Source organism: Paenibacillus sp. 1A_MP2, assembly GCF_052244825.1.
GTDB lineage: Bacteria > Bacillota > Bacilli > Paenibacillales > Paenibacillaceae > Paenibacillus > Paenibacillus vandeheii.
The window spans coordinates 4,438,347-5,361,092 of sequence record NZ_JBQQCS010000001.1; the positions used below are offsets into that span (position 1 = coordinate 4,438,347).

A 922,746-nucleotide genomic window follows, 5' to 3' on the forward strand; every position below is an offset into this window, starting at 1 on the left:
CTGCACTTGCCGGGAGCGCTGTAATCTGCACACTGAAAACAACGGTCACGGTAACACCAGGTGCGATGGAACCAAGCGTTATTCCGGTAGATGGGTTAGCACCTGGTCGAAGAACACCATCAATAAACACGCTGTTTGCTGTAAGAACAGTACTTGTCGGCACTGCATCCGTGAAGACCACATTGCTGACCGTCGCAATTCCGTTATTGGTTACTGCAATGCTGTACGTTACGACATCCCCAACAGATACAGCCGTAGATGTCGTCGATTTCACCACATCAACATCTGGAGCCGACACTGAAATGGTAAGTACATTAGACAAAACTGAACCCGATATGCTGCGTCCATCAGGCAGCGTAAAGGAAAGAGCGACCGAAGCCTGATTCACCAGTTGTTGCGGGGTGGGCAATGTATCAATAACTACGGAAAAGGTAATCGTTGTTGTAGCCCCGGCAGCGACTGTGCCTGCCGGAATGCCTGCTGCGGGATTGGCGGCAGGTAATGGCTGACCATTCACAATGACACTGTTCGGAACAAGAACGGTTCCCGCAGGGATATTGTCCGTCAGGTTAATCTGGGCACCATAGTTCCCTGATTGCTCACGGTAACCGTATAACTAACGGTGTCCCCCACGGTAGCGTTTTGTGTACTGGCCGTTTTTTGTGCTGTGAGTATAGGCTGGAAGACGGGTGTAACCACAGTATTGGAGAACGTTGTGCTGGAGAAAGCCCCCGAGGTAAAACTGACTGTGGATTGATTGCTTAATTGGCCGCTTGCTGGGATTGCGTTGACATTGATACTAAAAGTGACGGTAGCGGATGCTCCCGGAGCTAACGTACCGAGCGATATCCCCCTGCCGGATTGGAGCCGGGCTGCACCACCCCATTCACCGTGACACTGCCTGCAACAAAGGAGGCTCCAGGAGGGATCGGATCTGAGAACTGAATATTGTTGACCGCCTCTATTCCGCTGTTCGTTACCAGAATGGAGTAAGTGACTGTATCACCTACGGCAGCCGCAGTCGAAACTGTACTTTTAACTACGGCTACGTTTGGTGATGAGACTGGAAATATCAGCGTATTTGAAGTAGCTGTTCCTGTTAACGTGCGCCCGTCAGGAGGTGTAAATGTAAAAGAAGATGTAGCAAAATTGCTAAGTTGCTGCGGAGATGGAAGGGAATCCACTATAATCGCGAACGTGACGACAGCTGTCGCTCCTGCAGCTACATTTCCTACTGGTATGCCCGCTCCAGGTGTCGCTCCCGGCTGTGGTATTCCTGAAACCACAACGCTGTTGGATACAAATGTAGTCGCAGCAGGGATGGTATCCGTCACTGTGACATTTGCCGCCAGGTTGCCTGTATTGCTGACAGACACTGTGTATACAACCGTATCACCTACGGTCGCATTCACTGTATTCGCTGTTTTGACGAGTGAAATTTGCGGTTGAATGACCGGAGTCTGTGTTGTATTGGAAGATGATGACCCCGAAAATGAACCGGATGTGAAGCTGACCGTCGACTGATTGTTAATCTGTGAAGGAATCGGCATAGTAATCGTCACCTCAAAAGTTACGGTTACTTCGGCTCCTGGAGCCAAAGTACCGATTGGAATGCCGGCGGTCGGATTGGAGAGCGGAAAGAACTCCCGTTCACAATGACACTTCCGGGTACAAAGGGAGTATTCGAAGAAAGAGGGTTGATGTAAACCACATTATTCACTGCTACTGTTCCATTGTTGCGAATAACAGATCTGTATCGAATGACATCCCCGACTACGCCATAATCCACATTGTCACTGTTTACAATCGTTACATTGGGCAGGGATACTGGAATGGTAATCGTGTTCGATGATGAGAACCCGGAGACCGTTCTCCCACTTGGAAGAGTATAAGCGAATGATGCAACTGCCTGGTTAGTCAACTGCCTTGGATCCGGCAAACTTGTGACTGTTGCAACAAATGTGACTGTTGCGCTTGATCCTGCAGCAATCAATCCCAAATTAATTCCTGTTGCCGGGCTAACGCCCGGTGTAGGTATCCCATTTATAATGACGCTGTTCGTACTGAATACAGCTCCCGCAGGAATCGGATCGGTTATGGTAACCGTTGCGGCAATATTGCCTGAATTGTTGACTTGGATGGAGTAATTAAAGGAATCCCCTACCGTCAAATTTGATGTGCTAGCTGTTTTCACCACTTGGATTACCGGTTGGAATATGGGTGTATTCACCGTGACGGACGAAGAAACGCCATTAAAACTGCCTGACGTAAATGCTGCACTTGCCCGGTTGCTGACTGAACCTGTGGACGGGACGGATGTTACTCTTGTTTGATAGGTCACTGTTACGCTGCTCGAGCTATTCAATGTACCGACAGCAATGCCCGAAATTGGACTTGCGTTTCTTGCAGCAGTTCCATTAATCGTGACACTGCCTGACACAAATTCCGAACCAGTTGGTAAATCCGAGATAACCAGATTTTGTACTGCACTGCTCCCTGCATTTGTTGCATTGACCGTGTAGGTAAGCACATCTCCTACAGTGGCGTCTGGCGTATTTACTGTTTTGTTAATGGATATATTGGGGTTCGATGCAGGTATGCGAACAACATTGGATACACTGCTTCCCGAGAGATTACGTCCACTCGGAAGCTGGTACGTATAACTAGCACTCCCCTGATTCTCGAGCGTTGGCGGTGATGGGAGTGTAGTGAGTGAAGTTCGGAACACAACCGTTGCTGTTCCTCCTGGCTGGAGGCTGCCCAGCGTTATTCCGGTTAATGGGCTGGTCCCGGGACGCGCATTACCATTCACCGTTACTGAATCCGGGACAAACGTCAGACCTGTCGGAATCGTATCAGTCACATTCACTTGGGTAGCTATGTTCCCGCTGTTCGTTACCACTAGTGTGTATGCCAGCTGATCTCCCAGTGTCGCATTCGATTGACTCGCGGACTTGGTAATGCCGATTACCGCCTGATATACAGGGGTTGTGAGGGTATTGGAGCTCGATATCCCCGTGAACGAACCAGAGCTATACGACGCTGCGGCTCGGTTGACTAACGAACCTGAAGCAGGCAGGGATTGCACATTAACCTGAAACGTCACCGACGCAGAACTCCCGGCTGCCAGCGATTCCAGCGAAACTCCACTGCTCGGATTGGCCGATGGTACCACAGTTCCTCTGACGGTCACACTGCCGGGTACGAATGTAGTACCTGTTGGGAGAGAATCCGTAAGTATCACATTGTTAATCACTTGGATGCCACTGTTGGTCGTAACGATTGTATACGTAAACGTCTCTCCAACTGCAACATCAGTGACAGATGCCGATTTTACAGTTGTTACATTAGGCAAGGTAACGGGAATGGTCAGAGTGTTCGACGCTACTGTTCCGTTAATAGTCCGACCGTCAGGCGAGTTGAAGGAATAGGAGGCCGTGGCTTGATCCACAAGGGTCGGAGGCGTGGGCAGACTTGTTACGAGTACCTGGAAGGTTACGGTATTGGTACTCCCTGCCGCGAGACTCCCCAAATTGACACCAGTCGCAGGGTTGGCGCCTGCAATCACATTCCCATTCAGTCGGAAGCTGCCTGCCACATACGAGCTTCCACTAGGGATGTTATCCGTTAATGTAACGTTGGCAGCAACATTTCCCCCGTTGTTTACCTGAAGCGTATACGTAACCTGATCACCCACTGTGGCGTTGGTTGTACTCGCCGACTTCAAAATGGACAGATTGGGTGAATAAACAGTAAGTGTAGAGTTATTGGATGGAATAACTCCCGTAATCACTGCCCCTCCTGCCACACTTTGAAAGGTAAACGCGGCATTCGCTGAATTCACCAGCTGCAATATGTTTGCATCCTGGCCAATGAGCCCACGATAGGTTACAACAATACTGTTGGATAGGTTTAATGAACCAAGCGGAATGCCGGTGGTCACATCGAGTGTTGGCCGAGATACACCAGCGACCGTTACACTTCCGGGAATAAAGGTAAGCCCTGCAGGCATCGAATCGGATAACACAACGCTAGCCGCACTGGCTGTACCTGCATTGCTGACGGTAACGGTATAGAGAATGCTATCCCCCGCTACCGCACCCGAGGCAACGGATGCCTTCGCCACTGTAATTTTGGGCGCATTGATATCAACCTGAATCGCATTGGCGTTGACAATATAGGCGTCCCCGGAAGTCGTTAACGTTAATACCGCAGAAGACTGATTGTTGATCAGTCTGGCTGACACATCCACGTTGGTAATATCCCAGCCTTGACGTCCGCCGATAATATTGGTGCCTGGGGCGCCATTCGTCTGGTTTCGTGTACCAAAAGTCCCTGTTGTATTAAGTGCTCCGGTATCTCCGTTGATTTGAGAAGCAAAAAAGTTCGCAGCCAGATTGTTTGGTCCGGACAAGGCAACTGAAGTTGCCGAGGTCGGCCCGAATAGCGCCTGATCACCGGTCCGGTTTGCGTCCCCTCCTGCGCACTGAACAATGCCCTCCCACCTAATGCACCCGAAAGCGGAGTGGCAAATCCAGTCAGTGTGGTAACAACTGGCGCCGAGGTGGATTGGACGAGTACCCCGCCTGCACGCAAGGACATGTTGCGAAAAGGCAGGCTGGGGTTCTGGTAAATGACGCCGAGCGTCCAGCCCGCATGATTGGCTGTAGCATCATTAGTAATGACAATTGTTCCTACAACTGCTCCGGTGGTATATGTACCGGCTCCCCCATTTTGTACAAGCGAAGTAACATTGGCTGAACGCACATAGCCGGAAGCGCCGTTCCCCAGATCGAATTGATTGGAGGTAAGTGGATCAGGGGTAACACTGAAAGTTCCTGCGGGTGTAATAAACGTAACCGGATTGTTGATTGCAGCACTCAGATTGACTGTTCCATTGATGTAACTTCCACCCCAGATCAACTCTGCATACAAGACGGTGCTGCCAACAGGAAGAACGAGTATAGCCGCTGAACTGTTGCTCTGATAAAGGCTCGTGGTTCCCAGAGGATAGGTACCGTACTGGACGGTGGCGTTGGTTGTCGTAAAAGCTCCTATACTGTCCTGTGTTCCAGGAGCCCCCGCTACTTCCGATCGACTTAGTCCAAGCGTATTACCTGTAAATGTAATTGCTCCCGTAGCATTAACGGTTGAACGAACGACAAGAGGAATGAATTTCACCTCCCCTTCATCAAAATTGCAATCATATGAATTGGAGCTTTTATACACAGTCTATGAGCCTAATGCGGACTTTTGTTTGTCCCATAAAAAGAACTTTATGCACTTTGCACTTATGTAAGCTTTTTTTTCATATAACAAAATTAAATAATTTGCGTTTCATGCAATGTGTTTTATAATTAAAAGATACGAGAGCGGCGTCTGTCGTATCATTATGATGCAGTCAGCGGTGATATATTGAAGAGTTTCCATACGAATAACAGCCATATCCCAACAGAGTACGAATTCAAGCATTCCAAATGGATCAAAAAAATGCTTCGTGCTTATTGGATCGTCGTTCTAACGCATGTTGTCATTCAAATCGGCTGCTTTCTGTTTCTGGATTATGATCGAACTCCGGAAGATTTCATAATCCATGTTTTAGTTTGGCCTACATCAGCCAGCGCTTTAGCCATTCTGGTCGCCAGTTGGGTGGAACGCCGGTTCAGTTCGTTTTCCTTCTACTCCATGTCCATGGCGAGCACGGTGATTGCCTGGGCCATCATTCATGTCAATTACGATATTCGCATTATACTGGCCATATGTCTTTTGCCAATCTTTGCTTCGGTTCTGTTCTTCAACAAAAAAGGGTATGGGCGGTATGCCTCATGCAGATGATTGGCTATGTCATCGTACTCTGCGACCCGTCCTATCGGCTGTACTTATCTTCGTTTGATATGGTTTCCATTCCGGCTTTCCTCATTGTAGGTACATATGTTGCGCAACTCATTGTTATTAGCGGGGTCGAGGTACTGGATGATCTTCAGGCCAGTATGCTTGCCAAGCAGGATCTGATTGTACGAAACGCAATTATGAGCAAGCAGTCCAAGACAGACGGGTTAACCAATCTGTATAATCAAAGCTCCTTTAAGGACTACTATGAAAAAGCGTTTGAGTATGCCAAGAATGGCATGAGTCTTTATTTGGCATTGATTGATATTGACAATTTCAAATCCATTAATGATACATATGGTCATCGGGTTGGAGACGTCATTTTGGAGAGAGTATCTCTGGTCATTCAGGAGAACGTCACATCAAGCGATATTGCTGCGCGTTATGGCGGCGAGGAATTCGCACTGCTGATGTTCGAACAGTCTTTTGAGCAGGCATATGCATTAGTGGAGCAGATCCGTAAGAAAATCGCCCGTCTTGTTCATCCGGAGCTGGAAGGAGCTTATATTACGGTAAGTGTCGGACTCCAAAGCTACAGCCCCCATCTGTCCAAGGACAAATTGTTTGAAGAAGTGGACGCGTGCCTGTATACCGCCAAACGGACAGGGAAAAATAAAACGGTAACATCCCTCGAATCGTCTATAATCGTTGAAGAAAAAAATTAAAAAAGTTGTGCTGCTCACCGAACGCCGGTGTAACAGCACAACTTTTCTTTATTAGGGTCTTTATAAAGCCTTTAGGTTTACTCTACCCATTCCCAGCGATGTGTATTTTGCTCCAGCTTCGGGTGGAGCTTAGCCGGCTCTCCATCAATAATCAGACGTACTTCCTTAATCCAATCTTTGAACGAGTCAAAGGATGCGAACTGATTTGCCATCTCAACCGTGAGATACAGGAAATGAGGAGCGGGGTATTCTTCTGCCATATGGCGCAGAGCTGCTTCGATCGGCGTATACTTCTTACGCTTGCCTTCCCAGCCCTCGACCCGTACGCGGGAGGATGCATGCTCCCTTCTCCAGTCATGAAGGCGGTCCTCCCTTTTGTAAAAGGGCTGCACCCCCTCCTTGCTCATTCGCTTCATCGTATTCTCATGTAGAGGATAAAGCACAAGCTGCACAAAAGCACGTGTGTCCGCAATAGCAGCTGCCCGTTCAAGCTGTTCATCCGTTACGTGCTCAAATGAATCATAAAAAATCAGGGTGCCTTTCCGGGCAGCTGGGGGCGGTTCATAGCCATAGGGTACATTGGTATATTTTCCAGACATCTCATCGCTCCTTGCCTGTCTACTGATCAGTTACCTTATACTCTATAGTATATTATCCTTTAGCTGTGTTCTTCAATTCTGGATAGAATGTCATTCTATTTTTGCCCGCACGCTTGGATTCATACAGCGCCTCATCTGCCATGCGAATAATTTCACTCGGATTGCGACTGTTAGCAGGATATTCGGCACCTCCAATGCTGCATCCAATATGAATCCGCCCATATTCGATAATAAACGGCTTATTCAGGTTCTGTATGATATCTTCAGCAGCACCGTATTTTCCTTTTGACTGACGATAAACATCTCGATGTCCTTTTCCTCATGCTTCAACGGTTCCAGGACACTTTTCTCTACTTCCTTCGCCCAGGCCCAGCTTAAATGCGCGGCAAGCACACCAGCAATCTCTCCGTTCTTGTATTTCAATGGAAAGCTGATATCTACAAATTGCAACGGTTCACCGGTTGGGTTGGGAAGCAGCTTCGCCAGAAGGACTGCATCATGGACATCTCCAATAAACTTACCCTTGATTCCCTCCTGATACACGGGCCGTTCCGATAAATTTTCACCGCGCAATATGCCGTCTGTGGATGCCAGCACATTTCCTTTCAGATTCATGAATCCAACCCATGAGAATGTGGGAAAGCTATCTTGAAGCTGATTGAGCAGCAGCTTTCGGAAATCATGTCTTTTTTTATTATACATGTCCATACAATGTTGGATGGATATTCGCACCGTGTTTCTTCCATTCAAAGAATAGTCACGATTCTGTATATACATACTTGGGTTATGAATATAGAGAGCAAGCATGCTCGTATGAGCCAAGCGAGCACTGTTTGTCACAACGAAGAGCATTCGAAATTCAGTCATTGGGGGTGTAATGTTGAGCCTGCTTCATGTTGCTGTAATTCTGCCATTTGCCGCTGGTGTTGTACTTGCCATGCTGCATCGTTTCTTCCGTAAAATACATATGGGATGGCTGGTTTTACTTGTCCCGGCCCTATTATTTGTTTATTTTGCGAGTCTCTTACCCGCCGTGTCCCAGCGAAATATGGTATCCGGATATATCCCCTGGATTCCGTCACTGGACATTGGATTCAATCTATATCTGGATGGTCTAAGTCTGCTGCTGACACTGTTAATCACCGGAATAGGAACTATGGTGGTCCTGTATTCTATCTTCTACATGGACACTAAAGAAGCCTTGAACCGCTTCTATCTGTACCTGCTGATGTTTATGGGAGCCATGCTTGGCGTGGTGCTGTCAGATAATATGATTGTGTTGTACGGATTCTGGGAGTTGACCAGTATTACGTCCTTTCTCCTGATCGCCTTTCATTACAAACGCGAAGCGTCCACCTCAGGTGCACAAAAATCGTTCCTTATTACCGTATTTGGCGGATTCGCCATGCTCGCCGGTTTCATGCTGATGTATCTCATGACTGGCACGTTCAGCATCCGGGCAACCATTACAGAGTGGGGGCAGATACAGGATAGTTCACTATTCTTGCCAGCTCTTGTGCTGATTCTGGTCGGGGCGTTTACGAAATCCGCACAGTTCCCGTTCCACATCTGGCTGCCAGACGCCATGGAAGCTCCAACTCCCGTCAGCGCCTATCTGCATTCGGCTACGATGGTTAAGGCGGGACTGTATGTTGTCGCCCGGTTTACACCGATTTTCGGTGGACAGGGGTTGTGGTTCTGGCTTGTCACCGGCGTTGGACTGCTCACCCTGTGTTATGGATCTTTCCTCGCCGTGAAAAAAAATGATCTCAAAGCGATTCTGGCCTATTCTACAATTTCACAGCTTGGTCTAATCATGTCCCTGCTCGGCGTTGGCTCAACGGCCATCTATTTCGGATATGGCGAATCCTCCGCGATGTACACGGTTGCCATTACGGCAGCTTTGCTTCATCTGTTCAACCACGCTACCTTCAAGGCGGCACTGTTCATGGTCGTTGGGATTGTGGATCATGAAACAGGTACCCGGGATATAAGGAAACTCGGCGGCCTTGCTTCGTTTATGCCAGTGACCTTTACGGTAGCGCTCATCGGAGCACTCGCCATGGCCGGAATTCCGCCGTTCAACGGATTTCTGAGCAAGGAGCTGTTCTTTCAGGCCATGGTGGAAGTGACACACCTCCGCATCTTTGGACTCGGTTCATGGAGCGTACTCTTGCCTGTGTTCGCCTGGCTTGCAAGTGTGTTCACTTTGATCTATGCGCTTATTATTGTATTCAAAACGTTCCTTGGACGAACTCGCAGCGAGATTCCTGCTGAGAAGCAGCATGAAGCTCCTGTCGGCATGCTGATTCCTCCGGTTATTCTCGGGATACTTGTGATCATATTCGGTCTATTCCCGAATCTGCTGGCTGAATCATTGATTGAACCCGCGATGGCTGCTGTACTTCCATCACTGCTGAACGGAAAAGAACACTTTGATGTTCATTTCTCCCTATGGCATGGCATTACTCCTGAATTGATTATGACTATCGGTGTAATTGCCCTAGGCATAACCATGTACAAACTGCTGCCGCGCTGGAGAACGATTTATGAGCACTATCCGCAAGGCTTAACGATAAACAATATGTACCATGTCGTGCTCGATAATCTTCAGCATTATGCACGCAAATGGACGGAAGCCTATATGAATGGCTCGGTTCGTAATTATCTGGTATACATTTTCTCGTTCACCGTTGCATTGCTGGTTTATGCCTTTTTCCGCTCAGGGAAAATATCACCTGGAACTTCAAGGGTAATGCCCCCTTCTCTTTCTATGAGGCAGTACTGCTGCTGGCATTAATTGCCGCTGCGGTTTCGATTCCGTTTGCCAAGAACAGACTATCGGCAGTCATTATGACAGGCGCGGTTGGTTACCTCGTCACTTTGCTGTTCGTGCTGTTCCGAGCACCGGATCTCGCATTGACCCAGATGATTGTAGAGACGGTATCCGTTGCACTATTTCTGCTTTGTTTCTACCATCTGCCTGAGCTGCAACGGGGCAAATCAAGCCGACGTTATCTTAGTGTCAATATGATCGTAGCGATTGCTGTTGGGGTCGTCATGACCTTTGTGGCCTTGGCAGCGAGCGGAACTGCGTCACTGGAAAGCATTTCAGACTTTTTCATTCAGGAGAGCTACCATCTGGCTGGCGGCAAAAATGTCGTTAATGTGCTGCTGGTGGACTTCCGAGGATTCGATACCTTACTGGAGATTATGGTGCTTGGGGTAGCTTCATTGTCCATCTACTCCATGATTAATCTCAATCTCGAAGCGAGGGACCTCGGTGCAAGACTGAAATTCCGCAAGAAAGAACAAACTGAAGAAACCGATAATGAGACGGGTGACGAAGCAGACAATACGAAAAAGTATGGCAACCGTGAACGCAGCTCGTCAACATGGGATACCGTCCCCCTTCAAAGCAACGATATATTACTGCAAACGACGACCAAGGTTGTTGTCTTTATCATTCTGACCTTCGCGCTCCATCTGTTCTTCGCCGGACATCATAACCCGGGTGGAGGCTTCATTGGCGGCCTGGTGACGGCTGCTGCACTGGTATTACTAGCGCTGGCATTTAGTACGGATACCGTACGCAAAGCTTTACCTATCGATTTTCGCACCTTGACGGCCATTGGCTTGGGCATTGCGTTATTGACCGGAGCAGGCTCGTTTTTGTTCGGCGCACCCTTCCTGAGTCAGACCTTTGGTTATTTCGATCTTCCAATACTGGGAGAAACGGAACTTGCAACCGCGATGCTGTTTGACCTCGGCGTGTATCTTGCCGTCCTGGGAGTCACCATGAATATCATTCTACAGATCGGGGAGGATCGCTGATATGGAAATATTGATGTGTGTGGCCGTTGGCATTCTGTTCGCAGTCGCCGTCTTTTTAATCTTATCGCGGAGCCTGCTCCGTATCGTGCTCGGCATGTCCATACTAACCCATGGGGTGCACCTGCTGCTGATTACGATGTCACGTCTCAAAACAGGTGCACCACCTTTGCTCGGGGAGCAGGCTGAACGATACGTCGATCCACTCCCCCAGGCTCTGATTTTAACATCCATCGTCATTAATTTCGGACTAACCGCCTTTTTCTTTGTACTCTCCTATCGCTCCTATTTGAAGCTAAAGACAGACGATATGGAAGAAGTAAGGGGGCGTCCTTATGAATAATCTCGTTGTTCTGCCCATTCTGCTGCCACTGATTACCGGGGTTATTGCCCTTCTGTTCTTCCGACGGACAAATATCCAGCGGGTTGTAAGTGTCATTGGCTTACTGATGACGGCAGCCGCTTCAACCGTGCTCATTACCCAAGTGGCACAGTCCGGGATACAAACACTGAATATGGGAGGCTGGGAACCACCCTACGGTATCGTACTTGTTGCCGATATGGTATCGGCCTTGCTCGTCGTTGCCGCTTCGATCATTGGGTTCGCATGTCTGCTCTATGCCTTCCGCAGCGTGAATAAGGAACGGGAAGAACATCATTTTTACCCGTTCTTTCATTTCCTGATAGCAGGCGTGAACGGTTCATTCCTAACGGGAGACCTGTTTAACCTGTTTGTATGCTTTGAACTAATGCTCATCTCTTCATATGCACTGATTGTATTGGGAGGTACGGAGAGACAATTACGGGAAACAATCAAGTATGTATTGATTAACATTGTCTCTTCTGCGTTATTTGTAGCCTCTATTGGCTTTCTCTACTCGGTTACCGGCACACTAAACATGGCCGACTTGTCCAATCGGATCGCCGAGGTCGGACAGAGTGGAGTCATCACGCTGATTGCCGTCCTCTTCCTGATCGTATTCAGTATTAAAGCTGGCTTGTTCCTGTTCTTCTGGTTATCCGGCTCTTATGCAGCCCCTCCGGCAGTTGTCACCGCCCTATTCGCCGGATTGCTGACCAAAGTTGGCTTGTACGCTATTGTGCGAACATTCACACTCATTTTCTATCATGATCCGGATTTCTTCCATGCACTTATCGGCTGGATGGCGGGAGCGACCATGGTACTCGGGGTAATCGGGGCTATGTCCTATCGTGACGTCAATAAGATTCTGATCTACAATGTTATCGCAGGTGTGGGATTTGTGGCCTTCGGCATGGCGGCAGCGAGTCGTCCGTCACTGGAAGGTCTGCTCTTCTACATGCTGCATGACATGCTGATCAAAACACTGCTCTTCCTGCTCGGGGGTGCTCTGATCGCGGTCGCAGGAACCTCCAAGCTCGACAATATGGGCGGTCTGATCCATCGCTATCCACTGCTTGGCTGGATGTTCTTCATCAGTGCACTTGCCTTGGCAGGTATTCCGCCTTTCAGTGGATTTCCTGGGAAATTGCTACTGTTCGAAGGCGGATTTCAGGCTGGCTTGTACGGTCTGACAGGCATTGCCGTCCTTTCCAGTCTGCTGATGTTATATTCGGTACTACGCATCTTCATACAGGCGTTCTGGGGTGAACCGCCAGCAGGCGCAGTGAGAAGACCTTATGCCGTGAACGGCCTGCTCATCCCTGCCGGAATTCTGTTTGTGTTCATCATCGCGATGGGTGTGGGGGCTGAGGGCATGTTCCAGCTGACCTCCCGCGCAGGCGACATTCTGCTGCATCCCAATATTTATATTGATGCAGTATTGAAGGAGTAGATGCGTATGGCCTTTCAGATTGTGTTGAATCTGATCATTGCTTTTGTATGGATGTTTCTGAATAATGCGTGGAATGGCGTTGGCTTTCTCACGGGTTATCTGCTGGGTCTGCTGTTGATTGGGAGCATGCGGCGGTTCTTTCCGCAGCGCTTCTACATCGTTCGTGTCTGGGCAATCATCAAGCTGATTGCCTTGCTGTTCAAGGAGCTGGTACGGGCCAGCATTGAAGTTATTCGCCAGATTGTGAAGCCGAAGCTTGATATTCGGCCAGGTATATTTACCTATCAGACTCAGCTGTCCTCCGATTGGGAAGTTACACTCCTGTGCTTGCTCATTTCACTAACGCCAGGTACCCTTCCACTTGAAATTTCGGGCAATCAACGTAAATTATATATTCACGCGCTGGATATCAAAGATCAACAGAAAATGAGTGATGATATCAAAAATACGTTCGAAAAAGCCATTATGGAGGTGACACGTTAATGTTATCCTCACTATTGTTCATATCCTTGCTTATTCTGTCCCTGGCAATCCTGGGTTGTCTGTACCGGGTGCTGCGCGGACCTTCCATGGCCGACCGGATTACGGCACTGGATACCATCGGTATTAATGTCATTGCCATCGTTGCGGTACTATCCATGATGCTTCATACCCAAGCTTATCTGGATATTATTCTGTTAATTGGCATTCTCGCTTTTCTAAGCACAGTTGCATTTGCACGATACATTGAACGGGGGCGGTGTTCAAAAATGAAGGAGATCGTTGATGGAACCGCCGGAATTGTCATTGGGCTTATTGTCCTGCTGGGCGCCCTACTAAGCGCATTTAGCGCGTTCGGACTAATTCGACTGCCAGATGTATATCTACGGGCGCATGCCGCCACCAAAAACACTACACTCGGCGTACTTTGTGTACTGAGCGGAACGTTTCTTTTCTTCTGGTATTTCGACAACTATATTAGTGCCCGGGTGTTGCTTGGCATTGTGTTTGTCTTTATCACAGCACCGGTAGCCGGACATCTGAACGGACGGGCTGCCTATCGAACGGATGTCCCTCTATGGGAACAGAGTGTGCAGGATGAACTTGAACCGCTCTTGAAGGGGAAAAAGGTCAACCATGAAGCCAAGGACATGATGGAATAGTCTCTTGGTCCATAATCCAATACCCCGGGACATGCCACACATGATGTGGCCGTCCCGGGGTATTTGGATTGTATGAGACTCAGCTTAGTCCAATCCATATTCGTGGAGCAGAAGTAAACTATAGTTTACCGAATCAGAATCCATCAAGTCCCTGTCTTCTCAGATCAGCAGCAACGATTCGTGCAAGCTGGGCAGCACCATCCCGATTCGGATGCAGCGTGTCTCCTGTCATGTACAAGGCCAGTGTTGCAGCCGGTCCAATGGAAGTGAAATAGGCCGAACTGAGTTTGTTCAGATCTACAAGTGCCACACCCTCTTCCTGAGCCAGTGCACGTGTAGATGCATTGTACCAGCGATTCTCCGCAGTATGCACATTGGCTGAATTGAAATCAGTTGCCCGACCCTGAGGCGTTGATAAAATAACGGTGGCTCCTTTATTTTTGGCCTGACGAACCATATCACGCATGATCTCCTTGAACTCCGCTTCCGTTGTATTATTCTTGGCATTCGTATCATTAATCCCTAATTGCAAAATAAAGTAATCTCCTGGCTTAATATACTTCAGAATCGCTTCCATCTGTCCATCATCGCGGAAGCCTCTTGCAAATTGACCGCTTGAGGCCATATTCCGAACCTGAAATGTACTCGTATTCACGTAGGAAGGGAATAGCTGTCCCCAGCCACCCTGCACACTGCTGTTAAGCGGATAGTAATTGCAGACCGTCGAATCGCCTCCAATATAGATCGTACGGTTCGTCACCGTCTGATTCGATATTTTCCGGATTTCAAGTGCGCTGAGTGTAAATGCCGCGCCTTCCTTACCTTCTGTTACCAACAGATTTAACTGTCCATCCGTCACCGGAATTTGAAATTGATCGGTCGCCCGTTACCCGTCATATTGATGATCTGATATACACCTTCTGCCGCCACACTCGATCTGGCTGTGTTTCCCAGGAGCACTTTGACCTCGTAGAGACCATTGGACAAATCCACATTAAACGTATTCGTACTCTTCGTGCCAAAGGTAACAAACTGTACGGCATCGCTTGCAGCGCCCGTTCCGGAGGCAGTTACATTTCGCATATTGCCAGGTGTATTGAATCCATAGCCTTTCGCTGAAGTGTAGGCATCCGTTGCCAATACACCTGTGTAACCGCTCTCAACTGCACCGGAACCAAAATCAAATTTGTACTCATTCGCTGCAGCTTCAGCGACCTGTCCGCCATTAGCTGCCAGAGCACCCCCAATCAGACTAGCAAACAGGGTAAGACAGAGCAAATACCGCACGGATTTTGACCATTTCATGACTAAACACTCCTCTCAGGTTTCTATTTGTATAGTTTCCTTATAGAACGTAATCAAGCCAATCATAGGCTTTCGCTCCGCTAATTTCATGTCCACCTGTAAAAAAGTCTGCATCCAGCCATTTCTGTGCGCCCGCCTGCTCATAGATTTTGGTCAATCGGGCATAAGCTTCTTTTGCTGTTGGCAGCGGAAATACCTGATCTTCACTTCCGGCTTCAATAAACAGCGGCCTGGGTGCAATCATACCGATGATATCCGGCAGCTCTGCTTCCCTCAAAATTCCTGGGATATAATTATCGAGGCAATGATTTCTGTCCAGTATGCTGCCCTGAAATGTATTGGCGTAACCGCTCACAACAGCTGCACGACACCGTTCATCCAACGCAGCAGTGAATGCCGTCACGAGTCCACCCCCCGAGATGCCCATACTGCCGATACGCGCTGAGACAGCTTCAGGACGGGTGGTTATGTAATCGAGCACACGCATCGTCTCATAGATGCGATGTCCGGCCAGGGTCTGCCCTGTCATGAGCAGATGGGCCGCAATTTTGGTACATGAGCTTGCCCCTGGGGGTGCATCCCGATCCTCCTCCAGCCTTCGGTCACCAAATCCAAGCAATTCAGGCGCAGCAACCACATATCCACGCTGTACAAGAGCGACGGCGAAGTCTTTATGCAGGCCGGGTTCTCCTCTACGCGGTGAACCGTCGGGTTCCATGCCGCAGATTTCCCGGCTGCCATACCCGTGTCCATGACAAGCTATAATAGCTGGACACGGCTCTTTGGTAGCGCTTACTACATCCGGTATTAACATATAGATGGGCATGCGCAACCCCGCATAGGTTGTAATCTCAACCCGCTCCCGGATATAGCCGTCACATGCCGTGCGTTCCAGGAGTACGGGATTCAGCTCCGCAGCCACGGTTGGGAAACCGCCCAGCCGCTCTTTAATCCGTGTGCGCAACTGACTGCGCCATGGGTCAAGGGCTTGACCCGCCTGATAAGCGGACCGTCCGCGCGGGCTTGTTTGTTTTTGCAAATAGGATTCAATATCCGACATACCGTTCATCCCTCCTGTCCATTCAAATAATATATAAATTATTTAGCTCCACTTCTTCAGGTTATTTCTGTCCTCTCCATTCTCGTGTAAATGTTTTGTTCAATTTAAATAGATGTATTATAAATTTATGTTGGACTTGTTCAGTCTATTATAAATCACCGTACAGCCCGTGAATTGAACATTATTGCCTGTTTTGGACTTGAATTCACATATTTTGATGAAAAAAAGATATCCTCGCATACCTGAACTTCAGGCTCCGAGAACATCCTTCTTGATCTGGCCTTTTATTCCCTGAACCCAGGTAGCCACCAGTTCCATCTGCCCATCAGTTTCATGAGCGCAGGTACCAGTACCAAACGGATAAGGGTAACATCAATGAATACCGCCGCTGTAATTCCGATCCCCAGCTGTTTTACACCCGCCACGTCAGCAAAGGCAAACGGCACGGTCACTGCCAGCAGAATCGCCGCCGCCGATGTAATCAGACGTCCGGTTGAAGCGAGTCCTTGCTGTACAGCCAGATCACTATCGCCTGTTCGTCTGTATACCTCCTGGATGCGGGACAGCATGAATACGCCATAGTCCATTGAGATACCAAATACGAGCCCGGCAATGAACACGGGAATCATGATCGCAATGGCGGACGGCTCCATACCCAAATGTCCCTGATTGAAGACCAGTACGAGGACGCCGAATGAAGCAGCCAGGCTGAGCAGGTTCATCAGAATGGCTTTGATGGGAATGAGTAATGACCGGAATGCTGCGAGCAATACGAGATAATTCGTTACTATAACAAACACCAGCACTTTAGGCAGTTGGCCTGAAACTTCTTGCATGATTTCATACTGCTTGACTGCCTCTCCGCCATAACGCAGCGGTATTGAGGAAATGGGGTTAGCGGCGTCCTTGTCCCTCATCTGATCGAGCCAGGAAGCAGCCTCATCTGAGCCGGGTGCTCCGTGTATGGTAGCTACCATACGAATGGAATGGTCAGACACATATAAACGCAGCCATGAAGGCTGCTGAGATCGGGTTTCGTTCAGCGCTTCAGGCAGAGATGACGATAGAATGTTCATTGTTAATTCGGTTTGGGAGGAGAACTTGTCCGGCAGCATGATTCCCCATGCGGATTCAATACTCATCACATTCGAATCCTGCTGAAGCTCTTGCATTTTATTCAACGCAACCCGCCAGTGGGAAGCACTCAACGTCTCTGCCGTTCCACCAATCACAATCTCTACAGCAGAGACGTTCTTTTGTCCAAAAATGCGCTGTAACTGCTCCGTCGTCTGACGAGACTCCATCCTGGCAGGCAGGGATGAAGCATCTGGAATAGCCAGCTCCAGCCGGGTAACCGGTAAAACAAAAAGAAGCAGTGCACCCGTTCCAAGCAGCGCCATGCGAACTGGGCGTTTCATAATCATGCCTGACCAGACTGCCCAGATTGAACCTGACTGCAACGTTTGTTGGTGCTTAACCTGCTTTGAAGAAATGGAATACTCGAACCTTTGTCTAAAGATGTGCACTGAATTAAGGGATAGAATCGCTGGCAGTAGTGTTATATTCAGCAGGACCGATATAACGAGCACAATAATGGCTCCCAGGGATACACTCAGGAACATCGGCAGTCTAATCCATAGCAGACCGAGCAGTCCCAACAGCACACATGCCGCAGAAAAGAATACCGCTCTTCCCGCTGTACGCAGTGTTCTCTGCAGGACTTCCTCTTTTCCTGCACCTGTTTCTTCACTTTTCTGACCTTGCTGAAGTTCCTCCCTATATCTGCTGAGAATAATCAGGGCAAAGTCGATGCTGAGGGCCATTCCCACCATTGGAATCACGTTGATCACAAAGTTGGAGAGCGCCAGGTGGTAACCCAGGAGGGAAGTAACCCCCATTGCCGTTATGACACCGGATACCCCCATAATGACAGCAAGCAGAGCCGCATAAAGCCCTCTGAACGCAAAACACAAAATGACGAGAGCAAGCGGCAGACCCACAACCTCTGCCCGTTCCAAATCGCGGAAACTGAGATTGTTTACATCCTGCTGTACAACGGATTCCCCTGTTATTCGGATCATTCCCAAATCGTCTGTTGTAAGCATGGATTGCAGCTGTTCCAGGGTTGGACCCATCTTGTGAGAGGGTACATCAAACCCTAGCAAGGCGTAGGCTACATCCCCCGCAGCATCTGGCTTCCAGGTGCTTCAAGCGGAGAGATTATGGACGTTACACCTGAAAGTGTGCGAACCTGTTGCAGTCGATCTTGAATCCAGCCTCGGAATTCGGCAAGGGTAGTGCCTGTCTTTTTTTCAAAAAGAAGAATAACCGGATCAGCAGGAACATGGAACTCTTTCTCAAGAACAAGCTCTACAGCATGAGCATCTCCCTGGTTGAAGTTCAATCCATGATCCTGAACATTACCGGGCAATCTCCACGCCCAGACGGCTGACATCCCGATGACAAACACCCAGCAGAGAATGATGAATCGCGGATATCGGCTAATGAGGACAGCAAGGCTGCGATAACCCATACCCAAGCTCCTCTGATATCAGATTGGTAATTCAGTTTCTTTTCAGATCACGCTTTGATTCACGGGCTCTCTTACTTCAACGGATGCAGGAACATAAGTAAAAGGAAGCAATTCCGCTGTGAGTCCCGGTCCAAAAGCAAGCGCAATTCCGCTGGAAGCCTCTTCCCTTTTGCTATAATCCTCTCGGATAGCTTGTAAAACAAATAGAATCGTCACGGAGGATAGATTTCCATAATCCCGTAAAATGCTTCGGCTGTATTCGACCTGTTTATCCGAGAGCTGGTAAAGCTTCTGCACCGCATCTACAATGCCTCTGCCTCCGGGGTGAATCGCCCAGATCTCAGGTAGATCACTGCCGTTCAGCAATTGTTCCACTTCTGGACCAAGATGCAAGCCGAGCAGCTTTGGAATCTGTGGCGAGAGATACAGATCGAAGCCGGTATTGCCCACTTCCCAGATCATCTCTTCCGAACAGTCTGGCAGCAAAACGGATTGTCCTTCCCCCAGTCGGAACAGTTCCTTGCGCCCTGTTCCGGACAGGCCGACAACACAGGCCGAAGCCCCATCCCCAAAGAAGGACGCTGCGAACAGGTCATCCCGCTTGGCAGAGGGCTGAAAATGAAGGGTGCACAGCTCCACACATACGATAAGAACCGTTGCGTCTTTTTCACTCGTCACAATCGAATTCGCCAACTGTATAGCTTTCAGACCGGCGGCACATCCCTGGAATACAAGCGGAATCCGGTTTACACGCGGCGATAGTTCAAGCTGCTGAATCAGCCGAACATCGAGCCCGGGCAGAAACTGTCCGGTACAACTGACGGTAATGAGATGTGTAATCTCCGAAGTTGAAACGACGGCATCCTCAAGTGCCTGTCGTGCTGCCTTGATACCAAGCGGAACGGCAGCCGCCTTATATTTAGTCATACGTTCGGCTGTGGTCGGAACGTTCTCCGCCTGGGTAAAGGGCAGATAACGACAAGACTCTACAGGCTCCAGCAGGTTCGGTTCACATGTATAACGCGTCTCGACACCGCACTGATTGAATATTCGCTTAGCCCATCGTCTGGAATCCGGCTCATGTTCCAGCGCTTGTGCGAGCCGGGCAGACACATCCTTTTGCTCAATGCGGTGACTAGGCAATGCCGTTCCTATTCCCATGATACTTGCGACTACTGTTCCATCAAGTTGGTTCATCGGCTCCAACCCCCTTATATATAAAATAGGTTCATGTCACATGTGCAGGATATAGTACAAGTCTATTCAGGGCTTGCCCCCTTTATGTTCATGAAACGAGCAAAGACGGACAACATATGCGAATTAAACATAAGTTGTCCGCCTTATTAGACGAAGATTATTATATAGACCTATCCATCTACAGGCTGTTCAGCCTGAACCGATGCTACTCCGGGCGGACCACCGTAAATCTCTCGCCAAGTTTGGCATAGTCATTTCCTGCCAGTCTGCTGATTGGTTTCAGCTGGTCCATTAATATATATTTGGTGGCAGGATCATACACGTTCTCACTGAAATGATACTGTACAATGCGAACCAGAAGCAGATCACTCACGGGTTTCCCCTCATCGTTCGATATCGGAATATGCTGATAGAGTATGCACTCCATTCGAACAAGCGCTTCCTGTATCCCCGGTACGGACACCACGCTACTTGGCACAGTCGTCAGATTGGTCCGTTCCAGCTCACTTTCGTGGGGCTCCAGCATGGCTGCTGTCTCATTCATATCCAGAGCGATGGCTTCATCGCAAATATGTACAACCAGTTCTTGCATGGCAAGCACGTTGCGCGCCGTATCTTTCATAACGCCTTCCTTGCGAGCAATGGATATGGATAATAGCGGCGGATCAGAGCTGACTACATTAAAGAAACTGAAGGGCGCTGCATTAATGACGCTGCCATCTTGAGAAAGTGTTGTCACAAATGCGATTGGGCGTGGCACCACCGAGCCGCTCATCAATTTATAATTTTCTCTTCCGGTTAATTCGCGTGGATCTAGTGTAAACATTCAGAATGTCCCCTTCCTTGTCATGAAGCGATACTCATCTCTCAAGAGCTTCTCTTCATTAATATTATATATCGTAAAATGTTGAAATCACAAAAAAACTCCCTGGTGCTCATCGCACCAAGGAGTATAAACATTCGACTTCGTATTTGATATCTGTTATTTTACGATACTGTTTTGGATGTCTTCCATAATTTGAAGGTTTGCTTGAACTCCGCTATACAACCAGCTGCTTGACCGGGTAAATTCGAACAAGTTACCATTTTTCACCGCAGGGATGCTCTGCCAAACCGGATCTTTGAGTGCTTCTGCGCCAGTACCTTCATCACTGTTCACAAAGAAGAGGTAGTCAACATCCATTTCCGCCAATTTTTCAAGCGAGATGGAAGACCAGTTACCCGTCGCATTGGCAGAGATTTCTTTCACCACTTCAGGCTCTGCAAGCCCAAGGTCCTTGTACATTACTTCTCCACTCGATACGTTGTCACTTACGATGAAGAACTTGCCACTCACCAGCCAAATGGCTGCAGCAGATTTCGTTCCACCTGTGACTGTGTCCAGTTTTTCTTTGATTTCTTTGGCTTTGACTTCGTAATCATCAAGGGCTTTTTGTGCTTCATCACCTTTATTCAAAATCTCACCGATTTTCAGCAACGCTTTACGCCAGTCGTTATTGATCTCATCACCAAGTACATACGTAGGTGCAATTTTGCTGTATTGCGCGTATTTTTCGCCTTCAACCACACTTTCCGAACCGATAATAATCAGATCCGGGTTGAAACTTACGACCGCTTCAAAAGGAAGATCGAAGGCGATGGTAGGAATACCGTTCAGATCCTTTTGCAAATACTCCTGAATTCCGTTGGCTACAGACCATTGAGCGACAGGCTTAACACCAAGGGTAACTAGGTTGTCTTCCAGATAGGAAGCGATAATACGCTCGGGATTCGCCGGAATTTTCACTTCGTGGCCCATGGCATCTGTCAGAGTACGTTCTGCCGGAGCTTCTGTCTGTGTCCCTGTCTCCGCTGCAGTATTGTTCTCTCCTGCTGCTGTACCGTTCTCTGCTGGCTTCGATCCGCATGCTGCCAGCCAAATAGACATGACCATTACCGTGATCAGAAGCATGATCATTTTTTTATTTTGTTTAAACACGTGACTATCCCCTTTCGAAATGAACACCTCAATGGATTGAGTTGTTATGACAGACTTAGACGTTTATACATTATTCATGCATATTATACTTGTATGTACTATTGTCCAATTCCATTGACAATGATAATTGTTATCAACGTAGTTGTCAATGCAGTTTTTGTCCGATAAGGCCGAATGCGCATTCATTTGAACGATTCACATTTGGGCGAATGCCGCCATATGCTAATTCCAGAATACGACGACAGGAAGGATGTTCGTACATGGATTACCTATATAACACATATTCAGGTTATGGAGAAGATCGCTCCTATCAGCTCCCTCCTTTGTTTCCAGGTAGCTCTCCAGGCGGTCAGCCCGTGCCAGGTATTCCGGGAGGACCGGGTTCTTACCCCCTTACACTCCAGGCGGAGGCACAGGCGGTCAACCTCCCTACTTTCCTGGGGGCGTACCTGGCACGGCGCCGGGTGTTCCTGCTCAGCTGTCACAGGGCAATCTGCCCACCTTGCTTAGCGCCTATCCTCGCCCAGTAGGTCAACCCCCTTCAGAGATGGTCTTCCTATATAACCTGATCAAAAGCAGTCCCGGCCTTCTACCACTATTCATCCAGCAACAACCACAGAATCTGACCCAGGCCGTGCAGTTTGCCCAATCCGGAGTAGCAACGCCTCGTGATCCCGAGCAACGTGTACTGCAAAATTTCTGTTACAACCGTTGGTCTCTTGTATTTACGTACAATGACGTTTACTTAATGTGGCCTTCCACCAATCTGTTCGGTTTTGTCATCGGTTACTTCTATCCGTTTCTGACTCCAGGTATCCTGCTCAATACGCAAATTTTGTTTGCACTTTGCTAAACCCGTTCAGACATAGAAGAAGCGCCCCAGCTGAAGGACAGAACCTTCCACTTGGAGCGCTTTTTTGCCAAGCAACAACACAATACTTTTTACACCAGTCGCTGTTTATCCTGACGTCTACCACTCTTGCCTACCATTACAACGTAAATTAGCAACGCGCCAAGATCCGCACAAGCGATAACAATGCCCATCGGCACAGCTGTACCTTCTCCTCCAAGACCTACGAGCGGAGCGACAATGCCGCCGAAGAGAAACGTCATTACCCCAATAAGAGCAGAAGCACTGCCTGCCGATTTCTCCTGATTAGCCATCGCCAGGGCGAAGGAAGCCGTATTAACCAACCCCACACTGGATACCACGAGGAATAAAGGAATCAGGACTGCAATCAGATTGCCTCCAGCCAGAATGGCAATGAGCAAAGATGTTCCTCCCAGTGCAGCAGTGAGCAGCCCTGCGATCAACAGACGGGTTTCGGATACTTTACCTGCAAGTCTTCCGGCGATCTGACTTGCCAATATGATGCCCAGACCGTTAATGGCGAAGCAGACACTGAACATCTGCGGGGAGATGCCATATATTTTCTGAAGTACGAATGGCGAACCGGATATGTAGGCAAACATGCCAGCAGCTACGAACCCTTGGGTTAAAGCATATCCCATGAACTGGCGATCCCCCGCAATTTTGTGGAATGTAACCAGGGACTGCTTCAGCCCTCCGCTGGATCTGCGTTCTGGAGGAAGGGTCTCTCCAAGACCAACCACCACAGCAATTAAAGTCAAAATACCGATAATACTCAGCAAAATAAATACGCCGCGCCACGATGTATACGCGAGCAATTGTCCACCGATAATCGGTGCAGCTATCGGTGCGACGCCATTAATCAGCATTAAGAGCGAGAAGAAACGTGTCAGCTCCGGTCCGGAATACACGTCCCTTACCACCGCTCGCGAGATGACAATTCCGCTGCTCCCGCTGCACCCTGAATGAAACGAAGCACAACAAAAGAACCCATGGTCGGGCTGACCAGGCAGAGTATGGAAGCGATAGTATAGAGAATAAGACCCGCAATAAGCGGCATACGACGACCACGCACATCACTTAGAGGCCCAGCCAACAGCTGTCCTGCCGCAAGCCCGACCATACATGCCGTAAGACTGAGCTGGGCATAAGAAGTGGAGGACTGGAATTCATCGGCCAGTGTAGGCAGTGCTGGCAAATACATGTCCAGGGACAGCGGGCCAAAGGCCGACAGTGTCCCCAGAATCAGTGCCATACGTACCCGGGATGTAGAATGGGTGCTTATTGAGGCTGGTGTACTTTTCATATGAATAACATATTCCTTTCCCTGCGGTAGTTCTCTTTTCCTTAGTGTTCTCCGTCTCCCAGCAGCTTGAGCAGGTTGGAAGGCAGTGTGAACTGTTGATTGTTAATGATAATACGACGCAGCTCTTCTTCATCCCGATCATTCTCGGCATCCTTGATTTCCTGAATCTCCCGGTGCAGCCTCTCCATTTGCTGGTCCAGTGCGTTCGCAGAGTCCGCTGCACTTTTCAGTTCTTTGGTCAAACGCTCGGGAACATCCTTATTGTATATATAAAAGATTTTATGCTCCAGACTGGCCCAGAAATCCATCGCAATCGTACGAATCTGGATTTCCACACACGCCCGTTCTTCTCCATTAGACATGTAAACAGGCACCTCCACCAGAAGATGAAGGCTTTGGTAGCCGTTTGGCTTCGGATTTTGGATATAATCTTTTACCTCCAGCACACGCAGATCACTTTGGTTGCACAACATATCCTTAATGCGATAAATGTCTGAAATAAAGGAGCAGGTAATGCGTACGCCAGCGATATCCTTAATATTATTCTTGATACTTTCAAAGGTTAACTCATGATTTTTGCGGAACATCTTGTTCATAATGCTCTCAGGTGACTTCAATCTGGATTTCGTATGTTCTATCGGGCTGTAATCATGCAGGGACTGAAATTCTTCCTTCAATACCTCAATTTTGGTCTCCATTTGATCCAAAGCAAATTTATAGATCATCATAAATCTCGTAATTTCGTATTTGAATTTCTTGAATTGATCAATCGGATGTGGAGCGTTCATCATGGTTTTCTTCCTTTCTTCGTGCACACTAAAGTTAGTTTTATGAATAAGAGGACATCGGTCAATCCACATGTCTCCTGAACCATTATAAATCATATGGAGCCAATAAACGAATTTCTCACAACGAATTGTCGTTGCTGACTGCAAGGTATGGGAACCTCGTTTAGGCGCATCCTAAAGAAGGATCATTATCCATTGGCATCCCATTTCCGATGAAAGAGGTTGATCTCCCTGCTCTATCATGTGACATATTCGTCCGATGCGCTCCGGGTAAAAGGATATTTAGGCCTGCCGGACGGTTGCCCCCTCCCCGCCTTCTCAGCATATGAAAAAGCATATACCAGCTCTGCCCTTTCAGGCTTCGCCTTATCGCAACAATCCATGCAAGTACAACAGCTCACAAGCCGCTATCCTCCTGCAAAACAACACACCTTGGACGGCAATGGTGCACGTTGGCCGGTTCTGATCTATTGCCGCGGCGGGCTGGGCAACTATGGTGGGGTAAATACTGCTTGGCTGGAGCAATTTGTCCATAAAGGTTATATCGTCTTTGCTCCATCCTATCGTGGCAACGAGGGTGGCGAAGGGCATGACGAGTATGGCGGTCGAGATGCCGAAGACGTGCATGCCGCTTACCGGCTCGTTCAGGAGTGGCCCTTTGCCGATACGAAGCGAATTTCAATGATGGGATTTTCTCGTGGAGCCATTAATGCCGTACATACAGCAACGACCTACAATGAAGGGCCTGGGCAGATACATAAACTGGTGCTTTGGAGCGGTGTCGCCGATGTGGAACGCACCTATCATGAACGAACCGACTTGAGACGTACATTGAAAAGAGTGCTTGGCGGTTCGCCACGTTCCGTTCCGGAAGCTTACCTCGCCCGTTCTCCCTTGTCGAAGGCACACAAACTTCACTGTCCTGTGCTGATCATGCATGGCACGTCGGATACACAGGTGAATTACAGTCATGGAACCCGGATGTATCATTGGCTGAAACGCAGAGGCGTGAGCGTTACGTTTCACGCTTATGGGGGACAGGATCATCGTTTTCAGGAGAAGGTGCATGAGGCGGCGGTGAATAATATGTTTGACTGGCTTGCCGCACCTTAGCTTTAAGCTAGAGACGATTTAAACATGTTTGCTGATATGGGAAGTTTGCATTGCATCATGAACTTCATTTTGAAGGATCATGCGTTGTGGATGTATACTGGAGGGGTTACGTTTTTTGGAAAGGACGGATAATCATGAATCAAAATACCCTCCAAAAGTACGCGATGCTGCTGCTGTGCCTGTCTGCCGGAATGGTCGATGTGATCGGATACCTGGGACTGGGGCATGTGCTTACAGCCAATATGACGGGCAATATTGTGCTGCTGGGGATTGCGATTGCCCGTGCTCAGGAATTTGTTGTGCTGCGTGCACTGCTTGCCCTCATTGGTTTTATTGCCGGAAATGCCATAGCGGCACATATGATCGGACGTGTGCAGACGAAAAATGGCTGGTCTTCCCAGGTTACAACGGTGTTCACTGTAGAAAGTATACTGCTTCTGCTCTTTGCCATCGCGATGATCAGTCCTTATTCGGAACAATTGTCCTATTTGCTCATTGCCATCCTGGCCGCGGCTATGGGGATGCAAACGACTGCTGCGCGCCGCATTGGGATTGCCGGTATCTCAACGACCGTGCTCACCAATAATCTGGCCGCCGTGGTTGAAGATGCAGTAAGCATTCTTCAGCGGCTGAGACATGCCAATATTCGCTCACTGGTCAAAGCACTGTCAGCAGATGCGTACCTTCGCGCAGGCGCCGTGGTGATCTATTTGGGCGGTGTTATTCTAGCTGCGATTCTATTCCACCACGTACCTATGATGGCAGTCTGGATCCCTGTTCTCATCGTTGGTGGTGTCACCCTATATGCCCGTTTATACTCCAGGAGAACTGCCAAATCAGCGACGGATGACATGCAAAGCTAGCTCTTATACGATTATTCTACTATTTTATTACATTAATGATGCTTCCTGTCTGATAAGTTCAACCAGATGCTGTGCGGCAGGAGATAACACTTCCCCAGCTCGTGTACATACGGCTACCGTGTTTTTCAACTGCACACCTCGAACGAATACACGTGCCAGCTTGCCTTCTTGGACATCTTCCTTTACGACCAGAGAAGAAATAAAGTTGGCTCCATACCCTGCTTTCACCGCACTGATCGTTTCGTTCAATCCATTAAACTGAAGCGCAATACGGGGAGCAGCCAGGTTATTTGTGGTGCAAAGAGAAACCAGACGCTCCCGTGTAGCGCTGCCCTCTTCGCGCATGATGAAGGGCTCCGCTACCATCTCCCGAAGCTCAATTTCTTTCCCCGCATAAGAATGATCAGGATGGACAACAAACCACATCTCATCTTCAAACAATTCGTCCCAATGGATACCTGAATGTGTAATGCCACTTCCACCATACACCGCAATCTCGGCCTCATAACGCAGCAGTTGGTCAAAAGCCTTCCGGGTATTGGTTGTACTCACCACCAGCTCCACATCCTCGTGCATCTGCTTAAAACGGGCAATCCAGCCCGGCAGCAGAAAGTTGGATGGTAAATAGGTTGCGGTAAGACGAATCAGCCCTTTTTTGCCCGCCCGAAAATCCTCTACAAAGTTCTCGACATCCTGTTCCAGCATGAACAGACGTTCCGCATAACCTGTTAATTGTGTTCCTGCATCGGTAAGGACCAGTTTTCTCCCCTCCGAAGCGAATAATTGAATGCCCAGTTCTCGCTCAAATTTCTTCACCTGGGAGGATACCGCTGGCTGGCTAATGTTGAGTTCTTCTGCCGCACGCGTAACTCCGCCAAATCTCACGATGGCATGAAACAATCGTAATCCGTGCAAATTCAAGCCTTACACCTCCTTCACATCAGATATATAATCTAAGGTTATATTAACATACATAATATATATTTTATTTATATATCTGTTCACTTTATAGTTGAAGTATGAAATCCAATACATGCAATCGGAAAGGAACAGATGACGATGAACAATCTGAATGTATCTGCTCAACAGCAAACCTGGAGTCAAGTCGACGACTATTTGAACGCCTTATTAATTCCCTCAGATTCCCTTCTGGAGCAGGCTCTAAGTACAAATACAGAAGCCGGCTTGCCCGCCCATGATGTAACGCCCAATCAAGGGAAACTCCTTCAGCTCCTGCTTCAAATACAAGGCGCAACACGTGTGCTCGAAATCGGGACACTTGGCGGATACAGTACGATCTGGATGGCAAGGGCCCTTCCCGAACACGGACGCATCGTTACACTGGAGGCTGAGCCACACCATGCAGATATGGCACGAACCAATCTTACGCGTGCAGGACTTATGCACAAGGTTGATCTTCGAGTAGGTCCAGCTCTGACTACTCTTCCCGACGTTCAGGAAGAATACAGGGAGCCCTTTGATTTTATCTTCATTGATGCTGACAAACCAAGTAATCCTGATTATCTGAGATGGGCACTGCGTTTGGCTCGCCCGGGAAGTCTGATCATTGGTGACAACATCGTCAGGGACGGTGAAGTTATCAATGCAGACAGTACGGACCGCAGAGTTATGGGCGTACAATCTTTCCTGAAATTAATTGCGGATAACCCGTGTCTTGAAGCGACAGCACTTCAGACTGTAGGCAGTAAAGGTTATGATGGATTCGTGATTGCCCGTGTGCTGGAATCTCCTATGACAAAATAAACAATGGTCAATTCTTCCGCAAATCCCCTATTCCTGTTAAACTGAAATTACTGCACAGGCAGACTGGGGGAAACCACTTGAGACTTTTACAACAGATTCAAGCTGAAATTCGGGGCTGGTCCCGCAATATTCAATTGTTTTTTCTGGCAAGTATCTTGTATCAGATCGGAAATGGCATGTTCTCTGTCTTGTACAATCTGTACATTCAGGGTCTCGGCTACAATGATACAATGAACGGCCAGATTGTAAGTATACAATCACTTGCGACAGCGATTATGTTTGTTCCCATCGGACTATGCGGCGATTTTTTCAGCCGCAAGCGGCTCCTGATTACCGGCGCTTTGTTCAGCGGAATCTTCCTGATTGGCCGTTCCTTCGATTATTCTGCCAGCGGACTGATCTGGTTTGCTGTATTTTCGGGACTTTTCGCTGGCGTATTTCAGGTACTGGCCATTCCTTTCCTCGCTGAGAATGTGAAGAAGAGTCAACGACTAAAGATGTTCAGCTATTATTCCTCCCTCGTGCTTGCTTCTCAGGTCCTTGGCAGCTTGGGTGGCGGCGTGTTTGCAGACCTGCTTCATACGGCAGGACTTGCCAAAGTCACGGGTCTGCAAACGGTTTTGTTTGTGGGTGGGGCAGCCACGCTGGTTGCGTTTATCCCGATGTTATTTGTATCCGAGGATAAGAAGGCACCGCAAGCGGATACTCCGGTGCAACCTGTCACTGAATCTGCACCATCTGCAAGTGATGGTAAACAGAGTGTCGTTCATTCTTCGGAACAAGACAGCAAGAACGATATCCTTAGCCAAAAGAAAGATTCCCGTTTGATTGGACAATTTGTCATCACCCAATTATTGATCGGATTTGGTTCCGGACTGGTTGTGCCTTATCTCAATCTGTATTTTACCAACCGTTTTTCGGTGTCTTTAAGTGCCATGAGTCTGCTAATTTCATTGGGTCAGATCATGACCATTGTATCGATGCTGATTGGACCCACACTTGCGGCCAAGGTGGGAAGTGTTCGGGCTGTCGTCATCTTCCAGGTCATGTCGCTGCCCTTCCTGCTGTTAACCGGCTTCACGAATCTGCTGCTCATCGCTTCGGTGAGTTTCTTGTTCAGACAAGCACTGATGAATGCGGCCAATCCGATTCAATCCGCCATTCTGGTGGACAGAGTATCGGATAAACGCCGTGGAATCGCCAATTCTCTGATGCAGACTGCCTTTATGATTGGATGGGCAACCATGGGCCCAGTACAATCTTACCTCGTGACCACTTATGGCACATATTGGGGTTATGCAATCACGTTCAGCATTACAGGCAGTTTATACGTGATTTCATCGCTAATGTACTATATGATGTTCAAAGAACCGAAGCCTTCTGCCCGTGTAATTGCGGCGAACAGATAAATGACAACAATTCAGCAGGATAGCGGGATCGACCTGCTCTCCTGTTCTGCTTCGTAATGAGCCAATCACCGTTCAAGGATCAATCATTGTATCTTATCATCAGGAGTGATCTTACATGTACTTCAATCTACCCATGCAGCCGAAAGACGACGCAGATGGAACTGATCCACAAACTCGGTTCCCACGTTGGCTTTCGGTTTTTTCTGAGTTTGGGTGTCTCTGTCCTTGGCGGGTTCATATTTACAGCGATCCATACCCCTATCCCTTGGCTTCTTGGACCAATGATTTTTATGCTGATTGGTTCACAGATTGCCAAGCTGCCGCTCTTGTGGCCCACTTCCATTCGGGACTATGGCATTCTAATCGTCGGTTACTCCATCGGATTAACACTGACGGCAGAAGCGCTTCAAGGCATTTTGCACCAGCTTCCCATGATGCTGCTCATGACCTTACTCTTAATCGGATTATGTACCTTAACCGCCTATGTTGCTTCTAAACTGACAGACTTTGACTTTCCTTCCCTGCTGGTTGGCAGCATTCCCGGCGGACTGTCCCAGATGGTCTCCCTAGCGGAAGAGATGAAATCCATCAATCTGACGCTCGTTACTTTTTTGCAGGTAACCCGGCTCATCATGATTGTATTCTGTGTTCCGTTCCTACTGTTCAGTCCATGGATCGGGGAACGGCAGGTGGGGGAACGAATCAGCCTATTATCGAGACAGCAACATGGGCAGCGCTCTTTCCCGAAATCTTGCTCTATGCCCCGCTCTGTATCGCTGGTGCATGGATTGCACGCAAGCTTCGGTTTCCTACCGCATTTATGCTTGGACCCATGATCGTGATGTGTGTTATTCAATTAAGCACAACGATGCACACACCCAATCTGCCGTCATCCCTACTTAACATTTCGCAATTAATGATTGGCAGCCATGTAGGTCTGATGCTTCGTCCTCAGCAGCTGCAACGCAAGATGCAGACCGTAACACTCGCAATTACGAGCAGTGTTCTCCTCATTGCAGGTTCGCTTGGCTTGAGCTATATATTAATGAAGATATTCTCCCTCTCGGCCGCTACATCATTGCTGAGCATGGCACCTGGGGAATGGATCAGATGAGCATCATGGCTCATGAAGTCAATGCTAACCTCTCGGTTGTGTCTGGATATCAGTTGTTTCGCATCTTATTTATATTCTTTATCGTTTCTTCGCTCCTAAAGATGATTCTCATGCGTATGTTGAGGAAAAAAGAAGCGAGTACCCGCTCTTCGGTCGCGTAAAACGAAAGTGTACATATAAAAGAGAGTATCCGCCTGATTTCCAGCCTGCGGATACTCTCTTTATATGTCTGCTCAAGTTATGAATAAACCCGACTATACATCCAGCTTACAATGCCCACGGTTACAGCGGCCGCTACAATAATAAATGCATAATAGCCAAGTTTGCTTTTTGCCCCTGATGTCTGCTTGTCATAGAAGTCTGAGTTTCGCCTGTAGAATCCCATCCACAGTTCTCCAATCATATTCACAACGATCATTATAAACCGTTTGGCAAGTTCCATTCATCCGATACCCCTTTCTTATCTCAAACCCCTTCCATATTAAGTATAATTATCCTTTTCACTCAAAACAACTCTGTCACGCTGAACTTGGTGCAGTTTCCTGTTCGAGCCAGCTCAATCGTTCAAAAGCCTCCTGATCTGTGCTGCCACACATTTCTTCCGAAGCCTGTAATCCGCTGCATACAGCGGGGCGCTCTTTCTGACCAAAGATCCCACAGCGATTGTCCTCCGTCAGCTGTACACAACGCACACCTGCCGGCTTGCCGTCAGCCATCCCGGGTATCGGCGATGAGATTGAAATCGCGATACAGCATGCGGCACAGCCTGTCCTGCATTCCATAATTATTGTCCTCCCCCATATCTGGCATTGAACCTGATCCACGATTCACCCACGTCCACGTCCGGGCCAAACCCTGTGCAATTCTCCGATTCATGGTACCATTCGAGAAATACCCGCCATGACTCAACGGATTCCAGCTCCCGATTATACCGCCAGAGTTGATTTCCATGTCTTCTTTGACCGCCGCCTCATATGCCGGATCAATGGGGCGCAGCGGGTAACCCAGAATATCATCCCGATCATAAAAGTTAATCCACTCGCCTTCCAACCCAGGGAAGTACTGCTCTGCCAGCGGCGAAGGCACCTGAATTGGACGGCTAAAATCATGGTATCGTAAGCTCCATAACGGCAACGTTGTTCCAAAGGAATAAAAGTTCGTTAAGGTATCTCCCCGTTCCAATGCGGAAGTCACATCCACGATGGAAGGTGTGCGACTAGACGGATATTGCAGATCATAGAAGAAATTGCTTGCAATCACTGCCCCAGACTATGAGCAATAATACAGAGGGGAGCATCTGGCCCATTCCGCTGTGCAAGTGCATGCATCGCCCGATTCAGCGTACGATGTACCGCATCATAGTTATGACCTTGATTTTCCACGGGTTGATACGCGACAGCATCAGCCAGATAATGGATAACAAATCGACGCAGCACTTGATAGTTCAATCTCTGAGAGCTGACAAGCTGCTGAAACAGCGCCTCTTCCCGTTCCTCAAATACATCCGCCCAAAATACCGGCTCAATATCGAGAACCTGCTTGGCTGCTCCCGGCAACACCATAACCTGATCCAATTCCTTATGCAAACGCGAAATCAGTGTATCCGCATAATCTTCCTTTTGCATACCCAGACCATGAATGACCATTACCGCAACACGAGTCATGGCTCTCCTCCTCCGTCCATTGACTAGCCACTCTCTTTGAACCATATGAACTTCTTCACCTGAACATGCTTTCCGATCGCTGTGAACATGAGATTTTGCACATACATTCTAGTTACAGTTTACCACGATACAAATAAAAAAAAGAACTGCATAAAGAGTCATACCACACAAGTGGTATGCGTTCAGCTTTTATTCTGAATCTCAAGATGAAAAAGAAGCTGCGATATTCGCAGCTCCCCCATTGTTCGTAAATTAGCCTTTCAAATGAACCTTAAGCACGCCGTTCTGATTGGATGTAACATCACCTGTAGTGACCTCCACCCGCTCAACCATATCCTGACCGTCCGGAATAATGATTGGCGTAATAAGCGGATATCCCGCAGCTTCAATCACTTTACGATCGAATTCAAGCAGCGTTTGTCCGGCTCTTACCTTCTCTCCAGCTTCAACATGCATGTTAAACCCTTCGCCTTTGAGAGATACAGTGTTGATCCCGACATGAATCAGAATCTGCAAGCCACTCGCGTGTTCAAGAATGACCGCATGTTTGCTTTTGATCACATGGGCAACCTGGGCATCAAACGGAGCAACCACCTGATTGCCGGAAGGCTCAATCGCGACGCCTTCACCCATTTGTTTCTCTGCAAACGCCGGATCAGGTACTTGTTCAAGCGGAACGGCTGTACCTGTTAAGGGTGCCATGATTTCCAGCGTATTCACTGGCTCATCCGCCACCTGAGCAGCACTGCGTGTACGTTGCTCTGTATCTGTATTTGTTGTAGTTGTGCTAGACGCTGAATTAGCTGTAGATGTTTGACTGCCTGCTACAGTAGCTTGATCTGCATTGCGGTCTTCTTTTCTCAATTTCGCTCTTCCGAAAAGAACCGTCAGTACAAACGGAACAACCAGTACAATCGCCATGCCGATGAAGAATACTCCCCATTTGTTCGGGAAAATCGACAGGAATCCAGGTACGCCACCTACACCAATAGAGGTGGCCTGAACATTGTTTATCGTGAGCAGTACGCCGCCAATCGCAGAACCGACCATACCGAAGATAAACGGATAACGATAACGGATATTCACCCGAAGATCGCCGGCTCGGTTACCCCGAGGAAAGCTGACACGGATGAAGTCGCCGCAAGTCCTCTCATCTTCTTCTCACGAAGCACGAGCATCATGGCAAGTGCAGCTGAACCTTGCGCGATATTGGACAGCGCCAGCATCGGCCACAGGAACGTTCCGCCCTGGCTACCAATCAGTTGTACGTCTACCGCCAGGAACGTATGGTGCATGCCTGTAATAACGAGCAATGCGTACAGTCCACCGTAGATCAGACCGCCCAGAGCCGCGTATGAATCGTAAATATAGATCAAGCCGGATGTAATTCCATTCGCAATCGCAAATGTAACCGGACCAATGATTGTAAATGCCAGGAACCCGGTAATCAATAAGGTGACAGGAGCAACGACCAACAGTTTGATCGAATCATGCACCCTTTTGTTCAGGAAAATCTCCAGCTTGGCAAGCAGATAGGCTGATACCAATACCGGCAGAACCTGCCCTTGATAACCGATCTTCTCAATATGCCAGCCGAACAGATTCCACGTAGGCACGGTGCCTTCGTTCACTGCATTGGCGTAACCATAAGCACTCAGCAGATCCGGATGAACCAGAATCAGACCAAGCACAATCCCGAGCAATGGACTGCCGCCGAACCTTGTTACAGCGGACCAACCAATTAATGCTGGCAGGAAGGTGAAGGCTGTGCTCGCGATGGTATTGATAATTGATGCAAGATCCTTCCATGCTGGATATACATCCACCAGTGATTTTCCATCAAAGAAAATGCCCGGCCCTGTCAAAATATTATTAATACCGAGCAAGAGACCGGCCGTGATGATGGCTGGCAGGATCGGAATGAAGATGTCCGATAACGTTTTGATCGCACGCTGGATTGGGTTTTGCTTTTTACCCGCAACAGCCTTCACGTCATCCTTGGAAGCGCGTTCGCCTCCGGTAATCTGAATCATTTCATCATACACTTTATCTACAAGCCCAGGTCCGATGACCACCTGGAATTGTCCTTGAGAGGAGAACTGGCCTTTGACGAGATCGTTCTGCTCCAGACTTTCCGTATCTACTTTACTTTCGTCGTACAGGGCGAACCGGAGGCGTGTGACACAATGTGTTGCAGCTTCAATATTTTCTTTGCCGCCGACCGCTCGTACGATCTCCTCAACCTGTTTTTTATCCATTGCCATATTGTCACTTCCCATTTATATGATGTGAATTAGTCCTGTTGCGGTACAAGCCACATATAGGATGAATACGGGCTAAGAGAGATTTCTTGCTCCAGTGCAGGCGATGCTTCTGTATTGCCAATCAGCAACTCTGCTGATTTACCCGCAATGTGATCATTCCAGACAGCATCCGAGAAAGCAAAAGATACGTCCCGCTTGCTGAAGTTGGATACTACAATGAGCGTCTCGCTTCCATTGGTCCGCGCATATGCAAATACATCCGGATGTGCTTCGTCCAAACGTTCATACAGACCATCAGTCAGCACACAAACCTGTTTACGCAGAGCAATCAGCTTGCGATAGTGATAATAGATCGAATTCGGGTCAGCCATTTGCTGGGCCACATGAATCGACGGATATCGTTCATCCACTTTGATCCACGGTGTACCTGTAGTAAATCCGGCATTTTCGCTTCCATCCCACTGCATTGGTGTCCGGGAATTGTCACGGGAACGCTCTCTCACAATCTGGAATGCTTCCTCAGCAGATTTGCCTCGTTCTTCCTGAAGCAGTCGATACATATTTGTCGATTCAATATCACGGAACTCGCTAACGTCGTTCCAGACCGGATTCGGCATCCCGATCTCTTCGCCCTGGTATACGTATGGTGTTCCCTGCATGCCATGAATGGTTGTAGCAAGCATTTTGGCACTCTCAGCACGATAATCGCCATCATCAGCGAAACGAGACAACGCACGGGGTTGATCATGGTTGTTCAGGAACAACGCGTTCCATCCACCACCGGCCTGCATGCCTGTCTGCCACTCACTGAACAGCTGCTTCATCGCTTCGAAATCGTAAGGCATAAGCTCCCACTTCTGTCCGTTCGGATAATCCACTTTCAGATGGTGGAAGTTGAACGTCATCGAGAATTCCCGGGAAGCAGGGTTCGAATATTTAATACAGTGCTCCAGTGTTGTAGAGGACATCTCCCCAACTGTTACCATATTGTGTGGTCCAAACACGTCTTCATACATCTCCGTAATGTACTCATGCACACGTGGGCCATCGGTATAGAACTTGCGTCCGTCGCCTGGGGAAACGCTACCATCATCATCAGGGAAACGCTGGTCCTTGGAGATCAGGTTGATAACGTCCATGCGGAAACCATCTACACCCTTCTCCGCCCAGAACTTGATCATGTCCCGTACTGCCTTGCGTACCTGCTCGTTCTCCCAATTCAGGTCAGCCTGTGTTTTGTCAAACAACGTCAGGAAATATTGTCCTGTCTGCTCATCATACTGCCACGCAGGTCCGCCAAACTTGGATTGCCAGTTATTCGGTACACCACCGTCCGGCGCAGGGTCCTTCCAAATATAATAATCACGATAAGGGTTATCCTTGGATGAGCGTGATTGCTGGAACCACTCATGATCCGTAGAGGAGTGATTCACCACGATATCAATCATCAGCTTCATGTCACGTGCCTTCAGACCTTTAAGCAGTTCGTCAAAATCCTCCATCGTACCAAAATCAGGATTAATCCGATAATAGTCCGCTACATCATACCCGTTATCATGCTGCGGAGATACATATACCGGCTGCAGCCACACGATATCAATACCGAGATGCTGCAAATAATCCAGCTTTTCGGTTAATCCCCGTATGTCTCCGGTACCCGATCCGGTTGTATCGTTGAAGCTCTTGGGATATACCTGATACACCGTGGAGGTTTTCCACCACGATGATGAAGTTGTGTTCGTTGAACTCATGTTAACGCCTCCAATAAATTGTATTGCTTATATGGTTCTCTTGGCCTAACTTCATTTATATATTACATAACTAAACATGTATATACAAGTTGAAACTTAAATATGCTATGTTTTGCCTCTTTACACATTCCCCATTAATGATTCCTCTGTAACAATTATTTTGCCGCATACGTTCGTGAACTCCATGATATCTGTATCCAAAACAAAAAGACGTCTGTCTCCCCACCATTTCATGGGGGTAAACAGACGATTCAGATTTAAAAATTAGTTGAGTTAACATCTCAAGCAAAGCCCGTTCACTTCCTGTTTTTTACAGCATTTCTGTCGAAATGATTCCTTTACCCTGTTCTCTTTTGTTCAAATTCACCGAGGACAAGGACGCTTGATCTTCTCTTTCCAGCTCTTCGGCACTGATCTCTCCAGAGAGCACAGCCCGCATACGTGTTTGGTCCAACAACCCTTCCCATTTTGCCACTACAAATGCCGCAACACAGTTGCCCATCAAATTCGTGAATACTCGCATGGTATCCATGAAGCGGTCTGCACCGAGCAGTAAGGCAACTGCAGCTACCGGGAAGGCATTCAGGGCCGCCGCAGTAGCAGATAAAGCAAGAAACGCTGAGCCAGGCACACCTGCCATGCCCTTGGAGCTAAGCATTAATACCAGTAAAATCGTAATCTCCTGTCCCAGTGTTAGATCAATACCAACCGCCTGAGCCAGAAACACGGTTGCCAGCGATAGGTAGATCGAGGCTCCGTCCAGATTGAACGAATAGCCTGTTGGAACTACGAGCCCGACGACCGCACGATCACAGCCTGCTTTGGTCAGCTTGTCCATCATTCGGGGCATAACGACTTCCGAGGAACCTGTGCCAATCGCCAGCATGACTTCGGAGCGGGTATATTTTACAAATTGCAGAAAGTTCAGTCCTGTAATCCACCAGGCAGCCAGGGCAAGCATCACCAGGAATAACAACGCCGCTCCATAACATGCAATAATCAGCAACCCGAAGGATGACAGTGTGGAAGCACCATAGGCTCCTACCGTATAAGCCATAGCTCCGAAAGCACCGATTGGCGCCAGCTTCATGATGTATCCGATTATGCGGAACAGAATACCCAGTACATTTTCAATCAACGTCAGCACATTCTCTTTTGCCTTACTCTCCGTCGCCGCCAAAGCTACCCCAAATAAACAGGCAACGAGCAGCACTTGCAGCAATGCGTTCTGTGCAAAAGCATCGACAACACTTGTCGGGATAATATTCATAATAAAGTCCACCACATGCGGCAGCTCGGAACCATTGGTTTTGGCTTCGATGCCGCTGGTATCCAGAGTCGAAGGGTCCACGTTCATGCTCGCGCCAGGACGAAGCAGATTGGCAGTGCCAAGTCCAAGGACAAGCGCAACCGTCGTTGCAATCTCAAACCACAGAATCGCTTTGAGTCCAATGCGGCCAACCGACTTCAGATCACCGATTTTGGCAATGCCTGTCACGATCACCATAAAGATCAATGGTGCAATGATCATTTTGATCAACTTGATAAAACCTGTTCCGAGCGGCTGCAGCAGACTGCCCAGATCAGGCCACAGAATGCCTACACCAATTCCGATGATAACCGCTACAATAATTTGAAAAAATAATGATTTCACAAATGACATGAACGCTCCCCCTGTTTTCGGTCAATTCGGATTTCCGGTTGATTCCCGTGTAATTTTTTATAACATTCGGGGAAGGTTTTCAACAATGCCAATTGCATTTTTTTGTGATCCGTACCAACTATTCAGGTCAAAATTGAACTTGAAACCGAAAAAGACGAATATCACGTCAGTTATCTTGACGTGATATTCGTCTTTAGCTGTTACTTCTTTTAGTATTGAACAGTGCTTAAGAGATCATTAGAGAGTAAGGGACTGTCCTGGTGCCAGCACGCGACCTTCCAGACCTCTCTCAGCCAGTTGCTGAACAAAACGTTCCGCATCCTGACGGATGACCGGAAATGTATCATAATGCACCGGAATCGTCAGCTTCGCATTGAACCACTCGGCGGCTTGAAGTGCATCCTCCGGCCCCATGGTGAAATGTCCGCCAATAGGCAGGAACGCTACGTCGATATCATGACGATCACCAATCATTTTCATATCACCGAACAAGCTAGTATCCCGGCATGCAAAATGGTTTTTCCACCTATGTTAATAATATATCCTGCAGGCAATCCTGCGTACATGATCCGTTGTTCCTCTTCCAGCACGATGCCGGATGTATGGAAAGCCTGAATCATTTTGGCTTGGGCAAAACCAAGATCCACCGTTCCACCCATGTTCATGCCTATGGTGTCCAGACCTTTCCATGACATATATGTAGCCAGCTCGACAATGGCAACCACCTTGGCATGATTGGACTTGGCAATCGGTTCAGCATCCAGAATGTGATCCATATGGGCATGTGTCAGCAAAACAGCATCGGTCTTGATATCTTCCGGTTTGGTGACAGCAAGTTCATTGCCACGCAGGAAAGGATCAATAATCAACGACTTCTCTTCTGTTCCCAGTTGTACACTGGAGTGTCCGTGGAAGGTAATATTCAGCAACTTGTTGTCCTCCTGACATATGTGTTCTTTTCGATTGATTTCAACATTTATTATAAATCAAACCTCTTCGCCAAAGCAAAATTGTACTCTTATCGCTGCATTTGATAAACTCTTGCTTCATACGGCTGAAGGAGAATTGCACCTTCATCAGTGGAATAACGTTTGCTTGCATTGCTGATGAGTAGTTTGGCACGCTCAGCTTGCCAGCCTTCCGGCCAGTGCATCTCAGGCTCATGCTCACGGAAATTCAGGATGACCAATATCTGCTCATCATCCAGTGTTCGGGTATAGGCATAGATATCAGGGTCATCTGGCAGCAACAGCTCATATGCCCCGTAGATGAGCACTTTATATTGTTTGCGAAGTGCAATCAGCCTGCGGTAATAATGTAAAATGGACTGTGGATCACGTTCGGCATCGGCCACATTAATCTCGGTATAATTCTCATTCACCTGAATCCATGGCTGGCCATCGGTGAATCCGGCATGCTCCGTATCATCCCACTGCATCGGCGTACGAGCATTATCCCGACTCTTGCGCCAGATCGCCTGCATGACTTCATGCTTGGCTTTACCTTGACCAATATAATGATTGTAATAATTCTTCGTCTCGATATCCCGGTATTGCTCAATATCCGAGAAGACGACATTGGTCATGCCGATCTCTTCTCCTTGATAAATGTACGGCGTACCTTCCAATGTAAGCATCCATGTAGCCAGCATCTGGGCAGATCGCACCCTGTACCTTCCATCATCACCGAAGCGGGATACCGGGCGCGGCTGATCATGATTGCCCATATAATTGGCATTCCAGCCTCTGTCATGCAGCACGGTTTGCCAGCGGCTCATAATTTCTTTCAGCTCGGGCAGCTTCCACTCCCGATAGTTCCATTTGCCGATTCCGGACGATTGGGCGTCCACAAACATATGCTCAAACTGGAACACCATATTGAGTTCATTCCGATCTGTCCCAACATAGGCCAGCGCCTGTTCCGGTCCAAGCCCCGAAGTCTCTCCAACGGTCATTGGACCGTATGGCTTCAGGATCATGTCGTTGAGTTTGTTAAGAATCGAATGCACCTGTTCGAGATTGGAAAACAGCTGGTACGCTGGAACGACTGGCAGATTATCCGGATTATGCGCGCTTGGTAACCCCTCTGCCTTGGCGATATGCGCCACCGCATCGAACCGGAAACCATCCACACCTTTTTGCAACCACCAGTGCACCATCTCATACATCTCTTCTGCCATCTTTGCATTGTTCCAGTTCAGGTCGGGCTGGTGTTCAGAATAAAGATGCAAATAATATTCATTCGTTTCAGGATCATGCTTCCACACTGAACCCCCAAAATAGGACTCCCAGTTGTTTGGAACCTGGCCATTTTTGCCTGAGCGCCAAATATAATAATCCCGTTTCGGATTCACTTTCGATGAACGTGACTCGGCAAACCATGCGTGTTCATCCGACGTGTGATTCAGCACCAGATCCATCATGATCTTGAGACCACGCTTGTGAGCCTCGGCCAGCAAACGATCAAAATCCTCCATCGTGCCATATTTGCGTAATATAGAGTAATAATCCCGGATATCATATCCGTTATCATGACCAGGTGAATCGTAGATTGGACAGATCCAAATCACATCCACGCCAAGCCCAGTCAAATAATCAAGCTTGTCATATATCCCCTGCAAGTCACCCAAACCGTCCCCATCCGAATCTTTAAAGCTGTTGGGATAGATCTGGTACACCACACTCTCTTTCCACCAAACGATATTGCCCACCTCGCCTTCATTACTCCATTCTTCATTACTATATAACCCGTTAGTATGTTTTATCCGAAATGCCCCTTTTATAAACACTTTGAAAGACTCAAGAAGGTGCAGGAACACAAAAAGACCCGATCATTGACCGCTAGTTGCAGTTCAATCTCGAGCCCTTCCCTGTGAGTATAGGAATAAGGCAAACCCTATGTATCCAATCCAGGCCCCCACTGTATTCAACATAATGTCATCGACATCAAACGAACCCAGGCGGGTAATCCATTGTGTAACCTCAACAGCGAACAAAAGTAAGACGACAACCCCTGTAAATGGCCAAAACTTTCGGCACCTGCGGAATAACCAGGGTATCCATATGCCAAGCGGGATGAACAAGACAATGTTGCCAAACAGGTTCTTCACCCAGGCTTCCGTGTGGTATCTGTCTCTTTCAAAAAGTAGAGGCTTGATCGTCTCTAATGGTACTAAATTATATTGATAATTCACGCTAGGCGTTCTCCCGTTGACAAAGAGCAAGTTCCTCATAATCAACATGTACAGCACTGCCATGCAGGCAACGATAGCGAGCATCCGTCTGGAGTGGAGCCACGAGCCTTCGTTCATTATCTGAATTCCTCCGTCCTTTTTTCCGCGGAGCGGTAAGGTCTATTTTACCGGGATATAGATCTTCATGTCCAGTTGCTCAGGGGTAGACTTCCATACACTTCCCTACATCCGGCACCTCAAAATCCGGTCCTTCCCTTCCTATCACCTTCTTCAAATTTCACCGAAACCAGTTGATCATAGTCATTTCCTGACTATTGTTCAGTAAGCCAAAGTAGAAAAGACTATGATCACCCTGATCACCGTAAAACATAGTTACCTAAACAGAACCTAAATGACAGCAGCCTAAATTTAGCTGGTTTTCATCCATTTGTTTAGCTTCTATTCAACTTGGTCTACTAGAATTGTATATGAGGGAGCAATTCAAATATGTTCCTCGTCACTTAGCAAATGAAAAAAATAATTTATTGTAGGAGTGTTTATAATGTCAATCAATAGGGACAAGCTGCAAGAATCATTGAATCCTGCCCTTCGGGTTCGTCCCCGCGTAGGATGGGGTGTTCTCACCTATTTCCTCTACAGCGCAGTCTTCTACGCGATCTTCTTGCTCAACGGCATCGACTACACACGAGTGGGTGAAAGTGAACGGACCCTGCTTCTCTGGTATATAGCACCACTGTCCGGCGGTGCCGTGCTGACCATCACAATGGTCACGATCTACGGATGGTGGCGCCCTAGCCTGGTTGAAAGACGGCGTCTTTCTCGATGGACAATGACTCTTCCCATCATTATGATGGTCATCGCGATCGTGAACATGCTGACCGGCGATTTCACCCGTGTCTCGCCCCTCATGTGGCTGTATCTCATCTTTGGCAGTATCATGGTCGGCTTCAATGAAGAGATGATCAACCGAGGTCAGTTGATCGTTGCTCTGCGCAGCCGATTTCGGCGAAACCGGGGTCTGGCTGCTCTCAACAGCGATGTTCGCAGTCTTCCATCTGCCAAACATGTTCTGGGGCATCGGAGCGGGAGCCCTGTTCCAGGTAGTGGTCGCTTTCGGCCTCGGTTCGATCTTCTATCTCGCCCGGCGGTCTACCGGTTCTCTCGTGGCCTCCATATTCCTGCACGGGTTCTGGGACTTGAGCGTTTTCTCAGCGAATGGCGCATCGGCGTTACCCATCGCTGGTTTACTAGCTCCCTTGTTGGTGATCGCTGCAGTGATCACGGTTCCGATCATCCTCCGTCGTGAAAAGCGGCGCGATACGGCCCAAAGCGTGTCACGACCAGTCGGCTAATTCATACAAAAGTCCCCTTGTACAACAAGGAGCGCTCTCTGATGAATGTATATGAATCCAACAGAGATCAAACCTAGTGTACAAGGGGGTTTCTTTGTTAAACAATAATTCTTTAACCTTTCCAGTGTCCAGATACCGGATGAATGCCCCAGATATCCGTCGCATATTCACTGATGGTGCGATCACTGGAGAAAATGCCGGATTGAGCCGTATTCAGCACCGCCTTGCGTGTCCAGCCCGATACATCGCGGTATGCTGAATCAATGGCTGCATGGGCATCGGCATAGGCAGCAAAGTCACGTAATACAAAGTACTCGTCGCCATGCGCCAGCAAGGAATCATAGATATCCCAGAATTCACCGTCACGTTCACAGAACGCACCTGGATGTACCAACTGCTCCACCACCTCGCGAATCCGTTCATCCTGCTGTACAATCTCACCCGGTCGATAGCTGCCGGAACGATAATACTCAAGGACTTCATCTGCCCGCAGACCAAAGATAAACATATTGTCTTCCCCGACCTGCTCTGCCATCTCGACATTCGCACCATCCATCGTACCGATGGTTAATGCACCGTTCATCATAAACTTCATGTTACCGGTACCGGAAGCTTCCTTACCTGCAGTCGAGATTTGTTCACTGACGTCCGCTGCCGGAATGATTTTCTCCGCAAGAGAGACTGAATAGTTTTCCAGAAAAAACACTTGCAAACGATCGTTCACGGCCGCATCCCGATTTACAGTATCTGCCACCGTGTTAATCAGCTTGATAATTTTCTTGGCAAAATAATAACTTGGCGCTGCTTTTGCTCCAAAGATGAATGTACGTGGCACGATATCAAATGAAGCATCGCTCTTGAGCCGGTTGTACAAATGCATGACGTGCAGAATGTTCAGCAACTGCCGTTTGTAACCATGAAGCCTTTTCACCTGTACATCAAAAATGGAATCCGGATTGACAGCTGTTCCTGTATGATCCAGGATATACGCAGCTAGCCGCTCCTTATTGTGGCGTTTGATGGATTGGAATTGCTGCTGGAATGAAGCATCATCCGCAGCTCCTACCAACTCATTCAGCCTTCCCGGCTCTGTAATCCACTTCCCGCCAATCGTATTGGTGATCAGATTCGACAGGTTCGGGTTGGCATGCATCAACCAGCGGCGATGAGTGATGCCATTGGTTTTGTTGTTGAATCGCTCCGGGTAGAGTGCATAGAACGGCGCCATCTCCCGTTCCTTCAATATCTCGGTATGCAGAGCCGCCACACCGTTGACGCTATGACTGCCCACAATCGCTAGATGAGCCATCCGCACCTGATCGTTCGCAACAATCGCCATGTGCTGAATACGATCCGGGTCTCCTGGATAACGTTCGAGCAGCATGCCGCAGAATCGTTTATTGATCTCTTCAATGATCATGTAAATACGTGGCAGCAGCTTACTGATCATGGCTACAGGCCATTTTTCAAGCGCCTCACTTAATGTTGTATGGTTTGTATATGATACCGTGCGGGTTGTGATATCCCAAGCTTCATCCCATCCATAGCCTTTGACATCAATTAAAATCCGCATTAGCTCCGGAATGACCAGTGTTGGGTGGGTGTCATTGATATGGAACGCCACTTTATCCGGCAACCGATCATAGGAAAGCTCTAATTTGTTAAACGTACGCAAGGCACTCTGTACACCTGCTGAACACATAAAGTACTGCTGTTTCAATCGGAGCAGCTTACCTTCGTATTGGGAATCATCGGGGTACAAAAACTCTGAAATGGATTCAACCGAACGACTGTAATCGAGATATCCGTAATAGTTCGAAGGGGTATCCTGCGATGTTTCCCGCTTCGGCTCCGCACTCCACAGCCGTAATGTGTTTACATGGGGCTGACCATAACCAATGACGGGTACATCATAGGGCACAGCTACAACGGATTCCGCATCCTTGGTAACAAATTGGTAATGTCCATCCTGTTCATGGGCTTCCACCCGGCCCCAGAATTGTACCTCTACCTTTTTGTCCGGACGGCGGACTTCCCATTCATTTCCCTTATCAAGCCAATTATCAGGTAATTCCACCTGATTGCCGTTGATGATTTTTTGCTCAAACAAGCCATATTTATATCGAATTCCACACCCATGTCCTGCATAACCGAGCGATGCCAATGAATCCAGGAAACAGGCCGCGAGTCGTCCCAGACCTCCGTTACCCAGACCTGCATCCGCCTCCTGCTCCTCCACATCTTCCAAAGAGAAGCCCAGTTCAGCCAGACTGTCACGAACCAGTTCCAGTTCATTCACATTTAGCAGGTTGTTGCCGAGCAGACGTCCAATCAGGAATTCCAGCGAGAAGTAATAAACCTGTTTATCCTGGCGCTGCTTAAACCCCTGATTCGACGCCGCCCAATCCTGACCCACATATTCACGAATCATGCTTCCAAGTACGTGATAAACATCCTCCTGCGTCGCTTCTGCTAACGGTTTGCCCAATTTGCTGACCAGATTCCGCCTAAAAATACTCTTGAACGTTTCCTTGTTGTCAAACAAAAGAAGGTTCCTCCCGGTGAAATCCTGTAGGATCGTGGCGGTTCACACTTGTTTCTTACACATGAGTGCTACACCTTTCAAAGCTGCACTTTCGGCTAGAGCCGTTTCCGGTTACGAATCGTTCTTCCGATCGCTGTTGTCTCTCAAATTTCTTGATGAACATTATAAAAGGTTGAAATTTGGAGACAAAGGCGAACGCTGACGCTTCTTCAGAATCGATCTCGTCACCTCCACTGCGTTAGCACGTATAACCGTAGCTTTAGCTGTGGCACCCATGCTTCGAAGCAGCATGAACCTTAAATCCATCCTACAGGATTTTTATTTTATATATATTTATAGATGATATCGGTTAAGTGTTGGTATTAGATAATAGTACTCTTTGCCAAAATATACGGGTTGGACGGGTCGCCGATCAGCGTCTGGCCACCGCTTAGCTTCACATCTTTGTCGAGAATAACGTTCTCCAGAACGGCGCCTTCTCCAATGTAGCATTTTTGCATAATAATAGAACCTTTAATTTTGGCACCCTTCGCCACATGCACCCCACGGAACAGAATGCTGTCTTCCACTTCCCCGCCTACAATACAGCCGTTTGCAAGTAGGGAATGCTTCACCTCAGCGGTGTCCAAATATTTGGCCGGAGCCTCATACTTAATCTTGGTCTGAACAGGCTGTTCCTTGAACAGTTGTTCATATAGTCCGCTATTTAACAATTCCAGACTGTTGCGGTAATAGCTGTCGATTGAATTAATCACGGCATGATAGCCATCATAGGCATATGCAGCAATGTTCAAGCCATCCGGGTTTTTCTGGATTACATCACGGAAGAAATGGCTTTCTCCATGAGCGATGCAGCGCTGCACCTGGCGCAGGAACAGTTCTTTTTCCATAATGAAAATTTCTGTATATATATTCGGGTGATCGGCGCTTTGGTGAATGTCCACCACATTGCCATTCCCGTCATCTTCAACTTTGACACAGGCGTCATGCTCAGGCAGAAGTTGATCCACTTTTTTGCAAACCAATGTCACATCCGCGCCCTTGCTTATATGGTACCTGTACACATCCTGCAGATCTGCTTTGGTCACGTGCCGACTGCCTGCATGAACGACATATTGCCCGGAACCCCGACGAAAGAAATCGAGATTATTGTGAAAATGCTGCAAATCCCCTTGTGACGTATCGGTTGGATCGTTCCAGTCCGGGGCAGAATAAACATGCCTCCATGCTTGCGATCCAGATCCCACGGCTTACCGTCTCCCAGATGATCCATGAGTGAACGATACTTCCGACGGACAAATACGCCGATACTCTCAATGCCAGCATTCATCATATTGGACAATACAAAATCAATCAGACGGTAGCGCCCGGCATATGGCACCGCGGCTCCGCAGCGAAAGTACGTCAATTCCTTCAATTCCTCAAGCTCATGGTCAAGGTTAATAACTCCGATCAATGGTTTCATCGCATGCACCGTCCTTTGGGGTTAGATTAGGCTTTGCTTGTCATTCCCTCGTGAAGCTGACGTTCCAGTTCTTCCTGATCAACCAGTAATATATCACTTTCATCCTCAGGGGCAGGCGACAGATGCACTCCATCCGGAATCACCAGTCCTTCGGCAATAATAGCTTTGTGGATACGTACATGTTGTCCGATCTTCACTTTTGGCATGATCACTGAATCTGTGACTGAGCTATTCTCACCCACCTCAATTCCGTAGAACAGCACCGAGTGATTAACCTCACCATGTACAACACTGCCTTCACTGATGATGCAGTTCCGCACCTTCGCAGAAGGTGAAATATATTGCGCAGGCTGATTGGGGTTACGGGTAAAGATACGCCAGTCGGGTCGTTCAGATTAAACGGTGTCTCCTCATCCAGCAGGTCCATATTGGATTCCCACAGACTGCGGATCGTACCTACGTCCTTCCAATACCCCTCAAACGGATAGGCGTATAGTGATTTTTCATTTTCAAGCAACAAGGGAATGATATCTTTGCCAAAATCATAGGAGGTGGATGCCTGTTGTTCGTCCTGGATCAGGAAGCGCTTCAGCACATCCCACTTGAAGAGATAGATACCCATGGAAGCAAGCGTACTCTTGGGTTCAGGAGGTTTTTCTTCAAATTCGTAGATGCGATAATCATCGTGGGTGTTGAGCAACCCGAAACCGGCTGGCTTCTTCCAACGGAACGTCAACGACCGATATGGTGCAATCTGCATCCTTTTCCTTATGGTATTGAAGCATTTTCTCGTAATCCATTTTATAGATATGATCCCCTGACAAGATGAGCACATGCTCAGGATCGAATTGTTCGATAAAATTCAGGTTCCGGTAGATTGCATCCGCCGTACCTCGGTACCAGTTACTGCCGTCTTCACGTTCATGAGGAGGAAGAACATATACCCCGCCATTTTTGCGGTCTAGATCCCAATCGCTGCCAATGCCAATATAGGAGTGCAGCACGAGAGGTTCATATTGGGTTAACACACCAACCGTGTCGATGCCTGAATTGGAGCAGTTACTAAGTGGAAAATCAATGATACGATAAGTTCCGCCAAAATAAACAGCGGGCTTGGCCAGTGATTTGGTCAATCCCTTTAACCTTTTGCCTTGCCCTCCAGCGAGCAGCATCGCTACAACTTCTTTTTTTGCCATCATTACAGCCTCCTCCATGTGCATTCGTTCTGATTCATTTCAGAGCCCATAATCCGATATGTTGTTGTGTGGACACTTTTGTCATGATTAGGAGCATGCTGTACAGACTATGTTTCATCGAAATTGCAGCCGAACGTCATTCTTGTAGTGTCTGAAAGTAGATGATACATGCAGAATTGCCTGGACTTGTTGTGTAGAGGTGATAGGTGGATGTACAAATTAAGGTGTACCCCGTGAAAAATGCAATACACGACTCCTATATAACATTAAACACGAAACGGGTTGAGGAATCTTGCTGGAAAACTTCGACAAAAGTAAAAGTGGATATCACTCCCTCCCTATATGCCGCTGTTATTAAATATTGTATTCGATAATAGGTCTTCAAAATCCTTTTGTTTTGCTCTTAACATTAACTGGAAAAATAAGTAATTAAATTTTAAAACTATATGATAAAAAAGCCGAGATCCCTCCCGGCCTATTTCTCCTTTATCCACTGGATAATCTCATCCCCATCCCTGTTTTCAGCGGGACTTTCCATTCCATTATACGAATTGCTATGATACTCTATATAATTTTACGGAACAGCTCCATCACTTCTTCCTTGGAGGGTTCATACGGATTACTTGGTGCACAGGCATCTTTCATGGCGTTATCCGCCAGCCATTCAACATCAGGGTCTTTCACACCCAATTCAGACAGTTTCTCGGGAATGCCAACCTCCTTGGAAAGTTGACGAATGGCCTCAATCACATAATCGGAGCATTCCTCATCACTTCTGCCCTTCACGTCCATACCGATCGCTTTGGCAATATGCCGGAATTTACCGGGTACATGCTTGGCATTCATCTCTTCTACATAAGGAAGCAACATCGCGTTACATACCCCATGTGGCAGATCATAGACTCCCCCAAGCTGGTGAGCCATCGCATGAACGTAGCCCAAGCCCGCATTGTTAAAAGCAATCCCGCCAAGGAAACACGCATAAGTCATATGCTCTCTTGCCTCCAGATCACTGCCATCCTTAACGGCTCTGGGTAAATATTCAAAGATCAGCTCAACGGCTGCTGCCGCTGTGGCGCTCGTTACAGTAAAACCACCAGGCGTCACCATGGCCTCTACCGCATGGGTCAACGCATTCATGCCCGTGGCGGCAGTAAGACTGGCCGGTTTGCTCAGCATCAGTTCCGGGTCATTCACCGACAGGTCGACGAGACTGTTTCGATCCACCATCACCATTTTCACCTTGCGTTCCTCATCTGTAATCACGTAATTCATAGTCACCTCACTCGACGTGCCCGCTGTTGTGTTAATCTCAACTAGCGGCACGGACTTGTGTTTCGATTGATGTAATCCTTCATATTCACGGATATGTCCACCGTTGGTTGCTACAATGCCGATACCTTTGGCAGCATCCTGCGGTGAACCTCCGCCTATCGATATAATGGCGTCACAGCCATGATCCTGAAATACTTGAAGTCCGTCATGTACATTCTGACAGGTCGGATTGGGCTGAACCTCATCATATATCACATAGTCTAACCCTGATTTTCTTAGTATAGACAGCACTTGTTCAGCAACGCCGCAAGAGATCAATCGACGATCACTTACGACAAGCGCCTTGTGAATCCCCATATTCTGTATCAACTTGCCTGCTTCCTGTAAACACCCTCTGCCCATCAAGTTCACGGGCGGAACATAATAAGCGTGTGTTGCCATCTGAACCAGCCTCCTGTTACCCCTGATTTACTGTCTTTATTGTAACTGAATCCGTTTTCAGATATAGTGAAATAAATCACAACCAAGTTGATAAATGTTTCATCTGGACGAAATCATCCAATGATTGTGTCTGCTCTTCAACAACTGGCTCATCAGTGCTTGAAAAGAAAAACAAGTTGATCTTGGATTCACAAATCAAATTGAAAAACAGGGGCTATCCCAGGTCATGTTTCATGACTTCTGGGACAGCCCCTGCAAATCTTCAACATGCAAAAAAACGTTTAACGAACCCGGCAAACTTTATTCGTTCAATCTTCATCATTCACAATCCAGAAGCTCCTGAATCGGCATGTAATAGACGGGATAGGGTCTGCCTTGTTCAAAACCAAGCTTACCAGCTATTGCGATGGAATCATGACGAAAATCCTCTGTCGTCCAATGTGGAACACAATTCCGTTCCAAAACGAATTGCACATAAGCGCTTGCCATGGCCGTAGCCAGACCCTTGCCCCGGTGTATCGGATCGTAGGTATTGATACCTGTTTCGTGGTGAATGCCACTGACAAACACCGAGATACACGTACCTACAACCTGCCCCTTATAAACCGTACATGTGCCTGCTCCGTATCGGAAGAAGTCCTCCACTGAATGCCAGAATTTCAAAATTTCATGCTCAATGATACCACTTTTGTCCTCTACCATTACAGCTTGGTCGATAACTTGAAGCTCATATCCAGGAGGAACGAACAAGGAGCTGGAACTGCGTTCCCGCCATTGTTCATACTTCGCAAGATTGAATTGAAAAGGAACCCGCACCCCTTCTCGCAAACGCCCATTAAACATGTGATGCAGGACTGGAGCCCAGTCTGAGCCTGGGTCGGGGTACACTTCGAGATTCAGCATGTCTTCGCCAGCGCTTAACGCCTCAGGGAAAAGCTCCTGAACGAGTACCTCTCTGACAAGACTGTTGAACTGTTCATTATCCGATCTTCCGATCAGATAGAACATTTCGTTTTTTGCCCAGATCAGTGCACTTTTTGGAGCATGAAGCCGGTCTGCATAGACGCGTCCGCATTGAAGCCCAGCAAGCACTCCACCCATGACCACATGCCCGTTCGTACCCGAGATGAAGGGTGTCAATTGATTCCTTTGGGACGGTTGATTCAGTAAAACCAACATGGTATAACCTCGCATTCTTTGTATAGGGTAGGTAAATGAATACATTCAAATCTGCCCTGCCTCAGAATGCGATAACGTCTGGTCTATTCCTCGTTCCCTTTCACCTCTTCGAGCTTTATTTTTATTGAACTAGAGTATATTTACCCTTGCCACTCCTATGACAGAACAACCTTTCGATCGCTGTTATCCCCAGATTTTTTTGATTCCCTCTTTAAAAGGGAAAATCCGGGGATAAAGGCGAGCGCTCCGCTTCTTCAGGTTATTTCTGTTCTCTGCGTTATCGTGTAAATGTTTAGTTCAATATATATAGCTTACAACGCCTTATCGTCTACTCCATCCAACCAGGCTTCAATATCGCCGATGACGGAGGATACGCAGCCGTCTTCAAACGGAGAATTCAGACCAGCCAGTTCGACCAATCCTGTGAAGGACAGACTTCCTCCGGCTTTACACAAAGTCAGGTAGTCAGCCCATGCGGACTTCATATCCTGGTTGCTGCGTTTCCAGAACTGGAATGCACAGATTTGTGCCAGTGTGTAGTCAATGTAATAGAAAGGCGACGAGAAGATGTGACCCTGCTTATGCCAGAATCCGCCTTGTTCCAGATAGACGTTATCCTTGTAATTGATATGCGGCAGATAAGTCTTCTCAATGTTGCGCCATGCCTGCTTGCGCTCCGCTGGTGTTGCATCCGGATTGGCATAGACAAAATGCTGGAATTCATCGACGGCTACACCGTAAGGAATGAAGAGCAGTCCGGAAGACAGGTGATCAAACTTGTATTTGTCCGTATCTTCCTTGAAGAACAATTCCATCCAAGGCCAAGTGAAGAATTCCATGCTCATGGAATGAATCTCTGCGGATTCATACGTCGGCCAATTGTATTCAGGCACTTCAAAGTGACGGCTCTCATATACCTGGAACGCGTGACCCGCTTCATGCGTCAATACGTCGATATCGCCCGATGTACCGTTAAAGTTGGAGAAAATAAACGGTACTTTGTAATCGTTCAGGAAGGTACAATACCCCCGCCCTGCTTGCCTTTTTTGCTCACCAAATCCATCAATTCATTCTCGGTCATCATTTGGAAAAACGTATCCGTTTCCGGTGATAATTCAGCGTACATTTTCTTACCATTGTCAATGATCCAGTCCGCATCCCCTTTAGGAGTAGGGTTACCCGTCTTAAAGCTGAATCCTTGATCGTAATAATAAAGGTTATCCACATCAATCCGGCTGCGCTGACGCTCTCTGAGCTTCGTAGCTACAGGCACGATATAATCACGGACTTGCGCTCTGAAATTGGACACCATCTCCGCGTTGTAATCCGTACGGTTCATACGGTCATAGCCGAGTTCCACATACGATGGATATCCCAGCTTCTTCGCGATTTGCGTACGTACTTTCACCAATTCGTCGTAAATGCGATCGAATTCAGCTTCATGTTCAGCCATAAACGTATATCTTGCTTCCGATGCGCGTTCCCGCATAGAACGATCCGTGGACAACTCAAAAGGGTGCAGCTGCGGTAATGTGCGTTCTTCTCCTTCAAACGGAATTTTGGCCGAAGCAATCAGTTGGTTGTATTCCGTAGAAAGTTTGTTCTCTTTCTGAAGGTCTTCGATAATTTCCGGGCTGAAAGTCTTCAGGGACAGATCTGCCAGCTGGAATAACTGCGAACCCCATTTTTGTTCCAGTTCAGCACGGAATTTGGAGTTCACCAATGCCCGATAATAATCGGTAATGTATTCTTGAATGATCGGAGAGCTTTCATCCAAAAATTCGTTTTCTGCTTTATAGAACGTATCATTGGTATCAATGGAATGACGGATATAGACCAATTGTGCCTGAGTCTCAAAATCACTCCGCAGCGAGTTAATTTTGTCCATATATCCACTCTGCTCTTCAACCGTATTCGCAGCTTCAAAACCACTCAGAAGCTCACGGAATGACGTTTTGATTTGTTCCAGATCGGGACGTGTATACGTATACTCACTAAATTTCATTTATGTACACCCTTTCCTATTAGGCATATTTCGGGATTCCCCGAGTTGAACTAAACCCTATTATACAAAAGAGCAGCCTAAAAATCCCATCTTTACGAAAAATATTTGTCCATCGGTCAAATGGAACAACATCACTCGTTACATATATTACGCTTGAATGTCAGGTATGACATGCATGTAAAAGATGCTGCATCAGCAGGGAATGGATCTCCCTCCGAGCAGCATCTCATTGAATCAGGAATAATGCGTGATAAATGGAGCAGTTACTGAACGTTTACATACCAATTGGAGTAATTGATCTGGCCGCTTCCTTTCGTAATTTCGGTTCCATATTCAACACTGCTGACATATTTGCTGTTGGTAAAGTAACTTTTGGAGATCAGATAATCGGTGAAATTTTTGACGTTGATGCTAAAGTTGTTGGGGATTGAGACTTTTTGAGGAACGAGTATACCCACCATTGATGCACCCCATTGTCGGTAATTTCGCCACGATATAGATCATAGGTCTGTCCACCAATGGATACATCCGAAAATACTTTGGAACCAATGGGTCCTACACCGGAAGTCCATTCGTTCCAGATCATAATTTCTTCGGTCGGTGTACTTGACCAGGTCGCATTCCCGATGTCATGCAGCCAGATATCATACGCATTATTATATTCTCCATTGGTGTTGGACGCCTTAGAATAACCTACTCCGGTATTGATACTTTTGTTTGCAGACAAACGTGTTGGCAGCCCACTGCCTGGTGTATAGCCCTCTGTCCAGTGCCAGCCGCTGACAAGAGAAGGATAGGCTTTGACTCCACCAGACGTTGTTGGCCAGTTCCAAACGTAACCCAGGTCTGTATTACTGTTCACATACACGGACTGGGACCACCCACTGACACTCGAACTTCCCCAGCTATTGTTGAATATATAATACTTGTTGTTGCTGAAATTAAGTTTGGCATACGCTGTGGAATCCGATGCTGCACTGGCTGTAATGGGAACGGCTGCAATCAGTAATGACATAACCAACAGCATCCATGCTTTCTTGCCTGATCTTTTTTTCAACTTCAAACCCATAATGTTAGCCTCCCGTAAGTTTTATTGTAAACGCTTACAACATTAAGTGTAAAACATTTCCATGTACAAGCATACCACTTAAATCCGACATTATTTCATGCTATTTTTAGACTTTTTGGGATTATATACAAATAAGCCCACCTCGCAATACGTTACGAAGTCAGCTTATAGGCTTGTCTTTTTATGTTTCTTTTAATAACCTTAGTGTTGATCGTTGTCCATAATCTTATAGAACCAGCCCATTCCGAGCATTCCCACAACCATAATAATCCCCATAATAATGATATATGTCATGAATGTAACCCCCCTGCTCCGTTTTTCTTCAAACTACTACCAGTTTACACGGTGAAACCCCTTTTGAGTTGACTGAACATTGACAAAAATACGAAATCTTCATTTTCACTCCATATATTGTGTCCTTTTTCATTGTAATTTCAATCGTCATATCACTAATTCAACAGATTTGCATTGATATTTGATTTTCCCGCCTTGCCCTTGCAGGGTACAAAGTTTCATCCGTCATACTTACGGTGTATACTATACTTCTATGAAATGGAATTGGATTATACGCAGAAAGGTTTGAACTGAATGTCGACTCGCATACCCTATTATCGTCAGCTATTATTCGCTTTTTTACTTACTCTTATGCTGTCTATCCTATCCGCCTGTGCTGATGGTGAAGCTCATGTCACGGTCAATATGGACGGTTCATCGGATCTGGATCTGAATCTCAGCGTAACCGACTCTGCTCTGGGAATGATGGGACAAGACAATCTCATGACATTGCTCGCAGATTCGTTGAAAAAGAATAATTTCCAGGCTGAAGTCTCGGACCAGGGAGATCGCACAGAACTCAAAGCGACGACCCATTATGAGAAAAGTAATACCGTCTCTACCTTCAGCACGTCGGATCTGCCTGATGGAATCCAGGTGGAGCAATCCACTACACCTGGTTTTTTCACTTCCAAATTGCATATAGCTGCGGAAGTAGACCTGCTGCAGACCGTTCCCGACGGTGAGGTCAAAGACCAAATTAACAAGGTGCCTGGATTTCTCAAAAACTTGCTGCTGAAAGATGTGAATTTTGATTTCAAGCTGACTCTTCCAATCAAGGCACAGGAATCCAATGCAGATCTGGTCGAAGATCATGGAAAAACTCTAATTTGGCACGTCTCCCCACTGGATACGAATAAGCTGGATTTAACCGTACAGGTCCCAAATATTCGGAATATCATTATTACGGGGGGCATTGCCTTGGTGCTATTCATTGCATTACTTATTTGGTTTATAGTCCGTCGCAGACGAACCAGAAAGGCGCGGAAAATATAACCACAGCTCAAGAAGCTTGGATGATATGACTACTATTTCACTTCCGACTTGCCAAACGGTGTTATGGATAGTAGAATACATCCGTACTGTGTGAACGGTTAAATTAACTATGGAATTGCTAAAGAGGTGACAGATTTCATGAATATCCGGGAATGCCCACTGCCTGGTATCGGAGTTAAGTACCAGTTTGATACAAAAAGCGGTAATAAGTTGGTCATTGTTGTCCACGAAGACGGACGCCGTGAATTGTTCTCGGTGGACCCAAGTGACAACGAAGAACTCACCCTAATTGCAGAACTGGAAGATGACGAGTGCGTAACCCTTTCGGGGTTAATCGGAGGATGGTCCTGACATCTGTGCCAGGCGATTAGATTAACAACACCGATGAAAGACGCAAATAACCTGCCCCTGAAATTTCAGGGCAGGTTATTTTTTTCGATAAGTTGCACTTGGAGCTCATCAGCGCTCGTGCTTTGCTCGAATGAACGGAACCCATGTGTTTAATACACGACTAACTTCCGCAGAGCTGAACGGTTTACTGATAAAATCCTGCATGCCGCATCTCAGACAGGCTTCACGGTCGTTCGCCCCTGCAAAAGCGGTGATGGCAGCAATGACCGGGATTTCAGGATGGGTTTGCCTAATTCTGCTGGTCGCTTCAATCCCATCCATAACGGGCATCTGGATGTCCATAAACAGAAGGTCGTATGATTCCCTTTCCAATGCTTCCACCGCTTCTGCACCGTTCTCCACGATATCACATACACCGCCGAGCTTCCGAAGCATTTCCTCCAGCAAATGACTGTTTAATGACTGATCCTCAACTATAAGTATTTTAATGCCCGCTGCCAGACTTGTTCGATCCAGCTTCAGGTCGTGATCAGCCACCTTTTCAATCCGATCCGTGGACTCATCTTGCCATCGTTCAAGTAACAAAGTGAAATGGAACTCTGCTCCCTCACCTGTCTCACTCTGTACACCAATGGCACCGCCCATCAGTTCCACCAGCTTCTTACTGATGGCCAGCCCGAGGCCCGTGCCTCCATATTTGCGATTGATAGCCGGATCAAGCTGAGAGAAGGACTGGAACAGTTGATGCTGCTTGTTGAACGGAATGCCAATCCCGGTATCTTTGACTGAAACTGACAAGAGAAGGTGATTCTCATCGTAAAATTCCGCTGGCTTAACGTTCGCGTGAACCTGAATGCTTCCCTTCTCCGTGAATTTGACGGCATTGCCTACCAGATTAATTAAAATCTGACGAATCCGTGTTTCATCGCCTCTTACGCGTTCGGGAATCTGTTCGGACATTTCACAGTATAGTTCAATATTTTTTTCGGAAGCTCTAAGCGCGAATAGTTCCATGACCCCGCCAAGAAGGGCTTTGATATCAACTGGCTGGCGTTCGAGATCCATTTTACCTGCTTCAATCTTGCTGAAATCCAAAATTTCATTCAGAATATGCAGCAGTGATTCACCACTGTCGATGATAATATTGGCAAATCCGTTCTGCTCCTCATCCAGCTCTGTTTCTTTTAACAGATGAGCCATGCCCATAATCCCATTCAATGGTGTACGAAGCTCATGACTCATAATCGCCAGGAACTCTGACTTGGCCCGGTCCGCATGCTCTGCCACTTCCTTGGCACGAATGATGTCCTTCACCGATGTCATATCGCGAAAAACGAGTACAGCCCCACGATTGTCTCCCTGATCCATAATCGGTTTCAGTTGGAACTCCGCCAGAAAGCTGGAGCCATCCTGCTTCCAAAAGACTGACTCTGATCGCGGCAGGCTTCGGCCTTCGCGTACCGCTTGGAGAATCGGATTACCATTGGACGGATAAGGAATACCCTCACTTTGCATTTGTAACATAATCTCTTCAAGTGGTTTTCCATTCATTTCAGACGGACAAAAATCCATCATCTCCGTTGCAATCGGATTGGCAAATATCAGGTTTCCGTTCTGATCCAGGCCAATAACTCCCTCAGACATGGCATTGAGAATCAACGCCCGTTCGTTACTGAGATTTTCAATCTCCTCTACATACCTTTTGGACTCCGTAATATCACTGGTTATCCCATAGACGCCAACAACACGATTTTCGAGCAAAATCGGTACATTAATTACACTCGTTTCAATGCGCTGCCCGTCTTTGTGAATCAGCCCTACTTCATAGCGCTGTGCGGTTCCTTTTACAGTCTCTTCAAAGTGATACCTCGTCTTATCCAGGTCAACCGGATCAATGAGATGATCAAAGGGTCTGCTAAGCAGCTCCTCCCTGGTATGGCCTGTCAATTGCTCCTGTCCTGCGTTGGCCTTAATCAAGTTTCCGTCCAAATCTAATGAAGCAACGCCTAGAGGGTTGCAGTCAAACAATGACTGGTATTCCTGAAGACTTAATTGCTGCTGCTTGCTCGCTGTAATATCACGGGTAACAGCGATTATTTCCTGCAGATTTCCCTGCTTGTCATATAGATACTGAGAGATGGTATCCGCCCATACAACCGAACCATCCTTATGCAGGAGCCGATAGCTAATTCGATCAGGGGCAAGACCCTGGATTTGAGCAGCCACGTAAGCCTCGACCAGAGCCACATCGTTGGGGTGAATGCAGAACAGGCCAGATTGACCAATAACTTCTTCCGGATCATATCCCAACATGCTTGTGCTGGCTGGAGATACGTACTTGAACGTTCGTTCCGGATCGGCATGGTGTATGGCAATCAGGTCAAGCGAGGATTCGGCCAATAATCTTGAGATTCGGCTGCTCTCCTCCAACTGCTCACGCTGTATAATCAGTCGATTCTCCGCGTCCTTCTGCTTTGAAATATCCGCTGCCTGCACAAGCAAATAAAGCGGCTCACCGCTCGCTTCGTCCCTGACGATACAGGCTCTTACCGTCACCCACAGAAGAGAATCATCCTTGCGCTTAAGCCGTAGCTCGGTTTCATACATCAGACTTAATCCGTTGGTCATATCCCAGAAGTGGGATCTAAATTCCCCCATTTCCACGTCTTCCTCATAAATCATATGTACGAGAGGGGCGTTAATCAATTCATCTTCACTGAATCCCAGCATCTCGCAAAACGCCGGATTAAGCTGGAGCCAACGTCCGTTCACATGCGAGGCAACAGCAATGCCGATCGGTGCATGTGTGTATAACTGTTCGAACAGAGAGCGATTCTCTGCAATTAGATTCGACACCGCATATCCTCCTTTATTAGGAATCTGAATATATTCCGTATGAACAGATCGACCTGAACATAACTTCATCTATAAGAGATGTACCCCAAATGTAATGATTTATAAACGAGTTGAACAAAAAATCCAGGCCATAATCGACATTCTTATCGTGTGTTCATGCTGTCTGCACCTGCAGACATACAAAACCGCACAACTGGCGTCATATACTACAGAATAACGCGTGCATCCCCGTTTGTACAAGGCTGAACATCCCAATGATACTGGAGGTTATGAATATGATTATTGTTGCGAATCAACCGATTGAGCTGGTGCGTTCGGATTGGTCTGCTTTTGCATGGCACTGGTTACAGCAACTACAGAACAGTCCCACAGTATACACCTATCAATCCATGGATCATCTTCACTTTGAATGGACGCTGCGGGAGTCTCTGGTTGATGCAGCCGAAGCACTGGATCGTAGTGGTGTCAGCTTCGCCTCATTCGAGAAATCCAGGTGTAACCCGGCCTATTGGAATCGAAATGCTCAAGGAGGCTTTGAGCTAAGGGGTGAGGTGACGCCTGCGCAGGGAATCCGGGACATTTGGAAGAATGGTCATTTGTATGCCTTTGAATGCGCAACAGCGACTGTAATTGTTCTGTATGGCGGTGTATTGAACAGCATTCGGGAAGATGATTTCAATTCCCTGTTTCGCAACCTGCTGCTCTATGACTGGCACTATGACAGCGATCTGCGATTAACGGAAAAGAACGGAAGTAACTCTGCGCTTCCTGGAGATGTATTGTACTTCAAAAATCCGGACGTTTCCCCTGAAACACCAGAGTGGCAGGGAGAGAATACCATTATGCTGCGTGAAAATTCATATTATGGACATGGAATCGGGATTGCAAGCGGGGAAGAAATCATTCGTTCATTGAACCAAAATCGTATTCCTGGAAGTACAGTATCAGCCTATTTAATGGATACGGTCATTTATCCAGACTTTTTATATCTGTCCCGATATGCCAAGAATGGTAACAACGGAAATTCACAGACAGCCTCGTCTACCCCGGTCCTGCCGGGACAGTTGTATGTGCGCATTGGCGGCAGCCGTTACTTGCGAACCTAACATAGCTTGAAGTGTATTGGTCATTAGAAGTTCGTTCAGCAGGGTTTAACGACATTCCATGCTGAAAACCCCGTGAAGCAGCAGTTCCACTGTTGCTTCACGGGGTTTTTGGAGCATTTGGGACAGCCAATTCATTAACGACTGGATAGCCCCACCGTTCCATTGTTATTTAGCTAATTTCATTCATCGTTATTATCCAATGGGGTCCAATTGCACAACGACCTGTTTGCCGCTTACCTGAACCCCCGTTGTTTTACTGCCATACTCAGCCAGAGATTTGCACAGCTGTTCTGCCCATTCCTTGCCTGCTGTTCCTTCCTTGGCTCCATGCACTTGGATGACGAACTTCACCGAGTCACCCTTCGTCAGGATGCGCTCTGCCTGAGATTGCTTGGTTTCCCGGTCGTGGTCTTCCATCTGCAGGGTCAGCCGAATCTCCTTCACTTTGCGTTTGTCGGGTGATTTCGCAGCTTTCTTCTTCTCTTGCTGCTTTTCCTGTCTCGCTGCTCCAGCACCAATCAGTTTGCATGGCGGCGGGCTTATCATTAGAGACGTACAGATCAGATCCACTTTGTACTGCTTCGCAAGTGCGAGCGCATCACGGGTAGACATGATGCCCAGATCCTCACCGTTCAGGCCGGTCAGTTGGACCTCAGTCGCTTTAATCTTTTCATTTTTGATCATGGTACATCCTCCTCTACAACAAAAGCCTGTCCTGACCTATGACAGATCAAGAGCAGGCTTGGATGTTGTGAACTGAATATTCATCGTATATCTGGACGTAATGGTTATACGTCGGTTTTGTGCGTCTTGTTCGTCTTACAACGAGTTGAAAGCTTCGGTCAGAACCGGTACAATTTGCGACTTGCGGGATACTACGCCTTTGAGCACCGCTCTGCTATCCGACAATGTTACATTGTATGCTTTCTCTACAGCTTGAGTGGAAGCACCATATGCCAATGCAACAGAATCGTTGTTCAGGATGTCTGTTACGACAAATACGAACAGGTCTAGACCTTTGCTGGAAATAATCGCTTCAATCGCTGCTTCAAGCTCAGGTTGCTTCACAAGCACATCATTCACGTCAACCGCGTTCACTTGTGCAATTTCCACTTTAGCTTGACCCATTACGAATTCTTTGGCATCCAGGGAAATCAGTTCAGCAATCGTTTTCTGGCTCAGATCCGCGCCCGCTTTCAGCATATCCAGACCATAGCTGTCTGCATCCACACCAGCAATGGCAGCCAGTTCACTTGCAGCTGCTACATCCTGCTCTGTGCATGTTGGGGATTTGAACAACAGGGAATCCGAAATAATCGCGGACAGCATCAGACCAGCAATCGGTGCGCTGATTTCCACGCCGTTTTCTTTGTACAATTTATTCAAAATGGTTGCTGTACAACCTACAGGTTCTGCACGGAAATACAAAGGCTGGCTTGTCTCAAAGTTAGCGATCCGATGGTGGTCGATAACTTCAACAACCGTCACTTCCTCAATATCGCTGACACTTTGTTGACGTTCGTTGTGGTCAACCAGGATGACCTTGTTTACTTCATTGGCTGCTGTTTTAATCAGACGTGGCGCTGCCACTTTGAATTGGTCCAATGCAAATTGAGTTTCGCCGTTAACTTCGCCGAGTCGAACAGCCTCAACGTCTTGACCCAATTTTGTTTTCAAGTCTGCATAGGCAATGGCCGAGCAGATCGTATCCGTATCGGGATTTTTGTGACCGAAGATTAATGCTTTTTCCATATTAATAGCCCTCCGTCAATTCTGATTTAGATGAATAAAATGTAATGTTTCAATCATACCCTTACTGATTATAGCGTTAATAAGGCTTAATTCCAATCCCTTTACAGCGAATTAATTACAAAATCATGTCAAGGTCTTGCCTTTATACTCACAGTGAGCACAAATTCTGTTCCGCCCTTTCGATAGCTTCAGTTAGGCTTATGTACGGATTATCATTTCGAAAACGAATGCACAACTCTGCCGTCCCCCAGCTTCGATCCATTGCCGGTATGTAAACCAATCCACATTCTCCAGAAAGTAAAAAGTCAGAGCTTCAACAGGATTTGATTTATACTTTTGTTTAAAATGCTTTATTTGAAATTCGCCGCGTGGATTAAATCTCGGGACCCTGACGGGTCTCTCCTCTTTCACAAAAAAGACCTGCACACTTCCGTCTTCACTGATCTCCAGCAAGTTCAATCTAGCACCATAAGCACATCCACCATCAATGCCAATCTTGTCCCCGCTGGGGTCAAACCAGACACCTGGCTCAGTATGCAAATTTTTGACTGGCGTATGACCGAATACCACCGTCTCCTTGAGCGAGGTTGGTCTTGAATAGAATGGCTCCCGAATCCAAATGAAGTCACGCTCTGACTGGGTCCGCCAATCCTCCACCTCCGGATTAATTCCGGCATGTACAAAGATATAACCAGGAATTTCGTATACAAGGGGAAGCTGTTCCAAAAAACGAAGATGATGCTCATAGTGTGTACGCAGCCTATGCTTGGCTTCAGTATAAGCATCCCAGTCCAACTGCTCATGATCCAAAGAAACCTCGACATAGCTAGCCAGCGTCTGTAAACCGCCATTACGAATCCAGTGTTTGTCATACTCCTCGACATCATGGTTCAGCGCCTTGACCATCATCGCATCATGATTTCCTTTGATCGTAATAATGTCGTACTTCTCATGCATCTGCATGATCTGTTCCACGACCTCTTTGCTCTTCGGCCCGCGGTCCACATAATCACCCAACAAAATCAGCTCGTCCTGCTCTGGATCGTATTCTGCAAGCTCAAGCAGCGTATTGAATTCGTCGTAACAGCCATGAATATCACTAATGACACATCTGCGAATATGAATCTCTCCTCTCCCTGATCACGCAAGAGTATAACCGGAACCTTGTAAGACAAGGCTCCAGCTAGTTCAGAATACTAATTCCCGTTCAGTACCAATTAATCCTGCTTTAAACCAAAGGCTTCCGCTATCAGACTGAATGAACGCAATCGATCCTTGAAGGAATGAATCGCTGACGCAATAATAACCTCATCCGCTTCATAGCGTTCAGCCATTGCCGTAATTTTGTCCTTCACCTGATCCGGTGTACCCACGATGGAAAAAGAACGACGTTGACGGATCTGTTCCATCTCCATGGCCGTAAATGGATAGTTATTCACCGTTTCCAGGGATGGGAATGAGTTCTGCTCCAGACCCCGCCCAAGCCGCAAGAAGAATAACTCATTGCTGCGAGCCAGTTCAGCGGCCGTTTCCTCAGTCTCCGCGCAGAATGCCGACACCGCAATCATGGAATGGGGTTGGTCATTCAGGATGGAAGGCTTGAAATGTCTGCGATAATGCTTCATTGCTTCCTCCCCACCCGGCGTTCCGAAAAATTGGGCAAACGCATAAGCGGTCCCTTGTGCCGCAGCAATTCGCGCACCTTCGGAACTGGAGCCGAGCAGCCACACTTCGGGAACAGTGGGTACGGATGGTCCAGCTACTAGGGAAGCAAATCGATGATCCTCCGGCAGCTGTTCATGAAAATACCCACCCAGATCGGCAATTTGCTGCGGGAAGAATTGTACATTCGATGACTTTCCTTCATTCAGGGCTCTGCTTGCAATAGGCATTCCCCCTGGTGCTCTGCCAATTCCAAGGTCGATTCGGCCGGGGTGCAGCGCTTCCAGCAAACGAAAATTCTCGGCGACTTTATATGCACTGTAATGAGGCAGCATCACGCCCCCTGAACCTACCCGAATTCGATCTGTATGTGCTGCAACGTGCGCAATCATAACTTCCGGACTGGAAAATGACAGTGCCCCGCTGCCGTGATGCTCCGACATCCAGAAGCGGGAGAAGCCCAGCTCATCTGCATGCTTGGCAAGAGTTACGGTTTCCTGAAGGGTATCCTGTACCGTCCGTCCTTCATTAATATGTCCATGTTCTAGTACACTAAGTTTCATCTATATTCATTCCTTTCGTTATCTGCGTTAATGGCTGCAGCTTCCATTGTAACATTATTAATTACAGTTTCAAAGAACATCTCCTTTTCATTACACGTTTAGGATGTACAATGAATAAACAAATAACGCCACCAGCTCCTGAGCCAGTGACGTTATGGTGTTTCATACATAAAAAATTTAATTACGGTGCACGTTTGGGCAGCAGCTTCACATACTCGTCAGATAGCTTCATCAAGCTGAGCACGTGTTCATAATCCGAACGGTACGGCTCCAAATCCGTGACGGGTTCATACGTTTTTAACGAGTAGGCTGTTCCATCATCAAAGCCCGCACCCGGAATAAACATAATGTCATTATTCACAAATGAACCTGTCGGCAAGTAATACCGGATACCGAACGCATTGTGGTCCATGTTAAGTAGATCGTGACCAAAGGCTGTAAATTTCTCTTCCTTCAAGGAAACTCCCATCAGGTTCAACACCGTTGGCATGATATCCAACTGACCGCCAGGCTGTTCAATGACTTGCCCTTTTGCCTGTTTTGGCGTATGGATCAAGAGCGGGATGTTGAAACGACTTACTTTACCGTCATATGGCACGCCCAGATTGGTCTGGATCTGCTGTGTAATCTCATCGTTTGCTGGCAAACCGAAATGGTCCCCGTATATCACAAGTGTTGTGTTATCCCATAATCCGTTCGCCTTGAGGTCATTGATCAACTGACCTACCGCATAGTCCGTATAATTGATCGCTTGCAAGTAATCGTGCAGCAACGTATTGGTGATTGTGGCCGGGATGGTAATTCTAGCTCGGTCCGCAGGAACCGTAAACGGCGAGTGGCTGGATGCTGTAATGAACTGCGCATAGAATGGCTGATTAGCAGCCTGATGTGCATTCATTTTTTCCATACCTACACGATATAGCTCCTCATCCGATGGTCCAAAATCATTAAACTTATCATTCTCGAAGCTGGGCTTGTCGAAGTACCGATTGAATCCAAGTGCCGGATACATTTTGTTTCGGTTCCAGAAGGTGACGTCATTGACGTGGAACGTCTCCGACTCATATCCTTCTTTACCAAGCAGTTTTGGCAGACTTGGCAGATCACGGTCACTATACCCTGCTGACATGGGTACAACCCCGGTTGGATAGATGGAAGTGTTCGACATAAACTCGGCATCCGATGTATTTCCCTGTCCGATCTGCTGGAAAAAATGAGAGAAATAATAGCTTTCTTTAGCCAGATCATTCAGAACCGGGGTTAATACCTGACCGTCCAGGGAAGCATTGATCGGGAAATTTTGAAATGACTCCAGTTGGAGGACAATCAGATTACTTCCCTTGGCCTGACCAAAATATTTGGCTTTAATCGCCGTGCCCTGACTGGACTTCTCCTGGTACGGATACTTGCTAACCAGTTGATTAATCTTGTCGATCGTCTCATTAATGTTGCCATTCGCAATGGCTTCATTCTCTTTGCTCGTCAGTATCGCTGATGACACCTGATAATTCAGGAAACCGAGGTTTTCGGCACGAACCAGCTCATTATCAATCGTTTCCCCTTTAACAATGAAACTGCCTGACAGCGTGATGCAGAACGCAGCGGTCAGGGCTACTCCCAACTTGCCCCAATACCGTCTCCGGCTTCTGCCGAAATGGAGTCCACTGTCGCGATAGCTGCTATTACGGCCTGAGGTACGACGACTGCGGAGGATAAACCATACCGGTACAGCCAGTACGATGTCCACAAAAAATAGGAAGTGCTCAGGTCGTACCAAAGGTCCGATACTTCCTCTCACCTGAGCAACCTGGCCGATCTCGCTCAGTGCCGTATATGTGGGAACCGAACTGAAATGTACGTTATAGAGTGTCGCCGCGAATAATACCAGCGAGAACAACACATTGAAGCCTCCGTACACTGCACGCTTCCAGCCTTTTGGCACGATCAGATCGAGGATACATACCACGGTCAGGGCCCCCAATGCGTCAGTAACGAAACCGATGCCAGAAAGTCCATGGAAAAAGAAATACCGCAAAAGCGACAACTTCAGCAGCATAAGAATAAATAACACGATAAATAAGGTCCGTGATGAGGTCCGCTCATTTTTGGAATTAAACATGGTCGCTTTCAACCCTTATCTGAAATTTTTACGTTCATTTTACAAAACGCATATTTCAGTATAACAGTTTTATGGTTTGTATTCCATGAGGGGATATAGAAAGCTTAAGCTATCGTCGATATATCTACGTCCTGCCTGTTTTCGTTGTGATTCTGCTTCTCGGCAAGGAGTGCCGCCTGTGCAGCAGCGATACGGGCAAGCGGCACCTGTTCTGGCAGACAGCTCACATAATCCAGACCAATATGGTGGCAAAAAGCAATGGAAGCCGGATCGGCTGCATTCTCACCACAAATGCCTGCTTTCAGATGCGGTTTCCGAATTCGGCCCTGAACGAGAGCCATCTCTACTAGTTGCCCCACCCCGTCGATGTCCAATACCTGAAATGGATTGCTGGGCATTGAACGTTGCTGCTCGGCAAAATGAAGGAATGACTTCTCCGTATTGTGACGGCTGTAACCGAACGTCATCTGTGTCAGGTCATCGGTGCCAAACGAGAAGAAGTCCGCATGTCGGGCAATATGTGCTGCGGTCAGTGCCGCTCGTGGAACTTCTATTCGCGCGCCTACTCTGTAGAGACAGTGACGCTTCTCCTCTCCAAGCACCTGATCCGCTACATGATCCACCAGCTCTCTCATATCCTGAAGTTCATTGGCATGCCCCACCAAAGGAATCATAATTTCGGGCCGCACCCACAGCCCTTGGCGGATACCCTTCACCGCTGCACGAAAGATTGCTTCAAGCTGCATATCGTAGATTTCCGGGAACACGGTTCCCAGTCGACAGTCCTGCTGTCCTAGCAACGGATATTGTTCATGCAATTCCAGCACCCTGCGGATGACACGATCAAGCTCCTGCACTTCGGTGTTATTTTCCTCTAATTTGCTGAGAGCCAAATGCTCACGTCGTTCGTTTAACCTTTCAATATCAGGCAGCAGCTCATGCAGCGGTGGATCGAGCAATCGAATGGTTACCGGATAACCATCCATCACTTCGAAGAGTTGTTCAAAATCAGCCTGCTGCATCGGCAGCAGACGTTCCAGTCCGCGTTTGCGCTCAGCTTCACTGTCTGCCAGAATCATTTTCTGTACAAAAGGAAATCTCGAAGCAGACAATAACAATTGTTCTGTTCGACACAAGCCAATGCCCTCAGCCCCTAACGCGCGGGCCTTCATGGCGTCCTTGGGATGATCCACATTCGATAGTATTGTAAGTGCCTTCATTTCATCAGCCCATTCGAGCAGAAGCTGCAGCTCTGGTAATAAAGTTGAAGATGTTTTCAGCATTTCCGTCACATGCCATGGCTGGATACGTAATATTGCATCCTCCTTAGTAATAATCCCTCCATCCACGAGATCTACAGTACTCCTCAGCGCAGCCTTCGAGGTTAGCCTCGCTTCACTGATTCCCACCAGATACAGCGCCCCTGAATCCACAGCGAACTGGATCTCCTGTACCTCATTCGTGCGGGACTCCAGATAACCGCAAGCATCCTGCAGAAGTGCATACAGTTCGGGCTCTTCTCTCCGCAACTCATCCAGTCCTTCATTAAAACCTTCGGATGCAGCAGATGAAACGTAATCCCCTGTCATGCCTCGTTCCCCGGTACCCGGATGACGGGAATATACCGTGCCGATCCCGCTGTGGTCACCACGCTCGCCATTGACCATCATCTGTATAAGAACAGCTGCTCCTTGAGTTTCATCCGAGAAATGAGAGGATTTCCGAAGAAGCTCTTGTTGGGAATTGGGCCGTAAAACACGATGTGCATCAGAGATTACCCGCATCGCTTCTTTTAACTGTAACTGTACATCCTGAGGGAAAGGATGATACCCTCTCTCTTCTATTAAACGTTTATATTCCGCGATGGCGAATTCCAGCTTCGCTTCATCGAGTATCGAGATGTCTTCCAATTTTTCTTCAAAAAGGGCATACGGAATGTCGTGTACCAGCTGACCATAATCCTGCAAAAAAATCCGATAACAATTCAGGGCATACGGACGATCATTGGTTTGCCTTGCGAGCCCCTCCACCGTCATATCATTCAGTCCTACATGAAGCAAAGCATGAGAAGCTGTATTACGGGAACACGTTTCACTTGACCGGACGGCAAGCAGCAGCGGTGCTAAGGAATCGCCGAAGAATTTGCCGGATTGCTGCTCAAGATGCTGAATTGCGCTGCCAATCTCTTGGGCTCCTTCAGCTGAAAGAGGTGCACGACGGGTACAGAACGCGCGACAGCCTTCCTCTGTTACAATGAACCCGGCCGGAATGGGCCAACCTGCCTGGAGCATCGCTGCAAGTCCAGCCCCTTTACTGCCCATCAGCCCTTTCATCTCTGCCGTACCTTCTTCCAATAGAACTACCCGTTTCGTCATTACAGCGCTCCCATCTGCCAATACTTGGCTGTGCTTAAAAGGAAATTCGGTCGCTCGAATTATCCTTTATCTAATGGTATGTCGCAATACGGCAGTCAAGGACATTTGCTTCCTCTTTTTGTGCCTGAATTGAAGTTGTATGGCGGGTGCTCATATATGGTAATATAAAGCTTGACTCAATCTAAAAAGCTTCACCCAAAGATATACCTGCTTCACCCATGATTCAACTACGTTTATAAGGAGTGTAAATCAATGTTTACTCAAGTCGGGCAAATTATGTTGTATGTAAACGATCAGGACAAGGCTCTTCAATTTTGGACGGAAAAAGCAGGTTTCCATGTTGTTAATGAAGTCAATGGAAATGGCATGCGCTGGATCGAGATTGCTCCTGTGAAGGATGCTCAGACTACCATTATCCTCCACGACAAGGAATTCGTTGCCAAAATGTCCCCTGAATTAAACCTTGGCACACCATCTCTTATGCTTTTCACAGATAACCTGGATCAACTTTACACTCACTTATCCAATAAACAAGTTACGGTTGGCGAGATTGTAACGATGCCTGGCGGAAGAGTATTCAACTTTGCAGATGATGAAAACAATTACTTTGCGGTTATGGAGAAAAACTAAATCTCCTGGCTCAAAGAGAGTATCACACCAAAAAGCCCGTTCAGTAGTGAACAGGCTTTTTTTCTATATATTTTACTCCATTGCAAACCTACCTGCATCCAGTTTTATGCTAATTTATAAAAATCATCTAATTTATTGCATATTCACTTTTATTGGTTATGCAGCACCACATATTACCCGTTTCTAACGTTAAAGATTTGAGTTAAATTACATACTATAGCGTTTTAAAGGAGGCTTCGATATGTGCGGAAGATTCACGATTACAGATCCAATCGAAGAAATTATGGACAGGTACTATGCTTCTATTGCTGAAGGATTTGAGTACAAACCTAATTACAACGCTGCGCCTATGCAATTCATCCCGACAATTATCGGTAGCAAAGACGGTAATCGATTGGGGTCGCTCCGATGGGGTCTAGTTCCTAATTGGGCCAAGGATGAAAAAATAGGCAATAAGATGATTAACGCCCGTGCAGAAACACTCACAGAGAAACCAGCCTTTAAACGCCTGATCAGTTCCAAGCGTTGTATTATCCCATGCTCGGGATTTTATGAATGGAAAAAGGATGGATCCGTAAAGCAACCCATGCGGATTTTAATGAAAGATGACTCCATCTTCTCGCTTGCTGGCCTATATGATACTTGGATTGATCCAGAAGGTAAAAAGCTTTCAACTTGCACTATCATTACTACTGAACCTAACCGTCTTATGGCGGACATCCACGATCGTATGCCAGTCATTCTCCGGCCGCAAGATGAAGCGGATTGGCTAAACAAGGAATCGGACAAGGAAAGCGTTCTGAGGCTTCTCAGCCCGTATGAAGCCGATGAAATGATAGCATACAAGGTGGATTCTGCAGTAGGTAATGTGCGAAATAATAACGAGGAATTGATCAAAGAGGTCAGTTAAGAATAATTTAGTCCTCCCGTGTTATCTAATTCAGCCCAAATACCGCAGTATATCGTCGATTTTCTTCCCATGGGAGATGACACCATAATTCATCCAGGTCATAAAATCCACCTCATATACGTGACCGCTTTTCACTGCAGGCAGCCGCTTCCACTCATCACTTTCCAAGAGCTTCCGTTCCTCTCGGGGATAGGCAGAATCCATATTATCAAATGTGATAAAGAGATGATCTGCCTCAAGCTGACTCAGCTGCTCCAGCTCAATGCTGATTCTTCTACTTTGATGTGCCCATTGTTGTACACAGAAATGCGGAGTTAATCCTAGATCTTGATACAATACAGGACCTACGTAACCGAACTGGTTCCCATAGAGTGTAATTTCCGATGCAGAAATACGCAAAAAAGCGACGGTTTTTCCACGCATATGTCGTGTCAAAAGTTTCTTGGCTTCCTGCGCCTTTTCCTCATAATCACCTATTACATCCTGCACCCGGCTTACCTTTCCCAGCACATCCGCAGTGGATTTCAAAATGGAACGCCAGTCCTCACCCCAATGTTCCAGGTAAAACGTCGGTGCTACCTGCTCGAAGCGCTCCAGATTCCATCTTTCAAAGCCCTTGTTCAGCATAATAAATTCGGGGGTATTCGCCACATTAAACTGGGCATCTTGCTGGCTCACGTCGAATTCCGGTACATCATCCAATCCTAAATAGTGTTGTCTGCCCCAGGAACGATGGGAATATTGCAACATCGGCCTTACTCCAAGGGCCAGTACAAAGTCTTCCAGATAAGGTGCAAATACACGCGCGTCTTGACGATGATGACGCCGATACAATCCTGGTGAAATGCCAGCATACTGCTTAAAGCGACGGCCGAAATAATACTCGTTATTAAATCCCACATTCTGAGCAATATCATGCATACGATCATCCGTCAGTTGCAGTAGCTGTTTGGAGCGTTCCAACCGAACAGCATTCACATAGTCAAGCGGAAGTTTACCCGTAATTTCTTTGAATTGTCGAGTATAACTGGCCCTGGTGAGCCGGATATCAGCCGCTAAATCGTCAACCGTTATGGCCTGATTATAGTGTTCGCGAATATAACGAATGGAACGTTGAAGTCGTACGCGATCATTCGGTTCCTCGTTCTCGGGATCACTTTGCCGAAGCAAGGTCCTGAACCATTCCTGAAAGCGTAGTTGTACCTCCCACTGTTCCAGCCAATCACAAGTTGTCTGTTGGCGTAATAATTGTGCTAGGGGTTCCAAACAGGAACTCCATGGACTGTAATTCAGCTCGGTAAGAGATAACGATCCTTGGATATCTATCCCTTTAACAAATCCATGCTGCTCAGTAGTGTCTCCAATTTTCATACGGTTCGAAGTATCCTCTTTCACCTCAGCCACCGTCAGATCCAGTTTATAAAATTGCAATTCATTTTCAGTCCCAGTAGAATCTTCGATGACAATGGATTTTCCAACGGGAACAAATATAATCATTCCTTTTTCCATACGGATTTCCCTGTCCGAGCAGGCCATTGAACCATTTCCACACGTCACAACGAATAAGGAATGTGAGTCAGACATCGGGTATGCGAGCCGTTTCAGTATATTGGGCTTATTGCGATCTACGTATTCTATATGTCGAAGCATGCATAACCAGGGCTTGGGAATCAGCTGTACAATCGTGGGACACATATTCATCTTCCTTAATTGAGAATTGTTATCATTTGAATTAGTGTAAACGAAAAAGAAAGCTCTTCAACCCTGAGGGAAGAACTTTCTTATGGAGAAGGCTTATGGCGTCATTTTTTGCAAGAGATCATCAATCTTCATTGTGTTTGCCGTAATCGCACCTGATTGCCAATATGACCTTTCCATCATGTACACCTGGTTGTTTTTAACTGCCGGAAGAGATTGCCACAGCTTGCTATCTAGCACCTTCAAAGCTTCCTTGTTCTCGGGGGATGACCATTCTCCATTGGACGGAAATACAATAATATGATCCGCATCAAGCTCTGGAAAAGCCTCTTCAGAAAGGATTTCCTGATATTCTTCCATGTTGCCGACCAGTGGATGAGGCGTTAGACCAAGCTCTGAATAAATAAATCCGGTAAATCGATTTTTCACGCCGAACAATGCCAATGTATTATTGCTAATATTCAGTCGGACAACCGCTACGGTCTCATCCCCGACTGCTTCCTGAAGCTTCGCCTTAGCGTCTGCAATCTTGGCCTCAAATGCCGCAACAACTTCTTTACCCTTGTCCGGTTTACCAACAACATCGGCAATGGTCGTCAAGATTTGATTGGAATCCTGCAAAATGTCTTCTGGCAAACGGTACGTCGGCGCCACCTTTGAATACATTTCATATTTCTCCATGTCCACTCCACCATCCACAATGATGAGATCCGGATCATACTGCAACAAAGCCTCAATGCTACCTGTAGTATCAAATTGCGGCACATCCAGATCCAGATATTCCTGCACACCCCACATCGGATTATACCACTGTACTACAGGTGTGATATCAAGAGCCTTGAGATAATCCTCCACATAGATACCAGCAATCCGCTGCGGATGCACCGGAATCGTCACATCACCGAATTCATCCTGAACGACACGCGTCTCTGCTTCTTTTTCTGTTGTTTCAGATGTACTTCCATCCGATACTGCGGTCCCAGATGCAGGAGCCTGTTCTGCCTTTGACTCGGAGTTTGCCCCACATCCTGTTATAACTACAACCATGAGTAGCAGGGTGATCGTCCACCCTTTGAACCCTCTACTGGATCTTACCATGATACTCTTCACCCCTATGTAATCTGTTGTTGTATCGGTGAGAACACATTTTTATAAATAATGATTATCATTCTCACTCGATGCTTAGATGAATTGTACCTTATGCTGTGTAAGACCCACAATACACATTTGAAGCTATTTTTTTATACAAACGTAAAGAATACACTGACCCTTCCCCCGCTTAACGCAGGGGCAATGTACCTTGTTGATAACAATCCTACTCATCTGGCCTCTCTCCTCCAACCGGTGCTGTTAAATACATCTCAGGAATCACAAAACGCTTCATTACATGTTCCTCATCCGCCGTAAAATGATCCAATGCAAGATCCTGATATTCGTTCAGGACATGTTCAAAAATACGAGCAATCACAACACAATCGGCCAAGGCATTGTGCCTGTGAATGCCGTCTGTGTTCAGGTCGTAATACCGGATCAGGAAATCGGTAGAGATGACCTCGGAGATTTCAGGATGTATATAAGTGAACATCGCTTTTGTATCCAAAACCGGATTGGAAAACATCAGCAGCCCATTTATATCACAATGCCGTTTCAACATGGGCAGATCATACTCATACCCCGCCTGCGTTACTAATACCTTATCCCCGATGAATTCCAGAAAAGACGAATAAGCTTCTGCAAACGAAGGCGCCTGAATCATATCTTCATTTGAAATCCCCGTTAACTTCGCCACCGCTTCTGGAATCGGTTTAGAGGCACGTACAAGTGAAGTGAATGATGAATCTAATGATTCCCCTTTTTCATCTAGTCCAGCCGCGTAATTCTCGTCATTTGCTGTGTTGGTGTTATCCAGATTCGACATACAAAATACTCGGGTAGTTGATCTACGAATGACTCTATGAAAGGAACACTCGGCGCATAGAAGAAGGAACCTCCTGGTTTTAGCGCTCTTAATAGCTCCATATATTTCTGAGCATATGCTTCTGGTTCGCCGTCTGCCTTGAGATGATGATGTGTAAAATGGTTGGAGAATGCCAAATGGGATATTATTGTCCCCCACTGTTCCTCTTCAAAAGAAGATTCCATCCAGCCCATACGTCGCAAAAACGGCCGATCCTCCGATTCCTCCACCTGTCTGTCCATCCCATAGGCTTCTATCTTTTTACCACGTAAAAATTGGACCAAATTGGCCTGCGGACCGCAACCAAGATCAAGCACAGGCGTATGCAGGTCCTCTACATCCAAGCCGAGCCAGGATACCTGCAGATCCGCCGAGTACTCCTCACAAGGCACCCAGAACAGATGTGGATCCATCGCATATTTTTTAAACAATTCCTCGCCGTTGGTCTGTATTAGAAATGTTTTTAACTGTTGATAATGCTTCTGAAAAAACTGCTGCATTACTTCTTCTCCAGCCTCCTCGTCCTGCAAAAGACACCAGATCCGCATAAATTGATCTTTATATAATTCTGCCAGTTGCAACTTGTCTTTGCTCGTAAACTGCATAAACTGGTTCACCTGGATAAATTGGCGGATTCCTTGCTCAGCTAGTTTATTTGTATAATGATTCAATAATCCATCTGCAATAATACATTCTAATGCTTTTGCCACTTGAGCGCGATATTCCAATAGCCAGTACAACGTTCGCGGAGATGGCCCTAATGCAGACTTGCCCCGATTATAAAATAAACTCTTATTGTCATTAAAACGGATTTGTTGCTCCAAAACGGACCCTATCAACTTGAGGTTCATTATGATTGCCTCCTATCGTCGTTAGAACGTGTTACCTAGAGAAACTAAACCTGTTCTTCCCACAATCGTGTTACCTGAACCAACCTACTTTCACGATCAAACTCCAGCTTGTAGATGTCCGGCATCGTTGTATTTACCCAGAAGTCATAACCATAGGACGGATCATAATAATTGAAAATCAACGTCATGATATCCCCATGGGTGCCAATCACTATTTTTTGCCCTGGATGCCTATTCAGAATTCGTTGTATTACAGTGATTGCCCGTGACACGGCGACTTCACCGGATTCTCCACCTGCATAAGCAAACGCAGGATCATCGTAGAGTCTTTGTTTGGCTTTCCGAAAATGTTCATGCTTCACTTCAGGACCTGACAGCTCACGCTCACGTAAATCCTCTTCGGTAACCACAATGCCGCCTGACACTTCGGCCAATCCTTGAATCGTATCCACGGCCCGTCTATACGGGCTGGAATAAAACAACTGGATCTGCTCCCGATGGAGCAAACCCGCGACGGTGGCCGCGTCCCCTTTGCCTTGTTCCGTCAGACCACGCTCGCGTTCCTGCCCTTCCATATATTCAGACTCCGCGTGTCTTACAAAATATAAAGCCGTGTTGGCTTCATTCGTCATCTGTCCGCCATTCCTTTCTTCTTTTCAATGACGATCAGGCAGGTGCTGTCTGGCAAAGGTGCAGGTTGACCGTTTTCCTCCATAAAGATAATTCGTTCTCCAAGCGCCTCCGTATATCCTTCCTGAAGAAAGTGCCGGAACGTAATGATCTCTGCTTGATCACCCAGCGCTTTGCGAATGCAATCCTTATATGCCGACGGGGTAAATATGCCGAATTGCTCCTGAATCTCATGAACATATGCTTCTTCACCCCAAGTATACGTGTACAAAAATTCCATCGCATCGTTGATATCCAATACCGCCTCATTCCCGGAGATCCGCTCGAATTCAATGCTGCGTCCCTGGAAATCCTGTGCGTACCGCTCCAGCCACCGCATCCCATCCGCTTCAAGGAAACGAACCCGGCGCTTCTGTGCTTCGGGTTCGGTCATAATGCCATCCCGGATCAGAATTCGGCCCCCTGGGGACAACACGTCAAACGAACTTCTCAGTGCAGCCGCGACGGTATCGCTGTTAAACCTCCGGCCATCACGTTCAATATACGAATACAGTTCATGCAGAATGGATGAAAAAATAACCGTATCCACCGTGCCTGGCTGCACGTATTGATCCAGTTGAAGAGCATCCCCCTTCAATACTTGCCAGCGATGTGCCTCACGCTGTTTTTTACGCTCCAGTGCCTCAATGACATTCGCTGAAATATCAATGCCAATTGGCTCCATCTCAGGTCGTTCCTGCTCAATCAGATCGAGCAAGATTCCACCGCCGGGACCGATATCGAGCACACGTTTGCCAACCATATAATCCAGCAGCACTTTCTTGTAATCTCCTGAGCTGTTCATATCCGCCAAATACGTCTCTTCATTATGGAACCGATCATACGCATCCCGTCGCAATCCGAACAGGTCAAATAACAGCAGCACAGCCTTCTCATATAATGGAGACTTTTCTGCCTCAATACAGAACGCTATGAGCTTCTCCGCCGCCGGGGAAAATTCAAATGTTACAAATACCGTATCCCGCAAATTCGGATGCCGTTTAATTCGATGTGTCAAGTGAGGGTAAGTGATCGTCTCACCTGCTTCAATCTGCGCCCACGAATACTGCTCCAAATACTTTTCGATCATTCGTTTCTTGTAAATATTCAGTTTCTTGACACCCTTGTAGTCGTAATACATCGTGTTCATTAATGGTTCAAAGCTGATATGCCTTACAACATCCAATGGTTGCTCCCGCGAAGTCGAATTTCTGTCTGATTCTTTCGTTGTTCTGCCAGTGCTGTTCGTCATCGAATCATCTACAGATAGCACCACAGCTTCACTGCTCAGCGTCAAAAGGAAGATCTTAACCATCTCCTGCAACGAAAAATCGTGCATCGCTGACTCCACATACCATAAGGTCCGATGAGCCAGAGGAGCGAGAAGTTTCTCTATCTCAATCTGGGCTTGAAGTTTGGCATATGCTTCATCCATCGCTTCTCCTTGACGTATAGACGAGCTCCGCAAGCGTGACAGCCGCTCCTTCACATTCCAGTCAGTATGATCCGCAGCTGTCATGATCCAGCCCACGATACGCTGCACTTCAGACTGAACCTGATTCCACAGCGCCAGGTCAACGCCTGCAATAACGCATTCATTCAGCGCCATCAGGATGGCCTGCAATTCATCAGAGGTAAGCCACCCTTGCGTTATGAACGAATGCAGCGGAGCATTTTCAGCAAACGGGATTTCTCCTCTTATGTACTGACCAATAAGCCCGTGTGTGGCAATAAGGGTACGAATGATCTTATCCCGTGGTGTGGGTGAACTATGTGCTGATTGTGCAATTTGTGTACTATCACTTGGAAGATCATTTAAAAAATCACTCGGGAATTCCGATCGTGATGCATCTTTCTCCTCACAATTACCTTGCTTGCCTTGCAAAGCTCCAACACTTCCATACATGTCGTACAACTGGGCTGAACCCACATTGTGCACGAACAGGTTAACCCCCTGTTTCTGCCAACTTCTGCGCTGTTTCAGTGATCCCGCCTTTGCCGTTTCCGACCAGACCAGCACATCCTCCAAAATTTCTCGAATCCAAAAAGAAACCTCAAGCTGATCCAGCACCTGAAGTGTGCGTTCTACATAATCCAGTACCGGGTTCGTACCTTCCAGCTCTGCTATGGAATGAATACGTTCCAGGTTAATATTTGGCTGTTCCGCCGCTGCCAGCAGCTGCAGCCACTGGGGTTGCTTCGCCTCCGGTAGCTGGCTTGACTTGTAAGATTGTATGGACTTTAATGAGTGCAGCATGGATCTCTTCACCTCGTTATCCTTGTTTATTAAACTAAATATGTCATTTCAGCAGACGAATACGATCCTGCACAAGCTTGATTAACTGATCCGCTTCCACTGCAGGTAACCTCTCGTCCAGACGTGCAGCCGCGACAGGCAGAATCCAAGCATCCAACTCCTGGCGGGATATCCCGGAAATCTGGATATAATGTTGAATATAATGATCCAGCATTACATTGCGAGCCAATTCAAATTTCCTATGAACAGCCGGGTCCATATCCTCCGGCAACGTGCCGCTCATTAATATTACCCAGCTGCGTGCCACATCACCCGCCGGATCACCCGACATGCCTGTCATCCAGTCTATAACCCAATATTGATCTCTCATTTCATTCAACATAACATTGTCGGGATGAAAGTCGCCATGACAAATTTGCTGTCGCTCTGGAAGAGACGACAGATAAGCAATTACCTGCGTCTTATCCTCTTCCGATAATAGAGAGGTATTTCGAATGGCTCCAGTAAGAATCTGCTTTTGTGTGGGGAGTGCTCCTGCATCATCCTGCTCGACGTGTAGGCTATGATGACAGATTGCCATTTGACGAGATAGTTCTTCGATCAACACGGGCTCCTGAAACATGAGGGATAACATCGTGTTGCCTTCAATCCGTTCAAATATAATCCCTTTGCGCGATCCATCATCCATAAACAACCTTGCCTGTGGCACAGGTAAGCCCTTTTGGAATACTGCCTCGGTAATTCGAAACTCATTCTGGACAGCTTCGGCTGGAAAATCGGCATGGTATAACTTCATAATCTGATTTGATGCGTACTCATAGATCTCAGCCGTTCTTCCTTGCCCAATCCGTCTCACTTTTCATTCCCCCTAAAATGGTACACTTCCTGCATCCATTTCAAATTTTTGTGTACCCATGTGCTTCTGGACAGTAACCAGAAAATGTGCACACAAAAAATGGCCCGGAAGAACAGCCCATTCGCTTATTCCTCAACAAGCCATCCTTTCTTTACAAACCATTTTCCAAATCATTTTGATCTCATTTCAAACTATTCTATTCAAACTCATTGCCTCTTACCTTCGCAAACACCATCATATCCACCAGCTCACCTGTACTGTCACGCCGCATCTTGCGTAATATACCTTCAAGGGTATAGCCTGCACGCTCAGCCACTTTGGCACTTCGGACATTCCGTGCATCACAGCGGATTTCTAGTCGGTTGGCCTCCAGATAATTTATTGCGAACTGCTCGATGCCTCTGACTGCTTCCGTCATCAAACCCTCACCGGTACGCGAAGTTCTGATCCAATAACCGATCTCGAAACAGCGTGCATTCCAGTCTATTCGATGCAATCCGCTGCTGCCCACGAATTCATCCGTAAATTTGTCACGTAAATGAAGCATCATGTCGGTCCGCTCCAGAAATTGCAGCCTGGCTTTGCGGGCATTCGCTTCCGATTCCTCCAGTGAAGGTATGTTCTCGGCAAAAGGCAGCCACAAACGCAATTGTTCCGCACTTTCACGAATTGCCTCATTCACTGCGGCTCCATCTCCCCACCTCGGGGCACGGATGGTCAGACGCGGTGTATCAAAACTTTCAGGAAAAGACAGCATTAACGGATTAAATGAATCCGAATTGGTCATGAACCCTACTCCTCTACCTGGAATATCGAATCAATGATCAGCGGCAAGTTATCCCTCACGGATACAGCACCAAATACGGAACGGGCATGTACGCCCTGTTCTCCGAATACATCCAGCATCAGATCCGAGCAACCGTTTAGCACCTTATGGTGCTCCTGAAACGAGGCGGTCGCATTGATGAATCCTTGCACTTTGACCACCCGCTTCACCCGATCCAGCGAACCGAGCACTTCCTGAACGACAGCCAATACCTCAATGGCAGCATTTCGGGCAAAATCATATCCTTGCTCCGTTGTAAAATCCTCCCCGAGTTTACCGCGTTCTTGCGTATCCGGCCCTTTACCGGCAACATACAAGATTCCGTTTACAATTACGGCATTGGCATACTTCGCTGATGGCGCGCTTGCCTGAGGTAGTACAATGCCCAATTCTTCCAATCTGGTCTGTATCATCGGCGTCTCCTTTATGTATAAAAATGTCCTTGCAATCTATCCATTTATTTCTAATTTAGATAAATCTCAATATACGCCGCTTCCTCTTGAACTGCAATATAAAAAGGGAAACATAATAAAGGACCTGATCCAATGTCTCCTAGCCAAGATTTCTCAGTTTTTTTTATATGCTTGGCTTCTGATTCCCAGTTATCTAATACCAACTTCTTGTATTTACCTATAGGCTTAGCGTGTCCTTTTATGTTATTATATAGGACTCCATTCTCAAAATGGAAATGGCCCAAATACATAAAAAGGACACCTTATGAGTACAAAAACACGGCATATTATTCTGATTTTATTCACCATCATACTAATTGTTGCATCCATCTTTTTTCATAAGTATCGTGAACTCAAACATCGCATCGAGTCCTCTGCTGACTCAGCATACCGCAGTGTTATACTGGAAAGTATTCATTATAAAAAAGAGCTTGACCGATATATCAAAAGCAACAAGACAACAGATAAAACAAAACTGACTCTTTATACGAACAATATTAAAAACGCTTTCGATCACTATGGGCTCATTACGATTATGGTCGATGGAACGACACAAAGGTTATATACGGAGAGAAGTGATTTTTACTATCAGTACTGGCACTTGTTTCCCCGGACTATGCGGAACTTACATTAGAAGAACTTCAAAAGGTAAGTGACAAAACAAACATCATTATTAAGGAACTCCAACGATTGAAATAAACATGATACGACTTGTTCCAGATCTACATCTATACTTATTTCTATCTCGTAGTTCACCCTATTTCACTGCTCCCATCGAACCTGCTTCTCTGTACTCCTGCCGATATGTTCTGGGTGATACCTGAACCGTCCGCTTGAACATCTTTCCGAAATGTGAAAAATTGCTGAATCCCGCTTGCAGAGCGATCTCCGTTATGGAATCCTCGCTTTCACGCAGCAAACGCTGCGCTTCCTTCACCCTAAGCAGATTAAGATAATCACTGAACGTGAAACCAGTGGTCTGTTTGAACAGACGGCTGAGATAATGCGGGCTGATTCGGAACATTGCTGCAACCTCAGGCAGCGCTAAAGATTGATGATAGTTTTCGTTAAGATGGCGGACCACTGCCTGAGCCTTGGGATGCAGAACCGGCTCACTGTCGGCCGAATGCACGGTGCCCAGATGTTTGTTCCGATAAGCGAACAGCAGCAATTCAATGGATCGGTGACGCAGCAGCAGGCTGCTTCCAGCTCTCGTATGAACCATCTCATCAATCATTTCGCTGACCATTCGATCTGCTGCCTCACATATCTGTGAAGGAAGTCTGAGAATGGGAGTATCCCAGCCGAATGGCTCCTTTAGCCCCTCAGCTAACTCTGGAGAGATAGCCAATTCTGTGAACAGCTCTGGCTTGATATACAGAACAATTCGATCATGGTCTGGCCTTCCACTCTCCATCGTTTTATGAACGGTATTCCGGTTGATAAATACGAAGTCACCAGCCTTGACCTGGTAGGTACGGTCCTTGATGAAGTAAATGCGCTCACCGGATAACAGATAGTACAGCTCATAATGGTCATGCAGGTGGTCATCCGTCATGGAGAAATATCCAATGCGACGATCATATTCGATATTCAAATAACCGGTGGGATCATTGTATTCCGCTCGAAATGTCTGTGCCATGCAGCTGCCCCCTTTGCTTGAATTATAGCAAAATAAGCGGCATTTGAAAGCGATTACGCACAAAAAGCGGCGAAAGAAGTGCTCCCTTGTTATAGTCTAGAGCTATATTCAAGGAGGCGATAAAGACATGAGTCACAAAAAACGCTACGTATTGGTCGGAACAGGCGGCCGTGCTGAATTTTTCTATGGAGCATTAGCCCAAAATTTCAGGGAAACATCCGAGCTTGCTGCTTTTTGCGATATTAACCAGACCCGCATGAATTACGCCAATCAGCTGCTGAGGGAAAAATATAAATACAATGAGGTGCCTACTTATCCTGCGAATCAGTTCGACCAGATGATTGAGAACGAGAAGCCGGACTTCGTAATTGTTACCAGCATCGATCGCACCCATCACAAATATATCATTCGCGCGATGGAGCTTGGCTGTGATGTCGTAACCGAGAAGCCGATGACCATCGATGAGTACAAATGTCAGGATATTCTTGATGCCGCCAAGCGGACCGGACAAAATATACGCGTCACCTTTAACTACCGTTACGCACCACACCACACCAAAATACGGGAACTAATTCAGAATGACACGATTGGGAAAGTGACTTCGGTCCATTTCGAATGGCTGCTGAATACACGCCATGGTGCCGATTACTTCCGCCGCTGGCACCGGGACAAGCGTAATAGTGGCGGACTGCTTGTACACAAATCCACCCATCACTTCGACTTGGTCAATTTCTGGATCGGTTCGCAGCCTGAGACCGTTTTCGCTTTCGGGGATCTCATGTACTATGGTAGAGAGAACGCCGAGGAGCGAGGCGTGACCCAGTTTTACACTCGCGCAACAGGCAACCCACTTGCACAAGAGGACCCTTTTGCCCTGCACCTGGATTCGGATGCACATCTCAAAGCCATGTATCTGGATGCCGAGCCGGAAGATGGCTACCAGCGGGATCAAAGCGTATTCGGAGATGGCATCAACATCGAGGATACGATGGGCGTGCTCGTTCAGTATCAGAACAGAGCTATTTTGACCTATTCGCTTGTTGCATACCAGCCGTGGGAAGGCTATCGCATCGCCATTAACGGTACCAAAGGCCGGATTGAGATGAACATTGTGGAACAATCCTACGTTAATTCGCTGGGTGACAAAAATCTCGAAGGTGCATTGATTGGGAAAACACTGCGAGTACTTCCCATGTTCGATGCCCCGTACGAGGTTCAAGTGGAGGAAAAAGAAGGCGGTCATGGCGGAGGCGATCCGGTTCTTCTGAATGATCTGTTCGGAGAACCTGCGGAAGATCCATACCACCGTGCTGCCAATCAATTGGATGGAGCAAGATCTATCCTCACCGGAATTGCAGCCAATCGCGCCATCGCAACTGGCTTGCCTGTTCGCATCAACAATCTGGTTCGTTTCTAGGAACACAAGGCCACTCCAACCACATTCCCATCCAAGGCTGCGTATATTACGCAGTCTTTTTCACATTTCACGTCGCCATGAAGTCTATTTACGTAAGGAGGACCCTATGTTTTTCTCATTAAAAAGTCTGTGACAGAAGCCAACCGCAATCTGCTTCAGGAAGAAGCGGGACCTGTTGAAGAGATCGTATATAATTACACCAGCTTTGTATCTGAAGCTACGAAAACGGAGCCTTTCGACGTAAGCTATAATCCTCCGGGATTTGCTGAGTTCTCCAAGCTGGCCCAGACAACCAATCAGGAAATCGGCTTTGGCCGAAAAAGTGTGGAGCAAGCTGTAACTGACTTCTATAATGGCACCGTGCGAATCTTTGAATCCAATCAATAAATAACCGCTAGAAGGAGGTCGACATGACAGAAGCCGTGCTGAACAAGCTGCGCCAGATCTCGATCCACAATGGTGTGAAGCCAGATAAACCGGAAGATCAAAAGTTAATACAGGAATGGCAGGCGTTGGGTGTTCGATTCGCGGCATCCGGCGGACGACTAGAAGCGACTTATTATTCCGCCCTGGAGAAGTTACTCACTTGTATTGTGCCCCTGAATGGAAGTGAGCCCCTTCTTCAGGAAGGTGGCATCTATCTGGGCTGCTGGCTGGAGAGTACCGGCACCATTAACGCGGAGCTGCTGTCACGTCTAATTCCTTCTGTATCGGAAGCGACCTATCTCACTTTTGCCCAACACCAGAGAGAAGATGGATTGCTGCCATATAAGCTCACGGAGAACGGTCCTTCCTTTCGCCAGATTCAGCTCGTTACACCATTGGCACGAAGTGTATGGAACCACTACCAGCTTCATGGAAAGGACCGCTCGTTCCTGAAGACCATGTACAAGGCCATGGTACGTTATGACGAATGGATTGCAACGTATCGCAATACCCGAGGGACCGGCTGTGTGGAGGCATTTAGCACCTTTGATACCGGGCATGATCTGTCCCCCGCTTCTGGCATGTTCCGGATACGCCTTATAAGAATGATGCCGCGTCTTACCATCCGGATTCTCCGGTTCTGCCTTTTTGGCACCAGACTTAACCGCCAATATTTATTGCCAGCGCATGTACTTATCCCGTATGGCCGTGGAGCTCGGGGAGTCTGGTGCAGAGTGGAAAGCAAAAGCTGAAGCCAGTCTGGAAAGTCTCTTCCGTTACTGTTATGACGAAGAAGACATGTTCTTCTACGACCGGGATCGCAATGACGAATTCGTCAGAGTACAGTCTGATGTGCTGCTGCGTGTGATGGCCTGCGAGGTGGGCGACCGGGAAATGTTTGATCACATGCTGCGCAGGTATTTGCTGAATACAAGCAAGTTTTTTGCCAAGTACCCGTTTACGTCCATGTCGATGGATGATCCAAGGTTTGATCCCTTCTCTTCTTATAATAGCTGGGGCGGAGCGTCCAACTTCCTGAGCCTGATTCGTGCACCGCATGCATTTGAATATCATCATCGGTATGTGGAATTGTCATGGGTGATGCAACCTATCCTGTCGTCCCTTTCCAAAGCAAAGCGTTTTGCGCAGGCATTAAGCCCTTGGACCGGGGAGGAAGGTTTTACCGAAACCTACTCCCCCTCCATGCTTTGCCTGCTTGATTATGTGGAACGGTTATGCGGCATCATGCCGGTTGGATCGGACCAACTGTGGTTTACCGGTCTTCTCCCCATCGACATGGATCATGGCGAAGAAGTCGCTGGCCACACGGCGTATAGCCGCACGGTGAATGGGCTGCATTTTGAATTGGTGAACACGCCAGAACGGGTAAAGGTATATCAGGATGGTAACGTTCTCATAGAGGGGCCAGCGGGAATCCGGTTGATTACGGACCGCAGTGGACATTTGGAAGGTATCATCGGAATGAGCGTGCGCACCATTGAGGGTGAACTGGTTTATGGAGGTACGTCCATTCCAGTTCGAATCAAAGGAAATGAAATGCAGCGATATACAGACGGAAGCTTGAAATCAGAACGAGATATCGGCATCATTTATCCTTCCTATCGATAGGGAGTTAAAAAAGTGTCTTCTCTACAGGAACATTAAAAAGACCATTCCCAATGAATAGGCACAACACCAAAAGCGCAAGTGACAGGGGACCTCCCCTGTACTTGCGCTTTGGTGATTTGCTATCGAGATGAGTCTCTCCACAACGGATGAATAACCGATGCTGGTTCCGTAGACTCCCTTTAATTTTAATATCAAACGAACCTTTCGTTTACGCTTTCCGCTCCCACGCAGGGTGACGATAGAATTCAATCGTATCAATATAGTTCACCGTGTACTTCTGTTCGACTTCCGACAGCTCCAGCAGCTTTCGGTCGATTTGTTTCAAACCCATGACCACGTCATGCCGAAGAAGATCCATTGCGATTTTGCCCACAAATCCGCCTTCCATCTCCTTGTGTTTATTCCGAAATTCTTCATTATAGATCAGTTCCGGCGTAAACGATGCTTCAACAAAGGCGTTGACGAGCGTAAGCTCATCCCCCTCCATCTGTATCGCGATATAATAGTTGCCACGTTCATCCCGAATGAGGTCTTTATACATTTCCACGATCATCTGAAACACTCCCTATATCTTAAGTTGTACTATTGTTATGAGTAAAGAACATGGGCGCCATTTTGCTCACCTCTTGCCCTCGTCCATTCATATAGTAGGTATAAATGGCGAACGGAGGATTGCTTATGAATTGGCACCAACTTCATACAGGAAAAACACTACAGCAGCGCCTGGCCGAGTTACAGGGACATCTGGCAGAATTGAATGCTCCATTGTCCGGTCTGGAACCTGGAATAATCAGCAAAGTTTTTCCGCGCAGTTTTATCAAAGTCAATCGGCAGTTATTTGTTCCACTTAGTTTGTTTTCCATTCGTGTATTTGATATTCCACGAGCACGACGTGGCGTACGGGTAGGCATTCGCACGGTATTCCCATCGAGAAATGCATTTAAAAATATCCGACTTGTTGGTGTTGGATTGGATTACATTGAGCTACAGGGAAAAGGTAAATTCTCCTCACGTATTCTCTTTCCTTTAACTCAGATTGAATCGATCTATCGTCCAACGAATAAAAAGAAGAAATACGGAGTCCAGAAATAGCTAAATCATGTCTCTGCCTGCAACAGCTCGATTAGAGAAATAATCCATACCGGGGTTAACCTCGTGTCATAATATGCATGTTTCTCTTTCTTAGTATAACTCATACATGCATGGGTCTGCTTGGATATTGTGCCATAGCAAAAAGCGGTGAGCACAGAACCCTTCTGTGTCTCACCGCGCAGATGCCTACTTATTAAAGGGATCAAGATGTATCACATCAGATACCTGTCCACACATCCTTGGCATAACGTCCTTCCTGCTGCAAACGTTCTAACCAAGCATCGGCTTGCTCCGTGGAGTTGCCGCTGACATCAGCGTACGCTTTCTTGAGGGTTGCTTCAACATCAGGTGCCATCTTGCTGCCATCGCCGCAAACATACAGATGTCCCCCTGTTCGAGCAGAGGAATCAGCTTGTGGGCATCATCTCGCATCAGATGCTGCACGTAACACTTCTCTTCCCCGTCCACACGGGAAAACGCGGTATGAAGCTGAACAAGACCCTCTTGCTCGGCTGTTTCGAGTTCATTTTTATACAGATAATCATGTTCCGGGTTGCGACATCCAAAATACAGATGGGCTTCGCCAACCTGCTGACCTTGTTCCTTCATTACACGTCTTGCCTGCAGGAAACCACGGAATGGAGCCACACCTGTTCCCGGACCGACCATAATAATCGGAGCCTCTGCCTTCTCTGGCAGTTCGAACCCGGACTCAGGCGTCCGTATGAACATAACGACCTCTTCACCCGGCTTCAGGTTCGCCAGATAGTTGGATGCTATGCCTTTATATTCGCCCTGACCACTCCAAGCCGGTGCACGCACTACACTGACGGTGATGCTGGCCTGCTCAGGCTGCACTCGCGGTGAACTGGAGATTGAGTAATATCGTGCTTTCAAAGAAGGTAGCAGCTCCAAAAACCGCTCGAAAGGCAGCTCACATGCCTCGTATTTGACCAGATAATCCAGCATGGATATGCGTTTCTTACGCACTTCTTCCATGTATACAGATTCATCAAGAAGTTCTTCGAGCTCCTTCTTATGCGGTGGGCACACCGTATACGCAGCCAGTTCCCTCAGTTGGGCCCGAGTTGCCGCTTCCTGAAGCTCCACACTGTGACTGAGCAGATCAACCAAATTAACCGGTTGGTGTAATGGCAAATGAGCAGCGCTGCGACCGGAGGCATCCAAAACGAGATGTTCCGTACCCGTGAATCCATATCGTTTCAGTACACGTTCTACGAGCTCAGGCGGGTTTTGTGGCAAAATGCCCAAGTGATCGCCTTCCTTATATGTTGCGCCTTCAGGCAGTTTAATCTCCAGATGTCGTGTGCTTCGTTCGCTGCCTGCATCGTGAAGTTCCCGATTCTCAAGCACTTCGGCAACATGTGCATCATACGTATCTGCGAGCGGTGTTACCGCCAGTCCGCTGACAAACTGTACAGACAAGGAGCTGCGTTCGCTACCAGAACTTGTATTTAACTTGAGACCCAGAGTTCGTGCCAGATCCGGCCATAATTGCTCGGTCCAGTCTCCAACCTGTTTCTCAAAGTCCCCGCTGGCATCACTTTCTCCGATCGGTGATAACCGTTCTGCCCCTTTGGAAGATAGCTGTTCATCAATCAAACGTGGAATGCGCTGGTACGTACTGGCCCAGTTGTGGTCCCCACATCCAAGAACAGAGAACCGCACGCCTTTGAATTCCCCTGCATCCGCATGTTCAATCCATTCGACGAAATCCTTGGCATTGCTTGGCGGTTGACCATTGTAGGAAGCACTCACAATGATGACTGCGCCTTCCTTGGGCAGTTTGCCTACTCGATCATCCAGGGTAGCCACCTCACTGCGGAAGCCCTGATATCTGGCGGTATCTGCGATTTCACGCGCAATGCCTTCCGCCGTCCCGAGATTGGATCCATACAGGACTAGCATCGGGGTGTGATGGGCATTGGCTGTATCCGGTTCTTGTCTTTTGGCAACCGGAGTCGGCTCCTCCATGGCAACACCCGGAACAGCCATAACCGGCTGATTTCCGCGTGCACGAACACGGATCGTGAAGTTATCAGGTTTGAGCGTCAACGTTTCTTTCACTTTCAACTTATAGTCCGCATGATCGATGAGTTCAAAATGCTTCAGAACCATGCCCAGCACAAGTGTGGCTTCCTGAAGGGCGAACTGCTGACCAATGCAGGCACGCTGACCATTCCCAAACGGTTTGTAGGCATCATGTGGCACCTTGCTCGGATCTTCGAACCGTTCCGGACGGAATGCTTCCACATCGTCACCCCACGCATCGCGGTCCCGGTGAAGCTTGGGAATGAGCACACTGACACTGTCCCCTTTTTGCAAAGGATATTTCCCGTCCAGAACAAGGTCTTTCTTGGCATATAAGGAGAATGCAGGAGCTGTAGGCCACAACCGCAAAGCTTCGTTCAAAACCATGCGAACATACTTCAGATTGCGAACCTGATTGTATGTCGGAACCGGATCTTTCAGAATCTGGTCTGCTTCAGCCTGAGCCTTGGCGAGTGTATCCGGATTTTTCATTAAATAATAGATGGCAAAGGACAACAAGCCACTCGTCGTCTCGTGTCCAGCAATCAGGAAGGTGATAATCTGGTATCGAATATTTTCATCGTCCAGCGTTTCCCCGGTTTCCGGGTCCTTGCCACTGAGCATATGGGACAACAGATCGTCTGCCCCTTCCTGAGGCTGCTGCTTGCGCTCCGCAATAATATGATCCACCAGAGAGAACATCGAACGGATATCCTGCTCAAACTGTTTCTTTTTGGTGATCATCAGCTTGTCTTGCAGACGCAAACGCTGCAACGAACTCATCGATTCGTCCAGTGCTCGAACCATGCTCGTAATGAACGGATGTGGTTCTTCCCGGTAAAAGCTGTTAAACCGATAATTGAATCCACACAGTCCAATCGTATCCAAGGTGAGACGAGTCATATCATCCGGTACGTTAACCGTCTCATCCGGGTTCAATCTGGACCACTTCTGCACGAGCTGTACAGCGAGATCAATCATTTTGTTATGATATCCCTGCATCGCACGTTGGCTAAAGCTTGGCAGCAGCACATTATGAGCTTTTTTCCAATTCGGTTCTTGAGTCCAACTCGTAAACAGGCCATCTCCGGCAAATGCACGAACCTTCTCCAGCGGTGCCCATACACGTTTATCGAATTTGGACTCGTCACTTACCTCGGCTACCAGGTTGTGACCTGAGATATACAGTTCGCTTCGTGTCGGATACTCCATTCGAAAAATGGGTCCGTACTCTTCAGCGAGTTTCACCAGGGATTGTACAGGCTCATCGGTATTTATCTGCGGTAAGTTTCCTAAAGGCCCAAACGTTTTGGGTTGGGGAACTGAAATTTGCGCCATGATACTCACTCCTCTTCCAAGTAATACGTTCTACAAAAAAATAATACCTTCGTTCAACTACGACTTCAGAAGAATAGACATGACTTCATTTTCTGCACATTTTCATATTTCATCCAGATAACTTAAAAATCATAGACGGAACCAACTGACTAAAACGGTATATTGGTCATTTTAGAATAAAAAAAATGGGTTCCTTCGTTATCTTTCTTTTACCCTAACATTTCCAGTCTCAATCTTCAACAGTCTCAAAGTCGTAGGACCAATGGGTTACCATCCGGGCTGTAGGCATACTAGACATAGAAAAAACTGCCCGCCGCAGACAAAAAGCTGCGTTCGAACAGTCCTTCGTAATGCAAATTTTCCGAAATGTAGTTACCCCATAAGAAGACCATATACAATGCCAGGTCCATGTACCCCAATGGTCAGATCATTTTCAATGTCGGAAGAACGACTTGGACCTGAAATAAAATGAATGCCTGCCGGAAGATTCTCTCTTCCCGCTTCATCGAAGCCATTAAGCGTCTCACCAAGTCTGGTGTAGAGCCGTTCGATAGGAATAATAATCATGAGTACAGTGGGCAATAAACTAACGGAACGCCCCTTCTCCGGCGAAGAAAGCACTGTGACAGAACCCGTATATGCTGTAGCATAATCCGCCATCACTACACCGATGTCTGCCTCAGCTGCCCTCGCCTTCCAGTTTTCGTCTGCCTGGCTGTTCCACACTGAAATCTGCACATCCGGGAGCTGCTTTTCCAATCCAAGTTCCGTTAGCGCCTGTTCATTCTGACGTATGATATATTTCGCACTCAATTCATGAGATTTAGTAGCGATGAAGTCCGCGGCTTCGCCAATATCTCTTACCCGCGCAATATGAGCACCTACACTCACAAAATTATCGGTGAATGCCTGTATGCGCTTATCTATATCCCACTCCAGGTCCGTCCAGAACCCGGGTGCACCGCGAAAAGGTTGGGTCGGAGCATGTCTCTGGCGTGGTCTTCTCAATTTGGATGCAATATCATTCATAAAGTGCTCCTGCTTCGCACGAGACTTCTTTTCCATTTGCTCCAGCCATTCCTGATGTTCAGTGTTCATGTTGACCACCACCTCCCTCGCGTTCACGAAGAATCTGCTCCATTCGGCTTCGCACGGAGGAATCCATCTCTTGCTGCTCCTGATTCAGCTCCTGATCCAGCTTGTTCCATTGCTGCCGGAAGGAACGCTTCGCCAGGCTTGGCGCAACCCGATAGCTGTTCCAGCCCTTAAGAGGCCCAAGTTTGAGTGAAATTCCGTTATTGCGTACAACGGCTTTCTGGCCAATCTGTCCGAGACGAATAGCCGCGCCGAAGCGTTTTGAATTGCTTACAACCGCTGCAAACCCTTTCATGCCAGCACTTTCAAGCTTGTTGCCATGGCCCTCTTCTACCTTGCGTCTGCGTAAATATACGAGCATATCATGCAGCGGGATTTTGACCGGACAGGCTTCGTAACAGGCTCCGCACAGACTGGAAGCACCCGCGATGTCGTTCCATTCGTCGATATTGCCATTCAGTGCAGGTGTAAGTACTGCTCCGATCGGTCCACTGTACGTTCCACCGTAAGCATGCCCGCCGATATGACGATACACCGGACAAGCGTTCAGGCAGGCCCCGCAGCGAATACAGTTCAACAGCTCCTGGAATTCCGGATCACCCAACTGAAGTGAGCGTCCATTATCGACGATAATAATGTGCATTTCGTCCGGCCCGTCCCCGTCTTCTGTTCGGCGAGGGCCGGTTATGCCTGACATATACATTGTCAATTTTTGACCTGTCGCAGAGCGTGGCAGCAGGGTTGCCATTACCTCGAGATCCGTCCAGGATGGAATGATGCGTTCCATGCCCATTAAGGTAATCTGTGTTTTTGGCACGGTGGATACCATGCGGGCATTGCCTTCATTTTCAAATAGGACCATGGAACCCGTCTCCGCAATCGCAAAATTGCAGCCGGTCATGCCAATATCGGCTTCAAGAAACTTCTCGCGCAGCTTTTTGCGTACAAATCCGGCAAGTACGGTGGTGTCCGGTTCCAGAATTTCACCCGCTTCCTTGGACAACAGCTCCGCAATCTGGTAACGGTTCTTGTGAATAGCCGGAATGACGATATGAGATGGGGCTTCACCTGCCAATTGAATGATGTATTCACCCAGATCGGTCTCTATCGCTTCAATGCCTGCGGACTCCAATACATGGTTGAGATGCACTTCCTCAGACACCATGGACTTGGATTTGACCACGGTGGAAGCCTGCTTGTGAGCCGCAATATCCAGTGCAATCGCCGCTGCCTCCACCGAAGTATCGGCAAAATGAATATGAACCCCATTGGCACGTGCATTATTGACGAATTCATTCAGGTAATAATCCAGATGTGCGATCGTATGCAGACGAATCTGACGTCCACGTTCACGCCATTCTTCCCAGTTGCCCTGTTCTTCGGATGCGGACTTCTTGCCATTACGCAATCGCTCTGTCGTAAATTTGACGGCTTTGCGCAGGAAATCATCATTCAACGCCAGTTCTGCACGTTCTTTGACGGTAACATCCATTACACCGGGCTGACTCATCCTGTTTGCACCCCCTCATACAGCAGTTCGGCCAAATGCATTACACGCACCGGTTCATTCCGATACCGCAGATTGCCCGCAATATTCATTAGACAGGCCATATCCAGGCCCACCAACACTTCGGCTTCCGTTTCTTTGATATGATCCACTTTCTCCGTGACCATGGCACCGGAAATATCCGCCATTTTGATAGCAAATGTTCCGCCAAAGCCGCAGCAGTCCTCTCCGAAAGGAAGGGGAACAAATTCCAAACCTTTTACTGCTGAAAGTAATGCCATAGGCTCATCCTTTACGCCTAACAAACGGCTGCCATGACAGGAGGGGTGATATGTAACCTTATGCGGAAAACGGGCACCCAAATCCGTGATCCCAAGCACCTGAACAAGAAACTGAGTAAATTCGTAGGCTTTGGCTTCCAAGCGTTTAGCCTTCTCCAGCCATACAGGTTCATTGGCAAACAGTTCGGGATAATGATGAATCATATACGTACAGGAGCCCGAGGGACAGACGACAAAATCACTGTCATCAAAGGCTTCCAGAATCGTTTTGGCGGCTACCCGTGTCTCATCCCAATACCCGCTGTTGTAGGAAGGCTGACCGCAGCAGGTCTGCACGGACGGGAAATCCAACCGAACGCCATGCGCGGCGAGCAATCTCACCATCGCCTCCCCCACACGGGGATATATGGCATCACTGAGGCAGGTAATGAATAAGGAGACCTTCATGATTACACGCTCCTATAACTGATGAATTGTGGTTATAACGCATATAAGTATCGAATATCGTATTGTTTTAGACCCTTGTGATCTTGATATCATAGCCGTTCAAACGTTCTATCAAATCATCGTCAAGCGACTGATCCGTAATCACTTCATGGACCGCATCTAACCCGGTTACCCGGGCAAATGCACGAACCCCAAACTTGCTCGTATCGGCAAGCAAAATAACCTGGTCGGATATGCCGACCATTTTCTGCTTCAACCGGGCTTGAAGCTCATTGGATTCACTGATCCCGCCGCCCTCCAGGTGCACACCTTTACAAGACAGGAACAATTTATCGACATGGTATGTTTCCAGGGAACGTTCGGCAAGCGGTCCAACAAAAGACAGAGAGCGTTGGGCTAGCTGCCCTCCAGTCGAGATGACTTCAATCTTGTCCCTGCTGCTCAATTCGGTGGCTACTTGTATGGAGTTGGTCAATACGGTTAGTGGCATATCCGGCATATGGGCCGCCATGTATCCTGCTGTCGTGCTGGCATCCAGTAAAATTCGATCACCCGGGCGAATTATGGAGAGGGCCGATTGAGCGATTCTTTTCTTTTCCTCTGCATGAGTTGTTTCCCTTACCCGGTAAGGGATCTCCGGCTGCTCTTCCTTTACGCTGACAGCGCCGCCATGGGAACGACGCAGTCGTCCTGCTTGCTCCAGACGGTCCAGATCACGCCGAATGGTCTCTTCTGTTACCCGGCAGTGCTCACTAAGCTCGGATACACGTATACTCCCTTTCACATTAACCATCTCGACAATCCGGTCATAGCGTTCTGCTGCCAGCATGTTACACCTCGCTCCCGGCTTGTGATTCCGATAATGCGGTCAACCTTAGAAATTTGCCGTATGCTTCTTCCCAGATCGTTCTGTCCTTTGGCTCATAATCAGTAACCGGGAATGAATCGCGGATGACCCTGCGGGCTTCCCATATATCCTTGAAGGCTCCACTTGCTATCCACTGTACAGCCATGTTTCCGATCGCACTGCCTTCTGCCGGACCCGCCCATACCGGTTTGCCAATGGAATTGGCAGTCCATTGACACAACAAGCGATTCTGGATGCCACCACCAACCATATGCAATCCATTAAAAGATTGTCTGGACAGTTGTTCTGTCCACTCCAGCACTCTTCGATACTTCAGCGCAAGGCTCTCCAGAATGGAACGGGCAATGGCTCCTGATCTTGCGGCTCAGCCTGACCTGTATCACGGCAATACTGTTGTATACGAGAGGTCATATCCCCTGCTGCCATAAACCGCTCATCGTCGGGATCAAACAGGCTTGCAAACGGAGGTGCAAGTTCAGCCCTGCTCAGTAACTCCGCATAGCTGATTCCCTGTCCCTGCCGTTCCCATTCGCGCATGCATTCCTGCAAAATCCACAGGCCCATGATGTTTTTGAGCAATCGGAACGTACCGCCTGCCCCGCCCTCATTCGTAAAGTTGAGCGCCAGACTCTCGGAACTAATGGCAGGATGGTCAATCTCCGTGCCCATAAGCGACCAGGTTCCACAGCTCAGGTAAGCAAATGAACGCTCGGTTGCCGGAACAGCGACGACCGCTGAACCTGTATCATGTTCGGCAACCGCGATAACCGGGATGGCAGACAGGCCAAGATCACTGCAAATTCTGCTGCGAAGCTGTCCACACGAGTACCTGGCATGACTGCTTCTCCAAACAACGTCTCCGAAATGCCGATATGTGCGAGCAGTTCAGCGTCCCAATGGCCTATGGTTGGATTATAGAGCTGCGTTGTGGTGGCGTTGGTAAACTCATTCACCGCTTCACCGGTCAGAAAGTAACGAAGCAGATCGGGGATCATGAGGAAACGCTCCGCTTCGTTAAGCAGGGGGAGCCACTTCGCTTAAGTGTTGCCAACTGGTACAGTGTGTTAAAGCTAAGAAACTGGATGCCCGTGCGTTCGAAAATCCGCTTAGAGGTCAATTCCTTACGCAGCTGATCCATCATGCCGTTAAACTGTGCATCACGGTAATGATACGGATTGCCTAACAATTCACCATGACTTCCAACCAATCCAAAATCAACCGCCCAGGAATCAATACCTAGACTTTCAGGCAGTTCCCCCTTTTGTTTGACCAGGTTCAGCCCTTCCAGAATTTCATGGTGAAGCCTCAATATATCCCAGTGCAGCCGCTCCCCCGCTTTTACCGGCTCATTCTTGAACCGATGGATCTCCATCGTTTCCATTCCCCGATCATTCAGATGACCCAGCAGTGCTCTCCCGCTTCCAGCACCCAAATCATACGCCAGCACACTCACCACTCTTCACCAGCCTTTCATCCCATACTAAATTCGCCCTTGAACATTTCTTGATTTCATTCATGACTGCTCTGTACTTTATTCTTTATTTTATTGTTTGTTTATTTTTGTTTAGTACTGTTTAGTTTTATTTAATGAGTATATCACCAATGTAAGCGTTTGAATACCCTGTGATTCGTTTCTTTTACCCATGCCAAAAACGACTCTCTCCACTCGGGAGGAGCCGCTTTCCTGTTATTTTACGTATAAAAGCTGTTATTGCTCGCACCGGACTGAGGCTGTACATCTCTTTCAAAATGCTTGAACCTTGTCCCCTGATACGTCAGCATGCCTCGGTCATTTTCCACAAACATCCCGTAATTTCTGCCACCAACATTTAACTCCACACGGTCCCCATTATCCAATTCAAACGTGGCATAATACCAGGTTGATGCACTGCTGTCCCCGCTCCCACCTGTGACTTCTGTGCGCTTTGCCACAATCGTTGAATGCAGGGTTAACAGTGCTGAAGCATTGTTCGATGACCATGTGCTCACCCCTGAGATAATGGCATAGACAATAACACCCGCAATAATGAGAAATATGCCGCCAATAAAAATCGAACCAAACGTACTCATCGTAGTGAACTCATTGATTCCTGAAAAAAACCTCCCTGATTGCCCTCAAATCCCGGAACATCATTCATGTCATCAAAAATACCGAAGCCGTCCATGCTTAACCAGCCCAGCGATGAAGATATGCTCAATGACGTCATTCATCATCGTTCCCTTCTCCCTGCAAATTAAGATGCACCGCCCCCTGCCAAGGAGACGGTGCACGCAGACAACCCTACAAGCCTTGTCCGTATACTATATGAACCTGATTACGAATACAGACGTTCAAGTTCATCAACAAGACTGCCAACATAGGCGACAGCAGCACGAATCGGCTCAGGTCCGGACATGTCCACACCCGCAAGCTTCATCAGCTCTTGCGGATCAAGACTTCCTCCCGCTTTCAATGCGTCAAGCCAGCGATCTACGGCAGGCTGTCCCTCTTCCCGAATTAGCTGTGCAGCGGCGGTAGATGCCGTCAGACCTGCTGCATAGGTATATGGATATAATCCCATATAATAATGAGGCTGTCTCATCCAGGTCAGCTTGGCCCCTTCGTCGATCACCAGATCAGGCCCCCAGAACTCGGAGAGGATATTTCCTTTCAGCTGACTTAACGTCTTCGCCGTAATCGGTTCATCCTTGGTTGCGAGTGCATACACCTGACGCTGCAATTCACCTTCAAGCAGATGTGTAACAAAGTTATGGTAATACGTATTGAGCAATTGCAAAATGACCCAACGACGCATTCTCGGGTTATCAGAACGTTTCAACAAATGATCTGCCAGCAGCATTTCATTCATCGTGGAAGGCGCCTCTATAAAATAGAGGGATGGTCTTGTATTCGTAAGCCGTTGATAATGCCCGGCAAGCATGAAATGTCCGGCATGTCCCACTTCATGGGCAAGTGTGAACGCACCGCGCATATTATTTGCCCAGGAGATCAAGATATAGGAATGAGAACCATAGATGGACGAGCAGAAAGCTCCTGTCGATTTGCCTGCATTATCAGCATAATCTACCCAGCGCTCACTGAATGCACGTTCCACAATATCGCCATATTCCGGTCCCATCACGGCAAGAGCCTCACGTATGAGCGTGCAGGCTTCCTCGTATGTAATGGCAGGACTGAATTCAGGGTCCAGTGGTGCCTTCAGATCGCAGAACATCAGTTTGTCCAGTCCCAACTCACGTTTCTTGAGCGCGGCCAGTCTGCGCATGTGAGGGGCGAGTTCCTGCTGGATGATATCCAGTACATTGTTGTACATCTCTTTGCTTACCTGCTGCGGACTGAGCAGCATATCCGTAACATCATCGTATCCACGCAGCCTGGACAAGACGACCTGCTTCTTCACTTCGGTGGCGTAACCTTCAGCAAACGTATTTTTGTAATCATTCAGCTTGGAGCTGAACGCGGCATAGGCAGAGCGGCGCAGCTTCGTATCCGATGACATTTCATAATTGTTCTCATAGAATGACCAGGACAGCGGGCGGTTATTGTCATCGCCATCAAGTGCATCGTCAAACGTCATGTCTGCCAGTTTACCGCGCAGATAGATCCGGTACGGCGAATCCAGCACCTCTCCAAGGGAGGCGAGTACTTTCTCCGTTTCGGGCGAAAGACGATGGGCTTTTTCCTGAATCAGACGATCCAGACTTCGGGCATACGGCTGCAAACCCGGAAGTTCTTCAATATAACGTTTGACGGTTCCATCGGGAAGATCCACGATCTCGGAATTCACAAAAGACAAGGACGACGACAAATTCGATAAAATGTCTCCCGCCTTGGCTGAATTCTCAATATTCGCGGGATTGGTACTATCCTCCGACTGTTTCAGCCGGGCATACGAAGCCGTTTTGCTAATGCGTTCCTGCAAAGCTTCTCGGGCATCGAGACAAGCGAGTAACTTCTCAGCGCCTTCGCCCAGATGTCCTTTGAATGTTTCGATATGGGCAGCGGCCTCAGGCAGTGATCTAAGCTCCTGCTCCCACTCATCGTCAGTCCCAAACAAGTCTCGCAAGTCCCAAGTAGTCTCTTGGCTTACTTCATCGCGTGTACGTATTTTTTCCATCGTTAAATGTCCTCCTCCTCGCATTTCCAATATCTCTCATCGTATCATATTCGAAGCATTTATACCTTACATCTCCTAAAATGAGCCTTTAGATTCAAGGGATTATAGATTGGACTAAAGAATATTCACACTTACCACTCCGATGACAGAACAACCTTCCGATCGCTGTTATCCCCAGATTTTTTGATTCAATTTTACAAAGGTGAAAATCTGGTGATAAAGGCTAGGCGCATGCTTCCGATGTAGCTTTCTTTCAGAATGCTTTTAGCTCCGCTTCTTCAGGCTATTTCTGCCCTCTACGTTTCAAGAAAACTTTTGTAAAACTGTTAGTTAATTAAGGGGAAAGAAAAACCGCTGGGTGATGGAAAAATTCCCTACACCCAGCGGTTCGTTTTAACTTAAATTGATTCTGATTTCCAGATCACATTCTCACCATAGTTTTTACCCCAATCGTACATGGCATGCAGCACGGGCATCAGGCTCTGTCCGTGATCCGTCAACGTATATTCGACACGAGGAGGTACTTCTGCATAGACCTTGCGCTCAATTAGCTTGTCTTCCTCCAGTTCACGCAGCTGGTTGGTCAGCATCTTTTGGGTAATATGAGGAATCAATCTTTTTAATTCACTGAAACGCTTGGTGCCTTCAAGACCCAGATGCCATAAAATAATCAGTTTCCATTTGCCGCCAATAACAGCAAGGGTCAATTCTTTCTCACAGTTAATCTCTTTCAAGTTGATTCGTTCCTTGACTTCGGACGCCATAGCTCCAAGCCCCCTTTTCTTTCACTTCATCTTATATCGCTAAAATGCAATACGCATATTACAATAACACTCCGCAACAAGAAGAGCATGCTGCCTCCTTGTATCATATAACGGGTTCATTGGTTTAATACAGCTTGTATACATTCTACTACAGCACAACCCTGTTGTTAAGCTGCCCTAAATCAGTCCATAGACAACGATAGCAGAAAAGACCGGAACTCCCGCTACTCAAGGGAATTCCGGTCTTCCATCTATTCTTAATTCATCAATCTATGACGTATGGACTATTCCAGGTTGGCGTGACGCCCAAACATGTCTGCTCCAGTCATATTCTTCATTTGCATCATGGTGAGCACCAGGGCGTCCATGCTCAGCAGCAGCCCCTGTTCAAACAAGGAGCCCATCGGCTGAATGGTTACTGCCGCTCCCGTGGTCGCCGTATCCTCTTTGGCGGATGCCGGAAGACGAATCACGGTATTAGACAGTTGTCCGATTGTGGACTCCGGCTTGATCGTAATCAACCCAACAGGAGCACCTGCTTTACTGGCCTTCTGAGCCATCGCTGCCAGACTGCCTGTCTCCCCTGAGCCTGAGCATAACAAGAGGAAGTCTTTCGAGCTGATCCCCGGTGTAACGGTCTCTCCAACGACATATACCCGAAGCCCCATCTGCATCAGCCTCATGGCAAAAGCCTTTCCCATCAGACCGGATCGACCTGCGCCTGCCACAAAAATCTGTTCGGCAGCCAAAATATGTTCCGCCATGGCCTGCATCTCCGAGTCGTCGATCTGGCTTAACGTCCGTTCCAACTCCTTCAAGATGTCTGCTGCGTATTGTCGGCTGCTCATCTGTTCTTACCCTTGTTGAACCAGACGCTGCATCTCAGCTGCTACTTTGGCTTTGTCTGCTTGTCCAGTGATTCCGCCGCCTACAATGACCAGATCCGGTTGTGCTTTAATTACTTCTGGCAAAGTTTCCAGTTTGATGCCACCAGCTACAGCCGTTTTGGCGTTTTTCACGGCTTTTTTGATCGTTTGCAGATCTTCGAACGGGCTTTGTCCAACCGCTTGCAGATCATAACCTGTGTGTACGCAAATGTAATCTACGCCAAGGGCATCCACTTCACGTGCACGTGTTTCGATATCAGACACGTTGATCATGTCAACCAGAACGAGTTTGTTTTGTTTTTTCGCTTCTTCTACAGCACCTTTGATCGTCATGTCATTGCTCACTCCAAGGACTGTGACCAGATCCGCACCAGCTTCAGCAGCTTTCATGATTTCATAGCCACCTGCGTCCATGATTTTCAGATCGGCGAGTACTTGCAAATTAGGGAAGGCTTCTTTCATCGCTTTAACGGCGTGTAGTCCTTCATTAATAACGATTGGGGTACCAATCTCAACGATATCGATAAATTGTTCAACTTCTTTAACAAGTGCTATACCTTCAGGGATGTTTACCAAGTCCAATGCCAATTGCAATTTCATGAGTCATTTCTCCTTTGTTGTTCGAGTGTGAGTAGTATTTCTGTAAAGATTATTTAAAACTTTAGCCTGCACCAATCCACCTGTTTAGATGCAAGCACTATTTTTCCTGGCTGCTCATTCATTGTAGATCCTGACTATCCATTGGGGAAGTACGCACTTTGAAGTCAGGTAGTTACCTCCACGATACTATTGAGTTAATTACATTGTTATCTGAACTGATATCATGAAAAAATGTTGTATTCCACAAGGATCAAGTACGGGCATCATCGGAAGTCGCCATGCTCACCTCATCAAAAAAGACCCCGCCACAAAGGCAGGGTCTTCCCAAAATTTCAGGTCAACTAGTTCAAATCTATTGATCTAAAAGCTTATTCAAACCTTTCGGTTATCATTCAAATCCTGGGTTTACAGATAAACAGGTTTCACACATACCGGCTTGGATACACCTGTGCTGTGACCTGTGTATTTCAGACGTCCGCTCTCCTGATCCACTGTAAAAGAAACGATATTGTTGGTATCGCGGTTAGCTGCAATCAGCAGTTTGCCATTCGGAGTCAGGGCAAAGTGACGCGGTGTTTACCCTCAGCTGATACATGCTCAACCAGTTTCAAATGTCCTGTTTCAGCGTCGACTGCAAATACAACAATGCTGTCGTGTCCACGGTTCGAACCGTATACGAAACGTCCGTCGTTGGATACGGCGATTTCAGCTGTTGTGTTTTCACTGCCGTCATAGCCGTCAGGCAATGTGGACACGGTGGAAACCTCTGTCAACGTGCCTGCTGCTGCATCATAACGGAACGATGTAATGGAGGAATCCACTTCGTTAATGACATAGGCGAATTGACCGTTCGGATGGAATGCCAGGTGACGCGGCCCTGCACCCGGATGTGTTTTGGTTTCACTGTGCAGTACAAGTTCGTTCTTGTCTGCATCAATGGAGTAGATTGCGATTTTGTCCGCACCCAGATCCTGTACCATCATGTATTTGCCATCCGGGCTAAAGAATGCGGAATGCACATGTGGCTTGTCCTGACGCTCAGGATGCGCACCTTTGCCTTCATGTTTCTTCTCATCCAGAAGTTCTCCAACTTCACCGTTATCCGTCAGAGCTTGCAGACCGACCAGACCACCGTGGTAGCTGGAAAGGATCAAGTAACAACCGGATGGGTCGCGTTGGATATGACATGGCGGAGCCGAGATCGAATCATGACGATTCAGCAAAGACAATTTTCCTGTAGAAGGATCAATGCTCAGAGCAACAGCTTCAGACATTTTATTGCCTTCAGCAGACGCCGTTTCACCGATCGCATACAGTTTATTACCTTCAGCATCCACGTTTACAAACGTTGGGTTCTTCACGCCCGAGATGCCGTCAAGCTTGGAAAGGCTACCTGTGTCTTCATTCAATTCATATGCGTAAATGCCCTCATTTTCCGCTTCGGCATAAGAGCCGGCCAATACGAGCAAGCGTTTTGATTCACTCATTACAGTTTCCTCCTCTATGTGTATGTAATCTGGTTGCACCTCTTCTATAATAAATCTGCCATATCAAAATAGCAATCCACCGCCCCTGCGCAGCCATCAAAGAAGCGGGATCCACATCGCCCACTACGTAAGACAATACCAAAATCCACTCCCGACGAAGGACAACTTCTGCTATGATAAAATAGGTTTTTCATCCAGAAAGGACTGAATTCGGTTGTTTAATTCATTTCTGCTCACGTTATATCATGTATTTCTGCCGATATCCCTTCCGGTGATTGGAGGCATTTTGTTAAAACGTTTCAAAAATTGGGATACCCGGCCGCTGTCGACCTTTTCCCTTTATATTTTGAGCCCTGCACTGATCTTTGATACACTGCTGCATGCCGAGATTACATGGACAGACGTAACCGGTACGTTCTGGTTTTCTATTATTAATTTAATCGCCCTATGGGCACTGGCTGAACTGTTGAGCCGGATATTCCATCTTGGCGCAAGCGAAAAAGCGGGCCTCACCCTTGTATCCACGTTTACAAACTGCGTGAATTATGGGCTCCCGCTTGTATTACTTGCTTTTGGACAGCTTGGATTGGATAAGGCTTCGGTATATGTCATCGGACAGATGATCATTGTTAACACGGTAGGAATCTTTTTTGCAGCCAGATCCGAATTTACCATCAAAAACGCGATCCTGTCCGTCTTCCGTATGCCTTCCATTTATGCTGCTGCGATAGCCATCATCCTGCGCGCAACCAATCTGAGCTTGCCCCAGGCACTGGATGGAGGCATCTCCATGCTCGCAGCCGGATACTCCCCTGTCGTACTGGCCATTCTGGGTGCGCAGATGTTAAGACCGCGCGGTTCTGTGGAACCTTGGAAACCCAACGTCCGCAAAGCATTCTGGACTGGACTCGTGGTACGACTTGCCGCAGCGCCAGTACTCTCGTATCTGATTCTGACCGCACTTCAGATTGAAGGAACGTTATTCAGTGTGCTGTTCATCTTGGCGTCAATGCCGACCGCAGTGAACGCAGTAATTTTGGCCGAGCAATTCAATGCCTCTCCGCAGTTTGTGTCCCGCTGTATTCTGTGGACAACCGCGGCGTCAATGGTTATTCTGCCGATCATGATTGTGATGTCTTCCTAATCAGCACGGAAGCTGGTGTTGGAGACATCGCTGCCTGCTTGCGTTTCTCCAATCGGCGCTCAAAGCGGCGTTTGAGTGCTCTGACATAGAAGAACTTGACGACAAAGTAAGAAATCACGCCGAGGATAACTCCAAAGACGGACATACCTGCCAGAATATCCAAACCACCCAGCAAAAGTTCACTTAGTGCGGACCAGTTACCGCGAAACAGCTCCATAAAGGCACTCTCATGAACAGGTCCCTGCCCCATGCTATGTGCCGGCAAGATCCATGAACCAATTTGCTTGGCAAGCGGCATCAATATGATGGGCAGGAATGTCAGCTTGCCGACCACATTGCCCACGATAGCTGCTGGCAGCGAACCACCGGACAAACGTACAATCGGATAGAACACGAGATAAACCAGTGAGGCAGTCGAGATAACGATCAGTTCCAGACCAAAACCCAAAGCAAATCCGGTAGATACTTTATGTGCCCCGCCGGGAGCACGTAACAATTTGAGAAAATTAAGCTTCAAAGCACGTGTTAAACGTGCAAAACGTGAGTTTTTGCTTTTCTGTAGGTTCATACCGAACTTCCCCTTATCTTACACAAATGACGGCTTAAGCCGCCTATTCTTCAGTATATCACACCGCGTTAACGCCTGCTGTTATAATCACTGGCTGTGTCTCGATAGCAACATTGCCAGCTACAGCTCTGGAGATCATGCAGGACTCTTCTGCTTTATGTGCCAGGCGCTCTGCCTTCGTCACATCAGCATCAGATGCATCCGCTTTGAGCACAATTCGAGGTCTGTGTATGATCCGCTCGTACGTAAATACATTATTGGTCACATCCACCGTTGCTTCGGACTCCAGTGTCAGCTCATCCGGTGTAATATCCGATCGCTCCAGCATCGCTGCAAGTGTAATTAAATAACAGGTAGACGCTGCACCAAGCAGCATTTCATCCGGATTGGTGCCGGTACCCGGACCACCCATCTCCTGTGGAATCGAAATAACTGTTTTTAATCCGCCTGCATCAATATGCCCTTCACTGTTACGTCCACCATTCCAAACGGCTTTCAGGTGAAAAGGATGTTTCATTATATTCATTCCTTTCGAATTAGACACGGACACATGTTATGGATTGTTCATTTAATGTGCTAACCTGTTCTTCATCTAAACCCAGATCTGTTATTACTTTGGCCACACTGCTGAGTTCCGCCACTCTTGTAAAAGCCTGCACGCCAAATTTGCTTGAATCCGCCAGCAAAATAACTTCATCCGCAATGCTGAGCATCTTCTGCTTCACCAGTGCCTGCAATTCATTCGACTCACTGATGCCTTTGGTCAGATGTACACCTTTGCAGGATAAAAAAACTTTGTCCACATGATAGGCATCCAGCGAACGTTCAGCCAGCGGTCCTACAAACGACAAGGACTTCGAAGCTAGCTGCCCGCCGGTGGCGATCACACGAATCTGTTCCTTGTTACTGAGCTCAGCCGCAACCTTAATGGAGTTGGTCAACACAGTGAGCGGGATGTTCGGCAGTCCTGCCGCCATATACCACGCCGTTGTACTGGCATCCAGCGCTATCCGGTCGCCAGGCTCTACCATTTTTACCGCTTCGTCCGCAATTCTGCGTTTCTCTTCTGCATGAGTTACAGCCCGCTCCGGATAAGGGATTTCCGACTGTCCTTCTTCTTTATATTTTACGCTGACAGCCCCACCATGGGAACGCCTGAGCCTTCCAGCCTGTTCAAGCTTGTCCAGATCACGTCGAATCGTCTCTTCCGTCACTCCGCAGCGCTCACTAAGCTCGGTCACACGCATGCTTCCCTGCGCATCTACCCATTCCACAATTTTCTCATAACGTTCAGCCACGAGCATCTTCATTCACTCCAAACCGTTGATTATCCAAGATGAATCCTGTTCATCTCATCATACCACAGTGCTCCCGGAAGTAGAATTTCATCGAGACGCAGTGGGTGCAAAAGAGGGAGCTTCCGCTCCCTCCAATTTCAATGAAATCATGTGTCTTATTTATCATCAGCCATAGGGAACCAGCCCGGTGTGTGAATGATTGCATTCCACAGTCCGTCAGGGATAACCAGACGTTCCTGATCCGATTTGGTAAGAATCGTCTCGATATCTTCTTCACGACCGCTTTCGATTTTCTCAACCCAATCCGGCTCGATGATAAGCTCACGACCAAGCGCAAGCAATGGCACACCACTTTGAAGAGCTTCAGCTGCCTCGTCTGCAGTATGGATAGAACCTACACCAATGACAGGCATTTTACCCGCCACACGGTCAAGGATAAATTCAATTCTGGAGCGTGTATCTGCTTCACCTCGTCTTGGTTTGGACCAGAACTCGTTAACGGATACATGCAGATAATCCAGATTTTTATTTTTTAGCGAATCCACCAATGCATACGTCTCTTCCATGGTCAATCCCGGTGTTTCCGGCTCTTCCGGGGAGAAACGATATCCAATGATAAACGGCAGTTTCGTATGTGCAGCTACAACCTTCTGTACTTCATCCACTACAGCGAGTGGGAATGTGAGACGTTTCTCGATGCTTCCACCCCAGCGATCTTCACGTCGGTTGGAATGCGGAGAGAAGAACTGCTGGATCAGATAACCGTTCGCACCATGAATCTCAACACCATCAAATCCAGCTTCAATGGCACGACGGGTTGCTTCCCCAAAGTCCTTGATGATGGACGTAATTTCGTCATCAGTCAACTCTCTTGGTACAGGAGATCCCGGACGCTCACTGGCAACAGCGCTTGGAGCAGCGACTTGACCGGCTGGAACCGCTTGTTCTGGCGTGAGTCGACCTGCATGGAAAATTTGCAGTACGGCTTTGGAACCTTGCTGCTTCATGGTAGCGGCCAGACGTTTCAAACCAGGAATAAAGCTGTCGTCATAACTACCGAACTGAGCCGGAAAACCGATTCCATTCGGATTTACATGAGTTACCGCTGTAAGGGACATGCCCGCACCGCCGGTACGACGTGCATAATAAGCAAGTTCAGCGTCTGAAACAGTACCATCCGGGTTCGAGGACATATGAGTCATGGGAGCGAGCACAATCCGGTTTTTCAATGTAATGCCGCTTGGCAGTGAAACTTGTTCAAACATCGGGCTATACTTTGGATTCATTCGTGGTTCCCTCCTGATTAAACATCTCTTTTAATAGATATATGAATATACGTTTCCACTTACTGTAATTATTATAGTTACGTTTTGCTCACATTGCAACTTTTCATTTTCTTCAGTACATTTTAGTTCGTTGCTCAACCCAAAAAGACGGAGTGTCCTGTGACTCTCCGCCTCTCCGCCTCTTTCACTCCCTTTATCCGCTTAGAAACTGCGTACGTAGGCCAGCTTCTGATCCATCTCTTCTACACATTCATAACAGTCATGCTCATCATTGGCTACCATCGGAGTGACCGGATACAGATTCATCTCAGTACTATTGTAGGATTTCAACAACGGCAGCAGCTGCGTCACTCGTGTATTTGCCGGATCCAGCCAGGTATTAATCTCTTCTTCAGACAGAATCGCCGGCATTTTGCTGCCAAACTCACGTGTAACCATGTTCGCGCCCGCCATCAGCATCGTGCAGGTACGCAGTGGCTGTTTGCGTGTATCTCTCCATACCTCGTATAATCCCGCAATGCCAAACAATCCACGATCCGGCATAACCACACGCACTGCATAGCTTTTCTTGCCTTCCTGACGCCAGTAGTACAAACCATTACATGGGATAACACAACGCTTCGTCTCTACCAGCTTATAGTAGGCTGGATTCTCATGCACCGTCATAAGATTGGCGTTAACTGCATCGCGACCCCAGAACGGAATGAATCCCCACCGGAACTCGTCTAATACCCGTTCTCCGTCCTGATGCAAAATTATCGGTGTGTGCTGGGTTGGGCTGATGTTGTACCGGTTTTTGTAATAATACATCACCCGTTCAATCTTGAAATGATCTCTGACCTCATCCAAATCGGCTGCCAATGAAAAACGGTTACACATGTTCAACGCTTCCTTTCCCTGTGTGAAGTTGAATGTATTGTTTGTTATTGCAGGGAAATTATGCATGCACATATGGACAGCAATCGACTTTTTCAGACGAAAATAAGGTCTAATTCAGCAGAATCCATTGTTTTTATCACGAAAACAAAGACTTAAGACTCATTTCAACAGTTCTATTCCTTGTTACTATAATAGAGAAAAAATACAATTATTGGAGGTTTTAAGTATGAAAAGGAAGTTTCTCATGAGCATCATGTTGTTTTCAGCCATCGCGATGTTCGGCAGTACAATCTATGCGGCAACGTTTCTAACTTACGGCTACCCGAGCTCAACAATTCCGATTCGCACTTACAATTACGCCTCTACGTGGCAAGCTCCCATGGACGCTTCCCTCAGCAATTGGAACAATGCCGGTGCCAAAGTACAGTTTACCAAAACGAGCAGCTCCCCCAATACCATTACTGCCGGAAATTTCAATAACACGGCATATGGCGTCAACTACGCTTCTGTATCAGGCAGTCAGGTCGTAAGCTTCCGCATTGAATTGAATGCAACCACCATTACGGCTGACGCAACCAACTTGTCCAATTTTATTCAAAGTGTATTCGTTCATGAGCTCGGACATTCAGTCTGGCTTGGAGACAACCCAACCACCACCAGCCCTTCCATTATGCTGTACTCCCGCAACCGGAACACCTTGACTAAGCCTCAAACCTTCGATATCAACAATGTCAGATCCAAGTACTAATCCACTATTCTCAAACCCTTAAATCCAAGGAGGATTTCTACCCATGAAAAAAATTCGAGTATTGACGATGCTGGCCTCTTCCATTTTCATTTTGTCTGCTATAGGTTGCTCCTCAGTTACAACTAATACGGCTGCCACCAACGATGGACCCATTACCATGATTGCTTCCGAGGACTTCCCCAATTATTCAAGCATCGGTGATCTATCTGAGAGAGCCAATACCATCGTCAGAGGCAGTGTTATCCAGACACGGGTTGAAGCATTGAATGACATGGTACAAGCCCCGGTTGTAAATGAAAGTGCTCTGGATGAAGAATTGAATCCGGGTGGTGAGGACATCGTTCCTTTTGATAAAATCTATACGATTTATACGATTAAGGTTGCTGAATCCTTCAAGGGAATTCATACAGCCGGGGACACCATTGAAGTGAAGCAGCTTGGCGGACAGCTGGGCAATACCGAGATTATTAACGATGACAATATCAAATTCATCCCCACCAAAGATTATGTGCTCTTCCTGGAGACGTATGAGCACACTCCCGCCAGCCTGCTGAATTCCGTTCAAAGCCTGTATGTGATCAAACCCGCAGCTAAATTAACTCAACCCGGCGAGCAGCAATCGAAGTCCGAAGTTGTTGTGAGCGCCAACCCTGAGAATGATCTCACGCTAAGCATCGAGAAGCTGCAAGAAATCCAGAACGAAGATCAGAACAAATAACCTCATTGGACCTGCACCCATTCCCCTCCTACTGTTCAGTCATATATAGTAAAAACGTGCCGCTCAGTAAGACTGGGCAGCACGTTTTTGGAGTTTAATAATAGACTACTATGCCTGTTGGGTACGTGATGAATTACAATTTGATAAAGTCAGCCATAGAACGAACCTGGATGGCCCCAGCCTGGGAGACAGCGCCATCAGATCCTTGTAATTCCCCTCTGGATGTGAACTTAACCTTCACCGGAATGCCAGGAATCAGATCGAAGAAATTGTCCGAGAACACCCCTTCTGCCTCTGTAGAAATCCAAACTTGTTTCGCCAGCACATCACTTTGCAGGACCAAATGTACGCCATCGTTCTCAGTCACTTCGATTACCTTAATTTGCACTGGTTGCAGTGAAAGATCCTTCGATGGTACAAAATAATGCTCCTGTACGATGTCGGCTGCCCCATCCTGCTTCAGATCAATGCGCAGCAACGTTGTTGCAGCATCACGACCTTCCAGCCATTCAGCCTGACTCAATGACAGCACCTGTTGACCAGAGTTGGATGCCAGAGCAATTTCATGCTCTTCATCACGGTATACCGTGCCATCAAAGCCGATTAGGCGCAGCTGTAGTTTCCCTTTTACAGGTTCAAGCTGATCCGAGATCAGATAAATATCCGTCACATCTTGCTTCGTGCCATCTACCGATACCAAGACATCGCTGAAGCTGCGTTTGGCGTAATATTGCAATGCTTTCCAGCGGCCAAAGTAGTCCATCCCCGCCCATGATGCTACCGGCCAGCAATCGTTCATCTGCCAATAGAGCGTTCCCATACAGAACGGTTTGCGGCGACGGTGAGCCTCAATGGCTGTTTTCATCGCTTCAGCCTGAAGCACCTGGCTCATATAGAGGAAGGAAGGGAAATCCTTAGGTTCATGCATGTACATGTCCATGTATTGTTTGATCAGACGATTACCCGCCCCGTTCTTTTGATGCGCCAGCATCACTTCAGACTCCAGCGCCAGGTCCTCCTCCTCTGCATACTTGCGAACCGAATCATATTCAGGGAAGGACTGGAAGCCATATTCACTCATGAAGCGTCCCACATGAACGTTGTAGTTCTCAAATGGCTCCACATTATGCCATACACCCCAATAGTGGATATCCCCTTCTGATGTGGATGGGTGAGCATGCTGTTTCTCGTCTCCCGACAGGGATACGAGTGGCGAAGAAGGCCAGTAATCCACACCAGGAGCGTAGGCTTCCACAACTTCAGGCAAAAGATCATGGAAAATGGCTTCGTAATCTGCCCAAATGCGTTCCTTCTGCTCTTCGTTGTAATCTTTCTTCCAACCCCAGCCGCCATCCTCAATGTAATGAGCCCATGCGGAATCAATCTCGTTATTGCCACACCACAGCACGATGCTTGGATGATTGCGCAGACGTTTTACATTATCAATCGCCTCATGCTTCACACTGTTCAGGAAAGCCTCGTCTCCAGGATACATGCTGCAAGCAAACATAAAATCCTGCCATACGAGCAAACCATATTCGTCACACAACTCGTAGAACACGTCTTCTTCATAGAAGCCACCACCCCATACACGGAGCATATTCATATTCGACTCGGCAGCTGACACAATCTCATGCAGATAACGCTCACGTGTCACTTCTGTAATGAAGCTATCATTTGGAATGTGATTTGCACCTTTGGCAAAGACAGCAACTCCGTTTAATTCAAAATAAAAGGAGGCTCCTGCTTCATCTTGATCACGAACCAGACGTATGGAACGAATGCCCGTTTTCACCGTGGACTCAGCCACAACTTGCTCTCCCTGAATCACTTCCGTTAGGAAGGAATACATATGCGGGTCACCCAGTCCGCGGCTCCACCACAGCTTCGGTTCATCTATGGAGATTGGAACCTCCACAGTCTGGACGCCTGGTTTCAACGTTACAGCCTGCTCCCAGCTCTGTCCGTCCGTTCCTACTCGAATAACCGTTTCTATTACTTGCGCAGACTCTACTTCCACGACCGCAGTCAGAGAAGCGGAAGCAGCGGTTACTTCTTTTTGCTGGATAAAAACATCATTAATCCGTACGTCGGTCCATCCTTCGAGACGCGCTTCGCGCCAGATTCCGCTGGTTACAAAACGTGGACCCCAGTCCCAGCCATAATGATACGGGGCTTTCCGTGCAAAAATACTCACTCTTTTGTCGCCTAGTCCCCCCACATCAGATTGATCATTCGATGCAGGCAGAGCATATCCGAGCTTCTCCAGCTTCGGCAGGTCTTCATTTATTGGGGAACGAAAACGTATTTGGAGGATGTTGCCACTTGCCTTTACAACCGATTTCACGTCAGCTGTCCACACCCGGAACATATTATCCGCCGACAACACATGCTGTTCATTCACGTACACATCGGCATACGTATCCAGACCATCAAAGACCAGCTCCAGATACTGCTGTGACAGCAGTGCTTCATTAACGTCAAATTCGGTACGATATTCCCAGTCTTTCTTGTCGACCCATTGAATTTCCTTTTCGTTAGTTCCATAGAAAGGGTCTGGTATCTTACCCAATTTCAGCAAATCCGTATGCACACAGCCGGGCACGTGAGCCGGCATCCACTCCTGATCCTCACAAGCTTTGAACGTCCAATTCTGAAATGTCTGCGATTGTATTTTGCTCATGACAGCCTCCGTTATCGTTGAAGTTGTTTGAAAAACAATTTGTTATGTTTTGTTATTATAAAAACAAATAACTTACAAAACAAAATTAACATGATATGCTCAATTCAGTCAATCTGTTTTGTGATTTATTTCTAAAAACCTTTTTATCCAAACAAAAAAAGACATGAAGCCTTATCTCTCCATGTCTTTTCACCCCTTAATTATATAGAATGGTGCTTGTTATTTTTGGCTTTCCAGAACCGCGTTTGTTCACTTCATTGCAAAATAGCATTGTACTCATCACGAATGATTAATTCCGAATAAATCAGCTTTCTTTCAAAAGGCCCGTCCGGATGCTCCATGCGCCACAATAACTGGTCCACCGCCCGTCTGCCCATGTTCTCCTTGTCAATATGAACCGTAGCAAGAATAGGCTCTTCTGAACGTGTATTGTCGAACCCAGTTACTGCACAGCGCTCCGGCACCTCGATGCCCCTGCCTTGGAGTGCACCAATCACAACAGCAGCCATGTGATCGTTCGCACATACCATCACTTCGGGGATGTCTTCCATCTGCATGGCGGCGATGGATTCCCGAATGTGATCCAGATCGGGTCCCAGCAAATCGGTTTGCTGCGTAACTTGCAATTGCATCTCTTCCAAAACCGAACGATAGCCGAGCCATCGCTCTCTGAAACTGGCTGCATCAGGCAATTCACCAGCAAACTGCAGCCGCCTGTAGCCCTTTCCAACAAGCATCAGCACCAGTTCCTTCATGCATTTCATGTTATCTGTAAATACCGTATCTCCATGAATCGCCGCGTCTTCATGATCAACCATCACAAGCGGAATGTGCAGTCGGTAGATTTCGAGCAATACGGATGTGGAAATGGAACCGACGGTAATAATTCCGCTGATGGCTTCGGGATTAAGCACCGAAAACATGCGATCCGAGGAAGGTTCCGTCAAGGTCAGGATATCCATGCCCTTCTCATTCAGCCGTGCAGATATTCCGTCAAAGATCGGACCCCAGTACAGGGAGGAACGATTCTGTGAACGGATATTGGGGAACAAGATCAGAATAGTGCCCTGTCTATCCAGCCTCATCTCCTGTTCAACAGAGGGTTCTAACAAATAACGCTTCGGTTCAGCTTTGAAATATCCAAGCTGTCCTGCCGTCCTGACAATCATCTCCCGGGTATGTTCACTCACACCAGGTTTGCCGGTCAACGCACGGGAGACTGCGAATTTGGATACCCCCGCAGCATCAGCAATTTGCTGCATGGTTACTCTTTTGCCCATCCTACTCACCCGTTTTTCCTTCATTTTTCATTAAGTATAGCATAAAAATTCTAATTCAACAAAACAAGTTATGAAAAACTTCATTTTGTTAGGTTATTTTGCTTGGGTTTTTGGAGCTCTCCCGATGGTAATAAAAAAGTTCCTCCACCACCTTCACGATGAAGATGATGGAAGAACTCTTCCTTTATTTCAAAACTATATGCCCGGTGCTCCCTGATCTCCCAGTTCGGTCTGTAATGCCGTCCGCTTTCTGCGCCAGAATAACGGATAAGGGACTCTGATCTCCGTAATCAGAACACCAATGAGCATCAATGCAGCACCCGCATACCCTTGCATCGTAAGAGACTCCCCTTGGAAGGTAAACGCAAATGCTGCGGCAAACAACGGTTCGAGCGAAAAGATCAGGCTCGTTCTCGTTGGTGAAGCATGCCGCTGGGCAAATGTCTGCAAAATGTAACCAATGCCGCTGCACAATACCCCCAGACCCAGAATGGCCGCCCAGGATTGCGGCGTGTCAGGCAGACGTGGTGTCTCCAGCAGGAATGTAGCAGCCAACCCCCACAGAGCTGCAACGCCCAGTTGAACCGTTCCCAGGGTTAGCGGATCATGCTTCGGCGTATACTTGCCAGCAATCATAATATAGATTGCATACATTAATGCTGCGAGAACACAAAGGATATCTCCCATATGCAGACTGAGCTGATGCTGAAGCGTCAACAATCCGAGCCCGGCTACCGCCACGAGAATACTTATCGTTAACCGCAAATCCGGCAATCTTCGATGCAAAATTGTCGTCAGAATAGGCACGAAGATCACTGCCAAACTGATCAGAAATCCTGCCTGCGAAGCCGTTGTGCGCTGGACTCCATATGTGATAAATACAAAGGCCGCGAATAACGCTGTTCCCATGATAACCCCTGCCACAAGTGTCTTGCGATCTATTCTGAACAGTCGCCGATGGAAAAGGACCGCTGCCGCGATAAAGGCAATGCCAAACCGGAAAGCGACCAGATTCAACTCCTGCATGGACTCCAGTCCCGATTTCATAAACAGGTAGGATGATCCCCATATTACCGTTGCGAGCAGCATTTGCAAATCCGCTCTTCTTGATGCCTGACCTTGTAGTGCACGTACTCCGTTCATCTTGCTTCTACCTTCATTTCTATGTATTGTAATCGATCCGAGGCTCTCTCGAACTAACTCGCCTTGGCAAGTATAAACGATCTCTTTGCATTATAAAAATGAATATTTATAATAGTATATATGAAATAAACTCATGTATGAAATGAGGAAAGGAACGGAATCTTTCATGTCATTGGTCAAATACGAAATTTTGAATGCCGTAGTCGAATACGGCAGCCTTACGAAAGCAGCGGAAGCACTGAATATTACCCAATCCGCGGTCAGTCATGCGATCGCCAGCCTGGAGACCGATTGTGGTTTTTCGCTGCTAAATCGTGACCGCTCCGGTGTACGAGTGACTGCCGAAGGGGAACGCATTCTGGGCTATACGCGTGAAATTCTGCGCTGGACGGAATTGATGAACCAGGAAATTTCATTAATTCGCGGCGCCGAGATTGGAACCGTGCGTATTGGCACATTCGCCAGTGTATCCACACAGTGGCTGCCTGGTATCCTGAAGCAATTTCGCCTGCATCATCCTGGAATCGAAATTAAGCTATGGGAGGGAGACTATGCAGAAATTGAAGGCTGGCTAGCCGGAGGCGCCATCGATCTCGGCTTTCTTTCTCTTGGGGATTCCTCGCCTTTTGAAACCATTCCATTACAAAAAGACAGGATGATGTGCATCCTGCCTCTGGAGCATCCACTCGCTTTGCAGAGATCTGTTTCATTTGATGTATTGCTCGAACAGCCCTTTATTTTGCCCAAATGGGGCGGTGATAACGAAATCGAACGATTGATCCGGCAGCATGCAGCCAAATTGAATGTCGTCTATGAAGTTGCCGAGGATCAGGCCATTATGGCAATGGTTCGAAACGGCCTTGGAATCAGCCTCTTGCCTGAAATGGTTCTGCAACACCATACCAATGAGCTGGCGCTCGTTCCACTCACTGGAGATCCCTATCGTACGATTGGCATAGCCTGCCCGTCTCTCGTCAATCTGTCACCCGCTTCGCGTCGTTTCATTGAAGCGGTACAGGAATGGCTAACTCCATCGCTCTAATCGGTCCTCCGTTACTCAGTTTACTCCCACACCCGGTCCAGCTGATCTGCATAAAAACGGATGGCTCTGCTGTAGTCGGTTATTCCCTTATCCCTTGATGTGTCAGCCAGTTGTATCAGCAGCCGTTTCATTGCCTCTGCATGCTCACCAAGATTGTAGAGCACCATGGCAAGAAAAACTTCAAATTCCCGGTTCTCCGGGAATTCACTTAATCCCTTTTCAAACCAAACCTTCGCCTGCCCATACTGCCCCAGAGTCCGATAGGTGCTGCCCAGTCCAAGTATGGCACCTGCCCTGTCCTCACTCTGAAGCGCTAGACTTAAGGCCTTCTCATAATGCGGTACTGCATCCCGCTCCAATCCAAGTGAATCATGAGCCCAAGCCAGCTGGTACCATATCTGCGCATTCTCCGGTTCCTGTAATGCCAGTTCCTGTAATAGCTCAATCGCCTCCTGCATTTTCCCCTCTTGTCTCAAGAGAATAGCCTGCTCCAAATCATTCATATACGGTACTTCCCATCCTTCCAAAATCCCATTTTCCATAGTATGGAAATCATTCATTTATTATAGCAAAAAAACACCCCGCAAAATAGGCTGGAGCAACCAGAGGTTGTCCAAACCGACTTCGCAGCATGCTTCTTCGTAAGGTGCCAACTCCATTGGCATCTTCATATTCAAGTAATGTACAAAAGTGATGATTCGCTCAGGACCAGGTTGTGTTTACCACCATTACGATAAATACAACCATGAGATAATTGACGGAGATCAGAAAGTTAACCTTTGCCCATTTCTCATCATCCTGAGTTTTCAATCCGCTAAGTGTATGTACAAACCAGATCAGACCACCAATAGCGGAGACAAGCAGAAACACGAGACCAACGTAGTTGTAGTAATACAACAGAAATACAGCAGGAAGCAACAGAAACACGTAAGGAATCATTTGGAACTTGGTACGCTTCACACCTTTGACTACCGGCAACAACGGGAAACCTGCTGCACGATATTCCTCCACTCTGCGAATACCGAGTGACCAGAAGTGAGGCGGCTGCCACAGAAATAATAGCGCGAACAGCAACCAGGCACCTACATCAATCTGATTGGTTACCGCGCAATAACCGATTACTGGCGGCATCGCCCCCGCAATTCCACCCAGTGAAGTACTCCAGGTCGAGCTGCGTTTGAGCCACATCGTGTAAATCACGATATAAGCAAACCATCCGACCAGTGCCATCCAACCGGACAACGGATTGACCAGGAAGTATAGAAGCACAAAACCGACCACACCGAGAACAATTCCATACCCCAATACAAAGTTGGGTTTAAGATGGTTGATGTAATCAATCCGTTTTTTGGTTCGCTCCATCTTCTGGTCCAATTCACGATCCCAGTAATTATTAATGACACAAGCCGAAGCGATGACCAAGGTTGATCCAATCAATACCATGAGCAGCGATATCCACGAGATATCCCATTTTGAAGCGACCCAGAACCCTACGGCTACCGCAAACACATTCAGCCGCAAAAGTCCGGGTTTCGTTAATGCGATCATGTCTTTAAGCATGAGAAGCCTCCTGAACTATGTAAAAACACCATTCCTATAATGATACCTGTACATACCATGAATTACAATCTCCTTCATGAATTTGTCATAACCAAAAAGCATTCCTCCCGGTATGGAACCGGAGGAATGCTTAACCATTAAAAGTTGAATTTGAATTTATGGAATGTACTGCTGCACAATTTTGATCACTTTTCCGTCTTGTACAGTGAGGTGATACGGGAATATGGACAGATCGAGCAGTTTCGTATTGTCATACAAGGATTCGAACTTGCTGAGCGCCACTGGCTCATTCCATTGAATGTTGGTTCCCTGCACCGTACCGTCACGATCATACAACTGCATCAACACTTCAGCGTTAGCACTAACTTCCACCTTTTCCTGCTCTTTGCTGTCGTTGACAATATAATATCCATCAGGAGCACCATCTATACCGGAGTCTGGATTCCGTTGTTCAAAAACTTTATCAGCCTCTGTCCCCTGGTACCAGCCAATCTTGTCTACAATTAAGAATAACTTACCATCTTCATGCTGTATATCATCCACATACGCTGTAAACATCTCGGAGTTTGCAGCCTGAGCTTCTTTGGCAGATGCCTGAACATGGTCCATGCTCTCCTCAGCGTTCGCTGGTGTAAGTAAATATGTAGCAAGCACAATCATGCCAAGTAAAGCAACAGCCGCACCCAGCATTCGTAATTTCCATTGTTTCGCCGCGTTCTTCATAGGCAGCATCTCTCCTTATTATGAACGTTACTATTCCTTAACCTGAAGGCTTCCCCTTCAAACGCTCATATGAAATAATTAATCCTGTTTTCTACTTTTCCTATCATACTTGGTGTGGACGCTGCAAAAGTATCAGCCAGATGAAAAATAGTTACAATAGGTGTCATCAGTCCTTGTGGGGAGCATCTTAACAAAAGTAGGATAACATCATCATAAAAGAAACCCTGAATGCCTTGGCATCCAGAGTCTCTATTGGCTTAGCTTTTAGTTATAGCTTAATCTTAATGATTCGGGGTTGAGCCTTGCGCCAGACGTACAAGCATGTGAGCCAGCATGTGACGCTCTTCCTCTTTCCCGACATTCCACAGTTCTTGCAGCAACTTTTCTTCACGGTTACGCGGTTCTTCCCGGGCTGCTAAATAATCGGCAACCTTCTCAGCAATTTTGGCCATCTGTTCTTCGCCCAGCCCAATCGATTCGCCCATTGCAATTCGTTTGCCCAGATATTCTTTGAAAGAATCAAAGTTCTGTAAAATCTGTTGTCTTTCTTCAGGTGCAATCTTCTCAATCGCATTGTCAACCTTGTCAGTTGAAACTTGGCCATTTTTGTGGATCACATGTTCATTCATTTGAAAAACCTCCTTGAAAATATTCGTTTTGGGGACTAAGCAAAGTGCTTAATCATACCAGTGTTATCTATAATATAAACTTCTCGCTGGAGATTAATCAGACCATTTCTATCCTTCATCAGAAATACTTCGTAATCGCCATACTGCCAGTACTCCCCACATATATAAAATGGCACTGAGATAAAATAATACATCGATTGTCAGCCAATCGATCAGAATACCGCCTACAATAACGGCAAATCCTGACGCGGCAGATGTCCAGAAATGATAGTTACCTACAGCTGGGCCCCGTTGTCCAGCCACCGTATAATCCGCGAGCAACACCCGCTCACTCATTCGCTGCATCGCATTACATATCCCCATCAACATTTGCAGTAACAGCACCCAGATGTATGAAATGACCCACGGAAAGGCAATCATGGCTGCTGCCATCCCCACCGAACTTACCATGAGCCACTGCTTGGCATGTCGATCCATTCGGGGAGCGAGCCATTGCGAAGCAGCAGCCGAGGTGATTGTAAATACAGCAAAAGCAAGTCCGTATTTGGAGAAGCTGTTACCCAGATTTTTGAGAAACAAAAGATAATACGGATAAATCATGCCCGATGCGAGCGTAACGATGCTTTGAGATCGAACAAGCCACTTGATATTCATGGATGATTTCCTCCATACTGCTCCATAAAATAATTCATAAAGAGATGATTGGGGTCAAACTTTTGTTTGGCTGCAAAAAACTCGTTCTTCCGTGGGTAAGCCTGTTCGAATTGCTCTGAAGACGCGTAACCTGCATAGGACAGATAATATGTTCCGTTATATCGAAGGACGGCATCCATCAACTGCTGCATATGGCCCTTGAACTTTCCTTGTTCTACCTCGGACAATGAAGCGTGAAACAAACAGACAATACCGAACATATCCTGCGTAGCATATGAAAGCACAGCTTCTTCATCATGTTTCACATATCTAACAGTAATATTAAGCAAATCCAACTGCTCCCGGGAAACGATCTCTCCCATCTCCTGCACAAATGCCGGGAACGTATCCACCGGAATAAAATATTCCTGCAGCAGATCATTTTCGCCCGGCTGATGATATTCCATAAAGGCAGACGCAGAAGCCATCGCATTGTTGCGGCTCAATCTTTTGCCCTCCTGCGATTCGAAGTAACGCTTTTGCAGCGGCCAAAACCAGGCCCGGCCCCACTCGAATTCACGGTTTAGGTTGAACAGGAGTTTGCTAGGAAGCACGCCCCTTTCACGTTCATCCAGATGATTATAATCATCCAATGAAGCCGTTGGATCAAGGGCATAATTCAGTGCGTACATTTCACGAAAGTAGCCTTCACCAGGCTGAACTGAAATTCGGGCCAAATGCATTTGCATCATCGGATCTCCAAGCACGCTCTTTTGAAAATAAGATGGGTAGTCTTCAACCTGCACCTGTTCCGTCGTGAGACGATAGACTTCATCATCCGTTAACGTCAATGTAACGTCCAGAATCAGTCCAAACAATCCGTAACCCCCAAGTACAAGCGGGAAAAGCTCGGCATTCTCGGTGCGACTCACTTGCCGAATCTGACCATCTGCCGTCAATAGACGAAAGGAATCGACACTTTGAATCAAGGAACCCTGATGGAGCTCTCGACCATGTGCATTTACACTAATAGATCCGCCTACGGTGAAAATATTTTGGGACTGCATATTTTTGACTGCCAATCCATAGGGGTTTATGGCTCGCTGTACGTCAGCCCAGGTTGCACCAGCCTGTACACGTACCTTTCTGGCATCGACATTAACTTCCAGCACTTTGTTATACGAGGTCATGTCTATGACAATGCCGTCCTTATAATAGGTGTGCCCTCCCTGACTGTGACGCTGCCCGGCAATAGATATCGTCAGATTTCGCTTTCGTGCATCCTGAAGCAGTTCAACGAGCTGCTGCTCTTCACGCCCTTCCACTATACGTTCAACCTTAACCGGATGCAGGCGGCTGTAGTCGGTAATCAAATACGGATTCTGATCATCACTATCGGTTCTCCAATATGTCCACACACATAAAATCAGAAGTAACAGGAGCACGCTCGTCTTTTTGAACAAATGGACTCCTCCTCTCCTAAAACATAACGTTTCAATTTAATTCCATTGGTTAATCGTTTACATATACATTACAAGGATTGGATATGTTAAGGAACACCTTAAACATACCTGAATAAGGAGGAATTTTCCATGAGTGAACATAAAAAAGAGCGAAAAAACAAGGATCTCGAACCTGGTGTGAATACCATTCTTCATCCGGACCCTAACAATCCTGGACCGACAGACATGATCGAGGAAGCTGTAGGAGATATTGTCGACAACATCACCCACCCTCACAAAGCCAAAACAAACGAGACCCGCAATACACTCAGCAAGTAAATCTGAATCATTCTTTGGCAAGCCGTCTGCGACAACGCAAAAAGTCCCTCCAGCCTAAGTCATAACGGTGGGGGACTTTTGCATTGTTGGTGTTTGTATTAATGAGAAATCGGTCCGTTCACAATTTGCGTTTTGATCTGATTCACTTCGTTTTCCTTATTCATCTGCTGTAATGCCTTGTGAATCCAGATCGCTGCAATTGAACCTTCGCCCATGGCAACCGTAGCTTGTTCCGCGTGCAGGCCGAGATCCCCTGCAATCCATACATTAGGTGCGGCCAGCATGCTGCGCGGGTTGGCTTCCACATGTTTATTATCGGCGATAACGGCTCCAAGCTGCTCTGCCAGTTCATAATGTACACGATTGCCTCCAAACGCAATAAATCCACGCTCCGACTCAAAAATCTGTCCATCTTCCGTCAGTACACCTGTAATATGGCCATCCTCCATCTGCTGCACTTCTTGGACCGCCGCCTCAAGATAACGAACGCCTGCCTCTTTCATGCTGCGATGAAGCTCAGCGGAGATGGGTGACTGCTCATGGTTGATGTATAGCAGCTCAGTGGTACGTTGAATTAAAACCATAGCCATGTTTGCACCCGCTTCACCTGCACCCAGCAATATCGTGCGCTGATCCTGAATCTCGTATCCATCGCAATCCGGGCACACATATACGGTTCGTCCCAACGTAGGCGTTAATCCCGGGATATCTGGTATCCTGTCCGTTAGTCCGGTTGCCAACAGGACTGTTTTTGCCATATATTCAGAGCCGGAAGAGCCGAACAGCTGAATCTGTTCTCCCCGGCGTCCTGCTTTAATGATACGGTCTTTCTCAAAAGCTACTCCAGTCCCTTCTGCCTGCATTCTGCCTTTGGTGCGCAGCTCTTCACCAGATACTCCATCAGGAAAACCAAGAATATTATGATAGGTTCGGCATAACGTTGATCTGCCTTCTCCTGCGTCCACCACCAACACCCGATGGGAAGAGTATCGCCCCATCTGAATAGCCGCCTGAAGTCCTGCGAGTCCTCCACCTACGATAATGCAATCATACTCTCGCATGCTCCATCTCCCTCCTATGCTTCTATCTCTTATATGTTATTGGACAGTTCACTATCCTTCTATCCATTTACACCATTCAACCAGAATCAAACGTTATCTGTTACAACTTAGCTTTTACCAAAATAAAATAACCCAAACCATCCGTCTGAATAACGGTGCGTTTGGGTCGGTTTAAGAAAGAATGATAATTCCGGAATTCAGAAAATGTATGATTCAAATCGTGAAGCGTTCGAAATGGCATTCCATACATCTGCCGTCTCTCCGCCCATATACCAATAGGCTAAGCCAGCAATGTTACGTTCTTCACTCATCATTACTTTCGCGGATAATGAACGACTGTCCTCTGCCCATATATATCTTGGCGTACCGTTACTGTTATATCCAATGACATATTGGACCAGAGATGCATCCCACCGTCTCACAGAACCTGAAGCTCGTGCACGTGTTCCCTGTTCTGCCAGGGTGATATCCCATGAACTGGCTGCCGGATTAACGGAAGACCAATCTCGTGTATATAAGGGCAGGGCCAGAATTGTTTTGGCGCGAACGACCTCAGCGAGCATCGTATCCAGAGCCTTTTCGAGCCAAGGAAGAGATGACACTGATCCCGCTTGTGGGTCGCCGTTCCAATGTTCCTCATATCCCATCAGTACCATGTAATCCGATACGGCACCCAATTGGGCATAATCAAATGCATCGGTCCAGTCTGTCCCCAGATCGGGGATACATCCACGGATACGACGGCTCCCAGGGCATGCAATGACGTTGTCAGAGAGGTGATAAATGCGGTCATTCCTTCGCGATCAGCAGGCAGTACGTTCTCAAAATCCACGTTAATACCATCTAGTTTGTATGTTTTTACATATGACGTGACTTGTGAGATCACAGCCGCCCGATTGGCAGAACTGGATAACATCTGATGGGTAAGGTCCGGGTTTGAACGATTGCCAAGCAATGGCCACACCTGTCTGTCTGTAGCTGATGCCCAGGATAATAGCGATGTGTCCGTGAGATCCGTGATTTTCATGCTGCTGTTCAGGAAGAACCAACGAGGAACGAGTGTGTTTGCTTCTGACTGTTCAATCTGTTTCTTGAACTCAGCAGTAGAGGCGTTATATTGCCATCCCAGCTGGATACCGAGCTGGTCTTCGCTTTTCAGCTGGTCTGACCAGGTTTTCTTTTGCAAAATGGCATCCAGCATCACTGCTGCCTCTTCTCTAGTCACCTGGTCATGCGGCCGAAACTTGCCGTCACTGCCGCGCATTAAGCCAAGCTGATATACGGTCTGCACATAAGGACGCGCCCAATCGGATATCTCCCCTGCGTCGTTATACGTGGATGACAGGAGATTCGTTGATTTGGAGGATTGTTTCAACATCCTCACTAATAGTGCAGCCGCTTCTTCCCGAGTGATGGAGGCGTTAGGCTGGAACACTCCCTGACTCTTGCCCTCAAGAATGGAAAGATTCGTCATGGCTGCGACATTGCCGTAATACCATGCGTTGATACTGACATCGTTATATGGATTAATATTGTTCTTAACGGGCTTCAACCCTAGCAGTCTGACGGCAAATGTTGCAAATTCAGCACGAGTAACCGCCTTTTTGGGTTCAAACGTATTCTCTGAGGTTCCAGCAGCAATTCCTGCCTTGACCAGATGTGCAATGGCATCCTTCGCATAGCTGGAGGTTGTATCCTGGAACACCTGCTGAGCTGCTGCTGCTTGAGCTGTGGGGTTACCGATGGAGATTGAGCCTATTGCAAGTACACCGCACAATACAGCATTCCATAGCTTTTGGCGGGTACGTTTGTTTATTCTATTATTCACATCAAAAAGCCTCGCTTCATTGGATTACGATCTACACAATCGTATCAAATTGAAGCGAGGCCGTATGTGGTTAAATACTGGGAAATTCGCTGAAGTGATGTACCTCAATATTAGATGAATCGAGGTCATATTCGTGTTCGGGCGAAAGTCTTACTTGTGTACTTTTACACGTTGTTCAATCGGTTGGAATTCTTTCTCACCTGGTGTTGAAGTAGGTTTGCCGAATGGCATTTGAGCGATCAGTCTCCAGTTCTCGGGAATGTTCCATTCCGATTTGACCTTCTCGTCAATCAACGGGTTATAATGCTGTAGGGATGCGCCTAGACCTTCTTGCTCCAATGCAGTCCAGATCACCAGTTGCAACATACCGTTAGATTGGTTCGCCCAGATCGGGAAGTTATCCGCATAAGCTGCAAAGTTTTGTTGAAGCTGTGCGATCACATTGTTGTCTTCGAAGAAAAGTACAGTACCGTATCCGCTGCGGAATCCGGCCATTTTCTCAGCTGTAGATTGGAATGCTTCTTCGTTGCCAACTACTTCACGCAAAATTTCTTCCGTGTGATTCCACAGTTTGTCGTGTTGTTCACCAAGCAATACTACAGCGCGAGATGTTTGTGAGTTGAATGAAGTCGGAGTGTATTTCACCGCTTCTTCCACAATTTCCTGGATCTTAGCATCCGAGATTGTGGATTCTTTGCTGATTCCATAATAAGATCTTCTGTTTTTCAATGCTTCAAAGAAAGATGTAGACATAAAACATTCGCCTCCCAAAATGGTATTTCCTAATTTGCCAACACAGTAACTATAATATAGTAACATACATTAGTCAACAAACTATTTTATTTTCACTACATGTACTTTTATTCTTTAGAATGAATCTGATCACTGCGACTCGCGATAATCCGCTCGATATTTTTCTTCCGTTGAGGAATTGCTCTTCGTTTGATCCTTATTCTTTTCTTCCTGCTTCTCCATATTCAGATCTTCCATCGGAATGGGGTCCACCGTCTGCTCTTCTTCATGCCGATCAAGCAAACTTTCCTTCTCTGTCGGATACTGCTCCGGATTATCATGGGAACGATCCTGATGTGTATCCTTGTTATTTTGATCCGGGGTGCACTCTTTCATTCGTGATTCCTCCTCTATTTTCATTTACCCTTCTCTTACCTTTTCTGTCTGCCTTCTAAACACGGAGTACATATGAGATGAACGTAAAAGGTTATTCCATGTGTGCATCACGAGGCAAAATAGCAAAAAGCCAACCGGAACAGACTAGTTGACTTGGATCTACTTGTATTCAACTGTAATTCATTCAACAAGGGGCGGTGTGGTGAAATCCCCCAAGCTCAATTTGGCTTCAAAAATAACACTCTCATTCTCTTCTGCCAATCTTCCTCGGACCCACACAGCTCCATCCGTAACCGCTGAACGCTCAACGATCATTTGCTCCTGCATGCGAATCTCACGGTGATATGATATTTGCAGACGGATTATACCTGCGGCCAGCTCCTCCTGTGTTAGCGCATCACAACACACGTCTGCATATCTGGCATTATTCATGTGTCCATTACTGTCTGTGCTGCTATATTGTACAGTTAGACGATTTTGTTCCTGCAAGCTCAGTTCAGAGGGAACCGTCACTTTAGCAGGGGGTTCGCCCAATGATAAATCGGGATGCGATTTCACTTCTAAAGGCAGAGCTGATGGTCTAACGACCCTGCGTCTCTTTAGATCGACCAATGCCCAAGCCGTGCGAGCCTCAGCCAGATGTGTTCCGTCTCGATCTGTAAGGATATAATCCCTTAACCAGGTCACACCTTTATTTTCTTTATGCCACGTCTGCAATGAGACTTCTTCTTCCAATTGAGCTGGACGTAATATCGTGACATCTGTCGTTAACAGCATCCATCCGAATCCCTGATCCAGCATCTGCGATACGGTAACGCCCATGCCTGCTAAATCGCGGTCTGCTGCCAACTGCATATGCTCCAGTAAGGCAGATGGACGACATTGAGATTGGTAATCGGCATCAGCTGATCCAATTCGGTAATGAAGCTTGAATGGTTGTTCAGATTGCATTGAATAAACCTCCTCAGGCTGTGGAGTATGTAATATCTGGACCATAACCTACATTAATCAAGCGATCGATGTAAACGACTGCGGTACAGATCAGGTGCACACCCTACACTTTGTTTGAACATTCGGCTGAAATGGGATAACCGTTTGAACCCGGCCAACCGGCTGGCTTCTGTTACACTGATTTCCGGCTGAAACTGGAATAACAGCTTGGCCTGATTGATGCGGCGGTCATACACATATTTAAAGATGGTACTGCCCGTCATCTCTTTAAACAGCCCTGCCAGATAAGGCTTGGACAGATGGAGCTCACTTGCCAGATCATCCAGACCGATGTCCTCCATGTAATGGGTGTCCACATAACGAATGATATGCTGTACATGCCGCTCCTTCTCGGAAGAGGGACTGTGGTCCTCGACCCTGCCTCGGCAGATGCCAGCTATAACATACAGCAGATCACATAATCGAACGTTCATGCGCTCCTCTTTGAAATCCCCCGGATTCACCATAAGCTCATGAAGATTCAGCAGCAAGGTTTCGAATTCGGAGCGGGTATTCCCTGTCAAATTGATGCGGCAGTTTCTCAGTTCTTCGAACGGCCTCAGTACATCGCTGACCCGATCCGGGTGCAGACTGCTGCGGAGAGCCGAAGGGTCGAAATGCAGCGTCGTTCGCACATACGGCCTGCCCGGCATTGGATGTGGTCGATGAAGGGTCATGCCATGCATGAGGACCAGATCACCCGGTTCAAGGTTGTACACTCGATCTCCAATAAGGTAGGTGCATTCTCCATCATGAAAATAATACACCTCGTAATGCGGATGCGAATGAAATCCGTCCGACACTCCAGGGTCATACGCTCTGGTGGAGCGATAGTTATATTCCATTGGACCACTAATTTGCATGATACTTGGCACGTTCAAGCACCTCCTGTTCTGGAGAGGTTTCTTCCCATTTTACCCGTTTCACATCATGTCGGATAGTACTCGGCGGAGTTTTGAAATATAGAGGGCCATGCACATATCCGTTTGTATGCACGGTACGTGTCATGGCCCCTTGAGATTGTGAAAGATAAATTAAAGTAGCTGTTCAATACTCGCCTGGATCTCGTCGATCGAGTCAACAGGTTCAAAACGTTTAACCACATTTCCTTCGGCATCAATCAGAAACTTCGTGAAGTTCCACTTGATTGCATCCCCATGCAGCCATTCCGGTGCTTTGTCTGCCACCATCAGCTTCAGCAGTTTCGCTTGTATATCTGACTCATCAAAGCCTGCAAAAGGTCCCGACTTCTTCAAAAAGTCATATAAGGGATGCGCTGCTTCGCCGTTGACATCCATTTTGGAGAACATGGGAAATTTCACGCCATAGTTAATCTGACAGAAGGACTCTGCCTCTTCGCTACTTCCCGGCTCTTGCTCCGCAAACTGGTTACATGGGAAACCAATGATCTGAAGCCCTTGCTCTTTATAACGATCGTACAGTTTCTGCATGTCGTCGAACTGATGTGTGTACTTGCACTTGCTCGCTGTGTTCACGATCAGTACAGGTTTTCCTTCGTATTGATAGAGCGGGAAACGTTCACCACTCGTTTTGGTTACGCTAAAGTCATAGATGGTTGGCATAAGATTAGTGCACCTCGCGATGTTATGTAGTTATATAGACTCATATGAATTTCTATTATATACGAAATAGAAGATTCTGTATCGGAAAAAAAGTCTATAACTACTGCAACGCTACGAACACATCAATCTCATTACGGGCTGATTTTGATGATCAATTTCCTCTTTCTTTTAATCAGCTTATCATGATGGATCTTGGTGAAAAGTTTTCTCTCTACATTTCAGTTGCATTATTGAATCTATGTATTCCAAATTCATCGAAATCCGATGCAAGTATCGCCTCTCTCAGCGGGTACAGATTTGGAGTAAATCTGAGTTCAATTCCCTTCTTAAATAATCTCTCTATTAAACCATCCATGCGGTCTATATGTAGAGGCTTGGTAACCTGATAAGAAATGTAGTATCCCGCCGTTGGATCAAAAAGCTCGAAATGGGTGTCATCGAAATGATACCTGTACATGATCTGATTCATAATCCTTGGATACCATGAACTTTCAATCGTAACTATGATATTGGCGTTAGAATGTTTGAAAAACTTCTCGTTATTCTCATCACTTATCGTGTTTGTCTTTTTACAGATGATTCTGGGGCAATCTCTTGGAAAGTAATATGAATATTCATGCTCTTCATCAATGGCCCACACCACTGCAGGGAATTCAGGTCTATTTTGTTTCTCCCTCGGAACAAAGACTTGGATATCTGAAACCTCGCTAAAATGATAAAGCATACAAGCACCTCTCATCATTTAGTTACGATTAAATCTCCGACTAATGCTTTCTAATTCCGAGAAGCGTTCCACTTCCCGTCACACAAAACAACAGAGGTTTCGATTTGTCTTTCGGGGACGTTCCAGTATTGTGTTAATAACTGCTTCTTTTCCTCCGATGAAACAAGGTTAAAACCATTCTTCAAATAGAATTTGATAGCCCATTCTGCTGAATCCCACGTTCCTATTAGTATCGGTTTATCGGTTGAGGCCACTAGATGAGCCAATAGTTTTGTGCCTATTCCGCTCCCCCGTTGGTGAGTTCTTACATACGCATGCCGAATTAAAGCAACATCGCCTTTATCCTGAATTCCCATAACGCCCCATAATCTATGATCATCTTCAAAACCCCAAAATACGACGTCATCACGGATTTCCTGTTTCAATTCTTCCAATGACATATAGGGTTCATGATAGCGATCCTCAGGAATCACTCCATGGTATGCCTTTGCTGCATCATTAATGATCTCAACCATTGCATCCGTATCCATGCTATTGCACAATCTGATCATGGCATAAGCCTCCTAAAGGTTCATAGTATATCGATTGAACTATCGTAAAGGATATATCAATTCAATCGGTTCATTACTCAATTCCTCTTTAAAAATATAATTATGATCTGCTCCCACAACACATAAAATTTTCTTACCCGGATTTGAATGATATGTGTTCTTCACACGTTGAATCATAATCTGATTTCGTACGATCCATCTAAAGTTATTGGCTTTTGGATTAATCTGATCCAGCCATTCATATTTTTGTTTGGTCATAGTATCAAACGCAACCGAGTTAAAGGGAATCGATCCAACGTCATGTGTATTCATTTGTTTAGCAAACCATTCATCATCGATCTTCTCCAACGCTTTACGCTGCTCTTCTGAGAAGCCGTTAAAGGGATCAAAATCATTCCAGACATCTAACTCAAACCAGTCTATTGGCACAAACTCTATATTCCGTTCCTCGCACAATGGAAAGACAAGCTCCCAATACTCACTGGCCGGCTCTCCCCAGTATCCCTTATCCTGTTTATCCACGTTATACTTCTTCCAACTTAGGGGATGCACTTCACCACAGATAATATCCGGGTTGAATTCTGTAATTAGCTCCTCATACAAGGTAAGTGAGCTACTATATTTCTCTCTAATTCTGGATTATGAATCGTCCCCAATATTCCAACGACCGTCATATTGTTTCTCCTTTGTATGCGTTATATAAATGATTTTGAGATTCTTATGTATGACTACATGTTAACAATAACAATGATCAACCTTTTTTTCCAATGTTTTCCGAACACCTCTGAGGAAACATACGTAAGCAAAAAAAAAGCCACCTTTGCAGGCAGCCCTTTACTTGTTATAACCCTTACTTACGAACGGAGAGAATGAACTTCTCCAGCGATTCTGTATTGGTAATGCTGTGATTACATCCTTGGTTATCCATGCATACGTATTGACCAATCGCAGAATAATTATCCGGTAAAGCGTTCTTGGTTTTAACCGTGAAGAAAGCAAGCTCTTGATGCCGATTACAGAATAGGCAATACCCCTTCTTGTGTGTCGGCGTTATTCTTCCCTCAATACCGATAAACTGTCCTTCAAACGGATATACAATGAATAATTTGTTTGTAGCAATATCTACCCAGCTCAGATACGTTACATAACGAAAATCAATGGATTGTAGATCAGGCATTTTCATCTTTTTGTTCTTCGGAAATAACTTCTGAATTTGCTTCAACGTAATCGGTGGATACAACTCCAGGTAAGGTTCTAACGTTTTCAAATACCTTTGGTAATCATCTGTTGTCCCCAGTGACGATATTTGCTCCAGCAGTTGCTGCTGATTCTCTGTCAGTTCCGTAAATGCTGCAATGATGTTTGTTGCAGCGCTGTATCTCACAGTCTCCAGGACCCTGCGGTCCGCGGCGGATTGAAACGTTTTGCGAACAAATTCAGCTTGTCTTTTAATCAGATTATATTGGTGGTTTCTAATAAATGATGTACTCATAGCTTTCAGCTCCTTATTATTCATAAAAATTCAATAAGGGCAAAGCCTGTTATTAGAAACGATAAAGTTAAGTTTGGGCGAAAGAATCCAGACTATCGCACCCCACGCAAAGTATCGCCCCCGATCAGGCTTTGCATGAGTTATTTCTAGCTAACGAGCAATTCAGCATTGCCATCTGAGTAACCCCCAATCAAATATCATGCGAAAAGTATATCAGAGAATTTCGGACGGATCAATTGAAATGAGACCTCATGGATATTCTTTTATTTCGTTGCATTTAATTGTAATATCTGATCATTCACAAATCCTTGTAAGAAAAAAAGCTCATCGTCATTTGCTTTTCGTTCATTGGCTGCCTCAAATCGCTCAATCGCTTCCTCTAAGGATGTTGATTTCACAGCATTATTGGCTAAGATGAGCTCTTTATAATATTTATCCATCTCCTCCAAGTCACAGATCGATTCATGACCAAGAAGAAAATGTGTAGCATCATATTTCTGAATATCTTCTATCATAGGCAATAAATGAGACTGTTTAAAATGATATAAATCTTTTGTCGTTGTGCAATACACACTATCCCCTAGAAATATCACCTTTTCATCCGGAATGTACACAACTGTTGAATCATCCGTATGCGTACTTTGAATGGTCTCAAGCACACAAACTTTATTGCCCAAGTCCAGATGGAGAGACTTTTCAAAAATGATATCCGGGGGACACAACTGAAATGTCTCTCTCTCCTGTATTTCATTTTGTATCGTCTCCATACAATGTGAAGTCATCTTCTTGGAATCCACATACTCCTGAAGAGAGCGGTCATCATAAGAATAGTTCCGCCACTCATTCATCTTTTGGCTAGTTAGACTATTCATAATAATCGTAGCTCCGTATTCATTCATGCCTAAAAAATGATCCCAATGGGCATGCGTGATGACCACATATTTAACGGGTGGAACGTTTAACTTCTCTATTTCATGTAAGAAATCCCTGGCATGTTGAACCGAATTCCCACCATCAACAACAAGGCTGTATTTATCACCGCACACTAACCCTAATGTCGGTCTTTCTTTATCATTTTGGTTAGATAGATAGTAGATCGTTTCACTTAATTGATTTAGCATGTTATTTCTCCTCTATAGTAAATTCTTAATTCATAAGAGAGAAAATCTGCATGCTTATTTGAATCAACATTTAGATTTTCTCATTTTATTGGTTTACCAATGGAATCACCTCCTTTGTTTCTTATGCTGGTCTCCGAATTATCTTGTTTTTACTTTCGTTATTTATGTACACTTTCGAGCACCCATATGTTAGTTTAACGAATCCGCAAGGGAATTCCTATTACAAAAAGGAGAACACAGGCATATTCATGCCCATATTCTCCATACAAGCCCTCCTCGTATTAGTCAGGAGGCTGAAGTATGCAAACCCTCTATCAGAATGAACAACGTAAGTGCCTGTCCATAACCCATCGGACTAAGCGGAATATCCTTATAAAACTGGGCATCCTGCCCCACAGGTGTTCCATAGGATACTTGTTGTACAACTCCTTTATCATCAATTTGTTTCAACACCGCTTCAAGCGCTCTCAAGCCAGTCTGGCGATAGGATTCATCCAGGTATCCATACCGGATTCCCTTGAGAATACCGTATCCAATCGCTGCCGTTGCGGAGGTTTCTTTGTACGAGTCCGGATCATCCAGTACGGTGTGCCACATGCCATCCTCATCCTGAAGCTTGCTCAGCGCTCTGACTTGAGCGGTCGCCGTATCCAGCAGATAGGACTTTAGCCCATCTTCGATTGGAATAATATTCAGAAAATCCATGACCCCCGCTGTATACCATGCATTGCCTCTTCCCCAATGAACAGCACCATAGTTATGATTTTCGTTGAAGTCCCAGCCATGATAGAACAACCCGGTTCTCTTATTATATAGATATTTGATATGCACAAGGAACTGTCGCTTGGCTTCTTCTACCAAGTCGGGTTTCTTGAAGTATACCCCTGCCTTGGCCAAAAATAGTACCGTCATAAAAAGGGTATCAATCAGTATTTGTCCATCATTGGCATCTCCCGTTATCATATGCTGAAACGCACCATCTCCGGTTCGCAGCAGTCCATTCATGATCCAACTGCTCCACTCTTCACAGACATGTTCGTACTCCTGGTTTCCGGTCAGCTCGCATAGTGAAATCAAAGTAAGTAGCGGAGCACATGTATTCACATTTTTTTCCGGTAACCCTTCCATCAGCCTTGCATTGTACCATAATTCAAGAAATTCCAGCACTTCGGCATCCTTCGTTGCGTCATAGAGCTGAAGCAGACCATAAAGGCCGACACCTTGCGGCCATTCCCATAGGTGAATGTCGATCAGTCCGATTGGAAATTGTTCATTGATGCTTGTGTTTTTCATAGACTCCATCGCACGGGATACCTTGCTTATTCTCTCCTGCAGCATCATTGGATTCGGCATGTTGGTTTTCACTCCCTTGGTTTCTTGCATACGATTCAGCGCTCCATGTCCAGTAACTGCAGCTGTCCCCTTACTCCATAACCGTCGTGTACTATTTCCTCTCCTTGAATATGAAAGGGCTTGTTCATACCCCAAAGAATTGGACCATAGACCGGATCTGTCAGGGTAAGAGTTAACGCTTGACTGTCGAATTGCGGGCTTGCAGAACGGATTTGGTTTATAAAAGCGTCAAATGAGCCGAATTGCTGTTCACTTCCTGCCCTTATAATCCAGGCGTTGCGCAATCCGGGGGAAATAAGCTCACGCTCTCTCGTCACCCCGGTGGTCTCCATTGATGCTCCATTGGCAGCATATATGGCTGCATACCCTTTATCCAGTCGGACAAAATACCAGTTCTCATGCCTTACCCATTCTGTGAAGGAATAAGAGGGAAAATAAGCATGTGTCCAGTCAGCCGTCTGATTCGCGGGAATATCAAACATCATCAAAGCAATCCCCTCATGCTGAACAACGTCCGGCAATATCCCGTTTCCAGCCCAATAGCAAGGCCGTCCATCCCCGTGCTTGTATATTTCTGCTGGATGATTCACCCAAATCTGCGCCTCAGGCGACAGAGACAGATGATTGACATGCTCCTGATAACCTGCCTTGCTAGGACGAAAGTGAATAATTGAAGATAGGGCGTATTCCTGTGTCCGACAATGATAGAGCTTGGCGTAACCTCCCTTGCCCTGCTGATTGGCAAACACCAATTGCTGATTTCCTCCAAGGTTCAGATGCTCCTGATACGCTGCAGGAGGAATGTAATCCGATAAACTCAAGGCAACATTGCTGATTGAATAATTGTTTACATGACCGACGCCATAACCAATCCAGCACATTGAAGTCGTTCCTGCAGCATAACTGCCCAACAGTTCCTTCTCATAGCTGCGGCCGAATGTTGTAGACATGACCCCTTGATGCATCTGAACAGTAATATAATAGAATAACAGGTCCATTGCCTTCTTCGCTTGCTGTCTGAGCTGTTCATTATGTGCAAATTCATAGATATGCAGCAGACCTACCGCATCAATAGGAATGTATGCACTTGAATTCCATTCGGCCAATCCTTCATCCAAAAAGCGCTCAAACCATAGTGCAAGCCTCTGCTCTGCTTTTTGACGATGAACCTCACCGGATTCACCACTGTTGCCAAACGTTTCATTCCCGAACAGTTGTCCGGCTAACAGCTCATTGGTATGGAACAACAAGGCGTGATTTTCGCTGAAGAACCACATCACATCATCGCCAGGCTCATCAATCCAATACCGATAGCCCAGAATGCTTGCTTTTACCCGATCCCAGAACGATTCACTGAACAAACCGCTATCTCGTTCATCCCTCCAAAGGCGAAATAGCCCCACCAAATAAAAGTCACTGCAATCCTTCCGTTGCTCAATCCCTTCCACGCCATCAAGCAATAACTTCTCCGCTTCTTGCAGATTGCCTTCTGTCTTCAGCATAGCGATGGCCTTATGAATGTTGGGACTGCCCTTCTCGGCAATACATCGCAGAGCCAGGGATTTGCGGGCTTCAATATCCGCCGCTTGCTGAGCAGCCTCATCATAGCTGGTATCGTAGGATTGACAGCCGAACTTCTTCGTCAGTACCACGTTTGAAACCGAAATAGCCAGTGTGAAATATACGTAATGATGGCCGATTTCATTGGTATGTGCCAGGACCAGATCCGTTTCTCTCTCAGCTATGTGTATCGTTTTGTTTTCTGTCCCGTCAAAGAAATTGCCATATTGAATATCAGCCTCTCTAACGATGTCCGGCAATGGAAGCGGCAGCTTGAGCTTAATCTGCTCACCTCTAAAGATATCTGAAGGAAAATAAGCCTGTTCCAGGGCTCGCTCTGCGGATTGGACAGGCCCCACCAAGTGAGCAACAAGTGGCAGTGAAATATCCAATTCTTCGTTTCCCAGGTATTCTACTGCAAAAGCATACATGGTATCACGCTCAGCCAGGTCCTCCCAGCAGGCATAGATCTCATTGATTCCAGCTACTAGCTCAGCATTAATAATGATTTCCTGCTCCTTATTACGAATGAGCGGCGCAAAGTCCGTCACCAATTCCCCATTTATCCACAATGTTAGACTGCCATAGGTTTTTATCCGGAAAGAGGCCGTATGGGTAGTCGAAGAGACTAGACGTGTCGCCGCGTAACTGCGCAGATGTGTCGGTACGAACCAAAATCCTGATTTCTCCACCCGCGGATTATCCCAAGGAGAATACAACTCCCATGGCATCCCGTTCTCTTCTCCATTGAGAGGGTCTCCCGGGCTTGGAAACTCACTCCAGTGATCAAAAAATCGGGGCACAGGCTGCGTTCTCCTATTTTCTACAAATTCCTGTCTACAAGGGTTTTCATGAATGGAGAAACCATCGATAAGCCAATCATTAATATCTCCCTCCATCGTTGTTGGAACAAATGCAACAGGCTTCGTGTATATGCCGCTAATTATCCAATGATTAATGACCTGGTTGTGGCCTAATTTCATAGGCTTGTAATTCAAGGTGTGCATCTTGCCACTGATGGTATCTGACATCCAAACTCATCCTTTCATCCCTGAAGTAATCATACCGCTGACAAAATATCGCTGGAAAACCATAAAAACAATCAGCACCGGAAGCATCGTAATGACGGACATGGCCAGTAGGCTGCCCCAATCTACGTTGTATTCACCAATAAAATTAGAGAGTGCAAGCTGGATCGTATATTTGGATGGATCACTAATAGCGATTAACGGCCATACAAAATCATCCCATCTCCACATGAAGGAGAAGATCGCGAGTACTGCCAGAATCGGCTTCGCTATGGGAAGAATGATGCTCCAGTAAATTTTCCATTCTCCCGCTCCATCCATCCGGGCAGCTTCCAGCAGCTCATCCGGTACCGTCAGCAAATACTGCCGCATAAGGAACACACCTGTCGGGGTTGCTGCAGGCGGGATAATAATCGCGAGCAAGCTATTATATAACCCAAGTGCGCTCAGTACTTTGAATATGGGGATCATAATGACCTCAATTGGAATCATAAGCGTTGAGATAAAAGCAATTAATATGATCGAGCTTCCGCGGAAGCGGTACTTCGCCAATGCAAAGCCTGCCATGGAATTGATCAGTAACAGCAGCAGCGTGGAGCTCAGAGTTACAATCGTACTATTCATAAAATACAAGCCGAAATTACCTTTTCTAAATGCCTCCTTGAAATGCTCGAAGGTGACTGGCTGCGGCCACAACTTGGGAGGAAAGCTGTACAGATCGCTATTCGTTTTCAGGGCAGAAATCACGACCCACAGAACAGGCAGGAGCCACAACAATGCGGCCACACTTAACATACTGTAGATGACGATTTTGACCAGAGGCTTCATCACCATCAGACAGCCCCTCCTTTCGATAAACGGAATTGCAGCGCCGAGAATCCTCCAATAAGGATAAACAGCATCACCGACATGGCACTGGCCAGGCCAAGCTCCTGCCTATTAAAGCCAATCTCATAAATATATTGAACAATATATGTGGTTTCCTTGCCCGGCCCACCGCCTGTAAGCGCAAACATAAGTGGGAAGGCTTTGAACGCGTCAATCAGAGACAGCATAACAACAAGTAAGCTTGTAGGTTTCAAAAGCGGGAGCGTAATATAGCGAAACACCTTTATTCCCGTTGCACCGTCCAAGCGTGCAGCCTCATAGTAGTCTGTAGGTATGGCCTGCAAGCCGGCAATAAAAATGACCATGAAAAAGCCCGCACGTGACCATACCGTCGCGATGATCACAGCCGTATTGGCCCAAAAGGAAGAGGTCAGAAAGCCGACTTGCTCCACACCAGTCATCGTTAACAGATGATTCAAAATGCCAAATGAATCTCCAAAAATCCACTTCCAGGTCAATCCTACGATAATGTAAGAAATCATGGTCGGCCAGTAAAATATCGCCCTGAAGAAGCCACGCATTCGAATCTCGCGTGCAAGCAGCAAAGCAATGCCTAATGCTGCTGCATATATTAACGGAACAACAATTGCTGCATAAATCCCCGTTCGTCCGATGGTTGACCAAAATTCCTGATCCCCTATAATTTTGATATAATTGTCCAGCCCGTTGAACTTCATCGGGTTCAATCCATCATAGACATGGAAAGAATAGTACAGGCCCAATAAAGAGGGAAATACGATAAAAGTTCCAAAGATCAGGAGGTTGGGAAGTATAAACAGATAAGGAGCAATAACGAGCTTCCTGTTCTGCCTTGCCAGCGTTTTACTATTTAATCGTTGTCCTTCACTCATCTCCTTGCCCCTTCCTAATGCGTTAATCGAAAGGGAGGCCTAACAGGAAATCGGTAAGCCCCCGTGTGTGAATTAGCAATATGGCTTTACGTTTTATTGACTTTCAATCGCTTCATTAATCTGCTTGGCCGTCCGATCCAATGCTTCCTGCGGAGTAGCCTTATCTGACAGAACGTCCATAATATTATTTTTCAAATCCGTTGAAATTTTGGATATAAGCGTTTGCTTAGACCAGTCATTGGCTGCAAGTGGCGAACTGTTCTTCAGTTCATCCGAGAAAACTTCAAACATCTCCTTGCCAAATGCATAATTCAGTACGGAGCTATCCTTCCGTGGACTCATAAATAACGACTCCTGATTATATTTTGAATTCACTTCTTTGGACGTTAAATATTCAATGAACTCTGCCGCCTCCTGCTCATAACCGCTGCCTTTGAATGCCATAAGAAACTTTCCGCCTGGCACAGAAGAACGTTGTGTTCCTTTTGGCATATAGGTGACCCCCCATTCGAAATCGGTGATATCCTTGTAATTGCTGATCATCCAGTTACCGGCCCAGTGGGTAGCTACCGTTCCGGAACGGAACAGGTTGTTCGGGTTCTCCCCTCCGAGCCATACCGATTCAGGCATAATCCCTTCTTGATGAAGCTGCTTGAACATCTCCATCGTTCGGATGCCGGCTTCACTATTAATTGCTGCCGCAGTGCCATCCTCCGTTAAGATGCTTCCCCCGTTCTGATACAAAAGCGTGGACCATCTATGCGGAGTGACATCCCATACCATGCCATATCGTGCTCCGCCTTTGTCCATAACCTCTTTCAGCGCAGCGATATATTCCTCCCACGTCCATACCTGATCAGGAGAAGTAGGTACGTTGACGCCCGCTTTATCAAATAAGGTTTTGTTATAAATAAGCCCATTCGCTGTGACATCCATAGGCGCAGCTACCAGCTTGTCATTCATAACATAGTAAGGTTTGAGAGAGTCGATGAATTGATCCTCGAATTGATCAGCATTGTCCACGTAGGGTGTAAGATCAACAGCCTGATTAGCAAAAGACCCCGTATCCGTGACCCGACTCAGAGCAGGCGGCTTTCCGCCAGATAACATCGTTTTTAATTTGGTTTGGATATCCTTGAAGCCCACCTCAATCAGATTGATCTTAACCTTGCTATTGGTCTGCTCGTAATCTTTAATAATTTCCTTCATCACTTCTCCTTCCTTCCCGTCAGAAAACCACAAGAAATCAAGAGTCGTCGATTTCGAATCACTGTTGTTACCTGTATTTGAGCAAGCAGTCAGGATGATGAGCAACATGATCAACACTAAACTGGTGCCAAGCTTAAACGTTGTTCTTCTTGTCATATCAACATCTCCTTAAAAGGGATTAATGATTTTTGGCTTCATTAAGCAATTCATTTTTACGGAATAACTGTGGCGATACACCCACATATTGCTTAAAGGCCCTGCTAAAATATACAGGTGTATTAAAGCCCAATGTCTCTGATATGGACAAAATCGGTGTATCCGTAGACAGCAACAATTTTTTGGCCTCTGCCACCCTTTTCCGTATCACATAATTGCTTATTGTATATCCCGTTGTCTCTTTGAAAGAATGACAAATGTAGTATTTATTCAAATGAAGTGTTTTGGACAAGTCATCCAAAGAAACATTCTCCGTATAATTCTGGTTTAAATAATGAAGAACCCGGCTTACGCTTGTCTGCTTCTGGGAAGAACATAAACTAGGATTGACGGATCGCTCACTGCTCATTTTCCGGTAAATCCGCAGTAGTAATTGGGTAAGACTCAATTTAACCATCGTTTTATACCCTGTATTTCCGGCATCCATCTCCTCCTTGATCCCCTTAAATATACCTATGATGTATTCACGCTCCTCCAGGGACCAATGCACCAACAATCCATTGGCATGACGGAATATGGACATCAAATTATCCAATTGACTCATACCAAGCATGTCCAAAAGCATTAATTCCGTAAAATTGACGAAACTTCGCTTATACACTATTTCTCTTGAAGGATTAATCCGGTGGGGTACGCCCCCTCTGAATATAAACATATCACCGGGCAGCGGCTTATATATTCGATCACCGATTAAAAAAGTTGCATCTCCCTGAATAAAATAATGAATCTCATACCCGTTATGCGTATGGACAGGCCATTCATCCTGAAAATTATCTGCTTCTGATCGCACATAAACTTCATTTTCCTGCAAAGCAATATTCGTCGGGGTGTGTATGGTTAACATCAATAAAGATCTCCCTTCTCAGAATATAAAAAGCAATATAGTTTAATAATTTACAATGATAGCGCTTTACAATGAATTGTATCACAGTTATTTCGATATAATCCGAACAATATTGCTGTATTGTTGATCAGGATTGTTGAAAATGATTAGTGCGGATTTCATGCTGACTGGACGTTGGAAATAAAAAAACGCTGCAAAGCCCAATGGCTATACAGCGGTCAACTTGCAAACGGTTGGTTAAGATATATTTACTTTTTTAAAGTAACACCCAATATTATTCTTTCATTTCCTTGGTGACGGGAGCAAGCAGAGGCCAAATCGATAACTCCTAAGACCGAAATTTCAACAAACCTATTTATTAGGCGCTTGTTATAAGTTCGGCTTTTTTCTATAGCCTGTTAGCTGTTCAAAGGCAAATGCAATACGAATCAATATCGATTCACTAAAGGCTTTACCAGCAAACGTAATTCCAAATGGCCTTCCATTTTCCTTATATCCCGCAGGTACAGCGATTGATGGATATCCCGCTCTTGCACTAAGATCAGCGCCAACGTAAGAAGGGAAAACAATAGCGTCCAGTCCAAATGTATGTACAGCATAATCTATGCCATTATTTTGCGAATGATATAAATCCGTTATTAACTCCAAGATGTAATTCGAATTATTTAATGGATTATTCAACTGTTCTCTATCTTCGAGAAGGTTTTGCCCGTACTTTAAAAACCTTTCCGCATTTTGTTTGTTCCACTCGATTAATTGACTAAGGGAATGGACAGGTAGATGCGGTGGAAGATTTTGCAGATAATGATCAATGCTATGCTTAAATTCATTATTCAACTTGTTCCACTCCCACTTTCGGTCAAACGATGGGATGTCTATATCTTCAATAATGTTAGCCCCAGCTTCTTTAATCTGGGTTACAGCGTTTTCAAATAGAACTTCATCATATTCTTCGTTATCACGATATCGTGTAATGGGAGCTTTTCTGAAGATTCCTATGGTTGCATTTCTTAACCCTTTGAGGTCTAAACACGTTGTGTAGTCTATTGTTGATTGCGGAATTTTCCAAGTAGCCGGGTCTTCCTCGTCTTTTCCTGAAAGTATTCCTAGTAGGATTGCTGCATCTGTTACAGTCCTTGCCATTGGACCAGCAGTATCTTGCGAGTGTGAGAACGGTATTATTCCAGTACGACTTATTAGACCTACAGTTGGCTTTATACCAACAATAGAGTTCTGAACGGATGGACTTAATATGGAACCAGATGTTTCCGTTCCTATGGAAACCATCGTAAAATTAGCAGCTACCGCAGCAGCGGAACCCGTGCTTGAACCCCCTGGGAAAAAATCGCCATAAGGGTTTAAAACTTGTCCCCCTCTAGCGCTGTATCCAGCCCACATATCCGTAGACATGCCATTTGCCCATTCTGTCATATTTGTTTTTCCAAGTATGACTGCTCCAGCTTCTCTTAGCTTAGTGACTAAAAATGAATCCTTTGAACTAATATGAGCTTCCAAGGCCAGTGCTCCTGCGGTTGTATGCATTCCATCCTTGGTTTCTATGTTATCTTTCAACAAAACCGGAATACCATGTAAAATCCCTCTCGGCCCTACGGATTTCCTTTCAGCATCCAACGCCTCCGCAATAAAAATCGCATCCGGGTTGACTTCCAACACGGAATTGATCTTCGGCCCATTTTGGTCATATTGTGCAATACGATTCAAGTAATACATAACCAGATCTCTTGAGCAAAGCTCTCCCTTTTCCATGGCAGCTTGTAGTCCAAATATCGTATTTCCCTCAGTATTGACATGATCCAGTTCAAATGAATTTTCCATATTCTCACCTTTTCTTTGTGCCTTAAACTTATTACCTATGACAGTTTTTCTCGTTTTTTAGTGAGTGTCATGATACCATCTTCGAAGTTGATTAATGTGAGCTTGATGATAACGACTATGGTCAGCGATATGCCATATGCCCCAGCGTATGGTCGCTTGCTTCTCATTCTCATGTCCAAAAGTGACAATCCCCGATAGATCATCATCCGTTAATTGTACACACGCGTCCTTCAACATGGTTATGACACCTTCATATGTCGATATAAGTGTACTCAATGATATCCCTTGAACCATCGGAAGTCTGCCATTTTCATCAATCATGGGGCCATGTTGCTCTCTTAAGATCTGAGGAAGTGGTCTTCCCTTTATTCGATAAACCCAATTCAGATCGACGTACGTAATATGTTTTATTAATTGAGCGGTACTATTGAAGTTGTTATTAGGTCCTTTATAATCTATTTCTTCTTGCGACATACCATCCGTGACAAGTTGGAGTCGTTGGATGTTTTCTTTAACCGCTGCATATAACATCCCAACAACAGGGGACATACTAACTTCGCCTTTTAAATCATAAAGCACCCTAACTCCTCCTAGAAATATTCGTCATCGTTGATCTCTTAGAATTTCCTTGATTTCTCTTAATTCTTGCAATATTTCTTTGGTGTACTGGTTACTCTTCGAATTATCCATTCCGATTTTCACAACAAAAATACCAAGAAACAAAGACACTACCAACATTAAGATAGTCTCCAATAGTTACCATCCATCCTTTCCTACAGCAACAGGAACCGTGACTATTCATTTACAGGTAGATACATTGTTTGTATCTCTTGAACGCCCGGAACAAATCCAAGATTAAAATAGACTGATTCAGCATCGTTGCCTTCCATGACATATAACTGTAGAACTGGATACTTGTCTTTAAGTTCAGTCAGGGCTCTTTGCAGCATGCGTGTAGCAAGTCCTTTTCCTCTGTAAGCGGGGTTGACTCCTATGCTGTAAACTGCTGCTTGATTGTCCTGTAAACATAGGCGACAGTTGGCTACAAGCTGCCCAGTAACCTTATCATATACCAGGGTAGAGGCTTGAGTTAGGTTCTCACTAGTAAAATGGACTTCTTCGTTCGGAATAAAGTCTTCAAGAGATGTCTTCTTTCTGCGTAAGGCTTCAAAACCGCCTACAAAGCTTTCAAAGTCACACAGAGCGATTTCATCTTCATTACTGTATTGCTTAGTCCCCGTTTCATTTTCGATAATTTCGGGGCTCTTAATCATAAGATCAGGATCCCAATGCACATTGAAATGATCTGTAGGACGCTGCATCCAGCGGCATCTGAACTCATCTGGCCAGAATCCAGCCCTCGTAAATAAATGTACTTGATCGGGGAGAATTTCATATACCTTGATACGTTGAGTTGGATCAGACCATTTTATAAGTATTTTTTTAAGAAGCTTCAGTACCTGAAATGAATCATTGAATGGGGAAATAAAGAATAGATGATATAACGTATTGGGTGCCATTCTTACCCCACCGATTTTTGAATCTCCTTTATAAATCCAAAAAGAGTTATTCCGCGAAACATTGAAGCCTTCTCCTTTAAAAAATCCAGTATAGGCCATATTATAATAGACAGAACAATACACTCCCCATTCTTCGGGATCAGCCTTTTGAATAGAATATTCATTAGATAAATCATAAGAATAAAGTTCCTCAGACCAATTATTTAATTCCACGCGTCATTCCTCCTCATCGATGCTAATTACCTTCAAAAATTTTAAGGTGTGTTATCTAAATATCTCTAGTCCCCCTTAAATAACTTGTCCTTTACTATTTATTTGATCAATTCCATCTTCAAACTTATTTTTCAGCAGTTCATGAAATTTATTTTCTTTCTTCTTTAAATGCTCTTCAAAGAAAGCAGTAATATACTTATTAATAGTGGAATGCTTGTCTTCTATCCCATTTTCATTGTAATGTATTGGGATGTCGCTAAAAGTCATATGATGAGCACCGTTTAGTTTTATAAATGAACTATTCAGATCTCTTGAGTTAAATAGAGACTCATACCCACTCAGTAACAAAGGTAACAGCTCGGGTGAAATTTCATTTTCCAGTTCTTCAAACGAGCATTTTTCTTGTCGAGCTACCAATAACGGAACAGATATTCCTTCTTCTTTACTCGCCGTTATTAAATGGAAACTAGGGTCTAATAGAATACTAGCCTTAATTCTCTTGTCTCTTTTGAGCAATTCATAAGCAGCAGCCCCACCCAAAGAATGACCAATGATGCCCATTTCATTCACATCGACTATAGCCCTAAGATCCTTAACTGAATCCAAGACTTCATCTACATTTCTCAAAACCCAACGAATATCTTCAGTTCTAAGCTTCAACAGTCGTTTCCAAGAATGGATATCTAAACTGTCTATTTCGGATATCTCATTGGATTGCTGGACAAAGCGGCCGTCAGGAAAAATGGAGAATATAGATTCATGAGTCGCTCCTACAGTAATAACAGCAAATCCGGACTCCACTAAATGTTTTACACAAAAGGAATACATATCTCTAACTACACCAAAAGCCGGAGCTATAACAATAATTGGACAGTTTTTAGCAGTAATATCCACACTCACATCATTATGTATTTTTGTATCCAGCTTACAAATATAATCTCTATCAACACCCATACTACAGAGCATATCAACAGCTAGAGAAGTATTAGGTTCAAATAACGAACTATACTTCGACTCATTTTTCACTGAATCGGAAGGATAGTATATGCTAATGAGCACTTCTCTAGTTTCCTTACTTATGGGATCAATACGTGATTCATCCTTTAAAACAAAAACCTTTCTGCCAACCGTCATCGCATTCACCCTTTTTTATTTTTGTTACTACCAACACGGTTTGGTGGAAATATGTGCTTGTCTGAACATGCTCTGTTACTTCCAAAAATTTCAAAATACAGACAAGCTACTCTTTAATTAATTTTTTTCTCATATACAAAGCTATTTCTTCGTTTTCGCTCGGATTATTTGAATATAGTGATACATCAATTCCTTCTATTTGATAACCACATTGCATGTAAAAATGAATGGCTGGAACATTCGTATTCTGGGTTTCTAACGTAATAGCTCTGAAGCCTTGTTCTTGAGCAATCTCATTCACTTTATTGATCAGCAGCCTCCCATATCCTTTTCTTATGTATGTTTCATTAACCTGCAAATGCCATATCATCAGCGTATTATTCCAATGTTGTGGTTCTGAAATGGCGAGCGCTATGATTTTCCCCTCTATAAATATTCCATAAGAAAATCCCATTTTTATGATTTCTTCATACCATTCCAAATCTTCTGTACTGTTCAATTCTTCTTTTTCGTAGATGTCATCCAAATTTATTAACGTTAAATGCATACTAAAGGAGCCTTGCGTCTCTTCTTTGGTAAGCTCATATTTTTGAGTGGATTTATATCCAAAGCTTCCAAGTTGAAGCCAATCTTCATTGGATAGAGTCTCTATTTTTTTGATCTCCATTACATCACCCCAGAAATATATATTTCAGCGACCAGCACACAACTTGTTTTATACATATCTGTTATATCTCTTTTTTCGACTTTAATTTTCCATTTTCCTGCATTTCTACTTTATATCCCATCTATCTACTATAATTCATCGCCAGGAGCACCTTGAAATCCCGTCGGGTCGGACCCGACAGGATTTCATTTGAATACATATTCTATCTTAAATCAAAAATTCCAGATTAGTTTAACCACTCTGATTATTCAGTTAATCTCTAAATAGTCGATATATACATCCCATGTTCCGTCATCGGCGGTTACAACGAGTTGAATCTCCTGGTTTCCGGTCCCATGGCTGATATTGTTAAGGGTGTAAACCGCGGGACTGCTTCCTCCGAAGTAAAAGGTTCCCTTCGTTTGGCCGCCAATCTTCAAATCAACTCTGGCCATATTGGAATTATTCGAAGCACCACGGAGTGTGAAATTATGAGTGCCGCTGGCAAAATACTGTGTGTATTTGACCAAATCATTATTGGCATAAAGAACAACTCCGTTAAAAGGCGAGCTAATATTACCAGTATACTGGCCGCCTTTGGTCATATTCTCGGCTTCCACTTTCGTCCCGGTACTTGGAGGATTGGTTGTACCATCGTCAGGCGCAACAGCCCGACCAGTGCTCGAAGAGATCATACCGGAGCAAAGGCCACGGCTCTTCAGGTTTTGTGCTATCTGCGGAATCGCTTGCAATGTCGTTTGATACTGGTCATGCATCAGAATGACGTCACCGTTTTGCATTCTATTCACGGCAGCTACGATCTGGGCAGTGGAGGCGCCATTCCAGTCCTGAGAATCCACGTTCCACAACACTTCGGTTAGGCCATTTTGGCTGAGGACAGATTTTAGAGTAGCATTGGTCGCACCGTAAGGCGGACGGAACAACTTCGGTGAACTTCCGGTTATCGACTGGATGGTCTGCTGTGTCCGGGTGATTTCCGACGACATCTGGGAGCTGCTCAATGTCGTCATATCAGGATGCGTATAGGAGTGGTTGCCGATCCACATACCCGCTGCCACCTGTGCGCTGACCAGAGATTGATTATTTTGGGCGCTTTGCCCTACATTAAACATCGTAGCCCGCAGACCTGCCTGCTTTAACGCATTGAGCACGTTTGTTGTGTTGCCGCTGGGGCCATCATCAAACGTCAGGCCTACATAACCGTTTGGACAGTTGGCATCGGCGGCGCTGACGGTAGGCATCACCGGTATGGAGAACAACGTGCTAAAGAGTGCAACAGACATTGCTGCCTTTACCAGTTTGGCTTTGAACATTATAAATTCCTCCTTTAAACTTAATAACAATATCGTTGTTCGCTTCACTCCCAACCGTTTAACCTCTCTACTACACTCTAGGAAGTTGACCTCCTCTCTTTCATACGATTACCAACTCTGAAAAAAGCGCTTTCATAATTTGATATTGTATGCCTCGTTTCGTGTATGTAAGCAGTTTCTTCCAGATGGATACAGTATAAACGATATGTATATTTAAAGTAAATTCAATTTAAACCAAATTATTCTATTTTTTCATCTTGTCGCTATTATTCCCCTTGGCCCCTATGAACTTGTGGAAAAGGCTCCTTGGACTGCAAACTTCTTCTCCAGCTTCTCTTTGGTAAACCAAGGGGCATGTGCTTCTATAAGAACCCTCGCTTCATTTCAAGTCAAGCCATATCTTAAATAAAAGGCTTATGTTGCTACCACATGCTGCATTTCTTCACTGCCTGTTAGAAAGCCTGCTCGCTCCACATAATATAAATCATAGATCTGCTCGGCATAATTTATCGATTCATATATCTCCGGGTATATATCATTTGCTAATTTGACATACGGTAATTTTCCCACTGCTTTGTTGGATCGGATGTTTTGTTTGCGAATTTTCAGAAATACCGTTTCAATTTCATGTTGCAGAAACAATTCCGCAAAGAAGGCTTCCTTTGCTCGTTGGTTGTAGCCTTTTCCAAAATAAGGAGCTCCAATCCATGTGGCAAGAAAACCCGTCTTATTATCGATTTGATATAGATCAATGGTGCCGATGGGATGGCCCAGCTCATTAAGGATCGTTCTTGAAATACATATGTTTTGCTCTTCTTCAACAACCACCTGCTTGGTTACGAATAAATATTCTTCATAAGATCGGCACTTATGACGAACATAAGGAAAAACTGCGGGGTCCAGCATTAAATCATACAGTGAGTGGCATTCGTGCAAGTCTCGTTTTTTTAACATTTAAACGACCACCTAGTCCTTTTAGTTCGCTGAGTCAAACAAACTAAGTATATAAAAGGACTTGTGGAATTTAATGAATTCTATATTGCTTTTATGTAAAATTCATCATAGAAATGTTTTCCACATCATTTTGGCTGGACGTCACGTGACGCTCCAATGAAGAGTGCTGTTAATTTTCATTTTTGAATCTGTTTTCCAGTTCCTTAACAAATACCTCGATGGGATACTTATAATCAATTGGTTTGTAGATTATTCTATTATTCCATTGATGTCTCATGGCCTCGTCTCTCAAATCATCGTTTTCATGCTGAATCGTATTCAAAATCAGCATCATTTCATTCATCGTGCCTATAACACTCCTGTTATCCGTTTTTGTAATTACCTCTTCACTACATTCTTTTATATATGAATTGGCTAACGCTTCAGGAATTTGTTCAACAGCAAAATAATCTTGCAAATGATTTAAAAAGACCTCTTTTAGTTTATTGGCTTGATTCGTTCGAATTCCGGTTACCGTTAAACTCAATCTAGAAAAATCATTCATAAACACATAATGTTTTTTGCCATATAGCTTAAAAAAATTGACATGCCAACTAAAGAAAGCATCTGCAGGATGCTCGATTATTTCAGGTTTCACATTCAAATCCTTTAATGTGTCTTTCGTTGCTTTAAAAATTATCATGAATCTTGTTCCTTTCATTTTAACTTTTCTCATCATTATTGATAACAACATTTCATGCGTCGGGATAAAATTTTTGGCCAGAGGAAACATTAATTATACCACTTATCCCAGGGAGTGATGTGATGCTGTACCTTATCAGCTTAGTGCTTATGTTTACTGGCTTAGCCTGTATCAATATTATTTTTTCATATCAGAGCAAGCATATCGACCCTCAATTCTGGTCTACGTTTAAATTCCATCTTTGGATGCTGCCTTTATTCTTCGCAGCTAATCTGAGTGTCGGATATGGCATCAAGTTTGGTATGAAAGCCGCCAGCCAACTGGGCTATGTCCTGATTATTGCCAAATGCATGGAAGTGCTCATCTCCATATGGATGGGATACTGGTTTATGAAGGAGATCCCTTCATGGAAAACGTGGGTTGGTCTTGCGGTCATCATTATTGGTGTTGTTCTGGTTAAGCAGAAATAGAAGTCAGTTACAAGTGCTTTCATCTGCTAAATGCAAATGAAAGGGAGGCGTTCACGGGTCAAAGACATAACACGATGCCACACTTGAAGACTTGATGCATCATATTATTGCTGCCTTTAAGTTAAATATGGAACATCGGTTATCAAGTGTTGGATATCGTTGGTTGAAACCTTTTTCCAGTGTAGGAATCCCCAATCCTTGTCGCAAGAAAACCTATCATCATGCCGAGATGTTTTCCATACGGTTTTACTCAGGCGGGGCTCAGAAGGAGTTGATTTATTACGATTAGTTATACGAGGTCTTTAAGATTGTCTTCACTCGGTCAACGGTCGATTCGAAGAACTCTTGCTTAATATCTTTTCGAAATACTTCCTTATATCTATTTCTTCCAATCTGATCAAAACGTTCTTGTACCCGAATTACATGTTCGTTGTCAGACTTGATATTCTTCTCTATCTCTTCATACTGTTCCAACGTATCATATTCCCACATCGCAAAAATCTCACTGGTTTCATCATCAATAATCGTATGCCATCTTCCAATCAATCTCGCACCGTACTTCAGTTGTGTAGGTAATAGAATATCATTAAATAAAGCATTAAACTCTTCTACGAATGAAGAAGCTACAACATATGTCTTCCTCCGATATATCATCACTGCACCTCTCTCGATAAATTAAAAAACGAACCTATATACAATTTCATCATCATATACATCTCCGGTCTCAGCAAATCCCATTTTTTCATAAAGCTTTCTTGCAACTTCATTATCTGAACATACCGTTAAATTCAAACACTTGCTATGGACATAATTCTCTCTGATATATCTAATTACCGAATCTATCGTTGCTTTTCCATATTCCTTACCTTGATAACTTGCATCGATCATAAAACCATTCAACCAATAGGACCAAGTTGTTGTTTCATCTAATGTGATCATGACAAAACCCACTAAGCTATCCTCCGTATTATATATACAAAATGGCAGATACTTGTATTCATCCCCATCTGGACGAATGTGCACTTTCGCTAGAGACACGGCTACTGATGGAACATAATGATTTTGATTAGCTTGAACTTGTAAGTTTAATGCATCTTTCCAGTTCTCTCTTGTCGTAGGTATTAATCTGATCACAATAAAATCACTCATTCCGTTTTTTTGTTGGATTAACTCCAGTCACCGAAATGCTTCTCAAGGAATCTTACTTCATTTTCATAATGAGCCAAATGACCCTCTTCGATCATTTTGATAAAAGCAGTCTCCCCAGACGCAGCCCGATCAGATAATGTAGTACACATGAAATGAATTCGAGAAACCACCCATTCCTTCAGATCTGTCGGCCCATCCATACCATAAGCATCAAAAAATAACGCTATACGTCTTTTCCGCTCAGATGCATGATCCTGTTTGTGATATGGAACGACTTCCCTTTCATCTTTACCCGGTGAAAAGCCTGCTAGCGGAACAGAGGTATAAAGGCTGTAAACGATATCCCATATACGCGGACCAGGCCCTGCCATGTCAAAATCAATGATTCCTACAGGAAGTCGATCTTTAAACACAACGTTATACAAAGCAAAATCGTTATGGCAGACTACTTCTTCCTCTGAAGATATCCTTGGACAGGAATTGGATGACTCGGTACTTGTGATAAATCCCACTGTAGCATCATGATAGCTTTTTAATAGCTTGGCTACTTCTTCTAAGGTTTCATCAGACCACATATAACTTTCAATCTCAGGATAATCATTTCCCAGCACTACACCATCCAGGTAAGAAAGAATCTCTCTACCCTGCTCATCTGCTCCCAAATATCTAGGGGAATGCGCATAGCCCACCTTTTCAAGATGCAAAAGCAATTCATATACATACGGATTCGGTATTGCGTCACGCCGAACGGTGCTCCCAACTTTTACAACCTTGTTCACATTGCCTCCGTTCAGAATCTCCTCGTGTTCCCGCAAAATGAACTCCTCCTATGGTCTGTTTTGGGTATATCTATTGGTTTTATCCTTTCTGGAACTCCCCGGGAAACCAGCAACCAATAGTACAAATCCGACGAAGAATAAGAAATATACGAGTATACCCGTAAAACCATTATCACTCGCTGGTATTAACTCACGCGCTTTCCCACCTGAAGCATAGCCAGCTTCTACTATCGCTATGGATATTCTATCCGAAATTCTATCTAGGGTTGAAATAAAAACGCTGCTAACCATAAGAACCGCGCCCAGGATTTTATTTGTATTGTTCATGAGCTGCCTCCTATTTCCGTTTATAATTATGATCCATTTTTATTGCCAAGCCTCGTCAACTGGTTTATCTTTCAGACCACGCGGTTCGGATGTATCCCAACTTCATTCCAACATGCTCCATATTTCGATGGCTTTGTGATAAAAAGGAACATTGCCCCACCACTAGGTTACATTCCTTATTCATGGCTTCCGTTATTCTTCTATTCAAAAGCTGCTGATGTACACCCTGATTTCTAAACTCAGGTAATGTTGCTGCAAAGGTTAAGGACGCCTTTTGATTTTTAATAAACAGAACACTTACCGCTGCGGGGATCTCATTGACATATGCGATGTAAAACTTCCATCCTGGACGATGATAAAGAACCTTATTATTCTGCGCGACATAAGGGATACCGTCATCCGACATACCGGTCCCCCGGCAATGGATGGTCGCATATAGCTCGAATTGATTCTCTTCAAGTTCTTGAATTCGGATATGATCTGATTGATTCCTTTTGTCTTCAGGTTTGATGATCAGGGATGAATGAAATCCCGATGCATACAGACCTAAGTCGGTTAAGCGTTTCAAAAAGTTCTGATCCACCATAGATGGAATGACCTCGAACTGAACCTTTCGATCTCGCTGTCTATAAAAATCAATGATAGCATCCATGTGTTCCACATCATTATTTGTTAAGCCCTTCACCGTATTAAAAGTGGGCCAAGGCATGGTCTTACTGTAGAAACAGATGGCATTTCCAAATTGTTGAATCTCAATTCCTTCCGGATTGTTGTCCCGACCTTGTATAGCAAGCATGCGATCTGTCATATAATCGATTTCCGAGTTTTCAATTTCTTTAATTAAATCTAAGGATGGAATCAGTGGATTCATATCTTTACCTCCAAATAAAATTATGGGAACTCTATTTTAATTTCCATCAAAAAACTTCTTTGCATTGCCTATACTTTACAATGGTTAGATGCTCCCACTCCTTATATAGCTGCTCTTTAGAGAGTATCTTCCATGGATTAAACATCGTTTGCCCATCTTTATTGAAATATAGTTGTTCTCCCAGATGGTACGCTGCATGTTGAATAATCCCATTCTTATCTGTCCATATGACAACGTCCCCTTGAACCAGATCCTCTGTTATTAGCTCCTCGTAATGATACTGTTCTAATTTCTCAAGAAACGTTTTTTGATGTACCCATTCATAGATAAACCATTCCTGTTTTCCGTTGGAGATTGCAAACAAAACTGCTGCGAGGCAATTTGCACCTTGGGAACTAGCAAACGAATTGGCATATGGTTTTAGAAAATCAGGTAGCCACTCAGGTGGCTTCACACATTCCCCTTTATCCCACCATTCGTAAACCATTGTCGTAAGTATCTGTTCTTTACATGATATGTCCAGATTTTCCCACATAAAGCGTTGGAGGATCACGTGTCCATCAATTAAATAGCTTGCAGGTATTTCCGCCAGATCATGTACAAATGCAACGGGGAAAACAAGTCCCCTTTTACTTTGCACTTGTGCATTTAACAGAGATCGTTTCTTATCTTCAGGGATAGTTTCTATCCATTCTTTTTCAGCAATGATTACATAATCAACGTTCTTTATATTCCAGTACTCATATCCATTTACATAATTCACTTGCCTATATGTGCTGTGGTTATAGAACTCATCTTTTGGCATGAATAGTACATCAGTAAAGTCAAATTCATAATCAAGATGCTCTTTCGATAGGAAAAATAAATCTTTTTCCGGTACATAGCAATCGACCCAAGACCGTAAAACTTTTTTGTCCGGCTTAATATTCAAATATGTATTCCTCCGTGTTGGATTTGAAATTTATTCTTTCATTTTATCTCTCACTATTCCGTAGTAAATCAGATCCTCATAACGGTCGTCTTTCTTGACATGATCCATCAGTACCCCTTCTTTCTTCATGCCAATTTTCTGTATTACTTGTCCGGATGCCGGGTTCGAAGCAAAATGTCGCGCATATACCATATACCTTATGGTATTTTTTCACATCAAAAGCGAAGTCCAAGATCGCCTTGGCTGCTTCTGTTGCATATCCATTTCCCCAAAAGGGTTGACCGACCCAATAGGATAACTCACCATTATCGTAACGTTGGTGATTAGATAATGCGATTGCCCCATATAAAGCGCCTGTTTCCCTATCACAAATAGCAAATTCGTATAACTTATCCGCATCAAAGTTTTCTTGATGATGTTCTATCCATGACATAGCACAATCTAATGTATATGGGTAGGGTAATGTGAGTGTGCTCTTATATATGTTGTAGTCATTACATAGTCTGGTAACGGTTTCAGCATCTGCTTCCGTAAATAATCTTAATAGTAACCTCTCTGTAGTCATCGTTATATTGATATCATCGTATATCATGCTATCCCACCTTATTTGATTAAAATGGACCATACTATAAATCAATCTATCATTCCTATCGTCTCTATTACGTTATATTTTCCAAAATCATTTATAATAGTCAGTGGTAAATAGTCATACAACCACAACCACGATGATGTTATCCAAGATACCTTCACCCCTAGGTTATTCAGAAAACTCAACTAAAATGGGATGAGTGCTTTCATCCAATGCTTTGTGAATTCTCTCCTTAAAATTCCCCCATGTTATCATTTCATTGGCTTGTTCCAATGTAAAGAAACCAACCTCATCACTTTCACTACTTGTAGTTAGAGTTCCTCCAATCGGTTTTCCAGTGAATATATTGTTACATACTCCCCGGGTAGTGTTCTGATATAGACCACAAAACTTAATAAGTTCAATATCGATACCAGTCTCTTCCTTCACCTCTCGAACGGCTGCTCGTGTGATGGTCTCGCCTTCTTCTACACAGCCTTGAGGCATTTCCCAGCCTCTCCGCCCTTCATAAGTAAGATTTCATTGTTCTCATTAAGGACAATTACACTTGCAGATACGATAAATTTCATTCAAAATCCCCCTTCTTTAGTTTTAGTTCATAGCCGTAATCCACATTTAATTCCCCTCTGGAGTCATCCAATTTTGTGATTTATAACTTCTTTTGAAGTAATACTTCTTCCGTTCTGGCATAGTTTGATTTTTCGTATGTCTTTATAGCCATCTCATTTCTTTGACCTGTCAGAATCTTCACACTGGTCACACCTCGTGCTCTGAGTTCTTCCTCTATAAAAGCAATCAACAAAGTAGCCAGCCCTCTTCTCCGGGCAACTTCGGTAATATACATTTCTGTGATTTCTCCCTGGAAACCACGATAACAAAAAGATTTAAAATATTGAGCACAAGCAAATCCAACTGCCTGATCGTTAATAACAGCTAGAGCAATCAGCTCATCAGATAAAGCAAAGCTATCTTTTACTTCTTCTACGGATGTACCCACTCCATTAAAAGCATCATTGAGCTTTAGAAGGTCCTCTGCATCATTTGCGTTCGCCCAGCGAATATCCATTTTCTCTTCCGTCATCACATAACCTCCAATAATATCTGTCAACGGCAATTAGTGATCCGGATAGGTTTCTTTCAAAAACCTGATGGATTGGTTGATCAACGCTTGTAATACATCTATATGGATATCTGCAACTTTATTGATGTATACACATGCTTTTCCTGTCGTATGTTTTCCAAAGTCCTTTAATAAATCCTCTCGCTTTGTATCACCTGTCGCAAAATACAAACTGATTTTTGCTTTTCGGGGAGAAAAACCCACCAATGGTGCATCTCCTTCGTGACCAGATTCATATTTATAATGATAAGCGCCGAATCCAATAATACTCGGTCCCCACATCTTTGCTTTATAACCTGTTGTTTCAGTAAAAATATCTAATAGTTGATACGCATCTTCACGTTTTTTGGTATTCTCAACACTTTCAATAAATTCAATGACACTGTTGTCCGTTTCTTTTGTTTTAAGTTTGTACATTGATAAAATCGCTCCTTCATATATCAGGTTAACAATTCTCCACTTGCCTTACATCTAAAATAATATCCAATTTCTCATTCATTACAATCGCTACCGCTGAAACGATATGCTTTGGTGGATTCATAGATATAGATAGTCCTCTCTTGGGCTTATTCGTTTAATTTATCCTTACCATAATAAAATCCCTTGAGTTGTTCATTAAAAAATGATTTTAAATCATCCTGCACAATGGAATACTTCACTTGTTTATTTTTTATATCTGTTCTTGTAATATATATTTGCTCAAGATCATATTGGATTGTAATATCTCTTCTTGAATGAAGTCGAAATGCTATTCCAGCACTGATGTTTGAAGGCGTTTGATGAAGTTCGATAATTGAGGATTCAGGCACAGAATTGATCCAGCCAACAATTTGGTTAATTTGTTCATCTGTCAATTTAATATCCACAAATGTAATGTTAGGCGTTTTGTGCGAGTAGACTGCTTTTGTCATTTGGGTACTTTTAATGTGATCGATAGAAATCTCTTTATTCAGCTGTTCATTTTCTTGATTGAGATATTGATAAAAGAAATAAGCTACAAGAAGAAGTACTACTGTGATAATGAGCGTTTTCAGTATTTTAATGATATTATTCCCCGTCTCATATAACTTTTTATGAACTCCTCATAACGCCTCTCACCCTTAGATGCTCTTAGCTCTCTTATCTTAAGGAGCTGGTCGTATTCAGTTAGTTCTTCTAGTCTTAGAAAAGTACTTGTCAAACCAGGGGGCGAACGCCACAGTGTGTAAGGTTTTCATCAATTCACTTTATGTATCACATATCACTTGGTTCCTTCATTGAAGTAAGTGATCTCATTACCGCTAATTAAGTTCCTTATACCACCTTTATAAAATGGCATTAATTGATCTGCTTCCTCTATATCCTTCCAAGCAATCTCGGAGATTTCATCAGGTCTTACAATTTGTTCAGTACCTCCAGTAATTTCAGCCCTGAAGACTATAAAAATTGCATGTTCATTTAAATGTTCAAATTTACATTCATTTATAGCTACGATGCCATAGACCTTAACATCAAAACCTGTCTCTTCTTTGGCTTCTCGGATAGCAGCTTGCTCTAATGATTCATCTGGTTCTACTGCTCCTCCTGGTAAAGACCAGCTTGAACGTCCTACATTTTTGACCATTAAGACTTTCGATTTTGATTCATCTGTAATTAGAGTGTATGTTACGTTGACTCGTTTCATTGTCCTCTCTCCTTTCTTAATATGAGTGCATATCTATACCTTCGAGATTTCCAATTCATATTTAACTTGCGTTTTACTGTGCCCTTCTATGGTTTCGATCATTTCTTCTATTTCTTCAAATCCACTTTTCTCATAAAATGCCCTTCCTATATGATTCTCTTTCCCTACCCAGGCAAACATTTTATTTATTGGCTTTAAAACTTGAGTGAATCTCTGAATAAACTCTTTACCTATTCCCATTTTGTGATATTCAGGTCGTATATAAATTCTTAGTAATTCATATTCTTCTTCTTTCACTTGTCTTGTTTGAGCATATCCAACGACTTTGCCATTAAATTCTGCTATTAAAAAACTCCGTTTGGCACTTTGAAGATCTCTCTCGACAGATCGACTTAAATTCTCATCTGAATATGCTCTACTTAGAAAATTTTGTATGTAGCCTTCGGAGTATATGCCTTTATAAGTATAATTCCATGTTTCTTGAGCTATGGATTGAATGTGTGGGATATCCTCATTTGAAACAAATCTAATTGTAATCATCTGGTTATCCTTCTTTCATTATTAATTAACGAACTTTATAGTCTTTCTTAAGAAATGCATAAATGGTATTATCAACAAATCGATTCTTCCAATAATAATTTTCCTTTAATATCCCTTCTTCTCTAAAGCCGATTTTCTCAAGTACCTTTCTTGATCCCACATTCTCTGGTTCTACAAATGCTTCAATTCGGTTTAAGCCAAGCGTATTAAATCCATATTCAATGACCTTTTCAACCACCTCGGTCATAAAACCTTGATGCCAATATTCTGGTGTTAGTTCATATCCACTGACAGCTTTATAATGATTTTTCATCCATCCATGAAAGCCACATGTTCCAATTACTTTGTTTTCAGACTGCAAAGTGATTCCCCAACGAATGGCTTGACCTGCTTCAAATCTTTCATTCCATCTTTGAATTAATTCTTCTGCTTGTTTAATGGTTGTAAAACTCTCAAGATCATAAAACTTCGTAACTTCATCCAATGAAAAACATTCAAATATATCACTGGAATCATTCTGTGTAGTTCTCTTAATACAAGTCTTTTTGTTTCTAATTCGGGAAACTGCGACATTTTAGTTCTCCTTAATGGTTTAAGTATTCTCACTCAGTTCTAATCCATATTATTACATATATGAAGTAAATCAAGCAAAAAAAAGCAGATGGTCTCTCATCTGCCCTGAAATATGGAGAAAGACATGCAGCCGATTTAAATTTCCCTCCATGCTCTTGATCTTAATTCCCCTCGACTGCCAATCTCCAGTCATTACATCGTATGGTAGTCCCAATAGGGTATTCAAAATCACACTCGCCAATATACGAAAAGCCCAGCTTGCGACAAATGGCATTCGAAGCTGGATTTTTAGTTTTAGGAAAAGCGTGAATAAAATTATGTTTCTTCTTTTCAGAACGAATAGAAGCTATGGCCTTTGCTGTTGCTTCAGTCGCTATTCCTCTACCTTGATATTCAGATAAAACACTCCAACCTATCTCGAAAATAGATTCTTCTTTCCACGTCTGATCCCAATACCCTACACTACCCACGACTTCAAAATGCGGAAGCAAAAGGATCTTAAACATTTTCCCTGTTCCACTTTGGGCGATTTCATAATAGCGCTTATGGCGAGCTAGGATTTTCTCCTCAGTCTCTGGCCCTCCGAAGTGTAGTGTCATCTCATGAGAATTTAATTGGCGAAGCAAATCTAAATCTTCTTCGTCCCACAGTTCAATTCTTACCTCTGGCGCATTCCTTTGTTCCATCTCACTCACCTCACTTTTTTATTTGAAACCAAATTTAGAGGAAGAGATTTACTATTCTCAGTTCAATTATACCAGAACATATATTCTTATACAGTAAAAATTTATCATTATCTTTTAGTTCTGCTCGCAATAAACCATTCAAATTCAATGTGGAAAAATGAAGTTCGAAGGTATAGTCTGCTCTCGTGAGACTAGCATGAAATGCCTCTTCCAGACCCATCTTGCTGAATGGTATTCCCAGGAGCCGCAGCTTGATTATACGTTATACGATGTCACCACTTCTTCAAATTAGCTTATTAAAAATCTATTGTTGTTTAATATCTCTTCAATCACTTCATCTATCTGGTCAACAGAATATTCTTGGGTATTTAATATATGTCTTTCGTCTTTTAGGGCTTCTTTAAATTCATTCAAAAGGATTACGCTTCGTTCTCCCATTTGTATCGTTGGATCTCTTAACTGATCTCTTCTAATAATTGTTTCATCATCGACCATAAATACTACATAAATAATCCTTACATTTATACTCTCCAGCTCACTAGCTAAACAGTTAGCCTCCGTTGGAAACGTCACATAATCTATAACAACATCGTAATTAAATTCAATTAGGTTCTTCACTAAACTTATAATATTTATCCACGTTAGCTTATGAGTTTCTTGACAGATCCACGGCTTTCCCCTCCCGTTTACAGGTAGATGACTAATATCATCACCAGATATATATGAACTGCGATCCAGATGTTCAACAAGTTTCTTTGATGTAGTAGATTTCCCGACACCGGCAGGGCCAGAAATGACGTAAACGGATCTTGTCATGTTGTAGCCTCCTTTGAATTTACTGCAATATAATAGCCTTTTGCGCTTTCGTCTAATGTTCGTCGTTGAGAGCTAATTCAACTTCTCTCTTTCATCTTCATGAAAACCATGAAGAGAAGCAGCTTTGTATACATTGTAATCTGAATAATCCCCTCCTCAATCACTTAAGAAAATTTGTTTGAAGTGTCCATTCTAATCTTCTAACCCATTCGTTCTTTACATCCATATTCGCATTTTTTATTCGATTCATAATATTTAGAATCCGAGAAATCGAGAACGCTTTCAATAATTCTTCATTAATTTGTACATTTGAATATGAGCTATACTCACTTATAAAAATCCATGAAAGATCCTTCGCAAACATTGGATAATGCAGATGTACAAACCATATTACCCATGCGATATCCTGAAGAGGATGCCCCCATCCGGCCCATTCCCAATCAATAATATACAATGTGTCATCTAAGCTAATTGCATTATGAGGTCCATAATCACCATGTATTAATGTTTCCTCTTCTTCAATATCAATGTTAAGTAAAACTTTAACTTTTTCTTTTATGACACTTGGTATGAAATCAATAGAATCTATATCAACATTTATGAGGTTTAATATCGGTATATTGGAGTTGAACTCTCTAAGCTGTATTGAATGAACATCTTGTGCTAGATGCTTTCCAAGTAGCTTAAAAATTTCTTGAGCTTTGACATCATCATTATCATCCAGATATTTTTGGCTATTCACTCCCTGTAAATAGTCCAAAATAATGTACAAAAATCCGTTATCTTCAAAATAATCGTGTATTCTAGGCGAGATTCTTGCCTCGTTCAAGAGAGTTAGACAATTAATTTCTACTCTAGCATCAATACTGTTATTAGTTGAGATCTTTGCAATAACAGGCGGGTTTGTACCTTCAAGTAAAAATGTACTGTTGGTATATCCTCCTGAAAGTTCAATCAATTTAATATTTTCAAATTTACGAAATAAGATTTCGTGAGACATCTGATTCGCACCATCTTTCTTTACACTTATGGTCTTTCAAATAACGTTCCCATATTCGCTACGCGAGCCGACCTTAGATAGCTACTATCTTAGGTCGGCTCGCATGTCAACAGAGTCACTTCCCTGATTGTTGATTGAACGACAAGGCCTATAAACCCTATCGTAAGAATTTAATTTTAGATGATGTCACCTGCTGACTTTAAAATCACTATTTCGTTCTCCATTCATTAGCTTTCAATCTATAGATTATTCCAATAGGAGCTGTTTGTTTCATAGACCATATGCTTGTTCATTCTGTTCACCTCATCTGGTATAAATTTTGTTTGCTGTTCATTTGTTAATTAATGGCTTTTTGTAATCAATCCTTGTAGACAACACTACTGTAAGAACACATTAAATATTAATGCTTTAGGTGTAGGGACCATCATTAAATTAGTTTATTTAGTTCTTCTTTAATTTCATAATTTAAACCATTCTTCATTAATAAATCTCTTATTACATGTTGATCTACAATTTCTTTATGTCTTTGTAAGTGACCTAAGATCAAATTCGATTTCGCTTCTCTTCCCATTAAATAATACGCCACATACCAGATCTCAGGATTGGATACCTTTATTCCATCCCATTCTCTATTTCGAATATGAGATGTAGGTAAACAAACTACTTCTCCTTCAGCATAAAAAGCAAATCCTCCAATGATATCTATTCTTAATGAAGGAATATGTATCCTGTATTCACTTGCAAAAGGGTAGTCACCACTATCCTGTTCTATCCAATCATATCCATCTATAACTTTAAGTAGCATATCTTTTGGACAATCAACTATGAGATCCCAATCATTCACTGTATTTGATAAATTAAAATAATATAACAATCCACTTCCACCAAGTGAATAAGTTAATTCATTCTCTTCAAACCTTCTAATAATCGGTAAGATTTCTTTATGATCTAACATAGTTGACCTCCTAATATGTGTAGCTTATAACGATTCTGTATTCATGAACCCTCCGCCGACTAAAGGGGTGGTTTCCTAGCCTCAATGCGGTTAGTGGTATAGAAGTATCTGCCTGAATATAGTGTTATCTGATGAAGCACGCTCCGAAGTGATACTAAAAGAAGCTATATATTCCGTCTTCAAAATAGTCAAATTCTTCATCCGTTATTCGTAACTTGCCGTATCCGTTATAAAATATTTCTTTATCTCTTTCATTATCAAAAGTATTACATTTGGGTCTAATAGCCAATGCTACATCATATCTTGGATCCCCGTACGCCGCTCCTGACCAGTCAATAACTCCAACTATGTTGCATTCTTTAATTAATACATTATCAATTGTAAAATCGCCATGAATTAAAGTGTTATCTATTGGTTTGGGTCTTACTGCTTTCAACCGTTTAAGTAATTCTTCTGATCCGTCTATAGCAAAGTGATTAAGATTATATTCTGCTTTATTAAGCATTGTATCTAACCAAGGATGATCATTTTCCAATAATTCAGTAGGGCAGGAACATTCATGTATTTTCTTCAAACAAAGTCCAAAGTTAAAAATAGCTGTTTCTTTATCTTTGAGATTTGGCTCTTTAGATAGAAATTCCCTTAAACTTATTCCATCAATATAATCCATTAAAAGCCATCTCGATTGATCCTCAACATGATACGAATATGCTCTCGGAACTGGTAGTCCCGTATGGTAAAGATATTGAAGCACCTTGTATTCTTCTAATAACCATTCATTATAGAGATCGTTTTCTGTCTTTTTGATTATGTACTTTTTTTCGAGCGTATCCAGAATAGCTACAATAGAAGTATGACCTTGTTTGGGAAAAGTAATTTTCTGGACTTTTCCTATCTTTTCTACTATCTCAATTGGGAGGTCCTGAATGTTCATGCTTTCATCCTTTCTTCCACTACATTCCCTTTTAGATAGCGTTCCCTACATTCACGAACCCGAAAGGCTTTAGAAAGTATCAAATGTTATGCCAATAGAAAATATAATGAGAATGCTGTTGAAAGCCTAATGACTTGTAAAAAGAACTATCCGAAATAACATATGCCTTTTCAGCACCTAAGGAGCGACCTCTTTCAAGGCTTCTAATACCACTGCTTTTCCAAGTCCCTTCTGCCGATACTCTGGAATTGTACATACAGGTTCTACATAAACATAATCCGTTTTTTGACTGTACCATAAGCCACAATAAGCAACGTATTCCCCATCTTCATTTTCGGCAACAATATGTAGGAATGAATTCATATTTCTTGCTGACAACATTCTTTTTTTCCTACCAATGCTGACTTCATCAACAGGCATAGGACCTTCGTGGTTAAAGCCCTTCCAAAGTAATTTCTGATACTTAAATAAATCATTTTTAACATCCATATTTTTTACTATTATGTCTTCAGGAATTACATAATCAAGACTAACATTCTCTAGTGTAAGTTTAAGTATGTATTCAGTCAGATCATTCTCCACAAACTTCTTACTGCGCAATAAATCTAGAGTGTGAGTATCTTTGTCATTCACTGCAATCCCCAGGCCATTTTCATTACTGAAAGTTGTAGTTGTATATTCTAATATATCTTGTTCTAATTCTTCAAACCCTTGTTTAGTAGCAAAAAATGCTTCACCAAAATAGTGGTCATAGGTTGCTATACCTACTAACTCGTCATTACAATACCACAAGCCAATCTTATCCATTAAGTCTCGATTGAATTCAGGATGATGAAACATCCACTCCCACCTTGCCCAGTTCCAATTTATATGCCTACGGTCATCTTTTGATAATTCAATCAAAAAATCACAAACTTGTTCATAATAAGATTCATCGAAATTTCTAAAAACAACCTTCATTTTAATCCCCCAAAAATAAATTATTTTTCAAGTCAAAAATACTATTGCGCCTTAAAAACCCTCTTCCTAGTTACTCACGCTTCTTGTAAAGTTCTTTACCCTCCTTATCAAATATTATTAAATTCTCTACTTCATTAACTCCAGTATTAGGAATCACATAACCCTTCTTTCCCGTAATCCCTCTTGAATAGGACTTTCCATCAGAATAACTAATTAAAATACGATCAGCTCCTGAGCTTAACATCTTGTTATTAATCAGAACCGCTACATACGGGTCGCCATTACCGACAATCACAGGATTGGAGTAATTCATTCCCCACGATAATTTTTGGTCATATATTTTCCCATGTTGATCTGTATAAAGGGTAATTAATGAGTTCTCGAGCAAAATGACTGCTGAGTCCTTAATCCATACACTATCTTGTAAATCTAAACTATGACTAGATACATAATCAGTGATTTGTTCATTGGTTGGGGCGTTATATATTAGCTCATTTTTGTTACACCCCATTAATAAGGCTGATATGAAAAGTATCAACACTATACATTTTTTCATTTTCCGCTCCTTGTATATATCTCCGAGATTCACATAACGTTCCTATATTCACGATGTCCGACGAAGTAGAATGTGTTTACTCATGTCCTCTTATTTAAACAAGCTACCTTATATCGGTAGCCTGTTCCGTATTACATATAAAATTAACAAAGGATGCTCATATCATATTCCAAAATGCTCACGAACTAATCTAAATTGTTCTTCAATCCCCAAAGTAGGTGTTCTTTCAAGTGTTCTGATATAGTTATTAACGCAAGCATTTCTAATCTCATGGGAGAATTTCACCATAGCTTTGTTGCCATGTTTAATCGTTTCCGCTGGATTTGATGTAAGGTTAATAACGTCCAAAATCATCTTATGGTCTTCTCTAAAGTAATATAGCCTTTCTATTTCTTCATCAGATGTATAAAGACACATCATTCTTTCTTTAGGAATAAAGGGTAGGATGCGTTCAGGCATTATCCCTATATCGATAATGATTGGTTTATCCGTTGGCATCTTCAATATATCAATAACGAAAAATTCCATCATCTCTTCAACGATTTCACAAAGCCATCGAAAATACACATCAGTAGGCCTATTAAACCACTCCTCCCAGTTTAAACCGGGATGGGGATATTGAAGTGCAGGATATTCAGTTTGAGTAGTGAATGGTCTATACTTCAAGACATCATCGCCCAATGTTTGAAATCCTAACTCTGCAACAAATTTCTTTGTCATCGTTGTCTTCCCCGCGCAACAACCACCATTTAACCAATACACATGCTTTAATTGTTCTTTTAAATAATTGTTATTTATTTCCATTTTTACCCTCCTCAATTTTTAATATTGAGGGAGATTACGGATTTTTATCGGTTTCTTATAACAGTAAAACAACATAATAAAATCCTCCTTTTCTTATTTATACCTAAATAGTATTCGCCGAGTAATAGTTTACTCCTTCATTTTCCACTAATCTGTCCATTTAGATTACTCATTAAAGTTACAACTTCAAGCCACATGACACTGCGGGTTGACTTCTCTCATATCTAAACCGAGCAGCTAGCATGCGGTGAGATACGTGGATGAATTGTTATGGGATACCTCAGACTTCATATACTTACTTACAAATTGTACTTTATCTTTATATACTTCATATTCAATATTCCCATATCGACTGATGTCTCTAAGTATCCAATGATCTGCTCAAAAGTAAAAACATTAAGGGTTTCAATCATAATTTCTTTGTCATAATTCAAATCGTCAAATATATATGGCACAAATTTTTCGACATCTGAAGATTTAACTTCCTCTAAATCCGGTATTGTTGGAATGTGATAGAGCTTGTTTCTTAATTCCTCTTCATATCCATAATGTTCAAGCAACTTCCCATTCAATAATCTAAAATCGTTATGATACTGTTTATATAGTCCCTCATTAGCTTCCATTCTGTTCCTTAACCAAGGTAAATTAAAACCTTTCAACCATATATCATCTGCAATTAAATGTGTGAAATAACCCAGAACATAAAGGTCTTCTGCCTGTGATCGATACTTATGTAAAAATCCTTTATAATCTACGTTTCTTGAATAATCCTGAATATCACCAGCAAAAAAATGTGATGAATCTTTTGTTGTGACAGCATCCGGTGCAATATTTCCAAGTAAAAAAGGCGCCTTATCTACTATTGATAAGGAATCTGCAATTTTATCCGCCACAATCAGATGCATTATTCTTGAACCCATACTTCTTCCTCCCTTCAATGAAAGTTTGAAGTGTTTTGCTTTCTTGAACTGTCCAATCATTATTTTTTGAATACTGATGTGATAATCATTTCTGCACATTCTTCCGCCGTATTCAAACTCGTATCGACTGAATAGCTATAACGGATGTGTGGCGACATTATTTTATTTTGCTCATCGGATTGATCTTCTCTTCTGTCACCACGTTCTATATTTCGCTTACGACAAAGATCTAACGGGCAGTACACCTCAATGATATCCAAAGGATATCCAGCAAATATATCTTGGACTTTACCATAATGCGGCTTTAATTCCGGTCTTTCAACAAGTATCCCATCGATTAAAACATTCTTTCCATGATCCGAAAATAATTTTGCTGTATGATACATTATAATGATGGCTTCACTTAAATACTTCCAGTAGTCTGTTTGCAAATGTTTATCACCAATCGTATTTTCAAAAAGATCATTGGCCACAACATAAAAAAAGGGATCAGAGTAATTTTGCATCGCTTCTACGATTGAAGTTTTACCTGAACTGGTTACGCCATTCAGAAATATAATTTTCCCTTTATCCATATGCTCATCTTCCTTTGCATGGGTTATGTTTGTGTGTCTACGACTTCTTCGAATTACTAAATACCTAGACCAATTTTGTAAAAGATAATAACTTCGTTCGAAAAGAATAGATCTATTCAATGTCATTACTAAGAATAATATTGTAATTATTAATCCACCAAATAGATGCACTATTAAATCAATTAGGTTGAACGTATAAGAATTTCTAGAGGTTTTTATTATCGCTGATGCTATTACTGAAAATGGAATCCATCGATTTACCATATCGAACGAGTACATGCCACATGTATTTTAATTCCTGAAGCACTTCTTCATAGTTACCTCTGTCAGACCAGAGATCAGGATTGCGTTTCAAATCGTTGACTGCATTCCCGATCAGACTTGCATCGATGTTACCATTCCTTGCAATTCGCTTAGCTAATGAGGGCATGGTTGGACCCCTAAAATCAGAGGGCACTTCCTCCGCACGCATCGCAAATCCCATATGCCAGAATAGTTTAATGGAATATTTGATGCAGATTTGCTCTAAGTAATTCCCTATTTTTGTTCCTTTGAACGATGGGTCAGCAACTAAAATTTCCACATCATCTTCAAGAACGATATCTCCATGAACTTGAGTTTCGATAAAATGGTTAAGATTCCGATGTGGGGCCAGTTTTGAGGGATCCTCTAGCGGACGTTCCAGATTGTACAATAGCTGATCTATCAATTTTTTAGGAGTAAGATCTTTTTCTCCAATAGCATAATCCCGGAAGAAAGCATCCGTAAAAAGCGCAGATAGAATATCGTCTAATTCCTCATATGTCCCCTTTTCCTTTGGAGCATCTTGAGAGCCACCGTAAGTGAACGTACAACGATGTGAAACATTCGGTTTTAAAAGAAAATAACAAGATCCGAATCGTGGAGACGGTCCATCCGGATGTAACAACAAATGAAGAGCCCCATACTTTGGCCTTTCAAAGTTGGTTACCCCCTCTATCTGATAAGCTCCGCCAAATAGTTTTTCCTCCCAAAGGTCCCGTGCACCACCTACATATGCCGATACGCTCCCATTGGATATGAAAGTCTCGAACTGACTTTTATAGATCCCCTGCTCTAATAATGATTGAGCCACACTTTTCATATCTACAACCGGACGATCCGGATGAAAATGCAAAGCCACCCTTGCATGGGATCTAAGCTTATCAACTGCTTCTTCAAAGGTATTCCAAGGAATATTGGACAACTGAAAAATTTCTTTGAGTGATGCTTGAGCCTCTTTTTTTGGGATCTCGCGCAACTATTTATGTGTTCAATTGCTGCGTTCTGAGATTTTGTATGTTGTCTGTTGTGAGACACAACAATCACCACCTTTTACCAAAATATATATTTAAATCTATTCTATAATAGTATGAGTTTTTTCGAATAACCTTCCCGTGTTCACGACGTCCCAACACCTTAAGCCCGAAGGGCGACCGCGATGCGTTTAGGTGGTGCGGATAAGTCCGGTTGCTTCTGCCTCCCCGTTATGAAATGCCTCCTCAAACCACATTTGGCTCCTCCCGGATCGAGAGAAGACGGAGTCGACCAATCCGAGTGGGTATAGTGTCAGATGATGGGGCTAACTTCCTAAAATTACATAACATTATTCTGGTTCTCTGTATTCTTTAAATACCTAAAATACGATTGCTTATTAAAATAGTCATATACTAAAATAATCAAAAATAATAATGGAGATATCAATAATATTTTCAATACAAATTCAGTATTATTTTTATTTATTAAAAGAAGTATAGCTATCAATACAATTAAAGAGATTATTCCTATATATTTATCTCTGCTCTTGTAATCAATTGTTTTCGCGAATGATCCGTAAACTGTACCAATTACGACTCCAATAATTGCTGGCACTGAGAAAGGCACGCCGATCAAAAATAGAATTCCATACATGGTTGAGAGGAAAATTATACTTGAAAGAAATATCATTATTTTATACTTCATTTCTGGTTTCATGATCTAGAACTTCACCACCTTTCAAACCATTCATCTAACGTTACCCCTTAGATTCCTCTTATCTTAGGGAAATCGATGTTATCTGCCTAATTATGCTTCATTGAAAATACCTCTGACAGATCAAGGACCGAATGGCCCTAAGCATGAATATATTGTTAGTGATACTTCGTACTTCATTGAATAACTCTCGAAATCCTATTCCTATATCTGTACAGTCATTACCAATCTTCAAGTTCTGAAAGCAACACACCTTTTTTGGTAAGTTTAAGACTATTATTCCTTGTAAAACCTTCAATACTCTGAATCTGCTTATTGATAAATGAGAATTCAAATATCTTTGTAAAATCTCCATTCAAAGTAAAATGAACTTTACTTTCTTCTGGAACAAATATAAGTGAAAATTGGGTTGGATAATCCCCACTTTGCTGAGCAGTATCCATAAGCAAGTTAAGGCCTGTTGCGATATTAAATGTTTCTTTGTTATTTGTAATGACTTCGTAGGCCTTTATATATCTATCATTTCCTGGTCCTTCAAAAGTTTTATATTCATTATCGAAATTATCCGATACAGGAAAATTAGTTAGTACCATGAAGTCCCTATCGGAAGAGTTAATATCAATGTTCTTTCTTCCAGGTTCAACAATAAATGTCTTCCGATTTCTCCCGGCTATCAAACTGTGGATACTATGACTCGGGACATTAACAATTACGTTATTGGTTAAATATTCACTTAATTGAGATAACTCAATCCGTCCTGAAAGAATTTCATCAAACAATTTCATAATATGTACGCAATTCTTTCCACGTCTATATTTGCCTTCTTCAATTGGATCGACCATTAATAAGTTCATAAATGTACCATTACTATTCAAACCGAATGCTGGATAAAATTGTCCATCATCATTCTGAAGAACTAATAGTTGATCTTCACCAATCAAAACAATTTTAATTGGTCTTCGAGAAATGTCGAAGTTCATACCAATAAATGTCTTGTCTAAATGAACAGCGAAACTAGTACACATTGAGGTAATCTCCTTTATTGTTTTTTCTTTTTTCGTCGTTCCGAAACATATAACGTTCTTGTATAACGAAACGAGCCAGCCTTAGATAGCTCTTATCTTAAGCTGGCTCGTTTGTTGTCTGAGTGTTCTTCCATGATTATACATCTGATAACCAAGGGGTGGTAGCCCCGCAACATGAATACATTGTTATGCGCCGTTACTGTCTTCGAAGCATCATCTAAAAACCTAAGATTCACCTCTATTTTTCACTTTGGTATAAAAACTCAACTTCACCATCTAGCAAATATCGATATTCAAATAATTGCATTGTTCTTTCCCTAATTCTCTCCCGTATAACCGTGCCTAGGCTTACCGATCCTTTTGATCCAATTCATTTTTGATTTAGTTTCGCTGTTCAAAGTAGTCGATTGACTAATATTTTGACAAGATGAAAACATTATCGTAATAAAAAATAATAAGAGTGTTTTACTTCCCATAAATTTCCTCCTTAAATATTATCTTTAATATTTATCGGTAATGGCGCATAACGTTTATGTGTTCCTGAACACGAGAGGCTTAAAAGAGCTTAGTGACTGGGTGGCTCCGCCACTTAGCATCGCAGGGTTGTCTGCCTGATTATCCTCATTGAAGATCCTCTCCAGATCTAGGAGCGAACGCGACGCAGTAAGAAAACGTTGTTATACGCTGGTTCGTTCCTTCGAAATCACTATCATTGAATGTTTCAAAATGGGGTTGTACAATGAAAATATAATTCTTTTCGGAGGGGTTCATGTATGAAATGGAGTCATATCCGTGAAATCTACCCTAATCATTGGGTTCTAGTTGAAGCTCTTGCCACTCAATCAAATAACCATATAAGAACGCTTGAAGAAATGTCAGTTGTTTCTGATTATGACGACCCTAAGCGTGCTTGGGCCTCCTATAAGAAACTTCATTTGTCAGAACCAACTAGAGAACTCTATGTCTTTTACACCGGAAATGAATTTATTGAAGTCATCGAGCAACCCTTTACCGGGATTAGAGGCCTTCGATTAAAATCCATCTTGTAAATGGTTTGCCTATTGTTACTCTTCCTCTATCTTACAAGAATAAATCAACTCTTCTGAATAATGTCCATCTAGATACCGGATGCTCCACAACTATTTTTGATACTGATCTTGTAGAACCAATTGGCATAGATATAGACTTTATCAACGGAAAATCGGTACGGATGTATGGAGTAGGGGGTTCAAGTGAATTATGTTATCAGCAGATTGTCTCAGATCTCTCTATCAATAGTATTGTGCTTAAAGATTTTACTATCCAACTAGGACTTACCAAAGAACCATATGGCTTCGATGCAATATTAGGTGTCGATTTTCTTTACAAATATGGTTTAAAAATAGATTTTGAGAAATTAGTTATTTCATAAAGGTTTCACAAACTTGCGTATAACGTTGTTGTATTCACGAACCCGAGAGGCTTAAAGGAGCATCAGGGACTGGGTCGAAGACTTAGTTTCGTAGGAGTTGTCTGCCTGATACGACTTCCTCCAAATCCCTCTGGCAAACCAAGGGTCGTTAGCCCCGCAGCGTGAATACAATGTTATCCGATGTCTTCGTTCCCTTGAGCTACCTACAAAGTCTTTCCACATTCATTAAGTACTTTATTTACAAATTCGGTCTTCCCATCCGTATAAGACTGGCGATTTTCTCTATACCTAATAACCAGTTCTTTCTTTAGACTGGCATATTCGACTACAAATTCGGGATTGCTAATTAATGCATCTCTGAAGGATATATGTCTTAATAACTCTTTGCTCTCTTTATTACAAACATATAAATGATGTTCAGGTTTCTGTTTTTTTACTATACTATAGGGAACATTTGCATCTTTTCTTGCAAAAGCTTCTCTGTTCTTAACACCCAAATTCCCTTCATGATAGTAACCTAAACTTTCTAATCCTTGAATTACATCTGGAAGCAAATCCATAGAATCAATTACTACATCAATATCTAAAATAGGTTTTGCCGCTAGTCCAGGTACTGCTGTACTACCTACGTGCTCGAATCCAAGTACTAGATCCCCGAGTCTATGTTCTATGATGGATTTCAGATCAGAAAACATTTCAGGCCATTCATTGTTGTAATCTTCAATAATTATTGTTTTTTTACTCATTCTTGAGATGCCCCCAAAAAATAAAGTATTTATGAAGATTTCAGATAACGTTGGTGTATTCACGACCCGGCGAATGTCGGACCAAGGACGAATGTCCGCAGCGTGAATATTATATTAGGTAGAGTTATTGCCTCCCTCGAATAATTGCATCAATTTTCTGTCTAACCACTCGTTTACTAATAATTCAGGTACAGAATCAGCAGGATTAGGAATTTCAATTGTTCCATCAGCTTTTATTATTTGCGGAATTGCCTTCATACTTGCAAAACCAGAAAGCACCGCACTCATAAAGAAAGTGCGTCCGCCATAATCATTTAGAAGATAAATATCCGATACAGTAATTCCCCTATGGGTTCCCAATACTAACTTTGTCACACCATCGATTAGCTTCACTAGATTTTCTACTTTTTTTGAAACATCTTTATAGTCATCAGTAGAGGAGATATCTGATGATTTTAAGCGATATTCACCTTCTTCTTTAAAAATTGTTAGCTTTTCGGTATTGAGTGACTTTGAAAGTTCATAAAGCTCCTTTTCATCTCCAGCTAAACATATGACCCACTTCATAGTGCCCCTCATTTCATTTTCACAATAATTACACCTAACGTTCCTGTATTCACGACGCGAGCCGACCATAGATAGCTCTTATCTTAGGTCGGCTCGTGTGTCGTCCGCCGAGTTATCTCCTATGATTAAACATCGGGACGACCAAGGGGCGTAGAGCGACAGTATTTAATATTGAATGTGATTTGTGGTTATACGAGCAGGGAGATTGCTGATGCTTTTAATGATACTGTTGCTGCTGTTACAAAAAATTCAACGAGCTAAGAAGAAAATGAAAGGCTATATACAGAATCTGCTTGTCTAATGTGGATGGCGTCTAATTTGGAAGCGAAAATATTTATTTGTTGAAAGCTATAATACTCCGGTGAGTATTAACCTCAAAGCCTTGTTACCGCACCACAACTAACAGTACAATAATTCCGAGCCAAATCAGCCAGGTTACTGGGTGACCGAAATTTAATCCCCAGCCGACTCCAAACCTTTTCTCGACGATTAGGTTTGGATCTTTGCGATTGAAATATATCATACCTAATATCCATTTATCATCATCATGGACAGGTCTGACATTGGAGCGATCGGCAGATCGCTCCAAGCGGCTTCCGCCCTGACCAGCCCAGAACGATAAGGCAAAGGCGTATAGGATGATAAAGGCTATTATGATTAGGATAATGGGGATAGCGAAATTGATGTTAAGCAGAGATATCATGTTTAGTTGCACGACGGAAAACAGAATAACTATTAAGAAGCTTGCTGTAATCATAAAATATGACCAAGTATGGCGGAATGTTACGTCTTGTCTGATGGAACGATTAGGATCAGTGGGTTGAACTTGATGCTTCACTCTGCGAATACTCCAGTTCTCGAATATGAACAAAAGTGTTATGAACACTTGCATTATCGTAGGCATAAACACAGAACTATAAGATTTAGCTGCATAGCGGTCTACGTTCCAACTGCTGTTAAAATGGATCGGAATCTGATCAGGAATCAGATCGTAGTTGCGTAGCACAGTTACAATACTAACAACAATAATTAAAACATGAATGAGAAACCAATTACTAGACAAGACAATGTTTCTTTTCCGAAAACCAGTGTCCACTGCTATGATCGATGGTTCCGGAGCAACAGGCAGCATAGGTAGTAAACTTTTCATTTTGAAATGATAGCTAATGTTTATGACTAGGGAGATTACGACCATGACGAGTGAATAAGTGACAATAATCCAACTTTGTTGCTTGGAATGCTCATCACCGTATATTAGGCAAATGATACAAAAATAATGAATAGGATGGTATGCAAGGCAGCACTAATCCTAGCATATGACTTCCGCATCTGGCGCAGAGGCTCACTGTGGAATTGTACAGGGCTGACGGTGACCCCAAAACTAATCGTCTCTCTTGTTAAATAAGGCATGCTTACCATGAGTACAATGGTAGGTATAAATACAAAGACCATTACTATAACAGGCATTATCGTCATATCATTCGCCTCCTCCTATACATAAGTGTGTATTCGAAAACTCTACCTCCAAAGTAATTTAAATTTTTTTATTATTTCTTTGCGGCTATTACATATAACGTTCCTGTATTCACGACGTTCCAGCGCCTTAAGGACCATAGGTCCGGCTGCCGCTTGCGGCAGTTAGGCGGTGTGATGTGTCCGGTGAATCTGCTTCTACGAATTGCCTCTTTCGGACCAAGGATCGGCTTGCCGATCCGCAGCGTTGAATACGATGTTATATGATGTCAGGGGTATCCTCGAAGATTCTTACAACGCTTAATTTCCAGGAATTTAAATACACCCCCAGTCATCTACATTACATTGACCATATTCATTATCACCCACTGAAACTACCGTGCCATCTGATTTAAGTCCGAGAGTATGAGCACATCCCGCTGCTACTGACACAATGTCATGCCAGTCATGCACATTGCACTGGCCGTGTTTATTCAGACCCACTGCCGCCACTGTACCATCAGATTTGAGCCCGATAGTGTGATAACTCCCCACCGCTACAGCCACTATATCGCGCCAATCACTTACCTTACATTGGTTATGCTTATTCGTCCCCGCAGCTACCATCGTACCATCTGATTTAAGTCCGACGGTATGAAGGTAACCCGCAGCTAAAGCTATAATATCGAACCATCCGTTTACATTACATTGAGAGTTCCGATTATTGCCCACAGCCATCAACGTTCCGTCAGATTTAAGACCAACAGTATGCCAGTCACCAGCAGTTATTGCCACCATATCACTCCAGCCACCTACATCGCACTGTCCTTCAGTATTTCTACCCACAGCCACCACAGAGCCATCTGATCTAAGTCCGACGGTACGACTCCACCCTGCTGCTACTGCTTGAATATCTCGCCAATCATTTACATCACATTGATGATGCTTATTCCAACCCACAGCCTCTACTGTACCATCAGATTTAAGACCGATTGTATGAGAATTACCCGTGTTCGTCGCCATGTGGACGTTACCAGCCGCCACTGATACAATATCGCTCCAGCCATTTATATTGCACTGGCCACATTTATTATCACCTACAGCCATAACCGTTCCGTCAGATTTAACTGCAACGGTATGCCGTCTTCCCCAGCTATAGTTACTTTAGGTGAATAGATTTTCATGTTAACCCCCTTTGTAAACAATTACTAATCAACTTATCTAATGGAGAAGAAATTAGAACTTCCTGTCTAACTCCTTGATATGGGTATTCCCCTGATTTCATATAACGTTCTTGCATTTCACGACGTCCCATCGACTTAAGGCAACTTGCTGCCGGCCGCGATGCGGTTAGTCGGTGCGGATGTGTCCCGACAATCATTTCCTCTCCCCTACTTCCGGGACCGAGGGCCATCAGGCTTGATCCGTGAATGTGGTGTTATCTGATGGAATGCCCCACTTCTTCGAATTAGAGACAAAACGTCGACCCTCGTTATATTTTCAGAGATATTTATTAATCGAATCAACAATCGTTTTCTTTTTACGGAATGACAAATCTTAATCAGCGAGAGCACGTTTTATGTTTGCCTTTGCTTCATCAATTAAACGCATATCATTATGATCAATTGCCTGTAGTATGATCAAAGTGGGGATATATATGGCTATCAATCGAGCTAATATCTTCGTTTCTTCATCAACTTCCCCATATACTTTGAAAAAGTTTGAACGCGCATCCGGTGGTAAAAAGCTATACACAACATTCAGGTCACAAGCAGGATGACCTATGTTGATATCTCCCCAGTCGATAATTCCTGAAATGATTCCACTCTCATTTACCAACATATTTTTGAAATGAAGGTCGCCATGAAGGAATGTATACTTTTGCTTCACTTTTTTAGTTTTAAGCTGTTCGATATAATTCGATAAAGCACGATACTCCTCATCACATAGATGTAGTGCAATATCGGAAAGGAATTTATGCATCTTTTCTTTGCGCATCGCAAGATCAGTCAGATTTCTATGATCATGTTGAACTCCATTTTCCTGGGCAATTTGCACGGGGAATGCATGTAAGCTTTTTAGAAATACCGCAAGCGTATTTGCTGAAAGCGCACGCTGCTTGTCAGTTAATCCGATTGGAAATTCTCCGGATAAATAGGAGTAGCCTAAGAAGGGTGCTGGATAACCATAATCCCCTACCCCAAAAAGTAACGGGATCGAATAGGCAATGGAACAATAGTCTTTAAGCTTAGGCAATATCTTTCCTTCCATCCTTAAAGAATGAATTGCAACTTCTCTTCTTGGAAATCGAAATACATATTCGGTCCCGACAAGATACACCGTGTTATCCCAGCCGTATCCCAGTTTTCGCACGCTCTTTGAAGCTAATTGTGGGAATTGAGTGCTTATTAATTTATGCGCTAATTCTTCTGATACTTCCCATTCTGCATCCCATTGATTCGAACTGCCCATATTCCTCAATCCACTCCTCCCTGGTAAAATAGAATTCCACCTTCCTGACCTTGAACTATGTTCCCTATCATACCATCGATACATTTGCTATTTTCCTGCCCGATATTTGTTTTCATAATCATCAACATTAATATAGTTCATCATGCAACAGGAGATTGGGAATGTGGCTCTTTCAATTGTTTTGAGGCATTATTTCAGATAACGTTCCTGTATTCACGACTCAGCGTGTGCTGAGTGTCCGGCGAATGCCGGACCCAGGACGAAAGTCCGTAGCGTGAATATTATGTTATCTGATGCTACGATGTATAGGCATACATAAACTTATGCACTTTCCATGATCTTCCCACTTGAAAGTATGTTCTCTCTTTAATAAAACAGTTATATCTTGTCTACCCTTACAATTAGGATTAGTTATCAGAGTATTTATTGGAGTTTGATATTCGCTTCTCATTGAAAATATCTGTCCCGTAGTTCCTTGTCTTGATGGATTAGCATATATTTTATTGTCAGAAATCATACAAAAAAAGGCCACATCATAATCGCGTTCTAAACAAACCTCTAAGCATTCTATATCTTGATAAGAATCTATTCTTGCAAAGTCATCAGCTCCCTGATCCTTTCTCTTAAATTTCAATTCTATCGCACCTCTTGCCAATACTTTAGCTCCATCATAAAAACCAAAAGTAATATCAATATATTTTTTGCGTCCACGTATATTCTCTTCTCTAGTTTCTAGGTCTACAAGAAATGTTTCTGTACGTGAAAAACAATATAGGTCTCCAAGACTTTTAATCACGTTAGCCAAGTAATGTTGAAAAGGTGCTTCTGTAGCAACATGAATTCGCCCTCCTATGAATTGAGCCATAAATATCTCCCATGCTTCCTGAATGAGAGTATCTAGTTTTTCTATTGGGTTTAGTTCTTTCATAATTTCCCTCCAGTAGTTTCAGATAACATTTCTGTATTCATGAACCCCAAAGGGGTTGTCTGCCGAATTGCCTCCTCGAAATCCATCTAGCAGACCAAGGCTCCATCGGAGCCAAAGAATGAATATTATGTTATACGAAGCACTTCGCTTCATTGAACTGCATTCAAAATCTCAATGACTAAAATAGCTTCTTCTTTATAACCTTCAAGATCGTTTAGTTTAATCCATTCAGGTTCATGATCTCTAAATTGATAGAATCTAATTACCACATCTTCTCCTTCGATTGTAGAACTTAAAATTAAAATAAAGTCTTTTTCAGGGTAGTTCAACTTTATATTCTCTTTCCAATTCGAAATGAGTTTTATTCCAGTCCTTAAATCCTCTATATGGTAATGATTAATTGAAGCTTCTAAATCTGTTCGATCTTGATAAATGGTTTCTTTAATAGAATCTGTCTCTCTTAAACTTGAAGCATCAACTAAAATGCAATTGTCCCATTCATGAAAAGTAGGGTTAAATAAATTCGAACTGATCGATTCCTTTGATTTAGCAAGCTCATTCAATAAATTTCTCATCGCCTTATTTGTTTTCATGTTTTTCCTGCTTTCGAAGTGTTTCGTATAACATTTAATGTATGTACTTCGTAAATAACACATATTCAGCTCAGTTTCTGAACTACTTTCATAATAAACCATATTGTTCCATTTGCGAAGGTACCACAACAAACAAAAGAGCAGCCTTTACACCTGGCTGCTCTCTCCTTACATAATCTAATTACTATTAAATAAAACCCTTTACTTCATACCACTACTCCATACCTCTCTCTCACTCATCGCCTTATGCTGCGCAATTAAGCAGAGTTCTGCGGCCTTAAACGCATGTTCCTGTGTCATCGCATTCTCTGTTCGATCGAGACAATCCCGGATCAGTTCACCGAAAAACGGATAACCGACCTGCCCTTTGACACTATAACGATATTCCCCTTCATGATTAACCAGGTACACCTGATCGCCTTCACGCTCTCTCGCCACGTCGATATACTTACGCAGCTCAATGTATCCGTCCGTTCCCAAAATAACCGTTCGCCCATCGCCCCATGTGCCCAGGCCATCCGGTGTAAACCAGTCTACCCGGAAGTAACCGGAAGCACCATTGTTACCGATTAGTGATGCTTCGCCAAAGTCCTCCAGTTCAGGGAATTGTGGATGATTGAAGTTATGCACCCTGCTGAAGCCTACCTCTGCATCCGTACAAGAAGCAAAGGTCAGAAACTGCTCGATCTGATGACTTCCAATATCACAGAGGATGCCGCCATACTTTTCATGCTGGAAGAACCATTCAGGCCGACCACCCGCGTTCAATCGGTGTGGCCCCGTCCCCATAACCTGTACAACCTTGCCGATGGCTCCCTGTTCGATCAGTTGTCCGGCATAGATTGCACTTTCCACGTGCAGACGTTCACTGTAATAGACCATATATTTCTTCCCAGTGCGTTTAACCTCTTCACGCGCAAGGGACAGTTGCTCCAGTGTAGTAAAAGGGGCTTTGTCTGTAAAATAATCTTTACCTGCGGCCATCACTCTCATGCCAAGTGGCGCACGCTCCGACGTAATGGCTGCTCCCGCCACCAAAAGCACTTCATCGTCCGCAAGGACATCCGCTTCAGATTCGGCGATCTGTGCCTGCGGGAACTGTTTCCGAAAAGCCTCGACTTTAGCTGGGTCAGGATCATATACCCATTTGAGCGTTGCCCCAGCTTCCACCAGCCCGCCAACCATACCATAGATATGTCCATGGTCCAACGCCACAGCAGCAATGGTAAACTCACCTGGACCACATACGACCTCTTTTTCAGACTCTTTGGAGCATAGAACATTCCGTCTTTTGCCATGTCTTCTTCATCCTTCCCCTATGGGCATTTGAATATTGAAAATCACTCTCTGGATTCTGCGTGCATTTCACAAATTAACATTACTTAAATGTCTGTGACAGATCAGCAGGCTGATTACCGCTCCCTGCCTTGTCTTTCTTTGAATTTGAACTGGCAATCCGCTCTTGCAAATGCTCATAGAACAAATTCTCATCGATCGGCAGATCCACCCAGTTATCGGTCCAGGTCGACAGCAGCATCGCATTGGATAAAGTTAAACCATGGATGCCCTCTTCTCCGGGAGCGATGAGCGGGGTTCCGTTTCGAATTGCATCGATCCAGTTACGAATCAGTCCAGGATGTCCGGTTTCTACACCATTTATCGGCACCTCGCATTTCCAGCATTCCGGCTGTCCAAATCCTCCGGTAAATCTCTGATTGAATTCAGGCTCGGGTTCACGAAGACGCCAGAAGGTCAACTGACCATCTTCAATGACAATTTTACCGCGATCCCCATTAACCTCGAATCGGTTGGTGCCCGGTGCTTCACCCGTCGTGGTCACGAATACACCTGTTGCTCCATTTTCATACTCGACATATGCCGTTACATCATCTTCCACTTCAATGTTCCGGTATTTGCCGAATGAACAGAAGGCACGCATACGAACCGGCATCATACCGATGGTCCATTGCCACAGATCCAGTTGGTGAGGGTCCTGATTGATCAGGACACCGCCCCCTTCACCAGCCCAGGTTGCACGCCAGCCACCCGAATCATAATAACTTTGGGACCGATACCAATTCGTAATAATCCAGTTGGTGCGCCGTACCTCACCCAGTTCCCCCGAGGCAATCAGATCCCTTAGCTTGATATATAAAGGATTGGTTCGCTGGTTGTACATCATGGAAAACACTTTGCCGCTGGCAGCAGCCGCTTCATTCATCTTGCGTACCTGTTTGGTGTATACTCCGGCAGGCTTCTCAATCATGACATGCAAGCCATACTGAAAAGCCTGAATGGCCTTTTCGGGATGGTCATAATGCGGGGTTGCTATAATGACCGCATCAATCGTCCCCGATGACATCATCTGCTCCGCATCCTGCCAATAGGTGACTGAGGCCGGAAGGTTGCTGGATACCCAGCTCTCCATTTCTTGTCTCACATCACAAACAGCAACCAGTTCTGCACCCGGTACTTCTCCTGCCACCAACGTTCTGGCATGCGCTGCACCCATATTTCCGATTCCAATGACCGCTACTCGAACCAAACTCATACCTGTACCTCCTCGTCCACACGACGTTCAATTTCGGCAAAAACATCTGCAAAGTGCTGTAACATCGCCTTCGATTCCAAGACTCCGCTAAAATCCTCAATGCCATAATACCCGTCATATCCAACGGATTTCAGGTCACGGAATACCTGCACCCAGTTCACCACCCCTTCGGTCAACGGGGTCCACTGGCAATGCCAGGCTGAAGCTATCGAAATTTCTGTATTCTGTTCATTTACACTGGAATTTGAATTCATGTTCGATGCATCCTTGAACCAGCCCGCATTCTTCACATGTACATGCGCCAGATAAGGTCCCAGCAATTCCAGCCCCATACGATGGTTCTCATACCCTTCATGCACCATATTGCCTGGATCGTACAAAACGCCTACATGCTGTGAGTCCAGCGATTGCACAAGCCGATAAGCCAGTGATGCAGTGGGTGCAATCGTTTGATGATGAGTTTCCACTACAGCCTTTACCTTATACTGTTGAGCCATTTCTTGAACCTCATTCAGATAATGCACAGCTTGTTTGTATAATTCAGGATAGCTGGTTTTGCGATCATAACCGGGAACCCCAACACGCATTGTGGATGCTCCCAAGGCTTGAGCGGATTGAAACGCCTGCTCTGTAGCAAGCAGATCCCCACAGCTTAGATACGGCACCAATGCAATCGATTGTCTGCCATGCTTTTTTGCCGCTTCACGGAATACAGGTACCTGTTCCTCCCACTGGTCCGGATCGATCGAGCAACGATTATGTCTCCAATAGGAAGGTTCTTCGGACAAAGCATCTGCCGGTATTCCGCGATATCTCCATTCGATTCCTTCGATGCCAGCTGCGGCTGCAGCTGAAGCCAATTCATCTGCCGTCAAGTCCGGTGTCGCTACAGTGAATACAGACAATTTCATCAACATTCATCTCCTTATGTAAACGTATTCAATTCAAGGTTGTAAACGCATTGTATCATTCATACGAAGGCCTCCATAGGGGTCAACGCGAAGAGATGAATGACAGATAAACAGCAGACCATATTCCCCATTCAGAGATAACATGCAGATATCCTTTTGAACACAAACATAACAAAAAGCACCCCGAATAACAGAAGATCCTTCTGATTCGAGATGCCTTGTTTTAACTTCTATTTTTTATCAAAAAAAACATGTTCCGCCTGCAATTTCCCCAACTCTGTTGTCAGGATACCAAAAGAATACTGGGGCTGGCGCCGCCGATCCGTAGGAGAACCTGGATTAAAGATCAAGACATCATTGACCGTATGCATCACCGGAATATGTGAGTGTCCAAAAATCACGGCATCCACTTGCTGCCCTGCAAAGGTATGAATTGCATTCTGCTCGGTAGACTTTGCTCCCAGATGTCCATGTACCAGACCAAGACGCAAACCGTCCGCCTCAACGATGCGGGAGAACCCGAGTTTTTGACCTATTTCAGGCGGGTCCGTATTGCCTGCAACACCTTCAACGGGTGCATAAGTACTGAGCAGCTTGTATACATCCCAGTCCGACCAGTCACCCGCATGGAGAATCAGATCGGCATTTGCCAGCGCCTCAAGCAGGGGTTCGGGTAACGTACGTGCTCTTCGAGGTAAATGAGTGTCCGAGATGACAATAATGTTCATAGTACAGCACACCTTCCCTTTCCCTTACATTACGCTTTATTCAACATGTGTTGGAAGAACTTCCATCTGGGAACAGGAACGCTCCATATCTTCAAGGGTAATGGATGCGAAGAATTGTTCCACTTTAGCTTCGGCAACCTGGTACAGATTGGTCAGAAGACTATCAATACGAAGACCGACATCACAATTTGGATTGCAGTTACCGTGAATCGGAAACAATGGGCCTTCGTCCTTGGCAGCCTGATAGATCATGGCTAATGTGATTTCGCTTGAAGGCTTGGCGAGATAGAACCCTCTTGTTCCAGGTGAGGAGTCTACCAGTCCTGCCTTTTGAGCCCGCCCAGAATACGTCTGACCACAACAGGGTTGGTATTCACGCTACCTGCAATCAGTGCCGAAGTGATTCGTTCAGGCGCGCTGAAAGACAACAACAACAAACAATGCACACTGACCGAAAAATGAGTACTCATGATTAACCACCTTTTAGTTGAGCATTAAAATGCTGATTTTATATCATCCCGGATGTGCAGGTTTATTCGGAGAACAGGTCCTGTTCAGGGCGTGCCCTGATTTTTAATTGCCGAACGCTGTATTCCAGTTGTTTCACAATATCATCCAGTTGTTTGCGATCAATCTTCGTTGGATCTTCCACTGGCTTCGCCGATGACTTCAGATCCCAAATCGTTAACTGCTGCTCTTGCCACTTGTCCATCAGATCCGCTATATTGGCATAGAAACGTTCGTAATCTTTAATAACCAAATCAAGATAGGCATCCACCTCATCCGGATCATAACCACGAAGTTTATAATTGAATTGTTTTTCATGAATCGATAAAGCGTCGAGCTGCACGCCCAATTGTTTGAACAATTGTCTTTGTTTGTCCAATCTTCGTTTCATATGCTCATCCATACTGACAACCCTCCATTATCAAACGCGCCGCGGTATGCATCAAGTAGACCTTCGATACCGCCGCATTTTCTCTCTCTATTTTTTATAACACATTATCCGCCAGATATAAAATCCAACGCCCCTCTTTGCACACAAAACTGATTGCTTCTTATGAAATTCGGGTAAGGACTGACTACAACCCCATTGCGGGAAAGGAGCATGTCCTTATGAGTACATTAACCAAAGATCAACTTCAACAGCTGAAAAACGCCCTTTTGGAACAACGTGAAAACCTACAGCGCCATTTTGAATCCAGCATGGAAGACGGCGCTCCAGCCGAATCCCTGAAAGATTCAACAGGCGAGCTGTCATCATACGATAATCACCCGGCGGATGCCGGTACGGAGACGTTTGAGCGAAGCCGTGACTTGGCGATAGATGATACGTTAACCGACGAGTTCAATCAGGTTAATGAAGCCTTGGAGCGAATTGAACAAGGAACGTATGGCTCATGTGTGACCTGTGGTAAGGATATTCCCTTTGAACGACTTGAAGCGATCCCTTACACAGCCTACTGTATCGATGATACGCCTAACCGCGAGTTAAGCAACGAACGGCCTGTTGAAGAGGAAGTTATGACGATGCCGCCGAGTGGTGCTGGAGAAGTAAGACAGCGCAATGCTGGCAAGTTCGATAACGCTGACGCCTGGGAAGCCGTCGAGGAATATGGCACATCGAACTCTCCTGCAACAGCAGCCAAGCGTGACGTAAAAGACTATGATGAAAACATGTAGTTTATGAACGAATTAAAGTCGTTTACGCAAAAATAGATACATGTGTTCCATCATGCCAAATTGCGCATGAAAAAGCCGCCAATGGCGGCTTTTTCTTGGTCCAGCATATCATCTTTATACAGTTATAACGTCAATATGGCGATGAAATATGCTCCGATTACTCTTCCGACTGACCACCAGACGAGGATTCATCCCGCTTTTTAGCAGGTCTTATCGTTTTGGCAGCAGACTTGCCCTTATCGGATGAAACCTTCTTTTTCAATTTCCCATCGGTTTCCGAAGCTGGCTTATTCACCGTATCTTTCGATAAGGAACTGAATAAATGAAAGACCTCCTGGTCCGTATTGTGCCTGTCTTTCGTTAAATAGGGTTCACACATCTTCGTAATATCGTTGTACAGCTGCTCTACTTCTTCCCGGCTAGCATACAACGTCATATCCGAGATGAACATGCGGTCCCCGTTTTCCGCCTGATTCATAAATCGCCGACGGCTCTGCTCATACATTTCATTTAACAATTTGAAGGTTTCGGAGCGAAATACCTCCTTCAAAGGTGAATTCTCTTCATCTTCGTTACGAAGCTGGATTTCTCCCTTGAAGGGATCGTAATATTTGGCGATAATTCCATTAATTTCACGAGTGGATACGATGGTGAGCAGACCGATTTTCTCCAGTTTTTTCACATGATAATGTACCTTGGCTGGTACTTCGCCCATCTGGTCTGCGATTTCTTTAACCGTAGAGGGTCTGCCCTGTCTATTAAACATATTCATGATCTGTATCCGATACGGATCGGAGTAGACCTTAATTTCTTCAATTGTTGAAAGTACTTTGCGCTGCATACCTGTATCCTCATTTCCGGGGTACCTGTTGCCCATCATGTGTATATTATACCGTCCGAACAGGGTTTCGGTCAAAACAGGCTGAAGATCGCAAGATTCAGGAAGCCATATTATAGAACGGTGCGAAAAGTCTTGCTCAAAAGCACTAAAGCCGCTGACATGGCAAGCAAAACTCCAAAGACCATAAATAGAATCGGCAATGCCACCCAATCTGCAAGTGCTCCTGAAATCAGACTCCCAATTGGAGACACACTCATGACGAGCATACTTTGAAGGGCATACACTCTGCCAAGCATCTCGGAAGGCGTAACTTCCATGAGATAGGACGCAAGGGGTGTCGTGGCGAGCGGAATTCCCATGCCCATCATCAGACAAAAGACAGCAGCAACAGGCAGCTTGTAGGACGTCATGTAAGCCGGCAGTGCAGTCATCGCATAACTGAGCCCCAACATGACAATCCCGACAATGACCAGCACATGTTTACGGTAATTCGATCCTCGGTGAGACAGCCATAATCCGCTGACTACCATGCCTCCCACAATCAGCCCACTGAGCAGACTTAATCCTCCCGCTCCGGCGTGCAACGTTTCAATGACATATGGCGTGCGAAGAACATTGAATGGCATCAGACAGAAGTTAACAAAGGCAAACAGAATCGAGACGATCAGCAATAACACATGTTTACGCATAAAATGAAAGGCTTCCGTCATTTCAGAGAATATGCTTTTTCGTGCTGGAGGAGAATCAGAAGAATCGAATAATTTATTTTCATTGTTAGATGATGTTGAAACTTTCGGGTAACCCACACGGCTCATCAGAAGTGCACTCAAGGCAAACAAAACAGCATCGATCAAAATCGTCCACGTGATCCCTGCCGTTGCAATTAACGTACCCGCCACTGCAAGTCCTGCAAGTTCAGCAACCCGGGTTGCAGATGAGGCCATGGCATTACCGGACAGCAGCATTGATTTGGGAAGCAATCGCGGTACGCTGGATACTTCGGCTGGTGACGCGAAACACTCCAGAAGGGAATTCAGAATGGTGATGACGAACAGATGCCAGACTTGAAGCTCACCCAGACCGAACAGAAGGGCTGTAATGCCAACAAATAATCCTCGACCCGTATTCGTCAGTACAATCACCTTTTTGGGCGACATGCGATCCACCAGCGCGCCGACAAACAGCCCCAGAAAGATACTCGGCAAAAAATTGACAGCCAGCAGTGTTCCCATCAGCAGCTTTGAACCCGTGAGAATGTACACCATCCAGCTATAGGCAATGGAATCAATTGAATCGCCGAATCTGGAAACAATCTTGCTCAGCATAAATTGCATATAAGGCCTGATCCGAATTAATTCCCCGATCCCCTGCTTTTGTGCCACTGTACCTTCACTCATGATTACTCCGCCCTTCAACGTGAAAATAATTTTAATGTTAATTTTATTTTAACGGATGATATGCGAAAATCAACCCTTTCGTGAAAATATTTTTAACGATGGGTTTAAGCCTTCTTTTTTTACGGTTACTTAACCATCTCCACAAAACACAAAAAAACAGACCCCAGGGTCTGTTCACTTTGTACTCAAATTTGCAACTTTGATCCATATACTAGTCCTCAGTCTTCAATTGGAATCCAATACCCTCTTCTTCCGCCTCGAACATCAGCTGATATACCTTCTCTGCCTCATTCCCCAGTCTTTCCTTGCTAATCTGGTAGTTTGTCCAGGTTAATTGAAGCGGCAGCTCGATCATGCCTGTAAGGCAGTCCCACAAGGCGTCGAGGTTCGCACCGTAAAAGTCTGGCAGTTCGAGCTTTTGCTTCAATAGCTCATGCAGCTCTGCCGTGCTGGAAAATTCCTCACCGTTCAGTATTACTCTCTTCATGTCTGTGTTGTCCTTCCTTATTTCAAGCGAGTAAAGGATGCATAGTGGTCTGTCGTTTTGTAGATCAAGCCATCATTGGAATACAGAATGCGGTCAGAATTACGAAAGCCGGAAGTGTAGTTGATATCCGCTTCACGCCAAGTTCGTCCACTTGCTGCCGGAAGCAAGCCTTCCCGGTTGCTGAACACGTCTCCACCGATACTTTTGCCCGGAGCAACCGTAGCAAGATTACCTTGGGACGATACCCAGCCCAGTGCCGTTGCCTGCGCCTTGGTAATGTAGTTGCATGGCAGTTTGCCGTTGGCGCTCAGATAGTTGGCCACACCAGTGAACGTGTTGATGATGGTACACGTTGCAGCCGAAGCCTTCTGCTGCCCAACCGGAGTGATCTGTGAACCCGTGAAGAAGACAATCGTTAACATAACTGCGAGCAGAGCTGTGGACAAAAACTTTTTCATAAATTCAGCCTCCCAATGATTTAAAATGGATGAACGTTGCCACTATGTAATTGATATGAGATGTGAAATCTATCAGGATGTGCGTTCTGCTAGATTATAGTGAACAAGCCATCTATTTACTATTTATATCACATCATTTTGGAGGAAATATCAAATTTAAAGTTTATTTTTGTAAATATACATAAATATGACATTAAGATACAGCAAAAAGACTCACATCCCGGAGGATGGAGTCTACTATTTCGATCATGTTTCTGCTTTAATCAATCAATTGCACCCGTTGACGAGTTCGTGCCGATTCCAGACACGCATCAATGACACGCATATTCTGAATGGTATTTTGCGGACTGAACGGCAACGCTTCTCCTTCAAGCACCGCGGCTGCAAAGGTTTCCACCTGCAAAACATAAGAGTTGGATACCGATACACGTTCCTCACGGCTTACAGAATCCGTATGCACGATAATCTGTGGTGGAATATCACTGTTCTCCCAGCCGAACACCTTAGGCAGTTCAATCCGTCCGTCGGTACCGAGAATCTCCATCTCGGCTCGCCCGGAGGCCCACATGCCGCAGTCAAAGGTTAACGCTACCGAATTCGGAAATTCCACCAGTCCCGACGCCATCATATCAACGCCATCATGCTCTTCCGAGAATAAAGCATGTACCGTTACGGCTTCCGGTTCCTGCCCCAGATACATGCGGGCTGCCGAGATTGGATATACGCCAAGATCAAATAATGATCCTCCGCCCATCTCCCGTTTGAACCTAACATTGTCTTTATCATCAGCGGTATTACAGGTGAAATTGCCATGGAGGGCTCTGACAGTACCAATCTCCCCGCTGGCTATAATCTCTTGCACACGTCTATGCTTGGGATGATATCGATACATGATCGCTTCTGCAAAAAGAACGCCGTGCTGTTGGCATACCTCAATCATTTCTGCTGCTTCATCCGCGTTGAGCGCAGCCGGCTTCTCACATAATACATGCTTTCCAGCCTGAGCAGCCTTGATGGTCCACTCCTTGTGCATGTGGTTCGGCAGAGGAATATATACGGCTTCAATATCCGGATCCGCAATGAGTTCTTCGTAGCTGCCATACGCTCTGGCAATGTCGAGTTCATTCGCAAGAGCTTCGGCCTTTTCCTTACTGCGGCTGGCGATCGCCAGCACCTCACCACGTTCGGATTGCTGGATCGCCGGAATGACTGCATTTTTCGCGATTGTGGATGTACCGAGTACACCCCATTGTAGGTGTCTGTCCATGCTTATCTTCCTTTCACTCCGTAATTGTCCTCTTCTGCCTTGTGTAACATGCCGAGACAACGATCAAGATCGGTTTTGACCTGTTTTTTATATAATTCAGCTTTCTCCGCACCATCATCCGTGAAGTGATATAAAACGATTTCCTGAAAATCGACTTTGGGATCACTACCTTTCAGCTTCTTCGTACGATAAAAGACACCCTGTTGAACCAATTCATGCAGCGCCCGGTAAATCTCGCTCTGGGGTGGTACATAACCGTAGGCTTTGAATTCCTGCTTCATGGCCTCCAGCATTTCATAGCCGTATCCCCTGTGCTGCTCAACCATCGTAATCAGATACAGCTTAATAAATGCCCGCTGCGCAATCATAAAAGCCACGTTCATTCCCCTCCTGTCAGCTCTATATATCTAGTATTATAAAACTTATGTTCCCCTTCTGCCATCTTTATCCGTCTTTCTTCCTTTAATCCTTGGGCTTAGGGGAGCAAGAAAGAGAATGAATGGATGTGCAGGAACGTAAGATAGAGCAGGATATTGGGTTTACTGTTATGAATTTTTCATGTAGTGAAATTTTAAAATTTATTTCGAAAGTTAACCTCTTGATCAAGGCTTCACTTTTTTCAGATTGTTGCCTTCGTTTTTGTTGACCTTCAACTCTCTTTTTTTTGCAAATGGACGAGCATCTAGAACTTTTAGAGCACTTCGAGAATTTTAGAGAAGTTGAGAACTTTTAGAGATTAGAAACTTAAAGAAATTAGAGAACTTAGAGAGCCTGAGAATTACGAGAAATTAGAGAGAGCATAGAAACTTAAAGAACTTAAAGAACTTTAAGAACTTTAAGAACTTCGCTAGGCTCGCAAGATCATATGTTGTAAGTATTGACCTTTTCGTACGCATCGCTGTAAGCTGTGAACTGTTCTGAATTTTTCATATAATGATGTATTCACCTGTTAATCAGGTCTGGACTTCGGTACGCTTCCCACAATCCACTTGCCCCAGCTTACGCGGGAGATAAGCCATGTGAGTACACAGGATAATGTAAGTGCCAGCAACCAGGTGATGATCATGCGCACTACGGGGTTTAAACCCAGTGCCACATAAAACTGTTCATCCGGAATGTAGCTGAAGCGCAACAACAGCATGTGCATCAGGTAGCCCCCGTACGAAACCCCGCCAATCCACGCCAGCAATCGTGTTACTCGGTTATTGTGTAGCTTGCCAGCCAGCTGGTACATCACCATGATAGATGCAATGAGGAATAAGATCATATCCGGCCGAATTAGACTGACGGTATAGAACGTGATCTGTATACCTTCCGGCTTCTGGAACTCCTGCATTAACATATATATAAACCGAAGTCCAAGTACAATAAACACAGCCCAATATACCCAGCGTAAATGCTGAATCCACTCATTCCAGCGTTGGACCGATAGCCCGGCTGCCGCACCAAGCACAAAATAAAAAAAGAAATACAGGAAATTACGGTCGGCATAGGTTGTAAACGCATCGGTCAGCACCGGGATATTCAGCCCTTCCATGAACTTGGCGATATTTCTCAATTGATCCGCGAGCACAAGGTACACCACACCGGAGACTAGAAGAGCTATGGTGCGCCCCTTTGCCTCATATCGATTATAGACATAACGGATTGCTCGCAAAAACAGGGGAAACAACAAATAAAACTGAATCAGCATAATAATGTACCAAAAATGCGAGGACGTTTTGCCCGTAATTAATTTTAAGCCAAGGTCAGGGATATCCTGCCAACCAAAGCCGTTCCAGCCGCGAGGCGCGAGTGTGAAGTAGATCAGTGACCAGATGATATAAGGAACGATTACATCGGTTAATCGCTTCTGCATGAACCGTCCATAGTGCAGCTTGTCTCCTGTGTTATAGAAGAGCACCATGCCTGTAATAAAAATAAACAGGGGTACCGCAAATTTGGACAGCATCAGCAGCAATGCGAGCAATACGCCGTCTTCCAGTCCCGCTTCCGGGACCAGGGAATAATGAGCAATGGAGTGCTGAAGGACGACTGCTGCAAAAGCAATTCCCCTAAGACTCTCAATTTCTGCAATTCGTTCTTTACGAGGCATAAACAGACAGCCCCCTTTCTTGGTTTTGCTATGAAAAAAACGTACAATAAAACCATATATTATGAACGGGGTGATTCACATCTCAGACACAGACCAAGACATAACCACCATTGACTCCAAATATGTACAGCAGCATATGGCTAACGAACGAACCTTTCTGGCCTGGGTGCGAACCGGTATTGCCATGGTCGGGGTCGGCTTTCTTGCAGCCGGATTTGGCTTCAATTCAACAGCATATGATCGGATAGCCCATATCGCAGCAATCATCATCGGTATTACTTCCCTGGTCAGCGGTATTTTGATTATCCTGTGCTCCGCCTCCGCTTACCACCGAAAACGCAATCAGATCAATTCACAGACGTTCCAGGCATCCACCGGATTGATCCGGTTCCTAACACTGATGTTGCTGGTGATTGGGCTGGCCCTGGCTGTATTACTGTATGTATTGTTATTCCCTGCCTGGCAGGATTAACACCTGCCCACTTGCTAATTCAGGCATGTACACAGGTACAAAAGCCGGCTTCCTCTAAGGAAACCGGCTGATGACCATTTGATGATTCACATATGTCATTCCAGTGAAAGAATCCTGTCTTTGTTCGTTACGAATTATAGAAAAGTATTGTTGCCAAATCGAGCGGCCTTATTCTGGGCTTCCAGTCTGCGCTCTTCCATATCCAGATCCGGACGCTCAACAGGCACATCTTCTCGATGAACATCAATACTGTTCCGGTTCACATAGCTGTTATTGCTAAACACCTCATAAACATCCGTGTCCCGATCCGTAGAGTCCACGAGCAACAGAATTTTGCCACTTTGCACGTATTCCTCATACTGTCTGGCATCCTCCTCCGGAATGCCGAGACCGACGAGTCCACCTACCAGTCCGCCAGCTCCAGCACCTACAGCGGCACCGGTAAATGCTGCGGCAATTGGGCCTGCAGCCAGAATGGGACCTATGCCCGGAATCGCCAATGCTCCAATGCCTGCAAGTAATCCGGCTACTCCACCGAGCACCCCACCTGTTGCCGCGCCTGCCGCTACACCTTCGGGTGCTTTTGTACCCGTCTCTTCACGAATTGCCTTCAATTCATCCCGATCCTGCGTGACTACCGAAATTTCGTCTGAAGCGAATCCTTGCGCTTTCAGTCCCTCGATTGCCGATGATGCCTCACGTTCTGTATTAAACACACCTACGATTTTCTTCTGCATAGTGAATTCCTCCTCATCGAATTGAGTGGTTCGCTATGTTATTACCCGCCTTGTTTTCTTTCAAACGTTTCCATCGCAATATTATATCTTGGAAGGACCTAGATGGCTGACGACCAATGATATTCAACGGGACACCACGCCGGGAACTACAGGCGGTATGAAACGATGTTGAACACAAGCATGTCATGTAACCGTGATATGCCAATCCTGATCTGGTGTCGGCTCCTATGCCAAGCAATCAGGTGGGAGGAACCAAGTGCCAAGTAAGATTAGCATCTTTTTTTCCAGAGCAATCGGGCAGGCGGACAAAGTGGGATTAGCATACATTTTCTAAAGAACACAGGACGTCTTATTTGGACCTTATCAAACGTAAGGAACGCCAGGCACGTTATTCCCCTAAAACGCCCTAAAAAACGCCACAAACGGTCCCAAAATCCGATATAACATGTCTCAAGTTCGCTACACTTCTGCAGGTGCTTCAAGCCCCTGTATAACACGTCTCAGGTTCGTTAGCGCTCCACTGCCTCATCAACCAGCGGCACCCTCACCTGTTCAGGACGTGTTCACTCCCAACTTCCAAACAAGGTTGGAAGACCCGTTTTCTTGCTAAACTCGCGGTTTAGCCCGGTTAGTCGCTATTGCTTCGAGCGGATCATCCGGCCAATAATGCTTGGGATAACGGCCTTTCAAGTCTTTCTTCACCTCAAAATAAGTCTCTCGCCAAAAATTGGCTAGATCCCGTGTGACCTGTACAGGCCGCTGCGCCGGGGATAGCAAATGTATGGTCAGTGGTACTCGACCACCGCCAATACGCGGGGTCTCCTGCTGACCAAACATCTCCTGCAGTCTCACCGCGAGCGCAGGATCTTCAGGACGGCTGTAATCCACAGGAATGCGCGAACCGCTAGGCACCTGAATATGTGTAGGAGCTTCGCGATCCAATTGCTGTCGCTGTTCCCAGCTCAGTCCGCCGAGCAGCACATCCTGCATCGACAGTCGCTTGAGATCCACAACGGATCGCATACCTGTCAGAAAAGGGCTGAGATGCTCTGCCAGTTCTTCGGTCAGATGATCTTCGATAAGATCAGGCCATTCCGGCAAATGATGATGCAAAAAGCGCATCCGGTCCGCTAACTGCCGAGATGATTTTGTCCAGGGCAGACAATCCAGCCCTTCAATGCGTATTCCCGAGAGCAGTGCTTCCAGTACCTGATCTTCGGGTGGTTGTGCAATGCTGCTTTCTTTCAACGTAATGGCTCCAATTCGCAGCCTTCTGTGTGCACGCACACTGCGAGTGTTTCGGTCCCAGGCTACCTGTACCTCTTCATGAAGCAGATGTGGACCAAGCTCCAGCAGTCTCTTCTCCTGCACTGGCGCAGCCAGCAGGATGCGCGCATCTGCGCCCTGGTCGTCGGCCTCGGCTGCGACCAGATAAGCTGAACGGCTCAGCGATTCTGTCGCTGCAAGCCGCACTCCGCGGCCGCTGCTCAGCAGATAGCGGCCGTCCTCCCGGCGTTGCCCGATCCGGTCCGGGTAAGCGAAGGACAGCAGCCATCCGCAGCTGTCTTCATCCGGCCGTACCGGATCGGCCGCCGGGCCGAGAGCCGAGCGCAGCTGGCGGCTCTCCTGGAGCATGCGCCGCACGGCAGCGACGTCTGCGACAGACGCTGCCGCTTGCGGTATACCGCTGCTGTTCGCAGTCAGCAGCGCTTCCACGCGCGGGCGCAGATCGGTGCCCGCGCCTGCACTGCCACGGAGGCCGGCAGGCTCCTGCAGCAGTGCCGCCAGCATGCTGGCGTAGCTGGCCAGCCCAAGCTCCGCCGCGCGGAGCAGCATGCTGGCCAGTCGCGGATGCACGCCAAGCGTGTTCATCCGCCGCCCGAAGGGCGTGATGCGGCCTGCGTCGTCCAGGCCGCCCAGCTGGCGCAGCAGCGCCTGTGCCTGGCCGTAGGCGGCATCAGGCGGGGTGTCCAGCCACTGCAGCTCTGCAGGGGACTGGACGCCCCAGGCGGCAAGCTCCAGCGCCAGCGGCGCAAGGTCCGCGGAGGCAATCTCCGGCTTTGCTGCATCTGGCAGCACGCCATGGGCCTCTTCGCTCCATAGCCGGTAACACACGCCCGGTGCAATCCGCCCCGCGCGCCCCCGCCGCTGATCGGCTGACGCCTTGGACACCGGCAGGGTGACCAGGCGGCTCATGCCGGTCCGCGGCGAAAACGGACGCACGGCTCAGCCCTGCATCCACCACGACTTTGACTCCAGCCAAGGTAAGACTGGATTCGGCAATGGACGTGGACAACACAACCTTCCGCTTGCCCTCTTCTGCGGGTCGCACAGCTTCATCCTGACGTTCTGCAGGCATGCTGCCATATAAGGAATGAACCTGAACATGAGCAGGAAGCATGAGGTTTGCCAGCTCTCGCTCTGTGCGATGGATTTCTTTGGCACCCGGAAGGAAAACCAATACATCCCCTTCCTGTTCTGCTATTGCCTTAACGACGGTCTGAGCTGTAAATCTCTCGATCTGCTCGGATGCCGGTTTGGATACATATCGGGTTTCCACGGGAAACGTTCGTCCAGGACAGTCAATCCATCTGGTTCCCTCACCAAGCAGCGCACAGACTGGAGCTGGGTCCAGCGTAGCCGACATCACCAGCAGTTTCAGATCCGGACGCAGCATGGCCCTGGATTCAAGCGCAAGCGCCAAACCAAGGTCACCCTGCAGATGCCGCTCATGAAACTCATCAAAGATAATCATCGCCGTATCTTCCAGTCCCTGATCCTGTTGAAGCATCCGGGTTAGTACGCCCTCCGTCACCACCTCAATTCGAGTGGACTGACTTACACGAGTATCCATCCGCACTCGATATCCTACAGTCTGTCCCGCTTTTTCACCAAGTGAAGCTGCCATTCGTGCAGCAGCCGAGCGAGCGGCGAGTCTGCGGGGCTCCAGCATTATGATTTTCCGTCCGGCAATCCATGGCTCCTCCAACAGAGCCAGCGGTACTACGGTCGTTTTACCCGCACCCGGCTCCGCAATTAAAACACCTGTATCCTTCTCCTGAAATAACTGCCTCAGCTCAGGAATAATCTGCTCTATCGGTAAATCCGTCTTCATCTCATCTCTCCTAATTGATATACCACGTGTCTATTCGAATGTTAGCATTATAACAAAAAAGCCGTTCCAGAGGAACGACTTCATAGTTATTTCGATTTAACTCAACAGCGACTCAGCACCGTCAATGACAATTTCCGCACCTGTAATGTGTCGGGACTCCGCTGAAGCCAAGAAAGCGACCAGATCAGCAACATGCTCAGGTTGACCCGGCCCGTCAGCCAGCGGCTGTTGGCCTTCAGGGAACTCCATCGGAATGACAATTTGATGCAGCTCATCCGTTTTGATCGTACTTTGGTCAATATTCGTTGCAATCGCTCCAGGACAGATAACATTGACACGAATTTTGAACTTCGCCAGTTCCAGCGCAGCCATCTTCGCAAAAGCAACCTGTCCCGCCTTGGATGTACTGTACGCCGACATGCCGAAGCTGGAGAAGCGCTGATTGCCATTAATGGAGCTGGTGATAATGATACTTCCGCCACCGCGCTTCTTCATATGAGGCAGTGCATACTTGATCGTAAAAAAAGTTCCGTTCAGATTCGTCGTCATAATCTGCTGCCAATCCTCAACCTGTATCTCTTCAATCGGCGCAGATACGCCATTAATGCCTGCATTGGCAAAAACGATATCCAGACCGCCGAACAATTCAATGGTTTCCAGAACTGCCTTTTCCACCCGGGCCGGATCGGAGATATCTACATCGAATGCTCTAGCCGCACCTTCGCGCAGCTTATTAATTTCTGCTTCCGTCTCGGAGATCCGATCATTTACCAGATCGAGCAGCGCAACATATGCTCCCTCACTCGCCAGTTTGAGCGCTGCCGCTTTTCCGATCCCCGAACCAGCTCCAGTAATAATAGCGACCTTGCCTTCGAACCGAGACTTGCCGTTATGTTGTGTCATTATCCATTCCACTCCTTCTCGCTCAGTAATTATGTAAGAATGTACGTTCATGCAATATCTGTAAGTAGATTCTTCACAAGATTACCCAAAAAGAGTGTCTTTTAAATCAACAAGGACAAGTTTTTTCGCAGGTGATGCTCACTATTTTCAGCAGCTTGATCAGAGCTATCCCCTAATACTACCTCCGACCTCACCATTCCAGCTCAATGAAAGCGGCATCATCTTCAAGCCCACCCGTATGTCTGGCATCCAGCAGCACCTGAATGTGTTCATCGGGAATATAAGCCTGAATGGCATCCAGGTCATTCAGGCCATCCGTGTACAGCTGAAGGCGAGCCGCTTCATTCGCAGACAGTTTCGCCTCATAGATATGCGGTTTGCCACCCACCGGCCCTTCCAGGGTAGACCAACGCTCATTCGTACGGCAGTTCACCTGAAATGCTGCCGATTGCTCCTGACCGTTACGCCAGAGACGGATACGGGAGTCCCCCTGCCAGGCCAGCCACACCTTGCTTTTTCGATTGCCCGCAGAGAGCTCGATGCGTCCACACACATACATGGCCTGACTTCCCCTGCTTCGCTTCTCCATCAGCACTTCCCGCAGCAGTAACGGCGAGTTTTCCAAAGGCTGCAACTTCTCCAGCTGTTCGGATGCCGGACTTGTCAAGTCATGAAGCAGACGCTCCATAGCTTCCAAAGAAGGATGTTGAGTTGTATCCAGCCATTCCAGCAAGGCGTTTCCTAGAAAGCGTGCAGCAAAATCACCCAGGTAACTCATGCCTACTCCATCACATAATACGAAAGTACACACATTACCATTCATGCGAACAGCAGCAAAATCCTGTCCGGTGTCTCCCTGATTAACGGTCTCCGCCGCTCTTCCATAACCATACCTGCACTTGAATGTACCTTGATAACGGCTCAGCGGCTGTTCCCTGTCTGGACACTCACATAGCGAAAGTTCCCCTGATAGTGGTCGGCATGGCTCCCTTTATCTCCAGCAGACAATGTTGCCAAACGCATCGCTCTCATGATTCCCCTCCTATCTCACAGGCGTAGCAGCGGACATCTGAAACCCGATGGATACCAGTTCTGCACAAGTACCAGGAAGCATCATAAGGGCGCCGGGTGCAAGCAAATAGTCCGCCTCAACCAGCATTTCACGATAACTTTCCGGCAAAACTGAGGACATATTTCGCAGCTTCTCCCCATGTTCATCCTGAAGGGTTGTCTCCTGGGATATGCCCTTCCATCTTCTCGGCTCCGCAATAGAGCCTTCCAGCAGATGATCGGATATAAAAATATTCTCGACGAGTACATTGCCATCAGGCACACTCATGCCCATAATTCTTTTGGCAATCGGCTCCGGATCTTCGCCTGTGGCTACCCCATCGGTCATATGACATACTAACGGCGCAGGACAATCCTGCATATTCGGAATTTCAGCCTGCAGAATTTTCTCCGCCTGCAGGAAAGCCTTCGCTGAATCCGAGAATCTTTTCGGCGTCAAATCGGGCAAGGAGCCCACAGCAGCGATTTCGTCGATGCCCTTAATCCCGTTCAACAGATCGTATACATCGTCGCTGTATGCCAGAATGGCAATCCTGTAGCGAGGTGTCAATCGGTTCCCCTTCGTAGATCGAAATACCATTTGGCGAATTGCCAGAGATAAGGCATCATAGACGACATCAATCCGCCGACGATTGTCCAGAACCATGTTCATGGAGGCGCTAATATCAATTAAATAGATAATCAGTGCAGGTGTGCGCTGGGATGCTTGAATCGTGTAGTTCATCTGGGATGTGTCACCTCCGTCGTTCACGTTATTTTACAAGTTGGGCAATGTATAATCAGTATCGCTCAGGAACTTATTGATCGCATTCATTCGTGCTGCCACTTTACCGACACCTTTGAAATAGGTTGCATCCGTATTGTACAGATTTTTGAAATCACGCGCGTAGGATTCGGCGTTCTCAATTTTTCTTCCTTTTTGCGCATTATACGTTTTATTGTAATGGGCAATCAGAGTGACGACATTTTGGGCACGTTTTTTCTTAAGCGCAGCTTTCTCGGCCGCCTCCTGCTTGCGCTGAGCCTCGGCTGCTGCCTTGCGCTCGGCTTCCTGCTTAGCAATTTTGGCGTCATTCTCCTTTTCCAGACCAGATAGGCTTCATATTTTGCCTGTTTGTCGTACTTTTCCTGTTCTGCCTTCTTGGCGGCTTCAAGCTTCTGTTGTTTCTGGTTGGCAAGGTACGCCTCATATTTCGCCTGCTTGTCGTACTTGGCCTGAAGCGCCTTACGCTCTTCTTCCTTCTTCTTGGCCTCTGCCTGCTTTTTCTCCGCTTCAGCAAGCTTTCTCTTTTCCTCGGCATCAAGCTTCGCCGCATCTGCCGCTTTTTGCTTCTCTTTTCTTCCTGTTGCTTCAGAGCAGTCGCCCTCGCAGCTTCAGCCTCTTCCGCAGCCTTCATTTCTGCCTGTTTGGCAGCTGCCTCCTGCTCCTTCTGTTTAACCTCGGCCTGATCAGCCAGTATTTTAACAGTCGGCACAGTTCCAGCCAACAGAACAATCAACACAGCCGAAGAAATCATTAATTTTTTGGAACGGTAAAAAGGAACCTTGACTGGCTGTGCGGCCTCATCATTCGTGGGATTCAGCTTGGCGTTCAGCTCTTGAATCGCAGCCTCAACTTCCATCTGCATCGCACTGTTATTCGGAATAAAATGATGCAGTGAACGGTATACCTCCAACGCCGCAGCCGGTTTGCCTTCATCCTCCAATGCTCTCGCCTGAAGGAAGAGACGGTTTACAACCGCTTCCTGACCAGGTGGATGTTCGGCAGCGGACATGTTCAGATCCGTATTTCCCAGCTTATCCAATGAACCGCTTGCTGCTTCTGTGCCTTTGATCTGATCCGTCCCCACCGCATCCGTCTGTTCTGAAGCCTTGACTACAGATTCTTCAACTGATGCTGCGCTTGCCAGATGGATGTCCACAGCAGCCAACGCTACGAACCATTCGCCAAACGTAGGGCAGCTGCTGAGATCATGACTCTCCCAGGCACGAATAAACAGATCGGATACCTTGGAGCCCCAGCGCTTCTGAAGCGAATCTCTCATAGCATAATACCGTTCATTTACCGTCTGCATTTCGTGCTGGTCAAAATAACTTTCTCCCCATGCTTTTTCCACAATCGCTGCATCAGACCAGCTTAACATTTCGGCGATGATAACTGCTCCCGCGAAACGGTCGGCATACGCACTCCACAAGCCACTGTGCACTGTCCGATGGGCTGCATACCCCGGTGAACCGGCAAGCAAAGCATCCGGACGATCCATTCTGGAGCCATACATCTGCTCTACATCTACCAGTTCAACTGCTGAAATCCCTCGCAGGTTCTCCACTTCGGAAAAAAACGGAATCATCACATTGGGTGCGGACAAATCACAATGAGCCAGTCCACGCTGTTCCATGGCCGAACCGGTCCCGGCCAGTGCTCTTGCCAGCTTCAGACTTTCCTCCGCTGTCAGCTGTTTCTGATCGCTGATTACATCGAACCAGGTCAGACCATGCACCCACGGCATCAATACCGCATACAACAGATCGGGATGTTCTCCAATGAGCGCTCCGTTTCTTTCCGGAGTGAGCACATCACGCTTGCATACCTGCAAACCTGGCAGTTCACTATAAGACTCCATATGCTCAGACTGATACACCATAGCTGGGATACGAAATTTCGGAAAAAACACTTTTAGTGCTTTGGCCCCACTTATGGAACCGTTACGGGGTAACAATTGATAGACGATCCCCTGCCTTCCGGCTTGGGCGTAAGCCAGACCGGGCGCAGCCGGATGCTGCCCAATGGTATAGGCAATGTCGTTAATCACCACTTCATCCCCGGGATTTGGTTGAAAGACATGCTCATCCCTCTCTCTGTCATTCTGTCATAGTGCAACAAAAACCGGGTGTTGTGAAAACGCCCGGTTTTTGCTGTAGTTGTAAATCTTCAGCTTGCTTCCTGCTTATGATTCTGGGCGAATTCGGATACGGAACCTGCCCGAACTATGTATCGCAGATTAGCGAGCTTGGTCAGCCGTACGGAATTTGTTGGCAATAGCCGTCAGTTCCGCGCTGATACTATTCAACGTTTGAACGAAAGATTGCATTTGTTTGCTGGCTTCCTGGAATTCCTGGAAGAAGCGTTGTTTCGTCATACCTTCCCATTGTCCTTCCATGCTTGTGATGGATTGAGTCAATGTAGATACGATTTGCTGACTTTGCTCACCGCTTTGTTTAAATTGGTTGGAAACCTGATCAAGCTGTTCTGGGGTAACTAAAATGCGTCCTGCCATTTGTAAATTCCTCCTTGGTTTGTGCAATTAAATTCATTTGTTCAAATTGTACTATACAAGGATCGATCGGACAAAAGCCGAAGGACCTAATCCTATTTACCCCATTTTTGGCATTCTAAACTTCACTTAACATCCTGTTTATAAAAAATTCACTTTCTGCTGTCTTGCTTACTCAGCCTTGTAGCCCGTGGGTTCAAGAAACCACAGGTTCGGTTCCTCTTCTTCCACGAAAGGAGGGATCTGTGAATCTCCATGCCACAGGTTCAGGCTGCATGGCCTGGATCAGAGTCGCCGGTGAGCCGTCAGGCGGCGCAGCATCCTGGACACGGTATACTGCCGCTACCGCGGAAAACGGGTCGGATACAACAGCAGCAGCTGCCGAATGCGCAGGCATAATTTCTCCTGCACGCTCCGTCTGAAGAACATTCAACATATTGACCGCATTGCCATAGGCTGTGTTCACATGACTCAACACTGTACGATACTCCATGTCCACCTGCTGGAATAACACGGCCTTGCGTCCCAGCTGTACGCTCAAGTCCATAAAACGACGTACCGCTGCTTCGCAGAGTCGCTTGCTGTGATTCCATTCATTCATTACCGCGGCGCGGGCTTCAAAATCCCACTCCAGCGAATGAATCGCCTGATCCAATACTGTCATCTTTTGCTGTATTTGCTCCGCCGCATACTGAATCTGCCTGCTCAGTGCCCGAAGCACATCCGGTTCCACACGAATGCGCATTTACCATCACCTTTCCTCTTCCCCTGCAGGCTGTTTAAGCCAGTCCAGCAGCATCTCGTGAAACTGTTCTCTCGTCGTCAGTGCTGCAACAAGCCAATCATCCGAAGCCGCAGTACTCATGCGAAACAGCCAGTTGGATACCGCGCTTGCAGCGAAAGCCGCAGACTGCGATTTCCATTCTTCTCCGTTCCATACGAGCAACCGTAGCTCTCCCTCTGATTCCTTGCTCACCAGACAGCGTGCAAGCGCAAGCGACCCCTCGGGATCGCTCGTCTCCTGTACCAACTCATCCGCCACTGCCTGTAATTCTTTGTTCCTCAGATCATTCATCACATCATAGAATTTTTTCTTGGAGCACATTAGAGCCGGCTTTTCCGCCGGAGAATGACCACTCCAGTTCATCCTTTGAATCAGAAAATCAATTGCTTCACGAACGTTTCCCAAATCACTCAGCCGGAACGAATCCGGTTCGTCTGCAACACGGGATACTTCAACGACACGTTCATCCGTGCAGTGCACATAACTTTCATACGACTTGCCGCTGTGCGTGTAGCGAATCCAGCAAGCCCTGTCTGACAGTCCCGCAATGGCTACCCTGGAGAAAACGGTCGGTGTCATGATCAGCTCATTGCTGTCCTGATCCTGAATCAGATATCCTTTGTCGAGCAGGGATGTTTTTACACGCTCCCACTCCAAAGCAATGTCTTCCGCCATATATCCGCGGAACGGATCTTCCACGCCAAGCAAGCGGTCTGAACCGAGAATACCGGCCAGGAAAAAAAGCTCTTTTATTTGCAAAGTGACTACCTTTTGCTTGGAATCATGAACCGTCAACATTATGAGCCACCTCCCCTCAAACTACAACATGCCATCGGTCACGAATTTCAGAAATCCAATCGGTCATTTTCCAGGTGCCATCACATGGAATTGCACCTTTAACCCTGGAATATTTACGTTTTACATAATAACCTTGACCCGGAGGCAGTACCTTCAGCCCAGTTGAACTCCCCCCGGATTCCGAATAAGGTATACGGAAGAACGAGAGATCATTAGGGTCTAAAGTCCCGAACAACAATCCGCTCTGGGAAGCCTTCACATCGTTCACCCAGTCAGATCCAAAGGTTGGGAAGTCTGCCGGAACTCCTGACAGAATCACATGTATGCCTCGATCCCTGCCTTGACGAACGATCGCTCCCAATTGATCCTTCACATTAAAATCATTTAATTGCTTGGATAACGTATCCGCATCGTCGATAATGAGAACGATCTCCGGACCACCGGTTAGCTCGCCTCTTTTTAGAACTTCATCGTACAACTGTTGGATCACAGGTGCAAGCTGTTCTTCACGGGATACATGTCCACGGACATGGGCAAACTGCTGATTTCCCCAGTCCTCCGGAACCATACCGCATATCTACCGTGTATATTTGCACGTCTTCAGGAGACGCATGATACGCAAGTGATAACATCCAGGTCAGCAAAAATGTCGTTTTGCCGCCTTCCATCGGACTCGTAACCATGAAATGCGGCCCTTCACGCAGATTCAGCTGGAAGGGTTCCAGATCATCGGTCAGCAAACCTACGGGTACGGTTAAAGAAGAGATGTCTCCGACTTGCCCGAAGGTCCCTGTACGGATAAGCACATCTTTGAGCTTCACCTCTTCCGGGAGTGGTGCAATCTGCGGCGCTTCTTCTCCGTTCCAGCTTTCTCTGATCTCTGCTATCATGCGGCGCAGAGCGGAAGAACGTTTGCCCTCATCTGCTCCGGATGACGGCAGTGCCGCCTGGAACATCAATGGAGGAACCTGTCCTTTGACTAGTCCTCTTCCAGGCGGAAGCTGGCTAGGTGCCTTGGATGGCCGTCCCACTGCGTAATAATAGTCGCTTGGATCAGATAATTCAAATGATACCGCATTGGGAATATTGCTTCTGAATTTCTCAAATACATCCGTGACACGATTGGCCGTGAGGATAAATGTAATTCCCAGGCTGCCGCCTTCACGAAGGATCGTTTCCAGAAGTTCATTCTCCTCAGGATACGCATTCCGGAAGGAAAGATATCCATCGATAACCACTACAATTTGCGGCACGGCGGCATGGGCTGTGCGACGGTAGGCTGATATCGTCTTAACCCCGGCTTCCGAGATCATATCTTTGCGCTGTGCAGAGAGTTTCAGGATATAGCGGAACAAGCGCTTGATCCGATCCTCCTCTTCAGACATCATTACAGCACCGATCTGAGGCAGGCCAGCGAAATCCTTCATCATCCGGCCCATATCGATGATATATCCGTGCCAAGCTTCAGTCCGCTTAGAACGGGCCAGTGACATCAGCAAGGTTTGAACAAAGGTCGTTTTCCCAGACCAGGCATACCGTATACAACCAGATGTCCCTGATCCACCGGAAGCGCTAGCGGCTGCTGTCGCTGATTAGGCAGATCATCCAGCAGGCCAACCACAGGTTTCAGGCCGCTGGCACCGCCGTCAAGCAATGCCTCACGATTCTCTTCTTCCTGCCAGTCGCTGAGGCTCTCCCATTCCAGTGTCTCAGGCAAAGGTGGCAACCAGGGTCCTGGCAATCGGGTGATCCCCGCCTCTGCAGCCGCTTCTGCCACATAATCAATAAATACCTGGAGCTGCTTGGGCACATCCTCACCTTTAAGCACAGCTCTGCGCTCTCCAGTCAACAGTGGCTCACGCTTCCCGTTTAAACGCACCTCCATCACAGGCAATACCGTGCTTGTATCTTCCTGTTGATTATACGGCGCACCACTCCAGGCAAATTGCATTTCCTCAAACACTTCATCACTGCCAACCTGAAAATATCCCCGACCCGGCTTGGTGATCCAGGCCGCATTCGGAATTTTGATCATATCCCGGCTGTCCCCTTCGCTTTGAACACGAAGACAGATACGGAAACGGGAATTACTCCAGATTTTATCATCGACCACACCGGCAGGCTTTTGGGTTGCCAGTATCAGATGTACACCCAGTGTCCGGCCAATGGCCGCTATGCTGATTAATTCATCCATGAATTCCGGCTGATCCCGCTTCAACTGCGCAAACTCGTCAATGATGATAACTAAATGCGGCAGCGGCTGTTCATGTCTGGAACGCAGAATTTTGTAATACTCATCAATGTGCTGGAGATTTCCGGCATCATTTAAGATTTTTTGCCTTCTGACCAACTCGGCCCGAAGTGAAATATTTGCGCGTTCAATCAAGTTCCCATCCAGATTGGTAATCGTACCGACGACGTGAGGCAAGCCCACAAATGTATTCGACATTCCGCCGCCCTTATAGTCAATCAACATAAAGGCCAGATCATGCGGGTGAAACTCTGCTGCCAGAGAGGCCACAATCGACTGGATAACTTCACTTTTGCCTGAACCGGTAGTCCCTGCGATCAGACCATGCGGCCCATGACCCTGACGTTCAATTTTATCATGTAAGTTAATCGCAATTTTCTTGCCACCAGCACGCACACCCATAGGTACGGGCAGGGTGTCCGGGTATCGTGTCTGGCCCCAGCGTGTAACCACGTCCAGATCTTCCACTCGTGATGTACTCAACATATCAAACAGCGGGAGCACTTGTGGTATATCCGAAGCCGAGGAACGTTTCAGACGAATAGGTGACATATAACGAGAGAGCGCCTCTGCGGACTCTCTGGAGATCACATCCGGCGTGTACGTTTGCCTGATCACGTCGGCATCCTCGGTTTTTTTGACATAAAGCCCTTTGCCTTTCGAAGCCTCCATAATTAACTGACAATGCATGGGTAATGATTCCTTGCGGTTTGCCAGTATGATGGTACACACATCGATCTCCTGGGCCGATTCCAGCAGCAAGGGAAGTAGCGGTTCTTCTTCTATTAATTGAGTATCCGAGAGAACTACCACGTAACATGGCGTTTGCACGGTTTTCTTATAGCGATCTTCCTTATTATTACGCCTCCGGTTCAACACGGAAAACAAGCTGTCCGCCAATTGATGCGCACCGCTGTGCCTGTCGGCCATATAGCGTTGTCCCTGATCTTCATCCCAGATATGGGGCAGCCAGCGCAGCCAATCCCATTCCTTTGTTTCCTTTTCTTCGTAAAAGGCAGCAATCTTTAATTCATCCGGTGAATGACGAACCGTCAGTTGTGAGATAATCACCCGTAATGAAGCGAGCACTTCCTCTCGATTACCGACTAGGCCCATCACTTTGGACTGAAATAGTGGTAATGTAATCGACGCATCAGGCACCGTTTCGAATTCCGCAGCCAATTCATGAGCCGCTTCAATCAACTCATCCTTTTCATACCCGTCCACACGAGGAACCTGCAGTTTGATTCGAAACGGAATTTCGCCCGTGCCAATTCGCACCTGCAAGAAGTCATCATCCTCAGGCGAACGTTCCCACAGCGAACTGTTGCGATTTTTCACCACTTGCAGACATACATTGGGATCCCCATGAATCTCATACAGACTTTTTACTTGCTCCGCTTGGGCTTCCTTCAGTTCTTCACGGTGCTTCTCCAGCTGTGCACGATACATGGCTGTACGCTCTTCCAGCTTTTGGCGATATGTCTTCTTGTTGCTTAGATACACAAAAAACGGAATGGTGTATGACGTAAGCATCATCATAACCGTCATCATCTGAAACATCATATAATTTCTATTGTCCATTTTGCCGCTCATATTGAGATATACGTAGAAACCGATGCTAACCATCGTCATCATGATGGGTACTATAATAGAAATCATTGAAAATGTAGGTTTGTTGGGTTCAGCCGGAGGCCTTAGAATCTCCAGCTTTTCTTCCTTGAGAACCGGTGTCATTCTTGGAGAACGCTGATATAACACATTCACGAAGAGAAGACCTCCTTTATTTCATTGCCGTAATCAATATATACGTTCAGAACGTTCATTCGTTGCTGTCCTGCTGAAACAATGAACGTCTTCCATAGACAGGTGCTTCTTCAGAAGTGGTGGAGAATGCCCGCTGGACTCGCACACAACTTCCTTGACGCAGCCCAGTTTCCATTAACTGTTGTGCGTTCTGTGGTGAGAACCACAATCCTTCTGGAAATTTGGCTTCAAGGATGTACTGAATGCCCTCTCCTGGTGCCTGGCCGAATATACGAACCCCCAGCAATGTCTTCAGATGTTCAATAGTACATTCATCCGGGACCTCGATGTCGAACCACTCGCCTTCCTCCCGGCCGGAATACACGGTAAGAATCAAAATAATCCCTCCCATGGTCTCATATGTAAATTGTCCTAGTGTCAAATTAAATCAAAAAAAAGTAGATGAAACGCTATTCCATCCCTATTTTCTTACATAAACACCCTGTTTGCAATGTGCAACCTGTAATTTTGTTACATATGACCCACGTATATATTAAAATATCGTCCATTCGACTCAGAACTTTCGAGGCAGTAGTCACGTTAATTATTGCAAAGATGCGAAACCACACGAATACCTTCCATATAAATGGAAATGACAAGCTGGTTTTTCGGGACTTTTTATTGCTTCGCCCACAATTGAATTGTGAACACTTTTCAAACATTGTCCACCTTTATGTTTTCATAAGCTGATTTTAAGGTAATTTTAAGCATTGGTATTTAATATAACCATTAAGAAATAACTCTCGTGAGGTGATTTCTAGTGAGAACACTAATAACTTTTCAAAACAAATCAATCCCTGTATATTTCAATCAAGAAAACAAACAACCTGTGCAAAAGACACTCCGATTGCTTAGCAGTGCCCTTGAGCATAAGATTAGCAATGGTAAACGTGCTTTACAGAAATGTCTGCAATCATTGATTAGTATTGAGATTGTCGGTGGTGAAGCCATTCTTCACAGCCGTAGCGAAAATGACTCCCTCGCCTTATCACTTTATTAAGATGAGTCAGTTGTTTACATCAACTTGGAAACTGCGAATTCATTCATTCGCGAAAATAAGGAAAAGGAAGCTTGCCGTTGAGGGCAAGCTTCCTTTTTTGTGTATCGATTCCTTTTATCTATCTCTAATGCAATCTGCTGACGACATAGGCGGTTTCGTGTTCTTCTTCCATCTCGGCCTTCTGGATTCGAATGACAAACAATCGAACCAGATTATCACGTGTATTTTCTTCCTGACAAGTATTCAGCTTTCTCAGAATGAAACGGTCAATGGACATGAAGTTCAGGCCCCTTTACCTATTGGATTTACGGATCTCTTCTGCCCGTGTACCCATAAATAACCAGATTTCAGAAGCTCCAAACAGCTTTTCCACATCATTTCCTCACCTGTTTTTCAAGCATGTAAAAACATGCAAAAGACCGCCCCATCAAGCTTGAGGCGGGTTTTGCGCGATCTTTGTCACGCTTTACCGAAACCTATCTGATTATAAAACAAAGTAGTTTCTAAGCCACGCTAGCTGTCGAACTATTGCACTCCAGGATAATCCCGATATTGATGCTGAATGCTGATCCAGCGAGTCCGCGTGAATTTCTCGATAGCCCAATCGCCACCGAAACGGCCAATACCTGAGGATTTCTCGCCACCAAACATGACATGAGCCTCATCATTCACGGATTGATCATTGACATGCACCATGCCCGATTCAATCTGCTGAGCAATTTGATACCCTCTTTCGAGATTTCGGGTAAATACGGAGCCGCTTAATCCATAAGGCGTATCATTTGCCAGGCGCACGGCCTCCTGCTCATCCTGCGCTTTCATGATTACCGCGACAGGTCCAAACAGTTCCTGTTGTACAATATGCTGATCCGGTTTCACATCCGCGAGCACGGTGGGCTCCAGCACACTGCCTTTGCTTGTACCACCCAGCAGCAATCTGGCTCCTTCCGCCTTGGCTCCTTTAATCAAGTCAAGCAGCCGTTCCACTTCCTTCTCACGAATAAGCGGGCCAACCAGCGTTTGGGCATCGGCAGGGTCACCAGCCTGAATTTTTTTTGTTTTAGCGAGAAAAGATTCTACGAACTTGTCGTAAATATCAGCATGCACAATAATACGATTAAGGGCCATACAGATCTGCCCCTGATGCAGGAATTTACCGAACACCGCAGACTCCGCAGCACGTTCAATGTCCGCGTCTTCCAGGACAACCATCGCATTGTTGCCACCAAGCTCAAGCGCAGTTTCTTTCAAATGCTCACCAGCCAGTTTGCCGATGCCCTGCCCCACCTTTGTGGAGCCTGTAAAGGAAATGACTTTAGGTATGGGATGCGCTACAAAATAATCGCCTATCTCACTCCCGCTTCCAGCAACCACATTCAGTACGCCTTCAGGTAATCCTGCTTGCTCAAACAGATCTGCAATAAGCCAACCAGCCGTAATCGGGGTATCGGACGCAGGCTTAATAACGACTCCATTACCCAGAGCAACAGCCGGAGCTACAGAACGTAGACACAAGTGCAAAGGAAAATTCCAAGGGCCAATGACACCAATGACTCCCTTGGGCTCGCGCACAACTCGATTCTCTTTCCCTGGTGTATTTGAAGGTAGAATTTCCCCCTTCATTCGATAAGGGAACGAAGCAGCTTCATCCACAATCCGTTTCGCAGAAGCAAACTCTGCCTCAGCCTTGATGCGTGTGCTTCCGGATTCCGTAATCAGCAGCTTTATAATTTCCTCTTTGCGCTCTGTCATGAGAGCCGACACTTTGCGAAGTACACCTTCTTTTACCGCTGGCAGGGATTTCTTCCATTCCACCGAGCTCTTTTGGGCGGCCTCATATGCCTGATCTATATCTTCCTTGTTCGAGGATCGCCAGGTTGCGATGACCTCTCCCGTGTACGGATTTTTATTTTCCAGTGTTTTCTCGCCGGAGCCTTCTACCCATTCGCCATTAATAAATTGTTTCGTCCATGTTGTATGTTCTGTCTCCATTAAAGTCATCTGAATAACGCCTCCCAATCAAGATTGAATGTCACACCTCAAAGCGGTGTAGTAGTTCATTAACCTTGTTAAGGATTACGCAAACGTGAAGAACAGTTGAATCCTTTCATCCTCACCTAGGAAAAAGCGCATCAATGGTCTACATATTCAGCTACATATTCAGCCATATTTTCATCATCCTACTGTCTGGTCAGGTCTTTTCCTCCAAATAGCGTCAAGTCCTCCCAGCCATAAGCAACCTCTGCCAGATCTTGACCGCCAATCCGGATTTGCTGTGTTTGGACAGGGATTCCGCCCATCTTTTCATAGAAACGACAGGCTGAATTTTGCTCCAGTGCCCAGATCAACAAACTCCCCATGTTCAGGGAATGGAGATAACGAACGACGTGTCTTGCCAGCTGCTGGCCAATCCCCGTTTGTTGCACTTCTTTCAGTAAATAAATGGATATAGCTCAGCATCGTAAGGCAACTTGCCTTCACGTTCCTTTCCACCGCAGGCAAATCCGACAATTTCCCCGTTGTCCTGTTCAGCCACCACCGGAATCTGATCCTTTTCGCCAGAGCGAATATTTCGCTCCCATTGGGACAGCCTTGATTCCGTAGTCAGATTATCCAAAAAATCATCAGGCACGATCCCCCGATATGTCGTCTTCCAACTCTCTGTATGTACATGAGCTACGGCTTTCGCATCCCCTTCACGCGCCGGTCTAATCCGCATGTAATCACTCACTTTCTCTCATCACTTCCGTGGCTTTACAATAGTATATGTGCAATGCGTATCAATTCCAAATCCATCCACATGGACCATTATCCGAATTGATTCTCTAGATCAATGGAGGAGTCTGGTCCTTCTCTATGGATATCGCTAAGCGCTTCTATTCGTTGGCGTAAAAATCCGGCCCTAGGGCCGGATCGTTACTTGTGTGCCTACCGACACTTTGGAAGACAGATCCAGCACATCCGAGTTATACATGCGTATGCATCCATGGGAAACAGACTTGCCAATGGATGAAGGATCATTGGTTCCATGAATTCCATAATGCGGCGCCGACAACCCCATCCAAAGAACGCCGAATGGCCCTCCAGGATTCTCTTGCTTGTTAATAATTGTAAACACGCCGTTTGGCGTTTGCGTAAGCATCTTGCCTATTGCGACAGGATAGCCCTTAACGACCTGCGAGCCATCCAAAAGATATAACATGTGATCCGACAGGTCTACGATGATGCTGTAATCAGGCATGATGACATCCCTCCTGACCTATCCTATGCAGGATACAGAGGGATGCCCACCTGGTCTCAGGCCTCTTCCCAGTCTTTTGTACTGCCGACATGTTTTGGTTTGCGGGAACTGACAGGTTTGCTTGAAGCGGTCCGTCGTTTGGAGGCTATCTCTTCTTTGCGTTGTTGAAACTTCAGTTCCTTCTGCATTTTCAAGTAGTTAGCCAGCCTTTTTCATCCAATGAACCTGCCTGAATGGCCTCCTTCACTGCGCAACCGGCTTCCCGGGTATGGGTGCAATCCTGGAACCTGCATTCCGCAGCGAGCTGCTCAATTTCACCAAAGGCGTGAGACAAACCATCCTGACCTTCATCCCACAGATTAAGTTCACGCATTCCCGGCGTGTCAATCAATACCGCTCCCTGCGGCAGTACGAACAATTCCCGATGAGTGGTCGTATGCCGTCCACGACTATCGTCCTCACGAACAGCCTGTGTGAGCTGTACACTCTCACCCATCATCCAATTGACGAGAGTCGACTTGCCACTACCAGAAGAACCTGTTAAGGCAACTGTTGTGCCTGGAGACAGAAATTTTTCAAGTAAAGACTTGCCCTGATCCTGAACAGCTGACAGTGCCAGCACTTCAATCCCCGGAGCAATGCTCTCCACCAGCGAAATTTGTTCTTCCACATTCTCACACAGATCGCTTTTGCTTAGAATGATGACCGGTCTGACGCCACCATTCCAGGCCATCATAATGTACCTTTCGAGCCGTCTCAGATTAAAATCATGATTAAGAGCAGCAACGATGAGCAATGTATCCACATTCGCCGCAATCAATTGCTCTTTGGTCACTGGACCAGCGGCTTGTCTGGATACCCTGCTCTGACGTGGCACAATGCTGTGAATGATGGCTTCTTCTCCAGCTTGCCCTGTAACAGCAACCCAGTCCCCAACGGCTGGCACAATGCCCGTTTCCAGATGGTCATGACGCATCCGTCCGGATACCCGTCCCCAGCATTCTCCCTCAGACGTAATCAGCCGAAGCAATTGCCCGTGATCCGCAATAATTCTTGCCGGTTTTCTTGATTGTTCTTCCATACCCGTCTGCTGCCACAGCTCCTGCCACTTTGCAGACCAGCCGTATTTCTCCATCGTGTTATTCAAAATAAAAATCCCTCCCGATATTTGGTGTTTTATCCTTCATTGACATTGACAACGATCAACACTGAGCGCTCCGATCCGGCATCAAAAGCAAATAAGCCACGAGCAGCACTGAACCCGCGACAATTAGAAGTTAGCCGAATAAATGATTGTTTGTACGGTATTCATATTGGACGCATCATTACGACAATCCAATACTCGTTATCCAGAAACAACCCATTTTCGGCATACAAAAAGCCACGGGTACGTCACCCGTGGCTTCATTTGTGCATGTTATTGTATTTTACGTACATGGACAATATTGCGAACAATATTGCCAACTGCCGTAAAATTACATGCATTGATCCGTTCCGGAGACGCTGTTCATATTCAAATTAACGTATACTGCCATTAGATTTGTCATTTAACATCGCCTCCCTTGTAGAATTATCCATCATGTTACACAGCTTCAACCGCTCTTGTCAAGTCTAATTATTTATTCACTTATTTCACTTGATCCCACCGTGTCCACATCTCCTTCGGATTCAGCTCATAGATCCCATCTTCACGGTACATGAACTGGTGCATGATAAACTCCCGACGAATGGTGGCAAAATCCTCATGATAATTTTGAATAAATGTATTGATCTCTTTCTCTGTATACTTCCGTCCGAATTCAAGCTGCTCCACCAAATGACCCAGCACAATCAGCTTTTTCTTATGTTGAGCCGGGATTTGGCGCAGTCGTCCATCCTTGGAGAAAAAATTCCGCATCACGGATGCCTTCAGCGTTTCATTCACATCACTCATATCGGCAACCTCCTCTTGTCTAAAAATAAAATCAACTGAAGCCTGTGCATGCTCCCGAATAAAATAGGGATTAAGAGAAAAACACCGTATTTTCTCTCTTCGTTCCTTGATTAGCGCCGCTTCTCTTAACTTGGATGCATGATGTGTAACGGTTGGCTGTGACAGGTTAAGCTTCTCAGCAAGCGCTTGGCCGTGAAGTTCTCCCTGGGACAACAGCAGCAGCATCCGAAGCCGGGTAGGATCAGCCAGGGCTTTATGGTAAGCCACAATCTTCTCCAGTTGCATTTCACTCAACTCACTTCCATTTAGATGATTATCTAATTTGATATTAGTCTTTTACCTCTTCTAAGTCAATTCCCAGGATCAAGATCACATCTTTACGTCAGAATCCTTCTAGAACTGGCATTGAACCCGTATTTACGGTAGGATTATAATGCTTGAAATAAGGAGGATTAAGAACATGGAAGATGTCATTATTATCGGCGGAGGCCCATGCGGTCTGTCTGCTGCCATTGAATGCGAGCGGCTGGGACTGTCCGCTGTCATTGTTGAGAAATACAATATCGTCCAATCTATTTATCTGTATCCAACCCATATGCAGTTTTTCAGTACAGCGGAATTGCTAGAGATTGGGAATGTTCCGTTCAGCACACCGAACGACAAACCTTTTCGTTACGAGGCACTCGCCTATTATCGCAAGGTAGCCGAACATTTCGGTCTTCGCGTTCATAATTATGAGGAAGCCCAAGAAATCAAACGCAAGGACGATGGCACGTTCGAGGTACATACAGTCAATCGTCGTGGGCAGGTAGTCGTTCATGAAGGACGAAATGTTGTTGTTGCTACAGGTTATTTTGACCACCCTAACTATCTTGGCATCCCTGGAGAAGACAAGGATAAAGTCACTCATTATTTCCGCGAAGCTCATCCTTATACACGTACACGTGTCGCCATCATTGGAGGTAGTAATTCAGCTGTCGATGCTGCCATGGAACTCGTTCGTGTCGGCGCACATATCGACATGATTTATCGTGGGAACGGTGTTTCAGAGCACATTAAACCGTGGGTTCGTCCATTGTTCGAAAGTATGGTGCAAAAAGGCAAAATCTCACTTCATCTTGGCTCACGTGTAAATGAAATTTTGGACGATTCCATTCGTTTGCTGCATTCTGATGGATCAACAAGTGAACTGGAAAATGACTTTGTGCTGGCCTTGACTGGTTTCCGTCCTGACCGCAAACTGCTTTCTTCCGTGGGTGTCGAGATGTCCGAGGATATGGATAAACCAGTATATAATCCTCAAACGATGGAGAGCAGCGTACCAGGTATATACGTTGGCGGAGTAATCGCATCAGGACGCAACGCCAATGAAGTGTTTATCGAATCCGGGCGCTGGCATGGAAGATATATTGCAGAACATATCGTAGGTCGTCATCGCGGGCAGACTGAAGGGGAATGAAATCAATGGATATGACCTCACTGCTGTTGCTCGTGTTTGCGGCGCTAGGTATTATCAGCAGTAATACACCCGTAACCGTAGCCATGGTATTTCTGTTGTTGCTGCGGGTACTGAACCTGAATCAGGCTTTTCCCTGGCTGGAAAAGTATGGACTCACGATCGGTATCATCATCCTGACTATTGGTGTTATGGCACCACTCGCCAGCGGCAAGATCAGTTTGCAGACGATTGGAGAGTCTTTTCTGCACTGGAAATCATTGCTCGCCATTGGTGTCGGATTACTTGTCGCCCATCTGGGAGGACGAGGAGCTACGCTGATGAGTACACAGCCTACTGTCGTTGCCGGACTGCTTATTGGTACTGTGCTTGGCGTTGCCTTGTTCAAGGGTGTGCCGGTCGGCCCACTGATTGCAGCAGGAATTTTATCCTTACTGCTGGGAAAATCATAATCAAAGTTAGGACTTGACATCCTTCTGCCGACTGGCTGTTTTTCCCACCGTTGTATGATATACTTCTATTCATGCAATTCAAGCACCCAAGTCCATAGCAGAGAAATCAATTGAATGATCCTTCATTCACTATTAAATTGATTCACCTCGCAACTATTAATGGCCGCAGGAGGATTCAGGAACCCATGTCACGTCAGTTTGTTACAGAAGCCGTGATGGTGGCAATTTACGGTCAATTACTCGCGCCGCAGGCGCCTGTTGAATATATTGTTCCTTATACCACCATCCTTGAGTTATATGAATTTCAGACCAGCCCTGACCCTTTGATGGATAACCCGGCAGATGACCAGCATGTGAAATCCAAGATTAACGAAATCATTTCTTATTTTGAAGAACCGTTGAATAAGAAAAAAATAGAGCGTGCCCTTGCTGTTCCCTGGGCCAAAAGTCCATCCATCCTGTTTGGTGATCAGGTCTCCATTGCCATCATTAATGCGATTGATACCGCACAATATGGTGAATATTTTGATCCAATTGAGACCGAACTGCTTCTCACTTCACAGCGTTTGGATACCCCTATCCTTACTGATCAGGTCGAATTGATTGCACGTATCATTGAATCGGCATCCCCTGTGCAGGTATTCGATATTGACGATTTTGATTTTGCGATGGATGATGAAGAACCACTTGATCAAGTCTAGGTAGGAAATCCTAGTTTATGATAAGGGTCATCGTACTCATGAATATTGGTCCATCGATTGCTGATTGCCACAACAAGAAGAAGCCTTCCCGGGAGGAAAGGCTTCTTCTTTGTTGTATTTATTATATCTCGGAGTACCTCAGCAATAAGCGACTAAGATCATTCAGCCTGGGCAACGATTTGAGATCAAAAAACTTAAGTCCTGCTTCGCTATTCACTCGTGATTCTACGAGCGAATCCTGAACAATGTGCGCCCTGAACAGGGCAATAACAAAATATTCTTCATCCCCACTGGCATGCAAATGTCTCAGATTCGGACCGGAGTGCAAACCTTCAAGTGTCATATGAGTGGCTGTCCACCCCGTCTCTTCCCACAGTTCCCTGTGCGCAGTGTCCTCAATGGCTTCTCCCGGGCGCATCTGTCCCGCAGGAATACGCCAATGTCCGTGTTCAGCGTGCTGAATCAGCAATAATTCACCTTTTTCATTCTCGGCCCGAACCGCCGCCTTTACAACAATATGAGAGCGGTTCGCGATATACTGGGCCAAATCTCGGGCTGGCGGATTCACTTCGTATCTCCTCCTGTTCGAAAATTGGTGCGTCCGGTGATGAGCCATTCTATATACGCAGAGATATCACTTTAAATCTCAGTGTAGCGATATTCGATATCCTGTCCTTCTTCAACGACATCTACATGAAGTTGATGACCCTTCAGATACCAGTAATCATGATCTTCCATAAAAAATTGGATACCCGATACCTTCGTTTGATCCGCAGGATGTCTCGGTTCCTCCACAGCGATCCCGAGGGAAAAGCCGGGATGAAGACCTCCGCCGGAGCTATAACGGGCGAAGAATCGAATGCTGTCTCCTTCGTTCAAATTCAGTTCTTCCTTATACCAGCGAGCAGCGCGGTCAGATACATGTATGGTACTCATTTGGTGTCAGCTCCTTCTCTATATATATGTTCCATCATATCGCTAGAATGGCCTGATTACAAACCTCAACCACCCCAAATACATAAAAAAAGTTGATTCACGCCTCATTATTCCATCACAATCCGCAGCATCTTCTGTTTTGAAAAACGTTTGACAGATTGTAAAAGTCGGTGTTAAGATGCAAACATACGAGATCCACATACAATTTATTACCAAAAAAGAAAGGGTGATTACGGTGTTTAACTATGACGATCTACATCAATTCAGCACACAACTAAATACCGGAGCACCCATGAAATCGTTATTCCGTTCATAAGACCGCATCACAGAAGCCTCTAATCAGGTTTGCTGTTTTGTACTCTCACAATCGAACTTTATCTACGGTGGTGGCTCTGCTCTCGGAGCCATGCTGCCGTATGAATGATACCCAAGACATACCGCCTGCGTGCGGTATGTCTTTTTGTGGGTTCAGCTGGCTAAACATGAACGGAACATGCATTTCACGAACTTGAAAGGAAGGGATACCACTTGTTCTCTGTACTTAAAAATCTGGCCTGGTTCTTCCGGCTGGAACGCAAACGATACCTCATTGGTGTCGCCTTGCTTATTATGGTGGGCATCATTGAACTGCTGCCACCTCGTCTTCTGGGCAATGCCATTGACGAGATTGTACGCGGTTCCATTACCGGCGCCTCACTCACACGTTACATTTTACTTATTCTAGGATCGGTCATCATTATCTATCTGACAACGTACATATGGATGCACAAACTGTTTGGCGGTGCCAATCTGGTTGAACGCTTGCTGCGGTCACGCTTTATGGACCATTTATTGCGGATGACCCCGCCTTTTTTTGAGAAAAACAGAACTGGCGATCTGATGGCACGTGCTACGAATGATCTTCGTTCCATTGCCACCACAGCAGGCTTCGGCATGCTGACGTTAACCGACTCCACTGCTTTTCTGGCAACCGTATTATTCGCCATGGGTTTTCTGGTTAGCTGGAAACTGACCCTGGCTGCAATTTTGCCTCTGCCTTTTATCGCCATCGCCATGATGATCTATGGTAAAGCTGTACACCAAAGATACACACTGGCACAGGATGCATTCGGGGACATGAACGATCAGGTGCTTGAATCGATTGCCGGCATTCGAGTCGTGCGTGCCTATGTGCAGGAACGTCTGGACGAGAAAAGATTCGCCGATGTCACCGAAGATGTGTACCGCAAAAATCTGGCGGTTGCCAAGATGGATGCGCTGTTCGAACCCACCATCCGGTTATTTGTCGGACTCAGTTATGTGATAGCACTTGCCTACGGCATTTATCTTGTTTTTCATAATGAAATTACCCTGGGGATCTCGTATCGTTCAATATGTACCTGGGGATGATGATCTGGCCAATGTTCGCCATTGGCGAATTGATTAACTTGATGCAGCGTGGTAGTGCCTCACTCGATCGTGTTAACGAGACGCTATCTGTAGAACCTGCCGTAAAAGATGTTGAGCAGCCTGCTCACATTACGAATCCGGAAGAGATTGCGATGCAGGACGTCACCTTCCGTTACCCTAGTTCCACCATCGACAATCTCAGTCATGTCAGCTTTTCGCTTCGACGTGGGCAGACACTTGGTATCGTGGGACGTACAGGAAGCGGCAAGTCCACCCTGCTCAAACAATTGCTTCATGAATACCCGGCCGGATCGGGTAAGTTAAGCATCTCCGGTCATGCAATTCAGGATATCGCCAAAGACGACCTGCACAGCTGGATTGGATACGTTCCTCAGGAACAGGTGCTTTTCTCCAAATCTGTCCGCCAGAACATTCAATTCGGCAAACCGGGTGCAGATGATGGCGTGATTATGGAAGCGATTCGCACCGCAGCCTTTGATGGAGATTTGGGTACATTATCCGATGGTCTGGACACACTCGTTGGTGAAAAAGGAATTGCGCTGTCCGGTGGACAGAAACAGCGGGTATCGCTGGCCCGTGCTTTTATCGCCGATCCGGACATATTGATTCTGGATGATGCCTTATCTGCCGTCGATGCACGAACCGAAGCCAAAATTATTGAAAATATACGCAACAAACGCTCAAACAAAACAACGCTGATCTCGACTCACCGCCTGTCCGCTATCGAACACGCTGACCGAATCATCGTACTGGAGCACGGGAAAATTACGGAAGAAGGAACCCATCAAGAACTGCTTGCTATGAACGGCTGGTACCGTGAACAGTATGAACGGCAGCAGGTGGAGTCTAATTTGTCCACGTAGGAGGTCAACGCTTTGAAGTCTAATACAGGCAAACGGCTGCTTCAATACGCCCTAAAAGCCAAAGGTACGTTTATTGCCGCTTTAATTATGCTTACAATCGGGGTTGCGGCTGAGCTTGCCGGCCCTTTCATCGCCAAGTCCATGATCGACAATCATTTGCTCGCCATTGAGCAGCCTTTCTATGAGACCACAGCTTCAAGCGAAGCGGCGGTCTTCAATGGAAAGAACTACAAACGTGAAGGCCGGTTTGAACCGAATGAAACAAAAGGTACAGAGGTACGCGTACTGCAGGCCGGAAGAAGTTTTTATTTTGTGAATGAACCCGTTAGTGCCCCCGATGGGGATCGTACCTATGCAGACGGGACACTGACGGTTACACGCGCAGGCGAAGTGACGGGTCAATATGCGGCGGTGCCATTATCCGCTGGTGAACTCTTTGCCTTTTACAAACCGGAAATGCCAAGTATCTATCAACTGATTGTGTATTACATGATCTTCCTTGTCATTTCGGTCATTATGGAGTTTGGTAAAACATACTGGCTGCAATCATCTGCCAACAAAGTCATTCAAAGACTGCGTAACGATGTGTATGCACATATCCAACGATTGCCGGTACACTTTTTTGATAACCTGCCTGCAGGTAAAGTGGTTTCCCGGGTCACCAACGATACCGAAGCCGTCAAGGATCTGTTCGTTGCGGTTCTGTCGAACTTTTTCTCAGGGATCATTACGATTACGGGCGTATACGTTGCGCTCTTCCTGCTGGATTTCCGCCTCGGATTGATCTCATTGTTCGTTGTACCGATGCTGGTGCTGTGGATTGTGCTTTATCGTAAAATCGCGACTCGTTACAACACGATTATTCGTTCACGTCTGAGTGAGATTAATGCCATTATTAATGAATCCATCCAGGGGATGTCCATTATCCGGGTATTCCGTCATCAGAAACAGACCAAGCAGGAATTCGAGGATCTGAATGATGATTATATGAAACACCAGAATAAAATGCTCAATCTGAACGCGTTCACCTCACACAACCTGGTTAACGTACTGCGGAATATGGCGTTTGCCGTTGTCCTGTGGTACTTCGGTTCCAGTGTGCTGGACGGCACAAGTATCATCTCGCTGGGTGTGCTGTATGCATTCGTTGACGTCCTCGGGCGTTTGTTCCAGCCGATTACGGGTATGGTGAACCAACTGGCTAACCTGGATTCCTCCCTTGTGTCGGCCGGACGTGTCTTTGAGTTGATGGATGAGAAAGGTGAACCGGTAACCGATGGCTCGATGCCAAGATACAAGGGAAATGTCGTGTTTGACGATGTAGCCTTTGCTTACAAAAAAGATTATGTGCTGAACAACATCTCGTTCAAAGCATCACAAGGTCAAACGGTCGCCCTGGTGGGCCATACCGGTTTCGGGTAAAAGCTCGATCATCAACCTGCTGTTCCGGTTCTATGACCCACAGAAAGGCAAGATTACGATCGACGGTCAGAACGTTAAGGACCTGCCTAAACAGTGGATTCGAGAACATATGGGCATTGTACTCCAAGATCCTTACCTGTTCACAGGTACTGTAGCCACCAACGTCAGTCTGGGTGATGAGCAGATTACGCGTGCGCAGATCGAACAGGCGCTGCGAGACGTAGGTGCAGAACGAATTCTCGCCCACCTTCCGCAAGGATTCGACGAGCCGGTTATCGAAAAGGGAAGCACGTTATCTGCCGGACAACGGCAATTAATTTCCTTCGCTCGAGCACTGGCCTTCGATCCAGCGATTCTGATTCTCGATGAAGCTACAGCTAACATTGATACCGAAACGGAAGCCTTAATTCAAAATGCACTCGAAGTCCTCAAAAAGGACGCACCACCTTCATCATCGCCCACCGTCTGTCCACCATTCGTTCAGCAGACCAGATTCTGGTCCTGCACCGCGGACGTATTGTGGAACAAGGTGCACATGATGAGCTGATGGAACTCAAAGGACGCTATTATCAGATGTATCAGTTACAGCTAGGTGCTCAATCAGCACCAGATACAAGTGGAAGCAACCCATTGGGCGAGGCCATTCGAACCACTTCCTCCTTTGCTGGAGGCGGCGTGTAAGTAAAACGGGAATAAATGAACATATAATACATTAACCAACCGATATGCCCGCGGACCTCTTGGTCTGCGGCAGATCGGTTTTTTATTTTGTCCGTTTCCTCTTATTGACAATAGAAACATCTGCCTGTATTATACATACCAACGGTCGGTATCTAAATAAAGGAGGGTATTATGGCTAGAAACAAGCACCCTGAACAAACGGTACAGCAGATTCTGAACGTTGCTGCCCAGTTGTTCACAGATAAAGGATTTGAGAAGACAAGTATTCAGGACATCATTGTTGCCCTAGGCATGTCCAAGGGGGCTGTGTATCATCACTTTAAATCCAAAGAGGAAATATTGGACGCGGTCATGGAGCAACAATTCAACTATTCAGCTGAAATGCTGGATCGATTAGTTTCAAATACAACGGCCACCACAGCTCGAGAGAAGTTAATTCAGATTCTGGAGCATGTTGTCTCTGATCAGCAGGCCCATTCCCTGGATCACGTACTTCGAACCCAAATCAAAAATCCGGTATTTGTTGTACGCGGTATTCAACAGGCCGTGCGAATAGATGCTCCGGTGATTGCAACGATTTTGCGAGAAGGCATTTCAGATGGTTCGATCCATACTGAAGATCCCGATGCTTGTGCAGAAGTATTCATGATGCTGGTCAACATATGGATTAATCCCACACTGTTCGGCCGCAATTCCAGCGAAACGAAGCAGCGTCTTTATTTTTTACAGCGGTTGATGAATATGCTCGGTGCCGATATTGTGAGCGAATCGCTCATTGAGCGCATTCTGAACCAACATGCTGTGATCGGCGCTTATCCTGAGTTGGAAGATCAAGACATTGGCAGAAACGAGGGAAAACCGTTTTGAAACCTAATGGACATAAGATTTGCAAAGAATGGTTATCTGAAGATCCCATTCAAGCCCTTTCTCTGGAATGGATGCAAGGCGAAGTGCATATTAGCCAGGGTACAGAAGCTGTTATCCGCGTTACTCAACGGGGTCTGCTCTTTTCCCAAGAACTCGATGTTTTGAAGCTAAAATTAGTAATGGTGTCTTACATCTCATCGATGGACGAAAACAAGCTTTTCCGGTGGGCATAAACTTCCATCGCACATCGCTCCACCTTGTACTGCCGCCTACAGTATTGCAAAGACTGTTGATCAACGGGGTGGGTTCCCGCTTTGTTGTGGATAACGTTTCTTCCGAACACTGGAATTGCCACTGTACATCCAGCAATCTCATCTTATCTGGGCATGCCCAACATATCCGTCTGCAATCCGTGGGCGGTCGGGTTACAGCAACAGACCTTCGTGCAAACCATATCCAACTAAAAGCCACTTCTTCACCTATCCAGTTATCCGGTCAGTTCTCACATATTCAATCCAGAGTAACAGGCAGCAAGCTTAACATAAACTCCTCAACGATGCTTCAATCTCTGGATAGTCGCTCCACAGGCTGTAACGTTGAAGTGCGCATCCCACCAGATAAAGATGGATTCAAGTTAGACTTCAAGCAGGCCGGGGTCGATTTAGCAGTGATTTTCCGCTTCACTCCAATCATAATCAACACACGTATCGTAACGGAATGTATCCATTTCAAGCTGAAGTCAGAGGTGGAAAGCTCACCATAGGCAGCTATTTATTACATGCCACATAGAGGAGGTAAATATATGAGCATCGGCTGGATCGTTGGCAGCAGCTTGGCTAGCCTGGTATTACTTGCGGGGATCATCAGTTTGTTCATCAGCATACGCAAAAGCAAAAATCATCGACGTTGGCCCTGGTGGCTCATCGGTTTTGGAATAGCCGCATTGGTCAGTGCAGCGATCAATTATCCCGGAACATAGATACAATGGGAAACTTACGCAAAAAAAAGACAATCGCGCAGTCCAGTCACTCTCCGTGCTGCTGCGGATTGTCTATCCATCCTTTAACCATATACCCCATATATAATATCGTCTCTCTTGCCAGAAAAGGAAATTGGGTGCGCCAGGTCTGGTAAGCCGTCGTTCGTGTCGGGGATGGGACAGCATCCATGCCGAGTCCGCTAGCAAGCTTCATCGCCCGTTTCATATGTAACGGATCACTTACAATCGTGTAGGTGTGAAACCCCGCCTGTTCCCCGACACTAATCGAATTCACCAGATTTTCCTCCGTAATTTTCGATTCCGTCTCGATTTGAATATCTGCCAGAGCTACACCATTTGCAACGGCATAATCTCGTCCAACTTCGGCTTCAGAACGCTCTCCAGCCCGGCCAGAACCACCAGTAAAGAGCAGATGGCTGATCGTCCCTGGCGATATAATAAAATGGCGTGCTCAATACGTTCGCGAAATACGGGTGAAGGGTTCTCCCCTTCTACGGCTGCACCGAGGATAATGGCTGCATCACTCTGTCTAGAGGATTCCTCATCGGTGTAAGTCCAGATGAGCAACGCCGTAGTTATAGTCCATATGACTCCAATCAACACGAGTGATGCAATGGAGATTGCCAGCCAGTGTTTGCTTTTTATTTTACGAATTCGGGACTTGCCTTCCATCACAATCATTCATCCTCTTCCAGCGCCCGGGCGTTCATACTCACTGCATGCATACGTTCGAGTGTGTGCAACGCTGCCGCGGATTCGGCATCCAATCCCAGCTCTGCAATCCAGGCACCTGTGTACTGCTGAAGACTAATCTCCAGCTTCTGCGCACGATCTTTGAAATCTTCCAGTTCCTTAATCATGCGCGATCTTCCTTCAGGACTGAATGTCTCATGAATCCGTTCCTTGAAATAGTGATGTACAATGCTGTTACGCTGCTTCCATAGTTCATTCAACTGGCGAGTCTCTTCCTCAGAAAAGGTAAAATGATGGCGCACCTCATGAATGAGTTGCCCGAGTGAACTGCTCATCTTTCGTTCATACAGATCTTCCAGATCTTCTTCGGATACAACCTTACCCTGAGACAATTTCATTAATAAAATCAGATTGACCAGTTGCTGTTCAAGCGCCTGTCCATAATATACAGCCAATCCGTAGTAGGCAAACAATTCTCTGGAGTGTTCGCTGTCCAGCATGTCTGTATTTTGCATAAGCGAGCGCCCCCTTTATCTCCGTACAATACTTTGCATTCCAACGTCCCTCTATGGTAACGAAACACAGAGCAACATTCAAGTTAAGGGGAATAATAGCCTTTAACTCCGCAAATCCCTTTTTCCCGATAGCCAGATATGAATGATGAGCAGAACTACGGCATAGAGTATAGCCCACATTGTCGTCAGAAGAACAGCCCCCAGCTTTGATTCTTCAAATAACATCATTTCACGAACTAGATAAAATGCCGGAGGCAAGACCTTGACAACCCATTGTATGGATTCAGGCAAACGTCCGCTTAATGAACCTTGGACTAACGATAATAACAGTACAACAATGAACGGCGGCATACTGCGGCTCAGCATGGGAATGTATGATTTTTGAAAGAAAACACTGAGGCCCAGACCCAGAAGCGACAACGCCAGATGCCCGGCCCAAGCCATGATCCACTCCCCAGCACTCGGCAGTCTTCCAAACATGCCCGTAACAACAGGATATAGCACGGTAATTGCTGTCAGGCCGAATTGCATGATTAACGCACAGATCAATTGTGCAAAGACAACCTTGCGTTTGCTTCCTGCATGGAGAACGAGCAATTGATACTGCCCCGCAGGTTCCGTGTTCATTACCGTTAATCCCAGCCAGGCCGCACCAAAAAAAAGCAGCATGGCCGTAACGCTGTAACTGTCCGCAACCGGATTAGGTTTGTAGGAATAGATGAGCAGCATTGTAATGATATAAAAGATCACCGGTGCAACATATTTCTGTGAACGTATGTAATGTTTTAACAAATAACGGGTCAAGTGGATCATTGGAGGTCACCTCTTACCTTAGACATGGAGGAAGGGATCTCTGCCTCTTCCCTGTTCATAGCCTCACCCGGATGACGCCCCTCCATCAATCCTTCCATATGTAATCGGCTCTCTTCCGGCTGCACAGACACGATTGAACCGCCCATCGCCAGAATCTTTCCAATGATCCGGTCTGCCGAACTGCGTGACACCCTCCAATCCCATACTTCGCCTCCATAATCCTGATGAACTACGCTGCGATGGCATGCAATGACTCCCGTTTGTTCAATAAGCAGCGCATCAATAACGGATTGTTCCCGTCCTTCCATCACACTTTGGATGCTCACAGCGGGCTCTCCAGCTTGCTGTAAATCTTCCTGATTCCAGCGACGCAGCACTGTTCCCTTGTGTAATACGATGACCTGATCCGCGAGACGTTCTATAAGCAAGGGTTCATGGCAAGCTGTAACGATTTGACTTCCTTCCTTTTTCCACTGTCCGAGCAAGGCTACGATCGCTTCCTGCGCCGGGACGTCCAGACCGGACAATGGTTCATCAAGCAGCAATAACCCATCAGGGCCAGGCAAAAGAGCCTGAATCAGATTCACCTTCTGCAAGGTACCTTTGGACAACTGTGGCAGGTTTTGATCCAGCGCCGTGCCCAAGTATAACAGATCGCTCAGTTCACTTATCCGCTGACGCAGTATTTCAGGACGCATGCCACGTATTCGTCCCATTTCCCACAGGTACTCTCTTGAGGTAAAGGGCAAGCGTGGCATTCCATCAAGTGCATACATAACCCGTCCATGCATGGGCTTGTGCAGCGAACCGGCTTCAGGCAGTAATATGCCAGCCAGCACACGCAGCAACGTGCTTTTGCCCGAGCCATTTCTGCCCACCAGGACGATACACTCTCCCTTGCCTACTTCCAAATTGATATCATTCAGTACCTGCACATCCCCAAGTCGTTTGCTCACACGTTGAAGTGATATATCTCGTCCTGTTGAGTCCGTTGCGGCTTTTCCTGCTTTATCGAATCTTCCAATTCCCATCCATCCCATAGGTGTCACATCCGTTCAGGAGCCTGGACCCCAAGTAAATACAGGCTGTAGGCCAGACGCTCCGCCGTACGCTCTGTTAGCGCCACCCGGAAGGGTTTCACGTCAGCCGGCGCGTCGGCAATCCGTTCTGCATGATAGAAGCGGTTGAAGGCTTGGGCAACATCGATCGCATATTTGGCAATGACCGAAGGCTCGTTGCGATGAATTGATTTTTCCAGATGCTGCGGATAATCCGCCAGCAGTTTCAGCAATGCCCAAGAAGTGTCACCGACAATGACTGGCTTGTTCTCGGTGATGGCTGCAGCATTTATGCTGTTAGCCTCTTCCGAATGGTTTTCATTTTCCACGCGTTCTACCTCTGCTGCCTTCGCAAGAACACTGTTAATCCGGGCATGTGTATATTGCACATAAGGTCCCGTCTCCCCTTCAAAGCTCACCGCATCTTCGAGCGAGAAATCGACGTCGTTCAACCGGTTATTACGCAGATCACCAAATACAATTGCACCTACACCCACCGCTTCCGCAACCTCCTGCGGATTTGGCAGATTCGGATTTTTCTCCTGGATAATCTGCAATGCCCGAGCAACCGCCTCATCCAGTACCTCCTGCAAGAAGACGACTTTACCCGGCGGGTAGACATCTTCCGTCCCTCGAAACGCATCAAACCAAACGGAATATGTTCACAAATCTCAGACCACGCGTACCCCATCCGGGATAATACCGCAAATACCTGACGGAAATGAAGCTTCTGCTCACCCCCGACCACGTACAACATTTTATCCGCCTTCATCACATCATGACGATAAACTGCTGTTGCCAAATCCCGCGTTGGGTAGATGGTGGTCCCATCCTTTTTGATAATCAGGCATGGCGGCATATTCTCCTCCTCCAAACGTACCACCAAAGCCCCTTCACTCTCTTCCAGCAACCCTCTGCCTTTCAGTTCTTCGACCACCGCACCCATCTTGTCATTATAAAAGCTTTCACCCAGCGTATGATCAAACTGTACATTCAAACGCTCATACATCCGGTTGAATTCTTTCATGCTCACCTCTACAAAAAAGGCCCATAACCGCTGCGCCTCTTCATCCCCTTGCTCCAGCTTGCGGAACCAATCTCTTGCCTCCATCTCCAGAGATGGATCATTCTCCGCTTCATCGTGAAAACGCACATACAGTTCCAATGATGTCCGAATCGGCTCAGCCTGTAGTGCTTCATCATTACCCCAACGCTTGTAGGCTGCAATCTGTTTGCCGAACTGCGTTCCCCAATCGCCCAGATGGTTCACACTGACCGAAGTATAGCCTGCCTCGTTATATAACCGATACAATGCTGCCCCAATCACGGTGGAGCGCAGATGACCAATTCCGAACGGCTTGGCAATGTTGGGCGACGACATGTCGATTACGACACGTGCACCTGCACCCAGCTGCAGCTTGCCAAATGCTTGATGTCCCAGTTCTTGCAGCAGCTTCGGAGCCAGATCTTCCCGATTGAAACGTATGTTCACATAGGGTCCTGCTGGTGAAGCATCCAGCCCAACTGTCTGTAATCCAGTTGCGATATCCGCCGCGATCACTGCAGGCGCTTTCTTCAGTGACTTGGCCAAAGTAAAACAGGGAAACGCCGCATCTCCCAGCTCCGCCTGTGGTGGAACCTCCAATAATCTCAACACCTCTTCTTGCTCCAGTCCCGTTAAGGGAGCAATATGTGCTGCTGCCTGTTTCATCAACATGTTGAACACTCCTATTCATTATCGTATTTAGCCGTAATATCGAGAACAAAAAAAGCCCTCGTCTCTATATCAGAGACGAGAGCTGCTCTTCACAGTTCCCGCGGTACCACTCTAGGTGAGCAGGTCGTGAATACACATTGATATACATTCCCAGCCTGCTCCGCTCGGTGCGATTAACGGCCGCCTGCCGGATTGCCCTCTAGTCCATGCTCTGCACCCTCTCAAGAATGCAGGCATTGCTTCGGACAACCATCTCACGGGTGCGCTTCACTCAGGTCATGTCATACCGGCTTCCACCTGCCCCGGCTCGCTGTCATGCATGAATTCTGGCTACTCTCCCGATCACGGATATTCATCGTTTCAATTCATTGCCATCATTATACAGATCACAATCTGCTTTGGCAACCTGTTACATGCATTTGCCAATGAAGGCCCTGCTGGCGATAGTTGATCTCACCATCGAATTGTAAAGATTCTTACCCTGCTGTATTCGTAAAAATCCCCTCCAGCAGGCAACGTTGAAGTCCATCCGTCCGATGTCCTTATTTCGTTTCCTACTATGAGGGGATCAGCCTAATATCATGCAGATTACTCGGCTTTGTATGTTTAATTTAATTGAGTTTATATTTACGCTACTGCGGCCATCATACGGCAAGCCTCTGCACATTTGCGGCAAGCTTCCGCGCAAGCCTGACAGTGATCATGTTCATGTTTGCCACACTCAGCAGCACAAGCTTCACATGCCTTCACACACAGCTCGCAAATTTCGGAGATAAAATCACTTCCGCGTGTCATGGCTTGAGCAGCAAAGCTGCAGATTTCTGCACATTCCCGATCCAAACGAATGCAATCACGCAACATTGCCAGATCATATTCCTTCAGACTCGATATGTAACATACGTTGCAAGCATTCATACACTCCAGGCAAGCATCGATACATTGCTGATATTGTTGTTGTGTCATTTAAAGTTACCTCCCAGACTAAGTTTGCTATGCTTCTTAATACCCCGTCTGGAGGAACCTTGAATCATTAAGACTCATTTATCGCTTCTAATTCCAGCAATTGGTTGCGAATGACCGTTTGATCAAAGTGCTCACCTATAAACACAGCTACGTTCGGCACATCACCTTGAGGCGTGATCTTCATATAATCCGATTCCCGATAAGCATATTGGAACCAGAACCGACTGGACGTATCACTAAAAGATAAAATCCCTTTTGCCCGGTACACATCCCGTGGTAACTCAGCAATCAAACGCTCAAAAGCTTCACTGTTCACCGGCTGGGTGAAATAGTGGGTGTACACCATGACATGCTCGTGCGAAGCATGGGGATGTGTATGACTATGGTCGTGATCATGAGAATGACCATGGACATTCACGACGGAATGTTGATGGGCTTCGTGATTATGATCCATATGCTCATGATGTTCATGTTCATGGCTGCAGCCATGCTCTGCACCAGCTTCGGAATGAACGTGCTGTTCCTTTTTCGCGTCTTTACTCGTTTCATCGACAGATTGATAGGCATGTACGTTATCTCCACTACGAAGCAGCACATCCATATCGACTTCACACTTCACCGTAGGGATGACGGGAGCAAAACCATTCCAGCGTGTTAACAGGTCCCTCAAATCTGCCAGCTGCTGCTCATTCACCCGATCCGTTTTGTTCAGAAGAAGTACCGAAGCACAGCGAATCTGCTCCTGCATCAGCTTGAAGGTTTGTCCCTTCTGCTCCTGGTACAGTCCTGACAGATGCGCGGCATCCACCACGGTAATCAGGCTTTTCAGCTCCAGTCGCATATAGAGTGAAGTTTCCGTTACTGCATCCAATATCTCCATCGGGTTCGCCGCTCCCGTTGCTTCGATGATAATGACATCTGGCGATTCCTCCTGCACGAGATCCGCAAGTTGCAGCCCCAAGTCACCGCGCACGGTACAGCAGATGCATCCTCCCAACATTTCTGTCATCGGAACGCTAGAATCCACCATCTGACCATCCAGGTTGACCTCACCCAATTCATTCATGACCACTGCGGGTCGGAGACCCTGTTGCTGCCAATGTTCGATCAATTGAACAAGCAGTGTCGTTTTGCCACTTCCCAAAAATCCTGACAATATATATACAGGTATGGATGATTCATTTACTTTTAATTCACTCATCATAGTTCACCTCTCTGTTTGTCCAATGAAACTGGTCTATCTCTATCCTAGCGAGTGTACACTATCCTGCAATCTTTGCGCAATCCTGACCTTCTCTTCTCTATACGTCCATTGCCTCCATCTACTGAATGGTCTATGCTATGAGAACATGTTGATTGGAGGAGGATGGGTTATGACCAATTCAGTGGAACAACATCGTCAGGAAGCACCTGACACGGTATCCTGCATGATTGTAACCGTTTCGGATACCCGCACCAAGGACACGGATACAAGCGGGCAGCTTATGCATAAGCTGCTGACTAAATCAGGCTATCAGATCGTCGATTATATCATTACACCGGATGAGACCGAAACCATTCGAAGCATCCTGCAAGATGCAGCGGTTCGTGACGATATCGAAGCCGTGCTGCTCAGCGGTGGAACCGGAATAGCCCCCGTGATACGACTTACGAGGCGGTATCCTCACTACTGGATAAGGAGCTGCCGGGCTTTGGAGAAATTTTTCGCTTCCTCAGTTATACCGAGGATATCGGTTCTGCTGCCATTCTTAGCCGGGCGGTTGCCGGAACGATTGGGCGCACAGCCGTATTCTCCATGCCAGGCTCCAAGGGAGCGGTCAAACTGGCAATGGAAAAGCTTATTTTGCCGGAACTTAGGCATGTCATGCGTGAAATATATAAACCCGTCTGAAAGATCAGACGGGTTTTCCGGGTTTATTTTAGGAGAGTCCATTACTTCAGCTGCTCGAGCACATGCTGGAATACCTGCATGACATCCTCTTCATAATCATCCTTTTCTCCACCTGAAGCCGTATAGACCAATGAAACGTAATCTTTGCTGCGAATCGTTGTTCTGCCAAGAACATTTTCCATTACAGCCTCATCGCTATCATTACCATACATTTCATTCATCCGGGCAATTCGTGTACCGACATCACTGAAAATGTGGACCTTTACAATATGCCTGCCACTTCCATTCAACAGATACACATAAGAGATTCCTCCCTCACCGTCGTCTGCGAACATGTTATTCATCAATTTGATGCCTTTTGCAGCAAAAGCGTCATCCAGCTCCTGAATCAATCGACCGTTTAACCCGTGGCCCTGGCTCTTTGCCCGTACAATGCCTTCATCCGTCGCTTGTCGGGTATATATTTTCCGCTCCTGCTCAACAGATGATGCTGAACAAGCCACTAGGGATAATACACACATCACCATAATTGCACTGAACAGGGCAGACTTCACACGTCCAGAGTTAGGGTGCAATCCTTTTCCGCTATCACGCATACTCATCCTTCCTTTCCCGCCACATGCACCGTGACGCTCTCAGGTAGAGTTAGCATGTCTAGGGAAAAGAATCTTATTCGGCAGGCACCTCAGACATTGTATTGACCACAGTACGACCTACGGCACCGCCCTTAAGGATCGTCTCCAGTGTCTGAGGCAGCTGTGCCCATGAGATTTCCTGAATCCCCAGCTCAAGTGCACGATCCGGCTTCCATTCTCCGCCAAGCAGCTTCCATATCCGTTCCCGTCGTTCCATCGGACAATAGACTGAATCAATCCCAATCAATTGAACCCCCGCAAAATAAACGGAAATACGGTGGACTCGAAGGCAGCTCCTCCGGTTAATCCTGATACGGCGACAGCTCCTCCATATTGAATCTGTTTCAGACGCTCAGCCAGTGCAGGACCTGCTGCAGGATCAATTACTCCTGCCCAGAGCTGTTTGCCCATTGCACCCTTGGCTGGCGCATCCGCTTCTTCGCGGGAAATGACATGAGAAGCACCCAAATTCCGAAGCAGCTGCTCCTGTTGATCCTTTTTGCCTGTACTTGCAGTCACTTCAAATCCCAGCTTCGCCAGAATAGCCACCGCCATACTGCCTACCCCTCCGGTAGCTCCTGTCACCAGAACATTGCCCATCTCCGGAGTCACTCCAGCCCGCAGCAAAGCATCTACCGAAAGTGCTGCCGTGAAGCCTGCCGTTCCAATCGCCATCGCTTCCTTCTCACTGAGTCCATGTGGTAGAGGAACGAGCCATTCGCTGCGTAGACGCGCATATTGACTATACCCGCCAAAATGAGACACGCCCGGCTCGAAGCCTGTGCTGATCACCCGATCCCCAGGGGCAAACCGACCGCTCACGGATTCCTCTACAATCCCTGCAAGATCGATTCCCGGCACGATCGGATATTCTCGAACCACACCACCCTTTTCTTTTGTGGCGAGTCCATCTTTAAAATTGACGCTTGAGTATTGAACCTGTAAAGTTACGTCACCATTAGGCAAATCTTCTTTCGTCAGCTGCTCCATAGCAGCCTTCAGGCCACCCTGTTCTTCTTTACGTACGACATAGGCCGGAAACGTATTTTCCATTTGATATCCTCTCCTTGGTTGTAATTTACATATATTTCTATTCACCTGGTGAATTGTTCGCCTTCAGCTCAACATAAGTGGGGAATCCGTCAAACTCAAGCTCTTCAAGCGAAAATCGCCGGATAAATCCCAAGCCACGAAAATACGGTCAGGAGCCAAGGTTCCTTGCATCTCCTCTTTCTTTCATCCCCGACCGATACACGGTTGAAACAGTCACAGCGATGGATTATGTCGAAAGGCAAGCTCGGAATGATGCGGGATTTGGCGTCTCCTGCGCTTTCCCGAGAAATAATTGCTTCATTTCCTAGTGAGCCTGCGTCCGTTGGAAGGTACAGTATACCTCAGTTCATGTGCAGTCTGTCCATGATGTTTGACACACCGTCCCTCGTCCTGTTGGACACACAATGCTGAGAAAGTGGGAACCAAAAGGGCATAACCCGGTTTTCTTCCTTCCGGTTATGCCCCATACTTGATTTATTCTTCGGTGGATTGCACGTGTTCAGCAATGAGCTTCTGCTTCATATTCCAGGCCGCAGGGCTGATATTTACACGGTAAATCTCAGGATTGAGTTTACGTAGATATTCAGGCCAGAAGAGATCCATCTGCTCCCGGTGATAACTGCGAATCTCATCCAGGGTAGGCAGTTCATACACTTTGCGCCCATTCACAAAGATCGGTTCCAGCATATTCACTGCTTCGTAGCGGGTTACCGTCTTTTTCAAATAAGGATGTAGCGGGTTGAACAGCTTGAGCGGACCGCCCTGTAGCGGCTGTTCTTCTCCTGGATAGCAGATATAATCTGCAATCGCTTTGCCATGTTTCGGATCAATGATCCGGAAGACTTCTTTTTTACCTGGTGTGGAGACCTTTTCGGGATTAGCCGAGATTTTGATTGTAGGCAGCATGACACCGTCCACTTCACGCTCCACCAATTTGTACACACCACCCAAAGAAGGCTGGTCGGAAGCGGTAATTAGCTGTGTACCCACTCCCCATGTATCGATGCGAGCTCCCTGAGCTTTAAGGTTGAAAATTGTATTTTCATCCAGGTCGTTGGAAGCTACAATCTTGACGTAATCCAGTCCAGCGTCGTCCAGCATCTGCCGGGCTTGAATGGATAGATACGCAAGGTCACCGCTATCCAGACGAATTGCGTTCATCTTTTTGCCTTGGCTCTCCAGCTTCTTGGCTGTGTTGATGGCATGGGGAACACCACTGTTCAATGTATCGAAGGTATCCACCAGCAGTGTCACTTGATCTGGCAGCACTTTGGCATAGACGTCAAACGCCTCCTGCTCACTCATAAAACTTTGCACCCATGAATGGGCATGTGTTCCTGCTGTCGGAATTCCGAAGCGCTCTCCAGCCAGCATATTGGACGTAGCATGGAATCCGGCCACATACGAGGCACGCGCGCCCCAAATGGCCGCATCGGCTTCCTGTGCACGTCGTGTTCCGAATTCGAGCAACGTGTCCTGATTCGCCACCTGCTTGATCCGGGAAGCTTTGGTTGCAATTAACGTCTGATAATTCATGAAGTTAAGTATCGCCGTCTCCACCAGTTGTGTCTCCATAATGGAGCCTTCTACCCGAATGAGCGGTTCATCAGGGAAAACGATCGCCCCTTCCTTCATGGAATGAATCGTCCCCTGAAATGAAAACTGGAGCAACTCTTCCAGAAAGACAGGATCGTAATTTTCCTCTTGTTTGGATAAATATTTGATGTCCTCCATTGTAAAACGAAGCTGGCTGATATAATTCACAATCCGTTCCAATCCGGCAAATACGGCATATCCGTTACCAAAAGGAAGCTTGCGGAAATAGGCTTCAAACACCGCTTTCCGTTTGTGAGTTCCATTCACCCAGTGGGCGTACATCATATTGATTTGATATTTATCCGTATGTAAAGCCAGGCTAGTCGTCTGCATTTGTCTCATCCTCTCTGACTTCCGCTTGTGCCGCAGGCCCAGCCTGCAGACACGGGTCAACATGTGGAGACTCATTGCTCATGATTCATGATTCTGGTAAACGTACCATTGCATAAGTCTCCGGTTTATTCCTATTCACCATATTCCCCAGCAACATAACAGTTGTTTTAACAGGATATGAGGGATAGGATCAAAGGTTCGTTTACAGGTTCAGGCCTGCGAGAACGGTATCGCTCGCTTTGATCACCTGAGCCCCAAGGCTGGAACGAAAATGCCCAAGCGCCCAATCATGTCCCGCTTGATTGAAGCTCGCTACGGCATCTTCATATACCGTTATGTGAAAACCTTTATTATAAGCATCCACTGCCGTGTGCAGTACGCAAATGTCCGTACATACACCGATCAGTGTAATGTCTGTTATTCCACGTTCACGCAGTCGCAGCTCCAGATCTGTACCGCAGAATGCGCTGTATCTTGTTTTATCCATCCATCGGATCTGAGCTTTCCGTTCTTCCATAACCTGAGCCAGACGACCATAAAGCTGTCTTCCCTCCGTACCCCTAATGTTATGGGGCGGAAAAAGGACCGTTTCCGGATGGTAAGGATCACTCTCTTCATGCAAGTCCACAGCCATAATAACCTCATGCTTATTATTGCAATAAGCCTCCGTTATTGCTGCGATCGTCTCTTCGATCTCCACAGCAGGCTGCCCTACAGGCAACGAACCTGTCACAAAATCACGTGTAAAATCGATTACAATCAGTGCTTTCATCGTCCACACTCCCTTTTTGAGAATAGGTTGATCCTGATTCAATCCTTTATGATTCCCTTGCAAATTAAGTATAAATCGAAAGACGAGGTACAAGCTCCGTAAAGCGATATAACTGGGCCGGACGCTGTGAGTACTGATTGGAGCTTAACAGGTTGCCCTCCTCATCCCGAACCTCTTCCACAATGCCTTTACGACTGCGAGTTGAAGTGATCTTACGAATGAAGTTTGGCTCTTCAAAATCAGGTACAACACTCTGAATCACTTGGTATAGCTCGCTTAGTGTAAAGTCACGAGGCAGGAACTGTCGTGCAATCGTCGTTTCCAGCATTTGCTGCTGAATACGTCGGTACGCATCTTCTATAATTGTCCGGTGATCGAAGGCAAGCTCAAGCTCTTGCAAGGCTTCCTGAATTGTAAACAATCCCACATCCTCGGCATCATCCGCAGCCTGACGGTGTTCCAGCATCCATTCCTCTACCAGCGCAAAAAACGCATGTGAGATAATCCATCCTCTGGGGTCACGTCCAGGCTGACTATATACATTCAAATACTCCAGATGTCCGCCATCCACACCTGTTTCTTCCATTAACTCGCGCTTTGCAGCACCATAGATGGATTCATTTTCCTGACAAAATCCACCTGGCAATGCCCATCTTCCGGCAAAAGGCCAACCTTTGCGTTTGATCAACATCACCTTCAACTCCCGAATGGGAAGTGTCTTGGTTACCGTCTTGCGCTCCCGCTTGGTCAAGGTAAACATGACGATATCTGCGGGAACACCATCGGGGGTACGATATTTCTTGGAACTATAGGCACGTGCTGCCTGTTCATCGCTTTCAGCATTGAATTGTTCGTAGTTTTCGCTCATGGGCACCACCGACTATTCTCATTTTGATATTTTCATTATGACATAATAATATCTTTTGTCAACCTTGAGATTCCGTGCTTGGCGTTTTTGCCCGCACTACGCGGAATGTTGCGGTTGCCATGCATCCCAATGTACCCGATGCATCACGTACCTCGGATTGTGCCGTTACACTGCGGCCAGCCTGATGCAGTATTGTGGACGTCACGATTAATTCGCCTTGTCTCATAGGTGCCAAAAAATGTACATTCAAATTGGTCGTCACACAACTGTCTACCTCCATTGCGGCTGTAGCTACCATGCCCATCGCCTGATCCATCAGGGATGTCAACACACCACCATGAATAATCCCCATGGAGTTGGTGTGGTGTTCGCCCGCTGTCAGCGCGATCTGAACTTCTTTTCCGTCGCCTTTAATAAAACGACAACCGAGAAAGCCCCAAAATCTTCCGTTTCCTTCTTCAACCATTTTGTCCAAAATACCCATTATTGATTTCCCCTTTAGTGCACTTTAAGTATAAAGCCCATGATGTATGTTGTTATGATGATGATTCCCAGCATTGTTTCTCGTCGTAGTTGGTCTAAAGTGCTTCGTCATTATTATTAAGCCTGCTCTTACGGAACAGGTCTTATCCAGTGAAGTTGTCTTGAACAGCCCACCACACAAAATAACCCCACATCGTGGAGCATGATATGATCAAAAAAGGTACGGACTGCGTCCGCACCCTTCACTTCATTTACCCGCAGCTGGTCGGAGGTGAATCCGTTCCTGCCTCCACGTTCACTTTCTCGGAGACGGTATCCCGAATTACAGAAATAACAAGCTGAAGCAAATAATTGATATCGCTTTGACTTTGCTGGAACTCCGTAACCAGCGGAATGCTGTCCAGCTCTTCCTGCAGATCCTCAATTTCCTGTTCAATTTTGCTGACCATGTCTGCATTTTTGAAGCTTTCAAAAGCAACGATTTCTTTTTGTTTCTTCTTGATCGTTGCGATTAATTGCTGGATGCGTTCATGATCACGAATTTTGGACTCTGCCTGTTGGAACTGCTTCACTTCCTCGCTCGTTCCAAGCATATCAGCCAATTCTTTGGCTTTTCCCATAATGTCGTCGCGTATGACCAGATTGCGCGTATCGTAGGTAGGCATTCCATACTGGTTGTACTGCACTTCTTCCTGCGCCACTCGAAATCGCTCCATTCTATGAGATGATATAAGATGAATACTCGATGTTGCACTAAGCTTAGTTGACTGCTTGAGTGACCGCTGCGGTTACGGATCGTTCTTTCGATCGCTTTTGTCTCCAAATTTTTCAGATTGTAATGGTCTGTGGTTAAAATTTGGAGACAAAGGCGAACGCTTCGCTTCTGCAGAATCGATTCCGTCACCTTCGCTACGCTAGGCCGTAACCCGCTAAGTGCAAAAAGACATTCATCTTATTAGGTTTGTGTATTACTGATTGGCGGCTACTGGCTCTGAGAGCAGGTTGCCCCGAATATAGAAAGTCATTGGATCGGTGATTTCCACATGTACGAAAGTACCGATCAACTCTTTAGGTCCTTCAAAATGCACCAGCTTGTTGCTGCGTGTACGCCCTGCCAGAACATTGGAATTCCGTTTGCTCTCGCCTTCGACGAGCACTTCAACGACCTTGCCACGCTGTTTTTCATTGCTGCTGTGGCTGTATGCATTGATCGTCTCGTTCAAGCGTTTCAAACGTTCCTTCTTCACTTCCATTGGCACGTTGTCCTCCATCACCGCAGCAGGTGTACCTTCACGCGGAGAGTAGATGAATGTATAGGCAAAGTCGTAACCGACTTCCTTGACCAGTGACAGCGTATCTTCAAACTGTTCTTCCGTCTCTCCCGGAAAACCAACGATAATATCCGTGGTTAACACGACATCCGGAATCGCAGTTTTGATTTTGTCAGCAAGCTTCAGGTAGTGTTCCCGACTGTACTTGCGGCTCATACGTTTCAGCACTTCCGTGCTGCCAGACTGCACAGGCAGATGGATGTGTTCCACCAGGTTCCCGCCCTTCGCAAGCACCTCAATCAGATGATCATCGAAGTCACGTGGATGGCTGGTCGTAAACCGGACTCGTGGAATATCGATTTTGCGGATATCATCCATCAGGTCACCGAAGCTGTACTTCAAATCCGTGAAGTCCTTGCCATAGGCATTGACGTTCTGACCGAGCAGTGTGATTTCCTTGAAGCCTTGTCTTGCCAGTTCACGAACTTCGGCAATAACATCTTCCGGACGTCGACTGCGCTCTTTCCCCCGTGTGAACGGGACGATGCAATATGTACAGAACTTGTCGCAACCATACATAATGTTCACCCAGCCGCGCATGCCCTCACGTTTTTTCGGCAGGTTCTCGATGATATCGCCTTCCTTGGACCATACCTCAACAACCATTTCTTTACTAAACAGCGCTTCCTGAATCAGATGTGGCAGCCGATGTACATTGTGTGTACCAAAAATCATATCCACAAAGCCATGCTTCTGCATGATCCGGTTCACAACGCCTTCTTCCTGTGACATGCAACCACACACACCCAGCAACAAGCCTGGACGCTCAGTTTTCAGGGTTTTCAGGTGGCCCAGCTCACCAAATACTTTATCTTCCGCATTTTCCCGGATTGCACACGTGTTTAACAGAATGATATCTGCCTCTTTGCGATCCTCAGTAGCCTGATACCCCATCGATTCAAGCAGTCCTTTGATGGTCTCTGAATCATGCTCGTTCATCTGGCATCCATACGTATATACGATATAGTGTTTGCCTTTCCCCACGTTTTTCAGTTCATCGGGAACAGCCGTTTCGTAAAGCACTTGTACGTCTTCCTTGCCCCGTTGTTTCTCCTGACGATGATTGGGTTCCGACTTGATGTTAATCTCCCGGCCCCGGATTCTTATCTTTTTGCTGAATTCATCTTGCGAAATTACTTTGGCATCGGAGAAATCAAAATATTGGGAGTAATCCTTTTTTGAGTCTTTAGCCATTTCCTTCGGTCACTCCTTACAGCCTCTATTAATAAAAAATCGTTATTTCATCTTGTTTCACGTGATTTGCACGCTTTATACATCAAAAGAGCATTACAGCAAATTATAACATGAATTGGGCTGTAGTTCCACATCCAAAGCCGCTGCCCCTTCGCCTATCCCGAAATCTGCGCAGGTCTGCTGAACAGCCCGAAAACACACAAAAACCTGAGCTATCCTCAGGTCGAATGTAGCGACGCTGTGGATATGCTCAGGTTTATACGTTCATTCAAGCCCCATAGTCAGGGCTGAAGATTGTTCCATGTGATTAGTCGATGATTTCAGCAGTATCGCCGTTACGCGCGCCAGCTGCATTAGCTTCATCCGTATCAATATGCATGTCCAGTGCAAAGGAATCCGATACACGAGCCAGTACATTTTCCAGTACCAGACCACGATCTCCACCCAAGCGAACTTTCAACATTTGTTTGTCCTCGATACCCCATTTAGCAGCATCAGAAGTATGGAAGTGGATGTGACGGGCAGCAACGATAACCCCCTTGTCAATGGTAACTTCACCAGCAGGTCCTTTAATTGTGATGCCTGGAGTACCTTCGATACTTCCGGATTCACGTACAGGTGCTTTAACACCAATAGCGAAAGAGTCTGTCATCGAGATTTCCAGTTGTGTTTCAGGACGAACAGGTCCAAGGATACGCACTTTATCAAACTGTCCTTTCGAACCAATAACCGCTACGGTTTCGTTAGCAGCATATTGTCCAGGTTGGGACAGAGGTTTAAACTCAGTCAATTCATAGCCTTTACCAAACAAAATTTCAACGTGCTCTTGAGATACATGAATGTGACGGGCAGATACGCCCACAGGTACTGTTTTGCTCATTGTGAATTTCACTCCTTGTTTATCTATGGCCTGTAGACAGGCTCTTAACAATCCTATGGTATTATACCCCTTTTTGAAGTGAAATGAAAACGAACTGCTGAAAATTCATGAAATACACTTATTTTGCAATCATTATATCCTGAATTTAGTAATTTCACTGCTGTAACATAGACATTTCTGCTTCCATTCCGTTTTCTTCAGAAGACTCTCCAACATACCAACAGCTTCATCATTTTGAATGTTCCATCTTCAAGTTTTTCTCCGGCAGGTTTTCTCCTAAATAACGCATCGCATTGCCCCACATCCAACCGTGAACCAGTGATTCGTTGTAATGCTTGAGCAGCATATTAATTAGCTTCGGATATTGCCCGGTATGTTCAAGCTCATGAATATACGTAGATATCCCGTCAAAATCAGACCCCATCATCAGATGATGCTCCCCACCCAGGGAACAAATCTGCTCAATATGTGGCAACAGATCTTCGATACGCACTTCGCCTTCCTGCTTCACAAACCAAGGCACAAACGTCAGTCCAATACGTCCTTCCCGGGCAATAATGGCCCGAATCTGATCATCCTTCAGATTGCGGACATGCGGGCATATGGCATAACTGTTGGAGTGAGAGGCGATAAAAGGACGCTTACTAAGGTCAGCAAGTTCCCAGAACCCTTTTTCGGTCAGATGAGATACATCCAGCAGCATGCCGATTTCGTTACACAGGTGAACCAGCTCCCTGCCCTTCTCCGTCAGCCCTGCCCCGCGCTTCTCCAATACACCATCAGCTGCCCAATTGGCATAATTCCAGGTAAGCCCAACGATCCGCACACCCATCTGATAACATAACTCCAGATAAAAGAGGTTGCCTTCCAGCCCATCGACACCTTCCAGTGTAAGCAGTCCCCACGATCTGTTCGTCTGCCCTACCTGCGTAAGCTGTTCTCGCCATAACAATGTATGCGTGCCTTCCGTTCGGTCTTTGGATATCTCCACTCGCTTTCGGTAGATGTCCAACTGGCCCATTACATGTTCAAACTTGCCTCTGCCAAGCACTTCGGGTAAATAGACCGCAAAAGCCTGTAAACCAATGTTACCTGCCCTCATACGTTCCAGATTCACATCCAGCTGTGGAGCATTTTCAAATGGAAAGCTAGGGTTCATCAGTATTTTGCTCAAAGCATCACAATGAAAATCGGCTACTCGCCAGTTGTGCATCATAATCTCTCCTTCTACTCGGTTATGTTATGGAATTAAAACGCAAAAAAACCTGTCTACTTCGTAAACAGGTTCAATGCATAAGTGCATGTATTATCTGGGCTCCACAATCAGCTTAATGGCCGTTCGGTCCTCGCCGTCGATCACAATGTCTGTAAAAGCTGGAATACAAATCAAGTCAACTCCGCTTGGTGCTACAAATCCCCGGGCTATCGCTACCGCTTTAATGGCTTGGTTCAGTGCTCCCGCTCCAATTGCCTGCAGTTCAGCATTTCCACGTTCACGAAGAACACCTGCAAGAGCGCCGGCTACGGAATTGGGATTGGACTTTGCTGAAACTTTTAATACTTCCATGGTAAGTACCTCCCTGGGAATGTTGAATGTTTGTTTCCACTTACTAGATGTTATTCGCGGGAGGCAAAAAAATTCCTTCTTTTTAGGCGGGTTTCCCTGCAAAATGAGACAATACCCCTATTCCATGCGCCACTCGTCTTCCATCAGACGAATTTTCTCAATGCGCGTTGCAGCACCTGTGGCTTCATCAATCTCCACAAAAACACCGTGGAAATGCCACTTGCCATCGTCTACGACAAAGCGTACCGGAAGCTGGGTATAGAACTTGCGAAGCACCGCTTCACGCTCCATACCCAATATGCCGTCACGCGGGCCAACCATGCCCGCATCGGTTAAATAAGCTGTTCCTCCTGGCAAAATACGATCATCATTGCTCTGCACATGTGTATGTGTACCTACGACCAGCGATGCACGTCCATCCAGATGCCAGCCCATGGCAATCTTCTCTGACGTTGCTTCAGCATGCATATCGACGAGAATGCATTTATGATCTTGACGCAGTTCATCCACAATTTCATCGGCAACGCGAAATGGACAATCCAGAGCAGGCAGAAACGTACGCCCTTGCAGATTGACAATCGCCAGCTCCTTGCCTTCGCCTTTGACTACCGTGTAACCGCGCCCCGGTGTTCCTGGAGGAAAGTTCGCAGGACGAATCATGCGAGGTTCATCATCTATAAAATCAAAAATGTCCTTATTGTCCCAGGTATGGTTACCAAGGGTGATGCCATGCACACCCCAGTTGAAAAATTCATTCGCAATTGCACCGGTAATGCCCCGGCCTGCCGCTGCATTTTCCCCATTTACAATGACTACATGTGGCTTATACTTCGTTTTGAGGTAGGGTAGGTTTTCCTTTAATGCCTTACGCCCCACATTCCCTACAATGTCACCAATAAACAAAACTTTCATTTTACTGCCTCCTTAATCCCTACCAAGCGCAGCCTTCTTCAAAGCATCCAAAACTTCGCAGGACCTCTATCTCTTGCTCATCATTTTATTATGAAAATGCCTTTAACAGGCTATCAACAGGAAAAGTGGCCCACTACTGCGGCCACTTTTCCGTAATGCTCTATTTTGCGTATTCAACCGCACGGGTTTCCCGGATGACGGTGACCTTGATGTGACCCGGATAATCGAGTTCGTTCTCAATCATCTTCGTAATGTCACGCGCGAGGCGGAATGCTTCGGCATCGTCGATTTTCTCAGGCTGTACCATAACGCGAACTTCGCGTCCGGCCTGAATAGCGTACGATTTCTCGACACCTTCGAACGACTCCGAAATCTCTTCCAGCTTCTCCAGTCGCTTGATATACGTTTCCAGCGTTTCGCGGCGTGCGCCTGGTCTTGCTGCGGAGAGCGCATCTGCTGCGCCAACCAACATCGCAATAACCGAAGTCGCTTCGCAATCCCCGTGATGGGACGCGATACTGTTGATTACAACCGGATGTTCTTTGTATTTCTTCGCTAGTTCCACGCCGATTTCGACGTGTGATCCTTCCACTTCGTGATCCAGCGCTTTACCGATGTCATGCAATAGACCTGCACGTCTTGCCAGGGTTACGTCTTCTCCGAGTTCGCCAGCCATCAGTCCAGCCAGATAAGCGACTTCCATCGAATGTTTCAAGACGTTTTGACCATAGCTTGTACGGAACTTCAACCGGCCCAAAATTTTAATCAAGTCCGGATGCAGACCATGCACGCCCACTTCAAAGGTAGCTTGCTCACCGTATTCACGGATACGCTCATCCACTTCTTTGCGGGATTTCTCCACCATCTCTTCAATCCGTGCCGGGTGAATACGTCCATCAGCCACCAATTTTTCGAGGGCAGTACGGGCGATTTCACGGCGAATCGGGTCAAAGCCCGACAGAATAACTGCTTCTGGCGTATCATCGATAATGAGGTCAATCCCGGTAAGGGTTTCAAGCGCACGGATGTTACGTCCTTCACGACCGATAATCCGGCCTTTCATTTCTTCATTTGGCAAGGTAACAACGGATACCGTTGTCTCTGCCACGTGGTCAGCCGCACAACGTTGGATGGCGAGTGTAATAATCTCGCGGGACTTTTTGTCCGCTTCTTCCTTCGCTTGCTGTTCAATGTCCTTAATCATTTGAGCCGTCTCATGACGAACTTCCTGTTCTACGTTGGACAGTATGATACTGCGTGCGTCTTCCATGGTGAGGTTGGATATGCGCTCCAGCTCCGTCACCTGGTTTTTGTAGATCATCTCGATCTGCTGCTGTGTCTCATCAATTCGTTTCTCTTTGTTAGCCACTTGCTCTTCTTTGCGTTCGAGCGATTCCAATTTTTTATCCAGCGACTCTTCTTTTTGCAACAATCGTCTTTCTTGTCGTTGAATTTCGTTCCGACGTTCACGAGTGTCTTTTTCAGCTTCAGCGCGAATGCGATGAATTTCGTCCTTCGCTTCCAGCACCGTTTCTTTCTTCAGTGCTTCTGCCTCTTTCTTCGCGTTCTCCACGATTTGTACGGCAGCTTCTTCCGCACTGGAGATCTTAGCTTCTGCAAGAGATTTGCGAATAAAATATCCTACTCCGAAACCCAATGAATAGCGCGGCAACAACGAGAACGATCATGATTGCAGTTGGCATACTGTTCACCTCCTCGTTGGTTCCTCCAAGGCATTCCTTGGGTCAATTTGCAGTTTTCAAACCTTACATATTTTTGGGAATAACGAATACTTACGGCGATCCCCCGCCGATTTTCATTTCAAGTGTACATGTCTCCACGCACTATTCACCGTTTCCGGCAAACCCATAATCATGAATGGTATAAATCTTCAAAAACAGAAACCGCTTTTTTGGAAGGAAAAAGGGTTGTCCATTTCTTACAGACTCATGTCCATTTTAGTATTTGACGAAAGAAATTGTCAAGAGAATGCAGTATAGTGAGTCCAGTCTGCTAATCCCATAACAATGCTTCGTCATCTTCGGGGTCCCCGCCTCATCTTCTTCAATTAAACAATTCACGACCCGACGCACCATATCCATGGAAAAACCTCGTCGCATCAAGAAGGGAAGCGTTTTACGTTTCTTCTCCTTGATGTCTCCTTTGACCTGATTCCATTTTTTGCGTCCGGCGGTTAGAGCAGTCTCAAATTCCGAATCCGTACTTATACCTTCCAGCGCTTCAGCAATCAGCTCACTGGCAATGCCCTTCTGACGCAGCTCTTGCCTTATCCACAGTTTCCCCTTCCGCTGGCCCTCCATACGCTGACGAGTCCATTCCTTCGCAAACAGTTCATCATCGACCAAATTCTCCCTCTCAAGCCGATCCAGGGCCTCTTCAATCAACGGTGCAGCAAATTCTTTTTGACGAAGTTTCTGACTTAATTTGTGGCGTGTGCGGGGTTTATGTTCCAGATATCGTAAAGACTGCACATACGTCCGCTGTCGCTCATCCGCTACAATGATATCTTCCAAGTCCTTCTTCAAAAATGTATTTCCTCGGGTCATCCGATATTTAATCATTACATCTTCAAGCACCGTGATTGAATATAAACCAAAGGTAATCCGGTAACGAGCTTCCCTGCTCTTCGTTCGTTCGACCCGTGTAATGGTAAGTTCTTCGTTATCCGGGAATTGCGATATTCCTTCAAGTTCTGCTTCTTCATATAATTCCTCATCATGTTGGTCCATTCAGTTCGCCCCTTCCACATCATTTTGTGTCTGAACTGCATGGCCTAATTGAAAGCACACAGCAAAACAAAAGACTTCTTCACATACGCCTAGCATGTCTCCAATGGAAACGCAGCTTCACTAAACGCTTTGCTATCTCACGGAAGACATCTAACGCTAATACAAAAGGCCGGAAACAATGTCCGGCCTCACACTAAAAGTAAGCGTGCCAACAGCCCCTGTCCATTCGGACAGAGGCTGTTGGACAGCGAGAGTACACACCACAACACCTTAGCAGCTAGATTAAGCCAAGCTCAATCAGGCTAGCTTTGGGAGTCCAGAGGGCTTACTCGTTAATTTCAAATAATTCTTGTTCTTCTGCCGCTTCTTTTTGTTGATCTTCACTAGTAGGCACAGGAACTGCAGTAGTCAAGTTGCTGGCTACACGGATTTTTTGCTCAATGACTTGAGCAATATCTGCATGCTCTTTCATGAACTGCTTCGCGTTCTCACGTCCTTGACCCAAACGTTCGCCCTCGTAAGAGTACCACGCACCACTTTTGTTAACGATGTCCAGCTCTGTACCAATGTCGATGATACTGCCTTCTCTCGAAATACCTTCACCGTACATAATGTCCACTTCCGCTTGTTTAAACGGCGGTGCCACTTTATTTTTTACAACTTTGATACGGGTACGGTTACCGATGATGTCATTGCCTGATTTAATACTCTCAATACGACGTACATCCAGACGTACTGTAGAGTAGAATTTCAGGGCACGACCACCAGGTGTTGTCTCCGGGTTACCAAACATAACACCGACTTTTTCACGAAGCTGGTTGATAAAGATTGCGATGGTTTTGGATTTGCTAATTGCACCAGACAGTTTACGCAACGCCTGAGACATCAGACGTGCTTGCAAACCGACATGGGAATCACCCATTTCGCCTTCAATTTCTGCTTTTGGTACCAAGGCAGCAACCGAGTCAATAACGACAATATCCACAGCACCACTACGTACAAGCGCTTCTGCAATTTCAAGCCCTTGCTCACCCGTATCTGGCTGGGACAGAAGCAACTCATCAATATTAACACCCAGTTTGCTTGCATATTGCGGGTCAAGAGCATGCTCTGCATCGATAAATGCAGCTTGTCCACCCGCTCTTTGTACTTCAGCAATCGCATGCAATGCAACAGTTGTTTTACCAGATGATTCAGGTCCATATATTTCAACAATACGGCCTTTAGGCAAGCCGCCTGTTCCTAATGCAATATCCAAAGCCAAGGAACCGCTGGGTATAATTTCCACATTCATGTGAGTCGACTCACCCAGTTTCATGATGGATCCTTTACCAAATTGCTTCTCTATTTGACGGAGCGCCATATCAAGCGCGGCACGACGGTCTGACAATAAGCTCACACCCTTTACTGTTTATAAGATAATGATACCTTGTTTTAACACGTTTGCCAAGCTTTTTTTCGAACATACATTCGTTTTTTTTGTGAAGGCCGAGGCGCCTCTTCCTCAAGGAAACTTTCCATTAAACAGAAAAAAGAACCGTAAACAAGGCTGTAAAGCCTGATTCTACGGTTCTTCCGTCTTCCTTTATTATACTTGCTTGGCTTAGCAAATGCAATCCGAGCTGTGAACTAGTCCATCTCCACAAGCTTACGCCACAAACGGTAAAGAATCGCTTTCGCTGAACGGATTCGAACCGTCTCGCGATTGCCATTAATACGCAGTTCATGAATTTCTGTCTCTTTACCACGCTCCGCCAGAGCGATAAATACAAGTCCTGGCGGTTTGCGCTCGGAATAACCAGGTCCCGCAACCCCTGTAACTGACAAACCGAAATCTGCATCCCCAATCATGCGAATCTGCTCTGCCAGCACTTTGGCCACCTCCGGGCTCACTGCGCCCGGTGCATCTTCACCTTCCAGATAGTCATGCGGCACATGGAGCAGCTTTTCCTTAATTTCATTGGAGTAACATACAATTCCGCCTTTAAGCATCGATGCACTGCCAGGAACTGATGTCAGGCTCTGCATGACGAGCCCTCCTGTGCAGCTCTCAGCCGCGCTAAGGGTCAGACCCATATCAGACATCATGGTCACAATTGTGTACTCTATAGGCACGTCCTCGTTCGCGTAGAGATGCTCTGGCAATCGTTCCCGGATCTGCACTTCCATTGCATCCAGCTTCAGCTTCGCCTCACTCTCACTTGGAGCCTTTGTGGATACACGTACCGTAACTTCTCCCTCACTTGCATACGGCGCAATGGTAGGATCTGTCTGTGTATCAATCAGATCAAGGAGCCGGTCTTCCAATGCCGATTCACCGATTCCTGCAAACTTCAGCATTTTTGAATAAATGGGCATTTCTTCAGTCAGTACATGCTGGAACAACCAAGGCTTAACCTCCTGTTCAAACATGGGAATCAGCTCTTTCGGTGGTCCAGGCATCACAACATAATGTTTACCATTATCAGAGATCGCATTTCCTGCGGCAAGGCCTGTTTCATTCGCCAGCGGTGTCCCGCCTTCTATAACGATTGCCTGCCGACGATTGTTTTCCGTCATATCTACATTTCGATCTCGGAAGAAACCCTCAATTTTGTCCATAGCCATTCGGTCTATATGCAGTTTGCGGTTCAAGACCGCCGCGATCGCATCCTTAGTCAGGTCATCCTGTGTAGGACCGATGCCTCCTGAAAATAAAATGACATCTGCACGACCCTGAGCGATGCGTATCGCGTCACTAAGTCGATTTAAATTATCACCAACCACCGTTTGGAAATATACATCAATCCCGATCGCAGCCAATTCACGGGATAGATATCTGGCATTGGTATTCACAATTTGTCCAAGCAACAATTCTGTGCCAACTGCAATGATTTCTGCCTTCATTCAGCATCCTCCTGTACACGTGGTGAGTGATCAAAGGGCAATAGGATAATTTCCTATTGCCCTTCGTACAAATGATTTCTTCATGCTTCCCCATTTAACCGCAAACCGTTACACCTTTGATAAATGAAGCAAATTTTTGTTTTTGATAAAGTAATCAATACCAGACCAAATCGTAATAATTGCTGCTGCCCAAACGGCGATAATGTCCATGTGAATACCCGTGAATGAGAACGGGAAATTATTCAACAGCAACAGCACAATCGCGACAATTTGCACGACAGTCTTCAGTTTGCCCCAGGCACTTGCCGCAACAACCGAACCATCCAGTAATGCAATCTGACGCAGGCCGGTAACCGCAAACTCACGACTAATAATGACCACGGCAATCCAGGAATCCAACTTACCCATTTCTACAAGAGAAATCAGCACCGCAGTAACCAACAATTTGTCAGCCAGCGGATCAAGCAATTTTCCCAGGTTGGTGACCATATTATTTTTCCGCGCCAGATAGCCGTCAATTCCATCCGTGCTTGCCGCAATGATAAAAATAACAGCAGCAATTAATTGATTATACGGAAGCGATAAGCTCCCCAATTGCAACGGCTCTGGATAGAACGGAAAATCTACGAGCAGGAACACCATCAAAAAAGGGATTAAGCAAATTCGTGCAAGCGTAATCCGGTTGGGTAAATTCACAAGACGCCCTCCCTCTTATCCTCCATTACTCCAAACATTCATCTTAATCCCGTGTTCATCATCCGGAACATGAAATTTACAGTTTCACTGTCAAATCAGCACTAAAGTGCTCTCACTATGTAAAAACGCAAAAATAAAGTCAACCGTTCAAACGCAAAACCGTTTTAAACGTTCCGGTGACTTTCAGAAGATGTACTGCTTTTCACAAAGTCAGCAAACGATGATGACTGGGCTTTGATGCTTATCTGCCAGCAATGCACACTTAGTATAATATACGCCAATTGCAGTGTCAAAAAACATGCAAGCTACAATGAGGAAATATTACTTAAAGTTTGTATATTGCAGATCCAGAGGTAGATTGGCGCCGTTCAACAACTGCATCACAGCTTGCAAATCATTCTTACTTTTACCTGTTACCCGGAGTTGATCTCCCTGAATCTGACTCTTCACTTTCATCTTGGAGTCACGAATCAAAATATTGATTTTTTTAGCGATATCCTGATCAATTCCCTGCTTGAAATTCAAACGCTGGCGGACTGTGCCTGAAGAAGCCGGCTCTACTTTTGCATAATCAATGTTTTTTAAAGGTAAACCCCGCTTAGCCATCTTGGATTGAAGCACATCGATAACAGCCTTGAGTTTGGTCTCATCATCAGATACGATCGTTAACGCATCCTTATCCAGTTTCAGACTGCTCTTGCTGCCCTTGAAGTCATAACGCGTGCCAATTTCCTTTTCCGTTTGTGTAACGGCATTTGTCAATTCCTGCAAGTCCATTTTGGACACGATATCAAATGAATTTTCTGAACTCAAACCAGTCACCCTTTCAGTAATCATATGTTCTGTAACATTATAGAGGATACGCCAAGCAAAAGTCTAATTTTATGAGGGTTTTCAAATTAAAAAAAAGCATTTTTGGCCGCCACTTGAGATGGTTGCCAAAAATGCTTTCCGTGCGGCTGCCATTCTAATAACGGCTGCGATTAGGCTGTCTGAACATGTCGAGCACACCCAGAAGCACATGTGCAAGTCCAAAACCCAAAATTCCGTAACCCCAGGCAGTTGGAGTCAAGTAATAACCCAGGAGGCTGACAATGATCCCCAAACCTGTTACGATCCAGCTGACTGTCACAGCCATCCACCTCACTTCACCAAAAGTTGACTGCAAGTTAAGACAAGGTTAGTGTCTCCCGCAGAAACTTTGGTTATTCGCCGCCAGTGCCAGAGCTTCCTTCGGTAGTGCTTCCTGTTCCGTTCGTCGTAGTGCCTTCAGTTGTACCAGTGGAAGACGTATCCTCACCAAGTCTTAACCGAATGCGGTTCGTCGCTTTTCCGTCTGTCACAACCTGCCCTGCAACCTCAATTGTAGTTGCGGCAGCGTAACCCGACTTGATGTACATTCCTGCACTATCCAATTCGAAGGTGTAGCTGTCTCCCTCAGCGGTGTTGCCGTACTCCAACTTTTCTCCGCTAGAGTTCTCGCCCTTGTATACTTCCAGCCAACTATGCCCCGTTGCTTTAATCGTAACCGTCACAGGCTGTCCTGCGCTGCCGTTCACTTTAAAGTTGGTAATATTGCCTGATTTCCCGTCTTCAGCAACAGTTACAGCAGTTGATGGCGCATCCGTTGGGTTCCCCTGATTTTCATCAGGCGTTTGCCCATCTGTTTGTCCATCTGTCTGACCATCCGTTTGTTCATTGGCCTGTCCCTCTGCCGTTCCACCACCGTTACCACCGGCCTGGCCTTCGCTACCTGATTCAGCCGGAGGATTAGAAGCCTGACCATTATCTGTAGGCTCATCCGGTTTATCTTGAGGCTGCTGCTGGCTGTCTGTGATCTTCGTTTGATCCAGCCCTTGTGTATCGGAATCATCCTTGTTCATCACGACGTACACGTACAACAGCACAAGAATCAACACCGGGAAAGTCCACATCAGTGCGACAGACATCCAGCGGTTACTGCGCTCTACCGGACGACTTGAACGCTTCTGAATAACCGGCTCCATTGTTGCTTCCGTTTCTTCTGCAGGTACATCTTTCTTATGTCCCTCCAGCAGCTCATCAGGATTCAGCCCCACGGTTTCCGCATAGGTTTTGATAAATGCACGCACATAGAAGCTTCCAGGCAGCACTTTGTAGTCTCCTGCCTCTATTGCCTCCAAATACCTCTTGCGAATTTTAGTCATTTCCTGTACATCGTCAAGACTCATCCCTTTTTGCAGCCGGGCCTCTCTTAACTGCTGACCCAGTTCAGACATGCCATCTCCTCCTTATGTTTATCTCTATAGTTGTTGCTTATCTATTTCATGATCCCGTACGGAGCGTTACAGTTCGTCGGTGTAGCTGGCCGTAAACGTATCATAAATAATTTCTTCATTCGGACTGTTGCGGAGTTCAATAATAATGTCAAAATCGTTAAAATCATATTCGGACTCCTGAACAAAAATATCCGGGTGTTCAATGACCTTGGTGCTAGGCATCGTCATGATATCCTGTAACAAATTATAATGACGTTCGCTTGAACGAATGGTACTCACAATTCCGTCAATGATAAAAACATTGTTTGGGTTCAATTCGTCCTCGGATAGCTGACTTCTTATGGTCTGACGAAGAAGTGTGGAGGAAACAAACGTCCACCGTTTCATTGCACATACGCTGCCTGCAATAATGGATTCCGTTTTACCTACACGCGGCATTCCACGCAAACCAATAACTTGATTGCCTTCCCTCTTAAATACTTCACCCAAAAAGTCCACAAGTAACCCAAGTTCATCCCGAGTGAAACGAAATGTCTTGCGATCATCCGAATCACGATCAATATATCGACCATGACGTACAGCCAGAATATCCACCAGTTTCGGTTGACGCAAAGCAGACACAGTTATGCTGTTCACTTTGCCAAGCATTTCACCCAGCAGACGAATTTTCTCGTCATCGTCCGATTCAAGCAGCATGCCCCGGGTTTTGCCTTCAACACCGTTAATGGTCAATATATTTACTTCAAGCATCCCCAGCATTGAGGCAATATCCCCTAATAGGCCAGGTCTGTTCTTATGTATTTTATACTCCATATACCATTGTTTAGATTCCATTTAAACACCCCGTAAAGCATTATTCCACATTATTCGACAGTATCAGAACGTGTCCATTGGACAACAATCTGAGATATCTTCTAAAAATGGGTCACGTTAATGATATATAAAATGAAAATGAATTACAAGAACAGCTCTGTAATCCGTTTGTAATCATTAGAGAAAAGCCCCCTTGCGGGAGCTTTCCATCTGAAACTCTTATGCGTTTTGTTTGGCCAATTTGACCATCAGGCACGCAATCGTACGACGCTCATCTGCATCGCCGACATCCCATAATTCTTTCAATGCCCGGTTGGAATGGTTCGCTGGATCAACTTTCTCATCCAGGAAGTCACCAATTTCGTATGCAAGTTTGTTGATGGTTTCTTCATTCATCCCCATCTTTTCTGCTTGCTTCACGCGGTCACCCAAAAACTTCTTCCATGTGTCAAAACTTGAGAGCACTGTTTTTTCAGTTGACATGATAAATCCTCCTTTGCTGACGCATGAGATTTAAAATCAACAGTTGTAATATGTGCTTCCCGGCCATTTTATATACGAGCATTTTTGAATTCATCGAAGATCTGCTTCAAATCAACAATTTCCATCAGTACACTACCCCGAAGAGTAATCAACATTGAATTTGACTCAGTTATTACGTGAGCCAGCCCCCATTTGGACTTATAATCTGCCCGTTAATATAGCCTGACTCAGGAAGTGCAAGGAAGTAGACCAGTGATGAGATTTCATCTGGCTGGGCAAGTCTTCCTGCAGGAATTTCCTCTTCCAGCATCTTTAGTTCATCCTGATCCAGATGGTTTAACATGGATGTTTGAACGGCACCCGGAGCTACAGCATTCACCGTCACTCCAGAGGGAGCCAACTCTTTGGCAAGAGCTTTGGTGAATGCATTTACACCGCCTTTGGTCGTAGAATACAACACTTCACAAGAGGCACCTGACAGTCCCCAGATCGACGACACATTAATGATTCGGCCATATCTTTGAGAGATCATGTGAGGCATCATTTCCTGTGTACACAAGAACGTGCCTTTCAGGTTGATCGCCATGACTTCATCCCAGATCTCTTCCGTAACATCGGACAGCAATCCATAATGTGATATTCCTGCATTGTTCACCAAAATATCCGGCATCAGCCCATGTGATTCCAGCTTCTCACGCATACGTTCGATCTGTTCCCGGCTGCGAAGATCAGCAGACACCGTCATGACTTTACCACTGCCCTGTTCCATACATCTTCTCGCAGCTTCATTAGCTGCTTCATGCGATTTCATATAGTGAATTACGACATTCATGCCCACCTTGGCAAAGCGCTCCGCAATGGCTGCTCCAATGCCTCCGCTAGCGCCTGTTACAAGTACCGTCATTTCCCCGATTGGCTTCAATTGTCCTGTTCCCCTCTCCATATTAAGGACTCACGACAAGCGATATCGCCAGCTGATCCCAACGAATATGCTCTTTCAATCTGCGGTTTACCTCTTCCAGCGTGAGCGATTCATACAACGGGAGCATATTGAAAAAATCACCACCGCGGAATTGCTGCCGCGTGAATTCATTTGCAATGTTTTCCGGTGAATTAAGCATGCGCAAATATCCACCTATTTTCTTTTTGCGTGCGCGCTCAAAATCGGTTGCATCGAACCCTTTTTCCACAATAGCATCAACTTCTTCACGGATGCGGGCAAGCAGCTGATCCGGGTCTTTGGTGTCCCCGCCAATAGCAGAAAAAGCATATTGCGGTGAACTGTTATATTCATGTCCAAAGCTGTCCGAAATCAGGTCTTCATCATACAGTTTTTGAAATAGCGGGGTACTGGAACCAAAGAGCAAATCCATCATCAATTTGGTTGTCATATCCCGACGTAACAGCTCTTCTCCTGTAAGTCCCACATCGGTTTCCTTGAAACCAAACAAACATTTGGGCAGGGACACAGCCAATTTGGATTCACGTCTCGCTTCCCCCACCTGCTCAGGTTCCTGTTCAAATATCCGCTCAATTCGACCTTGAGGCTTATAATTTTTCTCCGCCTGGTTCGAACGAACCATATCCAGCACTTCCTGCGGGTCTACTCCACCCACGACAAACAGAAGCATGTTACTTGGATGATAAAAAGAGTTGTAGCACGTATACAACGTTTCTTTGGTTATGGTGCCAATGGATTCAACGGTTCCGGCGATATCAATGTGAACGGGATGTTTCTGATACATCGCCTCAATCAAGCCAAAATAAACGCGCCAATCCGGATTATCAGCATACATATTAATTTCCTGGGCGATAATCCCTTTTTCCTTTTCCACATTCTGATCGGTGAAGTAAGGATTTTGCACAAAATCAACTAATGTTTGTATATTTTCATTGACGTGTTCCGTCGCCGAAAACAAATAAACGGTCTGGTCGAAACTGGTAAAAGCATTGGCAGACGCTCCATGAGAAGCAAATGTGGCAAAAATATCACCCGTTGGTTCTTCAAACATTTTGTGTTCCAGAAAATGAGCAATCCCGTCCGGAACCTTCACTTCTTCCTGTCCTTCAACCTGAAAATGATTGTCGACCGAGCCGTATTTGGTTGCAAATGTGGCATATGTTTTCTGGAAACCCGGTTTAGGCAAAATATAAACATGCAGCCCGTTATCCATTACTTCGTAATAAAGCGTTTCCTGCAAACGATCGTAAGTTATGCTCTCCACCGACTATTCCTCCTTCTCATCACGCAAGAAATAAATCGTATCCAGACGGAATTTTTCTGCCGCCTCACGAACATTTTCTTTGCTGATCTGTTCTACCTGGGCCAGCAGTTCCTCGGCGGTTCTCTCTTTGCCGGACAACTGCCGATTGAAATCATAAGCGATCAGCTCAAATGCAGAGTCCTGCATTTCCCTAAGCAAATTCCGGATCATCGCCTTGGTCTGGGACATTTCCAAATCAGTAATATTCCCGTTCTTCATTTCATCCAGCTGCTGCTTGATAATTTTGACCGCTTTTTCGTAATTGGGAATTTCAATCCCGGATTGGATCGTTGCAATACCTTTATGTCCGTCATAACGGGAAGAGGCATAATACGCCAGACTTTCTTTTTCACGAACATTAACAAACAGCTTGGAATGAGGATATCCTCCGAGAATGCCGTTATACATCAAAGCTGCTGCATACTGCGGATCACCATAAGTGATTGACGTACGAAGTCCCATATTCAGCTTGCCTTGGTTAACATTAAGCCGTTCTACCACGGTTTGCACTTCTTTATCTCCACGAACCGCTTCCCGTGTGTGATAGTCTGAAGAGGTCACACGGTCTACATTGAAATATCGCTGGACCAGGCTTTCTACCTCTTCCAGCGTGGTGTCGCCCACCACATACAAGTCCATACTTGCCTGCTGCAACCATTCCTGATACGAAGCTGTCAATGTTTCTGGATCTATGCCCGGCAAATCTTTGCGTTCACCAAGCGGGTGCAAGCGGTAAGGTTCGTTTTTACACATCTCCTCAATACTGCGTTCAGCAGCATAACGCATTTTGTCATTGACGATAGACTCCAGCATTTTGCGAACAGTCTCCCGCTCAGCATGTACATAAGAGGTTCGGAAATGTCCATCCTCCTGTGCAGGGCGTGTAAGCACCTCTCCAAGGAAAGCAAAAGAACGGTCCAGCAACTGCTCGTCCCCGCCAACAAAGGAATCATTAATGGTGTCCATACGGAACTGTACGATCTGGTAATCTCCACGTTTATAAACATCAAAGCCAAAACCCGCTCCATACAAATGTTCCAACTGTTCACGAAATTGCGTTGTTTCCGGATAGGATTCGGTCCCGCGCCGAAGTACGAAAGGTGTTAAGGCTACTTTGGTAACCGTATCTTCTTGCAGAGGAACCCCTGCGTAAAGTGATATCGCATATGTCTTAAACCGCTTTGTAGGAAGAACATGTATGCGGAATTCTTTCCGATTTCCTCGTTCAAATCCTGATGTATTCAAATGTCAAAACCCCTTTACGGCGTCATTTGTCGTGCAATAAGTGAAGCTTAAACGTAACAACCATTTTAACCCATTCAAAAGGCAAGAAGCAACCGAAGTCACGCCTTCTGGTTGCTTCCAAGATCATCACATACAGAATATATGCTGCCCGATTGTTTTCACCTGAGGACGAGTCCAGATCCATTTGGATGTAGCTGTCTTCGGGTTAAAATAATAGAGGCATCCACCGGATGGATCCCAACCATTTATCGCCTGTTCAACTGCTTTTTTAGCTTGGGCATTCGGTTCCAGATAAATCTGGCCGTCTGCAACGGCGGTAAATGCACCTGGCTGGAAAATTACTCCTGACGGTGTGTTCGGGAAACTCGGCGATTTAACGCGATTCAGAATAACAGCCGCTACGGCCACTTGACCTTCGAATGGCTCTCCGCGAGATTCACCATATACGGCGTTAGCCATAATTTTGATTTCGTTCTCCGACAGCCCCATGGAATTGGCTGAGCCCATATTGTCCTGCTCTTTGTCTGCCGTATTGTTGTTGTTGCCACCATTTCCTGAACCTTGATCCTTATGCAACGGCGTTTCTGTTGGCGACCACTGTTTTGAAGCATTGTAAAGTTTCAGCTTGGTTTTGGCTCCAACCACACCATCTACCTTCATCCCGAATTCAGATTGAAACCATTTTACCGATTTCAGTGTGGTGCTGCCGAAATTACTGTCAATTTTACCATTGTAAAATCCCAAATACTTCAGTCGGCCTTGAAGCTCATATACATCTTGGCCATAACTTCCATATTTCACAGCATTGGTGCTAAAGGTGGGTAAGGACTTCTCTTCGACCTGCGGGGTACTTTGGTTTAGACTTTCGGTTGCTGTATTCCCAGGAAGCATATAACGAATTCCCAATGCGGACATCAGCAAAATAGCAGTGAAAAGCCATATGTTCATTTTTCGCATCGACTGAGCTCTACCTTTCTCTTGTGGGATTAACAGAATCGCTAAGGTTATTATGACAAGCATACTTCGTTCCTATGCACCAAATCAGACGATCATTGGACATCATGGCAAAACTTTAGTCCAATGGCATGCAAAAAGCCCTTAACCAATAAGGTTAAGGGCTTAAACTCGCTTGCATCCGCTGTGGATTACGAGCTTATTTTATTCTGTTGATACTGCTCCAGCGAGATCAATACTTCCCTTGGTTTGCTCCCCTCGTAAGGACCAATCACGCCTCGGGCTTCCATGGAGTCAATCAAACGTGCTGCACGTGTATAACCGACCCGCATTCGACGCTGCAGCAGAGAGACCGAGGCTTGCTTTGCCTCCAAAATAATCTGCACCGCCTGTTCATATAACTCATCCTGTACTTCATCTGCTGCCTGAACGGAATCATCCACCTCAGGCACAATGGATTCGTCATACTGTGCTTCACCTTGGCCACGCACGTAATTCACGATATTTTCAACTTCCTCATCACTCATGAAAGCGCCTTGTACACGAACCGGCTTCGAAGCTCCCATTGGCATGAACAGCATATCTCCACGACCCAGCAGTTTCTCGGCCCCACCCATATCCAGAATCGTTCGGGAATCCACTTGAGAGGATACACCGAAGGCAATCCGGGACGGGATGTTGGCTTTAATTACACCTGTAATAACATCTACAGAAGGACGCTGAGTGGCAATAATCAAATGGATACCGGCGGCACGTGCCATCTGAGCCAATCGGGCAATCGCGTCTTCCACATCACCTGCGGCAACCATCATAAGGTCTGCCAGCTCGTCCACGATAACAACGATATAAGGCAACACTGCGGCTGGATTGTCCTTCATGAGATTGTTGTACCCTTCAACGTTACGTGTACCCGATTTGGAGAACAGCTCATACCTTTTCTCCATCTCAACGACAATCTTTTTGAGAGCAAGTGAAGCTCTTTTGGGATCGGTTACGACAGGTGCCATCAAATGCGGAATACCGTTATATACGTTCAGCTCGACCATTTTGGGATCGACCATCAGAAATTTCACTTCATCCGGCTTCGCTTTGTACAGGATGCTGGTAATAATTCCGTTAATACATACGGATTTACCTGAACCCGTCGCACCAGCAACCAGCAAATGGGGCATACGAGCCAGATTACCGATAATCGTCTGTCCGGAGATATCTCGTCCAAATGCGATAGTCACTTTGGATTCGGCATCCTGGAATGTGGCTGTCTCCATGACCTCCCGCATCGTTACAACGGATACCTCTCCATTAGGCACCTCAATACCTATAGCAGATTTGCCGGGAATAGGTGCTTCCATCCGGATATCCTTTGCCGCCAGGGCTAAAGCAATATCGTCTGTCAGGCTTACAATTCTGCTGACCTTCACTCCTATATCCGGTTGGATCTCATATCGTGTAACAGCAGGTCCTCTGACCACTTCAAGAACTTTGGCGCGAACACCGAAGCTTTCCAGCGTTGCTTCCAGCTTGCGAGCAGTCTGCATATAATCCTTCTGGTCGCCACTCTTGCCTCCATTATTGGGCTTGGAAAGAAGTCGGAACGACGGAAGCTTATAAGGTTTCGGAGGTGGTGGTGGCTTAACAGGTTGCACTTCCTGCCCCTCCGTATCCGAACCTTGAGCCGCATTGCTCAACGTAGACTCAACGTCTGAAATACCGTCCACAGCATCCATCACATCTGCTCCAGCATTCGCGGTTTCAGCCCACTCATTAGTATCCAGTATTTCATCTGAAACCTTGATTGGAAGCTCTTCTCCCTGCATATTAGCCGTTAGATCCTCTGGAAAAGGATACGCATCATCCAGATCATCATCTTTACTCGCATCCTCTGCTCTGACGTGTTCAAAGAAGTCACGGATAATTGGAGCTGAACTAGATCTTGATTGCACAGCAACAGCTGCTGGAGCCGTTGTATCAGATGCGGTGATTGGCCCGTCTTGCCATGCATCTGCAAGGTTTTCCTGCTCTGCTCGGTAGACAACATGTTCCGTGTCTGAAGAATCATCCTGATCCAACTCACGCTCAGCCTTCATCCGTTCCCGATCAGAACCCCATTTTCCAAATAATTGGAAAAATATAGGTGATTTTCGTTTCGGTAGCTGCTGATCATGCATTTCATCGTCATCATCTTCCTCGTCGTCCACTACTGGAACAGGCACCACTTTACGGACATTCCCACTTTTCTTGCCCGCAGAGCTTGAAGCGGTACGAGTTGCCGGTCTAGCCTCCAGCCTTTTGTACATCGCACTTCCTGCATCCCATATCTTCGTTCTGAAAATGCGGATCAGATCGACATAAGAAAGATTGGTAATCAGCATGAAACTGATAATGAACATGACGATCATAATCAAACGTGCACCCAAGCTGCCAAACAACCACAAGAACAAGGCAAATTGCGCCGCTCCGATATAACCGCCGCTAATGTCCTTATTGAGCATGGAATCCCTTTCGCCTGGCGCAGCAGGCGTGAGCAGCTCGGTTTGCATATCATTATGTATCTGTGTAAGTACAGCACCAGGCTCAAGAGCTCCAACCGGTATAAGCTTCTGGTGCATGGCAGAGACGGTGCTCATCAGGGTTAAGGCGAACACCAGCAATACGAGCCCTGTCTTGCGCGTTGTCCAGCCGCTTGGCCATTTTCGATGAATCATCACCATTAAGCCATAATAGATCCCTATAAGCGGAATCGCAAAATAAAACTTCCCAAGCATTAATCCAAACATCTTGGAAAGCGATCGTCCTACGGTTGCTTCACCCGACAAAGCGATGACGGCAAGGGTTATAAGCACAATGCCGTAAATTTCATATTTTAAAACGCCGCTAAACGCTGCGGCCTTTTTTTTCCTCTTTTTCTTCTGGCCAAAATCAGGTCACCCCCAGAAGAATATTATACCATACAAATATAATCCGTACATATGTTCTTTTTCTGCTCAATTTGTCTCATTTCGTCGTGTTATGTTGGTCCCGGGTTACCCGAAAGCGGAACGATAGATCCGGCATATTGGCGGGATTCAGATAAGCTTCCAAGGGGCATTCAAGTAAACGTACAATGACAGCCTCATGTTCATTAACAGGTCTGACCTGCATCAATAACCCATTCATCTTGATCTCCCGGGTGTCTTCTCCCTCATTCCACATCCCTGACCATAGTAGTTCAGGTGGCATCACTGTGTAGAGTGTCATTGGGTATAGCCCCTGCCTGCAGCGTCTGTCTCTTGTCTCCGATGAGCTGATTCAACTGGGCAATGGCCTGACCAATCCCGCCTACGGCATCCATCAATCCGTATTTGACCGCATCAGCACTTCCCACAGCTGTTCCGATATCCCGGTTGAGTTCGCCTGTCTTAAACATCAGTTCCTTGAACATTTCTTCAGAGATATTCGAGTGCGACGTAACAAATCTGACAACACGTTCCTGCATCTTCTCCATGTACTCAAACGTCTGAGGCACACCAATAACGAGTCCGTTCATGCGGATCGGATGAATGGTCATTGTTGCACTACCCGCGATTAGCGAATAGGTTGAGGCAACCGCGATCGGAACTCCGATGCTATGCCCTCCTCCAATGACGACCGTAACTGTAGGTTTACTGAGTGAAGCAATCATTTCAGCAATAGCCAAGCCCGCCTCCACATCTCCGCCTACCGTGTTTAAAATGATCAGAATGCCTTCAATTCGCTGGTTCTGCTCTGCTGCAACCAGCTGTGGAATGATATGTTCATACTTTGTTGTTTTGTTTTGCGGAGGTAAAATTAAATGTCCTTCCACCTGACCGATGATGGTCATGCAGTAGATGTTCGATTCAGCTGCGGGGACTGCGTCTGTCCAAATTGCTGAATGGCTTCCGTTACAGGAGACATGGTCTTTTCCTCTTGTGCAGGTACTTCTGGTGCCTCGATGCTCGGTTGTTCCGATTTAGGTGTTTGCTTGTTTTTCATGTATTCGCTCATTCGATTACTCCCCTTCTCCAGAAACATGTAATGTATTTCCTTAGTATGGGGAATGTTCCAGCTGACTTATACCCGATTACTCATCAATTTCTCCTTAATCTGGTGTAGAACCAGAAAACAACAAAAAAAGCCCCTTCTCTACGAGGAACCGTCCAATATTACTCGTAGAGAAGGGGCGACTGTGTGCCTGAATTTATGTTTTGTTTTGTTTTGTTTGATTTATTTTAAACTTCCATAATGATAGGCAAAATCATCGGTCTACGACGAGTTTGCTCATACAAGAAGCGTCCGAGTGCATCTTTAACATTCGTTTTGAGTGAAGCCCATTCGTTAACGTTCTCACTCATCAACTTCTGCAATGTGCTGCTGACGATGCGATTGGCTTCATCAAGCAGTCCTTCCGATTCGCGTACATAGACAAATCCACGAGAGATAATGTCCGGACCGGAAACAATTTTGCCATCCTGTTTGCTCAGCGTTACCACGACAACCAGAATACCATCCTGCGACAGCAATTTACGGTCACGCAATACGATGTTACCTACATCGCCTACACCCAAACCGTCGATCAACACGTTACCTGCAGTAACTTTACCTGCCTTACGAGCGGCTCCGCCTTGAATTTCAACCACTTCACCGATATCCGTAATGAAAATGTTATCTGGATCAATGCCTACAGATTCAGCCAGTACCGCGTGGCGGCGCTGCATACGGAATTCACCGTGAATCGGCAGGAAATATTTCGGTTTCATCAGGTTAAGCATCAGTTTCAGCTCTTCCTGGCTACCGTGACCAGATACGTGAACGCCACTGTTTGCACCGCTGTAATGCACGTTGGCACCCAAACGGAACAGTTCGTCAATCGTACGGCCTACATATTTCTCATTACCTGGAACTGGTGTTGCTGCGATAATTACGGTGTCTCCAGGTAGAATATCTACCTTACGGTGAGTGGAACGAGCCATACGTGTCAACGCTGACATCGGCTCGCCTTGGCTACCTGTGCAGAGAATTACTACACGGTCAGCAGCCATTTTGCCTACTTCTTCCGGCTCAATGATCATGCCGTCTGGAATCTCAAGGTAACCCAGTTCAGAAGCAATGCCCACCACATTTACCATACTGCGTCCAATAACTGCGACTTTACGTCCAGTTACTTCAGCTGCATTGATAACCTGTTGAATCCGGTGTACGTTGGAAGCAAATGTTGCTACAACGACACGTTGGCTTGCTTTGCGGAAGATGTCTTCCAGAACGATACCCACATTTTTCTCCGAAGGTGTAAATCCAGGTTTCTCTGCGTTGGTACTATCGGACAAGAGGGCAAGTACGCCATTCGTTCCGATCTGAGCCATACGCTGGAGATCTGCATACTGACCATTGACTGGAGTGTGGTCAAATTTGAAGTCACCTGTATGAACAACTGCGCCTTCCGGTGTTTCGACACATACGCCGACGGAATCCGGAATACTATGGTTAGTAGCGAAGAACGTTGCTTTTAATACAGAGCCGAGTTGAATCTCGGAATCCGCATCAATCAGGATGCGCTTTGTTTCACCCAGCAAATTGGCTTCTTTCAGCTTGTTCTCCACAAGTCCGAGAGTCAGCCTTGTTCCGTATACCGGAACATTCAAGTGTTTCAGAACATATGGCAGACCACCGATATGATCCTCATGTCCGTGAGTCAAAATAATCCCTCTTACTTTGTCACGGTTTTCAGTCAGATAAGAAATGTCAGGAATGACAATGTCGATTCCAAGCATATCTTCTTCCGGGAATTTAAGACCAGCATCTACGACTACAATGTCGTTCGCGTATTGGATGACGTACATATTTTTACCAATCTCGCCTACGCCGCCCAAAGCAAAAATCATCAGTTTATCGTTGTTATTTTTCTTAGACAAATGAATCTAAACCTCCTATGGTAGTTGGACGTCGTACCTTATTATTTTATTGTAAGTTAAGAAAAGCAGTCCATCACACCCATGCCCGTAAATAGGGATGAATGCAAAAGAGCACCTTTATTCACGATATTTGGAAGAAGTTCTTCGAAGTTATTCCCCTTCACCCACAAGATGGATTCTGAAATGATCCTTCTTAGCCGTTCCTTCCTTTTTCACCACAAAGCCACACCAAGAAACGATGTCGCTTTCAATTTCAAAAAAATACCGCACCCAGTCACTTGACATCATTATACATGATTAAAAACAAAAAAAACAAGTCACTCTCTCGTTAACCCCTACGTTTACCCACAGTTGTGAAAAGAAACCTAACAATTGTCGTCAAAAAAAAGAACCGCCTCCTCTTAACGCGGAGCGGTTCTTCTGTCATTTTTATAGTTTATAAAAGTTAACAATTTTAGTTCCATATCCGCATGCTTACTCGTTTAACAGCCTACGAATAAACTCTTGCTCATCCTCTGTTGGGGCAATAAGCGGAAGGCGTACGGATCCTACGTTCAGACCTCGCAATGTAAGAGCGTATTTCACCGCCACAGGGTTCGGTAAAGGCTGCGGGCACTCGAATAGGCCTTTGAACACCGGAAACAACTTCTGATGAATCTGAGCCGCCTGTACAGGCGCTCCACCGAAGAAGGCATCAATCATTTGTTTCATCTCAGCGCCTACCACATGACTCGCAACGCTAACAATCCCATAAGCGCCTACAGCTATGGCAGGCAAGCCAGCAGCGTCATCACCGGAATACACCTTAAAATGTTCCGGTGCCCCCGCAGAAATCTGCGTGACTTGCTCCAAAGATACACATTCCTTCGTAGCTACAATGTTAGGAATCTGAGCCAAACGAAGCGTTGTTGCAGCCGAAAGACTGGCTGCGGTACGCCCAGGAACGTTATATAACATAATTGGTAGTTTCGTTGCGTTAGCGATCGCTTCAAAATGTCTATACATTCCCTCTTGACTTGGTTTGTTGTAATAAGGAACAACCAGCAAAACGCCATCTACGCCAGCACGTTCAGCGTCCTGAGTCAGATGGATTGAATGGGCGGTGTTATTGCTACCTGTTCCGGCAATAATTTTGCACCGTCCAGCCGCATGTTTTACTGCGAATTCGAATAGCTCTATTTTTTCTTTGTCGCTTAGCGTGGGAGATTCTCCAGTTGTTCCTGAAACAACGAGCGTCTCAGACTTCTGATCTTCAATCAAATAGTCAATCAGACGTGCAGTTTCCTCCCAATGGATCCCCCTTGTTCGTTGAACGGAGTGACCATTGCTGTAATCAATCTTCCAAAGTCCAATTCGATTCCTCCTTCAAAACAGGTCCGGCTCGCTGACTTCGGCCTCCCTACAAGTGAAGTTCGAATGAGGCGTGAAGTGCCCTCAGAGCTTGAACCATATCTTCTTTTTCACAAGTACCCAAATCGTTGTATTGGAATCTGCAGATTGCAGGATCTGGATATCTGCCAGTGTCAGGGATTCCACGATCCGTGCCATAATGCCTGGCACTCCGTTAATACCTCCACCAATGACGGAAACTTTGGCGCAACCGGAAAGACTTTGCGGTTTAAGACCAATTTCCTGCAGTACCTGTATAGCTTTCTCGGAATCACTATCGAAAACGGTATAGACAACTCCCAAGGGGGTAACATTAATAAAATCTACGCTAATTGAGTTCTCTGCCATCGTTTTGAACACTTTCAGCTGTAAACGATCTGCACCGCCCGGCACTTCCACCGTTATTTGCGTAACATTACTTACATAAGCAATCCCTGTTACATATCGGTCAATTATGCCTGTCTGCACGTCCTGGAATCCTTCTGGATGCGTAACCAGCGTCCCTTCGCTATCAGCAAAGGTAGACCGTACACGCACTGGAATCTGGGATTGCATTGCAATCTCGACTGCACGTGGATGAATTACCTTGGCCCCTTGATGAGCCATATTACATATCTCGGCATAGCTCACAACAGTTAACGGGCGAGCATCTTCCACGATCCGTGGATCTGCTGTCAATATCCCATTTACATCCGTGTATATGTCCACCATCTCAGCTTGTAATGCTGCACCAAGAGCTGTTGCCGACGTATCGCTTCCCCACGACCAAGTGTCGTAAAGTCACCGTTCTCAGTCTGCCCCTGGAACCCTGTAACAATGACAACACGCCCAACCTGAAGCTGCTCCAGCACACGAACAGGACGGACATCCAAAATTCGGGCATTCCCGAAATTGTCGTCCGTCACAAAACCTGCTTGTGCACCGGTCAGCACTGTAGTTGGAATGCCTTCATGTTCAAGCAAACTGCTCAAAGTCGTCGCAGATATAATTTCACCACAGCACAGCAGTAAATCCTTTTCGCGTGCAGATAGTGCATTTCCGTTCTGTGCAGTCCAATCCAGTAGCGTATCCGTAGCATAAGGATCGCCGCGGCGACCCATCGCTGACACAACGATGACCAGACTCAAACCTGCTTCAAGTTCACGTTTAACATGACGGAGCACATGCTCTCTCGCCTGAACGGTAGAGAGAGACGTACCTCCGAATTTCTGTACCATGATGCGCATCTTTATTCCTCCATTTGTGTACGCAAGAAGACTGGACACGGGTCAATTCAACAAATGGATCACCCTAGGGAGCGTTCCGATGCGATAATTTCAGCAATTTATACGGCATTTCATGCCGCTCCTCTTTGGAGATTTTGTGTAACCATCCCCAAATGAAGGCCGCGGTTGTTATCGAGATCATGACGCACACGTTTCCCGTGCACTCATCCCGCTTGCCTGACCTAATCGTTTGCAAGCAGGATTGCCCTTTTGATGAAAGGAACGTGGGCACAGGTAGCTGTTCATGCCAGCATAACGTCCCCATGATTTTCTTTGTCTCTCGAACCATCTTCATTTCTTCAAGCGTATAACCGTTATCCCCGTAACTAAGTCTGTACAGAATCATGTCTGAAAACATGTTACGTTGGACCTAAGAAACTATTAAGCCTGTGCAGAACGCTGCACAATCATTGGCTGCAACTGTTTGCCTTCAAGCGCGCTCCAGCATGCCTCCGGAATGAGCTCCATTTTAGCCACTAACGAGTTTGGTTTTTTCACCGGGTCATCCTGCCCAAAGGGCACGAAATACAGATATTTGGCCACAAGCAGCTTGGCGATGTTCGCAGCATTCAACCCAAGACCGTCATTTGTGGAAATAGCGAGTACCAGCGGACGCTGATTTCGCATCTGGGCTTTGGCTGCCATTAAAACCGGACTGTCCGTCATCGCGTTAGCCAGCTTACTCGTCGTGTTGCCTGTGCATGGAGCAATTACGAGCACATCAAGCAACTTGGAAGGACCTAACGGCTCTGCCTCAACAATTGTAGAAATGATATCATTCCCCGTTATATCTTTCAACTGTTTTTGCCAATTTTGCGCGGTCCCGAAGCGTGTATCCGTAGTCAGAACCGAATTGGAAATAATCGGGACAACATTGGCTCCTTCGGCTACAAAGCGGCTAATCACCGGCATAACCTCTTCAAACGTACAATGAGAACCTGTAATTGCGTAACCTACCGTTTTTCCCTGCCAGTTCATTGTTCAACCTCCCGTGCGTTTTGTTCTTCCAAAAGCAAACGGATTAAAACGTCGGCAATAATGCCGCCAGCCGTTTTGGGAGCAACAATGCCGGGGAGGCCAGGCGCAAGCAGCGCTTTGATACCGCGTTTTTCGGCATACCTGAAATCACAGCCGCCAGGAGCGGATGCGAGGTCGATAATGACTGCTTTTTGCGGCATTTTGGACAGGATTTGTGCTGTGATTATCATAGTCGGTATCGTATTAAAAAGCAAGTCAACATCCCCGGTTTGAGCGGCCAAATCCGTTGTCATGAAAGGCTTCCAGCCCATTATCGCTGCTCGAGCAGCATCCTCTTCACGCCTGATTCCCACCCGTACTTTTGCTCCAAGTCCCTGAAGCGTTTTGGCCATTGTGAAACCTGTTCGACCCAAGCCGAGCACAATGCATTCCGAGCCGTGGATCGTGAAGTCCGTCTCCTGAATCGCCATGCCAATGGCGCCTTCGGCTGTCGGAATGGAGTTGTAGAGCGCGATATCATCACGATCAAGTACTTCAACAAGCCGCAGACCATTTTCCCGGCATAGATCACGTAAAAAAGGCTTCGCCATGCCAGTGAACACAATACAATGCTCCGGCAATGCCGCAATATGTTCCTTTTTCAAAAAAATTGAAGTATTACTGAACGAAGTACTCACTTTTCCCTGATCATCACACCCAACTACAGGAAGCACCAGTACATCTGCCGAAGCAAATACATCGTCCTCCAACTCCTGATGTTCAATACCCGGAATGGAATACTCCAGCTTATCGAAGCCCACCACGCTTACCGTAGCATCCAGCTCTGCGCACTTTTGAATGACTTCAAGCTGCCGTGCATCTCCGCCCATGACTATAATCCGGACACCGGTCAGCATCGGGACGTCACTCCTTTCACCACATGTATGCCTTATCGTATGCAGTGGCCCACAGCGGGGTGAAACAATTAAATTCAAGCATCCAAAGAAACATATCCTCTAACGTTCAAAACAGAAAAAAAGAGCCGCCCATTGGGGACGACTCTTCCAGAGCAAGCTCAGTAAATTAAATTATGAAACTCTTTTTACATCATATGCGCCGAACCAGCTATATCTCGGAACCATTATTTACCGGTATGACCAAATCCGCCTTCTCCACGTACCGTTTCCGATAGTTCAGCTACCTCTGTTAATTCAACTGCTGGAACGGTTTGAAAGACGATTTGGGCAATACGCTCCCCACGAACAATTGTGAATGGCTCCTGACCCAGGTTGATCAAAAGAACCTTAACTTCACCCCGATAATCGGCATCAATGGTGCCTGGTGTGTTCAGACAGGTAATCCCGTGTTTGAAAGCCAGTCCGCTGCGAGGGCGAATCTGTGCCTCCAATCCAGCTGGCATCGCCATTGCGAGTCCCGTAGGAATCAAAGTACGCTGACCCGGCTGCAGCACTACCTCTTCCTGCAATGCCGCAACTACATCAAAGCCGGAGGCCAGCTCTGACATTTTTTGAGGCAATTTAATATCTTCATTGCCCGGTAACTTTTGAATTTGAACGTAATGCAACAAAATCATCCCTTCTTAATCCAGCGATCGTACGATCCGAAGCACCGACCATAGCGAGCGCAAACGGCTCAGCAAACATCAGGTCCAGCACAGCATTAACATCGTCCATCGTCACTTCTTCAATTTTAGCAATCATTTCGTCCAGCGTATGGTGTCTGCCCAGCATCAGCTCGTTTTTGCCCAGGCGGTTCATTCGGCTGCCTGTGCTTTCCAAACTGAGGATCAGACTGCCTTTCAGCTGTTCTTTTCCTTTGCGCAGCTCATCTTCAGATAAACCATTTACAGCCAGATCATGCAGGACCTCTTTGGTCAGATCCAGCACTTCCTTCGTCTGTTTCGGGGCTGTACCTGCATATATGGTGAAGAGTCCACTATCGGCATGCGAACTATGATACGAATAAACGGAGTAAGCCAGACCACGTTTCTCCCGAATTTCCTGGAACAGTCTGGAGCTCATTCCTCCGCCTATCGCATTGTTCAGCACGACCATAGCGAACTGAAGCGGATCTCCAATTTTACATCCCGGGAACGAGATACAGATGTGATTTTGTTCCGTTTTCTTTTTATGAAAGAGTTGTCCGCTCTGGAACGCAGGTAGCGTGACTTGTTCAGCTACACCGTTGATATCAAAAGCACCAAAATGCTTTTCCATCAAATCGATTACACTGTCATCAATATTACCAGCGATACTAATAACGGTATTCTCAATCGTATAGTGCTCTTTCATATATGCACGCAGATGGCTGGAGTCCATCGCCTTGAGGCGCTCTTCGGTACCCAGAATCGGATAAGCCAGCGGATGCTCACCATAAGCAGCCAAAGCCATAAGATCATGGACCATGTCATCCGGCGTATCCTCATACATCGATATCTCTTCCAGAATGACGTTTTTCTCCTTGAGCAATTCACCATCATCCATTTTGGAGCGGAAGAACATATCCGACAACACATCCACTGCTATTGGCAGATGTTCATCCAATACTTTGGCGTAATAACAAGTGTATTCTTTCGAAGTGAACGCATTGACGTTACCACCAATTGCATCGAACTGCTCCGCAATCGCCTTGGCATCATAACGATCCGTTCCCTTGAACAACATGTGCTCAATAAAATGGGATACTCCGTTGTTTGCAGGCTGCTCATTACGAGAACCTGTCTTGACCCATATTCCAAATGACACGGAACGACAGGTCGGGATCTGTTCCATAACAACTCTGAGGCCATTGCCCAGCTGAATTTTTTTCACGGTTGGCCCTCCTACATCTCTATAATTGCCTAGATTTCAACGCGAGATCGAAATCGACATTTGGTTCCAACTGTTTGATATTAACAAAAAAACATCATTCACTCAACCGCTGAACCCTTCAACCGCTCGGATGACAACGTTTGACTAACGGTTCCAAGCGTCAAACCCTTGGCCCGTATGGAATCAATCATTCCTTTTAGAGCTCCTGAAGAAGCAGCCGTAGGATGCATTAGAATTAATGTGCCGGCTTCCACGTTTTTGGCGATCTTGGCTACAACAGAATCAGAACTCGGTTTGCGCCAATCCACGGTATCCAGAGTCCAAAGTACCGTTTGCAGTCCCATCCCGGAAGCAATGTCGACTGTTTGTTGATTAAAATCACCGGATGGCGGAGCAAACCAGTGGTTCTGCACACCCAACTTTTCTTTGAGCAGATCCTCGGTTTTACTGATTTCCAACTTGGCCCGCTCCGTACTCAACCGACTCATGTTCGGATGTGAGTATGCGTGATTCGATAACTCATGTCCACGCTTTTGGATTTCTTTGGCCAGTTCCTCGTTTTTGCTCAGCCAGCTGCCATCCAGAAAAAAAGTAGCTTTGACTTTTTCAGCATCAAGCGTATCTAGCATCGGGATAATGAATTCATTGCCCCATGCTACATTTATCATAAATGATACCATGGGTTTTTCGGGATTTCCCCGATAAATCGGGTGTGCACCCAAATCTTTAAGCTGAATTTCAGGTTCAGTCTGCCGATAGACATATGCTATCTTCGTATTCAGCGTCCCACCAAGCGCCTTGCGATACGTGGCCTCCACATCGATCTCTATCCCGTTATACCCGGGTATCGCTTTCCAAACCCGATCCACTCTGGCATTTACCGGAGCGATTTTCGTTTCGGCTGCTTTATCCCGGATCGCCGACAACAGCTGATCTTCTCCGGTTGCCTCTTTAAACATATCAAATGCATTTTGCGTGCCTGGCCCATCACGAATTTCCGTAATGTATGTACGTACACTGCCCACTTGTCCGACCATTATGACAGCTGCCATACCTACCATGACAGCCGCCAGCATTTTGGATTGGTTTTTCACAGCTCCATCCTCCCGCCGTCTTTGTCCCCATCATATGAGGACAAGGGCAAGAATATGAATAAAACAGGCTGTTCATGTAAACGATCTTCAAAGCTGGATTCAAAGGCTTTAATGGATAAAAAGTGATTTCAAAAAAAAGTATTTAAACGATAAAAAAAGAGCCAGAAATTCACATTCTGTCTCTTCATTCAATCTATCTTTTAAAAAACGATGGCACGCAGCCTAGGATTGAGCCGGAGCTTCGGCAGTCAATACGGCTTTGCGGGACAAGTTGATACGGCCTTGTGGATCAATTTCCGTTACTTTTACCGTAATGGAATCACCAATGGCAACCACATCTTCCACTTTAGCAACACGCTCAGTGGACAGTTGAGAGATGTGTACCAAACCTTCTTTGTTCGGCAACACTTCAACGAATGCACCAAACTTCTCAACACGTTTTACTTTACCGACATAAATCTCGCCGACCAGTACTTCGCGTACGATCCCTTCGATGATCGATTTGGCTTTATCATTCATCTCTTGGTTAGAAGAAGCGATAAAGACACGTCCATCCTGTTCAATATCAATTTTAACACCGGTTTCCTCGATGATTTTATTGATAATTTTACCACCTGCACCGATAACATCGCGGATTTTGTCCGGATTGATATGCATTGTTGTAATTTTAGGGGCATATTGTGACAATTGCTCACGTGGAGTTTTCATCACTTCAGTCATTTTGCTTAAGATGTGCATACGGCCTTCTTTGGCTTGAGCCAATGCTTCGGACAAAATTTGACGATCAATACCATCAATTTTGATGTCCATTTGAATAGCTGTTACACCATCAGGTGTTCCTGCTACTTTGAAGTCCATGTCACCGAGGTGATCTTCCATACCTTGAATATCACTCAGAATGGATACATGATCTCCGTCTTTGATCAGACCCATAGCTACACCCGCTACTGGAGCTTTGATTGGTACACCTGCGTCCATCATAGCCAATGTGCTGGCACAAATACTTGCCTGGGAAGTAGAACCGTTGGATTCCAGTACTTCGGATACCAGACGAATCGTGTATGGGAAGTCCGTTTCGGAAGGAATTACTTTGGAAAGAGCACGCTCACCCAGAGCACCATGTCCGATTTCACGACGGCCTGGAGCACGCAGTGGACGAGCTTCACCTACGCTGAACGGCGGGAAGTTGTAGTGATGCATGAAACGTTTCGTTTCTTCAAGACTGATTCCGTCCAAAATCTGAACATCACCCAGTGCACCAAGTGTACAAATGCTGAGCGCTTGTGTTTGACCACGAGTGAACAGACCTGAACCGTGAGTACGTGGCAGCAGGGAAGTATCACATTCAATTGGACGGATCTCAGCGAGTCCACGTCCATCCGGACGAACTTTGTCATGTGTGATAAGACGGCGCACTTCTTCTTTAACGATATCGTGCAGCACTTCTTTTACATCTTTGAGCAGTTCAGGAGTCTCAATATACTTCTCTTCGAAGTGAGCAACAGTTTCGTCATTCACAACATCGATTGCATCCTGACGTGCATGTTTCTCAGCAATTTTAACAGCTTCAACCAGACGAGCACTGGCGAACTCACGTACACTGCTGTTAACTTCAGCATTAACGGTATGCAATTTCACAGCCATTTTTTCTTTACCAGCCACTTGTACGAGTTGTTCAATGACTGCAACAATATTTTTGATCTCGTCATGTCCGAACATGATTGCTTCAAGCATTACTTCTTCCGGAACTTCGTTCGCTTCCGCTTCAACCATCATGATGGCATCTTTGGTTCCTGCAACAACGAGTTCAATCTCACTTATCTCAAGCTGTGCAATCGTTGGATTAATGATGAATTCGCCATCAATACGTCCAACTTTCACACCACCAATCGGTCCGCTAAATGGAACATCCGAAATGCTCAGTGCAGCCGATGTACCAATCATGGCAGCAATTTGCGGTTCGCAGTCCTGATCCACACTCATAACGATATTAAGAACTTGTACATCATTACGGAAACCTTCCGGGAACAAAGGACGAATCGGACGGTCTGTCAGACGGCTCGAAAGAATCGCTTTCTCACTCGGTCTGCCTTCACGTTTAATAAATCCACCTGGGATTTTACCTACGGCATACAATCTTTCTTCATAGTTTACCGTTAATGGGAAAAAGTCCAGATCTTTAGGCTCACTTGATGCTGTTACGGTACACAATACAACGGTATCTCCGTATGTTACCTTAACGGCAGCATTAGCCTGCTTGGCCAAACGCCCTGTTTCAAGCGTAAGCGTTCTTCCACCAAGCTGCATTTCAACACGCTGTTCCATGAAATCCCTCCTTTTAATCGTTCCTAACACAATGGATTCTGCATTTTCACAGTATTTCCTGCTTGTCCTGCATTCATTAACTCCACAGCAACATGCTCACTTGCAAAACAAAAGCTCCTTGCGGAGCCGTCAGCTACAAATATATGGCAACATGTTCATCTACAAAACAACCCGGCTGTAAGCTCCGCTTGTCCTTTTAGACAAAGGAATGACGGATAACAGCCAGGTTGATTTAGAAAACATGTACGATAATTAACGACGCAATCCGAGTTTTTCGATCAGTGCGCTGTAACGTTTAACATCTTTGTTTTTAACGTAAGCCAAAAGCTTACGACGTTGACCTACCATTTTCAAAAGTCCACGACGTGAGTGGTGGTCCTTCTTGTGCGTACGCAAGTGGTCTGTCAAACTTTTGATGTTTTCCGTAAGGATAGCAACTTGCACCTCAGGTGATCCAGTATCGGACTCATGAGTTTTGTGCTCGTCGATCAGTTGTTGTTTACGTTCTTGAGTCAATGCCATCCTATTCACCTCCTTCATTATAATCGCCATTAGCCTCGTCGCCGCCGGTGAGAGCAAGCAACCAAGCCAAGGTTATTTGTTGTCTCAAACGACAACGTAGTACATTATATCATAGTTGCCCAGACAAAGTAAATGTAAACCTGTATTTTATCCTGGACATCAAGATAACAGGCGGGCGGCGGTTAATGCATCTTCACGAATCTGACTGATCAATGCATCAATGGATTCAAACTTCCGTTCTGCACGAATGTAGTGAACGAGCTCAACCTTTAATTCCTGGTCATATAACAGCCCATCAAAATCAAGCAAGTGCACTTCAAACGTAGGTTTCATCCCGCTTTCGTGAAAGGTAGGTTTCACACCGAGATTCATGACGCCACGCAGTTCCTGCTCCCCATACTGCACCCGAACAGCGTAAACGCCTTTTGCCGGCGTAACATAATGATCCGTGAGTTCAAGGTTAGCGGTAGGAAACCCAATGGTCCGTCCACGTTTCTCCCCATGAATCACTGTTCCCCTGATGCTGTAAGGTCGTCCGAGCCACTGACTGGCTTCGTCCATTTCTCCCCGCTTCAACAGGCCACGAATAAGAGAACTGCTCACCTTCTCCCCGTTTAACAGGAATGGAGGTACCGTTTCCACCGTCATTTGGCCTTCTCCCAATGTGCGAAGAAGCTGCTCATCTCCTGCTCCCTTGTGACCGAAGCGGAAGTCAAAACCAACTACGGCTGTTCGAGTCTGAAGCGGAAGCAGCAGGTCATGTGCGAATTGCTGCGGCGTCAACTTTGAAAACGACTCATTGAATTCTACCACATAGAGTACGTCTACACCCATTTCAGACAGGATGTCTTCTTTATCTCTCAAGGGAGTAAGATAACCCTCGTAATCCCCTTTGCGCATAACTTCCTTCGGATGAGGATGAAAGGTCATCACCGCTGCCTGCATGCCCGTTTCGCGTGCAATGCGGACAGCTGACAAAATGACACTTGCATGTCCGAGATGCAGCCCGTCAAATTGGCCGATCGCGAGCACTTGGGGTTGTGTGCCCTGAACAGCCGAATCTAACGTCTGCGGATAGGTTAGCATTACGGTTTTCACAATCATTCACCTGCATTTCACTTGATAGGCCAGGCTTGAGTACCACCACTCAAACCAGGAACCTCTTTATTCCGGTAAAAAGACTTTAACAGCTCTCACCGTTGCTTTCAATTCATCCCGCTCAAATATCCCCAGAAACGTCCCATCCTGATCATATAACCGCAATAGACCTGGTTGCTCAGCAGGCGGTTCGAGCAAACGCGCCGACAATTTCTGGCCTTGAAGTGCTCCCTTGGCCTGATCAGCACCAACCGTATGTGCCGGGATGGAAGAAATGGCTTCATCAACCGGAATCAGCACCTCGGCTAACGTTCCATCCATCATGCGTTGTTCCACTTCTTCAAAGCGGAGGCAGTGATCAGCGGAAATGCCAGCCGATATCGTGCGCTCCAATTGTAGCATTGTGGACGGATACCCCAATTTCCTGCCGATATCCACACATAAGGTTCTAATATACGTCCCTTTGGAACATAAAGCACGAAACGATATATCCGTGGTGTCGCCTTGTTTCTCAATTCCTGTCAGTTCCAGTTCATAGATCGTAACTTCACGACTCTTGCGCTCTACCGTTTTCCCTTCACGAGCAAGTTCGTAGAGACGTTTCCCATCCACTTTGACCGCCGAATACATAGGTGGAACCTGAGAGATGGTGCCCTGGAATTGTTCCAGCACCTGCTGAACCTGCTCCTGTGTTACCTCAACAGCCTTCTCTGACCGCTCAATAACCTCACCCGTCATATCCTCGGTGTCTGTAGACAGACCCAGTCGTAGCGTTGCCAGGTATTCCTTGGGGAGCTCCTGCATGTACTCCACCACACGTGTTGCCCGTCCAAGGCAGAGTGGCAGTACGCCAGTAACTTGCGGGTCCAATGTGCCTGTATGACCAATACGTTTCATTTTGAGAATGCGACGCATTTTGGCCACAACATCATGAGACGTAAATCCCGCTGGTTTGTACACCGGAAGTACGCCTTCAAATGGTTTTACCATTGAGTATTCACCTGCTTCAGCACTAATGCAACGATATCTTCCAACTTACCTTCCACGCGACATCCCGCAGCGAGGACATGTCCGCCTCCACCAAAGTTCTGTGCAAGCGAAGCAACATCAACCTTGCCCGCCGACCGAAGAGATACTTTTACGGCATTGTCATTGATTACTTTGAAAAAGATACCCACTTCCACACCTTGAATGTTGCGCGGGTAATTGACTACCCCTTCAAGATCTTCATTGGCTGCACCACAAGCGATCATATCTTCTGGTGTAATGACTACCCAAGCAATTTTGCCATCGTCCGTCATTTGCAGACTTGAGAGTGCCTGATTCAATATACGCACTTGGGGAAGCGTCACCTGCTCTAGCAAAATTTGTGCGAGATAAGGCCCGTCCACACCATGTTCAAGCAATTTGGATGCGGTGGTCATCACATTAGGACTCGTATTGGCATAGCGGAATCCACCTGTGTCTGTTAGCAATCCTGTATATACTGCTGTAGCCACATCTTTATTCCATTTCACTGGGAAAAGATTAAGGAAATCAAACAGAATTTCAGCCGTTGCTGCCGCGTCTGGCTTAATGATGTTTACTGTGCCATATGCGTCATTCGTCGGATGATGATCAATATTTAAAATGACAGCATCTTCTTCGAAATAATGACGAGTCAGACCTACTCTGGAGAAATCTGCACAATCCACACAGATTATCGCTTTATATTTCCGCTCCGGTGGTTGTTCGGTCATGTTCACGATCTTGCCAGCTTCCCACAAAAAATGCATGCGCTGAGGAATTTCACCTTCATTAATCATCGTGAATGTCTTACCCAGACATGACAGCAGCCAGCCCACCGTTACCGTCGAGCTGACTGCGTCACCGTCCGGCTGTACATGCGACACGACCAGGTAATCATCATGCTCCAGCAGAAATTGCTTTCCGTCCTGAAGCGCCTGTTCATAAGTGTGCATTGCCGTCTCCTTTATTCTGTTACTCGGATTCGTTCTTGTCGGTACCGATATCACCAAGCAGCTTCTCGATCCGGCTGCCATATGCGATGGATTCGTCGATCTTGAATATCAACTCGGGAACATGTCGAAAACGGATACGCTTGCCCAGTTCGGTACGCAAAAATCCATTTGCTTTGGCCAGCGCTTTAAGCGAGTTATCCTTTTGTTCCTGTTCACCGAAGACACTCAGATAAACCTTGGCTTGCGACAAGTCCCCTGTTACTTCGACTCCCGTTACGGTAATAAAGCCGATACGAGGATCTTTCAGTTCAGATTGGATGAGCAGACTTAATTCTTTCTTGATCTGCTCGCTCACTCTACCTGTACGAACCTTAGCCATTGTTGTTCACCTCATGCTTCCTTGCTTATCGTTGTACGGTCTCCATAATGAAGGCTTCAATAACGTCGCCCTCTTTGAGATCATTGTATTTATCCAGCGTGATACCGCACTCGTAGCCTTGGGCTACTTCTTTGGCATCATCTTTGTAGCGTTTCAGGGAATCCAGCTTACCTTCGTAAAGGACGATGCCATCACGAATCACACGTGCTTCCGCGGAACGGGTAATTTTACCCGAGGTAACCATACATCCAGCAATGGTACCCACTTTACTGATGGAGAATGTGCTCCGAACTTCAGCATGACCGATTACTTTTTCTTTGTAGATCGGATCAAGCATACCTTTCATCGCTTGTTCAATCTCTTCAATAACACTGTAGATCACGCGATGCAGACGAATGTCTACTTGCTCTTGATCTGCAGTCGATTTCGCCTGGTTATCAGGACGAACGTTGAAACCGATAACGATGGCATTCGATGCAGCAGCCAAAATGATGTCGGATTCTGTAATCGCACCAGCGCCGCTGTGAATGATTTTCACGCGCACACCTTCAACTTCGATTTTCGCAAGGGAACCTTTCAATGCTTCAACCGAACCTTGTACGTCACCTTTAATGATTACGTTCAGATCTTTGATTTCGCCGTCTTTGATGTGCTGGAACAGATCATCCAATGTTACACGTGTGTTAGTACCCAGATCGGATTCACGTTGTGTAATTGCACGTTTGTCAGCGATGGAACGCGCTTTACGCTCATCCTCAAACACCATGAACGGATCACCAGCACCTGGAACCTCAGTCAGACCGGTAATTTCTACAGGTGTTGAAGGTCCAGCTTCTTTTAAACGGCGACCTTTGTCATTCACCATCGCACGTACACGACCGAAGCAGTTACCTGCGACAAAAGCATCTCCGACTTTCAGTGTACCGTGCTGCACGAGAATACGGGCAACTGGGCCACGTCCTTTATCCAGCTCGGCTTCGATCACTGTACCACGGGCACGTTTGTCCGGGTTCGCTTTGTACTCGTTCACTTCTGCAACGAGCAGGATCATTTCAAGCAGACCTTCCAGTCCCATTCTTTGTTTCGCCGAAACGTTAACAAAGATGGTATCGCCGCCCCACTCTTCTGGAACGAGTTCATAGTTGGTCAATTCCTGTTTTACTTTATCCGGATCTGCACCCGGCTTGTCAATTTTGTTGACAGCTACGATAATTGGCAGCCCTGCAGCTTTAGCATGGTTAATTGCCTCAACCGTTTGTGGCATTACACCGTCATCAGCAGCTACAACAATAATTGTAATATCCGTAACCTGTGCTCCACGTGCACGCATAGCGGTAAACGCTTCGTGACCCGGTGTATCTAGGAACGTGATTTTTTTGTTGTTAATTTCTACTTGATAAGCACCGATATGCTGTGTGATACCGCCTGCTTCTCCGCCCGTTACATTCGTTGAACGAATCGCATCAAGCAATGTTGTTTTACCATGGTCAACGTGACCCATGATCGTAACTACTGGTGGACGAGATTGCAAGTCAGCAGGCTCATCATTCTCTTCCAGAGTCTCGAAACGGTCATCTTCAAGGACAATTTTCACTTCAACCTCAACACCGAACTCTCCAGCAAGCAGAAGGATGGTTTCGATATCAAGCTCTTGGTTAATCGTTGCCATAACACCCATTGCGATGAGTTTTTTGATAACTTCAGAAGCATCTTTATGGAGCAACTTCGCTGTTTCACCAACAGTCATGTCACCACGTACGATGATTTTCTTAGGTGTGTTATCAATTTTCTCACGTTGTTGGTACTGTTGTTGATTTCTGTTGCGGTTGTTCTTGCCACCACGGTTACCGCGGAAGTTGCCGCCACGGTTGTCGTCATAACGACGTCCACCGCCACCGCTGTTTGAACGATTGCCGCTATTGCTGTTGTTATTGCCTGAATTACCTTGGCCGCCTCTGCGTTGGCCTTGTCCCGAGCTCTGTCCTTGGCCACCAGTACGGTTGCCACCAGTGCCAGTGTTGCCACCGCTGTTCGGGCCTGCACTTCTTGTTTGACCGCCACCACTGCTCGTTGGACGTTGACCCGTACTTTGCGGACGGGATGCTGTGCTGCTTTGTCCACCTTGAGCTGGTCTTGGACGATTACTTGATTGTCCTCCTTGGCTTGAGCCTTGGGAAGAATTCGTTCTGTTGCGGCTGTCTTGGCCGCTAGGTCTTTGGGAGCCATTGTTATTGTTGGAATTTGGTCTATTGTTCATACCTACCTGCTTTTCCTGTTGTATTTTTGTTTGTACGGGACTACCGGATGTGTTGTTGCTTTTCGGCGTGTTCACTCCGCCGGCCGGTTTGTTGCTGTCCACTGTTTTGTCACTGCGCATTGACGAAGTAGCAACGGATTTTGCTTCGTTGTTTTGTTTGGAAGCCGCAGTGGATTTTATATCTTTAAAAAATTGTTCCACCTTACCGACTGAACCATTCTCCATGACACTCATATGATTGTTTACGGGAATATCCAGCTTTTTAAGAATGGTTATAATTTCTTTACTACTCATATTAAGGGACTTCGCATATTCATAAACTCGCAATTTATCCTTGTTTTCCTGTTTACTCAATATACTCCACCTCCGACATTATACCGACTTGCTTGGAGATCATTTTTGCAAACCCTCGATCCGTTACTGCAAGAACAACCCGCGTTTCTTTACCGATACTTGAACCCAGACTATCCCGGTCAAATCCGATCACCAGTGGAACTTTATATGTCCCGCATTTGTCGCGAAATTTCTTTTGTGTATTGGCCGAGGCGTCACCCGCAACAATAACCATTTTAGCTTCGGAAGAACGGATCGCTTTAAGTACAATTTCTTCACCTGTTACAAGTTTGCCTGCACGCATGGAGAGTCCCAGATAAGACAATGTTTTGTTATTCATCATGTTCACGCTCCTGTGCTGCTATGAATTCGTCCTCTACCGCGACAAAATCAGCTGCCAATTGCTCATAAATTTCCGGTGAGACTTTGCCCTTTAGCGCCCGATCCAAAGACCGGTTTTTGAGTGCAAGCTTAAAACAGGACTCTTTGCCGCATAAATAGGCACCACGTCCGGACTTTTTGCCAGTCAAATCGATTAGCACTTCATCCTCTGGCGTTTTAACGATACGGATAAGCTGCTTTTTGGGCATCATTTCCTGACACGCCACACATTTGCGCAGCGGTACTTTTTTGGTTTTCATACGTTAGCGCCCCCCGTGCTTTACTTTAGTCGACGGAGATGGAATCTTGGTGCATTTCCAAAGAAGAATCTTTCTCTCTGCCGAATTCCTGTTCCGCCTGGCTCTCGCTCTTAATGTCGATTTTCCAGCCGGTCAGTTTGGCTGCCAATCGGGCATTTTGACCTTTGATCCCAATGGCGAGGGACAGCTGATAGTCAGGAACAATAACCCGAGCCATCTTTTCTTCCTCAAATACTTGAACTTCCAATACCTTGGAAGGACTAAGTGCATTAGCCACATATTCGTCTACCTGGTCGGAGAAACGAACGATGTCAATTTTTTCACCGCGCAGCTCACCCACAATGGTCTGCACGCGCATTCCCTTAGGACCTACACATGATCCAACCGGATCAACTTCCTCATTGCGGGAATGAACGGCAATCTTGGAGCGGAAGCCCGCTTCACGTGCGACGGAGCGAATCTCGACTACACCGTCAAAAATTTCAGGTACTTCCAGTTCAAAGAGACGTTTCAACAAGCCCGGATGGGTACGGGACAAAATGATTTGCGGCCCTTTGGTCGTATTCTCGACCTTGGTGATGTACGCTTTAATACGGTCACCATGAACAAACTTCTCGTTCGGCATCAATTCGGTCAGCGGTAAAGCCGCTTCGATTTTGCCCAGATCGATGTAGATATTGCGCAAATCCTGACGCTGCACCACTCCCGTAACGATATCTTCTTCCTTATCTACGAAAGCGTTGTAGATCAGGCCGCGTTCGGCTTCACGAATCCGCTGGGTAACTACCTGTTTGGCAGTTTGTGCGGCGATACGTCCGAAATCACGCGGCGTAACTTCAATCTCCGCAATATCTTCCAGCTGGAAGTGTGGGTTGATCTCTCGTGCAGCAGGCAATGAAATTTCGGTACGTGAATCCAGGACTTCTTCCACGATCAATTTGCGGGCATATACCCGGATAACACCCGTATTGCGGTTCATGTCAACACGCACATTCTGGGCGGTGTTGAAATTACGCTTGTAGCTGGAGATAAGCGCTGCCTCGATCGCTTCAAAAAGCACATCCTTGCTGATCCCTTTTCCCGCTCCAATTCATTCATTGCTTCAATAAAATCCATACTCATGAATGTTGATCCCCCTTTCAAACATGGCATCTCATACGTAAAACGGCGAAAGGCTCTAAACTCATGAGCACCTTGCCGTTATCGTGAGATGTGTCTTTTTCATTAATAAGTGAACAAGGCACTTAAAACAGAATGGCCAGGCGCGCACTCGCAACCTTGTCATAAAGAATGGCATGCTGTTTCTTGCCTGCTTCGATCACAAGTTCCCCGTTATCAAAGGAAAGCAGCTTGCCTTCAAATTCCTTTATTCCATTTACCGGCTCGTAGGTTGTAACAAATACATTTTTGCCTACGGATTTGGCAACATCCTCTGGTTTTTTCAGTGGACGCTCCGCACCGGGAGAAGACACTTCAAGGAAATAGATGGTTGGAATCGGATCGTTCTCATCCAGCTTGGCGCTCAGCTTTTCGCTGATCAAGACACAATCATCGATGTCGATGCCACCCTCTTTGTCGACATACACCCGTAAAAACCAGTTGCTGCCTTCTTTGACGTATTCGATGTCAACCAGCTCGAAGCCTTGTTCGTTCAAGTAGGGTTGGATCATTTCTTCCACGGTAGATTTAATGTTCGTTGTGCTCAAAACCGATAACCTCCAACTTAGGTTACACCAGCAAATAAGGACTGGCAATTTCTTCATTACCCAAGATTCTTGTATACCAAAGACTAAAGAGTGGGTTTCCCCACTCTTTAGAAATTCGTACTATCTCGTTCACTTCAAAAATTATAACATAGTCTGGTAATAGTGACAAGTAAGCGATCATTCAGGCATTTTGGTTACTAATGAAGAAAAATTTCGCAATCACATCACAGACCAACATTGGATACGCAAAATGCCATTTTAGAACAGTGATAATTGATTGCTTTCCGGCAAACCACGGAAGCATCCCATACCAGTCAACAGCTCAACAATCGTTTTACTTGCTTTGGACTTCTGCTGGAAATCTTCAATCGACAGGAATTCTCCATGCTCTCTTGCCGCAGCGATGTTGCGTGCAGCATTATCCCCGATTCCTCCCAATGCAGAGAACGGAGGAATGAGTGAATTACCGTCAACGATAAACTTCGTCGCTTCCGAACGATAGAGATCAATCGGTTTGAGCGAGAATCCGCGTGCTGCCATCTCAAGTGCCATCTCAAGGACAGGCAGCATATTTTTTTCTTTTGGCGGTGCTTGGAAACCTAATTGTTCAATCTCTACGATCTTCCGATAGATGGGCTCATAGCCCTGACATACCAATTCTATATCAAACTCATCCGCACGAACTGTGAAGTATGTCGCGTAGTATTCAATAGGGTGATACAGCTTGAAGAAGGCTGTACGCACTGCCGAGATAACATAAGCTGCCGCGTGGGCCTTCGGAAACATGTACTGGATTTTAAGACAGGAGTCAATGTACCATTGCGGTACCTTGCAATTTTTCATCTCATCAATCCATTCTTGCGGCAAACCACGCCCTTTACGCACACTCTCCGTAATTTTAAAGGCCAGACTGGCGTCCATGCCTGCCTTATAGATCAGGAACAACATGATATCATCCCGGCAACCAATCACCGTTTTGATGTTACACGTTCCATTTTTGATTAGATCTTGTGCGTTACCGAGCCATACCCCCGTACCATGAGACAATCCGGAGATCTGGAGTAAATCGGCAAAAGAAGAAGGCTGTGATTCGACAAGCATCTGACGTACAAACTTCGTGCCCATCTCTGGTACACCAAAAGTGGCAACAGGTGATCGAATCTGCTCCGGCGTAACGCCCAGTGCCTCCGTTGAGTTGAACATGCTCATGACTTTAGGATCATTCATCGGAATCGTCGTTGGATCGATTCCCGTCAAATCCTGCAGCATCCGCATCATGGTTGGATCATCGTGCCCCAGAATATCGAGTTTTAGCAAATTTTCTTCGAAGGCGTGATAGTCAAAGTGCGTTGTTTTCCACTCCGCATTAACATCATCGGCCGGGAATTGTACAGGCGTTACATCTTCCACTTCAATATAGTCTGGTACAACGACAATACCACCAGGATGCTGTCCGGTACTACGCTTAACCCCTGTGCAGCCGGAAGCCAGACGATTCAGCTCAGCCCCGCGCCATTTCTTGTGATGCTCTTCCTCATATTTCTTGGCAAAACCGAACGCCGTTTTCTCAGCCACCGTGCCGATCGTGCCCGCACGGAAAACACTCTTTTCGCTGAAAAGCACCTTAGTATAGTTATGCGCATGCGGCTGATAATCACCCGAGAAGTTCAAGTCAATATCGGGAACCTTGTCCCCTTTAAAACCAAGGAAGGTCTCAAACGGAATATCCTGCCCTTCGCCTTTTAGTCGGCCTCCACAATCAGGGCATTCTTTCTCCGGAAGGTCAAATCCACTCGGTACACTGCCGTCGAGGAACCACTCACTGTGTTTGCATTCCGGATTCACACAAATATAGTGTGCTGGCAGCGGATTAACCTCGGAAATACCCAGGAAAGTAGCAACGACAGACGAACCAACGGATCCCCGGGAGCCGACAAGGTAGCCGTCCTGATTTGATTTTTTAACCAGTCGTTCCGAGATCAGATAGTTGGCAGAAAAACCGTATTTGATGATTGGCTTCAGTTCTTTCTCAAGTCTCGCCACAATGACTTCCGGCAGTTCCTCACCATAAATGGACTTGGCGGTATTATAGCAGGTATTGCGGATTTCATCGTCCGCACCTTCCAGGATTGGGGTAAACAGCTTATCCGGGAACAGCTTGATTTCCTCAAATCGATCCGCTAATTCAACCGTATTTGTAACGACAACTTCGTAGGCTTTGTCTTGGCCCAGGTACTGGAACTCTTCCAGCATTTCATCCGTCGTTCTTAAGTGAGCATCCGGTTTACGCTGATCCTTGAGCGGGCTAAAGCCTGTAATTCCATGAATGGTAATATCCCGATATAGCTTGTCGCGCGGCTCCAGATAATGCACGTTACCTGTCGCTATGACCGGTTTCCCCAATTTTGCACCAATATCAACAACTTTGCGAACCGCGAGCTTCAATTCCTCAGGTGTAGCTACCAGCCCTTTGTCGACCAAGTGCATATACATCGTCAGAGGCTGGATCTCCAAAATGTCATAGAAGTGAGCGATCTCTTCTGCCTCTTCAAGTGATTTGTTAAGCACCGCCTCGAAAAACTCGCCTTTTTCACAACCGGATAAAATAATGAGGCCTTCACGCAAATTGATCAGTTTCGATTTCGGAATACATGGTACCCGTTTGAAGTGCTCCGTATGAGAAAGGGATACCAGTTTATAGAGATTCTTTTTGCCGACATCATTCAAAGCATAGATTCCACAATGGAATGGACGCGTATTCGAGAGATCAACACCGACATAATCGTTGAGCCGATCAAGCATGGTCAGGCCTTTCATCTGGAAAGCATCATTAACCAATCCATTCAGTATGCCTGCGAGTGCAATCGTATCATCAATCGCCCGGTGATGACTTTCCAGTGCTACTTTATATTTATCCGCCAGCGTATTCAGACGGTGGTTCTTCATTTTTGGATATAACAACCGTGCCAGTTCCAATGTATCAAGGACAGGGTTCGGAAGCTCAGGCATACCAAGCTGTTTCAGTGAAGCCTGAATAAAGCCCATATCGAATCGCGCATTATGCGCAACCAATACGCCATCTCCGGCAAACTCTACAAAGTCACGGATAACCGGTTCTAGCTCAGGTGCATCCTTCACCATATCATCGTTAATGTTGGTCAACTGCTGAATGTTATATGGAATGCGCTCATGCGGATTTACAAAGGTAGCAAAGCGATCAATCTCTTTTCCGTCCTCTACCTTCACTGCAGCAATCTCGATGATCTTGTTCTGGGTTACCGATAGACCTGTGGTCTCAATATCAAAGACAATATACGTCGCTGATTTGAGCTCCAATGGCTGCGGCGCCAAAACAACAGCAACCGAATCGTTCACCACATTGGCCTCAAGGCCGTAAATCATTTTAATTCCGTTTTTCTTGGCCGCTTTGGACGCCTCCGGATACACCTGCACACCGCCATGATCACTTACCGCGATTGCCTTGTGTCCCCATTCCGCTGCAGTCTTTACATATTTGTCGATCGAAGTTACGGCATCCATTGTACTCATTGTGGAATGCAGATGGAACTCAACCCGTTTCTCAGCTGCATTATCCTTACGGGATGGCGGTGCCTTTACTTCAACCAAATCTGACGGAATCATAGCAAGTTCCGGGATTTGCATAAACCGGTCGTATTCTACACGTCCACGGACTTTTACCCATTTTCCATTGGCAAGCAAGCTGAGGATTCTGACATCCTCTTTTGTTTTGGCGAACATCTTCATTTGCATGGAATCCGTGAAGTCCGTCAAATAAAACGTAAATAACGTATTTCCGTTACGCAATTCTTTGCGATCCAGTCCAAAGACCGTTCCCTGTAACGTAACCTTTTTCTCTTCATCTTGAACTTCCTGCATAGGTACAGGTGGTTCTTTGATCTCATATCCCATTTGTAAGCGAACATCGCCCTGTTCTTCCTCTTCAGGCATTTCCGAGTCCACTTCGCTCATCATCTGTTCGATTACTTGAAGCTCTTCTTCCCGCTTCTTGAGCTGGAATTGCTCCATCGCCTCTTTGTTGCTTTCAACCTCACCAACGAGCAGTTTGACCCGCAAGGGCACTTGAAAATACTTATCATAAAAGGTTGTTATTGCCTGATCAATCTGCTTCTTCTTCGCAAGCTCCATCGACATGGCATCACTCATCGTCAATTGCAGCAGATCTGCTTCACATTCAAACTTGGTGCGATTCATCCAACCATTCACGGATGGAATCTCCCGTGTAACCCACTCTAGGAACAGATTCCAATACTCACTGACAATATCACCAATCTCGACCTGATCACTATATTTGAAACCAAACGTAATCTTGGAAATATGATTCATTTTCTCCTGGATATGCAGGCAAAATGTACGATAGATTGGAGCAGGAACCAAGGTATCCTTTGCAATCACAATAGTCCAATCGCGGTTGCTACGGCTTGTCTCCACCCGTTCAATCCATCCATCCAAAAAGTAGGGCTCTATCAGGCCAGCCGGAAGCTCCGTCTGTTTCATCAACAACTCAAACCGTTTTCTCTTCTCCTCGAATCCACTCATCGTGTTCCTCCTTGTACCCCCTTCAAACAGAAAAAGCCTCTGCATTCAAAAATGTCCCCGATCCGAACCCGCACCGACTCATTTTATCCGACAGAAGCTCTCCATTCCTTACTCTTACGGTGAATAAGTGCAGTTAGTCATGTCTTCCTGACCTAGTACGCTCTTGCAAACACAACCGTGTGTTTCGCTTGTTCACCACAAGCCAGGCACGTATGCTTTTCTTCCGCAGGCTGGAACGGAATATTCCGGCTTGTTGCACCTGTTACTTCTCTTACTTTATCTTCGCAAGCTTCTGAACCGCACCATCCAGCCAGTGTGAACCCGCGTTTGTTTTCCATCAATTCCTTCATCTCATCAAGCGTATCGACAGAGTAGAAGTTGTCCGACATAAACGTGCGAGCACGTTGCAGCATATCGGCTTGCACTTGAGTCAGCATCGTCTGGATTTCTTCCACCAGATTCGCTTGTTCAACCACTTTCTTCTCTCCAGTAATCCGGGAAACGAGAACACACACACCATTCTCCATATCACGCGGACCAATCTCAAGACGAATTGGAACACCACGCATTTCGTACTCGTTAAATTTCCAGCCTGGACGAACATCACTGCGATCATCCATTTTCACACGGATTCCCGCTTGTTTCAGTTCAGCGAACAACTCATCCGCACGGCCTACAACGGCATCACGCGTTTTTGGAGGTCCAATCGGAATCATAACCACTTGTGTTGGTGCTACTTTAGGAGGAAGAACCAGACCACGGTCATCCCCGTGAACCATAATCAATGCACCGATCAGACGTGTGCTTGTTCCCCACGAAGTGGTGTGAGCCAATTCCAGTACGTTGTTGCGGCTAAGATATTGGATCTCAAATGCTTTCGCAAAATTCGTACCCATATAATGAGAAGTTCCGGCTTGAACCGCACGTCCATCCTTCATCATTGCTTCGATGGAGAAGGTGTCTACAGCACCTGCAAATTTCTCGGATTTTGTTTTCTGACCTGTAATAACGGGAATTGCCAGATATTCTTCCACAACTTCGCGGTAAATTCCAAGCATTTTCATCGTCTCTTCGCGTGCTTCTTCTTCGTTCTCGTGCGCCGTATGGCCTTCTTGCCACAGGAATTCACTTGTACGAAGGAAAGGCAGTGTTCTCTTCTCCCAGCGAACCACGTTAGCCCATTGGTTGATCAGTACTGGCAAGTCACGATACGACTGAATCCATTTGGAGTACATATGACCAATGATGGTTTCGGAGGTTGGGCGGATTGCCAGACGCTCTTCCAGCTTTTCTCCGCCTGCTTCCGTTACCCAAGGCAATTCAGGGTTGAACCCTTCAACATGTTCTTTTTCTTTTGGAAAAAGCTCTCGGGAATAAACATTGGGAAGTAAGCATTGCGATGACCGGTTTCACGGAAACGACGGTCCATCTCATCCTTGATGTGCTCCCAAATTTCGAAGCCGTCTGGTTTGAAAACAATACAACCGCGTACGGGTGAATAGTCCATGAGATCAGCTTTTTTAATAACATCAATGTACCAGCGTGAGAAATCCTCGCCCTGAGGTGTAATTTCAGTCACGAACTGTTTATCATTTTCCTTTGACATAAGACTCCAGCGTCCTCCCATAACGACTAGCTCTGAATAGTCAGAGCTAGTCAAACCATAATTATCCGTTAATTAATCGTAATATATCATTATATGTTACTGCCAGCATCAGTACAAACAACATGGCGAAGCCGACAAAGTGAACCATACCTTCACGGTTAGGGTCAACGGGTCTGCCCCGCAGCCCTTCAATTCCGAGGAATACAAGACGGCTTCCATCCAGCGCCGGAATTGGCAACAGGTTGAAAATACCGAGGTACAGACTCAAGATAGCTGCCCATCTCGTCAACTGCTCGATCCCCTGCTTCGCAATTTGGCCTGTAACTTCAAAAGTACGCACAGGACCACCAATATCATCCATGTTAAACTGATTGATCAAGTGCTTGAAGCCCTCAAAGATCACTTTGGTTGTATCGACCATCGCTATCCCTGACACCTTGAAGGTTTCTACAAATCCAACGGATCGGGTTGGTAACGTTGGTACAATTCCTACTTTCCCGCCTTCTTGTCCTTCTACGGCACGAGGTGTAATCGTTATATTAAACGTTTCATTTCCCCGACGCAGCGTCCATTCCATCGGTTTGTCTTTGGAATCAGCAATCATCGTCACCATTTTTTGCGAATCTGTACCAATAGCAGTACCATTGATTGTTTCAATGATATCTCCCTTTGCAAATTCGCCTGGTCGGCGGCTCCACCTTCAAGCACTTCACCAATTTCCAGATTTTGCGGATTTTCAACGACAACGCCTGCCATTTGCGCATATACGGCAAACAACACAAATGCCAGGATGAAATTCATGAGTGGTCCGGCAAAAATAGCCAGGGCCCGCTGCCCCACCGTTTTACTGCCAAATTGGCGATCTTTCGGTGCAATCTGGGTTTGTTTGCCTCGACTTACTAACATCGCTTGCGGATGTATCCGGTACTGCTGAATTTCGCCATCCACATCGAGTTGCAATTTCAACGCAGTCTCCATATCTATGGAGATCACTTCACCACGAATTACATTTTTTCGGTTATCCAATTGATCGAGGTAGATCATTTTGACTTGGTCATCAGCAGCTCTTACTGCAATGGTCTGACCTTCTTGAATCTCTACCAGTTCCGGGTCTTCCCCAGCCATACGTGCATATCCGCCAAAAGGCAGCAAACGCAGTGTAAACTGGGTCTCGTTTCTTTTATATGAGAACAATTTGGGACCAAAACCGATCGCAAATTCCCGTACAAGAATACCGGCGCGTTTGGCAAAATAATAATGTCCCCATTCATGAACCGTCACGATGACAAAGAACATGAGCACCGTTAGAAATACCACTTGTATGGTTTCCAATCCCTATCCATCCTCCTTCACGGCACGAACCGCAGTCTGTCCCTTTAGATTATCATTATTCTCTGATGCCGCACAAGAGAATCACTTCTTCCATTTTATCTTGAAAAAGAGATCAAAGACTGAACGCAAATTGACGGCTCTCCTGATCACATCTTGCGATTTCCTCCAGATCAGGCTTGTCCACATTGCGGTGTGCTTCCAGCACAGAAGCAATAATATCCTCTATTTTAAGGAACGAAATCTCTTTACGCAAGAAGCGGGCTACGGCAACCTCGTTGGCTGCATTAAACGCCGTTGTTGCGGTTCCTCCCATTTTACCACACTCGTACGCCATTCTTAAACAAGGGAACCGTTCCATATCCATCTCACGGAAATGCAGCTCGCTCGCTTGCGCTAAGGATAGACGTTTCGCAGGTGAAGGCAAGCGGTCAGGATAAGTAAGTGCATACTGAATGGGAACACGCATGTCCGGATTGCCAAGCTGCGCAATAATACTCGTATCATTAAACTCCACGTAGGAATGAATGATGCTCTCCGGGTGTAGCAACACATCAATCTGATCATAACTTAGACCAAACAGCCAATGCGCTTCAATAACTTCCAGGCCTTTATTCACCATCGTCGCCGAGTCTATCGTAATCTTCGAGCCCATGGACCAATTCGGATGTTTGAGCGCATCTTCCACGGTAACTTCCTTTAACTGTTCACGAGTCAAATGACGGAAAGATCCTCCAGAGGCCGTAAGCGTAATTCCCATCACACGTTCACGAGGCTCTCCATTCAGGCATTGAAAGATAGCCGAGTGCTCACTATCTACAGGCAGAATCGGTACCCCTTTTGCAGCCGCTCTGGCAGTAACAATGTGTCCCGCTGTAATTAGAGTCTCCTTATTAGCCAGCCCAATCTGTTTGCCTGCATCAATAGCAGCCAGGGTTGACTCAAGCCCAACACTCCCCATTACAGCAGTAACAACCGTATCTGCATCCGTTCCGGCAGCAACTTCCACCAGTCCTTCTTTACCATAAAAAAGCTGCGTTTCAGCAGGTAAGTGCGGAGCCACGATTTCGGCCAGCTCTTTCGAGCCAACGGATACCTTTTTGGGCCGGTAGCGCTTCGCTTGTTCAATCAGCAGTTCTATATTGCCCCCAGCAGCAAGTCCCTCTACTTGAAAGCGTTCGGGATGCATATCGACTACATCCAGTGTCTGGGTTCCAATGGAACCCGTTGACCCGAGAATCGCAATTTTTTTCATGCCGCACCTCATCTTTATTTATCCAATGCCTATGACGAACATCTCGTCATGTGGCTTGTGCTCATCTTTAATAGGGCAAAAGCATTAGTATATGTACGAATGGAAAAACGACAATCCAGCTGTCGCACCGATCCAGAATACCGCCATGCCCCGGGAGCAGAGTGCCGGAATCTTTGATGTTATACACACGTTTGTAAGCAGATTGGATCAGATCTCCCATCTGTCCCACAACCGCGCATGCAATCCCAATCCATACCGCTCTTTGCCAAGACAACAACCCGTCTGACACCCATGCAAAAACAACAGAAGTGACTACCGCGATTACTATCCCGCCGAGCGCACCCTCTACTGTTTTGTTAGGACTAATCGAGGGCCACAATTTGTTCTTTCCGATCAGTTTTCCAACAAAATAGGCACCAGCATCACTTGCCCATATGGAACCTAACAGCAGGAATGTCCAGAACAATCCATGATGCAAATGTCTCGATTCTGCAATGTAATAAAAACCGATTCCAATGTACATTACTCCCAGAAAGAGCATAGCTACTGTGTTCACAGAAATCTTATTTTTAGTTACAACAGAGGCTGTCATTAAAACCAGCATCACAATCCAGCCAATCTGGAATAACGTTAGCGGTCTGGCTTCCCAAACCATTTCCCAAGGAAATACAATTGCAAAGATACCTGCATAACCGATTAGGGCTACACCTGAAAAAGGCTGTACCCCGGTCATTTTCACAAATTCATAATAACCGATGAGAGCCATAAGCAATACCAAACCATGGTACCAGGGTCCGCCCAGCATGCAAAAACCCAAAAACAACACACCTGCTATGATTCCAGTCGTTAATCGCTGTTTCAACGGCTTCATCCTCCATCTATTTCAAACCGCCGTAACGCCTTGTTCTGCGCTGATATTCGGCTACTGCTTCAAGCAAATGCTTTTTGCCAAATTCGGGCCAGTATATATCCGTAAACCATAATTCGCTATATGCAAGCTGCCAAAGCATGAAATTGCTTAATCTCAACTCTCCACTCGTCCGGATCAGCAAATCCGGATCAGGCATATCCCCAGTGAGCATATGTTTGTCAATGAGTTCAGGCGTAATATCCTCTGCCGATAGTTCCCCCGACTTTACCTGCAGAGCAATCTGTTTGACACATTCTGTCATTTCGCGACGACTTCCGTAGTTCATTGCAAAATTCAAAACAAGCCCTGTGTTATGTTCCGTAAGACGTATAGCTTCACGCAAAGCATTAATGGTATGTGAAGGCAAATGCTCCTCCTGGCCCATCATACGAATGCGTACATTTTTTTCTATAAGTTCATCCAGCTCTATCGCCAAAAATTCTTGCGGAAGCCGCATCAGAAAATCCACTTCTTCTTTTGGACGCGTCCAGTTTTCTGTCGAAAAAGCGTACATCGTCAGATATTTGATGCCCAGTTCATCCGCCGCGATGGTCGCACGTTTGACCGCCTTCATCCCATTCTGATGGCCAGCTATTCGCGGGAGACCCAAACGTTTCGCCCATCGTCCATTGCCGTCCATAATGATGGCGACGTGCTGCGGGATATTATCCTCGGATATAGTCAGCGTTTCCTGCTTGTCAGCCCCATTCCACCACGACCGAACCCGTTTGATCATTCCTGTTCCTCCAAAATCCCTGAAGTTTCTTCACCTGAAGCTTGGAAAAGAGACAAAACCCCACCGTATTGGAGGGGCTGCGCTTGTCTTACACTTCCATGATTTCTTTTTCTTTGGCAGCGAGTACCTTATCGACTTCAGCAATAAACTTGTCGGTCGATTTTTGGATGTCGTCTTGATGTCTCCGGGACTCGTCCTCGGAAATGTCTGACTTCTCCATTTTTTTAATATCATCATTCGCATCACGGCGAATATTACGAATGGCTACTTTACCTTCTTCACCGAACTTTTTCGTCAACTTCACTAGTTCTTGTCTGCGTTCTTCCGTAAGTGCTGGAATGGACAGACGAATCATTGTTCCGTCGTTCGCTGGCGTAAGGCCAAGATCGGATTTCATAATTGCACGCTCAATGTCCCCCATGGAGGATTTATCCCATGGCTGGATCATCAGTGTCCGGGAATCCGGTGTACTGATATTAGCCAATTGGTTGAGCGGAGTCATTGCACCGTAATACTCCACTTGAATCCGGTCGAGAAGAGCCGGAGTTGCACGACCTGCACGCAAAGTGGCAAGATCACGTCGTAACGCTTGAATCGCTTTATCCATACGTTCTTCGGCATGTTTTTTAACCGCTTGTGGCATTAATCTACACTCCCTTTAACGATTGTCCCGATGCGTTCACCAAGAACAACACGTTTGATGTTACCTTGTTCCGTAATGGCAAATACGATCAACGGAATGTTGTTGTCCTTACAAAGCGAGGACGCCGTTGAGTCCATTACACCAAGATCTTTGTTAAGTATATCCATGTAAGTCAACTGATCAAACTTGACAGCTGTGCTGTCCTTAAACGGATCTGCTGAGTACACACCATCTACTTTGTTTTTGGCCATCAAGATGACTTCTGCTTCGATCTCCGCTGCGCGCAGTGCTGCTGTTGTATCGGTGGAGAAGAACGGGTTACCTGTACCTGCTGCAAAAATAACGACCCGGCCTTTCTCCAGATGACGAATAGCTCTACGACGAATATAAGGCTCTGCGATTTGTTGCATGGCAATTGATGTCTGTACGCGTGTAGGCACTTCAATCTGTTCCAGTGCATCTTGCAGTGCGAGCGAGTTCATAACCGTCGCCAGCATCCCCATATAATCCGCAGTCGCTCTGTCAATGCCGTTTTCGCTACCGGCAATTCCACGCCAGATGTTTCCGCCGCCACATACGATAGCAACCTGTACACCTAGTTCAACCACTTCTTTTACTTGCTGGGCAATCGACGAGATCGTCTCTGCATCAATACCGTAGCCGTTTTGACCGGAAAGAGACTCTCCGCTGACCTTTAAGACAACACGTTTAAATACTGGCTGTTCCAATTATTCACCCTCCACTTTGAATTGAACACCCTGGGCGTTCAACCAACAAAACTTCTCGCGCATGGCCTCCTGCTTAAAAAGAAAGGAACACAGTTGTGTTCCGCTCTTTTAGGAAAAACGTTCAACCGGTAAGGCATTGTTTTCCTGGGATATAAGGGAGTAGCGCTTCGAAGTTTCATCATTCTTATATCTTCGAAAATCATTTCTGCTTGCCGGTTTGAAAACCGTCTTATTTGTTTACTTGGGACATAACTTCTTCTACGAAGTTGTCTACTTTTTTCTCAAGACCTTCACCCAGCTCGTAACGAACGAAACGACGGATGGAGATGTTTTCACCGATTTGGCTAACTTTTTCGTTCAACAGTTGGGAGATCGTTTTGTCTGGATCTTTAACAAAAGTTTGCTCCAACAGGCAGAATTCTTCGTAATATTTACCAATACGGCCTTCAACCATTTTTTCAACGATTTTTTCCGGTTTGCCTTCGTTCAAAGCTTGAGCTTTCAGGATTTCTTTCTCTTTTCCAGCTCTTCTGTAGGAACTTCTTCACGAGTGACAAATTTCGGGTTCGCTGCTGCGATTTGCATAGCGATGTCCTTAACGAAATCTTTGAATTGGTCTGTTTTACCAACGAAGTCCGTTTCACAGTTAACTTCTACCAGTACACCAATACGGCCACCAGCGTGGATATAAGATTCTACAACGCCTTCAGTTGCTGCACGGCCAGCTTTGCTTGCTGCTGCTGACAGACCTTTTTCACGAAGCAATTCAGCTGCTTTCGTGATGTCACCGTTTGCTTCTTCCAGTGCTTTTTTGCAATCGAGCATACCTGCGCCCGTTTTTTCACGGAGTTCTTTTACTGCACTCGCATTAACTGCCATTATTAATTCCCTCCAAAAATAAGTAATTGTACGTACACTCTAAAAAAAGGGCAGTGAGAGGTTATCCACCTACCAACCACCCTTTTCATTTAATTCATTAGATATGTTCGAATCTATTAAGCGGAAGTTTCTTCGCCTTGGTTAGCTTCGATAACGGCATCAGCCATTTTACCTGTCAACAGCTTAACGGCGCGGATTGCGTCGTCGTTACCCGGGATAACATAATCGATCTCGTCCGGATCGCAGTTTGTATCAACGATACCTACAATTGGGATACCCAATTTGCGAGCTTCCGCAACAGCGATACGCTCTTTGCGTGGATCGATGATGAAGAGGGCGCTTGGCAGGCCTTTCATATTTTTAATACCGCCGAGGAATTTCTCCAGGCGATCTTTCTCTTTGCGAAGCAAGATTACTTCTTTTTTAGGCAATACAGCGAAAGTACCGTCTTCTTCCCAAGCTTCCAACTGTTTCAAACGATCAATACGTTTTTGAATAGTTGAGAAGTTAGTCAGGGTACCGCCGAGCCAACGTTGGTTAATGTAGAATTGACCAGCGCGTTCAGCTTCTTCTTTAACGGAATCTTGAGCTTGTTTTTCGTACCCACGAAAAGAATTGTACCATTCTCTCCTGCGATTCCTTTAACGAAGTTGTAAGCCTCTTCGACTTTTTTCACTGTCTTTTGCAAGTCAATGATATAAATTCCGTTTCTTTCAGTGAAGATATAACGATCCATTTTTGGGTTCCAACGACGAGTTTGGTGACCGAAGTGTACCCCAGCTTCGAGAAGCTGCTTCATGGAGATTACTGCCATCTTCACACACCTCCTAATATGGTTTTATTGTGTCCTCCGCCGGCATCATTTTTCGCCAAGACTCTCCATCAGGAAAGCACCCTCAACAAAATTAGCACATGCGTGTGTTTTAACACCGTTATCTAATATAGCATAACTGATTGCCTGATGCAACAGTCTTTCAAACTAAAATGCCTTGTACAAAAAAGTGCTCTTTTCAAACAAGTTCATATCCGTAGTAGCGGTGCAAAACCTGTCACAATCTATAAATAAAAAACCGTCCTTCTGAGCGCACTCAGTTTGACGGTTCTTTTGTAATCTTGGCAATAATGGATTTGAAGCTTTCGCCCTTCTCCAGGTCATAGGTGCCTACTTGTATTTTGGTATTAATTCGTTCAGCCCTGCCAGCTTTTATGAAAGCTTGTGCACTATCGACAATCCCGGCTTTCTCCAGATTACCCGCCACAATGGCCAGACTGTTGCCTGAACGTACTTTGAAAGATACTGTAGCCGCAGCTTCAGGATTGTTAGGCGTTGACGGCTCAGTCGTCTTGGGCTGATTGACTTCGTTCTGGTTTCCGCTTTCATTGGTGGCAGGTTGCTGTGGATTCTCGGGTTGCTCCGGTTCCTCAGCTGACTTTGCCGCTTCGGGGGCCGTTGCCGTTTTCCCCTGCAGTTCGCTACTTTCCTGTTTCTTCTTCGCTACCCACTCAGTTTCTGTATACAGCTCATCATCGGAAGCTACAAGCTTCATATCCATACTCTTCGCCGCCGCTTCAAGCTGTTCCATGGTCAGGTTGGCTGTAGCTACATCCGGGTCAAGATTACTCTCAGACAATGCGTTTTGTCCAACCGTTGCAAGCTGCAGCAATACCGCACCAGCAATCATGCCACTTCCAAGTCCAATCCATAAGGAGCGCTTGTCCATTTCTTAGCTCTCCTCCCGTTCTGCCAGCTGTAAAATCAGCTGTACTTCTCCACGTTGTATCCCCGTCTGCTTGGCAATGGCATCGACTGACTTTCCTTCGGCATATAAATTAAACAGCTCTGCATATCGATCCTTAATGGATTCACGTACAGGCTTAGATTCTTGCTCAGTCGCCTGCTGCACTGTTTCTGATGCCTGTTGGGACAAATCAGCTCGCACACTGTCTACAAGCGCCTGAGCTTGCAATCCGCTTGTGCTATGTACCGGAATTATATTGGAGGATATGTCTGTTTGTGTCGTTTTACTTTCTTCGAGTTGATCCAGCCTCCGCTGTAATTCCTGAAGCTGAGATTGCATACGCTGATCTGCAGCCGTCGCCTCACCCTTCATCTCAGCAACACGCTGGATGAGAGCATCATTGTCGTTTTCGATCTCAGCCATATAATGTTCAAGCGTAGTTTCCATCTCTTGCACCAGGTGATGCCCAGGCTCCTGCACCTTGTTTTTCTTGGGCATGATAAACGCATATGCAATAGCGCAGGCTCCTAATATGACAATAATGATCCATGGTGACAAATTGGGTTCTCTCCTTTTAATGCAGCCATCGATGCTCAAGACTACATGTGAGTCACATGTCATCCATTACAACGACAGGTCAATATGTTTTCCTTTGTATGGATGCTCGGCAGGTTTGACAGTTTCCAGTGTTGAAGTCGCTTCCGTTTCGTTGGAGCCGCTCTGCTGCTCTTGGTTTCTGGACTGACCATCGCGTACATTGGTGTGTGCTGTTTCATCCAGCGCCTCGCTTCGTTGCCTTGCTTCATTTGCTTCTTTGGCCGTTTGTTCTGCCAGCAAGTTCTGGTCCGTCACCGGTCTCTGCTGAGCTTCACTCTGATAACGCCCGGCCTCACTTGTTCTAGGTACGGCAATCTGCAACTCAACCGCTTTGAAACTCATACGTTCACCTCACGGTATCGAATGGATTTCTTCATGTGTTTGAATGCTGTACTTAAACGAATGGAACCATCGTTATATCCCCATCATGATAATAAAAAGATATTCGACTTATCGGATCTTTAATAAATTTGGTGTATCTGCCGATAACTATTCTAGAGCCACCATAAATCATCTTATGGATATCGACGCGAGCCCTGCTTGTATCTTCAAGCACCTTTTCAATTTCAAAGATACGTATTTTCGTTTCCTCGCTAAGACGAAGGGCAGATTTTTGTGTAGCACTCAGTTTGATTCGCATTGACATTTTATCCGGGCTTAATTGCCCAGCAGCAGCTAACTGATCCAATAATGTCAAAGCTTTTTTCGTTTTATCCAAGGCATCCATCTGTTCCCTGACTTCCTTACGCAAGTCATTCAGCTCATTACGCAGCTTAGGTAATACACCAACTTCAATGGATGTCACAGTAGACATGCTGTTGCCAACAACACGTGCCGATACTTTTTCACCGGCCTGGATCGACCCGCCAACGATAAGTCCTTTTGTGCCTTCACAGATTACCGCATTTCCCGCACGAATCGTGGAGTGCATAATACTTTGGGATACCAGAACATTTTCCGCCGCATCGACGTTGCCTTCTTGAATAAAGGTACATTTCACGTTATGTCCAGCTTGTACAAGTCCTTTGTTATAACCAATAATACCGCCGGTAATTTCGACAGAGCCTCCCGCTTCCAGTTCCGCTCCCTCGACACCTCCGACAACACGAATATCCCCGCCGCTTTTACTTTAAAACCGGTGAGCACATTACCTCGGATAACAACTGTACCCACAAAATCGATGTTACCAATGTTATAATCCACATCGCCATTGATCTCGTATACAGGAAACACATTCAATTTGTTGCCATCTGTTTTGGTAACCAATCCATCCAGAGCAGCATACATCGCAGTTCCTTCCGGATTAACGACAACGTTTTTCCCAACTTTGAAACGGGCTTCTTTCCCGGGACGAAAGGGATCTCTTCACCTGTCACAGCCTTACCTACCGTGCCATCCACAGGAGGAATACGTTCGGCAATGATTTGACCTGTTCGAACATTGTTTAAACGAGTCACTTCTTTGTAATCGACTTTCCCGTCTTCCGCTTCCAGAGGGCGCCGTTCATTGGAATCGTCCATGCCCACCAGTACTTTGATGAATCCATCCGTTCCCTGTACTGGTTTAATCCCTTCCGCAATCTTGCATTGATCCTTCACATACATCTCAGGACGACTCACAAAAACAAGCAATGCTTCGCGCAGCACACCGTACTTAATGCCCTGACTTGCTACATATTGTTCGAGTTCCTCCGGTGTACAGGCAAAACCTTCTTCCTGTTTGGAAAATTCAAGGTAGGCCGTACTTTTATCATCTGATAAAACAATGCTCAAACACTGTTCCAAAACAGTCTGCTGTGTCAATGCATTTTTTCCCCTTTTAGGCTTTCCACTCCCCAAAAATCCTAAAATTCACACTTTCTATTCAACTATTAATCTTTACGCATAAGCAAGTCTTTCTGTTTATCCAGTGTTCCCCGTAGCCTTAAGATGGCCTTTGAGTGCAGTTGAGAGATTCGTGACGGAGAAAGAGACATGACCTCAGCAATTTCACTAAGAGACAGATCTTCATAATATAAAAGTGAAACAACCGTTCTCTCTTTGACCGTCAATTTATCAAGCCCTTGCACCAAAGCTTCTTTTAAATAGAACTCATTGACTTTATAATCCGGATTTTTAGCTTTTTCGTCGACCATTAAGGATAGTCGAGTCTCAGACTCTTCTTCCCGAATCGGGTCTTCTAGAGAGCAAAGCGACATTACTGCCACTTCCTGAAGCATATGTTGAAAGTCTTTCGTCGACACGTCGAGATACTGACTCATTTCTTCATCACTGACGGAACGCAAATATGTCTGCTCTAACTGCTGGTAAGCATCTTCAATCCGCTTTGCTTTCTCCCGAACGGAACGAGGCACCCAATCTCCCTGTCGTAAACCGTCAAGGATTGCACCACGTACCCGCCAGGAGGCGTACGTTTCAAATTGCAGACCACGCTCATAGTCGAATTTCTCCAGTGCATCAATCAATCCCATGACACCATTGCTCTCCAGATCATCTTTCGGGACATTTTTGGGCAGACCGACAGCCAAACGCCCGGATACATAGTTTACAATATGAAGATACTTTTCGATCAAACTTTTCTTGGCTTCAAGATCGCCTTGTTCTTTCCACTTTTCCCACAGGTCAGCGTGGTTCAAATGCGAAGCTTTACGCTCGTTCAATTGCTTTCACCCTCCTTATTTGTCTGTCAGGTGACGAACGGCCTGCGCCAACTCCTCCGGCTCCTTGGTCCGGACAAGTTTAGGCGGATCCAAAGGAGCAAATCCCGTTGGAGCTTTCGTCTCAGATGGTGGAAGGTTCTCCCCAGAGGAAGCGTTCTGTCCATGTTTGAGCAAGTCGTTCAGCTCTTGTCCATCGTCTTCGAGTTTAATGTCCACCTGTGAACCTCTTAGTTCTTGAGCGCCCGGTGAATCATAACCATATTCATCCCCCTCTACCTGAGGGTTCAGCAGCAATCCCAGTCCCCAGCGCAAACCATAAGCAAGGACAAACCAGGCTACAAAGCCGATCAACCCGCGAATTAAACTGGTCATCAACACATTGCTGCTGTATGCTACAAAAAAAGTCAGAATAAATCCGACTATGCCTGCTCCAAGATTAATGCGGTAGTTTCCTATCATGTCTTATAGTTCCTTTACACCCATTTGGACACTTCGAATAGTCAAAAGTCCAGTTTCACAATCCATTTCAATCGTTCGTCCATAATTCCCACCGGTATCTTCGGCGAGAAGTGGAATTCCAAGCTTCTCTAACCATTCGCGACAAGAATCCGCATTCCTCGGTCCGATACGCATCGTATCCCCTGCCCCCGAGAAGGCAAACATCTGAGACCCTCCAGCCATTTTGGACACAATACGTGAACGAGAGGCACCGAGTTGTATCATTCTTTGTAACAATTCCGGCAATGCCGTATCTGCATATTTGGCTTTGTTCAACGTTCCTTCACGAGCAATCTCTGAAGTGGGGAGCATGACATGCGCCATTCCGGCAAGCTTCAAATGCGGATCATACATCGTTAATCCCACACAAGAGCCCAAGCCAGTCGTACGGATTACGCCGGGAAGATGAGCAATGTTCAAATCCGCCATACCGACTTTAACGACGCTTTTGTCTTCAATCATGATCCAGTGGCACCCCTAAAGATTCAAATATCTTAGCAAATGAAGGCGGATCCGGAATCAGGAAAAATTGACCCTCTACCTGATCTTCGCCTTCAAAGAAAGAAGTGTCAATCAATAATGCATCGTCGCCCATTTCACCAAACTGCAGCAAACCATAACTTAAAATGGCTCCAGCCATATCAATAGCAAGTCCAGGTACGGTCGGATACATAGCTAGTTTTGTGAAATCTGCCAAAGAAGAAAGATACGAACCCGCCAGAATATTCCCGATTTCGGACAGAGCAGATTGTTCCATTTCCGTGAATGCAAGACCTTCCTTCAGATCAAAACCGGCAAGCCGGTTCAGCAGCATTTTGGCAGCCTCAGGTGCCATCATAAAGAAGAGATTGCCTGGTGCTTCGCCTTCAACACGAAGAAATACGGTAACAACAATACGTTCATCTCCGCCCACTTTCTCAGCAACTTCTTCAAAAGGAAGCATCTGTACTGTAGGTACACCCATGTCAATCGGTCTATTGAGAAGCTGAGACAACGCCGTTGCGGCGTTGCCTGCTCCAATGTTACCGACCTCTTTGAGCACATCCATTTGGAATCCCTCAAATCGGTTGAACAGTTCCACGGTGTTAGCCCTCAATACTTTCCAGCTGTACAATCTCGCTTTTATTTAATACTTCGTTGAGATTAAGCATGATCAACAAGCGCGTATCCTCCAGCTTGGCTACACCGCGCAGGTATCTTGCTTTAACTCCACCAACTACTTCAGGCGGACTATCAATAGCATCACGCTTGATGTCAATAACATCATTGGCAGAGTCAACGATAAAGCCAACTTGCATGTCGTCCACGCCTACAATAACAATACGTGTTTGATCGGTATATTCTGTTTCCGGCAAAGAGAATCGACCACGCAGGTCAATGACGGGAATAACAACCCCACGTAAGTTAATAACCCCTTTTACAAAAGAGAAGGTCTTGGGAACACGGGTAATAGGCATCATACGCTCAATCGTCTGAACCTTGTCTACCTCAATACCATACTCTTCGGAACCTAATTTAAAGACAATGACTTTCAACTCTTCTTCCATGGATAAAACCTCCCTATTAAATGTAAGATTTATCTTGTGTGCTTACTTAATAAACGCATTAGGGTCAAGAATCAGAGCTACTTGTCCGTCTCCCAGAATTGTTGCACCAGAGATCCCTTCAATGGCAGGAAGATAAGTCCCCATCGATTTAAGAACAATCTCACTCTGTCCAATAAATTCTTCAACAGCTATAGCTGCAAGACGTTCACCTTTGCGAATAACGACGATTTCAGTTTCTTGTTCGTCCGCATCATTGAAATCAGGCACCCCGAAAACTTCGCTCAAGGACAGGTACGGAATTAAAGACTCACGGAACGTGATCATTTTATTGCCATGAATGTTGCGAACCTGTTCACGCTGCACAATAGCTGTCTCCACAATGGAGGACAACGGAACGGCATATTTCTCGGAACCAAGTCGGACAAGCATCGCAGCGATGATAGACAAGGTTAAAGGTAATTGAACGGAGAAGTTGGTACCTTTACCCGGTGTCGAATGAATGGTTACATTACCACCAAGGGAAGTGATTTTGGATTTTACAACATCCAAGCCTACTCCACGGCCGGAGATATCCGAGATTTTATCTGCGGTACTAAAGCCTGGTGCAAACAACAGCTGATTGACTTCATCATCACTCATCTTGGCACCTTGTTCTTCGGTAACAACGCCACGTTTGACAGCTGTTCTCAACAGATTATCGCGATAAATGCCTTTACCGTCATCTTCGATTTCGATAAATACATGATTTCCGCTATGGAAGGCGCGAAGGTTAACTGTCCCCAATTCCGGTTTACCCGCTGCCACACGCTCTGCGATCGATTCAACACCATGGTCTACAGCGTTACGCAGCAAATGCACCAGCGGATCGCCGATCTCATCGATTACCGTCCGATCAAGCTCCGTTTCGGCACCCGTAATGACCAGATCAATCTTTTTGTCCAGAGTTTTAGCCAGGTCACGAATCATACGAGGGAAACGGTTGAATACCGTATCCACAGGAACCATCCGCAATTTCAGTACAATATTTTGCAAATCTGTACTGACTCTGCTCAGATGAGCTACCGTGTCAGACAAATCATTATTACCCGTCTCGCTGGCCAACTGCTCCAAACGGGAACGATCGATCAGTAACTCGCTGAACAAGTTCATCAGTACATCCAGACGTTCTATATCCACACGGATGGTACGTGAGGGTGCAGCAGCTTGTTTAGGTGCAGCTGTTTTGGTCGCTGCCGGCTTCTTTGGTTCTTCTTTCGATGAAGAAACCGATTCCGGGGATGCATCTACTGGAGCAGGAACAGGTGCAGCTTCCTTTTCAGCTGTTGCCGCTGCCTGATTGGTCATTTGCTGAAGAGTCTCTTGATCCAGCTGAATGACTTTGGCACTCTCAATTTCAGAGATGCTCATAATGCCTTTTTCAAGTTCCTGCGCCTCTTTGGTTGTTATGTAATACAACGAAAAACTGCGCTCAAACTTCTCTTGTTCGATATCCTGTACTGTTGGGAACGATTTAACAATTTCACCCGAGCGTTCTAACAGATCGAAGACCATATATGCACGTACGCCCTTCAGCTGGCTCTGCTCGCTGACAAGAACTTCAATATAGAGCACACGGTGACCTTCAGCTATGGACTGATCCAATACGGAGTACTGGAATTCGTCCAGTTCAACCGCACTTGGTGTTACTGTACTTGATGATTGGTTTACTGCGGCTGCTGGAGCAGTACCTCCGGTCCATTCACCACTCTCAATGGCTTGGAGAGAGGCTACGATGGAAGAGACATCCGCTTTACCCTCTCCACCTTCGGTAATATCCTGAACCATTGTTTCCAAAGCATCCAAACTCTTGAACAGGGTATCAAAAATGAAATCCTGCATTTTCAACTTTTCATTACGTACCAGATCCAGCACATTTTCCATTTTGTGCGTCAATGACGCCAGATCCTCAAAACCCATTGTAGCAGCCATACCCTTCAACGTATGAGCGGAGCGGAATATGACCTGAACAATTCCCAGATCCTCCGGACTGCCTTCGAGTTGAAGCATATTTTCGTTAAGGGACTGCAGATGATCATTAGACTCATCAATAAACATAGATAAATATTGATTCATGTCCATTGTGAGGCACCTCCTCCATGAGTTACACTCCGTTTATTTCACAGCTTGAACAAGTTTAGGCGCAATCTCCTGCAATGGCAGTAGATGACGCACGCATTGCAGCTCTACAGCAGAACGCGGCATACCATACACAACACAAGTTTCTTCATTCTCCGCAAAGGTTGATGTGACACCGGCTTCATACAATTTTTTCATCATACGAGCGCCGTCACTGCCCATCCCTGTCAGCAAAACCAGATGTCGTTGCAATGACGTGTACGACAGCAGCGACTCAAACATCGTATCTACTGAGGGCCTGTGACCATTGACTGGTTCTTCCTCTGTCAGCTTTATGGTAAATCTTCCGTCTGCCGTTTTGTTGACTTTGACATGAAAGCCACCTGGAGCAATGTAGGCTGTCCCTTTTCGTAGAACCATTCCTTCCTCAGCTTCAACCACATGCAGTTCACTGAATGTATTCAAACGCTGGGCAAGGGACCGGGTAAAATTAGGGGGCATATGCTGAACAATAATGACTGGAGCCGGTAAATCACCTGGCAGCTGCTCCAGCAAAGTCTTGAGGGCTCTCGGTCCCCCAGTTGAACAACCAATAGCCACAAGCTTGTTGAATGAACCGTCTGCTCCCCCTGCTCCCTTATGGGACGGGATTACCTTGGCAATATCCTTGGATGGTTCGGCTGAAGCGGCTGCTGTCTCCTGTTCAGCCAATCGAGACGTATTGGACAAATGGTTTCCCTTGGGAAGCTGCGTTGATTTGTTCGCCTTTGCTAACTTGTCAGTGCTCGTATCCGAGGCTCCATTTGCATCTCGTAAACGCTCCGGCTTCTTGTCCAAACGTCCCGCATTCTGATTCGTCAGTGGAGCAGTTGGCTGCTTCGGTTTTGCTCGCAAGGATTCAGATTTATCACTACCAAGTCGTGTTCCTGACTGGGCAGGTTCTATCGTTTTCTTCAAAAGACCTTTGCGGTCTTGTAAAGGTGAGTCAACCTGAACTCGCTGGGACTGATGCAGCAGTTTGCTTTGCGCTTCATCCCGATTCTTCTTCATGGACGCTTCTCGATCGGCTTTTCGCTTGATTTCATTCATAGCTGCTCGCATCCGCTCAATCAGTGCTTTACCTACTTGGGCAATATCCTGATCATGCACAATGGATGGCTTACGAATAAAGTCAAATGCACCGGCCTCGAGCGCCATGATGGTCTCCTTCATGCCTTGTTCATTAATTCCCGAGAGCATAATTACCGGAACGAAAGATTGCTTCATGATCGATTTTAATGCATCCAAGCCATTCATTTCGGGCATCTCAACGTCCATTGTGATGATATCCGGCTTCAAGTCTATTGCTTTTTGAATGGCTTCCTTACCATTTGATGCTGTTGCCGTAACCTTAAACTCCGAATCTGCTTCTATTAAATCCGAAACAATTTTACGCATAAAAGCGGAATCATCGACAACCAATACTTGATACACCGCCATGTTGTTTCCACCCCTGTTTCCTTTATTCAGAGATCATGTTGTCCGCTTTAGCCACTTTTTCATAAAACCTCTGATTCCTGTCAAGGTTTCGGTTCCCGATCCCGGAGCAGCAGGTGCAGCCAAGTAGTGTTGTGCCAGTTTCTCAATATCCCTGGAAGCTTTGGCATTCGGATATGCCAAACTGTATGGCACTTGCCTTTTAACTGCCTTTACCACTTGGGCATCTTCGGAAATGTATCCAAGCAGCGGGATATCGATCTGTAAAAATCTCTTTGCCACTCCAGCTATTTTCTCCGCCACCCGTTCCGCCTCTTGCTGGTCTTCAACCCGGTTTACGATCATCCGAAAGGGTGTAGCATTTTCCTGGCCATGCATAACTTTGACTAAAGCATAAGCATCGGTTATTGAAGTTGGTTCAGGTGTGGTGACGATCAGGCATTCATCGGCTGCACCGATAAATTTCATATTTTCTTTGGAAAGTCCTGCTCCTGTATCAAAAATGACATAGTCCATCTCCTGAGCAATCTCTTCAACTTGCCCAGCAAAAAACTCCAGATCTCGATCTGACAATGAGAACAATTCTTGCATCCCCGAACCTCCGGCGATATAAGGCAACCCGCTTGCACCAAGCTGTATGATTTCCTGTATGGATTTCTGTCGGTATAACAAGTGGTACAGATTATAGGGAGAAGAGGTTCCCATTAAGACATCGATATTAGCCATCCCTATGTCTGCATCAAATACTAATACCTTTTGCCCCAATGCCTGTAAACTCAGTGCAAAGTTAAGTGTAAAATTGGATTTACCAACCCCTCCCTTTCCACTGGCAACGGTTATGATCTTGGAGGAACGTGAATTACGTCCCCTTTCTTCCACTCCGCTAGGCATGGAGACCATACTTCTGAGTGAGGCTGCCTGGTCCTTCATCGTACAAGCTCTCCTAACAATTGTTTGGTCAGAGAATCCGCATCAGGCTTGAGCAAATCATCAGGCACATTTTGGCCGTTAGCCACATAAGCAAGTTTGAGTGGAAAACGGTGCAGCAGATTAAACATCGGGCCGCAGCTTCCGGTCTCATCCATCTTCGTAAAGATGACCTTATCCAGCCCATATTTGCTGAAATGCTCTGTAATTTGAACCATATCGGCACTTTTGGAGGTCATGCTCATAACCAAAAAGGTTTCACTATTTTCCACAGGCGCGAGTAAGCTTTGCAATTCTGAAACAAGCAACTCATTTCTGTAGTTTCTTCCGGCTGTATCCATGAAGATCAGATCACATTCTTCAAGACGGGAGATCGCACGCTGTGTATCACCTGGAGATTGTACGACCTCAAGCGGGACATTTAAAATGGATGCGTACGTTCTTAGTTGCTCTACCGCTGAGATCCGATACGTATCTGAGGTGATAAACCCTACCTTTCGCTGTTTGTTGAACATCTGTTCAGCAGCCAGCTTGGCAATCGTAGTTGTTTTACCAACCCCTGTTGGCCCAGCTACATATACAATACGTGTGGTCGGCAAAATGCCTGCATCGATACGTTTCTCCAAAAACTGTGATATTTCCAATTGAACGGCTTGAACGGCTTCTACTTCAGTTAATCCTTTTTCAGCAAGTACCGACTGAACAACGTCAAACCATGATTCCCATACTTCTGGCCAAATGTCTTGCTCCATCAACCTTTCTCGAAGAGCATGAAGCTCCTCCGGTACCGGGTCTGCCGAAGCTCCTTGCTTAGACAACTTGGTCATCATCAGTTTGAGCTCCTGCAATTCAGACATCAGCTGGTCTTGCTGCGGATTGATCTCCTGCTTCTGCTGCCCACTGGCAGATGTTAAACCCGAAAAATCCGCCCCTTGCGGTCGCGGTTTATGCTCGAAACTCAAAGAAGATCTGCCGTTGCTCATGTCCGAACCGATTTTACTCGATTCAGACACAGCAGGGGCATCCGTCAATCTCTCTTGCACATGTTTGTCGGCTGTATTTACAGCCGATTCATCAGAAGCGGCGACAAACGAATGAGCCGTTTGTCGATATGCTTCAGGTACAAATGCGCGAGGCACGGGTGTGAATTGGTTTTGCACTTGCTTTGTTGCTTGTTTTTTTTCTTCCTTATCCACTGCTGCTACAACTTCGATCCTTTTTTTGCGGAACATCCCCAGCATACCGCCCACCTTGATTTCTTTGGTGGACAGAATGACGGCATCACTTCCCAGGTCTTTGCGAATTTGAAGCATAGCTTCGGGCATGGTCTCCACGACGTATTGTTTTACTCTCATAAGTTCACCACCCCGACACTTTGGATTTCAACATTCGGCTCCAACTCACTATAGGAAAGCACTGGTATATCCTGCATGGTGCGTTCGATCACCTGGCGCAGATACATACGAATGGTTGGAGAAGTTAATACAACAGGCTGCTGACCAGACTGGATTAATCGATTGACTTGTTCAGTCAACTTTTGATAAACACTCTGCGTTGAGGCCGGATCCAATGCAAGGTAACTGCCTTGATCGGATTGCTGTACACTCTCAGCAATTTTCTTCTCCAGACCAGGTCCAACAGTGATTACTCTAAGCGTCTCTCCTTTTTGAGAGAATTGCTGAGTAATCTGACGAGAGAGAGATTGTCTCACGTATTCCGTCAGTACATCCGGATCTTTGGTATACGTTCCGTAGTCAGCCAGTGTCTCGAAGATTGTAACCATATCACGAATGGAAACTTTCTCACGCAGCAGCTTGGCGAGTACTTTCTGTATATCTCCGATAGAGAGGACAGATGGAATGAGTTCATCCACCAGCGCAGCATAATTCTCTCTGAGATTATCCACAAGTGCTTTCGTTTCTTGTCTGCCAAGTAACTCATGCGCATGTTTCTTAATCAATTCAGTCAGATGTGTTGCTACAACGGAAGGAGGATCTACAACCGTATATCCTGCAAGTTCAGCTCTGTCTTTGGTTACTTCATCAATCCATAACGCTGGAAGTCCAAAAGCTGGCTCTGTCGTTTCTATACCTGTTACAGACTCTTCTTCGTAACCCGGGCTCATCGCCAGATAATGATTTAACAACAGTTCCCCGCCGCCAACCACATTACCCTTAATTTTGATGACATATTCATTCGGTCTCAATTGGATGTTATCCCGAATGCGGATTACCGGAACAACTAACCCGAGTTCAAGAGCACACTGTCTTCGTATCATAATGATCCGATCCAACAGGTCTCCACCCTGCTGATTATCAGCCAGAGGAATCAAACCATACCCAAATTCAAACTCGATAGGGTCAACCTGAAGTAAGTTAATTACACTCTCTGGACTTCTCACTTCTTCTATCTGTTGCTCCTCTTCCATTTGCTCCTCCGCGACTTGCTTCTGATTCAGGTTGTTCTGCATTCGCCAACCCGAATAAGCTAGCAAACCTGCGAGAGGCAGCGTTGTGATAATATGGATCGGAGTGAAAAATCCGAGCATTGCTATTACAAAGGCTACAATATAAAGGAGCGTCGGGTATGTAAACAATTGCCCCGTAATGTCATCGGCCAGGTTACCTTCCGATGATGCTCTTGTCACAATTAGACCTGCTGCTGTAGAAATTAGAAGTGCAGGAATCTGACTTACCAATCCATCCCCGATAGTTAATACGGAATAGGTGGACAGCGCATCAGCAAAAGCAAGACCATGTACTGTCATTCCGATGATAAAGCCGCCAATCAGATTGATTAGGAGAATAATGATGCTCGCAATAGCGTCCCCTTTTACAAACTTACTCGCACCATCCATGGCTCCGTAAAAGTCCGCTTCACGTTCAATTTTGGAACGTCGTTCACGCGCCTGCTGCTCATTAATTAGTCCAGCATTCAAATCTGCGTCAATACTCATCTGCTTACCAGGCATCGCATCGAGGGTGAACCGTGCTGCTACTTCAGCTACACGCTCGGAACCCTTCGTTATAACGATAAATTGAACAACGACGAGAATTAGGAACACAACAAATCCGATTGCAATCTGTCCACCGGCTATCCAGCTACCAAAGGTGGCTACAACAGATCCCGCGTTTCCTTGTCCCAGAATCAGTTTCGTTGTCGATATGTTGAGTGCTAATCGAAACAACGTCGTGATCAGCAACAACGCAGGAAAGATGGAAAATTGCAGTGCTTCTTTGCTGTTCATCGCAACAAGCAGTATCATCAGTGCAAGTGAGATATTGATGACAAGCAGCAAGTCCAACAACCAGGTTGGGATCGGGAGAATCATCATCAACACGATGCCGATGATACCCGCAAGGACAGCTATATCTTTTGTTTTCAATGGATGTACGGCCTCCGATCCCCTGTTATTTCGTTCTGCCCTTTAATTTATATACATAAGCCAGCACTTCGGCTACCGCTTGAAACAAATCAGCCGGTATAGCGTCACCAATCTCGGCTCTCTGGAACAATGCCCGTGCCAGCGGCTTGTTTTCCATTGTAATGACACCGTGCTCTTTGGCAATTTCCTTAATGCGCAAGGCGACGTAATCCTGACCTTTGGCTATAATCTGCGGTGCTTCCATCTCAGACCCTTCATACTTAAGCGCTACGGCAAAGTGAGTTGGGTTAGTGATAATCACATCCGCTTTGGGAACTTCCTGCATCATGCGCTGAACAGCCATACGACGCTGACGCTCCCTGATTTTCCCCTTGATCAGTGGGTCACCTTCCATTTTTTTGTATTCGTCTTTGATGTCTTGTTTGGACATCCTAATGTTTTTCTCGTAATCATACTTCTGGTACATATAGTCGAGTACGGCAAGTACTAACAGGGCTACTGCAATCTTGATCCCCAAGTTTAAGGTGATTGAAGCCGCAAAATGCAGAATCGCATCTAATGAAAAATGTGAAAGCGAAGCAATATCTGACTGATAACCTGTGATGGTACTGTAAACCAGGAAGCCGATTATCGACATTTTCATTATGGATTTAGCAAACTCCACCAAAGAACGAAGAGAAAAAATGTTTTTGAACCCTTTAATCGGATCCAACTTTTCCAGTTTTGGCTTTAAGCCCTCTCCTACAAGCAGGAAACCTACCTGCATGTAATTGACGATTAACGCAACCAGTACTGCACCGAGCAAAACAGGAGCAAGCAATAACATCACCTCGATGCCATAACGCATCAATAAGGCTACGACGTTCTCCCCAGTGACCTCCATACTCAGCCGATTAATGAAGATGTCTGTAAACAGTCGAACCATACGTTCTTTGTAAAAGTTACTGAACATCATCATGATCAAAAAGGTGGATAGGAGAATGGATGCGCCGGACAGCTCCATACTTTTGACAACCTGTCCTTTTTTTCGCGTATCCTGCCTCTTTTTCGGGGTAGCCTTCTCTGTTTTTTCCCTGCGAACATCTGGAGGTCGAGTTGATATTTCATTTGAATCTTGTCCTCCGTTTCACTCAGCCCGGCCTTTGTCCAATGGTCCCAAGCAATTTTTCCATGGATCTGAACATTACTTCGAACAATTGACTAAACACAAAGGCAAAACTGGGAACCAGCAAAAGCAAAATAGCAAGCCCAACGAGTACCTTAAGCGGCATTCCGACGGCAAATACATTAAATTGAGGAGCCGTCTTTGCCAAGAATCCCAATCCTACATCCGTCAAAAACAGGGCAACAACAATCGGTGCAGACATCTGAAAAGCCAACATAAATGATTCACCTAATGTACGCACCAAAAATTCAGCAATACTTCCATCTGCCAATCGTATAAAGAATGCGTTCGACAACGGAATCCAGCGATAGCTGTATACAATGGCATCGAGCAGATAATGATGTCCGTTCATTGTCAGAAAGAGTAATATAGCAAAGGCATATTTGAAGTTACCTGTAAGCGGTGCAGAAGCACCAGTCATTGGATCAAATACGTTAGCCATACCAAAACCGATCTGAAGATCAATAAAAGTTCCTGCTGTCTGTATAGCTGTCATTAACAGATAAGCAACAAAGCCTAGCAGCAAGCCAATCAATATCTCTCGGATGACCAGCAGGATATAACTCAGATCCGTAGGTACAACCTGGTCTATGCCGTATACCATATACACAGTTAAGGTTACAAATGCCGATAAACCAATTTTAATAGAATTCGGCACATTCCGAGCCGAGAAGACAGGTGCGGTTACAAAAAATGATGCTATTCGACAAAACATAAGCAGAGCGACAGGAAAACTTTGCAACAATGTCTCCATCTGCAACAGCCTACCCTATGTATCTGTATAAATTATCGAGAATGTTATACGTGAAATCGACCAGTATATTCAATATCCAAGGACCAAACAAAAGTACTGCCAGAAGTACGGCAATGATTTTAGGCACAAAGGCCAGTGTCTGCTCCTGAATTTGAGTTGTTGCCTGAAAGACACTGATAATGAGTCCTACAACCAGAGCTAGAATAAGCATGGGTGCGCTGGCCAGCAGTGAAGTATAGACCGCTTTCCCGGCCAGACCGATAATAAACTCCGAAGTCATGACCGTCCTCCTTTAATATTCCGGCTCAAGTGTTAAAACTCAGCAACAGTGACTTCACGACCAGATACCAGCCATCGACAAGCACAAATAGCAGTATTTTAAAAGGTAATGAGATCATGACAGGCGGAAGCATCATCATCCCCATAGCCATGAGCGTACTCGCCACTACAATGTCTATAACCAAGAATGGAATAAAGATCATGAATCCCATCTGGAATGCTGTCTTCAACTCACTGATTGCATATGCCGGTACCATCACAGTAATCGGAATATCCTGGTATGTGCTGGGCTTTTCGGTTTGATTGTACTTCATAAACAGCAATAGGTCTTTCTCCCTGGTGTGGGAGAACATAAATTTCTTCATGGGATCCGCAGCTTTTTCCAACGCCTCGGTTTGTGTGATGTCTCCCTTGAGATAGGGCTGAAGCGCTACCTGATTGATGGATGACAACGTCGGTGACATAATGAAAAGTGTCAGAAAAAGCGCCAAACCGACCAGTACCTGATTGGGTGGCATTTGCTGCGTACCCAAGGATGTCCGCACAAACCCGAGAACGATAACAATCCGGGTAAAACTGGTCATCAGTACTAGCAAAGCTGGCGCTATACTAAGTACCGTGATCAACAGGATAATGGAAAGTGAACTCGTGCTTGGTGTGCTCCCATCCCCGTTTCCAATTTGAATGTCAATATTCGGAATTGGTTCGGCAAAGGCAGCAGTGACGGAGGCCAGACTGAAGAGCCCTATGAAAAAACACGCTAACCAAATCTTTTTCTTCATGAATCCCTCGACCGATCTGTAGTATTGTCTTCTTCCAGGACCTTCTCCATCTTCTCTTTACGGTTAGGCATCTGCCGAAGTTTAGATTCAAACAGTTCGTGAAAAGAGGTTGTATCCTCAAGTTCCATTTCCCGCGGCGGTTCATCTTTGCGCAAGCGGGCTGCCAGCTTTGCAATGAGTGGCGAGAGGCTTCCCTGTTGTGCTGAAGCATCCCGTTCAAATGAATCAATGATTCGCTGTGCCTCTTCAAGATCCGAAACCTTATCCACCAGCTGTATGTCATCACCCACACCGAGTAGATAAACGCTACCGCCAATTTCTATAATTTGCAGCGACTTGTTTGGTCCCAGTCCGACTCCACCCAAAATACGAATTGTGCCGTTCCGGAACCATCGCTGATTCCGTTTGTTTAGAAAACGAATCAGGTAGACTATAAGAACCAGAATGACGGCCAGGACAACAATCACCCATACAAGCTGAAAATAATAATTGACTCCCGCGCCTACATCATTTGGAATCTTATCCTGAGCCATCATCATGTCTCTTAAACGCCCAGCGTTTTGCTGATTGCTTCGATAACCCGGTCAGATTGGAACGGCTTCACGATGAAATCTTTAGCTCCGGCTTGAATTGCATCAATAACCATCGCTTGTTGACCCATCGCAGAGCACATAATCACTTTTGCGTTAGCGTCAATTTTTTTGATTTCTTTCAATGCTGCAATACCATCCATCTCAGGCATGGTAATATCCATGGTGATCAGATCAGGACGAAGCTCCTTAAACTTCTCAATTGCTTGTGATCCATCCTGTGCTTCGCCAACGACCTCGTATCCGTTTTTGGACAAAATGTCCCGGATCATCATTCTCATAAATGCAGCGTCGTCCACGACTAAAATTCGGTTTGCCATCTTGATTCAAGTCCTCCCTAAATTGTGCTTATTGTAATTTCTGAATGCGGTCCCATTGGCTTACGATATCTATAACACGGACACCAAAGTTTTCGTCGATGACGACAACCTCACCTTTGGCAATCAGCTTGTTATTCACCAAAATATCGACAGGTTCACCGGCCAGTTTGTCCAGCTCGACAATTGAACCTTGTGACAGTTCTAAAATATCCTTAATTTGCTTCTGGGTCCTTCCTAATTCTACGGTGACTTTAAGGGGAATGTCCATCAATAAATTCAAATTGTTTTCGTCTACCTGGCCGAACGCCCCATTTTGCAAATTGGCGAATTGAACCGGTTGTACGTTTACATTCCTGTTCGGCACACCGCCGTAATGCTGCGGTACACCATATGGTTGCTGCGGAGGCATGCTGTAAGGCTGCTGTGGCGGCATTCCTTGAGGCGCCCCCATCGGAGCCTGTCCATATCCATTATAGTCTTGAACAGGCGGTTGTTGCGCCTGTGGCGGCATCTGTTGCTGAACAGGCGGTTGCTGAGGGGCAACAGGTGCTGCTGCTGGTGTTGGCTCAGGTGTCGACGCAACTGGCGCACTGGCAGTAGACTCTTGGGCTCCTCCAATCAGCATCTCTACCATTTCTTTCGCAAAGTGTACCGGAAGCAGCTGCATGAGATTGGAATCGATCAGATCACCAATCAACAGACGGAAGGATACTTGAATCAACGTCTCATCTTCTGGAAGATTGCTGACTCCCTCACCACTTTCCATATTGAGAATATCAATTCCCGGAGGAGAAATATTCACGAAACGGTTAAAGATTGTGGACATGGATGTAGCAGACGAACCCATCATCTGATTCATTGCTTCCTGTACTGCACTGATATGGATTTCATTCAGTTCTTCATCGACCGGATTCCCTTCGCCACCAAGCATCAAATCGGCTATCACTTGCGCATCCCGTTTTTTGATGACCAGCGAGTTGATTCCTTCAAATCCATCTACATAGTTTACATGGACGGCAACGTGAGGCTTAGGAAACGCTTCATCAAACTGTGTCCGGCTAATGATGGACACCTTAGGTGTTGTAATATCTACTTTTAGGCCCAAAAGCGTGGACAAAGCTGTCGCTGCACTACCAAATGTAATGTTACCGATCTCTCCCAAGGCATCCTGTTCCAGCTCGGTCAAAAAATCATCAACTGTTTTCTCAGCCGGTTCCGAACTGTTCATCGATTCCGATTGTCTGAGCAAAGCATCGATTTCTTCTTGGGATAAATAATCCTTACTCGTCAAATTCTTCAACTCCTTCGGTGACAATCTTGTCTATTTGCACAGCCACACGATCCTTGATCGTTCCCGGGCTTCCCATATACTTCAGCCTGTCTCCAACTTTAATGGACAGTCCCTCATCAACGGGTTTGTTCAACGTAATGACATCGCCAACAGACAGTCCCAGAAATTCAGCAATCGAAATTCTGGATTCTCCTAATTCCGCAACGACGGGCAATTTGGCTTTGTTCACACGCTCTTTGAGAGCATCATATTCTTCTGGAGCTCTCGTCTTTTTCTCCGAAACAAACCACTGATGAGTCGACAACCGGGACATAATAGGTTCAAGAACGACATGCGGGATACACAAATTGATCATACCTGTGGTGTCACCGATTTTGGTGCTCAGCGAGATCAGAGCAATGGTCTCATTGGGAGATACAATCTGCATAAATTGCGGATTGGTCTCCAGCGCTTCCATTCTTGGAGAAATATCCAACACGGTCTTCCAGGCTTCCTGCAAACTCTCAAACGCACGGCTGAAAATCCGCTCCATAATCGTCGTCTCAATTTCCGTCATCGATGCGATCTTTGTCGGTGCATTTCCTGTTCCACCTAGCAGACGATCCAGCATTGCATAACCCACGTTGGGATGAACCTCCATTACCATCCGTCCCTGTAATGGCTCCGCCTCAAATATGTTCAATATCGTCATCTTCGGAATAGAACGGATAAACTCGTCATAAGGCAACTGTTCAACCTGAACGACATTGATCTGAACGAACGTCCGCAGTTGGGCTGAAAAATAAGTGGTGAGAAAGCGTGCAAAGTTTTCGTGAATACGGGTCAAGCTTCGAATATGATCTTTGGAAAAACGAACCGCCCGCTTAAAATCGTACGATCTAATTTTCTTTTGAGTTTCTTCCTTTTTCAATTCCTCAGCATCCATCTCACCAGAGGAAAGGGCAGCTAATAGGGCGTCAATCTCATTTTGTGATAATACATCCACCATGTTCTCACCCCCTTACAGATTTACAGCGTGTCCTGTTCATTACATTGGCGCCATCACAAAAGCAGAAAAACTAGTGCTGGCCAGCTTACCTTCTGGCAAAGCTTCATTAATAAGCTCGGTCAATTTTTTATTAAATTGAATACGACCTTTTGCTGTAGCCAGTTCATCAGACTTGGTATCCGCAAACGTCTGGATGATAATAGGCTTCACCGTAATTTCCTTGATTTTCTCAAAATCTTCTTTGGCCTTTTTGTCGGATAATTTGAAAGAAAAACTTACAACGACAACATGGTCTATATCAGCCAAATTGGTTTTAATTTCTCCAAGCTCTGAGGAAACTTCGACAATCTCATCCGCAGTCATCTTCTTCTCTGCAGTAGCTGCCGTATGTGTATCAACCTTATTCCCGTTCTGTCCTTGCATAAATACAAACACAACCACCACAAAGAGTGTTATAGCTAGCAAGCTCGTTGCAAGCCAAGGCAACATCTTTTTCATCAGGACTCCTCCGTTTGCTGCACTTTGATAGTGGCTGCCTGAACCCCGATTTCACGGTTGTAATCTTTAATTTTGGAAATGACTTCATCGGCCTTTTCAAGCACAATAAGTCTCTTTCCGGTTACCAGAGTAATATACGTGTCTGGTGTCTCTTCCACAATTTCAACCATCAGCGCATTTAACCACATGGGAGAACCATTTAACCGCGTAACCGAAATCATGCTAAGCCCCCTCGATCAGAGTGGAGGAGCAAGCTCCCCACGCATTAAAAATTACTAATCAGTTATTAACGTTTCAGGTTAACAACTTCCTGAAGCACTTCATCCGACGTTGTAATAATTCGTGAGTTCGCCTGGAATCCACGCTGAGCGACGATCATCTCTGTAAATTCTCCAGTCAGATCCACGTTGGACATTTCCAATTGGCCTGCAATAATTGAGCCTGTTCCATCTTCTGCGCTATTGGCAGTCAAAGGTTCAAGTGCACCATCTGGATTGGCATTTGCAGTCATGCGATACAGGTTGCCCCGATTTTTTCAAGTCCTTCCGGATTGACAACTTTACCGATCCCAATCTGTGCACCTGGCTCGATAGTTCCATCAGCCATGGTTTGGTTGATCGTTCCGTCCTGACCAATCGTAAATGAAACAACATCATCAGGAATGGTAATGTTACCACCACCGCTGTCCATTACAAACAGACCGTCTGAAGTCACCAAGTTGCGTGCCGCATCAACGTGGAAATCACCGGCACGAGTAAGGTAGGGAACTTCCTGATCTTCGCTCAATCGTACCAGGAAAAAGCCATCTCCATTAATACGCAAATCTGTTGGATTGTTTGTAGTCATCGGACTTCCTGCAAGATGCAATGTGTCAATAGATCCTACAGATACACCCAAACCGATTTGCTTCGCATTCACACCACCGGATGGAGTATCAGTCGGTGCAGTCACCCCTGCAGTGGTTTGGCTCATAATATCTTTGAACATGACACGACTACCTTTAAAACCAACCGTATTTACGTTCGCAATATTATTACCAATCACATCCAATTTCGTTTGAAAACCCCGCATCCCGGAAACGCCTGAGTACATTGATTTCAACATTTTTAAAAATCCTCCCAGCCTTAATTTGGTTACCGCGTCAGTCGGTCAGCGGCATTCCGGCTCCCGAGAAGGGCCAGCCGGTCAAGAAATAATTACAGCACTGTCAATCTGGGTGAATACATTATCCTTCATACTTTCACTATCCATGGCTGTAACGACAGTGCGATTTTTGACATTAACGATAAAAGCCATATCATTCATCAGAATCAAGGATTCCTTGGCTCCTTTGGCAGCAGCCTTATCCAGGGCAGTGCCAATCTGTTGCATCTGCTCAGTCTTGAGCTCAATACCACGCTGTTCCAACCTTTTGGCAGCATGATTACTCAATTTAAGAAGATTGTCTTCCAAGACCTGTGCAAAAGGGCGTTCAGGTACATTGGACGCTTCTCCCGCTTTGGAGCGATTAAGCAAACTAGGTGTAATTGGGCCTGTGTACAGTTGACCTACTGTTATCCGTTCACTCATAACGTGTTTCCATTGTCTTCAGGCTGCACTGATGTTTCTGGTTCCTTGCTTTCGGTCGTGTCAGCAGAATCTGCAGCGTTCTGAACCGGAGTTTCATTTTCCTCAGCCTGTGTTGGATTGGTTACCTGAATAATTTCATCCAGCTTGATTTCGTCATTGCCTACTTTTGCGTACTGAACACCATCTCGTACGATGATGGAATCCACAATGCCTTGACGCAGGGTTCCGTTATCCTCTTTATTAGAAGAAAGCCAACTGATCTCGCGGCCAATCATGCCAGACACAGTCCCAAGAGACTGATTTAAAGTCTTGAGCTGAGATGAGATATTCACCAGTTGTTCTACCGAACTGAACTGAGCCATCTGAGCAATAAACTCCTTATCCTCCATCGGCTGCATCGGATCCTGATTCTGCAGCTGGGTAATCAAAATTTTGAGAAACTGATCCTTACCTAACTCCTTTGTTGCAGCGCTTGTTGTAGCTTTATTCGCTGCCGAATAGTTAGGCCAGGTATTATTGGTAGAAATCGCTTCATTAGCCATCTTTTCACCTCATTTCTGATTAAGCCTCTGCTGTAAACGTGTCTCTTCGCTGGTCATTACCTTCTTCATGCTCACTGCGCCAGTTGCGTAATTCTTCCTGGAGAGTTGCTGTAGTTACAGCATCATCCGATTGTTCTTCACGTTCACGTGAGCGGCGTTGCTGCTGAGAATTGCTTCCTGGCTGGCGACCACCATCCTGATACATCTGTGAACCAAGTGAACTGTTCTGAGTAACCTCAAGTCGTTCCACTTGAATGCCTTGAGCTTGAAGCGAGCTGCGCAGCTGCATCATTTGCTGTTCCAGCATGTCTTTGGCCATCGAATGCTCGGTCATAAAACGTGCAACCAATTGTCCATTTTGCAAAGTAATCTGTACATCCAGCTTACCCAGATGCTCTGGACGGAGTGAGATCGTCGCCTCCGAGAATCCCTTTTGCTGCACAATATCCAACTTATTCACAACAAATTGTGTCATCTCTTTTGCAAACTGGGATGCTTGCATGACAGGCTCAGCCGGTTTACCTGCTGATGTACCTGATGAACGTAAGGACAACTCTCCTGCGGTGATGATACTGGAATGATCCACTTCTCCAACTTCATTTGTAGTAGGTGTTGAATCCGTTTCAACTGTAACTTTAGTTCCAGCATTTGAAGCTGCCGCAACAAGAACTTGTGGTACCACAGAATCTTGCTTGGACGTTTGAACGGGATTGGTTGGAGCCACTTGCACCGCCTGATCCTTAGCGACCACTAATGTATCCAGAATGGATTTAAGTTCAGTCCACCCTTTGTTAAGACTGGTGTCAACGCCAGCATCTTGCAGCTGACTTTGAAGAGATTGAAGCAGGTGCTTGAATTCTGGAGCATTCTTGGCAACTGTACTATCCGGCTCGGTCATTCCAGAAATCAGCTGTGTAAGCACATCCTGTAATACAAAGCGCACTGCTGCGGGATGCTCGGCCAAATCAATTGCTGATGCTGCACTTCCCGCTTCAGTTGCAGGCTCGTCAGAACCTTCAGCTTGAGTACCTGAAGCAGCGTTTAATTGAGCATACATCTGCTGAATCAAACTTTGTAAATCCCCTAGTAGCGACGGATCATTTTCCAAAGCTTCATCTAACGAATCCAAATCTGCAAATAACGAACTCAAGATATCTGTAATCGATGTCGGTTCTTCGTCCTCACTAGTTGCAAAGGTAAACATTAGCGGATTCGCTGTTAAACTCCCTGCTGCTGCTGAACTGTTCTCCGCCGTTGCCCCACCGCTTAATGATTGGGCAAGAGTTTGCAGAAAATCACCGCTTCCAGCAGTTGCACCTTTGGATGCAGTTCCAGCAGTCTGAGCTGCTCCTGTTGTCTTGGCGGATGATGTGGATGTCATCTGATATACAATCGACATTTGTTTTCACCTCCTCTCCGTAGTAAACAGACGCTACTAATCTTACTTGTTACCCATTAATTTATTTAATATTTTTGCAGTTTCAACCGAGTTTTCAGTCGACATATTTTCAAGTAATTGAGAACGCGTTGCATCGTCAACAGAATTCAAAATGGTCAAGGTTTTATCCGGACTCAGCTTGTATGTTTCGAGCAATAGCTTCGCTCCACTAGAGGCCGACATCGAAGCAAACGTTTGACTAAGCTGATTTTTATCCAAATTTTTGGAGTTAGTCGTAGACGCCGTAGATGTCGTTGCAGTCTCTTTCTTTAAGCGGGATTGCAGTGCATCCAGGGCCAGATCACCGGATGGTTTCGCATCCTTCATCATCATCGTGACATCAGCCGCTGTTTTGGGGTCCATTTTCTCCAGTACCTTAGTCCGTGCAGCCGATTGCATCGCGCTCAGAAGCAAGACCATCTCTTCATTCGTCATATTTTGCAAAATTGGCGCGGCTTTACTCGGACTCATGTCCGCATACATCTTAGCTAAATCTTTGATCTGTTTCTGATAATCGGACTCCGTCTCCGGCGTTGTTGTCGCAGCGGTTTCAACAGCTTTTTCCGCATCATCCAATTTCTTTTGCAAATCAGTTGCTTTTTTGGCCTCAGTCGTTGTGGCTTCCTGTGCTGCCTTGAGCTCAGTTTCTTTTGCATTTACCTGTGCCTTCAGCTTTTCTATTGTCGCTTCTGCACTTTCAACCTGCTGCTCGCTCTTCTCCAGTTTCTTTTTCTCCGGATCTAGCACAGGATCAGGTACCCAGTCTTTCACGACAGGAATTTTGTTAGCTACTTCAAGCAGGTTGTTGCGAATATCTACATTAAATAGAGTGAGCAAAACACCTAACAAAACCACAGTGAACACAATTGGGATTGAAATCATCAAGAACTTTTCCCAACCGCCGCTCGACTCTTTTCCATATCTGTGTCTTTAACAGCCATTGTTCATTCCTCCTTCACGAGACAACTTCGCGTCCGGCCCACATCAATTCGCGCGTCCGGCTTTGGCAGCGAAGCGTACAGTAGCCATCTCGTCCAGATCGTTCTGTTCCCGGAGGAGCATCTCCTGCTGAAATTTGATTTTGGCCTTGTCTCTCGCCCCAAGCCATACTTTTTCGTCCATCATTCTGCCGTTCAGAAACGTCTGATTCCGTTGCACATTGACCTGAGCATGTCTGACATCACTACTTTTACGTGAAATGCACTCATCAAGGTGATGGACATACCGCTGCATCTCCTGCAGGCTGGATACAGAAGCACTACTTTCCGTAGCGGATTGAATGACATCAATCATTTCCCTTTATCATTCATTAGTTGTAAAAGATGCTCTTCCTCTGTCTGAAGTTTACCGATCGCTGTGGATAACATCCACTCCGCTTGCGTTTTTTCATTGCTTTTCAGGTCAACAACTTTCTGGAAATGATATCGAAATTTCATCGTTTACCCATTCATCTCCTTGCAAATTCAAGAATCAAACGTTCCTGTACTTCACTCAGCGTTACTTTTTCATCGACTTTCTGCCTTGTAAAATTCCAGATGCTATCAATCTGGTCTATCGATTCATCGATGGCTGCATTAGAACCTCTTTGATAAGCACCAATGTTGATTAAATCCTCTGATTCTTTGTATACCGCCATGAGTCTCTTCATATTATTAACGGCTTCCAGCTGTTCTTCAGGAGCAATATCCTTCATAACACGGCTAATACTCGCAAGAACATCAATGGCAGGGAAGTGACCTTTATTTGCAATGGATCGATTCAGTACAATATGACCATCCAATATACCTCTCACCGCATCCGCGATCGGTTCGTTCATATCATCCCCGTCGACAAGAACGGTGTAAAAAGCTGTAATTGAACCTGTAGGCCCAGTCCCCGCTCGCTCAAGCAGCTTGGGTAAACTCGCAAAAACAGAAGGAGTATATCCTCTCATCGCAGGAGGTTCTCCCACGGCAAGTCCCACTTCCCTCTGTGCCATGGCATAACGTGTGACGGAGTCCATCATCAACATGACATTCATGCCTCTGTCTCTAAAATACTCCGCAATCGTAGTTGCGATGACCGCACCTTTGATTCGAATCAGAGCAGGTTGATCGGAGGTAGCGACAATAACGACCGATCTTTCCAGTCCTTCCGGGCCCAAATCCCGTTCAATAAAATCACGTACCTCCCGCCCCCGCTCCCCCACCAAAGCAATTACATTGACGTCTGCTGCTGTATTACGTGCGATCATGCCCATCAACGTACTTTTACCAACACCTGACCCGGCAAATATGCCAACCCTCTGCCCTTTGCCAACCGTCAGCAACCCGTCAATGGCTCTCACACCAACACTCATCGTTTCGAGCACCCGTGGACGATCCATCGGATTCACTGGCGTATTGGATGTGGAGTACATCGGCATTCTGGAAGGTAGTAATGATCCGTCTAAAGGTTGTCCCAATCCATCTAACACCTTACCGAGCAATTCTGATCCAACCTGAACTCCGAGTGGTTTACCTGTTCCGACCACATCACATCCAGGACCAATGGATTGAAGTTCACCGAGTGGCATGAGCAGCACTTTGTTATCCCGAAACCCGACTACCTCCGCCTGAAGAGGCTTGGCAGATTTCCCGGGTAGATGTAACATACATCTCCGATGCTAGCATCCGGACCTTCAGACTCAACCATAAGACCAATGACTTGAGTGACCTTACCGTTAATGCGAACAGGATCAAATTGCTTAAGATGATCCATGTATCGCTGTGAGCTAAGAATCTTCATGTTGATTTTTTCGCCCCTCATCCTCAAGTGCTATCCGGATCAGTTCTTTTTTAATTTCAGCGAGCTGGGTATCTATTCTGGCATCTACGCTGCCAAACGATGATCGTATAACACATCCCTTGTCTTTTACCGTCGCATCAGGCAAAATCTGCAGTTCTGCCTGGGAGTCAATGGCCAGAGCCAACTCTTCACGTGCGGCTTGCACAAAAGAAAATTGATCAGGTGCCACACATAAGGTGATCATCCCCTGTTCACGTTTGCGAGACAAATTCTGACGAATCAGCTCAAGGGTGTGTTCTGGTTCAACCGAGAGTTGCTTGTCAATGACCTTCTCAGCGATACCACAGGCGAGATCCACAAGGAAAGGCTCTGCTTCCTGAATGATCTGATCTTTGGCAACGTATGCTTCTTCAAGCACCCCACGGGCTTCCTTCATCATCTCTTCGATCTGCACCTGGAGATCCAGTTCAGCCTGTACTTTGCCTTCTTCAAAACCCTGCTGAAAACCTTGTGAACGAAGTGCTTCAGTCAGATGTTCATCCTGCTGACGCTGCTCCTGCCACCAGCTATCAATCTGTTCTCGGGCTTCTTGAAGCAATCGCTCCGCTTCCTCTGAAGCTTCACGTACCTGCTTTTCTGCAAACTCCTTGGCATCCTCCAGCATCTCCGCGGTAAGACGTTGTGTTTCTTCGTCCACGCGTGCCTGCAGCATTTCAGCTTCGGAACCTTCAGCACGTTCACCGTTTAATTCCGATTCAGACTCTGATCCACCATAATGATGATGATTTTCAAGTCGTTTGCGGTCATCGACCGGTACATACTGGAAAGATTTAATCAAATTAGACAATGATATCATCTCCTCCACCGCGAGCGATAATGATCTCACCAGCTTCTTCCAATCTACGGATCGTTCCTACGATACGAGTTTGAGCTTCCTCAACATCACGCAGCCGAACGGGCCCCATGAATTCCATTTCTTCCTTGAATGTCTCGGACATCCGTTTCGACATATTCCGGAAAACAGCATCCCGTACTTCTTCGCTTGCCACTTTGAGTGCCAGCTGTAAATCTGCGTTGTCGATATCCCGGATAATACGCTGAATCGATCGATCGTCCACATTGACGATATCTTCGAATACAAACATGCGTTTTTTGATTTCTTCTGCAAGTTCCGGATCTTGAATTTCCAACGAATCGAGGATGGTACGTTCCGTACCACGGTCGACGCCGTTCAAGATCTGAACGATGGACTCGATACCACCCGCATTTGTATAATCCTGCGTAACAGTAGAAGATAATTTCTGTTCGAGCACCCGCTCCACTTGAGAAATGACCTCTGGAGAAGTACTGTCCATAACAGCAACTCTGCGGGCTACATCGGCCTGCTTCTCTTGTGGTAACGAGGACAAGATCGCTGCTGCCTGCTCAAATTGCAGATATGATAATACCAGAGCAATCGTTTGCGGGCTTTCGTTCTGAATAAAGTTCAATATTTGATTCGGATCAGCCTTACGCGCAAAGTCAAATGGTCTAACTTGCAGCGTAGCCGTCAAACGGTTAATAACTTCAAGTGCTTTTTGCGATCCGAGTGCTTTTTCCAGAATTTCTCTCGCGTATGTAATACCGCCTTGAGAGATATATTCCTGTGCGAGACAGATCTGGTGAAACTCAGACATAATCATATCTTTTTCGGAAGCATCCACTTTGCGAACATTGGCAATTTCCAACGTCAGTTGTTCGATCTCCTCATCACGCAAATGTTTGAAGATTTGAGCGGATACTTCCGGACCTAATGTAATCAACAAAATCGCTGCTTTCTGTCTTCCAGTCAGACCTTGACTGCTTGCCTTCGCCAATGCGTTCACCTCTATTCGTCAGCCAGCCACGTACGCAGCAGATTGACGAATTCGTCTGGCTTTTTCTTAGCCAAACTCTCCAATTGTTTGCGCACTTGACTTTCGTTCGTTACACTGTCCAACGTAATGGACGGAAACTCTGTTGCTACCGGAAGAGGAATTTCCTCTTCTTCTATTTCGTTTTGTTTGCGACGACGGCGTACTAACAAAATCACAACCGCTGCAATCAATGCTGCCACCAGTGCTCCTATGCCCCACATCATTCCGGTGGAAAGCTGGAAACCTGTATTTGCTGTCGCAGCAGTCTGGAAGCCCTGTGATAATACAGAAACTTTTTTGGTCAAATCAGCGTCACTTATTACAGTGCCAGAGTCGGCCAACGAAGCCCGAACGATATTAACCAGTATATTCTCAATAGCATCCTTGACCGGTTGTGCCAATTCGGTTTGTCCTTCAGGTGGTTCAACCGCGACATTAATGGTTAAGTCTTTTACAGTATATGGACTGGATATAATATCCTTGGCGATTCGATTAACCTCATAATTGATGGTGCTTGATGATTCTTCCGAGTTCGCATTGCCTGATGTATCCGAGGATGGATAACCCGGAACATCCTGTTGGCCGGTACCCGCAACACCGCCTGTTGGATTACTGGCCCCCGTGTAACTCTTTTGAATCTCCTGTACACTGATTTCGATGCCTTTCATATTGTCTACATCGACCGGTGTAACCAGATTTTCTTTCCGAGTTTCTTTATCAAAGTTCAGCTTGGAAGCCACAAGAACGTTGACTTTATCCTCGCCTACAATCTGGGAAAGAAATTGTTTCACGTTATTCCGAACATCATTTTCAAATTTTTTCTGCAAAGCCATGTTTTCCTGTACTTCAGTAGATAATCCACCACTGCCACCACGTGCTGATGGAATCAGTTCCGCTTCATCCGTGTTGGTAATCGTTATGTTTTCAATAGGTAGATTAGGAATGGCTGTCTTAACCAAATTAAAATATCCATCTACCGCAGCCTGATTAGGGTGATAACCCGGTTTAAATTGCAGGGCCACCGATGCGGATGCTTTATCCTGTTCTTCTAGGCCAGCAAAGATATTATCTTTTGGCATATTGACAAGCACTTTAGCATCCTGTATGCCTTGCATTCGTTGAAGCAACTGCTCTACTTCTCCGTTCAATGCATTGTTGTACTTTACATCAAACTCTTTATCCGTCATCCCGATTGGAGATGATGACTCCTCGAATGACTTATATCCTAATGAACCATTCTGAATAATCCCTTGTGATCCGATATTTACTTTTGCAATAGCAACATCCGTGCTCGGTACAGATATGGTCTTGCCGTCTGCACTTAATTTGTAAGGAATACTAGATGAATCAAGATAACTAATGACGCCTGCCGAGTCGCTTGCATTCAAATCCGTGAAAGCAACTTCATATTCCGTCTTTGACAATTGCATCGTTAGTACAACTGCAGCCAAAATTAAAAACAGGAAGGTGGAAATAAATAATACTTTTTGCTTTTTGCTAAAACTATTCCAATACTGGGATGCCTTTTCCCTGTACTGGGCAATTCTCTCATTCACTCTGTCACCCCATCCGAAACTTTGCTTGGTCTGTCCTTCCGCCATCTCTATCGATTCTAAAGATTAACGGTCAGGAGCAGCATCGCAGCTGCTTGTTGTAGTAATCAGCGCTGTTGTCGAAGCGCATGTAAAACCAATTTACAATTGCGTACGCATAATCTCCTGATATGCTTCGACTACTTTGTTTCGGACTTGAGTCGTAAGTTGCAGACTCAACAGGGCCTGTTCGGAAGCGATCATCACCTGATCAACATTCACTTTTCCAACCAGGAATTGGTTTGACATTTCATGTGCTTGGGTCTCCTGTGCAGCTACAGACCCTAACGCATCCTGTAGGTATGTACCGAAGCTCTGAATGGTTTCGGCTGGTGTAGATGGTTTGCTTTGTGCCGTACTTTGCATCTGAAGCGGTTGAATCCCCTGTGTGCTGAACATGTTGTTCTGAATCATTAATGTCCCTCCCTTTCATATCTGTTCTTTGGTTTTAGGAATATTTCCACCTTGTAAGCCGTTAATTAAGATCTTCCGATCTCCAATGCCTTGGATATCATTGCTTTGGTTGAGTTCAAAGCTGTGACGTTTGCTTCATATGAGCGTGAAGCCGAGATCATGTCCACCATTTCTTTCGCAATATCCACGTTAGGCATGTACACATACCCTTCAGCGTTCGCATCCGGATGTGAAGGGTCATAAACCGGCTTCAGAGGCGACTGATCTTCACGAATCTCTGATACTCGAACTCCCTCTCCAGACCCACTACTTCTCATCTGATTTTGAAGCAAACTGTTGAAGGAAGTTTTATTGGGCTCAAGCACAACCATCTTACGCTTGTAAGGGACCGCCTCACCGTTAGTTACACTCGCGCGCGTCGTCTCCGCATTGGCGATGTTGGAAGATATAACGTCCATCCGCAAACGCTGAGCCGTCAGAGCCGATGCACTGATACTAAAACTGTTACTGATGTTCACCTAAGTTATCTCCCTTCGACTCCAACACGCATCATTTTGATTTGTTCATTCACTTGCTGAATATAAGCGTTGTAACGCAACTGGTTCTCCGCCAGAAGACTCATTTCTTTGTCTACATCGACGTTGTTCTGGTTGTTATTCATGGAAGTTGACTGGTCCATATTAACTACTGGTGTAGGTATGGAAGAGGAAGGACCTATGACAAAATGCCTTGAATCCGTTACTTTTCCTTTAAGTACAGGCATATCTCCATTCATTTGTTCTTGCAGCATTTCTTCAAAAGCAACGTCGGAACGCTTGAAATACGGGGTGTCCGCATTAGCAATGTTGTCAGCAATTGTTCGTTGTCTAATGTTGGAGGCATCGAGCGCACCTTGTAACCTTTGAAAACTAATATCATTCAAAAGATTCATAATCGCCCTCCTCTCTTTAGAAATTATGGAAATAGATTCAATCTTTTTCCGTCAGGACACTTATGTTTTTTCGACAAAAAACATTCGCTTTTACACGGTTTTCTAGGACTTAAGTAGAATTAACTCTGATGTTGTCGTATAACATAAGTTTCTTCGAGATTGGGATATATTACAATAAGAAAAAAGCCCTATCTTTTCTGAAAGACAGAGCTTTTTGTGTATTTTCTGCAAATTATGAATTTTTTCGTAAATGTCGGGGCCCAAAACAAAAATAAGCTTAAGCACTCTATATGAGCTCTTAAACATTCTTAAAATTTATACTATGTTTCTGTACGATTGAGTACATCATATTAATACAAACCTGAAATCCATGGAGAGGCTTCAATCTGTTTTCAGTTAGAAATATTTACCGATATAATAAGCTTTCTTATGAATTCAATGATACTCTTTGATCTTCAATGAAATAGATAGTTGACAAAATATCCATAGTAGATTATCTGATTTCACTGAATTCCCCCAACACTTTTTTAACATTTACCCCTAGTATGCAGATTTTAATGAACCGATAAAATTTTGTCACATCTGCAATGCAATTAATTTCGATTTTTGCGCATTTATGCAAATTTTTCTAATAGCTCTAATTAAACCGATCACCAGACTTGGAAAAAATAAATCCTTTTATTGGAATTTATAGCATTATTGAATATGTGCTGTAAGCACGTCTTTAGGGTTTAAATACATTATTTCTGCGGCACAAGTCCTAGATTGTCTTTCGTCTTATAGAACTCCAACTCTATTATCGGTTACAATACTGCATTATATTAGGCTAAAACAAAAATAAACGGCATACAGATGGATTGAATAAAGTCTACGATAGTCAGGACCAGGACCGAATATCCTGTTTCCGTGTAGTCTTTTACTCTTTAATCATCCATAGTATACCGTTATCCATACTTCAATCACGCTCTGAACTGAGCAATACACCTATGTTATAAGATATATTGGCTTAAATCACGATCCAGTGCAATGTCATTCAATTTTTCACGTACATATTCCGGAGTGATTACCATACGCTCCAGCGTAAGTTCTGGTGCTTCAAAAGACAGATCCTCAAGAAGTTTCTCCAAAATAGTATGCAGACGTCTTGCACCAATGTTTTCAGTATTCTGATTCACGGACTCAGCTAGCTTGGCAATCTCACGAATGGCATCATCCGAGAACTCAATTTCAATATTCTCCGTACGCAGCAAATCCACATATTGCTTGGTTAACGCATTTTTAGGTTCCGTGAGGATCGATACAAATTCATCAAGTGTCAGGCTGTTCAGTTCTACGCGGATTGGGAAACGCCCCTGAAGCTCTGGAATGAGATCCGAGGGTTTTGCAACATGAAATGCACCGGCTGCCATAAACAGGATATAATCCGTTTTGACAGGGCCGTATTTGGTCATTACCGTAGATCCTTCCACGATAGGCAGAATATCACGCTGCACACCTTCACGGGATACATCGGGGCCGCTACCGCGTCCCTGACTGGCCACTTTATCAATTTCGTCAATGAATATGATACCTGTTTGTTCCGCCCGCCGGATGGACTCCTGAGTAACATCATCCATATCGATCAACTTGCCCGCTTCTTCCTGGATCAATACTTTGCGAGCTTCTTTAATCGCCAGTTTACGTTTTTTGGTACGACGAGGCAATAAACTGCCAAACATCTCCTGCATGTTCATCCCCATCTGATCATTTCCTTGACCAGCGAACATGTCCATCATATTTGGTGCGGTATCTTCCACATCAATTTCGATAACATCATCTTCCAGTTTCCCAGATAACAAATCGAATTTGATTTTACGGCGCCGCTCGGCTACTCCCGTATCTGGTTCTGGTTCATCAGCTTCTGGCGTGTTATTGCCATTGTTGCCAAATATCATTTCGAACGGGTTACGCTGATTTTTGGATTTGGATTGCGAAGGTGCCAAAATATGTACAATTCGCTCATTGGCAGCTTCTTCAGCTTTATCCTTCACTTTTTCTGTACGTTCCAGCTTGACCATCCGCAAGGATGTTTCAATCAGATCACGTACCATCGATTCCACATCACGGCCAACATAACCCACTTCCGTGAACTTCGTTGCTTCCACTTTTACGAATGGAGCTCCTACCAGCTTAGCCAGTCGGCGTGCAATCTCCGTTTTACCGACACCGGTAGGTCCAATCATCAGGATATTTTTAGGCACAATATCATCCTGGGTATGCTCAGGCAAGAGGCTGCGACGATAACGATTGCGAAGGGCGACCGCTACCGATTTTTTAGCCTGTTTTTGACCTACAATGTACTTATCAAGCTCTGCAACGATTTGTCTGGGTGTTAACGCTTGTGTATGCATATAGCTTCCCTCCTATCAGTATGCTAACCTTGTATATGAGATGACTTTATAAAATGACCTATAAGGACAAAGAATCTCCACGAAGTAACTGAAGCCGATTTAATCATCATGCTCCATCACGGGAGATTGCTTTTCCTTACAACTCTTCAACAATAATATTATTGTTGGTATATACACATAACTCTGAAGCAATCTGGAGTGATTCACGAGCAATGTCTTTTGCTTCCAGATCCACCGCATGACGTTTTAACGCACGCGCAGCAGATAAGGCAAAGTTTCCTCCCGAGCCGATGGCAATAACGTCATCATCCGGCTCGATAATTTCGCCCCGCCAGAAATCAGCAGCATACCCGTTTTATCCATAACAATCAGGAGTGCCTCCAGTTTGCGTAAAATCCGATCCTGGCGCCAATCCTTGGCAAGCTCTACCGCCGCACGCTGCAAGTTACCATGGTGCTCCTCCAGCTTGCCTTCGAATTTCTCAAACAAAGTAATGGCATCCGCTACGGAACCGGCAAAACCCGCCACAACCTGACCACGATACAAACGTCTTACCTTTTTGGCTGTATTTTTCATTACAACACTTTGCCCCATGGTCACCTGACCATCACCGGCAATCGCTGCTTTGCCATTATGACGAACTGCACAGATCGTTGTAGCATGAAATGACATATCCATGATATCAGCCTCCTCCCACGATTAATTTACACGCGTTCTGGAACGATTAGACCTTCTGCTGCTGCAAAACGAGCAATGCCATCCAGTGCACGCTGCGCAAGTGCTTCATTTTTTTCCTTTTTGTTACGTATTTTGGTTTCCAGCTTCGGTAGTAATCCGAAGTTTGCATTCATTGGCTGGAAGTGTTTGAAATCAGCTGTTGTAATATACTGTGCCATACTGCCCAGTGTTGTCTCCACCGGCAATACGACCAGTTCTTGTCCAAGGGCTGCTTTGGCTGCATTCATACCCGCGATTAAACCGGATGCCGCAGATTCTACATAACCTTCTACTCCTGTCATCTGACCTGCAAAGAACAGGTTTGGACGTTCTTTGAACTGATACGTTGGACGAAGCAGTTTGGGAGAATTAATAAATGTATTACGGTGCATTACGCCATAACGGACGAATTCCGCATTTTCAAGTCCAGGGATCAAAGAAAAGACACGTTTTTGCTCTCCCCATTTCAGATGCGTCTGGAATCCCACCAGATTGTACAGCGTTCCTGCCGCATTGTCCTGTCTAAGCTGAACAACAGCGTGTGGCAGTTCTCCAGTATGCGGATTGACGAGTCCTACAGGTTTCATCGGACCAAACAAAGCCGTTTGTTTACCACGTTTCATCATGACTTCAATCGGCATACAGCCTTCGAAGTAAATTTCTTTCTCAAACTCTTTTAGTTGAGCAACTTCCGCTGTGATCAATGCTTCATAGAACACATCGAATTCCTCTTCTGTCATTGGACAGTTCAAGTATGCTGCTTCGCCTTTATCATAACGTGAAGCTAGATAGACCTTGTTCATATCAATGGAATCTTTTTCGATAATCGGCGCAGCCGCATCATAGAAGTAGAAATATTCCTCACCCATAAGAGCTTTGATTTGCTCGGACAATGCTGGCGAAGTCAATGGTCCGGTTGCAACAACTACGATTCCGTCTTCCGGCAAAGAAGTCAGCTCTTCGTTGACAACCTCAATGAGTGGATGCTGATGAAGAGTAGATGTGATTTCGCCTGAGAACCCGTCCCGGTCCACGGCAAGTGCCCCACCTGCTGGAACAGCATGACGGTCTGCTGCACCCAGGACCAGAGAATTAAGCATTCTCATTTCTTCCTTCAATACACCGACTGCGTTGGTCAAGCTATTGGCACGAAGCGAGTTGCTGCATACCAGTTCTGCAAATTTATCTGTATGGTGAGCCGGCGTTTTCACAACCGGTCTCATCTCGTATAGTTTTACGCGCACACCGCGACATGCGATCTGCCAAGCTGCTTCTGTTCCTGCCAACCCGGCACCAATAACGGTTACTTGTTGTTCATTCGTCAAAATCATTTACCCCCATTATGCTAATCCGCTCATTCTTCTTCCGGTTCCTCTACCGGCTCTTGATGATCACATGAAGTACACTGCAATCGTGTTCCCTGTTTGTTCCGTTTCTCAATCATTAGTGATCCACAACTTGGACATGGTTTCGCCGATGGTTTATCCCATGATACAAAATCACATTCAGGATACTTGTCGCAGCCATAGAAAATTCGTCCCTTTTTACTGCGGCGTTCAACAACATGCCCTTCCTTACACTTCGGACAAGTTACACCAATATCCTTGATAATCGGTTTGGTATTACGGCAATCCGGGAACCCGGAACATGCAAGAAACTTGCCGAAACGACCCAGCTTATAAACGAGCGGTTTGCCGCACTTCTCACATATTTCATCCGAGACTTCATCTTCAATCTCAATTTCCTTCATTTCTTCTTCTGCAAACTCTAAACGTTTCTCAAAAGATTCGTAGAATTCTGCGAGTACCTTGACCCAATCCTCCGACCCTTCCTCCACATGGTCAAGATCACCTTCCATGTTCGCGGTGAACTCTACATTCAGGATCTCCGGGAAAAACTCCTCCATCTGTTCGATGACCAGTTCGCCCAGTTCAGTTGGCATGAATTTCTTCTCTTCAATTGCAACATATCCGCGCTTCTGAATGGTCTCCAGCGTTGGCGCATATGTACTCGGACGCCCTATGCCCAGTTCCTCAAGCGTTTTAACCAGCCTTGCTTCCGTATAACGTGGTGGCGGCTGTGTAAAGTGCTGTTTCGGCTCAATCTCCCGATTCTCCAGCACATCTCCATTTTTCAGCGGAGGCAGCAGACGATCTTCTTCCGTTGTACCGTCATCATTACCTTCTACATACACCTTCATGAATCCCTGGAAACGAACCTTGGAACCCGCTGCCCGGAAAATCGTATCACCTGCAGCAATGTCCACGGATAGTGTATCCAGAACAGCAGATGACATCTGGCTCGCTATAAAACGTTCCCAAACCAGTTTGTACAACCGGAATTGATCACGGCTCATAAACGATTTAATCGAATCCGGATCACGCAAAATCGACGTTGGACGAATCGCTTCATGCGCGTCTTGAGCATTGGCTGCTTTTTTGGAATAGTTTCTAGGCGTCTCTGGTGCAAATGGCTCACCGTACTTGCCAACAATGTATTCCTTGGCTTCTTCCTGAGCCGAAGCTGCAATTCGGGTAGAGTCTGTACGCATATACGTAATGAGACCGACTGTGCCTTCTTTTCCGAGGTCTACCCCTTCATACAGCTGTTGGGCAACCGACATCGTCTTGGAAGCTCTGAAATTCAATTTACGTGCGGCTTCCTGCTGCAAGGAACTCGTTGTAAACGGAGCAGAAGGATTACGGCTGCGTTCTTTTTCTTTAACTTCTTTGACTGTAAAAGAAGCTCCCTCGATTTGCTTTAAGATGGCCTGTACTTCTGCCTCACTGCCAAGTTCGGTTTTGGTACCGTTCAACTGATGGAACTTGGCTTCAAACGGATTTCCGTCCGCTGTAAGTTTGGCAGTAATGCTCCAGTACTCTTCCGGTTCAAAATCATTAATTTCATTTTCACGATCCAAAATGATTTTGACGGCCACGGACTGTACGCGGCCAGCGGACAATCCTTTTTTGACTTTCTTCCATAATAACGGACTAATTTTATATCCTACAAGCCGATCCAGAATACGTCTCGCCTGCTGCGCGTTAACCAGATCCATATTGATTTTGCGCGGCGTTTTGAACGCATCTTTGACAGCCTGTTTCGTAATTTCATTAAATACAACCCGGCAATCCGCGGTTTCGTCCAGTTCAAGTGCATGGGCCAAATGCCATGCAATAGCCTCACCTTCGCGATCCGGGTCAGCTGCGAGATACACTTTTTTCACTTTCTTACGGGCATCCTTCAGTTCTTTCAAAATTGAACCTTTGCCGCGGATCGTAATATATTTCGGATTAAAATCATTCTCTACCTCAACGCCGATCTGACTCTTTGGCAAATCGCGTACATGTCCCATCGAAGCTTTCACGATGAACTTGCTGCCTAAATATTTGCCGATCGTTTTCGCCTTTGAGGGCGACTCAACGATTACGAGTGCATCCGCCATAGGTTCATCCTCCTCTCAGTCATGAAACTGCTGCTTGTTTTAATGATTCTCACTTCATTAGCAGCATGACTAACTTCCGCTAATAATCTATTTTCACATGCTGCCTTGATTGCAGCATCGTCATACCCTTGCGTATTTGGTTCCAGGTAATTGGCTAATCTGCTTTTTTATGATTAAAGATAACAGAACTGAATGCAAATGTCCAAAATCCCAGTTGAGCTGTTCAACAAGTTGATCCAGGGATTGCTCTTCCCGCTCCAGCAAATAAATAACACGTTGTTCATCTAAAGATAGTTTTACGACAGGGAATATTCCTTGATTGGAAGTTTCACTGCTTTCCGTTGAACGTCCTCTATTGTAAGGAAGTTGTTCCGTATTTGGCAAGTCCAATTGAAACTCTTCCAATAAATCAGTGGCACAGGTCACCAATTTTGCGCCCTGACGAATCAGATTATGCGAACCTCGACTTTTGGGAGATGTTATGGGACCTGGAACGGCAAACACGTCTCTTCCAGCTTCAAGCGCAGCATCTGCAGTAATAAGTGATCCACTTCGGATATCAGCCTCAACGACCAACGTACCCAAAGTTAACCCGGCAATGATCCGATTACGTTCCGGAAACAATCCCTGACGTGCACGCGTACCCGGAGGATATTCTGACAAGAGCAGCCCTGTTTCGGCAATTCGTTCGGCAAGACTGGTGTTTTCGGGAGGATAAATGTTGTCAATTCCTGTCCCAAATACCGCAATGGTCTTACCATGTGCACGAAGAGCCGCATCGTGACAAACACTATCTATTCCTCTCGCTAACCCACTTACAATGGTCAGGCCCGCCTTGCATAATTGCTCCGCCAGCTTCTCACCAATTTTGCGTCCGTATACTGTGGGCATGCGGGTTCCTACCATTGCAATGGATTGCGTGTGCAGCAGTTTCATATCTCCACGCCCGTACATGACCCAAGGTGGCTGAACGGTTTCCTTCATTAATATGGGGTAATCCTGATCCAGATAGGTAACGACCTCAATTCCAAGTTTATAAACACTCTCTTGTCTCTGCTCAATCCATTCGATATTGAATTGTTTGGTTAGACGGGCAGCCTGATCCTTGCGTAATCCCGCAGCAATCCAATCTCCCTCTTTATAGTCCAACAAATCCATCAGTTGATCTTGTCCTGAGAGCAGTTTGGAGATTGTTTTCTTACCAATACCGTCCGTTTCATGCAGTCCAATCAAAATCCATCTTTCTTCCATATCAAAAACCTCCCATATCGGGAAGAAAATCTTCCCTCATATTGTGTGTTATGTGACAACGGAATGCAAGCGTTTACTCTCGCAGGCAAACAATCACTCTCTTTTTCACCCAGTAAAAAAACGCAAAAAAGCAACCCTTCGCCCTGTTCAGGACAAAAGGTTGCTTACCTTTTCCGTATGATCAATAGTCGGTTCACCAGAAAATTATATTCCTGAGCCGTTTCTTCTATTATAACGGAAAAGAATTAATGTGTCGTGCACAAATTCAGAATACCGCGTTCTTCAAGTACGCTCACAAGAGTCGAGCCCATTTCAGCTGGCGTTGGAGCAACTTTGATTCCGCAAGATTCCAGTTTCGCAATTTTTTCTTTGGCTGTACCTTTACCACCAGAGATGATAGCGCCTGCATGACCCATGCGTTTCCCTGGAGGCGCAGTAACACCACCAATGAAGCCAACTACCGGTTTGGTCATGTTATCGCGTACCCATTCTGCCGCATCTTCTTCAGCCGTACCGCCGATTTCACCGATCATGATGACCGCATGTGTCTGCGGATCTTCATTGAACCGTTTCAGGATATCAATGAACTCGGAGCCTTTAACCGGGTCGCCCCCAATTCCCACAGCAGAAGATTGTCCAATTCCACGTGCAGACAATTGATGAACAGCTTCATACGTGAGTGTTCCACTACGGGATACCACGCCAACATGACCAGGCATATGAATATAACCTGGCATGATGCCGATTTTGCATTCGCCTGGTGTAATAACGCCTGGACAGTTTGGTCCGATCAGAACGGTATCTTTGCCTTCCATGAAACGGTCAACCTTGACCATATCAAGTACCGGGATACCTTCGGTAATACAGATCACGAGATCCAGCTCTGCGTCCACAGCTTCCATGATGGAATCCGCTGCAAATGCCGGAGGAACGTAGATGACGCTCGCTGTTGCGCCAGTAGCTTCCTTCGCTTCCTGTACTGTATTAAACACCGGCAGACTGACTACTTTGCCATCTTCCAGCGTGATATCAACATTGGTACCGCCTTTACCCGGTGTAACGCCGCCTACCATCTGGGTTCCGTAGTCCAATGCGCCCTTCGTGTGGAACATTCCCGTTGAACCCGTAATGCCTTGCGTAATGACTTTTGTATTTTTATCAATCAAAATACTCACGTTGCTTCACATCCTTACGGTTATTTTTCAAGTGCCGGACAGCTCCGGAACTAAGGCAGCAATTTGCCCAGGAATGAACTTATTTTACGAGGGCAACAATTTTCTGTGCACCATCGGCCATGGAATCAGCAGGAACGATATTTAGGCCGGATTCACCCAAAATGCGTTTACCAAGTTCCACGTTAGTTCCTTCAAGACGAACAACCAGCGGTTTAGTCAGGCCAAGCTGCTTCGCGGCTTCAACAACACCATTGGCAATGACATCACAACGCATAATGCCGCCAAAAATGTTAACGAAGATACCCGCCACTTTGGCGTCAGACAAAATGATTTTGAAAGCTTCGGTCACTTTCTCTGTTGTCGCACCGCCCCCAACATCGAGGAAGTTGGCCGGGTCGCCGCCATAGTATTTGATGATATCCATCGTCGCCATCGCAAGTCCCGCACCATTAACCATACAGCCGATGTTGCCATCAAGTGCTATGTAGCTCAGGTCGTATTTGGAAGCTTCGATTTCTTTTTCGTCTTCTTCATCCAGGTCGCGCAGTTCCAGAATATCTTTGTGACGGAACAAGGCGTTGGAATCAAAATTCAATTTTGCATCCAGCGCGATAACGTTTCCATCTCCGGTAACAACGAGTGGATTAATTTCGGCAATGGAGCAATCTTTTTCGACAAATGCTGTGTACAACGCAAGCATAAACTTAACCGCTTTGTTCACCAACTCATTCGGAATACGAATGCTGTACGCCAGTTTACGTGCCTGGAACACTTGCAATCCAATTGCAGGGTCAATAATTTCCTTGAAAATTTTCTCAGGTGTAGCTTCAGCTACTTCTTCGATCTCTGTACCGCCTTCTTCGGAAGCCATCATCACGACGCGGCCTGTGGCACGGTCCACAACAACACCCACATAATACTCTTTGCGGATATCGCATCCTTCTTCAATCAGAAGACGCTTCACTTCTTTGCCTTCAGGTCCAGTTTGGTGTGTTACCAATACTTTTCCCAAAATTTCGGATGCGTAAGCACGAACTTCGTCGATACTTTTCGCTACTTTCACGCCGCCGGCTTTCCCCGGCCACCTGCATGAATTTGCGCTTTGACTACAGTCACCGGACTGCCCAGTGCCTCTGCGGCCGCAACCGCTTCATCGACTGTATAAGCAACCTTTCCGTTTGGAACGGTGACTCCATACTGTTTCAGTACTTCTTTTCCTTGATATTCATGGATATTCATTCTCGAATCCTCCTATCAACATGACTGCAACAAGGCGGGTTGGTAGACTAACAAAAGACAAATGTTGACTATTTTCACTTAAACCCAATTCATTGTAACATGTTTTTAAAACGCTTTCCTTAAAAAAGTAATGGTTAATAGACAGTATTTTGATATGAGTATGATCCCATATTGTGAATGCTTGGATATTAATGGAAAAAACCTCAGCTAATAAGCCAAGGTTTCTTGATAATATTACGACGATGCAATTTATTTTCTGGCTTCTTTGGTGTTCGTCTGATGGACTTTCTCCAGAAGGCCCTTGAACTGTCCCAGTAAAGATTCAAACTCTGAACTGTTCAGACATGCATCTTCCTGGATCGCTTCAGGTATAGACAAAGCTTTATGGCGAAGTTCCCGCCCGGCGTCTGTAAGTGTAATCAATACTTTTCGTTCATCCTGGACTGAACGTTCGCGATGAATAAGTCCTGCTGACTGTAAACGTTTCAGAAGTGGTGTCAATGTCCCCGAATCGAGGTAAAGCGCCTCTCCGATTTCCTTAACCGTACATTCTTCACGTTCCCACAACACCATCAAGACCAGGTATTGAGAATAGGTTACACCCAGTACCTCAAGATAGGGCTGGTACATCTTCGTAATTTCACGTGAACAAGCGTATATGGCAAAGCATAATTGATTATCCAGCTTCAAACTTTCATTCTGCATATATCTGTCTCACCTACCTATTGTGCTATTGAGCATTCTATATTCCTTATAATAGAGGTTGCCCCCTGTTATAACCGCAAGAATTTGCGAATATAAGGAACCTCCATCTATCTTATCATAAATTAGAAAAAAACAGAATAATTGAGCACAAATGATTTCACCATTCTATTTAATAGTGTTAAATTTAATTGCCTAAAATATAATAACAGGTATAGATATAATCAAAATATATAACCACATAACCAAAAATTCTTGATACGTTGAACAGCTCACCCATCTTCTACTTACACCTCCACAACTGCGCGACATTGATACGAAAGTGAATATTTTTTTATTCTGCGGGAAACTTCATGCGGAAATCTATATACAATCCCGAAGAAGGGATAGATAAGCCGTACTATGACGAGACGGGTTGACGCCCTGATTTCTTTTATATAAAATGCTTGTAGAAGCTGAGGAAGCACCTTAATTCGTAGACTGGCCCGTACTATGCGCGCCAAGGACGAAGTGAGGTGTTTCTTGTATTATGTATGGAAAACTGCATAGTGCCTGTTTATATGGAATTGACGGAGTATTAATTGAAGTGGAAACAGATTTGTCGAATGGTTTACCCCAGACGTCTATTATTGGATTGCCGGATTCGGCTATTCGTGAAGCGGTTGAACGCGTTCGTGCGGCTATAAAAAACTGTGGCTATCAGTATCCGTTACAACGGATTACGATTAATCTGGCCCCTGCGGATCTGCGAAAGGAAGGAGCTTCCTTTGATCTCGCCATTGCTGTTGGTTTACTTATGACAAGTGGTCAACTGGTACTTCCTGTACAAGAACGGACATTAGTAGTGGGTGAACTGGCATTGGACGGTTCAGTGAGATCTGTTCCTGGCATTTTATCCATGGTAGATTTGGCAAAACGGCAAGGCTTTACCTCTGTTCTTCTGCCCGCTGATAATTTGGAAGAGGCTTCGCTAATTCGGGGTATTCAAGTATTTGGGGTTCGTCATTTGCAAGATATCGTACCAGAGAGTGTAACCGCTGCAAAGAGCACGAAAGGAACGATACCAAATAAGGGGCCTGTGGTTATAAAAGACTACGCTCACCTTTCTGTTCGAATTCCAAATCACGAAAATTTGAATAACCACGAGCGCTCGAAACACACTTCATTCCTGGAGGATGATTATAGTGATGTGTTAGGACAGCATCATGTGAAGCGAGCACTCATGATTGCCGCAGCAGGGATGCACAATATTTTGCTGGTCGGCCCGCCAGGAACAGGGAAAACCATGTTAATTAAACGGCTGCCCACGATTCTTCCCCATTGTCCGAAGACGAAGCGCTGGAAGTAACCAAAGTGCTAAGTGCCGCAGGCAAACTTAAGGAAACCTCTCGCGGACTGGTTGCAGACAGGCCTTTTCGTTCACCACATCATACAATTTCCACTTCCGGTCTAATTGGAGGCGGCGGAATTCCCAAGCCGGGCGAAGTTAGTCTTGCCCACCGGGGTATATTGTTTCTGGATGAGCTGCCCGAGTTTCAGCGGCAAGTCCTTGAAGTATTGAGACAGCCATTGGAGGATCGCAAAGTCACCATAAGCCGCGCGCGAGCAGCGTTCACATTTCCAGCACAATTTATGCTCGCCTGCTCTATGAATCCCTGTCCTTGTGGATATCTCTCTGCCCAGTCTGAGGAACAACGATGTATATGCAGTCCTGCACGCGTGGCCGCGTACCGAGCCAAAATTTCCGGTCCCCTGCTGGACCGAATCGACCTTCAGGTCGAAGTGCCACCCCCAGGTGAGTGGCGCAAGGCTGGCGCTTCTCCTTCATCTTCGGAAATGCAGGCCAAAGTCATTCACGCTCATCGTATTCAGGCTGCCCGATATGCGAACAGTTCAGTTCGCTGGAATAGCCAGCTATCAGGAACTCTTCTGCGTCGAACGATTCGTCTGCCTGATGAAGCAGACTATCTGCTCCAGCAGACACTGCAAGCACTGAACCTGAGCATGCGTGCACATGATCGAATTATTAAAATGGCCCAGACGATCGCTGACCTGGACCATAATGGCGTAATTTTGACAGCTCATGTGGCTGAAGCGATACAGTATCGCCAGTTAGATTTGAATTTATTTTAAGAGAGGTCACTTCAGCAATAAAAGCTTTAAGGGGAATACATGCATCACCATTCAGCACCATGATCGGGTTCAAGCGCGATATCAGTAGATTTTAAATCTAATGTTTCATAAATTAAAACAATACAAATACCCCTGCAAGTATGTCTCCTCCGTACTAGAGGGAACGTGCAGGGGTAATTGCATGAGAATTATGTTCGAATTGTATAGCGTAAAACATATTAATTATTCAAATATAGTCAGCTTGTCCTTGGCTGGTGTACGTTCTTTGGCAGAAGGAATAACCTCTGGATACCCCATGTAAACCATGCCGATAATTTTTTCCCCAGCCTGAATGCCAAGGGACTTACGGAATTTGGGTCCGTACAGGAAAGGCTTGGTTACCCAGAAGGTACCAATGTCTTCACTCCATGCCGCGAGTAGGAAGTTCTGTACCAACGCACTCACTGCTGCAAAATCTTCATCCCAGACATTCTGGCGCGGATCTTCTTCCATGACTACAAGCATAACGGATGGGACTTGCTTGATATTCGCAGAGAACTTGTTATCCTCACCCATCTCTGCATCTATGGCGTCTGCCAGCTTATTCAGTCCATCTCCGCTAAATAGCAAAAACCGCCAAGGCTCACGCAATTTGTGATTGGGTGCCCATACAGCTGTGTCCAACAGATCAACAATCTGCTGTGTGGGAACAGCTTCTTTTTTAAATTTTTTGACGGTACGACGGTTTTCAATGGCTTCTCTTACAGCGTTACCCGTTTGGGTAGATTTACTCATAACCATGCCTCCCAGATTATAAAAATTATCCGTGACCGCAGTTCAAACCTGCGATGTGAATCGACTCATTTATAAAAAAACAAATAGTGCAGCAAACTGGATTACAATCTTGATTATACACTGATCGGTTCATAGGATTCAAAGGAATGCTGACAACATTATTTCGTTCTGGTCATTTCAGATGCAAAAAGACGACTTCGACTCTTACCCCGTGAAGGGATTCATAGAGTCAACGTCGCCTTTCTTCATTATAAGTAGCTATTTAATCAATACGGGTATGACCCTGCTCCTTCAAACTTCCCATTCACAAAATCCATTTTGTTGATTTTCTCCTGGTTGCCGGCGACATCTGTACTGAAATATTCCACTGTTTTGACATCAGGTGCATAAATTTTTATTGGTATGGTAAACGTGAGCCATTCCCCTCCATTGATTCTGTACTGGATCATTTTCAAGCCCGATCCGTTAACTTCGTCCGTTGCCTTTAACTTAAAATTAAATCCATTAATATATTGTTTCCCGCTGGATACCTCTGTCAGGGGAACTAGAGCATATTTGGTTACAGGCGGGATTTTGTCCACATTGCTCTTGAGAATAAAATCAAATGCATTGTTAGGTCCTTTCACCAAAGTTACCCTAATCGTTTGCTTGATATAACCATCCGCTTCAACAGAGATTGTGCTTGTTCCCGGAAGCTGCTGTTTCATCGTATATTTCCCTTGTTTGTCTGTTGTTGTCTGTAAACCATTGATTGTCACTTTGGCGCCTATGATCCCCTTTCCACTCTCATCGATGACCAAGCCGTTTATAGCTGCAGCCTCTTGCAGATAGAAATTCAATTTATTCGTAGTTCCATAGGATACTGTCACATATTTCGTGTAAGGAACATAGTCATTCGCATTGACCTCAACATTAATGTTTTGGGTCTGATATGCGTTAATCCCCGTGATAGCGTAGTTTCCATTCTTGTCTGTTTTAATTGTTTGGCTTACCGTTGTCGCTTTTACAATCGCACCCACAATAGGTTTTCCCGATTGGTCAGTCACTGTACCTACGATGGTGGCTGGCTCAAAGAGTACTAAATTCACTTCTTTTGTATCCCCCGGACTCAAGGTAACATAACTAAAATTCATTCCTGAATCCAAGTATCCCTTGGCTACCGCTTTAATGGAGAAATCAGTGCTTTCACTTATAGCCGTTTCAAAACGAAAATCTCCTTGGGAATCGGTCTTTACTATTTGATTTTGTGCCCCACCAGTTTGCTGCGTAATATTTACATTCGCATCTTTCACTGGAAAACCATCGTTATCAGTAATTTTCCCATAAATTTTCGAAGTTTGAGCAAGACGATTAACTTGCCCCTCCACAGAAGCATCTTTGGATGCAGCATATGTAGTTCCAGAAAGCAGCAGACCAAACACTCCGGAAAATAATAATAATACGCTTAAACGAACTATCCATTTCCATTGATTACTCATGACAATCGTTCACCTCATCCAAATATAGTAGTAAGTCCTAAGGCAATATGAGATCGTTATATCTATCTAACTAACTAGCATTTCGAGCTTCCAAAACTCCCCGCCCCATACATATTGCCAAATTCCTTCACCGCCGTTCATGGTTTCGCTAATATCCAGCACTTCCATGCGAGGGGTCTCCCACACCAGTTTCTCTTTCATTGCTGCGACAGATTGAATTTCGTTCATAGTTCACACCTCTTTTTTTAATTTTCTTTTCTCATTTTATTATAAATGATACATTTTGTATCTATTTATTTTAAGAACTTTAATCTCTTCGTCTGCTAGAAACAAGTTAGAACACAACGAAGCTGCATTGTTTATAGAATTAAAACGAACTTGAATAGGACATATACATGGTAAGGAGAAAGAGGGCACTTTATAACAGGTAACTTAGTATCATAGACTGGATTGAAACACATCGTTTGAGCTTTTATTCAGAAAATTATTTATAGATATAGCTTGTTTACAATCAGAAAAGGGAGTAAAAACAACGGTGATAAATAAATAATTTTACCAATAAATTGATACAAAATGTATTTATTTTATGAAATGAAATGTAATGTATTTTAATGTATTGTAATGTATTGCTGCTCTTAAGTTCTTTTTTACCTCTAACCGGTTCCAAATCAAAATAACCCACGAGAGAGACACTTTCTCTAGTGTCTTTCTCGTGGGTTAACACAGCTAATAAATCGCGAATATAGTAGCAACTCAAAATGCATTAATAATATGATCAACCGACACGGTTTCGCCCGCTTTATCCAGCATTACTGCAATCACATCAAAACGGATTTGATGATTGGTCTCTCCCGTCATTTGCAAATATACAGATGCGGTTGCACGTACCTGCTGCATTTTACGGATATCTACCGACTCCTGGGGTGTTCCATACTTTCCAGTTCCGCTTCTACTCCGGACTTCAATAAAAATGATCATGCCTTCATGGGCAGCAACGATATCAATCTCTCCGCTTCGGCAACGCCAATTTTGACGGAGAATCCGATAATGATGCTCCCGAAGCCAGTCGCAAGCAGCTTCTTCACCCAATCGTCCCTTTTGCTGACGTGTCAGTTTTGAAGCTGGACCCTCTTCTGATCTGCGCTCTACCATGAATCCTCTTCCTCTCGTCCAGAAGCCAGACGGTCAGCTCGATAAATATAGGTTAACACTTCGGCCACCAGTTGATACAGCTCCGACGGAATCTGTTCATCCAGATCCAGCTTGGATAACACTTCGACAAGTGCAGCATCCTCCTGAACAGGAACACCATTTTCCTTGGCTTTATCCAAGATGGCTTCTGCCACTTTGCCACGGCCTTTGGCCACCACGACTGGCGCTTCACTCTCACCAGGTACATATTTTAATGCAACGGCCTTTTTGGAGATCAGGTCCGGTTGCGAATCCTCTTCATACCCGCATGTCCACCCCTTTGTATCGTTCAGGACTGTAGTCCGAGGCAGTCATTTTCCGTTCAGCACCCGGTTCCTGGCCCACAGGCCATGGTTCTGCCTTGAAGGTCAGCAGCTGATAGCCCAGCTTGTCCAACGCCCGGTGGATCTCTTCACGCCCACTTTCCAGAAGCAATCCCATTCCTTCACGATCATTCAGGACGCGAAGACTGACGATATTATTGACAACATGCACATCCACCAGCGTTGGACCGAGACTTTTCATATCCAGATCAAACCACAGGCGGCAGTTGGAAGCATCCAGCTCCCCGCGTTGCCCCCGTCGGGACTGTATCTGGACAGAAGCTGTCTCTTCTCCATCGGGTCCCGTAATGGGGATAAACCAGTGCATCTGGGCAAAAGCAGCACTGCGATCCGTTGTCAGCAATAACTGCTGACCTGTCAGAAATTGCACGGCCTGTCCGGCGGCATCCTTGAGCGCCGCCGGTGCACCGTCGCTGCTGGCAAGCTGCAGCAGCAAGCCCTTCAGCGAGTCCGTGGTTCCCGGACTCGCCACATCCCCACGCGCGCCTGCGCAGCCGCGCCGTGCACTGCCTGCTGCTCGTGCTCTGCACCGAGCAGCTTCAACACGCGCCCCACCCACGGATCCCCCTCGTGGGTGACAGGCGCCGCCGCAGCTCCCCCAGGTGCTGCGGCACTACCGCCAGCCGGCAGCGCATCCGCGCCGGCTGGCGAAGGCTGCGGCACGCCTCCGGCAGCCGCAGCCGCCTGGCCGCCCTGCGATGCAGGGGCGGCCAGTGTCGCCGCACCGGGCTGTGCCGGTGCGGCTGTGGACGCGCTGCGCAGCGCGTCCAGCAGCGCCAGCAGCTTGGGCGCCAGCTGCGCTGCCGATGGAGCTGCTGGCGCCGCCTGTCCTGCTGCGGCAGAAAGCACCGCAGCAGCAGGCGTTTCACCGCGGCCGTCCACTCGACCGGCCGCGTTCCCCTCAGGCTGGACCGTAATCACACGGCCAGCCGCAGTATCCACAGCCGCCCCCGGTGTGCCCGGGCGGCTCCCCGCAACGCCCGCATCAGATGCACGCGGGCTCTCACCAGGTATTCCGGTTCCCGCCGGAATACCTGCACCAACCTTGCCAGCAGTTTCAATATTGCTGGCCCCTGACTTCATTCCAGTAGCTTCCGCATTTACCGAACCTGTACTTGTCTGCCCATTACCTTTCACCGCATTACCCGCAGCTTCCTCTGATCCATCAGCCACTGGAGCAGCACCTGCAGGTGTCCCAGGCACGAGTTGCCCTGTCAAGCCAGACGTTCCTCCTGTCACTCGCGCACCGCCTGACGGACCTAACGTTTCTCCCGTCTGCTCTACGCTTAACGGTACAGCCAATCCTCCCATAACGGATGGTCTCATCGTGGCTGCCCGTTCTCCACTACCTGCCGGTTTGCCCGCTGTTTGGGTCAGCATGGATTCCAACTGTTCAGCCAAACCCTTTAACAACTGATGTAGTGGCGGACCAAATACAGCCTGATGCAAGCCCTTTACAGTTTCCGCCGTAACCGGAAGACCACGCTGAAATGCAATACCTGTCGCCTGCACCCATTCTTCGACAGGCACCTGTGCAGGTTTAGCTGTCATCATATTTTGAACCATAGCTACATTATCCTTGGTTAAAGGTAACCCGCTTCGCTGCATGGATAACAATAGTTCACGATTACCTTTGGTATCCGGCAAACCTACCTCCTGAAGCAAATTGTTCAAAGAAGCCTGTGGAAGTTCTGCCAATGTGCCCGTGAGCGGCTTCATGACCGTTACTCCATTCTCACCTGGAGGCTGGACCTGAAGCAGTGTTGTTTCACCTGGTCGAAGCGGGGTTTCCAGTTTTGCTCGCACCTGTACACCCTGAATTTGAAGAACCGCATCTGCTCCATCATCGGATACACTAACTACGGACCCTCGTACAACCTGACCTTCCTTTAACTCCAGCGGTTTGGCATTTCCCGGTTTACTATCCCCCAGCAAACCACGAATCACGGAACCTATATTCAAACCCTTCACCCTCCCTCCCTGTGTGGTCTAATTAAAATAAAGTGTGCTGCTCTCCGAGCAAATTGCCGAGAAAACTGCGACGGTGCATGGGTGTAGCACCCAGAGCCATAATTTGTTCACGATGAAATTTCGTTGCATATCCCTTATGTATTGATAAGCCATATTCCGGATATAACGTATCCCAGTCCTCTTTGCAAAGCCGATCCCGGGTAACCTTCGCAATAATGGATGCTGCCGCAATGGATTGACTGTTTGCATCGCCTTTAATAATGGACAACTGAGGTATATGCACATCTACCTTTTCAGCATCTACCAACAGATAGTCCGGCACACCCTCAAGCGCTTCTACTGCACGTTTCATGGCAAGCCTTGCAGCCTGTTTAATATTCAGTTGATCAATCGTTTCCGCATCAGCATATCCGATCCCTACTGACAATGCCTTTTCCATAATGATGTCATATAATGCGTCTCGCTTTTTCTCCGTTAATTTCTTAGAATCATTAACCCCTTCCAGAATCAGATCCCGAGGCAAAATAACGGCTGCGGCTACGACATCTCCAAATAAACAACCCCGTCCAACCTCATCAATTCCGGCAATCCGTTCAAATCCGCTTTCCCAATATTCACGCTCATAGATTAGCAGATCTTTGGGTTCGACCCATTCCTTTTTCTTCTTTTGGGTTCAACCAGGGCATCCAACTGTGTCAAATCAGTTATCTCATTCATATCATTCATTACAGTGTCATCTCCTCTGCCCACTCTTGCTTCAACGCATCACTTTTATATCATTTATTATATAGACGTAGATTCCCGATTTTTGTTCTATCAAATCCAATTAAACAAGACATAAATTTCCGTGAAGCCTATAGATAATACGATGATGAGTTATTATTTTATCGGTATCTGATGGCTTAAATTGAAGATATTTAGTATTGAGCAGGCTAAATCTTTATCACTCATCATAGCATGATTTACAATCCTCAGATATACGTACAAAACAATACCATAAAGTGCAATTTACTAGAATCACCTTCCAGCTCTAGCAAAACTCCTTTATTTTGAATTCCAGTATGACAAAAAGCGACCGCTCCCGGTAATCCGGTAACGGCCGCTTCTTTCGGCAGTTGTTTCGTATTTAATAAGGAGCTTCCATAGAGAAACGTCCCATTTTGCCCGCACGCAGTTCACGCAGAAATGCTCGCGATGCCTTTTCCAAATCGATACGCCCACCACTCACAACACAACCACGTATACGGCCAACCTGTTCCATGATCGCAACGACACTGTCTGAATCATCCGCATCCTTAGAGAACTCCTGAAGTCCATATCGTTCTTCAAGAGAATCCCAGTAATAACGCATCAGGTAACTAATGCCAAAAAAGGCGATGTCTTCAGCATTCAGAATCTCTTCCTTGATTGCACCCGTTACCGCAAGACGATAACCCACGTTTTGATCTTCGAATTTTGGCCAAAGAATACCCGGGGTATCCAGCAGTTCCATTTCTTTACCCACTTTGATCCACTGTTGTCCCTTTGTTACACCAGGACGATCTCCCGTTGCCGCAATGCTCCGTCCAGCCAGTCGGTTAATAAGCGTGGATTTACCCACGTTTGGAATACCAACAATCAGTCCACGAACCGCTCGAGGGTTAATCCCTTTAGCTATTTGACGGTCAATTTTTTCTTTAAGGAGAAGCTTCGCTTGTGTTGGTATGTCTTTCACGTTGGTACCTGTTGAAGCATCTACAGGAAAAGCCGTGATTCCCTCTTTTTGAAATATTCAATCCATTCTTGCGTCACTTTTGGATCCGCCAAGTCAGATTTATTCAACAAAATCATCCGGGGTTTGCCCTGTAAAATCTCATCAATCATCGGGTTGCGGCTGGAGACAGGCAGACGGGCATCCAGCAGTTCGATGACCACGTCAATCAGCTTTAACTTATCCTGAATCTGGCGTCTGGCTCGGGTCATATGACCTGGAAACCATTGAATCGTCACCTTGTCTTCACCTCATTATTTGTTGATATACAAGCTTTAACTATAACATCCACACCGCATCACTTCGCTGGCAAAATAATCTTCCGGTCATTATTATCCCCAGATTATCTCTGCCCTCTACGTTTTAGTGTATATTTTATATTTTGCTTGTATATCCTGCATTCATATTAATGGTTAATCCACTTGATATCGCCGATCGGCCAGAAAATCACATCTGCACGACCTACAATATCCGTCAGTGACACATAACCGATCATCCGGCTATCCGTACTGTTCGGCGGTTATCCCCCATTACAAAAACATGACCTTCAGGTACTTTCCCATCCGGGAATTGCTCATTAGGGAAGTCCTTCACGTTGTAGGTTCCACCGTTCGCTTCAGCAGCATCGATGGCTCCCTGAATGTAAGTCTCATCGACTTTCTTACCATTGACCAGAACCGTATCGTCCTGAACCTCAACGGTATCGCCCGCAACAGCAATGACACGTTTAATGAAATCACGGCCTTCAGATGGAACGTGGAATACGATAACTTCTCCGCGCTGTGGTTCCCTGATATCATATAAAATTTCATTGACGATCACACGTTCACCAGTATGGAAATTCGGCTGCATGGAAGGCCCGTCCACAACAAACGGTTTGAACAGCAACCACCGAATTAAAATGACAAGTACTAGTGCAATCACGATGGCTTTGAGCCATTCGAAAATTTCATTTTTGGCTTTTTTGGATCGACTGCCTTTCTCTTCGGCAGCATTGCCCTGGTCCTGTTGAACTTCCTGTTCCATTAATGATCTTCCTCTCTTCACAGTACATGTTATAGCAGTTTTTACACATCATCAGTTATGTAATCTTACACGCAAGCATTACCAGTACATTTAATCCACAATTCAAATGTTCTTCAATAACTGATTTCACAAGCCTCCCGGACTATTCGCGCATGTGCCGCCATACCATTTTACTCGGAAGTGCACCTCCGGTTCAACTTTTCCCGGACAAAAACGAAAAGGGCTTGTCTCCAAGCCCTCCCCGGTATCCGTTATATTAACGAATTTCTTTAATTCTCGCTGCTTTACCGCGTAGTTCACGAAGATAATAAAGCTTCGCACGACGCACTTTACCACGGCGAGCCACTTCGATTCTATCGATTTTAGGGGAATGAAGCGGGAAAGCTCTTTCCACACCTACACCGTAAGAAATTTTACGAACTGTAAAAGTCTCACTGATTCCACCACCACGGCGTTTAATCACAACACCTTCGAACAATTGGATACGCTCACGAGTTCCCTCGATTACCTTAACGTGCACTTTCAAAGTGTCACCAGGACGAAAACTCGGAATATCCTTACGAAGTTGTTCTTGTGTAATCGCTTGAACGATATTCATCTATGACTCCCTCCTTCCGTACAGGCGTTCATACTTCTTCCAGAGAACACCTTGTCTCCTTCATTATCCATAGAGGACCGCCGTATTCCACATAACAGACTTATTGTATCACGCACCATAACAAAACACAAGGAAAAATAAACAAATTAGAAGTTCCACCGCGATGGATCGTCATGATTAGTATTCTGGAATAAGTCAAGCATTAGACGGAAAAAATACTGTAACTTTCTGTCAAGAAAGATCGTCTATGATATAGCTTGTTGGATTACGTGCTAATACATCTAAAATGTAATTCCATGAAGAAATGAAATGGTAAAAGGAGAACCTGTTGACTTATGAAACTCTTCAAAAAAATCGCTCTTGCTGCACTCGCTCTACTCACTTGTTCCATTACAATGTATGCGTATGCGGTAACACATCCTACCAATGCAATGTCCCACAAAGCATGCACGTCCTGGGATATGGTAAAACGTAAGGCATTTCTAATGTCTCACTCCGAGTATTCCAGCAAACCTGTACTTGATCAGGCTACCTTTCACATCGCACAAGGTTCGGCTACTGAAGTACCTGTACTGATGTATCATTACATACAGCCCAAAATCAACAACCATGAAAAAAACAACAAATCGATCATTAATCTGGAAGACTTCGAAGAAAACATGAAATATCTGCATGAAGAAGGTTACAACACAATAACACTGGAGCAGCTTGAGCAATACGTGAATGGACAGATCTCCCTGCCCCAAAAGTCTATTGTCATCACCTTTGATGATGGTTACCAGAACAATTATACTTTAGCCTACCCTGTGCTCAAAAAATATAATTTCCATGCTTCCCTGTTTGTCATCGGCAGCAAAATTCAGGATCAGCCTTCGGCTTTTGATCCAGACAAAAAAACGTTTATCTCCAAACAGGAGATGCAGGCCGCTAAGGACGTTTTTGAGTTCAATAGCCATACCTATAATCTGCATCACAAGGGATATATGCGTTGCGGTGACAACGTGCCCGTCGGACTCGACACAAGTCTGCTGAATGATGACGTCAAACTAATGAAGGAAACCGGTATAGACACGCCGTATATGGCCTATCCTTTCGGTTATACCAGCACGCAGATGATCTATCAACTGCAGAAAAATGGGTATCGCATGGCCTTTTCCGTACGTTCAGGTTTTGTTCGACCCGGGGATAATCCCATGAAGCTCCCACGATTAACGGTTACGACCGGAACTGACTTGGCTGCATTGCTCCACCCTGAATCAAACCAACAGGAAATCCTTCCTGTCGTAGAGATCAGTCATTAGGCTAGATTGAAACTTCCCCGCCCGGATAAAGAGTCGAGCTATACAGTCTTTTCGGCTGAAGCTGGGCTCTTTTTATGTCCAAAGCGGTTGGAGTAGTTATATCCATCACTGAGCTGGAATAGATTACTGCCTCATGTGCATCATAGATGATGATCTGTTCCCTGCCGCTCTGACACAAGTCAGCATGTACGGCATAGCCCTCTTTTTCAAATACTGCAACCGTTTGCATGTGACCATTGACCAAAGATGGTAAAACGCCCCCACCTCGACGATAAGCCAAGATGTAGTCAGGCCCGCTATCATCCCAGTTCTGTACAGGCTCGATAATCGTTAACCATCCACGAGTTTTACGATCTTCTTTCCATAGTTCTTTTCCTTCGCTATCCAGCATAAACATTCCATCCTTGCCATTTTCGTCGCCACGAATAATCCGATCCAGGCCTGCAATCTGTAAACCTAGCCTTCCCGAACAAAATTTCCCCAATGCGATATGCTGTGATTCAATCGAATCCTTATAACGCCATATCTCATTACCATACCGATCCATCATCACTGTGACACTGCCACCGATAACAATTTCAACCTCCCCATCCCCGTCCACATCGCCAAACCATATACAGTCTGCGTGATCATCAAGATTCTGACAGGACCATAATAATGTTCCATCATGATCCAGCATGTCATACCCGGCCATCACTTCATCCTTGCCATCCCCATCGATATCGTAAACCCACGGAAAATGACCTATATTGCCTTCGTGCTTCCACAACAAATTGAAATCATGGTCTAATGCCCATAACGTCTTATAACGATCCTTCAGCAGGATATCCATTCTGTGTAGCTCTCCAGTGAGGTTGGCAAGAATAATACAGTCATGCGCTTGTTCTCCAGGCAGATCATGACGTTTCTTTATCTCTCCCGTTCTTCCGTCCAGAATAAGAAATTGCTTGTTCATTACACACAGCACTTCATTATTTCCGTCCCCATCCCAATCTGCGATCTGAGCAGGATAGTCTGACCCTGGACCCCCTGCATCCGGATCCGGTGTTCCGACCTGCCAAATTAATGTTCCATCCAAATCATATGCCGACAAACAGCATACCTGATGCGGAACGTAACGATCGTCTATGCCTCCATCTGCCTGCACCAACAGCATCTCAAGCCTGCCATCTCCATTCAGATCGCCCAGAAGCATCTTGCAGCGCTCTCCTGCTTTGCTAATATTCACTCTACCAATTTCATAAGGCTGATGATCCATATCTTCTTCCTCCTCAGCATATCGTCTTCATACGCTTCTAGCTGAGATTACAATAAAGATATTTCCCAATTTAAACAACCCTATTTCGGAACATGCAAAAAAGTCCAATGTGGCAAAAATGTTCTATACAAAAAAGGCCAACCTTTATATCACAAGGCTGACCTTTCAAGCTTTTACATTAGTTTTTATTCCGTGCTTACACGAGATATTAAATTACTCTGCACTCTTTTCACGTTCGGAACGCAGCTTGTTTAGCCAAATTCGTTCTTTGTCCGTCAAATCCGCCGTTTCCAACAGATCCGGTCTGCGTTCCAACGTACGAAGCAAGGACTGCTCCCTGCGCCACGCCTCAATATTTAGATGATGTCCGGATAACAGCATATCCGGCACCTTCATGCCTCTGAATTCGGGAGGACGTGTGTAGTGTGGGTATTCGAGCAATCCGGTACTGAATGAATCCGTTACAGCACTTGTCTCATTACCCAGCACACCCGGAATAAGGCGCACAATACTGTCAATCGCCACCATCGCAGGCAGCTCGCCACCCGTCAACACGTAATCACCAATCGACAATTCGTCTGTCACGAGAAACTCACGGATACGCTCATCGTAGCCTTCATAATGTCCGCAAATAAAAATCAGATGATCCTCCTGAACAAGTTCTTCTGCTTTTGCCTGTGTGAACGTCTCCCCTTGTGGGCACATGAGAATAATACGTGGCGGTTTCATCGTTGCCGCGGCTTCGCCACGTTGCTCCAATACATCCTCGACAGCAGCAAAGATTGGATCTGGCTTTAATACCATACCCCCACCTCCACCGTAAGGTGCATCGTCGACTGTGTTATGTTTGTTGGTGGCATAATTCCGAAAGTTTGTTGCTCCCAGGGATACAAGCCCCTTGGTTTGGGCTTTGCCGAGAATGCTCGTCCCAAACACGCCTTCAAACATTTCCGGGAATAGGGTTAATACATCCACTTTCATGTTACAGCAGCCCTTCCATCAGGTGAATCTTGACCTGCTGCTGAGCAACGTCTACGTCAAGAACAACATCATCAATGACCGGAAGCAGAATTTCTTTGCCTGCTGGTGTTTTGACAACCCATACATCATTCGCTCCAGGAGTCAAAATCTCAGTGATCGTTCCAAGTGTTTCGCCTTCATCTGTAATAACCGAACACCCAACAATTTGGTGGAAGTAGTATTCGTTCTCTTCCAGCTCAGCCAAGTTTTCTTTCAATACTTTGGCCATGCCACCCTTGAACTTTTCGACTTCATTGATATTTCCGTATTCTTTCAGACGAAGAATGTACATATTTTTATGCAAACGCGCAGATTCCACATTAACTAATACGGGATGATTATCCGGTGTAAAAAGAAACAGTTCCGCATCTTTAGCGAACCGTACTTCCGGAAAATCGGTTAAAGGCATAATTCTCAACTCACCGCGAATGCCATGCGTATTGACGATCTTCCCTACATTCATAAATTCTGCCATAAGTTCCTCCTGCAATCCATTCATATTGGTACTCATATGTGATGATCTCCCTGCGACCGTTCCGGTTATGGACCGTTCTTCGGATCGCTGTTATCTTAACGCTTCTTCAGAATCGATTCCGTACCCTTCACTACTTCCGCAGATAATCATACTTGACGAGCTATTTCAATCCTATTATTTAAGTTTCAGCATGCACGAAAAGGGGCTAGGACATGCATCCTAACCCCCTTTCGTATATCTTTAAGATATGATATCGACGGTTACCCGTTTATCCATCTTAACTGCTGCTGATGTGACGACCGTACGAAGAGACTTTGCGATTCGTCCCTGTTTACCAATCACTTTCCCAACATCGTCAGGATGAACGGTTAACTCATATACGACAAGCCGATCTTTCTCAACCGTCCGAACCGCCACATCTTCCGGATGATCGACCAAAGCCTTAGCAATTATGCTTACTAATTCTTCCATAGATGACCCTCCGAATCAGCACCTTATTTAGTCAATTTAGACTCGTGGAACTTCTTCATCACGCCCGCTTTGCTCAGCAAGTTGCGGACAGTGTCGGATGCTTGCGCACCGTTTTGAAGCCATTGCAATGCTTTATCTTCATCGATCTTAACAACAGCCGGTTGTTCAACCGGGTTGTAGTAACCGATCTCCTCGATAAAACGACCGTCACGTGGGGAACGGGAATCCGATACCACTACGCGGTAGAAAGGAGCTTTGTGAGCACCCATACGTTTCAGACGAATACGAACTGCCATTTGAAAATTCACCTCCTTCAATGAAATCTGTATATCGTTCAGCTGCAATTGAAATCAACGGAAAGGAAACTTCATTCCTTTACCCAGACCCTTAAGCTGCTTCATCGCTTTATTTTTGCCGCCTTTAGGTCCCATCATATCCGAGAACTGTTTCATCATGCGGCGCATCTCATCAAACTGCTTGATCAGACGATTTACTTCAGCCAGGGATGTTCCACTACCTGTAGCAATCCGCTTCCGGCGGCTATGGTTGATCATATCCGGGTTACGTTTCTCTTCGGTCGTCATGGAGTACACGATCGCTTCGATCCGGCCCATCTGTTTATCATCAACCTTCAGGTCCTTGGCTTGTTTCATCTTGCCCATGCCAGGAATCATATCCATAATCTGATCGATTGGTCCCAGCTTTTTCACTTGATCCATTTGCTCCAGGAAATCTTCGAACGTGAATTCTGCATTACGCATCTTCCGTTCCATTTCCTTGGCTTTTTCGGTATCAATGTTGGACTGTGCCTTCTCGATCAGAGAGAGCATGTCACCCATACCAAGAATACGGGAAGCCATACGCTCTGGATGGAAAGGCTCAAGTGCGTCCAGTTTCTCTCCAAGGGAGGCAAACTTGATCGAACAACCAGTGACGGCTTTAACAGAAAGCGCGGCACCACCACGAGTATCTCCATCAAGCTTGGTCAGAACCACACCTGTCAGATCAAGCTGCTGGTTAAAGTGTTCTGCCACATTAACTGCATCCTGACCTGTCATGCTGTCCACGACAAGCAATACTTCATCCGGATTCACTACGCTGTGAATCTGACGAAGTTCTTCCATCAATTCTTCATCGACATGCAGACGTCCAGCTGTATCGATGATGACATAATCATTACCGTTATCCTTGGCATACTGCAGACCCTGACGTGCGATCTCTACAGGGCTTGTCTGATCTCCCAGTGTAAATACCGGCGCTTTGATCTGCTCGCCGAGCACTTGCAACTGCTTGATCGCTGCTGGACGATAAATATCTCCTGCAACAAGTAACGGTCTGCTGTTTTGCTTTTGCAGCATCTTGGCCAGTTTACCGGATGTCGTCGTTTTACCCGCACCCTGCAAACCAACCATCATCAGTACCGTAGGCGGTTTGTTGGCTTTGGCCAGCTTCGACTGGCTTCCACCCATCAAATCCGTCAGTTCCTTGTTTACAATGTCGATAATGACCATTCCGGGCGTGAAGCTCTCCATCACTTCTTTGCCAACAGCCTTCTCTTTCACCTTGGCGATGAATTCCTTGACCACTTTGAAGTTTACATCCGCTTCGAGCAATGCCAGACGTACCTCGCGCATAGCTTCGGCAACATCTTCATCAGACACCTTGCCTTTGCCGCGCAGCTTGCTGAACACATTCTGCAATCGGGTCGTTAATCCTTCAAATGCCATGATCCCACCTCCTTAAGCTGTAATACTGTTTTCAGGACTGATACGTTTCGTTCAACTCTTACGAACTATTCTCTGAGCTGATGAACAATATCGTTTATTTGTTGGTTGTTATCAATGGAAACGCCTGCGCGCTCCAATGCATTTTGCAAATCTTCAAGATTACGGTTGCGCCGTTCGTGCTTCTCCAGCAAGCCAAGCTTGCTTTCGTAATTTTCCAGCATTTGTTCGGCACGCTTGATATGCTCGTATACCGCCTGGCGGCTGATCTCAAACTCGGCTGCAATCTCGCCCAGCGAAAAATCATCATGAAAGTAATACTTTAGAAAAGTCTGCTGTTTCTCGGTAAGTAAGCTTTCATAGAAAGCAAACAGCAAGTTAATCCGGTTTGTCTTCTCAAGCCGGTTTTCTTGACTCATAACGGGGCACTCCCTTCGTCAAGGAAAAACACTTTACACTCTTGCAACGTTCCTAATAATACCTAAAACAAATCAGGTTGTCAAGCAAAAATACTTGTCACAATAAAAACGTGCATCTGGAGCTCATATTTCGTGCCTACAGGGTTGATCTCAGCCATTCATCTACTGTAAATTACAGCCTGCTTTGTCCTTTATATAGAACAAAAAACGAATGCGTCTCCCCAGGTGGAGCCGATTCGTTTCACATGACCTCCCGCCCCTAACGAAGAGGAGTCAGGTATATTAATACCATAAAGAAATGAAGAATACTGCCTGCCAGCACAAACAGATGCCAGATCGCATGGTGGTACGGAAAACCACGCCACACATAAAAAAGTGTACCTAGCGTATACATCAGTCCTCCAGCAACCAGCAGCACGATTCCGCCTGTAGGAATGGCAGCCACAAGCGGTTGCCAAGCAATAATGATGAGCCAGCCCATCGCAATATAGAAAATCGTGGACATGAATAGGAACTTTTTCGTAAAAAACGCCTTAAAGATCACGCCGAATAATGCAATTGCCCAGATCACACCGAACAAGCTCCAGCCAAGCGTGCCGCGAACAGCAATAAACAATAGCGGAGTGTATGATCCCGCAATAAACAAATAAATTGAAGAATGGTCAAAAATTTCAAACAAATCTTTTACTTTGCCATCTTTCCAAGCATGCACGAGTGTTGAGCTTGTATAAAGCAGCAGCATCGTGATCCCGTAGATCGTGAAACTGACCACATGCCAGGCTGTGCCTTTCATACTGGAAACTACAATCAATAGCACCAGTGCAGCTACACTGAGCGCAGCGCCGATACCATGTGTCACCGCATTGGCGACTTCTTCACGGCGGGAATAGGTATAGGTGTTGGCCATTTCAACCGTCCTTTCTAATCCTGAGGAATTGCCTGTTTTATTTTATTATACACGTATTGCCACTGATATAACACGTGACACTTATCACGTATATCAGTGGCAATACGGTCAAAAACATTGATTTATTTAACGACTACGAATTGGATTCCTCTTCTTCTGTGCTTTGCTCTGGCTGTTCCTGGATCAATCCCGAGAACAACGCATGCACGAATTGCTCTGAATCAAATGGCTGCAGATCATCGATCTTCTCACCGAGTCCGACCAGCTTCACAGGCAGATCCAGCTCCTGACGAATCGCAACAACAATACCACCTTTTGCGGTACCATCCAGCTTCGTCAACACTAATCCGGTTACCCCGCTCTTCTCTCCGAAGAGTTTGGCCTGATTCAGTGCATTCTGACCTGTAGTTGCATCCAGCACCATTAATACTTCATGAGGTGCTTCCGGAATTTCACGTTGAATAACACGATAGATTTTGTTAAGTTCGTCCATCAGATTCGATTTGTTTTGCAGACGGCCCGCTGTATCACAGAGCAACACATCAGCACCCCGTTGTTTTGCAGCCTGTACGGCATCATACATTACAGCGGCAGGGTCAGAACCCGATTGTTGCTTGATAACTTCCACACCAGCACGTTGTCCCCATACTTCGAGTTGCTCAATCGCTCCGGCGCGGAATGTATCTCCTGCTGCCATGATGACCTTTTTACCCTGCTGTTTGAAGCGATGGGCCAGCTTGCCAATCGTTGTTGTTTTACCAACACCATTAACACCAACAAACAAAATGACCGTGATCCCATCCGGATTCATTTTCAGTTCATTATTCTGCTCACCACGAAGTAAGCCCGTCAGTTTTTCGGACAATACAGGCTGTAATTCAGCTGCATCTTCAATTTTGCGTTTTTTGACTTCGTCACGCAGATCTTCGATCAATTTCATGACCGTATTAACACCTACGTCGGCCCCAATCAGAATCTCTTCCAACTCTTCATAGAATTCTTCGTCGATTTTTTTGCGACGGATGACGAGGTCCGATACTTTCTCCACAAGGCCTTTACGTGTCTTTTCCAATCCGTCCTTGAACTGTTTGGTAACTGACTCCGTTTTGCTTGCAATGCTGTCTCTCAGCTTTTTAAAAAAACTCATAAAGCCCCTCCATCGTGTACATTTCTTGGTTTAAATGATATTAGATGAGTTCATGTGTGACAATCACTCAAAGATCAGGCAATGACAGCTTCCTCATCTTCCAGTTTAACCGAAACGAGCTTGGATACTCCGCCCTCTTCCATCGTAACGCCATACAGCACATCCGCTTCTTCCATTGTGCCTTTGCGATGTGTAACAACAATGAACTGTGTCTGTTCCGAGAACTCACGCAAATACTGGGCAAAACGTACCACGTTAGCTTCGTCCAGCGCGGCTTCGACTTCATCCAGTACGCAGAACGGTACAGGCTTAACATGCAGAATAGCAAACAACAACGCCATCGCAGTCAGCGCTCGTTCTCCACCGGATAATAGCTGCAGGTTTTGCAGCTTTTTGCCAGGCGGCTGAGCGACGATATCAATACCCGTGTCCAGCAAACGCTCAGGGTCCATCAAGACCAGATCCGCGCGCCCTCCGCCAAACAGCTTGGTGAAGACCGTGCCGAATTCCCGGCGAATCGCATCAAATGTCATTTTGAATCGCTTGGCCATCTCGTCTTCCATTTCGCGAATGACCTGATACAACGTTGTTTTCGCTTCAACAAGATCGTCCTTCTGCGTGCTGAGGAACTCATACCGCTCATTAACCCGCTGAAATTCCTCAATCGCTCCCAGATTGACATCACCAAGAGCTGTTATGCTGCGCTTCAGTTTCTGTACCTCAGCTTGTGTGCTCTCCACATCTTCCGGCACTGGATAACGCTCTTTGGCAAGCTCATAACCGAGCTCATACTCATCCATCAATTTGCGTAAGATGTTTTCCAGCTCAACATCAAGTCTGTTCACGGAAATCTCCGTTTGGCGCATCTGTTCCTCCACAGCTTTCAGCTGTGTGCGCTGTTCCTTCGTTTCGCTCTCCGCAAGCTCAAGCTTCTTCGACAGCTCGCTTCGGGCAGCACGCTTGAAATCCAGCTCCTGTGCAGATTCCGCTTTTTTCAGCTTGTATTGGTTAAGATCTTCAATCTGTTTAACACTCTCAGTCTCTGTTTTCTTCAGATCGGCTTCCATGGAGGCCAGCAGCGTGCGATTTTGACGAAGATCCTTCACCAGTGATTCCACTTCACGCTCCAGACGCCGCAATTGCTCCTCGTTGGAGAATCGCTCCTGATCCAGTTTACCTTCTCGAACTTTCAGTTCGGTGAGCTGGGTCTGCAATTCCTCCTTCGCGGATTCATTCGCTTTACGCGCGAATTCTGCGGCATGAATGGCACGATGGGTCGCCTTCTCTTCTTCCTCAAGCTGCTCCAGCTTCTTCACAGCGACATCGCGGGCTGTATCCATCTCTTTGATTTCCTCGGTAAACCCGCTCTTTTCCTGCCCGGCTACCGCAACCTGTTCCAGTACGTGACGTAGCTCATGCTCAACCTGCTTCATTTCCATTGAAGCCTGCTGCTCTGCATTTCGGGTGTCATCTCCTGACTGGCGCAGCTCGTCCAGCTTATCCTGACACTGCTCTAGTTGAGTTTTTACATCATCCACAACGCGATGCAGTTTTACTATTTGATTTTCGGTGTCCACAATATCCTGATCCAGCTGGTCCAGCTGCCGTTTTCGACTGAGCAGACTTACATTTTTCTTGTGCTGGCTACCACCAGTCATCGAACCCCCTGCGTTAACCACATCGCCTTCCAGAGTTACGACCCGGAAACGATATTGGCAGCGAGCCGCGATTTTGTTGGCATCCTCCAGCTTTTCCGCAATAATGACATTTCCGAGCAAGCTTCCAATGATCGAAGCATATCGGGATTCGTATTGTACGAGATCCGCACCAATGCCCACAAATCCATCCATGCCTTCGATCATTGAACGTTCACCCGCACCAATGGTACGTGGACGAATAACATCCAGCGGGAGGAACGTAGCTCTGCCCAATTGACGTTGTTTTAGAAATGCAATTGCCTGTCTGGATACTGATTCATTCTCCATGACGACATGCTGCAGGGAAGCACCCATCGCTGTCTCTACCGCAAGTTCGATCTTCTCAGGTACTTTAACGAGCTCTGCAACAGCCCCATGAACCCCGCTCAATGTACCCTTGCGTGATGCCTTAAGTACTTCTTTGACACCCAGCATGAAACCGTCGAAATCATCCTGCATTTCTTTCATTGTATCGCGACGGGAGACCTGAGCTTCACGTTTTTGCTCCCACTTACGGACCGTTCCCCGGCTTTCTTCGAGCAGCTTCTGCAACGACTGAAGACGTTCACTTTCCGTAATATATCCACCGCGCAGATCACTGATTTCCTTGCCCAAGCGAACGACTTTTTTCTCAATCTCCGTTTTGCGGGCTTCCAGCGTTTCCTTCTGGCCTTCCCACTTGCCGGATTCCTCCGTCGCGCGATTCATTCGCCGTTCCAGCGTCTCTTTCTGTTGGTCCGCGTAACGAATTTCGTTTCGTGTCTGGGCCATCTGATTCATCAGTTCCAGCAAGTTGCCCTTAAGGCTTTCCTCCTGCTGTTGGCTGATACCGCCAGTGACGCCGATGAGTTTGGCCTCTTCCTCGGAAAGACGGTTTCTCACGTCATTCAGTTCAAGCTCAAGTTTGGCAAACTTTTCGCGTAATGCAAGTAACTCGGCTTCACGCTCCCGATGTCTCTCTTCACTAGCAGCAAGCGTCACTTTAAGCTGTTCCTGGTTTGTCTGCAAATGACGTGAACGCTCCTTGAGCAGTTCCCCGAGACCTTCGCTTTTCTCCGTTGCTTCACTGAATTGCAGTAAGGCGGATTGCAGCTGTTCTGTCTCCGTTTCCAACGTGCGCAGTGCAATCCGATCACTTTCCAGCTTGGCATCATGAGTAGAGACGATGGCAGCCAACCCGACTTCTTCCTGTTTCAACGATTCGAGTCGTTGGTTTGCTTTGCTCCAGGAAGCATGAATTTGTTCGATCTGATACACGTACATGGAAATTTCCTGGGATTTCAGCTGTCCACGCAATTCCTTGTAATGGATCGCTTTTTCCGATTGTTCCTTTAACGGACCAATCTGGTCTTGTAGCTCGGTGACCAGATCATGAATCCGCAATAAATTCTGTTCCGTCTCATCCAGTTTGCGAGTAGCATCCCGTTTGCGTGATTTATATTTAACAATACCTGATGCCTCTTCAAAGATCCCCCTGCGATCCTCTGAACGGGTACTCAGAATCTCTTCGATTCGTCCCTGTCCAATAATCGAGTAGGCTTCCTTGCCGATCCCGGTATCCATAAACAATTCCGTAATATCCTTCAAACGACAGGACTGCTTGTTGATAAAATACTCACTGTCTCCGCTGCGATGTACACGACGCGTTACCGTCACTTCACCAAAGTCCAAAGCAAGTGCATGATCTTCGTTATCCAGCGTCAATGAAACTTCACCATAATTAACAGCCTTCCGTGCATCACTGCCGGCAAAAATGATATCTTCCATCTTGCCACCACGCAGTGATTTGGCGCTTTGTTCCCCAAGAACCCAGCGTATGCCGTCTGAAATATTACTTTTCCCACTTCCGTTCGGGCCTACAACAGCGGTTATGCCACGAACGAATTCCATTTCCGTTTTGTCGGCGAATGACTTGAATCCACCCAGTTCAATCCGTTTTAAAAACATAGGGTTTCCCGTCACCTCCTCTTGCAAATTTCAAGTGTTGCATTCAGCGCCTAGTTATCGATCAAGAAAAGCAAATCCTGATCCTCCTTACAAAAAAAGAGCAAAAAGCAGTCCGGCCGATAAATTCCGCCAGGCGGACCCGCGGGCTGCTCTTTGCTCTTCGTTTGTCTATGCGCTTACGGTAAAGCTCAGGCTTCCGGAAGCTTCAGTCGATCCAGTGCTGCGGATGCAGCCTGTTGCTCGGCTTCCTTTTTGGAACGTCCTGTACCTCTGCCAAGCCGTTCTTGACCCATATGGACCTCGGAGACAAACTCCCGTTCATGGGCAGGGCCCCGTTCCTCAACGATACGGTATTCAAGAGCTCCCATATTGTGATGCTGAGTGAGTTCCTGCAATTCCGTTTTGTAATCGCTCATTTGCAGCTTGCTACCCAGAACGATTAACGGAAATACATGCTGATCCAGGAATGTCCGGACAGGCGCCAATCCCTGATCCAGATATAATGCACCGATGAAAGATTCAAACACATCCGCTAATAAAGCCGGTCTTGTTCGTCCTCCCGTCAGTTCCTCACCTTTACCAAGAAGTACATACTGCCCAAAACCCAACGCTTCAGCAAATTTGACGAGGGAAGGCTCACAGACAATCGATGCCCGCAGCTTGGTTAATTCACCCTCCGGCCGGTTAGGAAACAAGTGATACAAGTATTCCGACACAGTCAGTTCCAGTACCGCATCGCCCAGAAACTCCAGACGTTCGTTATCCTGATGCTGACTGAACCGGTGTTCGTTTACATAAGAAGCATGGGTAAACGCTTGTTTTAAAAGCTGCCTGTTGTCAAATTTGATTTGAAGTTTGTGTTGTAACTGCTTCAGATCTTCACTCAAACGAACTAGCCCCTTATGCTTCAAATTTTTTGAGAATAATGGTGGCATTGTGACCGCCGAACCCAAATGAATTGGACATGGCAATATTGACTTTAGTTTGACGTGGAACGTTTGGAACGTAGTCCAGATCACATTCCGGGTCCTGATTTTCCAGGTTGATTGTTGGAGCAAGCGTTTGATGTGTCAGCGACAATCCGCAGATTACGGCTTCCACGCCACCAGCAGCACCAAGCATATGACCTGTCATCGATTTGGTTGAACTCACCGCAAGCTTGTACGCATGATCGCCAAACGCTTTTTTGATCGCAAGCGTTTCGGATCTGTCACCTACAGGAGTTGATGTTCCGTGTGCGTTGATGTAGTCCACTTCTTCCGGTTCAATTCCAGCATTACGCAGAGCCATCTTCATGCAACGAGCTGCGCCATCCGGATCAGGTTCTGTCATGTGATGTGCATCCCCCGTGAGACCGTAACCAATAACCTCACCATAAATACGGGCACCACGTTTTTGTGCATGTTCAAGGGATTCAAGGATCAGAACACCCGCACCTTCACCCATAACAAATCCGTCACGTTCGGTGTCAAAAGGACGGCTTGATTTGGCAGGATCATCATTACGTGTAGACATGGCACGCATTGCACAGAACCCAGCCAGACCGGTTGGTCTGATCGTCGCTTCCGCACCACCGCAGATCATCGCGTCCGCATCTCCGTTTGCAATCAGCTTGAAGGAATCTCCAATGGAGTGTGTTCCTGTAGCACAGGCTGTTACCACGTTGATGTTAGGACCTTTCGCCCCGAGAGAAATCGACATTTGGCCAGAAGCCATGTTGGAGATCATCATCGGAATGAAAAATGGGCTTACGCGTTTAGGACCCTTTTGCAACAATGCATTATGTTGGTCTTCCCAAGTACCCAATCCACCGATACCCGATCCGATGGACACACCGAAGCGCTCTGCATCAATGTTCTCGTCAATTTTCAGACCACTGTCTTCAACGGCTTTGAAGCCAGCTGCTACAGCGAATTGAACAAAACGGTCCATTTTACGTGCATCTTTGCGATCCATGTACTCTTCCGGGTTGAAATCCTTGATCTCGGCTGCAATTTGAGTGGTGTATTCACTTACATCAAACGCCTCAATCTGAGAGATTCCGGACTTGCCTGCCATTAAACTTCCCCAGAACGTTTCCAAATCTTTTCCGAGCGATGTCATTACGCCCATTCCGGTAATTACAACTCTTTGTTTCAAACCAACTCACCTCTATATCGACTGCATTACGCAAGTATTTTGTGGGAATATCCGCAAGCAGACGTCTAGCCAAGCATGATCCGAAGATCCGTTTGACCAGCGCCGCTTGCGGAATGAGAAAAACCAATGAATGATGAGAAGTCCCGCCTGTTCGAAAACAGGAGCGGGACTGAATTGACTTTAGGTATGAGATTGTATGTAGTTTACAACTTCACCTACGGTCGTGATTTTTTCTGCATCTTCATCAGAGATTTCCAAATCGAATTCATCTTCCAATTCCATGACCAATTCCACTACATCCAAAGAATCAGCACCCAAATCTTCTTTGAAAGATGCTTCAAGTGTAACTTCAGCTTCGTCTGCGCCCAAGCGGTCGACGACGATGCGTTTTACACGCTCCAATACATCGGACATCCGGTTCACCTCCTCCTTGGTATTATACGAGAATCGCAGGCAAAATGCCATAGAAGACATATGCGGCTCCCGGCCGGGGAACCCGGCCTTTTTCCGGCATTTCGGATCGTCCAGCGCCTGTTCCCCGACTATTGTTCAAGTCCGGGAAGAATTACATGTACATGCCACCATCAACATGCAGTGTCTGCCCTGTCATATAAGATGAAGCTTCTGAAGCCAGGAACGTGACAACACCGGCAATTTCATCCGGCTGGCCCAGACGGGACAACGGAATACCGTTCAACATATTGTCCACGATCTCCTGGGACAATTCCTTCGTCATATCGGTCTCAATAAATCCTGGCGCAACGCAGTTCACTGTGATGCCGCGGGAAGCAAGCTCACGTGCAGAAGCCTTTGTCAAACCGATGACCCCTGCCTTGGCAGCAACATAGTTGGCTTGTCCAGCATTTCCGAGCACACCCACAACCGAGGAGATGTTAATAATTCTTCCAGACCGTTGCTTCATCATTGGACGCGTAACTGCCTTAAGGCAGTTAAACACCCCTTTGAGATTGGTTTCGATCACCTGATCGAATTCCTCTTCTTCATGCGAATGATCAGATTATCACGGGTAATTCCAGCATTGTTAACAAGAATATCAACGTTGCCCCACGCTTCAATCGTAGCTTTGACCATTTTCTCGGCTTCGTCCATCTGGCCTACATTCGCTTGTATCGTTATGGCCTCGACACCTTTGGCACGAATTGCTTCCGCTACTTCCTCAGCTGCCGCTTGACTGCCCGCATAATTTACGGCCACGTTGGCGCCTGCCTCGGCCAAAACGAGTGCAATACTGCGCCCAATGCCACGAGATGCACCAGTAACGAGCGCATTTTTGCCTTGTAATGGTTTAGACATAATCATTCCTCCTTTCCCCAAATCTAATCATGGTTAATCAAATTAGTGCAGCTGCCGTTGCTTCGAGCGTCTCAAGACTGTTTACATTGTACAGTTTAACGGTTTTATCTGTTTTTTTAATCAAACCTGTTAACACACTGCCAGAACCAATCTCGATAAAGGTATCTACACCTTGCTCAATAAGCCATGTCACACTGTCTTCCCATAAAACCGGAGAATAGACCTGTGCTGTCAACAAATCCTGTACCTTACCGTCCTCCACAGGTCTTGCAGTCACATTTGCGACTACAGGGACCGTCCCGGGTGAGAACGAAACAGTTTTCAGTTTCTCAGCCAGCTTCTCTGCTGCATCCTTCATTAGGGAAGAGTGGAACGGACCGCTTACTTCGAGTGTGATGGCACGTTTGCCGCCCGCTTCCTTGACCCGTTCAGCGACAGCAGCTACCCCTTCCTTCACACCGGAGATCACGATTTGTCCCGGACAATTTATATTTGCTAGTTCAACTGCATGACCGCTTTCGGATACATCCCGGCAAAGCACCCCCAGCGCTTCCCGATCCGCACCCAATACAGCAGCCATCGCTCCCTGTCCACCCGGAACAGCCTGTTCCATATATTGACCGCGTGCACGCACAATACTTACCGCATCCGCGAACGAAAGAACGCCCGCTGCTACCAGTGCACTGTATTCACCAAGGCTGTGTCCAGCTGTAAAATCAGGCTGAATTCCTTTTTCTCTAAAAGCCTCAAGCAATGCGATACTGGCTGTCAGCAGAGCCGGTTGCGTATTCGATGTTTGTTTCAACTCGGTCTCTGGTCCTTCGAATACCAGGTTACTCAGCGAGAAACCCAACGTTTCGTCCGCTGTACGAAAAATTTCTGTTGCCGCAGGCACGGACTGATACGCGTCCTTAGCCATGCCTACAGCCTGTGATCCCTGTCCGGGAAATACAAATGCTATTTTACCCATGCCATTCAACTCTCCCAGCTGTCTAGTTTACCAAACAAGTACGGATGCGCCCCACGTCAGTCCGCCACCGAAACCTACCATCAGGACAGTATCTCCGGCTTTCATGCGACCTTCTTCAGCGGCTTCAACCAAAGCAAGCGGGATGGAAGCTGCAGATGTGTTGGCGTATTTATCCACGTTGACCACAACTTTCTCTTCTGGAAGTTCTAGTCGCTGCATTGCAGATTGGATAATCCGGATATTGGCTTGGTGAGGAACAAACAAATCCACGTCCGTACGTTCCAGGCCAGCCTTGCGCAGCACTTCGACTGTCGCTGTCCCCATCACCCGTACTGCAAATTTAAACACTTCACGGCCATTCATGTAAATGTAATGTTTTTTGTTCTCAACCGTTTCTACGGATGCAGGCAGACGTGAACCGCCGCCTTCCATTTGAAGCAGGCTTCCGCCCGCACCTTCAGCTCCGAGATCGAATGATTTGAATCCACGGCCTTCCGGTACTTCACCCACGATAACCGCGCCTGCACCATCGCCAAACAGCACACAGGTGTTACGGTCGGTATAGTCGGTAATACGAGACAAACAATCTGCACCAATAACAAGTGCATTATTGTACATGCCGCTTTTGATGAAGCTGGTTGCAGTCGCCAGACCATATACAAATCCCGAGCAGGCAGCAGACAAGTCAAATGCCGCAGCGCCCTTGGCACCAAGCTTATCTTGCAGAATACAAGCAGTAGATGGGAACGAAGAGTCCGGTGTAATGGTTGCCACAATAATTAGATCGAGATCACTACCAGTCATGCCAGCAGATTCAAGTGCTTTGATAGCCGCCTCGTATGCCAGATCTGAAGTTGCCTGATCCGGTGCAGCGATGTGACGCTCCTTGATTCCTGTACGACTGACGATCCACTCATCATTCGTATCGACCATTTTCTCCAAATCGCTGTTTGTCAAAATTTTCTCAGGTACATATTTGCCTGTACCGATAACCCCTACCGGGCGCAAATTATTCATGTCGTCACTCACTTCCCGCTAATTTCCTTAGATATGCTCTCCACCAGCTGGTTCTGTACTGCAATCCGTGCTTGGCGCACAGCATTTTTGATGGCATTGCCATCAGCCGATCCATGGCTTTTCACCACAAGTCTGCTCAAACCGAGGAGCGGTGCACCACCATGCTCCGTATAATCCAGTTTCCGTTTCAAACCACGCAGCTCAGGCATAAGCACAGCAGCAGCCAGTTTGCTTTTGAGAGATGATGAGAATTGTTCCTTAAGCAGAGCGAAAATGGCACCTGCCGTACCTTCAAGCGATTTGAGCAATATATTTCCGGCAAACCCATCACACACAAGCACATCACACGCACCTGTTAGCACGTCACGGGCCTCTACGTTACCAACAAAACGGATCGGTAGTTGCTCCAGCAAAGGATATGCATGTTTGGTCAACTCATTCCCCTTACCCGGCTCCGTTCCCACATTGAGCAGGCCAACTCTTGGCGAGGCAATTCCCTGCACTTTTTGCCGATACAAGCTGCCCATCAGACCATACTGTGCAAGGTGTTCCGGTTTCGCATCCATATTCGCCCCGAGATCAAGTGCCAGTACACCCACATCATCAATCGTGGGAATCATGGGCGCAAGTGCCGGGCGCTCAATGCCTTCCATACGACCGACCACAAGCAATCCGGCTGTCATCAGTGCTCCGGTATTGCCCGCGGAGATCATGGCATCCGCTTCGCCTTCCTTCAACATCCGGCCTGCGACTACCATGGAGGCATCCTTTTTGCGTCGGACAGCCTTAACTGGCTCGTCATCCGACCCAATCACTTCGGAAGCATGCCGAACCGTCAGATTGGCAGGTTTTGCGCCTGACTTGCTCAGAAGAGGTTCCAGCTTGGCTTCATCGCCGACCAGAACGATCTGTGTATCCGCCCATTCCGTAGCTGCGGCGATCGCACCTTCTACTGTTGCCGCAGGTGCGTTGTCGCCTCCCATGGCATCAATGACGATTTTCATTCCATATGACCTCCTTCTACGCTGTCTTCTCCACCTGAATGGTAGATTACAAAGTTGCCTTGAAACACCATTTCTTCACCCACGTAAGTAAAAACTTCCACTTTCGCTTTACCCTTTTGACCCGGGATCGATCTTACATATGCCTTCGCAATACATTTCTCTCCCAAATGAACCGAACGGACAAAACGAATGTCTGCGGAAGCCGTCAAAGCGATCTCATCATTGATAACGGCTACTGCCAGGGAGTTGGCCTGTGCAAAGACATAGTGCCCCCGAGCGATGCCCGTTCTTGAAAATACATGTTCTTCCTTTATTTCAAACAATGAAATCCCGCTCTTGTCCAGCTGCAGGTCCACAATATCACCGATAATCTCATGCAGGGGCAAGGAGCGCACCTGATCGTAGGAACGCTCGGCCATCAGCTTCATCCGCTCTCGCAGCTCGGGAATCCCAAGCTCAAGCCTGTCGAGACGAATCGTCTGAATACTCACCTTCAATTGGCGTGTAAGTTCCTGATCCGTCACAAACGGGTTGTCTTCGATCATTTTGGTCAACTGCTGCTGCCTCTGTCTCTTCGGTACACGTTCGATGCCTGACACCCCCGCTGTATCGTTTAAGGAACCGCCTCATCCGGTCAGTTCAACATTCTTCCACGTGCTTCTATAGTTGCATCCCTGTTCAGCAGGGTCGTTCTCACACGAATCATGGTTCATGTTTATGTAACGTCAAATCTTAGAACCTGGTACTAAACTATAGTATATCTCATCCCGTGTCAAAAAGAAAGGCTGGCTGAACAAAAACAATCCTGCCTTGCGGAGCCTGGCTTCACAGTCCCGAACACAGCCAGTACGGTGCATTACCAAAATATGAAAATCGTTTTTTTGAATTCAATTCAAAGGAGATAGAATACAGGTAGAAGTGGTCCATCTTGCGATGTTATGGTCTAAAAAAAGTAGCACCTCATCGAAATGAAGTGCTACTTGATGTCTAGCTATTATTGAGAGATGATCTCTCTTGCTTTGTACGTTCCGCACACTTTGCACACGTGGTGACTAAGTTTAAGTTCGCCACATTGTTCACATTTCACCATGCCCGGTACAGCCAATTTAAAGTGAGTGCGACGTTTGTCGCGACGCGTCTTGGACGTTCTCCGTTGAGGTACTGCCATTATTCCCACCTCCTTATCAAAATCAACCTTTGCAGGTAGTTGTTACAATGTTCGATTTTCACTCATGCTCATTTAAAAAAATCCTTGAGCCCTGCAAGCCGCGGATCGATAACTTGGTTATCACAACCGCAGTCACCTTCGTTCAGCTCATGGCCACACTTCGGGCATAACCCTTTGCATGTATCGCTGCATAGCGGTATAAACGGAAGATCCAGCAGAAAAGCTTCCTCGGCATAACCTTTCAGATCAACGCTCTCTCCATCCACGTAGAAAGTATCGTCATCTTCGGGCAATTCCTCTGGCTGTTTCCCCTGCTTGAATTGCTCATGAAAATCAATATGAAAATGTTCATTAATCGGCTTGAGACATCGGGAGCATAACATGTCCACTCCTGCTGTCAGTTTGCCATGAACATCCACAACGTCGCCCTCTCTGTACTCTGCAGATAAATCCGCAGTCAGCGGGGTAACGGCTGTGATATCCTGTCGGTTAGAAACCAGTTCCTTGATATCCCACTGTTCATTGAACTGCAGGGGTCGGTCACTGGTAGCCACTTTGCGAAATGGCATTAACATTTCCCATCACTCCAAACGAAACCAATCTCATAATTAAAGTTAAACGCCTTACGACAGTTATACAGGTCAAGCCTGACTCTTGCAACACATCATATTCCTGACTGTATGTATTCTGACGAATCATCGTTAAAAGTATTATGAAATTGACTTAACAAACAAAAATCATTATACCGATTTTTCAAGACGTTTGTCAACACTTTTAACTTTACACCCTTTATAAAATGAAGATCCCGAACCGCATTCAATCCCTGGTACATTATAGGCTTACTATAGGCTAAACTACAAGTCATGCATTTTGTGAGCAGGTTTGAGCTCTATCCATGAGAAGAATTCGTGTCTATTTCGTTTAATTATATTGCTTCATGATTTGAACAAAGGGATATCCATGGCCTATTATGGAACAAGATGAGCTCGTATGTTATCGGGCCAGGAAGTGAAAAATTTCTTTCCGATTGTATTGTTACCGAAAGGAGCGCGTTCCCATATGAAAGCCGTTGGCGTCATTGTTGAATATAATCCTTTACATAACGGACATGTCTACCATCTGAGTGAAGCAAGGCGGCTCAGTGGAGCGGACGTTGTTGTGGCCGTCATGAGCGGCCCTTTCCTCCAGCGCGGCGAACCCGCTATCGTGGGCAAAAGGGCACGCACCGAGATGGCGCTGCATGCTGGCGCCGATCTTGTGATTGAACTGCCGGTTGCCTATGCTGTACAACCGGCAGAGTGGTTTGCCTTTGGTGCGGTGTCGCTGCTGCATCGCACCGGCGCTGTGGACTCGCTCTGCTTCGGCAGCGAGTCCGGCGACCTGGACAGCCTGCAGCGCATTGCGCGCGTGCTGGCTGTGGAGCCCGCAGGGCTGCGCGAGGATATCGCGCGCCGCCTGCGGGAAGGCGCCAGCTACCCCGCCGCTTACGCAGGTGCGGCGGCAGCACTGGCGCCTGGCGGCGTCGATGCGGACGACGCCGCTGCACTGCTGGGGCAGCCCAACAATTCGCTTGGGCTGCATTACCTGATCGCGCTGCAACGGCTGGGCAGCGCGATCAAGCCCTTTACGGCGGCGCGTACCGGTGCCGCGTATCACGAGGCGACGCCCGGACCGGGGGCGATCGCCAGTGCAACCGCCGTCCGCCGCCTGCTGATGGCGGACGGGCCCGAAGCCGCCGCGCCATACGTGCCGGCGGCAACCCTTGCCATTCTGCGGCGCGAATGGCAGGAAGGGCGCGCTCCCGTGCACTGGGAGCGCTTTGCACAGCCGCTGCTGCACATCGCGGCCACCCGCCGTGCCTCCGAGCTGGAGCAGATCGCCGAGGTCACGGAAGGGCTCGAACACCGGCTGAGCCGCACGCTTGCTCAGCTCCCGGAGCCTTCAGTCGAAGCGTTGCTGAACGCGCTCAAGACGAAACGGTACACACGCACAAAGCTGCAGCGCATGCTGACCCATTTGCTGCTGAACCATACTAAGGCCGAGTGTTCACCCGAGAAACTGGCTGAAGGCCCAGGATATCTGCGGGTGCTGGGGTTTAATGCACAAGGACAGAGCCTCTTGAAACACATGAAAAAGACGGCTTCTCTGCCTGTGCTGATGAAACCATCGACCTTTGTCCATAACCAGCTGGAGCTGGATGTACAAGCTCAGGCAGCATACGGACTCGCCTGCGAACACGTCGATACGCGCATCATGTACAGCGACTACTATGAACCGCCTGTGAGGCTCTAGCTTTACATCCAGTCATATCCATAGCGGAATGAACATAACCATTCGAAGCCCTCAACATTATTGTTCAATCGGATCAACTCACTAGGTTTTGCCAATTTCCAACTGAATTAATGCAATCCAGATGTACCGATATAAAAGTGATCACACTCTGTTGATGATTCGTTATATGATATGGATTATTCAACCAAAAACCCCCTATTGCACACCGATTCGACATCGTTGCAATAGGGGGTTTTTACATTATTCAAGCTTTCTTTTAGCCATCCAGTTCACGAATAATGATCGTTTTATGATTTGACGGACAAGGTTTTCAGATAAGCCAGTGCGTCATCCACCGTGCTAACAGGGACAAGTTTCATTTTGGTACCAATCTGTTCAGCCTTGGTTTCAGCTTCCTTATAATTGTCCTTCGGCACAAAGAAAATTTCTGCTTCTTTCCGGTCTGCCGCAACAATTTTGTGTACAACGCCACCAATTGCGCCAACCACACCTTCTTTGTTAATCGTGCCTGTGCCAGCAATTCGGTGACCTTTCGTCAAATCTCCAGGAGTCAACTGATTGTAAATCTCCAGGGTGAACATCAGTCCGGCAGATGGGCCACCTACCTGAGTATCCGTGAAAGATATCTGTTTATCCGGATCTTCTGCTTTGACCTTCTGTACCGCACCGATCATGACACCCAATGCTGGGCGAGTTTCACCCGTTTTGCTGTCCTTCACTTCAATCAGTTGAACATCGCGGCTGATGGTCTCTCCGCTTCGCTCTAATTGCATCTCAACCGTATCTCCGACCTTTTTGTTCTTCAACAGCTCAGAGAGCACCGTATTGTCTGGAGTTGCCGTTCCGTCTACACCCAAAATAATATCTCCGGGCTCAATATCTCCCTTAGGTTTTGGATCTTCAGACAGTCCAAATACAAAAATATGCTCAGGAACGATCGAGTATTTCACTCCCGCTTGCTCATAAGCTGCCTCCATTGCCGAGGATTGTGAATCACTCATGAACCAGACCTGTTCGGCAGAGTATTCCGCTTCGCTTTTGCCGCGCAGTCGATCTTCTTTTTTATCCACTTGTGCATTTCGATTAAACAAAGAGGTTCCTAGCAAAAACACATTGGCATATGTTGCCGACACTGTCGTCATCATAAACACACCGCGTTCTTCCTCATCCCCCTCTTTCACGGTAACCATTGGTTTTACTTCATCGGCACTGCCTGGCATATAAATGATATATGGCGTTGGCATATATACCGCAACATAGACGACTAGAGCGACCACGATCACAAAGATCGAAGCTCTGAATCCGCCAGATTTCCGAATCTGATTCATTGCATGAGCCCCCGTTCTTTGCGTATCTTTCAATAATTATAAGTCTAACACTCTCATGCTTTTGCATACAATGGTACAGGCCGGATAGGCCGCTGTTTACAGTAGCCTATCCGGTCAAGGCCGAAGCGCCCACGGGCGTCATTCGGCCGTCCACAACCAATCCTGGCCGAGTGTATGCGGCACTATCCATATGAGGTGAAACAATGACAATGCAGAGCGAAGTTACGGGCTCTGGACCGTTACGAACAGTACTTCTGAGTACCGGCGCTTTATTGCTGGTAGTTGCAGTAGTTGTATCTCCGAAAGATGCATTTGATGCATCTATCCAAGGTTTGGATATTTGGTGGAAAATCATCTTTCCTGCCATGCTTCCATTCCTGATGTTATCCCAAATGCTGACTGCTTTCGGCTTCACCCACGCGCTTGGCGTCTTGCTAGGACCTTTGATGCAGCGCTGGTTCCGCCTGCCAGGCAAAGCCGGACTGGCTATTGCTGTCGGCATGTGCGGCGGCTTTCCAGCAGGTGCGGATACCGCATCCCGATTAGCGCAGGATCAACAAATTACCGCCAAACAGGCGGGTATTGTTGCAGCAGCAGCTCATTTCGCCAATCCACTGATGATTATACTTGTCATTGGTGCAGCTTTCTCCACCAGCCTGCGGCCGGATATTTCCTTCTGATCGTTCACTGGGTTAGCGGCTGGATCGCTACCATGATCGGAGTACGTCTTCTGCCTGTGAAATCAAAAAATACCCGTATCACCATTTCATCTGCTGATTTGGAAAGCAATAAGGTTGCTTCCGATCCGAAAAAACTCACATCTGCGAGCCACACTGCTTCACTCAAAAAGCGTAGTCTGTGGTCCCAGATGATGCTTGCAGCCCGCGACGCCCAGGAACGTGACGGACGCGGGTTCGGCAAATTGCTTGGTGACACGGTCTCCCAAGCTGTACAAACGTTAATGATGACCGGAGGATATATGATTGTGTTTGCCGTATTTGTTCGGCTGCTCACGCTCTATATCACCCCGGATACTTCCGTAACTTTTTGGCCCTCACTACTGGAGCTCCATCTCGGGACCTATCACTTGAGTCAGAGCCCACTGACACCCGTTCTCCTGATATCTTTGCTTGCAGCCGTTCTCGGCTGGGGAGGTCTGTGCTCCCTTTTGCAAGTCTCCGCTGTGCTGAAAGCTGCCGGACTTGCTACAACGTCCATGCTGTATTTTGCCGGAGTCCGTCTGCTTCATGCGTTGGTTGCATTTTCCATCAGTTTGCTGCTGTGGCTGCCATTCAGCCGTTACAGCTCCGAGGTCTGGACCACTTTCCAGCCCACTTCAGGCAACCGTTTGGCACCATTTCTGAACAAGCAATCCCTGGTTGGCATGAACACCTCAGACATCATCGAGGCTGTCTGGAGCGGCTTTCCTGCTGCCTGTGTCGGTTTGGCATTACTGCTTACCGTCATGATCAGCCTGTCCGGGCTGACCTTCTGGTTCAACCGCCGTTTTTCTCGCTAATTTTTTGACGCAGCGCAGCTTCCACTTCAGGTGAGACCAAATCGGTGACATCTCCATGGTAGTGGGCAATTTCCTTGACGATGCTGGAGCTCAGATAAGAATACTTTGGATTGGTCATCATAAAGATGGTTTCCGCATCCGGATTCAGCTTGCTGTTGGTGGAAGCCAACTGCAGCTCATATTCAAAATCCGTCACCGAGCGAATGCCGCGGACAATGACCTGAGCATCTTTTTGCCGTACATAATTCGCCGTCAGATCACGGAAGCTGTCCACTTCCACATTCGGCAGATGACTCGTGACTTCCGTAATGAGACTCTTGCGTTCTTCCACCGTAAACAATGGATTTTTGCTCATATTATTCAATACAGCCACAACGACGCGATCAAACTGCTTCGACGCCCGGGCGATAATGTCCAGATGGCCCATGGTTACGGGATCAAAACTCCCTGGATATACGGCAATTCGTTCCTGACGATGTATCATTTCACTCATGAGGAGCCTCCTCTTCCGCTGGGCTAGGTTCTCCATCTTCTGTTGCTGCAGCAGGTGCATAATGATAGATGGATACAGCTGTCTCCCCATACAATGCCTTGCGCGTTTGTTCAAACGGGCCGAATTGCTCAGGGTAATTATATTTGGATTCATATTCAAGCACGACGGTCGCTTCCGGTTCAAGCAGATCCAGCTCGTGCATCGTAAGCATTAACTCGTCCCCATTTTTCATACGGTAGGGCGGATCCAGAAATACGAGATCAAATTGGGTGCTTCGCTTGGCGAGCGCCTTCAATGCACGACTGGCATCATTCCGGTATATAGCCGCCTGATCTTCCAGCTTGGTTGCCTTCAGATTCGCACGGATTACTTCAATACTCTTCGATTCCAAGTCAACAAAAACAGCCTTGTCCATGCCGCGGCTCAGCGCCTCAATACCGAGACCACCACTGCCTGCAAACAGATCCAATGCTGTACCACCCTCAAAATAAGGGCCAATCATACTAAACAACGCTTCCTTCACCTTGTCGGTGGTCGGCCGCGTTCCTGTGCCAGGAACAGCCTTCAGCGGTCTGCCTTTCGCACTCCCAGATACCACTCTCACTGATGAGTCACCTTTTCTCTCTATGTAAGTTTATTGATAAAGCTATCGTACCACAATCGGGTTCAGTTTGAAAAATAGTCCGTCTGCTTTCGCTCAAGAAAATTGTTGACCAAATTGTTGACGAAGATGTATAAAAAGGAAACTTCCAGGCCATCCTGTAATTATCGACATCACAAGTGTCGTAGACAACCGCGGAGAAGACTTACGTTTCCCCATAAGCTCTTCGTCCGGTTTCTCCTCTCCCATGAAAAGAAGCTCTCGAAAGAGGGCTTCTTTTTGTTATCCCATATTATGTACTTGAACCAAAGCAAGTATTATATTAAGTCCCCTCATTGTTCATCTCTTTGCTCATCTCTATGTACTTCCGATTTGAACGGCGCAAGTTATTCATTGTAATCATAAGGAGAACTATAGGCAAAAAGATATTCCATGACTGATTCTTAACCATCACGATTGCAAAGAACACCATAGCTACCCATACCAATATTTCAATGGCTTCATACTTGGTTAACGTGCGCTTGAATGCTTTTCTGGAAATGAGACGAATCAGGAAATAAGCGATTAAGCAATAAAATGCGCCCATTCCCAGTATGGCAATCAGGATCAACAACATCTCCAAGAACATGCCTCTCACCTCTCAATCATCTAATTTCCTTAATTTTACCATATGAGCGAAAGAGTGTCATCGGAATACTCGTGTCTAAACTCTCCACACCGCCCCCCATTTACTTCTCTTCACTTATAACGGTCGCGTTATAGATCACAATCCGTTTGCCATCCAGATCAAAAAGTACCTTATTCCCATACTCTGTATCCTGCAAATCAATCTTACCTTCATACGTATGAATCAACTCTCCCGAGTCACTGTAAACTTTAACCACCCGTTCCAGACCGCCGGAGTTATTGGATCGCATCGTTTTCAGCGCACGCTCACCTGAAGCCGTGTTGAAATACCAGATGAAGCATCCCACGATGATGCCCAATATGACGAGTATCGTTACCCATACACCTGTCTTTGCTTTTCTACTCAAAATAAGCCCCTCCTTCTATCCATGTCCAGTACAGTACGAGACAAGTAAGGTAGCGGTTTCATTGGCCATCAGCTCATAAGAAATAAACAGAGGCCCCCAACTTGCAGAGACCTCTGTCCTTTAGCTACATCTTATATATCCCTATCCCTATTACAGCGCACGAATGACAAATTCAAATTGCAGCTCGCTGTCCGAGGCGATGCGGTATTCCGGATGAACCGGTGCACCCCAGCTATCGTCGCCCCCGACGCCCATTTGTTTGCCGGCTACCGTTACAACCGTATAATGCACCGGAGGTAGCTCATACGCATGTTGTGCATTCTCAAGCTCAAGTGCCGTATATGGAGACACATTCAGCTCAACTGGAGCTGCAGCAGATTCAATTTTGAAGCCACGTCCCGCGTTGTCGGTCAATTTCGCCCAACGTACACCGGTGCGGTTGCCGGACTCCTGCGGTACAAGATATGGCGCAACGGTATCTGCTACCTTGCTGTTATGGATACCCAGTCGTACGCCAAATGCACGGTCCGTATAGTTTTCTTCCGGTCCCAGCGCCAGCCACTCTACGTTTTCATAGTCCGGTGAAGTCTTGAAGGAAAGGGCGTGAATCGGAAGATCTGGCAAACCTGCCGTTCCTTTATACGTATTATGCACATGCACACTACCATCTGCACGCACCGTATACGCCACTTTTACTTGTACATCTGCCGAAATATTAAGCTTGTATGTGAATTCGATCCGATATTGATCCGGGTTTTGTTCCGCTTTCCAGTTCACACATCTAGGCAGCAGACTTGCAGCATACCAAGCCCCAAGCTCGAAGCCCATGGCAGTACCTTTATCATTATCTGTGGTCGCACGCCAGAACAATGGCACTGGAGGCTGAGCAATCGTCTCGCGGCCTGACAGCTTCAGAGATACCATTGTACCGAAAGCTTTGGAGAACAGGACATGGGTTTGACCAACCCTTACACCGATATTAACGTCCCCTTCTACTACCTGAATTTCATTGGTTAGATTCAGATCCGACACCGTAGTTTCTGACTTGCCCTGAGTAAATATAAACTGTCCAAAGGCAACTTCTTCGCCTTTTTCCGCCCACAGCGTATCCGCTTTTAAGATAAACGCGGTATTCACTGCATATTCCCCACCAGCAAGAGATTCCACATTAAGTGGAATCTTCACAATAGTTTCGCTTTGTGGGCCTATGTTTACGTCCAGTGTTCCGTGCTGCACTTTGTGACCTTCATGCTCCAGACTGTATACCAGTTCGAATTCAGACGTGTCCGCAAACAAATTACCGTTAACGATTTTCACACCTTCCCGATCGGGGAACAGCTTGATGTTCTGGTACAGGAATTTTACTTCCTGCATCTTGGCAGACACTTTACGGTCTGCGTACACAATCCCGTCGCCACAGAACGAATAGTCCGAAGGACGATCGCCGAAATCTCCACCATAAGCTAGGAATTCCTTGCCGTAACGATCTTTTTTGTAGATAGCCTGATCAATGTAATCCCAAATGAAGCCGCCTTGGTACATCCGATATTTATCTTCCAGTTCCGTATACTTATGCATACCGCCAATGGAGTTACCCATAGCATGCATATACTCACAACTGATATAAGGTTTCTCCGGATCAGCGTTAAGGAATTCCTCAATGTCCGCCGGTTTGGCATACATGCGCGATTCCATGTCACTCGTCTCGTTAAAGCGACGGTCGTGGAAGACTCCTTCATAGTGAACGAGACGGGTCGGATCTGCTGTTTTAAAGTATTGAGACACTTTATAAATGACTTCACCACCATGGGACTCGTTCCCACAAGACCAGATGAGAATGGACGGATGATTTTTATCCCGCTCTACCATCGACACTGCACGATCCATAACGATGTCATGCCATTCCGGTTTATCACCAGGAATAACCCATGACGGCTCAACTGCACCAAGCTTCTGCCATGATCCGTGCGTCTCCAGGTTCATTTCATCGATTACATACAATCCATATTCGTCACACAGTTCATACCACAGGCTTTGGTTTGGATAGTGAGATGTACGAACAGCGTTCATATTGTTTTGTTTGATGGTACGAACATCCCATAACATGTCTTCTTTGGTTACAGCGCGTCCACGGCGCGGATTGAATTCATGACGGTTTACCCCTTTGAAAACAATACGTTTACCATTGATGTGCATCACTTTATCAATCATTTCAAATGTCCGGAAACCAACGGACTGAGGCACAACCTCCACCAACTCACCAGTTGCATCATATACACAAATGTACAATCGATATAAATAAGGAAGTTCCGCGCTCCACAGATTTACTTTGCCAATCTCCTCACGAAGACTCGCTAGACCATTGGTAACTTCAATACCACCAAACGTTTTCACCGTGTTGCCTTCAGCATCCCGTAGTTCAGCCTCCACTTTTGCCCCCGCAGCGGCTTTCCCTTCAAGCTTAAGATCCACGTTTAGCGTACCATTGGTATAAGACTTGTCCAGATCCGTAACAACCCGCACATCCCGAATATGCGCAGCCGGTACAGTATACAGATACACATCTCTGAAAATGCCGGAGAACCGCCAGAAGTCCTGATCTTCCAGCCAGCTGCCTGTGCTGCGTTGATACACTTCCACAGCCAGTTTATTCTCTCCGTCCTGAAGGAAGGGGGTCAGATCAAAATCGGATGGTGTGAAGCTGTCTTCCCCATACCCGACAAATTGTCCGTTGAGCCATACATAGAATGCAGATTCCACACCCTGAAACGAAATATATACCGGACTGTTCTGCCAGCCTGTTGGTAAATGGAATGTGCGAATGTAACTGCCTACCGGATTCTGGTCCTGAGGTAATGCAGGTGGACGCAGTTCATTTAACCCGTCCCAAGGATACTGTGTATTTACATATTGGATCTGACCGTACCCTTGGAGCTGAATATGCCCCGGCACTTCAATATCATCCCAACCGGCACTGGAGAAGTCCTGCTTGTAAAAAGCTTCGGGACGGCAATCCGGACGGATGGCGTAATTAAATTTCCACGTTCCGTTAAGGTCGTAGCGCATAGCCATTGCACCGGATGCTTTCGCTTCTTCCATCGTGCGGTAATAACGATGATCCGAGTATGCGTTGAGGCGGTTTACTTCAAATACGCTCACATCGCCCAGCCAGTTGATATCTGCATGTGTTGCTTTCATTCGGCTCCCTCTCCTCTTGAAACAAATATATTTATTACTTATTCAGTGCAAATCCTTATTTTCCTTTTACGAAACAAACAGAAACAAACAGAAAGACAGAGGCACGCCATTTCAGGCGTCCTCTCCTCTCTTTCTGCATTGACGTCCATTCAGACGCTTTTAAAAAGATGCATTAATTGAAATTACTTGACGGAACCTACCATACCCGCGACAAAGTGTTTTTGCATAATGAAGAATACAAGCGCTGTGGGTAATGTCGCGATGACGATGGCGGTCATGATAACACCATAATCCGGTGAATAACTGGAACCGAGGTTCGAGATTAACAGCGGAATCGTCTGTTGGTCTGGCGTTTGCAGCACCACGAGAGGCCACAGGTAGTTATTCCAGCTGCTCATGAATGTGATGATCGCAGCAGCTGCATATGTTGTTTTCATCGTTGGCATGTAGATCTTCAGGAAGATTCCAATTTCGCTCAAACCATCAATCCGGCCTGCTTCAAGCATCTCTTTCGGGAACATTTTGGTGTTCTGACGGAAGAAGAAGATCAGGAACGCTGTTGTGATAGTTGGCAGAATAACGGCGGCCAGCGTATTGATTCCAATAAACGGTGCAAAACCGGAAATCGTAGCAAACATTCGGTATAAAGGAACCATCAGCGCTGCGAACGGAATCATCATGGACAGCAACAGAATGTTAAATACGATATCCCGTGATTTCGTCCGGTACACTTCGAATCCATAACCGGCAAGAGAACCGATCAACAGTGCCAGGAGTGTGGAAATGACTGAAACGATCGCCGAATTCCCCAGAGCCTGTACCAGGTTCGTCTGCTCCAGCAATTTGTTGAAGTTATCAAGGAAAAATGAGCCGGGAAGCAATCTGCCTTTGGTGACATCTACAGAAGCGTTTGTCGAACTGACGAGCATCCAGAAGAACGGGAAGATGGACACAAATGCAACGATGGACAAGAAGACATACGTGAATATACGTTTCGCTTTTGCTTTAGCCATTTCTCTCACCTGCCACTTTGAACTGGATAATGGACAATACGATAATCATCAGCACGATGGAATACGAAACGGTTGCCGCATATCCGAAGTCCGGTGAATATTTGAACGAAAGGTTATAGATGTACTGGGAGATGGACATCGTCGCGTTACCCGGGCCACCTTTGGTGATGTTCATAATTTCATCGAAAATTTGCAATGTACCAATCGTCGATGTAATGGAGGTGAACAGGATAATCGGTTTGAGCAATGGAACAGTAATTTTGAAAAATTGCGTGAAAGCATTCGCGCCATCAATCCGTGCAGCTTCATAGATCGACTGATCAATGTTCTGAAGGGATGACAGATAGAAAATCATGTTATATCCGGTCCAACGCCAAGTAACGGCGATTATAATCGTAATTTTAGCCCAGAACGGGTCAGTGATCCATTGAATCGGTTCAGCAATCACGTGAAGATTCATCAGGAATTGGTTCACCATACCGTCAGAAGAGAACAGATATTTAAATACAACCGAGTAAGCAACCAGCGAGGTTACACACGGCAGAAAGATGGCAGTACGGAAAAAGCTGCGGAAGCGCAACGTACTGTCATTCAACAAAACGGAAATAAACAAGCCGAGAATAATCATGACAGGCACTTGAATGATCAAGTACAGAAATGTGTTGGATACGGCAGTGCGGAACGTGGTGTCACTAAATAATCGTTTATAATTATCAAGGCCCGTAAATTCAAGATTGGCTCCTACACCAGACTTGAACGATAAGAGCAGCGCTTGCAGCATCGGATAGAAGTAAAATGCAACGATCCCGATCACAGCGAGCGAAATAAAAGCCCATCCAGTCAAATTATTTTTCTTTTGGAGACTGTCTCCTGTATTCATGGCTTTCACAGTATGGCTCCTCTCTCTCCCGTGTAACATAGATAGAACCCAGGGAGCCTTCCACCATGTCCGGGTCGGCTATTGCTTGCGCCAGACAGTGGAACGGCTCCGATGCTTCCTTGGGTTCTATAAGTTACCGTGGATCATCTTAGTGTAATTGTGTTTCAGCTTGTTTCTGTGCATCAGCCAGAACGTCATCAATCGCCTTGCCGTTCAGGAAGTTCTGCATTTCAACAACCAGAATGTCCTCGATGGCATATGTGTTGATACCGTAGTTTACGCTAGGAATTTCTTGTGTCCATTTTGCAAAATCAGCAAATACTTTTTGTCCGCCGAAGAACTCATCGGCTTTATCAAACGCTTCGCCTTCTGCTGCCGGTTTGTACGTACCGATCGCACCAATGTTGTTCAGCAAATCTTGATACAATTGTTTGTCAGAACCGAATGTTTTACCCATGAAATCAGCAGCTTGGTCTGCACCAGCAACATTGTTCATGACGTACCATGAGCTACCACCCAAGTTGGATGCATGTACAGAATTCGATTGTCCAGCCATTTTAGGAAGCGGTGCTACCGCCCATTTGCCGGATTGGGATGCTTCTTGACGAACAGATGGTGTAATCCAGTTTCCTGTAGGAATCGTAGCTACATCACCGTTGTTGAATGCTGCCACGAATTGGCTCCAGTCAGAGTTCAGCTTAACGACATTTGCATCCATCATTGCTTTGTAGGTTACAAAAGCTTCTTTCAACGCTGCATTGCCAGCCAGATCAGGTGTTTTTCCATCTTCCTTGGAATACCATGAACCTGCGGATTGGATCATCATGCGGATCAGACCCAAATCGTTGGGATCAAGTGTGATCAGGTCCTTACCTGTTTTGGCTTTCACATCTTTACCGATTTTGATGTAATCATCCCATGTGATGTCCTGAAGATCAGCTGCTTTGTAGCCTGCTTGCTCCAGCAGATCAGTTCTGTAGTAGAGACCTGTTACACCGGAGTCAAACGGAACACCGTACTGTTTACCATCAAAAGCCGTAGGTCCCAGTTTGTACTCTGCGAAATCGGAAGCTTTGATTGTAGAGGACATATCTTTAAACGCATCAGGATATGCACTCAAAAAGCTTTGTGACCGATAGTCCTCAATTAGAACGATGTTAGGAAGACCACTGCTTGTTCCAGAATTCAGGCCGGTGTTCAGCTTCTGAATAATAGCATCTTGAGCATACTCAACGATGTTAATTTTCAGATCAGGATTTTCCTTCTGATATGCTTCTTTTGCTGCTTCCATTGCAGCAACGTTAAATGCCTTGTCCCAAGCCCAAATCGTAATTTCATTGGCGGTTTTTTCACCTTCACTTGCCGTATTTCCTCCACCACCGGAAGAACATGCAGACAATAACAGAACAGTTACGAGCATCAATACCCACATTTTTTTCAAACCATTCAACTCCCCTTAACCTCTTTGTTTGTAAATTGCTTACGTTTTCTGAAAGCGTTTGCTTTCGATATATTCATCTTATCATTCCCAAATCTTCATTCGTTAGTAATAATTTTGTGTGGATTTGTCATCTTATTGCCACAATGAAAACCTTTACAGAAACCGCTTGCATTAAATTTGTTTTTTTGTAATTTCTTTTGATTTTGTACTTTTTTGATCTGAATATTTTACAAGTCAGGCTTCATTCTCAGGCTTTACGCACCAAAAAGACCCTCCCGTGTTGTCATTGACAAGACAGGAAGGCCTCCTATTTGAAGCTGCTTTCACTTAAATAACGTCCTTGCTTTCACTTAAGCCCTATTGTTTAGCTCGTAATCAACGGGAGTGTAACGGTAACCCTTGTCCCCTCTCCCGGTTTGCTCATTATCGTTACACCATAAGGTGCCCCGTACAACAGCTCTATGCGATCATGTACATTCCGTATACCAATACCGCTGAACAACTGTCGATTATTCTTCGGATTAGGCAGCGACTCACCCATTGAGAATCCTTCGATCCCGTCGCCGTTATCCATAATCTCGCATATCAATGACTCTCCGGCTCTGGAGACCATCACATGAATGGTTCCTGTTTCCTTGGAAATGAATCCATGGAAGAAGGCATTCTCAATAAAGGGCTGAATCACCAGCTTGGGCACATGATAATGCGTACAATCCGGAGCTACGTAAAAGGCCGCTTTAATGCGTCCTCCGTATCGGACATGATTAATGAATACATAGTTTTTCAGATTTTCGACTTCTTGCTCTACCGTTATTGTCTCACTCACGTTACTAATCGTATTTTGTAATAAAGAGATTAGCGCATTAATGGTTTCGGCAGCCCTGTCCTTGTTCCCCTGCTGCACTAGAACTTTAACGGAAGCCAGAGTGTTGTATAGAAAATGAGGATTAATCTGGCTTTGCAGCGCCGCCAGCTCAGCGTTTCGCTGCTCTCGCTGTGTAAGTACCAGTTGATCCACATAGTCATGCAGTTCATCCAGCATGTAGTTATAGGCATGACCCAGCTGTCGGCTCTCATAACTTCCGCTGACCGGAATATAGTTGTCCAGATCACTTTTGGTAATATTGGACATCTGCTTCACGAGTCTGCGCAGTGATTTGGTGATTTGATTCGTAATTAGAAATACCAGTATGAGGGCAGCAGCCACAATGCCAGCGCAAATCAGAGCAATGGTCTTCATATCAATCAGCTGCCCCATTGCGAGATCTTTGTCGACGACGTTTATGATATAAAAACGGTAAAATGGCAAGTACTCGGACAATACCACACTGTCCTGATCCATGACTCGCGCATTTAACCCTTTTGCAGTTTCGTTATTATTCATTTCTCTGGCATAGGTCAGCAATTCAAGTTGAGTGGTACCGATCCACTCTTCCCGATTGGACGATACAATCTCACCCGCATCATTCAGGATAACCACATCGTTGCCTCGGCTCGTGAAACTGCTATAGAACTGACGAAATGCGTTCTCTCTCATAGTCACATACAATGTACCGTAGAGTCGATTTTCAGCACGATCCGTCAAGGCCTTGGTCGCTGAAATCATCTGCCCGGCAGTCTCATCATTCGTCTGATAGTCGTCAAAAATGATCCGATTCGGACTTGCCGCTGCTTCCAGCGTTATCGGCTGTTCTTTCAATTCATCCGCTGATAAACGAAGATGAGACCGATCGGTGGAATACGTACGCCCATTAATACCGCTAATCGTAATACCGACTTCATAGGACTCTGTGATCGACTGAATCCGGTCCATCGTTTCCCTCATATTATAATAGGATTTTGCCATAGTGAGGGAGTCACCCTCCCCCTCAGACAAATAACCACGGATCGCCCCGCTTTGTCTAACATTATTGGATACAGCAGCGATCGCATCGTTAAAGGATTCAAAGTTCGTTTTGATCTGGCTAAGTACCTTGGAGTTCGTAATACTGAACGTCTCGGTAAACAGCTTGGTCGACATATGAATCGATGTCCATAGAATGAGTACGGAAACAAGAATGATGCTGACCACCATAACAAGGAACAGTTTCGGAAAAAGCCCGAGGCGGGAAAATGCGTTCATCCATTTCTTCATTTATTTCTTCCTTCTGACGTTATGCCCAGAATTTTCGCCGGTATCGGCTGGGTGACAGTCCGGTAAATTTTTTGAACACCTTGCAAAAGTAGCTGTGGTCGGAATACCCTACCATACTGCTAATTTCGGAAATGGTGACGTCATCCGACCGGAGAAGTTCCTCTGCCTTTTCGATTCGAATTTTGTTCAAATATTCGTTAAAGCCTTCTTTTTTGTGTGAAGAGAAATAACTGGACAGGTACGAGGGATTAAAATGAAAATGCTTCGCTACTTCGGCAAGTCCGAGCGGCTGATCAAAGTGCTCATGCATATATTCCAGCAGCATTTTCATATTTGGATCACTTCGTCGTCCGCCCTCTCCACTAGTACATTCCTGTACCTCAGTCATGAATTGGTCCAGCACAGTCATGGCTTCCCTGAGGCTGGAAGCTCCATCCACATGTTTGAAATAGGTATATTTGCCCTCTTCCAGCGCAGCAGACTGAACATCCATATCTGCCAGGGTGATGGACACGTTAAAGATCAGGTTGCCCAAGAAGGACTTGATTTCGAACACATCTGCAATATAATCCCTTCCCAACGTAAGGGCATACTCCTGCAAATATTCTCTTGCCGCTTCTGTTCGATTTCGCTTCACATGCTGCAAAAACATGTTCACGTTGAACTGGTACCCGGCAGGGTGAAGAGGCGGAAGTTCGCCATATACCAGAATAGAGCGATCCTCATAATAAAAGCGATACTCCATTAGTTTGATCAGACGCGTTCGATACACGTTTCCCATCTCTTCAAATGAAGAAAGCTGTCGCTCAGCACCCAGCAAGATCCATCCTGGGCTTCCTTGTTCTTGCTCGCCAACTCCTTAATCTGCTGCACCATCCATTCATCCTTCGAAGGGTCTACATTAAGGAGCACCACCGGTGATATGCCTTCCGCCGGAACGATTGCACACTCTACGTCAGGGAGCAAATCCCGTAACCTGTTCTCCAACTGCCCGTTATCCAGCTTGTGCACATGTACCTGTGTATCCTGCGGCTTATATACGAGTAAACGAAAGCATCGGTGAGGAAACGTCTCGCTAATGATATCCATCTCGTTACTCTCATCCAATGTAAAACCGGACAGCATCTTTTCCATCAGTTGCCCGAGCCTCCACCCATCATGTGTAGGCTCAAACTGCAATTCCGGAATTTTGCCAGCGGTACGTTGAAGCACTTGTAATAATTCATTGGTATCCAGTTTCGGTTTCAAAATGTAGTCTGCTGCTCCATTCTGGAGCGTTGAACGTACATAATCGAACTCACTGAAGCTGCTAAGTACAATAACCTCAATCTGCGGATGGCTGGATTTTAACGTCCGGACAAAGGTTTCCCCATCCATCACAGGCATTACGATGTCCGTAATGACAATATCCGGCTGTAACGACTGTACCTGCTCAAGTCCTTCTTCTCCATTGGAAGCTTCACCTACAATCTGAAAACCTTCAGCTTCCCAGTTCATATGGTGCTTAATGCCTTGCCTTACAAGAAACTCATCGTCAACAATCAGCACCTTGCACAACCGGTTCATGACCCTTGACCCCCTCGTCTAATCTTTCTTCTATGTCTACAGGTTATACCATCATATATCGGATAGAATAGCCTTCCCGTGTTAGCGGTTACATTTATTTTAAAGTTTTGTACTTCTTTTTATATCGCAAAACGAACGTTTTATCAATGGAAACTCTCTTTAGTGTACACTATATTTCGACAAAATAAGAAGCCTTGACCCGCCATGAATCTTTTTTGGCGAACCAGGACTTCTTATCCATGTACGTTTAGATTAACTCAAACTTTCATTTCAAGTTTAAGTCTAAGGTTCGATTCCCCATTGAAGACTTCCCGCAATATATCCAGTTACTTTTGACCAATCGGTATAAGCGGTTTGAGCCGGTGCAAAGGAATAATCATCCGTCTGCGTGTAGTTGCTCCAGTCGTTTTTGGAGAAGCGGGCTTGAATTTCAGTGCTTTGCCCCGCTGCCAGTGAACCGGCAGAAGCCTTGAAGCCAATCTCCAGCATGTAATCCGCTCCGGTCACCGGGGTCGACAGCGCACTAAACGTACCTGTAACATTGTCGTTTCCAGCCGTTGCCCAGTCACAGAAGAAGCTTTGGGTCTGAGCGCCGTTAATCGTATAGTAGTAACGAATTTTGACATCGGAAAGATTGATCGCCGTTGTGCCTGTATTCGTTAACTTGATCTTGGGATTAACGGAGTTACTCGTTGCTGAAGTCGTTCCATTAAACATCCCGATTCGAATGGCGCCCACGGGTACAACCGTCGTGTCTTTGATAGTCAGATTCAGAATCGTATCATTGCCTGCACTGAAATGGAAGGTTAATGCTGCGCTTCCCTTGGGCAAAGAAGCCAGATAGGTTTTGCTCAGCACTACCTGATTGCCCGATAATGTGTAATCCGTACCTGCAACCAGCGTTGAACTGCCGTTACGGATCGTACTAAGTGTGTTTCCATTCAGTGTCAACATGACAGGAATATCGGCCTGGTTGCCTGGATTCTTATCAAATTCAGCATTTACTGGTGTGATGGTCGAGCTGGTTACCGGAGACCCGCCTCCACCTTCTCCACCGCCATTGTTCCCGCCAATACGGTCAGCATATAAAATGCCCCGTCCATTCGTTCCCAAATACACTCTTCCATACAGACGTGGATCACCTGTAATTGTGGTTACACGTGCATATTGATGCTGATTATCGTTAATCCGTACCCAATTCGCCCCGCCATCATCGGAACGGAAAAATCCACGTGTTCCGTCGATCTTTGCAATCGTGTACAGCGCGACCCCGTTCTGTCCAGGCGCCGCTTTACCAAAACCGATGCTGTCCGCTTCCTCCACATTTGCAAGCTTGGTAAAGGTCGCTCCTGAATCGGTGGAATGCCACAGACCGTATGGCCCTCCCTCTTCACTGCCACCTGCAAACCAGAGCTCACCTTCTGTACCTGGAACAGCGTCCAGATCTGTATTTCCTTCAACCGGAAGTCCGGTAGCCGCAGAAGCGGTGAAGGAGGCACCACCATTGGTGCTCACATAGACTTTACCGGCAGCAAATCCATAGAATTGGTTTGGGTTCACCCGGTCGGAGATCACTTTGGCCTGTGCGGGTATACCTGAACTCGCGGTCCATGAGTTTCCGCCAGTGGAATAATGCACACCCTTGTCTGATGTGCTCCATACAAGTCGGTTACCATTTGCAGAGATAGCTACGGTTCCTCCTCCGGTTGTTCCGGCAGGCTCTGCGTTTGCTTTATACCACGTGGTCCCACCGTCGCTGGATAAACCAATAGATTTTGCATTCGGATCAGCCGTGTAGTCTGCTTTCCCTACGCGAACCATAGTACTTGGACTTAACTCTGCAAAATCCAGACTTTCCGTAGAAGAGTAGTTGGGGCTGGTAAACATCGTAGCTGGTGCCTGATCCAGATCGTTATGACGGAATCCCGAGACATCCCCTACACCACTTAACAAGTGTGCTCCGCTTGGCGGGCTGATCAGATCCAGGACTGCGATTTCCTCCACGCCTTTGGCCATCACAGAAATATTAATTTTGTTGCCCTCATCCCAGTCTGTCAGATTTTTGGTTCCGTAGATGGTCGCGCCTGTTCCATACATCATACGGTCAGAATCAAATGGATCAATCTCCAGATCACCAATCATCCAGCCCAGCTTTGGAGAAACTTCAGGGGGTGCAGGATTTGTCCCAAAGGTCAACCAAGGAGCAGCCGATATATCCTGTGTATAGCGCATTTTGCGGTTTGGATATGCTTCAAATTCCCAGATACGGGTCCAAGTAGCTCCACCGTCCGTACTGCGGAACAGATTCGCATCAGGCCACCAGGAGTTAAGGGTTGCTACCATGAGTGTACCAGGATGCTGTGCATCTACTGCCAGTCCGCCGTATCCATAATAATTATCCGTGCTGCTGCTTGGCACCGGACTAATATTGGTCCATACCCCTGTAGACGTATTTAATTTCCACAGGTCTCCCTTTTCCCCATCATAAGGGCCCGCACCATCACTGTAAGAGATATAAAGATTGCCATTGGCATCCATTTCCCCGTGATGAGGCAGATAGCCTGTAGGCTGTCCAGCGACAGCAGTCCATGTTGCGCCTCCATTCGTACTGCGGTATATGCTTTGATTTTTGTCGGCTACCCCGACATAGATGGTCTGTGTTGCCTGTCCAGCAGAACCTGTAGATTTGTCAAAAGTAATCCAAGATAGGCCTACAATGTCACTGGTATACTCATAAGACGGGTCCTCCACATACGTTCCCGGATTCGGGAAGCTCGTTACTTTGCTCCAGGTTACGCCGTAATCCGTACTTTTCCACAGTCCATTACCACTGCGGGCACCAAAATACAAAATGCTATTTTTATTCGGATCAATAGTCAGGCGTTCCCCCATGGAACGTCCCGGCATGTTACCGCCGACTTTGAACGGAAGAGTGGTTGTCTGCCAAGTATCCCCGCGGTCCGTAGAACGCAGAATGGAGCCGTTGTTTTTGTCCCATGAATTCGTGTACGTGCCAACAGCCATATACACTCGATTCGGATCAATCGGGTCTGTTGCCAGCGCATCGACACCGTTTTTGTTCCAGTCATCCCAGCCGACAAAATCGGTGAGCGGAATCCAACTTTCATTCGCAGGATTCCAGCGATAGGCTCCCCCGATATCGGTCCGGGCATAGATCAAATCTTTCTCTGACTCATTGAAAATAATCCCCGGCACAAAACCACCACCAGCCCCGGTCACGACATTTTTCCACTGGTATGAATCACTCGGTGCCGCATCTGTTGTTCCAACGAGTACGCCCAATGAAACTGCTGCAACGGCAACCGTCAAACTCATCACCCGCAGCTTTCCCAAAAACGTTTTCATAGTAACTTAGCCTCCTCTTCAATATGTTCATCGCATCCGGTCAACTCCCGCTGTGTCATCCTGTTGATGAGTGCAGTGTCAGACATTTAATGCATTGGGTCAGGCAACCAGCCCCACCTCCTCTCCAATTTATAAAACGCTTTCATAAATCGATTTCGATAACCATTCACTGGATTATACTTTCAATACATAACATTCGATAACCATTAAAAAACCCCTTCTGCTCGAATTCTATTTTTTGTAATTTTTTTCAGTATATCGCTTTCACAACACAAAGAAGGCTGCTGCTTGATCCAGCACCCTTCTCCATTGACATGCTATTGTATAAAAGAAAAACGCAATCCCAGTAACACGGTTGTTCGTTCCTTCATTTATTTGCTATCCGACTGTATTACATTGCCAAACGCGTAGGTTTTCTGCCCTTTCACACCCGGTCTGACTACAAATAGAGATCCTGCATTCGGAGTCTCTAGCAGCCGCTCTTCACTAATACCAATCCGGGCAGTCGTAATATACAAATCCTCCAAATCCGGCCCTCCGAAACAACAGGATGTCACCTGATCCGCAGGTATCTCAATCTGTTGCAGCAGCTCTGCCGTATGGGGATTCCAGCGTGTGACTCTTCCTCCGCCCCAATGGGCAATCCACAGCATTCCCTCACCATCTACAGTCATTCCATCCGGAAAGCCAAATTCCTCCGGGATAGCAATAGCACTTGTCCGGTTCGTAAGTTCTCCAGCAGCCAGATCAAAATCAAATCGATCAACAGAACGTGTCGGCGTATCAATGTAATACATCGTTTGCTGATCCGGACTCCAGCCCAATCCATTGGACGTGGACACATCCCTGAACATCGTTCGAACAGGCTTTCCTTCCTCCAGACAATAAAATGCCCCCGTCTTGCTTTCGTTCTTCATGCTCATCGTTCCTGCCCAGAAGCGGCCAAGCGAGTCACATTTCCCGTCATTGAAACGGTTGTTGTCCTTGCCTGTTTCAGGATCCTCAATCGGCTGCAGCTCTCCCGTGAGCAGGTTATAGGCGTGGAAGCCACTGCGCAAAGCAACGACAACCTCATCACCATGGTATGGGACAACCGCACCTACATGCTCGCCAACATCATAAGCCTGATCTTCACCTGTAGAAGGATCATATACGTGTACCTTATACCCTTCAATATCCACCCATAATAACCGATTGTGTTCTGCATCCCAGCTTGGACCTTCGCCCAGCAACGCCGGGGTATGTACTGCAATGTTCAAGTTGCTCATGCCATCACATCCTTTTTATGATTTGACGCCGCCTGACCATTCGAAATCAATGGCATCCAGGAATGCTTTGGAAAGAACCATATGGCCTGTTGCATCGGGGTGAACCCGATCATACGTCAGCACGGACGTATAGAAATGATCCCAGAACGGTGTAAATGCAGCCTGTGTATCCACGTAAATGGCATCATATTCAGCGGCTACTCTGCGAACAGCTTCCCCGTATACGTCCATCGTAGCCCGCATCGGATCTTCCGGGTTGGCTTCCAAATAATAAGGAGACATCAGAACAAGTCCTTTCAACCCCGGACGAACAGAAGCAACCAGCTCACGCAGTGTAGATTCATACTCCTCCAGGAAAACATGCGAATCTGTAGATAGTGGATTGTCAAATTGACGCCATACATCATTAATCCCGATCATGATGGTTAGCCAGTCCGGTTTGAGATCAAGCACATCACGATCCCAGCGCTGCTTCAAATCACGGATCGTATTCCCACTATTACCCACATTTTGAATCCGCAACATCAACTCCGGGTAGATGGAACGCAGCAGGGCATACACTTGTGCCACATAGCCATGCCCTAATCCAGAACTGCCTTCACCAACAGGATGTTCACGGCCACAATCTGTGATCGAATCTCCGATAAAAAGCAGCTTATCATTCTTTTGCAATTTCATTGTCGTTTTCTCCTTCGCTCTCATAAGCGTTAAAATAGGTGAGATCACTCGTATTCAATTTCATAATCAGGAAAGACAGAGCTCAGCCAGCGCAGGGTTACCACCCTTGATTTTTAAGCCAGGTCAGGCACAGGTCAGACCAGGCACGAACGGCATGGTTATCCTCTGCCAATCCCAGACCATGTGAACCTTTTTCGAAAACATGCAAATCATAGGGAATGCCATGCGCACCCAGGGCAAGCGCATAACGCAAACTGTTTTCCACCGGGACCGCCTGATCATCACTCGTATGCCAAATAAATGCTTCAGGGGCGTCGGCCTTCACCTGCTGCTCTGCACTGAAGGCCTTGATCTGTTCGGCAGTCGCATCTGACCCAAGCAGATTTTCACGAGAACCGGCATGTCCATAGGATTCCATCGTAATTACCGGATAACAAAGAATAACCCGATCCGGGCGTGAACTCTCCCGTTCAATAGGATCTTCATGATCTGGTTGACCCTCGTCATACAAAGTTCCCAACGTGGCTGTAAGGTGCCCCCCGCCGAGAAACCAAGCACCGCAATTTTGGAAGGCTGAATGCCAAATTGCTCGGCATGAGCCCGTACATAACGAATTGCACGCTGACCATCTGTCATTGGTGCCGGGTGCTGGTGAGGCGCCACGCGGTACTTCAGCACAAATGCACTAATTCCCGCACGGTTCAGCAATTCAGCGATTGGAGCTCCTTCATGGTCGGCCAAAAATCCATAGCCCCACCCGGACATATAATGACAGCGCTCTCGGAACCTGGTTGAATAAATGGAATCAGATGGGGCATTTCATCCTCATGGCCCTTGGCCGCATAAGGTGCTGCATGGTCCCATAATGGTATAGTTGACGTCACTTCTATCATCCTCTCTAAATTGAACGGATGCATTGATCCGTATAATCGTTTTCCAATCTAAGGAATCGATACCATCATAACGGGAAGCACCCATACGCATCAATACCTTCCTGGCATCACTTTTTATTCAATTTGTAACAGGTTACACCGAATGTCCCTACTTGAACAGTGTTTTATAGCACATGGATTACCTCTCAATGATTAGTATAACGTTCGATACTGTTCCGGAGTTACGCCCTCAATCCGCCGAAATGTAGCCACAAAGTGGCTCGCATCCCGAAATCCAACCTTCGCTGCCGTTTCCTTGACGGTCAGTTTGCTGTTTCCTGTCATCCATTCTTTCGATTTGCGGATACGAAGGAGTATGAAATAACTGTAGGCGGTCATGCCAAAGGATTGTTTGAAAAGGGTATTCAAATGCCTTGGCGTAATGCCTGGAATGGCGGCCATCTGTTCAAGGCCAATATCGGGATCGGCGTAGTTTTCATTCATAAATGAAATTAACGGAGCCAGCCGTTCCACAGCATGCGAGATCGAAGAACGACTACCCGTCATGCCATGCTTTTTGAGTAAAATCAGAAACCGGTACATGTCCGCTGACGCTTCCAAACCGGATAAATCCTGATCACTGCTGATGGAACCCAGCACTTCCCGCCCATAGTATTCAAGCGGGCTCTCCGAATCCCATTGATGAAGGGCAGCCTCCCCAAACCAAGTGATTCTGTGATGGCCGGACACTGGGCACCTCCAAATGTAATGTAAAGTGTCTGCCACTCTCCCTGCGAGGGTACATACTCGTGCGGCTCATTCGGCGGCAGCAAAATGCCGGACGTCTCTCCCAGCAGTACAGTTGAACCTGCAAATCTGAACTCTCCGGCCCCCTTCACCGTCTGAAGCCAGTGATAGCAGGGATAGCCCGCTGGTCTGGAGACACTCTCCTGATTTCCGTTATATCCGATGCTCTCGATGTAGAGCGGAAGCGGCCGATCCCGTGAGGTCATAAAATATCGCCGATGATCGGGTTTGATGAGCATTGAGATTCTCTCCTTTGAACAAAAAACAAGATTACAGTTCCATATTCTTATATGTTTCATTACTTTTCTTATATTTTAAAAGTCATATCCATCATATAGTATAGAATTATTCTTATACAAGAGGTGAACACATTTGATTAGCAGCAAGTTACCCAAAATGTTCTACGGCGGCGACTATAACCCTGAACAATGGGATCATGAGACTCATCTTGAAGATCTGCGCATGTTCCAATTGGCAGGTATTGATATTGCGACCATCAACGTATTTTCCTGGGCACTAATTCAGCCTGATGAAGTCACTTATAATTTTGAAGGACTGGACCAGTTCATTAACAGTCTCTATGAAAACGGCGTTTACATTTGCCTCGCAACAAGTACTGCTGCACATCCAGCGTGGATGGCGAAGAAATATCCGGATGTACTACGTGTGGATGCTGATGGACGTAAACGCAAATTCGGTGGACGGCATAACTCCTGTCCGAATAGCCCAACCTACCGCAAATACTCCGAGAAAATTGCAGACAAGCTGGCGGAACGTTACAAGGATCACCCTGCTGTGCTTGTATGGCATATCTCCAACGAATATGGCGGCGATTGTTACTGCGATAACTGCGAGAAAGCGTTCCGCGTGTATCTCAAAGAACGCTATCAGACTCTGGAGCAGCTCAACAAAGCATGGAACACCAATTTCTGGGGGCATACATTCTATGATTGGGACGAAATTGTACTGCCAAGCAACCTGAGCGAGCACTGGGGAAACAACAATTCTACGTTCCAAGGCATCTCGCTTGATTATTCCCGCTTCAACTCTGACAGTATGCTTGATTGTTATCGGCTGGAATATGATGCGATCAAAAAACATATCCCGGATTCGGTCGTTACGACCAATCTGATGGGATTCTTCAAACAACTGGACTATTTCAAATGGGCTAAGCATATGGATATCGTTTCTTGGGACAGTTATCCCGGCCTGGCAACTCCGGTCAGTTACACCGCTATGGCCCATGATTTGATGCGTGGACTGAAGGACGGTCAACCCTTCATGCTGATGGAGCAGACACCCAGCCAACAGAACTGGCAGCCCTATAACTCACTGAAACGTCCCGGTGTCATGCGTCTGTGGAGTTACCAGTCCGTGGCTCACGGCGCGGATACGATCATGTTCTTCCAGCTTCGCCGTTCCATCGGCGCCTGCGAGAAGTACCACGGCGCTGTAATTGAACACGTAGGCCATGAGAATACGCGCGTGTTCCGTGAAGTCGCAGAGCTGGGCAAGGAATTGCAGCTGCTCGGTAACAAGACGCTGGATGCCACCGTTGATGCCCAAGTGGCAGTTGTGTTTGACTGGGAAAACTGGTGGGCAATTGAGAAATCAAGCGGACCTACCGTTGCACTGAACTATGTAGACCAAATTCACAAATACTACGCTGCCTTCTTCCGCCGCAACATTCAGGTGGACATCGTTAGTGTGGATACGGATATCAGCAAATACGACATCGTTCTCGCTCCAGTACTCTACATGGTGAAACCGGGCTTTGCAGGCAAACTGGAGAAATTCGTTGAAGCAGGCGGTACATTCCTGACAACCTTCTTCAGTGGTATCGTCAATGAGAGTGACATCGTAACAACTGGTGGTTACCCGGGTGAGCTTCGCAAACTGCTCGGGATCTGGGTCGAAGAAATTGATGCCCTGCTGCCTGAGCAAAAAAACAGTATTGTCCTGAAAGAAGCTTATGGTGATCTTCAAGGAGAATATGGTTGTGGCATGCTGTGTGACCTGCTGCACAGTGAAGGCGCTGAAGTCATCGCCGAGTATGGAGACGATTTCTATAAAGGTATGCCTGTCGTGACACGTAACACATTCGGTCAAGGTGAAGCCTGGTATGTAGCTTCCGATCCGGAAGACCGATTCCTGGACGATTTACTGGGACAACTGGCTGCAGCCAAAAATATTGATTCCCTTCTGAATACGCCGGAAGGTGTTGAAGTGACTGCTCGTACCAAGGATGGACAGCAGTACCTGTTTGTCATGAATCACAATGCTACTGCCCAATCTTATGATCTCGGCAAGGCTAAGGCTCATGATTTGCTTACAGATCGGTCCCTTTCAGGTACGATTGAGATTGAAGGCCGCGGTGTGCAGCTGCTTGAAATGAAATAATTTTGGAAAACCGATGATACAACATGTTACACGCAAATCGCGTTGATTCATATTTGTAGCTTAAATGAGTGTCAATTGTTAAAATTTGAAGTATTATAGGATTGAACCTGTTTCAATCTGCTACTTCCCGTATCCGTTTAGACCGGATACGGGTTTTTGTCATTATTTGTGAGGTTCTCGGTTAGAAGGAAATACCGAGATGCGAAGCGAATTGGACGAGACACACAATTTAACGACGCCCCGCCGGGAAAAGGAAGCGGCCCCTCTGAAAGCAGGCGCTGCACTGTATATGGAATAATAATATCATGCTCCGAAATTATTGGTGACAACCATAATGTCACTTATACACTGCTACAATGAGAGGAACACTCCAGCATCCTTTCCGGCGGCGCAACCCTCGAAACGGAGTGGCTGACATGAATAGAACAAATCGGCTTGCCGCCATCGTTATGGCATTGCAGAACGGTCACGAAACGGCACATTCACTTGCGGAAAAGTTTGAAGTTTCCCGTCGTACCATCCTGCGGGATATCCAATCACTCTCCGAGATGCATGTCCCGATCATTGCTATCTCCGGTCCCGGAGGCGGCTTCAGACTTATGGAGGGGTATGTACTGCCCCCACTGCAATTGGACCCGGTTGAAGCAGCTACTCTCATCTTTGCTCTCGAAGGCCTAAGCCATTACGCAGATACCCCTTTTCAAGAGAAACGCTGGACATTAATGGACAAGATCAAAAGTATTATCCCGGATGATGTCAAGGCAAGAATGGATCCCTTGCTCAAACAACTGAAACATGACGTTCCGGAGCGGAACTATGTCCTTCATCATCTGGAACCGCTTTTGGCTTGTATCCCGGAACAAGGGTGGCTGCGTATGTTATACCGATCTGCTTCTCGTCAACGCTGGCTTACGATCTGCCCTATTCGAATCTATGCTTCTGCTGGTTTCTGGTATTGTGAAGCGTATTCGGAGGAGCATGGTGAACAGCGCCTGTTCAGGGCAGACCGCATTCTGGACGTTAAGCCGGTTGAGCTGAGCGAGTCACAACAACTGACTGAAAAGGCTGAACGGCAGCGCAGCAAACCGAAATCTCCCGAACGTTCTCCAACGCGCGTTACGGCACGTTTGAGTTACAGCGGAATGATTGAGGCAGAACAGGACAAGCATATTGGCGAACGAATGACCGAAATCGCTCCGGATGTCTGGGAGCTGTCCTTTCTCTGCCCTCCCGGTGAGTGGGCTTGGGCCGTTCGATTCTTTTATCGACTTGGACGTGAGGCAGAAGTACTCGAACCTGAGGACCTTCGCTCTGAGATTCGCCAACATGCCGAGGAAGTAAGCCAGATGTATCTCGCTTCCAACCATAATCGTTGCAGCACAAGTTAGAAAGGAGATTGCCGAATTCAATGAATGAGAATGAATCCATCGTAACTTACGAAGAAGCTGTTCAGCGAATAGAAGCTGTGGGACTGCTCCCGCTCGCACCTTTATTCCCTGAATATCCTTCACTGTCCTCCATAACGCCTAAAGAAAACTGGCACAAGGATAACGCGCTTGATCCCTGGCTGTGGCGTTCACGTCTCGCCGAAGAAGGGATCGCTGCCTATGGAAAATTTGTCAAAAAGAAAGCCATCCTGGTCTCACGCGAATATTTCCCTTGGGTGCACCGCCTGCTAGCGGACTCCAGAGTCATGGAAGAACAGTATGATGCGGGTTTGATCTCTCTTGAAGCATTCAAACTGTATGAACGAATTGAGGAGCACGAAGGTATAGATGGTCGTAAATTACGTTCACAGGCAGGGTTTGGAGCCAAAGAGGATAAAAAAGCATTTGACCAGGGTCTGCTGGACCTCCAGAGTGCTGGCGCCATTGTCATCTGTGGCACCAAGGAAAAAGAAGGCCTAGCTGAAGGCAAGGTCGCCTGGAACAGCTCTGCTTATGAGACCTCGGGCTATTGGATGAAGCGTCAAGGAATTAAACCGTTTGAGGGAAGCGTTGCAGACGCGAGCAAACTCCTGCTGCATCAATTGGAGCAACACGCGTCTGCGGCTGCACTGACCAAAATCAAAAAAGCCTTTGCCATGAATTGATTGATTGAAATATGTGTATACGACAAATCCCGGAAGCCGAAGAAGAAGCCGCCGGGATTTGCGGTATACGTTGATGATGGATGAGTCTAATTGCATGGCAACGGACCGAATCTGGATTACAGAATGACCCCATCCTTGAAAATCGCAATTTCCCGAAATCCATGCTGCTCGCTGAGCGTATGCGCCCGTCCTGAAGCAATATCGATCAGTTGGCTGAACAGCTGTACTTTCACATCTTCCATCGTCTTTCCTTCCAGCAGTTGACCCGCGTTAAAATCGATCCAGTGTTTTTTTCGATTCGCGAGATCCGATTGGGTGGCAATCTTGACCGTAGGCACCGGGCCTCCAAACGGTGTTCCCCGACCTGTCGTGAAGAGAACAATATGTGCACCCGCAGCAGACAGTGCCGTAACTGACACGAGATCATTGCCCGGAGCTTCCACAATATTCAGGCCGGTTGAAGTGACACGTTTACCATAACGAAGCACATCAACTACGGCAGAGCGCCCTCCCTTTTGCGTACATCCCAAAGACTTTTCTTCCAGCGTCGTAATGCCCCCTGCTTTGTTCCCTGGTGAAGGATTTTCATATATATTCTGACCGTGGTTCACAAAGTATTGCTTGAAGCCATTCACCAAGTCTACCAAATCATCAAATACCTGCTCACTGGCCGCCCGATTCATCAGAATGGTCTCCGCACCAAACATCTCGGGAACTTCTGTCAGTATGGCTGTGCCTCCTGCAGCAACCAGCATATCTGAAACGGAGCCCACGAGTGGATTTGCCGTAATCCCTGATAAACCGTCCGAGCCCCCGCACTTCAATCCAATTTTGAGCTTGCTCAGAGGCAGCGGCTGACGCTCTTCATGTTCAACAAGCTCCACTAGCTCTTCCATTAGACGCAGTCCTTCTTCAAGCTCGTCATCCGTTTCCTGCGCTTTGAGAAAACGTACTTTCCCCTGATATTCCGGTGCAATACATTCGCGGAACTGATCTACCTGATTGTTTTCGCATCCCAACCCAATAACCAGCACACCGCCAGCATTCGGGTGCTCGACCAAGGAAGCCAGCACCTGCTGCGTATATTTCAGGTCATCTCCCAGCTGCGAGCAGCCGAACGGATGCGGAAAATGGTAAACCCCATCCACCCTGCTGCCGAACTGGGACTGACCCATACGAGCCAATGCCTCACATACTTTATTAATACAGCCGACCGTATTGACAATCCAGATTTCATTACGGATACCTGCTTCACCGTTAGGTCGCAAATAACCATCGAAGGACCGTAAATGTTCCGGAGGCATGTCCGTCTGAACAGGTGGTGCGGGCTGATACTGATATTCCAGCAATCCGTGAAGTCCTGTTTTCAGATTATGGCTATGAATCCAGCTTCCCTGCTCAATCTGTTCTTTGGCTATCCCGATGGAAAAACCATATTTCATCACATCCTCGCCCGGTGCGAGGGTATGCACAGCTATTTTATGGCCTTTAGGCACATCATCCCTTAGTGTAAAAGTAGAGCTGTCTGGCAGCGTGATGCTTTCCCCTTTTACATAATCTCGAAGGGCTATAATGACATCATCCTGCGGCTGAATTGCAATCCAGTCATTAATTGTATGGGTTGTGTTCATCAACTCTCACCTTCCAACAGACCTATTTCGTGAACGAGTGCTTCGCGAAGTCCCTCTCGATCATCCAGATTTTCTCCCCAAATCGATACATCAGACAATACGGCAGCAACACGGCGGTCTAATTGCTGCTTATCCCTCTTCAGTGGCTCATAACTGTCCCAGTGTTTGGCGAGTGCAGCCAATACATCGACATCATCCCGAAGCAGGACGGACTCACCGTTCAGTCGCTGTCCCATATAACCGTCTGGCGTGTTCATCGGGCGATAAAGACACAACAATCCCGCAAACCCTTTCACAAGCCGAATAGGCCAGTTTCCCTGTTTTTGCTTATAAGCTATAAGTGTAGGCAGCACACGAACCTTGAACTTTCCTACTGTATTTAATGCAATATCCTGCAGCTTGTGATTAATATACGGATTGAGAAATCGTTCAAACACTTCTGCTGCGTACTCATCCAGATTATGATCCGGCATATCCAGTGCAGGCACAATCTCCTGATGTACCGCTTCTCTGACCCATGAGCCAAACTCCGGGTCTTCCATTGTCTCTCTTACATGGTCCTTGCCTTGCAGAATGCCGAGCGATGACATGAGTGTATGAGCACCATTAAGAATACGAACCTTGCGCAGCTGAAAAGGTTTCAAGTCCTTCACCCAGTGTACGTTGAGTCCCGCCTGCTTCAAGGGCAGTTTTTTGTCCATTGCTTCATCTGCCTGAATGGCCCAGAAATGATACGGCTCTGCCGTATTGATCAGTTGGTCCTCATACCCCCAGCGATGGGTCAGGGAATCGGCTTCTTCCTTGGTCGGTGCACCCGTGACAATCCGGTCAACCAGATTGTTCAAAAACAAGTTATGATTTTCAATCCATGAACGAAAGCCTTCAGAATAACCATAATCCTCACTATGCCGCAGTACACAACTGCGCAGCACATCCCCATTGCCTTCAAGCAGCTCACACGGCAGGTGAATCAATCCTCTGGATGGGTCCCCATCAAACTGCAGATAACGGTGATGCAGAAAGACCGTCAATTTACCCGGAAACGATTGTACTGGTTCACCCTGCAAGTACTCCGAATACGTATACTTCAATCCCGACTCGGTTGTATTGGAGATGACAAACTCCAAGGAAGGCAATTCCGCAAGCTTCAGAAAATCCTGCCATTCTTCGTAAGGGTTAATACACTGTGAAAAAATCGAGATCATTTCCGTGCGTTCCACCGCTTTTCCCTGTGAAAGACCTCGGGTAATCATCGTATACAATCCGTCCTGATTACGAATTTGTTCCAGCTTTGCCTTTCCCCCGGGCCGAGGCTGGGTCACAGCAACACTGCCATGGAATTTGCCTTGTCTCGCACTCTCATGAAGCATCCAGTCTGCAAACCCGCGCAAAAAGTTGCCTTCCCCAATCTGCAGTACCTTTACGGGACGTTCCATCACTTCTTTGCACTTGCGCTGGCTATCACTTCCGAGCAGATTTAGCTTTAGCCCTGGTCTTTTCGTGCTCGCCGACATGAACACTCACCTCATCGTTTTATTGTCATATTAGATGTCCCGCTGCACGCCATACAGCCCCTATACTTCCATTGAAAACGCTTTAAATTCATTGTATCATCAATAAAAGGAAATTTAATTGCTTATATTGCGGTAAATGTACTCTTTCATGACCAGCTGTACTATCATTTCTGTGATCAATGTTTCGAAAGGAGATCGAATGGAACGTTCACCCGTTCGTAAGACCATTCAGGCGGAATCGGGGATACCTTTTCGTCTGGTGTATGCAGATACCAAGTCCCCCAGAACGAGCTGCCGGATCATCTTCATGACTGGCATGAAATTATTTATGTATATCGGGGTAAGGGCACCATTTTCATTGATACCGGTCTTGAAGATATGCAGGAGGGCGATTTGTTCATCATTCCAGGCAGCACGGTACATCGTGCATTGCCGGATGCCGGGAATCCGGTGACTTCGTCGGCCTTGTTCTTCAGTCCAGGATTACTGGCCTCCACAGCGGGAGGCAGTGCATCAGCCATGCTCTCTCATTTGAACGCTGTCGTAAGCGCAGGGTGTACAAAAGGCATCTGGATGCCAAGGAACAAACCCAGGTTGCTGCGCTCATTGACGACATTCATGCAGAATTTCAGTTGGACCATCACTTGAGTGCTCACGCAGCACTGCTGCGGTTGCAGCTCTTACTTATTGATTTGGAGCGATTGGAGGCAGCCGGTCCGGCAAGTCCTGTCAAAAGCGTTCCTGGACCAGGCTGGTTAGCCTCTACACTGGCCCATATGGACGAAGAGCTCCGCAGTGGTCTTTCCTTGCCGGAACTGGCACGGCAGGCAGCCGTATCTCCGGCTCACTTCAGCCGTGCATTCAAAAGGTATACTGGCATGACGTTAACGGACTATGCCTTGGCTCGCCGGGTCATTATGGCGAAAGAGCATCTGCTTCGAAGTGATGACACGATGGCCGTTGTTGCCGATGCCTGCGGCTTTGAGAGTCTGCCCCATTTTTATCGACAATTCAAGAAGCAGACGGGCACCACACCAGCTGCCTACCGTAAAACCATGAAGAGTCAGGATCAAATGTGATTGCATACCATCCTGAAATGTAGAGAATTGTCTGAGTGTAACATATTCTTCCATACACTCCATGTGGTATGATATAATACTGAATTACAATGTCGGAAACGATATGTTTCTGCTGTCAGAGGAGCCTTACATCCCATGTTAAACGAATTGAACCGCAGAAATATCGGCATCTTCGCACACGTCGATGCAGGGAAAACAACAACGACGGAACATATGTTATTCCAAAGCGGTGTCGTACGTAGTCCAGGTCGCGTAGATGATGGAACAACGGCAACAGACTCTCTGGATATTGAAAAGGAACGAGGCATTTCCGTTCAGGCGGCTATGACCTCTTTGATCTGGAAAGATACAATTATTGATCTCATTGATACACCAGGACATATTGATTTCAGCTCTGAAGTCGAGCGATCCCTGCGTGTTATGGATGGGGCCATTCTGATTGTGTCCGCCGTAGAAGGGGTTCAATCCCAGAGCGAGACCATCTGGCATGCTCTCCGCTCGCTTGGAATTCCTACCCTGATCTATATTAACAAGATGGATCGGATTGGCGCCTCTGCTGAGACGGTTATCGATCAGATCCGCTCCAGCCTCTCTCCCTTCATATGCGGAATTCAATCCTATCGTATGAATGACGACGTGTTTGACGGTATTGACACCCTCTGGAACGCGAGTCAAACAGAGGTGATGGGCTCCCCTTCATCCATACCCGGCCTTTTTGAATTACTTGCCGAACTGGACGAAGATCTGATGGAAGCCTACATTAATGGTGAAACGCTGCCTGCTCACTTGCTGGATGAAGCATTTCGCAAACAGGTACATCAGGGCGTAGTGTTCCCGATTTGTTATGGTGCTTCGGGCAAAGGGATCGGCGTAACTGAATTGCTGGATGCCATCATTGAATTTCTTCCTGCACCTGCACAGCCTCAAGATGCTTCGGTATCCGGGGTAGTATTCAAAATTGAACGGGATAAAACGATGGGCCGTACAGCCTATGTTCGCATGTATGGTGGCAGCGTGCATAATCGGGATACGATCTATAACTCCACTCGGGAGCTGGAAGAGAAAGTGACCCAGATTCGCCGGATGGATGGGCGGAAATGGGCAGACACGGGTGCTGTTCATGCCGGACAAATCGCCGCACTGTACGGACTAAGCGAAACCCATGTTGGTGACATTATTGGCAGCCCTGAAGGTGTGCCGCCTGTACCACAGATGGCTGTTCCCTTGTTGACTGTGCAGGTCCATGGTAAAGACACGGCACGTTATCCTGACCTTGTAGCGGCATTGCAGGAGTTGACAGACGAAGATCCCCTGCTTGATCTGCAATGGTTGCCTGAAGAACGGGAATTGCATCTTAAAGTCATGGGAACCATTCAGCTTGAGATTCTGTCCAGCCTGCTGATGAGTCGTTTCGGACTGGATGTCGTATTCGACCCACCTTCCGTCATCTATAAAGAAACTCCCCGTTCTTCCGGGGAGGGATTCATCGCGTATACGATGCCCAAGCCGTGCTGGGCCATTCTTCGATTCAGCATGGAGCCTTTGCCCCGTGGCAGCGGCCTGATCTATTCATCCACCGTCCGAACGGATCATCTCCTGCTTCGTTATCAGAATGAGGTGGAGCGCCGTATTCCCGAAGCATTATCTCAGGGCTTGCTAGGATGGGAAGTTACCGATCTGCGCATCACGCTAATTGAGGGAGAGCACCATGTCTGGCATACCCATCCACTGGATTTTGTAGTAGCCACGCCGATGGGAATCATGGACGGACTGGCAAGCACCGGTACAACCCTGCTGGAACCTATTCTGAATTTCCGGTTAACAGTCCCGGAGGAGTACGGAGGCAAGGCGCTCAGTGATCTCGTACATATGCGGGCAACCTTTGAAGCACCGATCATCGGAGGCGGACGATGCATCGTCGAAGGACGTATGCCTCTGGCAAGCTCCATGGATTATCCGGTGAAACTGCGTTCAGAGACGAGTGGACGTGGAGTGCTGACCACTTCTTTTGCCGGGTATCAGGATTGTCCTTCGGATGTGACACACACGCGGAAACGCAGAGGCGTTAACCCGCTGGACCAATCCAAATATATTTTAAGTGTTCGAAATGCGATTACATCATAATTGGAGTTGACTTTGTTGTGCTGATTAAATTTCTAATCTTTGGCCTGCTGTGGCGGATTGTAGGCAATCCATTCTTGGCGGTTCTTATTTTCCTCATCATTCTGTATTTCCTGGATCGTCGCTATGTTGGGGTGATGCCAAGCTTCATGAAGCCACTTAAGCGTATGCGTAACATCTCACGGCTTCGGCAGCAGCTTGCCATGAGTCCGAATGAAGTCTCTTCCAAGCTGGATCTGGCCCGTCTGTTGATTGAACGCAAACGGTATAGTGAAGCTCATGCCTTACTGCTGGAACTGGAACGTCCTTACGAGCAATCAGCCGAATACTGGGAGGCGCTGGGTACAACTGAACTTCATCTGGGCCAAACGGAACAAGGTGAGCGTCATATTTTGCAGGCACTGGATATTAATCCAAGAGTAAAATATGGACGTCCTTATCTGACACTTGCAGGTGCGTTTAAGGATACTCACCGGGACAAAGCTTTGGCATACGTTCAGCAGTTCCAGGAGATTCATTCCTCATCCAGTGAAGCGTATTATCTGCTTGGCTCGGTGTACCGTTCCCTTGGGCGTACTGATGATGCAAAGCAAGCCTACGAGCAATCACTGAACGTATATCGCTCCCTGCCAAAATATAAGAAACGCCAGGAGCGTCGCTGGGCTGTACGCAGTTGGTTCCGCAAGCGCGGACTGTAGACTGCTGAATTCCTTTGCTTTAGCAGCTAGATATTATGTGAATGAGTGTCTACAACCCTCATGGTAAACGATCTCATCAAATAAAAGTGCACTGGTTCCTGCCTCAAGGCAGGTCCAGTGCACTTTTTTGCACATCGAAATTCTTCCAATGGTTATCGCTACATCAGCAGCTCCCGCAGCCGTTCCTCATTACCTTTCATCCAGTCTACCCGTTCTCTCAGCGTTCTGATTTGCTGCACAGCCACTTCTGGCTCATCTGTACCTTCGAACAACCGACTGATAAAGTGCATGACCACATCCAGACTTCGAAGCAAAACAAGCTCTGGAATTACGCTCAGCTCCTTTGGTTCCAGGCTGACCTGTTGTCTGAATCCCTGGATTAATCCCTCCAAAGCCGCCCAAATCCATGCTTCATCCTTGTCCATCGTCAGAAGGTCAGACATGGGAACAGCAAGCTCCATCACCCGCAGATCCCATGTGGCAAATTCAAAATCCAATATGGCACATATGCCTTCCTGAGAGTCTGCCAATACATTGGATGCATTCAAATCCCCATGTACCAGTTGATGCGGCAAAACCTCCATACCTCGCAGCGTTTCGAACAAGTCTGGCAACACCATCCTCAGCTTCTGCAGGTCATCCGCACATGCCATGAGCGTATCCGGGGGTGAAGTACATAGTTGTAACAGTTTCTCCGGTGAACAGAGCGGGTAAGCCTCCTGAATTTGATAATAGGGCGGGTAAACGGGAGCCAGAGATATGGGAAGGCTCGCCATAACAGAAGATAACATCCCCGCCGCCCTGCCCAGTCCGATCAGTTGATCGGGTGTAATCCAGACCGGATTGTGGCCTTCACGATAATGGAACAAGGTTACGATTTTGGTATGGCCTGTTAGACGATCCTGTACAGTAAGAAATGTCGTATCTTTATCATCAGGAAGGCTAACGGGTGCAGGCACATGAAGCTCCAAATCTGAACGCAATAATGCAGACAACACCTCGTGTTCAAAAGCAATTTTCTCTTGATCGTTATGCGTTTCATACTGCCTAAGCACGTAACATTCTTGGTCTATCTCTACCATAAAGGTAGAGTTGTTCATTCCTCCCCTTCCGCGCTGAGCGTTCCAATGGGACGTGAATCCATATGAGGATAAAACTGTAGATATCAGCTGCTGTTCTGAATCGTTTAGGGAATCTGAATCGATGATTTTCACCAAAAATAACTCCTTTATCTCACGTAAATACAACCTCTATATGTCCTCATCTTAACGGAAGTATTTCTTTCGGTCTAGTCGGTTTCAAGGTAATCGTCATTCTAAACTTTAACCCCTGCTGATCAGGCAAAAGGATAGTATCCTGTACGATTTAGCTGTTCTGCAATTACGCGATAGCCTTTTGCATTTGGATGAACCCTGTCCCAAAATAACAGTTCACGTTCACGCCCTTCAAACCGGTCATAGATCTGGGCACAGGCATAGTTCCCTGATCCCACACCATTGAGAAATGAATTATATTGCCGCACCCAATATGATGCTTCGGCTGCTTGCGGATACGGGTTGTACAACCCAATCGTACGAACCATATATACACTGTTCCCTTTCAACTGCCGGATGTGCCTCATAATCTGGGACACGTTGCTACGCGTTTCGCCAAGCACCTGTGTCATTTTACTTGCGTTCAGGATCCCGCCACTCGCTTTGAACGTACGAATCAGATCGTTTCCACCAATCGATAACGTAATAATATCTGCTTCACGCAGCGATTGCCGTACTCTTGGATTGCTGGATATCATCTGCAGCATTTCCCCTGACGTAAGTCCATTCACACCCAAGTTATCCATCGATACAAACGTACGTACATTCGTTTCTGCCATTCTCCGATATAAAGGAACAAAGCCGGTGCCCAGCAGCGCTCCTGTACCTACCGTTAATGAATCTCCTATAGCCACATATCGATATACCATCCCGCCGCCCCTCTCTGCTGTGTTATTAACTATTCCACATACAATTCAATTCCTATATATCGTATGAGAAGACCGGAGACAAAGCGCGGGGTGGTGTCCGTAGGCATACACATTTATTTGTCGTTTCACGATTTTCTTGCATAAAACAATACAGAAAGCCCCGCCGGCAATGCCAGCGGAGCTGTTCATTAATCATTTGATTACATGCCTATATTACGATCCGATTCAACGGAATCTGTCTGTTCCTTGTTCGGGAATGGCCACCAGTTGGCACGGCCAAACATTTTCACCATTACAGGAACGAAGAATGGCAGGAATAGAAGAGAATACAAGATAAGTCCACTGAGTACAACCGTCGCAATCTGCATCATCGAAAGTACTCCCGATGGATACATGGCGGCAAAGGTACCGCTCAGAATAACGGCTGCAGACAGAATGACTGTACCCATGTTTTTCATGGCATACAGCATGGCATCCTGCACTTTCATGCCTTTATTCTCATTGAAACGATCCATCAGGAAGATGCTGTAATCCACCCCGAGTGCAATCAGCATGACAAAGCCGAAGAACGGTGTAACCCAGCTGATGCCCGAGAATCCAAGTATATTCACAAAGATCGCTTCCGTCAGGGCCATGGATGTGAAATATGCCAGCAATAACGAGATGATGAGATACAGCGGCATAATGACCGAACGGAGCAGCAGGACCAGAATGATAAACGTTCCTGCAAGCATCAGCATGACCGTGCGTGTATAGTCGTTGTTGGAGACTTCCTGCAGATCTGCAAACGTACTGGTTACCCCGCCAATGGCGATATCCGCTTTTTCAAGTGCACTTCCCTGTACAGCACGATGTACAGCAGCTTCGATATCCGGAACCCGATCAATCGCTTCTGTCCCATATGGATTTTCGGCAAAAATAACGTCAATCGTCATTGTTTTCCGATCCTTGGACAGATACGTATCGAATACCTGCGTGAAGTCTTTACTGTTCAGTGCTTCTTCAGGAACATACCAGCCTGCCAGATCGGAATCAGGAGAATTTTGCAATTGTGTCAGGTAGTCCTGCGCTGAATCGAGTCCACCTGAAACCTGTTCGATTCCATCAACACTCTGATTAAGACCATCCGTCAATTGCGTCAGTTGACCACTCAGATCCGAGAAGCCTTGTTGAATTTTCTCCTGACCACCCTGAAGCTGACCAAGTCCGTTCTGGATGGAAGGAATTTCACTTATGACTTTACCTTGACCATCAGCGGCCTGTTTGAGACCGGATTGCAACTGACTGATTCCCGTCACAATCTGACCGAGACCATCGGCAAGTGCCTTCTGTCCGGAAGCTGCGGAGGCAAAGCCTTCGTTAGCCTTATTGATTCCAGCCGCGGCTTCGCCCAGCTTGGATTGAATTTGGCCCAATCCTTGAGCGAGCTGTGCCGTTCCGGCACCCGTCTCACCAAGGGTTCCTTTGATACGCTGATAATCGGCGTCTTGCAGCAAATCAGGATAGCGCTCCTCAAGTGCTGTGAACGATTCGTTCAAGCTGGTCAACGCTGTAGATACACCTGTGAGCTGTTGTTGCAGTTCACCTACGCCATCACCCAGGGCAGCGACACCGGCTCCTGCCTGACGATAGGCTTGAAGCAATTGATTGTTCGCTTGTGCAAGTTGATCAGCACTCGTTTTGGCTTTCTGAAGTCCGGCTTTCAGTTCCCCGGCACCTGAAGAGCCGTCACGGATTCCTTTTTCAATCTGCTGAAGTCCTTCAGATAACTGTGTAATACCCGACTGCAGCTGGGAAGTACCCTTTGACAGTTCTCCTGCTCCATCAGCAGCTTCTTTGATTTGTGGTTCATTTTTGCTTAACTGACTGCTGGCCTCGCTCAGACCATCACGGATTTTATCCAGACCCGTCTTTCCTTCACCCAGTCCATCAGATAATGTCCCCACTTGCTGTGTTACTTCAAAATCCTTGATCTCATCACCGGTTGGACGTGTCATGCTGCGGACACCAGAGATACCTGGCACCTTCTCCACTTCCCGGCTGATCTTCTCGGCGAGCGCCATATATTTGGCGTTGTCCATTGCTTCATCATTCTGGATGACGACCTGACCCGGCAAGGATTCACCCGGACCGAAGCTGTCCGAAATGATATTGAATGCTTTGACCGAATCATATTTGTCACCAATTTCATCGAGACTGTTAAACGACAGTTTGCCGTCGTAAGTCGCCAGTAATGGCACACATACCGCTGCAACGATGAGCAGGGCTGCCCATGGACGTTTCAGGGAGAAACGACCGGCTGCACCATAAATCCGGCTCTCGGCATGCTCCAGTGAACCCTTGGAAGGCCAGAACAACCTTTTGCCCAGCACCGCCATAAAAAACGGAACAATCGTGACTAATGCCAGCATCATCACGGCAATACCGACAGCGACCGCTACCGCGGAACGATACAGCATAAACTGTGCAAAACCAATGGCTATGAATCCAACCAGCACGGCGAGTGCGGAGAAGAATACTGTTTTGCCTGCTGTGCGGTAGGTAGCGATGATGGCATCCCACGTATTTTCATGATGAGCCAATTCTTCCTTGAACCGGCTAATCAACAGGATGCAATAGTCCGTACCAATCCCGAACATGACCGCCACCATAAAGATCTGTGTAAACGTCGAAATCGGGAAGTCTAGTCCATCCACAAGGAACGCGACAATCTGCTGTGAAACGATGTAGCTGATCCCCACCGTAAGCAGCGGAACAAATGGAGCTACGAATGAGCGGAATACGAGGAACAGAATGAGCAAAATAAATACAACCGTAATGTATTCCGATTTCTTGAGCCCCTCTTGGGAACTCTCCACCGTATCCTCATCAATTAAGCCTTTACCGGTTATGTAATGCTCCACATTGACCGATGACAATGCTTCATTGAGGTCTTCGCGCATTTCCTTGACTGTACGATCTCCCTGATCAATGGAAAGCGATGTTAAGATCGTCTTGCCATCGGCAGAAATCATTTTGTCTGATAGTTCAGGCTGAGAGAATGGCTCCAGTATGGACAGAATGCCCAGTTTCTCTTTTCGGCCTCCAGTTTCTTAACAGCCTGCTCTGCCTCTTCTTTACCATCGGCACCCAAACCGTTCGGATTATAAAATACAAGAGCCAGCTGGCTGCCCTGCTGCTCTCCTTTTTGTGCCGCGGCTTCGTCCAGAATGGCCGCTGCCTGGGTGGACGAGTGCCCTTCAGGAACCGAGAACTGTCCCTTTTCCCGAATCAATTCACTCATGTTAGGGGCGGTGAACATCAATACGGCAGCTACAACGACCCATAGACCCATCAACCACCATCGCGCTTTCAAAATCGTTCTCATTCGTTCTCCTGTCCTCCTTCATGCGATAGCAAAGCGGCAAGCTTCTCAAAAGATTCAATGAAATTTTGGACCTCTTCTGGTTTAAAATGAACCAGATACGGCTCCAGTAGCTGCTGTATTTCCTGTTCGGTTTCCTTGTATACTTCCCGTCCGTTATCCGTCAGGGTTAAATACACAACTCTGCGGTCGCGCTCATCTCCCGCCCGATGGACCAGATCCCGATCCACCAGCTTGTTGACCAGTGCGGTGATACTGCTTTTTCCCACACACAGAAGCTCTGCCAGATCGGAGGGCGTACAAAGCGGTTTCTCTTTAATCATACGAAGTGCACAGAACTGATCTGTGGTAATGGTTTGGCCCAGGCGTTCACGTATCTGGGTATCAAACCGTTTGGTTACCAGGAAAGAAGCATCCAAATAGCGGTTAACCAAACTTTTGGCATCCGGTGTGTTCATCCTTGATTCTCCTTCCTCCCAAATATAGTTCATACATCGAACTATTCTTCAATGAAACTATTCTATAATGAAACTATATTACAAAGCAATACGTTTTTCCTATTTTTTTAAGTAAACGACAAAAAAAACAGGACGTCCGACTCAGCTGCTTCGCCAAATCCAACATCCTGTTATGATATGCTCTCTTTATGTTACACAGTAGTAGACCGATACTAGTCTTCGTCTTGCTCCTCGTCCTTCTCTAATACACAACGGAAACGCTCCACACCCGGATATAATTCACCCAGGCTATACACCACGAATCCCGTATTTCGATAAAACTCTACAGCTTCCACGTCGGTCTCCGCGATCAATCTGTCAGGATTATATTGGGCCAGCACCTGTGAAATCATGCCACGACCATAATTTTTAAAACGGTTCTCTGGCAGGACTGCGATATGATGAATGGTGACCTCACTAGCTCCTGTTTTCTCATATCCAATCAGGCCTATCAGCTGGCCTTCGTCTTCATAACCGTCCAAATGCAGCTCGTCCTTGTCAACATATTGTTGTAACGCACGATTCAGATGATCCGGATCGGGAAAGACCGAGTAAGACAGCAGTTCTTGCACTTCCGGCTCCTGTATGCGTGATTTCAAATGAATTAACACCCTGATTCCTCCTATAACTTGCTTGTTTCCGTTATCGTATTGTAGTCGTTAGCCTGTAAAAGTTCAAGTCGTGTAGCGTTCCAGCTCCGATTGAATGACATTCGTCATGCCTTCCGGCACCTGGATTCCTGCCAAATGATATGCATCCAGCAGCGCACCTCCAACTGCCGACACATTGCTGGTAATGTAATGAATCTGTTGTCCTCCCGGTATATAGGCTGCATTCAGCCCCTTTCGGACGGCCTCCACCATGTACGGTGTACTCAGACAACTTCCTGTAAGCGTCATGGATACCTGCTGATCTTTAAAACATGATGCAAGTAAGAGAATACCTACAACAGCCGTATCCGCTGCTGAGTCACTTACTCTGACCGCAAGGGGGATACTTTGGGCGGCGGCTTTAGTCACCAAGGGAGCCATTTGACCAAATTTCCGATTCATGGCCTGTTTATTTTCAGCAAAACCTGATACGCCCAGCGCAGCAAGCTCGGGAACCGAATTTACATTCCAATAGGCTAATATCTGCTCAATCAGAGGCTGATCCTGGCGCCCATAACGACCAGCAAGGATCGAATGCACCACGTCATAAGCCAAAAAACGTGCTGCTGTTGGTGCATAGTGGCCAAACTGATCATTGCGAAGCCAGGTCCCCTGTTCCGTTTTACCCAGGATCAGAGAGCCCGTGCCTCCAATAGCTACAATGCCCGGCTCACCACCAAAGGCTGCCGTATGTGCAATTTGCGTGTCATTTACCGCGCTGATTATGCCAAGGATACCGGTTTGGGCGAGCAATGCTTCAGCCCAGACCGTATCTTCAGGCCGATCCAGCCCAGCCATCCCCGCCTGAATGGAAGCAATCTGTCCTGCTTCTAACCCGGCTCCGGCAATGGCTTCAGCGATGCCGTCCAATACGTGCTGTTCTGCATTGGCATCATGATAACGGTTGCAACCACCCTTTTGCACGTATGACAGAACCCTTCCGTGCACATCGGCCAATGCTACACGTGTATGGCTTCCCCGCCATCCATCCCAATCACATATGTACTCATTCTTATCCCCCATGTTCTGGTGTGATGATTTCCCATGTCCCATGATGCTTCTTGCGATGTTCCTATTGCTATCGAGTAATACGTCTGCCGGGGCCAAACTACTCGATCCCGGCAGAGCTGTTATTGCTTCTGTGCAGCGAAACGAAGCAGTTCACAACGGAACTGTGTCGGTTCATCATATTTTTCCTCTTCGATCGTCTGTGTTACATGTTCCTGGAGCAGAATATTCCAGTCAGTATAAGCATTCTCCAGTAATGCGACAGCCTCTGCTGTAGGTAGATTCAATTCAATCAACGGTTCAATTGTTCGGCCGGTATTGATTTCCATTTCCTCCACACTTGTACTCATCGTAATACAATGTATGCCGCCTCTGCATGTTCCCACTTGTAGTCGTTCTATAGCTTCTATCAAGGCTTGTTTATTGGAAACATGTTCCAGGCAAGAGCAAGCAGCAATATAATCAAAATGATCCGGCTCGATAGCGTAATGCTCAACATCCGCTTTCTCTACTTGTACAATATGATCAACCTGATATTCTTTCGCATATTTGCGAAGTCCATCTACAGCCTCATCCAGCAAATCCACACCGATAACTTCACTGTTCGTTTGCCCGAGACGCTGTGCAATCGGTATCGTATGTCTGCCTACACCACATCCCAAATCCAGAACACGCAGCTCCGTCTTATGAGCAAGCAGACGCTCCAGCATGTCCATAACCATTGGCATAGGCCTTGACATCCAGGTACCGGACGCAAATAATTCATTATTCTGATAGAAGTTGGAATGGTAACCTGCTTCTGCTTTCCTTGCAGCCTCAAACTGTTTATTTTCCATAAGAGCACCTCCATGGCTTAGAAGTTAATCGTCAATGTCCCCGAACCTGCGAACAGAATAATGGTTAGAATGACCATGACTACAAATGCCCCGGTGACGAGCAGTTTACCTGTGTCCCGCTTATACATACTGTCATTAAATAACATCACGCCGCCAATGACCATGGCTACCGGAGGAAGAAATGAAGAAATAATGTCATCAGAACAAGCAGCACCATTGAATATTGATCCAACACGGATTCTTCATATTCCGTCATGTATGGTAAGTCAGGCACAGCTGTTTTGGTCACAACGAGATTGCCGCAGGATTTGCATTTGAACTCATCCTCTGCCATTTCTTCATGACAATACGAACAAACTCTAGGTGTACGTGGCATCTCACACCTCCCCTTTAAGTACATCTTCTACTTAATACCCTGGATGCTTAAATGGAATCAGATGAATGCGAAAAGCTCTTCGTCAAAAAGGATTCAAGTACCTCCTCATATCGGGTACGATCCACTTGGAACGCTGTCCCATGACCCGCACGGGGAACAGTCAGCAGTTCCTTTTCTGTTGGACAAGCTTCATACAATCTATAAACCATTTCCGTCGGCACGAACGTATCCGCCTCACCATGAATGAAAAGAACCGGGACTTGAACTTTGGCGAGTTGATTTAATGCGGACGCCTCCCCAAAGAAATAGCCCGCTTTCCACCTGGAGATGAGACTGGTCACAGGAATAAACGGAAATGCGGGCAGCTTGTAGAGCTGCTTGAGCTGGAAGATCAGCTCCTCCTTCACTGAGGTATACGCACAATCCGACACGATGGCCTTCACTTGCTTGGGAAGAGCTTCACCCCCTGTCATCAGTACGGTAGCGCCTCCCATTGAAATTCCGTGCAAGATGATCTCCGTTTCTAAGCCTACCTTGTCGAGAACCCAATGGACCCACTGAACATAATCCTTGCGGTCCAACCAGCCAAATCCGATGATGTTACCTTCGCTTTGACCATGACCCCGATCATCCGGCATCAGCACGTTATAGCCATGTTTTTCCGCATAAAAGCGAGCAAAACCCGCCATTTCCCTGCCTTTTCCCGAATAACCATGCGCCAGAATAACCGTTCGATGTTGCGATCCGCTTCGAGAAGGAAGCCATGTCCCGTGCAGCTTTAATCCATCATGGGATTCCATATCTATATCTTCGGTTGGCTGCGAATTAAGCCACGCCACGTCAGACGCACTGCTGATAATTTCATTATCCGGCTCGGGCATCAGATTCGGATTATCAACCAGAAATGATTTTGGAGCACGACGAATGGCAGTTTTGAAGAAGTAAAGCCCACCAAACCATAATAGAGCAAGAACGATTAGCACCAGAATAGCAAGACCGTATAATAACATGAACATTCCCTCTCTTTCAGACGAACTTCCACGTGAAACATATATGTATATTATCTATCGTTTGGCAGCCTTTCCAGACACGGATGATTGTTGCCACTTCTGGATCACGTTGCTTAGAGCTTCAAGCGTGAAGGGTTTGCCGATAAAATCATTCATCCCGGCTTCAACACATTTCTCTTTCTCTCCATCCATAACATTTCCGGTCATCGCAATAATTGGTATGGAGTGCCGCGGCACATTCTCTTCTATGGCCCTGATTTTGCGTGTCGCCTCCAGTCCGTCCATTAGAGGCATCATATTATCCATCAGGATCAAACTATAATCTTTGCTGAGAAAAGCCGTGATAGCCTCTTCCCCATTGGAGACGGTATCCACCCGGGTTATGCCCAGCTTTTTGAGCTGCATCAGCACAACCTGCCGATTAATGGAGTTATCGTCAGCGAGCAAGAGCGATATCGGTAAGAAGGTATGCACCTGCTCCTGACTTTCCTTATTGCGATTCATCTGATTGGATATCGGTTCAACCGTTCTGCGCAATAATTTCATCTCGCCATGTTCATTAGACATCACATGATCACTCTCCTAATCGCGAATTATGCCATACTGCGTATAGGAAGGCTTCATTCATCCTACCTTTTTCACCAGCTTCAAATGCCTGGACCGTTCCCGCTCAAATACAACCCATCTATCATTATACATGATCGATGAATGGGCATGCGTTCAGCCCATCATTAATCTCAACTAATTTTCTATAATTTAAAATTGTCCTGTAAGTGTTCTAACGAGTGACCTCTGTTCTTCAGATATAAAAAAACTGACCTGCGTAATTAACGCAAGTCAGTTTTCCCCTCTGCAGCGAGTCCAAGCTTTTTTAACAAACGAATTGCATCCGCCTTTTCCGAGGGTTCAAGTCCATCCACCGCATCAATGATCACCTGGTGGTGCTGAGGAAAGATTTGTGTAAACAGATGTCTTCCTTCCTCCGTCAATTCAGCATATATAACACGCCGATCTTCCTTGGATGCTCGACGAATCAGCAGATTTTTGTTCTGAAGCTTGTCCACAACATACGTGATATTACCGCTGGACATTAACACTTTCTCACCGATCTTTTGCAACGCCTGCGGCCCTTTATGGTATAACAAATCAAGCACGCCAAATTCTGTCGTATTCAGTCCATGACTCTGGATATCCCGATTGGACCTGGATGTAACGGAATTGTATGCGCGAGCGAGAACCACAAATAATTGCAAAGACAGTTCCCGATTGTCCTCGTTGTTCGGCATTTCTATAATCCTCCATCAGTTGTTTACATTTCGACCTGCGTCTGGGACCGTATCTGCTCCCATTCTTCGCGCAGCATTCCCATACGAATTGAATCATAATGCTGGCCATCCACGATGCGGCATTTGCGCATACGTCCTTCCACCTGAAGCCCCGCCTTCGAAGCCGAACGCATCATTCGTTCATTGCCTGACCATGTTGTTAATCCAACCCGGACCAGTGGCAATTGCTCGAATAAGTGGCTGGACCACATCTGAAGTACTCGCGTGCCTATCCCGCGTCCCCATTGGGCTGAACAATATAGCACGATTCCCATTTCCAGCCACATGGATGGACGATGCTCCCAATAATAGCTGATTGTGCCGACAATTCGGCCATTCAACTCAACAATTCGAATGGAGTCCGGGTCAGAATTGTGCTTAGTCGCTTCAAGTCGTCTCAGCATGCTCCGTTCAAAGTCTTCGTAGCTCTCGTGTTCAAGGGCAAAATATGGCGCATCCCATTGTTTCCATTCCGGGACATCTTCACTGTAGATTAATTCATAGAGTTCAGTCAGATCCTCTTTTCCACACATCGAAGAGAAATTTCTCCATCCACTAACGGGTTCTCCCTCATCTATACACTGACCTCGCTTTCAGTTCAGGAACGATGACGCTCATCGATGCTGCCATCACTCTTCGCAAGAATGACGGTGTCCGCCATATGAATAAACAGTCCATTATCGACAACACCTGGCAGCATATTTAACTGCACGTTAAGCTCCGCAGCTTGTTCTATGGCTTCCATACGGCAATCCGCAATGAGGTTTCCATTATCCGTAAGATACCGTTGATCCCCATCCATACGCCATTCCGGGTTACACCCAAGTTTCTCAAGCGCCTCGAAAGTCCACTCTGACGCAAAAGGAACCACCTCAACCGGCAATGGGAATTTCCCCAGCTTTGGTACTGCTTTGCTGCCATCGGCCACAATAATCAGCTTGTCGCTGTTTGCAGCTACAATTTTCTCACGTAAAAGCGCACCGCCGCCACCCTTGATCAGGTTAAACTCAGGGTCAACTTCATCTGCACCGTCAATGGTCAGATCCAGACGTCCAATCTGATCAAATGGAACGATCGGAATCCCCCACTCCTTGGCGAGCTTGTCCGATGCTTCCGAGGTAGCTACCGCCTGAATGTTTAACCCTTCGCGTACCCGCTCACCAATTCGACAAATAGCGTAATACGCCGTTGAACCTGTACCCAACCCAACCTTCATTCCATCTTGAACATATTCTGCCGCGCGCTCAGCTGCTATCTGTTTAAGATTCATCTATAAACCCCCGCTGCTCATGATTTAAGAAATGCATACTGTAGTTATTATAGATAAAACCGCTTCCGATGTATATCTGTGCAATGAGGTATTCCACTGGGAAACTTGGCCTGTTTCTCTGCTTCACATGCATCATTGATCATGCTTATGTATGTTCTTGGTTAGATTAAAGTCCAAATCCAAACATCATTTCCTTTACATTCTCCCCCTTGGTGCACGATTGGAAAGGCAGATGATAGGAACATTTCTCTGTCATTTGCCTTATTTTCTTCAAAGTTTAAGGATGTTTTTTAACCCACCATGTTATAGAATACAGAATGAAACTAAAAAATGGGAATTATTTTAAATAAACAGTTCTAAATACCTACATATTGCTTTCATATGTCCATAAATACGTAAAATATTAAAAAAGTTTTAACAAAACTATTCAATCTGGCGACATTTTATACGACATATTAAGTATAGATGTGTTTTAATAATTAGACACCTATAGGTATCCAGGTAAAAATATCTCTACATAGCGACTACAAACCCAAGACCATGGTCGCACATTATGCCTTTGGAGGGGATTAAGAAATGATGTAATTGGCGTCATAAAAGCAACCAAAATATATGTTTTTAATTCAAAGAAGATCAGGAGTGGACTTTAGTGAAATCATTAAGTTGGAAAAGTATGTCATTTTTCTCAAAAAATCTGTTACTATCATTTACGAACATTATCATTATCGGCGTGGCGCTTATTGCCAGCAGCTACTATTTTCAAAAAACGATTCTTGTAGATCAGTTACATGGTCAAGTAGAACAAATCACCAAAAAATGGGCAGAAGGTATTGATTCCACTGATGTACAGGCTGCTATCACAGAAGGCAGTTATGATGGAAAAACACAAACCAAATTGCGCGCCTATTTCGATGAAATGCAGCAATATTATCCCAACATTGCCCAAGCCTACATCTTTGGCGTTGAGCTCGGTGGAGATAACAAGCGGTTAACTTCCCTTGTCGCCATGCCAACCAATCTAAAGGAAGCTTTCCAGAGTGAAAATGTAAATATCGGCGATATGTATGAACAGCCTGTCGTTGTGGCAAATGCGCTCAAAGAAATGTTGAATACTGATCGCCCGACATTCACCACATTTTATTCCGATGATTTCGGAACCTGGACCACCATTGCTTATCCGATCAAGGATAGTAACGGCAAGATTTATTCCTACTTTGCAGTTGATGCAGACGCATCAGCGGTACCGGCCGGACTGAACAAATTGCTTAAAAACGGAATTATTATTCTGGTAGCTTTCCTGCTGCTGTTCCTGATTATCCAATATCTTGTTGTCAAAAACACGCTTTCCCCTATTCGTCACCTGATCAAAGGGATTGATGACGTAAGTCGGGGTAATTTGAATGTCAAGATTCCAACTGGTAAAGATGATCTGGGAATTGTGAATGAAAAGTTCAATACCATGGTTCGCAAGATTAACGATACTATCGTCAAAGTGCAAATTACTTCACAAGAAGTCAATGAGTCTGCCAAGGAATTGTATGAAGTCTCTGAGAGAAACAGCGAGAATGCTGATTCTATCAATAGCAACGTTACTCAGATTACATCGAATATTCGTGCACAGGAACAGGCAACACGAGATAGTGCCCGTGCGATGTCCGAGATGGCTATTGTTATTCAGACTATTGCCAGCAGTTCAGCCAGCGTAGCTGACGAAGCCTATGAGATGGAACGCCGTTCACAACTAGGAAACAGTGTTGTTCGTCAGGTGTCCGAACAGATGAATCTAATTACGGAATCTGTTAAAAATACCGCTTCTGCCATTGAGGTTCTGGAGAGCCGCTCTCAGGAAATTGGCGATATTCTGAATATCATCTCAGGTATATCCAGCCAAACGAACCTGCTTGCGTTGAATGCATCCATCGAAGCAGCACGTGTTGGTGAGGAAGGCAGAGGATTCGCAGTTGTAGCGGGTGAAGTACGCAAGCTTGCTGAGCAATCCGAACAATCCACGAGCCAGGTTGCTGTACTGATCCAGGAGATTCAAGCTGAAATCAGACAAGCCGTTCGTGCGATGGAACAGGGTACTTCCGAAGTGGATACCGGCCTCAGTGTAGCTGATCAAACCGGTCAATTGTTCGAGGAAATTCTGGAAGCAGCCAAAAAAGTATCGAATCAAATTCAGGAAGTATCCAGCGCTACTGAAGAAATCTCTGCAGGTACAGAAGAAATGACAGCAACTGCGGATGATTTGTCTGCCAGCGTGAGTAAGACAGCTGATAACAGTGAACGCATCTCTTCATCCGTTGATGAACAAAAAGCATCTTTGATTACACTTGTTGATTCTTCTACCCGTTTGAACACGATGTCTGAGGAACTGCAAGAACTGATTTCTCATTTTAATGTAAGCAAATTATAATTCAATCCACAATTGAACGGTTTGAACCAAGGAGGAAAAACTGAAGTGGTCAAAAATCAATCATCGTCTTCCCACACAATGGAATCTGGCCTGCCGGTTCTTCAGATTCCACTGGATTATGGGCGCCGTCAACAAATCTTCTCTTATGAGTCTGCTCATATACCACTAGAAAAGTCTCTGGGGCGGGAACTCCAACAGAGGTTCAACTCAGAAAACGTGTATCCAGTTTTACTGACTGCGTATGCAGCATTATTATTCCGTTTGTCAGGGAACAGGAACTTGCCATTGGCACGTTGGCTCCAGACCAGGCAGCTTCCCATGTGTTATTGCAGATTCAAGGCAAGTTAACCTTCAGTGAGCTGGTACGTCAGATTTCAGATCAACTTCAGCACCATCATACGCTCCAAACAGGAGGAAACCCGGAAACCCTGTTCATGTTTAATCGTGTCCAGTTGCCTCAGGCTCCTCAATTGTTAAATTGGAATATTCGTGATGATCAGGATATGCTCATGCTGGATCTGTTCTACGACAGTTCACTTCTGAGTGAATCCACGGTCACGAGATATGCAGAGTATTATCAGACCCTGCTTCGCGCCATGTTGCGAAATCAAGACAAAGCAATCGGTACAGTGGACATTTTGTCCGCTTCAGACCGGTTGTTATATAGAGAAATGAATGACACCACCGTGCTCGAACCGGAGCATCAGACGATTCATGGCTGGTTCGAAGCGACAGCAGCCCAATATCCTGAATCACCGGCAATTACGTCTCCAACCGGCCGTTACACGTATAGAGAACTGAACGAACGTGCGAATCAGGTTGCCCGTGTGTTGTTATCCAACGGATTGCAAAAAGGAGAATTTGTCAGCATCTTTATGGAGCGGAGCCTGGAAACGATTATTTCTTTGCTCGGTATTCTCAAAGCTGGCGGAGTATACGTTCCTGTCGACCCTGAGCATCCACAAGAACGCAACAGTTATATTGTCGAAGATACAGCTTCATCATTTGTCCTGACCAAAGAGTCCTCTTTACTTGAAGCTTCACGGTTATTCTCAGGTATTACTACTGTTCGCCAAATCCTGGCTGTGGACGGACGCCTTGCCGGATTTGCAGCAAGCAACCCCAATCTGGATATTCAACCAGATGATCTGGCGTATATTATCTATACTTCAGGATCTACCGGCAAGCCCAAAGGTGCACTTATTGCCCATCGGGGTGTTGCCAATCTCGGTAGTGTTGTGCAGCGGGATTGCGATATTAAACCAGGTGACGTATTAACCCAGTTTGCTACATACAGCTTCGACGCATCAGTGTGGGATACGATTGGCGCCTTGTTCTACGGAGCAGAATTGTACCTGTTATCGGCGGAGGAACGTGTATCCGTTGAAGAGTTTGCGAGTGCAATTGAGCGCACAGGCACAACGATTATTACGATACTGCCAACCATCTTTTTCAACCAGCTGGCTTCCTTCCTTTCAGATGAAGGCTTCCACAAGCTGGCTAAAGTCAAAATCATTACCGTGGCCGGAGAAGCTCTCTATGGTGAGCAGGTTCGTGCCTTCCAACGCAAGTTTGGCAACCAGATTGATATTGTCAATGTATATGGACCCACGGAATGTACAGTAGCTACAACGACCCATCGCATTAGTGAGCAAGTTCCTGAAAATGTCGTTAATATTCCAATCGGAAGACCGATTCATAACTATAAAGTGTATATCGTCAATGAAGAACAGCAACTCTGCCCGGTAGGCGTCCCTGGCGAGGTATATATCGCGACACCTGCCCTGGCTCAAGGGTATCTGAACCAGCCGGAGCGCACAGCGCAGGCATTCATTGATAATCCTTTTGCCATCGATGAGAAAATCTATAAGTCAGGTGATATAGCCAAACTGCTCGATAGCGGACTACTGGAATATGTCGGACGCAGCGACTCGCAATTAAAGATTCGGGGTCACCGGATTGAAATCGGGGAGATTGAGGATCATTTTGCCCGCCTGGATCAGGTCCAGAATGTCGCCGTGATTCCCAAGAAGGAATCGGATGGTCAAAACATGCTCGTAGGATACTTTACGTCCAAAGATGGCAGTACACTTTCCGTTGCGGACATCAAAGCCGAGCTAACGGTTAAGCTCCCTTCCTATTTTGTACCGAAATGGATATGTCAGCTCGACGAAATGCCGATCGCACCGACAGGAAAGATCAATCGCAAAGCGATGGTATCTCTGCCTCACGTCGAGCGTCATGAAGATCGTCCTGATCGGGTACTTCCGGAGACGGAAGCTGAAGCTATTATTATGGAAGCATGGAAAGAAATTCTTCAGCACGATGACTTTGGTGTGGAGGACAGCTTCTTCGCCATTGGCGGCGATTCCCTTCGGGTCATCCATGTGCTGGTCATTCTGAAGCCGCATTATCCGCAGCTGAAAATTGCTGACTTTTTTGCCGAAAAGACGATTCGTGCTTTGGCACAGCATGTGGAGACGCTGGCTCAAATAACAGAAGTTACTGCCCATTCCTCAGTGCGTGAGGGCGTAATCACCCAATTGTCAGAACATCCTGTAGAGCTGAGATCCCAGATTGGTTACCCGGATATTCTGGATCCCGAGCATGTGCTCTTGACCGGGGCTACCGGATATCTTGGTTCCCATGTGCTGCAGCAGTTGATTCTAACTTCGAATACACGCATCTATACTCTTGTTCGCCGCCCTGCAGATGGAAGCTCTGCGATGGATCGACTGAGCAACGTCATGAAGGGTTACTTCGGGCCAGAATTACTGCCTCTCCTCGCATCCCGTGTCGAGATTATCGAAGGTGATCTGGAGCAACCGAATCTTGGTCTTTCTGCCGAGCAGACGACTTATGTGCAAGAACGAATTGACCGTGTGATACACTGTGCCGCTGATGTACGACATTTCGGAGATGCAGCACAATTCGCCAAAACCAACGTGGATGGAACCATCGCACTGCTCCATCTTATTCGCAGCAAGCCGGGTGCTTCCTTCCACCATGTATCCACGATGGGGATTCCGGAAGACCTTGCACTCAGTGGACAGTGGGAGACCTCATTGCAATATGACCGGTTCCCTGCAGATTTGCACGTGGACAACCTGTACTCGGACAGCAAGCTTGAAGCCGAGAAAGTGCTTATGATTGCTGCCGAAGAGGGTGTGCCTGTGAGCATCTATCGTGCTGGTAATCTGACCTGTCATTCTGAAACGGGACGCTTCCAGTCCAACATCGATAGCAATGCCTTTTATCGTATGATTAAAGCGATGTTATTGCTGGGTAAGGCTCCAGCAGCCGACTGGATGGTTGATTTTACGCCGATTGACTATGCAAGTCAGGCAATTGTTCATCTGGCATTGCGCCAAGACACAGCAGGACGAGTATTCCATATCTGTAATCCGGAGCCGATCAGCTACGATGATCTGATTCGTTCTGTGAATCGGGCCGGCTATGACGTGCAGACTCTGCCCTTTACAGAGTACACCAACTGGTTGTTCGATGGCAGTGTCAGCAAGGACCCTGAGGCGCTTCAACTGGCGATCGCACAGCTTGAAGGAGACGGTGCCAAGGATTCTGCATACGTGTATGCTTCTCCTGTAACAACTGCCTATGTGGAACCAGCCGGAATTACTTGTGCCAAAACGGATGATCGTTTCATCTCAAACATGCTAGAGCATGCTGTTGAGATTGGTTATTTTCCTAAGGCCGTCCGACCGCATTTTGGCACTTCTTCAACCAAGGAGTAAATTCAATACTGTGAATGCATGTAGTGCATCCACTGAAAAATATTAAGAAGCCACCCAACGTCAGTGATGACGTTGAGGTGGCTTCTTTCTTCATGAAGGCTCTTTCTTCAAGAAAGCTCCTTAAATCCAGCGAATCAAGGCAATAACCGCCAAATGTGCAGGATAAAAATAACGCCAAATCCAACGTGGACCTTTCAGACGGAACCCTGCGTTATAATACTGGGCCACTGCGATTCCAACGGTAGCGATTACGCTGTACATCTGAACGGAGCTGCTGTACAGCAAAATATACAGAACATTCAAGAGCACATGAGCCATGACCAGAATGGGTCCCTGGAAGTAACGAAACAGCAATACAAGCAGCAAGCCATACATGCCGTAATCCATATGGGTCATCTCCATGACCAAGCCTGCCCCGATCACAATCGGAATTCCCAGCATACGGTTTGGAAGTTTATCAAGTACGAGCAACACAAGCAGGGCTGACCACAATGTCCATACCACATTCAGCGAAAAATGATTAAAAGCCGCCATAAACGGCAATTGCGAGAGAACAGCAATCCAGAACAACCGCCATATGTATTTTTGTACGTTGCGCGTATGTTTATAACCGATATACACGGCAAAAGCATAGATTGGAAAAGCAATCCGACCAATGATTCGCAGCTCGGTTACCTGCGGATAAAAGACGGCTCCTATATGATCGATCAACATCGTAATCATTGCTATCCATTGCATCATTTTGAGCTAATGCCTCCCTTGCCCTGAAGTTCAGGGGTCTCCATGAATTGCTTATACATGAAGTTCATAATACATGAAATCGGTATCCAGCGTATAGCCTTCCGACTCATATAATGCCTGAGCCTTCTTGTTGTTTATCGCTGTAGAGAGCACGATTCGCACAGCTCCACTCTCATCTGCCAATCGTCGTGCAGCTTGCAGCAGCTTACGCGCAATTCCCTTCTGGCGATGATCCGCATGTACGTACAGATCATTAAGCACCCAGCTCGGTCTCATGGACACCGAGCTAAAGCTTGGATAAAGCTGTACAAATCCACCCAACTCGCTCGATATAGGCTTATCCGTCAAGCTGCTCTCCTCTCTCTTGTCTGTATTCACTTCCAATTCTGCAATCAGAATAACGGATTCATTGCGTTCCATACGTTCTCTTATATACTCATTCGCTCCGTTCAGATCTGTAAGCTGGTCGTAAAACATCCTATATTCATTGAACAGCTGTGCCACGCCATTAACATCCCCAAGCTCGGCACGTCTAATCCGATACGTCATTTTCCATCAACTCCTTATATAAAACGTCTCTCCGCCTCATTCACCCTCTTATTCTAAGCCCAATTTGACGCTTTCCCCATTCATCATCTGCATCAAAGTTTGTAATATATTTCGATAATCCAAACTTAAAAGTATATTTCATTGGAAGCGTCGCACACTATAGTCAGATTAGAGACTCAGGATTACAGCATAGGGAGGCGAAACTGAAATGGAAAAAGACAATATCTATGAACAGGTTAGGGCTAATCTGTTGGGTGTTGCCGACATAATCTATCAGCCTTTTCAAATCGGACCTTTCCATTGTGAACTCATCTATATTCAGTCCATTGTGGATACCCCTACCATGCGGGAAGCCATCGTCAAACCACTGCTTGAGGAAGCTTCACGAAATGAAATAGATCATCAATTCATTACCCGTGTCGTGACCGGATCATTTTTCACCCTTAACAGCCACCACTCGAATTCAGCAGCAACAATTGTGGATGATATCGTTTCAGGTAATGCAGCATTATATATCGAGGGTATTTCGGGCATGATCCACTTCGCTCTTCAAAATTATCAAAGACGTTCCGTAACGGAATCAAGCAACGAAGTTGTGATCGTCGGGCCTCAGGAAGCCTTCATCGAAGATATTCATGTGAATATGTCTCTGCTCCGGCACAAAATCAAACACCCTGATTTGAAAATGGTCAAATTCATCATTGGTAAATACACCAAAACTGAAGTATTCGTTGTGTATATTCAAGGGTTATGCAAACCGGACATTTTGGAAAACGTGCTGGAAAGCCTTGGTAATATTGATATGGACAGCAGCTTGGGCGTGAGTTATTTATCTGAATTTCTGGAGGATCATCCGCTCTCTCCTTTTCCGCAATATCAATATACCGAACGGCCGGATACGGTGGCGGCTGCACTGGTTGAAGGGCGGATCGGGGTTATGCAGGACGGAACACCGTTTTCCCTGCTCATTCCCGTAACCTTTTTTTCTTTAATGCAGTCTTCGGAAGACTATTATCAACGATTTTATTCTGCTTCCTTTATCCGGCTTATTCGTCTGCTGTTTGCCTTTATAGCCTTCCTGCTGCCATCCTTATATGTCGCCGTTACTACTTTTCACCCGGAAATTATTCCGACCAACCTGCTGATTACGATTGCTTCTGCCAGAGAAAACATTCCTTTCCCCGCCCTGATTGAAGCACTCATTATGGAAGTGACCTTTGAAGGTTTGCGCGAAGCGGGAATTCGTATTCCGAAGCCGCTGGGTCAGACGGTGTCCATTATCGGCGGGATTGTGATTGGTCAGGCGGCCGTACAGGCTGGAATTGTCTCAGCACCATTGGTTATCGTCGTATCCATCACAGGTATTGCCGCCTTTATCATCCCGCACTTCGAGCTCGGACTGGCCTTCCGGCTGCTTCGTTTTCCAGTGCTGTTTATGGGCGGAACACTGGGTCTGTTCGGCATCGTGATCTCGATCTATCTGATCTATTGGTATATGGTCAGTCTTCGCTCATTTGGCGTTCCTTACATGCAGCCCTTTGCTCCTCTCGTACTTCGTGATATCAAGGATACTATCGTTCGCGTGCCCTGGTTCCTGATGAAGCAGCGTCCAACAGCTTATGCAAATGCTAATAAAAAAAGGCAAAAGACATGAAAAAGTTTATCATTACAACCAAACTGAGTGTCGTTTTGATATGCGTTTTACTTTGCAGTGGCTGCTGGTCCAAAGTGGAGATAAATGAACGTACGTTTATTACAACCATGTATGTGGATAAAGGAGAAAAACCGGGTGAAATCGATATTTCACTAAGTACGCCGCTGCCGAACCGTCTCACTCCGCAAGGAACCGGAGGACCCGGAAAAAATCCATATGCTCTCGTTTCGGCTTCCGCATCCACCATCGCTGATGCTATGGAGAAAATCCAAACAGATCTCACACGAAAGCTTTCCTGGGGCATACACGGGTAGTGGTATTCGGTGAAGCATATGCTAGAGAAGGAATTCAAGATACGATGGAATGGATTTCACGTGAACCTTTGTTCCATCTTAGCAGTTATGTCATGGTTGCCAAGGGCAGAGCCCGAGACGTGGCTAATCTGACCCCGGTTTTCGAAGAAACACCCAGTGATGTGTTAAGAGAATTTGCAACCGAAGAAAATATGTTAAAGACACAAATGCTCACTGTACTTATGGCTGACAAAATGAATCAGGGCTTTGCTGCCCCCTTACTGGAATCGAAAGCAACCACAATGGCAAGCGAGGAGAACAAACGAAAGCAATGGACCAGTCAGGTGGGCAGTGCTCTTTTCAAACAGATGAAGATGGTTGATTCGATCTCACCCGAAGAAACAAGAACGGTAGCCTGGGCCAATCGCAATTTGGATACTTTGGTCGTCTCCGTGGAAACTGATGACGAGAAAGCGAGTATGACCATCTATAATATGAATTCCAAAATCAAGGTCAAACTTGTAAATGGACAACCTTTTTTTGACATCACTTTAAGGGGTGAGGCAGAACTGAATTCCGTGATCCCCGTTCTCAAGGTCAAGGATGTTGTGGGCGTTAAACAAATACAGCAAAAGGCCAATGAAAAGGCGAGTGCATATTTAACAAACGCAATAAAGGCCGGACAACGAAAAAAAGCTGATATTCTGATGCTTGGTTATCGTCTGGAATGGGCCTATCCTCGCATCTGGGAACAGTTGCGTCCCGTTTGGAATGATTATGTCAAAAACGATTTGCAGTTTAACGTGCATACCAATATCAACATCCAGTTCGTAGGATCGGAATCCAGCTACTGATAGGAGCAGTTGAAAGTGTCAAGCCACTTTAGGAGGTAAACCAATGATTGCTGTTGTTTTGTTTGCCGTACTGTACATACTTGAGTGGCCCATGATCAAGTCAAGCAAAAAGGGAATAAAAAGGGCTTATTTCGTTCTGCTGGGCCTATTTCTTCTGTGGAATACCCTGGCTGTCTCTGTACCGGGTTGGCCTAATCCCAATGATGTCATCAGGCTGGTCTTTGGCTGGGCAGACCGCTTATTTGGCTAAGAAAGGAGTACGCCATGATCAAATTGTCTGCCGGACAAGCGTACCGTTTTATGTTTGTCTACCTGTATTCCGAACCCATAGCTTTCCTCCTGCAGCGCTTGTTCAAGATGAGCGGTTATCAGGGGTGGATATCCATCCTTGGCGGGTTTGCGATCAGTCTGATTCTTCTCTTCTTCACATACAGATTGGGATCAGTTCACCCGGATCGACCGTGGGTTGATTTTGGTGAAGAAATTGTGGGCAAGGTCGTTCACAAGCTGTTCCTCGGTCTCATTGTGTTACTGTGCCTGTATTTGATATCCATTGACGTAGAGAATTTCATCGTTTTCCTGCAATCCATGTACTTACCTGAGACACCTATATGGCTGACAGCAACCGTAACCATTTTATGTATCAGCCTCTCCGCGCGTTCAGGTTTGATCACCATTGTCTATTTGTCAGAAGGCATATTTTTGGTGCAAATCTTTACGTCTGCTTTTCTCATGCCTGCTGTAACAAGCGGGGGAATCCGGATGTACTGCTTGCCATGCTCACTCATCATGATCTGAAAGAAATTTTCACGGGCTCCTTTTCAACCATGCCCTGGTTTTCCGAATGGATGATGTTCCTGTTTCTTGCCCCTGCCATCGCTTTCAGGCGGCCGCTTCTACGAAGTATGTTGTTTGCAGGCTCTACACTTGCATTATTCATTATCGTATTCTGGATGTTTACTTTAATGAATTTTGGACCTTATGAAGCCAGCAGTCTTCGCTACCCTTTGCTGGAAATGATACGTTTTGCCCGTTACGGCGATTTTCTGGATAACCTGGACCCATTCCTGATTGCCATTTGGTCTACGACCATGTTTACTCGCAGCTCGTTTCTGTTATACGCAGCCTCGGTTTGTCTTGCCAAACTTACCGGAGTTCGAAAGGATAGAACGGTAGTCTATCTGCTCGCGGGAACGGCTGCTACTTATGTGCTTCAATATGCAAAAGACGCGGCTTCTTATGAATTAGCCATTCGTTCTTACGCCATCGCTACCTATGCCGTACTTATCGAGTGTATGCCTATACTATATGTTATTGTTTACTGGCTGCGTTCTGGGAAAAACAAAAAGGCGAGCGAGACCTCCGCCTCTTCGTCGCCTTGAACTCTAAATTCAGTTTTATTCCACTTTTTTTGATTGCGGAAAAAGATCAGTATCTGGAAAAATGACTCCTTTTTTCAAAATCAAATTGGCATACTGCGCACGTTCACCGGTTGCAATGATAACATAGGCGCGGGAAGCCCTTTCATAAAACGCGAAACGCTCTTCATGATCAAAGGCATCCGTGATGCCCTCATGGTCCAGGATCAGCCTGCGATAATCTTCCCATATCATAGGCACCACCTGATCCCCCTTGACGACCTGCATTACGGCTGCCGGCCGCTCAGCGTACGTATCCAGCGGAAACAAACTTAAAATGGCATCCAGTAATTCGACCGTACCCAGCGCATCACAGCGAATCAGCCGCTGGGCATGACTGGCTGCGGGGAAGTTACCATCTGCCAGTACTAGTTCGTCTCCATGACCCATTTCAGACATGATTTTCAGCAGTTCCGGAGGTATTATTGCGGGAATGTTCTTCAGCATACTCAGCTCTCCTCAGTCAGCTCCATAGATAGATGGAGCAGATTCGTCTTCGTAACCTCACCATCATGTAGTCCAGTTACCGCAATACAGCGGCACTTCCATTTTATCAGTATTTTCCAACGTTTGCATATTTCAATGTGCGCATCAAAACTTTAATCCACTGTCAATTTTAAATAAAAAGGGTTTTATCATGCACTTATGTTCAATAAATCTGTTTTGACAAAATTAATTGTTTAGCATATAGTTGTTATAACAAGTATATGAATTGAGACTATTTTATTTAAAGAAAGAGAGGATTTTATGGGGACCGACTATTCACTCGATCAATCCATTGGATTCATGCTGGGCATGACACACCGCAAAGCGTCGGCTTTACTAGCCATACGATTTAAACCCTATGATATTACGACAGAGCAATTTTCCGTTCTGTTCAACATCGGTAAAGGCGAAGGCGTGAATCAGAAGGAAGTTGCGACGCGCGTTTATAAGGACCAGCCCACCACTGCCCGAATTATTGATCTGTTGGAAAAGAAAGGCTGGGTCGATCGCCGGACCAGCGAACAGGATCGCAGAGCCTACCTGCTCTACTTGACCGAAGAAGGAAAACGATTGCTTGACCAGCTTGTTCCGCTCGAAAGAGAAATGAATAAAAATCTTACTGAAGGTATTCCCGAAGACCAGATGGAAGCATTTAGACATACTCTTTCCCTCATGAACAGCAACCTGTAAGGAATTTAACACCAGGGGGAATGAACAAAAAATGAAATCACAATCATCGCAAGTCAAACTGTGGACCACCGATTTTATCCTGCTCATGTTATGTAACTTTCTACTCTTTCTGCAACTTCACATGATTGTATCCCCACTGCCTTCCTATGTGCAGGACCGTTTTCACGCCAATGCCTTTGAAGTCAGCCTTTTCACCTGTCTCTTTGCCCTTAGCGCCATTGCTGCCCGGCTCTATTCAGCCAAAGCATTGGAGAAGGGTCTTCGTAATGCCATGATCTATATTGGCTTGACCGTTGCCTTGCTTGCGACACTTGGATATTATTTTGCTGCCGGGATTGCTGTCCTGTTATTGCTGCGTATGGTGTTCGGTATCGGATTTGGCATGGGTAGCACGGCTTTCCCGACGATGGCATCGGATATTGTGCCTGTGAAACGGATGGGTGAAGGTATGGGCTATTTCGGCCTGTCCACAAGTTTAGCCATGTCCATGGGTCCCATTATTGGGGTCACCGTGCTGCAGGGCGCTGGGTTCGTGACTCTCATGTTATGTACGGCGGGGGTTATAGTGGTCATCTATCCACTCAGTTATTCACTGACTCGCAAAAAAGCTAGGAGGGTCAATGACGAGGTGGTACCGACTCCACCGGCTGGAACAGCTGCAATATCTGGCACCAAGGTAAAGACGCCCTTCAACCGCAAACTGATTCTGCCAAGTGTACTGAATTGTTTGCTGTCCATCACATATGGCGGACTTGTTGGATTCATCGTGTTGTACGGAAAGGAAGCCAACCTGGCTAACCCTGCACTGTTCTTTTTGTTTAATGCTCTCGCTGTCCTGCTGGTCAGACCATTTGCAGGACGGATCTATGACAGTAAAGGTCCGAAAGCGTTACTGATTCCCGGAGCGATATTCATTGCTGCTGGACTGATTACTCTCTCATATGCTACTTCTATGCCTATCTTGTTTGTTGCTGCATTTTTATACGGGATCGGATATGGTTCCATCCAGTCCTCCATGCAGACCTGGATGATCCAGATTGTCTCTCCATCACAGCGCGGTATGGCTAACGGCATGTTTCTGAATACGCTGGATTTAGGGATTGCTATGGGAGCACTTCTGCTGGGCGCTATTGCTTCCATAACCAGTTATACCGATATGTATCGTTATTCCATTATATTCATGATCCTATTTCTCCTGATCTACCTGATTCAAGGAAAACGAAGTGGAGGTTTTGCAGTTCCTGTCCATCCGCTATTGAGACATACACATATTGCTGGGCAGGACTCCGAACGACATGAGCATACCGAAACTGCAAGTGAAAATGACACACCTACTCAACGAAAAAAATAACTGATGCAATTACGCTGCTGTACTTCAATTCATTAGAACGCGTCTACTCTGTAAGGGAACCATACTTCCCCCAGAGTAAACGCGTTTTTTATAGCCTTAATCAGAGTGGACTTTTCTTTCTGCGTCCTGGCACATACCCACTTGGCTGTTTCACATCATCATAATCAGGTTCACGATGATTTTGGCCACCGCCTGATGTAGGCTGATTTCCCTTATCCGGCTTGACTGCCAATAACGTAAGCAAGCCTCCCACCGCCCCGGACGCGGCTAGAATACCAAACAGAATAAAATGGTGGGACCCGATTAACAGTGACACAATAGGAGGTCCGAGTGACACGCCGATAAAACGCATGCTGCTGAACAACGCCGTGATGGTACCGCGCTGTTCCTTGTCAACCCCTTCAGTAACCATAGCATCCAGACATGGCAGTGTAGCACCTATTCCTGCTCCGCCAAGAGTGAACAAACCAACAACGACATAAATGTTGTCAAAAAGCCCGATTACACCAAGAGATACCGTTAAAACAGCAAGTCCGATAAACCCGAGCCATTTCATCCGTGTCTTGTTCTTCCCAATCCACTTTCCAGCAAAGAAAGATGCCAGACACAAGGCAGCCAGCGGTATGGCAAGCACAAGCCCTTTAACTACACCTTTTAATTTGAACTCCGATTCCAATGTCTCCGACAGATAAAAGAGCACGCCAAAGAGAACAAACATGCAAATTCCGCCGATGGCAAAAATCGCATACAGCCAGCGCCCCTTTTCTTTCAGCACACTGCGGATGGAAGAAACAAATTCGCGAAAGCTCTGTGGTTCTTCCTTCCTCTTGGGTGTTTTCACCAGGAAAATAACCAAGACCAATGAAAGCAAACAGAGTACCGGAATAGCCATAAAAGGCAAATACCAAATCCAGACAGCAAGAGCTGCACCCAAAATCGGACTTAGTACCTTGCCGAAGGTATTCGAGGTTTCAATAATCCCAAGGCTTTTACTCACTTCGTTTTCATCATCGAACATATCTCCAACCAAAGGAATGACAATCGGGAAAGCCCCTGCTGCCCCTATCCCTTGCAAAAGTCTGCCACCGAGAATGGTCCAGTATGCCGCATTTCCATTCAGCATCCAGGCTGCTCCTCCTGCTACCGCACCTCCTGCGGCTGCAATGATGAGACTGGGTATAATGACGGCTTTCCTGCCGAAACGATCCGACAGATATCCTGCAAGTGGAATCAGCAGGATCGCGACGACCGCATAAACCGTAATTAACATGCTGACCTTGAATGAGGACACTTTCAATTCACGCTCAATCTGCGGAAGGATGGGGATCAGCATGGAGTTGCCCAGTGTCATAATGACCGGGATGGAAGCGAGTGCGACGAGATCCCACTTTTTATCGTTCATACCTCAACCACCTTTACAGAATCAGAAAACAACAACGTTATTGTGGGTTGTTCTGCAGTTGAATATACGGCTTATGTAAAAAAGATCACTTTGGATAACAACGCAAAAAAGCTGTCTCACTGAAATCAGTGACATGACAGCCTTTTTGGCTATACATCATGAAGGTTTATAAATGAAAGGCTAAATCAGCACAAATTGCTGGAGGGCTGCACCGCCCTTGAAAACGATGCAGAGCTGCCCTAGCTCACGCTTTGTCTCAAGTGCACAACGGACGGTGCTCCATTGAAGATTCCTCTCGTTTACAGTCCCAGCGGAACCTGGAACGACACAAGTGCCGAGCAGCGGGCCTGTGGGACCTTCCGCTCGAATCTCCAATTCGCCACCTTCTCCGAAGGCTGCCACCCGACCTTCAAATCCGTTAGCTTGCCGGAAAGCATTATCGTGGAATGAAATCCAGGATGGGCTTCCTTCACGATACAGCGGTTCGCCTGAAGCAATGGCACGGACGGCTGATCGTCCTTCCAGACATTCATCTAATAGCACGCCTGCATATGCATCGTAATTTTCCGCAAACGTAGGCAGATTGAGCGCGCGTGCAGGAATGATTTCACCCTCGATGTGGATCTCTGCCGTTTGATGAATATTTGCCGAGGAACGTCCAGCCATGATCGACCATGTTGCGGTTTCAAGACAATATCTGTCACGAGTGACATCCCAGAAAGCCAATTTCTGAACAGGAATTTCAAACGAAAGATCTTCCACTGCGCCTGAGGCAAGATGAATCCGCCGGAAGCCGATCAACTGACTTTGCGGGCGCTTCACCCGTGAAGTTTGGGCATGCCCGTACAGCTGCACCACCTCATCGCTGTCGCGTTCCCCTTTGTTCTCCACCTGTATTTCAATCTTCAGTACATCGTCTCCAGAAGATCCCTGCGCTCGCCGCACTCGAATCGCTCTATACTCAAATTCCGAATAGGTCAATCCATGACCAAAGGGATACAAAACTGGACCTTCATGATACATATAAGTTGTACCGTTATGAATAATGTCATAATCCATGATGTCAGGAAGCTGCGATTCATCCTCATACCATGTCATGTTCAGTCTGCCAGCAGGAGCATAATTTCCAAGCAAAACATCAGCAACCGCATTTCCCAATTCCTGACCAGCATGCGTTAAATATACGATAGCCGGAGCCACATCTTTCAAATCTTGCAGTGCAAATGGATAACTGCCCACAATGACAACGACCGTATTCGGGTTCACATGGCAGACTTCCTTCACCAGCCGAACCTGATCCGACGGAAGCAGCAGACTTGGACGATCAATTTCCTCTTTGCCGTTAATATATGGACTATTGCCGACAACAACAACAGAAACGTCACTATTCTGCGCAGCTTCTTTCGCCTGCTCTATTCCGTTCGCAACAACGTCGAGCTTGAACACAGCAGGTTGCTGCGTCTCCACTATAGCTTCCGGATGACCAGATGAACTCAAGTCTTCGTCTGTTTGTTCCGGCGTTGGGGACAGAACCCACTGGCCCTGATGCTCATTCAGCCCAAGCGGCAATCCGTTCCACGTACGCAACGTACTGCTTCCATCCGCTTGTGAATCAATCTGCACCACTTCCTTGACAAACCAGCCACCAATCTCCGGTGCACTCGCCTGATAAATCCCCTGTTCGGTTAACGTAACATATCGATTATTCTTCAGACTGCGCAGTGTGTGACTTCCCCAGCCCCAGTCTTGATGGATGAACTCGGCTGTCTCTGCACTTCCCTCTGGCACGGCCACAAGCTTTCCTTCAGCATCGAGTGTTACTATCTTTCCATCGACCGTCTTGAGGCTAATGTGGTCATTTCCGTCTGTAAAAGATACTTCTGCACCGGCAAGCTGCTTGCGCAATCCTTCCAGAACGCTAACACGATAAGGCAGTGTTCCACTATACCAATCGGTATAGACCACATCCGCAAGGGGTCCGATTACGCTAACCTTCTGCAATCTTTCCGGTTGGAGCGGAAGCAGTCCATCATTTTTGAGCAAAACGATAGACTCCGCTGCCGCTCTATAGCTTAATTTGGCATGTTCAGGCGCACACAATACAGATTCCGATATTGAAGCATACGGATTAAGACCCGTCTGATCCAGCTGTCCCAGTCGCATACGTACGCCAAAAATATTACGAATGGCCCGGTCTAGATCCTCGACCTCCAGCAAGTTCCGCTCAAGTGCCTCTTCCAAGGCAGATACGACCAAGTCAACCTCGTCCGTCAGACAGTCCACGCCTGCTTTTAAGGCCCCTGCAGCTGATTCCGCATGCGAGGCATGATAACCGTGATAATTGACCGTCTGGGACAAGTCACCCCCATCACACACGATAAAACCTGGCATGGCCCACTCACCCTTGACCACATCATTCACATACGGACTTTCTATGGCTGGTGTGCCGTTGATAGAGTTGTACGCTGTCATCATCGATAAGGCTCCGCCTTCTACGAAAGGTGTCTCGAATGCTTTTAAATAATATTCACGCAAGTTCCGCGGATCGATGCTGGATGAACAATTCAACCGATCCTTCTCATTATTGTTGGCAAAAAAGTGCTTCAGCGTCGCTACCATTTTTAAATAGAATGAATGATGACCCTGCATGCCTTTCACAAGAGCTGCCGACATTTCGCCCGTCAATACAGGGTCTTCACCGTAGCCTTCTTCGGTTCTTCCCCAACGCGGGTCCCGTTCCAGATCGACGGTAGGCGCCCATAAGGTCAAGCCGTGACGCTCGGGTGCACGATGATGGTATGCTCTGGCTTCATCTCCGATGACAGACCCAATTTCACGCATGAGCTTGGTATTCCAGGTGCTCGACAAACCAACCGGTTGCGGGAAAACGGTAGCTTCCCAATCCAGGCAACCCCGTGAGCTGCTTCACCTCCCACATTGTAGCCGGGGATTCCCAATCGGGGCACTGCTGCTTCACGTGTAGGAATTAATCGAATTTTCTCCTCCGTTGTCAGACGCGCAATTAAGTCATTTAATCGTTCTTCCAATGGCAATGTTGCGTCCCACATCGGATATTCATGATATTCATTCATACTAAACCCTCCTACTTATTCGTTAATTTTGAGTTGCTTCCATTGGTCCAATAGATACCGTGTTCGTTCACAGTACTTCTGTCCTGCCTCAGACTGATGCACCTGATGTTCATGGACATATGCGTTAAAGTAGGAGGACAGTATTCGGTAGGCAAGAAGGCGTGCCTGTCCCTCATCGGACATATCCTGTGGTTGACCATAACCTTTATGAAAAGCAGTTGATGATTCAGTCGATAAAATAGCTTCAAACGCCCTGTCCGCAAACATGGAACGATCCCCATCAATGATGGCAGCAATGGTTAACTCACCATTTTTCTCATGAACAAGCACGTTGGCTTCCCACAGATCGTTATGAACAAGAACCGGAACAGTTACCTGATCAAATAAATCCTTATTCTTAATGAACATATCTGCAACCTCTTCCCCACACCTGGCATATACCCGACCTGGGCGGCTTTAAGAGCCGTTTCCTGAGCAAAAGAGTGCAGCACCTCGGACCAGTGATCCGAGCCTTTAATCGTACCATCGCCTTGCGGCCAGCCAAACGCTGTACCCTCAATCCGATGTATGGCAGCGGTATAAACGCCGAGTTGATGATACAATCGTTCTTTGTCGGCCACCGAAATCGATGGGTGGTCCAGCTGCTTACTAGGGATAAACTCCATAAACATGTAGGTTCTAGGAATGACCGATCCGCTATCATTACAGACGATAATATTTGGAGCAGGAATGCCTGCCTTACGGTAATATTCATAAACAATAGGTTCAGCAGACATCATCGAGCGCTCAAACGAGAATAGCGGATCACTTGTCGAACCGGACGGCATATCTCCCCGCTCTGGTGCCAAACGCAAAATCACATCCGTATGCGATGCATGTTCTAGCTGAATACGATACGTTGTATTAAAAAGCCCACCCTGCAAAAGTACAAAATCATTCACAATGGTAGCGGTTCCAAAAGTATTCTCTACTAACCGATGCAGCATCTCTGCTGTAATGGTTTGATGTAAACCTGACTTCGTTGTACTCATTTAAGATATAATCCCCTATCTTTATCTGTCGCTGTATAAATTGAACTAAGGAGTATTTACATTTGCCACTTCGATGACAGAAAACCTTACTAGAACCATACTTCCATGGCATGACAGTAAACAAACAGACGGCACCTTGCGGTACCGCCCTTTTGTTTATGCTATAAACATTACAGTTGAATGGTAAGCGAGCTTGCACCTGCTGCAGCCGTAACGACAACACCATTTGCACCCGACGCTTGGGAACCACCCTCAACGCTTGATACACTCTCCATGCCACGCAGCACGATATTCCATGGTTTGCCCGCACCTTCAGCACGAACCTCCAGAACAGAGCCGTTACGGGATACGCTAACAACCAGCTCCTGCTCAGCACTTTGGTTCACAACCACCGCTTGAGCGGAGTTGCCGTCAGCCAGTTCGAACAAATGAAGGGACACATTATCCGCAAAATCATAATCCGGTTTGTTATCCACAGCACCGACCGCGATCAGGCTGTTTGGTTTGATCATCATTGGCAGTGTTTTGAAATCATGGTTTTCACTGATCCAGCGTCCACCTTGTACTTTAGCTCCAGTCAGATAGTTTGTCCAAGTTCCTTCAGGCAGGTAATAACGTACATCGCCTTCCTTATTGAAGATTGGCGCAACCAGAATGGAATCGCCGAACATGTATTGCGTATCCAGGCTATAAGTTGTTGGATCCTCTGGGAAATCCAGCAGCATAGCGCGCATCATCGGAATACCTCTTACCGTCGACTCCACCGCAGAATTGTAAAGGTACGGCATCAGGCTGATTTTGAGTTTGGTAAAGTCGCGAACAACGTCCACGGACTCCTCATCAAACAGCCAAGGCACACGATACGAAGTGCTTCCGTGTAGACGGCTGTGAGAAGACAAAAGTCCGAATTGTACCCAGCGTTTGTATACGTCAGGGGTCGCTGTACTCTCAAAACCGCTGATATCATGGCTCCAGAATCCGAAACCGGAAAGTCCAAGCGAGAGGCCGCCTCGAAGTGATTCAGCCATGGATTCATAAGTAGAAGAGCAGTCTCCGCCCCAGTGAACCGGGAACTGTTGACCACCTGCTGTTGCAGAGCGTGCAAACAGGGCAGCTTCGTTTTTGCCAATCTTGTCTTCGAGCAATTCAAAGACAGCTTTGTTATAGAGCTGTGTATAATAGTTGTGCATTTTAACCGGATCAGAGCCATCGAAGTACACGACATCTGTCGGAATTCTTTCACCGAAGTCTGTCTTGAAGGAGTCTACACCTTGATCAAGCAGGACTTCCAGCTTACTCTTATACCAATTCACAGCATCCGGATTTGTGAAGTCAACCAGACCCATACCTGCTTGCCACATATCCCATTGCCATACGCTGCCATCCGCTGTTTTAACCAGATAACCGTTCTCCATACCTTCATCGAACAAATAGGATTTTTCAGCAATATAAGGGTTGATCCAAGCACATATTTTAAGACCCTTTTCTTTCAGACGTGCAAGCATGCCTTCCGGGTCCGGGAACATCGCTTCATCCCATACGAAATCAGACCATTGGTATTCCTTCATCCAGAAGCAGTCAAAATGGAATACAGAAAGCGGAAGATCACGTTCAGCCATGCCATCTACAAAATGATTAACCGTTGCTTCATCATAATCCGTTGTGAATGATGTTGTCAGCCACAGACCAAATGTCCATGCCGGTGGAAGCGCTGGTTTACCTGTTAATTGGGTATAATTATCAAGCACATCCTTTGGATTGTCACCACCGATAATGAAATACTCCAACGTCTCTCCTTCTACGCTGAACTGCACTTTAGATACATTCTCAGATGCAATCTCATACGATACGCGTTCAGGATGGTTTACAAATACGCCATATCCTTTATTGGACAAATAGAAAGGAATGTTCTTATAGGACTGCTCGCTGCTTGTACCGCCGTCCTCATTCCAGGTGTCAACCACTTGGCCATTCTTAACAAACGGCGTGAAGCGCTCACCGAGTCCGTAAACGTATTCACCAATGCCGAGATCAAGCTGCTCGCGGAAGTATGCTTCCTTACTCGGACCTGTAATATAACCAGCGGCTCTTTGGCCGCTACCTGTAATTCGTTTTCCTTCATACAGGAAGCTGACGTCCCAACCATTCGTTTTGTCGATTTGAACTTCCAGATTGCCGCTTTTCAAAACAGCCCCTTGTTCATTCTTCGAAATGTCAACGTTCACATCTTGATGGTTAAGCTCAAATTCAGGCCCCTTTTTCACTCCGCCCTTATGATGATTCAAGGTTACACGAATAACGTTAGGCATAGGGGAGCTGTACGTTGCTTTAAGCAATGTACCGTTCAACGTGTCGCCTTTGGTGCGAATATATTTAGTTGCCGCATATACGGTCAAAGAATCCTCTTTTTGCACAATATCACGAATGTCAGTCGGGTTTTGAATGTGGTACCCTTCACGAGTCATCCAGAATCCATCAGTAAATTTCATGTTTTCTTTCCCCCTTCGGTTATACTATAATAATATTGACATTAATAACGAATTTCTTCTCATATTTTGACCAAATATATCACGATTTTGATATTTCTTATCAGATTTTTTATAAACACCACCAATCTATGGGAACGTTTACATTAATAATGATGCAAAAGGAGAACTTATATGGAACGTGAACGATTACGGGAAGACCGGATTCACGGCAACGCCATGTATCCAGTCAGTGTGTACCCGGATATTCAGCAGCTGAATGGCGACAGCATTCTCGATTGCCACTGGCACGACGAGATGGAGTTCACCATGGTGACTCAGGGCAGTGCTGTTTTTCAAATTGACATGAATACGGTAGAGGTTCAGGCAGGAGAAGCCATTTTTATCAATCGGGGGAAATTCACGCAGGTTATCTGAAAGGCGATGTCCCCTGCGTTTTTCATCCATTGTATTTAACCCGGAGCTGTTAGGCAGCCGGACATTCGATGCTGTGCAGGAGAAGTTCGTTGGCCCGCTCGTACACAAAACGGCAATCCCTCCTTACCATATCCAAACCGATGAAGCGTGGGGGCAAGAAATCATTTTTCATTTGAAACGAATTTTCGCCGATCATGCCGCTGGCACACCAACCTGCGAGATGACAACAAAAGCTTACCTCTATCTAATATTTGCACAAATGTTTGAACATATGAGACCCGCTGCACTCAAAGGGACCATTTCGTCAGGCAGTCACGATAAAGTGGAGCGCCTAAAATCAGTGTTAAGTTATATTCACAAGCGTTACCCTGAACCACTTAAGTTAAAAGAACTGGCAGATGAAGCCAATATGAGCGAAGGACACTTTTGCCGCTTTTTCAAACAAATGGTGCAGAAAGTCCGGTCGACTATATCAACTATTATCGCATCCAGCAGGCCTGTGTTCAGCTTGAGAATACCGATCACAAAATTGTGGATATTGCCATGGACGTCGGATTTGAGCACTTGAGCTACTTCATTACAACGTTCAAGAAACACAGGAACATTACCCCGTCCCAATATCGCAAAATGTTTTATGAGAAAGTGGCGGTGGAACCTGCACTGGTCTAAGATTAAGCTCCTGTCAGGGACAGCACTCGGCACTCCGAACTGATGATCGTTCACTGTTCTCCCTTTTATATCAGATAGCAGATGCAAAGAAGGTGCCACAGCCCGTTCTGCTGTAAGCACCTTCTTTATCATGCTGATGAATGGAATTTCATCTTACTTCTTCAAAGTCTCCCATGAGCTGTACTCATGCACCGAAAATCCGTTAAAGGACGAATGCACACTTGCCATTTTCTCGACCAGCTTGAGCTGTGCTTCCATATACGCTGAGCCTTCTTCATAAAAGGTAATGAAATCGCCTTCCTTGCTTTGCTTGGTTTCCACGGCCAAGGATACGGTTTTGCCCAGCAGTGACGCTTCCTGAAGCTCATCCTTCGCTACATTATAGATGGCCGCTGCCGTATCCCGATAAGCCATAATCGTGATGGAGTCAAACTTGCGGATCATCCAGCTGCTTACATTCATCGTGGAACCCGGAATCTTGTAACCGTCCAGCCAGAAAGGAAGGTCTGCGCCTACAGGCATCTTCATCCGTGCTGCCCGATCGACAATATATTGAACGTTCCCCTGCCACTGCGTAATCACACTAGCTTGATTCGTTTTCCACTCTGGATGAACATGAGGTTCAATGTCCAAATGGATGCCGGCAAACTTTTCATTGGGCTCGACTTGATTTTGATACGCTTCAACCCAGTCCAGAAAATCTGTAATTTGACCCCGACTCTCCGTCAGTCCCCAGGCAGGTCTTCCATCCATAACGTCCACGGCAATATTTTTCTCTCTGGCCTTACGAATGAAATCCGTATAGTACGGAAGCTTTACATCCCGATTCATTTGTAGGTAAATCGTATTGATGTCGTTCGTTGTGGCAAACTTCAGTACTAGCTGAGGGTTACTTTGGATCTGCGTGGTGTCCCAAACCCAGGTTGCTCTTACGGAGCCTTGTACCGTTCCATGGATGGTTTCATAACTGTCGACTGAACCAAGTGCAGTAGCCTTGCAAACATACGCATTCCCTGTAAACAGCATGAAACAACTAATTAACAAAACGAATTGGTAACCTCTTTTTCTTTTCATATTTATACACTCCCTATAATGTTATGCAGCTCTAACGTGCAAACCCGGATGACATTCTGTCGTTTTATATTCATTCCCTAAGCACTATTTCAAAGCACGACTATTTACATTGCTTTTATATGCAACATCATCTCTTAGACTTACGACGAAAGAATCATATAACATTATTTCGGGTATTCACACTTCTGTATTTATAGTTCTAAAGACTCATTTATAAAAAATCTTTTAATTTTAGCTGCATTTCGACTAAATATGGGTCATTTTTTGCATATGTACAACAGACGACTCAAGACCTAGTAAGCGTTTTCCTATTCCTAGAGTAAAAGGCTGGGCAAAACCCAGCCCCTCCTCATCAAACCGTACGTGAGGTTTTCCCTCATACGGCTTTCCGATGTTCGTCATTCATGGGCATGCAAATTACAACAGCGTTTTTAGTCCATATTGGCCGGCGATATATTTAACCTCAGATACTGAACCCATCCATTTTCTGCGTTGTCTCTTCTTCGCGTACCACCGTGTTAACCGTTGCAAAATATACCAGTCCAGCTTAGCTAGTCTCTTTTGGCTGTAGTTCGTGTAGTAATAATTTCTCCACCCTTGAATCTTCGGATTGAGCCATTTCACATGTTCCGCGAACGATCTCGATCGCATACTCGGTGGAGACAGTCGCTCTTTAACGACTCCACGAATACGTTCTTCCGCCTTTTTGGTTAGCCATTGCTGCGTGGTATAATATACCTTCCCTTGCGAAGTTTCTGCTTTCGTTTTTCGGTGGTGCATTCCTAAGAAGTCGAATCCCTCGTCTCCTGTCCATAGACCTACAATGCGAGTTTTGGTCGGGTGCAGGGTTAGCTCCAGACGTTCCATAATTTTGCCTATGAGTTCATACGCATGCTCGGCGTCCTTTTTGGTTTTACAGATTACTACAAAGTCGTCTGCATACCTTGTCAGTTCTCCCAGACCTCTTCCATGTTTCTCCCATAGTCGGTCAAAATAGTTCAGATAGATATTCGCCAGAAGCGGTGAGATCACACCACCTTGCGGCGTTCCTAAATCGGAGCGCCTTACGTTTCCTTCTTCCATCACTCCCGCCTGAAGCCACTTCCGTATTAATTTCAGTATCCGCCTGTCGTTGATGCGCATCTGCACCAATTTCATCAGCTTCTCTTGATTAATGTTATCGAAGTAACCTTGGATATCGACGTCGACTACCCAATTCCCTTTGCGGTTGCAAGCTTTCCGAATTCGTTCCAGCGCTCCTTTCGCACTTCGTTTCGGGCGAAATCCAAAGGATACGTCCTCAAAATCCGCTTCAAAGATGGGTTCAATCACGAGTTTCGTTGCCATCTGTATGACTCGGTCGCGCACGGTGGGTATGCCCAGCGGTCTTTGCTTCCCATCTTTCTTTGGGATATAGTGCCGCCGTACAGGCTGCGGATGGTAGTTGCCTTCTTTCAACGCTCGTTCGCAGTCCTTGAGGAAGTTCATTTCTCCTTGTTCCTCCACATCTGCCAGCGTTATGGCATCTACACCTGCCGCTCCCTTGTTCGCTTTCACTCGTCTCCAGGCTTCGTACAAGACATCCCACCGGTAGACTTTGTCGTACAAGGCATGGAATTTACGCTTGCTGTTCTCCTTGGCCACATGACCTAGCTTATCTTGGAGTTGTTGAACTTTTTTTTCCTTTGGTGTTGTTAGCCGATTGGCATTCACTCACTCGTACCTCCTCCAAAAGCATAAACAACGCAGGGCTCCTTCCCTCCCCAAGGTTATGTTGTCCTTGGGTTCTTCGGTACTATGAGCCCCTCGGACTCCCTTCCCACAGACGTTTCACTTCGTCTTTTGGACTTATAGAGTGTCTCTTTACGAATTCCTAAAAAAAAAAATCCGAGTGGGGGAGGGTCTCCCCAGTTCACTGCATGATCTTTCAAGCCATGCCACTCCCTCTACGCCGGAAGGTTCTTCACTGTTGTTCCAAGTTCTACACAGCTTCCTTGGCCTTCGTCTATGTGATCGAGACTCGACACCTTCTTTTCCCCCTTGCAGGGCCTTTTTGACGACGCGGCAGGATTCACTTTATGTTGCGGCCTGGCTTGTTGCTCGCCCTGTCTCTGACAGGTACTTTTGTCGATGCGCTTTTGCACACGGATTTCGCCATATGCAAGCATCCTAGCTACCAAGGTGGCTTGGCCCCTCCTTGGGTTGGACTTTCACCAACAAGATCATGCGTGCCTCTGGGCACGCATCACAAAAAGGCCGCCCTAGGGCGACCTATACTTCTCTCCCCATTTCTAGGAAGAATGGATACCTGTTATTCGTTAGTTCCCGGCTGGAGCAGACGGTGTATTCTCCACCATTTCATCAAACAGGGATACCAGCTCAATGCCTTCTGCCGAAATGCGTACCAGGCCCTTATCGGACAAGCGCACTTCCGGAATAACGACCAGTGCCAGCAGGGACAGTGTCATAAATGCGTTATTTAACGTACAGCCAGCAGACTGCAGCGCTTCACTGACAGCTGCAGATTGAGCTGCTACCACTTCGAATGATTCCGTGGACATCAAGCCTGCAATGCGCAGCGGGAATTCGGTCACACCTGTTCCAGTCACAACGGCTACGCCACCCTGCATTCCGATGACACGATTGCCCGCCTCAGCCATCATTGCGTCATCATTACCGATAATGAGCAGATTGTGGCTGTCATGCGCAACGGTCATCGCGATGGCCGCAGGACCTGTGAAGCCAATCCCCCCAACAAGTGCCACCGTACGATTTCCCGTTTGTTTATGACGCTCCAGCACCGCAATTTTGCAGATTTCACCTGCCGTTGAGATGACTACATTGCCATCTTCCACCGTGACATTAACATGCTTCTCCTTGGTATCCACATGATTCTCCGTCACATGAATGACTTTCGCTCCAATCATACCTTCGGTAATCGGCGCAGACAGCTCCATATCCTTCGGCTGGATATTGGCCTCCAACTTCACGGTGTTCAGCGCCTCTTCCGGATACGTGAAACTGTCCCAGACCGCTGTCATTTTGCCGTTCTCTGCTACGACATGCCCTGCTGCAATCGTCATGCCTACACGGACATCAGCCAAGCGTCCATCCAGCAAAATAATGTCGGCGATATTCCCTGGAATAACCGCACCAATGTCGCGTGCTACACCGAAACGTTCAGCCGTATTAATGGTGGCCATCTGGAATGCAGTGACCGGCTTCACCCCTTGAGAAATCGCCAAACGAACAACAAAGTCCATATGACCTTCTTTGAGCAGCGATTCAGAACTCCGGTCATCGGTCACCAGCATCATGCGGCGTGTATCCAGGCCAAGCTCTGTGCAGGCTTTGATCGTTTCTGCCACGTCATGCCATGCAGAGCCCTGACGCATTTTGGCGTACATGCCCAGCCGAAGACGTTCCACAACATCTTCCTTCGTAACACATTCATGATCCCCCGTCACTCCGCTTGCGGCGTAGGCTGGCAGACGCCAGTCATCCGCTGCCCAGGTGAAGTGACCGTCTGCCACCTTGCCTGCTCTCAGCGTCGCCTGAATCTCACCAATCATCGTCTCGTCCCCGTATACAACTCCAGGGAAGTTCATCACTTCACCGAGACCAATCATATCCGGACCCCAGGATAGGGCTTCTGCCACTTCTTCCGGTCCAATATAAGCGCCTGTTGTCTCCAGTCCAGGATGTGTGGAAGGAACACAGGAAGCCACCTGCATATAAGCAGCCATGGGCGTCGTCCGAGCTTCATCCAGCATCAATCGCAAACCTTTGAGTCCAAGCACATTGGAGATTTCATGCGGGTCAAAGAACCCTCCCGTTGTACCGGAAGGCAGAACGGCTCTTGCAAACTCTGTCACTTTCATTTGTGTGCTTTCAATGTGACAGTGCCCATCCAGCAATCCGGGAGCAATGTATTTGCCTTCCGCCTCAATAATACGAGTATGCTCTCCGATCGTATGGCTTACATCTTTGCCAACATATGCAATCCGAGCTCCCTGTACCGCTACAGACATGCCCGGCAAAATTTCACCCGAAATTACATTAACCAGCGTTCCGCCCCGAATGACCAAGGTTGCAGGCAAGTCTCCCGTGCCGTTGCCACCAGATCCGGTACGCAATCTGCCATTAATGGGCGTTCAAAAGATGGTGTGTTCATGTTGCTGCCTCCTTCATGAAATAAACGATCCAAAAAAAATAGATTGTTACGATTATATGAGTCTCACCGTCATGTGTAAAGAAAATTCACACCTATTGTGCGTGAACACAAAGGATGGATTATTTTTTATCCATAAAACCTAATCCATCTAATATCATGTCAGAAGAGATATCTAATTCCAATGATCTCCTCGATGCTTTTCACACCTAAGGCCAACCTCATGAAGCTTCTTATTCCCCTCATCGTATTCTGCAATACATAGAAAGACTCCCGTCCCATCGAACGGAAGCCTTCTTCATGAATTTGAAAGACGCAGTCATTCGGCTTGAGCGGCAGACACCTTGCCCATATCATACAACTCTTCGGACTGGGATGTAATGAACGGGCTAGGTTTGCCCATGCAATAAACATGCAGTAAATGCATGGCACGGGTACATGCCGTATAGAACAGCTTACGTTCATGTTCCTGCGCATATTGCGATGCAGATCCATCATAGATCAGAACAGCATCAAACTCCACACCCTTGGCCAGATACGCCGGGATGACATGCACACCCCGTTCAAAGGCCAGAGTTGTTTTTTTGATCAGCTTCGGTGCCACAGGCAGTATTTTGCTTAATGCTTCATGGATGTCCTTGCTCTCTTCCGCCGTTTTGCAGATGACCGCAACCGATTCATACCCTTCCTGAATCAGATGTTTGAGATCGGCTGTAATCACATCCAGGTGCTCCTGTTCATTGGCGGAAACGATCACTTTCGGCTTCTCCCCACCGCGGTTAAATGGAACGATCTCTTCTCCACCCGGAACCATGCCCCGTGTAAACTCCACGATCTCCTGCGTTGAACGATAACTTCTCGTCAGCTCAATCACTTCCGTATTTTCCGGTCCATACAGGTTAGTCAGCGGCCCCGTACCACTCAGTACGGATGAGTGCGCATAGATGGCTTGATTAAAATCTCCAAGTGCGGTGATTTTCGATCTCGGGAACAATCTTTTCATAAAGGCCAGCTGGAAGGCAGAGTAATCCTGTGCCTCGTCAATGATTACATGGCGGATATTGGAGTTAATATGGAAACCGAGCAGCAACTCACGCAAATACAAATAGGGTGTGATATCCTCATAGGCCAGCTCCTGTACTTTCAGTCTGCGAAGTGTCATATCACCAATTTCTTCCCAGTGTGAAGGCAATGTTTCCTCTCCCAACAGGCGAACCATCTGTGCCCGGTCGTTGAATAGGTGGGCGTACAGTTGACGTACATCGACAAAACGTAAAGATTTAATCCATTTGCGCAAAGGCTTGAGCCGATCGCTGACCACCATTCGGGCAAGTATCTCTCGTTCCTGCTGGAAATCATCAAACGTGTCCGACTTCCCTTTTTGCTTTCGCTTCAGGCGCTGAAAGGCCCGCTGCAGATCCTCTGGTTCCATTATATCCAGCTGTTGATCTACCCAAGGGGCTTCCAATTCGCCTTTGCCAAAGGCAGACAACTCTTTCAGCATCCAGTCTCGCAGTATTTCCAGTCGATTCACCAGCTTGACGGATGGTTCGAAGCTATAGAATTTCTCCGCCATAGCCTCAGCCGTAACAACAGCCCGCCCCTGGAAACGAACCGGTTTGAATTTCATGCCTTCAGACATCATGCTGTCCTTATATCGTGTAATAACCTTAAGGAAGGACTCAGACGATTTGAAACGAATGCCGGACATACGCGCTTCGTATTGAGGGTCCTCAGTTCCCGTAAGTACGTATTCAAGCTGAATGAATGGATCTTCCAGTTGATATTCACGGCCCAGACGGCGTTCCAGATACTCCTGGAAGGTCGTCTGCAGCATATTTTCCTCTCCAAGCTCAGGCAGTACGGTGGAAACATAACTGTTGAACATCGGGTTTGGCGAAAAAAGGACCATCTGATCCGCTTGCAGATGCTCGCGGTATTTATAGAGCAGATACGCTACACGCTGGAGCGCAGCGGAAGTTTTACCACTGCCTGCAGCTCCCTGAACGATCAGCATGCGAGTCCGGTCATTACGAATAATCCGGTTCTGCTCTTTCTGGATTGTCGCCACAATGCTCTTCATCTGTGCATCTGAGGTTCGACTGAGGACGGCCTGTAACAGCTCATCCCCAATCGTAACTCCGGTGTCGAACATAAAGCGGATACGTCCATCCCGAATGACAAACTGCCGCTTCATCTCAATATCTCCACTAATCTCACCGCTCGGTGTATGATACGTGACCGGACCTGGCGCTCCATCATAATACAGGTTGGATATGGGCGCACGCCAGTCATAGACAAGGAAGGATTCCTCCTTCTCATCCAGCAGTGATGCGATCCCCAGATAGATTCGTTCTGCATTCGGATAGCCATTTTCCTTGAAATCAATCCGTCCAAAATACGGTGAATGGTGCAGCCGTTTCATTTTATCCAGCGCTGCTGCCGTATTCAGATGGCTGCGCTCCCGATCCGACAGGACCTGTGATTGCTGCCGCATACTGGTGGAGGTTTCCCCTACATCATCCGCTTCGCTGAAGTTCATGGTGACTTCGTCCCAGAAATCTTTTCTCATTCCCACAACTTCATCCCGGAAGGAACCTACCTCTTTTCCAGAATGTCGATTTTCCGATCAATCTGTTCCGTTACCTTGTTGACCCGCTGCTGCTCCTCGCTCCATTGCTGGTCTGTACTCATATGTTAATACGCCCCTCTTTCCCGGATTGTGTCCTCAAAAGCCCATTTGACAAGCCCGAAAAGGCTATGGTATAATTAATTAGAAAGTAAACATTTTTATTTTATGTTAATTAGTTCTAATTTTCTGAAAACCATTTTTTATTGTACCAGTGACAACGTCCCGATGCAAGCGGAGGCGTTTTTTGTTGTTTTTATTCTATTATTACCCTCGAATGGGATGAATATAGAACGCGCCCCGTTTTATTGTCGTAATTCTTCAATGGTCTCTCTCCAGCGTGTAATAGCCCCAGATTCGTCTTTTAATTGAAATGTGATCCCTGAAGTAATCTCCGCATACGGCGCATGATCTACACGAACGTTAATCACCTGAGCCTCGAAACGATCTCTCGGATGGACAGCTTCCCTTAATACCGGCAGTAAAGTCACATCCAGACGAATAGATAACAAGATTTGCTGATGAACAGCAATCAAGGTAGCCTTGCCTGTTCGACTCATATTCATACTTGTCTGTGTTCCCGGCCATAAAGCCAGTCTCAGCAGGTTGGGCGTGACCGCAATGACTTCTCCCATACTGATCATCGCTTGATGCGGCCATTCTCCCTCGGACACGGTCAGCAGTTGCATCGCTTCGTGCTGCTTCTTCTCCAGATTCTCTCCATTGAACCACTCCATCCATTCAGGTCCAAGCTGTGTCAAATTCATGTATATCTACCTCGGTTCGATTGAGTTGGTTGCACAAGGTCTGTGCTATGTATGCAAAACAACCCGGACACGCTGTCCGGGCTGGTTGTAGTTCCATTGTATATTATGAAACCACATGACCGCAAACCGTACTACCATGTTTACGGCCATTTAAGCCAATTCAGAATTTTATCCTGTGAATCCTTGTCTTCACTGGCACTGTGCACATGTTCGGCAAGCCGATTCAGCCGCTCCAGCTGATAGCCGTAATCGTAGATCGCAGCAGCCACGATGGACAGCCTCAGCATCCCTTCCTGATCGATATCAAACTGGGAGATGGCCTGCTCCATGAAACGATCATTATCCAAAATAAACTGTGCCGCCTCCTCACCGTTTGGTTTCAGCTTATCCTCGAACTTGAGCAGCGCATGTTCATGGAATTTGATAACAAGCTCCAGATGTGTATCAAAGAACTGATCCATTTCCGGTGTTCGCTGTGCCTGGAAATAGTGACGTTCTACCGAATCCAGCACATCGAATCCTTTTTGCAGACTTAACAGCATTTGTTTGTATACAACCATCTGCCGGGTTTCACTGAATTTGGACCGTTTCATCTTCTTCTGTTCTTCTTCAAACAAGTTATACTTATCCGACAATGATTTGATGGAGCCGCCCAGATTATTTTTCTCATCCCGGAACACCACTTCCTTGATCTCATCCGAGATGGATGTACGCAGCAGCAGTGACATGCCACTGAACACACTCTGAATCTGCTTCACGAACTGGATCTTCGGCTTGGGTGGGAATACCGTAATATTAATGAGAAACGCAGATACAATGCCGACAAGTGTCAGCAGGAAACGGTTCAATGCAAAATGCCAGTCACCCGACGCTTCCATAATCGATACAACGGTTACCAGCGTCAGGCCAACCGTTTCGCCCATATTCAATTTAAGACAAATCATAATAACCAGCACAATAATGAGCCCGACGGCAATGGGCTCATTGGATAGCACCATGCCTCCCAGCAGGGCCACAATCGCCCCAAGTGTAGTGGTCTGCAGCTGATCCAAGAAGTACTTCCAGGAACGATAAATGGATGGCTGCATGGCAAAGATGGCCGCGATCGCGGCGGGAACGGGAGATTGCGGGTTCAGGAACATGCTGCTAAGGTACAGGGCCAGTGTAACCGCAATCCCTGTCTTAAGTACACGTGCACCAAATGACATGGTGACCCCTCCTCTTTTTCAAAACGGATTTCATTCGTTTGATGATCATTATCATTATTACCCCATATTTCTTTTTTTGCCCGAATCAATTCAGGAGAACGATTTATTGTATCATGGAAGCCATTGGGTTACCATGCCCTGTATCTCGTTGATGAAGTATTATCTATCACTGCTTCTCCGTGTACGCAACAAATACCCCCCACTCCACTCTCGGAAGTAGGGGGTATTGTATGTTTAACTCCAATGGAGAAAGTTATGAAAACCTTCCTTCCCATTCACGCTTGAACTGCTCCACAAACTGCACCATAAAGTCATGACGCTGCTCTGCCAGTTCCTTGCCATAGGACGTGTTCATCAGATCTTTCAGTTTGAACAACTTTTCGTAGAAGTGATTAATCGTTGTACTGCGCCCATTCCGGTATTCCTCGCGCGTCATCTGCTCTCGTGGGGAAGGGCGGGATCATACATCTCCCGACCTCTCGCGCCGGCAAAAGCAAACGTACGCGCAATACCGATCGCGCCCAGCGCATCCAGGCGGTCCGCATCCTGCACCACCTGAGCTTCCAGCGATGTGACGGCAGGGCGCTGTCCTCCTGCATAGGAAATGGAACAAATGATGTTTACTACGGCTTCCCGCGTACCCGCTTCCAGCGGCTGGGTATCCAGCCATGCATTCAGCTTTGCCATCCCCACTTCCAGACTTTCGTTCAGCTTCTCATCCGGCACATCATGCAGTAATGCAGCCAGTTCACAGATGAAGGGATCGGCGCCCATACGATGTGCGAGCTCAACCGCAAGTGTGGTTACCCGTTCAATATGAGGCCAGTCATGACCATCCGTATGTGCGGCAGCGTCTCCTTGAACAAAAGCCCGGGCCCCTCGAAGAATGGCCTCTCCTGTTAACGTTCCATCAACATGATCCTCATGCCCCGATTGCTGCGCGCTTGGGTTCGGATGTTGAAGGGATTTCTCTTGCATCTTACACTTCCCCGCCTTCGCGAGCTTGTTCACGCGGTATACGTCTTGCCACACCCGTCTTGACTGCTGCCTCAATCACGCGAGTACGCATTGATTTAACGATTTTATCGTTAAACACACTCGGAATAATATAATAACGAGTACGTTCTTCATCCGAAATGGCCGAAGCAATCGCCTGAGCTGCAGCGAGCTTCATCTCCTCATTAATCTCACTGGCGCGGCAATCCAGAACCGCTCTGAACATACCCGGGAAGCACAATACGTTATTGATCTGATTCGGATAATCGGAGCGACCTGTCGCCATAACAGCCACAATGTCCTCCACTACGGACGGCATAATCTCCGGTACCGGATTCGCCATCGCGAAAACGATCGGGTCGGCTGCCATCGTTTGCACATCTTCCCGCGTTAACAGATTGCCACGGGACAAACCGATGAAGACATCTGCTCCACGAATCACTTCACGAAGTGAACCTGTCTCCAGTTCGGGGTTGGTGCGAGCCGCATAATCGCTCCACACTTCATTTTCATAGGTATTCGTCCGTACCAGCGCACCTTCACGATCTACCCCGACAACCCGGCTCGCTCCAGCGGACAGCAGAATATTACTGCAAGCCACACCTGCTGCGCCGATTCCACAGACGACAATTTTCACATCCGTGATGGACTTGCCAACCAGCTTGAGCGCATTGATCAGACCTGCATACAACACAACTGCCGTACCATGCTGGTCATCATGAAATACAGGAATGTCCAGCTCCTCATTCAGACGACGCTCAATTTCGAAGCAACGCGGTGAAGAAATATCCTCCAGATTAATCCCGCCAAATGCTGGTGAGATCGCTTTCACAGTTCGAATGATTTCCTCGGTATCCTGTGTATCCAGACAGATTGGGAAAGCGTCAACCCCTGCAAACTGTTTGAACAACATCGCCTTACCTTCCATCACCGGCATCGCAGCACGCGGTCCAATGTTGCCAAGCCCGAGCACGGCACTGCCATCCGATACTACGGCAACCGTATTCCGCTTGATTGTCAGAGAAAATGCCTTTCCAGGTTCTTCTGATATAGCCGAACATACCCGTGCCACATCCGGTGTATATACGCGGGACAGGTCTTCCCGGTTATGAATCGGGGTCTTCGGTGTAACTTCAATCTTGCCGCCCAAATGCAGCAGAAACGTTCGATCCGATACGTTAATAATGGATGCTCCTTTGAGCTGGCGCACCCCTTCTATAATTTTGCTGTTATCCTGTGCATCTGTTACCGCGACAGTTAAGTCGCGCACGCTTACATCCTGATTGGTCGAAATCACGTCGATGGCAATGATGTCCCCGCCGGCTTCCGAGATGGCCGAGGCTACTTCACCAAACTTGATATCTTTTGTTGTCATTTCCAGCCGAATAATAAAGCTGTTACCGTCTAGATTTCTTTGATTCATTCCAATTCCTCCCAGACTGCAAGTCTTGAGTTACAGTGTTACCTGTTTGTCTTCGCTGCGCGGACACGTTTTTCCTTTATATTGTCCAGAAAAAGTATTTGTCGTGATCTAATACGACAAAAGGACCACCCTCTCCGTCTAATCGAGACGTTAAGGGTGACCCTCTGCAAGCTATATAAGTTGAACTAAAGCATATTTATACTTGCCACTCCGATGACAGAACAACCTTCTGATCGCTGCTTATCCCCAGATTTTTCAGCCAAATGAGTAATATTCTATTATTTACGCTCAGCCGCTCTGCGCAGTACCCGGATGTCATATGGCTGCAAATCAAGGTTACCCTCTAAAGCATCACCACTCAGCAAATCGGTGTAGGACTGCTCGTCCAGCTTCACCTGTTTCGTCTCCGGTGTGTAGTTCTGCACAAATACATAATCCGCTGTGCCATCTGTACGGATATGTGCCGTAACTCCAGTAGGAAGCTGAGTTTCAAGGGCACGCTCAATCCCCAGATCAGCGATTAAGCTGCCATAGAAATCGTCGTAAAATGGAGCTTTGAAACGCGTAGCCATATAATAGGCTTTACCAGAACCAAGACGGTTGACGGTCAAAGCAGGGCGTCCGGCATAGAAGTCGGAGCGATACGTCGCCAGCGCTTCTGCACCTTCCAGATGAATCAGATCGCATAATTCGAAAGCATCATATTCGGCATACAGTTGAAGCTCGTTGTCCTTCACAGGTACAACTCCATTCAGATCACGGTCATGCAAGCCATCGATCTCTTCCGACCAGATTCCCAGCGTCTTGCGAAGCGGTCCAGGGAAGCCTCCAAGGAAGCACAGATCATTCTCATTTACGATACCTGACCAATACGTAGCTACAAATGTACCGCCATTTTCCACGAATCGCTCAATGCGTTCGCCCACGCCTTCACGCACCAGATAGAGCATAGGTGCGATGAGCAGTTTGTACTTGGAGAGATCAGCATCCATGTCGATGACGTCTACAGGCACACCCTTTTTCCAGAAGGCATCATAATGCCATTCTACCGTCTGCTCGTACTTCACTCCGATGTTACGCGGTCCTTGGGAATCCTTTACCGCCCAGCGGTTTTCCCAGTCGAAAATGATAGCAACTTCTGCCGGAACGGACGTTCCAACAACCGCCTGCATTCCTTCGAGTGCCTTACCTACATCAGTCACGTCCTGGAATACACGGGTATGTTCATGTCCTACATGATCCACAACCGCCCCATGAAGCTTCTCACTGGAACCCCGGCTCTTTCTCCACTGGAAGTACTGCACACTGTCCGAGCCGTGTGCTACAGCCTGCAGTGATGCCAGCAAATGCATACCCGGACGTTTCAATTTGCTGGTCTCTTGCCAGTTGGTTGAGCTTGGTGTGCTCTCCATCAACAGAAACGGCTGTCCTCCTTTGATGGAACGAACAATATCATGCATCATAGCAATTCTCGATGCGAGCGTATCTTCTTCGTCCGCGTCATGCCATGTCGGGTAACTGTCCCAGGACAGGAAATCCAGAATGTCGGCGAACTTCCAGTAGTTCAATCCTTCATAAAATTCCATCAGATTGGTCGTTACCGGCAGATCAGGATTTTTGGCCTTGAGCGGTTTCGTTTCGTGCACGATAAAATCAGCGGTCTGATCCGTTACGAATCGGCGCCAGTCCAGATTCATCGCATGAACCTGTGTCTCTCCATGTGGGGCAGGAGACTCCACTTGACTCCAGTCCGTCACGGTATGGCTCCAGAATGTCGTCCACCAGGAATGATTCAGCTCATCCAGTGTGCCGTATTTGTTTTTGACCCAACCCCGGAAAGCCTCCTGGCAATAATCACAGTGACAGTCCCCACCGAATTCATTCGAAATGTGCCAGCCAATGACTGCCGGATGATCCGAATAACGTTCTGCTAGTTTCGTATTGATCGCCGTAACCTTCTCCCGGTATACAGGGACGTATAACAGTGATTGTGACGGAAGCCGTGCAGATTGCGAACACGGTTGGCCCCAACACGCAGCACTTCGGGATACTTGGCTGACATCCAGGCAGGTCTTGCACCGCTTGGGGTAGCCAGGAATGCATAGATTCCATTGGCAGCAAAACGATCCAGTACCTGATCCAGCCATTCAAACGTGTACACGCCTTCCTCCGGTTCAAGAGATACCCATGAGAAAATGCCGACGGACATCACATTACATTTGGCCAGCTTCATCAGGCGGATATCTTCTTCCAGTACTTCAGGATAGCGGAGCCATTGCTCCGGGTTATAATCTGCACCATGTAACATATGAGGTGCTTTGGAACTTACGGGTGGATATGTGTATGTCATGCTGACAACTCCTTCATTCATTTCATTTTAGAAGCATCTATTTGATCAATACAGCACTCGGCTGCTCATCTAATGTGGTGTCGTTTTCCTTTCCAGCCTTCAGCGCTGAAAACGATTGCAACTTCTGTCCCTTAAAATCAAACATCGTCAGGTTGCCCCAGTTATTCGGATGTCCAACAGACCACTCTTCCTTGCTAGGAATCCAGGCAGGCTCCCAGTAATAGAATCCCGCTCCGAGACCGCCGGGAACTTCACGAATAATCTGCAGCAGATCCTTCAGATAACGTGTCTGTCCTTCCACACTAGCCGGATACCCGGGCAGCAGCAGTTCTTCCTGATTCAGAATCCACTCGTGACCCTCAGGCTGCTCCAATGTCCAAGGATAAGCGGTTTCAACAACGTTGATTGGTTTGCCGTATCGTTTAGCCAGATCATGCAGATTATCCCGGAGTGCATCCAGTGTTCCATGCCACCAAGGGTAATATGAGAGCCCAATGATATCGAACTCCACACCAAGCGCTTCAAATCGATCATAGAACTTGCGACTCTCTGAATTGTCACCACCGCGGTCAATATGAATCATAATCTTGATTTCCGAATCAACCGATTTAACAGCAGCGATACCATACTTCACAAGTCCGGCAAAACGCTCCCACTGTTCATCGGTATCATGTTCTTCTCCGCCGACACGCCCTTCATCCCATAACATGCCCGGTGTAATTTCATTCCCCACCTGCACCATGTCCGGCAATGCATCATGCTCCTTGAGTGTTCTCAGTACATCTGCCGTATAGGTACATACCTCACGCTGCAGTTCCTCATAGGACAACTTCTCCCACGCCTTCGGCTTCCATTGATTGGCTGGATCAGCCCAGCGATCGGAATAATGAAAATCCAGCAAGAATTGCAGGCCTTTTTCCTTGATTCGTTTGGCAACCGCTACCGTCCGCTCCAGATTACAGAACCCGCCTACAGGATCATTCCAGATTCGCAATCGGATTGCATTGGCATCACCCAGCTTAAGAAGGGTCAGCAAATCTGCCTGCTGCCCATGCTCATCACGATAGCTCCCACCATGCTGCTCAATTTCATCCATAAACGACACATCCATTCCGAGAATGAATGCCTCTTCCTTTAAATGGCTCACTTTATCAACCTCCGTTTAATTTAGTTGCAGGCTCAGCCTTTAACCGAACCCAAGGTCATACCTTTGACAAAGAAGCGCTGCAGGAATGGATACACGATCAGAATGGGTGCGCTTCCGATGAAGATTTGTGCCGCTCTTACCGTGGTTTGAGAAAGAGCTTCCATTTCTTTGGGGTTCATGCTCATGCTGCTCATATCCCGACCGATAATGACGGTTTGCATAAACGTAGCCAGCGGGTAATCCTTGGCATTGTTCATGTATAACAATCCGTCAAACCAGGAGTTCCAATGAAACACCATGCTGAATAAGGCAATTGTTGCGATGGATGGCATGGAAATCGGCAGGAAGATCGTGAACAACGTTCTGAAATGGTTGGCTCCGTCCATCAGAGCCGCTTCCTCCAGTTCTTTTGGAATGCCGCGGAAGAAGTTCAGCATCAGAATGACCAGGAAGGTATTGACCGCCCCCGGGAGGACCAGCACCCAGAAGGAATCCATCAGGCCAATCTTCTGGATAACCATGTAGAAGGGAACCAGTCCGCCATTAAAGATCATACTAAAAACAAATATCCATGAATATATCGTTCTGCCTTTAAATTCACTATTTTCTTTCGACAACGGGTACGCCGCCAAGAAGGTAATGAGCAACGTAATTGCTGTGCCGATGACCGTACGCAGGAGGGAGATCCAGAGCGAGTTCAGGAAAATCGGATTGTTCATCGTTTTTTTGTAAGCCTCAAGCGAGAAGCCCACGGGCCAAAGATTGACCAGATTCGCATCGGCCGCAGCCTTCGTGCTGAAAGAGACAGCCAGAACATGAATCATCGGTATAATACACATAATGGCGACCAAAATCAGAAAGCAGGTATTAATTATATTAAACACGCGATAAGGCAATGATTTGTGGTACATCGTGGTCCCTTCTTTCTTATGTTCATTCGATTAGAATATGCGATAACCGGCGTATTTCTTAGCCAGACTGTAAGACACAAGAATCAAAATCATGCTGATTACCGATTTGAACAATCCGATAGCGGTGGCAAAGCCCATCTCACCATTTTGCATCGCAGAACGGTATACGAATGTATCAATGATGTCACCCGTTTGATAAACGAGCGGATTGTACAGATTGAAGATTTGGTCAAACCCGGCATTCAGCACATTTCCGAGCGCTAGCGTTCCTACAACCATCAGCATTGGCACAAGCGAAGGAATCGTAATGTGCAGCGTTTGTTTCCACCGTCCAGCTCCGTCAATCTCTGCTGCTTCGTACAACGCCGGGTTAATTCCGGCAAGGGCAGCCAGGAAAACAATCATGTTATAGCCAAATTCCTTCCACACATCCGTCAGAATGACCGTAGACCGGAACCAGCTGTTATCCCCGAGGAAGAAGTATGGCCCAAGTCCGAAGGTTCCCAGAACCCGGTTAACCAAACCTCCAGTGGACAGCAAATCGATCAAAATCCCGCCCAGGATGACCCAGGACAAGAAGTGAGGCAAGTAGACAAGGGTCTGAATGGTTCTCTGTATAGCCATCTTGCGGACTTCATTCAACAGAATGGCGAAAACAAAAGGAACAAATAAATTAAATATCAGTTTAAGCACAGCAATGATCAGCGTATTCCAGATCACCTGCAAGCTGTCTTGACGCTCAAATAAAAATCGGAAGTTATCCAGCCCGACCCATTCGGAGCCGCTAATGCCGAGCCATGGCTTATAGTTTTGAAATGCCATGACTATGCCGCCCATGGGAATGTAACTGAATATGATCAGAAAGATGATGGCTGGCAGCAGCATTACGTGGAATGGCCAAGTTCGTTTTAAAGTTCTCATGATTGCTCCCCCTGTAATTCTTCCTACTCAAGTACTCCCTGAGTGGCTTATACTGCGATTATATCAACCGTTTGCATAGGTCAAACAGCACATAAAAGCAATATAAATGGCACAAAAGCAACCAGTTTGGACTCGCTGTCTTTCTAGTCATTCTTCCTCTGCTAACTCGCACCTCTCCCAAGCAAATCACGCTCTCACAACGACAAAAAAGCGCACAGACTAATATAGTCTGCGCGCCCCTGTTACTTATTTTTTCACACTGTCATACCATTCGTTAACCTCTTGTGTGATTTGGTCACCGCCACCCGATTTCCATGTTTGCACGAATGTATCAAACGAATCTACCGGGTTTTTGCCATAAATAATTTCATTGAATGCCTGATTCTCAATTTTGTTCAGGTAATCAAGCTTCGATTTCATCGTTGCTGTTGTAGGACCAGTAAACATGTTTTTGTAAGAGATTTCTTCCTGACTGAGCAGCACTTTCGCAGCAGCAGGGGTCTCTTTACCATAGTTAACGGCAACATCCTTCTCAAGCTTCGTTTCAGGCTCTTTGCCATCTGCCAGATTCAGCAGGGCTTTCATCTGAGCATCCGGAATACGAGCACCATCACGAACGAGCAAATAACGTACAACGTTCACATATCCGCCTTCGATTTGATCAATCGGCATTTGTTTACCATTGGCATCCAATTGGTAGTCATAGCCTGCAAACAGTCCGTTATCATACGGGCTGCCCGGTTCTGGGTCTGCATAATTGTCGAACAGGTAATTCTCATACGTGAAGAACGCCTCAGGATGTTCCATGTCTTTCTTAATCAAAATAACGCCGTTGACAAACTGTGTACCGTGACGCATCGCTTTGCCTTCTGGACCGGACGGGATTTGAATCGGTTTCCAGACCGCGCTTGGCACATTTTTCACTGTATCCAGAAGCGGCCATCCGCTCATCCAGTAAGGACCTGGGATAATACCGGCTGTACCTGCCACCGCTGGCTCTGCTGTTTTGTTTTCATCCCATAATGCTGCTTCCTGCGGGATATATCCTTTTTTGAGCCATTCGCTCAATTTGGTCAGACCTTGTTTCATGCCAGGATTGATGGAACCATACTCCAGCTTGCCATCTTCAGCCACATTCCATTGGAACGGCAGTGTTCCGTATGCACCGAAGATCCAGGACGGATCTCCCATCCATGTGTTCATGGATGTTTTGAATCCGATGCTTAGTGGAGTAACCTTGTCCGGAGCCAATCCATCCGGATTTTGGTTTTTGAACGCATCCATGACTGTTTCCAGCTCATCGATCGTTTTTGGTGCCTCCAGATTCAGCTTGTCCAGCCAGTCCTGGCGAATCCACAGCAGGTAATCATTGTTGTAGGCATAGTCCAGTACGGGAATACCCATTCTTTTGCCATCACGGCTGTACTGGTTCCATACATTGGGGTCCTGCTCCATCGCTTTTTTCCATGTGTCAGAAGCATATTTGTCGAACAGCGGACCCACTTCCTGATACATGCCAGAATCAATCAGATCCTGAGCAAGCAGGTTATCCCCAACCGTTACAATATCAGGCATCTCCTGACCGGAAGACATCGCAAGTCGAAGCTTCGTAGCAAACGCTCCGTTTGTATCCGTTACAGACCACAATGATTTGATGTCGATACCAAATTGCTCTTTGGCCCACTTGGTTGCTACGTTATTTTCCATCGATTCGCCATTTTTGAATTTCAGCTCAGGGTCAATTCCCCATGCCGTTGTAAGGGTTACTGCCGGATCATATTTTTCTTTGTATTCGTTTTCAACAGCAGGTGTGCTTGATGATGCACTATCTCCGCCTCCATTGCCTCCTGAACAGCCTGCAAGAACGACAGTAAGACACAGCGTCGTAGCGAGAAGCGACAGTACTCTCTTTTCGTGGATTTCGCTCTCAATGTTGTTCCCCCTTCAATCATTTTGGTTACCCTTTCATTATAGGCCTGCCGGGTCTTTCAGCCTATGTCACGAAAACAAGATTTCTGCACCTTTGGCAACCTATATGTTGGAATGATGTTGAAATTATGCCTGATCCCGATATTCATTCGGTGTCATTCCGTAATGCTTTTTGAACATTTTGCTGAAATATTGCGGATTCTGGTACCCTAACTCACTGGTAATCTCGTATATCTTTTTGTTGGTATTTTTGAGCAAATACAATGCACGCTCCATCCGCATGCGAATCATATAATCGCCCAGCCCTTCACCTGTCTCGGCTTTGTAGATCTTGGACAAATACACGGGATGCAAATATACCTTGTCTGCGATCATCTTCACGGACAGATCCTGTCCTGCATCTCTCGTTACCATTTCCTGAACCTGCTTGATGACGTGTCTTCGACTTTGTACACCTTCCTGATCCGATAGCTCATCCTGCAGCTTGGCAAGCATCTCCGTCGCCCAGCGGCGAAGCTTGTCAGGCGATTGAATCAGTTGGTGTGCGAGCAGCAGGTCAAATCCCGCATGATCAATCTCATGCACGAGATGCCCCTGCTTATGCGCGATATACATAAAAGCATTCGTTACAGACAAATACATCTCATATACATGCTCTCTGGAGAGACATACGCGGTCCGCTGCATCAAATACAGCATTCAGTTTGCGTGCCGCAGCCTCCCACTGTTTGGTTTCAAGCAGCTGAGGCAGCACGGGTGGCTTATAGAGCTCTTCAAGCGCTTGCGCCGCATCGTTCTCCGGGCGTTTGGACAGCTCTTTATCCATATAAATGACCGTATTTTCCTCTGGACCCGACAATACAAGTGATCCCAGACCTTTACGATAAGCGGTCGTTAGATCGGCAAATTGAAACGGTGCGGTAACCACCATCGACAGATTGCCTTGAAGATAACGAATGACATGCTCGCGGAAAGTCCCTGCCGGTTGCTTCAGTTCATCCACGTTTGTCTGAACAAGCTCCGTCCAGCCCTGACTCTGTATAATCATAACCAGACACTCATGAGGACCTCGTCCAAACCACACATTGAAATGGGGACCGAATACTTCCTCGGCGATATTGCCCACCGCAAACTCCATCAGATCCAGTGATTGCTGATCCATTGACGAGAACCGACCTGTAAGGCGAATGAGCATCATGACCGCCGGTTGATCCGGCTGGAGTACAATCTCGTACTTCTCCAGCTGTTCACCAAGTGCTCGTGCTGTAATTTCGCGGCCCAGCAACAGATCGTGCATCAGATTTTCACGCAAAATTTTATAATCCGACTTCCGGCTATATAACAACCGATGGTATTTATCAAATTCATCCCACTCATCCCGAAGGGACGTGATGGCAGCGGAGACCGAAGCCATGAATTCCTCATCGTTCACCGGCTTGAGAATATAATCGGCAGCCTGCAGCTGAATCGCTTTCTTGGCATATTGAAAATCACTGTGCCCGGTCAGCAGGATGCAGCGGATATGCGCCCATCGACTGCTTACCTCCTCAATCAGCTCCAGTCCGGACATGCCCGGCATTCGAATATCGGTCACCACAAGATCCACGGCATTCTCTTCCAAAATCTGCAGCGCTTCCTTGCCAGATGCCGCACGGAAAACCGTTGTAACCCCGAGCTCTCCCCAGGGAATGGTTAATTCCAGACTTTCAGTCACATATGTTTCATCATCCACCAGTAAGATATCTATCAAGACACTCACTCCCTATCTGCTGAATTATGCAAGGCATTCCATCGTTATCATGCTATAGTCATATGGCGTCTCTATTTCTATCTTTCTATTGAAGAAGATGTTCCTCGTCAACAGGCCAGAACAAGGTAACACGCAGCCCACCAAGCGGTGATTCCGTTACACTTAATCCTGCCTGCTCCCCATACCTGAGCTGAAGACGCTGGTTGACGTTCCATAGTCCACATCCCATCTCTTGATCCATACCACCTGTGAGTTTATGCAGAAGCATCTGCCTACCCAGTTCATCCATGCCTTGCCCGTCGTCATCCACGGTAAGAATCATCATGCCATCTCTCTGTTCTCCCGAAACTCGTATTTCTCCAGCTTCGGCATCAGCTTCAATTCCATGAATAACCGCATTCTCCACCAGAGGTTGTACGATTAGCGGAGGCACCTCCTGCCTCAGGATATCTTCCGGCAAGTCAATTTTGAAACGTATTCGGTCCATACGCATCTGCTGAATTTCCAGATAACAGGTGACGAATTCAATTTCCTCCGTAAGCGGCACGACATCACGCTCCTGCCTCGTCGTATACCGATAGTATCGGGACAGATTATGCGACATCGCAACTACTGCATCCACACGCTTCAACTTTGCCATGCTCGTAATAAACGAGAAACAATTATAGAAAAAGTGTGGATTAATCTGCGATTGCAGCTGTTTCAGCCGGGCTTCGCGCACATGAATCTGTTCCAGATACACGTGTTCAAACAGCTGCTGAATCTGCGCCACCATGGAGTTGAATCGTTCCGACAAAAAGCTGAATTCATTGCGTCCTTTCGGCGTGATTCGAACTGAATAATCCTCCTGCTTCAATCGTTGAAATCCACGAATTAACTGTTTGACGGGGACCTGAACCTGAACGTATAACAGATAGGCCACAGCAAAACTCATCAAGAGCAGACAGATCATGGCCGAATAAAACAGTATATTGGATTGATGAATTGGCTTCAGAATCGCCGATAGTGGCATGTAATCGACCAGATACCAGCCTGTCGTGCTGGACTTTACCGTATTCACCATGTACGGCTCGCCGTCAATAACGACTGTCCGGTTATCCACATCCTTAAGCTTAGCAATAGCCAGCTTGTCCATCAGCTGACCTGTTAGTGCACGATCTGAAGTTCGGTTATAGATAACCCCCGACTCTTCCCGGTAATAAAACGGATCATGGCGGCCATCGTCCTTAAATTTGTCCAGCATATCCCGAATATTGTCACTGTCGAATTCAAGCTTAATCACGGTCTGTGCATTGGCTGCCGGGTCGCTAATGCCGTATGGAGATACGGTGATCCAGCTAAAGATGAATTTCTCATCTTCCCCCTCCTGAATCTTTCGAACATTCCATCCGGATGACATGTTGCCTCGCAGTGTCTGCTGATCATAATAGCCAGCATCTCTTTCAGAGATGACCCTGCCCAGCGTCGGCGAATACAGATATAATTTTGTTGTCCAGTTCGATGAACTTTCCTGGATGCTCAGCTTGTTCTGAATGCGTTTAACCAGATTGATCGTATCCAGATCGAAATATTTACTATCGGCGTAGATCCGCCGGAAGCTCGCAATATCGGGGTCATGGATGAGCAGATTCGGCCACGAGGATAACAATTCGATGTGGGTATTCACTTGATTTTGAAAAAACTCGAGCTGGTTGCTGTTGGAGCGATTGAGTTCATCCCGCAGAACTGCTGTTGTTTTATGGTTGGAATACCAGTACAGCAGTACGACTGGAACCAGCATAATTAGAATTAAAATGACCATTTTGGAAAATAGATTCGTCCGGTATGACATCTTCTTACCTCACCTTGCCTTCATTAGTCAGTGAATCTAATTTTAACGATGCAAGCATTAAACATAAACTCTTTTTTTCTGGGTGAATCCGCTTCACAGCTTATCCGTTATTCCGAACCTAATCCCATTACAATCGACTCTCTATATATCGTAAGCGTTACCATATCCATGCATAAAGGTGACAAAGCCAACTTTTCTGCACTAATTGCAACTTCCACGCAAAAAAAGAGCCGACAACCGTCAGCTCCTTTCTAAATGCAGCATATTGATTAATTTCTTCTAACTTGAAAGCTCTTCTTATGTATTCATTCTATCTTGCTAACGCAATATTCTTATGGAATATCGTAATCAAACACGGTGTTCTCTCCATCCACGGCGACATCTAGGACAATATCGGTTAACTTTCCTTTCACTTGCAGCGGGGAGTCAGCCAATCCGGAAAACGCCAGTTGACCCTTAAAGGTTCCATGCGGCTCAATCTCTATATGCACAGGTTTTAGCTGGACCGATTGCAGGGATTCATAGAGCGGATCATCCTGGTGTTTGTAACTACGGGCCAGGTCAGGCAAGAGCACAGCTGCGACAGGCTCTCTGGTGTAATTTTTGAGTGTCAGGTCACAATTTACCCGTGTGATCCCATTATCCAGTACATCATAGGTACAGGAGCTATCATTTTGGACATAGGAAACACCATGAACACCGGAAGCTCCCCATTTGGCTACATACATTAATTTATCCGTCATGAAGGAGTAACTGAGAACGATAGCGAGAACGATCAGCCAGAGACGTTTGGCCAGAACCGGATATAAGGGCATAATTTCTTTGCGTGTAAGATAGTAGCTGCACACTAATATACCCATTCCAAAAAATAACGTGATATGCACACCACTTACGTAGGCAGTGGTGTAAGGCGACATTCCTATAGCAGACAACATCGTGTCCCCTACAGAAAAACCGAGGTGATGCTTAAACGTAAAGATGATGCCAAACAGCAATAACATCGCAGAGAACACAAGTCTGGTTCTCGACACACGAACACCCCTAATCAACCACCTGATTATATCATATTTTTCCTTATTATGGTTTGTGACCCAAATAAAAAAAGACGCTTCGGTTTTTGACCGAAAACGTCTTTGATTTTGCAACTCAAATCTACTTCTTGGACAGGAATGCATCGAGTTGCTCTTGTTTGGCTGCAATGATTTTATCAATACCTGCAGCTTTCAGCTTCTCCAGATATTTCGGGATCATTTCATTCGGATCTACTGCACCCGAGGTCATGCCCGGTTTGAACTGTTTGTTCACGTTGTTGACCGCAGCAATTTCATTTTTGACCGATTGACTGTTGAAGGTAAAGCCCAGTGCAGGTGACTTGACGCCTTTGGCATTAAACTCCTTGAATTTTTCCCATTTCTGCGGATCTTCATTATCCCAGAGGTAGTTCAGGAACTGGTTGCCCAGCTGCCATTGTGCGCCCGGATTGTATGTTCGACTGTTCGCATCCACCCCTTGTGGGAGGGTAATAATGTTGTCCTGACCGTCTTTTTTCACATAATGTGTGCCTTCGATTCCGAAATTGAGCAGATTGTTAATCTCTTTGTCGGAATGCAGCAGGTTAATGACTTGCATCACCTTTTCCGGCTGCTCAGAGGAACGGGAGATCGCCAGCATGGCACCGGAAGCATCCCCGGTTGTAATCGTAGGCTGTGTCATTTCAATCTGAGTCAGTGGATAACCAACATACCCTTCTTCTTCCTTATCCTTGCCCGGCTTCATGCCATCGGTCCAAAGGAAAGCCTTGCCTGCCTTCGCCTGATCTTTCGGGAACACATTGGAGGTCGCCGCATCACTGTTGATGTATCCAGCCTGATACCACTTGCGTGCAAGCTCAGCGGCTTCCTTGAATTCAGGGGTCTCTACTTCATTCAGCACCGTCGTTGTACCCGCTGTTTTGGAGATTACACCCGGCACGGATGCATCACCGAGATAATCCCAGTCTAGGTTCTCCAGCAGCCCGTTACCATTGGTATTGGACATATAAAACGGAGTAATACCCGGTTCGTTTTCCTTAATGGTTTTGAGCAATGGCTCCAGATCAGCCCACGTTTTCACTGCGGTCAGATCCAGTTTGTATTTGTCAGCCAGATCTTTGCGTACGAGTACACCACGTGTTGCTGCCAATTCCTTGTTGGTAGGAACACCATAGTTTACGCCATCCACCTGGGAGCCTTCCAGAAAGGCGGGATCCAGATTTTTCTTGATATCCTGCCCATACTTGTCAAGCAGCTCATTAAGCGGCAGGAAAGCACCTTTGGCCACATTGACGGTATAATTTTGCCAAGCCGCCGTGAAAATAATATCTGATTTTTCGCCGGAAGAGATCATCAGATTCAGCTTGTTATCCCACTGACCCCAGTCGATCGCATTGATCTTGAGTGTTGCCCCGATCTTGGGCTCCATCTTTTTGTTGATCTCGGCCTCAACCAGAGCTACATCTTTCTGTGGCGTTCCCGGATAATACAACGTCACTTCATAAGGCTTACCCCCACTCTCCGCTGCACCGCCACCCTCTGCTGCCGGTGTTGTTCCGCCTTTGTCCGATGAGCACCCTGCCAGCACCAGGCTCAGCGCCATAACTGCTGCCGCGATACGCGGCCATACCTTAAACGTTCTAACCAAATGAACCCCTCCCGTCTTATGTTGGACCCTGCAACCGATTGCCCCAATTCGCCATGTTTTCAATCTGCCAAAGTCCGTTCCTTTGCCGGTCCTCCGGCGTGTCTTTACTCGCTGATTTTTGTATATGCCCTCTCAGGTCCATCTTCGTTATCTTCGTTATATATCCGTTGCCCTCTCCGCTAACCGACCGGAGTTACCCCTTCACTGCGCCCACCGTAAGGCCTTTGATGAAATAACGCTGGAAGAATGGATATGCCAGTACAATTGGACCAATACCGACAACAGCCATCGCCATTTGCAGTGTTTTATTCGGCAGATTCAGCAATCCGCCCTGTGACGAAATCTGTGAAGAGACATTGGAGTTGGATGTTAAATATTGAATATCGAGCAGCGTCCGGTACATGAGGTACTGAAGGCTGATCGTTCGGTTATCGGATATAAAAATCATGCTAAGATACCAGTCGTTCCAGTAATTCAATGTGCTGAACAGCGCAACGGTCGCCATCACCGGAAGGGAAAGCGGAAGCACGATACGTGTAAACGTTCTCAGTTCACCTGCTCCATCAATCCGTGCCGATTCAAGAATCGATACCGGAATGGAATTGGCGAAGAAGGTCCGCATGACCAGTACGAAGAACGGTGACAGCAGCAGCGGCATGATCAATGCCAGAATCGAGTTTTTCAAATCCAGTACGTTCACATAAACGAGATACCAAGGAACCAGCCCGCCATTGAACAGCATGGTGAAAAAGATGAAAAAAGCGAACCACCCGCGATACGGCAAATCCCTCCGGGAAAGCGGATACGCGTACAATGCAGTCAACGCTACACTCGTTATCGTACCTATCACGGTTACGATAATTGAAATGCCATAGGAATGGATGATCTGATCCATGTCTTTGAACAGAAACTCATAAGCAGTCAGGCTGAACTTCTCCGGAATCAGCTTATACCCGTTCGCAATAACCGTCGTCTCGTCCGAGAATGAGATCGCGAAGACAAGCAGGATCGGCACGATGCAGGCAATGGCATAGAAGATAAACATACCGTGTATGATAGACGCGGAACGCCGCGACACAGCTAATGGATCACGTGATTTCACAGCTGGCTTGCCTCCTCTCAAAATAATGCATTATCTTTGTCCATTCTCCTTACGATGGTATTGGATACAAGCACAAGCACAAATCCGACAACAGCCTGATACAGCCCGGCTGCCGAGGACATCCCGATATCTCCCCCAATGAGGAAGGTTTCGGTATACATACGTATCCAGAACGTTCGTTACCGGGAACAATGCGCCGATTCCAGTGGAACCTGATAAAACAGACTGAAATCCGCGTAGAAAATACGACCGATCTGCAGCAATGTCATAATGACAATCAGCGGGACGAGAAACGGAACGGTAATGAAGCGAATCTGATGCCACTTACTCGCGCCATCCAGTACGGCCGCTTCATAATATTCCTCATCAATGCCTACGACGGCTGCCAGATAAATGACAGCGTAATAACCGATATTCTTCCACGTATTCACCAGCGGCAAAATGTACGGCCAGTACTTGGGCTCTGAATACCAATCAATTGGTTGTCCGCCAAAGAGCTGAAGAATCGTCGAGTTCATGAAGCCCGAATCCTTGCCGAGAAAGGCGAGTACGAGATAACTGACTACGATCATCGACAGAAAATAAGGAAGCAGCATGAGTGACTGATACAATTTGGACATCGCCTTGTTCTTCACTTCATTCAGCAAAATGGCAAGCCCTACACCTACAAATAAATTCAGCGCAATAAATACGGTGTTATATGCGAGCGTATTACGTGTGATCTCCCAAGCATCGCTGGTGGAAAACAAATACTTGAAATTATCCCAGCCGCTCCACGGGCTGCCCCAAATACCGTCGGCATAGTTTACATTTTTGAAGGCAATCAGAACGCCGAACATTGGCATATAGTTGTTCACCAGCAGAAACAGAATGCCTGGTAAAAACATGAGATACAAAACCTTGAATTTACCTAGATTGTACAGGACAGACTTTCGTTTTCGAACCGGTATATCCGGTATGTCCCTTCCATCCGATAGACGTGCTCCCTTACCCGCCTGGGGTTGTGTCTTCATAACTTGTTCTCCCTCACTCCTCTTGAATTTCATCCTCAGGATGAAACACCGCTGTGTCTCCTGTGGTTCAAGTATACGGCGGGGCGTTCACGTCCACTATCTGCTGTGGTGACCTGTTCACTTATCAAATTATGACTTTAAGGCGTCAAAAAACAAAAGACGCAGCATGCTGCGTCAAATCTGTACCGTTCGGGACTGTTTGCGAAACTCCTGGGGTGTAATACCCGTGCACTTTTTAAACATCTTCGTAAAATGAGAGTAGTTGTAGTACCCCACCTTGCCTGCGATATCCGTCACCTTCACGGTTGACTGGGACAATAAGGTCTTCGCTTTGGCTACTCTGCGCTGGAGAATGAATTCGGAGAGCGACATGCCCTTTTCTTTACGAAACAAGCGGGATAGATAGGCCGGATTAAATCCGGCAAAGGACGCAAGTTCTTCTCGCATCAGCTCTTCACCAATATGATTTTCAATGTAGATACACAACTGGTCCACAATGGTCATTGGACTGTGATCGTCCGGGTACAATACCGGAATGGCACGACTGATCAGGTCTGAGGTCCACTGCTTCAGCTGGGGCAATGAACGTGTCACAACGCTTTCTTCCGGCTCTCGTTCGCCAGGGTACAGGCTGCGTACGGATACATTTTTCTGATGGAGCAGCGGGTAGATCACATGCAGCATTGCATGATAATACAGGTGGAGAATTTCTGGTGACAGCCGCTCCTGGGCAGCCAGTAATTCAAAGATTTCATCGACACGCTCGCGCAGGTCATCAAACTTCCCCGTTTCGAACAGGATGGACAGCTCGGAAAACCACGGTATGGGCAGAAAGCGATCCTCCGTATCTCGGCCCACTTCGTCATAGATGAAGACCCCTTCAAGCTCGTTGATATTGCGACGCTCCATGTCCATCAGCTCATTCAGCATACCCTGAAGATCCGTAACAGCCACCGGAACTCCAACATAACAGGATAATCGGCAATAAAAATAATTACCGCACTCCTGAATATAGCTCTGACATCCTTGCGCCAATTTACTCGCCGTTGGTACGATACCGTCCTGTTCGTATGCAAGCACAATATTCAGTCCACTGTGGTCCTGAAACACTTCGCCGGGTTTGTCACCAAGCAGCATTTCCTTGGCAGCATTGCGGAGCGCATATTCCAGCACCTCCTCATCACGCAGGTCGAAGTCTCGCACCCATTCTTCGACGGATATGACAATCGGCAGCACACGCGCTTGCGGATCAATCTCGGCTCCGTACACCTCGGCCAGTTCCTGAAGCTTTTGATGAGTTAAGGTTACCCGTTGTGAGAGGGCATCTTTCCAGAAACGCTCGGTCAACAGCGGTTTATGAGTTTGCCAGCGTTTGTACACGGTCTCATATACTTCATTGGTGCGGGAACGCAGCTCCCCGTCCTTAATTTTGTCCATGGCCTGGTTCACAACCTTGAGCAGCTGGTCTGCGGAGCAGGCTTCAGCACATAATCGAAGCTGTTCAGCTTGATTGCGGTTTGGGCATAATCGAACAGGGCGTGCCCCGTAAGAAAAATAGTTAACATCCCGGGATCATGCTTTAACACCCAACTCTGCAGATCCAGTCCCGTCTCACCCGGCATCTCAATATCACAGATCATAATATCGATGGGATGGGTTTTTATCAGCAATCTCGCTTCTTCGGCATCCCCAGCACTGAACACCTGGTCAATTCCGGCCAGGCTCCAGTCCACCCCTTCCACCATCGCTTGCAGGGCATACACTTCATCATCCACGATCAACAGGTTCCGCATAGGCTCTCCCTTCTTCCTCTTCCGTCTGGGCGGGCATATGAATAACGACTGCTGCCCCTCCTTCAGTCTGATTCCTGAATTGCAATCCGGCATGTTCGCCGTATTTCACTAACAGCCGATGGATAACGTTCCAGATGCCAATGTGCTGCCCACCCGGAGCTTCGGCATATTGCCCCTGCTGCAGTCGCTCCAGTATTTCTTGTTCAAAGCCAACACCGTTATCGGTAATGGAAAGTTGAAGTACCGAATCAATTTCATTTTCGATATGTGAATCAGACCCAGATAACGTTTTCGTTTTCCGGGCAGTTATGCGTATAACAAAAGGCTCTGTGCGCCGCTGAAAGCCATGAATGATGGCATTCTCCACAAAAGGCTGAATCGTTAAGGGCGGCAGCACATAATGCCCGAGATCCGGGCCAACATCCAGAGCGAACTCCAGCTTGTTTGGAAACCGCAGCTTCTGAATCTCCAAATAATGACTAATATGTTCCAGTTCTTCATCCAATCGAATAACACGTTTGCCTGCACGCAGGCTGAACCGGAAATAATCCGCTAGGTGACCAGCCATCTGCTGTACAAGCTCATGCTTTTGCAACGAAGCCAGGCTATGAATGATATTCAAGGAATTCAGATAAAAGTGAGGATTGATCTGCATCTGCAATTGTTTGAACTCTGCTTCCCTCGTCCGCAATTGCTCCTCATACACATCAATCTTCAGATGCTGGATTTCACTTGTCATCTGATTGAAGCTGTGCGTAACAAACTCCAGTTCAGATGAAGCCGGCGTCTCCAGCCTCACATCAAGCTCCCCTCGGCTAACCCTTCTCATCCCGCGTATGAGCACATTCATTGGACGGAACAAAAGCTGCCTGAGAAAAATCATCGCTGTAATCAGGATGACCGCTGCACCAATCGGAAGCAGGCGAATGATCTGCTGAAAAAATGGCAGGTTTCGCATCATGTCCTCCTCGGGCAGCAGGACAATATAATTCATCTCGGACATGGCTGAGGGAATTCCAAGCATCAGGTACTGACGTGCACTGCCAGTGGATGTCACTTCAGAGATCACCTGGTAGGGATTATTTAACCCAGTGATATGGGCAGCGGCCAGCTTGATTTGTGCCGAGTTCAGGGCTGAATCGGACATGGCCCCACCATCCGCTCCTACGATGACGGCTCCTCCCCGGTTACCGGATTCCGTAAATTGCTCGGGGTGATTCAGTGCATTCATGTCTACAAGCGCCCCTGCATAGAACTGAGCGTTGATCCGTACCGTTTTGACCAAGGCATTCCATGTGCCCCCCGAACGATGCTCCACTCCGGCTTCTGGATTTCCCCTCGAGTTGCTGCATCTGAACCGGCATACTCTCCTGAACAATCGACATTTTGACATCATAATTGCCTGAGGTAGCGAGCAGCAGATCATCATTTACGGCATCGTACAGAAAAAATGAATCGATCAGATTATAAAATCCGATATCGGTCATGAATTTGTTCATAATGCGCTGCTTCGCAATAATATAATCCCCGCTGCCGTATTTGAGAAAAACAGGGAAATAATATCCGGGTCACGCTCGCCCAGACTGTATAAATAACGATTGGTCTCCTGCAGCACGCGCTCGTTCTGCTCCACACTCTTCGCCAGATGATTCATATTGGTGAGAGAAACTTGATCACGTACCACTTTCATGGCGTATACGTTGTTGTAATAAAGCAGCATGAATAGTGGCAGCATGATCAAGGTCAGACCCACAATAAACTTAAAGCGCAGTGAACGGATAAAATTCATGAATTCCCGCCCTTTTGTCTAACCTGATTTTATTTCTTTTGCACATCATTGTAACCGCTATCAAGAAACAGGCAATTCCTCCTGTCTTCTGATGCTCCACCTCTGTATTCCTTCCATCTTCTTCCTTATAATGGCATGTTTATTGTAGTCATACTTGGTTGCGTCTGTCTATGTAGTTCCGTGACCTGTTAGTGTCAATTCTGGTGACTTGCACTTGGCTTACAGTACGTGTACAAGGTTCCATGCTCTAATAAGTTCTCCATCTGTAAAAAAAATCCTGCTCCCTACTCCACGAACGCCCGGTGATGACATGCATACGATATATCACTCCTTGGGTTGACACCAGGGATGGAAGGAGGCATGTCCGATGAATATTCAACTCGTCCCATTGCATTATGTATATCTGGCTTTTATCGTCTTGATTATCGCCGTCATGGTTCGTCGTAGAGATACAACCATCATTTGTGTCGCAGGTATTATGACCATCGGATTTCTGGCGACTGAAACATTAAGCGGATCGGTATCCGGAATCTTCAGCAGTTTTATCTATGCAGCCAAGGAGCTGCTCGGCACTATTTTTATCATCTCAATCATTGTCGCGATGAGCCGGGTGTTAATCAGGACGGGAATCAATGAAGTTATGGTGAAGCCGCTCACCCGGTTCATCCATTCTCCACAGGTCGCGTACTGGGGAATCGGATTCATTATGATGATTGTATCGCTGTTCTTCTGGCCTTCACCTGCCGTTGCTCTGGTTGGGGCTGTACTTCTTCCAGTAGCGGTACGAGTCGGACTTCCACCTATCGGCGCTGCCATTGCCATGAATCTATTTGGGCATGGAATCGCCTTATCAGGGGATTACATCATTCAAGGTGCACCCAAACTGACGGCTGATGCAGCAGGACTCCCCGTTACCTCCGTCATGACTGCAAGTATCCCGCTTGTCATAGTGATGGGAACGGTGTCTACCGTAACGGCATTCTGGATGCTGCGCAAGGAGATGAAATCAGGTTCTACCGTTAAACTTGGTGATCCAGTCTTGGGTGAAGCAGCAGCTGCCCTTCCACCTTCATTAGATTCTGCGCCCGTTTCCGGGGGACCTTCTGTTCAACATCAACCCATGCCGCGCCGTCTGCAAAAGACATTCGCTCTGATCATCCCGTTGTTATTCGCTGCGGATGTCATTCTGATGTTTTTACTTCAACTTCAAGGCGGGGATGCCACAGCTTTAATTGGTGGAACAGCTGTGCTCATTCTGATCGCCGTCTCCCTTGCCGCGCATCGTCATTCAGGTCCGGAAGAAACAACAAACTATTTAATTGAAGGATTCCAGTTCGGATTCAAGGTGTTTGGTCCAGTCATACCGATTGCCGCTTTCTTTTATCTGGGGGATGCTGCGATCACAGAGCTGTTCAACAACCCGCTGCCTGCTGGTTCACACGGTATTGTTAATGATTTGGGGGTAGCTCTTGCCGGGTTGGTTCCACTGAATAATACGGTAGGCGCTATTACGATGACGGTGACCGGAGCGGTCACGGGAATGGATGGTTCGGGGTTCTCAGGGATATCCCTGGTCGGCTCCATTGCGTCTATGTTTGCAGGTTCGGCAGATTCCGCACCTGTACTGACGGCACTGGGTCAGGTCGCCGCCATATGGGTAGGCGGTGGGACCTTGATTCCATGGGCCTTGATTCCAGCTGCTGCCATCTGCGGGGTCAGTCCATTTGAACTGGCACGCCGCAATCTGAAGCCAGTATTGCTGGGATTAACAGTGACTACAATTGTGGCTATCTTTCTGATCTGATCGCGGAAACCATGCTATTCGAACGGAAAGGACGTACGCAGGTGAGCCCAGGACCAAAGCTCATCCTTACTCATTCCGGCCAGATGTAGCATCTCCTCATAGGGGTCTCCCTGAAGTCCCAGTACTGCAGCGAATGCAGGCTCCGTCTTCAAGCCTCCCAGCTTTAGTTTGCGAATCTCCCGATGTCCTGCTGCGCCCCAAAGTTGCAACAATTCCCACTCTACCCGCATGTGAAGATAGGCATTCTGACTGCGTACAGATACGGACTGAGCGAAAATCTCTATAGGCCAGTTTCCAATATCCACACAACAGGTCACATAAGGAAGCTGGCCTGCACGGCCGTCCCCCGTTCACATCGAAAACCTTGCATTTCCCTTAGTTGACGGTGCAATAGGGTTTCAAACGCTTCCAAATCCGCTGCCTCACATAATAGATCAAGATCACTTCCAGGGATATCAATATCAATCGGCACAGTTCCAGACGGATAAGGCTGGTAAGCACCCAATATGCTTAATAATCCGCTAGATTGCAGCACATCATAAGCATCCTGCTGACGCTCGTTACCCGAGGCCAGATGTGTCATTACATCCGCAGTTGTAATCATGTTACAACCTCGGGCACCGGCTGATTCCGACGCTCCTGTAACGACTTGTTTCACACGGCCCACCTGTCCATTAGTCAAACGCACTTTAATTCCATGCGGATGTGTGGGCGATTTGGTTAATAAATCCTTCACGATTCCACGTGTCAGCTTGCCTGTAGGCTGATCTTGCTTGAGCACAATATCCACTTCAAGCCCCGGTTTGATATTTACTCGTTGTTGTCCGTTCATGGGTTTCCCTCTCCTCTTCAACGTATTCCATGTCATGCAGCCATAATTCACAAAGCTTCATCTATTGTAGACGTTTTGGATTGAAAACGAAAGCCATGTGCAACGTTCAAAAACTGAACTAAACGGTCATTCCGTATTTGAAGAGGGATCAGAGGATTTGCTTTTCATCCTTTTCAGAGCTGATCGATACACTTCATCTGCACTCTCTTCAGCTTTATTCGTATCCGTTAATACCGCTTCCTCATCTACTTCAGCAGGTTTGCGGAAATGAAGCAAGGCTTGGCGGTAAGCTTTATCACCGTCTGTCGTCTGCGTCTCTCTTATATGAGGTGAAGGAGGCACTTCCAACGTGGAATCCATCTGGTGAATCTCCGTTTGCCTGCGCTCCTCATGTTCTAAAACCTCTGTATGCTCGGCCTGTTCGCTAATTCGGTCTTCCTTCCGGGCATGATCTTCTTCATGGAGCAGGACAGGCCCTTCATCCACCTCTGCTATTTTGGAAGCTCGTGCTTCTGCCGCCTTGCGGGACGATCTGGAGTTATAAATCATCAGAAACACAACCCCAATAACAACGATTACCGCCAAAATGATCAACATGTGTGCATCCTCCTTATCATCCGCCTGTAGGCAGCCTTAATCAATATATTGGTGCCCTATTCTGCGAATATTATTTCACCTTGTTTCGTATAGAGCGACAAAGTAGCGGGAATGCTCCAAACAGGATTGTCAACAGAAGAAGACTTGCAAAACCGATTGAAGAGAAGATTCAAAGAAAACCGAATTGAGGAGGAGTGATCAGCATGAATTCACGTGCCATTTTGATCAATATCATCGTTATACTGGTGATTTTGGGAGCCGGGGCGGCCGGGATCTACTATTACAACCAATCCACAAGTTATGTTAAAACCGATAATGCGCTCGTAACCGGGCAGCCTATCTCCGTGGCTTCCGCAGTAAGTGGTGAGCTTCGATCCTGGAAAGGCAAGGTAGGTACAACATTTAATGCAGGCGATACCGTCGCCACTGTCTCCGCTGCGGGCAAATCAACATCCGTGACGATGCCTGTTGATGGCACCATTGTACAACAAACCGCTGTCGAAAATTCGCTCGTATCCGCAGGTACGCCCCTCGCACGGGCCTATGATTTCAATAATTTGTACGTGACAGCCAATGTCGACGAGACCGCGATTGATAAGATTAAAACCGGTCAGATCGTAGACGTGTATGTCGACGCTTTTCCAGACACCACTTTGACGGGCAAAGTAGACCAGATCGGACTTGCTACTGCATCCTCCTTTTCGCTATTGCCATCGTCCAATACGAATGCAAATTACACCAAAGTAACACAAGTCATCCCGATCATCATTACGATCGAAGGATATAAAGGACTGGGTGTGGTTCCCGGCATGAGCGCTACCGTGCGCGTTCATATCTAAGGCTGCTGATGGAAAATCAAGTGCCACTTGGAAAAACCATCGCTGTCCTGCTGCTCGGCGCATTTATCGCCATTCTGAACCAGACTTTGCTCAATGTAGCCATCCCCCATCTGATGAATGACTTTAACGTCTCGGCAACGACCGTGCAGTGGCTGTCTACAGCCTACTTACTGGTGAACGGGGTACTCATTCCGATTACCGCCTACTTGATCGAGTCGTTCGGGACCCGCAAATTATTCGTGACCGCGATGCTGTTATTTACGCTGGGTTCGTTGATCTGTGCCATCAGTCCTGGATTTACGGTCATGCTCATCGGTCGTATCGTACAAGCCAGTGGGGCCGGGATTATTATGCCTTTGGTTATGAATGTGTTTCTGACTGTTTTCCCTCCAGAGAAACGGGGAACGGCCATGGGCACGATGGGTATTGCCATGATGTTTGCCCCGGCTATTGGTCCAACCTTATCCGGATGGATCGTGGAACATTATACATGGCGGATTCTGTTCTATATGGTCATTCCGCTCGCCTTGCTTGATATTTTGTTTGCCTTCATCTGGCTAAAAAATGTGTCCAAGCTTACTTCACCGAAATTTGACGGGTTTGGCGCGTTATTCTCCACGATTGGTTTCGGCTTTCTGCTCTATGGATTCAGCTCTGCCGGAGATAAAGGCTGGACCAGCGCGACTGTGCTGTTGACATTGATTATCGGTGTGCTCTTCATCGTTTTCTTTGTCCTCAGAGAGACGGCCATGAAGAACCCTTTGCTGGAATTTCGCGTATTCAAATACGATATCTTCACCATCTCGACGCTGGTCAGTGCAACGATTAACATGGCACTCTTTGGCGGAATGCTGCTGTTACCGATCTATCTGCAAAATATAAGGGATCTCTCCCCTGCAATCCGGTTTGTTGCTCCTGCCAGGCGCATTGTTAATGGGCGTCATGTCTCCTATCTCAGGTGCCTTGTTTGACCGGATCGGCTCTCGCCCCCTCGCCATTGTCGGTTTGATCATTACCGCCATCTCCACCTTTGAGTTTAGCAAGTTGACGGGGGAGACACCCTACGGTCACATTATGATGCTATACACATTCCGTAGTTTCGGGATGTCCATGCTTATGATGTCTGTCCAGACAGAGGGGTTAAACCAATTACCGCCTCATCTCACAAGCCATGGGACGGCCATGTCCAATACGGTAAGGCAGGTGGCAGGCTCAATCGGGACCGCTTTGCTTATCACCGTGATGGCGACACGTGCAGGCATTCATTTGGCGGATTACAGCAACACGGTCACCACAACCAATGCAGCATTGACCGAACAAGTCGGCATGCTCGGTACGCAGATGGCTACTGCGGCTGGAATGCCGCCTGAGCAAGGTTCCAGTCTCGCATTACAGCAGCTCTATGGTATTGCTGTTCAGACGTCAACAATTGAAGGCATTAATGATGCTTTCATTGTAGCAACCTGGATTTCGATCATTGGTCTGTTTCTATCGCTGTTCCTGCGGAGGGCTCGCTCTCGTCCTCGTAAAGTCAAGCCTGAGCGCTGAATTTCACTGGCAACCCAATACCCTATATACACCTGGGGATAACAGTGAACGGAAGGTTGTTCTGTCATCGGAGTGGCAAGTGTAAATATTCTTTAGTTCAATTTATATATTGAAACGATAAAAAAACCGCAGTCTCTTCATCAGAAACCTGCGGTTTTTGGCTTGAACTATGGATGCTGAGGTAAGGATGAATTGTCATCCTTGGCAGCCTCTCTCGCCTTGACTGCCAGTAGTTCCGATACGGTTACAAAACGATATCCCTGCTCCTTGAGCTTGGGCAGAATCGTTTTGAGCGCCGTTATCGTCTGCGACTTGCCATCCACCTTGTCATGAAACAGAACGATATCCCCGTTACGTGCGTTCTTCAGCACTTTGTTCACAATGGCTGATACACCTGGTGAAGCCCAATCACGTGTGTCCTGATGCCAGGACCATAACACGATCGTATAGCCTTGCTGCTTGGCGACCTGAATGACCATGTCATTGTAATAGCCTCCCGGTGGCCTGAACAACGTGGGACGCTGCGCCCCTGCTCCAACAATGGATTTCTCCGCTATGTTTATTTCATGGCTGTACTTATCCGCCCTTGTAGATCTGACCGCGTACGTATGTGCATACGTATGATTGGCGATTTCATGTCCTTCCCGCTGCTCCTGCTTGATCAGATCAGGAAACTTTTCGGCCCATTTGCCAAGTACAAAAAAAGTGCCTTTAGCCTGATACTGCTGTAGCAAAGCCAGAATCTGCGGGGTTTGGACCGGATCTGGCCCATCATCAAAGGTCAGTGCGATGAGTTTGTCATGCGTGGGAACCTCCCACACAATCTCTCCCCGTTCCTCATAATACTGTCGATTCTTCTGCACAGGTTTCGCATAGGCAGAACTGCTGCCAAGCAAAATAATCAGCATACACAATCCGATGCATCGGGCTGCCTTCAGGTTCATGTTCATGTCCTCTCTTTATCTTCAAACGTAAACTCCCTGTTAGCATCTCCCGATTCACCAGAACTATTTAATGAAATATCTGATGAATGAACTGCCGTTCCACAATTGTACAAATTCTAATGATCAAGTGTTTTTCAGCGCAGTGGCTTCCACATCATTGATGAATCGGCGGAGTTTTGCGGCCACCTCGCGATTGATTTCGCCATTTTCGTATAATTGCTGTATGGTATTACGCTGCTCCTGCATCGCCACCATTTGCAATTCAAGCTTATCCTGATCAAATGGATCTTCGGTTTTGCCCTGATTCCAGGTACGCAATTTGGCAATGACCCGTTCATATCTGGAGATGACCGAAAGAGCTACAATCCGGTTACTGTCGTTCATATGGGCACGGATCGCCTTGATCGCCGCTTCCGAGGTTCGCATCTTCACTTGACGGAACAGCTCCGCATTCTCGATCATAAACGGCTGATCCGGTTTCCGTGAACGATGGGTAAACACATGTCCAAACACTCGCCCAATTTCACTGAGTGAGAACATCATCTGGGTATTCGTACGATTCGCAAGCATCATTTCCTTACGATCCAACCAGCTATTACATCTAAAGGCTGCTTCCGAAGCAATTACGTTTTCGTCCATCATATTCTCGATTTCCTTGCGTTCAGCCCGGGTAGCGATGAGATTAATTGCTGTTTCCTGTTTCAAAATGTCTTTGCGCTTTCCAGCAGTAAGCTCGCCAGCCGCCTGCCTGATATATTTCGACAGATCAGAAACTACAGCAAGCGCAGCAGCCTTGTTCTCGTCGTTCATTTCCGACTTGACTGCGCGAATGGCAGCGTTCAACATAATATCCTGTGCTTTTTTTTCCGTCGTTTGCGGCGCACCTTCCTCCGCTTTCTCTTCGTTCTTCGCAAGAATAGGAAGGAACACACTTGCAGCAATCAGAGTGAACAGAATCACACCTGCCGCCAGGAAAATGATCAGATCCCTTTCAGGAAAAGGAGACCCATCCTGGAGAACATAAGGAATGGAGAATGCCCCCGCCAATGTTACAGCCCCTCTCACACCTGAAAGGGTAATGATCGTAATCTCTTTCAGCCGGGGCGTCCCGCTCGACAACTCCTCACCGGAATTTTCATTTCCTTTCCAGAACAGATAGATCCAGACGAAACGAAGGACCAACAATAAGATTGAAATTAGGCCCACATAGCCAAGTACTTGCAAGTTATCAAATGAAACATTTTCGAAGATGGTACTCAGCACATCAGGGATCTGTACCCCAAGAATGACAAAGACCAAACCGTTCAAAATAAATAAAATCACAGACCAGGTGCTGGCAGACACGACCTGCATCTTCAGTTGTACAGACTCTGTCCGGTCACGCTCAATGGCGTGAATGATCCCGCCAGCGACTACCGCCAGAATGCCCGAAACACCGACCTCTTCACTCACCAGATAAATAACGAATGGTGTTAAGATTTGCAACAGCATATGAATGGTCACATCTTCCATACCTAGACGGCGAATCCAGACACCCAGTCGGATCAACAGTAAGGATAACAAGGCACCAATCAACAACCCACCAATCGCGATAAGTATAAAACTGAATGACGCCTGAGCCAGGGAAAATACACCCGTCACCGTGGCGGCAATCGCAAATTTGAATGCAACCAGACCGGATGCATCATTCATTAATGCTTCTCCCTCCAGAAGCCTATGTATGCTCTTGGGCAAATGCACACGACCTGCCATGGCGCCTACAGCCACAGCGTCTGTCGGGGACAGTATTGCCGCAAGTGCAAAAGCCGCAGGTAGCGGAATGGTTGGAATAAGCCAGTGAATAGCGTACCCTGCAACGACAACCGTGACAAATACAAGGCCCAAGGCCAACAACAAGATGGGTGCTCTTAGATTCCACAGCTCGTGCCTAGGCGTTCGCTTCCCGTCGTTGTACAGCAACGGAGCGATAAAAAGCACGAAGAACAATTCCGGATTCAGTGGCAGATGCACACCCGCAGGTAATAGTGCTATGGCTACACCAAGAACAATTTGAATTAGCGGAATAGGGATAAAGGGTACAAACCGGTTCAAAATATTCGATAAACCGATCAGTACCAGCAAAACAAGCACGGCAATAAAAAGTTCCATGATGACAATCCCTTTCCGAGTAATAAAGTGGTGAAACCTTTTTTGTATAGCCTTATTTTAACATAAACCAAAGTTGATTATAAAAATATTGTCATATTCCAATACCAACCCAAAGCGATTGGACCAATAGCCTGGTTGAAGATTTCTGATTGGTTCTGTTTATAAGATGTTACAATATGCACAGGACAATACCCGTTTGGAAAGGAACTTGGTGTATATGGCATTTGGAATTAAACGACAGGAGCTGGCCGAGTGGAAAGAACGTGTATCTCGTGGCGATCTTGCCTATCTCACTCATTTTTGGATTGACAACCGTTTTCCGGGCATTACCAGTGTGACCAAAGTGGGTTGTGCGGATCTGAATCGGCTTGAACATTGGTGCACGGAACATGGACTGGACCCACGATACATTCATCGGCGTCAGCCTTTCCCCATTTTGACCTGCTCGGTAAAAAACAAAAGGAAATTCTCATTCAGGAAGGTCTGACCGACCACATTCAACGCTTCCATCTCTGATTGAAAAAATAAAACGCCAGCCTTCAAGGTTTCAAGTCCCAGAACGGACTCAAATTCTTGAAGACTGGCGCTTTACACACCCATATTTAGCGATGCGTTTGCTCCAGTGCTTTCATTTTTTCCAGCAGTTTCAACTCAATCTTCTTCAGCATGCCGAACATCTGCAGTTGTTCCTCTTCCGTAAGCGCCTGCAAAAGTTCCCACGTCATTCGACCGCGATTATTAATCAACGTTCTTGCAAGCTGCTTCCCATCTTCCGTTAAGGACAACCATACAATTCTTCGATCCTCTTCGCTGCGCACCCGCTGGATCAGACCTTCGCTCTCCAGTTGATTGAGCACAATTGTGGTTGCTCCTGAAGATAGACTAAGTTGTCTTGCCACATCTACAGCCATGCAGCGCTCTTCACGTAAAATCATGCCCAATATATGACTTTTCGTCGGATTTAATTTGCAGTTTGTTTCATTCTTTTGCTGCTGATCCAATACCTTATTTTTATATCTGAAGAAGGCCTCCAACAATTGATCGACATTTGCCAATTGAGAGTTTCGCTCCGTGTCCGGGCTCATAAACGTTCCTCCTACCTTTGATCATTAACCTACCTTATATTGTAACATATTTGTACTATTTTGTTTGTGAAAAATGCGCTTGTTTCCCAAAACCCTTTACTTGTCTGTAAAGTTCATGCTTATTTTGCGGTTTCATGTGACAAGCTACCTTATAGCATGAACAGATAACCATACAAGGAGGAATCAAGCAATGAACATTTATATTGTTTTCGATAGTGAAGGCGGCCATACACGGGCGCTCGCCGAAATCGATTGCTGCTGGCGCAGCCAGCGTACATGGTGCAACCGTTCATTTGCATTCCACAGAAGAAGCCGACATCTACAAGCTGGTGGAAATGGACGCCATTATTTGGGGCTGCCCAGGCCATTTTGGCTCCATCAGCTCCGGGTTGAAAAAGTGGATCGACAAGCTGGGTTACCTGTGGGCTGAAGGCAAACTTGTAGACAAAGTTGGTGCGGTGTTCTGTACCATCGCCACCGAGCACGGTGGACTGGAGTCAACCTTGATTCATTTGCTGACACCTATGCTTCATCAGGGGATGATTATTATCGGCCTGCCTGGAAACTTTGCAGATAACGCTCTATATGGCTCCTATTATGGTGTTGGGGTGACTTGTCCGGTGGACAGTGATGATCTGCTGAGCGAACAGGGCATAGCATTGGGTAAAGCTCTAGGAGAACGCGTGGCTCGCATAACCAATCGATTGATCACATAGAAATGAGAGTAGTTCCCCATTGCTATCCTTATCAAGCCTGCGCACATAAGCAGTGAAGGATTACTGCAGGCTTGAACTCCCCTCACTATAGAGAAATAGAATGATTCTATTGCAAAATTGGATTGGATTTGTTTATAATAACGTATATCTTTAAAGTTACTTTTAGTTACTTAATGATTTTTATAAATCTGTTATTATAAAGTAATACGATATTCATCCATTATATTGCAAGGGAATTTTACACATGAATCAAAATTCGCATTTAAAAACTGATGTTTGTATTGTGGGAGCTGGCCCCGGAGGGGCGCTACTTTCATTCCTGCTGAAAAGGCAGGGAATATCCACCATTTTGATCGAGCGCCAGCCGCACCTGCTTAAGTCGTTCCGTGGGGAAGTGCTTAATGCAGATGGTGAGGCTATACTGAAAAAGCATGGGTTATACCCTGCTGTCACCCAGCGTGGCGTGCTTCCCCTGGAGCAAATTCAATATTGGGAGAATGGCCAGATCATTCAGACCATTTTTCCTGGAGAGCAAGAATCCCATGTGGGCATTCATGTGCCGCAGGATCATCTGCTGGAAGTCATCGTGTCACAATCACAGAAGCAGGAAAACGAACAAGTTCTTTATAATACGATTATGACTGGGTTGCTGCGAAATAAGGCTGACAAGACGATTGGTATCAACATTCGGCAAGAAGGACGGCCTGCTTCCATTGAAGCAGCTGTTATTGTTGGTGCGGATGGCAGATATTCAGCTGTACGCAGACATGCTGGTCTGACCCCGGAGGCCCGTAAACATGGGTACGACCTGTTATGGGCTCGAATTCCTGCTCCAGCAGGCTGGGAACCTGCTGTTCGGATGGCGAGTATGGACGGTCAGCAGTTGGCGTTATTCTCACAATTCGGAGGTTTCGTGCAGATCGGATGGAACATTCCGCAAGGGTCCTTCTCCAAGCTGCGTGAACAGCCTTTCGCTCCCTTTGTACAGAAGCTGGTGGCAGCCTTCCCCTGTCTCGCTGATTCGGTAGCTGCACATATCCAGACCTGGAGTGATTTTGTTTTGTTATCCGTAGAGAGCAGTTTCGCTGAATCGTGGGTGCAGGACAATGTGGTCTTGCTTGGCGATGCCGCTCACACCATGACTCCAACGGGTGCTTTTGGATTAAATGCAGCATTGGAAGATGCGGATGCGCTCGCTGAACTGCTCATTGAAATGGCAGCTGATCAATTCACTTCCACTGAACGTTTACATGAGCTTCAGGCCAGCCGTGAAGAAAAAGTGAAGCAGCAGTTGGCCAGACAACTGGAAATGGAGTCTTCGTTCCAGCAGCGGTACGAATCTTTTCTATAATAGAGCGTGTATTCACTCACAGCGCCTATAATCAAACAGCCGACTGTTCCTGAGGGGAATAATCGGCTGTTTTCTTCTTTATGGGCTAACCTGCGTGTATCCATCCGTGAACCTGATTTCCAAATGGTATGTCTGAAAAATTATAAAAAAACGTAACAGGAATCAGGCTTCCCTACCATTCATGGCGCTCACCCTTAGCTCATTCATAGGTAGAGACAGCTTTTCGGGATGACGTAATCTCACCGTACGGCTCTCACCAGGAAGAAGATCGAAATAGTTATCACTGAAACGAACACGACCAAGGGGCAACTCGAGCTTCACCAACCGTGCAATTGCACCAATGGCCGTAACGGATACGGATTGTTCTTCTTCGTTCACATGTACACTGAGCTGCGCTGGAAGCAGATTAACATCCTTCGGATCACGTAAGAAATATCGATTCAGTGGCGCAGTGAAACCTTCTGCGACCAATTCAACCAATACTTCTTCTGCCAAGCTACCTCCCAATACCTCCGCTTCGCTCATCTCGGCAATGCGAGTAGAGCATTGTGAACCTGTCTCTACATGATGCGAGCTGGAATATACTTTTTCCCCATTCAGTCCATAGACATTAAGTCGAAGCTGTCCCTCAACGTCTCCCGTGTATCATTCACGACCCATAACGTAAGAGGCTCACCCGGTTCATGTTCCAGAGACAGCAGTATCGGATGAAAGAATACTTTTCCATAATAAAAGGAGGCCTTCGGCAGCAGCTCGTAGTCAATCATCGACCAACTTGTGCCTGGCCAGCTATCATTCAGCTGCCACACAAGAGCTCCACTATTGCGGTGATTAATTCGCCGGAAATGTTCAATACCGTACCGTAGTCCTTCCGCCTGTGTCAGCAACGAGTAATTCATGTATTCCTCAATATTTTGCGGAATGCCTGTATATCCTTCCATTAGAAGAATGCCTTTCTGATGATTGGTATCCTTATTCCGATAGGCCATTTCGGGGCTTCCCCAATAGAACTGCCCTGCGGGCATATTTTTCTCCAACGTGTAGCGGTTGGCCGAGGCATGCATGCCGAATTCACTGCTGAACAGGGCATTATCCTTTTTATAATTTTTGAAAGTCACGCCCTCAATACTGTAGTCCAGCAGTGGTGGCTCGCCGTGTTTACGAGGATAGACGGAACCATGCCATACCTGCCAGTTATGACGATCCCCCACATCCGGATCATTGGCATCATTGCCTTGACTGTCCCCATACGGTGAGGAAGGCCAGTATGGACGAGATGAATCCAGACGCTCCAGCACTTCCGGGATCAGCTCATGGTAGATCAGCTCTCCATAGAAGGGGCTGGTAATATCTCCACTGGCAGACTTCATGTCATAGAGCCAGTCAATTTCGTTATTGCCACACCAGAGTGCAAGCGAAGCACGATTGCGCAAGCGCAGGACATTATTTTCAACTTCATTTCGTACATTGTTCATGAACTCCCGATTGAAGTCTGGGAATAAGGCGTTGGCAAAAGCAAAGTCCTGCCACACCAGTATGCCTTGCCGATCACATTCATCATAGAAGATGTCCTTCTCATATATACCGCCTGCCCAGACACGCAGCATATTCATATGCCCTTCCACGGTCAGCTCGATCAGCTCACGATACCGGGAGGCAGGGATGGCACCAATCAGATGGTCGGCTGGAATCCAGTTGGCTCCCTTTGCGTACACCCGCACTCCGTTCAGGATAAACGTAAACGCATCCTCACCCTGTTCATTATGAAGTGCTAGTTCAATGGTTCGTACACCGTAAGGCTCGTTGTATTGATCCACTTCCACTCCATCTGCAAATAGAGTAACTTCCAGCCTATACAAGTAAGGCTCACCCAAATCATGCGTCCACCATAATTGCGGTGAATCCAATTTTAGTATTGTATCTGCGAGACCATTTTCCACAACGACTTCAGCAGACCGTGCCACTTCCTGACCACTCGCGTCCAGTAAACGTATATCACATGACAAAACCACAGCTTTTTCACGTTTGTGTCTGCTGCGAAAAGACAATACAGACTTCACATCCGCAGTGACATGGACAGTCGCTTGCTGCTTGCTCACTGATTCGGTACGTGCAAATACGTTCTCCAGCTTTGCGATTGTTCGTCTTTCCAGCCGTACCCTGCCCCAGATTCCTACAGTGACCATTCGCGGTCCCCAGTCCCAACCGAAATTCATCGCAGCTTTGCGCAGCCAAGGCCGTTCCTTCGTATACGAAGACCAGTCGAACGTTTCCTTGTCTCTGTGATGTAGATAAAGGGGGTCGAACTTGACCGCTATGGCGTTCCAGCCATTACGAACCAGTGTCGTCACATTGAACGTGTGGGACATGAGCATATTAGCCGTTTTTCCAACTTCATGTCCGTTCACATATACGGTGGCGTACGTATCCAACCCATCGAAGACCAATTCGAAATACTCCTCCGCTTCCCCATCTTTCACCAGATTGAAGTTGGTGCGATACCACCATTCCTTCTGCTCGATCCAACGACTCTTGGCATCGTTATGCCCATAGTAGGGCGGATCAATGATGCTGCGTTCAACAAGAGCAGTGTGCACATCCCCTGGCACCTCCGCTCCAATCCAGAATCGATCATCCAGCGCTGCTGCTGCAACATCCATGGCCCGCTTTTCCCCGACCTCGAAATGCTGAATCTTCCATTGTCCTGACAAATCCTGACTTAAATTATTCATCTTCACGCCTGCCTCACTCCCCAGTTTGCTTGGTAATTAAATATCGAAAACGTTTGCAAAAAAATATGACTGCGCTTGCTATTTTCCTCTGCTAACCTTTAATGTTCAGAAGTCTTGTACGACACTGACTCCTCACGATACTCGCTCGGAGTCATGCCCGTATGTTTTTTGAACAGCCTGCTAAAATACTTAACGTCCTCGTATCCGCTGATGGCGGCCACTTCACTTACTTTCGCGGGGAAACCGCCAGCATGTCCATCGCGCGCCGAATTCGCATACTTGTTACAAAATCACCAAACGTGACGCCAGTTTCCTTCTTAAACAGTTCACTGAGATGACCCGGATGCAGATGAACCTGACCTGCGACATGTTGTAGGCTAAAATCCTGTACCGATCCGGATTCCATATAAGTAATAGCCTTCTGTACATGGGTAGTCCGTCCTTGCCCCATCTCGCTGTGATAGGTATGCATCAGTTCATATAAATGATGAAAAAGCAGATCCCGAAGTTCACCAGCATCGGCATTCGAGTCTGGCCTCCATGGTTCGAACCGTTCCAGGTCGTCTCTTCCAATGGCACGCATGGTACGAATCAACCAACGCTGTCCTGCATTCACCGCAGCATGCAGACAGGCATTGAAAGACTCTGGCGTTACTTCGGGTCCATCAGGAGTGCATCCACCAGTTTTCGTGTCCATGTGGTCAGCATAATTGAATCATTATCCATTAACAATGTTCCCAGCGTGGTTTCTTCCTCATGTTGAAGGACGGTTTTACCTCCTGTGCGGTGTAAAACATCTTCATATTGCCATATCCTATCCTCAAGTAACCCATGGTAACGATATGCGAAGGACGCCGTTCGGTAGCTCTCATGCAGAAGCTGGACCTCCATGCAGGGTCTACCTACTGCTGCACGCAAAGTACATTTTAACAATTGCTCTATCCGTGTTAACGCAATGCTCAAAGTAAATTGGAAATCCTGTTCATATGGGGCAGCTTTACAACACAGATAATCCGGTCCTTTTGAATGTGTGCAACTGCACCTGGCAGAACATCCTCCAGCATATTTTGCACGGCAAAGTTTAGCAAAGCAGCCGAGGAACGATTCCACCCCGCAGCTTTCAAGATTAGAATCTGTCTCTGCATATGCTCCATGTCTGATGATAATTCGGATTGCCCAGTCATTCCGGATTGGAGAAATACAGGACAAGGACTAGATTTTACGTCTCCCTCAATGATCCATTCTGCGAACAAGCGCTGTTTGTTCTCTCGCAGCAGCTGCCCTTCTCTTGATTTCTCAGCCCAACGTTCGCTAATCCGTTGTTTGGCCTGAAGCACTGTCTTGATAATTTCTTCCGGCTTACTCGTCTTAAGCAGATAATCTGTGACACCTTGACGAATCGCTTGCTGAGCGTAAGAGAAGTCATCGTATCCCGACAAAATAAGGACCTCGAGTTCCGGCAGCATATGCAGCCCTTCCTCTGCCAGTTCAAGCCCCGTCCTTCCCGCCATCCGAATATCAGTCATCAAAATATGCGGCCTCTCCTCAGCCATGCGTGTTAAAGCCTCTTCTGCCGAGGCTGCTGGTGTAAGCAGCTCAATCCCCAGTTCCTGCCAAGCGATTACACTGGCGAGCCCTGTGCGGATAATGACTTCATCATCAACAATCAGTAATCTCATGGCAATTCCTCCAAGATTGGAATGGAAAATGAAATTCGGGTTCCACCTCCGACTCGGCTGTCCACTTCGAGCTGCGCCTCAGCTCCATAATGAAGCAGTAGTCTTTCGTTCACATTGCGGAGCCCGTAGCCCCCTTGCTTCATAGGCTCTTTTTCCGTCCGATGGTGGTTTGAATCATGCTGCTCTTCCTCATCCAATGACAAAAGGCTGCTTCTGACATATTCCAGTCTGTCCCGCCCCATGCCAGCCCCGTCATCCAGAACAAGCACACTCATTCGTTCCTGTTCTTGCCGAATCATGATCGTAATTGTGCCCATACCTGCTTTCGGCTGAATTCCATGAATCATGGCATTTTCGACGAGTGGTTGGAGCAGCAATTTCAGCATCATTCGCTGTTCAAGTGCCTGATCAACAATATAATGTACGGCGAACTTGTCGGGAAAACGGATGGACTGCACACGTACATAATGGCGAATGTGGGTAATCTCCTGCCCTACAGGACAATAATCTCTACCCTGATTCAAGCTGATACGCAAAAAATCACTTAATCCCTCGACCATCTCTGCGATCCGCTTTTCCTCAGACATCAAGGCAATCCAGTGAATGGATGAAAGGGTGTTATACAGAAAATGAGGATTGATCTGCGCCTGAAGTGCTCTGAGATCAGCTTCCTTCTTGCGGGCTTCACCACGGATAACCTCTTTTTTTAATATCTCAATATGTGCACCGAGCAAATTATAACTCTCTCCCAGCTTGCCGATTTCATCATCACTTTCCGATCGGAATAGGGGCAGCGGGCGATCCGGGTCCATTCGGGACAGATGTCTTGTAAGAACTCGCAGCGGCCTTGTGATTCGTCGCACCGTAAACCAGACAAGTCCTGCACTGATCGCAGCAGACAGGCTCACTGCAACGGCAGTGAGGATAAGAATATAACCGTTTTCGGACTTATACTGATCATAGGGAACCGTTCCGGCCAGCGTCCAGCCTGTCAGCTGTTCCGGATAATACAGCAACGTACGTTTCTCATCGCCGCTGCCATATGTAGCGGTTCCCCTTCCTTCTTCTTGAATCAGCGTTTGTACCTCAGGCTCGATCTTTTCCAATGACAGTCCAAGACGGGATTTATCCATGGAAGACAAAATCTCTCCAGTGGAGCCGATCAGTTCCAGCCGACCTTCACCCTTACCTAGTCCCAGCGCCGCCCATCCTTTCGAGATGGCCTTCTCATCGAGACTGATCGCCAGCCATCCGATGGGGCGATAATCATGAATACTGCGAATGGGTCGAACCATGGTAATTACATTTTGGATACCGGCATAATTCTGAACCGGATATACGCCAGTCCAAGTTTTAACTGCATCCCCATGTGGAGCAGGAGGATACGATACATTGGATGATTCATACCAAGTAGCCGTAGAGAGAACCGCATCAAAACGATCCGGATAGATGGCAATGTTGGCAATATATTTTTTGGAAGCGGCCAGATTCGTCATCCTGCCAAAATATCCACACGCTCCTGCACATCGTCCTCATTGCTACTTAAATACTGCTGTATGTCTCTTTCTCCAATCAGAAAAATCGACAGCGTCTCGACATCCTGCAGCATATAACGCAAATTCGCTTCCACCTGCTTCAGTGTGTCCATGCCCGAAAGCTTTGTTTTTTGTTCTGTGATGCGGGAAGAGATGAGAAAAGCGAACAGCCCCAGTGCCAGCAGCGGTACAATCATGGAAGCCGTAACCACCACGGACAACTTCCGTTGCAATGAAGATGTTAGCCAGCGTCCCACATCTTTCCCTCCTCTGGATGCGCTTTCGTTTATCCTTTGACTGCTCCGGCCGTCATGCCTTTCATGACTTGTTCCTGAAATACCAGATATAGAATGATGGTCGGGATTACAGACAAGGTCATGGCAGCAAGAGTCAGGCCGTAATCGGTCTGATATCCGTCGGCAAAATTGGCGATCGCGAGCGGTAACGTTTTCAAACCTGTTTTGTTAATAAACACGAGTGCGAACGAAAAGTCATTCCACGCGTGCAGAAAACTCAGAATAGTGACCGTTGACAAGGCAGGTACGGACATGGGAAGCATGATCCGGGTAAACAGCCCCCATAGACCTGTTCCATCTATAAAAGCAGCCTCTTCAATATCACGTGGAATACTGGTTAAATAAGCTGTCAGCACAAATATCGCGGTTGGCAATGCAAATGCGGTATACGGCAATATCAGTGCCCAATACGTATTCAGCAGAGACATCTGTTTCATCAAAATAAATAACGGGACCAGTGTACTGTGAATGGGAATCAGCATGCCTACAACGAAGAAAGTCATGATTAGCCCTTTCCAGCGAAACTGGAAACGCGCAAGTATAAATGAGGCCAGCGCTGCAATAAACAGCGTTAAGATAAGCGAACCTACAGATACAACCAGGGAATTGCCAAAAGCGGTTCCCAGCTTGGAGCTTTCCCAGGCATTGCTAAAATTTTCGACGTTCCATTTTCCCGGCAGCCCGAAGGGCCTGCTATAGAACTCTTCATTCGTTTTGAATGCACTGATCACAAGCCAGTAGAACGGATACAATGTTAAAATACCATAGACCGTCAACAGCGTCCAAACAATTCCACTACCGAATCGGCGTACCGGGTAGCCAGAAGTATTCCCTGGTGTTGGCATCGATAAAGGTGTAACACTCATTACATTCCCCCCTCTCTCCTAATTCTCTTTTTTCTTACGACTTGTCGCCCACTGGCTTGTTCCGATAAGCAGCAGGGAAATTAGCACGGTGGTGGTCGAGATAGCGCTCCCGAAGCCATAGCGATACGTTGTGAAGGTTGAATTATACATATACGTTGCCAGCAGCTCTGTCGCATGTGCCGGGCCGCCTTTGGTCATGATGTACACCAGATCGAATGATTTCAGGCTGCCCGAGATACATAGAATGATCGCCACCTGAACCGTTCCCCAGATCATGGGCAAAGAAATGGAAACCAGCTTGCGGATTCCTGAAGCACCGTCAATCTTGGCAGCGTCATGTATTTCTCCCGGAATATTTTGCAGCGCCGAGATAAAAATAATCAGGTACAAACCGACAAAACTCCAGAGCAGTGGTGGCACCAGGGAGAAAATCGCAATTTTGTCATCCGAAAGCCACTGCAGCTTCCAGCTTTCCAGACCCAATGCATCCAGCAGGAAGTTCAGTATCCCGATTTGCGGATGATAGATATATTGCCAGATCATACCGATAACTACGGTGGATAATACCATCGGCAGAAATACGGCTGAACGCAGGAAACGCTGTAACGGATTGCTTTTGTGCAAAATGACCGCCAGCATCAACGCTAACGGAATTTGCCCAAATACCGAGGCCAGAACAAAAATGACGTTGTTTTTCAAGGCCCGCCAAAATACGGAATCATGCCATATTTCCACATAGTTATCCAGTCCGATATATTTTGATTCACCGATCCCCGACCAGTTGAAGAATCCATAGTACGCTGACCATACAACCGGCACAAATACAAACAAAGCGTAAATCACTACTGCCGGAGCGAGCCCCAGCATTATAAAACGTCGACTGCGCAATGCGTTCATTTTGCTCACTTCCTTTCATCAAACCTTTGGCACAAATACAACTCTTTATATCAATGTAAAACCCCTCCCCTGGCGGGAAGGGGTTTAAATCTTACCGTAATGCATCTTAACGCTCCAAAATCAGGACAACCTATGACTTAATTTCCGACTGCATTGGCTTGGGACGCCTGAATTTTATTCGCTATATCTGCGGCTTTGCCACCCATTAATAGCTCCTGCAATCCATTATTGATAACCTCAACGGTTGCAGAACCTAGCTTGGAATCATACACCGGAGTAATTTTTACCTCCTGCATTAAGTCATAGAGCTCCACAAACAATGGATGGGCTTTGGATTTATCCAGATCAATCTTATAGCTGACCAGCGTGCTGCTATCCAGAGTTGCCTTCTGACCGTCAGGACCTGCCAAAGCGTAGAACAGCTCCATGGCCGCATCCTTTTGGGCACCGCTTAATTTTTTACTTACACCCAAGCCAGTCCCTACAACGCCAGATGTCGTTCTGGCCTCGCCTTGGCCTCCATCTACTGCTGGTAAAATTGTAATGTGTGTATTGTTCAAAATGTCTTCCGGTGCGTTGTTGACAAGGTTGGCCAATGCCCATCCACCGTTCATCACCATCGCTGCTTTTCCCTGGAAGTACAGCTGCATCATCTGTGTTTCGTCAATACTGTTGAAACCATCCTGAAATGCTTTACTGTTACCGAGTTCCTGCATTTTGTCCAGCGCCTGGATGAACTGTGGGTCTGTAAAGCTGGCCCCATCCTGGGCTGCTGCCTTTAAGAACCAGTCTGTACCGGTTTCCCGGTCAGCCAATGTACTGAAGATGGTGGATTGGGCCACCCAATTGGCTTTGTTCCCCAGTGCGATCGGTATGATTTTGTTCTCATTAAATATAGCAAAGGCCTGCTCCAACTCAGCCCATGTTTCAGGTACTTTCACGTTGTACTGCTTGAACAGTGCTTCATTGTAATAAATAAAGGATGTGGGTGCGAGATTCATCGGTACCGAGTAAATATCCCCATCGACCGTATATCCATCCAGGGCGTTCGGAATAAAGTTGTCTTTCCATTCCGGCTTCGCGTCCAGCTCGGCATTGATCGGCTGCAGCAGATCCCCCTTCACAAACTCCTTGGTCATCGCATCCGGCCACATGACGAACAGATCCGGCATTTCATTAGCCGCTGCTACCGTCCGGAGCCTTGTTTTGAGGCCATCTGTCGGCAGACCTTCATCCACCACTTCAATATCCGGGTGCGACCCACGGAAGTCTTCAATGATTTTGCGCATCGCCACCGCTTTGGCATCTTGTCCAGTCCAGTTGTGCCAGATGGTGACGGTTACTTTATCCTTGCTGTCGCTGCCTTCTGAGCTTTCCCCGCCGCCGCAACCAGCCAGAACGATGGAAAACAACGCCATTACCAACATTCCCGAAAGCCATTTTTTCAACATCTTTATAGTCCCCCTTGGCAATTTGAATACACTTATTGTAAATGGTGACGCTGTCATTTTGTAAGGTGACGATGCACGGATGAAGGGGTGAAAAATATCGGATACCTGGTGGATCATTCAATCTTTTCTTCCATATAAAAAGAGCCCTCACGATGAGAGCTCTTTGTTAAATTTGGACTCATATATCATTCATGCTTATAAATAAATGAATAGATAAGTTCTGTTTTATTTCTGTTCTGTTTTATTTCTGTTTTATTTCATACTGTCTTTCACAAGTGCTGCAAAAGCTTCCGAACCTTCCTTGGTCAGATGTACACCATCTTTTTCAAAATATTCATCGTGTCCTTCACTTGCAGTGTGCCAATCAATAAGAGATACATTGCTGTAATCGGAAGCTGCTTCGTTCAGTGCTTTATTCACCGTTCGTTCCCATGGGCGAGGAACTCGCACGGTAACCAGATAAACATGTTCTTCATCTTTCAAATAATCCAGCACTGAATTCAAACTCTTGGAATTGAATGAACCGTTCGTCCCTAGTTCCAGCACAACCTGACTGCCCATTTGGTTATTTCTCTTCAGGCCATCCAGTACATCGGCAGCCTCCCACATCTGACGGCCGATATGACCATCCACGTGAACGCCCGAAATGGTTTGTTCAAGATAAGGCTTCGCGTCCAAAATAACCGAATCCCCAATGACCGTATAATGAATCTTGCCGTCTTTGGCTGGAGGGGCTGTCTCCCCCTCCTCTGTGGACGAATCTGACGTATTGACAGGATCATCCGGTTGTTCATTACCTTTGTCTTCTGGATTCCCCGGATTGTCGATGCTGCCTTTTGATTTACCAATAGCATGGTTTGAGTCACCAGGAGTTGATCCTTTTTCCTCACCTGAACTTGCTTTCTCAGGTTCGGGTTCTTTTTCCGGCTTCGTCGTTTGCTGTTCTCCTTCACCAGGTGGATCTACAGCGTTCGCCGCTGGTTTATCGTTTTTCTGTGGCGCAGGTAGGTCGGTCCCGGAAGTGCTCACTGTCGCTGGAAGGACGTCCTGTCCTTTTTCCTCCGTTACGGAGTGTTCTCCATTCAGCGTAGCCGACATCGATACCGAATGGGAGTCAGAGTTCGCAGCAGACGTAATCATCATCTGTGACACTGTAAAAGACATCAGTAGAACGCTCATCAGCAATCCAGCGCGCTTCCACCATACGTTACGTATTCCTGTTGCATTGCGATCTCTTCCCCATAACCGGGACCAAGTATCCCGAAAACCGTTATGACGAATTGGATTCTCAATATATTTAAGTGACAAGGAGGCCAGTGCAACCGTTGCTGCAACCTGCAAAACCATTCGGACAGGATGCGCTCCACCTGTATCTACTGTTGGACTCGTTAGAATAATGACAGGATAATGCCACAAATATAATCCATAGGATCGTTCCCCGATCCAACGCAATGGCTTAGCGCCAATGATCCGTGCCAGGACGGATGAAGGATGAGCCAATACAGCTACGAGCAATGTCGTCGCTATGGCCTGAAGCACCATTCCTCCTCGATACAATGAAGGGTCGTACTCGCTGGTGTTCAGCATCATGTAAATTAACAAAGCCAGCGCAGCTAAGCCTGTCGCATCCAGAACAAGTCGATTCATGCTGGCAAGAGACGACGATAGCTTGCGACTCGGCCATACCACGGCCAGTGCAGCACCGGCCAGTAAAGCAAATGCTCTTGTGTCTGTTCCATAATAAACACGGCTCGGGTCCAGATCCGGATTATACATGATGGCCATTGCACCAGCAGACAATTCAGCTGCTACAACAATAAAGACGACCAGCCATCCCTTTCTTTTGAACAAAACGATTGCTGCCACCAGTAGAAGGGGCCATACGATATAAAACTGTTCTTCCACAGCGAGCGACCAGAAATGTCCAAAGGGTGATGGAGGGCCGAAACTTTCGAAATAGGAAACGTTATGAAAGATATACCACCAATTGCTTATGTATAATATTCCCGAGACAATGTCTCCACGCAAGGCAGCGAGTCGAGATGGATCTGTGCAGAGCAGCCAAATCATCACCCCTGCTGTCATCGTGATCATGCCGGGTAACAAGCGCCTTACTCTTCGCACCCAGAAATCTCCTAGGGATATCCGGCCATGCTCCTGCCATTGTGTCAAAAGAATGTCTGTAATCAAATAACCTGAGAGAACAAAGAAAATCCCAACACCGAGCAAACCGCCCGGAATAAAACCTAAATTCAGATGATACCCTATAACTGCAAGCACTGCGATGGCTCGTAAACCATCCAGTCCGTTCATATGCCGCTTGCTTTTCAACGATTGTGACATGCGAGCCCCTCCTTGACAATGTGAGTCGACATCATCCATGTCTGGGGCGTTCGAGAACTCCTTGTGGTTCTGGTTGTCATTAACATACGTATTGCACCTTCCATCATTCATTTACAACATAAAGAAGACGTATTACTTAACCATGATGCTTTATGAGTACGATCTCTTTATATCTTTGTCGTTATCTCCCGTTTAGCATTATACGCCCGAAAGAAACATCACAAATTACAGTAATAGTTACAATCCAGTGAAACGATGTAACCTTTCCTGCCAAGCTTATACAGCTGTAAAATCATACTCTAATTTTATTGTTAAATACAGCATTTTTCATGGAATGGCTAATATTACCTTGTCTTTTATTGCATATATGAGCAGCCCCCTGTTGGGACTGAAATAGATAAACGAACAATAGGAAAAGGCTGCCGACTTGATCAGCAGCCAATAACCATTATAAACCTATCTCTTGCCGGATTGAAAGTTTTGCTCATAATTGCATCTAGGTGCCTAGGACTCTAGAGGTAAAACGGATGAATCTTCTCTTCCGCGCCCCCATCAAGGATTCGATAAGAGGATCGTCCTATGTACATTGGAATTTGCAATTTATCCAGATTAACCATTCCATTGTCCAGGAAGTATTCGGGGTCTTGATACCGTTGTAACACTTCGCCTGCAATCCATTCATGATCTCCATACGTCGTTATATCCATCACCTTGCATTCATAAGCAAAGTAAGCTTCGGTTAGAATCGGTACATTCACTTTGATTCCTTCTTCGTATGTAATCCCGAATTTCGAGAATTTATCTGTGTCTCTTCCACTGAAGGTTCCCGCAGCCTGTATCCACTCCGAATGATGACCCGGAAGAAAATGTACTCCGAAAGCTCCACTCTGCTCAATCAACTCATAAGAGTACGTTTCCTTCCGCAGCGAAATCCCGTAAATTCCAGGAGACGATCCAATATAGGTATGCCAGCCTGAGGCCATGACATTCTGCAATCCCTTATGACGGGATGTCACTACCGCTACCATTCCGGGATATGAATAAAACAAGGGTTCATCTATCGGTTTGCGCACCTGATCACCTCTTCTTCGTTATCAATCAGCCTCAAAGCTGTGAAAGACCACTTTCTCATCCATTATTATACAATATAAGTAAAGGATGAGAAAGAATTACTTCCTTCATAACAAGTCTACAGTCAGAAAGACACAGAAATCGTTTTTTAGTACATATCGCGATGGATTGCGTTATGACTAGCATTCATAGTAATCTTGATTAAACACAACTGAGAAATGGGGATTAGCAATGATTGAAAAAGCAACGTTTGCCGGGGGATGTTTCTGGTGTATGGTAAGTCCTTTTGAAGAGCAGCCCGGCATTCACGGGATTATATCCGGATACATGGGTGGAACCGTAGAAAACCCTACATATGAGCAAGTATTGACCGGAGAAACGGGACATTTGGAAGTCGTGCAAATTTCTTTTGATCCAGCCCTTTTCCCATATGAGAAATTACTTGAACTGTACTGGCCGCAGATCGATCCAACAGATGCGACCGGACAAGGTAATGATCGCAAGAGCCAATATCGGGCTGCCATCCTGTATCATAATGAAGAGCAGCACCAATTGGCCCTCAAATCAAGAGAGGAACTGGGCAAAACAGGCCGATTCGATAAACCTGTCGTTACAGCCATTGAGGAAGCCTCCGTATTTTATCCGGCAGAAGAATATCATCAAAATTTCCATCGCAAAGATCCGAAATATTATAAAGAATCCGGATTTACTCCGGACGTGATGAAATTATCAAGAAATATTGGAGTTAAACTCTTTAAGTAATAAAGCGGCACAGGTGGCCGCTTTTTTGTGCATCCTTTTTACAGTACACCGATTAAGGCCTTCAAGTCTCTGATGTTATCAATAAGCTGATCCGCCTGAGCTAATTCGTCGGCTTGAGCAAAGTCAAAATTACATCCGATGGAGATTAAATCATTGTCCTTCGCAGCCCTAATGTCAGACAATCGATCCCCGATTACCAGCCCTTTAGTGATCTTATATTTCTCCACGATGGCACGTACGAGATCAGACTTATTCTGTGATGAAATCTGCTGTATACTGAATGTTTCGGTTACCCACTCATCCAAATGATAATAGTTTACGATGGCACTCAAGTATTCGATTTGTCCATTACTCGCTATGTATATCGGTATGCTCTTCTCTTTGCAGTATTGAAAGAACTCTTCTACGTACGGATAAAGTGCACCTTGGCCTGACTCAATATTCGCAATCAACTTCTCATGAAACCATTCATTGGCTTGTTGTCTGATTTGGTCCGAGTAGTCGGGCAATAAAGTCTCCCAAACGACGGGCAAAGGAACTCCCATAATTTCACGATACTTTTCTATCGGTGTATTCTGCTCCCATAAACCCTTTGATCTCAGATGATTAAAAGTATCATGCAAAGAAGTTTCCAATATTCGATCTGTCTGAAATAGCGTACCATCCATATCAAAAATCAATGAAAGCATGAACAGATTCCTCCCTTTATAACCAGAATCTATCTTGAGATAAACTCGTCACTCTACTTAGGTAAAGTCACTATTCATCAACATACGTGAATACCTATCATTTGACAACCCTTCCAGATTCCCTGATTAAAATCGCCCTTATTCGAAGGTTGGTTATGAACTGCCTCTCATTCGTCCATACTATGACCTACGAATAAAACGTCATCACGTATGGCAGGGGAGGAAGCACCATGAACCGGAAAAACCCGCATCATCTCAATCAACCTGCAGCAGAATTGCCCGTTCCACTTGAATTCGATCGCAGCTGGCTAACCCAATTGGAGTCCAGACTTGATAAAGGCGGCCCTTGGGGTGATTACAGACTCTTTCAACTTGGCATTCAAGCCGAAGAGACGAATCTGATTCCCAACTTTGATGAAATCCAGTGTCTGAAGCATTTACAGGGACTCACCCCTCTTCCACACCAGATGGACACTGCACGTAAAGTACTGTTTGAAATGTCAGGCCGTGCCATTCTTGCCGATGAGGTTGGACTTGGCAAAACGATAGAAGCTGGCCTGATTTTGAAAGAATATATGGTTCGTGGACTCGTATCCAAAGTTCTGATTCTCGTGCCTGCATCCCTTGTGCTGCAATGGGTCCGGGAGCTGAATTCCAAATTTGGCATCCCTGCGGTTGCACAGAAAAAGGCCTATTCCTGGCAAAATGAAATCGTGGTTGCCTCTATGGATACAGCGAAGCGTGACCCCCATAAGGATTTGCTGCTGAATACAGATTACGACATGATTATTATCGACGAGGCTCATAAGCTCAAAAATAAAAAAACGACCAACTATCAATTCATGCTGAAGTTGCGGAAAAAGTACTGCCTTTTGCTCACGGCTACGCCGGTTCAGAATGACATGAGTGAGCTGTTCAATCTCATTAACCTGCTCAAACCGGGACAGCTTGGCCGTCAGGGTGATTTTGCAGCCAATTTTGTCGTAGACAAACGTATTCCGAAAAATCAGGATCAGCTCAAGGATGAGCTGTCCAAAGTCATGATCCGTAACCGACGCGGAGAAGGACCTGTGCAGTTTACCAAACGGAACGTATCCAATGTGAATTTGCAGCTATCGGCCGAAGAACAGGCCCTTTACGATGGTGTAACCTCTTTTGTGAAAGATCAGTATCAGGAAGCGGGCGGCAACCTGAGCAGCATGCTCTCCCTGGTGACGTTGCAGCGCGAAGTGTGCAGCAGCCGGGATGCCGTGTTTGTAACCCTGGTCAATCTGTCCAAGAAACTTCCACTGGACTCTCCGCTTCGAGACAAGATTTGGGAGCTCGTTGCCCATATTAAAGCGATCAAGGAAAATACCAAAGCGGAAAAAACGATGGAACTCGTTCGTGAAATGGATGAGAAGGTTATTATTTTCACGGAATACCGTGCCACGCAGGAGTACTTGCTCAATTATTTTCGCAACAACGGCCTAACCGCTGTTCCCTACCGTGGCGGCATGAATCGGGGTAAAAAAGACTGGATGATGGACCTCTTCCGCGGCCGCGTACAAGCGATGATTGCCACCGAAGCGGGCGGTGAGGGCATCAACCTTCAATTTTGCCATCACATGATTAACTTCGACCTGCCCTGGAATCCCATGCGTGTCGAGCAGCGGATCGGTCGCGTACACCGACTGGGACAGCAGAATGATGTGAACATCTACAACCTTTCGACAACAGGCACAATCGAGGAGCATATTCTGAACCTGCTTCATGAGAAGATCAATATGTTCGAGATGGTCATTGGTGGATTGGATGTCATTCTGGAGCGGCTGGAGAAGAAGGAATCCATCGAAAAAAGTTTGTACAAAATCATGCTTGAATCACAGAATGAAGAGGATATCCGCCGTAAAATGGATTCGCTTGGACAATCGCTGAATTCCATTCAGCGTGAAGTCGCAGATGAGGCACCAGTCGTATCGGGGCTTGACCTTCGCAAAGGAGGCCTCTGATCATGACCATGACACCCCATGAAGTGCAGGCGTATGTGCTCACTTACCTGGAAACACTAGATTGTCAGATTATGGAGCGCTCCCCTGCCCACGTTACGGTAAAGCTTTCACCTGAAGCCGACAAGGCGTTAACCAACCGTCCGTATTATTGGGGATTTGTGGAGCGAACCGGAGCACCTGCGGAGACGATGTCTTTTACCTTTGTCTTTGATCCGGATGCCTATCAACAGGCACTGGAAGCTGAGGAAGCAAAAGCTGCACAGTTAGCTCCTCCACCCCCACCAGGTGCCGGTCCCGGTAGCCCCGAGGCTCCCAAAGAGACTATTCTAGGTCGGTACTTCGGTATTGTCCCTTCTCTGCCTCAGCTGGGACCCGGACGGATTTTAAAAGAAGATGTTGTATACGGCAGCCGCAGGTTGCAACAAATCTTCAATGCAGCGCGTGAAGGCGGCGCATTTGTCAACCTGTTCGAACAGGCTGCAAAACGCCAATTGCGCGCTACCGCACCAGCAGTATATGAGCCATGGCTTGGTGTGTGTTTTAAAGTGGAATTTGCCTGTGATTTAAAAAAGGAGGAACTTCATTTTATCGGCATCTCCCTCAGAACAGGGGAAATTGTTGAGAAGTTCGGCTCGAAGCTGAACAGGCGTGACCTCAGCCCAAGACTGGCTGAGAACATGCATGTACAGACCGCCAAAATATCGCTAGCCGATGCCGGAGCAGCTCTGGAATCCCATTTGACAAACCGCTTGCTCGAACTTGACTATAGCTGGGCTGAGAAAGCCAAAGAAAGGCTTGATCTGGAACTGGCTGTCGTGGATACGTACTATGAAGCAGTCCTTAGAGAGGACACCCCCGAGGTCGACGTAGATGTGACCTCCGCCTCCAGTACAGACGGGAGTTCAACTATTCAGGCTCAAGAGGGGACGGGGCCTTCGGTCCATATCCAAACTTCTCGCTCCGGCCCTTCTCGTATCCAGAATGTACATTTACAGCCCATGGGATCAACTGGTGTAACGGTAACGGCCGGATTGGATGTCGAACTGGCGGCTGAAGCTGAGGCTCAGACAGAACCAGAAACAGACCCGGAACAGGATAAAGCCCGACAAGCGGTGTTAGACCGTGAAGCTATGAAGCTGCAATACGAAACGCGCCGTACCGAGATGATCTGGCAATATGAGCCTAAAGTGAAGGTGACCGCCATTAGCAGCGGCATGTTTCATTTAAGATAGACGACGAAGACACTACTTTTCCCGCAAATGACGGCAAAAGTAGTGTTTATTCATGATGGGCAGCCCGACAGGTTGCAGCAACCTTTGCACAGCTTGTCCTCTAGAATGAAACTAGAACCGATCATGCAACAGGATGTTAAGTCCTTTTTGTCATGATATGTACCCTAGAAAAGTAGGTGTTTAGCATGAAACGACCCTTCCACCCTGTGTGGAACGTATTGCGACGAATTACAGGCATTGCTGTGTGCCTTCTATGTGTAATGATCCTGCTCCCCTTATTGCAAGCCGAAGGTGCTGGAATTCAAAATGCGTCTAGATCGCTTCAACCCTTTACATCTGCCATAAGTACGGCTGAGCTTCATTCCGACACGTTGGCCCCTGATGCAGTACAACAGTTTGCACGCAAGCAAGCCACCGTCCTTGCTACTGAACATGCAGGAAACCGTTGGGATCACGCTCAATTGGATTTTTACCCCCTCGGGCCAGGGACGCGCAGCTGGCTTGTATACGCTAATGTTGAAGGTTCACCCGTAGGTTATATGATTATCTCAGCGAACGACCAGGGGAATTTGCAGCTTAGCGAGTATGGTCAGGGAGAACAACGTCCGTACGACATTTCCTTGTTAGATCAAGCCCTGGATAGACAGCAATTGGACTTAAAGGAGCTAATTACTGGCGGTGGAGCGCTTCAACTGCGTTATGCTTTTCCCTTGCTGGCCTATTGGAAAGTCGAAAGACCTGATCAGGATGCAATCTACATTGACGCGACCAACGGTGATACCCTTCCAACCGGTGTTCTGAATGTACTGGATACGGACTCACAGCAGTTTGCGAAACGATTGAAGTCCATAAGACCAATATCTGGACAAACTGTCGTTATGACACCCGATGATACATCTAAAGTCGCCTCAACATCTGTTGACTCCATGGACCTGCAACCGCTGTTTGATCCGCGGACAATCTGTTATGGATCACATCCAATGCTGTTTCAATCACCGGAGTGAAAACATTAAATCAGCAATGGAAGGAACATAAAAAGATCGTTTTCTCTGCGGATCAACAAAATGTCCTATATGGCGGGCCTCTGCCCGTCAGTGGTTATCAGATCTGGCGTAACGACCGTGGCACAGTTCAAAATCAGTATGTAGCTATTGGCGGTAAGACTTCGGTAAGACGATTTGTACCTCTTCAGACCTTACTGCGGGACGGAAATTTCTATGCCGTGAAACCATGAATAATTCATATAACAAATAAGACGCCTTCCTCTGGTTCTTCATAGGAATGCGTCTTTTTCTGTGGGGAGAAGCTAAGCTACTACCTGCGTTAGTTCTTGATTTACCCTTTACCGGAGGAGCTTCGTTTCTGCATGTCCCCCTGCGAATGCATCGTTTTTTCCTTTCCCTACCCACAGGGATACAGCAAAAGGAATCATTCCAAACCACTTCATGGTCCACGGTTCTTTGGCTTTGGTGCGTGCTTTACGTTCATCCTTCGGTGTGTCGATATAATGAACGACTCTTTGCGTGATGTATTTCACCAGCTCATCACTTTTGGCCATAACCATTGCCTCCTTTAGCTCCGGCATAGCCGGGGCTTATGTTACCTCTATTGTGTGCAGAACCGATCATCGATAAACATTTTTTTTGCTGGGAGGAGTATGAAAAACAGAAGAATGCACAGTCTAATGCCAAAGGTATCCATCCACTACTTCATGGCATAAGATGCCTATTTCAAAAAGGAGCGTGTATTCTCATGTATAAGCTGCTGGCCGCATTGATGGCATTGCTAATCAGCATCAGTTGCATTCCCGTGAACTCCCACGCCGGCGCGGCGAAAGTCACACCAACCCATCTGCCTACTTTATATTCACAACGATCACCCATAAGCCCATCCATGCTGCCGGTAACCGATGGAGATGCCTATCATTCCACTCATCATGCGTTTGCAGCACCTGTAATCCTTCTGGACGTCGGTCACGGCGGCATTGATGGTGGAACAACAGACCACGGAGTACTGGAAAAAGACATCAACCTGGCCATTAGCCAAAGGGTGTATCTCCTGCTTCGCAGCAAGGGTTATGCGGTCATCATCAACCGACTTGGAGATTATGCGCTGAGTGACGAAAATCGCTGGTTAAACAGTCGCTCACGCCATCGCAAGGATTTGGCACAACGCAAAAGCCTTAGCGAAGAGGTCAGCACCGACATCGTCGTCAGTATCCATGCCAATTGGAGTCCCAGATCGTCTACACGAGGCCCGGTTGTTTTGTATCAGAATGAAGGACGCAGCTACATGCTGGCAAGCTCCATTCAGAATGAACTTAATCAATTGTACGAGACACAACGCGATGTCGTATGGGCAAGCCCTTTTACCTGTTAAATCATGTGAAGCAACCCGCTGTAATTGTTGAAACCGGATTTCTGAGCAATGCACGCGATCGCGCGATGATCAGTGATCCTAAACAACAGAAACGGATCGCACAGTCCATCGCAAATGGCATTATTTATTATCTGTCGGCAGTTTAGGCTCGGCTTGCCAATGCCAAACATCACGAACCAGATCGCTAATGCCGACGAACTCAATCTGACCTTTGAGTCGGGAGACGGATTCATGGACTACAGCAGAGGTATTTAATCCGGTATGGCCAACATGGCCGATCACGACACACACATCCTTGTCCATGGCACGCTTGGCCGCCAGATCCATTTGCTTGCGTATATGTTGTTTGGAATTATGGTCATCCAAAAAAATATCGTTGCCGATAGGTGGCATATTTTTGGTGATGGCCAATTCCCCAACTACGGAGCGGAAATTGGTACGACTATCCACAAAAAACAGCCCTCGCTCTCGACATACATCCAATACAATGGACATGATGCGTTTGTCAGACGTAATTTTGGAACCCATATGATTGTTCATGCCGATGGCATATGGAACCTCATCAATGGCCTTCTCCACTCGATCACGTACTTCTTCATCCGTCAGATTCGAAGTGATCGCACCTGGACCTAGCCATTCTGGTCGTCCCTTATTCGGCTCCATGGGCATGTGAACAATGACATCCATTCCTTTTTCATGCGCCGCAATCGCATCTTTCTTTGTCGTTTGCAGGAATGGCATCACGGCCAACGTCAACTTCACCGGCGTTGCCAAAATTTCAGAAGTACCTTTCATGTCATTTCCCGCATCATCAATAATGATCGCCATTCGTTTATGCTGGGTTGGTTTTGCTGGAGTTTCTGATGATGTATAACCTGAAGTTGAATTCCCAGGTACTTGCATTGAAGATTGCTCCGTTATCACTTGCTCTGGTGCCTGTCCTGAACGAAGCTGTGATTCCGCACTGCTGGCAGAAAGGCCCGTACCATAAACCATTAATATCGTACCTGTCAACACCACTGACAATTTAAATTTCCAGGTGCAGGACCACCCTTTTCGTTCGGCCTTATTCATCCATCGTTCCCTCCTTTGTTCTGTCCCATCATTATTTGAACAATGAAGGGGGAATATGTAGACAAAAAAAGCCTGTTCATTCCAATGGAGCACCTAAGGCCACAGTCTTGGACTGCTGTAAGCGATATTGGCGCGGGGCCTGACCTGTCAGTTGATGAAAGAGTCTGGAGAAATAATGAACGGAGCTAAAATGATATTTTTCTGCGATCTGTGTGATACTTAGTGTCGTATGTTGCAGATCATGCTTCGCCCGTCCAATACGAAAGTGATTCATATACTGAATGGGAGAGTATCCGGTAGATTTTCGAAACAACTCGAAAAAATGTCCTCGGCTCATATTGAGGCTTTTGTAATAAATCTCCAGTGGCTTGGGTGCTCCGTGAAGTAAGTCCTGTTCCATCATTTTAAGTATATGACCTATCCGATGATCTGGAATTAAATCGTCCTTCCGCATGCAGCAGTTCAGAAAATAGTCAATAAACGTCTGAAAATTACGCTGAATCATCAAGCTGCGCATAAAGGTTTGCTCGTTGGTGAATGACCCGCTGTTATAAAAATCCTGGAACAGATCCTGCCAAATCCGCAGCGACTCCACCTTTGAATTTTTCCTAAGCGTATAAGGGAAGCCCGGGCCAACAAAGGCTTGATGCAACTCCTGCGGCGGATAACAGATCGGACAGGCTGTATCAAACACAGCTTTGCGCTCCACATAGTGCCAATCAAAATAACAGCACAGGTGTATCATAGGATTCTCCGCATCAGCAACCCATTCATGCAGCTGCCCCGCTGGAATATAGACCAAGGAACCCGGACCAAGCTTGCTGCTGTGACCATTTGTACTTAATACCCCATATCCTTCGTTAATCAAGTAAATGGAGCTGGTATAGCAAATTCGCTGAGAACTCGACTGTCCTTTCACAAAAGAGTATCGTGTCGCCAAATATACATAGGGATGCAAGGATGCAAAATCCATGGGAAGTTTCCTTTCCGACTCCGTTTCTCTTGAGGTTAACCTTTCATCTTCATGACCGAAAGGTACAATTCGGCACTAGAGGTACATATCAGCAGTACACCAATTGACCTGACTATCGTGCAAATCATGGACGTCTTGCTAAATACAGCAAACTGCTGTTCAGATACAGTAAAAACTGTACATCGCATGACTTTCATGAGGAGGACGACTTGTGCCAAAGAATGATATGCAAACACAGACAAAACACGAGGTAAATAAGAATAGCGGATATGAGCGGGCCAAGCTGCATCCGATTGCTTTCACGGGTCCTGCACCGGATTTCTTCGAAGGTGCACTGCTCGGCAACGGAGGATTGGGCATCGTGGTAACAACTCGACCTGACGCCATGATGCTCCATTTTGGACACAACAATGTTTGGGATATTCGTCTCGCCGAAGAACACCGTGACGAGCTGATGACTTTCCAAGAGGTCTATGACAGATTTACTGCTCTTCCAGCCGACTTGCAACGATTGACGGATCATCCTTGGTACAAACAATATTGTGAGCTTGCCGGGCAAAATTACAGTAAAGCTTATCCCAAGCCTATGCCCTGCGGATCGCTTTTACTGCGCTATGATCGACGAAAGGCTGAAATCATTGGCCATACCATTGATATTGCCAATGGCCTTTGTACCGTTGATTTCCTATTAGACGGCAAACCTGTCGTATTCGAGCTCTTTGTAGAAGCAGAGCGCGACCGGATCTGGATGAACGTGTATGATGCCGATACGGGCGCTTTGGCTGCCTTATTCAATGAGGTTAAGCTGATTCCTGATCCCGAAACACCGTCAGAATTCCCTCAAGCAGCAGTTATAACTGATAAAGATACGAACACACAGTCATTTACGCAAATTTTACCGCATGTGGAGCATCCATCTGCACCTTATGTAACTCAGGTAAAAGATAAGGCTTTCCGGCTCGCTGTAACCGTATCTGGATTATCCAAGATTGAAGAACAGCCCTTCCGCAAGCCAGTTTCAGAAGCCATTCTCTCTCCTTCCGGAGTACATGAGCACGGCTTTCTGGCCTGCGCAGAGCTATGGGAAGGTCTTTATAATGAAATCGATGATGAAGCCCTTCCGCCAGATTTATCCTCTCATATTCAAGCTAAGGAAGAATCGACTGCAATGTGGCAGGATTATTGGAGCCGCTCCTCCGTCGCACTGGAAGATGAATTTTTGGAGCGGATCTGGTACCACAATCTGTACTTTTTCAACTGTGCAGTGAAAGAGGGCGTGACCTGTCCTGGCCTTTTCGCCAACTGGAGCTATCGAACCATCGGCGCAGACTGGCATGGGGATTACCACATGAATTACAACACCCAGCAGCCATTCTGGCTCGCATTCTCCAGCAACCATCTCGACAAACATCTTCCTTACGTGGATATGGTTGATCATGTACTCCCTGTCAGCCGAGCGTGGGCACGGGATTATTACGGACTGAGCGGAGCTTATTTCCCACACTCAGCCTATCCTGTTGAGATGTCCATGATGCCCTACCCTGTCCCGCACTGGGGATGGGAAATCTGTGAGACGCCTTGGACCGTACAAAGTCTATGGTGGCACTATCTTTATTCCATGGACGAGACGTTCCTACGTGAGCGTGCATTTCAACCCATGAAAGAAGCCGTGCTGTTCATGGTCGATTACATGAAACGCCCAGAAGCACAGGGGGAACGCTGGGGAGATGACAATTATCACATTTTTCCGACGGTGGTACCGGAGCTGTATGAGATTGCACCCGGTTTTGGCAAGAACAAAGATGGCCTGATTGACCTGACACTGACACGGTTTCTATTCAATGCGTTCACCCAGGCGTGCGGTATTCTTGAAAGGGTAGAAACCGAGAAGAAGCTTCTGGAAAATGTAAAGGAGATTTTGTCCCATTTCCCTTCTTATCCCACAGCCAGATCCGGCAAGGGTCCAGTCTTTGTGTCGGTTGAGGGCGAGGATCCTGACGTGGTGTATAACGTCCCGATTCCGATTACGACCGTATTTCCGGGCGAAGACCACGGGCTTCATTCACCAGAGGAGGAATACCAGACCGCAGTAAACTCCTACCTTAACCACCGCAACGAAGGTGGGAATGAACTGGTATTCTATCATCTTGCCGGAGCCCGGCTTGGTGTGTTGGATTTGGAACGCTTTAAGCGTCAAATCCAGTATTGTCTGCTGCCAAACGGAACTTGCACAGACCGGGTACTGATGAGCGGTGGTCGCTATGCTGACACGGACAACTTCGATTTCATGTCCCGCATGGGCATCTGGTTCGAAAATTTCGCCCTGCCTGCTGTAATTAATGAATGCCTTCTTCAAAGCTATAATGGAAACCTGCGCTTCTTCCCTAACTGGCCGAACGAACAGAGGGCAGAGTTCCACACCCTCCGTGCCGTGGGTGGATTCCTCGTCAGTGCAGCTTTCGTGGATGGAGAAACCGATTGGATTGAAATTGAGAGCGAAGCAGGCAGCTCCCTTTCCTTCTATATCCCTTGGACAGAAGGGGCAATGTGCACTCTTTCATCCGGCGAGCAATATATGTTGTCTGGTCCAATTGGCAAGATCACAACAGTAACAGGAGATATTATCACTATTGTTAAAGCGAAGGTGTAGTGCATCGTGTAGAATGCGGTCAACAAGAAGAAGCGCCCCGGATCATCCCAGGACGCTTCTTTTTCCAAAATTACTCTTCAATTATTTAGAATTCCACAGCTCCATACGCTGAGCATATTTCTCGTTAATAATATCTTCCACTTTATCATCGCCGGCCTTTTTCATATCCTCCAGCATCTTGTCAAATACTGAATTGGCTTCAGCTTCACTTGGGGCAATAATGGCTCTTGTAATGCTCTGATCCATAATATCCTTCACCTTCTGGGCCGTCAGTGCTTGAGGTGTTCCCCCATCCGGATTCAGGTTATCATACTGTGCTGTATCCCATACGGAATCGCCGAGACTCTTGAGGGCCAGTTCATCCACTTCACTACGCTGGAATTTAACCGCCATGTCATACGGCTGTCCATTCGGATCCAGACCATTTTTGATAAACCATAACCATTTACGAACACCGCTTTTCTTCACCGTGTCATCCCAGTTATCCTTGAAGCTTTGCAGGAATGCAGGGTCTGGTTGTCGCTTACCATCCACCATCGTATATTGCTCGCCTTCCTTACCCCACAGCAGCAAATGCTGTCCTTCATCACTCGCCAGATAATTAAACAGCTTTATGGTTTCTTCCGGGTGTTTGTTGTTTTTGGTAATAGCAATGGCATCCCATCCAAGCGAGCTTCTTGGGCCAAATGTCGTTTGAGCCGGATCTACGCCCGGAGCAACAACCTTGTATGCAAACAACTGATTCTTTTCCCCGCCGTCCTTCTTCAGGGCCGCATTACCGTTACCTGGGTCCCAATAAGCACCTGGTGTAGCGAACACCGCACCAGTCGTCAGCTTTTGAATCCAGGTCTGCGTTTTGCTAATAGCAAATTCCTTCTCAATCAGACCTTCTCTATATAAGCGATTGATATATAACAGCATCTCACGATATTTGGGGTCCTTGACATCATATTGCAGACGTCCGTTGTTATCATAATACGTTTTTAAGCCCCACATGCCTTTGAAAGTTCCGAGATTCGCACCCATGTTCTCACCGTTCATGGTCATGGGGATGGACTCTTTGCCATCAATCGTTTTGTATTTTTCTTTAAAATTTTTCAGTAGAGCTTCAAACTCATCCGTTGTGAGTGGCTTCGAACCATCTGCCTGGTCTGGAAGAAACTCTTCCAGCAGGTTTTGTCTCATCAGCATACCGAAGACCGGATCACTGTCGAGTCCATACCAGTTTGCCAGATAGTAGTTCTTGCCGTCTGTATAACGTGTTTTGGTCAAGGTTTCGCCGTACATTTCTTTCAGATCAGAACCATACTTTTCAATTAACTCATCCAGTGGAATGAATGCGCCGCTTGAAATGTACTTATCGAGGGAAGCATCTCCCCGGCTCATGACCACCACATCCGGATAGTCACCACTGGCGAGCATCAGGCTCAGTTTTTCCGTTGGATTACCCGTTGGTTGTTGGATGGAAATCTCTATGCCCGTCTTTTTGGTAATTTCCTGGGCAACCGCATCCGTAAAAGGTTCTCCTTTGGTATTGCCGTCAAACCAGGTTAGCGTAATCGGCCCTTGATCACCATCTTTACCCGCTGTATTGTTCTCCCCGTCATTGGATGAGCAGCCCGCCAGCAAACCAACGACTAATGCAGCTGTAATTCCCATAGTCATCCATTTTTTTGTCTTTGTCATTGACACCCTAATTCCTCCCAATGAATAAATTCCTGTAGTGCTAGATTGAGCATTTCCAAAACGATCTCTGCCCACCCCCTTTCAGAGAGAGGCCACCGGACAAGCCTTCCCTGCAACCGGATTATGGAATAGATTAACTCTTCACCGCTCCCAAAGTCATGCCTTTAACAAAGTATTTTTGCAGGAACGGGTACACCATAACGATTGGTAAGGTGGCTACCATGGTAGCAGCCATTCGAATGGTATCGCTGGAAACCGCATTTCGTTTGGCCGAGTTGGCCAGCATTTGCGTTTGTGAGATCATGCCACCAGTCTGAAATTGGTTCAATATTTTGACGAGCACGGCTTGCAGGGTCTTCAGATCCGAGCTGTAGGTAAACGCATAGGAATCAAACCAGGCATTCCAATGCCCAATTGCTTGAAAAAGGCCCACCGTTGCAAGTACAGGTGTTGTCAGCGGCATCACAATCCGGAAGAAAATGGTCAGATCGTTAGCGCCATCCACCCTCGCCGATTCTTCAATCTCATGGGGCAGCTGCTCCATAAAGGTACGGACAATAATCATATAGAAGACATTCATCAAACTTGGCAAAATAAATACCGAGAATGTATCTATCATATTCAGTGCCTTAAGCACCATGTAGAACGGAATGAGTCCACCACTGAAATACATGGTAAAGATAAAGTACAGGTTCCAGCCTTTACGACCAATCAGATTCCGCCGACTTAGCGGATATGCAAGCATCGTAATGACGAGAACCGACAGCGGTGCGCCAATCAGCGTTCGTTTGACGGTTACCCACAGCCCGTTTAAGATCTCACTATCTTTTAAAATCTGCTGATAGCTGTCCAAGGTCAAATCCCTGGGCCACAGGTATACACCGCCCCGTACCGTATCCTCCGCGCTGTTCAATGAAAGAACGAGTATATTCCAAAACGGAAGAAATGTAACCAGTAATACGAGAATAAGAATGAAATACACAATGATTTTGAAAATACGATCCCCGAATCTGTTCAGTATCATCACAAGCGCTCCCCTCTGTCTTTTATAGTTAGAACAACGCCTGATCGTTCACTTTTCTGGAAATCCGGTTCACGATGAGGACAAGAATAAAGGCAACAACGGATTTGAACATTCCCACAGCAGCCCCGTAAGAGAACATGCTGTTCTGTAGTCCGTATTTGTAGGCATAAATATCAATAACTTCGGAGTATTCAAGCACCGTATTATTTTGCAGCAGGTATTGCTGTTCAAATCCTGCATTCAAAATGCCTCCGACCGCGAGAATAGCCAATATGACAATGGTAGGGCGCATGGAAGGCAGCGTAATATGCCACATTTGCTTAAATCGGCTCGCTCCGTCCACCCTTGCTGCTTCGTAGAGCTCCGGATTAATGGAAGCGATTGCGGCGAGATACATAATGGCGCTAAAACCCATCTCTTTCCACATGTTCGACAGTGCGATAATCCACCAGAATAGAGGCCCGTTCTGCAAAAATGCGACCGGTTCTTTGACAACGCCCAGCAGAACCAGAATATTGTTAAGCATTCCATCTGAAGCCAGCAGCGTAATTACAATGTTGGCTGCAATAACCCATGAGATAAAATGCGGCAGATAAGAAACCGTCTGTACAAAGCGCTTGAAAAATCCCTGTCTCGCTTCATTCAGCACAAGCGCGAGAATGATCGGCGCAGGAAATCCGAAGAACAGGGTCAGCAGGCTTGTTGCAAGCGTGTTACGCATAACCCGATAGAAATCTCCTGTTGTAAAGAAATACTCAAACCACTGGAAACCTACAAATTCGGCATGGAAGAACTGATGAAAAAACGATCCTCCACCCGGCTGATAATTCGTAAACGCCATATACAGTCCAAACATCGGACCATAGGAAAATAGCAATGTCGCAATGAAGGCAGGAAGCATAAGCACGAATAACCATTTTTGCTCTTTAAGTCTGCTTATCAGATTATTGCTCCTGACTGTTTTGATTGCGCTTACCTTATGCATTAAACACCCTCCCTTTTTCTATACAGCAGCATGGCCGGCCATATCTTGATTCAACTTCTCTCCTATTTATCATAAATTTGACGCAGATCGCATGCCATAGTCGAATTCTCCGAAAGATACCGCTTTTTAAAGATGTTTGGTGCAAAGAGAGGATTGGATTTCCATAATCACTCTGCTATGATGAACTGTGCAACGAATAATCAGTCAAGAGAGGGCTTCCCGATGCGCCAATTCTATCGAAAATACATATACATGCCTTTTGTTAACCTGAGCTTTCGTTCCAAATTATTTATGGTATTTGTACTAGTCACCATCATTCCGATGATGCTATTGGTTTATTTTTCGTATGAACTTACCAAAACGAAACTTACCGAGCAAATCTACATCAACATGACGAACTCAACCGCTCAGATCACTAAAAATCTGGAGAATAAACTGGACAGCTACGAACATATTTCTGCTTCCATTTATTTGGATAACCGCCTTGCCAATTACCTTACGAACGAATATCAGGATGATCCTTCCTATTTGGATGTCTATAATTACATTGGCAATCGAATTGACACCGTGATGGCTGCCTACCCTGATTTTGATAGCGCATTCATTTATTCAGACAATCTATCGCTGCCCAAAGACAATTATTATATCAGGCCAATTACACCCGAAGTTGAAAACACGGAACTGTTCCACAAGTTAAAACAATCCTACGGGAACATTATTCATCTCTCATCGCCACAGACAGAGAATGGTCCTGCCATGTTTACGCTCGCCCGGCTACTGAACAACAATAGTAATCAGTACCCCTACGGGATGCTGGTCTTTCAAATTTCCGAGTCTGTCATCTATTCTCTCATGGAAAAAGAAGCAGGCGGCAAAGACATCTTTATCATAAACGACAAGGGCATTATTCTGTCTTCAGCGGACAAGCAGTTGATCAACACAAGCCTGCCCAAGCTACTTCATCAGAATTTTGATGAGACGCCTTCAGGCAGATTTGATACAACGTATCAAGGGGTGAAGGCTCTAGCGGTGTATAACACGCTCAAAAATGGCTGGAAAACGGTGTCCATCTTTCCTTATGACAGTATTATCAAGGATGCCAAATCTCTCTCTCAGCTTATTATCAAAATTTCACTGGGCTTCATTGGCGTGGCCTTGCTGCTCATCTATATTACCGCCTCGCTGTTCAGCAAACGCATCAGGACATTAATTCGGATGATTCGGCGCATTGAACGGGGGGATTTCAACCCTACCCATGAGGAACAAATGGGCAGTGATGAGATCGGACAGCTTCACTTTGCATTCGAACAGATGACAACCCGGTTGAAAAGTTTGGTTACAGAGGTCTACCAGAAAGAACTGCAGAGCAAGGAAGCCGAGCTTGACCTGCTTCAAGCTCAGATCAATCCTCATTTTCTGTATAATACACTCGGCTCGATCTCCTCTCTGGCCGTAAAGCATCAGGATCCTCAGATTCAGGATATGGTTCTTCATCTGGCCAAGTTCTATCGGATATCCCTGAATAAAGGAAAGAGCATCCTGACCATCAATGAGGAATTGAAGCTGACGCAGAGCTATAATGCCATTCAGCTTATTCGGTTTAAGGGCAAGCTGAATATCATCTACACGATCGATCAATCGATCCTGCCTTACTCCACCGTGAAGCTTGCGTTACAGCCTTTTGTAGAGAATGCTGTGATTCATGCACTTTGGAATCAGGATCGGCCCCTGAATATCCATATCAAGGGCGTCATTGAGAATCATAGTATCGTCTTATCTGTCATAGATGACGGAATGGGCATGCGGCGTGAGACGCTTCAGTCTTTGTTTGAAGAGAAAGAAGGAAGAGGCTATGGCATTTCGAATGTGGATCGGCGGATTAAGCTGAAATTCGGTGAATACTACGGTGTTAAAGTGTATAGCAAACTAGGCATGGGAACCACGGTCCAGATCCGTCTGCCTCAAAAAGAGATTCAATAAAAAGGAGTGCAATGCTGCCACGATTGGCTTGCAAAGCACTCCTTTTAAACCATGCTATAGAGTTATTACACCTGCTCACGGATACGATACACCAAGCTGTCGAAATCGCCGCGTAGGGGCAGTTCTACTCCGATGTTCATCAGCGCACGCCCACTGGCCGATAACCCCAGCTCTTCAATGAGATAACTCTTGTCAGCCTGAAGCCCTGCCAAACGCAGTCTTGGTAACGGTTCACCCAGCTTCTGCGAGTGAAGAAAAGCGAACAGCACATGATCACTTCCTTCCGTATTGCTGTACTGGACAGCTGTAACCCCTTTATGACGAAGCGCAGTCAGACGGAACTGTCTGCCGAACTGGACCAGGTGGCGAATGCCTTTGTACTGACCAATGAATTCCCTGGACTGCTCAATCCATTCATCACTCCACTCGTTCAGATTGGAACCAATACCAAGCGTGCCCATCATGGCACTGTGGAAACGATATTTCAGGGAGACGTTTCTGCCATTCATTCCTGTAGGCGACTCGGTTACCCAACAGGTCATCATACGTGGTGCATACGTATACGAGAAGCCTTCCTGAATGCTCAGACGGTCGAACGCATCCGTATTGTCACTCGGCCAGGACTGGTCGGCATAACGGAAGATACCCAGATCAATCCGGGAACCCCTCCCGCGCAAGTCTCAAACTCCACATTCGGGAACTTGGCTCGCAGCTGTGACCAGATATCATACAGGCTCTGGACATGCCTTACCCATACTTCTTTCTGGCGGTTAATGGGGTGATCCTTCATACCCGGCTCCGTGATGGTCCGGTTCATGTCCCATTTAATGAACTTGATCTCATGATTGCCCAGCAGTTCGGTCATAAAATCAATAATGTATTGCTTGACCTCCGGCTTGGAAATGTTCAGCAGCAGTTGATTGCGAAGCTCCGTACGGCCCCGGGTCTCAAAATGATATACCCAGTCTGGATGCGCTCTGTAGAGATCACTATCCGGGTTGACCGACTCCGGCTCCACCCATATGCCAAATTCCATCCCAAGTCCGTGAACCCGGTCAATCAGCTCCACAAGACCGTTCGGGAACTTCTCCTTGTTCACGTTCCAGTCGCCTAACCCCGCACGGTCGGAATGCCGCTGCCCGAACCAGCCGTCATCCACGACGAACAGCTCCACACCCATCTTGGCCGCCCGCTCGGCAAGCGCCATTTGGTCCTGTGCGTTCACATCGAAGTAGGTAGCTTCCCAGGAGTTGTACAGCACTTTCCCGAATTCACTGCGCGGCAGTATGTAATCATATTGGTACTGATGCAAGCGGTGGCTCATGCCGCCAAAGCCTTCAGGGCTAAATCCGCCAACAAAGACAGGCGTCTCGAACGTTTCCCCTGCACCCAGCAGCCATTCATTGTCAAAATCATTGATACCGCCCGTTACCCGGACATGTGTGAACGGCGTTTTCTCGGCAACAATCTTCCAGTTGCCGCTCCAGGCGAGAGCGCCAAACCATACCCCGCCGCCGCTTTCTGTCGAAAGACCGTCATCAATAGCAAACCAGGGGTTGGCATGACCGTCGGTGAAACCTCTCCGTGATTCAAGCACCTTTTTCCCCTCAGTCAAAACGGTATTGCGCAGTTGGAATTCACCCGACCATTTACCCGTAACATGCGTCAGGCGATAATCCTGGAGATAGGGCAGGGTCCAGGCTGCGGATTGCATGCTTTCCAGCACGATAGCTTCCTGTCCCGTATTTACGATATTCGTATAACGCTCCACCAGGTCGAATTCCGGGATGACCCGATATACCAGCTGCGTTTCAAGTGCATACACCTGATCCTTCATTGTGACAATCAGCGTCTGTCTGCCTTCGTGCTCAATGATCTCGTGACGGTCATACCTTACTTGAAGATCGCGGACACCATCAGGCATACGCAGTTTCAGAGATGGCTCTGTGTAAGATGCGCCTCCCCAGAAGCTATACTCTTCTACCTCTCCTTCGACTTCTGCATCAAAAGAGCTATGGGATTGTAGATGGAGCAACGGAGCGCTGTCTTCAATTTCCACCGGGACTCCCCAATATAGATGCTGGAGATGTTCTCTCTCATTAATTCCAAAAATATAGGACGAGTTCTTCATCTGTATTGCAAATATACGTTGTTGTTCATTATATTGAATCGTCAAGTTTATCATCCTTTCGAGCTCCTGTTACCCTCGTGCTGTGTATTGTGAACATACATATTATTGTAGGAAGCAGGAGTTATATTAGCCATATCGCATTCTTACAATCCATAGGGGAAATCATCTGTCATTTCAAAGTGATGAAAATAAGGCTGCGATGTCCCTTCGCAGCCTCATAGCTTACTTCAAAATCAGGTTGTAGATGACCTGAGCCGCTTCTGCACGGGAAGCAATCCCTTGAGGTACAAACTGCCCCTGTCTTTGTCCTTGAACCAGACCCAATCGGGCTGCATCTTGTACCGAAGCAGTGGCCCATGAAGAAACCTGATTCATGTCGGTAAACAAGATGTCTGTAGAACCAACAGGCATTTTTCCAACATTCAGTTCATATGCCTTCATCAGCATCACCGTGATCTCCTCACGGGTAATCTGAGCGTCCGGCTCAAACCTGACTTCGCTTCTACCGTTTACAATACCAGCTTGGGTAGCAATTGAGATGGGTTCCTTGTACCAGGCATCTGTCGCCACATCTGTAAAGTACACTTCCCCTGCTATGGTCAGTCCCAGGGAATGAACGAGCATGGCGGTGAATTCGGCGCGGGTGATTGCACGTCCTGGCTCAAATTGATCCTCGTTTGTGCCATCAACAAACAGCTTAGCCGCTAATTCCTTGATGACAGAGCTGGCCCAATGATTGGCCGGAACATCAGCAAACGTCCGATTCAGTTCCAGAACAGCATACTTGCTGAAGTGGCTCACTTTAGTCGTTAATACACCATTCGTATAATCCGATTTTAGAAATTCAAGTTTTCCATTTTCGTTGATATAATAAATTCCTCCCTGCGTAGGCTCGAAGCCTTCAGCTGCTCCCAGACTCAGCGTAATTGGATGATCAAACGCAGAGAGTGTTTCGGTTGTACCTGATTTTGTTGTAGCTGAAAGGCTGAATTCATAGATTTCTCCCTTAAGGGAAACCGGTGCCCGGGAAGATGCATCCACTTCAGCGATGACCTCCTTGGCCTTGCTGTCAAGCGGAATCATTTTCAGGGAAAGCGTACTATCTTCCTGTTGCCCCGCTGGTAGTTTGCTCAGTAGCTGCTGGAACAAACTCGCAGGGATTTGCAGAGTTAGCTTGCCTGATTTCACTTCCAATGTATGGTTGCCGAGCTGACGTAAGACAGCCGATGACAGTTGCAGCTCCTGAGTACCCGCTTGGATGTCCACAACGGCTTTCCCTGCCCCACTGTCCCCTTTCAGCATATCGGCTGTAATGACGAGTTTTACTGTATCGTTCTCCGGAGTCGCGCTGTTGCCGGAGTTTCCGCTAGTATTATTGGTATTTCCATTGTTGCCAGAATTGCCTGAATTACCTGGGTTACCTGGGTTACCTGGGTTACCTGGATTGCCTGGGTTGCCTGGGTTACCTGGATTGCCTGGGTTGCCTGGGTTTCCCGGATTTTCCGGGGTGACTGGTTTCTCGGTCAATTTAACCAACTTCGATTCAGCCGGTCCCAGCGAGATGGACCATGAACCCGTAGCTGACGAAGATTCACCTGTCCACAAGTCTTTTAACGTGTAGGATTTGGAATCATTCAACCCGGCACGACCCAACAAAATCGTTTTGTTCGCTGAATTATTGGCGCTGTAATTAAATACGGCAAGGTAATAATCATTGCCGTCCTTCAGAACAAACGTATCTGCGGCGTTTGCATTCGTATTCCCTTCAAGCGGCTTGAATACTTTTCCTTTCAGCGCCACCTGGAGAACATCCGTGTTATTGTACAATGCCGTCATGTACTCCTGTGCCTTGGGATCATTCACATCATCGGAATCCAGCATCACCGTACCGGCAATCACACCGGAATTCACCCGGCTACGGGCTTCCTCCAGACTTGATGCACTGCTTAATGCCAGATGATCAGGGTCTGTATAGGAATAGATCGTCCCATTTTGCCAGAAGCCATATGTCAATGAATTAAGCATGTACTCTGTCTCATTGATTTTGCCATAGGTGTCACAGGAGATCCGTCTGCTGTGCGCGTACTGACTTGGAAAGATCGGTGCAATGGACGCACTAATAAACATTTTTCCGTCCAATCGCTCTTCGACGTAACGCATTCCTTCATTGTATGCCTGGATTCCTGTCGTCACGTTAGTGTCATAGTGTTGGCCTTCCAGTGAGCCATGGGTCAGGAAATCCAGTTTGATGAATGTGAATCCAAGTGTTTTGAACTTATCCAGAAAATAATTCATGCGCATTTGACTCCCCGGATGTGTCACATCCAGTGCATATGCCCCATCCAGCGTAGGCAGAGGTTTCCCCTTAGCATCCTTGAGTACAATATCACCATACGTATATTTCCCGTTGGTACCATCTACCGTTTGGCTCATATCGTTGCCCCAGTATACAAATGGTCCCCAATAGATGCCCGCATGCTGACCATTGTCCTTAATTACAGATACGGCTTGGGCAAGCTCTGCATCACTCAGATTATCCCAGTAGGAATCCATATTAATGAATACATTGCCGTTATTATTGAACTTCTTCAGGCTGTTCTTAAAATAATTGGACACATCTACTACATTCTGATACGAAAGGCTGCTGTCATAAGCGCCCCAACTATTCCATCCAACCGGAACACCTTGCGGCAATTCCGGATTCAAGGCCAGAGGAGGCGTGATGATCGCATTCGCTTTACCGTATTCTTCAAGTCCTGTACGATAATCACTGAAAGCACCTACCATAATCAGTGGTGAAGACAGTTCAGTACCGGTCAGGCTGCCATGGGACTGGGTATCGCGGGTAACATCACTCGCTGCACCACCATACACAGCGAATTCATTCAGACGATTAGCAGAACCTTTCCAATCAATACCCGTCTTCCATGTGTCATGGGTTACTGAACCGATCACCAGACCGTTACGAGTCGAGTTATTGAATACCGTCGTCATTTCGTAACTGGTATCCGCCCGGTTCATCGTTTGAGATTTGTAGCGAATCCAGGCATCATTGTCAAAAGGTACTGTCAGTACTCGATTATCTGAGCTGACGCCAATATCTACACCGCCCGTATTTTTCACCGTAATTGGTGACATATAATTGCTCTGGATCTCCGTGTCACTGAGGGCATCCAGACGGTTGAGGAAATACGACTTATCTTCATAAAACCGATAGACCTGCTTCAGCGTTGGTTTGCCAGTGGAAGTATGAACAAAAGTCAGCTCAACGCCTTTGCCGAATCCATCCTCAATCTCCACTGGTGCTCCACCGCTCGCATGATTCTCATACCCTTTGGTTTCCACAAGGCTCTCACCAAGTTTAATGCTACTAAAGATGCCCCGCATCTTCTGTCCATCTGCCCAGCTGTAACCGGCAAATCCGGTTTGGGTGTTATAAGACACTTCGTATTGTTCGTTCGACACCAAGAGGCCATAGGTATAATCGGTTACCGTGATATCCCCGTAACGTTGCGAGTCACCCGGTGTTCCGAGATCATCATCTCCTTCACCCGGATTTTCAGGTTCTGTCTCTATCGCAGGCTCTACGATAATCCGGTCCAGATCGGGAGAATAGCCATTGTTATCTGAAAAAGTAATCGTATTCTCGCCCTCAGTTAAGGGGAGTGTAAGGTCATAAGTACCTACCGTATCCCAATCCGTTGTTTTGGGCAGGTCATGGAATTGCTCTTCTCCACTATTTGCGTGGACATAGAAGCTCCGAGGATCACCGGAAAAATAAGCTACCTTAACGCGGTAATCCCCTGTCATCGGGGCTATAATCGTATTGAACGTCAAGGAGCTCCCGCCATTCAAATAGCCAACCTTTTTGCCACCTGAAGCATTGGAACTGTCCATTACACGCGCTTCACCAGTCAGCGTATTGTCCGAATCTTCGGCTTCATAGCTGATTGTATACGGGATTACTTCAATTCGGTCAAAATCGGGGAGTACCCATCATGATCCGAAAATGTGATGGTATTAACACCCTTATGAAGGGAAGCTTCCACATCATACATGCCTACTGTATTCCAGCTTGCTGTTTTGGGCAGATCAATCATCTCAGCCGTGTCATTGTTCACCTGCATATAGACTGGTCGCTGATCACCAGAAATATATGATATTCGGATCAAATATGTACCCTCTGCCGGTACAGTGACGTTCGTAAATTGCAGTGAACTGTTTTTGTTCAAATCGGTTACTTTCTTCCCACCTGAACTAACGCTGCTGTCTACCACCTTGGCATTGCCTTTCAAAATATTATCAGCTGCTTCTGCCTCAATGATTACACCATGCTGATTTTTCTTCCAGTCGTCTCCGCCTCCTTCTCCCGGTTGACCTCTGTCCAAACCGCGAATCACAATCTTGTCGATGTCGGGAGAATACCAGTTGTTGTCATCGATCAGAATGGTATTGGTACCCGCGTTCAACGGAAGGGTCACATCAACCATTCCCACCGTATCCCAATCGACTGTCTTGGGCGGTTCTTCAAATTGCTTCTCCCCGCCGTTCGCGCTAATATTGAATGGCCGCGAATCACCTGAAATGTAATAAACGGAGATCTTATAATTTCCTGCCTCACTTACAGTAACATTGTTAAATTGCAAGGAACTGCCTTGGTACATGCCTCCGACCTTCTTGCCGCCCGAAGCCGTCGGGCTATCAGTGATTGTCGCATTGCCGAGCAAAATATTCCCCTCGGCCTCAGCTTCATAGGTATTCGTATCATCGGCGTGAGCCGTTCGAGCGAACTGGCCCCCGCTAACTACCAAGCAAATAATGATAAAGAATACAAATCCTTTTTTCATAATTTGTCCCAACATAACATGCCTCCATTTTCTTTTGGTTGAGTTAGGTCTCCATATGCCTATTCCTGTAGTGGTTCACAGCTATCATCTGTAATCGCTTTCATAAAGAGCTGCCAAATCCCCTCTCTCCTCCTTCCTTTCCTATATGCCTAATTGTAAAAAGGAGGAGGGGATGTTCCATACCACAATGTTATTATTCATACAGGAAAGCCTCTTTCATTTGCCCTATCATAGGTTAGTAAGAGGGAGCCTACCCAAATCATGTTCAGGAAAAATCGGAGGATCATTATCTTTACCTGACAGCCTGCATCATCATATACTTTTCCTGTATTCGTTAGGTGTTACACCTTGTGTCTTTAGGAATAGAGAAATAAAATAGGACGTACTCTCATAGCCCACATTCTGCGCGATATCATGAATCTTGAGCGAGCCATCTGCCAGCAGCTCCCTGGCTTTATCCAGTCTGATACGTGTCAGATAATCGTGGATTGTCATCCCTGTTTTTTCCTTAAAAATGGATCTCAAATAGTTTGGTGACAAGTATACCTGATCAGACAGACTGTTGATGGTAATCGGCTGATTGTAATTCTGGTCGATGAGGGTGCGGACCTTGTGAATCAGTTTGGCATTTTTGTCCATAAACCGCTCACCCAGCATGCTCACGGCATCTTCCGCAGTACCGAGAATCAGATCCTCGATCTCATGCAGAGTCAGCGCATTATAGATGGAATGATACAGCTCCGCCCGCTTCGGAACAGGCTTATGAAGCTGCTCCAGCAGCTCATTAACGAGATCTATAGACCAGTCGCAGATGATTTTTTTCTTGACTCGCAGTGTCGCCAATCCCTCAATATACCCGTGCAGCTTCTGCGCGGCCCATTCAAAATCCAGGCGGTTAATGGCCTCAAACCATTCCTTTTGTTCAAATGGGGGCATATGCTCCGTATAAAACTGATTCGAAAGCGTCTCCGCATGAATAATCGTACCTGTACCTTCATAGAAACGCTCGTTCAAAACGATACGCGTCTGTTCGTACAGACAGTGAATATGGGATAACTCGGCTTCTTGTCCCCCTACAGCTGCCGTCACCGTAAAGTCCAGGGCACTACGGATAGCCTCAGCCAAGTCTTCCCACGCGTAGTGTCCCGGCTGCTGGGCCGCTTCCATAAATACACCGGTCTCCCCTTCCTTGTAATCCACAAAGGTCGCTCTCAGGTTCTTCGCCATGAAGAAATGATCAAGAAAAGACACCAGCCGAGCTGTGCAATCCTCCAGACTTTGCTGTTCCCCTTCGGCCTCCTTGGGATCGATACTGAACAAGGCCATTGCATATCGGGTGGTTTCCGGCTGACGAGTTAGACGGCTGAAACCAAGCGCGAGATCGATAGCCCGATCCGCATCTTTTTCGTAAGATAACTCCTTCAGGATGTTGGCTTTGGCCGCCTCCAAGGAACGGTTTTTAATTACAACTTCCTCACAACGCTGTTTCACTTTGTTGATAACGCTTTCAATTTCATTTAGATCGAGCGGCTTTAGCATATATCCCACAGCTCCTACGTTAATAGCCGATTTTACATATTGAAATTCATCGTGTCCGGTCAGAAACATCACCTGGATCGAGTCAAAGCTCTCTTGTATCTTTCTCGCCAGATCAATACCGTTCATCATCGGCATCTGTACATCCGTAAGGACGATATCAGGCTGGGTGGCCTCGATCTTCTCCAAGGCCTCCCTGCCGTTGGTCGCTGTTCCCATAATATAGATACCCATCTCTTCCCAGCGGATATAATCCCTCATCATCTCAAGTTCCAGTTCTTCATCGTCCACCAAAAAAATACTATACATCAACGTCCCCTCCCTTTTGTCTCTTTCTGTCTCTATTATATGTTTTTCCCCCGTGGGACCATGGTCCGTATAAATGAAAGTTATTTTCAAGTATAGATCGTTATTTTACCAACTCCAGCTCGCTATTGAAATAGTAACTTTCACCTGCTTCTGCATGAAGGATCGTTCTCTGTTCGCCCAACAAATCGTGAACGTTCCCGGTGAGAAAGTGTGAATGGTCGTAGATATCAGCTTTCCATTGTCCCAGACAGCGTCTACCTCTGCATTTCCTTTCGCTCTCAGCCCCGTTATCGAGCCTGTGCTCCAAGCCAGCGGGAGCGCTGGCAACAGATGAATCTCGCCTGCATAACTTTGCAGCAGCATCTCCGCAATGACAGCTGTACCGCCGAAATTCCCATCAACGACAAAGATATTGCTCTCTGCTCCGGCAATGCCTGATTTGGAATAGGTAAACAGATTGTCGAAGCACAAGCCGCCAATCAAGTGTGAAAGCTGTTTATAGGCCATCTGCCCATCATGCAGCCTTGCAAAACCCAGGCCAAACAGGGCAGCTGTAAACTCGACATCCTCCAGCTCTTCCTGAAGCATGCGGTTCTCCAGAGTTACACGCGCTGCCGCACTGAGTTCCGGTGTCCGGTCTGGTGTAATCTGACTGTCTGGATACAGAGCGTACATATGGGATAAATGTCGATGCTCCGGCTGTACCTCCTCGTAATCCTCCAGCCATTCCTGAAGCTGGCCTTTCTTACCGATCTGTAGAGGTGGCAGCTTGCTGATGGCTTCCTCCAGCTCCCTTCCCCAATCCTCATTTCTATCCAGAAGCCTTGCTGAAGTGAGGCAGAATTCAAAGAGCCGGCGCACCAGTATCTGGTCCATTGTCGTACCCATGGACAGCTGCTGGGCACCCTCTCTCGAATGACCAGGATAGAAATGATTCTCCGGCGAATTGGAGGGACCCGTCACCAGCCAACCGTTCCGAGGATGCTCACACATGTAGTCCAGATAGAATTTCGCGGATTCTTTAAGTACAGGATAGGCCACATTCTCAAGGAAAACATGATCCTGACTGTACTCATAATGCTCAATCAGGTGTGTAGCCAGCCATAATCCGCCTGTAACATTCAGCCCCCAGGAAGTCTCCCATCCAGGCAACGTAAAGCCCCATACATTGGAGAAGACGTGCGCGACCCATCCGTCGCATCCATATAAATTACGTGCCGTTTCCCTGCCGGCTTGTGCCAGATCCTCAACATACCGAAGTAACGGAAAATGGCTCTCCCCCAGATTCGTAATCTCTGTGGGGTAATAATTCATCTGAGTATTCACATCAAGATGATAATCACAACTCCAGCCCATTCGGCACGCTTCACCGTCATTCCAGATTCCCTGGAGATGCAGTGGCAGCGGAGAGTTCTCGCGAGAGCCCGCAATAGTCAGATACCGTCCATATTGAAGAAACAAGGCGAATAACTGTGGATCTTCATCCCCGCCACCCTGTTCCAACAAATGAATGCGCTGATCTGTAGTCAGATCGGATTTCCCTTTGGCCCCTAACTGAATATCTACCTTGTCATATTGCTCGCTGTAGTCTTGGATATGATCCTCTCTCAGCAAGGCATACCCCTTGTTTAAAGCCTTCATCAGCGTATCCTCGTTCTCCGTTACCCAATCCTGATCTGTACGTCGATAATCTGTACTTACACTGAAATAAATCCATGCCTCATCCGCTTCGGTCACGGTCAATCGACCCTCTCCACTGGCGATGGTCCCCCCGGAAACAACCATCTTCACCAACCCCTTGGCCCATACGCCGCAAGTCCCATCACTATGTACATTTTCCGTCGCCTGACCTTGGAATTCGAGCGTGTTGTCATTTAAGGCGACAACCTTGAATGATTCCGTGCCTCCTTCCAAACCAAGCGTGAAGGACATGCTACCTGGCGTATCGCTCCACATTCTGGAGGCCACTATATCATCAGTGTGGGAAGCAAAAACTTCACGAAGAGTCGTGGTCTCGTCATCCTTCCAGAACGCCCCGGCAAGCGCTTGGGTCAGATCCAGCTCTCGTTGAAAGCTACCGCCCTCATCAGAACCCAAATCCTTCTTCTCAAATTCAATAACAACATCACATAATCCAAGATTAGTACCGAAATTACGCTTCGTTGGCTGTAAATGCTGCTTGGCAAGACGATCTCCTCCAGCATAATCGCCAGCGAAGAAATAACCGCGCATCTCTTCCAGAGCAGCCTTGCCTCCTCCGGAAGGGTGCTCCGGGTCAATCTGACCCGACCAATAGGTGACCTCGCTCATTTTCCATACCTCACGATGCGATGACGCCATAACAACTGCCCCTATTCTTCCATTGCCCAGCGGCAAGCCTTGAGACCAATCCGCTGCAGGGGTTGAATACCACAAAGTAAAATCGTTCATATCATATCCTCCAGTCCAAAATGATTATCTTACAAATAGACTCATATGCGGTCCAGTTCATTTCCAAAACAGACAAACGCGCGATCTGTGAGATACAAAGCGCGCGTTTGACTTGTTTTTATTCTAAAACCGAATCACAGCTCTGAATTGCCAATTCGCCCAGATCAGTTTCACTTCACAGTCAATCTGAAGACTTTGGATTCTGCGGGTTCCAGTGAGACTGCAAGCTCTCCAGACGTTTCCCCTTGGGAGCCTTCCCACAGATCTTGTAAGCTGTATACGGCATTGGCGTTTAGTCCGGCCCGCTCCAGCGAGACAGACTTCACCGCAGCTTGGGCAGCATCAAAGTTGAAGACAGCCAGATAAAAGCTCTTCTCTTCCGGCGATTCAAGGACAAACACGTCAGAAGACAGCTTCCCAAGATCGCCTTCGACTGGACGGAAGGTTCTACCCATACGAGCGACATTCAGAATATCCTTGTTACCAAGCCACGCTCTTGCTCGTTCAGCAGCATCCTCTTTGCGGAAGTCGTCCCCGAGAAGAAGCACCGTACCGGCAATAACTGAAGCGGTCAGGCGGCTGCGCCCTTCATGCCAGCCGGTGGCTTCCTGGTTAAAGCTCTTGTACAACACGGAATGGTCAGGATCATTGTAGCGATACAGCGTATTGCTCATCCACCAGCCGTGTGTCAGCGAGTTCAGCAGATATTCCGTATCCGCAAGTGTACCGAAGACATCACAGGAAATACGGCGGCTGTGGGCAAAAGCATATGGAAATAATGGCGCGATGGACAAGTTAATGAAAAACGGCCGACCGATTACTTCTGGCGAAAGCTTATGCTGTAAATAAGACATGCCATAGTGATAAGCCGCGATCCCTGTTGTAATATCCGGATTGTGGTGCTGTCCTTCCAGTGAGCCATGCGCCAAGAAATCCAGTTTGATATATTCGAAACCTTCCGAGATGAATTTGTCCGTGAACCAGTCGATTCTTTGCAGGTTGCCAGGATGTGTCGGGTCAATGGCCAGACCGCCGTCCACATCCGGCAGGATCTCGCCCTCACTGTCACGAAGCAGAATGTCTCCATAGGTATATTTTCCGTTCGTTCCTTCGACTGCCTGACCGAACTGATCAGGTCCACCCCAGAAGGCAAATGGAGTCCAGTACGTGCCCGCTCGATGTCCGTTTTGCCGCACCCGCTCCAGTGCATTCTTCATTTCTTCCGGTGTAAAATTGTCCCAGAACGCATCAAAATTGATGTATAACGTATCCTCATTCTGGAATCCAAGCGGCTGCACTTCATTTTTCAGAAAATCGCTGGTCGCTGTATACAGATCATAGTCCAAATCACTCATGGCCGCAGACCAGCTGTTCCATCCGATCGGCACACCGCCCTCCCAAGGCAATTGAGCCTCAATCCAGGTATTGGCCTGACCGTAGGCTTCGAGACCTTCACGGTAATCCTCATAGAAACCGATGAAAACGAAGGGAGATTCCACTCTTCTGCCTTTCACATAACCGTGAGGCTGGGAATCGCGAGTCAATTCACTCACAGCACCGCCGTACAGATCAATTGCCTCGATACGTCCACTTTGTTCGCTTTGCATACAAATCCCTGTTTTCCATACTTTATGCGTAAGGGAACCCATCACGATTCCCCGACGGCTGTCGGGCGCAAACAAGGCTGTTGCCTCGTAGCTCTCTACATCCAGCGGTGGCTTGACCACCGTATATCTGACCCATTTATCGTTATCAAACGGTACACGCAAAATGCTCGGTTCATCCTGGCCGGATTCTCCACCGAGGGATACGGCTTTGGACTGAATGACAGCCATGCGGTTCGCCTTAAGCTCTTCATCGCTGACAATAGCGGTTTGCACCAATACAAACGGTGAGGATTCGTACATATAGAAATGTTGCTCCAGTTGCGGCAGTATCGATGTTTTATGCAGAACGACCAAGTGGATACCTTTTCCAAAACCCTCCCGAACAATTGCATCCTGTGTCGTCAGTTCATGGCTCTGATAATGGTCCGTGCTGTATTCACGTCCCTGCCAGCGAAAAGCGCTGCGAATGCCCTTCACATGGGATGAATTGCTGGCAATGCAGGCTGCTTCCCCGTTACCCAGATCAATCTCCAGGCTTAGGTGTCCGTTCGTCGCGCGGATATAGGTGTCACTCTGTTGCTGCACTTGTACAGATGTATCGCTAGTTAGCATCATATGCCTCCTTATTGTTGCATGCTGTAACTTGTAGTGGGCCCATGCTCATGCGATGTGATGGCGGGTTACCACATGTCAAATGTCCGCCCACCCAAGTCTGCCCTCATTATAGGGACAGAATAGAGCGTTTTCCATGCAACGATCTTCCGATCCATATCGCGATTTAACACATCTTCATCCTACTGTTTTATAACTCCTCGTCAGACGTAATGTCGTACGTCTGTCCGGCAGAAGTCAGGAAACTTACGGTATTCGCATCATTACGTAGAGTCTCAATCACGACGCCGTCCAAGGTTACGAGAATCCGGGAATTACACCGGAGCACACAGTCTGTGCCTTGCAGAGAAGTGATCTTCGCTTCCGCAAGCTGCCCCTTGTCCCACCGGATGTCTACTTCAAATCCACCGCGTGCACGAAGTCCTTCCACACTTCCCTGCTGCCATGCATCCGGCAATGCGGGAAGCAGCTCCAAATATGGACGATGCGATTGCAGAAGCATCTCGGCAATGCCCGCAGATGCTGCAAAGTTGCCATCAATCTGAAATGGCGGATGTGCACCGAGCAGATTGGCATAAACGCCGCCGTGGTTGTACTGTTCCGAACTTCCATCCTTGACCAATCGAAGCATGTTGGAGAGCAGACGCAAGGATCGATTGCCATCCCGGAAGCGGCTCCACAGAGCTACTCTCCAGCCCAGGCTCCAGCCTGTGCTCTCGTCTCCGCGACGTTCCAGTGAGGTCCTGGCAGCAGCAAACAGCTCTGGTGTCTCCTCTTCGGACAACTGTCTTCCTGGATACACGCCTACCAGATGCGAGGTATGCCGATGGTACGTATCCTCGTCCTCGAAGTCCTTCGACCACTCCTGCAATTGGCCGTATTTGCCGACCTGAAGTGGCAATAGCCGCTCGCGAGTATGCTTCAGCTCTTCCCTGAAATCCTGATCCATTCCAAGCAGCTCGGAGGATTCGATGCAGTTCGTGAACAACTCCCAGATCAGCGAGATGTCCATGGTAGAGCCCGGACTTACCGCAGCTACACCTTCTACTGTCCTGAATTTATGCTCCGGCGAAGTGGACGGCGAAGTCACAAGGCTGCCGCTACCATCCTCAATAAGCCAGTCCAGCGCGAAGAGGGCTGCCTCCTTCATCACAGGATAGGCGGAATCCCGCAAATATGCTTCATCTCCGCTAAAGGCATAGTGCTCCCACAAATGCTGGGTCAGCCAGATGCCTCCCATCGGCCAATACGCCCAGCTTGGATCGCCGTCTCCATAATCGCCAACCGGTGCAGTCTGTCCCCACAGATCCGTATTGTGATGGGCTGTCCAGCCGCGTGTGCCATAGTTGACCCGAGCTGTCTCGGCTCCGTTTTTCGCCAAATTGCCTATCATGTCCAACAGCGGCTCGTGGCATTCTGCCAAATTGCAAATTTCAGCTGGCCAATAGTTCATTTCGGTATTGATGTTCAGCGTGTAATTGCTGCTCCAAGGAGGACGGGTTAACACATTCCATATCCCCTGGAGATTCGCGGCCTGCGTTCCAGGACGTGAGCTAGAGATGAGCAAATAGCGTCCATAATGAAAGAGCAGTTCCACAAGCCCTTGATCTTCTGCCCCAAAAGTCGTAATTCGCTGCTCAGTGGACATTTGCTCCGAAGCAGGCGATTGTCCAAGGTGAAGTTTGACCCGATCGAACAGCAATCGATAATCCGCAATATGGGAGTCACGGAGTCCGATGTATGATTTGTTTGCTGCCTTTTTCAGTATGGAGCCAGCAATCAGGGAGGCATCTTTCCCTTCAATTCCCGGAATTTTGTGAATCCCATTAAAGCTAGTAGCCGCACTGAAATAAAAGGTTGCCGTCGTTGCACCCAACACATGAATTCCGCTGCCATCCACCGTTACCTGTCCATCCTCTGCCGTTACGGCTAACTGTCCTTCAAAAGTCATGCCCTTGTTATCGCCGGGTTCACCATATCGGATAGGATCATTGCTTGTCACATAGCTGGGGTCTACATGCTCCGGAGCTGTTCCTGCCAGAACAACTCTTTCTTCCTGCACTGAAATTGTGTGACGAAGCGGACTGTCCAGCGTGGCATGCACATTCAGCGCTCCCGCAACACTAGCGGTAAGATGCAGCACGAGCACTTGATCGGGATGAGAAGCAAACATTTCACGGGTATACCGCACATTGCCAACCTGATATTCAAGGCTGTGCAGTGCATGTTCCACATCCAGCGAACGTTTGTAGGAATGATGGATACCCCCATGGTCAAAACGGAGGAGCAAATCCCCAAAAGGAAGATACGATTGGGTGTACGGTCCCAGCATTCCTTTCGTTAAGGCATCCGCCTCCGTATAACGGCCCTCTTGTATCAGCTTGCGGACCTGAGGCAGAATATCCTTAGCGCCAGGGTTATTGCTTTCCTTTGGATATCCAGACCATAAGGTGTCCTCGTTCAGGCTGACTTTCTCCAGCTCCACTCCGCCGAATATCATGCCGCCCAGACGGCCGTTTCCGATGGGAAGCCCTTCTGTCCATACGTCTGCCGGTGTATCATATTGTAATTTCATGTTCTCTCTCCCTCCCAATGACTCATTCAAAAATTAATCAGACACCTTTACTGCACTACTGATCGTATTGTCCGCTATGTCTACCTCACTGCATGCGATTAAATGGGTTACCTCTTCTATGCGGGGTAATTCCCCCACTTCGTGCATGGATAGAATTTCATTCGACTTAAAGATTAGCCCGCCAGTACATTTGGCGCTTAGAACCGGTATATCGCAGTCGGTTTCAAACTGATTGTTCCGAACAGTGACTTGTCGGTGAACTGGAGCGCTCGCATCCACGTCCACGTTCTCCGGGGAAATGAAGATCACAGGATGTTCCCCGCTGCCACACTCGACAAAACGGTTACCCGTAATAGTCACATCGTCCACCCGTCCAGACTCATACCAGGATTCAGCGTCTACGGCGATGAGAATGGCATTCATGTGAATCCGTTCAAAGGTATTGCCGACAATAGCGACTTTGCGCCGCGTCGTCACAAGGATGCCGCGCGTGGGCACCCGGGCAAAGTGATTATTTATAATGTCGACTTCAGGCGTCCACGTCACATTCTCGATCACATCATGCCTGCCAATGCCATCCGGCACCGGATGGACTAGCGTCAACAGCAGCTCACGCGGATTCAGCCTCACGACGTCAAGCACTTCATTAGCTCCATAGGTAGTAAGGGAACCGGAACGAACAAATTCAATTTTGTCTCCTGGATAAAACCCTGGAAGTCCATATGTTTGAGGATGCATAAAGCGAACCTTCACGGAATTCTCGGCTGTCTGTTCTATGATTCGCAGGTAGGTGCCATGAACATTGACAGGATCATCATGCGAACCGGAAAAACGGCTCTCTTCTACCTTCACCTTGCCCCGGCAGCTGGACATATGGATAAAATCCGCAAAACCAGCAACGGTTCTTCCCGTTTCCGAACGTGGAGACAGGTCCAACCTGCGGAAGGTGAGATTTTCGCTGAATTGACCTACAATACCAAGTCCATGCAGAAAATGCAGGCCGACATCAGTAAAAGTAACATTCGAACTTTGAGTAATAAATACACCTACCTGATCCCTAATGCCATCGCGGTTCTGCAAGACATGACCCGGAACCACCATCGGTTGATGATCGAAATGAAGACGTACCTTCATCGGTTCGAGCTCTTCGACAGACTTGGCCTTTTCCAACCAGTTGTCCATTCTCCAGGTCGTATTCCGCACCGGGTCAAAGGTCTGCATGGGGCCTTCTGTGAAGCTCCAGCCCTCTCCGACCCAGGTCAGTCTACCATCCTGAATTTCATAGCGAGAATGGGGATGAACCTCGGTATCGAAGAAATCGTTGCCACATCCAACAATCTTCATCTCGGTTACCGTTGGTCGGTCATAATCGGTATGTAGATTACGTATCAACACATGTGAACAGCCGTCTAACAGGAACATGGTCTGCTTGCCATGAAAAATAAACAGGGAGCCGTTGCCCTCTATTGTGAACTGATCCAGATCCTTCAGCAAAATACCAATAGTCCTCGTTATATCAGCGTTTTCTTCCTCACTGGCTGTATTCGAAATATAATAGGGCGCTCGAATCGCCTCTTTCGGGTAGAAATGATACGTACCTTTCGCACATTCCAGCACAACGGGACCAGCAATTTGGGCCGCAGCCTGAATCGCACGGGCCATGGCCGGCTGGGTATCCAGCCCCGAGTCTGGCTGGGTGCCGTAGTCGGTCAATCTAACAATGGTGGAATTCACAGTTGTGCCATGTTCAGTAGAATGAATAAGTATCCCGCCCTTCTTTTTTGTTTCTCCGTTATTAAAACTGGGATTCTCCTTAAATACAAGGAAATCAGGTGCCGGCTCTATCATAAGCACCTGATTTCGATTTGTATCTTGATTACTGGGTCACATCATAGGCCTTTTGCAAGATTTCCAAATAACGGTCAAGCTTCAGATTCTGCAGACCTTTAACATAAGCGTCCCAGTCCTTATTCAGATCCTTGTTACCTGTGATGAATTGCAGTTCATTTTGCTCGATATAATTTCTAATATTGGTTTGCAGCAAGCTGGCTTCGTCAATTTCATTTGGATCAATCCAGACGGACCAGATAGGGAACAGCTCTTTGGGCTCATGCCCTTCATACAACAGCGATGCGTCATATAATCTGCGCTCATAACCATTGGATGCATAAATATCTGTGCCCTGAACGAAAGTATCGCGATATTCTTTGGGCATATAGAAGTGAGCCATACCACTCCAACCTGCATTACGCGGTGCTTCACCTTCAGCCATCGGAATTTGTTTGACTACAGGTTTAACGTCTTTCCCCAGTGCCACATCGCCGTCCACCGGATCAGTCCAGTCAATTCCCTTCATGCCACTTGCACCATTCGTTTGGCCTTCTGGTGTGAACATGTAGTCAACCATTTTGATCAGAGCAATTTGCGCTTCTTCACTGGCCTTGTTCGTGATTACAAACTTCGCTCCCGGAGATACACCGCCCGCATCATGCGTCGCATAGGACACACCCTGTGGTCCAGAAATCGGTGGCAGCGGGTTATAGTGTGCCGAGCGAGTGTTGCCTTCATCGATGTTTACGAAGATCGCGGGATGCATGGCTGCACCAGCACCCAGAATTTCTGCATCGGCATTTTCACCGATTTTTTTGAAAGCTTCTGCGTTTTGTGTGAAGGCACCAGGGTCAATCAGACCTGCATCAAAGAGGGACTTGATGTAAGTCAATCCTTCCTTCCATTCTGGTGTAATTGCCGCAGATTGAACTTTTCCATTTTCCATTTGCAGATAGTTTCTGTCATCATCATAGACAAATGCGTTCATCAGGAACGGAATAATCCGTACGCCGAACTCCTCTATGGAACCACTCAGCGGTACCTCATCAGCTTTGCCGTTTCCGTTCGGGTCCTGTGTTTTGAATGCTTGCAGCACGTTTTTGAATTCTTCGGTAGTCTTTGGCATTTCCAGATTCAGCTTTTTGAGCCATTCGGTATTCATCCACATCTTGCTCGGGTAGGAGCAGTGGAAACATTCCGTATACGCAACCAGTCCATAGATATTGCCATCAGGTGCTGTATTAAGCGTTTTCAAATTAGGGTTCTTCTCCATGGCCGCTTTGATGTTGGGCGCATATTGATCAATGAGATCATTCAAAGGAACGAGCACCCCCTGCTTGCCATACTTCAGAAGATCAGCCTGAGAGAACTGGTCTATATAGTGAGTAAGCAGATAGGCATCAGGATAGTCGCCGCTTGCCAGTGAGATTTGCCGCTTTTCCTTGGCCCCGTCCGAAGGATTAATCTCCCAATTAAATTTGATATTAAATTTGTCTTCCACAAATGCAGTGAATTTATTGGTCGGAATATCAATGCTAGAGTCCTGAACCGCAAACACGCTGATATTCACCTTGCCGCCCTCTTCTGAGCTCCCCGACTGTGCAGTGGATGAGCTGCCATTGGAACACCCGCTCATGACAACTGTGAATGCCATTACCAGCATCATTAGCGTTACCATACTTTTCTTCAAATCTGATCACTCCCTTTTGTAGTTTACCAGTTTGAAACGATGAACCCTTGCGTATGAACGCTCTATATCTTTTATTCTCCATACACCAAAACCAAAGATCAACCCTTAACGGAACCGACCAGCATCCCCTGTACAAAATGACGCTGTACAAATGGATAGATGACGAGTACAGGCAAAGTGGCGACCACAATTAACGAATATTTTAACAGTTCAGTAAGCTGCTGTCTTTCCACCATTTTCGCCACGTCCATGGCGCCCGAACCGTTGTTTTGAATGATGATACTTCGCAAGATGAGTTGCAGCGGGAACAGATCTGCCGATTTGAGATAGATTAAGGCATCAAAGTACGCATTCCACTGCCCCACTGCATACATGAGAACCAGCACGGCGATGATCGGCTTCGATAACGGGAGTACAACACTCCAGATGAACCGCATATCACTGCAGCCGTCAATTTCACTGGCTTCGAGAAGCTCCCCGGGAATAGAGGATTGAAAGAACGAGCGGGCAATAATCACCTGCCATACCCAGATAGCGTTTGGAATCAGTAGGGCCCAACGCGTGTCAATCAGATGAAGCTGCTTTACCACCATATAGGTGGGGATCAGCCCGCCACTGAAAATCATGGTGAAGGTGATGATCATCATCAGGGTGTTCCTGCCGAAAAAGGTTTTGCGTGACAACGGATAGGCAATCATGATGGTCAACGCTACGCTGATCAGCGTACCCGCCACCGTATAGAAAATGGAGTTACCGTAGCCGATTAGAATTTCAGGTGTATTGAATAGTGCCTTGTAGCCGTTGAAGGAAATATCTACGGGCCAGAGCCATACCCGACCGGAAGTTACTGCTGCCGGGCTGCTGATGGAGCTGCTGACGATAAAGATCAGCGGATAAATGACCACCAGTGCCACGATACTGAGCAAAATATAGATAGTAACCAGGAACGTTTTGTCCGCAGCGGACTCTTTAATCTTTGTTTGAACGGTTGCAGCCATAGGTGAACTCCTTTCCTACCAAATGCTATTCTTAGTAACTCTCTTTGCCAGACCATTCACCGTAACCAGTAAGACCAGATTGATCAGTGAGTTGAACAGCCCCACCGCAGTCGCAAAGCTATAGTTGGCATTCAATAAACCGACGCGATAGACATAGGTTGCAATGATTTCAGAATTGGCCAGATTGAGCGGATTCTGCAGCAGATAGACTTTCTCGAAACCAATTGCCATCACATTCCCGACATTCAGAATCAGAATGATGACAATGGTTGGCACAAGCCCTGGCAGATCCACGTGACGGATTTTTTGAAAACGCGAGGCTCCATCCACTTTGGCCGCTTCGTACAATGTGGGATCAATTCCCGCAAGGGCTGCCAAATATATAACCGCACTATAGCCCGCAGTCTGCCAAATGTCGGACCAGACATAGATCGAACGGAACATGCCCGGCTCACCCAGAAAATTCACGGAATCCAGTCCAAAGAAATTCATGGCGATGTTTACAAAGCCAAGCCGCGGTGCCAGAAACAGCATAATCATGGACACCATCACGACCGTTGAGATGAAATAGGGAGCAAAGGATACAAGCTGGACAAACTTCTTGAACTTGGCTCCGCGTACCTCGTTAATCATGAGTGCGAGTACAATCGGAATTGGAAATCCGGCCAGCACTAAATAACCGCTCAGCAAAATGGTGTTCTTTACAAGGGTCCAGAATAATGGGTTCTCAAAGAACAGACGAAAGTTTTGAAAACCAACCCAATCACTTCCCCATATTCCCTTGATGACGTTATAGTCCTTAAAGGCAAGAACCGCATTGATCATCGGATAATACTTGAAGATGAGAAAAAATAGCAAGGGCGGAATCACCAGCAGATGTAACTGCCAGTGCTTCATCATTCTTTTGCGGACATTGGTCAGAAAACCAGGTCCCTTTGGCTGTGTTGTTGTCTTGTGATTCAATACGATTTCCTTCTCCAGAACAATCCCCCTTACCAGCTGTCTGTGATGCGCTAATTTTGGTAGCGCTTTCTTAGATCTGATCATAGTCGATTTTGACGTCCCATAAACAGGTACACCTCCTCCGTTTAACGTACAGTTATCCCGCTTTTGGGGGCACAAATCCGCAGCACGACAGCCATTTTTCCATTATGGAGACATATTTCGTAAAAAAAGACCGCATTGTCCGGAACACGGACAACACAGCCTTAGGGTCCTGAATTTATTTAATCATCAACCGATTGTCTAAATACGCTGGGCGAAATGCCGTTCAATCGCTTGAAGGCCCTTCTAAATGAGTGAGAACTATTGTAACCTACCCGTGACGCAATCTCGTCCACCGTATAATTGCTCTCTTTTAACAAAATTACGGCCTGATCCATTCGGACTTTGATGAGGTGGTCAGAGAAATTGACACCCGTAAACTCTTTGAATAATTGAGAAATGTATTTCTCGGGCCGCTCCACATGCTCTGCAACCCGATATAGAGTCAGCTCTGTATCGGAATACATTTTCGCAGTATATTCCTTGATCTGTTTAATGATTTGAATATGGGCATCCTTCTTTTTGTTCGCAATAACGGAGCACAGTTCTTCCATGATTTCATAAAACTCAGCCTTTATCGTTTCGAGCGGCTCCGAGGAACCAATGTCAATAACCCGTCGTTTCACATTCTCGATGGAGGTGTATTCCGTAAACGCCTTTTGATCCAGCAGCTTGAGAAAAGTCCCCTTCATTTCTCCAACAAGTTGATGCTTCATTTCCATGGACAGTTCACGCTGCTCCATGTTCTGCTCAACTATTGCTTCGACAATCCGTTTGGCCTCTTCAAGTTCTCCTGCACGGATCGTGCCAATCAGTCGCTGCTCCGAATCCAGCGGATAATAATAAGTTGTGTTTTCGGTTTGGGTTTCGTTGTTCCACATCATGCCTTTTTTGTTCATATAGACTGCATATTCCAGCGCTTGATTGGCCTGATCAAAGGAAAGACTGACCTCTGTCAACGCTGTAAATAGATTTCCGAATCCGGACTGGATGGTGATCCTGTATTCATTGAACACATACTGTGCCAGATTCTCCATGGTATGCGTGATATCTTCCTTTTCACGATCCATTTGGGGGTCAGTTTCCTTGGAAAAGAACAGGATGACTACTTTATCCGAGCCCATATCCGTCATCAGGACATCTACGCCCAGTTCAGCCAATGCCTGCTTCAACAGTAGGCGGGAGGCATTCAGTTCATTCAGGATCTCAACGCTGTCCATACTGGCATACCCCTTAATCTGAACAATTCCGGCATACCCCGTGCCTGGATACAAATTAATATCTGCCTGTTCGGCGGCGGAAAGAATCTCATCCCGTGATTTGAATTCGCCGGAGATCAACCGCTTCAGAAAGGCATCTCTGACCAGTGGGAGCTGGCGATTCAATTCGGATTCGAGCAGCTTGTTCTTGGTCAGCATATCCGCAATATTTCCACTCAAAAAATCAAATTCATTTTTGGGAGCCGATTCATCCTTCCCAAACTGCTCTTTCATTACACTTAACAGTCGATTGATTGGCATACTGTTGCGATAGGCTAGCACGAGTCCAACCATCAATCCGATGAGCAGTGTGCCGCCAGTAATCAGTAGCGTCATCCCCTTGATCCTGTTTGCATTTTCCATCAGGACATGACGGGGGATGCCCGCCTGGTATACCCATCCGTTCTTATCGGATCTTGTAGTGATTACGAGATCATCCCCATAGAACTGGCTGACTCTACTTGGGTCAAAATGAGAGTCGGAAGCCATTTTCACCATCTCGGGCTCGGAGCTCCCCTGCAGCGCAATGGTATTGCCCTCCGTATCGCTGATATGAACCCAGCCACCGTATCGGTCATTCAGGCTGGACAACAGATTGAGAATCATCTTCTCGTCAATGATTACAACGGCAACAGCCGGTGAAGAATCATTGAAGCTGTCCAGAGGCAATGACTGCATATATGTGATCACCGAGGTCTGCTTTCCCCTGCTGACATACGAACTGAGCGGTTTAATCTCACTCCGGTGGGTCTTCCCCAACACGTCCTTCATCCATTCTTCCAACGAAAGGTCGTTATAACGGAAATCCGTGTAATAGTGATTCGGTCTGTACGAAGAACCCGGGGTCAAAATTAGATTGTAATTCGCAAGATAAATATAATAATTTTGCAGAAAATCATTGGTCTGTCCAAAGGTCAACACATTCTCCATCGTTCTCCAGATCCCATATACGTTGGTTTCGTTGTCCCTTTCATTCATGAGAACGTTCAATTCCTGATTGACCGCAAGCTGTCGGGTGAAGCCCTCCACTTCCGCCATGCGGCCCTCCAGTATTTCCTGGCTCTTCTGAAGTTGGGTAACACTATTCTCAATGGAAATGGACTGTGTTACGGAGATCGAAGTCAGATAAGACATATAACCGCCAATGCTGGGTATAACCAAAATGATCACGTAGGATATTAAAAATTTACGAAAAACATTGGAATATTTAATGGGTAACCCTCCTCCCCCTCCTTGAGGTATTGGTAGCGTTATCAAAGATAATAACATTTTGCGGCTTAGTCAATTGTTTTATCTCATTTCTCCATCGTGTTTCATTCGGGAATGAATAAAAGGCAACGATAAAAAGTAGATTATCATTGCTTTTTTTAACATTTCCGAAGCTCTTTGGTTTGAGATGATGCGTGACTTCAATAGCCCGTTTTCCGGTACGACAAGCCTGCCCTCCCCTAACTTCTCATCATTCAGAAAAAAGGGGCCATGATGGCCCCCAATCCTTGTTTCACTTCATTTCTTCTTTGCTTCTTCTCCCTCTGTCCGGGGGGTTACAACCTGATCGGCCGATGCTGCTTCAATATCGCCAAGAGCCCAGTGTGTGGAAGGAACATCTTTCCACTGCGGCTGTGAAATGTTCGTGAGCGGTGCTCTGCCTATAGCTCGATTGATGGCAACAACTGCTTCTGCTCTTGTCAGTACGGCATTTGGTCGAAAAGTTCCATCACTATAGCCTTTCAGGATGCCTGCACTTTGTGCTTTCAAAATGGCTTCCTTGGCCCAGTGGCTGCTGATATCAGAGAACCCATTGCCTGGAGTTCCGGCATCCGGACCAAGAAGGGCCACAAGACTGGCCAGCTCCGCGCGAGTTATGGACTGATTTGGCTTAAACGTACCATCTTTGTAACCATTCATCAGCCCCAGTTTACTTACCTTGGCAATGGCGTCAGCTCCCCAATATTCAGACTTAACATCACTGAATGAAATAGCAGGTCCTGTGGCTTCTTTCTCAGATACCATTGCCAGTATGGTTGCCATCTCTGCACGGGTGAGCTTGTTATCCGGCTTAAACAAACCGCCAGGATATCCTTGAATATAGGCCTTATACTGAATATCCTGACCATTGCCAGTACTTGGTCCCGCCTCTGGTGTGCCAGATTCCGGAGTTGGTGATGGCACAGAAGTATCTGAAGGCTTTACGACTGGAGTCGATGGTCCGCCTGGATTGGATGGTGCACCCGGATTGGATGGACCACCTGGATTCGACGGATTTGTTGGTTCACTGTTTCCGGTAGGGACAGTAAATTTCAATTGGTCGGCCAGCATGAGATCACCGGATTTCTTAACCACTTTGAGTGTATGCTGGCCTTTTGTCAGACCCGAAATGCTGTAAATCTCCTGCATCATTTGCCGACTTGGACTATATACGTTCACAGTTTGCTTCAGTTGTCCGTCGACATAAATATCCACTTCTCCCTGCTCGAGTCCAGTAGGTGTAATCAAGCTTATTCCGGTCCCTTTGAAGGTGTATTCGAAGAAATCTCCATTCGCCGTCGTAGAATGTACGTCATTGAGATAATCACCGCCGAAGGAAAAACTGAGATTCAACGTTCCCACGGGCTGAGCATCAAGATATGTTTTGCTCAGTGTAACGCGCTCTCCATTAACGGTGTAATCAGTGCCCCGAATCAATCCATTAGAGCCGTTGGTAATACCCTTGAAGCTTTCCACCTGTTTCAGCAGCGTTACATCAATATCAGCCTGAGCGGAAGCTAATTTGTCAAAGCTCGCATTCACCGGATTAATCATATTCGGAAGCTCAACCTTGAGCATATCAAGTAGCATGAATCTACCCGACTTCTTGACGGCCTTCAGCGTGTGCTGCCCATCCGGAAGGCCCGAGATGCTGTACAGGTTCTGCTGTGCCAATCGTCCGTTGCGATACGCACTGACCGTTTCCTTGAACTGACCGTCCACATAGATATCCATATCTCCCTGTGACTGGTCTACCTCTGTGAACAGCTGGATCCCTGTACCTCGGAAGGTATACTCAAAGGAATCACCATTTGTCTCGGTATATTGTACATCATCCTTATAGTCACCCATGCCTCTCCCGGTGCTGCGGGACCATGAGCCATTGTATTTAATGGCTGGATCGTCATTATTGATCAGTGCATAACGAATGCCCGTTGTATCACTGACTTTAATTACAAGAGTCTGCGGATCACCAGCGCTGAAAGTAACGCTTAAGTCTGTCGTTCCTACAGGCAATTGGGTGAGGTATTCTTTCTTGATGTTCAAATTGTCATCGACCACCTTGTAGTCGTCTTCACTGAGCATTACTCCGTCATTTTCAATGCCAGTTAATGTGTTTCCGTTCAATGACAGTGTAACAGCAATGTCCTTCTGTTGTTCGATTGCCTTGTCAAAGTCGGCAAAAGCCGGACTAATGGTGCTGTTCTGCCCTCCAGTCGCAATTTCCGTTGTTACTCTAATCGCATCCAGCAGCATATATTGGCCCGATCCTTTGACTACCTTCAAAGTATGCAAACCGTTATCCAATCCGGCCGCACTATACAGCACCTGTTGGGCCTCTCGCTCACCACTCGTATTAGCGCTAACCGTTTCAGGCGTTCCATTATCGAGTGTGACTATCATTTCTCCCAGCCCTTGATCTTTCTCCGTCAGCAGGTCAATGCCTGTTCCAGTAAAGGTATATTCAAAAGAATCACCGTCTCTTTCCGTAAAATGTACATCATCTTTGTAATCCCCAAAACCTCTGCCGGTGTTTGGACTCCATGAACCCGTATATTGAATATGGTTGTCATCATCATTAATGTAAACCACATCGGTCACGGCAGCAGCATCCATGGCAGCAGCATCTGCTGCAATTTTATTTTCTGCATTCGCGGCAGGATCAGATCCAGCGTCTAGGTCAGATCCTTGCTGCGTATTTATATTCGCTGGACCAGTGTTCGAGGAATCCGTAATATCGATGCTCAGATCCTGTTTGCCATCGATTTGCTCCTTGCCTCCGTTACGCTTCCAATCCCCACTATAGCGCATGCCCGTATCATCATCATTAACGGCCGATGTGCCGCTCAGTGCGGTTACTTTAAGCATTCGGGAGGCATGGGGTTCCAGCACGCCGCCACTGAATTCCGTATTAAAAGTTCCCAATTCGGAATGACTCCAAAGGTCACGAACTGAAGCTGGACCTTCCAGTCCAAGATCACTCCATTTCACTTTTACTTCGGCACTCCGATTGCCCAGATTGAACAGAGCTACGCTGTACGTACCATCTCCGTTATTGGCATACCAAACCTGCTGCTTGGTATCTATGGATACCGGATGGCCTGGACGTCCGGCCTGATTGACCGCGATAACTTCGTCATTAGTGAGTAATTGAAGTCCATAGCTGTCCAATCGTGTCAAGTCATTTCCGGTATAGAGGGGCGCTGAAGAGATGGACCAGAACGTCATGGCAGTCTGGCGCTCGTCCTTGGTCAGACCATCCATGGAGCCATTCCCGATATTCAGGGAGTCGAAATCATTCCAACCCCCTGGCCCTGCATCACGCCACCAGATGGCCGCTATGGGGAATAAGCGTGAAATACTCGACCATTCAGTCAACCCCTTACTGCTATCGTAGGCTTCAATATCCCAATCGATCCGCCAGCCATTTGCATACTTTTTCCAGACGTCCACGTAGTTGTGGTCAAGCGCCCAGGAAAGCTCAAACCAGATGTTATTTCTATCCAGTGCCTTGGACCATGCCTCCACATCACCGCGTGCATCCCGGCTCAGGTTATTGATGCCTGACCCTGGAGTCACACTGTCGAATTTGACAAAGTTGATGCCCCACTCACCAAGAAGATCCGCGATGGAGTCAATGTACTTCTGTGAGCAAGGGTTCGAAAAATCAATTTTGTAAGTGTATGAATCCCAAGCATCCATTACAACGAGCGGCTTTACCGCAATATCCTGCATACGACATGCTCCGCCCGTACCATAAACCTCAAGATTTTTATTATAAGCAGTGATTGATAACCCCGGAATCAGATAGATTCCGATCTTCTGTCCGTTATTATGGACATAATCAATGACCTCCTGAAATCCGTTCGGATAAAGAACAGAACTCGGGATCGGACGGCCGTATTCATCCTCGTCACCGTTCCAGCCAGCATCAATATTAATGTATTCATATCCATGAGCTTGCAGCTTCTCGCGCATGGCATCCGATTGCTTCTTAATGCTCTCGGCCGATGTCCAGTTACCCGCCCCGTCATATACCTGCATGCTGTAACTGCTCCAGCCCATATACGGCTTCTGGGCCAGACTTTTATCTGCTGCTTGTGCCACATTGCCTGTCGTTCCCATCATTCCGAACTGCACTGCTGCAATCATGAATACCATAAAACACATTGCCATCCTTTTTCCGATTCGTTTCAAATTATCCCTACCCCCTCTGAATTTGGTCGTTCAAATCCTTGTTGATAGCGCTTCCATACGAGAAGAGAATAGTGGATGAGGGATCCCTGGAATAGGTACAATTCGGTATTTTACGTACAATTAACCTGAAAAACAGGGGCAAATCGTCGCAGAACAAACACATTTCCATTACTGGATAAATAAACAAATAAAAAAGGTTCCTAATGGCATTAATGCCACTCTAGGAACCTTTTTCGTGTTACATATGATGCGGTCGAGAGGACTCGAACCTCCACGGGGGTTAGCCCACACGGACCTGAATCGTGCACGCGATTGAGAACCAAGCGGAAAACAAATTAAGGATGAGGAACATAAAACCCGCGAAAATCCTTGTAGGATCAAGGTTTTCGCGGGTTTTTCTGTCTTTTCCAAGCGCCGTAAGTCTGAGACATTCGTGAATACAGATATACGGGTGCTTTGCGGTTCGGCAATGCCGTATGAATTACCTGTATTTTATCGGGCAATTCAACGGTGTAAATATATAATCTCTACAACGCTCTAGTCTTAGAGTTACAACTTAAATCTTTTTTCACCGTTATTTGTGATACGGTTCTCCGCGCTGTCTGTAACGGCAAATTTTTGAAAACAACTCATCTGCCTTTTCAACAAACTCCCCATAACTTAGCATAAGCATAATTCCTGAATGAAGCCCATAAAGTATATAAACATTCGATAGGATATTCGGGGGGAGCCACGTTGAGTTATACAGTACCGGGAGGTCAACCACAGGGAAAACCTATCTTTATCACAAGTAAAATCAGAGAAGCGATGATCGCTGAATTAACTGCACAGTATGATTATACGCAACATATCGCAAATTCCAGCATGGAAGAAGTCAATGCCGTTTGGAGAGCAATCTTGTTGGATGAAAAAAGACATTACGGAATGTTTCTAACTCTGTTGCGCAAATACGACCCCGTACAATATGAAGCTTATGTCTACTTTCAAAACACTCATTTTGCCCGTAAAGATCCAATGCAAATTTATAAACCCGATTATGATAAACAATTGATATTAAATAATGTCAGAGATGATATCAAAGGTGAATTAGAAACAGCTGTACTTTATGATGAATATGCAGCTGAAATTTCTTACCCCGATGTTAAGAATACATTCGCTCAAATCAGCCGTGATGAGAAATACCATGTTGAACATTTAACAAAGCTCTTGATAAGTTTGGATCCTGATCCTTACAACGGTCTGAGATAAATCTGCACTTTATTATAAGGTTTTAGCTACAACGATTTGTAATCCAGAATAACTTGCCGTTACTTGTGGTACGGTTCAGTGTATCACCACAAAAGCGAAAGAACTCTCATGAGACATAGCATGAAGAGTTCTTTTCATAGAATTGACCATATAAGTAATTAGGCTTTGCATGATTAGCAGATGCATGCCTTACTTGCGTCAAATTTATATAAATGGATGTGGAATATACAGTTCTTCTAAACGGGTAATTTCTTCAGAAGTCAATTTAACCGACAACGACGAAACCGCATCTTCCATATGTCTGATCTTCGTCGAACCCATAATCGGCGCGGGACCTCTTCTTTTTGTAGCAACCATGCAAGTGCAATTTGCGCACGCGAAATTCCCATGTTAGCAGCAATTTGTTGGAGAAAAGTATTGCGTCAACTGACCTGCTTATTGTCCGAGTCACTCGGCGTTTCCGAAATTGTTGCGCGGTTCACCTGAGATGAATTGTTCGTACTGGATATGATCGCGTCCAAGTGAGCACCTCATCAGATCTATGGACACGCTGTTCCCGAACCTGCTGTGCCAAATTCGAAAAAAGAAGTCGATCATTTCATTGGTCGACATCTAATTTTTCTATTGCTCGGTCAAAATTTGTGGACCTTCAGCCGTAATGGCGATCGTATGCTCGTATTGGGCGGCGAGCTTATTGTCCATCGTCCGGATCGATTGTCATGAAGTAGGTGCCTCCGGTGATCATGGGCTCAATCGTGAATACCATATCTCGCTTGATAAGGAGACCTTTTCCAGGCTTACCGACATGCATTTAACTTGGTTTCTCGAAAGTAAGAAGCTACCAAAGTTTTAGACAAATTGTGCACTAACTCATATACCTATAAAAAAACACCGATGTCGGTACAGATTCCGTTAGGCACGAAGAACAACCCATGCCAACGGCGCTGTTCGGATCATCATGTTCGCCTCTAGCAAAAGCTACCCCTTCAATATGATAGACCCTCGGTTCTTCCGAAAAATAATTCCTGTATTTGAATACAACTCGAGGTCAGCATTTCCGTCAAATCGCGGACAACTAACATCGTCTATTGCTGGACAGAATCGATTGGCTTTAACCATTAGCTTCTTGATATGCCTTCTTAGCCAAATTTTTCGCAGTTGCTTCTCCATTCCCAGAAGTATACGAAATTATTTGTCATAGGTATTTGGTATCATTTTATGATAAAACAATCCTTATTATCGTATAAACTTTGCTTTTATTCATTGGACTCCACCTCTAAAATTTATGGATTAAGTAATATAAAGGTAGAACATTCATGGAATGATCAGGGGAAACCAATATTCCCCTGATCATGCGACGAAAAGCCTCTGTTCCCGCGGGCCATTGGACGCCAGAACTGGCCCACATGATCGAAGAGAAGTTTCAGGCCACCTGGTCACCCGAACAGATTGTGGGACGGTTGCGTCAGGAAAACAACCGATGGTATGCTTTAAAATGATCTACCGATGGCTGTATGCTGGCTTATTGGTGATCGGAACTCTAGCGGTTCTCCGGCACAAAGGTAAGCATCAGAAGCCCGCAGAAACACGCGGTAAGTTTGCTGTGTGTGGGGAAGCCGATTGCCCAACGTCCGAAAGAAGCACGTTCTCGCGATACATTTGGCCACTGGGAACTGGATACTATGGTCTCAAGCCGAGGGAAAGCAAGGGCTGCGCAGCCGTACGGGGTTGTCGATGGAAATTGCCTTTGGTGTAGCAGCCTTCCATTACCCTGTGAAAGCGTTCTGAACAGCTACCTCAGTGTGGGAAGGAGTTTGCCTGTTATGCCAATCTGGAAGCCACACCTGTTTTACAGGTGTATTTTGCAGCCCCTATTCCTCCTGGCAACAGGCTCAAATGAGAATGCCAATGGTCTTTTGCGAGAATTCTTTCCTAAAGGCACGGATTTCGCTCAAATGACAGACGAAGCTTTATGACGTGTTCTTGATCTGATAAGCCACAGACCACGGAAATGTCTGGGCTGGAGGATGAAAAGAAGCTGCAACAAAAGGTCCGGGTAACGCCAAACCTCTTGATGCAGCTTCTTTTGTATTTCTACTCGCTTTGCACCGCGAATTCATAATAACTTTAAGCCTTGCGAAGCATTTGTCTCTCGCTTAGCTGTGAAAGCATATCCTTCGTCATGGCCTTCAGGTCGTAGCGGGCATGAAATCCCCATTCTGTCTTCGCTGCCGTCGCATCAATGGAATGCGGCCAGCTATCGGCAATCGCCTGTCTCTTCGGATCAACGTCATAATCGAGGATAAAGCCGGGAAACTCATCCCGAATCGCTGCAGCGATTGCCTCCGGATCCACGCTCATTGCGGTGACATTAAATGAATTTCGGTGCATCAACCGGGAAGAATCCGCTTCCATCAATTCAATGATAGCGTTCAGGGCATCCGGCATATACATCATGTCCATGTTTGAGTCCTTGGCGATATAAGATGTATACCGGCCAGCCGTCACGGCTGCGTAATAAATTTCCACCGCGTAATCCGTCGTTCCTCCGCCGGGAGGCGTCATATAAGATATCAAACCCGGGAATCGCAGCCCCCTGGTATCCAGGCCGTATTTGTGAAAATAATAATCACAAAGCAGTTCGCCGGACACTTTATTCACGCCGTACATCGTATTGGGCCTCTGGATCGTATCCTGCGGGGTATTGTCTTTCGGAGTCGAAGGACCAAAAGATCCAATGGAGCTTGGAGTGAAAAATTGGCAGCCGAGCTCCCTGGATACTTCAAGTGCATTCATCAATCCGCCCATATTCAAATTCCAGGCAAGCAGCGGTTTCTCCTCTGCGGTAGCCGACAGCAGCGCAGCCAAATGGATGACGGTATCAACTTCGTACCGCTTGGCGATTTCGAACATCGCCTTATCATTCGTCACGTCCAGCAGCTCGAATGGCCCGGATCGGGTAATTTCGTGGGCTGATGACCTGAGATCCGTAGCAACGACGTGATCCGCACCATAAATTTCACGTAATTTAACAACTAACTCAGAACCGATTTGGCCCAGTGCTCCCGTCACCAAAATCTTGTTCATAAGACATTCCTCCCGAAATATACTCCCACAAATGCAGCTAAATCAGCTTCATTTCCTTGCCAACTTTCTCATAAACGGAGATCACCTTGTCGAGCATCTCCTTGGTATGGGCAGCTGTCGGCATGTTGCGTATTCTTCCGGTTCCTTTCGGAACCGTCGGAAACACGATTGCCTTGGCGTAAACACCTTCTTCATAGAGCCGTTTGCTGAACTGTTGGGTGGTTACTTCATCGCCAATGATACAAGGTGTGATCGGCGTTTCGCTTTGGCCTACATCATATCCAAGTCGGCTCAAGCCGTTTTTCAAATCATTGCCGTTCTCCCACAGCTTCTCGATCAGCTCTTTGTCATTCATCAAAATGTCGACAGAAGCGCTGCAAGAAGCGATTGCAGCCGGAGGTAGCGATGTCGAAAACAGAAACGGACGGCTTCTCAGCTTCAACCATTCGATCAGTTGTTTTTTACCCGCCACATAACCGCCGACAACGCCGATCGCCTTGGAAAGAGTACCAATTTGAAAGTCAATGCGGTCGGACAATCCAAAATGCTTCACGGTTCCCGCACCTGCTCCGAGAACGCCCGAACCGTGGGCATCATCCACATAAGTAATCAGATCGAATTCTTCTGCTATTTTCACGATTTCGGGCAGCTTTGCTATATCACCATCCATGGAGAAAACCCCGTCAGTGATGACCATAATTTTATGGTACTGACCGGATTCCTTGGCATCTTTCGCCTGCTGTCTTAAATCATTCATATCCGAATGCTTAAAGCGAATCACCTTAGCTCTCGACAGGCGGCAGCCATCAATAATCGAAGCATGGTTCAGCTCATCGGATAAAATCGCATCATGCTGGTCCATTACCGCGGATATAGCAGCCATATTGCAGTTAAATCCCGATTGATACACGATAACGGCTTCCGTTTTTTTGAAACGGGCCAGTTTTTCTTCAAGCTCAATATGAAGATCCATCGTACCATTGATTGTTCTCACAGCCCCTGCGCCTGCCCCGTATGTCTGCGACGCCTTAACTGAAGCATCAATCAGGCGGTAATCTGTTGCCAGTCCCAAATAGTTATTGGAAGACAAATTGATTAGGGACTTTCCGTCGATACGAATAACAGGACCATTTGCACCCTGCAGCGTATCGATGACGTTATATAGACCTTTAGTCTTTAGATCTTCGATGTTCGAACTTAAAAATTGGTCCAATGCTTGACTTGACATTCCATTCCCTCCTCGATATACGTATGTCCTCGTACAGGAGACATAGTATTCCTCCAAAAAACCCTGTTATAAAAGGAATTAAACTAATTTCAATGTATCATCTTTTTTATTCTTTGTACACATGTGGTGGACAAAAAAATAAAAATATCCGCAAAAAAACATAGCGATTGCTTCCCCCATTCCCGGAAGCAATCGCTACTAAATCTTTGCTTATATCTCTTGCTGTCATTAACCCTTCAGCTTCGTGAGTTAGAAAAAGACGGTTTAGTCTCTAGAACGATATATCCTGTAGTTCCACCTAAAATAGAGTATCAGCTAACTGATATTGGGCATTCAATGAAGGATATTATTCTTGCGATGTATGATTGGGGGCTTGATTATCAAAAGATGCAAGCAAAGAAAACTCCATTTAGCAAAGAGGTATAGTGATGTGAAATGTCTCCTGACAGTTGTCCGGACGACGCCTATTCCATGGGTAGCCAATCTACGATAATGCTTCAACTTGTAGAAGGGTCATCTTACGAGGAGGTGTTCTAAGGCACGCTCTAGTTCATCTTTATTTCTAACCCGGCCCGTATATCAGGCCGGGTGTCGTTTTTTGTACTTAAACAACTTTATTATCAGAGAACATGTCGGGCTTAGAACTGCTGCTGCGGCTGTTGGAGGAACAGCAGAAAAACAGGCAGCTCTACAAATCGTCCTACTCTGATGACTACAGGGATCAGATTTACGTACACAAGCTGGGCCAGGGGATCAAACCGGGATACATTACGCATTCAGGAATGGCTTGGTCACAGCCATTTTTTCGACTAACGAAACATCTATGCCCACTTGGAATACATATCCAAGATATCATCAGCGCAGGTGATGAGCGGAAGCCTGAATATCCTGACAAATATAAAAAAGGCTCTGATCTGCATAAAAACGCAGAACAGAAACCTATTGATGATGAGTATGATGCGGTCGAGAGGACTCGAACCTCCACGGGGGTTAGCCCACACGGACCTGAACCGTGCGCGTCTGCCAATTCCGCCACGACCGCGTATATCATATCTCCGAGAAATTATATCGCGGCGACAAGAAATAATATATCATGTGCAGGTAATTAGTGTCAACAAAAAAAATATAATTTCCCACTTCAATGTATGTAATATAACCAATACATTGTCCAATTTCTCTCCAGTTGAAACAGTAGTTACTTTTTTGTCATCGATTAGAATCCAACATTCGAGTTTTTTCAACATAAAAAGTCAGAATTCCGTTAACATTGAGGTGCTAAGAAAACATTAAAACAGGTTTGACATTTTCGCATTTATGCAATATAGTTTCAAAAGGTTACAAAAACTTAATTATTCATTTGCCGAGTTTCATGTTTGAAAACGGGGGAACCATTTTGGGTGAATTATTCTTATACATAGGAAATATAGGGAACCTTCTACCGAACCCTTAGCTAACTCCGTAGGCATCGAAGGGAGAACACAAATTTTGAAAAAGCTTATCATCTCCATTTTTGGAGCAGCAGTACTATTTACATCCGGGGCAACAAGCACTGAAGCAAGCAGTATTAACACCGTGGTAAACAACATGACAGGCATACCTTACAAATGGGGTGGCACTACGCTCGCCGGGTTTGATTGCTCGGGATTTATGAGATATATTTTCAACAAATACAGCATTGAATTGCCACGTACTTCGCAGCAGCAAGCCAAGGCTGGCACGCCGGTATCCAAAGCTAATCTGCGTACAGGTGACCTGGTGTTCTTTAATACGATGGGTAATGGCATTTCACATACAGGTGTATATATCGGTGGCGGACAGTTCGCTCACGCTTCAAGCAGCAAGGGTGTAAGCATCACTCAATTATCCAATCCTTACTTCAACGATCGTTACGTAACAGCACGCCGGGTAACAGGACAATATATGTATAACAAAATGTTGGGCAAAATATAAGTTGAACACGAAAAGGCTTCGGTTATAACCGGAGCCTTTTCTTTGTCTGCCCTATTTCTACAGAAAGCTGGACAAAATGATTCTGCAATACATAGGTTAATGTAAAGCCTTCTGTACTCTCATTGCACCCTGAGACAACGCATGGCCTCCGCCTACGGCTCCAGCCACAGCCACCGTCTCCATAATCTCCTGATCGGTCGCTCCTTTGGCACGTGCCTCTTCCACATGGTAGAACGTACATACCTCATTATTGGCAAACAATCCAATGCCCAGGGCAATCAGCTGTTTGGTCTTGGCTTCAATCGCTCCTGCCTGAAAACATTCTCCAGTGAACTCATGATAAGACTTCACCACTGCAGGCAGCACGTCGCTTAATTCACCCATCTGATCTTTATAGGCATGAACCTTATCATTCATCAGTGTCATGGTTACCGCACATCCTCTCGGCTGATATGTTACAAACTCTCACTGTACCTATCTTCTCTCCCGAGAGGTGCAATTATGCCAAAACATCCATGGTAAATGAACCTAAAACGCATGTCCTATTCTTCGAGCAGGCTCTTGCGTGGTTCGCTGAACAACTGGTACTGATAATTCCGGTCAAGCTTGACCACACGACGATTCTGACGGCGAATGAGTACCTGCTCCCGTCCCAGGCTACGACAATGCCTGTCACATCATTGGACTGAATCTCGTCCCGAATCACCCTTACTTTTTCACCCGATAAACGCAGTACATCCAATTCTGCATCACTGATCATATTCCCGACGCCTACTTTCTCCATAAAAATTATTTACAAAAAGAGACCTAAATGAAAAGTCATTTAGGTCTCACGTGACTGTATTGGACTGTCATGTCATTCGAAAGTATGTCCCGACTGAAAGTTACCGCTGCGCGTGCTCTTTGCTGTCGTTCTTCTCAAACCAAAAATCAAGCACTTTGGCGGACATCACACGTTCTTCAAGGTACTCCACTTGATGCGGTGTAAATTGTTCTTTCCAAGAGAAGGACAACTCTTCGCACAAGCCTACAATCGTCAGCAATTCTGACCAGGCAACGTAGCGTTTGTACCAGAAAAATTGAGGATGTTCAATCATATAGGGATAAAGGTCATCGAATTCCGTATGTTTACAATCCAGGGCACGCTCAAAATGTACTTTCGATTCCGCCAGCTTATCAATAAAAAATTGTTCTGTTGCCGGTTGGTTACCCATGGTGTTGCCTCCTCTCCCTAACATAACCCCATTATAAATGAAATCAGCGGTCATGCAAAGGCATTGTTATAAAAATAGGCACGTTTTCCTTTAAAAAGTCATATTTCGTTATCGTCAAATTGCACGGTACCGTCATTCAATGAACGAATGCGCACCAACGCTTCAACCGGGATGCCCTGCTCACGAATTGTACGCGCTCCGGCCTGAAAACATTTTTCGACCACGACACCGAATCCAACCAGTTCCGCACCCGAACGTTCGATAATTTTAATAACACCGCGAGCAGCATCGCCATTGGCAATAATATCGTCAATGAACAAAATACGATCATTCTCATGGATATATTCACGGGATACCATAATATCCGTTACGATTCCTTTGGTAAAAGAAGGCACTCTTTCACAGTAGGCATCGGGGTCAGCCAAAAGTGTTTTTTTGCGACGGGCGAATACCAGCGGAACACCCAGTTCATATGCGGCAGCAAAGGCGACCGGAATTCCCGAAGACTCCACTGTAATGACCCGAGTTACACCACTTTCACGGAAACGAGCGGCAAATTCACGTCCCATTTCCATCGTCAATGCAGGATCAATCTGGTGATTCAGCAGACCATCCAGCTTCAGCACCTGATCTGACATGACTACACCTTCTTGTAAAATCCGTTGTTTCAATACTTCCATAATTTGACCTCCCAAGCCTATCCTATGACGTAAAAGTATCATAGATCCGGCTATCAGTTCAAGCGAAATTGCCTCTACTCTTGTCCAGAGCATATAAATGACCCCATGCCGCACTTCAATTGTCATGACTTTGATGGGTCAAGCATACCTTGTACCATGGCACCCGCATGTCCAAACTATTCAGGGGCCTGAGAGGGGAAACACATGAAACAGGCATTTCGGGTGCTGCAGATCGCATTTACATACATCGGAACGGTAGTAGGAGCCGGCTTTGCAACAGGGCAGGAGATATTGCAGTTTTTTACCCAGTATGGCAAATGGGCCACCATTACCATTGGCTTATCGACCATACTCTTTGTCTGGTTAGGTACAAAAATGATGCTAATTGCCCATGATACCGGCTCTCGCTCTTACGAGGATCTCAACAAGCATCTATTCGGTCATAAAGCAGGAAATTGGATTACCTGGGTGACTCTCCTGATTCTCATTGGAGTAAACAGTGTCATGTTGGCCGGAGCCGGATCGGTCTTTGTAGAGCATCTGGGGCTCCATTACCAGACAGGTCTGATTGTTACCCTTATCGGTACATATCTGCTGCTTGGACGCGGCATTCAGGCCATCCTGCAAATGAACAGTATCGTGGTGCCCATGATGCTCCTGCTTTCCCTCCTTATGATCACCAGCACCATACATCATCCCGGCGCAAACCGATTTATTACCTTAACCACTGACAGCAATCCAATCCAGGTCTGGTTATCGCCTCTGTTGTATACTTCATTCAACCTGGCGCTTGCCCAAGCTGTACTCGTTCCGGTGGGGAATCAGATTCGCAGCCGAAAAGTACTGAAATGGGGCGGCGTTCTGGGCGGGATTGGTGTAGGATTCATGCTTATGGCAGCTCACTTTGCCATGTCAGCCCAGATGCCTGGCATCACGCAATTTGAAATTCCAATGGGCAGCATTGCCTTTCAACTAGGATGGGTAGTCCAGTCAATCTATGTATCCCTGATTTTCATGGAAATCTTCAGTACGTTTGTAGCCGATATTTATGGAATGACCCTCCAACTCAGACAGCATGTCCGAGTACATCCCAAACTGATCATCCTGGCTATCATGCTCTTATGTTATTCGCTCAGCCAGTTTGGATTCAGTTCACTGCTCTCTATCCTTTACCCCATTTTCGGCAGTTTGGCACTGTTTTGGGGTGCAAAATTAGTAATGGATCGATGGGGAAGCTTTCGCGGGCGCAAAAAACATCTATAACAATGAACGATATGGTTGAATACATCTCTTCCCTTAACATAACAAAAGCCGCTGATAAACCAGCGGCTTCTTTCTTTTCCCTCTCCAGAACCTAATTCTGGCTCGGAAATTGCAAATACATTTTTTTCAGTTCATTGACCGATCTGCCCAGAGAGTAATGGGTTTTGGCTTTCTCACATGCCGAGCGAGCCAGCTCATAACGGTACGCCGGGTCAACCATAACCTTCTCCAACGCTTCTGCCAATGCAGACGGATCTTCTGAGGGCACCAGCAAGCCGTTACTTCCGTTCTCGATCTGCTCTGGTATGCCGCCCACATCTGTCCCTACAAGGGCAAGACAGCTAAGCGCTGCTTCAGCGAAAACAGACCCGAATGCCTCGGCCCGTGAAGGAAGTACAAAGATATCAAAAAATGGCATGAATTCCTCAGGATGCAGCGTATAACCATAAAAGATAGTCTCATTATAAATACCCAGCCGCTGGGCCAATTCTTCCAAATCCGGGCGAATCGGTCCGTCCCCAATAATATGAAGCACGTAATCATGTCCCCGGGCTTTCAGCTCGGCACAGGCTTTGAACAGAATATCCAGCCCTTTCGCCGGAACCAGTCGACATACGGTGACCAGTTGTGGTATGGCATTTTCATGGGGGATGGGCTTGAACCTTTTCTCATCAAAACCGTTCGGAATCACACCGATAACATCAGGATACTGCACATAAGGCGCCAGATAACGACGGAAAGAATCCGATACCGTTAATAGTCGCTCTGCCTGATGCTCCAGCTCACCATAGATCGCCAGCAGAAACTGGTGCTCCGGTCCTTCCGGCTCAATACGGCCGTTCAGGATTAGCTCTCGCTCATAACTGGAGTGAATCGTTTGAATGAGGGGAATATCCGGGAAAACCTTCTTCATTGCAAGCCCCGCGATCGGGTGATGGGCATGAATCAGATCGTAAGGCTTCTGAATACGCAGCTTGGTCCACCACAAATAATCCCGGTAGGTTTGCATATATTTTTGAACGACAGGACTATCCTGATACTGGGTCCAATCGAACGTCTCAAACTGGATATCCTCTCTGCCCTTGTTGCGAATTCGCTTAGGCAGCGAGAACAGATCCATCTCCCACCTCGGGGTTGTAAACCTCTCTTGCATATACGGAATCATAGAGGATACACCTCCGGGCTGCTCCGGAGGAAAGAAAAGCGCCTGCAGCAATCTCACCGTTAGTTTCCCCCTTTCTAGCATAAGTCTTCTCCGTGCATCTTCCATCATGATATACCAGAACATATGTTCAGTAAAGCAACAAAATGAGATTTCCGATCACTCGGACATCAACCAGCTGAATAATAGAATTCATTTCAATATCAATTGTACCATGCTGGTTCTGACGCTGACGACATTACGAATATTGTTAGGTTCTAGCGCACACCTTTACTTCTGAGTCGTATATACAACATATTCAGGAGATGCTCGGCTAAGAAGCGGATATATGAATGGAGAGTTAAACCTCTTTATCGAAATGTCGGTATGCTAATGAAAGCCGGTGAGCAGTGGGTAGCTCCCGGCTTATTACATGTATTTTATATGTTGCATACTGGTTATACAGACAGGCCTGTGGCCGCCTTTTCATATGTACTAAAGCCTTCTGTCTCTCCCACAAAGGTATAGCCATTACGCTTATAGAATTCGTTCAATGTTGCGTTATCCGCACCGCAATCCAATCGGACGATGTGTTTACCCTCAAACTGTATCCCGCTGCTGGACCATTGCAAAATCGACCGTCCCAAACCACTCTGAGCATATTTTCTACGTATCGCTAATCGGTGCAGATAAAGTGCGCCATCCCCGGCATGCGCTTTGCTTCCCCATAAGTGTACATCCCATGCGCTTGGCTGGCTCATTAAAATTACCATGCCAGCTACGTCAGAACCCTTCTTAAATACAAATACGTCCCCACGCTGAATCGCCTCTGCCGTATTATGGGAATCCTCACCCTTTAACAACGCATTCCACTGAGAAGATCCCTGGCTCCGCAGCCATTCAGCTGTTTCCATGAGCAGGGACATCACATCCTCCGTGTCTTCCGGCTGAGCCTGCAGTGCTTTAAATTCATCATTAATGTAGTCTGTTGTGATACTGAAATAGTGTTCCATGATTCTCCTCCACTTCCAGGTCTCTCTTAAACTAATGGTACTATACCGGGAAATGACTTTTTCGTCAAAAAGAAAACAAAAAAGGTAAGAGGATGTCCCTCTTACCCATCTATCTTCGCTTCATCAATAATTTGATTCCGGTATAACATCGTGAGATGTAATGTATCAAATTCAAGCTCTTTGTCCAGCTCCCGCATCAGAACTTCAACCAGACTCTTTCGCTGAGCACTGGTGCCAGGTACCTCGTAATCCATATAGCCTGACAAATCCGCATATGAGGTATCAATCGTTGCTGTACCGACAGGTAATCCTCCGCGTTCTTGCAAATACAGTTGATATATGCGAAATTCCCGATCTTTGCGCACCAACATGACGTAACAGGTTTCTTCAGCAGCTTCAATCTCTTCGAGATCTTCTGGATACTCGATCTCTACCCCATCCGCAAAATCCCGGTGCACCCATTCCAAGGATTCCAGTTCCTGCCCCTGATGCCACATGCGAATTGTAATGGTGTCGATTATTTCTTCATCCAGCTCTCGTACCAGCAGCTCGGCAGCGGCATCCTGATAACTTTCTGCGGGCTCATCATACCAATGTATCTCACCCTGTACATCTGCACCATATTGTTTTAGAGAGGCTTCCGCCACTTCCTGTCCATTCGCGTCATTAAATACATAGGTGGATATGCTGCGTCCGGCGCTTACCATTTCCATCTCCAGCATATGTTCCGGGTCTTCATATGTAAATGATTCGGCTTGTGAACCGGGGATGACGTGTACTTCATTTACAGCATCTCGAATGTTCTTTCCATCGGAATAATACGTATCATCAGACTGCGACGACTGAATTAGCAGATCCGTATGGGATTCTGGCTTCTGTAACACAGAATACAGTGTACCGCAGCTCACAAGCACTTCATATTCAGCAGCACTTACCGCATCCGCAAGAGAACGAATATATTCGTGCACCTTCTCAACAATAACCTGTTCTGACTCGTCAGGTAACGAATTCTGTTCCATTTGAAGGCTGCCGGATACCCGATCCCCTTCCCTGAACACTAGCAGAAGCGAACCCGCATATTGACCGTCCACCATAATATCCTGCACTTCGCCACCTGATGTGCGAAGATCAGGAATAAGCTCTATTTTCAGTTCCATGTACCTGCCTCCTCAGTTCCTAACGTTACTCTGTTAGGATGCCCTTGAGAGCGGTAGTTTATAAGATAAAGCGTCTATTCGATTTAAGAGCACATTGGTTAGACGGACAACACATATTTTTGGATAGCGTGAACTACACCCTGATCGTTGTTTGAAAGTGTAACCTCATCCGCAGCAGCCTTAACTTCCTCCGGGAATTGTCCATCGCAATCCCTTTGCCTGCAAAGGTCAGCATTGTGATGTCATTGTAGTAGTTACCTACCGCCATGATCTCGGAAGGAAGGATTCCTTTGGCTTCAGCCAGTCTTTTGAGAGCTGCACCTTTGGAAGCTTCGGGATGCATCAGATCAATGAAAAAATCACCGCTGCGTGTCATATAATAAGGAAGATTCCAGGTCGACCACTCCTGTTGCACCGCGTTCATCTGCTCGATTGATCCAAACGCAGTGAATTTGGCAAGTGGTTCTGTCATATCCGCCCACTGTGGCAACTTTAATGGCTCTGCCATGAAGTTTTGATACATCTCGCGTACCTGCAACTCCAAACCTTCCGGCTGATCCACGTAAAGTCCAAACGCCGTGTTGATATCAAAATGCACACCTTGCGTTCGGCAGTATGTTATGAAAGGCTCCAGTCCCTGTCCATCCATCGCAAAATGATGCACCACTTCACGAGTCTCGACCTGTGCCGTTACCGCTCCATTATGTGTAATGACATATCCGTCAAGTCCCATCTGCTCCATAAACGGAATCGTATTCGCCGGGCCTCTGCCTGAACACAGGACAATCTCGGCTCCCTGACGGGAAGCACGAATTAAGGTCTCTTGCGTCATTTCGGTAAGTTCATGATGATCATTAAGCAGCGTTCCATCGACATCCAGTGCGATTAATTTAATTGTCATTGTCTTCATTCCTTATCTGTAAGAAGTCGCACCCACCCAAACCCTCCCTTCCGAGGGAGGGCCCCAGAGGGCTCTGCCCTCTGGACTCCCGCTTTGTTAACCGGCGGCGGGTGGGATCTTGCTATGTGACGGTTGACGTGGGAGCGCTTGGTTGCCGGGTCCTCCGCTTGACAGCGGCGGTCCCGCCCAAGCTTAAGCGGGACCATTACGGGCAGGGCTTCGCTCCCTGCCCGGGCTCCCTGCTCCGCTTTGCGAAGGGCGGGAGCTGTTGCGCCTGGGGCGCGGTGGGCAGGGCTTCGCACTCTGCCCGGCTCCCTGCTCCGCTCCGCGAAGGGCGGGAGCTGTTGCGCCTGGGGCGCGGTGGGCAGGGCTTCGCACTCTGCCCGGCTCCCTGCTCCGCTCCGCGAAGGGCGGGAGCTGTTGCGCCTTCGGCGCGGTGGGCAGGGCTTCGCTCCCTGCCCAAGCTCCCTGCTCCGCTCCGCGAAGGGCGGGAGCTGTTACTTCCGCAGAAGGTCTAATTCTTCTGCGGTTAGCTCGCGATAGCTGCCAATTTCCAGATTGGCATCCAGCTCCAGGTCACCCATGGCTACGCGCTTCAAATAAACCACGCGCTTGCCTACAGCCTGGAACATTCTTTTCACCTGATGGAACTTGCCTTCATGAATGATCAATGAAATGGAAGAGAATACGCCCTCTTCCGTTTCCTCACGATGAAGAATAGTCAATTCCGCAGGCAAAGTCTCATATCCATCATCCAGCTGAATGCCGACTTTGAATCGTTGCACATCTTCTTCATCAACGTTCCCCAGCACACGAGCTTCATACGTCTTGGGTACATGTTTGCGGGGGGATAACAAATCATGCGCAAGTGGACCGTCATTCGTTAGAATAAGAAGGCCCTCTGTATCTTTGTCCAGTCGTCCCACCGGGAACGGATCGAAGACACGATCTTCTTTACGCAGCAGGTCAATTACCGTTTTATCCCGATTATCTTCAGTTGCCGACACCACGCCAGGTGGTTTGTGCAGCATCAGGTAGATCATTTCCCGATACATGATCCGCTCTCCGTCAGCTTCAATCACGTTCACGTCCGGATTGACCTGCACACCGCTATCTTTCACCGGTTTACCGTCCACACGAATTCTGCCCTGCTTTACCATCTTTTTGAGTTCACTTCGGGACCCCACACCCATATGGCTTAATATTTTATCCAGACGCAGCGTTTGTTTGCCTTTTCCATTCATACCGATGTCCACCTCCAGCCTGCCGGATATTCATTCTTCAGTACACCATCCAGCCATTTCCCCCAGCCGGCAGCGAAACCATCCACACATACCAGTACATAACCTTTGGCTGCCGTATCTGCTTTGCGTTCTACACGCGCTTCTTCGATGTTCAACGTCTCTCCCTTGAGGTACCTTACGGCTTCTCCGTTAGCGGATGATAGATTGATGAATCGCTGCGACTCTGTTGTATGCAAAGCACATGCCAGCGGATGAGAGGGCACAAATCGCCCATTCTTTAAGGTACCCATAAACCATCCTGGCCGAATAACCTTGAGCCCTTCCAGACGAGCAGCACCCACAGAAGATTGATACACCCGATCGCCGTAATACACCGTTTCTCCAGCAAGCTGGATTTCCAGATTTTCTTGTACAAATTGAGCATATACCGCTCCCGGATCGACACTCGCCTGGTCGGCTCCTCGTCCCTGACCCCGTTCGTTTTTGCGGCCACCTCGTTCGTTTCCTTTACCCGGTTTTCCCTGAGTCCTGCCACCACGTGAACTCCTGTCATTGTCATTGCGTTCCCTGGATTCGGTTCTCATGAGACGTTCCCGTTTCCGTTCTTCTTTCGTAAGAGGTGGGGATACATGGATAGATCGGTCCTCGGATTCACCGGGATGCGTGAAATCTCTATCCACTGCCTGTCCAGTCTGGAATTCACTGTTCGCTTCACGACTTGCATCTTTTTCAGCCATAAATTGCGCACGATGCTGCAATACAGCAACATAATGTCCTTCCCCCTCCAACAGATGAGGCCATAACCTCGCAGTGCCGCGAGTTTGGTCCAGCACAGATTCTGTCTCTTCTGCTGTCTCAGGCAGCATCTGACGCACCCAATCCGGGCGCCCTGGGGCAAATCCTGCAGTATCAGGGATGTTATTCACCACAAAATCAGGATTGATGTTCAGAAACTCCGCAATCATCGCTTCATTTTCCTCTGGTGCAAAAGTACATGTGGAATATACTATCGTTCCTCCTGGAGCAAGAAGCTTGGCTGCCGTCTCCAAAATATCCCGCTGCATCAGCACACATTTCTCCACCGAATGATGTTCCCAGGATTTCACCATGTCCTCATCTTTGCGGAACATGCCTTCACCCGAGCAAGGAGCATCGATTAACACTTTATCAAAATAATGAGGGAATGCCTTCGCAATTCGCTCAGGTGACTCGTTCAGTACAACGGCATTACGCACCCCGTACAATTCCACGTTTTTGGCGAGTGCCTTCGTTCGTTCCCCATGGATATCATTCGTAACAAGTACACCTTTCCCCTGAAGCTTGGCTGCGATTTGGGTTGTTTTCCCGCCAGGAGCCGCGCACAAATCAAGCACACGTTCCCCAGGCTGCACATCCAACAATTCAACCGGAGCCATGGCGCTTGGTTCCTGAATATAATACAAGCCTGCATGATAATAAGGATGTAACCCCGGCTTAACCCCGTGAGGCACATAAAAACCCGTTCCGCACCACGGAATGGGTCGCATATCAAATGGAGCAATTTCCTTGAATTGTTCCAGCGATATTTTCAGCGTATTCACTCTCAGCCCCGCATGTGGCGACTGCTCATAAGATTTCATAAATTGTTCAAATTCATCGCCTAACAAGCTTTTCATTCGCTCGGCAAATATCGAAGGCAGCTGTATAGCCATAATCCCACTCATCCTGTCTTGTTAAAATTGCATATAGTTCTATGTTATCATATCCGGGCATGGCTTTCCTATTGATTCATACGTATTCCACTACAGCGTGTAATGTAGTATAATGGCAAGTAGATTGATTGATGTGCAAAAATTCGGGTGTTTATGCATATTATCCCATCCTGTATTTTTGCCAAAACTATATTTCGATATGATCGATGGGGGATGTCTTAATGAAATCCAAGAAGAAAAAGAAAAGTGCTGCGATCCTTATTTTCCTGGGTGTTTTCATTGTAATGATTGCCGTACTCGTTCTGGTGAATCAGCAATCCAAGAAACAAATGGATAGCGTGCAGAATGCCTATGGCATCGCCGCTTCCAAGCTTAATCCCGCAACACGCGAATTGCTGGACGATCCGAACTACCAACAAATTATTTTGCCTGATGATCTGAAAGCCAGAATTAATAACAAAGATAGCTTCTTTGTCTATTTCTTCGCCTCCGATTGCTCACACTGCCGTGCGACAACACCTCAGCTGATGCCATTGGTGGACAGTGAAGGCATCGAGCTTCCTCAGTTCAATCTGCGGGAATTCGATTCCGGTTGGACTGATTATAACATTGAGTACACACCGACTCTGGTATATTACCAGGATGGTGTGGAGAAAGACCGCATGGTTGGCGGACTGCAGGAAAGTGGCAGTGACAACGGTTATACTTTGGATGACTACAAGCAATTTTTCGAGAAATATAAAGGCAGTGCCACTCCATCAGCAAGCTAATCGTATATCCCTATAATATCGAACACCCCGGCCAATTCCTCTAGAGGAGCTGTCGGGGTGTTTTTTATCAAGTCATATGTTGGACACTATGTTATTGATCAAATGAATGATGACTTTCCATGACAAGCTTACTCGCTCTGCAAGTTCTGTTCCTGCTGCAATGCTTTGATCTTCTCTTCATAGATTCGTCCACGTGTAGGACTTCGGCGTTGGGGAATATTGGGCTTCAGTTCAAGGGCTCGTTCCCGAATCTTCTGAACCAGCACCTCATCCTTAATTTGAATGTGCAAATCTCTGTAAGAAAATTTCTGTGGCTCAGTACCCGAAAGTCCATCAACTAGTTCCTGTACTTCTCGCACCAACGGCCCAAGGGCAATGCCTCTCGCAGTTTCCGGATAGGACTTCAGCAGATCTATCGAACTCTGTAACATCATACGTCCCCACGAAGGTTCGCATTTCTGAAATGGTACAGCCCCACTGCGATTTGCAGTAATCCTTTGTACAGAGAATCCCGATCACGTTCAAGCCACAGCTCTTCCAATACCTCATGGCATTCAAAGTAGTCCTGATCGCGATTGAAGTAGATTAGATAGTCAACATACAGCGGCTCATAGCTGCTCATCCGGGTTTTCGCCCTTTCTGGCCGCATTCAGAAGTGCTTTCACATCATCGAGAAGGTCTTTCAACCCTTCCATATCATGACGCTCCCAGCAGTCATTGAAGCGCTTCTGTGCCTCTATCGCTTCATTCACGAGGTGGTAGAAATACAACTGATGTATGATGCTCAGCGTTCTTGATACGATATTGGAATCATCCTCAAAAGCCTTTTGCGCCTCCAGAATTTGCAGACGAATCGCCGACATTTCATTATCGAGTACAAAAGCGGCTTCAGCCGTTTTTTCAACCTTGCCCGCATATCATCAGGCAGGCTCTCCCGAAACTTGTAACTCAAGGAGTGTTCAATCGTAGCCCAGAAGTTCATCGCCAGCGTCCGAATCTGAATCTCGGCCAGCACGTTCTTCTGTCCAAGGGCTGTTTGAACAGGATACTCAATAATCATATGGAAACTGCGGTAGCCGCTCTCTTTGAAATTGGTGATATAATCTTTCTCGATTAATACCGTCAAATCCTTACGACCGCGAATATACTCGGCTACCCGCCGAATATCATCCACAAACTGACACATAATGCGGATACCTGCAATATCCTCAATGCCCGTTTCCACCTGATCAAGCGGCACATTCAGGCGTCTGGATTTCTCCAGAATGCTGGATATTTTTTTGACACGACCGGTAACGAATTCGATCGGGGCGTATTCTTCCCTTTTCTTAAGCTCCGCCCGCATCGTTTTAAACTTAACTTTCAATTCCTCTACCGCTTGTTCATAAGGAAGTAAAAATGTACCCCAGTCTCTACCGTCCATGCTTATGCCTCCTGTCTCTATAGCTTCCCCTGTTCTTATCCATTATACATGATGTTAAGCGGGGGAAGAGTCCCGTACGACATTACCCTCTTCCACGCTTCTAATTTCCAGTTCGGGGAACTTCGAAACAACGCTTAACGATGCTCTGCACCGACAGCTTCCGATATATGGCTGTAGCCGTCTTTGCGCAGCAACTCACGCAGTCCGGCATGAATGCGCCGATTCACTTCAGGTCCTTCATAGATTAATGCCGTATATATTTCCACCAGGCTGGCTCCAGCTTTAATCTTTTCGTAAGCATCTTCGCTAGTGAAAATGCCACCCGATCCGATGATCGGCAGCTTGCCTTCTGTCTGGCGATAGATCTGACGAATGATTTCCGTGGAACGGTCACGCAGCGGTTTGCCACTTAGTCCACCTGTCTCTTTGGCATGCTGATGGGACAGTCCATCTCGGCTGATCGTTGTATTCGTTGCAATGATTCCGGCAACCCCACTATCTGCAATGGTACTTACCATATATTCAAGCTCCTGGTCATTCACATCCGGTGCAATTTTGACCAGCACCGATTTAACGGCACCGCCCGCTCTTTTGCGCTGCGTCTCCATCTCATTCATGACAGCAGCAAGCAATTCCTTCAATTCATTCCCATGTTGCAGATTACGCAAATCCGGTGTATTTGGTGAACTAATATTCACCACAAACAGGTCCGCATAATCGTACAGCGCCCGAATGCATTTTTCATAATCCAGATGCGCTTCTTCATTTGGAGTCGCTTTATTTTTACCTATATTTACGGCCACTGGAATTCGGCGCTCCGTAAGGCGTGCCAATTCACCCGCCATCGCTTCCGCTCCGAGATTATTGAAGCCCATCCGGTTCACCAAGGCCTCATCGGGAGGCAGGCGAAATAAACGCGGCTGGTCGTTGCCAGGCTGTGCAAGCGGTGTGACTGTGCCTACTTCCATGAAGCCAAACCCAATGGAAGAAAAGCCCGTTACAGCCTGTCCGTTTTTGTCCAAACCGGCAGCAAGGCCTACAGGCGTAGGGAAGTGGCAGCCAAACATATCCACAGCCAGATCCGCTGTTTCACGCACGCCATACATGACACGCAAACCGGATGGAACCGGGCGAATACTCCCCATTCCGCTGAGGCCGCCGATAATTAGATGATGGGCCTGCTCAGGGTCCATTTTGAACAACAAGGGTTTAGCAAGACTTCTGTATAACAAATCACTCACTCCGTTCTGGTCCGGTACGCTGAAAAAACTGCTTTCCGTCTTTTTCATATGTAAAAAAACACTCTATACACAAGTCTATCCGTTTCTTCTGCAAAAGGAAAGTAGTTTGAGCATAGACAGAAGCATTTAGCTTAAACTCTAAGCGCTCACAAGAAATCCACCCGCCTACTGGAAATGACGAGTTGAATTCTTTACAATGGGAGCATGGCTAGATCGATATTAGCCTTATTCCATGAAGGAGGAAACAGCCCATGGCTCCCAAACGCAAACCACCTACTTTGCAGCAAAAGAAAGATGAGGTCAACCGGAAAGCGATTATCTGGACGGCAGCCAGCGTCGGTGGACTGATCATTATCATTGGTGCGCTTATTATTATCGCCAACCTGTAAATGCTCCAACCAACTGTTTCTGCATCTACATACTAATCCAGCTTGGATTTTACGTTTTCTTCGGTCTGAATCACTTGGTTTTCCGTTTAATTCAACCAATGATACGTCTTATTCGGATTACTTTGCTTGGGAACGAGTGTGTACCGGTAGCGATTCTTTGCTTCTGGAATAACAGCTGTCTCTGGCAGCAAATCTTTCCCGATGCGTACCGGAGTTCCCTGAGGAGCAAGCGCAAACAGCTCTTCCACATCTTCAGTACTCATCCTCACACATCCAAGGGATTCATCCAGCCCGATACTGTTTGGCTCGTTGGTCCCATGGATGGCATAATTCGTATCAGATAACTGCATTCCTCTACTCCCAAATTCGCCGTTGGAGCGACCATTTGGATTAACAACCTTGTCTGAGATTACAAACGAACCCTCTGGCGTGCGATCTCCCCCAAGCCCCACCTCGTAATTCCGAATAATGGTGTTGCCACTAATCAGTGCAAGCTTATGCCTACTCTTGTCCACAATAATTTCAAGGCGATCCTGCAAAAAAGGCTTTTCGCCTAACGTATCCACAAATGCAGTATTTTTGCCTTGCGTCGAATCTGAAATCTCACGTGTTCCTTCATCTCTATTCTTCCCGTTTTCCCTTTCCCCTTGCTGATGTATGGCTAGTAGTGCCGGGAACAACCGGGTCATGCCTGGTGCAGTTTCTCCCAAAATATTATCAGGAAAGGGCTGGGCAAGCTGTGCCACATTCTTCGGCCAGGTTCCATTTTGTTTTTTATATGTAATCATAGCACTTGACAGCGCTGCCGCGGATTCCTGTTTTGCTGTCCAGGCTTGTGCCAGCCGCTTGATCTCTTGTGATACTTCCGGTGGTTCACAATTACACTGCTTGGCATCATAACTCTGTGCGGTTAATTTGCCATTGCTGTTGGTCTGTACGATGTATTTCACCGACATATTTCGCTTCCACAACGTCCAGTTACCCGCAACCTGCATCCCAAGCACAGCTGATGTCTGCACTTTCGGACCAGAGCCCGACCATGCAGCTGCCAATGCAGCTTCACCCTGGTCACCTCCACCGAATGCCGCTGCTGTAAACACATTGGAATTCACTACAGGAGCCGGATCATCTGCCGGGCTATCTCCTGATTTGTCCGTGGAATCATCCGTCGGTTCCAACGCCGAGGCCAATACATCTGCCGCATCACGATTGAATCCAGGAGCATCTGCAGGGGGTAATCCTGCCAGTACAAGCAGCATCAGCAGAGTGAGCCACATCTTGCGAACACGATGTTTTTTCTCCTTTTGCTCAGCCACCTCGACCAGCTTCTCCTGATAATCCACCCATATATCTGCCGGTGCCTTGCTTCGCTCGAAAGCTTCGTAGACTTCACCCGCCTGCTGAAAACAATAGTTCGCCTTGGCCTCCTGCCCTTCACCCAAATATTCCTTACCGAGTAAATACCAGGCCATTTTATTATCTGGATGTTTCTTTACATAAGTTCTCAAATGAGTATTTTGCATCCGATCCTCCATCATTTCGCCGTATTCCGTTTCTTTCTATATCGGCAATTGATGACAAGAAATCCATAGGACTTGAGTACCCGGATCGAAGCCTCAATATTCGACAAAAAAGCACACTCCCCTGTCCCAAAGACAGAAAAATGTGCTTTTGTATATTTCATATGAAAGGAATTAGCCTTCTTTATTGAAAGGTTCATCCGCTACTTTAATGGAGTCCGTAGGGCAGCCGTCGCAAGCATCCTGCATGTCGTCGAACAAGTCATCCGGAATTGCCTTGATCCCTTTGTTGGCATCCCCATCGAAAATTACTTCTGCCAAACCTTCATCATCATAATCATAAATGTCTGGCGCCGTTGCTCCACATGCTCCGCACGCAATACATGTATCCTTTTCAACCCAAGTAAATTTACTCATTACCTATCTCTCCTCCTATTATTCAAAAACGTACAGTATTTTTATCTAGAAACATATTAATACAAAGTAAGAGTTATTACAAATCATTTTAACAGCCTCAAGACTCCATTATGCCCTATTTAATCAAGACTTTGCAAATTATCTTTTTGCAGCGAAGTTCCCCGCACTTTATGATTGCGTAGTAATACGGAAGGATCATCCCCCAGCATTCCAGCTGTAACGATAGCATTTTCGCCAAATTTGTCACGCAACTGATCCATAATGCGAATCAGGTTTTCCTTCTTCGGCTCCTGCTCATATTCAAACAGATCAAGCTGTATCGCCGACTCCTCGCGCGGGATTAGCGTTTGAAGGGTTACCCCCAGCATACGAACCGGCTTGCCCCGCCCCAATGTTTCGCAAACAAAGCACAGGCTTCCCGGTATATGACCGACGCATCTTCAGTAGGCACTTCCATCATGCGCGATCTCGTAATGGTCTTCATATCCGGTGTACGAATCGTAATCTGAATGCCCTGACTGAGCATTTCGTGCTTGCGCAACCGTCTGGCAACCTGGTCACTTATATTCAGTAACACCCGATGCACATCATCCATTTCAGATATATCCGCAGGTAACGTTGTCGTGTGTCCAATCGATTTATTCGCTTCACGTTCAGCCTGAACTGCTGAATGATTAATGCCGTTTGCTGAATTTTTTAACCAAGAGCCATTGATTCCAAACACATCGGTTAACATCCGCTCGTCTGATTTGGCCAACTGTCCTATCGTTTCAATGCCCAGCTTCTTCAGCTTTTCAGCTGTTTTTTTACCGATGCCAAACATCTCGTTACACGGTCTATGCCATAAAATCTGAGGCACATCTCTCATCCGCAAAATGGAAATGCCATTAGGCTTTTTCAAATCAGAGGCCATCTTGGCAAGCAGCTTGTTGGGTGCAATTCCGATCGAACAAGGCATCCCCAATTCATCCCGGATTCGGTTCTGAATACTCTCTGCAATTTCCAGCGGTGTACCGAACTGTCTGGACCCTGTAATATCGAGGTAACATTCATCGATCGAGGTCGCTTCGAGCAGCGGCGTATAACTGTAAGCTATTTTCATGAATTCTCTCGAATACCTTCGATACAAATGAAAATCCGGTCGAATCACTATTAAGTCAGGACACTTCTTCAGCGCTTGATGAACGACCATGCCTGTGGAGATGCCCCTTCTGCGAGCTGTGTACGAACAAGTTACAATGACGCCTTTGCGCACTTCACTGCTGCCAGCAACGGCCGTCGCTTTTCCTCTATATAATTCCGGTTCCTCGGCTTCATGTACAGAGCAATAAAAAGCATTCATATCGACATGCAGAATCACTCGTCCGGCGGCAGGATAATATCGATCTACGTTCATGTTATTATTCGTTTGGTCTGAAGACATGATCTACTACCGCCCTTTCATATACACTATTCCTCGAAAAGCATTCTCTTATCTATTATATCAAAATCCCTTATGTAAATATCATTCATATCCCCTTATTTTCGGAGAGATTTAACGATCATTCGAATGACACCCCACACGGAAACGACCATAATAGCGATCAAAATGAAAGAAATGATTATATTCTCCCAAACAATAGTCATCTTCTTCCCTCCATTTATACAGAACAAATTTAGAATCCATATTTAATCCCGGAATAGCTGCATATAGATGAAGCATAACATATTACAAGACTACTGTTTACAACACACTCTACTCTACAATCCATCATTTGTTACACCAAATGGTGAATTCGATGTAGCATTTGGCGATAATGGTGCTATAATAATTAATTATACAAATTCACGATTTTAGGACAAATCTACACTTTGAATTTAATACAGTGTAGCGTTACAGAATCGAAGGATTCGTCACCCATATGATCAACCGTTTTCTTAAACACACCATTAAACTTTCTAAAAAAAAGCGCTTCATCTTAAAGGAGGATCTTCATGTCAAAGGCCATCTCCATCTTCGATACGACTTTACGTGACGGCACACAAGGGGAGGGAGTCAGCTTATCGGCAGATGACAAGCTCAAAATTGCCAAGAAGCTTGATGACCTCGGTGCTCATTATATTGAAGGCGGAATTCCCGGCAGTAACACCAAGGACATTGAGTTTTTCAAAAGAGTCAAGGAATTGAACCTGAATGCCAAAATTGTCGCTTTTGGCAGCACGCGCCGTAAAGGCAGCATTGCGAGTGAAGACGCCAATTTGAAGCGCATGATTGAATCAGGTGCTCAGGCAGCGACGCTGGTTGGTAAATCATGGGATTTCCACGTGCACACGGCTTTGCAAACCACTTTGGAAGAAAACCTGTCCATGATCTACGATTCTATTGTCTACCTGAAACAAAACGGCATGGAAGTCATCTTTGATGCAGAGCATTTCTTCGACGGATTCAAGCACAACCCGGAATATGCACAGGCCGTGCTGACCAAAGCCCATGAAGCCGGAGCGGACTGGCTTGTGATGTGCGATACCAATGGCGGAACGATGCCACATGAAGTGTATGAGATCGTATCCACACTGGCTGAGCGCCTTCCACAGGCTCAATTGGGTATTCATACTCATAATGATTGTGAACTTGCTGTCGCCAATACGTTAAGCGCTGTACAAGCTGGGGCCAGACAGGTCCAGGGTACAATGAACGGTTACGGAGAGAGATGTGGTAACGCCAACCTCGCTTCCATTATTCCTAATTTGCAACTGAAGCTTGGATATGAATGCGTGTCTGAGGATTCGATGCGACAACTCACAAATGTGGCCCGTTACGTTAGTGAGATTGCCAATGTAAATATGCCGATCAATCAGCCATATGTCGGAAATGCTGCTTTCGCCCACAAGGGTGGCATCCACGTCTCAGCTATATTGCGTGATTCGCGAACCTACGAACATATCGCGCCCGAGCTTGTAGGGAACAAACAGCGTGTACTCGTCTCCGAACTGGCAGGACAAAGCAACATCGTGTCCAAAGCACAGGAACTGGGTCTTGAATTCGATCCGAGCAGTGCCAACTCACGTCAGATCATTGAGAAGATCAAAGATCTGGAACATCAGGGTTATCAGTTCGAAGGCGCCGATGCCTCGCTTGAATTGTTGATTCGTGAAGCCAACGGTGACATGAAAGAATTGTTTACCTTTGAATCATTCAAGATGCTTGTTGAAAAAGTGGCTGGCAAGCCGGTTGTTTCGGAAGCCTTTGTTAAACTTAATGTAGGCGGGACAAGTGCTTATACTGCGGCTGAAGGCAATGGTCCAGTCAATGCACTGGATAACGCGCTTCGTAAAGCCCTTGTGCAATACTTCCCTTCCCTTGCCAACATGCATCTCTCCGACTATAAAGTACGTGTTTTGGATGAAAAAGACGCTACCGCAGCGAAGGTTCGTGTATTAATTGAATCCAAAAACACCGAAAACACGTGGAATACGGTCGGTGTGTCCGAGAACGTGATTGAAGCGAGCTGGGAAGCACTTGTACACAGTTTCCGTTATGCCCTTCTTCAGGAAAAATTGCAGCACGAGCCTGATGTAGTCAACATACCTGCTCACGGACTAAGCAACCATTAATGCATATTTCCCGGAAAATAAAAAAAGCGCCTGTCTCCAATAAACATTGGAAGACGGGCGCTTTTGCTTCTCGCTTGGCTAATCCGTAATTAATCCCTTAATTTTGCGCTCCAGCTCTTTTTCTGGCAGAATCCCCAGGATAATTTCCTGTACGACACCTCTGGAGTCAATCAGTACATTCGTCGGAAAAGCGATACCGTTATATTTGGCATATGCTGTTCCGTCTTCATCAAGCAAAATAGGGAACGTCAGTTTGTATTCATCCACAAAGGCTTTGGCATCCCTGATTTTATCGTACGTGGTTACATTCACACCGTACAGATCCAGTTTATCTTTGTATTTTGCTGCCAATGTATTAAGCTCAGGAGCCTCCTGCTTGCACGGTTCACACCAGGATGCCCAGAAACTGACGAAGATGGCCTTTTCCTTGGCTCCGCCTACAGAGTAGGTTTTCCCATCCATGGCGTGCAAAGAGAAGGCTGGTGCCAGTAGACCTGCCTTTGGCCCCGTCTCTGTGGGCATCGGCTCCTCTTGCTTAAAAACGGCTGCAATTCCGTTGTCTGCATTTTGAGCCAAAGCAATGCCCACAAGCAATACAACACCCAGCAGTATGTATATGTTTCGTTTCATGGCCAGCCACCCTTTTATTTGATCAGCACATCTAACGCAAATGCAGCAGATGGTAACGCTTTTTTGGACTTAATCCAAATGCGTTCTTTCATATTGTACCCTGTTCCTTTAAAATTTTACAATCCGGGTTAAACAAAATAAAATTAAAAAAGGACTCCTGCCGAAGCAGGAGCCAAAGAGAGAGGGGTGAATACAAATGGCAGCACTCCACGGGCAGCAGAACAGCTTCTACATCCCCCGCTCCGTAGAGCAAGAAATGTCTAAGCATATGTTCGCGTCGCTGCCAATGGAAGCCTGCGGGGTTGTGCTGGGTGAAGCCGCAGCGGGCGGCATACGAATCAGTCGGTTTCAGCCGATTCGTAACGTAGCGCCTGACCCGCTGCACCATTTCTCGCTGGATGATGCAGACTGGATTCGTTGTGTGTTCAATGAGCCACAATTAATCGGACTCTTTCACTCCCACCCCGAACCACGCCCATTCCTTCCAACGAGGATCTGCGTAACCTACCGATTTTCGCCGGATTGCTCCAGGTATATCTTATCGGGTCGCCTGATCTTAATGCTGAATCACAACCAAAGATGCTTCTAAACGGTTATCAGATCCACACAGGTCCTGATTCATCCATTGGAATGGCCCATGTCCATTCTTACAGCTTACAGGCCACCCAGCTATGCGTGACTTAACTGGGTGTACAGATCGCCCAATGTGTTTACATTTTGATGAGTCATATCCTCCAGATAACAGGACCATAATTGTGCAGTCATTTTGGCATCCTCCAAGGCGTGATGGCGTCCATAGATTGGAATGCCTCTGGATTCCAGCAATTCATCCAGCCCATAGCCTGTTCTGCTCGGTTCAAGCCAACGCGCCAGCATCATCGTATCAATGAGCCGGTGCGTGAGCCTTACTTTGGATGTCCGCCATAAGGCCGCATTCAGAAAAGCCCGGTCATGCGCGCTTGCATGAGCAACCAGTACACTCCCGCCAACAAAAGACATGAAATCATGCAAGCCTTCCAGCAGCGACGGAGCATCCAGCGTCATTTCCTGTGTAATTCCCGTTAATTCGGTAATGTGTTCCGGAACGGAGACTTTGGACTGAACCAACGTATAGAACTGCTCATTCTCCAGCATGACACCGCCATGAATGCGCACCGCCCCAAAGGAAAGAATCTCATCCCCATGTTGGGGAGAGAAGCCTGTCGTTTCCAGATCAAATACGACCGCATTCAACTCGTTCAAGGGCGTGTGCAGCACCTCGGGTCTGCGCTGCTCTCTCATCATCGAACGGATAAACGCCATATGTTGCGCCGTAGGGGCTCCCATTATGGAAGCGATGGCGGAAGGAACCCCTCCCTGGCGCAGCGAATTCCAAAATCCAGTATTGCCCCTTGCCGGCTCTCTCATGGACGTCTCCTTTCTGCAAACCGAAGTTGTCTTTGCAGCGCACGATGTACTCGCCGCACCAACCCTAACGTATCCCGGAGCTCATAAAGCATTTGTTTTTCCTTCAACTGTTTCTCATTCAGGAAACCACCGCTATGCTGCAATCCATGTTTGATCACAATAGGTGTACTGCGTCGAAGCCTCAAAGCTGTCATAAATGCACGCTGAGCTGCATCCAGCAAAGTAAGCGGAACTGCTTCAAGCGAAACCAACCTCTGAATTCGCTTGAGCGTGGATGTTTCCTTGATACCATGCTGCAAAGCCAGAAAACGCGCACTGTTCACCAGCGGAATGTACAAGCCGTATTTCACATCAAACCCACCTGCATGTTCACCGAATCGTTCGGTCACTACCCGTCCGAGGATGTTGAGTGTCGCCTTGTGTTTAACGGTATTGCGCAGCACGGCATCGGAAAGCTCAGGAACTGACCTGAACCCTTCATAAAACGCAGAAATCCATTCCTCCGCCAGCTCAGGCTCACCCGCAACAAAACGCATGTCAGAAGCGATAATCAAATTGCGAACCGGCTCCCATGACAGATCCGATCCCCATGCTTTCAGTTGTTCCTTCCATGATTCCAGCGTTTTCCTCCATAAAGACTCAGAACACATCACTTTGCCTTCACATTTGGCATAGCCTAGTTCCTCCAGCATATCGGTCATTCGAAGTCCGAGTTCGGCAAAATATGTTTCTTTATCCTCATGCGGGGTATCGCTGATTATCATGCCATTGTCCTGATCACTCCATAACGTCGCTTCCTGCCTGCCGGAACTGCCAAAAACGATAAAGGCATAGGGGACGGGAGGTCGGCCTAGGCCTTCCTCTACCATCCCCTGGATGCATAACTCTACTGCGCGCCGAGCAACCCGGTCATGCAGTTCATTTACCGTCTGGTACCATTCAATCGGCGACAAGGAAGCGGACAACAGTTCCAGGAGCTCATTCTGCAATATCACACGTGCCTGGCGCAGTTCTTGAGAAGATGCCGCACCATCTATTCCCTGATAGGACCAGGATTGATTTATATACGGGATGGGTTCCATCATATCCAGCCTCCTTGAAGCATGATTCAGCAATCATTCCTCTTAGGAGCTGAACGTACCGCCATTGGATTTCGTTTCACCATTTTTCATTTGTTCAGGGTACCCGTAAGTACCATGCTCACTTAAATCCAGACCCATCGTCTCTTCTTCTTCCGTTACACGGATTCCCATGACAGCTTTCATACCACCGAGAATAATGAAGGACATGACCAGTACGAAGGCAAATGCACCTGCCAGACCCAAAAGCTGAACACCCAGTTGGTGGAAACCACCGCCATAGAACAGACCCGCTTGACCTACGCCTGCATTCTCAGCAAGTTCCGGTGTTGCGAACAAACCTGTGGAGATTGCTCCCCACATACCGGCAATACCGTGTACAGAGAAAGCATAGATTGGATCGTCAATTCCTTTGCGCTCAAAGTATTGAGCTGTGAAGAATGTGATAATACCAGCCAGAGCACCAATAACCAGAGCTGCCCATGGTTCAACGAAAGCACAAGCACCTGTGATGGCAACCAGTGCCGCGAGCACACCATTCAGCATGCTAGGAATATCGGATTTACCCAATACAGCCCATGAGATTAACAGTGCAGCAACACCACCCGCAGCCGCAGCTACGTTTGTAGTTAATGCCACATAACCGAAGAATCCATCACCCATAGCAGATAATGTACTACCTGGGTTGAAACCGAACCAGCCGATCCAGAGGATAATTACACCCAGTACGGAGTAAACCTGGTTATGACCTGGAATGATGTTAGGTTTACCATCTTTGTTATATTTGCCGATACGCGGCTTCAACAGGATTGTTGCTACCAGTGCAGCAGTCGCACCCGTCAAGTGGACAACTGTGGAGCCTGCAAAATCTTGCATACCAAGCTCAGCCAACCAGCCGCCGCCCCATACCCAGTGAGCAACAACAGGATACATAATAATGGTATACAGCGTACCAAAAACGATATATACACTCATCTTTGCACGTTCTGCCATACCACCGCAGGCAATCGCCAGGGATACCGCTGCAAAGGCAAGGTGGAATACAAATTTGATTGTTAGCGGAACATCAGAGAAGGCTAGTGATTCGAACGAAGCAGCCATTCCGTCCCCACTCAGGAAAAATCCGGTTGTTCCGAAGAAACTGTTACCATTGCCGAAACCAAGACCGAAGCCCAGAGCCCAGAAGGCAATAACCGAAATTCCCAATGTCAGGATGGTTTTACCTGCAATGTGTCCTGCGTTTTTCATTCGAGTCGAACCCGCTTCAAGTAGAGCAAATCCCCCTTGCATCAGGAAAACGAGCACAACAGCCAGAAACGTAAAGGCTGAGTTAAGACCGCTTTGAAGTTCGATGTTAGTCGGCCCCTCCGCAGCTGCAAATGCGCTGACCGGGAAAGCCAGTAACGTGAGCATTATTAACACCGACACCAACCATTTCTTTCTCATATACCCCACTCCCTCTTGTGTTAAGTTTCTTCACATATCGTGAAACTCTTAATGCCATTATAAGCAGAAGACAGGAAAGTTGACAAGAGTATTTTCATCAAAACTGAAAAATATTTCTGGGAATAAAGTCATACGTCTTTTTCTTGCACTTAAGTACATAATCATGCCTCATAAGCACATAGATATAGAAACGCAGCGGGATAGCCACTAAAGCGTAACGTTTGACTGTATGGTTAAAGATCATGTATCATAACTAATAGTAAGAAAAAAATTGGGCGGGTTATGCAAAGCCGCAACTGGAATCTACAATTCCCTACATTTGAATGTGCAAGCGAGGTGAATATCATTGGGGATATGAAATTGTTTCGGATTGGCGAACTTGCCAAAACTGCAGGTGTGAGTGAACGGACGATTGATTATTACACGAAGCTCGGTCTCATCGCTCCAGAAGAGCGTACAGAAAAAAACTATCGTCTCTATAGTAATGAAACTTTAACCAGGCTTGAACGTATTGTACAGATGAAACAAGAGAAATATAGTCTCGACGAGATTAAGCAGTCTCTTGAGAAGTGGAGTCTGGTGAGCACGGAAGAACAGGTTGCCAGCAAATTGACAACCTTAGAGCTCCACGTGCAACAGCTTGAGCGAGAGGTGAATGAACTTAAACCACTGCTTGGCGAGATGAAACCTGTACAAGCACGCAAAATGATGGCTGGACTGCTCGCCAAAAGTGCCGGTACGATGGAAGCCTTGAAAATCTTGCTTGAGAACACCATGATGTAGCTTATTATTAGAAAGCGGAGGAATGAATATGAGTTTTAATAACGGTATGTTCGTTTTGATCATTATCGCCTTTTTGCTCTCCTTATGGGCGCAATTTCGCGTTAAGAGTACATTCAACCGATGGTCCGATGTTAAAAACCTGAATGGAATGACCGGGTACGATGCTGCCCGTCACATGCTGGACTCAAACGGCCTGCACGACGTTCCTATTGAGCCTGTGCGTGGAGCACTCTCCGATCACTACGATCCGATTAATCGAGTCGTGAGGTTGTCTGAGCCTGTATATTATGAAAACTCTATCTCGGCTGTCTCCGTTGCGTGTCACGAAGTAGGCCATGCAATCCAGCATAAGGAAAATTATCCGATGTTGGCACTGCGTCACCGAATTTTCCCAATCGTCAACTTTGCTTCCGGACTTGCACCTTTCTTGCTCATTGCCGGTTTCATCTTTAACGCAATGAACCTTGTCGGAATTGGTATCATCTTCTTCTCGGTAACCGTTGCGTTCCAACTTATTACTTTGCCGGTCGAGTTCAATGCAAGTAACCGCGCAAGAGAGATTATGGTATCGGAAGGTTATATCCGGAATGAAGAAGAGAGAGGCGTCGCCAAAGTATTGAATGCCGCAGCATTGACCTACGTTGCCGCAGCGCTAATCTCATTGCTTGAACTGATTCGTTACATCGGAATTTTCAATAGCCGTGACTAATTGAATACCAAAACAAAACAAAACAAAAAAAAACAATACCCCACCGTCAATCGGATGGGGTATTGTTTTGCTGTAAACCGAAATAATTAAGCAAGAATGAACGAAATGACTGCGCAACAAGTGGAAGCTTGTCATCTGCACGGTGGATCAACCCAATCGTACGCGTCACTTTCGGATGAGAAATGGCTACATGCGCCGGCTGCAGCGGATTCGTTTGGAAAAGCGCCATTTCCGGCAGCAAACTTACACCCATGCCAGCCGCAACCAGCCCGCGAATGGTATCCGTCTCTTCACCCTCAAAAGCAATTTTGGGCGTAAACCCGGCTTCAAGACACGCATGCCAGACAATCGGACGCAGAGAATATCCTTTACTGAATAACACAAATTTATCATCTTTGAGCTGTTCTAACGCAATACTCTCCTCACCGGCCAATGGATGATTCGGCGGAAGGATTGCATGCAGCTCTTCTGTAAGTACAATGTCACCATCCACCTGGTCGTGCTTCTCCGGGAACGGAGATATAAATGCCAAATCCACCTCAGCCGATAACACATCACGAATGAGCGTTGGGAACATGCCTTGCTTGAATCTGAATTTGACGTTAGGATAACGCTGACGGAACGCTGCTACAACCGAAGGAATCAAGTGAATACCGAGACTGTGAGGAAAACCGATACGAATTTCACCATGCTCCGGGTCAAGAAACTCATGAACCTCCCCGACCGCCTTGTCCAGATCTTTCAATATGCCTTCTACTCGTTTGCAAAAGAGCTGTCCGACTGCGGTTAACTGCAGATTTCGCCCTTTTTGCATAAAGAGGTCTACTCCCAGTTCTTCCTCCAGCTGATGAATCTGACGACTCACCGCAGACTGCGCCACATGTAATTCCTCCGCCGCCTGCGTAACATGCTCCTTCTGTGCCACTTTCAAAAAGTAATGCAACTGTCTTAATTCCACTGCCCCTGATCTCTCCAATCTGCTATACCCTACTTATCCTTGATTGCATTCCGTCTTCAGATCAATCCAACTACTGCTTAAAGCTCCGGGGTTTCCACAAGCGGATGAGAAGTCCATAAATGAAGAATCCACCTAACAACCCACCCAAATGAGCCATCCAGTTAATGCCTGACATGGCAAAGGAAAAAATAATTCCGAATACAAGCAGTGTATACAACGTTTTACGTGAGGCTTCATCCATCATCGTCCGCTGGAATAACGCTACATACAGAAACGCACCATAGATTGCATAGATCGCGCCTGAAGCACCTACCGAGATTGTTGTCGCTCCAACCGAGTTATACCATGCCACAGCCAGAATGTTGCCCAGAATGCCTCCACCCAAGTACAGCACACCATATCTCACCGACCCAAGCAGTCGTTCCATTGGTGGTGCAAATACGATGAGAGCGAAGCTGTTAAACAACAAATGACTGAAGCCTGCATGCAGGAACATAGACGTAATGTAACGCCACCACTCAGCGAATAGTTCATGATTTGAGAGCGCCCCAAATTTAAGGAGCGTCATGCTATTCGTCGAACCACCGTTCAGGCTTAACACAATAAACATCACAACATTGGCTATTAAAATAATCGACGTCAAAGGGAAAAATTTCAAATAACTTTTCCAGTTCTCATACCTTATAAATATCATAAGTTTCTGCTTTCACTCCACCCTGTTCAGATCGGCCTGCAAGTCTGATCCATTCTAATGATCTTTCGTCCGAATTGGACAATGCCTTTCATAAAAGATTATAATGGATTTTGGCACGGATCACCAACTTATAAGGAGGAACATTATTATGGCACAAGAACGTACAGGCGCAGCCACCTTTAAAGGTAACCCTATTACATTGATCGGACCCGAGTTGAAAGTGGGCGATCAAGCACCCAATTTTACACTGAGCAAAAACCTGGTTGAAGATGCATCACTGAAAGACTTCGCAGGTAAAATCAAATTAATCAGCGTTGTTCCTTCACTGGATACTGGCGTATGCGATGCCCAAACCCGTCGCTTCAATGTTGAAGCTGGAGATCTCGGAGATAACGTTGTCGTATTGACAGTTAGCGTTGACCTTCCATTTGCACAAGAACGCTGGTGTGGAGCAGCCGGAGTTGATCGCGTCGTAACACTGTCTGATTACAAAACACGTTCATTCGGTGAAGACTATGGTGTTCTGATCAAAGAATTCCAATTGGACATGCGCTCTATCTTCGTGGTGGATGCTGAAGACCGAATTACATATGTGGAATATCTGCCTGAAATGACAGACTCCCCTAACTTCGAGCAAGCGATTTCCGCTGTAAAAGCCTTGCTGTAAAAGGTAGCTCACGTTCAGAACAAAAGCGAGGAAGGTTCACCTTCTCTCGCTTTTTGTTATTCACCATCTATTTCAATCATTTGACTTATACTTGCTCAGCTTCTTATCCAATACAGAGAACAAATTCATGATTGTGCGATAATTAGAACCCAGGTCTCCGAGTGAACCACGTGAAGCCGAATACATATCGACCGCACTGCGTACAGGACTTACCGATATAATGGAAACCGTAATATCCATCGTCCGTCCGAAGGTAGTCCGCTTCTCCAGTATGACCTCTCCCACAGAAGGCACTTCATGCAGTACTTTATAACCCGGAATTTTTTTGAGTGTCGAAGAAACTTCTTCCCAGGCTCTGTCTTTGGATAAGTTATAATACCGTGTTTTTAATTTGGGATCCTTGGCTCGATCGCTGGTTCCCTCCATGCTGCGGATGATACCGACGAGCGTTCTCTTTAAGGTCAAGACCCTTCCTCCTTTGAATGTAACCGTTCCATTTATGTATACTAGTGTAACATTGTTCATGTAGTAACAAAAGGGCAAGCAACACTTTTAACAAAATACAGCCGATTCAACAAAAAAATTCAAATAAAAAGCACCCTGCAATTCCTGGATTAGAGGAAAAAGTCAGGGTGCTGTACATGATAAAAATAGAAACCCGCCTATGCCGTCCGGCTACATTGTCTTATGAACCTGCTTGGCAGGTGGGTGGCCGCAAAAATGTTTTTTGAAGTCCCCATGTCATATAGACAGGGCGTTTCAGCAACATTCTGTATTGATCTCCCGAAGACATCATCATTGGTTCAAAACAACGAATAACCGAAACGTACATCGCAGGATGTACAATTATTATATCCCTAACTGTGTAAAAAGTAAATGGTGACAGCTCATGTTTTATTTTTGGAGATTATCGTGTTTTTCGTCAGATGGCTTCGGTTCAGAGGATTCAACCGCCCCTACTGTCTCAACCGATTCTCCTGCCTGTTCTGCGGCTTGTGCAGCTTCCTCTTCTTCTTTCTTCAGCTGCATCTTCTCCATCTGCTCCTGCATCTTATTAAAGGTTGCGTAGAAGTTGAAGAAAGCAAACCAGGCAACAATGCTAATGATAAAGAAGATGAACAAGACCGGATAACGAAAACCGATATAGAACAACAATCCACTTCCCAGCAACGTGGAAAATACACGGAATGGTCTAATCAGCGTCAACAGAACCGCATTTTTGATAATCAATCCGATGGACATATGGTAATGTACAACCATCGAGAAGAAGTTAAAGAGAGAAACAAACAGCAGCAGCAACAGTACGAGCATAATAATTCCGACCAGCTGCATATTCTTGAATTGTGTCATGTATACTGTGTAATCCAGATACATAATGGCAAACAGCAAGGTATAAAAGATACCTCCGATTAAACTCTGTTTGTAGTTCTCTTTGTAACCTACAAAGAAAGTACGGAAGATCGGCACGTCCGTATCACCCATATTCCATTTACGTACGACCGTAAACAGGGCCGAAGTCGCCGGGAATAGTGTAAGCGGTGCCACAATGGCTATAGCCCAGTTCATTTGAAGTGATTCGTTGGCGAGGTTCTGCTGCATGACGAGCACTTTCATAAACAAGAAAAACAAGAACGGAGACGAACAAATAGCCCACAACAGATTGGTTGCGGCCAGTCTCGTAATCCACTCTGTAAGTCGGTAGATCCCACCCATAGCTCCTTTAAATTCCAAACAATTCTCCTCCTCCGCAGCCTTGCGTCTAACCTGAAGTCTAATAATATTAATATACCTTATTATAGATAGGAAAAGCCAGCACTTCCCGAAAAGAGATCAACGGTACACTGGGATGGCATATTCTGCACATAAAAAAATGGAGCAGTCGCCCTGCCCCATTTTCCAGTTCAAACTTATATATTATTCGAAAGAAGAATCTTTGGCAGGACGACGTCCTTCGTTGTTGCTTGGGCGCGGTTTGCGGTCACGGTTGTAACCACCTTCTCTGCTGCCACTTGCACTGCCACTGCTGTTACGATCGCGGTTATATCCACCACGTCCGCCGCTACCACTGCCACTGCTGTTGCGATCACGGTTGTAACCACCGCCACCACCACTGCTGCGTGTGCCGCTGTAACCCGATGGTTTGCGTCCGCCAGAGCGAACATCCGGTTTACGACGTTTTGCACGGATCGGATCTTCAGGAGTCAGATCAACTTGAGCATCTTTTTGTCACCTGTCAGGAGCTTCAGAGCAGCCGATAACAGTTGAACAGAATCATATTGCTCCAGCATTTGAATCGCGATACCTTTGTATTCGTTCAGTTCGCCGGATTGTACGATTTCGAGCAAACGCTCAGCTGTCAAACGTTGCTTGCCTTCTACCGCTTCTGCCATTGTTGGCAGTGGTTTGCGTGGAATACGGTGACGTGTTACACGCTCGATAAAGTGCAGGTGGTCGATTTCACGCGGAGTAACGAAAGACCAAGCAGCACCCTCTTTACCTGCACGACCTGTACGGCCGATACGGTGAACATAGCTCTCCGGATCTTGCGGAAGGTCAAAGTTCACAACGTGAGTTACGCCGGATACGTCGAGACCACGAGCAGCTACGTCTGTTGCAACGAGTACATCAATGCTGCCGTCACGGAACTTACGCATTACTGTATCACGTTGGTTTTGGGACAAGTCACCATGAAGACCATCAGCAGAATATCCACGTTTTTGCAGAGCTTCAGCTAATTCGTCAACACGACGTTTTGTACGTCCGAATACGATCGCCAGTTCAGGAGATTCCATATCCAGCAAACGGCTGAGTGCTTCGAATTTTTGACGCTCAGGCACTTCAATGTAAGCTTGGTCAATCAAAGGTGCGCTTACTTGTTTAGGAATCACGGATACGTGCTCAGGGTTGTTCAAGAATTGTTGAGCCAATTTTTGAATGTTAGGAGGCATTGTAGCTGAGAAAAGCATCGTTTGACGGTCGTCTGGAACTTGTTTCAGGATGGATTGAATATCCTCCATGAAACCCATGTCGAGCATTTCATCTGCTTCATCCAATACAACAGTTTGTACATCATCAAGTTTGATTGTTTTGCGGTTGATATGGTCCAGGAGACGTCCTGGTGTACCAATGATGATCTGTGGTTTTCTTTTCAGTGCACGGATTTGACGAACGATATCTTGTCCTCCGTAAATTGGCAGGGAGCGCAAACCTTTGAAGCGGGTAAGTTTTTCGATTTCTTCGGCAACCTGAATCGCAAGTTCACGTGTAGGTGCCATAATGAGGGCGCGGATTTTTTCATCGCTTTTGGAGATTTTGCTGATCAATGGAATACCAAATGCAGCGGTTTTACCAGTACCCGTTTGAGCTTGACCGATCAAGTCTCTGCCTTCAAGAGCAAGAGGAATTGATTTGGATTGAATCGGGGTTGCCTCTTCAAAACCAAGTTCGGTGATTGCTTGCAGCACCAGTGGTTCAAGATTGAAATCTGTGAAATTTAAATTTGTCAAAATTATTCATACTCCTTCTATATGGTGGACATGGTGGACAATCCACTTTGTTGTCTGTATTCTTAAGTAGCGTTAATATTTATAGGTTATCCCATCAAGCCGAATTATTTTCACAAAAGAACATTATTCGTGAATGGGTCCCCAACATAAGACTAAAACTACATACATGTGTTTGAAACATTTCAAATTTTATCGTTCCATTTGGAAAAAGTTTCCTACTCAAGAATATCCACAAATCATTATATCACAAAACAAATCAAGATTACCAGCAATCTGGTTTTAAATATAAATGAGGTGATTAAATTGCCCAAAATGGTTTGGCACTTTTTAGTGATCGTATTGGGTGCTGCAGCTATTGCCTGCGGCTTCAACTGGTTTTTGGTTCCCCATCAGCTTCTTAGCGGCGGGGTATCCGGTATTTCCATGCTTCTTGGCTATTTTACAAATTTGAATCTTAGTATCATGTATTTTGTTCTGAACATCCCCCTGCTCGTTGCAGGCTGGTTTATTCTTGGACGACGCTTCATTACATTAAGTATTGTCTCGGTAGCAGCCACTTCATGGTTCATCGCGCTTCTGCCTGTTTTTGCTGTGGCAACAGATCCCCTTCTGAGCTGTGTATTTGGCGGCGTGTTAGTGGGACTGGGCACTGGTGTTTCCTTCAGGGTTGGCGGCTCGACGGGCGGGCTCGACATCGTCGGTTCCATTTTCACCCGTAATCGCGACTTCCCCATTGGTACAGTGATGGCCGGGATGAACGGTGCTATTATTATGCTCGCTGGCTATCTAAATAATGACTGGAACATTGCTCTTGCCTCCATGGTATCGATCTATATCACGGGCAAAGTACTGGATCTGATTCACATCAGCCATGTGAAAGTCACATTGTATATTATTACAAATGAAACCGAAGCGATGTTGAAAAAATTGCTTATTCGGCCTCGCGGGGTCACCAAAATCAAGACCCAGGGAGCATACACAGACATTGAAAAGGACATGTTAATGACAGTGACTACTCGGTACGAGCTTGTTGAAATCAAGCGAATTATCAAGGAAACCGATCCCAACGCCTTTGTTAATATTGTGGAAACAGTTGGGGTCATGGGCTCTTTCCGCCGAAGTTGAGACAGATGTACGGTTAACAATTCAAAACATTGTGGTATAATAACGGTGTACGGCTCCTAAATATGTTGTATAGCAGGATGTGCCCTTCAATTTCACAGCACCATGTGCTTTTCCGATTCGCGCCGAATGACTTACCATTTTGGAATTCGAGTAGGAAAGGGTGATTATTGTGGATATGGAAACGGTAAAACTGTTTGAAATCGTCAACAGATGGTGCCCGGAAATGCTCCCTTTCTTGAAACCGAATGAGCTCGACTCACTGATTGTTCTCCGGGATGGGCTGGGCATCCTGGAACAGGGAGACGCAATGGAAATCATTCAGTACAGTATTTGTGAGCATCAAAATGAGGTTTACATTCAATAATTTTTTTAGATTGATCATGCCGCTTCTTGTGGGGTTACCCTCAACAGGAAGCGGTTTTCATTTTTTCCATCTGTTTCATTACTTGATTAATATGGTTAAAAGCCCAGAGGCTTTATTGTATAATTCAAACATGGAATGCACATAGGGGAGTGGAAATGAATGAATATGTTTTGGGCTTTACTGGCTATGGCCTTGGGAACCTTCAGTGGTACACCAGCTACAGCAGATCAAGGGAATCAACCTTTTCAATCATTAACAAACAGTTTCAACACCGCCATCATTCAATCTCAAAAAGATCAGGTCGTTATTGATGCGGATAACCCGCCTGCCAAAATTGACCCACAACCCGATGCACCCGTCGTCAAAGGCATCTATGTAACGGCCTACAGCGCTGGTGGTGCACGCATGACATCATTGCTCGATTTGATGGATAACACGGAGCTCAATTCCATGGTCATTGATATCAAGGACGATCTCGGATACATAACCTACCCTACGGAGAACAAGACGTTACAGGAAATGGGCAAATCCCAACCTTTTATCCGTGATATGGATGCGCTGATGAAACGCCTGCAAAAACATGATGTTTACCCGATTGCACGAGTTGTCGTATTCAAGGATACGATTCTGGCCAAGAAAAATCCGGAACTCTCTTTCCGCAACAAGGACGGTTCCATATGGGCCAACGGCAAAGGCGACAGCTTCGTAAATCCCTACAGTAAAGAAGTATGGGATTACAATATAGAGATTGCCAAGGAAGCTGCCAAATTGGGGTTTAAGGAAATTCAGTTCGACTATGTTCGGTTCCCGGAAGGCTTTGAAACGCGTGCAGACGCATTGAAATACACCAAATCCGACAAGTCCCGGGTCGACATCGTAGCCGAATTCGTGCAGTATGCACGCAAAGAGCTTGCACCGCTAGGGGTCCGAGTCTCGGTTGATATATTCGGTTATGCGGCCTCTGTACCCGCAGCTGAGGGTATTGGACAGGATTTTGTGAAAATATCTCAAAACGTGGATGTCATCTCGCCCATGGTTTATCCAAGTCACTACTCCACCGGCTGGTACGGTGTGAAAGACCCTGACAAAAATCCATATGCGACCATCAAAGGCTCCATGGAAGATACACATAAAAAACTTGATCCAACCAAGGAGCTCAAACCCGTTATCCGCCCATGGATTCAGGACTTTACAGCAAGCTGGCTAGGCAATGGACATTACATCAAATATGGCAAGAAACAAGTCGAGGATCAGATTCGCGCGATGAAAGACATGGACGTGGATGAGTACCTGCTCTGGAATGCCTCCAACCGATATACGCCAGATGTAAACTATAAATAATGCACTCTTATTCTTGATCACTTTATTCCAATGACCTCGTTCCGTCCCGTACGGAGCGAGGTTTTTTACTGTGTTATCACCCTTACTTTCCGCACCAGCCATGATCCCCTCCCTGTTCAAACGGGGCAAAATCCACTACAATAAATAGCTGTCCGTACATGACAGTTTAGTGATAACTCTTTAGAATAGCGAGGCATTGCCAGTGAACATGACCACCACCAGCTTTTCTCAGAAAGTTAAGCAATTCCTGATTATATTTTTGCCCATCTTCACTACACAAATTGCCCTATCTGCCATGTCGTTTTTCGATACCAATATGTCAGGCAAGTTCTCCCCTGCAGACCTCGCGGGTGTGGCCATTGGTACAAGTCTGTGGCTGCCGGTACAAACTGGACTGAGCGGTATACTGATCGGGATCACACCTGTCGTCTCCCACCTGCTTGGTTCAAAGCGCAATGACAAGATTGGTCATAGCGTCGTTCAAGGCTTGTATCTCGGCGTGGCGGTCGGATTCGTCGTCCTTGCTGCAGGTGCATTGCTGCTTAAACCTATCCTGAATGGAATGCCTTTGGAGCCTCGGGTTGGCCAGGTCGCTTTCTATTTCCTGTGTGCTTTGGCTTTTGGAGTCATACCCCTGTTCGGCTACACGGTGTTGCGCAGCTTTATGGACGCACTCGGCCAGACGCGTATTACCATGATGATTACGCTGGTCTCGCTGCCTGTAAACATCCTCCTGAACTATTTACTTATCTTCGGGCGCTGGGGCTTTCCCCAACTGGGAGGTGTCGGAGCAGGTGTGGCTACGGCAAGTACATATTGGCTCATCTTCCTTATCAGTCTCTTTTTTGTACATCGGATAGAGCCATTTGCCCAATACGGCATCTTTCGGCAGATGCCCAAAGTCTCACTAGCCAAATGGAAAGAGCTGCTTAAGATTGGTGTTCCAATCGGATTTGCTACTTTTTTTGAAACTTCGATCTTTGCTGCCGTCACATTACTGATGAGCCGATTTGATACCATCACAATTGCTGCCCATCAGGCGGCCCTGAATTTCGCTTCTACGCTGTATATGCTTCCTGTGAGTATATGTATGGCTCTCACGATTCTTGTGGGCTACGAGGCGGGTGCAGGGCGTGTGAGAGATGCGAAGCAATACAGTCTGCTTGGCATCGGAGGTGCCATTGCACTATCTCTCCTCACCGCTGTAGTACTGATTGTATTTGGGGAACAGATTGCAGGCGTGTACTCGAATGATCGCGAGGTCATTGCATTGACACAGCATTTCCTGATCTACGCCATCTTCTTTCAGATCTCTGATGCCATTGCCACCCCAACGCAGGGAGCGCTTCGGGGCTACAAGGACGTGAATCCTGCATTGATCATAACGTTTGTCGCGTATTGGATCATCGGTCTGCCTGTTGGTTACATTACGGCTACGTATACTTCACTCGGCGCCTTTGGATACTGGGTTGGACTCATTGCCGGCCTCGCGGTTGGAGCAACGGCGCTTCTCTGGAGATTGTTCCTTGTACAGAAGCAAGCCTCGGTACACATGGCGGAAAATAAATAAAAAAACAAAGAGCACAGCCCCCGGCAAGAAGGGACTGTGCTCTTTTGGTTATGGTTTGATTATTGGGACAAACGCTGTGCCAGCTCGTAAGTTTCCATATCGAAGTCTTTTTTCGTATTAACCACTTTATCAATATCCGTCAGGGTCAGTTCTCCCTTGATAATACCGCATCCTTTGTCTGTTTCACCCGCAATCAGACTGCGTACGGCGAAATCTCCCAGACGACTGGCGAGGTTACGGTCAAACGGAGTTGGCGTACCACCACGCTGAATGTGACCCAATACGGTTACACGCGGCTCATATGTTGGGCAGCGCTCCATCAGTTCTTTTGCTACATCCTCACCCTTGCCTACGCCTTCAGCAACGATAATGATACTGTGACGTTTACCATGTGCAAAGTTGGCTTTCATGCGGTCTGCCACTTCATCCATGTCAAACGGAACTTCAGGCACCAGAATCGTTTCTGCGCCCGATGCAAGGCCTGCATGCAATGCGATATCGCCACAGTGACGGCCCATAACTTCAACGATGGAAGAACGTTCATGTGAAGACATCGTATCGCGCAGTTTGTTAACTGCATCTACCACTACGCTAACTGCTGTATCGAATCCGATCGTGTGATCGGTGAAAGAAACGTCATTATCAATTGTTCCGGGAAGACCCATGGTGTTGATACCCAGCTTGCTCAGTTTGTTGGCGCCATTGTATGAACCGTCTCCACCAATAACAACCAAGCCGTCAATGCCGCGTGCACGCAGAATGTCTGCGCCTTTTTGCTGACCTTCAGCGGTATAGAATTCCTTGCAGCGTGCCGACTGCAGAACCGTTCCCCCACGCTGAATGATATCCCCTACACTCCGCAAGTCCATCGGGAAAATATCGTTATTCAAAAGACCTTGGTAGCCACGTTGAACCCCGTACACTTCGAGACCGTGAAACAGTCCGCTGCGAACAACCGCACGAACAGCCGCGTTCATCCCCTGCGAATCACCACCGCTCGTTAAAACTGCGATTTTCTTTACTGCTGTCATGATGTTTCTTCCTCCTCTAGTTTCACTTCAGGCTCCCACCACAATACGCCTGACTTACATATGCTTACGAATCCAGCGGCTAAAGATAAAGAAAAACACTCTTGTCATCGGACTATTCTTCATCAAACGCTTGGAAACGACGCGAACTTCCTGTTGTTCGCTGACTTTGGGATCAGATAGGTAAATGGCAAGCAGTCCTTCGATAATCATCCGGTGGAACGAACTTCCTGGAATCTTCTCCACATCACTGCGGGCCATCTCCACAATAAAAGCAATTCGGTCCAGCATTGTCTCCACATTCTCATAATAATTGCAGAAGTTGAGATCTCCCCCGATACGATCTTCATCCTGATCGATTAAATAATCGAGCATAATATGCAATGCGCATACATGAGGAAAATAGGCAGTGTGGATCGAAGCCGCTTGCTCTTCTGTCAACTGATCGTCACTCGCAGCCAGAAACAGCATGAACACGCCCAGCGTAGAGCCAGTAGCAGCGGCAAATTCGTTCCAACGGAACTGAGGTGTGCGGTGGCGATGCTCTGACCACCATTCCAGCAATGCCGTTTCTCTCAGTTCCGGCTTGATGTGCTTATATACCTGCAGGTCCGTGTATAGGCCTGCCAGATCCTGAATTTGAGGCTTGGCGGATGCATAGCCTGGCAGCTGACGGGTCAGCTCCTGACATGAGGTCACTAGATCCCTTAGGTAGCCACCGTCATCCTGCTCCTCGCGGAGCGCATAATAATTGACAGGTGTTGCTTCGGGATCTACCGCATCAAGCATAGATTGATGGAGAAGCCGAAAGTCATTCGGGTCCATCGATGTACTGCGATCACACAGATTGTCCAAATAATCACTAATAGTCTGATATGAAACGATCAGTGGAATCAGAATGTGCCTGTTTGGCAAATCAGGTAAAGCATAAACGGTCCCGCCTTCACAGTGGAACTGCTTGTCCCTGAGACTGGCCAGTGCCTGATTGCGCAATTCCTCATTCGGAATTTTTTCCGCCTTGGCACGCCACCCATCCAATTCCTTCCGCGTTTCCGGAATGGTGTATTTGTACACCCCTCTCATCAATGCCAACGGTCCACGCGGATATTGATGACGATTTCGATTTGATTGGCTCAAAATAAATGTGCCTCCACTTGGTTGAATACGTATTAGAGCGATTTTTAACCAATCCTATTATAATATGATCCCCTTAATTGTACAAATGATCTCCCGCATAATCACGGCAAAAAATCACATCTACGAACGACTTGTTGCAAAATACCCCTTCCATTCACATAACATTCATTCTATTTTACCAAATCAACAATAAACCTGGATGACTTCCATAATCGCTGTAAATAAATACAATCAATAATCATGTAAGACCTGGGGATATTAAATTCTGTAATACAAATTACCCACTGGGAGGAATTCAAGTATGAATAAAGCAACTATTGTTTCTCTGTCTGCTTGCCTAATGCTGGCTGTATCCGGTGCTTCTGCATCTGCATCCGCTGCAACTGAACCGATGCACAAAATGGAGAAATCCATGCACAAAGCAGAACACAAAGCGGAGCACAAAATGCACATGAAATCGCATAAAGGCAAAGAACACAAAATGCATCAAGAATCCGTCAACAAAGAGCATAAAATCCATGCAAAAAGCGTTACACCAAAAGCCCTTCCTAAAACAGGATATGGCGGCGTAAGCGAGTAAAAAGGGATAAGAGAAAAGAAAACGATTTTTCTTTTCTCTTATTCTTCAATTTATTTATAAGGATGAGAAACGTATGAAAAACAACACTTCATTCGCCGCTATTGTAATTTTCTTAATCATTGCATGCCTTATCTTATCTCCGGCAAATAGCATGAAGGAACAGACCGCTTTCCAAACATCCGCTCCTAAAGATCAGACGAGTACTGATCCCGAGATAAAGACAAGGATTCCGCAATCCATAGTCATGAGTAAACCTGTTCGTTTGTGCATTCCATCGGTGCATTTGAGTACTTCAATCACTCCTATTCACCTGTCAGAGAATGGACAACTGCAAGTACCCAAGTCCAGTGAGATCGCTGGATTATATGTAGATGGAGTTTTGCCTGGAGAAAACGGAAATGCAATTGTTGCCGGTCATGTAGACAACTATACAGGTCCAGCCATATTTTACCCGCTTAAACATCTGAAACCGGGTACTTTTGTTTTTTTATTTGACCAGAACAACCACTATCTTAAATATGAGGTTTTGGAGGTCGAATCCTATTACACGCAGGAAGCACCTTTGGATAAAATATTCGGCGACACCGCTGAAAAGCAGTTGAATCTGATCACATGTACAGGAACGTACGATCGCAAAAAAAAGGAGCACAATAAGCGCCTTGTCGTGTATACCCGATTAGTTGAATAACATTCAAGAGGAGATAACCATGCATAAGTGGATAACCGTACTCCTGATTAGCTGTTTGTGTATGACTGTGCCACACTTGAGGCCTGCCGAGGCTTCTTCCACTACATCACAACTTGAGATTGAGATTAGTCAAAATCTTGAATCTCTTTTTGCCCAAAGATCGAAGTACTTAGCCGGACAAACTAATAATATGGTTCGCTATTATGATATACAATCTCCCTTGAGCCGTCACGCTTACACGATGGAAATCAATCGTAAAACCTATCTTCATGCATGGAGCGAACTTCGTAACATGAAGATTACCGATTGCCAGTCCAAAATCCATATCTCCAAAATTCGTGTCAAAGATAACACAGCGATGGTTTCTTTGGGCCATTCGCAGCAAATCACATATGCCTATAAAGACCAATTGTCTTCAACCCATTCGTTTGGACTGGGAACCTGGCATGCTGTCACACTGAAAAAAATCAATGATCAATGGATCGTCTCGAAGGAATGGTACCTCGATCCGCTGGAGGAGAACCCTCGACTAATTGCAGCAGGGCTGCCTTCTTCACCCCCTCATCGTCCTGAACTAAAGGACGGCAAGAACTACAAACGAAAACAAGCGGTGGACTATGCAAATAAATACGCGGGGATCGCATGGAGAACAAACGACAAGGTCAAGTATAATTCCAAATATAAAAATTACAATAATTTAGGGGGCGACTGTACCAATTTTGCTTCCCAAGCTCTTGGAGATCAGAAAGAAGGCGGCGGGTTACCGATGATGGGGGCATGGAGATACCATTTTCCCAAGGGTGGTACCAAAACCTGGGTACAAACGGATGCATTCAAAGATTTCATTCTTTACTCCGGGTATGGAAAAAAAATCGCGACGGGATCCTTTTCGAAGCTGGTCGAAAAAACGGAGGCTCACCCGTACGGTTTGATAGGCGAGCTAGCAGCTGGCGATCTGATCGCTCATGTAATGAATCATGATGTAGACCATTTTTCTGTTGTTACCGGATTCGATCAGCGCGGCTATCCCCTCGTCAATTCCCACACCGCCGATCGATTTCAGGCACCGTTTGACTTGGGCTGGGATAACAAAACGTCGTATATCCTCATTCATATTCGAGACTGATCGTTTCAAAACACACATACTTGCCTCCTTTTGCTCATATCAATGGTGGACAAGAAGTGTTTTGTATTGGATGGAGTGAAATAGATGAACATCCCTCCCGGTCTCAAGCAGACGAGTATCCGTATCGGTGCTGTCTCTCTGGTCAAAGTAATGGGTCTCACTGGACGTATCATCCTCACCCGCATGGCGGGTCCTGAAGGTATAGGATTATTCCAAATCGCTTATTCCTATTTTGGTTTCATGCTTATGCTGATAACAGGGGGGCTTCCTACCTCCTTGGGAATGTACACAGCCAAGCAGCCTGCACTTGGCTGGTTCTGGTTCAAGCGATTATCCACCTTGCTGTCAATGATTGGCGCAACTTTCTGTTTACTTACACTCGCCTACGCTTCAACCATTTCAACGTGGTTGGGTAATCCTGTTCTGGAGCCGTTTATACGCTCTCTGTCCATTGCGATATTCGTCGTACCTCTTTTAAGCCTGTTGCGGGGGTACTTACAAGGTCTTGAATATTACGGTGCCATTGCCGTCTCGGAGGTAATAGAGCAAGCTGTTCGTATCGGGCTGATGCTGGGTATGACTTGGCTGTGGCTTCCTCAGGGTGTAATGTATGCGGTCGGGAGAAGTTTGATCGGAACAGCAATGGGCGGAATTGCCGCTTTTGTGATGCTGCTTCTTTTTTTGCGATATACCGGTCAAAAGAATGAAATACCTCCTTATGTTTCCACAGGGAGATCAGACGGCTTTTGGTTTATTAAGAGCTCCTTGGTCATTTCCGTCACACGGCTACTTATTCCCTTTTCCGATATGCTAGATGCGGTCATTATCCCCTTAAGACTGCAAATCGCAGGCTACACCTCCGCACAAGCCACTGCAATGTACGGTCTGCTTATGGGTATGGCCATGCTGGTTGTATATATGCCAACGATTGTAACCGCGGCCATATCACATACCCTGACCATGAAGCTCTCTCTCTCCTGGCAGGAGCTTCGTTATGATTATTTTGCTAAGAAAAGCAGGCAAACGATGGAGATCGTCTGGATTTGGGGGATCACCTCCAGCTCCTTTTTGTGGATTTTCAACCGCGAGCTGGCACAGCTCTTATTCCATTCCGGACAAACTGCTGAGCTGATTCGTTGGTTAAGCATTATCCCCCTGCTTGTTGGACTTCGTGAGGTATCCACCAGTATATTATGGGCACAGGATAACAAAAAAATCAGTCTGATCGCAACGGCTATCGGTATTACTGCAGCTACCCTCTCCCACTACTTCCTTATCCCTCTAAATGGAGTTCATCTTAAAGGTGGAGTGGCGGGTGTCATAATTATGGAATTTATCATCATGTCTGGAAATCTGATCGGATTAAGAAATTTGCTGAAAGGTGTTCGCATCAGCAGTCTGACTTTGCATTTCATGGTCGTGATAGTAATTTCAGCGTTAGTGGCTTGGTTGAGGGAGTGGACCACCCTGCCTGTATACTGGGGAGATTACGCGATTCTTCCAAGCATTTTTCTATTTTTCCTGCTAAACGGAAGCTATCTGTTGATCCACTATCGCCTGAGAAGCTGAAACCGTCCCTTTTGGCAAACACATACATAAACCCAGACCGAATGTCTCGTTCTAAAAGCAAACAACTGAATCCCATCTATTTACATCACATCCCTACAAGACTATAATGTCTTTAATCTTTTAAAGTATCGGAATATTATTGACCCGCTGGCATTCCATAGCTGGCGGGCATCTCTTTTCTGTAAGCCTTATCTGAATACTAGGCATATTTCATCCATCAAAGGAGTCGTTGACATGATGTCAAATGAACCACTTTCGTGGAGACGGTTATTTGCATTTTTTGTGCCGCTGGGCATATCCGCGTCTCTCGTTACCATTTCTCACGTAATCATTAACAGCACACTCGCACGTTCCGCTCATCCCGAGACAGTCATTGCCAGCTACGCCATCGCCGGTAGCCTGCTGACCCTCACCGAGCGCCCCTCAACCCTGCTGCGTCAGACCTGTTCGGCGCTGGTAAGGGATCGCCTTTCCTTTCAGGCCCTCACGTTTGTGACCAAAATATTTCTCGCTTGTGTACTTCTGATCGGATTCCTCATCGCATATTCGCCCATTGGTACAGGTGTATTCAAATATCTGTTTGGCGTAAGCCCGGATCTGTTATCCAAAGTAATCGACGTTTATGAGATTCTCATGTACGTCAGCATCTTTTCGGTCATCCGTAACATCTATCAGGGCATCATTATTACGAATAACCGTACAAAATGGCTGACGATCGGCATGTTATTCCGTCTTGCTGGCATGTACGGCCTGTCCTTGTATTTCATATATACAGACAGTATTGACAGCGGTCGTGTAGGCGCTATCATTTTTGCTGCTGGCATGATGATTGAGGCTTTGGTCAGTTTTCTCGAAGGAAACAGCATCAAGCGCAAGATGCCAGCCAAGCTGGAGGATCATCCCGTTGAAAACAAGGGCGACGTCTTTCGCTTCTACAAGCCGCTGTTATTATCCAGTTTCGTAGCTTTGTTTATCGGTCCCGTCATTAATATCGTACTTGGCAAAACGACCGGGATCGCCCTGGCCATTTCTTCCTTTGCCGTTGCGAGTAGCCTGATGCAGCTGATGCTAAGTTTTTTTACATACATCCACCAGATCGTGCTGAATTTCTATCTTGTTGATGCCAAACTTGTGAAGAAGTTCGCACTCGTCACCGGATTCGTTCCTTTTGCGATGACCGTCTCCATCGCCTACACCCCACTTGGACCGTGGGTATTGGAAAATGTAATGAGCGTACAGGGTAATCTGCTACAGCAAAGTTTGTGGACGCTGCGAGCGTTTGTACTCTTTCCGCTGATTTCACCTTTTCTCGACTTCAGCAATGGTTTGATTCTGCTGCGCGGACAGACCAAAACGATGTTTCGCTCCCAGACGGCCAATGCCATATGTACGGTTATCGTCCTGCTCATTCTGGTCAGCATATTCCCGGCGTGGAACGGTATGATCGGTGCAGTGGCTCAATCTCTCGGTCTGCTTGCCGAGCTTGTCATTGTCTGGCTGGTCATCCGGCGTACGCAAAAGGAACCTACGATGTCTGTTCCCTCATCCGGGAAATCTTCTTCCCTCAAAGGATAATAAAATTGAACTGTTATCAAGAATGGAGCCTTTCATCATGAAATCAAGTCATACCGCCCGGCCAGATCAAACCTGGCTGCGGGCACTCATGTTCACCATCTTCGGTTCCACCGTACTGGTGGTATCGTATTTTCAGCTTTATTTCAGCCATCTGGGGTTCAGTCGGGCTGAGATTGGTTACCTGTACGGAATTGGTCCTCTCGTCTCCGTATTCTCCAACATGTTCTGGAGCATGGCCAGTGACCGCTACAAAACCGTACGTAAAGTGATGATCATCTTGCTTGCCGGGCAGCTGATCACAGGTATCATGCTCGCCAATGCCACAACCTTTGGTGAGGTATTTGTACTGGTGACCCTGTTTTACTTTTTCTACTATCCCGTATATCCGCTTTCCGATACGATGGCAATTACAACCGCAAGCAAATATGGCCGGAATTTTACTTCCATTCGTGTTTTTGGCTCGATCGGATATGCATTCTTTGCGTTAAGCATCGGATACTTTCTCGGCTCTTTCGGGCCGGGATGGACGATGTGGGTATGTATTGCGCTGGCAGCCACTACCCTCCTGATCGGTTTTCAATTAAAAGATCAGCCTTCGGGCAGCAGCACTAAAATGGATCTCTCAGGACTATGGTCCATCTTGAAGCGAAGGGATGTTCTCACCTTTTTCGGCTGCGTTTTCCTGCTCGCTCTGGGTCACCGGATGAATGAAGCTTTTCTTACCATTACGCTAAAAGATTTAGGTGCCAGTGAAGGGCTGATCGGCTGGTCACTGTTGATCTCTTCCGTAAGCGAAATTCCGGTGTTTCTGCTGTTAAGCAGATACGGAAATCGCTACAAGGAACTTCCTTTGCTCACGATTGCTGCGCTGATGTATACCATTCGTTTATTTCTGATGTCCATCTCGGATACACCAGCGGCAGTTGTTGCCATCCAAACGATGCACAGCGTGACCTTTGGCATCTTTTACGTGACTGGGGTCCGTTATATTACCCGCCTTGTTCCGGATGATTATCGGGCGACTGGCATGGCCTTGTTTACGATTGTATGGTCCAGTGCTTCCGGTCTGCTCAGCGGAACACTGGGTGGATTGCTGCTGGAGCATACCGGCAGAAACACTTTCTATCTCACGGCGATGGCATTCTCCCTGGCCGCACTTATTGGATTTTCCATGAAGCTTTGGTCAAGCATGACTAGCCGCGCATAAGCAATAATGAAAATTTCCCTTATGGAACTCAACATATCAAAAAAAGCACAGCCTCCCAGGGGGGACTGTGCTTGGGTTCTTATATTCAGCTAGAAGCCAATCATTTATAAGAAATCCGTTTAACCGGAAATATTCTTACAATTTGTTTACGTTAGCTGCTTGAGGACCACGGTTTCCATCAGTGATTTCGAATTCTACCGCTTGACCTTCTTCCAATGTTTTAAAGCCGTCGCCTTGGATTGCGGAGAAATGTACGAATACGTCCTCGCCGCCTTCAACTGAAATAAAGCCATAGCCTTTTTCTGCGTTAAACCATTTAACTGTACCTTTCAAATGAACAACCTCCTAAAAATATCGCCATCTATGGCGAATACCCTTATTATACTGTAGGACCTTCTACATTGCAATTTATCTTTTCCATAAAAGTCGAAAAAATTTGCTTTGAATCCAAGGGTACGGTATCATTTTACCAAAACCGTTAGTTTGGAGACTACCTATGATAAAAAAACATGAAATATACAAAACAGACAAGTGGAATATGATGACTGTAGAAGTTCAAGGCAAATATCTGGTGCTACGTGAAATATCGGAAGAGTGGGGCGAAGAATGCCATACATTCCTCAGCCGACCTGCGTTGATGCACTGGGCTGAACGCCGCTTCCCGAAAGAAGATTTTGAGAACCGCGAGGACGAATGGCGTCAATTGATGGCTGCCTTCAAAGGGGTCTAGCCTATGCAGCTTGACTCAAGCAATGTTGTCATCTTTATTATTCTTGCTTTTTCCCTGGGAATTGTGCTGATTCTGGGACGCAACTCCATCCCGGATCGTCTAAGACGGGGCATGGCTCTGATTGCTACCCTGCTGATTTGTTTCGCATTTTTCCTGATCGTTTACTTCCTGGTCAACATGGGAGCCTAGCTTCTTCAAATATTTCAATGCCCCTCAGGTCATACTATACGGGATTATTCGTATAGTGAGGAGGAAGGCCGTTGAAATACCGCAAATCGCTGTTTATTCTGCTGGTACTTAGTCTGATTCCTTCGTCTCTCTCCGCACAAGCGAGTGGGACGAAGGCAGCTTCGTCTATATATTCATCACTTCATCAAAGGAGGATTCCCATGAGTCAACTATTGAAACGTTCCGAGGTACCTACTGAACAAACCTGGAAACTGGAAGATCTATTTGCCGATCAGAAAGCTTGGGATCAGGAATATGAAGAAGTATCGTCTTTGACTAAGAAAGCCTCCGAATTTCAGGGCAAACTGAACAAACCTGAGGCACTCAAAAACTGTTTTGAACTCGAAGATAAGATCAGTCTCAAAACCGAACGTCTCTTTGTATATGCCCGGATGCATCAAGATGAAGACACAGCTAACCCTACATATCAAAACCTCTCCCAAAAAGCACAGAAGTTAAGCGTGCAGGTTGGTGAGGCACTATCTTATGTTACACCCGAAATCTTGTCCCTTCCGGATGATCAATTGGATGCCCTCATCTCCAACGAGAAACTCTCTGCCTATAAGTTCACATTGGAAGAGATGAAACGTGAAAAGGCTCATGTACTGAGCCAGGCTGAAGAAGCACTGCTTGCACAGGTGGGCAACCTGTCCCAGGCACCACAGACCATCTTTAGCATGTTAAACAATGCCGATCTTAAGTTCCCGAAAATCAAGGATGAGCATGGAAAAGAAGTGGAACTCACCCACGGCAGCTATATTCAGTTCTTGGAAAATCCGAATCGGGAAGTTCGCGAGCGTGCCTTCAAAGCGGTGTATGAAACTTATGCCAAGCAAAAGAACACGATTGCTGCAGCCCTGAACGCCAACGTAACCAAAAACATGTTTTATGCCAATGTTCGGAAATATCCTTCCGTCATGGATATGTCCCTCTACGGCGACAACATTCCGAAGGATGTCTATACCAATCTTGTGGATACGATTCACGAAAGCCTTCCGTTGTTACACCGTTACATGGACTTGCGCAAAAAATTGCTCGGCGTAGATAAGCTGCATATGTATGACCTTTTCGCTCCACTGGTGGATGAATACAAAATGGACATTACCTACGAGGAAGCAAAACAAACAGTTAAAGATGGCTTGAAGCCGCTTGGTAAGGATTATGCAGACGCATTGCAGGCCGGCTATGATGACCGCTGGATTGATGTATACGAAAATGAGAATAAACGTTCAGGCGCCTACAGTTGGGGAGCCTACGGCACTCACCCTTACGTGTTGTTGAATCACAAAGATAATCTGAATAGCATGTTTACACTGGCACATGAAATGGGTCACGCTCTGCATTCCCACTATTCGGATACTACGCTTCCGTATCGGGATGCACAATACACCATTTTCCTGGCTGAGGTTGCATCCACAACGAATGAAGCCTTGCTGATGGATTATTTACTTAATAAATCGACCGATCCAAAGGAAAAGCTGTACTTGCTGACGTATTATGCAGATCAGTTCCGTACCACTGTATTCCGTCAAACCATGTTTGCAGAATTCGAAAAAATTATTCACGAGCGTGCTGAACAGGGTGAGGCTCTCACACCTCAGCTGCTTTCCGAAATCTATTATGACCTTAATGTCAAATACCATGGAAACAGCATGGTTGTGGACAAAGAGATTGAAATGGAATGGGCACGTATTCCCCACTTCTATAACAGCTTCTACGTGTACAAATATGCGACCGGCTTCTCAGCAGCGACCAGTTTCTCCAAGCAAATTCTGGAAGAAGGTCAACCTGCTGTGGACCGTTATCTTGGATTCCTCAAGAGCGGTGGCAGTGACTATTCCATCAACATCCTGAAAAAAGCTGGAGTAGATATGTCTACGCCAGAACCGATTCGTGAAGCTATGAGCGTGTTTAAGGAACTGATTGAGCAAATGGAACAACTAACCAAATAAGGTTGCTTTCTCGTCTATGTGACCTGTATCCCTTGCCCATTGGGGCAAGGGATTTTATAATCAAGCAAGATGCAAGACTCATGAATTAGGGTAATTGCGTACATAGTCCTGAATTGTTCAACAAGGAGGCACCACCATGAAAATGCAATGGGCGCTCATCGCAGGTCTCGTTTTTGCACTGCTTACCGGAATTTTTGCGGTCATTAATGTGGATTCCGTACAAGTCAACCTGCTATTTAACACGGTTCAAATCCCACTGATTCTGCTCATTCTTGGCTGTACCCTAATCGGTGGAATCATTGTAGGGTCTTATGGCATCTTCCGCCAATATCGACTGCAACGCGAGAACAAGCAATTGAAGTTACGTGTATCCGAATTGGAGAGCTCCGCAGCAAGCAGCTCTTCCTCCTCTCTGGACTCGTTTAAAACGATGGATACCTTCGGAACGAACGATTCGGACAACACTTCTGCGGAGTCCGATTCCATTCAGAGCCAACGAAAAGGAAATCCTTCGGGTAAGCTGTAACACATCACATCAGAGGCAGCCTGCTGGCCATCAAGAATGGGATTGTACATTCTGCCAGACAGGCTGTATTCTGTTTGAAGAACAACTTTCTGCATATTCATTAACGAGGAGGAAATTCCCATATGAGTTTTACCATTGACGAATCCTATGTTCTGTCTTTTCTGAAAAAATTACTGGATACTCCAAGCCCGAGCGGCTATACCCACGATATTATCGAGATGATCCGCAAGGAAGCCGAATCACTCAATGTCGCTTTTGAATTGAACAACAAGGGCGGAGCTGTGCTCACTTTACCTGGGCAAGATTCTTCCAGAACGATTGGACTGAGTGCACATGTGGATACATTGGGAGCGATGGTGCGTTCCATCACTTCATACGGTACACTAAAGCTCACCTCCGTCGGCGGATTTACCATGAACAGTATTGAGAACGAGTATTGCACCATTCACACACGCGAAGGGAAGATCTATACGGTACCATTCTCTCGCTGCACCCTTCTGTACACGTCTATCCAGATGCACGTACGTTTGAGCGAAGCGAGAGCCATATGGAAGTGCGTATTGATGAAGTGGTCTCCTCCAAGGAAGATGTTTTGGCACTGGGTATCTCTGTGGGAGACTTTATTTCCTTCGATGCTCGTGCGGTCATCACGCCAAGCGGATATATTAAATCACGTCACCTTGATGATAAAGCCAGCGTAGCTGCCTTGTTTGGTATCCTGGAATCAGCACATCGCGAAAACTGGAAACCACTACATAACGTTTCGCTGCTCATCTCGAACTATGAAGAAGTTGGACACGGCGCATCTTATATTCCTGCAGAAATCAGCGAATTGATTGCTGTAGATATGGGCGCAATGGGCGACGACCTTAGCTGTAAGGAGACGGATGTATCCATCTGTGCCAAAGATTCGTCCGGCCCATATGATTATGATATGACGACCCGTTTGATCGAATTATCCAAGCAGGCGAACCTTGACTATGTAGTTGATATTTATCCTCACTACGGCTCCGATGGCAGCGCGGCATTACGTGGAGGAAATAACATCCGCGCTGCGTTGATTGGTCCGGGAGTTCATGCTTCCCATTCCATGGAGCGTACGCATAAAGACGCCGTCCTGAATACAGCGAGACTGCTCGCCGCATATATTACGACCAAGTAAATTGAATTATGTACGGGTGGTAAACAGGACATCGTTTAAATGAATGCTAAGAGTCGTGATGTCGATCTTCTCGGGCACGACAACTTGATCATCTATCCATCCCACCTTAATCATGTAAAAGGACACGTAAGCGATGCCGTTTAGGCGCGCTGAACGTGTCCTTCTTCTTTGGCATGTCTAATCCGCTTGTTCAACATGCTCGCGATATCTGCGTTCCAGAACCTCCAGCTTCTCTCTGTGCTCCCGAATCTCACTCTTCAGCAGAAGCAACGTGCTCCGCACCGCACGTAGTCCATCCTTCACCTGGGTTTCAGCTTTGCGGATTTTGTCCTGAACCATCCAGTCCACAAAGAGATTGTCGAAGAAATAGTCTGCAAATGAAAGCAGGCCTCCAAGATGTAATTCCGTGTTTACGGCCATCCTCACATCCTCCAGCTCCTTCTGAAAACGGCGAAGACGTCTTCCTGCATCCATAATGGCATCCTGGGCATCATCCATTCGACTGCGCTTGATATGGGTGGAGATTACACCACCACCCATCATGTCATATACTCCCCAATTTCCCGCAGAGGACAACGCCTTTTCAGCACGTTCAAGTGCAAGGAGCAGATACTGCCCCTCTCTGTCCGCCTCATTCAGCTCCTGAATCTCACCTGAGAGGTGTTCCCGATCCTCAGCCATTTGCTGCAATTCTGCATCTTTCTCGAGCAGATCGTTTTCCTTCTGGCCCCATAACACCTTGTAATCACTCTGCCAAAATTGATATTCCCGTTGTCTGTCCAGCTCCTGCTGCACCTGCGAGCGTTGCTCCTGGATATCCGTTAACATTTGGCAAGCCGTATCATACGCTGCCTTACTTTCCATTAACTCTAATTCTTCTTTCTCCAGGTGTTCCAGACGCTGCTGTACTTTCGTTTTCCACTCTGCTTCCTCCTGATTCAGCTTCTCCAGCCGATCATTCCATTTCTCATACATTCTTCCCTTTTCCTTGAGGACTGCCAATTGTTCATTCAGATCTCTAGACATGGATATGGTGTTCTCCCCTTCTATGGAATTCTTTATTTAATTAACGGTTTGAATATGGCTAACGTTTCATATAAATTCATTTACAGCCCAAAAAAATCGCCCTCCCTTCAAAAGGCGACTGCAAGTCACTTTTTTGAAGAGAGGACGATTCATTAAAATATAACTCTGGAATATGCTTAAGATTTGCTGTTTTCAATCTGTTCTGCAAGCTCATTCAGGACCGTCCATCGTTCCATCAGTTCATCCAGATGACGCTCCGCCTCAGCCTGCTCTGCCATCAACTCCTGCAGCCGGGCTGAATCGCTGAATGATTCTTCCATCTCTTTATTAATACGGGCGAGATTAGCTTCAGCTTTCTCAATATTCTCATCGATCTGGTCATATTCACGCTGTTCCTTGAAGCTGAACTTCAGCCTAGGTTTAACCGCCGAGGCAGCAGAATTACTTTCCTCCGTTGCCGGTTTTACTTTAGCTGCTGTTCCCGTCGTACTTGCCTGAGAAGATGCAGGAGCATTTTTCAGCATCCATTCCGCATACTCACTGTAGTCCCCAACATGCACGCGTACAACACCGCCACCTTCAAAAGACAGCACTTTATCCACTGTCCGATCCAGGAAGTACCGGTCATGGGATACGACAAATACAACCCCCGGGAAATCATCCAGGTAATCTTCGAGTACAGCGAGTGTCTGAATATCCAAGTCATTCGTCGGCTCATCCAGCAGCAGGACATTCGGTGCAGCCATCAGCACACGCAGCAGGTACAGACGACGCTTTTCTCCACCCGACAAACGGGAGATAGGTGTCCACTGTGATGCAGGGGTGAACAGGAAACGTTCCAGCATCTGAGCTGCTGTAATGATAGATCCATCAGCCGTTTTTACATTCTCGGCCACTTCCTTGATGTACTCAATCACCCGAAGAGATTCATTCATCTCCTGATGCTCCTGTGTGAAGTAGCCCAAATTAACTGTAGGGCCTACAACAACCTCCCCGGCATCAGGTTCCAGCTTGCCGGAGATCATTTGCAGCAAGGTTGATTTACCGCTACCATTCGGGCCCACGATGCCTACCCGGTCACCAGGCACCGCAATATAACTCAGATCGTCAATCAATTTGCGGCCATCTGCCGATTTGGACAGATGCTCGATCTCCAGTATTTTTTTACCCAAACGAGTGGAACCCACGGATACCTCCAATGAGCCTGACCGATTAGGTCCTTGTTGATCCTTCAACTGTTCGAAGCGGTCAATTCTCGCTTTTTGTTTTGTTGTCCGGGCCTTCGCGCCACGACGAATCCAGGCCAGCTCCGTCCGCAGCAGGTTTTGCCGCTTCTGTTCCGAGGCCGATTCACGCTCTTCACGCTCTGCCTTCAGCTCCAGGAAGCGGGTATAGTTGGCCTCATACCGGAATAAACGTCCATGATCCAGCTCCAGCATCACATTCGCTACACGATCCAGGAAATAACGATCATGCGTGATCATAAGCAGTGCCCCGCGCCGTTTTTGCAAATACTGTTCCAGCCAAACTACAGAATCATTATCAATATGGTTGGTAGGCTCATCCAGAATGAGCAATTCACAGGGATGAATCAGCGCAGAGGCAAGCGCTACCCGTTTGCGTTGTCCACCAGACAATGTGCCCATCAGCGCATCGAATTGACGAATTCCCAGTTTGGACAGAATGCTCTTCGCTTCACTTTCCATCTGCCAGACCTGAAGCTGCTCCATCTGCTGGTTCAAGCGCAACAAACGCTCTTGCAGTGCCGGATCAGAAGGGTTAAGCTCCAGCAGCTCCATCGTTTCCGTATATTCACGTACCGTTTTCATCTCCGGGCTGTCGCCCTCAAATACTTGTTGCAGTACCGTATTATCCGGGTTAAACTGTGGATTCTGTGCAAGGAACTGTATACGTACGTCGTTCCCCATTGAGATCTGTCCTTCATCTGCTGGCTCCATGCCTGCAATGACACGCAAAAATGTGGACTTCCCGGTTCCATTGACACCAACGACACCAATCTTGTCCTGGTCGCCCATACCAAATGAGGCGTCTTTAAACAAAATTTTCTCGCCATAACTTTTTGCAACTTGCTCTACCGTCATTATGTTCATTGCACGTTACCTACTTCTCTGTAAATTAATAATCAATATCTAATAGCCATCCCGTACACTCTCTTTATACTTGTAAAAAGGAACGACATCCATCCAGAAACAGAGCTGCTGCAAAGGCAATTCGTTTGTTCAGATGCTCCTCGTTAAACTCCGGATTAAGCATGATATCCATCTTTAGCCGATCGAGAATCCCGATATAAGCTTCAGCGAGCAGAGCAGGCTCAGGTACGCCAGCATTCTCTAATACCTCACGGACCATGCTCATATATTCATTCATAAAAGCCTTCATGAATTTCATCAGGTCGGGATCATTATTGGGTGCCATAAAAAACAGCTTGGTATGATTGCGACGCTCATAATAATACGTAAGATGAGTCTTGGCGATCACACCAAGCTTATCCCCAGTACCCTGATGTGAGTTCAACGCCTGATCAAGGCGGCTGATAAAACCGTTGCAGTCCCGCTTGGATACGGCAATAAATAATTGTTCCTTGTTTTTAAAATATAAATAAATGGTGCCTTTCGCGATGCCCGCTTCGTCCGCAATATCGGACATTTTCGTCTCATAGAATCCTTTTGAACCGAAAATACCGTAAGCTGCATCCAGAATTGCCTCCGATTTGTCTCCCTGCACAGTGCTCAAATGCACTCCCTCCCTACAACGCTAAAATGATACCTAAACCGATCGCCAAACCTCCACCAATCACCGAGCTGAGCACGTTCACCAGATCATTACTCATCCAGGACCAGCCACGCGCTCGAACCGTTTTGTGTCCACAATGTTCATTTACCTCGACCTCACGGCCGCACACGGTACAACGATACATATACTGAACCGTTGCGCCCAGATAGGAATCAGCAAAAGCTCCTGCCAATCCACCTACAAGGCCGACAAACGTCCAGCTGAGCAAACTCAAGCCTTCAATCCCGGCAATCCAGGAAAAGAAGAACGCCCCCGCGCCGATCAAAGCTCCGCCTACGGCAGCAGCGAGTGTGCCAAGTAATGAAACACCTCCAGAGGTACCTGGGGTCAGCACCTTCCACGTCACGACAGAGCGTGGCGGCTTACGGCTAAGACTTCCCCACTCGGTTGCCCATGTATCTGAAGTAACGGTAGCCATGACACCAATAAAAGCATACATCCAGGCCGGGTGTGGAAGGATCCAGTTCCCCAGAACCAGAAACATACCGATTCCACCATTAGCCATGACTTGCCCCGCGTCACGATTGCCTGTCTTGGCATACGATTTCTCAAGCTCCTGTTTGCGATCCTTGCGAAATTTGGAGAACAGCGTTGAGGTAATGAAAAACAACAGCAGTGTTCCAAACCAGAACAGGTTGCCCGCTCCATAATATATCGTACCCATCATCACAGCCGCCAGGCAGCCGGACAGGGTTAGCGACTTCTTCGCGTAGGCAGCACCCGCCACAACAAAAGCGCATACGGCGCCAATAATCCAGTCCATAAGTTCTCCTGCATGTGGCAACATATATGGCCCACATGACGTTTTATATTTTTGAAATTCAATTATACCACGGTTTGATGCCAATGCCGAAACTGCCTATGCCAGCATACAAAAAACCTGATTCGGCAACTTTGAAAGCTACCAAACCAGGTGTACTGATACTGCGATAAACGGATATGCGTGATCCTACTTCCAGTCGCACCCCCATGAAACCCAACCTGTCAAGTGTGAATTTAAATCACTTTTCGCTATCCTCTTATCTATCACATTTGGATTAACTTATCTGGTTTTAAGTTTCACTTCAGCTTTCCCGGTTACACTATCATCAGAACGTTACATCAAGACCAGTTACGATTCAACTCGTACTTAACTATTGAAATGAGGATGACACACATGAACATGAAGCGTGTAATGATTGTAGGAACAATGGTTGTCACTATGTCCTTCGCCGGAACAGCCTGGGGCAGATCAGCTATATCCCCTATCCCCTTGGCGAAATGGTCCATTGTTAATATAGATACCAAAGACGAGAGCAGAGATGAATTGCTAAGCGCTCTGAATCTAAAGTCAGAAGATGATTTGGTTCAGGATCTGTACGCAGGTAAATCGCTGAGAATGATTGCAGATGAAAATGATGGTGACTTCGATGAGGTTATCGTATTGCAAATAAGGCAGCTTAAGGAGCAATTAGATCAACGACTCGCAAGTGGAAGTATCAGCTCGGAGCAACACGCTGTGCAAAGCGGTGAACTGGAAGAGTTGGTAACGGAGAGTGCCAATACCGCCTACAACTTGGCGTAAATGAAAAGCCCCTTAGGCTAAGGCAGAGAATGAGGGCATGACAAAAAAAGGAGCGTCGAGACGCCCCTCACCTATTTCATATTCACTCTAAGTAGGCAGAATCTATGATGTACGGTGCTTACTGAATTACTGCTGAAATCGTGCATTTGCCCAAGGACTCGCCGTCCCAGGCCAGTTCAAGCACATCTCCTGCTGCCGTTGGTCCAACACCTTCTGGTGTGCCTGTAAAGATGACATCTCCAGGCCCCAAGCCGTAATGATGGCCTACATAATCCACAATATCCTGAAGGCCGAAGATCATGTTACGAATATTGCCCCGTTGGACTTCGGCACCATTCTTGGTAAGTGTAAAGTCTTTCTCAAGAAGTGCCTGAGCGCCCGGAAATGCCTGGAATGCTGTAACCGGAGCGGAGTTCTTGAACCCTTTGGCCGCTGTCCACGGATGCCCCTTTTTCTTGATAACCGTCTGTACGTCACGTAACGTAAAATCAATGCCAAACGCATACGCATCAATCAATTCATCCACAGTCATACCCGGCTCAAAGTCCCGGCCAATATGAACGACAAGTTCAGCCTCATAATGTACTTCACCCTTTGTAGCAGGCAATTGAAGCGTATCACCATTCAAAGGCACGACCGCATGGGAAGGCTTCATAAAGATCATCGGTTCATCCGGAACCGCGTTGCCCAATTCTTCTGCATGAAGTTTATAATTTCGTCCTACACAGTATACATTGCGAATGTTTGTCAACATGGATTTACGACCACCTTTATCGGATTCATTAGCGTAGTTGGAGCATGTTCATCTTTTTATTACGGTCTGAAGAATCGGCTGCTCGTTTCCTGAAAAGCCTGTTCCCATACATCAGGTCGGTTCGTACATAACATTAGATCCGAGTCAATTGCCGCGAGCCGCTTCATGATTGTTTTGTCATCCACCGTCCATGCCATCACCTGAATACCCTCATTTCGCATTTCCCGCATCAGCGATTTGTCTACATTTGTGTACCCGATCGAAAGAAAACCACAATTCATTTGTCGCAGCACTGCTGCCAGATCACCTGGCCGTGCATCAATAATCAACCCTGTTTTGAATTCCGGGGCCAGTTTCTTAACCTCAACCAGAGCCGCAGGTTCAAACGAAGTGATGACCACGTCATGCTGCATATGTCTCTTCCTTACCTCATGAATAACCGCTGCCGGCAGACCAGGATACATGTTTCCTTGCGTTTTCAGTTCGATATTCAAGCGAACTTTGCCACAGCAACGATCCAGCACTTCAGTAAGAGCGGGAACCCGTTCCCCTTTATAGGCTTTTCCTTTCCATGATCCCGCATCCAGCTGTTGTATATCTGACCAGTCCGTCTCTCGAACGAGTCCTTTACCGTTAGTCGTCCGATTCAACGTAAAGTCATGAATAACGACCGGAACACCATCACGCGACAACTGTACATCCAGCTCCATCCACTGAACTTCAGGTTGTTCCATGGCAAGCAGAAATGCAGCCATCGTATTTTCCGGTGCAGTGAACGAAAATCCGCGGTGTGCTACACAAAGGTTGTTCATTCCATCCCTCCTCCAAAAATAGACTTCAACTTGGTGATGCAACTCCATTCGCATCAAAACGAATACCTGACGAAAGCTGCGTCATCTGCTCCAGCAGCAGTTTGTTAGCTTCATCCAACATCGGAATTGCCTGACCCAGCCCAGCCTCATAAGGAATAACCTTCATGCTGCATTTAGCTTCCTTACTGCAGTTCGCCTGAAAAATCGCTGTTTTCCACGTTTCCTCTGTCGTTGATTTCGAGAAAATAAAGTTGCCTGTACTATATGCAATCCACTTGCCTTTGTAATACTCCACCCCTTGCAACACATGGGGATGCCCGCCTATAACCAGATCAGCACCGGCATCTACAAATTCATGTGCCAGTCGAGTCTGATCATTATTCGGTGTGCTGACCCGTTCCTCTCCCCAATGTGCAACAACGATGACCAAGTCAGCCTTTTGACGGGCCTCCTGAATCGCCTTGACTGCACCTGTAGAATCGTAGGTTTCGGCAACACCTGCTCGATTACCTTCCGCTTTCCAACTCGCTTTCGGTACTACCCGGCTAAAACCCAGAAATGCAATTTTTATGCCCTTGCGTTCCAGATAAGCAGGTGTATAAGCCTCATCCTGGTTCATTCCCGCACCAGCATGTGCAATACCATATTCCTTCAGATACGCCAGCGTATCGACCAGACCCTCAACGCCCTGATCAAGGATATGATTGTTGGCCAGATTCACGGCATCAAAACCAGCTGAAGCCATCGCTGCAAGTGCTTTTGGCGAAGATTTGTATACATAGGTTTTATCCAATGCATCAGTCCCACCAAGAGTTACTGGCGTTTCAAGGTTGCCGATCGTCAGATCATCGTTCTTGAACAGGTTACCAAGCTTCGCGAAGGGATAATCATACCCGTTCTTATCCAGCAGTTCAGCAACTTTGCCCGAAAATTGGATGTCCCCAACAAAGTTGATGGTTACATCGTTCGCCGAATTAGATGGCTGAGTCGCCCCAGTTCCTGTACCTTCGCTCTCCTTTGAGCCGGAAGAAGCGGGAGTATCCATCGGTTTTTTCGTTCCTGTATCCATCTTTCCATTTGCCTCGGAGCCTGTAGCATCCGTTTTTTCCTCACCCGACTTAACGTCGGAATTTTCAGCTACCTGTTCATCAGAACCATCCGATCCTTCAGTCGAAGTATTACCTGCCTGCGAATCCGTATCAGGTGAACTTACCTGATCACCGCCCTTAGCATCCTCTTCATTCACAGGCTCCTGATTCACAACCGTTTCTTTCCCTTTCGGGTCAACTTGCTGTTCCTTCATGCCTACTGCGTAATAGAGGCAGACGAGTCCAATGGCCACGATCAATACCAGATTAATGATCCAGACCAACCGTTTGCGGGCACGTTTTACTTTTTTCTTCTGTACACTTCGTTTTGATCTTGGGGGATACATAGGCAGCTCCTCTTCTTCACAGCAATCCTTATCATATTATATCAGGCATATTCTGGATTTCCATAATTCCTTGGAACTGTAAGCATAGAAAGAATTCACTTCTCTCTGCTTTTCACGTTTTGGCCTAAAAAAGGCTGTCTCCGTTGTAGAATATCTCTACGTTTGAGACAGCCATGTACGTTAATTATTGTGCAGCAAGTAATTGCGTAGCTTGAACTGACATTTCTTTCGCCTGTCTAATGCAATCAGGCAACCCTACACCTTCATAACCAGCACCCGCAATGTACACCCCCGGCAATTTGCTGCCAAGCTCCTCCCGGAGTGCTGCAATCTGTTGCAGATGACCTACCGGATATTGCGGCATGGATTTGCGAAGCCGAGTAATTTCCGAGAAGATCGGAACAGCCTCTACGCCCATCGTTTCACGCAAATCCTTGAGTACCAGATCCGTCAGCGCATCATCCGGGAGTTCCACGTTCTGCTCGTCTCCCGAACGGCCAACATAGCAACGAAGCAGTACTTTATCATCCGGGCTGGTATGCAGCCACTTGGTTGATGTCCAAGTACATGCTGTAATATTGCGGCCTTCCTTGCGCGGAACGAGGAAACCGGACCCATCAAATACGTGTTCGATATCTTTTTCTCAAAAGCCAGCACCACATTCGCCACCGATACGTAGTTAATCGCATCCAGAGCCGTTGTATCCACGTGGGGTTGTAGCAGTTCGGATGCAACATACGTAGGCACGGTAATGACTACATCATCCGCTTCAAGACGCTCACCGTTACCCAGTTGAATGCTATATCTAGCCGCATCTCCAGTCTGAACCTCCAGGGATTGCACCGAAGTGTTTAGACGTTGATCCACGTCCTGCAATTCATGTACAAGCGCGTGAACGAGGCTCTGCAAGCCTTGACGGAAGTTCAGAAAAGCACTTCTCTTCGTTCCCGTATGAGTCTCTGCCGGTTTGCGGCCAGTCATCATCCCCCGGATCAAACTACCGTAATCCCGCTCCACTTCTCCGAATTGCGGAAAGGTTGCCTGAAGACTCAATCGTCGCATATCACCTGCATAAATGCCTGCAAGCAACGGCTCAGTGAGGTTTTCCAGCACTTCCGCTCCAAGGCGGCGCTCAATCATATAACCGAGCGATTCATCCTCCGTTGTGCGGCGGGGAGGAATGACAAAATCCATTAATGCCCGCAGCTTGCCTGCCGGAGATACAAGACCGCTTCTCAGAAACGATCTCAACTCCGTCGGAATACCGAGTACGAGTCCTGCCGGCATGGGATGTAACTTGCCACGCTGCATGATGTACGTTTTTTTGGATTCCGGGTTTTGACTGACCAACTCATGATCCATCTCCAGCTCTTTAGCCAAGTCAATCATCGCCGTTTTGCGGGCAAGGAAAGAATCCGGCCCCTTCTCAATGACAAAACCATCCCGGTGCAGCGTCTCAATCATGCCACCCATGGAAGAACTTTTCTCAACCAAGGTAATTACAGGTTCAACCCCTGCTTCCCGGTAATGCTTCCGGATATAAAATGCCGCGCTTAGGCCGGTCAGCCCTCCGCCGACAACAACAACACGACGTTTATGGTCTTCCATTACACATCCGTTCCTTGCTGCCATTGGTTAATAATGACGTCACTTAGTGTTTCCATATAAAGCGGGTCGCTATTGAGAGAATCGATACGCATGAGGCGCATATCGATCTCTTTGGCAATCGCTTTGGCCTCAATATCAAGATCATAGAGCACTTCCAGATGATCCGATACAAATCCAATTGGTGCTACAAGCACATCTTCTACCTGTTCACGAGCAAGATCCTGAAGCGTGTCCAGAATATCAGGGCCCAGCCATGGCTCCGCCGTCCGCCCGGCACTTTGCCACGTAAACTGCCAGTTGGTAATTCCTAAACGCGAAGCAATAACTTCCGAAGTCTCCAGCAGTTGCTGCGGATATGGATCACCGATATCCACAATTCGCGCAGGCAGACTGTGTGCGCTGAACAACACTCGTACATCCCCACGTTTGGCTCCCGCTTCCTCGAAAGCATCCAATTTGGCGCTAACACGTGTGGAGAGAGCTTGAATTAATTTTGGATGCAGATGGTAACTCTCAATAAAGGACATTTGGATTCCCAGTTCTTCCGCTTTCTCACGAGCGCGCTTGATGTAGCTCCCTACACTCATCGTGGAGAAATGCGGTGCCAGTACAATGCCTATTGCGGTCTGAATTCCATCCTTCGCCATCTGTTCCACGCCATCCTCAATGAACGGATACGCATGCTTTAACCCTTGATAACAACGGAATTCAACTTCATTGGAACGATCATCCTTGTTTAACGTCTCCTGAAGGGCCTTAACCTGATTATCCGTGTTTTCACGAAGAGGGAATACGCCCCCAACGATCGCTTCATAACGGTCGGTCAGTTCTTTCAGTTGTTCCGGTTCAGGCGGACGTCCTCTCCGGATATGTGTGTAATACGCTTCAATACTTTCCATATTCTCAGGTGTGCCATACGACATCACCAGTACACCTACCGTATTAGTCATTAGTAACCGTCACCCCAGTCTTCAATGCTTCAGCAGAATATTCATGAATATACGCCGTGAGTTCTTTTAATTTATCCAAAGATGCTTCAGGAAATAGTCCATGCCCCAGGTTAAAAATATACCCTGGCTCCTTGATGCCTTCATCAATAGTCAATTTGGCATGCTGCTTGATCAGATCCATCGGTGCAGTCAGCACATAAGGGTCCATATTGCCTTGCACAGCAAATTTTCCACCCAGTCGTTTACGTCCCTCGGAGATCGATACTCTCCAATCCAACCCAATCACATCAGCTTGCAGATCATGCAGGGTTGGCAGCAATTCACCAGAAGCGACACCCGGGAAATAAATTTTCGGTACATTCAAATCCGATAATTCGGTAAAGATACGAGTAATCGTCGGTAACACATACGTTCTAAAGTCGTTTGGCGAAAGCGCGCCTACCCAGCTGTCGAACAATTGGAAAGCCTTGCCGCCGTTCGCAATGTGTGCACGGACATATGTAATCACCATATCGCCCAGTTTTTGCATCAATTTATGCCATACTTCCGGTTCACTGTACATCATCGTTTTCGTCCGTATGTACCCTTTGGAAGGTCGGCCTTCTATCAAATAGCTGGCGATGGTAAAAGGTGCACCAGCAAACGTAATCAAGGGTACATCCAGTTCCTTGTCCAGGATTCGAATCGTCTCCAGTATATGAGACAGATCTCCCTCAACATCAATGGGACGCAAACGATCCACATCTGCCGCCGTGCGGATTGGATTGTCTATAACGGGTCCAATATTTTTAACAATATCAAAATCTATACCGAGCGAAGCAACCGGATTCATAATATCGGAATACAAAATAGCCGCATCCACACCGAGTTTACGTACCGGCATGAGTGTAACTTCAGCTGCTAGCTCAGGTTGACGGCAAATTTCGAGCAAAGAATACTTTTCCTTAATCTTGCGATATTCGGGATCATAACGCCCAGCCTGACGCATGTACCACACCGGAACACGGTCCACTTGCTGTTTGAAGCTGGCCTGAATCAGACGATCATTATAGCTCATGTAAGAAGCCTCCAATAGTTTTTGGACTCATAAATAACATTATGCCCTTTTTGAAGAGCGGTAACAACCACGTGTCGATCTGTTCCGATGACAATACTATGACATTCCTTACATCCCCTCATCTATATGCCAATTATGTTATAATGAAAGAATCGTGTTTTTTTGAAACGTTGCAGAAACGATCGGAAAGGAAGTGAAAGCACTTTGAAAACGTGGAAAGTAAACCTCATTGTGCTTTGGTTCGGACAATTTCTGGTCAACTCGGGCATGACCATGATCACCCCGTTTTTGTCCCTTTATCTCGCCAAGGATCTTGGCGTGGTTGGTGAGCATGAAATTGGCATATGGGCGGGATTTATATTTGCTGCCAACTTCCTCACCTCATTTTTGTTCCAGCCCTTGTGGGGCAAATTGTCTGACAAATACGGCCGAAAAATTATGTTGCTGCGTTCCGGATTCGGGATGGCGATCGTTATCGCCCTGATGGGTTTTGCACAGAGCCCATGGCAGCTCCTTTTATTAAGACTGCTCAACGGTACGATCTCTGGTTTCAACCCAGCAGCGGTTTCGTTAATCTCGGGTACAACACCGAAGGATCGAATGGGTTTCGCCATGGGGATTAGCCAGTCCGGTCAGGTGGCTGGTACAATTCTGGGTCCGCTGATCGGTGGTTTACTGGCTGATGCAGTGGGCTTCCGCCCTATCTTCTACATTACAGGCGGACTGATCTTCGTAGCTTCAATGCTTGCCATGTTCCTGGTCCGAGAGAAATTTGACCGCAAGGAAGCGGCCAAACTGCCGGAACAATCCGTATTGTCCGGTTTGAAGGAACTCAACAAGTCACCCCAGTTACCCGCGTTGTTCGCTGTAACATTCCTGTTGCAATTTGCCATGATCAGCCCGATGTCACTCTTGCCGCTGTATGTACAGAAATTACACGGTTCGGATGTGAACGTCGCCTTCTGGGCTGGAGTTGTCGGCGCAGTCACGGGACTATCCAATATGGCCATGTCCCCGATTCTTGGAAAGCTCAGTGACAGGGTAGGTTCACACAAGATACTTACGTTCTCTCTTATAGGGACCGGGCTTATGCTTATACCTCAAGCTTTCGTGCAGACGGTATGGCAGCTCATCATCGTCCGGTTCATGATGGGTGTGTTCATGGGTGGCCTGCTTCCAAGTGTCAACGCGCTCATTCGCTCCTATACGCCAGATAGCATGATTAGCCGGGCGTTCAGCTTTAATACGAGTACACTTGCGCTGGGGAACATGCTTGGAGCTGTAATCGGCGGTTTTATGGCCGGGTTTATTGGCATCGAAGGACTGTTCATCGTTTCCGGTGGACTGTTGTTGCTCAACATGGTGTGGGTGAGACTCAAACTATACAAAAAACCTCCTCTGATCAGAGAATCCTAAAGCTTCGATCTAAAAAATATTTGTTCTTAAAAAGCCGCTTTCAGCGCCCATTGGGCAATGAAAGCGGCTTTTGGCATTTTTTGTTCAATTGGACCAAACCTCAACGTTGATTCATTGACTCTGATGGCTTGCGAATTGAATCGGGTATTCTTTCACACCAAATACAAAGGCACTTTGTATCGGCTGCAAAACGGTTCCCGGCTCCAACTGTATATCTTCCATTTGCCGAAGCATCGTCTCAAGAACAACCTTAGCTTCAAGTCGTGCAAGCGGCGCACCAAGACAAAAGTGAATACCAAACCCAAAACCCATATGTCTGTTCGGCTTGCGGTCAGGCACAAACTCCTCTGCCTGTTCAAATTTAGCGCTGTCCCGGTTGGCCGATCCCACCCAGGATATCACCTGTTCCCCTGCCTGGATTGGTTGTCCGTTCAATTCTACGTTTTCTTTGGCAATACGCCCAATAGCCACAATCGGCGGATAATAGCGTAATGTTTCCTCTACCGCAGAGGGAATAAGTTCAGGGTGCTCTCGCAGCTGCTGTTGAAGCTCAGGCTTTTCTGACAGAATACGTACGGCATTGGTAATCAGATTGGTCGTCGTTTCATTGCCGGCAGCAAGTAATAATATGCAAAACCCGACCACTTCCTCTGCGGTCAGCTTCTCTCCTTCAATCTCCGCAGCCAGCAACAAAGAGATCAGATCATCCTTTGGTTGCTGACGTCTTCTTCCATGATGGCCGTGAAGTAGCTCGCCAGTTCCTGTTGATTCCGTCTCTTTTCTTCCATCAACTCCTGGAAAGCTTCATCACTATCATCCCGCGCACCCTTCACCAGTGCATCAGACCAGTCTTTGAACTTCTGGCGATCTGCGGCAGGGACTCCAATCAATTCGGCGATCACAATGACCGGAAGCGGAGTGGCAAGATCGTCGATAAGCCGCATACGACCTCCTGAAAAATGTGGAGTCAGTAACTCATCCGCAATTTCCTGAATACGCGGAGCCAACGCTTCGATTGCTTTTGGTGTAAACGCCTGATTAACCAGATCCCGCAGTTGCTTGTGCTTCGGCGGATCGGTAGTGAGCATACTGGCGTTAGCACGATCACGTTCAGAAGAAAACAATTTGGGGTTTTTCAACACATATTGCACATCATCATAACCGAAAACATCCCAGCATTCTCGATGGTTGTCATAGCGGACTGGAGTGTTGTCACGAAGCTCAGCGTACACCTGGAAGGGAGATAATTGTTGTTCCACCCCTTCCAGTTCCCGGATCGGAATGTAATTGGCATACTTTCTCGGTGCTTGGTTCATCGTTTCTCCTCCAATCATTAATATATATTTATTTACATATTGAAATCATCCTATATTATAGACTCAACGCTAAGTCCATACAAATATTTGGCAATAATTGAGCCTCTTTCCTAGAACGCATTACAAAAATCGTCAAGTTTTGCTAACTTATTCGGTCCGATACCCGTTTTGTATAAGATCACTTCTGCTATGCACGCTCCGGCAACACTTTCCCCAAAAACCTTTCTAAATTCTATCAGGACAAAAGACTCATATGTAATGAAATATGACACAAAAAACTATTTTCAATATGCTTTTATATAGCTATTTCTCTTTATACCTCTTCTTATATTTATCCATAAAACCTTATAAACAAGCTATATACTCTACATATCTATCAATGTAACCGATTACTCTATCTATATCTAATATTGTCATATTATTTAACATGAAATACAATCGTTTTAATTCATATACATATTATCCTCATCAAACATCACACGAAACTAACCTGAAGGAGAGTGCTATTCATGAAAAAAACTTCAAATCTTCGTCCTTGGGCTGTATGGAGCACAGCTGCTTTGACAGCTCTAACCATCTCACTGTCCCCAATCGGAACCTATGCTGCTCAGGCAGCTACGGTAGAAGTGAGCGGTACAACCAGTGCAGTTCAGACCACATCATCCACTCCGGCTCGCAATACGACCATCCCAGCTCTATCGGATTCGTTCAAACAATCCGCTCTACCTAATGTTCTGGTCATTGGAACGGGTGGTACGATCGCAGGTCAATCCGAGGATGCGACCAGCTTCCAGAACTATAAGGCGGGTACACTCCCGATCGGGGAAATGGTCGATGCCTTACCGGACAAACAGAAGATTGCAGATGTTAGCACACTCCAATTCGGAAATTCAGGTTCTGGATCTTATACCATAGCTGATCTCTATGACCTGTCACAGACAGTAGACAAGGCTCTGGCTCAATATGACAGCGTTGTAGTTACCACCGGTACAGATACCATGGAGGAGATCGCCTACTTCCTTGACATGACCGTTCAAAGTGATAAACCTGTCGTCATTACAGGGTCTATGCGCCCTTGGACGGTTATCGGCTCGGATGCACAAGCCAATCTGTACAACGCCATCAAGCTCGCAGGCAGCGGACGCACCACTTCATTTGGGACCGTGCTGATGTTGAACGATACCATTCAACTGGCACGCGGAGTGACCAAAACGAATGATTATCGAACAGATACATTCGAAACTCCGATGCTTGGTGCAGTAGGTTATATTGATGAAGAAAATATTCGAATTTACCGCGCTCCTGCACGCGCCTTGAAGCCTGAAGGTACATTAAAGCCGGCATTTGACCTGAACAAAATCACGAAGGCAGATCTCGCCAAAGTGGAAATTGCGGTTTCCTATCAGGAAGCTGGTGGAGAAGCCATTGAAGGATTTGTTCGTGGCGGTGCCAAAGGGATCGTAACGTCCGGTACCGGAGCAGGCGGGATTTCGAAAGCCATGGGCCAAGCACGTACTAAAGCAGTGGAGGATGGCGTAATCTTCGTAACGACCACGCGGACAGGTTCAGGCAGTGTATATGGCGGAGGTAAAGGCGTTATCGCTGGTGACAACCTGAGTCCTCAGCAAGCACGCATTTTGCTCATGCTCGGGTTATCCTTCAGCGATGATTTCGATACAATCAAAAAATGGTTCGAGACTTACGGAACGCCGGAAGTTTAAGAAGATCTCATCCTTTATATTCATTCTGAAAAAACAAGAGACGACACATTCCCTGTTAATCAGGGGATGATCGTCTCTTGTTTTTAATCCGAACTTGTTTACTTCACCCAGGCCAGAGCCAGACCATCATAATCCGGCAGCATAGTCGTTACAAGACGCGGATCACTTGCCATCTGCTCATTGAAGCGACGAACGGCAAGCACAGCGGGGCCTTGCTTATCCGGATTCAGCGTACGACCGCGCAGGAAACAGTTATCTCCCACAATGACCGCCCCTGGCCGCGCGAGCTTAATGGCATAATCCAGATAAACGGGATAATTCTCCTTGTCCGCATCAATGAAGAAGAAATCGAAGGTACGTCCTTCCTGCGCCAGTTGCTCCAGACTGTCGGCTGCGGGTCCAATTCGATATTCGACCTTATCCCCAAAGCCACCTTCCTCCAGATGGCCCCGAGCCATCGCTGCGTATTCCTCTTTCAGTTCCAGCGAAGTCAGGGTTCCTCCATCACTTAAACCGCGAGCAAGACAGATACCGCTGTATCCGCCCAGCACACCGATTTCGAGTACGGCTTCCGCTTTCGAAGTTTTCGCGAGAAAAGTGAGTAAACGCCCGTAGGCCGCTGCCACCGAAACTTCCGGCATGCCGTTCGATCGGATGGCTTCTTTTACCTTTAACAAGAGAGCATCCTCTTGAAATAATTGATTTACATATTCGTCAGGGGTCAGATTCACCGCTAAAATCCTCCTTGGACACTTGGTCTGCTTTCCATATGGATGCCAATGTTCTATAATAAATGTTTGTTGTCAAACACAGGCGGTTGACTGCCGCATCACCTCTAAGAGATGAATGCATAAGCTCACCGCATTTCTCATTGTAAGTTTTTTCACGGAAAGCGGCAAGGCCGCACCGTTACTATACAGCGGAGAGAAGGAGTTTCCTTCTCCGGCTTGAAATGGAGTTGAAATGAATCACATGGCTCAATTGCAATTGATCGCGACCTCGGCGATGGGACTCGAGGCTGTTGTCGCCCGGGAACTGAAACAACTGGGGTATGAGGATGCTACGATCGACAATGGACGGGTTTACTTCACTGGAGATTATATTGATATTTGCCGGTGTAATCTGTGGCTAAGAAGTTCGGATCGCGTTTTGGTCAAAATGGGTGAATTCCCTGCTACAACATTCGATGAATTGTTTGAAGGTACCAAAGCATTACCTTGGGAGGATTGGATTCCAGCCGATGGCGAATTTCCGGTTGAAGGTCGCTCCCACAAATCTCAGCTAAGCAGCGTGCCGGCTTCACAGGGAATCGTGAAAAAAGCGATCGTAGAAAAACTGAAGCTGACTTATGACACGGAGTGGTTCCCCGAGGACGGGTCTCGTTATGTGATTGAGGTCATTCTGTTGAACGATCGCGCCCTGCTTACTTTAGATACAACGGGACCCGGGCTGCACAAACGGGGTTATCGTAAACTGGTAACCGAAGCTCCGCTTAAAGAAACACTTGCTGCGGCGCTTATTCAGCTCAGTCGCTGGAATGTATCCCGCCCCTTCTATGATCCATGCTGCGGATCAGGTACCATGCTGATTGAAGCCGCCATGATTGGCTGGAACATTGCACCAGGACTGCGTCGCACCTTTAACTCCGAGAACTGGGCTGTCATTCCTGAAGAGCTTTGGGAGAAAGCGCGCGAAGAAGCATTTGACGCGGTTCGCGACGATATTCCATTGCAAATCTCGGGCAGCGACATCGATCCGGAAGCTATTGAGGTAGCAAAGGCAGCAATCAAGAGTGCCGGCTTCGCCAAAGACATTGAAGTCAGCGTCCTGCCTGCTCATCGAGCAAGACCGCAGGGTGAATATGGTGTCATTATTACCAACCCCCCGTATGGTGAACGCTTGAGTGAAGAGAAAGAAGTGCAGAAGCTGCTGCGTTCTTTAGGGCGCAGTTACCTCGATATGCCGACATGGTCCTTTTTTGCCATCACGTCGACCAAATCGTTCGAGGAAGACTTCGGCCACAAGGCAGACAAGCGCCGTAAGTTGTTCAATGGACGTATTGAAACCCAATATTATCAGTATTTGGGCCCACTGCCTCCACGAAATAAAACACCACAACAATAATACCATTGTCATGATAGAGTGCTCTTGCCTTCCACGGCAGGGGCGCTTTTTTTGTATGTATTCCAGGAGACATAGAATTGATCTTGGTGATGCTACTTCCGTATGAAGCATTTCTCCCCTGGGCATAGTTGAAAAGCCATGACACCACGCTATAATGGATGGAGCCCTATTTTTACATTCCGTTAACAAAACAAAACCATTCATCTGGGAGGAGACATATATGTTTGTCACTAAGCCAACACGCAGCCTTACGCCGCGCGGGCTTCTGAATCATCCACTTACGTTATATCTTATTTTTCTTGTACTCATGCTACTCAAATTAATGTGGCTCCATCACAATCTGCATGCCTACAACATTACGATGGGGCTTCTGGACAAAGTAATTGCCATCGGTTCGCTGCTGCTTCTGTCCTTCTGGACCTGGTGGCTGCCTCGCCGGGGCATGATCCTATCGCTCGTTGTAATCCATCTGCTGCTTACTGCACTGATCTATGCCGATATGGTTTATTATCGCTACTTTCAGGATTTTCTGACGATTCCTGTGTTGATGCAAGCCAGACAGGTCGATGCTCTGGGTGATAGTATTGCCACGCTCATCCACGCCAGTGATCTGTGGCTCTTTGTTGATTGGCTTGTGATCATCCCATACGCAGCGATCCTGCTATTCAGTAAACGTCACCGCCGTGGTGGACGCCCCAGCGCATATACGAGTGGATTGAACTCTTACTCGTCAAGCTCTGGCAAACCAAGCTTACGTCGTCGACTCACTGCGGGCAGCATTGCTCTAATATTGGGTCTTGGGCTCGCGGTAGGTCCGATTTATTATTATAGTAAAACTTGGGCGAAAGGCTTGTTTGATAACAACTGGTGGAACGTGTCCATGTATAATGTTACTGGACTTCTTGCTTTTCATGGCTATGATCTATATAACTACGCCAAAGACCATCTGGGCTCTGGGCCCCAGGTCGATCCTACAGATCTGGAGCAGGCGAAAGCTTTTTTTGCCAACAGACAACAGGCTGAGCCTCTGAAGGATGCGATGTTCGGCAAGTACAAAGACAGCAATGTCATCATTGTTCAAGGCGAAGCCTTCATGAATTTCATGATTGGTCAGAGCATTGGCGGTCAGGAAATCACGCCTCATTTTAACGAGCTGATGAAGGAAAGCCAGTACTACAGTCATTTTTATCACCAGACAGGTCAGGGCCGTACATCAGATGCTGACTTTGGGGCGAATATTTCGATGCATCCACTGTCGGTTGGGTCCGCTTTTGTCCGCTACGCAGACCACAGCTATGATGCCCTGCCTTCTATATTGAAGGATCACGGTTATAGTACCAATGTATTTCATGCCTATGAGAGTGGATTCTGGAATCGCTATACGATGTATCAGAATATGAAGTATGACAAGTTTTACAGTAAAAATGATTATGAACAGGATGACCCGCTTGGCTGGTCCCTGTCGGATGAGTCCTTTTTCCGCCAATCGGTTGAGAAAATGAGCAATGAGGTTTCTGAGCCGTTCTATTCATTCCTGATTACACTGACTAGTCATCATCCATACGCATTACCCCAAGATAAACAACAGCTGGATGTCAGGGAATTCCAAGGAACGATGTTTGGAGACTATCTGCAATCCGTACATTACGTCGATTCTGCGCTCGGCAGCATGGTGGAAGACCTGAAAAATCGGGGGTTGTGGGACAAAACGATCTTCATGTTCTATGGGGATCACGATAATTCCATTAAGGAACAACCACAATATGAGAAATTTCTCGGACGCTCGCTGAACGATCTGGACATGGAGCAAATTATGAACGAAGTGCCTTTGCTGGTGCATCTGCCTGACAGAGCCGAAGCCGGAACGATTGACGAGCCAGCAGGACAGCTGGATATTACGCCTTCCGTTCTGCATCTTCTCGGTATATCAGATCAATCCTACTACCATATGGGCAACGATGTGTACGACGGTTCCTCCCGCATGGTGGTATTGCGCACTGGTGCGTTCACGGATAGCTCCTTCTTCTATATCCCTTCAGATGATTACCTGTATGACAGCGGCTCCTGTTACGATCTGTCTACGGGCGCCAAAACGGATATTAATGCTTGCCGATCTGGTTACGATGAAGCGTCAATGCGACTGCATGTGTCAGATACAGTCAACACGTTTGACCTGATCTCGCGTTTTCGCAAGGAGCAAAAGTCTGAATCAGCATCCTAACAGATACGGAAAGGCACGCTGACGTAACTGTATACTTCATATAAAATTTAACCCGACACTACAATGAAATGGAGCTAATGCATGACCATGACAACACAACCAGTCCCATTCAACATTGAACAAAAGCTGTTCGAAGAAGCTGCTAACTTTGTCAAACTTCGCTACCCTCAAGGGTGGGGCGGCGCGGCGGCTGTATATACCGAAGCAGGTTCGTTCTTAATCAGCGTAGCTCCAGAAGTAATTAATGACGCCACGCACCTGTGTATGGAAACAGGAGCCTATCTGGAAGCCCACAAATTAAACGAGCGGGTCACCCACTCAATCTGTGTGGCACGCGACGATGAGCACTCGCAATTCAAGGTTCTCACCCCTTGTGGTGTGTGCCAGGAACGATTGTTTTTCTGGGGAGAAGATGTGAAGGCTGCCGTGCACGATCCGGATGGAGCTATAATATACAAGAGATTGGACGAAATCCAGCCTTATCATTGGACCAAGGCATACCGGGATAAGTAGGAAGTTAAACGATAAGTGTTGAGGCTGCAATCCGTTGCACGCTTCAGCACTTTCTTTTTTTGGTAGCTGGCTGTAACCACAACCTTGCGAATGTTAGAAAGTCGCTATATAATTGTAACTGTATTGGTTTCATTTAAAAATGATGGAGGTTTTAATGAATGAATATTGAAATATGGTCCGACTTTATGTGTCCTTTCTGTTATATTGGCAAACGTCGCCTGGAGAATGTACTGGCACAATTCCCACACCGTGATGAAGTGAAATTACAGTTCAAAAGTTTTGAACTCGATCCAAATGCTGAATTGAACAGCGGCAAAACCAACGCAGAATATCTGGCCGCCAAATACAATATGAGTGTGGAGCAGGCACGTGGAATGAATGCCCAGATGAATGCCAATGCTCGCACGGCTGGGCTGGAATACAACATTGATGAGATGATCCCTACCAACTCCTTCTCTGCTCACCGCCTGACCCATTGGGCAGAAACACAAGGGAAAATGCTTGAGCTGAGCGAACGACTGTTTCAAGCAATCTTCATCGAAGGTAAACATGTCGGCAATACCGATGTCCTGATCGAGTTGGCTGAAGAAGTGGGTCTGGACCGCAATGCAGCAGCAGAAGTATTGTCGAGCAATCAATTCGCAGAACAGGTTCGTGCCGACCAGGCCGAAGGTGAGCAGTTGGGCATTCGGGGTGTACCTTTCTTCGTATTTGACCGCAAGTTTGCTGTATCTGGCGCTCAACCGGATGAGGTATTCCATGACGCTATCCAGAAAGCCTGGGACGAACGCTCCCCTTTCACCATGGTGGAGTCCAGCACCACTGACACAGATGGCAGCGGAGTATGCACAGAAGACGGCTGCGAGGTTCCGCAACCTGACTCATCCAAATAACACAAAAGCAGCAGGATCAAGGGGCTTCCCCTGAACCTGCTGCTTTTTTTAAAAATCCATCCACATAAGATGAACTCATAATTTACACTATAACAGAGAGGGCAGAACAAATCTGGAGAAGCGGAGCGCTCGCATTTATCACTGGATTTTACCCTTTGCCAAAGGGAATTCCAAAAATCCGGGGATAACGGCGATCGAAAGATTGTTCTGCACACGTAGTGGCCTAGTGTAAAGGATTATGCTTTCATTTTATATCACGAAGAACGATCCGTAACCGGAACAACTACAACTTAGACCATTAAACACTTATTTTGGGATTGAGCTGCATGCTCAATCCCAAAACAGCTGATCCGGGTGCGGTCCCGTCCGTTTGTCCGAATCCAGCGCATCAATCAGTTTCAGCTCATCCGGAGTCAATTCAAAATCAAAGATGTCCGCATTCTCGCGAATTCGCTCAGGCGTAACCGACTTCGGAATTGTCACGATCTGGTTCTGAATATCCCAGCGCAGAATAACCTGTGCCGGTGTTTTCCATATTTCTGGGCCAGACTTTTCAAAGCCGATTCCTTGTTCAGCTTGCCTCTCATAATCGGGCTCCATGCCTCCAGTTGAATGCCCTGTTCCCCACAGAAATCCTGCAGCTCCTGTTGAATCAGACCTGGATGCAGTTCCACCTGATTCACCGCAGGCACCGTTCCACCTTCATCTATGATTTCGCGCAGATGGTGTACTTCGAAATTACTTACACCAATGGCACGTACGCTTCCTTCGCTATATAGACGTTCGAATGCTCTCCACGTCTCCTTATACTGGTCTCTGCCAGGCCAGTGAATTAAGTATAGATCAATGACATTCAATCCAAGCGCCTTCTGACTGGCCTCAAATGCTCTCAAAGTCGAATCAAAACCTTGATCCTCATTCCACAGCTTGGTTGTCACAAACAGCTCATTCCGGGCGATACCGCTGCTCGCAATAGCTTGTCCAACTTCCTCTTCATTTCCATAAACGGACGCCGTATCAATGCTCCGATATCCGACTTCCAATGCGGTCTCCACCGCTTGCTGTACTTCTTCGCCTTTTGCTCGATAGGTCCCAAATCCCAGCCATGGCATCGTCACGCCGTTGTTCAGAATCGTACAATCTGTAATATGTTTTGTCATTCTGTACCTCCTGTGTGAAATTTGCCTGCTCTTGGTCTATTAACCTTCTCGTAAAATTTTAAGCGGCATGTTACATACAGTTGGCTGAGATCCCTTTCTCTGGACCATTCAAAAAAGACATGAATAACCCGCAAAGCACTGCTGCTCTGCGGGTGCTGGTGTGACAGGAACGCTTATAGATCCCCTTGCCCATTCTGACTCTGGATCGAGTTTAATCTTCTCTTCTCCTCAATGAACATCTCTTCTGCCAGCTCAACGCCCTGACCTCCAAGCGAAAGTTCGGCTTGACGCATGGCCTGCTCGGTATGCGCCAAACGGCGTTCTGCCTGTTCAATGGTCTGTTCAGTTGGATGTGACATTGCCTGGGAAACGGCAAAATGAAGTTTGTTCACTGCATTCTGCGCCTGGGATACGGTTGTATCGGCTTGCAAACTGGAATCATAACGCTTCGGCATGAGTATTCCTCCTTGGGATCATGTTCCTGTTACCCCTTTAAGATGGTTTACATCGGCCTTCCTTATTCTTGTTTTGCTGAAACAATGACAGATTGCTTCGCTTTTCCCCAAATTAAATATGAATATCAATTATGTATAACCTTTTCCGGGTTTGCTGCGTTTATTTGATAAGTACCTTTTTTTATAAGGAGGTTTGGTTTTGAAATACTCTTGGTTTCTTTTCATTCTGGTACCTTTATTGCTACTGATCAGCGGCTGTACAGCTTCGACGTATGAAATAACGGAATATACAGGCTCCTCCATTAATAACGAAATTCCGGTTCCCGTGAATGCAAAGCAGCTCAGCCTAACGGCATATTCAGACAATCCAAACTATAAAGAAGGCATTAAATATGAATTGAAACATATTGGAGGAGAACAGGGGTTATATGTACCATCCGATTATTTTGAGAAGTTATCCGAAGCGGGATGGGTTGAGTTGGAGGAAGAGCGCCTGGGTCATGTTCATTTTTTTAAAAAAAGCGATACGATCATCGCCATTGAATTTCAAGAGGATACCTTTGAGATTGTTGAAATGATGCCCGGCTTCACCTTTTAATCCTGTGCCTTGTCCAATCACAACTTAAAAAAGAGAGGCCACGGCCTCTCTTTACCCTCGTGGACAAGTTTGCTCTGCCCACTGCATTTCCAAACAATTACTTCACGAATTTCGCTACTTTCGCAAGCACTTCTTCTTCTGACGGAGCACTGATATACCGACCGTTGATGAAGACAAAAGCACGCTTCGCGCAAGGACCGCAATACGATTTGCAACCAATCTTGATCTCCGTATCCGGAGCCATTTTCTCCAACTTGGCTACAATCGATTTTAGTCTGATATGATTACATTTTTCGCATACGCGGATATCGTTAGCCATGAGTTCCCCTTCTTCGCTCCCTTAGTGGTCGCCGTGGTTGCCCTTGGATGGGTTCGTAATAACGAAGCCTTCTTCAGGGAAGTAGAGGTAATCAATTTTAACGCCATCCAGCAAAGGTTGGTCATTCTCAAGAATGACGTCAATCTCTTTATCCGTAGATACTACCGTATCGTTTTCTTTTGGCGTATCAATATCAAGTCCGTAGTGGGCATGATCTCCATGCGCATGTGTTATTACAACGCGCAGCAATTTACCTTCGTTCTCAGGCTTGTCCAGTTCAAGTTTTAATACTTTTGCGGCATTACGTGTAATTTTGCAATTCATTCCATTCATCTCCTATATCGTAATTGCTGGTTCCAACAATTTCAGCATTTCTAAACTCCAGCATCTATTGTAAAGAAAGTTACTGCGTTCCGCAATAACATTGATGCAAAATCGATGTGAATAGCACCCATTTCGTCACTAGTTAAGACGACGTATCCGCTGTAAGCACCGGATATTTGCGCTCCGCACGACTTACAAACCAGTTCATCAGCAGCAGCGTGACACCAATATCATCTATAGGCATAAACGGCATCACGTCTGGAAAAACCCAGTAGAGCAGCGCCGGGATGATAAAAAGCAGCTTCTCTCCCACAGGGATTTGCGGAGCCCGCAACAGACGCGGCAGCCGTTTGAATACTTGTGTCCATCGTTTGAACGACAGCAGTCTTCTCCACTTCATATGAACCCCTCCGTATGATTATCACACCAAAAAATAAAACGAATACACGTGATCGTCACACCCATTATTACCCGCTCCAGAACGATTCGGAAACAATGATGCAACTTACAGATAAAAAAACGAACGCCGGTAACAGCGCCCGTTCCTGTTATACGAGTGGATAACCCGTAAGTTTCATGTCTTCCCATCCAAATTATGTGAAGTCAGGTTATATGGATTCTCACTCTTCCCTGTTAGTGCTCTCGATCTGTTAATAATTCAGCCAACAGCATACCAACCTCCACGCAGATATCATCAAATTGATCCATGGGGAGCGGGTTTACCCCCAGACCCACTTCCACCGTGAAACCAGGCTTCCGAAACTTCTGAATGAACCAGTCTTTGTATCCTGCATCACTCCCACCCAGCTTGACTGCCTTGTATCCCGAAGCCCTTGCCAGTCTGCGTGACAGTGGAGCACTTTCCTTTGGCTCCAAATCTCGGTAGTTCCAATAAATTTCCTGCCCCTGACTGTGCAGTGAAACGACAGCATCGAATGAATGCTGCTCGGTCCACTGTGCAAGTGCCAACGCCTCCGGTTCCGATAAGGGAGCGACTCCCGCATAATCTCTTGGCCCTGGGGACGTTATCCCTCTTCTAGCTGCCTCTTCCTCCCAATAAGCCGGGAATTGATCGTTAAGGTCTACTCCCCTGATATTGGACTTCCAATGCGTAAAATGGGAGCGCCCGGCATTCCATTCCAGCAATTCTTCTGCATGGGGATGGTCATTAACTACGCCCTCTTGCACCAATTCAACTCCATCCGGATTGACCATCGGTACAGCCCAAAGCGTGGTTTCCTGCATCCATCGCTCCGTCTGAAATTGATGCCACGGCGTATTCGTGCTGTAGGCTTTCGCATATTCTTCAATGAACCGCATCAGAACCGCCGTTGTCAGCCACTCATTCGCATGAACAGAGGCGTTGACATGAATATGTCTGGATCCTTGACCCAAACGAAGGTAAGGCAAAGCCTTGCCCATGACACTGCTGCCAATCGAGCCACTTTCGATAAATGGATACTTCTTTTCCAACAAACCGATATCACGGTTCATTTCACGGTAACCATACTCTCCCTGCAACTTTACGATAGTTTTTCCATTTGAATCGGGAATATGAATACATCGTCCGCACCAGTCCGGAATGTTGGCTATTTCTGGATTGGCCTTTCGCAATTCTTCTTCATTCAGTCCAAAACGTAATGCAATCACGCCTACCTTCTCCCCCGGCTGCACTGCATATCTGCGTCCTGTTCCCGGCGTAATGCGCAGCATCTGTCCTGTCAGCAAATAAGGCTGGGACGCTGCTTCCGGGTTAAGAGCGGCCAGCAGCTCCTTGGTCATATGATTTGCTGCCGCAATACGCGATAAGGTATCTCCCTGATGAACAATGATCCATTGCAGCTCCATGTTGATCTCCTTCCCCTTAGGAAACGTTGTAATCTCCTGTTCTTTCCTCGCCTGTGTCCATACTGTATGTAATATGTATGCGGAGCTGGTTGTCCGTCATGTGACAAGAATCGTGCAAATCCCGCCAACATAAGAAAAACGTGCTGATCTTCCGAAGAAGCTCTTCTACTTTTCTATCCGAACATAAAAATCCCGGAACGCTTAGGTTCCGGGATTCTTATAAGCTATAGAAATCAAAAAAATTCGCTATGATAATTGCGTAACCTGCCATACAACTGGTGTTTTGGAGATTTGCTCTCCCAACCATTGGCGGGTAATATTCTGGAACATGCGTGGGTCCCCTGTGCAAAAAAACTGATGTACCGGCGTCTCATCCCCACTGGCCAGCTTTCGTTTATCATACAAAATCGTACTGATTTCCCTCGCCGTTTCATCTGCCGAACTGATCAGCTTCACTTCCTGTCCCATAACCTCCTGAATGGTTTCCATGAGAAAAGGATAGTGCGTACAACCCAGAATAAGACAATCAATTGGCTGTTGTTTAATCTGGCCCAAAGATTGCTTCACCGTACTTGTCGTTTGCTCGGAACGGAATTCGCCTTGCTCCACCAGTGGCACAAGTGCCGGACAAGCCTGACTGACCACATCAATGTATGGAGACAATTGTTTGAGTGCAGATGTATATGCACCACTTCCAATCGTTCCTACAGTGCCAATGACACCAATGCGTCCTGTGCGCGTGGCTGTGATGGCTGCTCGTGCTCCTGGATGAATGACACCGATAACAGGCACATTCACCTTGGCTCGAATATAGTCGAGCGCTGCTGCCGTAGCCGTATTGCAGGCGATAACGATAACCTTCGGATCGAACTGGATCAAGAAATCAACGATTTGTTCCGTGAATTGTTTAACTTGTTCGGACGAACAGGGTCCGTACGGTGTTCGGGCGGTATCTCCAAAATATATGATCTTTTCCCGTGGGAGCTGACGCATCACTTCCTTGGCGACAGTCAATCCCCCTACACCGGAGTCTAATATAGCGATTGCTTGCTGCACGAACACACCGCTTCCTTCTTTATTGAATTGGTTCTGTTAACAAATTGGTTCCCAGAGCTTTCTTCCTACCGTATGAATTTTCAGGCAAAAAGGTACCTACATCTTACCCGATTTCATCGCAGGGTTCAAACAAAATGCCGTATTGTACAGGTCCTGTACGACCACGCACAACAAAACAGGCCCCCCTCCAGATGGAGGAAAGCCTGCTCACGTTCAAGCTTAGCTTTAGATGTTGTCTTTCGAATCATCAGCAGGAAGCTTCGCGATGACTTCAATACCCGACTCATTTCCTGCATTGTCCCCAGCTGAATCAATGGAAGAATCGGAATCCGTAATAACTGCGGATACGCGCACTTCTTTACCTTCAGCGCAATTGCCCCAGGATTGAATATCCTGGATAACGACATCCGCCGTCTCTTTTACTTTGGATACGATCAGTGCGCTTTGTTCGCCTACCTTGCTAGCCAATTCCTGACCCTTCTCACTCACCTGACGTGCACCTTCCGAAATATCTTGACGCAGTTCGCGTCCTGATTTTGGCGCCAGCAGCAAAGCTGTCACTGAACCTACAACCGAGCCGATTAATGCTCCCCACAACAAACTTTTGTTAGAATCCTTCACGTCGCATCTCTCCCTTTACCTTAAATGAAGTACCGAATAACCAAGCAACGGACTGTTGCTCGTCAATCCGGGCGAATGCCTACTCTGTTGATGCAGTATAAGCAGCAAGGGCTTGACCTGACACTCGGATACCAAAAAAATTTTGGATACCGTTCCCGCACCTGCTGACGTTATAGTGATACGCCTCAGGTCTGCCGGGCCGGCTCAAGCGGAGTAGCCGCATGTTCATCCCCCGGGTCCAGATCAATTACATATCGTCCCGGTGCAATCATCGCCGCCTGATGCTCACAACGCCAGCGTCGTCCGCCGGAAGATCCCAGCGTCTGTCCATCTTGCAGAACATCTCCCTGATCAAATATGTAATAGGCGGCACCCAGTAATGTCTGGGCTACCGTATCCGGATCTAGTCCAATGAAATGACACTGTACATCAGGCACACCAAGTGCTGACAATCCTACCGTGTCCATTACCAGCTGACGCTGTTCCTCCGTACCTCCAGCCTGATACATGCGCACATTCATCGCAGCGTATAGATGTTCTTCACGCTCCTGTGACAGTATATAGGCTTCCGGTTCAACCAATTTGTCACTGCCGTACCAGTACAACGCGTCGCAAGGCAACACTTCCATGACTGCCTGAATCGTCTTTTGGAACAATTCAAGTCGCTGTTTGCGCGGCATGGCAGCAGTGAACATATCGTGAAGACGGATGGAATATTGGATCGTTTCCATAGCTTGTCCTGCTTCTGGCCAGTGCCAGGCTTGCTGTAAAGCCCCTCCAAAGCGGGCACGATCTACAATTTCAGTAACAGGGAGCACACAAGTCTGTGCCGGAATGTTACCTTCCTGAAAAGAAACCTTATGGTCCAGATGGTAGAAAACCAACATCTCGGGATTATGCTCTGCATTGCCCTGCTTCACGTCAAGCCGGACTTGTCCGGTATGACGGCTCATGGCATCCTGCAAACGCCCCTGATCTATAACAGGACGTTCCTGAAATAACAGCTCAATCATATATACCGGATGAAATCCGGATGGTATATCATTCGTTTCATGATTTCCTTCTTGATCATCTTTCCATTCGTTCGTCATGCTGCTTCCCCTCATTCCTTGCTCTGTCCCTCGGCCTGTGCAGTCTGGAAAGGTCCAAGTTCTTTTTCCACATAGGTATGGACCTGATGGGAAAAATGTTCAAGCACGCCCGGCAAGTCACTGCTCAGCGGGTGCAGTTCAGACCGCTCCCAGCTGTAATAGTCCTGAACGAGCGGCTTGCGCAACGATACGAGGCGACTAAGCACCTCATAGGTTGCATGATCAAAAACCTTCTCTTCGTGGTTAATCTGAATAATGTCGTCATAGCTGCTCGCATCACGCATGATGAAGCCGTCAATGAGGTAACTCCCCACATCCGTAACGATCTCAATGGCCAGATGAAGACAACGTTCCTGTACCAAACCCAGCATTAGACTGCCATCCCAAGCCTGTGATGCGCGGCGGAGACCTTCAGCCACCTCCGGTACGGCAGCAAGCCTGCGCGCAATCTGTTCCCTGTTGATATAATACAATATGTTCACTTCCCGTTCAGTGAATTATCGGTTCCTTTTTCCTCTTCGCTTCAGCCAAAATAACATCACAGGACAAGCGATCAGAAACACGACAAAAATATATAAAAATTCCATAACGTCTCTTAAATCGCTCATGCAGAGTCCCCTTTATCCAAAGTAGAATGAATTACAGATTAGATTTCGTAGTCTACTGCAATCGACTGCTCTCTGACCTCGTTCATATACTTGATGACTTCCTGATGCAATGGATGCACCTGATATGCCTGAAGATCTTCCAGTGATGCAAACTCTGCTGTAAGTGAGATGTCAAAAGATCTGTCCGAACGAAGCACGTCAACACCTACTTCAAGCGAAACCAGAACATCAATTTTCCCTTGCAGATTGCGGAGAACAGTAGCAGCCGCTTCAATACTTTCAGGAGAACGATCCTTCATTTTAAACAGAACAATATGTTTAATCATCAGACAAGCACCTCATTTGAGTATAATAATTGGTATGAATGAATTTTCTTGTATCCAAAATATATCATAACGTCCTCTATTACGAAAGGATACTTGGAAACGTTCTCTTCAAAGTCAATCTAATCGGGGCTGCTTTCATTCGCCCTTTGATTTCTCCTGAGGCGTATTATCTGTCTGTTCACTCGGGTTTGTCTGTTTGTCCGGGACAACTTCCGTCGCTTGATCTTTTGTCTCCTGATCCTCCAAGCTCGGCTGCGGTTGAGGCCATTCCCGGTCAGACAAACTCTCCTGCTTTTTGAGCACTGCTATAGCTTGTCTGAGCTTGTCAGGCAGCGGAAGCCCGATGCGGGCATAATTTTCGGTAATGGATATCAGCTCATTCACGAGATAAAAGTAGATGGCTCCCCCTTTAATAATGTCAGTTCCCATGAGCATGTCAATTCGGTGGGCTAGCAGAATAACCGTCAACATAAGGCCTTTGCGCGCGAGCCCCCAAAATCCAACATTACTATTCAATCCTTTACCCGTTCTGACTGCCGCAGCGAGACCCGTAATATAATCCACAGCCATTGCAACCGCCAGCAAGCTAAGCAGCTGATCCCATCCACCAAAAGCAAACGTCATGAACGCCCCTGAAATGGCAGCAAAGGTACTTACGGATGGATTCACGTTTCTCACCTCTCCCTCTCATTTGATCTCTATACAAGATATGTAAGAGTAAGAGATTTTGACAGGCCACATGCCTGGCTGACCAAGCGGATTTCTAATTTCAGATTTGTGCACATTGGAAATCGGTTCCTTTAACGGAAATCGAATATTTATGGGTAAATCAGGGAAATAAACCGCATCATATCAACAAAAAATAGATAAAAGTACTATAGTCACACTAATAGGTAATTAGACTCATTTTATTTTTATTGATTATCTATTTGATCCCTTAAATTTAGTGAAACATTGTAATCTAGGAATATACTAGGATGTGAATTACGTCTGTTCTAGTTCATAATTCCTCCTTTGGAGCGGATTCACGCATCGGCTCATTTGAAACAGGTGCACCCGGCACTTGAAAGTACCCCCATACTTATTGTAGTATTTGGTTAAAAAAATCGGAGGAAATATGCCTAATCAACCAGAACAACATTCCATCCAGGCGTGGTCTCTGATCAACCGTAAATATTTGGGAAAAGGCGTCCGTGTTAAACGATTCCGAAAACCGACACGCTGTCAAATCCGCAACCGTGTTCTTCTTGCCGTGCTGATGGCCAATGATATCAAGTTGTCCCAGCTCGCCGAAGATCTATCCATCTCTTCACGCAGCGTCAGCGCGTGGGTGTATGAAGGACGGATACCCGGCAGTACCAATTTGGACAAGGCATGTCAATTGCTTGGCTACCCGCGTCACATTCTTTTTAATGAAGAAGTGGTACGCAAAAGCCCTGTCATTTGTCAGCCCGAGCCTTCCCGTTTCATGAAGCGTACGGTGACCCGTTCTCCGGTTAGCAACCGTATTCTGACAGGCTTGTGTATGGTCCATGATTTGTCGGTGACAGATGTCAGCCACTGGATCGGGGTTCACCCGGCACTTTCCGCAAATGGCTGCATCAGGGAACGCTGCCTTCTGCTGCGTTTCAAGAACAAGCGGAACAGTTTTTCCGCATCCCGAAAACTATTTTGTTCGCAGATGTCATCTTGAAAGATCGCCACAATAACTAAATTAGCGAACAACCAAAAGGCTCTGTCCTCCCTCACGGGAAAGACAGAGCCTTTTTAAAGTTAAGTTTCATCGTACAGGTGATATTAGGTTACCATTTCTCTAGTCATGTGAACTCAGCATCATCTCTCCAGGTCGATAAGCGGTCCTCCTGCCCTCTAACCACCTTTGGTTGCATCATCCTCCGACCCCTCGTCACTCCCTTCCCTGCGCCCATACAGCTCACTCTCTGAACGAGGCAAAACTCTATCTCTTCAAGAACGGCTACATCTCCCGTATATACTTTAAAGGCACTTGCAAACCACTCCATTAAAACATGGCGTATTTAAAAGAATAGAACTTCATGGCTGGCATTACGTTCACGTATATTTGTACGAACAAATTAATTTTAGACTTGTTATAAAAAGTAAAAAAAAGCCTGTTCCCCAAAGGAGATAGGCTATAATTCATACATGAATCCGGCTTGTATAACGTTTATTCCACCTCAACCCCTTGACTGACCAGGCTTTCTGAGTAACTCATTAGGAATATGTTGCTTTCGAATCAAACATAATTACCTTTATTATAAACAACAACACGATTTTGTCTCATACATTACATAATTCATTCTATATTTGTACGTACAACTAATAACGCAAAACAACACTGGTTATATCTCTCCAACCTTATTTCGTACCCACGTTAAGAATCTCGTTGATATATTTCAGGCCTGTATACCGATCCCGAAGCAAATGAGCTGTGGTGAACGCATGTTCCACCATCTCCATGGATATCCCCAGTTGTTCAGTTGTTGTAGGGCCGCCCACCTGCTCTAGCCAAGCTGTAAGCTGGGATGAATCAGGCAGATTATTGTATATACGGAAAACCGGTTTGTCGGATTGTTGTGCAAGATCTTTGTATTTTACCGCAAGCAGTGTACAGGCGACACCCACCTTGGCACCATGCAAAACAGGCCTGTGCCCTGCCTCCATTAGATCCATCTCCCACCGATGGGACACGTGATGTTCACCACCAGATGCAGGACGGGAATGATCAATGATCAGCATGGAAATGCCGGAAGCAATCAGCGCATCCATTAACACAGTTACACCATCGGCCCGCCCTTCGGCGATACCTTGTACATGCTCCACACAGGTCATTAGTGCTTCTTCTGTCATGCGATAAGCTACTGGACAGAATGGCTCCCACCCAGATCCCTGGAAACCACCCAGTCCGCCAGTGATGTATATTTTCCAAGCATATCCCCGAATCCGGCGGCATTCATCTCTTGCGGAGCCTGCTCCAAAATATCGATGTCCGCGAATATAGCTTCAGGCGGTACCGCCTGAAAAGTCTGTTTGACGCCGCTTACAATAAGAGGTGCACCTGCCGAGGTAAATCCGTCAACCGAAGCTGCTGTCGGTACGGACAGAAAGGGCTTGTTCATTTTGGAACAAACAAATCGCACCAGATCATGAATGGTCCCTGAACCAACAGCAATGATCGCCTGACTTCCCTGTTTCACACCCAGCAATACCTGCACAATTCCCGCCTCGTCGGCGATCACGTCCCCTGATTTGTTCTCTGGCATGCATATCTTATCCACTTGAACGCCCGCTTCTTGAATGTTCTTTATTACTTGGTATCCTGCTGCCGGTCCCGTATATCGATCATAAACAACGGCCACATGTCTGTATCCTTGCTCGGATAAATAGCCAGGTAATTGCCGGATCGCTCCATGCTCCAAATAAACCTGCATTTGCACCAGACGGTGATGATGCCCACAAGTACAATTCTGCGCTTCTTCGTTCCATGCTGCAATTCGCTCGTTCATATTCATTCGCTCTTACCTCCCTTAAGAAATATCATGCATAATTGCACGGATAAAACCACAAAATGAATAAAGGAAATAAAATGTGAGTATTTTCCTGATCACACTTTACTTCCTGTTTTAAAAATTTGCAAATCCTAAACTCACATTCCCAAGCAGGTGAACCTATGAAATTAACCAAAGAAATAGGGATTTCTCTCGGATTTCTCGCCGGAACGACATTTGGCAGCGGCATCGCTTTTTGTTTCGCTTTCAAGCGTATGAAGTCATGGCCAGTGTTGCGCTCTTCGGTATTGCTGGAGCGATCGCAGGACTATATGTGCAACAATTGAAATTCAATAAATAAAAAAACTCGCGAATTGCCCTTGAGCAATTTCGCGAGTTTTTACTTTGATGCGGTCGAGAGGACTCGAACCTCCACGGGGGTTAGCCCACACGGACCTGAACCGTGCGCGTCTGCCAATTCCGCCACGACCGCATAATATGTATCTTCTCATCATGGATGAAAAGCATTCCGGTCAAGCAATAGCTTGTTTTACCGTAATTAAGAGTATACATGCTCTAAAATAAGTTTGCAACATCTTTTTCCAAGCTTCAACAATAGGACATATGTCCTTTTTTATCATATCCAAACTCCCTATCGTAGACATTAGGTGAATGGTGATATGAATTTAAAGGAGAGATCCCACATGAAAAAAGCAAAACTTTGTTTTATCGGTGCAGGTTTTCATGCATCCACAAATATATATCCTTCTGCGGTTGAAGCAGGAGCAGAAATTCAGGCCATTGCTACCCGCAGTATTGAACGTTCCAAGGCGGCGCTTCTTCGTTTTGGAAGCAACGGGAAAGCCTATGACAATACTCAGCTGATGTTGCAGAATGAAGACTCTGATGGCGTTGTTGTTGTGGCGCAACCAGAGGATCAGACTGCCCTTGCCCTTGAATGCATCCGGGCTGGCAAAAATGTATATGTGGATAAACCACTCGGATGGAACGCTGCGGAGGCCGCTGCTGTGGCTGAGGCTGCCCAAAAAGCAGGTGTGGTTGTCATGGTTGGATTTATGAAACGGTATGCTCCGATCTACATAAAACTTAAGGAACTGATTGATGGCGGATCATTGGGCAGAGCACGTTCTTTCCAACTGAAGTTCGCTGTAGACAGCACACCATTCTGCAAGGATGAGGAACAATTTATGAAACTCGCTGCCATTCATATGGTTGATCTGATGCGTTTTCTGTTCGGGGAAGCCGTTCATGTTACAGGCACGACGGTTAAGGACGGAGAACATATCAACCAGAGCATTTCCCTTAAATTTGATCAGGGTGTGGTGGGCAGTGTCTACTTTGCAGGCATGAATGCATGGTCACGTGAGAGCGAAAGTGTACTCGTCACCTTTGACGACGGATTTGCGTTAGCAGATGAGATTAACACACTCACGGTTCATCCATCCCGCACAGGAAGTAACCTTCCTTGGAAATCCCTTGAGGAGCAGGATACTGTTTTCACCCCTTCCGGCTCACCCATGTCAGGGGCTTATCGCGACCTCTACTTACGAGGATTTGTAGGTGAGATGGCTCATTTCATGGAATGCTGTCAGAACAAGTCTGTTCCACATTCCAGTGGCAGGGATAATATTGAAACCATGGCGTTATGTGATACCATTCTGGCGTCACTTATCTGACGTATATACGATACTAGACGAATCCGTTTCATATGACCAGAGGAGAGGAAAAGAGTACATGTTAGACACCGGATTACTTATTATTCGACTTGTTATTGGTTTCATTATGATGGGTCATGCATGCAAGAAACTGTTTGGCTGGTTTGGTGGAGAGGGCATATCAGGAACTGCCGAATTTTTCGGAGCGGTTGGTCTGAAACCTGCGAGAGTTATGGCGGTCTGTGGAGGGCTTATTGAATTAATCGGTGGATTTCTGTTTGGAGCAGGTCTCTGGACTGGTGTTGCTGCCATTTTGCTCATAATTCCTATGGTTATTGCCATAGTGAAAGTTCATGCAGGTAAGGGACTTTGGAATCTGAACGGAGGATTCGAATACAATCTGGTTATACTCGGATCGTTGATCGGTGTTGCACTTGCGGGTGCAGGGGCATACTCCCTGGACCATTTGATATAATTAGTCTTTCATTCCCTAACCCTGGTTTCGTTAACACGAAGCCAGGGTTCTTTGTTGTCTGAACATCATACTGAGCCATGGGGTTTATAATCCAAGAGAGAAGTGATATGCTCATAGATGAATGATACGTACAATTATGTGATGTAGTACTCCAATAGATACCATAAATAACCACCACGACATGGAGGTGCAATTATAATGAAAAAGAAAACCATTGATGAGTGTCCCACTCCTTATGGCTGTGCCGTCGAAGTCACGCTTAGTGTCATCGGAGGCAAATGGAAAGGTGCGATTCTATATCACCTATTCTCTGGTTCGTTAAGATTCAACGAGATCCGAAAATTATTTCCAGATATCACCCAAAGGATGTTAACTCTCCAGTTAAGAGAGTTGGAAAGCAGCGGAATTGTTCACAGGGAAATATTTCCTCAGGTTCCGCCCAAAGTGGAATATTCGCTTACACCGTTTGGAGAAACGCTCCGGCCGATTATTTACAGCATGCGAGACTGGGGAGAACAGTATACGAATGAAGTCCTGGCCAGATCTCAAGAAGTCTAAACAAAAGACAAAAGAAGCTAATCCCTTTCTCAGATAGGATTAGCTTCTTTTATTTCGATATGAGGCCCGTAACATCTTATTTGATGACCGTTTGGATTGTAATGGTACGATTACGTCCCTCTTCTTTGGCTTGATATAACGCATTGTCCGCCAAATGGAACAACTCTGTGGCTGTTGTAGAATGCAACGGATATTCGGCAATACCTGCCGAAATCGTTACAGAACGATCAATAGGCAGTACGCTCTGTTCCACAGATACTCGAATATTTTCGGCAATCTGATACGCTGTTTTGGATTCCGTATGTCGTAATAACACAACAAACTCTTCGCCGCCAAACCGGGAACATACATCCTGCGTCCGAACCGACAATTTAATGATATTCGCAATATGCTTCAGAACCTGATCCCCGCATGATGCCCATACGTATCGTTTATGGATTTGAAGCGGTCAATATCCAGGACCACAATGGAGAAAGGAACTTCTTCATCAATCCAGTGCTGAATAACTTCTTCAAATGTTCTGCGATTGGTCATTCCAGTTAATACATCCGTTCTGGCATCATACGTAAGCTGATCCTTCTGCTTTCGAAAATTCGCCAATGTACTCAGCACGGTGCGCGTTAACAGGTCAGCTTCTCTGTTCCAATGCGGCTTCATTACAGGCAAATCTACTTTGCCCTGATCCACTTGGTTAACCAGGTCGGCAAGGTAAACAAACGGACTGGCCAGCTTGCGTGCTACACGAATAACGATAAGCGTCAGAATGATGAATGGCACTGAGGTGTACAAGAGCAGCATGCGAATATGTTGATTCAGCTGATCGTACACCATCTGGGTTGGAGATACAACAACAACTCCCCAATCGGTTGTCGGCACCTTATAATAACCTGCGAGTGAGTCCACACCAGCCAGATTCTTGTATTGTTCTTTACCATTCTGTCCGTTTAGCAATTTCTGCACAACTTGATTTTTGCTTAGATTTTCACCGATTCTTTCCGTATCGGGGTGAAATAGCAATGTTCCTTTAGCATCAACAATAAAAAAATAAGAACCATTACTGGTCTTGAGCTGGCTGCCAAATGACAGGTTCAAGATATTGTTTTCCTGCAGATAGATGCTCCCGCTAATCAAACCTTTGAATTCACCTGATGGACTGAAGATCGGTTCACTCACAAAAACGGTTCTTCGTTGCGAATACGGCGCGCGGTACGCTTCAGAGATATAGGAAGCTCTGGATTTGAACGCTTTTTTGGCTATATCCGAAGTGATAGGCTGTCCGAAGCTTTTTTCCAAATAGGGAGATGAACCCCGAATGATTCCCGATTCATCTACCAGAGAAACCGAATTGAAATAATTACTGCTGTTTCGAATCAAATCCAGTGTGGAATCCAGTTTATTGGCGTCTGCATAATCCATTTCCGGAAAATAATTGGCTGAATACTTCAAACTGCCCTGCATGGATTGAAACAACGAGTCCAGTGTTTGGCTCATTTGCACGGCACTTGAATAATTCAGTGAGAGTGTATTATTAATCAGCGACTGCTTCTGGGATGTATACGATGAAATAAACATAATGGTCAATGTCATCAAAACGGCAATGGTGACCAACCCACTCAACAGAGCGGTAAGGCTGATTTTTTTGAACTCCCTTACTTTTCTTCTTAATCTGGGTGTTTTATTCTCTGCGATCATTATTGCTTCCCCGGTTTTTCATGAAAAGGCATATTCCTTCTATTTTATACGAAAGTTGTTAAGAAGACATAAATAGTTTATGAAGTTCGAATAAATACATAGGAAGATTGACAATTTAATGACAATTGAGTGCGTGAAGTGGATTGCATTTTCGTACTTTCTTCGCAATCATACTGGACTGTATACGAGATTAAGATTATATCAATCTACAATAACATAGCCCTCTTCAGGCTGTTGTTCTACAAACCCAGCCATATGACGCGATTGAAATGAGATGGGTTCGTCACAACCCACCAAGATGCGGTTTTGGACTTCATCAGTTGTTTCAGTTGGCAATGCAAATGAGCGCGTATAAGCGAAGTGTTCCTGTAACGTGGTATGAATTGCATTCACCAACCTGTCATTGCCCGCACGTCCGAATACATTCATCAGTACGATACCACCCGAATGCAATTTGTCTTTTAACATCGTGAAAAATGAGCTTGAAGTGAACTGTGCAGGAGTTCCCGTAGCCGTAAACGCATCCACAATAATATAATTGTAGGAGCCTGAGGCTTCCCGCTCCAATAGTTCACGACCGTCACCAACCAGCACATCAACTCCACTATATCCAAAGAAGGTTTTGCTGAGTTCAACGACTTCCGCATCGAGTTCGGCAACTTTTACCTGACGCTTAGACAGGTAGGTTGATAAGGTTCCAATGCCGTGTCCCACCACAAAAACCGATTCATAATCAGGATTATTTCGTTCCATCAGGTGAGCCATCGCTCTCGGATACTCCAGCACCATTCGGGATGGTTCGTCCAGATCCATGGCGCCCTGAACAGCTGCGTTTGAGAACTCCAGCACACGAAATCGGCCCTTTTCCCCATAAAGCTTGGATGTATCATATATCGTCAACTCATGCTGTTCACTCTTGTTTCGGTATAAAACTCGCACTGACCGTTCTCCCTTCGTACTTTTACGCAAATGATTATTAGTATGTCCCTATATTATACGGGAAGATAATAGTCTACCCTAGACCTGAATGATATAAAAACAATAAAAAAACCGACTCCGATGGAACGGAAACGGTTTGCTCCTGACTATTCAGGGTTGAATCGCCTCATGCAGAGCCTGAACATACTCCATGCCCAGATTGGAAAGCGAAGCATTTTTGTGACTGATCCAACCGACATTAATGGTCTCTTCACACTCCAGCGGGACGGGTATGATCTCGTTCCCATTCAGGTCGGCACTAAGCACACCTGTCGAGATGGTATATCCATTCAAACCAATCAGCAGATTAAACAGCGTGGCCCGGTCGTTAACCTGTATACTTTTGGGATGAGAAAGTGTGCTCAGGATCTCCTCTGAAAAATGAAAGGAGTTATACTCCCCCTGGTCAAAGGACAGGTATGGATAATCCTGAAGCTGTTCAATCGCAACTGACTCCTGCTTCGCGAGCGGATTTTGCACACTGATAAAGATATGCGGCTTGGCAACAAACAGACTGTTGAATACCAGACCCGCATCCTTGAGCAGCTTGTTAATAACCTTTGAATTGAATTCATTCAGATAAAGAATGCCGATCTCGCTGCGCAAACTCTTGACATCCTGGATGATCTCATACGTTTTCGTTTCCCGCAGAGCCAGTTCATATTCTTCCTGCCCATATTGCTGTACCAGCTTCACGAATGCATTCACCGCAAAAGCATAGTGCTGTGTGGAGACAGAGAAATGTTGCGGAGACGGCTTAGCATTCAAATAACGATTCTCCAGCAATTCGGCCTGCTCTACCACCTGACGTGCATAACTTAGAAATTCCACGCCTTCTTTGGACAAGGTAATCCCTTTATTTGTACGTTCAAAAATAGTAATTCGCAGCTCCTGTTCCAGATCCCGAATGGCATTCGACAGGCTGGGCTGGGAAATAAACAGCCGCTTGGCGGCTTCATTCATCGAGCCACGCGTGGCGACTTCAATCACATATTTTAGCTGTTGCAGCGTCAATGCATTATTCCCCTCTCTCTGGTGCGTTACTTAGATCATTACTATACCATATTGCAATCTAGACGAGCTCCCTTTCAGAGCACAAAAAGACGTCCCCAAATCCGTTTACACGGTTGGGAACATCTCTTAAGTTGGTCAGCGACGTTTAAGCCATGCTTGCTGTGGGTCTCACCACAATTTCATTCACATCTACCTCAGCTGGCTGGCTGATCGCATACAGAATGCTCTGAGCAATAGCCGTGGCCGGGATGGAAATGCGCCGATAATCCTTCATAAACTCGCGTGCTTCATCATCAGAAATCGATTCGGCAAGTTCGGATTCAGTCACACCCGGCGATACAAGGGTCACGCGGATATCCCCGTCTACTTCCTGTCGCAGACCCTCCGAGATCGCACGGACAGCGTATTTTGTTGCACAATATACCGCAGCCGTTGGAGTCACAGCATAGGCTCCGATAGAGGCGATATTAATAAACTGACCGGAGCCCTGTTTTCTCATAACTGGCAGACCAGCTGCAATGCCGTGCAGAACACCGCGAATGTTAACATCAATCATCCGGTTCCACTCGTCCACTTTTAAGGCTTCAAGAGGCGATAGCGGCATGACTCCGGCGTTATTTACAATCACATCTAAGCGTCCATAACAAGTAAGTGCGAACTCAACGATCGTTTGCATTTCTTCCATCTGTGTAACATCAAGTGTATGATACTCAACCGATCCACCTTCTGATCGAATAGACGACGCCAGCGCCTTTAGCCGATCCTCCCGTCTTGCACCAATGACAACATGAGCCCCCTGCTCTGCCAACACACGCGCCGTTGCCTCCCCGATTCCGCTGCTTGCACCGGTAATCACAACCACTTTCCCTTTTACATTGGACATATTGATTTCTCTCCCTTTTGATAATATTTTATTGTCCCTTTTCTCTGTACAAAACCATGCCCGCATGGTAAAGCACGCCGTCCTTAAAGTCCCCATCCGCAGTAAAGCCAGTATCATCCACATATTCAATATGATCTTCATCGACTACATAGCGACCTTGATATGCACTTTGCCTATTTCCTCGTGCTTCATCATAGCGACCGTCAAGAAGAAGCTCATGCCTGATGTATCCGTCCTTCGTCACCCACATCCCAACATACGGGTGTTCCACTTCTTGTTTGCTTCCTGATGTATTGTCTACCATATTTCCACGACACTCCTTTCTGTTGTCCAAAAGATTCAATTGCTTATTTTCATTATGTAAGGAATCCGTCTCAGTACGATAGAAGAATCCCACAGTATTCTTGCCTATTCGTCCAGCACATTCTAAAATAGTTACACAAGTACGAGAAAAGGAGGCCTGTAATTCATGCTTTCAAAAATGGAACCAGACACGGCTATTATTCAGCAGCAGCAGGAATTGGCCCGCTTGATCGGACGTTTTACCCACGAAGACGGGGTTCATCTAACAGACATTCCTTCCCTTGCTTTGATCCGTGCTTCCCAGGTTTCTGAGCCCATCCATACCGTGCATGAACCCGCCCTTTGCATTGTGGCCCAAGGGTCCAAGCTGGTTATTCTCGGACGGGAGAGCTACACCTATGACCATTCACAGTATTTGGTCGCTTCCATAAACTTGCCTATTTCAGGGCAGGTTGTACAGGCTGCACCAGATCATCCCTATCTCTGTCTGCGACTTGATTTTAATTCAAAGCAGATTTTCGATCTTATCCAGAATTCTCCCTCCTCACAAACCAAACCCGACAATTCATCAAGCCGGGGACTGTTTGTAAGTTCAACCAAGCCCCCGCTTCTGGAATCCGTAATCCGATTGGTTCGACTGCTGGATACACCTGAAGACATTCCTGTACTTGCACCGCTTATGATCCGCGAGATTCTATATCGCCTGATTCAGGACGAACACGGACATTCCATCAGGCAGTTTGCAGTTCAGAACAGTCATGCCCAGCACATCGCCCAGGTTATTGAAATGATCCAATCCGAATATGCGCTTCCACTGCGAATCGAGCAGTTGGCCTCCATGATCAACATGAGTACGTCCTCATTGCATTATCATTTCAAAGCCATTACTGCCATGAGCCCACTGCAATATCAAAAACAGATTCGATTGCAGGAGGCCCGGCGAATGCTGCTTGCAGGGTCAACCGATGCAGCCGATGCTGCATTCCAGGTTGGTTACGAGAGTCCTTCCCAATTCAGTCGGGAGTATGCCCGTATGTATGGCCTTCCTCCCAAAAGTGATATCAAACGCCTTCGTCATACACTTCATATTGATTGCTAAATATAAGCAAAAAAACCACGTCATGATGACGTGGTTTTTTGGTTAGGCTGAGCTTGCAGCGCTCAGGAGAAAATATTCTTTTTTTCAAATACAGACATTTGGTTCTCCCCGGTAATCGGGCACTCATCCGGAAACATACTACGCTTTTCCATCTTCTCATCGATAAAATCGACGATCTGCTGCAAAGACGCAATCTGCGCCTCGATCTTCTTCCGATGATTTAAAAGCATTTCACGTTCATCCGGGAAATCTTCCAGATCTGAATCCTTCGTCATCTGCAGGTACGGCTTCATCTCCTCCAATGACATACCTGTCTTTTTCAGACATGTGATAAGCTTCATCGTCTGGATATGCTCTTGCCGATATATCCGATGGCGATTAGCCTTGCGTTCAGCCCGGGGAAGGAGTCCAATCTTCTCATAATAACGAATGGTATCTTCCGATAATCCGGCCTGTTCTGACGTCTCTTTAATAGAGAACACTTCAACATTATTCATCATCGTTGACCTCCTCCGTCTTCATTGATCTCTATCTTACAACTTGGAGTCAGCTCCAAGTCAAGATTGCGATTAGTTCACAGCTTGTCGCATCCTCTACAAATAAAATGTAAGCCAACAATACGCTTGACTTGGAGTCGACTCCAAATTATAGAATGAGCGCATTAGACAGATTGACTCTGTCATCCCATTCACTCAGGAGGTATTAATATGAATTCAAACCATACACATCGTACAGCTTTAATTACAGGGTCAACTTCGGGAATTGGTCTTGAACTGACTCGCACTTTGATAGCCGAAGGCTGGCACGTTATCGGCCTTAACCGTTCCGCTTTCCCGAAGGAAGACAGTGATATTCAGGATGGATTGCGCTCCGGCCAGCTCCGTTGGGTCCAGGCTAATCTTACCCAGTACGATAGTCTGAGAAAAGCACTCAATCAGATCAAATCCGAAACGGATACCATCGATGTGCTATTTAATAATGCCGGAGGCAGCGGCTACGATCTTCGGCTGTCGGATCAGGGGCATGAAATGCACTTTGAATTACAGACTGTGGTGCCGTACATCATTTACATGGAACTACAGGACCTTCTGCACAAAAGCACTTTGAAAACAGTAATCAATACATCCACCAGTACGTTCAAGGTGGTCAAACATTTTAACCTGGACATCCTGGAACATCCAGCCGAGTTCAAAAAATTGTTCGGTCCTTATGCGACTTCGAAGCTCGCACTATCTTTGTGGACACGCGAAGCTGCTTCTACCCCTGCGGCTAAAGAAATTCGGTTACTGAGCGTGGACCCTGGAGGCAACAACACACTCAGAGGCAATAAAACTTCCGGACTGCCCTTTTATATCAAACCAATCATGAAGCTGTTCTTTCCACATCCAAGCCACGGGGCTTCTCTGCTTTATAACGCTGCTGTTGCGCAAACCAGTCTTACATCCGGTACGTTCCTGATGAAAAATAAACCCACCAATCTTCGTTTTACGGAGCATGGCTCAGCCATTTTGAACAGAGTCCATGAAATTTATGAGTATGAATATTTGCAACTCGATCGACCCTTCAGTGCAAACATTCTCAGTACCTAATTGAATTCACCTTGTATTGCGGAAGCCATTCACCTCATTATTTTCCACTCCGTCAACGCCGATTATTCCCGTCCCTCATATTAGCCAAGCTCTGATTCATACTCTTCACTATACCGACAACAACTGTCCTGGATGAAGTGATTGAACTGGAGGAGTCTGCATATGAACAATGAAAACAACAATAGCAAGCCGTTAATTATACCGCAGCCGATACGAAAAGACGGTGCAGGAGGTCCCGATCTGGGACCTCGGGATGTAATGAGAGATCTACAAAATCCGGATATGCTGGTTCCTCCGGTGACCGACAACGGATTATTACCCAATCTGAGAATGTCTTTTTCCGATACACATATGCAGTTGAACCATGGCGGTTGGTCCCGTGAAATTACAGTACGGGATCTGCCCATCGCCACGACACTGGCTGGTGTGAATATGAGTCTTACACCTGGAGGCGTGCGGGAGCTGCACTGGCATCAGCAGTCTGAATGGGCATATATGATCTGGGGCACAGCACGGATTACGTCCGTGGATCAGAATGGTCGTAACTTTATCGCGGATGTTGGACCGGGAGATCTGTGGTTTTTCCCGAAAGGTCTGCCCATTCCATTCAGGGACTGGCTGATGGTTGTGAGTTCTTGCTTGTATTTGATGACGGCTCCTTCTCTGATCTGAATACGTTATCCATCTCTGATTGGTTTGCCCATACGCCACCGGACGTATTGTCCGTCAATTTTGGCGTGCCTGAATCTGCTTTCCAATCCATGCCAACAGAGCAGGTTTACATTTTTCAGGATCAGGTTCCTGGTTCCCTCGAAAGTCAGGAAGTGCAGTCCCCATATGGTACGGTCCCTCTCTCCTTTAAGTACCGACTGTTAGCCCAGAAACCGATCATCACACCAGGAGGAAGTGTGCGCATTGTGGATTCCACCAACTTCCCGATCTCTACTACGGTTGCCGCAGCACTGGTTGAAATCAAACCTGGAGGCATGCGCGAACTTCACTGGCATCCCAATGCAGATGAATGGCAGTACTATCTGACCGGACAAGGTAGAATGACGGTGTTTGGAGGAAATGGTATTGCACGCACTTTTGATTATCGGGCTGGGGATGTCGGATATGTTCCTGTAGCCATGGGCCATTATATTCAGAATACGGGTACGGACACGTTATGGTTTTTGGAAATGTTCAGAAGTGATCGCTTTGAGGATATCTCTCTAAATCAATGGATGGCATTAACCCCGGAAGAGCTTGTACGGGATAACCTGAACGCCTCCCCGAGCTGCTTCATGCATTGCGTAAAGAAAAATGGCCTGTCGTTTAATGCAAATTTGAAGACGAATGTACCAAAGTTATATTGAAACCTTGATTGTCGAAATGTGTATCGAATTAAAAAAAGGCAGTTGCCCCTTTAAATGGGTACTTCTGCCTTTTTTTAATCTTTTAACTCCGACGAAACATTCAACCATAGTGAATCTTTATTTTGCTTTTATCGCCTGAATATATACACTTTCTCCCTCAAAACTGACGAGTCTGCCCTGTTGTGTCTCTTCAAACTTGAAATACTTCTTAATCACAGATGGCGCGCTCAGCATGCTTGCTTCAAGCTCTCTGCTCTCCGCCTCCGGAAGTCCAGCCCGGTTGCACCAGTCTTCAAAAATGAAGCGCTTCTCAAAGGTAACCATCGTAGTCATTCGGAATCCGGCAAGCTCCAGCATCCGAACCCATTCCGTCTTACGCCATGCCCGAACATGGCTTGCATCACGCCACTTCTCGATTTCATTGTAAAATTGGTCGTTCTCATCACGCTCATGTGCCACATTATCAATCAATAACAACTTGCCGCCCGGTTTCAATACTCGCAGCGCCTCTGATACAAAGGAAGATACGTCTGGAAAATGGTGTGCCGCTATGCGGCAGGTCACAAGGTCAAACAAATCATCCTCGAAAGGAATATGTTCAGCATCCCCTACTACAAAATCCACATTCTGGTGTCCATTTCCTCGGATAAAGCGTTCAGCCACCTGCAACATCTCTTCCGTCAAATCCAATGCAATAACCTGCTCCACAAGTGGAGCTAATGCATTAGCAACATGTCCTCCTCCAGTGGCAATATCCAGCACTTTCATATCAGAACTCGCTTGAGATGATGCTACAAGTAATGACAGATCGTCCCCTTTGGCATGGCCGACACTGGTCACATATTTATCTGCATTTTTAGCAAATTGCTTGCGCACCTGACCTTTAATCTGATCATTGGACATTCTGTCCCCTCCTATTGTTTCATTAGATGAAACCTCGTTTCATTAATTGATATAATTTATTTTATCACAGAATGACCAACAGCGAAATAAAAAGCATCTTCCCAGTGAATTTCACTCAGAAGATGCCATTTTACAACGTTATGGGATAAAGCTTGCTCTTGGATAAAACTTTACCCTTTGATTTATTTCAGAACGGTCGGCGATTTCTTCCAAAGTCCTAGGATCAGACCGGAGATCACTGAACCGATTGCTACAGCAAGCAGGAAGAGTAAGGCGTGATTCGCCAGTGCCGCAACGAAGATTCCGCCATGCGGAGCAGGTACGTTAATGCTCCACAGTTGAGTCAGTCCACCTGCAACAGCAGAACCGAGAATACAGGATGTCAGGACACGCAGCGGGTCAGCTGCAGCGAATGGAATGGCACCTTCGGTGATGAAGGAAAATCCGAGCACGTAGTTCGTCAAACCCGATTTGCGTTCTTGCTCCGTAAATTTGGATTTGAAGAACGTTGTGGCTAATGCAATCGCCAGCGGTGGCACCATACCACCTGCCATAACAGCTGCCATCCAGGCACCATCTGTATTGCCGCTTGATGTGAATACACCGATGGCAAATGTATAAGCCGCTTTGTTAAACGGTCCACCCATATCGATGGACATCATGCCGCCAAGCAGGAGGCCAAGCAATACGGCATTTCCGGTACCCAAATTGCCAAGTGCATCGACAAGCCATGTGTTAAGGGAACCAAAAATTGGATCAAAGACATAGAAACTTATGGCACCTACGATAAGCAATCCGAACACGGGATACAGCAGGATCGGCTTCAAACCATCAATGGCTTTAGGCAATCCTTTAAATAGCTTGCGCAGACCGATAACTACGTAACCTGCCAGGAAACCGGCAGCCAGACCACCAAGGAAACCGGCGTTTGAATTAACAGCCATCAATCCGCCCACCATACCAGGCATGAGGGCCGGACGATCACCGATACTCATCGCGATAAATCCGGCAAGGACAGGAATCAGGAAATGGAACGCACCGGTTCCGCCCCCAATCGTCTGCAACAGCTGCACGATAGGATTTTCCGGACTTGCAATTTGTTCAAACAAGAAGGATATGGCGAGCAGAATACCGCCACCCACGACAAATGGAAGCATATGCGAGATTCCGTTCATCAAATCTTTATAAATCTTGCTGCCCACGCTCACTTTGCCTTGGCTTTCTCCTTCAGCCTTGCCAGCACTGCCGCCCTGGCTTCTGTAGATCGGAGCGTCCCCGTTAACTGCCTTACGAATCAGCTCTTCGGATTTGCGAATACCATCACTCACTGGTCTTTGCAATACCGGTTTGCCATCGAAACGGGCCATTTCCACATTTTTATCCGCCGCAATGATTACCCCTTTAGCACGAGCGATTTCATCAGCTGTCAGTACATTCTGTGCTCCTTCGGAACCATTCGTCTCCACTCGGATATTAATGCCCATTTCCTGCGCTTTCTTTTTGAGAGCGTCTTCAGCCATGAACGTGTGAGCAATACCTGTTGGACAAGCTGTAACCGCTACGACAAAATCTTCAGATACCGAATTGCCAACAATAACACCAGATGCGCTCTGCTTCTGACCCTTTGTATGGCCCGAGCCGGATACAACGTTTGTTCCATTTGCAGCATTTGCTGCTTTCTCCGCTTCGGCTTTTTCTTTGGCAGCCTTTTTCTCCGCCTCCTCCGCCTGTTTGGCATCGAATAATGCAGTAACTTCTGCTGGCGTATCCGTGCTCATTAGCTGCGAGATGAAATCGCTATCAATCAACAGCCTGGAAAGAGCCGCGAGCGTACGAAGATGGGTATTGGCAGCTCCTTCTGGAGCTGCAATCATGAAGAATATATGAGCCGGCTCGTCATCAAGCGCTTCAAAATCAAGTCCTTTTCGGCTCTTCGCGAATACAACTGTAGGTTCATTCACTGCTGTTGTCTTAGCATGAGGCATGGCAATACCGCCACCAATCCCCGTGCTGGATTCAGCTTCACGTTTATAAATCATTTCCTTGAAAAGTACCGGGTCATTAATACGTCCGCTCCGGTTTAAACTTGCAATGAGTTCATCGATAGCCTCTTCTTTCGTCGTGGCTTGCAGGTCCATGATCATCGTTTCCTGGATCATCAGGTCTGTTATTCTCATTTTGGTACACTCCCTTAAGTTCAGTCGGCCTGCGTGATGCAGACCGGATTATATTTGCACTTGTTACGCTGTTATCTGCTATCCAATGAATCCCCTCATTCGAAAAAGGGGCATTCATTCGATTTATTTTGTACTGACTATACTTGGGTTATAGTGACTTGAGTACGCAGCTCTTCGATGAGTTCCCGAGTTGCCAGGTCATCCGAGAAAGCCGTTGCACTACCTGAAGCAACACCTGTTCGGAAAGCTTCAAGCAGATCTTCGTTTAATCCAAATGTTCCTACAAATCCGCCAATCATGGAATCTCCAGCACCAACCGAGTTTTTCACGACACCTTTGGGCACGCTCGCGTGGTAGACATCTGTTTTGGTAATCAACAACGCGCCTTCTCCTGCCATGGAGATCAACACATGCTTGGCACCTGCTTCCAAAAGCTTGCGACCATACGTTACCAGTTCCTCCTGGGTGTCGATGGTTACTCCGAAGAGTTCAGCAAGCTCATGGTGATTCGGTTTCACCAGCAACGGTTCATGTACCAAAGCATCCATTAATGCAGGTCCCGTTGTATCGATCACAAATTCGGCACTCGTTTGCTTGCATACGTTGATAAGACGATTATAGAAATTAGCTCCCAGAGAAGGCGGTATACTTCCGGAAAGAATGACGATATCTCCTTTTTGTAATGCAGACAGCTTGTTAAGTAAACGCTCTGCTTCCTCTGGACGAATGGCTGGTCCCTGTCCGTTAATCTCTGTCTCGTCTCCATGCTTCAGCTTGATATTAATCCGGGTATCATCTTCAATGGTAACAAAGTCCGTCCGGATCTTATCATCCTGCAATTTGTCATTAATGAAACGACCCGTGAACCCTCCCAGAAATCCCAGTGCGGTGTTTTCGGCTCCCAGTTGATTAAGCACACGCGATACGTTAATGCCTTTCCCCCTGGAAGTTTCAGGTCACGGTTCATACGATTTAATTCACCAAGCTTCAGATCATCTACTTCCACGATGTAATCAATGGAAGGATTAAGTGTTACGGTATATATCATGGTTATCCCTCAATTATTTTAGTTTTCTGGGCGATTACAGAACGCCAGTGTTCCGGCATCCGTTCAGTAATCAAGTCTGCCTCCTCCAGGTCAAACAGTTTGGCAAATGTAATTTCCCCAATTTTGCTAGAATCAGCCAGCACGTAAGATTTCCCGGACAATTGATGTGCGCGTCTTTTAATCAAGGCTTCCTCCGGATCAGGAGTTGTATACCCCATTTCGGCATCTACTCCGTTGGTTCCAATAAAACATTTATCAAAACGGAAATTGTCCATGTTCTGTAATGCGATACTGCCAATCACGGCTTTGGTATGAATCTTCATCATACCGCCAAGCAGATAGCTGCGAATTCGTTTACTTACCAGCGCCTCTACGTGAGAAAGTCCGTTCGTTACCACCGTAACGTCCTTCGCTTCAATATAGGGAATCATGGCTAATGTCGTCGTCCCCGCATCCAGATAGATGCATTCGCCATTGTTGATCTCCTGTGCAGCTAAACGAGCAATGGTCGTTTTTTGTTGAATGTTTTTGAACGTTTTTCTTCCATACCTGGTTCTGGCGTCTTTTCATTCACCAGAGCAGCACCACCATGTATGCGTTTCAGCATCTGTCGGCTCTCCAGGTCGATCAAATCGCGCCGTATCGTTGATTCAGAAGCACCGAGTACATCGACGAGCTCTTGCAGTTTCACAATTCCTCTTTCTTGTAAGCGCTCTATAATTGCAGCATATCGTTCTTCAGTTAGCATATTCATTCCTCCAACTGCTTTTATAGTAACATAAAATTCGTAAAAAACAATCATTTTCGTTCATAATAATTTATAAACATTCAAAAACCATCAAAATTCGACTTTTCAATTTCCAAATATCCGTATTCAATGCATCTAAAACATATAAATCGTTCAAATTCATTCAATACATATTTCTTTTCAGATTGTCCATGTCCTCTTTCTTCTTCCATGCATTTGATAATATCGGACGAATCATTTCGTATCTGTATATCACATGGGAGGTGGCCTTATGGCGAATAATCGCAACAAACGCCGTAAACCGTGTATTCCTCATACAGGCAAAACAAATTCTTCACTAAGCTTCGGGTGGATTTCCTCCAATTGGAGCGGTTATGCACGGGCGGGTTACAAAGGTGAATTCAAACGTATCTCGGCCGAATGGAATGTGCCCTTTGTTTTACCCTCATCCAAGTCCTCATACTCCTCAGCCTGGATCGGAATCGATGGATACGAGAATTCCAATCTCATTCAGACTGGAACAGGCCATGATTGGGTTAACGGCAAAGCCAGTTATTATGCCTGGTGGGAAATTCTTCCGGACGTTGAGACGGTCATCCCTTTTCCTGTTTCTCCAGGAGATGGGATCAGGGCTACCATTTATAGAATTAATCGTACTCGATGGTGTATCACGCTTCATAACCTGACTCAAAGCTGGACTTTCCGTACCGTCCAGCAATATACAGGCCAGCAATCTTCAGCGGAGTGGATTGTCGAAGCACCATCTGTGGGAAGCTCCATCTCCCGGTTGGCACGGATTTCACCTATCACCTTCACATGTTGTCGCCTGAACGGTCGCTCCCCCAGCCTAGTCGCCAAAGAGAAAAGCATCATGATTCAGCAAAAACAGATTGTTTCCATTCCAGGAGCACCAGGGCCACGAGGAGACTCTTTCGTCGTGAAACGAAACGACTGAGCCTTCATCGTTGACAGAGTCGTTAATGAAAAAAACTGCAATGTGCCTTATTCGGCGTACCATTGCAGAAGGAATGTTCGGTCATTATGGAATAGACACGAGATTCTCTTTTTCATTTAGAGGAATAGCTCAGCCCTGTCCGGTTTGGGTTTGATCCAATTTCCCTCTTCATTAATAAATGCACCCTTGAAACGCCCCATCTCCAATTTCTCTATTAGCTTCTTCTCATCCAGCACCAAAATTTCGGACAACTGCTGCAAACTATAATAATCACCCGGATCGTAATCGAGCAGGATTGGAACAGCCATGTCGTATAATTCTTTGATTAGATTCTCCAATGAATGACGCCCGAGATTGTCCATGGTTTGGAAAAATTTCAGGTTATGGGACACCAGATTGTGGAAAGATTTATCTTTCAAGTTCATCCACAGCGTATTACACGCCTGGACACTCATATAGTTCTGCTCTACATCATAATATTGGATCTCATCAATCTTCATATACTTTTCCTGAAAAGCCACAATTTTGATCAAGGGTTCGTTTCGTTTGCGTGACACTTTCTTCAAATGGGTTTTGAACCCCTCATAATCCATGATTCTCACAATAATCTATCGCCTGCCTTAACGCTGTATAATTCGATATTTTACAGCATTATATAAGCACCCGTAAATGTAACTTTAGAAAAACAAAAACCGTACAGCCTCTTATCCTGCTGTACGGTCACTTTGTATAGTCAGATTCCAATTTCACTTTTCACCCAACTAGCAGTAAATTCCTGTTCATTATACTTAAAAAATTGCTCCATAATCTGTTCACGGTCATCCAGAAAAAGCTGGTCTGCTACAGCTGAAACCAATTTCGGCACAGCATTCCTTGTCCCCGATATGGCCGAGGCAGAAAGGCCGCAACTTGCTAGTGCAGAATAGTTAAAGACAAACAGGCCACGCAGCTTATCCTCTCCCACCTCATCTCTGCTGGTCATTGCAAAACCCGGACTAAGGTAGGGATGTGCATCAAGCAGCGCATTCCTTTGTGCATTCGGAGCTTGAAAACGGTCTGCCCAGCGTGCAATGTGTGCCTCCACCAGTCTGAGCTCGGGACGCAGTGCCGGATCGCTGACCATCCCCGTACTTATGACCAGAAAATCAAAGCTGGGCAGGCCCTGTGGTGTAGTCACTACCGCTTTCCCATCCTTCATCTGTACATCCAGCCAAGGCGCATGAAGATGTAATTGAAAGCCTGGCCATGAAGCAGCCCGGTTGAAGGTATCGTTGGTTGGTGGCTGATTATAGTTAAAAAAATGGGAAATAGCCGCATACTTTTCCTTGTCCGACAGAGCATGGAACCGTTCGATCATCCCGGATTGTTCCATCTGACGAATCGGGTTAATGCTCGGCAATTGTTCCCGCCGCACAAATACGTGTGCCTCTGCCACGCCTGCGGCTAGTGCGAAGTTGGCATTATCAAAGGCAGAAGCCCCGCCGCCAAGTATGCCGATCCTTTTTCCTTGTAACCGTTCAAAATCAATCGTTTCCGACGTATGAGCGTACAGATGTTTAGGTACTTGCTCAGCGATCCGGGGTGGTACATGCCATTCCCCACCTCCCTGGATGCCAGTAGCCAAAACAACCTTTCGTGCCAGCAATATATTGGCTGGAGCCCCTGCGCCTGCGATGTGCAGTCTGTGAACGCCTCCATCTATAGGTTCAATCAGCGTCAGCTTCACTTCATTCACGACTGGCAGATGAAGCACTTGTCTGTACCAGCGCAGATAATTCATCCATTCGCTGCGCGGAATTTTATCCAACTCTTCCCATCCGGAGGGGCCTGCTTGCGCCTCCCACCATGCTCGAAAAGTCAGCGAAGGGATACCGAGATCTATGGAGGTCAGATGTTTTGGTGTACGTAAAGTGACCATACGGGCGTAAGTTTCCCAAGGCCCCTCCAGCCCTGCGACATTTTCGTCTATAACCAGAATGTTGGATATACGCTCACGCAGGAATCCAAAAGCAGCACCTAAGCCGCTCTGTCCACCACCTACGATAACAACATCATAGATATGACCTTCATCATGTTCTCGCGGGCGAATCCAATCCGAACCTCCATACGCGAGATAAGCCAAATCATCAAGTACGCGTTGGTTTAATGCTTCAAGGCTCATCATCCCTCAATCCTTTCAATGTCTACTATATATACGAATACGGAATCTTAAATTCAATGTCAGTTTTATGTGAGAATCAATTCAATAGATCGATAATTAGTAATCCAATTTAGCCTAGTTCCGTTACCTTATAGATATATATGGCGACTCCACCTCTATTCCTTACATCCGTCCCCATATGGATTAGCGTTATTATAAGAGTTTGGATCATTTTTTTGAATATGACGGCAGCTTTATTGTCATTACATATAAAAATAGCTAACATGCTTGTTAAAGATAACGAAATCAATTTTTTAATAACTTTGTCCGTATGTAAAAAAGACAGATCAGGTTGGATATTAACGGTCGATCCAACCCGGATCTGTTTTCGTGTTGTTTTATTTGAATAAGTGGAGTACTGAAGTATTAATACCTCATGTCAATTCATGTACCGACCATACAATACCGTTCGTTGTTCCAATCCCCGTTGCACCTGTTACTCCCGACGCTCTGGTTAGCCCTGTGCACCGCCCATTCATGAAGTGTCAACAATTCACAATTTGGATTCAGACCATCTCCCTATATTTTTTTATTCTTTATTGATTAATCAATTACAAAAATCCACATAACATACTTACTTCTTTTGCAGCTCTCTAATCGTCCGTGTAATACCTTCTTCAAAAGAAGTGATCTTCACAGGCCCAATGTTAGTCTCGTATTTCTGCTTGCTCAAAAGCAACGGTTCTTCTGTCAGATATAACATTTCAACAATTTCTTTCATTACCGGTACACCCATTCCAATTAACGAGAGTCCTGTTTTGCCAAGTGCTATCACCGGTTTCGCAGTACCTGCTGCCTGTTGTGCAATACGTACGATTTCCTTGCCCGATATTACTCCAGCACCAGGGATATTCCAGTTTTGCCGATACGCATTATCCCGACTCGCCAGCTCCACAATCATGACCGCTGCATCAGGTAAATAGATATATTCTCGCGGCGTTTTCATATTCCCGATAAAAAAAGCCATTTTCACGTCTGCAATTGCTTCAAGCGTTGATCCAAGGTAAGAAGCCTGATTGGCAGAAGGACCATAATAATCAGGTAAGCGAACAATCATCACTTGAGCAGTGCGCCATTTGCTGCTAAACAACATATGTTCATAAGCAAGTCGAGTCTTTCCTTTTCGCGTATGCGGCTGCTTCGGATGTTCTTCGGTTACTTCTTTCATTTGTCTTCTGCCATATGGATAAATTCCATCTATGACAACCACCTTCAAGCCTAAATGTTCCGCCGCCTCCATAACGGATTCCCCAATGGAATCAATCTGCTTTCCATCTCGTTATACGGGACATTCGCGCAATGAAACATTACGTCTACATCTTGGGAAGCAGCTATAATATCCTCAGATTGAAACGCATCGCCGACAGCGATCTGCAGGTGATGTGGAGATCCCAGCCTCATAGCAAGCTGCTCCAGTTTTTGACGTGAGCGGCCAAATATAATTGTAGGAATGCCACGTTGAATCAATTCCTCTGTAATTGCTGCACCTGTTCCGCCTGTTGCTCCAACCACGATTGCTCTTTTCATTTCTTATCAACCTCTTTCATTTAGTTATTGATCAATTACTTATTAAGATCACTATAACGCATAATTAGTGATTGATCAATAACCAAAATAAAAAAAGGGCAATCTCCCTTATTAAAATTTCCTTTACAGGGGTACAATTTATTTTCTATCTTTCCTTAAACACAGGCATATCCAATGCAGTAGACACATTACACAACATGCCGACTGCCAAAATAAAATAATCATCGTTCTTTTTTCCGGATAGCAATTCCCTCAGTTCGTTCACCAAATCTCAATCACAATAAGACTCGATATTCTCACCCACCTCCGGGCATATTAACTTATCTAGAGTTCCATATAATTCTGAATTCAAACGCATGATTCTACATATAACTTCGGGTTGCAAAATCAAAAAAGGCATGATATATTATTTGAGCCATCAATGATTGAGGTATCAATGATTGAGGCGTCCAACAATTTTATTCAGCAAAATGGCATTATACAAAGGCAACATTCTAATGGTATTACCTACGCCGTTGTTCATGTCCAGATTCACCCGGGAGGTCTAGTCATGACACGTATTGTTTCCAAGGAAGAGCAAATTATCAACCTGTTGAATGCACTCGGCAACAAAATTAGTCCCAAGTTCGAACGCTGTACGGGCATCAGCTCATCACGCTTTGAGATTTTGCATGAGTTGGATCAGGTTGACGAGATTAATCAATCCATGTTGCAAAAAATCATTAATATCGACAGTGCGGCGATTACTCGCCATCTGAAGCAGCTTGAAGCCGATTCGATGGTCACCAGACGTAAAAATCCGGAAGACAACCGAGTTACCTTTGTTCGCCTTACGGATGAAGGACGGAAGCAAATCGAAGGTTATAAAATTGAGAAAACCAATTTTATTCATCAGATTTTACAGGATTTTAGTGAAGAAGAAGTTCATCTTCTTGCTAATTTCCTGGAACGTATGCAAAACAATTTCTAAACCCATATATAGAGGAGAGAACCATACATGAGTACATTCCAAAGCACTTTTCAAAAGACTAATGATTATAACGAAATTACTTACGGCCGTCGGTCTGTAAAACTATACGATCCTGAAGTCAAAATCAGCCGTGAAGAACTGACCGAAATTTTGGCTGAAGCTTCGCGTGCACCTTCTTCGGTTAATATGCAACCATGGCGTTTTCTGGTTGTAGATACGGCTGAAGGGAAAGAAAAGCTTGCTCCTCTTGCCAAATTCAATCAGAATCAAGTACTGACTTCTGCCGCTGTTATTGGTGTGTTCATTGACATGAACAATGCGGAACACATGGACGAAATCTTCAGCAAAGCGGTTGAGCTTGGTTACATGCCACAAGAAGTCAAAGATATGCAAATGCAAGCTGTTAAACCATACTACGATAATATGCCCGCTTCCGCTCTTCGCGATGTCAATCTGATTGACGCAGGTCTGGCTTCCATGCAATTGATGCTCGCTGCACGTGCTCATGGATATGATACTAACCCGATCGGTGGTTATGAGAAAGATCAAATCGCTGAGACTTTCGGTATGGATAAAGATCGTTATCAACCAGTAATGCTAATCTCGATCGGTAAATCGGCCAAAGAAGGTCACCCTTCCTACCGTCTGCCTGTTGAGAAAATTACGACTTGGGCATAATATCAGGCAATGTTTTACATGTTAAAGTACCTTTTGCGTCAGAAACAATAACAACATTCTAACTACACTTATGGAGGTTGAATATTATGATTATCATTCACGCTCACTTGCAAGTTAAACCAGACCAGGAACAAGCTTTTTTGGAAGCAACAAAAGTGCTGATCTCTGCAACACGCAGTGAAGAAGGCAACATCAGCTATGATCTCGCCAAAAGCACTGAACTTGAACATCATTACACCATGATTGAGCTGTGGAAGGACGAAGCCGCTACAGCTTCCCATAATGCAAGCGCCCATTTCCAGTCTTTCGTTCAACAAGCAGCAGCATTCATGGCCGCTCCAATGAACGTTGAAATATTCGCTGGAGAAGCGGTTAAACACTAAAATACGAGCCTTACAATTCATTAAGCAGACCGAAAAAATCGGCAGCTTGTGAAAAGAAACCGCTCCTCGTCATACTGACGGGAGAGCAGTTTTTTGATATTGAATGAAAAACTTGGAACGGCCGAAGACACACTTCTATCAACCTTCAAAACGTTGGAAATGCGAATGTACAAATCACCAATTTGAGATGTATTATTGTCTAATGAAGGCTTAATCAAAGTGCACGTATTCCGAAGGAGAAGTACCAAATTTCTTTTTGAAAATTCGACTGAAATAGAGCGGATTGGTATAGCCAACACTGATTGCAACATCGCGAATCAGGTAACTACCTGATTTCAGCAGCTCCCCCGCCCTCTCCATGCGGTAATGGATGACATAGTCGATGGGGCGGAATCCCGTGTATTTGTGAAAAAAGTAGGAGAAACGCTTGGAACTCATGCCATGTAACTCTGCTAATTCATCCAGTGTCAGCAGATTCATGTAATGTCCATGGATATATGAGATGGCTTGCTCAATCACCTTCTCACTCGGCGGAATTCCACTTTCCCGTTGAATACAGCCTGTAAAAACCTGAACCAAGATACTTATAAATAATTCCTTGACTCGAAGTTTGCCTATTCCCCCTTGCGCGTGCAGCTGCTCCTGCAGCATAACCAGTAGTTCAACAACTCTTGGATTGGCCCCGGAGTCCAATTTGAAATGAGCGTTGCATTCCTGCACACTATCATCCTTTTCCAACTGGTCAAAACTATAAAACAGCAAATAATATTCATACTCCGCATGACCATTTACTTGTGAGTCCAACAGCATGCCTGGTGCTGCATGAAAAACCGACCCGGGCTGCAGCTCGTATACCGTTCCATTCACTGACATGCTGGCTTCTCCCGTACCACAAAAAGGAATCCATTATGTAACGTTCTGAAATCACGCAATATACTGTTGGGCTGCAAAACCAATCGATTGATTCCATCTATTTTCAAAGAGTTCTCTGCAAATATTAAAGCTAATTGATCCACATCTGCCATGTTCATTCCACCTGCTCTCTTTTAGCATCGGTTTAGGCTGTGCTTAGTTAATCTCATCACAGGAATCAAGTCATACCGGTTAGCTTGAGCTTCACGTTAGTAAATTAGTATAGATAAATAAGTACGTTGAGTAGCTCCCCGTCAAAACTCAAATAAAGGCTATCCCTTGTCTTGATGACAAAAGATAGCCTACTAAGCTAAATTGTTCAAATAGTCTAACGTTTTTGGGATTACTTTTTTAATAACAAATAAACAAAATAAGGCACACCGATCAGGGATACCATAATTCCTGCGGCAATCCCATCGGGATCAACCAGGTTACGCCCCACGGTATCGGCAATTAACAGAAGCCAACCTCCAAGCAGAACCGCTACAGGAATAAATAACGAGTTACGTGGACCGACTAGCGCTTTGGCGATATGCGGAGCCATCAAACCGATAAACGCGATTCCACCTGTAACCGATACAGCAGAGGCTGCGGCGGCAACAGCAATTACAATAAGTACAAGCCGTTCCCGCTCCAGCTTTAACCCTACTCCGATTGCCGTTGCTTCGTTGAGCCCCAGCAAATCAAGGCGTCTGGTTCTAAACAACGTAAGCGGGATCAAAATAATCAGCCAAGGCAGCAAGGCCCATATGAAGGGCCAGTCCGCCCCCCATATGTTACCAGATATCCATTTGGCAATAAAATCAACTTTGGAGCGCTCAGCTGAAGATATGATGACGATCATGATGCCTGACAGCGCCATCGAGAATCCAACCCCGACCAGCACCATTTTTATGGGATCAAGTCCCTTGGTCCGGCTATACGAGAACATATAGATGAGCGCCGCAGTCAGCAATGCTCCGATAAAAGCAGCTAACGGCAACATATAGACGAACATACCAGGTTCGATCGGGAAGTACAGAAAGAAGATTGCTACGGCTACACCTGCACCGGAATTGATCCCGATGATACCTGGATCGGCCAAGTCATTATGCGTAACACTTTGCAAAATGGAGCCTGACAGCGCAAGCGCCATACCGGCCAGTAACGTAATAAAAATTCGGGGTAATCGGACCGAGAACAGAACAAAGTCCTCTTTGAATGTACCTTGGCCAAATAAAACGGGAATGACTCTTTTGAAGGACAATGAAGAATATCCCCAGCTCATACCCACTACAGCCGTGATGAGAATTAGAAACAAACAGATCAGAAGTATTAGTCGTTGCTTGCGAATCCGCGCAGACATCGTCATGATAACGCTTTGCCCCCTCTACGCACAACGAACAGGAAGAACGGTAAACCAAGCATAGAAGCAATGGCAACCACAGGTGTTTCGTAAGGTGCATTTATCGTTCGACCCAGCGTTTCGGCAAGCAGCATAAACGATGCTCCGGCAAAAATGGATACCGGAATAATATACCGATAGTCCGTGCCGACCATTTTACGGACAATATGGGGGATCATTAAGCCAACAAAGGCCATATTTCCGATCAATGCAACCGATGCTCCGGTAAGCACAATAACGAGCAGGAACAGGATCGTTTTGACGAGTACTAGCTTTTGTCCCAATCCCGTCGCCACTGCATCGCTCAGACTAAGGATATTGATTTGGTTGGAAAGGAATGGAACTATAACTAGACCAATCAGTATGACAGGCGCAATGGCTTGAATCTGGCCCAAGTTGTTCCGATGAGTCCTCCCGAAGTCCACATGGATACATCCTTGGAAATTTTGAAAAAGCATACTGATGCCATCCGAGATGGCATACATAAAAGCAGATACCGCAGCCCCCGCCAACACCACACGGATGGGAGACAAGCTCCCTCTCCGCATCGAGCCGAGCACAATAACCAATACTGCTCCAAGTGCGGCACCAACAAAACAAGCAACCATAATGCCAAAATATCCGAGTGATGGCATGAAGACAAAAGCCAGGGCAAGTGCCATATTGGCACCTGAAGTCAGACCAAGTAACCCCGGATCGGCCAGAGGGTTGCGAGTAATTCCCTGTATGATTCCTCCGGAGACGGCCAGTGCCGCTCCGATTAGCATGGCAGCCAGTTCCCGCGGAAGTCTGATCTCTCGCAGAATAAGAATATTATCGCTCTTGGTCGCAGAGGTCAGCGTCAGCCACAGATTGCGGAATGTCGTTTCTTCTGCCCCAAACATCATAGCGATGATGAAGCACACGATAAGTACGAGTACACTACCCAGCAGCTTGGTTGCAAACCGAAAAGGAAGTCGTTTATTTTTCATCGCATTCCATGTTTACTTGCCAAGAAAATGTTGGATAAAGAATTCCAGCTGGTATTCCATGCTCAATGGATCATTGAAATAGAACGCTTTGGCATCGGCTTCGAATACCCGATTATTTTTCACCGCATCAATATTTTTGTACGTTTCGGTGTTTTGGAACGAATTATCTTCATCGGCATTTTTGCTAAAAATTACATAGTCTCCCATGTAGTCTTTCAGCACTTCGTTCGATACAGCAAAGAATCCGTCTTTCTTGGTGGCTTCCTTCACCTTCTCCGGCATACCTAGACCAAACTGCTGGTACAGGATTTCAGTCCCACGTCCAAAATTTTCTCCATATACATAGAGTTGTTTATTGAAGGTTTCGATAACCGACACGGTTGCGTTAGCACCGATTTTGGCTTTGATCTCTTCACCCGCTTTTTTGCTTCGAGCATCAAAATCGTCAACCCATGCCTGAGCTTCTTTCTCTTTGTTCACAAGCTTTCCGACCTCCAGCTGTTGCTTAAGGAAGTCCACCTTACCATATGTATAGGTGACTGTTGGAGCAATCTGCTTCAGCTTATCAATGTTCTTGATATCAGACAGGCCGATAATCAGATCCGGGTTCAGCTCAATAATTTTCTCCAGACTTTCGTCGGTAACCGCCTCTGTATTGGCCAGTTTCTCTTTGAAATTCGGGTTCTCCTTGGACATTTCATCCACACCAACAAGTGACACATCCAATGCCATCACGTTTCCTGTCAGGAATCGGGTCAGTACAACCACACGTTGCGGGTGGGAAGGAACTTCCACAGGACCTGTCTCCGATTGATAAGTGAATGTGCCCGAATCTGAATCAGATGAAGAACCTGCTGCATCCGTGTTCGAAGAAGTGGATTTGTTGGAGGCTGTTGCATTCTCCGTTGTATCTTTGGCTGAATTGGTTCCACAAGCGCTAAGCAATAAAACCAGAACCAATATAAATGGAACAAATAGCTTTCTCATCAGATGACTCTCTCCCTTTTCTCTTTGAATATGAAAATCATTCTCATTACCATAGCTAATTATAGGCATGCAGGATAAACCTAACCATGCCTTTTTGTTTGAGAAAACCTTTGGATTATTGAATGCCCGTCCATAAGGACACAGCACGTCCAAGCTGCAAACGAATGGAAATCGGATTATAGGGTATCCACTCTTCCTGCTCCAGATCATAGATCCGATTTTGCTTCACTGCTTCGAGTCTTCTCCAGTATTCCGAGTTAAATATACTTTCTGAATGGGCTTTTGACCCTTTTTCATCTGGAAAAACAATGACGAGCATACGAGTACCCTCATAATCTTGTAGTTCGGATAGTTGGATAGAAACCGAATGAAATTGATCGCCATACCGCTGTATTTCCTGGGCAATCTTGGCCGGAGGACGTAATCCGAGTGATTGATACATCACATATCCGACATTTCTGATTCCATATATTTGCAAGGTGCCCGGTTTTATGACCAGAATGGTCAGCGTCTCATTCACAATCTGGCTTTGTTGAATAGCTTCCCGTGCCTGCTGTTCCTCCTTTTCGAAGGCTGCCAGCCATTGCTCTGCCTGTTCCCTCCTTTGAATCGCCTGTGCAATGAAACGCAGATGCTCTTTCCAACCGAGCTCCATCCATGCTATTTCCGCAATAGGGGCGATAGATCGCAGACGTTCAGGGCTTAAGCCATTAAGGGCCAGATGCAGATTTGCTGCGATAATGAGTTCAATATCAGCTTCCAGCAGAGCGGATTTACTAGCTCAGGTGCACTGTCCGAATGGATAAAACGTATCGTTTGAGGGGAGGGCATCCCTTCTGCGCTCACATATTCGCTGCTTTCCGAGATGATAATCGTTGGCTCCAAACCAAGTAACATCATATGGCTTGCATAGGGTGCATACCACACAGCCACACGTTGATATGGCCTGTGGCGCGTATAACCTGAAGGACTCTCTCCGGTCTGCTGCTTGAAGCGGCGGCTAAGATAGAATTCATCCTTGTATCCGACCTTCAGCGCAATCTCACGAAGGGAAGCGGTTCCGCTAATTAATAACTCCTTGGCCCGGTGAACACGCAAGCGTGAAAGGTATTCATTGGGTGGGAATCCGGTAATCTGCTTAAAAAGAATGGAGTAGTGAGAACGACTGACCCCGGCAATTTCCGAGAGTCCTTCCGTTGTAATTTTCTCACTAAAATGGTTCTCCATATAGGTAATACTGCGTTCCATAGACGGCTGCTCACTTGCAGCATATCGTGCTTCCATGCGCTCCAACAAACTCATAAGAACCTGATGAAAAAGAATCTGGTTGCGCAAATGCCTGACTTCGTTACCAGGTAAACGATGAACATACAGCTCTTCAAGCTGTGCTGCAATTGCTGGTTCATACGGAAAGATCTGAACAGAGGGTTCTGCCGCTAACACACTTGGCCGTCCCATCGTTCCCGCAGGCAATGACCTGGTCTGTTCCTGCGTGCTGATGGAGAGTGTATACAGATGAAGAGGATGCGTCAGATCCGTCTGTATGACAGCATCCCTCTTGGCCGGAATAAGAATGACCATGCCTTCGACAAGTTCGTAAAGTTCATCGTTAATACGAAGTGTACCTTTCCCACTGGCAACGGCCATCAGAACCGTCAGATTTTCATGGATTTGATGTATCGGCATCGTTGATGTGCTGTACAATGATTGAATGCTGTCTGCTGTATATATTGGAAAATAGGACTCTGCCCATTCCGAGTTGTTCATTTTCTGATCCTCCGTGACTCTTACCGGGCGGGTAATGACTCTAATTTCAGCTCATTCTACACGGTTAAATTGGCTATACCTCTTTATTTTAGCATTGCTGATTCATCCGGAGTACATTCTTCCCAAAGTAAAAGTTTCAGAATGAATAAAAAATAAACGACCGTTCCCCAGTATACTAGTGGGAAACCGTCGCAGCTTCAATGTTGTCTGACAGTCCTGTGTCCTGTTTACATGACAGGACTATGACCATCAAAAGTATTCACTTAACCTAGTAATGACTTATTCAACTTTCAATACATGATGTGCCCTTTTTAATTACGATTCGCATCAATTTTGATGAGCTTTCGCGGTTCCTGTTCTTTTTCACCATACCAGAGCAATACATCGGCAAACAAATCCATAATGCGTATAAAGCTTTTCTTGTCAGCCTCTGAAATCGTATCAGCATACTGAAAAATATCATCAAAGCACAGATCACGAACAAATTCAGTATATTGGGCATACGCGTCGCGTCCATTGGCCGAAGGTTTGACATAAATGTCCTTGCGATTTCCACTTAAATGGTATTTTTCGAGTAATCCTTTTTCCGTTAGAACCTTCACATTTTTGGAAAACGTGCTGCGGCTCACGCCTAGTCGTGCTGCCATTTCCGACATTTTTTCTTCCTTGTCCTCAGCTTCCAGAATGTACTCCAGCGTCTGAATCTGCGAAGCGGAGAACGTCATATTCGTACCATAACTTCGCTGCAGCTTGTAGGTGTTCGAATATGCATTACCATACTTGATGATCTTCTCAATAAGTTCCCGATGGTCGCCCATCCAGTCTAATTTCATGAATAATCCCTTTCACCTTCAAAGTGTCTCTATCTCTCTATTCCAATGTACTGAATTTAGATATGTTTTTCAATCCATGTGATCGCTTCCTCAATGACTTCATCGCGATTGGGTTCATTAAATATTTCATGCATGAGATGTGCATATATTTTCAGCGTTTTATCAGTTGAGGCAATATCACCGTAAAAGTCGCGTGAATCCTGTTCGCTCACCAGCCCGTCGTTTGCTCCATGCAGAACAAGTACAGGATCGACAAACTGCTTCGCATGTGTTTTTAACCAGGCCACTCCATTCCCCAGGCTATTAAACAAATCCACGGAAATCTGCTTTTCTACGAGCGGATCATTCACGTAAGCGGATACCACCTCCGGATCACTGCATACGCCGCTACCAAGCTCATTGGGAAAATACGTGCCCGGGGAAGATCAAGTGGCAATTCTCCGGCAACCTTCGTATTGTAACGAGTTAACGCTCCGGATAGAACAATTCCTTTTACTTTGCCTGGATATTTCGTTCCAAATGAAGAGGTCGCGAAGCCACCCATACTATGCCCAATGACAAAAAGCGGAATATCCCCGCTCTCTTGCAAGGCTGCTTCAACAACCACATTTACATCATCAATGATCTGATGAAAATCACTGTAGAACGTACGCTTCCCTTCTGATCTTGCATGACCACGATGGTCAAAACGATATACGTTAAAACCACGTTTGTTTAGTTTATCGGTCAAATAATCATAGCGCCCGGCATGCTCACACAAGCCATGAACAATGACCACGGCTGTCTTGGCACCGCTTACAATATTTTTGCTAAAATAAAGCTGAGTTCCGTCAAAAGATTCAATTGTTGTCTCCATATGACTCATCATTCATTCCATCCCTTCATTGTGCTCAAGTATCAATCGGCATCTAACCGTCTTGAGCCATTTTTTTGGATATCCACTATTCATGGAGATTCATCAGATATTATTTCCTTTACGAATAATATTGTTTCTTATAGAAACAATATAACATCAGTCATATGCGCTGTCCAGATTAATAGGACCAGATCGAGAATAAAATGCCGTATCCGGCCAATTAGAACGTAAGCTGCAGGCTTGTTTCCGATGTAATGACCTTGCACAGAAAAAGCCTTTAAACACACAGAAATCTTTGTGTTTAAAGGCTTTTAAGTATGGAGCCTAGGGGGATCGAACCCCTGACCTCATCGCTGCCAGCGATGCGCTCTCCCAGCTGAGCTAAGGCCCCAAAATATGAATGTAAACGGTTGTCCATCTCTGCTTCATTCCGCAGGCGACTCCTATATCATATAAAATACAGCTTTGGCTGTCAACAACTTTTTGTTGAATTTAAAGTGATTGGAGAAGAACATCCTTTTTACTGGAACACACGTTACGGTAACCCCAGATTGCTCTTCTCCCTTACCCGCTTCATTAATCCTCGATGTCTTCTTTGGACAAAAGAGATTTTAATTCTTTCATGAACATATTGATGTCTTTGAATTGGCGATACACCGAAGCAAAACGTACATACGCTACTTCGTCAACGGGAAACAGCTGTTCCATCAGCAGCTCACCAATCTGGCGGCTCTCCACTTCAGCGTCAGCTGTATTTCGCAGCGCCTTTTCTGTCTCGGAAACCATCATCTCCAGCGTTTCTACCGAGACCGGACGTTTCTCACAAGCCCGAATCAGACCACGTAGAATCTTGTCCCGGCTAAATTCCTCGCGACTGCCATCTTTCTTGATGACGATCAGCGGCGTTTCTTCCACCATTTCAAAAGTTGTAAATCGACGGCTACATTGCTCACACTCACGACGACGACGAATCGATTTCGATTCATTGGCCGGCCTTGAATCAAGCACCTTGGTGCCCAGATAGGCGCAATAAGGACATTTCAATTCAGATCACTTCCCATGTTTTACTTTTACCACAAATTCCCTGTAATCATTAGTTATGAAAATCGTATTGGCGACACATAATACTTTTACCAACCGCGAGGAGGTGAACAGCAATGGCACAAAGCAATGGTAACTCCAACAACCTGGTGGTAACTAAAGCTACCGCAGCTCTCGAGCAAATGAAATATGAAGTTGCTCAAGAACTCGGAATCAGCATTCCACAAGACGGATACCAAGGTAACATGACTTCTTACGAGAACGGTTCGATCGGTGGATACATCACGAAGCGTCTGGTAACAATTGCAGAACAGCAATTGGCTGGTCAATACCAATAATATCTGCATCGTAATACGTTAACACAGAGGAGCATGGAGCGGCCGGTGAATAACCGGTCTGCTCGGTGCTTCTACTTATTTTGGACCATGTCCAGAATGTCTTCTCTTAGAACGTATTATAGATCTTTACATATTGATTATAATAATAAATGACGCGTTGTACATAGTGCCGGGTCTCGCCAAACGGAATATCTTTGACCGTCTCAAACGAGCCGTCCCAAACACCATCCCTCAGCCATGAGTTTACTTTGCCCGGACCAGCATTGTACGCAGCAATCATAGCCGTTTCATTTCCGTCAAATTGATCTGACAGATTGCGTAGATACCAGGTACCCAACTGGATATTTCTTTCAGGCTCGTGCTTTAATTCTTCCAATGAGGTGCCCGGAATTTTGGCTTGCTCCATAATCCAGTTCGCGGTGTCGGGCATAAGCTGCATCAGCCCAATAGCCCCTCTCTTGGATTCTTTGCTTGTCTTAAAATTGGTTTCCACCTTGATGATGGAGGCTATCAGAAACGGATCGACCTCATAACTCTGAGACTGTGCACGAATCTCTTCCTTATAATGAATCGGATAGAACCATGACATCCAGTTCGTATTCAGGAACAGCACCAATACAAAAGACACAAACATCAACAACAATACCCGTTTTTTACGCAGCAATCTCATAATAGACCTTTACGATGCAAAAATGAAATAATTTGCTGCTCCGTCTCTGACCACAAGCCGCTGTTATCAATAACCACGTCAGCACGCTGCTTCTTATCTTCAATGTCCATCTGCACGTTAATACGGGCATCTGCTTGTTCCACTGTCATTGCATCCCGGCTCATCAGTCGTTCCCGCTGCACGGACCTAGGGACATATACAACCATCACTTCTTCAAAGCCCTCTTCCAGCCCTGACTCGTACAACAACGGAATATCCGATACGACAAGCTTGTCCGCATGTTCAAGCTCGTACATCGCAGCACGTTCGCGCATCTCCTTGCGGATTGCAGGATGTGTAATTGCCTCCAGCGCTTTGCGTTCCTCTGGATCCTGAAACACAATACTGCCCAACTTTTTCCGATCCAGTGTTCCGTCCTCATTCAATATGGCTTGTCCGAACCGCTGAACAGCCGCAGCCAGAACGGGATGCCCGGGCATCATGACTTCCCGGGCAATAACATCTGCATCAATGAGCAACGCTCCCTTACTGGCGAGAAAGGCGGAAACACTACTTTTGCCTGTCGCGATCCCGCCGGTTAAGCCAATATTCATTATTTCACCTCACAACAACTTCATTATTCCCATAATCATTAATAAAAGCGCAGGTAGCACGGATAATCTTCGCATCCAACTCAGTGCAGCAAAGCGCAACCCAACCCTCATGCCCAATGACAGAAATACCCCGCTAAACAACGCAATAACTAGTGCAGTCCACAAGGTCGGGAATCCCAATAAGGCGGCCCCCAATCCTGCGCCGAAAGCATCCAGAGAAAGAGCAATGCCAAGCCACATCGCTTCTTGAACGGATATACTTCCCGAATTGTCCATATCCGCCTTTGAGGGGCTACGCAGAATCTGAATGACTACCCCCAGCTTCCGCAGCTCAAGTGTAAAGACCATTCGTTCCAGAGATCCTCCAGAAGCCGATTGCTCAAGCTCAAGTGCAAGCACCTGATTTCTGCCTTTCGACTGAACTTCTTGTGAGGATTGCGCACCACTTCGAATTGTTCCTGCTCCCTCACGCAATCCGTTGTCCGTTTCCAGCTGTTCCTTGCCTCGTTTTCGAATAAGTTGCAGCAACGACCATGCGCCAATACCAATCAGAATAACCGCTCCAACAATTGAAGCCGCATCCGGAGATACCACATGGGACAGAAATACACCTACTTGCATGGATAACGCAATAACCAGACCCGAACAGATGGAAATGACGACAATGGATAACAGCGGAATTTTAGTCCTCCGCAGTCCATATGTAATCCCAACTCCAAAACCATCTAAACTAAGCGCCAAAGCAAGCGCCAGTAATGAAATAAAATGATGCAGCACCCCGGATTCCTCCCCTGTGCGGAACTCGTTCCAACCGGCGGCTGCCAGTATGGGTATACGCCCGCTTATTTCTGCCATATCAGTATATGGAAGGAGGAGTCCAAGGGTGCTACAATTTAACGATTTCGTTCATACTGCCAAACCCATCACCGATTTAGAGCAGCGGTTGACACTTCGGACAATAATGCGTGCCCCTGCCGCCTACTACGCTCTTCTCGATTAATGTGCCACAAGTTGCACAAGGTTCAGATTTGCGTCCATATATTTTCAACTGATGCTGGAACATTCCCATCTCGCCCTGCCCATTCACATAGGACTTAATGGAGGACCCACCTGCATCCACCGCATTCTGCAGCGTAGCTACGATCGCTTCATGCAGCACGGTTAGCTGCGCTTCTGTCAATGTCTTGGCAATGGTCTCTGGATGAATGCCTGCGCGGAACAAAGCCTCGTCCACATAGATATTCCCGATGCCGACCACATATGCCTGATTTAACAACACGGCCTTAATTTTGGTTGTCCGTTTGCCAACAGCATCACGGAATGCAGCCAAAGTAAACGCGGGATCAAGCGGCTCCAGCCCTAATTTTAACAAAGGTTTGGATACCAGTTCCTCCCCTGCATTGAAGAGATGCATTGTACCGAATTGACGCACATCCTTATACCGTAGTTCTGTTCCATCGGTAAAGTGAAAGATGACATGGGTATGCTTCTCCACTTCCTCATGCTGTTGGTATACCCCGTACCTTCCTTCCATCCGCAGATGGGAGACAAGCACCAGCCCGTCCAGCAAAATACGCAAAAACTTGCCTCTGCGCTCCACACCGATCACGGTATGTCCCGCAAGTTCCATTGCAAATGCATCTATGTCGTCCGGCCGCTGAATAATCCGCGGCAAGCTAACGGTAACTGAGTCAATGGTCTTGCCAACAATAAGTTGATTCAATGTTCTTCTGACTGTTTCGACTTCCGGTAATTCCGGCATGTTGTTCTCACCTCCCCTACATTATAACGGAAGATGGCGTTCAGCGGGACCCCTTCTTGTGTCGAAAACAGCTGAAAAACAGATTGTAAAATAACGGAAAACACGCTTGAGGATCCATTATTTAGCCTCGTACCAGTTTTCCCCGTAGCTGACTTCCGCTTTCAGCGGCACAGACAGCTCCAATGCTTTTTCCATCACTGAAGGAACCAATTCTTTCATCAGTTCCAGCTCATCCGCAGGCACTTCGAATACAAGCTCATCGTGCACCTGAAGCAGCATACGGCTCTTCAGCTTGCGTTCACGCAGCGCTTCATCCATCTGTACCATGGCAAGCTTGATGATATCTGCCGCAGTTCCCTGAATCGGCGTATTCATCGCTGTCCGTTCCGCAAAGGAACGCAGGTTAAAGTTGCTTGCATTGATTTCTGGCAGATAACGACGACGTTCCAGCAGCGTTTTGACATAACCATCCTGACGCGCTTCCTTCACAATATCGTCCATGTATCGGCGCACACCCTGAAACACTTCAAAGTATTGATCAATGAACTGTGCCGCCTCCTTACGCGTGATGTGCAGGTTCTGCGAGAGGCCGTAATCACTGATGCCGTATACAATCCCGAAGTTAACCGCCTTTGCAGAACGTCGCATGTCTCCATCTACCTCTTCTGGCTTCACACCAAACACATCGGAGGCCGTCTTCGTATGGATATCCATGTCCTGGACAAAAGCTTCCTTCAGCCGCTCATCATCTGAAATATGGGCGAGTACGCGCAGTTCAATCTGCGAATAGTCTGCTGCCAGGATAGACCAGCCCGGTTCAGAAGGAACAAACACCTTCCTGATTTTACGTCCTTCCTCCATACGAATTGGAATGTTCTGCAAGTTCGGGAACTGGCTGCTCAGACGTCCGGTAGCTGCAATCGTCTGCCGGTAGTACGTATGCACTTTGCCATCCTTCTCTGAAATCTCTTTGAGCAGTCCTTCTACATATGTGGATTGCAGCTTGGCAAGTTGACGATATTGCAGAATGTGCTTGACCACATCGTTATAAGGAGCCAGCTTCTCCAATACTTCGGCGTCTGTAGAGTATCCTGTCTTTGTTTTCTTCACCACAGGCAGACCGAGTTTATCGAATAAAATCTCACCCAATTGCTTCGGTGAATTCAGATTGAATTCCGTACCGGAAAGCTTGTAGATTTCCGCCATCAACCTGCTTATATTTTCTTCGAACTCACTGCCCAAAGCCTGCAAATCTGCCGTATTAGCCTTAATGCCCTGTTTCTCCATATCAGCAAGAATACGTGACAAAGGCATCTCCAGGTCATGGAAGAGTGCGTTCATCTCATTGCACTCCAGCGCCTGCTCCTGGAGTGGAATAATCGCTGCTACTGCGGCTGCTTTACGACACAGAAAATCTCCGAGTATATCTGCCTCAGGCACCCTGTATTTTGCACCTTTGCCCATAACCGTATCATCCTCAACAAGGGAAGGCAGACCATACTTCGTAGTCAGGCCGCTAATTGTCTGATTCGATTCGGTTGGATCAAGCAAATAGGCAGCCAGCTGCACATCAAAGGACGCTCCTGCAAACTCAATCCCATGCGCATGCAGCGCCAGGTCAACACGATGCAGATCATATCCTCGCTTGGGTTGTTCTGCATTACCGAGCCATTCTCGTACTGGAGCTGCTGCTTCAGACTGAAGCAGCTCGGGAGACAGGAATGTATAGGTTCCGGCTGAACCTACAGCAAGTCCAATCAGTTTTGCCTGATGCGGGTTATCGCCATGTGTCTCCACATGCAGCACATCAATGGATCCGAGTGAGCCGAACAGATCACTAATCGTTTCTTCTGTTGCAATGGACGATTCCACCGCAGCAGCTGGTACGGCTTCCTGTTCAGAAGCTACACTTCCACGGAAAGACAGACGTTCAAGCAAAGACTTGAATTCGAGCTTGGCCAAAGCCGGGCCTGCCAGTTCCTCTTTTAATCCAGCGAACTGCATATCTTCCCACGTTTGCTCCAATGGAACTTCACGGTGAATCGTGGCAAGCTGCTTGCTCATACGGGCATCTTCGGCATGTGCCTCAATCTTTTCTTTCATTTTACCCTTCAGCTCACCTGTGCCGTTAAGAACTTCCTCGACCGAGCCGAACTGGTGCAGCAGTTTCAAAGCCGTCTTCTCTCCGACACCAGGAATGCCCGGGATATTGTCAGACGTATCGCCCATCAGGCCTTTGAGATCAATAATTTGAAGTGGAGTCAGACCATAGCGCTCCTTAATCTGAGCAGGATCGTACAACTCAATTTCAGTGACCCCTTTACGTGTAAGCCCGATATTCACATGTTCAGACGCGAGCTGCAACATATCTTTGTCACCCGACACAACGAGAACCTGTCTTCCCGCTTCATCTGCCCGTTTTGTTAATGTTCCGATAATGTCATCGGCTTCAAATCCTGCAAGCTCAAACTGGGCAATACCAAAGCCTTGAAGCAGCTCTTTCAGGAGTGGAAATTGCTCTGACAACTCCGGTGGTGTTTTCTCCCGGCCACCCTTATATTCCTGGTAACCTTCATGTCGGAACGTGACTTTACCTGCATCAAATGCCACCATCACATGTGTCGGTTTATGTTCTTCCAGTAACCGCAGTAACATCGTCGTAAAACCATATACCGCATTGGTGTGCAAACCTTTCGAGTTAGTTAGCGGCGGCATTGCAAAAAACGCCCTGTAAATAATGCTATTACCATCTATGAGAATAAACTTGTCCATTCCAGCACCTCGCGTATCGTATCGTCAATCCTTCAATTACATCTACTCTCATGATACCATACACACCAGTTACAACAAAAAAATCAGTCGATTTTTTTGTCATCATCTGACCTGCAGAAAAAGGAACCCCCTCCACAGACAGCCTGTTTACAGGCCACCCAAGAGAAAGTCCCTTTATTCCGTACGAATTACCCAATTTCACTAATACAGTTACCTATTGATTCAAATCAGGGCGTTTTCCTGTTACCAGATACACCGTGCTCTCACCAATGTTTGTTGCGTGGTCACCAATCCGTTCGATGTAACGCCCTACCATCATCAAGAGCATCGCTTGGGAAGCCTTGTTCGGATGGTCTGACATGAACGAGTAAAGGTCACTGATCATATGACTGTACAATTGATCAACCTGATCGTCAGTTTGAGCCATTTTGTAAGCCAGATCCGTATTTTCTTTCAGGAAGGATTCAATAGATTCATCAACCATGGCTTTTACGATTTCCGCCATTCTTGGAATATCCACTAGCGGTTTAATCAACTGCTGCCCATCCATGCGAAGGGTCACTTTCGCTACATCGAGTGCAAGGTCACCCATACGCTCCAGGTCACTTGAGATTTTGAATGCAACAATAATACGTCGCAGATCCTTCGCTACCGGCTGTTGTGTAATGATGAGTTTGGAACCCAGTTCCATAATCTTGTCTTCCAGGGCATTCAGATTCGCATCGTTCTTGATGATGACCTGAGCTTTCTCGGCATCCATCGTCTGCAAACTTTCAATGGCACCATCCAGCGCCGTTCCTACATGCTCACCCATTTGCCGAAGCAGTGTGCGCAGTTCCTCAAGCTCTTGATCAAATTCTTTTCTGCGAATCATAGATTCCATGTCCTCCTTATCCATCATCTCCGGACACACCGGGATCGTTCGAACTCAGCTCGCTTAGCCGAACCGTCCGGATATATAATCCTCGGTTCTGGAATCCTGTGGTGTGGAGAACAATGTTTCTGTTTCAGCCGCCTCCACCACTTCCCCATTCAGGAAAAATACAGTACGACCCGATACCCGCGCAGCCTGATGCATGTTATGGGTTACCATTACAATTGTGTATTTGTGGTGCAATTCCTTCACCAGTTCCTCAATTTTAAGTGTCGAGATCGGATCAAGTGCAGACGTTGCTTCATCCATCAGCAGGACGTCAGGCTGAACAGCCAGGGCACGTGCAATACAGAGCCGCTGCTGTTGTCCGCCAGAGAGACTGAGTGCCGATTTTTTGAGTACATCCTTTACTTCGTCCCACAGTGCAGCATGGACCAGACTCTGCTCAACCAAACGATCCAGTTCTGCTTTTTGTGTCACCCCATGAAGTCGCGGCCCATAGGCTACGTTATCGTAGATGGATTTTGGAAAAGGGTTAGGCTGCTGAAACACCATTCCGACCCGCTTGCGCAGCGTCTCGACTTCAATCTCATTGCCATAAATGTCGGAACCGTCCAGCATAACTTGTCCTTCCACACGTACGCCTGGAATCATGTCATTCATCCGATTCAATGTACGAAGCAAGGTGGATTTGCCGCAACCCGATGGACCGATAAACGCGGTAACCGTCTTCTCCGGCAGGTCCATTGATATATTTTTAAGCGCGTGATGCGTATCATAGTATAAATTAAGTCCTTCAATGTGAATGAGGTCTTTCATGGATGTTCACTTCTCCTTCGCGGCAGGGACAACCAGATTCCCTTACGTAAACCGATGCCAATAATTAAACTTGGCTCCGGCCATCTATAATATCCTACCCTCTCATTGTAAAAACAGTATCACTTTCATGTTAACGGAATGTAAAAAGAGACATCTTTCACACTCATGACCCCCTTATCTGATCATTGCGTATGAACGATGCCTATCCTGCCTTCAATTAATCATCCGCTTGGACCATATTCTCCAGTCTCTCCCGAATATGCTCTGCCAATTCCCCAGCCGTCTTGCCTTCCATGGCAATATTTTCTGCAATATGAGACATGCCTGCTACAGCCGTGTTCAGCTGTTTGAATGCAGCCCCTCCATCGTTTACATGAACGGAGCTGCTGTTAATCTCTGCCGTGCTTGCTCTCACCAATTCTACAGTCTGTCTGGTTAGCCCGCCGATATCCTCCAGCAAAGAAGACATATTTCCCGCAACCTCACGGGTTTGCTTGGCAAGTGCGCGAATCTCCCCAGCGACGACCTGAAACCCCCGTCCGTACTCCCCAGCATGTGCTGCTTCAATGGAAGCATTCATGGCAAGCAGCCCACTCTGGTCTGCTAATGAACGAATGGAACTTGCCATCCCGGAACCCATATCGATGGAACGCAGCATGTCATCAGCGTGCTTCTGCTGACCATCAATATGCTGATATACACGGTTATATGAAGCATCAACCTGACTAAGACTGCTGGCACCCTGCTGGGACAACTGCATGATCTGTTCTGCTTCTTCCCCGCTTTTCGAGCAGCTTGAACCAGTCTGGTAACGGAATCGTTGATTCTTGTTATTTCCTGTCTGCTCTGTGTAATAATATGTACACGTTCTTCCGAGGCCACGTGCTGCAGCTTACGGGAAAGGGACATGACATCCCTCATCGTCAGCACACCCAGCAATTGATCTTCTTCCGTAACGATCAAACAATCATAGAAATTTTGCTCGCTACGGGTCAAAGCAATGTCAATTATCGCGGTGGCTTCTGCATGCACATCGACAATGACAGGAGAAGAGTTCGCTGCATTCACAACCGGCTTCCGGTAGAAAAGATCTGCTGCAAATCGTCCATTCAGCATCCGGTATAACGTCTCTCGCATCAACAGTCCTAATGGGTGCATTTGATCATCACATAATACAATACAAGGGTACTCCTGATCCTGATTCAACAGGCTTGCCGCTTCCCCACAGGTCGTATGAACGCCAACTACCGGAACTTGGCGGCAATAGTCCCGTAATGAAATGACAATGTCTTTGGTATCCATAACTCCATCTTCATCTTTTTGTTCAGTAATGTCCGTTATGGCTTGTTCTTGTTGCGTATATAACATTTCTTTGGGCTGGTCGGGCTTCACTTCGAGCAACATGGGCATAAATGCGCAATCTCCTTTACGTATGAGCTCCGTCCTGAGATGGAATATATAGGTACAAAGTATCACTCAGACAGCTTCATCCTACTCCCTATACGTAAAGGAAAATAGTTCTTTATGTTAACGGAATGTAAAATAAAACTCCCCAATCATTGTTAACTCGAATGATGGGGAGTTTTTCTTTTACAACCAATTTATAACCTACACCGCGAATCGAATCAATGTGAACCGACTCCGGGTCCAGCTCCAGCTTTTTCCGCAATGAACTGACGTGAACGTCCACCGTGCGCTGTCCTCCGATATAATCGAAGCCCCAGACCGCATTCATCAGATCATCCCGTGTAAGCACAACACCTGGTTTCTTGGCCAGATAAAGCAGAACCTCGAACTCCTTGGGACGCAGACTGATGGATTGTCCACCCAGCGTAACCTCGTACTTCAAAGGATAAATCTCAAGCTCTCCCAGAATAATGCGTGAACCGTCTTTATCCTCTGGCTGAGGCAAATCCTCACCATTCGAATAACGTCTTAACACCGCATCTACTCGAGCCAGCAATTCGGATACACCAAAGGGCTTGGTAATATAATCATCGGCACCTGATTTTAAGCCTTGCACCACTTCGGCTTCACCGTTCTTGGCTGTGAGAATAATGACCGGTGTACTGACACCCTGAATTCGTAGCTTGTTCAGGATATCCAGACCATTCATTCCAGGAAGCATCAGATCCAGCAGAATCAGATCAAAATCCTGGGACAAGGCCCGATCATAACCTGAAGATCCGTGATCCTCAGCAATAACATCATAGCCCTCTTGTGTCAGGTTGTACGTAAGCAATCTTGATAATGTTGGTTCATCTTCAATAACGAGCAAACGCTGCGCCATGGTACCCCTTCTCTCCTTGTAGGTTGTCTGTTGCCACAACACTTTCTTTATCATAGCACCTAATTGTTAACTGTGTGTAAAACAGTATATTCCTTTTACAAGCTGCTATATTTCTTCATCCTGAATTAATGGAAGGATAACACGAAACGTCGTTCCCATGCCAAGTTCACTCTCTACAGCCAGTTGGCCATGATGTAATTCAACCAGATGCTTCACAATCGAAAGTCCAAGTCCAGTTCCTCCCGAATTACGGGATCTGCCCTTGTCCACCCGATAGAAGCGTTCAAAAATCCGTGGCAAATCTTTTTTCGGGATACCGATTCCTGTGTCAGACACTGCAAAGACAACTTGTTCTTCGTCCTCCTTACGTTCAACCGACACTTGCAATTTTACCCTACCACCCTCTGGTGTATAGTTAATGCCGTTGGATAACAAATTAATAAAGATCTGCTTCATTTTATCCTCATCAGCTTCAATATACAATTCTTCAGGAACATTCATCTCCAGACGAATATCTTTCTTCTCCGCCACCTTAGACAGGGTACCCAGGACCATCTCGAAGAACGAATGCACATGCACAGGTGAACACTGCAGCGGAGCCCGTTTGGATTCAATTTTGGATAACTCCAGTATATCACCGATTAATCGGTTCAGTCTGTCACCTTCATCATATATGATCTGCAGGAATGAACGTTCCGTCTCTTTGTCCTGTACCCCGCCGCTAAGAAGCGTTTCGGCAAACCCTTTGACCGCAGCCACAGGCGTCTTGAGTTCATGAGATACGTTCGCTACAAACTCACTGCGCATCGATTCAAGCCTGCGGATCGCCGTTACATCCTGCAGGAGGAAGAGCATCCCCCGATAAGCGCCATCATCTTCAGACATCGGTACCCCATCAATGCGAATCAATTTTTCAACCGGATTGAACACACTCACTTCTTCATGCATCGGTTCTCGCAGTGCAACACTCTCTTCAACGGTTCGCGTCAGCTCATAATGCCGCTTTAATTCAACATATGGCTTGCCAGTAACGCGCTCTGCCTGAATGCCAAGCATACGCTCCGCTTCCCGATTGACCAGGGCAATAGATTGACCTGCATCAATCATGATAATGCCGCCTGTCATGTTGGCAAGGACACTTTCCAGCAGCGCTTCATTATCCCTGATCGTCTTCAACTGCATCTGAAGGCTGTCTGCCATTCCATTAATGGCAAGCCCAAGTTGACCAATCTCATCATTGCGGGTTACGTTCACCCTCGCATCATAGTCCAGCTTGGTAATTCGGTGAGCCACCTTCGTAATATGCTCAATCGGTGATGTCAGCCCCCGCGCAACCCGGTAACTGACAAGAGCCACAATCAGGAACAGAAGTCCCAGGGTGAAAAACATTAAAATCCAGCCCTGCTGAAGTCCTTGATCTACAGCTTCAAGACTCATGGATAAACGAATATATCCGTCAAATTTCCCGCTAGGTAACTCAATCATGTCACTTTGATCTGAATTCACAGGAAGCGCCACATACAGCATATCCTGCCCCAATGTTTCGCTGAAACGAATCGATTGACCATAGCTTTGCCCAACCGCTTCTTTAATCTCCTGACGGTCCAAGTGGTTGTCCATGGACTTCGGATCGCTCTCCGAGTCGCCAATCACCGTTCCGTCTTTATTAATAAAGGTTACCCGTGAATCCGTCAGTCGATCCAGTTCCACAGCACGTTCTGAGTAATATTTCTGTGTCTCTGCATTTGTCGGATCGGTTGCATCATGGAACGGGAACGTTGCTTTCAGCAAATTGATCTCACGCACCATCGTTTTCTCCAGTGCAGTGATGTGAGTAGTTTTAAAAACTCTGCCCATCGTATAACCAGCCACAATGACGGAAATACCGATCAGCACCATCATGATGATGGCAAGGCGAATTCGGAAAGGTCTCATCTATCTCTTCCTTTGTTGTAAAATTAATAATCAACATATCCTAACGCTTCGTGTTTCATTTTGGACGCGATGCCAACCATCGCACTGCCCACCCATTTATAGTGTGCCGCATTTGTTTGCTAATCTTCATATGAGCGCCTCCGAAGCTTACTTGTTCGGTCTATATCATATCACAGATAGCATGAAGATCCTGCCATTTTTGATAAGGAGCTAATCGGCGAGTTGTTATAGGGCTATCTCCACGCAAGACTATAGATAAAATATCATGGTTGTATCAACGCCGATACCGACTTTTGTAAATATGATCAAAATCATCTCATTTCAATATATGCGCATAAAAAAGACGTACCGACCAGTCTTCCTGGACGATACGCCTTCATTTCGAACATTTCGTTGATCAATTATCCATTCACCACTTCGCCGCCATTGACGTGCATAACCTGACCGCTCACGTAGGAAGAATCATCAGAAGCGAGATACACGTAAGCTGGAGCCAGTTCATCCGGTTGTCCGGGACGTTTCATTGGTTGAGTAGCACCGAATTCGCTCACCTTTTTCTCATCAAAGGTGGATGGAATGAGCGGGGTCCAAATAGGTCCTGGAGCAACGGCATTCACACGGATTCCCTTCTCCACAACGTTCATCGACAAGGAGCGCGTAAATGATGTGATTGCTCCTTTGGTAGATGAGTAATCAATCAACGTCGGATTTCCGCGATATGCGGTAATTGAAGTCGTATTAATGATGGTACTGCCTTTTTTGAGATGTGGCAGGGCAGCTTGTGTAATGTAAAACATACCGAAGATATTGGTACGGAACGTGCGCTCCAACTGTTCTGGTGTAATATCCTCCAACTGCTGCTGTGGATGCTGCTCGGCTGCATTATTCACCACAATATCCAGCTTGCCCAGTTGATCCACCGTCTGCTGCACTGTGCTCTTGGCAAAAGTATTGTCACCAATGTCCCCGGCAATGAGTATACATTTACGTCCTTCCTGTTCGACCTGACTCTTTGTTTCCTCAGCATCCTCATGCTCACTCAGGTACACGATCGCTACATCCGCGCCTTCCTTTGCATATGTAACGGCAACAGCACGTCCAATTCCACTGTCTCCACCCGTGATCAATGCAACCTTATCCAACAGCTTTCCGGCTGCTTTATATTGAGGTTTCTCAAACTCTGGTTTGGGGTGCATCTCCGATTCGATACCGGGGCGCTGATCCTGATGTTGAGCAGGCATCGTCTTTTGGTTTTGTGTTTCGGTTGACATTTGGTATTTCTCCTCTCAAAATGGATTGTCTGATCTTGTCTCATTCTGTAGGATGGCATGAACAGTACAGATTATTCCTTCTTCCAACGGTTCATCCTCCAAAGTCGCTGTATTTCGTCTTCGATATTTACTTACCACACCCTTTTGGAGGTCAAACAGAAAAATCCCATCATGATCTGATCGCTTATTTCATCCTCTTGCAGACATCCTGCCATTGAGGAAAGCCGTAATGATTGACCCTATCTTGCCAAACATTCGAAATTTTTTCGAAATTGAGACTGTTTCAGCATCCAAATTGGTATCCTATGCCGTATAGGCTGATGTACAATGTACAGTATACAGATAAGCTTTCAACTACATTTATCAAGGTTAACTGAGGCTGTTCTATATCCCCACAGAGCAAACATTCTGATCTAATATGGAGACACCTAACCCATGGAATCGCACATTAATTCTTATATAACACTTGTAGCAACATCAGCAGTGCTGAATGTTTTTCTGTGTTTATATACTTATGTTAGAAGAGCAGAGATCCCAAGTTCGAAAATATTCATACTCTATACAGCAGCTCTGTCTGTGTACACCTTCGGATACGCGATTGAACTCACCAGCAATACTCTGGAGCAGATGAAGTTCTGGACGACCGTAGAGTATATCGGCATGCCTTTCTCCGCCTCGCTTGGGCTGCTGCTCATGAAACAGTACACGGGTAGAACAGTATCCAAAAAAGGGACTGCGGCGCTGTTTGTAATTCCTTCCATTACCTTGTTCATGGTGGCAACCAATGATTATCATCATTTATTCTATACAAAAGTGTGGCTAAGAGAAGACAGCTCTGTCCCCCTAATGGAAATTGCCATAGGTCAATGGTACGTAGTTCATGGTGCATTTACCTTTTCCTGTCTATTATGCGCCTGCCTTATTCTCATCAGACAATGGAGACATACCAAAAAGATGTACCGTCGTCAGCTACTCACACTAATCACCTCACAAGTTATTCCCATGGTAGCGGCCTTCGTATATTTGCTTGGTTTGACACCAGGTGGAATGGACCCCGTTCCGGTTCTAATGTGCATAACATCTGCAATGTATATATGGGCTATTCTATCCTCACGTCTTCTAACCATCGTACCTATTGCCAAGGATAGTATCTTTGAAAGCATGCGTGAAGGTGTTATCGTGCTGGATAGCTCCAATCGTCTCGTCGATTACAACAAATCTCTACGTGATATGCTGCCTGAGCTTGATTTGAGTATGGTGGGTCAATATTTGAACGATATTTGGTTATCTCTTGCGGGAGAGACTTTTCCGGTGGAATATGGCCGGGAAGGCCTGCAAACCGATTTGTACTGGCAGTTAAATGGGGAGACCGTCTGTTACCAGGTCAGAACATCATATGTGTATAACAAAGAGGGACAAGCCGTTGGTACTCTGATTATGCTGATTGATATTACTGAACAGCGTTTCCTGCAAGAACAGCTGAAGCAGCTGGCTTACTTCGATGGCCTCACCAAAATATATAACCGTACACAGTTCCTGCTTCGAGGACGAGAGATACTGAGTGAAGCCCAGCTTACTCTGCGGCCTGCGGCCTTTATTTTATTTGACATTGATCATTTCAAACGAATTAATGACACCTATGGACATGACGTTGGCGATCAGGCCATCATTCACGTAGTCTCTGTATGTAATCGTTATCTGAACCCGGAGATGCTGTTTGCACGTTATGGAGGAGAAGAGTTTGTCATCGCTGTTCCCCATGCATCCCTTCAAGATGGTGAGCAGCTCGCCGAGAAATTACGCGTGGCCTTGTTGAATGACCCGCTGGAGGTACAGGGAACTCGTATTCCACTGACTTCAAGCTTCGGGGTGGCCCAATATAATGGAGGGTCCGATTCTCTGGAATCCCTGCTGCGCGATGCCGACACGGCCCTGTATGAGTCCAAACGAAACGGGCGAAATACCGTATTTGCCCACGCTGTGAGCCTGGGGTAAAAAATGTAGAACTTAACTGAGTGAGTCATATATACCGTAGATTCATCACTATCACTTTGCTGATTATCAGACATTTCTCCAGCCGAGCGAACAAAAATAGACAGCCTCATAGGCTGTCTATTTCAATACGTTTCAATACCTTACTTTCTAATTCGGCTTGTCCAGCGTTATGAAGTGCAAACGCTTTAAGTTCAGCAAGAAGTTCAGCAAGCAATTAAAATTCGTTCGCAGCTGTTCTTAGATAACCTGATTGTTAACCATCAGATACACCATAATGAGCAGGAAGATGGCAAGCAATGTGCTGAACGTACGAATCTTGCTTTGCTCTGCACTAACGTCACGTTTGCTTTTTACAGCCTCTGCTGCCAAACGAAGCGGTTTACCCATGATCCCACCAATGGCTGCAATCGCGAGCAGCAAAACGACAACTACGCCCATCCACAGATAGGAATACTCACCTTTGGTCATCAAGTAACCGCCCGTAAGAAGTTGAATCACCAGTCCATACTGAGCAATACGATTCAATGAACGGAGTGATGCAAATGCTCCTTCCTGGGCCGCTGTACTCAGGGTACGGATTTTGCCAACCACGAAAGGCAAGACCAGATAGAATCCCATCGCCAGTGCTCCAATAATATGAAGCAAATACATAATCATTGTCAAAATGTCCATCCTCCTCAAAATTTCAGTTCAGTGTGTTATACATCACATCTCATTATACTGGGGAACTTATCCAAAGAAAAGAAAACCTCCGGATGATCCGAAGGTTTTCTGTGTATTCCTGTCAAAAAGTATTCAAACTTACAGGTTTACTACTGAAATGACGTTTCGAACGGAATCAGCAGATTTGTCGAGTCCTGCTTTTTCTTCAGCAGTCAGTTCCAGTTCAAAGATTTTTTCAATTCCCTTACCACCCAGAATGGTTGGCACGCCAAGGAACAAATCATTGTAGCCATATTCCCCTTCGAGGTAAGCAATAACCGGAATAATTCGTTTTTTGTCTTTTAAAATGGCTTCGGTCATTTGCACCAAAGAAGCTGCCGGTGCATAATATGCGCTGCCGTTTCCAAGCAGGTTTACGATCTCACCGCCGCCAACACGTGTGCGTTGTACGATGGATTCGATGCGATCTGCCGGGATGAGGGTGTCGATTGGAATACCACCAACGCTGGAATAACGAACGAGTGGTACCATATCGTCTCCGTGGCCGCCAAGAACGAATCCACGGACATCTTCAACCGATACATTCAGCTCTTGTGCAATGAATGTGCAATAACGTGCAGTATCCAGAACACCGGACTGACCGATTACGCGGTTTTTAGGGAAACCAAGCGTCTGATAAGCCGCATATGTCATTGCATCTACCGGGTTGCTTAGAATAATGACGATGGAATCAGGGCAATATTTTTTCACATTTTCACAAACAGACTTCACGATACCTGCATTCGTGTTGACCAGATCATCACGGCTCATACCCGGTTTACGGGCAATACCTGCCGTAATAATAACAATCTCCGAACCTGCAGTATCCTCGTAGTTGGAAGTACCAACGATATTGCTGTCGAAGCCCTGAACAGGACTCGCTTCCATCATATCGAGCGCTTTACCTTTCGTCGGGTTTTCCAATTGAGGAATATCAACCAGAACAACATCCCCGAGTTCTTTTTGGGCAAGCATCAAAGCCGTTGTAGCTCCGGTAAATCCGGCGCCGACTACTGTGATTTTTTTGCGCTGAATAGTCACGATTCACATCTCCCCTTACAGGTTTTTAATGATTTGATCAGCAAATTCAGAACATTTCACTTCAGTAGCGCCGTCCATCAGACGTGCAAAGTCATAAGTAACTGTTTTGTTGTTGATGGATGTTTCCATACCTTTGTAGATCAGGTTAGCCGCTTCTTGCCATCCCAAGTGCTCAAGCAACATAACGCCGGACAGGATAACGGAACCAGGGTTCACGACATCTTTGTCAGCATACTTAGGTGCAGTACCGTGAGTAGCTTCGAAGATAGCATGTCCTGTTACATAGTTGATGTTCGCTCCTGGAGCGATACCAATTCCGCCAACTTGTGCAGCCAGTGCATCGGACAGATAGTCACCGTTCAGGTTCAACGTTGCGATAACATCGAATTCGCCTGGACGAGTCAATACTTGTTGCAGAGCGATATCGGCAATCGCATCTTTCACGATGATTTTGCCAGCATCTTCAGCTGCTTTTTGAGCAGCATTTGCTGCATCTGTGCCGTCTTTTTCCTTGATGACATCGTATTGTGCCCAAGTGAACACTTTGTCAGCGAACTCTTCTTCAGCAACTTCATAACCCCAGTTTTTGAAGGCACCTTCAGTAAATTTCATGATATTGCCTTTGTGTACCAAAGTAACGCTCTTACGGTTGTGATCGATGGCATACTGCACTGCTGCACGTACCAAACGTTTGGAACCTTCAGAGGAAACTGGCTTGATACCAATACCGGAAGTTTCAGGGAAACGGATTTTGTTTGCACCCATCTCCTGTTGCAGGAACTGGATCACTTTTTTCACTTCTTCGGAACCTTCTGCATATTCAATACCAGCGTAGATATCTTCTGTATTTTCACGGAAAATGACCATGTCTACCAGTTCAGGACGTTTAACCGGAGAAGGTACACCATCGAAGTAACGGACAGGACGCAGGCATGTGTACAGATCCAGTTCTTGACGAAGTGCGACGTTCAGGGAACGAATTCCGCCACCGATTGGCGTAGTCAACGGTCCTTTGATGGCTACGATATACTCGCGAATGGCTTCAAGCGTGTCGTTTGGCAGCCACTCCCCGTATGTATCGAATGCTTTCTCGCCAGCAAACACTTCATACCATGCGATCTTTTTGCTGCCGTCATATGCTTTTTCAACAGCTGCATCCAATACGCGCTTGGAAGCTTTCCAGATGTCACGGCCTGTACCGTCACCTTCGATGAATGGAATGATTGGGTTATTAGGTACTTGAAGTGTACCGTTATCAATTTGAATTTTTTCGCCTTCAGTTGGATGAGCAAATTTTTCTAATTTCATTCGTATAATTCCTCCTTGAGATTCGTATGTGCAGTATGATAACACACCGCTTGTCTTAATTGGAGGAAGGGTTATGAACATGCGGCCCGTTTTTAGCCGACAGGTTTCAACCCTTCACCCCATCCTTGTTTATTATACTGGTTTTGACAGCATTAGCGAAGTTCAATCGAAACGTACTTCTGATCTGTTGGACCTGTGTACTCGGCACGCGGGCGAATAATACGGTTATCCGCGAGTTGCTCCAGAATATGAGCAGTCCAGCCTGATACCCTGCTAATCGCAAAGATCGGTGTAAACAGTACCTCTTCAATACCCAATTGGGTATATACGGAAGCTGAATAGAAATCTACATTTGGCTTCAAGCCTTTTTGTCCTGTCACCAGCTCTTCGATCTTCACTGACATATCATACAAGCGTGTATCGTTGTTCATTTCGCCCAGTTCCTTGGACATCTTTTGCAGATGTTTGGCACGTGGGTCTCCATTTTTGTATACACGGTGTCCGAATCCCATGATCTTCTCACGGTTGTTCAGTTTTTCCTGAATTGCCGCTTCGAGACGTTCAGGCGTACCAATCTCAATCAGCATTTTCATAACGGCTTCGTTAGCACCGCCATGCAATGGCCCCTTCAATGCACCAATCGCTGAAGTTACACCTGAATAGATGTCAGAAAGCGTAGCTACAGTTACACGCGCAGCAAATGTAGATGCATTCAATTCGTGATCAGCATGCAGAACAAGCGCCTGATCAAGAGCTTTAACAGCGGTCTCGGTCGGTTGTTCTCCAGTCATCATATATAAAAAGTTTTCTGCGATGGAAGCGCCTTCTTTTGGAGCCACAGGTTCCTTGCCCTGACGGATACGAGCTATGGCTGCCACAATAGTTGGCAATTGCGCTTGCAGCTTAACCGCTTTGTTCTCATTCGCTTCCGCTGTCATCTCGTCAGCCTGCTCATCATAGAGAGCCAATGCGGATACTGCGGAACGCAGTGCTGCCATGGTACTCATGTTTTTCGGATACAATTGGATTTGTGCAATCAACTCGCTCGGAATCGGCGCGTAATCGCTCAGGCTTTTGCGAAGGGATTTCAGTTCATCCGTAGTTGGCAATTTACCAAACCACAGCAAATAGGCAACTTCTTCAAAGCTTGCATGTTCAGCCAGATCGTCAATATCGTAACCACGGTATGTTAGCACACCGTCTACAATGGAGCTGATCGAAGAGGTTGTTGCAACGATGCCTTCCAGACCTTTGGTAGCTGTCATATTACATCTCTCCTTTAATAAACGAAATCAAGAACCCATCCAGAGTGTCATCTACGTGCCTCAAACGCACTCGTCCTTCTTTTGTAACCATTTACATTTTAAAATTAATAAATACCTCAATACCGGTTTTCATCTCTGTCAATCGGTATTTCCTTCTCTCATCATACTGGATTTTGTCGTTTATGTGAACATGATGCGGGGTCATCCGCACATCAAACTTCTTTATCAGACCGATAAAGCATTTTTGAAAACCTTTACAAAAACAAGGTTGACATTTTATTCTTTTTATATAAATCCATGCTATTAATCAAGTTTCTATTGCTATATTTTGTGAACATCAGGCATACTCTAGGCAAAAGAAAAGATATAAACCGACGACATCCTGGCGTTTCAAATCACTGGTTTTGCTCTATATTAACTAGATAGCTTCCTGTGCTTCCTTCATGGGTGCTTGAAATGGAATAAGGAGAGTTGATGCTTGGATAGAATCATAATGAAACGCCTGCTGCGCGGCATATGGGTGATTATCGCGGCCATTCTCATTGCCGTGGCCATATATTTGCTGTTCCCGCTGTTATATCCTTTTGCCATTGCTTGGATTATTGCTTATGCGATGAACCCTCTGGTGAAGTTACTTCAATACAAGGCCCGATTCCCTCGCTGGCTGGCAGTGACCTTGTCACTAATCATTTATTTCGGGGCCATTGTAGTCGTATTGTCCGCAGCTGTAACCCGTATGGTGAAAGAAGTCATTTCACTAACGACGAGCTTCGACCTTCATGTCGATGAGATTAAGGCTACGTTTGTCCGCTGGACCCAGAATGACACGATTCAGAGTTTAATTGGGCAGATCAATGAATTTTACAAGGAAAATCCCAACTATCAGGAGACCATTAACAGCAATATTAGCAAAACAACCGAAACGGTAGGTACAGCTGTAACGGATCTGGTCACCGGATTCTTCAACATGATCCTGAACCTGCTCACTTCCCTTCCCAATATGGGAGCAGTACTTATTGTTGTTCTATTGTCAGCTTTCTTTATCAGCAAAAGTTGGAACAGACATAGCATTACCGTATCGGGCTGGGTGCCCTCTTCCGTTCGCAAGCCGATTAGCGACATATGGAATGATCTGAAAAAAGCACTGTTTGGTTATGCACGGGCCCAGTTGATCATGATCTCCATCACCGCATTATTTGTCATGATCGGATTGCTTGTGCTACAGGTTAAGTCTGCTTTCACGATCGCTTTGCTTATCGGTCTGGTGGATCTGCTTCCTTATCTCGGTGTTGGCCTGGTGATGGTTCCCTGGGCGGCATATCTGCTTATGAATGGTGACTTGTATCTAGGGATAGGCATCAGCATTGTATATCTTATTGTGCTGATTGCCCGCCAAATCATTGAACCCAAAGTTCTTGCCAGCAGCGTCGGCCTGGACCCTCTCGCCACATTGGTTGGCATGTTTGTCGGACTGAAGCTGTTCGGTGTACTCGGTTTGATCATTGGCCCTGTCAGTCTTGTCATCCTTGATGCATTCAATCGAGCGAATGTATTCCGGGATCTCCGAACATACATTATTAATGGACGTGTCCGATGAATTCATTATTTCCATTTTTTGTAATCCATCCGCATATAATCAAGATACAAAAAAGGCACCGCTCATCAGACTGAATCTGGTGGTGGGTGCCTTTCTTTAACTGTTTTTTTCTGGTATAGCCTATTGTTTCGGACCGCGATAAAACTTAATACTTCCGTTTCTCATTTTTTTCTCCAGCCATCCCAGGAAGAACAGACGATACACTGAACGTGTTATGGGAAACAACAGCGTAAATCCGATCAGATCTGTAATAAATCCGGGAATCAGCAGCAGGAAACCACCGACAAATATAAAAAGGCCATCTACCATTTTTCGTCCGGGCACCTTACCGCGCTCCATCTCGGATTTGGCATCGATAAGTACTTTTCGTCCTTCAAACTGCAACATTGCTATACCGATCAAGGACGTGAGAATCATAAGAAGCAATGTCTTTCCGGCTCCAATCCAGTCACTCATAAGAATGAAACCAAACAGTTCACTCACCGGAATGATTAAGAGCAAGGCCCACATCCATCTTCGCATTTACGTATTACCCCTTTCCTGAAAGCCACACTTTCTCAAGTGCGCTGTAGAGCTCAGAAGCTGCCTTATCCAGCCGGACTGGCTTCCAGTCCCCATTGACCCATACATGCTGGGTAGAGCCTGTAACCAATCGTTCACCAGGAAGGGACTCATCCGATGACCATACTCGTTGCCCAATGCCTATCTGCTCATTGAGGTCTGCAGTTATACGCCTTATGTCATACTCATAGTTCAGTCGCAGACCGCTAAATGCAGCAATACGGGTGAAAATGATGATTTCATCATCATACCGGGCAGGTTTATGATATTTCACATCCAGTCCGGTTACCGGAAGCAGTAACCCCTGTTCCTCCATTTTACGATATGTATACCCCATTTGGCGAATCATCTCGGTTCGACCGATTTCAAACCAATTCAAATAATTGGCGTGATAGACCACACCCATCTGATCACTTTCTTGATAACGCACGCGAAGGCGTGCCGTGTACCAATCGCCATTGCTTTGTTGTTGCATGTTATCGGCCTCCTTCGATATACCAATCCTTACGTATTCAGCGGCAATAAAGTGTCATAAAGATGGAAAAAAAGCAACGGGACGCAAACGCCCCATTGCTTTATCCTGTTGCTTCTCTTCCGAACAATTATGCGTTGTTTGGAATTTGGCTTACTTTGATCAGGTTGGTGGAACCGGAACGACCCAAAGGTACACCCGCTGTAATGACAACCAGGTCTCCTTCTTTTACAAGTCCGGACTTCACGCCGCCTTCAATTGCATTTTCAAACAAAGCGTCAGTGGAATCAACAAGTCTTCCTTTGACTGGTGTTACACCCCAAGCCAAGCAAAGACGACGGGAAGTTCTGTCTTCCGTTGTCACCGCGATGATTGGAGATTCTGGACGATATTTAGAAATCATGCGTGCTGTATGACCGGATTCAGTCGAAGTAATGATCGCTTTAGCGTTCAGATCTTGAGCTGACAGGGCAACAGATTGGCTGATTGCTTCAGTAACTGTTGTTTGTTGAGCAACACGTTGTTTCAGATACAGCTCTTGGTAAGGCAGAGCGGATTCTGCTTTTTCGGCAATACGGGACATCGTCAGAACGGATTCAACTGGGTATTTACCCGCAGCTGTCTCACCAGACAACATGATCGCATCTGTACCGTCGAAGATCGCATTGGCTACGTCACTTGCTTCTGCACGTGTTGGACGTGGGTTGCGCTGCATGGAATCCAGCATTTGTGTAGCTGTGATAACCGGTTTGCCTGCAACGTTACATTTTTCGATCATGCGTTTTTGTACCAATGGTACTTCTTCCGCAGGAATCTCTACACCCAGGTCTCCACGAGCAACCATCAGGCCATCGGACACTTCAAGGATTTCATCCAGGTTGTCCACACCTTGTTGGTTCTCAATTTTGGAGATGATTTGGATATGTCCGGCATTGTGTTTCTCAAGCAATTCACGAATCTCAAGAACGTCACTTGCTTTACGAACAAAAGAAGCCGCGATGAAATCGACACCTTGCTCGATACCGAAGACGATATCGTTGGCATCTTTTTCGGTAATACCCGGCAGAGAAATGGCAACGCCTGGAACGTTAACACCTTTTTTGCTTTTGATTGTACCGCCGTTAACGATACGGCATTTGATCTCGGTACCTTGCACTTCCACCACAGTCAGTCCGATCAGACCGTCGTCGATCAGAATTGTAGATCCCGGTTCAACATCACTCGGAAGATCTGTATACGTAATGGAGAGACGTTCTTTGGTGCCCAGAATTTCTTCTGTTGTCAAAGTGATGTACTCGTCTTGAACCAGTTCAATTGGCTCCACTTCGAGTTTACCTGTCCGAATTTCCGGTCCTTTGGTGTCCAGCAAGATCGCTACTGTCTTGTTCAGCTCTTCGCATGCTTGGCGAATTGCTGTGATCCGTCCGCCGTGCTCATCGAAATCACCGTGGGAGAAGTTCAAACGGGCCACATTCATACCGGCCATAATCAATTTTTTGGTGTTCTCCAATGATTCACTGGATGGACCAATCGTACATACAATCTTTGTTTTGCGCATTTTGGGTTTCCTCCGATTTTAAAGGTCTATCTTTTTTATCTATTTTTCTTTTTCCAACTATTAAATTTACTATACTTTTGCTCGTTTGTATAGGAAATTCGTCATATCATTCAGCATTTCCCGACAAATTACCCGCTGTATCGACTTCAACAGGCACTTGAGTGGCTTCAATCTGCACTTCAGGTTCAAACGTGACTGATCCAATTTTACGGAATTTCTCATACCGATCCTGCTTCAATTGGTCACCGGTCCAGCCTTTCATCTCATCCAGATGGCGAATCAAAGCCTCGCTGATCGCAGCCGCAGATTCTTCATAATCCTTATGAGCACCACCGCGTGGCTCGGGAATTATTTCTTCAATGACCTCCATCTCCAGAAGGTCTTTGGCCGTTATTTTCATCGCTTCGGCTGCCTGATCTGCCTTGGATGCATCTTTCCAAAGAATGGATGCAGCACCATTCGGAGAGATCGCAGAATAAATCGCATGCTCCAGCATCAACACACGATTACCCACAGCCATAGCAAGGGCCCCGCCGCTTCCGCCTTCGCCGATGACCACCACAATAACAGGCACCGAGAGCTTCGCCATTTCCAGCAGGTTACGGGCAATAGCTTCCGATTGACCTCTCTCTTCAGCAGTATTACCCGGATAAGCCCCTTTAGTATCAACGAATGTAATAATTGGACGACCAAATTTGTTTGCTTGCTTCATCAGACGCAGCCCTTTTCGGAATCCTTCCGGATGTGCGCTCCCAAAAAAGCGGGCGATATTATCCTTCGTATCTTTCCCCGCTGTTGGCCGATGACCGTTACGGTTTGTCCGTTCAGCTTCGCGAGTCCGCCAATAACCGCCAGATCGTCTCCAAACATGCGGTCGCCGTGCAACTCAATGAAATCCGTAAATATCAGCTGGATCAGATCCAGTGCCGTCGGACGCTGCTGATGCCGCGCCAGATGCATTTTCTGTGCGGCCGTTATACCAGAATAAATCTCTTCTTCAAGTCTATGATAACGTTCTTCCAGGCGGGCAATTTCGTCGGTGAAGTCGATGCCTTTTTCCTGTCCAAACTGTACGAGCTCTTCGATCTTTTTGCGCATCTCAACCAGAGGCGCTTCATATGGCAACTCACCCGCCATTCAGACCCCTCCTTTTTCACTATGCATGTCTAGAAGCTTGCCAAGGGTGGCTCGAAGTTCCTTCCGATGGACCACCAAGTCCAGCTGACCGTGCTGCATATTAAATTCTGCCGTCTGGAAATCGTCAGGCAGTTTCTGACGGATCGTCTGCTCAATGACGATTCTGCCGGCAAAGCCAAATACAGCTCCCGGCTCGGCAATATTGATATCACCAAGGCTCGCAAAACTGGCTGAAACTCCGCCTGTCGTCGGATCAGTAATGACCGAAATATACAAGCCGCCCTGTTCATCCAAACGGGACAAAGCCGCACTTGTTTTTGCCATTTGCATAAGGCTAAGAATACTTTCCTGCATTCGGGCTCCCCCGGAAGTTGAGAAAATGATCAGAGGCAAACGTTTTTCTGTTGCAAGCTCAATCGCACGGGTAATTTTCTCCCCTACAACCGAGCCCATACTGCCTGTAAAGAAGTCGAAGCTCATAACAGCAACAACTACAGGCAAACCTTCTATGGTTCCCTCACCTGTAATGACAGCTTCCTTCAAGCCTGACTTCAGGCGCTGTTGCTCCAATTTGTTACTATATCCAGGGAAGTCAAGCGGATTAACCGATATCATATCAGCGTCATGCTCCACAAACCCTTGCTCATCTAGAACCATGGCAATACGTTCCATTGCGTTCAAACGCATATGATAACCGCAAGCCGGACATACTTTCAGGTTTTTCTCCAATTCCTTGCTATATTGAATCGTGCCGCATTTGCTGCACTTGTTCATAAGCCCTTCAGGTATTTCACGTTTTGGACGTTCTCCAGCTTCCTGACCTTCGCCACGAAGCGCACGCTCGGAAGGTATGGTCGCGTACTTCCGTTTTTTCTGGAATATATCTTTGAACACAACTACACCTCTCCAGCCGTTGATTTGATGGCCGCAACCTGCAGTCCGTTGCATGTAGCAACTTCATCCGCGCGCTGCGGTAAACCGCTTACGACCCATACGCTGCCATGGGCCTTGTCCAGCATTCACAACAAAAAAATCCGCCGGTATAAGGCAAGGATCAGCGGCTTCTGTCAGCACGATTGATGTTACCTGCAATAACCGAAAGATTGTTGCGCTGATGTTTGAATCTGTCTTGGTAGGGTCTCTGTAAGCAATCTGGTCGGTCCTTGTCCTAACAAAAAAGAAGGAAGGACAGCAGCATACAATACATGCAAGTCGATTCCTCTTTCCGCTTGCGCGGTCAGTCCCTTATGTACCATTGGTACTTCTTCATCTGCCAAGGCACGTCTGATATCGAATGAATCAGGAATGCAGAATCGAATTCAACACTTCCTGAACCTCTTCCAATTCCCCTGAAGGGACGCGAATCTCAAATTGCTGCTTGGATAAACTGATGGGACGGGTCTGTACCAGAAAACCTTCTTCCGAAAGCTTGGTCTTAATCTTGTCCGCAACCTTTGCTGTCGGTGCAATGTAAATCACCGTCCACATGCCATGTCCGCCCCCTAAGCTAATGTTCAGAGCCCGTATATTGGACTAATGATAACATACCTCACTTTTTTTCTGCAAGGAAGGGTTCGGGACCTTTGGGGAGAAAACGAGAACTAGAGGGACATTTGTCCCGCGAGGATAACCGATATGGTTGATGCGATGTTCCTAGAACTTTCCTTCTCAAAAAGGAATTTCAGACCTCTCAGGGCAGCATTAGCCGCCCCCGAAGACCTTCAAGCCAACAAACAAAAGAAAGCAAATACTAAAATAAATGAAAAAACAAATAAAAGGAATCAGATATCCGATGGATATTTCTTGGCTTTAATATTTTTGTGAGCAATTCGAGCAGAAGCGGCTGCGGCTAACCCGGCAACCAGGTCGTCCAGAAAAACATGTATAGCCGGTCCTGCTTCGTTCAGGTCATGAATGACACCAATCTTTTCTTTATCCAGATAACCAAAACTGGTTAAACCGATCATACCATACACATGGGTAATGCCAAGAGCAAGAGTCTCGTCCACTCCATACAGGGATTCATCCGCCTCCATAATTGCCTGCAAAGGTTGCGGCAAAAGGCGTTTCTCAGCAAGCTCGTCGAGGGCTATTCCTGTGTACAACGTATATTGCACCTCACGTTTCTGCAGTACTGATTTTACACTGGTGACACAGTCATCCATAGTCAGTTCCGGGTGGTACCCTTTTTGCAGACGATATACAATTTCCGCGACTGCATCAATCTGTACACCCCGCCGGGCCAGCATGGCTTCTACGATTTCATATGACATATCTCGACCTCCCGCATCGCTCCCCCGAGAACCCCCAGGTCCTTCGGTGTTCTCAAGTGTATGCGGCAAACTCGCAAAATGTTCATAAAAAATGCGGAATGCACAATCACTATGGCACTCTGCTTATCCTATAAATTATGTAAAAATATTCACATATTACATTCTTGCGTTCATTATCTTCTTCGCCTACATACGTGATGTAATTGGTAAAATAAACACAAAAAACCTGCTCGGCAGTTGGCCGAACAGGTTGCATCATTGGGAATAAGAACGTGTCTCAGAGTCATGAGAAAAGCCGAAAACAAATCATTTGCAGGACAACCTCTTATTTAATTTTCACCGTTCCCTCGCCCAGCATTTGCTCCATTTCGGAGAACAAGGAGGGCGAAGGTTTAATGCGATAGGCATCACTCAATGCGAGCAGCTTCTGCTGCTGCTCATAGAAGAGCACCGTCGCTACCGGACCCGAATGCTGCTGAAGCAGCTGCTTCAGTCGGGCCAGAAGCTCTGGCTTCTCCGCCTGCGGGGTGATCTTCACGAACACCCGCTGCTCTACAACCCGCGGGCCACGGCTCTGCTCCGTGCCGCCAGCGGCCTCAGTGGGCCGACGAGCCACGGAAGAGGCCCCATTGGCATGGGCCCCCGCCCCGGGCCCAACCGCAGCGCTGTGCGTTGCTGCCGGGCCCTGGCTACCGCTGCTGTGCGCAGCTCCAGCATTCACGCCTGCGCTGCTGCGCTGTGCTCCGGCCGCCTGCCGTGGCGAAGCCGCCGGGCTCGAAGCACTGCCGCTGCCGGGCTTACCGCGCCGTTCGCGGCTGCGCAGCTGCTGTTCCAGTGCCGCCGGTGACAGCGGCGCCACTTCCTCAGCCAGCAGCTTAAACCCTTCGTCCTGCTGCTGCACCTTGGCACGCACGACGAGCAGTTCACCTTTCCCGACATGCTGCTGGCTGCGCCGCCATACTTCGGGAAAGAGAACCACTTCACAGCGTTCGATCTGGTCTTCCAGCTCCATGAACGCCATAGCCTTGCCCTGTTTCGTCGTAATCGACTTCACAGACACAACCATCCCGGCTGCGACAGCCATCGTATCGTCCGCCGCTTCCGTCAGCTCCATAATGCGGTCTGCGCCGCTGGATTCGAGCACATCTTCGTAGTCATCCAATGGGTGACCAGATAGATACAAACCTAACAGCTCACGCTCCAGCTCCAGCTGCTGACTCCCGGAATAAGGCGGGATTTCAGGATATTCAATCTCCCAGTTTGGCGTCTCGACAAAATCAAATAATTGAATTTGCAGATCCTCACGTTCCTTGCGCCATTTCAGAGCCGCTTCCACGGTCTCATCCAGCATCGCCAGTAACTGCGCACGGTGCCCAGGCAATGTGTCAAAGGCTCCCGCTTGAATAAGCGATTCAATCACACGTTTGTTGCAGACACGCAAATCGACACGTCGACAAAAATCGAGCAAACTGTCGAACGGTCTTTCCTGCCGTACGATCATGATACTCTCCATCGCCTGGGTACCTACATTTTTTACCGCAGCCAGACCGAAACGTATCGCCCCGGTTGCTTTACCTGCATCCGAATTTTGATCCGGCGATCCATCTTGCGCCTGTACAGCAGACATTCCACGCTCTTCAGTGAGCGATGACTCCTCTTCCCCAGTCCCATGCAGACGTTCTGCTGTAGAAACCGTCATCACACCCGAACCTGTTCGATCCTCGGAATGCTCTGGCATAGCCGTCTCTGCCTGCCACCCATATGCACCACCGTCTTCATCGGGTACGGGACCGGATCATCCGGCAGAGGTGCTTCTCCGTATTCCGCATGTCCCGAATAATGATCATCATCATGTACGGCATGTTCGATAGTCAAACCTGCTGTACCGTCCTCACCATGTTCTTCCGCTACATGTTGGGTTTCCGCTGCTTTCCCAGACTTCGTGCTGCTGGATGATGCAAGCACAGGTGTAAACAGAATGCCACTTTCATTCACATCCGGCGGAAGTACATTAATGTTCATACGCCGACATTCCACAACGTACTCTGCCACTTTGCGGTGACTGCCCATAACGGCTGTTAACATGGAGGCCATAAAATGAACAGGATAATGCGCCTTCAGATAAGCCGTCTGGAAAGCCAGCACCCCATACGCCGCGGCATGGGCACGAGGGAAACCATAATTGGCAAACTTGACGATCATGTCATAGACCAGGTCTGCCTCCGCTTCGCTGTATCCTTGCTTGAGACTGCCCTGAACAAAATGTCCTCGTTCAAGATCCAGCACATCCCGCTTCTTCTTGGAAACCGCTCTGCGGAGCAAATCCGCTTCACCGAGAGAAGCCCGCCATCCGGGAAGCAATCTGCATAATTTGTTCCTGATATACAATGATGCCGTACGTATCCTTAAGGATGGACTCCAGATCCGCATGGGGGTAATCCACTTCGATCTGTCCATGTTTGCCCTGAATATATTTGGATATGAATTCCATCGGGCCCGGGCGATACAAGGCCAGTACGGAAATAATATCTTCAAATACACTTGGCTTCAGCTCCTTCAAGACTCGACGCACCCCTGCGGATTCCAACTGGAATATCCCCATCGTGTCGCCTCGACCAAGCATCTCATATGTGAGTGCATCGTCGTCCGCAATATGACGAAAATCCGGAATCTCGCCATGTTCACCAATCCAGCGCAGACAGCGCTCAATAATTGAAAGGGTGCGCAGACCAAGGAAGTCCATTTTGAGCAGTCCAATGGACTCCAGGTTTTCCATGGAATACTGCGTTAAGGCCGTTCCCTCACTGCCCTCCTGAAGCGGAACGGCATCCGTCAGCGGATCACGGGAGATGACGACCCCCGCCGCATGCGTGGAGGCATGACGCGGCATGCCTTCCACCTTCATCGCCATATCGAGCAATTCACGTGTTTTGGGCTTGGTCTCATATAGGGCCTTCAGTTCAGGTGTGCCTTCCATGGCCCGCTGAATGTTAATGCCGAGCTGTGCAGGAATCAGCTTCGCTGCCTTGTCCACCTCGCCGTAAGGCACATTTAGTGCACGTCCGACGTCCCGAACGGCTGCACGGGCTGCCATCGTACCAAAAGTGATAATTTGGGCGACATGGGCTTTGCCGTATTTTTTTGCAACATATTCAATGACTTCATCCCGCCGTTCATCACTGAAGTCAATATCAATATCCGGCATGGAGATCCGTTCCGGATTCAGAAACCGCTCGAAGAGCAGGTTATATTTCATCGGATCAACGTCTGTAATACGCAAAGTATAGGCAACCAGACTACCTGCAGAGGAGCCACGACCCGGCCCGGTGACAATTCCCTGCTGGTGAGAATAAGCGATAAAATCCCATACGATCAGGAAATAATCCGAGAATCCCATACTGTCTATAACCCGGAGTTCATAATCCAGCCGCTGTTCAAGTTCGGCTCTGAGCTCCGTGTCCGTCCAACGCGATGTTTCAGTATAGCGCTTCTCCATTCCCTCTTCGCACAACTGGCGCAGATAGGCAGAAGGACTTTCCCCTTCTGGAAGCGGTCTGTACTCCGGCAAAATCGATTTGCCGAATTCCAGCTGCAGCTCACACGACTCCGCGATGCGAACCGTATTCTCCAATGCTTCGGGCACATGGGGGAACAAACGCGCCATTTCTTGCTCACTCTTGAGATAAAGTTGATTGGTCCCGATGCGCAGTCGGTTCTCATCATCTACCGTTTTACCTGTTCCGATACAGATCAACACATCCTGAAGCTCGGCGTCCTCTTCCGACAGATAGTGCGCATCATTGGTAGCCACCAATGGAATATCAAGCTCTGCTGCCAGACGAATCAGCTGGGGGTTGACTCTTTTTTGTTCAGATAGCCCGTGATCCTGCAGCTCCAGATAGAAATCGGCACCAAAAATGTTTTTGTAACGGAGCGCCGCACGCTTTGCCTCTTCCTCTCGGCCATGCAGAAGATGCTGGGGAACTTCTCCTCCCAGACAAGCACTTAGACAGATGATCCCCTCATGATGGGCGGCCAGACTTTCCATATCAATACGCGGCTTGTAATGGAAGCCTTCCAAATGTCCGATGGAGCATAGTTTCATCAGATTGCGATAACCCGTCATATTTTTGGCCAATAAAATCAGATGATGGATCGGCTGATCCTTGCGGCTTCCCCGCTCTTTGCGAGACCCGGCGGTCATATAAGCCTCACATCCAATGATCGGCTTTATTCCCCGCTCAACGCAGGCTTTATAGAAAGGGATGGCACCATACATTACACCGTGGTCGGTCAATGCCAGCGTAGTCATTCCGAGATCCGCGGCCTTATTCACGAGATCCGGTATACGCGCAGCGCCGTCCAGCAAACTATATTCACTGTGAACGTGCAAATGCACAAAAGAACTCATGTTTTTTTCTTCCTTTCGCCATGGACAGTCGCAGCAAATGCCTTGCATCAGGTGGTTGCTGTACTATCTTCTTCTATCCGTATTTTTCATCCTTCGGGTTCAAACCGAAAGTCGATTTCTGTTTGATGCAAGATGCTGCTATAAATGAAATGAATGAAATATAAGAATTCATTCTAATGAAGAGTGTTTTATTATTCTATTTTATCATAACGTTCGGGGGCACGCCCATACAATAGAAGTACAAGCCGCTCCCCCTGTTCCGGACCGAAGACAGGAGGTGTGCTGCTGGGTCTGAAAGGGGTGTTGCCGGATGAGCACATTTTTGTCCAAAGCTATTCTTGATTTCTTCATTGCGTTTGGGATCGTGCTGGGCGGCGCGATGATTGGAGGTATAGGAGCGGTGGTCTCTCTCCAGCCTCCGACACAGACGATGCTTGATGTCGCCGGGAAAATTAAAATTTGGGCGCTCGCAGCGGCCGTCGGCGGTACAATCGATCCGATGCGGGTGATCGAAAGCAACGTGCTGGACGGCAATCTGTCTCCGGCAGTCAAACAAATTCTGTACCTGATATCCGCGTTTATGGGCGCCCACATGGGTACTGAGCTGGTGAAATGGGTTTGCGGTGGAGGACGGGGTTAACATGACTCCAGGACAGCGCCCATGAGAATCCCGCCTTTTGAACGTTACCGCCCGCTTATGCGCATGACTGCTGTCTTTGTTCTGGGAATGATCGCCGGTTGTGTCGTGTACAACGGTGTATTTCACCTGAGTTACAACGAGTTGTGGCTCAACAATCAGGAGTTGCAGCTTCAGCTGCATCAGAATGAGGAGGATATTAAAACGCTGAAAAAATATAGTAAACGCCAAACCGTCATAAAGGAAATCAAAGTTCGCGCAGAAGATTCTGACAAGGGACCGGACGAGGCCTCCCTGAAAGTGATGCTGCAGAAACTGGGGGATGAACTTGAAGTTCTTAGGGGCCGCGACGTCTTCAACATCGACGAGTACAGTAAAATGACACGTATTATGCTGAACCAAAAAGTGTACGAGGTCAGAGAAAAGAGTATACCGTTCAGGTGAAAACGATGCTGGTGATGGAAGGTGTGCTGCAAGTTTGGGTTCAGATTCGGATGCACGTTCCTGCATAAAAAGCAGATGACAGCTCCAGAAAAAAACTGCCCTTGCCCTCGGCCTGCATGGTACAATAAGGGCAGTAAATGCTTTCCAGAAAAGGAGCTGCGTCTTTGTGTTCATCGATGTACTCAAATATGCCCTGATCGCCATCTTTGCCCTTGCTATGGTCTGCTCAGCTCTGAACAGCATTCGTTCACGCAGGACCACAGATCCCATCGCTACAGGTCTTTATCGTTCATGGACCAACATCTGGATGGGCAGCATGCTGGTTATTCTTGCCCTGATCCTGATGTTTGTCTTTACCGGTTCTACGTTATCTGTCGTTGTGGAAGCGCTATTTCTGATTATGGGGGCGTACAATCTATTCGCTGGGTTACGCAACCGCAGTTACTACGCCCGCATGCAGCAACGTTCAGACAATGGAACTGGCAAGACATCCGGACAATCTGCCTAATACATTTACCGGGATGTCGTCGCATCAAAAGAGAGTATTCCTCCTCAATCGAACAAGCCTGAGCCACATTCATTTCGGGGTTCAGTGCGCTGATTCGATCAGGGGGATACTCTCTTTTCTGAACTCATGATATTTCCCGAACTCTGGATCACTCGCCTTACTAGGCATGGTCAATGGATTGCAGCGTCATCACCGCTTTGCATACCACACTCCCACCACGGGTGATGACAATATCCATTTTACAAGTCCGACGACTCGTCTCCAAAATAATGGGACGAACGAGAATCTGATCTTCAATCTGTACCGGCCGAACAAAATACGTTGTTACATTATCCACCACATGATCATTTCCTGTGACATCCCAGGCTGCGCGCCGTCCCGCCTGTGTCATCACATTCAGCAGAACGCCTTCCGAGATGGTTCCGAGGTCTGTCGCCATCTGAGGAATGATAAACCCGTGGAAAAATAATTCGTTCTGCTCTCCGCGCTCCTCGGCGAACCCGTTCCAGATCAGATGATCAAACGTCTCTCCAAGCTGAGGCTCCTTCTGTGCATCACGCATCGCCTGCAGTACTTCCTTACGTGTGACGGATGCAATCAGTTTACGGTTCCGATCCACAATCGGCAGGAAGTCAATGCCCTCCCACGTCATGATCTGTGCTGCCGAAGCCAGTGAGGTTTGCAGCGAAGCTGTGATCGGGCGGCGTACAACACACTTCTCAATACTCTGATCCTCTCTTAACTCGCTTACATCTTTCAGGCTTACAATGCCGATTACCCGGTTCCATTCATCTACCACCGGGAAGCGATGTTCTCCCGTCTCAGAAACCAGCAGGTGAAAATCCGCGGCTGAACTGGTTACCTTAAGCACCTGAAGGCGGGGTTTCTGACCAATAATGTCCTCAACCAGCATGATTTTTTTCTTAATCAGTCGATCGAAGATCGCACGGTTAATCATTGAAGCCACCGTAAACGTATCATGTCTGGAGGAAATAATGGGCAGACCCAGCTCATCCGCCATCACTCTCACTTCACGGCTTGTACCAAAGCCGCCTGTAATTAACACACCGGCGCCCTGTTCAAGGGCAAGGGAATGTGCGTTGTCCCGGTTCCCGACAATCAACAGACTTCCCGCGTCAATGTACCGGGCCATGGCCTGCTCTTTCATTGCACCGATCACATACTTGTGAAGCGGCTTGGACAGACCGTCACTTCCACCCAGCACATGACCTTCGACAATGGTTACCACATCGGCAAAAGTCAGCTGCTCGGTCATGCCGCGAGGTCTTTTCTCGATCCGCACCGTTCCAATTCGTTCCTTGGTCACGACCAGGCCGAAGTTCTCTGCCTCTTTTACCGCACGATATGCCGTTCCTTCGCTTACACCCAGCTCCCGTGCCAGTCCGCGCACCGATATTTTACTGCCTACCTTCAGTTGTTCAATATGTTGAAGCAGCTGCTCGTGCTTCGTCACGTTTTCTTCCTGTCCGTCCATCTGTACCACCCCCGAAGATGCATCTGTACTATTCTGTATCTATTATAACACGACCTTAGGAAAATAACCCCACTCCTCGTGCCTTTCTCGTAAAGCATCACACTAAATGGATCACAATAATCGGAATATCGAACTAAGGTATACAAAAAAGACCGGCCCCTTCATACAAAGGGAATCCGGCCTTACTTAGACAGATAGAACCAACTCTATTACCATGTCACATGTGATTCAAACCTTATACAGACTTGCTCTGCTCCTGCTTGTCCACCAATTTCATCTCCCACTGCCGTAGCTTTGCCCGTCGAACAGCTTCCAGTGCACGCTTCTTCTCTTCATCTACACCAAGAATAAAATGCAGATGTGCACCAACGATTAATAACGAGAACAGCACCCATACGATGCCAAAAATATTAACCCAGTCCATTCCACCAGCAAAGGAAATCCGCGGCAACGCAATGACCAGCATCGACAACGCGATAAGCAGATAGATCACATGTTTTGCTTTCTTCAACCTTTTCACCATTCACAGCTCCTTCGTTCTTGATCGACTCTATATGTCTAGTCTATGAACGATAAGGAGCTAATATGAAAGGTTCAGGCAAAAAAACGGGACAAGGTTTAGGCTTAGGCTTCAGCGCCACCGTAAAGATGACCCAGACTGTCTGCAATAATTTTGTTCACGTCTTCAATAATGACACTCAGGCGACGTTCAGCGTCAAACAGACGACGGATGTTCAGGTTCAGGCTTAGTACTTCAAACAGCTTCTCCATTTTCTCCATCTCGTCCGGAGCAGGCATATCCCCACTCATCATACGCTGTTGCAATTCCATTTGTTGATCACGGAAGTTATCCAGCATGGCCTTTGCTTCCGGGTCTACTTCAATCAGCTTCATCGCAGAAGTAATTTCTTCTACCTCGCTGCTTTCTCTCAGTGCTTTGGCCAAATCATTGGCTTTGTCATAAATGTTCACTATAATTCCTCCTCATATTGGGTTGTCCTTCTGTTGTTCATTCGTATTCATTCACATTCTCATCGCATCGTTCACCCGTGTTAATACACGTATTTCACTTCCGTCAAACAAAGGTTGCGGAAACATGCCATCCATTACCTGCCGAGCATCAAATGCATTTAATCCAAATAGGTCAATCACCAAGGGTTATATGTCCTCATATGATGAAGCACATGCCATGTTTAGATGCCGTTCAACTTCGAGATCAGACATCAAGTTGCCGCCCGGAAGGAGATCCGTGATGTCCACTAAAAAAGTAACGATTCAGGTTACCGGCTCGGGCATCCTGCAGGACGACGTCATCATGCTGGGCGAAGGGGTGCTTAAGGCGCTTAAAATCCCTTCTGGCCGACCGCTTCAGCTGCAATTCGGCTCTTTCCGCCGTGAAGTCACTGTCATTCCTGTTCCCAGGTATGACGGTCTGCGCATCAATCAGACGGTAGCCAGCAAGACCGGCCTTGTTCCCCGTTCGGTCCTGAGGATATCCTATCGTTCAGCCAGCAGTACGCTGCGCATTGGACCCTACATCAGTGTATTGGTTAGCCGGGATTACCCTGATCAGCCCGATCGGCCCTTTGGCTCCATCACGATGTTCTGTCAGGAACTGGTGAACGCCTGCCGGAAGCAGGGCGCCTATGTATCCTTTTTCACACCGGAGGATATTAGATCGGTAACGGGTTATATGAAAGGCTGGGTGTATGATGACGGCTGGAAAAAGACCGTTCTGCCTATAGCAGACGTCGTCAATAACCGGCTGACGTCCCGTAAGCTTGAGAACAAACCTAGCGTACAGCATTTTATGAAAGAAGTAAAATCGCTCTACGGCACACAAACTTTCAACGAAAAGTTTCTGGACAAAAATGAAGTATTCGATGCCTTGAAGTCCATTTCAACATTGAAGAGGGTGCTGCCCGAATCCCATTTGCTCAAAACCTCAGCCACCCTCAAAACCATGTGCAACCGATATCCGGTTGTCTTTCTGAAGCCCGTTCGCGGGTCGCTTGGCAAAGGCATCATCCGGGTCTCCCGTCAAAGTGACGGCAGCTTTCTCACCCTCGCCACTGGCGTTGGAGGTACCCGAAAACAAACGTATACTTCTCTGGATAAACTGTATGCCAGTATGTCCGGGAAAATGAAAACAACGCGTTACCAGATTCAACAGGGTCTTACCCTTATTGATAACAGCGGCAGACCCGTAGATTTCCGTGCGCTTGTGCAAAAAAACCGTACGGGCAAATGGAGTGTCACTTCCATCGTCGCACGTATTGCAGGCGGCAGTCACTATGTATCCAACCTGGCACGGGTGGAAGCCTCAGTACCGTCAAGGAAGCTGTAGCCAAAACCCAATTGTCCGGATCAGCCAAAGCTTCTGCTTATGCAGGATTGCATACGGCGGCCTTGGATATCGCCAAAGGCGTTGAAGGAGCCATACCCGCCCATTTTGGTGAACTCGGCATCGACCTTGCTATGGACACCAGCGGAAGGGTCTGGCTGCTCGAAGTGAATTCCAAACCGTCCAAGAACGATAATACGCCACTTAGCGAGAGCAAAATACGGCCTTCGGTCAAAGCGATGCTGGAATACTCCACCTATCTGGCCGGATTCTGAAGAGTCATCCATTAGAGGAGGTGCAGCGGAATGTTCCTGCAACAGCAGACCAACACAGTAGCCATCCTGGTTCGGGCAACAGAAGGCTCGCCTCCTTTCGTGGATGAACTCTTCTGCCGTCGTCTCAGTTTGGATAGTCACCGTTATGGGCTGAATATCATTGTGCTGGCCGTATCGAATAAACCCAGCGTATCCAGGCTCACACAGGGCTATGCATTCGACAGGGGCAGATGGAACATCGTGCCTCTCCCAGCAGTGGATTTGATCATGAATCGCTGTCTGCTCCCGCTCCCTGGAATATTTAAACAGCAGCTTCAGACAATTGTTTCCTCAAGCAACGGACACCATGTCCGTTACTGGTCTGCTTCCTTGCCTGGTAAATGGAAGGTACACCGCGCCATGTCTTCTGATCCAAAACTGCGTACTCTTCTGGCGCCTACGACGCTGTTTCAGTCGGATACTTTATGGGAGCAGTGGCTGGAGCGCTGGCCGAAAGGTATTTTCTTCAAACCTGTATCGGGCACCCATGGTAAAGATACGTTTCGCCTTTATCACGACGAGCATCACACCTCCTGGATCATGGAGGGAAGAAATACTCGCAATGAATTGATTCACCGTACATTTGAGCATCGCCAGGATGTCTCTGCCTGGCTGGATTCATACAAGGCCGGTAAAAAGATGATCTTACAGCCGTATCTGGAACTGAGTCATCACGGACGACCGTTCGACATTAGGGCCTTGGTGCAAAAAAATGGGCAAGGACGCTGGTCTCTAACCGGATGTATGGTACGGGAAGGACCGGCTGGCTCACTCACTTCCAACTTGCATGGAGGGGGAAAGGCGTACCCCGTGCATCCTTATCTGTTGGAACGATACGGGAGCAAGCAATCCGATACTCTGCTGGAGTCCATCAGGCAGGCTGCTGCCTGCATTCCCACCCTGTTAGAAAGCCGCTTTGGCAGACTGGCCGAACTGGGTCTTGATTTCGGAGCAGATGTTCAGGGTCGCCTCTGGCTGCTCGAAGTGAATTCGAGACCGGGACGTTCCTCATTCGCAGAGGCGGGTGACCCACGTATGCACAGTCTGACCTACACCCGGCCGCTTGCCTATGCCCGTTATTTGCTGCAACAACATGTTCTCACGGACGTGAAGCGTCTAATGAAAATGCCGAATACATCCAGCACAGCTGGCCTGAAACCCATCCCGATTCACGGCGGTTGAGGCACGCAGCGCCCCGCTTGCCATGGAGCCGAAGGATCTTTTCAGGATAGGAGGATAAATCATGAGTTTGACCTTTTGCAATCTGCATTTCACACAACAGCCGGATAAAGTGGTTTATGTATCCAACGCATTAATGAAAAGTCTAAATCTATCCGGCAAAAAAACGATTCATCTGCGGTTTGGTCGTGACCGGGTGCCCGCAACCATCAAACCGATCAAAAAGGCTGGCAAACATATTTATCTCGCTTCGGGTATACGCAACCTAATGAACGTTCCGAAACGGGGCAGCATCTACCTCCGCAACCTGCAGAACGATGAAGTTCAGTTGGGTCCACTGATCGGCGTGTTGTCTGACGGACCTTCGTCTGGCTCCAATCCGTTTGGTTCACGTACCGGCTTTATCAAACAACTGCTCCGCGAAGGCAGCCGTAAATCCTATATCTATGCGTTCACCCCAAGAGATATTAACTGGCAGAATGAAACGGTATCCGGTTTTTTCCTTAACGACAACGGAAGCTTTAGTCGCAAAACGGTACCTCTGCCAGACGTCGTGTATAACCGGTTACCCAGCCGCCGCTCTGACTTCTCACCAGCAATCAACCAGCTGCGGGAGCGATTTGTCCGGCGCAAGATCCCTTTCTTCAACTGGAGTTTCTTTAACAAGTCGGATATCTATAAGCTGTTGGAGAACGAACCGGCTGCCGGACGTTATATTCCAGAATCCATTACCAATCCGACGGTAGAACAGATGAAAGAAATGCTGGAACGCCATCAGTTTGTCTACTATAAACCAACAGCAGGAAGTCTGGGCAACGGGATCTATCGACTGACCTATTCGCCCAAACGTGGATATTTCGCCCGTTATCGCAAAAAAAGCGGCAATGCCCTGCTGCGTTTCGGTTCATTCAACAGCCTGATGCGCATGCTTCAGGGCAGACACGGCAAACAGCTCCGCGGTTATGTCGTTCAACAGGGTATCCGGCTCATTGAGATCGACGAATGTCCGATTGATTTCCGCTTTCACATGCATAAAAACGGAAACAATCATTGGGTGGTCGTCGGCATTGGCGCCAAAAAGGCTGGCCGAGGCAGCGTAACCACACATATCAAAAATGGTGGTTCCCTGATGACCCCTGAGCAGGCGCTCAGCCGCAATTTTGGCGACCGAGCGGGAGAAGTGCTCCAGCATGCCAAATCCGTCGCTATTACACTGGCCCAGGCGATTGAAACCCAGCACCAGCATCTGATTGGTGAGATTGGCTTTGATCTGGGCATTGATCAGGAGGAACATGTATGGATGTTCGAAGCGAACGCCAAACCCGGCCGCTCCATTTTCCGTCACCCTTCGCTCCGGCTGGAAGGAAAATCATCGGTGGAGCACATCCTGGAACATTGCCTGTATTTGAGCAAATTCCGGAAGAGAGACGGCATTTGATGAGCCTCCAGGATGATTTTAGACCCGTAATTGCCATCCTGACCATGCATGATGATCAACGGATGTTCAGAGGAAATCAACAAAACTTCCTGGATATTGTGCAGACGGGCGAAAGTATGGGATATGTGGTGTACGTCGTGACTGTGCGAGATTTGAACGTGAGCGGCCCCACCGTGAAAGGATACACGTACAACAATGGAAGTGGGAGATGGACTTCACAGTCCTTTCCTCTTCCCCATGTACTCTACAATCGGATCCCCAACCGGGAAGATGAACGCAAACCTTCAGTACAGCGAAAAATTGAAGAATGCATGCATTCAGGCATCGAACTGTATAACCCTTTTTCTTCAACAAATGGAATTTGTTCGAATGGCTTAAGAAATCCAAATCCACCCAGCACCTGATCCCATATACTCGCCGGATGCGAACCGCAATCGCTCTGGGGACCGTGCTGAGGTCACATCCCTACCTGTATCTGAAACCAGAGAGTGGTAAGGCAGGCAAAGGAATCATGATGCTCAAATTCCAGGAAAAAGAACGCCTTCCTTATCGGCTTAAAATACAGAGCACCCGAAAGAGCACCACGTACAAAGCAGCAACTCTTTCCAAGCTATGGGCAAGGATTCGCAAGGAAACCGGACACACGCCCTACATTATGCAACAGGGTATTGAGCTGGCGTTGTCCCGCAAGCGTCCATTCGATCTACGGGTACTTGTGCAGAAAAACGGTAAAGGACAGTGGAGTATAACGGGAATTGGAGCCCGGCTCGCTGGCTCTCGTAGCATAACCACCCATGTGCCGCGCGGAGGCACCGTGGAGGACCCGGAGAAGCTGCTCACCGATCTCTTTGGAGAAGAAATGTCGAATACACTGATGAGGCGGGTGAAGTCTACTTCATTGTTGATCGCCAGACAAGTGGAACGAGGCTCCGGGCATACGCTTGGTGAAATGTCCATGGATCTCGGCATTGACGATATGGGCGAGATCTGGTTTTTCGAAGCAAATGCAAAGCCGATGAAGTTCGATGAACCGCAGATTCGGCGGAAGTCATTGGAACGTATTTTTCAGTACAGCGCCTACCTTGCCCGTCAGTCCAAACGATGATGAACAGGAATAACAGCTAAAGAAGGTGATTGTTTGTGTCCTCACCTGTTCTGGGCATTATGACGTTGTACTTAAATGAACATCGCGCTCTGGAAGAACGGAGCATATACCGCAGAATGATCCTTGAAGGGCGCAAGCGGGGACTCGATGTTTATGTGTTCACACCTGCCGATGTACATTCAGGGGCAAACAGATTGAGGCAATGGTCTTTCATTCGGAAAAAGGCTGGTCCCGGGAATGGCGTTCATTCCCGGATATCATCTTCGACCGCTGCCGCATACAGCGTAATCGCAGATTTCAGCAACTGCTTGCCTTTCGGCAAAAGTATGGTCACTTGCTCTTTCTCAACCGTCCATTGCGTAACAAGTGGACCATTCATCAGACACTCTCCGCAAGGCCAGCCTTTCGCGAGCATTTGCCAGACACCCTTCTGTTCCAGGATATGTCCGATGTCAATCGAATGCTGAAAGTCTCCTCCCTCATCTATCTGAAGCCCATTAATGGAACGGGAGGACGGGGTATACTCCGCATCGAGCGGAGCGGCAACGAGGCCAATACGGTTCTTGTGCAGGGACGGGATCAGAAGCGTCGGATCATCACCCCGCGCAAGGTCCATTTGTCACGCCTGGGCTCACTTCTCCAGAACTGGAATATGAAGGACAAATACCTGGTTCAACAGGGAATTCAGCTCCAGCTCCCGAATGGCCGTGTTCATGATTATCGAATGCTGGTTCAGAAGAACGGTGAAGGACAGTGGGAATTGACGGGATGCGCTGGGCGGATGGGTGCAGAGAAAAGTGTGACCTCCAATCTTCATGGCGGTGGTCAGGCTATATCGATGCACAAACTGATGAAACAATGGATTACGGATGAGCAGCAGCGAGCAGAAATTAACGCAACGGCCGAGAAATTCGGGATTGATGTAGCCACGTTTCTGGAAAACACCTATGGCAACTTGTGTGAATTGGCTCTGGATTTGGCGATTGACAAGAGCGGACACATCTATCTGCTTGAAGTAAATCCGAAACCTGCACGTGAGGTGTTCGCCCGCATTAGAGAGAAAGACACCTATCTCAAAGCGATCACCCAACCATTGGAGTATGCCTTGTGGGTGTACCGCAACCATCCAAATTCAAGCCCTCCCCCTCGTGGCGTGAAGGTAACCAAACCAGTCAAACGTCGCGTAAAAGGTAAATATCCCACACTCAAAAGGACCAGAAGATCCCGGTTATGACTCGTTACACTTCATTTGGTAGTGAACCGCGAATCCTCCTTGGATTAAAAAAACCGCCACCTCCAACGTCTAAATTGGTCTTACCCCTGTCAAGTAGACAGATGAAAAAAGCTATGCTGCCAGTGCGCATCGATATTCAATCGGTGCGCGCTGTTTGAGTTTGGCTTGAAAACGTCGGTAATTGTAATTGTACATATAATCTTCCACGGCTTGTCGAATCTCTACTTCTGAATTACACTGGTTGAGGTACAGCTTCTCTGTCTTGAGATGCGAAAAGAAGGATTCGATGCATGCGTTATCCAGGCAGGTTGCTTTGCGAGAGTGGCTGCCCTTCACGCCGAATGCTTCTAATCGTGTGTTGTACGCCTGAGACGTGTATTGGAAGCCCTGATCCGAATGGAGCACGGCTTCCGAAACGTCTCTTTTTTGTCCATTGTTCCACCGTATCCAATACGAGCTGAACATCGTTCCGTTTAGATAATTGCCAAGCTACAATTTCGTTGTTGAACAAGTCTTGAATCACAGACAGGTAAACGAATGTGTTTCCATCTGAAATATAAGTAATATCCGTCACCATTTTTTGCTGGGGTGCTGTGGCATGAAATTTGCGCTTCAGGCGATTCGGATAAATCACAGATGGCGTATAGCTGGACTTCTTCCGCTTCTTACGAATTACCGATTGTATCGATAGTTCCCGCATGATTCGCCATACTTTCTTGTGATTAACGTTCAGACCAGCCTCCCACAACGCCGTTGTCATGCGAGGATAACCAAACTCTCGGTTTGCAAAATGAATAGCCATCATGTGTTCTTTGATCTCACGCTCACGGTCTTGTCTTGCGTCTCGCTGCGGCTGTGTTGCTCGCCATTTGTAGTAACTGGAACGGGGTATTCCTGTAATCGATAATAGGCGTGTAATGCCATGCGAGCAGCGCAATTCGTCTATGATATCGTAGTTCTCCCGTTGGCTCAGCGCTTCTCCTTTACTAGATTTGGATACCGCTTTTTTAAATAATCCACCTGTGCTTGAAGGTAATCCCGTTCTTCTTCTACACTGCTAAAGGCAGTACGGGGACGTCCTTTCATTGGATTCGGAACATTGTTTTTTCGATCATCAAACGCTTCCCCGTTTTTCCATTTTTTTACCCACACCTTCAGTTGTGAACAGTTTCGAATTCCTTCGCGATCAGCGACCACCTTGTAACTTGAAGAACCTTCGACATAGGATCTAACTGCATTCAATTTAAACTCTTCGGTATACGTCTGAAATGTTTGTCCTTTTTTGGCCATAAAAATATCCCCTCCAAGTGTCACTTGAACCCTCATGATAACATGAAGGTTTTTTCAAGTGTCTACTTAAAGGGGATAATACCAAATGGACTTTGAGGGGGCGGTTTTTCTATTTTTCTATTTTTCTACTCGGCTTCCCGATACAAACGAAGCAGTTCCGTAAAATCAGAGATCAGTACATCTGATCCTGCAAGTTCTTCGTCCCGACCGAATCCTGCATAGGCACAGCCGATGACGGTCTGGTTGTTCATTTTGCCTGCCTCCACATCAGAAGAGCGGTCCCCTACCATCCATGCATCCTGAATTCGATGCTTCTCAAGCAGGATCTGAACCAGATTAACTTTGGAAGGGGTCTTGTACTGGCCTGCACTATACACGCCTTCAAAGAGCGGCATGATCTCATGAGCAAAGGCCACGCCTTTCACATAGTCCTCCAGCCCGTTACTGGCAACAAATAAGCGCACACCTTGCTCTTTTAATGCTTCAAGCGTCTCTTTTACTTGCGGGTACAGGACAGAGCTTCCTCCATCGAGTCCCTCAATCTCCAGCTGAAGCAGCAGTTCATCTGCACGACGATGCGCCGCAACGGAAGCTTCAGGCATAACCACTTTCCATATATCCTCTAGCAACATCCCCAGGCTCCCAAGCATTCGTTCTTCAGGAGGAGTCTCTCCCTCAAAATGCCCTTCTGCCCGCAATGTATCAAACAGCTGATGATAGGCTGGCAACAACAGGGTTTCCGTCTGAAATAACGTACCATCCATATCAAAAATCATCGCTTCCGGTTTACGCAATACCGTCTCTCTTGTCATGTCCAATGTTCCTTTCGGATTGGGATATGTATTCGGAATCGTTCCCCTTCCATGATAAACATAAACGTTTGGCAGTGTAAACCGCGCAATGTAAAACATCTGTGTCATCAACGTTAGACAACATCCACAAACATTATACTTAAATTAAACAAACTATATACAATCATACTTCATTAAAGTATAATACTGAAAATATAGTACTTTAGACACTCAACCTAAAGAACTATTACAGCTATCATCCAGGTTTTTTCGACAAATACATATACCCCAAGGAGAGGAACAACAAACATGAAAAAGCACAGGACCTTCAAAATTTTTTATAAGATTGGTTTGGGCTATTTGCTCGTACTCACTGTATTGGCGGGCTGCATCCTTTTGATCCAGAACAGTACCAGCAAGCTTCAAAGCGAATTGGATTTTCTCGTAGATCACGATATGAAGGTACACGCTCTGACATATGAAATTGAAAAGAGCATGGTGGATATGGAAACAGGCCAGCGGGGCTACGTTATCACAGGGCAGGAAAATTATCTTGACCCGTACACAAACGGAAAAGAACAGCTGGCCGTGCTCAAGGAGCAGCTGGCTACATTAATCTCGGACAACCCCTCACAGCTGAAGCTGCTTGAAGATATACATAGTTATATGGAAAACTGGATTCAAATCGCGGGAGAACCGGTTGTTATGTTGCGCCAGGCCAATGATATGACTTCCATCCGACAGTTTTTCACGACAGATCCCGGTAAAAAAGACATGGACCAAATTCGGCAATCCCTGAATACGTTCCGAACCAATGAACTGGCGCTAACCGAAGCACGTACAGAAGCATTGAAACAGAAAAACAAAGTACTGAATTGGGAGTTGTACGGAGCACTGATCCTTGTTGCGATAATCTCGGTCATCGCTGCCTTAGTTTTGTCCCGTTCCATTGTAAGAAACATTCGCACAGTAACACATGCACTGAATGATATCGGCTCCTCCAATGGTGATCTGACCCTGCGTATTGCCACTCCGATGAAAGATGAAACACGGGAATTGGCTGAGGCTGCCAACACCATGCTCTTTGGATTGCAGCAAATGATGCTAGACATTCAAAGCAATGCCACTATTCTGAGCACAGCCTCTGATCGACTGGATAAAGGCGTGTCTGACAATCACATCGCAGGAAAAGAGGTCGCCACGGCCATGGAGCGTGTCGCTGAAGGTGCTGATGAACAGGTTGCCCTTACTCAAACCATGGTCGCTGCGATGGAACAATCGCTCATGGGGCTTAATCGGGTCGCCGCTTCAACAGCCGACGTAGCTGAACGTGCTGTACGGACTGAATCCATCGCCGTTGACGGACAACAGCGTATCGATAATGCTGTTGGGAAAATAACGTTCATTGAGCAATCCTTCCTGTCTGTACAGGAAGCCATTAACGAAATTTCCAAAATGTCTGATCAAGTGATCAACATTGCTGATTCCATGTCAGGGATCGCAAGGCAAACCAACCTGCTTGCACTCAATGCTGGAATTGAAGCCGCTCGTGCGGGGAACATGGACGTGGATTTGCCGTCGTCGCCTCAGAAATTCGCAATCTCGCAGATCAAAGTGCCACGTCAGCGAAGGAAATTACAAACATATTGGAAACTGTTGTAACCGGAGTTCAAAACACGGCCCATGTGGTAGACGAGAGTACACTCCATGTCAACGAAGGATTACGGACGATTAAAGATGCAGGGTATGCCTTCACAAATATTACCCAGCACATTCATGATCTCAGCGATGAGTTTCAGGACATATCCACGGTTGTGGAACAATTGACAGCCGGCAGTGAAACGGTAATGAAGTCCATTAACGAAGTTTCTGCCGTAGTTGAGGACACCGCATCAGCCACGGAAGAGGTATCGGCCATGACCGAAGAACAACTTGCTTCCCTGCAGGAAATGACGGACACCTCCAAGCAGTTAAACGAAATGTCAGATGCGCTTGATCAACTGGTTAACCGATTCAAGCTTGCCTGACATTATGGATTATATCTAAACAAACCAAAGAAGCAGATCCTACTCCATCAGGATCTGCTTCTTTGATTTTGTCAAAAGGAAGGAAATTGAACACGATTCCGTTTCTAACCCGGCACCATTGTGGATTAGGATTGATCTGGATTTTCTGGATTACGCAGCGCTTCAAGGACAAGCTGTGCATGATAGCCATCGTTGAAATCGTATATTCTGGCAGATTGACCCTGAATACGGGCAATAACGTGTTTTAATACAGGTAGCTGGCTTAAGGATTCTTCTACTTGGACGGGAACAAGTGACTCTCCGTTGCGTCCACTCCATAGTTGATCCCAGTTCTCCAAAGCAATCGTTCCTTCTGTGCCGTAAACCACCATGGATACACGCTCTTCACCTGCAAAATGTGCAATCCCGTTTAACTGGATTCGTGTTCCATCCTCCAGCTCCATCGCGGCTTGAACTTCATGTTCACATTCCCCTGTATTTGGAGGAAATCGAACCTGACTGTTAATCACGTGTATAGAACCAAACACCTTTTGGATCATATGAATCCAATGAATTCCCACTTCAAGAATAAATCCGCCCTGCTCTCGACTCGTAATCCAGGCATTTTGCTGCCACGCTCGAGGCCACTGGGGGAATTGAAGGATCAGATCGATTTTGCGAATCTCGCCAATTGTTTCCTGCTGAATCAACTCTTGCAGTTTCACTACTGACGGTTCATGCGGCATGGAGAAATGGATTGCGTGTACTACACCGGCTTTCTCAGCTTCCTCCAGCATTGCTCTAGCTTCATCCACACTGTTCGCCAGTGGTTTCTCACAGAACACATGAATCTTGCGCTCTAACGCGTCCATAACGATGGGATAATGATATTTAGGCGGAACTGCAATGTACAGCAGATCAACCGCATGTGTGTCGAGCAATTGCTTAAAATCCGTATACCTCTTCGTCTCAGGATGAGAGGAAGCAAGCGATGCCAAATTTTCCTCATTGGAATCGCACACCGCTACAATCTCTACTTTTCCGGATAGTTCTGCCTGTGTCGCCTGATGTATCATATGTAATCCCATTTTGCCCAAACCAATTACAGCCATTTTTATCGTTGTCATCCAACTCACTCCAATCGAATTTCAGTATAAACAGAAAGCGTAACATTGCCAATCCTTTACACGGATACGAAATGGGAAGTGCACGATTCTCAATGGATCTACACAATTTGAATCTATCGCATTTTATAATATTTTACATTTTATTCTATATTTGTGGTTTATAGTTCATTTGTTGCAGGAATATATAACCAATTTATTTTATCTTATAGGATATAGCATTAAGCGTTTCCAACCTAAGAATCAGGAACGTATACTCATAAAAGCAGTTGACAAAAAACCACAAAAAAAGCTACTCTTCCTATTAACAAGGATTGATTTCCTTTCACCACCTTAGACGACGACATACACTCCAAAAATGGAACTTGACCTGTGGGTCCAAAAACCTATTTTGTGAAGCGAGGTGTCCCGCATGAGAACAGTTGCGGACTATTTGGCAGAAGCTCTGCGTAATTTAGGCGTTACTCATGTCTTTGGTATTATCGGAAAATCCATATGCCCTGCTGTCCTGAAAATGGTTGATTACGGCTTGGAGTTCATTCCAGGTCGCCATGAATCCAGTTCAGGCTTTGCCGCTTCAGGCTATGCCCTCCAAACAGGGAAACTGGGTGTGGCCTTCGCCACTTCAGGTCCGGGCGGAACTAACTTGCTCACCGCCGCAGCACATGCCAAGGCCAATAACTTGTCTGTCCTGTTTATTACAGGTCATCAGTCCATTCAGGAACTGGGGCTTCCGCAATGTCAGGACTCCTCTTCCTACTTGGCCGATCTGGCCGAGATGTTCCGTCCTGCTACGTTGTTCAGCAAGCTGGTAGAGCGTGGCGATCATTTCAGCACCATATTGAATCATGCCCTTTCCATTGCACTCGGTCCCAACAAAGGTCCGGTCCATCTCTGTCTTCCGTTTGATGTACAAACCGAACAGCTCGCTGACTTCCGGGTTGTAATCCCGGAGCCTGAACCCCTGATTAGCGTATCCAACCTGAATCATGTCCTCCCCTTGCTTCAACAGTCCAGTCATCCTTTAATTATTGCAGGTAAAGGCGTCAGTCGCGCCAGAGCCCATGATGAATTGCTCCATTTGGCCGAACATTTCAATATTCCTGTCATTACTTCTCCCGGAGGAAAAGGTGCCATTGCTTGGGATCATCCCCTTTACCACGGCCCTTGCGGTGTTGGCGGCTTCCCTCATGCAGATGAGCTGCTGAATCAAAGTGATCTCTATATCGTACTCGGTTCACGTCTGAGTGATATGACGATCTGTAATTTGAAGACGGAAAACCACCCTGCACATTTAATCCAATTCGACACCGATCCTGCATTCATTGGTAAAATACTTCATGCTCCAACCTTACATATCACTGGCGACTTGAAGGACAACCTGCAGTTTTTGCTCAGTACACTGACAGAACAACCTGTTCTCCCAAAAGACACGACAACCGTTAATTACACCGTACCTCTCCCGGATCTGCCGAACCTGTCCCTAGCTTCCGTGCTGGAAGAAATGAGTGAATTGCTTCCCTATGATCATAAGCTGTTTGTGGATGATGGCAGTCATGGTTTTCATGCGGTTCAACGATATAAAGTCAAGAAACCTGGCAGCTTTGTGTTTGACGCCTATTTTGCCTGCATGGGCAATGCCATCGGCATGGCTATTGGAGCCAAAACCGCCGCACCGGAAGAAACCATTGTATGCATTACGGGTGACGGATGCTTCATGATGCTTGGAACCGAGATTAACACTGCTGTATGCAACAATCTGCCAGTCATCTTCATCGTAGTAAACAATAAACAGCTGGATATGGCACTGAAAGGCATGGAGAAAACAACAGGTCGAATCGATGGCACCTTATACGAGGTACCGTTGGATGCAGCAAAGTTTGCTGAGTCCCTCGGTGCTGTAGCTTATCGTGCGGAAACACGAGATGAATTTGCCTCTGCTCTCCAGGCAGCACAGGAGCTGAACCAGGTTACCGTAATTGAGCTTCTTACTGATCGCGACGAGATTCCACCCACCGCTCACCGTACCGTGACTTTGAATTAGGAGGAACATAGCATGAGTGAACAAGTGACTCAAGGATTGGAGCGTTTTGCAAAGCTTTCCGGTGAATATGGTGCAAAAGCACTGGCACCGATTAAAGATCAGTTCCCTGAGCTCGCTGAGTTTATTATGGGGACGGCTTACGGGGATATTTTTCAGCGTACAACCATTACCGATCAATGGAAGGAAGTCGCCATTATCTCTTCACTGATCTCCCAGGGGCAGTATGAGCAATTGGGGGTACATTATACGATGGCACTAAGTGTCGGTGTAACCGTGGATCAGCTGAAAGGAATTCTGTTGCATCTGGCACCGTGTGTTGGTGCTCCGCGGATCATCAGTGCTTTTAATATATTGCTTGCTACACTGGATGAAATCCAATAATTCACTCTTCTACATTTTTATACACGATTCGACTTTTTTATTGATCTTTTTACATCCCTACCTTTATAATATGGTTAAATTATCCTCCCAATCAGTCTACATCTCAGAAGCAGTCAGCGAGGGCCTTGAGGCCTACGTCTTGATTAGCAGGATAGCCTTAACTAATTTATTTAAAGGAGAGAGAACAATCATGGGAAGTTTTATACTGACAACTGACGTTCCGAACAAGGTGTTAAACATTGAACTGGAGGGCTCTTTCTCTCAAGAAGACGGTTTACGTTCCATCTCGGCATACCAGGATACAATCGCTCCGATTAACACCAAGGAATATGACCTGACTATCGATTGCAAAAAGTTGAATGTTACTGCTCCGGAAATTGTGCCTCTTCTTGAGGGCTGCCTGCAGATGTTCAAAAAAGATGAATATAAAAAAGTGGTGCTGACGCTTGAGAATAATGCCATTCTGAAAATGCAGCTGGCCCGTCTTGGACGGTCTGTCGGACTGGACAACCTTGAGATCATCTCCACGGTTACGACCTAATAAACCAGGCGGACAAGCTGAGGGTTCACCCATCCGCTCAGGAGGAGAATGAAGATGGCTGGAATTCGTATTGTAGATATCGATATCTATCATCCAACGCATAAGGTGGGCAATGACTTTTACATTGAACATTTTGACGCAAGAGGTGTAGATATTCGGGGACTGTTAAAGGCACTTGGGCGTGATACACGTTACAAAATTGACAACGATGATGAAAACTCACTAAGCATGGCCTTTGAGGCCGCCAGTAATCTGCTCGAAAAGACCGGACTTACCGGTGCCGATATCGATCTGATTGCTTATGCAAGTCAAACGCCGGAATACATTTTTCCTACGAATTCCTTAATGATTCATCGCCTGATTAACGGGGCATCCCATACGATTTGTATTGACAGCAATGCCAACTGTGCTGGCATGACCGCAGCCTTTGAACAAGTTAGCCGGCAGATGCTGGGTAATCCCAGAATTCGCCGTGCTTTGATTATTGGCTCGGATTACGTCGCTCCTCACGCAAGTCCTGATGATCCTGTATACTTCGCGAACTTCGGGGACGCAGCAGCAGCTGTCATTGTTGAACGGGACGAGCAGGCTGTCGGTTTTATTGACTCGATCTATCAGACCGATACCTGCGTATATGGTAATTCCCTCTTCCCGGCACAAGGTCTTGCAAAACTGGGCCAAACCGGTGTTGATGCAGGTGCCTTCCATGTAAAATTCATACCGTTTGATGATTCCATCTGTGTAGGTGCAGCCTCTGAATCGATTCGCACGCTGTTAAGTCGTAACGAGATCGGAGCAGACGAGATCAAAGCCGCTTGTTTCTCTCAATTATCCATCGGCAACATACGTGCTGTATCCGAGAACATTGGCATCGGTGAGGATATCGCCGTCTACATCGGAGACGAGTTCGGGTACACCTCAACCAGCAGTCCATTTATTGCATTGCATCGAGCCATAACATCCGGCCAAATTCAGCGTGGTGATAAAGTTCTGTTCTGGACCGTTGGCGCTGGGTGGCAAAATGTTGCCATGGTTGTAGAGTATTGAGTGATTGACACTGAACCCAACATCAGGGCAGACCTTTCTTAACCAAAAAGGAATGTCCTGATTTTCGATTTTAATATGGTTTTATATATGAATACTGCAGTAATTACTTTGTTACAAACTTATTTTTGACATAACTCCTTCAATTGCAAAACCGTCCTCTCAACAGAGAACGGCAATAAAAATGATATATGTTGTTCTTTTTAGAAAATCTTCTTTGTCTGCCGATCATCCTTCAGAATCTCTACCGCCTCCCGGAAACGCAAGGAATGCACAATCTCCCGCTCCCGCAGAAACTTCAGACTATCCTGCAGATCCACATCATCCGTCAGATCGATCAACCATTGATATGTAGCCCGTGCCTTCTCTTCCGCAGCAATATCCTCGTACAAATCAGCAATGGGATCTCCCTTCGCTTGAATATAAGTAGCGGTGAAAGGTACACCTGCTGCATTATTGTAAAAGAGGGCTTTGTCATGATTTACATAATGAGCATCCAGACCCGCTTGCTCCAGTTGTTCGACTGTTGCATCTTTGGTCAACTTATAGATCATTGTTGCAATCATCTCTAAATGAGCAAACTCTTCTGTACCGATGTCATTCAGCAGACCAATAATTTTGTCCGGAATCGTATAACGCTGATTAAGATACCGGAGGGCTGCAGCCAATTCACCATCAGCTCCGCCATACTGTTCCATCAGCAATTTGGCCATATGAGGGTCACATTTCCCCACCCGAACAGGATATTGCAGCTTTTTCTCATATACCCACATGCCGCACTTCCTCCTCCAATTTTTGATTTAATCTTACAATCCGGATAAAAATTTCAGCTTAGCATTTCCGGGTGTCCCTGAACTAAACTATCGATCCATGGGACTCCCGGCAACTCAACAAGCCACAATAGCTGAAAATTTCACTACACTTGCCAAGGCCAAGGTGTCTGAGACCATTCCCAAGGATATTTGGAGAATGAATGACCAAAGTTCATAAGTGGTCCATACAGCTGCTGAAACTCATGGGACACACGCATTCTCTCTTGGCTGAATTTGTTATACTGTTCGATGCTTTGATAGTCTCCAGGGTGGGTATCCAAGTACAGGTTCAGCTCAACCAATACAAAATCCAGGGCCTGAAGTTCCTCCAGCAGCTCATAGTATTTTGCATCACAGGCTTTAGGTGCTTCAGGTTCCATCCACTTCCACCTCTCTCCCCTTTGATTTTTTAGAGGTATAAGGGCTGTACAATGCAGGCCACAATGTTCCCAGTCTCAGTGCTTCTGCTGGACTGTATTGGGGCCATCCCATCGGCTGGAAAGGGATAAACAACTGCGGTGGGACGAGATACGTACGAATGGGCAGCGGCTTGCAAGGATCAAACGGCCCAATAAAAGGGACGTAAGCACGAAGCTGCGGATCTTTCACAGAACAGCGCCTCCTTTATCACGGATTTGGTGCATGTCATCACAATTACCCAAGCATTCTTTTTCCGTCTCTATATCCATATGTCGCTGTCCCCAAGTTAATCCCATATTTAGCGGATCGAAAAAAAAGACCTTCGAACGACTCACCCCACTGGTGGTCTCCAAAGGTCACTTCAATGGATATGGCGGCCATATCCATCGTTTATTTCATCAATACTCAGTCTCTGTTACGTTCACGATCATTATTCTGCATCGAATCTGGTTCCTGTTCTACCGTCTCCACCTTATCTTCTTCAGAATCAGGTCGCTTATATACTTTTACGCGGGTAATTCGGAGACGGGTGGATTCTTCGACTTCAAAGACATAACCGTTTTGCTCCCGTGTTTTACCTTTGACCGGACTACCTTCCAGTTCCTTGAACAGCCAACCGCCAATCGTATCGACTTCCTCATCCTCAATGACAGCTCCGGTCCATTCATGGACCTCTTCAATCAGGGAACGACCATCAATGGAAAAGGCTTCTCCACTGCGCTCCATATGCGGACGTTCGTCTTCGAACTCATCATACAGATCACCAACGATCTCTTCCAAAATCTCTTCGGCAGTCAGCAAGCCGGCTGTCCCGCCATATTCGTCGACAACCAGAGTCATCTGGGAATGTTTTTTCTGCATCAGACGAAGTACATGACTGATCTCCATCGATTCAGGCACATTCAGAATTGGACGAACAAGCGCAGCCAGATCATGCTGCTGGTCTGGTTCAGCGAGAAGTAGGTCCGTAATGTGGATGAATCCGATAATCTCATCCTTATCCTCGACAGCGACAGGGTAACGAGAATGCTTCGTTGCATTAATAATTTTCAAGTTTTCTTCCAGCGACATATGAGTGTATAGACAGTCCATATCCGTACGCGGCAGCATAATTTCACGCGCCAGCATATCGGAGAAATCAAAGATGTTATCCATCAGTTTGATTTCATCCTTATCAATGACACCACTCTTGGCGCTTTGCTTCATCAAAATGCGAAGCTCATCCTCCGAATGGGCCTCTCCTTCGCTGGCAGGTTCAATGCCTGCCAAACGCAGCAGTGCATTGGCTGACGCGTTCAGCACCCAGATGAACGGGAAGAAGATTTTATAAAATAACAGCAATGGTGCCGATAGCAGCAGAGCCACTCCGTCTGTTTTTTGAATCGCCAAAGATTTGGGCGCAAGCTCACCCAGCACAATGTGCAGAAACGTAATGATACAGAAACCGATGATGACGGATACTGTCGATATAAGTCCTGTATCCGCTACACCAAGCTTGAACATCAGAGGTTCAACCAACAATTCGGAAATGGCCGGTTCACCGAGCCAACCAAGCCCGAGCGATGTCAGCGTAATTCCGAACTGGGTAGCCGATAGGTAGGCATCCAATTTCCCATTCACCTTCAGTGCATAACCAGCCAACTTATTCCCTTCACTCTGTAATTGAGTGAGGCGTGTTTGTCTAACTTTAACCAGGGAAAATTCCGCTGCGACAAATACGCCATTCAAAAATACGAGCAGAAACACACAGACCAGATTAAATACTAACTGCCCGAGATGAAATTCGGTATGAATACCCAAGTCGAAACTCCCCTTTTTGATCTATTTCAGGAATACACCTGGAATATCAACGTGTAATTGCTTTTCTCGATTTGAAATCCACACCTTTATAATACATATCTGCCACGAGCAGATTCGGACCGCAGCAAGAAGCAGCATCACAATGACAGTTCACAGTCTGATTCAAAGGATGTTCCGCCGACCACTCATGGAATACGTCATCCAGCTTCCGGTCTCGAATGTTGCCAAACGCCGGGATGTCAGCAAAATCGGTAACATACACGTTTCCCGTAAACATGTTGACGTTAACGCGGTTACGACCGTCGGGATCGTTACGAACCGTTACTTTGGGCTCGCTATATAAGCGGTTGATGAGCTCCCGATCCTGGTCTGCTGCACTGCATGCGAAGAACGGAAGTGTACCAAACAGCATCCACATATCCTTGTCACGCACATCCAACAAACGATGAATAGCTCCTCTCATATGATCAAGGGAAAGCACCGGCAGTGCAGAAGCAAAATTCGAATTATACATCGGATGCACTTCATGACGGACACAGCCCATCTCACGGATCAATTGATGAATGCCCTCAAGCTTGTCATGGGTACGGAAATTAATCATGGACTCCGCAGAGATAAACATGCCCGCTTCACTGAGCTTACGGGAATTCTCCATCATTTTCTCATACATCTTCACCGCTACTTCACGCTTGACGGGTCTGCCACTGTTGGCAAAACCGACCTGGTGAAAGTCATCGGCATTCAGATAATTGAATGAGATATGCATAACGTCCAGATATGGCAACAGCTGCTCGTACCGACGTATATCCAGCGTCAGATTCGAGTTGATCTGGGAACGAATCCCCCGATCCTTGGCATATTTAAGCAGCGGAATGATCATCTCATCCACGGTCTTCTGACTGAAGCTCGGCTCACCACCTGTCAGACTGATCGTCTGAAGGTGCTCCACCTCATCCAGCCTTTTAAGCATCAAAGGCAACGGAAGCGCAGGCGCTTCGCGCATCGTTAACATATCTCCTACCGCACAATGCTCACAGCGCATATTGCACAGATGAGTTACGGTCATTTCTACACTGGTCAGCACATGGCGTCCATATGTACGCAAAGAGCCGATCGGATCCCAAGGATCATTAGTCGGCGATAAAGGCATCGGTTCTACCGATCCTGAGTTTAGCATGGTCATTGTTCTTCACCTTATTCCTTTTATTAACCTAAAAAGTTTTATTTACAACATACCCCGACTTCATCTTTTTGGAGTTATCTTTTATCATAGCACAATTTCCTGCGCTCTGGCATGAGCATGCTCTGTCCATTACATGACAAAAAACGCCCCCGTAACATCCGGGCCAAGCTGGCCCGGACGTTACGATATGAGCGCTGACCCATTCTCCATTAGATGTCAGATATCAAAATATTTCATTACGTGCTGAAGCTGGCGTAGCGTCTTCCACCCCTTCAACGCCTGTAATCATAACAGACAGCGCTGTGGACAAATCAATTTCATAGGGTGCGCTTAAGGTCTGTCCATCTGCGTCCTTGAGAACACGAATGCGTGGTCGTTGCGGAACGCGGGAATGGATGGCTGCAACAACCCCGATTTCTCCTGTACTCAACGTGACGGAAATACCTAAGGGGTAGATCGCAACACAATCACGAAATTTTTCCAACATACGCTGTTCATATAATGTCCCTGAACCCGTGTATAATACCTCAACCGCCTGATGAGGCAGAAAGGCTTGACGATACACCCGATTGGTCGTCATCGCGTCATAAGAGTCGGCAAGGGCCAACCACTTTGCATATTCATGGATTTCATTGTCTTTCAAACCAAAAGGATACCCGCTGCCATCAATCCGTTCATGATGCTGTAAAGCGCAATGTGCAGCAAGGAGCGGTATACCCGGTTCATCTTTGAGAATACGATGTCCATATGTAGTATGCTGCTGTATGATTTTAAATTCCTCATCACTTAGCTTGGAGGGCTTGTGCAGAATGTCTGGGGCAATCTGTGTTTTTCCAATATCATGTAACAAGGCCCCCAGACCAATCTCCATTAATTGCTGGCGTGTATAACCCGATGCCACTCCAAGAACCAAGGTGTATACACATACATTCAATGAGTGATTATACAGATCAAAATCACTGGAGTTCATATCCATCAGCATAATCATCGCTTCCTTCTGACTGCCAATGTCCTCCAGTATTGCATTCATTACCCCGCTAAGTGCTTTTCCGAAGTGCGGGATTCGACTTTTGGTTTTGAGGCCAGACATACTCTGAAACTGCTGTTTGATCTCGACCAGCGCTCTACGCCTGGTCTCTTCCTGCAGCATATCCGGAATGATGATATCCTCTGTTGCAGCATCCGAAATATACACGTATCCAATCCCCAGATCTTTCAGACGTCCAATCAACCGACTGGTCAGCTCCACTCCCTCACTGAGCAGAACCACACCCTCTTCACTATAAATTCGTTTCCCCAGCTTCATGCCAGGCTGCAATAGGTTTATATGTACTAAACGCACAGCCTATCCTCTCCCGCTCCGTAGATGTAATTTCCACTAGCCGCCGCTTCAGCAGAAGGCAAGTACTTGTTAGATTTCATGCCAACGGGATCGCAAGCTGTCATCCAGCGCCCCTGGCCTTTTCAGTTCCGTTTCGAGCAGGTCACGTATAAATTCAGGAAGTCGATACGATGTATCCGTTCCAAGAGAAAGGGTCGGATACCCTACATTGAACGTAAACATGTCGAGTGTTCCCACCACATATTCATGTTCATCACGAATCGGTTTGCCCTCAATGTATATGGCACGGATCTTCTCGTATGGAGGCGCGTGTGGATCATATTCCACGTCCATCCCATCCATGCACAAGGTTCCTAAAATATGCCCGCGAAATCCAAACCCGATAATCGGTTTTCGTGAGAACTCTGACAACAGCGACTGCTCCAGTGCCTCCCGAATCTGAATTCCATTCAAGCATATTGTACAGGCATTAATGGGAGATGGACATAGGGAATGTAACATTCCCTTTGTAATATTGCCCTGCGGAAGATCTGCAAGAAGCTGCCCGGCGTTCACAAGTGACAACTGCGCTCCGGTGAACTGACGGACTGCCTGGGCAAGCAATGACGCAAACGGAGACTCATGATCGTAATCAATGGCGAGTGTTCTGTCCGTTATAACGGCCGTCTGGCCAAGCGCCCGTTCGGCTTCCGTCTGATGTGTGTCTATGGCCAGTGCTACCCTTTCTTCGAGCATCATGTTCTGGACCGGAACACAGCCACTGCTCACCAGTGCATATTCATTCGTTCCATATTCTCGCTCCAATACCACCTTACCGAGCCACTGACCAAACTTGCCTGCCGCTCCAAGCACCGTCTGACCAATGACTAATGGTTCTTCCAATACATGATGTGTGTGTCCGCCCAGAATGACATCGATGCCCGGGATCTGTTCGGCCAGTCTGCGATCTGTTGAAAGCCCCAGATGGGACAAAATAACGATCACATCCACCTGAGAACGCAAAGCTTCAACTTGCTCACGCAGTGCCTTTAACGGCTCCAATACGTCCCACCCCAACAATTCGTAAAAAGCGGTAAAAGGTGCTGTAGCACCAAGCAGACCGATGCGAAATGGCCCCTTCTCCAGAATGAGAGAGGATTTCATCCAGACTGGTGGCAGGCCCGTAGCCTAGTCCACAACATTTCCACATACGACTGGGCACAGAAGTCCAGAGTAAGACTGTGCCAGTTGTTCGGGTGTAAAGGTTAGTCCTTCGTTGTTCCCGATTGTTATGGCATCGTAACCGGTCAGATTAAGGACATCGACGTTAGCCGCCCCCAGAGTGCCCTCCGTCTCAACTGCCATCCGGTCCATATGATCTCCGATATCTACTACCAGAAACTCTCCGGCCTCTTTCTTCTCCTGTCCGATCATGGCGGCGATGGAGCTCATGGAGCCAAAATGACTATGGATGTCATTCGTGTGTAGAATCGTTAGTGTTTGCGTCTTCCTGGTGCTCATCACACCGCCTCCCTCTTATCGTATATAACGTACATTCCTCTAATGGATAAGCATAACATTTTCCGCGTCGTTATGATATATTTATAGGGTTTAGAGATTAAAAAGAGGTGAGTTATTCGCATGAAATTGACAATTCAACTATTTGCAGGCATCGCTGAACGTCTGGGCACATCCCTGCTCGAATATGAATACCCTGGAACAGATCCAACTCCTGTGCAATTAAAAGAAAAACTGGGCCTTGCTTACCCAGAAGCGGCGGCTCAAATACGCGTTTCTTTCCTGGCAGTAAACCAACAGTATGCTTCTGCCGATATTATAATCAAGGCCGAGGACGAACTCGCCTTAATTCCCCCTGTGTCGGGTGGAGATGGGACCTATTTGACTGGTGACGAACAGCGTTCTCCCCATCCCGAGCATCGTACGGATGACGGATTATTCCTGATCACCCAGTCCCCACTGTCCGTGGAAGCTACAACGAAGCTAGTCATCACTGCAAACCATGGAGCATCCCTTACCTTTGTTGGCACCACCCGTGAAATGACCGGACAACAACGAACGGTTCATCTCGAATACGAGGCCTATGTACCTATGGCACTTTCTCAGATGGCGGCTATCGGCAGTGAAATCAATGAACGCTGGCCAGGTGTGATATGTGCGATAAGTCACCGGATTGGGCAGGTAGACGTAGCAGAGATCAGCGTCGTCATTGCCGTTTCCTCCCCTCATCGCAGTGACTGTTACGATGCGAGCCGCTACGCGATCGAAAGACTCAAACAGAATGTCCCCATTTGGAAAAAAGAAGTATGGGAAGATGGTTCCGAGTGGAAAGGTCATCAACTAGGACCCTGGAACCCCATGGACAATTAAATAACTAGTCATTCGACCCTTTGAACGGGCAATGAAATTAGTAAATAAGTCGTTGTCAACCCATTTTTTTCTTGTTATTATAATGATATATGTCGATATTAGTCGAGGAAAAGGTGGTTTATACGTGAGAGTGCATGTTACTGATCTTAAACCTGGCGACCTGCTAAAAAATGATGTGTACAACAGTTCGGGTCTCCACATGCTGATGAAAGGTTCCAGACTCAGCGACGATGATATTGCCAAGCTGCTGCAGCACGGAATCGATTACGCAGATGTAGAGCATACAACATCTGACCTCCACTCTGATGCACAAACCTTACCTTCCGATCAAACCCGTCTGTTAACTAACCTGTTTAACGATACGATCAAAGGTACAGAATCTCTGTTCGAACAAGCGATGGAGAAGGGTTTTATTGATGAGACTCAGGTCGATGAGATTTTGATAACCCTAACGGGACAACTTGAAAAACAAAAGGATGTTGTCTCCTTGCTACTGATGCTTGACGGGGATAATGACTATACCTACAATCATTCTTTACAAGTCGGAATGCTCGCTTTTTATATCGCCGGCTGGATGGGCTACAACCCTGAGGAATGTTTGACTGTAGCCAAAGCAGGATATCTTCACGATATAGGCAAGTCCAAAATTCCATCTGAAATGTTACATAAGCCGGGCAAATTAACGCCCGAAGAATTTGAAGAAATGAAGAAACATACGTTATATGGTTATGAGATTGTCATGGAATCCACTCAGGATGAGATTCTTGCAACCGTTGCCCTCCAGCATCATGAGCGTGAAGATGGAAGTGGCTATCCTTACGGACTGAAAGGCGACGAGATTCATCCATTTGCCCGTATAACGGCTGTAGCAGATGTGTACAGCGCGATGACGACCAATCGGGTGTATCAGACCAAGCAGGAACTTATCTCCGTGCTATGCGAATTGTACAGCCTCAGCTTTGGTCAATTGAATGCTGAAGTCACACAGGAACTCATCAAACATATGCTGCCCAATTTTATTGGCAAAAGGGTTCTGCTCACAACCGGCGAAACCGGTCTGATTGTTTTAAATAACCCTGCGGATTACTTCCGCCCACTCGTTCAGACCTCTACAGCCTTTATCGATTTAGCGAAGGAAAGAGATATAGCAATCGTTGAAATTTATATCCAGTAAGCCAGCAATAAGCGTTCAGGAATCCGCAGCAACAGTTAGCGTAATTCAGATCCAAGAGAACATCCGATACAACGTGTACCTCGTATGCATGTGAATAAAGGGGAGCCACTGAGGCTCCCCTTTATTCACATTAATTCATATCGGATTAAACGCAGAATGCTTTCGTGATGATAACCAACAGAATGAACAGTACCAAGATCGCACCAGTGTTTGTGAACATATTGTATCCGCCTACGCCGCCTACGTTGCCGCCACAGCCATATCCTACTTCGCTCATGTGATTGCCTCCTCTTCATCAGGTATACCCTAACATATGACGTTTCCGGTTAGATGAACCGGGCGAACGGGCAACATTCCATAAATGGTTGTCTGCCTGCTTTTGACTGAAAATTAGGCTTCACGTTTACTCCTGATCCGCTTGTTGTTAACCTGAGGAACCGGAAGAGACCTTGATCCCCTTTTCCTTACGATACATGATAACCAGCAATCTCCAAAAATCATAACTGCCCGCCTCATTCATTATAAACGGTTGGTAATAACGATAAGCTTCCTCTGCCCAAGACGGACAAGCCATACTGGCAATGTTCTTTTGCTGCTGGATCCAGGCCGACTGGGATTCCAGCATCTTCTCCATTGCTGTTAACCGTTCTCTTTCCTCCATTGTCATTGGCGTCTCCTCCGATCCTTCCACAGTTGAATTATATTCAGATTGCAAATAGATCCCTGGATCCACAACACCATTCTCACTGGCCGTATATCCATACGAAGGGGTGCTGGATTTGCGTACCTCATAATGCACATGTGGCCCTGTACTTTCACCCGTGCTCCCCTGGTTGCCGAGAAGCTGCCCTTGCTTTATTTGCTGTCCAACTTTTACTGCAATTCGGGAAAGGTGGGCATAACAATGCAAGTAACCCCTGTGATCCTGCACCGCAACCGTAAGCCCATAACCGCCGAATCCTGAGCCTGTAGCCCCTTCCGCAGCAAAACGTACAGTCCCGTCCATAAATGCATGTATGGGCCCATTCCATGGCTCTGTGACGAGATCGATTCCACGATGAAATGTCTGTCCGCCAGAAATAGGATGGATTCTGTAGCCAAATGAACTTGTAATCCGATATCCCTTAAACGGATTGTCGCTCATGTTTTCACATCCTTTTCTATCATTAGATGCTTGAATCTAGTAAATGGCTTGTGCTATTGATCTTATTTTATTACAAAAAAGAACCGCTCAGAATGTTATTGGTCCAAACCCTGCGGTCTTTTCCAATGCTTATTCCAAGCGGTGATATAGATTATTTATCTGTTCTCTATCGTTCCAAGATTAAAGGGATTAAGGTTGGACAGGCTTATAAATAACTCCAAGCTGATCAATCTCTTGATCGGCTCTTCCATAAAACCCGGCGATATACCAACCCGCAGGCGCGTCCAGAATGATCTGCTCCGAAGTCTTCTGGCCCCCTGCAATTTTATTCCCCAGATTGGTCGTTAATTCAAGGTGAAAGATTCGTTTATCTCCATTCCGTGTCCCCTGACTAATCGTTGCCCGTGTTAGATATTCACCATTAGCGAGATTCAGTGTGGAAGTATTGGATTTCCCTCCATGTGTCAGAGTTGTTCCATCTCGATACAACGTCGTAATACCATCCACACGGTTGCCCGTGTCCAGTACAATTGAGCCAGGCTGCGCATCAGGTATGCGCTCCAAATCATTAAAGCCAGTTCCGCCTGCTCCTCCAAGGGTTGAACTGAGTCGATATGCAGGGGAAACACTGTATACAAAATTTGCTGTAATCGGAAAATGATCAGATAGTTGATTTCCAGATGGATCAACGAATTTCTGATCTTCCACACGATAACTTGCGGCATTCAATGTTAACGCTTTGCTTCCACGGTATAAGATTTTGTCCACAATTTCATAATTGGGGCCATTGACGTTGCCAGCATCCATAAGCGCATCTCCGTCTGCCGGAATGCTTCCACCCCGAACGAGATCAATCCAAGGATCATGCAATTCATTTTCCGTCAGCAGCATCTCGATGTTGTCTGAAGCACGGGTATAACGAGTATTCGTATCACCAAAAACAATGACCGCGTTGCCCTCAGATTGATTTTTTATGTAATCGGAAAGCTGTCTGATGTTATCACGTCTGGCTTCAAGCGATTTATCATCGTCGCCTGCGTCTGCGTGCAGATTATATACATCAATTTTCACGCCAGGTGCAATCTCGTAGGTTGCTGCGGTGAAACCTTTGGGCGTCAGCTCATCACTTCCATTGTCAAACAGACCGGATCGCTTGTTCCAGGTTACCCTTTTCAAGTCCCGGAACGGATACCGGGATAAACTGTTCAGCCCGCTTCCAAAGCCGGCTAGCCCGCTCGTTTGAGTCAAATAGGGCAGGGTTACTTGCGAAATCAACTGGTTGTGGTAATTAAAATCCTCCTGCACATTAATGATGTCATAGTCGTTCAGCTTAGGGGAAATCTGCACCGTATACTCTTGAGGCTTGGAACTGGAAACGAGACTGGGGAGGCCGCCTACATTATAACTTAGGATGTTGAACGAACCGGAGGCTGCTCCGTCCTCAGCAGCATGTGCAGCAGGGGAGTACAGAGGTAATATGCTGAATGTAACCAGCGCTGATAATAATAAAGCCTTTGTTCTTTTTGCTAATGGTTGTCTCATAAACTATCCCTCCTCATATTTTGAATCCATTCAAATATATGTACTCAGTGTTACGGGAAAATAAATCAAATGTATATTTTTGTATTTTTAAACATTTCAAATCTGGTTCAAGCCTGCATACAGAGGCAGATCATCCTCCATAAAACAAAAAAAGATCGAGGGAAAATCCCCGATCTTTTTTTTGCAGCTGTATTAACCGATGCTGCCTTCCATTTCGAACTTGATCAATCTGTTCATCTCTACCGCATATTCCATCGGCAATTCCTTCGTGAACGGTTCAATGAAGCCCATGATAATCATCTGTGTTGCTTCGGCATCAGTCAAACCACGGCTCATCAGGTAGAAGAGTTGATCCTCGGACACCTTCGATACCGTAGCTTCATGCTCCAGCATAATGTTATCATTCATGATTTCATTGTAAGGAATCGTATCGGATGTGGACTCATTATCCAAAATGAGCGTATCACATTTGATATTGGATTTCGCACCTTCCGCTTGGCGACCAAAGGAAGCCAGACCACGGTAGGTTACTTTACCACCATGTTTACTGATCGACTTGGATACAATGGTTGATGTTGTATCTGGAGCCAAGTGAATCATTTTCGCACCTGCATCCTGATGCTGATTTTTACCAGCTACAGCGATGGACAGAACCGAACCTTTAGCTCCGCGACCTTTCAATATAACTGCTGGATATTTCATCGTCAGTTTGGAACCGATGTTACCATCGACCCATTCCATCGTTGCATTTTCTTCAGCAACTGCACGTTTAGTAACCAGGTTGTAGATGTTTGGTGCCCAGTTTTGGATCGTTGTGTAACGAACACGGGCATTTTTCTTACAGATAATCTCAACGACCGCACTGTGCAGTGAGTTCGTGCTGTAGATCGGAGCTGTACAGCCCTCTACATAGTGAACGAAGCTATCTTCGTCTGCAATGATGAGTGTACGCTCGAATTGTCCCATATTTTCGGAGTTAATCCGGAAATATGCTTGCAGAGGCACTTCACATTTCACGCCTTTAGGCACGTAGATGAAGCTTCCTCCGGACCATACAGCACTATTCAGTGCAGCAAATTTGTTATCTGCTGGTGGAATAACCGTTGCGAAATATTCGCGCAGGATTTCCGGGTGCTCTCTAAGAGCAGTATCCGTATCCATGAAGATTACGCCCTGATCTTCCAATTCTTTTTGCATGTTGTGATAAACAACCTCGGACTCATACTGTGCCGATACACCTGCGAGGAACTTTTGTTCCGCTTCAGGGATACCCAGTTTATCAAAAGTTTCCTTGATTTCGGAAGGTACCTCTTCCCATGTTTTTCCTTGTTTTTCAGAAGGACGAACATAGTACTGGATATCGTTGAAGTCCAATCCGTCGAGATCTCCGCCCCATTTCGGCATAGGCATCTTCTCGAATTGTTTCAGGGATTTCAAACGGAATTCCAACATCCACTCCGGTTCGTTCTTAATCTTGGAAATCTCGGTAACGACTTCTGCAGTCAGACCTTTACCGGTTTGAAAGATGGATTTGTGCTCGTCACGAAAACCATATTTATACTCTTCCATTTCTGGTGCTTTTTTAGCCATCTTGCTCTACCTCCCTATCGTTATTGTACATTGTCCTCTTCGTCAATTCCTTTGCGTAATGCATTCCAGGCCAACGTGGCACATTTAATGCGAGCAGGGAACTTGTTCACACCGGATAGGGCTTCGAGATCTTCATAATCGTCGAAATCGACTTCTTCCCCTTTCATCAGTGAGGAAAAACGGTTAGCCATGTCGAGTGCCTGATCCATCGTTTTGCCTTTGACTGCCTCGGTCATCATGGATGCCGAGGACATGCTGATGGAACAACCTTCCCCGTATACTTGGCTTCCTGAACGATTCCGTCCTTCAGCAAAAGTTGCAGTGAAATCCGGTCGCCGCACGTTGGATTATTCAAATTCACAGTGACAGCGTCATTATCAAACGTTCCGCGGTTGCGCGGGTTTTTGTAGTGGTCCATTATGACACGCCGGTACAGATCATCAAGTTGCATCGCCAAAATACTCCTTTGTCTGGATTAAGGCGCTGACAAGTCGGTCCACATCTTGTTCGTTATTATATAGATAGAAGCTGGCACGAGCTGTTGAACTGACTTCCAGCCAGCGCATCAGCGGTTGGCAGCAGTGGTGTCCGGCACGAATGGCTACGCCACTCGCATCCAGTACTGTTGCCACATCATGCGGGTGCACGTCACCTAGGTTAAAAGTAACGACCCCGACATGACGCTTGGCTGGTCCATAAATGGTCAGTCCGTCAATCTCGGCCATACGTTCCGTTGCATAAGCTGCCAGCACACTTTCATGATGAGCAATCTCATCCATACCAATCTGCTCCAGGAAATCGATAGCTGCACCCAATCCAACTGCTCCTGCGATAATCGGGGTTCCACCTTCGAACTTCCAGGGAAGCTCTTTCCAATTGGAATCATAGAGACCAACTTCATCAATCATTTCACCGCCGAACTCAACCGGTTCCATGGACTCCAGCAGCGCCTTTTTGCCGTAAAGTGCACCGATTCCGGTTGGTCCGCACATTTTATGGCCGGATAATGCGTAGAAATCACAGTCCAAATCTTGAACATCCACCTTCATATGCGGCGTGCTCTGTGCGCCATCTACAACGATGACAGCACCATTACGGTGTGCAATTTCAGCGATTTGTTTTACTGGATGAACAACACCCATAACATTGGAAACGTAGGCGATTGCAACAATTTTGGTTTTGTTTGTAATCGTCTTCTCCACATCAGCCAAATCAATGTTGCCATCTGGCTGAAGCGGAATGTATTTCAATGTCGCTCCCGTTTCCTTGGCTACCTGCTGCCATGGAATCAGATTGCTATGGTGTTCCATCTGCGTAATAACAATTTCGTCGCCTTCTTTGCAAACTGCGCGTCCGTAAGACGAAGCAACCAAATTCAAAGCGGTCGTTGTCCCACGGGTGAAAATGATCTCCTGTGTGCGTCGTGCGTTGATAAACTTGGCAACCTTCTCCCGTGCGCCTTCATAAGCATCCGTTGCACGGCTTCCAAGCGTATGAACACCACGATGCACATTGGAGTTCTCATATTCATAATAATGTTTAATCGCTTCGATTACAGCCAGCGGCTTCTGGGAAGTCGCTGCGTTATCTAGATATACGAGCGGGTGTCCGTTGATTTCCTGGTGGAGGATCGGGAACTGCTCGCGGATAGCCGGGTTCATTGTCCCAGTTTCCGTTCGATGAGAGACTGCAATTGGGTACGCAGTGCTTCCAGAGGAATATCCGCCACCACCGGAGCCAGGAAGCCGTAAATGATCAGGCGTTCCGCATCCGTACGGTTAATCCCGCGCGACATCAAATAATGAATTTGCTCCACATTGACTTGACCTACAGAGGCTGCGTGACCTGCTGTTACATCATCCTCATCAATGAGAAGAATTGGGTTGGCGTCTCCACGTGCTTTCGGGCTCAGCATCAGTACTTTCTCTGTTTGCTGTCCGTCCGCTTTGGTAGCACCTTTCTCAATCTTCGTGATTCCGTTAATGATTGCAGAAGCTTCTTCACGCATAACTGCACGTGTAATCATCTGGCTTGGCGTGTTTTTGCCGAAGTGACGAGCTTCTGTTGTATAGTTCAGTTTCTGGGAACCGGAACCTACTGCAATCACTTTGGAATCGGAGCTTGAGCCATTTCCTTTAAGAACTGTCATCGTGTTGCTTGCAGTATCACCGTTGTTCATCTCGCCAACGATCCACTCAATCGAACCGTCGTTCTCCACCACTGCACGGCGGAAGGATACGTCGGTAACACTTGTGCTTAGTTGGTGAACAGATGCGAAACGGACTTTGGCCCCAGCTTTCACGAACACTTCCACAACACCGTTATGGAATACAGGTGAAGACAGTTCGCCGGATACATAGTTATCTACATAAGTAACGGAGCTGTTGGACTCAGCAACGACAAGCACGTGAGGTGCAAACGTTGCAGAAGCATCGTCTGTGAGCAGTACCGCTTGCAGTGGAACTTCAATTTCAACGTTTTTCGGAACATAGAGGAATACCCCGCCGTTCCAAAGTGCTGCATGCAGTGCTGCAAGTGAATGCTCATCTGCTTTTACAGCCGTATTCAGATATGTTTTTACCAGATCGCTATGATCGCGAACCGCTGTAGCCAGATCTGTGAAGATAACTCCTTTTGCTGCAAGATCAGCAGACAACTTGGAGTACACTGTACCGGAATTGCGCTGGATAACCAGGCTGCCTTCAGCTTGATCTTGAACCAAATCTTTGATGGAAGCAGGTACTTCTGTCAAAGAAGAAATGGCTTCACTTGCTTTATATGTGCCGTACTCGCTGACATTCCAGCGTTCGATTTTTTGTTTTTCCAGTTTGGGAAGCGCAAGCCCGCTCGCAAGCGTTAAAGCTTCGAGCCGCTGTTCGGTCAACCAGCCGGGTTCATTATTACTTTCCGACAAGGCGCGAAGCGCTTCAGATTCAACCGGAAGAATTGTTTGTGTAGTCATTGATTATCCTCCTCCGTTTTGTCTTTACGCTTCTTGGCCTACAGTTTCGTCTGTGATTCCCAGCTCTTCCTTAACCCAGTCATATCCTTCAGCTTCCAGACGGTGAGCAAGCTCAGGTCCGCCAGATTTCACGATACGACCTTGCATCATTACGTGAACGTAGTCAGGCGTAATGTAGTTCAACAGACGTTGATAGTGAGTGATGATCAGGAAACCGCGATCTTCGCTCTTCATTGCATTAACACCGTTTGCCACGATTTTCAGAGCATCGATATCGAGACCGGAGTCAATTTCATCAAGTACTACGATCTTCGGATCCAACAGCATCATTTGCAGAATCTCGTTCCGTTTTTCTCACCACCGGAGAAACCTTCATTCAGGTAACGGTGAGCAAATTCAGGATTCATGTCGAGTTCTTTCATTTTACCTTCCATTTGGCGAATGAACTTGATCAGGGAGATCTCGTTGCCTTCACCACGACGTGCGTTAATTGCGCTACGCAGGAAGTCGGAATTCGTTACGCCAGCAATTTCACTCGGGTATTGCATAGCCAGGAACAGACCTGCACGAGCGCGCTCGTCTACTGCCATATCCAGTACATCTTCACCGTCAAGAGTTACTGTACCTTCTGTTACTTCATATTTAGGGTGCCCCATAAGTGCAGAAGCCAGCGTTGATTTACCTGTTCCGTTCGGACCCATGATTGCGTGGATTTCTCCACCTTTCATTTCCAGGTTGATGCCTTTCAGGATTTCCTTACCTTCGATCGTCGCTTTCAGACCTTCAATGACGAAATTCGTAGCCATGTGTATTGTTTCCCTCCATTGATTAAATTGATGTGTACTGTCGAAAACGAAAAAGCGCCTATTATATCTGAACAGGGCTTCCCCTGAATTTCTCCTGTGCTCCAATCTTCAAAGCAAGAATCACTTTAGAATAATTCTAAACTGATTCTCAATGATAATCAAGTCATTTCCTACGATCTCTTGTCCCGTGCAGGAAACATTATTCTACCTGATTCTATCTTAAAAGCCCGTTTGAATCAAATAACAAAACTTCTTCGTCATAAATAGACAGTGAGAAAAATCACAGGAATTTAACCTTTTAACGAATCTTCTCCTCTCAACCGAAAAAAGGACCTATCCACATCATGGACAAGTCCTTTCGATAATTAACATTACATTTTGAGCGTCTCGTTAATCTTCTGTACCTGTTCGTCAAAATCCGCAACATCCAACACCGGCGTCATTTCGCTCGGCACCGGACCATTCGGAATGGAAATCCATGAACGGCATCCGTTGTATTCAGATAATACGGGAATCTCCATCGGTTCCTTCAAACGGTACACTCGGAGTATCAATACGTGAAGTGGATCTTTGCGTTTCCACCTTAAACGGTCTTCGGCAAAATCCCCAGTCCACATATGAAAGTCATGAAGTCGATCCAGCATCTCCTGATCTCTGATCTTTAAATCCTGCGTCACTTCAGCATATGCCGTGAGACGGATCGTCGAAGCTTCAGGCACCCATTCGGCCAGTGATTCCTCAACATAGGAATGATCAGAGGACTTTATCAGTTCTTTACGCTGATGTTCATAAGTCGGATACAGATAGAACGCTGGACTTTGCAACTCAAAGCGTCGGGTTTCCTCCACAATCCCGCCTTTGCGCATTACCATAATCTGGCGACCCGTTTCCAGTGCTTTGATTGCGGAGGCCCATTCTTTTAATGCCGGTACAGTTGTGCCTATCATAGGTTCTCCTCCCGAAGTCAGTCTTGTCAGCAGTATAGACGCTGGGCGCTATCCTGACAACGTGAAAGTTAGGGTGGAGTAATGTATGTTTTATAAGGCAGCAAAAACTCGATAAGTGAAGGTGGAATTAGCCCAAGAAAGAGCGAAGCATCCACATATGTTTCTCCAGATCAGCCTTGAAGCCTGTCAGCATATCGGATGTTGGTTGATCTTCCGCAGCTTCTGCCACTTCAATACCTTCCTGGTACTCGTTCGACAATGTAGCAAAATCCTCGATCAGATTCTGTACCATTGTGTTGGCATCTTCACCACCAGCAGCCTCTTGAATAGAGGACAACTCAAGATATTCTTTCATTGTAGCTGCAGGGCTGCCTTTAAGAGTAAGAATACGTTCAGCAATTTCATCCATTTGTACAGTCACTTCATTGTAGAATTCTTCGAATTTCACGTGCAGTGTGAAAAAGTTAGGTCCTTTTACATACCAGTGATAGTTATGGATTTTCACATACAGGACGTTCAGGTTTGCCACCTGACGATTAAGTACTTGTTCCACCGATTTTGCTTGATTTGTTTTGTTTTTTGTAGCCATCTTAATCCCATCCTTTTATTATAAAATTAGTCTGACATTCACTTTAAGCAGGTCAACCTGCCGTCAATGACAGAGATTTAACAATTCGGCTCCACCCTGTGGCAGAGAGCCTTGTCGGCGGTATTCCTGTCAACCGTCCGGCCTATTTGTTTTTACCCGTGCACAGGAAGTTCGAAACAAGTCCGGTATCACCTGTCTCAAAAAAGGGTACAAAATCACAGTTATTTCCGATATACTGACATATACCAAGCAAAGAAGTGGGTTTTCTCCTGTTTCTTCATATATATGGAGGTGGCATTCTTGTCCCAATATCACCCTTTAACGCCCCAGGATGCAATCGACCTGGCCAAAACATTACCGGGTCCGTTTGCGGCAGATGCGAATCTGGAATGTCGTGAGATCGGTGACGGCAATCTGAATTTGGTCTTCCATATCACGGATCAGAACTCCGATAAAAGTATCATTATCAAACAAGCTCTTCCTTATGCGAAAGTGGTCGGAGAATCATGGCCATTGTCTCTGGTACGTGCCAGAATTGAACGGGAAATCCTGCAGGAAGAGTATCGTTTATGTCCGGGAATGGTGCCCGAAGTGTACTATTATGATGATGATCTCGCCTTAACCGTGATGGAGGATTTGAGCGATCATGTGATTATGCGTAAAGGCCTCATCGATGGTGGAACATATCCTCATTTTGCACAACATATCGGGGAGTTCATGGCAAGAACGCTGTTTTTCACTTCAGATCTTGGTATGAACCAGCAGCTGAAGAAAGAAAAACAGGGAAGATTCGTCAATCCGGATCAATGTAAAATAACCGAAGATCTGATCTTTGATGAACCTTATCGCATTGCGGAGAAAAATAATTATGAGGCTTCCATTGAAGACGAAGCGGAAGCACTTCGTACAGATGGAGAACTCCATCTTGAAGTAGCTTTGCTGCGTGAGAAATTTCTCACCCATGGTCAAGCTCTACTTCATGGTGATCTGCACACAGGCAGCATTTTCGTCACGCCTGAATCGACCAAAGTCATTGATCCCGAATTTGCTTATTTTGGGCCTATGGGATTTGATGTAGGTGCCGTGCTTGCCAATTTGCTTCTCCATTACGCCTCGCTGCCAGGTCGAATTCAAGATCAGACGGCTCTTCATGAGCGTGAAAAGATTTTGTTGGATATGGTTCGTGACGTATGGACTGAATTCGAATCCCGCTTCCGTGGTCTGTGGACTTCCGACATGGTTGATCCTATGGCTAAGGCACCTGGATACGAAGATCTTTATGTACAACAATTATTCAGAGACGCTGCTGGCTTTACTGGCGCGAAAATGGTCCGCCGTATTGTCGGACTCGCGCATGTGGCAGATATCGATACGATTGGGGATGCCACAGAACGTGAACGTGCTCAGCGCAAAGCGTTGGCGATTGGTAAAGCACTTATCAAGCGTAATCGTAATCTGAACACAATCGGTGAACTTCTGGATACAGTAGCTACAGCAGTTACTGCCATTAAAATCTAACTTAAAGAACTCATAAAGGCTTAACTCAAGGAAACGGAGGAACATCCATGACAACCCCTGAACATCAGCCTTTGTCCTCCCTTATATGGAAACAGGACAAGCTTGAAATGCTTGATCAGCGTTTGCTGCCTGAAACAATTCTGATGCTGAAACTGTACACGCCCGAGGAAGTATGGGAATCCATCCACTCGATGAAAGTTCGCGGTGCTCCGGCGATCGGGATTGCTGCTGCATTCGGCGTAGTACTAGGTGCCAAGGCATATGACGGACTTGCCATACAAGGCTGGCTGGATCATGTAAAATCCATCTGTGCTCATCTTGCCACTTCCCGTCCAACGGCTGTTAACCTGTTCTGGGCGCTGGATCGTATGATGCAAAAAGCCAGTGACCTCGCTGAATCAGGTGCAAGCATCGAAGATAGCAATGCTGCTCTTGAAGCTGAAGCTCTCTTGATTCAGAAAGAAGACGAAGAAGTTTGCCGCTTAATCGGAGAAAATGCTCTTCCTTTGTTCGCAGACGGTATGGGAGTACTCACACACTGTAATGCTGGCGGACTTGCAACCGCGAAATACGGAACGGCGACAGCACCGATGTACCTCGCTCACGAGCGCGGCATCAACCTGAAAGTATTCGCAGACGAAACCCGCCCTGTCCTTCAGGGTGCACGCCTTACAGCCTTTGAGCTCCAGCAAGCCGGCATTGACGTTACTCTGATCTGCGACAACATGGCAGGTATGGTCATGTCCAAAGGCTGGATTCAGGCAGTTATCGTCGGTACAGACCGCGTTGCTGCCAATGGGGATGTAGCTAATAAAATCGGAACTTACAGCGTAGCGGTCCTTGCCAAAGCGCACAATATTCCATTCTATGTAGCCAGCCCGCTGTCCACCATTGATCTGTCTACACCATCCGGAGATCTCATTCCGATTGAGGAACGTGCTGCGGAGGAAGTAACCGAAGGATTTGGTAAACGTACAGCACCGCAAGGTGTAAAAGTATTCAACCCGGCGTTTGATGTCACTCCTAACGAATATGTAACGGCCATTATTACGGAAAAAGGCGTTGTTCGCGCTCCTTTCCAAGAGAATTTGGCTGCCCTGTTCGCCAAGGATGAAGCTTAAATTAATGGAAGTATGTTTTATCGTTTGAGATAGATTAGTACATGTAAATTAAAGAGAGGGGCTTCCCAGAAGGGGAGCCCCATTTTCATCGCTGATTATTCAGGAATTAGATCATCTTGAGCAATGCTTCTACACCCGTCATGCCAACCGTAATGCCCATCGCTTCGGCTTCCGTGGTCACTGACTCCATAGGTGCATGCAGCAGCTGTTCCAATGTGCGCACGCCAACCGCCCGAGCTGCAATAATCTTGCGATCCCCAAGCTTCTCATTAAGTAACCCCACATCGAGTGCTCCGCACATAATATATCCTTTAGATGTATTAATCGTCAGTAATGTCGTTTTGGGCAGCTTAACCTCTACCCCGACCAAGACATGCTCTCCAACCACAATCGGCTCCATCGTCACCATAATTTCCCGATACACCTCCTCTTCCTCAGGTCACGATAATTGTATGCCTCATTTTGGATAGCCGTGTGGACTCCTGCGGAAAAGGATTGGAAATGAATGTGGTTTTACTTAAATTAGCCCAAGTGGTTCGCTCATTTTCTATGTCTTCAGCACTATGATTATAGCAATTTTAGTGATATAGTGTAGTGAAGCTTAAATTTGCTGACATATCTTTTAACGGGGCTGGGATGAATGAAAGAAACCTTATCCAACGAAGAAGAAATCGGCTTTTTGTTCAATGTCGATATTCTTATTAAGAGCCGCTCGAATGCATTGGCACTGCAGTCCCTGTTGGAGTTCATAAACAAAGAGGAACAAATTGCGGACTTCCGGATTCAATCCGGCATAGAGCTTGGCAAAATTATTGAAGTGACACTGCAGTCCAAAAAGGACTCCTTCGCCTTTCTTCATAAAGAAAGAAAAAAATCACAATCTAATGCAAGACAGAAGAACTCATCACCAAACCAAGCGACAGATCCAACCGTTCCAGTCTTACCACAGTCCGATATCGAAACACCTGCTTCCAAGCTTACTCCTTCGTCTGAAGTATCCAACAATACCAACGGAAATTCATTCGATGTATGGATTGATACCCTCATCAAAGAAAACCGTCTTACACGGATCGTTGTGAACAATAAGAACGGCAAGCATCAGAGCATTCCATGCCGTATACTGAATTTTGATCGGGATAGCAGCATTGTGAGTGTCTACCATGTGGACGAAAAACAAGTGTATACGTTTCGAACCAATGAAATCGATGAGTTTTTGTAATCAATGAGCATTTAAACGAAAAGCAACTTACGTAGGAAATCTTTAACCATTTCCCGTGCAAGTTGCTTTTTTCAGGTTCATTCACATGTAACAATGAACTGGCACCACTTGAATAGCCCATAGCTTTAACCATCCATTGCAGATCGTCATGCGCGATCTTTTCCCCGCTGCCATACGTCCATTGCTAATAGCAACCACCCAACAATAAAGGCTACCCCGCCGATTGGGGTGATGGCTCCCAATATTTTAATACCCGAAATACTCAGTACATACAGACTGCCCGAGAATACGATAATTCCAATAAACAGCAGGCGTGCTGCCCACTTGAGCTTAGTGGAGGGTCCAAGCTGACCCGCTGTGAGACCTATGATTAGCAGTCCGATTGCATGTATCATGTGGTATTGTACTCCGGTTTCATACACCGCTATGGCGTCCGCACCGATGCTTTCCTTGAGCATATGTGCACCAAACGCACCAATAGCCACCGAAAGCATCGTCAGTACAGCACCCATCATCATCCATTTCCGTTGCATTTGCCTTCTCTCCCTTAGTTCATCTCTCAACTATTCATTTTAGCGAATCCTTGCCGTGTTTACCAGCAAGCTACGATGCGGAAGGCATTCATATGTCTGGTTATATATACTTTCCTTCGCTTTTGCCTCAAAATCGACGAAAACTGGCGTGAAACCTTGATTTTTATCGATTTTTATGGAAAAGTAAAAAGGAGTGCCTTCATTCTCTTAATTAGAATCATCTCATCGAGATTAGGTTAATTACACACACTCATGACCACGAGTAAGGAGGGATAAACCATTCATGGATAATCAAAATAACCAGAATAACAATGATCCTTATCAATCAGGCTCCGGTACAGATCATTCGGATCCCAATCATGACAACCCATTTACACCTTCTCCCTCCTCCCTGGAAGATCCACCCGTGGGTCGATTGAAACATTCTGGGCCTGTATTGCAATTTTGTGATTGGATTGGTGTCGATCATTGGTTACATGCTGACTTTATTTATTGCCACGATGGCTATCAACAGTGCAATTGGTGTCGTAACCACACCGATCCAAGTGGAAGAAATTGCATTGCATCCAGCAGTTGTTCTGGCTTCTCTGGCTGTTCTGGTTTGTCTGATACTTAATCTCGCAGGACTCATTCTCGGAGTGATTGGGCTTGTGCTCAAGAATCGAAAAAAAGTCTTTGCTATCATTGGTACCATTCTCAGTGGAGTCATGATTCTGGCATTCGCCGGGCTTATTATTGCAGGTATCTATATGGTTTAAAAGCTTACATTAGGCTCAAATTCATTTCTCAAAAAATTGTAACGAAATGACACTTGATCCCTATCATCTTCATCCATTTTAATGGCCAAATTTTCGTATCCAAAGGAGATTGACATGTCACGAATCAAAATTTTCACGGACAGCACAAGTGATCTGGCCCCAGCATGGATCCAGCAGCACGATATCGGTATTATCCCATTATATGTCGTGTTCGGTGAGGAATCACTGAAGGACGGTGCTGAAATTAAGCCGGAGCAGCTCTATGAACGTGTAAGCAGGGATGGGCGTCTGCCCAAAACGGCAGCACCTTCACCTGCTGATTTCATGACGGCATTTCAACCTTACATAGAACAAGGATATGATATTTTATATATCAGCTTGTCCTCTGAACTCTCGTCAACCTATCAAAATGCAAGATTGGCCAGTTCCGAGTTTCCAGAAGGTCGCATCTCTGTGGTGGATTCTCTGAATCTTTCTTCCGGGATTGCCCTGATGGTCATGAAGGCAGTTTATGCAGCAGAAAAAGGGCAAAGTCTGACCGAGATTACACATCTCGTCGAAGCCATCAAACCGAATGTGCGAACTGAGTTTGTCATCGATACGTTGGAGTATCTGTACAAAGGTGGACGCTGCTCTGGCATGCAAAACCTGATTGGCAGTCTGCTCAAAATTCGACCAGTCATTCGGGTAACCGATGGCAAGATGTCACCTGCGTACAAGGTCCGTGGCAAACGGGAAAAGGCCTTGGAACAAATGCTGCAAAACACACTTAGTCATAAGGAACAGATCGACCGCGATCTCGTGATCGTTGTGCATACCATGGCCGAGGAAGATGCGCTAGATTTGCAAAAATCTCTGCAGGAACAGACCGGAGCGCGAGTGGAATTGACTACGGCTGGTTGCGTTATATGTAGTCATTGTGGTCCCAAAACGATTGGTATCATTTATAACACAGCTTTATAAAAATCCTTCTTATCACACGGCACATTTTCCAGATACAATCATGCGTCCGCCTGCTTAATCCATTAAAGATCATGCCAAAAGGGCATCCCAAGCTATCGTAGCTCAGGATGCCCTTTTTTATTGTAAACATGTAACCTTAATAACTTTTTGTTTTCAGGTCATTCAAATTTTTGAACGCATATCCTTGCTTACGAGCCTCATCAATGATGGAAGCTAACGCCTCCGTGTTATCTTTCGACACAGAGTGAAGCAAGATGACTGCTCCTGGATGCAGCTGTTTCAACACTTGCTGACGCGCGTAGTCTGCCCCTTTTTGAATTTTGGTATCCCAATCTTTGTAGGCAACGGACCAAAACACATTAACGTAACCTTGGGCGTGGCTCTCTGCGAGCGTCCGGTTGTTGAAAATGCCACGTGGTGGCCTTAAAAAGGTCGCTTGCTGTCCAGTCAACCGATTGACCTCAGACCGTACCTGATCAAGCTCTGTTTTTAATTTCTCATTGGAAACTCGGGTCATATCGGGATGGCTCCAGGAGTGGTTCCCCACAATATGCCCTTCTGCCGCCATTCGTTTCACCAGCTCAGGCTGATCTTTCAGATAATGCCCGGTGACAAAAAATGCAGCAGGCACTTTCTTATCACGCAGAACATCCAATATGGCTGGTGTAAAGCCATTTTCATAACCGTTATCAAACGTAAGATACAGTTCTTTCTGTTTCGTATCCCCCAGGAAAATGGCATCGTTTTGTTGCAAAATCTCCTTAAACCCTTCCTGATCAATGGAAGGCAATTGACCATTTTGACTTTTTTTGAAGCCAAAGTGATACGCTCCATTTATTGGCGATGCTTCAGTATGCGCTGGTAATATACCGAAAGCCAATATGGCCAGCAGCATGTAGAGAACCATTCGCTTCATTGCTATCCGCTCCTGTTCCTGAAAAATTCGGTTTGTCGTTTCCTATCACGAACACCTTCAGGTAATATGCCACAGGAGCAGCTAATGTATGTAAATTTCAATTACAGATTGCTTCACATACATGAACCAATGGGGCGCCTACTCCATTCTCCATTCAAAACCGTTTATTTTCTCGCTCGGGATGATGAAACAGTTCGAGTAATGTCTGGGGTTTCCCACTGGAAGCCAGCCACTCTCTAACCATTTCAATCGCACGTGTCTGACCGTCACCACTATCCCGCCAGGTAAGCAGTTCAATCACTTTAATAATCAGGGCAGACATATTATGGTTATCATGCTCAGAGCGATCTGCCCGCAATTTATGATAGAGAGCCTCCTGCTCCCAATCAAGCAAAATCTCGTCGCCAATGGTAGGCTTCATCAAGGTGTAGGCTCTACCACATCCTGAACAGCGAACCGCACTGACCTGTTCTTGGGCAAAGATTGCCCGGATATCCTGATCGCAATCGGCGCACTGGAAATAAACCTGTATGTTGTGTATGTTATTATTCATGTTGGTGTTCCTCCTGCTATGTATGTACTACATCTATACCCGAATTATCGTTGATTCACGCTAAATTCCGTCAAATTCAGAAGGTGCTATAATCTTGTAAATATGTTAAAATATTATACATATCATAAGTAGGAAGAGGCGGATATCCATGTCAAAGGAAGAGCGTAACATTACCTGGCAGCAATCCAGCTTAAAGAGGCAGGACAGGGAGAAGCATAACGGTCATCGCAGTCGGGCCTTATGGTTCACCGGGTTATCCGGTGCAGGAAAATCCTCGCTTGCATTTGCTCTGGAGCAATACCTGTATGAAAAAGGGGTTCATTGTTACGTGCTTGACGGGGATAACGTACGTCACGGACTGAATCGGGACCTTGGCTTCACGGCTGAGGATCGGCAAGAAAATCTGCGCCGGATTGGTGAAGTTTCCAAGCTAATGGTAGATGCCGGATTGTTTGTTCTTTCTGCCTTTATCTCGCCGGATGCACAGGATCGAAATAGGGTAAGACAGCTCTTTAAAGCTGATGATTTCATTGAAATCTATGTACGTTGTTCGATCGAAGAGTGTGAACGACGTGATCCGAAGGGGCTTTACAAAAAGGCCCGCAGCGGTGCCATTCCACATTTCACCGGAATTTCCGCCCCCTATGATATTCCAGAAGATCCTACACTAATCATTGATACCGAAGAGCTTTCTGTTGAAGAAGCCGTACATGAAATTGTGCGGCATCTGGAACGGGTCGGTGCATTTCAGCTGCCGCAGCCTGTAAGCAATGCCATCGTTCACTAAATGAAAATGGCAATCATATTGAATTACCTCCCGACTACACATACATCAAAGGCGCTGCCTCAAATGGCGCGCCTTTTTGCTTTGTTCATTTCCGGATTTACCGAGAGAATCATTGCCCCACAACACCCGCCTGCATATTCAACAGTTTGCTGAACGTGCCAACCGGATCCGTAGATAATTGCTGATATCCACCTTGCTGGATAACCCGACCCTCATCCAGAACGATTACTCTATCCGCTGTTCGAATGGTGGATAGTCGGTGGGCGATAACAATAACGGTGACATGCCCTTTCAGGCGCTCAAGGGCCTCGTGAATATGCTGTTCGTTCTCGCTATCCAGCGCACTCGTCGCCTCATCCAGTACCAATACAGAAGGGTTCCGAAGCATGGCCCGGGCAAGCACCAAACGTTGACGTTCGCCGCCAGATAAACGGATACCTCGATCACCGATAATCGTATCTAATCCTTGCGGTAGTTTGTGTACAAACGTTGCAGACGAAGAAAACTGTAATGCATGCCACATCTGTTCCTCACTGGCATTCGGATCAACCAGACGCAAATTTTCACGAATGCTGGTATGGAACAAAAAAGGGTCCTGAGAGACATAACCTATCGAACTTCTCCAGGCTAACAATCGATTCTCGGTTAAAGGCACCCCATCCACCAAAATCTGACCGCTCTCTGGACGAATGAGTCCCATAATCAGATCAATCATCGTGCTCTTTCCGGCTCCCGACTTGCCTACAATGGCCGTCATGCCTTTCGCCGGAATGGATGCATACGCCTCGAATAACGAGTAGGTATCACTGCCTTCATAGCGAAAATTTACTTGCTGACACTCAATGGATTCCTTAAGCACCAGGGGCTCAATGGGACGCGCATCCCCACCTTCCTGATCATGTGGTTCATCAGCATGAACTGTTTTTTCGCTAATCTCCCGGCTTTTTTCCGTCTCTGTCTGTAACTCTCTCACAATCTGAAACGCGGGCAGCATGGAACTCATATACTCCAGATTGGACTGAATGGACGTGAAGCGTGGCCACAATCGGGAAAAGATCAGAATGATAAGCAACAAACTTGCCGGAGGTACTGCGAGCACATGCAGGGATAAATAGATAAAAGCCGCAATAATGACAGCCGCCGATACTCGATGAATCAGCTGTGTACTACTATTCAACTGACTGAACTGAATCACGTTATGTTCAATCCGCCCACACATACGCTCAAACCAGCTGATATGTGATTTTTCAAGCATATTGCTCTTAATATCCTTGATTCCGTTAAAGTGCTCTGTAATGCCATTGTAATAGCTCTGGGAATATTCGGATGTCTGATCCCCGATCTGTTTTGCCCGCTTCACGAATTTTCTCAACACAATAAACAATACCAATCCGCAGACCAGGACAAGGGTGGTTAACTTGGCAGACAACCAGAAAGCCAGACCGATTTGAATACCGGTAAAGATCAAGGAAGCCGCCATTTGAAGCATAATATTCGTTCCCTGACTGACTCGGGCGAGTTCGGTCGTTAATATATGATTAAAATCGGATTTTCGTTTTTGGAGGAAAAAAGACCACTGCGCCATAATGATGGCACGATAGGTTTCCATACGCAGCGTTCGAACAAATTGCTGCTGAATTCGCGTGTTGCGAATCGTCTGAAGACGTTGAAGCCAAGCCTGTCCGGAGACAATGAGGACAAAGGTCAACAGCACCAGCAGCAGCCGGCCATTTTCCGGAAAACGATTTAAAAATTCGGATATCCAGGGTAAGTGCAGACCTGTGGAACCCATTTCAAAAATACCAATGAGACTTAACATCGGAACGAGCATATATATGCCGATTCCTTCCATCAGACTGATGCAGATCATGCCCAGCAGGTTCCAATATAACACTGGGCCTGTTACACGATGCAGCTTGCGCATAAAGAATTGCAATTCCGAAATCATAGGTTATCCCCTCTCCGTCATCGTGTTCCTTTTGATTCGCCGCCAGAACCAGAGAAACGGACGTAACGGAAAATACAAAAAATGCAGTGAACGCGGAAGCGGTAGTTGATCTACATCCCAGGTACTTGGGTACAAACGCTCAATGAAGAAAAACAGCTTCTGCCTTGTGCTTCGCAATGCGAACAGATAGGAACGATAACTCTTTACATCTGCCGGGCTCTCAATCATCTCATTCATGAACACTACGCCGCGTCTCGCTAATTTCTCTCCCTCACGTCTGTGGGAGGACAACAAGGTGAGGTAATTGGCATCTATAGGCGTATCCAGCAGTACAGAAGCGAGATGAAGAGCCTGTGAACCGATGGATAATCTGCCCTCAGCTTTCAGGCGTCGCTCCACTTTTTTGACGTCCAGTGGCATGCACCGAATCATCTGGTCGATATCCAGCAGCCAGCGCAGTCTGAACCACCCATGTCTTGCGCCGTGCGTCACGAGATATGCCCACAGATCCTCCCTTTCCAGCATACGGACAGGCGTCTGGGTATAAGTGCTGAATCGGCTGCGTTTCCAAAGCAATTCAAAATCAGTTTCTCTTCCCGAATCCGGGTTAAGTCGCCAGTGGATCTCCACTTGAGTTCGTTTGACCGGGTGTTTGTAACAGATATGATGTTCCCGCCATTTCCAGCTGGCAACGGTCCGTGTTCGTTTGCCTTCCTTCGATTCATAACCAAGCATTTCAAGGATCTCTTCCGCGGACTCCACATCATCAAAAGGAATGAGGATATCCAGATCTTTAGAGGTCCGCAAGGATATATCTCCGTAAAGATCATGTGCCAGTGCAGGTCCTTTGAGTGTTATATTCCGAATGCCTCGTTCACGAAAAGCACCACACACCTGCTCCATTTCGGCGGTCAGATGCAGCATGCGAAACGTATTGGCTGTATATTGCTGCCTCAGGTTTTCCACTACAAAAGCGGGAATAACCGCTGAATCCAACTCTTTTATTTTCAGATAGAGAACTGAATATAATCGATGATGATGGGCGAGCTGCAAAAAGAGCTGCCAGTCCATTCCCTTCATCTGTATCCGGGCGTCCTCAGGGGTTATTGCTGTTAGATCGCCTTTAATCATGCTCAAAATCAGTTTAAGCTCCTGCGGAAAATTCGCTGTATAGTTTTCCCATTCATGTATCGTAGACAATCTCTCCAGCTCCCCTCTCAGGACACCGCTTGCCAAACACGCCGACAACCGTATATTGGTCCATTGTATCTGCTCCGGTCACAATCAATTTCCCACTTCGCAGCCAGGCATGTGCCATCATTTGGCCTTGTTCATTCCGTGCAGTACCCATATATAGAGTACTCTCCACTTTACGGCGTTCCAGCATCTCCATCGCTGCGATTGCCATGACAAGGCAACGGCTCTCCCATAAGGTATACCTGCTGGCAATGAGTATGGCTTTAGAAATATTTCGTATTGTCGTCACATCACTTCGATGGAGTCCCGTCATCGGCGTTTCGTACATCGGTGTACCGAGACCTGGAGCAATCTTGGCAAAAGGCATCGCCTTCAGTATTCGTGCCCACCCAAGGTGGACATAGGCTTCCCATACCAATCCACGGATTTCACGCGGCAATGAACGATAGGCTTTAATTTTTCGTAACATGGCTCTACTCTCCGCGGGTAACGTCAATTAATCCTTCATGCGTCAGATGCTCAAGGAATTGAACAACCTGTTCACGGCATAGCTCTGGTTCAATCTCATATTCTGAGGCTAACACTTCAACCAATTCATTCAATGTTCGTTCTTCACTGATCAGGTCCCAGATTCGTCCACCCGTGCTGCCCAGGTTATAGTACTTTCCGTTATGAATGCTCATCATGACTTTTTCCCGCCCATGTCACTGACAAGATTGCCTTCCTTCCGCAACACACGGTCTTCCCCATTCATTGGCTTCGTTGCTGTCATTGTCCTGTATACACTCCTTTACGTGCATGTTCTGTAATCTGGTCAGCCATCTCAAAAGCAGTAAAATCAGATCCTGACCTCGTGATTCTGAAAACTTCGATACTGGCGGACAGTCGTGAGACTGTCTCGAACAGCCATTGTGCCAGACCCTGCCTGGTCACAAGTCCACTACGAAAGGTATGAGAGCACAACATGTGAAGGCGTTCCAATCCTGCAACTTCCATTAGCTGTACGGGTTTCAGCATCTCTTCCGGCTTTGGATCAAGTTCAAAAACAGCAGCAAGCGGAACCGGTCTATCGTGAAAATAGTGCTGAACAGGTATCGCGTACTTCGTAATCTCTGCATGAACCGTTGCATAATCCTGTTCCTTCATGCCGAATCCATCAAGGCTGGGCTGCCATAACTTTTGCTGCGGATACCCCGGCGATACGATTGCTCTTCCCCCGCATCCCATGTCAGAGCCACAACATCATCCGTTAAGAGTGGATAACCACGTGAAGCAAGTGCAGCGGATAAAGTAGATTTGCCCGCACCCGAATGTCCAACAAACGCATATGCCCAACCGTCAATGACCACCGCACTTCCGTGCAGTGGAAGAATGCCGCGCTGCATCATAATGACGGCCATACATGTGCCCAGCACGAACAATCTAACCTTTTTGTCGTCCGCTCCCGCTTTAGGGGATACCACAATGCGGCGTCCTTGCTCCATGAGAAACAGACCCGTATCCTCGATTCGAAAAAAAAGACTGCCATTCCGGGATACAAAGTTATCGCTCCCCACATCCCACTCTTCCCAATGTGCTTGCAAATCAGCAATCTCAATGTGTACATCCGCATGGACAGCTTCAGAATCTGTACCGTTCTGTACGGTTTGGAGTTCAGGCATGGGGAATTGGCTCAACCAACGCAAGCCATACGCTTCATACTGCACAGGCAACAATGAATGACTCCTCCTTCACGATCTGCATGTAGATAAAAAAAGCCCTTATATTCGCACTGCTCAATATAAGGGCGGAGGCGAAAAGTGGAATACTGCCCTTTCCGCCCTTCTAAGTATGATGGCACATGTTAAAACTAAACAACTTAGGAAGTTGGATCGTACATGTCAGCATCGTGAACTGTAATCCAGTCGATCTGTCTGTAACCTACGCCCGCCATTGTTTGGTTCACTTCCAATACTTCCAGTGCTGGTGCTTGCCATTCCTTTTTTTCCATTTGCATCGTGTTCACCTCCTCTCATGAGTCAACTGATTAGAATCCTTATCCCTTTATATCGCTAGATTCACCAGATACATCAGAACTTTCGGATGAATCGATATACGATCAGGCTATGCATCATTAACCGCAAGTCCGGGTGGGAAGCAAGCTCGGGTCGAGGGTTTGGAAAATTCGCAAGTGCCGACTTGATTCGCTCTGTGTTCAATATGCCAGCGACCCGGCTGTCAGAACATAGCGCACGCAATTCCGCAGTAAAATCACCCCAATTGGGAATCATGCGGTGCAACCAATCTGCGGGCTGAACACCGCGCACTCGCTGGTTTAATCTCACTTTGTCTGGCAGCTCTGGTGAGGTAGCCCGACGAATCAAGGCGCGATCCGTACCTTGACTAACATATTGTTCAATCGGTACAGACAGACAGAAACGAATCACTCTGGCATCACTCGTAGGATCGCGTTCCCATGCCCGATAACGAAGAGAGCATTTGGTGGCGACAGCACCATTTTTGTTCGCAATAGCCAGGTTGTTGAATTTCTCTGCTCGTACTTTAAGCGCATCTGCCTGAGCACCGCCTTGCAGAACAATAATGGATTTGAGCCGTTCCAATACGCCTGTTCGCCTAGCAAACTCCGGATGGATTAATTGCACCGATGCGGCCTGGGCAGCCCCCTTCGACATGGATTTGAACAATTCCGGATACGCTTTTCGGCCCGTAATTTTGGCAATTCGCGAGAATTTCATCCCGGTACGTTCACTGTACTGCTGCATTTCCCTGAGCCACCGGAACCAGCGTCCGCTTTTTAGCAAACTAGCGTAATAATCCAGTGCCGGCCCCCAGGAAACCGTGAAGTTGCCCCGTGCTCCAGTCAATAAAATGCCTGCATCCTGCTGGCTCGCTTTTTCATAGAATCCACGAATCCAGAATGAGTTCTCAAAATATTTATAGGGCATTTCCATCATATCAAGCCAGGTATCTACTTCACTAAGAGGACTTCTCCCCTCGAAATCAAGATAATTCTCTGTGATATTACCGACGTGATTAACGGTAGACTGGATAAAAGGGCGTTCATCCGCTAACAGCGTTTTCGATGTATAATCCGTAAAATCAGACACCGGAACATAACTGTACGCATTTAACGTTTTCCCCTGTCTCCGCAGTGTTCCTGACGCAAATCCAACCACAGCTCCAGAATCCAGCCCTCCGCTCAAAGCAGCAGCCACCTGTCGATGCGTTCGCAAACGCGATCCAACGGCTTGACCAAACACCTCACGGAAAGCTTCTACATACTCCCCGTCTGACTTGAGTCTTAGAGGCTCCACTTCGTCCCAGCGATGATATTGTTTCTGTTCCAGCCTGCCATCCCTGAAGCTAAGCGTATGGGCAGGGGGCAGCTGGCTTACTCCACGATAGACGGTAGAATGGATATCTGCTGAGTCATGCATGTCGGGAATGGCAAGAAATTCGGACAACCAGATTTCATCCAGCTCTTTATGTACACCTTCCAATTGCAGTAACGGATTCATTAAGGTACAGAAGGCAAACCGCTGACCATCATGCCGAAAATAGAAGGATCTCATGCCAGTAATGTCTCTGGCAGCGAAGAGTCTGCGCTTGCGATCGTCCCAGATGGCGAAGGCAAAATCGCCAAGCAGTTTCTCCGCCATATGTTCATCCCATCGCTGATATGCACGCAGGATCAGTTCACTATCCGACAATCCTGCTAACTCCGCTCTCGATATAGAGAGTTGATCTGCCAGCTGTTCCCGATTATCCAAAATGGCATCCGCCGTGATGGTCAGACCGCTCACTTCATCAAATAAAGGCAATTGCTCCCTGACCGACTCCGGTGTAATCCACTGGGCGTGGCAGCTCAGGAAGGCTTCATTACCTTTCCAGACCCCCGTTGTATCCGCCGGAACGTGCCCCAGACTGGCATATAGGTGCCAACTGTCCTCCCATAACGCTTGCTGACCATCGGTGTGAACAATTCCTGCTATAGCGCTCATGACTTTCCTCCCCGAAGTATCTTGCGCTGTGAAGCCCAGGCGCTTAACTGGTTACCAAACGGAATCAAGGATTTGATACGCTGAATCTTGCTATGAGCAGAGGCGAGTTGTGCCTTCAATCGTTCCCGCTCATTGTACCCTCGCTCCAGCCGATTATCGGCTGCACGAAGTGCGGCTTCCAGTTGCCTGATGGTTGCAAGTGCGGCCAGTGTCGGATCAATCGCTTCTGGTTCACTCGTTCCCGGATTATTGTTATTGCCATCTTGCGTACCGTCCGCAACGTCTACAGGCTGCATCCGGTAACCATGCTGCCAGCTGCAGCCTGTTGCTTCGGAGAATTGACGATCTAGCTTTGCAATGACTTCCTCATCCGGGCCAGCTTCATAGCGCACCCCCGTCCATTGCTCGGCTTCTTCCAGCTGTACACTGTACCCCATCCGATGGAACAGATCTGCACCCATTACTCGGCAATAAAATTCAACTTCCTGTGGATCTAGTATATTTTTCCAGTTGTTAACAGAATCCTTATGAGCTTCCTGATGCGAGGAGAGAAACGGATCACCGACACCCATACTGTAGAACATATTGGACTTTGTACTATCCGCAAAGCGTCCATATTGCTCTATTCCTTCTTCATATCCGATACCAAGAAAACCACATAACTTTTCCATTTCGTCCCGAGGATTGGAGACGAGTTGTTCGTATTGAACTTCATAGGCATTCGTGTGTTTGTCCGCAAAATAATCATTCAAACGGAGCATACCCAGCGTGAGATCAACTGCTTTCATATTAAGATTCGGACTCTTCAAGCTGCGAATCAGTTCGAAGCCTTCTCCAGTATGGCGGTTTACCTTTTTGTAAGAAGCAGCTACGGCAAGGGGGTTACGCTGAAGATGAATGCGCTTGGACTGTGGAAACAGGCGATCCAGCCATTCCAGCATATAATAGTAACGAGGAGATTTATCTACGAGGAAGTCTGCCCGCTCCCCTCCAGAAATCCGTTATAAATTTCAAGAGCAAAGCTTCTGCACGCCTTTTCAAAACCTTCGTCTGAGACCATGGCGCTATAAAACTGACGGATGATAGCACTTCCGCCATAGGGGCGGGAATCAGCCTTCTGCAAATCTACAAGATTCATCAGAAACCACATCTCTTGTGTAGCAAATACACGGCTGTGATTTTGCAGCATCACGGTGGATAGCGAACTTCCACTGCGAGGTACACATAGTAGTAAGACAAGTCCGTTACCATGAACATCTACCAAGGGCAGCCTCTCCTCTGTAAAATTAAAATAAGCATGCAGTTGGTATAGCTCTCTTTATCTCAACATCGGCTATAAAAACCATAAGGGAATAGGTATATTGGATAATGTGCTTTCGACAACTTTTAGATACGATATGTATTCATAGTTTTACTCTATGATACAAAATGTATCATGTCAATCTTTTATTTTCACCTTTTCATAATATCTTTCTATCCACTCTATTCTGTTCTCTGTCGTTTAAGCACTTATACATTTTCTATCGTCCTTACCAGTTATGACTGTTGCACAAACATGAAAAAGCTCTGGAGCCGTTTACGAATAAACAGGCCCACAGAGCACTATTATTAATAATAAAAGATTAGCTATACCACATCGTTAACCACTCATCCAGTCGATCTTGCCTCCGACCCTTTCGCTGAAATCGGATGATGCATCCAGCCTTGCTCTTCTTCCTGATTGGCCTGTATTGCATCCGACATGCCCTGCTGCACCTTAACCGTTAATAACACAGCAATCCCAGCAGCGAAAAAGAAAATCAGAGACAGGATTCCCCAGCGGGTTGACCCTGTTAATTGACCCACCCAACCGAATACAAACGGCCCAAAAATCGAAGAGAATTTGCCTGTAATATTAACAAAACCAAAATACTCTCCTGTTCTGCCTGCAGGCATCAAATTGCTGAACAAGGAACGTGCCGTCGATTGGCTTACGCCCTGAACTACGCCAACCAGTCCGGCGAGCAGATAGAAATGCATGGCTGACGTCATGAAATATCCCAAAATTACGATGCATATGTAAATGGACAAGCTGACCATCAACACCTGCTTCGCACCCCAACGCTGTGCCCATGCCCCCAATAGCAAAGTGCAAGGAAACCCGATAAACTGGGTCAGTAACAAGGCCAACATCAGATCGGCTGTGCCGATCCCAATGCTTGTACCGTAAATGGTCGCCATCAGGATAATCGTGTTAATGCCATCATTGAAAAACCAGAAAGCAACCAGCATACGCATCAACTGGGGAAAACGCCGTATCTGGCGAAACGTTTGGCGAAGTCTGCGTACGCCCACACCAGCATAGCCTTTCCATGACTTGGGCAATTCTGGCGATGCAGGCCGACGTGGGGCATGGCGAAATAATGGAATGGAGAACACCAGCCACCACAACGCTACCGAGATAAAAGCAAGCCTCGTTCCAGCAAGCGTACTTCCCATCCCAAACCAGCCAGGCTGTTGAATCATCAGCATATTGACCGCAAGCAACAGCCCTCCACCAATGTATCCATAAGCATACCCTTTGGAGGACACCATCTCTCTTCGCTCAGCTGATACCAGATCAGGCAGCATCGCATCATAGAACGTGTTGCCACCCGCAAAACCGATGGTCGAAATGACCAGCAGAGCAGAAGCAAGCAGCCAGTCTCCCTCTCCAATGATGCTGAATCCAAGCGTTGCGATAATGCCAATGATGGAGAATACCCTTAGAAAGTCCCCTTACGTCCCGATAAATCCGCCAAGGTCCCCAGCAAAGGGGTTAACAGGGCTACACATAACATGCCGATGGAATGGGTATACGCTAGATAAGATGCTGCGGTATCTGCATCCAGCGTAGCAGCAGCCACAGAAGCATAGAAGACGGGAAGAACCGCTGCAAGTACCGTCGTCGCATAGGCCGAGTTGGCCCAATCATACGTAATCCATGCCTTAATTGCCCGTTTATCCAAATGGTATCCTTCCTTTGCACACATCCCTCAAAAGGATGTTAAGTAAACACCTGTCACTATTGTAAAGGAAGTTCTTCACACTTGTTCACCGTTTCTGTAAAAAAGTTCCGGGCGATCTGTGCATTTTTAGCTGATCCCGGAAGGGAAACTCGCGCAATTGTATCATTTTATCTACTCACGCATCACATATCATCCCCGCCCGTGAATATACTTAATTACCGACAGGCCAAACTGTGCCGCGTAATCAATGGGGGGTGCCTACATGTCAAATTCACACCAGCCTTACTCGTTCGTCGTATCCCGGGAAGATTGGTCGCTTCACCGCAAAGGGTACCAGGACCAGCAACGCCATCAGCAAAAGGTTAAAGATGTCATCAAGCAGAATCTGCCTGATTTGATTACCGAAGAAAATATCATTATGTCCGATGGACAACAAATCATCAAGGTACCAATCCGCAGTCTGGATGAGTACCGTTTTGTGTATAACTACCAAAAGCAAAAACATGTGGGCCAGGGAGACGGTGACAGTCAGGTCGGAGATGTCATCGGACGTGATCCCGCTTCGAAGAAGCCAGGCAAAGGTGAAAAAGCCGGAGATCAGCCTGGGCATGACATCGTTGAAGCTGAGGTGAGCATCGAAGAATTGGAAGATATGCTTTTCTCGGAACTGGAGCTTCCGGATCTCAAGCAGAAAGACAAAGATCAGATTGAGACACATACCGTTGTATTCAACGATATTCGAAAAAAAGGCATGCAGTCCAATATTGACAAGAAACGTACCATATTGGAGAACTTGCGCCGCAACGCCACGACCGGCAATCCGGGTATTCACCATATCAGTCCGGATGATCTGCGTTACAAAACGTGGGAGGATAAAATCATTCCACAATCCAATGCGGTCATCATCGCCATGATGGATACTTCCGGATCGATGGGTTCCTTTGAGAAGTATTGCGCACGCAGCTTTTTCTTCTGGATGACCCGTTTCCTCCGTCGTCAGTATGAGAAGGTCGAAATTGTTTTCCTCGCCCATCATACCGAAGCCAAGGAAGTGACCGAGGAGGAATTTTTCACGCGCGGCGAAAGTGGAGGCACTATCTGCTCCTCTGTATATATGAAGGCATTGGAAATTATTGATAGCCGTTACCCGCCTTCCAGCTACAACATCTACCCTTTCCACTTCTCGGATGGGGATAACCTGACCTCGGATAATGAGCGGTGTGTCAAACTGATTGGAGAACTGATGAAACGCAGCAACATGTTTGGGTATGGCGAGGTGAATCAGTACAACCGCAGCAGCACACTCATGTCTGCCTATCGTCATATCAAGATCGACCAGTTTATGTATTATGTAATCAAAGAAAAAGGCGAAGTGTACAAAGCTTTGCGCAGCTTTTTCCAGAAACGGGAAGGAGGCAGCGTAGGATGACTGATGAAATCCGCGACCTTGAATACGCCATTGCCGAGATTATGGAAATTGCCAATGGATTCGGACTGGATTATTATCCGATGCGTTATGAAATATGCCCTGCCGATATCATCTATACCTTTGGAGCGTATGGTATGCCGACCCGGTTCAGTCACTGGAGCTTCGGGAAGACTTTTCATAAAATGAAGATGCAGTATGATTTTGGACTCAGTAAGATTTATGAGCTCGTAATCAATTCCAACCCTTGTTATGCTTTCCTGCTGGATGGCAATTCCCTGATCCAGAACAAGCTGATTGTCGCACATGTGCTGGCGCACTGTGATTTTTTCAAAAACAACGCTCGGTTCTCCAAGTCGAATCGCAATATGGTGGAGAGTATGGCAGCAACTGCTGACCGGATCAGCAACTATGAGATGGAATATGGTACAGAGGCTGTTGAAGCGTTCATTGATGCCGTTATAGCCATTCAGGAACATGTCGATCCACAGTTGATCAAACCCCGCCATTTGGACAAACAACGCTATATGGAGATGAAAATGCGGGAGCAGCGCGGGGAAAAAAAGCCAAGGCCGGAAGGTCGCTATGATGACCTGTGGTCCCTTGATGATATCCAGACCGAGGAAAAACCTGTAGAGGGCATACAAGTACATCACTTCCCCCAGAACCGGAAAAGGATATTATGTGGTTTATCCAGGAATTTTCCGAAGTGTTGACGGATTGGCAGCGGGATATCATGAGTATGATGCGTGAGGAAATGCTCTATTTCTGGCCGCAGATGGAAACCAAGATTATGAATGAAGGCTGGGCCTCCTACTGGCATCAACGCATTATACGGGAACTGGACCTGAACAGTGAGGATACGATTGAATTTGCCAAACTGAACTCTTCTGTCGTGCAGCCATCCAAGCAAAGTTTGAATCCCTACTATTTAGGGCTGAAAATATTCGAGGATATTGAACGTCGCTGGGATAACCCTTCCCGGGAAGAAAGAGAACGTTTTGGACGTCAACCGGGGCAGGGTCGGGCCAAAATGTTTGAGGTTCGTGAATTCGATTCCGACACCTCATTTATCCGCAATTACATGACCAAGCAATTAACCGAAGACCTTGACCTCTATGTATTTGAGAAAAAAGGCCCGGACTGGAAAATTACCGACAAGTCCTGGCAAAACATACGGGATCAGCTTGTATTTTCACGCGTCAATGGTGGTTCTCCATACCTGGTCGTTCAGGACGCCGATTACCTGCGAACAGGCGAACTCGTGCTCAAGCATCAATATGAGGGCATCGAGCTGGATCTGAAATATATGGAACGGACCCTTCCTTATCTGTACCGCCTCTGGGGACGTACCGTCCATGTGGAAACACGGGTTGAAGATAAGCCGATCTGGTTCACATATGATGGCAAGAAGCACCACCGCAAGTTCTTATCATAAGAATACAAAAAGCGGCAAGTCCCTGGCATATGGCGGGGACTTGCCGCTTGGCATTTTTTATGAATATTAGTTTACAAATCAGTGATGATTAGCAACGAGTTAAAATCAATATTTAAAATTGCGCTTCATGGCACCGTGCTTAAATGAAGTAATCACATAACGCTCACCTTTGTCCAACACTTTGTAAGATACAACGTATCGATCCACGATACAGTAATATGTATTGCGGTACTCACGGGACGGCATCAATGTGCCCATGGTGACCGCCTTCTGTTCCACTCGCTGAATAAGATTAATTTTGTATTCCATCGTTTCTTGGTCTGTAAAATGTTCACTCTTGATCTGGCGAAGTCGGTTCATCGCCGTTGCGGTCCATTGAACCATCAATTACAGCTCACCACGCTTCACCAGTTCAATCAGGTCATCTGTCGAATACAGCTTGCCCTGCTCGATGTCTTTCTCGGATGCTTCAATCATTTGTCTTATTTCCGTATCGGAATCCAGCTCATCCACCGGGTTATACACTTCATATTCCAAGCCGGCAATACGAATGAATTCCTTATGATCTTTCTCATATGATTCAATGACAGTGCCATCAGGAGCTTTCAGACTAAAATTCATCCCTTGCAACCTCCTTCGATGATATCGCTATACCTGCTGATGAGAACCTTAATCTGAATTATAGCATACAACCGTGTTGCATCCCATCATCTCCAACGCTTCAGCATTTCAATCCACTTTTCTGTTGTCAGTAAGAAGCTAAATAACCGCTAACGGAACTAACTTCCATTCCCATCTGTCTATGCGGAATTTGCTTGTATTTTCACATAATGATCCGAAACTATAAGAACACAAAAAGCGGCAAGTCCCTGGCATATGGCGGGGACTTGCCGCTTGGCATTGCAGTAACTTACAGAATTGAAGGAGCTCCCTGCAGTCGCAATGGTACAAAAAAGTCATGCTCCACTTCGCTTGCTGGCAATGGACGGCTGAAATAATATCCCTGAATCTCACGGCAATCATTTTGCATCAGAATATCCAACTGTCCCTTCGTCTCGATCCCTTCCGCAATCACTTCCATCTTCAGATTCTGAGCCATCGATATAATCGTGGCCACAATGGCCTGGTCACTTCGGCTCTCCGTAATATCCGTTACGAATGAACGATCAATCTTCAGTTTGTGAATTGGGAAATGTTTCAAATAACTCAGTGAGCTATATCCTGTCCCAAAATCATCCAGGCTGATTTTGACCCCAAGCGCTGTAAGTTCATTCAGAATACCTGTAGACACGGACGCATCCATCATCATGCTCTCTGTAATTTCCAATTCAAGATAACGGGCATCAAGCCCTGTCTCCGTGAGGGCATTTTTGACCTGCTCCACCAGGTTGGATTGATGAAACTGCTGACTAGACAAGTTAACGGATACCGGAATGAGAGGTCCGCCACTCGCATGCCAAAGCTTCATCTGTCTGCAAGCTTCACGCAGTGTCCAGTTTCCAATCTCATAGATCAAGCCTGTCTCCTCTGCCAGTGGAATGAACACATTCGGGGCCAGAACGCCCTTCTCCGGATGATTCCAGCGAATTAAAGCCTCTACGCCGATCATGCGGCTGTCTTCTGTACGAATCTGGGGTTGGTAATACAGGACCAGCTCATCCCGCTCCAGTGCTTTGCGCAGATACCCTTCCAGTTCAATTCGTTCATACAGCTCCGAATCCAGTTGGGCAGTGTAAAACTGAAAACCGTTTTTGCCGTTTTTCTTGACTTCATACATAGCGGAGTCGGCATGCTTCAATAACGCATCCGCTCCTGTTCCATGGTATGGATACATCGCGATCCCGATGCTTGCTGTAACGTAAAAGTCATTTTCCTTCAATCGATAAGGCAGCTGAATCGCTCGAACAATTCGTTCTGCCAACTCCGCCACCCGTTCCTCCGTTCCCTGCTCATTCGTAACAACGAGTGTGAATTCATCGCCTCCCATACGAGCAAGCATGACATTCTCCATCGCTTTTGGGTCTGAATCCTGGATTGCACGCATAATTCTGCCGCTCACTTCTCTAAGAAACACATCTCCAATGGAATGTCCCAGGGAGTCATTAATCATTTTGAAACGGTCGATGTCCATCACCATAACTGCAAATGAGTCTCCTGTTGCCTCAGAAGTTGCAATCGTGCTCTCCAACACCTCATCCAGCTTGCGACGGTTTGGGAGCCCGGTCAACGGATCATGCAGAGCCTGATGGCGGATGCTTTCCTGAGCCTGTTTCTCCTCGGTAACATCTTTGATCAGAATGTGGCTTCCCTGATGTTTACCATCAATCAGTACAGGTACTACAGCAATACTTAGGTCAAGGAGATTCCCCTGAACGTTCTTCATTTTCCCCATGAAATGCTGCTGCTCACGGCTATCATCATCCCACACCACATGCTGCATTTCACTTGTCCAATGAATATCAACGTGCTGAGCAATCTCATTAATAGAACGATGAATGATCTCTCTCTCCTGGTACCCTGTAATTCGTGTGACTGCAACATTAATCCCTTTGATTGCCCCATGCGTATCCACTGAAATAATAGCGTCTGAATGGTTTTCGTACAGAGCCTGATACCACTGTTCATTTTCGAGAATCCGGCGATCCTTCTGAGATAAACGCTGATTAATAAAGATACCGAACAAGGTCAGCCCCAAGGCAATAAAAGTACCCGCTGCAATGAGGTATGCGAGAAGTGAAGGCTCAATCTGCATACCCGATCCTGCCATTGCGTCATGTGCATGATGAAATTGCGCGGCTGACATCCCCGTATAATGCATTCCCGAGATGCCCAACCCCATAATGAGTCCGCTGCCCACCTTGTAAACCCAAGTATAACGTGACTGATGCTGCCGAAAGAAAAACATGAGCCATAAGGCAGCAAATGAAGCTAAAGCTGCGATCAGGATGGATAACACCACCCTGCTTGGATCATACATAATTGGAACCGACATGGCAGCCATTCCGACATAATGCATGCTGCCAATACCTGCGGTCATGAGCAATCCTGCGATCAGGAGCTTGCTTATTTTACCTGATTGCTGACCCGCAATATTTAACGCTACACCAGATGCAACGATGGCAAGCAGAACGGATAGAAAGACCTCGCCTGTGGAATACGACACATGCATGGGAAGAACAAAAGCGAGCATGCCCACAAAATGCATGGACCAGATTCCCAAACCCATGGAGAATGCCCCGCAGGTAAGCCAGACATTTCGGGACATACCTTTAGCCAGACTTACCCGACCCGCAAGGTCAAGCGCTGCATAAGAAGCCAACGCTGCAATAATGTAAGATAAAATAACCAGTTCTAAGTTGTACGTTCCATGTAGGTGATCCACTCACTCTGTCCTTTCAACCGGGAAATGCCTTGTATGTATGCAAAATGTAAAAAAGAAGCGAGTGCGCTGTCTGGATGACAGGCACTCCCTCCACATCATTTGTCTCGTGACCACCGACTTGTTGTAAAGCCAAAGTCATACATCTCAAACCCGTTAATATTGTTGTATTTAGTCTAAACGTCCTAGCCTTGAAAATCAACACTTTTTTCCAGATAAAATGAATGTTTAAAATCCTCAAATTCCCATTCACCATGCGCCTTGGAGGCGTTTATTCCCCCCTTTCCACCCTTTCCTCGCCTACCTTATTCACCTTGGACCCGTTCCGCCTTCTTGCGAACTTCGTCGGTCATCGTCTGCTCGTAGCCCTTCACATCAAGCTTGTTGAATTCCTTCACATATTCATCCCAGACCTTGTTAAAGTCAGCTGGACTGGAGAGGACCAGTTTGGGCACATATTTCTTTTGCAACTCCGTGCGTTTCTGCCCATAGATATGGGCTGGTGAGCCTTGATCAAAAGCAATGCTCCAAGCCGGGTACCATGGACGTTCTTCCGGCGCAGCGAACAGCTGGGAGAACGTCGCCACATCATACTTTTCCAGAATGAGCTTATCTCCATCCGTATAGGAGAACTGGGCAACTTCGGGTTGTCGTTCTACACCGACAGAATTACCGTCAGACAGAGTCGAACCATTACCGTAACGCGGCCAGCTGTACTCAAAATATTTGAATCCGAACGATTCGCGAAACTCATCTGAATCAGTTTTCCGAATCATTTCTGGTGAGCGCCTAAACCGCCCCTTGTCATCCACTTCGTAGGTCTGTCCTTCGATCCCCCAATTGGACAGAATCTGATTCGCATCCGTTAACAGGTTATCGAAAAATTGGATAATACGGACTGGATCTTCCGCGCTTACGGTTATACCAATCCCACGGTTATTTACAAAGCTTGGCGGATCAGTATACTGATCCTTGGTATTTGCGTCGTATACAATAGGCAGTGCCATATAACGCAAATCGTCGTTGCCCGTTTCCTTCAAATGGTTCATTTCCTGCCCTACCTGCCAGGCATAATCAAAGAATCCAAGCACTTTTCCACTGGTCACTTTCGCAAGATACTGGTCATAGTTGTCGACAAAGGAGGACTTATCGAACAGTCCCAATGAATTCATTTCATTGAGCTTCTGCATCCAGCGTTTGGTCTCTTCGGTCAGCCCATAGTCCCTGGCTTCCTGTGTCTGCATATCCACCATGATGGCTCCATCATTCGGATAGCCTGCAAGATGCATGGCCGGGTTGGTAATTGTAAAAAATTTATCATCATACGTCAGTGACAGAAATCCAGTTAATCCTTCATTTTTGTGCTTGTCAGCGTATTGTTTAATCAGATCCATATATTCATCCAGCGTAGTGATCTTTGGATATCCAGCCTCCTTCAATACACGACGCTGTACCCAGAAGGCTCCTTGATCCACATTCGGATTAGGCAGATAGTCTCCAACCACTGCGCTCATAGGCAAAAAATAAATGCTGCCGTCTTCTGCTTTCATCAGATTATAGTACGGCTCGTACACCCGCTTTATATTAGGGCCATACTGATCGATCAGATCGTTGAGTGGAATAAATGCACCCGCATCCACGATTTTGTCAATAGCCCCATCCGGTACCATCACATCCGGGTACTTGTTGCTCGCAATCATCGTCCCGATTTTGGTATCAATATCCCCAACAAGGTATTCAATTTTGAAATTAACTCCGGTTTGTTCCTCCAGCTTTTTGCCGATTGTAGTTTCGTTTGTGTTGATGTCCTTGCCGGAACCTGCTTTAAAATACGTGAAAGTGACTTTCTCTGTGCTTTCTTTACCGTCTCCCCCTGCTCCCGCTTCCGATTTAATCTCACTTCCTCCCCAGGAACACGCCGTCACCATGGTTAAAACTAATACTGCCGGCAGCCAGCGCTTCAGCATGTGGTTAACCAATAAGTACGCACCCTCTTTCTCCCCACACTAATGTAAGCACTTTTATTATAAGGTTGAAGACAAGCTTTGTTTACCGGATAAACTATAGTTTTTTGCCTTAGAATGTTTGATGCTTTGCCGGGTTTTGTTATTCTTCAAGCGGTAAACCCATTTCCACACGCGTACCTTCCCTGGGAGCGCTATCGATTTGAATATGGAATCGGCTCTCGTAGACCAGCTTCAGACGATAAATGACATTCTGTACACCTACGCGATCACCCATTGAGTCTTCCGTTTCCACGTAAGAGAGCAGCTGCTTTCTTTTGTCCTCTGTCATACCTGCCCCGGAATCCTCCACCACACAGATCAGTTCTGTACCTATTCGCCGAATACGAAGTCGAATCTCTCCACCTTCCTTCAGTGGTTCGATACCATGAATGCTGGCATTTTCAACAAAAGGCAGCAATGTCATCTTGGGAATGGAACATTCCGCAGCCTCTGGGTCCAGATCAATCGTATAATTCAGCTTGTGACCAAAACGATATTGCTGGATTTCAAGAAAGCAGGTTACATACTCCAACTCTTCCCGTATGCTGACTTTATCCTGGTTCCAGGTTAGGGCATTTCGAAAAATTTTAGCCATATGATAAATAATCCGTGCCGTCTCATCCTCATCTTTCATAAGACTGCGCATGCGGATGGTCTCCAGCGCGTTGAACAAAAAGTGTGGATTAATCTGACTCTGCAATGCATTTAATTGGGCATGCCGCCGCTGTAACTCCAAATTTTTATGTTGAATATCTGCCACGTAGACGTCGTTAATCAAACGATGGATTGTCATTGTCATCCGATTGAATTCGGCTGTCAGCTGCCCAATCTCGTCCGTCGATTCCGGCTGTCTGATCGGTTCAAATCGCTGATGCTTCACTTTTTCCATGTGTTTCAATATTCGTGCCAGCCTCACGTGGATTGTGCGTGTCATCCAGATAATGATCCAGGTCGGCAGAATCAGATTAATACAGGCCAGTACAACGACGAGGTGACTGGATTTGCCCAATTCCTTGTAAATCTCAGATTCATCGAACACCCCGTTGATTTTCCAACCCTCCATTTCACCGGACAAAGAATAGGCTATTTCAAACTCTTTCTTAGTTAGTTGATCCATGACATCGCTATAATTCACGAGTTGACTCGTCCATGGGATACCAGAATCCGTCGAGTAATCTATTTGTCCAGCCGGATTAATCAGATAGAGGTTGCCCTGTACGTTAAGGTTGGTGAAAATCTGGCGAATCGTCGACGGCTTCAGATCCAGTCGTACGAACTTTTCCTTCCATCCGGGCAGAGCTTCATAATAATTAAGTTTGCGTAAAATACTGAACGTCTGCCGATTCCCTTCAGGACCGGATCTCATCAGAATGGGTGCGGAGTGTTCACTGTTTGCCAGCATCCTGTATGGCTCGGACTGTCGAACCTCTTCGGTCAGAAACTCAACTCCCCCGGAAGGCAGTACACTTTCGTTATCCACATATATCGTCAATCCTTGGAGCGAGCGGTAGCCAGAGTAATAGGTATTCAGGATTTTGCGAAGATAGGAATCGTAGGCTTCGATATATTGAACCGGATTGGTGTAAACCACATCCAGCATCTTATTTAATATACTGTCCGTATAAAAGCTTGAGGAAAAATCGGCCGCATTGCGAATTTCCCCATAAATTGACTTCGAATCTGTTCCATTCCTTTGGAGAGGTCAGCCATTCGCTGGGATTTTACGTTCGCTATAGTCACCTGATAGAAAATAACATTAGTCAGGATAACGGGAACGAGTACAAAGAAGAGATATAAGATGAGCATTTTATCGCGTAAGCGGATATTATTAAAAAAGTTGAGCTTCAAAACGTCATCTCCTACCCTTCTTCCAGGATGCGATTTCGATATTCCGTAGGAGAACATGATTCCGTTTTCTCAAATTGAGTCGCGAAATAGTCACTGCTTCCGAACCCAACCCTCTCGGCGATTTCATATACTCGCATATCCGTCTGACGCAGCAGCTTCTTGGCTTCCTCCATCCGAAGCTGAAGCAGGAAGTCGTTGAAATACACCCCATACACCTTGCGGAAGCGTTGCCCCAAATAGACCGGATTCATGTAAAATTCGGAGGCAATACTTCTCAAACTGATATTGCTGCTGTAGTTGGCTTCAATATAATTTTTGATTTTTGTCATGGCACCTCTGTGATTATACTGACGCTGTTCCGCCAGCTTCCGCGCTGAATCCAGCATGAACACCGTCAACAGCTGCCTGGCCTCAGCCAATGTTCCCCGCTCCGCTTGCCATGCCAGAATTGGTTTGAACGAAGGTATCTCTTTCACATTCGCTTCAGCCGATTTCAGAATCGATAGTACAGCCGAGATCAGTTGGTGGATCGCCGAAGTCACTGCAACAGGAGCGTAATTAGCCGCTCTCATGCCGGTGAACCATTCACTCACTGCATGCTCCAACGCCTGAACACGTTGTTCCTCCATAAGTGTCAGGAGCTCCTGTTCCTTTTCATGATTGGTATGCACCCACTGTACAGGCTCATGTTGCATGTCATCATACAGGACGATCCCGCTATTCTCTGAAATAAATTTATAGGAAACCGCCTTCAGTGCAGTCTGATAGGCATGTCCAATGAGTAAAGGTTCATAACAAACCTTCCCGATATATATGCTTACAAATTCGTGGTTCATTTCGGCGAAGCAAGATTGCATTTGCCCAGCAACCGCTTGAAGATTCATTGAATAGGGACGTAGATGTTCCGCAGTTAACAGAAATCCTACACGTTCACCGTGCTCTTTTACATGCAAATACAAGCTATTTTCATACATCTTCCCAAGAACAGACTGCACAATCCGAACAAAATTCTCTCCCTTCCCGCCTCCTGGCCCCTCCTCTTGAACCGTATCCGAAGCCCGGAAATGTGGCGTGTTATTCTCAAACAGCAGATATGCCAGGGCGTCGCCAGCCCGTGTATCCGTCAGTTCAGTCCACTGTTTAACCGTTTCCGCATCCGATTCGCCATAGATAAACTGATTAAGTAATCTGGCATATTCCTGCTCACGTCTGGTTTGTTCAGCATGTTTGCGTCGATTCAACTCCTCCGCCAGCTTGCGTAAAGTGCCTTCCAGTTCAATCTCATCAATTGGCTTCAAAATATAATCCTGTACCCCGTACCTTACGGCCTGCTGGGCGTAAGCAAAATCATTATATCCGCTCACGATGATAAAATAGGGCAGTTTGCCCTTGGTTAGAACCTGCTCATCACGCTCAACCGTGCGCCGGATTAGTTCCAGTCCATCCGTCTCCGGCATGCGTATGTCCGTAATGACAACATCGGGTTGCAGCTGTTCGATCTTGATCCAAGCTTCATCCCCATCATTCGCCTCTCCAGCCACTTCGAACCCGCATGCTTCCCAGCGAATCAGTTTTCGAAGTCCTTTGCGTGCGTATACTTCGTCATCAACCAGCAGTACCCGATGCATGCCCATCACCCTTCCCATTGAATGACAATTGGAGTGTTCTTCTATTCATCAGCAAAAAAAAGAAAGCGATTACATTAATTTTTGTATTATTCTGCCTTTTATTGTTAAGGTCTGTGTTGCAAAAAGTCAACAGCTTTTCCTGCCAGCTATGCACAACAAGCTTCTGATATCCGTTATTTCTTAGTATGAAATAGGATACCAAAAAAGCACAGCCCATAGGCTGTGCTGGTTTCAGGACTTTTACCCGTTCACAGGTGCAGTCGTTTGACGGATCACCAGATTGGATGGCTCCGTAATGACTGGTGGAGTATATGCAGGATTCTCAATCATGGCGATCAGATATTCAATTGATTTGATCCCAATGGAATGAATGTTTTGATTGATCGTGGTTAACCCCGGTTTGAACACTTCCGCATAATAAGTGTTATCAAAACCGACAACCGATACATCCTCCGGCACCCGTAAACCATGCTTCTCAATTTCGTGAATTGCACCAAAAGCAGACATGTCTGAAGCACACACAATTCCCGTAGGCTGGTCCTTCAATGCAAGCAATCGGCGAGCTGCCTTACTGCCACCATCGAAAGAATAGTCACAGACCTCCAGATACACCGTTGAATATGGAATACCGCAGACACGCAATCCTTCCCGATATCCATCCAGTCGAAGGTTGGCTACGGCAGGTCCGAGTGTACCTGAAATATAAGCAATTTTCTGGTGACCCAGTTCATGCAAATGCTTCACACTCATGGCAATGGCATTTGCATTATCCGTCGTTATGTATCCTGCCCGCTTGCCAAACAAGTCGGTATCAATAAACATCGTCGGAATCTCCGCTGTGACCAATTCCTGAATACTCTTATTGTCTCTTCCTTCCCCGAAAACAACAACGCCATCCACATTTCGGCTGCGGCAATGTTTGATAAACGAGTACGTCGGATCATCAAAACGTGTAGATAACCGAACAAGATCGTATCCGCTGTTTTCAAGCGCTGTTTTGATGCCTTCAAGCAACTCTGATACAAACGGATTGGTAAAAGGGACCGTCAATAATACACCTACCGTCCAAGAACGGCGTTTTACAAGTCCACGTGCAACCACATTCGGTTGATATTTCAATAGTTCGATGGCTATATTGACTTTTTTGCGAGTTTTGTCACTTACATCGGGATAATCGTTCAGCACTTTGGAAACGGTTGCAACAGATACGCCCGCCTCTTTGGCCACATCATGGATAGAAGCCACCTGATCACCTCAACCTCTTTCGAATCCCCTGTCTCCGGCTGCATTCACTATAACATCGGCAGGTTTGTCTACCCATTATAGCTTAAAACAGCCAGAAACGGTATCACAGCTTCCATCCAGTGTTACCGGCTATTCTTGATGATCCAATTTCCTTAGATCAAGTGCCAATTTCTCCATAGTGGTAGCAAAAACCGCAAGCTCTTCTGAACGGGATGCCTGACGCCTTGCCCCTGAAGCAGTGTGCTTCGACTCTTGTTGAACACTGCTCAGCTTTTTCATGATCTGTGCCAGGTTCGACTGGATTTGTCCTTGAGCCTCACGGGAACTAGCCGCAAGTTTGCGAACTTCGCTGGCAACCACCTCGAATCCCCGTCCAAATTCTCCTGCATGCGCAGCTTCAATGGCAGCATTCAAGCCCACGAGATGACTCTGATCCGAGATTTCGCGAATAAGCTCACCCATTTTACCAATCTGATGAATTTCTTTAGTTAGCTCTCCCAGTAGCCCGTTGGCCTGATCCTGGGAGGCTGCTGTTTCCCTGGCGACATCCGAGATGGCCTGAGCATTTTCGTTTAATTCACTGATCATACCCGTCAGCTGCTGGGTAATCTGTGTAATCGCCAGCAAAGTGTGCTGCTGATCATCAGCCAGTTGATTTAACTTTTCCTTCTCCTTCTTCTCGTAAGCCTCCAATACAAGTTGTGAATCAAGATTGAACATTTTACTTAGTGCCTGAATGACCAAATGCCAGCTCTCAGGGATAACTTGCTGGAATATGCTTGTTGCAATATCGAGGTAAACCATATACGTGCCCAGATAATAATCTTCGGACAAACCAATGCGGGAATGGACTAATCCGATTGCAATTCGCTGTTCAATATATGCATCATCAACCACACCATCGGTCATCGATAACCAGTATTGCTTTTGTGTTTCTTTCAACCGATCAATGGAAGAGAAGCGGGCAATCAGATCGACCAAATTCGGATAATTACCCACATGATTGTAGAAGTGGTCCACCACTTCATCAACGACTTTCACAAACGCGGGTCGATGATCAGCAAGCAATTGCAGATCTTCGGCGGTCAATCCAATATAATCAAGTTGTTGTTGTCTTGATATAGCAATATTCATAACTAGTTCTGTCAGCTCCTTAATAACCACAAAAAATAATAAATTGTAAATATCTGTATCGATTATAGACTAAACGACCTAATTTTACATATACCCTAAGAACTATTTGTCATGAAATTGACCTTCTTTGTCAGTTTATTAGCCTCCAATTGTGCGTTTCCGCATATAAAAAGACCCCTGACCCTGCTGTGAAGGAGCCTCACAACAGACATCAGGAGCCTGATTCGGAATGGTTGTTGCAGATTAGCGATTCAACAGACTGCCCACATAACGGAGCAATTCATTGGCACTGGCTGCGGTGTAGCCATGTTCTTCAATCAACCGTTTAATCACTTCATTCATTCGTTTGAGTTGCGTTGCATCTGGTGTCTTGGTTGAAGTTGTGATCTTAACAATGTCCTTCAGGTCAGTGAACAGTTTCTTCTCAATCGCTTCACGCAGACGATCATGACTGCTGTATTCGAACTTCCGTTCCTTGCGGGAATAAGCCGAGATGCGGATCAATATCTCTTCCCTGAATGCCTTTTTGGCATTTTCGGAAATACCGATCTGCTCCTCAATCGAACGCATTAAGCGCTCATCCGGGTCCATCTCCTCATCCGTCAGTGGATCACGAATTTTAGACCAGTTGCAGAATGCCTCGATATTATCGAGGTAATTTTCGAACAGCGTTCTGGCCGACTCTTCAAACGAGTAGACAAATGCTTTCTGCACTTCTTTCTTCGCCAATTCATCATATTCTTTACGTGCCAGAGCAATAAAGTTCAGATAACGCTCACGTTCATCTTTTGTAATTGAAGCATGCTGATCCAGACCATCCTTGATTGCCCGTAGTATATCCAGCGCGTTAATGCACTGAAGATTTTGTTTAATCAAAGCACTGGATATCCGGTTGATGACATAACGCGGATCAATGCCCGACATGCCTTCATCCAAATATTCATTTTGCATCTCACGCAGATCAGCTTCTTTGTACCCTTCGACTTCCTCGCCGTCATACATCCGCATTTTTTTGACCAGATCCATGCCTTGTTTCTTCGTTTCCTTCAGGCGGGTAAGTATGGAAAAAATGGCTGCAGTCCGCAGGGCATGCGGTGCAATATGGACATGCTTCATGTCACTTTGCTGAATGAGCTTGCTGTATATCTTCTCTTCCTCGGAGACCTTCAGATTGTAGGGAATCGGCATGACGATCATCCGGGATTGCAAAGCTTCATTCTTTTTGTTGGAAATAAACGACTTGTACTCGGATTCATTCGTATGCGCCACAATCATTTCATCCGCACTGATCAAGGCAAATCGGCCTGCTTTGAAGTTACCCTCCTGTGTCAGGGATAACAGGTTCCACAGAAACTTCTCATCACATTTAAGCATCTCCTGAAATTCCATCAACCCACGGTTGGCCTTATTCAATTCTCCGTCAAAACGATAGGCACGCGGATCGGACTCGGAGCCGAATTCAGTAATGGTTGAAAAGTCGATACTTCCGGTCAGATCGGCAATATCCTGTGATTTGGGATCAGACGGACTGAATGTTCCGATTCCCACCCGGTTATCCTCGGAAATGATGACCCGTTCCACTCGCACCTTGCTGATATCACCGCCATATTCGGTCCGAAGACGCATCTGGCAAGATGGGCAGAGATTACCCTCAATACGGACACCGATCTCCTTCTCCACTTCGGGACGAAGCTCCAGCGGAATCAGATGCAGGGGCTCTTCATGCATCGGGCATCCGTCAATGGCGTATACGGCGCCCTTTTCTGTCCGGGAAAATTGTTCAAGGCCACGTTTAAGCAGCGTTACCAGCGTTGACTTCCCTCCGCTGACCGGACCCATTAACAGCAGAATCCGTTTGCGTACATCCAGACGGCGTGCTGCCGAGTGAAAATATTCTTCCACCAGTTTTTCAATGGACCGATCCAGTCCAAAAATCTCCTGTTCAAAAAACTTGTATCGTTTGTGCCCCCCCACTTCTTCCACGCCAAACGATTCAATCATCTGGTACACTCGAGCGTGAGCCGTCATTGCCGGAGTCGGGTCCTCTCTCAGCAGTGCAATATAATCTTCAAATGTCCCGTTCCATGATAAACGGTCACTTTCTGCCCGATGTTCCGCAACGCGTTCAAAAATATTCATGCTTGGTACCTCCCATGGCTCCTTTAGTGTGATTGTCAACCATTCCGAATGGTATGAAGAAATCAATAGAATTTATGCTTCTGCTTGAATACCAATCTTGCGGTCCGGATAAGTCCCGCCACCTTCTGTCCAAACATCAGTTATTGTTGTGAAAAGTGTATTACATACCTATGCGGCAAATCGGATAAGTTGACCTCTTTTTTCAATTTGCGACTCTGAATTTGAGGCTTTCCCTGTTCTATCAGACATCTTGTGCACTCAGAAAAAAAAGCATGGATATGATATAATGAAGGTTCTAAATTCACAAAACGGGACAATACATGGCCAGAGAAGAGCCACTTCAGGAAAGGAGCAGAAACGATGGCGGTAAAGTACGAAACGGAGTTATATTCACCTGTAAAGGTTTTTTTCGAACGACGCGGCTACGACGTGAAGGCTGAAGTCAAACATTGTGACCTGGTTGGAGTCAGATCGGATCAGAATGAGCCACTCATTGTGGAGATGAAAAAAACATTCAATCTGTCCCTTTTGCTGCAGGGAATGCAGCGCCTGAAGCTCAGCCCCTTCGTGTATCTGGCTGTTGAGCGGAACCGCAGCAAGCGTGGCGCCGTGAACCAGCGCTGGGAGAATTGTCTGCACTGTGCAGACAACTTGGACTGGGGCTTCTAACTGTCACGTTTTACAAAACCAAATCCCCACTGATTGATGTGCTGTGCGAACCTGCTGCCCAAGTTCATGATCTGGTTGGCAGCACCGGTGTCCGTAAGGGTGGTATCCGACGGCAACGACTGCTGAAGGAATTCGACGAGCGCAGTGGTGACTACAACACGGGAGGAAGCACACGCAGACAGCTGGTCACCGCATACAGGGAAAAGGCATTACGTGTGGCTTCTGCTCTTCGTGCCCAGGGAGAAGCCTCCCCGGCCTCTCTCGCCAAACAGACAAGCGTGGGTTCCGCTGCGGCCATACTGCAAAAAAATTATTATGGCTGGTTCGAGCGGCTATCCCGTGGACGATATGTGCTGACGATTAAGGGTGTTCAAGCCCTGACCGAGCATGCTCACATGCTTGAGGATAATGATATGATTGAGCGGAGTATAAATGAACTAGAAACGGATTTTTCTCTGGTTCAACATAACGATAGTGAGCTGGAGCATATTGCGGAAGTAGTGGAGCCCTACCTGATCCACCATAATAGGAATGTCTGAGGAAATGTAGCTTCCTTCAAATGAAGATGCAAAAAAAAGCCTGTCATCTCCGCGGAGATAACAGGCTTTCTCGTGTTTCTATATATAATTGCAATTAGAAGCTTGCTGCTACTTCAGAAGCCAATTTCAAACCTGCTGCCACGATGTCCTGGGAACGATCAGGTGAAGCATTGTGACCTTCAACGATAACCAGTTCAGGGTTTTGGATACCCCAGAAGTTCAGTACGTTGGTTACATATTTTACGGACATTTCAGCGGATGCCATAGGCTCTACGGAGTAAACTCCGCCACGCGCGTTCAGCAATGCCACTTTTTTGTCGCCTACCAGACCTACAGGGCCTTCAGCAGTGTATTTGAACATTTTACCAGCTTGGCTCAGGTAGGAAATGTAGTTCACCAGTGGTGCTGGAACAGTGAAGTTCCACAGCGGGAACGCAAATACCACTTTGTCTGCTGCCAAAAATTGATCTTGCAATTGTGCAGCCAGTGCAGCCGCTTTTTGCTCTTCTGGTGTTGCTTCGATACCGTTAGCTGCTTTGTAGCCACCAGTAATTACAGTGTTGCCGTAGTATGGAAGATCTGTATTGTAGAGATCCAGTTCGGTAACTGTGTCACCTGGGTGGGATTCTTTGTATGCGCTCAGAAATGCATCGTACAATTGTACGCTGACTGCTTGATCTGCAGGACGGTCGTTTGCTTTGACAAATAAAATGTTGGACATGTTCGTTCCCCCGTTAGTTAAAATATATGAGTGCTTCTCCAGAACTTGCAATGAATGCAGCTTATATAAAGAAAACAACAACTCATTAATACATATTATATATAAAAATGTTAGTGGATGCAATAACGTAATTACTTTGGGGGTAACACATTTGCTTCCAAATTCACTGCCTGGAACTTCTGCTGGCTCAGGTCCCAGGCGCGAATTTGACCATACATTCTATCTTTTCCTATATCCGGTTTAGCTCCGGGCTGTAAACTCTGTGATGGACTCACTAATTAGATTCATGCCAAGCAGCAATTCATCCCGGCCGGGATGGCTGAAGTTCAGTCGGATGTACCGATGATCCTGCTCACCAGTGGAGCACAGAGAGCCTGGAAGAAAGGATACCCCTTTTAACAGAGCAGCTTTGAGCAGAGCTCCGCTGTCCAATCCATCCGGCAACTTAACCCACAGATACATCCCCCTTCAGGAATGCTGTACTGGCTCCCCTTCCAGCCCGGACGCTTCAATAATTCGAGCATAAGTTTGAGTCTGGTCTTGTATTCCCGGTTCAGCATGGACAGATGATCGCTCCATTTAAAAGGAGAATGAGCAAGCAGTTGATACAATAACCGCTGATTCATTGGGCTGGACTGTCCATCTGCTATTCGCTTCACAGAAGCCATAGCCTGGATCAGAGCCGGATGTCCGGCAGCCCAACCTGTACGCAGGGCGGGTGCTACGGTTTTGCTAAACGAACCAATATAGAGAACATGTCCACCCTGATCCGCTGTATCCAGCGCAAAGAGGGAAGGATACTTCCGGTAGAAGTCTCCCGGCTCCAATCCATCGAAGTGAAGTTCGCCATAGGAATCATCCTCCACAAGCAGTACGCCATAGCGTGAGCACAGATCAAGCACAGCCTCACGCCGTTCCATGCTCCACAGCACGCCGGTTGGATTGGAAAAACTGGGTGCAGCAAAAAGCAGCTTCGGTCTCACCTGCTGCATGTGATGCTCCAAAAGGTCAGGCAAAATGCCATCCCCATCACCTGTGACGGGTACAATTTTGGCACCCTGCATCTCCAGAACCTCGAGACACCCCGGAGAGGTAGGATGCTCAACCAGTACGGAATCTCCAGGTTCAAGTAATAAACGCATCACAAGATCGATGGCCTGCTGAGTACCTGTGGTCAATAGAATCTGCTCTGGTACTGTCCGGATGCCCTTACGTGCATTCCAATCGTTGTCCAGCCATTCTCTCAACGGTCTGTACCCTGCCGGCTCACCATACTGCAACGCGGAGGGTCCGGAACTAAATACAGACACCGCTGCTTCTTCCAGCAGTTTGAATGGAAACAGCTCCTCTGCAGGCAGTTCTTCTGCCAAAGAAATGAAATACTCCCGGCCAGACATCTCACGAATGTCCCTTAGCGGTGATGTCAAAAGCCTGTTTGTACGGGAGGCGAAGAAATATTCCATCGGTCCGTTCCCCTTTCATCCCTAAATCCGAACTGTGCTCGCAGTCCGTAGCCCCTACAACCTATTCCTGTTGGACACTGAATATGACCAAACCGGGCACTTGACGAGTCATCGTACATAGAGATTCATGGAACCATGCTCATCAGGATACGGTTTTGGTCTGCCTCGCATATAAAGCGTAACGTTCAATCGCCTGTGCCCTGCTACTTACATCCAGCTTCACGTATATTTTACGCAGGTAATTATCAATCGAACGTCTGCTAACATTAATCTCACTGGCTATTTTATCATAGGTTACGCCCTGAACAATTCTTTCCATAATAAAAGTTTCGGTTTCTGTTAATTCAACAATAAGTTCTTCGGCCGGAGTCTCGACGGGCTGGGCCCACTCCGCACTGGCCAACCAGGATAATGGAATGGATACACATCCCTCACGCAGCCCGGAAATCAGATGAATCAGCTGGCTAGGGGAAGCCTGTTTGGATAGCATACCACTAGCACCAAGACTGATCAGATGACGAAATAATTTTACATTATCCTCGTCCGTTAGAATGATGATGTGACTATGTGCCGACAGATTTTTCATCTGGGCAATATACTGATCCGCCTGGCCCTCAGGAAGCCGATAATCCATCAAAATCAGATCGGGCTTGTGAATGTTCACCAGGTCAAGACCTTCGGACCCGGTCGAAGTCATCCCCGTACCAACAAATCCTGTTGTTCTTCCAAAATCAATTTCGTACCCAGCATGCTGGTGGGGTGGATATCTACGATGACCACCTGCCATACTTTTTTCATTGTTGTTCCCCCTGTTATGTATTGGACAAATTCCTTTTCTACCATCAGCCATGATGATGACTCTATCCTTGCGACAGTCCGTGTATAGAAGAAGTAAAAGTCGGATTATGTCGAAAAACAGAAAAACGCTTGATACAGCTGCAAGAACAGCTCTATTTCTACTGTATTTTGCTGTCGACACATCAGGACTTTTGTCTTCCCGAGCGAAGAAAGATCAAAATATAGTATAAATTTCCTGCATTTCTATCTAAAAAAGTCGAAAAACATGCCCAAAGTTCCTACTTATTGCATCTATAAGAAATTGTATCCTAGGACTTCCTTCCGATGCAATCTCTTTATCCTATTACTCAAAGAATTTCATTTTTGCGTAATCAATAGGGGCGTGATAGAATGAGGACTGGAAAAATTTTTGTACCTATAAATAACCAGGAGTGATGATATGAAACCTTCTGTCCAACCCTCTGACATCCATCACACCCGGAGCGCCAAAGGTAAGGCCGGATCTTCAGTCAAGCTGTTTCTGGTCATGTGGATTGTTCTCATTGCACTTGGAGTACTCGGAACCTACTATTATAGTAACCACCTCCAGCAACAGATGATTCATCAGCTTCAGACCCATAATCAACAGCAGATTGCAGCACTCAAAGCCGACTACGAAAAGCAGCTAACAACGATATCCAAGGAAGTAGCGGACCTGCAGGGCCAGGTGCAGTCCTTTAATGAATTGCTGACTTTCACCAAGGATAATGCAAACGATAAGACCGACAACAGCAACAAATTGTATACGCAGCTGAGCGAAGTCAAAAAACAACTGGAAACACTCCAGAAAAAGATGGACCTGCTCAAATGATTACACCCGTAAAAACGGTTAATCGTTTATTTATGCTTGCACTTGCTCCTTTTGTTGGATTGATATTATGCATGCTGCTGTTTCGACCTCCGCTTGAACCCGGAGACTTCATCGGTTCCGGTCTGACTGAAGAGACCGTTACACCCCGGACCCAGGCGATTAGCCAGGAGCTTGCAGGGGCAAAAGAAGCTGCTGTTCAGACTTCTTCTTCTATTAAAAGAACAACGCATTTGTACAATCAGACGACGAGTACGATGTCTGCGATAGTACAGAAGGCAACAGTTCAAGCCGCTCGCCCGGAAACGATCTATAATCAGCGAATCTCCTCCAAGCTGGGCGTCCCGTTTGAACGGATTGACAGTGATCGGCTTACGATTGAACTGTATAGGGTCAACCCAGGTCCCTATAAGGGCTATGCGATGAAAATTAAGCTCAAAGATCCCACGGCCATGAAGATGGCTCTGGACAGCGAGCCTGGGCGTTCTGAGACAACAATGCAGGCGGTTAAGCGCCATGGTGCCATTGCCGGCATTAATGCAGGCGGATTCGCCGACAGCGGCGGCAAACGCTACCCGCTGAGCACAACCGTTATGGACGGCAAGTATGTGAATGGTTTTCAAGCCAGCTTTAAGGATCTGTTTTTTGTAGGTCTCAATGATACAGGTAAGCTGGTTGGCGGTAAATTTTTCGACAAAAGTTCCCTGGATCGCCTACAACCGCAATTCGGAGCCACATTTGTACCCGTGCTCTTGCAGAATGGACAAAAGATTGCCATTCCGGCCAAATGGAAAGTATCACCCAAGCGGGCTCCACGCACCGTAATCGGAAACTACAAGGACGATCAATTGTTGATTATTGTGGTTGATGGTTACAACGAAGGAGGCAGCTCAGGAGCTACTCTGGAAGAGCTGCAAGGACGGATGTACAAGCTTGGCATCGTGGATGCCTATAATCTGGATGGCGGCGGATCGTCCTCTCTCATCGTGAATAACCGGGTTGTGAATAATCCTTCGGATGGGAGCCTCAGACCGGTACCTACTCACTTTTTATTTTACAAATGATGGTGTGAAGCATTCCTTTTCTTCCTATAATGGTTATAATAGAAGTAAATGAATTGTGCAGGAGGTGCCAAGTGTATGTCATTTTCGCTGACATTTTGGATTATTGCTATCGTATTGACGCTCTTCATTACAGGCATTCTCACTTCATCCTACAACAATGACAAGACCAAGGGCCTTTAAGGGCCAAGCCTCTCCTCGTGAGAGGTTTTTTAATTGGAATCAACCCCAAGTTAAATAAAAACAATAATTTAAAAAAACAATCCAAACAAGAGACAAGGCTTAAAAGAATATGCAATTCTTCTAAGCCTTGTCTCTTGCTGCACAGTCGACGTTTAACACTTCATCCATGGAATGAAGAAGGGGCAGCGTCGTCAATAGCTAACCGCCTTTTCACTCCGGGTGTGTCCATCCTGATCGGACTGAACCTGACTGTTTACCGATCCACCCTCCACCAGTGTCACGTAGATGCGCTCATGATCGACAGGCTCTCCGGCAATAATCTTAATTAATTGTTCAGCGGCCAGTGCGCCCCATTTTCGTTTGGAATAATCAATCGTGACCAGTCTTGGCTGCACATATTTGCTAAGTTCAATATTATCAAATCCGATAATATCAATATCCTGACCAATGTTTAACTCACTGTCAGCGAGCCGATCACACATCCCAATGGCCATCTCGTCATTGAGACAAAACACTCCAACCGGTTGAGTGTACTCCTGAATGATACGTTCAGCTGCACGTTCTCCGCCACTCTTCTCGAAATCTCCGGTGATCTCAATCCATTCCACATTCGCTTCCCGCTCCGATACCTGACTCACAGCCTTCAACCGCTGAGCCGAGTCAAATGAACCTTCCGGACCTGTCACGACATAGATCTTCGTATGCCCCTGTTCAATCAAATGCTCCATCGCAAGGGTCGCTCCTGCCTTGTTATCCAGCAAAACCTGATTAATGTTCGGGTGATCCAGCTCCCGGTCAAGAACGACAATCTTGTGCCCTCTGTCTGCATATTGCAACAGTTCCTTGCTCGCAAATGTATGATCCAGAATGACAGCACCGTCAATCATCCGCTCTGGAAGCATTCGATGAGATTGTTTGCCGCTGCACACAATCAGGTCGTAACCTTGCGCGTTACATACAGACTTCATACCACTGAGCAAGTCTCCATATACATCCCCGCTAAAATCCGTCAGAAATACGCCCAAAATTTTGGATTCTCTCTTCTTCAATGTTCTCGCAGCAGCATTGGGAACATAGTTCAGCTCTTTGGCGATAGCCAAAATTTTGGAACGGGTCTCATCTGTCACTTTGTTGCTGCCATTTAGAGCATATGACACGGTAGAGATCGAAACTCCGCCTGTTTGGCGATATCCTTGATACTGACCACATTCTTCGCTCCCCTGTTATGTTCATCAGGCCCTCCGAAATCGGAGGACCTGACATATTAAATATTTTATAATCGTTAAAATGGACTATTGTTTACAAGATTAACTGTAAATCTCAATCACATTATTCTCGCTCAGGCTCTGTTCAAGAGCCATGCGTGGAACACGCAGGCCGCCGAGACGATAAGGTTGCTGCAGCCTTGTCGCATCCAGTTCCTTGCCGTTCAGCACAATACGTTGGACAGCCTCTCCGCTGAGATGATAGACGAAGGTTACTTTTTTACCGGCAAATTGGAATTCAAAATGCAAGCCATCCAAGCTAACAGGCAGCACAGGATCAAGAATCAGATCTTCTTCCTCCTGACGAATGCCCAGGGCGTTCGAAATGAGCTGATTCATGTAGATTCCCGGTCCACTAGAGTAGATTCTCCAGCCACCCTTCACCTGTACTTCGCCGGTGCGAAGCTTGTCGAACTGCTCCTGCGCTGCATAACGGTTGTTGAATTTACCGTCAGAGCTGCTGAAGTAGGCATTACTTTGACGCAGATCTGCGTTAGGAACAGCCTCCTGAATACCCACTGGATTGATAATGCCAAGGCCATTCCAGACCTCATCCGGGTTGCCCAGCTTCGCCATGGCTTCAATATAGCGGATGTGAGCATGAACGTATTGCAAGCCCACTTCACGTCCGAAGTTGGATGCCTGCTCTGCACGTTTGAAATGAGTGCTGACGCCGCCATCATACTGAGCTGGACGATTCATCAATCTGACGCCATCCGGGCAGTACAGCTTGTCCTTGATCAGTTCATAATGGGATTGGGCTTGCTCAGGTTCCAGCAACTCCGCAATCATGCTGCGTGTCATAGGCAGCAACCGATACTGAATGCCTGTCTCGCTGTCATCCGGATGAAGCATACGCTTCGCTTGTGCCGGATCTTCCATGTATACAAAGCCCGGAATCACATCGGTATCCAGCATGTACTTGCTAAAGTCCCTTTTCACACCCGCTGCCATGTCACTTAATTCGGAAGAAAGCTCCGGTTTCACAGGCGCAAGTGCTCTGGAAAGCTGCTTCAACGTTTGATAAGTGAGCGCAACCGTCCAACTGCTGACCATATATTGCTTCAATTGAGCATTGGCAGGCTGTAATGTATCATCCCAGTCACCATCTCCGTATGAGGAAAGGAATGTATCATGCAGGAAATGGCTGCGGATATACTCCAGTTCTTTCTGGGCATGTTCAAGCACGCTGGCTGGCTGATCCGTAAAGTCAAAACCATGTTTTACGGTATAAGGTAATTCTTCATTCAGAATGGAATAATCCTTGGTGGCAATCAGATAATCACTTAGCACTTTAAGAGGCCAGACAATAATGTCACCATGGCTTTCTTCCTGCTGAACCTTGAAATACCGATCGAACATGAACCATTGCGGCCAGTTGCCATCATCTTCATACTGATGCGAGTACACCATCTTCAGAATATCGCGGACCTGCTCGTACTTTTGTGTAGCCATAAAGTATTCGACCGGCCCCTGGCAGACATCCCGTGTTCCCCAAGCTGCGCCGCCATATTGCTCTAATCCATGTGGAACAGAGTAATGTACCAGCATATTGTGGGTGTACCACCATGCAAGAGCATTGACTTTGAACAACTCGTCTGCGCCTTGCTTTTGAGGCTGGGATAAATGGAACCCGTTCATCACTTCTGCATAGAAGGTCCGATAGGCGGCCACTTCCTCTTCAAATTTGCGTGTCGATGATGCAGTCTGTCCACCTTCCAACAGACCTTGAATGGTCAATGTCCATTCAGCACTGCTGTCCAGCTGTAAAGTTGTCAGTGATGCATCGCCTGCGTTTACTCCACTGGCCAGTTCAGTCTCATCACCAACCTTCATTTGTGCTCCGTTTACCCGCATGCGGTACTCCAGATTCGGATATACTTCTGCACTGAGGGAACTGCGATCTGCCTTGAAGCTCAGTTCACCATTCTGCTTGGTAACATGAACAGGCAGTTCATATTCATTCACATTCATCGTAATCTGATTGGTAATCAGGTAGCGATAAGCTACTCCTTTTTCCGACTTGACATGAAGATGTACTTCAGGCGTATCTAATGTTGTATAATTCGTGATGATCAGCGTATCCTCAGCTGTTTTGTAATACCAGCGAACATAGTTGAAGCCCATTTCGAACAAGGAAGGCATCGTGAGCAGATGGAATTTCCCCTCAACCTCGACGTATATCCGTTGACCTGATGATTTCGGGATATTGAGTGCACTACGTGCATTGCTCATCATTTTATTAAAGTTGGTATTACCCACAACCACGTGAGAATTGAAAATACCATACATATAGGAAGACGTAGTAATTACGTTCTGACCAAGCTTCACATTGTTACCACTCATCAGAATATGACCATGCGGACGCTCCACAAGCATTTCCTTTGCCTTGAGCACAATATGCTCATACGTATCTGTAAAGAAAGCCAGTAACTCACCATCCGCACGCTCTTCCTGATGTCTCTTCGCAGCCGGGAAGCGGGAATTCACTTCTTCTTCGGTTATTGATAAGACCTGCAAGGGCTCCCCTATTACCGGATGGAGAGATACTTTTGGAAATACGTTGGATACAGTCTGTCCTGTCTTTACATTCTCTTGACGCTTCGCTTCATACTCGTCCCAGGCCTGTTGGACTACATCCTGGTATTCAAGCTCCTTCACAGCTTCAGTGTGATTGGCCTGGAAGAGTCCATAGAATACAAAGCGAGCTTCGCCACCCAATACGACTTTTTCGGACTGCAGGGCTGTATATGCAAATTCATACTGGTACACTTCATTCGCAAGTGTCGGTTTACCCAAGCTTTCAGGGACATTCGTTTCCTTGTAACTCAGGCCAAAGAACTGAAATCCATCTGTGGAATAACCTACTGCACGGGTTAATGAGCCCTGTTGAAGATAAGGAAAAGCACCGCCCTGTGGCTGATTCTGCCGTGAGGCTACGATATATCCAAGCTTCGCATCCTCAAACACGGCATGGTCAATGTATTGCGACAAGTAAGCTTCATTGCTGCGTACGGCACCTGGATCCGCATTGCCGACATCCTGGCCATAGACCACGTCGACCTCTTCCCCATTACCGTTTACAGTTACATCCCAGAACCATACACCTTGTGCTGTTGGAGCAAAAATAACCTGATAACCTACGCCCTCAGCGGTTCCTGTCCATACCATACGACTGCCGTCGGTGCTCACCTGACTATCGGAGTAAAGGCCAAGCATCGGAACAAAACGGATACCGGATTCACTGTGAAAACGCAAGTACAGATTGTTCATGGAGCCATCCACCGGACTACTCATCCACTGATTAATCATCGTTGTTCCACTTACGGCCTTGAACAAATCACCGCTTTCCCAGAACGTAAAGCACAGCTCGCCGGATTGTACGTTAATTTGAGATTTATTCATGGTTTTCATATATCTATTTATATCCTCCTTCATTCATCGATAAGAGCTATATCCAATTACACCAGCTTGAACGTACTCTCCAATGTATCGCGGCTATTTGGCCCTACGAAAATGTGGAAGGTTCCTTTATCACTGCGATGACTCAAATCGGAATGATGATAACGAAGCTGTTCTTCGTTTAATGTAAATGTAGCTGTACCACTTTCACCCGGTGCGAGTGACAGCTTAACATACCCTTTCAGTTCACGCATTGGACGTACAACTTCACCGGTCACATCACGTACGTACAACTGAACCGTCTCCACGCCAGCACACTCGCCAGCATTGGTTACGCGTACCTGGATCGTCAGAGACTGATCAGCAGTCATTTCATGACTTGAAACTTCCAGGTCACCATATTCAAACGAGGTGTATGACAAGCCGTATCCAAACGGAAGCAGCGGATCATTCGAACTATCAATATATTTGGAAACATAACGCTCTTCAGTCTTTTGCGGATTGAGTGGACGTCCTGTATTAAAATGATTGTAATATACCGGTATCTGACCTACAGATTGCGGGAAGGACATCGTCAGACGCGCAGATGGATTCACCACACCTGTCAATACATCTGCAATGGCCGCTCCACCCTCACTTCCCGGGAACCACGCTTCAAGCACCGCATCGGATTCTTCGAATACACCATGCAGGTCCAGCGGACGACCGTTGAAAATAACGCTGGCGATCGGTTTACCCGCTGCTTTGAGCTGCTTAACCAATTCCAGTTGAGCTGCTGGCAAACGAATATCTGTACGCGATCCACCTTCACCACTCATTTCGGAATCTTCGCCAAGTGCAAGCACGATCAGATCGGCTTTGCTTGCAGCTTCAAGCGCTTCAGCAATCTGTTCAGCGGTAATGGTGTGAACGTTGCTGCCTTGAGCCATATGAACTTTTCCGGCAGTAAGACGTTCCTTTAGAGCAGTTCCGAGCTTAACGGCATTCGCTTTGACGCCTTCACAGGACCACCATCCGAGAATGTCTTCACTTTGAGCAAAAGGTCCAATTAACGCTACATTGGCTTCCGGCTTCAGCGGAAGAACGTGATTATCGTTTTTCAACAACACAGCCGATTTGGTTGCGAGCTCGTAAGATACCTGACGATGTTCTTTGGAGAACACAATCTCGCGCTCACGCTCCGGATCAGCTGCACGAAGTGGATTATCGAACAAGCCCAGCTTTTCTTTCAGCTGCAGAATACGAAGTACCGCTTCATCAATGAGCGTTTCTTCCACTTCTCCGTTCTTGATCAACTCAGGCAAATGATGAACATAACAAGGTGTCATCATCTCGATGTCCACGCCTGCACGAATGGCGCGATATGCGGCTTCACGGTCATCTTCAGCTGCACCATGAGCAATCATCTCGCGAATGGAAGCCCAATCCGAGATCAATACACCATCAAAGCCCCACTCGTCACGCAAAATGTCTCGCATCAGTTTCTCATTTCCACTCGCTGGAATGCCCTCTACCGTATTGAACGAAGCCATAACCATCTCTACGCCTGCATCCAGTGCCGCCTTGTAAGCCGGTAAATAGTACTCGCGCAAATTACGCTCAGACATATCGACCGTATTGTAATCACGACCACCTTCTGCTGCCCCGTAGGCTGCAAAGTGTTTTACACAAGCTGCCAAGCGATCCGGCTCATCCTTCAAACTGTCGCCTTGATATCCACGTACAAATGCCGCAGAGAACAGACTGTTCAAATAAGGATCTTCGCCTGTTGACTCCATTACACGACCCCAGCGCGGATCACGAACGAGATCGACCATCGGCGCAAAAGTGACATGTAGGCCAGATACGGCGGATTCGCGTGCTGCAATCTCAGCACTTTTCTCAGCCAGTTCGGTGTCCCATGAACACCCAATCGCTAGCGGGATAGGGAAAATGGTTTTAAAACCATGCACAACGTCCGCCATGAACAAAAGCGGAATGCCGAGACGGCTTTTTTTCAGGTAAGCTTGCTGTACATCAATGATGGCCTGTGCACCGGATAATCCCAGAATGGAGCCACTGGCATCCACGGACTGCTCCGTGATTCCCATCTCTTCCATTGGACCTGTGATCTGACCTTCGACATTGGTTCCTTCATAAAAGTTAGCGGTCAGCTGAAGCAGCTGGGCCGTTTTCTCTTCCAGGGTCATCTGTTTTACAAGGTCTAGCAACTGCTCGTTATTCATAGACATTATCCTCCACTGCATGTTGTTGAAAGAAAGAACCCGGCTGCGTTCGGGGAGAGACCGCGCACCGGGTTCGATTGAATGGGACCGACAGAACACACCTGTCATATCCCATCTTGCTAACTACTGAATGATTACTTGAATTCTTTGTTCAGTTCATCCAGATAAGGTTGAACCAGGGACATTTTGCTGTTTACCCATTCTTTCCAGTTCGCTTCCAGATCTCCATTTTTGAGGATCAAGTTGGCATACTCATTCTGGTAGTCGAATGAAGCCTGACTTTTAGCTTTGGAATCGTACAGGTTGACATCCCAGTCGTATGTTGCGAGTGATTGACCTTCTGTACCGAGTTTTGCTTTTTCCTCGAACAGCTTCACAGCTCTATCACGATAATCCTTTTTGATTGCAGGGTTTACAACACTGAAGTCGTCGCCCAGAAGATAGAGGCCTTCGAAACGTGCTGGGTATTTGTCTTCCAGAACAGTTCCTTCTGGCAGCAAGCTAACCAGTTCATTGTTTTCATCATATTTCCAATCTTTTCCTTCGAAGCCCATGTTGATCAGCAGTTGTCCTTCTTTGGTAGTCGAGTAGTCAATCAGATCCATGATCCGTTCGAATTTCTCGTCACTGATGTTCGGATTGAAGATCAATGCAGACCAGAAGTTGGCTTGCTCCATGTTGCGGTATTTCCCATCATCGCCCAATACGATTGCTGTGTGTACCAGATCATCACTATCTACACCCAGATTCTTTCTCATATCGGAATCCAGACCTTGTCTGTACGAAGCCAGTCCGCCCAGACTTGTTACTGCAGCTGTACCTGTTACTTTGAAGTTGTTTTGACCTTCATTGTTTTTCCATGTATAGAACTCAGGATTGAGCAAGCCATCTTTGTAGGCTTTTTGCATCAATTTAAGTCCTGTCAGCGTCTCGGGATCTGCTGGTCCCCAGTGGAACTGGCCATCTTCTCCCTTATAGAACGGAGAGTCGGTCATGGCATGTACACTGTTCGGCATAATGATGTTCGTCATGGCATCTGCCGCATTGTAGGACAGAGGTACAAGTTTGTTGCCCACTTTGCCTGGATCTTTTTCTTTTACAAGCTCAGCGTATTCATTCAATTCAGTTGTTGTATATGCATCTTTCAGTTCGAAACCAACCGCTTCTGCCCAGTCTTTACGAAGCGCAATGACACCAATTTGGTTCGTCAATGGGTCAGCAGGTTTGTTCTCGAAATAGATTGGTCTTGGCAGGACGTATGTTCCACCTGTCAGTTCTTCCAGCTTGTCTCCAAGACCAGTCAACTTGTAAGCTGCTGCCACGTTAGGCCAGCGTTCTTTCCAGTCGTCCGGGAATTTGTAGAACAGGCCTTGATCAATACTGTTCATGGCATCGCCATGCACGTAGTTCCATACGGCTACATCCGGCAAATCGCCAGAGTTGATCCACAGACGAAGCTTCTCGCCCCATGAATCCCAATCGATATAGTTGTAATCCCATGTTACATTGAATTTGTCTGTCCAGAACTTGTGGAAATCATTATCCAAGTTCCCGTTTTTAATTTCTGTCAGGTTAGCTACAGAGATGGTCAGGTTGTCTTTGTAATTTCCCTCTGCATCTTTTTCGTTACCACCTGAAGCTCCTTGGCTGGAACAAGCGGTCACCATCAGCATAACTACACTAAGCGTGATGGCAAAGAGAGCTCTTACTGACAACTTTTTGTTCGTTTTCATGTTTTACCCCCATGTTTTTTAGTAGAATTTTAATGCAAAAATCCTATACGTATAATCAGGTCTTGATAGCCCCTGTCAATACCCCTTTGGCAAAGTGTTTTTGCAGCATTGGGAAGAAACACATAATTGGTACCATGGTGACAAATACGGCCGCCATCTTCATACCCATTGAGAAATTGCTTGCTTGGGCAGCATCCACACTGGATGCATTGGATGCGTTCGTCTGGGATGTGACGATAATGTTTCTGAGTACATTCTGGAGCGGCAACTGATCCGCTTTTCGCAGGAATATCATCGCATCATACCAACTGTTCCAGTACGCCACACCGTAGAACAACGTGATGGTAGCCATAATTGGTGTAGCTAGTGGCAGAACTACCGAGAACAGAATTCTCCACTCCCCTGCTCCATCCAGTCTCGCCGACTCCATCAGCGATTCAGGCAAGGTATAGAAGTAGTTCATCATCAGAATCATGTTGAATGCACTGAAGCTTCCCGCCAGGATAACGGACCACAGCGTACCCGTAAGGTGAAGTGATTTCATGATCAGGTACAGCGGTACAATACCACCATTGAAGATCATGGTGAACAGTACCAGGAAAAAGAGAAATTTCTTGAACGGAAATTTGTTGCGACTAAGGCCATATGCCATGCTTGTTGTCAGGAACAAGCTGAGTGGCAAGCCGATGACTAGCAAAATAATTGTATTTTTGTACCCCGACAGAATCGTTCCGTCAGCGAACAACGCCTTATAGGAATCCAATGTCCATTCTTTAGGGAACATCAAAAATGGATTGTCTGCATATTCTTTTTGTGTTGCGAACGAGATCATGATGACATTCCAGAACGGAATCAGAATCATCAGGGCAAGCACAAGTAAAATGGCGAAAATAATATAATCGAGAAATGTCATTTTTTCTGTACCAATTCTCGGCTTTTTGTTAGCTCTCTTGCTCATTTCATTTTTCCTCCTCTCTTATCGGAACAAACCGTCTCCGCCAAGCCACTTGGCAAATCTGTCTGCGAGAAGCAGCAAGACCATATTCACGAGGGAACGGAACAAGCTGACCGCCGTCGAGAATGAGAAGTCCGTTGAAGACTGGAACGTAATCCGATAGATGTATACATCCAATACTTCCGATACATTTTTGGTTGCGGCATTCGCCAAGTTGAAGATCTGGTCGAAACCGGAAGACATCAATCCACCAACCGACAGAATGAACATGACAGTAATTGTCGGAAGAATGTTTGGCAATGTAATCTTGAACATCTGCTGCATACGGGAAGCGCCGTCAATCTGTGCCGATTCATACTGATCCTGATCAATACCGGAAATGGCAGCCAGGAAGATAATCGCACCCCATCCGCTTGATTTCCAAATATCCGTCAACAGCAGCATCGGTACAAAGTTGGACTCGGAACCCAGGAAGTTAATGGTTGGCAATCCAAGCAAACCAAGTGCGCTGTTTACCAGTCCGTCATATGCCAGGACGTTGATAACTACCCCGGATACGATGATCCATGAAAGGAAGTGAGGGAACGTAAGAACCGTCTGGAACCACTTTTTCCCTCTCCGCATCCGCAATTCATTCAGCAACAGGGCAAGAATAATTGGGAACGGGAACTGAATAATCAGTTTCAGAATGTTGATGTACAGCGTCCGCCATACTGCGTCAATAAAGGTTGGATCCCGGAAAACGTATGTGAAATTCTCAAATCCGCTCCATGGGCTTCCCCAAATCCCCAGATTCGCCTTGTAGTCTTTAAAGGCAAGAGACAGGCCACCCATTGGCATGTAGGCAAACAGGATCAGCCAGACGAGTCCTGGAATAAGCAGGGTGTACGTCATTCTGTGCTTCCAGATTTCACTCCAGAGCGAATTGCCTTTCAAGTTTCCCTTCAGCTTTTTGCTAGGTCCTTCGGCTGCAGGTTTCAAATTGCATCTCCTCACTCTACTTTGGTCTTGTCGTTATACAGAAAATCAAACATGGTTCTCAGGTGGTGCTCCCAGAATCTCCATTCATGGGTGCCCGGTGTCTCTAAATACCGAAACACAAAATCCGTTTCCTGGATGTATGCTGCGAATTTGCGGTTCATATCCACAAACGGATCAATGTCACCACAACAACTCAGAATATCCGGTAAATTTCCACCTTGCTTCAACAACTTGGCAGACAGTGCGTACAGGTCCTGATCGGGTTTTACCTGTAACCGTTCCCCAAAAACCGCTTTCATTTCCTTGATCATGCCTGATGGCATCTCCGGGTCTTGAAGCCGGGTCTGGATATCAGTTACACCGGATAAGGACACCGCCTTGCGGTACCTCTCGGGATATGTCAGTGCACATTTCAATGCACCGTACCCACCCATAGATAGACCAGCGACGTAAGTCTTGGCCGGGTCTGTATTGAGATTGAGCTGACGCCTGCAGAATTCAGGCAGCTCCTGAGTGATGTAATGGAAGTAATTCAGGCCGTATTCCATATCGGTGTAATAGCTTCGGTTCGCTTCCGGCATAATGATGGTACAGCCATATTGCTCTGCGTACATTTCAATTGTAGTCAAACGTTGCCATGTACTTGCATTATCGCCTGCCCCATGCAGTAAATATAGCGTACCGCCTGAAGTGTCTCCGGAGTCACTGGACACTACATGTATGCTTGTATTCATGCATAATGTAGGCGATCCGGTTTCGATCGTTATATGCGCCATATGTAACCCCTTTCATCGTCGGCTGCTGTCTGTAAACTTCTGTTTTTCTGCCTTTGTGTTGCAACTTCCAGTGATTCCCCGTATTTCGCTCGGTTATCGAAACGATTTTCTCGAATCGTTTCAAAACATAGCCAACGTTGATTTACTTGGACTTGATTACAACACTTTTTACGTGGAAGCGATTTCTTCGAATCGTTTCGAATAAATCATAATCCCGAAGTGCAAACCCTGTCAATAACCTTTTTACAAATTTCGCGCTTTTTTCTCGAAAAACTGATTTTTCGTAATAAAATTTGCGTCAAAAGGCACTTCTATTATGCAACAATATCCTTAAAGTAACCGTTTGCACGTTCTCATTGACATTGAACCCCGTTTGTATTAACATAAGTTCTAATTTTTGAGCCAAATTGCGGAAACGTTTCACCAATAGTAAAAATTCTTCTTTTTTTAGAAAGGATGTTACGATGTCGAGTATTATAGATTCTTTTGTTCATCATATTAATGAACAGCATCTAAACGTACATTCGGTTCGGGTATTGCAGAAAGGGATTGCCATTGGAGCATGGGATCGTACCCGTGATATGCGCCGCTTACAGCATTCCGTCAGCAAATCATTTACCTGTATGGCGATTGGATTGGCATTGGCTGAAGGCACGCTTACACTTGAATCCAGACTCGGTGAATATTTCACATCACCAACTCCTGCTTCTCATTTAACGGCCTTCCCCCTGCGGATCTCACCCTGTACGATTTGCTGCGGATGTCCTCGGGGCATGATGTTCCCGTGTTGTGGGCGGAAGAGCGAGCCACCCTTCCTGAGAAAGATTGGGCGAAATATTACATGTCCCTTCCTTTGAACAGAGTTCCTGGTGAAACGTTTACATATAGCAGTGCAGATACGTTTATGATCTCCGCCATGTTCGAGGCTGCTTCTGGTCAAACGGTTAAAGACTATCTGATTCCCCGGCTATTCGAGCCACTGGGGATTTCGAATGTAGAGTGGGAAACTTCTCCCTTGGGCATTACCTTGGGTTGTGCAGGCTTGCAGCTCACCAACGAGGAATTAGGCAGGTTCGGTCAATTATTGCTTCAGGAGGGCTACTGGAACGGCAAACAGCTCATTCCTGCGGAATGGATTCGCTTGGCGACGGCACAGCAAATCCCTACACCGGGAGACGGTGATTGGGGACAAGGTTATGGATATCAATTCTGGAGATGTTCCCATAACGCTTACCGTGCTGATGGGGCCAATGGTCAACTATGCGTTGTTCTGCCCGCGCTGAAATCGGTCGTTGCCATCAATAGTGATGAACAAAATATGCAAGCCATTCTTGACAATGTATGGTCAGATATATTACCTATTCTGGAGGGGAATATTTGAATATTCGAACAGCTGTTGTTACAGATTACCCGGAATTAAGAAACATTTATCTGGAGTCACGTCGCGCCCGTTTTCACTGGACAAATCCGGAGCACATGTCCCTTCAAGATTTTGACGCAGATACTGTGGATGAGCATATTATCGTGGCTGAACAGGAAGATGGACAGCTTCTCGGTTTCGCATCGCTGTACCTCCCTGATCATTTTATCCACCTTCTGTTTATCCATCCCGGTTTTATGGGCGGGGCACAGGTTCACGCTTACTTGATGCGTCGATTTCACTCATGCAGCAGCCCGTTCGATTGAAATGTGTGTCTGACAATCATAAAGCAATTGGTTTTTACGAACGACAGGGTTGGAAAAAGTCGTTGAAGAAGGTAAACCCGGAGAAAAATATTGGGTGATGGAGTATGACACGAGAGCTGAATCCCATTAGCTTCATAACGTATGATGGAAGTGGATGGCGATCTTTTTTCCACACAAAAAAGTATCATGACCTCCAGGAGGCCATGATACTTTTTATTTTACTTACCCGTGCTGTGGAAGCTGGGTCATTTCATCTAAACATTGTGCGCATATGTAACGCTCTTTGAACTCATTGACTTCTTCCATTGATCCACAAAAAATACATTTTGGACGGTATCTCTCCAGAATGATATGGTCCCCTTGTACTAAGATCTCTACAGGGTCTCCCTCATTCATTTGATACCTTTTACGCAAAGATTTAGGCAATACGATCCTACCCAATTGGTCAACTTTGCGAACGACTCCAGCTGGCTTCATAGCTACGGCACACCTCTCCTATCTTACTCTAAATTTCTAGGTACATTTGTACTATGTTTATTAATTCGCCAAGATTTTGTCGAATCCTGCTGGAAATAAACATTTTTTGTCCTTTTTTTTGAAAAATGTTTTTTTAGCGAATTCTAACCGTCACTTATACACGAATTGGATCAATCAAGACCCGGGAAATTCAGTTGACGCAATGCCTCATACACAATGATTGCTGCTGAGTTTGACAAATTCAATGATCGTACATCACCTGACATTGGCATTTTCATACAAGTATCGGGATTAGCCGCAATTAATTCTGGAGGAAGACCTTTTGTCTCCTTACCAAATACCAGAAAATCTCCATCCTGAAAATCAAAATCACTATATCGGTTTTTCGCCTTCGTGGTTGCGTAGAAAAAACGACCTTCAGGATACTGTTCCTGAACCTCGGCAAACGAATCATGATATTCAATATGAACGGCATGCCAGTAATCCAGACCCGCGCGTTTCAGTGTGGCATCATCCGTACGGAATCCGAGTGGACGCACGAGATGCAAATGTGTACCTGTAGCCGCACATGTACGAGAAATATTGCCCGTATTTGCCGGAATCTCCGGTTCAACCAGAACGATATGTAAAGCCATATGTGTTCAATCTCCTTTTCATTTCATGTAAACGATAATTCTCTAATCTTAAAGAAAAGCCCTCCACACGTCAATGTGGAAGGCTCTGGTAAAGCGCAAGTGTGAATGCTAGAAATTCACAACTCCCCGCCAATTATTTATCCATTAGTCTTCTGGAAGTGGCTCATAAAGTCCGTAAGTGCCTTAACACTTTCATATGGTGCAGCATTATAAATGGAAGCACGCAGGCCACCCACACTCCGATGCCCTTTCAGACCAACAAAACCTTCTTGCTCCGAAGCCTTGATGAACTGTTTCTCCAAATCCTCATTAGCCAGACGGAAGGTCACATTCATCAGGGAACGATCTGCCGGATCTACACAACCACGGTAGAAGTCTCCAGAGGAATCGATAGTATTATAGAGCAATTCTGCTTTCTTCACGTTCTTCTGTTCAATTCCAGCCAATCCGCCTTGTTCCTCAATCCATTTCAGAACTTCATTCACCATGTATACGGAGAAGGACGGAGGTGTATTATAGAGAGAATTGTTGTCCACATGTGTACTATAACGGAGCATAGTCGGAATCGTTTTAGGAGATTCGCTCACCAGTTCTTCACGGGCAATAACAACCGTAATCCCTGATGGACCCAGGTTCTTCTGTGCACCTGCATAGATCATGCCGAATTGATTCAGATCAAACGGTTTGCAGAAAATGTCACTCGACATGTCGGCAATAAGTGGAACTGAACCGGTATCCGGGAATGACTTGAATTGTGTCCCCTCAATCGTTTCGTTAGACGTCAAATGAACATAAGCTGTGCGATCCGGTAGACTAAGATTCGACACATCCGGTAATTTCATATATTTATCCGCTTCGGAAGAAGCAGCGACCTGTGTCTCCCCAATCAGTTTCGCCTCAGACAGCGCCTTCTTGGCCCAGCTGCCTGTCATGACGTAACTGGCTGTCTGCCCTTCTCCGAGCAGGTTCATCGGCAGCATGGCAAACTGAGTGCTGGCTCCGCCCTGCAAGAAGAGAACTTTATATCCTTTGGGATTGCCTAGCAGAGACAACAAACGCTCCTGAGCTTCATTATGTACAGATTCGTACACTGCCCCACGGTGAGACATCTCCATAATCGACATTCCCGTGTTACGAAAATCAACAAATTCTGCCTGAGCACGCTCCAATACCTCAAGTGGCAACGCCGCAGGTCCTGCATTAAAATTATACGCTCTCTTTGTCACAAAATCCCCCGCCCTTTCCATCCGTAGCTGACATATGAACAGCATTTTGCATAATTCGATTAGAATCGCTCACGGGTATAAGATATAGACGAATTGAATCACTTCGATCTATATCTTACTTATTGGAAGTCGCTCTATGGATTTATGCAAAATGCTCTACAAAGTGAATATTATCGCTATGATATCAGTATTCCCTATCTGCTTCAAGGGCAATAAGCACCGAAGCTGCGAATCAGGGTTATCAAATTCCTTTATCACCCTGCAAAGTTAATGCACTACATCGTTTGTTTCAAGGAAAAGCCTCCGAGAGCGAGTCCCGGAGGCTTACATTGGGAACAGTTTCTGTTCCGACCGGATTAGCAGTCGAAGTAGAGGCTGTACTCATGCGGATGAATGCGGATTGCTACTGCTTTCGCTTCGTCACGTTTGAGGTTGATATAGTTTTCAATGAATTCTTTTGTGAAGACGCCGCCTTCAGTCAAGAATTCGTTGTCCGCTGCCAGAGCGTCAAGCGCTTCTTCCAGAGAAGCTGGCACACTGCGGATATTTTCTTTGTCTGCATCAGACAAATCATAGATGTTTTTGTCGAGCGGACCATATCCAAGCTCAGTTGGGTTGATTTTGCGTTTGATACCATCCAGACCCGCCATCAGCATTGCAGCGAACGCCAGGTAAGGGTTAGCTGTGGAGTCCGGTGTACGGAACTCGATCCGACAACCTTTCGGTGTCACCGCTGCAACCGGAATACGTACGGCTGCCGAACGGTTACCTTTGGAATAAACCAGGTTAACCGGTGCTTCATAACCAGGTACGAGACGTTTGAAAGAGTTCGTACTAGGGTTAGTCAAAGCAATCAGAGCTGGTGCGTGGTACAAAATTCCTCCGATGTAGTGCAGAGCCATTTCACTCAGATTAGCATATCCCGCTTTGTCATAGAACAATGGGGAATCACCATCGAAGATGGATTGGTGAACGTGCATTCCGCTACCATTGTCACCAAACAGTGGTTTTGGCATGAATGTTGCTACTTTACCATATTGACGTGCAGTGTTATGCACGATGTATTTGTATACAAGCAGGTTATCTGCTGTTTTCTTCAACGTATCAAAACGGAAGTTGATTTCGGCTTGACCTGCTGTCGCCACTTCGTGGTGATGACGCTCGATCGACAGGCCGGCTTCTTCCAAAATGCGACACATTTCACTACGAATATCTTGTTGTGTATCCACTGGAGCTACAGGAACATATCCACCTTTAGTGCGAACTTTGAAGCCAAGGTTACCGCCGTCTTCCTTACGGTTGGTGTTCCATGAAGCTTCTTCGGAATCTACGAAATAGGAAGAGCTGTTCGTGCCGCTCTCATAACGTACATCGTCAAAGATGAAGAATTCGGATTCAGGTGCGAAGAATGCTGCTGTACCTACTCCGCTTTCTTTCAGGAACTCTTCCGCTTTGACTGCGATACCACGTGGGTCACGCTCATAACGCTCGCCATCCGGAGTGAAAATATCACACATAACATTCAAGGTAGGGTGTGCTGTGAACGGATCGACAAAAGTCGCTTCAGGGTCTGGAATCATAACCATATCGGACTCTTCAATTCCGCGGAAACCTTGAATAGAAGAACCATCAAAGGCTACTCCATTTACAAAAGTGTCTGCGTCAACTGCCGAAGCTGGTAACGAGATGTGGTGCGCACGACCGGATAAATCTACAAAACGAAAATCTACCCACTCGATGTTGTTCTCTTGAATTGATTTCAATACGTTTTCAACCGACATGTATTCGTCCTCCCAAATATTCCGAACATTAAACAACCCCGCTAAGAAAATGTCCATATTCGAATTTTTTTCTGTCGTCATTATAAAATCTCAAATGTGACATCGTCAATACTTATGTAAGGTATTTTTTGCGAGTATGTAAGCTATGCTCACATTTTATAAACCTATTAATTTCACTTAACAACGAATATAAACTATATTTAACTGGTTTAATGCGGTAAAGCAGGGCTATATTTAGCCTAAATTATGGAAATAACATAACATCATAAATGTTTCTTATCACCTATGATTAATAAATGCGTTCAAAGCTCCAAACAACATAAAAACCGGACATTTTGTCCTAGCCCCATTCTCATTGAACGGAGTCAGGACAGATGCCCGGATGATATATATTACCTATACGATGAAGATCAGTTATACGCCCACTCGTGCCGGAAAGAACTCCGCCGGTTGTTTGGCTGTGTTGAATGTTTTACCCACGATTGGTGCCAATTTCTCCAGATCCTGAAGCAAGTTGGCAAATTGGTCAGGGAACAGAGACTGCACGCCGTCACCCGTCATAGAGTTATCCGGATCTGTATGCATTTCGATAATTAGGCCGTTAGCACCAGCAGCAACAGACGCCTTCGTCATCGGTTCAACCAGTTCACGGCGACCAGTACCATGGCTTGGGTCCGAAATGACCGGCAGATGGCTGAGCGACTGGAGAACAGGGATAGCCGACAGATCAAGCGTATTGCGTGTGTAGGATTCGAATGTACGAATACCGCGCTCACACAGCATTACATTCGGGTTGCCACCCGCAAGAATGTATTCAGCTGCATTCAACAGTTCATCATATGTTGCACTGAAACCACGTTTCAACAATACCGGTTTGCCACACTCACCCAATTTGCGCAGCAAATCGAAGTTTTGCATGTTACGTGTACCTACTTGCAGAATATCTGCATACTCGGCACAAATATCCACATATTCAGGTGTCATGACTTCTGTAATGGTCAACAGATCATGCTTCTTACCTGCTTCTGCCATCATGATCAGGCCTTCAACACCCGTTCCCTGGAAGCTGTATGGCCCTGTACGTGGCTTAAATGCACCACCGCGCAGCACCTGCCCACCAGCAGCCTTAACCAAGCCGGCAATCTCATCAATCTGTGCGGCTGATTCAACTGCACAAGGTCCACCCATAACGACGAGTTCTTTCCCGCCGATATCTACACCTTTGATGGAAATTACGGTATCCTCCGGATGGAAGTCACGGCTTGCCAATTTGTAGGACTTCGAAATCTTGACGACATTCTCTACACCTTTCATTTGGCGGAGATGCTCAGCCATTTTCGGTTCTACTTTACCTATCAGACCAATGATAGTCCGGTCCTCTCCGCGAGAGATATGAACCTGAAGTCCCTCCTTTTCAATTGTAGCGACGATATCCTGAATATGTTCCTCCGGAGTAGCTTTACCTGCAATAACGATCATTATAATTCCCATCCTTCCTTGTATGAGAGCGCCTTAGCGTCTGATTTAATCCCCAAAACTCTTCTTCACTTAAACGCTTGTTCGCTTTTAAGCTTTTAACCACTAAAGCAAATATAACATATTCACCCTTTTCAGTCAAGCCGCCTCTTATCCACCTCAAAAAAGAATCGAGCAGCCAGCCACCGGATTTCGGCTCTGTACTGCAGGATTCTTATAATGATGTTCGTTTACGTTGTACGCGTCTTTTCCCTTACAGGAGGGAGAAGCTTGCTCATATTCACCGTACGCTTGATTTCCCACGTTTCCGGCTTGTCATGTTCATACTGCTCCAGATACAGGATGACTTCCTTCGTGATCGGTGTTGGCGTTGAAGCGCCTGAAGTAACCGCCACCTTATTCACACCTTTCAGCCATTCCTGTTGAATCTCAGCCACATCGGATACACGATATGCCGTAACACCCGCAATTTCCTCCGATACTTGTGCAAGCCGGTTGGAGTTATTACTGCGAGGATCACCTACAACGATGACCAGATCTGCCTGCCCTGCCTGTTCAGCAACAGCTTCCTGCCGAACTTGGGTAGCCAAGCATATCTCATTATGAATTTCAGCACCCGGATACTTCTCCAGAAGACGGCTCATAATGTGTTTAATGTCCCATTGGCTCATCGTTGTCTGGTTCGTAATAAGGATTTTGCCGGGAGGTACGTTCAGTCCGTCAATATCCTCTTCCTTCTCGATCAGATGAACATGATGGGGTGCAACACCAACAGCACCTTCAGGCTCTGGATGGTTCTTTTTCCCGATATAGATAATGTCATATCCTTCAGCCGTCTTCTCCCGAATCAGATCATGGGTTTTTGTTACATCCGGACAGGTTGCATCCACTGTAGTCAGACCTTTATCACGTGCCATCTTGCGCACTTCCGGAGATACACCATGGGCCGTAAAGATCACTGTTCCACTCTCTACCTGGCTCAAAATATCAATCCGATTCGGACCGTCCAGTGTAATAATACCCTCATCTTCAAAAGAATCCGTCACATGTTGGTTATGCACAATCATACCCAATATATAAATAGGCCGTGGTAGGTCCAGATTGCGTGCCGCCTGACGCGCCAACACCATCGCATCCACAACTCCGTAACAATATCCCCGCGGCGAAATTCGCAGTACTTCCACTTGGTTGCCACCCGCTTTCTCTCTCGGCAAAGATAGCCGATGTAATTGCAGTCCTGTCTATTATAACCTTATTCGATAGGCGGAGCAAAGACAACCGGCAACCAAATGATAAAGGTCGTTCCTTCTCCACGCCGGGTTACCACCTCGACAGATCCATGGTGCTCCTCAATGATCCACTTGGCGATCGACAGTCCCAGACCTATACCTGGTGTGGCCCCACGGGATTCATCCGCCCGATAGAACCGGTCAAAGATAAACGGGACCTCATCCCGATCCATTCCGATCCCCGTATCACTGATGCGCAGTCCTACCTGACCTTTATAAAGTATCGCATCCAGAGTAACCGAACCATCCGGAGTGTACTTGAAAGCATTCTCGATAAAAATAAACAGCATCTGCTGCAAATAGTCCTTGCTGCCATTCACATATATACCATTCAGAATGGATAGATCTCCTGGACGCCAGTCTGCCTGATGGTCAAGAAATTGCGATCTGCGAGCCACTTCCTGCACCAGAATTTGCAACGGGATTGGATTAAGTTCGATTTTCTGTCCTGTATCGGCTCTGGCCAAAGACAGCATGTCGCTGATCAGCCTGCTCATGCGTTTGCCTTCATCTGCCATATCTTCTATCGCTTCAAGCGACATTTGTTTAACCGTTTCTTCATCCAGATTCGGTCGGTCTGTGCTCTCCTGATCCCACAGCTTCTTCAGGAAATCCACATTGCCACGGATCGTGGTCAGCGGTGTACGCAGCTCATGAGAGGCATCAGACACAAATCTGCGCTGAGCTTTATTCGTTTCTTCCAAGCCCCGGAATGACAGCTCTGTTCGTTCAAGCATATTATTGACTGTTTCAATCAGACGTCCAATCTCATCCTTGGGACCCGTGTACTGTATGCGCACGCTGAGATCATCCCCAGACTGAATCTGATTGGCCGCATCAATTACATTGACGAGTGGCCGCATGGATTTACGAGCCAGAACCAGACCCGAAGTAATCGCAAGTGCCATCGCGACAAGCCAGCCAAAAACCAAAATATTTCGCAGAGCTTCCAACAATCGTTCCTGGGAACTAACATTGGCGCCGACTTGCAGGAGTCCTCTTATTTCATTGGTTCCCTGAAGAGACAGGGGCTGCTGGTTCACCAAGAAAGGGGTCCCGTTCACATAGATCTTGGATATCCCACGCTTTTTCTGGATCTCATTGGATTTCACAACGGGAAATTGAATCTGAAGCTTCTCCATATTGCCTGATATTTTGCCAGACCTGCTCTGGTAGTCCCACAACTGGATGTAGATCTGTGCTTCCTGAAGCTGACTTTCCGTAAAAGGGTCCAGGTCCAGTGACTGTGAAAGCGGATTGACACCAATCTGATTCGTAATGCGTTCACTTTTATCTTTCAGCTGCTGTTCCACTTCTTGATACGTATTAAAATAAACAAAAGCGTAGATTACAACTCCCCAAAAAATGAGTACGGCTGCCAAGATGCCTGAATACCACGCGGTTAATCTTAACCGAATGGACATGTCAGGAGTCACCTCTCAAAATATAGCCGGCTCCCCGGATGGTCTGGATCAAGCGTTTGCCGCCGTATTCTTCGGTTTTTTGTCTGAGCATGGCAATATACACTTCGAGCACATTGGATTCACCACTGTAATCATAACCCCAGATTTTATCCATAATCAGATCACGGGACAGCACACGTTTCGGATTTTGCATGAACAGATTCAGCAATTCGAACTCCTTGGCAGTCAGTTCCAGACGCTGACCGTCACGCAACACCTCACGAGAATCATTATCCAGAATAATATCCTCATACATAAGACGATTATCAGGCGTGTCTACCATATCTGCTTTACGCCGCAGTAAGGCACGGACACGAGCCAACAATTCTTCAAGTGCAAACGGCTTCACGAGATAATCATCTGCACCTGTATCAAGCCCGATTACCCGGCTCTGTACTTCATCTTTGGCCGTGAGCATCAGCACGGGCACCTTGCTCCCCGCTTCCCTGAGTCTGCGGCATACTTCAAACCCGTCAATTTGCGGCATCATGACATCAAGAACCACGATATCCGGCTCTTTATCCATCAGCTTACTGAGGCCCTCCGCCCCATTGGAAGCCGTCTGTACATCATATCCTTCAAAAGCCAGTCCCCGCCGAAGCATGGACACAATTTTTTCATCATCATCCACAATCAGAATAGTTGAGCGCATGGTCTTTCTCCTTTATCCCTTAACGTTTTAATCCCATTGTAACAGGCAAAAGCGCAATCTGCATCTTCTCCAAATACCTTGCTGCTTTTCAAGTTCATCCTGGATATAGTCCAAGCTTAGATAGGGCAAAAAAAGCGAAAGGGCCCACGAACCCTTCCGCTCTTCTGTACCTTATTTTATAACCCAATTTTCATTAAGGTTGCTGCTGCTGCTGTTGTTGATCCGTTGTTTGTGTAGTATCGTAATCGTTTTTGTTGCCGATTTTGATTTTCACATCCATTTTTTTACCGTCCCGAACAACACTCAATGTCACTTCGCTGCCAATTTCCTGTTTCTTGATGAAATCAATCAAATCCTGGCTTGTGCTGTATGCCGTACCGTTGGCACCTGTGATGATGTCATAAGCACGCAGGTCTGCTTGGTAAGCAGGGGATTGATAGATCGTGCTGGCTACAACAGAACCTTCAGTGATATCGGTTCCCATCTGTTTAGCCACTTCAGGCGTGAGGGCCATCAGAGATGCACCAATGAACGGTACCGGCTCTTTGGGAACTTCTTTGTTTTCTTTCAGATATTTAACGGCATCCGAGATTACACTCGAAGGAATGGCAAATCCAATACCCTGTGCATCTGCGCTAACCGCCACGTTCATACCAATGACTTCACCATTGAGGTTAAGCAACGGTCCACCGGAGTTACCCGGATTAATGGAAGCATCCGTTTGTAACAAGTGGCTGTACTCACGAGTTTTGCCTGTTTCTTCGTCTGGAATGCTGATGGTACGTTCTTTGGCACTCAATACACCTGCAGTAACGGTGTGTTCAAATCCTTCCGGGTTACCAATAGCTACAAGCCATTCACCAACTTGTGTACTGTTGGAATCACCCAGTGGAGCGACAGGGAAAGCATCATCGCCACTGTTTTTCTCGATTTTCAATACGGCAAGGTCAAGGTCGAAGCTGCTTCCCAGCAATTTTGCTTCATACGGTTTACTGTTATTCTCCAGCGTGACCTGAATCACATCTGCACCCTGAACCACGTGTTGGTTCGTCAGGATATATCCTTCTTTGTCAAAAATAAATCCAGAGCCAATACCGAGCGGGACCAACTGATTGCTGCTTTGTTGCTGTTGCTGCTGATTTTGGCCTTGGTCTGTTCCGCCATTACTTCCATTACCAAAGAAGTATTGGTACAATGGATCGCTCATCGTAGAACCGCCTTGGCTGCTGCTACGTGAGGACTGCTTGGCGAGCGTTTCAATTTTGACGACAGCCGGACTAGTACTCGTTACCACGGAGGAAACATCCTCTTTACCGGTTGGAAGCAATGACGCTGTCACATTATTGCTGCTGCCCGAATTGGTAGGTGAAGATGAGGTACTGGTGCTTTCATTTTCAGCACTTGTGAGCGCTTCCTGCGGTGTAAACATATTTGTTCTGTCCGCTGTATACATCAATACTGTGATGACCAGCATCCCGGCGATAAAAGAGAACAAAAGCGATCTTACGGAAGAACGTGGCCGACGGTTATTATAATTCCAATTGCCATTGTTCTTGCCGCCGTTCCCCTGATCTCCTCCGTTGCCTGAACCATTGCCGCCCCCTCTGGATGAGGTATGGGCTTGATCCGATGATTCGTTATTGTAATTACTGTAGTAAGTAGGCACTGGCTTCACAGGGTCAGGTCTTGTAATCTCTACATTTCCTTCTTCACGTTGACTATGTTCCCCATTATAACTTGCTGTATCTTCCTGATTCACGGACTGAAAAGGTCCATAAGAATAATAATAGGAGGAATCGTCCGTCCCGGATGAATTGCGATTCTCCGCTTGTTTAGTTTCATTTTCCTCGTCTTGACGGTTCGCTCTGTAATTACGTTCGTCCATGCCTCTCTACCTCCCAATCTCTTATCGCAAGAGATATTCTTTAACTGTCCTTATTTTGTACTTTAAACCTTAACCGTACCTTAAAAACAATTAAAAAGGAGATAAAAGCACACTGTTATAGAACATTTTTCCCGCCAAATCTGCATTCTAACCCTTATTCTTCACCCAGCCCTGACGATGAGCGTATATGGCCAGTTGTGTTCGATCGTCCATTTCACATTTCATTAGCAGATTGCTTACATGAGTTTTGACGGTTTTGATACTAATATGTAGTTCTTCCCCAATGTCCTTATTGGTCTTGCCCTCTGCAATCAGCAAGAGAACTTCCTTTTCCCGTTCTGTCAGACCGGATTCATTCTCTCTTGCTGTACGCTGTCTGATGCCACGAGTCAGTGCCTGTGATACATCCCCTGTCATAACAGGCATCCCCCGGTATGCGCCTTGCAAAGCATAGATCAACTCTTCGGCCGAAACTGTCTTCAGCACATAACTGACCGCTCCGGCTTCAATCGCCTGGACCACAAGATCATCCTCCAGAAAGCTGGTCAACATCACAATTTTTAATCCCGGAAACTCCGTCATGATCGCTTTTGTCGCTTCGGCACCATTCATCACCGGCATCATCAGATCCATCAGGATCAGGTCAGGCAGTTCAGTTTGACCCAGTTTGCGCAGCTGATTTAATGCATCCTGTCCGTTACCGGCTTCTCCCATCACATGAAATGTGGGCTCCAGCATTAAATACGTCTTTAACCCCATCCGCACCATATCATGATCATCCACAATCATTACATTCACTTTTCCGCTCATACCGTTTCCTCCTCTGGATCTTTCGGAAATTTCGGGATAAATACCCGCACCGTTGTCCCCGCTCCCGGCTTCGATATAATCTGAACCTGCCCGCCAAGCTTCTCTGCCCGTTCACGCATCGTTGATAATCCATATGAACCGGGTCGTTCTGCTTGTTGTAAGAAACCTTGGCCATCATCACTGATGCTCATACTGATCTGATGCTCACTTTCACGTATGGCCAGGCTGACCAAACCTGCTTCCGCATGTTTTACTACATTGGCGACCGCTTCCTGAATAACAAGAAACAGCTGGTGCTCAATGGCATCGGAAATTCCGCCATCCAGTTCCAGCTCTTTCACACCTTTGAGTCCGTTCTGCCTGCAATAATCCGGGAACCAGCTATCCAGTGCTGCGGTGAGATCCCTTCCCTCCAGCTCCACTGGGCGAAGCTGTGCAATAAGTCCGCGCATCTGCCGCTGTGCGATATGCGACATCTGAATGAGTTGATCCAGCACTTTGCTGCCATGCTCGGGATTCATCTCCAGCAGACGTGGTAAGGAGGAAGCCGACATATGCATGGCGAACAGCTGCTGGCTGACCGTATCATGCAAATCTCTTGCCATCCGTTTGCGCTCTTCAATCACAGCGCGTTCCGATGCCTGTTCCTTCTCAATGACTTCCTGCTCACCGAGCCGCTGAAGCAATCTCATTTTTTTCTCAATCGAGTCCATCATGACATTGAATTCCTGATATACCCGTCCGAAGGAGGCATCATCTGCCTCAGGCATTCTAACGGCGAGATTACCCTTGGATACTTTCAGCATATTGAGATCCAGAAGATCGATTTTGCGTTGAAGCCGCAGGGCGGCAATATACCCCGTGATCACCGTAGCCAGTAGAACAACGGCAACATAGGTCCACGCACGCTGATGCCCTGTTCCCATCAGCATTTCCCCGTATAACAAGTAAAATCCGCCCAAAGTAATGAGACCGGTCAGCGCAAAATACATCATCAGTTCCCATTTATTTGCCTTGAGAATCGTTCGAATCATGCGTTAACCCACCTTATTCACTTTGACATCTCCAATAAACACACTAACGACAATCCGTACTTTTTTTCCAGCTTCGCGATAATGCGCTGTTTCAGCCTGAGCACTACTTAGGAATCCACCCCGTTTTTGATTTAACAGGGACATGTCTCCGATAAACGAGTTCGTTGTCACGGTTACACCCAGATCCATATCTTCCGGTACAAATACCTTTACATCCCCGATAAAAGAGGAAATGTTAATCTTCGTCTCACCGTAAGGTATTTGGGCCTTCGTCAAATCAATAACTGTATCGCCAATAAATGCCGAAATGTTCATCGGTTTTAACGAGAACACTTCCTGTCCCATATACAGATCGCCGATAAATGCTGATTTGTTAATCGTATTTCCATGGCCACCATAATAATTGGAATCATCATCATAATTGTCATCATCAGCAAATGTTCCATAGCCCTTTTTGTTTGAGCCGTAACCTTTATGCTTGTGGTGTTGATGGTGATGCTGATGGTGTTGATGTCCGTGTGATTTATGGTCTTCCTTATCTGTATAAAATGAGCCATGCGAATCATTCTTTTGTTCCTGTTTCGGTTTGCCAAATGTTTTCTCGAACTGTTCATCAAACGAAGACGGCATCTCCAGATCCTCAGGGACAACGGCTTATACGGTTGCTCCGGTGGAGATGGAGGCGGTTGTACTTGATCATGATGCTTCCGGTCACGACGACGAGGTCCAATCAAAACAAATAAGCCCCCACCAATTAGCATCACCGGGATCAGGTAGCGAATGAACTCACCCATAGAGTAATCAATCCATCCCAGATTACGTGCCAGAAAGTATCCACCAATCGCCAGGACTATGGCAGGTCCAATCAATGCATGACTCCCGTTGCGCCGAATTTCGGTTATTCCCTTTACACCCCACCAAATCAAAAATAACGGCCAATATGTTCTGAACATGTATCCTATATCAATGTCATAGCCCAATTGCCTGAACAATATTATTGCGCCAATCGCAATAAGGGGTATGCCAACCCACCAGCGGTCCCGCGTAGATCGTTTCATCGCTCATGTCTCCTTTGTCTGTATTCTGTATCCAGTTTACATCAGACAAGAGTTGGTTAACAGCGGCGGCAGATGGAATTGATCTCAGTCTCCAGACGGAGGCGGAAGGATATTTATGTAAAAGTTACTTGCAAACCCAAATTAAAAACACCCCGGAGCTACCTGAAGTGCACCCCTTAGAATAGACATTGGAAAAACCCCTGGGTTTAGCCGATGAAATTCTAGGGGTGTATTTTTTATGGCGATTAAGGGACAAAAGTTTAAAACGTATTCGGAGAAGATAAAAAATGAGGCTATTCGTTTGCATACGGTTGAGGGGTGGACTTATCGAAAGATTAATAAACATCTGGGGATTCATGATCCAGGACGAATGAAGCGCTGGATGCGAAAATATCGGGAACAAGGTGAGTTTGGACTGATGGATCAGCGAGGTCGACGTAAAGAATACTTGGATCAAGACCGCTTTGTACAAAAACTGAAACGGGAGAATGAGTTGCTAAAAAAGTGCTTGGTCATCTGGAAGGAGGAAGCAAACAAGAAAGATTTCAGATCATAGAAAAAGTAGCGGCATACGGTGATATCCAGAAACTTTGTGATGTGTTTGGCGTGTCACGGAGTGGATTTTATGCCTATGTAAAACGTAAACGATTCGATCGCGACGCAAAGGCGAAGAAACAAGTGCTTCAAACGTATCAACGATATGAAGGCAAATATGGTTATCGGCAGCTCCAGTTGTTCCTTTGGCAAGATCAGGGGATTTGGATGAACCACAAAAAGGTGCTCCGCCTGATGCAAATGCTCGGTATTCAATCTCGAATCCGTCGTAAACGGCGCTCCAGCAGCTCGTATACACCTGCGCAGCGTGTAGCAGAGAACCTCTTGAAGCGAGATTTCAGTGCAGAAAAACCGAATCAGAAATGGGTAACGGACATTACCCAGTATCGTGTGGGAGAGCGCTGGATATATCTTTCAGCCATAAAGGATCTGTTTAATAACGAAATTGTGGCTTACGAAATAGGCGAACGCAACGACAATGAACTGGTGCTTCGCACATTCAGCAAGGCGTTTGCGAAGCAAAAAGACGTGACCGGACTGGTCGTTCATAGCGACCAAGGATTCCAGTACACGTCTCATGCTTACCACGACATGCTGCCAAAGGTTGGCGCCCGAATCAGCATGTCTCGCCGAGGAAATTGTTATGACAATGCCTCGATGGAGAGTTTCTTCTCGCATCTCAAAACGGAAGGACTCTATCCTTATCATATCCGAACGCTTAGCGAAGCACAAAGCAAAATCGAAAAATATATCCGTTTTTACAACCGAAAACGGCCACAACGGAAACTAAAAAAACTGACGCCGGTAGAGTACCGACGCCAGTTTGCAGCCTAGGGTCTTTTTATAATGTCTACTAAATGGGGTCTTGACCAACCGCTCCAGGGTGCTGAAACTTTATTTATTTTTGAAATTTGCCTGCTTTGCCGACTTGGCTTGTTTGGCTTGTTTGGCCTGTTTGGCCTGTGTTTTCCACACCAAATTCAGCATTGAATTTTTCATCAGGTGTTTTGAAGTTTTCCTGTACTTTGTTTTGCTCGGATTGTTTTACTTTGTTTGCTACGTTTTCTTGTCCAAACTCCTCATTGTACTTCTCGTTTGGTGTTTGGAATCCTTGGGATTTCTTAGCCACAACGATCACCTCTCTCTTCATATTTACGCTGCAATACTGCTGCGCGGGGTTTGTCCCCAGTCAATATTATGTGAAGAGTGCATGGCAGTTATTCATCCATTAAATTCAACAATTAAACGGCCTTGTCCAACCATGAATCCGGTACGGATTTGTATACATCGATGGCTTCCGATAACTCTTCCAGCATTTTTTCAGTGCATTTTCCAGCACCTTGTTTGATTACCTGTACTTCGACGTCCTTTTTGCCCCATTCCTTGTACACTTGCTTTGTTGTAGGGAAATAAAGATCAATTTTATTGCCCTTAATCGCGGAGCCCGTGTCTGCAACGATACCATAGCCGTAGCCGGGAATATATAAAATGGAACCCAGTGGAAACAGCTTTGGATCAGCTGCAATCGTTGAGACTGTTTCTTTATCGCGGCGCACCTTTACACCTGAATACGTAATGCCGTATTGAGGATGTTTAGGTCCTTTTCCGGTTGATTCCACACCTGCAGTGTATCCGGTAGCCGTCACCTTGTGTGTATCCAATACCTGTTCTGTCCGCGGAGCGAGCACCGGCATCGAAGGGTCAACCCCGATCTGCTTCTTCGGTATTTCGGGCCGTGGAATAACAATCGGCTGCGGAGACCACATCAATCCCATATAGACCATGGTGGTGAGTTGAGCCTGATCACTGTATGCAAAGACCGCCGTTTCTAAATGCTCGCCTTCGCGCTCACCTGAAGTTTCGTTGTTGCGACTCTCTACGTACAGGACTTCATTTTCCTCTTCAAAGGTATACGCATCTGCCTGATTCAAGCTCACAATAACTCCAGTGAGCACCACACAGCAAGAGATGATAAACCGTATGTTTTTCTTTTGAATTAAAAATTGCTTTTTCATTATAGAACCTCCCCCTTACTGCAAAGGTTTTCCAAAATGAAAAAATTATATACTTTTCTTTATGTAGGCTTTTTAGCCGGGTGTTCAGGCGACCTAAAAACAACAAAAAAAACCGCCCGAACCATTGGATTTTCTCCAATATGATTCAAACGGTTTTCTATTTATAGAAATCAACAATTCCTGAATTAAACCTGTCTTGTTGTAATTTCTTCTTTGAGCTGGGCTACAATTTCGTCCAGTGGTTTCATGCCGAGATCGCCTTCTCCACGTTTCCGTACAGATACACCCTCTGCATTGCGTTCATTTTCTCCAACCACGAACATGTATGGCATTTTCTCAAGTTGTGCCTCACGGATCTTATAACCGAGCTTCTCGTTACGCAGATCAGCTTCAGCAGAGATCCCCGCACGTTTCAACTTCGCTTCCACTTCACGTGCATAGTCGTCGAAGTTGCCGGATACCGGAATAACTTTCGCTTGTACAGGAGACAGCCACAGTGGCAGAGCCCCTGCAAAGTTCTCCAGCAAGAATGCAGTGAAACGCTCCATCGTACTGATTACACCGCGGTGGATAACGACCGGACGATGCTTCTGTCCGTCATCTCCCACATATTCGAGCTCAAACCGCTCTGGCAAGAGGAAGTCCAATTGAACGGTAGACAATGTCTCTTCCTTGCCCAGCGCTGTTTTGATCTGCACGTCCAGTTTTGGACCGTAGAACGCTGCCTCGCCTTCTGCTTCATAGAATGGAAGGTTGAGCTCTTCCACAACTTCACGCAGCATGCGTTGGGACATTTCCCACATCTCGTCATTCTGGAAGTATTTCTCGGTATCCTGAGGATCGCGATAGGACAGACGGAAACGATATTCGTGAATGCCGAAATCTTTATAAACCGTTTGAATCAGTTCAATAACACGTGCAAATTCTTCCTTGATCTGATCCGGGCGTGCAAAAATGTGTGAGTCGTTCAGCGTCATTGCACGTACACGGTGCAGACCTGTCAACGCGCCCGACATTTCGTAACGGTGCATCATGCCAAGCTCGGCAATCCGGATCGGCAGATCACGGTAGCTGTGCATGCTGGACTTGTACACCATCATGTGGTGAGGACAGTTCATTGGACGAAGAACGAGTTCCTCATTGTCCATAACCATTTTCGGGAACATGTCTTCCTGATAGTGCTCCCAGTGTCCGGATGTTTTGTACAATTCAACATTACCCAGAACCGGTGTGTACACATGCTGATATCCGAGGCTCTCTTCTAGGTCCACAATGTAACGCTCCAACGTCCGGCGCAGCTTGGCACCATTAGGCAGCCAGATTGGCAGGCCTTGTCCAACCAGCTGGGAGAATGTGAAGATTTCGAGTTCCTTACCCAATTTGCGGTGATCCCGTTTACGCGCTTCTTCCAGGAAGTGCAGATGCTCATCCAGCTGCGCTTTCTTCACAAAAGCCGTACCGTAAATACGTTGCAGCATTTTGTTTTTGCTATCTCCGCGCCAGTAAGCACCAGCGACATTCATCAGTTTGAATACTTTGATTTTGCTGGTGGATGGTACATGTGGTCCACGGCATAAGTCGAAGAATTCACCTTGCTCATAAATGGTGATGACACTGTCTTCCGGTAAGTCACGAATCAATTCGAGCTTGTAAGGATCGCCCACTTCTTCGAAAATTTTGATCGCTTCTGCGCGGCTAACTTCTTTACGTACAATCGGCAGGTTTTCATTAACAATGCGCTCCATTTCCTTCTCGATCTTCTGCAGATCTTCGGGATTAAGCGGTTGTTCGAGATCCATATCATAGTAGAAGCCATCTTCAATGACAGGGCCAACACCGAGGTGCACTTCTTTGTTTCCGTATAAACGCTTCACAGCTTGAGCGAGCAAGTGAGCTGTACTGTGACGCATCACTTCCAGACCTTCTGGTGAATCCAGTGTTACGATCTCCACCAACGCTCCCTCATGAAGTGTTGTGGACAAGTCCACGACGATTCCATCCAGTTTGCCGGCTACGGCATTTTTGCGTAGTCCGCTGCTGATCGAAGCGGCTACATCTTCAATGCTGCTTCCTTCGGCATACTCACGAACCGAACCATCGGGTAGTTTAATGTTAACTGCCATTTGTCTCATTCCTCCTGTAAGTTCATCTGTCCATGCATTTCATGGATGGATAATCTATTGCTGTTCCTGCGATTTTTGCAAAGGAACACAAAAACACCCGTCCCGGCAAAGGGACGAGTGCTGTATATACTCTCGTGGTTCCACCCTAATTCAGCTGCTTCATCCATATTGGAAGTACAGCCCTCATTGGCATGACGGTAACGGGCATGACCCGGCATATCCTTACTCACGGACGATTACCTGTGTAATAGAGGCAATCTCATATCCATTTTCAAAACTGCAGCTCCAAAGGGGTAAACCAAACGTGGCATCCGGAGGAAATTTCAGCCTGGTTCCCTCTCTCTGCACCGACCTTGCGTATGGTTCTTGTCTTTGTCAACGCTTTTGCTTATTGTTCCATAACAACTTCTAATAAATCATGGATCAACAGTTATTATAATTGCCGAGATCACTTGCGTCAAGACCTGTCAACAATCCGGAACGCAGCACTTCACACTCGGGGCAATGGTGGCATAATTGTACCTTGTCCTCAAAGATTTGTCGGATCGTAGAGATAATGGGGAGATCTGGAGTGCGCGTATGCAGCATGACTTTTTCCGGCGAGATGGAGATCAGCGTACTCACGATCATATCTTCGATATCCATTTCCAATTCCAGTCCCGGCATCTCCACAACGACCTGCTCATCCTTTTGTACGGGAAGCACATTAAGCGCAGCATCCAATACCTGAAATTCATGCAAACCTTTGTGTATCAAATGCACAAGTGGTACTTTCGCTTCCTGAAAAAATACAAAATATTTGAGAAGTCCCATAAACTCTTCGTATTGGCGATCCATCCAGAATTCATCCAGCGCATATTCCACCAGTTCATGAAGCTCCTGCTTGTATTGCCGAATTCGGAAATTCATAATGCCTTCAAGGTGAAAAAAATGAATCTCCTCCAAGTCCTGCTTCAGTCCATTGGCCAAGGTAGTACGACGACGGTCCCGTAATCCAGGCTGATCCAAATCACCATTGAACAATAAAGGCATGCATATCCGGTTTACCTTCTCCACTTCATGTTCATCCATGACCGAACAAGCCTTGGAGATCATCTCTTCTACAATAATGCGTTCACGTGTATTCATAATGAAATCGGCAATTCCCGTGGCCAGCAAATCACTGATCTGAGGCAGCCACTGCTGGAAGTCAGCGTGATTCTCATTCCCTCTGCATACCCAGGCCGCTCTTCCATCATTATGTTTGAAGGTGAGCCGAAATCCTCTTTTGCTTATATGTAAACCTTTGGTTTTTTCCTTCACACAACGATAAAATTGATCCGCTTCCTCCTGCCCTGATACCTCGGTCCATACGGCGAACAGTTCCATAAGAATCACTCCTTTCCTTCCTGTTCAAAGTATATGGCAAGGCCGATAGGGATATACGAAGCGGATTGATGGAAAGCGTGTCATGATTTCTCAGTATATTATCAATCCGTTTGGAGTTAAGCCAAAAATGTGTTATTATTTTTATAACAGTATGTTTCACGGAAAAGGGGGAAGCCAAAATGACACAACAACCAAGAATACTCCGTTATGCATTTATTATCATTTTGTGCGTATTCCAAGCGTTGTCCTTCCCTATTTCGATGCAGTCGGAATCCGTTGTCGAGGTAAACGTTGAGGCGAACTCCAACAAGGAAGTTCTTGTCCATACATTGGAGTCTCAGCAGAAACCTGCCATTCGCAAATACCCACAAGTCATGTCGAAGTTGATTGCGGTCACGCATAACAAACCTGTCTTTCTTGTGCTCGCTTTGTTGCTAATGCTGCGAATTCCTACACCGCGTCTGCCCTTTAAACCGTTGATTTGTCTGTTTAAACGCAGATTATTTCTGCTACCCATTAAATTCACCAGTATGTATGTTTCTCCCACCCCTACAGCACCAAACTACGTGAACGCTTATAACTAGCCGTTACACCGTATTTTAGGTTGCTTTGCATGGAGACACCTCTGTTTGATAGACGGTGTGCTTGTGCATAACTTATAACCCTTTTAGCAAATGTTAGATATCAATTAGCTTCATTGGCAACCCCTATTCATAACATCTATTTTGTTATACCCATCTTCATTAAAAAATCAAACACTAGGCTGTGTGTCAGGAGTACCTGGCTCTGTTTACCCGCTTCAATTTAATGTTCCTTAGAGCAGCAGATCATTCTATATTCGGGAAATAAGCCTGTCTTCTGTGGCCAGCCCTCAATTTAAGGAGGCACACTATCCATGGATGTACGCGAAACAGATTTGCCGGGAATCGGCAAGAAATTTCAGATTGAAACGAGCAGTGGAGATAAAATTATTATCATTATTCACGATGACGGTCGCCGGGAAATGTACCATTTTGAGTACGATGATCCAGACCAAAGCATCTCCATGATTACGCTCGATGACTATGAAGCAAGACAGATTGCTGCCATCGTTGGTGGATTAACCTATAAACCTAAGCAGCTTGAAAATATTGAAGTAACGTTTGACGACCTGATTATTGAATGGTACAAAATCGAGCCATCCTACGGATGTATCGGTAAATCAATTGGTGAATTGGATGTACGTCAAAACTCAGGGGCAACGGTGATTGCCGTTGTAGAGAAGAATCACAAAAAACATATCAGCCCCGGTCCGGAGGTCGTGATTAGTGCAGAGTCCACGGTAGTATCCGTTGGCGAACGCAATCAGCAAAAGCTATTCAAATCCCTCCTCCTGACCGGAAGGGGGTGAGTCGATGGATCATCTGATATTCGAAGTAGGTCTGGCTCTTGTGCTCATTGCAGCAGCCGGACTCTTATCCGCAAAACTGAGATTTTCGGTCGTTCCATTTTACATCCTGATCGGGATGGCCGTTGGACCTCATGCGATGAAGATCTGGCATCTGGATTTCCGCTTCATTGAAAGTCAGCCGTTTATTGAGTTTATGGGCCGAATCGGTATTCTGTTCCTACTCTTCTATCTCGGACTGGAGTTCTCGGTTGGCCGTCTGATCAAGTCGGGTAAATCGATTGCCGTCGGCGGTTCGATCTATATCGGGATTAACTTTACGCTGGGACTGATTTTTGGTTTTGCTTCCGGTTTCCCAGCCGCCGAAGCTCTTATCATTGCCGGGATTACGACTATTTCATCCAGTGCCATCGTCGCCAAGGTTCTCGTTGATCTGAAACGAACAGCAAATCCGGAGACGGAAATGATTCTCGGAATCATCATGTTTGAAGATGTGTTTCTAGCTGTATATATCTCCATCTTGTCTGGACTTGTGCTCAGTGATTCATCCTCCATCGGAGGTGTCATTGTATCTGCACTCGTCGCGCTTGGATTCATGCTCATTGTCATTATTCTTGGACGTAAAGCAACACCGCTGCTTAATAAGGTGCTTAAGATTCGCTCCAATGAGTTATTCTCGCTTGTGATTTTCGGTGCATTGTTCCTCGTAGCCGGATTCTCGGAAACTATTCATGTCGCCGAAGCCATTGGCGCCCTGCTTGTTGGTTTGGTGCTGGCAGAGACGGAACATGCTAAACGGATTGAGCACTTGATTCTGCCATTCCGTGATTTCTTCGGAGCTGTCTTCTTCTTCAGCTTTGGTTTGTCCATCGATCCGCTGTCTCTTGGTGGCGAAGCTGTATGGCTTGCTTTGATCGCAGTTGTGCTCACACTATTCGGGAACTTCCTTGCAGGCATGCTCGCTGGACGCAGTGCAGGATTATCACCGAAAGCATCAGCCAACATCGGTTTGACCATTGTGTCGCGTGGTGAATTCTCCATTATTATGGCCAACATGGGTAAAGCCGGAGGACTTCTCCCGCTCCTGCAACCATTCGCCGCATTATATGTACTCATTCTGGCAATTCTTGGACCGTTATTAACGAAAGAATCCAAACATGTGTTCAGATTACTGGATAAAATATTTAAGTTCAAAGACCCTCGGAAGAAGAAAGAAGAGCCGAAGGTACTGCAGAAAGAAGGATAACCCTCTTGTCTGTTCAGAACAGACAACGTATTGTACTCGCGGCTCTACCGCCGATCTTTCTGTGATTAACCCAGGGAGAATGGCACGAAAGCCGCACTAAGGAGGATGACCTATGAAAGCACCTCTGATATCGGCTAATCCGGTGCCACAAACCGCCAAGAGCAGATTGTCATCTACCCGTCGTATGTTGAATTTGTTGTTTGTGATTGCGGGTGGGATTCTGGCCTCCGTGGGACTTGAATTGTTTCTGCACCCCAATAAAATCATTATTGGAGGCATTACGGGCATTTCTTCATTGTTCGCCCATTGGACCGAAATGCGGATTGGTTTGTTCCTGTTTTTGTTCAACGTTCCATTTATTTTTCTATCCTATAGACTTGTGCAAAAAAAATTCGTACTGGTCACTGTTCTGGGTTTGGTTGTCTTTTCGATTGGTGCCATTGCGCTTCATCCCATGCCGCCGCTTGTCGAACACCCGCTGGCTGCCGCCATGTTTGGCGGATTATGTCTCGGATTAGGAATCGGTCTAGTCGTACGGTATGGTGGGACACTGGATACGCTGGAAATCGGTGATCCGTCCTCTCGTCCACCTGAACGTATATTTAGCGGGAAACGGATGCTTATCGAAAAAATAATCATGCTGCTCAACTTGTTGATTCTAACTGCTGCTGGTGTTGTCTTTGGTTGGGATCAAGCGATGTATTCAGTAATCGCCTATCTTATTGCCTATGAAATGGTGTATATTGCATTCCGCGGATTCACAGCCAAGCGCAAAATATGTATCTTAACTACACAAAGCGCCCAAGTTGAGAAAGCCGTCCGCAAACGGCTGCGCCGTGAACCTGGAATATTGGATTCTTCAACCAATTCAGGACACGCTGCTCTGACCGAAGGATGGATCCAACACGTTCCGGGAGCACTCTATTATGAGATTCATTTCCTCGAAATGATCTGGCTCAAATCTATTGTGCGTCATATTGATCCACATGCAGGTATTGTGACGAACCCAGAAAAATAATCTGATTCCTATAGGCTAGGCAAATTGAACTAAAGAATATTTACACTTGCCACTCCGATGACAGAACAACCTTCCGATCGCTGTTATCCCCAGATTTTTTGAATTCCCTTTTTCAAAGGGGAAAATCCGGGGATAAGCGTATGCTTCCGATGCAGCTTTCTTTCAGAAAGCTTTTAGGCGAACGCTTCGCTTCTTCAGGTTTTTTCTGTCCTCTCCGTTCTTGTTAATGTTTTGTTCAATGCATATAAGCAAACAAAAACTCTCTCTGATTCCTATGGATGTTCACCATTCATACAGGATCAGAGAGAGTTTTTTCAGTTATTATTTTTATAACTCCACTATCGCTTTCACAACATGCGAATCCGGTTGTAACCATGTGTCGATCGTAACAGGCAGTTGGTCAAAATTTGCCCGGTGTGTAATGTAATCATCCATGTTCAGCTTCTTCTCCCGCAAGATCGACATGACCTGTTCAAAATCTTCCCGCGTTGCGTTTCGGCTGCCCAAAATGCTCATCTCTCGCTTGTGAAAGTCCGGATCATGAAAGGAAATATCGGCTTTGACCAGTCCAACAAAGATTAATTGACCACCATGTGCCACATAATGGATCGCATCATTCATCGAATGCATGTTACCTGTTGCATCAAAGACAGCCGTCGCATAGTCCCATCCGTGATTTCAGCAACGTGCTGGGCCGCTTGTTCATTAGCCTGAACCAAAGCATCCACTCCAGCCCAGGTGCGGCTAAGTTCCAGCCTGTCCACATTCCGGTCAATAGCAATGACCCGAGCACCCGCCTGTTTGGCAAATGCCATCACACCAAGTCCAATCGGTCCAGCTCCAATGACCACAACCTGATCTCCAGGCCTTAGACTGGCTCTTCTGACCGCATGAGCACCAATACTCAGCGGTTCTATCATCGCAGTTTCATCCAGTGTAAGCCCTTCGGCTTGGATCAGATGCGAGACAGGCACAACGATTCTCTCTCGCATGCCTCCGTCCACATGAACCCCCATCACTTGCATGGACACACAACAATTCGTTTTACCCGATCGGCAAGCGATACAATGACCACAATGCAAATATGGTATAATGCTCACCTGATCTCCCGGCTTCAAGCCATCTTCATTGGGCCCGATTTCTTCAATAATTCCTGCAAGCTCATGGCCCAGTACACGGGGATAGGTGAAAAATGGCTGATTTCCTCTGTAGGCATGCAAATCTGTGCCGCAAATTCCAATCCGTCGGATGGATACCAGCGCCTGATTTTCGGTTCTTTGGGGTTCAGCTATGTCTTGCAACGCCAAACGATTTAATTCTTCACATATAATCGCTCTCATTCCTGTTCCCCCTTCGATGATGATTGTGGCTTCAAGTGATGTGCCATGTTGTATTCAGGGCGACCGCTGGCCCAGCTCTCATTATGAATTGGGGCCAAAATACGCAGCACCTCCGATATCAGTTCCTGGTCTAGTGGTTCTTCGATCCAGGCTGCATTGTTGCGGATATTATGTTCGCTTGCACTGCTGACGAGTGTCGTTGGAATCTGTTCATTGGCTGTTGCAAACTGCACGGCAAGCTTGGCGATGTCACTGCCTTGTTCCGCACAGAACCGTGCTGCTTGCAGACAGACCTGCTTCACATGATCATCTGCCGGGTGCCAGGCAGGAGTGCCTCTTGTGCTTAATAAACCCATGGAAAGAGGCGAAGCATTCACAAGGCCAATTGCTTTCTTTTCCAAAAGAGGGAGCAGGGACAGCAGGGAAGTGTCATTCAGTGCATAATGGCAATAGGAAATGATTGCATCAGCATCAATCTGTGGCAATACCTTTTCAAATAATGGCAGCGGTAATCCACAAATTCCTGCATGGCGAATCACTCCCTGCTCTTTCAGGCGGAGTAAGGTGGGGAAAGCTTCTTCAATAATGATGTCGGCCGGGACAAACTCAATGTCATGCAGGAACAAAATGTCGATATAATCGGTATGGAGTCTAGCCAGACTCTCTTGTACACTATCTTGTATCCGCTTTCGAGAAAAATCAAATGTATTCTCCCCGTAACGTCCAGCTTTCGTCGACAGCGTAAACGAGCTGCGCGGCAAACTGCGAAGGGCCTCTCCAAGTACGGCTTCTGCCTTCGTTAACCCATAATAGGGCGAAACATCTATATAATTCATCCCTGCATCTACAGCAGCGTGAACCGTACGAATCCCCTCACCCTTGTCAATATCACGAAATACCGAACCTAGTGAGGATGCTCCAAAGCTCAATACAGGTACTTCCAGTCCCGTCTTTCCAAGTCTTCTTGTTTTCATTGGCCCGCCCCTTCCCAGCATGTCTGCTTATCTCAAGTGCCCTTTCATTGTAACAGTTCGATTCCATTATAAAATATCGCCAAATGCGTAATATGTACTGTTTGATGATCTGTGAATAATCGCTGGTATGAAGAAAAATTAAAAAGTCCGCCGATTCCCCTTATAAAGAGTAATCAACGGACTTCATATCCCTACGGACTAAATCAGCTTATGGATTCAATTCGTCAGCATGGTATAGATTTAAGTAGATATTAGTTCTGCATAACAAAATCTTCATGAATGGCGTTTTCTTCATCAAACGTGCGCAGGATATCATATCTTGTGTTACGCTGCGCCGGAATATAGCCCGACTCCCGAATCAGTTGTGTAATCGAACTAATGTTGACTTTGTACGTTGCGCCTGCAGCAGATACCACATTCTCTTCAATCATGGTGCTACCAAAGTCATTGCAGCCAAATTCGAGTGATTTTTTGCCGACTTCAGGCCCCATCGTTACCCATGAGGATTGAATGTTTTTGATGTTGTCGAGTACCAGTCGACTGATCGCTACCGTTTTTAAATACTCTTCCGGTGTCTGACGCTCCAGCTTCAGATTCGTATTATCCGGTTGGAATGTCCAAGGAATGAACGCCAGAAATCCTTCGGAATCATACTTGTTCGCAATGCACTCATCTTGAGCTTCACGCACACGAAGCAGATGCAATGCGCGCTCTTCCATCGTTTCACCGAGGCCGATAACCATCGTTGCCGTTGTGTTCATACCAATACGGTGAGCTGTCTGCATCACGTCCATCCAATCGCGCCATGAACCTTTCAGACGGCTGATTTTGCGGCGTGTACGGTCATCCAGGATTTCGGCACCACCACCAGGCAGGGAATCCAGTCCCGCTTCGTGAATCGCACGAACAACCTCTTCCAGAGTAAGACCGTCGGATACTTCAACCATTTTCATAATTTCAGCAGGAGAGAAGGAGTGCATCGTAATATTAGGGAATCGCTCCTTGATCGCTTTAAGCAGGTCCGTGTAATAGCTAAACGGCAGATTCGGATTCGTTCCGCCCTGCATCAGAATTTCGGTACCGTTCACGTCTTCGGTTTCCTTGATCTTCTGGAAAATGACTTCATCGGGAAGTACATACCCTTCCTCAGAGCCAGGTCTCCGGTAGAAAGCACAAAAACGGCAGTACACATCACACACGTTCGTGTAGTTGACGTTACGCCCAATAACAAATGTTCTGTATGGTTCGGGATGCATGCGTTTTACAATCACATTGGCGGCTGCCCCGATTTTGTCTACTTCATTCGACTCAAACAGCTGAATCGTGTCTTCCAAGTCCAAACGTTCGCCCCGAAGGGCTTTATCTAAGATACGGTCTACCGTACTCATCGTAAAAAAGCCTCCCTCATGAAGAGAAAATATAATCACGATCCGTCCCAACTTGTTCATATAAATGAAAGTTTTGGTGGCAACATCGCATTTCTGTACTCCACATATCGTAACACAGGTTACATGTGAAAAAAAGCACCTTATGGGCAGGTGCTTTAAAAATTAATAAAAATGTTTACATATGGTATCTATTTCATTTCTTTTTCAGGGGCACTCTAACACCCTTGTTTCAATACTACCGACTCTACGAGTCCTGAAGTGCTTGATCCAGATCGGCAATCAGGTCATCGATGTCTTCCAGTCCAACCGAGAAACGCAATAATCCGTCCGTGATTCCCCGATCACGACGAACCTCAGCCGGCATAGCCGCATGAGACATCATCGCAGGATAAGACAAGATACTTTCAACCGCACCCAAACTCACGGCAACAATTGGCAATTTCACACGGTTAAGTACAGCCTTGGCCCGATCGCCTGAACCGACGTCAAACGACACGACCGCACCATACCCGCTTGACTGACGTTCGTGAGCTTCACGGCCGGGATGATCCAGCAGCCCCGGATAAAATACAGCCGTAATATCACTGCGTCCACTGAGCCAGGCTGCCAGTTTGGCAGTGCTCTGTTCACTGTGTGCCATTCGTGCACCCAAGGTCTTCATGCCGCGCATTAGCAGCCAGGATTCCTGAGCACCCAGCACGGTTCCCAGTCCATTCTGCAATTGTTTTAGCTGTCTTCCCAGTGAATCGGTACGAGCAACAGCTAAACCTGCCAGCACATCACTGTGTCCGCCAAGAAACTTGGTGGCACTATGTACGACAATATCCACCCCGAGCTCGATTGGACGTTGGTAGTAGGGTGTCATGAAGGTGTTATCAAGAATGGAGATTAACTCCTGTTCCTGTGCCCAAGAGGTGACCGCAGCAATATCCGTGATCCGAAGTGTCGGGTTGGATGGTGTCTCCATATAGACTGCCTTCGTATTCGGTTTAAGCGCTGCCTTTACTTCCTCAATATTGGTCATATCCACAAAGGTAGTCTCAATCTGCATCCGGCTCAGAATGGAAGTAAGCAGTCGATATGTACCTCCATATACATCTTCCGTTACAATCATGTGATCTCCTGCGGAGAACATCATGAACACACTGGAGATGGCAGCCATGCCGGAGGAATACGCAAATCCGCGGGCTCCACCTTCCAATAATGTAATGTAATCCTCCAATGCCTGACGAGTCGGGTTACCCGAACGGCTATAATCATGTTGAGGCGGATTAAAAATATCAAAATGATGGAATGTGGAGGCCTGGTAAATCGGCACGCTGGAAGCCCCGGTTGTTTTATCGATTTCGTCACCGAAATGCAGTAACTTGGTGTCAAACTTCAGGTCGGAATGAACATTCCGATCATGATTGTTGGCATTATTGTTTTGCTCACTCATGATGCGCTCCTCCTTCAATCTCCTGCTGTGCAGCTGTGAGTGCATTGCCCAGATCGGCAATCAGATCTTCGGCATGCTCGATCCCTACAGAGAAGCGCAACAGACGGTCATCCACACCTACAGCGTCACGAATTTCAATCGGGATATCCGCATGGGTCTGTACCGCAGGATAGGTCATCAACGACTCTACACCCCCGAGGCTTTCCGCAAAGGCAATCAGTTTGATGTGACGAAGCAACGGTTCAACATAACGGGCATCCTTTACTTTGAAAGAGAAAATGCCTGTGTTCCCACTCGACTGTTTATTCTGTATTTCAAATCCGGGATGATCCGACAAACCAGGATGATACACTTCGTTAACGGCTGGGTGTTCCAAAAGATACTTGGCAATCGTCAAGGCATTATACTCATGCCGCTCCATACGAAGAGCAAGTGTCTTCATACCTTTCATCAACTGATAGGAGTCGCTTGGAGATAACACTGCACCAATGGAATTGTGCAGGAATGCCATTTCGGCTGATAATTCTTCTCCTTTGGTAATAATTAATCCGGCAAGGACATCATTATGACCACCCAGATACTTCGTAGCACTATGGATGATGATATCGGCACCGAGTTCAATTGGACGCTGGAAGAACGGAGTCAGTAGTGTATTATCCACAATAGTCAGCAAGTTGTGGCTCTTCGCCCAGGAGCATACCGCTTCCACATCCGTAATCATCATTAGTGGATTAGTCGGTGTCTCAATAAATACCGCTTTTGTGTTCGGCTGACGGATACTTTCCAGAGCTGCAAGATCATTGGTATCTACGTAACTTGCTGTCACACCGAATCGAGACAGGATGCGTTCAAGCAAACGATACGTTCCCCGTACAGATCCAGCGATACAATTAGATGATCTCCTTGACCGAATAAAGCAAAAATCGTTTGCAAAGCTGCCATGCCGGAGCTACAGGCAAAACCTGCATCCCCGACTCCAATGCCGCCGCTGCTTCTTCCAATACTTTACGGGTTGGATTGGTCGTACGGATATAATCAAACCCCGTGCTTTGTCCAAGCTTCGGGTGGCGAAACGCAGTGGATTGATAGATCGGAAAATTAATGGCACCCGTTACCGGTTCATTGATAGACCCGATTTGAGCCAATCGGCTTTCGATTTTCAACTTGTTGTCTTCCATTGCAGCATCCTCCTGTAGTGTCGATTAGATTTGCGGACCAATATCGTAAGGCGTCTCTTGATACACATAGTAATTGAGCCAATTAGAGAATAATAAGTTTGCATGTGCCCGCCAGGTGGCTGGAGGTACACGGGAAGGGTCGTCATTCGGGAAATAATGTCTCGGTAGCGCAATATCCATGCCTTTGGATGCATCCCGGTCATATTCCCATTTTAATGAAAGCGGGTCATACTCGGCATGTCCGGTAGCGAAAATTTGTTTGCCGTCTTTGGTGGCGACCAGAAAAATACCGGCTTCCTCCGATTCAGCCAAAATTTCCAGACTTTCATTCTTTTCAATATCTTCACGGCGCACTTCCGTATGTCGGGAATGCGGAACGTTAAATACTTCATCAAATCCACGCAGCAAAGGCACGTTGGATCTGTTGATCGTGTGTGAGAATACGCCAAAACATTTTCATCCAGCGGAACCTTTGGAACTCCGAAATGATGGTATAAACCCGCTTGGGAAGCCCAACATATATGCATAGTCGAAGTCACATTGGTTTTGGTCCATTCGAAGATCTCCTGGATTTCTTTCCAATAGTTCACGTCTTCAAAATCCATTTGCTCTACAGGAGCTCCCGTAATGATCATGCCGTCAAAACGGCGGTGCTCAATCTCGTCAAAGGTTTTGTAGAACAGGTCCAAATATTCCTGGGATGTGTTCTTGGACGTATGAGACTTCGGATGAACCAGAACGATATCTACCTGAATGGGTGTGTTACCTACCAGACGAAGCAATTGAGTTTCTGTCGTTTCCTTAGTAGGCATCAGGTTTAATATAGCGATACGGAGCGGACGAATATCCTGCTGATAAGCGGATGTCTCGTCCATGACAAAGATGTTCTCTCCTGCGAGTACTTCCTTGGCAGGCAGTGTGTCTGGAATTTTGATTGGCATAGTGGTTCTAACTCCTCCTTGAGCATAAATAGATGCAGCCACTGCGGCTGCGATACGATTCGCATCCGAACAGTTATAGGCTGCCATGAGCTTGCCTGCAGGCGCTGAATTGCAACCACATTGCTGGCGGCAAGCTCAAGTTCCTTAGCGAAAATCACTGCTGAGAAGTCGGTGCATATAACAAAGACCTTCCTCGGATTCCGAGAAAGGTCATATGTAAATAGATATGCGCCTCTCTCATCTCTCAGTTACAACAGTGTCAACTTGGACACTTGGTCGCTGCAAGAATTAGCACCGTGCGGTATACCGCCGGTTGCCGGGTTTCATCGGGCCAGTCCCTCCACCTACTCTTGATAAGATTTCGCTTTATTTAATTGTAAAATCTAGTGTGGTTCACCGTTTACTTTAAAACATTAATCCCCTCACGTCAAGGTGTAGTTCAATGTCTGTTCATCTGGATCGGAACCGTTCGTCAGCCGTTGTCATACACTGCTCCAGGGCGCGAAATCGACACATTTTTGCGCTTGAAAGGACTCTGTACCAGCGGTATACTAGACAAGTGTTGTAAACCCTTATGTGAGAGGTGACATATTCAATGGATGGCGACCCGAGGCCTGACTGGCAGCCGAATTCCGACAAACTGCATGAGAATTGATATCAGCATGCCGGCAGCGGGACGTTACTTCCGTTTGGTTATAAAGCGAACGCAGTCCTGACTTCCAGGATCCGCTGCCGACCGGCTGATCTGTTCTTTTTGCGCCCATATTGATGAAATCCGCCCATTTGGCGGGTGCAGAAGGAGTAGATGAACAATGAAAATCCGGTTGGTAAACAACGGTGTATTTATTCCGGTGGATGACATTCAGCAGGCGCTGACTCCACCAGCGGAGGGATTTTACTGGATTGATGCGGACGTAGACGATTTGGCGGTACTTCAACCGCTATTCATGATGCATGATCTGGCCGTAGAAGACTGCTTGAGTGACGAAGAACAACGTCCGAAGATTGAAATTTATGAGAGCCATTATTTTATTGTTATTAATAGCATTCGTTTTGATGATGAAGAGATTTTTTTACGTGCCGTCAACCTCTTCCTTGGCAGACACTTTATTATCAGTGTGACCAAACAGAAAGTCAGTGAATTGCGAACATTGAAGCCGATCCTGTGGGAACAGGAGATCAGTACGCCGGATAAGCTGCTGTATCTGCTGGTTGACTTGATTGTTGATAATTATTTCACAGTTGGTGACCGGATTGAAGCGCGCATTGAGAAGCTTGAAGAAGACATCCTGATGCACACCAAGAAGTCTCATCTGAATGAGATTATCGGGCTGCGTAGTGAGATTCTATGGCTGAAGAAAGTACTGGGACCTCAGAAAGAAGTCATTAATACACTTAACAAAAAGATCTGCGTCTTATTGATGATCAACTGCAGAAGTATTTCAGTGACATTTATGAGAATGCTGTGAAAATATCCGAAACCTTTGAGACTTATCGCGACTTGATGGGGAACTTGCGAGAAGCTTACCAATCCAGTATCGCCAACCGGGCGAATGAGATCATGCGTGTGTTCACCGCCATTACGACGGTGTTCATGCCGCTGACGGTCATCACCGGCATCTATGGTATGAACTTTACGAACATGCCTGAGTTGAACTGGAAATATGGTTATTTTGTGGTCATTGGCCTGATGGTGACACTGGGCCTCAGCATGTTCTTTATTTTCCGCAAAAAAGATTGGGTTTGAACTAACTAACAAAGACGAAGCGCTCCGCATCTGGAGAAACGCCTCGTCTTTTTTGTACGCTTATGAATGAAACCTACCGATCTATGTTCAATCTAGCCCGCATGCTGCTCCGCCTCTGTGTGACGACGAAACCGGATTCGAATCATGCGCAGTCTTTCGTAAACCTGCTCCAGATTGCCTCCGCCAGGCTTCTCTTCTCCATACACTTTATGTAACACAGGCTTCAGAAACGTATCTCCCAGCTCCTCGTAGGCGCTCCACACCGCTTCTTGCTCTTGTTCAGGCATGATAGCGAGTTCCGCGTCCAGCAGACAATCTGTGTCATACCCCTCCAGATCCAGTGTCTCCAACAGCTCAATCAGCTCCCGTCGGGATAATCCGGAACGATTCACGATCTCCTCCAGCGTATACCCTTCCTTCATGCCTTCGAGTACCTGCTTGCGTGTAGTGAATTTGTCTAATTCCTGCTTGTATTTCTGCTCTCTCTGTTTGTACAGCCAGCTCTCATATTCCTGTTCCTTCAGCACCGTATACACCCACTCTAGCGGAAAAGACGTGGAACGTTCCAGTCCATTCGTAAGCTCCAGCCATTCAGCTCCGTACTCGGACGCTTTACTCTCTCCTACGCCAGGCAGTTGCATCAATTCATCTATCGTTTGTGGAACAAATGCACTGATCAGGCGCAACAGCCGATTCGTTGCAATAAAATAGGGGGCCTTCCGATCAGACGCCGCTCTTTTCCTGCGCCATATGCAAAGATCCATATACAGCCCCTCATTGCCATATAATTCACTGTAACAATGAAGACGCTGACCGCCATAGCTGCGCGACTTCAAATCATCATTTTCGTGAAACAAACCCTGCAGCAACGGACGATACCCTTCGCCCATCTGTATCGCTAACTGATGACGATAAACATGTAACAGTTCGTCCCAAGAGCTTCCATCATACCAGATCGCATCCACACGATCTCCTTCCTCATATCGGCTCCATCCCAGATGCCACTCCCCTTCTTCTTCACCAATCCACAGCTGAGCATGCTCTTCATTCTGACCTGACATTCTGGATAACCTGTTCATGAAAATGACTTCCATTTCTTGTCCCTCCTTCAATAGTTCAGCTCGACACAGTCTGTATTGTGCTATCTTGAACAGCACAAAAACACCTCTCCTGCAAAATCCATGCAAGAGAGGTGCTTCCTCATTAACCGTGCTATGCTGTTGCTCATATATTACCACAATGGAAAAATTCGTCAACCATTAGTTTATAAAGCTATTTACTTGTTCAAAGCCAATTTTGCCAGCGCAAGTGAACCGCACAATCCCGCATTATCATCAAGTCCCGGTGAAACGACATATTGGTCAATTTTGGACTGAAGTGCAGGATGCTGAACGTATCCGGCGAGCAATTCCTGCAATTTGCTGCGAACCATTGGGAACAGATGCTCCTGTTTCATTACGCCACCACCCATTACAATTTTCTGCGGAGTGAGGATCAATACATAATTCATCAAAGCATGCGCCAGGTAATGCGCTTCAATCTCCCAGGCCTTGTGATCGGCTGGCAGTTCGTAAGCCGGTTGCTCCCAACGTTTATTGATGGCAGGACCTGCAGCAAGGCCTTCCAGACAGTCTCCATGATACGGACAGAACCCTTCATACGTATCTTCGGGATGTCTGCGTACAATGATGTGTCCCATCTCTGGATGTGACAAGCCATGGACCATTTTGCCACCTACAACTGCGCCTGCACCAATGCCCGTTCCAACCGTAATATATAGACAGCTATCCAGGCCTTGTGCAGCCCCCAGGTTGCTTCCCCGAGTGCTGCACCATTTACATCCGTATCGAATGTCATCGGTACATCAAAGTGCTCCTTGAGCTTACCAATCAGATTGTACTGTCCCCAATGTGGTTTAGGTGTTGTTGTGATATAACCATAGGTCGGACTTCCTTCAATCGGATCAATCGGACCAAATGAACCTACACCCAAAGCTTCAATGCCTTTACCTTCAAAAAAAGCAATGACTTGAGCCATCGTCTCTTCCGGTGTCGTCGTTGGAAAGCTTACGCGTTCAAGAACTTCTCCTTCTTCCGTACCGATACCACATACAAATTTGGTGCCTCCAGCTTCAATTGCGCCTAAAATCGTCATGTTAGTCACACTCCCAAGTAGTTTAAAATTAAAATGGATCTTCCAATCTGCTCTCTGAACGAAGGCATGGTTAATCCAGTTCAGCAGCTTCGAGCTTGGCCAATCTCTTCAACAAGGACTGCTTCCAGCTGTCCGACAGCGTTGAAATGGCCAGCAACGCACGCATACCAACCGCATCATGCTTCCCCTGATGCATAATTCGATTAGCTTCCAGAATGGTCATTGATGCAGGATCAGTGCTGATTCGTCTGAATGTTGCAGAAGGAGTTACCTCGCCCTCTTGCAACACTCGAAAGTAAAATCCGGTATGTCCGCTCTCCTGAAAATAAACTGGCAGCTCTTTGTAATCATACCGGGCGCCAAGCTTGAAGCAAGGCTGTCTTGGCTGGCTGACCTGTACCTTGGCTTCCCCAATTCATACACATCACCAATCCGGACTTCATCCTCCATACAGCCTTCAACGGTCAGATTTTCTCCACAAGCCCCCAGTCCAGCTTGCGATCCATCAGTTGTTCAAGCGCCGGATAACGACTGTAATCGTATACACAAACCGCCTTATCCGGTCCGCCATGATGCTCCAGATCCGCCTGACCATCTCCTGTCATTCCGGTGAATGACAGGAAGACCGGGCTGGATATGGGATGCTTCACAATGCCGCTCATCACTTCGCGCTTCTGACCAGGTAATGCCTGAGGTTGCCCCACATTTACAGCTAGTACAGCCGTCTTGCTTTCATCTGGCTTCCGGTTGTGTGTGAGTGTCATCTGATCATACCTCCCATAATAGCTTTCTTTTAACGAACAGAGCCACCAAAAACAAGCGTATTACTTAACAAACGGCCCGGGGAAGTAAGCATTTTGCCGCCAGCGTACATGCCTGAAGATGCTCCACCATCCAGATTCATTGCCTGCTTGGCACCGAGCTTCTGCATGACAGCAGCCCATTCCTTTATTGTCGCTCCCGAAACGGTAGCCAGTATAACCGAACCGTCTGCCATAATGGCAATACCGCTTCTTGCTCCGGAGGCATTGAGAATTTTGGTATCCTTGAAGCCCTCACTCGCTGGATTTACGGCTACTTTGCCGTCTTTCACCAGACGCGGACCTGCGCCCACAGCGGTGACTACATCTTGCCAAGGAATCTCCTTGCCTGCTGCGTTGGTGTATTTATAATTCATCTCTACAGTTGAACCAACGGTGAAGCGGTCCGACGAGGATTTCTGATTTCCCGTGAAGACCAGCACCGAGCCATTCTTCGGAATAGCTACATTGGTATTGGGTATCTTCTTGGTGACAATCCCTTTCTCCATCACAACGGCAGTACCTCCCTTGAACCCAACGGTGGATCCCCGCTCTGGCGTGTATAACATCGTAATACTCGCATTTGCGGAAGGGGTTCGGTTGATAAAGGTCGCATACCAACTGCGTGATTTCCCTTCTGTATCTGTTACTTTACCCGTGAGACTCACTTGAAGCGAATCCATGATGGCCGAGCCATCTTCCTTAAATCCGATCGTTGTTCCGTATCTTCCAATATGTATAACCTTGCCGTTTGCTATTAACATACCGTATGGATCTGGAGCTCCGTTATAAGCTTCAAAAAACGCTCCGTTTATGGCTGCTTGTGCTCCATAAGCCTTGACAATCGAAGGTAATGTTGCAGTCTGACCGACCTGCTTCTTCGCCAATCCTACAGTAACTGGTGTACCCTTGGGAATACTAACCGTCTGCACGGTAAAACTGCGTCCTGCTGCTTTTACTTTCTGTACTTTGGTGCTAATTGCCGCTTTGGCATCTACTGTCTGTGGAGCACTCACCGCTCCTGAAAGGATTACAGGCAAAGCAAGGACGAGGGCCATAGCCCCTGTCCACCACTTTTTGCCCGTCCGTTTTGTCTGCATACTACTCACCCAATTGCCACTCCCATCCAAGAGCCCAGGCTCTTCATCTCAAGTTGTTCGAACTTGTCCATCACCATATCCGGGTCAAGACGCAATTCACATACATCCAGTGCACAAGCTACCGGAACTGCACAGTGAATCTCTGCCAGTTTGCGAGACAGATGAAGCATATCGAGATCATTCTCAATCTTGTTACGTACCGAAGGTGTAAGCTTATCCATATTGTCCAAGATACCTTCAATGGATCCAAACTCCTGCACAAGCTTCAATGCCGTCTTTTCTCCAATGCCCCGTACCCCAGGATAATTGTCACTGGCATCGCCCATCAGACCCTTCATGTCAATCACTTGACGAGGTGTGAGCTGCTTCTCCAACATCAGGGATTCAGGCGTATAGACCATGTAATTGCCATGACCTTTTTTCATAATAATAATGCTAGTGCGGTCATCAATCAGCTGCAGCATATCGTGGTCACCCGTAAGTACCATCACGTTCATATCCGTCTGCTCAGTGTAATACTTGGCAAGTGTACCGATGCAATCATCAGCCTCATATCCTTGAGCGCCAATATTCGGAATGTTCAAACTATCCATCACTTCACGAATCAGAGCAAACTGAGGAATCAGATCATCCGGAGCTTCCGGACGGTTCCCCTTGTACGCTGCATACTCTTCACCGCGAAACGTCTTGCCCCCCATATCCCAACAGCATACGACATGACTTGGCCCAAAGGTCTGAACCGCATCCCAGAAATAACGGATAAATCCGTATACTGCGTTGGTTGGCACGCCTGCCTTTGTACGTCTGATATAACCGCTTGCAGATGTTGCATAGAATGCACGGAACAACACTGCCATACCATCTACCAGCAACAAAGTAGGTTCATTACGTTGATTCACTTGATTTTGTTCTCTCCTGTCCTGATTCCATAGAAAATTGAACTAAAGAATATTTACACTTGCCACTCCGATGACAGAACAACCTTCTGATCGCTGTTATCCCCAGATTTTTTTGATTCCCTTCTTCAAAAGGGAAAATCCGGTGATAAAGGCGAACGCTCCGCTTCCTCAGGTTATTTCTGTCCTCTCCGTTCTCGTGTAAATCTTTAGCTAAGTTTCTATAGCAAATAAAATATCGAACTAATTCTATCATTATAGCATAGTTCCGCCAAGGATCGACCAGCCAAAAAAGCCCTGAAATTTGAACAATCAGAGCTTTTTTCACCTTGGTTCATTTAACAATATGAAATCATTCAACTATAAATTACGCGTTGTTCCATTCCTGCTCATACGTATCTTCCTTGAACCCTACAGTCACTTTGTGACCATCCGTAACGATTGGACGTTTGATCAGACGACCATTGGAAGCCAGCAAACGAATCTGCTCTTCTGCGGACAACCCCGGCAGCTTGTCCTTCAATTGCTGCTCCTTGTATACTTCCCCACTCGTGTTGAAGAACTTCTTCACTTCAAGTCCGCTCTTCTGAATCAAGTCACTCAATTCTGCTTCGGATGGTGGCGTGTCGAAAATAGGGATTAAGTCCAGCTCATGCCCCTGAGCTTCCAGCCATTTTACCGCTTTGCGGCATGTGCCGCACTTGGTGTATTGATATACTTTCAGATTACTCATCGTTATTGTCCTCCTCGAGTGCTCCGGTTTCGATTTCTCGCTTCCCTTGGTTTGCTTCGCAAATCCAAAAGTCGCTCCAAACCGATACCATCGCAATGTAATTTTAAACCTTTTTGCCAATAAGAAAAAAGTACATTTGGCTATATCATTTTTAGGTTCAAAAACCTTAAAACTTAAAACATAAAGACCTTAAGACCTTAAGACCTTAAGACCTTAAGACCTTAAGACCTTAAGACCTTAAGACCTTAAGACCTTAAGACCTTAAGACCTTAAGACCTTAAGACCTTAAGACCTTAGACTACGGCATTTTGTTCGGGTGCGGTTGCATCCCTCACACAGGTTCATCTAACTAAAACCATTGATAGATAGCAGGGCACGTGCACTGAGATGCTACACACAGCGCAAATCACAGGCCGATTCACAGCATTTCACAACACTTCCCTTGGTGATGCCTCAACATCCAGGCGGGCCTCCAGGGCAGCCATATCTGCGGGCAACGGGGCTTGGAACGTCATCCGTTTCTGCAAAATGGGATGGTCAAACGACAGCTCGCATGCATGCAATGCCTGACGGTCAATCCAAGAGTCTCGTTCCTCCCGAATAGCCATGGTCTGCTCATCGATCTCATGTACGGGAAGTGTCTTATACATCCGATCCCCGATTAACGGGCAACCGATCGATGTCATATGTACCCGTATTTGATGAGTTCTGCCGCTCTCCAGCTTCAGGTTCACCGCACTGGCGCTGCCTGCCGTCCATCGGGCGACTGTCGTGTATAACGTTCTTGCTGCATATCCGTCAGGTGTAACGATTCGACGATGGGGCTCTACGGGATCACGATCGATCGGGCCATCGATGGCCCCCTCTTCTTGGGCAGGACTACCGTGCACAAAGGCAATATACTTTTTGTCCACCGTTCCTGCAATCATCTGTTCAGACACATGCTGATGCACATATGGATTTTTCGCGATTGCCAGCACACCCGAAGTTTCCTGATCCAGTCGATGAATCGGTCTGAAGCGAAAACGCTCGCCTTTGGACTTCCAATAATGGACTACCCCGTTCGCCAATGTACCTGTGTAATGCCCATGTGTTGGATGCACGATGACACCGGAATCCTTGTTCACGATAAGCAAGTGCTCGTCTTCGTACAGTATCGTAAAGGGGATCGGCTCAGGCAAAATATCATCAGACTCCTCCTGTTCCATCCGGACTTCCAGGACGTCACCTGCACTAACTTTGACGCTGATGTATACCCGCTCGCCATTCAACATAATTCCCTGCTCCGTGAGTTTGAGTCTCGACAGGAGCTTGCGCGAAACCTGCAAACGACGCTGAAGCACAGTCTTCAGCAGCCAACCATCTTCATGTTCGGGAACGGTGTAAGTCAGTGGTGAATAATAATCGCTCATTCGTTGTCTTTGCGACGGAATACTTTTTTGCTCCGCACATACTCAATATCCGCTACCTGTTGTCTCGCATTGGCAGTCCGTGCAACAACGAAGAAATAATCAGACAGACGGTTCAAATAACGTCGTACGGAAGGGTTGATATCCGTATGCTGTCCGAGTGTAACGGCGCGGCGCTCAGCACGGCGACATACCGTACGGCAAACATGTAATGTGGAAGAGAGCAGACTTCCCCAGGCAAAATAAACCGTTCTACCTTCGGATTCTCGGCATCGTACTGATCAATCCATTGTTCAAGCCGGGTGACCATCTCATCCCGTACTTTATATTTGGTTTCGCTAATTTTTACAAAGGCTAGATCAGACCCACAATCAAACAATTCTTGCTGAATTTCGAGCAAATGTTCACGCAAATCTTCAAACTCTCCATTGGCTTGATCAATAAAACTGATCGCCTGCCCAACAAAACAATTCAGCTCATCAATTGTCCCGTAAGCTTCAACTCGGTCATCGTCCTTGATGACCCGTCCTCCAATGACCGAGGTCTGTCCCTCATCACCTGTTCGTGTATATATGCCCATTGTAATCCCTCCTATTGTTAATATCATTCGCATGGCAGAACGCTGGGGTTAAATATAAATGCATGCCCTTCTTAACTTTAACTTAATCAGTATACTTGACCTGCTATGATTACGGGAATGCTATTATTTTCAGAAACCAGTGAGATCCTTCATACGTATATATGAATTGGCGCACTCTGCCGAGTATACGCCAAATTCTTGCAAACCAAAAGTAGAGGAGACGATTATGCATAACTGGATAACCGATTTCATGGAACAATACGGCTACATAGGCATTGCACTTATTATTGCTCTTGAAAACGTATTTCCCCCATCCCCTCCGAAATCATTTTACCATTTGGCGGCTTCATGACCACCTACACCAGCCTGACCCTTCCTGGCGTCATTATTGCGGCTACCATTGGTTCTGTGCTTGGGGCTGTCATTCTGTATGGAATCGGACTGTTGATTGATGTCAATCGACTGGAGAAGATTGTAGAACGTTGGGGTCATATACTGCGGATCAAAAAGAAGATATCCACCGTGTCGATGCATGGTTTGACAAATATGGAATGTGGACCGTACTATTCTGTCGCATGGTTCCCCTTGTTCGCAGCCTGATCTCGATTCCTGCCGGTATGTCCAACATGAAATTTGGTTTATTCCTACTTTTCACGACCATTGGAACACTGGCCTGGAATATCATTCTCGTCTCAGTTGGTGCGGCGCTTGGAGCGTCATGGGAGAGTATTCTGCACTTTATGGACGTGTACTCCCTCGTCGTATATGTATTGCTGGCGATTATTGTTGTTGGCTGTATAATCTGGTGGATCAGACGAAATAAAACTCGGAAATAAAGAGATTTACACGCATACTTTTTGGCATAAAACAAAGCCTCCGCACCACAACTTGTGGTTACGGAGGTTTTTTTAGGTTCGTCCATCGTTTTGATGTTATGAATAATGCTAATCTTCATATCGCAGCCCTTGACCTCTAAGATCAACAGCCAAGCCAGATACCAGCAGGTACATCTGTTCCGAATGCGCCTGCAACGCCCGATTAACCGACGCCATTCTTGCCGCAAAAATTCGTTCTTCCTCTGAAGGATACAGCGAACCGTGCATTTCGTTGGTGATCACGAGCAGCTTTCCCTGGTAAGACAGAAGGGCATCCAGCAACAGCTGCGTCTGTGAACGCTGCTGATCCAGATCATCACTTGCCCTGAACCCTGCTGCCATCCATGCTGTCAGACTATCTACAATAACGATTCGCTGATCTGCAAGGAAGAGATTGGATTCCCGATTAATCTGGTGAAGCACCTCCGTAAGGTGCTGGCCGTTTCCAGCCTGGATGGCACGATAATGAGCGGATGGCAATTCGGGAATCACGGGATCATGATCACCAGTGGATAAATAAATGCCCTCCCGGCTAATCCGGGCTGCGTATCGAAGCGCAAATCGGGTTTTACCACTGCCTATGCCGCCTGTGACCGTAATTAGCAATCCGCTCCCCTCCTTCAGTAGCCATACTAGATTGCATTTATTCTGTCAGCGCCTTCAGCACTTTCTTGGATTCTTCGACATTGGACGCTGACACCGGAATGGTAGCAAACAGATTTTGCGCAGCATAATCTACATCTTTGAACATTTGCATGTCTTCCAGCGGAATGCCATAGAGATGTGATTCTGTCTTGATATCTGAACCATCGTCCCCTTCGCCCTTCTCCACCAGGACCCCGCCTTCAAATACACCACGTTCATACTTCTCTGGATTAAATGTATCATCAAGTGGAATATTGGAGCCATTACTTCCGTACTGCTTCATATCAGCCTCAGGCAAAATGAAAATATCATGTCCACCTGCCGCATACTCTACCATAATTTTCTGAACATCATACATCGCACTGGTGATTACCTCTACCTTGGGCTCCTCACCCAACTTCTGCTGCAAATTAGCTTGCAACTGCTCCGAGATCACGGATGGATTTCCTTGGTTGTCAATGATAAAAATTGTAAAACCGTCCTTACCGCCACAGCCAGCAAGTAGAAAAATCATAGAAATGATTGCGGCAAGCCCCCAAAATCTCTTCATTCCAGTTCCCCCTTTAGTCTCCTATGTACAATATATCACAATTGTTCCACGCAAAAAAATAACCCTTCCTATCCAAAGCAATCTATTCATAGATCAAAAAAAAGACCCTTTCCGGGTCTTCTTCAAATCGAGTATACGTAACGTTTCGATACAACAAAAAATTATTTTCCTTTAATCGGATTAGCCTTCATGTATTCATTAATCTTCAAATCTAGCAAACTGCTAATTTCAATTACAATATCGGATGTGAATGACTTCTCTTCCAGAAATATCTGTTCCATCTTGAGGCGAAGCATATGGATCTCATCTTCCAAGGAAACGTTATGCAAAGATGCGTGATCCGGTTTCACCGACCATCGGTCGCCATGATCGCCTTCTGCCAAATAATGCCCACGATTAGTCGGTAAATCATATTCAACACAAAACAAAGCCAACCCCTCCTTGGAAAAATTAGTTTCCAAATACAAGAAAAACTTATTTCAAATTGAAATTATATCACAATATTTTGTAAAAGAAAGTTATTTTTTTCTAGTTTAAAGAACGTTCACATTTGTTCTAAGCTTCTAATTCCTATTAACCCTCTTTTTGCAGTTTGTAAACAAAGTTTCCGATTCGTTCCAATGCTTCATTCAATTGGGTCACGGATGTGGCATAGGAACAACGAAGAAACCCTTCGCCTTGTGGACCAAATACATTACCTGGAACAGCCGCCACCTTATTTTCCGTTAGCAGACGCTCGGCAAACAGATCTGAACTCAGCCCTGTCTTCTGAATACTCGGAAATGCATAAAATGCTCCCTGGGGTTCATGGCAGTCCAGTCCAATCTCGCGAAACCCTTGTACGATAAGGCGTCTGCGCTGATTATAGGATTCGACCATTCTGTCCTTCTCGCCCAATCCGTTCGTCAATGCCTCAAGCGCAGCCACCTGACCCATGGCAGGTGCACACATCACCGTATATTGATGAATTTTGAGCATGGCGGCAATCAGTTCAGGATGTCCACACATATACCCGATTCGCCAGCCGGTCATTGCAAAAGCCTTGGAAAATCCACTAACCAAAATGGTACGTTCTTTCATCTCCGGAATTGAAGCGAAACTAACATGTTTTTGCGTATATGTTAGCTCTGCATAAATCTCATCCGCGATGACAATCAGGTCATGCTTTTTGATCACTTCAGCAATAGGCAGCCATTCTTCATAAGTCATAATGGCACCTGTTGGATTACTCGGATAACATAGGATAACCACCTTGGACTTCGGTGTAATACCTGCTTCCAGCGCCTCGGCAGTCAGTTTAAACTGATCCTTCGCATACGTTTCTACCCCAACCGGTATACCTCCACCAATTGAAGCAATTGGAGAATATGCCACATACGAAGGTTCGGGAATCAGAATTTCGTCTCCAGGCACGATTAATGCACGCAAGGCCAGATCAATGGCCTCACTGCCACCAACGGTAACGATAATCTCATCCTTAGGATCATACTTGGTATCAAACTGAGTGTCCAGATACTCGCTAATGGCTTCTCTCAGTTTCGGCATACCGGCATTGGAAGTGTAACTGGTCATGCCTCTTTCGAGTGAATATACACAAGCTTCACGCATATGCCATGGTGTTACAAAGTCCGGTTCTCCTACACCCAGGGTGATGATATCCTTGTTATCACCAACCAGATCAAAAAATTTACGTATGCCGGATGGCGGTATCTGTTGAACCAAAGGTGCCAGATACGAAGTCATTTTCTTGTTGTTTCCTGTTGTCTGTTCATTCACTATCATGACGCATCTTCCTTTACGGCGAGATCATGAGACGGTTGTCTTCCTGATGGTCTTCAAAAATAATCCCGTCCTGCTTATATTTTTTAAGAATAAAATTCGTTTTCGTTGAAAGTACAGAGTCAATCGGAGACAATTTCTCCGAAACAAAATTAGCGACTTCACGCAAGTTTCCACCTTCTACTTCTACGAGCAGATCGTATGCACCTGACATGAGATATACCGATTTCACTTGCGGATACAGATAAATGCGTTCCGCGATTCCTTCGAAGCCACGACCACGCTCAGGCGTAATCTGCACTTCAATCAAGGCTGTTACTTTTTCATCATCGATCTTGCTCCAATTCACAACGGTTGCGTATTTCACAATCACGTGGTCCTGTTCAAGCTGTGCCACGGCGTTCTTGATCTTATCTTCCGACTCCCCCAACAGCGTCGACAGCAGTGCGGGAGTCCTTCTCGCGTCTTCCTTCAACAAATCCAGAACTTTTAATTGCAGATCGTTCAGATCCTTCATGTCTTTCCCTCCAGCGTCATCCAGGTTCCTGAAAATGAATTAATACTTATATTACATGAATTCAACGATCATGCAAAGACAAAAACCGCCCGCCCTGAATTCGGGCAAGCGGTGGTATGGTCTGTGACAGTCCCTGCTTCAAACCATAATTACAAAGGTTACATGTAATAAGGGTTACCGTAATTCGGTTGATGCTGAGGTACATTGGGTGCCTGGCTGTAAGCACTGTTCTGAGTGTTCTTTTCCTGAATGAACTGCTGACATTTCTGTTGGGTCTGCTGAGCAGACTGAATCTGCTTATCCACATCCTGGCGAAGTGCTTTAGAAGAGACAGAATACATGTTGTTTTGCTGCATTAGATTAAACAGATCACCTTGCAGCCTTAGGGTATCGTTGGTCAGGTCTGTAAACATTCTGCGAGTCATCGGGCATGAAGATTCTGTTGTTGCTGTCGTATATTCGCGCGAAGTTCGTCTTAAATCTGCAAGAATCGACTTTAGCAAATCTTTCTCCTGCATAAAATTTCCATTGGAAGACATGGATTGTGAGTACACACGATTTCCTCCTAAACGTTAGATTCAATTGGATTTACTGAGCCTGTGTTGGGGCAATGGACTGATGCTGCTGAAGAGCATTAACAAGGATATTCAGATGCTGTTCATGGGAGCGAACATACTGGTTCAGTGCTTGTTGAATTTGCGGATTATGTGAGATAGAAGCTGTGGCTGCACACTGCTTGATCAGCAGTTCTTCATTGGATATCGAATCCGCGATATAACTCAACTCTTTCGGACTCAGCGCTTGCATGGATTGATTCTGCATGTTTCGTTGACCTCCTCGGCATAAAGTTTATGCGCAATTATTGTTAACCCGGTCGCCCAAAAGTATACAAACGTTAATTACAAAGGAGATGTTTCTCATGGATCTGGTCTATGGCACACCTTTCTGGCCTTCCACTTTTAATACAAAATCCACCTATCCCCCGCTGCAAACCGACATCTCCTGTGACTGCCTGATCATCGGCGGTGGTATGGGGGCGCACTGACTTCCGAATTGCTCACGGAGCGTGGTGTTAACACAGTTGTCATTGATAAAAGGGAGATTGCCCATGGCAGCAGCTCTGCCAATACAGGTCTTTTACAATACACGAACGACAAATCATTAACCTCATGCATTCATACCTTTGGCGAAAAAACAGGCGTGCGATTCTATGAACTATGTCGTGAAGCCATGCAGCAGCTCACACAAATTGCGGAAAGGCTAGATACGGATCCCTGGTTTATTCCGCGGACCAGTCTCTGTTTTGCCAGCAGCAATGATGATGTAGCCATGTTGGAGAAAGAATATCAAACGTTGAAGCGCTATGGCTTTGAAGCTGAACTGTGGAATTCCGACAAAATTAGCGACCATTTTCCCTTCAGCAAACCTGCCGCACTTTATACGTTGGGGGATGCCGAAGTGAACCCGTATCGCTTTGTTCATGCCCTGTTTGAATCAGCGAGCAAACGTGGAGCACGAATCTACGGACAGACAGAGATGATTCATTGTGAATTCGATGATGATGGTGTGCTTTGTTATACTCCAAGTGGGAAAATCCGGGCCAGTAAGGTTATTTTTGCTGCCGGTTATGAGACGCAGGCCATCAAAAGGGATCAAGGAGCCTACCTGCAAACCACCTATGCTATTGCAACGAAGCCTTTGCCAGACCTGAAAGAATGGCATGAGCACAGTCTGATCTGGGAGACAGCACGCCCTTATCTGTATATGAGAACAACACCAGACGGACGGATCATTGCTGGCGGACTGGATGAAGAGACACCGAGGGAAGATCATCGCGAGATTCGGGCAAAACACCGGGGAGATACACTCCTGGAAGAAGTTCGCTCTTATTTCCCGTTGGATGGTCTTGAAGTTGATTATGCCTGGGGTGCCGTGTTCGGCAATACCAATGACGGCCTTCCGTTTATCGGCCCACATCCCGATTACCCGCATTCTTATTTTCTCGAGGGTTATGGCGGTAACGGGACGGTGTACAGCATGTTCGCTGCTTCTATTCTGGCCGACGCTGTTACAGGAGTCCGGAATGACGACATGGAACTTTTCTCATTAACGAGAACGAGTAAGCCTACTCCTGTGTAAGCAAATCTTAATAAATAAGGGTACAGCTCAGGATCAAATCCCTGGACTGTACCCTTTTCCTATGCAGAAGATTTTTGCTGATCCGGTTGTACTAACATTTTACGCATGAATATCCAGCCAATAAGTGGGAAAGCCCCAAGCGCCACAATAAGCCAGGTTAGCGTTTGTAAGGAAGGGCCATTCATGACCGTTAGAATAAATACAGCAAGGCCGAATAAACGGCCAACCATCAAACACAGCTCCCTTAATACGACAAGTTCAACCCTTTTCTCTACATTTTCGCCGCTCGTTCCCATCAGGTCGAATCCTGCCGAAATCATCGGCAAAATGTACAGCGGCATCGACAAGGCTGACCCGATTCCCATAATTAAAAGCGTACCATAGCTAACCTTCCATAACAGAGGAAGCAATACGATGAACAACAATATCGCTCCGGCCAACATTCCCCTAGACCTGTATTGCGGCTTAAACCATTTTCCTGCGGCCCAATAACTCACCAGAGCTACGGCAGAAGTGATTAGTGAGAACTGCCCAAGCTTGTATTCCTGCTTCGTAGCTATATAGACGAGCAATGCAATCAGAAAGGCAAATACACCTTCTCGCACGCCTTGCGCAAATAATCCCATGCCAAGCGGTCTCCATGGACTATCTTTGGCAGATAACTGTCGCCATGGTTCAGACCAGCGGTATGTGCCGCTGACCTCCCTTTTTTTCAGAAAAAAACTGAACACGACGGCAATTACATAAATCACCAACGACACTGTAAAAATAAGGCGATAGCCCGTATTGTCAGCCATTCGTGAAATAATAAGACCTGAGAACCAAGGACCGATAATGCCTGTCATGGAACCCAGTAAACCCACCCAACCGTTGAACAGGTCTCTATTTTCCCGATCAGTCACCTCAAAATAAACAACGTTAAACGCAATCCAGAACAATCCCAGTGCACATCCGAGCAGGATCCCCAAAGGCCAAATCCAGTCAACTGCTTTGGGTCCCGCCCATAATACAAGCATGTAAAATACACCCGACAAAGCGGTGCCTAATCGCAAAGCATACATTTTATTATGCTCCTTGACCCACTTCCCCGCGAGCCAGAACGTAAGTCCCAGTGCAATTTGCTGGCTTATGGTGAACCACCCAAGCATGGCGTAGTCCGGACGACTTTTCCACAGATACACATTCAGAAACGTCCCCGACAAAGCTCCGGCTAACACAAACAATCCATTCACGCCTAGTAGCAGAATGGATTGTCGTCCCAGAGAAATCTTCATCTGCTCCCTCCTTATTCCACCTGAAGTCAGCACTTCACAGGCAGGTCTCAGGGTTAACGTGCCCCAAGCAGAAGGAAAACATGATGAATTTCCCGGAATATTATATTTTCAGATCGTTATACTCCCTTATTTCCGCGCACTCAAATTCTGGATCAGACGCAGACGGTCATCTTCGGCCAAATTATATTGCACCTGGAAGCAGCCTGAGCATACATACATTTGCACTTCGAATGGCGCATCCAGCAACGAGTCCGTACCGGAAACAGCATTGGCAACAGGATTAAACGTATCTTTGGTGGCCTTCTGTGTACCCGTGAGGATCATGAATTCACGACAGTGCGGGCATTCTGGTACCTCTTCTTGCAAATCAAGTTGTTTCTCCACGCCTTCTTCGTATTGAATCAAATCATTTCCCTCATCCGCATACTTCGTTAATGTACGAAGCTCCGGCAATTTCAGCTCTACTTCATCTCCCCACAGGCTGGCAAGATCCGTAGTTTGTTCATCGTCCACGACATCATCCATATCATAAATGTCTTCTTCTGCTTCATCGTTCTCTTCATCACCGATGCTGATGTTTAGAGTACGATATCCCTTTAATTCATTGTGACAGTAAGGGCATTCTTCTTCAGGACCTAGCTCCTCATCCCATACAATCTCGGTGTGACACCATGGACAAACTGTTGGTTCCATATTGAATCAACCTTTCTCTTTCAAATAATCATGTGTTCAACACATAAATGATGCCTATGGCAAAGAATACAATCGACGCAGCAAACAGAATCCGTATCAATATTTTCATGAACGGTCCCCCTACATGATGCTCGCGCCAATAACAAATGACAACGAGACGGAAATAATCATGGAAATCAATCCAACGGCCCGGTTATCCGCTTCAATCTCCTTGTCAATAGAGAACACCGGTGTCAGAAACTCGAATAGAAAATAAGCAATGAGCAGAAGAACAAATCCTACAATGGACCACGTCATAGCTTCATACACCGACGATTTGGCCTGAATGCAGAAATGAAGTACATTACAGATCCCAAAGATCTTGCCTCCTGTAGCCATTGCAACTGCCACATTACCCTTCTTGATTTCATTCCAGCATTTGTACTTGGTCACCAGTTCAAAGCAGGCAAGAAATACAAGCAGCTCCATAATCGCTACGGAGAAAAATCCGAGCACCATCCCCAAGGGATGAGACAGCAATTGGTCTATCGTCCCTTTCACTCATCGTTTCCCCTTCCCCATTCTGCTGCCTGAAGACACTCAGGCGGCAGAATATCTTTGATTCTTGGTCGGGCTATTCCAATTCTGCGACGGTCACACCATTTCCGCCTTCTCCGTAATTGCCCAGCCGGTAACTTTTTATATGTCTATGCTTACGCAGGTAATCTTGAATACCGGAACGCAAAATTCCAGTTCCTTTACCATGAATGATATAAACCTGACCCAGATTAGCAAGGAACGCTTCATCGATAAAGCGGTCTGTCTCCATCAAGGCCTCTTCCAGATTCGTACCCCGCAAATCCAGTTCACTTTTCACATTGTCATCGCGAGTTCGTTTCACACCCGTTACCGGTTTCTGCTTCGGCTTGGAATCTGCTGGTGCAGACTGCTGTAATTCAAGATCATTCAAGGATACTTTCATTTTCATGATCCCCAATTGAACCATGGCATCCTTGCTGCCGGACATCTCCACCACATGACCTTTTTGATTCAAACTGTAGACAAGAACTTCATCGCCTGGGCCGATGGCCCGGGACTTCGTTGCCGTTGCAGCACGCTTAATGGTCTTCTTGCGTTTCTCCGGTTCTGCTTCATCCAGTTGTTTGCGAGCAGCAATCAGCTTGTGCTCCTTCACGGATGCGCCTTCTTCCATAGCGAGCTGACGGAGATCGGCTATAATCTTCTCTGCTTCCGCTCTGGCTTTGTCTACAATGTTGCGGGCATCTTCTTCCGCTTTTTCAATACGACGGTCACGCTGCTGTTCCAGCTTCTCCAATTCGGCTTGGTGGCGGCTGCGCAATTTCTCCATATCCTGACGCAGACGCTCCGCACTTTCACGTTCTTGCTCAGCAGTAAGCCTATTCTCTTCGAGGGAAGCGATCATATGCTCGACGCGCTGGTCTTCCTCTTTCACTTCGCCACGGGCGTAATCCAGAATGTATCCTGGCAGACCCAGTCGCTCCGCAATTGCGAACGCGTTACTCCGTCCCGGAACACCTACGAGTAGTCGATAGGTCGGGCTCAGTGTATTGACATCAAATTCCATGCTGGCATTAATAACACCTTTACGCTCATAAGCGTAAGCTTTCAACTCACTGTAATGCGTTGTTGCTACCATGCGGCATCCGGTCTGATGCATATGCTCCAGAATGGAGATTGCCAGCGCAGACCCTTCTGCCGGGTCAGTACCTGCCCCAAGTTCGTCAAGCAGCACGAGGCTTTTGGTCGTCATGTTTTTCAAGATCCGAATGATGTTCGTCATATGGCTGGAGAACGTACTCAGATTCTGTTCAATGCTTTGTTCATCACCAATGTCCGCGTAAATTGCATCAAATACACATAGCTGACTGCCGTCTTCGGCCGGAACGAACAAACCAGACATCGCCATGAGACTCAGTAATCCAATGGTCTTGAGCGTTACCGTCTTACCACCCGTGTTAGGACCCGTTACAATTATGGACGTATAATCGTTGCCAAGTTCAATATCGGTGGGCACCACATTTTCAATCGAAATGAGCGGATGACGCCCCTTCTTGAGCTTGATGAATCCGCGATCATTCATGCGTGGCAACGTGGCCTTTAATTCACGGGCAAGACGTGCTTTGGCAAAAATAAAATCCAAAGATCCCAGCAGGTCAACATCATATAATAACCACTCTGCCTGTTCACTGACAAGTGCCGTCAATTTCTGCAAAATCACTTCAATTTCGCGCTCTTCCCGGATTCGGGTTTCACGCAATTTGTTATTCATCGCAACGATGGATTCAGGTTCAATAAACAGCGTTGCTCCCGAAACCGGATTGATCATGTACAATCCCGCCAAAGTACGAGCGATACTCCGATTTCACGGGAATCACGAAACGGTCTCCCCGAATGGTAATCAGCTGGTCCTGCAGCATTTTGGATACCGTCGAAGAACGAATCATCGAATCCAGCTTCTCGCGAATTCGGGATTCACCTCCGCGCAATTCACGCCGAATCTGCGCTAGTGTAACACTTGCGCTATCTGAGACTTCGGCATTGTCGTCAATACAGATACGAATCGCATCTTCGAGCGCTTTTTGCTCAGATAACTGATCACTGATATAGAAAATCGATTCCACCTTTTCATCATCGTGGAGCGCAGCGATTTGGCGTTTCAATCGACGTGCTGCCAAGGTGGTGTTGGAAATTCCCAGCAGCTCATGCGGGTTCAACGTGCCTCCGATTTCGGCACGTTTGATGGATGCGGTAATATCCACAATTCCCCCAAAAGATGGAGAGCCTTTCAGACGGTCAAACGTAAAAGCTTCATCCGTTTGCTGGAGCAACCTCTTGACTTCTTCCAGTTCACTGATCGGCTCCAATTGGTCCGCTTTCTTTTTTCCCATCGTAGTCTGGGCAAAGCTTTGCAATGTATTTAAAATTTTGCGATATTCCAATGTGTGTAAAATTTTCGTGTCCAAGTGTACAACTCCTTCCAAACTATAACTGTATTATAACGAAAGAAACTTTCTTTCGCTATTTAACGAATCCTTCCACACATAACTTGGGACAAAGCGCCACAAACTACAGGTGTCAGGATTGTGCAACCTCACATTGAACTGGATGTACAATTCTCAATATGATCTGAATAAAGGAGGTATAACCATGAATTTTCTGGGACATGTCGTGCGATTTATCATCGCCGCAATTGTATTGATGGTCGTCAGCTGGATCGTACCAGGGTTCGCCGTCGGTGGCTTCTGGAGCGCCCTGATGCTGGCTCTGGTTATCGCTCTGCTTGGCTGGGTTGTTGAAGGCATCTTCGGTAAAAGGGTCAATCCCTTTGGCCGCGGTATTGTCGGCTTCATCGTCAGCGCACTGGTGATCTGGATTGGTCAATATATCGTAGATCATGTGCATGTCAGCCTGCTTGGTGCCGTTCTGGCTGCATTGGTCATCGGGATTATTGATTTGTTCATCCCGGTTTCCACCCCTTTTGATGCTGGAAGAGATCCAAAGATCACGCATAGACTCAACGTATCTACTCTCCATAGGCTTCCCCTAAACCTCTGATGGCTTAAACGCCTGACGAGGTTTATTTTTTGGGGGTGTTATATACATACTGATGTTCAAAAAAACGACATAGGCAGCATGTACAGGCATCGTCAATTTGCGGTATGATGACTGGAGCAATCATTCAAATTTTATCCATATCACGCTTTTTAAGGAGGCACATCATGAAAAAAGGCATGGCATGGCTTGCAGCCTGTATGATGATCCTGGTTCTTGCTGCATGTGGTGGAACTGGACAATCCGCAGGATCAAACAGCGAGTCTGAATCGGGTGTAACTGCCAGCGAAGAACTGGTAATCAAAGCAAGCAACTATGAATTTGACCAACCTGAATACCACTTGAAAAAAGGTGTCCCGGTTAAGATTGTTTATGAAAATACAAATGGGAACCATGGCGTTCTCGTGCCCGAGCTGAACCTTCGGCTGGACACCCAGAACAGTTCTAAAGTGATTACTCCTGACAAAGCAGGGGAATTTGAAATGTCCTGTTCCGTCTTTTGTGGGAGTGGTCACAGCAGTATGATCTCCAAAATTATTGTTGAAGAATAGTGTTCAAGACAAGGAGCCCCGTAGCGACGGGAGCTCTTTCTTCATTATAACAAATTGTACAAGAGTGCGCTGTCCAGGATTCCAGTTATGACGTAATCATCAGCTAGGTCTGATCCTGCTCAATCAATTCAATCCATTCGTTATATTCCGTCTGCAATTTCGTATATTCATCCCGCAATTGGCGGTAATCCGTATTCAGTTGCTCCGCCTTCTCCTGCTCCATCTCACGTTCAACTTGCAGCAAACGCAGCTGGTTAGCCGCAACTTCATACCGCTCACCGATCTCCAGCAGTTCATTCTCCATCGTCTGCTTTTCTTCGATCGCTTCTGCACGCTGCTTGTCAAGCTGCTGCCGCTCATGTTCCAGCTCTTCTACCTTCTCCACACTGGCAGCACTTTCTTTCTGCCAAAGATTCACTTCATTCTCCAGTGCAGCCCATCGTTCCTGCCAGGATTGCTCCTGAGCCGCCCATTCATCCGCACGCCGTTGCCAAACCCGCTCTTGTTGTTCCGCATGTTGTTCTGCTTGTTCTACCCTGGAGCTCAGCTCAACTTCCCGAGCAGTGAGCTCTTGCAGGCGTGAGGAGAGCTCTGCCTGTTTGGCAGACAATTCTTCATGCTTAATCTGCCACTCAAGTGCTTCTTCTTCTGTCTGAGTCAGCAAGCTGCCTTGTTTATCGATCCGCGCAGATAGCTGATTGGCATTCTGCCTGGATTCTTCAAGCGCACCCACAATTTCTTTCTTTTCTTCGCTCATTTCATTCAGCTTGCGAGTATAGTCTTCTTCACGCTGCAGTGCATCACCATAATCCTTGCGGATTTGTTTATAACTTTCCTGCAGCTTGTTCAGTTCTTCACGTGCTTCATTCAATTCATCATCAAGCTCTTTATGCTGCTGCTCCAGACGACCTGCTTGCGCAATATAATGTTCAGCTTCTTCGCTGGCGTGACGAGCTTCTTCTTTAACGACGGATAATTCATCATGAAGGGACTGTACACCAGACTCCAGCGTTTCATTCTGTTCCGCAGCTTCGAGTACCTGCGTCTCCAGTTCACCGATTTCGATCAGACGTTGTTCAGCCTGCTCTTTCCAGGACTGCTCGCTCTGCGTCAGTGTGCCGAGTTCATGTTGCAATGTCCGTACTGCCGCATGAGCCTGCTCAAGCACTTTTTGCAGCCTGCGCTGCTCATCCTCGGACTTCACTTCGGCTTCACGGAGTTTCTTGATCTCCTGCTCAAGCTGGCCGTGCTGTTCCTGTACTTTACGCAGCTGTGCTGTCAGAGAAGATTCACGTTCAACGGTCTCATTATACTGCTGTTTCCACTGCTGCTCCGCTTCCCGGGACTGCTCTACCTCAGCTTCTGTGTTGCGAAGCTGTTCAGTCAGCTGAGCGCTATCTGCTTTTAATTGTTCCAGCTGCTGCTCCAATTCCGTAATTCGACGAAGCTGAACATCCTGATCCTGTTGGTATACGGCTTGTTCACTGCGCAACGTTTCCGTTTGATTACGCTCGTGTTGGAGCTGTTGCTCCTGATCCACAACAACCTCTTGAGCATTCTTGAGCTGCTTACGCACCTCGGCTAATTGGCCTTCAACATCGGTTAAGCGCAATTTGGCCTGTTTACGTTCTTCTTCCAACTGTTGCTTCAGCTTGCCTCGTTCTTCTTGCAGCAAAGCCTCAGCAGTTACCAAAGCTTCATTCGCTTGAGTTTGGGCTGCCTCATGGATTTGCTGAAGCTGCTCCTCATAAGCCGCTTCTTTTTCCATCCACTCCAGTTCCGCCTGTTCGGATGACTCCTTGAACGTTGATTTCAGCTGCTCTATCTCAGCCAGTCGCTTCTGCTCTGCTTGCTGCTGCAGTGCGGCTTGTTCTTCTTTTGCCTTTTCAGTCAGCTGTTGAGCCTGATTCACGGCAGCTTGCTCAGCCTGCTGTATACGCTGTTCCATCTCGGATTGAAGTTCACGGTATTGAAGCTGGGCTTCTTCCTGAACTTTCTGCAATTGGGCCTCGGCTTGTTCCAATTCAGACAAGATTGCAGCTTCTGCTTGTTCCTTCGCCGTTTGTACTTGCTGTGCGGCCTGAACCTCAATTTTTTGACGTTCTGCCACAGCCCGTGCTTCTGCCTCTTTCAGTTGAGCTGCCGTCTTGTCCTGCAGCTCCTTATATTGTGCAGCCGCTTTGGCTTGGGATTGCTGCAACTCATTTGCTGCACGTGTCTGTGCTTCCTTCAGCTGGGCTGCCGCCTGCGTCTGTGCATTCTTGATTTGATTCGCTGCTTTTTCTTCTGCTTCTTTCAGACGCGCCTGCGTCTTCTCTTCCGCCGCTTTCAGCTGCGCAGCAGTTTGGGCCTGAAGCTTTTGCTCACGACCCGCTGCCTGAGTGCGTTCCTGCTCCAGCAATGTATTCAGCTTGGCTATTTCTGCCTGCTGATCCTTCTGGAGCTTCGCGATGGTCTGTTCCGCCTCAGCTTTAAGCTTCGTTGCTTCAGCGAGTGCTTGGTCACGACGTTCCAATTCCTGTTGATGTTCATTTTGTATGGCGTTCAACCGGTTCAATTCGTTTCTCAGTTCTGTACGTTCTCCAGTAAGCATCTTCAGTTCATTTCGAATTTCATGAGTCTGAAGAGACTGTTCAGCCATATGTACAGCCGCCAGCACCGCAATACGCGGAGTATCCAGACGGGAATTTTGCTTGGAGATCGCGCTCATACGCTCATCTACCAGGTTAGCTACTTGTTTCATATAGTCGGCACTGCTGCCAACCAGTTTATAGGAAGTCCCGTAGATCTCTACGGTGACGCGTGTACGATCAGGTGTAGTCACAGTTGTGCCCTCCTTCAAGTCTGTATGTTGATTCTAAGCTGTTTAACAAAAAAGTCACATCGATCCTCTAATGCTAAGGATTCGATGTGACTTCAAGCAATTCCTGCTAATCTTTGTTCAAAAAATTGACTTATGTTCTATTTACGCAATTCGGCTCCAAATTGCTCCTCCAGACGAGCAACAACACGAGCATGAACCTCGGTAATTTCCTCATCTGTCAATGTGCGTTCACGATGGCGATAAACGAGAGCCATCGCTACACTCTTCTTGTCTTCACCCAATTTGCTGCCTGTGAACACGTCGAATACCTGTACGGTTTGCAGCAGCTCACCGGCAGATTCACGAATCGCACGCAGCATATCCCCAGCTTCGATATCTTTACTCACAACAACCGCGATATCCCGCTCAACTGCAGGGAAACGTGGAAGCTCACGATAACGGATATCCGTATCAGCTTCACCATAGATGGCTTCAAGCCCGATCTCAGCAAGGTATACATCGTTCAGATCATATTGCTGCTGCAGTTCAGGATGCAATTGCCCCATCGTACCAATCAGTTTGCCTTCTCCACCATCTTTTGCTTCCAAATATACCGATGCGGAGCGCCCAGGATGGAAACCTTCTGGACTGTTTGCCACCAGGCGAATACGCTGCTCCAGACCTACATAGGCGAACAGGTTCTCAAGTGCACCTTTCAGATCGAAGAAGTCCACTTTCTCTGCTCCCACATTCCACTGCTGGGATGCACGGTTTCCTGTGAGCAACAAGCTCAGGACCGGAATTTCATGCGGCTGCTTCGTCAGCTTCTCTTCTTCAGTGAAGAACACACTGCCCACTTCGAATACAGCCAGTGAATCATGCTTGCGGTTCATGTTATACACCGCTGCATCCATCATTTGCGGCAAAATGCTCTTGCGAAGCACACTGCGATCCTCACTCATTGGCATAGCCAGCTTCACAGCTTTACTGCCTTCTGTCAGAGCAGGGAACAAGGAAACTTTATCCGGGTGTACGAACGAATAGCTGATCATTTCCTGCCAGCCACTACCTGCAAACAGGCCACGAATGGTACGGCGCATCGCTTGCGAACGCGTATAAGCTCCCGGTGTCGTTGGTCCTTCAATCAATGTGGTTGGAATATTGTCGTATCCGTACAGACGGGCAACCTCTTCAAACAGATCCACATCAAGTGTAATATCCCCTCTGCGGCTTGGCACTTCAACATCCAGCAGGCCCTGCTGCGCATCACCACACGCAAAGTGCAAACGAGCGAAAATGGTTTTCACTTCAAGCAGGGACAACTCGGTTCCCAGATAGCGATTCAGTTTCTCCAGCGACAGCTGTACAACACGTTTATCCGCAGCAGCTGTTCCTGCTTCCACAATTCCCTGATGAACTTCGCCTTCTGCATAACGCTGGATCAATTCAGCCGCACGGTTCAGTGCCGTAATGACAGCAGCCGGGTCGACTTCCTTCTCAAAACGCATGCTTGCTTCGGAACGCAGCCCCAGTTGGCGCGACGTTTTCCGAACAGTTCCGCCATCAAACTTGGCGGATTCCAGCAACAGATTCACAGTGGTTTCCGTTACCTCGGAATTCTCGCCACCCATTACACCCGCGATGGCTACCGGTTTCACGCCATCGGTAATGAGCAGCATATGCGGCTCCAGCTTGCGCTCCTGGCTATCCAGCGTCACGATCGTTTCGCCTTCTTTGGCCATTCGTACTTCAATATGGCCCTTCTCCAACTTATCTGCATCAAAAGCATGCAGCGGCTGTCCGTATTCCAGCATGACATAGTTCGTGATGTCAACGATATTATTGATCGGACGGATGCCAGCAGCCATCAAACGGTTTTGCATCCACTGCGGGGAAGCTCCCAGCTTGATCCCTGTTACATAACGGGCTGCATAATGACTGCATTGTTCGCCAGCCGTAATCTCAACCGAGATATGGTTTGCAGCCGCATCACCGATTTCCACCAACTTTTGAGTCGGATCAGGCAGTTTCACTTCACGACCGAGAATGGCACCCACTTCATAAGCTGCACCAAGCATGCTCAGACAGTCGGAGCGGTTCGGTGTCAGATCCAGTTCAAGGACATGATCATCAAGACCAAGCACCTGGCTGATTGGTGTGCCAATTTCCGTTTGTGCAGGCAGAACAAGAATGCCTTCCTGTTGGTCCTTCGGCAGCAACTTGTCGTTCATGCCCAATTCTTTCGCAGAGCAGATCATGCCAAGGGATACAACACCGCGCAGCTTGGCTTTTTTGATATCAAGTCCACCAGGGAGCTTCGCTCCAACCAGGGCAACGACTACCTTTTGACCCGCATCCACATTTTTCGCACCACATACGATCTGCAGATCTTCTTCCTGTCCGGCATCAATTACACATACATTCAGCTTGTCGGCATCAGGATGCTTCTCCTTGCTCTTCACGTAACCGACAACCACTTTGTTCACGCCCTGGTTCCGGTTCTCCACTACATCAATCTCAATCCCCGCACGAGTGATTTTCTCTGCCAACTCCTGCGGTTCCACGCCTTCCAGCGCGATATAATCAGACAGCCAATCTGTCGATACTCTCATGGACGTTCACTTCCTAATCTATGAATTGGTGTTGCAAATGAAGGGCGTTCGCCCTGTATGCTACCTCGGTAATTACAGGCGTCCAAATTGTTTCAGGAACGCCATGTCACTGTTGTAGAAATGACGAATATCATCAATGCCATATTTCAGCATGGCGATACGCTCTACGCCCATTCCGAATGCAAACCCACTGTATTTCTCCGGATCATAACCGCCCATCTCAAGTACTTTCGGATGAACCATACCGCCGCCCAAAATCTCAAGCCAACCCGTCTGTTTACATACCCGGCAGCCACTTCCACCACATTGCACGCAAGTGACATCCACTTCAGCACTCGGCTCGGTGAACGGGAAGAAGCTTGGACGGAGACGAATTTCAGTGTGTGAACCGAACATTTCGCGTACGAATTGCAGCAAGGTGCCTTTCAGGTCACTCATGCGAATATTCTCACTAATGACCAAACCCTCAACCTGATTGAACTGGAATGAATGCGTCGCATCGTCATCGTCACGACGGTATACTTTGCCCGGACAGATGACTTTAACAGGCACTTCACCTTTCATGCTTTGCATGGTACGAACTTGAACCGGTGACGTATGCGTACGCATCAACAGGTCTTCTGTTACATAGAAGGAATCCTGCATATCACGCGCCGGGTGATTCTTCGGCAGATTCAATGCTTCGAAGTTGTAATAATCCATCTCAACCTCAGGACCTTCTGCTACACGATATCCCATACCGATGAAAATATCTTCGATTTCCTGTACCACTTTGGTCAGTGGATGCAGTCCGCCTTGACGTCCGCGACGTCCCGGCAGGGTCACATCAATTTTCTCGGATTGCAAACGTTTCGCTGTCTCTTCCTTCTGGAACTGCTCCTGCTTGCTGTCGATGACTTCTTCAATTGCACCGCGAACATCATTGGCGACCTGACCAATCACCGGACGTTCCTCTGCACTAAGCGCACCCATACCACGCAAAATCTCAGTCAGTGCACCCTTTTTCCCCAAATACTTTACACGCAGATCACTCAGCGTCTGTGGATCGTTCACACCGGACAGTTGTTCCAGCGCTTCGATCTTTAATGCCTCCAAACGTTCTTTCATGTGTAAATGCCCCCTTTATGTGGTGTTAATGTAACAAAAAAAGGCCTTCTCTCCCCTGAAGGGACGAAAGACCGTGGTACCACCCTTGTTAGACATTCAGTGCTGCCCGGCCCTTCCGGCCTGCAACATGTTTGCCTCACTCTATACGGAATAACGACCGTTAACCGTTACCCCCTACTAACTCCTGCGATGGATCGCAAGATATGGTTCAGGGAACCGCTCCGGAGTGAATTTCAGCAGCCTTGTTCTACAGAAACGCTCTCAATCTACGGCGCTTCCTCCCTGTCCAGAGGCACTGCTTACTTGTCTCCATCATCACGTTTTCATGTCAGAAAAAAACTTCAAATTTACTGATGATCGTCCATTATTATATGCAAAATCGCTCGAAATAGCAAGCCGTAAAGCCGCTTGATCCATCGTTAAGCCCAAAAGCAAAACGACAAAAGCTTAATCAATGGATTACTTGCGTTTTCTCAGCTCACGCAGCTGTTTCAAACGACGTTGAATTTCGCGAACCTCGGCAACTTCAGCCGCCCGCTCAATCACATCATCAGGATTAGTCAACACCTCATTGCTCGCACTCCTCATAGGAGATAACAACTCAGACAAACGCATTTCAAGCCGTAACCGTTCATCATCTGACTCCCGAATCTCAAGGGCGGATTCTCGCAATTTGATGGATTGCTCCCAGTCCTCGACTCCACCGTCAAACAGTGTAACCTTTCCACCCGGCTCCAGATCAAGCAAGCGGTTGGCGAGTACTTTGGTCAGCATACGATCATGGGATACGAGCACCAGTGCGCCAGACGCCTGCTTCAATATATTCTCCATCACTTCCTGTGTGTCAATATCCAGATAATTGGTCGGTTCATCCAGCACCAGCAAGTTGGCTCCCCCGAAGTACAAACGCAGGAACGCAACTCTGCACTTCTCCCCCATACTCAAATCCCCAATGCGTTTGAACACATCATCTCTCGAAAATAAAAAGCATCCCAGAATGGTGCGTGCAGCACTTTGTGTCATGGATGGAAGACTGAGCAAACTGTCCAGAAGCGTCTGACTTTCCGGTAATCCTTCAAGCTCTTGCGAAAAATAACCAATCTTCAGTTGCGGATGACGTGTCACCTTGCCCTGCGAAGGTTCCAACTCCCCAATCATCATCTTGAGCAGCGTTGTCTTGCCTGTGCCATTGGGACCGCGTACAGCAAGACGATCTCCGCGTTCGACCGCAATCCGGAGATTGCGAAGCAATGTCGGGCTTCCCGGATAACCAAAACTGGCATCTTCCAGTGCAAGGAGCTGGCGGGCAGCCAGCGTGTTCACTTGCAGCTCCATGTTCAATTTCGCAGCTTCGCGAGGTTTATCCACGCGCTCTTTCTCCAAGCGCTCCAGTTGCTTTTGCTTGGCATGGTAACGGGAAATGTTCTTGTTGGCTTTGGCTTTGTAAAAGCTCTGGGTGATTTTGACCTCCACATCGGACGCTGAATTATGAGCCTGATGAAACCACTGCTGATAATTGCGTATCGTCTCTTCTAGCGCTTTCCGTTCCAGTTCCTGCTTGCGATAGGTTGCTTCCTGCTCACGCAATTCACGTTCCTTATGGCCTTTGTAATTCGTGTAGCCCCCTTATATTTGGTCAGGGCACCCGGGCTAAACTCAATCACACCCGTTGCCACCTGATCTATAAAGGTCCGGTCATGAGAGACAAACAATAATGTTCCTGCATAGGTGGACAGCCATTCTTCAAGCCAGCGCATACTCTCTTCATCCAGATGATTCGTCGGTTCATCCAAAATCAGAAATTTCGGTTTACTGACCAGTAATCCAGCGAGACGGGCCTTCGTTTTTTGACCACCACTCAAGGAATGATATGGCCTGCTCCAATGGTCCGACGATAACCCGAGACGTGTCAGTACCTTCTCTACCTCCGTCTCCCACATATACCCGTTCAGCTGCTCATATTGTTCCATCGCTATTGTATAAGCTTCAAGCAGCCGCTGTTCATCTGCCGCTCCACTTTTGCCCATACGTTCTTCCAATTCTTCCAGGTCACGCTTCACCTCGTAGATCCGTCCACTTTCCTGACGGACGGCATCAAGCACATTCGTCTCCGGCTTGATCAAGGAGCGCTGACGCATGAATCCCCACTCCTGTTGCGGAACGTGGCGTTCGATTCGTCCACCGCTATCTTCTTCTCCAAGAATGATGCGTAACAAGGTGGTCTTGCCACACCCGTTGCGACCCAGAATGGCGAGCCGCTCGCCTTCATTTATTTCCAGATTCAATTCTGCGAATAATTCATTGCCGTTCCACTCTTTCGATACTTCATGTAGGCGTACCATTGTCATCATGAGGCCTCATCCTTCCTGCAATTCAAAATAAAAAAACCGCTGGCATCAGCCGGCGGTCTGGCAATTCAGGATTGGATAAAGCGTCAAAAAACAAGCATAAGATACCCATGGCATGAACAAATAACCCTAAAAGGGTACACACAAGCCAGATCAGCCTGCCTGTTTCCATACCTGATCCCATAGCTGAATTTGGACACACGAATCCCCTCATTGCTCAGCCGCTTTGGCTGACTGCGTCAATACACTCTCTGCAGTTACTGGGGTTGAATTCATGTGTTTTACTTCATGGGACGTATGGTTACCTCTCATTCATGTGTAGTATCGATTTCTCCGTTATTGTACCAGATGATGGAGAAAAAGCAAAGGTCTTGAATTTGGAGTCAGGATATTCTCCATTCCAACGCGACTAGGAATACACTAACTTCGAAAAAAAGAAAAAACCCTTGTTTCCACAAGGGTTTCAGGTGTTGCATTAGTTAAGCGGGTGATGGGAATCGAACCCACGCTATTAGCTTGGAAGGCTAAAGTTCTACCATTGAACTACACCCGCGCGAATGACGATCGGGACGACACGATTTGAACATGCGACCCCCTGGTCCCAAACCAGGTGCTCTACCAAGCTGAGCTACGTCCCGTCAAGTTCCGGGGAACATTAACATGAATTTTACAAAATTAATATACCATGATCATCCAACGCTTTGCAACTTCTTTTTACTATTTTTCCCTCCCCGTTTCGAAAAATTAAAAAGACAGAAGCGTGTCTACGCCCCTGCCTATCCTTAACCTGTTGGTTTATCCACATCTCTCAAAAACTTTTCTTCAAAATCGGCTGCCAAAATCGGTTTGCTGAAAAAGTACCCTTGAGCCTCATGACAATGCTGATCACGAAGGAACGAAAGCTGGTCCTCATTTTCAACGCCCTCAGCCGTTACCTTCAACTGCAAGTGATGCGCCATCGATGTAATGGTCGATACAATCGCCGCATTGTTACTGTCCTCCATCACTTCATTGACAAAGGAACGGTCAATCTTGAGGCGGTCAATCGGCAGATCTTTCAGATAATGCAGCGAGCTGTACCCGGTGCCAAAATCATCAATACTGATGTGCACACCAATCTCTTTAATTTTACGCAACTGTTCAAAGGCACGATCTTTATCAAACGTCATACTCTCGGTAATCTCCAGTTCAAGCCACACCGGTTCCAAGCCCGTTTCCTTGAGAATGCCGCTGATGTTATCCAGCAGATGGGAGTGCCTGAACTGCCTCATGGACAAGTTAACCGACACACACAACTTGCGGTAACCCGCTTCCTGCCACCGTTTGTTCTGAGCACATGCCTCACGCAGTACCCATTCTCCAAGCGGTACGATCAGTCCACTCTCCTCAGCAAGAGGAATAAATTCCGCAGGGGATACTGACCCTCTCAGCGGATGCTGCCAGCGCACCAAAGCCTCCATACCTACAATCAAGCCACTCGCCAGATTGACCTGCGGCTGATAGACCAGATAGAATTGCCCACGATCCAGCGCTTTGCGCAAATCATTCTCGAGCTGCAAACGTTCCTGGGCTTTCATCTGCATCGCATGGGCATATCGGTTCAGCTCCATTCCCTGCTCTTTGGCATTATGCAGCGCCGTATCCGCATTCTGAATGATCTCCTCCGGTGAGTCCCCGTCATGCGGGAATATTGCCATACCAATACCCAGCGTGAGATGATACTCGTTTCCATCTACAGTTACAGGCTTTTCGAACAGCTGCAGGATTGATCTTGTCCGCCGCAATGCCGTATCTGTTGTGCTGAAATCTGTCATTGTGAGTACGAATTCATCTCTTCCCAGTCCGAATACTTCCTCTCCCGGGAGCGAAGAATGTTTCAAACGCTGTCCTACCTGACGAAGTACACGGTTAGCCGCCTGTTGGCCCAATGAATCATTAATTGTTTTGAATCGGTTAATATTTAATACCAACACCCCGACAAGCTGCTCCTCTACCATAGCTGCATCTATCATCACTTTCAGTCGTTGAGAAAGGCGACGGCGATTGGGCAGCCCTGTCACATCATCATGGTGAGCAATAAAGTTCATTTTTGCCTCAGCCACCTGCTGCTTGAGGAAAGGCGTATCCACCACAGACGAATACAGCCCCTTCTGGATGAAGAAATAGCCAAAACAATTACTTAATAGACCCAGCAACAGATTGAGATCATTAATTTTCGTAGCCGAAACAAAGTAACATTCTCCATAGAAAAAACAGAGGATGGCGCAAAGGACGGTAGATAGATCACGATCTTTTCCTTTTTTCCATTGAATGAATAACACGACCGCAGTCACGCCATACAGAATGCCGACCAGGAAATGAAATCGGGTAAACATGCCGCCAAGCACATTCCCCTCCAGCAAGTTCGGAAGTACAGCCCATTCCTGAATAGCAAATGTATACAAAACAATAAAAATACCCAGCGTTCCGCCGAACAGTAAAAATTTGCGTGGTAACGCAATTTTCCTCTCGCTGACTGCATATATGAACAGCAAACCAGCCGCACAAACAAGAGATCCAAGCGACATCATCTTCAGCGAGAACTCCGACTCCACCATCGCACCATTCGGCATCTCTTCCGCAAAAGAAACGATGTGAACCAATTCAAATAAACCAATCAATAAAAACAACGTTGTCATAAGGACCCTTCGGAGGGTCAGTCTTTGAGTCTGAAATAACCAGCTTTGATTATAAATGCCGATACAGGCCGCTGCCGCAGCGAATCCACCCAAGAGTGTCAAAACCGGGTAACCCGATATGATCAGATCAGAGCTTGCAGAGGAACGAAACCATTGATTTGCGAGGAAACACAATAAGCCGCCTATCGCGACCCAACCTATTTTTCTCTGATCTTGCTGATTAGCCTTCATGCCGTGTTTTTCCTTCCCGGGATCACCTATCCTGAAATAACATTAACAATATAAATCTACTTTGTTACAATTTTCGACATTTTATTATATCTACCAACGTTCAATTCACATGTGAATACATGCTATCTGGTACATAATAACATTTATTTCCGCAGACGTGAACAAAAAAATGAGTACTCCTAGGAATATTTATTCATAGATATGTAGAAAAACAAGGCAATAAGAACTAAAAAAACATGAACCCCCTATCGGAGTTCATGTTTTTTTTGGATTTGCAACTGTATTTTAGACTAATTTTCGTCTTACGTGCACCATTCGACTTAAAACGCTAATGCGCTAAAGCTATAGATGTAATAGATCCAGCGCTGGTTCACTGGAAGTCCAATTCAACAATGATGCAACCTGTTTATTTGTCAAAATTCACTTCTGGTGTTGTCAATTTATCATAGAAATCAACAACTTTGTCTTTGTCTTCGGACGAACGCAGTGCCATAGCCGAGCGAGGATGCTCGTCCAACGTACCTGTAATCATGTAAGGCAAAATGTAACCCCATTCTTCCTTCTCACGGAGAGGGACCATCAATTGCTCCAACACACCAAGGACTGGACGCAGATTGTATTTCGTGCCTTTCAGATGAGCAACGAGCAGTTCAGTTGGGCAGTTCCCTGCAGCACGTCCCATGCCATATACGGAAGCATCCAGCAGTTCAACGCCAAGCTCTGCTGCTACCAATGTGTTGGAGAAGGCGAGCTGCATGTTATTGTGTGTATGAACACCAAGACGTTTGTTCGGCAGATGAGTCTTGAACTTCTCCACCAGATATTTCACATCGTTATGATCCAGGCTACCGTAGGAGTCTACTATGTATACAACATCCACAGCGCTTTCCTTGATCAGTTCAAATGCTTCCAGCAGTTCATTTTCCATTACATTAGACAATGCCATAATATTCAGCGTTGTTTCATATCCACGATCATGGAACGTTTGAACCAGAGCTAGAGCCTTATCTACATCTTTGCTGTAGCAGGCTACACGGATCAGATCCAGCATGCTTTCGCTGCGCGGCAGAATGTCATTCTCGTCCACACGTCCAACGTCAACCAGTGCAGACAATTTGGTGTTTCCTTTTTGAGGAATAACTTTGCGCAAGAAATCATCATTCAGAAAACGCCATGGTCCTGCATCTTCCGCACCTTTCAAGAGCTTAGGTGAGTTTTTGTATCCAATTTCCATATAATCAACGCCAGCTTCATTCAATCCAGCATAGAGCTGTTGAACAAAATCCACGCTAAAGTCCCAGTTATTTACCAATCCGCCATCACGGATTGTACAATCTACTATTTTGCAATGATTTGTCTTCATTAATGTCTGCTCCTTTTCTGACCAACTTGTGTATTCCTCTCATGATACTTGAACGTAACAAGAAAAGTAAAGGGATTCCCGACTTATTTACTTCGATAAGATTTCCATATCCGATCCATCTCACTCATCTCGGAATCTTCTGGAGATTTCTTTCCATAGCGTACAGCGTTATAGGTATCTGGCAGCATCGCAGAGAGTCTCTGTTCATCTTCTCTAGCTCCGTGCTGAACAATCGTCTCCGCAGCCTCCAGTGGCGTATGTGCACGCTGTATATCCACACCCCGATGTGCAGCTCTGTCGATCCACTTCCGATAATAATATCGAATACGTTCAGCTTCCTGGGAGGGCAGCAGCTCCTTCTTGCGGAACCAGGATTTGCGTGTTTTTGCCGGCGCCTCTAACGTTTCGCTGATGTCCACATACTCCGTCCTGGGTTCTACCTTCTTCTGACCTGGCTGCAGCAGCCCTTTGAAACGCTCCAAAAGTTTATTTATAGCCTTTTGCCCTAGACGCAGGATAAGCCACAGAATAACAACGGCAACAGCCCCCATGACGATCCAACCCAGGATATCCCAGAAAATAGAGGGCTCCCCTGGCTGTTCCATTCCTTCAGGTAGCATCGGCGGTTCATTTGGAGCAGCAGGCGGAGTAGGAGGCTCCTGATTGGAACTCGAACCTATTAATCCTCTGATCCATGCAAGCAGACGGTCACGCAGTGGACCTAGCCAGGCAACAAGACTGGGAAAAGCGCCGATCCCTGCGATCACAATCAGCATCCATAACAGACGCTGGTGATTCGCTCGGGCAAACTCACGCAGCACAATCCTTCTTGAGCCATCATTTAATGTCGCCCGATCCAGCTGCACACTGTACTGACCTACCAACCATCCAGCAAAACTGATAACTCCCGCTGTATATATGGTTCCGGTGTACATCAGGAGGGGTTGCATGAATTCAATCCCATTGGCTGCTCCACTGAGCACAATTGCACTGACCACACCCCAAATCTGCAAGCGCCAAATCAAAATCGAACGAAAGACAGGTTGAAAATTCAACCCAATATAGGCTGAAATCACACCCCATACCACTGCCGTGAGCAAATCTGGTAAAGGAAGAACGCCTACTATTGCAATAACCAATGAGACCGGCAGCCCCATAACCAGCGCTGCACCCCATCGAATAAAAGTGTTTTTTTCGCTAATGGTTGGCAACCTGTGCTGCACCCACTGACCTAACCAACCAGCTACAACAAAGATACTCATTAGTGTATACGGCAAAGGTCCGGATGCATAAAGGGCTGTTAGGGTCAGAAGCGGATAAAGATATAAGCCGATCAACAGAACGGCCGACATGGATAAAAGCGCTCTTTCTTTGGTACTGGTACTGTTGGCATCATTCATGCACTCACCGCCTTAGCATCGCTTTTCCCACCCTCTACCGGGAGTATGGTCACACGGTGTCCTTGCTCATGCAAACGCGCAATTTCATGTTCCATGGCTGGAGATACATAGAACGTAATTAAGAGATAACTGCGAACCTGCTGGGCTTCTTCATTGCGTTCTACTTCATCACTCAGAAACTGCTCCATGGGAACCATGCATTTTAACTCCGTCTCCGCCATAGCTTCCAGCAGCATTTCCAGATGTGGACTGCCGTAATCCGGCTCAATTCGTAATGGTTCACGCCCTCCACTTACACGGTAGCCATTATGAGCAAATCCTGCGGGCAGCCCTCTTCCGATCGCATCTACCGCTGCAGTTGCCGCATAACGGAGTGCCCGTTCGATCATCTCCGGGCGGGTAACGACACTCCACATATCCGCAGACTCCTGAATGTTGACCACAATCCAGGATTGAGGGTCCGCAGTCCATCCCTGCTTGTACACCTGCAATTCTCCCGTACGTGCACTCGCTTTCCAATGAATACGGTTCATCGGATCACCCGCACCATAGGGACGTACCCCGAGGATCATAAAGGGATCTTCGACAATCCAACGGGATACCTCAACCTCACCCTGCCATACCTGATAGATCGCAGGCAGATCCTCCGCATGAACAAGTGAAGGATATACAATCATGGACAGATGAACGGGGATTGGCTTCGAGGTACGCCAAAGGCCAAACAGATCCCCTCCGGTCATTGTCACGGTGTTCAACGTATATATCCCACGTCTGCTGCATACAAAAGGATGCTTGCGGGTAATACGGGTAAACGGTTTCAAAGTGAAGATACTTTTATGATTCTGATAAATATCTCCTTGGCTGATATCCATGCCCGAGCCAGAACGAAATACAAATGATACTGGCATCATAGCTTCAAGTCTAAGCCATGGAACCGAAATTCGTTTTTCATTTGCAATGGTCTCTACCATCTCCAGCTCATCTCCGGCGTAACAGCGCGTTTTGCTGAACTGTCGGGTATACTTCAGCTTGCGTAAAGCGGGACGTCCAAACCATATGCCGTGTACTCCAATAACAATACCTCCAACAATGACAAGCCATAGTAATGCCATAAGTTATCGCCCGTTGCCTGCAGCAAGATTCTCCGTCGGCACTTCAATCTGGCTCAAAAGTTCCTGAATAATGCGTTCCGCCAAGCCCTCTTGCTGCCTCACCCGGTTGCGGAATACAAGTCGATGGGCGAGGACAGGCACTGCCAATATTTTAATATCATCAGGAAGCACAAAGTCTCTGCCATGTAATGCAGCCCAAGCCTGACTTGCCTTGAGCAATGCCTGAGCTCCTCGTGGACTTACGCCAAGTGAAAGCTCGGGATGCTGTCTCGTAGCTTCTGTCAGATGAATAATATAGCGCAACAGATCTTCGTCAATCTGGACCGATGTATACGTGTTCTGCGCCTCAAGCAGCTGCTCACGACTAATGATCGCGGACAGATCAGCAACAGAACGGCTCGCTACCGTACGTCTCAGAATCTCCACACTTTCTTCACTGCTTGGATAGCCCATTCGAATCTTCATCATGAAACGATCCATCTGTGCCTCTGGTAATGGAAAGGTTCCCTGGTTATCTACCGGGTTTTGCGTAGCAATGACGATAAATGGTCGCTCCAGCTGTCTGGTCGAACCATCAATACTAATCTGCCGTTCCTCCATACACTCCAGCAAACTCGACTGAGTACGCGGTGTAGCCCGGTTGATCTCATCGGCCAGCACCAAATTGGCAAACAGAGGGCCAGGTCTGAACTCAAAGTCGCCCTCCTTTTGGTTGAAGAAATGAATACCCGTCAAATCGGAGGGCAACAGATCCGGTGTGAACTGAATACGCTGAAAGGTACAATCCAATGAAGAGGCTACCGATTTTGCCAACATGGTTTTCCCCGTACCTGGCACGTCCTCCAGCAGAACATGTCCTGAAGCAATGATGGCTGTCATCACAAGCTCAATCGTTTGGTCTTTCCCCACAATGATCTTCCCTACATGATCCATTAGCTGCTTGTTCATTTGTTCCAATCCCTGGATATTCATAATTGGTTTTTCCTCCCGTGAATTGAGCATATGTATTCGCATTCATTCTAACTATAACCCTAATCGTCTCAACAAAAAACAACAGGAACCGGCGGGTAGCCAATTCCTGTTCGTTCTGCTTTTGCCTTTACACCAAGGGAAGCATAATGATGAACCGGGTGCCTTCCCCTTTTTTGCTATCCACTGAGATGTTGCCTCCGTGATTCTTAATAATGCGGTAACTCACGGAAAGTCCTAGCCCCGTTCCGCTCTCCTTAGTGGTGAAAAATGGGTCAAACAAGCGTACAAGCGTGTTGTGGTCCATTCCCTGTCCATTGTCGGCAATGGAGATCTGCACATACTTGTTCTCGGTTCCTGTGGAGATCCGAATCAGACCTGTGTGCTCTTCGCCCACATCCTCGATGGCATCCATCGCATTTTTGACCATATTCAAAATTACCTGCTTAATCTGTTTGACATCAATGGACACATTTAACGGGACTTCTGCTTCATCCAGGGTAATCTCGCATCCCTTCATTAATCCTTCGCTTTCTGTCAGCAGGACCACCTCTTTGAGCAAAGAGTTAACAGACATAATGGTCTTCTGAGGAGCTGACGGTTTCGAGGAATTCAGAAATTCGTAGATAATGTCGTTCGCCCTGTCAATCTCCGTTAGAATGATTCGAGCGTACTCGTCTTTCCCCAATTGCAACAAATGGGGCCGAAGCAACTGGATAAATCCGCGGATAGCCGTCAAAGGATTGCGAATTTCATGGGCAATAGATGCCGAAATCCGCCCAACATTGCAAGTTTGTCATTTTGATAAGCGGTCTGCTCAATCTGTTTATAATCGGAAACATCCTTCACACTGAATAGGAAGTCTCCATCCATCTGATCCCCGTACGTTACTGTAACTAACCAATGCCTGCCATACTCGTCAATCAATTCATGATAGCGCTTACGATGAAAGATGGTTTCCCGATAAATCCGTAAAATTTTCTTTTTCTTGAATCGGCTCATCTGTGGATGATGCAGCATTTGCATCAGGGTGCAGCCGCTCAATAGACTTCTAGGAAGCTCCAACAATTTTGCCATCTGAACGTTAATAAACGTCAGTACACCATTACTGTCAAACAACATAATACCGCTATCCAGATGCTCCAGGACATTCTCATACTTGTTGTTATCCAGATGTACAGGCGGGAATCCATTCGTTGGTCGAGGCACTGTATCCTGAAATTCACTAATCATGTCAGGTTCCTCCTTTTCACGTAAATGATAAACTTGCCATTCGGACATCATATCATCACAGAAACAGGAAGGGCCGATTTTATATTCATTACCGGTGCCCTTTCATTAGGGGGCTGAGCCGAAAATATGGATGGCATGTCCGGAACCCAAGCTGGTCTATTCCGGGTAACCAAGTGTCGATCCGGAAAACATTATACGTCTGTTCCATTCTAAGCTTCTCCTATTCCCAAACACGAACATTTTTTGCTCCGCCTCTTTTGCAAGTCTGTTTTTATCATAGACAAGTTTATAGAAGAGAGTCAATCGGAGAAAGTGTCGAATGGAAATTATTTTAAGAAAAACCGTGAATTAGTTTCTCTATACAACAAAAACGAAGCTTTTTCGCTTTATTGGCGAATCAGCTTCGTTCGTATAGTTTAAATTTTAAATAATTCAATTCAATCTATAGTCCACTCTTGTTATGCTGAATTTTGAGTCTACGCTGACTCATAACGGCTAACCGACGCTTGAGTTCGCTTTCCCATTTCTCATCCTTCATTTCCTTGGCAAGCCGAAGCAGATCCAGAGACATGTCGATCTGACGCTGTACAATGACCATAGCATCCTCGCTTTCACGATTCACGCAATTTTCAAAAATCGCATCTTCATCTTCCGTCACGTAATCTTGAAAATCAATCTCCGACGCACCATCTCCATGCGCATATTCAGCCAGAATTTCATATTCATTTTCCACTTTATAATGCACTTCTACCCGGTGACATACCGGACAAAACAGCAGGGGAACATTATGAACCTGGGTGCGGTAATGCTTCAGCGTGCCCTTTGTTCCCACCATACTTGCCCCACAACAGTAACTCATTTTTGTTCACCCTCCTTATAACGTGCCGAGACTTTTTAATGGACAGCAGTCCCGTACACTTCAAGCACTTCCAAAAAAGGAATAGTTCCATCAGTGTATCACATTCATGTACAAATTATAAATGCAGAGCACCGGAATATTTACCGGGTTTCCATACCCTATTCGCCTTAAGGCACTTCGATTCCTCTTTCCAAAGATAAAATGAAGGCATTCTTCTATTACATCATTACCACGTTTACGTCCCTGCTTAAACACTTTTCTTCCTATAGGCTTATATTCTGCCAAAAGGGTGCAAAAAGCCCTCAATCCCATGAGGGATGAGGGCTTGAACTACAAACGTTCAAGTTAAATCAGGCTTACAGGTTGTTGTCGCCTGGTTTCCAGTTCATTGCACACAATCCACCGGATTGCAGAGCTTGCAGTACGCGAAGTGTTTCTTCAACACTGCGGCCTACATCATTGTGATTTACCACTTGATATTTCAATTCGCCTTCTGGATCAATGATGAACAGGCCGCGCAGTGCAACGCCTTCTTCTTCGATCAGAATGCCATAATCTTTAGCAACTTGTTTCGTGATGTCAGACGCCAATGGGAAGTTCAATTGACCCAGGCCATTGCTGTCTTTAGGTGTGTTGATCCAAGCTTTGTGGCTGTGTACGGAGTCAACGCTCACGCCAAGAACTTCAGTATCCAAAGCTTTGAATTGCTCAGCAGCATCACTCAAAGCTGTAATTTCAGTTGGGCACACAAAAGTGAAATCCAAAGGATAAAAGAAAAATACGAGCCATTTGCCACGATAATCGGACAGTTTTACGGAACCAAAGTCTTGTCCATCTCCCGATACTGTTTCCATTGCAAAATCCGGTGCGGGTCTACCAACCAAACGTTCTGCCATAACTAACAATTCCTCCTTTGGGATTATGTAAGCACTCAAGTTGAATGCTCATCATTAAGAAAAACGTGAACGTTTTTCTTCTAATTAAAGTAATATTGTTACTTGATAACAAGTACAAGTAAAATGTTATCATCCGGACTTCTCAAAGTCAAGATTATAATCGTTGTTTTTTTATAATAATTATAAATAAGGATTTTTCGTGGCAAAAATCATAAAGGAACAGCCCTCTGCAATTCCGGATCGGAGCAAAGAGCTGTTCTCTTATTCCTATTATTACGCCTGTTTCTGAATTGCCGCGACGATCAGATCGCCCATTTCCGTCGTGCTGATCGCTTTGCTCTTGTCTACAGCGATGTCACTCGTACGATGTCCTGCATTCAGCACATCAGACACAGCTGCTTCAATTGCGTCAGCACCTTCCGCATAACCAAAGGTTGTACGGAACATCAACGCCAGTGAAAGGATTGTTGCGATCGGATTCGCCAGTCCTTGACCTGCGATATCCGGTGCTGAACCATGTACTGGCTCATACAAACCAAAGCTGCCTTCACCCAGCGATGCGGATGCCAGCATGCCGATCGAACCTGTCAGCATCGCTGCTTCATCACTAAGGATATCCCCGAACATATTTTCAGTCACGATTACGTCAAAGCTGGATGGACGACGCAGCAGCTGCATTGCACAGTTGTCAACAAGTACATGCTCCACTTCAACATCCGGATATTCCGGTGCTACACGGTTAACGACTTCTCTCCAAAGACGGGAAGTTTCGAGCACGTTGGCTTTATCTACAGAAGCCAGCCTCTTGCTGCGTCCTTGAGCAATTACAAACGCCTGACGAACGATGCGCTCCACTTCGGTTACATTATATACACATGTATCCACGGCTTCCTCGCCTTGTGCACCTTCACGTCTGAACTTTTCACCAAAGTAGATTCCTCCGGTCAATTCACGCACGACCATCAGATCCGTACCTTCCAGCACTTCCGGTTTCAAGGTGGAAGCATCCTTCAAGCAATCAAATACGACGGCCGGACGCAGGTTCGAGAACAGTCCGAGCGCTTTACGAATGCCAAGCAAGCCTGTTTCCGGACGCAATTCCTTGCTGTTGTTGTCCCATTTTGGACCGCCAACGGCTCCAAGCAGCACAGCATCTGCACTTTTACATACGGTCAGTGTTTCTTCAGGAAGCGGTGTACCTTTCTCATCAATGGCGATTCCACCAAACAGTGCATGCTCTGTCTCAAAACGGTATCCGAACACTTCCTCCGTGCGTTTGAGAACTTTTTCTGCCTCGGCTACAACTTCAGGACCGATTCCGTCGCCTGCGATTACTGCAATTTTTTTCACGTCTGCCATGGGTTGTCCACTCCTTATATCGATTCATTCGATTGTTCGCTTCAATAATTAACGTGTCATTTATAACTCTCTCTTTTGTATCATATTCAGAGGTCATTTGACCAAGATATACAATCTATGACTTTAATAGTTTTTGCCTATAAGTGGTTTTGAATTGGTTGTTCTGTACCTCTGACTGAGTTAAAATAAACCCTGAAGACAAATTCAGGTAACTCAGGAGGGATTGCAATCATGCAATACACGTACTTGGGAAAATCAGGTCTTAAAGTCAGCCGGATCTGTCTCGGCACGATGAATTTTGGGCCTGCTACAGACGAAAAAGAGGCATTCCGTATCATGGATGCGGCACTCGATGCCGGTGTGAACTTTTTTGATACCGCTAACATTTATGGATGGGGCGAAAATTCGGGTCTCACCGAGGAGATCATTGGACGCTGGTTTAAACAGGGCGGCGGCAGACGTGAAAAAGTCGTTCTGGCGACCAAAGTCTATGGCTCCATGCACGATGATACAGACGGTCCAAACAACGATGCCGGTCTCTCCGCTTACAAAATCAGACGTCATCTGGAAGGTTCCCTCCGCCGCCTGCAAACCGATCATGTTGAACTCTACCAGATGCACCATGTTGATCCTGCTATTTCGTGGGACGAGCTGTGGGGCGCATTTGAGAACGCTGTTCATCAGGGCAAAATTGGTTATGTAGGTTCAAGCAACTTTGCTGGATGGCAGATTGCCATTGCTCAAAGTGAAGCCAAGAATCGTCATTTCCTCGGGCTTGTATCCGAGCAGCATAAGTACAGTCTCAACTGCCGTTTGCCTGAGCTCGAAGTGCTGCCCGCAGCGAAAGAGCTGGGCCTTGGCGTTATTCCGTGGAGTCCGCTTGATGGTGGGTTACTTGGACGTAATGCGCTCCAAAAGCTGGAAGGTACACGCAGTGGTGGCATTGCTGAACGGATTGAGTCCCACCAAACGCAGCTGGAACAATTCGCGGCACTTTGCCGTGAACTCGGCGAACCACAGGATACCATAGCTTTGGCCTGGGTTGCCGCTAATCCGGCAGTTACCGCACCCATTATTGGGCCGCGTACGCTGGAGCAGTTTGAAACGGCACTCAAATGTTTGGATGTTACTTTGGATGAAGCGGTCCTCAAACGTTTGGATGAAATCTTTCCGGGTCCGGGAGGACAAGCTCCGAACGCATATGCTTGGTAAAAGCTTAACAGCTTAAACTGAATACATCTTTTTAACGAAAAATGCTCTATATAGAAATCAATTATCCTATGATGAAACAATAAAAAAGTCTGACCTTCACATGTTGAGGGTCAGACTTTTTATGTACCTCACTGCACTGACACACCCCGGCTGGGAACTCCATCTCAGCTTCTCCAGCCAGATGAATTCCAGTCCAATGAAGAGCTTTGCTTGCTGCAAATGATATGTTACAGGTTCACATTAACGCGATTCGTGTAAGTCTTGCGTTTCTCTATCAATTTGTTCAAGCCATCTACATAAGCACGAGCACTGGCACCCAGAATATCGGTACTTACGCCACGTCCTTGTACAGATATTTCATTTTGAGTAAGTACGACATGAACCTCACCCAATGCATCCTTACCATGCGTAACCGATTTGATCGAGTAGTCGGATAGCGTTACCTCTTCTCCGCTCACTTGATCAATCGCATTATAAATGGCATCAACAGACCCATTACCTTCAGCTTTTTGTTCCACCGTATCACCCTCAAGTGTAGCAATACGAACTTTAGCCGTTGGAATGGATTCATCACCATACGTCACAAAGATGGATTCCAGTTTAAACACTTCAGGTGCATCCTGCAATTTCTCTTCGATGACCGCCAGCAAATCCTCATCTGTCACTTCTTTTTTCTTATCAGCCAGATCTTTGAATTGGGCAAAAGCACGGTTCAATGCTTCATCTTCCAGTTCATAACCAAGCTCAATCAAGCGCTCACGGAAGGCATGACGTCCCGAGTGTTTACCCAATACGAGCTTGCTTTCCTTCAGACCGATGGTTTCTGGCGTCATAATTTCGTAAGTTGTTTTCTCCTTCAGCATGCCATCCTGGTGAATTCCTGACTCGTGTGCAAACGCATTCGCACCAACAATCGCTTTATTCCCAGGCACAACCATACCCGTCAAACGACTCACGAGACGACTGGTCCGAGCAATTTCAGAAAGCTGCAGCGAAGTTTTCGCCTGGAAAAATTCCTGACGTGTCTCCAGTGCCATGGCAATTTCTTCAATCGCGGTATTACCTGCACGTTCACCAATGCCGTTGATGGTGCCCTCAATCTGATCGGCTCCGTTCAGAATTGCTGCGAGTGTGTTGGCAGTTGCCATCCCCAGGTCGTTATGACAGTGTGCACTCAGCTGCACCTTATCAATGTTGTGTACGTTTTCCTTGAGATGTTTGAAAATATTTCCGTATTCGTATGGGCTCAGATAGCCAACGGTATCCGGGATATTTACAACAGCTGCGCCTTCTTCCACAGCCATATTCACCATCTCAACGAGGAAATCATACTCAGTCCGACCTGCATCCTCCAAAGAGAATTCAATCTTCGAAAAAGTATTCTTCGCATAGCGAATGGCTGACCGAGCTGTATCGAGAACTTGAGCTCTGTCCATGCGCAATTTATGCTGGCGATGAATGGGTGAAGTTGCCAAAAAGATGTGGATACACGGGTCTTGAGCGCCCTTCAACGCCTCTTTCACCGCATCGATATCCTGCTCTCTGGAGCGGGACAAGCCAATGACGGTAACATTTTTGACTGCTTTGGCTACTGCATTAACCGCAGCCAAATCGCCTGGAGAGGCCGCAGGGAAACCGGCTTCCATCCGGTCAATACCAAGCCGCTCGAGCTGGTGCGCAATTTCCACCTTTTCACGAGTGTTCAGATTGACCCCCGGGGATTGTTCTCCATCACGCAGCGTTGTGTCAAATACATAGATTTTACGCACGCCTCGCACCTCCTAGACTTGTATTTTATGTTCCTCTAAACCAGTAATAGCGGCACACGCATATGCACGGCCGCTATTCCCGGTTAAAGCTGTAAGTTTACTTGATGACCTTAAAGCCGATGCTTACTTCTTGATCCAGTGCATCATCTCACGCAATTGTCCGCCAACCACTTCGATTGGGTGTTCAGCTTCGTTGCGACGAGTTGCTGTCAGGAACGCACGGCCGGATTGGTTTTCCAGGATGAAGTCACGTGCAAATTTACCTTGTTGGATATCTGTCAGGACTTCTTTCATTGCTTTCTTCGTATCTTCAGTTACCACACGAGGTCCAGTTACATAGTCACCGTACTCTGCTGTGTTACTGATGGAATCACGCATGCTTGCAAGTCCACCTTCATACATCAGGTCAACGATCAGTTTCAATTCGTGCAGACACTCGAAGTATGCCATTTCAGGAGCATAACCCGCTTCTGTCAACGTTTCGAATCCAGCTTTTACCAGGGCACTTACACCGCCACACAGAACAGCTTGCTCACCGAACAGGTCTGTTTCTGTTTCTTCACGGAAGGAAGTTTCGATAACCCCTGCACGCGTGCAACCGATACCTTTGGCATAAGCCAGACCGATATCTTTTGCTTTACCTGTTGCATCTTGCTCAATTGCGATCAGGCCCGGTACACCGAATCCTTCCACGTAGGTACGACGTACCATGTGGCCAGGGGACTTAGGAGCTACCAGCAATACATCGCTGTCTTTTGGAGCAACGATTTGACCGAAATGAACGTTGAAACCGTGGGAGAAGAGCAATGCTGCGCCTTTTTTCAGGTTTGGTTCGATTTCGTTTTTGTACACAGATGCTTGTGTTTCGTCAGGCAGCAGAATTTGAACTACATCTGCACGACTAGTTGCTTCAGCCGGGACAGAACTTCAAATCCGTCATTTTTTGCAGTGTCAAAAGATTTACCTTCACGAAGTCCGATGACTACGTTCAATCCACTGTCACGCAGGTTTTGAGCTTGGGCATGGCCCTGGCTACCGTAACCGATGACCGCAATCGTTTTTCCTTTCAATACGCTAAGCTCTGCATCCTGTTCATAATAAGTAGTTACTGGCATGTTTATAAGTCCTCCTTTGTATTGTAAAGAACCCTTCATTAATGAGCGGGTGTCTCAAGGGACCGGTACGCTTTTCCTGCTAAGCGTTTCTGGTCTGATCCGATCCGTTCAGACACCCGCCCATTAATGCGGGTGTGTGGCTATATTGTCAAGCGTTACATCACTAAAATGTTAAATTGCAACTTGTACGGGACTGGCACCTTATCTAAGATTAACGGTATATTTCAACTCCGTGCTGCTAACATACCTTTGTCGTTCCATGGATAAGCATCAGACCATCGCTTTTTAATATGACTGTTTAAACATTACCTCGTACCAATGCAGTTATTCCTGTACGTGACAGTTCGCGAATGCCATAGGGCTTAAGCAATTCTATCATCGCATCAATTTTATCCGTATCTCCTACCACCTGTATAATCAGGCTGCCTGGACCAACATCTACAACTGAGGCGCGGAATGTCTCCACCACACCCAGAATTTCTGGACGTTCGGATGGCTCTGCCTTTACCTTGATCAATGCAAGTTCACGGGCAACCATCGGTTTTAGGCTAAAATCAACCACTTTGATGACATCAATGATTTTGTACAGTTGCTTTTCAATCTGTTCCAGCGTTTTGTCATCACCGATCGTCACAATGACCATCCGTGACAAACCCGGTTCCTCGGATTGACCCACCGTGATGCTCTCAATGTTGAATCCCCGTCTACCGAACAACCCTGATACCCGCTGCAGGACGCCAGGCTGATCGTTGACCAATATCGAAATCGTATGTCTAATCATTCCTCAGCATCCCCCATCAGCATTTGATCGATTGTCGCTCCTTGTGGAACCATTGGATAAACATTTTCTTCCTTGCGAACTACGAATTCAACAACGACCGGTCCTGGTGTATCCAGGGCTTCTTGCCAAGCACGCTCGGCTTCTTCCTTGTTGGTTGCACGCAATCCTTTTACCCCATAAGCTTCAGCAAGTTTCACAAAATCAGGGCTTCCTGCCAGATCAATATGACTGTAACGGTTCTCATAGATGATCTCTTGCCACTGACGTACCATTCCAAGCACCTGATTGTTGATAATAACAATCTTCACCGGGATGTTGTTAATGGCACAAATCGCAAGCTCCTGAGAACACATCTGCATGCCGCCGTCACCGTTAATGGAAATAACAAGTCTGTCCGGGTTGGCCATTTGAGCACCGATTGCAGAAGGGAATCCAAAACCCATCGTTCCCAGTCCACCGGAGGTTACCCATGAACGCGGTTTGTTGAATTTATAATATTGAGCTGCCCACATTTGATGCTGGCCAACGTCCGTAGTGACGATTGCTTCGCCCTTGGTTGTATCATTCAGCATTTCCACAACCCACTGCGGTTTCAATACTTCCTCTGAATCTGTGTAGCTGTAAGGCTTCTCTTGTTTCCATTGTTTGATCTGGTCTCTCCATGCGTCTGCACGTTCAGCGCGTTGAACCTCTTTGTTCGCTATTTCCAGAACCGTCTTCACATCACCAACGATTGGAATGTCCGTTGCAATGTTTTTGCCAATCTCAGCCGGATCAATGTCAATGTGCACAATTTTGGCATGTGGAGCGAATCCGTCCAGCTTGCCTGTTACCCGGTCATCGAAGCGTGCTCCGATGTTAATCAGCAAATCCGACTTTTGAATCGCCTGATTGGAAGTGTATGTTCCGTGCATCCCCGGCATCCCGGTCCACAATTCGTGACCACTCGGGAATGCTCCAAGTCCGAGAAGTGTTGTCGTGATTGGAATGCCTGTCTTTTCCACAAATTCGAACAGCGCTTCGTGTCCACCGGAGTAAACTACACCGCCGCCTGCCAGAATCATCGGACGCTCTGCTTCCTGAATCGCCTGAGCCAGACGATCAACCTGAAGTTTGTTCGGTACTGTCCGTGGGTTGTACCCTCTCAATATAACAGGTTCAGTCACGGGTTCAAACAACGTTTTGTTAGCTGATACATCCTTCGGAATGTCGATCAATACGGGACCTTTACGTCCTGTATTCGCAATATGAAATGCCTCATGAATGACACGTGACAAATCTTTTACGTCTTTTACCAGATAACTGTGTTTGGTGATTGGCATCGTGATTCCGGTAATATCCGCTTCCTGGAATGCATCAGAGCCAATCAGACTGGAAATGACATTTCCCGTAATGACTACGAGTGGTACGGAATCCATATACGCTGTTGCAATACCCGTAACCAGATTCGTTGCTCCAGGTCCGGAGGTAGCGATACAGACACCCACTTTTCCGCTCGCCCGTGCATATCCGTCAGCTGCATGAATGGCGCCTTGTTCGTGACGGGTTAACACGTGCTTGAAATCCTCGAAACCATACATCGCATCGTAAATGTACAACACTGCGCCGCCCGGGTAACCAAAAACGCACTCTACACCTTCCAGCAACAAGCTTCTCAGCAGAATTTCGGAACCGCTAATGACCTCCGGCTTCATCCATTTTTCACGTAATTCATCTGTCGATCGTACTTCTGGAATTTGAGCTCCCATCAGTCATCCTCCTCTCGGAATTTACATCATTCTGACATTTAAAGTTACAAAAAAAACCTTCCATCCCTGCAAACAAGTTCATGCTTGCGAGGGACGAAAGGTTATTGCTTCCGTGGTACCACCCAACTTTGTCCGAAATTTCGCAATAACGGACCTTACCAGGTACAAAAAATGATAGACCAAACGGACATACCCGTTCTCCATACCTGTTGTCTGTAACGCAGACATACGATTTTCCCTAATAACCCAATGGAGTGACATCCAATGCTTTTCAGGAAAACAGCTCCGAGGTGAGCTCGTATATAAGGGATAATGGTGGTGGTTTCAGCAATTCCAGCCACTCTCTGAGCAAAAGAGCCCTTAAAACTTCGTCCTCTTCATAGCCGATGAAATATTCTCGTTAAATGTTAGGAACATTATATGATTCCTCCAACCGATAAGTCAATACCCTATTGTATAAAAATTCAGAACATCCCTAATCCTTCATCCTGAATCTTTAACGTTACCCCAATCCCTGCGCTTCATTCAGTCACCTTTCAACTTCCCTCAGGCATAGGATATACGAGCAGCACGACTGGTCCTGAAAGGAGGCTTCCGATGGTGCTTCGGCAACGTAAATCAAAGCTGGATGATGCCGCCATAATGAGGCTGATTGACTCTCAACTTGTTCCTCTATCTCATATGAGTGAAAGTGAAATCAATAAAATACGCAAAGAACTACCCCTGCGAATGAACAGGGGCATGACCTTTGTTGTCTCACCGAATTCTGACAACGAAGCTGTCGCATTCATCCATTTTCTCATGCACGGCGAACTGCTGTATGTGGATATGATGGCTGTTGCCCCAAAAGAACAGCGAAAGAGGTGCGGTCAGACTTTGCTTCTCAAAGCGGAAAACTTTGCGGCATCTCGAGGTTGCAAAAGATCCAAAGTGATGGTTGACGAAGGCAATACAAAAGGACTTCATTTTTACCAAAAAAATGGATATAGCACAATTCGATACATTATGTTAAGCCGCTGCTACGAGTTGGAAAAAACATTATAAATCGGTTTAGAAAAAGCCTGGTGGCCGTGGTCCGTACGGTCCATATCCAGGTCCTGGTCCATATCCACCACCAAATCCCGGTCCGTACCCTGGGCCTGGTTTTGGTCCCGGCCCAAATCCTGGACCAGCACCAGGACCAAAACCTAATCCAGGACCAGCTCCGTAAGCATAAGGCAGCGTACCGATGGCGAGCAGATCAAATAATACCAATGGCAAAATGGCTTTGGTGCGTACTTTTTTTCCAACTGAGCGTTTCAGCACCAATTTATCGCCCGATACTTTCACCAGCCTCCCGGTCACCCGAGTACCGTCTTTTTTGATCGCAACAATATTTTTGCCTATTAATTTCATCGCTTCATCACGCGTAACTTGTTGTTTCATACTTTCCCCTCCTCCTCGGATCGTTCAAAACAGTGTATTCGTCCAGAGCCAGCTTCGCCTGTTTCTTTGTCCCTAAATGAAAATATGGGTGTCTTCCCCGTCACCGGCGAGCATCTTGGCAGTTCGCTTTTTTCTTATAAAAACACAAAAAGGCTCGCACGAGGCGAGCCTTTTGAAGTAAAGAATAAGATGGGAAAACATCATTTCTGTCGTTACCTTTTCCCGGATCATACGGTTCCCCGAGTGCAGACGGAGCAGACGAGCGCCCGACAGCCGCAACGAGCACGATGATGGTGAGCAGGTATGGCAGCATATAAATAATTTCCTGGGGAATACTTTGAGACCATTCGAACAGCTGTACATAGTTCCGAATTGCTTGTGAAAAACCAAAGAACACAGCGGCACCAAAGGCACCAATCGGATTCCACTTACCAAAGATCATCGCTGCAATCGCAATGTAACCTTGACCGGAAACCGTATTATGAGAGAATGTGCCTGTCGTAGTCAACGTAATTGCCGCTCCACCGATAGCAGCCAGCGCACCACTGATCATCACCGCAACATAACGGTAACGACGCACTTTAACACCCACGGTATCCGCAGCACTTGGGTGTTCACCAACAGAGCGAAGACGAAGGCCGAATGGGGTTTTATACATAATGTAATAAGTCAGAAAAACGAACAGAATAGCCAGATATGTTGTCGGGTACACATTCTTGAAGAAAGCTTCCCAAGCAAAGGAATATCTTTTAATAGTGGTACATCAAACTTGCTAAAACCTTGTACCAGTGGCGAATCGCCTGATCCTTCAAACAGCAGTTTTACCAAATAAAGTGTGCTTCCTGCTGCCAGGAAGTTGATTACGATACCGCTTATAATTTGGTCCGCCTTAAATGTAATCGAGGCAACCGCATGGATCAACGAAACTACTACGCCCAGCACAACCGCGAACAAAATCCCCATCCAGGCAGATGTCGTTCCTCCCATACCGGCTTCTTGAGCATAGTGCGCAGCAATCCCGGCTGCAAAGGCACCAAATACCATGAAACCTTCAAGTCCAAGGTTGGTCACACCTGATTTTTCCGAAAAGATTCCGCCCAATGATGCAAAAATCAATGCCGTGGCAAAGACAAGCGTCGTATTGATAATTTGCCCAATTGTCAACAAGTCCATCTACAACACCTTCTCTTTCTTGCGCTTGGAATAGAACGGTTTAAGTACCCAGCGCACGATGCCTTGTGCCGCAATGAAGAAGATAATCGAACCGATAACAATCCGAATAATCTCGGGCGGTACATCCGCAGCAAAGCTCATTCCCGCAGATCCATAAGTGAGCGTACCGAACAACAACGCGCCCAGCAACACACCAAACGGATGATTCAAACCAATCAGTGCAACCGCGATGCCGTCAAAACCTGTTCCTGGTGAGCCCGACATAACGGTCTGGTATTGGAACACTCCAAGTACCTGGAATGCACCGCCAAGACCTGCAAGCATACCACTGATAAACATGGCTTTTACAATATTGCGATTGACATGCATACCCGCATACTCTGCCGCATTCGGGTTGTATCCGACGGCACGAATCTCGTACCCTTGTTTGGTTTTCCACATATAAATATAAAAGAGCACAGCCATGACAAGAGCAATCAATGTCCCCATGTGAACACGAGAGTTACCCATCAGTTCGGAAAGCCATGTCAGACTAATCGATGCAGTATCGCTGATATCGACCGAACGATTTTCCCCTTTTAACAGCAGGAATTGACGCACGATAAGGTTGGCCAGATACAGACCAATCCAGTTCAGCATGATACTACTGATAACTTCGTTAACCCCACGCGCTGCTTTCAGGTAACCGGCAATTGCTGCCCACAGACCACCAAATACCGCACCGGCAATCAAGGCCAGTGGAGCATGAATGTAGATTGGTAGACCTGCAAACTTTACGCCTACAAAAGTCGCGGCAGTCATACCGACGAGAAATTGTCCTTCTCCCCCGATATTAAACAGCCCTGCACGTGACGCAAATGCAAATGCAAGTCCTGTCATAATCAGTGGTGTCATTTCCCGGACCGCTTCACCAAAGTTGTACATGTCTCCGAAAACCTTCGTAAACAGTGCACTATAGGCCTCAATCGGGTTGTATCCGCCGATCAGCATGACAATACCACCCAGGATCAGACCCATAATGATGGCTACAATAGGTAATATAAATGAATCACGGGTAAACCATTTCAATACGTTACTCATGCACAGTACCTCTCTTTTGGGTGCTGCCCGCCATCATCAAGCCGAGCTCCCTGTCATTGGTTTCTTCCGGCAGCACCTCGCCCACGATCTGTCCTTCATAGATGACAGCAATTCGGTCGGATACGTTGATAATTTCATCCAGCTCGAATGAGATCAGCAGTACCGCTTTGCCCTGATCACGCTGTGCAATCAATTGTTTTTGAACAAACTCAATAGCACCTACGTCCAAACCACGAGTTGGCTGGGCAGCAATAAGCAGTTCAGGGTTCTTATCAACCTCACGTGCGATAATGGCTTTCTGCTGGTTCCCTCCCGATAAGGAGCGGGCTTTTGTTTCAATGCTTGGTGTACGCACATCAAATGCCTCGACAAGACGCTTCGCTTGCTTCTTGATCGCATCGAAGTTGAGGAATCCTTTACGCGTATAAGGAGATTTATAATACGATTCCAGGACGATATTTTCACTCACAGAAAAATCAAGAACAAGTCCATGTTTGTGCCGGTCTTCCGGAATATGGGCTACACCCGACTCCGAAATATGGCGCGGAGAATGATTAGACAGTTCTTTACCCTCAAGGCGAATCGAACCGCTATCTACTTTACGCAGTCCGGTAAGCGCCTCAATCAGTTCGCTCTGTCCATTACCATCAACACCTGCGATTCCTACAATCTCTCCTGCACGTACATTCAGGTTGAGTTCGTTCAGAACCGAGATACCCTCTTTATTTTTGGCGGTCAATTTGCTGACTTCCAGCACATTGTTTCCTGGTGTAGCCGGCTTTTTGTCCACTTTAAAAGTGACATTCCGTCCAACCATTTTTTCGGCGAGTTCGTTCGGATTCGTTTCTGATGTTGTAACCGAATCAATCACTTTGCCACGGCGAATAATCGTCACTGTATCGGAAATCTCCATGATCTCTTTCAGTTTGTGTGTGATCAGAATAATGGATTTGCCTTCGGCCACCAACTTTTTCATGATCACCATCAGTTCTTTGATCTCCTGAGGTGTTAATACAGCAGTAGGCTCGTCAAAGATCAGAATGTCTGCACCACGATACAACGTTTTTACAATCTCGACACGTTGCTGCATTCCGACGGAAATGTCATGAATTTTGGCATGCGGGTTCACTTTGAGTCCATACTGTTCAGACAGACGCTGCACTTCAGCAGCAGCTTTTTTATAATTAATGTTGAGACCCTTCCTTGGTTCAGATCCCAAAATAATGTTCTCTGTTACCGTGAACGGCTGTACAAGCTTAAAGTGCTGATGCACCATGCCGATGCCAAGATCGATTGCTTTATTAGGGCTGTCGATGATGACAGGCTTGCCATTCACTTCAATGGAACCTTCATCCGGCTGATAGAGACCAAAGACAATATTCATTAACGTTGATTTACCAGCGCCGTTTTCGCCCAGTAGAGCATGGATCTCGCCTTTACGAAGCTGAAGGCTGATGGCGTCGTTGGCAACAATGCCTGGGAAACGCTTCGTGATTTGTTTCAACTCAACGACGGGGGTTGCTGCACCCATGTAATCACCCTTATACCTGATATAGTGTGGTTCCGCAAACAGTAAGAAAAACGTCTATCGACGTTTATTCAAGGAAGATGACCGCTTCTTAGCGGTACTTTTCTTGGGATTATCGAATCCTTCAGTTTCACTGAAACTTATGCATTCCATAATCTTAAGAAAAGCTCCTACCGGAGCGTTGATACGAAGTCTTCTTGCTTTTGCTAAGGGATTTCCCCAAAGCTCGTATTGCATGCTTGTACAATTGTTATGGTGACTTGAGCAAATTTTCCTGCTCTGACAATCATAAGGCCGGTCAAGACCGGCCTCGATGATTATTCTTTTTATAGGCTAAATCAATTACTCTGTAGGAACTTTGATTTCGCCGTTGATGATTTTTTCTTTGTACTCGTCCACTTTAGCAAGTGTATCAGCAGAAACATTTTTCGTGGAAGTATCAGCGATGCCTACACCGTTTTCTTTCAAAGTCAGATTCTCAGCTCCACCTTTGAATGTTCCATCAATAACTTCTGCGTTTACGCGCTTAACAGCTTCATCAACTTTTTTGATCATAGAAGTCAGTGTTACATCATCACCAAACTCCAGGGATTGGTCTTTATCTACACCGATAACCCAAACATCTTGACCTTGTTTCTTACGAGCGATTGCTTCGTTGAACACACCATTACCCGTTGCACCGGAAGCGTGGAAAATGATATCTACGCCTTGGTTGTACATTGTAGCAGCTGCTGCTTTACCCAGGTCAGGCTTATCAAAAGCACCTGTGTAGTTAGAAATGAACTCAGCTTTAGGGTTAACAGCTTTAACCCCTTCTCTGAAACCTACTTCAAACTTTTTGATCAGCGGGCTGTCCATACCACCAACGAAACCTACTTTGTTGGATTTAGTTGTCAGACCAGCTACAACGCCTACCAGGTAAGAACCTTCTTCTTCAGCAAATGTCACCGATTTAACGTTAGGAGCATCAACAACACTGTCAATGATCGCGAGTTTGGAATCAGGATTTTGTTCAGCTACAGTCTTGATTGCATCAGCCAATTGGAAACCGATACCCCAAGTCAGATCATATCCACCTTTAACGAACTCGTTCAGGTTTGGAATGTACTCTTCATCGGATTTACTTTGCAGGTATTTAACAGCTACACCTGTTTCAGTTTCAGTTGCTTGCAGTGCTTCCCAAGCGGATTGGTTAAACGATTTGTCGTTAACTCCACCTACGTCAGTAACCATACCGATTTTCAAATCGGATTTAGCTTCAGTGTTTTCGCCACCTGTAGTTCCTCCGGCATTTGTTTCCTCTTTCGGCTTGCTACCGCAACCTGCGAGCATAACCGATACTGCCAGCAACATGACCAAAGACAAGCTGAGCATCTTTTTCATTTCTCTTGTTCCCCCTTAATGATATATACCTAATTCCTGTCCAGGCCAAAACGGAACGGATCAACAGATTGATAATATGGCTTTTATGTGGAATGTATGGTTTCTTCGACATTAAAAGCGCATTCTTACCCTGAAACGATTGTGTCACCTGTCGAAAAACCGAACATTATGACATGAAGAGAAAATTTTAGGACTAGCCTACTAGAGGTGATTATACATTCAACCCGTGGTAAAATCCAGATGTTTCATCACCAAATATCACTTATTTTTGCTCTTTTTTTATTGAAAGCGCTTAATATTTTAGCGATTTAACACACTAACGTTACAACGATGTAATGTTATGTAACAAAATCATATCACATCCTATAGTAAGAAATGGATTTCACCAGTTTTCATTTGCATTATTTCACCGTTCGTATTTTATGTATTATCACGGCCTGTTATTCGCAAGTTATATGCTTTCAGTGTGTCCTTACAGACTGCAGCATATTCGTTTCGCACAACGGCCCTTTTAGCAAGATCATTCTTTAAGCCGTAAAAAAAGCCGCCATAGGTACGGCGGCTTGAATAAGCAATTTTAAGCGTTGATTTTGCCTTTAGCTACAGTAGCCAAAGAGTTGAACGCATTGATGTCGTTAACGGCCAGATCAGCCAACATTTTGCGGTTCATGTCTACACCAGCAAGTTTCAATCCATGGATCAGTTTGTTGTAAGACAAACCATTCATACGTGCTGCAGCATTGATACGAACGATCCACAGTCTGCGGAAGTTACGTTTCGTGTTGCGACGGTCACGATATGCGTATACCAGGGATTTCATTACTTGCTCGTTAGCTGTTTTAAAAATACGGTGTTTGGAACCGAAGTAACCTCTTGCCAGTTTCAAAACCTTTTTATGACGACGACGTACTACAAAACCGCCTTTTACTCTTGCCATATTAAAGAACCTCCCAATAAATATTAAATGTATCCGTGGTATGTGTACGGCCTAGGCCGATCCCCCATACGGAATGTACTATTTCAAGTTAGCCTTTCAAGTTAGCCAAACCTTGTTTCAAACGTCTTACGTCCCCGGCAGCCATAACTGGGTTACCGTTCAGAACGCGCTTAGCACGTTTTGATTTGTGGGAAAGCAAGTGGTTTTTGTGAGCTTTGTAACGCAGGACTTTACCGGAACCGGTAATTTTGAAGCGTCCTTTCAAACTGCTGTGTGTTTTCATTTTAGGCATTTTGTGTTTCCTCCTTCAATGTTATCAGGCTTTAGGAGCCAGAATCATGATCATACTGCGGCCTTCCAATTTTGGTTGACGTTCGATGGTGCAGAGTTCTGCAACTTCCACTTTAACGCGCTCCAAAATCCGTTGACCAATAGCGGCATGCGCAATTTCACGTCCGCGGTAACGAACGGAACATTTTACCTTGTCGCCTTCTTTCAAGAACTTAACTACATTACGAAGCTTCGTTTGATAATCATGCTCCTCAATATTGGAACGGAACCATACTTCTTTAATATCAACAATTTTCTGGTTCTTACGGGCTTCTTTGTCTTTCTTTTGTTGCTCATAGCGGAATTTGCCATAGTCCATGATGCGGCATACCGGCGGTTTAGCCTGTGGTGCCACATTGACCAGGTCCAAGTTCAGGTCAATCGCCATTTGCAGTGCTTCCCGAATCGGCGTGATCCCAATTTGTTCTCCTTCAGCTCCGACAAGGCGTACTTCCTTCGCCCGAATCTCATCATTAATCATGTGATCTTTACTAATAACCGTCCACCTCCAGGTCATTTTGAATATCCAGTTACACAAAAAAATAAAAGGGATGCCGGTTAAGCTACCGACATCCCTGTAATCAACACAATTCTTCATGAGTAAACACTTCATAAATTATTGGGATCGTTGACCAGCCAACATGTTTGTTGATCAGGTGAGAAGTCGGACTTCTACTTGTGATTCCATAGCTATTCATTTAACGCACTTGAATACTATAACATCCTGCAAAACGATTGTCAACATATCTACAATGTTTTTTACAGAGAGGCTTTCGTCCAAGTCAATAATTCATTATCCCTGCTTGCTCTGCACCTCATCCAAACGTACAACACGTGTATGTTGGGTATGGCTCCATTGTTTGTTGTTCTGCGTAAAGAACACGTAGAACGTAATTGGATACCAAGAAAGAAGGTAAATCGGGAACAAGATCAGGTACAGATACACTTTGGCAAAAGTAACCTTTTCCAGCGCCATGGACAACAGGAATGTCAGGATGTTCAGACCAATCGCTACGAATCCTACCCAAAGCGGGAAGTACCCGTATATGTTTGCGATATGCGGACCACTGAATATCGCTGTATCCACCCACAATACAGCTGTCATCAGGAACGTAAGCAAAACAACGTACACGTTTGCGCCATACACAGCAAGGTCAAATTTCACCAAGCTTCTTTCCTTGATACTTTGCCACAGCAGCGGGAAGAAATATCTACGCGCGACGGTAAAGTGACCTTGCATCCAGCGAAGGCGTTGTCGTGCGGAAGCCTTAAATGTTAACGGCTTCTCATCAAATACTTTGGCATCGTAGTTAAAGACAGGATACACATTACGTTGAACACTGCGCATTGTAAACTCCAGATCCTCAACCAGACTTGTAGCGCCCCAGCCAATTTCCTTGAGCAAGTTCGTCTCGAAGCACATCCCCGTACCTCCGAGGAAATTCGCCATATTCAAATTATGACGGGACAGCTGCCACAGACGGTTGATGTACCAGTACGATACACCATATGCTGCAGTGATCCAAGAATCCTCCGGATTTTTCGTATCAATGTATCCCTGAATAACACGCGAACCATTGCACAAGTCGTCGTTCATCTCAAGCAAGAAGTTACGGTCAACGAGGTTATCCGCGTCAAACATGACGACTGCATCATATTGACGTGGCAATTTCCACAGGTATTTAAGCATCCATTCGATGGCATACCCTTTACCTCTGAGATCAGCATTGGTACGTACACAAGCATTCAGTCCATGCTGTCTTACAATTTGAGCTGTTCCATCAGTACAGTTGTCGCAAATGACAAACACATCATACATATCTTCCGGGTAATCCAGTTGTTTCAAGTTCTCCATCAACGCACCAATAACTTGTTCCTCATTGTGCGCTGCGACGAGTACAGCGAATGACTTTGTCGCCGGATAGTGTTTCTTTTTCTTTTTCTTAATCAGACCGAACAGCGAAAACGTGAATTGGTACACGGCTAGCAGTGCCAGAATGACCTGCATCGTGACGAATATAGCGTCCAACATCGTTCTCTGTTACCCCCTTTTTTTCAAAACCAGATTACTTTACATCATTTCTCTTCCTGGATTCTGCACTTTTATTTTTTTGTGACGCGCAGAATATGACCCTGTTCTTTTGTTTACTACGCAAATATTTCAGACAATGTTTCAAGCATGGTTGATTGCCAGTTGGCTGCTTTATCGATTTTGTATTCTTTTCAGCCATTTGTCAAAACCGCAATTCCACTTCCTGAAGCAGAAATGTGAACTTTAAACGCTGAATAGGCATTTTGTGATACTCCAACCTCGCATTCATGCCTGTTATATCTTATTTTCAGCCGTTTACTTGATTTTTATTTCTAAAGTCCCTGCTTTTTTCATCAGGCTGATCCATATCGACAGAGGCTCTATATCAAATAACGTAAACAGACCGCAAAAAGTTCAGTCTTAAACTCACAATTTTTTAACCGCATTTCAGCCATGTTGAATCATTGTATCTTTTTTAGATCGTCCAAGTCAAAAAGTTAAGTTGGGTTCTTAACCACTCTTTAACATGAATTTTACCTTCTTCACATGTGTTCTTCTTGAAAAGGACAACATTTAAAAATATGATAAACATATACCTGAAATAACCTCAAGTTCACGAAAAACGGTTATATACTAAATCAGGACGAAACCGGACACAGCAATTTACCGGAAATACTGCCGCCAACACGGGGCCTGACTGGCAGGAGGCCAATATGAGCCGTTTATTCGTAAAGTTTCAAGAGTATGATCGAAATGTATTTATGTGGATTAATGGTCGACTTCATAATCGATTTATGAATTTTTGGCTGTATTATTTCACCCATCTGGGAGGAGCAACTTCTTCTATCGCAGTATCCTTACTGATCTGGCTTCTGGCTCCAGCTCCTTGGAGCACAACAGGACTTCAGGCATGCATCGCTCTGGCGGTTAGTCACATTCCCGTAGCCATCGCCAAAAAGCTGTATCCACGCATTCGGCCTTATCTGGCCTTGCCGGATACGATTACGTTCCGCAATCCCCTGACGGACCATTCGTTCCCTTCAGGGCATACTACCGCCATATTCTCGGTGACGGTCCCTTTTATGACAATGGAGCCGTTCCTGTTGCTGATGTTACTCCCTGTTGCATTAATTGTCGGATTTTCTCGAATTTACCTGGGATTGCACTATCCCTCAGATGTGCTTGCAGGTGCTACGATCGGTACTTTAGTCGCACTTGCAACAGTTGCTTTATGGACTTAATGTGAATATGTTAGACTAAGGAAAACCTAGCAGGAACAGGTGAAGCAAGCGTGGAGAAAAAAGAGTATTACTATTATCTGAAGGCTTTGGCGCAGGTCATACTCAAGCCGCTTATGCACTGTCCAGCAGTTTGCGAAAACTTTCGCCGAATGTGCAGACCAAAGTGCTTGAGTTGGGAAGTTTTCTGAACCCTAGAGTTGCGCCACTCATTATTACAGCGTACAAAAAGACGGTCATTAATCAGCCCAAGCTCATCGGGTATGTATACAGGCATCAATATAAAAAATCCTTAAACCGGCTGACCACACTCGCGCTGCATAAATTGTTTTATACCCATACACGCAGTATTGTGCGTCAGCTTCGTCCGAATGTTATCGTATGCACACACCCTATTCCCAGTGCCGTCATTTCCAGACTGAAACGTCTGGGGGTACAGGTTCCACTCTGTACAGTCATCACCGATTATGACGCGCATGGGACATGGATTAGTCCAGAAGTAGACCTGTATCTTGTTTCTACAGACGAGGTAAAGTCCAAATTAATGCTGCGTGGTGTATCTTTAGACAAAATTCGGGTTACCGGCATCCCAATCCACCCCAATTTCTGGGAACATCCCGGACGGGATGAAATCCGTGGTAAATTCAATTTGAAAAACATGCCTACTGTGCTTGTAATGGGCGGGGGCTGGGGAATGCTCAGCGATGAAGTAGTTAACCAATTATTGACACGCTGGCATGCGGATGTTCAGATTATTTTCTGCCTTGGGCGCAATGACAAAAGCCGAATCAGCATGGAGCAAAATCCGTTGTATCAAAAAGAGAATATCCATATCATCGGGTACACCAATGAGGTGGACAAATTAATGGAAGTATCCGATCTCCTGATCACCAAACCGGGAGGAATGACATGCAGCGAGGGTTTGGCAAAGGGAATCCCGATGTTGTTCCATAATCCCATACCAGGCCAGGAAGAAGAGAATGTTCAGTATTTCACCGCACGAGGTTTGGGAGAGTCCATTACTTCGCTTGACGTTGTTGTAAAATGGATGAACAAACTGCTTCATAACTATCCTGAGATTGTTCGTAAACGCAAACGCCACATGGCGCAAATTGCCAAGTATCACCCGATGCAGAGCGCACAGAGTATTATCGACCTTCTGGACCTGCGTCCCTACTCGGCAGACCAAGCCAGACTGTAACGGCTTCAAACAAGCCTGTATGTACACAGTAAAGGTGCCTTCGAATCGAAGGCACCTTTTTTAATATGAAGAAAAGTACAAACTATTGAATACCAGCAGACTTCAAGTAATCCTGCCACTGTTTGGTGTACTCACTCTGGATCTTCTCAAGACCTGCCTGTTTGGCTTTTTCCATAAATGTATTCAGCCCTGCTTCTACATCGTCCACCAACCCTACATTTAGCGGGTACAGATACTGCTTCTCTACCTGCTCCAGGGCAGCCTTCTCGGCTTGGTATGGCGTCCAATCTTCAGCAAATCCGGTGTAAATATCCGGCTTTTTCATTTTGTCCAGCTCTTTGAAAATAGCCAGCACATCATCAAAGCTCTTATCATAGAGCATGAATTCCGGATTACGCCAAGCCCAGCCATTCATGCCTTCACGCGGAAATCCATTGCTCTGGGCATCGCCCACCATTTTATAGTAACCGTCCTGTACTTCAAAGTTTTTACCTTCTACGCCATATTCGGTCAGCCAATTATAACGTTTGTCGGTAACCAGTTTCTCATAGAATGCGAGTGCTTTCTCCGGGTTTTTGCTGCTGCGTGGGATGGCGAAACCATTATGAATCGGATGAACAGGTTGTGCAAATCCTTTCGCATTCGGGTAAGGGAAATAACCGAGCTTCCAATCCGGGTGAGTGGACTGGACCTTAATCACATCGGCATTAAATTTGTTCGGGTTCTCTCCCGACAGAACAACAGCCGATTTGCCATTTTGCAGCAAGGAGTTGGACGTATCCTTTACATTCAGCACGTTTTTTGGGAAAAAGCCTTTGTCCATCCAGCGTTTGTACGTTTTCAGATCTCCCAGATGCTGTGCAGATCCCCAATAGGAAGTGATATCGGATGGTGTATCGTACATAATGTCCAGACCATAAGGGAGCTGACCTGCTGTATTCACCAGCTTGGATGTCAATTGACGAATACCATGGGTATGATTTGCATTGCTATCCGCGATTGGAATCATATTTGGTTCATTGGCTTTGATTCCCTCCAGATAAGCTTCGAGGGTCTCCAGAGATTCCGGTTTGGGCAAATTGTACTTCTCACGCAAATCCTCACGGTACGCGATACCCTCCGTCACATACTCAGTCCATGTAGAGGGCACCGTATAGATCTTGTCATTGACTGTTACCGCTTTCCACATATCCTCAGGTACATAAGCCTTAAGCGTTGGTGCTGCCTTAGGCAACAGTTCATCCAGCGGCAGGAATGCTCCTTTTTTTGCATAGGACTGATAAAACGTCCAATCCGCTGTAAAGATCAGGTCAATTGGTTGACCGGAAGACAGCAGCAGTTTATATTTTTGATCCCAGTCTGTCCAGGACGTATAATTGAATTTTACATTAACGTTCAGATCAGCCTCAGCCAGCTTGTTAATTTCCGACTCAATCACAGGCAGATCCTTGGGTGCGTCACCAAGCATATAAAATTGCAGCGTTACCTTCTCCCCTTTGTTTTCAGAAGAGCCTCCCTGCTCACTTCCTTGCGTCGATCCCCCCGAACCGTTATTACATGCGGCAAGCACCCCGGCGAACAGCATCAGGGCAAGTACCATCGACAGGTGCCGAATTGTTTTGTTACGCATACGCATCCTCCCTTTTTGTGGTCAACCTTATATGTTAGCGCAGACTCGCCGTGGTTCAGACAGGCAGACAACTATTTCAGCGATCTGCCCTCACAGCGCGTGCACGTTCTAACCTTTTACCGCACCAATGGTAAGCCCTTTAACAAAGTAGCGCTGCACAAATGGATACAGGAACAAGATGGGGCCAGTAACCACAATAGCCATGGCCATTTTCGTCGATTCGGTAGGTACATCCTGGCTGAGTGTTATGCCGGTACCAATGGCCATCTGGTCAATGAAGGTAATCGTGTTCATCGTGTTATACAAGTAGAATTGCAGCTGGTACATGTCTGGGTTGTTAATGAACAAGGATGATGTGAACCAGTCATTCCAGTATCCCAGTGCCAGAAATAACCCCACAGTGGCAATGCCGGGCATCGCCAGTTTCAGCACTACGCTAAAATAAATACGGAAGTCATTCGCCCCATCGATTTTGGCTGACTCAATCAGCTCATCCGGAACGGCTGAACGAATGAAGTTTTTCATCAGGATAATGAGAAATGGTGTCATCAGTCCCGGAAAAATCAACACCGTGTACGTATCCGTAAGATTGAAATAGTTTGCCAGCATGATGTACCAAGGTACCAATCCCCACCAAAGAGGGTTGTGAAGTAGATGAAAAGCGAGAAGGCGTTCCGGTATTTGAAATCTTTGCGCTGCAGTACAAATCCCGCCATCGTAATGAGAAACAGTCCAAGGGCCGTACCCACAACAGTTGTAAAGACCGTCACGCCATAGGCTTTGAGCACCTGGGTCGGAAATTTGAACACCATCTTGTAACCTTCCAGGGAAAAATCGGTGGGAAAGAGGTGATAACCATCTCTCACAATGGATTCATTGCTGCTGAAGGAGCCGGATAAAATCAAAAGAAATGGCACGATACAGATTAAGGAAAGGATCAGGATCACGCTGTAAGCGATGACTTGAAACAACAAGGTGAATTCGGAATCTCTGGCACGAGTATGCATGGTGGTTCTCCCTTCTGCCCTGCGGGCGTCCTAGAACAAGGCGTAGTCCTCATTGACTTTGCGGATGATATAGTTCACGGTCATGATCAGGATAAAACCAAACAGCGATTGATACAGACCCGCCGCGGTAGCCATTCCGATATCAAACGTTACTTTCAAGGAACGGTACACATACGTATCGATAATGTCTGTAGCGTTATATAAGACCCCGTTATTTCCAATGAGTTGGTAAAGAGATCAAACTGCCCCTTCATAATGCTCCCAAGCGAGAATAACAACAGGATAACAAAGGTCGGTTTTAGCATCGGTACGGTGATGTACCAAATGCGCTGAAAGATGTTAGCTCCGTCAATGCGAGCCGCCTCGTAATACTCATCGCTGATGCCTGTAATGGCTGCAAGGTAGATGACCATGCTGTACCCGAGATTTTTCCAAAGATAAAAAATGATGATCAGAAACACCCAGATCCAGGGTGTGTTGTAAATATCGATTGGACCTGCTTCAAAACGTTTGAGTACAGTGTTCACAAAACCGGATTCATAGTTAAACATGTTGTAAGCGATTACACTTAATAGTACAAACGAGATGAAATACGGTAAAAACATGACCGACTGCGATATTTTTTTAAACACTTTCCCCCGAATTTCACTGAGTAAAATCGCACAGAAGATCGCTAGCCCGTTTCCCAATATAATGAAGGCCAGATTGTACCCCACGGTGTTGGTTGTCAGCTTCAGCAGCATTCCTGATTGCCACAGAAACTTGAAGTTCTCCAGGCCCACAAATGGACTGCCGAACAAACCACCTTCAAAATCATAACGGGTAAACGCATAATAGATGCCGACCATCGGAAAATACGAGTTAATCAGAAAAAAGATCAGTGTAGGCAGCAGCATCAGGAACATGATTTTGTTTTTGTTCAATTCTTTGAGCATGGCTCGATCCCTCCCGAATTTCTTACGGCGCGGCGCGCAGTGGAGCTCTGTTTTTATTGTAGATGCCTTAAGCGCTACCGGATACTGAATCATTCGGCCGGATCATGAACGATTCTGCGAAATGGAATATGAACAATATGAACGAACACTGAAATGAATGTCTGAGCGTTCACAAAAGTTGATATCGTGCATAGGTTGAACCTAGTGAACAATACAGCGAAAGTTGAACTTTAGCTAAGGAAATCGGGCATAGCATGCCGTCTGTCGTTGATGTAAACGCATACATAATATATAATTCTAGATACATCCGTGATTCACTACGCCCACATATGAAATCTTATCCTTCGTTATGAAGTCTAACTTTGTTCATCCAAAACTGGAGGTCCACGGGAGGAAAGGTCATGCGTAAACGTTCAGAGGACAGCCAGAAGGTGTTTGCACGGATTCTCATCGGCATTATTGTTAGCACCGTTGCCACCTTGCTTGTGGCTTCTACCATTTTGTACGTCAACTATAATCGTATTGCCCTTCGTCAGGTCTACCACACAGATATGAATGGTCTCACCCAGACCAGTCGCGAAGTCTCCAAGATGACCGAAACCGCCAAATCACTGTCTTATCAGATTTATCAAGATTACACCATCTCTGCTCTGCTGCTGTATTCGAATCCGAGTATCTATGAAATTACGCCAGCGATGGAACAACTCGACAACTATCGCATGTCCCTCCCTTTTATCGAATCCATCTATGTATATAATTCCAAAAATGATGAGTTCTTTATCAGTTCCAATGAAGTTCGCAATGGACAACAGTCCATCTCGGAAATTGACGATAAAGGGATTACAAGCATCCTCGACCGGTTCCATGATTACAAACCTTTTGTCCCCATTCCGCGTACATACCAAGTGGGCTCGACCGAGGAAACTCAGGTCAGCAGCTATACATACCTCTGTTATGACACGATCAATGACAATGCCACACTGAATTATGCGGTTGTTGTAAATATCAAGGACGATTGGCTCAGTCCTAATATGAACTCAGTCGATCAGCCAGGGAAAACGTTTATTATCAATGAACAGGGACAGTTATTGTCCGATTTCAGTGATCGGGCGTTGATGAAAGACCTGTCCAATGAAACATTTATACAGCCAATCCTGCAAAATACGGAGCAGTCCGCCTACTTTACCGCAGAGGTTGATGGAGAGAAGTCTCTCATTACCTACACCGCTCCTGACAACCTTGGATGGCGGTATGTACGAATCACGCCCTATGACCTGATTACTACAGATATTCGTCATATGCGAACACATACCGTTCTTTTTTGTCTTGGGCTATTAATTGCGGGAGTGCTGCTATCCTACCTCGTTTCACGGAAGCTATATCATCCCATCGATAAAGTGCTTGTCCGTATGCGTGTGATGGAAGCGGAGCGTCGCGGCAGTCTGCATCTTTTGCGACAGGATTTTTTGCGCGGGGCTTTGCAAGGGCGGGAAACGGTAACGGGAGGCATGCTGGAGGAACGAATGAAGTTCTACGGCTCTGCTGTTGATGTTCATCGTCTAACCAGACTGGTACTACTGCGAATTGATCATTTTACCGACTTCAGTGATACCTACAGGGATGAAGTCCAACTTGTAAAATACGCGATGATGAACATTTGCACCGAAACGGCTGATCTCAACTATCACACCGAAGCGGTGGATATGGGAGGAGATCTGATCACCCTTATCTTTAATGACAAAATTCAGAATGAAGCTGATAATGACCAAGGCTCCATTGAGGAGCTACTGCGCATGATGCAGGCTGCCGTGATGACACATCTGAGATGCTCCATTTCTTTTACCATCGGAACTGCGGAAGATTCACTGGAAAACAGTATTGCTTCTTACACCCGATCGGCAGAGGCTTCGCTTCACCGTTTGTTCATGGGTCCTGGATGCCTGATCTATACGTCGGACATTATGGCGTATGATGTCAAAGAGTATGCTTTCCCTGTTGGAAAAGAAAGACAGCTGATTGATTGCCTGATGACAGGCAAAACAGGAGAAGCCAAGCAGGTCTATGCAGATATCGTGAGTGAAACGGCAACCTATCCGTTTACCGTATTTCAGCTTGCTCTGTCTCATCTGACCATGACTCTGAATCATGTACGAAACACACTCAAAAAGAACAACCAGCTCACACTTGAATCCATATCCGACCGTTCGATGCTGCCGATTCATGATGCAGAGGATCTCAGCGAAGTTCACGCACACTTCTATCGCATGTTCGACGAGCTTGGATCCAAGGTAGAGGAAAAGCGAACGCTCAAACATGAAGAACTCATTCGCAAAATCAACTGCATTATTGAACGAGATTACGCGGACACCAATCTTTGTCTGACCTCAATTGCGGATGAACTATCCATGTCACCCATATATGTCAGCAGACTCTATAAACAACTAACGTTAAAAGGACTCACTGATGTCATTAACGAAACCCGCATAGCCAAAGCGCAATATCTGCTCATTGAAACGGAAAACTCTGTGGCTGATATCGCCGAGCAAACCGGATTCACCAACAGTTCTTATTTCTATCGGATGTTTAAGAAATTCAACGGGGTTACTCCCAACGATTATCGCCGCAAGGATCTTCATTCGGAGCTTTAGTAGCAGTAAACCAAAGAACCACCAGCTTTTCATGAGGCTAGTTCGATCAAAATAGCAAAAAAGCGTGATATGAGAGTCTGGTAGCCAGATCCATATCACGCTTTTTTATAATATATTACTCTTGATCTTCGCCAGACTCGTCCGTAGCTTCCCGAACTTTATACTTGTCCAAACGGATTTGTTGATACTCGCGCAATGCCTCTTCACCAACGATGACTTCAACCCGGTGAATGTTCATGCCTTTGCCCATGAATTTCTGCTCATACTCTGTCATGACATGCTCTTCATTTAATCCATCGCGGTGCAGATTCAGGGACAAATTGGTCATTTGCAAACCAAAATCGGCAATCGCATTGAGAGAGAAATCAAACAATGTCTCCGAATCTGTTTTGAAATGGATTTGTCCTTTTGTGTTAAGCAGTTCTGTGTATTTCTTGAGGAAGCGCGGATGTGTCAAACGGCGACGTGCATGCTTGGCTTTTGGCCATGGATCGCTGAAGTTCAGATAAATCCGTTCCAACTCCGCCTCTTCGAATACTTCCTCGATCTGTTCGATATTGGCCAGGGCGAGCTTCAGGTTGGGAGGTGTCTCCACTTCCGCCTGACTCCATGCTTTCCGAGCCTTCTCGCTGGCACGACGCACCAGTTCATCATACATATCAATACCGATAAAATTATATTCCGGATATTTATAACTCATTTGGCTGATAAATTGACCTTTACCCATACCAAATTCCACAAAAATCGGATGGTCATTACCAAACAGTTCAGACCATTTTCCTTTGTACTGTTTGGGATCAAGAACAACGAGATCGACTTGTTGCTCCAGATTTTCACGAATCCCTTTTCTGCCACGTAAACGCATCTTATTCCTCCGTTTATCCATACTTGTCTCAGAATCATTTTGCCGAAGAACCGGCGAATTGTAAAGAGCAATGAAAAGGAATCTTCGGATCTGCCACTTTGGGCAAATCTCAAAGATTCCCTCTTCGATTTATTTGGAATTGGGGTCCAACTACTTTAATAGTTCATAGTCTACCTTATCTTGGTGTGAAAAATCAAATGTCTTTTCGAAAGCATCACGAACTTTTTGTCTTGCAGCCGCTTTCACTTTCGGATTGCCATTGAAACGAACACCTGTCAAAGCCAGAGCTTCTTCTGCCGTCAGTTCTACAGAAACATTATTTTTGACTTGGGAATTCATTCATATCACCTCACGGTATAGTATGGTCCATGACGTCAACATTGATTCAAATGCTATGATGAATAGTACCCATTAGATGGTGTCTGACGTTGGTTTAAATATAACATAATGTGTAAACTATAGCAAGGATAAAACCACGTTTCTTCGGCCTATTTTTGCGACTAGATTCCCCTTTTTTTGAGTTTTTTGATACAATGGTAAAAGTTCAAAAAGAGTCGAATTAGGTATATAATAAGCAAGCCATTAGGTAAGCCAAAGGAGTACCCTGAAGATGAATGCACCTTCACTACAACCTCCTCTTCTATGGGGAGATAAACGATTCCATACATGGAATTACGAAATGAGAGACGAGTTTAACAATAAGGTTTTCAAAGTGATGCTGGATGCCGGTTTCACCTGCCCAAACCGAGATGGTTCCATCGCCAAGGGTGGTTGTACATTTTGCAGCGCTCGTGGATCGGGTGATTTCGCCGGTAGCAGACGAGATGATTTGGTCACCCAATTTAATACCATTCGGGATAAACAGCATCTGAAATGGCCTACAGCCCAATACATTGGCTATTTTCAAGCCTATACCAACACCTACGCTCCTGTTGAGGAACTGCGTGAATACTTTGAAGAAATTTTGAAACAGCCTGGCGTAGTCGGTCTATCCATTGCCACTCGCCCTGACTGTTTACCGGATGACGTCGTTGATTACTTGGCTGAATTGAATGAACGCACTTACCTATGGGTTGAGATGGGGCTGCAAACGATTCACGAGTCCACGTCAACCCTAATTAATCGTGCTCATGATACTCAATGTTATGAGGAAGCCGTTGCGAAGCTGCGCAAACGGAATATTCGGGTGTGTACACATATCATCTATGGACTGCCGCAGGAAACCCATGAAATGATGCTGGATACCGGACGGGCTGTTGCCAATATGGATGTGCAGGGGATTAAGATTCATCTGCTTCATCTGATGCGCAAAACGCCAATGGTAAAGCAGTATGAAGCCGGGCTTCTTCGTTTCCTGGAGCAGGACGAGTATATTAAACTGATCGTCGATACGCTGGAGATGCTGCCACCCGAAATGATTGTACACCGCCTTACAGGGGATGCACCGCGTGATTTGCTGATAGGACCGATGTGGTCCATGAACAAATGGGAAGTATTGAATTCCATTGATCGTGAACTGCGTGAGCGGGATTCATGGCAAGGAAAATACTGGAGGGGGCGTAAGATGGGCTTTCTTTCGGTTTTAAGCTGTGCTCATCAGTGGATTTCTTCCCGTCTACAACCTGGAGAATTAGCCATTGATGCAACGGTAGGCACAGGGGCGGATACTCTGTTTCTGGCTCAAAAAGTGGGTAAACGTGGTCAAGTCATTGGTTTCGATATTCAGAGCGAGGCACTTACCCTGGCACAAGGCCGTATTCGCAAACAAGAGGACAGTACTCAACTAGGCTCTATCTCCCTGCTTCAACTAAGCCATGATCGAATGGCTGAAGCCGTTCCTGATACATGGCAGGGTAATGTTGGTGCTGTCATATTCAACTTGGGGTACCTGCCTTCGGAAGGTGCAGACTCCACCATTATCACGAAAACAGACAGTACCATTGCCGCACTCCAGTCCGCCCTGGAATTGCTCCGTCCGCGGGGCATTATTACTGTTGTGCTGTATCCAGGTCATGATGGAGGATCAGAGGAAGCAGATGCGGTAATGGAATGGTCCTCTGCTCTGCCTGTAGAGCAGGCACAGGTAGTCATCTATCGCCAATTGCAGCGTAAGGCTTCCCCTTTTTTGATTGGCATTGAGAAAAAATAATTTCCTTTACTCCACAAATACAATAAACTAGACACAATCGCAACAAAGTAATCTTGGATGGATTTATGCGATTTGTGTTCTACATAAAGACGTGCAACCGTATTCACTGTTACATTCATGCCAGCTACGCGGTCATGATTGATTAAAGCGATCCACCATTTCATATACTAGAGGAGAGATTAGGAATGTCTACGCCATACCCACTGCAATTTCAACCAGAGTTCAAAGAACGTGTATGGGGAGGCCGTGCGCTGGAGCAATTCGGCCTGACGCCGCCTGAAGGACATATTGGAGAAGGCTGGATGATCGCAGATCATCCTAATGGTACAACCAAAGTACTAAATGGAGCACTTGCCGGAAAAGGCCTTGATGAAGTTCGTGAACAACTGGGCACAGCATGGCTTGGAACCAAAGGTGTATCGGAAAAGGGCGGACGTTTCCCCCTTCTGATCAAACTGCTTGACTGCAACGACGATCTGTCAGTACAAGTTCATCCAACAGATGATTACGAAGCTCTGCCTCCCGGCGAACTTGGCAAAACGGAGATGTGGTATGTGCTGGACGCCAAACCGGGAGCACACATCATTTATGGCTTGAATGAAGGCGTTGATCGTGCGGTACTGAAGGAAGCGCTGGAGAACGGTACAGTGATGGATACCCTTCGTCAGGTTCCTGTTGAAGCTGGAGATACATTCTTTATCCCTGCTGGAACGGTACATGCTCTCTGTGCAGGTGTCGTTGTTGCTGAGATCCAGCAAAACTCGGATACAACCTATCGGATTTACGATTACAATCGTCCGGGCCTGGATGGCAAACCGCGTGAGCTGCATGTTGAGGATTCACTGAATGTAACAGCTTATGAGGGCGCTGGTGCCACAACGATGAAAACCAACGACGCGACTCCAGGAGAGTGGCTGAAACTTGCGGAATGCCCTTATTTTGTAGTGGAAAAAGGGATTGTCACAGAACGTTGGGAGCTCTCTACAAGTGCGGAAAGCTTCACTATTCTTGTAGTCTGTGAAGGTAGTGGAACGCTGGAGTGGGATAACGCAGAATCAGATAAGATTGAACTGAAAGCAGGACAATGCTACTTACTGCCTGCCAACCTGGGTTCCTATACGCTGGATGGCAACACCACTGTTCTTCGCTCTTATTTGCCTTAATCCAAATAATTAAATATCTTCTATTCAAGGTTATTTCCTTGAACTGAATTGGCTTTAATGTGACCTGTGAAGGAGGTTTTACACGAGATGCAGGAATCTGCCTTTAGCCTGGTTGGCGATGAAGGTACCCGTATTCATGTGTACCGCTGGCTTCCCGATTCGGAGTGCAACGTTAAAGGTGTGGTCCAGATTGCACATGGCATGAGCGAAACCGCTGCCCGATATGCTGAATTTGCCCAACAACTCACCTCTCACGGCTTCGCTGTGTACGCGAATGATCATCGTGGTCATGGCAAAACGGTAGAAAATTTGAATTTGTTGGGCAATGCCGGCACCGATGCTTTCCGATGGATGGCGAGTGACATGATGAATCTGGGCGAAGTTGCCGCCAAAGAAAACCCTGATGTGCCCCTCTTTCTAATGGGGCATAGCATGGGGTCGTTTTTGGTACAGCATCTCATGTATGCTGGCCACGAGCGTTACCATGCATTTATTTTGTCCGGTACCAATGGCAAACGTGGTCTGCTTCGGATTGGAGAGAGATTGGCCCTTTTGCAATGTAGCGTTCAAGGGGCTAGTCATCCAAGTATGCTGCTCAATGCGCTCGTATTTGGTGGTTTTAACCGCTCTTTCCGTCCGGCAACAACACCGTTTGATTGGCTGTCTCGGGACTCTGAAGAGGTCAAGCGATTCATCGATGACCCTTTGTGTGGAGCCGTCTGCTCCGCAGGGTTTTTCCGCGACTTTTTCAAACTGCTGCTGGACATTCACTTGCCAAGCAACATGAAACGTATTCCCAAGGATAAATCTGTATATCTCTTCTCGGGTGAACAAGATCCAGTTGGCCTTCATGGTAAAGGAGTGCTTAACCTGGTCTCCCAATATCGGGAGCTTCAGCTAGAAGATGTCGAATACCGCCTTTATCCAGGTGGACGCCACGAAATGCTGCACGAGACGAATCGGACTGAAGTAGCCCAACATGTCGTGCAGTGGCTTGAAAGGCATATGCCTGAACAGAGTCCCCATCATTCTACAACAAATGCCGAGAAAGCCGATCCTATCTAATATGATGCGATTTTTACAATGGCAAAAGCCCCTGAACGGGAGCACAGCGTACACTGTGCTCCGCGTTCAGGGGCTTTTCTGTTAGATATATGAAAATGGCAAGTAAGCTTGGAGTGTTAATGGATTACCCTTCGATCAGCAAAGACTCTGGATCTTCAAGCAATTCTTTCACCGTCACGAGGAAACGTACGGCTTCGCTACCATCGATTATACGGTGATCATAAGACAGGGCGATATACATCATCGGACGGTTCTCCATCCGCTCTGCATCAATCGCTACTGGACGAAGCTGAATTTTGTGCATACCCAGAATACCCACTTGAGGTGTATTCAAAATTGGTGTGGACAACAGGGAGCCAAACGTTCCGCCATTGGTAATGGTGAAGGTTCCTCCTTGCAGATCAGACAACGCCAGCGTGTTGGAACGAGCTTTGGACGCCAGGTCAGCGATGCTTTTCTCAATCTCAGCGAAGCCAAGACGATCTGCATCACGTACAACCGGTACGACAAGGCCTTCTTTGGCAGATACCGCAATACCGATATCATAGTACTTTTTAAGTACAACATCTTCGCCATCAATTTCAGCGTTAATGGTTGGGAACTTTTTCAATGCGCCTACAACCGCTTTGGTGAAGAAGGACATGAAGCCGAGATTGATTTCATGTTTCTCTTTGAACTTGTCCTTACGGCGTTTACGAACATCCATGATGGCCGTCATATCCACTTCATTAAAAGTAGTCAACATCGCTGCAGTCTGTTGCGCTTCTACCAGACGTTTTGCAATGGTAGCACGGCGGCGAGACATGCGTTGACGTTCCACTGGTTTGGTAAAAGTGGATCCTCCAGCTGCAGGAGCACTAGGTGCTGCCGCAGGCGCTTTGGCAGGAGGCGCTGAAGGAGCGGCAGCCTGAGTGCTGTGAGTTTTCACATCATCCTGATAAACCCGGCCAATTGGATCCTTGCTCTGTACCTGATCCAGCTCAATGCCACGCTCACGTGCAAGTTTGCGTGCAGACGGTGAAGCTGTCTTCGAGCTGCTATCTGAAGATTCCGGTGCCGCAGCAGCGAGTGCTGGTGGCGGAGTTGGAGCTTCCGGTGCAGGAGCCGCTTGTTTCTGCTCGGATGCTGCCGGTTGGGAAGCGGACGCGCCGCTTCCTCCTCCTGCTCCTGCCGAGAGTGTCCCGATCGTTTCACCGATCTCTACCGTCTCGCCTTCCTGACGAATAATTTTCTCAAGCACACCACTCTCTTCAGCACTAATCTCAATATTTACTTTATCCGTTTCCAGCTCCAGAAGAACATCACCCTGATTAACGGTTTCGCCTTCTTTGACCAGCCATCTGGATACGGTTCCTTCGGTTATCGACTCGCCCATTGCAGGTACTTTAATTTCACTCACAGCTGTTACCTCCCCAGTGGAATATTATTCTTCGTCGTTTGCTTCAACGCGGATGTAATGATCTGTTGCTGTTCCATGCCATGCACAAGCTGATAACCGCTGGAAGGACTCGCATGTTCCGGGCGACCTTCATATTTAACGGTTGTGCCTTCTGGCGCGATTTCACGAAGACGAGGCTCCATGTATGTCCAGGCACCCATGTTTTTGTTTTCTTCCTGTACCCACACCAGCTCTTTCAACTTGCTGAAACGTGCGAGTACACGCTTGATTTCTTCCGCCGGGAACGGATACAGCTGTTCAACACGAATAATGTGAAGCCAAGACCAATCCGTTTTATCTTTCTCAAAAGCATCTTCCAGATCGATAGCGATTTTACCACTGCACAAAATAATGCGCTCTACGCGATCCGGCTTCGTGCCCAATCCTGCTTGCTCCAGCACCGGCTCAAACTTGCCTTCGCTGAATTCTGTAGCAGGTGAAGCAACACGTGGATTACGAATGAGACTTTTTGGCGACATCATAACCAGCGGACGGGCATCCTCTGTCTCGGTCAAGGAAGCCTGACGACGCAGCAGATGGAAATACTGCGATGCGCTCGACAAGTTCGCAACCGTCATATTGTCTTCTGCACAAAGCTGCAGGAAACGCTCCAGGCGAGCACTTGTATGCTCAGGTCCCTGACCTTCGTTCGCGTGCGGAAGCAACATGACCAGACTGGATTTCTGAGACCATTTGGCACGGCCTGCAGATACGAACTGGTCAAAAATAACCTGAGCACAGTTGGCGAAATCCCCGAATTGAGCTTCCCAAATTACAAGCGTATCTGGTGAATATACGTTATATCCGTATTCGAAACCAACTACAGACTCCTCAGACAACGGACTATTGTAAATGGCAAAGGATGCTCTTGCCTGCGGCAGATTATGCAGTGGGCAGAATTTTGCTCCGTTCTCGGAATCATGCAGCACCAGATTCCGATGGGCAAACGTTGCACGTTCTGCATCCTGTCCACTGATCCGGATCGGTTTTCCATCCGCAAGAATAGTAGCGAACGCAAGCGTCTCTGCAAGACTCCAGTCTACTTTCTCACCTTCGTTCAGAGATGTGCTTCTGCGCTGCAAAATGCGCTGCAACTTCGGATAAACATTAAAATTCTCTGGCCATTTCAGCAAGTCTGCGTTAATTGCCCGCAGATTTTCCAATGGTACGGCAGTTGGAATAACCGAAACTGCTTCTGGCTCGCTAATTTGACGTTGGTAATATTCATGTACTTCATTATTCTTCATCTGCTCGTATGCTTCTTTTAAGCGGTTCGTCACAGCCTCACGAATGCTGTTGATAGAAGCATCATCGATTACAGATTCCTCTTTCAGATGATCCTGATACAAGTGGCTAACCGTTGGATGAGCTTTCACTTTTTCATACACTGTCGGCTGTGTTGTTTCCGGATCATCCGTTTCGTTATGACCATAACGACGGTAACCGATCAGGTCAATCAGGAAGTCCTTTTTGAACAGGTTACGGTATTCTGCTGCCATACGAATAGCTGCGATACATGCATCCGGATTGTCTGCATTGACATGCACAATGGGAATCTCATATCCTTTGGCAAGGTCACTCGCATAGTACGTTGAGCGTGAATCGCCGCTATCTGTTGTGAATCCAAGACGGTTGTTCACGATAATATGAATCGTTCCGCCATTTTGATAACCAGGCAATGCTTTGAAATTGAGTGTTTCTGCTACAATACCTTCCCCAGGGAAAGCCGCATCACCATGCATCAGAATGGTTGCCGCTTTGGTTACATCCTGCTTCGGATATCCCGGATCACGGCGGTCATCCTGTGCTGCACGTGCAAAGCCCTGTACAACCGGGTTTACATATTCCAGGTGACTTGGGTTATTGGCAAGGGTAAGGCGCGCTTGTACTGTTTCACCGTCTTTAACATAACGGTTTGCACCCAGATGATATTTGACATCCCCCGTCCAACCGTAATTGATTCCTGTTGACCCTTCGGAAGGAACCAAATCCTTATTCGGAGAATGATGGAATTCAGAGAAAATTTTGCTATACGGCTTGCCCAGTACATGAGCAAGTACGTTCAATCGACCACGGTGAGCCATCCCCATCAGAATATGGCTTGAACCTGCGTGTGCCATAATTCGAACTGCTTCATCCAGCATAGGAACTAGCACATCGTTACCTTCAATGGAGAAACGTTTTTGCCCAACAAATGTTTTGTGAAGGAAATCTTCAAATTGCTCTACTTCAACCAAACGTTCCAGCAAAGCCTTACGCTCCTCTGGATTAAGCGGTGCCGGCGAAGTACGAGATTCTGCACGGCGGTTCAGCCACTCCCGCTCATGAACTTCATGCACATGGCTAAATTCATAAGCGATGGGACCCGTATATATTTGCCGCAGGCGCTGGATGGCATCCAATCCTGTCACTGTCTGTCCATCTGCACCTTCCCAGATCAGGGAAGCGGGCAGAGCTTTCAAATCTTCTTCATTTAATTCAAAATGCTTCGGTTCAAGCAGGGACGTATCTGAATCTTCACTGATCCCAAGTGGATCAATATCGGCCGCAAGGTGACCATACGTCCGAATATTCATTACCAGCTTCCCAGCTGTAACCGCTTTCTGTAATAATTTAATATCCACGCTTCCGGAAGCCTTTTGGGCGTTGCCAGAATACGAGGCTGTATGTGCATCCCTGCCAGACATCGGCGGTGCACCCCATTGTTCAAATAATTCCCGATAAGCCGGTGTAACTGCACCTGGGTCTTGGGAGTATAATTCATATTGTTCCTGTACGTATCCCATATTCGGGCCATAATAACTTTCCCAGGGTTTCTTGTTGCCTTCCTCGATCGTCATCGACGTTCCCTCCGTCTTGATTTAGTCATAAGTTTTTGACGGAAATCATTGACTAAGCCGTAATTTGCGTTCGTTCAACATTTTAAGCTAAATTTTTCATGAAGTCCAATAATCGTGCTGTTGGTGGTAGTAACGTTGTTCCGACGCTCCCGTCAAGGTTTGTCTGCGTTTTCAAAATCATAGTAAACTGATGATTATATATACCGTCGCACAGATGTCGAATACTGTCCTGATCCGTTCGAGGGTTTCACCTTCCTCAACTTTATGAATTGAAGTCCGTGTTCTAATATCTATTCTATAAACTTTTGCGCTCAGGAGCATTTCCTATTTTTAGTTCAATTGATGCATAAATTAGATGAATCGAATAATTAGAACATTTCCGACCCACAAGTGTACCCTCGGATCCTCCTTTATATAGAATTGTGGTCCATAATGTTCAAAAACAAACCGTCAAGTTAAATATTAACCAATTGGTTTGGTATTCAACAAAAAATTGGGCATTTATTGCAATTCATTGTTATAAGCCAAAAGCCGCCTGTAATGCCTAAAAGCATCCGGGCGGCTTCTTTTTGATTTATTGTTTTAATGCGGACAGACTTTAGATCTGTTGAATGTTCCAACCAGCACTGATGTCAGTCGTTTAATGTGGCACCTGAGACTGAAAATCGTTCCGGCTGGACTGATCGGCGTGGTAAAAGACCACATCGCCATCCTTCAGAGGCCAAGTTCTGCCATTACTGTCTACAGGACTTTTGTTGAAACCTTCCATCTGCCACTGATTCATTAGTGGCGCATAAATATATTGCAGGTGTGGAGCTTCTGTATTTCCATCCCGAAGTGTCTCGATATTGAAGTTGACAACGATATATCCGTCCTTCAGAAATACAGAAGCCTTTTCATCCAGTTGATTTTGTCTGGCGAGCGATTCGAGATCGGTTCCCTTTGGCACGGCGTAAACATCTGCAGGCAGGCTGTATTCCCCGTACCAACGCTGGATCGCCGCATTCGCTCGGTCCACATTAACACCGGAAGGAATGTCCTCCTTTGGTCCAATCAGTGTACGAATGGAGGCGGGCAGAATCATCCAATCATAGCGGCCTACCCAATTCTTCTGGTGAGAGGTTTGATCTACAAGCCGAACCATATAGTCAGCGAGCGAACTCTGGTTGCGTTCATCTGCGGTCAGTTCATAAGTATACTGATAACGCGCCGTATCACCCAATTCCGTACCGGGTACATTACGCAACCTTGAGTTCAGGACAACAAACCGTTTCTCCATATCCTGTGCCGATCCTATCCGGATAAGTCGCTCTTGACCGCGGTGATAGTATAAATCGACTTCTTGTCTGGAAGAGCCATCTTTGCTCACAAAATAGAACGTTGGTGTAATCCGAACACCATCCTGTTTGCCAAATCGGTATAGGTAAGGCTTTGAGTTTTTTCTCCACCTTTTCCCCACCTCCACACCGTGCATGCGACTTTCACCGCACACGGCGTTCCATCTTGCTACTTTTTGAACAACAGTGCCAAGTTACTCTTTTTACGGTATTGGTTTACCTTCTGGATCATGCTTCCTGTAAGATTAAGCACTCCTAAGAGTTTTATAATCGTTTCTTGATTCGTGGCATGGATGAGTGTATGGACGTCATTATGCAAGATTCTCAGATTGCTGTAATTGTCCATTCCGCCCATGTGAGACGGAAGATGATGATGACAATGTACTTCGTCAGCATAAAGAAATATCCCCGTAATTTCGCACTTGCCCTTCACCATGTTGTATCGGCTGATTCTGTTGTCCAGATACTCCACACTACGTTTTGGATTGTCTGACTTCATCAACTTTGTCGTTTCAGACTTTGTGAAGCTATCCATCATACTCGTAATGTTTTTCCGTCCTTCAGCAGTAAAGGGGGTTATCTTTTGGCTGAAGTTGAGGTTGTTTGAGGTGTTTACGTCCACTATTGGATATAGATAAACCCCGTCAACTTTAAACGTCCGGTACCTCGTTGAGTAAAATCGCCTATATGTAAGGGACGGATGATCTGGATGTTCGTATTTGCCAATGCGTTTCAGACGATTATAAGTGAACTTTTTCAGGTCATAGGCAATTCGTGAGAACTCAATAAAAACATGTGTGGCTTTCTTAAAGTAATTGTGAATCCCTAGTACAAAACTATTGAACCTATATACATTACCAGCCGTGGGTGATTGTTTTATTCGTTGAATAAGTTTTTTGTATTGCACTTTGATGTCTTGTTTTTTCTTATCAATCAACCCGGTATGTGCTACAGCTTGTTTCCCCTTCAATGTAGCCTTTATGGTGAAACCAAGAAATTCAGATTTTTTCTTTCTCAGGTTCTGAATTTTCGATTTCTCGGGGGAAATATCCAATTTCAAACGGTTTTTCAGATAGAGTCTTACAGCATGATACCATTTCTTAGCGGTTTCCCAGTTACGACAAAGGATTTTGAAGTCGTCGGCGTACCTTACGATGAACCCTTCTTTAAGTTTGGTCTTTTTGAGACCGTTGTATCTGTTCCTTTGGGTGTATACATGTTTGGTCGGGAAATTCTCCCATTGCCCAGAAACCCAGATGTCGAGGTCGTGCAGGGCAATATTAGAAAGTAGAGGGGATAAAATTCCTCCTTGTGGAGTTCCCTTTCGGGCTTACCTTCCCCTTCTATCTCCGCTGTTAGCATTCGGCTGATGACTTGTAAGACTTTCCGGTCGCGTATTCCGAGATTCCATAATTGCTTTATCAAAATTCTGTGGTTAATGTTATCAAAGAAACCTTTGATATCGATATCTACGATAAAGTGTAGTTTGCTTTTGTTAACCAAGAACTGAACTCTTGCCAAAGCATGGTGTGTAGATCGTAAGGGTCTAAACCCGTAACTATGTTTGTAGAAATGTGCTTCAGCAATAGGTTCAAGTATTTGTTTGAAGCATTGTTGTATCAAACGATCAATGATACATGGAATTCCTAGTGGTCTTTTCTTTCCATTAGGTTTAGGAATGTAAACGCGTCTGACCTTTTTGGGCTGGTAATTATTAAGTTTCGCTTTGACCAGGTTCACAAGTTCCAACTCTGTCATTGGTTTAAGTTTCTCAATTGTTTTGCCGTCTGTTCCTGCTGTTTTGGAGCCTTTGTTCGATTTGATTGTGCGGTAGGCAAGAAGGATATTGTCTCTTGAAGTAATTAATTCATAGAGACGATCAAATGTCTCTCCTCGTTTAGCTCTCGCGTGCAAGTCGGTAAAGGTTTCCGTCAGGTTGTAGTAATCCCAGTAACGTAGAGCCTGTATTGTGGCAACCTCCTGTATGAGATTGTCCCCACATTCTTACCTGACCGATACAGTTCACTTTTTGGAAAGTTGTTAATTCAAAGTATCAAGACTCAGGGCTATTCCTCCGCTTCCATTACAGAAGTTTCATAGGTCACACCCTTACTCTCACAAGGATAGATGCATTTCGTTACCTTATAGCAACCGTCTGGGATGGCAGTCCTTCATTGCGACGTCCCTTGCTTTCCTTGTTCCTTCTATCCTAGCTATCCGTTTTGCCCTTAGGTGTCTCCTTTGGACCTGCAAGTTGGATACCGCCATAGTTCGGTATAGCGCATTTCCTAACATGTAATCGTACTTTGCGCCGCTTGCCCCAACATTCGTTGGTCAACATGTTTCCATGAGGTAGGCATTTAGATCCTTACATTCAGAGATTCGTCAATCCTTTGAGGATATCCTCACCATAGACAATTTTTCAGCCATCCGGCATATCGGTAAGCTTACCTTCCATTATGGTGGTGGCTATAGCTTCTTTCTGCCGACTTCACCTAGCTTCATACGTTGTATCCTGCCGAACAAAACGCATGTAGGAGTATTAATGGTACAGTTTCGGAAAAACATGGATTCTTCATTCCTGTACTTGGATAGAAAGTTAGACATCCGTGGATGTCCTTGCGTTTCCTGATTACTCAGTTATAGCAAAACAAGTCGCACACATATTGCCCTTTGTTTTCAGGTCGAATTTGACATGGTAACCTGTTTTCACGGCTACATTACTGAAACCCTGCACAGGATGACTGCCTGGGCGAACAGGTAACACAAACGGTGCCAGATTACCTCTCGGATCACCATCAATACTGTTAAGTCCTGTCCAGTAGCTTGCCCCTGTCGGCTCCGAACTCCCTAGCTGCTGGCGAAAAACGTTCTCCCAATTATAATCAGCGATATCCGTAACATGAAAATCATACAATCGCCCAATAACCTCCACCGGAACCGTATCTGACGCAACATGATGAGTCAGATTCGTATTGGCATCCTGCTGTTCCGTGAATGTCGAAGGAGCATTTTCTGCAATATTTCGAAATTCAATTCGGTAATGTCCTTCATCCACCCATACTGGGAGATAGAAAACGGTATCCAGCTGATTGACTGGAATGTCCACCCAGGTCTTGGCTGGAATGAACTGACTTCTATCGGCGTTATAGACGTCAAAGGGGAAACGAATCTGCTTAATGCGAAAATACTTCGCATAGTCCCTATTTCCATAACCCGGGTAACTGCTTACGTCCAGATGCTGTCCTGAAGTCGGGATGCGTACAATAAACGGTCGTTCCAAAATGAGCGCCGAGCTGGTCGGATCAGGCACCGTTTTCTGGTTATGCGGCTGATCATCAGACACCCATGCGTAGTTAACGACAGGTGTGTGCACCGTGACAGAATTGATCCCTTGAATAGAAAACTTCTGATCCTGACCGCCTTTAATGTTGCCAGGAATCAACCCATATGTGATCTCGCCCGTTGTCGGTTGGTCCGCCTTGTTGACCAGTGTATTCTGAACAGTTAAACGATTTTGGTACAGCACGTTGTCACCGATCATGCCAGGCTGAGGAATTGTCCCAGGTCGGGAGCAGTCTTATCCATCGGAGCAGGATCCATCACAGTGGCACCGTTAAACACGACCTTGTCATTATTTACAGTGTTCTCTTTGACCTCAGCCTCCGCTTTGGATTGGAACAATGATGTTTCGACTGGTGTAGCCGGTTCAGTGGAACCGCCTGGAACAGTTTCGGTGCCAAGGTCAATTTCCTTGCAAGGTGCAGGTTTTACATGTGCGGTAATGGCATCATCATTAGCCGATTGTAAGGTCGGCGGTGTATATCCATTTGGAGTCAGCGTTACTGTACCACCGTAGCCACCAAGTGCATAATTGGATATCGTAGCTTGATTTAACTGATAGACTTCCAAATTATCAATCTGCCAATAACTATATTGTCGGATGACCTGCATTGGTCTGTCCCCAGGAACGTCTAGTTCCTTAGGTTCTGGAGGTGTGCCTGGATCATTCGGTCCTGTCGAGGCTCTGCCCGGAATCGTCCATGTTTTGTGATACTTCTTTTTTACGTTGACCGTATAAGTTACTGTGCCCGTCATGTTCACCCAACGGTGCTGGAACAAGTATCCTTTAGCCATGACATTAGCATAGAGATCTTCAGAAGTCGGGATGCCTCGGGTGACATCAAACTTCTCAGACCCCCGCTCATCAGCCTTCAGCACGCCCAGGACGGAGGGGTCCATGGCAGCCGATTCAATCAACGCTCCTTTACTAGGTGGACTGATGTTCACGGGGCAACCTACAACACCACCCCCGTTACCTGGATCAGTTCCCCCGTCTCCTCCGTTGCCTGTGCAATCCTTTACCTCTAACACCTGCGTCCCTTGTTCATCCAACTGTTGGGCAGGGTCCAAAAATCGCGCGGTGATAGTGGTACTGCCGACGATGCCCTTGATCGTCATTTTCCCATCTGCACCTATGGTCGCTACGGCTGGATTGGAGCTTTGCCAGGTCAGTTTGGAATGAGCGGTAAGCTCATGAACAGAAAGGTCTGATTTGGTCAGGATAGCTTTAGCTTGCAGCGGTGTAGCTGTGTCTGCTTTACAGGCGTTTGGCAGGTTCACTGTAAGTCCCGGCTCGGACGTTACTGTGATTTCCGCAGTGTCCGAGATGAGATATGTACCGTTGTTCCAAATTGCACGTACAAAGGCAGTACCCGGCTTTTCAGCCTTAACCATTCCTGTTTTGGGTTCAATGCTCACAATACTCGGATCGGATGACCACCAGGTGGTCTCAGCTTCACGCCGACTTACGTCGATGCCTTCACTAAACTCAGTTGCCCCATAGTTTCGGGTACTGACTTCCGCTTTCATCTGCTTTGTTTGTCCTACAGTTAGAGATGAATCTGGTGTAACATCAATTTCTTTCTCTTCTACCAGATCGCCTTCCCAGACAATGTCCATTGGTGTATGGTAGGCAACTACTTGCTTTACGCAGTTTTGATTAGTTTTACCACCATTTTCGAACTCTGTTCGATCACTTACCGAGTGATTCCCACCTGTTTTTGTGTTAATTTTTACAATAGTACTATCTCTTCGTATGACTGTTTCTCCTATTCCTGTATAGGAATTTTGCTGTAGCCTAGTTTGATAAGTAACACTTTTTATTCTTACAGACTTAAGAACTGATGGAGTTATAGGATATCCATTATATTCATTCCATTGAGTAGCAGGCCAATTGGAAAAGTCAACTTCATTGGGTATATCTTTTTCGTCAGGATAAGGAGACGAACAAGACAAGGGATTCATGTTTCTAGAAAAAGTAGGCCCTGTAGTATGATCAGCTTTAAAACTTCCATCATCAAGCTGATACCAATAAACACCTGGATTAGCGACTCTTGGTGCAGATTGTACGGTCAAGAATGATGGATTCTTCATTGATTTTGGACCGTACGGATCATTGATAGCTGCTTCAATTGGAAGATAAAATGTACCCATAGCTCCTACTGTTAAGAACATAACGATAAACACTATCATTAATTTATAATGGGGTTTCAGTACTCACTCACCGCCTTGAAGAAACTACATGTTCTGAATTTGAACTAAATCATTATTGTTAGCTTTTAAATAATAAGAGCCACCTTTAGCCATGAGCACAGAGGATGTCCAAAAACGTTTTTTAACATCTTTCTTTATAAGATTACTAGACATCTCTGGAATAGTTATGAATCCATTTTTTTCGGCATGTTTAACATCCATACGATTAAATCTTAAAAATGCACTGTCTAGACCACCGCTAAAGGCCAAGAGGTTTGATTTTTCTATATTGGATGTAAACGATATATCAGCAAATGTCATGTAGCTTCCTGGAAACTGAATGGAGTCGGGGCCAATAAACAGTGATGAGTAAACCCCTTTCGGCTTGCCTTTAGTAACATCTACTACAATAATTCGATGCAGTCGAAGTATGCCAGAATTATTAGAGAGAGTTATATCTTCCTTAGATAGTTCACTAACCGTAACAGAATTTTTAGTATAAAAATAATTACTAATCGTCGTTAAATTCGTCCCCGTCGTGCCAACCTCACGCATTTCATTCAGATCACTGTACTTCCCTGCATCCGTACCTTCCACATCCATATAACGCAGCAAAATGGCAGACACTTCAGCTCGCGTTGTGGGATCAGCAGGCTTCAGAGAACCGTCTTCAAATCCACCGACAATGCCGGTCCCGCGAACAAGTGCGAGATAAGGAATTTGCTCTGCACGAATCGTTCCTCGATTCACTTCTGGGGTAGGTAGCAGTGTATCTCGAGTGTCGTTAAAAGCATCCTGGAAACTGGTTCCCGATTTGATCAGTCCGTTCGCAATCCATTTCATCATCTCGTAGCGTGTCAGCTCGGCATTCGGATTGAATCCTTTCGGATAATCACCAGCATCAATGAAGCCTTGGCCCACCAACTGTGACACAGCTGATTCAGACCAGTGTCCCTTGAGATCAGCAAAAGGATTCTCTCCTTGTACCTTTTCCAAACTGGTTGCACGGCTGAGAAGTGTAGCATACTCACCACGGGTGATTTTGGCATTGGGGCGGAATGTACCATCCTGATAGCCGGAAATCAGTTTTTTATCATAGGCTTTGATAATGGTAGCTTGCGCCCAGTGCCCTTTGATATCTTTGAACTTCGTAAGCGCAGAAGCTGTTGTGTCCGCTCCATTCGTGCCTGCAGCAGCATCCACAGTAGACACCAGACCCACGGTTCCATTGGTCAGCAGCGTTCCTGCCATCAATGCCGTTGTCAACAAACCGACGATCAATACGTTCCTTTTTGATTTCCTACCAGTTAATCTCATTTGTTTCTTCAATCTACTCACTCTCCTATGTACCTTAGTATGGGGCAAACTTCTGCTTCTTCAGCGCTCGTACTACTTTTCAAACCAAAACCTAAATTTGTCATAATCATCAATATTCTACCATGCAAATCTAGGCTTTTGGTATTATTTTTCAGCAACCCCATCACTACAAGGCATGCAACCTCCCCTTCCAAAGACCCAATTCACCTGTAAAAACACAAAAAAAGGCCACGAATCCGCAGATTCATAGCCTTATGCTTTAAGGTGTCAGTCCTATTCAATTTAAAAATTTGTAATCTATCTATCACAGAATAAACGATTCTGTTCCATTTGACCAGTCCTAAAATTCAAATCAAAATAAGTTTCTATCAAAATTTTTAATCATACTCTCTGCAAATGGTGTCAACGATAACGCTCCGACCTCTTCCAAAGTAAACCATTGTGCGCCCTGTGAATCTTCGCCATCCGGTCCCCTTTTGATCTCAGAGGGTCTACTTTCACTTGTCAAATATACATCGTACAGAATCCCAATATGGTGCAGCTCTTCCGGCTCGCCTTCGTCCGTCCACTCTAGTACATTCGACTCCGCAGAATGAATCACCAATTGTAGATCGGAAAGGCCCGTCTCCTCTTCGATCTCACGATGTAGGGCGAACTCCGGTTGCTCACCAAACTCCAACCTTCCTCCAGGCAAATCCCATTTCCCCATATAGGCTCCTCTTGCCTTACGTATTAACAGGACCTTTTGCTCCCAAGTGACTAAACCGTATACCCCCATGTGTGTGTACCGATCCACTTAAAGGTTCATCCTCTCGTCTGAAAGATGCCTAACTTGCTCTTCCAATCTACGAATGCGCTTATCAGCCCCTATCTTCAGAGTCTCCCGACTCTAGCGATAACCGAACAATTAGTTCTTCACCCTCAATCAACAATGCAGTTAACCCTGTCTCCGAGCCGGATTGGTGATTCTCTCCATTGGTCCAGTACGCGGCTTCTCCCGATCGGACTACTACCCGTTCGCCTGTCTCGCCTTCCACCCAACCTTCCCCATCAAGCACCAGAAACAACTGCTCACCCACCGCTGGATGCAAACCCACACTTTCACCTGCAGACAGTTTCAATTGGGCTACGTGACAAGCTGATGTGCTTCGGAGTATCGGCGTAATCTCCGCTCCCTTACTGCCATAAGCGGTGATGCTGCGATAATCCTCTGATTTCAGTCGAACTATTTTCACTTCTTGTTCTCCTCGACAATGGTTTCCAGATCCAGCGCCAAACGGATCATATCCACGCAGCGAATGCCATCTTCTATAATCTCTTCTTCATAATGTTTCACAAAGAAATCCCGATCGACCCCTATAATGCGAAACCCACAGCGTTGATACAGCTTCAACTGATGAAAGCTTGAGTTGCCTGTCCCAATTTCTACTGTTCGACAACCGAGCCTGCGGGCGGCCTCTATCGCTTCCTTGATCATGTGTTTGCCAACGCCCTGTCCCTGTAATTCTTCCTGTACGGCAATATTAACGATCTCTGCTGTCTCTGGACGCGTCTTCAGCAAGACAAACTCTCCTACCATTTCTCCTTCATATTCAGCGATAAAACAAACACCGCGACTCAGATATTCGTCAACTATGGCTTTGGACGGATCAGCCATTAATAAAAGCCCATAAGGTTTTTCTTCTTCCCAGTCCAAAATCCGGAACGACAATTTCACACCAATCTCCACCTTTTCCTCGTACATATTCATTTACGTCCCGTTTGCAGAAGCCTATGTATGGCTTGATCACCAAATATATAACAACATTCCGTCTATAAAGGTTTGGGTCTAAATTCATATTCTTCGCTTTTTATAACCTCGGATTACTTCGGAACCATTTGAAGGCTTTATATCATCCATCTAGTTCACCTAAATCTATTAGCTATTCAATTCACCACTCCAGCTTGATTGTGATAATGACGAATCACCATGCCAGATGCTTTTTGCATACCTCGTTTCTCATAGAACTCCTGAAGTTCGTTATCGCACAAAAGATCAATCATGTAGAGATCACCCAGACGCTTGAACATACGCTTGATGAGATCTGATCCGATCCCCTTACCCTGATACTCCGGAAGCACTTCCAACAGAGGAATATATGCACTGAGAATTCCGTCTGAGTTCGCTTGAATAAAGCCCACTACATTCCCAGTAGTTTCATCAACAGCCAGTTCAACAGCATAGGATTGTTCCAGCATCTTCAGGAACGTAGGCGTAGACGGAGGGTTGGGCCAACCTTCGAAAAAATTACCGCGAAGTTGGTCGATACTTATTCCCTCCAGCGATTCACGAAATGTAATCTCCATAATAGCAAGTCATCTCCTTTTAAAAAGTAAACTTCATTATATCATAATATCTGGATATAAATATACAGAATTGGATGATAACATATGAGACAAGATTCAAATACAGCCTCATTTTTTTCTTATTCAAGTCATCTGTAATAAAAACAGAACACGTTCTATTCCACTTCCACACGTTACTCACCCGCGCTTAAATGCTCATGGATTAATTTCCATTCTCCGTTGATATCTGTAACAAATATATTGGTAGCCCGACCTTTTCCAGATGCCGGCTCTCCTTGATACATTCCTTTCCAGTGATAGGTATAAATACAGACCGCCTGCTCTTCGCCTGTCGTAATCCACATGACATCTTCTGCACGATATACCTCTTCCTTAACGGTCTCCCAAGCGTTTTCAAAATAAGCCCGAATTTCGTCAGGCGTAGTACAAGATGTTCCCGTAAACCAATATACGGCATCCGGTGATAGCCATTTGTTTACCTCATCAAACTGATGTGTATTTGTCGCTGCAATGTATCCTTCTAATGCATGCTGGTATCCCATCATTTTTTCCACCTCCTGAGCGTTTTGAATTATTTCACTTTACTCTGTTCAAGAACCGAATCGCCATACACCATAAATGTCTCTTTCAGTGTACGCCCCGTTGATTTCTCCCAGATCACACTCCGCTCAAACGTCCCTGCTTGAAAAAAACGCGGCAAACGTTCCGCAAACCAATCCTGCATGGGTAGCTCTAGCGTTTGCCCTAAAGACACCCACAACAGTTCGCCTTCCGGTGGTTCGCTCAGTAGCTCCCCTTCAAAAGAAGTAGCCAGGTAGTTGAACACCATATAACGCAATCCTTGCTCCGGATCACAGAATTCATCAAGACCCTTATATGTAATTTCTTTCACCACAAGCCCTGTTTCCTCTTTAACTTCTCGCACGGCACCATCCACAATGCTTTCCGGAAAGTCGACTTTTCCTCCTGGAGCAATATATCCCGGAAATCCTTTCCGGTCCGGTCGATTCATTAATAATACCTGATCATTCTGTTTGTCCCACACCATACACATCGTTAGAATTTCTGTTCTAGTATCCATGTTCATCCCCCACTTGCCTGATATAAACCTAATCCCTTGAAATTTATTTCTGGTATGAAGATAGATTTTCCTGCTTCAATGATAAACACATACGAAAGACGGACACCGGAAAAGTTCGGGAGCCCGCCTCATTATACATAGCGCTATTTTGTTTAAACCGGATATGGAATAGGCGATATTCAGCTCATGCCTGTAATTAACACTCGACGTTCTTTCCACTCGGCACGGCGATAAGCCTGCAGCAGACCGAATTTACGGATACTCGCTTTCGGCACCGATTTGTAAGGCATATTAACCGTAAATTCCTCATCAAACGGCACAAAAGATAATCCCACTTTCTCATTGGAGAGCCACTCGGCATGAATGGGTTGCCTTGAACAGGCATCGAAGGTACAGCCGAGTCCTTCGGCGAAAAAATCATAACGTGCAGCAGGTGTGCCCGGCTCCTCCATACAGAGAAACAGACTGAGTTGATCACAGAAAAGCATGATTTCCACATCATTTTTCAGCCTGAGCTTCAACGCCTCACCACCACCAAGCTGCTGTTCCCAACGTAACTGGTGCTCCCGTTCATCATTCAGATACTCCCTGATGTCTTCATCGTCATTGGTGTTAGCACCCAGATTGTTTTGAAACAACTCTGTATACATCATGCTGCACAGCAGCCCGGCATACAGGTTTTTCTCACGAACCTCTTCAATACCTTTACGGTAAAATACAAATCGCGGACGTAGCGGAAAATCACGAAAAGAATATGGGATCTGACTATAATCATTCCAGAATGGCGCCGCATCCAGTTCAATCCATCCCCGATCATGCTCTCTTGCGGCAAGAATCAGATCTTCCCGATGCGCTTCATCCGTTAACAATTCCGTTTTCCAATGGGAAGCCATTTCTCCGGCTACTAGTCCATGCTCATGCTGTGCGGTCAAAACAAAATCATGCTCTCTCTCATATACGATCATTTGCTGTCACCCTCCCGCATGGTATACGTTGACTTTAACATAATTTGGTTTACAATTTCCTATAAGTTGCTTTTCATTCAACTTTCAGGGAATATACAAAGGAAGCATCAAATGTAAAGGTGTTGTCAGTTCCCTGAAATTTGGTACACTAAAGATTGTGCCAACATAACACTACATACAGAAAGCGGGATCTCATGAATTTATACTCTCCTTACACCGAGTTTAACCGCAAGGAATGGGCTGACTTGAAGAAACATCAGACCACTCTTCCACTAACCAAAGCGGAATTGGAACAGCTAAAGGGATTAAATGAAGAAGTATCCATTCAAGAAGTTGAGGATATTTATCTACCTCTTACCCACTTTATTGACTTATATGCAGGAGCTTCACGAGAGCTGAATCACTTAACGGCATCTTTTTTGAAAAAAGAAGCACATCACGCTCCCTACATTATCGGTATTGGGGGCAGTGTTGCCGTGGGCAAAAGTACAACGGCCCGTCTGCTTCAAGCTATGCTAGCCAGAGGTAAAGGAAATCCCAAGGTGGATCTGGTCACAACGGATGGTTTCCTGTATCCCAATGCCGTGCTGCAAGAGAAAGGCATCATGAACCGAAAGGGATTCCCGGAAAGCTACGATATCAAGTCACTGATTCAATTCATGGGTGATGTCAAATCAGGCAAACCCGAAGTGATGGCTCCCGTATACTCCCATCTTGCCTATGACGTCATTGCAGGTGAGGAGAAGGCCATCTGTCAGCCGGATATCCTCATTATTGAAGGAATTAACGTGCTCCAGGTCAAAAAGGAAACTCCATTGCTGGTCAGTGATTTCTTTGACTTCTCCATCTATATCGATGCGGAAGAAGAGCATATCCGTCACTGGTACATTGAGCGCTTCAAGCTGCTGCGCAATACAGCGTTTCAGAATGAGAATTCCTTTTTCCACAGTCGTTTCGCCAATCTGGAAGAAGATGAGGCTGTTCTTACGGCAAGTCAGATCTGGAAAGATATCAATGCCAAAAATTTGCATGAAAACATTCTGCCAACCAAAGGACGAGCCCGGCTGATTTTGAAAAAGGAAGCCGACCATTCCATTCAGCGCATCCAATTGCGTAAGCTATAAGCGTCATAATGAGCAGAAACATTCTGCTTAATACTCATTAAAAAGGAGACAAGACACATGCAGACCCTGGTTATACTCGGAAGTATCATGATGTTTCTTGCTGTTGCCCTCGGAGCATTCGGTGCGCACGCACTCAAACGCAGATTGTCTGCTGATATGATCAAAATATACGAGACCGGTGTCCAGTATCATCTTGCTCACGGGCTCGGAATCATTCTTCTCGGCCTGCTCGCTGATCGGCTGGAGCAACCTTCTCTGGTTATACTGGCCGGATGGCTGCTATTCGCCGGCATTCTCTTGTTCTCGGGCAGCCTGTATGCCCTAAGTGTAACTGGAGTTCGAAAACTGGGTGCGATCACACCGCTCGGCGGAGTAGCATTCTTGGCCGGTTGGATCATGTTATTAATCGCCGCTTTGTAGAACCAACATCGTAAACGGAAAAGAGTGTTCTAGCCGATCTTACAAATCGCTGGAGCACTCTCTTTATGTTTAACTTCGCCATATACGGCGAATGCTGTGTGTGACTTCATCACCCTGCTGTTTCTCCAGAACATATACATCAGGATTAGTTAGACTTTTCCACTCTTCGAATCCAAAGGATGCATCATGGCTTCGAATGAGCAGAGAGAGCATATTGCCGTGTGTAATCACAGCCGCGCCATGCTCAGGTCGACGCCACAACTCGTCCAATACTTCAAGACCCCGAGCTGTTGCGAAACGTGAAGATTCGCCGCCTTCTTCCATCCAGTCTTCGTCCTTGTATGTACGTTCAAGCACATCCATCCAGTTATCCAGATGAAGGGTACTAAGCACCCTCTCTTGAAGACGTTCATCCGTATGTATATGTTGCAGGACGGTTTTGCCCAGTGGCGCTGCGGTCTGAAGTGCCCTTTTCCACGGGCTCGACACAATGTATTGTATAGGGTGGTCCGCCAACATCTCAGCAAGTTCTTCTGCCTGACGAAGTCCTTCATCTGTAAGCTCAGCATCCGGTTCTTGCCCGGTTGCTTGGGCATGACGGATGAGATAAATAGACTGCATCGACCCTCACCTCCTGTTGATTCAACTTACATTCGATGCTTCTCCAGATATTGGAGTGCAATATGCATGTTCTCCCGGTCTTCCAAACGGCCAGACGAACTAAGAAAAGTAACGTTATCCTCGGCCCACATGCCCTGTTGATCTGCCAACCCAAGAAGCTGCTTCAAACGGTTAACCGTTCCCGTACTGCCATCAATAATCTGTATGTGATCTGGCAGAACCGTACGCAGAATGGATGTATAGAACGGATAATGCGTGCAGCCAAGTACCACTGTACCGTATAAGTCCAGATCAAGATCAGCCAGCTTGAGACGGAAGTACGACGCAATCTTCTGTGGATCAAAATCCAGCTGCTCACACCATTCCACCAGTTCAGGCAATGGAATGGAATCGACACTGTGGTGATCATCCACACGGGATACCAGCTCATGATATTTGGTTTGACTCAAGGTCAAGGCTGTAGCAAATACAAGCACCCTTTTGCCGCTTCTTCGATTCATCTCCACAGCCGGTTTCACAGCAGGCTCCATCCCGATAACGGGGATATCATACCTGGCACGCAAATCCTTCACGGTCAGACTTGTCGCTGTATTGCAGGCAATCACGATCGCTTGCACATTTTCCTGAACAATAGCCTCCACACAATTGAAAATATGTCCTCTTACCTCATCCGCTGACTTGGTCCCATATGGAACATGCAATGTATCGGCATAATACAGAAACGATTCTTCAGGGAATTGATGCAAAGCCTTATGCAAGACGGTTAAACCACCGATTCCCGAGTCAAAAAATGCAATTTTCTTCTTCAAGGGTTTCACCTCTATAACGTATTCTTTCAGGTTCCTGGAACCTCTCATTCCTGCTCATGATGACTGGGAGGTGAGTTATGTTATTCCGGGTCATCACAGTCGTTAACGCTTGACGACCTGCGGTGATCGTTTCGGTTACGGATCGTTCTTTCGATCGCTGTTGTCTCCAAATTTTTTGATATATTTTATAAATGTGCAAATCGGAGACAAAGGCGAACGCTACCGCTTCTTCAGAATCGATTCCGTTCCCTCCACTACTTTCGCTGTAAATCATACACTAACGATGATGAGTCATTATCATTATTCTACCTTCATTTTATACTGGCTGAGCCAGTCTTTGCCACTTTTCCAGTGGTCAACGGGATTACGTTCTCCGAGCAGCTCAGTACTTGCCTGAGCCATGATCCATTCCTTAAGCCCGTCGTGCGAACTTGATTCCAATTGCTGAATTAGAACGTTCAGTCCCTCTTCACCCGTATCCAGAATTTGAACATATGCCTCAGTGTTAGCACCAATATAATCACCTGGATTACTGCTGGTCAGAAGCATCTCAGGACCATTCAGGATTTGCTGAAGGTTGCTATCAATCTTCAAGCTTACGTCCTGACTTTGCGTCTGATTAGAGCATGCTACCAACATCCATGCAATACATAGCAATACCGTGCCGCTCTCAATACGTTTGCGAATCATGGAATCACTCCGCCCTAGTTCCAGCATCAATTTCCATTTTTCTTCCGTTAGCTCCTGTCCTGACAGGACCTGTTTTCGGAATTCAACCACTTCAAACCCAAATGATCGATACAATCTACGTGCCCCCGACAGAGACTCGTTGGTCCATAATATGATGGATGAATAACCTTTTTCTCTGGCGAAATGGACAGCCTGCTCGATAAGCTGGCGTCCCCAGCCTCCATTACGGGCTTCCGGCTCGATGAGGAACCAGCGCAATTGAGCTGTCTGTTCATCCAGTTGAGTCAGACCAATGCAGCCAGAAGCTGTCTGATTCAGCTCAATAATCCATACCATTTCTCTCGCGTAATTGCCGGAGCGTTTAAACTCATTTACGGCATCTTTAATAAACTCGGCAAAGCTATGATCATAATTATACTCATCTCGATAGATACGGATATGCGCTTCAATGACATATTCCAGGTCCTTTTGTACAAAGGTCCTAATCATTGCTGCAGCACCCCTCATAATTCCGGGTTTCAACACAGCGGATTGACACCCTTCATTTAACATACATGTAATTCATCCTTTATGACGAAGTCGTGATGCTGAAATCCACACCAAACTGGATTAGTCCCAGCTTACGGGCAACAGTCTGCGAAGCTACATTGTCCCAAGATGTACTATAGATCGGAATGCGCCCATCCTTTTTAACATGATGCTGCCAGCACTTCACCGCCTCCACTGCATAACCATGCCCTCTGAAACCAGGCGCGGTATAGAGACTTGCCTCGGCACCCTGTTTGGATACACGGGCTGAACAACATACAGCGACTGCTGAATCCTCCATGACATAAGCGGCAACGGGTGTTTTTTCATGTAGACATTCTATTAATTCAGGAAAATGCTCTGCCAGTAGAAAAGAACAATGACTATCTATAATCTGAACATTTGGATGCCATTCGCCACACTTCTCGGGAAAGACATAAGCCGGGCCCATCCATACACTCTTCACGGGCTTAAACGTCTCAACTCTCCGAATCAGCTTCGCAATATCGAGCGGAAGCTCAGTGTCACAGCCTAGCTCCTCAATCAGAGTGAACGGCAATTGCTCATGAAAATAGGAGCATTGCCCCATAGAAGTTATCCCGATAAATAAGGCTGGAGCCTGCCCGCTATCCGGTTCATTAATACTTACCAGACGTTTCTGATCGTCCATCGTATACAGTGTATCTGCCTGAATTTCCATCATATCCATGGGTGAAAGGTTCGATATAGGATTCATAATTGCGGAACTAGTTTCTGCAATAATGGTTCACCTACACTTCTTTTTTCAGCTCCATGCTGCTGAAATTCAGGTATTATTCCTGACATCGTATATTTGCACATTGCCTATACCCCCTCATTAATTTCCATTATACGGTATATTACGTGCAGTTACGAATCCAATGTGCACAATTGCGTATGGGTATTATACGAGAGGATTTTACGAGTGAGACAACCATTCCGTGTTATCTTATTTATCCTGCAGCACGGCTTTTTTCCATGCAGCACCTAATTCAGCAACCGACGCATAACGACTTGCCCGCTCAGGGTCTACCGCACGCATAACCACCTGGTACAGCGCTTCTCCACCATCCCACCTGGCATACGAACGATCCAACTCGCCCCCAAGCAATGAGAAAGCCATTGCTCCCATATTGAACACATTCGTAACTCCATCCATTGGCGCACCCAACTCCAATTCCTCAGGAGACATAAAGCGGGATGAACCCCACATCCGTCCCATCGTATTCACAAAAGAACCCTTGCGATACAAATCAATATCGCATATTTTCATCGTTTGCTTGTCAAAATCATAGATCAGACTGCCATCGTAAAAATCAACAGCCACATACCCTCTCCGCTGCACTTCGATATGGAAATCCAAAATCTGCTCCATCGCCTGAATGCGCGTCTTTACAGTAAGCTGTTTGAATCGATAATAGGGGGAACGCGGGTCCTCATATTTGGCTGGGGGTGGAAAGTCCCAATGGGAATGCAAACACTCCCCTTCCACCCAATTGAATACACAGGCGTAGCCATGTTCCGTTGCAAAATGATTCTTTAATTGAATCAATGTGTCGTGTGCCAAATCTTCATATATTGAAACGGACGATTTCAGATAATTAATCGCTTCGGCAGGCGTCCCTGTCTCACCCGCATGGATCGTGCGTGCTCCAGCATATTTCACGAATTTGCGCTCTCCGTCCTGACCCAGAACACCAAAGGACAAATTGCCGGAATCCTGCTGATCAAACACACGAAATACGGTACCCAGGTTAGCAAGCCACTCGAATGAATGAGGTTCTTTTAGCACAAAGGAAATGCCGTCAAGTTCAAGCTGAACTGCTTCCGTCATATGTCACCACCTGTTTTAACATGCTCGCCTAAATTCAAACGTTCAGCATAAAAGTACGTCATATGCGCCTCATCGTAACCCTTTTCCTGAACGATCAGCGCATTACGCTCAATGCCATAGGTTTCAAATCCAGACTGCTCATATAATCGTCGGGCTGACTCGTTTGTGGTAACCACACTGAGATTGATTTGTTCTATGCCTTCCAGCTCCCTGCCCCGCTCCAACACTTCGCGGAGCAATCTGGAAGCAAGGCCACGTCCACGATATGGCGGTGAGACATAGACTCCCCAGATATAACCTTTGTGCTGTAGCTTAAGTCCATGTTCCCGTTTGAATCCCATCGTTCCTGCAAGGGTGCCTTCTTCGGTATATGCCCCCAGAATGTAATCATCAGCTTCATTATGTATACGTTCCTGTACTTCACTCATGGGAAGCTGAATCGACATTTCAAACGAAGCGCCGAAGGCTTCCGGATGATTTTTCAGCGCCTCCAGCCGCAAAGGCCAATACTGCTCTGCCTCATCGCTGCGTATATTGCGAAGGATGAACATGTCCTCCTTTTGACCTTTCTTCATTCTTCAACAACTCCCTGCATGTCATAAGGATAATCGATCTGGAGCTTAACATTCGCTGCGGCTTCCTGGCCTGCAAGCAGACCTACGACATAGATTCCAAGATCGATGGACGTCGCTACGCCCCCAGCTGTAATCACATTGCCGTCTTTTACAATGCGGGTTTGAATCACCTCGGCAACATAAGGCTCAAGCAGATCATAAACATTGGGATGCGTCGTTGCTTTTTTACCTGTTAAAAACCCCGCCGCCCCCATCAGCAAAGAACCTGTGCACACGGATACCTTCAACGGAACATTCTCGGCCTGCCTCAGCCAGCCCACAAAAGCCTCATCAAATCGAAGCTTGCGCGTTCCCATGCCACCAGGCACAAATACGAGATCATATTCCGCCAAATTAGGCTTCACCCGGTCCACCTTCAACGATAAACCCGATTCGTCCGTAACTTGATCTGTCATCGCACATGTTTCCCATGTGGTACCTTTGGTTTGTTCAAAGAAATTCAACCGATTGATCACATCATAAAATCCTGCAAAATCAAGGAAAGTCAAACCATCAAACAAAACAAAAGCGATTTTCATATGAAAGTCCTCCAGTGTTTTTATTTCGACGCATCCCGCTCCATCGCTTCTTTTACCCAATCTCGTTCAGGCAGCTTGCTGTTAATACGGAAGAGAAGTCCTACAATCGACAAAAGTAAAATGACGACAATAATTTCGAACATGGAAAAATTCCCCCCGGCGTTGATTTTCATGTTTAGCTCCTATTTCAGTCCACGCGCGATAATCCACTCCAGCCATTTCCATGGCAGCAGCAATTTGCCGATGATAAGTAAACGCGAGCCTTTGCCCAGCGCATAACGGAGCCTTGGTGCACGCATCCGTGCGATACGGGCAATCAGATCGGCCACTTCCTGCGGATCAGGTGCAGTCTCTCCAGCCTGCTGGGAATAACGGAGAATCGCATCCAGCTTCTCTTTATATGGAGAGCCATCGCTCCTTTGGATTTCACCCAAACCTTTATTCCAGATAGGCGTGCGATACGAACCTGGCTCTACCAACACAACCCGAACGCCGAAAGAGGACATTTCGTGACGCAAGCTTTCGGTGAAACCTTCCACAGCGAATTTGGATGCAGCATACGGCGCATAACCCGGAAAACCGGACAATCCACTCACGCTGGACAAGTTGATGATCAATCCCTGCTTTTGCTCACGCATGACAGGCAGGACAGCACGCGTAACGGCAACCAAGCCAAAGAAATTCGTTTCCATTTGCCTACGCCAATCGTCCATGGATACTTCCTCAATAAATCCGCCAAGCGCAAATCCTGCATTGTTCACCAACATATCGATTCGCCCATTGTTCTGTAGTACCGTCTGCACAGCCTTCTGTACCGAATCAGGATCCGTCACATCCAGGCGAATATACTGCAACCGATCCGAAATCCCCGCCTGCTTCGCCAGCCTTGCCATTTCTAAATTCCGACTCAAATCACGCATCGTTGCCACAACACGATATCCTTGTTTGGCCAGCGTAATCGCCGTGAGCATGCCGAATCCGCTTGATGTGCCTGTAATTAACGCCACGGGAGCATTGTCGCCAATGCTCTTCCATGTGTCCTTTGTTGAGCCTGTTTGGCTTCCTTTATGTTCTTCCTCTATTGGTATCTTCTGTTCCTTCATCTGTTTCACCTCTTCCCTCGGTGGATTAATCAGCATTCACCATACACACGCTGCTCCCGACACGCGATGTAGCAGTGCATATAAACAGAAGTCGGCATTATAACATCTCATTCAAGCTGTCTCTCCACTCTGCGCAGCTTTGTAATTCCCGGTTCAAACGTATAGGGAACGAATTGGATGTCGGGTATACTACACTCCAGCCTCGCACCCAGCTTCATTAGTTCACACTGTACTTCGGCCTCCACCTGCTGCATCCCTTCTCCTCCTCCGAGCCGAAGCGATATCTCCAGCGTCCCGTTACCACGCTGTACGACGCGATAATGTTCGATATTCGGAGAGGCTGCAATCACCGCACGCGTCACAAAATCCGGAAATACAGGTACGGCTTCACCCATTTGTCGATGTTGAAAATAAAGCGTGTCATCACAGCGGCCCTCGATCCGCTCAATAGCAGTGAACAGAGAACCACAGGAACAAGGAACCGCTGCCTCGGTCAGAATGTCGTTCAGCCGATACCGAATAATCGGCTGTGAGGTTCTGGAGAAGTCCGTGATAATAGGTACGAACCTCCGAGTCGCAGGATCAATGAACTCTTTTTCAATATGAACGATGTCTTCATTCAAATGCAGCGTACCAAAGCGACAGGTCGCGCCCAGGAACCCTTCTGTGCACTGGTACACTTGATGAACCGTTTGACCAAAGACATGCTCCAGTACCTTGCGATCCAGCGGGTCCAGTACTTCGGCAACCGAAATGATTTTGTCCGGTACAGCGGTCAATGTGCCTGATATATAAGCGTCAGCCAGCATTCTTAGCATGGAGGGTGGTGCTACCCATACGGTAGGTCGGTATATTTCCAGACGTTCAACCAAGGTATCGACACGCTCCAGCAGGTCAAAATATTGAAATTGCAGCCTGCCCCGCTGTACCGATTCATACAGATTACTGTTGGCCCGCAGGAAAAAGGCGATCTTGGCAGGCTTCCATAGTCCGCCAGGCAGAAGCTTGGCCAGCACTGTCCCTGTCCACGCATCCTGCTCCCGATCACTCACCAGGAAGAGCCCCCGGTTACCTGATGTACCCGAGGACAAGCCCACTGTCACGCCCTGAACGGATGGCTTAAAATCACGCGTTTCCTCGCTTTCCCCGGCGAGAGCCATCGCTTCGTCCTTGGAAATGCCCACCGTGTTGAGCCGATCGAAATGCTGCATCATGATTATTTTGTCAATCAGCTGAAAGCTTCTCCAGTTGGATGCATCAACATCACCCCACCACTCCCGGTAAAAAGGGGACTTTTCACGAACACGTTCCACTTGCCGAATGATCTGGCGTTCCTGCCAGCGTTCAAGCTGCGCCCTCGTTTTCCATTTTCTCAATCCCCGTGCAAGTGCATAATGATAGACAATACGCAGTGTATTACTCATATATCCTCGGCCCCTGTACCCCAAGAATCCAGCGCCTCACGGCAATGACTGGGCACAATCCGAATCTCGGGAAACTGCTGATGCAACTGAACCAGTTTGTCAAAATTCCTTCGATACTCCAAACGATCCGACATAATAATTCCAGCGAGTGGGTGAGGTCTGCGTTGTTCCTGAAAAGCACGACTCGACCACACCGCGTCCGCACACAGAAAATAGTCATGCGCCTCTGTACGGAGCAAAATCCCCATCATGCCTTCCGCATGACCCGATACGTCAACACCCAGCAGACTGCCGTCATCGAAAATATCGTATACCTCAGAAAAAGGAAAATGCTCCCCGCTCTTATCCATCGCTCCGGCTGCTTCGTAACAGGCAATGATCGGGCATCAAAGTCCTCCGGCAGCAGCCCGGACAGAAACCCTGCCTTTACAGCCGCAATGGGTCCAAGTGAACGCACCGCATCGTAGGCTCTTGGCAGATAGATCAGCTGCGCCTGTGGGAAATCCCGCACACCTGCAATATGATCACCATGAAAGTGCGAGAGGATGATATAGCGAATATCCGATGCTTTCAGCCCTAAATGAGCCAGAAAATGTACTGCGCTGTCTTCTTCACGATATACCACAGGTGTAATATGACGATACAGTGCGTTTGGCAAGTGAGCGGTTTCCTTGAAAAAACGGGAGCTATACCCCGTATCCAGCAGAATTGGACCATATTCAGGATGAATGATGCAGGCAAATCCTGCCGGAAAAGCTACAGGACGTAAACTTCCTCCACGCAGCGTCAGAAACTCTGGATGTGTGCAGTATCCTGCTGCGCCCAAATGAAGTTTAACCGAAGTTGTTGTCAGCATGATTCAGCCCTCCACCAGTCTGCAAATTGTTGTAATCCCTCATCAATGGTCACCCGAGGCACATACCCAGCTTCTCACAGGCATCCGTAATATCCAGCGTCTGTGGGATAGACAACGAACCCACCGTATATCGTGTTAATTGAGGTTCGCCCAAGGCAGGAAACCAGCGGTGCACATATTCCAGTAATGCGGCTGCTCCGTATACTGCTCTGTATGGAATGTTTCGACGGCGTAATGGCATTTCCAACATTCCAAACAACGTGCTCACCAAAGTTTGGAACGCTCTCGGATCTCCATTGGAAATATTGTAGGCACGACCCAGCGCTTCTGTCTTGGCATCCTTGCATAACAACAGCGCATCCACCACGTTATCCACACAAGTCAGGTCAATGAGTGCCTGTCCGCCTGCGATCATAGGTACACCCGATTTGGCATTTGCTGCAACGATTCTGGAAAAAGGGTCTGGTCATACGGGCCAAAAATAGCTCTGGGACGAATCATGATCGATGGAAGTCCATTGGTATGAGCCTGCAAAACCACTTGCTCGGCAAGCCGCTTGGTGGCTGCGTAATGATTAGCTGATTTGGATGGCAAGGGATCATTCTCATGTATGTCATATCGGGGATTATAATTAAAATATAGGCTCGGCGTGGAAACATGGACGAATCGCTGTACGCCACCTTTTATACAACGATCTACCAAATGCTGTGTCCCCTCCACATTGCTGCTGTAAAAATCCCGATATTTGCCCCATGGCGACGATAATGCAGCACAGTGAAACACAACATCCTGGCCCGAACAGGCCTCATTCACCGCCGCCTGATCCCGTATATCTCCGTTGTAAAATCGGATGCCTGCCGCCTCAAGCTGTGCACCGTGCTTTTGCTGGCGTCCCATACCTGTAACTTCCCAGCCTTGCTCAGCAAGCCGTATCGCCAGATGTCTGCCCAGACATCCGGTTGCGCCTGTAACCAATGCTCTATTCATCGTTGTTCACCGTTCCATTCTATGTCGTGAGTCAAAGCTTCAGTCAGCGAAAGCTTATGTTTCCTTGCCAGACGCCAGGCGGTCAGTACAACTGCAAATTGCTCAAACCAAGGTTTCGGATCGTGTCTCTGGTACACCACATCCCTCGTTCCTCGCCAGGCTGTTATCCATGCCCCCAGGGAACCCTTCCGCCAGAGCTGCTGCAATCCACTCACCAGCATCGGGAGTGTTAACATCGCCTTACTGCCCTGCTCGGGGGTAACTACTTTTGTTTCTTTCCCCAGTTCGTATTCGTCAGGTGCAATTAAAGCACGGACCAAGCCATCGCCAGGATGAAACAAATGGATACCGCTCGTCGCCCTCGGATTACACTCAATGGCATACAATTGCCCATCCTCTGTTTCGATAAAATCAAAACCAATCTGCCCGCTAAACCCAGTCGCGTGCACAAATTTCCTTACCCACTCGTAAACTCCTTCATGCTCTACATGTTCAAAAAAAACACTCGCCCCCACGCTGCCCGTTCGGTAGCGACTGTCGTAGGTCGTATGTGCAACGATTTTACCTTCGTATGCTACGCTGTATGTACACAACATTTGCCCGGCAACGTAGGCCTGTGCAACCCAAGGGGAAGCCACGGATATTTCCACGTCACCAGGAGGACCGTTTTGTAAACGGTACTGCTTCATATTACCCGTATATTTCTTCTTATCAGATGGTCCTCCATCAAAGTCTGCTGTGGAGGATATCGGCATACGAACTTTAGCAGCAAAGCGGGAGTATACGGGCTTCCATACCCACTCTCCCTCCATTTCCAGAACAGGCTGTGCTTCCAACCATTCCTGCCGACTGTTGATCAGGCGGGTATCCGGAACCGAAAGACCAAGCGATTCTGCAAGCTGGATAAAATCATATTTATGATGTAATTCATGCAGCTGCTCTATAGACGAAACGAGTACACGGCAGTGGTCGCCCAGACGTTCTGCTCCTTGAGCTATATAAAAAACTTCCTCACACATCGGAATCAACATGTCGATCTGCCAGGCTTGAACCAGACGCTCCATCTCTAACAAGTAATTCTCTGTTTCATGACGTGGAGATGGGACCGTAAAGCACTGCTCCACTGCACTGGACAATCTGCACAAATGACGCACCGCGCTCTCCGCGACGTAAACCCGATGCCCAGCCTGCTGAAGCATTCGTGCCAGATCGAGTGTTACCGGGGCCCGGCCGCCCGTAAGCAGCACATTTAAGGATACTGATGCATGATGTTCATTCTTCGTGGATCTAGTAGTCAAAAATGAGTCCCCAGTGACAATCCAGCAGCTGTACCGATCATTAACACCCGATCTCCCCGCTTAATGCGCTGCTGCTTGATCGCTTCATGCAATCCCATCGGAATGGAAGCGGCAATGGTATTACCGTGATTTCGTGTAATGTCCATAAAACGATCCTCTTCAATTCCCAGCTTTTTACGGATCAGCCGCATCGCCATCGCACTTCCCTGATGTGGAATCACCAAATTGAAATCCTTCATCTGATTACCGGTCGCTTGCAGCATATCGTCAATAAATGCTGGAAGTAATCTGGAAGCCATACGAAAGATGGCCTGTCCATCCATATGAAAAAGAAACGGCTCCGGTTGATCTGCCACATAATTCGAGGCATGCAGACGAGTACCTCCACCTGCGATTTCCGAAAACCGCGCGCCGCGGCTATACGTTTTCAACGAGGCATGTACGATCCGTGAAGACTCTCCTTCAGCGGAGCGTTCAATTATGACAGCAGCGGCTCCATCACCGAACAAAGCAGCACTTTCCTTGTTCGACCAATTTAATCCCTTCGAAGCGATCTCCGTAGCTACAAGCAGCACCCTTTTATAACGACCGGCATCCACCATGTAGGAGATAACATCCAATCCGTTCAGGAAACTTAAGCAGGTCGCATCCATGTCAAAAGCCGGTACACCTGAATCCTGTTCCCCCATCGCCTGCTGAATGAATACCGCTGTACTGGGTAAAGGTTGTTCCTTTGTCCCGCTCGTGCACACCAGACAGTCTATATCCGCAAACGTCAATCCTGCATCCGCAAGTGCGGCTTCGGCAGCCCTCGCTCCCATGAATGAAGAGGTCTCTGCACCGGAAGCGTAATGGCGCACACCTACACCTGTTGCCTTGCTGACCCAGCCCGCAGGCACGTGCAAACGGCGATCCAGCTCCTCATCCGTGACTTCCTGTTCAGGTAAATACTTGCCTGTTCCAACAATCCTCACTCTTCTAAGCTGCATATGACCTACCTCTTTCTATCTTCTGACTAATGAATATATAGACTGACACTCCGCTGACAGAACCACCTTCCGATCGCTGTTATGCTAAACGCCAAAATGAAGGGCAGAAAATACAGCGAAGGGCAGATATCTCTGCCCCTCCGGTTTTGTTTTTATTCAGTCACACTGATTCATTTCCCTGCTTCAAAATCTCGGCCAGAGCAAGATCAAGCGTATCGTATTTGAACGTAAATCCTTCCCGTTCAAGCCTCTCGGGGATCACCCAGCGACTTTTGAGAACCAGTTCTGTTTCGGTCCGAATGAATCGCGCTCCCAGTTCAAGCATCCAGCGAGGCGAAGGAAGTCCGAGCCGAACTCCCATCTGCCGCCTCAGGCTCTCCATAAGTTGGCGGTTCGTGACAGGATGCGGAGAAGAAGCATTAAATACACCTTCCAGTTGCGGACGCTGCTGAACATAGAGCACCATGCGGAACAAATCCTCTATATGAATCCAGCTAAACTGCTGGGTTCCCGGTCCTTGTGATCCACCCAGGCCAAAACGGACCAGATTGGTCAGTGGCTCCATGACGCCGCCTTCTCCCAGAACAATGGCAATCCGTAATGCAATCTGGCGCGTAGACAGCAGACTGAATTCAAAAAAAGCCTTTTCCCACGCCTTGGCGACATCCACCGAAAATCCGGAGCCAATCTCGCCCTCTTTCTCCGTCATAGGACGATCTTCTGCATGTCTATATATTGTGGCCGTGCTCGAATTAATCCATAGTTCAGGAGGGTTGCTACAGGCCAGAACAGACTCGCCCAAAGTGCGGGTTGTCCGGGTTCTGGATTCCAGAATGATTTTGCGGTTCTCGTCCGTGTAACGGCAGTTTACGGATTTTCCGGCCAGGTTAATTAGCAATTCTGCACCTTCAAGTGCCTGATTGATTTCAGCCTGGTTCTCCCAGGCAATATGACCGGGCTGACGTGAGATAATGAGCACCTCATAACCAAGCTTTATGAATCTTTGGGCAAAATCCTGACCAACAAACCCTGTTCCACCCGCCAACACAACCTTTTTCACGGTATCCCCTCATTTCCCCATACTGGGTAAAGCAAGTACGCTATATATGGACTAACACCTTCTGCGACTGTTTTGTTTTATTTTAATTTGCGCCCAATGCTGCGTATAAGCGATTGCGTTCTTCGATCGCCCATGCGTTTGTTGGGTTTTGCTCCAACTGATACCGAAGCTCGTCATGGAAATCATGAATCATGAACCCTTCAGGCAAATTCCCCAGCATAGCTGTAAAATTGTATTCTGGCAGTTTTCTTTGTCCTTTACCGATCTGCTTCAACCATTCCATCCATTCGGCAAGCGTCAGTACTTCTTCCTGCCATAGCTCGGCCTGTAGTCCAAGCGCATCCTGAAGCTGCTCATAACCAAATGGCTCAGAGAAGGGGCGGCATGCTTGCACAGCCAGTTCATACAACTCGATTACTGCGAGTCGTACCTCATGCTCAAGCTCGATTTCCACCCCTTCCATGAAGTCCTGAACTTGAATTGTCAGCCCGTCATCATATAATAATGGTGCCTGTGCCAACAGACGTACAATCTCTTCCATGTCATGCGCTGAAATTTTCTTTTGCTCATAGAGAGCAGGTAACCTATATGCTGTAATGATCATTCACTCCTACATCGTTCTTCTATTAATGACGTATATTATATCATGCTTTGGTGGGTTATCCTTGAATCACTTTAACGATAACAAAAAGACAACCTTACTCTTTCAGGAGAGCATAGGTTGCCTTTCGTGTTCCTATTGGAGAAGCAAACATCGTCTAGATAAACGCTTTAACCGCTGCAAAATACTCACGGATCATATTAATCGGTTTCAGATAGCCCGGTGATGGAGCCGAGATGCCGTATTCGGCAGCGTAACCGTTCTTGGCCGCCAGATACTTGGATCTGAACATATGGTAGTCACTTGTGACAATCATGATCTCGGGATGCTCCAGCCCGGATGCATCGATGATTTTTTTGGAAAAAGCCATATTCTCCTGGGTGCTCGTTGATTGATCTTCCATAATGACTTGTGCAGGGCTAATTCCCTGATCAACAAGGTAGTTTTTCATGGCAAGTGCTTCCGGAATCGATTCTCCAGGCCCCTGCCCGCCGGACACAATCACTGGCGTATCAGGATGGCTACGAATATAGTCCAGACTGGCATCCAGTCTTTGTTTTAAGGTCAATGACAATTCCGTTCCCTTGATGCCCGACCCCAGAATAATGACATAATCCGCTTCTTCCGGATCATTCGCACGAAGCTGAGTAAACACAAGCGCTTCAATAATGACAAATGAAACCGCAGCGATCCCGAACCCTGTAAGAAGGATGCGTTTTAGCAGGATATGCTTTTGATAATCAATCCGTCTTAGCACGATAAAAGCTACAGTGATCATGCCAAAAAACTTCACCGCGAAGTTCCAGCCCCAGAAGACCAGAAAGAACACCAAACATGCAATGAAAATAAGATCAAGAATCAGCCCTTTTTCTTGTATAAACTTTTTCATAAATCCAGTAACACTCCTTCTCGGGCCTTCACTTACGTCATATGCCCTTGATTCAGGATCTTATAATCGTAAGCTTGGGCCACTGTTGTTGCCAGCACTTCTTCTCTACACGCTGATTATAATAGTCTGCATCCGTGAAAAACGAACTTTGGCGTACGATTAACGTATACAGATCTTCCAACCCATGCGGGGCACAGATATCCACCTGATCCTGTTCATCCAAACGTACACCAATAGCAGTCACGATTTCTGGCCAATATCGAAGAGCATCTTCTGTGGATTGATACGGCTTGTCTCCATTGTGCAGATGCATCCTAGCCTGGTTTTTCACCGACCACTTCAAATTACCCGTCTCTTCGCGAAGCCCTTGTTCCAGCAGTTGATCCCGCTCCTCACGCATATCTTCCGTATCATAGTAAACAACATCAATATCGCTGTGCAGTTCGCGAAGAGGATAGCCATGAAGCACATCCCAGATATAATTGCGAATATACCCCGCAC

The 922,746-nt window shown here is 46.5% G+C and carries 772 protein-coding genes, 5 tRNA genes, 1 other RNA gene, 122 pseudogenes and 2 riboswitches (2 of these 902 running past the window's edge); of the genes and pseudogenes, 189 read left to right on the forward strand and 711 right to left on the reverse strand.

What is annotated here, in order from left to right:
• The 5 genes from ACTWJ7_RS21590 to ACTWJ7_RS21610 all read right to left on the reverse strand — a co-directional run.
• A protein-coding gene (locus ACTWJ7_RS21590; RefSeq protein ID WP_443145863.1) for a DUF7507 domain-containing protein crosses the window boundary here: on the reverse strand, window positions 1–517 show its start. It extends 1,526 nt beyond the left edge of the window; only the first 517 of its 2,043 coding nucleotides appear in the window; the start codon lies at window positions 515–517; its stop codon lies beyond the left edge, outside the window.
• A 47-nt stretch (window positions 518–564) separates the two neighbouring features.
• Window positions 565–699 carry a hypothetical protein gene (locus ACTWJ7_RS21595; protein ID WP_443145864.1) on the reverse strand — a complete coding sequence of 45 codons (135 nt, stop codon included), beginning with the start codon at window positions 697–699 and terminating at the stop codon, window positions 565–567.
• A gap of 131 nt (window positions 700–830) precedes the next feature.
• Window positions 831–1,550: a DUF11 domain-containing protein gene (locus tag ACTWJ7_RS21600; protein ID WP_443145865.1), complete on the reverse strand. Its 720-nt coding sequence runs from the start codon at window positions 1,548–1,550 to the stop codon at window positions 831–833.
• Between the two features lie 26 nt (window positions 1,551–1,576).
• Window positions 1,577–4,252 carry a beta strand repeat-containing protein gene (locus tag ACTWJ7_RS21605; protein WP_443146402.1) on the reverse strand — a complete coding sequence of 892 codons (2,676 nt, stop codon included), beginning with the start codon at window positions 4,250–4,252 and terminating at the stop codon, window positions 1,577–1,579.
• Window positions 4,231–5,181, reverse strand: coding sequence for a hypothetical protein (locus ACTWJ7_RS21610; RefSeq protein ID WP_443145866.1), 951 nt, complete (start codon window positions 5,179–5,181; stop codon window positions 4,231–4,233). Before ACTWJ7_RS21610 ends, ACTWJ7_RS21605 begins: the two co-directional genes overlap by 22 nt.
• 234 nt (window positions 5,182–5,415) lie before the next feature.
• Between ACTWJ7_RS21610 and ACTWJ7_RS21615 the strand changes: the two genes are divergently transcribed.
• Together ACTWJ7_RS21615 and ACTWJ7_RS21620 are read left to right on the forward strand one after the other, a co-directional pair.
• Entirely contained in the window at window positions 5,416–5,835 is a 420-nt protein-coding gene (locus tag ACTWJ7_RS21615; protein ID WP_443145867.1) for a hypothetical protein, read from the forward strand.
• Window positions 5,826–6,554: a GGDEF domain-containing protein gene (locus ACTWJ7_RS21620; protein WP_443145868.1), complete on the forward strand. Its 729-nt coding sequence runs from the start codon at window positions 5,826–5,828 to the stop codon at window positions 6,552–6,554. The genes ACTWJ7_RS21615 and ACTWJ7_RS21620 overlap by 10 nt, the downstream gene beginning before the upstream one ends.
• Window positions 6,555–6,631: 77 nt before the next feature.
• On the opposite strand, the gene ACTWJ7_RS21625 is transcribed toward ACTWJ7_RS21620, so the two are convergent.
• From ACTWJ7_RS21625 to ACTWJ7_RS21635, 3 genes are read right to left on the reverse strand one after another with little or no spacing between them, the layout of a single operon-like run.
• On the reverse strand, window positions 6,632–7,153 hold the full coding sequence (locus ACTWJ7_RS21625; protein ID WP_024631882.1) for a hypothetical protein: 522 nt from the start codon (window positions 7,151–7,153) through the stop codon (window positions 6,632–6,634).
• 52 nt (window positions 7,154–7,205) lie between these two features.
• A complete protein-coding gene (locus ACTWJ7_RS21630; protein ID WP_443146403.1) occupies window positions 7,206–7,412 on the reverse strand; it encodes a diguanylate cyclase domain-containing protein in 207 nt (68 codons plus the stop codon).
• Window positions 7,397–7,768, reverse strand: a complete 372-nt coding sequence (locus ACTWJ7_RS21635) for a hypothetical protein (RefSeq protein ID WP_443145869.1) — start codon at window positions 7,766–7,768, stop codon at window positions 7,397–7,399. Before ACTWJ7_RS21635 ends, ACTWJ7_RS21630 begins: the two co-directional genes overlap by 16 nt.
• Before the next feature lie 262 nt (window positions 7,769–8,030).
• Between ACTWJ7_RS21635 and ACTWJ7_RS21640 the strand changes: the two genes are divergently transcribed.
• The 7 genes and pseudogenes from ACTWJ7_RS21640 to mnhG all read left to right on the forward strand — a co-directional run bounded on the left by ACTWJ7_RS21640 (window position 8,031) and on the right by mnhG (window position 13,940).
• The gene (locus ACTWJ7_RS21640; RefSeq protein WP_443145870.1) at window positions 8,031–9,953 is read left to right on the forward strand and encodes a proton-conducting transporter transmembrane domain-containing protein; all 1,923 of its coding nucleotides are present in this window, start codon (window positions 8,031–8,033) and stop codon (window positions 9,951–9,953) included.
• A 53-nt stretch (window positions 9,954–10,006) separates the two neighbouring features.
• Window positions 10,007–10,987 carry a hydrogen gas-evolving membrane-bound hydrogenase subunit E gene (mbhE, locus tag ACTWJ7_RS21645; RefSeq protein ID WP_443145871.1) on the forward strand — a complete coding sequence of 327 codons (981 nt, stop codon included), beginning with the start codon at window positions 10,007–10,009 and terminating at the stop codon, window positions 10,985–10,987.
• Window position 10,988: 1 nt separating this feature from the next.
• Entirely contained in the window at window positions 10,989–11,327 is a 339-nt protein-coding gene (locus ACTWJ7_RS21650) for a Na(+)/H(+) antiporter subunit C (RefSeq protein ID WP_024631879.1), read from the forward strand.
• Entirely contained in the window at window positions 11,320–12,798 is a 1,479-nt protein-coding gene (locus ACTWJ7_RS21655) for a Na+/H+ antiporter subunit D (RefSeq protein WP_285076718.1), read from the forward strand. The genes ACTWJ7_RS21650 and ACTWJ7_RS21655 overlap by 8 nt, the downstream gene beginning before the upstream one ends.
• A gap of 6 nt (window positions 12,799–12,804) precedes the next feature.
• Window positions 12,805–13,281: a Na+/H+ antiporter subunit E gene (locus tag ACTWJ7_RS21660; RefSeq protein WP_301878950.1), complete on the forward strand. Its 477-nt coding sequence runs from the start codon at window positions 12,805–12,807 to the stop codon at window positions 13,279–13,281.
• A pseudogene (locus ACTWJ7_RS21665) lies at window positions 13,281–13,481 on the forward strand (monovalent cation/H+ antiporter complex subunit F); the annotation flags it as partial. The gene ACTWJ7_RS21660 and the pseudogene ACTWJ7_RS21665, both read left to right, overlap by 1 nt.
• 66 nt (window positions 13,482–13,547) lie before the next feature.
• Window positions 13,548–13,940 carry a monovalent cation/H(+) antiporter subunit G gene (mnhG, locus tag ACTWJ7_RS21670; protein ID WP_301878953.1) on the forward strand — a complete coding sequence of 131 codons (393 nt, stop codon included), beginning with the start codon at window positions 13,548–13,550 and terminating at the stop codon, window positions 13,938–13,940.
• Window positions 13,941–14,073: 133 nt separating this feature from the next.
• Here the strand turns inward: mnhG and ACTWJ7_RS21675 are convergent.
• The 7 genes and pseudogenes from ACTWJ7_RS21675 to ACTWJ7_RS21705 form a co-directional block, all read right to left on the reverse strand.
• Window positions 14,074–15,245: pseudogene (locus ACTWJ7_RS21675) on the reverse strand (rhamnogalacturonan acetylesterase).
• Between the two features lie 40 nt (window positions 15,246–15,285).
• Window positions 15,286–16,305 (reverse strand): alpha/beta hydrolase family protein, encoded by a 1,020-nt coding sequence (locus ACTWJ7_RS21680; RefSeq protein ID WP_301878955.1) that lies wholly within the window; start codon window positions 16,303–16,305, stop codon window positions 15,286–15,288.
• 284 nt (window positions 16,306–16,589) lie between these two features.
• Window positions 16,590–18,470: an MMPL family transporter gene (locus ACTWJ7_RS21685; RefSeq protein WP_443145872.1), complete on the reverse strand. Its 1,881-nt coding sequence runs from the start codon at window positions 18,468–18,470 to the stop codon at window positions 16,590–16,592.
• An 8-nt stretch (window positions 18,471–18,478) separates the two neighbouring features.
• Window positions 18,479–18,838 carry a hypothetical protein gene (locus ACTWJ7_RS21690; RefSeq protein ID WP_443145873.1) on the reverse strand — a complete coding sequence of 120 codons (360 nt, stop codon included), beginning with the start codon at window positions 18,836–18,838 and terminating at the stop codon, window positions 18,479–18,481.
• Window positions 18,839–18,880: 42 nt separating this feature from the next.
• Entirely contained in the window at window positions 18,881–20,035 is a 1,155-nt protein-coding gene (locus ACTWJ7_RS21695) for a type III polyketide synthase (protein ID WP_301878958.1), read from the reverse strand.
• A 205-nt stretch (window positions 20,036–20,240) separates the two neighbouring features.
• A complete protein-coding gene (locus tag ACTWJ7_RS21700; RefSeq protein WP_301878959.1) occupies window positions 20,241–20,861 on the reverse strand; it encodes a flavin reductase family protein in 621 nt (206 codons plus the stop codon).
• A 156-nt stretch (window positions 20,862–21,017) separates the two neighbouring features.
• Window positions 21,018–22,013 carry an iron-hydroxamate ABC transporter substrate-binding protein gene (locus ACTWJ7_RS21705; RefSeq protein WP_301878960.1) on the reverse strand — a complete coding sequence of 332 codons (996 nt, stop codon included), beginning with the start codon at window positions 22,011–22,013 and terminating at the stop codon, window positions 21,018–21,020.
• A gap of 502 nt (window positions 22,014–22,515) precedes the next feature.
• Between ACTWJ7_RS21705 and ACTWJ7_RS21710 the strand changes: the two genes are divergently transcribed.
• Complete coding sequence (locus ACTWJ7_RS21710) at window positions 22,516–22,866, forward strand: hypothetical protein (protein WP_443145874.1); 351 nt, start codon at window positions 22,516–22,518, stop codon at window positions 22,864–22,866.
• A gap of 89 nt (window positions 22,867–22,955) precedes the next feature.
• On the opposite strand, the pseudogene ACTWJ7_RS21715 reads toward ACTWJ7_RS21710, so the two are convergent.
• Both ACTWJ7_RS21715 and ACTWJ7_RS21720 read right to left on the reverse strand, forming a co-directional pair.
• Window positions 22,956–24,190: pseudogene (locus ACTWJ7_RS21715) on the reverse strand (multidrug effflux MFS transporter).
• Between the two features lie 41 nt (window positions 24,191–24,231).
• The gene (locus tag ACTWJ7_RS21720; RefSeq protein ID WP_443146404.1) at window positions 24,232–24,978 is read right to left on the reverse strand and encodes a GTP pyrophosphokinase; all 747 of its coding nucleotides are present in this window, start codon (window positions 24,976–24,978) and stop codon (window positions 24,232–24,234) included.
• Window positions 24,979–25,359: 381 nt separating this feature from the next.
• Here ACTWJ7_RS21720 and ACTWJ7_RS21725 point away from each other — a divergent pair, with 381 nt between their 5' ends.
• Together ACTWJ7_RS21725 and ACTWJ7_RS21730 are read left to right on the forward strand one after the other, a co-directional pair.
• The gene (locus ACTWJ7_RS21725) at window positions 25,360–26,091 is read left to right on the forward strand and encodes an alpha/beta hydrolase family protein (RefSeq protein ID WP_301878964.1); all 732 of its coding nucleotides are present in this window, start codon (window positions 25,360–25,362) and stop codon (window positions 26,089–26,091) included.
• Window positions 26,092–26,225: 134 nt separating this feature from the next.
• Window positions 26,226–26,954, forward strand: coding sequence for a YoaK family protein (locus ACTWJ7_RS21730; protein WP_301878968.1), 729 nt, complete (start codon window positions 26,226–26,228; stop codon window positions 26,952–26,954).
• Between the two features lie 27 nt (window positions 26,955–26,981).
• Here the strand turns inward: ACTWJ7_RS21730 and ACTWJ7_RS21735 are convergent, their stop codons facing one another.
• Window positions 26,982–27,875 carry a LysR family transcriptional regulator gene (locus tag ACTWJ7_RS21735; RefSeq protein WP_301878969.1) on the reverse strand — a complete coding sequence of 298 codons (894 nt, stop codon included), beginning with the start codon at window positions 27,873–27,875 and terminating at the stop codon, window positions 26,982–26,984.
• Window positions 27,876–28,013: 138 nt separating this feature from the next.
• Between ACTWJ7_RS21735 and ACTWJ7_RS21740 the strand changes: the two genes are divergently transcribed.
• From ACTWJ7_RS21740 to ACTWJ7_RS21755, 4 genes and pseudogenes are all read left to right on the forward strand, one after another.
• A complete protein-coding gene (locus ACTWJ7_RS21740; RefSeq protein WP_435874226.1) occupies window positions 28,014–28,718 on the forward strand; it encodes an O-methyltransferase in 705 nt (234 codons plus the stop codon).
• A gap of 77 nt (window positions 28,719–28,795) precedes the next feature.
• Complete coding sequence (locus tag ACTWJ7_RS21745; RefSeq protein WP_301878970.1) at window positions 28,796–30,127, forward strand: MFS transporter; 1,332 nt, start codon at window positions 28,796–28,798, stop codon at window positions 30,125–30,127.
• A gap of 155 nt (window positions 30,128–30,282) precedes the next feature.
• Window positions 30,283–30,729, forward strand: a pseudogene (locus ACTWJ7_RS21750) (AbrB family transcriptional regulator); the annotation flags it as partial.
• A 68-nt stretch (window positions 30,730–30,797) separates the two neighbouring features.
• Window positions 30,798–31,241, forward strand: coding sequence for an AbrB family transcriptional regulator (locus ACTWJ7_RS21755; RefSeq protein ID WP_443145875.1), 444 nt, complete (start codon window positions 30,798–30,800; stop codon window positions 31,239–31,241).
• Window positions 31,242–31,479: 238 nt separating this feature from the next.
• On the opposite strand, the gene ACTWJ7_RS21760 is transcribed toward ACTWJ7_RS21755, so the two are convergent.
• The 10 genes and pseudogenes from ACTWJ7_RS21760 to ACTWJ7_RS21805 form a co-directional block, all read right to left on the reverse strand.
• Window positions 31,480–31,683 carry a hypothetical protein gene (locus tag ACTWJ7_RS21760; RefSeq protein WP_079344205.1) on the reverse strand — a complete coding sequence of 68 codons (204 nt, stop codon included), beginning with the start codon at window positions 31,681–31,683 and terminating at the stop codon, window positions 31,480–31,482.
• Between the two features lie 76 nt (window positions 31,684–31,759).
• Window positions 31,760–32,023, reverse strand: a complete 264-nt coding sequence (locus ACTWJ7_RS21765; RefSeq protein ID WP_024631858.1) for a YkgJ family cysteine cluster protein — start codon at window positions 32,021–32,023, stop codon at window positions 31,760–31,762.
• A complete protein-coding gene (locus ACTWJ7_RS21770; RefSeq protein ID WP_443145876.1) occupies window positions 31,950–32,501 on the reverse strand; it encodes a hypothetical protein in 552 nt (183 codons plus the stop codon). Before ACTWJ7_RS21770 ends, ACTWJ7_RS21765 begins: the two co-directional genes overlap by 74 nt.
• Window positions 32,498–32,905 carry a hypothetical protein gene (locus ACTWJ7_RS21775; protein ID WP_443145877.1) on the reverse strand — a complete coding sequence of 136 codons (408 nt, stop codon included), beginning with the start codon at window positions 32,903–32,905 and terminating at the stop codon, window positions 32,498–32,500. The genes ACTWJ7_RS21770 and ACTWJ7_RS21775 overlap by 4 nt, the downstream gene beginning before the upstream one ends.
• Before the next feature lie 252 nt (window positions 32,906–33,157).
• A pseudogene (gene treP, locus ACTWJ7_RS21780) lies at window positions 33,158–35,169 on the reverse strand (PTS system trehalose-specific EIIBC component).
• A 29-nt stretch (window positions 35,170–35,198) separates the two neighbouring features.
• Window positions 35,199–36,920: an alpha,alpha-phosphotrehalase gene (treC, locus tag ACTWJ7_RS21785; protein ID WP_301878974.1), complete on the reverse strand. Its 1,722-nt coding sequence runs from the start codon at window positions 36,918–36,920 to the stop codon at window positions 35,199–35,201.
• Between the two features lie 310 nt (window positions 36,921–37,230).
• Window positions 37,231–38,583 (reverse strand): C4-dicarboxylate transporter DctA, encoded by a 1,353-nt coding sequence (gene dctA / locus ACTWJ7_RS21790; protein ID WP_301878975.1) that lies wholly within the window; start codon window positions 38,581–38,583, stop codon window positions 37,231–37,233.
• Window positions 38,584–38,820: 237 nt separating this feature from the next.
• Window positions 38,821–39,512: pseudogene (locus ACTWJ7_RS21795) on the reverse strand (metal-dependent hydrolase).
• 89 nt (window positions 39,513–39,601) lie between these two features.
• Window positions 39,602–41,293, reverse strand: a complete 1,692-nt coding sequence (locus ACTWJ7_RS21800) for a glycoside hydrolase family 13 protein (RefSeq protein ID WP_301878980.1) — start codon at window positions 41,291–41,293, stop codon at window positions 39,602–39,604.
• A 141-nt stretch (window positions 41,294–41,434) separates the two neighbouring features.
• Complete coding sequence (locus ACTWJ7_RS21805) at window positions 41,435–41,893, reverse strand: VanZ family protein (protein WP_443145878.1); 459 nt, start codon at window positions 41,891–41,893, stop codon at window positions 41,435–41,437.
• A 920-nt stretch (window positions 41,894–42,813) separates the two neighbouring features.
• Between ACTWJ7_RS21805 and ACTWJ7_RS21810 the strand changes: the two genes are divergently transcribed.
• Window positions 42,814–43,128 (forward strand): CPBP family glutamic-type intramembrane protease, encoded by a 315-nt coding sequence (locus tag ACTWJ7_RS21810; RefSeq protein WP_443146405.1) that lies wholly within the window; start codon window positions 42,814–42,816, stop codon window positions 43,126–43,128.
• A 112-nt stretch (window positions 43,129–43,240) separates the two neighbouring features.
• Here the strand turns inward: ACTWJ7_RS21810 and ACTWJ7_RS21815 are convergent, their stop codons facing one another.
• The 8 genes and pseudogenes from ACTWJ7_RS21815 to ACTWJ7_RS21850 form a co-directional block, all read right to left on the reverse strand.
• Window positions 43,241–45,673, reverse strand: a complete 2,433-nt coding sequence (locus ACTWJ7_RS21815) for a glycogen/starch/alpha-glucan phosphorylase (protein ID WP_301878986.1) — start codon at window positions 45,671–45,673, stop codon at window positions 43,241–43,243.
• A 362-nt stretch (window positions 45,674–46,035) separates the two neighbouring features.
• Window positions 46,036–47,138 (reverse strand): annotated as a pseudogene (glgD, locus tag ACTWJ7_RS21820) (glucose-1-phosphate adenylyltransferase subunit GlgD).
• Window positions 47,139–47,164: 26 nt separating this feature from the next.
• Window positions 47,165–48,334, reverse strand: a pseudogene (locus ACTWJ7_RS21825) (glucose-1-phosphate adenylyltransferase).
• Between the two features lie 564 nt (window positions 48,335–48,898).
• Entirely contained in the window at window positions 48,899–50,050 is a 1,152-nt protein-coding gene (locus ACTWJ7_RS21830) for an iron-containing alcohol dehydrogenase (RefSeq protein WP_301878987.1), read from the reverse strand.
• A gap of 318 nt (window positions 50,051–50,368) precedes the next feature.
• Complete coding sequence (locus tag ACTWJ7_RS21835) at window positions 50,369–51,229, reverse strand: GNAT family N-acetyltransferase (protein WP_301878989.1); 861 nt, start codon at window positions 51,227–51,229, stop codon at window positions 50,369–50,371.
• A gap of 311 nt (window positions 51,230–51,540) precedes the next feature.
• A pseudogene (locus ACTWJ7_RS21840) lies at window positions 51,541–53,234 on the reverse strand (M3 family oligoendopeptidase).
• 263 nt (window positions 53,235–53,497) lie between these two features.
• Window positions 53,498–53,695: a GH12 family glycosyl hydrolase domain-containing protein gene (locus tag ACTWJ7_RS21845; protein ID WP_443145879.1), complete on the reverse strand. Its 198-nt coding sequence runs from the start codon at window positions 53,693–53,695 to the stop codon at window positions 53,498–53,500.
• Entirely contained in the window at window positions 53,614–54,303 is a 690-nt protein-coding gene (locus tag ACTWJ7_RS21850) for a GH12 family glycosyl hydrolase domain-containing protein (RefSeq protein WP_443145880.1), read from the reverse strand. Before ACTWJ7_RS21850 ends, ACTWJ7_RS21845 begins: the two co-directional genes overlap by 82 nt.
• Before the next feature lie 588 nt (window positions 54,304–54,891).
• Here ACTWJ7_RS21850 and ACTWJ7_RS21855 point away from each other — a divergent pair.
• Window positions 54,892–55,632, forward strand: coding sequence for a hypothetical protein (locus ACTWJ7_RS21855; protein WP_301878993.1), 741 nt, complete (start codon window positions 54,892–54,894; stop codon window positions 55,630–55,632).
• A 138-nt stretch (window positions 55,633–55,770) separates the two neighbouring features.
• Entirely contained in the window at window positions 55,771–55,983 is a 213-nt protein-coding gene (locus ACTWJ7_RS21860; RefSeq protein ID WP_029881135.1) for a hypothetical protein, read from the forward strand.
• A 108-nt stretch (window positions 55,984–56,091) separates the two neighbouring features.
• Here the strand turns inward: ACTWJ7_RS21860 and ACTWJ7_RS21865 are convergent, their stop codons facing one another.
• Complete coding sequence (locus ACTWJ7_RS21865; protein WP_301878994.1) at window positions 56,092–58,839, reverse strand: PAS domain S-box protein; 2,748 nt, start codon at window positions 58,837–58,839, stop codon at window positions 56,092–56,094.
• A gap of 275 nt (window positions 58,840–59,114) precedes the next feature.
• On the opposite strand from ACTWJ7_RS21865, the gene ACTWJ7_RS21870 reads away from it, so the two are divergent.
• Window positions 59,115–59,945 (forward strand): protein-glutamine gamma-glutamyltransferase, encoded by an 831-nt coding sequence (locus tag ACTWJ7_RS21870; RefSeq protein WP_079344188.1) that lies wholly within the window; start codon window positions 59,115–59,117, stop codon window positions 59,943–59,945.
• A 192-nt stretch (window positions 59,946–60,137) separates the two neighbouring features.
• On the opposite strand, the gene infC (ACTWJ7_RS21875) is transcribed toward ACTWJ7_RS21870, so the two are convergent.
• From infC (ACTWJ7_RS21875) to ACTWJ7_RS21900, 6 genes are all read right to left on the reverse strand, one after another.
• Window positions 60,138–60,629, reverse strand: coding sequence for a translation initiation factor IF-3 (gene infC, locus ACTWJ7_RS21875; protein ID WP_301878995.1), 492 nt, complete (start codon window positions 60,627–60,629; stop codon window positions 60,138–60,140).
• A gap of 135 nt (window positions 60,630–60,764) precedes the next feature.
• Window positions 60,765–61,697: a manganese-dependent inorganic pyrophosphatase gene (locus ACTWJ7_RS21880; RefSeq protein ID WP_301878996.1), complete on the reverse strand. Its 933-nt coding sequence runs from the start codon at window positions 61,695–61,697 to the stop codon at window positions 60,765–60,767.
• A gap of 198 nt (window positions 61,698–61,895) precedes the next feature.
• Window positions 61,896–62,822: a metallophosphoesterase family protein gene (locus ACTWJ7_RS21885; protein ID WP_443146406.1), complete on the reverse strand. Its 927-nt coding sequence runs from the start codon at window positions 62,820–62,822 to the stop codon at window positions 61,896–61,898.
• A 92-nt stretch (window positions 62,823–62,914) separates the two neighbouring features.
• Window positions 62,915–63,922, reverse strand: a complete 1,008-nt coding sequence (locus tag ACTWJ7_RS21890; protein ID WP_301878997.1) for an LLM class flavin-dependent oxidoreductase — start codon at window positions 63,920–63,922, stop codon at window positions 62,915–62,917.
• 181 nt (window positions 63,923–64,103) lie between these two features.
• Window positions 64,104–66,041, reverse strand: coding sequence for an LTA synthase family protein (locus tag ACTWJ7_RS21895; protein ID WP_301878998.1), 1,938 nt, complete (start codon window positions 66,039–66,041; stop codon window positions 64,104–64,106).
• Between the two features lie 104 nt (window positions 66,042–66,145).
• Complete coding sequence (locus tag ACTWJ7_RS21900) at window positions 66,146–68,416, reverse strand: putative PEP-binding protein (protein WP_301879000.1); 2,271 nt, start codon at window positions 68,414–68,416, stop codon at window positions 66,146–66,148.
• Window positions 68,417–68,668: 252 nt separating this feature from the next.
• Between ACTWJ7_RS21900 and ACTWJ7_RS21905 the strand changes: the two genes are divergently transcribed.
• Entirely contained in the window at window positions 68,669–69,046 is a 378-nt protein-coding gene (locus ACTWJ7_RS21905) for a VOC family protein (RefSeq protein WP_024631833.1), read from the forward strand.
• Between the two features lie 241 nt (window positions 69,047–69,287).
• A complete protein-coding gene (locus ACTWJ7_RS21910) occupies window positions 69,288–69,956 on the forward strand; it encodes an SOS response-associated peptidase (protein WP_301879002.1) in 669 nt (222 codons plus the stop codon).
• Between the two features lie 30 nt (window positions 69,957–69,986).
• Here ACTWJ7_RS21910 and ACTWJ7_RS21915 read toward each other — a convergent pair whose 3' ends face one another.
• From ACTWJ7_RS21915 to ACTWJ7_RS21960, 10 genes are all read right to left on the reverse strand, one after another.
• On the reverse strand, window positions 69,987–71,465 hold the full coding sequence (locus ACTWJ7_RS21915; RefSeq protein ID WP_301879003.1) for an AraC family transcriptional regulator: 1,479 nt from the start codon (window positions 71,463–71,465) through the stop codon (window positions 69,987–69,989).
• A gap of 285 nt (window positions 71,466–71,750) precedes the next feature.
• Window positions 71,751–72,752 carry an ABC transporter substrate-binding protein gene (locus ACTWJ7_RS21920; RefSeq protein ID WP_301879004.1) on the reverse strand — a complete coding sequence of 334 codons (1,002 nt, stop codon included), beginning with the start codon at window positions 72,750–72,752 and terminating at the stop codon, window positions 71,751–71,753.
• A 217-nt stretch (window positions 72,753–72,969) separates the two neighbouring features.
• Window positions 72,970–73,572, reverse strand: coding sequence for a 3'-5' exonuclease (locus ACTWJ7_RS21925; protein ID WP_301879005.1), 603 nt, complete (start codon window positions 73,570–73,572; stop codon window positions 72,970–72,972).
• Entirely contained in the window at window positions 73,515–74,462 is a 948-nt protein-coding gene (locus ACTWJ7_RS21930) for a class I SAM-dependent methyltransferase (protein ID WP_301879006.1), read from the reverse strand. Before ACTWJ7_RS21930 ends, ACTWJ7_RS21925 begins: the two co-directional genes overlap by 58 nt.
• Before the next feature lie 44 nt (window positions 74,463–74,506).
• A complete protein-coding gene (locus tag ACTWJ7_RS21935) occupies window positions 74,507–75,094 on the reverse strand; it encodes a histidine phosphatase family protein (RefSeq protein WP_301879007.1) in 588 nt (195 codons plus the stop codon).
• Window positions 75,091–77,388: a class I SAM-dependent methyltransferase gene (locus tag ACTWJ7_RS21940; RefSeq protein WP_301879008.1), complete on the reverse strand. Its 2,298-nt coding sequence runs from the start codon at window positions 77,386–77,388 to the stop codon at window positions 75,091–75,093. The genes ACTWJ7_RS21935 and ACTWJ7_RS21940 overlap by 4 nt, the downstream gene beginning before the upstream one ends.
• Before the next feature lie 43 nt (window positions 77,389–77,431).
• Complete coding sequence (locus ACTWJ7_RS21945) at window positions 77,432–78,244, reverse strand: phosphotransferase family protein (protein WP_301879009.1); 813 nt, start codon at window positions 78,242–78,244, stop codon at window positions 77,432–77,434.
• A gap of 196 nt (window positions 78,245–78,440) precedes the next feature.
• On the reverse strand, window positions 78,441–79,031 hold the full coding sequence (locus ACTWJ7_RS21950) for a GNAT family N-acetyltransferase (RefSeq protein ID WP_301879010.1): 591 nt from the start codon (window positions 79,029–79,031) through the stop codon (window positions 78,441–78,443).
• 5 nt (window positions 79,032–79,036) lie between these two features.
• Complete coding sequence (locus ACTWJ7_RS21955) at window positions 79,037–79,483, reverse strand: RidA family protein (RefSeq protein WP_301879011.1); 447 nt, start codon at window positions 79,481–79,483, stop codon at window positions 79,037–79,039.
• A 50-nt stretch (window positions 79,484–79,533) separates the two neighbouring features.
• Window positions 79,534–79,773: a hypothetical protein gene (locus tag ACTWJ7_RS21960; protein ID WP_301879013.1), complete on the reverse strand. Its 240-nt coding sequence runs from the start codon at window positions 79,771–79,773 to the stop codon at window positions 79,534–79,536.
• Between the two features lie 14 nt (window positions 79,774–79,787).
• Between ACTWJ7_RS21960 and ACTWJ7_RS21965 the strand changes: the two genes are divergently transcribed.
• Window positions 79,788–80,156 (forward strand): hypothetical protein, encoded by a 369-nt coding sequence (locus tag ACTWJ7_RS21965; RefSeq protein ID WP_443145881.1) that lies wholly within the window; start codon window positions 79,788–79,790, stop codon window positions 80,154–80,156.
• A 123-nt stretch (window positions 80,157–80,279) separates the two neighbouring features.
• On the opposite strand, the gene ACTWJ7_RS21970 is transcribed toward ACTWJ7_RS21965, so the two are convergent.
• Window positions 80,280–81,164 carry an AraC family transcriptional regulator gene (locus ACTWJ7_RS21970; protein ID WP_301879016.1) on the reverse strand — a complete coding sequence of 295 codons (885 nt, stop codon included), beginning with the start codon at window positions 81,162–81,164 and terminating at the stop codon, window positions 80,280–80,282.
• A 127-nt stretch (window positions 81,165–81,291) separates the two neighbouring features.
• On the opposite strand from ACTWJ7_RS21970, the gene ACTWJ7_RS21975 reads away from it, so the two are divergent.
• The 3 genes and pseudogenes from ACTWJ7_RS21975 (at window position 81,292) to ACTWJ7_RS21985 (ending at window position 84,636) form a co-directional block, all read left to right on the forward strand.
• Window positions 81,292–82,581 carry a Gfo/Idh/MocA family oxidoreductase gene (locus ACTWJ7_RS21975; RefSeq protein ID WP_301879018.1) on the forward strand — a complete coding sequence of 430 codons (1,290 nt, stop codon included), beginning with the start codon at window positions 81,292–81,294 and terminating at the stop codon, window positions 82,579–82,581.
• 129 nt (window positions 82,582–82,710) lie between these two features.
• Window positions 82,711–82,968 (forward strand): annotated as a pseudogene (locus ACTWJ7_RS21980) (ABC transporter substrate-binding protein); the annotation flags it as partial.
• A gap of 23 nt (window positions 82,969–82,991) precedes the next feature.
• A pseudogene (locus tag ACTWJ7_RS21985) lies at window positions 82,992–84,636 on the forward strand (MGH1-like glycoside hydrolase domain-containing protein).
• Between the two features lie 208 nt (window positions 84,637–84,844).
• Here ACTWJ7_RS21985 and ACTWJ7_RS21990 read toward each other — a convergent pair.
• On the reverse strand, window positions 84,845–85,189 hold the full coding sequence (locus ACTWJ7_RS21990; RefSeq protein WP_079344167.1) for a hypothetical protein: 345 nt from the start codon (window positions 85,187–85,189) through the stop codon (window positions 84,845–84,847).
• 125 nt (window positions 85,190–85,314) lie between these two features.
• On the opposite strand from ACTWJ7_RS21990, the gene ACTWJ7_RS21995 reads away from it, so the two are divergent.
• A complete protein-coding gene (locus tag ACTWJ7_RS21995; protein WP_079344166.1) occupies window positions 85,315–85,728 on the forward strand; it encodes a hypothetical protein in 414 nt (137 codons plus the stop codon).
• A 217-nt stretch (window positions 85,729–85,945) separates the two neighbouring features.
• Here the strand turns inward: ACTWJ7_RS21995 and ACTWJ7_RS22000 are convergent.
• The 13 genes and pseudogenes from ACTWJ7_RS22000 to ACTWJ7_RS22060 form a co-directional block, all read right to left on the reverse strand.
• A pseudogene (locus ACTWJ7_RS22000) lies at window positions 85,946–89,118 on the reverse strand (bifunctional cytochrome P450/NADPH--P450 reductase).
• 372 nt (window positions 89,119–89,490) lie between these two features.
• Window positions 89,491–90,216 carry a LutC/YkgG family protein gene (locus ACTWJ7_RS22005; protein WP_301879030.1) on the reverse strand — a complete coding sequence of 242 codons (726 nt, stop codon included), beginning with the start codon at window positions 90,214–90,216 and terminating at the stop codon, window positions 89,491–89,493.
• Window positions 90,206–91,723 (reverse strand): LutB/LldF family L-lactate oxidation iron-sulfur protein, encoded by a 1,518-nt coding sequence (locus tag ACTWJ7_RS22010; protein WP_079344163.1) that lies wholly within the window; start codon window positions 91,721–91,723, stop codon window positions 90,206–90,208. Before ACTWJ7_RS22010 ends, ACTWJ7_RS22005 begins: the two co-directional genes overlap by 11 nt.
• Complete coding sequence (locus ACTWJ7_RS22015) at window positions 91,720–92,448, reverse strand: (Fe-S)-binding protein (protein WP_079344162.1); 729 nt, start codon at window positions 92,446–92,448, stop codon at window positions 91,720–91,722. Before ACTWJ7_RS22015 ends, ACTWJ7_RS22010 begins: the two co-directional genes overlap by 4 nt.
• A 67-nt stretch (window positions 92,449–92,515) precedes the next feature.
• A complete protein-coding gene (locus ACTWJ7_RS22020; protein WP_079344161.1) occupies window positions 92,516–93,277 on the reverse strand; it encodes a DeoR/GlpR family DNA-binding transcription regulator in 762 nt (253 codons plus the stop codon).
• A 1-nt stretch (window position 93,278) separates the two neighbouring features.
• Window positions 93,279–94,769, reverse strand: a pseudogene (locus ACTWJ7_RS22025) (rhamnulokinase).
• 239 nt (window positions 94,770–95,008) lie between these two features.
• Window positions 95,009–95,386, reverse strand: coding sequence for a DUF2500 domain-containing protein (locus ACTWJ7_RS22030; protein ID WP_029881130.1), 378 nt, complete (start codon window positions 95,384–95,386; stop codon window positions 95,009–95,011).
• On the reverse strand, window positions 95,383–95,523 hold the full coding sequence (locus ACTWJ7_RS22035; RefSeq protein WP_443145882.1) for a hypothetical protein: 141 nt from the start codon (window positions 95,521–95,523) through the stop codon (window positions 95,383–95,385). Before ACTWJ7_RS22035 ends, ACTWJ7_RS22030 begins: the two co-directional genes overlap by 4 nt.
• A gap of 108 nt (window positions 95,524–95,631) precedes the next feature.
• Complete coding sequence (pepF, locus tag ACTWJ7_RS22040; RefSeq protein ID WP_079344159.1) at window positions 95,632–97,434, reverse strand: oligoendopeptidase F; 1,803 nt, start codon at window positions 97,432–97,434, stop codon at window positions 95,632–95,634.
• A gap of 398 nt (window positions 97,435–97,832) precedes the next feature.
• Window positions 97,833–98,198 carry a winged helix-turn-helix transcriptional regulator gene (locus ACTWJ7_RS22045; RefSeq protein ID WP_079344158.1) on the reverse strand — a complete coding sequence of 122 codons (366 nt, stop codon included), beginning with the start codon at window positions 98,196–98,198 and terminating at the stop codon, window positions 97,833–97,835.
• Between the two features lie 284 nt (window positions 98,199–98,482).
• A complete protein-coding gene (hxlB, locus tag ACTWJ7_RS22050; protein ID WP_079344157.1) occupies window positions 98,483–99,046 on the reverse strand; it encodes a 6-phospho-3-hexuloisomerase in 564 nt (187 codons plus the stop codon).
• A 6-nt stretch (window positions 99,047–99,052) separates the two neighbouring features.
• Entirely contained in the window at window positions 99,053–99,685 is a 633-nt protein-coding gene (gene hxlA, locus ACTWJ7_RS22055) for a 3-hexulose-6-phosphate synthase (RefSeq protein WP_079344156.1), read from the reverse strand.
• Between the two features lie 405 nt (window positions 99,686–100,090).
• Window positions 100,091–101,172: pseudogene (locus tag ACTWJ7_RS22060) on the reverse strand (lactonase family protein).
• A gap of 214 nt (window positions 101,173–101,386) precedes the next feature.
• On the opposite strand from ACTWJ7_RS22060, the gene ACTWJ7_RS22065 reads away from it, so the two are divergent.
• Window positions 101,387–102,316 carry an AEC family transporter gene (locus ACTWJ7_RS22065; protein ID WP_079344154.1) on the forward strand — a complete coding sequence of 310 codons (930 nt, stop codon included), beginning with the start codon at window positions 101,387–101,389 and terminating at the stop codon, window positions 102,314–102,316.
• Here the strand turns inward: ACTWJ7_RS22065 and ACTWJ7_RS22070 are convergent.
• The 5 genes from ACTWJ7_RS22070 to ACTWJ7_RS22090 all read right to left on the reverse strand — a co-directional run bounded on the left by ACTWJ7_RS22070 (window position 102,294) and on the right by ACTWJ7_RS22090 (window position 106,347).
• Window positions 102,294–102,884, reverse strand: a complete 591-nt coding sequence (locus tag ACTWJ7_RS22070; RefSeq protein ID WP_024632051.1) for a DUF2062 domain-containing protein — start codon at window positions 102,882–102,884, stop codon at window positions 102,294–102,296. The genes ACTWJ7_RS22065 and ACTWJ7_RS22070 overlap by 23 nt on opposite strands.
• Before the next feature lie 58 nt (window positions 102,885–102,942).
• Entirely contained in the window at window positions 102,943–103,401 is a 459-nt protein-coding gene (locus ACTWJ7_RS22075) for an OsmC family protein (protein WP_024632052.1), read from the reverse strand.
• Between the two features lie 19 nt (window positions 103,402–103,420).
• Window positions 103,421–104,188, reverse strand: coding sequence for a DeoR/GlpR family DNA-binding transcription regulator (locus ACTWJ7_RS22080; protein ID WP_024632053.1), 768 nt, complete (start codon window positions 104,186–104,188; stop codon window positions 103,421–103,423).
• A gap of 149 nt (window positions 104,189–104,337) precedes the next feature.
• Complete coding sequence (locus ACTWJ7_RS22085) at window positions 104,338–105,468, reverse strand: NADH-dependent flavin oxidoreductase (RefSeq protein ID WP_301879041.1); 1,131 nt, start codon at window positions 105,466–105,468, stop codon at window positions 104,338–104,340.
• Window positions 105,469–105,669: 201 nt separating this feature from the next.
• On the reverse strand, window positions 105,670–106,347 hold the full coding sequence (locus ACTWJ7_RS22090; protein ID WP_079344152.1) for an SOS response-associated peptidase: 678 nt from the start codon (window positions 106,345–106,347) through the stop codon (window positions 105,670–105,672).
• Between the two features lie 226 nt (window positions 106,348–106,573).
• On the opposite strand from ACTWJ7_RS22090, the gene ACTWJ7_RS22095 reads away from it, so the two are divergent.
• Both ACTWJ7_RS22095 and ACTWJ7_RS22100 read left to right on the forward strand, forming a co-directional pair.
• Window positions 106,574–107,095: a hypothetical protein gene (locus ACTWJ7_RS22095; protein ID WP_079344151.1), complete on the forward strand. Its 522-nt coding sequence runs from the start codon at window positions 106,574–106,576 to the stop codon at window positions 107,093–107,095.
• Between the two features lie 43 nt (window positions 107,096–107,138).
• Complete coding sequence (locus ACTWJ7_RS22100) at window positions 107,139–107,813, forward strand: hypothetical protein (protein WP_079344150.1); 675 nt, start codon at window positions 107,139–107,141, stop codon at window positions 107,811–107,813.
• Window positions 107,814–107,946: 133 nt separating this feature from the next.
• Here the strand turns inward: ACTWJ7_RS22100 and ACTWJ7_RS22105 are convergent, their stop codons facing one another.
• From ACTWJ7_RS22105 to ACTWJ7_RS22115, 3 genes are all read right to left on the reverse strand, one after another.
• Entirely contained in the window at window positions 107,947–110,496 is a 2,550-nt protein-coding gene (locus tag ACTWJ7_RS22105) for a beta-mannosidase (RefSeq protein WP_301879046.1), read from the reverse strand.
• A gap of 254 nt (window positions 110,497–110,750) precedes the next feature.
• Window positions 110,751–111,776, reverse strand: coding sequence for a LacI family DNA-binding transcriptional regulator (locus ACTWJ7_RS22110; protein ID WP_301879048.1), 1,026 nt, complete (start codon window positions 111,774–111,776; stop codon window positions 110,751–110,753).
• 195 nt (window positions 111,777–111,971) lie between these two features.
• Entirely contained in the window at window positions 111,972–112,919 is a 948-nt protein-coding gene (locus tag ACTWJ7_RS22115) for a DMT family transporter (protein WP_301879049.1), read from the reverse strand.
• 166 nt (window positions 112,920–113,085) lie between these two features.
• On the opposite strand from ACTWJ7_RS22115, the gene ACTWJ7_RS22120 reads away from it, so the two are divergent.
• Window positions 113,086–113,961, forward strand: a complete 876-nt coding sequence (locus ACTWJ7_RS22120; protein ID WP_079344735.1) for a LysR family transcriptional regulator — start codon at window positions 113,086–113,088, stop codon at window positions 113,959–113,961.
• A gap of 20 nt (window positions 113,962–113,981) precedes the next feature.
• On the opposite strand, the gene ACTWJ7_RS22125 is transcribed toward ACTWJ7_RS22120, so the two are convergent.
• The 6 genes from ACTWJ7_RS22125 to ACTWJ7_RS22150 all read right to left on the reverse strand — a co-directional run bounded on the left by ACTWJ7_RS22125 (window position 113,982) and on the right by ACTWJ7_RS22150 (window position 118,969).
• Window positions 113,982–114,464, reverse strand: coding sequence for a tetratricopeptide repeat protein (locus ACTWJ7_RS22125; RefSeq protein WP_079344733.1), 483 nt, complete (start codon window positions 114,462–114,464; stop codon window positions 113,982–113,984).
• Between the two features lie 199 nt (window positions 114,465–114,663).
• Entirely contained in the window at window positions 114,664–115,521 is an 858-nt protein-coding gene (cyoE, locus tag ACTWJ7_RS22130; protein WP_301879051.1) for a heme o synthase, read from the reverse strand.
• Between the two features lie 156 nt (window positions 115,522–115,677).
• A complete protein-coding gene (locus ACTWJ7_RS22135) occupies window positions 115,678–116,244 on the reverse strand; it encodes a hypothetical protein (protein ID WP_301879053.1) in 567 nt (188 codons plus the stop codon).
• A 281-nt stretch (window positions 116,245–116,525) separates the two neighbouring features.
• A complete protein-coding gene (locus tag ACTWJ7_RS22140) occupies window positions 116,526–116,873 on the reverse strand; it encodes a DUF3243 domain-containing protein (protein ID WP_024632066.1) in 348 nt (115 codons plus the stop codon).
• A gap of 108 nt (window positions 116,874–116,981) precedes the next feature.
• Window positions 116,982–117,527, reverse strand: a complete 546-nt coding sequence (locus ACTWJ7_RS22145; protein WP_301879055.1) for an MFS transporter — start codon at window positions 117,525–117,527, stop codon at window positions 116,982–116,984.
• Entirely contained in the window at window positions 117,524–118,969 is a 1,446-nt protein-coding gene (locus ACTWJ7_RS22150; RefSeq protein WP_301879056.1) for an FAD-binding oxidoreductase, read from the reverse strand. Before ACTWJ7_RS22150 ends, ACTWJ7_RS22145 begins: the two co-directional genes overlap by 4 nt.
• 129 nt (window positions 118,970–119,098) lie before the next feature.
• Here ACTWJ7_RS22150 and ACTWJ7_RS22155 point away from each other — a divergent pair, with 129 nt between their 5' ends.
• Window positions 119,099–119,287, forward strand: a complete 189-nt coding sequence (locus ACTWJ7_RS22155) for a hypothetical protein (protein WP_301879057.1) — start codon at window positions 119,099–119,101, stop codon at window positions 119,285–119,287.
• 98 nt (window positions 119,288–119,385) lie between these two features.
• Here ACTWJ7_RS22155 and ACTWJ7_RS22160 read toward each other — a convergent pair whose 3' ends face one another.
• From ACTWJ7_RS22160 to ACTWJ7_RS22290, 27 genes are all read right to left on the reverse strand, one after another.
• Window positions 119,386–120,348, reverse strand: coding sequence for an NAD(P)/FAD-dependent oxidoreductase (locus tag ACTWJ7_RS22160; RefSeq protein ID WP_024632070.1), 963 nt, complete (start codon window positions 120,346–120,348; stop codon window positions 119,386–119,388).
• A 197-nt stretch (window positions 120,349–120,545) separates the two neighbouring features.
• Window positions 120,546–121,025 carry a glycosyl hydrolase family 18 protein gene (locus ACTWJ7_RS22165; RefSeq protein WP_443145883.1) on the reverse strand — a complete coding sequence of 160 codons (480 nt, stop codon included), beginning with the start codon at window positions 121,023–121,025 and terminating at the stop codon, window positions 120,546–120,548.
• The gene (locus ACTWJ7_RS22170) at window positions 120,995–122,176 is read right to left on the reverse strand and encodes an S-layer homology domain-containing protein (protein ID WP_443145884.1); all 1,182 of its coding nucleotides are present in this window, start codon (window positions 122,174–122,176) and stop codon (window positions 120,995–120,997) included. Before ACTWJ7_RS22170 ends, ACTWJ7_RS22165 begins: the two co-directional genes overlap by 31 nt.
• A 150-nt stretch (window positions 122,177–122,326) precedes the next feature.
• The gene (locus ACTWJ7_RS22175; protein WP_301879059.1) at window positions 122,327–122,929 is read right to left on the reverse strand and encodes a nitroreductase family protein; all 603 of its coding nucleotides are present in this window, start codon (window positions 122,927–122,929) and stop codon (window positions 122,327–122,329) included.
• A 129-nt stretch (window positions 122,930–123,058) separates the two neighbouring features.
• Window positions 123,059–123,304, reverse strand: a complete 246-nt coding sequence (locus ACTWJ7_RS22180; RefSeq protein WP_301879060.1) for a hypothetical protein — start codon at window positions 123,302–123,304, stop codon at window positions 123,059–123,061.
• Window positions 123,305–123,484: 180 nt separating this feature from the next.
• Window positions 123,485–124,255, reverse strand: coding sequence for an acyl-[acyl-carrier-protein] thioesterase (locus ACTWJ7_RS22185; RefSeq protein WP_443145885.1), 771 nt, complete (start codon window positions 124,253–124,255; stop codon window positions 123,485–123,487).
• A gap of 53 nt (window positions 124,256–124,308) precedes the next feature.
• Window positions 124,309–125,169: a helix-turn-helix transcriptional regulator gene (locus ACTWJ7_RS22190; RefSeq protein WP_301879062.1), complete on the reverse strand. Its 861-nt coding sequence runs from the start codon at window positions 125,167–125,169 to the stop codon at window positions 124,309–124,311.
• A gap of 159 nt (window positions 125,170–125,328) precedes the next feature.
• Window positions 125,329–125,877, reverse strand: coding sequence for a glutathione peroxidase (locus ACTWJ7_RS22195; protein ID WP_301879063.1), 549 nt, complete (start codon window positions 125,875–125,877; stop codon window positions 125,329–125,331).
• Window positions 125,878–126,088: 211 nt separating this feature from the next.
• Window positions 126,089–126,601, reverse strand: a complete 513-nt coding sequence (locus ACTWJ7_RS22200) for a DUF6886 family protein (protein ID WP_301879066.1) — start codon at window positions 126,599–126,601, stop codon at window positions 126,089–126,091.
• A 50-nt stretch (window positions 126,602–126,651) separates the two neighbouring features.
• A complete protein-coding gene (locus ACTWJ7_RS22205) occupies window positions 126,652–127,131 on the reverse strand; it encodes a GNAT family N-acetyltransferase (RefSeq protein ID WP_443145886.1) in 480 nt (159 codons plus the stop codon).
• A gap of 60 nt (window positions 127,132–127,191) precedes the next feature.
• Window positions 127,192–127,674: a hypothetical protein gene (locus ACTWJ7_RS22210; RefSeq protein ID WP_443145887.1), complete on the reverse strand. Its 483-nt coding sequence runs from the start codon at window positions 127,672–127,674 to the stop codon at window positions 127,192–127,194.
• 328 nt (window positions 127,675–128,002) lie between these two features.
• Window positions 128,003–128,644: a FusB/FusC family EF-G-binding protein gene (locus tag ACTWJ7_RS22215; protein ID WP_301879070.1), complete on the reverse strand. Its 642-nt coding sequence runs from the start codon at window positions 128,642–128,644 to the stop codon at window positions 128,003–128,005.
• Window positions 128,645–128,907: 263 nt separating this feature from the next.
• A complete protein-coding gene (locus ACTWJ7_RS22220; protein ID WP_301879072.1) occupies window positions 128,908–129,765 on the reverse strand; it encodes an MBL fold metallo-hydrolase in 858 nt (285 codons plus the stop codon).
• Between the two features lie 285 nt (window positions 129,766–130,050).
• A complete protein-coding gene (bglB, locus tag ACTWJ7_RS22225) occupies window positions 130,051–131,148 on the reverse strand; it encodes a beta-galactosidase BglB (RefSeq protein WP_301879073.1) in 1,098 nt (365 codons plus the stop codon).
• A gap of 5 nt (window positions 131,149–131,153) precedes the next feature.
• The gene (locus ACTWJ7_RS22230; RefSeq protein ID WP_301879074.1) at window positions 131,154–133,709 is read right to left on the reverse strand and encodes a hypothetical protein; all 2,556 of its coding nucleotides are present in this window, start codon (window positions 133,707–133,709) and stop codon (window positions 131,154–131,156) included.
• A 6-nt stretch (window positions 133,710–133,715) separates the two neighbouring features.
• Window positions 133,716–134,540 carry a carbohydrate ABC transporter permease gene (locus tag ACTWJ7_RS22235; protein WP_301879075.1) on the reverse strand — a complete coding sequence of 275 codons (825 nt, stop codon included), beginning with the start codon at window positions 134,538–134,540 and terminating at the stop codon, window positions 133,716–133,718.
• Window positions 134,540–135,445: a carbohydrate ABC transporter permease gene (locus ACTWJ7_RS22240; RefSeq protein WP_301879076.1), complete on the reverse strand. Its 906-nt coding sequence runs from the start codon at window positions 135,443–135,445 to the stop codon at window positions 134,540–134,542. The genes ACTWJ7_RS22235 and ACTWJ7_RS22240 overlap by 1 nt, the downstream gene beginning before the upstream one ends.
• 93 nt (window positions 135,446–135,538) lie before the next feature.
• A complete protein-coding gene (locus ACTWJ7_RS22245) occupies window positions 135,539–136,810 on the reverse strand; it encodes an ABC transporter substrate-binding protein (RefSeq protein ID WP_301879077.1) in 1,272 nt (423 codons plus the stop codon).
• 22 nt (window positions 136,811–136,832) lie between these two features.
• On the reverse strand, window positions 136,833–137,714 hold the full coding sequence (locus ACTWJ7_RS22250; protein ID WP_079344125.1) for an AraC family transcriptional regulator: 882 nt from the start codon (window positions 137,712–137,714) through the stop codon (window positions 136,833–136,835).
• A 369-nt stretch (window positions 137,715–138,083) separates the two neighbouring features.
• Window positions 138,084–139,550 (reverse strand): amidase family protein, encoded by a 1,467-nt coding sequence (locus ACTWJ7_RS22255; RefSeq protein ID WP_301879078.1) that lies wholly within the window; start codon window positions 139,548–139,550, stop codon window positions 138,084–138,086.
• Between the two features lie 57 nt (window positions 139,551–139,607).
• Complete coding sequence (locus ACTWJ7_RS22260) at window positions 139,608–140,129, reverse strand: DinB family protein (protein WP_301879079.1); 522 nt, start codon at window positions 140,127–140,129, stop codon at window positions 139,608–139,610.
• A gap of 215 nt (window positions 140,130–140,344) precedes the next feature.
• Window positions 140,345–141,283: a GNAT family N-acetyltransferase gene (locus ACTWJ7_RS22265; protein WP_301879080.1), complete on the reverse strand. Its 939-nt coding sequence runs from the start codon at window positions 141,281–141,283 to the stop codon at window positions 140,345–140,347.
• A gap of 75 nt (window positions 141,284–141,358) precedes the next feature.
• On the reverse strand, window positions 141,359–142,417 hold the full coding sequence (locus ACTWJ7_RS22270) for an alpha/beta hydrolase family protein (protein WP_301879082.1): 1,059 nt from the start codon (window positions 142,415–142,417) through the stop codon (window positions 141,359–141,361).
• 106 nt (window positions 142,418–142,523) lie between these two features.
• Window positions 142,524–143,084, reverse strand: a complete 561-nt coding sequence (locus ACTWJ7_RS22275; RefSeq protein WP_301879083.1) for a GNAT family N-acetyltransferase — start codon at window positions 143,082–143,084, stop codon at window positions 142,524–142,526.
• 248 nt (window positions 143,085–143,332) lie between these two features.
• The gene (locus ACTWJ7_RS22280; RefSeq protein ID WP_301879084.1) at window positions 143,333–144,397 is read right to left on the reverse strand and encodes a polysaccharide deacetylase family protein; all 1,065 of its coding nucleotides are present in this window, start codon (window positions 144,395–144,397) and stop codon (window positions 143,333–143,335) included.
• Window positions 144,398–144,811: 414 nt separating this feature from the next.
• Window positions 144,812–145,351, reverse strand: coding sequence for a GNAT family N-acetyltransferase (locus tag ACTWJ7_RS22285; RefSeq protein ID WP_079344119.1), 540 nt, complete (start codon window positions 145,349–145,351; stop codon window positions 144,812–144,814).
• A 169-nt stretch (window positions 145,352–145,520) separates the two neighbouring features.
• Window positions 145,521–146,123 (reverse strand): DUF6933 domain-containing protein, encoded by a 603-nt coding sequence (locus ACTWJ7_RS22290; RefSeq protein ID WP_301879085.1) that lies wholly within the window; start codon window positions 146,121–146,123, stop codon window positions 145,521–145,523.
• 32 nt (window positions 146,124–146,155) lie between these two features.
• On the opposite strand from ACTWJ7_RS22290, the gene ACTWJ7_RS22295 reads away from it, so the two are divergent.
• On the forward strand, window positions 146,156–146,503 hold the full coding sequence (locus ACTWJ7_RS22295; protein ID WP_301879087.1) for a hypothetical protein: 348 nt from the start codon (window positions 146,156–146,158) through the stop codon (window positions 146,501–146,503).
• A 285-nt stretch (window positions 146,504–146,788) separates the two neighbouring features.
• On the opposite strand, the gene ACTWJ7_RS22300 is transcribed toward ACTWJ7_RS22295, so the two are convergent.
• From ACTWJ7_RS22300 to ACTWJ7_RS22430, 27 genes and pseudogenes are all read right to left on the reverse strand, one after another.
• On the reverse strand, window positions 146,789–147,157 hold the full coding sequence (locus ACTWJ7_RS22300) for an NIPSNAP family protein (protein WP_301879088.1): 369 nt from the start codon (window positions 147,155–147,157) through the stop codon (window positions 146,789–146,791).
• A gap of 21 nt (window positions 147,158–147,178) precedes the next feature.
• Window positions 147,179–147,652, reverse strand: coding sequence for a GNAT family N-acetyltransferase (locus tag ACTWJ7_RS22305; RefSeq protein WP_443145888.1), 474 nt, complete (start codon window positions 147,650–147,652; stop codon window positions 147,179–147,181).
• A gap of 17 nt (window positions 147,653–147,669) precedes the next feature.
• Window positions 147,670–148,467 carry an aminoglycoside phosphotransferase family protein gene (locus ACTWJ7_RS22310; protein ID WP_301879091.1) on the reverse strand — a complete coding sequence of 266 codons (798 nt, stop codon included), beginning with the start codon at window positions 148,465–148,467 and terminating at the stop codon, window positions 147,670–147,672.
• Between the two features lie 12 nt (window positions 148,468–148,479).
• On the reverse strand, window positions 148,480–148,758 hold the full coding sequence (locus ACTWJ7_RS22315) for a hypothetical protein (protein ID WP_301879093.1): 279 nt from the start codon (window positions 148,756–148,758) through the stop codon (window positions 148,480–148,482).
• 64 nt (window positions 148,759–148,822) lie between these two features.
• Window positions 148,823–149,629 (reverse strand): GNAT family N-acetyltransferase, encoded by an 807-nt coding sequence (locus ACTWJ7_RS22320; RefSeq protein ID WP_301879094.1) that lies wholly within the window; start codon window positions 149,627–149,629, stop codon window positions 148,823–148,825.
• A 46-nt stretch (window positions 149,630–149,675) separates the two neighbouring features.
• Window positions 149,676–150,560 carry a hypothetical protein gene (locus ACTWJ7_RS22325; protein WP_301879096.1) on the reverse strand — a complete coding sequence of 295 codons (885 nt, stop codon included), beginning with the start codon at window positions 150,558–150,560 and terminating at the stop codon, window positions 149,676–149,678.
• Window positions 150,561–150,590: 30 nt separating this feature from the next.
• Window positions 150,591–151,152 (reverse strand): annotated as a pseudogene (locus ACTWJ7_RS22330) (GNAT family N-acetyltransferase).
• 165 nt (window positions 151,153–151,317) lie between these two features.
• Window positions 151,318–151,718: pseudogene (locus ACTWJ7_RS22335) on the reverse strand (NUDIX hydrolase).
• 80 nt (window positions 151,719–151,798) lie between these two features.
• A complete protein-coding gene (locus tag ACTWJ7_RS22340) occupies window positions 151,799–152,230 on the reverse strand; it encodes a GNAT family N-acetyltransferase (protein ID WP_301879097.1) in 432 nt (143 codons plus the stop codon).
• 33 nt (window positions 152,231–152,263) lie between these two features.
• Window positions 152,264–152,686 (reverse strand): DUF1801 domain-containing protein, encoded by a 423-nt coding sequence (locus ACTWJ7_RS22345; protein WP_301879098.1) that lies wholly within the window; start codon window positions 152,684–152,686, stop codon window positions 152,264–152,266.
• A gap of 149 nt (window positions 152,687–152,835) precedes the next feature.
• Window positions 152,836–153,123, reverse strand: coding sequence for a hypothetical protein (locus ACTWJ7_RS22350; protein ID WP_443145889.1), 288 nt, complete (start codon window positions 153,121–153,123; stop codon window positions 152,836–152,838).
• 386 nt (window positions 153,124–153,509) lie between these two features.
• The gene (locus tag ACTWJ7_RS22355; RefSeq protein WP_301247827.1) at window positions 153,510–153,932 is read right to left on the reverse strand and encodes an NUDIX hydrolase; all 423 of its coding nucleotides are present in this window, start codon (window positions 153,930–153,932) and stop codon (window positions 153,510–153,512) included.
• Between the two features lie 33 nt (window positions 153,933–153,965).
• Complete coding sequence (locus ACTWJ7_RS22360) at window positions 153,966–154,472, reverse strand: GNAT family N-acetyltransferase (protein WP_301879100.1); 507 nt, start codon at window positions 154,470–154,472, stop codon at window positions 153,966–153,968.
• Window positions 154,473–154,497: 25 nt separating this feature from the next.
• A pseudogene (locus tag ACTWJ7_RS22365) lies at window positions 154,498–155,045 on the reverse strand (GNAT family N-acetyltransferase).
• Between the two features lie 161 nt (window positions 155,046–155,206).
• Window positions 155,207–155,731 (reverse strand): GNAT family N-acetyltransferase, encoded by a 525-nt coding sequence (locus tag ACTWJ7_RS22370; RefSeq protein ID WP_301879101.1) that lies wholly within the window; start codon window positions 155,729–155,731, stop codon window positions 155,207–155,209.
• 288 nt (window positions 155,732–156,019) lie between these two features.
• Entirely contained in the window at window positions 156,020–156,547 is a 528-nt protein-coding gene (locus ACTWJ7_RS22375; RefSeq protein WP_301879102.1) for an AAA family ATPase, read from the reverse strand.
• Window positions 156,548–156,707: 160 nt separating this feature from the next.
• Entirely contained in the window at window positions 156,708–157,547 is an 840-nt protein-coding gene (locus ACTWJ7_RS22380; RefSeq protein ID WP_301879103.1) for an aminoglycoside phosphotransferase family protein, read from the reverse strand.
• Window positions 157,548–157,974: 427 nt separating this feature from the next.
• Complete coding sequence (locus ACTWJ7_RS22385) at window positions 157,975–158,502, reverse strand: hypothetical protein (RefSeq protein WP_079344090.1); 528 nt, start codon at window positions 158,500–158,502, stop codon at window positions 157,975–157,977.
• Window positions 158,503–158,656: 154 nt separating this feature from the next.
• Window positions 158,657–159,436 carry a phosphotransferase family protein gene (locus ACTWJ7_RS22390; RefSeq protein WP_301879104.1) on the reverse strand — a complete coding sequence of 260 codons (780 nt, stop codon included), beginning with the start codon at window positions 159,434–159,436 and terminating at the stop codon, window positions 158,657–158,659.
• A gap of 177 nt (window positions 159,437–159,613) precedes the next feature.
• Window positions 159,614–160,396 (reverse strand): GNAT family N-acetyltransferase, encoded by a 783-nt coding sequence (locus tag ACTWJ7_RS22395; protein WP_443145890.1) that lies wholly within the window; start codon window positions 160,394–160,396, stop codon window positions 159,614–159,616.
• Between the two features lie 70 nt (window positions 160,397–160,466).
• A complete protein-coding gene (locus tag ACTWJ7_RS22400) occupies window positions 160,467–160,952 on the reverse strand; it encodes a hypothetical protein (protein WP_301879108.1) in 486 nt (161 codons plus the stop codon).
• Window positions 160,953–161,114: 162 nt separating this feature from the next.
• Complete coding sequence (locus ACTWJ7_RS22405; RefSeq protein ID WP_301879110.1) at window positions 161,115–161,756, reverse strand: hypothetical protein; 642 nt, start codon at window positions 161,754–161,756, stop codon at window positions 161,115–161,117.
• A 299-nt stretch (window positions 161,757–162,055) separates the two neighbouring features.
• Entirely contained in the window at window positions 162,056–162,676 is a 621-nt protein-coding gene (locus tag ACTWJ7_RS22410) for a zinc dependent phospholipase C family protein (protein ID WP_301879112.1), read from the reverse strand.
• 59 nt (window positions 162,677–162,735) lie between these two features.
• Window positions 162,736–163,251: a phosphotransferase-like protein gene (locus tag ACTWJ7_RS22415; RefSeq protein WP_285079413.1), complete on the reverse strand. Its 516-nt coding sequence runs from the start codon at window positions 163,249–163,251 to the stop codon at window positions 162,736–162,738.
• A 205-nt stretch (window positions 163,252–163,456) separates the two neighbouring features.
• Window positions 163,457–164,589, reverse strand: a pseudogene (locus ACTWJ7_RS22420) (DUF3626 domain-containing protein).
• An 872-nt stretch (window positions 164,590–165,461) separates the two neighbouring features.
• Window positions 165,462–166,265: a hypothetical protein gene (locus ACTWJ7_RS22425; RefSeq protein ID WP_301879115.1), complete on the reverse strand. Its 804-nt coding sequence runs from the start codon at window positions 166,263–166,265 to the stop codon at window positions 165,462–165,464.
• Between the two features lie 238 nt (window positions 166,266–166,503).
• Window positions 166,504–166,635 (reverse strand): annotated as a pseudogene (locus tag ACTWJ7_RS22430) (lysozyme inhibitor LprI family protein); the annotation flags it as partial.
• Between the two features lie 403 nt (window positions 166,636–167,038).
• Between ACTWJ7_RS22430 and ACTWJ7_RS22435 the strand changes: the two are divergent.
• The gene (locus ACTWJ7_RS22435; protein WP_301879117.1) at window positions 167,039–167,314 is read left to right on the forward strand and encodes a hypothetical protein; all 276 of its coding nucleotides are present in this window, start codon (window positions 167,039–167,041) and stop codon (window positions 167,312–167,314) included.
• A 5-nt stretch (window positions 167,315–167,319) separates the two neighbouring features.
• Complete coding sequence (locus ACTWJ7_RS22440) at window positions 167,320–167,676, forward strand: aspartyl protease family protein (protein WP_301879118.1); 357 nt, start codon at window positions 167,320–167,322, stop codon at window positions 167,674–167,676.
• Between the two features lie 203 nt (window positions 167,677–167,879).
• Here ACTWJ7_RS22440 and ACTWJ7_RS22445 read toward each other — a convergent pair whose 3' ends face one another.
• The 15 genes and pseudogenes from ACTWJ7_RS22445 to ACTWJ7_RS22515 form a co-directional block, all read right to left on the reverse strand.
• On the reverse strand, window positions 167,880–168,422 hold the full coding sequence (locus tag ACTWJ7_RS22445; protein ID WP_301879120.1) for a GrpB family protein: 543 nt from the start codon (window positions 168,420–168,422) through the stop codon (window positions 167,880–167,882).
• Between the two features lie 114 nt (window positions 168,423–168,536).
• Window positions 168,537–168,989, reverse strand: coding sequence for a hypothetical protein (locus ACTWJ7_RS22450; RefSeq protein ID WP_301879121.1), 453 nt, complete (start codon window positions 168,987–168,989; stop codon window positions 168,537–168,539).
• Between the two features lie 385 nt (window positions 168,990–169,374).
• A complete protein-coding gene (locus ACTWJ7_RS22455) occupies window positions 169,375–170,052 on the reverse strand; it encodes a DUF1648 domain-containing protein (RefSeq protein ID WP_443145891.1) in 678 nt (225 codons plus the stop codon).
• 191 nt (window positions 170,053–170,243) lie between these two features.
• The gene (locus ACTWJ7_RS22460) at window positions 170,244–170,465 is read right to left on the reverse strand and encodes a hypothetical protein (protein WP_301879124.1); all 222 of its coding nucleotides are present in this window, start codon (window positions 170,463–170,465) and stop codon (window positions 170,244–170,246) included.
• Window positions 170,466–170,777: 312 nt separating this feature from the next.
• Window positions 170,778–171,590 (reverse strand): annotated as a pseudogene (locus tag ACTWJ7_RS22465) (RCC1 domain-containing protein); the annotation flags it as partial.
• Between the two features lie 408 nt (window positions 171,591–171,998).
• Window positions 171,999–172,913 (reverse strand): phosphotransferase, encoded by a 915-nt coding sequence (locus tag ACTWJ7_RS22470; protein WP_301879126.1) that lies wholly within the window; start codon window positions 172,911–172,913, stop codon window positions 171,999–172,001.
• Between the two features lie 286 nt (window positions 172,914–173,199).
• Window positions 173,200–173,841, reverse strand: coding sequence for a hypothetical protein (locus ACTWJ7_RS22475; protein WP_301879127.1), 642 nt, complete (start codon window positions 173,839–173,841; stop codon window positions 173,200–173,202).
• Between the two features lie 149 nt (window positions 173,842–173,990).
• Window positions 173,991–174,434: a hypothetical protein gene (locus tag ACTWJ7_RS22480; protein WP_301879128.1), complete on the reverse strand. Its 444-nt coding sequence runs from the start codon at window positions 174,432–174,434 to the stop codon at window positions 173,991–173,993.
• A gap of 201 nt (window positions 174,435–174,635) precedes the next feature.
• Window positions 174,636–175,732, reverse strand: a pseudogene (locus ACTWJ7_RS22485) (Gfo/Idh/MocA family protein).
• 80 nt (window positions 175,733–175,812) lie between these two features.
• The gene (locus ACTWJ7_RS22490; protein WP_443145892.1) at window positions 175,813–176,985 is read right to left on the reverse strand and encodes a Gfo/Idh/MocA family protein; all 1,173 of its coding nucleotides are present in this window, start codon (window positions 176,983–176,985) and stop codon (window positions 175,813–175,815) included.
• Entirely contained in the window at window positions 176,982–177,896 is a 915-nt protein-coding gene (locus ACTWJ7_RS22495) for a sugar phosphate isomerase/epimerase family protein (protein WP_301879131.1), read from the reverse strand. Before ACTWJ7_RS22495 ends, ACTWJ7_RS22490 begins: the two co-directional genes overlap by 4 nt.
• Before the next feature lie 230 nt (window positions 177,897–178,126).
• Window positions 178,127–178,624 carry a metallophosphoesterase family protein gene (locus ACTWJ7_RS22500; protein WP_094939528.1) on the reverse strand — a complete coding sequence of 166 codons (498 nt, stop codon included), beginning with the start codon at window positions 178,622–178,624 and terminating at the stop codon, window positions 178,127–178,129.
• A 36-nt stretch (window positions 178,625–178,660) separates the two neighbouring features.
• Window positions 178,661–178,945, reverse strand: coding sequence for an Rrf2 family transcriptional regulator (locus ACTWJ7_RS22505; protein WP_443146407.1), 285 nt, complete (start codon window positions 178,943–178,945; stop codon window positions 178,661–178,663).
• Window positions 178,939–179,094, reverse strand: a complete 156-nt coding sequence (locus tag ACTWJ7_RS22510) for a hypothetical protein (protein ID WP_443145893.1) — start codon at window positions 179,092–179,094, stop codon at window positions 178,939–178,941. The genes ACTWJ7_RS22505 and ACTWJ7_RS22510 overlap by 7 nt, the downstream gene beginning before the upstream one ends.
• Window positions 179,095–179,156: 62 nt before the next feature.
• Window positions 179,157–179,534 carry a DivIVA domain-containing protein gene (locus tag ACTWJ7_RS22515; RefSeq protein WP_443145894.1) on the reverse strand — a complete coding sequence of 126 codons (378 nt, stop codon included), beginning with the start codon at window positions 179,532–179,534 and terminating at the stop codon, window positions 179,157–179,159.
• Between the two features lie 206 nt (window positions 179,535–179,740).
• On the opposite strand from ACTWJ7_RS22515, the gene ACTWJ7_RS22520 reads away from it, so the two are divergent.
• Window positions 179,741–180,307 (forward strand): TraR/DksA C4-type zinc finger protein, encoded by a 567-nt coding sequence (locus ACTWJ7_RS22520; protein WP_024630342.1) that lies wholly within the window; start codon window positions 179,741–179,743, stop codon window positions 180,305–180,307.
• Window positions 180,308–180,464: 157 nt separating this feature from the next.
• On the opposite strand, the gene ACTWJ7_RS22525 is transcribed toward ACTWJ7_RS22520, so the two are convergent.
• From ACTWJ7_RS22525 to ACTWJ7_RS22555, 7 genes are all read right to left on the reverse strand, one after another.
• Complete coding sequence (locus ACTWJ7_RS22525; RefSeq protein WP_301879133.1) at window positions 180,465–181,148, reverse strand: ArsR/SmtB family transcription factor; 684 nt, start codon at window positions 181,146–181,148, stop codon at window positions 180,465–180,467.
• Window positions 181,149–181,258: 110 nt separating this feature from the next.
• Window positions 181,259–182,545 carry an MFS transporter gene (locus ACTWJ7_RS22530; protein WP_301879134.1) on the reverse strand — a complete coding sequence of 429 codons (1,287 nt, stop codon included), beginning with the start codon at window positions 182,543–182,545 and terminating at the stop codon, window positions 181,259–181,261.
• Between the two features lie 211 nt (window positions 182,546–182,756).
• On the reverse strand, window positions 182,757–183,032 hold the full coding sequence (locus tag ACTWJ7_RS22535) for a barstar family protein (RefSeq protein ID WP_079346794.1): 276 nt from the start codon (window positions 183,030–183,032) through the stop codon (window positions 182,757–182,759).
• 17 nt (window positions 183,033–183,049) lie between these two features.
• On the reverse strand, window positions 183,050–183,490 hold the full coding sequence (locus tag ACTWJ7_RS22540; RefSeq protein ID WP_285079433.1) for a ribonuclease: 441 nt from the start codon (window positions 183,488–183,490) through the stop codon (window positions 183,050–183,052).
• A gap of 259 nt (window positions 183,491–183,749) precedes the next feature.
• Window positions 183,750–184,757, reverse strand: a complete 1,008-nt coding sequence (locus ACTWJ7_RS22545; RefSeq protein ID WP_301879135.1) for a Gfo/Idh/MocA family protein — start codon at window positions 184,755–184,757, stop codon at window positions 183,750–183,752.
• Window positions 184,758–184,759: 2 nt separating this feature from the next.
• On the reverse strand, window positions 184,760–185,134 hold the full coding sequence (locus ACTWJ7_RS22550) for a helix-turn-helix transcriptional regulator (protein WP_301879137.1): 375 nt from the start codon (window positions 185,132–185,134) through the stop codon (window positions 184,760–184,762).
• Between the two features lie 572 nt (window positions 185,135–185,706).
• On the reverse strand, window positions 185,707–186,852 hold the full coding sequence (locus ACTWJ7_RS22555) for an acyltransferase (RefSeq protein WP_301879139.1): 1,146 nt from the start codon (window positions 186,850–186,852) through the stop codon (window positions 185,707–185,709).
• A gap of 136 nt (window positions 186,853–186,988) precedes the next feature.
• Here ACTWJ7_RS22555 and ACTWJ7_RS22560 point away from each other — a divergent pair, with 136 nt between their 5' ends.
• The gene (locus tag ACTWJ7_RS22560; protein ID WP_293017544.1) at window positions 186,989–187,324 is read left to right on the forward strand and encodes a YidH family protein; all 336 of its coding nucleotides are present in this window, start codon (window positions 186,989–186,991) and stop codon (window positions 187,322–187,324) included.
• 134 nt (window positions 187,325–187,458) lie between these two features.
• Here the strand turns inward: ACTWJ7_RS22560 and ACTWJ7_RS22565 are convergent, their stop codons facing one another.
• The 11 genes and pseudogenes from ACTWJ7_RS22565 to ACTWJ7_RS22615 all read right to left on the reverse strand — a co-directional run bounded on the left by ACTWJ7_RS22565 (window position 187,459) and on the right by ACTWJ7_RS22615 (window position 202,401).
• A complete protein-coding gene (locus ACTWJ7_RS22565) occupies window positions 187,459–188,061 on the reverse strand; it encodes a general stress protein (protein ID WP_301879141.1) in 603 nt (200 codons plus the stop codon).
• 606 nt (window positions 188,062–188,667) lie between these two features.
• A pseudogene (gene hrpB, locus ACTWJ7_RS22570) lies at window positions 188,668–191,176 on the reverse strand (ATP-dependent helicase HrpB).
• 96 nt (window positions 191,177–191,272) lie between these two features.
• Complete coding sequence (locus ACTWJ7_RS22575; RefSeq protein ID WP_443145895.1) at window positions 191,273–192,079, reverse strand: SDR family oxidoreductase; 807 nt, start codon at window positions 192,077–192,079, stop codon at window positions 191,273–191,275.
• 190 nt (window positions 192,080–192,269) lie between these two features.
• The gene (locus ACTWJ7_RS22580; protein ID WP_443145896.1) at window positions 192,270–192,902 is read right to left on the reverse strand and encodes a hypothetical protein; all 633 of its coding nucleotides are present in this window, start codon (window positions 192,900–192,902) and stop codon (window positions 192,270–192,272) included.
• A 219-nt stretch (window positions 192,903–193,121) separates the two neighbouring features.
• The gene (locus tag ACTWJ7_RS22585; protein ID WP_301879144.1) at window positions 193,122–193,874 is read right to left on the reverse strand and encodes a vWA domain-containing protein; all 753 of its coding nucleotides are present in this window, start codon (window positions 193,872–193,874) and stop codon (window positions 193,122–193,124) included.
• 33 nt (window positions 193,875–193,907) lie between these two features.
• Window positions 193,908–195,825: pseudogene (locus ACTWJ7_RS22590) on the reverse strand (hypothetical protein).
• Between the two features lie 327 nt (window positions 195,826–196,152).
• Entirely contained in the window at window positions 196,153–196,428 is a 276-nt protein-coding gene (locus tag ACTWJ7_RS22595) for a WXG100 family type VII secretion target (RefSeq protein ID WP_017689071.1), read from the reverse strand.
• Window positions 196,429–196,621: 193 nt separating this feature from the next.
• The gene (locus tag ACTWJ7_RS22600; RefSeq protein ID WP_079346819.1) at window positions 196,622–197,170 is read right to left on the reverse strand and encodes a hypothetical protein; all 549 of its coding nucleotides are present in this window, start codon (window positions 197,168–197,170) and stop codon (window positions 196,622–196,624) included.
• A gap of 6 nt (window positions 197,171–197,176) precedes the next feature.
• Window positions 197,177–198,007 carry a hypothetical protein gene (locus ACTWJ7_RS22605; RefSeq protein WP_301879166.1) on the reverse strand — a complete coding sequence of 277 codons (831 nt, stop codon included), beginning with the start codon at window positions 198,005–198,007 and terminating at the stop codon, window positions 197,177–197,179.
• Window positions 198,008–198,023: 16 nt separating this feature from the next.
• Window positions 198,024–202,025, reverse strand: a pseudogene (gene essC, locus ACTWJ7_RS22610) (type VII secretion protein EssC).
• 55 nt (window positions 202,026–202,080) lie between these two features.
• Window positions 202,081–202,401 carry a hypothetical protein gene (locus ACTWJ7_RS22615; RefSeq protein ID WP_024630324.1) on the reverse strand — a complete coding sequence of 107 codons (321 nt, stop codon included), beginning with the start codon at window positions 202,399–202,401 and terminating at the stop codon, window positions 202,081–202,083.
• 423 nt (window positions 202,402–202,824) lie between these two features.
• Between ACTWJ7_RS22615 and ACTWJ7_RS22620 the strand changes: the two genes are divergently transcribed.
• Window positions 202,825–203,064: a hypothetical protein gene (locus ACTWJ7_RS22620; protein ID WP_024630323.1), complete on the forward strand. Its 240-nt coding sequence runs from the start codon at window positions 202,825–202,827 to the stop codon at window positions 203,062–203,064.
• Window positions 203,065–203,188: 124 nt separating this feature from the next.
• On the opposite strand, the gene ACTWJ7_RS22625 is transcribed toward ACTWJ7_RS22620, so the two are convergent.
• The 8 genes from ACTWJ7_RS22625 to ACTWJ7_RS22660 form a co-directional block, all read right to left on the reverse strand.
• On the reverse strand, window positions 203,189–203,341 hold the full coding sequence (locus ACTWJ7_RS22625) for a hypothetical protein (RefSeq protein ID WP_179132691.1): 153 nt from the start codon (window positions 203,339–203,341) through the stop codon (window positions 203,189–203,191).
• A 248-nt stretch (window positions 203,342–203,589) separates the two neighbouring features.
• A complete protein-coding gene (locus ACTWJ7_RS22630; RefSeq protein ID WP_079346827.1) occupies window positions 203,590–205,065 on the reverse strand; it encodes an aldehyde dehydrogenase family protein in 1,476 nt (491 codons plus the stop codon).
• A gap of 179 nt (window positions 205,066–205,244) precedes the next feature.
• Complete coding sequence (locus ACTWJ7_RS22635) at window positions 205,245–205,490, reverse strand: GNAT family N-acetyltransferase (RefSeq protein ID WP_301879169.1); 246 nt, start codon at window positions 205,488–205,490, stop codon at window positions 205,245–205,247.
• Window positions 205,491–205,495: 5 nt separating this feature from the next.
• The gene (locus tag ACTWJ7_RS22640; protein ID WP_301879170.1) at window positions 205,496–205,783 is read right to left on the reverse strand and encodes a GNAT family N-acetyltransferase; all 288 of its coding nucleotides are present in this window, start codon (window positions 205,781–205,783) and stop codon (window positions 205,496–205,498) included.
• Between the two features lie 183 nt (window positions 205,784–205,966).
• Window positions 205,967–206,305 carry a L,D-transpeptidase gene (locus ACTWJ7_RS22645; protein WP_079346840.1) on the reverse strand — a complete coding sequence of 113 codons (339 nt, stop codon included), beginning with the start codon at window positions 206,303–206,305 and terminating at the stop codon, window positions 205,967–205,969.
• A gap of 56 nt (window positions 206,306–206,361) precedes the next feature.
• Complete coding sequence (locus tag ACTWJ7_RS22650; RefSeq protein WP_443145897.1) at window positions 206,362–206,499, reverse strand: hypothetical protein; 138 nt, start codon at window positions 206,497–206,499, stop codon at window positions 206,362–206,364.
• Window positions 206,496–207,452 carry a ribosome small subunit-dependent GTPase A gene (gene rsgA, locus ACTWJ7_RS22655; protein WP_443145898.1) on the reverse strand — a complete coding sequence of 319 codons (957 nt, stop codon included), beginning with the start codon at window positions 207,450–207,452 and terminating at the stop codon, window positions 206,496–206,498. Before rsgA ends, ACTWJ7_RS22650 begins: the two co-directional genes overlap by 4 nt.
• Before the next feature lie 480 nt (window positions 207,453–207,932).
• Window positions 207,933–208,523: a DUF2087 domain-containing protein gene (locus tag ACTWJ7_RS22660; protein WP_443146408.1), complete on the reverse strand. Its 591-nt coding sequence runs from the start codon at window positions 208,521–208,523 to the stop codon at window positions 207,933–207,935.
• A 175-nt stretch (window positions 208,524–208,698) separates the two neighbouring features.
• Here ACTWJ7_RS22660 and ACTWJ7_RS22665 point away from each other — a divergent pair, with 175 nt between their 5' ends.
• The 3 genes from ACTWJ7_RS22665 to ACTWJ7_RS22675 all read left to right on the forward strand — a co-directional run bounded on the left by ACTWJ7_RS22665 (window position 208,699) and on the right by ACTWJ7_RS22675 (window position 210,847).
• The gene (locus tag ACTWJ7_RS22665; RefSeq protein WP_079346844.1) at window positions 208,699–209,697 is read left to right on the forward strand and encodes a YpdA family putative bacillithiol disulfide reductase; all 999 of its coding nucleotides are present in this window, start codon (window positions 208,699–208,701) and stop codon (window positions 209,695–209,697) included.
• 5 nt (window positions 209,698–209,702) lie between these two features.
• Complete coding sequence (locus tag ACTWJ7_RS22670; protein ID WP_024630316.1) at window positions 209,703–210,146, forward strand: DUF441 domain-containing protein; 444 nt, start codon at window positions 209,703–209,705, stop codon at window positions 210,144–210,146.
• A gap of 185 nt (window positions 210,147–210,331) precedes the next feature.
• A complete protein-coding gene (locus ACTWJ7_RS22675; protein WP_079346846.1) occupies window positions 210,332–210,847 on the forward strand; it encodes an ADP-heptose synthase in 516 nt (171 codons plus the stop codon).
• Between the two features lie 121 nt (window positions 210,848–210,968).
• Here the strand turns inward: ACTWJ7_RS22675 and ACTWJ7_RS22680 are convergent, their stop codons facing one another.
• Together ACTWJ7_RS22680 and ACTWJ7_RS22685 are read right to left on the reverse strand one after the other, a co-directional pair.
• Complete coding sequence (locus ACTWJ7_RS22680) at window positions 210,969–211,415, reverse strand: NUDIX domain-containing protein (RefSeq protein WP_301879175.1); 447 nt, start codon at window positions 211,413–211,415, stop codon at window positions 210,969–210,971.
• Window positions 211,416–211,486: 71 nt separating this feature from the next.
• Window positions 211,487–211,783 carry a HesB/YadR/YfhF family protein gene (locus tag ACTWJ7_RS22685; protein WP_024630313.1) on the reverse strand — a complete coding sequence of 99 codons (297 nt, stop codon included), beginning with the start codon at window positions 211,781–211,783 and terminating at the stop codon, window positions 211,487–211,489.
• 528 nt (window positions 211,784–212,311) lie between these two features.
• Between ACTWJ7_RS22685 and ACTWJ7_RS22690 the strand changes: the two are divergent.
• The 6 genes and pseudogenes from ACTWJ7_RS22690 (at window position 212,312) to ACTWJ7_RS22715 (ending at window position 218,005) form a co-directional block, all read left to right on the forward strand.
• Window positions 212,312–214,056, forward strand: a pseudogene (locus ACTWJ7_RS22690) (ABC transporter ATP-binding protein).
• Window positions 214,057–214,068: 12 nt separating this feature from the next.
• Window positions 214,069–216,159: pseudogene (locus ACTWJ7_RS22695) on the forward strand (ABC transporter ATP-binding protein).
• A gap of 171 nt (window positions 216,160–216,330) precedes the next feature.
• Window positions 216,331–217,026 (forward strand): TetR/AcrR family transcriptional regulator, encoded by a 696-nt coding sequence (locus ACTWJ7_RS22700; RefSeq protein ID WP_301879180.1) that lies wholly within the window; start codon window positions 216,331–216,333, stop codon window positions 217,024–217,026.
• The gene (locus ACTWJ7_RS22705; protein WP_443145899.1) at window positions 217,023–217,259 is read left to right on the forward strand and encodes a hypothetical protein; all 237 of its coding nucleotides are present in this window, start codon (window positions 217,023–217,025) and stop codon (window positions 217,257–217,259) included. Before ACTWJ7_RS22700 ends, ACTWJ7_RS22705 begins: the two co-directional genes overlap by 4 nt.
• On the forward strand, window positions 217,250–217,789 hold the full coding sequence (locus ACTWJ7_RS22710) for a hypothetical protein (RefSeq protein WP_443145900.1): 540 nt from the start codon (window positions 217,250–217,252) through the stop codon (window positions 217,787–217,789). The genes ACTWJ7_RS22705 and ACTWJ7_RS22710 overlap by 10 nt, the downstream gene beginning before the upstream one ends.
• 39 nt (window positions 217,790–217,828) lie before the next feature.
• The gene (locus tag ACTWJ7_RS22715; protein WP_301879183.1) at window positions 217,829–218,005 is read left to right on the forward strand and encodes a hypothetical protein; all 177 of its coding nucleotides are present in this window, start codon (window positions 217,829–217,831) and stop codon (window positions 218,003–218,005) included.
• 46 nt (window positions 218,006–218,051) lie between these two features.
• Here ACTWJ7_RS22715 and ACTWJ7_RS22720 read toward each other — a convergent pair whose 3' ends face one another.
• The 8 genes and pseudogenes from ACTWJ7_RS22720 to ACTWJ7_RS22755 form a co-directional block, all read right to left on the reverse strand.
• A complete protein-coding gene (locus tag ACTWJ7_RS22720) occupies window positions 218,052–218,465 on the reverse strand; it encodes a YdcF family protein (RefSeq protein ID WP_443146409.1) in 414 nt (137 codons plus the stop codon).
• Window positions 218,354–218,707, reverse strand: coding sequence for a YdcF family protein (locus ACTWJ7_RS22725; protein ID WP_443145901.1), 354 nt, complete (start codon window positions 218,705–218,707; stop codon window positions 218,354–218,356). Before ACTWJ7_RS22725 ends, ACTWJ7_RS22720 begins: the two co-directional genes overlap by 112 nt.
• Entirely contained in the window at window positions 218,704–219,234 is a 531-nt protein-coding gene (locus tag ACTWJ7_RS22730; protein WP_301879187.1) for a hypothetical protein, read from the reverse strand. The genes ACTWJ7_RS22725 and ACTWJ7_RS22730 overlap by 4 nt, the downstream gene beginning before the upstream one ends.
• A 102-nt stretch (window positions 219,235–219,336) precedes the next feature.
• Entirely contained in the window at window positions 219,337–220,047 is a 711-nt protein-coding gene (locus ACTWJ7_RS22735; protein ID WP_301879188.1) for a hypothetical protein, read from the reverse strand.
• Window positions 220,044–221,087 carry an ATP-binding cassette domain-containing protein gene (locus tag ACTWJ7_RS22740; protein WP_079346865.1) on the reverse strand — a complete coding sequence of 348 codons (1,044 nt, stop codon included), beginning with the start codon at window positions 221,085–221,087 and terminating at the stop codon, window positions 220,044–220,046. The genes ACTWJ7_RS22735 and ACTWJ7_RS22740 overlap by 4 nt, the downstream gene beginning before the upstream one ends.
• 5 nt (window positions 221,088–221,092) lie before the next feature.
• Window positions 221,093–222,822 (reverse strand): annotated as a pseudogene (gene argS / locus ACTWJ7_RS22745) (arginine--tRNA ligase).
• A gap of 627 nt (window positions 222,823–223,449) precedes the next feature.
• Window positions 223,450–223,785, reverse strand: coding sequence for a four-helix bundle copper-binding protein (locus ACTWJ7_RS22750; protein WP_079346869.1), 336 nt, complete (start codon window positions 223,783–223,785; stop codon window positions 223,450–223,452).
• A 67-nt stretch (window positions 223,786–223,852) separates the two neighbouring features.
• On the reverse strand, window positions 223,853–224,986 hold the full coding sequence (locus tag ACTWJ7_RS22755; protein WP_301879551.1) for a CobW family GTP-binding protein: 1,134 nt from the start codon (window positions 224,984–224,986) through the stop codon (window positions 223,853–223,855).
• 172 nt (window positions 224,987–225,158) lie between these two features.
• On the opposite strand from ACTWJ7_RS22755, the pseudogene ACTWJ7_RS22760 reads away from it, so the two are divergent.
• A pseudogene (locus ACTWJ7_RS22760) lies at window positions 225,159–225,676 on the forward strand (MogA/MoaB family molybdenum cofactor biosynthesis protein).
• 41 nt (window positions 225,677–225,717) lie between these two features.
• On the opposite strand, the gene ACTWJ7_RS22765 reads toward ACTWJ7_RS22760, so the two are convergent.
• The 103 genes and pseudogenes from ACTWJ7_RS22765 to ACTWJ7_RS23275 form a co-directional block, all read right to left on the reverse strand.
• Window positions 225,718–226,278, reverse strand: coding sequence for a hypothetical protein (locus ACTWJ7_RS22765; protein ID WP_301249679.1), 561 nt, complete (start codon window positions 226,276–226,278; stop codon window positions 225,718–225,720).
• 67 nt (window positions 226,279–226,345) lie between these two features.
• Window positions 226,346–227,364: pseudogene (locus ACTWJ7_RS22770) on the reverse strand (acrylyl-CoA reductase family protein).
• 474 nt (window positions 227,365–227,838) lie between these two features.
• A complete protein-coding gene (locus ACTWJ7_RS22775; protein ID WP_301879193.1) occupies window positions 227,839–229,293 on the reverse strand; it encodes a nicotinate phosphoribosyltransferase in 1,455 nt (484 codons plus the stop codon).
• Between the two features lie 202 nt (window positions 229,294–229,495).
• Complete coding sequence (locus ACTWJ7_RS22780; RefSeq protein ID WP_301879194.1) at window positions 229,496–230,065, reverse strand: cysteine hydrolase family protein; 570 nt, start codon at window positions 230,063–230,065, stop codon at window positions 229,496–229,498.
• Between the two features lie 64 nt (window positions 230,066–230,129).
• On the reverse strand, window positions 230,130–230,933 hold the full coding sequence (locus ACTWJ7_RS22785; RefSeq protein WP_062326181.1) for an NUDIX hydrolase: 804 nt from the start codon (window positions 230,931–230,933) through the stop codon (window positions 230,130–230,132).
• Window positions 230,934–230,991: 58 nt separating this feature from the next.
• Window positions 230,992–231,417: a PaaI family thioesterase gene (locus ACTWJ7_RS22790; RefSeq protein WP_301879196.1), complete on the reverse strand. Its 426-nt coding sequence runs from the start codon at window positions 231,415–231,417 to the stop codon at window positions 230,992–230,994.
• Window positions 231,418–231,667: 250 nt separating this feature from the next.
• The gene (locus tag ACTWJ7_RS22795; RefSeq protein ID WP_443146410.1) at window positions 231,668–232,081 is read right to left on the reverse strand and encodes a RicAFT regulatory complex protein RicA family protein; all 414 of its coding nucleotides are present in this window, start codon (window positions 232,079–232,081) and stop codon (window positions 231,668–231,670) included.
• Window positions 232,082–232,384: 303 nt separating this feature from the next.
• Complete coding sequence (gene miaB, locus ACTWJ7_RS22800) at window positions 232,385–233,941, reverse strand: tRNA (N6-isopentenyl adenosine(37)-C2)-methylthiotransferase MiaB (RefSeq protein WP_079346889.1); 1,557 nt, start codon at window positions 233,939–233,941, stop codon at window positions 232,385–232,387.
• Between the two features lie 307 nt (window positions 233,942–234,248).
• Window positions 234,249–234,821, reverse strand: coding sequence for a phosphate propanoyltransferase (gene pduL / locus ACTWJ7_RS22805; RefSeq protein WP_017689107.1), 573 nt, complete (start codon window positions 234,819–234,821; stop codon window positions 234,249–234,251).
• A gap of 229 nt (window positions 234,822–235,050) precedes the next feature.
• On the reverse strand, window positions 235,051–236,037 hold the full coding sequence (locus tag ACTWJ7_RS22810) for a dipeptidase (RefSeq protein WP_443145902.1): 987 nt from the start codon (window positions 236,035–236,037) through the stop codon (window positions 235,051–235,053).
• A 90-nt stretch (window positions 236,038–236,127) separates the two neighbouring features.
• Window positions 236,128–236,388 (reverse strand): stage V sporulation protein S, encoded by a 261-nt coding sequence (locus tag ACTWJ7_RS22815; protein ID WP_019005392.1) that lies wholly within the window; start codon window positions 236,386–236,388, stop codon window positions 236,128–236,130.
• Window positions 236,389–236,505: 117 nt separating this feature from the next.
• Window positions 236,506–237,300, reverse strand: coding sequence for a TIGR00282 family metallophosphoesterase (locus ACTWJ7_RS22820; RefSeq protein WP_024630289.1), 795 nt, complete (start codon window positions 237,298–237,300; stop codon window positions 236,506–236,508).
• Between the two features lie 160 nt (window positions 237,301–237,460).
• A pseudogene (gene rny, locus ACTWJ7_RS22825) lies at window positions 237,461–239,003 on the reverse strand (ribonuclease Y).
• A 255-nt stretch (window positions 239,004–239,258) separates the two neighbouring features.
• Window positions 239,259–240,050 (reverse strand): regulatory protein RecX, encoded by a 792-nt coding sequence (locus tag ACTWJ7_RS22830; RefSeq protein ID WP_443145903.1) that lies wholly within the window; start codon window positions 240,048–240,050, stop codon window positions 239,259–239,261.
• A gap of 325 nt (window positions 240,051–240,375) precedes the next feature.
• On the reverse strand, window positions 240,376–241,440 hold the full coding sequence (gene recA / locus ACTWJ7_RS22835) for a recombinase RecA (protein ID WP_079346896.1): 1,065 nt from the start codon (window positions 241,438–241,440) through the stop codon (window positions 240,376–240,378).
• A gap of 239 nt (window positions 241,441–241,679) precedes the next feature.
• The gene (locus tag ACTWJ7_RS22840) at window positions 241,680–242,936 is read right to left on the reverse strand and encodes a competence/damage-inducible protein A (RefSeq protein WP_079346898.1); all 1,257 of its coding nucleotides are present in this window, start codon (window positions 242,934–242,936) and stop codon (window positions 241,680–241,682) included.
• A 108-nt stretch (window positions 242,937–243,044) separates the two neighbouring features.
• Window positions 243,045–243,632: a CDP-diacylglycerol--glycerol-3-phosphate 3-phosphatidyltransferase gene (gene pgsA, locus ACTWJ7_RS22845; RefSeq protein ID WP_079346900.1), complete on the reverse strand. Its 588-nt coding sequence runs from the start codon at window positions 243,630–243,632 to the stop codon at window positions 243,045–243,047.
• A 321-nt stretch (window positions 243,633–243,953) separates the two neighbouring features.
• Entirely contained in the window at window positions 243,954–244,445 is a 492-nt protein-coding gene (locus ACTWJ7_RS22850; protein WP_017689115.1) for a YajQ family cyclic di-GMP-binding protein, read from the reverse strand.
• A gap of 154 nt (window positions 244,446–244,599) precedes the next feature.
• On the reverse strand, window positions 244,600–244,770 hold the full coding sequence (locus ACTWJ7_RS22855) for a hypothetical protein (RefSeq protein WP_157258470.1): 171 nt from the start codon (window positions 244,768–244,770) through the stop codon (window positions 244,600–244,602).
• Between the two features lie 67 nt (window positions 244,771–244,837).
• Window positions 244,838–245,890 (reverse strand): helix-turn-helix domain-containing protein, encoded by a 1,053-nt coding sequence (locus tag ACTWJ7_RS22860; RefSeq protein ID WP_079346902.1) that lies wholly within the window; start codon window positions 245,888–245,890, stop codon window positions 244,838–244,840.
• A 66-nt stretch (window positions 245,891–245,956) separates the two neighbouring features.
• Window positions 245,957–246,724: a DUF3388 domain-containing protein gene (locus ACTWJ7_RS22865; RefSeq protein WP_301249663.1), complete on the reverse strand. Its 768-nt coding sequence runs from the start codon at window positions 246,722–246,724 to the stop codon at window positions 245,957–245,959.
• A gap of 198 nt (window positions 246,725–246,922) precedes the next feature.
• Window positions 246,923–247,186, reverse strand: coding sequence for a DUF3243 domain-containing protein (locus tag ACTWJ7_RS22870; protein WP_024630281.1), 264 nt, complete (start codon window positions 247,184–247,186; stop codon window positions 246,923–246,925).
• 172 nt (window positions 247,187–247,358) lie between these two features.
• Entirely contained in the window at window positions 247,359–248,129 is a 771-nt protein-coding gene (ymfI, locus tag ACTWJ7_RS22875) for an elongation factor P 5-aminopentanone reductase (RefSeq protein WP_094936462.1), read from the reverse strand.
• Between the two features lies 1 nt (window position 248,130).
• Window positions 248,131–249,411, reverse strand: a complete 1,281-nt coding sequence (gene yfmH / locus ACTWJ7_RS22880; protein ID WP_301879216.1) for an EF-P 5-aminopentanol modification-associated protein YfmH — start codon at window positions 249,409–249,411, stop codon at window positions 248,131–248,133.
• Window positions 249,412–249,414: 3 nt separating this feature from the next.
• Entirely contained in the window at window positions 249,415–250,695 is a 1,281-nt protein-coding gene (gene yfmF / locus ACTWJ7_RS22885; RefSeq protein WP_285079481.1) for an EF-P 5-aminopentanol modification-associated protein YfmF, read from the reverse strand.
• 126 nt (window positions 250,696–250,821) lie between these two features.
• Entirely contained in the window at window positions 250,822–251,652 is an 831-nt protein-coding gene (sleB, locus tag ACTWJ7_RS22890) for a spore cortex-lytic enzyme (RefSeq protein ID WP_024630277.1), read from the reverse strand.
• A 188-nt stretch (window positions 251,653–251,840) separates the two neighbouring features.
• Complete coding sequence (locus tag ACTWJ7_RS22895; RefSeq protein ID WP_443146411.1) at window positions 251,841–254,504, reverse strand: DNA translocase FtsK; 2,664 nt, start codon at window positions 254,502–254,504, stop codon at window positions 251,841–251,843.
• Window positions 254,505–254,643: 139 nt separating this feature from the next.
• Window positions 254,644–254,886: a YlzJ-like family protein gene (locus tag ACTWJ7_RS22900; protein ID WP_443145904.1), complete on the reverse strand. Its 243-nt coding sequence runs from the start codon at window positions 254,884–254,886 to the stop codon at window positions 254,644–254,646.
• Window positions 254,858–255,642 (reverse strand): annotated as a pseudogene (locus ACTWJ7_RS22905) (ClpP family protease). The gene ACTWJ7_RS22900 and the pseudogene ACTWJ7_RS22905 overlap by 29 nt, the downstream one beginning before the upstream one ends.
• 236 nt (window positions 255,643–255,878) lie before the next feature.
• Complete coding sequence (locus ACTWJ7_RS22910) at window positions 255,879–257,558, reverse strand: ribonuclease J (RefSeq protein WP_024630273.1); 1,680 nt, start codon at window positions 257,556–257,558, stop codon at window positions 255,879–255,881.
• A 474-nt stretch (window positions 257,559–258,032) separates the two neighbouring features.
• A pseudogene (dapA, locus tag ACTWJ7_RS22915) lies at window positions 258,033–258,910 on the reverse strand (4-hydroxy-tetrahydrodipicolinate synthase).
• A gap of 47 nt (window positions 258,911–258,957) precedes the next feature.
• Window positions 258,958–260,173, reverse strand: a pseudogene (dapG, locus tag ACTWJ7_RS22920) (aspartate kinase).
• 420 nt (window positions 260,174–260,593) lie between these two features.
• The gene (locus ACTWJ7_RS22925) at window positions 260,594–261,190 is read right to left on the reverse strand and encodes a dipicolinate synthase subunit B (protein WP_024630269.1); all 597 of its coding nucleotides are present in this window, start codon (window positions 261,188–261,190) and stop codon (window positions 260,594–260,596) included.
• Window positions 261,187–262,086, reverse strand: a complete 900-nt coding sequence (gene dpsA, locus ACTWJ7_RS22930) for a dipicolinate synthase subunit DpsA (RefSeq protein ID WP_079346921.1) — start codon at window positions 262,084–262,086, stop codon at window positions 261,187–261,189. Before dpsA ends, ACTWJ7_RS22925 begins: the two co-directional genes overlap by 4 nt.
• Window positions 262,087–262,310: 224 nt before the next feature.
• Window positions 262,311–262,757 carry a dUTP diphosphatase gene (gene dut, locus ACTWJ7_RS22935; RefSeq protein WP_024630267.1) on the reverse strand — a complete coding sequence of 149 codons (447 nt, stop codon included), beginning with the start codon at window positions 262,755–262,757 and terminating at the stop codon, window positions 262,311–262,313.
• Complete coding sequence (locus ACTWJ7_RS22940) at window positions 262,717–264,000, reverse strand: M16 family metallopeptidase (protein WP_301879223.1); 1,284 nt, start codon at window positions 263,998–264,000, stop codon at window positions 262,717–262,719. The genes dut and ACTWJ7_RS22940 overlap by 41 nt, the downstream gene beginning before the upstream one ends.
• Before the next feature lie 98 nt (window positions 264,001–264,098).
• Window positions 264,099–265,076 (reverse strand): polysaccharide deacetylase family protein, encoded by a 978-nt coding sequence (locus ACTWJ7_RS22945; RefSeq protein WP_301879552.1) that lies wholly within the window; start codon window positions 265,074–265,076, stop codon window positions 264,099–264,101.
• 240 nt (window positions 265,077–265,316) lie between these two features.
• Window positions 265,317–267,419, reverse strand: a complete 2,103-nt coding sequence (gene pnp / locus ACTWJ7_RS22950) for a polyribonucleotide nucleotidyltransferase (RefSeq protein ID WP_024630263.1) — start codon at window positions 267,417–267,419, stop codon at window positions 265,317–265,319.
• A gap of 252 nt (window positions 267,420–267,671) precedes the next feature.
• Window positions 267,672–267,941 carry a 30S ribosomal protein S15 gene (gene rpsO, locus ACTWJ7_RS22955; RefSeq protein ID WP_024630262.1) on the reverse strand — a complete coding sequence of 90 codons (270 nt, stop codon included), beginning with the start codon at window positions 267,939–267,941 and terminating at the stop codon, window positions 267,672–267,674.
• Window positions 267,942–268,100: 159 nt separating this feature from the next.
• Window positions 268,101–269,039 carry a bifunctional riboflavin kinase/FAD synthetase gene (locus tag ACTWJ7_RS22960; RefSeq protein WP_301879224.1) on the reverse strand — a complete coding sequence of 313 codons (939 nt, stop codon included), beginning with the start codon at window positions 269,037–269,039 and terminating at the stop codon, window positions 268,101–268,103.
• Window positions 269,040–269,105: 66 nt separating this feature from the next.
• A complete protein-coding gene (truB, locus tag ACTWJ7_RS22965) occupies window positions 269,106–270,029 on the reverse strand; it encodes a tRNA pseudouridine(55) synthase TruB (RefSeq protein ID WP_301879225.1) in 924 nt (307 codons plus the stop codon).
• The gene (locus tag ACTWJ7_RS22970) at window positions 270,023–271,000 is read right to left on the reverse strand and encodes a DHH family phosphoesterase (protein ID WP_024630259.1); all 978 of its coding nucleotides are present in this window, start codon (window positions 270,998–271,000) and stop codon (window positions 270,023–270,025) included. The genes truB and ACTWJ7_RS22970 overlap by 7 nt, the downstream gene beginning before the upstream one ends.
• Before the next feature lie 19 nt (window positions 271,001–271,019).
• Window positions 271,020–271,379: a 30S ribosome-binding factor RbfA gene (gene rbfA, locus ACTWJ7_RS22975; protein WP_079346932.1), complete on the reverse strand. Its 360-nt coding sequence runs from the start codon at window positions 271,377–271,379 to the stop codon at window positions 271,020–271,022.
• A 25-nt stretch (window positions 271,380–271,404) separates the two neighbouring features.
• Window positions 271,405–273,990, reverse strand: coding sequence for a translation initiation factor IF-2 (gene infB / locus ACTWJ7_RS22980; RefSeq protein ID WP_301879227.1), 2,586 nt, complete (start codon window positions 273,988–273,990; stop codon window positions 271,405–271,407).
• Window positions 273,983–274,312 (reverse strand): YlxQ family RNA-binding protein, encoded by a 330-nt coding sequence (locus tag ACTWJ7_RS22985; RefSeq protein WP_029880929.1) that lies wholly within the window; start codon window positions 274,310–274,312, stop codon window positions 273,983–273,985. The genes infB and ACTWJ7_RS22985 overlap by 8 nt, the downstream gene beginning before the upstream one ends.
• The gene (gene rnpM, locus ACTWJ7_RS22990) at window positions 274,302–274,610 is read right to left on the reverse strand and encodes an RNase P modulator RnpM (protein WP_053783828.1); all 309 of its coding nucleotides are present in this window, start codon (window positions 274,608–274,610) and stop codon (window positions 274,302–274,304) included. Before rnpM ends, ACTWJ7_RS22985 begins: the two co-directional genes overlap by 11 nt.
• Window positions 274,611–274,635: 25 nt before the next feature.
• A pseudogene (nusA, locus tag ACTWJ7_RS22995) lies at window positions 274,636–275,732 on the reverse strand (transcription termination factor NusA).
• Between the two features lie 122 nt (window positions 275,733–275,854).
• Window positions 275,855–276,316: a ribosome maturation factor RimP gene (gene rimP, locus ACTWJ7_RS23000; RefSeq protein ID WP_024630253.1), complete on the reverse strand. Its 462-nt coding sequence runs from the start codon at window positions 276,314–276,316 to the stop codon at window positions 275,855–275,857.
• Between the two features lie 258 nt (window positions 276,317–276,574).
• On the reverse strand, window positions 276,575–280,894 hold the full coding sequence (locus ACTWJ7_RS23005) for a PolC-type DNA polymerase III (RefSeq protein ID WP_079346936.1): 4,320 nt from the start codon (window positions 280,892–280,894) through the stop codon (window positions 276,575–276,577).
• Between the two features lie 152 nt (window positions 280,895–281,046).
• Window positions 281,047–282,500: pseudogene (proS, locus tag ACTWJ7_RS23010) on the reverse strand (proline--tRNA ligase).
• A gap of 61 nt (window positions 282,501–282,561) precedes the next feature.
• Window positions 282,562–283,832: pseudogene (gene rseP, locus ACTWJ7_RS23015) on the reverse strand (RIP metalloprotease RseP).
• 112 nt (window positions 283,833–283,944) lie between these two features.
• A complete protein-coding gene (locus ACTWJ7_RS23020; RefSeq protein WP_301879232.1) occupies window positions 283,945–285,084 on the reverse strand; it encodes a 1-deoxy-D-xylulose-5-phosphate reductoisomerase in 1,140 nt (379 codons plus the stop codon).
• 67 nt (window positions 285,085–285,151) lie between these two features.
• The gene (locus ACTWJ7_RS23025; RefSeq protein ID WP_024630248.1) at window positions 285,152–285,946 is read right to left on the reverse strand and encodes a phosphatidate cytidylyltransferase; all 795 of its coding nucleotides are present in this window, start codon (window positions 285,944–285,946) and stop codon (window positions 285,152–285,154) included.
• Between the two features lie 16 nt (window positions 285,947–285,962).
• Window positions 285,963–286,730, reverse strand: coding sequence for an isoprenyl transferase (locus ACTWJ7_RS23030; protein ID WP_285079510.1), 768 nt, complete (start codon window positions 286,728–286,730; stop codon window positions 285,963–285,965).
• An 88-nt stretch (window positions 286,731–286,818) separates the two neighbouring features.
• Window positions 286,819–287,373 carry a ribosome recycling factor gene (gene frr / locus ACTWJ7_RS23035; RefSeq protein WP_024630246.1) on the reverse strand — a complete coding sequence of 185 codons (555 nt, stop codon included), beginning with the start codon at window positions 287,371–287,373 and terminating at the stop codon, window positions 286,819–286,821.
• Entirely contained in the window at window positions 287,373–288,101 is a 729-nt protein-coding gene (pyrH, locus tag ACTWJ7_RS23040) for a UMP kinase (RefSeq protein ID WP_024630245.1), read from the reverse strand. Before pyrH ends, frr begins: the two co-directional genes overlap by 1 nt.
• A gap of 229 nt (window positions 288,102–288,330) precedes the next feature.
• Window positions 288,331–288,980 (reverse strand): annotated as a pseudogene (tsf, locus tag ACTWJ7_RS23045) (translation elongation factor Ts).
• Between the two features lie 116 nt (window positions 288,981–289,096).
• A pseudogene (gene rpsB, locus ACTWJ7_RS23050) lies at window positions 289,097–289,794 on the reverse strand (30S ribosomal protein S2).
• Between the two features lie 274 nt (window positions 289,795–290,068).
• A complete protein-coding gene (locus ACTWJ7_RS23055) occupies window positions 290,069–290,701 on the reverse strand; it encodes a hypothetical protein (protein WP_301879234.1) in 633 nt (210 codons plus the stop codon).
• A 3-nt stretch (window positions 290,702–290,704) separates the two neighbouring features.
• Complete coding sequence (locus tag ACTWJ7_RS23060; RefSeq protein ID WP_079346946.1) at window positions 290,705–291,277, reverse strand: hypothetical protein; 573 nt, start codon at window positions 291,275–291,277, stop codon at window positions 290,705–290,707.
• A 66-nt stretch (window positions 291,278–291,343) separates the two neighbouring features.
• The gene (locus ACTWJ7_RS23065) at window positions 291,344–291,658 is read right to left on the reverse strand and encodes a hypothetical protein (RefSeq protein ID WP_301879235.1); all 315 of its coding nucleotides are present in this window, start codon (window positions 291,656–291,658) and stop codon (window positions 291,344–291,346) included.
• A gap of 52 nt (window positions 291,659–291,710) precedes the next feature.
• Window positions 291,711–293,118 (reverse strand): annotated as a pseudogene (locus ACTWJ7_RS23070) (DUF342 domain-containing protein).
• Window positions 293,119–293,186: 68 nt separating this feature from the next.
• Window positions 293,187–293,975, reverse strand: coding sequence for a FliA/WhiG family RNA polymerase sigma factor (locus ACTWJ7_RS23075; protein ID WP_024630238.1), 789 nt, complete (start codon window positions 293,973–293,975; stop codon window positions 293,187–293,189).
• A gap of 15 nt (window positions 293,976–293,990) precedes the next feature.
• On the reverse strand, window positions 293,991–294,434 hold the full coding sequence (locus ACTWJ7_RS23080; protein ID WP_024630237.1) for a hypothetical protein: 444 nt from the start codon (window positions 294,432–294,434) through the stop codon (window positions 293,991–293,993).
• Window positions 294,435–294,437: 3 nt separating this feature from the next.
• On the reverse strand, window positions 294,438–294,935 hold the full coding sequence (locus ACTWJ7_RS23085; RefSeq protein WP_024630236.1) for a chemotaxis protein CheD: 498 nt from the start codon (window positions 294,933–294,935) through the stop codon (window positions 294,438–294,440).
• On the reverse strand, window positions 294,928–295,521 hold the full coding sequence (locus ACTWJ7_RS23090; RefSeq protein WP_094936499.1) for a chemotaxis protein CheC: 594 nt from the start codon (window positions 295,519–295,521) through the stop codon (window positions 294,928–294,930). Before ACTWJ7_RS23090 ends, ACTWJ7_RS23085 begins: the two co-directional genes overlap by 8 nt.
• A gap of 37 nt (window positions 295,522–295,558) precedes the next feature.
• Window positions 295,559–296,020 carry a chemotaxis protein CheW gene (locus ACTWJ7_RS23095; RefSeq protein ID WP_024630234.1) on the reverse strand — a complete coding sequence of 154 codons (462 nt, stop codon included), beginning with the start codon at window positions 296,018–296,020 and terminating at the stop codon, window positions 295,559–295,561.
• A 42-nt stretch (window positions 296,021–296,062) separates the two neighbouring features.
• Window positions 296,063–298,138, reverse strand: a complete 2,076-nt coding sequence (locus ACTWJ7_RS23100; protein WP_079346956.1) for a chemotaxis protein CheA — start codon at window positions 298,136–298,138, stop codon at window positions 296,063–296,065.
• 33 nt (window positions 298,139–298,171) lie between these two features.
• Window positions 298,172–299,614 (reverse strand): protein-glutamate methylesterase/protein-glutamine glutaminase, encoded by a 1,443-nt coding sequence (locus tag ACTWJ7_RS23105; protein WP_301879237.1) that lies wholly within the window; start codon window positions 299,612–299,614, stop codon window positions 298,172–298,174.
• A 33-nt stretch (window positions 299,615–299,647) separates the two neighbouring features.
• Window positions 299,648–300,541 carry a MinD/ParA family protein gene (locus ACTWJ7_RS23110; RefSeq protein WP_079346960.1) on the reverse strand — a complete coding sequence of 298 codons (894 nt, stop codon included), beginning with the start codon at window positions 300,539–300,541 and terminating at the stop codon, window positions 299,648–299,650.
• Window positions 300,538–301,893: a flagellar biosynthesis protein FlhF gene (gene flhF / locus ACTWJ7_RS23115; protein WP_301879238.1), complete on the reverse strand. Its 1,356-nt coding sequence runs from the start codon at window positions 301,891–301,893 to the stop codon at window positions 300,538–300,540. The genes ACTWJ7_RS23110 and flhF overlap by 4 nt, the downstream gene beginning before the upstream one ends.
• Window positions 301,890–303,923, reverse strand: coding sequence for a flagellar biosynthesis protein FlhA (gene flhA / locus ACTWJ7_RS23120; RefSeq protein ID WP_024630229.1), 2,034 nt, complete (start codon window positions 303,921–303,923; stop codon window positions 301,890–301,892). The genes flhF and flhA overlap by 4 nt, the downstream gene beginning before the upstream one ends.
• Window positions 303,924–303,948: 25 nt before the next feature.
• Window positions 303,949–305,030, reverse strand: a pseudogene (gene flhB, locus ACTWJ7_RS23125) (flagellar biosynthesis protein FlhB).
• 23 nt (window positions 305,031–305,053) lie between these two features.
• Window positions 305,054–305,842, reverse strand: a complete 789-nt coding sequence (gene fliR / locus ACTWJ7_RS23130) for a flagellar biosynthetic protein FliR (protein WP_024630227.1) — start codon at window positions 305,840–305,842, stop codon at window positions 305,054–305,056.
• 10 nt (window positions 305,843–305,852) lie between these two features.
• A complete protein-coding gene (gene fliQ / locus ACTWJ7_RS23135) occupies window positions 305,853–306,122 on the reverse strand; it encodes a flagellar biosynthesis protein FliQ (protein WP_024630226.1) in 270 nt (89 codons plus the stop codon).
• A gap of 25 nt (window positions 306,123–306,147) precedes the next feature.
• Window positions 306,148–306,903 carry a flagellar type III secretion system pore protein FliP gene (gene fliP / locus ACTWJ7_RS23140; protein WP_053783804.1) on the reverse strand — a complete coding sequence of 252 codons (756 nt, stop codon included), beginning with the start codon at window positions 306,901–306,903 and terminating at the stop codon, window positions 306,148–306,150.
• Entirely contained in the window at window positions 306,900–307,436 is a 537-nt protein-coding gene (locus ACTWJ7_RS23145; protein ID WP_053783803.1) for a flagellar biosynthetic protein FliO, read from the reverse strand. The genes fliP and ACTWJ7_RS23145 overlap by 4 nt, the downstream gene beginning before the upstream one ends.
• An 11-nt stretch (window positions 307,437–307,447) precedes the next feature.
• Complete coding sequence (locus ACTWJ7_RS23150; protein WP_017689175.1) at window positions 307,448–307,813, reverse strand: response regulator; 366 nt, start codon at window positions 307,811–307,813, stop codon at window positions 307,448–307,450.
• A 28-nt stretch (window positions 307,814–307,841) separates the two neighbouring features.
• The gene (gene fliY, locus ACTWJ7_RS23155) at window positions 307,842–309,104 is read right to left on the reverse strand and encodes a flagellar motor switch phosphatase FliY (protein WP_079346964.1); all 1,263 of its coding nucleotides are present in this window, start codon (window positions 309,102–309,104) and stop codon (window positions 307,842–307,844) included.
• Complete coding sequence (gene fliM / locus ACTWJ7_RS23160; RefSeq protein WP_024630222.1) at window positions 309,094–310,092, reverse strand: flagellar motor switch protein FliM; 999 nt, start codon at window positions 310,090–310,092, stop codon at window positions 309,094–309,096. Before fliM ends, fliY begins: the two co-directional genes overlap by 11 nt.
• 39 nt (window positions 310,093–310,131) lie before the next feature.
• A complete protein-coding gene (locus tag ACTWJ7_RS23165; protein ID WP_301879240.1) occupies window positions 310,132–310,590 on the reverse strand; it encodes a flagellar basal body-associated FliL family protein in 459 nt (152 codons plus the stop codon).
• The gene (locus ACTWJ7_RS23170) at window positions 310,590–310,811 is read right to left on the reverse strand and encodes a flagellar FlbD family protein (protein ID WP_024630220.1); all 222 of its coding nucleotides are present in this window, start codon (window positions 310,809–310,811) and stop codon (window positions 310,590–310,592) included. Before ACTWJ7_RS23170 ends, ACTWJ7_RS23165 begins: the two co-directional genes overlap by 1 nt.
• A 65-nt stretch (window positions 310,812–310,876) precedes the next feature.
• Window positions 310,877–311,694: pseudogene (gene flgG, locus ACTWJ7_RS23175) on the reverse strand (flagellar basal body rod protein FlgG).
• An 81-nt stretch (window positions 311,695–311,775) separates the two neighbouring features.
• Window positions 311,776–312,159, reverse strand: a complete 384-nt coding sequence (locus tag ACTWJ7_RS23180) for a TIGR02530 family flagellar biosynthesis protein (RefSeq protein ID WP_301879242.1) — start codon at window positions 312,157–312,159, stop codon at window positions 311,776–311,778.
• The gene (locus ACTWJ7_RS23185) at window positions 312,156–312,701 is read right to left on the reverse strand and encodes a flagellar hook capping FlgD N-terminal domain-containing protein (RefSeq protein ID WP_301879243.1); all 546 of its coding nucleotides are present in this window, start codon (window positions 312,699–312,701) and stop codon (window positions 312,156–312,158) included. The genes ACTWJ7_RS23180 and ACTWJ7_RS23185 overlap by 4 nt, the downstream gene beginning before the upstream one ends.
• A 19-nt stretch (window positions 312,702–312,720) precedes the next feature.
• Window positions 312,721–314,100, reverse strand: coding sequence for a flagellar hook-length control protein FliK (locus tag ACTWJ7_RS23190; RefSeq protein ID WP_301879244.1), 1,380 nt, complete (start codon window positions 314,098–314,100; stop codon window positions 312,721–312,723).
• 42 nt (window positions 314,101–314,142) lie between these two features.
• Complete coding sequence (locus ACTWJ7_RS23195; protein ID WP_443145905.1) at window positions 314,143–315,021, reverse strand: MotE family protein; 879 nt, start codon at window positions 315,019–315,021, stop codon at window positions 314,143–314,145.
• A gap of 102 nt (window positions 315,022–315,123) precedes the next feature.
• Window positions 315,124–315,575, reverse strand: a pseudogene (fliJ, locus tag ACTWJ7_RS23200) (flagellar export protein FliJ).
• A gap of 11 nt (window positions 315,576–315,586) precedes the next feature.
• Window positions 315,587–316,905 (reverse strand): annotated as a pseudogene (fliI, locus tag ACTWJ7_RS23205) (flagellar protein export ATPase FliI).
• The gene (locus ACTWJ7_RS23210; RefSeq protein WP_301245961.1) at window positions 316,892–317,752 is read right to left on the reverse strand and encodes a FliH/SctL family protein; all 861 of its coding nucleotides are present in this window, start codon (window positions 317,750–317,752) and stop codon (window positions 316,892–316,894) included. The pseudogene fliI and the gene ACTWJ7_RS23210 overlap by 14 nt, the downstream one beginning before the upstream one ends.
• Window positions 317,745–318,761: a flagellar motor switch protein FliG gene (gene fliG, locus ACTWJ7_RS23215; RefSeq protein WP_053783792.1), complete on the reverse strand. Its 1,017-nt coding sequence runs from the start codon at window positions 318,759–318,761 to the stop codon at window positions 317,745–317,747. The genes ACTWJ7_RS23210 and fliG overlap by 8 nt, the downstream gene beginning before the upstream one ends.
• A gap of 11 nt (window positions 318,762–318,772) precedes the next feature.
• Entirely contained in the window at window positions 318,773–320,356 is a 1,584-nt protein-coding gene (gene fliF, locus ACTWJ7_RS23220) for a flagellar basal-body MS-ring/collar protein FliF (RefSeq protein WP_079347284.1), read from the reverse strand.
• Between the two features lie 138 nt (window positions 320,357–320,494).
• Window positions 320,495–320,806, reverse strand: coding sequence for a flagellar hook-basal body complex protein FliE (fliE, locus tag ACTWJ7_RS23225; protein ID WP_024630209.1), 312 nt, complete (start codon window positions 320,804–320,806; stop codon window positions 320,495–320,497).
• 65 nt (window positions 320,807–320,871) lie between these two features.
• On the reverse strand, window positions 320,872–321,324 hold the full coding sequence (gene flgC, locus ACTWJ7_RS23230; RefSeq protein WP_024630208.1) for a flagellar basal body rod protein FlgC: 453 nt from the start codon (window positions 321,322–321,324) through the stop codon (window positions 320,872–320,874).
• A 5-nt stretch (window positions 321,325–321,329) separates the two neighbouring features.
• Window positions 321,330–321,737: a flagellar basal body rod protein FlgB gene (gene flgB, locus ACTWJ7_RS23235; RefSeq protein ID WP_053783790.1), complete on the reverse strand. Its 408-nt coding sequence runs from the start codon at window positions 321,735–321,737 to the stop codon at window positions 321,330–321,332.
• Window positions 321,738–322,726: 989 nt separating this feature from the next.
• Window positions 322,727–324,127, reverse strand: a complete 1,401-nt coding sequence (gene hslU / locus ACTWJ7_RS23240; RefSeq protein WP_079346974.1) for an ATP-dependent protease ATPase subunit HslU — start codon at window positions 324,125–324,127, stop codon at window positions 322,727–322,729.
• Between the two features lie 136 nt (window positions 324,128–324,263).
• Window positions 324,264–324,805: pseudogene (hslV, locus tag ACTWJ7_RS23245) on the reverse strand (ATP-dependent protease subunit HslV).
• A gap of 26 nt (window positions 324,806–324,831) precedes the next feature.
• Window positions 324,832–326,175: an FADH(2)-oxidizing methylenetetrahydrofolate--tRNA-(uracil(54)-C(5))-methyltransferase TrmFO gene (trmFO, locus tag ACTWJ7_RS23250; protein WP_443145906.1), complete on the reverse strand. Its 1,344-nt coding sequence runs from the start codon at window positions 326,173–326,175 to the stop codon at window positions 324,832–324,834.
• A 23-nt stretch (window positions 326,176–326,198) separates the two neighbouring features.
• Window positions 326,199–328,289, reverse strand: a complete 2,091-nt coding sequence (topA, locus tag ACTWJ7_RS23255; RefSeq protein ID WP_079346980.1) for a type I DNA topoisomerase — start codon at window positions 328,287–328,289, stop codon at window positions 326,199–326,201.
• A 120-nt stretch (window positions 328,290–328,409) separates the two neighbouring features.
• Entirely contained in the window at window positions 328,410–329,540 is a 1,131-nt protein-coding gene (gene dprA / locus ACTWJ7_RS23260) for a DNA-processing protein DprA (RefSeq protein ID WP_301879254.1), read from the reverse strand.
• A 245-nt stretch (window positions 329,541–329,785) separates the two neighbouring features.
• Window positions 329,786–330,715 (reverse strand): succinate--CoA ligase subunit alpha, encoded by a 930-nt coding sequence (gene sucD, locus ACTWJ7_RS23265; RefSeq protein WP_024630202.1) that lies wholly within the window; start codon window positions 330,713–330,715, stop codon window positions 329,786–329,788.
• A gap of 79 nt (window positions 330,716–330,794) precedes the next feature.
• A pseudogene (gene sucC, locus ACTWJ7_RS23270) lies at window positions 330,795–331,954 on the reverse strand (ADP-forming succinate--CoA ligase subunit beta).
• A 249-nt stretch (window positions 331,955–332,203) separates the two neighbouring features.
• A complete protein-coding gene (locus ACTWJ7_RS23275; protein ID WP_024630200.1) occupies window positions 332,204–332,659 on the reverse strand; it encodes a MarR family winged helix-turn-helix transcriptional regulator in 456 nt (151 codons plus the stop codon).
• Window positions 332,660–333,185: 526 nt separating this feature from the next.
• Between ACTWJ7_RS23275 and ACTWJ7_RS23280 the strand changes: the two are divergent.
• Window positions 333,186–334,789, forward strand: a pseudogene (locus tag ACTWJ7_RS23280) (YifB family Mg chelatase-like AAA ATPase).
• A 222-nt stretch (window positions 334,790–335,011) separates the two neighbouring features.
• Here the strand turns inward: ACTWJ7_RS23280 and ACTWJ7_RS23285 are convergent.
• The 11 genes and pseudogenes from ACTWJ7_RS23285 to rplS all read right to left on the reverse strand — a co-directional run bounded on the left by ACTWJ7_RS23285 (window position 335,012) and on the right by rplS (window position 343,921).
• Window positions 335,012–335,563: a nitroreductase family protein gene (locus tag ACTWJ7_RS23285; RefSeq protein ID WP_301879256.1), complete on the reverse strand. Its 552-nt coding sequence runs from the start codon at window positions 335,561–335,563 to the stop codon at window positions 335,012–335,014.
• 266 nt (window positions 335,564–335,829) lie between these two features.
• Complete coding sequence (locus tag ACTWJ7_RS23290; protein WP_301879257.1) at window positions 335,830–337,041, reverse strand: carboxypeptidase-like regulatory domain-containing protein; 1,212 nt, start codon at window positions 337,039–337,041, stop codon at window positions 335,830–335,832.
• Between the two features lie 66 nt (window positions 337,042–337,107).
• On the reverse strand, window positions 337,108–337,269 hold the full coding sequence (locus ACTWJ7_RS23295; RefSeq protein WP_301245952.1) for a paeninodin family lasso peptide: 162 nt from the start codon (window positions 337,267–337,269) through the stop codon (window positions 337,108–337,110).
• Between the two features lie 525 nt (window positions 337,270–337,794).
• Window positions 337,795–338,193, reverse strand: a complete 399-nt coding sequence (locus ACTWJ7_RS23300) for a YraN family protein (RefSeq protein WP_079346990.1) — start codon at window positions 338,191–338,193, stop codon at window positions 337,795–337,797.
• Window positions 338,187–338,471, reverse strand: coding sequence for an EscU/YscU/HrcU family type III secretion system export apparatus switch protein (locus ACTWJ7_RS23305; RefSeq protein ID WP_443146412.1), 285 nt, complete (start codon window positions 338,469–338,471; stop codon window positions 338,187–338,189). Before ACTWJ7_RS23305 ends, ACTWJ7_RS23300 begins: the two co-directional genes overlap by 7 nt.
• A 19-nt stretch (window positions 338,472–338,490) precedes the next feature.
• Window positions 338,491–339,048: a hypothetical protein gene (locus ACTWJ7_RS23310; RefSeq protein ID WP_443145907.1), complete on the reverse strand. Its 558-nt coding sequence runs from the start codon at window positions 339,046–339,048 to the stop codon at window positions 338,491–338,493.
• Complete coding sequence (locus tag ACTWJ7_RS23315) at window positions 339,018–340,538, reverse strand: hypothetical protein (protein WP_443145908.1); 1,521 nt, start codon at window positions 340,536–340,538, stop codon at window positions 339,018–339,020. The genes ACTWJ7_RS23310 and ACTWJ7_RS23315 overlap by 31 nt, the downstream gene beginning before the upstream one ends.
• Before the next feature lie 31 nt (window positions 340,539–340,569).
• Window positions 340,570–341,181, reverse strand: a complete 612-nt coding sequence (locus ACTWJ7_RS23320) for a ribonuclease HII (protein WP_036665216.1) — start codon at window positions 341,179–341,181, stop codon at window positions 340,570–340,572.
• A gap of 492 nt (window positions 341,182–341,673) precedes the next feature.
• Window positions 341,674–342,536 (reverse strand): annotated as a pseudogene (gene ylqF, locus ACTWJ7_RS23325) (ribosome biogenesis GTPase YlqF).
• 167 nt (window positions 342,537–342,703) lie between these two features.
• Window positions 342,704–343,323: pseudogene (gene lepB / locus ACTWJ7_RS23330) on the reverse strand (signal peptidase I).
• 256 nt (window positions 343,324–343,579) lie between these two features.
• On the reverse strand, window positions 343,580–343,921 hold the full coding sequence (gene rplS, locus ACTWJ7_RS23335; RefSeq protein WP_024630190.1) for a 50S ribosomal protein L19: 342 nt from the start codon (window positions 343,919–343,921) through the stop codon (window positions 343,580–343,582).
• A gap of 335 nt (window positions 343,922–344,256) precedes the next feature.
• On the opposite strand from rplS, the gene ACTWJ7_RS23340 reads away from it, so the two are divergent.
• A complete protein-coding gene (locus ACTWJ7_RS23340; protein ID WP_079346998.1) occupies window positions 344,257–345,222 on the forward strand; it encodes a polysaccharide deacetylase family protein in 966 nt (321 codons plus the stop codon).
• Window position 345,223: 1 nt separating this feature from the next.
• Here ACTWJ7_RS23340 and ACTWJ7_RS23345 read toward each other — a convergent pair whose 3' ends face one another.
• The 20 genes and pseudogenes from ACTWJ7_RS23345 to ACTWJ7_RS23440 all read right to left on the reverse strand — a co-directional run bounded on the left by ACTWJ7_RS23345 (window position 345,224) and on the right by ACTWJ7_RS23440 (window position 364,474).
• A complete protein-coding gene (locus tag ACTWJ7_RS23345; RefSeq protein WP_301879260.1) occupies window positions 345,224–346,480 on the reverse strand; it encodes a hypothetical protein in 1,257 nt (418 codons plus the stop codon).
• A 213-nt stretch (window positions 346,481–346,693) separates the two neighbouring features.
• Entirely contained in the window at window positions 346,694–347,461 is a 768-nt protein-coding gene (trmD, locus tag ACTWJ7_RS23350; protein WP_079347002.1) for a tRNA (guanosine(37)-N1)-methyltransferase TrmD, read from the reverse strand.
• Window position 347,462: 1 nt separating this feature from the next.
• Complete coding sequence (gene rimM / locus ACTWJ7_RS23355; RefSeq protein ID WP_079347286.1) at window positions 347,463–347,975, reverse strand: ribosome maturation factor RimM; 513 nt, start codon at window positions 347,973–347,975, stop codon at window positions 347,463–347,465.
• A 240-nt stretch (window positions 347,976–348,215) separates the two neighbouring features.
• A complete protein-coding gene (locus tag ACTWJ7_RS23360) occupies window positions 348,216–348,446 on the reverse strand; it encodes a KH domain-containing protein (protein ID WP_024630185.1) in 231 nt (76 codons plus the stop codon).
• Between the two features lie 23 nt (window positions 348,447–348,469).
• Window positions 348,470–348,742, reverse strand: a complete 273-nt coding sequence (gene rpsP, locus ACTWJ7_RS23365) for a 30S ribosomal protein S16 (RefSeq protein WP_024630184.1) — start codon at window positions 348,740–348,742, stop codon at window positions 348,470–348,472.
• Window positions 348,743–348,796: 54 nt separating this feature from the next.
• Entirely contained in the window at window positions 348,797–350,173 is a 1,377-nt protein-coding gene (gene ffh / locus ACTWJ7_RS23370) for a signal recognition particle protein (protein ID WP_301879266.1), read from the reverse strand.
• Window positions 350,174–350,238: 65 nt separating this feature from the next.
• Complete coding sequence (locus tag ACTWJ7_RS23375) at window positions 350,239–350,589, reverse strand: putative DNA-binding protein (protein WP_024630182.1); 351 nt, start codon at window positions 350,587–350,589, stop codon at window positions 350,239–350,241.
• A 259-nt stretch (window positions 350,590–350,848) separates the two neighbouring features.
• Window positions 350,849–351,496 (reverse strand): PAQR family membrane homeostasis protein TrhA, encoded by a 648-nt coding sequence (gene trhA, locus ACTWJ7_RS23380; RefSeq protein ID WP_024630181.1) that lies wholly within the window; start codon window positions 351,494–351,496, stop codon window positions 350,849–350,851.
• Between the two features lie 133 nt (window positions 351,497–351,629).
• Window positions 351,630–352,643: a signal recognition particle-docking protein FtsY gene (gene ftsY, locus ACTWJ7_RS23385; protein ID WP_094936423.1), complete on the reverse strand. Its 1,014-nt coding sequence runs from the start codon at window positions 352,641–352,643 to the stop codon at window positions 351,630–351,632.
• A 74-nt stretch (window positions 352,644–352,717) separates the two neighbouring features.
• Entirely contained in the window at window positions 352,718–356,287 is a 3,570-nt protein-coding gene (gene smc, locus ACTWJ7_RS23390) for a chromosome segregation protein SMC (RefSeq protein ID WP_443145909.1), read from the reverse strand.
• A 188-nt stretch (window positions 356,288–356,475) separates the two neighbouring features.
• Window positions 356,476–357,174, reverse strand: a complete 699-nt coding sequence (gene rnc, locus ACTWJ7_RS23395) for a ribonuclease III (RefSeq protein WP_024630178.1) — start codon at window positions 357,172–357,174, stop codon at window positions 356,476–356,478.
• A 13-nt stretch (window positions 357,175–357,187) separates the two neighbouring features.
• On the reverse strand, window positions 357,188–358,426 hold the full coding sequence (gene fabF, locus ACTWJ7_RS23400) for a beta-ketoacyl-ACP synthase II (protein WP_024630177.1): 1,239 nt from the start codon (window positions 358,424–358,426) through the stop codon (window positions 357,188–357,190).
• 180 nt (window positions 358,427–358,606) lie between these two features.
• Complete coding sequence (gene acpP, locus ACTWJ7_RS23405; protein WP_024630176.1) at window positions 358,607–358,840, reverse strand: acyl carrier protein; 234 nt, start codon at window positions 358,838–358,840, stop codon at window positions 358,607–358,609.
• Window positions 358,841–358,991: 151 nt separating this feature from the next.
• A pseudogene (fabG, locus tag ACTWJ7_RS23410) lies at window positions 358,992–359,740 on the reverse strand (3-oxoacyl-[acyl-carrier-protein] reductase).
• 37 nt (window positions 359,741–359,777) lie between these two features.
• Complete coding sequence (gene fabD, locus ACTWJ7_RS23415; protein ID WP_443145910.1) at window positions 359,778–360,710, reverse strand: ACP S-malonyltransferase; 933 nt, start codon at window positions 360,708–360,710, stop codon at window positions 359,778–359,780.
• A 27-nt stretch (window positions 360,711–360,737) separates the two neighbouring features.
• Entirely contained in the window at window positions 360,738–361,727 is a 990-nt protein-coding gene (locus ACTWJ7_RS23420; protein WP_024630173.1) for a beta-ketoacyl-ACP synthase III, read from the reverse strand.
• Window positions 361,728–361,735: 8 nt separating this feature from the next.
• Window positions 361,736–362,731 (reverse strand): phosphate acyltransferase PlsX, encoded by a 996-nt coding sequence (plsX, locus tag ACTWJ7_RS23425; protein ID WP_024630172.1) that lies wholly within the window; start codon window positions 362,729–362,731, stop codon window positions 361,736–361,738.
• Window positions 362,728–363,276, reverse strand: coding sequence for a transcription factor FapR (fapR, locus tag ACTWJ7_RS23430; RefSeq protein ID WP_052016600.1), 549 nt, complete (start codon window positions 363,274–363,276; stop codon window positions 362,728–362,730). The genes plsX and fapR overlap by 4 nt, the downstream gene beginning before the upstream one ends.
• Before the next feature lie 449 nt (window positions 363,277–363,725).
• Window positions 363,726–363,899 carry a 50S ribosomal protein L32 gene (rpmF, locus tag ACTWJ7_RS23435; RefSeq protein WP_017689233.1) on the reverse strand — a complete coding sequence of 58 codons (174 nt, stop codon included), beginning with the start codon at window positions 363,897–363,899 and terminating at the stop codon, window positions 363,726–363,728.
• Between the two features lie 68 nt (window positions 363,900–363,967).
• Complete coding sequence (locus ACTWJ7_RS23440; RefSeq protein ID WP_024630170.1) at window positions 363,968–364,474, reverse strand: YceD family protein; 507 nt, start codon at window positions 364,472–364,474, stop codon at window positions 363,968–363,970.
• 484 nt (window positions 364,475–364,958) lie between these two features.
• On the opposite strand from ACTWJ7_RS23440, the gene ACTWJ7_RS23445 reads away from it, so the two are divergent.
• Window positions 364,959–366,191, forward strand: a complete 1,233-nt coding sequence (locus tag ACTWJ7_RS23445; protein ID WP_079347289.1) for a nucleotidyltransferase — start codon at window positions 364,959–364,961, stop codon at window positions 366,189–366,191.
• Window positions 366,192–366,478: 287 nt separating this feature from the next.
• Here the strand turns inward: ACTWJ7_RS23445 and ACTWJ7_RS23450 are convergent, their stop codons facing one another.
• The gene (locus tag ACTWJ7_RS23450; RefSeq protein ID WP_301879279.1) at window positions 366,479–367,519 is read right to left on the reverse strand and encodes a SepM family pheromone-processing serine protease; all 1,041 of its coding nucleotides are present in this window, start codon (window positions 367,517–367,519) and stop codon (window positions 366,479–366,481) included.
• 203 nt (window positions 367,520–367,722) lie between these two features.
• Between ACTWJ7_RS23450 and ACTWJ7_RS23455 the strand changes: the two genes are divergently transcribed.
• Together ACTWJ7_RS23455 and ACTWJ7_RS23460 are read left to right on the forward strand one after the other, a co-directional pair.
• Window positions 367,723–368,199, forward strand: a complete 477-nt coding sequence (locus ACTWJ7_RS23455; protein WP_443145911.1) for a nucleoside recognition domain-containing protein — start codon at window positions 367,723–367,725, stop codon at window positions 368,197–368,199.
• A 32-nt stretch (window positions 368,200–368,231) separates the two neighbouring features.
• Window positions 368,232–369,038 carry a hypothetical protein gene (locus ACTWJ7_RS23460; RefSeq protein WP_443145912.1) on the forward strand — a complete coding sequence of 269 codons (807 nt, stop codon included), beginning with the start codon at window positions 368,232–368,234 and terminating at the stop codon, window positions 369,036–369,038.
• Here the strand turns inward: ACTWJ7_RS23460 and coaD are convergent.
• From coaD to ACTWJ7_RS23555, 19 genes are all read right to left on the reverse strand, one after another.
• Window positions 369,016–369,522 (reverse strand): pantetheine-phosphate adenylyltransferase, encoded by a 507-nt coding sequence (gene coaD, locus ACTWJ7_RS23465; RefSeq protein WP_094936495.1) that lies wholly within the window; start codon window positions 369,520–369,522, stop codon window positions 369,016–369,018. The two genes, ACTWJ7_RS23460 and coaD, sit on opposite strands and share 23 nt — an antisense overlap.
• 1 nt (window position 369,523) lies before the next feature.
• Window positions 369,524–370,135 carry a 16S rRNA (guanine(966)-N(2))-methyltransferase RsmD gene (gene rsmD / locus ACTWJ7_RS23470; protein ID WP_301879282.1) on the reverse strand — a complete coding sequence of 204 codons (612 nt, stop codon included), beginning with the start codon at window positions 370,133–370,135 and terminating at the stop codon, window positions 369,524–369,526.
• A 319-nt stretch (window positions 370,136–370,454) separates the two neighbouring features.
• Window positions 370,455–370,760 carry a hypothetical protein gene (locus tag ACTWJ7_RS23475; RefSeq protein WP_301879283.1) on the reverse strand — a complete coding sequence of 102 codons (306 nt, stop codon included), beginning with the start codon at window positions 370,758–370,760 and terminating at the stop codon, window positions 370,455–370,457.
• Between the two features lie 100 nt (window positions 370,761–370,860).
• Window positions 370,861–371,166, reverse strand: a complete 306-nt coding sequence (locus ACTWJ7_RS23480) for a hypothetical protein (RefSeq protein WP_024630161.1) — start codon at window positions 371,164–371,166, stop codon at window positions 370,861–370,863.
• A gap of 150 nt (window positions 371,167–371,316) precedes the next feature.
• Window positions 371,317–374,364 (reverse strand): glycoside hydrolase family 2 TIM barrel-domain containing protein, encoded by a 3,048-nt coding sequence (locus tag ACTWJ7_RS23485; RefSeq protein ID WP_301879284.1) that lies wholly within the window; start codon window positions 374,362–374,364, stop codon window positions 371,317–371,319.
• A gap of 182 nt (window positions 374,365–374,546) precedes the next feature.
• A complete protein-coding gene (locus ACTWJ7_RS23490) occupies window positions 374,547–375,377 on the reverse strand; it encodes a carbohydrate ABC transporter permease (RefSeq protein ID WP_079347028.1) in 831 nt (276 codons plus the stop codon).
• Window positions 375,370–376,257 (reverse strand): carbohydrate ABC transporter permease, encoded by an 888-nt coding sequence (locus ACTWJ7_RS23495; protein ID WP_024630158.1) that lies wholly within the window; start codon window positions 376,255–376,257, stop codon window positions 375,370–375,372. The genes ACTWJ7_RS23490 and ACTWJ7_RS23495 overlap by 8 nt, the downstream gene beginning before the upstream one ends.
• Window positions 376,258–376,405: 148 nt before the next feature.
• Window positions 376,406–377,698: an ABC transporter substrate-binding protein gene (locus ACTWJ7_RS23500; RefSeq protein ID WP_301879286.1), complete on the reverse strand. Its 1,293-nt coding sequence runs from the start codon at window positions 377,696–377,698 to the stop codon at window positions 376,406–376,408.
• 364 nt (window positions 377,699–378,062) lie between these two features.
• On the reverse strand, window positions 378,063–379,832 hold the full coding sequence (locus ACTWJ7_RS23505; RefSeq protein WP_079347030.1) for a cache domain-containing sensor histidine kinase: 1,770 nt from the start codon (window positions 379,830–379,832) through the stop codon (window positions 378,063–378,065).
• Window positions 379,833–379,851: 19 nt separating this feature from the next.
• The gene (locus ACTWJ7_RS23510) at window positions 379,852–380,604 is read right to left on the reverse strand and encodes a helix-turn-helix transcriptional regulator (RefSeq protein ID WP_443145913.1); all 753 of its coding nucleotides are present in this window, start codon (window positions 380,602–380,604) and stop codon (window positions 379,852–379,854) included.
• Window positions 380,586–381,398, reverse strand: coding sequence for a response regulator (locus tag ACTWJ7_RS23515; RefSeq protein ID WP_443145914.1), 813 nt, complete (start codon window positions 381,396–381,398; stop codon window positions 380,586–380,588). The genes ACTWJ7_RS23510 and ACTWJ7_RS23515 overlap by 19 nt, the downstream gene beginning before the upstream one ends.
• Window positions 381,399–381,680: 282 nt before the next feature.
• Window positions 381,681–384,764 (reverse strand): X2-like carbohydrate binding domain-containing protein, encoded by a 3,084-nt coding sequence (locus ACTWJ7_RS23520; protein ID WP_443145915.1) that lies wholly within the window; start codon window positions 384,762–384,764, stop codon window positions 381,681–381,683.
• Between the two features lie 371 nt (window positions 384,765–385,135).
• Window positions 385,136–386,032 (reverse strand): SMP-30/gluconolactonase/LRE family protein, encoded by an 897-nt coding sequence (locus tag ACTWJ7_RS23525; RefSeq protein WP_301879288.1) that lies wholly within the window; start codon window positions 386,030–386,032, stop codon window positions 385,136–385,138.
• A 15-nt stretch (window positions 386,033–386,047) separates the two neighbouring features.
• Window positions 386,048–386,710, reverse strand: a complete 663-nt coding sequence (locus ACTWJ7_RS23530; protein ID WP_301879290.1) for an SGNH/GDSL hydrolase family protein — start codon at window positions 386,708–386,710, stop codon at window positions 386,048–386,050.
• A 97-nt stretch (window positions 386,711–386,807) separates the two neighbouring features.
• Window positions 386,808–387,128, reverse strand: a complete 321-nt coding sequence (locus ACTWJ7_RS23535) for an alpha/beta hydrolase (RefSeq protein WP_443145916.1) — start codon at window positions 387,126–387,128, stop codon at window positions 386,808–386,810.
• Between the two features lie 5 nt (window positions 387,129–387,133).
• Window positions 387,134–387,451, reverse strand: a complete 318-nt coding sequence (locus ACTWJ7_RS23540; protein ID WP_443145917.1) for an alpha/beta hydrolase — start codon at window positions 387,449–387,451, stop codon at window positions 387,134–387,136.
• Entirely contained in the window at window positions 387,412–387,594 is a 183-nt protein-coding gene (locus ACTWJ7_RS23545; RefSeq protein WP_443145918.1) for a hypothetical protein, read from the reverse strand. The genes ACTWJ7_RS23540 and ACTWJ7_RS23545 overlap by 40 nt, the downstream gene beginning before the upstream one ends.
• A 201-nt stretch (window positions 387,595–387,795) precedes the next feature.
• Entirely contained in the window at window positions 387,796–388,185 is a 390-nt protein-coding gene (locus tag ACTWJ7_RS23550) for a helix-turn-helix domain-containing protein (RefSeq protein WP_443145919.1), read from the reverse strand.
• Window positions 388,170–388,628, reverse strand: a complete 459-nt coding sequence (locus ACTWJ7_RS23555; RefSeq protein WP_443145920.1) for an AraC family ligand binding domain-containing protein — start codon at window positions 388,626–388,628, stop codon at window positions 388,170–388,172. Before ACTWJ7_RS23555 ends, ACTWJ7_RS23550 begins: the two co-directional genes overlap by 16 nt.
• A 133-nt stretch (window positions 388,629–388,761) precedes the next feature.
• Here ACTWJ7_RS23555 and ACTWJ7_RS23560 point away from each other — a divergent pair, with 133 nt between their 5' ends.
• The 3 genes from ACTWJ7_RS23560 to ACTWJ7_RS23570 all read left to right on the forward strand — a co-directional run bounded on the left by ACTWJ7_RS23560 (window position 388,762) and on the right by ACTWJ7_RS23570 (window position 392,881).
• Window positions 388,762–390,789: a beta-galactosidase gene (locus tag ACTWJ7_RS23560; RefSeq protein WP_301879293.1), complete on the forward strand. Its 2,028-nt coding sequence runs from the start codon at window positions 388,762–388,764 to the stop codon at window positions 390,787–390,789.
• Window positions 390,790–391,205: 416 nt separating this feature from the next.
• The gene (locus ACTWJ7_RS23565; protein WP_079347046.1) at window positions 391,206–392,177 is read left to right on the forward strand and encodes a helix-turn-helix transcriptional regulator; all 972 of its coding nucleotides are present in this window, start codon (window positions 391,206–391,208) and stop codon (window positions 392,175–392,177) included.
• A gap of 20 nt (window positions 392,178–392,197) precedes the next feature.
• Window positions 392,198–392,881 carry an AlkZ-related protein gene (locus ACTWJ7_RS23570; protein WP_079347048.1) on the forward strand — a complete coding sequence of 228 codons (684 nt, stop codon included), beginning with the start codon at window positions 392,198–392,200 and terminating at the stop codon, window positions 392,879–392,881.
• A 116-nt stretch (window positions 392,882–392,997) separates the two neighbouring features.
• On the opposite strand, the gene ACTWJ7_RS23575 is transcribed toward ACTWJ7_RS23570, so the two are convergent.
• A complete protein-coding gene (locus ACTWJ7_RS23575) occupies window positions 392,998–394,512 on the reverse strand; it encodes a UxaA family hydrolase (protein WP_285080709.1) in 1,515 nt (504 codons plus the stop codon).
• Window positions 394,512–396,026, reverse strand: a complete 1,515-nt coding sequence (locus ACTWJ7_RS23580) for a tagaturonate reductase (protein WP_301879294.1) — start codon at window positions 396,024–396,026, stop codon at window positions 394,512–394,514. Before ACTWJ7_RS23580 ends, ACTWJ7_RS23575 begins: the two co-directional genes overlap by 1 nt.
• 237 nt (window positions 396,027–396,263) lie before the next feature.
• Here ACTWJ7_RS23580 and ACTWJ7_RS23585 point away from each other — a divergent pair, with 237 nt between their 5' ends.
• The 4 genes from ACTWJ7_RS23585 (at window position 396,264) to ACTWJ7_RS23600 (ending at window position 399,924) form a co-directional block, all read left to right on the forward strand.
• Window positions 396,264–396,674 carry a cupin domain-containing protein gene (locus tag ACTWJ7_RS23585; protein WP_443146413.1) on the forward strand — a complete coding sequence of 137 codons (411 nt, stop codon included), beginning with the start codon at window positions 396,264–396,266 and terminating at the stop codon, window positions 396,672–396,674.
• Window positions 396,659–397,105, forward strand: coding sequence for a helix-turn-helix domain-containing protein (locus tag ACTWJ7_RS23590; protein ID WP_443145921.1), 447 nt, complete (start codon window positions 396,659–396,661; stop codon window positions 397,103–397,105). The genes ACTWJ7_RS23585 and ACTWJ7_RS23590 overlap by 16 nt, the downstream gene beginning before the upstream one ends.
• A 135-nt stretch (window positions 397,106–397,240) precedes the next feature.
• The gene (locus ACTWJ7_RS23595; RefSeq protein WP_079347056.1) at window positions 397,241–399,229 is read left to right on the forward strand and encodes a GTP-binding protein; all 1,989 of its coding nucleotides are present in this window, start codon (window positions 397,241–397,243) and stop codon (window positions 399,227–399,229) included.
• Between the two features lie 17 nt (window positions 399,230–399,246).
• Complete coding sequence (locus ACTWJ7_RS23600) at window positions 399,247–399,924, forward strand: tetratricopeptide repeat protein (RefSeq protein WP_079347059.1); 678 nt, start codon at window positions 399,247–399,249, stop codon at window positions 399,922–399,924.
• A gap of 158 nt (window positions 399,925–400,082) precedes the next feature.
• Here ACTWJ7_RS23600 and ACTWJ7_RS23605 read toward each other — a convergent pair whose 3' ends face one another.
• From ACTWJ7_RS23605 to rpiA, 14 genes and pseudogenes are all read right to left on the reverse strand, one after another.
• Window positions 400,083–401,024: a phosphotransferase enzyme family protein gene (locus tag ACTWJ7_RS23605; RefSeq protein WP_143805403.1), complete on the reverse strand. Its 942-nt coding sequence runs from the start codon at window positions 401,022–401,024 to the stop codon at window positions 400,083–400,085.
• Between the two features lie 236 nt (window positions 401,025–401,260).
• Window positions 401,261–401,887 (reverse strand): GDSL-type esterase/lipase family protein, encoded by a 627-nt coding sequence (locus ACTWJ7_RS23610; protein ID WP_079347063.1) that lies wholly within the window; start codon window positions 401,885–401,887, stop codon window positions 401,261–401,263.
• 200 nt (window positions 401,888–402,087) lie between these two features.
• Window positions 402,088–405,254: pseudogene (locus ACTWJ7_RS23615) on the reverse strand (MMPL family transporter).
• Window positions 405,251–405,709, reverse strand: a complete 459-nt coding sequence (locus ACTWJ7_RS23620; protein WP_079347067.1) for a MarR family winged helix-turn-helix transcriptional regulator — start codon at window positions 405,707–405,709, stop codon at window positions 405,251–405,253. Before ACTWJ7_RS23620 ends, ACTWJ7_RS23615 begins: the two are co-directional and overlap by 4 nt.
• A gap of 212 nt (window positions 405,710–405,921) precedes the next feature.
• Window positions 405,922–406,359 (reverse strand): GNAT family N-acetyltransferase, encoded by a 438-nt coding sequence (locus ACTWJ7_RS23625; RefSeq protein ID WP_301879298.1) that lies wholly within the window; start codon window positions 406,357–406,359, stop codon window positions 405,922–405,924.
• 63 nt (window positions 406,360–406,422) lie between these two features.
• Window positions 406,423–407,505, reverse strand: coding sequence for an N-acetylglucosamine kinase (locus ACTWJ7_RS23630; protein ID WP_443145922.1), 1,083 nt, complete (start codon window positions 407,503–407,505; stop codon window positions 406,423–406,425).
• A gap of 23 nt (window positions 407,506–407,528) precedes the next feature.
• Complete coding sequence (locus tag ACTWJ7_RS23635) at window positions 407,529–408,242, reverse strand: class I SAM-dependent methyltransferase (protein WP_301879300.1); 714 nt, start codon at window positions 408,240–408,242, stop codon at window positions 407,529–407,531.
• 17 nt (window positions 408,243–408,259) lie between these two features.
• Window positions 408,260–408,388 carry a hypothetical protein gene (locus tag ACTWJ7_RS23640; protein WP_301879301.1) on the reverse strand — a complete coding sequence of 43 codons (129 nt, stop codon included), beginning with the start codon at window positions 408,386–408,388 and terminating at the stop codon, window positions 408,260–408,262.
• 20 nt (window positions 408,389–408,408) lie between these two features.
• Complete coding sequence (locus ACTWJ7_RS23645; protein ID WP_301879302.1) at window positions 408,409–408,618, reverse strand: hypothetical protein; 210 nt, start codon at window positions 408,616–408,618, stop codon at window positions 408,409–408,411.
• 47 nt (window positions 408,619–408,665) lie between these two features.
• Window positions 408,666–409,628, reverse strand: coding sequence for an alpha/beta hydrolase (locus tag ACTWJ7_RS23650; RefSeq protein WP_301879303.1), 963 nt, complete (start codon window positions 409,626–409,628; stop codon window positions 408,666–408,668).
• A gap of 54 nt (window positions 409,629–409,682) precedes the next feature.
• Window positions 409,683–410,195 carry a response regulator gene (locus ACTWJ7_RS23655; protein WP_079347079.1) on the reverse strand — a complete coding sequence of 171 codons (513 nt, stop codon included), beginning with the start codon at window positions 410,193–410,195 and terminating at the stop codon, window positions 409,683–409,685.
• Between the two features lie 260 nt (window positions 410,196–410,455).
• Window positions 410,456–410,914, reverse strand: coding sequence for a MarR family winged helix-turn-helix transcriptional regulator (locus ACTWJ7_RS23660; protein WP_024630132.1), 459 nt, complete (start codon window positions 410,912–410,914; stop codon window positions 410,456–410,458).
• Between the two features lie 23 nt (window positions 410,915–410,937).
• Window positions 410,938–411,486 (reverse strand): GNAT family N-acetyltransferase, encoded by a 549-nt coding sequence (locus ACTWJ7_RS23665; protein ID WP_443145923.1) that lies wholly within the window; start codon window positions 411,484–411,486, stop codon window positions 410,938–410,940.
• 65 nt (window positions 411,487–411,551) lie between these two features.
• Entirely contained in the window at window positions 411,552–412,223 is a 672-nt protein-coding gene (gene rpiA, locus ACTWJ7_RS23670) for a ribose-5-phosphate isomerase RpiA (RefSeq protein WP_079347081.1), read from the reverse strand.
• A 673-nt stretch (window positions 412,224–412,896) separates the two neighbouring features.
• Between rpiA and ACTWJ7_RS23675 the strand changes: the two genes are divergently transcribed.
• Both ACTWJ7_RS23675 and ACTWJ7_RS23680 read left to right on the forward strand, forming a co-directional pair.
• On the forward strand, window positions 412,897–414,639 hold the full coding sequence (locus ACTWJ7_RS23675) for a methyl-accepting chemotaxis protein (protein ID WP_301879554.1): 1,743 nt from the start codon (window positions 412,897–412,899) through the stop codon (window positions 414,637–414,639).
• A gap of 293 nt (window positions 414,640–414,932) precedes the next feature.
• A complete protein-coding gene (locus ACTWJ7_RS23680) occupies window positions 414,933–418,391 on the forward strand; it encodes a non-ribosomal peptide synthetase family protein (protein WP_443145924.1) in 3,459 nt (1,152 codons plus the stop codon).
• Between the two features lie 120 nt (window positions 418,392–418,511).
• Here the strand turns inward: ACTWJ7_RS23680 and ACTWJ7_RS23685 are convergent, their stop codons facing one another.
• Together ACTWJ7_RS23685 and ACTWJ7_RS23690 are read right to left on the reverse strand one after the other, a co-directional pair.
• Complete coding sequence (locus ACTWJ7_RS23685) at window positions 418,512–419,132, reverse strand: TraX family protein (protein WP_301879306.1); 621 nt, start codon at window positions 419,130–419,132, stop codon at window positions 418,512–418,514.
• Between the two features lie 51 nt (window positions 419,133–419,183).
• Window positions 419,184–419,681 carry a GNAT family N-acetyltransferase gene (locus ACTWJ7_RS23690; protein ID WP_443145925.1) on the reverse strand — a complete coding sequence of 166 codons (498 nt, stop codon included), beginning with the start codon at window positions 419,679–419,681 and terminating at the stop codon, window positions 419,184–419,186.
• Window positions 419,682–419,889: 208 nt separating this feature from the next.
• Between ACTWJ7_RS23690 and ACTWJ7_RS23695 the strand changes: the two genes are divergently transcribed.
• The 6 genes and pseudogenes from ACTWJ7_RS23695 to ACTWJ7_RS23720 all read left to right on the forward strand — a co-directional run bounded on the left by ACTWJ7_RS23695 (window position 419,890) and on the right by ACTWJ7_RS23720 (window position 423,864).
• The gene (locus ACTWJ7_RS23695) at window positions 419,890–421,335 is read left to right on the forward strand and encodes a spore germination protein (protein WP_079347085.1); all 1,446 of its coding nucleotides are present in this window, start codon (window positions 419,890–419,892) and stop codon (window positions 421,333–421,335) included.
• A gap of 107 nt (window positions 421,336–421,442) precedes the next feature.
• Window positions 421,443–421,783 (forward strand): annotated as a pseudogene (locus ACTWJ7_RS23700) (Ger(x)C family spore germination protein); the annotation flags it as partial.
• A 147-nt stretch (window positions 421,784–421,930) separates the two neighbouring features.
• Window positions 421,931–422,482, forward strand: coding sequence for a Ger(x)C family spore germination C-terminal domain-containing protein (locus tag ACTWJ7_RS23705; protein WP_443146414.1), 552 nt, complete (start codon window positions 421,931–421,933; stop codon window positions 422,480–422,482).
• Window positions 422,483–422,525: 43 nt separating this feature from the next.
• Window positions 422,526–422,732, forward strand: a complete 207-nt coding sequence (locus tag ACTWJ7_RS23710) for a hypothetical protein (protein ID WP_053783728.1) — start codon at window positions 422,526–422,528, stop codon at window positions 422,730–422,732.
• 14 nt (window positions 422,733–422,746) lie between these two features.
• Window positions 422,747–423,280 (forward strand): GerAB/ArcD/ProY family transporter, encoded by a 534-nt coding sequence (locus ACTWJ7_RS23715; RefSeq protein WP_443145926.1) that lies wholly within the window; start codon window positions 422,747–422,749, stop codon window positions 423,278–423,280.
• Window positions 423,259–423,864 carry a GerAB/ArcD/ProY family transporter gene (locus ACTWJ7_RS23720; RefSeq protein WP_443145927.1) on the forward strand — a complete coding sequence of 202 codons (606 nt, stop codon included), beginning with the start codon at window positions 423,259–423,261 and terminating at the stop codon, window positions 423,862–423,864. The genes ACTWJ7_RS23715 and ACTWJ7_RS23720 overlap by 22 nt, the downstream gene beginning before the upstream one ends.
• A gap of 15 nt (window positions 423,865–423,879) precedes the next feature.
• Here ACTWJ7_RS23720 and ACTWJ7_RS23725 read toward each other — a convergent pair whose 3' ends face one another.
• Window positions 423,880–424,347, reverse strand: coding sequence for an RbsD/FucU family protein (locus tag ACTWJ7_RS23725; protein WP_079347091.1), 468 nt, complete (start codon window positions 424,345–424,347; stop codon window positions 423,880–423,882).
• Window positions 424,348–424,647: 300 nt separating this feature from the next.
• On the opposite strand from ACTWJ7_RS23725, the gene ACTWJ7_RS23730 reads away from it, so the two are divergent.
• Together ACTWJ7_RS23730 and ACTWJ7_RS23735 are read left to right on the forward strand one after the other, a co-directional pair.
• Window positions 424,648–425,076 carry a MarR family winged helix-turn-helix transcriptional regulator gene (locus tag ACTWJ7_RS23730; RefSeq protein ID WP_079347093.1) on the forward strand — a complete coding sequence of 143 codons (429 nt, stop codon included), beginning with the start codon at window positions 424,648–424,650 and terminating at the stop codon, window positions 425,074–425,076.
• A gap of 31 nt (window positions 425,077–425,107) precedes the next feature.
• Window positions 425,108–426,427, forward strand: coding sequence for an MFS transporter (locus ACTWJ7_RS23735; protein WP_079347095.1), 1,320 nt, complete (start codon window positions 425,108–425,110; stop codon window positions 426,425–426,427).
• 100 nt (window positions 426,428–426,527) lie between these two features.
• On the opposite strand, the gene ACTWJ7_RS23740 is transcribed toward ACTWJ7_RS23735, so the two are convergent.
• From ACTWJ7_RS23740 to yicI, 6 genes are all read right to left on the reverse strand, one after another.
• A complete protein-coding gene (locus ACTWJ7_RS23740) occupies window positions 426,528–427,829 on the reverse strand; it encodes an MFS transporter (protein ID WP_079347097.1) in 1,302 nt (433 codons plus the stop codon).
• Between the two features lie 180 nt (window positions 427,830–428,009).
• The gene (locus tag ACTWJ7_RS23745; RefSeq protein WP_443145928.1) at window positions 428,010–430,670 is read right to left on the reverse strand and encodes a glycoside hydrolase family 3 C-terminal domain-containing protein; all 2,661 of its coding nucleotides are present in this window, start codon (window positions 430,668–430,670) and stop codon (window positions 428,010–428,012) included.
• Window positions 430,595–430,921 carry a hypothetical protein gene (locus ACTWJ7_RS23750; protein ID WP_443145929.1) on the reverse strand — a complete coding sequence of 109 codons (327 nt, stop codon included), beginning with the start codon at window positions 430,919–430,921 and terminating at the stop codon, window positions 430,595–430,597. The genes ACTWJ7_RS23745 and ACTWJ7_RS23750 overlap by 76 nt, the downstream gene beginning before the upstream one ends.
• 15 nt (window positions 430,922–430,936) lie before the next feature.
• Window positions 430,937–431,329, reverse strand: coding sequence for a phosphotransferase family protein (locus tag ACTWJ7_RS23755; protein WP_443145930.1), 393 nt, complete (start codon window positions 431,327–431,329; stop codon window positions 430,937–430,939).
• Window positions 431,293–431,952 carry a phosphotransferase family protein gene (locus ACTWJ7_RS23760; RefSeq protein WP_443145931.1) on the reverse strand — a complete coding sequence of 220 codons (660 nt, stop codon included), beginning with the start codon at window positions 431,950–431,952 and terminating at the stop codon, window positions 431,293–431,295. Before ACTWJ7_RS23760 ends, ACTWJ7_RS23755 begins: the two co-directional genes overlap by 37 nt.
• A gap of 170 nt (window positions 431,953–432,122) precedes the next feature.
• Window positions 432,123–434,441 carry an alpha-xylosidase gene (gene yicI / locus ACTWJ7_RS23765; protein ID WP_079347103.1) on the reverse strand — a complete coding sequence of 773 codons (2,319 nt, stop codon included), beginning with the start codon at window positions 434,439–434,441 and terminating at the stop codon, window positions 432,123–432,125.
• A gap of 171 nt (window positions 434,442–434,612) precedes the next feature.
• Between yicI and ACTWJ7_RS23770 the strand changes: the two genes are divergently transcribed.
• Together ACTWJ7_RS23770 and ACTWJ7_RS23775 are read left to right on the forward strand one after the other, a co-directional pair.
• On the forward strand, window positions 434,613–434,855 hold the full coding sequence (locus tag ACTWJ7_RS23770; RefSeq protein ID WP_443145932.1) for a cupin domain-containing protein: 243 nt from the start codon (window positions 434,613–434,615) through the stop codon (window positions 434,853–434,855).
• Between the two features lie 420 nt (window positions 434,856–435,275).
• A pseudogene (locus ACTWJ7_RS23775) lies at window positions 435,276–435,524 on the forward strand (helix-turn-helix transcriptional regulator); the annotation flags it as partial.
• 153 nt (window positions 435,525–435,677) lie between these two features.
• Here ACTWJ7_RS23775 and ACTWJ7_RS23780 read toward each other — a convergent pair.
• The 23 genes and pseudogenes from ACTWJ7_RS23780 to ACTWJ7_RS23890 form a co-directional block, all read right to left on the reverse strand.
• Window positions 435,678–436,598, reverse strand: coding sequence for a hypothetical protein (locus tag ACTWJ7_RS23780; protein WP_079347108.1), 921 nt, complete (start codon window positions 436,596–436,598; stop codon window positions 435,678–435,680).
• Window positions 436,599–437,015: 417 nt separating this feature from the next.
• The gene (gene ltrA / locus ACTWJ7_RS23785; protein WP_301879315.1) at window positions 437,016–438,311 is read right to left on the reverse strand and encodes a group II intron reverse transcriptase/maturase; all 1,296 of its coding nucleotides are present in this window, start codon (window positions 438,309–438,311) and stop codon (window positions 437,016–437,018) included.
• A 605-nt stretch (window positions 438,312–438,916) separates the two neighbouring features.
• Window positions 438,917–440,772 (reverse strand): annotated as a pseudogene (locus tag ACTWJ7_RS23790) (adenine deaminase).
• A 316-nt stretch (window positions 440,773–441,088) separates the two neighbouring features.
• Window positions 441,089–443,463 (reverse strand): annotated as a pseudogene (gene helD, locus ACTWJ7_RS23795) (RNA polymerase recycling motor HelD).
• Window positions 443,464–443,703: 240 nt separating this feature from the next.
• Window positions 443,704–444,165, reverse strand: a complete 462-nt coding sequence (locus ACTWJ7_RS23800; protein ID WP_079347116.1) for a hypothetical protein — start codon at window positions 444,163–444,165, stop codon at window positions 443,704–443,706.
• 140 nt (window positions 444,166–444,305) lie between these two features.
• Window positions 444,306–445,373, reverse strand: coding sequence for an FUSC family protein (locus ACTWJ7_RS23805; protein WP_079347118.1), 1,068 nt, complete (start codon window positions 445,371–445,373; stop codon window positions 444,306–444,308).
• A 253-nt stretch (window positions 445,374–445,626) separates the two neighbouring features.
• A pseudogene (locus ACTWJ7_RS23810) lies at window positions 445,627–446,351 on the reverse strand (HD domain-containing protein).
• Window position 446,352: 1 nt separating this feature from the next.
• Window positions 446,353–447,792 carry an NAD-dependent malic enzyme gene (locus tag ACTWJ7_RS23815; protein WP_079347122.1) on the reverse strand — a complete coding sequence of 480 codons (1,440 nt, stop codon included), beginning with the start codon at window positions 447,790–447,792 and terminating at the stop codon, window positions 446,353–446,355.
• A gap of 278 nt (window positions 447,793–448,070) precedes the next feature.
• Window positions 448,071–450,142, reverse strand: a pseudogene (locus ACTWJ7_RS23820) (beta-galactosidase).
• A 37-nt stretch (window positions 450,143–450,179) separates the two neighbouring features.
• The gene (locus tag ACTWJ7_RS23825) at window positions 450,180–451,289 is read right to left on the reverse strand and encodes a glycoside hydrolase family 53 protein (RefSeq protein ID WP_079347128.1); all 1,110 of its coding nucleotides are present in this window, start codon (window positions 451,287–451,289) and stop codon (window positions 450,180–450,182) included.
• A gap of 32 nt (window positions 451,290–451,321) precedes the next feature.
• Window positions 451,322–452,200 carry a carbohydrate ABC transporter permease gene (locus ACTWJ7_RS23830; protein ID WP_024630105.1) on the reverse strand — a complete coding sequence of 293 codons (879 nt, stop codon included), beginning with the start codon at window positions 452,198–452,200 and terminating at the stop codon, window positions 451,322–451,324.
• Between the two features lie 30 nt (window positions 452,201–452,230).
• Window positions 452,231–453,121: an ABC transporter permease gene (locus tag ACTWJ7_RS23835; RefSeq protein WP_024630104.1), complete on the reverse strand. Its 891-nt coding sequence runs from the start codon at window positions 453,119–453,121 to the stop codon at window positions 452,231–452,233.
• Window positions 453,122–453,367: 246 nt separating this feature from the next.
• The gene (locus tag ACTWJ7_RS23840) at window positions 453,368–455,041 is read right to left on the reverse strand and encodes a sugar ABC transporter (RefSeq protein WP_443146415.1); all 1,674 of its coding nucleotides are present in this window, start codon (window positions 455,039–455,041) and stop codon (window positions 453,368–453,370) included.
• Window positions 455,042–455,176: 135 nt separating this feature from the next.
• The gene (locus ACTWJ7_RS23845) at window positions 455,177–456,799 is read right to left on the reverse strand and encodes a response regulator (RefSeq protein ID WP_079347130.1); all 1,623 of its coding nucleotides are present in this window, start codon (window positions 456,797–456,799) and stop codon (window positions 455,177–455,179) included.
• A gap of 85 nt (window positions 456,800–456,884) precedes the next feature.
• On the reverse strand, window positions 456,885–458,630 hold the full coding sequence (locus tag ACTWJ7_RS23850) for a sensor histidine kinase (RefSeq protein WP_079347132.1): 1,746 nt from the start codon (window positions 458,628–458,630) through the stop codon (window positions 456,885–456,887).
• Between the two features lie 332 nt (window positions 458,631–458,962).
• Complete coding sequence (locus tag ACTWJ7_RS23855) at window positions 458,963–459,661, reverse strand: hypothetical protein (protein ID WP_301879318.1); 699 nt, start codon at window positions 459,659–459,661, stop codon at window positions 458,963–458,965.
• A gap of 121 nt (window positions 459,662–459,782) precedes the next feature.
• Window positions 459,783–461,309 (reverse strand): ABC transporter substrate-binding protein, encoded by a 1,527-nt coding sequence (locus ACTWJ7_RS23860; RefSeq protein WP_301879320.1) that lies wholly within the window; start codon window positions 461,307–461,309, stop codon window positions 459,783–459,785.
• Window positions 461,310–461,502: 193 nt separating this feature from the next.
• The gene (locus ACTWJ7_RS23865) at window positions 461,503–462,411 is read right to left on the reverse strand and encodes a carbohydrate ABC transporter permease (RefSeq protein ID WP_024630098.1); all 909 of its coding nucleotides are present in this window, start codon (window positions 462,409–462,411) and stop codon (window positions 461,503–461,505) included.
• A 17-nt stretch (window positions 462,412–462,428) separates the two neighbouring features.
• Window positions 462,429–463,298 (reverse strand): annotated as a pseudogene (locus ACTWJ7_RS23870) (ABC transporter permease).
• Between the two features lie 300 nt (window positions 463,299–463,598).
• Window positions 463,599–464,861: a helix-turn-helix domain-containing protein gene (locus ACTWJ7_RS23875; RefSeq protein ID WP_443145933.1), complete on the reverse strand. Its 1,263-nt coding sequence runs from the start codon at window positions 464,859–464,861 to the stop codon at window positions 463,599–463,601.
• Between the two features lie 8 nt (window positions 464,862–464,869).
• Window positions 464,870–465,217, reverse strand: coding sequence for a response regulator (locus tag ACTWJ7_RS23880; protein WP_443145934.1), 348 nt, complete (start codon window positions 465,215–465,217; stop codon window positions 464,870–464,872).
• Entirely contained in the window at window positions 465,192–466,535 is a 1,344-nt protein-coding gene (locus ACTWJ7_RS23885) for a sensor histidine kinase (protein ID WP_443145935.1), read from the reverse strand. Before ACTWJ7_RS23885 ends, ACTWJ7_RS23880 begins: the two co-directional genes overlap by 26 nt.
• Before the next feature lie 177 nt (window positions 466,536–466,712).
• Complete coding sequence (locus ACTWJ7_RS23890) at window positions 466,713–467,006, reverse strand: hypothetical protein (RefSeq protein WP_443145936.1); 294 nt, start codon at window positions 467,004–467,006, stop codon at window positions 466,713–466,715.
• 367 nt (window positions 467,007–467,373) lie between these two features.
• On the opposite strand from ACTWJ7_RS23890, the gene ACTWJ7_RS23895 reads away from it, so the two are divergent.
• On the forward strand, window positions 467,374–468,810 hold the full coding sequence (locus ACTWJ7_RS23895; protein WP_301245789.1) for a hypothetical protein: 1,437 nt from the start codon (window positions 467,374–467,376) through the stop codon (window positions 468,808–468,810).
• A 14-nt stretch (window positions 468,811–468,824) separates the two neighbouring features.
• Here ACTWJ7_RS23895 and ACTWJ7_RS23900 read toward each other — a convergent pair whose 3' ends face one another.
• The 4 genes and pseudogenes from ACTWJ7_RS23900 to ACTWJ7_RS23915 all read right to left on the reverse strand — a co-directional run bounded on the left by ACTWJ7_RS23900 (window position 468,825) and on the right by ACTWJ7_RS23915 (window position 470,239).
• Window positions 468,825–469,115: a DUF4269 domain-containing protein gene (locus ACTWJ7_RS23900; RefSeq protein ID WP_443145937.1), complete on the reverse strand. Its 291-nt coding sequence runs from the start codon at window positions 469,113–469,115 to the stop codon at window positions 468,825–468,827.
• An 8-nt stretch (window positions 469,116–469,123) separates the two neighbouring features.
• The gene (locus tag ACTWJ7_RS23905) at window positions 469,124–469,414 is read right to left on the reverse strand and encodes a DUF4269 domain-containing protein (RefSeq protein WP_443146416.1); all 291 of its coding nucleotides are present in this window, start codon (window positions 469,412–469,414) and stop codon (window positions 469,124–469,126) included.
• 39 nt (window positions 469,415–469,453) lie between these two features.
• Window positions 469,454–469,642, reverse strand: a pseudogene (locus tag ACTWJ7_RS23910) (YwbE family protein); the annotation flags it as partial.
• A gap of 126 nt (window positions 469,643–469,768) precedes the next feature.
• Window positions 469,769–470,239 carry a hypothetical protein gene (locus ACTWJ7_RS23915; protein WP_301879329.1) on the reverse strand — a complete coding sequence of 157 codons (471 nt, stop codon included), beginning with the start codon at window positions 470,237–470,239 and terminating at the stop codon, window positions 469,769–469,771.
• A gap of 203 nt (window positions 470,240–470,442) precedes the next feature.
• Between ACTWJ7_RS23915 and ACTWJ7_RS23920 the strand changes: the two genes are divergently transcribed.
• Both ACTWJ7_RS23920 and ACTWJ7_RS23925 read left to right on the forward strand, forming a co-directional pair.
• Entirely contained in the window at window positions 470,443–471,078 is a 636-nt protein-coding gene (locus ACTWJ7_RS23920; protein WP_301879331.1) for an HlyD family efflux transporter periplasmic adaptor subunit, read from the forward strand.
• Between the two features lie 8 nt (window positions 471,079–471,086).
• A pseudogene (locus tag ACTWJ7_RS23925) lies at window positions 471,087–472,626 on the forward strand (DHA2 family efflux MFS transporter permease subunit).
• Window positions 472,627–472,793: 167 nt separating this feature from the next.
• Here ACTWJ7_RS23925 and ACTWJ7_RS23930 read toward each other — a convergent pair.
• Window positions 472,794–473,570, reverse strand: a complete 777-nt coding sequence (locus tag ACTWJ7_RS23930; protein WP_301879332.1) for a polysaccharide deacetylase family protein — start codon at window positions 473,568–473,570, stop codon at window positions 472,794–472,796.
• 123 nt (window positions 473,571–473,693) lie between these two features.
• On the reverse strand, window positions 473,694–475,718 hold the full coding sequence (locus ACTWJ7_RS23935) for a Na+/H+ antiporter (RefSeq protein WP_301879333.1): 2,025 nt from the start codon (window positions 475,716–475,718) through the stop codon (window positions 473,694–473,696).
• A gap of 217 nt (window positions 475,719–475,935) precedes the next feature.
• Here ACTWJ7_RS23935 and ACTWJ7_RS23940 point away from each other — a divergent pair.
• Window positions 475,936–476,234: pseudogene (locus ACTWJ7_RS23940) on the forward strand (hypothetical protein).
• An 86-nt stretch (window positions 476,235–476,320) separates the two neighbouring features.
• Here ACTWJ7_RS23940 and ACTWJ7_RS23945 read toward each other — a convergent pair.
• The gene (locus ACTWJ7_RS23945) at window positions 476,321–476,803 is read right to left on the reverse strand and encodes a MarR family winged helix-turn-helix transcriptional regulator (protein ID WP_079347159.1); all 483 of its coding nucleotides are present in this window, start codon (window positions 476,801–476,803) and stop codon (window positions 476,321–476,323) included.
• Between the two features lie 190 nt (window positions 476,804–476,993).
• Here ACTWJ7_RS23945 and ACTWJ7_RS23950 point away from each other — a divergent pair.
• Window positions 476,994–477,519, forward strand: a pseudogene (locus tag ACTWJ7_RS23950) (NAD(P)H-dependent oxidoreductase).
• A 244-nt stretch (window positions 477,520–477,763) separates the two neighbouring features.
• A complete protein-coding gene (locus ACTWJ7_RS23955) occupies window positions 477,764–478,870 on the forward strand; it encodes an FAD-dependent monooxygenase (protein WP_301879335.1) in 1,107 nt (368 codons plus the stop codon).
• 162 nt (window positions 478,871–479,032) lie between these two features.
• On the opposite strand, the pseudogene ACTWJ7_RS23960 reads toward ACTWJ7_RS23955, so the two are convergent.
• The 12 genes and pseudogenes from ACTWJ7_RS23960 to ACTWJ7_RS24015 form a co-directional block, all read right to left on the reverse strand.
• Window positions 479,033–481,602 (reverse strand): annotated as a pseudogene (locus ACTWJ7_RS23960) (beta-mannosidase).
• Between the two features lie 98 nt (window positions 481,603–481,700).
• Window positions 481,701–481,823: a helix-turn-helix domain-containing protein gene (locus ACTWJ7_RS23965; protein WP_443145938.1), complete on the reverse strand. Its 123-nt coding sequence runs from the start codon at window positions 481,821–481,823 to the stop codon at window positions 481,701–481,703.
• Window positions 481,824–481,828: 5 nt separating this feature from the next.
• Window positions 481,829–482,299, reverse strand: coding sequence for a hypothetical protein (locus ACTWJ7_RS23970; RefSeq protein WP_443145939.1), 471 nt, complete (start codon window positions 482,297–482,299; stop codon window positions 481,829–481,831).
• On the reverse strand, window positions 482,254–482,493 hold the full coding sequence (locus tag ACTWJ7_RS23975) for a hypothetical protein (protein WP_443145940.1): 240 nt from the start codon (window positions 482,491–482,493) through the stop codon (window positions 482,254–482,256). Before ACTWJ7_RS23975 ends, ACTWJ7_RS23970 begins: the two co-directional genes overlap by 46 nt.
• A gap of 68 nt (window positions 482,494–482,561) precedes the next feature.
• Window positions 482,562–483,281, reverse strand: a complete 720-nt coding sequence (locus tag ACTWJ7_RS23980; RefSeq protein ID WP_443145941.1) for a response regulator — start codon at window positions 483,279–483,281, stop codon at window positions 482,562–482,564.
• Complete coding sequence (locus tag ACTWJ7_RS23985; protein ID WP_443145942.1) at window positions 483,278–484,777, reverse strand: cache domain-containing sensor histidine kinase; 1,500 nt, start codon at window positions 484,775–484,777, stop codon at window positions 483,278–483,280. The genes ACTWJ7_RS23980 and ACTWJ7_RS23985 overlap by 4 nt, the downstream gene beginning before the upstream one ends.
• Entirely contained in the window at window positions 484,774–485,073 is a 300-nt protein-coding gene (locus ACTWJ7_RS23990) for a hypothetical protein (RefSeq protein ID WP_443145943.1), read from the reverse strand. The genes ACTWJ7_RS23985 and ACTWJ7_RS23990 overlap by 4 nt, the downstream gene beginning before the upstream one ends.
• Window positions 485,074–485,102: 29 nt before the next feature.
• On the reverse strand, window positions 485,103–485,957 hold the full coding sequence (locus ACTWJ7_RS23995) for a carbohydrate ABC transporter permease (RefSeq protein WP_443146417.1): 855 nt from the start codon (window positions 485,955–485,957) through the stop codon (window positions 485,103–485,105).
• 39 nt (window positions 485,958–485,996) lie between these two features.
• Window positions 485,997–486,875, reverse strand: coding sequence for a carbohydrate ABC transporter permease (locus ACTWJ7_RS24000; protein WP_301879339.1), 879 nt, complete (start codon window positions 486,873–486,875; stop codon window positions 485,997–485,999).
• 137 nt (window positions 486,876–487,012) lie between these two features.
• Window positions 487,013–488,326, reverse strand: a complete 1,314-nt coding sequence (locus ACTWJ7_RS24005; protein WP_301879340.1) for an extracellular solute-binding protein — start codon at window positions 488,324–488,326, stop codon at window positions 487,013–487,015.
• A 252-nt stretch (window positions 488,327–488,578) separates the two neighbouring features.
• Entirely contained in the window at window positions 488,579–490,669 is a 2,091-nt protein-coding gene (locus ACTWJ7_RS24010) for an acyltransferase family protein (RefSeq protein ID WP_301879341.1), read from the reverse strand.
• Window positions 490,670–491,181: 512 nt separating this feature from the next.
• Window positions 491,182–491,742: a flavin reductase family protein gene (locus ACTWJ7_RS24015; RefSeq protein WP_024629295.1), complete on the reverse strand. Its 561-nt coding sequence runs from the start codon at window positions 491,740–491,742 to the stop codon at window positions 491,182–491,184.
• A gap of 229 nt (window positions 491,743–491,971) precedes the next feature.
• Between ACTWJ7_RS24015 and msrA the strand changes: the two are divergent.
• Window positions 491,972–492,489 (forward strand): annotated as a pseudogene (gene msrA / locus ACTWJ7_RS24020) (peptide-methionine (S)-S-oxide reductase MsrA).
• 51 nt (window positions 492,490–492,540) lie between these two features.
• Here msrA and ACTWJ7_RS24025 read toward each other — a convergent pair.
• Window positions 492,541–493,209 (reverse strand): annotated as a pseudogene (locus ACTWJ7_RS24025) (HAD family hydrolase); the annotation flags it as partial.
• Between the two features lie 212 nt (window positions 493,210–493,421).
• Here ACTWJ7_RS24025 and ACTWJ7_RS24030 point away from each other — a divergent pair.
• From ACTWJ7_RS24030 to ACTWJ7_RS24045, 4 genes are all read left to right on the forward strand, one after another.
• Window positions 493,422–495,182 (forward strand): DEAD/DEAH box helicase, encoded by a 1,761-nt coding sequence (locus ACTWJ7_RS24030; RefSeq protein WP_301879344.1) that lies wholly within the window; start codon window positions 493,422–493,424, stop codon window positions 495,180–495,182.
• A gap of 2 nt (window positions 495,183–495,184) precedes the next feature.
• Window positions 495,185–496,414: a YqhG family protein gene (locus ACTWJ7_RS24035; protein ID WP_301879345.1), complete on the forward strand. Its 1,230-nt coding sequence runs from the start codon at window positions 495,185–495,187 to the stop codon at window positions 496,412–496,414.
• Between the two features lie 185 nt (window positions 496,415–496,599).
• Entirely contained in the window at window positions 496,600–497,418 is an 819-nt protein-coding gene (locus ACTWJ7_RS24040; RefSeq protein WP_443145944.1) for a hypothetical protein, read from the forward strand.
• Window positions 497,415–497,648 carry a hypothetical protein gene (locus tag ACTWJ7_RS24045; protein WP_443145945.1) on the forward strand — a complete coding sequence of 78 codons (234 nt, stop codon included), beginning with the start codon at window positions 497,415–497,417 and terminating at the stop codon, window positions 497,646–497,648. The genes ACTWJ7_RS24040 and ACTWJ7_RS24045 overlap by 4 nt, the downstream gene beginning before the upstream one ends.
• A 108-nt stretch (window positions 497,649–497,756) precedes the next feature.
• On the opposite strand, the gene ACTWJ7_RS24050 is transcribed toward ACTWJ7_RS24045, so the two are convergent.
• Window positions 497,757–497,972, reverse strand: coding sequence for a YqzE family protein (locus ACTWJ7_RS24050; RefSeq protein WP_443145946.1), 216 nt, complete (start codon window positions 497,970–497,972; stop codon window positions 497,757–497,759).
• Window positions 497,973–498,166: 194 nt separating this feature from the next.
• On the opposite strand from ACTWJ7_RS24050, the gene ACTWJ7_RS24055 reads away from it, so the two are divergent.
• A complete protein-coding gene (locus ACTWJ7_RS24055; protein WP_443145947.1) occupies window positions 498,167–498,793 on the forward strand; it encodes an N-acetylmuramoyl-L-alanine amidase in 627 nt (208 codons plus the stop codon).
• Window positions 498,769–498,939, forward strand: coding sequence for an N-acetylmuramoyl-L-alanine amidase family protein (locus ACTWJ7_RS24060; protein ID WP_443145948.1), 171 nt, complete (start codon window positions 498,769–498,771; stop codon window positions 498,937–498,939). The genes ACTWJ7_RS24055 and ACTWJ7_RS24060 overlap by 25 nt, the downstream gene beginning before the upstream one ends.
• Here ACTWJ7_RS24060 and ACTWJ7_RS24065 read toward each other — a convergent pair.
• Both ACTWJ7_RS24065 and ACTWJ7_RS24070 read right to left on the reverse strand, forming a co-directional pair.
• The gene (locus ACTWJ7_RS24065; RefSeq protein ID WP_285074457.1) at window positions 498,914–499,867 is read right to left on the reverse strand and encodes a divergent polysaccharide deacetylase family protein; all 954 of its coding nucleotides are present in this window, start codon (window positions 499,865–499,867) and stop codon (window positions 498,914–498,916) included. The genes ACTWJ7_RS24060 and ACTWJ7_RS24065 overlap by 26 nt on opposite strands.
• Window positions 499,868–499,943: 76 nt before the next feature.
• Window positions 499,944–500,840 carry an AraC family transcriptional regulator gene (locus ACTWJ7_RS24070; protein WP_301879350.1) on the reverse strand — a complete coding sequence of 299 codons (897 nt, stop codon included), beginning with the start codon at window positions 500,838–500,840 and terminating at the stop codon, window positions 499,944–499,946.
• Between the two features lie 211 nt (window positions 500,841–501,051).
• Between ACTWJ7_RS24070 and ACTWJ7_RS24075 the strand changes: the two genes are divergently transcribed.
• Window positions 501,052–503,490 carry a glycosyl hydrolase family 95 catalytic domain-containing protein gene (locus ACTWJ7_RS24075; protein ID WP_301879351.1) on the forward strand — a complete coding sequence of 813 codons (2,439 nt, stop codon included), beginning with the start codon at window positions 501,052–501,054 and terminating at the stop codon, window positions 503,488–503,490.
• Window positions 503,491–503,571: 81 nt separating this feature from the next.
• Here ACTWJ7_RS24075 and ACTWJ7_RS24080 read toward each other — a convergent pair whose 3' ends face one another.
• The 3 genes from ACTWJ7_RS24080 to ACTWJ7_RS24090 all read right to left on the reverse strand — a co-directional run bounded on the left by ACTWJ7_RS24080 (window position 503,572) and on the right by ACTWJ7_RS24090 (window position 507,185).
• On the reverse strand, window positions 503,572–505,176 hold the full coding sequence (locus ACTWJ7_RS24080; RefSeq protein ID WP_301879352.1) for an extracellular solute-binding protein: 1,605 nt from the start codon (window positions 505,174–505,176) through the stop codon (window positions 503,572–503,574).
• Between the two features lie 133 nt (window positions 505,177–505,309).
• Window positions 505,310–506,200 (reverse strand): carbohydrate ABC transporter permease, encoded by an 891-nt coding sequence (locus tag ACTWJ7_RS24085; RefSeq protein ID WP_029880772.1) that lies wholly within the window; start codon window positions 506,198–506,200, stop codon window positions 505,310–505,312.
• A 28-nt stretch (window positions 506,201–506,228) separates the two neighbouring features.
• Entirely contained in the window at window positions 506,229–507,185 is a 957-nt protein-coding gene (locus tag ACTWJ7_RS24090) for an ABC transporter permease (RefSeq protein WP_024629283.1), read from the reverse strand.
• Window positions 507,186–507,407: 222 nt separating this feature from the next.
• Here ACTWJ7_RS24090 and ACTWJ7_RS24095 point away from each other — a divergent pair, with 222 nt between their 5' ends.
• Window positions 507,408–509,165, forward strand: a complete 1,758-nt coding sequence (locus tag ACTWJ7_RS24095) for a cache domain-containing sensor histidine kinase (RefSeq protein ID WP_052016514.1) — start codon at window positions 507,408–507,410, stop codon at window positions 509,163–509,165.
• A 65-nt stretch (window positions 509,166–509,230) separates the two neighbouring features.
• On the opposite strand, the pseudogene ACTWJ7_RS24100 reads toward ACTWJ7_RS24095, so the two are convergent.
• From ACTWJ7_RS24100 to ACTWJ7_RS24160, 13 genes and pseudogenes are all read right to left on the reverse strand, one after another.
• A pseudogene (locus ACTWJ7_RS24100) lies at window positions 509,231–511,350 on the reverse strand (alpha-galactosidase).
• Between the two features lie 168 nt (window positions 511,351–511,518).
• Complete coding sequence (locus ACTWJ7_RS24105) at window positions 511,519–515,193, reverse strand: S-layer homology domain-containing protein (RefSeq protein ID WP_443145949.1); 3,675 nt, start codon at window positions 515,191–515,193, stop codon at window positions 511,519–511,521.
• 65 nt (window positions 515,194–515,258) lie between these two features.
• Window positions 515,259–516,158 carry a carbohydrate-binding protein gene (locus ACTWJ7_RS24110; protein ID WP_443145950.1) on the reverse strand — a complete coding sequence of 300 codons (900 nt, stop codon included), beginning with the start codon at window positions 516,156–516,158 and terminating at the stop codon, window positions 515,259–515,261.
• A gap of 297 nt (window positions 516,159–516,455) precedes the next feature.
• Window positions 516,456–517,988 (reverse strand): response regulator, encoded by a 1,533-nt coding sequence (locus ACTWJ7_RS24115; protein ID WP_301879360.1) that lies wholly within the window; start codon window positions 517,986–517,988, stop codon window positions 516,456–516,458.
• Window positions 517,989–518,093: 105 nt separating this feature from the next.
• Window positions 518,094–520,418: a glycoside hydrolase family 95 protein gene (locus ACTWJ7_RS24120; RefSeq protein ID WP_443145951.1), complete on the reverse strand. Its 2,325-nt coding sequence runs from the start codon at window positions 520,416–520,418 to the stop codon at window positions 518,094–518,096.
• A 170-nt stretch (window positions 520,419–520,588) separates the two neighbouring features.
• The gene (locus tag ACTWJ7_RS24125) at window positions 520,589–522,640 is read right to left on the reverse strand and encodes an alpha-galactosidase (protein ID WP_301879364.1); all 2,052 of its coding nucleotides are present in this window, start codon (window positions 522,638–522,640) and stop codon (window positions 520,589–520,591) included.
• A 187-nt stretch (window positions 522,641–522,827) separates the two neighbouring features.
• Window positions 522,828–525,212, reverse strand: a complete 2,385-nt coding sequence (locus ACTWJ7_RS24130) for a glycoside hydrolase family 95 protein (RefSeq protein WP_301879365.1) — start codon at window positions 525,210–525,212, stop codon at window positions 522,828–522,830.
• A 33-nt stretch (window positions 525,213–525,245) separates the two neighbouring features.
• On the reverse strand, window positions 525,246–527,060 hold the full coding sequence (locus ACTWJ7_RS24135; protein WP_301879367.1) for an alpha-1,3-galactosidase-related protein: 1,815 nt from the start codon (window positions 527,058–527,060) through the stop codon (window positions 525,246–525,248).
• Between the two features lie 28 nt (window positions 527,061–527,088).
• On the reverse strand, window positions 527,089–528,732 hold the full coding sequence (locus ACTWJ7_RS24140) for an extracellular solute-binding protein (RefSeq protein ID WP_094937746.1): 1,644 nt from the start codon (window positions 528,730–528,732) through the stop codon (window positions 527,089–527,091).
• Window positions 528,733–528,830: 98 nt separating this feature from the next.
• Window positions 528,831–529,730 carry a carbohydrate ABC transporter permease gene (locus ACTWJ7_RS24145; RefSeq protein ID WP_024629273.1) on the reverse strand — a complete coding sequence of 300 codons (900 nt, stop codon included), beginning with the start codon at window positions 529,728–529,730 and terminating at the stop codon, window positions 528,831–528,833.
• A gap of 15 nt (window positions 529,731–529,745) precedes the next feature.
• A complete protein-coding gene (locus ACTWJ7_RS24150; RefSeq protein WP_143805411.1) occupies window positions 529,746–530,630 on the reverse strand; it encodes an ABC transporter permease in 885 nt (294 codons plus the stop codon).
• Window positions 530,631–530,956: 326 nt separating this feature from the next.
• Window positions 530,957–533,167, reverse strand: a complete 2,211-nt coding sequence (locus ACTWJ7_RS24155) for a helix-turn-helix domain-containing protein (protein WP_301879369.1) — start codon at window positions 533,165–533,167, stop codon at window positions 530,957–530,959.
• Window positions 533,168–533,539: 372 nt separating this feature from the next.
• The gene (locus ACTWJ7_RS24160; protein WP_301879371.1) at window positions 533,540–537,478 is read right to left on the reverse strand and encodes a X2-like carbohydrate binding domain-containing protein; all 3,939 of its coding nucleotides are present in this window, start codon (window positions 537,476–537,478) and stop codon (window positions 533,540–533,542) included.
• Window positions 537,479–538,213: 735 nt separating this feature from the next.
• On the opposite strand from ACTWJ7_RS24160, the gene ACTWJ7_RS24165 reads away from it, so the two are divergent.
• Window positions 538,214–538,726, forward strand: coding sequence for a ferritin family protein (locus tag ACTWJ7_RS24165; RefSeq protein ID WP_079347220.1), 513 nt, complete (start codon window positions 538,214–538,216; stop codon window positions 538,724–538,726).
• Window positions 538,727–538,930: 204 nt separating this feature from the next.
• Here the strand turns inward: ACTWJ7_RS24165 and ACTWJ7_RS24170 are convergent.
• Both ACTWJ7_RS24170 and ACTWJ7_RS24175 read right to left on the reverse strand, forming a co-directional pair.
• Window positions 538,931–539,130: pseudogene (locus ACTWJ7_RS24170) on the reverse strand (aldo/keto reductase); the annotation flags it as partial.
• 217 nt (window positions 539,131–539,347) lie between these two features.
• Window positions 539,348–539,537, reverse strand: a pseudogene (locus ACTWJ7_RS24175) (type I methionyl aminopeptidase); the annotation flags it as partial.
• A 544-nt stretch (window positions 539,538–540,081) separates the two neighbouring features.
• Between ACTWJ7_RS24175 and ACTWJ7_RS24180 the strand changes: the two are divergent.
• Window positions 540,082–540,699, forward strand: a pseudogene (locus ACTWJ7_RS24180) (IS30 family transposase); the annotation flags it as partial.
• 154 nt (window positions 540,700–540,853) lie between these two features.
• Here ACTWJ7_RS24180 and ACTWJ7_RS24185 read toward each other — a convergent pair.
• On the reverse strand, window positions 540,854–541,813 hold the full coding sequence (locus ACTWJ7_RS24185) for an L-threonine 3-dehydrogenase (RefSeq protein WP_024630055.1): 960 nt from the start codon (window positions 541,811–541,813) through the stop codon (window positions 540,854–540,856).
• 37 nt (window positions 541,814–541,850) lie between these two features.
• Complete coding sequence (locus ACTWJ7_RS24190) at window positions 541,851–543,041, reverse strand: glycine C-acetyltransferase (RefSeq protein ID WP_301879376.1); 1,191 nt, start codon at window positions 543,039–543,041, stop codon at window positions 541,851–541,853.
• A 126-nt stretch (window positions 543,042–543,167) separates the two neighbouring features.
• On the opposite strand from ACTWJ7_RS24190, the gene ACTWJ7_RS24195 reads away from it, so the two are divergent.
• The gene (locus tag ACTWJ7_RS24195; protein WP_301879377.1) at window positions 543,168–543,467 is read left to right on the forward strand and encodes a winged helix-turn-helix transcriptional regulator; all 300 of its coding nucleotides are present in this window, start codon (window positions 543,168–543,170) and stop codon (window positions 543,465–543,467) included.
• A 532-nt stretch (window positions 543,468–543,999) separates the two neighbouring features.
• Here ACTWJ7_RS24195 and ACTWJ7_RS24200 read toward each other — a convergent pair.
• A tRNA-Leu gene (locus tag ACTWJ7_RS24200) sits at window positions 544,000–544,083 on the reverse strand.
• A gap of 306 nt (window positions 544,084–544,389) precedes the next feature.
• Window positions 544,390–544,521: riboswitch (cyclic di-AMP (ydaO/yuaA leader) on the forward strand.
• Window positions 544,522–544,526: 5 nt separating this feature from the next.
• Between ACTWJ7_RS24200 and ACTWJ7_RS24205 the strand changes: the two genes are divergently transcribed.
• A complete protein-coding gene (locus tag ACTWJ7_RS24205; RefSeq protein ID WP_079347227.1) occupies window positions 544,527–544,991 on the forward strand; it encodes a C40 family peptidase in 465 nt (154 codons plus the stop codon).
• Between the two features lie 96 nt (window positions 544,992–545,087).
• Here the strand turns inward: ACTWJ7_RS24205 and ACTWJ7_RS24210 are convergent, their stop codons facing one another.
• The 4 genes and pseudogenes from ACTWJ7_RS24210 to ACTWJ7_RS24225 form a co-directional block, all read right to left on the reverse strand.
• Window positions 545,088–545,417: a carboxymuconolactone decarboxylase family protein gene (locus ACTWJ7_RS24210; protein ID WP_079347229.1), complete on the reverse strand. Its 330-nt coding sequence runs from the start codon at window positions 545,415–545,417 to the stop codon at window positions 545,088–545,090.
• A gap of 116 nt (window positions 545,418–545,533) precedes the next feature.
• A pseudogene (locus ACTWJ7_RS24215) lies at window positions 545,534–545,751 on the reverse strand (hypothetical protein).
• 124 nt (window positions 545,752–545,875) lie between these two features.
• Entirely contained in the window at window positions 545,876–546,205 is a 330-nt protein-coding gene (locus tag ACTWJ7_RS24220) for a hypothetical protein (protein ID WP_024629266.1), read from the reverse strand.
• A gap of 98 nt (window positions 546,206–546,303) precedes the next feature.
• Window positions 546,304–546,885, reverse strand: a complete 582-nt coding sequence (locus ACTWJ7_RS24225; RefSeq protein ID WP_024629265.1) for a xanthine phosphoribosyltransferase — start codon at window positions 546,883–546,885, stop codon at window positions 546,304–546,306.
• Window positions 546,886–547,089: 204 nt separating this feature from the next.
• Here ACTWJ7_RS24225 and ACTWJ7_RS24230 point away from each other — a divergent pair, with 204 nt between their 5' ends.
• The gene (locus ACTWJ7_RS24230; protein ID WP_079347236.1) at window positions 547,090–548,148 is read left to right on the forward strand and encodes a YkvI family membrane protein; all 1,059 of its coding nucleotides are present in this window, start codon (window positions 547,090–547,092) and stop codon (window positions 548,146–548,148) included.
• A gap of 91 nt (window positions 548,149–548,239) precedes the next feature.
• Here the strand turns inward: ACTWJ7_RS24230 and ACTWJ7_RS24235 are convergent, their stop codons facing one another.
• From ACTWJ7_RS24235 to ACTWJ7_RS24260, 6 genes and pseudogenes are all read right to left on the reverse strand, one after another.
• Window positions 548,240–549,370, reverse strand: a complete 1,131-nt coding sequence (locus ACTWJ7_RS24235; RefSeq protein WP_079347238.1) for a glycosyltransferase family 4 protein — start codon at window positions 549,368–549,370, stop codon at window positions 548,240–548,242.
• 377 nt (window positions 549,371–549,747) lie between these two features.
• Window positions 549,748–550,302, reverse strand: a complete 555-nt coding sequence (locus ACTWJ7_RS24240; protein WP_079347240.1) for a GNAT family N-acetyltransferase — start codon at window positions 550,300–550,302, stop codon at window positions 549,748–549,750.
• A 101-nt stretch (window positions 550,303–550,403) separates the two neighbouring features.
• The gene (locus ACTWJ7_RS24245; protein WP_301879382.1) at window positions 550,404–551,459 is read right to left on the reverse strand and encodes a hypothetical protein; all 1,056 of its coding nucleotides are present in this window, start codon (window positions 551,457–551,459) and stop codon (window positions 550,404–550,406) included.
• A gap of 98 nt (window positions 551,460–551,557) precedes the next feature.
• Window positions 551,558–552,360, reverse strand: a pseudogene (locus ACTWJ7_RS24250) (Cof-type HAD-IIB family hydrolase).
• Window positions 552,361–552,857: 497 nt separating this feature from the next.
• On the reverse strand, window positions 552,858–553,604 hold the full coding sequence (locus ACTWJ7_RS24255) for a pseudouridine synthase (RefSeq protein ID WP_301879384.1): 747 nt from the start codon (window positions 553,602–553,604) through the stop codon (window positions 552,858–552,860).
• Complete coding sequence (locus ACTWJ7_RS24260) at window positions 553,601–555,295, reverse strand: RsmB/NOP family class I SAM-dependent RNA methyltransferase (protein WP_301879385.1); 1,695 nt, start codon at window positions 555,293–555,295, stop codon at window positions 553,601–553,603. Before ACTWJ7_RS24260 ends, ACTWJ7_RS24255 begins: the two co-directional genes overlap by 4 nt.
• Before the next feature lie 221 nt (window positions 555,296–555,516).
• Between ACTWJ7_RS24260 and ACTWJ7_RS24265 the strand changes: the two genes are divergently transcribed.
• Window positions 555,517–556,065: a thioredoxin family protein gene (locus ACTWJ7_RS24265; RefSeq protein ID WP_079347252.1), complete on the forward strand. Its 549-nt coding sequence runs from the start codon at window positions 555,517–555,519 to the stop codon at window positions 556,063–556,065.
• 128 nt (window positions 556,066–556,193) lie between these two features.
• Here ACTWJ7_RS24265 and ACTWJ7_RS24270 read toward each other — a convergent pair.
• The 3 genes and pseudogenes from ACTWJ7_RS24270 to ACTWJ7_RS24280 all read right to left on the reverse strand — a co-directional run bounded on the left by ACTWJ7_RS24270 (window position 556,194) and on the right by ACTWJ7_RS24280 (window position 558,720).
• A pseudogene (locus tag ACTWJ7_RS24270) lies at window positions 556,194–556,687 on the reverse strand (DUF309 domain-containing protein).
• Window positions 556,674–557,488 (reverse strand): annotated as a pseudogene (locus ACTWJ7_RS24275) (GTP pyrophosphokinase). The pseudogenes ACTWJ7_RS24270 and ACTWJ7_RS24275 overlap by 14 nt, the downstream one beginning before the upstream one ends.
• Window positions 557,489–557,622: 134 nt before the next feature.
• Window positions 557,623–558,720, reverse strand: a complete 1,098-nt coding sequence (locus ACTWJ7_RS24280) for a quinone-dependent dihydroorotate dehydrogenase (protein ID WP_024629254.1) — start codon at window positions 558,718–558,720, stop codon at window positions 557,623–557,625.
• A 260-nt stretch (window positions 558,721–558,980) separates the two neighbouring features.
• Here ACTWJ7_RS24280 and ACTWJ7_RS24285 point away from each other — a divergent pair, with 260 nt between their 5' ends.
• Window positions 558,981–559,118 (forward strand): hypothetical protein, encoded by a 138-nt coding sequence (locus ACTWJ7_RS24285; RefSeq protein WP_162842436.1) that lies wholly within the window; start codon window positions 558,981–558,983, stop codon window positions 559,116–559,118.
• 86 nt (window positions 559,119–559,204) lie between these two features.
• Here ACTWJ7_RS24285 and ACTWJ7_RS24290 read toward each other — a convergent pair whose 3' ends face one another.
• The 3 genes and pseudogenes from ACTWJ7_RS24290 to ACTWJ7_RS24300 all read right to left on the reverse strand — a co-directional run bounded on the left by ACTWJ7_RS24290 (window position 559,205) and on the right by ACTWJ7_RS24300 (window position 562,478).
• Window positions 559,205–560,641 (reverse strand): L,D-transpeptidase family protein, encoded by a 1,437-nt coding sequence (locus tag ACTWJ7_RS24290; protein ID WP_301879392.1) that lies wholly within the window; start codon window positions 560,639–560,641, stop codon window positions 559,205–559,207.
• A 171-nt stretch (window positions 560,642–560,812) separates the two neighbouring features.
• Window positions 560,813–561,055 (reverse strand): ferredoxin, encoded by a 243-nt coding sequence (locus tag ACTWJ7_RS24295; protein ID WP_024629252.1) that lies wholly within the window; start codon window positions 561,053–561,055, stop codon window positions 560,813–560,815.
• 119 nt (window positions 561,056–561,174) lie between these two features.
• Window positions 561,175–562,478 (reverse strand): annotated as a pseudogene (locus tag ACTWJ7_RS24300) (DNA polymerase IV).
• Between the two features lie 551 nt (window positions 562,479–563,029).
• Between ACTWJ7_RS24300 and cimA the strand changes: the two are divergent.
• On the forward strand, window positions 563,030–564,649 hold the full coding sequence (gene cimA / locus ACTWJ7_RS24305; protein ID WP_301879394.1) for a citramalate synthase: 1,620 nt from the start codon (window positions 563,030–563,032) through the stop codon (window positions 564,647–564,649).
• A 78-nt stretch (window positions 564,650–564,727) separates the two neighbouring features.
• Here cimA and ACTWJ7_RS24310 read toward each other — a convergent pair whose 3' ends face one another.
• Window positions 564,728–565,279, reverse strand: a complete 552-nt coding sequence (locus ACTWJ7_RS24310) for a TlpA disulfide reductase family protein (protein WP_301879395.1) — start codon at window positions 565,277–565,279, stop codon at window positions 564,728–564,730.
• Window positions 565,280–565,475: 196 nt separating this feature from the next.
• Here ACTWJ7_RS24310 and ACTWJ7_RS24315 point away from each other — a divergent pair, with 196 nt between their 5' ends.
• Complete coding sequence (locus tag ACTWJ7_RS24315) at window positions 565,476–565,868, forward strand: Mov34/MPN/PAD-1 family protein (RefSeq protein WP_443145952.1); 393 nt, start codon at window positions 565,476–565,478, stop codon at window positions 565,866–565,868.
• Between the two features lie 80 nt (window positions 565,869–565,948).
• Here the strand turns inward: ACTWJ7_RS24315 and ACTWJ7_RS24320 are convergent, their stop codons facing one another.
• From ACTWJ7_RS24320 to ACTWJ7_RS24330, 3 genes are read right to left on the reverse strand one after another with little or no spacing between them, the layout of a single operon-like run.
• Window positions 565,949–566,686, reverse strand: a complete 738-nt coding sequence (locus ACTWJ7_RS24320; protein ID WP_301879397.1) for an exonuclease domain-containing protein — start codon at window positions 566,684–566,686, stop codon at window positions 565,949–565,951.
• The gene (locus ACTWJ7_RS24325; protein ID WP_024629246.1) at window positions 566,683–567,777 is read right to left on the reverse strand and encodes a DUF294 nucleotidyltransferase-like domain-containing protein; all 1,095 of its coding nucleotides are present in this window, start codon (window positions 567,775–567,777) and stop codon (window positions 566,683–566,685) included. The genes ACTWJ7_RS24320 and ACTWJ7_RS24325 overlap by 4 nt, the downstream gene beginning before the upstream one ends.
• Before the next feature lie 33 nt (window positions 567,778–567,810).
• A complete protein-coding gene (locus ACTWJ7_RS24330; RefSeq protein ID WP_079347272.1) occupies window positions 567,811–569,211 on the reverse strand; it encodes an ammonium transporter in 1,401 nt (466 codons plus the stop codon).
• Window positions 569,212–569,565: 354 nt separating this feature from the next.
• Between ACTWJ7_RS24330 and ACTWJ7_RS24335 the strand changes: the two genes are divergently transcribed.
• Together ACTWJ7_RS24335 and ACTWJ7_RS24340 are read left to right on the forward strand one after the other, a co-directional pair.
• The gene (locus ACTWJ7_RS24335) at window positions 569,566–569,994 is read left to right on the forward strand and encodes a MerR family transcriptional regulator (RefSeq protein ID WP_024629244.1); all 429 of its coding nucleotides are present in this window, start codon (window positions 569,566–569,568) and stop codon (window positions 569,992–569,994) included.
• Window positions 569,995–570,022: 28 nt separating this feature from the next.
• A complete protein-coding gene (locus ACTWJ7_RS24340) occupies window positions 570,023–570,703 on the forward strand; it encodes a zinc metallopeptidase (RefSeq protein ID WP_024629243.1) in 681 nt (226 codons plus the stop codon).
• A 46-nt stretch (window positions 570,704–570,749) separates the two neighbouring features.
• On the opposite strand, the gene ACTWJ7_RS24345 is transcribed toward ACTWJ7_RS24340, so the two are convergent.
• Both ACTWJ7_RS24345 and ACTWJ7_RS24350 read right to left on the reverse strand, forming a co-directional pair.
• A complete protein-coding gene (locus ACTWJ7_RS24345; protein ID WP_024629242.1) occupies window positions 570,750–571,661 on the reverse strand; it encodes a LysR family transcriptional regulator in 912 nt (303 codons plus the stop codon).
• A gap of 70 nt (window positions 571,662–571,731) precedes the next feature.
• Window positions 571,732–572,355 carry a rhomboid family intramembrane serine protease gene (locus ACTWJ7_RS24350; RefSeq protein WP_285074498.1) on the reverse strand — a complete coding sequence of 208 codons (624 nt, stop codon included), beginning with the start codon at window positions 572,353–572,355 and terminating at the stop codon, window positions 571,732–571,734.
• Between the two features lie 148 nt (window positions 572,356–572,503).
• Between ACTWJ7_RS24350 and tpx the strand changes: the two genes are divergently transcribed.
• Entirely contained in the window at window positions 572,504–573,022 is a 519-nt protein-coding gene (tpx, locus tag ACTWJ7_RS24355) for a thiol peroxidase (protein WP_024629240.1), read from the forward strand.
• Window positions 573,023–573,094: 72 nt separating this feature from the next.
• Here the strand turns inward: tpx and ACTWJ7_RS24360 are convergent, their stop codons facing one another.
• From ACTWJ7_RS24360 to ACTWJ7_RS24375, 4 genes and pseudogenes are all read right to left on the reverse strand, one after another.
• The gene (locus ACTWJ7_RS24360) at window positions 573,095–573,487 is read right to left on the reverse strand and encodes a DUF1499 domain-containing protein (protein ID WP_024629239.1); all 393 of its coding nucleotides are present in this window, start codon (window positions 573,485–573,487) and stop codon (window positions 573,095–573,097) included.
• A gap of 186 nt (window positions 573,488–573,673) precedes the next feature.
• A non-coding RNA gene (ssrS, locus tag ACTWJ7_RS24365) (6S RNA) lies at window positions 573,674–573,865 on the reverse strand.
• Window positions 573,866–573,916: 51 nt separating this feature from the next.
• Entirely contained in the window at window positions 573,917–574,753 is an 837-nt protein-coding gene (locus ACTWJ7_RS24370; RefSeq protein WP_079345610.1) for a YesL family protein, read from the reverse strand.
• Between the two features lie 183 nt (window positions 574,754–574,936).
• A pseudogene (locus ACTWJ7_RS24375) lies at window positions 574,937–576,528 on the reverse strand (DEAD/DEAH box helicase).
• 312 nt (window positions 576,529–576,840) lie between these two features.
• Here ACTWJ7_RS24375 and ACTWJ7_RS24380 point away from each other — a divergent pair.
• The 4 genes from ACTWJ7_RS24380 (at window position 576,841) to ACTWJ7_RS24395 (ending at window position 580,928) form a co-directional block, all read left to right on the forward strand.
• Window positions 576,841–577,653 (forward strand): YitT family protein, encoded by an 813-nt coding sequence (locus ACTWJ7_RS24380; RefSeq protein WP_443146418.1) that lies wholly within the window; start codon window positions 576,841–576,843, stop codon window positions 577,651–577,653.
• A gap of 175 nt (window positions 577,654–577,828) precedes the next feature.
• Window positions 577,829–578,017, forward strand: a complete 189-nt coding sequence (locus ACTWJ7_RS24385; RefSeq protein WP_301879406.1) for a hypothetical protein — start codon at window positions 577,829–577,831, stop codon at window positions 578,015–578,017.
• Between the two features lie 159 nt (window positions 578,018–578,176).
• A complete protein-coding gene (locus ACTWJ7_RS24390) occupies window positions 578,177–579,358 on the forward strand; it encodes a putative glycoside hydrolase (RefSeq protein WP_301879407.1) in 1,182 nt (393 codons plus the stop codon).
• A gap of 208 nt (window positions 579,359–579,566) precedes the next feature.
• Window positions 579,567–580,928, forward strand: a complete 1,362-nt coding sequence (locus ACTWJ7_RS24395; RefSeq protein ID WP_301879557.1) for an MATE family efflux transporter — start codon at window positions 579,567–579,569, stop codon at window positions 580,926–580,928.
• A gap of 59 nt (window positions 580,929–580,987) precedes the next feature.
• Here ACTWJ7_RS24395 and pfkA read toward each other — a convergent pair whose 3' ends face one another.
• Together pfkA and ACTWJ7_RS24405 are read right to left on the reverse strand one after the other, a co-directional pair.
• The gene (pfkA, locus tag ACTWJ7_RS24400; RefSeq protein ID WP_169478620.1) at window positions 580,988–581,959 is read right to left on the reverse strand and encodes a 6-phosphofructokinase; all 972 of its coding nucleotides are present in this window, start codon (window positions 581,957–581,959) and stop codon (window positions 580,988–580,990) included.
• A gap of 54 nt (window positions 581,960–582,013) precedes the next feature.
• Window positions 582,014–583,093 carry a tetraprenyl-beta-curcumene synthase family protein gene (locus tag ACTWJ7_RS24405; RefSeq protein ID WP_024629232.1) on the reverse strand — a complete coding sequence of 360 codons (1,080 nt, stop codon included), beginning with the start codon at window positions 583,091–583,093 and terminating at the stop codon, window positions 582,014–582,016.
• A 301-nt stretch (window positions 583,094–583,394) separates the two neighbouring features.
• Here ACTWJ7_RS24405 and ACTWJ7_RS24410 point away from each other — a divergent pair, with 301 nt between their 5' ends.
• The 6 genes from ACTWJ7_RS24410 to ACTWJ7_RS24435 all read left to right on the forward strand — a co-directional run bounded on the left by ACTWJ7_RS24410 (window position 583,395) and on the right by ACTWJ7_RS24435 (window position 589,838).
• The gene (locus ACTWJ7_RS24410; protein ID WP_079345618.1) at window positions 583,395–583,673 is read left to right on the forward strand and encodes a hypothetical protein; all 279 of its coding nucleotides are present in this window, start codon (window positions 583,395–583,397) and stop codon (window positions 583,671–583,673) included.
• A gap of 73 nt (window positions 583,674–583,746) precedes the next feature.
• Window positions 583,747–584,361, forward strand: coding sequence for a class F sortase (locus ACTWJ7_RS24415; RefSeq protein ID WP_079345620.1), 615 nt, complete (start codon window positions 583,747–583,749; stop codon window positions 584,359–584,361).
• Window positions 584,362–584,380: 19 nt separating this feature from the next.
• Window positions 584,381–585,487: an amidase domain-containing protein gene (locus ACTWJ7_RS24420; RefSeq protein ID WP_301879408.1), complete on the forward strand. Its 1,107-nt coding sequence runs from the start codon at window positions 584,381–584,383 to the stop codon at window positions 585,485–585,487.
• A gap of 84 nt (window positions 585,488–585,571) precedes the next feature.
• Window positions 585,572–587,056, forward strand: a complete 1,485-nt coding sequence (locus ACTWJ7_RS24425) for an oligosaccharide flippase family protein (protein ID WP_301879409.1) — start codon at window positions 585,572–585,574, stop codon at window positions 587,054–587,056.
• Window positions 587,057–587,290: 234 nt separating this feature from the next.
• Complete coding sequence (locus ACTWJ7_RS24430; protein WP_024629227.1) at window positions 587,291–588,631, forward strand: hypothetical protein; 1,341 nt, start codon at window positions 587,291–587,293, stop codon at window positions 588,629–588,631.
• Window positions 588,632–588,668: 37 nt separating this feature from the next.
• Entirely contained in the window at window positions 588,669–589,838 is a 1,170-nt protein-coding gene (locus tag ACTWJ7_RS24435) for an MFS transporter (RefSeq protein ID WP_301879410.1), read from the forward strand.
• 135 nt (window positions 589,839–589,973) lie between these two features.
• On the opposite strand, the gene ACTWJ7_RS24440 is transcribed toward ACTWJ7_RS24435, so the two are convergent.
• A complete protein-coding gene (locus ACTWJ7_RS24440; RefSeq protein ID WP_017689394.1) occupies window positions 589,974–590,171 on the reverse strand; it encodes a cold shock domain-containing protein in 198 nt (65 codons plus the stop codon).
• A 163-nt stretch (window positions 590,172–590,334) separates the two neighbouring features.
• Here ACTWJ7_RS24440 and ACTWJ7_RS24445 point away from each other — a divergent pair, with 163 nt between their 5' ends.
• The 5 genes and pseudogenes from ACTWJ7_RS24445 (at window position 590,335) to ACTWJ7_RS24465 (ending at window position 594,436) form a co-directional block, all read left to right on the forward strand.
• Entirely contained in the window at window positions 590,335–590,568 is a 234-nt protein-coding gene (locus tag ACTWJ7_RS24445) for a hypothetical protein (RefSeq protein WP_024629225.1), read from the forward strand.
• A 3-nt stretch (window positions 590,569–590,571) separates the two neighbouring features.
• Window positions 590,572–590,757, forward strand: a complete 186-nt coding sequence (locus tag ACTWJ7_RS24450) for a hypothetical protein (protein ID WP_024629224.1) — start codon at window positions 590,572–590,574, stop codon at window positions 590,755–590,757.
• A gap of 200 nt (window positions 590,758–590,957) precedes the next feature.
• Complete coding sequence (gene pepF / locus ACTWJ7_RS24455) at window positions 590,958–592,748, forward strand: oligoendopeptidase F (RefSeq protein WP_301879412.1); 1,791 nt, start codon at window positions 590,958–590,960, stop codon at window positions 592,746–592,748.
• Between the two features lie 136 nt (window positions 592,749–592,884).
• Entirely contained in the window at window positions 592,885–593,274 is a 390-nt protein-coding gene (locus ACTWJ7_RS24460) for a LapA family protein (protein WP_301879414.1), read from the forward strand.
• 122 nt (window positions 593,275–593,396) lie between these two features.
• A pseudogene (locus ACTWJ7_RS24465) lies at window positions 593,397–594,436 on the forward strand (M42 family metallopeptidase).
• A gap of 177 nt (window positions 594,437–594,613) precedes the next feature.
• Here ACTWJ7_RS24465 and ACTWJ7_RS24470 read toward each other — a convergent pair.
• The 4 genes from ACTWJ7_RS24470 to ACTWJ7_RS24485 form a co-directional block, all read right to left on the reverse strand.
• A complete protein-coding gene (locus ACTWJ7_RS24470) occupies window positions 594,614–595,462 on the reverse strand; it encodes a hypothetical protein (RefSeq protein WP_301879417.1) in 849 nt (282 codons plus the stop codon).
• A 176-nt stretch (window positions 595,463–595,638) separates the two neighbouring features.
• The gene (locus tag ACTWJ7_RS24475; protein WP_301879419.1) at window positions 595,639–597,573 is read right to left on the reverse strand and encodes an ABC-F family ATP-binding cassette domain-containing protein; all 1,935 of its coding nucleotides are present in this window, start codon (window positions 597,571–597,573) and stop codon (window positions 595,639–595,641) included.
• Window positions 597,574–597,637: 64 nt separating this feature from the next.
• Complete coding sequence (locus tag ACTWJ7_RS24480) at window positions 597,638–598,216, reverse strand: TetR/AcrR family transcriptional regulator (RefSeq protein ID WP_301879420.1); 579 nt, start codon at window positions 598,214–598,216, stop codon at window positions 597,638–597,640.
• Window positions 598,217–598,229: 13 nt separating this feature from the next.
• Complete coding sequence (locus tag ACTWJ7_RS24485) at window positions 598,230–599,039, reverse strand: DUF92 domain-containing protein (RefSeq protein WP_301879422.1); 810 nt, start codon at window positions 599,037–599,039, stop codon at window positions 598,230–598,232.
• Window positions 599,040–599,432: 393 nt separating this feature from the next.
• On the opposite strand from ACTWJ7_RS24485, the gene ACTWJ7_RS24490 reads away from it, so the two are divergent.
• Window positions 599,433–599,840: a hypothetical protein gene (locus tag ACTWJ7_RS24490; protein WP_301879423.1), complete on the forward strand. Its 408-nt coding sequence runs from the start codon at window positions 599,433–599,435 to the stop codon at window positions 599,838–599,840.
• A 118-nt stretch (window positions 599,841–599,958) separates the two neighbouring features.
• On the opposite strand, the gene ACTWJ7_RS24495 is transcribed toward ACTWJ7_RS24490, so the two are convergent.
• From ACTWJ7_RS24495 to hemE, 6 genes and pseudogenes are all read right to left on the reverse strand, one after another.
• Window positions 599,959–600,594, reverse strand: coding sequence for a fumarylacetoacetate hydrolase family protein (locus ACTWJ7_RS24495; protein WP_301879424.1), 636 nt, complete (start codon window positions 600,592–600,594; stop codon window positions 599,959–599,961).
• Window positions 600,595–600,653: 59 nt separating this feature from the next.
• Window positions 600,654–601,406 carry a glycerophosphodiester phosphodiesterase gene (locus tag ACTWJ7_RS24500; protein WP_301879426.1) on the reverse strand — a complete coding sequence of 251 codons (753 nt, stop codon included), beginning with the start codon at window positions 601,404–601,406 and terminating at the stop codon, window positions 600,654–600,656.
• 25 nt (window positions 601,407–601,431) lie between these two features.
• Window positions 601,432–602,841, reverse strand: coding sequence for a CapA family protein (locus ACTWJ7_RS24505; protein ID WP_301879428.1), 1,410 nt, complete (start codon window positions 602,839–602,841; stop codon window positions 601,432–601,434).
• Window positions 602,842–603,025: 184 nt separating this feature from the next.
• Window positions 603,026–604,449: pseudogene (gene hemY / locus ACTWJ7_RS24510) on the reverse strand (protoporphyrinogen oxidase).
• Window positions 604,449–605,399 carry a ferrochelatase gene (gene hemH / locus ACTWJ7_RS24515; RefSeq protein ID WP_094937450.1) on the reverse strand — a complete coding sequence of 317 codons (951 nt, stop codon included), beginning with the start codon at window positions 605,397–605,399 and terminating at the stop codon, window positions 604,449–604,451. The pseudogene hemY and the gene hemH overlap by 1 nt, the downstream one beginning before the upstream one ends.
• Window positions 605,392–606,456 carry a uroporphyrinogen decarboxylase gene (gene hemE, locus ACTWJ7_RS24520; RefSeq protein ID WP_301879430.1) on the reverse strand — a complete coding sequence of 355 codons (1,065 nt, stop codon included), beginning with the start codon at window positions 606,454–606,456 and terminating at the stop codon, window positions 605,392–605,394. Before hemE ends, hemH begins: the two co-directional genes overlap by 8 nt.
• Before the next feature lie 204 nt (window positions 606,457–606,660).
• On the opposite strand from hemE, the gene ACTWJ7_RS24525 reads away from it, so the two are divergent.
• Entirely contained in the window at window positions 606,661–607,872 is a 1,212-nt protein-coding gene (locus ACTWJ7_RS24525; protein ID WP_301879431.1) for an MFS transporter, read from the forward strand.
• Window positions 607,873–607,983: 111 nt separating this feature from the next.
• Here the strand turns inward: ACTWJ7_RS24525 and ACTWJ7_RS24530 are convergent.
• Window positions 607,984–609,188, reverse strand: a pseudogene (locus tag ACTWJ7_RS24530) (cytochrome P450).
• A 509-nt stretch (window positions 609,189–609,697) separates the two neighbouring features.
• Between ACTWJ7_RS24530 and ACTWJ7_RS24535 the strand changes: the two are divergent.
• The gene (locus tag ACTWJ7_RS24535; protein ID WP_301879433.1) at window positions 609,698–610,909 is read left to right on the forward strand and encodes an asparaginase; all 1,212 of its coding nucleotides are present in this window, start codon (window positions 609,698–609,700) and stop codon (window positions 610,907–610,909) included.
• A 98-nt stretch (window positions 610,910–611,007) separates the two neighbouring features.
• On the opposite strand, the gene ACTWJ7_RS24540 is transcribed toward ACTWJ7_RS24535, so the two are convergent.
• Entirely contained in the window at window positions 611,008–611,640 is a 633-nt protein-coding gene (locus ACTWJ7_RS24540) for an O-methyltransferase (RefSeq protein ID WP_301879434.1), read from the reverse strand.
• Window positions 611,641–611,881: 241 nt separating this feature from the next.
• Between ACTWJ7_RS24540 and ACTWJ7_RS24545 the strand changes: the two genes are divergently transcribed.
• The 4 genes from ACTWJ7_RS24545 (at window position 611,882) to ACTWJ7_RS24560 (ending at window position 616,660) form a co-directional block, all read left to right on the forward strand.
• A complete protein-coding gene (locus ACTWJ7_RS24545) occupies window positions 611,882–613,033 on the forward strand; it encodes a THUMP domain-containing class I SAM-dependent RNA methyltransferase (RefSeq protein ID WP_301879558.1) in 1,152 nt (383 codons plus the stop codon).
• Window positions 613,034–613,253: 220 nt separating this feature from the next.
• Complete coding sequence (locus ACTWJ7_RS24550; RefSeq protein ID WP_301879435.1) at window positions 613,254–615,254, forward strand: LTA synthase family protein; 2,001 nt, start codon at window positions 613,254–613,256, stop codon at window positions 615,252–615,254.
• An 87-nt stretch (window positions 615,255–615,341) separates the two neighbouring features.
• Complete coding sequence (locus ACTWJ7_RS24555; protein ID WP_301879437.1) at window positions 615,342–615,767, forward strand: cytidine deaminase; 426 nt, start codon at window positions 615,342–615,344, stop codon at window positions 615,765–615,767.
• A 158-nt stretch (window positions 615,768–615,925) separates the two neighbouring features.
• Window positions 615,926–616,660: a DsbA family oxidoreductase gene (locus ACTWJ7_RS24560; RefSeq protein WP_301879438.1), complete on the forward strand. Its 735-nt coding sequence runs from the start codon at window positions 615,926–615,928 to the stop codon at window positions 616,658–616,660.
• A gap of 330 nt (window positions 616,661–616,990) precedes the next feature.
• Here ACTWJ7_RS24560 and ACTWJ7_RS24565 read toward each other — a convergent pair.
• Window positions 616,991–617,820: pseudogene (locus ACTWJ7_RS24565) on the reverse strand (aldo/keto reductase).
• Window positions 617,821–617,993: 173 nt separating this feature from the next.
• Entirely contained in the window at window positions 617,994–618,275 is a 282-nt protein-coding gene (locus tag ACTWJ7_RS24570; RefSeq protein WP_024629200.1) for a hypothetical protein, read from the reverse strand.
• Window positions 618,276–618,474: 199 nt separating this feature from the next.
• On the opposite strand from ACTWJ7_RS24570, the gene ACTWJ7_RS24575 reads away from it, so the two are divergent.
• Window positions 618,475–618,873, forward strand: coding sequence for a hypothetical protein (locus ACTWJ7_RS24575; RefSeq protein WP_301879441.1), 399 nt, complete (start codon window positions 618,475–618,477; stop codon window positions 618,871–618,873).
• A 97-nt stretch (window positions 618,874–618,970) separates the two neighbouring features.
• Here ACTWJ7_RS24575 and ACTWJ7_RS24580 read toward each other — a convergent pair whose 3' ends face one another.
• The 10 genes and pseudogenes from ACTWJ7_RS24580 to ACTWJ7_RS24625 form a co-directional block, all read right to left on the reverse strand.
• Window positions 618,971–619,192, reverse strand: a complete 222-nt coding sequence (locus tag ACTWJ7_RS24580; RefSeq protein WP_024629198.1) for a DUF1450 domain-containing protein — start codon at window positions 619,190–619,192, stop codon at window positions 618,971–618,973.
• 21 nt (window positions 619,193–619,213) lie between these two features.
• The gene (locus tag ACTWJ7_RS24585) at window positions 619,214–619,516 is read right to left on the reverse strand and encodes a heme biosynthesis protein HemY (protein ID WP_053783595.1); all 303 of its coding nucleotides are present in this window, start codon (window positions 619,514–619,516) and stop codon (window positions 619,214–619,216) included.
• Window positions 619,517–619,658: 142 nt separating this feature from the next.
• Window positions 619,659–619,916 (reverse strand): hypothetical protein, encoded by a 258-nt coding sequence (locus tag ACTWJ7_RS24590; RefSeq protein ID WP_301879443.1) that lies wholly within the window; start codon window positions 619,914–619,916, stop codon window positions 619,659–619,661.
• Window positions 619,917–620,149: 233 nt separating this feature from the next.
• Complete coding sequence (locus ACTWJ7_RS24595) at window positions 620,150–621,364, reverse strand: M14 family metallopeptidase (protein WP_443145953.1); 1,215 nt, start codon at window positions 621,362–621,364, stop codon at window positions 620,150–620,152.
• Between the two features lie 246 nt (window positions 621,365–621,610).
• The gene (racE, locus tag ACTWJ7_RS24600) at window positions 621,611–622,420 is read right to left on the reverse strand and encodes a glutamate racemase (protein ID WP_443145954.1); all 810 of its coding nucleotides are present in this window, start codon (window positions 622,418–622,420) and stop codon (window positions 621,611–621,613) included.
• Between the two features lie 225 nt (window positions 622,421–622,645).
• Window positions 622,646–623,041: a YtxH domain-containing protein gene (locus ACTWJ7_RS24605; protein ID WP_024629193.1), complete on the reverse strand. Its 396-nt coding sequence runs from the start codon at window positions 623,039–623,041 to the stop codon at window positions 622,646–622,648.
• 185 nt (window positions 623,042–623,226) lie between these two features.
• Window positions 623,227–624,132 carry a DUF4261 domain-containing protein gene (locus ACTWJ7_RS24610; protein WP_301879444.1) on the reverse strand — a complete coding sequence of 302 codons (906 nt, stop codon included), beginning with the start codon at window positions 624,130–624,132 and terminating at the stop codon, window positions 623,227–623,229.
• Between the two features lie 11 nt (window positions 624,133–624,143).
• Window positions 624,144–624,605, reverse strand: a complete 462-nt coding sequence (locus tag ACTWJ7_RS24615) for a DUF86 domain-containing protein (protein ID WP_079345678.1) — start codon at window positions 624,603–624,605, stop codon at window positions 624,144–624,146.
• A 173-nt stretch (window positions 624,606–624,778) separates the two neighbouring features.
• Window positions 624,779–625,066: a Dabb family protein gene (locus tag ACTWJ7_RS24620; RefSeq protein WP_024629190.1), complete on the reverse strand. Its 288-nt coding sequence runs from the start codon at window positions 625,064–625,066 to the stop codon at window positions 624,779–624,781.
• A 282-nt stretch (window positions 625,067–625,348) separates the two neighbouring features.
• Window positions 625,349–625,744 (reverse strand): annotated as a pseudogene (locus ACTWJ7_RS24625) (phage holin family protein); the annotation flags it as partial.
• 439 nt (window positions 625,745–626,183) lie between these two features.
• Here ACTWJ7_RS24625 and ACTWJ7_RS24630 point away from each other — a divergent pair.
• A pseudogene (locus ACTWJ7_RS24630) lies at window positions 626,184–626,779 on the forward strand (helix-turn-helix domain-containing protein).
• 663 nt (window positions 626,780–627,442) lie between these two features.
• Here the strand turns inward: ACTWJ7_RS24630 and ACTWJ7_RS24635 are convergent.
• Together ACTWJ7_RS24635 and ACTWJ7_RS24640 are read right to left on the reverse strand one after the other, a co-directional pair.
• Window positions 627,443–627,934, reverse strand: coding sequence for a hypothetical protein (locus ACTWJ7_RS24635; protein WP_443145955.1), 492 nt, complete (start codon window positions 627,932–627,934; stop codon window positions 627,443–627,445).
• 8 nt (window positions 627,935–627,942) lie between these two features.
• Window positions 627,943–628,596, reverse strand: a complete 654-nt coding sequence (locus ACTWJ7_RS24640) for an iron-containing alcohol dehydrogenase (RefSeq protein WP_443145956.1) — start codon at window positions 628,594–628,596, stop codon at window positions 627,943–627,945.
• 158 nt (window positions 628,597–628,754) lie between these two features.
• Here ACTWJ7_RS24640 and ACTWJ7_RS24645 point away from each other — a divergent pair, with 158 nt between their 5' ends.
• Window positions 628,755–628,919: a hypothetical protein gene (locus ACTWJ7_RS24645; RefSeq protein WP_443145957.1), complete on the forward strand. Its 165-nt coding sequence runs from the start codon at window positions 628,755–628,757 to the stop codon at window positions 628,917–628,919.
• A 62-nt stretch (window positions 628,920–628,981) separates the two neighbouring features.
• Here the strand turns inward: ACTWJ7_RS24645 and ACTWJ7_RS24650 are convergent.
• Window positions 628,982–629,065, reverse strand: a tRNA-Leu gene (locus ACTWJ7_RS24650).
• A gap of 211 nt (window positions 629,066–629,276) precedes the next feature.
• On the opposite strand from ACTWJ7_RS24650, the gene ACTWJ7_RS24655 reads away from it, so the two are divergent.
• The 3 genes from ACTWJ7_RS24655 (at window position 629,277) to ACTWJ7_RS24665 (ending at window position 631,281) form a co-directional block, all read left to right on the forward strand.
• Window positions 629,277–630,269, forward strand: coding sequence for a Gfo/Idh/MocA family protein (locus ACTWJ7_RS24655; protein WP_301879445.1), 993 nt, complete (start codon window positions 629,277–629,279; stop codon window positions 630,267–630,269).
• Window positions 630,270–630,327: 58 nt separating this feature from the next.
• Complete coding sequence (locus ACTWJ7_RS24660; protein WP_079345688.1) at window positions 630,328–630,723, forward strand: DoxX family protein; 396 nt, start codon at window positions 630,328–630,330, stop codon at window positions 630,721–630,723.
• A gap of 198 nt (window positions 630,724–630,921) precedes the next feature.
• On the forward strand, window positions 630,922–631,281 hold the full coding sequence (locus ACTWJ7_RS24665) for a winged helix-turn-helix transcriptional regulator (RefSeq protein WP_079345690.1): 360 nt from the start codon (window positions 630,922–630,924) through the stop codon (window positions 631,279–631,281).
• A gap of 76 nt (window positions 631,282–631,357) precedes the next feature.
• Here the strand turns inward: ACTWJ7_RS24665 and ACTWJ7_RS24670 are convergent.
• The 5 genes and pseudogenes from ACTWJ7_RS24670 to ACTWJ7_RS24690 all read right to left on the reverse strand — a co-directional run bounded on the left by ACTWJ7_RS24670 (window position 631,358) and on the right by ACTWJ7_RS24690 (window position 636,152).
• Window positions 631,358–632,973: pseudogene (locus ACTWJ7_RS24670) on the reverse strand (sensor domain-containing diguanylate cyclase).
• A gap of 201 nt (window positions 632,974–633,174) precedes the next feature.
• A complete protein-coding gene (locus ACTWJ7_RS24675) occupies window positions 633,175–633,912 on the reverse strand; it encodes a spermidine synthase (RefSeq protein WP_079345694.1) in 738 nt (245 codons plus the stop codon).
• A gap of 150 nt (window positions 633,913–634,062) precedes the next feature.
• Entirely contained in the window at window positions 634,063–634,965 is a 903-nt protein-coding gene (locus ACTWJ7_RS24680; RefSeq protein WP_301879447.1) for a LysR family transcriptional regulator, read from the reverse strand.
• 145 nt (window positions 634,966–635,110) lie between these two features.
• On the reverse strand, window positions 635,111–635,848 hold the full coding sequence (locus ACTWJ7_RS24685) for an SDR family oxidoreductase (protein ID WP_079345696.1): 738 nt from the start codon (window positions 635,846–635,848) through the stop codon (window positions 635,111–635,113).
• Window positions 635,849–635,876: 28 nt separating this feature from the next.
• The gene (locus ACTWJ7_RS24690) at window positions 635,877–636,152 is read right to left on the reverse strand and encodes an Atu4866 domain-containing protein (RefSeq protein WP_301879449.1); all 276 of its coding nucleotides are present in this window, start codon (window positions 636,150–636,152) and stop codon (window positions 635,877–635,879) included.
• A gap of 165 nt (window positions 636,153–636,317) precedes the next feature.
• On the opposite strand from ACTWJ7_RS24690, the gene ACTWJ7_RS24695 reads away from it, so the two are divergent.
• Window positions 636,318–637,250: an AraC family transcriptional regulator gene (locus ACTWJ7_RS24695; RefSeq protein ID WP_079345700.1), complete on the forward strand. Its 933-nt coding sequence runs from the start codon at window positions 636,318–636,320 to the stop codon at window positions 637,248–637,250.
• A gap of 62 nt (window positions 637,251–637,312) precedes the next feature.
• Here the strand turns inward: ACTWJ7_RS24695 and ACTWJ7_RS24700 are convergent, their stop codons facing one another.
• A complete protein-coding gene (locus ACTWJ7_RS24700; protein ID WP_301879452.1) occupies window positions 637,313–637,750 on the reverse strand; it encodes a MerR family transcriptional regulator in 438 nt (145 codons plus the stop codon).
• Window positions 637,751–637,957: 207 nt separating this feature from the next.
• Here ACTWJ7_RS24700 and ACTWJ7_RS24705 point away from each other — a divergent pair, with 207 nt between their 5' ends.
• Together ACTWJ7_RS24705 and ACTWJ7_RS24710 are read left to right on the forward strand one after the other, a co-directional pair.
• Complete coding sequence (locus tag ACTWJ7_RS24705; RefSeq protein ID WP_301879453.1) at window positions 637,958–638,839, forward strand: SDR family NAD(P)-dependent oxidoreductase; 882 nt, start codon at window positions 637,958–637,960, stop codon at window positions 638,837–638,839.
• A gap of 162 nt (window positions 638,840–639,001) precedes the next feature.
• A pseudogene (locus ACTWJ7_RS24710) lies at window positions 639,002–640,160 on the forward strand (oxalate decarboxylase family bicupin).
• 154 nt (window positions 640,161–640,314) lie between these two features.
• On the opposite strand, the gene ACTWJ7_RS24715 reads toward ACTWJ7_RS24710, so the two are convergent.
• From ACTWJ7_RS24715 to ACTWJ7_RS24730, 4 genes and pseudogenes are all read right to left on the reverse strand, one after another.
• The gene (locus tag ACTWJ7_RS24715; protein WP_301879456.1) at window positions 640,315–641,100 is read right to left on the reverse strand and encodes a class I SAM-dependent methyltransferase; all 786 of its coding nucleotides are present in this window, start codon (window positions 641,098–641,100) and stop codon (window positions 640,315–640,317) included.
• Window positions 641,101–641,282: 182 nt separating this feature from the next.
• A complete protein-coding gene (locus ACTWJ7_RS24720; RefSeq protein WP_301879457.1) occupies window positions 641,283–643,277 on the reverse strand; it encodes a PTS fructose transporter subunit IIABC in 1,995 nt (664 codons plus the stop codon).
• 137 nt (window positions 643,278–643,414) lie between these two features.
• Window positions 643,415–644,325: pseudogene (pfkB, locus tag ACTWJ7_RS24725) on the reverse strand (1-phosphofructokinase).
• Window positions 644,326–644,327: 2 nt separating this feature from the next.
• Window positions 644,328–645,073: pseudogene (locus ACTWJ7_RS24730) on the reverse strand (DeoR/GlpR family DNA-binding transcription regulator).
• Between the two features lie 271 nt (window positions 645,074–645,344).
• Here ACTWJ7_RS24730 and ACTWJ7_RS24735 point away from each other — a divergent pair.
• Complete coding sequence (locus ACTWJ7_RS24735) at window positions 645,345–646,028, forward strand: G1 family glutamic endopeptidase (protein ID WP_301879460.1); 684 nt, start codon at window positions 645,345–645,347, stop codon at window positions 646,026–646,028.
• Window positions 646,029–646,144: 116 nt separating this feature from the next.
• Here ACTWJ7_RS24735 and ACTWJ7_RS24740 read toward each other — a convergent pair whose 3' ends face one another.
• From ACTWJ7_RS24740 to ACTWJ7_RS24750, 3 genes and pseudogenes are all read right to left on the reverse strand, one after another.
• Entirely contained in the window at window positions 646,145–646,630 is a 486-nt protein-coding gene (locus tag ACTWJ7_RS24740) for a hypothetical protein (RefSeq protein ID WP_094936647.1), read from the reverse strand.
• A 131-nt stretch (window positions 646,631–646,761) separates the two neighbouring features.
• On the reverse strand, window positions 646,762–648,189 hold the full coding sequence (locus ACTWJ7_RS24745) for an FAD/NAD(P)-binding protein (RefSeq protein ID WP_301879559.1): 1,428 nt from the start codon (window positions 648,187–648,189) through the stop codon (window positions 646,762–646,764).
• 613 nt (window positions 648,190–648,802) lie between these two features.
• Window positions 648,803–649,755, reverse strand: a pseudogene (locus ACTWJ7_RS24750) (SDR family NAD(P)-dependent oxidoreductase).
• Between the two features lie 550 nt (window positions 649,756–650,305).
• Between ACTWJ7_RS24750 and ACTWJ7_RS24755 the strand changes: the two are divergent.
• From ACTWJ7_RS24755 to ACTWJ7_RS24765, 3 genes are all read left to right on the forward strand, one after another.
• The gene (locus ACTWJ7_RS24755; protein ID WP_301245567.1) at window positions 650,306–650,725 is read left to right on the forward strand and encodes a MarR family winged helix-turn-helix transcriptional regulator; all 420 of its coding nucleotides are present in this window, start codon (window positions 650,306–650,308) and stop codon (window positions 650,723–650,725) included.
• 27 nt (window positions 650,726–650,752) lie between these two features.
• The gene (locus tag ACTWJ7_RS24760) at window positions 650,753–651,403 is read left to right on the forward strand and encodes a nitroreductase family protein (RefSeq protein ID WP_301879466.1); all 651 of its coding nucleotides are present in this window, start codon (window positions 650,753–650,755) and stop codon (window positions 651,401–651,403) included.
• 86 nt (window positions 651,404–651,489) lie between these two features.
• Window positions 651,490–651,786, forward strand: a complete 297-nt coding sequence (locus ACTWJ7_RS24765; RefSeq protein WP_301879468.1) for a putative quinol monooxygenase — start codon at window positions 651,490–651,492, stop codon at window positions 651,784–651,786.
• Window positions 651,787–651,996: 210 nt separating this feature from the next.
• On the opposite strand, the gene ACTWJ7_RS24770 is transcribed toward ACTWJ7_RS24765, so the two are convergent.
• The 12 genes from ACTWJ7_RS24770 to nrdR all read right to left on the reverse strand — a co-directional run bounded on the left by ACTWJ7_RS24770 (window position 651,997) and on the right by nrdR (window position 660,540).
• Complete coding sequence (locus ACTWJ7_RS24770; protein ID WP_443145958.1) at window positions 651,997–652,659, reverse strand: helix-turn-helix domain-containing protein; 663 nt, start codon at window positions 652,657–652,659, stop codon at window positions 651,997–651,999.
• Window positions 652,650–652,811, reverse strand: a complete 162-nt coding sequence (locus ACTWJ7_RS24775; protein ID WP_443145959.1) for a hypothetical protein — start codon at window positions 652,809–652,811, stop codon at window positions 652,650–652,652. Before ACTWJ7_RS24775 ends, ACTWJ7_RS24770 begins: the two co-directional genes overlap by 10 nt.
• Window positions 652,812–653,041: 230 nt before the next feature.
• Window positions 653,042–654,049 carry a FecCD family ABC transporter permease gene (locus ACTWJ7_RS24780; RefSeq protein ID WP_301879472.1) on the reverse strand — a complete coding sequence of 336 codons (1,008 nt, stop codon included), beginning with the start codon at window positions 654,047–654,049 and terminating at the stop codon, window positions 653,042–653,044.
• Window positions 654,046–655,053 carry a FecCD family ABC transporter permease gene (locus ACTWJ7_RS24785; RefSeq protein WP_443145960.1) on the reverse strand — a complete coding sequence of 336 codons (1,008 nt, stop codon included), beginning with the start codon at window positions 655,051–655,053 and terminating at the stop codon, window positions 654,046–654,048. Before ACTWJ7_RS24785 ends, ACTWJ7_RS24780 begins: the two co-directional genes overlap by 4 nt.
• A gap of 12 nt (window positions 655,054–655,065) precedes the next feature.
• On the reverse strand, window positions 655,066–656,040 hold the full coding sequence (locus ACTWJ7_RS24790) for an iron-hydroxamate ABC transporter substrate-binding protein (RefSeq protein WP_301879475.1): 975 nt from the start codon (window positions 656,038–656,040) through the stop codon (window positions 655,066–655,068).
• A 115-nt stretch (window positions 656,041–656,155) separates the two neighbouring features.
• The gene (locus tag ACTWJ7_RS24795; protein ID WP_443146419.1) at window positions 656,156–656,806 is read right to left on the reverse strand and encodes an ABC transporter substrate-binding protein; all 651 of its coding nucleotides are present in this window, start codon (window positions 656,804–656,806) and stop codon (window positions 656,156–656,158) included.
• Complete coding sequence (locus ACTWJ7_RS24800) at window positions 656,743–657,807, reverse strand: AraC family transcriptional regulator (protein WP_443145961.1); 1,065 nt, start codon at window positions 657,805–657,807, stop codon at window positions 656,743–656,745. Before ACTWJ7_RS24800 ends, ACTWJ7_RS24795 begins: the two co-directional genes overlap by 64 nt.
• A gap of 311 nt (window positions 657,808–658,118) precedes the next feature.
• Entirely contained in the window at window positions 658,119–658,640 is a 522-nt protein-coding gene (locus ACTWJ7_RS24805) for a MarR family winged helix-turn-helix transcriptional regulator (RefSeq protein WP_301879477.1), read from the reverse strand.
• 56 nt (window positions 658,641–658,696) lie between these two features.
• Window positions 658,697–658,990: a serine aminopeptidase domain-containing protein gene (locus ACTWJ7_RS24810; protein ID WP_443145962.1), complete on the reverse strand. Its 294-nt coding sequence runs from the start codon at window positions 658,988–658,990 to the stop codon at window positions 658,697–658,699.
• Entirely contained in the window at window positions 658,987–659,508 is a 522-nt protein-coding gene (locus ACTWJ7_RS24815) for an alpha/beta fold hydrolase (RefSeq protein WP_443145963.1), read from the reverse strand. The genes ACTWJ7_RS24810 and ACTWJ7_RS24815 overlap by 4 nt, the downstream gene beginning before the upstream one ends.
• A 306-nt stretch (window positions 659,509–659,814) precedes the next feature.
• Window positions 659,815–659,887, reverse strand: a tRNA-Ala gene (locus tag ACTWJ7_RS24820).
• Window positions 659,888–660,072: 185 nt separating this feature from the next.
• Window positions 660,073–660,540, reverse strand: a complete 468-nt coding sequence (gene nrdR, locus ACTWJ7_RS24825; RefSeq protein ID WP_024629154.1) for a transcriptional regulator NrdR — start codon at window positions 660,538–660,540, stop codon at window positions 660,073–660,075.
• Between the two features lie 113 nt (window positions 660,541–660,653).
• Here nrdR and ACTWJ7_RS24830 point away from each other — a divergent pair, with 113 nt between their 5' ends.
• Window positions 660,654–660,875, forward strand: a complete 222-nt coding sequence (locus ACTWJ7_RS24830) for an alpha/beta-type small acid-soluble spore protein (RefSeq protein WP_301245550.1) — start codon at window positions 660,654–660,656, stop codon at window positions 660,873–660,875.
• Between the two features lie 106 nt (window positions 660,876–660,981).
• Here the strand turns inward: ACTWJ7_RS24830 and ACTWJ7_RS24835 are convergent, their stop codons facing one another.
• From ACTWJ7_RS24835 to ACTWJ7_RS24890, 12 genes are all read right to left on the reverse strand, one after another.
• Window positions 660,982–661,545, reverse strand: coding sequence for a lytic transglycosylase domain-containing protein (locus tag ACTWJ7_RS24835; RefSeq protein ID WP_301245548.1), 564 nt, complete (start codon window positions 661,543–661,545; stop codon window positions 660,982–660,984).
• Window positions 661,542–662,138, reverse strand: a complete 597-nt coding sequence (gene coaE, locus ACTWJ7_RS24840; RefSeq protein WP_301879479.1) for a dephospho-CoA kinase — start codon at window positions 662,136–662,138, stop codon at window positions 661,542–661,544. Before coaE ends, ACTWJ7_RS24835 begins: the two co-directional genes overlap by 4 nt.
• A gap of 9 nt (window positions 662,139–662,147) precedes the next feature.
• Window positions 662,148–662,915 carry a manganese efflux pump gene (locus tag ACTWJ7_RS24845; RefSeq protein WP_301879480.1) on the reverse strand — a complete coding sequence of 256 codons (768 nt, stop codon included), beginning with the start codon at window positions 662,913–662,915 and terminating at the stop codon, window positions 662,148–662,150.
• A 154-nt stretch (window positions 662,916–663,069) separates the two neighbouring features.
• A complete protein-coding gene (gene mutM / locus ACTWJ7_RS24850) occupies window positions 663,070–663,900 on the reverse strand; it encodes a DNA-formamidopyrimidine glycosylase (protein ID WP_301879481.1) in 831 nt (276 codons plus the stop codon).
• A 117-nt stretch (window positions 663,901–664,017) separates the two neighbouring features.
• Window positions 664,018–666,672: a DNA polymerase I gene (polA, locus tag ACTWJ7_RS24855; protein ID WP_301879482.1), complete on the reverse strand. Its 2,655-nt coding sequence runs from the start codon at window positions 666,670–666,672 to the stop codon at window positions 664,018–664,020.
• 214 nt (window positions 666,673–666,886) lie between these two features.
• Window positions 666,887–667,546, reverse strand: coding sequence for a phosphate signaling complex protein PhoU (gene phoU / locus ACTWJ7_RS24860; protein ID WP_079345909.1), 660 nt, complete (start codon window positions 667,544–667,546; stop codon window positions 666,887–666,889).
• A gap of 63 nt (window positions 667,547–667,609) precedes the next feature.
• Window positions 667,610–668,365 carry a phosphate ABC transporter ATP-binding protein PstB gene (gene pstB / locus ACTWJ7_RS24865; protein ID WP_285074559.1) on the reverse strand — a complete coding sequence of 252 codons (756 nt, stop codon included), beginning with the start codon at window positions 668,363–668,365 and terminating at the stop codon, window positions 667,610–667,612.
• A gap of 217 nt (window positions 668,366–668,582) precedes the next feature.
• The gene (locus ACTWJ7_RS24870) at window positions 668,583–669,023 is read right to left on the reverse strand and encodes a methyl-accepting chemotaxis protein (protein ID WP_443145964.1); all 441 of its coding nucleotides are present in this window, start codon (window positions 669,021–669,023) and stop codon (window positions 668,583–668,585) included.
• The gene (locus ACTWJ7_RS24875) at window positions 668,969–669,775 is read right to left on the reverse strand and encodes a CBS domain-containing protein (protein ID WP_443145965.1); all 807 of its coding nucleotides are present in this window, start codon (window positions 669,773–669,775) and stop codon (window positions 668,969–668,971) included. The genes ACTWJ7_RS24870 and ACTWJ7_RS24875 overlap by 55 nt, the downstream gene beginning before the upstream one ends.
• Before the next feature lie 112 nt (window positions 669,776–669,887).
• On the reverse strand, window positions 669,888–670,655 hold the full coding sequence (locus ACTWJ7_RS24880; protein ID WP_443145966.1) for a response regulator transcription factor: 768 nt from the start codon (window positions 670,653–670,655) through the stop codon (window positions 669,888–669,890).
• Window positions 670,656–670,760: 105 nt separating this feature from the next.
• A complete protein-coding gene (pnpS, locus tag ACTWJ7_RS24885; protein WP_079345913.1) occupies window positions 670,761–672,590 on the reverse strand; it encodes a two-component system histidine kinase PnpS in 1,830 nt (609 codons plus the stop codon).
• A gap of 401 nt (window positions 672,591–672,991) precedes the next feature.
• Window positions 672,992–673,861, reverse strand: a complete 870-nt coding sequence (locus tag ACTWJ7_RS24890) for an SDR family oxidoreductase (RefSeq protein ID WP_301879484.1) — start codon at window positions 673,859–673,861, stop codon at window positions 672,992–672,994.
• A gap of 435 nt (window positions 673,862–674,296) precedes the next feature.
• Here ACTWJ7_RS24890 and ACTWJ7_RS24895 point away from each other — a divergent pair, with 435 nt between their 5' ends.
• Window positions 674,297–675,856: a histidine kinase N-terminal 7TM domain-containing diguanylate cyclase gene (locus ACTWJ7_RS24895; protein ID WP_301879485.1), complete on the forward strand. Its 1,560-nt coding sequence runs from the start codon at window positions 674,297–674,299 to the stop codon at window positions 675,854–675,856.
• 237 nt (window positions 675,857–676,093) lie between these two features.
• Here the strand turns inward: ACTWJ7_RS24895 and ACTWJ7_RS24900 are convergent, their stop codons facing one another.
• The 4 genes from ACTWJ7_RS24900 to citZ form a co-directional block, all read right to left on the reverse strand.
• On the reverse strand, window positions 676,094–676,519 hold the full coding sequence (locus ACTWJ7_RS24900; protein ID WP_024629141.1) for a hypothetical protein: 426 nt from the start codon (window positions 676,517–676,519) through the stop codon (window positions 676,094–676,096).
• Between the two features lie 138 nt (window positions 676,520–676,657).
• The gene (gene mdh, locus ACTWJ7_RS24905; protein WP_301879486.1) at window positions 676,658–677,599 is read right to left on the reverse strand and encodes a malate dehydrogenase; all 942 of its coding nucleotides are present in this window, start codon (window positions 677,597–677,599) and stop codon (window positions 676,658–676,660) included.
• A 15-nt stretch (window positions 677,600–677,614) separates the two neighbouring features.
• Window positions 677,615–678,907 (reverse strand): NADP-dependent isocitrate dehydrogenase, encoded by a 1,293-nt coding sequence (gene icd / locus ACTWJ7_RS24910; RefSeq protein WP_024629139.1) that lies wholly within the window; start codon window positions 678,905–678,907, stop codon window positions 677,615–677,617.
• A 152-nt stretch (window positions 678,908–679,059) separates the two neighbouring features.
• The gene (gene citZ / locus ACTWJ7_RS24915) at window positions 679,060–680,172 is read right to left on the reverse strand and encodes a citrate synthase (protein ID WP_079345921.1); all 1,113 of its coding nucleotides are present in this window, start codon (window positions 680,170–680,172) and stop codon (window positions 679,060–679,062) included.
• A gap of 478 nt (window positions 680,173–680,650) precedes the next feature.
• Between citZ and ytvI the strand changes: the two genes are divergently transcribed.
• Entirely contained in the window at window positions 680,651–681,769 is a 1,119-nt protein-coding gene (ytvI, locus tag ACTWJ7_RS24920) for a sporulation integral membrane protein YtvI (RefSeq protein ID WP_079345923.1), read from the forward strand.
• Between the two features lie 120 nt (window positions 681,770–681,889).
• On the opposite strand, the gene ACTWJ7_RS24925 is transcribed toward ytvI, so the two are convergent.
• The 8 genes and pseudogenes from ACTWJ7_RS24925 to ACTWJ7_RS24960 all read right to left on the reverse strand — a co-directional run bounded on the left by ACTWJ7_RS24925 (window position 681,890) and on the right by ACTWJ7_RS24960 (window position 692,181).
• Window positions 681,890–682,291, reverse strand: a complete 402-nt coding sequence (locus ACTWJ7_RS24925) for an FxsA family protein (RefSeq protein WP_301879487.1) — start codon at window positions 682,289–682,291, stop codon at window positions 681,890–681,892.
• A 7-nt stretch (window positions 682,292–682,298) separates the two neighbouring features.
• Window positions 682,299–682,805, reverse strand: a complete 507-nt coding sequence (locus tag ACTWJ7_RS24930; RefSeq protein WP_094936670.1) for an acyl-CoA thioesterase — start codon at window positions 682,803–682,805, stop codon at window positions 682,299–682,301.
• 127 nt (window positions 682,806–682,932) lie between these two features.
• Window positions 682,933–684,360, reverse strand: a complete 1,428-nt coding sequence (pyk, locus tag ACTWJ7_RS24935) for a pyruvate kinase (protein ID WP_024629134.1) — start codon at window positions 684,358–684,360, stop codon at window positions 682,933–682,935.
• Between the two features lie 106 nt (window positions 684,361–684,466).
• Window positions 684,467–685,497, reverse strand: a pseudogene (locus ACTWJ7_RS24940) (acetyl-CoA carboxylase carboxyltransferase subunit alpha).
• Window positions 685,498–686,391 carry an acetyl-CoA carboxylase, carboxyltransferase subunit beta gene (accD, locus tag ACTWJ7_RS24945; protein WP_024629132.1) on the reverse strand — a complete coding sequence of 298 codons (894 nt, stop codon included), beginning with the start codon at window positions 686,389–686,391 and terminating at the stop codon, window positions 685,498–685,500. It abuts the pseudogene before it with no gap.
• A 405-nt stretch (window positions 686,392–686,796) separates the two neighbouring features.
• Window positions 686,797–686,985, reverse strand: coding sequence for a hypothetical protein (locus ACTWJ7_RS24950; RefSeq protein ID WP_017689496.1), 189 nt, complete (start codon window positions 686,983–686,985; stop codon window positions 686,797–686,799).
• 293 nt (window positions 686,986–687,278) lie between these two features.
• Window positions 687,279–687,770 carry a phosphatidylglycerophosphatase A family protein gene (locus ACTWJ7_RS24955; RefSeq protein WP_079345929.1) on the reverse strand — a complete coding sequence of 164 codons (492 nt, stop codon included), beginning with the start codon at window positions 687,768–687,770 and terminating at the stop codon, window positions 687,279–687,281.
• A 325-nt stretch (window positions 687,771–688,095) separates the two neighbouring features.
• Window positions 688,096–692,181 (reverse strand): annotated as a pseudogene (locus tag ACTWJ7_RS24960) (DNA polymerase III subunit alpha).
• A gap of 310 nt (window positions 692,182–692,491) precedes the next feature.
• Between ACTWJ7_RS24960 and ACTWJ7_RS24965 the strand changes: the two are divergent.
• The 3 genes and pseudogenes from ACTWJ7_RS24965 (at window position 692,492) to ACTWJ7_RS24975 (ending at window position 693,770) form a co-directional block, all read left to right on the forward strand.
• Window positions 692,492–692,821: a YtrH family sporulation protein gene (locus ACTWJ7_RS24965; protein WP_024629128.1), complete on the forward strand. Its 330-nt coding sequence runs from the start codon at window positions 692,492–692,494 to the stop codon at window positions 692,819–692,821.
• A 21-nt stretch (window positions 692,822–692,842) separates the two neighbouring features.
• A pseudogene (locus ACTWJ7_RS24970) lies at window positions 692,843–693,330 on the forward strand (hypothetical protein).
• Between the two features lie 98 nt (window positions 693,331–693,428).
• Window positions 693,429–693,770, forward strand: a complete 342-nt coding sequence (locus ACTWJ7_RS24975) for a YtpI family protein (RefSeq protein WP_024629126.1) — start codon at window positions 693,429–693,431, stop codon at window positions 693,768–693,770.
• A gap of 160 nt (window positions 693,771–693,930) precedes the next feature.
• Here ACTWJ7_RS24975 and ACTWJ7_RS24980 read toward each other — a convergent pair whose 3' ends face one another.
• The 3 genes from ACTWJ7_RS24980 to ACTWJ7_RS24990 all read right to left on the reverse strand — a co-directional run bounded on the left by ACTWJ7_RS24980 (window position 693,931) and on the right by ACTWJ7_RS24990 (window position 696,237).
• On the reverse strand, window positions 693,931–695,265 hold the full coding sequence (locus ACTWJ7_RS24980; RefSeq protein ID WP_301879490.1) for a DRTGG domain-containing protein: 1,335 nt from the start codon (window positions 695,263–695,265) through the stop codon (window positions 693,931–693,933).
• 235 nt (window positions 695,266–695,500) lie between these two features.
• Window positions 695,501–695,788, reverse strand: a complete 288-nt coding sequence (locus tag ACTWJ7_RS24985) for a hypothetical protein (protein ID WP_029880748.1) — start codon at window positions 695,786–695,788, stop codon at window positions 695,501–695,503.
• 101 nt (window positions 695,789–695,889) lie between these two features.
• Window positions 695,890–696,237, reverse strand: a complete 348-nt coding sequence (locus ACTWJ7_RS24990; RefSeq protein ID WP_024629123.1) for a YlbF family regulator — start codon at window positions 696,235–696,237, stop codon at window positions 695,890–695,892.
• 280 nt (window positions 696,238–696,517) lie between these two features.
• On the opposite strand from ACTWJ7_RS24990, the pseudogene ACTWJ7_RS24995 reads away from it, so the two are divergent.
• From ACTWJ7_RS24995 to ACTWJ7_RS25015, 5 genes and pseudogenes are all read left to right on the forward strand, one after another.
• Window positions 696,518–697,884: pseudogene (locus tag ACTWJ7_RS24995) on the forward strand (YheC/YheD family endospore coat-associated protein).
• Window positions 697,885–697,914: 30 nt separating this feature from the next.
• The gene (locus tag ACTWJ7_RS25000; protein WP_079345937.1) at window positions 697,915–699,105 is read left to right on the forward strand and encodes a YheC/YheD family endospore coat-associated protein; all 1,191 of its coding nucleotides are present in this window, start codon (window positions 697,915–697,917) and stop codon (window positions 699,103–699,105) included.
• Window positions 699,106–699,166: 61 nt separating this feature from the next.
• Complete coding sequence (locus tag ACTWJ7_RS25005) at window positions 699,167–700,540, forward strand: YheC/YheD family endospore coat-associated protein (RefSeq protein WP_024629120.1); 1,374 nt, start codon at window positions 699,167–699,169, stop codon at window positions 700,538–700,540.
• Window positions 700,540–701,645 (forward strand): annotated as a pseudogene (locus ACTWJ7_RS25010) (YheC/YheD family endospore coat-associated protein). The gene ACTWJ7_RS25005 and the pseudogene ACTWJ7_RS25010 overlap by 1 nt, the downstream one beginning before the upstream one ends.
• A gap of 35 nt (window positions 701,646–701,680) precedes the next feature.
• A pseudogene (locus ACTWJ7_RS25015) lies at window positions 701,681–702,879 on the forward strand (YheC/YheD family endospore coat-associated protein).
• Window positions 702,880–702,990: 111 nt separating this feature from the next.
• On the opposite strand, the gene ACTWJ7_RS25020 reads toward ACTWJ7_RS25015, so the two are convergent.
• The 4 genes from ACTWJ7_RS25020 to ACTWJ7_RS25035 form a co-directional block, all read right to left on the reverse strand.
• Complete coding sequence (locus ACTWJ7_RS25020) at window positions 702,991–703,284, reverse strand: transposase (RefSeq protein WP_443146420.1); 294 nt, start codon at window positions 703,282–703,284, stop codon at window positions 702,991–702,993.
• The gene (locus ACTWJ7_RS25025) at window positions 703,175–703,852 is read right to left on the reverse strand and encodes an IS3 family transposase (RefSeq protein ID WP_443146421.1); all 678 of its coding nucleotides are present in this window, start codon (window positions 703,850–703,852) and stop codon (window positions 703,175–703,177) included. Before ACTWJ7_RS25025 ends, ACTWJ7_RS25020 begins: the two co-directional genes overlap by 110 nt.
• Window positions 703,849–704,169, reverse strand: coding sequence for a transposase (locus tag ACTWJ7_RS25030; RefSeq protein WP_367620525.1), 321 nt, complete (start codon window positions 704,167–704,169; stop codon window positions 703,849–703,851). Before ACTWJ7_RS25030 ends, ACTWJ7_RS25025 begins: the two co-directional genes overlap by 4 nt.
• Window positions 704,170–704,294: 125 nt before the next feature.
• The gene (locus tag ACTWJ7_RS25035; RefSeq protein ID WP_024629117.1) at window positions 704,295–704,981 is read right to left on the reverse strand and encodes an HAD hydrolase-like protein; all 687 of its coding nucleotides are present in this window, start codon (window positions 704,979–704,981) and stop codon (window positions 704,295–704,297) included.
• Between the two features lie 288 nt (window positions 704,982–705,269).
• Here ACTWJ7_RS25035 and ACTWJ7_RS25040 point away from each other — a divergent pair.
• Window positions 705,270–706,987: pseudogene (locus ACTWJ7_RS25040) on the forward strand (methyl-accepting chemotaxis protein).
• 125 nt (window positions 706,988–707,112) lie between these two features.
• Here the strand turns inward: ACTWJ7_RS25040 and ACTWJ7_RS25045 are convergent.
• Window positions 707,113–708,093 carry a Gfo/Idh/MocA family protein gene (locus tag ACTWJ7_RS25045; protein ID WP_301879492.1) on the reverse strand — a complete coding sequence of 327 codons (981 nt, stop codon included), beginning with the start codon at window positions 708,091–708,093 and terminating at the stop codon, window positions 707,113–707,115.
• Window positions 708,094–708,502: 409 nt separating this feature from the next.
• Here ACTWJ7_RS25045 and ACTWJ7_RS25050 point away from each other — a divergent pair, with 409 nt between their 5' ends.
• The 4 genes from ACTWJ7_RS25050 (at window position 708,503) to ACTWJ7_RS25065 (ending at window position 712,103) form a co-directional block, all read left to right on the forward strand.
• Complete coding sequence (locus tag ACTWJ7_RS25050; protein WP_301879493.1) at window positions 708,503–710,134, forward strand: thiamine pyrophosphate-binding protein; 1,632 nt, start codon at window positions 708,503–708,505, stop codon at window positions 710,132–710,134.
• Between the two features lie 12 nt (window positions 710,135–710,146).
• Window positions 710,147–710,515 carry a carboxymuconolactone decarboxylase family protein gene (locus ACTWJ7_RS25055; RefSeq protein WP_024629113.1) on the forward strand — a complete coding sequence of 123 codons (369 nt, stop codon included), beginning with the start codon at window positions 710,147–710,149 and terminating at the stop codon, window positions 710,513–710,515.
• Between the two features lie 190 nt (window positions 710,516–710,705).
• The gene (locus ACTWJ7_RS25060) at window positions 710,706–711,056 is read left to right on the forward strand and encodes a hypothetical protein (protein WP_079345947.1); all 351 of its coding nucleotides are present in this window, start codon (window positions 710,706–710,708) and stop codon (window positions 711,054–711,056) included.
• Between the two features lie 54 nt (window positions 711,057–711,110).
• Window positions 711,111–712,103: a 3-oxoacyl-[acyl-carrier-protein] synthase III C-terminal domain-containing protein gene (locus ACTWJ7_RS25065; protein WP_079345949.1), complete on the forward strand. Its 993-nt coding sequence runs from the start codon at window positions 711,111–711,113 to the stop codon at window positions 712,101–712,103.
• 200 nt (window positions 712,104–712,303) lie between these two features.
• Here ACTWJ7_RS25065 and ACTWJ7_RS25070 read toward each other — a convergent pair whose 3' ends face one another.
• The 7 genes and pseudogenes from ACTWJ7_RS25070 to ACTWJ7_RS25100 form a co-directional block, all read right to left on the reverse strand.
• Window positions 712,304–712,873, reverse strand: a complete 570-nt coding sequence (locus ACTWJ7_RS25070; protein WP_024629108.1) for a manganese catalase family protein — start codon at window positions 712,871–712,873, stop codon at window positions 712,304–712,306.
• A 143-nt stretch (window positions 712,874–713,016) separates the two neighbouring features.
• Window positions 713,017–713,292, reverse strand: coding sequence for a spore coat protein CotJB (locus tag ACTWJ7_RS25075; protein WP_079345951.1), 276 nt, complete (start codon window positions 713,290–713,292; stop codon window positions 713,017–713,019).
• The gene (locus tag ACTWJ7_RS25080; protein ID WP_079345953.1) at window positions 713,282–713,521 is read right to left on the reverse strand and encodes a spore coat associated protein CotJA; all 240 of its coding nucleotides are present in this window, start codon (window positions 713,519–713,521) and stop codon (window positions 713,282–713,284) included. The genes ACTWJ7_RS25075 and ACTWJ7_RS25080 overlap by 11 nt, the downstream gene beginning before the upstream one ends.
• 216 nt (window positions 713,522–713,737) lie before the next feature.
• Entirely contained in the window at window positions 713,738–715,126 is a 1,389-nt protein-coding gene (locus ACTWJ7_RS25085; protein WP_029881678.1) for a hemolysin family protein, read from the reverse strand.
• 52 nt (window positions 715,127–715,178) lie between these two features.
• Window positions 715,179–716,315, reverse strand: a complete 1,137-nt coding sequence (gene yfkAB / locus ACTWJ7_RS25090; protein WP_143805372.1) for a radical SAM/CxCxxxxC motif protein YfkAB — start codon at window positions 716,313–716,315, stop codon at window positions 715,179–715,181.
• Between the two features lie 223 nt (window positions 716,316–716,538).
• The gene (locus ACTWJ7_RS25095) at window positions 716,539–717,657 is read right to left on the reverse strand and encodes an HD-GYP domain-containing protein (protein WP_079345957.1); all 1,119 of its coding nucleotides are present in this window, start codon (window positions 717,655–717,657) and stop codon (window positions 716,539–716,541) included.
• Between the two features lie 69 nt (window positions 717,658–717,726).
• Window positions 717,727–719,157 (reverse strand): annotated as a pseudogene (locus ACTWJ7_RS25100) (bifunctional metallophosphatase/5'-nucleotidase).
• 120 nt (window positions 719,158–719,277) lie between these two features.
• Here ACTWJ7_RS25100 and ACTWJ7_RS25105 point away from each other — a divergent pair.
• Window positions 719,278–720,024, forward strand: a complete 747-nt coding sequence (locus ACTWJ7_RS25105; protein WP_301879494.1) for a molybdenum cofactor biosynthesis protein — start codon at window positions 719,278–719,280, stop codon at window positions 720,022–720,024.
• Between the two features lie 124 nt (window positions 720,025–720,148).
• Window positions 720,149–721,198 carry an HD-GYP domain-containing protein gene (locus ACTWJ7_RS25110; RefSeq protein WP_024629100.1) on the forward strand — a complete coding sequence of 350 codons (1,050 nt, stop codon included), beginning with the start codon at window positions 720,149–720,151 and terminating at the stop codon, window positions 721,196–721,198.
• A gap of 145 nt (window positions 721,199–721,343) precedes the next feature.
• Here the strand turns inward: ACTWJ7_RS25110 and ACTWJ7_RS25115 are convergent, their stop codons facing one another.
• The 10 genes and pseudogenes from ACTWJ7_RS25115 to ACTWJ7_RS25160 all read right to left on the reverse strand — a co-directional run bounded on the left by ACTWJ7_RS25115 (window position 721,344) and on the right by ACTWJ7_RS25160 (window position 730,778).
• Complete coding sequence (locus tag ACTWJ7_RS25115; RefSeq protein ID WP_208642727.1) at window positions 721,344–721,475, reverse strand: YjcZ family sporulation protein; 132 nt, start codon at window positions 721,473–721,475, stop codon at window positions 721,344–721,346.
• 147 nt (window positions 721,476–721,622) lie between these two features.
• Window positions 721,623–722,342 carry a M23 family metallopeptidase gene (locus ACTWJ7_RS25120; protein ID WP_301879495.1) on the reverse strand — a complete coding sequence of 240 codons (720 nt, stop codon included), beginning with the start codon at window positions 722,340–722,342 and terminating at the stop codon, window positions 721,623–721,625.
• A 189-nt stretch (window positions 722,343–722,531) separates the two neighbouring features.
• Window positions 722,532–723,884 (reverse strand): jacalin-like lectin, encoded by a 1,353-nt coding sequence (locus ACTWJ7_RS25125; RefSeq protein ID WP_301879496.1) that lies wholly within the window; start codon window positions 723,882–723,884, stop codon window positions 722,532–722,534.
• Between the two features lie 192 nt (window positions 723,885–724,076).
• On the reverse strand, window positions 724,077–725,474 hold the full coding sequence (sufB, locus tag ACTWJ7_RS25130; protein ID WP_285074676.1) for a Fe-S cluster assembly protein SufB: 1,398 nt from the start codon (window positions 725,472–725,474) through the stop codon (window positions 724,077–724,079).
• A gap of 20 nt (window positions 725,475–725,494) precedes the next feature.
• Window positions 725,495–725,925 (reverse strand): annotated as a pseudogene (sufU, locus tag ACTWJ7_RS25135) (Fe-S cluster assembly sulfur transfer protein SufU).
• Entirely contained in the window at window positions 725,915–727,135 is a 1,221-nt protein-coding gene (locus ACTWJ7_RS25140; protein WP_024629095.1) for a cysteine desulfurase, read from the reverse strand. Before ACTWJ7_RS25140 ends, sufU begins: the two are co-directional and overlap by 11 nt.
• Complete coding sequence (gene sufD / locus ACTWJ7_RS25145) at window positions 727,132–728,436, reverse strand: Fe-S cluster assembly protein SufD (protein ID WP_301879497.1); 1,305 nt, start codon at window positions 728,434–728,436, stop codon at window positions 727,132–727,134. The genes ACTWJ7_RS25140 and sufD overlap by 4 nt, the downstream gene beginning before the upstream one ends.
• 24 nt (window positions 728,437–728,460) lie before the next feature.
• Window positions 728,461–729,242, reverse strand: a pseudogene (gene sufC, locus ACTWJ7_RS25150) (Fe-S cluster assembly ATPase SufC).
• 371 nt (window positions 729,243–729,613) lie between these two features.
• Complete coding sequence (locus ACTWJ7_RS25155) at window positions 729,614–730,189, reverse strand: DUF1802 family protein (protein ID WP_301879498.1); 576 nt, start codon at window positions 730,187–730,189, stop codon at window positions 729,614–729,616.
• 127 nt (window positions 730,190–730,316) lie between these two features.
• Window positions 730,317–730,778 (reverse strand): Dps family protein, encoded by a 462-nt coding sequence (locus ACTWJ7_RS25160; RefSeq protein ID WP_079345979.1) that lies wholly within the window; start codon window positions 730,776–730,778, stop codon window positions 730,317–730,319.
• 300 nt (window positions 730,779–731,078) lie between these two features.
• Between ACTWJ7_RS25160 and mtnK the strand changes: the two genes are divergently transcribed.
• Together mtnK and mtnA are read left to right on the forward strand one after the other, a co-directional pair.
• Entirely contained in the window at window positions 731,079–732,296 is a 1,218-nt protein-coding gene (gene mtnK / locus ACTWJ7_RS25165; RefSeq protein WP_079345981.1) for an S-methyl-5-thioribose kinase, read from the forward strand.
• Window positions 732,297–732,343: 47 nt separating this feature from the next.
• The gene (mtnA, locus tag ACTWJ7_RS25170; protein WP_079345983.1) at window positions 732,344–733,417 is read left to right on the forward strand and encodes an S-methyl-5-thioribose-1-phosphate isomerase; all 1,074 of its coding nucleotides are present in this window, start codon (window positions 732,344–732,346) and stop codon (window positions 733,415–733,417) included.
• 106 nt (window positions 733,418–733,523) lie between these two features.
• On the opposite strand, the gene ACTWJ7_RS25175 is transcribed toward mtnA, so the two are convergent.
• Complete coding sequence (locus ACTWJ7_RS25175) at window positions 733,524–733,826, reverse strand: YunC family protein (RefSeq protein WP_017689545.1); 303 nt, start codon at window positions 733,824–733,826, stop codon at window positions 733,524–733,526.
• A 231-nt stretch (window positions 733,827–734,057) separates the two neighbouring features.
• Here ACTWJ7_RS25175 and ACTWJ7_RS25180 point away from each other — a divergent pair, with 231 nt between their 5' ends.
• Window positions 734,058–734,636 (forward strand): hypothetical protein, encoded by a 579-nt coding sequence (locus ACTWJ7_RS25180; RefSeq protein ID WP_301879499.1) that lies wholly within the window; start codon window positions 734,058–734,060, stop codon window positions 734,634–734,636.
• Between the two features lie 146 nt (window positions 734,637–734,782).
• Here the strand turns inward: ACTWJ7_RS25180 and ACTWJ7_RS25185 are convergent, their stop codons facing one another.
• Window positions 734,783–735,169, reverse strand: a complete 387-nt coding sequence (locus tag ACTWJ7_RS25185; RefSeq protein WP_024629083.1) for a DUF423 domain-containing protein — start codon at window positions 735,167–735,169, stop codon at window positions 734,783–734,785.
• Window positions 735,170–735,645: 476 nt separating this feature from the next.
• Between ACTWJ7_RS25185 and ACTWJ7_RS25190 the strand changes: the two genes are divergently transcribed.
• A complete protein-coding gene (locus ACTWJ7_RS25190; RefSeq protein ID WP_301879500.1) occupies window positions 735,646–735,927 on the forward strand; it encodes a hypothetical protein in 282 nt (93 codons plus the stop codon).
• A gap of 114 nt (window positions 735,928–736,041) precedes the next feature.
• Window positions 736,042–736,890, forward strand: coding sequence for a DegV family protein (locus tag ACTWJ7_RS25195; protein ID WP_301879501.1), 849 nt, complete (start codon window positions 736,042–736,044; stop codon window positions 736,888–736,890).
• 136 nt (window positions 736,891–737,026) lie between these two features.
• Here the strand turns inward: ACTWJ7_RS25195 and pdaA are convergent, their stop codons facing one another.
• Both pdaA and ACTWJ7_RS25205 read right to left on the reverse strand, forming a co-directional pair.
• A complete protein-coding gene (gene pdaA / locus ACTWJ7_RS25200; protein WP_079345991.1) occupies window positions 737,027–737,806 on the reverse strand; it encodes a delta-lactam-biosynthetic de-N-acetylase in 780 nt (259 codons plus the stop codon).
• Between the two features lie 154 nt (window positions 737,807–737,960).
• Window positions 737,961–738,359 carry a hypothetical protein gene (locus tag ACTWJ7_RS25205; protein ID WP_079345993.1) on the reverse strand — a complete coding sequence of 133 codons (399 nt, stop codon included), beginning with the start codon at window positions 738,357–738,359 and terminating at the stop codon, window positions 737,961–737,963.
• A gap of 148 nt (window positions 738,360–738,507) precedes the next feature.
• On the opposite strand from ACTWJ7_RS25205, the gene cysC reads away from it, so the two are divergent.
• Window positions 738,508–739,146: an adenylyl-sulfate kinase gene (gene cysC / locus ACTWJ7_RS25210; protein ID WP_301879502.1), complete on the forward strand. Its 639-nt coding sequence runs from the start codon at window positions 738,508–738,510 to the stop codon at window positions 739,144–739,146.
• Window positions 739,147–739,255: 109 nt separating this feature from the next.
• Here cysC and ACTWJ7_RS25215 read toward each other — a convergent pair whose 3' ends face one another.
• The 11 genes and pseudogenes from ACTWJ7_RS25215 to ACTWJ7_RS25265 form a co-directional block, all read right to left on the reverse strand.
• On the reverse strand, window positions 739,256–741,094 hold the full coding sequence (locus ACTWJ7_RS25215; RefSeq protein WP_301879503.1) for an ABC transporter ATP-binding protein: 1,839 nt from the start codon (window positions 741,092–741,094) through the stop codon (window positions 739,256–739,258).
• 3 nt (window positions 741,095–741,097) lie between these two features.
• Complete coding sequence (locus tag ACTWJ7_RS25220; RefSeq protein ID WP_301879504.1) at window positions 741,098–742,294, reverse strand: nucleotidyltransferase domain-containing protein; 1,197 nt, start codon at window positions 742,292–742,294, stop codon at window positions 741,098–741,100.
• Window positions 742,278–742,760, reverse strand: a complete 483-nt coding sequence (locus ACTWJ7_RS25225) for a lasso peptide biosynthesis B2 protein (RefSeq protein ID WP_301879505.1) — start codon at window positions 742,758–742,760, stop codon at window positions 742,278–742,280. Before ACTWJ7_RS25225 ends, ACTWJ7_RS25220 begins: the two co-directional genes overlap by 17 nt.
• 4 nt (window positions 742,761–742,764) lie before the next feature.
• Window positions 742,765–743,063 (reverse strand): annotated as a pseudogene (locus tag ACTWJ7_RS25230) (lasso peptide biosynthesis PqqD family chaperone).
• A complete protein-coding gene (locus ACTWJ7_RS25235; RefSeq protein WP_443145967.1) occupies window positions 743,060–743,437 on the reverse strand; it encodes a hypothetical protein in 378 nt (125 codons plus the stop codon). Before ACTWJ7_RS25235 ends, ACTWJ7_RS25230 begins: the two are co-directional and overlap by 4 nt.
• Complete coding sequence (locus ACTWJ7_RS25240) at window positions 743,434–744,006, reverse strand: hypothetical protein (protein ID WP_443145968.1); 573 nt, start codon at window positions 744,004–744,006, stop codon at window positions 743,434–743,436. Before ACTWJ7_RS25240 ends, ACTWJ7_RS25235 begins: the two co-directional genes overlap by 4 nt.
• 143 nt (window positions 744,007–744,149) lie before the next feature.
• The gene (locus tag ACTWJ7_RS25245; protein ID WP_205524973.1) at window positions 744,150–744,287 is read right to left on the reverse strand and encodes a paeninodin family lasso peptide; all 138 of its coding nucleotides are present in this window, start codon (window positions 744,285–744,287) and stop codon (window positions 744,150–744,152) included.
• 73 nt (window positions 744,288–744,360) lie between these two features.
• Window positions 744,361–746,292, reverse strand: a complete 1,932-nt coding sequence (locus ACTWJ7_RS25250) for an asparagine synthase-related protein (protein ID WP_301245334.1) — start codon at window positions 746,290–746,292, stop codon at window positions 744,361–744,363.
• Window positions 746,289–747,233, reverse strand: coding sequence for a sulfotransferase family protein (locus ACTWJ7_RS25255; RefSeq protein ID WP_443145969.1), 945 nt, complete (start codon window positions 747,231–747,233; stop codon window positions 746,289–746,291). The genes ACTWJ7_RS25250 and ACTWJ7_RS25255 overlap by 4 nt, the downstream gene beginning before the upstream one ends.
• Window positions 747,234–747,256: 23 nt before the next feature.
• On the reverse strand, window positions 747,257–747,556 hold the full coding sequence (locus tag ACTWJ7_RS25260; protein WP_443145970.1) for a hypothetical protein: 300 nt from the start codon (window positions 747,554–747,556) through the stop codon (window positions 747,257–747,259).
• 383 nt (window positions 747,557–747,939) lie between these two features.
• A pseudogene (locus ACTWJ7_RS25265) lies at window positions 747,940–749,279 on the reverse strand (MFS transporter).
• Window positions 749,280–749,541: 262 nt separating this feature from the next.
• On the opposite strand from ACTWJ7_RS25265, the gene yhbH reads away from it, so the two are divergent.
• Window positions 749,542–750,708 (forward strand): sporulation protein YhbH, encoded by a 1,167-nt coding sequence (gene yhbH, locus ACTWJ7_RS25270; protein ID WP_094936710.1) that lies wholly within the window; start codon window positions 749,542–749,544, stop codon window positions 750,706–750,708.
• A pseudogene (locus tag ACTWJ7_RS25275) lies at window positions 750,705–752,143 on the forward strand (SpoVR family protein). Before yhbH ends, ACTWJ7_RS25275 begins: the two are co-directional and overlap by 4 nt.
• Before the next feature lie 105 nt (window positions 752,144–752,248).
• On the opposite strand, the gene ACTWJ7_RS25280 reads toward ACTWJ7_RS25275, so the two are convergent.
• From ACTWJ7_RS25280 to ACTWJ7_RS25325, 10 genes are all read right to left on the reverse strand, one after another.
• A complete protein-coding gene (locus tag ACTWJ7_RS25280; RefSeq protein ID WP_301879508.1) occupies window positions 752,249–752,527 on the reverse strand; it encodes a type II toxin-antitoxin system RelE/ParE family toxin in 279 nt (92 codons plus the stop codon).
• A gap of 3 nt (window positions 752,528–752,530) precedes the next feature.
• Window positions 752,531–752,764, reverse strand: a complete 234-nt coding sequence (locus ACTWJ7_RS25285) for a hypothetical protein (protein WP_301879509.1) — start codon at window positions 752,762–752,764, stop codon at window positions 752,531–752,533.
• Between the two features lie 289 nt (window positions 752,765–753,053).
• A complete protein-coding gene (locus tag ACTWJ7_RS25290) occupies window positions 753,054–755,525 on the reverse strand; it encodes a bifunctional diguanylate cyclase/phosphodiesterase (RefSeq protein WP_301879510.1) in 2,472 nt (823 codons plus the stop codon).
• 302 nt (window positions 755,526–755,827) lie between these two features.
• Window positions 755,828–757,489 carry an ABC transporter substrate-binding protein gene (locus ACTWJ7_RS25295; protein ID WP_301879560.1) on the reverse strand — a complete coding sequence of 554 codons (1,662 nt, stop codon included), beginning with the start codon at window positions 757,487–757,489 and terminating at the stop codon, window positions 755,828–755,830.
• 139 nt (window positions 757,490–757,628) lie between these two features.
• Window positions 757,629–759,119, reverse strand: coding sequence for a sensor histidine kinase (locus ACTWJ7_RS25300; protein ID WP_443145971.1), 1,491 nt, complete (start codon window positions 759,117–759,119; stop codon window positions 757,629–757,631).
• Window positions 759,120–759,133: 14 nt separating this feature from the next.
• On the reverse strand, window positions 759,134–759,376 hold the full coding sequence (locus ACTWJ7_RS25305) for a hypothetical protein (RefSeq protein ID WP_443145972.1): 243 nt from the start codon (window positions 759,374–759,376) through the stop codon (window positions 759,134–759,136).
• Window positions 759,377–759,387: 11 nt separating this feature from the next.
• Window positions 759,388–761,004, reverse strand: coding sequence for a response regulator (locus ACTWJ7_RS25310; protein ID WP_301879511.1), 1,617 nt, complete (start codon window positions 761,002–761,004; stop codon window positions 759,388–759,390).
• Between the two features lie 240 nt (window positions 761,005–761,244).
• Window positions 761,245–762,249, reverse strand: coding sequence for a LacI family DNA-binding transcriptional regulator (locus ACTWJ7_RS25315; protein WP_024629063.1), 1,005 nt, complete (start codon window positions 762,247–762,249; stop codon window positions 761,245–761,247).
• Window positions 762,250–762,378: 129 nt separating this feature from the next.
• Window positions 762,379–763,383, reverse strand: coding sequence for a globin-coupled sensor protein (locus tag ACTWJ7_RS25320; protein ID WP_301879512.1), 1,005 nt, complete (start codon window positions 763,381–763,383; stop codon window positions 762,379–762,381).
• Window positions 763,384–763,626: 243 nt separating this feature from the next.
• The gene (locus ACTWJ7_RS25325; protein WP_024629061.1) at window positions 763,627–765,522 is read right to left on the reverse strand and encodes a PrkA family serine protein kinase; all 1,896 of its coding nucleotides are present in this window, start codon (window positions 765,520–765,522) and stop codon (window positions 763,627–763,629) included.
• A 360-nt stretch (window positions 765,523–765,882) separates the two neighbouring features.
• On the opposite strand from ACTWJ7_RS25325, the pseudogene ACTWJ7_RS25330 reads away from it, so the two are divergent.
• A pseudogene (locus ACTWJ7_RS25330) lies at window positions 765,883–766,730 on the forward strand (DUF2161 domain-containing phosphodiesterase).
• 94 nt (window positions 766,731–766,824) lie between these two features.
• On the opposite strand, the gene ACTWJ7_RS25335 reads toward ACTWJ7_RS25330, so the two are convergent.
• The 3 genes and pseudogenes from ACTWJ7_RS25335 to ACTWJ7_RS25345 all read right to left on the reverse strand — a co-directional run bounded on the left by ACTWJ7_RS25335 (window position 766,825) and on the right by ACTWJ7_RS25345 (window position 769,712).
• On the reverse strand, window positions 766,825–767,451 hold the full coding sequence (locus tag ACTWJ7_RS25335; RefSeq protein WP_024629059.1) for an FMN-dependent NADH-azoreductase: 627 nt from the start codon (window positions 767,449–767,451) through the stop codon (window positions 766,825–766,827).
• A 240-nt stretch (window positions 767,452–767,691) separates the two neighbouring features.
• Window positions 767,692–768,914: pseudogene (locus ACTWJ7_RS25340) on the reverse strand (aminotransferase-like domain-containing protein).
• 142 nt (window positions 768,915–769,056) lie between these two features.
• Window positions 769,057–769,712, reverse strand: a pseudogene (locus tag ACTWJ7_RS25345) (response regulator transcription factor).
• A gap of 439 nt (window positions 769,713–770,151) precedes the next feature.
• Here ACTWJ7_RS25345 and ACTWJ7_RS25350 point away from each other — a divergent pair.
• On the forward strand, window positions 770,152–770,562 hold the full coding sequence (locus ACTWJ7_RS25350; protein WP_301879516.1) for a hypothetical protein: 411 nt from the start codon (window positions 770,152–770,154) through the stop codon (window positions 770,560–770,562).
• Window positions 770,559–771,623 carry a phosphodiester glycosidase family protein gene (locus ACTWJ7_RS25355; RefSeq protein ID WP_301879517.1) on the forward strand — a complete coding sequence of 355 codons (1,065 nt, stop codon included), beginning with the start codon at window positions 770,559–770,561 and terminating at the stop codon, window positions 771,621–771,623. Before ACTWJ7_RS25350 ends, ACTWJ7_RS25355 begins: the two co-directional genes overlap by 4 nt.
• A 371-nt stretch (window positions 771,624–771,994) precedes the next feature.
• Here ACTWJ7_RS25355 and ACTWJ7_RS25360 read toward each other — a convergent pair.
• The 7 genes and pseudogenes from ACTWJ7_RS25360 to ACTWJ7_RS25390 form a co-directional block, all read right to left on the reverse strand.
• A pseudogene (locus ACTWJ7_RS25360) lies at window positions 771,995–773,010 on the reverse strand (LacI family DNA-binding transcriptional regulator).
• Between the two features lie 100 nt (window positions 773,011–773,110).
• Complete coding sequence (locus ACTWJ7_RS25365; RefSeq protein WP_301879518.1) at window positions 773,111–776,482, reverse strand: GH36-type glycosyl hydrolase domain-containing protein; 3,372 nt, start codon at window positions 776,480–776,482, stop codon at window positions 773,111–773,113.
• Window positions 776,483–776,529: 47 nt separating this feature from the next.
• Entirely contained in the window at window positions 776,530–778,695 is a 2,166-nt protein-coding gene (gene bglX / locus ACTWJ7_RS25370; RefSeq protein WP_301879519.1) for a beta-glucosidase BglX, read from the reverse strand.
• A 134-nt stretch (window positions 778,696–778,829) separates the two neighbouring features.
• Window positions 778,830–780,428 (reverse strand): extracellular solute-binding protein, encoded by a 1,599-nt coding sequence (locus ACTWJ7_RS25375; RefSeq protein WP_079346044.1) that lies wholly within the window; start codon window positions 780,426–780,428, stop codon window positions 778,830–778,832.
• Between the two features lie 55 nt (window positions 780,429–780,483).
• Window positions 780,484–781,386, reverse strand: a complete 903-nt coding sequence (locus tag ACTWJ7_RS25380; RefSeq protein WP_024629050.1) for a carbohydrate ABC transporter permease — start codon at window positions 781,384–781,386, stop codon at window positions 780,484–780,486.
• Window positions 781,387–781,404: 18 nt separating this feature from the next.
• Window positions 781,405–782,364, reverse strand: coding sequence for an ABC transporter permease (locus ACTWJ7_RS25385; RefSeq protein WP_024629049.1), 960 nt, complete (start codon window positions 782,362–782,364; stop codon window positions 781,405–781,407).
• An 11-nt stretch (window positions 782,365–782,375) separates the two neighbouring features.
• Window positions 782,376–783,140, reverse strand: a complete 765-nt coding sequence (locus tag ACTWJ7_RS25390; RefSeq protein ID WP_301879520.1) for an alpha/beta hydrolase — start codon at window positions 783,138–783,140, stop codon at window positions 782,376–782,378.
• 464 nt (window positions 783,141–783,604) lie between these two features.
• On the opposite strand from ACTWJ7_RS25390, the gene ACTWJ7_RS25395 reads away from it, so the two are divergent.
• The 3 genes and pseudogenes from ACTWJ7_RS25395 (at window position 783,605) to ACTWJ7_RS25405 (ending at window position 784,956) form a co-directional block, all read left to right on the forward strand.
• On the forward strand, window positions 783,605–783,997 hold the full coding sequence (locus ACTWJ7_RS25395; RefSeq protein WP_443146460.1) for a hypothetical protein: 393 nt from the start codon (window positions 783,605–783,607) through the stop codon (window positions 783,995–783,997).
• Entirely contained in the window at window positions 783,901–784,521 is a 621-nt protein-coding gene (locus tag ACTWJ7_RS25400; RefSeq protein WP_443145973.1) for a serine hydrolase domain-containing protein, read from the forward strand. The genes ACTWJ7_RS25395 and ACTWJ7_RS25400 overlap by 97 nt, the downstream gene beginning before the upstream one ends.
• Window positions 784,518–784,956: pseudogene (locus ACTWJ7_RS25405) on the forward strand (GNAT family N-acetyltransferase). Before ACTWJ7_RS25400 ends, ACTWJ7_RS25405 begins: the two are co-directional and overlap by 4 nt.
• A 92-nt stretch (window positions 784,957–785,048) precedes the next feature.
• On the opposite strand, the gene ACTWJ7_RS25410 reads toward ACTWJ7_RS25405, so the two are convergent.
• The 13 genes and pseudogenes from ACTWJ7_RS25410 to ACTWJ7_RS25470 all read right to left on the reverse strand — a co-directional run.
• Entirely contained in the window at window positions 785,049–785,303 is a 255-nt protein-coding gene (locus ACTWJ7_RS25410) for an AbrB/MazE/SpoVT family DNA-binding domain-containing protein (protein WP_024629045.1), read from the reverse strand.
• 170 nt (window positions 785,304–785,473) lie between these two features.
• Complete coding sequence (gene trmL, locus ACTWJ7_RS25415; RefSeq protein ID WP_301879523.1) at window positions 785,474–785,938, reverse strand: tRNA (uridine(34)/cytosine(34)/5-carboxymethylaminomethyluridine(34)-2'-O)-methyltransferase TrmL; 465 nt, start codon at window positions 785,936–785,938, stop codon at window positions 785,474–785,476.
• Window positions 785,939–786,075: 137 nt separating this feature from the next.
• Entirely contained in the window at window positions 786,076–787,164 is a 1,089-nt protein-coding gene (gene serC / locus ACTWJ7_RS25420) for a 3-phosphoserine/phosphohydroxythreonine transaminase (RefSeq protein ID WP_079346054.1), read from the reverse strand.
• 356 nt (window positions 787,165–787,520) lie between these two features.
• Complete coding sequence (gene glnA, locus ACTWJ7_RS25425) at window positions 787,521–788,945, reverse strand: type I glutamate--ammonia ligase (RefSeq protein WP_063564243.1); 1,425 nt, start codon at window positions 788,943–788,945, stop codon at window positions 787,521–787,523.
• A 414-nt stretch (window positions 788,946–789,359) separates the two neighbouring features.
• Window positions 789,360–790,424: a 3-deoxy-7-phosphoheptulonate synthase gene (aroF, locus tag ACTWJ7_RS25430; protein WP_024629041.1), complete on the reverse strand. Its 1,065-nt coding sequence runs from the start codon at window positions 790,422–790,424 to the stop codon at window positions 789,360–789,362.
• Window positions 790,425–790,651: 227 nt separating this feature from the next.
• Window positions 790,652–791,605, reverse strand: coding sequence for a 4-hydroxy-3-methylbut-2-enyl diphosphate reductase (locus ACTWJ7_RS25435; RefSeq protein ID WP_079346056.1), 954 nt, complete (start codon window positions 791,603–791,605; stop codon window positions 790,652–790,654).
• Between the two features lie 68 nt (window positions 791,606–791,673).
• On the reverse strand, window positions 791,674–793,134 hold the full coding sequence (locus ACTWJ7_RS25440) for a sensor histidine kinase (RefSeq protein ID WP_024629039.1): 1,461 nt from the start codon (window positions 793,132–793,134) through the stop codon (window positions 791,674–791,676).
• 1 nt (window position 793,135) lies between these two features.
• On the reverse strand, window positions 793,136–793,825 hold the full coding sequence (locus ACTWJ7_RS25445) for a response regulator transcription factor (RefSeq protein WP_024629038.1): 690 nt from the start codon (window positions 793,823–793,825) through the stop codon (window positions 793,136–793,138).
• A 193-nt stretch (window positions 793,826–794,018) separates the two neighbouring features.
• Window positions 794,019–795,710 carry a S1C family serine protease gene (locus tag ACTWJ7_RS25450; protein WP_079346058.1) on the reverse strand — a complete coding sequence of 564 codons (1,692 nt, stop codon included), beginning with the start codon at window positions 795,708–795,710 and terminating at the stop codon, window positions 794,019–794,021.
• A gap of 147 nt (window positions 795,711–795,857) precedes the next feature.
• Entirely contained in the window at window positions 795,858–796,520 is a 663-nt protein-coding gene (locus tag ACTWJ7_RS25455) for a response regulator (protein ID WP_301879524.1), read from the reverse strand.
• Window positions 796,517–797,554, reverse strand: coding sequence for a HAMP domain-containing sensor histidine kinase (locus ACTWJ7_RS25460; protein WP_079346062.1), 1,038 nt, complete (start codon window positions 797,552–797,554; stop codon window positions 796,517–796,519). Before ACTWJ7_RS25460 ends, ACTWJ7_RS25455 begins: the two co-directional genes overlap by 4 nt.
• Window positions 797,555–797,557: 3 nt before the next feature.
• Window positions 797,558–798,184, reverse strand: coding sequence for a cell wall-active antibiotics response protein LiaF (gene liaF, locus ACTWJ7_RS25465; RefSeq protein ID WP_443145974.1), 627 nt, complete (start codon window positions 798,182–798,184; stop codon window positions 797,558–797,560).
• Between the two features lie 143 nt (window positions 798,185–798,327).
• A pseudogene (locus ACTWJ7_RS25470) lies at window positions 798,328–798,612 on the reverse strand (LiaI-LiaF-like domain-containing protein); the annotation flags it as partial.
• 238 nt (window positions 798,613–798,850) lie between these two features.
• On the opposite strand from ACTWJ7_RS25470, the gene ACTWJ7_RS25475 reads away from it, so the two are divergent.
• Both ACTWJ7_RS25475 and ACTWJ7_RS25480 read left to right on the forward strand, forming a co-directional pair.
• Window positions 798,851–799,168, forward strand: a complete 318-nt coding sequence (locus tag ACTWJ7_RS25475; RefSeq protein WP_443145975.1) for a transposase — start codon at window positions 798,851–798,853, stop codon at window positions 799,166–799,168.
• Window positions 799,117–800,001 (forward strand): IS3 family transposase, encoded by an 885-nt coding sequence (locus tag ACTWJ7_RS25480; protein ID WP_301879581.1) that lies wholly within the window; start codon window positions 799,117–799,119, stop codon window positions 799,999–800,001. The genes ACTWJ7_RS25475 and ACTWJ7_RS25480 overlap by 52 nt, the downstream gene beginning before the upstream one ends.
• 64 nt (window positions 800,002–800,065) lie before the next feature.
• On the opposite strand, the gene ACTWJ7_RS25485 is transcribed toward ACTWJ7_RS25480, so the two are convergent.
• The 5 genes from ACTWJ7_RS25485 to ACTWJ7_RS25505 all read right to left on the reverse strand — a co-directional run bounded on the left by ACTWJ7_RS25485 (window position 800,066) and on the right by ACTWJ7_RS25505 (window position 804,673).
• Window positions 800,066–800,296 (reverse strand): hypothetical protein, encoded by a 231-nt coding sequence (locus ACTWJ7_RS25485; RefSeq protein ID WP_301881480.1) that lies wholly within the window; start codon window positions 800,294–800,296, stop codon window positions 800,066–800,068.
• Window positions 800,297–800,408: 112 nt separating this feature from the next.
• On the reverse strand, window positions 800,409–801,182 hold the full coding sequence (locus ACTWJ7_RS25490; RefSeq protein WP_301881482.1) for a 3D domain-containing protein: 774 nt from the start codon (window positions 801,180–801,182) through the stop codon (window positions 800,409–800,411).
• A 185-nt stretch (window positions 801,183–801,367) separates the two neighbouring features.
• The gene (gene thrS / locus ACTWJ7_RS25495) at window positions 801,368–803,305 is read right to left on the reverse strand and encodes a threonine--tRNA ligase (RefSeq protein ID WP_079346068.1); all 1,938 of its coding nucleotides are present in this window, start codon (window positions 803,303–803,305) and stop codon (window positions 801,368–801,370) included.
• Between the two features lie 5 nt (window positions 803,306–803,310).
• Window positions 803,311–803,535, reverse strand: coding sequence for a hypothetical protein (locus tag ACTWJ7_RS25500; protein ID WP_443145976.1), 225 nt, complete (start codon window positions 803,533–803,535; stop codon window positions 803,311–803,313).
• A 193-nt stretch (window positions 803,536–803,728) separates the two neighbouring features.
• Window positions 803,729–804,673 (reverse strand): putative sporulation protein YtxC, encoded by a 945-nt coding sequence (locus tag ACTWJ7_RS25505; protein WP_079346070.1) that lies wholly within the window; start codon window positions 804,671–804,673, stop codon window positions 803,729–803,731.
• 179 nt (window positions 804,674–804,852) lie between these two features.
• Between ACTWJ7_RS25505 and ACTWJ7_RS25510 the strand changes: the two genes are divergently transcribed.
• The 4 genes from ACTWJ7_RS25510 (at window position 804,853) to ACTWJ7_RS25525 (ending at window position 808,324) form a co-directional block, all read left to right on the forward strand.
• Window positions 804,853–805,257, forward strand: a complete 405-nt coding sequence (locus ACTWJ7_RS25510) for a hypothetical protein (protein WP_079346072.1) — start codon at window positions 804,853–804,855, stop codon at window positions 805,255–805,257.
• Window positions 805,258–805,568: 311 nt separating this feature from the next.
• The gene (locus tag ACTWJ7_RS25515) at window positions 805,569–806,063 is read left to right on the forward strand and encodes a cation:proton antiporter regulatory subunit (RefSeq protein ID WP_079346074.1); all 495 of its coding nucleotides are present in this window, start codon (window positions 805,569–805,571) and stop codon (window positions 806,061–806,063) included.
• Between the two features lie 4 nt (window positions 806,064–806,067).
• Window positions 806,068–807,306, forward strand: coding sequence for a cation:proton antiporter (locus tag ACTWJ7_RS25520; RefSeq protein WP_024629027.1), 1,239 nt, complete (start codon window positions 806,068–806,070; stop codon window positions 807,304–807,306).
• Between the two features lie 112 nt (window positions 807,307–807,418).
• A complete protein-coding gene (locus ACTWJ7_RS25525; protein ID WP_079346076.1) occupies window positions 807,419–808,324 on the forward strand; it encodes a YitT family protein in 906 nt (301 codons plus the stop codon).
• 327 nt (window positions 808,325–808,651) lie between these two features.
• Here the strand turns inward: ACTWJ7_RS25525 and ACTWJ7_RS25530 are convergent.
• The 6 genes and pseudogenes from ACTWJ7_RS25530 to metA form a co-directional block, all read right to left on the reverse strand.
• A pseudogene (locus ACTWJ7_RS25530) lies at window positions 808,652–809,664 on the reverse strand (zinc-binding alcohol dehydrogenase family protein).
• Window positions 809,661–810,638, reverse strand: a complete 978-nt coding sequence (locus tag ACTWJ7_RS25535) for an aldo/keto reductase (protein WP_079346080.1) — start codon at window positions 810,636–810,638, stop codon at window positions 809,661–809,663. The pseudogene ACTWJ7_RS25530 and the gene ACTWJ7_RS25535 overlap by 4 nt, the downstream one beginning before the upstream one ends.
• A gap of 251 nt (window positions 810,639–810,889) precedes the next feature.
• On the reverse strand, window positions 810,890–812,026 hold the full coding sequence (gene mqnC, locus ACTWJ7_RS25540) for a cyclic dehypoxanthinyl futalosine synthase (protein WP_024629023.1): 1,137 nt from the start codon (window positions 812,024–812,026) through the stop codon (window positions 810,890–810,892).
• Window positions 812,027–812,270: 244 nt separating this feature from the next.
• Window positions 812,271–813,464, reverse strand: a complete 1,194-nt coding sequence (locus tag ACTWJ7_RS25545) for a trans-sulfuration enzyme family protein (protein ID WP_301881494.1) — start codon at window positions 813,462–813,464, stop codon at window positions 812,271–812,273.
• Window positions 813,457–814,555, reverse strand: a pseudogene (locus ACTWJ7_RS25550) (PLP-dependent transferase). Before ACTWJ7_RS25550 ends, ACTWJ7_RS25545 begins: the two are co-directional and overlap by 8 nt.
• 111 nt (window positions 814,556–814,666) lie before the next feature.
• Window positions 814,667–815,670 (reverse strand): annotated as a pseudogene (gene metA / locus ACTWJ7_RS25555) (homoserine O-acetyltransferase MetA).
• Between the two features lie 147 nt (window positions 815,671–815,817).
• A riboswitch (SAM riboswitch) is annotated at window positions 815,818–815,943 on the reverse strand.
• 452 nt (window positions 815,944–816,395) lie between these two features.
• Here metA and corA point away from each other — a divergent pair.
• Window positions 816,396–817,330 (forward strand): annotated as a pseudogene (gene corA / locus ACTWJ7_RS25560) (magnesium/cobalt transporter CorA).
• Between the two features lie 92 nt (window positions 817,331–817,422).
• Here the strand turns inward: corA and ACTWJ7_RS25565 are convergent.
• The 10 genes and pseudogenes from ACTWJ7_RS25565 to ACTWJ7_RS25610 form a co-directional block, all read right to left on the reverse strand.
• Window positions 817,423–818,424 carry an HRDC domain-containing protein gene (locus tag ACTWJ7_RS25565; RefSeq protein ID WP_079346709.1) on the reverse strand — a complete coding sequence of 334 codons (1,002 nt, stop codon included), beginning with the start codon at window positions 818,422–818,424 and terminating at the stop codon, window positions 817,423–817,425.
• Between the two features lie 182 nt (window positions 818,425–818,606).
• A pseudogene (locus ACTWJ7_RS25570) lies at window positions 818,607–819,484 on the reverse strand (ROK family protein).
• Between the two features lie 70 nt (window positions 819,485–819,554).
• A complete protein-coding gene (locus ACTWJ7_RS25575) occupies window positions 819,555–819,773 on the reverse strand; it encodes a 3-alpha domain-containing protein (protein ID WP_443145977.1) in 219 nt (72 codons plus the stop codon).
• Between the two features lie 36 nt (window positions 819,774–819,809).
• A pseudogene (locus ACTWJ7_RS25580) lies at window positions 819,810–819,899 on the reverse strand (MOSC domain-containing protein); the annotation flags it as partial.
• Window positions 819,900–819,948: 49 nt separating this feature from the next.
• A complete protein-coding gene (locus ACTWJ7_RS25585) occupies window positions 819,949–820,248 on the reverse strand; it encodes an MOSC domain-containing protein (protein WP_443145978.1) in 300 nt (99 codons plus the stop codon).
• A 29-nt stretch (window positions 820,249–820,277) separates the two neighbouring features.
• Window positions 820,278–821,384 carry a phosphodiester glycosidase family protein gene (locus ACTWJ7_RS25590; protein WP_367620556.1) on the reverse strand — a complete coding sequence of 369 codons (1,107 nt, stop codon included), beginning with the start codon at window positions 821,382–821,384 and terminating at the stop codon, window positions 820,278–820,280.
• A gap of 5 nt (window positions 821,385–821,389) precedes the next feature.
• Window positions 821,390–822,283 (reverse strand): 5'-3' exonuclease, encoded by an 894-nt coding sequence (locus ACTWJ7_RS25595; protein ID WP_301881505.1) that lies wholly within the window; start codon window positions 822,281–822,283, stop codon window positions 821,390–821,392.
• A 364-nt stretch (window positions 822,284–822,647) separates the two neighbouring features.
• Complete coding sequence (locus tag ACTWJ7_RS25600) at window positions 822,648–823,013, reverse strand: arsenate reductase family protein (protein ID WP_079346100.1); 366 nt, start codon at window positions 823,011–823,013, stop codon at window positions 822,648–822,650.
• A gap of 428 nt (window positions 823,014–823,441) precedes the next feature.
• A complete protein-coding gene (locus ACTWJ7_RS25605) occupies window positions 823,442–824,425 on the reverse strand; it encodes an RluA family pseudouridine synthase (RefSeq protein WP_301881506.1) in 984 nt (327 codons plus the stop codon).
• A pseudogene (locus tag ACTWJ7_RS25610) lies at window positions 824,422–825,002 on the reverse strand (cob(I)yrinic acid a,c-diamide adenosyltransferase). The gene ACTWJ7_RS25605 and the pseudogene ACTWJ7_RS25610 overlap by 4 nt, the downstream one beginning before the upstream one ends.
• A 226-nt stretch (window positions 825,003–825,228) precedes the next feature.
• Here ACTWJ7_RS25610 and ACTWJ7_RS25615 point away from each other — a divergent pair.
• Window positions 825,229–825,838 (forward strand): annotated as a pseudogene (locus tag ACTWJ7_RS25615) (DedA family protein).
• A gap of 108 nt (window positions 825,839–825,946) precedes the next feature.
• On the opposite strand, the gene ACTWJ7_RS25620 reads toward ACTWJ7_RS25615, so the two are convergent.
• The 7 genes from ACTWJ7_RS25620 to ACTWJ7_RS25650 form a co-directional block, all read right to left on the reverse strand.
• The gene (locus ACTWJ7_RS25620; protein ID WP_024628347.1) at window positions 825,947–826,483 is read right to left on the reverse strand and encodes a bifunctional adenosylcobinamide kinase/adenosylcobinamide-phosphate guanylyltransferase; all 537 of its coding nucleotides are present in this window, start codon (window positions 826,481–826,483) and stop codon (window positions 825,947–825,949) included.
• Window positions 826,484–826,520: 37 nt separating this feature from the next.
• On the reverse strand, window positions 826,521–827,072 hold the full coding sequence (locus ACTWJ7_RS25625; RefSeq protein WP_024628346.1) for a hypothetical protein: 552 nt from the start codon (window positions 827,070–827,072) through the stop codon (window positions 826,521–826,523).
• Between the two features lie 161 nt (window positions 827,073–827,233).
• Window positions 827,234–827,455: an aspartyl-phosphate phosphatase Spo0E family protein gene (locus tag ACTWJ7_RS25630; protein ID WP_173405202.1), complete on the reverse strand. Its 222-nt coding sequence runs from the start codon at window positions 827,453–827,455 to the stop codon at window positions 827,234–827,236.
• 190 nt (window positions 827,456–827,645) lie between these two features.
• Complete coding sequence (locus ACTWJ7_RS25635; protein ID WP_301881514.1) at window positions 827,646–828,854, reverse strand: aminotransferase class I/II-fold pyridoxal phosphate-dependent enzyme; 1,209 nt, start codon at window positions 828,852–828,854, stop codon at window positions 827,646–827,648.
• Window positions 828,855–828,867: 13 nt separating this feature from the next.
• Window positions 828,868–829,368, reverse strand: coding sequence for an Lrp/AsnC family transcriptional regulator (locus ACTWJ7_RS25640; RefSeq protein WP_024628343.1), 501 nt, complete (start codon window positions 829,366–829,368; stop codon window positions 828,868–828,870).
• A gap of 158 nt (window positions 829,369–829,526) precedes the next feature.
• The gene (locus ACTWJ7_RS25645; RefSeq protein WP_024628342.1) at window positions 829,527–829,922 is read right to left on the reverse strand and encodes a spore coat protein; all 396 of its coding nucleotides are present in this window, start codon (window positions 829,920–829,922) and stop codon (window positions 829,527–829,529) included.
• Window positions 829,923–829,956: 34 nt separating this feature from the next.
• A complete protein-coding gene (locus ACTWJ7_RS25650) occupies window positions 829,957–830,190 on the reverse strand; it encodes a hypothetical protein (RefSeq protein ID WP_079346110.1) in 234 nt (77 codons plus the stop codon).
• Between the two features lie 97 nt (window positions 830,191–830,287).
• Here ACTWJ7_RS25650 and ACTWJ7_RS25655 point away from each other — a divergent pair, with 97 nt between their 5' ends.
• Window positions 830,288–830,413, forward strand: a complete 126-nt coding sequence (locus tag ACTWJ7_RS25655; RefSeq protein ID WP_443145979.1) for a hypothetical protein — start codon at window positions 830,288–830,290, stop codon at window positions 830,411–830,413.
• Between the two features lie 8 nt (window positions 830,414–830,421).
• Window positions 830,422–831,507 carry an NAD(P)/FAD-dependent oxidoreductase gene (locus tag ACTWJ7_RS25660; protein ID WP_443145980.1) on the forward strand — a complete coding sequence of 362 codons (1,086 nt, stop codon included), beginning with the start codon at window positions 830,422–830,424 and terminating at the stop codon, window positions 831,505–831,507.
• A gap of 59 nt (window positions 831,508–831,566) precedes the next feature.
• On the opposite strand, the gene ACTWJ7_RS25665 is transcribed toward ACTWJ7_RS25660, so the two are convergent.
• The 4 genes and pseudogenes from ACTWJ7_RS25665 to ACTWJ7_RS25680 all read right to left on the reverse strand — a co-directional run bounded on the left by ACTWJ7_RS25665 (window position 831,567) and on the right by ACTWJ7_RS25680 (window position 836,458).
• The gene (locus tag ACTWJ7_RS25665) at window positions 831,567–832,781 is read right to left on the reverse strand and encodes an MFS transporter (RefSeq protein ID WP_301881521.1); all 1,215 of its coding nucleotides are present in this window, start codon (window positions 832,779–832,781) and stop codon (window positions 831,567–831,569) included.
• Window positions 832,782–832,907: 126 nt separating this feature from the next.
• The gene (locus ACTWJ7_RS25670; protein WP_079346116.1) at window positions 832,908–833,474 is read right to left on the reverse strand and encodes a hypothetical protein; all 567 of its coding nucleotides are present in this window, start codon (window positions 833,472–833,474) and stop codon (window positions 832,908–832,910) included.
• 120 nt (window positions 833,475–833,594) lie between these two features.
• Window positions 833,595–834,014, reverse strand: coding sequence for a DUF350 domain-containing protein (locus ACTWJ7_RS25675; RefSeq protein WP_024628337.1), 420 nt, complete (start codon window positions 834,012–834,014; stop codon window positions 833,595–833,597).
• A gap of 73 nt (window positions 834,015–834,087) precedes the next feature.
• Window positions 834,088–836,458 (reverse strand): annotated as a pseudogene (locus ACTWJ7_RS25680) (endonuclease MutS2).
• Between the two features lie 184 nt (window positions 836,459–836,642).
• Between ACTWJ7_RS25680 and ACTWJ7_RS25685 the strand changes: the two are divergent.
• Window positions 836,643–837,050: a phage holin family protein gene (locus ACTWJ7_RS25685; RefSeq protein ID WP_443145981.1), complete on the forward strand. Its 408-nt coding sequence runs from the start codon at window positions 836,643–836,645 to the stop codon at window positions 837,048–837,050.
• A gap of 164 nt (window positions 837,051–837,214) precedes the next feature.
• Window positions 837,215–837,598: a cytochrome C oxidase subunit II gene (locus ACTWJ7_RS25690; RefSeq protein WP_301881526.1), complete on the forward strand. Its 384-nt coding sequence runs from the start codon at window positions 837,215–837,217 to the stop codon at window positions 837,596–837,598.
• Between the two features lie 103 nt (window positions 837,599–837,701).
• Here the strand turns inward: ACTWJ7_RS25690 and ACTWJ7_RS25695 are convergent, their stop codons facing one another.
• The 15 genes and pseudogenes from ACTWJ7_RS25695 to leuB all read right to left on the reverse strand — a co-directional run bounded on the left by ACTWJ7_RS25695 (window position 837,702) and on the right by leuB (window position 858,568).
• Window positions 837,702–840,422 (reverse strand): cell division protein ZapA, encoded by a 2,721-nt coding sequence (locus tag ACTWJ7_RS25695; RefSeq protein ID WP_301881529.1) that lies wholly within the window; start codon window positions 840,420–840,422, stop codon window positions 837,702–837,704.
• Window positions 840,423–840,559: 137 nt separating this feature from the next.
• Window positions 840,560–843,013 carry a phenylalanine--tRNA ligase subunit beta gene (gene pheT, locus ACTWJ7_RS25700; protein ID WP_301881531.1) on the reverse strand — a complete coding sequence of 818 codons (2,454 nt, stop codon included), beginning with the start codon at window positions 843,011–843,013 and terminating at the stop codon, window positions 840,560–840,562.
• A 72-nt stretch (window positions 843,014–843,085) separates the two neighbouring features.
• Window positions 843,086–844,120: a phenylalanine--tRNA ligase subunit alpha gene (gene pheS / locus ACTWJ7_RS25705; protein ID WP_024628331.1), complete on the reverse strand. Its 1,035-nt coding sequence runs from the start codon at window positions 844,118–844,120 to the stop codon at window positions 843,086–843,088.
• 459 nt (window positions 844,121–844,579) lie between these two features.
• Window positions 844,580–846,471 (reverse strand): annotated as a pseudogene (gene abc-f / locus ACTWJ7_RS25710) (ribosomal protection-like ABC-F family protein).
• 479 nt (window positions 846,472–846,950) lie between these two features.
• Window positions 846,951–847,021: transfer RNA gene (locus ACTWJ7_RS25715), tRNA-Gly, on the reverse strand.
• Window positions 847,022–847,032: 11 nt separating this feature from the next.
• A tRNA-Pro gene (locus ACTWJ7_RS25720) sits at window positions 847,033–847,106 on the reverse strand.
• Window positions 847,107–847,250: 144 nt separating this feature from the next.
• Window positions 847,251–849,377, reverse strand: a complete 2,127-nt coding sequence (locus ACTWJ7_RS25725) for a bifunctional diguanylate cyclase/phosphodiesterase (RefSeq protein ID WP_301881535.1) — start codon at window positions 849,375–849,377, stop codon at window positions 847,251–847,253.
• Between the two features lie 406 nt (window positions 849,378–849,783).
• Complete coding sequence (locus ACTWJ7_RS25730; protein ID WP_301881537.1) at window positions 849,784–850,740, reverse strand: aldolase catalytic domain-containing protein; 957 nt, start codon at window positions 850,738–850,740, stop codon at window positions 849,784–849,786.
• Between the two features lie 83 nt (window positions 850,741–850,823).
• Window positions 850,824–852,140: a DUF4129 domain-containing protein gene (locus ACTWJ7_RS25735; protein ID WP_301881538.1), complete on the reverse strand. Its 1,317-nt coding sequence runs from the start codon at window positions 852,138–852,140 to the stop codon at window positions 850,824–850,826.
• Window positions 852,137–853,252: a DUF58 domain-containing protein gene (locus ACTWJ7_RS25740; protein WP_301881539.1), complete on the reverse strand. Its 1,116-nt coding sequence runs from the start codon at window positions 853,250–853,252 to the stop codon at window positions 852,137–852,139. Before ACTWJ7_RS25740 ends, ACTWJ7_RS25735 begins: the two co-directional genes overlap by 4 nt.
• 3 nt (window positions 853,253–853,255) lie before the next feature.
• Complete coding sequence (locus tag ACTWJ7_RS25745; protein ID WP_301881541.1) at window positions 853,256–854,224, reverse strand: AAA family ATPase; 969 nt, start codon at window positions 854,222–854,224, stop codon at window positions 853,256–853,258.
• 127 nt (window positions 854,225–854,351) lie between these two features.
• Window positions 854,352–855,454 (reverse strand): annotated as a pseudogene (locus ACTWJ7_RS25750) (ATP-binding protein).
• Between the two features lie 442 nt (window positions 855,455–855,896).
• On the reverse strand, window positions 855,897–856,313 hold the full coding sequence (locus tag ACTWJ7_RS25755; RefSeq protein WP_024628323.1) for a hypothetical protein: 417 nt from the start codon (window positions 856,311–856,313) through the stop codon (window positions 855,897–855,899).
• A 356-nt stretch (window positions 856,314–856,669) separates the two neighbouring features.
• Entirely contained in the window at window positions 856,670–857,209 is a 540-nt protein-coding gene (locus ACTWJ7_RS25760; RefSeq protein WP_024628322.1) for a peroxiredoxin, read from the reverse strand.
• A gap of 273 nt (window positions 857,210–857,482) precedes the next feature.
• Window positions 857,483–858,568 carry a 3-isopropylmalate dehydrogenase gene (leuB, locus tag ACTWJ7_RS25765; protein WP_024628321.1) on the reverse strand — a complete coding sequence of 362 codons (1,086 nt, stop codon included), beginning with the start codon at window positions 858,566–858,568 and terminating at the stop codon, window positions 857,483–857,485.
• A gap of 231 nt (window positions 858,569–858,799) precedes the next feature.
• Between leuB and ACTWJ7_RS25770 the strand changes: the two genes are divergently transcribed.
• On the forward strand, window positions 858,800–859,780 hold the full coding sequence (locus ACTWJ7_RS25770; protein ID WP_285074806.1) for an aldo/keto reductase: 981 nt from the start codon (window positions 858,800–858,802) through the stop codon (window positions 859,778–859,780).
• Window positions 859,781–860,007: 227 nt separating this feature from the next.
• On the opposite strand, the gene ACTWJ7_RS25775 is transcribed toward ACTWJ7_RS25770, so the two are convergent.
• The 4 genes and pseudogenes from ACTWJ7_RS25775 to ilvB all read right to left on the reverse strand — a co-directional run bounded on the left by ACTWJ7_RS25775 (window position 860,008) and on the right by ilvB (window position 865,193).
• A complete protein-coding gene (locus tag ACTWJ7_RS25775) occupies window positions 860,008–861,549 on the reverse strand; it encodes a 2-isopropylmalate synthase (RefSeq protein ID WP_079346238.1) in 1,542 nt (513 codons plus the stop codon).
• A gap of 123 nt (window positions 861,550–861,672) precedes the next feature.
• Window positions 861,673–862,664 (reverse strand): annotated as a pseudogene (gene ilvC / locus ACTWJ7_RS25780) (ketol-acid reductoisomerase).
• Window positions 862,665–862,962: 298 nt separating this feature from the next.
• Window positions 862,963–863,445: an acetolactate synthase small subunit gene (ilvN, locus tag ACTWJ7_RS25785; protein WP_079346240.1), complete on the reverse strand. Its 483-nt coding sequence runs from the start codon at window positions 863,443–863,445 to the stop codon at window positions 862,963–862,965.
• On the reverse strand, window positions 863,442–865,193 hold the full coding sequence (gene ilvB / locus ACTWJ7_RS25790; protein ID WP_053780425.1) for a biosynthetic-type acetolactate synthase large subunit: 1,752 nt from the start codon (window positions 865,191–865,193) through the stop codon (window positions 863,442–863,444). Before ilvB ends, ilvN begins: the two co-directional genes overlap by 4 nt.
• Window positions 865,194–865,790: 597 nt before the next feature.
• On the opposite strand from ilvB, the gene ACTWJ7_RS25795 reads away from it, so the two are divergent.
• A complete protein-coding gene (locus ACTWJ7_RS25795; protein WP_443145982.1) occupies window positions 865,791–866,237 on the forward strand; it encodes a GNAT family N-acetyltransferase in 447 nt (148 codons plus the stop codon).
• Window positions 866,238–866,243: 6 nt separating this feature from the next.
• Here the strand turns inward: ACTWJ7_RS25795 and ACTWJ7_RS25800 are convergent, their stop codons facing one another.
• The 9 genes and pseudogenes from ACTWJ7_RS25800 to ACTWJ7_RS25840 form a co-directional block, all read right to left on the reverse strand.
• Complete coding sequence (locus ACTWJ7_RS25800) at window positions 866,244–866,618, reverse strand: hypothetical protein (protein WP_301881552.1); 375 nt, start codon at window positions 866,616–866,618, stop codon at window positions 866,244–866,246.
• 217 nt (window positions 866,619–866,835) lie between these two features.
• Window positions 866,836–867,791: pseudogene (locus ACTWJ7_RS25805) on the reverse strand (ABC transporter permease); the annotation flags it as partial.
• The gene (locus ACTWJ7_RS25810) at window positions 867,792–868,871 is read right to left on the reverse strand and encodes an ABC transporter permease (protein ID WP_024628312.1); all 1,080 of its coding nucleotides are present in this window, start codon (window positions 868,869–868,871) and stop codon (window positions 867,792–867,794) included.
• Complete coding sequence (locus ACTWJ7_RS25815) at window positions 868,864–870,402, reverse strand: ABC transporter ATP-binding protein (RefSeq protein WP_024628311.1); 1,539 nt, start codon at window positions 870,400–870,402, stop codon at window positions 868,864–868,866. The genes ACTWJ7_RS25810 and ACTWJ7_RS25815 overlap by 8 nt, the downstream gene beginning before the upstream one ends.
• Window positions 870,403–870,741: 339 nt before the next feature.
• Window positions 870,742–871,782, reverse strand: coding sequence for a BMP family lipoprotein (locus ACTWJ7_RS25820; RefSeq protein WP_079346244.1), 1,041 nt, complete (start codon window positions 871,780–871,782; stop codon window positions 870,742–870,744).
• Window positions 871,783–872,359: 577 nt separating this feature from the next.
• Window positions 872,360–872,719 (reverse strand): 50S ribosomal protein L20, encoded by a 360-nt coding sequence (rplT, locus tag ACTWJ7_RS25825; protein WP_017689664.1) that lies wholly within the window; start codon window positions 872,717–872,719, stop codon window positions 872,360–872,362.
• Window positions 872,720–872,807: 88 nt separating this feature from the next.
• Window positions 872,808–873,011 (reverse strand): 50S ribosomal protein L35, encoded by a 204-nt coding sequence (rpmI, locus tag ACTWJ7_RS25830; protein WP_017689665.1) that lies wholly within the window; start codon window positions 873,009–873,011, stop codon window positions 872,808–872,810.
• A 24-nt stretch (window positions 873,012–873,035) separates the two neighbouring features.
• Window positions 873,036–873,530, reverse strand: coding sequence for a translation initiation factor IF-3 (gene infC, locus ACTWJ7_RS25835; protein ID WP_024628309.1), 495 nt, complete (start codon window positions 873,528–873,530; stop codon window positions 873,036–873,038).
• Window positions 873,531–873,842: 312 nt separating this feature from the next.
• Window positions 873,843–875,081, reverse strand: coding sequence for a glycosyltransferase family 2 protein (locus tag ACTWJ7_RS25840; RefSeq protein ID WP_443145983.1), 1,239 nt, complete (start codon window positions 875,079–875,081; stop codon window positions 873,843–873,845).
• 713 nt (window positions 875,082–875,794) lie between these two features.
• On the opposite strand from ACTWJ7_RS25840, the gene ACTWJ7_RS25845 reads away from it, so the two are divergent.
• Complete coding sequence (locus tag ACTWJ7_RS25845; protein WP_024628307.1) at window positions 875,795–876,322, forward strand: phosphatase PAP2 family protein; 528 nt, start codon at window positions 875,795–875,797, stop codon at window positions 876,320–876,322.
• Between the two features lie 55 nt (window positions 876,323–876,377).
• Window positions 876,378–877,520 (forward strand): annotated as a pseudogene (locus ACTWJ7_RS25850) (MGDG synthase family glycosyltransferase); the annotation flags it as partial.
• An 82-nt stretch (window positions 877,521–877,602) separates the two neighbouring features.
• On the opposite strand, the gene ACTWJ7_RS25855 reads toward ACTWJ7_RS25850, so the two are convergent.
• From ACTWJ7_RS25855 to ACTWJ7_RS25865, 3 genes and pseudogenes are all read right to left on the reverse strand, one after another.
• Window positions 877,603–879,156 carry an ABC transporter substrate-binding protein gene (locus tag ACTWJ7_RS25855; protein ID WP_443145984.1) on the reverse strand — a complete coding sequence of 518 codons (1,554 nt, stop codon included), beginning with the start codon at window positions 879,154–879,156 and terminating at the stop codon, window positions 877,603–877,605.
• Between the two features lie 102 nt (window positions 879,157–879,258).
• Window positions 879,259–880,157, reverse strand: a pseudogene (locus tag ACTWJ7_RS25860) (carbohydrate ABC transporter permease).
• 30 nt (window positions 880,158–880,187) lie between these two features.
• Window positions 880,188–881,092 (reverse strand): annotated as a pseudogene (locus ACTWJ7_RS25865) (ABC transporter permease).
• 401 nt (window positions 881,093–881,493) lie between these two features.
• Between ACTWJ7_RS25865 and ACTWJ7_RS25870 the strand changes: the two are divergent.
• Complete coding sequence (locus tag ACTWJ7_RS25870; RefSeq protein WP_301881567.1) at window positions 881,494–883,740, forward strand: AraC family transcriptional regulator; 2,247 nt, start codon at window positions 881,494–881,496, stop codon at window positions 883,738–883,740.
• Window positions 883,741–883,855: 115 nt separating this feature from the next.
• On the opposite strand, the gene trmB is transcribed toward ACTWJ7_RS25870, so the two are convergent.
• Entirely contained in the window at window positions 883,856–884,605 is a 750-nt protein-coding gene (trmB, locus tag ACTWJ7_RS25875) for a tRNA (guanosine(46)-N7)-methyltransferase TrmB (RefSeq protein ID WP_024628299.1), read from the reverse strand.
• A 150-nt stretch (window positions 884,606–884,755) separates the two neighbouring features.
• Window positions 884,756–884,944 carry a hypothetical protein gene (locus ACTWJ7_RS25880; protein WP_024628298.1) on the reverse strand — a complete coding sequence of 63 codons (189 nt, stop codon included), beginning with the start codon at window positions 884,942–884,944 and terminating at the stop codon, window positions 884,756–884,758.
• A 271-nt stretch (window positions 884,945–885,215) separates the two neighbouring features.
• On the opposite strand from ACTWJ7_RS25880, the pseudogene ACTWJ7_RS25885 reads away from it, so the two are divergent.
• From ACTWJ7_RS25885 to ACTWJ7_RS25900, 4 genes and pseudogenes are all read left to right on the forward strand, one after another.
• Window positions 885,216–886,160 (forward strand): annotated as a pseudogene (locus ACTWJ7_RS25885) (TIGR01212 family radical SAM protein); the annotation flags it as partial.
• Window positions 886,161–886,169: 9 nt separating this feature from the next.
• Window positions 886,170–886,754 (forward strand): class I SAM-dependent methyltransferase, encoded by a 585-nt coding sequence (locus tag ACTWJ7_RS25890; RefSeq protein WP_079346257.1) that lies wholly within the window; start codon window positions 886,170–886,172, stop codon window positions 886,752–886,754.
• Between the two features lie 185 nt (window positions 886,755–886,939).
• Entirely contained in the window at window positions 886,940–887,917 is a 978-nt protein-coding gene (locus ACTWJ7_RS25895) for a type I phosphomannose isomerase catalytic subunit (RefSeq protein WP_301881570.1), read from the forward strand.
• A gap of 87 nt (window positions 887,918–888,004) precedes the next feature.
• The gene (locus ACTWJ7_RS25900; protein WP_079346261.1) at window positions 888,005–888,982 is read left to right on the forward strand and encodes an alpha/beta fold hydrolase; all 978 of its coding nucleotides are present in this window, start codon (window positions 888,005–888,007) and stop codon (window positions 888,980–888,982) included.
• 124 nt (window positions 888,983–889,106) lie between these two features.
• Here the strand turns inward: ACTWJ7_RS25900 and odhB are convergent, their stop codons facing one another.
• From odhB to ACTWJ7_RS25975, 15 genes and pseudogenes are all read right to left on the reverse strand, one after another.
• Window positions 889,107–890,381, reverse strand: coding sequence for a 2-oxoglutarate dehydrogenase complex dihydrolipoyllysine-residue succinyltransferase (odhB, locus tag ACTWJ7_RS25905; protein ID WP_079346263.1), 1,275 nt, complete (start codon window positions 890,379–890,381; stop codon window positions 889,107–889,109).
• A gap of 5 nt (window positions 890,382–890,386) precedes the next feature.
• Window positions 890,387–893,260, reverse strand: coding sequence for a 2-oxoglutarate dehydrogenase E1 component (locus ACTWJ7_RS25910; RefSeq protein WP_079346265.1), 2,874 nt, complete (start codon window positions 893,258–893,260; stop codon window positions 890,387–890,389).
• A gap of 640 nt (window positions 893,261–893,900) precedes the next feature.
• Window positions 893,901–894,734 (reverse strand): hypothetical protein, encoded by an 834-nt coding sequence (locus ACTWJ7_RS25915; RefSeq protein WP_443145985.1) that lies wholly within the window; start codon window positions 894,732–894,734, stop codon window positions 893,901–893,903.
• Window positions 894,735–894,766: 32 nt separating this feature from the next.
• Entirely contained in the window at window positions 894,767–895,900 is a 1,134-nt protein-coding gene (locus ACTWJ7_RS25920; RefSeq protein WP_443146422.1) for a reverse transcriptase domain-containing protein, read from the reverse strand.
• An 89-nt stretch (window positions 895,901–895,989) separates the two neighbouring features.
• A pseudogene (locus ACTWJ7_RS25925) lies at window positions 895,990–896,355 on the reverse strand (reverse transcriptase domain-containing protein); the annotation flags it as partial.
• Between the two features lie 874 nt (window positions 896,356–897,229).
• Window positions 897,230–898,126, reverse strand: a complete 897-nt coding sequence (locus ACTWJ7_RS25930) for a hypothetical protein (RefSeq protein WP_443145986.1) — start codon at window positions 898,124–898,126, stop codon at window positions 897,230–897,232.
• Between the two features lie 11 nt (window positions 898,127–898,137).
• Window positions 898,138–899,559: a DUF5704 domain-containing protein gene (locus tag ACTWJ7_RS25935; protein WP_443145987.1), complete on the reverse strand. Its 1,422-nt coding sequence runs from the start codon at window positions 899,557–899,559 to the stop codon at window positions 898,138–898,140.
• A 618-nt stretch (window positions 899,560–900,177) separates the two neighbouring features.
• Complete coding sequence (locus tag ACTWJ7_RS25940) at window positions 900,178–901,470, reverse strand: S-layer homology domain-containing protein (protein WP_301881574.1); 1,293 nt, start codon at window positions 901,468–901,470, stop codon at window positions 900,178–900,180.
• 331 nt (window positions 901,471–901,801) lie between these two features.
• Window positions 901,802–902,227: an NUDIX domain-containing protein gene (locus tag ACTWJ7_RS25945; RefSeq protein WP_443146423.1), complete on the reverse strand. Its 426-nt coding sequence runs from the start codon at window positions 902,225–902,227 to the stop codon at window positions 901,802–901,804.
• 82 nt (window positions 902,228–902,309) lie between these two features.
• A complete protein-coding gene (locus ACTWJ7_RS25950) occupies window positions 902,310–902,684 on the reverse strand; it encodes a cupin domain-containing protein (protein ID WP_079346273.1) in 375 nt (124 codons plus the stop codon).
• A complete protein-coding gene (locus ACTWJ7_RS25955; protein ID WP_079346275.1) occupies window positions 902,681–903,199 on the reverse strand; it encodes a GNAT family N-acetyltransferase in 519 nt (172 codons plus the stop codon). The genes ACTWJ7_RS25950 and ACTWJ7_RS25955 overlap by 4 nt, the downstream gene beginning before the upstream one ends.
• Before the next feature lie 176 nt (window positions 903,200–903,375).
• Complete coding sequence (locus ACTWJ7_RS25960) at window positions 903,376–903,795, reverse strand: GNAT family N-acetyltransferase (protein WP_367620554.1); 420 nt, start codon at window positions 903,793–903,795, stop codon at window positions 903,376–903,378.
• 173 nt (window positions 903,796–903,968) lie between these two features.
• Entirely contained in the window at window positions 903,969–904,337 is a 369-nt protein-coding gene (locus tag ACTWJ7_RS25965) for a YybH family protein (protein WP_079346726.1), read from the reverse strand.
• Window positions 904,338–904,366: 29 nt separating this feature from the next.
• Window positions 904,367–904,882, reverse strand: coding sequence for an 8-oxo-dGTP diphosphatase (locus tag ACTWJ7_RS25970; protein WP_079346729.1), 516 nt, complete (start codon window positions 904,880–904,882; stop codon window positions 904,367–904,369).
• A 173-nt stretch (window positions 904,883–905,055) separates the two neighbouring features.
• Entirely contained in the window at window positions 905,056–905,841 is a 786-nt protein-coding gene (locus tag ACTWJ7_RS25975; protein ID WP_301881576.1) for a DUF3891 family protein, read from the reverse strand.
• Between the two features lie 194 nt (window positions 905,842–906,035).
• Between ACTWJ7_RS25975 and coaA the strand changes: the two genes are divergently transcribed.
• Window positions 906,036–906,965, forward strand: a complete 930-nt coding sequence (gene coaA / locus ACTWJ7_RS25980) for a type I pantothenate kinase (protein ID WP_301881579.1) — start codon at window positions 906,036–906,038, stop codon at window positions 906,963–906,965.
• 57 nt (window positions 906,966–907,022) lie between these two features.
• Window positions 907,023–907,385, forward strand: a complete 363-nt coding sequence (locus ACTWJ7_RS25985; RefSeq protein WP_301881580.1) for a DUF423 domain-containing protein — start codon at window positions 907,023–907,025, stop codon at window positions 907,383–907,385.
• A gap of 69 nt (window positions 907,386–907,454) precedes the next feature.
• On the opposite strand, the gene ACTWJ7_RS25990 is transcribed toward ACTWJ7_RS25985, so the two are convergent.
• From ACTWJ7_RS25990 to ACTWJ7_RS26085, 20 genes are all read right to left on the reverse strand, one after another.
• The gene (locus ACTWJ7_RS25990) at window positions 907,455–908,006 is read right to left on the reverse strand and encodes a histidine phosphatase family protein (protein ID WP_079346283.1); all 552 of its coding nucleotides are present in this window, start codon (window positions 908,004–908,006) and stop codon (window positions 907,455–907,457) included.
• A 26-nt stretch (window positions 908,007–908,032) separates the two neighbouring features.
• Entirely contained in the window at window positions 908,033–908,863 is an 831-nt protein-coding gene (murI, locus tag ACTWJ7_RS25995) for a glutamate racemase (protein WP_301881583.1), read from the reverse strand.
• Between the two features lie 252 nt (window positions 908,864–909,115).
• Complete coding sequence (locus ACTWJ7_RS26000; RefSeq protein WP_443145988.1) at window positions 909,116–909,994, reverse strand: GNAT family N-acetyltransferase; 879 nt, start codon at window positions 909,992–909,994, stop codon at window positions 909,116–909,118.
• 79 nt (window positions 909,995–910,073) lie between these two features.
• The gene (locus ACTWJ7_RS26005; protein WP_179132683.1) at window positions 910,074–910,742 is read right to left on the reverse strand and encodes a GNAT family N-acetyltransferase; all 669 of its coding nucleotides are present in this window, start codon (window positions 910,740–910,742) and stop codon (window positions 910,074–910,076) included.
• A gap of 258 nt (window positions 910,743–911,000) precedes the next feature.
• A complete protein-coding gene (locus tag ACTWJ7_RS26010) occupies window positions 911,001–911,885 on the reverse strand; it encodes a serine/threonine protein kinase (protein ID WP_301881587.1) in 885 nt (294 codons plus the stop codon).
• On the reverse strand, window positions 911,882–912,460 hold the full coding sequence (locus ACTWJ7_RS26015; protein ID WP_301881588.1) for a GNAT family N-acetyltransferase: 579 nt from the start codon (window positions 912,458–912,460) through the stop codon (window positions 911,882–911,884). Before ACTWJ7_RS26015 ends, ACTWJ7_RS26010 begins: the two co-directional genes overlap by 4 nt.
• Window positions 912,457–913,038: a DJ-1/PfpI family protein gene (locus tag ACTWJ7_RS26020; RefSeq protein ID WP_301881589.1), complete on the reverse strand. Its 582-nt coding sequence runs from the start codon at window positions 913,036–913,038 to the stop codon at window positions 912,457–912,459. Before ACTWJ7_RS26020 ends, ACTWJ7_RS26015 begins: the two co-directional genes overlap by 4 nt.
• Before the next feature lie 20 nt (window positions 913,039–913,058).
• Window positions 913,059–913,181 carry a hypothetical protein gene (locus ACTWJ7_RS26025; RefSeq protein ID WP_256984806.1) on the reverse strand — a complete coding sequence of 41 codons (123 nt, stop codon included), beginning with the start codon at window positions 913,179–913,181 and terminating at the stop codon, window positions 913,059–913,061.
• A gap of 39 nt (window positions 913,182–913,220) precedes the next feature.
• Window positions 913,221–914,141 carry an SDR family oxidoreductase gene (locus ACTWJ7_RS26030; RefSeq protein WP_301881592.1) on the reverse strand — a complete coding sequence of 307 codons (921 nt, stop codon included), beginning with the start codon at window positions 914,139–914,141 and terminating at the stop codon, window positions 913,221–913,223.
• 107 nt (window positions 914,142–914,248) lie between these two features.
• Window positions 914,249–915,565 carry a F390 synthetase-related protein gene (locus ACTWJ7_RS26035; protein WP_301881594.1) on the reverse strand — a complete coding sequence of 439 codons (1,317 nt, stop codon included), beginning with the start codon at window positions 915,563–915,565 and terminating at the stop codon, window positions 914,249–914,251.
• Window positions 915,562–915,816, reverse strand: coding sequence for a hypothetical protein (locus ACTWJ7_RS26040; RefSeq protein WP_443145989.1), 255 nt, complete (start codon window positions 915,814–915,816; stop codon window positions 915,562–915,564). The genes ACTWJ7_RS26035 and ACTWJ7_RS26040 overlap by 4 nt, the downstream gene beginning before the upstream one ends.
• A complete protein-coding gene (locus tag ACTWJ7_RS26045; protein WP_443145990.1) occupies window positions 915,813–916,421 on the reverse strand; it encodes an MBL fold metallo-hydrolase in 609 nt (202 codons plus the stop codon). The genes ACTWJ7_RS26040 and ACTWJ7_RS26045 overlap by 4 nt, the downstream gene beginning before the upstream one ends.
• 49 nt (window positions 916,422–916,470) lie before the next feature.
• Window positions 916,471–916,836, reverse strand: a complete 366-nt coding sequence (locus ACTWJ7_RS26050) for a hypothetical protein (protein ID WP_443145991.1) — start codon at window positions 916,834–916,836, stop codon at window positions 916,471–916,473.
• Window positions 916,833–917,408: an NAD-dependent epimerase/dehydratase family protein gene (locus ACTWJ7_RS26055; protein WP_443145992.1), complete on the reverse strand. Its 576-nt coding sequence runs from the start codon at window positions 917,406–917,408 to the stop codon at window positions 916,833–916,835. Before ACTWJ7_RS26055 ends, ACTWJ7_RS26050 begins: the two co-directional genes overlap by 4 nt.
• Complete coding sequence (locus ACTWJ7_RS26060) at window positions 917,405–918,706, reverse strand: ATP-grasp domain-containing protein (protein ID WP_301881601.1); 1,302 nt, start codon at window positions 918,704–918,706, stop codon at window positions 917,405–917,407. Before ACTWJ7_RS26060 ends, ACTWJ7_RS26055 begins: the two co-directional genes overlap by 4 nt.
• The gene (locus ACTWJ7_RS26065) at window positions 918,703–919,695 is read right to left on the reverse strand and encodes a beta-ketoacyl-ACP synthase III (protein ID WP_443145993.1); all 993 of its coding nucleotides are present in this window, start codon (window positions 919,693–919,695) and stop codon (window positions 918,703–918,705) included. The genes ACTWJ7_RS26060 and ACTWJ7_RS26065 overlap by 4 nt, the downstream gene beginning before the upstream one ends.
• A gap of 160 nt (window positions 919,696–919,855) precedes the next feature.
• Window positions 919,856–920,755, reverse strand: coding sequence for a TIGR01777 family oxidoreductase (locus ACTWJ7_RS26070; RefSeq protein ID WP_301881605.1), 900 nt, complete (start codon window positions 920,753–920,755; stop codon window positions 919,856–919,858).
• Between the two features lie 82 nt (window positions 920,756–920,837).
• Window positions 920,838–921,359 (reverse strand): hypothetical protein, encoded by a 522-nt coding sequence (locus ACTWJ7_RS26075; RefSeq protein WP_301881607.1) that lies wholly within the window; start codon window positions 921,357–921,359, stop codon window positions 920,838–920,840.
• Between the two features lie 154 nt (window positions 921,360–921,513).
• Entirely contained in the window at window positions 921,514–922,245 is a 732-nt protein-coding gene (locus tag ACTWJ7_RS26080) for a YdcF family protein (protein WP_301881610.1), read from the reverse strand.
• A 52-nt stretch (window positions 922,246–922,297) separates the two neighbouring features.
• Window positions 922,298–922,746 carry the 3' portion of a nucleotidyltransferase family protein gene (locus tag ACTWJ7_RS26085; RefSeq protein WP_367620555.1) on the reverse strand. Its footprint extends 103 nt past the window's final position, so the window shows 449 of its 552 coding nt (coding positions 104–552); its start codon lies off the right edge, out of view; its stop codon occupies window positions 922,298–922,300.

Bases quoted from the DNA above. Each gene is read 5' to 3' on its own strand.
- ACTWJ7_RS21600 (WP_443145865.1), bottom strand. From the start codon at position 1,550: ATGCCGATTCCTTCACAGATTAACAATCAGTCGACGGTCAGCTTCACA.
- ACTWJ7_RS21620 (WP_443145868.1), top strand. From the start codon at position 5,826: ATGCAGATGATTGGCTATGTCATCGTACTCTGCGACCCGTCCTATCGG.
- ACTWJ7_RS21625 (WP_024631882.1), bottom strand. From the start codon at position 7,153: ATGTCTGGAAAATATACCAATGTACCCTATGGCTATGAACCGCCCCCA.
- ACTWJ7_RS21635 (WP_443145869.1), bottom strand. From the start codon at position 7,768: ATGAATCTGAAAGGAAATGTGCTGGCATCCACAGACGGCATATTGCGC.
- ACTWJ7_RS21640 (WP_443145870.1), top strand. From the start codon at position 8,031: ATGTTGAGCCTGCTTCATGTTGCTGTAATTCTGCCATTTGCCGCTGGT.
- mbhE (WP_443145871.1), top strand. From the start codon at position 10,007: ATGACAGGCGCGGTTGGTTACCTCGTCACTTTGCTGTTCGTGCTGTTC.
- ACTWJ7_RS21650 (WP_024631879.1), top strand. From the start codon at position 10,989: ATGGAAATATTGATGTGTGTGGCCGTTGGCATTCTGTTCGCAGTCGCC.
- ACTWJ7_RS21655 (WP_285076718.1), top strand. From the start codon at position 11,320: ATGAATAATCTCGTTGTTCTGCCCATTCTGCTGCCACTGATTACCGGG.
- ACTWJ7_RS21660 (WP_301878950.1), top strand. From the start codon at position 12,805: ATGGCCTTTCAGATTGTGTTGAATCTGATCATTGCTTTTGTATGGATG.
- mnhG (WP_301878953.1), top strand. From the start codon at position 13,548: ATGAAGGAGATCGTTGATGGAACCGCCGGAATTGTCATTGGGCTTATT.
- ACTWJ7_RS21680 (WP_301878955.1), bottom strand. From the start codon at position 16,305: ATGTCGGATATTGAATCCTATTTGCAAAAACAAACAAGCCCGCGCGGA.
- ACTWJ7_RS21690 (WP_443145873.1), bottom strand. From the start codon at position 18,838: ATGGGTTATCGCAGCCTTGCTGTCCTCATTAGCCGATATCCGCGATTC.
- ACTWJ7_RS21695 (WP_301878958.1), bottom strand. From the start codon at position 20,035: ATGAACCAACTTGATGGAACAGTAGTCGCAAGTATCATGGGAATAGGA.
- ACTWJ7_RS21700 (WP_301878959.1), bottom strand. From the start codon at position 20,861: ATGTTTACACTAGATCCACGCGAATTAACCGGAAGAGAAAATTATAAA.
- ACTWJ7_RS21720 (WP_443146404.1), bottom strand. From the start codon at position 24,978: ATGAACGCTCCACATCCGATTGATCAATTCAAGAAATTCAAATACGAA.
- ACTWJ7_RS21725 (WP_301878964.1), top strand. From the start codon at position 25,360: ATGCAAGTACAACAGCTCACAAGCCGCTATCCTCCTGCAAAACAACAC.
- ACTWJ7_RS21730 (WP_301878968.1), top strand. From the start codon at position 26,226: ATGAATCAAAATACCCTCCAAAAGTACGCGATGCTGCTGCTGTGCCTG.
- ACTWJ7_RS21740 (WP_435874226.1), top strand. From the start codon at position 28,014: ATGAACAATCTGAATGTATCTGCTCAACAGCAAACCTGGAGTCAAGTC.
- ACTWJ7_RS21755 (WP_443145875.1), top strand. From the start codon at position 30,798: ATGGATCGGGGAACGGCAGGTGGGGGAACGAATCAGCCTATTATCGAG.
- ACTWJ7_RS21760 (WP_079344205.1), bottom strand. From the start codon at position 31,683: ATGGAACTTGCCAAACGGTTTATAATGATCGTTGTGAATATGATTGGA.
- ACTWJ7_RS21765 (WP_024631858.1), bottom strand. From the start codon at position 32,023: ATGGAATGCAGGACAGGCTGTGCCGCATGCTGTATCGCGATTTCAATC.
- ACTWJ7_RS21775 (WP_443145877.1), bottom strand. From the start codon at position 32,905: ATGACTCGTGTTGCGGTAATGGTCATTCATGGTCTGGGTATGCAAAAG.
- treC (WP_301878974.1), bottom strand. From the start codon at position 36,920: ATGAGTTCAACGAACACAACTTCATCATCGTGGTGGAAAACCTCCACG.
- dctA (WP_301878975.1), bottom strand. From the start codon at position 38,583: ATGTCATTTGTGAAATCATTATTTTTTCAAATTATTGTAGCGGTTATC.
- ACTWJ7_RS21805 (WP_443145878.1), bottom strand. From the start codon at position 41,893: ATGAACGAAGGCTCGTGGCTCCACTCCAGACGGATGCTCGCTATCGTT.
- ACTWJ7_RS21810 (WP_443146405.1), top strand. From the start codon at position 42,814: ATGTTCGCAGTCTTCCATCTGCCAAACATGTTCTGGGGCATCGGAGCG.
- ACTWJ7_RS21830 (WP_301878987.1), bottom strand. From the start codon at position 50,050: ATGGCAACACACGCTTATTATGTTCCGCCCGTGAACTTGATGGGCAGA.
- ACTWJ7_RS21835 (WP_301878989.1), bottom strand. From the start codon at position 51,229: ATGTTGGTTTTACTGAATCAACCGTCCCAAAGGAATCAATTGACACCC.
- ACTWJ7_RS21845 (WP_443145879.1), bottom strand. From the start codon at position 53,695: ATGGTGGGTATACTCGTTCCTCAAAAAGTCTCAATCCCCAACAACTTT.
- ACTWJ7_RS21850 (WP_443145880.1), bottom strand. From the start codon at position 54,303: ATGGGTTTGAAGTTGAAAAAAAGATCAGGCAAGAAAGCATGGATGCTG.
- ACTWJ7_RS21855 (WP_301878993.1), top strand. From the start codon at position 54,892: ATGTCGACTCGCATACCCTATTATCGTCAGCTATTATTCGCTTTTTTA.
- ACTWJ7_RS21860 (WP_029881135.1), top strand. From the start codon at position 55,771: ATGAATATCCGGGAATGCCCACTGCCTGGTATCGGAGTTAAGTACCAG.
- ACTWJ7_RS21870 (WP_079344188.1), top strand. From the start codon at position 59,115: ATGATTATTGTTGCGAATCAACCGATTGAGCTGGTGCGTTCGGATTGG.
- infC (WP_301878995.1), bottom strand. From the start codon at position 60,629: ATGATCAAAAATGAAAAGATTAAAGCGACTGAGGTCCAACTGACCGGC.
- ACTWJ7_RS21880 (WP_301878996.1), bottom strand. From the start codon at position 61,697: ATGGAAAAAGCATTAATCTTCGGTCACAAAAATCCCGATACGGATACG.
- ACTWJ7_RS21890 (WP_301878997.1), bottom strand. From the start codon at position 63,922: ATGAAACTTAGTGTACTAGAACATGGACATATTAATGAAGGACGGACG.
- ACTWJ7_RS21895 (WP_301878998.1), bottom strand. From the start codon at position 66,041: ATGTTTAATTCCAAAAATGAGCGGACCTCATCACGGACCTTATTTATC.
- ACTWJ7_RS21900 (WP_301879000.1), bottom strand. From the start codon at position 68,416: ATGACGAAACGGGTAGTTCTATTGGAAGAAGGTACGGCAGAGATGAAA.
- ACTWJ7_RS21905 (WP_024631833.1), top strand. From the start codon at position 68,669: ATGTTTACTCAAGTCGGGCAAATTATGTTGTATGTAAACGATCAGGAC.
- ACTWJ7_RS21910 (WP_301879002.1), top strand. From the start codon at position 69,288: ATGTGCGGAAGATTCACGATTACAGATCCAATCGAAGAAATTATGGAC.
- ACTWJ7_RS21915 (WP_301879003.1), bottom strand. From the start codon at position 71,465: ATGGAAAAAGGAATGATTATATTTGTTCCCGTTGGAAAATCCATTGTC.
- ACTWJ7_RS21920 (WP_301879004.1), bottom strand. From the start codon at position 72,752: ATGGTAAGATCCAGTAGAGGGTTCAAAGGGTGGACGATCACCCTGCTA.
- ACTWJ7_RS21925 (WP_301879005.1), bottom strand. From the start codon at position 73,572: ATGTCGAATCTGGATAACACCAACACAGCAAATGACGAGAATTACGCG.
- ACTWJ7_RS21930 (WP_301879006.1), bottom strand. From the start codon at position 74,462: ATGAACCTCAAGTTGATAGGGTCCGTTTTGGAGCAACAAATCCGTTTT.
- ACTWJ7_RS21935 (WP_301879007.1), bottom strand. From the start codon at position 75,094: ATGACGAATGAAGCCAACACGGCTTTATATTTTGTAAGACACGCGGAG.
- ACTWJ7_RS21940 (WP_301879008.1), bottom strand. From the start codon at position 77,388: ATGCTGCACTCATTAAAGTCCATACAATCTTACAAGTCAAGCCAGCTA.
- ACTWJ7_RS21950 (WP_301879010.1), bottom strand. From the start codon at position 79,031: ATGACCAATTCGGATTCATTTAATCCGTTAATGCTGTCTTTTCCTGAA.
- ACTWJ7_RS21955 (WP_301879011.1), bottom strand. From the start codon at position 79,483: ATGATACAGACCAGATTGGAAGAATTGGGCATTGTACTACCTCAGGCA.
- ACTWJ7_RS21960 (WP_301879013.1), bottom strand. From the start codon at position 79,773: ATGTATTTGGGCCATTTCCATTTTGAGAATGGAGTCCTATATAATAAC.
- ACTWJ7_RS21965 (WP_443145881.1), top strand. From the start codon at position 79,788: ATGAGTACAAAAACACGGCATATTATTCTGATTTTATTCACCATCATA.
- ACTWJ7_RS21970 (WP_301879016.1), bottom strand. From the start codon at position 81,164: ATGGCACAGACATTTCGAGCGGAATACAATGATCCCACCGGTTATTTG.
- ACTWJ7_RS21975 (WP_301879018.1), top strand. From the start codon at position 81,292: ATGAGTCACAAAAAACGCTACGTATTGGTCGGAACAGGCGGCCGTGCT.
- ACTWJ7_RS21990 (WP_079344167.1), bottom strand. From the start codon at position 85,189: ATGATCGTGGAAATGTATAAAGACCTCATTCGGGATGAACGTGGCAAC.
- ACTWJ7_RS21995 (WP_079344166.1), top strand. From the start codon at position 85,315: ATGAATTGGCACCAACTTCATACAGGAAAAACACTACAGCAGCGCCTG.
- ACTWJ7_RS22005 (WP_301879030.1), bottom strand. From the start codon at position 90,216: ATGAACACTGAACATCAGGAATGGCTGGAGCAAATGGAAAAGAAGTCT.
- ACTWJ7_RS22010 (WP_079344163.1), bottom strand. From the start codon at position 91,723: ATGAGTCAGCCCGGTGTAATGGATGTTACCGTCAAAGAACGTGCAGAA.
- ACTWJ7_RS22015 (WP_079344162.1), bottom strand. From the start codon at position 92,448: ATGAAGGTCTCCTTATTCATTACCTGCCTCAGTGATGCCATATATCCC.
- ACTWJ7_RS22020 (WP_079344161.1), bottom strand. From the start codon at position 93,277: ATGCTGGCAGCAGAACGCTATGACCGGATTGTCGAGATGGTTAATGTG.
- ACTWJ7_RS22030 (WP_029881130.1), bottom strand. From the start codon at position 95,386: ATGAGTACGTTTGGTTCGATTTTTATTGGCGGCATATTTCTCATTATT.
- ACTWJ7_RS22035 (WP_443145882.1), bottom strand. From the start codon at position 95,523: ATGACGTCATTGAGCATATCTTCATCGCTGGGCTGGTTAAGCATGGAC.
- pepF (WP_079344159.1), bottom strand. From the start codon at position 97,434: ATGGAAAAAATACGTACACGCGATGAAGTAAGCCAAGAGACTACTTGG.
- ACTWJ7_RS22045 (WP_079344158.1), bottom strand. From the start codon at position 98,198: ATGGCGTCCGAAGTCAAGGAACGAATCAACTTGAAAGAGATTAACTGT.
- hxlB (WP_079344157.1), bottom strand. From the start codon at position 99,046: ATGAGCAGCCGACAATACGCAGCAGACATCTTGAAGGAGTTGGAACGG.
- hxlA (WP_079344156.1), bottom strand. From the start codon at position 99,685: ATGAAATTGCAATTGGCATTGGACTTGGTAAACATCCCTGAAGGTATA.
- ACTWJ7_RS22070 (WP_024632051.1), bottom strand. From the start codon at position 102,884: ATGAACCTACAGAAAAGCAAAAACTCACGTTTTGCACGTTTAACACGT.
- ACTWJ7_RS22075 (WP_024632052.1), bottom strand. From the start codon at position 103,401: ATGAAACATCCTTTTCACCTGAAAGCCGTTTGGAATGGTGGACGTAAC.
- ACTWJ7_RS22080 (WP_024632053.1), bottom strand. From the start codon at position 104,188: ATGCTCGTGGCTGAACGTTATGAGAAAATTGTGGAATGGGTAGATGCG.
- ACTWJ7_RS22085 (WP_301879041.1), bottom strand. From the start codon at position 105,468: ATGAATCCAAAGTATAGCCCGATGTTTGAACAAGTTTCACTGCCAAGC.
- ACTWJ7_RS22090 (WP_079344152.1), bottom strand. From the start codon at position 106,347: ATGTGTAACCGTTTTTCATTGGCAGCCGATTTGGATGAGGTCAGAGAT.
- ACTWJ7_RS22095 (WP_079344151.1), top strand. From the start codon at position 106,574: ATGAAAAGGAAGTTTCTCATGAGCATCATGTTGTTTTCAGCCATCGCG.
- ACTWJ7_RS22100 (WP_079344150.1), top strand. From the start codon at position 107,139: ATGAAAAAAATTCGAGTATTGACGATGCTGGCCTCTTCCATTTTCATT.
- ACTWJ7_RS22105 (WP_301879046.1), bottom strand. From the start codon at position 110,496: ATGAGCAAAATACAATCGCAGACATTTCAGAATTGGACGTTCAAAGCT.
- ACTWJ7_RS22110 (WP_301879048.1), bottom strand. From the start codon at position 111,776: ATGGGCAAAAGAGTAACCATGCAGCAAATTGCTGATGCTGCGGGGGTA.
- ACTWJ7_RS22115 (WP_301879049.1), bottom strand. From the start codon at position 112,919: ATGAACGGAGTACGTGCACTACAAGGTCAGGCATCAAGAAGAGCGGAT.
- ACTWJ7_RS22120 (WP_079344735.1), top strand. From the start codon at position 113,086: ATGTCATTGGTCAAATACGAAATTTTGAATGCCGTAGTCGAATACGGC.
- ACTWJ7_RS22125 (WP_079344733.1), bottom strand. From the start codon at position 114,464: ATGAATGATTTGGAGCAGGCTATTCTCTTGAGACAAGAGGGGAAAATG.
- cyoE (WP_301879051.1), bottom strand. From the start codon at position 115,521: ATGCTTAAAGACATGATCGCATTAACGAAACCCGGACTTTTGCGGCTG.
- ACTWJ7_RS22135 (WP_301879053.1), bottom strand. From the start codon at position 116,244: ATGAAGAACGCGGCGAAACAATGGAAATTACGAATGCTGGGTGCGGCT.
- ACTWJ7_RS22140 (WP_024632066.1), bottom strand. From the start codon at position 116,873: ATGAATGAACATGTGATCCACAAAAATGGCCAAGTTTCAACTGACAAG.
- ACTWJ7_RS22145 (WP_301879055.1), bottom strand. From the start codon at position 117,527: ATGAATATCAAGTGGCTTGTTCGATCTCAAAGCATCGTTACGCTCGCA.
- ACTWJ7_RS22155 (WP_301879057.1), top strand. From the start codon at position 119,099: ATGAGTGAACATAAAAAAGAGCGAAAAAACAAGGATCTCGAACCTGGT.
- ACTWJ7_RS22160 (WP_024632070.1), bottom strand. From the start codon at position 120,348: ATGCGAGAGTATGATTGCATTATCGTAGGTGGAGGACTCGCAGGACTT.
- ACTWJ7_RS22175 (WP_301879059.1), bottom strand. From the start codon at position 122,929: ATGTCTACATCTTTCTTTGAAGCATTGAAAAACAGAAGATCTTATTAT.
- ACTWJ7_RS22180 (WP_301879060.1), bottom strand. From the start codon at position 123,304: ATGAAAGAGTGCACCCCGGATCAAAATAACAAGGATACACATCAGGAT.
- ACTWJ7_RS22185 (WP_443145885.1), bottom strand. From the start codon at position 124,255: ATGCAATCTGAACAACCATTCAAGCTTCATTACCGAATTGGATCAGCT.
- ACTWJ7_RS22195 (WP_301879063.1), bottom strand. From the start codon at position 125,877: ATGCCAACCATCTATGACTTTAGCGTAACCAAAACGAGTGGTGAACGT.
- ACTWJ7_RS22200 (WP_301879066.1), bottom strand. From the start codon at position 126,601: ATGCTTTATCATTTTAGCGAGGTTTCAGATATCCAAGTCTTTGTTCCG.
- ACTWJ7_RS22205 (WP_443145886.1), bottom strand. From the start codon at position 127,131: ATGGATACGGATGCAATGGTTGAGATCATTAATGATGCAGCAAAGGCA.
- ACTWJ7_RS22215 (WP_301879070.1), bottom strand. From the start codon at position 128,644: ATGAGTACATCATTTATTAGAAACCACCAATATAATCTGATTAAAAGA.
- ACTWJ7_RS22220 (WP_301879072.1), bottom strand. From the start codon at position 129,765: ATGCTAAATCAATTAAGTGAAACGATCTACTATCTATCTAACCAAAAT.
- bglB (WP_301879073.1), bottom strand. From the start codon at position 131,148: ATGCAAGAAACCAAGGGAGTGAAAACCAACATGCCGAATCCAATGATG.
- ACTWJ7_RS22230 (WP_301879074.1), bottom strand. From the start codon at position 133,709: ATGTCAGATACCATCAGTGGCAAGATGCACACCTTGAATTACAAGCCT.
- ACTWJ7_RS22235 (WP_301879075.1), bottom strand. From the start codon at position 134,540: ATGGTGATGAAGCCTCTGGTCAAAATCGTCATCTACAGTATGTTAAGT.
- ACTWJ7_RS22240 (WP_301879076.1), bottom strand. From the start codon at position 135,445: ATGAGTGAAGGACAACGATTAAATAGTAAAACGCTGGCAAGGCAGAAC.
- ACTWJ7_RS22245 (WP_301879077.1), bottom strand. From the start codon at position 136,810: ATGACAAGAAGAACAACGTTTAAGCTTGGCACCAGTTTAGTGTTGATC.
- ACTWJ7_RS22250 (WP_079344125.1), bottom strand. From the start codon at position 137,714: ATGTTAACCATACACACCCCGACGAATATTGCTTTGCAGGAAAATGAA.
- ACTWJ7_RS22255 (WP_301879078.1), bottom strand. From the start codon at position 139,550: ATGGAAAATTCATTTGAACTGGATCATGTCAATACTGAGGGAAATACG.
- ACTWJ7_RS22270 (WP_301879082.1), bottom strand. From the start codon at position 142,417: ATGACGGTTGGCAGAAAGGTTTTTGTTTTAAAGGATGAATCACGTATT.
- ACTWJ7_RS22275 (WP_301879083.1), bottom strand. From the start codon at position 143,084: ATGGAGATCAAAAAAATAGAGACTCTATCCAATGAAGATTGGCTTCAA.
- ACTWJ7_RS22280 (WP_301879084.1), bottom strand. From the start codon at position 144,397: ATGTTCAAAGCCAAACTGGTAAAGGCAGCAATGTCTGTTGCACTCTTT.
- ACTWJ7_RS22285 (WP_079344119.1), bottom strand. From the start codon at position 145,351: ATGTTAAAAAAACGAGACTTGCACGAATGCCACTCACTGTATGATTTA.
- ACTWJ7_RS22290 (WP_301879085.1), bottom strand. From the start codon at position 146,123: ATGTTTCCTCTGGCCAAAAATTTTATCCCGACGCATGAAATGTTGTTA.
- ACTWJ7_RS22295 (WP_301879087.1), top strand. From the start codon at position 146,156: ATGCTGTACCTTATCAGCTTAGTGCTTATGTTTACTGGCTTAGCCTGT.
- ACTWJ7_RS22300 (WP_301879088.1), bottom strand. From the start codon at position 147,157: ATGATATATCGGAGGAAGACATATGTTGTAGCTTCTTCATTCGTAGAA.
- ACTWJ7_RS22305 (WP_443145888.1), bottom strand. From the start codon at position 147,652: ATGAGTGATTTTATTGTGATCAGATTAATACCTACGACAAGAGAGAAC.
- ACTWJ7_RS22315 (WP_301879093.1), bottom strand. From the start codon at position 148,758: ATGAACAATACAAATAAAATCCTGGGCGCGGTTCTTATGGTTAGCAGC.
- ACTWJ7_RS22320 (WP_301879094.1), bottom strand. From the start codon at position 149,629: ATGAATCCACTGATTCCATCCTTAGATTTAATTAAAGAAATTGAAAAC.
- ACTWJ7_RS22340 (WP_301879097.1), bottom strand. From the start codon at position 152,230: ATGACGGAAGAGAAAATGGATATTCGCTGGGCGAACGCAAATGATGCA.
- ACTWJ7_RS22345 (WP_301879098.1), bottom strand. From the start codon at position 152,686: ATGTACAAACTTAAAACAAAAGAAACGGACAACAGTGTCATTGAATTT.
- ACTWJ7_RS22355 (WP_301247827.1), bottom strand. From the start codon at position 153,932: ATGAAACGAGTCAACGTAACATACACTCTAATTACAGATGAATCAAAA.
- ACTWJ7_RS22360 (WP_301879100.1), bottom strand. From the start codon at position 154,472: ATGATTACAATTAGATTTGTTTCAAATGAGGATATCCCACACATTCAA.
- ACTWJ7_RS22370 (WP_301879101.1), bottom strand. From the start codon at position 155,731: ATGGAACAAAGGAATGCGCCAGAGGTAAGAATTGAACTGTGGGACGAA.
- ACTWJ7_RS22375 (WP_301879102.1), bottom strand. From the start codon at position 156,547: ATGACAAGATCCGTTTACGTCATTTCTGGCCCTGCCGGTGTCGGGAAA.
- ACTWJ7_RS22380 (WP_301879103.1), bottom strand. From the start codon at position 157,547: ATGTCTCACGAAATCTTATTTCGTAAATTTGAAAATATTAAATTGATT.
- ACTWJ7_RS22385 (WP_079344090.1), bottom strand. From the start codon at position 158,502: ATGTTAGATCATAAAGAAATCTTACCGATTATTAGAAGGTTTGAAGAG.
- ACTWJ7_RS22390 (WP_301879104.1), bottom strand. From the start codon at position 159,436: ATGAACATTCAGGACCTCCCAATTGAGATAGTAGAAAAGATAGGAAAA.
- ACTWJ7_RS22395 (WP_443145890.1), bottom strand. From the start codon at position 160,396: ATGAAGGTTGTTTTTAGAAATTTCGATGAATCTTATTATGAACAAGTT.
- ACTWJ7_RS22400 (WP_301879108.1), bottom strand. From the start codon at position 160,952: ATGAAAAAATGTATAGTGTTGATACTTTTCATATCAGCCTTATTAATG.
- ACTWJ7_RS22405 (WP_301879110.1), bottom strand. From the start codon at position 161,756: ATGGAAATAAATAACAATTATTTAAAAGAACAATTAAAGCATGTGTAT.
- ACTWJ7_RS22410 (WP_301879112.1), bottom strand. From the start codon at position 162,676: ATGGGTTCAAGAATAATGCATCTGATTGTGGCGGATAAAATTGCAGAT.
- ACTWJ7_RS22415 (WP_285079413.1), bottom strand. From the start codon at position 163,251: ATGGATAAAGGGAAAATTATATTTCTGAATGGCGTAACCAGTTCAGGT.
- ACTWJ7_RS22425 (WP_301879115.1), bottom strand. From the start codon at position 166,265: ATGTGTACTAGTTTCGCTGTTCATTTAGACAAGACATTTATTGGTATG.
- ACTWJ7_RS22435 (WP_301879117.1), top strand. From the start codon at position 167,039: ATGAAATGGAGTCATATCCGTGAAATCTACCCTAATCATTGGGTTCTA.
- ACTWJ7_RS22445 (WP_301879120.1), bottom strand. From the start codon at position 168,422: ATGAGTAAAAAAACAATAATTATTGAAGATTACAACAATGAATGGCCT.
- ACTWJ7_RS22450 (WP_301879121.1), bottom strand. From the start codon at position 168,989: ATGAAGTGGGTCATATGTTTAGCTGGAGATGAAAAGGAGCTTTATGAA.
- ACTWJ7_RS22460 (WP_301879124.1), bottom strand. From the start codon at position 170,465: ATGACGATAATGCCTGTTATAGTAATGGTCTTTGTATTTATACCTACC.
- ACTWJ7_RS22470 (WP_301879126.1), bottom strand. From the start codon at position 172,913: ATGGGCAGTTCGAATCAATGGGATGCAGAATGGGAAGTATCAGAAGAA.
- ACTWJ7_RS22475 (WP_301879127.1), bottom strand. From the start codon at position 173,841: ATGAAAGAACTAAACCCAATAGAAAAACTAGATACTCTCATTCAGGAA.
- ACTWJ7_RS22480 (WP_301879128.1), bottom strand. From the start codon at position 174,434: ATGAAAACAAATAAGGCGATGAGAAATTTATTGAATGAGCTTGCTAAA.
- ACTWJ7_RS22490 (WP_443145892.1), bottom strand. From the start codon at position 176,985: ATGAGTTTGGTTCGAGTAGCGGTCATTGGAATCGGAAATATGGGTGCA.
- ACTWJ7_RS22495 (WP_301879131.1), bottom strand. From the start codon at position 177,896: ATGAAATTGTCTGTATTCACTGTAGCGACACCGGACTTGACGGCAGAT.
- ACTWJ7_RS22500 (WP_094939528.1), bottom strand. From the start codon at position 178,624: ATGAACATTATTGTCATCTCGGACACTCATTTACCTCGAAGAGCACGT.
- ACTWJ7_RS22510 (WP_443145893.1), bottom strand. From the start codon at position 179,094: ATGAGTACTCATTTTTCGGTCAGTGTGCATTGTTTGTTGTTGTTGTCT.
- ACTWJ7_RS22515 (WP_443145894.1), bottom strand. From the start codon at position 179,534: ATGGATGAGCATATGAAACGAAGATTGGACAAACAAAGACAATTGTTC.
- ACTWJ7_RS22520 (WP_024630342.1), top strand. From the start codon at position 179,741: ATGAGTACATTAACCAAAGATCAACTTCAACAGCTGAAAAACGCCCTT.
- ACTWJ7_RS22525 (WP_301879133.1), bottom strand. From the start codon at position 181,148: ATGCAGCGCAAAGTACTTTCAACAATTGAAGAAATTAAGGTCTACTCC.
- ACTWJ7_RS22530 (WP_301879134.1), bottom strand. From the start codon at position 182,545: ATGAGTGAAGGTACAGTGGCACAAAAGCAGGGGATCGGGGAATTAATT.
- ACTWJ7_RS22535 (WP_079346794.1), bottom strand. From the start codon at position 183,032: ATGAAGAGAGTAATACTGAACGGTGAGGAATTTTCCAGCACGGCAGAG.
- ACTWJ7_RS22540 (WP_285079433.1), bottom strand. From the start codon at position 183,490: ATGAAAAAGTTTTTGTCCACAGCTCTGCTCGCAGTTATGTTAACGATT.
- ACTWJ7_RS22545 (WP_301879135.1), bottom strand. From the start codon at position 184,757: ATGGACAGACACCTACAATGGGGTGTACTCGGTACATCCACAATCGCG.
- ACTWJ7_RS22555 (WP_301879139.1), bottom strand. From the start codon at position 186,852: ATGCCTCGTAAAGAACGAATTGCAGAAATTGAGAGTCTTAGGGGAATT.
- ACTWJ7_RS22560 (WP_293017544.1), top strand. From the start codon at position 186,989: ATGGCTAACGAACGAACCTTTCTGGCCTGGGTGCGAACCGGTATTGCC.
- ACTWJ7_RS22565 (WP_301879141.1), bottom strand. From the start codon at position 188,061: ATGCAGAAGAAAATCGTAGGTGTGTTTAATACAGAACGTGAGGCATCA.
- ACTWJ7_RS22575 (WP_443145895.1), bottom strand. From the start codon at position 192,079: ATGACACAACATAACGGCAAGTCTCGGTTCGAAGGCAAGGTCGCTATT.
- ACTWJ7_RS22580 (WP_443145896.1), bottom strand. From the start codon at position 192,902: ATGAATGGTAATGTGTGTACTTTCGTATTATGTGATGGAGTAGGCATG.
- ACTWJ7_RS22585 (WP_301879144.1), bottom strand. From the start codon at position 193,874: ATGAACTACACGATTCAAGCATCCCAGCGCACACCTGCACTGATTATC.
- ACTWJ7_RS22595 (WP_017689071.1), bottom strand. From the start codon at position 196,428: ATGGCAGGACGCATTTTAGTTACCCCAGAACAGCTTGATCAGGTTTCC.
- ACTWJ7_RS22600 (WP_079346819.1), bottom strand. From the start codon at position 197,170: ATGCGCATTCGTGTGGAACCGGATGTGCTTCGGGCACTGAGCAGGCAG.
- ACTWJ7_RS22605 (WP_301879166.1), bottom strand. From the start codon at position 198,007: ATGTTGACGGTTCATGATTCCAAGCAAAAGGTAGTCACTTTGCAAATA.
- ACTWJ7_RS22625 (WP_179132691.1), bottom strand. From the start codon at position 203,341: ATGTCCATTGACCGTTTCATTCTGAGAAAGCTGAATACTTGTCAGGAA.
- ACTWJ7_RS22630 (WP_079346827.1), bottom strand. From the start codon at position 205,065: ATGACTTTAATGGAGACAGAACATACAACATGGACGAAACAATTTATT.
- ACTWJ7_RS22640 (WP_301879170.1), bottom strand. From the start codon at position 205,783: ATGCGGATTAGACCGGCGCGTGAAGGGGATGCGAAAGCCGTAGCTCAT.
- ACTWJ7_RS22645 (WP_079346840.1), bottom strand. From the start codon at position 206,305: ATGCCTGATTACAGCATCATCGTAGACCTGTCGGATCACATGTTATAT.
- ACTWJ7_RS22660 (WP_443146408.1), bottom strand. From the start codon at position 208,523: ATGCAACTGGAGAAGATTGTGGCTTACCATAAAGCCCTGGCTGATCCT.
- ACTWJ7_RS22665 (WP_079346844.1), top strand. From the start codon at position 208,699: ATGGAAGATGTCATTATTATCGGCGGAGGCCCATGCGGTCTGTCTGCT.
- ACTWJ7_RS22670 (WP_024630316.1), top strand. From the start codon at position 209,703: ATGGATATGACCTCACTGCTGTTGCTCGTGTTTGCGGCGCTAGGTATT.
- ACTWJ7_RS22675 (WP_079346846.1), top strand. From the start codon at position 210,332: ATGTCACGTCAGTTTGTTACAGAAGCCGTGATGGTGGCAATTTACGGT.
- ACTWJ7_RS22685 (WP_024630313.1), bottom strand. From the start codon at position 211,783: ATGAGTACCATACATGTATCTGACCGCGCTGCTCGCTGGTATAAGGAA.
- ACTWJ7_RS22700 (WP_301879180.1), top strand. From the start codon at position 216,331: ATGGCTAGAAACAAGCACCCTGAACAAACGGTACAGCAGATTCTGAAC.
- ACTWJ7_RS22715 (WP_301879183.1), top strand. From the start codon at position 217,829: ATGAGCATCGGCTGGATCGTTGGCAGCAGCTTGGCTAGCCTGGTATTA.
- ACTWJ7_RS22725 (WP_443145901.1), bottom strand. From the start codon at position 218,707: ATGATTGTGATGGAAGGCAAGTCCCGAATTCGTAAAATAAAAAGCAAA.
- ACTWJ7_RS22730 (WP_301879187.1), bottom strand. From the start codon at position 219,234: ATGCAAAATACAGACATGCTGGACAGCGAACACTCCAGAGAATTGTTT.
- ACTWJ7_RS22735 (WP_301879188.1), bottom strand. From the start codon at position 220,047: ATGATCCACTTGACCCGTTATTTGTTAAAACATTACATACGTTCACAG.
- ACTWJ7_RS22740 (WP_079346865.1), bottom strand. From the start codon at position 221,087: ATGGGATGGATGGGAATTGGAAGATTCGATAAAGCAGGAAAAGCCGCA.
- ACTWJ7_RS22750 (WP_079346869.1), bottom strand. From the start codon at position 223,785: ATGACACAACAACAATATCAGCAATGTATCGATGCTTGCCTGGAGTGT.
- ACTWJ7_RS22755 (WP_301879551.1), bottom strand. From the start codon at position 224,986: ATGAGTGAATTAAAAGTAAATGAATCATCCATACCTGTATATATATTG.
- ACTWJ7_RS22765 (WP_301249679.1), bottom strand. From the start codon at position 226,278: ATGAGTATGCGTGATAGCGGAAAAGGATTGCACCCTAACTCTGGACGT.
- ACTWJ7_RS22775 (WP_301879193.1), bottom strand. From the start codon at position 229,293: ATGCAGACGACTAGCCTGGCTTTACATACGGATAAATATCAAATCAAT.
- ACTWJ7_RS22780 (WP_301879194.1), bottom strand. From the start codon at position 230,065: ATGAAAGCACTGATTGTAATCGATTTTACACGTGATTTTGTGACAGGT.
- ACTWJ7_RS22785 (WP_062326181.1), bottom strand. From the start codon at position 230,933: ATGAGCGAAAACTACGAACAATTCAATGCTGAAAGCGATGAACAGGCA.
- ACTWJ7_RS22790 (WP_301879196.1), bottom strand. From the start codon at position 231,417: ATGGGTATTTTGGACAAAATGGTTGAAGAAGGAAACGGAAGATTTTGG.
- ACTWJ7_RS22795 (WP_443146410.1), bottom strand. From the start codon at position 232,081: ATGCCTACCTACGATACGCGCAATCTGGTCATACGCGACGACATTATG.
- miaB (WP_079346889.1), bottom strand. From the start codon at position 233,941: ATGGCTAAAGACTCAAAAAAGGATTACTCCCAATATTTTGATTTCTCC.
- pduL (WP_017689107.1), bottom strand. From the start codon at position 234,821: ATGAGCAAAACAGTACCTGTGGGCGTATCTGCCCGTCACATTCATGTA.
- ACTWJ7_RS22810 (WP_443145902.1), bottom strand. From the start codon at position 236,037: ATGATGCACAACTGGCGAGTAGCCGATTTTCATTGTGATGCTTTGAGC.
- ACTWJ7_RS22815 (WP_019005392.1), bottom strand. From the start codon at position 236,388: ATGGAAGTATTAAAAGTTTCAGCAAAGTCCAATCCCAATTCCGTAGCC.
- ACTWJ7_RS22820 (WP_024630289.1), bottom strand. From the start codon at position 237,300: ATGAAAGTTTTGTTTATTGGTGACATTGTAGGGAATGTGGGGCGTAAG.
- ACTWJ7_RS22830 (WP_443145903.1), bottom strand. From the start codon at position 240,050: ATGGACCAACATGATGAGGAATTATATGAAGAAGCAGAACTTGAAGGA.
- ACTWJ7_RS22840 (WP_079346898.1), bottom strand. From the start codon at position 242,936: ATGAAGGCAGAAATCATTGCAGTTGGCACAGAATTGTTGCTTGGACAA.
- ACTWJ7_RS22855 (WP_157258470.1), bottom strand. From the start codon at position 244,770: ATGGCTGTGACAGTCAGCTGGATCGTAACAGGTTTGGGGATCATTGTC.
- ACTWJ7_RS22860 (WP_079346902.1), bottom strand. From the start codon at position 245,890: ATGTCTGAACTGGGTCAGCAGTTAAGAGAGGCCCGGCTGCAAAAAGGG.
- ACTWJ7_RS22865 (WP_301249663.1), bottom strand. From the start codon at position 246,724: ATGGAATCTAAACAATGGTATATGGAGTATAAAATACATAAGAACAGA.
- ACTWJ7_RS22870 (WP_024630281.1), bottom strand. From the start codon at position 247,186: ATGTCAACTGAAAAAACAGTGCTCTCAAGTTTTGACACATGGAAGAAG.
- ymfI (WP_094936462.1), bottom strand. From the start codon at position 248,129: ATGGAGAGGGGAACAGGACAATTGAAGCCAATCGGGGAAATGACGGTA.
- sleB (WP_024630277.1), bottom strand. From the start codon at position 251,652: ATGCGAAAAATGAACATATGGCTTTTCACTGCTATTTTGCTGATGTCC.
- ACTWJ7_RS22900 (WP_443145904.1), bottom strand. From the start codon at position 254,886: ATGACACTCTACACAGTGATGCCACCTGAACTACTATGGTCAGGGATG.
- ACTWJ7_RS22925 (WP_024630269.1), bottom strand. From the start codon at position 261,190: ATGAACTGGCAGGGAAAAACGGTAGGTTACGCAATTACAGGTTCTCAT.
- dpsA (WP_079346921.1), bottom strand. From the start codon at position 262,086: ATGCTGACCGGTGTCCGGATTATAGTCATGGGCGGAGATGCACGGCAG.
- ACTWJ7_RS22945 (WP_301879552.1), bottom strand. From the start codon at position 265,076: ATGCTGGCGGCTGTCATGGTAGGTATGGCAGCTGTCATAATGGTCGGA.
- pnp (WP_024630263.1), bottom strand. From the start codon at position 267,419: ATGGAACAGCGTGTTGAAATGCAGCTTGGTGGAAGAACGCTTACGCTT.
- rpsO (WP_024630262.1), bottom strand. From the start codon at position 267,941: ATGGCATTGACTCAAGAACGTAAACAACAACTGATCGACGAGCACAAA.
- truB (WP_301879225.1), bottom strand. From the start codon at position 270,029: ATGGTAAAACCATTTGAAGGCGTACTTCCGGTGTACAAACCAGCGGGA.
- ACTWJ7_RS22970 (WP_024630259.1), bottom strand. From the start codon at position 271,000: ATGCACACTTATGAACAGGCGCTTCAGGACGGAAAGCAATTTCTGCTG.
- rbfA (WP_079346932.1), bottom strand. From the start codon at position 271,379: ATGGCTAAGGTTCGTACAGGTAGAGTGAGCGAGCAGATCAAGAAAGAA.
- ACTWJ7_RS22985 (WP_029880929.1), bottom strand. From the start codon at position 274,312: ATGATGAATAACAAAACATTGTCTTATCTGGGACTCTCCATGCGTGCA.
- rnpM (WP_053783828.1), bottom strand. From the start codon at position 274,610: ATGAAAACCAAAAAAGTACCGCTGCGCAAATGTGTGGCGTGTCAGGAA.
- ACTWJ7_RS23005 (WP_079346936.1), bottom strand. From the start codon at position 280,894: ATGAGTGGATTCGAGGAGAAGAGAAAACGGTTTGAGTTGTTGATGAAA.
- ACTWJ7_RS23020 (WP_301879232.1), bottom strand. From the start codon at position 285,084: ATGAAAAAAATTGCGATTCTCGGGTCAACGGGTTCCATTGGAACCCAG.
- ACTWJ7_RS23030 (WP_285079510.1), bottom strand. From the start codon at position 286,730: ATGATCAAACGGGTTCGGTCGTGGTGGAATGGGGCTGACAAGCAGGAA.
- frr (WP_024630246.1), bottom strand. From the start codon at position 287,373: ATGCCACAAGCGGTTAAAAAACATGCCGAAGAACGTATGGATAAAGCG.
- ACTWJ7_RS23055 (WP_301879234.1), bottom strand. From the start codon at position 290,701: ATGGACAAGCGCTCCTTATGGATTGGACTTGGAAGTGGCATGATTGCT.
- ACTWJ7_RS23065 (WP_301879235.1), bottom strand. From the start codon at position 291,658: ATGAGTTTCAAAGCGGTTGAGTTGCAGATTGCCGTACCTAGAACAAGT.
- ACTWJ7_RS23080 (WP_024630237.1), bottom strand. From the start codon at position 294,434: ATGATAGGAAACTACCGCATTAATCTTGGAGCAGGCATAGTCGGATTT.
- ACTWJ7_RS23085 (WP_024630236.1), bottom strand. From the start codon at position 294,935: ATGATTGAAGACAAAAGCGTCGTTAAAGTCGGTATGGCGGATTTGAAC.
- ACTWJ7_RS23090 (WP_094936499.1), bottom strand. From the start codon at position 295,521: ATGGATGTGCTCAAAGAGGTCGGTAACATTGGAGCAGGCAACGCCGCA.
- ACTWJ7_RS23095 (WP_024630234.1), bottom strand. From the start codon at position 296,020: ATGGAAGAAGAGTTGAAAGTCATTGTCTTTAAATTAGGTTCCGAAGAG.
- ACTWJ7_RS23100 (WP_079346956.1), bottom strand. From the start codon at position 298,138: ATGGACATGAATCAATATTTATCTATGTTTATTGATGAGTCTAATGAT.
- ACTWJ7_RS23105 (WP_301879237.1), bottom strand. From the start codon at position 299,614: ATGGCGGTGTATCAAGTATTGGTTGTCGATGATTCCGCTTTTATGCGT.
- ACTWJ7_RS23110 (WP_079346960.1), bottom strand. From the start codon at position 300,541: ATGAAGGACCAGGCAGCCTCACTCAGAAGTATGGTCTCCATGCCTAGC.
- flhF (WP_301879238.1), bottom strand. From the start codon at position 301,893: ATGAGAGTAAAACAATACGTCGTGGAGACCATGCCCGAAGCTATGCTT.
- fliR (WP_024630227.1), bottom strand. From the start codon at position 305,842: ATGGAGACATTGTTGCAAAGTTTTCCTGTCGCTCTGCTTATGTTTTGT.
- fliQ (WP_024630226.1), bottom strand. From the start codon at position 306,122: ATGACTTCGGAGTTTATTATCGGTCTGGCCGGGAAAGCGGTCTATACT.
- fliP (WP_053783804.1), bottom strand. From the start codon at position 306,903: ATGAAGAAAAAGATTTGGTTAGCGTGTTTTTTCATAGGGCTCTTCAGT.
- ACTWJ7_RS23145 (WP_053783803.1), bottom strand. From the start codon at position 307,436: ATGGCTCAGGATAAGATTCCAAATGATGTAGGCGCGGGAGTCAATTAT.
- ACTWJ7_RS23150 (WP_017689175.1), bottom strand. From the start codon at position 307,813: ATGGCAAACCGAATTTTAGTCGTGGACGACGCTGCATTTATGAGAATG.
- fliM (WP_024630222.1), bottom strand. From the start codon at position 310,092: ATGGTGGATGTATTATCACAAAATGAGATTGACGCCCTATTAGCTGCC.
- ACTWJ7_RS23165 (WP_301879240.1), bottom strand. From the start codon at position 310,590: ATGAAAAAGATGTTGCCTTGGCTTGCAACGAGCTTGCTAGCTATAACA.
- ACTWJ7_RS23170 (WP_024630220.1), bottom strand. From the start codon at position 310,811: ATGATTTCGGTTACGCGGTTAAATGGTTCTCCCATGTGGTTAAATGCG.
- ACTWJ7_RS23180 (WP_301879242.1), bottom strand. From the start codon at position 312,159: ATGAGTGAACGGATAACAGTAGGTCAACTGTACACAGGCCCAATTACA.
- ACTWJ7_RS23185 (WP_301879243.1), bottom strand. From the start codon at position 312,701: ATGGCTAATGAAGCGATTTCTACCAATAATACCTGGCCTAACTATTCG.
- ACTWJ7_RS23190 (WP_301879244.1), bottom strand. From the start codon at position 314,100: ATGTCGATTGTATATCAGATGACATCCACATCATCCGCCAAGACAACA.
- ACTWJ7_RS23195 (WP_443145905.1), bottom strand. From the start codon at position 315,021: ATGATTTCAATCCCAATTGTGTTCACTGTGGTTTTGTTAGGTGTTTTG.
- fliE (WP_024630209.1), bottom strand. From the start codon at position 320,806: ATGATTCAGAACAACATGTTCAGCACACAGGGGATTCAACCGCTTCAG.
- flgB (WP_053783790.1), bottom strand. From the start codon at position 321,737: ATGAATCTTTTGAATGATATTAGTTTTCAAAGGTTACAAGGTGCGCTC.
- hslU (WP_079346974.1), bottom strand. From the start codon at position 324,127: ATGCATACACAAGCGTTAACACCCAGACAAATCGTTGCAGAGCTTGAT.
- trmFO (WP_443145906.1), bottom strand. From the start codon at position 326,175: ATGATTTTGACGAATGAACAACAAGTAACCGTTATTGGTGCCGGGTTG.
- topA (WP_079346980.1), bottom strand. From the start codon at position 328,289: ATGGCGGATGCACTCGTAATCGTTGAGTCGCCCTCAAAGGCGAAAACG.
- dprA (WP_301879254.1), bottom strand. From the start codon at position 329,540: ATGGAAGAAAGATGGATTTTGATTGGACTGCATGAAACGGACGGTATT.
- ACTWJ7_RS23275 (WP_024630200.1), bottom strand. From the start codon at position 332,659: ATGCAGAATGAAAGTTTGAAGCTGGATAATCAATTATGCTTTGCCATA.
- ACTWJ7_RS23285 (WP_301879256.1), bottom strand. From the start codon at position 335,563: ATGAGTAAATCTACCCAAACGGGTAACGCTGTAAGAGAAGCCATTGAA.
- ACTWJ7_RS23290 (WP_301879257.1), bottom strand. From the start codon at position 337,041: ATGAGTAATCAATGGAAATGGATAGTTCGTTTAAGCGTATTATTATTA.
- ACTWJ7_RS23295 (WP_301245952.1), bottom strand. From the start codon at position 337,269: ATGAACGAAATTCAATCTGTCGCAGCAATGAAAGAGAAACTGGTGTGG.
- ACTWJ7_RS23300 (WP_079346990.1), bottom strand. From the start codon at position 338,193: ATGGTAGAGCGCAGATCAGAAGAGGGTCCAGCTTCAAAACTGACACGT.
- rplS (WP_024630190.1), bottom strand. From the start codon at position 343,921: ATGAATATCGTTCAAGCGATTACACAAGAACAACTTCGTAAGGATATT.
- ACTWJ7_RS23340 (WP_079346998.1), top strand. From the start codon at position 344,257: ATGAAACTCTTCAAAAAAATCGCTCTTGCTGCACTCGCTCTACTCACT.
- ACTWJ7_RS23345 (WP_301879260.1), bottom strand. From the start codon at position 346,480: ATGGATCATCAGCCTTATGAAATTGGTAGAGTGAATATTAGCAAAGCA.
- trmD (WP_079347002.1), bottom strand. From the start codon at position 347,461: ATGAAAGTGGATGTATTAACCCTATTCCCGGAAATGTTTGAAGGCGTG.
- rimM (WP_079347286.1), bottom strand. From the start codon at position 347,975: ATGGCAGAATTTATGAATGTAGGGAAGATCGTCAATACGCATGGCATT.
- ACTWJ7_RS23360 (WP_024630185.1), bottom strand. From the start codon at position 348,446: ATGGAAGAATTAGTAAGCATAATTGCTAAGGCTTTGGTCGATCATCCG.
- rpsP (WP_024630184.1), bottom strand. From the start codon at position 348,742: ATGGCAGTTCGTATTCGTCTGAAACGTATGGGTGCTCACAAAGCTCCT.
- ffh (WP_301879266.1), bottom strand. From the start codon at position 350,173: ATGGCATTTGAAGGATTAACGACCCGATTGCAGAATGTGTTCAGCAAG.
- ACTWJ7_RS23375 (WP_024630182.1), bottom strand. From the start codon at position 350,589: ATGAGTCAAGAAAACCGGCTTGAGAAGACAAACCGGATTAACTTGCTG.
- trhA (WP_024630181.1), bottom strand. From the start codon at position 351,496: ATGGCCAACACCTATACCTATTCCCGCCGTGAAGAAGTCGCCAATGCG.
- ftsY (WP_094936423.1), bottom strand. From the start codon at position 352,643: ATGAGTTTTTTTAAAAAGCTGAGAGACAGCATTGCAAGCAAAACGGAG.
- smc (WP_443145909.1), bottom strand. From the start codon at position 356,287: ATGTTTTTAAAACGGATTGAACTGGGTGGATTCAAGTCATTCGCCGAC.
- acpP (WP_024630176.1), bottom strand. From the start codon at position 358,840: ATGTCCGATGTATTGGAGCGTGTAAAACGCATCGTCGTCGACCGCTTG.
- fabD (WP_443145910.1), bottom strand. From the start codon at position 360,710: ATGGGTAAAATAGCATTTGTATTTCCCGGACAGGGATCACAGGCTGTA.
- ACTWJ7_RS23420 (WP_024630173.1), bottom strand. From the start codon at position 361,727: ATGAATAATTTGCGCCCGGTAGGGGTTATCGGTACAGGCAAATATGTA.
- plsX (WP_024630172.1), bottom strand. From the start codon at position 362,731: ATGAAAATCGTCATTGATGCCATGGGAGGCGACAACGCACCTGCGGCA.
- fapR (WP_052016600.1), bottom strand. From the start codon at position 363,276: ATGATCGAAGACAACCCGTTTGTGACGGATCAGGAACTTACACGCCAA.
- rpmF (WP_017689233.1), bottom strand. From the start codon at position 363,899: ATGGCAGTACCTCAACGGAGAACGTCCAAGACGCGTCGCGACAAACGT.
- ACTWJ7_RS23440 (WP_024630170.1), bottom strand. From the start codon at position 364,474: ATGTTAATGCCATTTCGCAAAGTGGCTACCAGTGACCGACCCCTGCAG.
- ACTWJ7_RS23445 (WP_079347289.1), top strand. From the start codon at position 364,959: ATGAAAGCCGTTGGCGTCATTGTTGAATATAATCCTTTACATAACGGA.
- ACTWJ7_RS23450 (WP_301879279.1), bottom strand. From the start codon at position 367,519: ATGAATCAGATTCGGAAATCTGGCGGATTCAGAGCTTCGATCTTTGTG.
- ACTWJ7_RS23455 (WP_443145911.1), top strand. From the start codon at position 367,723: ATGACAATGCAGAGCGAAGTTACGGGCTCTGGACCGTTACGAACAGTA.
- ACTWJ7_RS23460 (WP_443145912.1), top strand. From the start codon at position 368,232: ATGATCGGAGTACGTCTTCTGCCTGTGAAATCAAAAAATACCCGTATC.
- coaD (WP_094936495.1), bottom strand. From the start codon at position 369,522: ATGATACATCGTCAGGAACGAATTGCCGTATATCCAGGGAGTTTTGAT.
- ACTWJ7_RS23475 (WP_301879283.1), bottom strand. From the start codon at position 370,760: ATGTTCTTGGAGATGTTGTTGATCCTGATTGCCATACTGGGAATGGGC.
- ACTWJ7_RS23485 (WP_301879284.1), bottom strand. From the start codon at position 374,364: ATGAAAGCAACACATGCAGATATCAACTGGCTGGGCGATGTGAGCGTA.
- ACTWJ7_RS23490 (WP_079347028.1), bottom strand. From the start codon at position 375,377: ATGGCTAAAGCAAAAGCGAAACGTATATTCACGTATGTCTTCTTGTCC.
- ACTWJ7_RS23495 (WP_024630158.1), bottom strand. From the start codon at position 376,257: ATGAATACAGGAGACAGTCTCCAAAAGAAAAATAATTTGACTGGATGG.
- ACTWJ7_RS23505 (WP_079347030.1), bottom strand. From the start codon at position 379,832: ATGAAGAAATGGATGAACGCATTTTCCCGCCTCGGGCTTTTTCCGAAA.
- ACTWJ7_RS23515 (WP_443145914.1), bottom strand. From the start codon at position 381,398: ATGAACCGGTTGTGCAAGGTGCTGATTGTTGACGATGAGTTTCTTGTA.
- ACTWJ7_RS23520 (WP_443145915.1), bottom strand. From the start codon at position 384,764: ATGAAAACGTTTTTGGGAAAGCTGCGGGTGATGAGTTTGACGGTTGCC.
- ACTWJ7_RS23525 (WP_301879288.1), bottom strand. From the start codon at position 386,032: ATGAGCAACTTGAACATTGCAGTACATACCCCGGCGTTGCTGGGCGAA.
- ACTWJ7_RS23530 (WP_301879290.1), bottom strand. From the start codon at position 386,710: ATGAAATTGCAAAAGAATGATAAGCTGCTTTTTATCGGAGATTCGATC.
- ACTWJ7_RS23535 (WP_443145916.1), bottom strand. From the start codon at position 387,128: ATGGAATCCTATGGACATGCCGGTTCTCGTGAAAATCTGCTTGGGTCA.
- ACTWJ7_RS23550 (WP_443145919.1), bottom strand. From the start codon at position 388,185: ATGTACCGGTTTCTGATTTTACTCAAAAAGCATGGCATGACGGGTAGT.
- ACTWJ7_RS23555 (WP_443145920.1), bottom strand. From the start codon at position 388,628: ATGCTCATCAAACCCGATCATCGGCGATATTTTATGACCTCACGGGAT.
- ACTWJ7_RS23565 (WP_079347046.1), top strand. From the start codon at position 391,206: ATGAATAGAACAAATCGGCTTGCCGCCATCGTTATGGCATTGCAGAAC.
- ACTWJ7_RS23570 (WP_079347048.1), top strand. From the start codon at position 392,198: ATGAATGAGAATGAATCCATCGTAACTTACGAAGAAGCTGTTCAGCGA.
- ACTWJ7_RS23575 (WP_285080709.1), bottom strand. From the start codon at position 394,512: ATGAACACAACCCATACAATTAATGACTGGATTGCAATTCAGCCGCAG.
- ACTWJ7_RS23580 (WP_301879294.1), bottom strand. From the start codon at position 396,026: ATGTCGGCGAGCACGAAAAGACCAGGGCTAAAGCTAAATCTGCTCGGA.
- ACTWJ7_RS23595 (WP_079347056.1), top strand. From the start codon at position 397,241: ATGTTAAACGAATTGAACCGCAGAAATATCGGCATCTTCGCACACGTC.
- ACTWJ7_RS23605 (WP_143805403.1), bottom strand. From the start codon at position 401,024: ATGAACAACTCTACCTTTATGGTAGAGATAGACCAAGAATGTTACGTG.
- ACTWJ7_RS23610 (WP_079347063.1), bottom strand. From the start codon at position 401,887: ATGGTATATCGATATGTGGCTATAGGAGATTCATTAACGGTAGGTACA.
- ACTWJ7_RS23620 (WP_079347067.1), bottom strand. From the start codon at position 405,709: ATGAACACACCGGATGCCAAAAGTTTGGTTAACCGCTATTTGGATGCT.
- ACTWJ7_RS23635 (WP_301879300.1), bottom strand. From the start codon at position 408,242: ATGGAAAATAAACAGTTTGAGGCTGCAAGGAAAGCAGAAGCAGGTTAC.
- ACTWJ7_RS23640 (WP_301879301.1), bottom strand. From the start codon at position 408,388: ATGTTATTTAATGACAGTATGTATAAGCGGGACACAGGTAAACTGCTC.
- ACTWJ7_RS23645 (WP_301879302.1), bottom strand. From the start codon at position 408,618: ATGCCACGTACACCTAGAGTTTGTTCGTATTGTCATGAAGAAATGGCA.
- ACTWJ7_RS23650 (WP_301879303.1), bottom strand. From the start codon at position 409,628: ATGTTATTATACGGTCTTGCTATTCTGGTGCTAATCGTTCTTGCTCTA.
- ACTWJ7_RS23655 (WP_079347079.1), bottom strand. From the start codon at position 410,195: ATGTCTAATGAACATGGCGAGATGAAATTATTGCGCAGAACGGTTGAA.
- ACTWJ7_RS23660 (WP_024630132.1), bottom strand. From the start codon at position 410,914: ATGCCGAACAACGAGGACAATCGGGAACTGTCTTTGCAATTATTTGTG.
- ACTWJ7_RS23665 (WP_443145923.1), bottom strand. From the start codon at position 411,486: ATGTGTGGAAAAGAGGATCTGACTGAACTCTATGAATTAATCTACAGT.
- rpiA (WP_079347081.1), bottom strand. From the start codon at position 412,223: ATGAATCTTAAACAGATAGCAGCTGAGCGCGCGGCAGAATATGTTCAA.
- ACTWJ7_RS23675 (WP_301879554.1), top strand. From the start codon at position 412,897: ATGTCATTTTTCTCAAAAAATCTGTTACTATCATTTACGAACATTATC.
- ACTWJ7_RS23685 (WP_301879306.1), bottom strand. From the start codon at position 419,132: ATGATGCAATGGATAGCAATGATTACGATGTTGATCGATCATATAGGA.
- ACTWJ7_RS23690 (WP_443145925.1), bottom strand. From the start codon at position 419,681: ATGACGTATCGGATTAGACGTGCCGAGCTTGGGGATGTTAATGGCGTG.
- ACTWJ7_RS23695 (WP_079347085.1), top strand. From the start codon at position 419,890: ATGGAAAAAGACAATATCTATGAACAGGTTAGGGCTAATCTGTTGGGT.
- ACTWJ7_RS23705 (WP_443146414.1), top strand. From the start codon at position 421,931: ATGGCAAGCGAGGAGAACAAACGAAAGCAATGGACCAGTCAGGTGGGC.
- ACTWJ7_RS23710 (WP_053783728.1), top strand. From the start codon at position 422,526: ATGATTGCTGTTGTTTTGTTTGCCGTACTGTACATACTTGAGTGGCCC.
- ACTWJ7_RS23715 (WP_443145926.1), top strand. From the start codon at position 422,747: ATGATCAAATTGTCTGCCGGACAAGCGTACCGTTTTATGTTTGTCTAC.
- ACTWJ7_RS23720 (WP_443145927.1), top strand. From the start codon at position 423,259: ATGCTCACTCATCATGATCTGAAAGAAATTTTCACGGGCTCCTTTTCA.
- ACTWJ7_RS23725 (WP_079347091.1), bottom strand. From the start codon at position 424,347: ATGCTGAAGAACATTCCCGCAATAATACCTCCGGAACTGCTGAAAATC.
- ACTWJ7_RS23730 (WP_079347093.1), top strand. From the start codon at position 424,648: ATGGGGACCGACTATTCACTCGATCAATCCATTGGATTCATGCTGGGC.
- ACTWJ7_RS23735 (WP_079347095.1), top strand. From the start codon at position 425,108: ATGAAATCACAATCATCGCAAGTCAAACTGTGGACCACCGATTTTATC.
- ACTWJ7_RS23740 (WP_079347097.1), bottom strand. From the start codon at position 427,829: ATGAACGATAAAAAGTGGGATCTCGTCGCACTCGCTTCCATCCCGGTC.
- ACTWJ7_RS23745 (WP_443145928.1), bottom strand. From the start codon at position 430,670: ATGCGTGAAATTGGGTCTGTCATCGGAGATGAAGCCAGAGCATACCAT.
- ACTWJ7_RS23750 (WP_443145929.1), bottom strand. From the start codon at position 430,921: ATGAATGAATATCATGAATATCCGATGTGGGACGCAACATTGCCATTG.
- ACTWJ7_RS23755 (WP_443145930.1), bottom strand. From the start codon at position 431,329: ATGTTCATTAAGAATAAGGATTTATTTGATCAGGTAACTGTTCCGGTT.
- ACTWJ7_RS23760 (WP_443145931.1), bottom strand. From the start codon at position 431,952: ATGAGTACAACGAAGTCAGGTTTACATCAAACCATTACAGCAGAGATG.
- yicI (WP_079347103.1), bottom strand. From the start codon at position 434,441: ATGAAATTTACTGATGGATTCTGGATGACTCGTGAAGGGTACCACATT.
- ACTWJ7_RS23770 (WP_443145932.1), top strand. From the start codon at position 434,613: ATGGAACGTGAACGATTACGGGAAGACCGGATTCACGGCAACGCCATG.
- ACTWJ7_RS23780 (WP_079347108.1), bottom strand. From the start codon at position 436,598: ATGAAAAGAAAAAGAGGTTACCAATTCGTTTTGTTAATTAGTTGTTTC.
- ACTWJ7_RS23800 (WP_079347116.1), bottom strand. From the start codon at position 444,165: ATGAATTTGACACAGCTTGGACCTGAATGGATGGAGTGGTTCAATGGA.
- ACTWJ7_RS23805 (WP_079347118.1), bottom strand. From the start codon at position 445,373: ATGTCATTTGGTGCACGTGTACTTAAGACAGGGATTGCGGTTACACTG.
- ACTWJ7_RS23815 (WP_079347122.1), bottom strand. From the start codon at position 447,792: ATGAATCAAAGAAATCTAGACGGTAACAGCTTTATTATTCGGCTGGAA.
- ACTWJ7_RS23830 (WP_024630105.1), bottom strand. From the start codon at position 452,200: ATGTACCACAAATCATTGCCTTATCGCGTGTTTAATATAATTAATACC.
- ACTWJ7_RS23835 (WP_024630104.1), bottom strand. From the start codon at position 453,121: ATGAGAACTTTAAAACGAACTTGGCCATTCCACGTAATGCTGCTGCCA.
- ACTWJ7_RS23850 (WP_079347132.1), bottom strand. From the start codon at position 458,630: ATGTCATACCGGACGAATCTATTTTCCAAAATGGTCATTTTAATTCTA.
- ACTWJ7_RS23875 (WP_443145933.1), bottom strand. From the start codon at position 464,861: ATGGACAAAATTAAGGACGGGGAGCTGCGTTCCCGCACCAATGAAGTA.
- ACTWJ7_RS23880 (WP_443145934.1), bottom strand. From the start codon at position 465,217: ATGCGGAACCTGTTGATCGTGGATGATGAAGTGTATGCCCTGCAAGCG.
- ACTWJ7_RS23890 (WP_443145936.1), bottom strand. From the start codon at position 467,006: ATGAATTTTATCCGTTCACTGCGCTTTAAGTTTATTGTGGGTCTGACC.
- ACTWJ7_RS23895 (WP_301245789.1), top strand. From the start codon at position 467,374: ATGAATATTCAACTCGTCCCATTGCATTATGTATATCTGGCTTTTATC.
- ACTWJ7_RS23905 (WP_443146416.1), bottom strand. From the start codon at position 469,414: ATGATTACAACTGCGGATGTAATGACACATCTGGCCTCGGGTAACGAG.
- ACTWJ7_RS23915 (WP_301879329.1), bottom strand. From the start codon at position 470,239: ATGTTGATCATTTTGGCGGTAATCGTTGTTATTGGGGTTGTGTTTCTG.
- ACTWJ7_RS23920 (WP_301879331.1), top strand. From the start codon at position 470,443: ATGAATTCACGTGCCATTTTGATCAATATCATCGTTATACTGGTGATT.
- ACTWJ7_RS23930 (WP_301879332.1), bottom strand. From the start codon at position 473,570: ATGAACCTGAAGGCAGCCCGATGCATCGGATTGTGTATGCTGATTATT.
- ACTWJ7_RS23935 (WP_301879333.1), bottom strand. From the start codon at position 475,718: ATGGAACTTTTTATTGCCGTGCTTGTTTTGCTGGTACTGATCGGTTTA.
- ACTWJ7_RS23945 (WP_079347159.1), bottom strand. From the start codon at position 476,803: ATGAGCCCGGACACGGAGCGAAACTCTCAATTGGCAAATGTCGATCAA.
- ACTWJ7_RS23955 (WP_301879335.1), top strand. From the start codon at position 477,764: ATGAATCAAAATTCGCATTTAAAAACTGATGTTTGTATTGTGGGAGCT.
- ACTWJ7_RS23970 (WP_443145939.1), bottom strand. From the start codon at position 482,299: ATGGACACGAAAACTGGTGGATGCACTCCTGATGGACCCGAAGTAACG.
- ACTWJ7_RS23975 (WP_443145940.1), bottom strand. From the start codon at position 482,493: ATGGAGGTCCAGCTTCTGCATGAGAGCTACCGAACGGCGTCCTTCGCA.
- ACTWJ7_RS23980 (WP_443145941.1), bottom strand. From the start codon at position 483,281: ATGAGATTACTGATTGTTGATGATGAAGTCATTATCCGCACAGGGCTC.
- ACTWJ7_RS23985 (WP_443145942.1), bottom strand. From the start codon at position 484,777: ATGACGAATCTGGCCGCTTCCAAAAAATATATTGCCAACATTGCCATC.
- ACTWJ7_RS23995 (WP_443146417.1), bottom strand. From the start codon at position 485,957: ATGCCAACACCAGGGAATACTTCTGGCTACCCGGTACGCCGATTCGGT.
- ACTWJ7_RS24000 (WP_301879339.1), bottom strand. From the start codon at position 486,875: ATGAACGCATTGCGCAGTCGACGTTTTATAATGCTGGGGCTCGCTCCG.
- ACTWJ7_RS24005 (WP_301879340.1), bottom strand. From the start codon at position 488,326: ATGTTGAAAAAATGGCTTTCGGGAATGTTGGTAATGGCGTTGTTTTCC.
- ACTWJ7_RS24010 (WP_301879341.1), bottom strand. From the start codon at position 490,669: ATGTCACAATCGTTGAAAAGCAAGCGGCATATGAACGGACTGGATGGT.
- ACTWJ7_RS24030 (WP_301879344.1), top strand. From the start codon at position 493,422: ATGAACCGGAAAAACCCGCATCATCTCAATCAACCTGCAGCAGAATTG.
- ACTWJ7_RS24035 (WP_301879345.1), top strand. From the start codon at position 495,185: ATGACCATGACACCCCATGAAGTGCAGGCGTATGTGCTCACTTACCTG.
- ACTWJ7_RS24040 (WP_443145944.1), top strand. From the start codon at position 496,600: ATGAAACGACCCTTCCACCCTGTGTGGAACGTATTGCGACGAATTACA.
- ACTWJ7_RS24050 (WP_443145946.1), bottom strand. From the start codon at position 497,972: ATGGCCAAAAGTGATGAGCTGGTGAAATACATCACGCAAAGAGTCGTT.
- ACTWJ7_RS24055 (WP_443145947.1), top strand. From the start codon at position 498,167: ATGTATAAGCTGCTGGCCGCATTGATGGCATTGCTAATCAGCATCAGT.
- ACTWJ7_RS24060 (WP_443145948.1), top strand. From the start codon at position 498,769: ATGGGCAAGCCCTTTTACCTGTTAAATCATGTGAAGCAACCCGCTGTA.
- ACTWJ7_RS24065 (WP_285074457.1), bottom strand. From the start codon at position 499,867: ATGAATAAGGCCGAACGAAAAGGGTGGTCCTGCACCTGGAAATTTAAA.
- ACTWJ7_RS24070 (WP_301879350.1), bottom strand. From the start codon at position 500,840: ATGGATTTTGCATCCTTGCATCCCTATGTATATTTGGCGACACGATAC.
- ACTWJ7_RS24080 (WP_301879352.1), bottom strand. From the start codon at position 505,176: ATGACAAAGACAAAAAAATGGATGACTATGGGAATTACAGCTGCATTA.
- ACTWJ7_RS24085 (WP_029880772.1), bottom strand. From the start codon at position 506,200: ATGATACTGAACAGATTCGGGGATCGTATTTTCAAAATCATTGTGTAT.
- ACTWJ7_RS24090 (WP_024629283.1), bottom strand. From the start codon at position 507,185: ATGCATAAGGTAAGCGCAATCAAAACAGTCAGGAGCAATAATCTGATA.
- ACTWJ7_RS24095 (WP_052016514.1), top strand. From the start codon at position 507,408: ATGCGCCAATTCTATCGAAAATACATATACATGCCTTTTGTTAACCTG.
- ACTWJ7_RS24105 (WP_443145949.1), bottom strand. From the start codon at position 515,193: ATGGACAGTTCCAATGCTTCAGGTGGCAAAAAGGTTGGCTATTTGAAT.
- ACTWJ7_RS24110 (WP_443145950.1), bottom strand. From the start codon at position 516,158: ATGTTGGGACAAATTATGAAAAAAGGATTTGTATTCTTTATCATTATT.
- ACTWJ7_RS24115 (WP_301879360.1), bottom strand. From the start codon at position 517,988: ATGTATAGTATTTTTTTGGTGGACGATGAAGAACTGGAACTTGAGATG.
- ACTWJ7_RS24120 (WP_443145951.1), bottom strand. From the start codon at position 520,418: ATGAACGATTTTACTTTGTGGTATTCAACCCCTGCAGCGGATTGGTCT.
- ACTWJ7_RS24125 (WP_301879364.1), bottom strand. From the start codon at position 522,640: ATGATGCTAACTAGCGATACATCTGTACAAGTGCAGCAACAGAGTGAC.
- ACTWJ7_RS24130 (WP_301879365.1), bottom strand. From the start codon at position 525,212: ATGAAATTACAATATGATACACCGGCAGACGTATGGACAGAAGGGCTT.
- ACTWJ7_RS24135 (WP_301879367.1), bottom strand. From the start codon at position 527,060: ATGATAGAGCCGGCACCTGATTTCCTTGTATTTAAGGAGAATCCCAGT.
- ACTWJ7_RS24145 (WP_024629273.1), bottom strand. From the start codon at position 529,730: ATGGCTGCAACCGTTCAAACAAAGATTAAAGAGTCCGCTGCGGACAAA.
- ACTWJ7_RS24150 (WP_143805411.1), bottom strand. From the start codon at position 530,630: ATGATGAAGCACTGGCAGTTACATCTGCTGGTGATTCCGCCCTTGCTA.
- ACTWJ7_RS24155 (WP_301879369.1), bottom strand. From the start codon at position 533,167: ATGTCTTATCTGACTTCGATCTCCGTAACACAGTCCATTTCCATTGAG.
- ACTWJ7_RS24185 (WP_024630055.1), bottom strand. From the start codon at position 541,813: ATGAACAAGATTTTGGTGACGGGAGCACTGGGCCAAATCGGTTCTGAG.
- ACTWJ7_RS24190 (WP_301879376.1), bottom strand. From the start codon at position 543,041: ATGTCAAGTCAAGCATTGGACCAATTTTTAAGTTCGAACATCGAAGAT.
- ACTWJ7_RS24210 (WP_079347229.1), bottom strand. From the start codon at position 545,417: ATGACACTGATGAATGATAAGGTTCATGCCTATAAAGATCAGATGGGT.
- ACTWJ7_RS24220 (WP_024629266.1), bottom strand. From the start codon at position 546,205: ATGGGTAACCAACCGGCAACAGAACAATTTTTTATTGATAAGCTGGCG.
- ACTWJ7_RS24225 (WP_024629265.1), bottom strand. From the start codon at position 546,885: ATGGAAGTATTGAAACAACGGATTTTACAAGAAGGTGTAGTCATGTCA.
- ACTWJ7_RS24230 (WP_079347236.1), top strand. From the start codon at position 547,090: ATGAAACAGGCATTTCGGGTGCTGCAGATCGCATTTACATACATCGGA.
- ACTWJ7_RS24240 (WP_079347240.1), bottom strand. From the start codon at position 550,302: ATGGAACACTATTTCAGTATCACAACAGACTACATTAATGATGAATTT.
- ACTWJ7_RS24245 (WP_301879382.1), bottom strand. From the start codon at position 551,459: ATGGAACTGAAAATAGAGCTTATTCCTGATCTTCGCACATCAGGTGGC.
- ACTWJ7_RS24255 (WP_301879384.1), bottom strand. From the start codon at position 553,604: ATGAATGGAAAAGGCAAACAAACGCTGCGTCTGGATAAAATATTAAGC.
- ACTWJ7_RS24260 (WP_301879385.1), bottom strand. From the start codon at position 555,295: ATGGCTATACAGCTGCCTTCGATATTTGCCGAGCGAATGAAAAGCTTG.
- ACTWJ7_RS24265 (WP_079347252.1), top strand. From the start codon at position 555,517: ATGAAATCCAAGAAGAAAAAGAAAAGTGCTGCGATCCTTATTTTCCTG.
- ACTWJ7_RS24285 (WP_162842436.1), top strand. From the start codon at position 558,981: ATGGCTCCCAAACGCAAACCACCTACTTTGCAGCAAAAGAAAGATGAG.
- ACTWJ7_RS24290 (WP_301879392.1), bottom strand. From the start codon at position 560,641: ATGCAAAATACTCATTTGAGAACTTATGTAAAGAAACATCCAGATAAT.
- ACTWJ7_RS24295 (WP_024629252.1), bottom strand. From the start codon at position 561,055: ATGAGTAAATTTACTTGGGTTGAAAAGGATACATGTATTGCGTGCGGA.
- cimA (WP_301879394.1), top strand. From the start codon at position 563,030: ATGTCAAAGGCCATCTCCATCTTCGATACGACTTTACGTGACGGCACA.
- ACTWJ7_RS24310 (WP_301879395.1), bottom strand. From the start codon at position 565,279: ATGAAACGAAACATATACATACTGCTGGGTGTTGTATTGCTTGTGGGC.
- ACTWJ7_RS24315 (WP_443145952.1), top strand. From the start codon at position 565,476: ATGGCAGCACTCCACGGGCAGCAGAACAGCTTCTACATCCCCCGCTCC.
- ACTWJ7_RS24320 (WP_301879397.1), bottom strand. From the start codon at position 566,686: ATGAGAGAGCCGGCAAGGGGCAATACTGGATTTTGGAATTCGCTGCGC.
- ACTWJ7_RS24330 (WP_079347272.1), bottom strand. From the start codon at position 569,211: ATGAGAAAGAAATGGTTGGTGTCGGTGTTAATAATGCTCACGTTACTG.
- ACTWJ7_RS24335 (WP_024629244.1), top strand. From the start codon at position 569,566: ATGAAATTGTTTCGGATTGGCGAACTTGCCAAAACTGCAGGTGTGAGT.
- ACTWJ7_RS24340 (WP_024629243.1), top strand. From the start codon at position 570,023: ATGAGTTTTAATAACGGTATGTTCGTTTTGATCATTATCGCCTTTTTG.
- ACTWJ7_RS24350 (WP_285074498.1), bottom strand. From the start codon at position 572,355: ATGATATTTATAAGGTATGAGAACTGGAAAAGTTATTTGAAATTTTTC.
- tpx (WP_024629240.1), top strand. From the start codon at position 572,504: ATGGCACAAGAACGTACAGGCGCAGCCACCTTTAAAGGTAACCCTATT.
- ACTWJ7_RS24380 (WP_443146418.1), top strand. From the start codon at position 576,841: ATGGTTTGGCACTTTTTAGTGATCGTATTGGGTGCTGCAGCTATTGCC.
- ACTWJ7_RS24385 (WP_301879406.1), top strand. From the start codon at position 577,829: ATGGAAACGGTAAAACTGTTTGAAATCGTCAACAGATGGTGCCCGGAA.
- ACTWJ7_RS24390 (WP_301879407.1), top strand. From the start codon at position 578,177: ATGAATATGTTTTGGGCTTTACTGGCTATGGCCTTGGGAACCTTCAGT.
- ACTWJ7_RS24395 (WP_301879557.1), top strand. From the start codon at position 579,567: ATGACCACCACCAGCTTTTCTCAGAAAGTTAAGCAATTCCTGATTATA.
- pfkA (WP_169478620.1), bottom strand. From the start codon at position 581,959: ATGACAGCAGTAAAGAAAATCGCAGTTTTAACGAGCGGTGGTGATTCG.
- ACTWJ7_RS24410 (WP_079345618.1), top strand. From the start codon at position 583,395: ATGAATAAAGCAACTATTGTTTCTCTGTCTGCTTGCCTAATGCTGGCT.
- ACTWJ7_RS24415 (WP_079345620.1), top strand. From the start codon at position 583,747: ATGAAAAACAACACTTCATTCGCCGCTATTGTAATTTTCTTAATCATT.
- ACTWJ7_RS24420 (WP_301879408.1), top strand. From the start codon at position 584,381: ATGCATAAGTGGATAACCGTACTCCTGATTAGCTGTTTGTGTATGACT.
- ACTWJ7_RS24425 (WP_301879409.1), top strand. From the start codon at position 585,572: ATGAACATCCCTCCCGGTCTCAAGCAGACGAGTATCCGTATCGGTGCT.
- ACTWJ7_RS24430 (WP_024629227.1), top strand. From the start codon at position 587,291: ATGATGTCAAATGAACCACTTTCGTGGAGACGGTTATTTGCATTTTTT.
- ACTWJ7_RS24435 (WP_301879410.1), top strand. From the start codon at position 588,669: ATGAAATCAAGTCATACCGCCCGGCCAGATCAAACCTGGCTGCGGGCA.
- ACTWJ7_RS24445 (WP_024629225.1), top strand. From the start codon at position 590,335: ATGATAAAAAAACATGAAATATACAAAACAGACAAGTGGAATATGATG.
- ACTWJ7_RS24450 (WP_024629224.1), top strand. From the start codon at position 590,572: ATGCAGCTTGACTCAAGCAATGTTGTCATCTTTATTATTCTTGCTTTT.
- pepF (WP_301879412.1), top strand. From the start codon at position 590,958: ATGAGTCAACTATTGAAACGTTCCGAGGTACCTACTGAACAAACCTGG.
- ACTWJ7_RS24460 (WP_301879414.1), top strand. From the start codon at position 592,885: ATGAAAATGCAATGGGCGCTCATCGCAGGTCTCGTTTTTGCACTGCTT.
- ACTWJ7_RS24470 (WP_301879417.1), bottom strand. From the start codon at position 595,462: ATGTCTAGAGATCTGAATGAACAATTGGCAGTCCTCAAGGAAAAGGGA.
- ACTWJ7_RS24475 (WP_301879419.1), bottom strand. From the start codon at position 597,573: ATGAACATAATGACGGTAGAGCAAGTTGCAAAAAGTTATGGCGAGAAA.
- ACTWJ7_RS24485 (WP_301879422.1), bottom strand. From the start codon at position 599,039: ATGGACTGGATTATTGGCGCCGTATGCGCTTTTGTTGTGGCGGGTGCT.
- ACTWJ7_RS24490 (WP_301879423.1), top strand. From the start codon at position 599,433: ATGAACATGAAGCGTGTAATGATTGTAGGAACAATGGTTGTCACTATG.
- ACTWJ7_RS24495 (WP_301879424.1), bottom strand. From the start codon at position 600,594: ATGTTGACAAACATTCGCAATGTATACTGTGTAGGACGAAATTATAAA.
- ACTWJ7_RS24500 (WP_301879426.1), bottom strand. From the start codon at position 601,406: ATGAACAACCTTTGTGTAGCACACCGCGGATTTTCGTTCACTGCACCG.
- ACTWJ7_RS24505 (WP_301879428.1), bottom strand. From the start codon at position 602,841: ATGTATCCCCCAAGATCAAAACGAAGTGTACAGAAGAAAAAAGTAAAA.
- hemH (WP_094937450.1), bottom strand. From the start codon at position 605,399: ATGACTAATACGGTAGGTGTACTGGTGATGTCGTATGGCACACCTGAG.
- hemE (WP_301879430.1), bottom strand. From the start codon at position 606,456: ATGAGCTATAATGATCGTCTGATTCAGGCCAGCTTCAAACAGCAAGTG.
- ACTWJ7_RS24535 (WP_301879433.1), top strand. From the start codon at position 609,698: ATGAAAAAAACTTCAAATCTTCGTCCTTGGGCTGTATGGAGCACAGCT.
- ACTWJ7_RS24545 (WP_301879558.1), top strand. From the start codon at position 611,882: ATGGCTCAATTGCAATTGATCGCGACCTCGGCGATGGGACTCGAGGCT.
- ACTWJ7_RS24550 (WP_301879435.1), top strand. From the start codon at position 613,254: ATGTTTGTCACTAAGCCAACACGCAGCCTTACGCCGCGCGGGCTTCTG.
- ACTWJ7_RS24555 (WP_301879437.1), top strand. From the start codon at position 615,342: ATGACAACACAACCAGTCCCATTCAACATTGAACAAAAGCTGTTCGAA.
- ACTWJ7_RS24560 (WP_301879438.1), top strand. From the start codon at position 615,926: ATGAATATTGAAATATGGTCCGACTTTATGTGTCCTTTCTGTTATATT.
- ACTWJ7_RS24570 (WP_024629200.1), bottom strand. From the start codon at position 618,275: ATGCCGAAGCGTTATGATTCCAGTTTGCAAGCCGATACAACCGTATCC.
- ACTWJ7_RS24580 (WP_024629198.1), bottom strand. From the start codon at position 619,192: ATGGCTAACGATATCCGCGTATGCGAAAAATGTAATCATATCAGACTA.
- ACTWJ7_RS24585 (WP_053783595.1), bottom strand. From the start codon at position 619,516: ATGAATTGCAAAATTACACGTAATGCCGCAAAAGTATTAAAACTTGAA.
- ACTWJ7_RS24590 (WP_301879443.1), bottom strand. From the start codon at position 619,916: ATGAAGTGGAGAAGACTGCTGTCGTTCAAACGATGGACACAAGTATTC.
- ACTWJ7_RS24595 (WP_443145953.1), bottom strand. From the start codon at position 621,364: ATGGAGCTGCAATGGATCATTGTTCATCAGGGAGATACCTTATCGCGT.
- ACTWJ7_RS24610 (WP_301879444.1), bottom strand. From the start codon at position 624,132: ATGACGAACGAATGGAAAGATGATCAAGAAGGAAATCATGAAACGAAT.
- ACTWJ7_RS24620 (WP_024629190.1), bottom strand. From the start codon at position 625,066: ATGATTAAACATATTGTTCTGTTTAAAATGAAGGATCGTTCTCCTGAA.
- ACTWJ7_RS24635 (WP_443145955.1), bottom strand. From the start codon at position 627,934: ATGACAGAAGAAGCACTAATGACCTGTGTGGAGCATGTACAAGGTATC.
- ACTWJ7_RS24640 (WP_443145956.1), bottom strand. From the start codon at position 628,596: ATGAATATGAACGAGCGAATTGCAGCATGGAACGAAGAAGCGCAGAAT.
- ACTWJ7_RS24645 (WP_443145957.1), top strand. From the start codon at position 628,755: ATGAAATTAACCAAAGAAATAGGGATTTCTCTCGGATTTCTCGCCGGA.
- ACTWJ7_RS24655 (WP_301879445.1), top strand. From the start codon at position 629,277: ATGAAAAAAGCAAAACTTTGTTTTATCGGTGCAGGTTTTCATGCATCC.
- ACTWJ7_RS24660 (WP_079345688.1), top strand. From the start codon at position 630,328: ATGTTAGACACCGGATTACTTATTATTCGACTTGTTATTGGTTTCATT.
- ACTWJ7_RS24665 (WP_079345690.1), top strand. From the start codon at position 630,922: ATGAAAAAGAAAACCATTGATGAGTGTCCCACTCCTTATGGCTGTGCC.
- ACTWJ7_RS24685 (WP_079345696.1), bottom strand. From the start codon at position 635,848: ATGTCCAATGTAAAAGGGAAAGTGGTTGTGATTACCGGTGCAAGCAGC.
- ACTWJ7_RS24690 (WP_301879449.1), bottom strand. From the start codon at position 636,152: ATGGTAGACAATACATCAGGAAGCAAACAAGAAGTGGAACACCCGTAT.
- ACTWJ7_RS24695 (WP_079345700.1), top strand. From the start codon at position 636,318: ATGCTTTCAAAAATGGAACCAGACACGGCTATTATTCAGCAGCAGCAG.
- ACTWJ7_RS24700 (WP_301879452.1), bottom strand. From the start codon at position 637,750: ATGATGAATAATGTTGAAGTGTTCTCTATTAAAGAGACGTCAGAACAG.
- ACTWJ7_RS24705 (WP_301879453.1), top strand. From the start codon at position 637,958: ATGAATTCAAACCATACACATCGTACAGCTTTAATTACAGGGTCAACT.
- ACTWJ7_RS24715 (WP_301879456.1), bottom strand. From the start codon at position 641,100: ATGTCCAATGATCAGATTAAAGGTCAGGTGCGCAAGCAATTTGCTAAA.
- ACTWJ7_RS24720 (WP_301879457.1), bottom strand. From the start codon at position 643,277: ATGAGAATAACAGACCTGATGATCCAGGAAACGATGATCATGGACCTG.
- ACTWJ7_RS24735 (WP_301879460.1), top strand. From the start codon at position 645,345: ATGGCGAATAATCGCAACAAACGCCGTAAACCGTGTATTCCTCATACA.
- ACTWJ7_RS24745 (WP_301879559.1), bottom strand. From the start codon at position 648,189: ATGAGCCTTGAAGCATTAAACCAACGCGTACTTGATGATTTGGCTTAT.
- ACTWJ7_RS24755 (WP_301245567.1), top strand. From the start codon at position 650,306: ATGACACGTATTGTTTCCAAGGAAGAGCAAATTATCAACCTGTTGAAT.
- ACTWJ7_RS24760 (WP_301879466.1), top strand. From the start codon at position 650,753: ATGAGTACATTCCAAAGCACTTTTCAAAAGACTAATGATTATAACGAA.
- ACTWJ7_RS24765 (WP_301879468.1), top strand. From the start codon at position 651,490: ATGATTATCATTCACGCTCACTTGCAAGTTAAACCAGACCAGGAACAA.
- ACTWJ7_RS24770 (WP_443145958.1), bottom strand. From the start codon at position 652,659: ATGTCAGTGAATGGAACGGTATACGAGCTGCAGCCCGGGTCGGTTTTT.
- ACTWJ7_RS24775 (WP_443145959.1), bottom strand. From the start codon at position 652,811: ATGGCAGATGTGGATCAATTAGCTTTAATATTTGCAGAGAACTCTTTG.
- ACTWJ7_RS24780 (WP_301879472.1), bottom strand. From the start codon at position 654,049: ATGACGATGTCTGCGCGGATTCGCAAGCAACGACTAATACTTCTGATC.
- ACTWJ7_RS24785 (WP_443145960.1), bottom strand. From the start codon at position 655,053: ATGAAAAATAAACGACTTCCTTTTCGGTTTGCAACCAAGCTGCTGGGT.
- ACTWJ7_RS24790 (WP_301879475.1), bottom strand. From the start codon at position 656,040: ATGAGAAAGCTATTTGTTCCATTTATATTGGTTCTGGTTTTATTGCTT.
- ACTWJ7_RS24800 (WP_443145961.1), bottom strand. From the start codon at position 657,807: ATGAACAACTCGGAATGGGCAGAGTCCTATTTTCCAATATATACAGCA.
- ACTWJ7_RS24805 (WP_301879477.1), bottom strand. From the start codon at position 658,640: ATGAAATTAGACTGGATGGGCGACCATCGGGAACTTATTGAGAAGATC.
- ACTWJ7_RS24815 (WP_443145963.1), bottom strand. From the start codon at position 659,508: ATGATGAGTCATATGGAGACAACAATTGAATCTTTTGACGGAACTCAG.
- ACTWJ7_RS24830 (WP_301245550.1), top strand. From the start codon at position 660,654: ATGGCACAAAGCAATGGTAACTCCAACAACCTGGTGGTAACTAAAGCT.
- ACTWJ7_RS24835 (WP_301245548.1), bottom strand. From the start codon at position 661,545: ATGAGATTGCTGCGTAAAAAACGGGTATTGTTGTTGATGTTTGTGTCT.
- coaE (WP_301879479.1), bottom strand. From the start codon at position 662,138: ATGAATATTGGCTTAACCGGCGGGATCGCGACAGGCAAAAGTAGTGTT.
- mutM (WP_301879481.1), bottom strand. From the start codon at position 663,900: ATGCCGGAATTACCGGAAGTCGAAACAGTCAGAAGAACATTGAATCAA.
- polA (WP_301879482.1), bottom strand. From the start codon at position 666,672: ATGGACAAGTTTATTCTCATAGATGGTAATAGCATTATTTACAGGGCG.
- phoU (WP_079345909.1), bottom strand. From the start codon at position 667,546: ATGATTCGCAGAAAAGAATTTGATCAAGAGCTTGAGGAACTGCGCACA.
- pstB (WP_285074559.1), bottom strand. From the start codon at position 668,365: ATGAAAGACCTCATTCACATTGAAGGACTTAATTTATACTATGATACG.
- ACTWJ7_RS24870 (WP_443145964.1), bottom strand. From the start codon at position 669,023: ATGCTGCGTTCCATCGATATGGGTTCCGGGATGGCAAGTTCCATTCGT.
- ACTWJ7_RS24875 (WP_443145965.1), bottom strand. From the start codon at position 669,775: ATGCCCATGTTGCTCGAAGTGAAGCCCGACCAGCCCAAAGAAATGTTA.
- ACTWJ7_RS24880 (WP_443145966.1), bottom strand. From the start codon at position 670,655: ATGGCGCAGCGTTTGCTCGTTATTGAAGATGAACCAACATTATCAAGA.
- pnpS (WP_079345913.1), bottom strand. From the start codon at position 672,590: ATGAGACCTTTCCGAATTCGCCTTGCCATCATCATGATGGTGCTGATC.
- ACTWJ7_RS24890 (WP_301879484.1), bottom strand. From the start codon at position 673,861: ATGTCAACCGAAACACAAAACCAAAAGACGATGCCTGCTCAACATCAG.
- ACTWJ7_RS24895 (WP_301879485.1), top strand. From the start codon at position 674,297: ATGGAATCGCACATTAATTCTTATATAACACTTGTAGCAACATCAGCA.
- icd (WP_024629139.1), bottom strand. From the start codon at position 678,907: ATGAAATTAGAAAAATTTGCTCATCCAACTGAAGGCGAAAAAATTCAA.
- citZ (WP_079345921.1), bottom strand. From the start codon at position 680,172: ATGACAGCTACCAAAGGTCTGGAAGGCATCGTTGCAACAACCTCTTCG.
- ACTWJ7_RS24925 (WP_301879487.1), bottom strand. From the start codon at position 682,291: ATGCGAAGATGGATGTGGGCCTTGCTCTTAATCATTCCGGTGAGTGAA.
- ACTWJ7_RS24930 (WP_094936670.1), bottom strand. From the start codon at position 682,805: ATGCAACAACAAAGCAATGGCGATTGGTACACGGCACGCCTTCGCGTG.
- pyk (WP_024629134.1), bottom strand. From the start codon at position 684,360: ATGCGCAAAACAAAGATTGTATGTACGATTGGTCCATCCAGTGAATCA.
- ACTWJ7_RS24950 (WP_017689496.1), bottom strand. From the start codon at position 686,985: ATGTGGACGGTGATTTACATTGCACCGACAGCAAAGGTTGCGGACAAG.
- ACTWJ7_RS24955 (WP_079345929.1), bottom strand. From the start codon at position 687,770: ATGTCATATGAAATCGTAGAAGCCATGCTGGCCCGGCGGGGTGTACAG.
- ACTWJ7_RS24965 (WP_024629128.1), top strand. From the start codon at position 692,492: ATGAGCACATTTTTGTCCAAAGCTATTCTTGATTTCTTCATTGCGTTT.
- ACTWJ7_RS24980 (WP_301879490.1), bottom strand. From the start codon at position 695,265: ATGGACGGACAGGAAGAAAACGTGACGAAGCACGAGCAGCTGCTTCAA.
- ACTWJ7_RS24985 (WP_029880748.1), bottom strand. From the start codon at position 695,788: ATGGTGAAAAGGTTGAAGAAAGCAAAACATGTGATCTATCTGCTTATC.
- ACTWJ7_RS25000 (WP_079345937.1), top strand. From the start codon at position 697,915: ATGTTCCTGCAACAGCAGACCAACACAGTAGCCATCCTGGTTCGGGCA.
- ACTWJ7_RS25005 (WP_024629120.1), top strand. From the start codon at position 699,167: ATGAGTTTGACCTTTTGCAATCTGCATTTCACACAACAGCCGGATAAA.
- ACTWJ7_RS25030 (WP_367620525.1), bottom strand. From the start codon at position 704,169: ATGGCCAAAAAAGGACAAACATTTCAGACGTATACCGAAGAGTTTAAA.
- ACTWJ7_RS25035 (WP_024629117.1), bottom strand. From the start codon at position 704,981: ATGACAAGAGAGACGGTATTGCGTAAACCGGAAGCGATGATTTTTGAT.
- ACTWJ7_RS25045 (WP_301879492.1), bottom strand. From the start codon at position 708,093: ATGACAACGATAAAAATGGCTGTAATTGGTTTGGGCAAAATGGGATTA.
- ACTWJ7_RS25050 (WP_301879493.1), top strand. From the start codon at position 708,503: ATGAGAACAGTTGCGGACTATTTGGCAGAAGCTCTGCGTAATTTAGGC.
- ACTWJ7_RS25055 (WP_024629113.1), top strand. From the start codon at position 710,147: ATGAGTGAACAAGTGACTCAAGGATTGGAGCGTTTTGCAAAGCTTTCC.
- ACTWJ7_RS25060 (WP_079345947.1), top strand. From the start codon at position 710,706: ATGGGAAGTTTTATACTGACAACTGACGTTCCGAACAAGGTGTTAAAC.
- ACTWJ7_RS25065 (WP_079345949.1), top strand. From the start codon at position 711,111: ATGGCTGGAATTCGTATTGTAGATATCGATATCTATCATCCAACGCAT.
- ACTWJ7_RS25070 (WP_024629108.1), bottom strand. From the start codon at position 712,873: ATGTGGGTATATGAGAAAAAGCTGCAATATCCTGTTCGGGTGGGGAAA.
- ACTWJ7_RS25075 (WP_079345951.1), bottom strand. From the start codon at position 713,292: ATGGAACCTGAAGCACCTAAAGCCTGTGATGCAAAATACTATGAGCTG.
- yfkAB (WP_143805372.1), bottom strand. From the start codon at position 716,315: ATGACCATGCTAAACTCAGGATCGGTAGAACCGATGCCTTTATCGCCG.
- ACTWJ7_RS25105 (WP_301879494.1), top strand. From the start codon at position 719,278: ATGAAATTGACAATTCAACTATTTGCAGGCATCGCTGAACGTCTGGGC.
- ACTWJ7_RS25115 (WP_208642727.1), bottom strand. From the start codon at position 721,475: ATGAGCGAAGTAGGATATGGCTGTGGCGGCAACGTAGGCGGCGTAGGC.
- ACTWJ7_RS25120 (WP_301879495.1), bottom strand. From the start codon at position 722,342: ATGAGCGACAATCCGTTTAAGGGATATCGGATTACAAGTTCATTTGGC.
- ACTWJ7_RS25125 (WP_301879496.1), bottom strand. From the start codon at position 723,884: ATGAGACAACCATTAGCAAAAAGAACAAAGGCTTTATTATTATCAGCG.
- sufB (WP_285074676.1), bottom strand. From the start codon at position 725,474: ATGGCTAAAAAAGCACCAGAAATGGAAGAGTATAAATATGGTTTTCGT.
- ACTWJ7_RS25140 (WP_024629095.1), bottom strand. From the start codon at position 727,135: ATGAACCCGGCTATCCGCGAGCAGTTCCCGATCCTCCACCAGGAAATC.
- sufD (WP_301879497.1), bottom strand. From the start codon at position 728,436: ATGACTACACAAACAATTCTTCCGGTTGAATCTGAAGCGCTTCGCGCC.
- ACTWJ7_RS25155 (WP_301879498.1), bottom strand. From the start codon at position 730,189: ATGATAGGCACAACTGTACCGGCATTAAAAGAATGGGCCTCCGCAATC.
- ACTWJ7_RS25160 (WP_079345979.1), bottom strand. From the start codon at position 730,778: ATGGCTACAAAAAACAAAACAAATCAAGCAAAATCGGTGGAACAAGTA.
- mtnA (WP_079345983.1), top strand. From the start codon at position 732,344: ATGACAACCCCTGAACATCAGCCTTTGTCCTCCCTTATATGGAAACAG.
- ACTWJ7_RS25175 (WP_017689545.1), bottom strand. From the start codon at position 733,826: ATGGTGACGATGGAGCCGATTGTGGTTGGAGAGCATGTCTTGGTCGGG.
- ACTWJ7_RS25180 (WP_301879499.1), top strand. From the start codon at position 734,058: ATGAAAGAAACCTTATCCAACGAAGAAGAAATCGGCTTTTTGTTCAAT.
- ACTWJ7_RS25185 (WP_024629083.1), bottom strand. From the start codon at position 735,169: ATGCAACGGAAATGGATGATGATGGGTGCTGTACTGACGATGCTTTCG.
- ACTWJ7_RS25190 (WP_301879500.1), top strand. From the start codon at position 735,646: ATGCTGACTTTATTTATTGCCACGATGGCTATCAACAGTGCAATTGGT.
- ACTWJ7_RS25195 (WP_301879501.1), top strand. From the start codon at position 736,042: ATGTCACGAATCAAAATTTTCACGGACAGCACAAGTGATCTGGCCCCA.
- pdaA (WP_079345991.1), bottom strand. From the start codon at position 737,806: ATGAAGCGAATGGTTCTCTACATGCTGCTGGCCATATTGGCTTTCGGT.
- ACTWJ7_RS25205 (WP_079345993.1), bottom strand. From the start codon at position 738,359: ATGAATAATAACATACACAACATACAGGTTTATTTCCAGTGCGCCGAT.
- cysC (WP_301879502.1), top strand. From the start codon at position 738,508: ATGTCAAAGGAAGAGCGTAACATTACCTGGCAGCAATCCAGCTTAAAG.
- ACTWJ7_RS25215 (WP_301879503.1), bottom strand. From the start codon at position 741,094: ATGATTTCGGAATTGCAATTCTTTATGCGCAAGCTGCATCGTGTAACA.
- ACTWJ7_RS25225 (WP_301879505.1), bottom strand. From the start codon at position 742,760: ATGTTACGAAAAATTAAAGCCTATCGTTCATTGCCGCGTGAAATCCGT.
- ACTWJ7_RS25235 (WP_443145967.1), bottom strand. From the start codon at position 743,437: ATGAAGGAACAGGATTATGCAACGGTTCATGCAGAGATTACGAAGTAC.
- ACTWJ7_RS25245 (WP_205524973.1), bottom strand. From the start codon at position 744,287: ATGCAAATGGAAAAAAAGGAATGGCAAGCACCAGCACTGGAAGTATTG.
- ACTWJ7_RS25250 (WP_301245334.1), bottom strand. From the start codon at position 746,292: ATGAGCGCTATAGCAGGAATTGTTCACACCGATGGTCAGCAAGCGTTA.
- ACTWJ7_RS25255 (WP_443145969.1), bottom strand. From the start codon at position 747,233: ATGCTGGAATGGCTGGATCGCCTGTTTCCACAGTCCAAGCGCATTCAT.
- yhbH (WP_094936710.1), top strand. From the start codon at position 749,542: ATGTCAAATTCACACCAGCCTTACTCGTTCGTCGTATCCCGGGAAGAT.
- ACTWJ7_RS25280 (WP_301879508.1), bottom strand. From the start codon at position 752,527: ATGGTTCAATGGACCGCAACGGCGATGAACCGACTTCGCCAGATCAAG.
- ACTWJ7_RS25285 (WP_301879509.1), bottom strand. From the start codon at position 752,764: ATGAATTTTAGTCTGAAAGCTCCTGATGGCACTGTCATTGAATCATAT.
- ACTWJ7_RS25295 (WP_301879560.1), bottom strand. From the start codon at position 757,489: ATGCTGAAGCGCTGGCTGCCGGCAGTATTAGTTTTAACCATGGTGACG.
- ACTWJ7_RS25310 (WP_301879511.1), bottom strand. From the start codon at position 761,004: ATGCATCGGGTACTGCTGGTTGATGACGAAGTATACGCACGCAAAGGA.
- ACTWJ7_RS25320 (WP_301879512.1), bottom strand. From the start codon at position 763,383: ATGAATATTGCTATATCAAGACAACAACAACTTGATTATATTGGATTG.
- ACTWJ7_RS25325 (WP_024629061.1), bottom strand. From the start codon at position 765,522: ATGAATATTTTTGAACGCGTTGCGGAACATCGGGCAGAAAGTGACCGT.
- ACTWJ7_RS25335 (WP_024629059.1), bottom strand. From the start codon at position 767,451: ATGTCCAACATTTTATTTGTCAAAGCAAACGACCGTCCTGCAGATCAA.
- ACTWJ7_RS25350 (WP_301879516.1), top strand. From the start codon at position 770,152: ATGAAACCTTCTGTCCAACCCTCTGACATCCATCACACCCGGAGCGCC.
- ACTWJ7_RS25355 (WP_301879517.1), top strand. From the start codon at position 770,559: ATGATTACACCCGTAAAAACGGTTAATCGTTTATTTATGCTTGCACTT.
- ACTWJ7_RS25365 (WP_301879518.1), bottom strand. From the start codon at position 776,482: ATGAAAACCATGAATAAATCTCAAATTAACGTACAATCCGGCGAGCTG.
- bglX (WP_301879519.1), bottom strand. From the start codon at position 778,695: ATGAATAACGAGCAGTTGCTAGACCTTGTAAAACAGATGACCCTGGAA.
- ACTWJ7_RS25375 (WP_079346044.1), bottom strand. From the start codon at position 780,428: ATGAAAACGAACAAAAAGTTGTCAGTAAGAGCTCTCTTTGCCATCACG.
- ACTWJ7_RS25380 (WP_024629050.1), bottom strand. From the start codon at position 781,386: ATGAGCAAGAGAGCTAACAAAAAGCCGAGAATTGGTACAGAAAAAATG.
- ACTWJ7_RS25390 (WP_301879520.1), bottom strand. From the start codon at position 783,140: ATGGCGCATATAACGATCGAAACCGGATCGCCTACATTATGCATGAAT.
- ACTWJ7_RS25395 (WP_443146460.1), top strand. From the start codon at position 783,605: ATGTCGAGTATTATAGATTCTTTTGTTCATCATATTAATGAACAGCAT.
- ACTWJ7_RS25400 (WP_443145973.1), top strand. From the start codon at position 783,901: ATGTCCTCGGGGCATGATGTTCCCGTGTTGTGGGCGGAAGAGCGAGCC.
- ACTWJ7_RS25410 (WP_024629045.1), bottom strand. From the start codon at position 785,303: ATGAAGCCAGCTGGAGTCGTTCGCAAAGTTGACCAATTGGGTAGGATC.
- trmL (WP_301879523.1), bottom strand. From the start codon at position 785,938: ATGGCTTTACATATCGTTCTGGTTGAACCGGAGATTCCGGCAAATACG.
- glnA (WP_063564243.1), bottom strand. From the start codon at position 788,945: ATGTCGGTTGAAAACGTATTGAAATCAATTCAAGAGAACAACATCGAG.
- aroF (WP_024629041.1), bottom strand. From the start codon at position 790,424: ATGATCGTTATTGCAGGTAAAGCTACTCCGGAGGAACATATTCAGGAT.
- ACTWJ7_RS25440 (WP_024629039.1), bottom strand. From the start codon at position 793,134: ATGTCCATTCGGTTAAGATTAACCGCGTGGTATTCAGGCATCTTGGCA.
- ACTWJ7_RS25445 (WP_024629038.1), bottom strand. From the start codon at position 793,825: ATGCGCTCAACTATTCTGATTGTGGATGATGATGAAAAAATTGTGTCC.
- ACTWJ7_RS25450 (WP_079346058.1), bottom strand. From the start codon at position 795,710: ATGGACGAACGTAATTACAGAGCGAACCGTCAAGACGAGGAAAATGAA.
- ACTWJ7_RS25455 (WP_301879524.1), bottom strand. From the start codon at position 796,520: ATGAGCGGAAAAGTGAATGTAATGATTGTGGATGATCATGATATGGTG.
- ACTWJ7_RS25460 (WP_079346062.1), bottom strand. From the start codon at position 797,554: ATGATTCGAACGATTCTCAAGGCAAATAAATGGGAACTGATGATGTAT.
- liaF (WP_443145974.1), bottom strand. From the start codon at position 798,184: ATGCCGTCTTCGTTTGATGAACAGTTCGAGAAAACATTTGGCAAACCG.
- ACTWJ7_RS25475 (WP_443145975.1), top strand. From the start codon at position 798,851: ATGGCGATTAAGGGACAAAAGTTTAAAACGTATTCGGAGAAGATAAAA.
- ACTWJ7_RS25490 (WP_301881482.1), bottom strand. From the start codon at position 801,182: ATGAAAAAGCAATTTTTAATTCAAAAGAAAAACATACGGTTTATCATC.
- thrS (WP_079346068.1), bottom strand. From the start codon at position 803,305: ATGGCAGTTAACATTAAACTACCCGATGGTTCGGTTCGTGAGTATGCC.
- ACTWJ7_RS25505 (WP_079346070.1), bottom strand. From the start codon at position 804,673: ATGGAACTGTTCGCCGTATGGACCGAGGTATCAGGGCAGGAGGAAGCG.
- ACTWJ7_RS25510 (WP_079346072.1), top strand. From the start codon at position 804,853: ATGACACAACAACCAAGAATACTCCGTTATGCATTTATTATCATTTTG.
- ACTWJ7_RS25515 (WP_079346074.1), top strand. From the start codon at position 805,569: ATGGATGTACGCGAAACAGATTTGCCGGGAATCGGCAAGAAATTTCAG.
- ACTWJ7_RS25520 (WP_024629027.1), top strand. From the start codon at position 806,068: ATGGATCATCTGATATTCGAAGTAGGTCTGGCTCTTGTGCTCATTGCA.
- ACTWJ7_RS25525 (WP_079346076.1), top strand. From the start codon at position 807,419: ATGAAAGCACCTCTGATATCGGCTAATCCGGTGCCACAAACCGCCAAG.
- ACTWJ7_RS25535 (WP_079346080.1), bottom strand. From the start codon at position 810,638: ATGAAAACAAGAAGACTTGGAAAGACGGGACTGGAAGTACCTGTATTG.
- mqnC (WP_024629023.1), bottom strand. From the start codon at position 812,026: ATGAGTACGGTAGACCGTATCTTAGATAAAGCCCTTCGGGGCGAACGT.
- ACTWJ7_RS25545 (WP_301881494.1), bottom strand. From the start codon at position 813,464: ATGAGTGAGCAAAACAATAATGCCAACAATCATGATCGGAATGTTCAT.
- ACTWJ7_RS25565 (WP_079346709.1), bottom strand. From the start codon at position 818,424: ATGGAAGTCATTTTCATGAACAGGTTATCCAGAATGTCAGGTCAGAAT.
- ACTWJ7_RS25585 (WP_443145978.1), bottom strand. From the start codon at position 820,248: ATGACACTCACACACAACCGGAAGCCAGATGAAAGCAAGACGGCTGTA.
- ACTWJ7_RS25590 (WP_367620556.1), bottom strand. From the start codon at position 821,384: ATGCAGACAAAACGGACGGGCAAAAAGTGGTGGACAGGGGCTATGGCC.
- ACTWJ7_RS25600 (WP_079346100.1), bottom strand. From the start codon at position 823,013: ATGAGTAATCTGAAAGTATATCAATACACCAAGTGCGGCACATGCCGC.
- ACTWJ7_RS25605 (WP_301881506.1), bottom strand. From the start codon at position 824,425: ATGAGCGATTATTATTCACCACTGACTTACACCGTTCCCGAACATGAA.
- ACTWJ7_RS25625 (WP_024628346.1), bottom strand. From the start codon at position 827,072: ATGAAGAGATTTTGGGGGCTTGCCGCAATCATTTCTATGATTTTTCTA.
- ACTWJ7_RS25635 (WP_301881514.1), bottom strand. From the start codon at position 828,854: ATGATAGTGAATGAACAGACAACAGGAAACAACAAGAAAATGACTTCG.
- ACTWJ7_RS25640 (WP_024628343.1), bottom strand. From the start codon at position 829,368: ATGAAGGATCTGAACGATCTGCAATTAAAAGTTCTGGATTTGTTGAAG.
- ACTWJ7_RS25650 (WP_079346110.1), bottom strand. From the start codon at position 830,190: ATGCAGAATCAATCCATGCAAGCGCTGAGTCCGAAAGAGTTGAGTTAT.
- ACTWJ7_RS25655 (WP_443145979.1), top strand. From the start codon at position 830,288: ATGGATCTGGTCTATGGCACACCTTTCTGGCCTTCCACTTTTAATACA.
- ACTWJ7_RS25665 (WP_301881521.1), bottom strand. From the start codon at position 832,781: ATGAAGATTTCTCTGGGACGACAATCCATTCTGCTACTAGGCGTGAAT.
- ACTWJ7_RS25670 (WP_079346116.1), bottom strand. From the start codon at position 833,474: ATGGAACCAACAGTTTGTCCATGGTGTCACACCGAGATTGTATGGGAT.
- ACTWJ7_RS25685 (WP_443145981.1), top strand. From the start codon at position 836,643: ATGAATTTTCTGGGACATGTCGTGCGATTTATCATCGCCGCAATTGTA.
- ACTWJ7_RS25690 (WP_301881526.1), top strand. From the start codon at position 837,215: ATGAAAAAAGGCATGGCATGGCTTGCAGCCTGTATGATGATCCTGGTT.
- pheT (WP_301881531.1), bottom strand. From the start codon at position 843,013: ATGAGAGTATCGACAGATTGGCTGTCTGATTATATCGCGCTGGAAGGC.
- pheS (WP_024628331.1), bottom strand. From the start codon at position 844,120: ATGAAAGAACGTTTGGAGGCATTAAAGATCGAAGCGCTGGAACAACTG.
- ACTWJ7_RS25725 (WP_301881535.1), bottom strand. From the start codon at position 849,377: ATGAAGGCTAATCAGCAAGATCAGAGAAAAATAGGTTGGGTCGCGATA.
- ACTWJ7_RS25730 (WP_301881537.1), bottom strand. From the start codon at position 850,740: ATGAAGACAAATCATTGCAAAATAGTAGATTGTACAATCCGTGATGGC.
- ACTWJ7_RS25735 (WP_301881538.1), bottom strand. From the start codon at position 852,140: ATGAATGATGCCAACAGTACCAGTACCAAAGAAAGAGCGCTTTTATCC.
- ACTWJ7_RS25740 (WP_301881539.1), bottom strand. From the start codon at position 853,252: ATGGCATTACTATGGCTTGTCATTGTTGGAGGTATTGTTATTGGAGTA.
- ACTWJ7_RS25745 (WP_301881541.1), bottom strand. From the start codon at position 854,224: ATGAATATCCAGGGATTGGAACAAATGAACAAGCAGCTAATGGATCAT.
- ACTWJ7_RS25755 (WP_024628323.1), bottom strand. From the start codon at position 856,313: ATGAGTTACTGTTGTGGGGCAAGTATGGTGGGAACAAAGGGCACGCTG.
- ACTWJ7_RS25760 (WP_024628322.1), bottom strand. From the start codon at position 857,209: ATGGCAGAACGTTTGGTTGGTAGACCCGCACCGGATTTTGCAATGGAA.
- leuB (WP_024628321.1), bottom strand. From the start codon at position 858,568: ATGGCAGACGTGAAAAAAATTGCAGTAATCGCAGGCGACGGAATCGGT.
- ACTWJ7_RS25770 (WP_285074806.1), top strand. From the start codon at position 858,800: ATGCAATACACGTACTTGGGAAAATCAGGTCTTAAAGTCAGCCGGATC.
- ilvN (WP_079346240.1), bottom strand. From the start codon at position 863,445: ATGATTAGACATACGATTTCGATATTGGTCAACGATCAGCCTGGCGTC.
- ilvB (WP_053780425.1), bottom strand. From the start codon at position 865,193: ATGGGAGCTCAAATTCCAGAAGTACGATCGACAGATGAATTACGTGAA.
- ACTWJ7_RS25795 (WP_443145982.1), top strand. From the start codon at position 865,791: ATGGTGCTTCGGCAACGTAAATCAAAGCTGGATGATGCCGCCATAATG.
- ACTWJ7_RS25800 (WP_301881552.1), bottom strand. From the start codon at position 866,618: ATGAAACAACAAGTTACGCGTGATGAAGCGATGAAATTAATAGGCAAA.
- ACTWJ7_RS25810 (WP_024628312.1), bottom strand. From the start codon at position 868,871: ATGAGTAACGTATTGAAATGGTTTACCCGTGATTCATTTATATTACCT.
- ACTWJ7_RS25815 (WP_024628311.1), bottom strand. From the start codon at position 870,402: ATGGGTGCAGCAACCCCCGTCGTTGAGTTGAAACAAATCACGAAGCGT.
- ACTWJ7_RS25820 (WP_079346244.1), bottom strand. From the start codon at position 871,782: ATGAAAAAGATGCTCAGCTTGTCTTTGGTCATGTTGCTGGCAGTATCG.
- rplT (WP_017689664.1), bottom strand. From the start codon at position 872,719: ATGGCAAGAGTAAAAGGCGGTTTTGTAGTACGTCGTCGTCATAAAAAG.
- rpmI (WP_017689665.1), bottom strand. From the start codon at position 873,011: ATGCCTAAAATGAAAACACACAGCAGTTTGAAAGGACGCTTCAAAATT.
- infC (WP_024628309.1), bottom strand. From the start codon at position 873,530: ATGATTAATGATGAGATTCGGGCGAAGGAAGTACGCCTTGTCGGAGCT.
- ACTWJ7_RS25840 (WP_443145983.1), bottom strand. From the start codon at position 875,081: ATGTTGGACGCTATATTCGTCACGATGCAGGTCATTCTGGCACTGCTA.
- ACTWJ7_RS25845 (WP_024628307.1), top strand. From the start codon at position 875,795: ATGAGCCGTTTATTCGTAAAGTTTCAAGAGTATGATCGAAATGTATTT.
- ACTWJ7_RS25855 (WP_443145984.1), bottom strand. From the start codon at position 879,156: ATGCGTATGCGTAACAAAACAATTCGGCACCTGTCGATGGTACTTGCC.
- ACTWJ7_RS25870 (WP_301881567.1), top strand. From the start codon at position 881,494: ATGCGTAAACGTTCAGAGGACAGCCAGAAGGTGTTTGCACGGATTCTC.
- trmB (WP_024628299.1), bottom strand. From the start codon at position 884,605: ATGCGTTTACGTGGCAGAAAAGGGATTCGTGAAAATCTGGAGCAACAA.
- ACTWJ7_RS25880 (WP_024628298.1), bottom strand. From the start codon at position 884,944: ATGAATTCCCAAGTCAAAAATAATGTTTCTGTAGAACTGACGGCAGAA.
- ACTWJ7_RS25890 (WP_079346257.1), top strand. From the start codon at position 886,170: ATGGGCTTTCTTTCGGTTTTAAGCTGTGCTCATCAGTGGATTTCTTCC.
- ACTWJ7_RS25895 (WP_301881570.1), top strand. From the start codon at position 886,940: ATGTCTACGCCATACCCACTGCAATTTCAACCAGAGTTCAAAGAACGT.
- ACTWJ7_RS25900 (WP_079346261.1), top strand. From the start codon at position 888,005: ATGCAGGAATCTGCCTTTAGCCTGGTTGGCGATGAAGGTACCCGTATT.
- ACTWJ7_RS25910 (WP_079346265.1), bottom strand. From the start codon at position 893,260: ATGACGATCGAGGAAGGCAACAAGAAACCCTGGGAAAGTTATTATGGC.
- ACTWJ7_RS25915 (WP_443145985.1), bottom strand. From the start codon at position 894,734: ATGCACGGTGTGGAGGTGGGGAAAAGGTGGAGAAAAAACTCAAAGCCT.
- ACTWJ7_RS25935 (WP_443145987.1), bottom strand. From the start codon at position 899,559: ATGGACATTGTCTGGGAAGGCGATCTGGTAGAAGAGAAAGAAATTGAT.
- ACTWJ7_RS25945 (WP_443146423.1), bottom strand. From the start codon at position 902,227: ATGGGGGTATACGGTTTAGTCACTTGGGAGCAAAAGGTCCTGTTAATA.
- ACTWJ7_RS25955 (WP_079346275.1), bottom strand. From the start codon at position 903,199: ATGAATATGTACGAGGAAAAGGTGGAGATTGGTGTGAAATTGTCGTTC.
- ACTWJ7_RS25960 (WP_367620554.1), bottom strand. From the start codon at position 903,795: ATGGAGATTACATTTCGTGAATCGCTGGAGGGAATAAGTATCGACCAA.
- ACTWJ7_RS25965 (WP_079346726.1), bottom strand. From the start codon at position 904,337: ATGGGATACCAGCATGCATTAGAAGGATACATTGCAGCGACAAATACA.
- ACTWJ7_RS25970 (WP_079346729.1), bottom strand. From the start codon at position 904,882: ATGAACATGGATACTAGAACAGAAATTCTAACGATGTGTATGGTGTGG.
- ACTWJ7_RS25975 (WP_301881576.1), bottom strand. From the start codon at position 905,841: ATGATCGTATATGAGAGAGAGCATGATTTTGTTTTGACCGCACAGCAT.
- coaA (WP_301881579.1), top strand. From the start codon at position 906,036: ATGAATTTATACTCTCCTTACACCGAGTTTAACCGCAAGGAATGGGCT.
- ACTWJ7_RS25985 (WP_301881580.1), top strand. From the start codon at position 907,023: ATGCAGACCCTGGTTATACTCGGAAGTATCATGATGTTTCTTGCTGTT.
- ACTWJ7_RS25990 (WP_079346283.1), bottom strand. From the start codon at position 908,006: ATGCAGTCTATTTATCTCATCCGTCATGCCCAAGCAACCGGGCAAGAA.
- murI (WP_301881583.1), bottom strand. From the start codon at position 908,863: ATGAGAGGTTCCAGGAACCTGAAAGAATACGTTATAGAGGTGAAACCC.
- ACTWJ7_RS26000 (WP_443145988.1), bottom strand. From the start codon at position 909,994: ATGATTAGGACCTTTGTACAAAAGGACCTGGAATATGTCATTGAAGCG.
- ACTWJ7_RS26005 (WP_179132683.1), bottom strand. From the start codon at position 910,742: ATGGATATGATGGAAATTCAGGCAGATACACTGTATACGATGGACGAT.
- ACTWJ7_RS26010 (WP_301881587.1), bottom strand. From the start codon at position 911,885: ATGACGGAAGCAGTTCAGCTTGAACTTGACGGCATTTCCTTTGTGCTA.
- ACTWJ7_RS26015 (WP_301881588.1), bottom strand. From the start codon at position 912,460: ATGAAGAAAGGTCAAAAGGAGGACATGTTCATCCTTCGCAATATACGC.
- ACTWJ7_RS26020 (WP_301881589.1), bottom strand. From the start codon at position 913,038: ATGAAAATCGCTTTTGTTTTGTTTGATGGTTTGACTTTCCTTGATTTT.
- ACTWJ7_RS26025 (WP_256984806.1), bottom strand. From the start codon at position 913,181: ATGTTCGAAATTATTGTCGTCATTTTACTTTTGTCGATTGTAGGACTT.
- ACTWJ7_RS26030 (WP_301881592.1), bottom strand. From the start codon at position 914,141: ATGAAGGAACAGAAGATACCAATAGAGGAAGAACATAAAGGAAGCCAA.
- ACTWJ7_RS26035 (WP_301881594.1), bottom strand. From the start codon at position 915,565: ATGAGTAATACACTGCGTATTGTCTATCATTATGCACTTGCACGGGGA.
- ACTWJ7_RS26040 (WP_443145989.1), bottom strand. From the start codon at position 915,816: ATGATGGGGATTTTGCTCCGTACAGAGGCGCATGACTATTTTCTGTGT.
- ACTWJ7_RS26045 (WP_443145990.1), bottom strand. From the start codon at position 916,421: ATGCTGACAACAACTTCGGTTAAACTTCATTTGGGCGCAGCAGGATAC.
- ACTWJ7_RS26050 (WP_443145991.1), bottom strand. From the start codon at position 916,836: ATGATCGCAGGCGGACAGGCACTCATTGACCTGACTTGTGTGGATAAC.
- ACTWJ7_RS26055 (WP_443145992.1), bottom strand. From the start codon at position 917,408: ATGAATAGAGCATTGGTTACAGGCGCAACCGGATGTCTGGGCAGACAT.
- ACTWJ7_RS26065 (WP_443145993.1), bottom strand. From the start codon at position 919,695: ATGCAGCTTAGAAGAGTGAGGATTGTTGGAACAGGCAAGTATTTACCT.
- ACTWJ7_RS26075 (WP_301881607.1), bottom strand. From the start codon at position 921,359: ATGATCATTACAGCATATAGGTTACCTGCTCTCTATGAGCAAAAGAAA.
- ACTWJ7_RS26080 (WP_301881610.1), bottom strand. From the start codon at position 922,245: ATGAAAAAGTTTATACAAGAAAAAGGGCTGATTCTTGATCTTATTTTC.